We start from the raw sequence: 913361 nt of genomic DNA, 5'->3' as shown, positions 1-913361 counted from the left end.
GCCGTCACGTCGCCCACGCTCAGGGTCCCGGTCGTGGCGGCCCGCACCGCCCACACTAGTCCCAGTCCCGCGACCACTGTGGACAGCAGCGCGAGGAGGGACTGCGTCCGCGCCTCCTGGCGGTCGAGCCGCTGTTCGCCCTCCTGCCGGATCGCGAGCTCCGTGAGCATGCGCCCCTTGAGGAAGTCGCCGAGGCCGAACAGCCGGGTCTCCATCGCGCTGCGGACGTCGGTGAGAAGCAGCGAGTAGAAGACCTGGCGGCGGACCGCGGGGGAGACTCCCGCGAGCATGCCGACCCTGCGCCGGGACAGGGAGAGCCGCGCGAGGAGCGCGGGGACGGCGGCCACCGTGACGAGTGCGGCCATCGACGGGCTCAGCAGCGCCAGCGTCCCGAGCAGGCTCACGAGCGTGATGACGTTGCGCGCGGTGTCGAACAGGCCCGTGGTGACGGGGCCGAGCCCGCCCCCGGACGCCTGCATGGCCATGTTGAGGTCGTTACGGAACCCGGGGTTCTCGAACCGGGACAGCCCCTGGAGCCGGTTGACGGCGCCGTACAGGCGGTCCTGCATCAAGCGGTCCAGCCGGCGGCCCAGTTCGTTCTGCAGGTAACCGCTCAGGTGCGGCAGCACACCGGCCGCGAGGCCCACGGCGGCCAGGCCCGCCGCCAACTCCAGCATGTGTTCCGGTCGTCCGCCGGCCAGGTCGTCCACGACGAGTTTCGTCAGCCATGCCGTGGCGGTGGGCAGCAGGCCGAGGACGACGGTGACGAGCGAGTACGCCAGCGCGTGCCACGGTCCCGCCCGCCAGCACATCGACCAGGCGACCCCGAGGTGCCGCACGGTCCGCCTCGGCCCCGCCGTGACCGCCCGCCCGGCGGGCCCGGCCTGCGGTCCGTTCTCCACGCTCACGCCGCCGGGGCCGGCTCGGGCAGCTCGGCCAGCTCGGTGGACGCCTGCACCACGGACCCCTCCCCGTCGACCAGGACGAAGGTGGGGAAGGCCTGGATGCCCATGTCGTCGGCCACGGCGTGGGCGTCCTCACCTCGGATCACCGCCGCGTCCGGACCCACCGCGGCGACCAGCTCGTCGGCGCGCGCCCCGTCGCCCGACACCACCGCCAGCGCCCCGTACCGGCGGGCCCGGACGGCGAACTTCGGCGCGTGGTCGTGGCAGGTGTCGCACTGCGCGTCGAAGAAGGCCACGAGGGTGGCGCCGGATGCCCGGGCGGCTTCCGGAAGCCGGTGGCCCACCAGCATGCCCGGGTCGTACGAGGAGAAGCCGGGCCGACCCGCCAGCCGTTCGAGTTCCGCGGTGTGCTCGCGCAGCCGGCGCAGCACCGCGAAAGTGAGGAGCAGGTCGAACAGGCACAGCACACCGACCAGGACGACGGCGGCAATCAGAAAAGGCATGAAGGGGACCTCACTTGTGGACGGCGCGTGGACGGGCGGCGACCGGGGCCGGCCGGCCGGTGCGGAAGAGGGCGGCCAGGTCGTCGAGCCGGGCGACCAGCAGGGCCGCGACGATCGCCGCGACCGCCGCGACCGCGCCGCCGCCGGCGTGAGTACCATCCGGCGGCGGGCAGCGCGGTCATCACCGCGAAGCCGGCCGCGCCCGTTCCGGCCAGGATCAGGTTGCGGACCACGTGCAGCGGTCCCAGCGGAGTGGCCGATGCTCCGAAGCAACGGCACGGGGCGCGGCGTCCGCCGCGCAGTGCCACCACGATGCCCGCGGTGAAGGCGAGCAGCAGGAGCACCGCGGCCGCCAGCCCCAGGGGCGCCGTTCGCGGGGGCACGAGCAGCAGAAGTACCGCGACTTCTCCGGCGATCACCGCGGCGGCCGCCGCCCTCGACACCTTCCGGGGAAAGAGCCGCAGGTCAGTGATCGACCGGGCGAACGAGGCGAAGGCGGTCCTGCTGCGCACCTTTCCGGCGAGCGCCAGCAGAAAGACACCGAACAAGAGAATCCGGCATGCGAAAGCGACGTAGGTCATGCGCGAAGTCCTCGTATGTGGGGCACGGGAGCGGACGGCCCGGACGCGTGCCAGCGCCGCCCGCCCCGCACTCGTGTTCTGTCAGCAGCCGATGTAGCGGACGTTCTCGCACTTTCCGCACGAGGTTCGTCCGCCCACCACGTGACACAGGCGGTAGATCTTGCGCCAGTCGGCGGTGCAGTAGCAGTACTCCCACCAGCTGGTGTCCGCGGACGCGGACGCCTTCGGCACGAAACGCTCGAGCACCCGGTCGGCGACCTTGCTCAATGACGGCATCATGAGTTCCCCTCCTCCTTTCGGCAGACGGTACGCACGCGCCATAGACCGGCCCGTACAGCGGACATACAGCGGCCGCCGGGCCCCCGCGCCGGTACGGGAGTCCGGGGCGGGGCCCGGGGCCGGCTCCTCAGCTTCCGGCCGGGGGCGCCACCGGGAGCGTCACGCTGCTGAGCCCGGTCCTTAGAGGGCATTTGATCTAGGCGAATTGCCCTTTCTATTCTAGTAAGTCCCTCGCCAGGTTGGTGTCGTCTCGTCCGTTATGCGCTTGGCGAGGTTGTCGATCGAGGCGACGTGGATCATGGCCTCGGAGCTGGCGGGAAGGGTCTCGTAATCGCGAGAAAGGCGCCGGTGCAACATAAGCCAACCCAGGCTTCGCTCGACTACCCAGCGTCTTTTGACAACGTGAAAGCCGTGAACTCCGGGGTTTCTGTTGACGACTTCGACGTCGATTCCGAGACGTGCGCCGTGCTCGATGACGGCGTTCTTGAAGCCGGTGTCGACCCAGCTCTTGGCGATGGTTGGATACGTCTTCTTGGCTTGGTCGAGAAGACGTATTCCTACGGCGTTCTCGGAGAGGCTCGCGGCGGTGACAGTCACGGCGAGGATGAGTCCGATCGTATCGGTGAGTATGCCTCGCTTGCGGCCGACGATCTTCTTGGCGGCGTCCGTTCCCTGGCTGGTCAGGGGCACGTTGGTGGAGGTCTTCACGCTCTGGGTGTCGATGACGGACCCTGTGGGTTCGGGCTTGCGCCCTTCCTTCACGCGGGCGAGCCCGGTCAGGTCGTAGTTGAGCTGGGCGAGGATTCCCTCATCGCGCCAGGCGGCATAGTAGGCGTAGACGGTGCCGTAGTTCGGGAAGTCGTGTGGGAGGTATTTCCAGGGGATTCCCGTGCGGTTGATGTAGAGGAGTGCGTTGAATACGTCGCGCAGGTCGACCTTGGTAGAGCTGCCCGGTGGGTCTGCGGTCGAGCCGGGCTTTTCTCCAGGCCGTCAACGTCGGCTCGATTAGGGCCCATCGGGCGTCGGAAAGGTCGCTGGGGTACGGCTTCCGCTGGCTCACGTTCCAGAGGGATCATGGGTGTGACGGAAGATCGGGTTCCGGTGATCATCGGGCGGTTCCGTGCCATCTCTACGTCAGACACGCTTCGAGGATCGAAGCCGAGCGAAACGGGCGGGCAGGTCCGGAAGTCTTGAAGTGATGAAGCGCATTGATCCGCCGAAAGACCTCAAACTGACACAGCGACAGAACTCGCATACCGGCATGAGGCATACCTGAACGCCCACTGAGAGGTCGTTTTCTCCCGATGTTTCATCCCGGAATTGGTGTTTGATCCCCAGGTGTCGGGTCGCGCCAGGAGATGGTGGCTTCGCCGGTGAGGCGGCGGGCCATCAGGTCGGTCATGGCGAGGTGGATCATGGCTTCGGAGCGGGCGGGCAGGGTCTCGTAGTCGCGCGCCAGGCGGCGGTGGAACATCAGCCATCCGTACGTGCGCTCCACGGTCCAGCGCTTAGGCAGCGGAGTGAACCCCCTGGTCCCGGGGGTGCGTTGGACGATTTCCATGTCGATGCCGAGCTGAGCGGCGTGCTCGACGAGGTGCTGGCGGTAGCCGCCATCGACCCAGACCTTGCGAATGGTGGGGTGAGCGGCCGCGACCTGGTCGATCAGGTGAGTTCCTGCTGCGGAGTCCTGCACGCTCGCGGCCGTGACCAGTACCGCGAGCAGTAGTCCGAGGGTGTCGGTGACGATGCTCCGCTTGCGGCCCACGATCTAATGGGCAGCAGTTGGAGCCGGAGAAGCCTCGTCCTGACCCAGGTGGATGAACCCTGAAATCGAGAGTGGCTCGATGGTTCTGACTCCGATCGATGGCGGGAGGGACGGGTTGTACTCGTCGTGGGTTCCCGGGGCCAGGACCCCTTGAATGCAGAGTCGAGCCGCCGCTTCTCCCGCCGTCCCGGTCACGTTGCCGGACACCGGCGTCAGCACGATGCCCTCCGTTGATCCGGGCTTGAGCCCCTGAAAAGACCGGCGGGTGCTGGCGCTCGTGGTCGGCAACGTGACCGATCACATGATCAGACCGTTGACGTTCATGGTCCGAGCCGCTCGCAGGGATCACCTCTGACCTGTTCAGGAGCCATCGAGCTCTTCTCAAGACTGAGGACCCTGCAGGTCGCTGGGGTCACGAACGGCTAATCGGATGACGGGCCATCGAGCCCTGCCATTAGGGAGACGCGTGCCCCGCACGGCTGTGACCAGCCAAAATACGCGACTCACCCGAGAGGACGTGAACCGTATTGAGCGTGTTCTGCGGCATCGACTGGGCCAGCGACCACCACGACGTCGTCCTGGTCGACAACGCCGGATCCTTACTGGACAAGGCCCGTATCGACGACAACGCCGACGGCCTGGCCCACCTCCTGCAGATGCTTACCGAGCACGGCGACAGCGCCGAAGCTCCCATTCCGGTGGCCATCGAGACCTCCCGCGGGCTGCTGGTCGCCTGCCTGCGCGCGACCGGCCGCCCCATCTACGCGATCAACCCGCTGGCCGCAGCACGCTACCGCGACCGGCATGCGGTCTCCCGCAAGAAGTCCGACCACCTCGACGCCGTGGTACTCGCGAACATCCTGCGCACCGACGCCGCCGCCCACCGCCAGCTGCCGGCCGACTCCGAGCTCGCCCAGGCAATCGCGGTCCTCGCCCGCGCTCAGCAGGACGCCGTGTGGGACCGCACCCAGGCCGCCAACAAGCTCACCTCGCACCTCCGCGCGTACTTCCCCGGCTTCCTCGCCTCCGTCGGCGTGCGCCGCGAGGGCGTCTGCCACCCCATCGCCCGCGTCCTGCTTGCGGCCGCCCCCACCCCCGGCCAGGCCGCCCAGCTGACCCGCGCCCAGTTGCGGTCGTTGCTGAAGAAGGCCGGTCGCAAGAACACCATCGATGCAGAGGCAGAGCGTCTCCAGACCGCGCTGCGCGCCCCGCAGATGCGCCAGCTCCCGCTGGTCGAAGAGGCCATGGGCCGCCAGACCCTCGCCCTGCTGCGGCAGCTGGATGCCGCCTGCGCCAGCGCCGACGACCTCGCCGAGGCCGCGATGGAGTCTTTTAAGCAGCACCCGGACGCCGAGATCATCACCGGCTTCCCAGGGCTCAGCGCGCTCAGCGGCGCCCGGGTGTTCGCCGAGATCGGCGACGACCGATCCCGCTTCGCCGACGCGAAAAGCCTCAAGGCTTACGCCGGTTCGGCCCCGATCACCAGGGCCTCCGGCAAGAGCGTGGCCGTCCTTGCCCGCCGGGTCAAGAACCAGCGACTGGCCGGTGTCGGCTACGTGTGGGCCTTCGCCGCCATGGCCCACTCAGACGGCGCCAGAGCCCACTACGACCGCCGCCGCAAGGCCGGAGACCGCCACACCGCCGCTCAGCGCAACCTTTTCAACCGCATGCTCGGCTGCCTCCACCACTGCCTCACCCACCGCGTCCACTACAGCGAAACGGTGGCCTTCGCCGCCCCATCAGACACTCAACTAGCGGATGCCGCTTGACAGTTCTTCCGCATCGGATGTCTGCTTCGCCGCGTCGGTGCCCTGGCCGGCGGCCGGGACGCTGGTGGAGGTCTTCACGCTCTGGGCATCGATGACGCACGCGGACGGCTCCGCACGCTTGCCCTCCTGCTGCCGTAACAGCCTGCGCAGTACGCCGGTGAGCTGGGCGAACACGCCACTTCTTCTGCCACTTGGCGAAGTAGCCGTAGCAGGTCTCCCAGGGCGGGAAGTCGTGCGGCAGGTAGCGCCACTGCACCCCGGTGCGGTCCACGTACAGGATCGCGTTCATGATCGCTCCGCGACCTACTCCGGGACAATCCGCCGAGCCTGAAGACGACGCTGGCAATCTTGATTGGCATTGCTGACGGCCTCGTATATGTACGCGAGAAGATTCCAGGTTTCGTGCATGCCGACCTCAAGCCAGAAAATGTACTGATCAATGAGAGCGGTACCGCAAAGATCACAGATCTTGGCCTGTCGCATATAGCCAAGTCTGACAAACGGTTTGATGGGCGCTCACCTGACACGCCCCACCTCATCGACGCCACCACGGCCGGGACCGGCGTGTCGGTCGGTGGCGGCACCCCCCTCTATATGGCTCCTGAGCAGATCACCCTTGGCAGAGCGCAGCCCGAGAGCGACGTGTATGCCATCGGTTGTATCGCCCATGAGCTGGCCACTGGCACCCCCGCCTACGGCCTGCCATCCACCCCGGCGGACTACCTCCTGCGCCACCTATATCGCCAGCCGCTGCGGCTGGAGGCAGTCCGCACTGGTACCCCGCCTGCATTCGCGGAGCTGGTAGCCACGATGCTCGCGAAGGCACCGCAAGCCCGCCCTTCTTTGGTTGAGGTTCGCGACACCTTACGCGCCATTGCGGCCAAGCTCGGAATTCGGCTACCTTTCCCAGAGGCTGCCCCTGCCGAGAGCCATATGCGTCTCACCGCTGCATGGGGATTGCTCAATCTCGGGCTCCACTCGGAGGGGCGGCGCGCTGCGCAGCAACTGCTCACCGAAAACATTACGCAGGATGACGAACTTCGAGCTCACATCCTCATCGCCCGTTCCTACAACGAGGCTGGCGACTCGGAGGCTGCGGACGCCGAGCTGAGTCGGGCCGCCGCGCTGCTGAACGGCGACACTCCATCGGGGCCTCGGGTTAATTACTACACCGAACGTCTGGCGGCAGCTAGTAGCCTTGGCGACGATCCGGCGGCGCTCCGGTACGCCCACCAGGCGATCGAGGCAGAACCAGGGGCATCTGCCGGCTATGGCAACCTGGCGGCGGTATACGAACGCCTCGGCGATCCTGAGGCGGCGATCACGAACGCCCGCAAGGCGCTGTCCATCGCAGGTAACTTCCTTTATTATGCCCAGCTCAATCGACTGCTGTGGAGCGCGGGTGAGGGAGTAGAAGCGCTGGTCGTCTGCGACTTGATGGTGGCCTCCCATCCGACCTTGGCGGATGCGTATGCGCTCCGAGGAATAACCCGGGCTCTGGTCGCTGACGCCGCCGCACCGCTGTCCCCGGAGGCCGCGCAATTTCTCCGCGCCATGCTTATCTCAGACCTGAAATCCGCTCTGCGCTACGGTCCGTCGAATCTGCCTAGAACTGAGGTGCTTCACCTGATCGTCACGGAACTTGGTTGAAGGCCGTGGACAATGTCAGGGATGCTCGTGCAAGCGTCGGAAGAGTCTCCTGATAAATGATCCCGCGAGGTGTACATCGCCCGCCACGCGCGGTGGTCCGGTCCATCCGTGCGCCCCAGCCTCTCTCCTAAGCAGTGGTCGGTGGCGGCTCCGTGTCCCTGGCGAGCCCAGCCTGGCGGGAAGCTGCGCTGAGCCGGCTCACCATGCCCGCACCCCGACACACCTCCGACACAGTCTGGGTCCCTGGCGCCCTCTGGCGAACTCCGTCGCACGTCAGAGAGTTCTGCGGGGTCATCAGCGCAATCACTCCGGAGCCGTGTGCGCAGGTTCGAATCCTGCCGGGGGCACCCCTTATAAGGTGCCCAAAGACCCCGCCACCAGCGAGAACGCTGAGGACGGGGTCTTCGCGTATGTGCAGCCATATGCAGCGCTGAGCGGCCCTAGGACGGGGGCCGTGGACTATTTGTGGACAGGATCTTGGAGCGTCTGCCCGGGTCAAAGCAGCTACCTCCGAGCGGACACAGCCCGGCGTGCCAGTCCCGCTCCAGAGCCACTGCGCCGAATACGCTGCGAAGACGTTCAACCGGACGTCCTTGACATTGCGTGCACGCAGCGGACTGACGCACGGCGGTGGCTCTTCGCGTCGGCCGGGATGGCGCAGCCGGCGGATGCAGGAAGGGGTGAGGCATGAAGTCCCCAGCCGTGCATCTCCGGGAGATCACCGACGACAACCGGGATGCCGTTCGTGCCCTCCGCGTCCGACGCAACCAGAAGCAGTTCGTCGCCTCCGTGTCCAAGTCGCTTAAGGAGGCGGCAAAGAAACCAGAGGCCAATCCCTGGTACCGCGCCGTGTACCGCGGCGACGAGCCGGTCGGCTTCGTGATGCTGTCGTGGAAGCCGCCGGCTGGTCCTTACAAAGGGCGGCACTTCATCTGGCGCCTCCTCGTCGACAAACGGCACCAGAGGCGAGGAATCGGCCGAGAGACGCTCACGCAGATCGCCGCCCTGGTTCGCGCGGACGGCGCCACCGAGTTGCTGACCAGCTACGATCCCGGCGACGGCGAACCGTGGCCCTTCTACCAAAAGTTCGGGTTCGAGCCTACGGGCGAGATCGACGACGGCGAGATCGTTCTGCGACTGACCTTCCCCGCTCGGTGAGCTCATACGGGTAGCGGCGGACAGTATTGGCCTCCGTTGGTCAGATGACGAAGAGGCCGGTGGGCTCCTGGAAAGTCGATGCCCCTCAGCTTCGTGTCTGCCTTAAGCGACCGTTACCCCGCATCCGGCCATTCCTCCGGAGGCTCTGGCGGCTCCGGGTCGGCCTGCCGCTCCACTCGCCGCCCGTTCTCCGCTCGCAGCGTCGTCAACCACGGCCAAAGATCCGGCTGCGGTTGCGCCGAGCAGGCCAGCCGGTGCTCGATACGGCACCGTTGAAACGGATCCGGCGGACACACCCCATAGACGGTTACCCGACCGTCGGAGAGCTCGATCCACCGATGCTCCGCTGGCACCGTATGGGCCAGCGGAGTCATGTCCGGCTCAAGCAACACCCAGTCCTGCTCCAGCGTCGCCACGCGATCCGCCGGCAGGCCGCAGTACAGGCAGCGCGGCTGCCCACCTCCCAGCCGGCGCGGTCCCTCTTCTAAAACCCCCATACCGCGAGAGTCGGCAGCCCGACGACGTATGCGTAGACCGCGAACTGGACGGGACGCCTGCGACAGTCGTCCATCCGTGAAATGGGACGCGACCCGGCAGGTGCAACTAGCAACCAGCGGCCGAAAGTACACGGCCGAGACACGACGAAGCCCCCGGCCAATGCGGGCTGGGGGCTAAAGGCCAAGACCGGGAAGTTAGGGCGGTTCGATCATGCTGGAGCGGCTGGTCAGCGTGATGGCGGTGGTCACTGTCGTCTTGTGCCCGACGCTTCCTTTGGTCTTGTTGTAGGCGTAAGGCGAGAGGGTGCGCTTGACGCAGCGTGGGCTGGTGCGGGAACGACGCCTGGCGGGTGCGAGATTGCGGGCCGGGACCAGGATCGCAGCCAGGGCTGCAGGGTCTGACGTGCTGGCGTTGATCACGGTGAGCCGGACGGTGTGCAGGGCGATGGACAGGGACAGCCGGTCCGGATCAAGACGTGCAGTGGTGGCGGCTTCCGTGATGGCCCGGCGACTGGCCTGGTAGAGGACCAGCAACGCGTAGAGTTCCTGCTCGACGCCGTCCACCGTGCGCGAGCGCAGGACGCGGTTGGCTCCGCGCAGGGTGACCTTCAGCCCGTAATAGGCGGTCTCGATCTCCCACCGCTGGTGGTAGAGGGCGGCCAGTTCGGCGGCCGGGTAGCGGGCGGGGTCCAGGAGCGTGGTCACCACTCCGCACAGCCCGCCGCGACCTCACCGTGCCGCCACACCTCGAAGCTCCGCCCATCCCCGTCGCGCTCACTCTCGGCCACGACGAGATCAAGAGCATTGGCCGCGGCCGAGCCGGACACCCGCCGCTCGGCCCCACTCCCACCCGACTCGACCAGATGGCCGAACCCGCCCTCCACTACCCGCTCGGAGACGGAACCGACCCCCAGAGCTGGGCCGCGTTCCAACACCTCACTCAGCACCTGAAGCAGGTATGACCGGCTCTGGGCCCGGCACTCGCCGCGCAGCGCCTCGTCGGAGCGCCGGGCTGTGATCGACGTCGGTCAATCCGTCGTCGATGTCCCCGAGCGCATGGCCGACCAGCCGGCGCGCGAGCTGCTCGGGATCAGGGCGTGCCGCACGACGCGCGTCGAGGCGGGCGCCGGCGAGGTCCGCGCGAGGGCCGCCACGCCAGAGGCGGCGGGTTCGCGCTCCGGCAAACATCTCTCTGTGCCCCAGTCATGCGCCCCCAGGGACTCGAACCCGCCGCTGCGCGCCCCCGGCCTACCGGTTCAGCTGCAGCCTGGGAAGGGGGCCCATCCCGCTACCAGGCCATCTCCCTGGCACCCGGCTGCGCCAGGGCCGGCCAGACCCCGTGGCTGGGCCGTCTCCGGGCCGTCATGAGTGTGACCGCCGGCTCCGCCAGGAGCGACCGTCGGACGGGGCACCATCGGGTCCCCTCACGTCAGGTCACTGGCAGCTCCGTCAGGTAGTGGGCCTCCTTCAGCTGCCCGACGCTGGGCACTGTCGCATATTGCAGGGCCAGGCCGGGCTGGGCGAACCAGGGCCTCGTGGGACCGGCCTGGACGGTGAAGTCCTGGTCGACCCGGTAGAGGTGATAGCTGTTCGGGTGGGCCGCTTCGAAAGTGATGAGGTTGCTCGGCGGAATCGCACGCTCGCCGAAGGGGGTACCCGCCGCCGCCAGGAAGTGACCGGAGTCGCCCCTGCCGAAGAGGTCCAGCAGTGTGCCCGCGCGGAGGGTGACGCGTCGTTCGACCGGTTGCTGGTTCCTGATGACGAAGCCGCTGTTGCTGGGGAACCACCAGCCGGACTGCCCTGTCGGAAGGTTCGTCTGCCAGTAGCACTGGAAGAAAGCGTCCTGCGGCTTCCCGCCCAGTCGGTTGTAGCCGCGCAGGATCTCGCCGATCCGACCGGTTCTGGGAAGGTCCTTCGGTCCGAGGCGCCAGTCGCCGTGGTAGTAGACCTGCTTGACAGTAGGTGCGTTGTTCACCACCCTGACCCGGTTCTGCACCGGGCAGTCGCCGCCGTGGGACGTACGGGCCGCGTCGGCCTGGACTGTGGCCGGTGTGGAGCCGATCAGCAGGAGCGACGCGAGCGCACCCCACACCAGACGCCGCGGAAAGCGCATCGGATATTCCTCCTTCTGAAAACCGCCTTCACATGGATTAGTCCCAGTCCACCGGCATCGCCCGCGGCAAAGAGGCAAGCGCCGCCGCCACACACCCGAATGTCGGCGCACGATCCCTCCAATGCCCGAGCGGCGGTGGTGAACCGGCAGTCCAGCACGCAACGAAAATCTGCTGATGGTGGCGACAAGGCCTGGATCCGTTCGGCGGAATCCCTTGACACGAATTACCGATCGAGCCGAATCGTCCCGCTGACACTCGTGGTCACTGTGGGAACCTCGCCACGAAAGCGAGAAGGCGTTGGGCAGGTGAGGCGATGCCCAGTGATCAGAAATGAGGAGCCCGACAGTGCCCGAAGTTAAGAAATCGTGTCGATCCGGCGGCCGCAGGGGTTACGCGTGGCGCCTCAGTGGGCTTTTCGCGGTGACAGGAACGGTCCTTTCCTGGGTTCTCGTCGCCCCGCCCGCGGCCGCCCAGAACGCGGTCCGCATGGACAGCCACGTCGGCTCCGGCGCCTTCGAGAAAGGCGGCAACAAGTGCGTGACAAGTCGCGATCTCGCCTCGGTCGTCGTGGACGACGGGGAATTCGCGGGCACGCAGTTCCGCGTGACGACGGACACCGAAGGACGTGCGTTCTTCAACGACAGCCGGGCCGAGGGAGACTGGATCAATCTCGCCGCGATCCCGTACGCACCGAGCTGCGTGGTGGATGCCGCTCTCGGGTACACCGAGAGCGGAGCCACTCCCCCTGCCCCCAAGAAGCCCAACAGCCTCTACGTGGACCTGCTGGCCGCGAACGGCACCGTCTACCAGGCCGTGTGCACCATCAACAAGGATGACCCGTTCAGGGCCTACAACATCGCGGCTTTCTGCGGAGACCGGTTCATCCCGGTACCGGGTACGCCCGTAGGCTGACACGCGCGACACATCCGGGCCCCGCCTGTGCACGAGCCCGTGCTCCGCAGTATTGGACCACGACACTCCCACAGCCCACGCGGATGTACGGAAAGCGGGTCAAATCTGCCCCGAACGGGCAGGCGGCGGTGCTCGGGAGGGGAAGCCTCGGTCGGGCCGCGCAATGCGGCCCGGCTCCGCCCCACACGGAAGCGGCACGGACGAGGAGGCCCCTTGCGTACACGCACCTATCGACTCACCTTGGCTGCGGCATCCGCAGCTGTGGTGCTGCCGCTGATCGCGGCGGCACGGCCGCCCGGGGAACCAGCCGCCGGAGCCCCCGACCGTCCGGCGGCGCAGGCGGCCGCGCCGATGCAGTCCACCACCGGCAACTGGGTGGTGAAGTGGCAGCCCGACAACTACGCCAACGCGATCTCCAGCCTGCGCACCGCCCTGAAATTCCGGTCGGGTTACACGTACACCAAGCTCAACGAGCTGCTGTTGGCCGCCAACCGCACGGCGACCCAGAGGTGCCCGAGGGCCAGGAGCCGGCAGGACAACGGCGCGCTCTACGACGGCGTCAACCCCGTGAACTGGTTCTGCCTGCAGGACGCCGCCCCCAACTCCGATGCACGGACTACCCGTTGGATGCCACAGGGCGTCAGCGGCACCTCGGACGCCCAGCAGGGCGGCACCGTCGACGGTTCCCGGGCCTTCGCCTTCACCTGGCACCATTCCGGCGACAGCCGGTCCAGGGTGACCTTCCTCAACGAGGAGCCGCAAGCCGGTACGTCGCCGCAATACCGGCACGTCCTGTTCGTCCGGCCGGTCATGAAGGGGGGCAAGCCCGACTGGGAGAACGTGGCCACCCATGCCGGGGGCCTGCTCTGGTACCACGACTACCTGCTGGTCGCGGACCGCGCCACCGGCCTGCTCGTCTTCGACATGCGCAACTTGTGGGACATGCAGCAGAGCTCCGCATGGGATCGGAGCGCCACCCATTTCGGTCGCCGGAGCGACGGCACCTATGGCACCTACGGCTACCGGTACGTGCTGCCGTTGATCGGCCAGTGGCAGACGCAACTGCCCAACGGGGGGAACTTGGCCCCGCGCTGCACCTCCAACAAGAAGAGCCAGCCCTGCTACGACTACACGGGACTGGACCGCAGCACCTCACCGCCGACCATGCTCACGGGGGAATTCTGCAACGGCAACCCCGACTCGAGCGGGTGCCCGGGCCAGACGGCCCGGTGGACGATGGAGACGGGCAACTGTACCAACGGCTGCCTGAAACACGACGCCTCAGGTGTGGCCAGGGCCACCGCGGTATACACACAGCCCGGCCCCTACATCCAGGGTGGCGTCTCGTGGAACGGCGTCTACTACTTCACCGCGAGCAACACCCGCCACGCACTGGGCACCCTCTACGTCGACCGGCCCAACGTCGCCCCGCTCAGGTACCAGGCGGGTGTGGGCGTCCAGGATCTCTACTGGCTGCGGACCAACAACCGACAACTGTGGTCGCTGACGGAGTTCCCTGGTCGCTATAGGCGCACCCTGTACGGGGTGTCGGCCCCCTAGCCTCGATCTTCGTGACGGTCCGTCGAGTCATCCGGCGGGCCGTTTCGGCTTTTCAGGCTCGTGACGGGCAGGCCAGCCCGGCTGTCGCGTCGGGTGGGCGCCGGGTTCCACTGCTCCGGCCGGCGGATGTCTCGTCTGGGGCTCCTGTTCGCCAGTAGCGCCGTTGTATCAGTCCGCGGTGTCGTCCTCCTCCCCCAGTCCCTGCATGATCCGGTCATTCATCTCCTGCTCCTGGCCGTCGATGCACTTGGCCAGGGCCGAGGCCTCCTGATCGGGGACGAGCGCCGGTTCCCGAGCCTGCTTCCATGCACGGGAGTAGGACGAGGCCGCGATCACGCTGCCCCGTTCGCTGGAGAACAGCCGCCCGTCCTTCGCCGTACCGAACTCCTTCAAGTGGTCCCGGAGCAGACGCACAAGCGGAGGCGGAATCGGCACGATGCGCACCTCACCCTGCGCCCGTTGCTTGAGGCCGCGCCGATCGTCCGCCTCCCCAGGTCGGCGACCTGGGGTTTGTTTGTCGCCCAGTACCGCAGTGGCCTGTTGGCTCGGAGCCCTGTCCGGCTCAGACACCGGCCCGGTCCAGGGCGCTCTGCAGGGACTGCTTGTACCCCGCGCTGGTGTACGTAGCGCCGGACACCGTGTCTATGTTCGCGCTTTGCGCCTCAAGGGTCTCCTGGTTGAGCTTGGGGACGGCCATGGAGGAGATGTCCTTGCTCCGCGCCGTCTCGTCGGGAGACTGGACGGCTGTCGCCCCGGTGATCCTGCTGCCGCTGAGGGTGATCCGCACCTGGACCGGACCGTACTTCGTCTGGGCCGTGGCGCCGGTGACGGAGCGCGTGGTGGGCGCGGCCGACGTGGTCTTCGGGGCGGAGGGGGCGCTGCTGGTCTTCGCCGGAGCGGCCGACACCCGGCGCGGCGGCGACGCGCTCATGCTGGACGAGGGCTGGGCGTGCTTCTTCCTGGGCGCCTTCGACGGCGAGGCCGACGTGGACGGGGAGGAGGAAGGGGACGCCGGCACGGAGGGGGACTCGGATGCCACCGCCGTGATCCCGGCCGTGGGGCCACCGGCCCGCGCCGGCGACGGGTCCGTGGTCGGCTTGAGCGCGAGCAGCAGCACAATGCCGGAGACGGTGCCGACTGTGGCCAGCAGCGCGTGGCGAAAAGGATGCTTCTTCCTCACAGGACTCCCAGCGCGTCGGGGATACGAGGTGTCACAGGCTCGCTCAGAACTCGAAGGACTCGTGGTGGATGCGGCGGTGCGGGACGCCGGCCTCGCGGAGTGCGGCGTACGACTCCTCGGCCAGTCCCGGCGGCCCGCACAGGTACACGTCGTGACGGGCGATGTCCGGCAGGATCCTGCGCAGCATCTTCGCGGTGATCGCGGGTCGTCGACCGTCCGGGCTGTTGACCGCGTACAGCAACTGGGCCCCTCGTTCGTCCGCGATCTCCTCCAGTTCGTCCCGCAGCGCCAGTTCCTCGGCCGTGCGGGCCCGGTAGAGCAGGGTCAGGTCTCCCGGTGCACCGGGCAGTGTCTCGAACAGCGCCCTCAGCGGCGTGATACCCGCTCCGCCCGCGAGCAGCAGCACCTTGCCGCGACTGCGGCGAGCGGCGGTCATAGCACCGTACGGCCCTTCGGCCCACACGCGTGTGCCCGGCCGCAGCCCGGCAAGCGCGGCGCTGTGCCCGCCGACGGCCTTGACGGTGATCCGCAGCAGGTCGGGCCGGGGCGGGGCGGAGAGTGAGTACGGGTTGGCGCTCCACCGCAGCCCCTTGGCGAGGAACCGCCAGCGGAAGAACTGGCCCGCCTCGGCGCCCAGACGGTGCAGCCGCCGGCCCCGGATCAGCACGGAGACCACGCCCGGAGCCTCCTGCACGACCGACTCGACCCGCATGCGGTGCCGCAGGTTGAGCCGCACCGGGGTGAGCGCCCGGTACCAGAGGAGCAGGGCGCCCACCACGACGTACAGGGCGTACCAGGCCGTACGGGCGGTGGCGTCGGCGACGAACTCATTGCCCGTGGCGAGTTGGTGCCAGAAGGCGAGGTAGACCGCGGCGTAGGTGAGCAGGTGCAGGTAGTACCAGAGTTCGTAGCGCATACGGCGGCGCACGGCACCGGCGGACACGAAGCCGACGAGGAGCAGGAGCAGCGTTCCTGCGGCCGCTTCGATCATCCTGGGGTAGTCGGTGACGACGGAGACCGTCTGCGCCACGATGCCGGTGTCCGCCTGCAGCGCGTATCCGTACAGGATCAGCACGACGTGGGCGAGGGTCAGGCACAGTGCGTAACGGCCGGTTCGCGCGTGCCAGCGGACCACACGGTCGGACCCGACCCGGCGTTCGAGGGCCGGGATGCGCGCCATCTGGGCGATCACCAGCGCGATCACATAGCCGGCGAGCAGTCCGGTGATCCGGCCCGCGTTCACCATCCGGTCGGCGGTGGTCGCGGCGACGGCGGGAGTGTTGTGCCACCAGAGCCAGAGCACGGCGGCGGCACCCGTCCAGGAGAGCACGAGGAGGGGTGTCGCGGGCGAACGCCGGGGGCGGATCCGGCGCATGGCCTGCCGTCTTCCCGCCCGGCTGTGCTGGATCGTCGTCAAGGCTGTTCTTTCCCTTTCCGGCCTTGCTGTCCCGGCACCGTACATCGGACAGGTGGCTGAAAACCATCAGCGGCAGGTGAGGGTGCGACTCCGCGTGATCCAGGCACGGCAGGGGCGCCCGACTACGCATTTCCCTGCAACCAACTAGTAGGGCTTGGTCATCTTCACTCCTGAGTGGCGTGTCTGTTGCCTCGTGGGTGGCGTTGTCGTGGTGTGACACCTGAGGAGATGACCGAGGCCCGGGGGGACCTGGAGGCGTTCGCGGCGGAGTTGTTCGACGGGTTCTTCCGTGCGGACCAGCGGCGGTGGGGACAGGCGTATGTGCGAGGGCTGCTGCTGGACGGGCGGCGTAAGTCGGTGGAGCCGATGGCAGCCCGCCTCGGCGAGGACGGCAACCGGCAGGCGCTGGCGCACTTCATCACCTCCAGCCCGTGGGATCCGGCGCATGTGCGGGCCCGGCTGGCCTGGAGGATGCACGAGGCGATCGGTCCGGAGGCGCTGATCGTTGACGACACCGGCTTCCTCAAGGACGGGGACGCGTCTGCGTGTGTGTCGCGGCAGTACACCGGCACCGCGGGCAAGGTCACCAACTGCCAGGTGGGAGTGTCGCTGCACCTGGCCCGTGAGCAGGCCTCGGCCGCAGTGAACTGGCGGCTGTTCGTGCCCGCTTCATGGGATCCGGCCTCTGGACAGGCGGATGCGGCCAAGGTCGCCCGCCGCGGCCGTTGCGGCATCCCCGCCCAGGTGGGGCATGTGGAGAAGTGGCAGCTGGCCCTGGACATGATCGACGAAACCCGGTCGTGGGGCGTCGATGTCCCCTTGGTCGTGGCGGATGCCGGATACGGCGATGCCGCCGCCTTCCGTCTGGGGCTGGAGGAACGCAGCCTGCCCTATGCGGTCGGGATCTCCTGCCGCCACACCGCCCATCCGGCCGACGCCCGGCCCGTCCAGCCCCCTACGCGGGCACCGGCCGCCACCGAAAGCGCAGTACCCCGACCCTGCGCAGACGGTGAAAGACCTGGTCATCGCGGTAACCGGGCGGCTGCACGGCCGGTTTCCTGGCGGGTAGGCTCCCGGCCGGGCACGGGCCGAAACGGCTTCAAGCGCATGTACTCGCGGTTCGTCGCCCTCAGGGTCCGGCCCGCCGGACGGGGCCTACGCAAGACCACGGACGCTCCCGAGCTGCCTGAACGCTGGCTGCTGGCCGAGGCCCGCCACCGAGAGCGAGCCGGTGCAGTTCTGGCTGTCCAGCCTGCCCTCCGGCATGCCACTGGCCACCCTGGTGCGGCTGACCAAGCTGCGCTGGCGCATCGAGCACGACTACCGGGAGATGAAACAGGCCCTGGGACTTGCCCACTTCGAAGGCCGCACCTGGGGCGGCTGGCACCACCATGTCACCCTCGTCTCCGCCGCCCATGCCTTCTGCACCCTCAGGCGCATGGCTCGCGCCCCAAAAGACACAGCGGCGGTCTGAGTCTCTACCAGATCGTCCGTGAACTGCAGACACTCCTCGCCCTCTGGACCGGCGCCTGCCCCACCTGCCGCCGCGACATACCCGCACCGATAGCAAGATGACCAAGCCCTACTAGTCCAGCGCACGGACGGGGTTGGACGTCACAGCCGCCATGGCGCGGTACCCGTCAGGCCTCTTTCGGACACACCCGCGGTAACGGTTGTGGCTACACTCGCCGCCCACGCAAGAGCCCGACCGAAAGACAAATCACCGTAAAACCTGTCGCTGCCCGGCTGGCGTCAACGCCTTCCGCCTGCGCGGGAAGGCCGTGCGGCAGGACCGGCCAGTCGCGGGAGCCTGCTCCAACCGCAACCGGCCGGGGACTCCGACGCAAAGTGGTCAGGCGACAGACCGGTTGCGGCGAGTGCTCTTGCCCTCTTGCGACGTCTCGGCGGGCATCAGCGCCTCTGCCGCGAGGCGCGACACGATCAGTTCAGCCGGCTTCAGAGCCGCATCGGGCCGCACGATGCCGAGGCGTACGAGGCCGTCGCCCGACACGTTGCCTTCGGGATCCCCTGCGAGGTCCGGTCTCTCAGCCGCCGGCGAGGGCGACGAGCTTGATGAAGACCAGGTCGGGATCGGTGGTGAGATCCACGGCTTCGTCCAGGTCCTCGACCTGGCGGTCGCCGGCCAGCACGAAGAAGCCGTTGGACAGGAAGGCGCGCTCGGCGATCTCGGCCTGGCGCTCCCCGTCGATGCGGCGCGGTTCGCGGAGTCGGTAGCCGTTCAGCTCCGTCTCGGCGTCGTCGGGGCGGACGAGGCCGTTGAAGCGGTTGGCCGGGCGGGCGTTGTGCCGGGCGGCCTCCTCGCGGACCCGGAGCCTGATCAGCTCCCGTACGGTCATCCGCGCCGGCTGCCCGGCCACCTCGAACTCGGTGAGCGGCTTGCCCGTCGCGGTCTCGTCCCGGAACGTCACGGTGGCCATCAGGCACCTCGCTCGATCTGGCGGAGGATGGTCTTGTCGGTGATCTTGGTGTCGGCGGCGAGCAGGAACGCCTTGCTGAGGATCAGGGAGAGCCGTTCGTCCTCGAACGGGAGGAATACCTTGCCGTCGGCCTTGCCGCGTGCCGGGACGATGCACAGGTAGGCGTCGTCCGGTTCCATCAGGATGTTGGCCGAGCCAAGGTGGATCTTGTACGTGCGCAGATCCCCGCGGACCAGTAGGAAGCGGCCGTCGAGCGTGCAGCGGGCGGCGATCTTCAGGCGCGGGAGGATCCGTTCCAGGGCCTCGCGGCGGACCTCGGCGCTTGCCGTCAGGGCGCCGAACGTGGCCGTCCGCCAGTACGCGGTGTAGCGGTCCTCGCCCCGGTCGGTCCAGTCGGGATCGGCGGCGATCGACGTCACGCCGACGAAGAGGTCGAGGTCGCGCATCGCCTCGCTGAACACCAGCGGGGGTACCTCCGCCAGCGGAACCCGGCGCCAGCGTCGGCCGTCGCGCCGCTCGAAGCGGACCTGGTCCGTCGCGGCGTGCTCGGGCGCGTAGCCGCCGACGTCGTCCGCGGCGGGCTCGTGGTGGAAGCAGGCCCGCCACTCACCGTCGGCGAACTCGGCCCGTGCCTGCCCGTCGTAGCCGCCGTCGTAGCGGCCGAGGAAGTTGGCCTGCCAGCCGCGTTCCTTGAACAGCGCGTAGAGCTGCCGGTAGTGGACGATGTGGGCGGCGAACCGGTTGGAGTAGACGCCGGTCTCCTCCTCCGCCGGGGTGAGCAGGTAGATCTCCCGGAAGGCCTGCTTGAACGGCTGCCGCAGCCGCTCGGCGACGAGCCGCTCCCGCCACGCCCTGATGTCGTCCCTCGACGCCCGGATCGGATGCCACAGCCGGACGCGCTCGGGCTCGCCGGGCGGCTCGGCCATCGGTGCCACCGCACACCACTCGCCGTCGGCGTCCTGGAACTCCCAGACCAGGCCGCGGACCAGAGTCCCGGTGACCGGATGGTCGCGGTAGTGGCGGCACCACTCGTCGTACGGCCACTCGCGCCCGGCCGACATCAGCGCCTCGACGCGGGCCCGCTCCCCCGAGAGTGTGCTCCGTACTTCCTTGGCCAGCGTCTTCAACTCCTGGAGCTCGTCGGGAAAGTTGTCCTTCACTGTTGGCGGAGTTGTGCGGGACGTTGCCCCGTCGGGGCGCGTGAAGGTGAGCCGTACGGTCGCCGCTTCCTCGATCGCCACCCGTACCCGGTGTCCGCCCAGCTCCCGTTCCAGCGAGCCGTCCGGCGTCAGGCCGTGGTCCGGCACGCTGCGTTCGATGAGCTGCTCCGCCGTGATGCCCTGCTTCCCGGCTGCCGTCACCAGCGCGGTGTCGAGCTGCTTGCGCAGAGCCCGGTGCCTGATCCGGGACTGCAACCGCCACAGGGCCTCGAGCGAGGCCGGATCGCCGGTCTCGGCCAGCGCGTTGATCGCGGCGCCCGCGAGCTTGAGGTCCTGCGTCACGTCGCTTCGGGGGCCGCCGGTCCGCAGAGCGAGCGCGCCGAGGTGGCGCACCGCGGCCGGGCCGCCGGTCAGCGCGGCCGCCCAGACGGCGCCTCGCGCCAGGTCACCGTCGTTCTGGTGGATGACGTAGTGGTAGTGGTATCCGTCATGCAGCCAGCCGGTGTGCGTACCGCTTTCCCTGCTGCACAGCGGATCGTCCTCGGCCAGCATCCGCAGGACGTCGGCCACGACGTCCCGCGCCGACGCCGCGTCTACGAGTCCGAGGCACGTCCGCCGCCACCTCTGCGCGGGGCGCGGCCCCGACAAGCTCGCCAAGTGCCTTACGAGGCCGGCCAGTTCCGGCGTCGGAGAGGTCTTCGCGCGGTCCCTCAGCGGGACGGCCCAGGGAGCGTCGGCGGGGATCAGTCCCTCGGGGATGTGCGCCTCGTCCACGCTCGCGAGCAGTGCGCGGAGGCGCTGGGCGAGCGATGCGTGCGAGCTCGCCCCGACAGTGGTGTCCATGAGCTCCGTGTGTGCGTGCTGCAGCCAGGGCATGACCGCACGGCGGCCGTCGGCGCCGAGCTGCTCGGCGGCGTTCAGCACGAGCCCAAGCGAACTGCCGAACCAGTGGCCCATGTCGTACTCGGTGGCGCGGAGCAGCATCACCGCGACCTCGTCGGGTGTCCAGCCACGCACCCGCGAGACCAGGGTCCCGATCTCGGTGTCGTACTGCCACAGGCTCGTGTCGTCGAAGCAGGCGGCCAGCATGAGGCACAGGACCGCCGCCCTGCCCTCCTCGTCCGCGCAGGCCGCGAGCCGCCTGTCGATCTCGGCCCGGGTCGCCGCGCCCGCCGCCTCGTATCGCCGGTGGTCGCCGTGTATGGATCGCCGGAACTCGGTCCGCTGACGTTCCAGGAGGTCGACGAGCCAACGGACGTGGTGCAGCGCCGCGGACCTCACGTCGTCGAGCGAGTCGTTCCTGCGGGATTCGGCCACCAAGGCGTCGAAAAGCATGGCGGGATGATGACAGGGGGGACTGACAATGCGATCAGCCAATGCGATCAGCCCGCAAGGCTTCGGGAACAAGCCCGACAGCCTCACAGAACGCCGGTTCGCCGACAGGCAGTAGATCAGGTGGATCAGACGGCACCGTCACTCGTACTCGCGCGAGAGTTCTGCTTGTCTTGCCTCTCCTTCACCCCAGGAGCACCCTGGTGCCATGGGTGCGCGTGAGGGGCCCACGCTCATCGGGTCCGTCCAGCGGGCGTTTCGGCTGTTGGAGGCCGTGAGCGGGCATGTGAACGGGGCACCGGCCAAGCAGTTGGCGCGGGAGACCGGGTTGCCCCTGGCCACCGCCTATCACCTGCTGCGCACGCTGGTGCACGACGGGTACGTGCGGAAGCTGGACGACGGCGGGTTCGTGCTCGGGGACCGGCTGCGGGTGCTCACCGACGCCGGTGGCGGGCAGGCGCTGCTCAGCCGCGTTCGGCCGACCCTCGCCACGCTGCGCGACGAACTCTCGGCCGCCGCCTACCTCACCTTCTACGAGGAGGGCGAGATCCGGGTCGCCGAGATCGTCGACGGACCGCGGGCGCCCCGGGTCGACGTGTGGGTGGGGTTCGAGGACGCCGGGCATGCCACCGCTCTGGGCAAGACCGTGCTGCGGGAGCTGGACGAGGACTCCCGTATGGATTACCTGTCCCGTCACTCGCTGGCCGATCTCACCCCTCGGACGATCACCGATCGCCCGGAGCTGCTCCGGCGGATCGACGACGCGCCCTTGGCACCGGCGGTCACGGACATGGAGGAGTACTCGCTCGGCACGGTATGCGTCGCGGTGCCCGTCTACTGCGGGGACACCCTCGGCTCGCTCGGCGTCTCGCTGCGGGCGGACCAGCTCTCCCGGCTCGAGGAGGCCAGGGCCCTGTTGATCCCGATCGCGAGCCGTGTGACCAGGAGTCTGTCGCTCACTATCTGAAAATCCGCCGCTTGTGGCGGCCCCAGTCGAACCCTTTACCTGGACTGAACAGACATTCCGGGCGAGCTTCGCCCCCGTACAGGTGAGGACTGCGGACCGATCATGAGCCAGAGGCGAGACCACGGTGGCGAACGCCGGCGGACGTGGCCCTTCATCAGCCGTACGGCCGGTTCCGCGCTGACGGTCCGGGGGTGGACCGCCGAGCAGCCGGCCACCGCCCTGCTGCCGGTTCTGCCAGTTCTGCCCGTGCTGATCGTCTCCGCCGTCGTGGCCGTCGACCTCGTCTGCGGCACCGGGCTGACCTGGGTACCGCTGCTCGCCGCCGGGCCCGCGCTGGCCGCCACCACCAACGGGCCCCGCGGCGTCCTGTGCGTGGGCCTGCTGGCCACGGGGCTGGGCACGGCCCTCGGCCTCCGGGACCGTTCCTCGGGCCACGAGCTGGCGATCGTACTGGCCGGACTGGTGGCCGTCTCCCTGGCGAGTGCCCTGGCCAGCGCATTGCGCAGACGCCGGGAGCTGGTGCTCGCGGCCGTTCGCTCCGTGGCGGAGGCCGCCCAGCACGCGCTCCTGCAGCCCGTCCCGGCGGCCGTCGGCCCGTTCCAGGTGGCCGTCCGCTACAGCGCGGCCGCCGCGGAGGCCCGTATCGGCGGCGATCTGTACGCCCTGGTGCCCACCCCGCACGGTGTACGGCTCATCGTCGGCGACGTACGCGGCAAGGGACTGCCGGCTGTCGGGACCGCCGCTCTCGTACTGGGCATCTTCCGCGAGGCCGCCTACGACGAGCCCGATCTCCTCGCCGTCGTCGACCGGATCGAGCGCAGCCTCGCGCGCAACCTCGGCCAGGACGACTTCGTCACCGCCGTGGTCGCCGGTTGTCCCGAGCCCGGGCGGCTGGAGGTCGTCAACTGCGGCCACGCGCCCCCGCTGCTGGTACGCGACTCGGAGGTCGTCGCCGTCGAGCCCGCCCAGCCCGCTCCGCCCCTCGGACTGCGCGCCCTCAGCGGTGAGAGCCCCCGCCTCCAGGTGCTGTCCTTCTGCGACGGGGACCAGCTGCTGCTCTACACGGACGGGGTCACCGAGGCCCGCGACCACGGCCGTGAGTTCTATCCGCTCGCCGAAGGACTGGCGCGGCACGTGTGCCATGAGCCGGCCCGCACGCTGACCGCACTCCACGACGACCTGCTGGCGCATGTGGGCGGCCGGCTGCATGACGACGCGGCTCTGCTCTTGCTTCGCAAGCCCGACGGGGCCGATGTGGCCGACGTGGCTGATGCTGCTGACATGGCTGGTGTAGCCAACGTGGTCAATGTGGCTGATGTGGTCGACGTTGCCAATGCGGGCGAAGTTGCCAATGCGGCCGATGTCGCCGATGCGGTGGATCAGCGTGATCAGGCTCTTGAGCAGAGGGCCGCCGCCAAGGTCACGGTCCAGCACTGACGCCGGGGCGCCGAGGCTCCGGCCCGCCGTTCACGCGGTGCGCTTGCGGGGTGTGGCCTTCTTCGCCGCCGCCTTCGTCGCCTTCTTGGCGGTCGTCTTCTTGGCGGTCGATTGCTCAGCGGTCGTCTTCTTCGCGGTCGTCTTCTTCGCGGCGCTCTTGGACGTGCTCGCCGTGGTCTTCGATGTCGACTTGGCCGCGGTCTTCGCCGTGGCCTTCGCCGTGCTCTTCGTCGTCGTCCTGGGCGCCGCCGTCTTCTTCGCCGCGGCCGTCGTCTTCTTGCCGCCGGTCTCCTTGGGCGCGGCCCGGGTCGTTCTGCGCGGCGGGAGCGGGGTGACCTCGGCATCCCGTGGCTCGCCCACCTCGGCCGCCTCCCCCACCTCACCGGCCACTTCCTCGCCCCGGGACTCCTTCGCCGCCCGCACGCTCTTCTCCAGGGCCGCCATCAGGTCGAGCACCTTGCCGCCGGGCGCGGGAGCGGGGGCCTCGGGGAGTTCCTCGCCGGCCGCCTTCGCGGCGATGACCTCTTCCAGGGCCACGCGGTACTCGTCGTGCAGGTCCTCCAGGTCGACCTCGCCGAGGGTGTCCATCAGGGCGTCCGCGAGGTCGAGCTCCTTGTCGCGGACCGTGACGTCCACGTCCGGGGCGACACCCTCGGGGGCGCGGACCTCGTCCGGCCACAGCAGGCCGTGCATGGCGATGGCGTCGCCGACCACGCGCAGCATGCCCAGGCGTTCGCGGCCGCGCAGCGCGTACTTCGCGATGGCCACCTTGTTGCTGCGCTTGAGTGCCTCGCGCAGCAGGGTGTACGGCTTCGCGGCCGGGGCGCCGCCGGCGGCGAGGTAGTACGCGGCGTCCATCTGGAGCGGGTCGATCCGGTCGGCCGGGACGAAGGCGACGATGTCGATGGTCCGTGCCGTGGGGATCGGGAGGTTGGCCAGGTCCTCGTCGGTGATCGGGATGATCGTGCCGTCCGCGTCCTCGTACCCCTTGCCGATCTCCCCGCCGCTGACCTCACGGTCCTCCAGTTCGCAGACCTTGCGGTAGCGGATGCGGCCGCCGTCCTCGGTGTGGATCTGGCGGAAGGAGATCGCATGGCTCTCGGTGGCGTTCACCAGCTTGATCGGGATGCTGACCAGGCCGAAGGAGATGGCGCCGTTCCATATGGATCGCACGTGCAGCACCCTTCCCCTCGACATAAGCCGGGTTTGTTGCAGTTTCGTGGGATTCTCATCGTATGACGCCGATCACTGAGGTGGAGGGGCGGCGGGTCGCGCTCAGCAATCTGGAGAAGGTGCTGTATCCGGCGACCGGCTTCACCAAGGGCGAGCTGCTGCACTACTACGCGACCGTCGCCGAGGTCCTCCTTCCGCATCTCCGGGACCGGCCGGTGTCCTTCCTGCGGTACCCGGACGGGCCGGACGGCCAGGTGTTCTTCACCAAGAACGTGCCGCCCGGTACGCCCGACTGGGTCACCTCCGCGCAGGTGCCGCGGTCGGACGGGCCCGCGCGGATGGTGCTCGTACAGGATCTGGCCTCGCTGATGTGGGCGTCGAACCTCGTCACCGAGTTCCACACGCCCCAGTGGGTGATCGAGGCGCCCGGGGAGGCGGACCGGCTCGTCTTCGACCTCGATCCCGGCTCCCCGGCGACGGTCGCGCACTGCTGCGAGGTCGCGTTGTGGCTGCGGGCGCGGCTGGCCGACGACGGGGTCGAGGCGTATGCGAAGACGTCCGGGTCGAAGGGGCTCCATCTGCTCGCGGCGGTACGGGGGGTGTCGTCGGAGCGGGCGTCGGAGTACGCCAAGGGGCTGGCCGTGGAGGCGGAGCGGGCGCTGCCCCGGCTGGTGGTGCACCGGATGACGCGGAGTCTGCGGCCCGGGAGGGTGTTCGTGGACTGGAGCCAGAACGCCGCGCGGAAGACCACGGCGGCTCCGTACACCGTTCGGGCGCGGCGTGAGCCGGCCGTCTCCACTCCGGTGACGTGGGAGGAGGTCGAGCAGTGCCGGGAGGCGGGGCAGCTGGCGTTCCGGGCGGGGGACATCGCGCCGCGGTTGCAGGACTTCGGGGATCTGATGGCGCCGTTGCTGGACGCGGGGCGCGCGAGTCCCTTGCCGTGAACGCCGCGCTCACCCGATGACCGGGAGGCGAGCCCTCACACCCTGGACCACGTGTTCCGGTCCCGGGCCATCGCGTGCAACGCCTCCACATCCGCCGGCTTCAGCACACCCCCCAGCCGGGCCAGCCCCGCCAGCTCGGTGTCCTGCAGGACGCGGATCTCGCGGAGCGGGGCCGGGACGGAGAGGGTCGCGGGGCCCGCCAGGGCCAGGACCGGGCGGACCTCGGCGGTCAGGGCGTACGACGCCCGGTCGGCGTCGGCGCGGACGCGGCGCAGCAGCGGGCCCGGCTCGCGGCGGCCCAGGGCGACCATGGGATCGGCGACGTGGACCCGCTGCTTCCGGGCGTAGAGGGCGTACAGGGCGAACAGCCCGCCGGGGCCGATGAGCAGATGGTGGATGCGGTCGCCGCCGGGCAACGGAATCGAGTGCAGCGCGTGCCAGCCCACGCCGTCCAGGCGGTCCAGGGCCTCGCCGATCGCCTGCTCGGCCAGCAGGGCACGGCGGCGCGGGTCCGGGCGGAGGCGGTGGGGCGGGGCCGGGTCCCGGTCGAGGGCCACGAGCAGGGCCTCGCCGGGGCGGTTGGGGGCCAGGTCGTCGTCGGGGTGAAGGGAGAGGCGGGCGAGCTCCGCCGGTGTCGGGACCGGGGGCGGGCCCACCGCCACCGGGCCGGTCAGGAAGGGGCCCAGCGCCTCCAGTACGTCCTGTCTGCTCTCCTCGCTGAGCAGGTTGACCCTGGCCGCCTCACGGTCGTACCAGGCGATGTTCCTTCCGTCCGTGAGACAGACGTACAGCCGTTCCTGGCCGTGCCGCCAGACCGGCACGACGCGCAGTCCGCTCATGTGCCATCACCCCTTGACCATGGGAACAGGAGGGGTGCTCCAGGGGCAAGAACCCGGCTACCTTTGAGACCAGTTGGGAGGGGCAGGTGGGGAGGCGCCATTGCGGACCCGCAGGAAGCAACCCGACGTACCGGCTCCGGACAGCCCGTGGAGCGAGATAGTGCCCGGTCTGTGGATGGGCGGGCACGAGTTCAAGGGACCCTCGGGGCTGGAGCTCGCCGTCGTCCGGGATGAGTTCGATCTTGTGCAGACGCTGCTGAGGCTGCCGGGGCACGGGCCGGACCCCGGTGTGGAGCACCATGTGTGGCCGATACCGGACGGTCCGCTGGACGGCACCCAGCTCGCCGGTGTCATGCGGCTGGCCCGGGCCGCGGGTGACGCGCTGGACACGGGGCGCAGCGTGCTCGTCCGGTGTTACAGCGGCTACAACCGCTCGGGGCTGGTGGTCGCGCACGCCCTGGTCGACCGGGGGCACTCCGCCGAGGAGGCCATCCGGCTCATCCGCCGCCGGCGCTCCCCCTGGGCCCTGCACAACGAGCTGTTCGTCGACTATCTGCGCACGGGCCTGCCGACCGTACGGCTCCTGGAGGAACTGGCCGAGTAGTGAAGCCCTGCCGCTGAGCCCGCCGCCGAGCGGCAGGGCCCGCCGCCGGGACCTCCAGACAGCGGGATGACCCAAGTAGCGGGATAACCGTTTCTCCGGACGAATAGGGTGTACGGCGCCACCGATCGATCCGAGCCACAGGAGTACCGTGCCCTTCAGCCGTCCCGCGCGCACCGCCCTCTCCGCCCTCGCCGTCGGCCTTCTCGCGGCGACGGCGGCAGCCTGCGGCGACACGGGCGAACTGCGGCGCGACGGTGCGACCCCCACCGCGATCAGCCCCGTGAAGCTCTGGCCGGATCTGCGGCCCGCGTCCAGCCCGGCCTATGAGTACGACGAGGGGTCGACCGAGGTCGTGAAGGGCTTGACCGATCCCGGACGGGACATCCGCAAGATCGATCCGGTGGCCGTCGTACGGGCGGAGATCGCCGCGCACCCGGCCGACTACGGCGCCAAGGGCCCGTACCACGAGACGGCCGTGCGGATGGACGAGTGCGGCAAGGGCGGGGACCGCGGCCGGTGCCCGCTGCTGAAGGCGTACTACCGGGACCTGACCGGCGACGGACGGCAGGACATGACGCTGGGCTTCCGGCTGTTCCCGACCAACCAGACCGCCGTGCGCGTCTACGCCTTCGAAGGGGACCGGCTGGTCCAGGTCATGTCCGACAACGACGCGATCATCGGGGTCGAGCTCGCCGGACGGGCGGTGATCGTCCGCTCTCCGGCCGGGATCACCGGCTACGAGTACCGCACGACCTGGGAGTGGGACCAGAGCCAGCACGCGATGGTGTTCACGCGCGACGAGTTCCTGCGCACCGGCCGGAGGAAGCAGTCACCCGCCCCGTCCCCCTCTGCCTCCCCCTCCGCGAGCGGGCGATGAGGATGAGGATGAGGATGAGCCTGCCCCAGTGGGCCGGGACACTCGCGGCGAAGTCCGCCGCGTTCATCGCGGTGATGCTCTGTGCGCTGGCCGCCCTGCTCGGCATCCTGGTGCACGTCTCGGTGACCAACCAGACCGTCGGCCAGGCCCGGGACCAGGCGCTGGACCGGCTGGCGGACGCGACCAGGGCGTACCAGGCCGGGGACGCGCTGCTGCCGGGCGCCGGGGTCGACCCCGCCGGGCTGCCGGAGCCGCTGCGGACGCTGGCGGTGGCCGGGGACCGGGGCACGATGGTCGCGGCCCATCGCGGGCACCCCACGATGTGGGCGGCGGGCCCCGCCGACGGCGAGCGGGCGCTGGCCGTCGAGGTCGACTACTCGCAGCAGGCCCGCACCATCTCCGCGCTCGACCGGTCGATCCTGTGGTCGTCGGCGCTGGCGATCGGGGTGACCCTGCTGATCGGCGCGTTCGCGGTGACCCGGGTGACCCGGCGGCTGCACGGCACGGCACGGGTGGCCCGGCGGATCAGCGCGGGCGACCTGGACGCGCGCGTGAACGACCCGCATACGAAGGACGTGGCACGCTCCCACGACGAGGTGGCCGCGGTCGCCGCCGCGCTGGACTCGATGGCGTCGTCGCTGCAGAGCAAGCTGCAGAGCGAGCAGCGGTTCACCGCGGACGTGGCGCACGAGCTGCGCACCCCGCTGACCGGGCTGCACGCGGCGGCCGAGCTGCTGCCGCCGGGCCGGCCGACGGAGCTGGTGCGGGACCGGGTGGCGGCGCTGCGCACGCTCACCGAGGACCTGCTGGAGATCTCCCGGCTCGACACCGGGCGGGAGCGGCTGGACCTGGACACGGAGGAGCTGGGCGCGCTGGCCCGGCGGGTGGTGCGGGCGTCGGGCACCGACACCGAGGTGAAGGTCGTACGCGACGTCCGGGTGGAGACCGACCGGCGCCGGCTGGAGCGGGTGCTCGGGAATCTCGTGGCGAACGCGCACAAGCACGGGCGGGGCCCGGTGGTGCTGACGGTGGACGGTCCGGTCGTGGTCGTACGGGACCACGGGGACGGTTATCCGGACTACCTGGTGGAGCACGGACCGCAGCGCTTCCGTACCGAGGGCGGGGCGAGGGGCCACGGTCTCGGGCTGACCATCGCGCTGGGCCAGGCGGAGGTGCTGGGCGCCCGGCTGACCTTCGCCAACGCCCTCGACGACGGCGCGGTGGCCACACTGACGCTGCCGTCGGCCCCGTCGGCGGCCGGTCCGGTGGCGTCCGAGGCGACGTGACGGAGCCTTGGCCGGGGCTCGCCACGCTGGCGTCGGCCACAGGGCGCGCAAGGCGTCCCATTTAGGTAAGTTCCGGACATGACGAAGGCCGGAACCACCGTGGCGGCGAGGCAGGCCCCCGCGTCCGATGTACGTCTCCCCCGGCGCCGTGGCATCGAACTCGCCCTGATCGTGCTGGCCGTACTGCTGTCCGTGTACGGCTACTGCGATGTCGGCCTGGCGAAGACCGGCACCGTCCCGCCCGGTGCCCTCGGCTACGGCGCCGGGCTCGGCGTGCTCGCCCTGCTCGCACACATCGCGGTCCGCGTCCGGGCCCCGTACGCCGATCCCCTCCCGCTGCCCATCGGCGTGCTGCTCAACGGCCTCGGTCTGGTCCTCATCTACCGGCTCGACCTGGAGACACCCGGCGACCGGGCCGCCCCCGCCCAACTCGTCTGGTCCACGCTCGGGGTGGCGCTGTTCATCGTGGTGGTGCTGCTGCTGCGCGACCACCGGGTGCTCCAGCGCTACGCGTACGTCAGCGTGGTCACCGCCCTCGCCCTGCTCATGGTGCCGATTCTCTTCCCGGCCGTGAACGGCGCCCACATCTGGATCCTGTTCGCCGGATTCTCCATCCAGCCGGGCGAGTTCGCGAAGGTGCTCCTCGCGGTGTTCTTCGCCGCGTACCTGGCGGCCAACCGCAACGCGCTCGCCTACGCCGGCCGCCGGATCTGGTTCGTGCAACTGCCCACCGGGCGGGTCCTCGGCCCGGTCCTCGCCATCTGGCTGATCAGCGTGGGCGTCCTGGTCCTGGAGCGGGACCTCGGCACCTCGCTGCTCTTCTTCGGCCTGTTCGTCGTGCTGCTGTACGTGGCCACCGGCCGCACCGGCTGGATCGCGGTCGGCCTGCTGCTCGCGGTGCTCGGCGCGGTCGCCGTCGGCTGGCTGGAACCGCATGTGCACAGCAGGGTCCAGGACTGGCAGCACCCGTTCGCCACGATCGAGGCGGGCCTCGGCCCCAACCAGCTCGCCCAGTCCCTGTTCGCCTTCGCGGCGGGCGGGGTCCTCGGCGCCGGGCTCGGCCTCGGCCACTCCATCCTGATCGGCTTCGCGGCCAAGTCGGACTTCATCCTGGCGACGGCCGGAGAGGAGCTGGGCCTGGCCGGCCTGTCGGCGATCTTCATCCTCTACGGGCTCCTCGTGGAGCGCGGCTACCGGGCCGGGCTCGCGCTGCGCGATCCCTTCGGCCGGCTGCTCGCCCTCGGCCTCGCCTCGATCGTGGCGCTCCAGGTGTTCGTGATCGCGGGCGGGGTGACCGGGCTGATCCCGCTGACCGGCATGGCGATGCCGTTCCTGGCGCAGGGCGGCTCCTCCGTGGTCACCAACTGGACGATCGTGGCCCTGCTGATCCGGGTGAGCGACTCGGCCCGCAGCCAGTACGACGGCCGGGTGGCCCCGTGACCAAGTACATGCGGCACGCAGCCGCGTTCTGCGCCCTGCTGATGGTGGCGCTGCTCGTCAACGCCGCCCGCGTCCAGGTCGTCCAGGCTCCCTCCTACGACGGGAACGCGGCCAACCGCCGCTCCGCGATCGCCCGTTACGGCCAGCCGCGCGGCGACATCCTGGTCGACGGCATCCCGGTCACCGGTTCCAAGGACACCGGCGAGCAGCTCCGCCACGAACGGACGTACCGGAACGGGCCGTTGTACGCCCCGGTGACCGGCTTCGCCTCGCAGGTGTACGGCACGACGTTCCTGGAGCACGCCGAGGACGGCATCCTGTCCGGCACCGACCCGATGCTGTCGCCGTTCCCCCTGTGGAACGACGTCACGCGCGCGCGGAACCGGCCCGGCGACGTCGTCACGACGCTCAACCGGGCCGCGCAGGAGGCGGCTTACCGGGGGCTCGGCGCGCGCAAGGGCGCGGTGGCGGCCGTCGAGCCGTCGACCGGCCGGATCCTGGCGCTGGTCTCCACCCCCTCGTACGACCCCGCCGAGCTGTCCGGGAACGGCGACCGGGTGACCTCGGCCTGGGCGCGGCTCAACGACGACCCGGAGCAGCCGATGCTCAACCGGGCCGTACGGCAGACCTATCCGCCGGGTTCCACCTTCAAGGTGGTCACCGCGGCGGCGGCGCTGGACGCGGGGACCGTCAGCGACCTGGACGCGCCCACCGACTCCCCCGACCCCTACAGGCTGCCCGGTACGAGGACGCGTCTGACGAACGAGTCCGACGACTGCGAGGACACCTCGGTGCGGACCGCGTTCGAGTGGTCGTGCAACACGGTGTTCGCGAAGCTGGGCGTGGACGTGGGGCTCGAGGCCATGGCCTCGACGGCCCAGGCCTTCGGCTTCAACGACACCGGCCTGAGGATCCCCTTCTCGGTCGCGCCGAGCACGTTCGACACCCAGGTGGACAAGGCGCAGTTGGCCCTGTCCTCCATCGGCCAGTACAACACGCGGGCCACGCCGCTCCAGATGGCGATGGTCGCGGCGGCCGTCGCCAACGGCGGGCAGGTGCGGACGCCGTATCTGGTGGAGCGGACCGTCCGCAAGGGCGGCGAGACGGTCGCGACGACCGGTTCCCGTCCGATCCGCCAGGCGATGAACCCGGCGACGGCCGTGCGGATGCGGGAGTTGATGACCGACGTGGTGCGGGAGGGCACCGGCGCCAATGCCGCGATCCCCGGTGCCACGGTCGGCGGCAAGACGGGCACCGCCCAGCACGGCATCGGCAACTCCGGTGTGCCGTACGCCTGGTTCGTGTCGTGGGCGCAGCGCGACGACCAGCTGGAGCCGAGGGTGGCGGTGGCCGTGGTGGTGGAGGACGCGGCGGCGGACCGCGGGGACATCAGCGGGGGCGGGGACGCGGCACCGATCGCCAAGGCGGTGATGAGGGCGGTTCTCGACTCGTGAGACGGGGGCTACCGCGGGCCGATGTCCCGACCTACCGTTCGGTCATGACCGCATCCACAGCCGCGTACGAACTCGCCCAGGTCAATATCGCCCGCCTCAAGTTCCCTTTGGATTCACCCGAGTTGAAGTACTTCGTCGATGCGCTCGACCCCGTGAACGCGGTGGCGGACGCCGCCGACGGGTTCGTGTGGCGCCTGCAGAGCGACACCGGCAACGCGACCGACATCCCCGTCCTCGGGGACGAGTGGCTGGTCATCAACATGTCGGTGTGGCGGGACACCAACGCGCTCACGGCGTTCATGTATCAGGGGCAGCACCGGGAGTTGCTGGCCCGGCGGCGGGAGTGGTTCGAGCGGGTGAACGAGGCCATGGCCACGCTGTGGTGGGTGCCGGCGGGGCATCGGCCCACGGTGGGGGAGGCGGAGGAGCGATTGCTGCATCTGCGCGCCAACGGCCCGACACCGTACGCCTTCACCCTCCGGACGTCGTTCCCGGCGAGGGCGTCGGCGCCGGTGCTCGGCGAGGTGCCGCAGGGGCTGGGCTGCGGTGTCTAGCGGCGGCGGTTGATCGCGGTGAGATCGATCTCGATGGGGAACGGGACGGTCAGCTCAAGCTTGTCGTGGAAGATTCCGGTCAGGCCGTAGGCCTGGGTCGCGGGGTCGAGTTCGTAGACGTAGACCACCGGAAGACCCTCGTTCTCCTCGACGCGCCAGTAGTGCGGAATGCCCGCGTGCGCGTACTTCCGCGGCTTGACCTCCCGGTCCCGCTCCTCCGAATCCTCCGACACGACCTCGACAGCGATCACGACGTCCTCCGGCCGGAACCAGGTCTGCTTCGGACCGGTGTCGGCCCCCGCACGGAACACGAGGACGTCGGGCTCCGGACGGTTGCGCTTGTTGAGCTTGATGGTCATCTCCCGGATGACGTCCAGCTCGTCCGGCACCTGATCCAGCAGAGTGTTGTCCAGCAAGCGCATGGCACGTGAGTGGAATGTGGTCTGCGGACTCACGAAGACAAGACTCCCGTCGATCAGCTCCGTGTGCGGAGGAAGATTGGGAAGCTCGTCGAGGTCGTCCGCCGTCCAGCCGCCCTCCGGCGGGCGGGGCCACTCGTAGTCGTCGTCCAGCCCGTAGTCACGTGCGGCGCTCATGATTGCTCCCATACGCCGGAGTCTGCCTGGCAGAGTCAGCGTACCCAGAGGAATATGCCGATTCGCCCGTCGATCGAGTGATCAACCGATGAGGCGTTGACCCTCGTCGATCGCCTCCTCCACCTCCGCCACCCGTTCCCGCTCCTCCACGGCGAAGCGCTCCGCGTCCAGGTGTTCGGCTATCTCCTCGTCCTGGGCCATCAGCAGGTCCAGGTTGGAGTCGCCCATCTCCAGCACGCCCATGTCGACATAGGCCCGCTGCAGGCGCTCGCCCCACAGGCCGATGTCCTTCACGCAGGGCACGATGCGGCTGAACAGCAGCTTGCGGAAGAGCTGGAGGAACTCGGAGCGCTCGCTGAGCTCCTCGGCCTCCGCCTTCGGGATGCCGAAGTTCTCCAGGACCTCGACCCCGCGCAGCCGGTCGCGCATCAGATAGCAGCCCTCGATGACGAACTCCTCGCGTTCACGGAGTTCGGCGTCGGTGAGCTGCTTGTAGTAGTCGCGCAGCGCCATGCGGCCGAAGGCCACGTGCCGGGCCTCGTCCTGCATGACGTAGGCCAGGATCTGCTTGGGCAGGGGCTTGTCCGTGGTGTCCCGGATCATACCGAAGGCGGCCAGCGCGAGCCCCTCGATGAGGACCTGCATGCCCAGGTAGGGCATGTCCCAGCGGCTGTCGCGGAGGGTGTCGCCGAGCAGGGACTGGAGGTTGTCGTTGATCGGGTAGAGCATCCCGATCTTCTCGTGCAGGAAGCGGCCGTAGATCTCGGCGTGCCGGGCCTCGTCCATGGTCTGGGTCGCGGAGTAGAACTTGGCGTCCAGGTCGGGGACGGACTCCACGATGCGTGCCGCGCAGATCATCGCGCCCTGCTCGCCGTGCAGGAACTGGCTGAACTGCCAGGAGGCGTAGTGCTGCCGCAGGTCGCCCTTGTCCTTGTCGGTGAGTTTCGGCCAGTACTTGCTGCCGTAGAGGGACATCGCCTCGTCGGGGGTGCCGAGCGGGTCGTACGGGTCGACCTCAAGGTGCCAGTCGATCCGCCTCTGTCCGTCCCACTGCTTGTCCTTGCCCTTCTGGTAAAGGGCGAGCAGACGGTCACGTCCTTCGTCGTACTCCCAGCTGAACCGGGCCGCTCCGGTCGCGGGCACCTGCCAGTGGGGGTCTCCCGGGTGCTTGGCGTACAGGTCGTTGGTCGGCATACCCGCAGGCTCACACGTAGACGGCGAGTCAACAAGTCATGCGCAAGGGATTGACGGTCTTACTGACAGGCAGTCTCATAAGAGTCGACTACTTACTTCCGGGTAACGAGATGAGGGAGTTATGACGACCCTGACGGAAGCCGACGCGGTCGAGGGTCTGCGCGACGCGCTGGGCCTGCTCAAGGACCGCGAGCAGGTGGCCGAGCGGCTGCTCGTCTCTTCCGCCAAGCACTCCTTCGACCCCGACAAGGAGCTGGACTGGGACGCGCCCTTCGAGGAGGGCAAGTGGTTCTGGCCACCGGAGCTGGTGTCGCTGTACGACACGCCGCTGTGGAAGCGGATGAGCGAGGAGCAGCGGATCCTGCTCTCCCAGCACGAGTCGGCGGCGCTGGCCTCGCTGGGCATCTGGTTCGAGATCATCCTGATGCAGCTGCTGGTACGGCACATCTACGACAAGGCGGCGACGAGCGCGCACGTCCGGTACGCGCTCACCGAGATCGAGGACGAGTGCCGGCACTCCAAGATGTTCGCCCGGCTGATCTCAAGGGGCGACGCGCCCTGGTACCCGGTGAGCCCGGCCCACCTGACGCTGGGCCGGGTCTTCAAGACGATCTCCACCACCCCGGGTTCCTTCACCGCCACGCTGCTCGGTGAGGAGGTCCTCGACTGGATGCAGCGGCTGACGTTCCCCGACGAGCGCATCCAGCCGCTCATCCGCGGGGTGACCCGTATCCACGTGGTCGAGGAGGCCCGTCACGTCCGCTACGCCCGCGAGGAGCTCCGCCGCCAGATGCTGGCGGCTCCCCGTTGGTCCCAGGAGTTCACCCGGGTCACGTCCGGCGAGTTCGCCCGCGTGTTCTCGGTGGCCTTCGTGAACCCCGAGGTCTACACCAACGTGGGCCTGGACAAGCGGGAGGCGATGGCCCAGGTGAAGGCCAGCGCCCACCGCCGCGAGGTGATGCAGACGGGAGCTAGGCGCCTGACCGACTTCCTGGACGACATCGGGGTGCTGCGAGGCGTCGGCCGACGCCTGTGGAAGTCCTCGGGGCTGCTGGCTTAGGGGTGTCTGCCCGGACTCACAGACGGGCCAGGATCTGGCGTACGGGGTGACCGAGGGCGTCGGCGATCTCGGTCAGCTCGGCGTCCGTCAGCCATGCGCGGTCGGGGTAGAGGACCTCGAGCCGGAATCTCGCGAACCCCATCGGCCAGTCGTAGACCAGGTCGTTCAGCGAGATTCCGGCGCCGCAGCAGGGGACGGTGACGTCGAGCGTGGCGAAGCCGTCCTCGAAACGCTCCGTGATCGCCTCGCCCAGCCGGCTCCCGGTGGACAGATCCGCGCCACAGCGGGGGCAGGTGACCCGCTCCAGGTTCCCGAAGCTGTGCACCACCTCCACGGTGTCGTGCCACAACGCCTCGAGGCCCCGTCGCCCCTGCTCGGAGAGCATCCCGGCGAGTGCCGCGGCGGCTCGGTCCGCCGCCGCGCGCTCCGGTTGCCAGTACGGATCCTCCGGGATCACGATCAGCCAGTTGTCACTCATCCCCACCTCCGGCCGTCACCGTAGCGCCGCCACGGTTACGCTGCGGGACATGACCCCGTCGGCAACCACCCCCGCCTACCGTCGCCTCAGCGTCGAGGAGCGGCGGCGCCAGCTGCTCGACACGGCGCTCTCGCTCTTCGCGCACCGCGCCCCGGAGGACGTGTCGCTGGACGATGTGGCGGAGGCGGCCGGGGTCTCGCGGCCGCTGGTCTACCGGTACTTCCCGGGCGGCAAGCAGCAGCTGTACGAGGCCGCGCTCAGGTCCGCCGCCGACGAGCTCCAGCAGTGCTTCGACGAGGCCCGCCAGGGCCCCCTCCTCCCCCGCCTCGCCCGCGCCCTGGACCGCTACCTCACCTTCGTCGACGAGCACGACGCCGGCTTCAGCGCGCTGCTCCAGGGCGGCAGCGTGGTCGAGACCTCGCGGACCACCGCCATCGTGGACGGTGTGCGCAGGGCCGCCGCCGAGCACATCCTCAGCCACCTCGGCGTCACGGCCCCGGGCCCGCGTCTGCGCATGACCGTGCGGATGTGGATCACGGCCGTGGAGGCGGCCTCCCTGATCTGGCTTGACGAGGACAAGCAGCCCCCCGCCGACGACCTCCGCGACTGGCTGGTCGAGCAGTTCGTGGCCGTCCTGACGGTCACCGCCGGCCGCGACCCGCAGACGGCCGCGCTCGTCGCGGCGCTGTCGGCGGATGGCTGAGACTGGTGGCGTGAAGACACAGGACACCCCCTTCGAGGGCGGGCCCATGGACGGGCGCGTGCTCCCCGTGCTGGTGGGACCCACCGGCCACCCCCCGAAGACGTACCGCATCCCGGTCCCGGACGAGCACGGCGGCAGGCCCACCGTCCTCGTCTACCGCCGCGTGCCCCGGGGGCACAGCGTGGGGGTCCCCCCGCGCGAGCGAAGTCGAGCGTGGGGGAGGCTCGGGCTGGTGCAGTCGTGGAAGTACGCGTACGACCCGGAGGGCAGGAAGAGCGGCCGGCTGAGGTGGCCCTGGTCGCAACCCGGCATCGAGCCAGACGCCACGCCGTCCGGCAACCGGGATGACACCCACGGGTGAAGCCGTTGCACCGAACCGCGTACGTTCGACGCGCGAGTCGCACCACCACGTCTATTTCTCACGGTGCGGAGAGAAGCGGAAGGCCCGCCCTCCCCGGTCCGGAGGTGACGACGTGTCAGAAAGGTTTCTGCGCCTGGCTTGCACGGCCGCTGTGGCGGCCCAGGCCATGCTCGCGCCCGTCCCCGCGGCGGCCGCGCCCGGCCCGCAGCGCCCGGTGTCCCAGCTGCTGACGGACCTTCAGCGGCTGTACCGGCAGGCCGAAGAGGCCACCGAGACCTACAACGCCACCGGGGAGAGGCTGAAGAAACAGCGCGCCCGGGTGGAGCGGCTGGACGACGAACTAGCCCGTGCCCGGCTCGCCCTGCTCGGCAGCCGCAGCGCGGCCGGACGGCTGGCCCGGCAGCAGTACCAGGGCAGCACCGGGATCTCCTCGTACGTACGTCTCCTGCTCGCCGACGACCCGCAGCACGCGCTCGACGCGGGACATGTGATCGGGCAGTTGTCACGGGAACGGGCCGAGACGGTGGGGCGGCTCGTGGGGAGCGAGAAGAAGAAGGAGGACCTGGCGCGGGAGGCCCGCAAGGCCCTCGACAGACAACTCAGCCTCGCCGAGCGGCAGAAGAAGCAGCGGGACGACGTGCGCAAGCGGCTCGACGACGTCGAGGAGATGCTCGCCTCGCTCAGCCGCGACCAGCTCGCCGCGCTCGCCGAGTTCGAGCGCGTCGGGATCGCGGGCGCGCAGCGGAAGGTCATGGCGTCCGGTGCCCTCAGCAGCGTGCGGGCCCCGTCGAAGCAGGGCGACGAGGCCGTTCGCTATGCGGTGGCCCAGCTCGGCAAGCCGTACCAGTGGGGTGCGGTGGGCCCGGCGGCGTACGACTGCTCGGGGCTGACCTCCCAGGCCTGGGAGCACGCCGGGACGCCCATCCCGCGGACCAGCCAGGAGCAGTGGGCCCAGCTGCGGCACGTTCCGCTGCGCGAGCTGCGGCCCGGTGACCTCGTCGTGTACTTCCCGCAGGCCACGCACGTCGCCCTCTACCTCGGCGACGGCAAGGTCGTACAGGCACCGCGGCCCGGCGCCAAGGTCAAGGTGTCACCGATCGCGGCCAACCCGGTGCTCGGCGCCGTACGCCCCGACCCGGGCGGGGAGCCCCTGCCGCGCTACTCGCCGCCGAGGCTCCCCCGCGGTGCCCTGAAGGGCGCCGACCAGGGTTACGCCCCGGCCGCCGCTCCGGCCACGGCGGCGAGGTAGGCCTCGGTCTTCTCGGGCTCGCAGAAACCGGCCCGTAACCCCACAGGCTTCTCACCTGTGGTTTCTTCTCAGCCAGAGGCACACAAGGGGTGGTGGGCCGTCTGTGGGCCGTCAAGCCGGACGTTGGCCTTGTCGTAGACGGTCGTGCTTGCCCTGCGCGCCGCCCCTGGCCGCTCGTCACGAGAGGCGCAGTTCCTCCGCAGCGGGGCCGCGTTGCGGCGCCGCTGCGGACCAGCTACGGGACTGTGAAGCGAATCCGAGCCCTTGACGCGGTCTTGCTGGCAGGACACTTGGTCGCCACCATGAGGCTTCAGGCACCTGACAGGGGGCGAAGTGGCGTTAATGGAACGAGTTGCGCTGCGAAGAATAGCGGCTTGGGTTGCTCTTGCGGCCGGCAGCACAGCCTCAGTCCTGATCACTCCATTCATTCTCAATTGGATGGCACCCTCAGGACTTAATTGGGGAAAACTCAGCAACATCAGCCAGACTTACGGAGGCTTGTCAATCTTGGTCTCGACCGCCGCCCTCATAGGCGTCGTCGCCTCCATCTCCTATCAGGCAAGGCAAGTTCGCATCGAGCACCAGGAAGGGCAGCGCGCGTGGCACAGAGAGCTGATTCTTTGGTCTTTGAATGACCCGGAACTTCTTACTTGCTGGGAGCCCCCACGCATCCCCGTTTCACGCGAAAGATACAAAAAGATTCTCTTCGTCAACCTGATCATGGCTGCATGGATTACCGACCTCCGGTTGCGAAGAACCAGCGAGGGGGCAGCCCTGGCTAATCTCAGGGACCATTTCCGCGGCGAAGTTGCCCGTGCCCACTGGGCTGAAGGAAGAGAGAAATGGCGCGCGTTCTCCGAGGCCCAAGAGGGAGATGCCCTGGGACTGCGATTCGTCGACCTTGCAGATCAGGCATACCGTGAAGCAATTACTGCGGGGCCTCCAGTAACGGAGGACGACTACTTTAGAGATTCGTCTCAGTAAGGCACCCTCCCCGACTGCTCGGCATGAGGTGCGCGTAGATCCGCAGCGTCAGCGCCGCGTTGCTGTGTCCAAGGTACTGAGCGACAGCCTTGACGTTCTCACCGCCGTCCAGGAGCGCGGACGCGTAGAAGTGCCTCAGCGCATGCATGCCGTGCTCGCGCGCGGCCGCGTAGCCCTCCTCCTTGGAAACCATCTCATTTGGGGCCGGAGGAGGTCTCTGCTACGAGTAGGGCGAGTTGGCGCAAGCGCTGGTAGTACTGGGTACCGTCGGGATCGGTGATCTCAGGCATGACCCGGTCCAGGTCCTCGATGCAACTTTGCAGGATGCGACTGCGCCCCGGGTCGAGAGTGCCGCCGTTGTTCAGCCACGTGAAGACGCAGCCGGCGATGTCCGCGTCGAGCAACACCATGTCCGTGCCCCCGAACTCGGCGCCTCGTAGGCTGGCGGGAAAGGGGGCACGGCGGTGCTCGTTCCAAAGACGGGTCGTGTTCTGCACCTGCTCGGATGATCTGCTCACCTGCACCATATTGCTGCAGCCAACGCCGTGTCGGGCAGGCGTGCTCCTCTTGCTTGTGCAGGGCGGGGTCGAGCCGTCTGTGGACCGTCCGAGAGCGGCCGACACCGACAGGTGACGACAGGCAATGACGGCCGAAACGCAGGTCAAAGACGCATCAGGCTCCAGTGAGCGACGCCAGGTAGGCGCCCGTCTTCTCGGGCTCGTAGAAGAAGTTCTCGAAGTCGGCCGGGTCGTTGAAGCCGTTGGCGAACCGGTCGGCGACCGGCTGGAGCGCGCCCGCCGCGCCGATCAGGTTGAGGATGTGCTCCGGCGGCGGGGCCAGCATGGCGTTCGTCCACTTGGTCACGTGCTGGGCCGTGTTCCAGTAGCGGTCGAACGTCTGCCGCATCCAGGCCTCGTCGAACTCCTTCTCGCCCTGCTCGAGGATCGAGGCGAGGTACGACGCCGCGCACTTGGACGCCGAGTTGGCGCCCTGTCCGGTGATCGGGTCGTTGGCGACGACGACGTCCGCGACACCCAGCACGAGGCCGCCGCCCGGGAGGCGGCCGACGGGGTTGCGGACGGTGGGGGCGTAACGGCCGGCGAGGGTGCCGCCCGCATCCGTCAGTTCGACGCCCTTGGTCCGGTCATGCTCCCAGGGCGTGAACCTCTCCATGAGTTCCAGGGTCAGGGAGAGGTGCTCGGCCGGGTCCTTGACGCCGTTGAAGGCGTCCAGCGGACCACCGGGGATGCCTTCCCAGAACAGGATGTCCGCGCGGCCCGACGTGGTCAGCGTCGGCATGACGAACAGCTCGCCGACACCGGGGACCAGGTTGCAGCGGACCGCGTCGTACTCCGGGTGCTCGGGGCGCGGGCCCAGGCCGTGGACGTACGCCACCGCCAGCGCGCGCTGCGGCTCGCTGTACGGCGAGCGGGCGGCGTCCCGGCCGAACATGGAGACCAGCTCGCCCTTGCCCGCGGCGATCAGCACCAGGTCGTAGGCGCGGGAGAAGTAGTCGAGGTCGGAGACCGCCGCGCCGTGGATGACCAGCTGGCCGCCGCGCTGGGCGAAGGTCTCCATCCAGCCGGCCATCTTCACCCGCTGGTCGACCGACTGCGCGAACCCGTCGAGCCTGCCCACCCAGTCGATCGCGCGGGCCGCGGGGCCCTCGCTCCAGGAGCCGGGGGCCGCGACCGAGACGCCGAGTCCTTCGATCTTCGGGGCCTGGGACTCCCAGAAGTTCAGCTGGAGATCGCGCTCGTGCTGCAGTGCCGTGTCGAACATGCACTGCGTCGACATGACCCGGCCGGAGCGGATCTCGTCCGCGGTCCGGTTCGACATCAGGGTGACCTCGTACCCGTGCGACTGGAGTCCGAGGGCGAGCTGGAGTCCGGACTGGCCGGCTCCCACGACGAGTATCTTGCGCATTCGGGTGGTGCCTCCTACGGCTTGGGGGCTACTCGGGGGTTTCCTCGAGCGCGTGGGCGACGAGGGCCAGGAGGGTCTCGATCACCGAGATCCGGCGGCGCGCATCCATGATCATTACAGGGATGCGCGCCGGGATCGTCAACGCCTCGCGAACGTCCGCCGGTTCGAACAGCTCGCTGCCGTCGAAGTGGTTGACCGCGACGACGTACGGCAGTCCGCAGCTCTCGAAGTAGTCCAGCGCGGGGAAGCAGTCCTTGAGGCGGCGGGTGTCGGCCAGGACCACGGCGCCGATCGCGCCGCGCACCAGGTCGTCCCACATGAACCAGAACCGCTGCTGACCCGGCGTGCCGAACAGATAGAGCACCAGATCGTCGTCGAGGGTGATGCGGCCGAAGTCCATGGCCACGGTGGTGGTGAGCTTGCCGGGCGTGGCGGTGAGGTCGTCGGTGGCCTCGCTCGCCTCGGTCATCAGCGCCTCGGTCTGCAGCGGCGTGATCTCCGAGACGGCGGTGACCAGCGTCGTCTTGCCGACGCCGAAGCCGCCCGCCACGACTATCTTCGTGGCTATCGGGGCTCGGGTGCGGTCCGTCTGCCAGGACCTCAGATCCTGGTCGGGTTCGTCGAGGCCGACGAGGGGAGCGACGCCATGAGCGGCGTCAGAGACGACGGAGTCCACTCAGCACCCTTTCCAGCAGAGCGCGGTCCGGGCGGCCCACCCCGTGGCCGGTGCCGGTTCCGTACACACGGATCTTTCCCTGGTCCGCGAGATCGCTCAGGAGGACGCGGACCACGCCGAGCGGCATCTGCAGCAGCGCGGCGATCTCGGCCACCGTACGCATACGGCGGCACAGTTCGACGATGGCCCGCATCTCCGGCATGACCCGGGTGTGGAGCGAACCGTTCGTCAGTTCCTTGCGCCCCTCGGGGCCCTCCAGTGCCGCCGTGCTGGCCGTGCTGGCCACGAACGTCTCCACGAGGAGGACGTGGCCGAAGCGGGTGCGGCCGCCGGTGAGCGAGTAGGGGCGGACCCGGGCGGGCTTGCGGTCGCCGCCGCGGACCGGGAGCTTCTTCTTCGCGAAGTCGCTCATCGGGCGCTCCCCGGCACCGGCGACTCCATCGATTTTCGGAGCTCGCTGCGGAGTTCGGGCGTCAGGACGTGGCCGGCCCGCCCGACGAAGAGCGCCATATGGTACGCCACGACGCTCATGTCGCAGTCCGCGGAGCCGTGCACGCCGAGCAGCGAGCCATCACTGATCGACATCACGAAGAGGCTGCCCTCGTCCATCGCGACCATCGTGTGCTTGACCCCGCCGAAGTCCATCAGCCGGGCGGCGCCGACGGTGAGGCTGCCGAGGCCGGAGACGATGGCGGCGAGGTCGGCGGAGGAGCCGCGGGGGCCGGTCCGGCGCTCGGTGCGGGCCTCTCTGGCCTGGGCGATGCGGCCGGGGTCCGAGGAGAGCAGGAGGAGGCCGTCGGAGGAGACCACGGCGACCGACTGGATGCCCGGCACCTCCTCGACGAGGTTCGTCAGCAGCCAGTGCAGGTTGCGGGCCTCACTGCTCAGTCCGAAGGTACTGGGCGCGGTCAACTGCTTGCCTCCTCGACTGTGCCCCCCGTGACATCTCCGGCGTGTGCTGGTGCTGCGTCCGGCCGCTCGTTCTGGGCCGTCTCTTCGGCGATCTCCGCCTCCACGTCCCTGCGGCCCGCTTCCGCCCCCCGACGGAAGCCGCCAAGACGCCGCCGGAGGGCTTCGGCGTCGACGGAGCCGGTCCGCTGCCGCGGGGCGCGGTCCGGGGAGGTGATCTTCGGGGTTCGCTTGGGGAGGCCCTTGCTGGTGACCTCGTCCTCGATGTCGGCGGCCGGCTCCGCCGTGACTGCCGGTCCCGCGGCTCCCGCCTGTGGTGCGGTTTCCGCCGTCGGCGCGGGCACGGCGGCCTCGTCGGGAGTCCGCTCGTGCGCGTCCGGCCCGATGGCGTACGGGTCGGTGACGGGCACCGGGGCCAGCAGCTCCATCGTGGTCTCGGCGGGAGTCTCGACCGGGATCTCGGCGTGAGTCCGGGCCGGGATCTCGGCGGAAGTCCGGGACGGGGCCTCGGCAGAAGCCCGGCCTAGGGCCTCGGCGGCATTCCTGGACGCAGTCTCAGCCGAAGTCCGGGACGGGGCCTCGGCGAAAGCCCCGGCCGGAGCCTCGCTGGCCGTCCGAGCCGGAGTCTCAGCGGAAGCCCCGGTCGGAGCCTCGGCGAAAGCGCCAGCCTCAGCGGAAGTCTGCAACGGAGCCTCGCCCGAAACCCCAGCCGAGGACTCGGCGGAAGTTCCAGCCGGATCCTCGGCGAAAGCCTCGGCCGGCGTCCGGGACGGGACCCCGCCGAAAGCCCCTGCCGGGGACCCAGCGACAGCCCCAGCCGCAGTCTCGCCGGAAACCCCAGCCGCAGCCTCAGCGGAAGTCTGCAACGGAGCCTCGCCCGAAACCCCAGCCGGGAATTCGGCGAAAGCCCCCGCCGGAGTCTCAGCCGAGCCACCGGCCAGGGCCGGGCTCTCGTCTGGCGTGGCTCGTGTGGGCTGTTCCGCCAGGGGCGCCAGTGGATCGGTGACCTTCGCGCGGCCGTGCAGGACGTTGGAGTTGACCTCGGCGTCCGCGCCGGGCAGGGAGAAGGTGTGGGTGCCGCCGGGCACGGTCTCGGTCGGCGGGACCGCCGTGGCCGGGGCCTGGGCCAGCAGCGCGCCGGGGAGGACCACGACCGCCGCGGTGCCGCCCTGCTTCTGCTCGCGCAGCTGGACACGGGCGCCGTGACGGTGGGCGAGGCGGGCGACGACGTACAGGCCGAGGCCCAGGCCTTCCTCGCCCTCCTGCTCGTACGGGGACTCCGGGTCGAAGTCGGCGAGCCGGGAGTTGAAGCGGGCCAGGCGCTCGCCGGTCAGGCCGATGCCCTCGTCCTGCACGGAGAGCATGACCTCGCCGCTCTCCAGCAGCCAGCCGGAGACCTCGACGTGCACATCGGGCGGGGAGAACGAGGTGGCGTTCTCCATGAGCTCGGCCAGCAGATGGGAGAGGTCGTCGGCGGCGAAACCCGCCACGTGCGCGTGCGGCGGGAGCGCCGCGATACGGACCCGGTCGTAGCGCTCGATCTCGCTGACCGCCGCCCGTACGACGTCCACCAGCGGGACCGGCCCGTGGTGCTGCTGGACGTGCTCGGTACCGGCGAGGACCAGCAGGTTCTCGCTGTGCCGACGCATGACCGTGGCGAAGTGGTCGAGCTTGAAGAGCGTGGCGAGGCGCTCGGGGTCCTGCTCACGCTCCTCCAGGCCCTCGATGACCGCCAGCTGCCGCTCGACGAGGCCGAGGGTGCGCAGGGCCAGATTGACGAAGGTGCCGCCGATGCTGGCCCGCAGCCGTGCCAGCTGGGCCGCCGCGTCGCCGAGTTCGGTGCGCAGCTCCTCGCGGGCGTCGGCCATCTTCTGGCGCTGGCCGACCAGGTGCTTGCGGTCGGACTCGAGCGTGGCGATGCGCTCGTGGAGGGCGGCGGCGTGCGCGTGCAGAGCGTTGACGGAGCGGACGACCTGGGCGAACTCGTCGTTGCGGCCGGTGAACTTGACGGGTTCCTCGGCGGCCGGGTTCTCCGACTCGGCCAGCCGGGCCGAGCCCCGCCGCAGCACCGACAGCGGGCGGGTCAGGGTGCGGGCCATGGCGGTCGCGATGCCGACGGCGACCAGCATCAGCGCGCCCAGGACGGCGATGCGGATCTCCCACGCGGTGACGTCGTCGTCGCGCAGCTGGGCGAGATCCTTGGTGCGGTGGTCGTAGAGGGCGGCCTCGGCGCCGCGCATCTGGTCGACGCGGGCGGACAGGGCGGCGTCCAGCTTCTTGGCGCCGACACCGAGGTCGCTGTCGGAGAGCGTCGGCTGGTCGGTGAGCTGGGCGAGGTACTTCTCGGCGGAGTTCACCTCGGGGCCGGTGACCGTCGAGTCGTACGAGTCGACCGCGGACTTGGGCGCGTCGTCGCGGAAGTCGGCGAGGGCCGCGTCGGAGCGCAGCCGGGCCTGCTGGGCGGCGGCGCTGAGGGCGTCGCGCTGCTTCTTGTCGGCCGCGGAGATGGTGGACGTCGTGCTGGGCAGGCCCGTGAGGGGGTCGGTGACCGTCTGGGTGGTACTCGGCACGCTGAGGGCCGCGAGGAGCAGGCCGCGGGCGGAGGCGGACTGCTGAACGGCGGAGTCCAGCTCGGCGAGCGCGTACGCGCCGGCGCCGGCCCGTGGAGGCATCTGCTCGGCCAGGTCCCCGGCCAGCCGGTGCAGCTCGTTGATCGCGGCCGAGTAGGCCTGGTGCGCCTGAAGCGCCGTGCTCTTGCCGGTGAGCGCGGCCCTGCGCACGGCCGCGATGCCGTCCAGGTCCGAGCGCAGCGAGTCGGGCGTGTCAGTGTCGGCGCGCAGATCCTCCACCTGCCGGTCGACCCGCGCGCTGCGCTGCTCGGAGGGCGCCTTGGACTTGGGGCGGCCGGCCGCGACGTAGGAGGTGACCTCGTCGCGCTCGTCGGCCAGCGAGTGGGCGAGGGCGAGCGCGTCCTGGGTGCGCCCGGCGAGGGTCACCAGGTCCTGGGAGTCACTCAGCTGCCCGGAGGCGGCCAGCACGGACGGGGCTCCGGCCCCGGCGATGGCGGCGGCCACCACGGCCACCGCGACGATCAGCCGGTTGCGTACGTGGGTCGGGCGTCCGGTGCCGACGGGAGTGCGCTCGGCGCCCCCTTCGGAGGCCGTCTGCCTGGCTGTGCCCCGAGACCGCTTCTTCTGCACCGATGCTCGCATTCCTGAACTCGTCTACCCATGGGCCCGGGTGGCACCCTGTCGTTCCGGTGCCGAGCAATGCGTTCACCCTCCACCACGCTCGGCTTCGGCTTCGGCTCGCGCGCGGGACGCCCCCATTGGTCCCCGACCCTCCCAGCGCCGGTGGGCAGTGGTCGTGCATCACCTGACCGGCCACCCGAAGGAGTGAACATCGGAGGGGAGTTGGCGGGCAAGTTGCCGCGGCGGGTGCGGGGGCGATGACCGGCGGGCCGGTTGGACGCGGGCCGCGGGCTTTGACAGGATTCGCCGACACGCCTTCCCGGAGTGCGTCATTCCCGCCCAAACCAGGCGCCTGACCTGCGCCGCCGTGTCAATTCCGGGACCCTTGCCAGCCTTTGGCGAACACTGTGAAGGCCTCGTGCAGACTGGCCGAATGCGTACTGAAGTCGTATCGGAGCCCGGCAGCGCGGACCGCCCCAACGAGGACTTCGCCGGTGTCGGACTACCGGCCTCCGGGCAGGGGGGCTGCGTGATCGTCCTGGACGGGGTGACCCCGCCGGACAGCGGTACGGGCTGTCTCCATTCGGTCCCCTGGTTCACCGCGCGACTCGGCGGCGCCCTGACCGGACTGACCGTTTCCGACCGAGATCTGACACTGGCGGAGATTCTTTTCGCGGCGATCGCCCGCACCGCGGAGACCCACGCGGCCACCTGTGACCTTTCTCACCCGCGCACACCCCAGGCCACGGTGGTCCTGGCCCGCTGGTCCACCGACACGGTCGAGTACCTGGTCCTCTCCGACTCCACCCTCCTCCTGGAGTCCCCCGACGGCACGGTCACCCCCGTCCTGGACGACCGTCTCTCCCGGCTGCCCCGCGCGTCCCTGGTCAGCGACGCCGTCGCCGACGCCACGGTCCGCAACAAGGAGGGCGGCTTCTTCACGGCGGCCGCCGACCCCTCGGTCGCCTCCCGGGCGGTCACGGGCACGCTCCCGCGCGACGGGGTCCGCGCCCTGGCCGCCCTCACCGACGGAGCGACCCGCTGGGTGGAGAAGTTCCGTGAGGGCGACTGGCCGGACTGCTTCACCGTCGTACGCAAGGAGGGCGCGCGGGTGCTGGTGGAGCGCGTACGGGCGCTGGAGGAGGCGGACCGGGAGGAGCGGGCGTTCCTGCGGCGGAGCAAGACGCACGACGACGCGACGGTCGTGTACGTGGAGCTGTGAGACACGACTCCGGCGCCGCCCCGCCGGGATGCGCCACTCTTCGCCCTACTTGTCCATGACGCCGTTCAACTCGTGCAGCAGTCGCGCCAGTTCCGCGACCTCCTGCCGGTCCCAGTGGGCGAGCTGGCTGACGTAGCGGGCGCGGCGGGCCTCGCGGACCCTGCCGACGCGGCCGCGGCCCTCGGCGGTGAGGGCCACCAGCCAGGCACGCCCGTCCGCGGGGTCCGGCTCGCGGGCGACCAGGCCGAGCTCCTCCAGGGCGCGCAGCTGGCGGGACATGGTGGCCTTGCCGACGCCGATGTAGCCGGCGAGCTCCGTGGCGCGCTGGCCGCCGTGTTCGTCGAGGCGGACCAGGAGGCCGTACGCGGCGGACTCCAGGTCGGGGTGGACCTCACGGGCCATCTCGCCCTGATTGGCGCGGGCCCGCCGCAGCAACACCGTCAACTCGCGTTCCAGCGCCAGGAACTCCTGGTCTGCACCACTGGGTGTCACCTGGCCGGCGACGTGACGTCCGTCGCCGTTTCCGTCCTCGTGCACGTCAGCACCCCTGATCGGTTTCGCGGTCCTGAAAGTTTCTGCCATACGCCGCCGTTGCCGCAGCTCCGTCAGTATTTCGCAGGCGTAGACCAACGGCAGCCTCCGAACCCCCTTTCCACCTGCCCGTCTACGTGCGTAGTTTCATTAACAGGCAACTAATGGCATGCCCACGCCAGTGGGTCATCCGTGGTCCCCCCATCTCCCCACCCCGTCCTCGGGGTCCCCCACCCCGTCTTCGGGGTCCCCCCACCCCACCCTCGGAGGCACGTCATGCGCGTGCACAGACCCGGTCCCATCCGCCCGCGCCCACTCACGGCCCTGCCGGCCGTGCTCCTGGCGGCGCTCTCCCTCACCCTCCCGCTCTCCACCGCCGACGCCGCGACCACCCCCACGCGCGGCTCGGCGTACATGGGCATGGGCGTCCTGGCCCACGACGGCAGGAGCCGCACGCCCGACACCGCTGACGTCGCCCAGACCGAGGGCGTCGACGTCTCCGGCTACCAGGGCAACGTCGCCTGGTCCACGCTGTGGAACAGCGGGGTCCGCTGGGCCTACACCAAGACGACGGAAGGCACGTACTACACGAACCCGTACTTCGCCCAGCAGTACAACGGCTCCTACAACGTCGGCATGATCCGCGGGGCGTACCACTTCGCCACCCCGGACACGACCAGCGGCGCGACCCAGGCCAACTACTTCGTCAACCACGGCGGCGGCTGGTCCAGGGACGGCAAGACCCTCCCCGGCACCCTGGACATCGAGTGGAACCCGTACGGCGCCGCCTGCTACGGGAAGTCGGCCGCCGGGATGGTGAGCTGGATCGCCGACTTCCTGAACACGTACAAGTCGCGCACCGGCCGGGACGCCGTGATCTACACGGCCACCAGCTGGTGGACCCAGTGCACCGGCAACTACGGCGGCTTCGCGTCGAACCACCCGCTGTGGATCGCCCGGTACGCCTCGGACCCCGGGACGCTGCCCGCCGGTTGGTCGTACTACACGATGTGGCAGTACACCTCCTCCGGACCGACGGTCGGCGACCACGACAAGTTCAACGGGGCCCTCGACCGGGTGGTCGCGCTCGCCAACGGTTGATCGCACGCGCACGGGAGCACCGGGCCGGCCCGAGGACGCCGGCCCGCTACTCCCGTGCTGTGTACGCCGCTCAGCCGACCAGGCCGGTCGGGTCCCGGGGCACGTCGCCGGCGGGGGCCGTCCGCTGCTGCGGGAACACCAGGTCCGCGGCGCCCGCCGGGCCGTCCGCCTCCCGCTCCACCGCGGCCCGGTCGGCCAGGGCGTTGACGGCCGCGTTGAACCGCTCCAGGGAGGTCGGGTGGTCCGGGCCCAGGACGTACTCCTTGAGGGTGCGGCGCTGCGCGGCCATCGGGTCGTGCCGCGGCTCGCGGACCGAGCGCAGGATCTCCGGCAGCCGCTCACAGGCGCGGTCGAGCAGATGGGCGCCCCCGGCGGTGGTGTACGCGGCGCGGAACTCCTCGTCGGGCAGGTCGTGGGCGTTGGTCAGGACGTACGGCTTGAGACTGGCGACGAAGTCGGCGACCACGGAGGAGACGTCGCTGATGAGGACGTCCGCCTGGTTGAAGCACTCGTAGAGCGTCGGCAGCTGCTTGAGGACGACGTGGTGCCGGACCGGGCCCCGGCTCTCCCAGTACAGGCGGTGCCACTCGGCGTGCAGTTCCCGCCACTCGGCGGCGCCGTCCCGGTCGGGGACCCGCGCGTCACGGATCTGCTGGGCGTCGTCACCGTCGTGCCGTCCGGCCAGTTCGTCGAGCCGGGCTCTGATCTCCCGCAGCCGGGGCGCGGCGGCGGTGACGGCGGCCTCCGCGTCCGCGGCCTCGCGCCGCTCGTTGTCGGCCCGCAGCAACTCCCGGACGGCACGGTCGGCCGCGGCCGCCTCGGGCGAGCGCTTGCCGGTGAGCGGGTGCGGCTTGTAGACGACGCGCACGTTCTCCGCGAGCAGGCGCTCGACCAGGGCCACGCCCATCGGGATCAGCGAGGTGTGGCAGTCGTCGTCGCTCCAGCCCTCCCAGGTGGGGGCGTAGAGCACGGTCGGCAGCGGGCCCGGCGTGTGGTCGGCGTGCAGCCGGATCGGGGCCAGCTGGGGCCGGCCCACCTCGACGATGGCCTCGCCGCTGATGGCGTGCCGCACCCGTCGGTAGCGGTCGCGGCCCGCCCGTCCGGCCACCCAGATCTCGTCATAGACCTTGCTGACCCGGTTGCTGCTGGCGAGCTTGTCGCTGTCGCCGTGGCCGATGAACACATGCTTGGCCTCGGCGACGCGCAGCATGTGCACGTTCTTGCCGGCGTTGCCGGGATACAGCACGACCCGGACGCCGGACAGTTCCAGCTCGGCCAGGTCGTCGGCCTTGGGCACGCAGACCACCGGGATCCAGGTGCGGCTCAGATGGCGGAACGAGGCCCGCTCGCGCAGCACGATCACCGGGCGCAGGTCGAGCCGTTCCAGTGTCTCGATCCACATGTTGACCTGGTACATGAAGTCCCGGGACACGGAGGCGAAGCTGAAGTACAGGGCGACTTCGGGCCCGTACGCCGCCAGTTGCCGGTTGACCTCGGCGAACACCTCGTCCCTGCCCGGCATCCGGCGGACCCGGCGGTACTGCCCCAGCAGGGCCGCCACGGCCGCCACGGACAGCCCGGTCGTCAGCGCGAAGCCGATGCCCGCCGGGTACCAGGCCCCCGCCGCCAGCGCGGCGAGCAGTCCCGCGTGGGCCGGCACGTCGAGGTGGAGCAGCTTGCGCAGGAAGCGCCGGTAGAGAATGCCGGGCGGGCGCCGTGGGACGTCCAGTGCGCTCAGGTCGAGGTTGCGCACCACCAGCGGCAGCACCCGGCGCAGCCGGATGGCGTGGTGGGCGGCCGAGTACAGCATCACCAGCGCGAAGTGCGCGCTGAAGACGGCCAGCGCGACGACCAGCACCCGGTCCGGCGCGTCGGTCCGGCTGGCCAGCGCGAGCAGCATCACCGTGCGGACCGCGAACCGCAGGGTGCGGTTGAGCTGCAGCGTCGCGAGCCGGCGGACGAAGCCGGGCGCCCGGGTGTGCAGCACCTCGTCCACGACATAGGTCACGGCCGACGCCACGGCGAACCCCGCGACCGACGGCAGCAGCGCGAAGACGGGTAGCGCGGCGAAGCCGGCGCCGAGCAGGAGTACGAGGAGCAGGTCGGTCGTCCCCCGTACCCGCAAGGCACCGCACAACCGACGAATGATCACGGACAAGGCGTTCCCCCCACGGGATTGCACACGGTCTGCCAAAAGCCGTTGTTCGCCAGTTCGACAGAGATGGGGGGTAAAGAGTTGTACATCTGGCGCTCGGAAATATTTCACTTTGCGTTGGTGCGGGGTTGACCTCGCCATGGGGCACGGAAAAGGCCCGGGTCTCCCTCACGGGACCCGGGCCTCTCCTTCATCCGATGACGCCCGTCACGCCGCCACCGGAACCTCCGGCGCCGCGCCGTTCGTGGCCGGCGACAGGGCCAGCTCCAGGACCTGGCGGACGTCCGTGACGGCGTGCACGTCGAGCCTGTCCAGCACCTCCGACGGGACGTCGTCCAGGTCGGGCTCGTTGCGCTTGGGGATGATCACGGTCGTGACCCCGGCCCGGTGCGCGGCCAGCAGCTTCTGCTTCACGCCGCCGATCGGGAGGACCCGGCCGGTCAGCGAGACCTCACCGGTCAGCGCCACGTCCGTACGCACCAGGCGTCCGGACAGCAGCGACGCCAGGGCCGTGGTCATCGTGATGCCTGCGCTCGGGCCGTCCTTGGGGACCGCGCCCGCCGGGAAGTGGATGTGCACGCCCCGGTCCTTGAGATCGGCCACCGGCAGCTCCAGCTCGGCACCGTGGCTGCGCAGGAAGCTCAGCGCGATCTGCGCCGACTCCTTCATCACGTCGCCCAACTGGCCCGTCAGGGTCAGACCCGCCGCGCCCGTCTCCGGGTCGGCGAGGGACGCCTCGACGAACAGGACGTCTCCACCGGCACCGGTCACCGCGAGGCCCGTCGCCACGCCGGGGACCGCCGTGCGGCGCTCCGCCGGGTCCTGGGCGGACTCGGGCACGTGGTGCGGCCGGCCGACCAGGGCCCGCAGGTCCTCGTCCCTGATGGTGAACGGCAGCTCGCGCTCGCCCAGTTCGTGCTGGGCCGCGACCTTGCGCAGCAGCCGGGCGATGGACCGCTCCAGGTTGCGGACGCCCGCCTCCCGCGTGTACTCGCCGGACAGCTTGCGCAGCGCGCTCTCGTCGAGGGTCACCTCGTCCTCGCCGAGCCCCGCCCGCTCCAGCTGGCGCGGGAGCAGGTGGTCACGGGCGATGACGACCTTCTCGTCCTCGGTGTAGCCGTCCAGGCGGACCAGCTCCATACGGTCGAGCAGGGCCTCCGGAATGGCCTCCAGGACGTTGGCGGTGGCGAGGAAGACGACGTCCGACAGGTCCAGCTCCACCTCCAGGTAGTGGTCCCGGAAGGTGTGGTTCTGGGCCGGGTCGAGGACCTCCAGCAGGGCGGCCGCCGGGTCGCCCCGGAAGTCGGAGCCCACCTTGTCGATCTCGTCCAGCAGGACCACCGGGTTCATCGACCCGGCCTCCTTGATCGCTCGCACGATCCGGCCGGGCAGCGCCCCGACGTACGTACGGCGGTGGCCGCGGATCTCGGCCTCGTCGCGGACGCCACCGAGCGCGACGCGGACGAACTTGCGGCCCATGGCGTGCGCGACGCTCTCGCCGAGGCTCGTCTTGCCGACACCGGGCGGGCCGACGAGGGCCAGGACGGCGCCTCCGCGCCGGCCGCCGATCACGCCGAGGCCGCGGTCGGTACGGCGCTTGCGCACCGCCAGGTACTCGGTGATCCGCTCCTTCACGTCCTCCAGGCCCGCGTGCTCGGCGTCGAGGACGGCCTTCGCGCCCTGGATGTCGTAGGCGTCCTCCGTCCGCTCGCTCCAGGGGAGTTCGAGGATCGTGTCCAGCCAGGTGCGGATCCAGGAGCCCTCCGGCGACTGGTCGGAGGAGCGCTCCAGCTTGTCGACCTCCTTGAGCGCGGCCTCGCGGACCTTCTCGGGCAGGTCGGCGGCCTCGACGCGGGCACGGTAGTCGTCGGACTCCTCACCGTCCTTCTCGCCGTTCAGCTCACGCAGCTCCTTGCGAACGGCTTCCAGCTGACGGCGGAGCAGGAACTCGCGCTGCTGCTTGTCGACGCCCTCCTGGACGTCCTTGGCGATGGTCTCGGCGACGTCCTGCTCGGCGAGGTGGTCGCGCAGCTGCTGGGTGGCGAGCTTGAGGCGGGCCACCGGGTCGGCCGTCTCCAGCAGTTCGACCTTCTGTTCGGTGGTCAGGAACGGCGAGTAGCCGGAGTTGTCGGCGAGCGCGGAGACGTCGTCGATGGCCTGGACCCGGTCGACGACCTGCCAGGCGCCGCGCTTGCGCAGCCAGGCGGTGGCCAGCGCCTTGTACTCCTTGACCAGTTCGACGACGTGGCCCGGCAGCGGCTCGGGCACCTTTTCGTCGACGCGCGTGCCCTCGACCCACAGCGCCGCGCCCGGTCCGGTGGTCCCGGCGCCGATCCGCACGCGGCCGCGGCCGCGGATCAGCGCGCCCGGGTCACCGTCCGCCAGCCGGCCGACCTGCTCGACGGTGCCGAGCACACCCGTGCTCGGGTACGTCCCGTCGATGCGCGGCACCAGGAGAACCTTCGGCTTTCCGGGCTCCGACCGGGCGGCGGCCTGGGCGGCCTCCACCGCGGCGCGTACGTCGGCGTCGTTCAGGTCCAGCGGAACCACCATGCCGGGCAGCACGACCTCGTCGTCGAGCGGCAGCACAGGCAGAGTGAGCGGTGTGAACGCCGTGGACTCAGCAGCCATGATCTCCCCTTCGGCAATCAAGTTGAGCTATGCCGACTCAATGCACGGGAGCCCGCGGATGTTCCCATGACCGCGTTCGCTCTGAGCGATCACCGAATCACGCTGCACCGACAGCGGAAACGGGGGTGGGTGCGCGGTTATGCCCTGGGGGACCCGGGAGTTCACGCATGGCGGAGTCCAGCGACGGCAGCGTGCTACGCCGACTGGGCCCGCTCCACCGCCCGGACCACATGCGTGGGCCGGACCGACCGCACGCCCCGGGCCCGGTGCCGGCGGCGGATCGCGGGCCACATCGCGACGCCTATCGTCAGCGAGGTCAGATGGCCCCAGTTGGTCATCGGGTCCGTGTACGCGATCAGGTCCTGCAGGAGCATGCCGCCGAACAGCGCGAGGACGGACCAGCGCAGCCAGGGGGTGAGCAGTCCGGCGAGGGCACCCGTGCTGGCGGCGACGCCGAAGCTGATGCCGTAGTCCAGGCGGTGCAGGGAGCTGCCGGGCAGGTGTCCCGCCAGGACCGCGATCCCCACGGGGACCTCGGTCGCCAGGGTGGCGAGCACGTGCCCGAGCAGGAAGACCGCGGCCGCACGCAGTCCTCCTATGCGCCGCTCCAGCGCGGTCAGGACGACCAGGAAGCACATGGCGTACGGCGACACGACCCCGCCGGCGATCCACAGCGCGCTCGCCAGCAGGACCTGTACGGGGGTCCGCACCAGGTGCGCCACATCGGTGCTGGACGCCTGGTAGAGGCTGTGCACCAGCCCGGGGGCGGCGTCGGCGGCGATCAGCGAGGTGACCGCGAGCACGGCCGCGTAGGCGAAGGTGAACGGCGTTCCCGTGGGAGTGGGCAGCACCCGCCAGGGGTGCAGGGCGCGCAGCCGCCGGGCGAGGAGACGGTGGGGGGCGGGGAAGGACTGCGCGGGGGCCGGCGCAGTGGTCGCCGTCGCGGTGGCCACCGGCTCGTCGGCCCGGGCCCGAAAGGGCGCCATGGCGCCGCGCTGGCGCGGCATCCCGTCCAGCAGGTCGGCCAGCCCGGAGGACGACAGCGCACTGTCGTCGGGAAGAGGCGCACCCGGGGGCGGGGGTGAGGGCGAGGCCGCCGTGCCGGCCGTCGCGGTCGGTTCCACGCTGAGGCGCTCCTTCCGTCCCGCCCCACACTTCGCGCCGCACAGGCCCCTGTCTATGACCGACGCCACCCAAGACCTTGATTCACAGGATTTTCTGAGGAACCGCTCGACCAACGCTGGGGTTACGACAGAACACGCTGAGGTTACGACAGAAGCAGAAGCGCTCGAACGAGTGATGTGCGCCGACCTGCCCGTCATCCGTAATTCACGTGGCCGTAAAGCCGTGTTCGTGCAGGATGGGCGCATGGCCGCCACGTACGACACTCCCGTAGTCCTGGACCGTCGCGAGGGCCCGCACGGGGAGGTGGTGCTGCGCAGACACGGTGAGCTGCTGCAGATCATCGCCAACGGCTGCTTCCTCATGGACACCTCCGACGGGCGCTCGGAGCGGCTACTGGTCGATGCCGCGTACGACGCCCTGGACGGACGGCCGGAACCGGACGTGCTCATCGGCGGCCTGGGCGTCGGGTTCTCGCTCGCGCATGCCGCGGCCGACCCCCGCTGGGGGCGGATCACCGTGGTGGAGCGCGAGCCCGCCGTGATCGGCTGGCACCGCGCGGGCCCGCTGTCCGGGCTGTCCGCCGCCGCGCTCGGCGATCCGCGCACCGAGATCGTCGAAGGCGACCTGTTGACGCACGTCAATGAGACTTCCGCCACGTACGACGCCCTGTGCCTGGACATCGACAACGGCCCTGGCTGGACCGTGACCGAGGACAACGACGGCCTGTACTCACCGGCCGGACTGGCAAGCTGCGCAAAGGCGTTGACGCCCGGAGGGGTACTGGCCGTATGGTCGGCGCGGCCCTCTGTGGATTTCGAGCAAACCTTGTGGAATGCCGGGTTCCGGCAGGTGCGTACCGAAGAGATCCCCGTTGCCCGGGGCGTTCCGGACGCTGTGCATCTCGCCGTACGCCCTGGATAGCGACGGTGCCTCCGGTCCCCGTAATGTGCTTCCCTGACGCGGATCATTCAAGCGTCAATCGCAAACCATGCGCAGACCGAGGAACCACCCCACTGGTTCCGGAAAGCACACTCAGGGGCGGGCGATGGAGCAGACACACACCTCGCACAGCGGTACGGCGGCGGCTACTCCGGGCGCACAGCGCCGAGTGCTGGTGATCGAGGACGACCCGACGATCGTGGACGCCATCGCGGCCCGACTCCGCGCCGAGGGATTCCTGGTGCAAACCGCGGCGGACGGTCCTTCCGCGGTCGACACCGCCGAGGCCTGGCAGCCCGACCTGCTGATCCTCGACATCATGCTGCCCGGTTTCGACGGCCTGGAGGTCTGCCGCCGTGTGCAGGCCCAGCGCCCGGTGCCGGTGCTGATGCTCACCGCGCGCGACGACGAGACCGACATGCTGGTCGGGCTCGGTGTCGGCGCCGACGACTACATGACCAAGCCGTTCTCGATGCGGGAGCTGGCCGCGCGCGTGCACGTCCTGCTGCGCCGCGTGGAGCGGGCCGCCATCGCCGCGGCCACGCCGCGCTCGGGCATCCTGCGCCTCGGCGAGCTGGAGATCGACCACGCGCAGCGCCGGGTGCGGGTGCGCAGCGAGGACGTGCACCTCACGCCCACCGAGTTCGACCTGCTGGTCTGCCTGGCGAACACCCCGCGCGCGGTGCTCTCCCGTGAGCAGCTGCTGGCCGAGGTGTGGGACTGGGCGGACGCCTCCGGCACCCGGACCGTCGACAGCCACATCAAGGCGCTGCGCCGGAAGATCGGCGCCGAGCGGATCCGCACGGTGCACGGCGTGGGCTACGCGTTGGAGACACCGACGCCATGAGCGACGGGCCGGCCGCACGGAGGAGCCCCGGGGAGGAGCCCTGGGGCGGCGTACGCCCGTTCTCGATCAAGACCAAGCTGGGCGCGCTCGTCGTCATCTCGGTGCTGATCACCACGGGTCTGTCGATGATCGCGGTGCACACCAAGACGGAGCTTCGCTTCATCACGGTCTTCTCGATGATCGCCACACTGTTGATAACGCAGTTCGTGGCGCATTCGCTCACCTCGCCGCTGGACGAGATGAACGCGGTGGCCCGGTCGATCTCGCAGGGCGACTACACGCGCCGGGTGCGGGAGAACCGCCGGGACGAGCTGGGCGACCTGGCCGGGACGATCAATGTCATGGCCGACGAGCTGGAGGCCCAGGACCGCCAGCGCAAGGAGCTGGTGGCGAACGTCTCGCACGAGCTGCGCACGCCCATCGCCGCCCTGCGGGCCGTCCTGGAGAACGTCGTGGACGGCATCGCCGAGCCGGACACCGAGACGATGCGTACGGCGCTCAAGCAGACCGAGCGGCTCGGGCGGCTGGTGGAGACGCTGCTGGACCTGTCCCGGCTGGACAACGGCGTCGTACCGCTGCGCAAGCGGCGTTTCGAGGTATGGCCGTACCTCTCCGGCGTGCTGAAGGAGGCCAACATGGTCGCCTCCGCGCGCGGGGGCATGGCGTCGGGCTCCGGGAACCACACGCGGACGGACGTCCATCTGCACCTGGACGTCTCCCCGCCGGAGCTGACCGCGCTCGCGGACCCGGAGCGGATCCACCAGGTGGTGGCCAATCTGATCGACAACGCGGTCAAGCACAGCCCGGCGCACGGCCGGGTCACGGTGAAGGCGCGGCGCGGTCCGCAGCCGGAGTCGCTGGAGCTGGAGGTCCTGGACGAGGGCCCCGGCATCCCGAAGTCGGAGTGGCACAAGGTCTTCGAACGCTTCAACCGGGGAGCCGTCAGCCGACCGCACGGTCCGGGCAGTGACGGCGGTACGGGTCTGGGGCTGGCGATCGCCCGCTGGGCGGTGGATCTGCACGGCGGCCGGATCGGCGTGGCCGAATCCGAGCGGGGTTGCCGGATCCTCGTCACCCTTCCGGGACAAGCGACCCGGACCAAGTTGACGTAAAGTTCGAACCGGAGCCACAAGATCCACGAGCGTCCCCACTGACGGACACGTGTGATCAGGGACGGCCCGCGCCTGTCTGGTGCCGAGGCCGTGGCCGACGCATCCCTGCCACAGGCGAACCACACTTGTTTCCCGCCATTTCAACCGCCGAAACGCGCTTTCTGATGTGACTTACACGACGATGAACGGGCCCGACCTGACCTTCGCCCTCAGGGAGGCGTAGCCTTTATTTCCGCTGTCCACCACCTTGTGAAGCGGAAGAGGGCGGTTGCCGCCGTGTCGCCACAGTCCCCCAGTAACTCGAGCTCCCCCAGCCTCCGGCCGGGCGGTGCCCCCACGACCGAAGACCAAGCCGGGAAGAACCCCGCTGCTGCGTTCGGTCCCAATGAGTGGCTCGTCGACGAGATCTATCAGCAGTACCTCCAGGACCCGAATTCGGTAGACCGAGCCTGGTGGGACTTCTTCGCCGACTACAAGCCGGGCGTCGCTGCCGCCCAGGCTCCGTCGGGTGCTGCGGCCGCGGGGGCCGCAGGAACCACCACGACAGCCGCTCCGGCCCGGCCCGCGGCTCCGGTGGCCCCGGCCACGCCCGCCGCCGGGGCGCCCGCGGCCCCGAAGCCGGCCGCCGCCGCTCCGGCCGCCGCCGCTCCGGCACCCGCCGCTCCGGCACCCGCCGCTCCGGCCGCGCCCAAGCCCGCCGCCGCGGCCCCGGCCGCCAAGCCGGCCGCGAAGGCCGCGCCCGCCGCCGAGGCGACCGAGGGCCCCGAGTTCGTGACGCTGCGCGGCCCTCCGCCGCCGTCGCCAAGAACATGAACGCCTCGCTGGAGCTGCCGACGGCCACCTCGGTCCGCGCGGTCCCGGTGAAGCTGCTGTTCGACAACCGCATCGTCATCAACAACCACCTGAAGCGGGCGCGCGGCGGGAAGATCTCCTTCACGCACCTCATCGGCTTCGCGATGGTCCAGGCCATCAAGGCCATGCCGTCGATGAACCACTCGTTCGGCGAGAAGGACGGCAAGCCGACCCTCGTCAAGCCGCCGCACGTCAACCTCGGCCTGGCCATCGACCTGGTGAAGCCCAACGGCGACCGCCAGCTCGTCGTGGCCGCCATCAAGAAGGCCGAGACCCTGAACTTCTTCGAGTTCTGGCAGGCCTACGAGGACATCGTCCGCCGCGCCCGCGACGGCAAGCTGACGATGGACGACTTCACCGGTGTCACGGTCTCCCTGACCAACCCCGGCGGCCTCGGCACCGTCCACTCCGTGCCGCGTCTGATGCCCGGCCAGTCCGTGATCATGGGCGTCGGCTCCATGGACTACCCGGCGGAGTTCCAGGGCACCAGCCAGGACACCCTGAACAAGCTCGGCATCTCGAAGGTCATGACGCTCACGTCGACCTACGACCACCGGGTGATCCAGGGCGCCGCCTCCGGCGAGTTCCTGCGCCAGGTCTCCAACCTGCTGCTCGGCGAGAGCGGCTTCTACGACGCCGTCTTCGAGTCGCTGCGCATCCCCTACGAGCCGGTCCGCTGGCTCCGGGACATCGACGCCTCGCACGACGACGACGTCACCAAGGCCGCGCGCGTCTTCGAGCTGATCCACTCCTACCGGGTCCGCGGCCACGTCATGGCCGACACCGACCCGCTGGAGTACCGCCAGCGCAAGCACCCCGACCTCGACATCGTCGAGCACGGCCTCACCCTGTGGGACCTGGAGCGCGAGTTCGCCGTCGGCGGCTTCGCCGGCAAGTCGATGATGAAGCTGCGCGACATCCTCGGCGTGCTGCGCGACTCGTACTGCCGCACCACCGGCATCGAGTTCATGCACATCCAGGACCCCAAGCAGCGCAAGTGGATCCAGGACCGCGTCGAGCGCCCGCACTCCAAGCCGGAGCGCGAGGAGCAGCTGCGCATCCTGCGCCGGCTGAACGCGGCGGAGGCCTTCGAGACCTTCCTGCAGACGAAGTACGTCGGCCAGAAGCGCTTCTCCCTGGAGGGCGGCGAGTCCGTCATCCCGCTGCTGGACGCGGTGCTGGACTCGGCCGCCGAGTCCCGCCTGGACGAGGTCGTCATCGGCATGGCCCACCGTGGCCGGCTGAACGTGCTGGCCAACATCGTCGGCAAGTCGTACGCCCAGATCTTCCGCGAGTTCGAGGGCAACCTCGACCCGAAGTCGATGCACGGCTCCGGCGACGTGAAGTACCACCTGGGCGCCCAGGGCACCTTCACGGGCCTGGACGGCGAGCAGATCACGGTCTCGCTGGCGGCCAACCCGTCCCACCTGGAGACCGTCGACCCGGTCATCGAGGGCATCGCCCGCGCCAAGCAGGACATCATCAACAAGGGCGGCACGGACTTCACGGTGCTGCCGGTGGCGATCCACGGCGACGCGGCCTTCGCGGGCCAGGGCGTGGTGGCCGAGACCCTGAACATGTCGCAGCTGCGCGGCTACCGCACGGGCGGCACGGTCCACGTCGTCATCAACAACCAGGTCGGCTTCACGGCGGCCCCCGAGTCCTCGCGTTCCTCGATGTACGCGACGGACGTGGCCCGCATGATCGAGGCCCCGATCTTCCACGTGAACGGCGACGACCCGGAGGCGGTCGTGCGCGTCGCGCGCCTGGCCTTCGAGTTCCGCCAGGCGTTCAACAAGGACGTGGTGATCGACCTCATCTGCTACCGCCGCCGCGGTCACAACGAGTCGGACAACCCGGCCTTCACCCAGCCGCTGATGTACGACCTGATCGACAAGAAGCGCTCGGTGCGCAAGCTCTACACCGAGTCCCTGATCGGTCGCGGCGACATCACCCTGGAAGAGGCCGAGCAGGCGCTGCAGGACTACCAGGGCCAGCTGGAGAAGGTCTTCACGGAGGTCCGTGAGGCGACCTCCCAGCCCATCTCCGCGGAGGCCCAGGCGCCGCAGGACGGCTTCCCGATCGCGGTGCCGACGGCGATCTCCTCCGAGGTCGTCAAGCGCATCGCCGAGTCCCAGGTCAACATCCCCGACCACGTCACCGTCCACCCGCGGCTGCTGCCGCAGCTCCAGCGCCGGACGGCGATGGTCGAGGACGGCACGATCGACTGGGGCATGGGCGAGACGCTCGCGATCGGCTCGCTGCTCCTGGAGGGCACGCCGGTCCGGCTGTCCGGCCAGGACTCCCAGCGCGGCACTTTCGGTCAGCGCCACGCGGTGCTGATCGACCGCGAGACGGGTGCGGACTACACCCCGCTGCTCTACCTGTCCGAGGACCAGGCCCGGTACAACGTCTACAACTCGCTGCTGTCCGAGTACGCGGTCATGGGCTTCGAGTACGGCTACTCGCTGGCCCGCCCCGACGCGCTCGTGATGTGGGAAGCGCAGTTCGGCGACTTCGTCAACGGCGCCCAGACGGTCGTCGACGAGTACATCTCGGCGGCGGAGCAGAAGTGGGGCCAGACGTCCGGCGTCACCCTGCTCCTCCCGCACGGCTACGAGGGCCAGGGCCCGGACCACTCCTCGGCCCGTGTCGAGCGCTTCCTCCAGCTGTGCGCGCAGAACAACATGACGGTCGCGATGCCCACGCTCCCGTCGAACTACTTCCACCTCCTGCGCTGGCAGGTGCACAACCCGCACCACAAGCCGCTCATCGTCTTCACCCCGAAGTCGATGCTGCGTCTGAAGGCGGCGTCGTCGAAGACGGAGGAGTTCACGAGCGGTGAGTTCCGTCCGGTCATCGGCGACGCGTCGATCACCGACCCGGCGGCCGTGAAGAAGGTCGTCTTCTGCGCGGGCAAGGTCTACTACGACCTGGAGGCCGAGCGGCAGAAGCGCGGTGTCACGGACACGGCGATCATCCGCATCGAGCGCCTGTACCCGCTGCCGGGTGCGGAGATCCAGGCGGAGGTCAACAAGTACCCGAACGCCGAGAAGTACCTGTGGACCCAGGAGGAGCCGGCGAACCAGGGTGCCTGGCCGTTCATCGCGCTCAACCTGATCGACCACCTCGACCTGGCCGTCGGCCCGGACGTCCCGCACAGCGAGCGGCTGCGCCGTATCTCACGTCCGCACGGCTCGTCGCCTGCGGTGGGTTCCGCGAAGCGGCACCAGGCCGAGCAGGAGCAGCTGGTCCGTGAGGTGTTCGAGGCGTAGGTCTCGCGACTCGACAGCGGAAGGGCCCGGCCCCGGAGAGAACTCCGGGGCCGGGCCCTTCGGTCATGTCCGGGGTGCGTCGTCGGTCATGTCCGGGGTGCCGGGCCGCTCACGACACCTGGGGCTCGAAGTCCCAGTAGGGCCGGTTGCGGGCGCGTGCCGACAGGGTGTGGGCGTGCTGGGGGCCGAGCGTGGCGGCGAGGTCGGACAGCGCCTCCTGCTCCGTCTTCTCGGCCTCGCGCCGGTTGCCGAGACCGCGCAGATCGGCGGCGTGGGCGATACGGGCCGTCAGGGTCAGGGGGTGGGTGCGGCCGAGGATCTCGGTGGCGCGCAGGGCGGCGGACCTGCTGAGTCCGGCCGCGGACTCCGTGTCCCCGACCAGATTGCGCAGGGCGGAGGCGTTGACGGCGCAGCCCACGGTCCAGGGATGGTTCTCCCCCACGGCCGCGGTCATGTCGGCCATCGACTGCTCGATCAGGGCGTGGGCCTGGTCGCGTTCGCCGACGCTGCGCAGGATGAGCGCATGGTTGGTGCGGGCTCCGGCGAGGAACGGATGTCCTTCGGCGTGCATGGCCTCGTAGCGCGCGATGACGTGCTCGCTGGTCTCCCGTGCCTGGTCGATGTCGCCGTGCTCGCGGGCGAAGCAGCTGTGGCTGATGGCCGCGGCCAGCGTCTGCGGGTCCTTCTCGCCGAGCTTGCGCTCATAGCGCTCCAGTACGCGGGTGAACATCGGCCCCGCCTTGCCGCGGTCGCCGATGCGGTAGAGGCACAGGGCGAGGTTGTGCTCGGCCAGCAGGGTCTGCGGGTTCTCGGCGCCCATCACGAGGCGGTACTCGCGCACGTTCTTCGCCTGGACGGACTCCGCCTCGGTGTAGCGGCCCAGCAGCCGCAGATTCGTCGCGTAGTGGATCTCGGAGAAGAGCGTCCACGGGTGACGGTTCTTCAGCAGCTGACGGCGTGCCTCCATGGTCCGCCGGTCGATCTCCAGGCTCTCCCCGTAGCGGCCGAGCAGCCTGAGCGCGAAGCCCAGGTTGTTCAGGGCGTTGAGGGTCCGCGAGTCCTGTTCGCCGAGCAGGTCGCGGTAGGCCGGGTAGAGCCACTCGTACAGCTCCCGCGACTCCTCGTAGCGCCCGAGGCCCCACAGGTCGGCGCCCAGGCCGTTGGCCGCGCGCAGATGGTCCAGGTCCTGCTCGCCGCGCTCCGCCCGGAGGTGGTCCACGGCGACGCGCTCGATGGCCTCGGTGCGCCCGTACTCGCCGGCCGCGCGCAGCAGGTTGGCGTAGTGGTAGGTCAGCTCCCAGATCCGCGGATGGGTGTCGCCGAGCAGCGACTTCCACGCCTTCATGGCGCGCTCGCCGAGCTTCATGCCGGACTGGTACTCGCCCGTGAAGTACATGTAGCGCAGGCAGTTGAGGACCAGGTTCTGCACGGTCCGGTCCTTGCTGTTCAGCACGTCCGCGTGCTTGAGGTGCGGCACGATCTCCGCGTACTCGTCCCACAGGCGGGTGTCCGTGGCCCGGCCGGGATCGGCGGCGGCCAGGGCTCTGCGGACCACGTCGTTGAACTCGCGCCGGTCCTCGTCGGGCATGTCCTTGTGCACGATCTGGTGCACCATGCGGTGCAGATACACCGACTCGCCGGAGGAGACCGACTCGTCGCCGGCCGACTCGTGTGACTCCAGGCGTACGACGGAGTACTGGCGGAGCTGGTTGATCGCCTTGTTCCACAGGAGGGGGTCGTTGAGCAACCCGGCGATCTGCTCGGGCAGTTCCTCGTGCGGCATCTCCCGCAGAAGCCGTACGGGGATGAAGCCGGGCGCGAAGAAGGTGCACAGGCGCAGCAGGTCGACGGATTCCGGGACGGTCTCGCGGAGTTTGTTCAGCAGTATCGACCAGGCCGTCTGGAACGCGACGGGGAAGTCCGCGGAGACCTTGACCACGTCCCCGTCGATGCCGCCCTCCAGGAGCGCGATGTAGTCCTCCACCGACAGGTCGGAGTCATTGAGCCAGCCGGCGGTCTGGTCGAGCAGCAACGGCAGGTCCTCCAGCGCCTCGGCCAGCTGGTCGGCGTCCTCCTCGTTGAGCCGCGGCGCACGGCGGCGGACGAAGGCCACCGACTCGTCGCGGGAGTAGACGGGCACCTCCAGCAGCTTGCTGTTGTGCTCGCCCCACTCGGGGTTGCGCGAGGTGATCAGGACATGGCCCGGCCCGGTGGGGACGAGGTCCCAGATCTGGTCGGGTTCGTCGGCGCCGTCCAGGATCAGCAGCCAGCGGGGGTAGGGGTCGCCGCGGCGCAGCGCGTCGCGCACGGCGCGCAGCCGCTCGCCGTACTCGGCGCCGGTGGACAGGCCGAGCTTCGGGGCGAGTTCGGCCATCAGCCGGCGGTAGGTCACCCGGCCCTCGGCGTTGACCCACCACACCACGTCGTACTCGGAGCCGAAGCGGAAGACGTACTCGGCGGCGAGCTGTGTCTTGCCGACCCCGGACATGCCGTGCAGGGTCAGCACGCCGGCGCCCGGCTCGGAGCCCTGCAGCAGGTGGTAGGCGTCGTTCAGGAACGGCTCGCGTCCGGTGAAGCGAGTGTTGCGCCGCGGTACGCCGCCCCACACCTCGGGCATGGACGCCGGGAAGCGCGGGCCGCGCCGCTCGCCCTCGGCCGGCTCCGGGGGCGGGTCGGTCGGCAGGCCGAGCCGGTCGAGCAGGCGCCGTTCGGCCTCGTCGGCACCCATGTTGGTCAGCTGTGCCGGGGCGAGCACGGTGGTGGCGGTGGGTACGGAGGCGGTGGTGATCGAGACGGCGGCGAACCGGGACGGGTCGGGGGCCACGATCTCGCGCAGCGCCCCGTTCCACTCCTCGTGGGTGCGCGGCCCGAGTTGGAAGTACCACTCGCTGACGAGGATGAGAATCCGGCCGTCGGCGAGTTTCAGGTCACGCAGCAGGTCCACCAGCGGGACCTCGGCCGGGGAGTCCCAGCGCATGGAGACGACTCGCAGGCCTCGCCGCTCCAGCCGGTCCGCGATCCAGGCCGCCCAGGCCCGGTTGAAACCCGCGTAGCTGATGGTGACAGTGGGCTTCGCGGTCCCTTTGTCGGCTGCCCCGACCGGCCTACGAACTCCAGACATGCAGCGGCCTCCCCGCACGTAATGTTAGAACCTCTGCGCGGCACCGCGATAGGCGCTGACAGGTATCCGTCGGACTCGCGCGCTTCGGTCACATCTCTTCCCGCAAGCGCAACGATCTTCACTCGAACTGGCAACATATTTCACCCAGTTGGCGGAATTCGACGCGCCGAGAACAAGCCACGCGCCGCGCCCACATAGGCCTGCGCCCGTACGGCGTGCCCACGGGGCGCGGGATGCTCGTCGAGCCGTTCGAACACGGCCACCATCTGGTCGACGAACCGGCGTCCCGGCACGGTCAGGTCCGGCGATCCGACGAGCGCGGGCAGCGCCGCGCCCACCTGTTCGCGGCAGCGCGCGTGTTCGGCCCAGGCCGCCTCCCGGTCGGCGGGCCGCGTGAGGGTGAGCGCGCGGCGCTGGAAGAAGTCGGCCAGCGCCAGATGCGAGTAGGTGCCCTGCAGCAGACCGTCGTAGGGGCGTGGATCGGGGCGCCAGGGGGCGAAGTACCGATTTCGCCCGTCGGCCCGGTGGAGGGTGACCGCCTCGCTGAGGGCGACGAGTTTGGTGTGCTGAAGCTCGTGCACCAGGGTCGCGGCCAGCACCGTCGGGCCGTGCGGGGCGCTGCTGAGCACGGCGCCGAAGGCCTCGCGCCGGGTGCCGCTGCAGGTGCCCGTGCAGTCGCCGGGCTCCGAGCCGGGCGGCGCGGCGAGCGGAACGAGGCAGCGCAGCAGGCGGACGGCCTCCATCAGGCGCTGCTCGCCGCCCAGCCGGAGTTCCACCGCGGCCCCCGACCAGGAGTGCAGCCAGCGCTTGCGCTCCGCGTCGTCGAGGCTCGCCGGACCGCTCAGCCCGAGGTGGTGGACGCTGTCCTGCACCCACCGGTACGGGTCGAGGTCGTCCAGCGGGGTGGGCGGGGCGCCGCTGGTGAGGCCGGGCAGGGCGTACGCGGGCGTCCAGGCGGCGGCGCCGGACCAGGCTCCCGTGCCGCGCTCCACATGCACGACGACATCGGCCGCGCCCCGCTGCCGCATGGTCAACCGCCCGCTCCTGTGGACGACTTCGACCGCGACGTCCCCCGCCGCCGTGCGCAGCGCCCCGAGGGAGGGCAGCACGAGCAGTCCGTCCCGGGCGGTGAGCCGCGCGGCGAACGACAGCCCGGCGCGGGCCGCGGCAGCGGCGGCCAGTGCGCTGAAGTGCCCCAGGTCGCGCCCGAGTTCGCGGGCCCGCTGCGGCGCGCCCGGCCGTGCGGGGTCCGTGCCGAGCCCGCGCAGACAGCGCTGGGCCCAGGCGCCGACCAGCGGGGCGAGCAGGCGAGCGCGGGCGGGTGAACCCGTCGGGCCTCCCGTGGGCGCCATGTCTCCCACCGGCTCATTCGTCACAGCGGCCGCGTCCGCCGCCTCCAGCAGCGCCCAGTCCTCCAGGAGCCGCCTCCTGGCGTCGGCGGGGCACAGTGCCGGGTCGGCTCCCGCCACCGCGTCGAGCACCGCGCGCAGCAGGAGCAGCCGACGGGTGTCCTGGTCGCGGGCCAGGAACGCAAGAGCCTCGGGGCCGCCTTCGGTACGGCCGAGTGCGACAAGGACACGGTCCGGGACCACCGGAAGCATCACGGGACACCCCCTTCCCGGGAGACGGCGGACGGGGCGGCCCGCACCGTGTCCGCGCGGAGCCGGCCCGCCACATGACGGATGAGGCGCTGCAGGTCGGCGCAGTACACGGAGGGGTTGATGAAGCCGTGCCCGGCGCGGTAGCGGTGGGCGTACTGGCCGCCGCCGCAGACGTTCAGCAGCGGGCAGGCCCGGCAGGCCGCCGCCAGCGACGCGGCACCCGCCTGCCGGGCCGCCACCGCGGGGTGCCGCAGCGCGTCGTCGAAGCCGTGCCGGTGGATGTCGAGGCCGGTCCGTGCGGCCCCGTCGTACGCGGACTTCAGCGAGTCGACCTGTTCGATCGACCCGTCGGTCTCCACCACCACGGCGTCGAAGGGAGTGAGGCCGAGCGACTCCGTGGCCGCCGGCAGGCCCAGCAGCAGCGCGAGGCACTCCTCGAACAGCCGTACCCGGGTCTCTCTGCGCCCCGCCCGCCACCAGCGGTCGAAGACGGCGCACAGCCAGTCGCCGTACACGGTGCCCGAGTCGTCCCAGTGCGGCGGCGGAGCCGACCAGTTCCCGTGCGGCAGCAGCAGGTCGAGGGCGGGCGGGCCCAGGGCGACCAGGGACTCGTACATCTCCACCGGATCCAGGGTGGGATCCACGACCGCGAGGATTCCGGCGTACGACTGCGGGAAGCGGGCGGCGACGAGCCGGGCGCCGCGCGAAGCGTCGGGCCACGACGGCCGCCCGGACGGGCGGACCCTCAGCGCGTTGTGGGCGGGCAGGCCCCCGTCGAGGCTGATGCCGACGCGGATGCGGTGGCGGGCCAGGACCGCGAGGCGCCGCTCCGTCAGCAGGGTGGCGTTGGTCTGGACGGTGGCGTGGACCGTGCAGCCGGCCGGGACCCGGTCGCGTACCAGACCGGTGAACCGGGCGAGCGTGGCCACACCCGCCAGCAGCGGCTCTCCCCCGTGCAGGACCAGGGAGAGGTCGGTCAGCCCGTGGGCGCGCGCGTGTTCGGCGATGCGGGAGGCGGTGCGGTCCAGCACCCCGGGGGGCGCCGCGGCGGGGCGGTCGCGCCAGGTCCGGTCCGGGCCCTCGTAGAGGTAGCAGTAGCGGCAGGCGAGGTTGCAGCGGCCGTGGACCTTCACGACGAACTGCCGGAAGGGGATGCGGCGTGTCGCTGCCGGATCGGGTGCACCCTCTCCAGACACTCCAGCACCCCCATGCCGTACGTCCGCGCCGCGAGCCCCGCTCGTACGGAACCGCCTTCCCTGGCCGGTCATCCCCACAAACGCGGATCGTTCGACGTTGACCGATTCAATGGCGAAAATGACCGGCGTTACCTGGTTTCAGAGCGCGCTGTTGAAGCCCCAGAGCATCTCGCTCGGCCGGGTGGACCGCTCGCGCAGATCCTCCACCACTTCGCGCAGCACAGGGTGCTGAATGGTCCTCAGCTCGGGCAGACTCAGCTCCGACAGATCCGGAAGCGGCTCCTCCGCCTCGGTCCGGTGCACGGCCATCTGCCGCTGCGACTCGTTCCCTACGTCCATCCCATCCCCCTTGCGTCGCGTGGCGTCCCGCCACGACCGGGTCACTCCAGGTCGGCCAGCCGCTGTGCCGTCTGGCCGGCCGTCGGCTCGCTCGTGCTCACATGGTCGTCCGGCAGCTTCGACCACTCCGCCCGGGCCGCCCGATAGGCCTCGCGGGCGGCGCGTGGACGCATGGCCGCCTCGTAGGTCATACCCCGCCAGTGGTGTGCCTGCGCACCCAGTTCGACTGATTCCTGACGGCGGCGGTCCGTCTCCGCGTCCTGCTCCGCCTCCCGGGCCGCCTCCGCGGCCGACCGGAACGCGTCGACCGCCTCGTCCAGCCGTGCCGGGCGGCCCAGACTCTGGTACGCCTCGAACTGGACCTGCCCGCGTTCCAGCCAGCACCGCGCGGCCAGCAGCGGATCGTCGGCGCCGGCCGCCGCGAGGCCGAGGAGATGTTCGGCCTCGCGCAGATCGACGCGGTCGCCGCGCGCCCGGTACCTGAGCATCAGCGCCCGGCCCAGCAGGAGGAGACGGCCGGCCAGCAGGGCGCTGCCCACGGGCGTCTCCGTGCGGCAGTCCCGCAGCACCCGGATCGCCCGGGACAGCGGCTCCTGGGCGGAGAACCCCCTCTCCAGCGCGGCCCGGCGCAGCAGTACCTCGCCCCACTCGGCGAGCACATCGGCGTGGGCGGACTCGTCCCGGGGCATCCGCTGGGCGGCCTGCTCGAAGTGCCGTGCCGCCTCCTGGAGTTCATGCGGATCGCCCGACTCGTCGTACCGGGCCGTGCCGATGCGTCCGGCACGCACCAACAGGGCCGAGCGCGGGCTCTGTTCACGAGTACGGGTCAGCGCCTCGTCGACCCGCGCCTGCGCCTCGTCCAGCGCTCCGCCCGATACCAGGAGCGCGTCGACCAGATCGAGGAGAACCCTCACGGGGGGATGCCCTTCGCCTGCGTCGGAGTCGTGCTCAAGAGCACTGCGCAGCGACTGCGCGCTCTGCTCCGCGTACCGGCGGGCCTGTTCCCGGTCGGGCGTCACCCCGGACAGCCGCAGCAGGACGCGGCCGTGTGCGAGGGGGAGTTCGGGCGGACGGCCGCGGCGGTCGGGCCACGCGTCGGCGAAGGCCTCCAGCATGCCGACCGCGCCCTGCAGCAGGGCACTGTCGCCGCCCAGCCGCCACTGCGCCTCCAGGGCACCCACCCGTTCCAGGGTGAGCCGGAGCGCCTCCGTCTCGTCCAGATCGGGCGCCCCGCACGCGACGGCGTACTCACGGTCGGCACGGCGCAGCAGTTCGAGCGCGCCGTGCTGGTCCCCGTGCCGCCTGCGGTCCGTCGCCGCCGCCCGCAACACCCGTGCCAGTACGGCCCGTTCGCGCACCGCGCGGGGATGGGTGACCGCGCGCTCGGCGGCCGTCTCCGCCTCGCGCAGCAGCTCCGCACCGCCCTGCATCTCCCACAGCCGCAGGACACAGTGGGCGTACTCGGCCCACAGTTCGAAGTCCCGGCCCGCGGGCCGTTCGTGCTCGGTGGCGCCGCGCAGCAGCTGAACGGCGTCGATGATGTCCTGCACCATGCCCTCGCGGTCGAACCGCTCGACCAGCGTGCGGGCCCGGAGAACGGCCGGGTGCGCGGGGCGGCTCTGGTCCGTCTGCTCCCGCTCCCGGCTGCCGTACAGGGCGAACTGCTCGGGCAGCGGCATGAACCGCTCCAGGACGCGCGCGGCGACCTCGGCGAAGGGCTGCGGGACCGGAGTCGCGGCGCTGCCGTCACCGTTCTCGGCCGGGTAGCCGCCGGGCGCGTACGGGCGCCCCCCGCCGCCGCTGCCGAGCTGGGCCAGGGCCAGCGCCGGGAAGTTGGGGCCGCCCTTGCCGAAGCGCTGCTCGATGTACTCCGAGCAGTGCTTGAGCACCAGCAGGGCCTCGTCCCGTCCCAGCGTCGACAGCAGCGACTCCTGTACGCCCGGCGCGAACTCGTACCACTGGACGCCGTCCTGGGCGCGCTCCTCGCGGGCCCGCGCCAGCAGGCCGCTGAGCAGCACCTCGGCCAGTTCGGAGGGACCGGAGTCGGGCATCATGGTCCGCTGCACCAGCTGCATCACGGGCAGGCAGAGCGGGGCGGCCGCCAGATGGACGGCGAGGCGTCCCGCGGCCGGGGAGGCCGTGGAGCGGAACCTGCTGACCAGTTCGAGCGGGGACGCACGGCGGCCGGGACGGCCCGCCGACACGGGCGGCTGGTCGGCCCGCACCCAGCCCACGGCACCGGCCACGGGCCCGGTGCCGGCCTTGGACAGCAGCCGCGCCCAGGCTCCCAGGGCCACCGGCTCGGGCGGCAGCACGGGCACGGGCAGCTCGCCGCGGCGGGCCTCCGTGGGCGTTCCGGCGTGGGTGCGCACCCGTAGCGCGGCGGCGCCCCCCAGGCTTTCGCCCCGCATCAACTCGCCGTAGAGCACCGGGAGCCGGGTGCGGTTCCACATGCGCTGCGGCAATGGCTGGAGCACGGCGGCCGGGGCCTGCCGGGAGAGATGGTGGAGCAGCCGGTGGGCCTGGCCGGACCGCCACAGAGGGCCCGCGCAGTCACTGACCAGCAGGGTGATGCGGCGTCCCGTGGGATCGCTGAGCCGGTCGACGGAGTGCAGCGGGGCCGCATGGGGTTCGGGGCTGCGGCTGACGGCCGGTTCGCCGTCCGGACCCTGGTGCAGATGGCTGACCTCGATGTCCCAGAAGGCGCCCAACTGCGCGAAGACCTGCTCCAGTTCGGTGAACATGCGGTCCCACACCCGCATGGACGAGGAGGCGTCCATCACCAGCTGGAGCCGCGCGTCGGCCCGGCGCACTGCCCGGAACACGGGAATGACGAGTCCGCCCGCCCGCGCGCTCAGCTCCGCCGTCGCCGTCTCGTCGAGCGCCGAGCGCAGCGGTGGAGCCGGGCTCCGGTAGCCCTGCAACGGCCGTAAAGCGCGCTGGAGTTCGAGTGGAGCGGGAAAGGCGGGGGCAGCGGGTACCCCGACGGGCAGGGGTGCCACCCGCCCCGGAACCCCCTTGGGCGGGGCGCCGGAGAACGGCAGCGGATACAGGGCCACACGGCGGTCGACGCCCGCGTCGTACTCCTGTGGCTCCGGTGCCTCGGGGGCCCGGTCCGGGGTCCGGGGCCGGGCCGTGGCGGATGCCGGGTCCGGGAAGGTCCGCTCGCCGCCGTTCCCCGCCGCCGGGCCACTCGGCCGGGTGACCGGGTCCTCGGGCTCGGCGGCACACGTCGGGTGCGTCCGGCCGGCCAGCCACAGGGCGTCGCACAGCCCTTCGGCGTCCGGGTCGAGGCCGATCTCCCGCAGCCGGGCGATCAGTTCGGCGATCGGATCGGCAATCGAGTCGGCGGCGATCGGGTCGTCGGTGATCGGGTCGCCGCCGGGGACGGGGGAACCCACGGCTTCGGGCGCGCCCGGAGGCCCGTCCTCGGGACCGCTGCCGGGCTGGACGGGGCCATGTCGCCCCCCTGCGTCGGGCATCAGCGCCTCACCTCGGGCGGTCGAGTCGCTGGATGAGCAGGTCGGCGAGGCGGTCACGACTGGGCGGGGCCGCCGCGTCGGTGAGATAGATCGCGTTCAACAGCTGGTCCGCGGCGAGGAGTTCGCTGCGGGAGCGCTCCAGGAAGCGGCTGATCAGATCGTCGCCCGCACGCGCCGCCTCGTCACCGAGGTGGGCGCGGACGAAGGTGGCGAGCCTGTTGTGGTCGGGGCGGCCCAGTTCGAGGTGGATGCAGCGGCGCATCAGGGGGGCCGGGAAGTCCCGTTCCCCGTTGCTGGTGAGGACCACGAACGGGAAGGCCCGGCAGCGCACCCGGCCGTCGCGGACGCGGACCTTGGTGCCGTCGGCGGTGAGCACCTCGGTTTCGCCGTCGGGCAACCGGTCGGCGAGACGCTGCAGTTCAGGGATCTCGAACTCGCCCTCCTCCAGCACGTTCAGCAGGTCGTTGGGCAGATCGATGTCGCTCTTGTCGAGCTCGTCGATGAGCAGCACGCGCGGGGTGTCGGAGGGCAGCAGGGCGGTGCCGAGCGGGCCGAGGCGGATGTAGCTGCCGATCGCCTCGACCGCCCCGGGACTGCCGGCCGCCGATCCTCCCCCAAGTTCTCGGCTTCGCTCGAACAGGGCGGTGCCCCCATCCCCCTGGGCGGCGATCTGCACGTCCTGGAGGCGGGCGATGGCGTCGTAGTGGTACAGGCCGTCCTGGAGCGTGGAGCGGCTGACGATGGACCAGCGCAGGACGTCGCCGAGTCCCAGCTCGTACGCCACGGAATGGGCCAGCGTGCTCTTGCCCGCGCCGGGACTGCCGGTGACGAGGAGAGGGCGGCGCAGATAGAGCGCCGCGTTGATCATCTCGAGTTCCTCGGCGCCCGGCCGGTGCAGTTCCGCCAGATGCCGGTGCGCGCCCAGTCTGCGGTCCTGGGAGCCGTCGCCGCCACCGTCGCCGTCGCGCGCCGCGTCCCGGCCGGCGAAGTCCCGCCAGGGCGGCGGGGGAGGCAAGCGGCTCATTCCGTCGTGGGGTTCCCCGGCGCCTCGGTAGATGAGCCACTCACTGGATTCGGTCATGGTCCGGTCCTCGTCGTCACTCGTACCACCACGGCAGCCGTCGAACGTGCTTCACGGTATCGACACACGGCAAAGCTGGTAAGGGGCCGGAAGGCGCATGGAGCGCGTCGCGCGAGGGGGCGTCGCATCAGGGAGCCTCCAGCAGATCGCCTGTTCCGGGCAGGGGTTGGTGCGGATCGTCGTACAACAGCGCGATGCCGTCGGCCCAGTAGGCCTCGACGAGACCCGCTCGGAGGTTCACCCGGAGCCGGTGCACCAGGTCGGGCAGGAACGCCGCGCCGTCCCCGTCGTCGACGACCTTCTTGGCTCCGCGGTGGAACTCCCCGCACACGGCGTCCGGTTGGCCTCGCCAGCGGCGCCACAGGACCACGCCGAAGCCGGCGTGCACGATCCTGCCGAGCGCGGCGCCGTCGTCCTCGTAGCGCCGGTCGCCGTAGCGGCACAGCACCGGGATCGTACGGGGCCCCAGACCGCGCAGTTCGTCCATGGTCGGCACCGGCTCGCGCACTCCGTCGTCGCAGTCGAGGACTTCGGCCTGCGCGTCACGGGCGTGCAGCCGCCGCCAACGGTCCAGGCGCTCGTGGCCCTCGTCGCCGTCCTCGCCCCACTCGGGGCCGGACATCCCGAACTCGCCGTCACCGGGCAGCTGGTCGCGGTCGGAGCAGCGCACGACGACCGGACGCTGCTCGCCCAGCGGGGGCCCGTCCGGCCGCAGCCTCCACTCGTCCACGGCCAGCCCGAGCAGCTGGTGCGGCAGGGCCGCGTGCAGGGCCACGGGCCGCCCCGGCACGTCACAGCGGCGGAAGGCCTCCGCGAGCGGTGTGACGACCTGAGCCGGAAGGTCGTCCAGCAGTGTGCGCTCGGCCTCGTGGAGACGGGTCACGTCACCGTCGGGACGGGCCACGCAGACGGACCAGTCGCAGCGGTCGGGCTCCCAGCCCCTGGGCAGCACTTCGAGCAGCACGGACAGTGCGGGCCCGGCGTCCCGGGGGTGCTCGGGAAGTTGCTCCCCCGGTGAAGTCGGCCCGATCGCGGGACGGCGCCGCAGCCCCAGCCACTTGGCACGCTGCCGGACCAGGCCGTTGCGGTAACCGCTGTCGAGCCCGGTCGACGCCTTCTTCACCCAGTCCCACAGGTCCTGTTCGGCGTCCAACATGCTGGGCGTCGCTGGACGCTCGGCGCACATGACCCGCATCGCGTAGTCGAGTACGAGTTTCAGCTCGCCGTCGTGCCGGGCGTTCTCGTACAGCATGCCGAGGCCGTCGCGCCAGCCGCGCGGCGCGGGCATCAGGGAGGGGAACTGGAAGTTCGGCAGGGAGTCGAGGAGGTCGAGCAGAGCGCGGGTGGTGGCGGGAGGCGGCAGGTCGGCGAGCCGGCCGAGCAACTCGCTGCGCTCATAGGGGCCGAGCGTGCGGCCGGGGCGGGTGCCGAGTTCCCCCTGCACGTCGGCCCAGGTGGGGCGGCGGGAGTCGGAGGGCTGCTGCCGGTCGCGGTGGTAGCGGTCATGGGCGTGGAAAACGGCCTGGTAGACGTCGTCGTGCTCGGTCCGCACCGCGTCCGGCGGCACCTGTGACGTCCGCAGGCGCTCGATCCCCGTGGAGGTGCCGCCCGTGCCGTGGTCGGCGCGGGACTTCAGTACGCCGATGACCTCACCGCGCACCGGATCGATCACGGGCCCGCCCGAGACACCGGGTGGCAGATCGTTCTGCCCGAGCCGCATCTGCACCCCCGCCGACCAGCCGCCGATGGTTCCCTGCACGGAGAGGAACCCGTCCAGGATCTGCAGCTGACCTCCGGTCACGGTCCAGCCCGCGTAGAACACCCTGCCCTCGCCGTAGTGCGCCGTGGGCCGCTCGGAGACGTACACGCAGTCGTGGTCGACGGGTTCACGAAGCCGGACGAGCGCGAGGTCCGGGGCGGGCCAGCTGCCGGGCATCCGGCGTTCGACGTGCTCGGGCAGGGTCACCGCGACCCGGCCGGGGACGGCGGACGGTCCCTGGCCCGGTCCGGTCTCATAGACCACGGCCACTTCGCCGCCCTCCCCTCCGTCTACGACGTGTGCGCAGGTCAGAACCCAGTTCGGCGCGATGAAGAAGCCGCTGCCGAGGAAGGTGCCGGGTTCGTCCAGGGCATACCCGACACCTGTGCGATGAATGCGCACGGTCGCCGCCATGACGAGTTCACGCAGAGCATGGTGGGCGGCATGAAACCCATCCGATGCGCCCCCGTCGTGCCGATCGGTCATACCCCGCCCCCACCGAAGTCCCCCCGGGCGCCCCCATGCACCGGAACGCCGGTGGACGCGCCCGCGCGTGGGGTGCGGTCGAGGTTGGGTGGGGGGTTGTTGCCGGGGGCGGTGGGGGAGTTGGGATGGCCCGACCCCGCCCGACCCCCGGCCCCCGGCTCACACCGTGAGGGCAAGCCTGAGGGGGGAGCCGCGTCGGGGGCCGGGGATGCCGTGGGCGCCGGGGATGCCGGGGTCGGGGCAGCGCCAGGGACCACACGATCGGGCCGGAACGCCGTGACGACAGCCGGGCCTGTCGATGCCGAGGCCGAGCGCGAAACCGCAACCGGGACACGGCCCACAGACGCCGACGCCGAGCCCGGAGCGGGAGACAGGGCAGGGCCCATGGATGCCAAGGCCGACGCAGCGCCGGAGACCACAGGATCGACGCGGGGCTCCACGAGCGCGGCCGGGCCTGTCGATGCCGAGGCCGAGCGCGAAACCGCAACCGGGACACGGCCCACAGACGCCGACGCCGAGCCCGGAGCGGGAGACAGGGCAGGGCCCATGGATGCCAAGGCCGACGCAGCGCCGGAGACCACAGGATCGACGCGGGGCTCCACGAGCGCGGCCGGGCCTGTCGATGCCGAGGCCGAGCGCGAAACCGGAACCGGGACACGGCCCACAGACGCCGACGCCGAGCCCGGAGCGGGAGACAGGGCAGGGCCCATGGATGCCAAGGCCGACGCAGCGCCGGAGACCACAGGATCGACGCGGGGCTCCACGAGCGCGGCCGGGCCTGTCGATGCCGAGGCCGAGCGCGAAACCGGAACCGGGACACGGCCCACAGACGCCGACGCCGAGCCCGGAGCGGGAGACGCGGCAAGGGCCGTGGATGCCGGAGTCGGGGATGTTGCCGGGGGCGTGGGGGCCGGGCTGGAGGGCGGGGTCGGGTGTGCAGTCGGGTCCGGGGCGGGGTCCGGGGACGACGGATCCGGTGGGCCGCCGCCGTTCCACGTCAGGGTCACCGTGATGCCCGCCTTGGCCTCGCCGTCCGCGAGCAGGCCCACGACCTTGCCGGCCTTCGCGGTCAGCTCGATCCCGAACTCCACGCTCACCTCGTCCGGCCGCACCGCGCGCAGCGGACCGGCCAGTGACCGTGCGACCCCGGTGACGAGCGAGTGCAGGCTCTCGACGCTCGCCTCCACCCGCTCGGCGAACCCGGTGTCCGTGTACGACAGCTCCCCCGACGGCACGGCCAGCTCCTCGGCCCCCGATATCCGGGCCCACACCGGCGTACCGTCCGGCAGCTCGATCCGCGCTACCCGCGTCACTTCCTGTGCCATACGAATCCCCCGTTCCCCCGTGCCGGTGCCCGCTGGGCGGGCCGACCCCGGGGTGTCCGCGGCGCGAGAGCCCAGTCCGAGTTCCGCCGGGCTGTGCGCTCCCTACGCCCCTGCTCCTCGTCGTTTCCCGTTCTGCTCGTAGGGCAAGGCCTCACTGCCCGTACCGGAAGACCTCACCTTTCCCGCAGGGAAAGAGTCCTTCCCCCGGCAGGCGGGGCCTACCCCTTCATCGGACCAAGGCCGAAAAGTGCACCTCCCGCACCAGAAGCCGCCGACGGTACGCGCAGCCGGGTCCGCCGCCCCGAAGGACGGCGGACCCTGCGCTCACCGCTGGTTCCACCAGATGAGGCCGGTCACGATGGCCCCGCCGGTCGCGGACGCCAAGCCCTGGACCAGGCCATGACCGGCGGTGCGGCCCAAGGACCGCAGATCGCGACGCCGCTTCGGCGCGTCTCGCCCGATGGGAGACCCCGTCGGTGAGCCGGTCGTCGCCCTGCGGCGAGCGCGGCAGGACGACGCGGTCTCCGGGTCCCCCGTAGGTTCGGGTAAGCAACCCATGGTTCCCTCCCTGAGTCGGTGGAGCTGTCGGGCTACGCACGCGGCCACCCGTGAGCGCAGGTCTGCCGGACAGGAAGCCCGCTGCCGATGGGCCTTTTCCGCAAGGCAGTTGCCGTCGGAAGGCCGTACGTATCGGTATCGACCGCCGGGAATCCTGGTAAGGGACCGCTGTGCGACCCACGCCGGCGCCGAAGAATCACCTCCGGCTCCAGGAGGGGCCGGTACGGATCGTCGTGGACGAGCGCCATGAACGAGCCACTGGAACCCGGCGTCCTGTGCGGCAGCCCTCGTACAGCCCGCCCAGGCGCTCCCGCCAGGTCCGGAAGGCCCATGGCGAGAGGCCGGACGGCCCACGGGTGCCGCACCCGGCACGCCTATCCTTTTCTTGTCCGTCCCTCGCGGCTTCCCGCACGGGAAATCGCGCTTCTTCTTTCCCACGGAGCACCACCCATGTACTTCACCGACCGAGGCATCGAGGAACTGGAGAAGCGGCGCGGCGAGGAGGAGGTCACCTTCGAGTGGCTCGCCGAGCAGCTCCGTACGTTCGTCGATCTGAACCCCGACTTCGAGGTCCCGGTGGAGCGCCTGGCGACGTGGCTGGCCCGCCTGGACGACGAGGACGACGAGTAGGAACCGGACGGGCCTCCGTCGGAAGTCCCGGTCAGTCGCGCGGGCGTACCAGCTCGTAGGCGAGCCCCAGCGTCCCGTGCGCCGCCAGCAGCGCCCCCGCGACGACCCACCCTCCACTACGGCGCCGTACGCCCCACACCATGACCGGCAGGCCCACCACCACCTGGGCCAGGGCGAGCGCACGGGCCTGCGGATCCCCGGCCCACGGGAGCCACGGCGCCAGCCGCCCCCGCTCCACCACCTCGAGCTCGGCACGCACCGCCTCCCGCCAGCCCGCCACGACCCCCAGCCCCTCGATCCGCCGCGCGTCGGCCGGGACGAGGGCGGCCTCATGGAGCCGGTCGGCGGGTTCACCGGGGAGCACCCCGGCGGGCAGAGCCACTCCCGCGCGTGTGAGTACGGCGAGCAGCCCGCGCAGCCGATCGCGGCCGTCGGCCTCGGAGTCCGTCCCGGTCAGCAGGCCGAGGGAGTCCACGTCCAGTACGGGATCGAGCCCCAGCCGCGCGGCGAAGGTACTCATCGCCTCGTCCTCCCCCACCGGGGTGCCATTGGCCAGCCAGACGTAGCCGACGGGGCGGCGAAAACCGGAGGCCAGGGTGAACCCGGCGCGGTCGGCGTCCCACCACAGCGCGAGCACGGGCCAGGACGAACCGACGGCCAGCGCCGCGGCCCAGCCGTTCGCGACACGGTCGACCGGCTCACCGGCGTGGAGCCACGGGGTGCCCTCTGGCACGAGCACGCTCCATCCGTCGCCGGCCGCGGTGAGCAGCATCCGCTCGCGCAGCAGGTTGGCGGCCGGGGCGACGGAGTCCGGTGCCGCCCGGCAGAGCAGCAGGGCTCCGGGGGCGACAGCGCCCCGTGAACCGGCCCGAAACCCATCTGTCGACATGGTCACACGCTAGGCAATTCATCCCTGTCACGCCCGATATGAGGCACCGCTGATCACGCGAACGAGTGTCTTGACTTTCCATGACCGCGATATATCGTGTTTCACGGAAGACGCGATATGGCGTGTCGCGTCCCGTGAAGGAGGTCAGCACCATGTCCGAGTGGTCCGTCACCGAGCCCACGAAGCTCACCTTCGACGATCCGGTGAGCGAGCTGCACGTACGCATCGTCAACGGAGCGGTCAACGTCATGGGCACGGACGAGGGTTCCGCGCGTCTGGAGATCTCGGACATGGAGGGCCCGCCCCTGGTGGTCACCCAGGAGGGCGGCACGCTCACGGTGGCGTACGAGGACCTGCCCTGGAAGGGCTTCCTCAAGTGGCTCGACCGCAAGGGCTGGCGCCGCAGCGCCGTCGTCTCGCTCGCGGTCCCCGCGCAGACCCGCGTGGAGGTCGGAGTGGTCGGCGCCGGCGCCGTCGTCTCGGGGATCCGCGGGCACTCGGAGGTCAAGGGCGTCACGGGCGACACGACCCTGGTCGCCCTCTCCGGCCCGGTCCGCGCGAGCACGGTGTCCGGAAACCTGGAGGCCCAGTCCGTCACCGGCGACCTGCGCTTCAACTCCGTCTCCGGCGACCTGACCGTCGTCGACGGCTCGGGCTCCTCCGTGCGCGCCGACTCGGTCAGCGGCTCCATGATCGTCGACCTCGACCCGGACGGCCCGACAGACGTCAGACTGACCAGCGTCTCCGGCGAGATCGCCATAAGGCTCCCGCACCCGGCGGACGCCGAGGTCGAGGCGAACACGGCGAGCGGCACCATCTCCAACGCCTTCGACGGTCTGCGGGTCCACGGCCAGTGGGGCGCCCACAAGATCACCGGCCGCCTCGGCGCGGGCACCGGCAGGCTCAGGGCCACCACGGTCTCCGGCTCGATCGCCCTGCTGCGCCGCCCCCCGAGGGAGGACGAGGGCGACGACGAGGCGTGGGAGGCCGAACCGCCAGTCAAGGAGGCCGAGTTCATCTCCGATGCCGTGACCGAGGGGACGGGGAACCTATCGACAGACGGTACGGCGGCCGGAACACAGGGCGACTTGGGGGAGAATTCCGTTTCCGGCCCGGACGCCGCCGCGAGCACAGACGCCGCGAGCGACGACGCCCCGGCCGACGGCACGACCGACAAGAAGGTGCTCTGACATGCCTCCCGTCTTCGCCCACGGCCGCCTCCGCCTCTATCTGCTCAAGCTGCTCGACGAGGCCCCGCGCCATGGCTACGAGGTGATCCGCCTGCTCGAGGAGCGCTTCCAGGGGCTGTACGCACCGTCGGCGGGCACCGTCTACCCCCGCCTGGCCAAGCTGGAGGCCGAGGGCCTGGTCACACACACCACCGAGGGCGGCCGCAAGGTGTACGCCATCACGGACGCCGGCCGCGCCGAACTGGCCGACCGCAGTGGTGAACTGGCCGACCTGGAGCTGGAGATCCGCGAGTCGGTCGCGGAGCTCGCCGCCGAGATCCGGGCCGACGTGCGCGGCGCGGCGGGCGACCTGCGCCGTGAGATGCGCGCGGCCGCCACCGAGGCCCGGCACGGCACCTGGACCGGCACCGGGGACTACGGCGACGTGGGCGACAAGGAGGCCTGGCGGGCGGCCAAGGAGGAGATGCGCCGCGTCAAGCAGGAATGGAAGGAGCAGGCCCGGCGCGCCAAGGACGAGAGCCGCCGCGCCCGCGAGGAGGCCCAGCGCGCCCGCCGCCAGGCCCAGGAGGCACAGAACCGGGCCCGGGCCCAGGCGCAGGAGGAGATGCAGCGCATCGCCCGGCGGGTCCAGGACCATGTGCAGGACCACTTCGCGCGGGGCGACTGGCCGACAGGGGTGCGCGAGGGCCTGACCGAACTCGCCAAGGAGTTCGGCGAGTTCGGGAAGGACTTCGGGAAGGAGTTCGGCAAGGACCTGGGATTCGGACGGCCCGGGACAGGGACTGGAGCCGGGGCCGGTTCAGCCACCGGCAAGTCCGCGTCGGAGCCGGAGTACACACGGACCCCGGAGGACTTCCCGGCCGACTACGAACCGGCCTGGGCCCACGAGGACGCCACCGATGACCCGGCGCGCGACCTGGACCGTCTCCTCGACCGCTTCCGGGACGACATCCGCGACGCCGCCCGCGACCACGGTGTCACGGCCGACCAGCTCCGCGACGCCCGGCGCCATCTGTCGACGGCGGCGGCACACATCGGCGTGATGCTGCGCGGGCCGAAGGTCTGAGGGCCTGCCCGGCAGCGCGCCCACAGTGAAGGGCGGGCGCGCTGCCGGGAGGCGGCGGCCGTCAGCCCGCCTTGGCCTCTCCCCCGCCGTACAGCACGCGGGTCAAGGACTCGTGCGTCACCCCGTACTCGGCGAGTGCCTCGGCGGCCACGCCCGGGCACGAGGTCAGGGCGAGGAGGAGGTGCTCGTCGCCGATGTGACGGTCGCGGTGCCCGAGGGCGACGCGCAGGGACCGGGTCAGCAGATCCTTGGCCCCGCGACCGAACGGCCGCCGCCCGGAAAATCCCTTCCGCCCGGTCGCCAAGGCCCCCTCCCCATGGGCCTCCTCCACCCGGGACACGATCTCCGAGAGGTCGATCCCCAGCCCCGACAGCGCGTCCGCGTCGGCCCGGGAGAGCCCGCCGCGGCGCCGGGCCTCGGCCAGGGCTCGCACCACTCCCTCCCGCCGCCCCGCCGACAGTCCGAGCGACGTCAGGGCGAACGAACCCCGGCTGCCCTCCCGGTCGAGAAGGGCGAGCAGGAGATGGGACTCCTCGACCCGCTCGTCGCCCAGCCGCTCGGCATGCGCGACCGCACCTTGTACGGCGCCACGGGCATCCTTCGTGAACCGTTCGAACATCACTGCCTCCCGTACTTCTTGTGCACGGCCTGCCTGCTGACGCCGAGTTCGGCGGCGATCTCCTGCCACGACCAGCCCTGATTGCGGGCACTGCGCACCTGCACCGCTTCCAGCTGCTCCAGCAGCCTGCGCAGTGCGGCGACGGCGCGCAGTCCGACCCGCGGATCGCGGTCGCCGGCCCGCTCGGCGAGATCCGTTGCTTCGGTCATAATGTCAACCTAAGTTGACACAAGGAGTCCTGTCAACCGTGATTGACAAATGCCGACGGCCGGCCCGGCGCACCGGGCCGGCCGTCGGACGGTGGCGACGATCAGCTGGTGGTGAGCACGATCTTCCCGAACTGGTCCCCGGACTCCAGCCGCTCGAAGCCCTCGCGGGCGCGGTCGAGCGGGAGGACCTCGTCGATGACGGGACGCACACCGGTGGCGGCGCAGAAGGAGAGCAGGTCCTCCAGCTCGTCCTTGGTGCCCATGGTGGAGCCGACGACCTTCAGCTCCAGGAAGAAGATGCGGGTCAGCTCGGCGTGTGAGGGACGGTCGCCGCTCGTGGCGCCGGAGATGACGATCGTGCCGCCCGGACGCAGCGACTTCACCGAGTGGGACCAGGTGGCGGCGCCGACGGTCTCGATGACGGCGTCCACCCGCTGGGGCAGCCGCGCCCCCGGCTCGACCGCCTCCACGGCGCCGAGTTCCAGGGCGCGCTTGCGCTTGGCCTCGTCCCGGCTGGTGGCGAAGACCCGCAGTCCCGCAGCCTTGCCGAGCACGATCGCGGCCGTGGCGACACCGCCGCCGGCGCCCTGGACGAGGACGGAGTCCCCGGGCCGTACACCCGCGTTGGTGAAGAGCATCCGGTAGGCCGTCAGCCAGGCCGTGGGCAGGCAGGCGGCCTCCTCGAAGGAGAGCTCCTTGGGCTTGGGCAGGATGTTCCAGGTCGGCACGGCGACCTGCTCGGCGAAGGTGCCCTGGTAACGCTCGGTCAGGATCGAGCGGGGCTCGTCGGGGCCGACGCCGTGGCCGCTCTGGCCGATGACGGAGTGCAGGACGACCTCGTTGCCGTCCTCGTCGACACCGGCGGCGTCGCAGCCGAGGATCATCGGCAGCCGTTCCTCGGGGAGGCCGACGCCGCGGAGGGACCAGAGGTCGTGGTGGTTGAGGGAGGCGGCCCTGACGTTGACGGTGCTCCAGCCGGGGCGGGCCTCGGGGGCCGGGCGCTCCCCCAACTCAAGGCCGGCGAGCGGCTGGTCGCGGTCGATTCGGGCGGCGTAGACAGCGAACATGGGCTCGACGATAGGTTCCCGATCAGCCGGACGGAACCACGGTCCGCTGTGACACATGCCCTGTTGCGCAACGGCACGGGGGTCCGGGGCGGCGGCCGCCGAGGCGACAACACCCCCGAAATCACCCGGACAGCCGGGTGGGTGGGCAAAAAGAATGGCCCCGCCCGAACGGACGGGGCCAATTCAAGCGTCACCGACGGGCGACGCCCTCGGCCCGCGCGGCAGCCGCGACCGCCGCGGTCACCGCCGGAGCGACCCGCTCGTCGAACGGCGACGGAATGACATAGTCGGCGGCGAGATCGTCACCGACGACCGCGGCCAGCGCCTCGGCCGCCGCGATCTTCATCCCCTCGGTGATCCGGGAGGCCCGCACCTGGAGCGCGCCCGCGAAGATCCCGGGGAACGCCAGCACGTTGTTGATCTGGTTCGGGAAGTCCGACCGGCCGGTGGCGACGACCGCCGCGTACTTGTGCGCGACGTCGGGGTGCACCTCGGGGTTCGGGTTGGCCATCGCGAAGACGAAGGCACCCTTGGCCATGGAGGCCACCGCCGTGTCGGAGACCGTACCGCCGGAGACGCCGATGAAGACGTCGGCGCCCGCCAGCGCGTCCTCCAGCGAACCGCTGATGCCCGCCTTGTTGGTGAACCCGGCGACCTCGCGCTTCACGGGCGTCAGGTCCTCCCGGTCGGCCGACACGACGCCCTTGCGGTCGGCCAGCGCGACATCCCCGATACCGGCCCCCACCAGCATCTTGGCGATGGCGACACCGGCCGCGCCGGCACCCGAGATCACCGCGCGCAGGTCACCGATCGAGCGCCCGCTCAGCCGCGCCGCGTTGCGCAGCGCCGCCAGCGTCACGACCGCCGTACCGTGCTGGTCGTCGTGGAAGACCGGGATGTCCAGCCGCTCCTGGAGCTTGCGCTCGATCTCGAAGCACCGCGGCGCCGAGATGTCCTCCAGGTTCACCCCGCCGAAGGACGGGGCCAGCCGGACGACGGTCTCCACGATCTCGTCGACGCCGGTGCAGTCGAGCGCGATCGGGACGGCGTCCACGCCGCCGAACTGCTTGAAAAGGATCGCCTTCCCCTCCATGACCGGAAGGGAGGCCTCGGGGCCGATGTCCCCGAGCCCGAGGACGGCCGTACCGTCGGTCACGACCGCGACCACGGACGACTTCCACGTGTAGTCGTTGACCAGGTCCGGCTGCTCCGCGATCGCGGTGCACACGCGCGCGACACCGGGTGTGTACGCGAGGGACAGGTCGTCCTTGTCGCGCAGCGGCACGGTGGCCTGCACAGCCATCTTGCCGCCGCGGTGCAGCGCGAACGCCGGATCGAAGGAATCGAGGGGTTCGGCCCCGCCGTCCTGCTCCGTACTGTTGTCGCTGCGAGGATTGACGATCTCCGCTGCCACTTCGTTTTACCCCTTAAATATTCATGGTTTGAGGGTTGACCACTCCTGGTGAAGAGCGGGCGGGACCGCATATGACCCGATTGCCTGATACGTACGGGTCGTACGCGACGGGCGCGCCGCACACGCGCCCTGAGCCCCGGATGAGGGGTGTAAAGAACCTTCTTACCCGACGACAGGGCCGACGACGAGTCCATTAGGTGCAAGGTCACATCACGGGACTAGAAGGTCACGTCCTGATGACATCGAGGCGACATCGAGGCGAGATGGAGCGCCTTGGGCACGCGATGCCCGTCCGGGCAAGGGCCGACCACATAGTGAGACGTGACCGAAGGAATTTCGGCCAGCGCCGGGGATTTCCGCAGACGGTCCGGCTTGATGTGCCGACCTGAGGCGGTTCGGGGGGTCACCCGTTATCCGATTTTGACATAGCGAGTCCCCTGAATAGCGCAGACCGAATGGCAAGATGCCGTAAACCCACGAGGTCGCACCACCCGATGGTGTGTGTTCTCGTCGACCTAACGGCAAGCTCCACCTCTTCCGCCGGAGGAACAAACCATGACCGCAAGCTCCACCCGTCGTACGACCGCCCGCACCCGTACCGCCGCGGTCGGTGCGATCGCGGTCGCTGGCGCCCTCATCCTCACCGGCTGCGGTGACCAGACCGACAACGGCAGCGACGGCGGCTCGACCACGGCCTCCGCCTCGGCGCCGCTCGCCGACAAGCTTCCCGCGGACATCAAGAAGGCGGGCGTCATCAAGGTGGGCTCCGACATCGCCTACCCGCCGGTCGAGTACATGGAGAACGGCAAGGCCGTCGGCATCGACCCCGACATCGCCGACGCCCTCGGCAAGCAGCTGGGCGTGAAGTTCGAGTTCCAGAACGGCAAGTTCGACAACCTGATCGTGGGCCTGCAGGCCAAGCGGTTCCAGGTGCTCATGTCGGCGATGAACGACACCAAGGACCGCCAGAACGGCATCGACTCCGACACCGGCAAGAAGGTCGGCAACGGCGTCGACTTCGTCGACTACTTCACCGCCGGCACCTCGATCCTGGTCCAGAAGGGCAACCCGAAGGGCATCAAGTCGCTCGACGACCTGTGCGGCAAGGTCGTGGCCCTGCAGAAGGGCACCACGTCCGAGGGCATCGCCAAGGCGCAGAGCAAGAAGTGCACGAAGGACGGCAAGAAGGCCATCAACCTGCAGACCTTCGACACCGACCCCGAGGCGCTGCTCCGTCTGAAGCAGGGTGCGTCCGTCGCCGACCTGAACGACTTCCCGGTGGCGGCCTACAACGCGAAGACCTCCGGCGGCGGCAAGGACTTCGAGGTCGTCGGCGAGCAGATCGAGGCGGGTCCGTACGGCATCGCCGTCGGCAAGGAGAACACCCAGCTGCGGGACGCCCTCCAGAGCGCCATGGCCGCCATCATCAAGAGCGGCGAGTACCAGAAGATCATGGAGAAGTGGAACGTCACACAGGGCGCGGTCACCGAGGCGAAGACCAACGGCGGCTCCTGAACAGCTTCTGGCAACACTGAAGGGCTGTCACTGTGACTGATCCGATCGACAAGACTCCGGCGGCGTCGGTGCCGCCGGAGCAGATCAAAGCCATTCCTGTACGGCACTACGGCCGCTGGGTGTCCGCCGTCGTGGTCATCGCCCTCGTGGCGATGCTCGGGGTCGCGTTCTCCAACGCGAACATCAACTACAGCATCATCCCGGACTACCTCTTCGATCCGGGCATCGTCTCCGGCGCCTGGACCACGCTGTACATCTCCGTGCTGGCCATGGTGCTCGGCGTCGCCCTCGGCGTGATCCTCGCCGTGATGCGACTGTCGTCGAACCCCGTGACCAGCACCGTGTCCTGGTTCTACATCTGGTTCTTCCGCGGCACCCCGGTCCTGGTCCAGCTGCTGCTCTGGTACAACATCTCGCTCGTCTTCCCCGTCCTGAACCTGGGGTTCTACAAGGACGAGATGAACCAGGTGATGACCCCGGTCCTCACGGCCCTGCTGGGACTCGGCCTGAACGAGGCCGCGTACATGTCGGAGATCGTCCGCGCCGGTATCCAGTCGGTCGACGAGGGGCAGACGGAGGCGTCGCACGCGCTGGGCATGACCCAGGGCAAGACGCTGCGCCGGGTGATCCTCCCGCAGGCCATGCGGGTCATCATCCCGCCGACCGGCAACGAGTTCATCAACATGCTGAAGACCTCGTCGCTGGCCTACGCGGTCCAGCTCCCCGAGCTGATCAAGAAGGCCCAGGACATCTCCAGCACCTCGCTGGCGGTCGTCGAGATGTACTTCGTAGCCTGTATCTGGTACCTGTTCCTGACCACGATCTTCAGCATCGTCCAGTACTACGTCGAACGCCGTTACGCCCGCGGTTCGTCGCGCAACCTGCCGCCGACGCCGCTCCAGCGTCTGAAGAAGAACCTCCGAATGTTCGGTTCGTTCCGCCGCCCGGAGGTGGCCCGATGACCGGTCTGAGCAAGGACATCGCACAGCCGACGAGCGGTGCGCCGATGGTCAGGGCCGAGGGCGTGCACAAGTCCTTCGGTCTGGCGCACATCCTCAAGGGCATCGACCTGGTGGTGAACCCGCGAGAGGTGTTCTGCCTGATCGGCCCGTCCGGTTCCGGCAAGAGCACGTTCCTCCGGTGCATCAACCATCTTGAGAAGATCAGCGCCGGCCGGCTGTACGTCGACGGCGACCTGGTCGGCTACCGGCAGAAGGGGGACAAGCTCTACGAGCTGAAGGAGAAGGAGGTCGCGGCGCAGCGACGGGACATCGGCATGGTGTTCCAGCGCTTCAACCTCTTCCCGCACATGACGGCGCTGGAGAACGTCATGGAGGCGCCGGTCCAGGTCAAGCGCGAGTCCAAGGCGGTCGCCCGGGAACGCGCGGGGCGGCTTCTCGACCGGGTGGGCCTCGGCGACCGCAAGGGCCACTACCCGTCGCAGCTCTCGGGTGGTCAGCAGCAGCGTGTCGCCATCGCCCGCGCGCTGGCGATGCAGCCGAAGCTGATGCTCTTCGACGAGCCGACCTCGGCTCTCGACCCGGAGCTGGTCGGTGAGGTCCTCGATGTGATGCGGGACCTGGCGGAGGACGGTATGACGATGATCGTCGTCACGCACGAGATGGGTTTCGCGCGTGAGGTGGGCGACTCGCTGGTGTTCATGGACGACGGCCTGGTGGTCGAGTCCGGCCACCCGCGCGACGTCCTGACGAACCCGCAGCACGACCGGACGAAGTCGTTCCTGTCCAAGGTCCTCTGACACTCAGCTGCGAGAAGGGCGGTACGGGATTCCCGTACCGCCCTTCGTCGTGCCACGGAGTCCGCCTGTCGCCTACTTGAGCGCGAGAAGCAGCGTGTCCGAGGGCGAGCACCACACCGGCCGGGCCTCGGCGAAGCCCTTCCCGCGCAGCACGCGCGCGTGCCAGGCGGCCGAGGGCATGTCGCCGTCGGCGTGCTCGCCGTAGATCTCGTAGCGCCGGGCGGTCGGCCCGGCGAGGACCGGGTCCTTGGCGGCGAGCTGCCACCATTCGGCCCAGTCGAGGGCACCGTCCCGCTTGGCCTGATCCATGCGGGCGTGGCGCCCCGCGCGCTCGGCGGCGTTGATCCGGGGCGTGGACTCGTCGATCATGTGGTCCGCGTTCATGAAGACACCGCCGTCGCGGACGAGCTCCGCGACCTGACCGTAGAGGGCCGCGAGGGGTTCGCTGTGCAGCCAGTGCAGGGCCGTGGCGGTCAGAACGGCGTCGTACGAGTCGTACGGCAGCTTCGCGGGCCAGTCCGGGTCCTTGAGGTCGGCGGTCACGAACCCGACCCGCTCGTCACCGGCGAAGGTGCCCTCGGCGATGGCGAGGAGGGCCGGGTCGAGGTCGACGCCGGTGCTGGTGGCCCGCGGGAACCTGTGCAGCAGCCGGGCGGTGATGCTGCCGGTGCCGCAGGCCAGGTCCAGCACGCGGGGTGCGGTGCCGACGAGGGCCTCGACCATGTCGAGCATGATCCGGAAGCGTTCCTCGCGGTCCGGCATGTACCACTCCTGCTGCCGGTCCCAGCTCTCCTGCCAGGCCGGCCAGTCCGCGCCGGTCGTCACCATGTGCGTGTCCGCGTTCGTCATCGAACTCCTCCACCCCATAGATCACGTAATACCCTGTAGGTGCGACCGTCCATTACCCGACCGCACTTCACGACCATAGACCGCCCCTGTAAGGACTACAAGTGGAACTGGCCTATTACTCGGATTACGCCGTCCGACTCGTCAACAGCGAGGAACCGGCCCGGGGCAAGGACACCCTGACCTCGGTCGAGGCCGTCCGCGACCTGTTCGGCGGCAACCAGTCCGCGGCCCGTCGCGCGACCGACGCGGACGTCACACGCTTCCGCTCCGTACGGGCCCGGCTGCGCGCGGTCTTCGAGGCCGCCGACAAGGGCGACGAGACGCTCGCGGTGGACCTGCTGAACTCGCTCCTGCTGGAGTTCCCGGTGAGCCCGCAGATCTCCGGGCACGACTTCCGGGACGACGACGGCCGGCCGCTGTGGCACATGCACCTCGCCGACCACCCGTCGAACGCGACCGCGGGGTACGCGGCGATCGCGGCGATGGGCCTCGCGTTCCATCTGACCGAGTACGGCGTGGACCGCCTGGGCCTGTGTCAGGCACCCCCCTGCCGCAACGCCTATCTGGACACGTCGACGAACCGCTCCCGGCGCTACTGCTCCGACCGCTGCGCGACGCGCGCCAACGTGGCCGCCTACCGGGCCCGCAAGCGCCTGGAGGCCGACCGGCCCGACAAGACGGGCCTGGCGGCCGAGAGTGCCCAGCGCACCAGCACGAGCGGCGAGCGCTGACCGGGACGCAGCGGCCGGAACCGCAGCCGGACCCGGCCGAGGATCAGGTCCTCCGGCACGGTCCCGTAGTCGGTGCTGTCCCCTCCGGCGTACGGATTGTCCCCGAGGACCCACCAGCCGCCCTCGCGCCGCTCGGCGGCCCGCTTGACGACGAGCAGGTCCTGCTGGAAGGGGTGGCGCAGGACCACGACGTCACCCGGCCTGATCCGGGCCCCGTACTGCACCACGAGCTGGTCCCCGTGGTGGAGCGTGGGCACCATGGACGGCCCGGTCACCTCGGCCAGCCCGAAGGGCGTGACGGCCCTCCCCCGCTCGGTCTCCTGCGACAGCTCCGGCATCCCCGGCACCTCCCCGGTCCGTTCCTCCACCAGTCTCAGTCTGACCCCGGACTTTTGTCCTAAGCCCAAGGGGGCACTCGAGAAAACCCGTCCCTCAGGGAGTAATGTCCCACCTGAGAAGACGATCACGAGGAAGGAATGCTCCATGCTTTCCCGCCTGTTTGCCCCCAAGGTCAAGGTCAGCGCACACTGCGACCTGCCCTGCGGTGTGTACGACCCGGCCCAGGCCCGCATCGAGGCGGAGTCGGTGAAGGCCGTCCAGGAGAAGATGGCCGCCAACGACGACCCGCACTTCCAGGCGCGTGCCACGGTCATCAAGGAGCAGCGTGCCGAGCTCGCGAAGCACCACGTCTCGGTGCTCTGGAGCGACTACTTCAAGCCCCCGCACTTCGAGAAGTACCCGGAGCTGCACCAGCTGGTCAACGACACCCTGAAGGCCCTCTCGGCCGCCAAGGCGTCCACCGACCCGGCGACCGGCCAGAAGGCGCTGGACTACATCGCCCAGATCGACAAGATCTTCTGGGAGACGAAGAAGGCTTGATCTATGGCTAGGCCGTTTGACCTGCGGTTTCGCGGGTCGCATCGCCTACCTGTCCGCACCCGGTCCGCAGGCCGCCGAGAACGGCGTCCATGACGGTCCGGGTGCGGTCTTCTTCGCCCGGCCACAGATGCGCGTAGATCCGCAGCGTGATGACGGCGGACGCGTGGCCGAGGACCAACTGGACCTGCTTGACGCTCGCTCCGCCGGCGATGAGGGCGGAGGCGTAGAAGTGGCGCAGGTCGTGGGTCACCATGTGCGTGAGTTCGACGGGCTTGCGGCCCTCGCGTTCGGCCGCCTCGTTCTCCGCCTTCTGCAGCTCCTTACGAGCGCAGTTCCATTCGGTCTTCCAGCGGCGGTAGTTGAGCGGTTCGCCTTCCTCCATCGTGAACAGCCACTCCTTGGAGGGGCGTGCGGCGAGGTGCATGAGGAGTGCGTCAGTGACGACCTCGCCGACCGGGACCGTGCGCCGTGACTTGGCAGTCTTCGGCGGGCCGATCTTCCCGGACTGGAGGCGCTGGCGCTCGACGCGGATGGTGCCGGCCTTGAAGTCGACGTCCGACACTTTGAGGCCGAGCAACTCTCCTATTCGCAAGCCTGATCCGGCGAGGGTGACGATCACCGCGCGGATGTACGGCGGCATCACGCGGACCATGGCCTCGACCTGCGCGACCGTGGGCGGAGTGACCTCGTCATCCGGCATGGCCGGGAGGGTGATCCGGCGGCACGGGCTGGACGCGATGACCTTGTCCTCGACAGCCGCGGTCATGAGGCGTACGAGGACGTCGTAGACGTTACGCACGCTGCCGGGGCCAAGCTGCTCCGACAGGCTCTTGAAGAGCACCTGGAGGTCGTTGCGGCGTATGGCCGCCATGGCGCGGGCGCCAAGCGCCGGGACGAGGTGGAGCCGGAGCGCGTTGTCGGTGATCCGCTCGCCCGCCTCGCTGGCGATGAGCGACTCCTCCCACTTCTTTGCGTACTTCTCGAAGGTGATCCGTCCGGCCTGCGGGTCGACGTACTGGCCCGTGACGATGCTGGCCGTGACCTCGTCGAGCCAGCGCTGGGCGTCGATCTTCCGGTCGAAGTGGCGGGCATGCTCCTTGCCGTCGAGGTCACGGTAGCGAGCCCGCCATTTGCCGTTGGGGCAGGGGGTGAACGAGCCCCGCACCGCGTCTCCCGCCGACAGCGCCGAGCAGCCCGTCGCCGACTCCAACCGCCCACTCGCCGAGCCGTCTGCCCGTCAAGCGCCCGCCGCCGTTGAGCAGCCCTCGTGGCGTGAGCCCGACGCCCCCACACTGCCTGCGCGAATGAACCGCAAGCGCACCACCGAGAAACGCGACCAGGAGAAGAAGATCCGCTTTACCCCGACCGCGGTCCGCCTCATCGATGCCGAGGCCAGGCGGCGCCACCAGAAGTTCGCCGGCTTCGTCGGCGACGCCGCCCTCGCCGTCGCGCTCGGCAAGGCGGGCATGGTCGGCAGCCCGGAGGACGACCCCATCCGCCCGCTGGTGGAAGCCATCGAAGCGCACACCAAGGCGCTGAACCGGATCGGCACCAACCTCAACCAGGTCACGACAGCCATCCACTCCGGCGCGATACCCGAGCGCGCCGAGGCCGTCCTCGACCGCATTGAGCAGGCCGCCCAGGCCAGTTACGCACTCATGGACCGGCTCTTGGCGGAAGGAGCCGGTCATGGTGCCTGACGTCTCCACCGGCTCCAGCACCCTCGGCCTGATCAACTACCTCTTCGGCAAGGGGCGGCGCGATGAGCACACGGACCCCCACATCGTGGCTGCCTGGGACATGGCCGGCGCCCTCGACCCCGGCCGCGACCCCACCTACACCCAGCTCGCCCGGCGCCTGGACCACCACGTCGACCTGCGCACCCGGGAGCTCGGCGGAAAGCAGCCACGGCAGCATGTGTGGCACTGCCCGGTGCGCACCGCGCCGGGCGACCGCTACCTCACCGACGCTGAGTGGGCCGAGGTTGCCCGCCGCGTCGTAGCCGCCACGGGCATCGCCCCCGAGGGAGACGACAAGGCGTGCCGCTGGATCGCGGTCCGGCACGCCGACGACCACATCCACATCATGGCCACCACCGTCCGAGCCGACGGCCGCCGCCCTCGTACGAACCGGGACGGCTGGCGGGCACAGCTGGAATGCCGAAAGATCGAGGCCGAGTTCGGGCTGCGCCGCCTGAAGTCCGGTGACCTCACGGCCCCGCGTACCCCGACCGGCGCCGAGCGGGCGAAGGCGGAACGCCAGGGCCGGGAGGAGACCGCGCGGGAGTGGCTGCGCGAGCAGGCGTACGCGGTCGCCGCGGCCGTACGCAGCATCGACGAGTACTTCACCGTGCTGCGCTCCCTCGGCATCCAGGTCAGGCCGCGCATCGGCCCCGAGACCGGCGAAGTGACCGGCTACAGCCTGGCCGCGCTCGGCGACACGGCCAACGGCGAGCCCGACCTGTCCTGCAACCGTCTGCGCGAACGCCTCCCGACCCAGGAGCTGGCCGACCGCCCTCAACCGGTGGCGGACCCGGCCGAGCCGTGGCACCGCGCCGAAGCCGCCATCCGCCACGCGCACGCCGTCCTCGACTCAGGTGGCGAGGCCGTGGCCCAGGGCCACCTGGATGCCTTCGGCGACACCCTCCACAACCTGGCCCTCGCCAGCCACGGCCCGCACCGGGCCGAACTACAAGCAGCGGCACAGGTGTTCAACCGCGCCCGCCGCTCGGCGATCCGAGCCGACCATCAAGCCGCCACCGCCCTACGGGAAGCCGCCAAGGAACTCGTCTACGCCACACACGATCCGGGCGGACTCACCATCGCCCTGATCTTTGCCGCACTCCAGTTGGCGCGGGCAGCCGCCAAGTGGCACGAACAACGCGGCCACGAGCAGCAGGCCACCGCGGCTGAGCAAGCCTTCCGTCACCTGCAGGCCGGTTACCAGGACGCCGCCGCGCCGGTCCTGGCAGATCTCACCCGACGCGCGCCACGCGCCACCACCATCAGCCGCTTCGAGCAGGATCTACGCGCAGCCCTCCCCGACCAAGCCGACCGCATCCTCGTCGATCCCGCCTGGCCAGCCCTGACCACAACCCTCGCCCGCGCAGAGACCGCTGGCCACAACCCCCGGCGCCTCTTGGCCGAAGTCGCCGCCCAGCGAGAACTCGACACCGCCGAACGCCCCGCCGAGGTCCTCAACTGGCGCATCACCCTCCAGCCGAACAGGCGAGCACAGGCAGCACGCAAACGAAGCAGCACACCCGCAGCGTCCTCTGCGCCCCTGGCGCTCCAGCCCTCGGCCACGGCGCTGGCCTCCAGGCCCGAGGAACGCGGACGACATCGATAGATCAAGCAGTTGGCTGTCGGACGGTGTTGAGGTCCTGCTCCGTGATCACTTCAGGCTGCTTCGGCTCCAGGAGCACCAGCGGATTCGCTGGCTGGCACGACGGACAAGCGGTCAACCCATTCCATGACCTCAGCCAGGTGCCCGGCCAACAACCCGATGTGGGGATCAGGCTGGACCAGGAAAGTCGCCATCCCACGCGCCGTGCGCTCTGCTGCCCAGGCATGGTCGACGGCGGTGAAGTCGTCGTCGACCCAAGCAACAGGCATGTCGCCCAGCCAGACATCGACATGGTCTCGTTTCCAGAGGTAGCCGTTGGGGTGGCTGGTGGTGATCTGCGGACGCGGGAGGTCGACGTATGGCAGGGACGGGAGGCCGAGGAGCGGCCCGATCAGTGTGGTGGCGTCTTGGCGCCAGCTGGTGCACCAGATCGGGGTGACCAGGCCGGTTCGTATCACGTCCATGAGCAAGGGGCCATGGCTCGGGCTGAGCCAGACGGTGACCGGATCGTCGGCGCTACGGCCGGTGGGAACGACGTCGTGGCAGTCGTGGGTGGCCGGACTGGTCCCACCGGCGTCCGGGAAGGGTATGAGGACGCCGTCGACGTCGAGGAGCAGATAGGGCGGGCGCATCGGTTTCTCCCAAGAGACGGCGGAGTGGGGGTCAGAGCTTGCGCGCGGTGATCAGCAACGTGGTGGGCCAGAGGCCGCGGCGGGCATCGTGGAACTCCTGGGCCGAGGTGAGCCAGAGGCCGGCGCGGTCGAGGTGTTTCTCCCATCGGTCGGCATCGAAGTCCCAGCGGGCGATGGGTAGTCGGGTGCGGTCGGGGAGAGTGACGTAGTCCCGGCGGGGTCGGTCGTCGGCGGTGGGTCGCAAGCCGCCGCGCTTGGGGTGGGGGACGGAGAAGGCGAGGGTGCGCCCGGGTTTGAGGTGCGGGGCGATGGCCGGGAGCAGAAGCTCGGGGGCTACCAAGCCGATGGCCCCGAAAACGGAGTAGATGGCGTCGAACTGCTCGTCGGAGGCTTGCAGGTAGTGCAGGGCATGGCCGGCGACGAAGGTCAGATTGTTCAGCCGCCCGTAGTGCGACCGGGCCCGGCGGACCTGCAGGCCGACCAGATCGACACCGGTGACCTGGGCGCCGTAGCGGGTGGCGAGGTGGGCGGCGTTGTGACCGGGGCCGCAGCCGAGTTCCAGCAGCCGCTTGCGGCGCAGGTCCGAGCCGAGAATCTCGGCTCCGGGCCCGCTGCCAGGCCGCGTTGTCCATTCCATCCGAGCGGGTACCGACAGCGGCTCGGCGGGGCTGGCCGTAGTGCGCTGGAGTGCGTGGGCGTACCACGGGGAAGCCTGGGCGAGCACGTCAGACCTCCAGAAGGTGAAGGACGTCGGTGAGGTGACGGCGTACAGCCTTGATGTAGGCGGGGTCGGTGGCCGGGTCGTTGATCCAGCGGATGGACTGTTCCATGAACCACTCGACGGCCCACATGCGGTGCCAGCCCAGCGCCCAGTTCTCGGCGGTGAGTCCGCCGCGCCGAGTGAGGGCGTCGGGGGTGCCGCCGGCGGTGACGTACTGCTCCAGGAAGACCCGCAGACGTACGGGATCGGGAGTGTCGAGGGTGCCGTGCCAGCTGGCCAGGTCGAGCAGGCCGGGGCCGGTGAAGGCGCGGGCGAAGTCCAGCAGCCGCCAGCCTTGTTGGCCGATGTGGAGGCTGGTGGGGTGGAACTCGGAGTGCACCCAGCCGAACGGCGCCACCGTCGTACCGGCAGACCGGGCCTTGGCGGCCTGAGCGATCCGGTCGAGCGCGTCCTCGATGTCGTCCGTGTCTTGCCAGCGCTCGGCCTTGCGGAGCTGGGCGAGGTGTTCCAGGGCGCGGTTCGGCAGTGAGCAGAGGCTGACCTGGTCGAGGACGGGCAGGGCGGCAGCCGTACGGGTGCCGTGCAGGACCACGGCGGCGGCGGTGCCGTCGAGGTCGTCGGCGTCGCGGACGGCAGGGCCGAGGTCTTCCATGAGCATGCCGAGCCAACCGTCCAGGACGGCGGAGGCGTGGACCTGCGGGACGGGGACGCCGAGCGTATGTGCCAGACGGAGGGACTGATCCTCGCTGTCGAAGGGCCGCTTCGCGTACTTGAAGATCGCGGTGCTGGCGTCAGGGAAGGTCAGGCGCTCGACACCGGACATGGACCACACGCGCACCTCCTCGCGCAGGGCGGTGGTCCGTCCGGCCAGGGTGAGCAGGTTGTCGAGGAGTTCGGCGCTGGGGTTCGCGGTCACGTGGGGGCTCCAGGGAGGTTGGGGGCATCCGGGGCGGGCGAGAGATGCCGGCCCGCCCCGGAGCCTGGTGTGCGGTGTGGTGCTATGCGGCAGGGCTCACGCGATGGGCGTAGACCTGCTCGATCCAGCCGGCCTTGAAGGCCGCGAGGTCGTCGCGGAAGGCGGTCATCGACGCACCGTAGGGCGCGACGACTCCGCCGGACTGGTCCGGCACGGACTGGCAGCCGTGCACGAGCCGGCCGCCGAGAGCGGCGTGGGCCTTGATGGACTCGATACGGCGGTGCTCGTTGAACCAGCCGCCGTGGTAGACCTCGTCGAGCGTCCCGCCCATCTCGTCGTCCAGGTCGAAGACGACGGAGGTGGCGGCGGGGAAGAACCAGCACGGGCCGACGTTGGAGATGTGCCCGTCCAGCTCGACCTTGTTCAGTGCCATCAGCGTGGCCGCCTCGCGCAGCATCCGCAGGTGCTCGGCGGTGATCTGCGGCAGGCCGAGGTTGGCGAGGTGCTCGTCGCGGAACAGGTAGGCGTACACCTCGTACGCGGTGGACAGGACTCGGGCGGCGTCCGAGGTTGAGGCGGCGTGGGTCTTGATGAAGTCCAGCGCGAGCTGCTCGACCGCACTCTCGGTGGTCTCCTCCACGTCCAGGAGCTGGGACTTGACCAGCTCCCAATCGGCGACGAGCCAGGTGTTGGACTCGAAGCGGAAGAAGTACTCGGCCGGGTCGATGGTGATGTGCCGGCCGTCGACCTGGATGCCGGGCAAACGGCTCCAGCGCTCGTCGAACGCCTCAGGCAGTACGACCGTGATGGCGGCCTTGGTGTCGATGGTGGTCACCGTGTCTCCGTCTCTGATCGGCCGGGCTCGGGCACAGGAATGCCCGAACCCGGTGTAGGCGTACGGAACTTCGGGGGCCGCCCGGCCGAAGGGGGGAGCCTGGTCACGGTGTCGGACCGGGGCCGGGCGGCTGATGTTTAGTGAACCCTCCGTCACGCACAGTGGGTACGGTGAGAGGCAGTTGAAGCGGTATACGCGGTATACAGCACCGGAGCGGAGGCGATCGTGGCAGCGCCGAGAGGTCCCAACTCCCGCCTGCGTGACGTCATCGAGGCGATCGGCTGCACGTACGAGGCTCTGGCGAAGGACATCCGGCGTATCGCGGCCGAGAACGGCGAGGTCCTCCAGACCAACAAGTCGGCCGTCTCCCACTGGGTGAACGGCACACGCCAGCCGACCGGACGGACCGGCCAGTACCTCGCTGAGGCGCTGTCCCGCCGGACAGGCCGCCCCATCACTCTGGTGGAGATTGGCCTTCGGGCACCCGAAACTACGGTGGCGCAGGAGCCCGATCCTGTTCTGGCCGCCACCGATCTAGGCCGTGCCGACGTCGAACGCCGCCGCTTCCTTGCCGTGGCTGCCTTCACCACGGTCGGCGTGGCCATGCCGCTCTTCTACGACCACGAGGCCACCGCCCGCATGCTGCGGGCCCGCACCGGCAGCTCCCTGGTCGGAATGGAGGACGTGGACGTCGTAAGGCAGATCACCGCGGCCTTCAGCGCGGCCGACGAACGCCTCGGCGGCGGGCACGGCCTGACCACCGTCACCGCCTACCTCGCCGACACGGCCGCCCCCATGCTCCGCGGCCGATTCCCGAACGAAGCCTTACGGCAGGCGGCCTTCGGCGCCGTCGCCGAACTCGCGTACCTCGCTGGGTGGAAGCATCACGACCTTGGCCAGGAAGGCGCCGCCCAGCGCTACTACCAGGTCGGCTACCAACTCGCCTGCGAAGCCGACCCACGCGGCCACGCCTCCTGGATGATGCGCGCCCTCGCCCATCAGGCACTGAGCCTCAAGCAACCCCACCACTGCGTCGACCTCGTCGAAGGCGCCCTCGCCCGCGGCCTGGGCCACGTCGACGGCCAGACCGAGGCGCTACTGCACATCACCCACGCCCGCGCCTACGCCTCGGTCGGCGCGAAGCCCGCAGCGGCCCGCGCCCTGCTCACCGCCGAAGACGCCCTCCTACGCGACGACGGGCCCCAGCCCAGCTACTCCCGCGTCAGCGGCCCGGCCGCCGGCACCGTCGCCAGCCACACCGCCCGCACTTTGACTGACCTGGCCGACCACGTCGGCACTGAGCAACAGCACCGCGATGCCCTGGTGCGCTGGGACCCGGAGAAGTACAAGCGCGTACACGCCCTTACCTATGCCGACCTCGGCGACAGCCTCGCAGCCCAGGCCCGAGCCGACGAGGCCGTAGCCGCCTGGTCACAGGCCCTGGCCCTCATGGAGGGCATGACTTCCGACCGCACCCGCAAAGCGATCACCTCGCTCCGCTCCACACTCTCCATCTACCAGCGCCGCAAAGTGCCCGGAGCCGCCGAACTCGCCCGCCGCGCACGCGAAGCACTGGCCTAAGCTGCCACCATCCGGCCGACGAAGGGACACAAGCCGTGGCTCAGCGGACAACCGACGACCAGCCCAAAGCCCTGCCGCCCGCTCTCGAATCCATGACCCTGCTGGTCGCCGCCGTCATCGTCCACGACAAGACCACCAACCGCGTCGTCCTCCTCCAACGCAGCCAGAACGCCAAGTTCGCCCAAGGCATGTGGGACCTCCCCGTCGGCAAGAGCGAACCCGGCGAACCCATCACCGAAACCGCCGTGCGCGAGCTGTACGAAGAGACCGGCCTGACCGTGAAACCGGAGGCCCTGAAGGTCGCCCACATCATCCATGGTGCCTGGGGCGTGGAGGCACCCAACGGCTTCCTCACCGTCGTCTTCACCGCCCATGATTGGACCGGCGAACCCGAAAACCGCGAACCCCGCAAGCACGCCCAGGTCCGGTGGATCGACGCCGACGCAATCCCCGAAGACTTCGTGGACACCACCGCGAGTGCCCTCCACCGGTACCTTAGGGGAGGCCCGGAGGTCTCCCTCGACGGCTGGCAATAGAAGCGTCAAATGTGTGGCTTATCCACCTCATTGTGTTAGCCGCTATAAGATGCGGGGGGGTGTCGGGGAGTGTGCAGGGCCGCTACGCGAACCGGCTCCCTGATGCGCCCGCCGGAGGGGCCCTCGACGGTGGCGTCAGGATTCTGAGGAACAATCCCTCTTCGTCAACGCTATCAGTAGCGGAAATTTACCTTCTCGCCGTTGCGGATCTGGATGATGAAAGGGGTAATGGTCTCCCCTTCTCCCAGGGGGTGGAGCTTGAGCGGTAGATCCCTGACAGCTCCGACGGCTTCCACTATTCTCTGGTCGTCTGTGCTGTCAACAGCAGCGGCCTGCGCATCGAAGAGTTGGCCGAATTCAGCCCAGCCTTCGCCTGGCATGAATTCGCACCGGAACCAGGGCTGGTCAATGTCAATGAGGAAGAGGACACCAAGAGCTGTATCTCCGCTCTTCAGCTCCCACGACCGTGGCGCCACCTCTACGCCTTTCATGCGAAATTCAGCGGGACCATAATCCCTAGCGGCTCAACATATACACTTTGCTGCTCGACGCTTCTGCGACTGCCTTTCGCGAATTCATGGGGTTCATCGGCACGGCTTCGGCCACGGCATGCGGAGACGGAACCTTGGTTAGATCACAGCTGTTTGCCTATTATTTCGGCTGCGAATTGAACGGCCTCCGCCGGATCGCTTGTCAGGAACAAGCAGATGTCCTGAGTATGGGGCCACGCGAGAACGCGATATTCTCCATCTGCCGCCGAGATGGCAGGAAATTTGTCGGCAATATCACTAAACACGTCCGAATTAGAGAGGGTCAGCGACCACATCGAGATCGCTGGATACAGTGACCCCAGTATCGGATCAGCATGTGCCGCGGAGATGAGTTTCCACATCTCTTCCGTGAATACACCGTTTTGATCATGTGGTGGCTTGAACTCCTCGAGCAGAACCTTCCACTCTTCAGAACGTGTACGCATGGAGCCATCATGCCATATCTACGACGTGACGGCACTGGGGAGTCGTCCTCCCGTGACACGGGAGGACGACTCCCCAGGTTCGATTCATAGATCAGCAGGGCGGATCACCGTTGTAGAAGGTGGTGATTGCGCGTGCCGCCTTTTTCCCGCATATGTATCTGAGTTCCTCTGCAGTGACGGATTGTCCGGCTCGAGTTGGCGCACCGGACAACATCTCTTCGATGTTGATTACGCCCTGCATGTTGAAGGATATTTTGCCGTTTTTGGTGATCACGAGGTCGATCATGTCCGCGACCATCTTCGGAGACATGGTGGCTCCACCGGCCGGGATCTTAAACATCGGATCCGTGAAGGTGATCGCCCCCTTCTCCTGAGCGAATTTGGCCAAAATTCCTCGCTCCCCGCCGTAGACATTCTGCAGCCCGAGTGCGAGGTGCGGGCCTGGATCGGCAGCGACGGCGGGATCACCGGCGTGTGCTGCCCCTGGACCGAATCGTGGGGGCACGGTCGCGGGCGTACCAGACAGCTTGCCCTTCAGCCAGCTGAAGGCGGGGCCGAGGAGGCTGCTGCTTCCGCCTCCGGCGGCGCCAATGAGCAGGTCCCAGGGAGTGGTGGGCTGGCAGTGGGCTTCGTTGACAGCCCAGGAGAAGCCCGCTCCGACTGCGGCGTTGACGACGGTCGAGGTGGCCAGTGCGCGGCCGCCGGTGAGGCCGAGCGCTTCGACGGCTGCGTTGCCGGCGCCGGGCATGAGGGCTCCGGCGATGCCGCCGGTGATAGCTCCTTCTCCGGCGGCCCGGCCGAAGCCGCCCCAGGTGAAGCCGCCGTTGCGGTGCTGCCAGCCGTAAATGCCCCCTTCGATGGCGGCGCCGACGACGGCTCCGATGCCGGCGCTGACGCACAGCGGGCAGCGGCCGGAGGGGTCGGACTGGTTGATGGGGTCGTTGTTGGCGTAGGCGTACGGGGACTGGTTCGGGCTGTCGTTGGCAGCGGGTTCGGGGTCGGGGGTGGTGAAGCGCCCGTTGGCAGGGGCGTAACCGCGCTCGCGCAGGTTGAGCCGACCGGTCAGGTAGGGGTCTTTGTACTGGCCTGTGTAGCCGAAGATGCTGGTCTGGCCGTCGGTGGTGCTGGCCTTGGCGGTGGAGACACCCCAGGCGCTGTAGGTATAGGTGTAGTTCTCTTTGCCGGCTGCGTCGTAGACCGCGGTGATGGAGTTCTGCCGGTCATGGCGCATGTAGAAGGTGCCGTTGGACCGGTTTTGGGATTCGGCGATGCCGTCGGGGTTGTACTGGTAGTCGGCGATCAGCGCGCCGGTGCTGCCGGTGTCGGTGGCGATCTGCGCCAGGGGGTTGACGACGTCCCAGCGGGAGGTGCGGGACAGGGCGCCGTTCTTGTTGGTGATGGTGCGGTTGCCGTCGGCGTCGTTGACGAAAGTGTAGGCGTCGCTGCCGAGGGTGGCGGACTTCAGGCGGCCGAGTGGGTCGTAGCTGTAGCTGCCGGAGGCGTCTTTGGTGAGGTCGCCGTCGGCGTCGTAGGTGTAGTCGGTGGTGGTAGTCCCGTCGACGCTGCGGGAGAGCTGATCGGCGTCGTCGTAGGTGCTGGTACGGGTACTGGTCGGGGTCGAGCTGTTGGTGAGGTTGCCGACCTGGTCGTAGTGGTAGGTGCTGCCGCCGGTGGTGGTCAGACAGGAGACGGTGGCAGAGGCGTCGGTGCAGGCGCGGGTCATCCGGCCGACCGCGTCATAGTCGTAGCGGTCGGCCAGGCCGGTGGTGGTGGCGTCCTTGAAGTAGTCCTTGGTGACGCGGCCGTTGGCGTCACGGTCGACGAAGCGGGCACCGGTGCCCTGGGAGACCGAGGCGAGCCGCCCCGCGCGGTCGTAGGTGCGGGCCTCGGTGACGGCAGTGGTGGTGGGCAGCTTGGTGGTCAGCAGGTTGCCGCCCGCGTCCCAGGTGTAGTTGGTGGTCTTGCCACCGGCGGTCTGCCCGAGGATGTGGCCGTCACTGTCGTAGCTGTAGCTGATGGCACGGCCGTCGGGGTAGGTGCGGCTCTTGAGGGTGCCGTTGTCGTTGTAGACGTACTTGAACGGGTTCGTGGCGCCGGGTGAGGTGATGGTCAGCGGCCGTCCCTCATCGTCGTAGGTGACGGTGCGGGTGCCGGTGCCATCCTTGATGCTCTTGGGTTGTCCGGCCGTGTCGTAGGTGTTGGTGACGGTCGGTGTGCCGTCGGAGAAGGTGGTCTGGGTCAGCAGGTTGCGGGCGTCGTAGGTGCTGGTGACCTTCTGGCCGCGGGCGTTAGTGGTGCTGATGCGGTTGCCGTCGACGTCGTAGCCATAGGAGGTGGCCCGGCCGAGCGGGTCCGTGATCTTGTTCAGGCGACCCGTGTCGTCGTAGCCGTAGTTGGTGGTGTGGCCGTTGGCATCCTTACGGGAAGTCAGGTTGCCGAGCACGTCGTAGCCGAGGTGCGTGGTGCCACCGTCCGGGGCGGTGACCGTGCTCAGGCGGCCCAGCTCGTCGTACTCGTAGGCGGTCTTGTTGCCCAGCGCGTCCGTCCTGGCGGACAGCCGGCCGTCCCCGTCGTAGGCGTTGGTGACCGTCTTGTTCCCGTAGGGGTCACTCTGGCTGAGGACGTGGCCAGCCGCGTCGTAGGCGGTGGTCCAGGTGTACTGGGCGGGATCTGCGCCCGAGACGTTGCCGCGCGGCTCCACCGTGGTGGTCAGGCGGCCGTTGTCGTCGTAGCCGTAGGTGGTCTTGCTGCCCAGGGGCGTCGTCTCGGAGGCGAGGTTACCGGCGTCGTCGTAGGTGTAGCTGACCGTCTTGCCGCCGCGGTCTGTGGTGGTGTGCAGTTGGTTGTTGTCGTCGTAGGAGTTGACGGTGGTTTTGCCGAGCGCGTCGGTGGTCTTGGTGACGTTGCCCTCGCCGTCGTACTCCGTCTTGCGCGCATGCCCGAGCGGGTCCGTGACCGTGATCGGCCGATGCTCGGCGTTGTAGTCGGTCTTGGTGGTATTGCCGAGCGGGTCGGTGACCGTGGTCTGGTTGCCGACCTTGTCGTAGCCGTACTTCCACGTGTACTTCGAGGCATCAGCACCGGATACGTTGCCCCGAGGGCTCGTCATCGTGAGTAGGCGGCCCGCCTTGTCGTAGGTGTAGGTCGTCTTCGCGCCCGTCGCGTCGGTGCGCGAGGCCACGTGGCCCATGGCGTCGTACGTCATGTGCACCGTGTGGCCCGTTGGATCCTTCACGTCTGTGAGCCGGTTCGCGGCGTCATAGGTGAAGTTCGTGGTCTTGCCCGCAGCGTCGGTGACTGTCGCCAGGTTTCCCGCATCGTCGTAGGTGTTGCGGGTGGTGTTGCCCCTGGTGTCGGTTGTCGACGTCAGACGGCCGGCGTCGTCGTAGCCGTACTTCGTCGTGAACTTCGCCGAATCCGCCCCGGTAGCGTTCCCGCGAGGGTCGGTCACGCTTGTGTCACGGCCTGCAGCGTCGAAGCCCCACGTCTGCTGGGAGCCGTCCGGAAGGGTCTTCGAGGTCTGGTTGCCCGCGTCGTCGTAGCCGAACCTGGTCACCTTGCCGCGCGGATCGGTGACGGTCTCCAGCTGTCCAAGGGACGTGTACGTGTATGCCGTGGATTTGCCGAGTGGATCCACCGATGTGGCGAGGTGGTGGCCCGCATCATAGGTGTAGGAGCTTGGCTTGCTGTTTCCGTTGTAGTAAGTTCCTAAATCCCCGGTGCCCCGATAGCTCCAGTGAAATGCGGTGTCGGGCGTCATGAAGCTCACTACCCGCCCCAGCCGATCGATACCGGTGGTTTCGGCATTTCCCAGCACGTCGGTGACAGATACCGGGTCTAGCTTGAAGCTATAGGCGTAGTTCGTCTTGTTGCCGAAAGGGTCGTACTGGGTGAGGAGTACATTTCCACTGTAGACGTCTGTCCGAACCCCTCCGTCGGGTGCTGTGACATCGGTCTCGCCGTTTTTGTAGGCATAGCGAGTTGTGTTGCTCAGCGCGTCCGCCTGGCTACCCACTCGTCCTTTGCTGTCGTATGTATTGTGCACTGCCAGGGCTCCGCCCGGCCCGGTTACGGTGTCGAGAAGGCCGTTGGCATCGTATCCGTAGGAAACGGTTCTACCGTCGACTCCAGTCACCCGGGCAAGTCGCCCGCCACTGTATTCGTACTTGATGAGTCGGCCGTCAGACAATGAAATCTGAGAAAGCTTCCCATTGTCGTCATACGCGAAATCAGCTCGTCGGCCTGTCGCATTCGTCAGTGAAGTCAGCCGCCCGCTGTCGTCATGGGCATAAGTGAGTTGTCGCACCTGCTTATCCTTGACGGCAAGGGGTCGTCCCGCGAGGTCGTAGGCCAGGGTGCGCCCGTCTGTGGTGGCCAGTGAGTAGCCACTAGCAGTCGAGCGAAGGGTCGAATGCACAGATGGGGGTGCCTCGAAGTCGCCCGATGCGGTCTTGGTAAAGGCGTAACTAGAGCCGTCCTCCGCATGAAATGTGACATTACCGGCATCACTGATGGACAGAGATGTATCCCACGACGCTGACCACCCGGAACCAAGCGGGCCTGTACCGCTGTTGTTCGATGAGTAGCTTCTGCCCAGCCCGGATGGAACATCCCCCGCCAGTTCAGCGTCCACCGCAGAGGTACTGTAAGCCCCCGTAGCCGTATTAACGCCGTTAATCCGGTTCTGGCAGTTCGCCACACTTGCGGAATTCGAGCCACAAGAGGCGCCAAAGGTTTGATTGACCGGTACAGACGCCAGGCCAGCACCGTTGATTGTGGAACCTAAGCCGTATACGTCACGCTCCCAGACGACAGCCGCATCACCTATGCCTACACGAGCCAGGGCTACCTATCGCGGGCGGCAGGCGCAGACGGCACAGTGCGGTCATACACGTACGACGCACAAGGCCGGCTCATTGACTAACTAACGCACACGGGCCGATGGCAGCGCGGCCCTGGTGGAGATGACCGCTGGCTCGCCCCTCGGCGTCGGCGGCCTGCCCTTCGAGGCGACCGAGCTGGAGCTGCCCGAGGGCTCGGTTGGTCTCCGGAACAGCTCCTGGACACATTCGAAAAGGCGGGCTCTCCTATGCGCTCGTCTCAGATCATTCCGATCGGCAACGGCGGCATGGTCGTCACGTTCACGAAGCACGGGATAGCGCCATGACAGACGAACACGAGAGCCTGGACTACTTGTGGAACGGCACCGAGGACGGCTGGGTCGTGATCACATCCGACCTCGGACTCGGCACCATCTACAACACCGAGACACGCATGGCTCTCCTCCTCGAGGACGAAACCGAATACGAGCACGCCAGCCAGGCAATGCGCGAGCACGGCCGTCCCTTCCTTGAGTCCATCCCGTAAGCGGACCCGGTGGCCTGCCTACCGCCCACTGGGAGGCAGGCCACCGCACGACCTCGGGCGAGGTCGAGCACGGTCGCGGTCCGCACACAGTCCGCAAGACACCCACTCAAGACCGTCGCACCTCATCGCCACCAATCACCAAAAGGCCAGGTCAGCGCCCCACAGGAAACATCCCCGCAGGTCACCAACCTGGCCCATTACTAGGAGACGAAGAAGGCCTGATCCCGTATCAGGCTCTCTGTTTTCCGGAGCTGTTGTGAGGGGGCCCTGCCGAAGACCCGGCCGGGCCCCTTCGCCGTCCGCCGGCGGATGTCGGGTCCGTCACGAAAGCAGGGGGACCCCGCCGGAGGCTCCTGTGCGAAGCTGAAGGGGTGAGCATCGAGGATCTGGTGCGGCTGCGGCGGGCCCGGGACCGTATGGACCGCGAGTACGCCGAGCCGCTCGACATCGCCGAGCTCGCGCGTACCGCGCTGATGTCCCCGGGGCACTTCCAGCGCAGCTTTCGCGAGGCGTACGGCGAGACGCCGTACGGCTATCTGATGACCCGTCGTATCGAGCGGGCCAAGACCCTGCTGCGCCGCGGCGACCTCAGCGTCACGGAGGTCTGCCTCGCCGTCGGCTGTACCTCGCTCGGCTCCTTCAGCTCCCGCTTCACGGAGCTGGTCGGTGAGACCCCGAGCGCCTACCGGGCCCGGTCGCACGAGGAGAGCGCGGTGATCCCGTCCTGTGTCGCCCGCACCTTCACACGTCCGCGTCGTCGCCCCCGCTGACCGGCCCCTCCCGCCCCACGGGCCCTACACTGAAGTCTCTCAACAGCGTTGCCCGTCAAGGTCTTTGATGAGAGCCGGGGGAGCCGTGGCGACTGCACGCATATCCGTCCTGAGCCGGGACCCGATCGCGGACGCCGAGTCCCTCACGGACTGGCTCAGGGGCGAGCCGGCGCTCGCCGGGAAGGTCCGCCTCGACGGCGCCGGACCCGAGCCCGGGCAGCTGGGCACCGCGCTCGACACGGTGACCGTGCTCCTCGGCGCGGGCGGCCCGCTCACCGTGCTCGCCTCCTGCCTGCGCGCCTGGATCACCCAGCCGCGCCGCAGCGACGTACGCCTGGAGGTACGGCGCGCGGACGGCTCCGGCGTCGAGATCGACGCCAAGCGGGTGCGCGGCGAGGACCTGGAAGGGCTGCTGCGGCGGATCCTGGAGGAGGGGCCGGACCAGGACGTACGGGAGTGACGTGCGCCTTCCCGAGCCCCACCGCTCCCGGGTCGTACTGATCGGCGCGAGCCGGTACTCCGACCCGGGCCTGCCCGACCTCCCGTCCGTCCACCGCACCATCACCGACCTGGCCGCACTCCTCACCGACCCGTACTACGGGCTGGTCCCGGACAGCCACTGCACGGTGCTGCTCGACGACGGCGACCTGCGCACCGTGGGCGGACGGTTGCGGGCGGCCGTGGCCGAGGCGGAGGACCTGCTCCTCGTCCACTACGCCGGACACGGCCTGGTCGGCGGCCGGCGCCACGCTCTCCATCTGGCCCTGCCCGACAGCGAGTGGGCCGCGCCCGAGTTCAACTCCCTGGAGTACGAGAAGCTGCGCGACGCCGTGCTCGACAGTCCGGCCAGGACCAAACTGGTCGTCCTGGACTGCTGCTTCTCCGGCCGTGCCCTGGGCGACTCCCTGGCCGGGGGCGGCGACGCCGAGCGGCTCGGGCAGCTCGCGGTGGCGGGCACCTACGTACTGACCTCGGCGCAGCGCGACCAGGTCGCCCTCGCGCTGCCGGAGGAGGAGCACACCGCGTTCTCCGGGCGCCTCATGCGGCTGCTGCGCGAGGGGGTCGTCGGCGGGCCGGAACTGCTCACGATCGACGACCTCTACCGCCGGCTCCGGGCGGTCATGGAGGCCGAGGGCCTGCCCATCCCGCTCAACCGCGCCGCGGGAACCGCGCACGAGATCGCCCTCACCATCAACCGCGCCTTCGCCGCGACCGCCGGACCCGAACTGCGCCGGCAGCAGATCGCCGCGGTCGAGCAGGGCAAGGCCGGGGACTGGCAGGGCGCGGCCGAGCAGCTCCAGAAGATCCTCGACGAACAGACCCGGATCCTCGGCCCGGAGCACGCCGACACCCTGCGCACCCGCCAGTCCTACGCCCACGGCCTGGGCGGCGCGGGCACCCCGGTGCGGGCCGCGGGGCTGCTCCGGCAGCTCCTCGCCGACCAACTGCGGCTGCTCGGCCCGGACCACGAGGACACGCTCCGCACCCGGCAGTTCCTCGCGGTGAACCTGGGCGAGGCGGGGCACCGGGAGGATGCCATCGGCATGCTGAGGGTTCTGCTCGCGGACCGGGGCCGGGTCCTGGGGGCGGAACATCCGCACACCCTGCGGACACGGCACATCCTGGCCCGCAATCTCGCCCTGACGGGCATGCGGGACGAGGCGCTGGCACTGCTGCGGCAGCTGGTGGCGGAGCGGGAGCGGGTGCTGGGGGTGGAGCATCCGCATACGCGGCGGGCGCGGGAGGATCTGGCGGGGGTGGAGGGGGCCGGAGATGACTGACGACCGGTTCGGGAAGCGGGCGCGGCAGGTCGTACAGCGCGCCGAGGCGTACGCCCGTCGGCTACGTCACCACTCCGTCGCGCCGGGGCACCTCCTGCTGGCCCTGCTCGACGACACGCCTGACGGCACCGCCGCGGAGATCGAGAGCCTCACCGGCGCCCCGGCCGCGCGGATACGTGACTCGATGCGGAAGGCCCTCGGCGCGGGGGCCACCGAGCAAGGGGGGTTCATGCCCCTCGCCACGGAGACCAGGTCCGTGCTCGAACTCGCACCCCGTGAGGCCGTCCGTCTCGGAGCCACGACCGTCGAGCCGGCACACGTCCTGCGCGCGCTGCTCGCCCAGGGCAACGGCACCGTGGTGGGCGTCCTCCAGCGGAACGGTGCGGACCTGAATCGCTCGCGGCAGCTGGACGAACACCCTGCACCAGCCCCAGCGCCACAGCTCCGCGGCTCCCTCTCATCCGTCACCCGCGACCTGGGCGCCGGGACAGCCCCCGTCGTCGGCCGCTCGCACGAGGTCGACCGCGTCATCCAGACCCTCACCCGCCACCGACGCAACGTGCCCCTCCTCATCGGCGAACCCGGCGTCGGCAAGGAGGCCGTGGCCCGGGGAGTCGCCCTCGCGATCGCCGAGGGGCGCGTGCCGACGGCCCTGCGGGGCCGTACCGTACGGGCCCTCGACCTCGCCACCGTTCTCGCCGACCCGCAACGCCGGGCCCGGGGCGGTGCCCTGGTCACGGAGCTGCTGGGCGAGGCCGGGGACAACGCTCCCCTCGTGCTCCACCTCAGCGGCGCTCTGACCCCCCTGCACCTGTCCGAGGGCACGACCACGCCGCTCGGCCTCTTCCGTTCCCTGCTCGAAGCACCGGAGGTGTTCGTGCTCGGCGACTGCGGCCGCGCGGAGTACGAGCGCCAGGACCCGGACCCCGGCCTCGACCGCCTCGTCCAACCGGTCTTCGTCGAGGAGCCACCCGCCGAGGACGTACGGGAGATCCTGCGCGTCGTCCGGGGGCGTCTGGAGAGCCACCACAACGTGGTCCTCACCGAGGATGCGCTGGGGGCCGCCGCCGCACTGGCCCGCGATCACGTCCCTGACCAAGCGCTCCCCGGAGCGGCCATCGGCCTGCTGGACGAGGCCGGATCCCTGGCCCGGATCCGCGCCGCACGCTCGGGCGCGCCCCCGGACCGGCCCCTGGAAGTCACCGGCGCCGACGTCTCCCAGGCCCTCGCCGCCTACTCGGGCATCCCGACCCCACCCCGCAGGCTCACCACCCCCGCCGAGCACGACCCTTCCGTCTGGTCCATGAGTTGAACCTGGTCCATGAGTTGAACGGGCGCGGCCCGGGCAAGCGCCCTAGCGTGAGGCCATGGACCTGAAACTCAAACAGTGCTTCATCGCCGTCGACGACCACGACAAGGCCCTCGCCTTCTACGTCGACGTGCTCGGCATGGAAGTCCGCAACGACGTGGGCTTCGAGGGCATGCGGTGGGTCACCGTCGGCTCACCGCTCCAGCCGGACGTGGAGATCGTGCTGGAACCGCCCGGCGCCAACCCGGACGCCTCCCCCGCCGACCGGCAGGCGATGGCCGAGCTGCTCGCCAAGGGCATGCTGCGCGGGGTCATCTTCACCACCGCCGACTGCGACGCCCTGTACACCCGGGTCGAGGCATCCGGTGCGGATGTGCTCCAGGAGCCGATGGACCAGCCGTACGGGGTGCGCGACTGCGCGTTCCGGGACCCGGCCGGGAACATGCTGCGGTTCATGGAGCGCGCGGACAAGTGACGGGGCGGGTGACCGGGCGGGTGTGCCGGACCGGATGCGATCCGGAGACGGGCACCCTGCCGTCGCCCCGATCAGCGACGTCTCCCCGTCACCCCCAGGGCTCCACGTCCACCACGGCGTCGACCGGGACGGGCCCGTACACATGCGGGAACTCCTCGCCGCCCGGCTCCATGGCCTCGTACTTCACGGGTACGCCGACCAGGGCGGGGTCCACGACCAGGACCACCAGTTCGTCCGGGCCGTCGTAGGCGCCGTACACGAAGGACACCACGCGCGGGAGCTGGTCGCGGGTGGAGAAGTGGATGAAGCCCTGCTCCTGGAGGGTGCGGCCGCGAGTGGAGATCTCGTAGGTGCCGCGCTCGCGGGCCGCGTCCCACAGGGCGCGCTCGGTGATGTGGAGGATGTAGGGCAGTTTCGGCATGCGGCCACGCTACGGCGTCAGCCGCGCCGCCCGCGACCGCAGATACCGCTGTTCCGGCAGGCTCAGGGTGCGGGCGGCGGCCGCTTCGTAGGCGGCCCGCGCGGACGCGTACTCGCCCGCGCGTTCCAGGAGGTGTCCCCGGACCGCGTCCAACCGGTGGCTGCCGCCCAACTCGCCCTCCAGCGCGTCCAGTTCGGTCAGCGCGGTGCGCGGGCCGTGCACCATGGCCACGGCCACCGCACGGTTGAGTCGTTCGACGGGGCCGGGGACCAGGCGGACCAGGAGGTCGTACAGGCCGAGGATCTCCCGCCAGTCCGTGGCGTCGGCGGACGGCGCCTCGTCGTGCACGGCCGCGATCGCCGCGCGCAGCCCGTACGGCCCGGCCGGCCCCCGCGACAGCGCCCGGGTGACGAGGGCGACGCCCTCCTCGATCGCCGACCGGTCCCAGCGGTCGCGGTCCTGTTCGTCGAGCGGGACGAGTTCGCCGTGCGGACCGGTGCGCGCCTCGCGGCGGGCGTCGGTGAGCAGCATCAGAGCGAGCAGACCCGCCACCTCGCCGTCGTCGGGGAGGAGACGGTGGACGGTGCGGGTCAGCCGGATCGCCTCGCCTGCCAGGTCCCGGCGCTGGAGGCTCGTACCGGACGTGGCCGTGTAGCCCTCGTTGAAGATCAGGTACAGCGTGTGCAGAACGGCGGGCAGGCGCAGCGCCCAGTTGTCCGGCCGCCCGAAGCTGACCGTGCGCACCTTCTGCTTGGCCCGGCTGATGCGCTGGGCCATCGTCGTCTCGGGGACCAGATACGCACGGGCGATCTCCGCCGTGGTCAGGCCGCCGACCGCGCGCAGGGTGAGCGCGATCTGCGCGGGCGGGGTCAGGTCGGGGTGGCAGCACAGAAAGAGCAGGGAGAGCGTGTCGTCCTCGCGGGGCGCCCGGTCCGGAACCGTCACCCGCGCGGTCAGCAGTGCCACCCGCTCCTCCCGGGCACGGCGGGCCTCGTCGGCGCGCAGGGTGTCCGCGAGCCGTCGTGCCGCGACCCTGATCAGCCAGCCGCGCGGGTTGCCGGGCACCCCGTCCGACGGCCACTGCCGGGCAGCCGCGAGGAGCGCCTCCTGCACGGCGTCCTCGGCGACGTCGAAGTGTCCGTACCGTCGGACGAGCGCACCGAGGACCTGCGGCGCGTGGCGGCGCAGCAGCTCCTCGGTCTCGGTCGTGCCGTTCATGCCGTGTTCGTGCCGTCTGTCGTGCTCGTGCCGTCGATACGGGTCAGCAGATGTCCCCGGCGCCGTCCATGATGGGCCGGATCACCACCGGGTAGTCGGTCTGGCGCTTGGGGCCGGGGCAGCGGCTGACGCGCTCGGCGATCTCCGTGACCCGCTCCAGGCTCTCGCACTCCAGGACCCAGTAGCCGGCCATCAGCTCCTTGGTCTCGCTGTACGGTCCGTCGGTGATCTCCGTGCTGCCGTCGGCGGCCCGGCGGACCAGCCGGGTCCTCGCGGGCTCGGCCAGGCCCTGGCCGTCGATCATTTCGCCGGTCTCCGCGAGGTCGTCGTTGATCGCGCCCATGTAGGCGTACATGGCCTGGAGTTCCTCCTCGGTCCAGGCCGGGGCGTGCTCGGACGGCTTGCCGCGCATGCCCTCGTAGTCCGCCTGCGTGCCCTGCACCATCACCAGGTACTTCATCGGTCCGCTCCTTCGGCTCTCACCACCCGCTGCGGGCGGCTCTCACGGGGGACGTCGGAGCCGGGCCGGGATTCTCGACACGGGCTCAGGATTTTTTCGCGGCAGATTTTTTCGCGGCGGATTGATTCACGGCGGATTGACCGGGCTCCGGTTGCCGGGGCTCGGCGGCGGGGTCGACGCAGGCCTCGCAGTCGGGGTTGTGGCAGGGGCCGGGACCCCACACCGGGACCCAGGCGCCCAGCGTCTTGTGCCGCCGGACGACCGTTTCGACGGGCTGTCCGCAGACGGGACAGACGTGTTCTTCGCTGTCCATGTCCTCAGAGTAGGGCGGACCGGGGTACGGCGCTCCCCCTTGCGCGAAGGCACTCGGCCTGTGCCACGGCGCTCAGCGCTTTCTGCTGTAGGTCCGCACGAGCACCCCGTTCTCGAACGTGCGCACGGACTCCAGGCTGAAGTCGCTGACGGCGAAGCCGCTGCCGAACATCGGCATACCGGAGCCGTACACCTGCGGGTAGGTCTTGATGACGATCTCGTCGATCTCGTCGAGCAGTTCACCCGCGATCCGGGAACCACCGCAGAGCCAGATGCCGAGTCCGCCGTCCTCGGCCTTCAACTCGCGTACGGCGGCGAGCAGATCGTCGTCGATCACGGTCACATTGGGGTCGGGCGAGGTGCCGAGAGTGCGGGAGGCGACGTACTCGCGCAGATGCCCGTAGGGGCTGGTGACGCCGATGTCGAGGGCGAGCCGGTAGCTTCCGTGGCCCTGGATCACGGTGTCGAAGTGCCTGCTCCCGGCGTCCTTGAGGCCGAGTTGCTCCCGGCCCTGGGCCGCGATCGTCTCAGGGTACGCCGAGGTCAGGAACTCCAGGAACTCCTTGTCGAGGAAGGCGAACATGGACGAGGCGTCGCCGTCCGGGTCCCCGATGAAGCCGTCGATGGAGCAGGCGACGAAGTAGGTGAGCTTTCGCAAGCGGGTCTCTTTTCGTAGGCTGGGTCGTGTTGACCACTCCAGTTGTAGTACTTCGGCTGTAGTGGTTGCAAGGGCGTTTCCGGTACGGGACGGAGACCGGGACAAGTGGGAGAGGGGATTCCCTATGGCGGGCAATCCGGAGCGCCGGGCCGCCCTGGTGGACGCCGGGATCGAGGTGCTCGCGCGCGAAGGGGCACGCGGGCTGACGTTCCGCGCGGTGGATGCCGGGGCCGGGGTGCCGGTGGGCACCGCCTCGAACTACTTCACCGGGCGCGACGAGCTGCTCCGCCAGATCGACTCCCGGCTGCACACCCGGCTCGCACCCGACCCCGAGATGCTCACCGCACTGATGCGGGCGCCCAAGGACCGCGCGCTGGTGACGGCCCTGATGCACGACCTCATGCGGCGCGTGACCCGGGACCGCACGGGCTATCTGGCCCTGCTGGAAATGCGCCTGGAGGCCACCCGGCGACCGGAGCTCCGCGACTCCTTCACCAGGTCGGTGCGCGGCGATCTGGAGTACGGCATGGAGTTCCACCGGCAGGCCGGCCTGCCGGGCGGCGACGAGACCGTCACCGTGCTCTATCTCGCGATGCTCGGCCTGATCCTGGAACACCTCACGCTGCCGGGCGTGCTGGACGGCGTACTGCCCGGGGTGGATGTCCCCGACGGTCTGGTCGGGCGGTTGGTGGAAACGATCGTCCCCAGGCAATAACCCGGCGGCTCAGCCACTGAGCTGCTGAGCTACTGAGCTGCTGACCCGCGCGGCTCGCGCCACATCGGCCACATCGACGGGCCGTCGGGCAGGACGAGGGGTTCACCGGTGACGAACCCGAGGCGCTCGTACAGCCTGCGGCTGCGGGCGTTGCTGGCCTCCAGATAGGCCGGGCGGTCCTCGCGGTCACAGCGATCGAGCGCGGACCCGAGGAGTACGGTGCCTGTGCCCCGGCCCTGACGCTCCGGTGTCACGGCGATCATCCAGAGGTATTCATGGGCGCGGCCGCGGGGGTGAACTCCGGCGGTCATCCGGGCGATCAGATCAAGGCGTACGTTGTCCGGGTCGACCGCCTCCAAGAGCCGGGCCACGGCCTCGTCGTCGGGGTGGTCGTCCTCCGGCACGGACAGCCACAGCGCACACGCCGAGCCGTCCTCGGTGACATCGATGCGGCCCTCGTCGAGCACGACGTCGGTGAACTCGGCCATCAGGCGCGGATGTGTCGCACGGCGGTACTCCGCACCCGGGAAGATCCAGCCGCTGACCGGATCGTCCTGAAAGGCCGCGTCCAGCAACCGGACCACAAACTCCCGGTCGCCCTCACCCGCCGCCCGGACAGCCACACCCATGTCCACCCCGCCTCCCTCACACCGCCCGACGGTCGATCCAGTCGATCCAACGGATGCCGAGCCTGCCGGGTTCCAGGGACACAGCGGGTTCCGGGGATACGACGGGCCCCGCGCGCCGTGGGGATGCGCGGGACCCGCCGGGCCGGTGCCCCCGGTGACCATGCGGAGTCAGGAGCCGCACGGTCCCGGAGGCACCGGGGTCCATCGGGTGCCGACAGGCGTCTGCCTCAACTGCTGCGCCGGGTCACGAACTCGGCCAGCGCGAGCAGACCGCCCGCCGACTCCGGATCGGGAACCGCGCGGGCCAGCTCCTGCATCGCCCGGCCCATGCGGTCGGCGGCCTGGGCCTGCGCCCAGTCATGGCCGCCCGCTCGCTCGACGGCGGTGCACAGCTGGGGGTCGACCGACGTCCGGGCCCGGTCCAGGATCACCGCTGCCTCGTGCCCGTCGAGCGGAACCGGCCCGGCCACCCCGGCGGCCCCTCGCCGTCGGCGTGGCTCCGGTGGCTCACTGGCCTGCGGTGCTCCGGCGGGGCGCTGTTTCGTCTCCGTCATGAACTCGGCCATGGGCCCCCCTCGCGGCGCCGGCGGACGGTGGCGCTTCCGCTCCGACTGGGCGCGTACCCGGATGACCTACCCGCCCCGAGGGGCGGGGACACGGCCGCGAAGTGCGGAGACGTCACCTCCACCGACCGATCTCGACGTTCTCCAGCACGCCCAGCGCGTCCGGGACCAGGACCGCAGCCGAGTAGTAGGCCGTGACCAGGTAATTGATGATGGCCTGTTCATTGATGCCCATGAAGCGGACGGACAGGCTCGGCTCGATCTCGTCCGGGATCCCGGCCTGCCGCAGTCCGATGACGCCCTGCTCGTCCTCGCCCGTACGCATGGCGATGATCGACGTCGTGCGCTCCGGGGTGACCGGGATCTTGTTGCACGGGTAGATCGGCACCCCGCGCCAGGTGGGGATGCGGTTGCCGCCGATCTCGACGGTCTCAGGGACGAGTCCCCGCTTGTTGAGTTCACGGCCGAACGCGGAGATCGCGCGCGGGTGGGCCAGGAAGAGCTTGGTGCCGCGCCGACGGCTGAGCAGCTCGTCCATGTCGTCCGGGCTGGGTACGCCGTCGTGCGGCTGGAGCCGCTGGTCGTACTCGCAGCTGTTCAGCAGCCCGAACTCACGGTTGTTGACGAGCTCGTGCTCCTGACGCTCCTTCAATGCCTCGACTGTCAGCCGGAGCTGCTGTTCCGTCTGGTTCATCGGCTGGTTGTAGAGGTCGGCCACGCGTGTGTGGATGCGCAGCACGGTCTGGGCGATGCTGAGTTCGTACTCGCGCGGCCGGGCCTCGTAGTCGACGAAGGTGTGCGGGATGTCCGGCTCGCCGCTGTGGCCGGCCGCGAGGTCGACCGCCTTCTCCCCGTACTTGTTGGTGCGCTGCTCGGGGATCGAGCGCATCTGCCGGAGGTGCTCGCGCAGCGAGTCGGCGCGCTCGGCGACCTGCTCGAAGTGCTCACGGGACAGGATCAGCACGGTGCAGGCGGTGTCCGCGCGGGCCGTGTACTCCCAGATGGCGTCGGGGTCGAGCAGCGCCTGCTCGCCGAAGTACGACCCGTCGGCGAGGACACCGAGGACCGCGTCGTCGCCGTACGGGCCGGTGCCGACCTTCTCCACCCTGCCGTGGGCCAGCAAGTACACCTCGTCGGTCCGGCTGCCGAAGGAGGCGATGACCTCGCCCGGTGCGAAGTCCCGCTGCCGGCAGCGCTGGGCCAGCTCGGACAGCACCTCCCCGTCCTCGTACGACCGCAGGGCCGGCAGCTCGCCGAGCTCGGCCGGGATGACCTCGACACGGCCGCCCGTCTTCACGAAGGTGATGCGGCCGTCGCCGACCGCGTACGTCAGTCGCCGGTTCACCCGGTACGTGCCGCCGTGCACGTTCACCCATGGCAGCGTCCGCAGCAGCCAGCGGGAGCTGATCTCCTGCATCTGAGGAGCGGACTTGGTGGTGGTGGCCAGGTTCCGCGCGGCAGCGGTGTCCAGGGACTGCTGCGGCTTGCCCTGATCCGTGCGGACCTCTTCGCCTACCGACATAAGGAAACGCCCTCCCGGTCATGCCGAGCGCCGAACTGCGCCGGGCCGCGGTCTCACCACCAGCCTTCCTCACGGAGCGTATTCGCTCAATTACCTGAAAGAGCGGGAATGGATCATCGTATGACTGGGCAGGGAGAGGGTTCCTGTCCAGTGCCGTCATCAAGGCGACTCCACACGGCACTTGGCGTCATGTGGCGGTACTTGGCAGCTCATGTCCGTAAGAACTTGTACAACATACGAACAATCTGGTCCATGGCCTCCGGTCTGCAGTAGAAGCAGCGGTACGAGGCGGTCGCGACCCGTGGCCCCGGAGTACAGCGCGAAGGAGGCACGCATGGCCTCACCCATGTCCGCGAGCGGCTTTCTGGACGCCTTGAGAGCGGAGGGCCTCAAGGTCGTCGAGGTCGGCGACTGGCGTCACCACAACCGCAACCACAAGGGCCCCTGGGGTCCGGTCCACGGCGTGATGATCCATCACACGGTGACCTCGGGCCGCGACGCGACGGTGAACCTCTGCCGGAACGGCCGCCCCGACCTGCCGGGCCCGCTGTGCCACGGCGTGATCACCAAGGACGGCACGGTCCACCTCGTCGGCCACGGCCGCGCCAACCACGCGGGATCCGGTGACGACGACGTGCTGCGCGCGGTGATCGCGGAACGCAGGCTGCCGCCGGACAACGAGGCGAACACCGACGGCAACCGGCACTTCTACGGCTTCGAGTGCGAGAACCTCGGCGACGGGGACGACCCCTGGCCAGAGGCCCAGCTGGAGGCGATCGAGCGGGCGGCCGCGGCGGTCTGCCGCCATCACGGGTGGACGGAGCGCTCGGTCATCGGCCACCTCGAGTGGCAGCCCGGGAAGATCGATCCCCGTGGGTTCACCATGGCCTCGCTGCGGACCCGGATCGGGGCCCGGCTGGACGACGGACCGGACGGGCGCCGGGCCAGGCACCGGGCGGCGACCGATTCCAGTGCGACTGATTCCGGCGCGGCCAATTCCGGCGCAACCGATTCCGGTGTCGCAGAACCAGGTGTCGCGGAACGACTGGTCCAGAGCTCGGAGAGCGACTGAGCCGGGCAACCGCCGCGCGGCCCGCCCACCGCCGGGCCGTGCGGGCGACAATGGCCGGGTGACCAGCGCCGACACCCCCGAACCCGCCACCCTGGATCCCCGGCTCCCCTCACCGCTCCAGGAGATCGGGGACGACCGCTTCGAGCGTCACGGCGTCCGTCTTCTCCTGAAGCGCGACGACCTGATCCACCCCGAGCTGATCGGCAACAAGTGGCGCAAGCTCGTGCCGAACATCGAGGTGGCGGCAGGGCGCGCGCTGGTCACCTTCGGCGGGGCGTACTCCAACCACCTGCGGGCCACGGCAGCCGCGGGCCGGCTGCTCGGTCTGTCCACGGTCGGTGTGGTCCGCGGCCAGGAGCTGGCCGACCGTCCCCTCAATCCCTCCCTCGCGCGCTGCGTGGCCGACGGCATGCGGCTGCACTTCGTCGACAGGACGACGTATCGACGCAAAGCGGAGCCGGAGACGCTGGACGCCGTCCTGCGTGCGGCCGGCGCCGAGGACGCGTACGTCGTCCCGGAGGGCGGCAGCAACGCCGCGGCCGTGCGCGGCTGCCGGGTCCTCGGCGAGGAGCTGCGCGGCCTGGCCGACGTCGTCGCCCTCGCCTGCGGCACCGGCGGCACGCTGGCCGGCCTCGCCGCCGGGCTCGCCCCGGAGCAGCGCGCTCTCGGCGTCGCCGTCCTCAAGGGCGGCTTTCTGACCGCCGGCATACGGGCCCTGCAGGAGCGGGCCTTCGATGCCCGCCTCGGCAGCTGGTCCGTCGACGACCGCTTCCACTTCGGCGGTTACGCCCGCACCACCCCCGCGCTCGACGCCTTCGCCGAGGACTTCGAGGACCGGCACGGCCTGCCCGTCGAACGTCTCTATGTCGCCAAGTTGCTGTACGGACTTGCCACCCTGGCCGACGCCGACGCCTTCCCGCGCGGAACGACCGTCGCGGCGGTCGTCACCGGCCGGCCCTTCCCCGAACGATAGGAACCGGCCGGCTCTACGCCGCTTCCCGGTAGGCCGCCGCCTCCTCCAGGTCCAGCCTGCGCAGCAGGGTGCGGAGCATCTCGTCGTCGATGTAGCGGTGGTCGCGCAGCTTGACGAACACCTCGCGCTCGGCGCCGATCATCTCCCGGGACAGCCTGCGGTAGGTGTCGTCGACGGTCTCGCCGGTGACGGGGTTGACCTGGCCGAGCCGCTCCCAGACGGCGTTGCGGCGGCGCTCCAGAACGTTACGGAGGCGGTCGGCGAGCGGCGGCGGCAGGGCGTTGCGCTCGTCGGAGAGGAGCTCGTCGAGGCGCTGCTCGGCGGCACGGGAGGCCTGCGCCTGGGCGTTGGCCTCGGCGAGCGTCTCGGCCTGGGCGTCGCGTCCGGGGAACTTCAGCAGGCGGATCAGCGGGGGCAGCGTCAGGCCCTGCACCACCAGCGTCCCGATGACCGTCGTGAAGGTCAGGAACAGGATCAGGTTGCGCTGCGGGAAGGGGTGGCCGCCATGCGTCGTGGCCGGGATGGAGAAGGCGACGGCCAGGGACACCACCCCGCGCATTCCGGCCCACGAGGTGACCATCGCACCCCTCCAGGTGGGGTCCGCCTCGCGCTCCCTGATCCGCGCCGACAGCATCCGCGGCAGGAAGGTGGCCGGATAGACCCAGACGAACCGGGCCACGACGACCACCAGGAAGACGGCCACCGCGTACCAGGTGGCCTGCGGGCCCTCGTACTCGCCGAGGCCCTTGAGGACGACCGGCAGCTGCAGTCCGATGAGCGCGAAGACCGCCGACTCCAGGATGAAGGCGACCATCTTCCACACCGCCTCCTCCTGGAGGCGGGTGGCGAAGTCGACCTCCCACGCGCGGTGCCCCAGATAGAGGGCGACGACCACGACCGCGAGGACGCCCGAGGCGTGCACCTGCTCGGCGACGCCGTACGCGACGAACGGGATCAGCAGGGAGAGCGTGTTCTGGATCAGCGGCTCCTTCAGGTGAGTGCGCAGCCAGTGGAGGGGGGCCATCAGCACCAGACCGACCCCGACGCCGCCCACGGCCGCGACCAGGAACTCACGGATCCCGCCGGTCCAGCTGGCGGCCTCCCCGACGGCGGCGGCCAGGGCCACCTTGTAGGCGGTGATCGCGGTGGCGTCGTTCAGCAGGGACTCGCCCTGGAGGATCGTCGTGATGCGCGAGGGCAGCCCCACCCGGCGCGCGACCGCCGTCGCCGCCACCGCGTCCGGCGGCGCGACCACCGCGCCGAGCACCAGCGCCGCGGTCAGTGGCATCCCCGGGACGATCTGATAAACAGCCCAGCCGACGACGAAGGTCGCGAAGAGCACGTACCCGACCGACAGCAGCGCCACCGGGCGCAACTGCGCGCGCAGGTCCAGGTACGAGCTGTCGGTGGCCGAGGTGTACAGCAGCGGCGGCAGCAGGAGCGGGAGTACGACCTCGGGGTCGAGGGTGTAGTCGGGCACCCCTGGGACGTACGAGACAGCCAGGCCGACCGCGACCAGCAGCAGCGGCGCCGGCACCGGGGTGCGCCGCGCCGCCGCGGCGACCGCCGCACTGCCCGCCACCAGCAACAGCAGCGGCATCACGTCCATGTCCTCGCCCGCCCTCTTTTTCCGCGCGGCCACCCGCACGCCCGTCGTAATCTGGCAATCATGAAACAGTGCACGCATGCCGACGCGCTGCCGCATCCCGAACCGGATCCGCAGAACGAGACCTGTCCGGAGTGTCTCGCGCGCGGTACGCACCCGGTGCAGCTGCGGTTGTGCCTGAGCTGTGGCCACGTCGGCTGCTGCGACTCCTCGCCGGGGAGACACGCCACGGAGCACCACGAGCGGTCCGGTCACCCCGTGATGCGGACCTTCGAGCCCGGTGAGAACTGGCGGTGGTGCTTCGTCGACCACGTACTCGTGTGACCCTGGATCCGGACGGTTCGACGGTCTGACGTCTGGGTACGTCAACCCGGCGCGCGCTCTTCCCATTTGGGCCCGCGGACCCTCTAGACACGGAGCGTATCCACAGCTTTACTGTGAGTGACGCCAGGGGGTTGGGGTCCCGGGGACAGAAAAGTTCGGAGCGCGATAGCGTCACCGCTGAACCACGTTAGGCGTTTACCCCGAGGGGCGACCCTCGGCCCCGAAAAGCTTGTACCACCATGGAGGTGAGGGTGTCCCAGATCGCAGGCGAGCCCGCGACCCAGGACTTCGTGGAAGTCCGGCTGCCGGCTGCGGGTGCCTACCTTTCGGTGCTTCGGACGGCCACGGCCGGTCTCGCGGCTCGTTTGGACTTCACCCTGGACGAGATCGAGGACCTGCGCATCGCCGTGGACGAGGCCTGCGCGATCCTGCTCCAGCAGGCCGTGCCCGGCTCGGTGCTCAGCTGTGTCTTCCGGCTCGTCGACGACTCACTGGAGGTCACGGTGTCGGCCCCGACGACGGACGGCCACGCGCCCTCGCGGGACACCTTCGCCTGGACCGTGCTGTCGGCCCTGGCGGGCAAGGTCTCCTCGGCCGTCGACGAGGACAAGACCGTGTCGATCAGCCTCTACAAACAGCGCGGCGCGGGACCCGGGCCGGCGTGAGGAACGGGGACGGGCCGGTGCGGGACGAAGAGCGTGGCACACGGGAGCTGCCGGTCGAGGGCGCAGGCTCTGCGGACGGTTCCCGACGCATGGCTGACGGCATCGACGGCATCCCCGAGCAGGCCAGGCCGCATCCGGAGGACGACTCCGCGGAGGCCGGCTTCGAAGGTGCCGTGCAGAGCGCGTCTCCGGCAGGGCGGAACGGGGGCGTGTCCCCCATCCATGGGGGTGCCCCCGCTCGAGCGAAGCCGAGAGTGGGGGAGGAGGCGAGGGCTCGGGGAAGGGCGACGGGCGGGACGATGAGCGAGCACGAACGGGACGACGAGCTGGGCGCGCAGGGCGTACCGGGTCTGCAGGGTGCGCATCACGACCCGCAGGACCGCAGCGGAGCGCGCGCGATGTTCGTCGAACTGCGCAAGCTGAAGGAGGGCAGCCCCGAGTACGCGGAGCTGCGCAACCAGCTGGTCCGCATGCACCTGCCGCTCGTCGAGCACCTCGCGCGCCGGTTCCGCAACCGCGGTGAGCCGCTGGACGACCTCACCCAGGTCGCCACGATCGGTCTGATCAAGTCGGTGGACCGCTTCGACCCGGAACGCGGCGTGGAGTTCTCGACGTACGCCACCCCGACGGTCGTCGGCGAGATCAAGCGGCACTTCCGGGACAAGGGCTGGGCGGTCCGTGTTCCGCGCCGCCTGCAGGAGCTGCGCCTGGCGCTGACCACGGCCACGGCCGAGCTCTCCCAGCAGCACGGCCGCTCCCCCACGGTCCACGAACTCGCCGAGAAGCTCGCCATCTCGGAGGAGGAGGTCCTGGAGGGCCTGGAGTCGGCCAACGCGTACTCCACCCTCTCGCTGGACGTCCCCGACACCGACGACGAGTCCCCGGCCGTCGCCGACACCCTCGGCGCGGAGGACGAGGCGCTGGAGGGCGTGGAGTACCGCGAGTCCCTCAAGCCGCTCCTGGAGGACCTCCCGCCCCGCGAGAAGCGAATCCTGCTGCTCCGCTTCTTCGGCAACATGACCCAGTCCCAGATCGCCCAGGAGGTGGGCATCTCCCAGATGCACGTCTCCCGCCTCCTGGCCCGAACCCTGGCCCAGCTCCGGGAGAAGCTGCTGGTGGAGGAGTAACACCCGACGGACGGGACGCAGGGGCTGCCACCGGAGACACCGGGCAGGCAAGCAACCCGGCGAACACGAGGGGACGCGAGCCACACCCAAGGCCGACTCACCCCTCCGGTGACACGCACGCCCACCGGCCCGATGCCCAGCGGAGGGGCTCCATGGCTTCGCCCCGATCACGGGGAGCCTCACCGGAAACCTCGCCGGGCGGCAAAGCACGCGCAGGCCGACCGCCAAGAGCGCCCGCCCCGGTCACCAGGCACGCTCGCACCGGCCGACCCCGAGCACCCGTGCCGTCACGAGGCACGCTCACCGCGTCCCCCGGAACCCCCCTCGCCCGGGCCCGAGCGCTCTCGCACGGACCGTCGGGAGCGCCCACCCCGGAACACTCACCGTGATCACCGACAGCCGGCGCGCTGCCACAGGCAGCGCTCGCGCGATCACATGTGCTCGCACTGTGCCACCGGGAGCACTCGCCCCGGTCGCCTAGCACTTTCGTCCCGCTCGCCAAGCCCTCGCCCTGTCCTCCGGAAGAGCCCGCGCCCGGGCCCGGGCACTCTCGCGGAGCCTCGCCCACCGGGAGCTCTCGCCCCGTAGCTGAACACGCTCACTCACGGCACCGGCCGCAGACAGCAACCGCCCGTTGGGTGCCCGCCGAGGGCTGCCGAACAACAGAACCAGAACAGAACCCGGCGTACAGCCCGACTCGTGCCCGTTGGCCGCCCGCCCAGGGCTACCCCTTCGGTTCCTCCGAGCGCCCCGGCCCCCGGATTCCCAGGGCCTGGGTCGTCGCCGGGTTGACCAGCAGGACCAGGGACGCCACCGCGGCCGCGGCCAGGGCGATGCCCGCCGGGATGGCCATGCTGTCGGCCTGGAGGAGGTTGTAGGCCACGGGCAGGGCCATGACCTGGGTGATCACGGCGGGGCCGCGGCTCCAGCCGCGCCGCAGCAGCAGGCCACGCGCGGCGAGCAGCGGAAGCAGGGCGAGGACGAGCAGCGTGACGCCTCCGGTCACCGCCTGCTGCCGGTCGTCGGGATCGCCGGTGACACCGAGCACGAGCATCCACACGCCCCCGATCAGCAGCGCGGCGCCCTCCAGCGCGGCCAGCGCCGCCGCGTACGTCAGGCGTCGCGGGCGCCGTCCGTCGGCTTCCGTGGTGTCCGTGGTGGGGTTCTGCTCGCTGCTCACCCCTGAAGGGTAGCCCTCGCCCCACAACCCCAGGTGTCCAGGCTCACGGCCCTCTCTCTTACCTGATCCCTACCTCGGTCTGGGCCCAGTACCACCCAGTAGGTACGCTGCAACCCATGCGTGCACTTCTCGTGGTCAATCCGGCGGCAACCACCACAAGCGCACGTAGGCGTGACGTGCTGATCCACGCTCTGGCGAGCGAGATGAAGCTGGAGGCGGTCACCACCGAGTACCGCGGTCACGCACGCGACCTCGGCCGCCAGGCCGCCGAGAGCGACGACATAGACCTGGTGGTGGCCCTCGGCGGCGACGGCACCGTCAACGAGGTCGTCAACGGTCTCCTCCACGACGGCCCCGATCCCGAGCGCCTTCCCGGCCTCGCCGTGGTCCCCGGCGGCTCCACCAATGTCTTCGCCCGCGCCCTGGGTCTGCCCAACGATCCCGTGGAGGCGACCGGCGCCCTGCTGGACGCGCTGCGCGAGGAACGCGAGCGTGTCGTCGGCCTCGGACTCACCTCGGGCACTCCCGGCACGGAGGACGAGGCCGTTCCCGCCCGCTGGTTCACCTTCAACGCCGGCCTCGGTTTCGACGCGGGCGTCGTCGGCCGAGTCGAGCAGCAGCGCGAGCGCGGCAGGAAGTCCACCCACGCGCTCTACGTCCGTCAGGTCGCCCGGCAGTTTCTCGGCGAGCAGCACCGGCGGCACGGCACGATCACGCTCGAGCGGCCCGGCGCCGACCCGGTGACCGGTCTCGTCGTGGCGATAGTCTCGAACACGTCCCCTTGGACCTATCTCGGCAATCGCCCTATGTACACGTCACCTAAGGCCTCGTTCGATAAAGGCATCGACGTACTCGGTCTCAGCCGTCTGTCCACGGCCGCGGTTGCCCGGTATGGCACGCAGTTGCTCACTTCGTCCCCCGAGCGCGGCCCCCATGGAAGGCATGCCACCTCCCTGCACGATCTGGACCAGTTCACCTTGCATTCGAAGGTGCCACTGCCCCTCCAGATGGACGGAGACCACCTCGGGCTGCGTACGAGCGTGACGTTCACAGGCGTACGCCGCGCACTGCGTGTGATTGTGTGAGTGGAACCGGCAAAAGTCCTTTCACTCGAACGTTTAGGCCAGGATCCACCCCATGGAAGTACGGCTGTGACCCAGTCGACACCGAGGAATCAAAAAAAACTTTTCGGAAGGGGTTGTATCCGCCGCTGAGGTTTGCGAGTCTCTACGTGGCGATCGGGACGGCCCGCAACACCGGCCTCCACTGATCACCAGAACCCCTCTTCAAACCACAGGACCACGCCGGTGTACCTGGCAGTCGGCCCTTCCCTTGTTGAGGGATTCGTGAAAGCGTTCACATTCACAAGCAACCAGCACGTAATACCAAGGAGAGGTAGCAGCCATGGACTGGCGTCACAACGCCGTTTGCCGCGAGGAAGACCCCGAGCTCTTCTTCCCCATCGGCAACACCGGTCCTGCGCTGCTGCAGATCGAGGAAGCCAAGGCCGTCTGCCGTCGCTGCCCCGTTATCGAGCAGTGCCTGCAGTGGGCGCTTGAGTCCGGCCAGGACTCCGGCGTCTGGGGTGGTCTCAGCGAGGACGAGCGCCGCGCCATGAAGCGCCGCGCCGCCCGCAACCGGGCCCGTCAGGCCTCCGCCTGACACAACCCACCCCGCTCTGACAGCCTGAGCTTGGCGGCGCGTACAGCGAGTACGCATCTCCCGCCCCCGAGCCGCAGCGCGCAGTACCCCCGATGCGCTTAGTAGTAGAAGAGCAGCAACGAGCACTGGCCCCGGACCTGAACAAAGGTCCGGGGCTCTTTGCTGTGCGGGGAGCTGTACGGGGCGACGTGCGGGGCAATGTTCCATCCGGTCGACATCCGGCCCAATACCCCCTGTTTACGCCTTATTTGCGTCTTGCCCACACCTCACTCGCGCCTTACTTATGCGTTCGTACCGGAATGTCCAGGATCACCCGTGTCCCCCGCCCAGGCGCCGGGACCATGTCGAACGTGCCGCCCAACTCGCCCTCGACCAGGGTCCGTACGATCTGCAGCCCCAGGTTGCCCGCGGTCTGCGGGTCGAAGTCCTCGGGCAGGCCGACGCCGTCGTCCTGGACGGTGACGAGGAGTCGGGCCTCCTTGCTGGTGCCGCCGCGGACCGCCGAGACCTCGACCGTGCCGGTTTCGCCCTCCCGGAAGCCGTGTTCGAGGGCGTTCTGCAGGATTTCGGTCAGCACCATGGACAGCGGGGTCGCGACCTCGGCGTCGAGCACACCGAAGATGCCGCTGCGCCGGCCGGTGACCTTGCCGGGCGAGATCTCGGCGACCATCGCGAGCACCCGGTCGGCGATCTCGTCGAACTCCACGCGTTCGTCCAGGTTCTGGGACAGCGTCTCGTGCACGATAGCGATCGAGCCGACCCGCCGTACCGCCTCCTCCAGCGCCTCCCTGCCCCGGTCGGACTCGATACGCCGGGCCTGGAGGCGAAGCAGGGCCGCGACCGTCTGGAGGTTGTTCTTCACCCGATGGTGGATCTCCCGGATGGTCGCGTCCTTGGTGATCAACTCGCGTTCGCGGCGGCGCAGTTCGGTGACATCCCGGAGCAGAACCAGCGAACCGATGCGGGTGCCCTTGGGTTTGAGCGGGATCGCCCGGAACTGGATCACTCCGTCGTTCGCCTCGATCTCGAACTCCCGGGGCGCCCAGCCGCTGGCGAGCTTGGCCAGCGCCTCGTCCACCGGTCCCCGGGTCGGGGCGAGTTCCGCGGTGGTCGTGCCCAGGTGCTGGCCGACGAGGTCGGAGGCGAGGCCCATGCGGTGGAAGGCGGACAGGGCGTTCGGTGAGGCGTACTGGACGATGCCGTCCGCGTCGACCCGGATCAGGCCGTCGCCGACGCGCGGCGAGGCATCCATGTCGACCTGCTGGTTGGGGAAGGGGAAGGAACCGGCCGCGATCATCTGCGCAAGGTCGGACGCGCTCTGGAGGTAGGTCAGCTCCAGGCGGCTCGGGGTCCGGACGGTGAGCAGATTGGTGTTGCGGGCGATGACACCGAGGACCCGCCCCTCCCGCCGTACGGGGATGGACTCGACCCGTACGGGGACCTCCTCGCGCCACTCCGGGTCGCCCTCGCGCACGATCCGGCCCTCGTCGAGCGCCGCGTCCAGCATGGGCCGGCGGCCGCGCGGCACGAGGTGGCCGACCATGTCGTCCTGGTAGGAGGTGGGGCCTGTGTTGGGCCGCATCTGGGCGACCGAGACGTACCGCGTGCCGTCGAGAGTGGGAACCCACAGGACCAGGTCGGCGAAGGACAGGTCGGAGAGCAGCTGCCACTCCGAGACCAGCAGGTGGAGCCACTCGAGATCGGAGTCGTCGAGGGCTGTGTGCTGGCGTACGAGTTCGTTCATGGAGGGCACGTGTGCGAGCGTACCCGGGCATTTGTGATCGGCCGAAAACACCCGCGGGCCGCGGCGCCTGGGAGGGACCCTCAACCCTCCCGGCACCGCAGCCCGGAGCAGTATCGGCCGTGGGGTGTGCGGTCCCGGTCGGCCGAAGGATGAGGAACCGGGGCAGTCAGGGCAGAGAGCTCCGGGTCCTCGGTCCGCCCTCCTGTGCGGGGAAGACGGAAGTGTGCGGCTGCGTCGCGGTCATACCGCACGCAGGCCTCCCTACGCATTGTGGACTAGACCACGTTGTGTGTCCACGCATTGGAGGCTGTTCACAGTTGACGAATTGCAGCCTAGCCCGCCCGGGTCAGCTGCGGGGCCAGATGGCCATGGCAATTTCCGCGACCGCCTCGAGTTCCTCACGACTCGCGCCGTCGCGCGCCTGCTGGGACATGCCCTGGAAGACGGCGGCCGCATGGCGGGCGAGCGCGCCGGCGTCGGTCCCTTCCGGCAGCTCACCGGTCGCGACGTCCGCTTTTATACGGCTCTCGAGGGCGGCCACGTCGGCGTTGCGCCGGCGCCGCAGGGCCTCCTCGACCTCGGGAGTCGTGCAGTTGGTCGCGGCATGAGTCACCAGGCAGCCGTACGGATGGCCGGGATCGGTGAACTCCACCGCCGCCTCGCGCAGCAGCCGCTCCACCGCGGCGCGGGCCGTCACCTCCTCGTCCAGGGCGCGGCGCGTGAACGAGCCGTACGACCCGGCGTAGACCCGCACCACCTCCTCGAACAGGGAGCGCTTGTCCCCGAAGGCCGCATACAGGCTCGGGGCGCCGATACCCATGATCCGGGTGAGGTCGGAGACGGAGGTCGCCTCGTAGCCGCGCTCCCAGAAGGCCATGACGGCCTTCTCCAGCGCCGTCTCGCGGTCGAAGGAGCGGGGGCGGCCGCGCACCCTGGTCGCCGCCCCGGCCTGCGGTTTCGTCTCCTCGCTTCGCACCATGGGGGGTATTTTATAGCGGACCCTAGAGAAATGTCGGCGGGATGTTGTACGGTTTTTTTCTGTAGCGACCGCTAGAAAATATGGAGGGGGCGCCGGCATGGGGGCGTGTTCAGCGGCAGGACGGCACTCGTCACGGGGGCGAGCAGGGGAATCGGACGCGGCGTCGCAGAGCGGCTGGGACGGGACGGAGCCCGGGTCGCGGTGCACTACGGGCACGAGGAGAAGGCGGCCGAGAAGCCGGTCGCCGCGATCGAGGAGGCGGGCGGCACCGCGTTCGCGATCAGGGCGGAGCGGGCGTGCCGGGGGACGCCGAGCGCCTCTGAGACAGAGAGCGAGGAGGGAGGCCGTGTACGTCTTGGTGGCCGGTAGTGCCTTCTCCGGTCCGGCCAGGATGTCGATGTGGCACTCGGAGACGCCGGCCGGCGGGGAGTCCGGGTCGTTGGTCACGGCGAGGGTGATCGCGCCGGCCTCACGCGCGGCCCGGGTGGAGGCGACCAGGTCCGGGGAGCCAACGGACTGGCTGACGGTCACGACGAGGACATCGGTGAGGTCGGGGCGGGCGCCGTAGGCCGTGGTGGTCGACATGGAGGTGAGGCCACAGGGCAAGCCCAGGCGGATCTCGAGGCGGTACTTGGCGTACAGGGCGGCGTTGTCGGAGGTGCCGCGGGCGGTCAGCAGGACGAAGCGGGGCCGGCGGCGGCGATCTCCTGGGCCACCTGCCGGACGGCCGGGGCTCCCTCGTCCAGGATCCTGCGGAGCACGGCGGGCTGTTCGGCCATCTCGCGGGCCACGACCCGGCCCGGGCGGTCGACGAGGGGGTCCGGAGTCGCGACAGTCATGGTGAGTCCTCCCGGGGCACGCGGGGCGCTCTGGTTCGCTGCAGGCTCGGTGCCGGCTCGGTGTCGGAACGTCAACAGGTCCTATTCCACCCCTTGGGAAGGGGCGCCGTCCGTGCGGGGTGGGTGTTAGATTGGTCTAAACCACATAGACCTTCCAGCCCTCTCCAGAACGGCAGGCCCAGCGTGGAAGTTGTCATCGTTCCGGACGCCGAGGCGGGTGGCGAACTGATCGCCGAGGCCATGACACAGTTGCTGCGGCGCAAGCCCGAAGCGCTGCTCGGTGTGGCCACCGGCTCGACCCCGCTGCCCATCTACCAGGCGCTGACGGCCACGGTGCGCTCCGGCGCGGTGGACATCTCACGGGCCCGGATCGCACAGCTCGACGAGTATGTGGGGCTGCCCGCGGAGCACCCGGAGTCCTACCGCTCGGTGCTGCGGCGGGAGGTGCTGGAGCCGCTCGGGATCAAGATGGCCGCGTTCATGGGGCCGGACGGCACTGCGGAGGACGTGCGGGCGGCGTGCGCGGCGTACGACAGGGCGCTCGCCGAGGCCGGCGGGGTGGACCTGCAGCTGCTCGGGATAGGCACCGACGGGCACATCGGGTTCAACGAGCCGTGCTCCTCCCTCGCCTCGCGCACGCGGATCAAGACGCTGACCGAGCAGACCCGGATCGACAACGCGCGCTTCTTCGACGGGGACATCGAGCAGGTGCCGCATCACGTCATCACCCAGGGCATAGGCACGATCCTGGAGGCGCGGCACCTGGTGCTGCTCGCCACCGGCGAGGGCAAGGCGGACGCGGTCGCCGCGACCGTGGAGGGGCCGGTGGCCGCGGTCTGCCCGGCTTCAGCCCTTCAACTGCACCCGCACGCGACCGTGGTCGTCGACGAGGCGGCCGCGTCCAAGCTGAAGCTGGCGGACTACTTCCGGCACACGTACGCCAACAAGCCGGACTGGCAGGGGATCTGACCTTCTCGGCATGCCGGAAGGCGCCGGACTCCCCTGCGGGGCCCGGCGCTTTCCGGTCATGTGGGCAGGGTGCTCCGCCCGGACTACGGGCCCGCGATGACCTCCGCCGCCGCGCGGCCGCAGACCCGGGCCGCGCCGTGCGTGGCGATGTGCAGGGCGCCGCGTGCCGGGGACTGGGGAACGCCCATCTCGACCACGATGGTGTCCGGGCGGGCCGCCAGGAGGGTGCCGAGGGCCGCAGCCATCCAGGGGTGCCGGTGCTCGTCGCGGACGACGGCCACGATCCGGCGGTCGCCCGCCGCGACGAGCGCCGCCGACGCCGCGTCCTCCCCCGCGAAGCTCCCCGTCTCCGTGCCGGGCAGCAGTCGGCCCAGCTCCGCGGCGACGCCCCAGGGGGTCTCGTCACCGACGGCGATGTTCGCGACGGGGGTGAAGGCGGCGACGTACGGGGCCGAGGCCGCAGGCACGTACGAGTCGGCGCGGGTGACGGTGAGCGCGCGTCGGGCGGCGACGAGGCCGATGTCGGGCCGTGCGGTGGCGGCGGGCTCGTCGGTGGGGGCCGCCGCCCAGCGCGCGAGGGCGCGGACCCGCTGCGCCGCGTCCGCCAGGCGCTCCTCGGGGAGTTCGCCGGAGCGGACCGCCGTGACGAGGGCGTCCCGCAGACGCCGTACCGTCTCGTCGTCGGCGAGGCCGCCGCCCACGCAGATGGCGTCGGCGCCCGCGGCGATGGCGAGGACGCTGCCGCGCTCGATGCCGTAGGTGGCGGCGATGGCCTGCATCTCCATGCCGTCGGTGACGATCAGGCCGTCGTAGCCGAGCTCGCCGCGCAGCAGTTCGGTGAGCACCCGGTGGGACAGGGTCGCCGGGTGGTCCGGGTCCAGGGCCGGGACCAGGATGTGGGCGCTCATCACGGCCCGGGTGCCGGCCTCGATCGCGGTGCGGAAGGGGGCCAGTTCGCGGGAGGCGAGCAGTGTGGCGTCCGCGTCGATGCGGGGCAGGGCGTGGTGGGAGTCGACGGCCGTGTCGCCGTGGCCGGGGAAGTGCTTGGTGCAGGCGGCGACTCCGGCGGACTGCAGGCCGGTGACATAGGCCGCCGTGTGCCGGGCGACCAGGTCGGTGTCGGCGCCGAAGGAGCGGACACCGATGACCGGGTTGGCGGGGTTGGAGTTGACGTCCGCGGACGGGGCCCAGTTGAGGTTGACGCCGCAGGCCGCGAGGCGGCGGCCGAGTTCGAGGGCCACCTCCCGGGTCAGCTCTACGTCGTCGACCGCGCCCAGGGCGTGGTTGCCGGGGAAGGAGGAACCGGTCCGCACCTCGAGGCGGGTCACGTCCCCGCCCTCCTCGTCGATCGCGACCAGGACGTCGTCCCGTTCCGCCCGCAACCGGTCGGTCAGGGCGGACAGTTGTTCCGGCGAGGCGATGTTGCGGCCGAACAGGCCCACGGACGCCAGGCCTTCGCCGAGGCGGCGCAGCAGCCAGTCGGGGGCCGTGGTGCCGGGGAAGCCGGGCTGGAGGACGGTGAGGGCGTCGCGCGTCAGGCCGTCCTTGGAGTTGGACGCGGTGGTACCGCTGGCGAATGTCGTCATCGAGTGGCGTTATCCCTTCACTGCGCCCGCGGTCAGGCCCGCGGCCATCTTGCGCTGGACGAGGAGGAAGAGGGCGACGATCGGCACGGCCATCATGGTGGCGCCGGCCATCATCGGGGCGTATTCGGTGCCGTGCTTGGTGGTGAAGTTGCCGAGCCACACGGTCGCGGTCTGGTGCTCCTGGCTGAGCAGCATCAGGGCGTACAGATACTCGTTCCAGGCCTGGATGAAGCCGTAGACCGAGGTGGCGACCATGCCGGGGGCGAGAAGGGGGAAGACGACGCGGATGAAGGCGCCGGTGCGGGAGCAGCCGTCCACCATCGCGGCCTCCTCCAGTTCCCTGGGGATGTTGACGATGAATCCGCGCAGCGTCCACACCGTGAAGGGCAGGATGAAGGTCAGATAGGTGATGATCAGGCCGGAGAGCTTGTCGTACTGGTTCAGGTCGTTCAGCAGCAGGAAGACCGGGATGATCATGGCGACCAGCGGCACCATCTGCACCGCCAGGATGCCGACGATCACGATCTTGCGGCCGCGGAAGGCGAACCGGGAGATGGCGAGCGCGGCCAGCATGCCGACGACGATGCCGATCGCCACCACGGTCAGGGACACGATCAGGCTGCGGCCGACCGGGCCCCAGAAGTCGGCGATGTCCAGTGCCCGGCGGAAGTTGCCGAGCGTGAGGCCCGTGGGCAGCAGGCTCGGGTCCGGGTCGATGGCGTCCTTCGCGGGCTTGAACGCCGTGTTGACCATCCAGTAGACGGGGAAGCCCGCGGCGGCGAAGACGAGCAGACCGAGGAGGTTCCAGCCGAGCTTCGGCCGCCGGCGCGCCTGGGGAGCGAGGGCACTCATTCGACCTCTCCGATCTTCAGCATCTGACGCATGTAGACGGCGACCACCGCCAGCAGCAGCACCACGGTGATCAGGGCGATCGCCGAACCCTGCGCGTAGTCGTTGACCACGAAGGCGCGGTCGTAGGAGTAGGTGGTGAGGAGCTGGAACTCGGCCTCCGGATGGTTGTTGCGCATCACGAAGACCTGCGGGAAGACACCCATGTCCCAGATGACCGACAGGGTCGTGAGCATCACGACGATCGGCTTGAGGATGGGCAGGGTGACGTACCGGAAGACGCCCCAGGAGCCCGCGCCGTCCAGCCGGGCCGCCTCCTCCAGCTCCTTGGGGACCTGGGTGAGACCGGCGCTGAGCGTGATGACCACGAAGGGGACCGCTCCCCAGACCACCAGGAGCATGATCACGGCCAGCCCCTCGGGCCCGCTCGCGAACCAGTTGTGGCCGATCAGGTCGACGCCCGGCAGCTTGCTCAGCAGGGCGTTGAGGATGCCGTAATCGGCGTCGAAGAGCCACTTGAAGACCGTGGTGGCGACGATGACGGGCATGCCCCAGCTGGCAACCAGCGCGATGTTGACGAGGGTCTTCACCCAGCCGGAGACCCGCTGGAGCAGCAGGGCGACCAGCATGCCGAGGACCATGGTGAAGACGACCGAGCCGACCGCGAACACCACCGTGCGCACGACGACCTGCCAGAACTCGCCGTCGCCCAGCACCTTGGAGAAGTTGGCGAACCCGACCGACTCGGCCGGCTTGAAGCCCCACAGCTGGGACTGCCCGAACTCCTGGAAGGACAGGGTGACCAGCCGGACCAGCGGATAGCCCATCACCAGGGCGAGGATCAGCAGACACGGCGCGAGCAGCAGCCAGGGGGTGGCCGCCCCGCTCGACGTCCGCTTTCCGCGTGGCCGTTGCGGGACGTCGGGTGGCGGCGCCTGCCGCGGCGGCGGCACCTTGGCGGGGGTGGTCGTGTCTGCGGCACTCATCAAGCGCTCCTCAGCGTGCCTCGTCGTACAGGAAGCCGCACTCCGTAGCTGTACGAAGTGGTACGGTTACGCTGTGCCAGCGAGAACCAAGCTGGCGCAGCAACGTTGCAGGCTCTACATGAACCGGGCTGGTTCCAACCCGGCTGGTGCTGATCGTGTAGGACCCGGCCGCTCGATGAGCGGCCGGGCGACGTGAGCCAGGAATTCACCGCTCCAATAGACGGTGGAGGGTTCAATTGGTGTTGATGACCTTGTCAATCGCGGCGTCGGCCTCCTTGGCCGCCGCCGCGACCGACTTCTTGCCGGTGCCGATGTTCTGCAGCATGGTCTGCAGGACCTGGGCCTTCTCGACCTGGCCCCAGCCGGGGGCCATCGGGACGAACCAGTTGGACTCGGCCGCGGTGGCCGGGACGACGGTCGCCGGGTCGTTCTTCAGGGTGGCGAGGTCGGTCTTGTTGTTGGGCAGGTTGCCCTTGGCCATCAGGCCCTTCTGGCCTTCGGGACCGGTGAAGGCGTTGATCCACTCGGCGGCGACGCCCTGGGCCTTGGACTTCACCGGGATGGCGAGGTCGGAGCCGCCCAGGAAGACCGGCAGGTTCTTGCCGGACGGGCCGGGCATCACGAAGTTCTCGAGGTTGTCCTTGAGCTTGCCGCTCTTGTCGTTCTTCGGGTCGGCCGCGGTCGCGCCCTCCCACGCCGCACCGAAGATCAGGTCCGACTTGCCCTGTCCGTAGACGATGTAGCGGTCGGACTCGTCCTTGGTCTTGTCGCCGTGCATGTACTTGTCGAGGACGGTCTTGAACTCCTTCAGGCCCTTGAGGGACTCGGGCGAGGAGAGGTTCGCCTTCCACTGGCCGCCGGACTCGACGGCGATGGAGCCGCCCGCGTCGTAGACGAAGGACATGGCCGCGTACCAGTCACGGGTGGGCTGGTACCAGGCGTTGAACTTGGCGCCCTGCTTCTTCTGGATCTTGTCCAGGTCGGCGGTCAGCTCCGCGTAGGTCTTCGGGGGCGCCTTGATGCCGGACGCGGCCGCGATGTCCTTGCGCCAGGTGCCGACCCGGCCGCCGGCGTAGTACGGCACACCATAGGTCTTGCCGTCGTACGTCACGGAGGCCTTGAGGCCGTCCAGCCAGGCGGAGGAGTTGCCGAACTGCGCGGCGTCGACGGGTGCGAAGGCGCCCTTGACCATGTAGCCGAGCATCTCGGTGTTGCCCATCTCGACCACGTCGGGGGCCTTGTCGGTGGCGAGGACGGCGTCCAGCTTGGTGTTCTTGTCCGGCCAGCCGTAGTACTCGTGCTTGATCTTGATGCCCGGGTGCTTCTTCTGCACCGCGGCGTCGGCCGCCTTGACCAGGTTGGGCCAGTTGTTCTGGGCGTCCACGGTGAGCCAGACGGTCAGCTCCTTGGCGTCCGACCCCTGTGCCTTGCCGTCGTCCTTCTTGTCACTGCCACACGCCGCGATGGAGACGACCATGCCCGCGATACCGATCGCGGCTATCAGCTTGCGCTTCACGCCACCCTCCTCAGGGATGCCACAAACCCCCCTGCCTCCCCGCGGCGAGCCGGGCCTGCTCGGCGGATCATGCCGGAGACGCGGGGTCTGGCACGCACATCTGCGGCGTTGTCGTCGGTCGCCGACGCTCCGCGTCGACTCCCTCCTCCGCCTTGCAGCTGCACGCACCAGACCCCGCTCACCGGCGCTGATCAGGTTCGGTTGCTTTACTCCGACCTGATCCGCCGAGCAGGCCCGCGCTTCGTACCGCCCATGGGGCCGGGACCTGGACCAATGGTGTAGACCAGTACGGGGAGCTTGGCCCAGACCAATAGGCCTGTCAAGGGTGTTCAGGCGGGCTCCAGGCGTCCGTGATGGGACCGAGATATGCAGGGACCTTTCATTCCGCAAGCGACAGATCGGACGGACCAGTTCCGGTGGACCACTGGGACCGGGACTCCCGATGGACTAGACCAACGGGGGGCGCAAAGGTATACAGGGAGATCACGGAGCGTGCGGGTGGACCCCTGTCACACGAAGCCGTGCCACGATGTGAGCCGGGACCGATGGAATGTCGGTCACTTCGGCATACGGAGCCGGGAAGGCAGAGCATGAGCACCGACGTCAGCAGTGCGGAGAACGAGGCTGGGGCGACCGTCCGTACCGCGCGCGTGCCCAAGTACTACCGCTTGAAGAAGCACCTGCTCGACATGACGGAGACGCTGCCGCCGGGCACGCCGGTCCCGCCGGAGCGCACGCTCGCGGCCGAGTTCGACACCTCGCGCACCACCGTCCGCCAGGCCCTGCAGGAGCTGGTCGTCGAGGGCCGGCTGGAGCGCATCCAGGGCAAGGGCACCTTCGTCGCCAAGCCGAAGGTCTCCCAGGCGCTGCAACTCACCTCCTACACGGAGGACATGCGCGCCCAGGGACTGGAGCCGACCTCGCAGCTGCTGGACATCGGCTACATCACCGCCGACGACCGGCTCGCCGAACTGCTCGACATCACGGCCGGCGGGCGGGTACTGCGCATCGAGCGGCTGCGCATGGCCAACGCCGAGCCGATGGCCATCGAGACGACCCACCTCTCGGCCAAGCGCTTCCCGGCGCTGCGCAGGTCGCTCGTCAAGTACACGTCCCTCTACACCGCGCTCGCCGAGGTGTACGACGTCCACCTCGCGGAGGCCGAGGAGACCATCGAGACCTCCCTGGCCACCCCGCGCGAGGCGGGCCTGCTCGGCACCGACGTGGGCCTCCCGATGCTGATGCTCTCCCGCCACTCCCTGGACCGGGAGGGCAAGCCGGTGGAATGGGTGCGGTCGGTCTACCGCGGCGACCGCTACAAGTTCGTGGCCCGCCTCAAGCGTCCCGCGGAGTGACGCCCGCTCCGGCTCGAGCGTCCCGCGGAGTGATGCCCGGCCCGGCTCAAGCGGCTGTTGCGTAAGGGAGTTGACCGACGCGTCCCCGTACGACCGTCATGTGCGGGGGTTCCGCTGCCGCTGCGGCGACTTCTGCACAGAATCGACATGCCGATATGAGGATGAGGTCTTCCACTTGTGTGACGACGTCGCCTAGATTGCCTGCGCATTACACGTGTGATCAGTAGTGATCAGTGGTGATCTGCGAGGGGACGGAGTCGCACGATGTCGGATACCTCGGATGTGACCGGAGCGGCGGTGGTGACGCCCTTGCGCGTCGTCATCGCCCTCTGTCTGATCGCGCCCTTCGTGGCGATGCTGTGGGTCGGCTCCTACGCCAGGACGGACCCCGAGTTCAGCGGGATCCCGTTCTTCTACTGGTACCAGATGCTGTGGGTGGTCATCTCCACCGCGCTGACGATGACCGCGTACAAGCTGTGGCAGCGTGACCAGCGCGCCCGCGCGGCGGCCCGGCGAAGCGGGGGTGCGTCGAAGTGAAGGACGGTGTGAACGGCGTCGCGCTCGGCGTGTTCGTCTTCTTCTTCCTGGCCGTCACGGTCATGGGCTTCCTGGCCGCCCGCTGGCGCAGGGCCGACAACGAGCACAGCCTCGACGAATGGGGCCTGGGCGGACGGTCGTTCGGCACCTGGATCACCTGGTTCCTGCTCGGCGGCGACCTGTACACGGCGTACACCTTCGTCGCCGTACCGGCGGCGATCTACGCGGCGGGCGCGGCCGGCTTCTTCGCCGTGCCGTACACGATCCTCGTCTACCCGCTGATCTTCATGTTCCTTCCGCGCCTGTGGTCGGTGTCCCACCGACACGGCTATGTGACGACCTCGGACTTCGTGCGCGGCCGCTTCGGCTCCAAGGGCCTGTCGCTGGCGGTCGCGGTCACCGGAATCCTGGCGACGATGCCCTACATCGCGCTCCAACTGGTCGGCATCCAGGCCGTCCTCGACGTGATGGGCGTCGGCGGCGGCGAGAGCACCCACTGGTTCGTCAAGGACCTGCCGCTGCTGATCGCCTTCGGCGTGCTGGCCGCGTACACCTACTCCTCGGGCCTGCGGGCGCCCGCCCTGATCGCGTTCGTGAAGGACGCGCTGATCTACATCGTCATCGCGGTGGCGATCATCTACATCCCCATCAAGCTGGGCGGTTTCGACGACATCTTCACCAAGGCGGGCGACGCGTTCAGCCAGGTCAACCCGGCGACCGGCAAGCCGCGCGGCGCTCTCGCCCCGCCGGAGGCCGGCCAGTGGACGTACGCCACGCTGGCACTGGGCTCCGCGCTCGCGCTCTTCATGTACCCGCACTCGATCACCGCGACGCTCTCCTCGAAGAGCCGTGACGTGATCCGCCGCAACACCACGATCCTGCCGCTGTACTCCCTCATGCTCGGCCTGCTGGCCCTGCTGGGCTTCATGGCGATCGCGGCGGACGTCAAGGTGCAGAACGGCCAGCTGGCCATCCCGCAGCTGTTCGAGAACATGTTCCCGGACTGGTTCGCGGGCGTGGCCTTCGCGGCGATCGGCATCGGTGCCCTCGTCCCCGCGGCCATCATGTCCATCGCGGCCGCGAACCTGTTCACCCGCAACATCTACAAGGACTTCATCAAGCCGGACGCCACGCCCGCGCAGGAGACCAAGGTCTCCAAGCTGGTCTCCCTCCTGGTGAAGGTGGGCGCGCTGGTCTTCGTCCTGACGATGGACAAGACGGTCGCCATCAACTTCCAGCTGCTCGGCGGCATCTGGATCCTGCAGACCTTCCCGGCCATGGTCGGCGGCCTGTTCAGCCGCTGGTTCCACCGCTGGGCGCTGCTCGCGGGCTGGGCGGTCGGCATGGTGTACGGCACCGTCGCCGCGTACGGCGTCGCCTCACCGACGCAGAAGCACTTCGGCGGCTCGGCCGAGGAGATCCCGGGCATCGGGGAGATCGGCTACATCGGCCTCACCGCGTTCGTGCTCAACGTGGCCGTCACGGTGGTGCTGACCTTCGTCCTGAAGGCGCTGAAGGCCCCCGAGGGCGTCGACGAGACCAGCCCGGCGGACTACACGGCGGACTCCGGCGACCCGGGCGTCCAGGTGGAGCTGCCGCCGGCGACCGCGGACGCGGGCCACTGAGGACGCCGGTCACCGCGGACGCGAGCCGCTGACGACACCGGCCGCTGAGGGCAGGCAAGAACGGGCCGTCGGAGAAAATCCGGCGGCCCGTTGTCGTACCCGTCCTGCACACTCGGTCCCATGGACATCGAGATCAGGCGGACGGCCCCGGACGAGTACGGCACCCTGGGCGAGATCACCGCCCAGGCCTATCTCCAGGACGGCCTCCTCGACTTCGGGGAGAGCGACGGGTACCTCGGCGAGCTCAGAGACGTGGCCAAGCGCGCGGCCGCCGCGGAGGTACTGGCCGCCGTGGCGGACGGCGAACTGCTCGGCGGCGTCACCTTCGTACCGGCGGGCGGGCCCATGGCCGACATCGCCCGCGCCGGAGAGGCCGAGATACGGATGCTCGCGGTCGGCCACGCGGCACGCAGTCGCGGCGTCGGGGAGGCCCTGGTGCGCGCCTGTGTCGATCGCGCGCGGGCCACACCGGGCTGCGTACGGGTCGTGCTGTCCACCCAGCGCTCCATGCGGGCCGCCCATCGCATCTACGAACGCATGGGCTTCGTCCGCACACCAGAGCGGGACTGGAATCCCCTCCCCCACCTCGACGACATCACACTCCTCACCTACGAGTTGACGCTCTGATACCGCCACGACACAACATCTGGGGGTGGCACGGCAGCCAGGCACTAGATGTATGCTCATGCTCGCTGTCGCCGCAGGGGAATCCGGTGCGAATCCGGAACTGTCCCGCAACGGTGTACTTGCGCGTATCCGCCCCCCGGGGGTCGAAGCGCGCTCGTGTCAGTCCGAGGACCTGCCGACAGCGCACCCGGCCGTCCGGCCCGGGTGCCCCGACGTCCGGGCCTCGTGGAATGGGCCGGTGGACGCGACGCCGCGTGCGCTCGTGTGCTGCCCCCTGCCCTGCGCAAGGCCCCCGTGCCGAGCCAGGGAGAGCCCCACGTGACCATCGCGCCAGCCGAACCGGATTCAGCGACCCGCCTGGAGACCGTCGGTCCCGGTGCCGCGCTGCTGCGGACCCTGACCGAGCTGACCGCCGACCTGCCCGACACCGACCCCGGCCGCGTCGCCGCCGCCGCGCTGCGCGGACGGTCCACCCGGGCGGACGAGACGGAGCTGCGCGAGCTGGCCACGGAGGCGGCGGCCGGCCTCATCTCCGAGGACCCGGCCTACTCCCGGCTGGCCGCCCGGCTGCTGACCCTCTCCATCCGCGCCGAGGCCGCCTCGCAGGGCGTGACGTCCTTCACCGGGTCCGTCGCCGTGGGGCACCGCGAGGGGCTGATCGCCGACCGCACCGCCGCGTTCGTACGGCTGCACGCCGAGCGGCTCGACGCCCTGGTCGACCCGTCGGCCGACGACCGCTTCGGCTACTTCGGCCTGCGCACCCTGCACAGCCGCTATCTGCTGCGCCACCCCATCACCCGCAAGGTCGTCGAGACGCCCCAGCACTTCATGCTGCGGGTCGCCGCGGGTCTCGCCGAGGACGAGTCCTCCCGCTCCGTCGACGAAGTCGCCGCGCTCTACGGGCTCATGAGCCGCCTCGACTATCTGCCCTCCTCCCCCACGCTCTTCAACTCCGGCACGCGGCACCCCCAGATGTCGTCCTGCTACCTCCTCGACTCCCCGCTGGACGAGCTGGACTCCCTCTACGACCGCTACCACCAGGTGGCCCGGCTCTCGAAGCACGCCGGTGGCATCGGGCTGTCGTACTCCCGCATCCGCAGCCGTGGTTCGCTGATCCGCGGCACCAACGGGCACTCCAACGGCATCGTCCCGTTCCTGAAGACCCTCGACGCCTCCGTCGCCGCCGTGAACCAGGGCGGCCGGCGCAAGGGCGCGGCCGCGGTCTACCTGGAGACCTGGCACTTTGACATCGAGGAGTTCCTGGAGCTGCGCGACAACACCGGTGAGGACGCCCGGCGTACGCACAACCTCAACCTCGCGCACTGGATCCCGGACGAGTTCATGCGCCGGGTCGACGCCGACGGGCAGTGGTCGCTGTTCTCCCCGTCGGACGTGCCGGAGCTGGTGGACCTGTGGGGCGCGGAGTTCGACGCCGTGTACCGCAAGGCGGAGGCGGACGGGCTCGCGAAGAAGACCATTCCCGCCCGTGACCTCTACGGCCGCATGATGCGCACCCTGGCGCAGACCGGCAACGGCTGGATGACCTTCAAGGACGCCGCCAACCGCACCGCCAACCAGACGGCCGAGCCGGGCCATGTCGTCCACTCCTCCAACCTCTGCACGGAGATCCTGGAGGTCACGGACGACGGGGAGACGGCGGTCTGCAACCTGGGGTCGGTCAACCTCGGCGCGTTCGTCGTCGACGGGGACATCGACTGGGAGCGGCTGGACGAGACGGTCCGCACGGCCGTCACCTTCCTCGACCGTGTCGTCGACATCAACTTCTACCCGACCGAGCAGGCCGGCCGGTCCAACGCCAAGTGGCGTCCCGTCGGCCTCGGCGCGATGGGGCTGCAGGACGTCTTCTTCAAGCTGCGGCTGCCGTTCGACTCGCCCGAGGCGCGCGCCCTGTCGACCCGGATCGCCGAGCGGATCATGCTCGCCGCGTACGAGGCCTCCGCCGACCTCGCCGAGCGGAGCGGCCCGCTCCCGGCCTGGGAGAAGACCCGCAGCGCCAGGGGCGTCCTGCACCCCGACCACTACGGCGCGGAACTCGCCTGGCCGGAGCGCTGGGCCGCCCTGCGCGAGCGGATCGCCGCCGTCGGCATGCGCAACTCGCTGCTCCTCGCGATCGCGCCGACCGCCACGATCGCCTCGATCGCGGGCGTGTACGAGTGCATCGAGCCGCAGGTCTCCAACCTGTTCAAGCGCGAGACCCTGTCGGGAGAGTTCCTCCAGGTCAACTCGTACCTGGTGAGGGACCTCAAGGAGCTCGGCGTCTGGGACGCCCGCACCCGTGAGGCGCTGCGCGACTCGGGCGGCTCGGTGCAGGACTTCGCGTGGATCCCGGCCGACGTACGGGCGCTGTACCGTACGGCGTGGGAGATCCCGCAGCGCGGGCTGATCGACATGGCCGCGGACCGGACCCCGTTCCTCGACCAGTCGCAGTCCCTGAACCTCTTCATGGAGACGCCGACCATCGGCAAGCTCTCCTCGATGTACGCGTACGCCTGGAAGCAGGGTCTGAAGACGACGTACTACCTGCGCTCGCGCCCGGCGACCCGCATCGCCCGCGCCGCCCAGGCGCAGACCACCGTCCCCGTCCAGCAGGTCGCCGACCCCGACGCCGTCGCCTGCTCCCTTGAGAACCCCGAGTCCTGCGAGGCCTGCCAGTAATGACCACCGAAGCCAAAAACCTGCTCGACCCGGGCTTCGAGCTGACTCTCCGCCCCATGCGCTACCCCGACTTCTACGAGCGCTACCGGGACGCCATCAAGAACACCTGGACCGTGGAGGAGGTCGACCTCCACTCGGACGTAGCCGACCTCGCGAAGCTGACGTCGGGTGAGCAGCATCTGATCGGGCGTCTGGTCGCGTTCTTCGCGACGGGCGACTCGATCGTGGCCAACAACCTGGTGCTGACCCTCTACAAGCACATCAACTCCCCCGAGGCACGGCTCTATCTGAGCCGCCAGCTCTTCGAGGAGGCCGTGCACGTCCAGTTCTATCTGACGCTGCTGGACACCTGTCTCCCCGACCCGGAGGACCGCGCCGCGGCCTTCGCGGCCGTGGAGAAGATCCCCTCCATCCGTGAGAAGGCCGCGTTCTGCTTCAAGTGGATGGACTCGGTGGAGAAGCTGGAGCGCCTGGAGACGAAGGCCGACCGGCGCCGCTTCGTGCTCAACCTCATCTGCTTCGCCGCGTGCATCGAGGGCCTGTTCTTCTACGGTGCCTTCGCCTACGTCTACTGGTTCCGCAGCCGGGGTCTGCTGCACGGTCTGGCCACCGGCACCAACTGGGTGTTCCGCGACGAGACGATGCACATGTCCTTCGCCTTCGAGGTGGTGGACACGGTCCGCAAGGAGGAGCCGGACCTCTTCGACGACGAGCTTCAGCGGCAGGTCACCGACATGCTGCGGGAGGCCGTCGCGGCCGAGCTGCAGTTCGCGCGCGACCTGTGCGGTGACGGCCTCCCGGGCATGAACACCGAGTCGATGCGGCAGTACCTGGAGTGCGTCGCCGACCAGCGGCTGAGCCGGCTCGGCTTCGCTCCGGTGTACGGCTCCGAGAACCCCTTCTCCTTCATGGAGCTGCAGGGGGTTCAGGAGCTGACCAACTTCTTCGAGCGGCGTCCCTCGGCGTACCAGGTGGCGGTGGAGGGCACCGTCGACCTGGACGAGGACTTCTGATCCCGTCCCGCCTTCCCGGCCTCCTGGGCCTTGCTGAGCTGTCGGTCGATGCGCCGGTCGTGCACGATGCCGATCAGTGAGGGGAGGACCAGGAGGACCAGGATCCCGAGGGTGACGGCCATTCCGATCAGGGCTTCTGTCTGCGCTGTAGTCATGTCACCACTGTCGCGCCGAACACCCCTGACAAACAGTGGCAGGACTGCCGCACACCCTCGAATTGCTGCCACTTCCGAGGCACACTGGAGGCATGCTGAGGAACGTGGCCACCGTCCTGCTCGACGGTGTGCATCCCTTTGAACTCGGAGTCGTCTGCGAGGTGTTCGGCCTCGACCGCAGCGACGAGGGGCTGCCGGCGTACGACTTCGCCGTGGTCTCGGCCGAGGGTCCGGCGCTGGGCACCCATGTCGACGGGCTCACCGTCTCCACGCCGTACGGCCTCGACCGGCTGGAGGAGGCCGATCTGATCGCCGTACCGGCCTCGGACACGAACGTCGGGCGGGACTATCCGCCCGAGTTGCTCGCCGCCCTGTGTCGAGCCGTGGACCGGGGCGCCCGGGTGCTCAGCGTCTGCTCCGGCGTCTTCGTGCTGGGCGCCGCCGGACTGCTCGACGGGCGGCGCTGCGCCGCGCACTGGCGGCACGCGGACGCGCTCGCCCGGCGCTTCCCGCGCACCCGCGTCGAACCGGACGTCCTGTACGTCGACGAGGACCCGGTGATCACCTCCGCCGGCACCGCGGCCGGGATCGACGCCTGTCTGCACATCGTGCGCAAGGAACAGGGGCCCGAGGTCGCCAACAAGATCGCCCGGCGGATGGTGGTGCCGCCGCACCGGGACGGCGGACAGGCGCAGTTCATCGAACGTCCGCTGCCCCGGGACTCGTGCGACACGGTCGGCGAGGTACTGGTGTGGATGGAGCGGCACCTCGACGAGGAGGTGACCGTCGAGCAGTTGGCCGCCCGCGCACTCATGGCACCGCGCACCTTCGCGCGCCGCTTCCAGCAGGAGACGGGCACCACGCCCTACCGCTGGATCCTGCGTCAACGCGTGCTGCTGGCACAGGAGTTGCTGGAGGGCACGGACGAGACGGTGGACGCCGTCGCCGCGCGCACCGGGTTCGGCACCGCGGCCGCGCTGCGCCACCAGTTCGTACGGGCCCTGGGGACCACTCCCAACGCCTACCGGCGCGCGTTCCGGGGCCCGCGGGCCGCCTGAGCGCGCACCGGAAACGGGTGTCTCACCATGGCACGGGCTTCAGCAGCAGCCGGTGCGGACGGAGCGTGATGCCCACGCGGGTCGCGTCGTTCGACCCGCCGACCTGTTCGAAGCGGTACTTCGCCGACAATGCCGCCGTGATCAGGGTGAGCTGGGCCATGGAGAAGTGGTCGCTGGGGCACTTGCGATTGCCCACGCTGAACGGGCTCATGGCGTATTTCGGTACGTCCTTGGCGCGTTCCGGCAACCAGCGGTCGGGGTCGAAGTCGAGGTTGTGCGCGTAGGACCGGTCGTCGCGCTGGATGGCGTACGGGCTGTAGACGATGTCCGCCCCGGCCGGAATGCGATAGCCGCCGAGCGCGGTGTCGGTCACCGCGCGCCGCGTCAGTATCCATACGGCGGGACGCAAACGCATCGCCTCGACAACGACATTGTTGGTGTGCGTGAGCTTCCGTACGTCCTCGAATCCGACGGGTCGGCCGCCGGTCACGGATTCGACCTCGGTACGTACCTTCTCGGCGTGTTCCGGATGTTCGGCGAGCACCTGGAGCAGCCACATGATCGTGGAGGCGACCGTTTCGCTTCCGGGGGTGAGTATCGCGACGACCTGGTCGTGGATCTCCTGTTCCCCGATGGGCTCCTCATTCTCGTCCTTCGCCGCCAGCAATGCCGTCAGCAAATCGTCCGGCTTTTGACCGGATGCCCGGCGCTCGGCGACGATCTCGTCGACGAGCAGATGTAAATCGGCCAGGGCCCGGTTGAATTTCCGGTTGGGCGGCAGCGGCAGCCGGTAGAGCGGTCCGAGCGGGACGACCATCCGGCGGTACATACCGCGGAAGACGGTCGCGAGCGCGACGCACAGCCGCTCGGCGCGCTCGTCCATGCACTCGCCGCGCAGCAGACAGCGGGCCGCGATCCGCACGGCGACCCGGAAGGACTCCGAGGTGCAGTCGACGGTCTCGCCGGGCCGCCAGCGCTCGGTCAGCCCGTGCGCCTCCTCCTCCATGATCGACCCGTACGCGGGTATGGCGTCGAGCCTGAACGCGGGCTGGATGGTGCGTCGTTGGCGCCGGTGCCGGGGGCCGTTCGCGGTGGCCACGCCCTCCTTGCCGAGCAGGCCTTCGAGGGACTCCCACAGCGGCCCGTCGATCTTGTAGTCGGGGCTCAGCGCCATCGCGCCGGTGAGCGCGGGGGCGGTGACGGCGTACACCGTCTTCGGGCCGAGCCTCAGCCGTACGACGTCGCCGTGCTCGCGCAGCCCGGCCATGAAGGCCAGCGGGTCGCGGACCAGCTGCCAGCCGTGGCCGAGGACCGGGACACCTCCCCCCGCGAGGGGCGGCTCAATCGACTCGGGCACCTCGGGTGCCGCGGGTTTCACCGACTCGACGGTCATTTCTCACCTGCCGCTTCGTTGTTGACGTACGGGGGCGTGGACCGGTCGTCCCAGCTGTCGACCATGTACCGGCCGGACTCGTGGTGAAACCAGTAGACGGAACTGAACCAGTTCCGCATATTGCTGAGGCAGGACCGTACGGCGACACCGAGTTCCTTTCCCGGTACGGTGCCGTCGTCGAGCCGGTCGGCGAACCGCAGGGCGACCATTTCCGCTTCGAGGAACTGCTCCGCGCAATTCTCCACGCGCCGCCTGAGTTTCACGACTGCCTCTTCCAGAGTCAGCCCCTCATGGGTGATGAGACTGATTCCGAGATTGTGCACCTCGTTTCCCGCGATTTCCTTCGGGAGTGAGCAGAGGTCGTTGTACCAGGCGGCGAATTCCTGGCTCAGCAGTGCCGGACGGCGGTATGCCGGGTGTTTCCGCACGGCGTCCGGGAGTTCGCATCCGGCGCTGGGCTCCAGCAGGTCCGTCCATATCCAGTGTGCGAAGGTCAGGCGCCGCAGGGCGAGGTACTCCTCCACCCCGGGAACGTATCCCCTGACGCGGTTGCGGAACTCCCGGTCGTACGCCTCGATCACCGCGTGGAAGTGCCGGGCGAACCGGGTGTTCCAGGTCCGGGGCAGGAACGAGTACAACCGCCGCACGCTGTCCGCCAGTCCCGCCACCACAGGGTCGGGATGGGACTCGTGGTGCCCGGGTGAGTCGACGGCCGCGTGGAGGCGGAACCTGAGCCGCCGCCAGTCCTCGGTGCGGCCGTGGACGATGTCGCGGTCGTGGCGGTCGTCCCAGACGAAGAACCACGCGCTGTAGTCGGCGATGGCCTGCATGACGTCGTCGGGGGCACCCATGTAGTAGCCCGCCATGAGGTCGGTGTAGCACAGGCCGTCGGCATATTCCTTCACCTTGTCCGCCGGCATGAGCCGCTTTTCCAGGAGCCAGAAGCGGGTCTTCTCCTGTAGTCGCGGCCAATACGGATGGCGTTGCCGGGGAAACGCCGACTCGATCAACGGCAGAGCCAGCGCCGGCGGGACCAGGACCGCCGTCGGCATCCATGTGGTGCTGTGTGGGAAAGCATGCACGAACAAACCCCTCTCAGCCGCCAGAAGCACACACCCACCCCTCTCACCGTGCCGGGCGTGCGCCGTTGCGTATCCCCGCACTTCCCATTCAGCCCTACAACTGACCAATCTGGGAACGGATTTGCTTCACTCACTACCCCACGGTGCCGAGATTCCCCCCTTGTGTGACTGATTGTGGATTGCTAGAAGCGCACAAAGGATCGAATATGCGATGCGCGGACGGTGCGAAGCCTGGCACAAACGAACGACGCCTGATCAGGACGTTCCTGATCAGGCGTCACAGAGGTGTGCGCGGGCCTCAGTCGTTGGTGACCACGGGGTAGCGCGGCTCGTTCTCGGCCATCTGCCGCAGCGCGTCCTTGCGCTCGCGCTTCGACAGGCGGTCGATGTACAGGTAGCCGTACAGGTGGTCGGTCTCGTGCTGCAAACACCGTGCGAAGTAGCCGGTGCCACGGACCTTGACCGGGTTGCCCTTCTCGTCCTGCCCGGTCACCTCGGCGTAGTCCGGGCGGGCGAGCGGCGCGTAGGCGGTCGGCACGGACAGGCAGCCCTCGTTGCTGTCGTCCAGGCGGCGCTTGTCGGCGGGCAGGTCGACCAGCTTCGGGTTGCACACCACACCGACGTGCCGGACACCCTCGTCGTCCTGGCAGTCGTAGACGAAGACCTTCAGATCGACGCCGATCTGGTTGGCGGCCAGGCCCACGCCCTCGGCGGTGCGCTGGCTGGTGAACATGTCCGCGACCAGCTGCTCGAGCTCCTCGCCGAACTCGGTGACGTCCTTGCACTCCTTGTGCAGCACCGGGTTCCCGACGACCGTGATCGGCCGCGAGGTGCCACGCTCACGCCAGGCGTTCTCGCGCTCCTCCGCGTCCTCGGTGTCGATGACGAAGCCCTCGTCGTCCACGGGGAGCACGCCCGCGTGCTGCTGATCGGTGTCCTGCTGCGCCATGACCGACGATGCCTTCCTCAAAAACAGGGGGTGAACTTGCTGATACAGGGTACGGGCCACGCGCCCCCCGAAGGGGCGCGGGGAACTGCGCGACCAGCCACGACGAACCCGCGGCCGGCAACGCCCCCTAGCAGACCTCTTCCAGATCCCGCCAATCCCTGGAGTCCGGACTGTCCGCGACCCACCCGTCCAGCAACCCCCTCACCAGCGAAGCCGGCGCAGCCACCCCGCACTCGCGCTCGGGCACCCACAGCTGCCCGTCGGTGCGATGGCCGAGCGGCCCCGGGTGGCCGGGTTCGCTGTGGTCGTGCGGGTCGAGATGGGTGCCGTCGCCCTCGTCGGACGGCATGCGCGACTCCGAGCACATCCGGCACAGCAGCCGCACGGACGACGACCAGTCCTCCGCGGCGAAGCCCGCGTCGGCGGCCAGCTGCTCCAGCGCGTCCCGGTCGGCCTCGGTCGCGGCCTCCAGCAGGACCACCCAGGTGGGGACGGGTGACGGGGCCCACAGCTCGATCTCGTCGAAGACCGGGAACGCATGCCCGGTGGCCGTGGTCCGCTCCCCGTGGGGCACCCCGTCGTGCAGTACGACCTCGCCCCAGCGTCGCCCGGACGAGGGAAGCGGAATGGACAGCACCTCGACCCGCGCCGGATCGAGCCTGCGTCCCCACACGACCTCGGCCTCGCCCTCGGGCGACAGCCGTACGGCCGCGCTGCCCAGCTCCATGCCGAGCGGCTCCCCGGAGACGGCGGCTCCGCCCGGCACCCGCAGCCCGTAGGCCTGCCAGGCCCGCCGGGCCAGCGGCCAGTCCTGCAGGGCGGTCGCGGCGATACCGACGTTCCACCAGTCAGGTGCCCCGGTCTCCCGGTCGAGCAGCGCCACGGCCCTGAGCCCGGCAGCCCGCGCCTGCTCCCAGTCGTGCCGGAACTTGTGCAGCAGGGCGAGGTTGAACCAGGACTCCGACAGCCAGGGCTCCAGGTCGGCGGCGCGCGTCAGCAGCTCGCCCGCGTCCTCGTACCGGCCGTCGCCGATCAGCGTGAACGCGCGATCTGTGGCCTGCCGCCAGGAGGCGGAGGGCCGGTGCCGTCCCTTGCCGAAGATCCTCACGATTCCCGCCTGCCAGTTCCAGTTCCGCACAGTGGGCTGGCTTGTGCCCCCGGACACCCTCTCCCTCGCATCCAACCACGTACGGCAGGAAGGGCGCTCATTACCCATGGGTTACCCAGCAAGAGGCAGGGTCAGACAGTTGCGCCCGTCACCCGCCACCACCCTGCCCGAGGCTCCCCCGGAGCTCAACGCCCGGGGGAACCCCCGTCGCGCCACACCCTTGATTCCAGAGCACCCGGGCGAGCGACTCCACGACCTCGGGCGCGTAGTCCCCGGCGGTGCCCAGCCGCAGCTCCTCCAGTGCCTTGAGCGGCCCACCGGGTCCTGCTTCCCTGGCCATCTCCTCGTATGCGTTCACGGCCCGTACGATCCGCGCGGCCACCGGCTGCTCCCAGTACGGGTCGGCCTGCCGCTCCACGACCACGGCGACCGCCGCGTCCACCCCGGTCTGCCGTACGACGGCCCCGCCGAGGAGCGCTATGCGCCGCTGCTCCTCCTGGGGCAGCCCGGCGGTGGCACCGGCCGGCACCGGGTCGACCAGGCTGAGCTGACCGATGTCATGCATCAGGGCCGCGTACTCCAGCACGGTCAGTTCGGTCCCGGACAGCCCCAGGTCCCGGCCCACGGCCCCGCTCAGCGCGGCAACCCGACGGGCGTGCCCGGCCGGGGTGTACCCGGCGACCTCGGTGGCCCGCGCGAGTGAGGCGATGGTCTGCCGGTAGGTGGCCCGAACGGCCGCGTACCTGCGCAGGGAGAGCTGGGTGAGCAGCAGCGGCAGACAGAACACCGGCAGCGCCCACAGTCCCGCGACGGCGACCCCCAGCGCCATCACCGCGCCCGTGGCGCACACGGCGGACCCGATCCCGAGCAGCCCCCGCAGCTCGTCCCTCAGCAGCGGGCCGAACGGCCACCGGGTGCGGGCGTGCGCCTGCGCGGCCGCCAGGACCGCGTCGCACAGGGCGGTGAGCACAAGGAGGGCGAGCACCAGCAGGGCGTAGGCCGGTCCGCCCCAGGAGCCGAACACGCCCTGGTTGTAAAGGGGTTGGAAGCAGACGGCGGCGAAGCCAACGGTCAGGACGCGGCGGGCCAGATGGTCGGGGGTGGGACTGCGACCTTGCCAGATGTGCGGCACGCTGCCGAGCAGGGAGGCTGCCAGGACGACGGTGACGACCTGCGCGGCACCGTGCTGGGCGGGACGACCGGCGACCTCGCCGAGCAGGGCGTAGGACAGCGCTCCGGCGGCACCGACGGGCGCGGCCTCCCGCACGCGCGCACCGGTCACCGCGGTCCCCTCCGCCCGGCCGGAGCCGAGAGCCTGGGGGAGGGAGAGCTCGCCGACGGCTATGAGAAGACAGAAGGAGAGGGCGACCGTCCGGTCGCCGATGCCGGTCCACAGGGTGACGGCCAGGGAGCCGAGGGCGAGGACGACGGCGGCGCCGGATATCAGGCGGAGCGGCGTCATCGCCCGGCCCCGGGCCGGCTCGGGACGGGTTCGGGCGGGGGCGCCGCGTGCCGCGTCTCGTCGGCGGTGACGGCGGGATGCCAGCCGTGCCGGGCCAGCGCCCGCGCCAGCGCGGCGACCATCCTGGGGTCGAACTGGGCCCCCGCGCACCGCTCCAGCTCCTCCAGTGCCGTGGCGACCGGCCGGGCTCTGCTGTAGGACCGCGTGGACGTCATGGCGTCGAAGGCGTCGGCGACGGCGACCACCCGCGCGCACTCCGGGATCTGCCCGCCGGCCAGCCCGTACGGATAGCCGCTCCCGTCCAGCCGCTCGTGGTGGTGCAGGATCGCCGCGCGTGCCTCGCCGAGGAAGGAGATGCCCCGCACCACCTCGTGCCCGTACTCGGGATGCAGTTCGATGACCCGGCGCTCCTCGGGGGTGAGCGGCCCGTCCTTGCGGAGCAGCCGGGTCGGGACGCCCAGCTTCCCCACGTCGTGCAAAATCCCGGCGAAGCGCAGCACCTCGACGCGCTCGTCGTCCATGCCCAGTTCACGGGCGATCAGCACGGAGGCATGTCCGACCCGCTCGCTGTGGCCGCGGGTGTACCCGTCCTTGATGTCGACGGCCTGCACCAGCGCGCGGATGGTGGCCTGGTGGGCGGCCCGCTCCCGGTGGTACTGCGCGAAGACCCACCAGGACACGCACATCGGCAGCAGCACGAGCAGCGCGGCGACGGGGCCGTACGGGCTGCGCCACAGCACGGCCATCATCAGTCCGGCCAGCCCGTGCGCCGCGATCGGCGCGAGCGAGCGCGACAGCAGCCCCCGCCAGGCCCGCCGGGCCGGCACCCGCTCGACGAGGGCGAGGATCCCGCCGTCGAGCGCGGCCAGCACCAGGCAGAAGACCAGCACGGCCGCCCCGGCGGGCACGAGCACATAGGGGAAGTGGGATGCCACCACCGCGTCCCGCCCGCCCAGCGCCCAGTGCACCCTGGACGCGCCCCACACCGCCAGCGCCGGCTGGGCGCCCCGCCAGACCCGCCTCAGCGGTGTGGACGGCTGTCCGCCGTGGGAGAGCAGGGCGGCCGGCAGCGGTACGAGCGCGGCGGCGGGCGGGGGCAGCAGAAAGGCCCCGGCGAGCAGGACGGGGTAGAAGGTGCCCGCGAACCGGCGCCGCGCCACGTGCTCGCAGGCCGCGTACAGCGCGGCTAGCAGCGCGATCGCCCACCAGGGTGAGCGGGTTCCGGGCAGCGACAGCAGACAGAACAGAGCGAGAAGGGCGACACAGGTCACGTACACGCGTGCCCGTGCCGGAACCAGCTCCATGACACCCCTCCCCCGACCGTGCGTGCCCAGGCTTCGGAGCCTAGGGCGGGGGCCAGGGGGTCCGCGGGCCGATGACCCGCGGATTAGCACATTCGGGTGATGTCCCCAAGATCAGGACACGGTGTGCGGGCGCGGTGCTCAGGACTCCTGGGGCGTGGCCGGTGAGGCGGTCACGTCGTGCTCCGGCACGGCCTGGCCGGAACGGATCAGGTCGATCCGCCCCATGACCTTGGCGCGCAGGTCGCTGGGCACGTCGTCATGCCCGCAGCACCGCTTGACCAGCTTCTTCACGGCCTGCTCGAGGCCGTACTTCTCCAGGCACGGGGAGCATTCCTTGATGTGCTGCTGGAACTTGTCGCGATCGATGTCCGGCATCTCGCTGTCGAGGAACTCGTAGAGGTGATCGAGTACCTCACTGCAGTCCGTCTCGTGCGGATCTCCGCAGCTCATGAGCCCGAACCTTTCGCTTCGTTCGACTCTCCGGCGCCCGCCGGGACCAGTCCGCGCTCGCGTGCGTAGTCCTCCAGCATGCCGCGCAGTTGACGGCGGCCCCGGTGCAGCCGGGACATCACCGTACCGATGGGTGTCCCCATGATGTCCGCGATCTCCTTGTACGCAAAGCCCTCTACGTCCGCGAGATAGACGGCGATACGGAATTCCTCGGGGATCGCCTGCAGTGCTTCCTTGACGTCCGAGTCGGGCAGGTGGTCGAGCGCCTGCGACTCCGCGGAGCGCAGACCGGTCGACATGTGCGACTCGGCACGGGCGAGCTGCCAGTCCTCGATCTCCTCGGCCGCGCTGCGCTGGGGCTCGCGCTGCTTCTTGCGGTACGAGTTGATGAAGGTGTTGGTGAGGATCCGGTACAGCCACGCCTTGAGGTTGGTGCCCTCGCGGAACTGGTGGAAGGACGCGTACGCCTTGGCGTACGTCTCCTGCACCAGGTCCTCGGCGTCGGCGGGATTGCGCGTCATGCGCAGCGCGGCCGAATACATCTGGTCGAGGAATTCGAGCGCGTCCCGTTCGAAGCGCGCGCTGCGCTCCGCGGACGACTCCGCGCCCATGCCCTGGCCCTCGGGCGGCTCCGCCTGGCCGTTGTCGGTCCCTGCGTCGGTCCCAGTGACCGGACCCACCTCCTCAAGATCCCGGGCGGGACCGAAACCGGTCCCACTCGTTTCGGAGGATAGAACACCACCCGTGCCTGCCGCCGCTCGAATAGGAGCGGCCTTGGCCGCGTGCAGCACCGTCCAGTCCAGGTCAGTGCTGCTGCGACGGCTCGGATCAAACTCTGCCGGGCGAAGCCCGTCCACGGGGTGGTGGTGGGCGACGGGAGGGCATATGGGCGAACCCATGCGGCGGACTTCCTCTCCTACGGCGTCGGTGCCGGCGGTCCAGCACTTCTGTCCGCCACAACAGTTGTCCCGGCCCCGGCATTCCCACCCGTGCGTCACCCAAGTGAGGCGACCCACCGGACGACACCGTCGGTGATGATCTCCAGGGCCCGCTCCTGAGTGATCTCCGCGCGCCTGGGGACCGCGAAGCCGTGATCGCCGTACGGCACCTCTACCAGCTCGTACGCCCCCTCGGGGAACTCGTCCGGCTTGCCGAAGGGATCGTTTCCGCCCTGTACGACGAGCGTGGGCACCCCGGCGCCGAGCAGCTCGTCGGCGCGGGACTTCTCGGGCTTGCCCGGCGGGTGCAGCGGGAAGCTCAGCGCGAGCACGGCGTGCGCGCCCAGCTCCGCGGCGGTGCGGCAGGCGACCCGGGCGCCCGCGCTGCGGCCGCCGGAGACCACCGGCAGCTCCATCCCGGCCAGCGCGGGCCAGATGCCGCGCCAGCCGGTGTCCAGGGTCTTCGGCGCGGGGGCGAGCTTCTTGCCCGCGACCCGCCAGGGCTGCTCGACGAGGGCCACGGTCACGCCGTGCTGCGGCAGCACCCGGGCGAGGGCCTGCAGGTCACGCGCCTCGATGCCGCCGCCCGCCCCATGACTCGCGGCCAGCACCAGCCGCGCCTTCTTCGCCCGGTGCCAGGTGATGCGGGCGGTCCCGGCGTCGGTCTCGACAATCTCGATCACGCTAGAAGAGTGTGCCCGCTTCCGGCCCCTCCAGCTCCTTCAGCAGCTCCGGGCCGTTGTTGCGGACGTTGCTCACGGCGGTGGAGACCGGGTACGCGCGCATCAGGCCGGCCGGGGGCGGCTCCAGCAGGGAGCGCAGGTCCTCCGGGTCCGTGCGGGAGGGGTCCAGCCAGGCGTCCCAGCGGTCCGCCGTGAGCATCAGCGGCATCCGGGGGTGGATCTCGGCGAGCGAGAACGGTCCCTCGGCCGGGGCGACGGCCAGGGGGGTCGTCTCCGCCTCCGTGGTGATCACGGAACAGGTGACCCACCAGGCCTGCGGGTGGTCGTCGGGCAGGGTCCGGTCGCGCCAGAACTCGTACAGCCCGGCCATCGCGAAGACCGAGCCGTCGGCGGGCAGCACGAAGTACGGCTGCTTGCGCGGGCGCTTCTTCTTGCCCTCGACCTCCAGGTCCCGCTCCTGCTTGCCGGTGACCCACTCGTAGTAGCCGTCGGCGGGGATGATGCAGCGCCGGGCCGTGAAGGCGCGGCGGTACGCGGGCTTCTCGTGCACGGTCTCCGCACGCGCGTTGATCATCCGGGCGCCGCCCTCGGGGGTCTTGGCCCAGGACGGCACCAGTCCCCACTTCAGCCTGCGCAGCTGGCGCACCGGCCGTGGCTCTTCGGCGTCCTTCACGGGGCGGTCGAGGACGGCGTAGACCTCCTTGGTCGGAGCCACGTTGTAGTCCGGCTCCAGGGTCTCCTCGGGCTCCCACTTCTCGACCTCGAAGATTCCCGCGAGATCCTCGGGCCGACGACTGGACGCATACCGTCCGCACATGTCACACACCCCTCCGACAGACCGTTCGGTGCCATTGTCGCCGCTCGCCTCGGTGCCGTTGTCACCGCTCACCGCACCCGGAAGACGCCGTGCGCACCCCGTTCCGCGTCGCTCATGACGTGCGTGACGAACGGATAGTCACCGGCCTCCGGGAAGGACAGCTCGACGAATCCACCCGAGGCGGGGGCAAGATCGAGGACCTGCGAGCCCCCGGTCTGCGACCCTCCCCGTCTCAAGTCGTACGCACCCTCACGGAACACCGTGTCGAACTGGCCGCCCACGACATGGAACGCGCTGGACTCGTTCGGCCCGGCCGCCAGCACCCAGATCCGGACGCGCTCGCCGGGCTCGGCGGTCAGTGGGTCGTGATCGTACTGGTTGGCATAGCCGTTGAAGGCGACCATGTCGTAGTCCTTGGTGTTCACCTTGGCGGCGTCGGCCGTGCCGCCCTGCTTGCCGAGGTAGAACTCCGACTGGACCAGCACGTATTCCCGGTCCACCGTGGGCAGGCCGGGCGGGTCGATGATCACCGCGCCGAACATTCCGTTGGCGATGTGCAGGGACATCGGCATGGTCGAGCAGTGGTACATCCAGATGCCGCTGCGGGTGGCCGTGAACCGGTACGTCAGGGACTCGCCGGGCTTGATGGTGCGCATCGGCCGGTTCGGCGCGAGCGCTCCGGCGTGGAAGTCGACCGAGTGGCCGATCGATCCGTCGTTGACGAGGGTGATCTCGAAGGTGTCGCCGACGCGTCCGCGCAGCACGGGCCCGGGGGCCGTTCCGTCGAAGGTCCACAGCTTCTGCCGTACGCCGGGGGCGACTTCTCTCGTCACCTCCTTCACGGTGAACGTCTTCTTGTGCACCTGGTGGCCGGCTCCGCCGGTGGCGGGCGGCAGCTGGGCGTCGCGGGCGGTGAAGCCGGCGGCCGGTTCGGCCATCGGGTCGAACGCGTCCGCGGCGGTGTCGTTCGTGGTCGCGGACGTGTCGTGGCCGCTGTGGTCGTGGGTGGTGGCGCCGCTGTCCGCGGCGGAGTCCGCACCGGCCCCGGTGACGTTCACGGCGAAGACCATCCCCATCTGCCGGTGGCCGACCATGGAGCACCAGCCCTGAAGGTCGCGGCCGACGACTCCCGCGTCCAGCGTGCCCTTCTGTCCCGGGCTGAGCCGGTCGGTGCGGGCGCCGGTCTCCAGCACCAGGTCGTGGGTGTCGGTACCGGTGTTGTTCAGGTTGATGACCAGGCGGTTTCCGGCGGGCACGTCGACGGAGGAGGGCGAGAAGCGCATGTTGTGGATCGTCACCGCGACCGTGGTGGTACGGCCGGTCGGCGTCACCGCGCCCCCGTCGGCGCTCTTGGCGGCGGACCGCTCCGGGATCGGCAGCGACCGCACGTCCGCCGCCCCGCCGCCCGCGACGGCCAGCATCACGACCGCGAGCCCGAGGGCGACGCCACCGAGCACCCGGTGCGGTCGCGCCGGGACCTCGGCCGGAGCCGGAACAGGATCTCCCTGCGCCGCCCTGCGGCGGTTGCGCATCCCCTGTACGACCGTCAGCACGAGCAGCGCCAGGAAGAACAGCAGCATCACCAGCAGCAGCACCGAGCCCGCCACCCGCACCATCGACGGCACCGGCAGCACGCACAGCAGCAGCGCGGCGTTGGTGACGGCCAGCCGGGCCGGCCACGCCCGTTCGAGGCTCGTGGTGGCGGCGCGCACGGCGGCGGGGCCGCCGCCCAGGACCACGGGGACGAGGAAGCTCAGGGCGCCGAGCAGGACCTGGGCGATCCAGCCGGCGGCGAGCGGCGCGGTCAGCAGCGAGGTGCGCTCCCCCACCGTGATCCAGGAGGTCGTGGAGACGAGGATGCCGAACAGGACGGTCAGCGAGCCGGCCAGCCATCCGCATCCCGCGGCCACCGACCACGCGGCGAAGGAGACCGGTGCCTTCGCCCGCGCCTCACGCAGCCAGGGCCGGCCCGCGACGACCAGCCCGGCGGCGTAGACGAGCACGCCAGGGGCGGCCAGCGGCGGCGGGCCGAGCAGGGCACCGGCGACGGTGGCACCGAGTCCGGCGAGCAGGACGGGAAGGGCGGCGCGGCCCGCTCGTTCCGCGCCGTCCGCCACCCGCGTGCGCAGCATCGTCGGCCACAGGGTGATGAGCGTTCCGGCGACGGTGAGGCCGACCCAGCCGAGCAGGTTGATCGTCTCGTGGGCGATGCGCAGCCGTTCAGGCAGATCACCGGCGAGATCGCCGCGGGCCATGATGACGCCGAGCGTGGCACCCACGGGCAGCAGGGCGGAGGCGGCCACGTAGTAGCGCACGGTCATGGAGAACCGGCCGGGCAGCGCCCGCCGCATCAGTCGTACCAGCCATACGGCGTGCGCCGTGACCGCCGTCGCGACCAGGCACGCACCGGCCAGGACGACGTACCACCGGTCGAAGAGCATGCCGCCGATCACGCCGGCCGCACCGGCGTTCAGGCAGACCAGGCGCAGTGCGGCGGGGACGCCCCGGTTCGCCTCGGGCAGCCGCAGGACGGAGGCGGCGAAGTGGCCCGACCAGATGACGATCGCGTTGGTGACCGCCCCGAGCAGCAGCACATGGACGAGCAGCCAGAAGGCGTGCGGCAGGAAGTGGTGGGCGGACCCGACCGCGGCGAAGAGGGCGAGCCAGACGACCACGACCGCGTTCACGCCGAGGTGCCAGCGGGTGCGCGGGGAGCGGCCCGGGGGTTTGGGGGCGGATCCGCTCGCCGTGGAGGGAGACAGGTTCGTGGTCACCGGGGGGTCCTCGGATCGGAGGGCGTGGGCGCGGAGGCGGACGCGGAGGCCGTCGCCGACGCGCGCCGCGTGGCGATGACGGAGGCGGTGGCCGCCGATACGACGAACAGCAGCACGGCGACGATGTTGAGCACCCCGCCGAGCTGCCAGGCGCCCCGCACGTCCCGCAGGTCACCGATCAGCACGCGCAGCGCCAGCGACAGATGCAGCAGCCAGGCCGCCACCGCGAGTGCCGGGTGGTAGGGCAGGGGACGGCGCAGGACGGCGGGCAGGATCACCGGGGCGTGCGCCATGATCATCGACATCACGAAGCCCAGGAACACGCAGTGCACCACCGCGTCGTACCGCGTGCCCTCGGTGACCGGCCCGGTGAACAGCCACAGGGCGCCGGCCAGGCCCAGCCAGGCGTACCCGGCGAGCAGGCACGCCGCGGTGAAGCGGGGCAGGCCGGTGGAGCGCAGCAGCCGGCGGGCGACGTCGTGCACGAAGAGCCAGGCGACCAGGGAGAGCAGTGCGGCGCCGAGCAGTACGGTGCCGATCGCGGGCCACAGCAGGGTGGCGACCACGCCCGCGACGACCGCGCCGACGCTGCCCAGGAACGTCTGTTCCGCCGAGGGCGCCAGCACGGCCACCCGGGCGAGTTCCAGCCGCTCCCCCGCGATGGTCAGCACGAGGAAGGCCACCAGCCAGGGCAGCATGCCCGGTACGTCGATCCCGCCCAGCCACAGCAGCGCCGCGCCCAGTGCCGGCACGGCGCCCGCGGCCTGGGCGAGCAGGGCGGCGCTCGGCTGCCTGCGCCAGAAGCGCACGTAAAGGGCGACCAGGGTCGCGCATCCGACGACGAGCAGCAGCCGGGGTACGACCAGGTCGACCGGAGTGAGCAGCAACAGGCCCCCGGCACCGAGCCCGCCGGGGGCCAGATAGGCCCATGGACGGCCCAGGGCGACGGCGCGTTCCAGCGAGACCAGCGTGCCGGCGAAGCCGAGCACCATCAGCACGCCGTGCACCTGCGGGAGTCGGTCGGCGGTGACCGGGGCCGGGAGGCCGAGCAGGCCGAGGGCGGCGTCGAGACCGGCGAGGAGGCAGAGACCGGCGGCGAGCAGCAGGGGTGCGCGGCGGGCGCCCGTACGCCGGGCGGCGCTGCTGCCGGTGGCGGAGCCGGGCCCCGGGGTCACCGCTCGGCCCCGGGTGTGCGGGCCGAGGCCGGGTGCCCGGCACCGTCCTCACCGTCGGCCTGCTCGGTCAGGCCCAAGTGCAGTCGGCACGCGTCCGGTTCGGCGAACGGCAGCAGCTCGACGTCCTGCGGCGCCACGCCCAGCGCGGCGAGCGCGGACCGGACCAGTCCCTCGTGAACACCGCAGATGACACCGGGGTGTTCACGCGCCGTCTCCACGAACGGACAGCGCCGCAGCCGTACTCGGCGTGAGTCCGCGTCCGCCTCCGGGGCGAAGCCGATCTCCTCCAGGAGGTCCAGCACCCGGGTCCGCGCCTCCTCGGGATCCGCCGTCGGCGTCTGCCTGGCGGTGAGGAGGAGCCCCCACTGCTCGCCTGCCGTGACGGCCTCCTGGTGCGGGTCGGCGCTGGAGCGGGCGATCTGCGCGGCGAGGACGGCGGCGAGCCCGGCGTATTCGCGTGCGGGCGACTCCTGCGGCGGGCGGGCCCGGTAGCGGAAGGCGGGGCGGCCGCGTCCGGAGGGGCTGGACGACTCACGGGTGGCGAGGCCGGCGTCCACCAGGGCGTCCAGGTGCTCGCGGACGGTGTTGACGTGCAGCGCGCACACCTTGGCGAGCGCGCTCGCGGTGACGGGAGCGGCCTGGCCGCGCAGGTACTGCAGAACACCGCGGCGCTGCCGGGACAGCGGTACGCGGTTCGTTCCGCTGCCGGGAAGCGGTCCGTTATTTTCCACGGTCATGTCCGTACTATATTGCAGTATGGGCCCGGACCGAACGGGGACGGGCTGCCGGCCGTTGGAAGGACGACCCTCATGAGCACCCTGACCATCGCATCGGACCCCCAGGACGCGGCGGCCGTCGAAGCCGTCGAGGCGCACCACACGCAACTGGCGGGTGACCTGGCCGGACGGGTCGCGATGCTGATCGCGGCCGCGGAGCGCGACCCGGAGGCGGCGGACCGCATCCGTGCGGAACTGGTCGCCTTCTGCGAGCGCGACCTGGTGCCGCACGCGGCCGCCGAGGAGGAGACCCTCTACCCCGTGGCCCACGACCTGCCCGCCGCGCGCCTCCTGATCGACGGCATGCTCGCCGAGCACCGCAGGATTCACGCGCTCGTCGAGGCGCTGCGCACCGCCGGTTCGGCCGTGCAGGCGGCGACCGACGGCCGGGCGCTGCAGGTGCTGTTCGAGGAGCACCTGGAGAAGGAGAACACCCTGATCCTGCCGCTGGTGGCCGGTTCCCCGGACATCTCCCTCGCCGGACTCCTGGAGGGCATGCACGACATCCTCGGCCACGAGCACGGCCACGGTCACGAGCACGGAGAGACGTCCGGCGGTGGCTGCGGTGGCACCTGCGGCTGCGGCGGTTCGGACGAGACGGACGTGCCCGAGCTTGACGTACGCGACGTCCCGCACTCGCTGCGGCACGCCACGGTGTTCGGTGCGATCGCCGCGGTGCCCTCCGGGCGGGCGATGATCCTGGTCGCGCCGCACGACCCGCTGCCCCTGCTGGGCCAGATCGAGGACCGTCACCCGGGCGCGTTCGCGGTGGAGTACCTCCAGCGCGGCCCCGACGCGTGGCGCCTGCTGCTCACGCACCGCTGACCGCCACGGGCGGGCTACGGCCGGGCGGGCGCGACCCCGGCGAGTCGGCACGCGCTCGACACACGCGGCGCGTTCGGCGCGATCGGCGTGTTCTGCGCGGGCAGTCGTTCGATGGAAGAGCCCCGGATCACTCCGGGGCTCTAACGCTGTGACCTGCACGTTTACCGTCAGGAACGGTCTCTGCCACGTCGGCGTCTCAGATACCGTCCGCGCATACGTGCCACACTGCCAGCCTCCGAACGACCAGAGGGAGCAACAGCACACATGGACAGCACCGCCGCCACCGCGCTGCCCGACCTCTGGGACCGTCTCGTCGGCACCCAGCCCGACCCCGATCTGTGGGTGGTGATCGCCACCCTGGTCGCCGCGCTCGCCGCGGTCGTCCCGCCCTCCGTGTGGCGCGTCGCGCGCAACGCGATCACCATCGCCCACGAGGGCGGCCACGGCCTGGTGGCGCTGGTCACCGGCCGCCGATTGACGGGCATACGCCTGCACTCCGACACCAGTGGCCTGACCGTGAGCCGGGGCAAGCCGACCGGCCCGGGCATGATCCTCACCGCGGCGGCCGGCTACACCGCTCCCCCGCTGCTGGGCCTGGGTGGCGCCGCGCTGCTGGCCGCCGGGCACATCACGCTGCTGCTGTGGGCGGCGACCGCCCTGCTCGTCGCCATGCTGCTCATGATCCGGAACGCCTACGGGGCGCTGACGGTGATCGTCACGGGCGCGGCCTTCCTGCTGGTGTCCTGGCTCGCCGGTCCCCAGGTGCAGGCGGCGTTCGCTTATGCGGTGGTGTGGTTCCTGCTGTTCGGCGGGGTGCGCCCGGCCTTCGAACTCCAGGTCAAGCGTGCACGCGGTGGAGCGGGCGACTCGGACGCGGACCAACTGTCCCGCCTGACGCACGTCCCCGCGGGCCTGTGGCTGTTCCTGTTCCACGCGGTGTCACTGTGCTCGCTGTTCATCGGGGGCAGCCGGCTGCTGGAGGGATGACAGCCGACCGCGGGAGGGACGACATCCGGCTGCCGAGGGGACGAGAAGGCGCCCCGAACAGCCCAGGGGCACGGGACCTGGACGATTCACGGCCCCGCCGCGCGGGCGCCACCAGCCGCAACGGCGCCGCACCCGAACCACGGCCTCCTTATAAAGTGGCCCTATGGCCCCGAACCCCGCGCACACCGCCCTCTGGCCCGCCCCGCACGCGAGCGGAGCCGTCGACGCGACGGTCCACGTGCCCGGGTCCAAGTCCGTCACCAACCGCGCCCTGGTGCTCGCCGCCCTCGCCTCCGAGCCCGGCTGGCTGCGCCGCCCCCTGCGGTCCCGCGACACGCTGCTGATGGCCGGTGCCCTGCGTGCCATGGGCGTCGGCATCGAGGAAGGCGTGGGCCCCGACGGCTCCGGAGAGGCCTGGCGCGTCCTCCCCACGGGCCTGCACGGCCCGGCCACCGTCGACGTCGGCAACGCCGGCACGGTCATGCGCTTCCTTCCGCCGGTCGCCGCGCTGGCCGACGGCCCCGTCCGCTTCGACGGCGACCCGCGGTCGTACGAGCGTCCCCTGAACGGCGTGATCGACGCGCTGCGCGCGCTCGGCGCCCGGATCGACGACGACGGCCGGGGCGCGCTGCCGCTGACCGTGCACGGCGGGGGCGCGCTGGACGGCGGCCCGGTGTCGATCGACGCCTCGTCCTCGTCGCAGTTCGTGTCCGCGCTGCTGCTGTCGGGACCGCGCTTCAACCAGGGCGTCGAGGTCCGCCACATCGGCGCCTCGCTGCCCTCCATGCCGCACATCCGGATGACGGTGGACATGCTGCGCGCGGTCGGCGCCCAGGTGGACACCCCGGAGTCGGGCGGCGAGCCGAACGTGTGGCGGGTCACCCCGGGCGCCCTGCTCGGCCGCGACCTGACCATCGAGCCGGACCTGTCCAACGCTCAGCCGTTCCTGGCGGCGGCCCTGGTCACCGGCGGCAAGGTGCTCGTCCCGGACTGGCCGTCCCGGACGACCCAGCCGGGTGACCGGCTGCGCGAGATCTTCACCGAAATGGGCGGTTCCTGCGAACTGACCGAGTACGGGCTGGAGTTCACCGGTTCGGGTGCCATCCACGGCATCGATGTCGACCTGAGCGACGTGGGCGAGCTGACCCCGGGCATCGCGGCGGTCGCCGCCCTCGCGGACTCCCCCTCCACCCTGCGGGGCGTGGCCCATCTGCGCCTGCACGAGACGGACCGGCTGGCCGCGCTCACCAAGGAGATCAACGAGCTCGGCGGCGACGTCACCGAGACGGCCGACGGCCTGCACATCCGCCCGCGCCGACTGCACGGCGGCGTCTTCCACACCTACGAGGACCACCGCATGGCGACCGCCGGCGCGATCATCGGCCTGGCGGTCGAGGGCGTGCAGATCGAGAACGTGGCGACCACGGCGAAGACGCTGCCGGACTTCCCCGACATGTGGGCCGGGATGCTCGGGAGCGACAGGGCGTAGGGGACCGACCGCCATGCGCCGCTACGGCAAGCACACCGACGAGGACGACATCCGCAGCCGCCCGAACCGCAAGGGCAACCGGCCTCGCACGAACATCCGCCCGAAACACGAGGACGCCGCCGAGGGCATGGTCCTCACCGTGGACCGGGGCCGTCTGACCTGCCTCGTCGACGACATGCCGATCGTGGCGATGAAGGCCCGTGAACTTGGCCGCAAGGCGGCGGTGGTCGGCGACCGGGTGGCCCTCGTCGGCGATCTGTCCGGGAAGAAGGACACCCTCGCCCGTATCGTCCGCATCGAGGAGCGCACCTCGCTGCTGCGCCGGACCGCCGACGACGACGACCCGTACGAGCGCGTGGTCGTCGCCAACGCCGACCAGCTGGCCATCGTCACGGCCCTGGCCGACCCGGAGCCGCGCCCCCGCCTGATCGACCGCTGTCTGGTCGCGGCCTACGACGGCGGCCTCGAACCCCTGCTGGTGATGACCAAGTCGGACCTGGCCCCGCCAGACAAGCTGCTGGAGCTCTACGGAGACCTGGACATCCCCTACGTCGTCACCAGCCGCGAGGAGTTGGAGAACGGCGACGCGGCCGACCGCGTCCGCGAGCACCTCGACGGCAAGATCACGGCGTTCGTGGGTCACTCGGGCGTGGGCAAGACGACCCTGGTCAACGCTCTCGTCCCGCAGGACCGCCGCCGTACGACGGGCCGGGTGAACGCGGTGACGGGCCGCGGCCGCCACACCACGACCTCGGCGCTCGCGCTGCCGCTCACCGGCGCGAACGGCTGGGTCGTCGACACCCCGGGCGTACGGTCCTTCGGCCTCGCGCACATCGACCCGTCCCGGGTCATCCACGCCTTCCCGGACCTGGAGCCCGGCACCGAGGGCTGCCCGCGCGCGTGCAGTCACGACGAGCCGGACTGCGCGCTGGACGAGTGGGTGGCCGAGGGTCACGCGGACCCGGCACGGCTGTATTCGCTGCGCCGGCTGCTGGCGACGCGGGAGAGCAAGGAAGGCGACTGACCACCGCGTTGTTTGCCTTGACGCGAGTCCGGTAAGTGCATAGTCCGGTACGTGCACAATCGCACCGAGCCGGACCTACGGGAGGACAGCACATGGCGTGGCTGCTGGTCATCGTGGCCGGAATGCTGGAGACCGGTTTCGCCGTGTCCCTCAAGCTCTCCCACGGCTTCACCCGGCTGTGGCCCACGATCGCGTTCTGCGTCTTCGCCCTGGGAAGCTTCGGTCTGCTGACCCTTTCCCTGAGGAAGCTGGACGTGGGCCCCGCCTACGCGGTGTGGACCGGCATCGGCGCGGCGGGCACCGCGATCTACGGCATGGCCTTCCTCGGCGACCTGGTCTCGACACTGAAGATCGTCTCGATCAGCCTCGTCATCATCGGCGTGATCGGCCTGCAGCTGTCGGGCTCGGCCCGCTAGACGGCGCACCGCTCGTACGGCACGCTCCCGAACCCCCTTGCCTCCGGGGCGGGTTCGGGGGACGACCGGGGAAGGGTCACGCCGACTGCCGGTGGAGGGCGCCCCGCACCAGTTCGGCGATCCCGCCCTCCCCCGGCGGCGCGGCCACGAAGGACAGGGCGAGGCGTACGACGAGTTCGCAGGACCGGGTGAGCTCGCCGCCGTCGCCCCGCGCACCGCCACCGCCGGGCCCGGCGAGCACAGCCACCGCCCGGTCCCGCACGATCTGCACGAAGTCCCCCGGCGACGGCAGCGGGCCGTCCGCCCGGCGCTGTGCCGGTACGGCCGAGGCGGAGGGCACGGCGGAGAGGGTCGGCGCGGGCAGACGCTCGCTCCAGCAACCGGTGAGCATGGCGCGCACGAGGTCGTTCTCGCGGGCGGCCGAGGCGGTCCACTCGGCGGTGGCGGTCAGCCGGTCCCAGGGTTCGGAGTAACTGGCGAGGGCGCGCTCCACCCCCGCGAGATATCCGTCGGCCTCCCTGCGCACCAGCGCCCTGGCCAGCCCCTCCTTGCTCCCGAACTCGTTGTACAGCGTCTGCCGGGACACCCCGGCCGCAGCCGCCACATCCACCATCCGCACGGCGGACCACGGCCGACGCGCAAGCGCCGTGTACGCGGCGTCCAGTAGGGATTCCCGCGCTGCAGGCATCATCGCCTCCCTGGGGCGAGCGGCTCTGCGCCCAGATTTGACGCGCACGAATGCACTGTCAAGGGTTCGCGAGGGTACCGAGGGGCGCCCTTCGGCCACCGCACGCGGGGCGCTGCTGGCCGCGGTTGGAGTGTTTCTCACGGAACGTCACCGGACGCGGCTGGGGCGTCTCGCGGACTGTTCCCGGCCGCGGCTGGGGCACCTTTGCGGCACGGTCCCGGACACGGGTGGGGCGCCTTCGCGGAACGACTCCGGACACGGTCGGGGCGTGTTGCCGAACGGCCCCGGACACGGTTGAGGCACCTTTGCCGAACGACCCTGGACACGGCCGGGACGTCCTTACGGAACAGCCCGGACACGACTGAGGCATCTCCGCCGAACGACCCCCGACACGACCGGGGCATCTTCGCGGAACGACCCTGGACACGGCCGGGACGTCCTTACGGAACAGCCCGGACACGACTGAGGCATCTTCGCCGAACGACCCCCGACACGGCTCAGGCGCCTTCGCCGAACGGCCCCGTGTAGCCGTGCGGCGACCACGGCGGATACCGTTCGTCCCATGCCGGACTACCTTGACGACCTCCGCCTCGCCCACGTCCTCGCGGACGCGGCCGACGCCGCCACCATGGACCGTTTCAAGGCGCTCGACCTCAAGGTCGAGACCAAGCCGGACATGACCCCGGTGAGCGAAGCGGACAAGGCCGCCGAGGAGCTCATCCGCGGGCAGCTCCAGCGCGCCCGCCCGCGGGACGCGGTCCTGGGCGAGGAGTACGGCATCGAGGGCACCGGCCCACGCCGCTGGGTGATCGACCCGATCGACGGCACCAAGAACTACGTGCGCGGCGTCCCCGTCTGGGCCACCCTGATCTCCCTGACGGAGGCGGGGGAGGGCGGCTTCCAGCCCGTCGTCGGCGTCGTCTCCGCCCCCGCCCTCGGCCGCCGCTGGTGGGCCGCGAAGGGCCACGGTGCCTTCACCGGCCGCAGTCTGGCCTCGGCGACCCGCATCCACGTCTCGCGCGTCTCCAAGCTCGCGGACGCCTCGTTCGCGTACTCCTCGCTGAGCGGCTGGGAGGAGCGCGGCCGGCTGAACGGCTTCCTCGACCTGACCCGCGAGGTCTGGCGCACGCGCGCGTACGGCGACTTCTGGCCCTACATGATGGTCGCCGAGGGTTCGGTGGACATCTGCGCCGAACCCGAGCTGTCCCTGTGGGACATGGCCGCCAACGCGATCGTCGTCACGGAGGCCGGCGGCACCTTCACCGGCCTCGACGCCCGCCCCGGCCCGCACAGCGGCAACGCGGCCGCGTCGAACGGTCTGCTCCACGACGAGTTGCTGGGGTATCTCAACCAGCGCTACTGAGCAGCACGAGGTGATCACGCACGCCCTCAACTGGCTGCGCGCGCCCTCTTGTTGACCTCCGCTTTACCTGCCACTCTGAAGACACCCTCATTTGTGAACTTGTGAATCCCTGAACTATGTCAGTGATTCGTAGGAGGTGGCTCCAGACCATGCTCGTTCGCGACGCCATGAGCACGGTGGTCCTGACCATCGGCCCGGCACACACCCTCCGACAAGCCGCCGCCCTGATGTCCGCCCGCCGCGTGGGCGCCGCCATCGTGCTCGACCCCGACGAGGGCGGCATCGGCATCCTCACCGAACGCGACATCCTCAACTCCGTCGGCCTGGGCCAGAACCCGGACACGGAACGCACCCACGCCCACACCACCAACAACGTCGTGTTCGCCACGCCCAACTGGACGCTGGAGGAGGCGGCCCGCGCCATGGCGCACGGCGGCTTCCGGCACCTCATCGTCCTCGACCACGGCGAGCCCGCCGGAATCGTCTCGGTCCGCGACATCATCCGCTGCTGGGCTCCCGCGCGGGAGCCCGCACCGGCACTCTGAACACGCGAAACGGGCCGGACCCCGACCTCTCGGGGATCCGGCCCGCCACCACGGCAAGCGACGCGGTACTGCTGTGTGTCAGCCGCGCAGGGCCTGGACCGTGGCCTCCAGCCGCTTGCCGAGGTCACCGTCCGCCTGGCGGAAGTTGCCGATCGCGCGCTCGGCGATGTCGTCGCGCGAGACCCTGGCGATGAAGCCCGCCAGGTTCTCGACGAGCCGGCCCTGCTCGTCCTCGGACATCAGCCGGTAGAGGTTGCCCGCCTGGACGAAGTCGTCGTCCTCGGCATGCACGGGGGCGGCGTGGTCGCCGGTCCCGCCGGTCACCGGGGTGGACTGCCACAGCGGACGGTCCGTCTGGAACGGCCCGCCGAAGCTGTTGGGCTCGTAGTTCTTCGCGCCTCCGTGGCGGCCGTCGTACAGAAAGCCGTCACGGGAGTGGGTGCGCGCCTCGGTGGCGTGCGGGCGGTTCACCGGCAGATGGTCGGCGTTGATGCCGACGCGGTAGCGGTGGGCGTCGCCGTACGCGAAGAGGCGGCCCTGGAGCATCTTGTCGGGCGAGGGACCGATGCCCGGCACGAAGTGGGCGGGCGAGAAGACGCTCTGCTCGACCTCGGCGAAGAGGTTCTCCGGGTTGCGGTTGAGCTCCAGCTTGCCGATCTCGATCGGCGGGTAGTCCGCGTGCGGCCACACCTTGGTGACGTCGAACGGGTTGAAGCGGTACGTCGCCGCGTCCGCCGCCGGCATGATCTGCACCTGCACGGTCCAGGTCGGGAAGTCGCCGCGCTCGATGGCCTCGCGCAGATCGCGCTGGTGCGAGTCCGGGTCCTCGCCGGCGATCCGGTTGGCCTCGGCCTGGGTGAGGTTCTTGATCCCCTGGTCGGTCTTGAAGTGGTACTTGACCCAGAAGGCCTCGCCGGCCTCGTTGTTCCACTGGAAGGTGTGCGAACCGTAGCCGTTCATGTGGCGGTACGACGCCGGGATGCCGCGGTCGCCGAACAGCCAGGTCACCTGGTGCGTGGACTCGGGGGACAGCCCCCAGAAGTCCCACACGTTGTCGGCCTCCTGGGAGCCCGTGTACGGGTCGCGCTTCTGGGTGTGGATGAAGTCCGGGAACTTGATGGCGTCCTTGATGAAGAACACCGGGGTGTTGTTGCCGACGAGGTCGTAGTTGCCCTCTTCGGTGTAGAACTTCAGCGCCCAGCCACGAGGATCGCGCACCGCGTCCGCGGCACCCAGGTTGCCGGCCACGGTCGAGAAGCGCAGGAAGACCTCGGTCTGCTTGCCGACCTCGGAGAGGAACGCGGCGCGCGTGTAGGGCGTGACATCGGCGGTCACCGTGAAGGTGCCGTACGCACCCGCGCCCCGGGCATGCACCACCCGCTCCGGGATGCGCTCACGGTTGAAGTGGGCCAGCTTCTCCAGGAGCAGCTGGTCCTGGACGAGGACGGGGCCACCGACGCCCGCGGTCTCGCTGTTCTGGTTGTCGGCGACCGGAGCACCGGCCTCCGTCGTAAGCGGTCCCTGCGTCACGTAAGCCTCCAGCACCATTACCAACACTTCTGTCTCTTGCTGTCCCTTGGCCAAAGCCAGCCTAGATCCTACAATAGACAATATCTAAATCAAGTAGACCTCCAAACTCACACCTGTTCGGGACTTGGGTCCCCTTGCTGTTAGGCTGGTCCTCATGAGCGACCTTCTGGAACGGCTGCGCGGACGCGGATGGCGGATGACCGCGCAGCGGCGCGTCGTGGCCGAGGTTCTGGACGGCGAACACGTCCACCTGACGGCCGACGAGGTACACGCGCGTGCCGTCGCGAAGCTGCCGGAGATCTCCCGGGCGACCGTCTACAACACGCTGGGTGAACTGGTGACCCTCGGCGAGGTGCTCGAGGTCTCCACGGACAAGCGGGCCAAGCGGTACGACCCGAACGCACACCGGCCGCACCACCACCTGGTCTGCGCCCAGTGCGGCGCGATCCGCGACGTCCACCCGACCGGCAACCCGCTGGCCGACCTCCCCGACTCGGAACGCTTCGGCTTCGCGGTCTCGGACGTAGAGGTGACGTACCGCGGCACCTGCCCCAACTGCGCAGCGGCCTGACACCCACGCCCCGAGCCCCGGCACCGCATGTGCCGGGGCTCAGCGCTGGCACCACAAACACCGAAGGACCCGGATCGAATGATCCGGGCCCTTCGGCCTTCAGTAGCGGGGACAGGATTTGAACCTGCGACCTCTGGGTTATGAGCCCAGCGAGCTACCGAGCTGCTCCACCCCGCGTCGGTGAACGCAACATTACGTCAAGAACGCGGAGCGAGGCAAATTGCTTGTCCGGGGGTGCTGGGGCGGAGCCCAGCAGACCGGGATCTGGGCCGCGGCCCCAGGCAACGGCGACCGGCCGGCCGACCGAGCCAGGCACACAGCGGTAGGGGGCGCAGCCCCCGCCGGGACCCGGGGCGCAGCCCCAGGAAACAGCAACCTCTTGGCCGCCCGAGCCAGGGGGTCAGCGACCCAGCCCCACCGGGACCCGGGGCGCAGCCCACGGAAACAGCGACCTCCCGGCCGACCGAGCCACGCACGCAGGGGCGCAGGGGGCGCAGCCCCCGCCGGGGTCTGGGGCGGAGCCCCAGGGAGCGGCAACCTCTGGCCTCCCGAGTCCGGTGGGCGGGCGGGCAAAGAAGCCGCCCAAGCTCAGCGCAGCGTCACGCCGACAACTCCTCCCGCAACGCATCCCGCAACCGCGCCGCCCGTTCACTGACCTCCTCCGGCCCCAGCGACACCGCCCGGTCGGCCCACCGCTGCCCCTCCGCCAGCTCACCCCGACGCGCGTAGACGAGGGCGAGCCGGAGCGCCGCCCGCCCATGCCCCGCGTCAGCGGCCCGCGTCCACCACACCGCCGCCTCCGGCTCGCTCCCCTCCCGCGCCAGCAGCAGCCCCAGATTGAACGCCCCGTTCCGGGAGCCGGCCTCGGCAGCCTCCCGGTACCACCGCGCCGCCTCCACGACGTCACCGCGCGCAGCGGCCAGCATCCCGACCCGCACCTGCGCCCGCCGATGCCCCTGAGAAGCCGCCCGCTCGTACCACTCCTCGCACTCGGTCTTCTCGTGCACCGACTCCCCGAGCTCATGTGCGGACGCCGCCGGCTGCCGCGCGTCCAGCACGGTGGCCAGCCGGTACGCGGCCTCCGCGCTCCCCCCGCCCGCCGCGCACCGCAGATGCCGCTCGGCCTCCTGCTCGTTCCCGTCCCGTAGTCGAGCCATCCCGACCTGCAGCGCCGCCTCCGTGTGCCCGGCGGCGGCCGCCCGCTCGTACCACCGCAGCGCGACCACGGCATCGTCCTCGGTGCCCCGCCCGGCGTACAGGATCCCCAGGTTGAACGCGGCGTCCACGCTCCCCGCCTCGGCCGCCTTGGAGAACCACGGCTCGGCCCCGGTCGTGTCGCCCCCCTGCAGCAGCAGGATCGCCAGCGCGTTCGCCGCCTCCCGGTGCCCGGCGTACGCGGCCCGCCGGTACCACTGCTCGGCCTGCGCGGTCCGCCCCTGCTCGGCGCAGAGCAGCCCCAGGTTGTACGCCCCGTTGTCGTCCCCGGCGTCCATCGCCGCCCGGTACCACCGCTCGGCCGTCTGCGTCTCCCCGCGCTCGGCGTGCAGCGCGCCCAGCGCGTTCGCCGCGTTGCCGTCACCGTCCTGCGCGGCCCGCAGCCACCACACGGCGGCACTCTCGGTGTCCCCGGCGTCACGCAGCAGGAACCCGAGCGCACAGGCGGCCCGCGCCTCCCCGTCCTTGGCGGAGGTCAGATACCAGCGCCCGGCCTCCTTGAGCTCGCCCCGCTTCTCCAGGATCGCCCCGAGCTGCAGCGCGGCCCGCCGGTGCCCGCGCGCGGCGGCCTGCCGGTACCACTGCTCGGCCTCCTCCAGGAAGACGTTCGCGACACCGTTGTCAGCGCCGCCGTCCCCCTCCGCCCCGGCCTTGCGATCAAGCGCGCGAGCAAGCCGGTACGCCGCCTCGCGATGCCCGCGCTCGGCCGCGGCCCGCATCCACTGCTCGGCGCCGGCGACCCCCCGGTGCTCCAGCAGGTCGGCGAGCGCGTACGCGCCCAGCGCGTGCCCCTGCTCGGCGGACTGCCGCAGCCAGTACTCGGCGGCGGGCTCGTCCCCGCGCTCCCGGTGGTGACGGCCCAGCGCGTGCGCCGCGGCCGCGGAACCGGCGACGGCAGCGATCCGCCACCATCCGGCGGCCTCCTCGGCATAGCCGCGCTGGTGCAGCAGGACACCGAGGTTGTTGGCGGCGGCACGGTCGCCGGCGGCGGTGGCGCCGCGCAGATGGGGCTCGGCTCCGTCGAGGTCGCCACGGCGCAGCAGCATGGCCCCGAGGACGCTCATCGCCTCGATGTCACCGGCCTCCACGGCAAGCCGCTGACGTACCTCCTCGACAGCCTCACCGGCCTCGTCCCGGCCGGAGGGCTGCACCAAGTCGGAAGGCTCCACCACGTCAGAAGGCTGCGCATGGTCAGAATTCTGCGCAAAACGCCCGGTCTCCAACAGAGTTGCCTTGTCCCCCATAACGTCCATCGTCGCACCACCTGCAACCTCGGTACACCCGGTATACCGCAGCCCGGGAGGTCACTTCAGCGTTTTGTCGACATGCCCACAGAGAGACAAGTCAAACACACATGGGCCAAGTCCCCACGACGGCACGGCGACACCGCCGACCGGCACATGCGTTCGCACACCACGAAGGCCCGGATCCTGAATGGATCCGGGCCTTCGACTTCAGTAGCGGGGACAGGATTTGAACCTGCGACCTCTGGGTTATGAGCCCAGCGAGCTACCGAGCTGCTCCACCCCGCGCCGTTGTGCGGCAACCGTATCACGTCACGGGATGAAGAATTGATCAGCCGCTGCTCGGACTGCCGCTCGGACTGGGACTGCCGCTCGGACTCGGGCTACCACTCGGGCTCGGACTGCCGCCCGGCTTCCCGTCGTTGTTGCCGCCGCCGGCCTTGTCACCCTTCGACTGCGCGTCCTCGGCCCGCTTCAGCGCGTCCTGCAGGTCCTTCTGCGCCCTGCCGTACGCCTCCCAGTCGCCCTTCTTCAGGGCTTCCTGCCCCGCGTCGAAGGCCTTCTGGGCATCGCTCAGCGCCTGTTGGACCGTCGGGTTGCCGGACGTCGGCGGATTGTCGGTGCCGGTGTCCGGTGGCGTACTGGTCGAACCCTTCACTCCGAAGACCTTGTCGAGGGCCTGGTCGAGTGTGTTCTCGAAGGCATAGCTGGTGCCGTAGCTCACCAATACCTTCCGCAGCAGCGGGTACTTGAGACCGCCGCCACGCACATAGACGGGCTCCACGTAGAGCAGTCCGCCGTCGAGCGGCACCGCCAGCAGGTTGCCGTACTCCACACTCGAATGCCCGCGGCTCAGCAGGCTGATGGCCGAGGCGATGTCCTGTTCGGAGTTGAACTGACTCTGAACCTGTTTGGGCCCGTTGACCGTTGTGCTCGTCGGCAGTTTCAGGATTCTGATCTTGCCGTAGTCGGGCGTGCCGGCCTCGGCGTCGATCGACATGTAGGCGCTGAGGTTGTCACGCCCGTTCGGGGTGAACGCCGTGGACAGCGAGAACGCCTGCGACATCTGGCCGGGCATCTTCATGCTCAGGTAGTACGGTGGCACCGCGTTGCCCGACTTGTTGGTCGGGTCGTCCGGCACCTGCCAGACCTCGCTGCCGGTCAGGAAGGTCTGCGCGTCCGTCACGTGGTAGCGGGTGAGCAGCTCGCGCTGGACCTTGAACAGGTCCTGCGGGTAGCGCAGATGGGCCATCAGCGAGTCGGAGATGGCCGTCTTCGGCTTCACCGTGCCGGGGAAGGCCTTCATCCAGGTCTTCAGCACGGGATCCTTGGTGTCCCACTCGTAGAGCTTGACGTCGCCGGTGTACGCGTCGACGGTCGCCTTCACCGAGTTGCGGATGTAGTTGACCTGGTTCTGCTGGGCCACCACCGCACGGGAGTTGTTGGTGGCGGTCAGCGAGTCGGCGGTCGTATCACCCAGGGTCGTACGGGAGGCGTACGGGTAGCCGTTCGTCGTCGTGTACGCGTCCACGATCCACTGGATGTGACCGTCCACGACCGCCGGGTAGGCGTCCCCGTCGATGGTCAGCCAGGGGGCGACCGCCTCGACCCGGTCCTTGGGCGTGCGGTTGTACAGGATGCGCGATCCCTCGCCGATCGCGCCGGAGTAGAGGATCTGCGGCTCGTTGAACGCCACCGCGTACGCGGCCCGGTTGATCGGGTTGGCGAGGTTGACGCCGCTCTTGCCGCGGTAACTCGTCGTCTTCTCACCGTTGTCGGTGGAGTAGTCGATCTCCTTCTGAGGACCGCCGACGATCGAGTACGTGGTGGTCTTCTCGCCGTAGTAGACCCGCTGCTCGTAGGTGGGCAGGTCACCGGTGGTGGGCAGGTTCTTCTCGGTGAAGACCGGTTCGCCGCCGCTGGCCTCGGTGCCCTTGGCCGCGACGAATCCGAAGCCGTGCGTGTAGCGGAAGTGGTCGTTGATCCAGTTGTTCTTCGGGATGCCGTCCAGGTTCAGCTCGCGCAGCCCGACGACCGTGTCCTGGTCCTTGCCGTCCGTGGTGGAGTACCGGTCGACATCCAGGTTGGTCGGGAACCCGTAGAAGTTCTTCATCTGCTGAAGCTGCTGGAACGTCGGCGAGACGATGTTCGGGTCCATGATGCGGATGCTGGCCGTGTCCGCCACGTCGTCGCGCAGCTTGGTCTTGTCCGAGGTGGTGGACGTGCCCGAGTACTCGGTGACCTTGGCGTCGTCGATGCCGTACGCCTCACGGGTCGCCTTGAGGTTCTTCTGGACGTACGGGGCTTCCTTGGCCTGCTCGTTGGGCTGGACCTGGAACTTCTGGACGATGGCCGGGTACAGGCCGCCGATGAGGATCGCCGAGAGCACCATCAGACCGAAGCCGATGACGGGCAGCTGCCAGGTGCGCCGCCACAGGGTGGCGAAGAACAGCAGCGCGCAGATGACGGCGATGCAGAACAGGATCGTCTTGGCCGGGAGATAGGCGTTCGCGTCGACGTACCTCAGGCCCGTCCAGTTCCCGGTCGCCTTGAAGTCGCTGGACTTGACGGCGAGTCCGTACCGGTCGAGCCAGTAGGCGACCGCCTTCAGGGCGACGAAGATGCCGAGGAGCACCGACAGGTGTCCGGTGGCCGCGCCCGTGGCGCGCGCCCCCGGGCTGGTGACGCGCAGCCCGCCGTACAGGTAGTGGGTCAGCGCGGCGGCGATCAGGGACAGGATCGCGGTGGCGAAGCCGAAGCCCAGCAGAAAGCGGTACCAGGGAAGATCGAAGGCGTAGAAGGACACGTCGAGATGGAACTGCGGGTCCTTCTGATGGAAGGGCACGCCGTTGACCCACAACAGCCAGGTCCGCCACTGACCCGCCGCGGACGCGCCCGCGATCAGGCCCACCAGCGCGGTGATGCCGAGCAGCAGCCACGTCTTGTACGGCGCGATGCCCATCCGGTAGCGGTCGAGGCTCTGCTGCTCCATGGACATGGCGCTCAGCGGGGGCCTCAGCCGGTGCGCGAGCCAGATGTTGAAGCCGACCGCGGCCGCCATCAGCAGGCCGAAGACGAAGAAGAGCCCGATCTTGGTCCACAGCGTGGTGGTGAACACGGACGAGTAGTGCACCGAGCGGTACCACAGCCAGTCCGTCCAGAAGCCCGCGAACATGGTGAACGCCATGCCGAGGACGGCAAGCACGCCCAGTGTCATGAGCAGGCTGCGGGCGCGCCGGGACGGGCGGCCCACTCTGATCCGCGGCCCCGTCGGGCCCCCGCCGCGGTCCGGCATCTGGAAAGCCAAGGTGCGCACCTCGAAGTTCGCTGTTGATCCGTCAGGCCCTCGTGTTCGTGGACCGTCCGTGGCCCCCCGTGATCGTGGGCCCACATCTATGCAACTTACTCACCGTTTACTCGGTTCCCGATTCCGGCCGGGAACGAGGCAGGATTGTGACCATGTCCAACACTCCCATGGCAACGAGCCCGCTCACCCGGGCCGTACTCGAGATCGACGAGTACGCCTCCGGCCTCGGCTGGGACCAGCCCGCTCGCCTCTTCGCCCTCGTAGACACCGCACGGCTGCGGGCCCAGGAACCTGCCCTCGCGGCCCAGCTGGGCCTGCAGGAAGAGTCCGGCGCCACCGGTCTCACCCCGATCGAGCAGGACGAGGTTCCAACGGACAAGGCGCTCGACGAGTTCCTCGCCACCATCGCCTGGCCCGACGCGGTGGCCGGCTGCGCGCTCACTGTAGAGCGCCTGATGCTGCCGCCGTCCGCCGAGGCCCAGGTCCCGCAGGGCATGAGCGGGGCGAAGCTGGCCAAGTGGGTGGCCACCCACCCCGAGCGCCAGGAGGTCCGGATGACGGTCGCCGTCCTGCGCGACGGCACCCGCGAGTCCGCGGTGCGGCTGCGCGAGAAGGACACCCCGACGGAGGTTCTCACCGGCCCCGACCTGGTGCCCGGTCTGGCGGAGGCGCTGAAGGCGACGTTCGAGGACTGAGGTCCCGCGGTACGGCACTGGGGGCGCCCCTCGTGACGAGGAGCGCCCCCAGCCGTGCGCGGGTGTCGCCGGTCAGCCCTTGGTAGTGCACTTCGGCAGGGCCGCGGTGTCGCCGCTGCGGATGTCCTTGAGGGCGCCGAGGGCGTCGTCGATGGTCTTCACCTTGACGAGGGTGAGACCGCTCGGGGTGTCGTTGGCGGCGGCCGCGCAGTTGTCGGCGGGCGTGAGGAAGTACTGGGCGCCCTTGTCGCGCGCCCCGACGGTCTTCATCTCGATGCCGCCGATCGGCCCGACCGTGCCCCCGTCGTCGATGGTGCCGGTGCCGGCGACGAACTTGCCGCCGGTGAGGCTGCCCGGGGTGAGCTTGTCGTAGATGCCGAGCGCGAACATCAGCCCGGCGCTGGGCCCGCCGACGTCGGCGAGCTTGATGTCGATGGTGAACGGGAAGGTGTGGTCCGTCCCGGCGGAGATCCCGACGATCGCGCGCTTGGCACCGCTGTCGCTGGACGTCGCGGTGGTGATCGTGACGTCCTGGGTCCTGGTCGCCGTCTTGTTCGCCTTCTCGGCGGCGGCCTGCTCCTTGGCCGGGACGACCGTGAAGACGACGTCCTGACCGGGCTTGTGCCTGGTCACCAGCTTCGCGACGTCGGACGGCTGCTTGACCGCCGTGCCGTCGACGGCCTTGATCACATCACCGGCGTGCAGCCTGCGCTCGGCCGGCGAGTTCTTGACCACCGTCGAGACGATCACCCAGGACTTCACCGGGATGCCGAGCTCCTTCAGGGCCGCGACCTTGGCGCTCTCCTGGGACTGGCTGAACTCCTCGGCGTTCTCCTGGGTGGACTGCTCCTCGGTCTTGCCGTCCGGGTAGAGCGTGTCGTGCGGCACCACCTTGGTGTCGTGCGCCAGCCAGCCGTAGACGGCCTCGACGATGTTCATCTTGTAGTCGGCGCTGGTGACCCGCACGGTGGTCATGTTGAGGTGCCCGGACGTGGCGTAGGTCTTGTGCCCGGAGACCTGCAGCACCGGCTCGCCGCCATGGTCCCCGAGGGTGTTCACGGTCGGCCCCGGGGACATCTCCGAGTACGGCACGGGGATGAGCACTCCCGCGCACAGGAGCGCGATCAGCATCAGGGTGGAGGCGAGCATCGTCGCGGTGCGGCGTGGCATGTCTCGACAGTACGGGACAGGTCTGTCAGCACACCGTCAGGGCACCCCCGTCACATGCCTCAGGTACTGGAGTGGGACCTCTCCATGGCCTCACGGAACCGGGCGTACCCGTCGAGCTCCGGGCCGTCGCTGCGGGCCTTGCGGGTCCTGTTGGCCCAACTTCCCCACAGACCGGCGCCTATCGCAGCGACAAGCGGAATAAGCAACCAGGCGAGCGCCGCCATGCCGACCTCCCGACCCCATGAGCGTCCGCGACTGACTGATCAGCAGATTAACCATCCGCACTGACAACGCTCACGCCGGGGGTGTGGTTACGCAACCGGAGGACGGCGGCGCAAATTCAGCAGGCCCCGACCCATTCCTCGGTCCCGTCGGAGAACTTCTGGTGCTTCCAGATGGGCACTTCGTGCTTGAGGTCGTCGATCAGCTTCCGGCACGCCTCGAAGGCCTCGCCCCGGTGCGGACACGCGACCGCGACGACGACGGCGAGATCCCCGATCCTGAGGTCCCCCACACGGTGGACGGCGGCCAGCGCCCGCACCGGGAACTCCGCGACCACCTTCTCGGCGACCTTCCGCATCTCGGCCTCGGCGCTGGGGTGGCACGAGTAGCCGAGCTCGTCGACGTCGACCCCGCCGTCGTGATTCCGTACGGTCCCCACGAAGAGCGCGATGCCGCCTGCCGCGTCGTCCCCGACGGCCCGGAAAACCTCGTCCACGGAGAGCGCGGTCTCGCGGACGGCGATCAGCTTGATGGGCTCCAGAGCCGTCTGCTCGCCGGGATGATCGTTCGTGAGTGCCATGCCTCCATCGTGCCCCATGCCGGGGACGACTCGGAACGCGGCTTTCGTCACCACGCGCGCGCCGCGATTCGGAGGGTCCTACAGGGCGACTTCGCAACCGGCCTCCCGCCGGTCCGGGAGCGGGGGACGGGAGCCCCACTGGCGCGGCTGAAGGGCGAAGCCCCTCGGCTCACAGGCGCCGCCGGGCCTTCCGGGCCCGCCGGACCACAGCGGCAGCGCCCAGCAGGGCCACCGTCGCCCCCGCCGCACCCGCGGCCGTGGCGTCCTTGCGGCCGAGCCGCCGCCCGGCGACCGTGTGCCGCCCGGACACCTCCTCCAGCAGCTCCGCGAGCACCTCCTCATTGGTCCACCGCGGCCGCCATCCGGCGTCGTGCAGCCGGCTCCCGCTCACCACCCAGGGGTACATCGTGTACGCCAGGTCCCCGGCCGGGGACGGAGTGAGCCCGATCCGGTGCAGCCGTGCCGCCGCGCCCAGTGCGACGGCCGACGGCAGCTCCATCCGCCGGATCCCGCTGAGCTCCTCGACCTCCTCCTGCTCGAGCCACCCGTCGCAGCCGACGGCCAGCTCACCGTCGACCTTCTCCACCACCGCGTACTCCAGAGCACTGCACAGATCCTCGACGTGGCAGAACTGCCAGGCGGGCCGCGACCCGGCGACGACAAGCAGCCGAGGCGACTCGAAGTACCTGGTCAGCGCGGTGTCGGTGCCCCCGACCAGCACGGCGGGCCGCACCACGGTGACATTGAGCCCCGGATGCGCCCGCGGAGCGCGCCGCGCGAGCCGCTCGATCTCCAGCAGGTCACCCACACCGGTGGCCTCGGCCGTCGCCCGCAGCTCCGCGTCCTCCGACAGCGGCAGCTCGTTGTCCGGCAGCGCCCCGTAGACCATCGACGACGTGCACAGCACCACCCGGTGCACCCCGGCCGCCGCCGCGGCGGTCAGCACGGTCTGCGTCCCCCGAACGTTGTAGGCCGTCCGGGCGGCAGCGTCACTCCCCAGGTCGAGGTCGAGCGCCAGGTGCACGACCACGTCCGCGCCCCGCAGCTTGTCCGCGATGGCCGGATCCCGCACGTCGAGAATGTGCCACTGCGCCGCCGCGCACTCACCGCGCCGCTCGTCGATGGCGATGACCTGCTTGATCGCGTCGGACGCGGCGAGCCGCTCCGTCAGCAGCGCGCCGACCCCGGTCGCGGCACCGGTGACCGCGACGACGGGCCCGCGCACCGCGGGAGGGGTGGAATGGTTTCGCGCTCCGCGAACCTGCGGATCTGGGGAACTCACCGGGCGTCTCCAGCGGTTGTCTTCAGTACGGGCGCGAGTGACGCGTACGTACCAGGTGGCATCCATCCTGCCGCAGGCCGAGAGTCGGCGAAGCACCGAGGCCCGAACCGGCCCGGGTGTCTACGCTGGGTGGTGTTGTCGGGCAGCCGCGCCGCCGGAGAGAACCGGCGGCCTTACCAGCCGAGGAACCCCGTGAGTGACACCCCATTCGGATTCGGCCTTCCGCCGGAGGAGCCGGACGACGGCGACGAGGGCAAGGAGAAGGACCAGCAGAGCGGTGGTGGGCAGGGACCGGCCAACCCGTTCGGTTTCGGGCTGCCCGGAGCCGGGGGCTTCGGCGGCCCGGGTGCGGACAATCCGCTCGCTGCCATGTTCGGTTCACTGAACCCCACCGACCTGGGCGCCGCGTTCCAGCAACTGGGCCAGATGCTCTCCTACGAGGGCGGCCCGGTGAACTGGGACATGGCCAAGCAGATCGCCCGCCAGACGGTCTCCCAGGGCACACAGGACGGCATCAAGGACACGAGCATCGGCCCGGCCGAGCGCACGGCGGTCGAGGAGGCCGTCCGCCTGGCCGACCTGTGGCTGGACGACGCGACGTCCCTGCCGTCCGGTGCCGGCTCCGCTGTGGCGTGGTCGCGCGCGGAGTGGGTCGAGGCGACCCTGCCCGCCTGGAAGGAGCTCGTCGACCCGGTCGCGGAGCGCGTCGGCGCGGCGATGGGCGATGTCCTGCCGGAGGAGATGCAGGCCATGGCCGGCCCGCTGATCGGCATGATGCGCTCGATGGGCGGTGCCATGTTCGGCACGCAGATCGGGCAGGCCGTGGGCGTGCTCGCGGGCGAGGTGGTCGGCTCGACCGACATCGGGCTGCCGCTCGGCCCGGCGGGCAGGGCCGCCCTGCTGCCCGTGAACATCGAGGCGTTCGGCAAGGACCTGGGCGTGCCGAAGGACGAGGTGCGGCTCTACCTCGCCCTGCGCGAGGCCGCCCACCAGCGTCTGTTCGCGCATGTGCCGTGGCTGCGCTCGCATCTGTTCGGCGCGGTCGAGGGGTACGCGCGCGGGATCAAGGTTGACACGGCCAAGCTGGAGGACGTCGTCGGCCAGTTCGACCCGCAGAACCCTGAGCAGCTGCAGGACGCGCTCCAGCAGGGCATGTTCCAGCCGGAGGACACGCCCGAGCAGAAGGCCGCTCTGGCCCGTCTGGAGACGGCTCTGGCGCTTGTGGAGGGCTGGGTGGACGCGGTGGTCCACGCGGCCGCGAAGCCGCGTCTGTCGTCCGCCGACGCCCTGCGCGAGACGCTGCGCCGCCGCCGTGCCACGGGCGGCCCGGCGGAGCAGACGTTCGCCACGCTGATCGGCCTGGAGCTGCGCCCGCGCCGGCTGCGCGACGCCTCCCGCCTGTGGGCCTCGCTCACCGACGCCCGCGGGGTCGACGGCCGGGACGCCCTGTGGGCCCACCCGGACATGCTGCCGACGGCCACCGACCTGGACGACCCGGACGGCTTCGTGCACCGCGAGCAGCTCGACTTCTCCGAGCTGGACAAGATCCTCGGCGAGGCGGCGGGCGGCTCCGGCGAGAAGCCGAACCTGAAGAAGGCCCCCGAAGACGACAAGGACGACAGGGGCGACGGCACGGAGTGAGCCTGCACGACGACACGGTCCTCGTGCTGAAGGGCTTCGAGGGCCAGGAAGAGCTGTGCCGGTCCTACCTGGACCACTTGGCGGCGCATCCGGACGGCATGTGGAAGGCCTGCCACGCGGGTCACATCACGGCGAGCGCCCTGGTGATCGACCCGGAGCGCGGCCGTGTGCTGCTCACACTGCACAGGAAGCTGCGGATGTGGCTGCAGATGGGCGGCCATTGCGAGCCGGGCGACGCCACGCTGGAGGCGGCGGCGCTGCGTGAGGCGACCGAGGAGTCCGGCATCCGGGGGCTGACGCTGCTTCCGGGTGGTCCGGTCCGCCTGGACCGGCATCCGATCCCCCCGCCGTGCCACTGGCACTTCGACGTCCAGTACGCGGTCCTCGCCCCGCGCGACGCCGAGCACGCCGTCAGCGACGAGTCGCTGGATGTGCGCTGGTTCGCCTACGACGAGGTGGCGGAGGTGGCCGACGACTCGGTCGTACGACTGCTGGAGGCGACACGCGCCAGGCTCGGCGCCTGAGCCACAGGTAAGGGGCGGCCGCCTGGGCGGCCGCCCCTTACTTCGGCTTGCCGGGCGCTCAGCTCCAGACGTTCCCCTGGTTCTGCGCCCGCGCCCCGTGCTGCCCCATACCGAACTGCGCGGCGACGCCCTGGCCGATCACCGCGTTCTGCGGCGGCAGCAGCTCGCTGGGCTGGACCAGCGCGAAGCCGCTGCCCATGAAGCTCAGCTCCCAGCCCTCGCCGGTGTTGCCGCGCCGTCGCCACACACCGGAGGAGTGCGTCTGGGCCTGCATCTGCACACGCAGCCCGGTGGACCAGGCGACGATCGCGTCGGCGTCGCAGTTGACGTACTTGTCGGGCGTGACCTGCATCATCAGCGGCGCACCGGAGGTCATCAGGGCGACCTTGCCGCGACCGGTGATGTTGAGCTGGTACTTCCCGGAGCCGGAGATGCCGTACAGGCTGTCGACGGCGATGACCTCGTGGTGCAGCGAGGAGTCCATGGCCAGGACGTAGCTGCTGTCGACGGTCAGCCCGTCCTGTTCCACGTCCACCACGTGGATGTGCTGGGCGAGGTTGGCGAGGTAGACCGTGCCCTGCCCGTGGCAGCGCATCAGGTTGAGACCCTCGCCGGTGTAGGCACGCGCACGTGCCTGGTTGTTGCTCTGGTACTCGGCGTCGAACTCGACGAGGCCCTGGTAGGCGACCATGGTGCCCTTGCGGGCGAGGATGTCGTCGTGGCCCTCCAGGACGACGCGCAGCATCTGCTTGCTCTGCAGGCTGTAGCGCTCCTGGGCCTGTGAGTCGTTGAAGGCGAAAAGCGGGCTCTGCATGGTGTCTGTGATCCCCCTCAGCCCCGGATCCGGAGGCGGTCGGTGCTGTCCTCGCTGGGCTGGACGACGACGATCCCCTGGCCGGAGAAGGCCATCTGGAAGGCCTCGCCGCTGCCCCGGCCGATCAGCGACTGCGCCTTGAAGCTGCGCTTGCCCTTGACCTTGAGGTTCGGGGACCAGGCGACGAGCGCGTCGGGGTCGACGTACGTCTCGTCCTCACCGCCGCCGCAGTCGACGACGATCGGCTTGCCGCGCGAGGTCAGGGCCACCCAGCCCTGGCCGGAGATCTTCGTGTTCCACAGACCCTGTCCGGCGAACTTCGCCAGCCCCTTGACCCGCTCCACGCCCCAGGTGAGGTGCGCGTCGAAGGCGAGCAGGTTGGTGGCGTTGACGGAGATGCCGTCGCCGTTGAGGTTGATCACGACGACGTTCGCCCCGTAGTCGGCGAGGTAGAGCAGGCCGTCGCCGGAGCACTTCATCAGGGGGGCGCCCTCGCCGGTGATCCAGTCGCGGGCGATCTGGCGCACGGCTGGCGGGTTGGGCTCGTACTGGACGAAGCCCTCGTAGGCGACCATCGATCCCACGCGCGCGAGGAGGTCGTTCCCCGTTTGCATGGCGACCTTCAGCATGTGGTTGCCGTGGTTCTCCATGCGGGCGGTGACGGGTGCGGGGGCATAGCCCGCAAGTGGCTGGTTCATGACGGGCTCCCTCAGACCTCGTACGGCTGGACGACGATGAAGTTGCCGGGCGCTCCCCGGAACTGGAGGTTGACGCTCTCGCCGGTGTCGCCCGGATAGGCGTTGCGCCGCATCCGGACCTGGCTGGAGACGATCACCTGGGAGGCGGCGGACCAGGCGACCACCGCGTTGCAGTCGGCGAACGTGGTGGGCGTGACCGGCAGGACGACGGGCGTGCCGTGCGTCTTGACGACGATCGTGCCGGTCCCCTGGAACTGCATCGTGAACAGCGCGCCACCGGGAATGCCGTGTCCCTCGATGCGGCGGACCTCGTACTGGAGGCTCTCGTCGAAGGCGAGGACGTTCTCCGCGGAGACACAGATCGCGTCGCCCTGGAGCTCGACGGGGTGCAGGTGGGTGGAGTTCTCGGCGAGGAACACCTGGCCCTGGCCGGTACAGCGCATCAGCTGCATCTCCTGGCCGGTCGCGTTGCCCACGATCCGACCGGCGAAACCGGCGCCCTTGTAGCTGAAGTCGACCTTGCCCTGGTAGAGCACCATGCTGCCCTGGCGGGCGAGCACGGGCTGGCCGCCCATGCCGAGGTCGACCCGGATCAGCTTCTTGTTCTGCTGCGTCCAGCGCTGCCCGGTGGGCGTCTCCTTGAACTGCTGGAGCGCGGCGGCCACACCGGCGCCGCCCTGGGGAGCGCCCTGCGGCACTCCGTAGGAGGCGGGCTGCTGGCCGGGCACCTGCCCGAACGGGGGCTGCTGACCGTAGCCCGGGGGCGGGGTCGGCTGGCCGTAGCCGGGAGGCGGGGCCGGGGCCTGCGGAGCCGGGGGCTGGCCGTAGCCGGGGGGCATGGGGGCGTTCGGGGCGGGCTGCTGTCCGTACGGCTGCTGGGGCTGGCCGTAGGGGGCGGGCGCCGGGGCCGGAGGGGGCACCGTGCCGCCGGCGGGCGGTGCCAGGGGGGCGATGACGGTCGGCGCGGCGTGCACGTTGGGCATGGGCGGCGTGGTTCCCGGCGGCGGTGTGAATCCCTGCGGAGCGGGAGCGGGAGCGGGAGCGGGAGCAGGGGCCGGGGCGGCCGGGGCACCGAACGCGGGCGGGGCCGCGGCCTGGGCGGGCGGGGCGAAGCCCGGAGCGGCGCCGGTCTGCGGCTGCTGCGGGGCCGCGGGCGCCTCCTCTTCGGCGACCTCGCCTCCGAAGTTCTTCAGCAGCGCCTCGAGGCCGCCGTCGAAGCCCTGGCCGACGGCGGCGAACCGCCACACGTCCTTCAGGTAGAAGTCGCCCAGCATCACGGCCCGCTCCGTGGAGAACTCCGAGCCGTTGAAGGAGTACCGGGCCACCTCCTCGCCGCCGGCGACGATGCGGACGTATCCGGGGTTGATCTGCGACATCTGCCCGGCGCCGTCGATCGTCGCCGTGAACGACAGCTTCTGGATCTGCGGCGGGATCCTGTCCAGCGTGATCCGGAAGGACTCCGTGTCGCCCGCCTGGGCGCCGAGCAGCTGGATGGACTCCTCGGGGGACTTCGGCTGGTTGAAGAAGACGAAGTACCGGTCGTCCGAGAGCCGTTCGTCGGCGTCGAGGCCGAAGCAGCTGATGTCGAAGGTCAGTCCGGGGGCGGAAATCTGCACGCCTACGTACAGATCCATGCCCGCGGTGAGGTCACTGATCCTGGCCTTGTGGCCGCGTTGGAATTCCCTGGCCATGCGTAACGACCGTCCCCCATCCCGAATGTGAGTGCGTCGCGCCAGGCTAACGGCAAAACCGGACACCGGACGACGTCGGTACAGACCCGGTACACAACCGCGCTCAGCGGCGCAGGACGATCCGCCCGCCGGGCAGTTCACTCACCGCGCACATCGGACAAATGAGGCAAACGCCCTGCCGCGACCACACCTTCGAGATAGCCGCGGGCCCGCTCGGTCCGCGGATACGCCTCCAACAGCCGCCAGAAACGGGGCCCGTGCCCGGGGACCAGCAGATGCGCGAGCTCATGGCACAGCACGTAGTCGATCACGTACTCCGGCATGCCCTGCAACCGGTGCGACAGGCGAATGCTGCCCTCGGCCGGGGTGCACGAGCCCCAGCGAGTGTTCTGATTTGTGACCCAGCGCACAGAGGTGGGCCGGGCCCGGCCGTCGAAGTACTGGTCCGACAGCCGCTGAGCCCGCTCGGCCAGTTCGGCATCGCCCAGCACCCGCCTGCTCTCCTGGGCGGCGAGTTTGTCGAGCATGACGGTCACCCAGCGTTGCTCCTCCGCCTCGGACATCCGGGCGGGGATCAGCACGACGGTGCGATCGCCCTCGCGGTACGCGGAGACCGTCCGGCGTCGCCGGGCGCTCCTGCGAACCTCGATCGCGCTCGCCCCCGAGCCGCTCGGCGGCAGGCTCGTCGTGCTGCGCTGTGGCTTTCCGGCGCGGTGCAGGGGGTCGGCGGGCACGCCCCGACGTTACCCGCTGCACTGGCGTGAAGTCCCGGGTCCGGGACGGTTCGATGCCGATCCCCCACATGCGTTTGATTTGTACGACGAAAACCCACCGCCTGTGGACAACTTTCGGCGCCCGACCGCGCCACCGGGCATGCTGGCACTTGTCGGCGGGACGCGACCGGTTCACGGTGAACAGGGATGTTCCGGGATTTTTCTGATGCAACGGGGGATCTGTCATGCATCCGATGGTGAAACCCGCGCTCAGGCGCGGCTGGCGCGACCTCAATACCGTGCAGTTCGGGATGACTCCGGCGCACGCGATGACGCTCGGTCCGATGGACACGGCGACAGGCAGCTTCCTGGACCTGCTCAACGGCACACGCGGGCTTGCGCTCCTGCGCGAAGCGGGACACCGCATGGACCTGCCGGACGGCCACGTCGACGCGCTGGTGGAACGGCTGTCCCACGCCGGCCTGCTCGACGACGCCCGGGGCGGCGGGCCCGCTGCCCATGCGCTGCGGGAGAAGAAGGACGTTCTGGACCGGCTGCGCCCCGATCTGGCGTCGCTGTCCCTGAACACGTCCGAACCCGGCGGCGCGATCAGCCGCATGGCGGCCCGCCGCTCCCTGCGTGTGCAGGTGAGGGGCGCGGGCCGGGTCGGCTGCGTGCTGGCCGCGCTGCTGTCCGGCGCGGGGGTCGGCGAGGTGGACGTGCGCGACATCGGCCGCGTCGAGCCGTGGGACGTCGCACCGGGCGGACTGCCCCCGGAGTCGGTCGGCGAGCGCAGGAACGAGGCGGCGCGCCAGGCGGTCCGCCAGGCGGCACCCGACCGCCCACGCCGCAGAAGCCACCCCACACCGCCCGCCGCCGAGGACCCCGGCTTCTCCCTGGTGATCCTCGCCCCCAGGGACGATGTGTCCGTCCACACACCCGACCCGTCCTTCGCCGAGGCGCTCATGAGCACCGGAACCCCCCATCTCTACGCGGGTGTCGTGGAGGGCACCGGCGTCGTCGGGCCCTTCGTCCTGCCGGGCGGGACCGGCTGCGCCGGCTGTCTGCAGCAGGACCGCACGGACCGGGATCCGGCCTGGCCCCGGCTGGTCGCGCAGTGGCGCTCCGGCAGGGCACGCCGGGTGGGGGCATGCGATCTGACGCTGGCGACGACCGTCGCCGGTCTCGCCGCCGCCCACGCGCTCGCCTTCCTGGACGGGGAGTCGCCGTCGAGCACCGGCGCCCGGTGGGAGGTCTCCCTGCCGGGTCTCCACTGGCATGCGCGGCCGGTCTGGCCGCACCCGGCATGCCCGTGCGGAGCCGCGGACAGAGGTATGGGGGAACACACCTCAACGAATGGGGAAGGGCACGAGACAATGGCGGGGCAACGGCCGTCGGCGGAGCGACCGCGCAAGGCAGACGCCGTGCGGCCGGCTGGGACTTGGAGGGCGCATGTCTGATCTTCCCCGGAAGGCGGTCACCCGGACCGCCAAGCTCGCCGCGCTCCCGCTCGGCTTCGCCGGCCGGGCGACCTGGGGGCTGGGCAAGCGAATCGTGGGCGAGTCCGCGGAGATCGTCGGCCGCGAGTTGCAACAGCGCACCGCGGAGCAGCTGTTCAAGGTTCTCGGGGAGCTGAAGGGCGGTGCGATGAAGTTCGGGCAGGCCCTGTCCGTCTTCGAGTCAGCGCTGCCCGAGGAGATCGCCGGCCCCTACCGCGCCGCGCTGACGAAGCTCCAGGACGCGGCGCCGCCGATGCCCACCCGCACCGTGCACTCCGTGCTGGCGGAACGACTGGGGGCGGACTGGCGGGACCTGTTCCTGGAGTTCGAGGACAAACCGTCCGCGGCGGCCTCGATCGGACAAGTGCACCGCGGGGTGTGGCACGACGGCCGCGAGGTCGCGGTCAAGGTGCAGTACCCCGGAGCGGGCGAGGCCCTACTCTCCGACCTGACCCAACTGAGCCGTTTCGCCCGCCTGTTGGGACCGCTCATCCCCGGCATGGACATCAAGCCGCTGATCGCCGAGCTGCGGGACCGCGTCTCGGAGGAACTCGACTACGGCCTGGAGGCCCAGGCCCAGCAGGTGCATGCGGAGGAGTTCCAGGACGACCCCGACGTCCTGGTCCCCGCGGTGGTCCACCAGTGCGACCAGATCCTGGTCACCGAGTGGATCGACGGGATCCCCCTCTCCGAGGTGATCGCGGACGGCACGACGGAACAACGCGACCGCGCCGGCCAGCTCCTGGCCCGCTTCCTCTTCTCGGGCCCGGTCCGCACCGGTCTGCTGCACGCCGATCCGCACCCTGGCAACTTCCGCCTGCTCCCCGGCGGCCCGGACGGCGGGGACGACTGGCGCCTGGGCGTCCTCGACTTCGGCACCGTCGACCGCCTCCCCGGAGGCCTGCCGACACCGATCGGCGACTCCCTGCGCATGACCCTGGACGGCGAGGCCGAGGCGGTCTACGAGCTGCTGTGCGGCGAGGGGTTCGTCAAGTCGTCCATCGAGCTCGACCCGGACGCGGTCCTCGACTACCTCCTGCCGATCATCGAGCCGGCCCTGGTGGACGAGTTCACCTTCACCCGCACCTGGATGCGCAGCCAGGCGGCCCGCATCGCCGACCCCCGCTCCCCCGCCTACCAACTGGGCAAACAGCTCAACCTGCCCCCCGCGTACCTCCTGATACACCGGGTGACCCTGAGCACCATCGGCGTCCTGTGCCAGCTGGGCGCGACGGTCCGGCTGCGCCAGGAACTGGAGGAGTGGCTGCCGGGGTTCGTGCCGGGGGAAGCGGACGACTCGGCGGCTGGGGCCTGAAAGCCGTCACCACCAGGCCGAGTCCAGCCGGCCCTCGATCGCCCTGAGGTTGTCCCGGGCGCAGGCGTCGCAGAAGTAGTGACGCACGCCGTTCTCCACGGAGCAGGTCCAGGTGGGCTGCGGGTCCTCGGCCCGGGCGCCGCACCGGGCGCACACCAGAAAGCGCGGCTCCGCGGGGGAGCCGCCGTGGTCACTGTCTCCGGGACGACTCGTCACCCGGTGACAATAACGCCGTGACCGGACATTGTGCGCGCAAACGCACCGCGGGGGCCGGTCCGTTCGGACGGACCGGCCCCCGCGGGGAGCTATCACCCCCCGCTGCCGGGAGGCCACCGCTTCAGGTGTGGTGGGTTACTGCATGACGGCCATGGCCAGCGCACGGCGGGCGCGCATCGAAGCGCGCTCGGCCCGGCGCTGCATCCGGCGGGCGGTCGCCAGGCGCAGCGCCCGGCGTTCCCGCTCGGCCTCGTGCAGCCGCTCGTGCATATGCGCACGAGCCAGGGCTTCTGGGATGAGTTGCATCTCTCGGGTCCTGTTCTGACGCGAGTCGGTCGCGCCGCTGGTGGTGAAGTCTGGGGTTGCTGAGCCGGCGGGCTCGCTGGTGGACGGCTTCATCGGGGCCTGCTTCTTGGGGTCGTGCGTGAGGGGGCGGTCGATCGTTCCTGCGGTGTTCATGCCGTGACCGGGTTCTTGCGCGGGCGACCACGCGGCCGCTTCCGGGCGACGACGACACCCTGGACGAACAGCTCGCCACCCCAGACGCCCCAGGGCTCACGCCGCTCCTTGGCGCCGGCGAGGCAGGCCTCGATCAGCGGGCAGGTGCGGCAGAGGGACTTGGCGTACTCGACGTCGGCCGGCGACTCGGCGAAGAAGACCTCCGGGTCGTAGGAACGGCAGGGGACGGGTACGCCGAGGTTCTCGATGGCGTCGTCGAGCGCGGTGAGCGCGGTGAGCGGGGTCAAGGTGGAGTCCTCCGTGAGGCCGGGCGGGGGGATCGTTTCCGAAGGCGGTACGGACGGGGCGTGCGCTTCGAGTTGCACGGTTCGTCTTCCTCGTCTTGTCGTTCCGGTCCGGTTGGACCGGGTGGCGGCTGGTACCGGGTTCTTTTCTTGTCCCGAGGCTCCTTCGCTCCGTCGCCCCCGTTCGGGGCAAACAGAAGGGCCGCGGATCCCGGATGGGGTTCCGCGGCCCTGAAGGCGCCGGCCTGATTCGATCAGGCTGGATCACTCCAGGGTTCTGGCCCACGGAAGGCCCACATCAGGTGATGCTGCGTCGTCTGCTTCCGGTATCCGGCACCGGTCGCCGTAAAGGCATAGGCCTTGGCCTGTGCCACTACTGCTTCCAATGCCTCGGTCGGTCGCTCGCTGCGCTCACGGACGGGAAGTTCCGCGAGAGAAACGGAGGCGGACGCCGGACGCGCGGCACGAATGCCGGACAGACCGGTGCCCGGGTTCGAGGCGCCGAGCATGCACAGGGAGACGGCCGAGCGATCGGTCATTTTGACCGTGCTGACAGAGCTGGTGTTGATGCTGATCACTGGACTCGCCTCCTCTCGGCGTCTCTGGGACTGGGGTGAGCCAGTCCGTTCGGATATGCAAGTACAACACGGAATCAGCGCCTCCGAGAAGGCCGCTGTTTCCGTGCCTAGAACCTATGGCGATTGCTGGGGCATGCGCAAACTATTTTTTCGACGAGTTCGTATCAGTCGCGCTCGTCGCCTCCCACGACTTCCAGGCCTGCGCAGATGGCCAGAACTTCCGCTCCGTAGCGGTTGAGTTTGCGCACGCCGACGCCAGGGATGCGGGCCAGTTCGCCGTCGTCGTCGGGGACGGCCTCGGCGATGGCCATCAGCGTCTTGTCGGTGAAGACGCAGAAGGCGGGCTGCCCGCTGCGCCGGGCCTGGTCCGCCCGCCACTCGCGCAACCGCTCGTAGATCCCCTCGTCCATGTCGGAGGGGCAGTCCTCACAGCGCATCAACTTCATCTCGCCCGCGTCCATGAGCGTCCTGCCGCAGACCCGGCAGCGGGCGGGGGTGCGCTGGGGACGCCGGGGAGCCGTCACGGTGCCGCTCGTGGAGCCGCGTTCGACACCTCCGGACGTACCGGCGGCCGAGCGGCCCATGGTGGCGGTGGAGCCGGGACGCAGTCCGTCCAGGAAGCGGCTGGGGCGGCGGCTCGGACGGCCGCCGGGCGCTCGCGCCAGAGCCCAGGAGACATTGAGCCGTTCTCTGGCGCGGGTCACACCGACATACAGCAGCCGGCGCTCCTCCTCGATCTGCTCGTCGGTCTTTGCGTAGGTGATCGGCATCATGCCCTCGGCGACGCCGACCAGGAAGACGACGTCCCACTCCAGGCCCTTGGCGGAGTGCAGTGAGGCCAGGGTGACGCCCTGGACGGTGGGGGCGTGCTGGGCGCCCGCGCGCTCGTCGAGTTCGGCGACGAAGTCGCTCAGGGTGGCGTCGGGCCGGGCGGCCGCGAAGTCGTGGGCGAGGTTGACCAGGGCGGCCAGCGATTCCCAGCGTTCCCGGACGGCCCCGGAGCCGGCCGGCGGCTCGGTGGTCCAGCCCTCGCCCGACAGGACGGCACGCACCTGGGAGGGGAGGGTCACCACGTCGTCCAGAAGGGAGTCGTTGCCCCCGAAGCGGGCGGCTCCCCGCAGTGCGACGCCGGCCTTGCGCACCTCGGGGCGGTCGAAGAACCGCTCGGCGCCGCGCAGCTGGTAGGGGACTCCGGCGTCGGCGAGGGCCTGCTCGTAGGTCTCGGACTGGGAGTTCGTGCGGAACAGGATGGCGATCTCGGCGGCCGGCACGCCGGCGTCGATGAGCTCGCGGATCCGGCGGGCGGCGCCTTCGGCCTCGGCCGGCTCGTCCGTGTATTCGCTGAAGACGGGGTCGGGGCCCGGGGCACGCTGGGAGACGAGTTCGAGTCGGTGGTCGGCGGCCCGGCCGCGGGCCTGGGCGAGCAGACCGTTGGCGAGGTGGACCACCTGGGGAGTGGAGCGGTAGTCGCGGACGAGCTTGACGACGGTGGCGCCGGGGTGGCGGGCGCGGAAGTCGATGAGGTGGTCGGGGGTTGCTCCCGTGAACGAGTAGATCGTCTGGCTGGCGTCGCCGACGACGCACAGGCTGTCCCGGTCGCCGAGCCACAGCTCCAGCAGGCGCTGCTGGAGCGGGCTGACGTCCTGGTACTCGTCCACCACGAAGTGCTGGTACTGGGAGCGGACCTGGTCGGCGATGTCGTGCCGATCCTGCAGGACGGCCACGGTCAGCAGCAGGACGTCCTCGAAGTCGATGACGGCGCGGTCGCGCTTGAGGTCCTCGTAGACCGCATAGAGCTGGGCGATCTCGGCCGGGTCGCGCGGGGCGTCGCGACCTGCCTTCACGGCGGCGAGCGGATAGTCGGCGGGGACGGTCTGGGTGACCTTGGACCATTCGATCTCGCCGGTGACGTCGCGCAGCTCGCCACGGTCGAGGCGGATCCGGCAGGCGGCGGCCGCGTCCGCGACGAGCTGGATCTTGCGGTCGACGAGCCGGGGCAGGGAGCCACCGATCGCTTTCGGCCAGAAGTACTGCAGCTGGCGCAGCGCGGCGGAGTGGAACGTGCGGGCCTGGACACCCTGAGCGCCGAGCTGGCGCAGGCGGCCGCGCATCTCGCCCGCGGCACGGTTGGTGAAGGTGACCGCGAGCACGCTGGAGGGCTGGAGAAGACCGGCGCGGACTCCGTAGGCGATGCGGTGGGTGATCGCCCTCGTCTTGCCCGTGCCGGCGCCCGCCAGCACGCACACCGGACCGTGCAGGGCGGTGGCCACCTCGCGCTGCTCGGGGTCGAGCCCTTCGAGCACCGCGTCGGCCGTGTCCGGTACCGGCGGGAAGAGGGAGGAGTGCGTTGCTGCTGTCACATGGCCATGCTGCCAGGTCGCCGGAGACGGCTGTGCCGGTTGTCCACAGGGAGACCCCTGCAGTCGTACTAATGCGGCAGGCGTCACGTGCGGCACATACCCCCGGCGGGAATGGCGGCCGGTTCGCGTACGTTCCTGTGCTGGACGACCTTCCCCGAGTTGCCAGAGGAGCGCGAGCGAGATGCAGGGCACTGTGACGATGTACAGCACCACGTGGTGCGGCTACTGCCGCCGGCTGAAGAGCCAGCTGGACCGCGAGGGCATCGCGTACACCGAGATCAACATCGAGCAGGACCCGGAGTCCGCGGCGTTCGTGGAGAAGGCGAATGGCGGAAACCAGACGGTCCCGACGGTGCGCTTCGCCGACGGTTCGACGTTGACGAACCCCTCGCTCGCGCAGGTGAAGCAGAAGATCGGCGTGTGACGACTGCACGCCCCAGGCTGTTGCGAGAAGGCGGCTCCCGAGATGTCTCGGGAGCCGCCTTCTTCGTGGATCTCGTCAGAAGGAGCTCCGCGTCGGCAGCGGCTTGCCGTACCAGAGCTCGATCAGGCGGGCCGCGATCGAGATGCCGTACGGGGGCAGCACCTCGCCCGACTCGAACGCGGTGTGCAGTTCCTCGCGGGAGAACCAGCGGGCCTCGTGGATCTCGTCGCCGTCGACATTGACATCGGTCGAGGTGGCGCGGGCCAGGAAGCCGAGCATGAGGCTGGACGGGAACGGCCAGGGCTGGCTGGCGACGTACTCGACCTGGCCGACGGTGATGCCGGCCTCCTCGAAGACCTCCCGGCGCACCGTCTGCTCGATGGACTCTCCGGGTTCGACGAAGCCGGCGAGCGTCGAGAAGCGGCCCTCGGGCCAGTGGACCTGCCGGCCGAGCAGAATGCGGTCGTCCTCGTCGGTGACGGCCATGATCACGGCGGGGTCGGTGCGCGGGTAGTGCTCGGCGCCGCAGGCCGGGCAGCGACGGATGTGGCCGGCCGCGGCGATGACGGTGCGCTCGCCGCAGCGGGAGCAGAAGCGGTGGGTGCGCTGCCAGTTCTCCAGGCCGACCGCGTGCACCATGAGGCCCGCGTCCCGCGGCGAGAGCAGCAGACCGGCCTCGCGCAGACCCGCCGGGCGGGCGGACTGGTCGATACGGCCGGGCAGGGCGTCCTTCTGGAGCGCGAAGTAGCTGATGCCGTCCTCGTCGGTGCCCAGGAAGTAGCGGTGCGCCTCGGTGAGGGGGGCCTCGAAGGAGGGGGTCATCATGAGTTCGGTCCGGCCGTCCGCCGTCTCGTCGACGAGGACCTGGCCGCCGGAGACCACGAAGCAGCGGGTCGTGGGGTGGCTCCACGCCGCCGCGAGCCAGGCCTCGTCGAGCCGGTGGTGGGCGGCGCGGTCGATGCCGCTCGGGGCGGTGAGCGAGATGGGTCGGTCGGCGGTGTGGTCGGTCCAGGTGGTCACGGGTGCTTCCAACTCCCCCAGTGGAACGGTTTGGTTCGGCGGGCGGTTCAGCGGGACGAAGGGCATGAGGGGACTGGGCCGGGTGCGGGCGGGACGGGCGGGGCGGTCCCTCCAGTGTGCCCCGCGCGCGGTACCGCTCCGTGCGGCGCGGGCCGGTCAGGGTGCATGGCGCCAGTTCTCCGCGAGGTCGCCCCACAGATAAGCGGAGGTCTCGACACCCTTGAGGAGGAGGTCGAGCTCGACCTTCTCGTTCGGGGCGTGCCAGCCGTCGGAGGGGACGGAGATGCCCAGGAACAGGACGGGCGCGCCGAGGACCTCCTGCAGGTCGGCGGCGGGCCCGGAGCCGCCCTCGCGGGTGAAGCGGACCGGCCCCTCGAAGGCGCGGCCCATGGCGCGGGCCACCGACCGCAGGGCGGGGTGGTCGAGCGGGGTCAGGCACGGGCGCGTGGCCGAGCCGAAGGTGATCTCGAGGCGGATCCCGGCAGGAACCTGATCGGCGGCCCAGGCGCGGACGGCCTTCTCGATGTGGTCGGGGTCCTGGCCCGCGACCAGCCGGAAGGAGAGCTTCACCATGGCCGAGGAGGGGATGATCGTCTTGCTGCCGGGGCCCTGGTAGCCGCCGCCGATGCCGTTGACCTCGGCGGTGGGGCGGGCCCAGATGCGTTCCAGGGTGGTGTGTCCGGCCTCGCCGTGGGCGGCGTGGGACTTGGCGGTGCGCAGCCACTGCCGCTCGTCGAAGGGCAGTTCGGCGAAGAGTTCGCGCTCGCGGTCGGTCAGCTCGACGATGCCGTCGTAGAAGCCGGGGACCGCCACGCGCGCGTGCTCGTCGTGCAGGGCCGCGACGAGGCGGGCGGCCGCGGTCGCGGGGTTGGGCACGGCACCGCCGAAGGAGCCCGAGTGGATGTCCTGCTCGGGGCCGTACAGCTGGATCTCGCACTCGGCGAGGCCGCGCATGCCGGTGCACACCGTCGGGGTGTCCTCGGACCACATGCCGGTGTCGGAGACGATCACGGCGTCGGCGGCGAGCCGTCCGGCGTGCTCCTCGACGAGGGCCCGGAAGTGCGGGGAGCCGGATTCCTCCTCGCCCTCGATCAGGAGCTTCAGGTTGACGGCCGGGGCGGCAGCGCCGGTGGCGGCGAGGTGGGCACGGACGCCGAGTGTGTGAAAGAACACCTGGCCCTTGTCGTCGGCCGCCCCGCGCGCGTAGAGACGGTTGCCACGGACGACGGGCTCGAAGGGCTCGCTGTCCCAGCCGTCCTCACGAGCGGCGGGCTGCACGTCGTGGTGGCCGTAGACGAGGACCGTCGGAGCCTCGCGGTCGTCTGCGGGCCACTCGGCGAAGACGGCCGGGGCGCCCGGCGTCTCCCAGACCTCGACGGCCGGGAAGCCGGTCTCCTTGAGCTTGGCGGTGAGCCAGTCGGCGCTGCGCCGGACATCGGGAGCGTGGTCGGGCTGGGCCGACACGGAGGGGATGCGCAGCCATGCGGCGAGGTCGTCGAGGAAGGCGGCGCGGTGCTGCTCGATGTACGTACGGACGGCGCTGTCCGGGGTCTGGCTCATGTCCACGAGCCTATCGGCCCGTGCGGACATACTGATCGGGCTGTTCGTCACACTCGGGGTTCGCCCGCGTGCCACTCCGGCTCCCCCAGAAGCAGCCGCTCGAGGGCCGCCCGGTCCGGCAGGCCGGCCGGCCGTACGACCTCTCCGGTGCGGACGAACACAAAGGCGGCCGTGACCGATTCCACTGGTACGCCCTGCTGCTCGGCCCACGCGAGCCGGTAGACCGCGAGCTGCAGCGGGTCGGCGGCGCGGCCGCGGCTGGTCTTCCAGTCGACGATCTCGTACGTCACACCGTTCCCGTCGGCGTTCTTGTAGACGGCGTCGATACGGCCCCGTACGACGCGGCCCGCGAGGGCGAGCTGGAAGGGGGCCTCGACGCGGTGGGGTGTGCGGTGGGCGTACTCGGTGCGTTCGAAGGCGTCCTTGAGCGCTGCGAGGTCGTGTTCGTCGGCGATCTCGGCCTCGCTGCCGGGCAGGTCCTCGGGCTCCAGCATGGGCAGCGTCAGTTCTTCGAACCGGGCCTCCACCCATGCGTGGAATCGGGTGCCTCGACGCGCGGCGGGTTGTGGGGGGCGCGGCATGGGGCGCGCGAGTTCCTGCGCGAGACCGTCCGGGTCCTCGGCCAGGCGCAGCAGCTGGGTCGCGGTCAGTGTGGTCGGCAGGACGACGTCCGTGACGCTGCGGCGGGCGCGCAGGAGCTCTCCGGTGAGCGCGTCGAGGTCGCGGTCCCAGGAGGCGATGGCGCGGGCCTCCTCGGGGGTGAAGGGCGTGTGCTCCGGGTCACGCTGGTCACGCTCCCGCCGCGACTCCGGCTCTCGCTCCGGCTCTCGCTCCGGCTCCGGCTCCGGGAGGCGAACGGCCGACCGCCGCTCGCTCGGGCCGGCCTGGTGCGGGACGACGGGGCGGTCCGTGGTCCAGGACTCCCAGTCGTCGGCGTCCTCCTCGAGGAACGGGTCCTCGTAGGGTGCCTCTTCGTCCGGTGCCGGGGGCCAGTCCGGGTCGTCGTAGGTGTCGGGGTCGTGGGTGGCCGCCGGGTGGGTGTCCTGGTGGGTGGCGAGGTCTTCCAGGTGGGCGAGTACGGTCTCGGCGGCCGCGCGGCGGCGGGCCATCGCGGCGGCGTCCAGGGGCAGCGGCCATGCCTGGTCTGCCGTCGCCCGGTGCAGGGCCGGGTTCTCCTCGTCCTCCGCGGGCTCGTCGGCCCAGGACTCGATCTCGCCGTACCCGGCGGCGCAGTGGTCGTGCAGGGCGAGCAGGAAGTCGGAGGGGCCGCGGGGCTTCTTCTGGGAGGGGCCCCACCAGTGGCCGGAGCCGAGGAGCAGGGAACGGGGGCGGGTGAAGGTGACGTAGCCGAGGCGGAGTTCCTCGGTGTGCTGGTGTTCCTTCATCGCCTCGTGGAAGACCTTCATCCCCCGGGAGTTCCAGGCCTCGATCTCGGGCAGTGTGTCGGCGTCGCCGCGCAGCGCGTGCGGCAGCACCTTGGCCTGGGAGGTCCACTTCTCGCGGCCCTGTGTGCTGGGGAACGTTCCGGTGACGAGGCCGGGCACGGCGACGACGTCCCACTCCAGGCCCTTGGACTTGTGCGCGGTGAGCACCTTGACGGTGTTCTCCCCGCCGGGGAGGGCGTTGTCGAGGCCCTTCTCGTACTGGGCGGCGGTGCGCAGGAAGCCGAGGAAGGCCAGGAGGGTGGCCTCGCCGTCGCTCGCGGCGAAGGACGCGGCGATGTCCAGGAAGTTCGACAGGGTCTCGCGGCGGCGGGCGGCGAGCGCGTGCGGTGACGCCGACAGCTCCACCTCCAGGCCGGTGACGGCGAGGACGCGGTGCAGGACGTCCATCAGCGGGTCGGCCAGCGAGCGGCGCAGTTCGCGCAGTTCGGTGGCCAGGCGGGCGAAGCGCACGCGTGCGTCCGGAGAGAAGGGCAGCCCGTCGTCGTCCCCCTCGGTGTCGGCGCCGTTCAGGGGTGTCTCCAGGAACGTGTCGAGGGCGTCCGCGAGCGAGATCACCTCGGACGGGTCGACGCCCTCGACGGCCTCGGCGAGCCGGCGGTGCGGGTCGTCGTCCGCGCCCACGCGCGCGTGGGCCACGAGAAGCCGGGCGCGCCGCCCGAGGAGGGCGAGGTCGCGGGGGCCGATGCGCCAGCGCGGGCCGGTCAGCAGACGGACCAGGGAGGCATTGGCGCCGGGGTCCTGGAGGACCTCGCAGACGGCGACCAGGTCGGCGACCTCGGGCAGGTGCAGCAGCCCGGAGAGGCCGACGACCTCGACGGGGATGTCGCGGGCCACGAGCGCGCCCTGGATCTCGGCGAAGTCGGTGGCCGTACGGCACAGGACGGCGATCTCGCCGGGCGCCTTGCCGGTGTGCACGAGGTGGGCGATGGCGTCGGCGATCCAGCCGATCTCCTCGGCGTGGGTGGGCAGCAGGGCGCAGCGGACCGTGCCGTCGCGCTCGGCGCCGGGGGCCGGGCGGAGGGCCTCCACGCCCGCGTGCATGGCGCGCAGCGGCTCGGCGAGGCCGTTGGCGAGGTCGAGGAGGCGGCCGCCGCTGCGGCGGTTCTCGCTCAGTGCCTGGCGGGTGGCAGGCCGACCCTCGGCGTCGGCGAAGTGCTCGGGGAAGTCGTCGAGGTTGGCCACGGAGGCGCCGCGCCAGCCGTAGATCGCCTGGCAGGGGTCGCCGACGGCGGTCACCGGGTGGCCCGTGCCCTCGCCGAAGAGGCCCGCCAGCAGCACGCGCTGGGCCACCGAGGTGTCCTGGTACTCGTCGAGGAGCACCACGCGGAACTCGTCGCGCAGCACGCGGCCCACCTCGGGGATCCGGGCGAGGGCTGCGGACAGGGCGATCTGGTCGCCGAAGTCGAGCAGGTCGCGCTCGCGTTTGGCGGCTCGGTAGCACACGACGAGTTCGACGAGTTCGCGGCGGGCGGCGGCTGTCTCGGGGACCTTGCGCAGGTCGGCGTTGGTCAGCCTGGCGCCCTCCAGGCTGACCAGCAGATCGGCGTCCCACGCGCGCAGGTCCTCGGGGCGTACGAGGTGCTCGGCGAGTTCGGAGTCGAGGGCGAGCAGATCGCTGACCAGGTCGGCGAAGGAGCGGGTCAGCGCCGGGTAGGGGCCGGGGGCCTCGCGCAGTACGCGTGCGGCGAGTTGGTAGCGGGTGGCGTCGGCGAGCAGCCGGGACGTGGGCTCCAGTCCGAGCCGCAGGCCGTGGTCGGTCAGGAGGCGGCCCGCGAAGGCGTGGTACGTGGAGATCACCGGCTCGCCGGGCGGGTTGTCCGGGTCGATGACGTCGGGGTCGGTGACGCCGGCCTTGACCAGTGCCTTGCGGACGCGGTCGGCGAGTTCACCGGCGGCCTTGTTGGTGAAGGTCAGGCCGAGGACCTGCTCGGGGGCGACCTGTCCGGTGCCGACCAGCCACACCACCCGTGCCGCCATCACCGTGGTCTTGCCCGATCCGGCTCCGGCCACGATCACCTGCGGGGCGGGCGGAGCGATGATGCAGGCCGTCTGCTCCGGGGTGAACGGGATGCCGAGGAGCTCCTTGAGCTGCTCGGGGTCGGTGATACGGGCGGGCATGTCGGGAAGGCTATCGGCGGGCACTGACAACAGATGTCCGATGGCCCGCCGAGGCGACGAGAACCGCAGGTCGGCGCGGTTGGTGCGATATGTCACGCCTGTTGCCCGCCCCCGTCACGCCCGCTGCCCGACCGTGTCGGGCCGGCTGCTCGAGCGCGTCACGCCCGCTGCCCGACCGCCTTCCGTCCGCGTGCCGCCCGCTACTCGACCACGTGCCGTCCCTCCGGCCGCGCGCTGCACGACGCTCGGAACGCACAGTGCGCGCAGTGCTGGCCGGTGCTCGGCGTGAACCGCTCGTCGAGGACCTTTCCGGCGGCGGTGGCCAGCAGGTCGCCGACCCATTCCCCCGCCGGCGGCTCCTGGGCCTGCACCTTGGGCAGGGTCTCGCCGCCGTCGCGCCTGGGCGCGCCCTGCCGCAGCTGCACGAGTTCGGCGCCGCCCGGTTCGGGACGTACACCGCCGAAGGCCTCGTCCACGGCTCCCGCGCCGACGGCCAGTTGGTAGACGGCGAGCTGCGGATGGCGGGCCACCTCGGCCGCGCTGACCGGCTGCTTGCCGGTCTTGAAGTCCACGACGTACGCGCGTCCCTCGCCGTCCGTCTCGACGCGGTCCATCTGGCCGCGAATGCGCACCTCGTAGTCGCCCGCTTCGAGGGTGACGTCGAAGTCGTGCTCGCTCGCCACGGCTGTGCGCCCGGTGCGGTCCAGCACATGCCACTTCAGGAAGCGTTCGAGCGCCGCGCGCGCGTGCTCCATCTCCTGCGCCGATTTCCATGGCGCGTCGAAGGCGAGCGCGTTCCACACCGACTCCAGGCGCTCCATGAGGACGGCGAGGTCGGCGGGGGTGCGTCCGGAGGCGACCTCGTCGGCGAGGACGTGTACGACGTTGCCGAAGCCCTGGGCGGCGGTGGCGGGCGCGTCGGCCTTCACCTCGCGGCCCAGGAACCACTGGAGGGCGCACGTGTTGGCGAGCTGGTCGAGGGCACTGCCGGACAGGACCACGGGCTCGTCGCGGTTGCGCAGCGGCACCTTGCTCTCGGTCGGCTCGAACATGCCCCACCAGCGGTAGGGGTGGGCCGACGGGACCAGTGGGCGGCCGTCCTCGTCGGCGAGCGCCGCGAGCCGGGCGAGCCGGCGGGCGGCGGCCTCGCGGAGGGTGGCGGAAGCGCGCGGGTCGACGGTCGTGGCGCGCAGCTCGGCGACGAGCGCGGCCACGGACAGCGGGCGGCGGGGGCGGCCGGTGACGTCCCGCGGCTCGACGCCGAGTTCCGTCAGGAAACGGGAGGGCCGGTCGCCGTCGTCCGCGGGCGCCTTCACCGCGGTGACGACGAGGCGTTCACGCGCGCGTGTGGCGGCGACGTAGAAGAGGCGGCGCTCCTCGGCGAGCAGTGCGCCGGGGGTGAGCGGTTCGGCGAGTCCGTCGCGGCCGATGCGGTCGGCCTCCAGGAGGGAGCCGCGGCGGCGCAGGTCCGGCCAGAGGCCTTCCTGGACACCGGCGACCACGACCAGGCGCCACTCCAGACCCTTGGAGCGGTGCGCGGTCATCAGACGGACGGCGTCCGGCCGTACGGCACGCCGGGTGAGCGTGTCGGCGGCGATGTCCTCGGCCTCGATCTGCTCCAGGAAGTTCAGAGCGCCCCGGCCGCCCGTGCGCTCCTCCGCGCGCGCGGCGGTCGCGAACAGCGCGCACACGGCGTCCAGGTCACGGTCGGCGTTGCGGCCGGCCGCGCCACCGCGCCGGGCGGCCCGCTCCAGACGGGTGGGCCACGGGGTGCCCTGCCAAAGCTCCCACAGCGCCTCTTCTGCCGTGCCGCCGCCCGCGAGGCACTCCCGTGCCTTCCTGAGCAGTGCGCCGAGCCGCTGGGCCCCGCGGGCGTACACGGGATCATGCGCGACCAGGCGCTCGGGTTCGGCGAGAGCCTGTGCGAGCAGTTCGTCCGAGGGCGGCGGCAGCGGGTTGCCGGCCACGCGCTCCTCCTCGCGCAGGGCCCGGCCGAGACGGCGCAGGTCGGCCGCATCCATGCCGGCGAGGGGGGAGGTGAGCAGGGTCAGGGCGGTCTCGCTGGTGAGCCAGGAGGTGTCCGGAGCCGGGTCCTCTTCGGATCGATCCGTGGACTGCTCGGCTCGATCTGCGGACCGCTCGGCGGTCTTCACGGGCCGTACGCCCCGGGCCGCCTCCGCCGTCGCCACCGCCCTGAGTGCCGTCAACAGCGGTGCCACCGCCGGCTCATGGCGCAGCGCCAGGTCGTCGCCGTCGATGTCCAGGGGGACGCCGGCGGCCGTGAGGGCGCGGCGGACCGTCGGGATGGTGCGGGATCCGGCACGCACCAGGACGGCCATCTCGCCCCAGGGAACGCCGTCCTCCAGGTGCGCCCTGCGGAGGATGTCGGCGATGTTGTCCAGCTCCGTACCGGCCGTGGGGTACGTGTACGCCTCGACTCGGCCTCCGTCCCGGGCCGGGACGAGCTCACGATGGGCCCGTACCTTGTCGGCGGGCAGGCGGGTCAGCGGCATGCGCTGGGTCACCAGACGGGTGGCGGCCAGCAGGGCGGCGCCGAAGCGGCGGGAGGTCCGCAGGACCTCGACGGGAGCCGGACGGCCGTCCGCGCGCGGGAAGGCCACCGGGAAGTCCAGGATGCCGTTCACGTCCGCGCCCCGGAACGCGTAGATCGACTGGTCGGGGTCGCCGAAGGCGACCAGGGTGCGGCCGCCGCCGGCCAGGGCGTGCAGCAGGCGCACCTGGGCCGGGTCGGTGTCCTGGTACTCGTCGACGTACAAGGCGTCGTACTGCGCGGCGAGCCGGGCCGCGGCCCCGGGGCGGCGGGCCAGCAGCACCGCACGGTGGACGAGTTCCGCGTAGTCGAGCACCCCCTGCATGTCGAGCACGTCGAGGTACTCGGCAAGGAACGCGGCGGCGGCCCGCCAGTCGGGGCGGCCGATCCGGCGGGCGAAGGCATCCAGGGCGTCGGGGCCCAGGCCCAGTTCCCGGCTGCGGGCGAGCACCGCGCGGACCTCGTCGGCGAAGCCGCGGGTGGTCAGGCACGCGCGCAGTTCGTCCGGCCAGCGCACGTGCGTGAGGCCGAGCCGTTCCAGGTCGGGCTCGCCCGCGAGCAGCTCACGAACGGTGACGTCCTGCTCGGGGCCGGAGAGGAGCCGCAGCGGCTCCACGAACAGGTCGCTGTCCTGGTGGGCACGGACCAGGGCGTAGCAGTACGAGTGGAATGTGGTGGCCCGGGGTGCCCTGGCCGCCCCCAGGCGCTGGGCCATGCGGTCGCGGAGTTCGACGGCCGCCTTGCGGCTGAACGTCAGCACGAGGATCCGCGCGGGGTCCCCGCCCCGGGCGATCCGCGCGGCCACGGACTCCACGAGCGTGGTGGTCTTGCCGGTGCCGGGACCTGCGAGAACGAGCAGCGGACCGGACCGGTGGTCAACCACCGCGCGCTGGGCGACGTCAAGACGAGGGGGACCCTGTTCGGCCGGCGGAGTACGGACCAGTCGGTAAGCGCCACGGTTCCCCTGCCGCACCTGGGGGTGCGGCAGTCGCCTGGTGGAGGAAGAGGAGCTCACGTGGTTCGCCGGTCCTGGTGGTCGTGCTGGTTGTCGGGCCGCCGTACGCGCAGAGCGGTGGCCGCGGGGTGAGGGGGACGCGTTCCGTCGACGCTACGCCGCCGAGCGGGACGGAAGTGAGGCTTCCGCTTCTTCCCTCCCGGCTCGTGCGACACGCACATCCCACGTCTCACGAACGTACGGCATGCCACGGACGTCCCCCGTGTCCCCCGTACGGGCCACGGGTTCCCCCAGGAGGGGTGCGATGGCGGAAGCTGTCAGGTGTGACCCTCCGCGCCCTCGTCGCCGTCCCACCGCGCACGTCTCAGGTCGAGCCGCGGCAGGTGGCCCTCGGCGGCCCTGCTCGCCTCCTTCAAAGGGGTGCCCTCCGCGCGATAGTGGTCGAGGGCCCGCAGTTCGTGGCCCGCCAGCAGCACCCCGTCGGCGCGCACGACGCGCCACCACGGCACGGCTCCCCCGTAGAGGGCCATCACGCGGCCGACCTGGCGCGGACCGCCCTCCTCCAGCCACTCGGCGACGTCCCCGTACGTCATGACACGACCGGGCGGAATCCGCTCGGCGACGTCGAGAACCCTCTCGGCGTACTCCGGCAGCGCCTGCGTGCCTCCCGCCCGGGCGCCCTCAGGAAGGTTCTCCTCGCTCATTCGCCCCATCCTGCCCCACCCCACCGACAACGCGACGCACTCGGCACCGGACGCATCCCTCGCTCTGGAGCGGCGCTTCCGGCAGACTGTGCGCCCCCGCATTTGCACCCTGATGCCCCCGTGTGCCACTGGGGCATGCCACCATCGTGCGGGCGGTGACTGGTGATACGAGACCAAGAAGAGACGATGAAGCAGCAGGGCGTGCACGCCGAAGGCGCGGAGGGCGGCTCTGCCGTCCCTGCACGTCCGGACACCGCCGACGTGCACGAGAAGAGCCCTGAAGAGACGGGACACACGACGGCTCCGCCGAACCGGGCCGACGGCCCCGACGACGCTCACGTCGACGAGGTCGAGGGCGACGAACCGCTGCTCCCCGCGCGCGTGCACCGCCCCTCCGACCTGATGCGCCTCCTGGTGGGCGTGCTCGCCATCGTCGTCCTGCTCGCGATCGCCGCGTTCGCACACGGAACGACCTCGGGACTCGAGCAGGACATCAACAAGGGCACCGGCCAGGCACCCGATCTACTGATCAAGATCGCGGGACTGGCGTCGAGCATCGCGATCCTCCTGGTGCCGGTCGCGTTCGCGATCGAGCGGCTGATCAAACGGGACGGGCTGCGCATCGCCGACGGCGTGCTCGCGGCGGTCCTCGCACACGGAGTGACCCTCGCCACCGACCTGTGGGTCGCCAGAGCCGCCCCCGACTCGATCCAGGAGGCGCTCACCCAGCCGTCCCCCGGTGACATCCACGCCCTGACCGACCCGGTGCACGGCTACCTGGCCCCCGTCATCGCGTACATGACGGCCGTCGGCATGTCCCGGCGGCCCCGCTGGCGTGCCGTGCTGTGGATCGTGCTGATGCTCGACGCGTTCTCGATGCTGGTCACCGGCTACACGACACCGTTCTCGATCATTCTGACGGTGCTGATCGGCTGGACCGTGGCCTACGGGACGCTGTACGCGGTCGGCTCCCCCAACGTCCGTCCCACGGGACAGACCCTGATGGCCGGCCTGCGGCACGTCGGGTTCCACCCCGTCTCGGCGGCCCGCGAGGAGGCCGCGGACACGGAGAACGGCGACCGCGGCCGACGCTACTTCGTCACCCTGGAGGACGGCCCGCCGCTCGACGTCACGGTGGTCGACCGGGAGCAGCAGGCGCAGGGCTTCTTCTACCGCGCGTGGCGCAATCTGACCCTGCGCGGCTTCGCCACCCGCAGCAGCCTGCAGTCGCTGCGCCAGGCGCTGGAGCAGGAGGCCCTGCTCGCTTACGCGGCCATCGCGGCCGGCGCCAACGCGCCCAAGCTGATCGCGACCTCCGAGCTGGGCCCCGACGCCGTCGTGCTCATCTACGAGCACACCGGCGGGCGCACCCTGGACGCGCTGGCGGATGAGGAGATCACCGACGAACTGCTGCGCAACACCTGGCACCAGGTGCAGGCGCTGCAGTCGCGGCGCATCGCGCACCGCAGGCTGGCGGGTGACGCGATTGTGGTGGATCGTTCCGGCACGGTGATCCTCACCGATCTGCGCGGTGGCGAGATCGCGGCCGGCGATCTGCTGCTGCGCATGGACATCGCCCAGCTGGTCACCACGCTCGGCCTGCGGGTGGGCGCCGAGCGGGCCGTGGCCTCCGCGCTCCGTGTCCTCGGTCCGGACGCCGTCGCCGACTGCCTGCCGATGCTCCAGCCGATCGCGCTGACCCGCTCCACGCGCGCGACGCTGCGAAAACTGGCCCGCGAGCGGGCGCAGCGGGAGCGCGAGGCGGTCCTCGAGGCATCACGGCAGGACAGGCAGGCCCGCCTGGAGGAGGGCTCGGACGACAGCGGCCCCGTACTCGAGAAGCCCGACAAGAAGACGGTGCGCGCGGAACAGCGGGCCGAGAAGCGGGCCATCGACGAAGCTCTGGAGGAGGCCCGCGAAGAGGATCTGCTGACGCAGATCCGGCACGAGGTGCTGCGGATCAGGCCGCAGGCGCCCGTGGAGCCGGCCCGCCTGGAGCGGGTGCGGCCGCGCACGCTGATCAGCTTCATCGCGGGCGCCATCGGCGCGTACTACCTGCTGACCCAGCTCACGCACATCGAGTTCGGCACCCTCTTCGCCCAGGCCCAGTGGGGCTGGGTGATCGCGGCGGTGCTGTTCTCGGCGCTCAGCTATGTCGCCGCTGCCATGGCACTGCTGGGATTCGTGCCCGAGCGGGTGCCCTTCGTACGGACCGTGGCGGCACAGGTCGCCGGGTCCTTCGTGAAGATCGTGGCGCCGGCCGCGGTCGGCGGTGTCGCGCTCAACACGCGCTTCCTGCAGCGCGCGGGGGTACGGCCCGGCCTCGCGGTGGCGAGCGTCGGCGCCTCGCAGCTGTTCGGGCTCGGCTGCCACATCCTGATGCTGCTGTCCTTCGGCTATCTGACCGGCACCGAGAAGACCCCGTCACTGTCGCCGTCCCGTACGGTCATCGCGGGCCTGCTCACGGTGGCGGTGCTCGTGCTCGTGGTGACCTCGGTGCCGTTCCTGCGGAAATTCGTCGTCACGCGCGTGAGGTCGCTGTTCGCGGGTGTGGTGCCGCGCATGCTGGACGTGCTGCAGCGGCCGCAGAAGCTGGTCACCGGCATCGGCGGCATGCTCCTGCTCACCGCGTGCTTCGTGATGTGCCTGGACGCGTCGATCCGGGCGTTCGGCGACAACTCCACCTCGCTCAGCATCGCCAGCGTCGCCGTCGTCTTCCTCGCCGGAAACGCGCTCGGGTCCGCGGCGCCGACCCCGGGCGGTGTGGGCGCGGTGGAGGCGACCCTGACCGTCGGACTCATCGCCGTCGGCCTTCCCAAGGAGGTCGCCGCACCGGCCGTCCTGCTGTTCCGGCTCCTGACGCTGTGGCTGCCGGTGCTGCCGGGCTGGCTGGCCTTCAACCACCTGACGCGCAAGGGCGCCCTGTAGCCGTACACCGGCGGAGGTACCTCGTACGGCCCGCGCCCCGAGCGCCCCACCGTGCGCCGCCCCAGGATGGAATCATGCCGAAGCCCTTCCGGATCCGCCCCGCCGTGACCGTCGCCGTAGTGCTGTCCTCCCTGGTGGCGGGCTGTAGCAGCGGCTCCGGCGACGGGGACCTGACCGCGCAGAAACTGGACTGGAAGGACTGCCCGGCACCGTCCCCGGCGGAGGGCGGCGGCAGCTCCCCGTCGCCGCTGCCGAACGGCGGCACCTGGCAGTGCGCCACCATGAAGGCGCCCCTCGACTGGAACAACCCCAAGGGCGCCACCATCGGCCTGGCGCTGATCCGGGCGAAGGCGAGCGGCGACCCGAGCAAGCGGATCGGCTCGCTGATCTTCAACTTCGGCGGCCCCGGCGGCTCCGGCGTCACCACCCTGCCCGCCTTCGGCGAGGACTACGCCAAGCTGCGCACCCGCTACGACCTGGTGAGCTTCGACCCGCGCGGGGTCGGACGCAGCGACCCGGTCGAGTGCGAGAGCGACGCGCAGCTCGACGAGTTCTTCCAGCAGGACGCGACGCCCGACGACACGGCCGAGCGCACCCAGCTCCTGGCCCGCACCAAGCAGTTCAACGGGGCCTGCGAGAGGAACTCCAAGACGATCCTGCCGCATGTGCGCACCACGGACGCCGCCCGCGACATGGACCTCATGCGCCAGGTCCTCGGCGACGACAAACTGCACTACTTCGGTATCTCGTACGGCACCGAACTCGGCGGCGTCTACGCCCACTTGTTCCCCAAGAACGTGGGCCGGGCCGTCTTCGACGGGGTCGTCGACCCCACGCAGAACCCCGAGCAGAGCTCGCTCGGGCAGGCCCGGGGCTTCCAGCTCGCGCTCGACAACTTCGCCGAGGACTGCACGTCGAAGGTCACCGAGTGCCCGATCGGCGACACCCCGCAGGACGTCAAGGACCGCATCGCCAAGCTGCTCAGTGACCTCGACAAGAAACCGATCCCGGGTATCTTCCCGCGCCGGCTGACCCAGACCGCCGCGACCAACGGCATCGCGCAGTCCCTGTACTCCAAGGACTTCTGGGAGTACCTCACCGAGGGTCTCGAGCAGGCGTACGACGGCGACGGCAAGATCCTCATGCTGCTGTCCGACTCGATGAACGGCCGCAGCGAGAACGGCGAGTACAGCAACATCACCGCGGCGAACACCGCCATCAACTGCGCCGACGACAAGCCGCGGTACACCGCCGACTTCGTCGAGCAGAGGCTGCCGCAGTTCCGCTCCGCCTCCCCGCTGTTCGGGGACTTCCTGGCCTGGGGCATGCTCAGCTGCACCAACTGGGCGGTACCGGGCGCCGCCGACCATCCCGACGTCAGTGCGCCCGGGGCGGCGCCGATCCTCGTCGTGGGCAACACCGGCGACCCGGCGACCCCGTACGAGGGCGCGCGGAAGATGGTGGAGGCGCTCGGCAAGGGCGTCGGCGTCCAGCTGACGTACAAGGGGCAGGGGCACGGCGCGTACGACAGCAAGAACAAGTGCGTGCAGGACACGGTGAACGGCTATCTGCTGGACGGGAAGGTGCCGCCGACCGGGACCGTCTGCTCCTGAACTCTCCCGTGTTGCCAAGAGAAGTCGCAGGTCAGAGAGTTATCCACAGGCCGGCACGGGCTCGGCTTGATCCGCCTACTATGGCCTGACTGCTCCCCGCGGCTCAGGGCGGAGAGCTCGTGAGGGGGGTGCAAATGTCACGTTTCGCACGATGGACGGCCACGGTCGCAGCAGCGGTGCTGGTGGCCGGTTGCAGCGGCGGATCGTCCGGCGGAAGCGGGGACGAGGGCAAGGGCCGGTCCGATAGGCCGTCGGCGTCACCGACCGCCACGTCCGCCGCCCTGCCCGCCTCGCTCACGGCGCAGAAGCTCGCCTGGGGCGGCTGCAAGGCCACGGGAGACTCCCCGGCGCCGAACGCCGACTGGCGGTGCGCCACGCTCAAGGTGCCGCTGGACTGGGCGAAGCCGGACGGCGAGACGATCGGCCTGGCACTGATCCGTGCCAAGGCCACCGGGGACGACCGCATCGGCTCGCTGCTGTTCAACTTCGGCGGTCCGGGCGGCTCGGGCGTGTCGATGATGCCGTACTACGCGGCCACGGTCTCCAAGCTGCGCCAGCGGTATGACCTGGTGAGCTGGGACCCGCGCGGGGTCGGGGCGAGCGAGGGCATCCGCTGCCGCGGCGACCGGGAGATCCAGTCCGCCGAGGCGGTGGACGCCACCCCGGACACGCCGGCGGAGGAACAGGCCTACTTCCAGGACGCCACCGACTTCGGCAAGGGCTGCGAGAAGGCCGCCGGGAAGCTGATGGCGCATGTGTCGACGACCGACACGGCCCGCGACATGGATCTGATGCGCCAGGTCCTCGGCGACACCAAGATGCACTACTTCGGCATCTCCTACGGCACCGAACTGGGCGGTGTGTACGCCCACTTGTTCCCCAGGAACGTGGGGCGGCTGATCCTGGACGCGGTGGTCGACCCCAGCGCCGACGCGGTGGGCCACGCCGAGAACCAGGCCCGGGGCTTTCAGCGGGCCCTGGATGACTACCTCAAGTCCACGGGCCAGGACCCGAAGCAGGGCTCGCGGAAGATCGTGAACCTGCTGGACCGGATCGACGCCAAGCCGCTCCCGACGTCGTCCGGGCGCAAGCTGACACAGACTCTCGCGGTCACCGGAATCGTCCTGCCGCTGTACAGCGAGGCCAGCTGGCCGACGCTCACCAGCGCCCTGAAGGCCGCCGAGCAGGGTGACGGTTCGAAGCTACTGTCGCTCGCCGACAACTACAACGAGCGCGACTCCGCAGGGCACTACGGCACGACCACCCATGCACAACGGGTCATATCGTGCCTGGACGACAAGCAGCGGCCCACGCTGACGGAGACGAAGAAGCTGCTGCCGGAGTTCGAGAAGATCTCGCCGGTGTTCGGGGACTTCCTGGGCTGGGACACGGCCGGCTGGTGCCACGACTGGCCGGTGCCCGGGCAGTACGACACCCCGGAGGTCAGCGCGCCGGGTGCGGCGCCGATCCTGCTGGTCGGCAACACCGGGGACCCGGCGACGCCGTACGAGGGCGCCCGCAGGATGGCGGACGAGCTGGGCAAGGGTGTCGGTGTGGAGCTCACCTGGAAGGGCGAGGGACACGGGGCCTACGGCAACGGGAGCGACTGCGTCGACTCGACGGTGAACGCGTATCTGGTCGACGGGACGGTGCCCGAGGACGGCAAGGTCTGCTCGTAGCACCCGCGTCGGGCCAAGGGCCCCGGGCAGCGGAAAGGGGCCCGGCACGCGTGGTGCCGAGCCCCTCCGGGACCGGGGAAGGCGTGGGCCTAGTAGACCGGCTTGTTCGGCTCGATCTGGTTGACCCAGCCGATCACGCCGCCGCCGACGTGCACGGCGTCCGCGAAGCCCGCGGACTTCAGCACAGCGAGGACTTCCGCACTGCGGACACCCGTCTTGCAGTGCAGGACGATCTTCTTGTCCTGCGGGAGGGCCTCCAGGGCGGTGCCCGCCAGGAACTCGTTCTTCGGGATCAGCCGGGCGCCCGGGATGGACACGATCTCGTACTCGTTCGGCTCGCGGACATCGATGATGTCGATGTTCTCGCCGTCGTCGATCCACTCCTTGAGCTGCTTGGGAGTGATCGTCGAACCGGCGGCCGCCTCCTGGGCCTCCTCGGACACGACACCGCAGAAGGCCTCGTAGTCGATGAGCTCGGTGACGGTCGGGTTCTCGCCGCAGACCGCGCAGTTCGGGTCCTTGCGGACCTTCACCTGGCGGTACTGCATCTCCAGGGCGTCGTAGATCATCAGTCGGCCGACCAGCGGCTCACCGATGCCGGCGAGCAGCTTGATGGCTTCGTTGACCTGGATGGAGCCGATGGACGCGCACAGCACGCCGAGGACGCCGCCCTCGGCGCAGGAGGGAACCATGCCGGGGGGCGGGGGCTCCGGGTAGAGGCAGCGGTAGCAGGGGCCGTGCTCCGACCAGAAGACGGACGCCTGGCCGTCGAAACGGTAGATCGAGCCCCACACGTACGGCTTGTTCAGCAGCACGCAGGCGTCGTTGACCAGGTAGCGGGTCGCGAAGTTGTCCGTGCCGTCGACGATCAGGTCGTACTGGCTGAAGATGTCCATCACGTTGTCGGCCTCGAGCCGCTCCTCGTGAAGGATCACGTTCACGTACGGGTTGATGCCCTTGACCGTGTCCCGGGCGGACTCCGCCTTGGAGCGGCCGATGTCGGACTGGCTGTGGATGATCTGGCGCTGCAGGTTCGACTCGTCGACCTCGTCGAACTCCACGATGCCGAGCGTGCCCACGCCGGCCGCGGCCATGTACATCAGCGCCGGCGAACCCAGGCCGCCGGCACCCACACAGAGCACCTTGGCGTTCTTCAGCCGCTTCTGCCCGTCCATCCCGACATCGGGGATGATCAGGTGGCGGGAGTACCTGCGGACCTCGTCTACGGTGAGCTCAGAGGCTGGCTCGACCAGGGGTGGCAACGACACGGGGACTCCGTTGGTCGGTCAATCACTACAGTTGTTCTCCCTGTAACACTGCCATGGCCTTCTTCATTCCGAGACACCCGTTCCGATCCGCGAGACGATTTCGTCCCAGTAGCCGGGCATGGTCTCCCAGGGGTCGGCCCGGCCGCCACGATCGGTGCGGTCGGTGAAGTAGATCGTCGCCGCACCCTGCCAGCGGGCGATGCGCAGCGCCTCGTCGAGATGGCCGCGGGGCACGCCGTGCACGAAGTGGCAGAAGCGGTCAGGCGGGTAGTCCGTGGTCCACTCGGCCACCTGCGACCAGCGGTAGTCGGCCCAGGAGCCGGAGAAGGTCACCAACTGGTCGGCGCTCGCGGCGTAGCCCGGGTGCGGGTGGGTGCCGTGGCCGAGGACGACGTGGGCGTCGGCGCGGACCGCGCGCAGCGCCTCGACGGTGCGGCGGACCTCGGGGAACGCGGTGCGCTCACCGGGGCAGCGGTCGAGGAGGAAGCCGTCGACCCGGTACCAGTCGTGGTACCGGTGCGCGTCCGAGAGCAGGTCCGCGTGGGCGCGGGCGCCGTGGATGGTGTCGAGGTGACCGAGGACACGGACGCCGGCGTTGCGCAGCCGGCCGGCCGCCTCCAGGCAGTGCGGGTCGGGGCGCGTGCCGGGACCGCCGCCCGACACATTGAGGACGACCCAGTGCAGGGGCGTGCCCGGACGGGTGAGCTCGCCCCACTCCATGGGGGCGACCAGGGGATGCGCAAATCCGGGGATGCCGAAGCCGGTGCGGGCGAGGGTGCCCGCGGTGCCAGGTTTGGTGCTGGTCAGATGCGGCATGCCGCCTCCATCCAGATGTCGGCGAGGGACTCTTCGAGGTTGATGCGGGGCCGCCAGCCGAGCCGGTCGCGTGCGGTGCGCACGTCGGCCTGCTGCCAGCTGCCACAGCCGTCGGGGTACGGGAATGCGACCGGGGCGTGGTCGGAGTCGGCGCGCGGGTGGCCGATGGATGCCCTCAGGGGTCCGGGTGGTCCGTCGAGTTCGTGCAGGGCACCGCCGTATCCGGCGACACGGGCGAGAACGGCGGCGGCGTCGCGCAGCCGGACGGCACGGCCCGAGCCGATGTTGATGACGCCCTGCGCGGCGGAGAGCGAGGCGGCGTGCACGGCGCGGGCCACGTCGCGGACGTCGACGAAGTCGCGCTGGACGCCCAGGCCGCCGAGCTTGAGCTCACCGTCGCCGCACTGCATGGCGCGGCGCATCGCCTCGGCGAGACGGCCGAGCGGGGAGCCGGCCGGAGTGCCGGGGCCGGCGGGCGAGAACACGCGGAGGACCACGGCGTCCAGACCCGAGCCCAGGACGAGTTCGGTGGCGGCGAGCTTGCTGACGCCGTACGGACCGCCGGGGCGGGGGACGGCGTCCTCGGCCGTGGAGGAGCCGGGCTGGCTGGGGCCGTACTCGGCGCTGCAGCCGATCTGCACCAGACGGGCGCCGCAGCCGCTGCGGCGCAGGGCCTCGCAGACGGTGGCGACGGCGACGGTGTTGTGCCGGGTGAGTTCGCGGGCGCCGCCGCGGGTGGCTCCGGCGCAGTTGACGACGACGCCGGGGTGCACCGCGTCGAGGAAGCGGGTGAGTGCGCCGGGGCTGCCGCACGCGAGGTCGAAGCGGACGTCGGCGTCGTCGCCGCGGCCGAGCGCGGTGAGCTGGACGGCCGGGTCGGCGAGCAGACGGTCGGCGACGAAGCGGCCGAGGTAGCCGTTGGCTCCGATCAGCAGAACCCTCATCGTGCGGCTCCCGGGGTGTGCGTTCCGGCTGCTCCGGTGGCTCCGGGCGCTCCGGGTCGGGAGGTGGTCATCTGGTGTTCTCCTTCGAAGGGATGGCGCGGTTGCCTCCGGCGGCTGGGCAGGGCGCCTGTGGCTGGAAAAGGTCTGGGCCGCGGTGGGCGGCTCCGCCGCGAGGGGAGCTGTGGCGTGCCGGTCATCGCTGCTCTCCCGTCGGCGTGTGCGCCGAGGCGCGGGTGAGGGTGCGGGCCGCGTGGAGCAACAGGGCCAGGGCTGCCGTTCCGCAGGCGAGCGCGGGGACGCTGCCCTCGCCCCAGGTGTCCACGAGGGTCTCGATGGGGGTCGCGAGGAAGGCGCACCCGGGGAGCCGGCCGCCGAGGACCAGGGCCAGGGCCGTCGCCTCGACCGCGGCCGCGGCGGTGAGGGCGTGGGCCGGGGCGTACGGATGGTGGTGGACGGTGAGGAGGCGGGCGAGCAGGAGGAGGGCGCCCAGGGTGAGGACCTGCGGGAGAGCGGCGGGCTCGTGCAGGGCGATGCCGGACAGGGCTGCCAGGCCCGCGAGGGCGCTCAGGAACAGGGCGACCGTGCCGAGCAGCAGCGGCTGTGCGGCGGCGGTGAACTCCTCCAGGCCGCGGCTGGCCGTGAGCCTGCGGTGGACGCGTGCGGCGAAGAGATGGGCGGTCCAGGCCGCCGGGGCGCAGGCCAGGGTGAGGGCCAGGACGGGTGCGGTGGCCAGGGGCCAGGGGCCACCCGCAGCGCCGGTGGGCGGGCCGTCGGGGCCGCCGTGCAGGACAGCACGGAGCAGGCCGTCGCCGAGGAGGGCGTAGGCGAGGAGCCAGTGGGCGGACGTGCGCATGCGAGCCGGCGTGTGCCACATGTGACCGTCGGGTGGGGTGGCGAGCGGGCCGCGGCGCAGTGCCGCGCGCACGCCGAGGGTCACGGCGAGAACGCCCACGGCGGCCGCCACAAGCCGCGTTCGGCCGTGGGTGAGGTGCAGGGCGGTCACGGCCGCCGCGCTCAGCGCTCCGGGCAGCAGAGTGAGCAGGGCCCAGTCGGCGCGTGCGCGGGGCGCGGTCGCGGGGTCGGGGGGCGGGAGCGGGTCGTCGTCGCGGGGCACGCGCGCGTACATCTCCTCGGCGAGCGAGAAGACATCACGGTGGCGGAAGCGGGCGGCGGTCCGGTCGGTGACGCCGTGCGCCTCCAGCCCCGCCACGATCTCCAGCGGGTCCACCGCGCGTTCGCACAGCTCGCGGTGACGGTGCATCAGCACCTTCACCGGGTCCGCGGCGCCCCGGCGGACGGCGGGTCCACGGCTCCGGCCCGCGCCGCTCCGCCGCCCGCCGTCGCCGGCGGTTCGGCCCCGCGCGAGGAGTCCTGTGCCCGCCCGTCGCCGGGAGCGGGCTCCGGCTCCTCGCCCGCGAACCATCCCTCCGAGCGCGTGTCCCACGCGCCGGGGCTGCTCGGGGTTCCGGGGCGGTCCAGTTCACCCAGGTCGCTCATCGGGCTCCCTCCGTGGCCGTCAGGGGGGTGGCTCGCACCGGTGGGCCGGAGGCCCAGGCGGGGCCGCCGCGCGCCAGGACGCGGGACGCGGAACCGGTCCAGCGCCCGGGGAGATGGGCCTCGGCCGGGACGGCGAACGGGAGGTGTTCGCCGGTCTCGCCGAGGACGACCCGGCGGACCGGGCAGTGCGAGAGGATCTCCAGGTAAATGCCGTGAAATGCCGCGATGTTCTGCTCGACGGTGAACAGTTCGAGCGCCCGGGCACGGGCGGCGGCGCCCAGGCGCTCACGGCGCTCGGGATCGCGCAGCAGTGCCACGCACGCCTCGGCGAGCGCCCGCGGATTGCGCGGCGGCACGACGAGTCCCGTGCCGCCGATGACCTCGACGACGGCGCCGACGTCCGTGGACACCGTCGCGCGGCCGCAGAACATGGCCTCGACCAGGCTGATCGGGAAGCCCTCGACAACGCTGGACAGGACGGTCACGGCGCCGGAGGCGTACACGTCGGCGAGGGTCGGGGCGTCGGGCTCTCCGATCTCCTCGAAGGAGACCGGGTTGTCGCCGACTGCGTGCACGCCCTCTGCCTCGTCCGGGAAGAGTTGCGCGGCGAGCGCCCGGCAGTGGCCCAGGTACGCCTCGCCCTCGGCGCCGGCCGGCGCTCCGACGACGCGCAGCCGTGCCTTGGGCTCCTCCTTGCGGACCTCGGCGAAGGCATGCAGCAGGGACACCAGGTCCTTGGCGGGTTCGACCCGGCCGACCCACACCAGCGTGCCGGGTTCGGCGCGGTCGGCGGACTCGCCCACCTCGGCGAAGCGGGACGCCTCCATGCCCGGGTAGACCGTGCGGATCCTGGTGCGGTCCGCGCCGCAGTGCTCCTGCCAGCGGCGGGCGTGCGCGTTGCCCGGTGTGAGGATCGCGGCCCGGGTGTAGACCTCGGCGGCGAGCCTGCCGTGGAAGGAGGCGAGCAGCGCGCGCACGGCGGGAGCGGCCTCGGCGGAGGCCAGGTAGTGCGAGCGCAGACGCACGCCGTACTCGGTCACCAGCAGCGGTACGCCGGAGAAGTGACGGGCGAGCAGTCCGGGCAGCGCCGCCGCGCCGCCGGCGGTCGCATGGCACAGGTCGACCGAGCCGAGGCCGTCGTCCTCGTACCAGTCGAGAGACAGCGGGCGCAGGCCGCGTTCGAGGTGCGCGGCGACGGCGAGCAGATCCGGCACGCGGGCCTCGCGCGCCGTGCGCGGTGCGCCGGGTGCGCGGCAGGCGTGTTCCAGCGCGCGCAGGGCGGTTTCGGAGCGGAGCGCGCCGACCAGTCCGCCCTCGTCGCGCGCGAGTTCCGCGAGCCCGTACAACGCACTGGCGAAACGGTCCGCCTGGTCGTCCGATCCGGCACAGACCGCTGTGACGAGTTCTCCGTAGCAGTCGGCGAAGCGCCGGCGCGCGCGCCGCCCATGTACCACCCCGTCGTCCTCGGCGGTCCACAGCGGGGCCGTGCGGACCCGGCTGACCTGCGGAGGGAGCGGGATCCAGCCCTCGTCCTCCTGTTGCCGGCTACGGCTGAGCGCGTAGATGTCGAACTCGTGCTGCCCGAGCCCGCGCACGAGCCGGTCGCACCAGAGCCTGGCATCACCGCTCAGATACGGATAGCCACCCTCCGTAAGCAGTCCGATGCGCACGAGCGCACCCCCGATCTCCCGTGTGAGGAGCCGCCGTCGCGGTGGCGGCTCGCAGCGGGACGAACGTATGCGGACATGACGGTGGCGCGACGGACGGTTGTCCATCGCGCCACCAAAAGGGGTGAACGGGAGTAACTTTCCCGTGCGAGTGACGTTCGCTGGCGCTAAGAGATGGTTCGAACGCGGAACGTCACGCTCCCGCGCGCGCCACCGGCCGGTGCGCGATGCGCGAGGCGCCCGTCAACTCTTGGGGTAGGGCCAGGGGTTGGGCAGGCAGTGGATCCCGTCGTGGTCGAGGAACTTGGTCTGCTGCTGCATGACCGGGGCCAGCTCGCCGTTCCTGTCGCAGCTCACATGGCCGTGGCCCAGCCGGTGGCCGACCTCGTGATTGATGAGCATCTGCCGGTAGGCGTGGATCTCGTCCCCGTACGTCTTGCTGCCCTGCGCCCACCGGTATGCGTTGATCATCACGCGCTCGGTGGAGGCGGAGTCGCACGACACGTTGTCCTCCGTCGTGTCGAGACCGGACTTGGCGCACCACTGCGCGGTGGTGCCGGGGCTGGCCAGTGTGATCACGAAGTCGGGCTTGCCGGAGTCGACGCGCTCGAAGGTACGGGCGCCGCCGTGGGCCCAACTGCGGTTGTCGTTGAGCGTCTTCTGCACGGCCTGGGCGAAGAGTTCGCCATCCAGGCCGAGCCCCTGCTCCACGTCCACGCGGTAGGTGTACTTCTGGCCCTTGCCGGGCGCCTTGGCAACGCCGGGTACGGTCTCGAACTTCCCCGAGGCCTTGAGCGTGGCCCGGAGCGGGTACTTCTTGTCCATCTTCTGCTCGTACGTCAGCGGCGCCACGCTCGGCGCGGCGGACGGGGTGGTCCGGCCGTGGCCGCGCGAGGTGGAGTCCTGGTCGGCGCGGGCCTGGTCGGTGGCCGACTGCGACCGTACGTCGGCGCCGTCGCGGCCGTCGGCGACCTGGCCGGCCGCGATCACCGCGAGCACGGTGGTGACGGCGGCGGCCGCGATGCCGGTGAACGCCCGGCCCTTGGTGCTCTTCGTCTCCCCGGACGGGGCCGCCGGGGGCGCGCTGTCGTCCGCGTCGGGCTCGGGGGCCGTCGGGGCGCTGTCGGGGGTGGGCGACTCGGTGCGCTGGGCGCCGATGCCGGCTCCGGGCCGGGGTGTGAAGACGTCGTCGTCCTCGTCGAAGGCGTCGAGATAGTCCTGCCGCGGCCCGCCCGGCATCGCCTGCCGCTGCCGAGGTATGGCCACACCGGGCCCCACCGCCCCGGCTCCGGGCGCACCACCGCGCCCCCTCAGCTCACCCCAGCCACCACCGGCCTCACGCTGCTCGGGGTGCCCACCGCGCGACGGTGGCGTGCCGTCTGGGAAACGAGGCGTGCCATGAGCGGGCGTGCCGTCGGGGAACCGGGGGGTGCCATGAGCGGGCGTGCCGTCCGGGAAACGCGGCACCCCGCGCGCGGGAGTCCCGTCGGGCAGACGCGGCACCCCACGAGCGGGCATGCCGTCAGGAACAGGCGGCACCCCACGAGCAGGCGACCCGCCGTCGAATCCCGTCCCCCCGCCCGTCGGTGCCTGTCGCTGCCCGGGGAGCGGTACTTGACCGGCCCCCGGACCGGGCGCACCCGGCCGCCCCTCGGTCCCGGCGGAGCCTCGTGCCCCCCGCCTTCCCCCCATGTCCGCGGCATCGCCCTTGGCGGAGGATCCGCGGCGGCTGTGGCGTCCCACGTCGGCTCTCAGCTCCCCGCACCCGCGTCGACCGCACCGGAACCGCCGTCGGCGGCCGCCGGCACCGACTCCCCCAGATCCGCGAGGAGTTCACGGAACGCCGCGGCCACCGTCTCCGGGTACTCCATCATCGCGACGTGCCCGGCGCCGGGCAGGGAGAGCAGGCGGGAGTCGCGGAAGGCGCGGGCCGCCCGCTGGGCCATGCGGTAGCCGACGAGCTGGTCGCGGCCGCCGTAGATCAGGAGGGTCGGGGCCAGGACGCGCTCGGCCTGGCGCCACAGCCCGTGCTGTCCGCCCAGCGTGTACGCGTTGACCAGCCCGCGCGCGGAGCGCGCCATCGCGTCCCAGAAGTACGGCAGTTGCAGCCGCCGCTCCAGTTCGTCCACGGCGTGTCTGAACGCCTCGGGCGTCACCCGCCCCGGGTCGCCGTAGCACAGCCCCAGGACTCCGCGGACCCGCTGCTCGGCCGTCCACTCCTTGGTGAGCCGGGTGAACAGCGCGGCCACGCCGGGCACGCCCAGCAGCGCCGTCGGCACCGCGGTCCGCTGCACCCGCAGTTCGGGCAGTGCGGGCGAGACGAGCGTGAGCGTGCGTACGAGATCGGGACGCACGGCGGAGACGCGCGTGGCGACGGCACCGCCGAGCGAGTTCCCGAAGAGGTGGACCGGGCCGTGTCCGGTCGCGTCGAGATAGCGGATCACCGCGCGTGCGTGTCCCGTGATGGAGTAGTCGCCGTCGTCGGGCGGCGGGGAGTCGCCGAAGCCCGGCAGGTCGACCGCCTCGCCGGCGACGACACCGTCCAGCCCCTCCATGAGCGACGACCAGTTCTGCGAGGAACCGCCGAGCCCGTGGACGTACAGCGCGGGCGGCAGTCCCTCGCGCGCGGGTGGTCTCGACCGGACGGACAGGGTGACACCGGGAAGTGTCACCGAACCGAGTCGCTCGCCCTCCGCGACCCTGACACGCGCCGCCTTCGGGAGCACGCTGGTGGCCGGCACGAAGGGCAGCTCGGTCGAAGACATGCGGCAATGTTACGAGACGATCACGCAGTGGATCGTGTGTTCGCGCTCACAGAACAAGCCTGAATCGCATAGCGTCCGAATCGGGTGTCTCCTACGCTCTTAAAGAGGGCACCCGCTTGTCGCCCCTGATTTCTCCCAGGGACAACATTCCACGGAAGGGAGCCCACCATGGCCCTTGACCCCACCGATCCGGACGTCTTCGAGGAACTCGCCGACGAGGAGGCCCCGGAGATCGACGTCGAGGCGCCCGAGAACGACGCCGCGGAACAGCACGCGGACCTCGCACCGGACCGCGACGACCCCCTGGAGAACGTCGACCCGGCCGTCGCGAACGAGGCGGATCTCCTCGAACAGAGGCGGGTCGTGTCCCTCGACGAGGACGATTACCGCTGACACCGACGAGGACACGGGGAGTGACCTGCCCCGTTTGATGCCCTTCGATGGGCTTTCGCCGCCGTCCAGTACGTGAAATTCTGCGCTCGCACCGCGCACACCACGGTTACCGAAAAGTACGATGGCCGCGCGGCGCACACCGCATGTGGACGACTTTGGGAGGCGGCGTGACAGCCATCGAGCAGACAGAGGCGGCACGCCCGCGGGGCACTCGCCTTCCGCGCCGTGCCCGACGGAACCAGCTGCTGGGCGCCGCCCAGGAAGTCTTCGTGGCGCAGGGCTACCACGCTGCCGCGATGGACGACATCGCCGAGCGCGCCGGCGTCAGCAAGCCGGTGCTCTACCAGCACTTCCCGGGCAAGCTCGACCTCTACCTGGCGCTGCTGGACCAGCACTGCGAGTCCCTGATCCAGGCCGTACGGGGCGCACTGGGGTCGACGACCGACAACAAGCAGCGCGTACGGGCGACGATGGACGCCTACTTCGCCTACGTCGAGGACGACGGCGGGGCGTTCCGCCTGGTCTTCGAGTCCGACCTGACGAACGAGCCCGCGGTGCGCGAGCGGGTCGACAAGGTGACCATCGAATGCGCCGAGGCGATCTGCGACGTCATCGCGGAGGACACCGGCCTGTCGCGCGCCGAGTCGATGCTGCTGGCCTCCGGCCTCGGCGGCCTCGCCCAGGTGGTCGCGCGCTCCTGGCTGCACAGCGACCGCACCGTCCCGCGCGACCAGGCGGTGCAGCTGCTGGCCTCGCTGGCCTGGCGAGGCATCGCCGGCTTCCCGCTGCACGGGCTGGAACAGAACCACTGACCGGACAGAGCCGTCGGGGTTCGAGGGCACGCCGGCCGGGATCATTCCCGGCCGCTGTTCGCTCCTGGCGTTCTTGCGCGCAGCGTGCAGGTCCCCTCACCGGGCTAATGTGTGCTGGGTACGGCGCGGAAGGTCGCGCACTTCACTGACCGTCGGAGGGACATAGCCGTGGAGGTCAAGATCGGCGTGCAGCACGCGCCCCGCGAGATCGTTCTGGAGAGCGGTCAGAGCACGGAGGAAATCGAGCGCGTGGTGTCCGAGGCCCTGGCCGGAAAGACACAGCTGCTCAGCCTCGAGGACGAGCGCGGCCGCAAGGTCCTGGTACCGGCGGACCGCCTGGCGTACGTCGAGCTCGGTGAGCCGACGGTCCGCAAGGTGGGCTTCAGCGCGCTGTAGTCACAGCTGAGGGAAGGGGCCCGACGGCGTACAGCCCTCGGGCCCCTTTCCGTGTGGACTCCCGCGGGGAGCATGTGACCACCCGCGGAAAGCCTCTGATCTGCCGCGGCAAGCGTGTGACCACCCACGGAAAGCCTCTGATCTGCCGCGGCAAGCGTGTGACCACCCACGTGGAAGCATGTGAAATCTGGCGCGGAAGAGCCCCACATGCGGAGCACAAGTCACCCACAGGGGAGGATTGCATTCCGCAGGTCACGGGTATGACGGGCTACGACCGTGAAGCGCAGACCGGCCGCGTGGGAGGGACCCGTAATGATCCTGGAAGCTCTCGGCTCCGCCCTGCTCGGCGCGGTCCTCGCGTGGGCGGCGGTCCGCCGTCTGCCCCACCGGCTGCCCGCCCCTCCCCTGGTGTTCTGCACGGGCGTGGCCGGAGCCCTTTTCGGTGACTTCGTCACCCACAGCGCGCTGGGTCCCGGCACGGTCCTGCTGAGCCTCCTCGGCGCGGGGGTCGTCTCCGCGGCCTCGCTGTCGCTGCTGCTGCGCCCGGCCGGGAGACTCCGGCGACGATCAGCCCCGGCGTAGGACCCGACCGACGCCGTCCGCAAAAGCACCCCGCCCCCGGGGCGCGGGAACCGCACGCCCGGCCCCGGCCCCTCGGCAAAGCGGCTACGCCGCCAGTCCCAGCGCCGCCATCCGCTTGGTGTGCGCCTCGGTGATACGGGAGAACATCCTGCCGACCTCGGCGAGGTCGAAGCCGTCCGCGACGCCGCCGACGAGCATCGTGGACAGCGCGTCCCGGTCGGCGACGACCCGCTGGGACTGCGAGAGCGCCTCGCCCATGAGACGCCGTGCCCACAGAGCGAGACGGCCGCCCACACGCGGGTCGGCGTCGATCGCGGCGCGCACCTTCTCGACGGCGAAGCCGGCATGTCCCGTGTCGTCCAGGACGCCCAGGACGAGCTCGCGCGTGTCGGAGTCGAGGCGGGCCGCGACCTCCCGGTAGAAGTCGCTGGCGATCGAGTCGCCCACATAGGCCTTGACCAGGCCCTCGAGCCAGTCCGAGGGCGCCGTCTGCTTGTGGAAGCCGTCGAGGGCGGCGACGAAGGGCTCCATCGCCCGGGTGGGCTCCTCGCCGATCTCGGTGAGCCGGTCCCGCAGCTGCTCGAAGTGGTGGAACTCGGCCGAGGCCATCTTGGCCAGCTCCGCCTTGTCCGTCAGCGTGGGCGCCAGCTTGGCGTCCTCCGCGAGCCGCTCGAACGCCGCCAGCTCTCCGTACGCGAGTGCGCCGAGCAGGTCCACGACCGCGGCGCGGTACTGCGGGTCGGCGGAGGCCTTCGCCCAGTCCTGGGCGGCGACTCCTGTTGCTTCGGGCGCTGCTTCCTCGGGGGCGTTGTCAGGCTTGTCAGAGCTCGTCATGTAGCGCACAATAGCCCGCCCGTCGCCCGCCGGAAGCCCCTGGTCAACCACTGTGACGACGACTACGTGACCAAATCGGCCATCGCGTGTGCGCGATTCCGGGGTATGGTGGTAATGCGCCTGCTGGTACGTCGTCGTACCTCGACAGGCCGCACGTATGAGGATGCCCGGTCGGTGGCCCGATCGGCTCCGACCCGACAGACCTCCTGGCCGTACGGCACTGTGCGTACGACAACCGGAGGGACACCCTCAGCGGTACGAGCGCTAGAGCGTCGGCAGTGGTCCCGTGCCATACGGCTTGCCCGAGTGGTTTGCCCGTAAGGCAGCCGACGTCCCCGGCACGGTCCGTCAAAGACCCCCCGCGCTCGCCTCGCGCCGCGACTCACAGAAGAGGCAGCACCCTGACTACGACGTTCCGAGAACTCGGGATCCTTCCCGAGACCGCCGAGGCCCTGGAAGCCGTCGGCATCATCACTCCCTTCCCCATCCAGGAGATGACGCTCCCCGTCGCCCTCTCGGGCACGGACGTCATCGGCCAGGCCAAGACCGGCACCGGCAAGACGCTGGGCTTCGGCCTCCCGCTCCTCGAGCGCGTGACCGTCCCCGCCGACGTGGAGGCCGGACGCGCCGCCCCCGAATCCCTCACCGACGCCCCGCAGGCGCTCGTCGTCGTCCCCACGCGCGAGCTGTGCACGCAGGTCACCAACGACCTGCTGACCGCGGGCAAGGTGCGCAATGTGCGCGTCACCGCGATCTACGGCGGCCGGGCCTACGAGCCCCAGGTCGAGGCCCTGCGCAAGGGCGTCGATGTGGTCGTCGGCACCCCGGGCCGGCTTCTGGACCTCGCGGGCCAGAAGAAGCTCGACCTGAGCCACGTCAAGTGCCTGGTCCTCGACGAGGCCGACGAGATGCTCGACCTGGGCTTCCTGCCCGACGTCGAGAAGATCATCAACATGCTTCCGGCCAAGCGCCAGACCATGCTGTTCTCGGCGACCATGCCGGGCGCGGTCATCGGCCTCGCGCGCCGGTACATGTCGCAGCCCACCCACATCCGCGCCACCGCGCCGGACGACGAGGGCGCGACCGTCGCGAACATCAAGCAGTTCGTCTACCGCGCGCACTCCATGGACAAGCCGGAGATGATCGCCCGCATACTGCAGGCCGACGGCCGCGGACTGGCGATGATCTTCTGCCGCACCAAGCGCACGGCCGCCGACATCGCCGAGCAGCTCCAGCGCCGTGGCTTCGCTTCCGGCGCGGTCCACGGCGACCTCGGCCAGGGCGCACGCGAGCAGGCGCTGCGCGCCTTCCGCAACGGCAAGGTGGACGTCCTCGTCTGTACCGATGTCGCCGCGCGCGGCATCGACGTCGAGGGCGTGACGCACGTCATCAACTACCAGTCCCCCGAGGACGAGAAGACCTACCTGCACCGTGTCGGCCGTACGGGCCGCGCGGGCGCGAAGGGTACGGCGATCACGTTCGTCGACTGGGACGACATCCCGCGCTGGCAGCTCATCAACAAGGCGCTGGAGCTGGGCTTCAACGACCCGGTGGAGACGTACTCCACCTCCCCGCACTTCTTCGAGGACCTCGGCATCCCCGCGGGCACCAAGGGTGTTCTGCCTCGATCGGAGCGCACGCGCGCCGGTCTGGAGGCGGAGGAGGTGGAGGACCTGGGCGAGACCGGTGGCCGCGGTGCGCGCGGTCGCGGTGGCCGCGGTGGTCGCGGCGAGGACCGTTCCGCCGAGCGTGAGCGTCCGGCGCGTACGCCGCGTCGACGCCGCCGTACGCGCGGCGGAGCGGACACGGACACCACGGCCGGTACGACGCCGGTCGACTCCGCGTCGCCGGCTGCCGAGGCCGTCGCGGCACAGGAGCCGACGTCCACCCGGACCCCGCGCCGCCGTCGCCGCACCCGCGGCGGGGCGTCCGCGGAGCCGGTGGCCGCGGCCGCCGAGCCGACGGTGACCGAGGCCGCCGAGGCCGCGGTGACCACGGCGGAGGGCCCTGCCGCGCTCGAGACCCCGGACAAGCCGCGCCGCCGCCGTACCCGCAAGTCGGCGGAGCAGCCGGTGACGCCGGCCGAGAGCACGGCCGAGGTCGCCACCGAGCCCGAGGCGCCGGTGGCCACGGCCCCGTCGAGGCGCCGGAGGCGAAGCCGCGCCGCCGCACCCGTAAGACCGCGGAGCCTGCGGCCGCCGCCGAGACCGCGGTCGACACGGCCGAGGTCGTCGAGGCCAAGCCGCGCCGCACCCGCAAGGCCACCGCGGCCGCCGTGGAAGCGCCGGAGGCCGCCGAGGCAGTCGAGGCCGCGCCGCGCCGTCGTACGCGCAAGGCGGCCGAGGTCGCGGTCGACACGGCCGAGGCCACCGAGGCGAAGCCCGCCGCACGCGGAAGGCCGCGGCCGCCCCCGAGGCGACCGCGGAGTCCGCGGAGGTGACGGAGTCCAAGCCGCGCCGCACCCGCAAGGCCGCAGCGGCCGTGGACACGGCCGAGGGCACGGAGGCCAAGCCGCGCCGGACCCGCAAGGCCACCGCCACCGCCGAAACCGCCGTCGACACGGCCGAAGGCACCGAGGCCAAGCCCCGCCGCACCCGCAAGGCCACCGCGGCCGCCGTGGAAGCGCCGGAGGCCGCCGAGGCCAAGCCGCGTCGCGCCCGCAAGGCCACCGCAGCCGTGGACGTGGTCGACGGTGTGGAGGCCGAGCCCGCCGTGCGCCGGACCCGCAAGGCCGCCGCCGCGGTGAGCACCGGAATTCCGGCGCAGGCCACCGAGGAGCCGGCGGCCAAGCCGCGCCGCACCCGCAAGGCCGCCACCTCCGTCGAAGCCGCCGCCGAAGCCACCGGCGACCCGGCCGAGGCGAAGCCCAGGGCCCGTCGGACCCGTAAGGCCGCGGCGGCCGTGGAGGCCCCGGAAGCCTGATCCGGCGACCCGGATAGCGCCCCGAGAAACACCCTGACGGCCCGGCCCACCTCGTGTGGGACCGGGCCGTCGGCGTCCCTGCCCCACCGCGGCGGGTGGGCGCCCGATAGCCTCTGCTCATGAGCAGGCCTCCCACGTTCGTCCCGCCCCCCGGCGCCCGCGCATACTCCCTGCGTACCGCGCGAGGTGAGTTCGCCGTCGTCGACGCTCCCGTGGCCGCCGGTGTCGAGCCCCGGGGAGTCGCGCTGCTGCTGCCCGGCTTCACCGGAAGCAAGGAGGACTTCAACCCGCTGCATGTGCCGCTGGCCGAGCGCGGGTACCGTACCGTCGCCGTCGACGGGCGCGGACAGTACGAGTCCGACGGCCCGGAGCACGACGAATCGGCCTACGCGCAGGAGGAGTTGGCGCGCGACGTGCTGGCCCAGGCGGAGGCGCTCGGGACACCCGTGCATCTGCTGGGGCACTCCCTCGGCGGGCAGATCTCGCGTGCCGCCGTGCTCATCGACCACACCCCCTTTCTGTCGCTCACCCTGATGGCCTCCGGCCCGGCCCAGATCTCCGTCTCCCAGCAGCAGCGCGTGAAGCTGCTGCGCGACGCCCTCGCCGTGATGTCGATGGCCGAAGTGTGGGACGCGATACGGGCGATGGAGGCGCCGGAGGAGACCGAGACCGGCGAGCTCGACGAGGGCCTCGACGACCGGGAGGACCTGCGGCACCGCTGGCTGGGCAACAAGCCCGCCGAACTCCTCGCCACCGGACGCCAGTTGTGCGTCGAGCCGGACCGCGTCGCCGAACTCGCCGCCGTACCACTGCCGTTCCACGTCCTGTCGGGGGCGCTCGACGACACCTGGCCGGTGACGCTCCTCGACGAGATGGCCGTACGGCTCAGGGCCCGGCGGACGGTCGTCGAGGGCGCGGAGCACTCGCCCAACACCGACCAGCCGCTCGCCACCGCCCGCGCAATCGCCGGCTTCTGGGACCGGGTCACGCATCAGGGCCGGTAGGACGGCTAGTACTGCGTCCGCAGATGCTCCCAGAAGCCGTCCCGCAGGGCGCGGCGCAGGTCCGCCTGGCCGCGCAGGGAGTACTGGAGCAGGCCCTCGGCCTCGACCAGGAGGTCCTGGTCGACGGAGCCGGGCAGGTAGGGGTGGCCCGGCAGCAGCTCGACGAGGGCCTCGCGGCCGCGGGCGGACAGCCACTTGGCGGCGATCTGGGCGCCGACGAAGCGGACGTCCTCGCGGGTCGGCCGGTTGGCCGTGGCCTCGTACGCGGGTGCGGTGCGCCGGGAGACGTACGGCTTGAAGAACTCGAGGTCGAAGGTGCGCTGGCTGTCGACCTCCCAGAGCAGGGGCTCCGCCTGGTTGCGGCCCTCGGGGGCCTCGATGCCCCACAGGTGGACGCGGGCGCCGTACCCCTGCGCGGCCTCCACCGCCGACACCAGGTCCTCGTCGCCGCCGATGAGCGCCGCGTCGCTGATGGCGCGGTGGCGGGCGAGTGACTCCAGGTCGGTACGGATCAGCGAGTCGACGCCCTTCTGCTGGTTGTTGGCGTTGAGGTTGCCGAGGCGGACCTTGACGTCCGGGAGTTCGGCGATGCACTGCTGCTCGGCCGTGTGGATACGGCGCCGGGCACCGTCGTACCAGTAGACCCGCAGCAGCCTGCTGTCCGCGAAGATCGTGCGGGCGCGGTCGATGAGCGCCTCGATCAGGCCCTCGGCGTCGAGGTCGAAGGCGCGTCGGTCCTCGGTCCCGGCCACCAGCCGGCCCGCGGCCGCGTACAGATACCCCGCGTCGACGAAGATCGCATGGGTCGAGGGCGTCTTCGCCACTTCGGCGAGCATGCGCTGCAGCAGCTCGTTCGTGCGCTCGATGCGGGCCTGCAGGGCCGCGAGGTCGTCGTTCATCGTCTCCATTGTCCCGGCGGTCACGCTGCGAACACAACCGGTCCCGGTCAGTCTCGCGGCAACCTCTTACCGCTCAGTAATTAGGCGTTCGAAAAATTTCTTTAGCGTAGGGAATGTTTGTAACACGCAGCCCGTTGACTATGACGGAACAGCAAGACGAAGGGAGAGGCCATGCGCTTCGAAATCATGCGACTCGACGAGGTCGACGGGACGACCGTGGACAGCACCGTCGTGGATGCCGCCTCCGTCAACCGGATCGTCCAGCAGGCCGCCGCGATCGGCCAGCGCCTGTGGATCCGACCGGCCGAGACCACGGCCTCGTAACAGACGCGGATCACCGCTGAAGCTTCAGAGCCCCCGTACGGCACCGACGCCGTACGGGGGCTCTGCGCATGCGTGAGTTCCGGAAACCCGGGGTCACGTGCCGAACGCGGGGCTCACGCGCCCTTGATCACCTGCGTGACCCCGTTGATGATCTGCTGCACGGCGATGGCGGAGAGCATCATGCCCGCGAGCCGTGTCACCAGGACCACGCCGCCGTCCTTGATGAGCCGGATGATCAGCAGCGAGTAGCGCATGACCAGCCACAGCACGACGTGTATCGCGAGGATCGCCGACCACACCGACACCTGCGTGGCCACGCTGTCGGCCTTCTGCACGGCCAGGATGACGGAGACGATCGCGCCCGGCCCGGCCAGCAGCGGCATGCCCAGCGGTACGAGCGCGACGTTGACGTCCTTGGTCTGCTTGGGCTCGTCCGTCTTGCCGGTGAGCAGGTCGAGCGCGATGAGCAGAAGCAGCAGCCCGCCCGCGATCATCAGCGCCGGGACGGAGACATGCAGGTAGTCCAGGATCTGGTGGCCGAGCAGTCCGAAGACTGCGATCACACCGCCGGCCACGCAGACGGCCTGGAAGGCCATCCGCTTCTGCACCTTGCCGGGGCGTCCGGCGGTCAGCGCGAGGAAGATCGGGGTGATCCCGGGGGGATCCATGATGACGAAAAGGGTGAGGAAGAGGGAGCCGAAGACGGCGACGTCGAACATGGGTGAGCAAGCCTTGCGGGTGAAGAGGGCGAAGAAGGTGAAGGTGGGCCTGAGAGGGGTGGGCCTCAGGCTCCGCCGGCCCCCGGCACCGGGAACGCCCCGGTGGCCCGCCGCGTGATCTCCCCGTACACCTCGGGATCCGTCGTGTACTCGCCCAGCGCCACGGTCTTGCGGCTGCCGTGGTAGTCCGAGGACCCCGTGACCAGGAGCCCCAGCTCGGCGGCGAGCCCGCGCAGACGCGTCCGGGCGTCGGCGTCGTGGTCCATGTGGTCGACCTCGAGGCCGTCCAGACCGGCCGCGGCCATCTCCGCGATCCTTGGCTCGGGCACCGTGCGGCCGCGCTTGGCGGCGGCCGGGTGCGCGAAGACAGCCACGCCGCCCGCGCCCTTGATCAGCCGGATCGCCTCGAAGGGGTCGGTCTCGTGCTTCTCCACGAACGCCCGGCCGCCGTCGGCCAGCCAATCGGCCGTGAACGCGTCGCTCACCGTCGGTACGACACCGAGCTCGACGAGCGCGGAGGCGACATGCGGACGCCCGACGGAGCCGTTGCCGGCGATCCGCGAGACCTGCTCCCAGGTGACCGGCACGCCCAGCTCGTTCAACTTGGCGATCATGCTCTTGGCCCGCGGCACCCGGTCGTCCCGGACCAGCTCGCGCTCGGCGAGCAGGGCGGGCTCCTCGGGGTCGAAGAGGTAGGCCAGCATGTGCATGGAGACGCCGTCGACACGGCAGGAGAGTTCGGCGCCGGTGACGAGGGTGAGCCCCGCCGGCACCGCGGCGAGTGCCTCGGCATGTCCGCGGGTGGTGTCGTGGTCGGTCAGCGCGACGACGTCCAGACCGGCCGCGGCGGCGTTGCGCACCAGCTCGGCCGGGGTGTCCGTGCCGTCGGAGGCCGTGGAGTGGCAGTGCAGATCGATGCGCACGACGCGGACACTCCAAGCGGTGACGGGACGGGAGGGGACACCTAAGGATAGCCGGGCCTCAGGGGTGCCCTGTCACACCCGCACCCCCTATCCACCCCCTACAGGCAACGCTCAGGGCTGCAACAGTCTCGGTGACAGCGCACCGCACGGCACCAGGTCCAGCTCGGCGCCCGCGTCGCGCAGATCGGTCAGTACCAGTTCGTCGTACATCAGCAGCCCGGTCTGCTCGGGCCAGACCACCGCCCACAGCCACAGTCCGCGCGCCTCGCCGGCGAACACGGCGCGGTCGTCCGGGGAGCCGGTGACATGCCAGAGCGGGGCCGGACGGCCGGCGGCCAGAACCTTGGCCTGGGGTGGCTTCTCGACGTTCATGTACGGCCCCGGGTCCGGGCCGTCGATACCGGCGTAGCGCGCACCCAGACCGACCCCCAACTCCTCGGCGACCAGGATCATCTCGCCCATGCCGCCGAGCGGACCGGGCCCCGAGCAGGCCACCGCGGTCGCCCGGCCGCCGCTGCGGTCGTCGCCCGCACAGGCCACGCCCGTGAACAGCCATCCCACCGGCAGCGGCCATGGCATCCAGACCGGCACCTGGGTGCGATGCACCACCACGCCGAGGGCCTCGACGCTGGGCGGGATCACGGGCTGCACCGGATGCACGGTCCCGTGCACATCGCACTGCCACGAATCGGCGAAGAGTCCGGGAGCCCTGACCCGGCCACCACACTTCGGGCAACTGGGTTCGCCCCTCATAGGGCCCCACGGTCCTACCCCCGCTCCCCCACGTCAAGGACGATCACCCGTCCGGACGGAACCGGTCACCACGCAGAACAAGATGCAACTTGCATTAGTTAGTCGATCTAACTTACTGTGTGCATATAGCAACTATCTTCTCGTCGGGACCCTCGCAAACGCCTCGTCGGAACCCTCGGGATCGGAGAGAACATGGACGTTTTCGACGCGGGTGCGGGCGGCATCCTGCGGCAGCCCAAGGCGGTCCGGGCGACGGCCGGAGCCTCGGTCGTCGCCTTCATGGGCCGAACTGGCCCTGGGCGTGTCGGACGCGCCGCGGCCCGTGGCGAGCGCGGGCTACAACTTCGTGCGGTGGTTCGCGGCCACCGCGGCGCCCTGCTTCGCGCCGAAGATCGAGGAGTGGACCGACGCACATCCCGTTCGTGGTCGCGGCGGTCACCGCGGTGCTGGGCGCGCTCGTCGTGCTCGTACGGCGTGAGTCCCTCACGAACGAGGCCGAGGAGCTGCAGACCGAGCACGCCACCGAGGACGGCGTCACGGTCTTTGCCAACTGACCGATTCCGGACTTGCGTTGGTGAGATCGGTCACTCGCGCGTGCGTCGCCGTCAGTCGAGCGGGACGGTTCTGCGAGCGGGATCCCGCAGATCCGTCCCGTTCGCGAGCCAGCGCTCCATGAGCGCCTGGGCGCCGTGCACGCGCTTCCAGGCGGCCTCGTTCGGAGTCATCGGGAGCAGCGGCAGGAACCGTACGGGATCCATCGGCTCGTCGAGCTCCAGATCCTCGACCAGCCCGCCCGGCTCACCGACCAGGACCGAGGTGAACGGGGCACCGGGCCACAGGGGTTCGCCCACGTCGAGGGAGGCGCCCGAGGTCACGACCACACCCTCCACCTGCGGGGACGCGCCGAGGACGGCGAGCGGGCGCAGCACCTTGTCGGTGTCGGCGACGCCGGCGCGCACGGAGAGGACCAACTCGGCGCGGGGTCCCTCGACCGGGTCGGCGAGCATCGCCGTGGGGTCCGACATGGGACGCGCGGACATACCGAGCGTGGCGTAGCGGACGATGTCGCCCTCCTGGAAACGGAGCACCTCGATGCGGTCCGTACCGAGGAAGGTGACCGCGGCGCGCGCGCCCGGTTCTCCGAACGTGGTGCTCAACCGCGCCTCGACAAGAGGAAGAACATCAACCATGCGGTGAGCATAGAACTCGTCAGTACCGGGCAAAGCCGCGCCTTGACACTATGGGCGGCTGATACTCTGAGCCGGTGGTTCGGGACAGCACGCAGAAGCGTCGCGATCGGGTCCCGACGCCGACGAGACTCCCTTACGAGGGACCGGCCGGAGGAGGTGGGGCTGCGATGGACCGAAGTCGACCGTGCAGTACTACCCGCTCTTCCTGCCGTTGAACTAGCTGCTTCGGCTCGTCTGCCTGGCTGCCGCCTCTCGCATGCGTGCACGTTCCAGTCGTCGCACGGAAGAGCACTTCGTTTCGTTTTGCCTGATCTGCCTGATCTGTATCAGTAGCCGAATCAGCAGCGAAGCCCGCCACCGCGACGGAGCGGTGCTCCCCGCTTTGTGGACGTGCCAAACATCCCGTAGCACGGACGTCCTCATTCCGGGCAGTTCCACCCGTCGCAGCGGTCCTTGCACGCCTCGCTGCTCGTTGCGAAGGAGCCTGCCATGTCGATGATCCGCGACCTGCGTGCCGTGGTCCGTCCCTCCCGTCCCTCGCTGCGCAAGAGCAGCCTGCGGACGGACACGGGCGCGTACGACACCACTCGCGACCCCTCGACGCCCTCGGCCGTCGTCGACTGCGCGGTGTACCGCGACGGCGCCCGGGTCGAGAGCGCCAAGCCGATGAGCCCGCACGAGGCGATGCGACTGGTGCGCCGTGACGGAGGGTTCGTGTGGATCGGTCTGCACGAGCCGACCGAAGCCGAATTCGCCGGTATCGCGAGCGAGTTCGGGCTGCACCCGCTGGCCGTCGAGGACGCGGTGCAGGCGCACCAGCGCCCGAAGCTGGAGCGCTACGACGACTCCCTCTTCACCGTCTTCAAGACCATCCACTACGTCGAGCACGACCAGCTCACCGCCAACAGCGAGGTCGTGGAGACCGGTGAGGTGATGTGCTTCACCGGCCGGGACTTCTTCATCACCGTCCGGCACGGCGGGCAGGGCTCGTTGCGGGCGCTGCGCCACCGGCTCCAGGACGACCCCGAGTTGCTCGCCAAGGGTCCCTCGGCCGTGCTGCACGCCATCTCCGACCATGTCGTCGACGGTTACATCGCGGTCGCGGACGCGGTGCAGGACGACATCGACGAGGTGGAGACCGAGGTCTTCTCTCCCGCCCGCAGGGGCGGGGTGTCGCGCGGTGTGGACTCGGCGCGGATCTACCAGCTCAAGCGTGAGGTGTTGGAGTTCAAGCGCGCGGTCTCGCCGCTCCTGCGGCCGATGCAGCTGCTGAGCGAGCGTCCGATGCGGTTGGTCGACCCGGACATCCAGAAGTACTTCCGGGACGTCGCCGACCACCTGGCCCGTGTCCAGGAGCAGGTGATCGGCTTCGACGAGCTGCTCAACTCCATCCTCCAGGCCAACCTCGCGCAGGCCTCGGTCGCGCAGAACGAGGACATGCGCAAGATCACGGCCTGGGCGGCGATCATCGCCGTGCCGACGATGGTGTGCGGTGTGTACGGCATGAACTTCAAGTACATGCCCGAGCTGCACTGGAAGTACGGCTACCCGGTGATCATGGGCGTCACGGTGGCCCTGTGTCTGGGCATCCACCGCACGCTGAAGCGCAACGGCTGGCTGTGAGGGCGGGGCGCGCGGCTAGGCTGAATGCATGACAAGCGAGCTGCTCGACCAGGCCCTCGTCGAGGAGGCCACGAAGAAGTCCGGCCTCATCTGGGTCAAGGGCACCGGCGCCCCGGCCGCCCGTGCGCTCTGGCACGTGTGGCACGAGGGTGCGGTGTGCCTGGTCGGTGACGGGCCCGGGGAGCAGCCGCTGCCCGGGCTGGCCGACGGGGGCTTCGCCGAGGTGACCGTGCGCAGCAAGGACAAGGGCGGCCGGCTCGTCTCCTGGACGGCGTCCGTGTCCGAGCCTGCGCCCGGCTCCGCCGAGTGGGAGGCGGCGGTGGCCGAACTCAAGGGCAAGCGCCTCAACGCACCGGACGGCGAGGCGATGACCGCCCGCTGGGCCCGCGAGTGCCGGGTGCTCCGCCTGACCCCGACGGGCACCACGACCCCCCTCCCCTCCACCAGCCTGGCCGAGTCCCCCCTGCCGACCCCGGCCACGACCCGCCGCCCGATCCCGGCGGCCCTCCCACGCCTTCTCGCGGGGCGACGCAAGCGCAGGTGACTCCACCGCCGGCCCGTTGGTGCCGGTGCGGCAAGGCAGTGCGACCCGGGCGGTGTCGGTGCTTCCGTCCTACGACGCTTCCGTCCTACGACGTCGGGAGTTGCCTCCCGTAGTCGACGGTCTCGTTCTTCGGGGGCTGGGTCACGGTGAAGTCCTTGCCCCAGTCGGAGAAGCTGAGCGTTCCCGCGCTGCCGCCGCGGACCAGTCGGAGCGGGTACGGCTTGCCCTGCAGGGAGACGTCCAGCGTGCCGCCGGAGCCCTTGTCGCCGGTGATGCGGATGGTGCGGGTGCCCGACTGCTCGTGGTGCCCGTCCGTGGCCAGCGTGCCGTGCAGGGTCAGCAGGCCGTCGAGGAGTACGGCCTTGTCCGTGAAGCCGCTGAACTTCTTGTACGCGGGATCGCCCTGCGGCACCTTCACGTACTTGCCGTCGAGCTTGTCCGCCGTGTCCCCGCCCTTGCCGGCGGCGCCGTCCGCGTGGCTCCAGAAAGCCGCGTCGGCCTTCAGAAACAGCTGCTCACCGATCCGCAGGACATGGAAGGTCGTCCCCTCCGAAGTGACCGACCCGATGCCGCCCTGCGGCTTCAGGCGCATGTCGAGCCGGTAGGTGTGCCCACGGGTGACGACCGTCCCGGACAGCCGCACCGCGTCCACGGAACCGGCGGCCGCCTTCGTCCTGCTCTGGACCTTCGCCGCGGACAGCTTGCCCACGCCGTTGGTGCCCGCGTCCGGATCCTCGTTGCACGCAGCGAGCGCCGCCGTTCCCGTCATCACCAGTGCGCACGTCGCGCTCACGAGCACGGCGCGGCGGATACGGCCCTGGGAAATCGCAGTCACAGGTGGGGCTGCCCTTCTGACGGGTCCTGAGCTGAGTACCGCAGCGTACCCGGGAGGCACCCGCCAGGCGGAGCCAGTCCGTCCGGACCGCTCACCAGGGCGTGCCCGATCAGGACGGGCTAGCCTGAAGCCCACCGAGCGGGCAAATCGGGAAAGGAACGCGACCCCCAGCACTCCTGTACATAAACTCCTGTACATAAAGGGAGCACAGTCATGGCAGCCGGCGCCCCCCGGATCTTCGTCTCGCATCTCGCCGCTGTCCCCGTCTTCGATCCGAACGGCGACCTGGTGGGACGCGTGCGCGACCTCGTGGTCATCCTCCGGGTCGGACGACGTCCCCCGCGGCTGCTCGGGCTGGTCGTGGAACTGCCCACCCGGCGCCGCATCTTCCTGCCCATGACCCGGGTGACCAGTATCGAGTCCGGCCAGGTCATCGCCACCGGCGTGCTCAACGTCCGCCGCTTCGAGCGCCGGCCCACCGAACGGCTCGTCTTCGGGGAACTGCTCGACCGGCGCGTCAAACTCGTCGAGACCGACGAGGAGGTCACCGTCCTGGACGTCTCCGTGCAGCAGCTGCCGGCCCGCCGGGACTGGGAGGTCGACCGCGTCTTCGTCCGCAAGGGGAAGAAGGGCAGCGCGTTCCGGCGGGCCAAGGGGGAGACGCTCACCGTCGAGTGGTCCGCCGTCACCGGGTTCTCCCTGGAGGAGCACGGTCAGGGCGCCGAGAGCCTGCTCGCCACCTTCGAGCAGCTGCGCCCAGCCGACCTCGCCAACGTCCTGCACCACCTCTCCCCGAAACGGCGCGCCGAGGTCGCCGCCGCCCTCGACGACGACCGGCTCGCCGACGTCCTGGAGGAACTGCCCGAGGACGACCAGATCGAGATCCTCGGCAAGCTGAAGGAGGAGCGCGCCGCGGACGTCCTGGAGGCCATGGACCCGGACGACGCGGCCGACCTGCTCGCCGAACTCCCGGAGGCCGACAAGGAACGGCTGCTGAGCCTGATGCAGCCCGCCGACGCGGCCGACATGCGCCGCCTGATGTCGTACGAGGAACACACCGCCGGCGGCCTCATGACCACCGAGCCCGTCGTACTGCGCCCGGACGCCACCGTCGCCGACGCCCTCGCCCGTGTCCGCAACCCGGACCTGTCCCCCGCCCTCGCCGCCCAGGTCTACGTCTGCCGCCCGCCCGACGAGACGCCGACCGGCAAGTACCTGGGCACGGTCCACTTCCAGCGTCTGCTGCGCGATCCGCCGTACACCCTGGTCAGCTCGCTGGTCGACGACGACCTGCAGACACTCGACCCCGAGGCCACCCTGCCGATCATCGCCGGGTTCTTCGCCACGTACGACATGGTGGCGGCGCCCGTGGTCGACGAGGCCGGTTCGCTGCTCGGCGTGGTCACCGTGGACGACGTACTGGACCACATGCTCCCCGACGACTGGCGGGAGACGGAGTTCCACCTGGACGGGGAGACGGAACAGGCGGCGGGAGCGGGAGCGAACGAGGGGGCGGGCGCGCATGGTTCCTGAGCGCGAGTCCGCCGCCCGCGAGCGCACCCTGGTCGGCGCCACCGCCGCCACCCGGCCGCGCACGCCCCGGCTCGACCAGCCGCGGCCGCCGCGGCGCCGGATCATGCCCGAGTGGGACCCGGAGGCCTTCGGACGGCTGTCGGAGAAGATCGCGCGCTTCCTGGGCACGGGACGCTTCATCGTCTGGATGACCGTCGTCATCATCCTGTGGGTGCTGTGGAACATCACCGCACCGGCCGTCCTGCGCTTCGACAGCTACCCCTTCATCTTCCTGACCCTGATGCTGTCCCTCCAGGCCTCCTACGCGGCCCCGCTGATCCTGCTCGCGCAGAACCGGCAGGACGACCGCGACCGCGTCAACCTCGAGCAGGACCGCAAGCAGAACGAGCGGTCCATCGCGGACACCGAGTACCTCACCCGGGAGATCGCCGCGCTGCGCATGGGCCTCGGCGAGGTGGCGACCCGGGACTGGATCCGTTCCGAGCTGCAGGACGCCGTCAAGGACCTGGAGCAACTGCGGCGCCACGACGGACACCCCGCATTCCCGGCAGAACGGATGGATCGCTCGGCCGAACGTGACGCAGAAGACCACTGAGGGGCTACCCGGACGCCGTACGGATCGCCGTACCATCGTCCTTATGGCTACGGAAGACGCGGTGCGCGAAGCACTGGCGACGGTGAACGACCCCGAGATCAACCGCCCCATCACCGAACTGGGCATGGTCAAATCCGTGGAGATCGGAGCGGACGGGGCGGTCGCGGTCACCGTGTACCTGACGGTCTCCGGCTGCCCGATGCGCGAGACGATCACGAAACGCGTGACCGACGCGGTCTCCCGGGTCGAGGGCGTCACCCGCGTCGACGTCACGCTCGACGTCATGAGCGACGAGCAGCGCAAGGAGCTGGCGAACGCCCTGCGCGGCGGCCAGGCCGAGCGCGAGGTCCCCTTCGCCAAGCCCGGCAACCTGACCCGGGTGTACGCGGTCGCCTCCGGCAAGGGCGGCGTCGGCAAGTCCTCGGTGACGGTGAACCTGGCGGCGGCGATGGCCGCGGACGGCCTGCGGGTGGGCGTGGTCGACGCCGACATCTACGGCCACAGCGTGCCGCGCATGCTGGGCGCGGACGGCCGTCCGACCCAGGTCGAGAACATGATCATGCCGCCGTCCGCGAACGGCGTGAAGGTCATCTCGATCGGCATGTTCACCCCGGGCAACGCACCGGTCGTCTGGCGCGGTCCGATGCTCCATCGCGCGCTCCAGCAGTTCCTGGCCGACGTGTACTGGGGCGACCTGGACGTGCTGCTGCTCGACCTGCCGCCCGGCACGGGCGACATCGCCATCTCGGTCGCCCAGCTGATCCCGAACGCGGAGATCCTGGTCGTGACGACCCCGCAGCAGGCCGCCGCGGAGGTCGCCGAGCGCGCGGGCTCCATCGCCGTCCAGACCCACCAGAAGATCGTCGGCGTGGTCGAGAACATGTCCGGCCTGCCCTGCCCGCACTGCGGAGAGATGGTCGACGTCTTCGGCACGGGCGGTGGCCAGACGGTGGCCGACGGCCTGACCCGCACCACCGGCGCGACCGTCCCCGTCCTCGGCAGCATCCCGATCGACGTCCGCCTGCGCGAGGGCGGCGACGAGGGCAAGCCGGTCGTCCTGACCGACCCCGAATCCCCGGCGGGCGCGGCGTTGCGGTCGATCGCAGGGAAGCTGGGCGGACGCCAGCGGGGCCTTTCGGGGCTGTCGCTGGGGATCACCCCGAAGAACAAGTTCTAGGGTCCTGGGGTCTTCCACGACCCTGTGCCGAGGGGCGCCGCTGTGCAGCGACGCCCCTTTGTGCATGTCCCTGTCGGCTACGCGTACGCCGAGATGTCCTTGATCATGGCGAAGCCGAGGCCGTACGCGCTCATGCCCCTCCCGTACGCCCCCACGTGCACCCCTTCCTGCGTCGACCCGGCGAGCACCCAGCCGAATTCGGACTCCCGGTAGTGGAAGGGAGTCGGCACGCCGTCGACGGGCAGGGACAGGGTCGACCAGTCCGGGCCGGTGAGGTCGTCCGCGAGGACCCACGCCGTCTCGGTCTGCTGCTCCAGCCAGTCGTCACGGAGGCTGTGGTCCATCTGGCCGGGCCAGGTGAAGGACAGCAACCCCACACCGGCCAGCCAGGCCGCCGAGGAGACCGTGGTGGCCTCCAGGAAGCCCGTGCCGTCCGCGCTGCGCCGGGAGGGGTTCGCCGCGACGGTCACCACGACGGCGAACTTCTCCCGGGGCTCCGTCGCGGAGCCGACCGCGTACTCGTTCTTCACGGAGGGCTCGTCCCCGTGCCCGATCGAACCGTGCTCGACGGCGCCGTCGGCCGCCGTACCGACCTGCATCAGCCAGCGCGGCCCCGTGAAGGCCTCGTCGAGGCCGTACCACGGGAAGGGCGCCAGCAGGTAGCCGTCGACCGTACGCCGGGCGTAGGGGGCCTGCCGGCCGCCCTCCGCATCCGGCGCCTGCGCGACCGCCCCACTTGTCGTCTCCATGTGCCCGGACGCCTCCTCGCTCTCGTCGGACCGGGGTGGCCCGCCCCCCTTCGGGCGTACTCGTCCGGTCCGCACAACAACTCGGCAGCATATCCACACCGCCACGAGCAGCAGGGAAACCGCCCGCCGCGTGGGTCGCACGCGCGGCCGGTTCACGTCGCACGGGGCGCATGCGCGGTATGAAACGCGTCACGTCCCGGCGCAGGGGCGCACCGGGACGCGCAGTTCACGGGCGTAGGACGGTCAGGTGGCGTCCGCGTCGAAGGGCGGGCGCTCGTCCTTGGCGGGGTCTTCGGGCTTCTTCGTCATGTCGATGCGGCCACCGGACGAGGACGAGGAGGACGAAGGGGACGAGGACGAGTCCGTGGCGCGGCTGTTGACCGCGTCCGTGACCTCGGCCATCTCCTTCTTCAGGTCGAAGCCGTTGCGGATCTCCGTCAGCCCCAGGTCGTCGTTGTCCAGCTGCTTGCGGATGAACGTCTTGGGGTTGAGGTCCTCGAACTCGAAGTCCTTGAACTCCGGGCCCAGCTCGGACCGGATGTCGTGCTTGGCGCTCTCCGAGAACTCGCGGATCTTCCGGATGGTACGCGTGACGTCCTGGATGACCTTCGGGAGCTTGTCCGGACCGAAGACGAGCACGGCGAGCACGACGATCGTGACCAGCTCGAGCGGTCCTATGTCATTGAACACCTGAAGCTCCTTGCGATGTCCTCGGTCCTCGGCCCTCGGCGGTCTGTGTCACTGGTGTTCCGTGGTCCGGGCCGGGTCCACGGTACCCGGCGGACCTGTCCGACCGGTACCGTCCCGAGGTGTCCGAGCGCGTGTAGCGCACCGGTTTTTGGGGTTATTTGCCTTGTGGGGCCATGTGCCGGGCTTCACCTGTGAGGTCTCTGTCAGCTGTGGTCGGACGATCCGAGCACCAGCGCGACCGACCTGTGCCCGCCGTCGCGCTCGACGGTCAGCCGCAGCCGGTCGCCGGGGCGGTGGGCCCGGGTCTTCACGATCAGTTCCTCCCCCGAGTGGACCGGCTGGCCATCCACCTCGGTGATGACATCGCCCGACCGGAGTCCGGCCCGGTCGCCGGGCCCGCCGGTGGCGACCGCGGGTGAGCCCTTGGCGCCCTTGACGCCGATACGGGCCCCGTCGCCCGTGTAGCCCATGTCGAGAGTGATCCCGATGACCGGGTGGGTCGCCTTCCCCTTGTTGATCAGTTCCTCGGCGACCCGCCTGGCCTGGTTGACCGGGATGGCGAAGCCCAGGCCGATCGAGCCGGCCTGCCCGTCTCCCGAGCCCGAGGCGCTGTCGGCGGACCGTATGGCGGAGTTGATGCCGATGACATGGGCCTGCGAGTCGAGGAGGGGTCCGCCCGAGTTGCCGGGGTTGATGGGCGCGTCGGTCTGCAGGGCGTCGACGTACGACACGTCGCTCCCGTCCTCGCTCTCCCCGCCGGCCGTGATGGGCCGCTCCTTGGCGCTGATGATGCCGGAGGTGACGGTGTTGGCGAGGTCGAAGGGGGCGCCGATGGCGACGACCGGGTCGCCGACCTGGACGTTGTCGGAGTTGCCGAGCGACAGGGGCTTGAGCCCGTGCACCCCGGTCACCTGCACGACGGCGAGATCGTAGCCGGTGTCCCGGCCGACGATCCTGGCCTTGGCGGTGTCCCCGCTGCTGAAGGTCACCGATATCTCGCCGCCCGACGCGGCGAACTCGACGACATGGTTGTTGGTGAGGATGTGGCCGCGTGTGTCGAGCACGAAGCCCGTGCCGGTGCCCTGCTCGTTGCTGCCTGTCACATGGAGCGTGACCACGCTCGGCAGCGCACGGGCGGCGATGCCGGCCACGCTGTCCGGCGCCCGCCCGGCCGGCACCTTGCCCGTCTGCGGCAGCTGAATGCCCCCCACGCCGCCGTTGCGCTCCAGATAGGCCCCCACGGCCCCGCCGGCGGCCCCGGAGACGAGGGCGAGCACCAGGGCCCCACCGACGAGGGCCCGCCTGGCCCGCTTGCGGCGCTGCTGCTGGGTGGGGACCGCGGCACCGTTCTGCTGGAGGGGGGCGTGGGCGGATGCCTGGGCGGCGGACCAGGGGTCGTAGCGGTGCCAGGGATCGGGATGCGGGGTGACGGCCTGTTCCGCGGGGGGCGGGAGCGGTGCGTCGTGGGGCACGGGGGTCGCCGGGGCGGGGACCGGTGAGCCGTGCGAGGCGTGCGGCGGCCCGGGGGCGGGCGTGGGCAGCGTCGTGCCGTGCGCGGGTGTGGCCGCCGGATGCTGGACCGGTGGAGCGGGTGCCCAGGGGCCCGGCTTGCCGTACGGCGGCGTGCTGTACGGGTCGGGGTCGTGCAGCGGCCTGGGTCGGTCGGTGGCGGACGGTACTGCGGGAGCGCCGGGCTCGGGCGCGGCGGTGCCGGGCGCCGCGTCGAGCCGGGGGGCGTCGAGCGCGGCCGGTGTGTCGACTCGCTCCTCGACGCCCTGCCCGGGGAAGCCCGCGTCGTGCTCCGGGTCCGGACGCGAGGGCGCCTCGAGTTCGAAGTCGCCGTCGGCGGGAGGCGCGGGGCGGGCCGGCTCGAAGTCAACCTCATTGTCGTCCGGCACCGGAACCGCGGCCGGGGCGTCCCCGGCCTCCGGAACCTGCGGCCGAGGCCGACTCCACCACTTCGCCTTGGCGGGCTTCGTCGGTTTTCCCTCGTTCATGCTCTCCCCACAGCCGGCCGCGGAACGTCGACTCCGCGCCCGGAAACTTCGCCGCGGGCACGGCGCTCACCGGATTCAACCAGGTTCGGGGGACAGCGCGCAGCGACCGGTCAGGGGGCCGTGTGAGACGGGGAGGAGGGGGTGGGAGCGGAGGTGGTGTCGGGGACGGGTGCGGCGAGCAGGCCGGGGCCGGTGACCTCGGGGGCCGAGGACCACGAGGTCAGGGCGACCGGCGGGGTCGTACCGAGCGGACGTATCAACGGGGACATGGCGGCCGCGCCGGCCTCGACGGGCGCGGTCAGCTTGTGCATGGCGTCCTGGCCCTGCCCGGTGGCGGGGGACGGCACCCCGGGCACCAGAGGCGCGGACATCGAGGTCGGCACCGCGGGAGTCCCTCCGAGCAGCGTGCCCTGGGCGAGCAGCGGCCCGGCCGAGCGGCGGCGCTGGGTGTCGGGCGCGGACGCCGGTCCTCCGCCCTGGGTGCGGGCCGGGGTGACATTGCTGCCGTTGCCGGAACCGCCGCGGGCGTCCGCCGCCGTGTCGCCCGGGATGCCCGTGGTCACGCCGCCCAGCGCGACCGCGGCCAGGGACACCGCCCCGGCCGCGACGAACGCGAACCGCAGCCCGCGCGAGGCGGACCGGTCGGCGTCGGGGCGGCCGACGGGGTGGATGCGGAAGCCGCCCTCGGCGGCGGAGGGTGAGGTGTGGGCGGCGGGGACATAGCCGAACTCGAACCGGTCGGGGCGTCTCATCCCGAAGCCCCCGGTGTCGGAGGTACGTCCGGACAGGCCGGTGCCGCCCAGCGGCGAGCCTCTGTCGTCATCGTCGCCGCCACCGGGGAGTTCCTGGAGGCGGGCCAGGAAGCTCTCGGACGGCGGGGGCGGGGCCGCCTCCGCGAAGACGTTCTTCAGCCGGCGCTGGGCGTCCGCCTCCGCCTTGCACTTGGGGCAGGTGGCGAGGTGGGCCAGGACGCGGTCACGCGACTCATGACCGAGTTCCCCGTCCACGAGGGCGGAGAGCCGGTCTCCCAGGTGCTGCTCTGCGAGGCGTGGCCCGGCAGGTTTGGGTCGTGATCCACTCACGCGGGCGCGCCCCCTCCTCCCAGTGCGGGCACGCGAGCCACGAACGAGCGCCGCTCGGCGGCCCGGGCCTGAGGGGAACGGTGGGCGAGGGCCTTGCGCAGCTGTGAGCGGCCGCGGTGGATCCGGGAGCGGACCGTGCCCAGCTTCACGCCGAGGGTCGCGGCGATCTCCTCGTACGACAGTCCTTCGATGTCGCACAGGACGACCGCGGCGCGGAACTCGGGCGCGAGGGTGTCGAGGGCCTGCTGGACGTCCGCGTCGAAGTGGGCGTCGTTGAACACCTGCTGCGGGGTCGGCTCCTTGCTGGGCAGACGCTCTGCCGCGTCCTCGCCCAGGGCGTCGAAGCGGATGCGCTGCTTGCGCCGGACCATGTCCAGGAACAGGTTCGTGGTGATGCGGTGCAGCCAGCCCTCGAAGGTGCCCGGCGTGTAGGTCGACAGGGAGCGGAAGACACGGACGAAGACCTCCTGGGTGAGGTCCTCGGCGTCGTGCTGGTTGCCCGTGAGGCGGTAGGCCAGGCGGTAGACCCGGCCGCTGTGCGTGCTGACGATCTCCTCCCACGTGGGCGGAGTCCATGCCTGAGCGTCCGCGTCGGTGGAGAACGTCGCGGTTCGGTCCGGTCCGGCGGCGGAACCAGCGGCGTGGCTGGGGTCAGCAGCGGTGTCGTTCACGGATTTCGGCCTGCCCGCCGATCCGAGAAAGCGCCGTAGCACTCCTCCCCGATCCACAGGCTCAGCCGCACCTCCCCTGTCGGCTCTGGTGGTGTCCAGTGGAGCCCCTACCATAGCCACCTCGCCCGTTAGCTCCGGATAAGCGGTTTTACGAGAATTTGATCTGGGCTGATACGGCTCATACGGCTGCGTCAGCACTTGCTCGGCGTCCTGGTCCATCCCTTACCCCCCGTCGGGTCCCCCCACCACTCGCTCATCCCTTTAAACGCCCGGTCCCATCTGCGGGTTCCCGGGGCCAACGGATACAGTCACGCCGAGGCAACCACGGGGACAGGAGAGGGTCATTACCGGCAACCGGCAGACGAGCTGGGCGTTCGCCGACGCCTTTGTCGCCGAGGACGACGCGCTTCGCTGGGCCCGTGAGCGGGCCCGGGAGGCGGGCCTGCGCTCGGTGTCGCCCGGCACGGGCGCCGCGCTGCGTCTGCTCGCCGCCTCCGTGGACGCCAAGGCGGTCGCGGAGATCGGCACCGGCTGCGGGGTGTCGGGGATCCATCTGCTGAACGGCATGCGGCCGGACGGCGTGCTGACCACCGTGGACCCCGAGCCGGAGCACCAGCAGTTCGCCCGGCAGGCCTTCCGTGCCTGCGGCTTCGCCAGCAACCGGGCCCGCTTCATCCCCGGCCGCGCCCTGGACGTCCTGCCCCGGCTCGCGGACGCCGGCTACGACCTCGTCTTCTGTGACGGCGACCGCCTGGAGTACCTGGACTATCTCGCCGAATCGTTGCGTCTGCTCCGGCCGGGTGGCGTGGTGGCCTTCGAGGGCGTCTTCGGCAACGGCCGGACGGTCGACTCGGGACCGCAGCCCACGGAGGTGCTGCGGCTGCGCGAGCTGCTGCGGACGGTGCGCGAGAACCCGGAGCTGGTGCCCTCACTGCTGCCGGTGGGCGACGGCCTGCTGTGCGCCGTCAAGCGCTGAGTACGCCGTCAAGCGCTGACCGCGGCGCCCGGCGGTATGCGCGCGGTTGACGGACGTACACCCCGGAACGCAGCTGCCCCGGCACCGCGTACGGTGCCGGGGCAGCTGAAAGGGTATGGTCGCTGGCGCCTCAGACGACGACCTTCTTGAGGGCGTCGCCGAGCGCCTCGGCCTCGTCAGGGGTCAGCTCGACGACGAGCCGACCGCCGCCTTCGAGCGGAACGCGCATGACGATGCCCCGCCCCTCCTTGGTCACCTCGAGCGGGCCATCGCCCGTCCGCGGCTTCATGGCCGCCATGCTCGTTCCCCTTCCTGAAACCAGCTCATCGTCTGCCGACGGCCCTGGAGGGCACGCGCGATCCGTGTGGGACACGCGACACCGGCATCGAACACATTGCTTCCAAGCCATTATCCCGCATCTCAGGACCCGATGACCAACATCAGTCGGCATCGCTTGGGCAACGCGCGCGAGCAAAACCACTCAATTCGGCGATGTGACTGCGATACTGCGCCACCGCACGGACATCGGCCGACGAAAACCGTGGCGGATTTCTTTGACGCAGGTCACACGTCGGGTCCGGCCCGTGGACGGGGTTCTCCGCCATGCTGTCCTCAGACAACGGCGTACCGAGCGGTACGTCAGAGCCGCCACACCAGAGGGGATACGCCATGGCCGACACCGTGCTCTACGAGGTGACCGACGGGCTCGCGACGATCACGCTGAACCGCCCCGAGGCGATGAACGCGCTGAACATCGCGGCCAAGGTCGCCCTGCGGGACGCGGCACAGGAGGCGGCGGGCGACGCGTCCGTACGGGCGATCCTGCTCACCGCCGCCGGGGACCGGGCGTTCTGCGTGGGCCAGGACCTCAAGGAACACATCGGGCTGCTCGCGGCCGACCGCGAGACGGGGGCCGGGCAGACGATGACCACGGTGAAGGAGCACTACAACCCCATCGTGCGGGCCCTCACCGGGGCTGCGAAGCCGGTCGTCGCGGCGGTGAACGGGGTCGCGGCCGGGGCCGGCTTCGGTTTCGCGCTGGCGGCGGACTACCGAGTGGTGGCGGACACCGCGGCCTTCAACACGTCGTTCGCCGGGGTGGCGCTGACCGCCGACTCCGGGATCTCCTGGACGCTGCCGCGGGTCGTGGGCCCCTCGCGCGCCGCGGACCTGCTGCTCTTCCCGCGCAACATCAGCGCGCAGGACGCGTACGAGCTCGGTATCGCCAACCGGCTCGTGCCGGCCGCCGAGCTGCGGGCCGAGGCCGAGAAAGTCGCCCGGAAATTGGCCGACGGACCGACGGTGTCCTACGCGGCGCTCAAGGAGTCGGTCGCCTTCGGGCTCACGCACTCCCTGGACGAGACGCTGGACAAGGAGGACGAGCTGCAGACCCGTGCGGGCAGGTCCGAGGACCACGCGATCGCGGTGCAGGCGTTCGTGAACAAGGAGAAGCCGAAGTATCTGGGCCGGTGACGGACGGCCGTCGGCCGAGACGGGTGCGTGCCGGGGCTGCCGCCCCCGCACCCCCGCTGCGGCCCGAACGGCGAGCCGCCTCGTCCTCACCCGCCGGTCGGGGTGTTCCGGCTCGCGCAGCCTTCCAGGTGGTCGTTGACCAGTCCGCACGCCTGCATCAGCGCGTAAGCCGTCGTCGGGCCTATGAAGCGCAGGCCCCGCTTCTTGAGGGCCTTGGACAGGGCCGTGGACTGCGGGGTGACCGCGGGGACGTCGGAGAGCGTCTTCGGGGCCGGACGGGCGGCCGGGTCGGGGGCGTGGGACCAGATCAGGCTGTCCAGCTCGCCCGGGGACCACTCGGCGAGCACGCGCGCGTTGGCGAGGGTGGCGTCGATCTTGGCGCGGTTGCGGATGATGCCGGGGTCCACGAGGAGGCGTTCGCGGTCGTCGTCCGTGAAGGCCGCGACCTTTTCGATCCTGAAGTCGGCGAAAGCGGCCCTGAAGCCCGGCCGGCGGCGCAGGATCGTGATCCACGACAGGCCCGACTGGAAGGCCTCCAGGCTGAGGCGCTCGTAGAGCGCGTCGTCGCCGTGGACGGCGCGGCCCCACTCCTCGTCGTGGTACGTCACATAGTCGTCGGTGGACAGCGCCCACGGGCAGCGCGGCGTGCCGTCGGGGCCGGCCAGGGCGGTGCCGTCGCTCACCGCTGGTCCCCCTGGCCGGGCTTGTCCAGCCGGACGTGCGCGGCGGCCTGGGCACCGGCCAGCGCGGACTCCAGGTCCGCGATACGGGCGTCCCGCTCGGCGAGTTCGGCGCCGAGGCGGCCGAGGGCGTCGTCCACGTCCGCCATGCGGTAGCCGCGGGGGGCGAGCGGGAAGCGGAGGCTCTCCACGTCCGCGCGGCCGAGGGGGCGGTCCGGGGGCAGCGAGTCGTCGAGGCGCTCGGGCGCGACCTCGGGCAGGGGGCCGGTGGCGCCCTCGCCGCCGCCCACCACGGCGAGTGTCACCGCGGCGACCACGACGGCGAGCGCGATGACCAGGAACAAGAACATAACCATCGCTGGGTCCCCACGCTCTGTAGTACTCGGTCTCGAAAGTCTCTCGCTCCGATCGTGCCATGCGAGTCTGACAGTTAGGGTCACAGGCGGGCGCGGGGCGGGACACAAGCGGGACTCACTGGAAGAGGTCACAGGGGATGCTCAGGCTGGGCAGGCGGGAATTCGAGCCGCACGAGCCGGTGATCATGGCGATCGTGAACCGGACCCCGGACTCCTTCTACGACCAGGGGGCGACCTTCCGTGACGAGCCGGCGCTCGCGCGCGTCGAGCAGGCGGTGGCCGAGGGTGCCGCGATCATCGACATCGGCGGGGTGAAGGCCGGGCCCGGGGACGAGGTGAGCGCCGAGGAGGAGGCGCGGCGCACGGTCGGCTTCGTGGCCGAGGTACGGCGGCGGTTCCCCGACGTGATCATCAGCGTGGACACCTGGCGGGCCGAGGTCGGGCAGGCCGTGTGCGAGGCCGGGGCGGATCTGCTGAACGACGCCTGGGGCGGGGTGGACCCGGCGCTGGCCGAGGTCGCGGCGCGGTACCGGGTGGGGCTGGTGTGCACGCACGCGGGGGGCGCCGAGCCGCGGACCCGGCCGCACCGGGTGACGTACGACGACGTCATGGCCGACATTCTCCGGGTGACCGTGGGACTGGCCGAGCGTGCGGTGGCACTGGGTGTGCCCCGCGAGTCGGTGATGATCGACCCCGGTCACGACTTCGGGAAGAACACCCGGCACAGCCTTGAGGCGACCCGGCGGCTGGACGAGATGGTGGCCACGGGATGGCCGGTGCTGGTGTCGCTGTCCAACAAGGACTTCGTCGGGGAGACACTGGACCGGCCCGTGAAGGAGCGGGTGTTGGGGACACTGGCGACGACCGCGGTGTCCGCGTGGCTCGGCGCCCAGGTGTACCGGGTCCACGAGGTGGCCGAGACGAAGCAGGTCCTGGACATGGTGACGTCGATCACGGGTCACCGCGCGCCGACAGTCGCGCGCAGGGGGTTGGCGTAGGCGCTCCCCGCCGACACCGACGCCCCGCTGCCGCTCACTCGAGCGTGCGCCCGATGTGTTCGATGTGAAGGGTCCGTGCCTCCGGGTCGAGGCGGTACAGGATGCGCCAAGGGCCACGGTGGAGTCGACGGTGGTGGGTACCCCAGGCCCTGGAACCTTCAGGCCTGGGGTCCTCGGCGAGTTGATCGGTCGCCTGGAGGAGGGTGTCCACTCCGCGGGGGTCGTCCTTGAGGAAACCGGTGGCTTCGTCGAGCGCCGTCGGCTCCCACTGGACCTCCCAGGTCACTCCGTACTCCTCCCCGCGGCTTCGAGGAGTGTCCGCCGAGCCTCCGCATGGGGGACGGGGACTTCGGTGCGCCCCAATGCGCGGTCCCGTTCGAGGCGGACCAGCGCCAGAGCATCCTCAAGGTCTTCGAGTTCCGCCGGAGAAATGAGGACGGCAGTCGGGATGCCACGGTCGGTCAAGGTGATGTGCTCATGCTGGGCAGCCCGGCGGGCGAGCTCGCCGAGCTTGCCCCTCGCCTCGGCGATGGGATACGTAGCAGACATGAATCTACTGTACACCCAGATTACACTTTGCCCCGCCGTCTAACGCGCCGCCTCCTTCGACACCAGTGCCACCGCCTCCTCCACGTCGTCCGTGACGTGGAAGAGGAGCAGGTCCTTTTCGGAGGCCTTGCCGCGGGCGATCACGGTGCTTCTGAGCCAGGTGACCAGACCACCCCAGTACTCGGTGCCGAAGAGGACGATGGGGAAGCGCGTGACCTTCTGGGTCTGCACGAGGGTGAGGGCCTCGAAGAGTTCGTCCAGGGTGCCGAGGCCGCCGGGAAGCACCACGAAGCCCTGCGCGTACTTCACGAACATCATCTTCCGGACGAAGAAGTACCGGAAGTTCAGGCCGATGTCGACGTAGGGGTTGAGGCCCTGCTCGAAGGGCAGCTCGATGCCGAGGCCGACCGAGGTACCGCCCGCCTCGCAGGCACCCTTGTTGGCCGCCTCCATCGCGCCGGGACCGCCGCCGGTGATCACGGCCCAGCCGGCCTCCACCAGCCCGCGGCCGAGCCGTACACCGGCGTCGTACTCCGAGGAGTCCACCGGAGTGCGCGCCGAGCCGAACACACTGATCGCGGGCGGGAGTTCGGCCAGGGTGCCGAAGCCCTCGATGAACTCCGACTGGATCCGCAGGACCCGCCAGGGGTCCGTGTGGACCCAGTCGGACGGGCCGCCCGCGTCCAGCAGGCGCTGGTCCGTCGTGCTCGCGGTGACCTGACCCCGCCGCCGGAGGACCGGCCCCAGGCGCTGTTCCTCGGGTGGCCGTTTCTTGCCCTCCGGGTTGCCAGTAGCCATGTGCGCTCCCTCCGCGTGCAGGTGTATCCACGCAAGAGTAGATCCGGCCGGGTTACGCGCGGGGGACGTGAGCATGTCCGCAATGAAGCGCCCGGCCCACACCCGTCGCGTGTCTCAGCTCGTCAGCCAGGCCCGCAGGCGCTCCTCGCCCGCCAGGATCTTGGCGGTTTCAACCCTTTCATCCCTTTTGTGTGCCAAGTGGGGGTTTCCGGGGCCGTAGTTGACCGCCGGGATGCCGAGGGCGGAGAAACGGGAGACGTCCGTCCAGCCGTACTTCGGCTGCGGGGTGCCCCCGACCGCCTCGATGAAGGCCGCCGCGGCCGGGTGGGACAGCCCCGGCAGTGCCCCGCCGCTGTGGTCGTCCACCACGAACTCCTCCACGCCGCAGTCCGCGAACACCTCGTGGACGTGCGCGAGCGCCTCGTCCTCGGACCGGTCCGGGGCATAGCGGAAGTTCACCGTCACCACGCACTCGTCGGGGATGACGTTGCCGGCGACCCCGCCGGAGACACGGACCGCGTTCAGGCCCTCGCGGTACTCCAGGCCGTCGATCACCGGGTAGCGCGGCTCGTACGCCGCCAGGCGGGCCAGGATCGGGGCCGCCGCGTGGATCGCGTTGGAACCCATCCAGCCGCGCGCCGAGTGGGCCCGCTCTCCCTTCGTCCGCAGCAGCACCCGCAGGGTGCCCTGGCAGCCGCCCTCGACCTGGCCGTCGGAGGGCTCCAGCAGCACCGCGAAGTCGCCCGCCAGCCAGTCGGGGTGCGCCTCGGCCACGTGCTTGAGGCCGTTCAGGTCGGCGGCGACCTCCTCGTTGTCGTAGAAGACGAAGGTCAGGTCGCGGTTGGGGGCGGGGACGGTGGCCGCGATGCGCAGCTGGACGGCCACGCCGGACTTCATGTCGCAGGTGCCGCAGCCCCACAGGACGCCGTCCTCGTCGAGGCGCGAGGGGACGTTGTCGGCGATCGGGACCGTGTCGATGTGGCCGGCCAGGATCACCCGCTGCGCCCGGCCCAGCCGCGTACGGGCGACGACGTTGTTGCCGTACCGGTCGACCCTCAGATGCGGCAGCGCGCGCAGGGCGGCTTCGATCGCGTCGGCGAGGGGCTTCTCGGTGCCGCTCTCCGAGGGGAAGTCGACCAGCCGCGCGGTGAGCGCGGCGGCGTCCAGTGTCAGGTCAAGCGTGGTGTCGGCCATGGTGACGACCCTAACGCTCCCCCGGCCCGGCCGAGCCGCATCGCAGGCGCCACCCGCCTCCCGGGCCCGGGAGGCCTCCAGTACCTTGTACGGGTGCCAGAGTCGTCCCCCACCTCTCCCAAGCGTCGCGGCCGCCTCTTCCGTTTCAGCGCGGCCTTCTTCGTCCTGCTGGCCGTCACGGGCTATCTCGTGGTGCAGTACGTCACGGGTGGCACCAGAGCCCCGGGCTGCAAGGTCATCTCGTCCGAAGGCGGCGAGAGCCCGTACGAGTTCACGCCCGAGCAGGCGGTGAACGCGGCGACGATCGCCGCCGTCGGCACCGGACGCGGCATGCCCGAGCGCGCCGTGACCATCGCGCTGGCGACCGCGCTGCAGGAGTCGGGGCTGCGCAACATCGAGCACGGCGACCGTGACTCGCTGGGCCTGTTCCAGCAGCGCCCCTCGCAGGGCTGGGGCACCGAGAAGCAGATCATGGACCCGACCTACTCGGCGGGCATCTTCTACGAGCACCTGGCCAAGGTGCCCGACTACACACAACTCCCGCTCACGGTGGCCGCGCAGCGCGTGCAGCGCAGCGGTTTCCCGGAGGCGTACGCCAAGCACGAGCCGGACGCCGAGCTGCTCGCCGCGGCCCTGACCGGGCAGGCAGCGGCCACGCTGACCTGCCAGGGGCGCCCCGCGACGGGCACCTCGGCCGAGGCGGCGGCGACGGGTCCGGACGCCGTACGGGCCGCGCTGGTACGGGACTTCGGGCGCGACGCGCTCCAGGAGGCCGGCGCCGAGGTGAGCGGTACGACCGCGGCCGACCCGTCCCCGAACATGACCGCCGAGGCGCACGGCAGGACCGTGACCGTGCCGGTGCCGGACGGCAAGAAGACCGACGGGGCCGGGCGGACCGAGCGGGAGCGGGGCTGGCAGCTGGCCCACTGGGCGGTGGCCAACTCCTCGGCCCTGCACATCGCACGGGTCTCGTACGAGGGGCGGGTGTGGGCCGCCGGGAGCACCGACAGCCAGTGGCGCGCGACCGGCACGACGGGTGCCGCGGGTGCGGAGAAGTCGGCGGGGTCCGTTCGGATCGTGACCGGGCAGTAGTACGGGGGTTCACTCGCGGGGGTCACCCTGCGGTGATGACGCGGCGGTGTGCGCAGGTTTTCGTTCGGTCACTCTCCTGGTCGCAAAGGCCCTTGGGAACAAAGGGCCGTAAGGATTCTGCGAAGTCGTGGGGCGGGTGACTTTTGACCGCTTTTATCCACAGCAGATAATGCGATGCGTTGCCGATTCTTTACCTTTGGGCTCCGCAACCTTCGTGGGCTTCGAGCGGTAGTCACTGCGTCCGAGTCCGGAGATCAACTGCCGGGCACGGTCGGACACTTCAACGTTCTCTCCCGTCGAATGGAGCATCATGTCCCTCCCCCTGACCCGCAGGATCGCCCGTGCCGCGCTGCTCGTCGCAGCGGGAGCGGCCGCCGGGGTCGGTGCGGCCGGCTCCGCGAGCGCTGCCCCCGATCTGCCGGCCACCCCGAACCTCGGCGGGCTGACCGCCCTGGACGGGGCGCAGGTCGGCAACACGGTCGACGGTGCCACGCAGCACGTCACCGGGCTCGCGGCCGACGCGGGCGGCCAGGCTGTCAAGAAGGCGGTGCCGGCCGCGGGCAAGGCCGGCGGCAAGGCCGTGCAGAAGGCGGCGCCCGTGGCGCAGAAGGCCGCGGGAGACGCGGCCGGATCCGCCGGGCAGGTCCTCGGCACCACGGCCGGGACGGCGACCAAGGGCGGGCTGCCCACGGACTCCCTCACCAAGGGCGGGCTGCCGACCTCCACGCTGCCGGTGAGCAGCCTGCCGCTCGGCTAGGCATCCAGGTCTCGACAGCGTGAAGGGGTCCAGGGAACTCTCCCTGGACCCCTTCACGCTGTGCTGTGCTGTCCGGGCCGAACTAGCCCGCCAGTCGCGCCACCGCGGCCGCCACGCGCTCGTCCGTCGCCGTCAGGGCCACGCGGACGAACTTCTCGCCCGCCGTGCCGTAGAAGTCACCGGGGGCGACGAGGACGCCCCGCTCGGCAAGACGGGCCACCGTGTCCCAGCAGGACTCGTCCCGGGTGGCCCAGAGGTACAGGCTGGCCTCGCTGTGCTCGATGCGAAAACCGTGGGCCAGCAGGGCGTCGCGCAGGGCCGTGCGCCGGGCGGCATAGCGTTCGCGCTGCTCGCGGACGTGGATGTCGTCGGACAGGGCCGCGACGACCGCCGCCTGCGTGGGCGCCGAGGTCATCATGCCGCCGTGCTTGCGGATCTCCAGGAGGGGGCCCAGGACGGCCGGGTCGCCCGCCAGGAAGGCCGCGCGGTAGCCCGCCAGGTTGGACCGCTTGGAGAGGGAGTGGACCGAGACGATGCCCTCGTACGAGCCGCCGTTGACGTCCGGGTGCAGGACCGAGACCGGGTCGGCCTCCCAGCCCAGCTCGATGTAGCACTCGTCGGAGAAGAGCAGGACGCCGTGCTCGCGGGCCCAGGCGACGATCCGGGTGAGCTCCTCCTTGCCCAGCACCCTGCCCGTGGGGTTGGACGGCGAGTTCAGCCAGAGGAGCCTCAGGTTCGTCGGGTCGAGCTCGGTCGGGTCGTCGTAGACCTCGTACTCGGCGCGGGCCAGGCGGGCGCCGACCTCGTAGGTCGGGTAGGCCAGACGGGGGTACGCGACCCGGTCGCCGGGGCCGAGGCCCAGCTGGGTCGGGAGCCAGGCCACCAGCTCCTTGGAGCCGACGATCGGCAGGACATGGCGGTGGGTGACCTCACGGGCGCCCAGCCGGCGCTCCAGCCAGCCCGTGATCGCGTCGCGCAGTGCCGGCGTGCCCCAGACGGTCGGATAGCCCGGCGAGTCGGCGGCGGCGATCAGGGCCTTCTGGATCAGCTCGGGGACCGGGTCGACCGGGGTGCCGACCGACAGGTCGACGATGCCGTCCGGGTGCGCCGCGGCCGTCTTCTTGTACGGCTCCAGCTTGTCCCAGGGAAAGGTGGGCAGACGGTCGGAGACTGCGGACACGATGTTCTGGCTCACTTTCGTCGGTACGGCAAACGCCTCGGTCCCGTACGGCGGTGATCAAGGCGATCGGGCCGTACGGGACCGAGGCGGCGCGGTGCGGGCTGCTCGGCCGCCTGCGGATTACTCGGCCTGCGGCGGAAGCGCGGCGATGAGGGGGTGGTCGCGCTCGATCAGGCCCAGCTTGCTGGCGCCACCGGGAGAGCCGAGCTCGTCGAAGAACTCGACGTTGGCCTTGTAGTAGTCCTTCCACTCCTCCGGAGTGTCGTCCTCGTAGAAGATCGCCTCGACCGGGCAGACCGGCTCACAGGCACCACAGTCGACGCATTCGTCCGGGTGGATGTACAAGGACCGCTGGCCCTCGTAGATGCAGTCGACCGGGCACTCCTCGATGCACGCCTTGTCCTTGACGTCGACACAAGGCTGCGCAATGACGTAGGTCACGCTGTCGTTCCTCCTCGATAGGGCGCCGGCGGGCCTCCATAGGCTCCGCCGCCTGGCGCGCGGGAGCGCGGCGTCGTCGATGCCCGCATCTAGTATCTCCGTTCTTGGGCATGATCCGAACAGGAGGGGTGAACCGACCTGTGGAATTCTCTGCCGCCGGGCGGCTCGTGGTCCGTATCACCGCTGCTGACGTGGGTAAACGAGTCTCCGTACGGCGCTTGAGCGAACCTGGAACACCGGGTGAGAGGTTCACCGACACGGTGGGTGTTCTCACATCATGGGACAACGGTGTGCTGCTGATCACACGCAAGAACGGGGAGACCGTCCGGATTCCGGAATCCTCGCTGGTCGCAGGCAAGGTCGTACCGGCCGCCCCGGCGCGTCGGCGGGGTCCCGCCACCTCCTACGCGGAGCTCGCGCGAATCGCCTCGCGGGCCTGGCGGCCGGTGGAGAGCGAGCGGCTGGGCGAGTGGGAGCTGCGGTCGGCCGAAGGGTTCACCAGGCGGGCCAACAGTGTGCTGCCGCTCGGCGACCCCGGCCTTCCGCTCGACGCGGCCCTGGAGGCCGTACGACGCTGGTACGGCGAGCGCGGCCTGCCCGCGTACATCCAGACCGCGACCGGCGCCGAGGGCACGCAGGAGCTGCTGTGCGCGGAGCTGGAGCGGCGCGGCTGGGTGCGCGAGGTGACCGCTGAGCTGTGGATCGGCGCACTGGCGCCGGTGGCCGACCGGGACGAGGGTGCCCAGGTGGTGCTGGACCGGGAGGCGGACGAGGCATGGCTGGACCGGTATCAGCGCAAGGGGGTGAGCGAGGTGGCCCTGAAGGTGCTGGGGTGGGGGTCCCCCCGCTCGAGCGAAGCCGGGAGTGGAGGGCCGTCGGTGTGGTTCGCGACGGTCCCGGGTGAGGGCGGAGGCACGCCGGCCGCCATCGGGCGGTGTGTCGTGGACGGACGGTGGGCGGGCTTCGCGGCCGTCGAAGTGGCCCCCGAGCAGCGCAGACGCGGCCTGGGCAGCGATGTGATGGCCGCTCTCGCCCGCCAGGCGCTGGCCGAGGGTGCCTCGGCCGCCTGGCTGCAGGTCGAGGAGGACAACGAGGCGGCCCGCGCGCTGTACGCCGCGATGGGCTTCGCCCCGCACCACGCGTATCACCACTACCGGGAGCCGGATGCCTCCGACGCCGGCCGGTGATACGGATCACCGCCGGTCGGTGACAGAGATCATCGCCGGTCGGCAGGACGGATCATCATGGGCCGGTAGGACGGATCGTCGTCGGTCGGTGGTACGGATCACCGTGAAAGGGCACGAGCCAGCTATGCGTCCCCCTTATCCCCCATCGCCGGAGCGGTCGGCCGAGGTGCGGCACCGGTTCGCCGAGGAGGCACGGTCCGAGCGGCCCGACCTCTCGGCGCTGTGTCTGCTGCTCGGCGCGGAGGCGGACGGCTCGCTGGACGAGGCGGGCATGGACGCCGCGCAGATGGAGCTGGACCGGCTGGCGGGGCAGCTGCCGTACCGGCCCGGCGGGCCCCTGGCCTGGGCGACGGCGCTGCACCACCTGCTCGGCGTCCGCTGCGAGTTCCACGGCTCCGCCGCGGACTACCGCCGTCTGGAGTCCTCGCTGCTGCACGAGGTGCTGCGGCGGCGGCGCGGGCTGCCGATCCTGCTGTCGGTGGTGTGGATGGAGGTGGCGCGCCGGGCGGGCGCACCGGTGTACGGGGTCGCGCTGCCGGGGCACTTCGTGGTGGGGTTCGGGGCGGCCGGGGAGCAGGTGCTCGCCGATCCCTTCGAGGGGGGCCGGGTGCTCACGGGGACGGACGCCGAGCTGCTCGTCGTCGGGGCGACGGGGGCCCCGCTCGATCCGGGCATGCTGGTGCCCGCGGATCCGTTGGACGTCCTCGTGCGGATCCTGAACAACATCCGGGCGTGGGCCACGGCCCGGCCGGAGCGGTCGGACGTGGCGCTGTGGGCGGTGGAGCTGTCGCTGCTGCTGCCCTCGCATCCGGCGCGGCTGCGCTACGAGCGGGCGCAACTGCTCGTACAGCGCGGTGAGTTCCTCGCCGGAGCGGCGGAACTGGAGGCGTACGCCGAGGTGGTGGCCGGGGTGGACGAACCGACCGCGCAGCGGGTACGGCGACAGGCGCACACGGCGCGGTCCATGCTCAACTAGGACCGACCAGTACCTGTCCCAGGGGGCTACAGCCAGCCCTTCTCCCGTGCTATCCGTACCGCCTCCGCCCTGTTGCGTACGGCCAGCTTCTGGATCGCCGTCGAGAGGTAGTTGCGGACCGTGCCCTGGGACAGGTGCAGGGCAGCCGCCAGTTCGGCGTTGGTGGAGCCGTCGGCCGCGGCGCGCAGGACCTCGCGTTCGCGGTCGGTGAGGGGGTTGGCGCCCTCGGCCAGGGCGGCCGCGGCGAGCGTGGGGTCGATGACCCTTTCACCGGCCAGCACCTTGCGGACGGCCTCGGCGAGTTGGGCGGCCGGGGCATCCTTGACCAGGAAGGCGTCCGCGCCCGCCTCCATGGCGCTGCGCAGATAGCCGGGGCGGCCGAAGGTGGTGAGGACGACCAGCCTGACCGCGGGAAGTTCCTTGTGGAGCCGGGCCGCGGCCTCGATTCCCGTGCAGCCCGGCATCTCGATGTCGAGCAGGGCGACGTCCACACCGTGCTCCCGGGCGGCCCCAAGCACCTCGTCGCCGCGCGAGACCTGGGCGACGACCTCGATGTCCTCCTCGAGGCCGAGCAGGGCGGCCAGCGCCTCGCGGACCATCGACTGGTCCTCGGCGAGGAGAACCTTGATCGTGCTGCTCATGCCCCGGATACTACGTCCACCCCGGTGGCCGTGGGCACACGGGCAACCAGCCGGAAACCGTGCCTGACCCGGCCCGCCTCCAGCGTGCCGCCGACCTTCTCGAGCCGCTCGGTCAGACCAGTGAGGCCATTGCCGGGACCCTTGCCGGAACCGCCCGATCCGTCGTCCTCGACGGAGAGTTCGAGGACCGGGCCGTCCAGCGTCTGGCGTCCGAGGAGCTCCACCGTGCAGCGTCCGGCGCCGCTGTGCCGTACGACGTTGGTGACCGCCTCGCGCAGCGCCCACGCGAGGGCGGACTCACCGTCCTCCGGGACGCCGTCGAGGTCCGGTTCGGCGGGCACCTGGGCGGTGACCCCGGCGGCGGTCAGGGCGACCTGGGCACCGGCGAGTTCGGCGGCCAGCCGGGGGCGCCGGTAGCCGGTGACCGCCTCGCGCACATCGACCAGGGCCTGTCGGCTGACCTGTTCGATGTCGGCGACCTGCTGCGCCGCCTTGTCGGGGTGGTCGGGGAGCATCCGCCCGGCCAGTTCGCTCTTCAGCGTGATGAGGGAGAGCGAGTGGCCGAGCAGGTCGTGCAGGTCCCGGGCCAGGCGCAGCCGCTCCTCGTTGGCGGCGAGTTGGGCGACGGTGGCGCGGGCCTTGCGCAACTCGATGGTCGTACGGACCAGTTGGACGACCCCGGTCATGGCGAACCCGATGAGGATCACCAGGATCAGCAGGTCCAGGGCGTGCTGCTCGCCGACGCTCAGGCCGACCAGCAGCAGCACGCCCGCCGTCCCCGGGATCGCCCAGCAGGCGGCCCGCAGTGGGAGGGTGGCCCCGCAGGCGACGGAGACGTAGCAGTACAGGGCGAGCCAGGGCGCGCCGAGCGTGAGGGACAGCAGGGTCGCGAGGACACCGAGGACGACGATCAGGGCGCCGACCCGCCTCGGGGGAGCCGGGCTGCCCATGTCCCGGAAGACCAGGGTCAGATAGACCCCGACGAAGACCGCCAGGCCCAGCCAGCCCGCCACGGTCGCCCCGGTGGTGTGGTTCCCGGAGACGAGGTCGTGGACCGGGGCGCTGAGGAAGACCAGCCAGACGCCGATCCACAGCATCTTGCGCAGGAACAGGTCGCGCCGGCTGCGGGGGGACTGTCCCAGGGGGATCAGCTGCTCCCGGCAGGCTTCCTCGGTCAGCGGGTCTTCCGTCATGACGCTCACGCCTTCAGCGTGTCCTTCCGGTACAGCCAGGCCGCGCCTCCCGCGAAGAGGACGAAGAAGACGGCGAGGACGGCGATGTCCTGGGCGTGCGGGGTCCGGCTCTGCTCGATCGACCGCCCCAGGGCAGCGTACGCGTGCGTGGGCAGCCACTTCGCGATGTCCTGGAGCCACTGCGGGAAGGTCGTGGTGGGCATCCACAGACCGCCGAGCATGGACAGGCCGAAGTAGGTGATCATCGTGATCGGGCGGACGGCGTCCCCGCTCGCGAGGTAGCCGATGGCGACGCCGAGCGCGGCGAAGACCAGGCTGCCGGCCCAGATGGCGCCGGTGAGGGCGAGCCACTGCCAGGCATCCAGCCGGACGTCCTTCACGGCCGCGGCGACGACGAAGACGATGACGATGGAAGGCAGGCTGACGACGGCCGCGCTCGCGGTCTTGGCGAGGACGTATCCGCGCCCCGGCAGGGTGGTCAGCCGCAGCTGCCGTACCCAGCCGCTCTCGCGCTCCTTGGCGATGCGCTCGCTGTTGCCCATCAGGACGGCCGTCAGGGCGCCGAAGGAGGCCATGGAGACCATCATGTACGTCGGCACGGTGAGCCCGGTGCCGTCGATCTTGGTCTTGCCGTCGGCGTTGCCCGCGATGAGCAGGAACAGGGCGGAGGGGTAGATCACGGAGAAGAACAGGAACTTGCGGTTGCGCAGGGCGCGGGCGAGTTCCAGTTTGATCAACGAGTTCATGACTGCTTGGCCTCCTCGGCCTCCGTGATGGCGACGAACGCCTGCTCCAGGCCGAGCCCGGCGACTTCGAGATTGCGGGGGTAGACACCGAGGCCGTACAGGGCGTGGACGGTGGCGTCGGCGTCGGTGGACTGGATGCGCACGGTCTGGCCGGAGACGCTGAGCGAGGCCAGGAAGGGCAGCCCGCGCAGGGCCGGCTCGTCGATGTCGCCCTCCAGGTCGAAGGAGACCCTGCGGGCCCCCGCCTTCGCCTTGATCTCGGCGGCGGTGCCGTCGGCGAGCAGCCGGCCACGGTGCAGGACGAGGACGCGGTCCGCGATGGCGTCGGCCTCTTCGAGGTAGTGGGTGGCGAAGAGGACCGTACGGCCCTGGTCGGCCTGTTCGCGCATGGTGGCCCAGAAGGCCTGGCGGGCGGAGACGTCCATGCCGGTGGTCGGCTCGTCCAGGACGATCAGGTCGCTGTCACCGGCGGTGGCGAGGGCGAAGCGGACACGCTGGGCCTGGCCGCCGGAGAGCTTGTTGACCTTGCGGTCGGCGATCTGGGAGATGCCGGCGCGGGCCAGTACGTCGGTGACCTTGTACGGCTTCGGGTGCAGATCGCAGGCGAGCCGGACCAGCTCGGTGACCGTGACCTCGTCCATCAGCCCGCCGCTCTGCAGCATGGCGCCCACCCGCCCGGCCACGATCGCCTCGCGCGGGCTCGTGCCGAAGACGCTGACCGTGCCGCCGTCGGCCTGCTTGAGGCCGAGCAGCAGATCGAGGGTGGTGGACTTGCCGGCGCCGTTCGGACCGAGCAGGGCGACGGTCTCCCCCGGGTGCAGCGTGAGCGAGACCCCGTCCACCGCCCGCACGCTCCCATAGGTCTTGCTCACCTGGTCGAACCCGACCACCGGGGTGGTGGTCGTCGTCCCCGTCGTCGTTGTCATGCCGTCCATGCTGGCTGCGAGGGCCGGGGGACCGGCAGTGTCGGCGGTCCTGAGTGCCGGATGACAGATGTCATGCGAAGGGGGTGACAGAAAGCCGACTGGCCCTCACCTCTGGGTCTGGGAGATGAGGGCCAGTCGGAGGACCTTCTGTCAGGTAGCGCCGGTCACGAGATACTTGTGACCGTTGTATTCCATCCAGATATCAATGGCCTTGTGCTCGGTGAAGTTCTTTGAGCAGTACGCCCACTTACCGGCTCCGGCCTTACTGATGCACTTTCCTTTACGGTTGCCCGTAAGCCAGTACCCGGTGACAGAATGGCCGTCCTTCTTTTCGTCCATCACGTAGATGCCGTCATCCTGCGAATCAAAGCAGATACGGCCGTTGGGACTACCTATCGCACACGCATCACCGTGCTGATTGAAATAACCGAGCTCGTCAGGGTCGTACAGCGTTACAACCCCCGTGTTGACCTCCCAGTCAGCCGCATAGGCGGACCCTGACAACACCCCGAAAAGTCCGACGGCCGCCACGGCTGACACCAGCGGTACGGCAAAACGACGCCGCATACTTCCCCCTTAAATTAGAAGTAATCTGCTGCACATCAAGGGGGAAATCTGGACGCCGCGTGCCCAAGATCACATTGATTATTGACCGTTGACCGGGATGGTGACGATGCGCGCCGAGGGCGTCTTTCCACGCAGCGCCTCTCCCAGAGCAACGGCGACGTCCTGCGGCATCACAGGCTTCTTTGTGCCGTTTCCACGCTCGATCGTCACGCCGTCGAATGTGCTGCCGTAGAGTCCTTTCAGCGCGTCGAGGTCGTAGTGCTCGACCAACTTGCCGTCGACCGGCCGCACACTCAGGAACTTATAGATCGACTTCTGCGGACTGAACGACACCGAGTGCGTGGCGTCCGTCTGCACCGTCACCTTGGCCGACATCGCCGGCTCGGCGAAGGCCTTCATCTCCCGGTCGACCTCGGCGTTGGAGACCGTCGGCTGCCGGGTGGTCGTGGGCACGGTCACCGGGGACGGCGTGCCGGTCTCCACCAGGGTGCGGTACGCCTGCTCCACCGCCTGGGTCGACCGGGCCGCGTCGATGCCCTTGCCCGCCTTGCCGTAGACGGCGACGGCCTTGCCGGACTGGAACTTGATCGTGCCCTCGACGACCGAGCCGGCGCCGCCGCCCGCGTCCTTCAGGGCGGCCTGGAGCTTCTCCTCGTCTACCGGCATGACGGGGTCCACGACCCGCTTCTGGCCGAAGAGGGAGCCGATCACGGAGAGGGGGTTGTAGTCGCTCGTCGCGGCGTCGCTGACCGTGGCGGTGGTGTCGAACTGGAGCCCCGCCTTGTCCGGCGTGAGCGAGACCGTCTTGCCGCCCACCGACAGCTTCAGCGGCTTGTTCACCCGGTCGCCGAACGCCTCGTCGAGCTTCTTGACGGCGTCGTCTCGGGTGCCGCCGCCGATGTCCACACCGAGCACGGTGGTGCCCTTGGGCACGTCGGAGTGGTTCATCAGCAGCCCGGCACCGTACACACCGATGCCGGCGACGACCACGACCCCGCCGAGCAGGGCCGGCTTGCTGCGGCCCTTCTTTTTCTTGGGCTTGCTCTGCGGAACGTTCGGCGAGACCGGCTCGGGCAGCTTCGGGGGCGTGTGCGACATGGCCCCGTCGGTGGGGGCGCCCGACCCGAACGGCGAGGCCGCCGTGGGCGGGACGACCGGGATGCCGCTGGTCACGGTGTGCCCGGAGATGTTGTCCGCCGGGGAGCCGTAGCCCGGCACGCCCGGTTCGGGGGCCGGCTTCTGCGGGGTGAGGATCGCGGTGTCGTCGCTCAGACCGGCGCCGGGGGTCCGGCGGGGGCCGCCGACGGTGCCAGGGCCGGTGAAGGACTCGCCGGGCACCGTACCGAGGCCGCCGGTGCCGCCGGGTCCGCCGGCCACCGGCGGCACCATCGGGCCGTCACCGGTGACCGGACCGCCGGTCGGGCCCGCGGGGCCCTGCGGAACGGTGGAGCCGCCGAGGCCGTTCGGACCAGGGAAACCGCTGTAGCCGGCGGGGCCGGCGGAACCGCCCGGACCGGCGCCCTGGCCGTTCGCACCACCGAAGCCGTTCTGGCCGCCGGGACCACTCTCCGCGAAGTACGGCAGATCGTCACGGCTCCGCTCGTCGGCGCCCGAGCCGGGACGGGAGCCGCTGCCCAGCGGGCCCACGGCCAGCGCCTCGGTCACGTCGAAGGAGCCGGTGCCACCGCCGTGCCCGGGAGCCACGGGTCCGCCGGTGGCGCCGGGGAGCCCCGCGCCGTTCGTACCGCCGGGACGGGAGCCGCCCGGCACGCTCATGGAGCCGACCACACCGCCGGGGCGACCGGCGCCCGGACGCGGGCTCTTGGGCGCACCCGCGCCACCGGGGCGGCCGTGCCCGTGCCGGAAGCGGTCGCACCGGCCGCGGAACCGCCGGGGATTCCGGCGCCGTTCGTACCGCCGCGGCCGGACCGCCCTTGCCCGAGCCGGACTTGCGGGGCGCGAACCAGTCGCTGGTCTTCTCCTCGGCCGGCGCGCCGCGGGCTCGCCGGACGGCTCGGCGCCGCCGGTGGGCTTCGGGGCGGGCGCCGGCTGCGCCTCGGCGGCCGCGCCCTTGTCGTCGTCGGTGGCCTCGGTGTCCGCGACGGGCGTGCGCATGACGACCGGCGGAATGGGCCGCGATCCGGGGATGTTGATCCGGATGCGCGTCGTCAGCGTGGTCTCGGTCTTTCGCTCCTCCGGCTGCGCGGCCGAACGGTCCGCACCCGTCCCGTCGCCGGAAACCATGGGGGTCCCGTACGGCGGCGTGCCCGAGGGGTATGCGGCTCCGCCGCGCCCGTTGGGCCCGGAGGACGGAGTGTCAGTTTCACGACTCAAGGCAGGTTCTCCCGGTTGGCTCCGCCGCCCGTCACTACCTTGCTCGGGCGGCTCGGCGGCGCGCACCACCATACTGGCCACTTCTGGCGCGTATCCCATGACCGCTGGGGAAACCCACACCGGACTCGCACGCGCGCCCCGTGGCGAATTGGTACGTCACTTGGCAAGTCGGGCGGCATTGCCGTCCGGTTGCCGCCCCAGCCCAAGGGTGGCGCAGATCACAGCCAGGGCCATGCCGCCCAGCAGGAACAGATAGGAACCGCCCCCCGCGCCGAACAGGAAGTCCCCTTCGGGACGGCCTGCGGTGAGCAGGATGACGGTGACGATCCAGCCGGCCGCGGGGGCGACCGCCCCGGCGCGAGCACCGGTGGCACGCGCCCCGCCGAGGAACACCCCGGCCGCGCCCGCCAGGGCGAGCAGCAGCCCTCCGGGGAACCATGCGGCCTGCACCAGCGCCCCGGCGAGGCCGACCAGGGCTCCGAGCACGAACAGGCCCACGTGAGCGGCGATCCGCCCGGCGGAGGGACGCCGCAGCGGCTGGGCCAGCATCGATCCACGTCCTGCCGAGCTCATGACGCCTCCTCGATCTCGACGGCGACCCCGGCGAACAGATCGGTCTCCCGGGTCGGCTGTCGCTCTCCGCCCACCAACTCGTAGTACTCCGTGGTGAAGACGGGCTGGGCCAGTTCGTTGGAGAGCGCGAAGTACGGTTCGGCGACCTCGATCTGGGTGGCGTGCGCACGCATCGCGGCGGCCTTGGCGGCGGCGTACGCGGTGCCGTCGACCTCGGCGGTGACCCGCTCCTCGTCGACCACGCCCGGGACGTCCTCGATGGCGGCGGGCTTGGCGAAGGGCAACCCGGGCAGATCATCCCGAAGACGGGCGAAGGCGACCTCGGCGACGCGGCGCGGAACCCGATTCCAGTAGACCTTCGGGATGCGCCACCCGGCGTCGGCGGCCAGTTCCACAGCCCTCATGGCGACGCGGTGGGCCTGGATGTGGTCCGGGTGGCCATACCCCCCGTTGTCGTCGTAAGTGACCAGAACCTGGGGCCGGACCTCCAGGATCACCTCCACGAGATATCCGGCGGCCTCGTCGAGGTCGGCCTGCCAGAAGCAGGCGGGGTCGTCGTTGTCGGACAGCCCCATCATCCCGGAGTCCGCGTACCGTCCGGCGCCCCCGAGCAGCCGGAAGTCGTCGACACCCAGCTCCCCCATGGCACCCCGGAGCTCACGCAGCCGGTGCTCACCCAGCGCGGCACCGGACAGATGGGCCAGTTCGGGCGAAATCACCTCACCCCGCTCCCCGAGGGTGCAGGTGACCAGGGTGACCCGCGCTCCCTCGGCCGCGTACTTGGCCATGGTCGCGCCGTTGTTGATCGACTCGTCGTCCGGGTGCGCGTGCACCAGCAGCAGACGCCGGGCGGGCAATTCCGTCATGGACCCCACCCTACGAGGCGACCAACCTCACCGGGGCACGTGCCCGGCGAGGCGCACAGGTGACGGACTCCACGGGGGGGCCAGGAGAGCGGCAGGACACCGCAGACCCTCGGGCAGGAGATCCACGGTCAGGGCGTCCCCGGTCGGAAGTCTCGGCAAGAGCGACCACATTCAGCACCTGGTCGAGCACATGTCTGATCGCGGCGACCTGGGACGGCGGAACTTCTAGGATCTGCGGCATGGCAACCCGACTCGTGCAGATCAATATGAAGGCCCAGGACGACTCCGCGCTCGGCCGGTTCTGGGCGGAGGCACTCGGTTGGGGTGTCGACAGCGAGGGACCCGGCGTGACCAACCTCGAACCCGTGGGCTTCGCCTACCCCGACCCCGTGGCCGTCTGCATCGACATCGTTGCTCGCCCGGAACCCAAAACGGTCAAGAACCGCGTGCACCTTGATCTGGCCACCACCTCGACCGCCCATCAAGCGGAGTTGGTCGCGCGCTTGAAGGACCTCGGCGCGACGCTCGCCGACGTGGGTCAGGGCGACGTCCCCTGGACGGTCATGGCCGACCCGGAAGGCAACGAGTTCTGCGTCCTGGAGCCCCGTCCGATCTACCAGGACACCGGGCCGATCGCCGCGGTCGTGGTCGACTGCACCGACCCACGAGGGATGGCCCGGTTCTGGGGCCAGGCGATGGACTGGACGCTGCACGAGGTCACCGACGACCACGCGACCATGCGCTCCGCCAAGGGCGTCGGTCCCTACCTGGAGTTCCTCCGCACTCCCGACATCAAGAGCGTGTGGAACCGCGTCCACCTCGACGTCTGCCCCTACCCCGGTGACGACCTGGCCGCAGAGGCAGCCCGACTGCGCGCCCTGGGGGCCACCAACCCTGATATCGATCAGTCCGCAATCTCCTGGACGGTCCTGGCCGACCCGGAAGGCAACGAGTTCTGCCTGCTCACCCCTCGCTGACCTTGAACAACGACTCCGGCTGGTTCCCTGGCAGCGGCGAAGACCGCGTGGCGTCAGCCCATGCCGCGGGAGACGGGGATGGCGTCCCCGGTGAGAGGGTGCCCCGCAGCGTCGCGGGCCACCCTGCGATGCCTACCGCCGGCTAGGCGCAGCCCCTGCAGTGAGCAGGGCTGCAGCAGCCATGATCCAGTCGGCGCTCAGCCCGGCGCACGCCGTCACCTGCTGTCTTCCTGCACTCCGTCACCGGTACAGCCCGAGAGAGTTCGCTGGAGGCACTCGATCACGTGGACGCCGGGAACCGCGTGACGGCTTCCCGCGCACCCTCGTCGGCAGGGCCTCGGCAGACCTCTCGCCCGAGGAACGGGCACGGGGTAAGTCCGGGGCCGGTGGCCGACACAGCCGGAGCCGGAGGAAGTCACCTATGGCTGGGAGTTCATCGCGGCCGAGGAAATGGGGCGTCACCGGGGCTTTCGGTGGGGCACAGAGTCGGCGGCGTGCACCACCATCTTGGCCGACGTCCAGGCCGGGGCATCGCACGGTCCGGCACCGCCAGAGCGGACAGGTGTCCAAGAAGCCGCATCCGACCTGCTGGAACCGAGAGTTTCTGGCAAAGCCGTACCCCAGGCCATCCGCCCAGGTCAGCCGCGACGGAGCGCAGCACGAACCGCAAGCTGAAGCTGGCCTACTGGTAGGGCTCGCTCACGCCGTCGGTCTGCTCGCACATCCCAATCGACGGTCGAGTCGTCGCGAGGCACCAAGCGGCCAAGCTCTTTCAGCCACAGGAACGGCAGCGCCATCAACGTAGGGCGCCTTCAGGGCAGATGCAGTGCCCCAGCGCTGACAAGTGGCCGTGGGACCGCCCGCTTCTTGGTCAGTGTCGTGCTTCCACGCCCCGAGTAAAGGGCGCTCCCTTCGGTCGCGTCGCCTTCGGCGATGCCCCTGCGGGGCACCCTTGACTAGGGGCGTTCCAGCACGGGTGAGAAGCGAGCGGGCAGCCCAGGGAAAGTGGCCGACTTGGGCAGGTTGGGCCCTTGGGTCGGCTGCGGTCTGGGCCGGGGTGAAGGGGCGCGCTCGCGCCTCGCCAGCACGCCGGGCCGGCTCAGCGGCAAACGGCCGGTGGGCGGTGGGGGAAGCGCGGGGGCCGAGTGGCGGCACGCCGGGCGGGCTAAGCGGCTTGCGGCCGGTGGGCGGTGGGGGAAGCGCGAGGGCCGAGTGGCGGCACGCCGGGCGGGCTCAGCGGCTTGCGGCCGGTGGGCAGTGGGGGAAGCGCGGGGGCCGGGTGGCGGCACGCCGGGCGGGCTAAGCGGCTTGCGGCCGGTGGGCGGTGGGGGAAGCGCGGGGGCCGAGTGGCGGCACGCCGGGCCGGCTAAGCGGCTTGCGGCCGGTGGGCGGTGGGGGAAACGCGGGGGCCGGGTGATGGCACGCCAAGTGGGCTTAGCGGCCTGCCGTCGGTGGGTGACGGGGCGCGGGAGGCGAGTGGCGGCACGCCGCGACGGCATAGCGGCTTGCGGTCTGCGGGGGAGGGCGGGTCGGCAGCGGGGCCGGGGCGGGATCCAGATAGAGCCTGGCGGACTGGCGGACTGCGGTCGGAGGGCGGGGAGCCGAGCGACGCAGGGTGGGGCACGTCTGTGGCCCCTGCCGGGGCTCCCGCGGGGCGATTCCGTCCCATCTCTCACCCCTGCGTGACTGGTGGGACCGATGTAACGAGACAGGCATTGCTTCCTGTCATCCAGTGGGCAATTGGACGATCTGGGCCAGTGCAGACCCTCCCCAACAGCCTGTTCTCGCCCAGTCACTGTCCCAAACCGACCAATCACGGCTCTGAGCCATGTCCAGCCCCCGCCTCAAGGCTCTGCCCCCCACGACCGGCCTCAAGCCGCCGAACCCGACCCGGCGTGCTGGCGAGGCGCGAGCGCGCCCCCTTCACCCCGGCCCAGACCGCAGCCGACCCAAGGGCCCAACCTGCCCAAGTCGGCCGCTTTCCCTGGGCTGCCCGCTCGCTTCTCACCCGTGCTGGAACGCCCCTAGTCAAGGGTGCCCCGCAGGGGCATCGCCGAAGGCGACGCGACCGAAGGGAGCGCCCTTTACTCGGGGCGTGGAAGCACGACACTGACCAAGAAGCGGGCGGTCCACCTGTGCCTGACAGTCGGCGTCGGCAAAGGCCTTTGGCCGAGCGGTAATCACCGGGACGTTGCGCACCGTAGGACGGTCAGCTCTGCCCAAACCGTCTTGCGGGGACGTGGTCCCGGGACAACGCCCCACCGGTCGGCCAAGGCCTCGACGAGGACGAGACCCCGGCCGGACTCAGACTCGGAGGTGGGTTGCCCTGGGCAGGGGAGGCCGTCCCCGCGGGTGTCGGTCACCTCGATGCGGAGGGTGTCGGCGACGACGTACAGCGACAGCCGGAAGTCACGCCCCGGCACCCGTCCGTGCGTGGCCGCGTTGACCGCCAGTTCCGCGACGACCTGCGCCGCCTCCTCCGACGGCAGCCCCCAGGAGCGCAGTTGCTCGGTGGCGAGGAGCCGGGCCAGGCGGGCGCCCCGGGGCGTGGGTGACAGGAGCACGCTGAAGTTCCGGGACGGTGCAGTCGAGTTGGGTGGAGTTTTCCTGGTTCACGTCACTCAGCGTGGCCGCGTCTGCGTACCGTGAACAGTGACGCCGCCGATACGTACGGTTACTGTCCGGCGCTTGTCCGGTCACCTCCGGGCTGTCGAGGACGGCCGTACGGGTAGGGGCGTCGCGGCACGGTCGTACGACGGAGGGGTGCGGAATGAGTGTGGACGGCGGGGCGGTACGGCTCAAGAGCGAGGCCGATGAGCCCGGTTGGGAGGTGGATCCGGACGACGACTGGGGCATCGCCGTCATCGCAACCGTCGGGCGTCAGCTCAAGCTCCGTCGCGAGGCGGTGGGGATGCGGGGCGCCGTGTTCGGGGAGGCCGTCGGGTACGGCGAGGATCTGGTCTACAAGATCGAGAGCGGGAAGCGGATCCCTCGGCCCGAGTATCTGGACAGGGCGGACGAGGTGTTGGGGGCGGATGGACTGATCGCTGCCATGAAGGAGGACGTGGCCAAAGTCCGGTATCCGAAGAAGGTGCGGGATCTGGCGCAGATGGAGGCCAGGGCGGCCGAGCTTCAGCTCTACGATCCGCTGAACATCCATGGGTTGTTGCAGACGCCGGAGTACGCACGGGCGCTGTTCAGTATGCGGCGCCCCGCGTTCTCGGAGGACGACATTGAGCGTGGCGTAGCCGCTCGCATGGCCCGAAATTGCGTGTTCGAGCGAGAGTCAGCGCCCGAACTCAGCTTTGTGCAGGAAGAGTGGGTGCTTCGACGCCCACTCGGAGGAGGGGCGCTCCGGCGCCAACAGCTCGAACACCTCCTGGAAATCGGGCAGTTGCGGCATGTTGAAATCCAGGTGATGCCGATGCACCGTGAGGAGCACGCTGGAACTGAGGGCGGGATCGAGGTGTTGAAGTTCGAAGACGGTTCGGCAGTCGGGCGTTCACCGGGAGTCGCCAACGGTCGGCCGGTCTCTGAGCCGAGGCAGCTCCGAATCCTCGAACTGCGGTATGGCATCATCCGGGCCCAGGCTCTTCCACCAGGGGAGTCGCTGGCCTTCATCGAACAACTGTTGGGAGAGGCATGATCCGCGACACCCCGACAGGGGACGTTCCCGAGTTCGCCTGGTTCAAGAGCAGCTACAGCAGCAGCAGCGACATCGACTCCTGCGTCGAACTCGCCACCACCCCCACCACCGTCCACGTCCGCGACTCCAAGCACGCCGCAGGCCCCCGCCTCGCACTCTCGCCGGAGGCCTGGTCCGCCTTCGTGCCGTACGCGTCCCAAGGCTGAAGGCACGGCCCGCACCCGATCACCTGGACCCAGCTTCAGCCCATCGAGTGCCGTCGCCGCGTCGAAACCCGCCCGCACGCACCACCCGGCCCCGGCGAGGCCACCGAGGCCACTCGAGATCGCCCGCGGCCACCCGAAGCCACCCAGGGCCGGGCCCGGCGCGCGTCAGAACTTGATGCTGCCGATCATGCTCGCCACATTCGTCGTCAGCTCGCTGATCGTTGGAGCGACGGTCGAGGAGGCCAGGTAGAAGCCGAGCAGCATGCAGACGACCGCATGGCCGCCCTTCAACCCTGACTTCTTGATCAGCAGGAAGACGATGATCGCCAGCAGCACCACCGCCGAAATCGAGAGTGCCACGGCGGCTCACCTCCAAAGATCCCAGGTACGCGGGGGTTCGGACTATGGGGGTTGTAGTTCGGTACAGCAAATCCATACACAAGCCAGCAGGTTCATACCCACTCAGCGGTAGTGATCATAACTATCCGTACTCGCGCATCGGTCGGCGCACGGCCGCACAAGGGGGCGCATGGCCAATATGGTCGGGGGATGACGACCGAGCCTGACTCCTTCCCCCGACGGCACGCCCGCACCCAGCGGTTCACGCTCGGCGCGCCGCGTGCGTTCACCGTGGCTCCCGACGGTACCCGCGTCGCGTTCCTGCGCTCGCACTCCGGCACGGACCGGGCCAACTCTCTGTGGATCATTGACGTGACGGACGGTCGGGAGCGCCTCGCGGCCGACCCACGGGCGCTGCTGGGCGGCGCCACGGAGCATCTCTCGCCCGTGGAGCGGGCGCGCCGCGAACGCAGCCGCGAGGGGGGTGCCGGCATCGTCGGCTACGCCACCGACGCGGCCCTGGAACTGGCGTCTTTCGCCTTGTCAGGGCGGCTTTTCACGGCGGAGCTACGGGCCGGCACGGCACGTGAACTCCCGGTCCCTGGGCCGGTGATCGACCCGCGTCCCGCCCCCGACGGACGGCATGTGGCGTATGTCGCCGGGGGTGCCCTGCGGGTGGTCGGCGCGGAGGGGGAGGGGGACCGGGCGCTGGCGGAGCCCGACGCGGACGGGGTCACCTACGGATTGGCCGAATTCATCGCGGCCGAGGAGATGGGGCGTGCGCGGGGCTTCTGGTGGGCCCCGGAGTCGGACCGGCTGCTCGTTGCGCGCGCGGACGACACGCCGGTGAGGCGGTGGTGGATCGCGGATCCGGCCCACCCGGAGCGTGAGCCACAACACGTCGCGTATCCGGCGGCGGGCACCGCCAACGCGGACGTACGGCTGTTCGTGATCGGCCTCGACGGGTCCCGCACGGAGGTCGCCTGGGACCGGGCGCGCTATCCGTATCTGGCGCATGTGCACTGGTCAGAGGCGGGGGCCCCGCTGGTCCTGGTGCAGGCGCGGGACCAGCGCAGCCAGCTGTTCCTGGCCGTGGACCCGGACTCGGGGGCGACCCGGATGGTGCATGCGGAAGAAGATCCAACATGGCTGGAACTTTTCCCTGGCGTGCCCTGCTGGAGCCCCTCCGGACAGCTCGTGCGGATCGCCGACGAGGGTGGTGCGCGGGTGCTCGCGGTGGGCGAACGCCCACTGACCGGAGCCCAGTTGCACATCCGTGCGGTGCTCGACGTCTCGGACGACGACGTGCTGGTCTCGGCCTCGGCCGGCGAGGAGGCCGAGGCTCCCGGCATCGGCGAGGTGCATGTCTACCGAGTGAACGAACTCGGCGTGGAGCGCGTCTCACAAGACCCCGGCGTGCACTCGGCGGTGCGCGCTGGGGGCGTGACCGTACTGATCTCCGCCGCGCTGGACCGTCCGGGCGCTCGTGTCCAGGTACTGCGTGACGGAAAACCGACGGCGGCTGTCCAGTCGTACGCCGAAGATCCCGGTTTGTCCCCGCGGGTGACGCTCACCGAGGGGGGCGCACGGCGAATCCCGTGCGCCGTGCTTATGCCACAGGACTACCACTCCGACACTCCCCTGCCGGTTTTGCTGGACCCCTACGGTGGTCCGCACGGCCCGCGCGTGGTCGCCGCGCACAACGCGCACCTGACCTCGCAGTGGCTCGCCGACCAGGGCTTCGCGGTGGTCGTCGCCGACGGCCGAGGCACCCCGGGCCGCTCCCCCGCCTGGGAGAAGGCGGTGCACCGTGACTTCACAGTGTCCCTGGACGACCAGGTCGAGGCGCTCCAGGACCTGGCGAAGCGGTACCCCCTCGATCTGTCCCGAGTGGCGATCCGCGGGTGGTCCTACGGCGGCTGGCTCGCGGGGCTGGCCGTGCTGCGCCGCCCGGACGTCTTCCACGCGGGCATCGCGGGGGCTCCGGTCACCGACTGGCGGCTCTACGACACCCACTACACCGAGCGGTATCTGGGCGACCCCGCCGTGGACCCGGAGTCGTACGCGAAGAGCTCCCTGGTGACGGACGACGGCCTGTCCTCCCCCGCCGAGCCGCACCGCCCGCTGATGATCGTGCACGGTCTGGCCGACGACAACGTGGTGGTGGCCCACGCGCTGCGCCTGTCCTCCGCCCTGCTGGCCGCCGGCCGCCCGCACGAGGTGCTGCCGCTGTCCGGTGTCACGCACATGACCCCGCAGGAGCAGGTCGCGGAGAATCTGCTCCTCCTCCAGGTGGACTTTCTGAAGCGTTCGCTGGCACAACCTCGCAAACTTCCGTGAATTGCGTTAACACGCAGGCAACTTCGCGGAAGCGGTACCGATATACGGACGCGCGAGGCTGAACAGCGTACGGCCGTGCGGGTGCCGTGAACGGGCCGGGGTGCACCATGTCACCCCGGCCCGTTGCCGTGTTCCTCCAGCGGGACCACCTGCTTCTCCTCCGCGAAGTGACACGCCGAGTCGTGCGCCGCGGGACCCGTCGTGCCGCGGAACTCGGCGGGTACGGCGAGCGCCGGGACCTCCAGCGCGCAGCGCTCCTGTGCCTTCCAGCAGCGGGTGCGGAAGCGGCAGCCGGACGGGATGTTCGTGGGGGACGGGACGTCACCCGTGAGGATGATGCGCTCGCGGTGTTCACGGGCCTCGGGGTCCGGGACCGGGACCGCCGACAGGAGGGCCTGGGTGTAGGGGTGCGTGGGGTGGTCGTAGATCTCGGCGTCCCTGCCGATCTCGACGATGCGGCCCAGGTACATCACCCCCACCCGGTCCGAGATGTGCCGCACGATCGAGAGGTCGTGGGCGATGAAGACGTAGGAGAGCTCGAACTCCGTCTGGAGCCGGTCCAGGAGGTTGACGACCTGCGCCTGGATCGAGACGTCCAGCGCGGACACCGGCTCGTCGGCGACGATCACGTCCGGGCGCAGCGCCAGCCCGCGGGCGATGCCGATGCGCTGGCGCTGGCCGCCCGAGAACTGGTGCGGATAGCGGTTGACGTACTCGGGGTTGAGGCCGACCACGTCCAGCAGCTCCTGGACCTTGCGGCGGCGGTCGCCCTTCGGGGCCGCCTCGGGATGGATCTCGTACGGCTCCCCGATGATGTCGCCCACCGTCATACGGGGGTTGAGCGAGGTGTACGGGTCCTGGAAGACCATCTGGACATGGCGCCGTACGGCCTTCAGGGCCCTGCCCGAGAGCCTCGTGATGTCCTCGCCCCTGAAGCGGATCGAGCCCGCCGTCGGCTGCTCCAGATTGCACAGCATCCGGGCGACCGTCGACTTGCCGCAGCCCGACTCGCCCACCAGGCCCAGGGTTTCGCCCCGGCCGAGTGTGAAGTCGACGCCGTCCACGGCCTTCACGGAGCCGATCTGCTTCTTGAAGAGGATGCCCCGGGTGAGCGGGTAGTGCTTGACGAGGCCGCTGACCTCCAGGATCGGCTCAGTCATGGAGGCACTCCCGCCAGAAGTGGCAGGCGCTGCCGCGCTCCTCGGAGACCTCGTACAGCGGGGGCTCGTCCGTGCGGCACACGTCCCGGGCCATCGGGCAGCGCGGGTGGAAGGCGCAGCCCGGCGGGATGTCCATCAGGTTCGGCGGCAGACCCTTGATGGCGTAGAGCTCCCGGCCCTTGTGGTCCAGGCGCGGGATGGAGTCGAGCAGGCCGCGTGTGTACGGGTGGGCGGGCGCCTTGTAGATGTCGTGGACCGGGGCCGACTCGACGATCCGTCCCGCGTACATGACGGCGATGCGGTCGGCGACGTCGGCGACCACGCCGAGGTCGTGGGTGATGAGGATCAGCCCCATGTCGTACTCGCGCCGCAGTTCCGCGAGCAGATCCATGACCTGGGCCTGGACGGTGACGTCGAGGGCGGTGGTGGGCTCGTCGGCGATGATCAGCGCCGGCTCCAGGGCCAGCGCCATGGCGATCATGATGCGCTGGCGCATTCCGCCCGAGAACTGGTGGGGATAGTCGCGCACGCGCTGGGCGGCGCCCGGGATGCGCACCCGGTCCATCAACTCGATCGCCCTGGCCCGCGCGTCCTTGCGTGACATGCCCCGGTGCACGACGAACATCTCGCCGAGCTGCTCGCCCACGGAGAGCACGGGGTTCAGCGCCGACAGGGCGTCCTGGAAGATCATCGCCATTTCGGCGCCGCGGATCCTTCTTCTCTCCTCTTCCTTCATCTTCAGCAGGTCCTGGCCCCGGAAGAGGATCTCGCCGCCCGTGATCCTGCCGGGCGGCATGTCGAGAATGCCCATGACGGCCTGTGCGGAGACCGATTTGCCCGATCCCGACTCGCCGAGCACCGCGAGGGTCTCCCCCGCGTCCACGCCGTAAGCGACGCCGTTCACGGCCTTGGCGACGCCGTCCCGGGTCCGGAACTCCACGTGCAGGTCACGCACTTCGAGCAGCACGGCGGCTCACCTCAGCTTCGGGTCGAGGGCGTCGCGCACCGCGTCGCCGAGCATGATGAAGGCCAGGACCGTGATCGCCAGGGCGCCCGAGGGCCACAGCAGCGCGTGCGGGGCGTTGCGGATGAAGGGGGAGGCGGCGGAGATGTCGATGCCCCAGGAGACGCTGGGCGGCTTCAGGCCGACGCCGAGGTACGACAGGGTCGCCTCCAGCGAGATGTAGGTGCCGAGCGCGATGGTCGCCACGACGATCACCGGGGCGACGGCGTTGGGCGCGATGTGGCGCAGCAGGATGCGCGAGTTGGAGGCGCCCAGGGCGCGGGCCGCCTGCACATAGTCGTTCTGCTTGACGGTGATGACGGAGCCGCGGGCGATGCGGGAGATCTGCGGCCAGCCGAGCAGCACCATGAACCCGATGACCGGCCAGACCGTGTTGCTGGTCACCACGGAGAGGAGGACCAGACCGCCGAGGACGACGGGGATCGCGAAGAAGATGTCGGTCACGCGGGACAGGAGGGAGTCCCAGGCCCCGCCGTAGAACCCCGCGAGGCCGCCCAGCGCGGACCCGAGGAGCGCGACCCCGAGCGAGGCGCAGACGCCGACCGTGACGGACGTACGGGCGCCGTAGACGGTGCGTGTGTAGACGTTGCAGCCCTGGCCGTCGTACCCGAAGGGGGCGCCCGGCTGGGAGCCCTCCTGGGACTTGGCGAGGTTGCACTGCAGGGGACTGCCGGAGGCGATCAGCGAGGGCCACAGGGAGATGACGACGAGGAAGACGATGACGAGCGCGGAGACGATGAAGACGGGGTTGCGGCGCAGGTCCCGCCAGGCGTCGGACCACAGGCTGCGCGGCTTGGCCTGCGGCCCCGTGCCCAGCGGTCCAGCGGGAGTCCTCTCCAGTGTCTCGGCCTCGCTCGCCGCCAGGTCCATCCCGCTGCCGGCCCCGGTGCCCGCGATGGCGCGTTCGGGCTCGTGCAACTGCTCAGGCATAGCGGATCCTCGGGTCGAGTACGGCGTACAGCAGGTCCACGAGCAGGTTGACCAGCAGGAAGACGAGGACGAGGACGGTCACGAAGCCGACGACCGTCTGGGTGTTCTGCCGCAGGATGCCCTGGTAGAGCTGGTAGCCGACGCCGTGGATGTTGAAGATCCGCTCGGTGACGATCGCGCCGCCCATCAGGGCCCCGATGTCGGCGCCGATGAAGGTGACGACGGGGATGAGCGAGTTGCGCAGCAGATGCCGGGTGACGACGCGGCGCCGGGGCAGGCCCTTGGCGACGGCCGTGCGGACGTAGTCGGACCGTTTGTTCTCCGCGATGGAGGTGCGGGTCAGCCGGGTGACGTAGGCGAGGGAGACGGCGGCCAGGACGAGGCCCGGCACGATCAGTTCGCCGAAGGCGGCCTGCTGGGAGACCGAGGGCTGGATCCAGTGCCACTGGACGCCGAGGAGCAGCTGGAGCAGCAGGCCGGTGACGAAGGTCGGTACGGAGATCACGACCAGGGTGGCGAGGAGCACTCCGGTGTCGACGGGGCGGCCGCGGTGCAGTCCGGTGACGACACCGAGGGTGATGCCGATGACGATCTCGAAGAGGATCGCCACGATCGTCAGCCGGATGGTGACGGGGAACGCGGTCGCCATCAGCTCGGTGACGGGCTGGCCGTTGAACGCGGTGCCGAAGTCGCCGGTGAAGATGTTCCCCATGTAGGTCAGGTATTGCTGCCACAGCGGCTTGTCGAGACCGAACTCCCGCTTCAGCTGGGCGGCCGTCGCCGGGTCGCAGGCGCGCTCACCGCACAGTCCCGCGATGGGGTCGCCCATCACGTTCACCATCAGGAAGATCAGCAGCGTCGCCCCGACGAACACCGGGACCATCTGGAGCAGACGCCTGACGACATAGCGCCCCATGGCGGCTCAGCCGACCTTGATCTCGTCGTAGACGGGGACGCTGAAGGGGTTCAGGGCGACGTTGGACAGCCGCTCCGAGTAGCCCGCGCTGCCGTTCTGGTACCAGAGCGGGATGGCGGCCATGTTGTCCCGGACGACCTCTTCGGCCTGCTGGAAGGTGGAGACCGCCTTGGCGGTGTCGGTCTCGGCGTTGGCCTGGTCCACGAGCTTGTCGAACTGCGCGTTGGACCACTTGCCGTCGTTGGAGGAGGCGTTGGTGTAGTAGAGCGGCTGCAGGAAGTTCTGGATCAGCGGGTAGTCCATCTGCCAGCCCGCCCGGAAGGGGCCGCTCATCTTGTGCTGGCTGATCTGGTTCCTGAAGTCCGCGAAGGTGCCGATCGGGTTGCCGACACATGCCTTGTCGTTGCCGAGCGCGTTGTTGATGGAGTTGCACACGGCGTCCACCCACATCCTGTGCGAGCCGGTGTCGGCGTTGTACGTGATCTTGAGCTGTCCGCCGGGGAGCCCGCCGCCCTCCTGGATCAGCCTCTTGGCCCCGGCCGGGTCGTAGTCGCAGGCGCTCCCGCACAGGCCTTCCTTGAAGCCGCCCTCCGTGCCGAGGACGGGCGAGGTCCAGTCGCTCGCCGGGGTGCGGGTCTTCTGGAAGATCGTGTCGGTGATCTGCTTCCGGTTGATCGCCATGGACAGGCCCGTGCGGACCTTCTCCGCGCCGGGCCTGTCCCAGGCCTTGTCGTAGTACGGGAAGGCGAGGGTCTGGATGATGCCGGCCGGGGTGTTGATGTAGCGGTTGCCGAGGTCCTTCTTGACGTTCCTCAGCTGCGAGGCGGGGATGTCGTCGACGAGGTCGAGGTTTCCGGCCAGCAGGTCGGTGTAGGCGGTGTCGCTGTCCGTGTAGACCTTGAGGGTCACACCGTCGTTCTGCGCCTTGTCGGCGCCGGGGTAGCCGTCCCACTTCGTCAGGGCCATCTGGAAGCCCCTGGTGTACGAGTCGATCATGTACGGCCCGTTGCCGACCGGCTTCGCCAGCCAGGCGGCGTGGTCGGAGAAGAACGACCGGGGCAGCGGCGCGAAGGCCACATAGCCCAGGGTGTCCGGGAAGCTGGAGAACTTCTGGTTCAGCTTGACGGTGAAGGTCCTGTCGTTCACGACCTGCAGACCGGAGAGCGTGTCGGCGCTCTGTGTGCCGGTGGCCGGGTGGACCTGGTCGTAGCCCTGGATGTAGCCGAAGAAGTAGGCGTTCTTCTGGTTGTTCTTCAGGCTCGCGCCGTAGTTCCAGGCGTCCACGAAGGACTTGGCGGTGATCTTCTCGCCGTTGCTGAAGGTCCAGCCGTCCTTGATCGTGACGGTGAAGTTCTGCGAGTCCGAGGTGGCGATCTTCTCGGCGAGCATGTTCCGGGCCTGCGCGGTCTTCGGGTCGTACCGCTTCAGACCACGGAAGATCATGTCGAGGACCTTGCCGCCCTGCACCTCGTTGGTGTTGGCCGGTTCGAGAGGGTTCTGCGGATCGCCCCAGGAGGAACTGAGGACTCCGCCGCCGGTACCACCGTTCCCGCTCGCGCCCCCGCAGGCGGCTGCCATGAGCACCATCACCGCCGTGCAGGCGGCCCACTTGGCGTGTGTGGCTCCACGCATGGAGTGCCTCCTCTTGAGCACGCGGGTACGCACTGTGACGCCAGCTCGGGAGCACTGGTCGATCAACGGCCAATATCACCGCAAAACGCCAACAAAGGGCACCAAGGACACTCATCGGGGAAACAGTCCACCCGTATGAGGGGTGGCATCATGATCGGCAAGCTGGGCGGCCCGCGCCTTCCTGGGCCTGCCCGGCCTCACCGAGGGGGCCCTCGCCGACATCACGGTGTACGACAGCGACCCACGCCGCACACCGGCCGTGCTGCGGCATCCCCACCGCATCGTGCTGCGGGGGCGGGTCGTGCGCTGAGGGAGGGGCCCAAAACGCCGGTTCCCGGCACCTGGTCAGGTGCCGGGAACCGGAAAGCGGGCCGGATGGGGTCAGACCGCGTGGACGACGTCCTTCTCCTCGGCGAAGTGGCAGGCCGACTCATGGGCCGCCGGGGTGTCCGAGTTCTTGAAGCGCTCGGGGACCGCCAGGAGAGGAACCTCCTCGGCGCACTTGTCCTGGGCCTTCCAGCAGCGGGTGCGGAAGCGGCAGCCCGACGGCGGGTTGGCCGGGGACGGCACGTCACCGGTGAGGATGATCCGCTCGCGGCCCTCGCGGGCCTCCGGGTCCGGCACCGGGACCGCCGACAGCAGCGCCTGGGTGTAGGGGTGCGTCGGGTGCTCGTAGATCTGCTCGTCGGTGCCGATCTCGGCCATCTTGCCGAGGTACATCACGCCGACGCGGTCCGAGATGTGCCGGACGATCGACAGGTCGTGCGCGATGAAGATGTAGGAGAGGTTGAACTCGTCCTGCAGTCGCTCCATCAGGTTGATGACCTGTGCCTGGACGGACACGTCCAGGGCGGAGACCGGCTCGTCGCAGATGATGATCTCGGGGTTGAGCGCGAGGCCGCGGGCGATGCCGATGCGCTGGCGCTGACCGCCCGAGAACTGGTGCGGGTAGCGGTTGATGTACTCGGGGTTCAGACCCACCACGTCCAGCAGTTCCTGGACCTTGCGCCGCCGGTCGCCCTTCGGTGCCACCTCGGGGTGGATGTCGAAGGGCTCGCCGATGATGTCACCCACGGTCATACGGGGGTTGAGTGACGTGTACGGGTCCTGGAAGACCATCTGGATGTTGCGGCGCACGGCCTTCATCGCGCGCCCGGACAGCTTGGTGATGTCCTGGCCCTTGTAGAAGATCTCGCCGGCCGTCGCCCGCTCCAGGTTCATCAGGAGCTTGGCGACGGTCGACTTGCCGCAGCCGGACTCGCCCACGATGCCCAGGGTCTCGCCCTGGTGCAGGTCGAAGGAGATGCCGTCGACGGCGCGGACCGCGCCGACCTGACGCTTGAGCAGGATGCCCTGCGTCAGCGGGAAGTGCTTGACCAGATTGCGGACCTGCAGGATCGGTTCGCCCTGCGCGACGGGCGCCTCGACGGCGGTCACCGCCTCGTCCTCGGTGGCGGCCTTCACCACCTCGACGTCGGAGACATTCGGCGTGCCGCCGGCCCCGTCGTCCTTCTTGAGCTCAGCCACGGATCGTCTCCTTCCAGAAGTGGCACGCGGAGGCGCGGCCGACCAGTTCCGTACCGTCCTGCTCGGTCACCGGAACCAGGGCCGGGACATCGGTGCGGCATATGTCCTGCGCCACGGCGCAGCGGGGGTTGAAGGCGCAACCAGCCGGGATCTGCTGCAGGTTGGGAGGCAGACCCTTGATCGCGTACAGCTCCTGCCCCTTCTGGTCCAGACGGGGGATGGAGTCCAGCAGACCCCGGGTGTAGGGGTGGGCGGGCCGCTTGTACAGCTCGTGCACGGGCGCCCGCTCGACGATCCGGCCGGCGTACATCACCGCGATCTTGTCCGCCACGTCGGCGACCACACCCAGGTCATGGGTGATCAGGATCAGGCCCATGTTGTACTCGCGCTGGAGTTCGGCGAGCAGGTCCATCACCTGTGCCTGGACGGTCACGTCGAGCGCCGTCGTCGGCTCGTCCGCGATGATCAGTTCGGGCTCGAGAGCCAGCGCCATGGCGATCATGATGCGCTGGCGCATACCGCCGGAGAACTGGTGCGGGTAGTCGCCGACGCGCTGCCTGGCGGCCGGGATGCGTACCCGGTCCATCAGCTCGATGGCCTTGGCCTTGGCGTCCTTGCGGGACATGCCCTCGTGCACCCGGAACATCTCGCCGAGCTGGTAGCCCACCGACAGCACGGGGTTGAGCGAGGACAGGGCGTCCTGGAAGATCATCGCCATCTTGGCGCCGCGCAGCTTGCGCCGCTCGTTCTCCGGCAGGGCCAGGATGTCCTGTCCCTGGAAGAAGATCTGGCCCTGGCTGATCCGTCCGGGCGGGCTGTCCAGGATGCCCATGATCGCCTGCGCGGTGACGGACTTGCCGGAGCCCGACTCACCGAGAACGGCGAGCGTTTCGCCCGCGTTGACGCTGTAGTTGACGCCGTTGACCGCCTTCGTCACGGCGTCTCGGACCTTGAACTCCACGTGCAGGTCGCGGACTTCGAGAAGCGGCGCGGTCCCGTCCGGCCCGATGTTCGCGGGCGCCATCTCCAGGCTGGTCATGCCATCACCTTCGTGTTGCTTCAGGGGTGTTCGACTCATGGCGGTGCCTCACCGGAGCTTCGGGTCGAGCGCGTCGCGCAGACCGTTGCCGAGCAGGATGAAGCCCAGCGCGGTGATGACGATGGCGAGGCTCGGGTAGGTCCACATGAAGTCCTTGACACCCATGAAGTTGCGGCCGGCCGAGATCATGTTGCCCCACTCCGCGACCTCCGGGTCCACGCCGACGCCCAGGTACGACAGGGACGCTTCGGCCACGATCGCGATGCCGACGTTGCTGGTCCCGTACACCAGCACCGAGGTGATGGAGTTGGGCAGGATGTGCTTGCGGATGATCCGGCCCTGGCTCGCGCCCAGTGCCTTCGCGGCGTGCACGTAGTCCATCTCTCGCACGGAGAGGATCTGGCTGCGCAGCAGGCGGGCGAAGGTGGCCCAGGTGAAGATGCCGAGTGACAGGACGACCGGCGTCACACCGCGCCCCATCAGCAGGATGATCACGATGGAGCCGATGAGCAGCGGGAAGGCGAAGAAGATGTCCGCCGCGCGCATGATCACGGTGTCCACCCAGCCACCGAAGTAGCCGGCCAGGGCGCCGAGGACGATGCCGATGACGAGTGCGACGAGGATGGACGCGAGACCCACGATCACCGCGATGCGGCTGCCGTAGATGAGGCGGGACAGCTGGTCCCGGCCGAGCGCGTCGGTGCCGAGGAGGTGATGGCCGCCCGGCGACTGGAGAGTCTGGTTGAGGTCCTGGTTCAGCGGGTCATATGGGGCCAGGACGGGGGCGAGGACGGCGACCAGGATCAGGACGGCGATGATCACCAGCCCGACCACGGCGAGTTTGTTGGCGAAGAAGCGGTGCCGGATGTCGGCCCACTGGCTGACCCGGGCGACGCTGGGTTCGGCGCCCTGCTGTGCCGCGGCGGGTTCGGCCTGTACCGGCTCTCCCGTGCCCGTGACGAGTTCGGTCATGGTGTGACTCCTAGGGGGAAACGACCGGTCAGGTGAGGCGGATACGCGGGTCGAGGGCGGCGTACAGCAGGTCGACGATCAGGTTCAGAACGACGAAGATCGCCACACTGATCGTCACCACTCCCACGATGATGGGGTTGTTGTTCTGCTGGATCGCCTGGACCAGGGCGAGACCGATGCCGTTCCAGTTGAAGATCGTCTCCGTGATGATCGCACCACCGAGCAGGGTGCCGAAGGAGATACCGATATAGGTGATCACAGGAATGACGGAGTTGCGCAGGATGTGACGGAAGAGCACTGTCCGGCCGGGAAGTCCCTTGGCCACGGCGGTCTTGACGTAGTCCGCGCGCAGTACTTCCAGCATGCTGCTGCGGGCCAGCTGTGCGACGAGGGCGGCGTCGATGATCGCCAGTGTGAAAGCGGGCAACACCATCGACTTGAAGCTGCCGTCGGCGATCAGCGGGAACCAGTTGAGCTCGACGATGAAGATCCGCTGCATGATCATGCCGAGCACGATGGACGGCACGCCGATGGCCAGAGTGGTGAGGAAGGTGGCCGACATGTCCCAGATCGAGTATCTGCGGATCGCCGCCACGATGCCGACGCCCATACCGATGAAGACATCGATCACGATGGCGAAGACCGCCAGCTTCGCGGTGTTCTCCAGCTTCGGACCGAGAATCTCCGTGACCGGACGGCTCTGCGTGTAGTCGGTGCCCAGATCGCCGGTGACGAGTTTGCCCACATAGGTGCCGTACTGCACCACGAGGGGCTTGTCGAGCCCGTACTGCTTGTGCAACTGCGCGACCACGGCGGGGTCCCGCGCCTTGTCACTGCCCGCGATCTGTCCGACCGGGTCTCCCGGCAGAACGAACAGGCAAGCGAACAGGATCATCGTCGCGCCTAGCGTGACGACGACCAACTGGCCCAGCCTGCGGACCACATACCTTCCCATGACATGCCTCTCTGCGCCTCGCTGCCGCCAACCAGCGGCTCCCAGCCCCAGTCAAGATGGGGGGTTGTGGGGTGGGGGGCGGGAGAGCGGATCGCGCCCTCCCGACGGTCGTCGGGGGCCGTGGCGTCCGAGCCCAGCTCGGCACCACGGCCCCCATCACCGGACGCCGCTGTCAGCGGCAGCCGGTCACTTCAGGCTGATCTCCGCGAGGTTCGGGTTCTCGTGGAAGTCCAGCTTGACGTTCCCGTACTTCTTGGTGTTGGCGAGGCGCTGCTGCGTGCGGTTCCACAGCGGGATCAGCGCCAGGTCGTCCACAGCGATCTTCTCGGCCTGCTTGTACAGCTCGTTGCGACCGGCCTGGTCCTCGGTGGCACGGGCCTTGGCGACCAGGTCGTCGAACGCCTTGTTGCTGTAGCGGGACCGGTTGTCACCCGTGACCTTGCCCGACGCGTCCTTGTTGATCGACGCGGTGTCGAGCAGCGGGAACAGGTAGTTGTCCGGCGTCGGGTAGTCCGCACCCCAGGCGTAGCGGTACAGGCCCGCGGCGCCCGGCTTCTGCTCGTCGGCGAGGAGCTCGGCGAACGGCTTGCCGACCGCCTTGACCTTGATGCCGAGGACCTTCTCCAGCTGCTGCTGGACGGCCTGGACCCACTCCTCGTGACCGGCACCGGTGTTGTAGGCCAGCTCGAGGGTGCTGCCCGGCTTCAGGCCGCCCTCGCTCGCGAGCTTCTTGGCCTTGGCCTTGTCCTGCTTGACGCAGGAGGTGCACAGGTCCTTCTGGTACACGTCCTTGAAGACGGGCGGCAGGATCGTCGTGGACTTGTTCTGCATGCCCTGGAAGACGCCCTTGATGATGGCGTCCCGGTCGATGGCGTAGGAGATGGCCTGACGCACCTTGACGTTCTTCGTCGGACCGTTGTCGGTGACCGGCAGAATGAAGTTCATGCCGTTCGTGTCCTCGTTGATCCACTCACCCTGCGCGTCGTACTTGGCCTTCGCGGCCGTCAGCTGCGGGGTGGGCAGGCGCGCCCAGTCGTACTGACCCGACTCGAAGCCCTGGTACTCCAGGTTGGCGCTGTTGTTCGGGTTCAGGATGTCGATCTGGACCTTGTCCAGGTGAGCCTTCGTCAGGCCGTAGCTGTCGTTACGGACCAGCGTGATCGACTTGTTGTGCTCCCACTTGCCGTCCATCTTGAACGGGCCGTTGCCGATGGGGGCTTCGTTGTACGTCTTGTTGTGGGCGTCAGCGGCGGCCTTGGGGACCGGGCTGAAGACCGTGTGCGAGGTCTTGATGTAGAACTCGAAGTCCGCGGCGGACAGCTTCACCTGCAGCGTGTACGGGTCCGGAGCGGACAGGCCGGACATCGTCTTGGCCTTGCCGGACTGCACGTCGTCGAAGCCCTCGATGCCGGCCATGTGGTAGGCGACGTCGGACGCGGCCGACTTCACCGCGACGCGGTTCCAGCCGCGGATGAACGCCTCGGCGTCGACGGCCTCACCGTTGGTGAACTTGGTGCCCTTCTTGATGGCGAAGGTCCACGTCTTGCCGTCCTTGCTGACCTTCTTCGAGGTGGCCAGCGCCGGGACGACCTGACCGTCCGCGGTCGGGTCGAACAGACCGGTGAAGAGGTTGTCCGTGACGAGAGTGCCCTCGGACTCCTGCGCGTTGTAGGGGTCGATGGCCACCGGCTCGGTGATACCCATCCGCCAGGTGCCGCCGTTCTTGCCGGAGCCCTTGCCACCGCCGCTGCCGCTGCCACCGGCGTTGTCGTTGCCTCCACCGCAGGCGGTCGCAGACAGGGCTATGACGATCGCGCCCACGACCCACTTGGCGCTCTTGGCACCACGCATGGGTTCCTCCTCTTGAGTCCTTGTGTTCACCGCAGACGGAGCGCACAACACATCACCGGCACCGTCACCGGTGCCGGAGAAATTCGGTGCTCCCCGCGCTCACGAGTCGGCGCCGTCGGCGGCGCGCGACCCGTTGGTCCGAGCTCTACGCGCCTAACTATCTGCCATGGGCCACAGGCCGAACCACACTCACAAGGTCTCGGTTCGATCACACCTGACGCATACTTCTTCCAAAATCCGGACAAAGGCATAGGTGAAAGATCCCTGCGAAACGGACTTGTTACACAGCTATCGGTACCAGGTATCCGGATAGCGGGCACAACGGCAGAAAGATCAGTTGCGCTCCACGACGGAGGAAACCTCTCGACGCCGCGAGCGGACAAACCATGACGGACCCCATCAGGCGGGCCGGACATTCCGGCAACCATAGCCACGCGGGGTCGCCGCCGCCAACGATTGGAGCCCTCGCTCCTGCAACGGTAGGGAAAACCCTGTATCCCGGACTCGATCACGATGCCGGGCGGGCTGGCCGCTGATCATGCGTCGCGGCCCCGCAGAGACCCACACCGCGCAGAGGTGAGAGCCCTCCACGAAGTCTCGGAAACTGACCCGCCGTTCAATGTCGTGTGGCACACTGCCGCGGTGGTCGATCATTCGTTCGCCGATCTTTCGCTTGCCGCCCTGTACGACCGTCTCAACCCGTGGGGGGCGGGTGACGACTTCTACCTCGGCCTGGTGAACTCCGCGGACTCCGTGCTCGATGTCGGCTGCGGCACAGGGCAGTTACTCAGGCGGGCCCACAAGGACGGCCACCCCGGCCGGCTGATGGGGCTCGATCCGGCCGCCGCCATGCTCGTACAGGCACGGCGCAGCGCCCCTGCCGTGGAATGGGTGCTCGGGGATCTGCGGACGCGGCTGTGGGACAACGAGTTCGAGCTGGTCGTGATGACCGGGTACGCCTTCCAAGTGCTGGTGGACGACGACGAGTTGCGTCTCTGCCTGCGCGCCGTGCGGTCGGCGCTCACCGACGCCGGGCGGTTCGTCTTCGAGACCCGCAACCCGGCCGCCCGCGCCTGGGAGGGCTGGACGCCGGACCGGGTGCGTGAGGTCACGGGTGCCGACGGCACGGTCGTACGCGTGTGGCACGAGGTCCAGGGCGGTCCCGTCGGGGGCCGGGTGACGTTGACCGAGACCTACGAGGGTGACGGCTGGGCCCGGCCCCTGGTGAGCCGGGCCACACTCCGCTTCCTGGACCCCGAGACCCTGTCCGGCTTCCTCGCGGAGGCCGGACTCGAGGTCGTCGAGCAGTACGGCGACTGGGAGCGGGGGGCGGTGACCCCCGCGAGCCCGGAGATCATCACCGTGGCGGAGCGGACGGCCGAGCGGTCCCGTTAGCCGTCGCCCTCCTCCAGCGCAGCCAGTGCCGGGTCCAGCACGATGTCCTCGTCCCGTGCCTCGATCGTGGGCTCCTCCGGGAAGTGGCACGCCGTGAGGTGGCCGGTCCGGTTGCCGGAGATCTGGATCAGCGGGGGTTCCTCGGCCGCGCACTTGTCCTGGGCCTTCCAGCAGCGGGTGCGGAAGCGGCAGCCGGAGGGCGGGGAGATGGGGGACGGGACGTCGCCGGCCAGCCGGATGCGCTCGCGCCCGGCCGAGTCGGTGTCGGTGAGGTTCACCTCGGGCACCGCGGACAGCAGGGCGTGGGTGTAGGGGTGACGGGGGCGGGTGTAGATGGAGTCGCGGTCGCCCACCTCGATGATCTTGCCGAGGTACATCACCGCCACGCGCTGCGAGAAGTGGCGGACCACCGCGAGATCGTGGGCGATGAAGAGGAACGCGATGCCCAGTTCCCTCTGCACCTTCTGGAGGAGGTTCACCACCTGCGCCTGGATGGAGACGTCCAGCGCCGAGACCGGCTCGTCCGCCACGATCAGCTTCGGCTCCAGGGCCAATGCTCGTGCCACGCCTATGCGTTGCCGCTGACCGCCGGAGAACTCGTGCGGGAAGCGGTTGTAGTGCTCGGGGTTGAGGCCGACGATCTCCAGGAGTTCACGGACGCGCTTCTCCCGGCCGCCGTCCGGGGCGATCCCGTTGATCTCCATCGGGTTGGAGATGATCCTGCCGACCGTCTGGCGCGGGTTCAGCGAGGAGTAGGGGTCCTGGAAGATCATCTGGATCTCGGAGCGGATGGGTGCCAGCTGCTTGCGTGAGGCGTGGCTGATGTCCTTGCCCCGGTACGCGATCCTCCCGCTCGTCGGCTCCAGGAGGCGGGTGATCAGCCGGCCCGTCGTCGACTTGCCGCAGCCCGACTCGCCCACCAGGCCGAAGCTCTCGCCGACGCGCACGGTCAGGTCGATGCCGTCGACGGCCTGCACATGGCCGACCGTACGCCGGATCGGGAAGCCGCCCTTGACCGGGAAGTGCTTGGTCAGCCCGGAGACCTCAAGGAGCGCTTCTGACTCCACGCCGCCGGCCGACTCGCGCGGAGCGGGAAGGACGAGGTCCTCTTTCATGCCGTGTCCTCCTGGCCCTAGCCCAGCCGGGGCTTGATCTCGTCGATGAAGATGGTCCGCTTCTGCTCGCCCGTCAGATGGCAGGCGGAGGCCCGGTCGGGGGCCAGCAGCGGGCGTTCGTTGACACAGCGCCGGGCGCCCTGCACCCGGTCCTGGAAGGTGCAGCGGGGATGGAAGCGGCAGCCGGACGGCGGGGTGAGCAGCGAGGGCGGGGAGCCCGGGATGGGCGACAGCGGGGCGTCCAGGTCGGAGTCCAGTCGCGGCATCGAGTTCAGCAGTCCCCAGGTGTAGGGGTGCTGGGGCGAGCGCAGTACCTCGTCGACCGTGCCGCGCTCCACCGCGCTGCCCGCGTACATCACCATGATGTCGTCGGCCATGTCGGCGATCACGCCGAGGTCGTGGGTGATGAAGACGATCCCGGAGCCGAACTCCTGCTGGAGGTCCTTGAGCAGGTCGAGGATCTGGGCCTGGACCGTCACGTCCAGGGCCGTGGTCGGCTCGTCGGCGATCAGGAGGTCGGGGTCGCAGACCAGCGCCATGGCGATCATCGCGCGCTGGCGCATACCGCCGGAGAACTGGTGCGGGTAGTCCTTCGCCCGCTCCTTCGGATGCGGGATGCCCACCTTGCCGAGCATCTCGACCGCGCGGTCCCAGGCGGCCCGCTTGGAGGCGCCGTTGTGCTTCATGAACGGCTCGGCGATCTGGCGGCCCACCGTGTAGTAAGGGGACAGCGCGGTCAGCGGGTCCTGGAAGATCATGGCGACCTTGTTGCCGCGCAGCTTCTCCAGCTCCGACTCCCGCGCGGTGGTCAGCTCCTGCCCGTCCAGCAGGATCTCGCCCTCGACGGTGGTGAACATGGGGTTGTGCAGGCCCAGGATGGTCAGGTTCGTCACCGACTTCCCCGAGCCCGACTCCCCGACGATCCCCAGGGTCTTGCCACGTTCCAGGTCGAAGGAGAGCCCGTCCACGGCCCGTACGACGCCGTCCTCGGTCTTGAAGCTGACGTGCAGGTCCCGCACGGACAACAGGGGACCCGCACCGGCCGGGACGGGAACGCCGGCCTCCTTGGTCACAGTGGTCACGAAAGTGCTCCTAAACGGCCTAGGCCAGCCGCACGCGCGGGTCGATGAAGGCGTAGCAGGCGTCGACGATGATGTTGAAGAGAAGGATCATGGTCGCGGAGAACAGCATCACGCCGAGCAGCAGCGGCAGGTCACTGAAGAAGACGGACAGCACCGCCAGTTGGCCGAGGCCCGGCAGGCTGAAGGTGTACTCGGTGATGATGGCGCCGCCCAGCAGGGATCCCAGGTCGATGCCGAAGATGGTGACGATCGGGATCAGCGAGCCGCGCCAGGCGTAGCGGAAGAAGACGTACCGCCGGGACATGCCCTTGGCACGGGCGGTGCGTACGTGTTCCTCCTGGAGCTGTTCGATCATCGAAGAACGTGCCATACGGGTGTACTGCGCGGCGAAGATCGTGGAGAGGACCACCCAGGGGATGATCAGGCCCGTGAACCAGGTGATCGGGTCGGCGGTGAAGTTGTTGTAGGCGGGTTTGTCGAACCAGTGGGTCTGGTAGACGAGGATCGCGAGAGCGAGCGGGCCGAGGAAGTAGATCTGCATCGAACTGAGCACCATCGCCCCGGCGGTGGCCGCCTTGTCGATGAACGTGCCGCGCCGCCAGGCGGCGACCAGGCCGCTGCCGAGGCCGACGAGCAGGAAGCAGAACGCCGCGCCGAGGGTGAGCGAGACGGTGGTGGGCAGCCGGTCCATCAGCGTGCCCCACACCGGTTCGTTGGTGTGGTACGAGTACCCGAAGCAGGGCGCCGGGCAGGGGCCCTGGGCGAACTGGTTGCTGCCCATCACCAGGTTGTGCAGGAAGATCCCGTACTGCTCGGGTATCGACTTGTCGAGGCCGAGCACATGGTGGATGTTGGCGAGGCTGTCCGGATTGCAGGTCTTGCCGCACATCAGCAGCGCCGGGTCGCGCGGCATCCCGAAGAACAGCAAGAACGTGACGATGCTCAGCAGGAAGAGAATGACGATGGCACCGAGGATCCGGCGGACGAGGAAGCGCAGCATGACAGGGGCAGCTCTCTGACGTCGGCGGGCCGGACAGTACCCGGTGCTCCCCCTCGCTGAGGCGATGCACCGGGTACCGGGCGGGGACGGTTACTTGATGAAGAGGCGACGCGGGTCGACGCCGCCGATGACGTCGTCGTAGACGAGGCCGCCGACCTTCGAACCGGCGATCTGGGTCTGCTTGTAGTACGCGGTCGGGACGACGTTGACGACGTCCTTGACGATGTACTGGTCGAGCTTCTCCCACTCGGCCGCGGACTTCACCGGGTCGGTGATCTGGTTGATGCGGTCGATCTCGCTGTTGACCTTGGGGTCGTTGATCTGCGAGTAGTTCTGCGCGCCGTCGGCGATCACGCGGCCGTCGTACAGCGGCGGCAGGACGGTCGAGGCGGACGGCCAGTCGGCACCCCACGCGGTGTGGAAGATGTCGTAGTTGTTGTCGAGCTTGCTGACCTGGTCGTAGTACGTCTCGGCCGGGATCTCCTGGCGCTGGACGTTGAAGCCGGCCTTCTTCAGGCCCGCGGCCATGGCGGTGGAGTACTGCTGGCCCTCGGGGGTGTTGATGTAGCCGAAGGTCAGCTTCATGTTGAGCTTGCCGGCCTTCTTCAGCAGCTCCCTGGCCTTGTCCGGGTCACCGGCGGGCTTCTTCTTCTTGCCCCACGGGTCGAAGGCCGCGTCGTAGCCGCTGACGGTCGGGGAGATCAGGCCGCCGGCGACCTCCATGGCGTCGGTGCCGCCGTAGGCGCGGACGAAGGGGGTGACCGGCAGGGCGTAGGCGATCGCCTCGCGGATCGTCTTGTCCTTGAGTGCCGGGTGGCTCATGTTGATGTTCATCTGGCCCACGTACGGCTGGTAGCCGGAGACCGTACGGGCCTTCATCTTCGGGTCCTTGAGGACGTTGGACAGGTTGCCCGCGTCCACCTGGTTGTTGAAGCTGAGGCCGGTCTGGTCGGCGCCGCTGTCGGCGAGCAGCGCCTTGGTGGAGGTCTCGAACTGCTGGTTGAACGTGATGTTGAACTGGTCCACGTACTGGTGGCGGATCGGGTCCGTCTTCGGGTCCCAGTTGGTGTTCTTGACCAGGACCATGGACTTGCCGGACTTGAAGGACTGGATCTTGTACGGGCCGGTGACCACCGGGGCCTTGTCGTACTTCTCCTTGGTGTCGCCCTTCTCGGAGACCACCGCGTAGCCGGCCATCGCCAGCGCGTACGGCAGGTCGGGGTGGGCGGTCTTGAAGTGGAAGATGATCGTCTTGTCGTCCGGCGTCTCGAGGATGCTGCTGGGCAGGTGCTTGCCCTTGTACGGGCCGTCCTTGAGCAGCTTGCGGTACGCGGTGCCCGGGGAGTCGGCCAGCCACTGCTGGAGGTAGGTCGGGCCCTGGTTGATGAACGGCGCGAAGAGCCGCTCGAAGGTGTGCCGGAAGTCCTTGGACGTGATCGGGGATCCGTCCTGGAACTTGATGCCGTCCTTCAGCGTGTACTTCCAGGTCTTGCCGCCGTCCGTGGTGGTGCCGGAGTCGGTGGCGAGGTCACCGACGACCTCGTGCTTCGAACCGTCGTTGCTGGTCGCCTTGTAGCCGGTGAGGCCTCTGTGGAGCAGCGTGGCCACGGAGCCCTCGTCGGACACATAGATCTGGGCCGGGTCGAGGTGTGCGTAGCTGTCGCGCTGCAGTACTTCCATGGTGCCGCCGGACTTGGCGTCGGGCACATCCGCCGCCGGGCCGGTGGAGTCCGCCGTGCCGCCGAACTTGATCGACGCCTGCTGGCGCTTGGCGTTCTCCTGGTCCTTCTTGTCGTTGCCACCGCTGTCGCTGCCGCCCTTGCTGCAACCGGTGAGCACAAGAGCTCCGGCTGCGAGCACGGAGAGTGCGCCGTAGACGTGGCGTCCGCCCCTACTCATCACTCTGTTTCCACCCATCTTGTGTGTCACCGGTGCCCGTCTGTCACCAGTGCGGAAGAACTGCCGTGGAGAAGATGTGCAAGTGCCCGGTCAGCGAGCGGTCTTGGGGTCGAAGGCGTCCCTGACCGAATCCCCGAGCAGGTTGAAGGCGACGATGAAGATGATCATCGAGATGCCGGGGAAGAACATGTAGGTGATGTCGTTCTGCATCACCAGTTCGGTGGACGCCTTGGAGAACATCTGCCCCCAGTCGGGCGTCGGTTCGACGATGCCCACGCCCAGGAAGGACAGGCCGGCCTCGGCGGTCACAAAGGCGGGCAGCAGATACGTCGCCTGCACCAGGAGCGGTGTGACGACGTTCGGCAGGATCTCCTTGCGGATGATCCGCCAGGGCGAGGCCCCGCTGACCTTGGCCGCCTCGATGAACTCCCGTTCACGCAGGGCCAGTGAGGTGCCGCGCAGGATGCGGGCCAGGCTCATCCAGCCGAGGAACCACTGCACGAGGATGAGCGCGACCACCCGTACGTACGTCGGTGTCTCGTCGCGCGGGCTGACGAACAGTGAGACCACGACGGGCATGGAGGCGATGAAGAACAGCTGCGCCGGGAAGGCGAGCAGGAAGTCGATGACCCGGCCGATGAAGAAGTCGGTCCGGCCGCCGAGGTAGCCGGCCGCGACGCCGAGCACGATGCCGGTCACGACGACCGCGATCGTGACGGCGACGGAGATCATCAGCGAGGTGCGGATGCCGTAGATGAGCTTGGTGAAGACGTCGTAGCCGTTGCCGGGCTCGAGGCCGAACCAGAACTCGCTGCTGATACCGCCGTTGGGCTGCACCGGCACGCCGGCGCTGTCGAAGAGTTCGGGGCGTTCGTCCGCGTACACTGTGTACGGGTTCTTGCCGTACAGCGAGGAGATCAGCGGCGCGAGCAGCCCGACCAGGAAGAAGAAGCCCACGACGTAGGCCGAGATCACGCCCGTACGGTCGCGCTTGAAGCGGATCCACATCAGCTGGCCGGGGGACCGGCCTTCGAGTTTGGCGGCTTCGGGCTGCGTCTGCGGTCCCGAGTCGCCGCCGACGGCCACCGTTGTCCCGCCGCCCTCAATGTCGATAGGACTTGTCACTGTTCGTCCGTTTCACAAGTGTGGGTGTGAGAGGCGTCCAGGTACTCCGAGCCACGCGAATCCGCAGTGGAACGCGCGTAGTTGAACGGCCGCGCTGAGCGGTCGCGGGATTCTCAGACCCGGTCGCCGGACGAACGGCAGGAATAACCACGCATGGAGGGTTCCTCCTCATGACGTCACGTGTTCACCAACGGGAGGGGGTAACCGTCCACGTCCTCCAACACCCTGACGGAGGGTCAGACACCCCCTGGTACTCATGAGTCGGCACTGCCCCCACAGCACGAGACCCATTGACCCGAGCGGTACGCGGCTAACTATCTGCCATGGGCCGACCACCGACCACCGTTCTTAAATCTCAATTCAGTCACAGCTCACGCGTAGACCTTCCAAAATCTGGACAAAGTGTTCGGCCTAAGAAGGGCGCGAAACGGGCGTGTTACATCGGTATCGGGCATTGATCTCCGCATTACGGACATCAGCCACCCGAAAAACAGGTTGCAAAAAGCCCGGGCATCCCCACCATGGGGACACCCGGGCTCCGGGCTGCGGTTCGCCGTGCGTGCGTCAGCCGTGCTTGGCGCGGCTCGCGGCGCGGGCGCGCTCGCGGGCGTCCAGGTTCACCTTGCGGATGCGGACCGCCTCCGGGGTCACCTCGACGCACTCGTCGTCGCGGCAGAACTCCAGCGACTGCTCGAGCGACAGCTTCCGCGGCGGCACGATCGACTCGGCCACGTCGGCCGTCGAGGACCGCATGTTGGTGAGCTTCTTCTCCTTGGTGATGTTGACGTCCATGTCGTCGGAGCGGGAGTTCTCGCCGACGATCATGCCCTCGTACACCTCGGTGCCCGGCTCGACGAAGAGCACACCGCGCTCCTGCAGGTTCGTCATCGCGAAGGCGGTGACGGCACCGGAGCGGTCGGCGACCAGGGAGCCGTTGTTACGGGTCTGGAGCGTGCCGAACCAGGGCTCGAAGCCCTCGTGGATGGAGTGGCCGATACCGGTGCCGCGGGTCTGGGTCAGGAACTCGGTACGGAAGCCGATCAGACCGCGGGAGGGCACGACGAACTCCATGCGGACCCAGCCGGAGCCGTGGTTGGACATGTTGTCCATACGGCCCTTGCGCACACCCATGAGCTGCGTGACCGCGCCCATGTGCTCCTCGGGCACGTCGATCGTCATGCGCTCGACCGGCTCGTAGACCTTGCCGTCGACGTCCTTGGTGACCACCTGGGGCTTGCCGACGGTGAGCTCGTAGCCCTCCCGGCGCATGGTCTCGACCAGGATGGCGAGCGCCAGCTCACCACGGCCCTGGACCTCCCAGGCGTCCGGCCGCTCGGTGTCCAGGACGCGCAGCGAGACGTTACCGATCAGCTCGCGGTCGAGGCGGTCCTTGACCTGGCGGGCGGTGACCTTGCGGTCCTTGACGGCCGCCTTCGCGTCGGCGCCCTTGCCGGTGCCGCCGCGGCCGACCAGCGGAGAGGTGTTGGTGCCGATGGTCATCGAGATCGCGGGCTCGTCGACCGTGATCAGCGGCAGCGGGACCGGGTTCTCGGTGTCGGCGAGGGTCTCGCCGATCATGATGTCCGGGATACCGGCGACGGCGCAGATGTCACCCGGGCCGGCCTTCTCGGCGGGCTTGCGGGTGAGGGCCTCGGTCATCATCAGCTCGCTGATGCGAACGTTGCTGACCGAGCCGTCGCGCTTGATCCAGGCCACGGTCTGGCCCTTGCGCAGCTCGCCCTGCTCGACGCGGAGCAGCGCGATACGGCCGAGGAAGTTGTCGGCGTCCAGGTTGGTGACGTGGGCCTGGAGCGGCGCTTCCTCGTCGAAGGTCGGGGCCGGGATGTGCTCCAGGATCGTGGAGAAGAACGGCTCCAGGCTGGTGGAGTCCGCCGGGACCGTGCCGTCCTGCGGCTTGGTCAGCGAGGCGATGCCGTCACGGCCGCACGCGTACACGATCGGGAACTCGATCTGCTCCTCGTCCGCGTCCAGGTCGAGGAAGAGGTCGTAGGTCTCGTTGACGACCTCGTCGATGCGGGAGTCCGGGCGGTCCGTCTTGTTGATGCACAGGATGACGGGCAGGCGCTGCTGGAGGGCCTTGCGGAGCACGAAGCGGGTCTGCGGCAGCGGACCCTCGGAGGCGTCGACGAGCAGCACGACACCGTCGACCATCGACAGACCGCGCTCGACCTCGCCGCCGAAGTCGGCGTGGCCGGGGGTGTCGATGATGTTGATGGTGATCGGGTCGCCACCGTCCTTGGGGTGGTACTTCACCGCCGTGTTCTTGGCGAGGATCGTGATGCCCTTCTCACGCTCCAGGTCGTTCGAGTCCATCATGCGGTCGTCGACAGAGTCGAGCTGGTGGGCGGCGAAGGCACCGGCCTGCTTCAGCATGCCGTCGACGATGGTCGTCTTGCCGTGGTCGACGTGGGCGACGATGGCGACGTTGCGGATGTCGTGACGTGTCGCGGACACAGTCATATTGCGACGTACTCCCGGGGTGTGAGGAAGGCCCTCTGCGTACGTCCGTGTGACGCGGGCCCGGCCGGGCTTGACATGCCACGGCCTCACCCCATGTTACGTGCCCTCGGCGGGAGGCTCACTCCGGAGGCTTCCGACTGATCGTCGGGCAAGCGTCGATCGGGGCCCGACCTCCTGAAGAGGTCCGGCCCCGATCACATGGAAGCGCCGGCGTGCCAGGCACCCCGGACTCGTCGTGAGTCCCTTGCGCCCCTAGCTCTTGGTCGGGCCCGGGGCCATCATCGCGCCCTTCTTCAGGAAGCCCATGTCCTCGTAGATCGGGGTCTGGAAGCCGAAGGCGCCCGCGTTGACCAGGGTTTTTCTTGCGCCGATGAGCTGGGGGCGCTGGTAGAGGGGCAGTGAGCCGGCCGCCGCCCAGATGCGGGAGTCGGCCTTGCGGATCAGGTCCTTGGCCTCGTCCTCGTCGAGGGTGGCGGCGGCCTCGTCGAAGAGCTGGTCGATCTGGTCGGTGCCGACGCGGGTGTAGTTCTGCTCGACGCTCAGGGAGCCGTCGGCGGCCGGGACCGGCTTGGCGTAGACCGGGCGGGCGTCGGTGGCGGGGAAGGCGGAGGACGGCCAGGAGTACAGGGCCAGGTCGTACTGGCCCGAGGCGATGTGGTCCTTGAAGTAGCTCTCGTCCGGGACCCTGGTGATCTCGGTGCGGATGCCGACCTTCTCCAGCATCTGCGTGATCCGGTCGGCGACCGAGCGCAGGGTGTCCGAGCCGGGACCGGAGGGGAGCACGAAGCGGAGGGTGAGGGCCTTGCCGTCCTTGGCCAGCGTCCCGGCGGCCGCCCCGGCCGGGGCGGCGGTGCCCTTGGGGGCGTACGCGCCGGGCGCGCCGCCCTGCTGCACGTGCCGCTCGGTGTACTGCTTGCCGTCCTGTGCGAGGTGTCTGCCGCCCTCGTCACCGGTCGGCTCACGGTGCTTGTTCTTGTGGTCCCTGGGGTCCTTGTTGTCCTCGCCGACGATGAACACGCCGTCGTCGCCGCCGTTGGACCGGTCGGCGGCGCTGCCCTGCGGTCCGGCCGCCTTCTCGGGCTTCTTCTGCTCCTTGACCGGCCCGCCGAGCACCCATCCGGCCTCGGCGAGCAGCGCCTGCGCCTCCTTGGTGTCCTGGCCGCCCAGGGCTCCGCTGCTGTCGGCGTAGTCGGTCTGCCCGGAGAGGGCGAGGTGGCTGCCGACGGGGACGGGGGGCAGGCCGAGCGGGGTCAGGGCGACCTTGGCGAGCGCCGTACGGTCCAGGGCACGGGCGACGGCACGGCGGACCCGCTCGTCGGCGAGGGGTCCCCCGGAGCCGTTGAGGGCGAGCTGGGTGTAGGCCGGATCCAGGGACTTGCGGACCTCGACGCCGCTCAGCTTGTCCTGCGGCTTCTTGGCGGAGACGCGCCCGGCGCCCTGCAGGGGCGTGCCGGTGCCGCCGTCGCGGCCGGCGACGCTGATGCGCTCGACCTCGGCGGGGGCGATCTCGGCCAGGTCCACGGTGCCGTCGGCCAGCGCGGTGGCCCGCTTGTCGCGGGGCACGGCGTGCAGCACGATCTCGGACAGCTTGGTGGGGCGGCCCCACCAGCGCGGGTTGCGGTTGAGGACGATGTCCTTCTTGGCGGTGTCGACCTTGTCGACCTTGAAGGGCCCGGCGCTGATCTGGAGCTTGCGGCGCGCCCCGTCGTTGAAGGCGTCCGGGGTGCCCATGACGTCCTTCGGGTACAGCGGGGAGAACAGCGACTTCCAGTCGGCATACGGGCGGCTGAAGGTGACCCGGACCTCCAGGTCGTTGGCGCCGCGTTCGATCTTGTCGATGCGGTCGTAGCCGGCGTTGTGGGCCGACCAGTAGGCGGCGTCCTTGCCGGACAGGGCGCGCCACTGGGCGGCGAAGTCGGCGGCGCCGATCTCCCGGCCGTCGCTCCAGACGGCCTGCTGATTGAGCTTGTACAGGACGACCTGGCGCGGCTCGGTCTCGATGACCTTGGCGGACTCCAGGTAGTCCGGGTTGCGGACCGGGCGCCCGTTCTGGTCGGTTCGGAACATGGAGGGCAGAACGGCCTGGGCGACCCGGGTGGTACCCGCGTCGGCGTCGGCCTGGAAGGTGTTCAGGGTCTCCGGGACGGCGTCCACCGCCCAGCGCAGGGTGCCGCCGTCGGCGACCAGGTTCCGGGCGGCGGGGGCGATGTCCTGTCCGGCCAGCGGACGGCCCGCCTCGTCGTCCCCGGAGCTGCAGCCGGCGAGGACGGGTACCGCGAGCGCGCCGGCGGTGAGGAAGGCGACCGAGCGCATGACCGCGCGCGGTGCGACGCCGTCGTGGGACATCTACTACCTCCGGGGAGCCCGGTGACACGGGTGTGGTCTGTTCACATTTGGCGGTATTTTGGTGCTGATCAGATGTACGGACCCACTGAAGAGGAAAGGGTTCGCCCGTCGGGGGCGACACGGCGGCGGGGGCTCTCAAGCCCACCCGTGCGGCGCAACACGCGCTCCCGGCGCACACAGAGCGCGCGTGCGGGCGTGCGGTGGAGGCGCGCAATCCGCCAATCGCTGCACATGCCTTCACATCGGCAGGTGTGACGCGCAACACTCGCAGGCGCATGAACGTTGCCGCCTAGGACCACGAGGTCCGCGGGAAGTGAGGTCACGTCATGTCCGTGCACGACGACCTGACGTCAGTCCAGCGTTGTCTCGACGACCTGTTCCGGTCCGTCGGACGCCTGGAGCAACAGCTCGGGAGCGGCGGACTGGAGATACGCCGCGTCCGCGCCGACGCCGATCACCTGCGCGAGAGCGTGGCACTGCTGCGCGAGGTCGCCCCCGGCCTCGGTCAGCCGCGTCGCCCCGATCTCGTGACGATCTCCGACACGCCGTACGACATCAGCCTGTGGACGGACTCGGACGACGAGGGTCTCGGCGCCCGCGACCGGCACGCCCCCTAGGAGCGCGGCCCGCAGGCCCCGAGGGGGTGCCGACAGGCACCCCCACTCACCCGAACCCGACCGGAGTCATGAGTTGGCCACTGGTACGGAACCCCATATGAACAGCGGCGGCGTACACACCGATACGCGCGCCGCGATCGCCGCCCCGCATCTGCGGACCGACCGCTGGTGGCTGGCCCCCGCCGTCACCGCGGCCGGTCTGTTCGCCTTCGTCGTCTACTCGACCTGGCGGGCCTTCGCCAATGCGCACTACTACGCGGCGCCGTACGTCTCACCCTTCTACTCCCCGTGCCTGGCGGACAACTGCCGGCCCATGCACGCGGGCCCGAACGCCGATCTGTTCGGCAGCTGGTGGGCGATCTCCCCGGCGATCATCATCCTGATCTTCCCGCTGGGCTTCCGCCTGACCTGCTACTACTACCGCAAGGCCTACTACCGCAGCTTCTGGCTGTCCCCGCCGGCCTGCGCGGTGGCCGAGCCGCACAAGAAGTACACCGGCGAGACGCGCTTCCCGCTGATCCTGCAGAACATCCACCGGTACTTCTTCTACGCCGCCCTCCTGGTAGCCGGAGTCCTCACCTACGACACGGTGCTGGCCTTCCGCGACGAGCACTACCGCTGGGGCCACATGGGGCTCGGCACCCTGGTCTTCCTGGCCAACATCGTGCTGATCTGGGCGTACACCGTCTCCTGCCACTCCTGCCGGCACATCCTCGGCGGAAAGCTCAAGCACTTCTCGAAGCATCCCGTGCGCTACAAGGCGTGGCAGTTCGTCGGGAAGCTGAACGCCCGCCACATGGAGCTGGCCTGGGCGTCGCTGGTGAGCGTGGCGCTCGCCGACTTCTACGTCTATCTGATCGCGTCCGGTGTCTTCGACGATCCGCGCTTCTTCTAGATTGGGTGGGGCCTTCTGATGTCCGTGGTCGAACGGCAGGAGTGGGACGTCGTCGTGGTCGGTGCCGGCGGCGCCGGGCTGCGCGCCGCGATCGAGGCCCGGGAGCGCGGCGCCCGTACGGCGGTGATCTGCAAGTCGCTGTTCGGCAAGGCGCACACCGTGATGGCCGAGGGCGGCATCGCGGCGGCGATGGCCAACGTCAACGCGCACGACAACTGGCAGGTCCACTTCCGCGACACCATGCGCGGCGGCAAGTTCCTCAACCAGTGGCGGATGGCCGAGCTGCATGCGCGGGAGGCCCCGGACCGGGTGTGGGAGCTGGAGACCTGGGGCGCGCTGTTCGACCGTACGAAGGACGGGAAGATCTCCCAGCGCAACTTCGGCGGCCACGAGTACCCGCGCCTCGCGCACGTCGGCGACCGCACGGGCCTGGAGCTGATCCGCACCCTCCAGCAGAAGGTCGTCTCCCTCCAGCAGGAGGACCACCGCGAGACCGGCGACTACGAGTCCCGGCTGAAGGTCTTCCAGGAGTGCACGGTCACCCGGATCCTCAAGGACACTGCATCCAATAGCGGCTCCGCCGCGGGCCGGGTCAGTGGCGTCTTCGCGTACGACCGTGAGTTCGGCCGTTTCTTCGTCCTCGAAGCGCCCGCCGTCGTCATCGCGACCGGCGGCATCGGCAAGTCCTTCAAGGTGACCTCGAACTCGTGGGAGTACACGGGCGACGGGCACGCGCTGGCGCTGCTCGCGGGCGGTTCGCTGCTGAACATGGAGTTCGTGCAGTTCCACCCGACGGGCATGATCTGGCCGCCGTCCGTCAAGGGCCTGCTGGTGACGGAGTCGGTGCGCGGCGACGGCGGGGTGCTCAGGAACTCCGAGGGCAAGCGGTTCATGTTCGACTACGTCCCCGACGTCTTCAAGGAGAAGTACGCCCAGTCCGAGGAGGAGGGCGACCGCTGGTACGAGGACCAGGAGAACAACCGGCGCCCACCCGAGCTGCTCCCCCGCGACGAGGTCGCCCGCGCGATCAACTCCGAGGTGAAGGCGGGCCGGGGATCGCCCCATGGTGGGGTCTTCCTGGACGTGTCCACTCGCATGCCGGCCGACGTCATCAAGCGCCGGCTGCCCTCCATGTACCACCAGTTCAAGGAGCTGGCCGACGTCGACATCACGGCGGAGCCGATGGAGGTCGGGCCGACCTGTCACTACGTGATGGGCGGCATCGCGGTCGACTCCGACACGGAGGCCGCGCGCGGGGTGCCGGGCCTGTTCGCGGCCGGTGAGGTCGCGGGCGGCATGCACGGCTCCAACCGGCTCGGCGGCAACTCCCTCTCGGATCTGCTGGTGTTCGGGCGCCGGGCGGGCTGGCACGCGGCCGAGTACGCGGCGGGCCTGGCGGGCGCCCGCCCGCCCGTGGACGAGACCCAGGTGGACATGGCGGCGGCCGAGGCGTTGCGCCCCTTCTCCGCGGAGGGTCCCGAGGGGACGGACGACGGACACCCGCCGGAGAACCCGTACACCCTGCACCAGGAACTCCAGCAGACCATGAACGACCTCGTCGGCATCATCCGCCGCGAGGGCGAGATGGCCCAGGCCCTGGAGAAGCTCGCGGATCTGCGGGTACGGGCCCGCCGGGCCGGTGTCGAGGGCCACCGCCAGTTCAACCCGGGCTGGCACCTCGCCCTGGACCTGCGCAACATGCTGCTGGTCAGCGAGTGCGTGGCGCGGGCCGCCCTGGAGCGCACGGAGTCGCGCGGCGGGCACACACGCGAGGACCACCCGACGATGGACCGCAGGTGGCGTCCGGTCAACCTGCTGTGCGCTCTCGCCGACCCGACCGGCGGCCTGGCCGCGACCGACCCGGTCCAGGGCCAGATCGAGCTCACCCGTGAGACCACCGAACCCATCCGCCCGGACCTGCTCGCCCTCTTCGAGAAGGAGGAGCTGGTCAAGTACCTCGACGAAGAGGAGCTCTACGAGTGAGCAGCTACGAGGCCCGCTTCAAGGTGTGGCGGGGTGATGTCGAGGGCGGCGGCCTGGAGGACTTCAAGGTCGAGGTCAACGACGGCGAGGTGGTGCTCGACATCATCCACCGCCTCCAGGCCACCCAGACGCCGGACCTGGCCGTGCGCTGGAACTGCAAGGCGGGCAAGTGCGGTTCGTGCTCCGCGGAGATCAACGGGCGGCCGCGGCTGATGTGCATGACGCGGATGTCGGTCTTCACCCGCGACGAGACGATCATGGTCACTCCGCTGCGCACCTTCCCGGTGATCCGCGACCTGGTGACGGACGTCGGCTTCAACTACGAGAAGGCCAGGGAGGTTCCGTCGTTCGTGCCGCCCACTGGAGTCGCTCCGGGCGAGTACCGGATGATGCAGGAGGACGTGGACCGGTCGCAGGAGTTCCGCAAGTGCATCGAGTGCTACCTGTGCCAGAACACCTGCCATGTGGTGCGCGACCACGAGGAGAACAAGAAGGCGTTCGCGGGGCCGCGCTTCCTGATGCGGGTGGCCGAACTGGACATGCACCCGCTGGACGCGGCGGCCGAGACCGGCCTGGACCGCAAGAGCACGGCCCAGGACGAACACGGCCTCGGCTACTGCAACATCACCAAGTGCTGCACGGAGGTGTGCCCCGAGGGGATCAAGATCACTGACAATGCGCTGATCCCCATGAAGGAGCGGGCCGTCGACCGCAAGTACGACCCGCTGGTGTGGCTCGGGTCGAAGATCAGGAGGCGGACTTCGTAGGGGCCGGCCGGGGGGTACGGCCGGGGCGCTGGGCCAGTATCTGGATGCCCAGGCTCCCCATGAACAGGAACCAGCCGATGAGCGGGATCACATCGAATTTCCTGGGGAACACGCCGAGGAACATCCACAGGGACATCCCGACCGCGCCGAGCAGCTGGCTGTACCCCCACAGCTTCGGCCGCAGGACGCGGTGCCGGCCGAACGGCACCACCCAGCCGGTCGTGATGCCCGCGATGCCGGCCACCGCCATCAGCGTCACGGCCAGCGCCGCCGCGACGACCAAGAACATGTGCATGACGGTCATCGTCCCACCAGGGCCAGCGCATGCACCAGGTTGTACTCGGCGATACCGCGTATGAATTCCGTATCGGGGAAGTCCCCGTCCAGCAGGCGCAGCGGGCCCGCGACCAGGTTCAGGTGCATGGCCAGGCGGTACAGGCGCAGGCGGGCCTCGTCGAGGCCGGGGGCGCGGAGGGCGTCGTACGCGGGGCCGAAGCGGAGCCGCAGGAACACGTGCTCCCACTCGGCGTCGAAGTACATCAGCCCCTCGATGTCGATGAGCACGGGGTTCCCGTCGGCGTCCACGAGGACGTGGTCCGGGCCGAGTTCGCCGTGGATCAGGGTGTGCCGGGCGCGCGAGCGGACCTCGGCGGCCAAGGAGCGCAGAGCGTCCTCCAACGCCTGGCGGGCGGCGGCGATCCGCGGGTCGCGTACGGCGGTCTCGGCGATGTCGGCCAGCGCGCGGTCGGTGACCAGCTGCCGACAGGAACTGCCGTGCGAGGAGCCCCCGTTGTCGACGAGGTTCACCTTGCCGTAGCCGGCCGCCGTGCATTCGCCCATCTCCGCCAGCGCCTCGGCCAGCCGCTCCAGGACCGGGCGGGCCGCGTCCGGGTCGCGCCGCAGCGCCTCCTCCAGACTGCCGCCCCGGATGTCCTCGACGACGGCCGCGTCCGCCTCCGGGTCGGCGTGCAGCAGGCGGGGCGTGCGAACGCCGAGGGCGGACAGGCGGGCGTGCGACGCGGTGAACAGGTCGAGCCCGGAGGCGTGCGAGAACGGGTCGCGGGGGTCGCTGTCCGGCTGGTCCCAGTAGTCCTCGTCCGGGGACCAGACGTAGGCGACCGCCGTCGTGCCGTCGTCGAGGGCGAGGCGGTAGGCGCCCTTCTTGGAGCCGCCGCGCAGCCGGGTGACGGCCACGAGGGTGCGGGCCGGGCCGACGGCGGCGCGGGCGAGCGGGGCGAGTGCGGCGACGGTCGGTTGCTGTCGTGTGCGGGTCACGGCGACCGAGAGCTGGGCGTTGTTGTCGCGGGTGACGCGGCGCAGGTCGTCCAGGAGGGACAGGTAGTCGCGGTCGCCGGAGTGGAGGGGCTCCAGGTCGAAGTGGGCGCCCTCGAAGCCGGCGGCGAGGATCTGCCGGGTGGAGCGGACGACGGCCGCGCGGGTGGCGGCGCGCTCCAGGCGCAGGCCGTCCGGGGACTCGCCGGCCAGCTTGTCGCCGAGCCAGGCCTGGACGCGTACGCCGGGAAGCTCCCGGTGCACGGCGGCGATCAGCCAACGCGCCTTCGGATGGTCGGACTCGGGAAGGGTTCCGTCGTGCTCCAGGGGACCCGAGTGGACGTACAGATCCCGGATGCCGGTGTCGCGCAGCCGACGGGCGAGGGCCTCGACATCGACGTCCTTCTTGCGCCCGTCGACCCAGGCGTGCCCGAGCCAGATGGCGTCCTTGTTCCTGGTGTACGTACCGTCAACCGGGTCACCGGTGTAGTTCACGCGCAGGGCGGTCTCGGCGGCGAGAAGGGGTACGAGAACGGCGAGGACCACCGCGAGCACCGCTCGCCGCGTCCATGTGACCCACCGACGCCGGCCCCGGGGACCGGTGCCCGCACCGGCATCCCGGCCCGCCTCCCCCGGCGCATCACCTTCCGCCGTCGGCACCTCGCCGTCCGTGGGCCGTATCGGTGCCGTGTCCATCCCGTACCCCCTGTCCGTCGTCCCCCACGCGCATCCACAGCGGTCGCGGAGGCGCTTACCTGCCCATACGCTCCGAAATGTGACGTCATCCTCGATCCGTGGCCGGCCCCGGCATGCCAAGTCGCACATAGCCGTGCGGGTGGCGCATGCCCTGCTGGGCTGTGTGGTCGCGGTCGTGTGGCTGGTGTTGCCGGGGATGACGATCAGAGCCGAAGATCCGGTTCCCGTGGCGGGGGTGACCGCCGCGGCGGCGGAGGAGGGCGGTACCTCTCCCGCCGACCTGATCCTGCCGCTCGTCGTCGTGGCCGCGGCGGTGGTGCTCGCGGGGTACGGGTATCTGCGCCGCACCCGGCGGGCCCGGAGCCGTACGACGCCCGGCCTGGTGTCCGCACACCCGCCCGAACCCTCGGCGCGCGACTTCGAGCGGCAGGCGCGGGCCTCCCTGGTCGCGGCGGACGACAGCGTGCGCACCAGCCGGGAGGAACTCGGCTTCGCCGAGGCGCGGTTCGGGCCGCAGGAGGTGGAGCCCTTCGCGGCGGCCCTGCGGGCGGCGGAGACCGAACTTGCGGCCGCGTTCGCGATACGGCGGCGGTACGAACAGGGGGCTCCGGAGGACGAGTCGGCCCGGCGGCAGGCGCTGGTCGGGATCGTGGGGCGGTGCGCGGAGACCGGGCGACGGCTGGACACGGAGGCGGCCGGGTTCGATCAACTGCGGTCGCTGGAAGGGGGGATGAGCGAGGCGCTGGAGGTCGCGGAGGGCCGGTTCCGGGCGCTGGCCGCACGGACGAAGGACGCCGACACCGTGCAGGCCGAGCTGCGCGAGCGATACTCGCCGTCCGCCACCGCACCCATCACCGGCTACGTCGAACAGGCCAAGGACCGGCTCGTGTTCGCCACGACCCACCTCAACAGGGCGCGCCAGAGCGCCGATTCCGGGGACGGTGACAGGGCGGCCCGTGAACTACGTGCGGCAGAGGGGGCCGTGGTCCAGGCGGAGGTCCTCGTGTCCGGGGTGGAGCGGCTGGCCGCGGAGCTGAAGGAGGCGGCGGGGCTGGTGCCGGCCGTGCTGAGCGGCGGGGAGGCGGAGGTCGCCGAGGCACGCAGACGGCCCCCGCTCGTTCCCGAGGGAGAGCTCCGGGCCCGCCTGGCCCACGCCGACGCAGCCCTGTCCGCCGTACGGGAGGAGCTGACCCGTGGGCCGTACGACCCGCTGGACGCCCTGCGCCGCATCACACGGGCCGTCGGACTGCTCGGGGTGGGCCGCGCCGGTGTCATCCCGGTGGCCGCCCTGCTGACCGCCCGCAGCACCACGTCGGCCGCGGGGGCCTTCATCGCCACACACCGGGCGGCGGTGGGCGCCGAGGCCCGCACACGCCTGGCGGAGGCGGAGCGGCTGCTCGCCGCGGAGTACGCCGACGCCGACGACCTCGCCCAGGAAGCCCGCGACCTGGCGGAGCGCGACGTACGGGCCCACGGCAACCCCTACGACGGCCCCACCGACCACGCGAGTGGCCTGGCCGGAGCCGTCCTCGGCGGCATCCTGCTCGGCGAGGAACCCGACGGAGGCCCTCCGGCCAGCTTCGGCGGCCCCGACACCCGCGACCGACGCAGGCTCCCTCGGGAGTAGGCCTGTTGCGAAAGCCCCGCCATCCGCCGGAACGGCGGGAGCTGCGGCGTTATGGACCCCTGTCCGAGGGAAGCCGGGAGCTTGGGGGAGTGTGCCGGGTGGCGTCGGTCAGGCGGGGTTCCGCGAGGCCTCCGGCCGTCGCCCGTTCTCAGAACAGGCTCAGCAATGCCTCCGCGGGGTCCGTCAGGGTGTTCTCGCCGTCGGGCAGTGGGAGTTCGAACCAGACCGTCTTGCCGCGCGGTGTGCGTCGGGACCCCCAGGCGGCGCTCAGCAGGCCGACGAGTTGGAGGCCGCGGCCGCCCTCGTCGGTGTCGCGGGCGCGTCGGCGGCGGGGCTGGACCAGGCCGGAGTCCCACACCTCGCAGACCAGGGTGCGGTCCAGTAGGAGCCTGAGTCTGATCTCGCCCTCGCCGTACCGCAGCGCGTTGGTCACCAGCTCGCTGACCAGCAGCTCCGTGGTGTCGACCAAAGGCTCCAGATCCCAGCTGACCAGCTGGCCGCGGGCATACTCACGGGCGCGGCCCACACTGCGCGGCTCGCGCGGCAGCGCCCAGTCGCCGACCGAGTCGGCCGGCAGCCCCTGGACACGGGCCATCAGCAGGGCGATGTCGTCCTCGCCGTGGTGGGTGTCGAGGGTGTTGAGGACGTGGTCGCAGACGTCCTCCAGCGGGCGGGTCGGGTCGGTGAGCGCGCCCACGAAGGCCTGGAGGCCCTCGTCGAGGGGGTGGTGACGGGATTCGACCAGTCCGTCGGTGTAGAGGGCGAGCAGGGCGCCCTCGGGGAGTTCGACCTCCACTTCCTCGAACGGCTCGCCGCCCACGCCGAGCGGCATGCCCGGCGGCACGTCCAGCATCAGCGCCGCCTCGCCCGGCTCGACCAGGACCGGCGGCAGATGGCCCGCGTTGGCGAACGTGCAGCGTCTGGTCACCGAGTCGTACACCGCGTACACACAGGTCGCCAGGTAGACCTCGGAGAGGTCCGCGTCGCGGGGCTGGCGGGCGGCGCGGGTCGCCTGCTGGACGCCACCCGGAGTGCCGAGGCCGCGGGCGATCTCGTCCAACGCCGAGAGGACCTCGGCCGGTTCCAGGTCGAGCAGCGCCAGCGTGCGGACGGCCGTGCGGAGTTCACCCATCGCCACCGCCGCGCGCAGACCACGGCCCATGACGTCACCCACCACCAACGCGGTGCGATGACCCGGGAGTTCGATCACGTCGAACCAGTCGCCGCCGACCTCGGTGGCCGCGTTGCCGGGCAGATAGCGGCACGCGATGTCCAGGCCGGACGCCTCGGGGTCGCCCGGTGGCAGCAGGGACCGTTGCAGTATCAGCGCGCGCTCGTGCTCGCGGCGGTACAGGCGGGCGTTGTCGATACAGACCGCGGCCCGCGCGGCCAGTTCCACGGCGAGGTCCCGGTCGCGCTCGCCGAACGGCTCACTGCCCTTGGTCCGGGAGAACTGGGCGAGTCCCACGACCGTGTCGTGGGCGACCATCGGGACGGCCAGCGTGGACTGGACGAGGCCGCCCTCCTCGGCGGGGACGTTCCGCGGGCGGGCGGTGCGCAGGGCGTCCGCGCAGGGCGAGTTGAAGGGGTAGTGGTGGACCGCGCCGACCGCGACCGGCGAGCCGCCGCCGACGAACGGCGCGTCGGAGACCGCGCTGGCGTAGGCGACCCGGCGCAGTTCCGCGCTGCCGTCGGCAAGGCCCGGCGGGGTCTCGTCGCCCGCCAGGAGGCCCTGATAGAGGTCGACGGTGGCGAGGTCGCAGAAGCCGGGCACGACGACGTCGAGGAGTTCGCGAGCCGTCGTCTCCAGGTCCAGGGAGTTGCCTATACGGGCGCCCGCCTCGTTGAGGAGGGCGAGATTTCGCCGTGCGGCCGCCGCCTCGCGGGCCGCCGCGCGGCGGGCCGTGATGTCGGTGCCCAGCCAGGCGATGCCGATGGGCCGGCCGCTGCCGCTGTGCACGCGATAGAGGTTGATGGACCAGTGCCGGCGCTCCTCGGAGCCGGGCACGAAGCCCGTGACGTGCATGTCCGTGATGGAGTTGCCGGTCTCCAGGACCCGGCGCAGGGTGGCGGAGACCCGCTCGGCCTCGCTCCGCGGCAGATAGTCGTGGACTCCCTTGCCCCGGTGGTCGTCCGGCGTACCGCCGAAGATCGAGGCGAACCGCATGTTGGCGCGGCGGACGCGCAGGTCGGGGTCGATCAGCAGGAAGCCGAAAGGAGATTGACCGAAAATGGCCTGCGAGGCGGCGAGGTCGGTTTCGATGCTGCGCAGGGTGCGGACATCGACCACGATGCAGACGGCGGCCCGGTCGCCCTCGGTGGTCCGGGTCGGCATGACGTAGACCTCGGCGAGGGCTTCCTCTCCGCGGTCTTCGTCCGCCGTGTCCGGCACCCGGAAGGGGACCACCCCGGTCCACTCCCGCCCATCGAGGATCTCGGCCATCTTGCGCTGGCCCCGCTCGCGCAGATCGGGGTCGATGAAGGCCTCGATGGGGTCCATGCCCACGGCACGCTCGGCGGGGATGCCGAAGAGCTGCTCGGCGCGCAGGCTCCACTGGTCGACGAGCCCGCCGGGGCCGATGGAGAAGGACGCGACCTTGATGTAGTCGTACATGGAGCCGGGCGGACTGATCTGCCACATGGCGTCTCCGGGAGCCGTGGCAGAATCCACGCCCCCCGCACTCGCGCCGTCCGACGGGTCCTCGGACTCCGTGGCCTTCGCTGGTATCTCGCTCACGCGAACCGTCCCCTCCAGCTCACCGCGTCCGGCACCGGTCACCGGAGGCGGCTGCCCGCAGTATCCAGCACTACGGCGCCGCACGACACGGTGTTCACGATCACAGGTCGGCCCAAGCGGTTTTCGGACCGGACCGCGACAACACTCCCAGTCTTCTAACCAGGGAACACGCCCTCGAATCACAGACTCCGGCAATGGTCATCGGCCAGTGCCGTTCCATGGACGGCGGGAGGGGGGCTGTACACCCCGGGCGCCCCGTTCACCACCCCCGGGGCGCGCGGTCCGCCAAGGCCACGTCGCGCGCTTCACCACGCCCGCCGCTCGCAGTTCACCCCGGAACCGCGAGTTCGAACCAGACCGTCTTGCCGTTCTCACCGGGCCGTGTCCCCCAGCGGCGCGAGGAACTGGCGACCAGTTGGATGCCGCGGCCGCTCTCGTCCTCGAGATGGGCGACCCGTTCGTGCGGCGGGTCCGGCAACGGGTCCGAGACCTCCACCAGGAGGGTGTCGCCGAGGCCGGTGGGGCGTACGAGGCGTACGCCGATGGGGCCGGTGGCGTGCCGGAGCGAGTTTGTCACCAACTCGCTGACCAGCAGCGCCGTCATGTCCGCGAGGGCGTCCAGCCCCCAGCCGAGCAACTGGGCCCGGACCGCCGTGCGGGCGGTGCGCACGGCACCGGGATCCGCGGGGAAGGTCCATTCGGCACAGTCGCCTTCGGTGTCGATCACGCCCGATCACTTCCCAGGCAAGCGAGCCCACCCATGTCCGATTTCGTGGTGTTAATGGGCACATACCCGGTATCCGGGGGGCAGTACCGCCCAGAGGGGCGCAGCGTGGCACGAACGGCGTAGGGATTCTCAGCCCGCCCCCGCCTCGGGATGGGTCCCGAGCTGTCGTACGGCGGCGACGTCCTGGTCGAGCCAGTCCACGGACCAGGTCTCACCGGGGGCGAGCCAGCGCAGTTCGTCGTGGTCCTGGAGGGGCTTGGGGTCGGCGGAGCCGGGGCGCAGGCGGGCGGTCCACACCCGCAGCATGTACGGGGGTTTCAGCGGCCACTCCCCCGGGACGCGCTCGACGGCCTCGGCCTCGACGCCGAGTTCCTCGCGCAGTTCGCGCACCAGGGCGGCCTCGGGGCTCTCGCCGGGTTCGACCTTGCCGCCCGGCAGCTCCCAGCGGCCGGCCAACTCGGGGGGTGCGCTGCGGCGCGCGGCGAGCAGGCGATCGCCGTCGAACAGGGCGGCTCCCACCACCACGATCCGTTCCGTCATGGGCGGGAGCCTACGGGAGCGCGGACGGGGTCAGTTGCGTGTGCCGCCGTCTCCGTTCTGGGAGATGCGCTCGACCCAGTAGAGCTGCTTGTGTCCGCGGTCGTCGAGGCTGTCGGCGATCTTCTGGGCCTCGGCCCGCGTCGCGTACCTGCCCACGCGGTAGCGATTGCCGTTGTCGTCCTGCCGTATCACGAGCCAGGGAAGAGAGACCGTCCCTTCACTCATGGCGCCCCACCCCTCCGCTCCCCATGGACCCGTGCGCTGAGGAAACCGCACTCCGCATATGCCCGAGCGTACGCCTAACCTTTACGCAGCGAACACGGCTTTTCACAAAGAGGTACGCAACCAGCCAGAACCCCGGGGGCGCACGATGATGAATGCGCCGTCCGGGCGCCCCGGTGCGTCCGGCCGGCGGGTCACCGGGGACAACGGGGGTCACCTGCGAGAACGGCCGGATTCCAACGGCCCGGGACAGCCGGCGGATCGCGGGACAGCCCGTGGATCGGCGGGGTGACGGGGTCAACTGCCCCGAGGGTGTGCGCTACTTCACCGGGAGGTGGTACGCGGCCCGGTAGCGGTCGGCGGGGATGACCACGTCCGCCGTCTCCACCGGACGGCCGGAGGCGTAGTACGTGCGCTGGATGACGAGGACGACATGACCGGGCACTCCGCCCAGGATGTGCAGTTCCTCGGCGAGGCCGGGGCGGGCACCGACCTCCTCGGTGACGTTGTCGACGATGACGTCGATGGCACGCATCCGCTCCACTACGCCCATGCCGCCGAGCGGGCCCTCCTCGGGCAGCATCACGGGGGTGCGCCCGGTGACGGCGAGGGGCTCCCAGGAGGTGGAGAGCATCATCGGCTCTCCACCGTCCCGGTAGAGGTACTTGGTGCACATCACGCGCTCGCCGGGCCGGATGCCGAGCCGGTCGGCGATGGCGCCGCTCGCCTCGGTCTGCTCGCTGCTGGACTCCCAGGTGCCGCGCGCGGCGGCGTCGGACTGCTCCTGGCGGAAGGGAGTGGCGCCACCGGAGGGGCGGAACCCGGAGCGGGCCACCCGCCGGGGCACGGGCCGCTCGCGCACATAGGTCCCCGATCCGGAACGGCCCTCGACCAGGCCCTCGGCCATCAGCACCTTGCGGGCTTCCAGGGCGACCGTGTCCGAGACGCCGTACTCCTCGCGGATCCTCGCCTGGGAGGGGAGCCGGGTGTGGGGCGGCAGCGAACCGTCGACGATCTTCTTACGGAGATCACCCGCGACACGCAGATACGCCGGCTGCTCACCGAAAGTCACTGGCCGCTCCCATCAGGTTGTACAGACAGCAACAGAGTGGCAACCGTGGGTTGTGCCGTGCAAGCAAAGGCCAGAGAATCACTCGATGTGATGACTTGTGGTCCGCGAGGGCTTTACGCAGGCACTTTCTCCCCGCTATAGCAGCCGTCACACCTCCATACCGCCGGCGCCTCCCCCGCTGTCGGAGCCGCCGCTGTCGTCTTCGTAGGACGGCGGGGTCGTGGCCAGGCCCAGAGCCTTGCGGGCGGTGACCGTCTTGTTCCGGTCGAGCAGCTTGAAGCCCTTGTCGTAGTGCGTGTAGAAGGTGTCGGCGTCTTCGGCCGCGGCGGCCTTCGCCCACTCGGCGCGGGCCTTGTCGATCTCCACGACCAAGGTGGCGACCGGGTTGTCCGCACCCGCCGGCCACGAGTGGCCGCGCAGCATCCCGGCCTGCGTTGCGAGCGCGTTGCGGACCCGGCCCGCCCACGCCCTGTGGCCGGGCAGGTCGTCCTCGACGTACTCCGCGTCGGGTGCGCTCTCCATGGCGGCGTTGAGCACGTGAGCCGCCTTCAGATAGGCGATCTGGTCCGCGTCCAGGACGGTCTCGTCGTTGCGCAGCGAGCCGGTCAGCTTCTTGCCCTCGGTGGTGTTGCCGAACGCGCAGGTGACCTCGCGGTCGCCCAGGCTCCAGCTGTCCCGGGTGGGCGTGAGGTAGTAGACGTCGACGTCGGAGGGCACGGCCCAGCCGTCCATCGCGTAGCTGTCCTGGAGCCCGTAGCAGCGTTCGTCGGCGGCTTTGGTGACCGGGCCGTCGCCCGGGTAGGAGCGGCCCGTCAGCCTGAAGGAGCCGAACACCTCGCCGTCGTGCGCATGCTCGCAGGACACCTTGTCGACGTCGTCCGTCTTGCCGGACAGCAGGCCACCGGGCGCGTTGAAGCACTCGCCCTTGGCCAGGGACAGGCTCGCGCCGCCACGCGCGCCCTCCTTGAAGCCCTCCCAGAAGTCGGAGGCCGCGCCGGTGGCGACCGCCAGCACCCACAGCGCCAGCCCGATCCCGGACAGCACGGAGCCTGCGATCGCCAGTCCCCTGCCGCGCTCGCCGCGCTTCCTGATCTGGACCAGGGCGACGGTCCCGAGGGCCAGTCCCACGCCCGGCAGGAAGCAGAGGATGCCGAGCACGAGGGCGGCGATGGCGAGCCCGTTGACGGGCGCCGGCCGGCTGAAGGGGCTGTAGCCCTGGGACCAGGGCTGGTACGGCAGCCCGCCGTAAGGGCTCTGGGCGTACGGGTCCTGGGCGTACGGCCCCTGCTCGTGAGGGCCCTGCGGATACGGCGGGTACTGCCCTTCGGGCTGATGGGGGCCGGGAGGCGGGGGTATGGACACGGGTACCGTGCTCCTGGGTCGGGCAGCGGCGACGCTGAACTGACGTACGACTGGGCGCATGGTACGCGCGCCGGCGACGGGGGTCGGGAGCTGCTGCCGTTTCGCCGTCGGGGCGGCCGGGCAGTCGGCGGTCGCCCGGTCCGGCGCCCTCGGGTTCCGCGCCGCCGCCGTGACGGCCGTGATGCCCGTGGCGGGCAGCGGCCCTCCGCGGTACCGCTACGAGACCACCGTCGTCCAGGTGAGGTCCGACCGGCCCTTCGGCTTCCTCGCCGTCCACCGGGAGACGCGTCTGGTGCTCGCGGCCGACTGGGTCACGGACCCGACGCCGTTCGGCAGCCAGGGCCTCAGGGGCGCTCCCGCTCCAGGACGGTGACACAGCGGGCGAGGAGTGCGGTCAGCGCCGTCCGCTCCTCGTCCGTGAACTCCGCGGTCAGCGCCCGCTCCACCCGTACGGCCCGCGCGTCCGCGTCGTTCATGACGGCGCGGCCCTCGTCCGTGAGCCTGGTCTCCAGCACGTTCTTGTGCCACTCGTGCGGCGTGCGTTCGATCAGGGCACGGTCCTGGAGGTTCTTCAGGACCGTGTTCATGGTCGGCGGGGTGACCCCGCACAGCCGGGCGAGGGCCGCCGCGCTGATGCCGGGGTTGCCGGAGAGGTGGAGCAGCGCCGCGTACTGGGCGACGGTCAGGCCGGCCGGTTTCAGGACCGCGGACTTGGTCGCGGCGAGGGCCTGTTCGGCCCGCTTGAGGTGGGAGCCGAGGCGCTCGGAGGCGGGCATGGACGTCATCTGCGCATGCTAATCGCCCCTGCGTCGACGCTCGCTCCGCAGGACGGCGGACATTAATACATTGACGATGATTAGAACTCTAATCTAAGTTCGTGTTCGTCATCTTGTGAGAAGCCGAACCGAGAGGCATCCCGTGTCCCGCTCGATGCACCGCCGCACGTTCCTCACCACCACCGCCGCCGCCCTGGCCGTCGCCGCGGCCGCGCCCACGGCGCACGCGGCCACCACACCCCGTGTCTCCACCGCCTTCGCACTCCCCGGCGACCGCGCCTACCCCGAGGGGATCGCCCTCGACCCGCGCACCGGGGACACATACGTCGGCTCGTACACGACCGGCGCCGTCTACCGCGCCGCCCGCGGGGCGCGCACCGCGGAGGTGTTCCTGCCCGCGGGCGCCGACGGCCGCGTCACCGCCAACGGACTCAAGGCCGACCGGGCCGGACGGCTGTGGGTCATCGACTCGACCGCCGGGGTCGACGTCTACGACCTGCGCGACCGGTCCCTGATCGCCCGCTTCGATGTGCCGGGCGACGCGCCCCGCTTCGTCAACGACCTGGCCGTCACCCCGGACGGCACGGCCTACCTCGCCGACAGCACCCGCGCGGTGATCTACCGCGTCACCCCCGCCGACCTGGCCCGCGGCCCGCGCGGGACGCTGACCCCGGCCTACGACCTGAGCCGCGTCAAGGACCCGGGGTCCCCCGACGCCTTCACCCTCAACGGCGTCGTCGCCGACCCGGCCGGGCATCGGCTGTTCACCGTCGACATGACCGGCGGTGGCCTCTACCGGGTGGACATCACCACCGGTGCCGTCCACCAAGTCGTCCTGCACGGGGGTGACTTGACGCATGGTGACGGTCTGGAGCTGACGCACGGCACGCTGTGGGCCGCGCACAACGCCGTCGACACGATCACCCGGTGGCGGCTGTCGCCGGACGGCCGCTCGGCCCGGCTGGAGCGGCGGCTGACCGACCCCGCGCTGCAGATCCCGACCACGCTGGTCCGCGACCGGGGACGGCTGCTGGTCGTACGCTCGCAGTTCGACAAGGGCGGGCCGATGGGCCCCGGGGTGCCCGAGACACCGTTCACCGTGGCGTCCGTGCGGGGAATCTGACGGTCACCCGACCGGGAGAGTCACCACGCGGGAGGCGCGAAGGACCTTGCCCCGCGCGTCGAGCGCCCTCACCTGGAAGTACGGCCCGGGGCTGCCGGTGGTGACGGCCGTCTCGAACCCGTCCCGAGGAACATGACGGGCGACGACGGACAGCCGGTCGGGGGCGGGCCCGGCCAGCACCTGCCATGCCCGGGTCTCGGTCGAGCCGTTCCACGAGGCGTAGACGACGCTGTGCCCGCCGTCCGTGCGTGCCGCCGCGCTCGGCGGATAGTACGGCGTGCCGGTCCACTCGTTCCGGAACGCCCGGTAGGAGATGTCGGAGCCGGGCAGCTTCGCGTCGTAGAGCAGGTTCCGTGCGGCGTCGGCCTCGGTGTTCCCCGCACCCGCGTACTCCGAGTAGTACGGGCTCTGGCCCCACCCGATGAACTCGTTGCCGTTGGCGAGGGCCTGGGTGTTTCCCTGGGTCGGGGACTCCAGCGGCGGCTGATGGTAGTAGGCCCGGTCCACGGTCGCCTTCCGGCCGCGGAAGTCGAGGTCGAGGATCAGACCGTGCGAGCGCTGCTCGGGGGAGCCGTCGGGCAGGTCGCAGCAGCCGTCGTCGAACATGCTGATCCGGTTTCCCGGCCGGAACCGGGCATCGTGCTGCCAGTAGAAGTCGGCGTTCGGGCCGAACGTGAAGTCGCTCTTCTTCCCGCCGATCTGATAGCGGATCCGCCCGGACTTCTTGGTGACGTCGTAGATCGCCCACATGTTCCGGGCGGAGATCAGCAACCGGCCGTCGGGACCCTCGTCGACCGAGTTGATGTGAAAGGCGTCCCACACGCCGCCGGACGACGACGCGGTCGAGGCCGCCTCCTCGGAGTCGGCGGGGTCGAGGTGGTCCAGCGCGCTCCACGAGTAGAGGAGTCGGCCGGTGGCGAGGTCGACCTCCTGGATCTCACTGTTCTCGATGGCTCCGTCCTTCGGACCCCCGTAGGGCGTGAGATCCATGGGCACCGGCCTGGAGGCGATGAACAGTGCGGTGCCCCTGCGGGTCAGGGTGAATTCGTGCTCGTCCGGGTAGTAGCCGTGATGGGCGAAGACCGTCTTGAGCAGGCGGTAGTGGGTGTCGTAGACGTAGTAGCACCCGCCCGGTTCCGGCGCGCCGGCCGGCAGGTTCGTGTACGCCGGGGGAAGCGCGAGGGTGCCCTGCCACCAGGTCAGCACCGGCCGTCCCCGGCCCCCGCGGCCCTCGTAGTACGTCTGCACCCTGAAGTCGGCGTTCTGCAGGTTCGTGGAGGGCAGCGGGCGGAACCACACCGGATCACCGGAGTTGTCGTTGATGAGCGCCCCGGTCTGCCCGATCATCCGGTCCGCGCTGAACGGCCCGACGAAGATGCCGCCGGGAGCCGTCCCCGGCCGGTGCGTGGTGACGCTGACCCGCATCGGGTGAAGATCGGGCTCGGAGACGAAACTCCACACATCGCTGCCCGACAGGATCGGTGGCGGGGTGGGTTCCGACGGCGGATAGGCAGTCGTGGCACACGGCCGGGCCGCGTCCCCCTCCGGACCCGTCACACCCGCGGCGGGCACGCAGCTCCCCACGACGCACCCCACGGCGAGCGCCGAGGCCCCGACGGCACGACGGCACCTCCGCCCCGACCGGCGAGCCCACGACTGTCGCGCCACCATGGCCGCCTCCTTGGCACCGGGCATCAGGACCGGGAGTTGCTCCCCGGGTGACGGTAGGCGGCAACGACGGTCCGCGACTGCGCGAAGCCACGCGGGTGGGCCATTCGGCGGGTGTGGGCTCACCCGGTCATACGACAGGAGCTCACCCGTTCCGGGTTTCCGGCCGGCCACGATCACGCTCGTGAGACCGGTTCGACATCCATGAGGCCGCGCGGGGACGTTAGGGTGCATGGTTCGTGATCAGTGAGTGACTCGGTGACACTCCCCTCTTCACCTCTTCAACAGCCGCCCTGGAAGCCCTGGTTCATGTCGATCGACCGCAAGTTACGTTCATCACCGCATCACCCGGGGGGCAGGGCAGACGTCATGGCATCCACAACTTCCCCCCTGCGCCGCGGTGTTCTCCTCTGGCTGCTTCCAATGCTGTGGACTTTCGCCCTCGGCCTGTGGGGGCTGTCCCGGCAGGACAGTGTGTGGCGGGACGAGGCCGCGACCTGGCAGGTGGCCCAGCGCTCCACGGCGGAGATCTGGCACATGCTGAGGAATGTCGACGTCGTGCACGGGTGCTACTACCTGCTGATGCATGTGCTGTTCGAGTGCTTCGGGCCCTGCACCACGACACTGCGGCTGCCCTCGGTGCTGGCCATGGGGGTGGCGGCGGGCTGCGTGGCGGTCATCGGCCACCGGCTGGCCGGAGTGTGGGTGGGTCTGGCGGCGGGGATGGCGTTGGGGCTGCTGCCGGCCGTGCAGTTCCAGCTCCAGGAGGGCCGGCCTTATGCGCTGGTCGCAGCCGGGGCCGGAATCTCCACACTGCTGCTCGTGACCGTGCTCCAGAGGCCTGTCCGGACGTCGTACTGGGCCGCGTACGGCGCCACCGTCATGCTGATGGGGCTCCTGAACTGGCTCTCGCTCATGATTCTTCCCGCGCACCTGGCAACGCTGCTCTGGAGCCGGGCCGGGCGCGGAATCCGAATACGCTGGACGGCGGCCGCCGCGGCCGCCACGGCGTGCGTGCTGCCGTTGATCCTGTTCAGCCGAAGCCAGTCCGCACAGGTGTCATGGATACCGCCGCTGTCCTGGCACATGATGATCGGCCCCGTGGTCCTGCTCGCGATCGGCGCGGCCGGCGCCCTGCTGGACCGTCCGCGGACAGGCCGGCTGTCGACGGCCGCCGTCGGCCTGCCGTTGCTGGCGTTGCCGCAGATCGGCCTCCTCGTCCTTTCCCTGATCCAGCCGCTGTTTCTGGACCGGTACATCCTCTACAGCATGCTGGGGCTGGCGTTGCTGATCGGTACCGTCATCGGCAGGGCCGTACAGGCAGCCGGGCCCCGGCTGCCGCGAACGTCGAAGTGGATTCTCCCCTTGGCGGTCGCCCTGGCGATGGTGGCACTGCTGCCGCAGTCACTGGCGACGCGCTCGCCGAAGAGCAGGGTGGACGACGTCCTGGCGATAGCGTCGGACGTGCGGCGGATGAAGGAGCCCGGCAGCGCGGTGCTCTTCGTCCCGTCGGCACGCCGGGACACCAAGTCCGTCTCCCCGAGCGCCTTCACCGGTCTGCGGGACATCGCCCTGACGGAGAGTCCGGAGAAGTCCGGAACGCTGAAGGGTGTGGAGGCGGGCCCGGAGCGCATACGCGCCGCGATGCTGTCCCAGCGACGGATCCTGCTCGTGACGGACTCGGCCCAGGTGGCGAAACCGGTGAAGGGCGACCGGGACAAGACCAAGACCGCCGTACTGAAGAAGTACTTCACACCGGTGGCCGACAAGCAGGTCCGGGGGCGGAGGCTGACGGTGTACGAACGCCTCGGATCAGCTCATCGACCGACCGGCCGCATGTCAGCGGTGATGTCAGCGCCCCATGTGGACGACTCCGGCCCAGTGCGCCGGTGATGTCATGCTGTCCCCCTTCGCCCGCAGGGAAGCCTCGAAGCGGGCGACTCGTGCCTCGAAGGCGTGGGCGAGTGGGGCCGGGAAGCGGGCGGGGGCGCGGCGGTCGGGGTCACGCATCCAGCGCTGGGCGCGGCGCAGCGCCTCGGCGGGCTCGTGGCCGTTGCGCAGGTGGTAGTGGAAGACGGTCATCAGGAAGCCGGTGGTGGCGTTCGTGAGCGGCCACAGCGAGGCGATGACCGCCCCGGCGCGGGCCGCGAGGAACGCCGACGCGACGGTGAAGCCCTCGTCGGGATGGCTGAGGCTGATGTTGCTCGCGCAGCAGGCCAGTGACACGCAGACACCGCGTGGTGAGCGGCCGTCGGCGGCGGGACCGGCCAGGTCGAGCGCGCTGATCTGGTCGATGCGCAGATCGCCGCCCGCGAGGGCGATCCGGGCCCGCCACGACTCGGTCACGTCCGCCATGAGGTGGGCCGCGATGTCCACGACCGCGAACTTGTGCGCTGTGTCCGAGAGTCGGCGCAGCAGCCAGGGGCCGGTGGCCTGTGCCGCGTCGGGTACGGTCGCCTCGGGGTAGACGGCCTCGTGGAGCGTGCTCGTCGCCGCCCAGCCGGCCTGGCCGCCGGTGAGGCCGTTGACGAGCAGGACGTCCTCGTCGGCCCGGACCCGGGGGAGCGTGGACGCGGCGATGAACTGGCGGGCGCCGCACACCGTCGTCGTCACCAGCCGGTCCACCGCCGGTGTTTCCTGGTCCAGCACGGCCGCCGCCCACGGGACGAAGGCGAGTTCGCCCACCGGGACCAGCACCACCCGGTGCCGTCCGTCGGCACGCCGTCCGCAGCGGCTCGCCAGCGTTCGCAGCAGTGGTGACAGCTGGCTTCTGCCGGCCCGTTCCGCCAGGTCCGCGAGCGCGGTCCGCCAGTGCGCGGCGGCGGCGTCCCGCCGCTCCTCGTCCGCCGTCCCCCGGGTGCGGGCCCGCAGGGCTTCCACGTAGTGGGCCAGGGCCTCGTCGTCGCCGGGTGCGGCGGGCAGAGGGACCCACTCGGCGTTCCCGTCCGCCGTGATCAGGACGGCGCCTCGCTCCAGGATGTCCTTGGCCTCCGGCGGCGGGGAGGGCAGCAGATAGACGAGCGCGTGTGTGCCGGTCTCCCGCAGCGCGGCGGCGACGGACGCCACGGTCGGCACGTCCTCGGCGCGGCCATGGCGGTCGGCGTCCAGGACGCGGGCCACCCGCGCGGCAAGCTGGTCCGGGACGCTCAGGTCACGGCCCGGGTCACCGGGCCGGTAGGGCAGGGCGCCGGCCGGTGCCGGGGGCCGCCGCTCCCAGCGGTCCGCGAGGTCGTGCTCGCCGGCGGCGCGCAGCCGGGCGGCGGTGTCGGGGCGCAGCCTGGTCCGCTCGACGATGCTCCGGCCGGTCTCCAGGGCCTGTACCACGTGGTCCCAGGCCCGGTCGTACGCTGCCCAGCGCGCCGCCCGCTGCGCCAGCGCCCCGGCGGCGCGGGCGAGGATCAGGGCGTCGGCGGTGTCCTCCTGTCCCATGACCGTACGGGCGTACTCGCGCAGGCAGTGCAGGGCGATCAGCCGGGACTCCTCGAAGTCGCCCTCGGGGTCGGGCCCGTCGGGGTCCGGCTGGGAGACCCGCGCGGCACGCACCTGGTCGAAGCGGGCGCGGGCCAGTTCGAGCAGCGGGGTCGCTTCGGGCGGCAGCAAGCCTTCGGGCAGGGCGGCGTCGAGCGACTCCATGCGCGTCGACCAGGAGTGGCTGAGGGCGCGCCTGCGCAGTCCCTCGGCGAGCCGCATCGACCCCTCGATACGCAGTTCCCACAGGGGGCCGCTCCTGGCCTCGTCGGCGGCGGCGCGCAGTTCGGCGATCGTGGAGTCGGTGGCCGCGGCTCCGGCCAGGCCGATCAAGCCGCGCAGCAGCCGTGCGAGTCCGGCTTCGGGGTCCGTCGGGTCCGCCGGGCCGGTGAGCGATCGGACGTAGGACAGCAGCCGTTCCTTCGCGTCCCCGCCGTCGCCCGAGACCATCAGCAGCCAGTCGCGCAGCACCAGGATGTGGTGCTGGTCGGTGGTGTTGGGCCGGACGGCGGCGCAGGCCCGCTCCGCCCAGGGCAGCGCCTCGACGGCGAGGGCCGCGCTGTCGCGGCCGGGCAGCTGAGCGGCCAGCGCGAAGCACTGGGCGGCGAACTGGCAGGCGACCGACGTCAGTACCTCGCCGAGCCGGTCCTTCTCCAGCCGGTCCATGGTGCGCCGGACCATCAGGAGCGCCGCGTCCACGTGGTTGACGCCGGGGCTGAGCGGCGTACCGCAGTCGACGTCCTCGCTGCCCGCCCGTTGGTGGAAGACGAGGTGGGACAGCGCCTGGAGCAGCCGCAGCACCACGGCGGCCGGTCCGGTCTGGAGCGTGTCCGACGCGTACCGGTTCAGCAGGGCCAGTGCCTTGCGGCCGTCCGCGATGGAGCCGGTGGTGTGGCTGCGCTGCAGGAGCGAGTGGCTGAGGACGAGCAGGGCGTTGGGCACTGCGGGGTGGTCGGGCGGTACGAGCGGCAGTGCCCGGCTCACGTCGTCGATGACACCGGCGATGGCGTCCTCGGACAGGGAGTAGCGGACGAGGATGGCACGGGCCAGGCCCCGGACCAGCAGGGCGCTGGGGTATTCGGAGTCGCGGGACGGGAGTCCGGCGAGCGCCGTGTCGCACGCCTCGACGATGTCCGGGGCGCGGGACACCGGCAGGAGGCCGGCGTTGACCGCGTGGGTGGCGCCCTCCGCGAACAGCACGGACTCGCGCAGCGCGGCCTCGTCACCCTGGTGCCGGACTCCTTCGAGATGGTCCAGGGTCGCGAGCAGGCCGGCCTTCCCCTCGGGGGTGTCCAGGCGGTGTTCCAGGTTCCACTTCAGCTCGACGCGTGCTTCGAGCAGGCGCAGGGTCCGTGCGGCGGCGGGGTCGATGCCGCTTTCCTCGCGGGTCCGCCGCGCGCGTTCCAGCACCTGTTCCACCCGCCTCGAGGCCATGCCCTCCTCGTCCCCGAGCAGCCGCTGCAGTTCGGTCAGCACGTCCACCGCCGAGAACACGGGCAGGCCCTGGTCGTCGGCCGGGGTCAGCCGCCGTATTCGGGCGAGGACGTACTGCCTGCGGAGCCGGAGCTTGCCCGCCAGCTTCCGGAGTGCGGTGGAGCCGGGTGTGTTCTCCTCGGGCCCGACCTGGGCCCGGAACTCGTGTGCCAGGTCAAGGAGGTCGTCCAGCCCCGCGTGCACCTGGAACAGGAGGTGGAGGACCTCCAGCGGCTCCGGCATGGAGTCGTCCGTGGACAGCGCCGTACGGCCCGGGGCCGGGGCGGCGTCCAGGGACTCGTACGCGTCCTCCAGCAGGTGCAGTGCCTCCAGGCACTCGGTGATCCGGGCCGTGGGACCGCCCTCGGCGCGCTCGCCGGTCAGGCCGCCGGAGTGGAAGAGCAGCAGGGCGAGACTCAGCTGCCGGGTCACCCGGTCGTGGAGCAGGGGCGGCGGGGCGGTGCGGCGGAGCAGGGCGACGGTCCGGCACCGCAGCCGGTGGAGCGGCGCGGGGAGCGGCTCGGCGCGCTCGAAGTGGTCGACCTCGGCGGCGACCCACAGGGCGAGGTCCGTCATCGGCGGTGTCATGCCGGGGCCGTCGGGGCCGACGGCCCAGGCGCGGGCGAGGGTCGCCGCCACGTCCCAGGCGTCGTCCTCGTCCGCGAGCGCTCCGCCCAGCGGCAGGCCGTTGAGGCCGGGGGGGGTGGTGGGCACCGTGTCCGTCATGGCGCCGCCTGGCCCGAGGGGGCCGGTCCAAAGTGGTTCTCGGACTGGTTGGGCAGGGTGGCGGCGGGGGCGGCCGGGGGCGTCGTGAGCGCGGGCGCCGTCGCCGGTTCGGGCTCCGAGGGTACGACGAACCGTGTGTCCGGTGCCTGGAGCCCGCGGCGGCTGAGGTAACCGCTCAGCGCGGTTCCCCGCTCGTGCTCCTCGGCGGGCGTGGCGGGGGCGGGCCAGCCCGCCACCCGGTAGATGTCGGCGCGGGCGGCGACCAGTACGGCCTCCACGCTGTCGCAGTACACGTCGACGGCGGCGCACAGCCCCCGGAAGAGCAGGAACACGGCGAGCGCGGCCCCGAGAGCAGCCGTCAGGAAGGCGCCGAGCACCAGCGCTCCGCCGTCGTCCCGCCACACCGTCACACCCAGGCCCACGGCGGCGACCAGGCAGGTCAGCACCGCCCACAGCAGGTTCTGCCCACGCGTGGTCAGCCGGTCGGAGTCGGCCCGCAGGCGGCCGCTCAGCTGGTCCGGGAGCGCCAGGTCGATGAGTTCCCAGCAGGTCGCGAGGTCCCAGCCGTGCCGTCCGGTCACCCGCTCGGTCATCGCGGCCAGGCTGTTGCCGATACGGGTCGGCGCGATCAGCAACTCCCTCGGGTACCGGCGCCGCCGCCCCCGCGCGCGGTCCAGCGTCAGCCGGGCCAGGTCGGAGGCGGGCCGGGCAGGGGCGGGTGGGGTGGCAGCGGGCTGCGCGGGAGCGCTCGTGCCCTGGGCGACGGGGTCGGCCGCGAGCAGCTTCTTGAACACGCGTCGGTGCCGCCGCACCCGCCAGGCCGTCCAGCGCCCGAGCCCCCGGGCCACCGGCCAGGAGGTCCCGGCGAGGAAGCGGACGACGGGAGCGGAGGCCGCCGCCGCCACGAGTGTGGAGCCCACCGCAGCCGCGATCGCCAGCACCCCGTACACGCACAGGGCGACGACGTCGAAGCGGTTGCCCTGGCACCACATCCCCGCGCTGCCCCGCGCGCCCGCGCAGCCGCGTGTCGGCGGGAGCCAGGATCGCACCGCGAGACCGGCCACCGCCCAGAAGACCAGTGCTCCGCCGCTGATCCGGGCGAGCCAGCTCTTGGCGCGGCCCACCGCGTACGCGCTCAGCAGTTCCAACCGTTCCCCACCCCTCTCGCCCGTCTCCTGCCTCAGGGCAGGCGGTACTCGAGCCGGTTGCCGTGCACCGGGCAGACCTCGATGCCGCTGTCGGTCCAGTCGGCGGTACCGCTGTGGGCCTCCGTACAGCCGTCGCCGGAGGCGTCGATGGCCCCGCAACGCCAGGCGTATCCGTGCGCGAGGGAGGGGCCGGCGGCGGGCGGGAAGGTCGAGGCGAGGTCGTCGTGGGCGCCGTCGAGGCCGTCGTCGGCCGGTCTGTCCTCGGAGGGCGTCACGGAGTCGTTCATTCTCGTCCCTGATCGTCTCTGGCCGTCTGTGACCGTCGGTCTGTGACGGCGGCGGGGGCCGCGCGGCTCGCCGGGAACCGTCCGGCCGTCGCGGGCCGTGGGCCGTGGGCCTCGGCGAATCCATCATGACCTACGAATTGCGTCACGGCACCTCAAATCGCCTACATCGTAATGATCTTGACTCTCCGTCCGATACCGTGTGCTCCTCGCGCACCGCACCTGTGCACGGCACGACATCCGGGGGATGCATGAGCTCTTCGGTGATCATCGACTGGCAACGACTCGCGGCCGAGGAGCACGCCCGGTGCCTGCGCCTCCAGCAGGAGTTCATCGACACGCGCGCGTACGCCCGTCGGCTGGCCCGCCGCTGCGCCGCGACCCAGGCGGTCACCAAGGTCCGTATCGGCGTACCGCTGGTCACCACGCCCGGTATCGAGGAGGGTTCGGCCGCCCTGGCCGAGCAACTGAGCGCGTTACGCACGCGGCTGACCTCCGTGGAGGAGCAACTGGACTGCGCCGCGCGGGGCTTCGCTCGCGAGCGCGCGGCGGCACGTCCCGCGCGACAGGTGCCGCCCCCGCGGCCCGTCCGAGCACCACGGCCGCCGACGAACTCGCGGCGTGGCGCGAACGGGAGAGCACGCGGCAGCGGGCCGAGGCAGAAGCGGCGGCCGAGCGGGCCCGCGCCGAGGCGGCCGAACGTGAGGCCGCGACCATGCTCGCCCGCGCCGCCGAGCTGGCCGAGGCGCTGCCCGACCGGGCGGACGAGGTGCACGACACGGCCCGCGCGGTACTGGTCGGCGCACCCGGTGCCGAGGCCGCCTTCGCGCGGCTCGCCGCGATGGGCCGGGAGGCAGAACGCGCGGCGCGGGCCCGCGAGGAGGCCGTGCTGTTGCACGAGCGGATCGCGCTGGTGGCGGAGCAGGTCGCGGCCGCCCGCGACCCCAAGGCCCCCGCGTACGCCGACACGCTGCGGGCCCAGGAGGCCAAGTGCGGGGACGACCTCGCGCGTCTTGGCGATGTACTGCGGGTCGCCCAGGAGGTGCTCGGCCGGCTCACCGCCACCGAGAGCCGCACCGAGCTCATCGCGGCGGTCCACGCGGCGATGAGCGAGGTGTGGTCCCTCACCGACGCACCCGGCCCGATGACGGCACAGCGGCGCGCGAGCACCGTGGGACCCCACGAGAGCACGGCTTACGCGGGCGACGCGGGACATCCGGCGGACAGCGTCCTCGTCCCCCTCCCGGACACGTTCCCGCACCACGCCGTCAGGTTCGACCTGGACGACGCCGACTCGCTGACCGCGGAGATCGTCCGGATGCCCGGCGGCGACCCGGCGGCGGACCGGGCGGCGCAGGAGCACATGTGCGCCGACATGGACGAGCTGACCGCGCGGCTCGCCGCCCGGGGTTTCGCGAGCACCTGGCGGGAGCAGGCCCCGGCGGGGGCGTTCGCCGCCGAGACCGTCGCTCGCGCGCAGGGCACCAGGGAGGCGACGGAGCGGGCGGAGGCCGAGGCCGCCGCGATCAACCGGGCCCGGTCGGCGACCCGGCGGACGGCGACACAGCGCACGGACCAAGCACGAGGTGACGGATGACCACTCCCGCCGACAGCACTCCCCGCGACGGGCGGACGGCCCTGCCCGAGGCATGGATGCGCGAGGTGGATCTCTCGCTCTCCCTCGCCCCGCATCTCCTGCTCACCGGCAATGTCCGCGATCTCCATCAACTCCCCGTGCCCGAAGGCGCCGTACGGCTGGTGACCCTGCAGGACGTCCTGTGGGAGGTGTGCCGCGCACGGGGGTACGGCGCGCTGCTGACCCTGGACCCGCTGCGCGGGCTGGAGCGCGTGGACGACCCGGAGGACCCGCGCGCACCCGCTCCCCGGACAGAGGACCGTAGGACCGCGGACGCGAGGATCGCGGACCTCCTCAAGAGGTACGAGGGCACGGAGTTCGACTCGGTCGAGCTGCGCGGACTCCTGGTGGCTCTGCACGACCTGTTCAGCGGCGAGGACGGGCTGACCGTGCCGGTCGCCCTCGTGGTGCCCTACGCCGCCCACGCGCTGCCGAGCGACACCTTGATGCGCGCCGACCGCACGCTGTTCACCGCGATCGAGGCACTGGGCCACACGGCCCCCACGATCCCGATGCCGGGCCGTCCGGGGGAGCGGGCCTTCGGGCTCACCCTGATCTGGGTGTGCGAGCAGCAGGACCACCTGCCCTCGGCCTTCCCGGTGGCCAGCGACTCCGTCCGGGTGATCCGGCTGCTGCGCCCGAACCTCGACCGCCGTACGCAGCTCGCGGCCCGCTTCGTCCGCCGCGTGTTCGGCGCCGAGGCGCAGGAGGAGGAGCTGAAGTCGGTCGCGGGGGCCACCGACGGGATGACCGCGCGCCAGGTGCACACGACCGTACGGACCGCCGCCACGCTGCCGCCGGGGCCCACCGTCTTCTCGGACGCGGCCCGGCTGGTGCGGGTGGGCATCACCGACGACCCCTGGGCGGGCGACGCCGTGCGCCGCCAACTCGCCGGCGCCGACGCCTACTTGTCCCGCCGGGTACTGGGGCAGCCGACTGCCGTGCGCAAGACCGTGGACGTACTGACCCGGGCAGCCGTCGGACTGACCGGCGCGCAGTCCTCGGCGGCCCGCAACCGCCCGCGCGGCGTCCTCTTCCTCGCGGGGCCCACCGGTGTCGGCAAGACGGAGCTGGCCCGCGCGGTCACCACGCTGCTGCTCGGGGAGGAGGCACAGCCGGTGCGCTTCGACATGTCCGAGTTCCGGGTGGACGAGAGCCGCCAGCGCCTCATCGGCGCGCCGCCCGGGTACGTCGGTTACGACTCCGGCGGCGAACTCACCAACGCGGTACGGGCGCAGCCCGCCTGCGTGCTGCTCTTCGACGAGATCGAGAAGGCTCACGAACGCATCCTCGACCTGTTCCTCCAGATCCTGGACGACGGCCGGCTCACCGACAGCCGGGGCAGCACCGTGTACTTCTCCGAGTGCTTCATCATCTTCACCTCCAACCTCGGCACCCAGCCGACGAAGGAGGGGAACGAGAAGGAGAACGACCCGGACGCGGCCGTACACCGGGCCGAGGAACTGCTCCAGCAGTTCACCCACAGCCCGGACGCCTACTTCAACCACTTCCGGGCCGCCTACGAGGACTTCTTCGACCGCAAGATCGGCCGCCCGGAGCTGCGCAACCGGCTCGGCGACAACTACGTCACGCTCGGGTTCATCGACAAAGAGGCCGCCAGTAGGGTCCTGGACCGCTCGCTCGACTCGGTGGTGACACGCGTGCGGACGGTCCACAAGACCGAGCTGGTGGTCAGCCCGGACGCGCGTCACGCCCTGATGGACGCTGCCGTGGCCAAGCTGGGCCTCGGGGCACGGGGCATCCTCAACCTCGTGGAGAGCTCGGTGGTCAACCCGCTCAGCCGGGAGCTGTTCCACAGGCCCAGGACCGAGGGCTCCCGGATCACCCTGTCGGACCTCATACCGGAGAACGACGAGAACGACGGCTGGAGACCGGTATGGGACTGACCGGCGAGGAGCGGACCGGAGCGGCTTCGACGGGCCCGGCTCTGCGGGTCAACCGACTGCACCACCCCGTCACGGCCCTGGGCCCGGGCCGTCGGCTCGGTGTGTGGACCCAGGGCTGCTCGGTGCGCTGCGCGGGCTGCCTCGCCCACGACACATGGTCGCCCGGGGACGGCTCTCCCCTCACCCCCGAGGACTTCCGGGCCATCTGGCGGCGGGCGCTCGACCGGGGCGCGGACGGGCTCACCGTGTCCGGCGGCGAGCCGGGCGACCAGCCGGAGGCGCTGACCGCGCTGCTGCGGGCCGCCCGCGACGAAGCGGCGGGCCGCCCCGTCGACCTCCTGGTCTACACGGGCCACCCCCTGAAGGTCCTGGAGCAACGCGCTCCCGAGGTGACCGGCGGCCTCGCGGACACGGTGATCAGCGAGCCGTTCCGGGCCGATCTGCCGACCACCCTGATCTGGCGCGGCTCGGCCAACCAGATCGTCACCCCGCTCACCCCGCTGGGGCGGGAGCGGTACGGCCCGTGGCTGGAGCACCGCCCCGAGCGCGCGCCCATGCAGCTCGTGGCATCGGACACCGACGCCTGGCTCATCGGCGTTCCCAGGTCGGGTGAACTGGCGCTGCTGGAAAGGGCGTTGCGCACAGCGGGCTTCCGTCACGGACAGGTGTCCTGGCGTCGGGGCGGTCGTACCGTCCCCGGCGCCCCACCAGGACCCGCCGACGGACCCCTTGACCCCGGACCTCCCCTCCCCACGCCCGGCCCCGCTCAGAAGGAGAACAACCGGTGAAGTACTACTGCCGGGACGGCGGGCACCCGTGCGCCACCGCCTACTGCGACGAGCACGACTGCGACACCGTGAAGGCCAGGCACCCGCGGGCCACCACACCCCCGCACACCGGACCGGCCGGGGACAGCGGTACGGCGGGTGCGGCCGATCCCATCGACGACCTGCTGCGCGGCGCGGGCGCGGCGGGCGACCAGGAACCGACGCCGGACTCCGCGAGCACGCCGGACGAGGAACAGGTCGAACTCCCGCTCGGCGTCCGGCGCCGCTACCGGCTCCTGGAGATGCTGCCCGCCGAGGCCGCCGTCGGCGGGCGCCTCTGGTTGGCCGCGCCGGTGGACACTCCGCAGGGGATCGTCCTGCTCAAGGTGCACGCGCGCGGCTTCAGGCCGAGCGCGGCGAAGGAACGGCTGCGCAACGGGAGCGCCGGCGTCGTGGAGTGCCTCGACAGCGGGGTGGAGACCCTGCCCGACGGCAGCCGCACCGTCACCTGGGAGGCCCTGCGGCTGCCGGGTGGCGGGACGCTGCGCAAGGCGTTGGACGATGCGCTCGCCGCGCCGGGCGGGCCTGCGGGCCGTCTCGGCGGACTGGTCGAGCCGACCGTCCGGGCCCTGCTGACCGGCCTGGCGGATCTGCTGGAGACCTGGGAGCGCGACTTCGCGGCGGTCCCCGTGAACATCTCGCCGGACACGCTGTACCTGCGCGAGATGGGCGGCACCGAGCTGGTGTTCGCGGACATCGACGGTGCGGCCGTGCTGGGCGAGGAAAGCGCACGGGGTCCGCGCCCGCCGCTGACCCGCTATCTGGCACCGGCCCATCTGGTGCCGCGGGGCCGCTGGGGCGTCCGCGGCGCCTGGGTCAGCGTGGCCGCCACCGTCCATGAACTCCTCACGGGCCGGCCGCGGATCGAGGCGGGCCAGGACCCCGAGGAGCTGACGGACGCCCTTCTCCACGCTCCGGCCGCCGACACGGGCGACCCGCGGTGGGACGACCTGCTCGACCGGCTGACCGGCGGCCGCCTGGGGGCAAAGGAGGTACGGGCCTGGTGCGCGGAGCAGGAGTCCGCGTCAGCCCCCGCCGAGCCGTTCCGGTACGGCGAGCGTGCGTACGACGACCCGAGGGAACTGGTGTCGGCCCTGATCGACTCGGGCGCGAACGGGCCGCTGTGGCTCAGCTCCTTGGACAACACCGAACGGCTCGCCGCATGGCTGGAGTCCATCGCCCCGCAGGCGGACCACAGCCCGCTGTACCGGCTCCTGCGCTCACCGCGTGAACCCTACGCGGCCGATCAGGCCCTGGCGGCGCTCGCGGCGGAGTTCCTCCCGTTCGTCCAGCCGCGTTTCCGGGGCGATGTCATCGACGAGGACGGCCTGCTGGCCCTGGCCGCACGCGAGGACGTCACGGTGCTGCGCGCGGTGCTGGACAGCGGCGTGCTGCGCGGCGCGGCCCGGCAGAACTGCGCCCGGCACGGCGGCGAGCCCGGATGCCCGGTGCTGCGCGGCCTGTCCGACAAGGTGACCAGAGCCCTGGACACGGCCCGCCAGGAGACCGGGCGTACGGCGCTGGCGTTGGAACGCGAACGCGACGACGAGACCGACGAGTTGCGCGCCGACGCGGCCCAGCACCTGGTCCCGGCGGGCCCCGGCTGGTACGACCCGGATTTCGCGCTGTCCACCGTGGTCCGGCTGCTCGTCGACGACGAGCACTTCCTGCGGCACTGCCGCGAGCGCCTGTCGAAGGTGCGGCCCGCCGTGGGCACCCCGCGCTGGTGGAGCCGTCTGTACGACCAGACGACCGAATCGCTGGGCCGCGAACCGACGGGCCCGCTCGGCGCGACGGCGGCGGGACTGGTGGCGGCGGCCCTGGCCTTCGACCGGCAGGTCATGGCGTTCCGCCGCGATCTGGGGCGGGCCCGCCGTATCGACACCCGCCGCCGGCTCAGCCAGGGGGTCCGGCGGGCGGCCCGGAGCCTGGGCTCCCGTTTCTCCCGTTCTGCGGACGACCGCGACCAGGCCCGCACCCGCCGCCGACAGTCCATGGACCTGGCGCACCGCAGACTGCTGCGCCTGAGATGGTTGTGGCTGACGGTGTTCACCATCGGTCTGCTCGACATGATCGGCTACACGACGTACGGCTGGGTGCCCTACACCCAGCCGCCGCCCTCGCCCCCGCACTCGGCGTCGGCCCCGGCTCACCACCCCATTGCGGCGGGCCCCTTCACCGCTTCCGCGATCACCCTGATCGACCAAGGGGGCAAGCACCCTCGCCGTCAAAAGCCCAAGCCGAAACGGAAGCCGGATTCGCAATCGCCCCCGACCTGGCGTTCCCGCTCCCAGCTCTGGCACGAGGCGACCACCGACGCGGCACCGAAGGCGGGCGACCTGGTCACCTCCCTCCACGACGTCTCCGACCAGGTCGTGAAGAACCGGCCGGACTGGATCGAGGACGGAGCGTTCTTCGCGTACGGCTCCCGGCTACCGGATCAAGCCCCCTGGCTGCCGTCCGCAGCGTTCCTGCTGGGCTCGGCCCTGGGCCTGCGCTGGGCGGTCCGGGCGCAGACCCGCGCGCGACGCCTCACCTGCGCCGTCGTGGCCACCCTGACCACCGCGGCCATCCTCTGGCACCTGTGGGCAGACGCCCTGACCCACACCCTCCTGGCCACGTCCTACGCCCTCGACTTCTGGCACGGGACAGCCTGGGTGGTGGTGGTACTGGGCGCCACGCTGTGGCTGTGCGGGGCGCGGGGCGAGACACCGGTGGAGACCCGCGGGACCGGGGGCACCGGGGCGCGCTATGGGTGGTGAGTGACCAGGGAGTGCCGCGGCGGTCCTGGCCGTCAGACGTTGAAGCGGAACTCCACCACGTCCCCGTCCTGCATCACATACTCCTTGCCCTCCATGCGCGCCTTGCCCTTGGCGCGGGCCTCGACGACCGAACCCGTTGCCACCAGGTCGGCGAAGGAAATGACCTCGGCCTTGATGAAGCCCTTCTGGAAGTCGGTGTGGATGACACCGGCGGCCTCGGGAGCGGTGGCGCCCTTCTTGATGGTCCAGGCGCGGGCTTCCTTCGGGCCGGCCGTGAGGTAGGTCTGCAGGCCGAGGGTGACGAAGCCGACGCGGGCGAGGGTGGTGAGGCCGGGTTCCTCGGCGCCGACCGACTCCAGGAGCTCCAGTGCGTCCTCCTCGTCGAGCTCGGCGAGGTCCGCCTCCAGCTTGGCGTTGAGGAAGATCGCCTCGGCGGGGGCGACCAGGGCGCGCTGCTCGTTCTTGAAGTCCTCGTCGATCAGCTCCTCCTCGTCGACGTTGAAGACGTAGAGGAACGGCTTGGTGGTGAGGAGGTGCAGGTCGTGCAGGAGCTCGTTGCGCTCGGTGCCCTGGACGATGCCGTGCGCGAAGAGCGTGTCGCCCTTCTCGAGGATCTCCTTGGCCTCCTCGACGGCCTTGACCTTGGGCGCGACGTCCTTCTTGATCCGCGACTCCTTCTGCAGGCGCGGCAGGACCTTCTCGATGGTCTGGAGGTCGGCGAGGATCAGCTCGGTGTTGATCGTCTCGATGTCGCCCTTCGGCGAGACCTTGCCGTCGACGTGGACGACGTTCTCGTCCTTGAAGGCGCGGATGACCTGGCAGATCGCGTCGGACTCACGGATGTTCGCGAGGAACTTGTTGCCCAGGCCCTCGCCCTCCGAGGCGCCGCGCACGATGCCGGCGATGTCGACGAAGTCGACGGTGGCCGGGAGGATCCGCTGCGAACCGAAGATCTCGGCCAACTTGGTGAGGCGCGCGTCCGGGACGCCGACCACACCCACGTTGGGCTCGATCGTGGCGAACGGGTAGTTGGCCGCGAGCACGTCGTTCTTGGTCAGGGCGTTGAACAGGGTCGACTTGCCGACATTCGGCAGACCGACGATTCCGATCGTGAGCGACACGTTGCGACTTCCCGTATGTGGTGAGGGCCAGGGGGCCAGGAGTCCGGCCGATCCACCAGTCTACGGCGTACCCGGCGGGGCCCCGGCGGCCGCGTCGAACGGTTGGCCAAGCTCTGCCCATCGGCGTGTCTGAGGGGCGATTCCGCACATAAACAGACCTAAGTTGGTCCAGTGGAGCAACACAGGACGCGACCCCCGCAGCACGGACCGCGACGCGGCACCCCGCCGGCGTCATTGCCGCCCCAGGCAAGACGCCGTCCGGAGGGCGTACGACGGCCCTCCCCCGGTCCGGCCCGACCGGTACGGCCCTCGCGGCGGATGCCGAACCCCCGGCTCACCGGACTCGGTGGCGGGCTGTTCTGCGGGGCCGTGATGTTCCTGCTCGGCTACCTCGACCAGCTGCTGTTCGGGGCGTCCCTGACGGTGTACGGCGTGCTGTTCCTGCCGGTGTGCGTGCTGACCGCGCTGTGGGTACGCGGGAGCGATCTGATGATCGCGCCCGTCGTCGTGCCGATCGCCTTCGCCGCGGGGCTGCTGCCCGTCGCGGACGGCAGCGGGGGGACGGCCGGGGAGCTGATGGGCGTGGTGACCGCGCTGGCCACCCAGGCCGGGTGGCTGTACGGGGGGACGCTCATCGCCGGTGTGATCGTGATCGTCCGGAGGATCCGGCTGGTCAGGCGCCGGCGACGGGCGTGAGCGCAACCCGCACCAGCCGCGCTAGCCGTGCTTGGCCGCCCGCATCGCCGCTCCCACGATGCCCGCGTTGTTCTGCAGCTGCGCCGGGACCATCTCCGCCTTGACGCCCTCGATCAGGTGCAGGAACTTGTCGGACTTGCGGCTGACCCCGCCGCCGATGATGAACAGCTCGGGGGAGAACAGCATCTCGACGTGGGCGAGGTACTTCTGGACCCGGCGGGCCCAGTGCTCCCACGTCATGTCGTTGTCGTCCTTGACCTTGCTGGAGGCCCGCTTCTCCGCCTCGTGGCCGTTCAGCTCGAGGTGGCCCAGTTCCGTGTTCGGGACGAGGGCGCCGTCGACGAACACGGCACTTCCGATGCCCGTGCCGAAGGTGAGCAGGATGACCGTGCCCCGGCGGCCTTGGCCGGCGCCGAAGTTCATCTCGGCGACGCCCGCCGCGTCCGCGTCGTTGACGACCGTGACGTCATGGCCGCCCAGGCGGTCGCTGAACAGGGCGCGCGCGTCCGTGTCGACCCAGCTCTTGTCCACATTGGCGGCCGTACGGATCATGGCGCCGCCGGTGACCACGCCCGGGAAGGTGAGCCCGACCGGGCCCGTCCAGCCGAAGTGCTCGACGACCTCCTTGACGCCGTCGGCCACCGCGTCGGGCGTCGCCGGCTGCGGAGTGAGCACCTTGAAGCGCTCCTCCGCCAGGTCGCCCCGCTCCAGCTCCACAGGGGCGCCCTTGATCCCGGATCCACCGATGTCCACGCCGAAGATCTGCATGGCTCTACGTTACGTCGTGCGACTGACAGTCACGTCCTGGGCGGGGTGCCCATCACGCGTCCGACGTACCCGAGCCACCGCGCTCAGCGGCCAGGGACGCCGCCTCCTCGCGCAGGTCGCGGCGGAGTTCCTTGGGCAGCGAGAAGGTGATGGACTCCTCGGCCGCCTTGACGATCTCGACGTCCCCGTAGCCGCGCTCGGCGAGCCACTGAAGGACCTGCTCCACCAGGACGTCCGGGACGGAGGCGCCGGAGGTGACACCGACCGTGGTCACGCCCTGGAGCCAGGCCTCGTCGATCTCGTCGGCGAAGTCCACCAGGTGGGCCTCGCGGGAGCCGGCGAGCTTGGCGACCTCGACGAGCCGCTTGGAGTTGGAGGAGTTGCGGGAGCCGACGACGATCACCAGCTCCGCCTCGGCGCCCATCTGCTTCACGGCGAGCTGACGGTTCTGCGTGGCGTAGCAGATGTCGTCGCTGGGAGGTGAGATGAGCTGCGGGAACTTCTCCTTCAGGGCGTCGACCGTCTCCATGGTCTCGTCGACGGAGAGGGTGGTCTGGGAGAGCCAGACGACCTTGGACTCGTCGCGGACCTCGACCTTGGCGACGTCCTCGGGGCCGTCGACGAGCTGGATGTGGTCGGGGGCCTCGCCGGAGGTGCCGATGACCTCCTCGTGGCCCTCGTGCCCGATCAGGAGGATGTCGTAGTCCTCCTTGGCGAAGCGGACGGCTTCCTTGTGGACCTTGGTGACCAGGGGGCAGGTGGCGTCGATGGTGGCGAGGCGGCCGCGCTCGGCCTCCTCGTGCACCACGGGGGCGACCCCGTGCGCGGAGAACATGACGATGTTGCCGGGCGGGACCTCCTCCGTCCGCTCGACGAAGATCGCGCCCTTCTTCTCCAGGGTCTGTACGACGTACTTGTTGTGGACGATCTCGTGCCGGACATAGATCGGGGCCCCGTACTGCTCCAGGGCCTTCTCGACGGCGATCACGGCGCGGTCCACACCCGCGCAGTAGCCACGGGGGGCGGCGAGCAGGACACGGCGGCCTGGCGAAGCAGTCATGGGAACCATCGTAAGGCCGCGTGCGGAGGCCGAAGATCGGGCCGGGATGTCAGCGGCGGCCGTTAACCTCGGCGCATGGCTGTCAACACGTCCGCGGACGCACCGCTGCCCGTCGGTGAGGTGTCGCGGCTCATCGGGAGCTGGATCGACCGGCTCGGGGCGGTGTGGGTCGAGGGGCAGATCACACAGCTGTCGCGGCGGCCGGGGGCCGGCGTGGTGTTCCTGACGCTGCGCGATCCGTCGTACGACATCTCGGTGAGCGTCACCTGCTACCGGCAGGTGTTCGACGCCGTCGCCGATGTCGTGGGCGAGGGCGCCCGGGTCGTCGTGCACGCGAAGCCCGAGTGGTACGCGCCGCGCGGGCAGCTGTCGCTGCGGGCCGCCGAGATAAAGCCGGTGGGGGTCGGGGAGCTGCTGGCCCGGCTGGAGCGGCTGAAGAAGACGCTGGCGGCGGAGGGGCTCTTCGCGCCCGGGCGTAAGAAGCCGTTGCCCTTCCTCCCCCAGCTCATCGGCCTGGTCTGCGGCCGCGCCTCGGCCGCGGAGCGGGACGTGCTGGAGAACGCGCGGCACCGCTGGCCCGCCGTGCGCTTCGAGGTGCGCAACGTGCCCGTGCAGGGTGTGCACGCGGTGCCGCAGGTGGTGCAGGCGGTGAAGGAGCTCGACGAGCTGGAGGACGTCGATGTGATCATCGTCGCTCGTGGCGGCGGCAGCGTCGAGGACCTGCTGCCGTTCTCCGACGAGCAGCTCGTCCGCGCGGTGGCCGCCTGCCGTACGCCGGTGGTGTCCGCGATCGGGCACGAGCCGGACAACCCGCTGCTCGACCATGTCGCCGACCTGCGCGCCTCGACCCCGACGGACGCCGCCAAGAAGGTCGTGCCGGACGTGGGCGAGGAGTTCGAGCGGGTGCGCCTGCTGCGGGACCGGGCGCGGCGGTGCGTGGGGGCGTTCATCGAGCGGGAGGAGCGCGGGCTGGCCCATGCGCTGGCCCGGCCCTCGATGGAGGATCCGCACCGCATGGTCGACGAGCGGGCCGATCAGGTCGCATCGCTGGTCGAGCGCTCCCGGCGCACGCTCGGGCACCTCCTCGACCGGGCCGACTCCGAGCTGACGCACACGCACGCGCGCGTGGTGGCCCTGTCCCCCGCGGCGACGCTGAAGCGCGGTTACGCGGTGCTGCAGAAGTCCGACGGCCATGTGGTGCGGGACCCGGACGAGGTGGCCGCGGGCGAGGCGCTGCGGGCGCGGGTCGCCGAGGGTGAGTTCTCCGTACGAGTCGATTCTTAGGGTGAGTGGATGACCGGCAAGGTGGATGAGGCGCTCGGCTACGAGCAGGCGCGCGACGAGCTGATCGAGGTCGTGCGGCGGCTGGAGGCCGGGGGGACGACCCTGGAGGAGTCCCTGGCCCTGTGGGAGCGCGGCGAGGAGCTGGCCCGGGTGTGCCGGCGCTGGCTGGAGGGTGCGCGGGCCCGGCTGGACGCGGCGCTGGCCGAGGAGGAGACGGCCGAGGAGGCGGAAGAGGCGGGCGAGTAGCCGTTGGCGCTGGTCAGCTGTGAAGCGGATCACCACGCCCCGGTTTTGGTTGAAGCTTGAACTTTATTGACGTACGTTCGGGTGCGTAAGCAGGTCCGGCCCTTCCCGGACCGGACACGCATTCGAGGAAGTTCACGCATGTCTCTCGTTCTTGACTCCGCCGCCCAGGACCTGCTGTTCCGCGAGGCCCGCACCGCGAACACCTTCACCGACGAGCCGGTGACCGAGGAGCAGGTCCAGGCGATCTACGACCTCGTCAAGTACGGCCCGACCGCCTTCAACCAGTCCCCGCTGCGCATCACCCTGGTCCGCTCCCCCGAGGCACGCGAGCGCCTGGTCCAGCACATGGCCGAGGGCAACCAGGCCAAGACGGCCACCGCCCCGCTGGTCGCGATCCTCTCCGCGGACAACGAGTTCCACGAGGAGCTGCCGGCCCTCTTCCCGCACTTCCCGCAGGCCAAGGACGTGTTCTTCGGCGAGCGCCCGGTCCGTGAGGGTTCCGCCGCGATGAACGCCGCCCTCCAGGCCGCGTACTTCATCATCGGCATCCGCGCCGCCGGCCTGGCCGCCGGCCCGATGACCGGTCTCGACTTCGCCGGCGTCCAGAAGGAGTTCCTGGACGACGACCACACCCCGCTGATGGTCGTCAACATCGGCAAGCCGGGCGAGGGCGCCTGGTTCCCGCGCTCGCCGCGACTGGCGTACGACGACGTCATCACCACCGTCTGACGCGCGACGCAGACACGCAGAGGCCCCCGGCACAGCCGGGGGCCTCTCTCGTACGCGCGGGCACTCACGTCTCGTGGGCGCGGGCGCTCATATCTCGTATGCGCGGGCGCTCACGCCGTCTTCAGCGCCTGCGCCATCTTCGTCAGCTGCGCGAACGACGCCGTACCCGCCACCACCGTCGTGGAACCGGGTGTGTCCTCCAGGACGAGGGCGTCGTAGCGGCCGCCGCTGTAGCGCGTCCAGGTGCGGTCGCCGATCCGCTCGGTGACCTTGGTCGCGCTCGCGCCCTGGCTGGCCTCGTCGATGAACTCGGCGCGCTTCTGAGTCGACTGCTCGACCTGCACGTACTCACCGTCGGGGTTCTGGAAGCCCAGGTGCCAGCGGTCGAAGTTCTCCCCCCGGAAGCGCACGGAGGTCGCCTTCCAGGTGTCCGGCAGCCCCTCGGGCGCGGCCACCGGGTAGGCCGCGGCGCGGCGCGCCGTCAGGAGCTCCACGCGGTAGTCCACCCGCTTGAGGTCGGGAGTGTGGTCGTCGTGCGGGACGAAGAGATAGATCACGCCCGCCGCGACCCCGATGAGGGCCAGGGAGAGGATCATGTCCCGGACCGTCTTCTGCTTGCCGTTCGAACCTGCCACGCCCCCTATCGTCGCAGGTGTCCGTCGCGCTCATCCGTGGGGGGCTCTGCTCATTATGTCTGCCCAACGATAGAGTCGTGAGGAAACCCTCGTCCGGCCGTCGCCGTATCAGAAAGGTGCGCTCCGATGACCGAGAATCATCATCTGCCCTCCGAGCTGGAAGTACCCTCCGAGGCTCCCGACCGCAACCTCGCCCTGGAACTCGTCCGGGTGACCGAAGCCGCCGCGATGGCCGCGGGGCGCTGGGTCGGGCGCGGTGACAAGAACGGCGCCGACGGCGCGGCGGTACGCGCCATGCGCACCCTCGTCTCCACCGTCTCGATGAACGGCGTCGTCGTCATCGGCGAGGGCGAGAAGGACGAAGCACCGATGCTCTTCAACGGGGAGCGCGTCGGTGACGGGACCGGCCCCGAGTGCGACATCGCCGTCGACCCGATCGACGGCACCACGCTGACCGCCAAGGGCATGCCGAACGCGATCGCGGTGCTGGCCGCCGCCGACCGCGGCTCGATGTTCGACCCGTCCGCCGTGTTCTACATGGACAAGCTGGTCACCGGCCCCGAGGCCGCCGACTTCGTCGACATCGACGCGCCCGTGGCCGTCAACATCCGCAGGATCGCCAAGGCCAAGCGCTCCACGCCCGAGGACGTCACCGTCGTCATCCTCGACCGGCCGCGGCACGACGGCATCATCAAGGAGGTCCGGGAGGCCGGCGCGCGCATCAAGCTGATCTCGGACGGCGATGTCGCCGGCTCGATCTACGCGCTGCGCGAGGGCACCGGCGTGGACCTGCTGCTGGGCATCGGCGGCACCCCCGAGGGCATCATCTCGGCCTGCGCCGTGAAGTGCCTCGGCGGCACCATCCAGGGCAAGCTTTGGCCGAAGGACGACGCGGAGCGGCAGCGGGCCATCGACGCCGGACACGACCTCGACCGGGTCCTCACCACGAACGACCTGGTCTCCGGCGAGAACGTCTTCTTCGTCGCCACCGGCATCACCGACGGTGAGCTGCTGCGGGGTGTGCGGTACCGGTCGGAGACCGCCACGACCGACTCGATCGTGATGCGGTCGAAGTCCGGCACGGTGCGCCGGATCGACTCGGAGCACCGGCTGAGCAAGCTGCGTGCGTACAGCGCGATCGACTTCGACAGGGCGAAGTAGCCGCGTAGCAGCTCACGCTCAAGGCTCACAAGGGGCGCCCCCTGGTGCGGAGGGGGCGCCTCTGCACGTCCTAGCCCGCCTGCGCTATGCGGGTCACCGTCCGGGCCGTCTTCTTCAGTTCCATGTCGCGGCGGCGCCGCCGGGCCAGAACCACCCGGCGTTCGGCCGCGGTGAGGCCGCCCCAGACGCCGTACGGCTCGGGCTGCAGCAGTGCGTGCTCGCGGCACTCGACCATCACCGGGCAACGCGCGCAGACCCGCTTGGCCGCCTCCTCTCGCGACAGCCTGGCCGCCGTGGGCTCCTTGGAAGGTGCGAAGAACAGGCCGGCCTCGTCGCGCCGGCACACCGCCTCGGTGTGCCAGGGTGCGTCTTGGTCCCTGTCCTGCGCCGGCCCCCGCTGGGCCGGAACGGCAGCTACCTGCAGGGACGAATGCGGCGGTTGCAGCACGGTCTACTCCTGACGACGGCTTCGCGAGCGAGAGACGATGCTGCAAGCCCTACCCGCTGTACGCGAGCCTATGCACTGCGTTCCGAACCGCAGGCGCGCGGCGGCTTGTTCACGACCCTGTGCGCCGTCCGCAGGAGGACCGATTCCTTCCGTTTCCGGCCCGATTCACAACCGTCAACGATCGAGATGTTTGCGCAACGTCCTGTCGACCTTGCCCTGAACACGGTCGAGGATGTCCGCGACGAGCTTGCCGCGCTTCGGCCGCGCCTCGACATTGCCCAGTACGGCCCACCCGTCCACATAGACCACGGGAGCCTCGGACTCGACCGAATCCAGCGGGGAGACCTCGAAGTTGCCGAGGACACCACCGCCGGTGCCGCGCAGCGACACGTTCTCCGGCACGCGGATCTGGACGTCGCCGAAGACCGAGACCGCCTTGATCACGACATGCTGGTACTCGAAGATCGCTTCGCTGAGGTCGATCTCGACGGTGCCGAAGACCGCGTACGCGTGCAGACGGCGCCCGGCGCGCCAGCGCCCCCGGCGCATGGCGCTGCTGAACACGGCGACAACGTTGGCGTCGGCCTCGGCGGGTATCTCGCCCGGCGCGGGGCGGGGCGGCACGGGCGTGTAGGCCGGGGCGGCCGGACGCTCGTGGGCGGCGGGCAGGTCCCGGATGAAGACCTCCAGCTCACCCACCGTCTTGGCGTTCAGCACCCCCTCCACGCGCTCGGCGTGCTCGTCGGCGGTCAGGCGCCCCTCGGCGAGGGCGTCGCGCAGGATGTCGGCGATGCGGTCACGGTCGGCGTCCGAGGCGCGCAGTTCGGCGACGGGAGGCGCCGTGCGCTCCTGCTGGGCGTGCTTCTGAAGGTCCACGGCAGCAGCGTACCGAAACGCGATAGATCGCGACTAGGGGTGTGGACAACCCCGCGCGTCGCGCACTGAGCCTTACCTCACAGGTTCCGCGCCGACGGCAGGTTCTACGCTGGTGAGGCCCGCCGGCGCCGACGGGCCACAGGCGAGTGAGCCGAAGGGGCGCGCCTGTGCGCGGAGTCCGAGCGCGCAAAGGCCCGAAGGGCTGAGCACGGTCGGGCTCCGCGCACAGGCTCAGGTGCCCCGGAGGCGAGCCGCCTGGGAAAAGCTGCCTGTCGAGTGAGGAATGGGCGAAGATGCCTGAGTTCGCGTACACCGATCTGCTCCCCCTGGGAGAGGACACCACCCCGTACCGGCTGGTGACCTCCGAAGGTGTCTCCACCTTCGAGGCCGACGGGCGGACATTCCTCAAGGTGGAGCCGGAGGCACTGCGCAAGCTGGCCGAGGAGGCCATCCACGACATCCAGCACTATCTGCGCCCGGCCCACCTGGCGCAGCTGCGCCGCATCATCGACGACCCGGAGGCGTCGGCGAACGACAAGTTCGTCGCCCTTGATCTGCTGAAGAACGCGAACATCGCGGCGGCCGGTGTGCTGCCCATGTGCCAGGACACCGGCACGGCGATCGTGATGGGCAAGCGCGGCCAGAACGTCCTCACCGAAGGTGAGGACGAGAAGGCGCTGTCCCACGGCATCCACGACGCCTACACCAGGCTGAACCTGCGCTACTCGCAGATGGCTCCGCTCACCATGTGGGAGGAGAAGAACACCGGCTCCAACCTCCCGGCGCAGATCGAGCTGTACGCGACCGACGGCGGCGCGTACAAGTTCCTGTTCATGGCGAAGGGCGGCGGCTCCGCCAACAAGTCGTTCCTGTACCAGGAGACGAAGGCGGTCCTGAACGAGGCCTCCATGATGAAGTTCCTGGAGGAGAAGATCCGTTCGCTGGGTACGGCCGCCTGTCCGCCGTACCACCTGGCGATCGTGGTGGGTGGTACGAGCGCCGAGTACGCCCTGAAGACCGCGAAGTACGCCTCCGCGCACTACCTGGACGAGATCCCGGCCGAGGGCTCGCCGCTCGGGCACGGGTTCCGGGACAAGGAGCTGGAGGAGAAGGTCTTCGAGCTGACGCAGAAGATCGGTATCGGCGCGCAGTTCGGCGGCAAGTACTTCTGCCACGACGTCCGTGTGGTGCGTCTGCCCCGCCACGGTGCCTCCTGCCCGGTGGCGATCGCCGTGTCCTGCTCGGCGGACCGCCAGGCCGTCGCGAAGATCACCGCCGAGGGCGTCTTCCTGGAGCAGCTGGAGACGGACCCGGCGCGGTTCCTGCCGGAGACGACGGACGAGCACCTGGAGTCCGAGGGTGACGTCGTCCGCATCGACCTGAACCAGCCGATGGACGAGATCCTGGCCGAGCTGACCAAGTACCCGGTCAAGACGCGGCTGTCCCTCAGCGGCCCGCTGGTCGTGGCGCGTGACATCGCGCACGCCAAGATCAAGGAGCGGCTGGACGCGGGTGAGGAGATGCCGCAGTACCTGAAGGACCACCCGGTGTACTACGCCGGCCCGGCGAAGACCCCCGAGGGCTACGCCTCCGGATCCTTCGGTCCGACCACGGCCGGGCGCATGGACTCCTACGTCGAGCAGTTCCAGGCGGCGGGCGGTTCCAAGGTGATGCTCGCCAAGGGCAACCGCAGCAAGCAGGTCACGGACGCGTGTGCCGCGCACGGCGGCTTCTACCTCGGTTCGATCGGTGGGCCGGCCGCGCGGCTCGCCCAGGACTGCATCAAGAAGGTCGAGGTCGTCGAGTACGAGGAGCTCGGCATGGAGGCGGTCTGGAAGATCGAGGTGGAGGACTTCCCGGCTTTCATCGTCGTCGACGACAAGGGCGACGACTTCTTCCAGGACCCGGCTCCTCAGCCGACGTTCACGTCGATTCCGGTGCGGGGGCCGGGGCTGGCGTAGCGCGTGGGGTGCGGCGGGGGCGGTTCTCGCCCCCGCCGCCCCTACCCGTCCCATCCTCAGGGGCTCCGCGCCTGCACCCCTCGCGGGGCTCCACCCCTGCAACCCGAGCGTCGGCGGTGCTGAAGGCGACACGGTGGCCCACCCGGGTGGCCCAAGGGACGGAACATCCATGCCGCCCTCGTCGCTGTACCCGGCATGACTGAATACCGCATCGAGCGCGATTCCATGGGTGAGGTCCGTGTCCCCGTCGGGGCCAAGTGGCGGGCTCAGACTCAGCGTGCCGTGGAGAACTTTCCCGTTTCCGGGCAGCGCATCGAGCGTGCCCACATCGAGGCGCTCGCCCGGATCAAGGGGGCCGCGGCGAAGGTGAACGCCGGGCTCGGGGTGCTCGACAAGGATGTCGCCGAGGCCATCCAGGACGCGGCCGCGGAGGTGGCCGAGGGCAAGTGGGACGAGCACTTCCCGGTGGACGTGTTCCAGACGGGGTCCGGCACCTCGTCCAACATGAACGCCAACGAGGTCATCGCCACGCTGGCGAGTGGGCGGCTCGGCCGGGACGTGCATCCCAACGACCACGTCAACGCCTCCCAGTCGTCCAACGACGTCTTTCCGTCGTCGATTCACATCGCCGCCACCGCCGCCGTCACCCGCGATCTGATCCCGGCCCTGGAGCACCTCGCCGGCTCCCTGGAGCGCAAGGCCGCGGAGTTCGGTGACGTGGTGAAGTCGGGGCGGACCCATCTGATGGACGCCACGCCCGTGACGCTGGGCCAGGAGTTCGGCGGATACGCGGCCCAGGTGCGGTACGGGATCGAGCGGCTGAACGCCTCCCTGCCGAGGCTGGCCGAGCTGCCGCTGGGCGGCACGGCCGTGGGGACCGGTATCAACACCCCGCCCGGGTTCTCCGCCGCCGTGATCGAGGAGGTCGCCCACGCCACCGGGCTGCCGCTCACCGAGGCGCGCGACCACTTCGAGGCGCAGGGGGCACGCGACGGGATCGTGGAGACCAGCGGGCAGTTGCGGACCATCGCCGTCGGACTCACGAAGATCGCCAATGATCTGCGCTGGATGGCGTCGGGGCCGCGCACGGGACTCGCCGAGATCCGGCTCCCGGACCTCCAGCCGGGCTCCTCGATCATGCCCGGCAAGGTCAACCCGGTCGTCCCGGAGGCCGTGCTCATGGTCTGCGCTCAGGTCGTCGGCAACGACATGACCATCGCCACCGCCGGCGCCTCCGGGAACTTCGAGCTCAATGTGATGCTCCCGGTCATCGCGAAGAACGTGCTGGAGTCGGTCCGGCTGCTCGCCAACGTCTCGCGGCTGCTCGCCGACCGCACCGTCGACGGGATCACCGCCGACCGGGAACGGGCCCGTGAGTACGCCGAGTCGTCACCCTCCGTGGTCACCCCGCTGAACAAGTACATCGGGTACGAGGAAGCCGCGAAGGTCGCCAAGAAGGCCCTCGCGGCACGGAAGACCATCCGCCAAGTGGTGCTGGAGAGCGGGTACGTGGAGCGCGGCGAGCTCACCCTGGAGCAGCTCGACGAGGCGCTGGATGTCCTGCGTATGACGCGTCCGTGACGACCGGCGGACCATTGGCCCCGCCGGGCCAGAACCGTGACGCGTACCGCAGCGTCGTATGCCTACGGCACCTAATATCTGTGCATGGCAGACGGCGGAGCGGTGAGACGCATGGAGCGTGCGGAAGCGGGCGGCTCGGCGGGCTACTGGGCGCCCGGCAGTCACATCCTGTGGCGGTACCGGGAGAACGCAGGCGAGCGCTTCCACATCGCACGCCCCGTCACCGTCGTCCGGGACGACGCGGACCTGCTCGCCGTGTGGATGGCGCCGGGCACCGAGTGCATGAAGCCGGTGCTCGCCGACGGTACGCCGGTGCACGTGGAGCCGCTGGAGTCCCGGTACACCAAGCCGCGTACCGTGGAAGTCGGCCGCTGGTTCGGCACGGGAGTGCTGAAGCTGGCCCGGCCCGGCGAACCCTGGTCGGTGTGGCTGTTCTGGGAGCCGGGCTGGCATTTCAAGAACTGGTACGTCAATCTTGAGCAGCCGCTGGCCCGTTGGGACGGCGGAGTGGACTCCGAGGACCATTTTCTGGACATCTCCGTTCACCCGGACCGCAGTTGGCACTGGCGTGACGAGGACGAGTTCGCGCAGGCCCAGCGGGACGGGCTGATGGACGCCCGGCTGGCCGGGCAGGTGCGGGAGGCGGGGCAGGCCGTGGTGGACGTGATCCGCTCCTGGGGGCCGCCGTTCTCGGAAGGCTGGCAGCACTGGCGCCCGGATCCGTCGTGGGCTGTACCTTCACTTCCGGAGGACTGGGACCGTATGCCGGCGCATGTGTCCTCATGAGACCCTTGATGCGCCCCCGGTCCACAACCGTAGGATCGTCCTCCGCAAGGGTGCGCAGCAGTAACTCCCGGAACATGTGCCGGGCTTGACCGAACGTCACCGAGGGGCGGCAGGACGTGAGCGAGGGGTACGAGGGCAACACCGGCACGGGCCCGAGAAGGTTCGCCGGTTGCACAGGAACAACTCCTGACCACGCGGGAATTCCGTTCCCGGGGCACGTATTCCGGGTATCGGGATTTCTGCGGGACGAACTGCGCGCGCGGCGCGCAGCCCCGGACGGATGGATTCGAAACGCGTGACGGAGCACCCCACCCCCTCCTACGACCGCCCCCAGCCGGGCGTCGACCCCGCGGAGCCCCGCGGGGCGCTCCTGCGTTCCCCGAAGCCGCTCGGCGCCACCGCCTTACCCGCGCAGGCCCGCACCGGCGAGACGCCCTCTTCGCCCGGTACGACCGCGCCCTGCGGCAAGGGGAAGGAGCCCCCAGTCAATCGCCCCGAGCACTCGCAGCCGGCCGCCGCCGAGACCGATACGCACCGCCCGCGTCCCACGCCGGAGGGCATTCCGCCGCAGCCCGGCGCCGAGCAGGAGCACGCCACCGGTGGCCAGGACCGCCGTACCGGGCGGGGGCTGCCGCCCGGGCGGCCGATGCCGATGCGGCGGGACGGGGACCGGCTGCGGTTCGTGGGCGCCGCGACCCGGCGGATCGCCCGCGGTATCGACCTCGACGAGATCGTGATGGGCCTGTGCCGGGCCACTGTGCCGACCTTCTCGGACGCCATCCTCGTCTATCTGCGCGACCCGCTGCCGGTGGGCGACGAGCGGCCCACGGGACCCGTCGTGCTGCGGCTGCGGCGCACGGACCGGATTCCGGAGGAACGTGACACCGAGGGCGGCTTCCTGCCCGTGCAGCCCCCGGAGCCCGAGCCGTCGGAGCTGACGGGACTGTCGGAGCTGTCCTCGCTGACCGCCGAGCTGTGCGAGGTGCGGCCGGGCGGCGCGCTGAACGAGGTGCTGCGCGGGGTACGTCCCGTGTTCGCGGACGCGCCCGCCGCCCGCGCCGCACTGCCCGAACTCCTGGGCGAGAGCGGCGAGTCGGTCGTCCCCGACGGCCAGCACGCGATCCTCGCCCCGCTGCGCGGCCGCCGCCGGGTCATCGGTGCCGCGCTCTTCCTGCGCCGCCCGGAGCGCCCGGCCTTCGAGGCCGACGACCTGCTGGTCGCCGCCCAGCTGGCCACGCACAGCGCCCTGGGCATCGACAAGGCGGTGCTGTACGGCCGCGAGGCCTACATCGCCGACGAGCTGCAGCGCACCATGCTCCCGGAGACCCTGCCGCGCCCGACGGGCGTCCGGCTGGCCTCCCGCTATCTCCCTGCGGCCGAGACGGCCCGGGTCGGCGGCGACTGGTACGACGCCATCCCGCTACCCGGCAGCCGGGTCGCGCTGGTCGTCGGGGACGTCATGGGCCACTCCATGACGTCTGCCGCGATCATGGGCCAGCTGCGTACCACCGCGCAGACCCTGGCCGGGCTCGACCTGCCGCCGCAGGAGGTGCTGCACCACCTCGACGAACAGGCCCAGCGCCTGGGCAGCGACCGGATGGCGACCTGTCTGTACGCCGTGTACGACCCGGTCTCGCACCGCATCACCATCGCCAACGCCGGCCATCCTCCGCCGGTGCTGCTGCACCTGGGCGGGCGGGCCGAGGTGCTGCGGGTGCCGCCGGGCGCGCCGATCGGCGTGGGCGGGGTCGACTTCGAGGCCGTGGAGCTGGACGCGCCCGCCGGGGCCACGCTGCTCCTCTACACCGACGGTCTGGTCGAGTCCCGGCTGCGGGACGTGTGGACCGGCATAGAGCAGCTGCGCGAGAAGCTGGCGGCGACCGCCCAGCTGACCGGTCCCGACCATCCTCCGCCCCTCGAGGCCCTGTGCGACGAGGTGCTCGACATGCTCGGTCCGGGCGACCGGGACGACGACATCGCGCTGCTCGCCGCCCGCTTCGACGGGATCGCGCCGAGCGACGTGGCGTACTGGTTCCTGGAGCCGGAGGACGCAGCCCCCGGCCGGGCCCGCCGGCTGGCCCGGCGCGCGCTCGCCCGCTGGGGTCTGGAGGACCTCACCGACTCGGTGGAGCTGCTGGTGAGCGAGGTCGTCACCAACGCCGTGCGCTACGCGTCCCGTCCGGTCACCCTCCGGCTACTGCGCACCGACGTGCTGCGCTGCGAGGTCGGCGACGACGTGCCGCAGCTGCCGCGGCTGCGGCAGGCGCGCGCGACGGACGAGGGCGGACGCGGGCTGTATCTGGTGAACCGACTGGCCAGGCGGTGGGGCGCGACCCGGCTGAGCACCGGCAAGGTCGTCTGGTTCGAACTGAACCGCGGTTAGGCCCGGTTCGCGGCCGTCGCGGGGCCGAGCAGGCCGACACGGCGCGGAGGGCGCCCGGACTGTCCGGGCGCCCTCCGCGCTGTCATGGCGTCACTGCTGGTCGGCCGGGTTGAGCGGGTTGTCGGTGATGTCACCCGTCGGTGTGACCGGCGGAGTCGTCGTCGGCGGCCTGGTCGTCGGGGTCTGGGTCGGCGGCTGGGTGGTCGGGGTCTGGGTCGGCGACTGCGTCGGCGTGTCGGACGGGCTCGGCGACTGGGAGGTCGGCGACTGGGACGGGGTCTTGGTCGGCGACGACGACCAGGTCGGCGTGTCGGTCGGCTCGACGGCCGCGCCCTGGGTGGTGTTCAGGTCGAACTTGACCCTGTCCGTGACGCCGAAGGTGTAGGCCGCCCAGATCTTCGCCGGGTAACCACCGCCGTTGACGCGCGGCTCGCCGCCTGCCCCGTACAGCGGGACATGGCGGTTGGGGGGCTTGGGATCCTCGCCGAACAGGCCCACCGAGGTGACCAGGTCGGGTGTGTAGCCGGTGAACCAGGCGGACCTGTTCTTGTCCGACGTACCCGTCTTGCCCGCCACCTGCTGGCCGTTGCGCAGCGGGTTGCCGGCCACCGACTCACGGGCCGTACCGTCGTCGACCACGCCGGTCAGCACCGAGGTCACCGTGTCGGCGGCGGTGCGCGTGATCACCGAGCCGCCGATCGGGTCGGGCATCTCGACCGTACGGCTCTTGCTCTCCGCGGACTTGATGATCGACGGCGTCACCTTCGCGCCGTGGTTGTCGAAGGTGGCGTAGATGCCGGCCATCTCCAGCGGGCTGGCGCCCATGGAGCCCAGGGTCTGCGCGGGTACCGCCTGCATGCCCTTGGTGTCCATGCCCAGCGTCTTGGCGGTGCTCATCACCTTGTCCATGCCCACGTCGACGCCCATCTGCGCGAAGACCGAGTTGACGGACTGGTTCATGGCCGTCTGGACGGTGATGGGGCCGTAGTTGTGGTCGTCCTCGTTGGGCGGGGCGAAGCCGACCTTGGTGCCCTGGTCCACGACCGGGCGGCGGCTGGTGCCGTCGTACTTCGTGCTCGCGGTGATCGCCGTGCCGTTCTGCGTCTTGGCCTGGTTCTCCAGCGCGGCGGCCAGGATCAGCGGCTTGAACGTCGAGGCGGGCTGGTAGTCCCGGCGGGTCGCGTTGCTGTAGTAGTGCTTGTAGTAGTCCACGCCGCCGTACAGGGCGACGATGTGGCCCGTCTTGGGGTCGACCGAGACGGCGCCGGCCTGGACGTTCCGGTCGACCTTGCGCTTCTTGGGGTCGAGCTTGCTTGTCAGCTGCGACTTGACGGCCTTCTCCAGCGCGGCCTGCTTCTTCCGGTCGATGTTCAGGGTGATGGTCCAGCCCTGGTCCACGACCGCGTTCTCCGCCTGGGACTGCGTCAGGCCGTCCCTGTCCATCAGCTGCTGCTCGAGCTGCTGGTTGGCGAGTTCGACCAGATAGCCCTTCTGCCCGTCCAGACCGGGCGCGCCCTTGGGCGCCTTGGGCTTCGGGAACGTCATGGTGTCGCGCTCGGCCTTGGGCAGCCAGCCCTCCTCGACCATGTTGTCCAGGACGTAGTTCCAGCGGTTCGTCACCAGTTTCTTACTGGTCTCCGAGGCGACGGCCCAGTCGTACTGGCTCGGCGCCTGCAGCAGCGCGGCGAGATACGCGCCCTGTTCAACGTTCAGTTTCTCGGCGTCGATCCCGTAGTAGGCCTGCGCGGCGGCCTGGATGCCGTAGGCGTTGCGGCCGTAGTAGCTGGTGTTGATGTAGCCCGCGAGGATGTCGTCCTTGGACTTCTGGCGGTCCACCTTCAGCGAGATGACCAGTTCCTTCAGCTTGCGCGTGACGGTCTGGTCCTGGTTGAGGTAGTAGTTCTTGACGTACTGCTGGGTGATCGTCGAACCACCCTGCTTGCCCCTGCCGGAGAGCGTGTTGATCAGACCGCGGGCGGTGCCCCGGAAGTCGACGCCGACGTCCTTGTAGAAGGACTTGTTCTCGGCCGCCACGAAGGTCAGCTGGACCTTCTTCGGGACCTTGGCGAGGTCGACGATCTCGCGGTTTACCGTGCCCTTGCGGGCCAGGATCTTGCCGTCGCTGTACTTGTAGATGTTGCTCTGGCGCTGCGCCGCCTTGTTGCCCTCGGGCACGTCGACCACCAGGTACAGCACGACGAAGGACCCGATGCACAGCAGGCAGAGGCCGAGGAACGTGCCGAGGATCTTCTTCCAGGTGAACAGTCTGCGTATGCGGCCCTTGGCGGGCTTGCCCGGGCCGGTGGACCCGGCAGCCGCCCCACCCGACGAGCGGCGCCTGGGCGCCGCCCGGTGGCCACCGCCACCGCGCTGTCGCGCTCTTCGTTCTTCCGCTCGCCCCATGAGTACGTCTGCTCCCCGTCTCGGCTGTCACACAGGTGTCTGGCTCTGGTCAGCTCAGAAAGCTAACACCGCTCTCTATGACAAAGGGCGCCCGATCCGCTCTTTTACGGACGTGACAATCAGCACCCATCCCATGGGAACCGACGTACGAACGGGGCTCGAGGTTGCCATGACGCGGTAAAGTGTTATCACTTAGATAGAGCAGTGCTAGACGAAACGGCACCGCTACACGAACGGGGGGGACCACCCATGTCCACGCACGACACGCACGACGCACCCGAGATGCCCGCCCCACGGGTGCGGGAGTTCACCGCGCACAGCATCGGCGGCGGACTCGCGCTGCTGCTCGGGCTGACCGGGCTGCTGGTCACCTTCGGCCTCATCGCCGCCGCCTCGGCGGTCACCGCGGCCGGCGCCAAGGCCGCGCTGCTGGTCGCGGGCGTGCTCGTCCTCCTCGCCTCCGTCATCGCGATGCGCGGGCTGAACACGGTGGCGCCGGGCGAGGCGCGGGTGGTCCAGCTCTTCGGGCGGTACCGGGGAACGATCCGGCAGGACGGCCTGCGCTGGGTGAACCCCTTCACCTCGCGGACCCGGATCTCCACCCGGGTGCGCAACCACGAGACCGCCGTCCTCAAGGTCAACGACGCCTACGGCAACCCGATCGAGCTCGCCGCGGTCGTGGTCTGGAACGTCCGGGACACGGCCCAGGCCGTCTTCGAGGTCGACGACTACGCCGAGTTCGTCGCCACGCAGACCGAGACGGCGGTGCGGCACATAGCCATCGAGTACCCGTACGACGCCCATGACGAGAACGGGCTCTCACTGCGCGGCAACGCCGAGGAGATCACCGAGAAGCTCGCGGCCGAGCTGCACGCTCGCGTGGAGGCGGCCGGTGTACGGATCATCGAGTCGCGCTTCACGCATCTCGCGTACGCTCCCGAGATCGCCTCCGCGATGCTCCAGCGGCAGCAGGCCGGTGCGGTGGTCGCGGCCCGGCGGCAGATCGTCGACGGAGCGGTCGGCATGGTGGAGGCGGCGCTCGCCCGGATCGCCGAGCGGGACATCGTGGAGCTGGACGAGGAGCGTAAGGCGGCGATGGTTTCCAATCTGATGGTGGTGCTGTGCGGGGACCGGGCACCGCAGCCCGTCCTGAACACGGGGACCCTCTACCAGTGACGGACGCCTCCGGGGGCCCGACCCCGCAGCGTCGGCCGCAGCAGCGCAAGCAGGTGCTGCTGCGGCTCGACCCGTCCGTGTACGAAGCACTGGCACGCTGGGCCGGCGACGAACTCCGCTCCGCCAACGCACAGATCGAGTTCCTACTGCGCAAGGCCCTCGCAGACGCCGGACGGCTGCCCAAGGGCGCAGGCCCCATCCCCCGCCGCGGACGCCCCCCCGAACCCGACTGACCACCGCACAGCACAACAGACACCCCCGGCGGCCCGCCCCCGCATCGGCCACAGCAGCGGCTCGACCCGTCCGTGCACGAAGCACCGGCAGGCCGGGCCCGCGACGAACTCCGGCCCGCCAACGCACAGATCGAGTCCCTGCTGCGCAAGGCCCTCGCGGATGCCGGGCGGCTGCCCGGGGGCGCCGGGTCCGATTCCGTGCCGTGGGCGGCCCCGCGGGCCGGACCGGCGGCCGTGTAGCAGAACCGTGACAATCGGCCTCCACCTGCGGGGTCGTACCGCCCGCCATGATCTACACACTCCGCGTATACATACCGCGTATACACCGTATGTAGAGTGCTGCCATGTCCATCGGTCACACCCTTCTGGGGCTCCTGGAGTCCGGCCCGCGTCATGGCTACGACCTGAAGCGGGCCTTCGACGAGAAGTTCGGTCACGACCGGCCGCTGCACTACGGCCAGGTCTACTCGACGATGTCCCGCCTGCTGAAGAACGGGCTCGTCGAAGTCGACGGCATCGAGGCGGGCGGCGGGCCCGAGCGCAAGCGCTACGCGATCACCGACGCCGGGGTCACTGACGTCGAGCGGTGGCTGGCGACACCGGAGAAGCCGGAGGAATACCTCCAGTCGACCCTCTACACCAAGGTCGTCCTCGCGCTGCTCACGCACCGCAACGCGGCCGACATCCTCGACACCCAGCGCTCCGAGCACCTGCGCAGCATGCGGATCCTGACCGACCGCAAGCGCAAGGGCGACCTCGCGGACCAGCTGATCTGCGACCACGCGCTGTTCCACCTGGAGGCGGACCTGCGCTGGCTGGAGCTGACCACCGCGCGCCTCGACAAGCTCCGTGAGGCGGTGGCCAAGTGACTCCTCCTCCCGGTTCCCTGCTCACCGCCCAGGACCTGCGCAAGGCGTACGGGCCGACCGTCGCGCTGGACGGCGCCGAGTTCTCCATCCACCCCGGTGAGGTCGTCGCCGTGATGGGCCCCTCCGGGTCCGGCAAGTCGACGCTGCTGCACTGCCTCGCCGGGATCGTGCCCCCGGACTCGGGCTCGATCACGTACAACGGCCAGGAGCTCGCGACGATGAGCGACGCCCAGCGCAGCGCGCTCAGGCGGTCCGAGTTCGGGTTCGTGTTCCAGTTCGGCCAGCTCGTACCGGAGTTGACCTGCGTGGAGAACGTCGCCCTCCCGCTGCGGCTGAACGGCACCTCCCGCAAGGAGGCCGAGCGGACGGCGCTGAGCTGGATGGAGCGGCTCGAGGTCGACGACCTGAAGGGCAAGCGGCCCGGCGAGGTGTCCGGCGGTCAGGGCCAGCGGGTCGCGGTGGCGCGGGCGCTGGTGACCGGTCCGCGGGTGCTGTTCGCCGACGAGCCGACCGGCGCGCTCGACTCCCTCAACGGCGAGCGCGTGATGGAGCTGCTGACGGACGCGGCCCGCTCCACCAACGCGGCCGTCGTCCTGGTCACGCACGAGGCACGGGTGGCCGCGTACTCCGACCGCGAGATAGTCGTACGGGACGGGAAGTCCCGTGACATGGAGCGCGCCGTATGAGCGCAGGTCAGACGGTCAGGGATCTGGCCATGGGGGCCCGGTTCGCCTTCACCGGCGGGCGTGAGGGGTGGGTCCGGGCGCTGCTGACGGCGGTCGGCGTCGGGCTCGGGGTGGCGCTGCTGCTGCTCACGACGGCGGTGCCGAGCGCGCTGAGCGAGCGTGACCGGCGCGGCAGCGCCCGGGACGACTTCACCTACAGCGGGAAGGTGATGCCGAAGGCGGACGACACGCTCGTCATCGGCCGCACCGACACGACGTTCCGCAGCGACGACGTCCGCGGCCGGCTCCTGGAGCCCGAGGGCGCGCGGGCCCCGCTGCCGCCGGGCATCACTCGCTTCCCGGCGAAGGGCGAGATGGTCGTCTCGCCCGCGCTGAAGAACCTGCTCGAGTCCGACTCCGGCAAGCTGCTGCGCGAACGCCTCCCCTACCGCGTCACCGGCACGATCGGACAGTCCGGACTCATCGGGCCGGCCGAACTCGCCTACTACGCGGGCGCCCAGGGGCTGGAGAACCATCTGACCGGCGGCAACGCCGAGCGCATCGACCGCTTCGGGCCCTCCCCCGGGAGGACAACGGAGCCACTGGACCCGGTCCTGCTGCTGCTCATCCTGATCGTCTTCACCGTGCTGCTGCTGCCCGTCGGCGTGTTCATCGCGGCGGCCGTACGCTTCGGCGGCGAGCGCCGGGACCGTCGGCTCGCGGCGCTCAGGCTGGTCGGCGCGGACGGCCGGATGGCGCGCCGCATCGCCGCCGGCGAGGCGCTCGCCGGGGCACTGCTCGGGCTCGCCCTCGGCACCGGCTTCTTCCTGGCCGGGCGTCAGCTGGCGGCCCTGCTGAAGGTGCAGGACGTCAGCGTGTTCCCGAGCGACCTCGACCCGTCGCCCGCACTCGTCGCGCTCGTCGCCGTCGCCGTGCCCGCGGCGGCCGTCCTGGTGACGCTGTTCGCCCTGCGCGGGGTCGTCATCGAACCGCTCGGCGTGGTCCGTACGGCGCAGCCGCCGCGGCGCCGGCTGTGGTGGCGGCTGCTGCTGCCGCTGGGCGGTCTCGCGATGCTCTACCCGATGATCGGCCAGGGCAACGACAACGGGAACTTCAACGAGTGGCTGGTGATCGGCGGCACGGTGCTGCTGCTCGTCGGCATCACCGCCCTGCTGCCGTGGGTCGTCGAGGCCGTGGTGGCCCGGCTGAACTCCGGCTCGGTTTCCTGGCAACTGGCGATCCGCAGGCTTCAGTTGAGTAGCGGTTCGGCCGCCCGCATGGTCAACGGCATCGCCGTCGCGGTGGCCGGGGCGGTCGCGCTGCAGATGCTGTTCGCCGGGGTCGAGGGCGACTACACCAAGCAGACCGCCAACGATCTGACCCGCGCTCAGCTCGAGGTCTCCACGGGCAACGGCATCCCGCTGGCCGAGGCCGGCCGGCGGCTGGCGAAGACCGAGGGCGTGCGCCGTGCGTCGGCCATCTCGATGGCCTCGGTAGGGGACCGGGCCAAGCAGCCCGACAGCGAGCTGGAGGTCGCCGTCGGCAGCTGCGCGGAGCTGCGCGAGGTGGCGCGGCTGGCGTCCTGCCGCAACGGCGACGTCTTCCGGATCCTCGGCAGCGACTACGACAGCAAGACGAAGAAGCTCGCCGAGCCGGGCAGCACCGTGTACTTCGACCCGTCGTACGAGGGGACGACGAGCCACCCGACGGCCTGGACGGTGCCCGCCCGCGTCAAGTCGGCGGAGCAGCGCGAGGATCCGACCGGCTACGCCCGTGGCGGTCTGCTGATCACCTCGGGCGCGCTGCCCAGGGCCGCGGCGTCCGGTCTGTACCAGAAGGTGTTCGTGATGCTGGACCCCTCGGTGCCGGACGCTCGCGAGAACGCGCGCAACACGGCCGCGCGGCTGGATCCCATGGCGAACGTGTTCAACCTGGCGTCCAGTGAGCAGTCGCAGCAGTTCCAGTCCATCCGTACCGGCCTGTTCGTCGGTGCCAGCTGCGTCCTGGTGCTGATCGGCGCGAGCCTGCTGGTCTCCCAGCTGGAGCAGCTGCGCGAGCGCAAGAAGCTGCTGTCGGCACTGATCGCCTTCGGCACCCGGCGCCGCACCCTGGGTCTTTCGGTGCTGTGGCAGACGGCGGTCCCGATCGCGCTGGGCCTGCTGCTGGCGTCCGCGGTGGGTCTGACGCTGGGCGCGGTCCTGCTGAGCATGACGAACACCACGGTCCGGGTGGACTGGATGGGCGTCCTGGCGATGACCGGCGTGGGTGCCGGAGTCGTCATCGCCGTGACGCTGCTCAGCCTGCCGCCGCTGCTGCGGCTGATGCGGCCGGACGGGCTGCGGACGGAGTAGCCGCACCGCTTCCCGCGTGGGCCCCTTCCCGGTGGGAGGGGCCCATGCCCCGTGCGGTCACAGGCTGTGCTCCCGCACCACCCTTCGGGCCTGGGCGAACAGCATGCCGACGTTGACCGACTTGCGGCAGACGATCACGGCCACGACGTCCTGCTGCTCGTTCATGCGGATGAACAGGTGGGTGAGATTCTCGCTGTTGACCAGGATCTCCTGGAAGAAGTGGCTGTCGGCGGTGATGCCGCGGCGCTCCTTGAAGATGTCCTCGATCATCACGACCGTCCGCCCCTGGAACAGGTCGAGGGTCGCGCCCGCCAGGAGGTCCAGGACCTCGGGCGGGTGATTGTCGACCGTCTCGTACGACAGCAGCATCCCGGTCGACATGTCGACCACGCCTGCCGCGAGGCAGTCCGGTGAGTCGCTGCGGAGCGATTTGACCAGACTCATCACCTGGTCGGAGAAACCCGGAGTCATACGCTTTGTCGCCATCCCTTCACACTCCTTCTGTTGTCTTGTCCATGAGAATCGAACCGATCCGGTCGAGGGCCGGGTGGGTCGCCCGGTGCAGGCGGTCCACGTCCATCCCCTCGTCGCCGAGCACGACCATCAGGGCCGTGTCACCGACGGCGTAGAAGGCGACACAGCCGTGACTGCCGTACGTCACCGTCTGCCGCAGCACTCCGCGCGAGGTGGCGTCGGCGGTGCGGCGCGCCAGGCCGAGCCCGGCGGCCGCGAGCGCGGCGAGGCCCTCCGGGTCGATCGAGTCCGCCGTGTCGGCCGCGATGAGCATTCCGTCGGCGGCGGCCAGTGCTGTGTCGGTAATTCCGGTGACCCTTTCGCGCAGCCCGCGCATTTCTCGCGCCAGGGCTTCGTGATTCATGTGCTCAACTCCTCGTTCCTGACTGAATTCGACCGTTGCGGCGATCAACACGCGCTTTTCATTTGGCGGTTCCGTGCCGCAACCGGAAGAACCCTTTCCAGCTCGCCCCGCTCTTGGCCGGGGTGAGGGCTTCGGTGATGCCGCTGGCGCCCGGATCGCGGCGCGGCAGTTCGGTGGGGACGGGGGGCGGCTCCGGGTCCGGGGGGCTCGGGGGTGGCTTCCGGTGTCGTACGACCGGAGCCTCCAGCGGCATCCGGACGGGGATCCGGTCGGTGAGGGCGGCGCACTCCAGCAGCCCCTCGCCGAGCATGCGCGCGACCTCCACCGTGACGGTGTAGACCCCGCGGCCGGTACGGAAGGCCAGGTCGCGGGCGGTGCGGCGGCCGTCGGCGTGGACGAGCAGCTCCTGTTGCAGCGGGGTGCGGGCGCGGTCGGCCGCGACCACGGGCCTGGGGCGTTCCCGGTCGGGGCGCACCGGGTACGGCAGCGCGGCCACGGCGGACAGTTTGCGCACCGCCTCCTGGAGCAGCCGGGCGGGTGTCTCGCCGACGGTGACCGGGGCGTGCGGCTCGGTGCCGGTGACGGGCTCGCAGCCGTCCACCTGACCGGCGACGATGGCGAAGGCCGCGTCGTGCAGGGCCATGACACAGACCACCCTGAGCTGGGCGGGCCCCGCGTAGCCGTGGGCGATCAGCCCGGCGGCCGGCCAGCGCGCCCCGCCGGACTCGCGCACCAGTTCCGCCCACTGCTCGCCGTCGACGCGTTCGGAGCGCAGCAGGAGCGCCTCGGGGGCGGGGGCGCCGGGGCTCTCGGCCGCGACCACGAGTCCGTCGCGCAGATGGAACGCGCCACCTGGGCTGCCAGGCACCCGCAGTTCTCCCGTGAATCCCTCGCGCCCACACACGGTGAGGGCGTGCGCGAGCCGTCCGTAGGCGGCCCGGTCAAGGGAATCCCGAACCTCCGACATCACTCCCCTTGGCGTATCGGCATTTCGCACTGACGCCTGACGCGTCGCACCGAGGGGGTATGTGTATCAGTTCAGCGGCATATCCCTGCCAGGGATTTCCTACCTGTCTGCAGCTGACGGAACTTGGCACGTCCAGCTGCTCAAAACGCCTTGTTCGACACTCATTTGATCGATTGGGAAGCGAACTCAGTTGACCCCGTCGAGCACCCGTACGGGCAGTGGCCGCAGGGCCTCGCGCAGCGCTGCCGTCAGCTCCCGGTACTCGGCGCCGCGGGCCGATCCGGTGCGCATGGCGAGGGCGATACGGCGGCTCGGCGCCGGTTCGGCGAAGTATCCGGTGAGGAGCTGACTGCCGCGGGTGGTCTCGACCTTGAGGGCGGTACGGGGCAGCAGCGTGCAGCCGAGCCCGCCGGCCACGAGCTGTACGAGGGTCGACAGGCCCGCGGCGGTGGTCGTGACCGGAGCGTCCGCCCGCCCTGCCTCGCGGCAGATGTCGAGGGCCTGGTCGCGCAGGCAGTGCCCCTCGTCCAGGAGCAGCAGATTGAGCTCCTTGAGGGCCTCGCGCGGGATTCCCTCACGGCCGCCGAGCCAGTGGGCCGGCGGGGTGACGAGAACGAAGTCCTCGTCGAAGAGCGGCAGTTCGACGATGCCGGGGATACCGAGGGGCACGGCGAGCAGCAGCAGGTCGAGGCGTCCGGCGGCCAGCCCGTCGAGCAGGCTGGCGGTCTGTTCCTCGTGCACCTGGAGATCGAGGTCCGGGTACCGGTCGTGCGTGAGCCGCAGGACGGTCGGCAGCAGATAGGGGGCCACCGTCGGAATGACCCCGAGCCGCAGCACCCCCGTGAAGGGCGCACGGACCGCCTCGGCCTCCTCCAGCAGCGCACCGACCTCGTCCAGCACCGCCTTGGCCCGTACGGCGAGACGCTCACCGGCGGGCGAGAGCAGCACCTTGCGGGTCGTACGCTCCAGCAGGGTGACCCCGAGGGTCTCCTCCAGGGCCGAGACGGCCCCCGACAGGGCAGGCTGGCTCATCCCGATGGCGGCGGCCGCGTCCCGGAAGTGCAGATGCTCGGCCACGGCGGCGAAGGCGCGCAGCTGGGACAGACTGGGCCGGCGCTGCCGCCCGCTCACGCTACTCACGGTCACTGATAGATACCTCCGATCAACACGACCGAGTGTAGCTATTTCCCGTATCAATCGACCCTGTGCCAACATCGACAACGTCCAACCCATGGGAAACTCCCGCGATCCGGGGGTTTCCTCGCTGCAAGGAGAGCGCGTGCTCACTGTCGGTGACAAGTTCCCCGAGTTCGAACTGACCGCCTGCGTCTCGCTGGAGAAGGGCAAGGAGTTCGAGACGATCGACCACAAGACCTACGAGGGCAAGTGGAAGATCGTCTTCGCCTGGCCCAAGGACTTCACCTTCGTGTGCCCGACCGAGATCGCGGCCTTCGGCAAGCTGAACGACGAGTTCGCCGACCGTGACGCCCAGGTCCTCGGCTTCTCCGGTGACTCCGAGTTCGTGCACCACGCCTGGCGCAAGGACCACGACGACCTGCGCGACCTGCCCTTCCCGATGATGGCGGACTCCAAACACGAGCTCATGCGTGACCTCGGCATCGAGGGCGAGGACGGCTTCGCCAAGCGCGCCGTCTTCATCGTCGACCAGAACAACGAGATCCAGTTCTCCATGGTGACGGCGGGCTCGGTCGGCCGTAACCCCAAGGAGGTCCTGCGGGTCCTCGACGCCCTCCAGACGGACGAGCTGTGCCCGTGCAACTGGTCCAAGGGCGACGAGACGCTGGACCCGGTCGCGCTGCTGGCCGGTGAGTGAGTTGTCGCTCGACTCCCTCAAGTCCCGCATACCGGACTACGCCAAGGACCTGAAGCTCAACCTGGGCTCGGTCATCGGCAACTCGGACCTGCCGGCGCAGCAGTTGTGGGGCACGGTGCTGGCGACCGCCATCGCCTCCCGCTCCCCCATCGTCCTGCGTGAGCTGGAGCCCGAGGCGAAGGCGAACCTCACGCCGGAGGCGTACACCGCGGCGAAGGCCGCGGCGGCCGTCATGGCGATGAACAACGTCTTCTACCGCACCCGTCATCTGCTGTCCGACCACGAGTACGGCAGCCTGCGCGCGGGTCTGCGGATGAACGTCATCGGCAACCCGGGTGTCGACAAGGTCGACTTCGAGCTGTGGTCGTTCGCGGTCTCCGCGATCAACGGCTGCGGGATGTGCCTCGACTCGCACGAGCAGGTGCTGCGCAAGGCGGGCGTCGACCGTGAGGTCATCCAGGAGTCCTTCAAGATCGCCTCGGTCGTCCAGGCGGTCGGGGTGACCCTGGAGGCGGAAGCGGTGCTCTCCGAGTAGTCCCGCGGTGCTGTGCCGGGGCCTCGCTCACTCCTGGTGGGCGAGGCCCCCGGTGCTTTCCTGGGCGTCCCTGGGGGCCGCGACCACGGACCCCGCCCCGGCCCGGTCGGCCTCGTCATCGAACTCCGGCGGGGCCGCATCCTCTTGGGCCGCGAGAAGGGCCTGTTCCTGTGCGTAGGCCCGCAGATAGCCCACCACCGTGTTGGTCACCGCCACCAGCGGTACGGCCACCACCGCGCCGCCGATGCCCGCGACCATGCCGCCGGCCGCGACCGACAGCACCACCGCCAGCGGATGCACCCGCACCGCGCGGCCCAGGATGAACGGCTGCAGGACGTGGCCCTCGATCTGCTGGACCGCGAGAACCACCAGCAGGGTCATGACCGCCGTGAAGACGCCCTGCGTCACCAGCGCGACGACGACCGCCAGCGCGCCGGACGCCACCGCGCCCACCAACGGGATGAACGAGAACAGGAAGATGAACACGGCCAGCGGCACGGCCATCGGGACGTCGAGGAAGTAGATGCCGAGGCCGATGAAGATGGCGTCGATCAGGGCCACCAGCACCGTGCCGCGGACGTAGGCGGTCAGCGTGCGCCAGGCGCGCGGTCCGGCGCCGGCCACGCCCGGACGGGCCGCCGCGGGCACCAGCTTCAGCGACCACTCCCAGATGCGCTCGCCGTCGTAGAGCAGGAACAGCGTCGAGAAGAACACCAGCAGGATGCTTGCCAGGGTCTCGACGATGACCTGTACGCCCTCCAGACCCGCGGACGTGATCTGGTCGGCGTTGGCGCCGATCGCCTCACGGAGGTTCTTGGCGATCTGGTTGATCTGCTTGTCCGTGACGTGGAAGGGGCTCTTCAGCAGCCAGTTGCGCAGATCGTCGATGCCGCTCTGGATCTGGCTGGAGAGGGTGTCGATGTTCTCCATGACCTGCCAGGTCACGAACCACCCGATCAGGCCCATCACGACGAAGCCGAGGATCGCGGTGAGCGCGGTGGCCGGACCGCGCGGCACCCCGTGGCGCCGCAGCCGGGCCACGGTCGGCTGCAGCAGCGCGGTGATCAGCAGCGCGATGACGAAGGCGAAGACGACCAGCTGTACGGCGCTGATGACCCGCATCAGCACCCACACCGTGCCCGCGAGCACGAGCAGCCGCCAGCCCGCCTCGGCGGCGACCCTGACGCCCCACGGCACGGCCTGGGCCGGGTCGGGACGGGGACCGGCCGGCACCGGCGGCTGGGGGGCGGCCGACGCCGGTTCGGCCACGCGGTCGGCGACGACCGGGGCGGGCTCGGTGGTCTCCTTCTCCACCTCGGCCCGCCGCTCGTCCAACCGCTCGCCCATTTCGGTCAGTCCGGCGCCGAGCCGGCCGAGCCACCCTGGCACTCGCGACATGATCCGTCCTCTTCCCCCGCGTCCTCGGGTGCTCGCCACCACTCCCCCCTGGAGTCGTTCGCGTCCGACCGTACAGGGCGAAAGCCCCTCCCCCTAGGACGGGGAGGGGCTGCGCAAGGTTGAGAGGGAACCGACGGGCTCAGTACCAGTGGTTCGCCTGCCAGAACGACCACGCCTGACACGGGCTGTGGTACCGGTCGTTCATGTAGTTGAGGCCCCACTTGATCTGGGTGGCCGGGTTGGTCCGCCAGTCGGCACCGGCGGAGGCGTACTTGCCGGCGGGCAGGGCCTGGAAGAGTCCGTAGGCACCGGACGAGGCGTTGACCGCCTGGTAGTTCCAGCTGGACTCGTGGTCCACGATGTTGCTGAAGCACTGGAACTGGTCGGCCGCCACCATCTGGCGCGCCATCGCCTGGATCTGCGCGACCGAGTACGAGCTCTGCACCGGGAAGCTGGAGGAGTCGCGGGTCGACCGGGTGGCCGCCTTCTTCGCCTCCGCGCGGGCCTTGGCTTCCTTCTCGGCCTTCTCGGCGGCGACCTTCTTGGCGACGGCGGTCTCGGCGGCTGCCTTGCGGGCCGCCTCCTCGGCGTCCTTCTTGGCGCTCGCGTCCGCCTGGATGGCCTGGGCGTCGGCCTGCTGCGTCAGGGACGCGGTCTGCACCTGGGCCTGCTGACCCGCGGGTATGTCCGCGAGGAGCGTGGCGTCGGCAGCCGTCGGCTCGGCGTCGTTGCTGTTCTGCGCGACGCTGCCCGAGGCAACGCCGACGACGCTTCCGACTGCGGTGACCGCGGTGGCGGAGGCCACTGCGAATCCCCGGACCGAAATCCGGCTCACACGGTTTCCTTCCAGCATCGCCCGCTTCGGTGACCCTGGCGGACGCAATCGTGCCCCTGACGCTGGCCTCCCAACTGCGGGGTCACGGGAGGCACGGGCCCGGTGGGCAACTCCCTGCACGGGAGCGCCGCGTGGTGCTCGGGCGGCATACGACGTCGCTGTGGAGTTAGCTGTGGTGCTTCCGTGGTGCCGTACCTCCCCCACTACGAAAGTGTGGGGGTACCCCCAGGGGTACAGGTGTGTCGTATGCGGGGCCTGACAGGAGTGAGACTCTGCCGTAACACAACGCCGGGTGGCAATTCCGAGGTGCGTGTGAAAGCTCACATCCCGTTTGACTCAGGGGATTTTAAGAAACCGCCACATACGACGGCGCCGCCCGGCTAGGCTCTGGGCCTTTACCGGACGGCGCCAACTGTCGAATAATCCGTCCAAGTTGGACAGTCGGGTCAGATGTGACCGTCCTCCAGCATTTCGGTCACAAGTGCGGCGATCTGGGACCTCTCGGACCGCGTCAGAGTGACATGGGCGAAGAGCGGATGCCCCTTCAGCTTCTCCACGACGGCGACCACACCGTCGTACCGGCCGACCCGCAGATTGTCCCGCTGCGCCACGTCGTGGGTCAGAACCACGCGTGAATTCGCGCCGATCCGGGACAGAACGGTCAGCAGGACATTCCGTTCGAGCGACTGCGCCTCGTCCACGATCACAAACGCGTCGTGCAGCGAGCGGCCGCGGATGTGGGTCAGCGGCAGGACCTCCAGCATCCCGCGCGCGGTGACCTCCTCGATGACCTCGCGGCTGGTGACGGCCGAGAGGGTGTCGAAGACCGCCTGCGCCCAGGGGCTCATCTTCTCGGCCTCGGAGCCGGGCAGATAGCCGAGCTCCTGCCCGCCGACCGCGTACAGCGGACGGAAGACCATCACCTTCTGGTGCTGACGGCGCTCCAGGACCGCCTCCAGACCCGCGCACAGCGCCAGCGCCGACTTGCCCGTGCCGGCCCGGCCGCCCATCGACACGATGCCGACGTCCGGGTCGAGGAGCAGATCGAGGGCGATCCGCTGCTCGGCACTGCGGCCCTTGATGCCGAACGCCTCCCGGTCACCGCGCACCAGCCGGACGTTGCCCTCCGACGTCATCCGGCCCAGCGCCTTGCCGCGCTCGGACTGGATGGTCAGACCCGTGTGCACCGGCAGTTCGGTCGCCTCCGGTACGTACACGTGTCCTTCCTCGAAGAGGATGTCCACCTGCTCGCCGGACAGGGTCAGTTCGGACATTCCGGTCCAGCCGGAGGAGTCCGTGATGGCGAGTTCGGCGCGGTACTCCTCCGCGAGGAGCCCCACGGACGACGCCTTGATCCTCAGCGGCAGGTCCTTCGACACCACGGTGACGTCGTACCCCTCGGCCTGCAGATTGCGGGCCACCGCGAGGATGCGGGAGTCGTTGTCCCCCAGGCGGTAGCCGGTGGGCAGCACGCTGGGGTCCGAGTGGTTGAGCTCGACACGGATCGTTCCGCCGAGGTCCCCGATCGGGATGGGGGCATCCAGTCGGCCGTACCTCACCCGGTAGTCGTCGAGCAGGCGCAGGGCCTGCCGGGCGAAGTAGCCGAGTTCGGGATGGTGCCGCTTGGCCTCCAGTTCCGTGACCACGACGATGGGGAGCACGACCTCGTGCTCGTCGAAGCGGGCCAGGGCATTGGGGTCGGCCAGCAGAACGCTGGTGTCGAGAACATACGTGCGCCGGTCTGACTTGTGGCGCTTTGTGCTGGTCACCACGGAAGGACGTACCCCCTCGGATGAGGTCGGGGAGCGACGAGATGGAGCTGGACCGGTCGACGGCCCCCGCGCACGGCGGGCCGAGAACCGGCCCTCCGTGGCTGCGTCCGTGCTGAGAGCGCACGGTCGGGCTGGTGCAAAGGGCCTCCCGGGCGGACGGCTCCGCGCCGCCCGCTGAGATCCGACACCCGTGGTTCGGGTGTCGACCTGCTTGGCTTATGCCCTCGAACATGCGCTGCCATGCAAATGCATAGGGCAGCACACCGGTGAACTCCTCGTAACTTCCGCCCCAACAGGTGTACAGGGGGCGACTCTCCGGACGTATCCCGCTCCGGGTGGTGTACCTCAGCCGCCGTAGCGGCGGTGGCGTGCCGCGTAGTCGCGCAGGGCGCGCAGGAAGTCGACCTTGCGGAAGGCCGGCCAGAAGACCTCGCAGAAGTAGTACTCGGAGTGGGCCGTCTGCCACAGCATGAATCCGGACAGTCTCTGCTCACCGCTGGTACGGATCACCAGGTCGGGGTCCGGCTGGTCGCCGGTGTAGAGGTGGCGGCCGATCATGTCGACGTCGACGGACTCGGCGAGCGCCTCCATGGAGGTGCCCTTGTCGGCGGCGTCCGTGATCATCGAGCGCACGGCGTCGGCGATCTCCTGGCGGCCGCCGTAGCCGATGGCGACGTTGACGAGTATCCCGTCGACGTCGGCGGTGGCCTCCTCGGCCTCCTTCAGCGCGGACTGCATCTGAGAGGGCAGCAGGTCCGGGGTGCCGACGTGGTGCACACGCCAGCGGCCGTCGGCGGCGAGGGTACGGACGACGTCCTCGATGATGCCGAGCAGCGGGACGAGTTCTTCCTTGGCGCGGTCGAAGTTGTCCGTGGACAGCAGCCACAGGGTGACGACCTCGACGTCCGTCTCGGAGCACCAGCCGAGGAACTCCTCGATCTTCTCGGCGCCGGCCCGGTGACCGTGGACCGTGGTGGAACCCGCGGCCTTCGCCCAGCGGCGGTTGCCGTCCATGATGACGCCGATGTGCTTGGGCACCTGAGCGTGGTCCAGGTGGCCTTCCACCCGGCGTGTGTAGAGCCTGACCAGAAGGCCGCGCAGTTTGTCGCGCAGGTTCACGTTATTGTCAGCCCCTCCATTGGTGCGGTCCCCTTGCCGGCGAAGCCTACCCCTGTGGGACCTTGACCGTTGGCGAGGGCTGTGGGCGGGTGAGGCTTCCCTGTGGGGATTTCCCGGGGGCAAGCACGGCCGGCGCCCCTCGGAAGACGCACCGCGGCCGGGACGGCGGCCGGACCGCGACCGGACGAAAAAACGGGCCGGTCCGTGGGGGGGAGACGGACCGGCCCGAGGGGGGGTTTCCACCATAACCCTTTGTAAGGGCAGATGCGTGCATCGGCGTGCCACAACTACTCTCCGGAGTCGCGCGGCGACGCCCAGGTGGGCATGGAAGCCGTGGTTCAGGGGTCAGGCTTGGCCGATTCACGACGGATTCCCAGGCGAACGGGGCGCGCACACGGAGATCAAAAGGGCCAGAGGCCCCCTGAGGAGCTATTCGACAAGCCGTCCACGGTCCCCCCGAAGGGCTACCCCGGTCGCGAACGACCGCTTGACGTGTCCGCGGGTGCATTTCGGCACCGCGCAGCCCCCTCCACTGCGCGGTGCCGCCCGCGCAGCTTTGCTCACGCGAATTCCCTTGGTCTGAACTTACGTGAGGGGTCGGGTAGATGCGAGTCACTCGCGATAACGATGTGGAAACCGCGTGGACATTCCAGGGAGCGACACGATCAACGCGTTCACTTATGCGCAGATCGCCCGATTTGCTCTACGTCTCGACCGGCGCTTCCCGGCCATTTCCGCAACCACTCGGCAACCGCTCCGCCCACAGGGCGCTGTCAGTGCCCGCTGCTAGCTTCGCGCGGCATGACGACACCTGAGTGGGCGTTCAGGTATGCCTCATGCCGGTATGCGAGTTCTGTCGCTGTGTCAGTTTGAGGTCTTTCGGCGGATCAATGCGCTTCATCACTTCAAGACTTCCGGACCTGCCCGCCCGTTTCGCTCGGCTTCGATCCTCGAAGCGTGTCTGACGTAGAGATGGCACGGAACCGCCCGATGATCACCGGAACCCGATCTTCCGTCACACCCATGATCCCTCTGGAACGTGAGCCAGCGGAAGCCGTACCCCAGCGACCTTTCCGACGCCCGATGGGCCCTAATCGAGCCGACGTTGACGGCCTGGAGAAAAGCCCGGCTCGACCGCAGACCCACCGGGCAGCTTACCAAGGTCGACCTGCGCGACGTATTCAACGCACTCCTCTACATCAACCGCACGGGAATCCCCTGGAAATACCTCCCACACGACTTCCCGAACTACGGCACCGTCTACGCCTACTATGCCGCCTGGCGCGATGAGGGAATCCTCGCCCAGCTCAACTACGACCTGACCGGGCTCGCCCGCGTGAAGGAAGGGCGCAAGCCCGAACCCACAGGGTCCGTCATCGACACCCAGAGCGTGAAGACCTCCACCAACGTGCCCCTGACCAGCCAGGGAACGGACGCCGCCAAGAAGATCGTCGGCCGCAAGCGAGGCATACTCACCGATACGATCGGACTCATCCTCGCCGTGACTGTCACCGCCGCGAGCCTCTCCGAGAACGCCGTAGGAATACGTCTTCTCGACCAAGCCAAGAAGACGTATCCAACCATCGCCAAGAGCTGGGTCGACACCGGCTTCAAGAACGCCGTCATCGAGCACGGCGCACGTCTCGGAATCGACGTCGAAGTCGTCAACAGAAACCCCGGAGTTCGCGGCTTTCACGTTGTCAAAAGACGCTGGGTAGTCGAGCGAAGCCTGGGTTGGCTTATGTTGCACCGGCGCCTTTCTCGCGATTACGAGACCCTTCCCGCCAGCTCCGAGGCCATGATCCACGTCGCCTCGATCGACAACCTCGCCAAGCGCATAACGGACGAGACGACACCAACCTGGCGAGGGACTTACTAGAATAGAAAGGGCAATTCGCCTAGATCAAATGCCCTCTGAGAAGGACGCTCCGGGCATGCCGTACACGGGCGGCGAGAAGGACACCCTGCACGCGAGTCTCGAACGGCATCGGGACGCCGTCCTGTGGAAGCTCGACGGACTCGACGACGAACAGCTGCGCCGGCCGATGACCCCCTCCGGGACCAGTCTGCTCGGCCTGGTGAAGCATCTGGCGTCGGTGGAGTACGGCTGGTTCGTGGAGACGTTCGGCGGCGAGCCCGAACCGCTGTGGTTCGACCCGTACGCCGACGAGGACATGACCGTGGCCCCCGGAGAGACGACACAGCGGATCACCGACTTCTACGCCCGCGCCCGCGCCGCCGCCGACCACGTCATCACCGAACGGTCCCTGAACGACCTCGGCCGCCCCACGTGGCGGGACCACCCGGTGTCCCTGCGCTGGGTCCTCGTCCACATGATCGAGGAGACGGCACGACACGCGGGCCACATGGACATCGTGCGGGAGCTGATCGACGGGGCGACCGGGGACCATCCGCGGGTCACGGGTACGGCCTGACCGGGTGGTACGCCGTTTATACAGACAGGGCGTCAAGGACGAGCAGGTTGTATTCGTCGTCTCCGTCCCGGATCGTGCCGGCGTGTTCGAAGCCGTGTTTCTCCAGGAGGCGGACGGAGGCGGTGTTGCCCGAGAACGGGTCGGCGTACAGCGGCCGGATGCGCTCCTCCTGGAGGAAGGCGCCCAGGGCCTCGGTGCCGATGCCGCGCGCCCAGTACGCGCGGCCGAGCCAGTAGCCGACGTAGCGGTCCTCGCCCTCCCACCAGGAGACGATGTTCCCCGCGACCTCCCCGTCCACGGTGACCGCCCGCACGAGCCCGTCGGGATTGCCGAGGATCCTCTCCCTCCAGTGCTTCAGGAAGGCGTCCCGCGGCCGGGGCGTGAATCTCGACCGCCGGACGGCCTCCGGATCGTGCTCGTAGGCGAGGAACACCTCGAGGTCGTCTTCCGTCACCGGGCGCAGGAGTACGTGGGGCTCCTCGGTTGTTCTGGGCGTCTCGGTCGTCTCGGTCTTCTCCGTCTCCCTCATGCCGACCGAGTCTGGCAGGAGGCACTGACAACGGGCCCTGTACGGCCCCGTCCACGGCTCCGTCAGGGCACGAGGGGCCGGACCTGCTCGGCCGTGAACCGTACGAATCCCTCGGGGTCCGGCTCGTCCCCCGTCGGCTGAAGGATCACCCTGTCGGCCCCCGCCTCCGCGAGCCGCCGCACGGCCGCGGCAACGGTCCCCGCGTCTCCGGCGACCCCGAGGTCCGGGACCGACTCCACTCCCTCGGCGACCAGTTCGGCGCGGAGGCGGGCGGCGGCGTCGGGCCCGGTGGCGGTGAGGAGGTAGACGGCGACCTCGTGCCGGTCGGTACGGCCGGCGGCGGCGCGACCCTCGTCGATGAGCCGCCGCGCCCGCCGTACGCCGTCCGGCGAGGTGGCGGCGGTGAGGATCGTGCCGTCGGCCGCCTCCCCGGTGAGGCGCAGCGTACGTGGCCCGGTAGCACCGGCGAACACTTCGACGGGGCCCTCCGGCGGCCAGTCGAGCGCGACGTCGTCCAGCTTCACGTACCGCCCGTCCACGGTGAGCCGCTCGCCCCGCAACAGGGCCCGCAGCGCGTCGAGATGCTCCCTGAGCAGGGTCAGCGGGGACTCGGCCCGCGCGCCGACCTGCCCCATCCAGTCCTGCACGCCGTGCCCGACGCCGAGGATCGCGCGCCCCGGGAACATCCGGTGCAGCGCGGCGGCCTCCATCGCGGTGATGGCGACGTTGCGCAGCGGCACGGGCAGCAGACCGACGCCGACCCGTACCCGTTCGGTCCAGGCGAGGGCGGCGGCCGCGGTCGAGAGCCCGCCCTCCCGGAAGCAGTCCTCCCACAGCCACAGCTCGTCGAGCCCGACCTCGTCCGCGACACGGGCCACCGCCCTGAGCCGCTCGGGAGGCAGTTGGGGACGGAAGACAGCGCCGAGTCGAGTCATGGTGACCTTCGTAGCGGGCGGCGTGGGAAGGGACAACTCTTTTTGCGGCAGGGGCGACATGGCGGAGGTTCGGGTGGGTCCGGGGACCGACACTGATGAGTTGCCGTGGGGCCGCCCGCTTCTTGGCCAGTGTCGTGCTTCCACGCCCCGAGTAAAGGGCGCTCCGCTGTCGCTCCGCGTCGCCTTCGGCGATGCCCCTGCGGGGCACCCTTGACTAGGGGCGTTCCAGCACGGGTGAGAAGCGAGCGGGCGGCCGGGGGAAAGTGGCCGGCTCAGGGCACCAGCCCTCGGGTCGGCTGCGGTCGCGTCCGGAGTTCGGGGGCGCGCTCGCGCCTCGCCAGCACGCCGGGTGAGCTTAGCGGCTTGCGGCCGGTGGGCGGTGGCGCGCGGGAAGGCGAGTGGCGGCACGCCGGGTGGACTTAGCGGCTTGCGGCCGGTGGGCGGTGGCGCGCGAGGAGACAGGTGGCGGCACGCCGGGTGGGCATAGCGGCTTGCGGCCGGTGGGCAGTGGGGCGCGGGAAGGCGAGTGGCGGCACGCCGGGTGGACTTAGCGGCTTGCGGCCGGTGGGCGGTGGCGCGCGAGGAGACAGGTGGCGGCACGCCGGGTGGGCATAGCGGCTTGCGGCCGGTGGGCAGTGGGGCGCGGGAAGGCGAGTGGCGGCACGCCGGGTGAACTTAGCGGCTTGCGGCCGGTGGGCGGTGGCGCGCGAGGAGACAGGTGGCGGCACGCCGGGTGGGCATAGCGGCTTGCGGCCGGTGGGCAGTGGGGCGCGGGAAGGCGAGTGGCGGCACGCCGGGTGGACATAGCGGTGGGCGGCGGGGTGGTGGCACGCCGGGTGGACTTGGCGGCTTGCGGCCGGTGGGTGATGGGCGGGCGGGGCCCAGGCCGCTCGTCGTGCGCGCCGATGAGGGGCGCGGGCCGCTCCTCGGGCAGTGATTGGTCAGTTTGGGTCAGGGGCCGAGACAGGCATGCAGGTGGAAGGGGTGGGGTCTTCTATGCGGTGACCCAAATGCTCCAATCGCCTGCTGTCCTATGATGCGTGAGGCCAATGTGACTGGCGGGGTAACCGGGGCTCGGACCTCGCCCGGCGATGGGTGGCACCCAATCAATGCTCAGGGTCCAACTCAGTCCGCAGACCCCCACCTGCCGAACGCCGCCGAACCCGCCCGGCGTGCCCCGCAAGCCGCCAAGTCCACCCGGCGTGCCGCCACCGAGCCCCCGCGCCCCGCCGCCCACCGGCCGCTCGCCGCTATGCCGACCCGGCGTGCCACCACCCCGCTCACGCGCCCCGCCGCCCACCGGCCGCAAGCCGCCAAGTCCACCCGGCGTGCCGCCACTCGCCTTCCCGCGCGCCACCGCCCACCGGCCGCAAGCCGCTAAGCTCACCCGGCGTGCTGGCGAGGCGCGAGCGCGCCCCGAACTCCGGACGCGACCGCAGCCGACCCGAGGGCTGGTGCCCTGGTAACCACTTTCCCCGGCCGCCCGCTCGCTTCTCACCCGTGCTGGAACGCCCCTAGTCAAGGGTGCCCCGCAGGGGCATCGCCGAAGGCGACGCGGAGCGACAGCGGAGCGCCCTTTACTCGGGGCGTGGAAGCACGACACTGGCCAAGAAGCGGGCGGCCCCACGGCAACCGCTTCAACAGGCGTTCAGCGCAGGCTCGTGAGTGAGTACCGTCGCAGTGGAGGTGGCCCAGGAATGGCACGTTGGCGGGACGGGCGGGGGAAGCTCGTGATTCACGGCGACGGGAACGGAAACGGCCACCGGGCTGGGCTCGCCGTTCCGCTGGAGATCGCGACCTCTTATCGCGCCCGGACGAAAGGGCTGTTGGGCCGTGATGCCGTCGACGGGGCGATGCTGCTCTCCCCTGCCAACGGCGTCCACACCTTCCGGATGCGCATACCCATAGACGTCGCGTATCTCGACCGGAACCTCACCGTCATCGCCGTACGCACCATGCGGCCCGGCCGACTCGGTCTGCCCCGCCTGCGGTCCCGGCATGTGCTGGAGGCGGAGGCGGGGGTCATGGCGGAGTGGGGAGTGCGGGTGGGCGTGCCGGTCACCGTCGAAGCCGCCGCTGTCAGCGATCCAGGTCCCTGACGCCGACCCCTAGCCGCGGCGAAGGTAGGCGCAGGCGCCCTCCCGCGGCAGCACCGCCCCAATGCGTGTTCCGCCGCCCGGTTCGCGGGCGTCACCGAAGCCCCAGTCACCGTCGCAGGCCCGGACCACGCAGCCCAGGACGCGCAGCGCCGCCCGGCGCCGGGCATCGCAGGCCGTCGCGAGGCGGGGGTGCGTGTGGCGGGGGTGCGTGTGGCGGGGATGCGTGTGGCGGGGATGCGTGTGGCGGGGATGGCCGTCGTAGAGGACCACTCGCAGGGCGTCCTCCCGGTACCGCAGGGACACGTGCACATCGGCCGCCGGTGCGAAACGGCAGGCACAGGCGACCAGTTCGCTCGTCACTTGTACCGCCGCGTCCGTCACGTCGGTGAGGCCATGCGCCCGGAGGATCGTACGGGTCATTCTGCGGGCGATCGCAGGGGCGTGCGGGGCCGCGGGAGCGTGAGGCTGTAGGAGAGGGTTTCGGGAGTGAGCGGTGCGGGCGGCAGGTCCTGGGCTGCGAAGGCCGGGACGGAGCAGGCTCGCGGCGGGTAGGACCACCGAGTACGCTGCCGGGCTGCTCGGCCTGGACCGTACGAAGGTGTCCAACATGGAGGCAGGCATCCGTGCCACGTCACCCGAGCGCGTCCGGATACTCGCCAGCAACTACGAGTGTGGAGACCACGCTTACATCGACGGGCTGGCCACCATGGCCGACTCCCGCAAGCGGGGCTGGTGGGAGCAGTACCGGGGAATCTTGCCCCACGGCCTGCTCGACGTAGCCGAGTTGGAGTGGTTCGCCACGCGCCTGCGAAGCCTGCAGACCGTGCATGTACCCGGGCTGCTGCAGCTTAGCGGCTACGCCCGCGCCATCTTCGATTCTGCCCTCCCTCCGCTTCCCAACTCGGAGGTCGAGCTACGGGTGGCCCAGCGCATGCAGCGACAGCAAGTGCTGGAGCGGGAGACATCAGTGGAGTACGTCGCGTACGTCCACGAGTGGGCGCTGCGCATGCAGTTCGGGGGACGGCGAACGACCCGGGAGCAACTCGCCCACCTGTGCGAGGTGTCCGAACGCGAGAACGTCGACGTTCGCATCCTGACCGTCGGGGTCGGCGCCTTCCCCGGCGCCGGTCACGCCGTGCTGTACGCGAACGGTGCGGTACCCCAACTCGACACCGTGCAGTTGGACTCCGCACATGGCGGAGAGTTCACTCACGCCGACGCGCAACTCGCCAAGTACCGTGCTCACATGGACTGGTGGCACGCCAAATCACTCAGCCCGCAATCGTCACGCGACCTCATCCACAGCATCGCTCGCGACCTCTGAGGAGCAGCTACATGACCGAGATCACCTGGGAGGAGCCCTTCTGTGCCGAGGGCAACAACTGCTTCCGCATAGGCACCGACCCCGCCGGCAACGCCTACATCGCCGTCGCCGGGCAGGAGGAGCGCCCCCTCACGGACAGCCGTGAAGCTCTCCGCGCCCTCATCCTGGAGATCAAGGCCGGCAAGGTCGACCACCTGCTGTAGGTCAGCCCCCCGAGCGCGGGAAGGAGACCTCCACTCGGCGGTTCTTCTTGCGGCCGGCCTCCGTGGAGTTGTCCGCGATGGGGTACTGCTCGCCGTAGCCCCTCACCTCGAAGGTGATGTTCGAGTCGTTCAGGTCGGCGTCCAGGACCGCCTGTACGGCGTTGGCGCGCTGCCGGGACAGTACGTCGCCGTGGGCGGAGGAGCCGAGGTTGTCCGTGAAGCCGAAGACCCTGACCTGGGTCGCGTTCTGCTTCTTGATCTCCTCGGCGATGGCGTCGATACGGGACTTGGACTCGGCGCTCAGCTTGGCGCTGTCCTTGCCGAACAGCACCTCGGCCTGGAGCGCGAACTTCACGTCCGCGTTGGTGTCTTCGCGGCGCTCGTCCCCGCTCTGGTCCTCGACGACCGACTTGATGTCCAGGACCTTGGGCTGGGCGAGGGTGGCGCCCTCGGGGAGCTTCAGATCGGGGTCGGTGGGGTCGATCTTCACGGGGGCGGTGGCGGAGGCCTCGGTGCCTGGGGGGACGCTGGGGCTGGTGTCGTCGGCGTGGGCCGCCACGGTCCCGCAGAGGTTGGCAGCGATGACGAAGGTGGTGACGACGAGGTGGCGTTTTGTGGTCACGTTCGGCCTCATCCGGAGATCTGGATGGTGGCGGACGCGAACGTCGGCAGTTGGAAGTCGACTTCGGCCGTGCCCGCCGGGGGCGACGGGAACTGCATGAAGACCGCCAGGCTGTCACCGGGCTTGAGCGTCGAAAAGCCTGTGGTGGTCAGCGGGCGGCCGTCGGTGTCCCGCAGGACGTAGTAACGCTTCTTGCCCTTGGGGTCGACCAGCGTGGCGCCCCCCAGAGACCTGCCATTCTTGATGATCTCGGTCTCGTTACCGCTCAGGGCGGAGGGGACGACGATGCTCTTGGCGCCGTCGTTCTTCAGAGTGCCGTTCACTGTGACGAAGCCACCGGAGTCACGCTGAGCAGAGGTGATCTGGAGCAACAGACCGTCCGAGCCCTGCAGTTCCGCAAGGGGCGCGTCCGACTGCCCCTCCTGCGCAGTCGGCCCGGAGCCTCCGCCTTTGGAGGCAGATGCCGACGTCTCCGGCTTCTTGTCATCGCCGCCACCGCCGCCGCAGCCGCCCGCGGCGAGGGCCAGACCGGTCGCCACCGTCAGCGCGACCAACCCCCTGCGAGCGTTCGCAGTGAACCGAATGATCATCGCTCTGCTTCCTTCTTGAATCGTCGTTCGCTTGTCAGTCGGCCAGGTGGACGTCGAAGAGGTCCTCAGGTCCCGGGAGGTCCGTGAGGTCGTCCGGGTTCAGGTCCCAGTTGCCGTCCTTGCAGGTGAGCTGGGGCAGCGCGTCGTCCCCCGCGTCCGCTCCGGGCAGTTCGAACTTGCACAGCGGCTCGATCACGGCCCTGGCGGTTGCCGTCGAGTGCACGTTCTCCGTGCCGGGGACCACGGAGTCGCCGACGGCCTTGGAGGTCTTGACGCGAACGCTGTAGCCCAGTGGCCCGGTGGGAGCACAGTCCTCAACCGTGGCGTCGTTCTGGGCGGCCAGTTGATAGGCCCGCCAGCAGGAGGGATCGGCGTTCACGATGCCGTCGAAGATGTCCTGCCACTTGGTGGGGTCGAGTACGTCCAGCTTCCACTGGTCGGCGAGCTGGTCGCGTGTGTTCTGTGCCGCCGCGAGAGCGGCCGCGTCCGCGGCCGTCTGGGCGCTGTTCCGATTCGCCGCAGCCTGGCCGACCGCGAGGTAGGCCAACGCAAGAAAGAGCAGACCCGCCACCACCGTGATGTAGATGGGGAAGGCCTGCCCTGCGTCGCGGTATGTACGGAGGCGGGTCAGCCGCCGGTTACTTCGGCAATCTTCGCTGTGATCGCGTCGTAAATCGTCTGACCGATGCTCGTACCCGTGATCGCCAACACAATCGCCACAACCACCGCGATGATGCCGAGGTACTCCACCGCGGTCTGGCCCCTGTCGCTGCGGGCGACGCGGGCCCGCAAGTAAGCGACAGTGGTGTTGAACCAGTTGCTCATGGTGTTCCCCTCCGGATTCGCTTCCGACGCGGGCACCGTATGCCCCATCCCCCCGCCCTCCGGAGGGCCCCAGGGCCCATTCCCGGGCCCAATCAGAACTCCCCACTTCACGCCACCCCCAACCACTTCGCCGCCGCCTGCGACCGGCTCGTGCTGTGGAGCTTGGCGAAGATTCGGTTGATGTGGTTCTTGACCGTCTTCTCGCTGATGAAGCAGGTCGCGGCGATCTGCTGGTTGTTCATGCCGGACGCGATGAGGTCCATGATCTCCGCCTCCCTGGAACTCAGCCGGAACCGCGACCTCACCGACTGTCCCACATCGGGTTGCAGTTGCGAAAGGTTTTGGGGAGAAATAGGCGTTGGAAAATCCGGAAGTTCACGCACCGCGTGTGCAGTTGCACGCACTCCAAGCTGCTCCAGTAACGCCCTGGCCGCCGTCGGAGTGAAGTGCGGCCTGCCCTCCCCGATGTCCCGTACCGCCCTGACCAGTTGCTCCACGCCGAACTCGCCGTGGACCAAGTAGCCCCCGGCTCCCAGGCGTACCGCCTCCTGGACGACCTCCGGTTCGTGGCTGTACGTGAGCATCATGACCGGCGCCAGGCGCACCAGGTACGGAAGTGCCGAGATGCCGTCCACATCGGGCATGCGGACGTCCAGGAGGATGACGTCGGGGCGGTGTCGCAGGGCCGCCTCGCACGCCTCCCGGCCGTTCGCCGCCTCCGCGACCACGGTGATGTCCTCCCGGCCGCAGAGGAGGGCCGTGAGGCCCGCGCGGACCACGGGGTTGTCGTCGGCGACCACGAGCCGAAGCGGTGCGGCCGGGGTGGCCGGAGGAAGGTTCTCCAAGGAGTTGCCTGGCATCGGGTGCCTCCTCTCATGCGTCTGGGGACTGTCGGGGGACGGGGGGCGAGGGCGTCAGGGCGGCCAGGGGGAGTTCCAGCAAGACCTCCGTGCCCCGGGCGTCCTTGCCCGTGCCGATCCGGACGCGGGCGCCCACGGACGCCGCCCGTTCGGTCATGCCGATCAGGCCGAAGTGGCCTGAGTGGCGGAGTTGTTCGAGGGCCGTACCGGGAGGCAGGCCCAGGCCGTCGTCGTTGACGCTCATGCGCAACACGTCTTCGTGGACTCCCGCTTCCACCCCGATCCGCGTCGGCGAAGCGTGGCGGTGTGCGTTCTCCAGTGCTTCCGAGGCGATCGCCAGGAGTTGGCGGGCCACCGCCGGCGGGACCGGGGGGAGCGTGTGGTCACCCGTTCGGTGGTACGTCACCCGCAGGCCCGTGCGAGACGCGAAGTCCTCGGTGCGGACGGCCAGTTCCGTGAGGACGTCCACGCCGTGCGCGGGGTCGTGTTCACGGCGCAGATCGGTGAGGAGTTCGCGGGCCTCGGCGGCCGCCCTGCGGGCCGAGCGGGACACCAGTTCCGCCTGCTGACGGATCAGGGCCGGATCCATGCGCGCGCCCGTGGCCGCCGAGCCCGCCAGGCCGTCGGCGGCCAGTGCCACGCCGTACAGGGTCTTCGCCACCGAGTCGTGCATCTCCCGGGCAAGGCGAGCCCGTTCCGCGCTCACCGCCTCCGCCACCGCCAGCCGGGCCTGGACCGTCGTCAGGGCCTGGGTCGCGGCGCCGAAGCGGAGCATCAGATTGCGCAGGGTCGAGCCCACCGCGCCCGCGATGACGCAGAGGCCGGGCAGGAGGAGGGACTCGGCGACGTCCGCCCGGTGGGCCTCCTTCAGCGTCGCGTGGACCAGCAGCAGGATCAGCGCCTGGAGCGAGGCGAAGCAGGCCGCGCCCCGCCAGCTGTAGACCAGGCCGGCCAGCAGGGGGGTGCAGACGCTGACGTAGGCGAGGGTGGTGTCCGGGCCCGCCGAAACCAGGAGCAGGGAGCCGAAGAGGGTGTCCGCCGCGAGGAGCGAGGGGTGGCGCAGGAGGAGGGGGCCGAAGCGTTCCCAGTCGCGGAACAGGACGTACGAGACCATGAAGGTGATGACCACCGCCGCGCCCACCAGACGGACGCCCACGCCGGGCGCGGCGTTGACGAGGGCGGCGGGGGCGGCCAGGGCGATCATCGCCAGCCGGAAGCCGAAGACCTGACGGCACATCGCCTGGAGGGCGCGGATCTGGATCTTCTCGGGGCCGGGGAGCGGGTTGTGGAGCGGGTTGTGGATCCCGTCGGCCGGGGCTTGCGTCCCCAGTGGCGCCTGCCGCTCGGCCGACGACGCCTCGATCGCCGCAGCGGGCTGCCGCGTCCGGCGCCACCGCAGCGGCGTGCGTTCCCTCGACGTCACCCTCGCCCCCGACGTCACCCTCGCCCTCGACGCCCCCCTCACCCTCGTCATCGCCCTCGTCACCGCCATGCCGGTCACCCGCCCGCCTACTTCCCCGTGATCGAGCCGAAGTCCACCCCGGAACCCAGCAGCAGGCCCGCGCCGAGCAGCAGCAGGGTCGCCGGGACCATGAACGTGGTGATCATCAGCGTGGCCTTGGGGACCGCGCGGGCGGCCTTGCGGCGGGCGTTCTGGGCGTCCGTGCGGCGCATGTCCTTGGCCAGGGCGACGAGGGTGTCGACGATCGGCGCGCCCAGCTCCTCCCCCTGCTGCAAGGCCGTCACGAACATGGCGACCTGCTCGGAGTCGTTGCGGCGGCGCAGCTCGGCGAAGGCCTGGCGTCGGCTCATGCCCAGGTCCATCTGACGCAGGGTGATGCGGAGTTCGTCCGCCCAGGGGCCCTCGTACTTCGACGCCACGCGGTCCAGCGCCTGGCGGAAGCCGAGGCCCGCGCTGACGACCACCGCGAGCACGTCGAGGAAGTCGGGCAGCGTCCGCTCGATCACGTCCCTGCGGATCCGGATCGCCGACCAGATGCCGACCTCCGTCCAGAACGCTCCGAAGGCGAGCAGGATCAGGGCGACGAAGTAGTTGCCGCGCATCAGCATCACCAGGAAGCCGACGCCGCCGAGTGCACCGTACACCGCCCTGCGGGCCGCGTAGCGGTCGATGGTCAGGCCGCCGGGGTTGCCCGCGAGGTCGATCCTGCGGCGGTACTTGGCGACCTGTCCGGGGCCCATCAGGCGCAGCACCATGGGCGCGTAGCGCATGCCCATGCGGTCGATGAGGGAGTCCACGGCGCCGGTGCGGGTGGCGCCCACCTCCAGGGCCACCGCCAGGTCCCCGGGCAGTTTGGTCTCCGCGCGGTACATGCGGATCCCGGCGAAGATGCCCCAGACGCTGAGGCCCATGACCAGGGCCAGCAGAAGTGCCATGAGTCCGCTCCCTCCCTCAGACGTCGATCCGGCTCATACGGCGGATGAGGACGAAGCCGATCGCGTACAGCCCGAACGCGATGATCACGCAGGCCTGGCCGACGGTTGACCCGGTCATGCGCGCCAGGGCGCCGTCCTTGACGCCGTCCATGAGGAACAGGGCGCCGATGCCGAGGACGGGGACGGCGTAGGAGGTCATGGTCACCTGGGAGAGCTGGGTGCGGATCTCGCGCCGGGTCTCCTTGCGCTCCTCCAGCGTCTCGGTGAGGTTGCGCAGGGCGGAGACGACCTGGCCGCCCGCCTTGTTGGACAGGACGAGGGTGGTGACCAGGACGACCAGTTCGCGGGACGGGAGGCGGTCCGCGAGTTCGCCCAGCGCGTCGTCCAGGGAGTGGCCGATCGACAACTGGTTCGCCACCTTGGCGAGTTCCTCGCCGGCCGGGGCCTCCAGTTCCTCCGCCGCCATGCCGATGGCGGTGCGCAGGGCGAGGCCCGCGTGGGTGGCGTTGGCCAGGATGCGGGCCAGTTCTGGGAGTTGGTTGATGAAGCGTTCGATGCGCTTCTGGCGTTGCCAGTTGAGGAACTGGAACGCGGCCCCGATGCCGAGCAGTCCGGCGAGCGGGCCGAAGAAGGGGGCCAGGGCGGCCTGGCCGATGAGCCAGAGGGCGGCGACCGTGGCGAGCATGTAGACGAAGAACTCGCCCGGGGTGACGTCCAGGCCGGTGGCCGCGAGCCGCAGTTCGAGCTTCCGGCCTGGCCCGGTGCGGCGCAGCCTGCGGTCGAGGTTGCGGAAGCGGCGCCTGCGGCCGGCCTCCGGGAGCCGGCCGGTGTAGGTGAGGCGGTCGACGAGCTCGGCGCGCTGGGCGCGGCCCGAGGCGTAGGTGTGCACGCCGACCACGGCCAGGACGCAGGTCAGCAGGGTGACACCGGTGGTGAGGGTGACGAGGTCGTGGAGATCCATGGGTGGCCTACCTACCTGGCTTCTCGGGTGGCGAGCTGGTCCGCGTGCCGGGCGACGCCGAAGGCCTGGGGGATGGGCTGGCTCGCCATGTAGAGGCGGTCGGCGGTGCGGCGCGGGAGGGGGAAGTACTGGAAGACGCCGTGGACACGGCCGTCGGGGGTCATGGGCTGTGCGTGGAAGTGGGCGACCGTCGCCAGCCGGTAGGGCTCGCCGCCGTGGCTGTCGAGCAGGGCGATCTCGGTGATGCGGCGGGCGCCGTCGGCGAAGCGGGTGAGCTGGACGATGACGTCGACGGCGCTGTTGATCTGGTCGTGCAGCGCCACGAAGGGGACCTCGACGTCGGACATGGACGCGAGGGTCTGGAGGCGGGTGAGCGCGTCCTCGGCACTGTTGGCGTGCACGGTGGCCAGGGAGCCGTCGTGGCCGGTCGACATCGCCTGGAGCATGTCAAGGGACTCCCCGCCGCGGACCTCGCCGACGACGATGCGGTCGGGGCGCATGCGCAGGGAGTTGCGGACCAGGTCGCGGATGGTGACCTGGCCCTTGCCCTCCACGTTCGGGGGGCGTGACTCCAGGCGGACGACGTGTGTCTGCTGGAGCTGGAGTTCGGCCGAGTCCTCGATGGTGATGATGCGTTCGTGTGCCGGGATGAGCCCGGACAGGGCGTTGAGCAGGGTCGTCTTTCCGGTGCCGGTGGCTCCGGACACGATGATGTTGAACTTCGCCTGCACCAGGCCGGCGAGCAGGAACAGCATGTGCTCGTCCAGCGAGCCGAACTCGATCAGCTCCGGGAGGGTGTAGGAGCGCGGGAAGCGGCGGATGGTGAGGGTGGGGCCGGTGAGCGACAGGGGCGGGATGATGACGTTGACGCGCTCGCCGGACGGGAGGCGGGCGTCGACCATCGGGTTGGACTCGTCCACGCGGCGGTTGACCGTCGAGACGATCCGCTCGATCGTCTGCATCAGCTGGTCCTGGGAGGCGAAGCGCAGCGGCAGCTGCTCGACCCGGCCGCCGCGCTCGACGAAGATCGCGTCGGGGCCGTTCACCATGATCTCCGTGATGGAGGCGTCCTCGAGCAGCGGTTCCAGGATGCCGAGGCCCAGTGCCTCGTCGACCACCCGGCGGATCAGCTGGGAACGCTCCACCGTCGACAGGACGGGGCCCTCGCGGCTGATGATGTGCCCGAGCACCCGCTCCAGCCTGGCCCGGCGCTCGGCGGCGGCCAGTGAGCTCATCTCCGCGAGGTCGATCTCCTCCAGGAGCTTGGCCCGGTAGGAGGCGACCAGATGGCCGTCCTCGCCCCGGCTGCCGTGCTCCTCGGGGGAGTTGATGCGTGCCCGCAGGCTCATGGGTGGGGTGCTCCTCGTTCCTGGGTCAGTGGTCGAGCGGCATCGTGGCGGTCCGGTGGGCGTAGCCGAAGTCCCAGACGACCTTGGGGATGTGGACGGTGGCGGTGACGGTGACGGTGTCGTCCCCTTCCGAGGGATCGCACCGCACGTCGATCCCGGCACTGACCGCGTTTGCGCACGCCTGTCCCACGTCCTGCCGCAGGGAGGCGGCACGTGCCCCCGCATGGGCGGCCGTTCCCGCCTGCTCGGCCGCGTAGGCGACGGCCCCGATCTGGATGCCGGCCAGGCCGACGATCAGCAGGATCGGGATGAAGCCGAGGTACTCGATGGCGACCTGCCCGCTGTCGCGCCGCTTGCGGAGGTACGGCATCTCAGTCCTTCACCTCCTCCACGGCACCGGCGTGGCCGTGCACCGTGACCGGGAAGCCGATCACGCCCGGGAACAGGACAGGGACCTTGAGGTACACGTCGGCGGTCACAAAGCCGACCCCGCCGCAGTTCACCGTGGCATCCCCTCTCCATGCCGCCGACAGGTGCTTCATCCCCGCGGCCTGGCAAGCGGCTTCGCGTTCTCCCCGTGGCGCCGCCGTCCCCGCCCGCACAGCCTCGTCGGCAGCATTCCCGGCGAGCGTGAAGGTGTACCCCACCAACACGCACTGCCACACCAGCACCAGCGTCAGCACGATCAGCGGAGTCATACCGAGGAACTCGATGCTGACCTGTCCCTCGTCCCCGCGTGGCCGTCTCATCCCCTCACTCCTTCCGGCGTCGCAGACTCACCGACCCCCGGTCCCCGCGCATCCGGCCGCCCCGGTGGGAGCCTTCGGGGGCGCGCGCGAGTCCCAGTTCCCCGGCGAGCCGCCACAGGGCCTGTTTCACCGTGCTCCTGCTGTCGAGCTCGTGGATGCGTCCGGCGTCCACGGCGCTCTGGAGTTCCTTGAAGTTGGCGGGTACGGCCGTGCCGGCCAGCGCGGTGCCGGTGATGCGCTGGACCAGGGGCGGCTGGATCTCCGTACCGCGGGTGTGGCGGTTGACGACGACCGTGGTCTCCTCGGCCTTGCGGATCTGCAGCCGGTCCCACATGCGTACGGTGCGTTTGGCGGCCCGTACCGCGACCACGTCCGGGGTGGTCACCAGCAGTGCCGTGTCGGCCATCTCGACGGCGGCGGCGCTGGCCCCGCTGAGCTGGGCGCCGCAGTCGACGACGACGACTTCGTAGCGGGAGCGCACGGCGCTGACGATCTGGCGGGCGGCGCGGTCGGTGACCTCCTCGCCGCGTTCGCCGTCGCCGGGGGCGAGCAGCAGGGCGAGGCCCGTGTCGTGGCGGAAGACGGCGTCGGCGAGGACGCGCGGGGAGATGTCGGTGATGGCGGCGAGGTCGACGACCGAGCGGCGGAACTGGATGTCGAGGAAGGAGGCGACGTCGCCGGCCTGGAGGTCCATGTCGATCAGGGCGGTGGCGCGTCCGGACGCCTGGGCGGCCAGGGCCAGTTGGATGGCCGTGAGGGTGGCGCCGACGCCGCCCTTGGCGCCGCTGACCGTGACGACCGTACCGCCGACGCCGGAGAACACGTCGGAGCCGTGCCCGAGATGGCGTCGTACGCCGTTGGACCACTGGGCGACGGCCTGGACGCGGCTGGCCAGCTCCTCGTAGCCCAGCGGGAGGCCGACCAGGCCGCGGGCGCCGGAGTCCATGGCCGCGGAGAAGAGCCCGGAGCTGACGTCCGTGGTGACGAGGATGACGCCGACGGCCGGGAAGCGCAGGGCGACTTCGCGGATCAGCTCCAGTGCGGGGACCGGGCCGATGCGCTCGTGCACGACGACGACCTCGGGCAGTTCGTCGACGGACTCGGCGGCGAGGCGGGCGAGAGTGTCGATCAGCTGGGTGGAGTCGGTCACCGGGGCCAGCGGTTCGGCGTCGGGCAGTTGGCTGAGCAGGGTGGTGAGCGAGCGGACCGCGTCCGGGTCCGAGACGGCCGGGAGGATCCTGGTGGGCATGCGGGACGCCTCTCACTTGTCCGTCGCGAGTTCGTACGTGCGGTCCTTGTCCGGGACGGTGGTCGTGCTGCCGGGTGCGACCAGCGCGAGCCTCACCCGCTGGGCGAACGACTCGGCGTAGGTGATGCGCTGGGCGTCGATGGTGGACAGCGCGAAGGTGATCGGGACGGCGTCGGTGGGCTGCTGGTTCTTGTTGTCGGGCTCGAGGGAGGTGAGCTTGCCGACGTCGAGGACCCGGGCGTTCGTCACGATGATCTTGGACAGGTCGGGGTCGCCCTGCTTCTTGCCCTCGAAGGTGGCGTAGACGTTGACCCGGGAGCCCGCGGTGATCTTGCCGGCGACGCCGGTGGCCGCGTCGATCATGATGGCGACCTCCTGCTGGCCCGCCTGCAGCGCGGGCTGGTCGACGATCATGTCGGTCTGCAGCAGGGAGCCCTTGCGCAGGGTGGTCACGGCGATCTTGCCGTCGATGTCGCGCAGGTTCGTGACCGCGTTGGCCGACAGCCACCGCTCGGGCATCTTGATCTTCTCGAACTGGCCCGTGTTCAGCGTCGTGTAGGGCGCCACGTCGGACCTCAGCCGGTACGCGGTGACCTCGGGGCCGACCTTGGACTTCACGTCGTCGATGACGGAGAGCACGCCGGCGAACGCGCCGAGCGCGCAGAGCACCGACAGGATCAGGAGTATCACGCCGCGGCGCTGACGGGAGTTCATGAACCGTGCAACCTCATTGGGGGACTCGGTCGTGCGGGATCGAAGGGGACTGAGCGGGCCGGGCCGATCAGGCGGGCGTTCGCTGCTCCAGGGCCCGTGGAGCGGGTGGTTCATGGCCGGGCGGGGTGGCCGAGCAGAAGACGCAGCGGTCCCCGATGACGTCGATGCCGCACCAGTGGCAGCTGTTCTGCCGTACCGAGGTGACCAGTTGGTACAGGACGGAGAGGTCGGCGAGGTAGCTGCAGAACTCGACGACCCGGCTCGTACCCCACCAGTGGGCGGACTCGGCGGCCAGCGGGACCTCGCGCAGCCCGTGCACGCTCCAGGCCTTGGAGAGGGTGCCGGTCCACTCGGACTGCAACTGGCCCTTGGCGACGAGCATCCAGGTGGCGAACTCGGGACCGGCCAGGGTGGCACCGGGTCCGATCCGCACGAGCCGCGGTTCGGGGTGGGCGAGGACGGCGAACTGGCTGCCGGGCACCCAGGACTTGGCATGCGCCTTCAGGCTCACCGGGACGCGGTCCAGTCTGGCGACGGAGCCGAGGACCGCGCCGGCGTGGATGTAGTGGGTGAGCAGCCGTCCCGCGGAGGCGAGGACGCCGGGGCTGAGGTCGCAGGAGGCGAGCTGTCTCAACTGGCGGGCCAGGACGGCGATCCCGAGCGGTGGCAGTTCGGGCCGGAACAGGGCTATGCGGTCGCTCTCCATGAGCGAGCGCAGGGTGTGCAGCCGCTGTGTCACGGCGGCCGGTACGGCCTGCGAGCACACGACGATCACATGCCCGTGCTGTTCGACGAGCCCCTGGAGTTCGGCGAGCGCATGTTCCAGCGGCCGCTTGTCGAGGTCCCGCAGTACGACGGCGGGCACGGTCCGTTCGTCCTGCGGCGGCAGCGCCATGTCGGCACTGGTCACGGCAATGGCAGTTGGCACGCGCAGCTCCCCGCTCTTCCCACCCGTCGGCCCACCGGTGTTACTCCAGTGCGCCGGAACGACTTCATTGCGTGACTACCTCAGCACTGTATCCACGGCTCCGTGACCGGAGAACAGCGTTTGGGTAGCTGGTCGGGATCCGTGTGTGCGCAAGCCCCGTCAAATCAGGACAGGTTGAGCATCCGACAGTTCCTTCATTTGGTCTGGACCTATTGACAGTCGGATTGGTCTGGACCAACTTGTTGTCATGCCCAGACAGAGACGACGCACACGAACCTGGTCGGCCGTCGCCGCCTTCTCGACGGCGGTGGCACTGGCGGGGATGTCCGGGGGACCGGCATCCGCCGCGGATGTGAACAACGTCAAGAACGCCGGCTTCGAGTCGGCCCTGAGCAACTGGACCTGCTCCGCGAACAGCGGTACGACGGTCTCCTCCCCCGCCCGCTCCGGCACGGCCGCGCTGAAGGCGACACCGGCCGGGCAGGACTACGCCCAGTGCTCCCAGACGGTGGCGGTGAAGCCCAACTCGTCGTACACGCTGAGCGCGTGGCTGCAGGGCGGCTACGCATACCTGGGCGTGACCGGTACGGGCACGACGGACGTGTCGACGTGGACCCCCGACTCCACGTCGTGGAAGCAGCTGTCGACCTCGTTCACGACGGGCGCGTCGACGACCTCGGTCACGGTGTACACGCACGGCTGGTACGGCCAGCCCGCGTACTACGCCGACGACGTGTCGGTGTACGGCCCCGACGGCGGCGGAGGCGGCGACCCGGCCCCGACGGTGCCGGGCGCACCGGCCGGCCTGGCCGTGTCCGGTACGACCTCCTCGTCGGTGTCGCTGTCCTGGAACGCGGTGTCGGGCGCGACGGGCTACAGCGTCTACCGCGAGGGCACGAAGGTGACCGCGGTGACCGGCACCTCGGCGACCGTGACCGGCCTGGCCGCCTCGTCGTCGTACTCCTTCCAGGTCACCGCGACCAACTCGGCGGGTGAGTCGCCGAAGTCGGCGGCTGTGACGGGGACGACGGCGGCGACCGGAGGCGGAGGCGGCGGGGGCGACCTGCCCAAGCACGCGGTGACCGGGTACTGGCAGAACTTCAACAACGGGGCCAGGGTCCAGAAGATCTCCGACGTGCCCTCGTCGTACGACATCGTCGCGGTGGCCTTCGCGGACGCCACCTCGACGCCGGGCGCAGTGACCTTCAACCTGGACTCGGCCGGTCTCGGCGGCTACACCGTCGACCAGTTCAAGGCGGACATCAAGGCGAAGCAGGCCGCCGGGAAGAAGGTCATCGTCTCGGTCGGCGGCCAGAACGGCACGGTGTCGGTGAGCGACCCGACGTCGGCCGCGAACTTCGCCGACTCCGTCTACTCGCTGATGCAGACGTACGGCTTCGACGGCGTCGACATCGACCTGGAGAACGGCCTCAACGCGACGTACATGACGCAGGCCCTGCGCGCGCTGTCGGGGAAGGCTGGCTCGTCCCTGATCCTGACGATGGCCCCGCAGACGATCGACATGCAGTCGACCTCGAACTCCTACTTCCAGACGGCCCTGAACCTCAAGGACATCCTCACGGTCGTCAACATGCAGTACTACAACAGTGGTTCGATGCTCGGTTGCGACGGCAAGGTCTACTCCCAGGGCTCCGTGGACTTCCTCACCGCCCTGGCCTGCATCCAGCTGGAGGGCGGCCTGTCCCCGTCCCAGGTCGGCCTCGGCCTCCCGGCCTCGACGAGCGCGGCGGGCAGCGGCTATGTCTCGCCGACCGTGGTGAACAACGCCCTGGACTGCCTGACCAAGGCCACGGCCTGCGGCACCTTCAAGCCGTCGAAGACCTACCCCGGCCTACGGGGCGCGATGACCTGGTCGACGAACTGGGACGCGTCCGCGGGCAACGCGTGGTCGAACTCGGTGGCCCCGCACGTGCACGCACTGCCGTAGCAGCGACCCGAAGGCGGTGGGACAAGGACCCCGGCGGCCCGAGTGGCCGCCGGGGGTCCGGGCTTTGTGGGCCTACGGCTCTCGGTGGCCGCAACCCTCGCAGTCGCAGGTGCCGAGCTCGAACCACACGGTCTTGCCCGGCCCGTCCTGATGGCAGCCCCAGCGGCGGGCCAGGGCGTCCACCAGGGTCATCCCCCGGCCGCTCTCCGCGATGCCCGCGTCGAGCACCTCGGGCGTTCGGCGGTCGGTGTCGGCGACCTCGCAGCGCAGGACGCCGTGGGAGGCCAGGAGGGTCAGCCGGAACGGGCTCGACGCGTGCCGCAGGGCGTTGGTGGCCAGCTCGCTGACCAGGAGCTCGGCCACGTCGACGACCTCGTCCCGCTCCGCGAGCCCCCACTCCTCCAGCTGCCTGCGGACAGCCGTGCGCGCCTCGCGGGCCGCCGAGGGCACGGGGTCGTACCCGACGCTCAGATGGCCGGCCCGTATGGGCGGCTGCGGATACGCGGCGTACTGAGGGCCGGGGTCCGGAAGGCTTCTCCCGGAAGGATGCAGCATGTTCTGAGGGTGCCCTCCCCGTATACCCGCTCACACGGGGAGGAATACCCGAATCCTTACCTGCGTCGCTCCGCCCGGCACCCGCGTATGCATGGATGCGGACATGCGTGCGTATCCGCGGGGGCCGCCGCCGCTACGCGTACTGGATGCGGACGGTCGATCCCTCGGCGTGGTCGCGCACGTCCACGTAGGCGCAGACCTGGCGGGTGAACCACAGTCCCTGTCCGGGCTCCAGCTCACCGGTGGGCGGCGGTACGAAGCCGGCGAGCGGGTCGGCGACGCGATGGGACAGGCGCAGCTCGCAGACGCAGGACGGGGCCCGGCCCCACAGCAGGGTGCCGGTGACGGGGCCGAGCGCGGCGGCCGCCTCGGTCACCGCCGTGGTGAACAACTCGGCATGTGCGGCCGGGAGCCGGTGCTGCGCCGACCACGCGCGTACGACCTCGGCGGCCGGGGCGGACAACGGGGTGGCGTCGTCGGGGGGCGGCGGCAGGGGTACGGCGTCCAGTTCGCGCACCAGGGCGGGCGGGGGCTCGTAGACGCCGGTGGCGGGGTGGGCCCGGCGGGCCGCCTCGACGAGGGCGAGGCCCGCGACGCGGGTGTCGTAGGCGCACATCGCGGTCGTGGAGAAGGGGGCGAAGAGGAGGTTCGCCAGGGATTCGTAGCGGACCCACTCGGCGGTCTCACGGGGCGAACTGCCCGCGCGGCCCGCCCAGTCCGGCTCCATCAGCAGGTGGATACGGCCGCCGGGGCCGGCGTGCGCGGCGAGGTAACCGGCGCTCTGCGCCACCGCGTTGGCGGCGGATCCGGTGTACCAGTCGGTGTGCGCGATGAAGCCGACCTTCCGGGCGTCGGCCCCCAGGGCGTCCCGCAGGAGGTCGAGACCGGCGGGGGCGACGATGGCCACGGGCGGTGGCTCGTCGGGCGCGGCCAGGCCCTCGGCGAGGAAGGGCAGCGCCGCCGCCACGAACTCGTCGTCCGAGCCGAACACCGCCATACGGTGGTCGAAGTCCCCCTGGACCGGGCCGGTGTGCGCGCGTGTGTCTGCACTCATGGGTTCCCCATCTGTCGTACGTCCCTCACGGTGGGAGTCATCAGCGCTGGGCCGTCACCCAGGCGGCGATCTGGCTGCGGTTGCTGAAGCCGAGCTTGCTGAGGATGCGCTCCACATGGCCCTCGGCCGTGCGGCGGGCGATGACCAGGCGGTCGGCGATCTGCTGGTTGGCCAGCCCCTCGGCGACGAGCTGGGCGACCTCGGCCTCCCGGCGGGTCAGCCGCGGGACCGCGGCCGGCTCCCGCCCCGCGCCGGTGTCCTCGGGGTCGTGCAGCACGTACGACACGATCTCGCCGAGGCCGAGCGAGGCGCCCCTGGCGTACGCCCGCTCGTACGTCCGCTGTCCCACCGCCGCGCGCACCCGCGTCTCGCAGTCGCGCCGGGCAGAGTTGAGGGCCTTCGAGCCCCAGCGGTCGCGGTCGATGTCGGACCAGACCCGGTCGGCGCCGCCGAGCAGCACGGCGGCGCGCTCGGCGGCCCCGGTCCCGTCGGCGAGCCGCGCCAGCAGGTCGAGGGTGAGTCCGATGCCGATGACGTCGTGCACATCGAGCTTGAGGCGCAGGGCCTGGCAGGCGTACGGCTCGGCGCGCCGCCAGTCCCCCCGCACCGTGTGGGCCAGGGCGAGGATGCGCAGCACGTACGAGCGCACCCATTCCTCGTCGTGCCGCTCGCACAGGCGCAGGGCGTCCTCGCAGACGGCGACCGCGCGGGTCGCCTCCCCCAGCAGGGCCAGGACGCAGGCGAGTTCGACCAGGTCGAGGCCGTGCAGGCTGAGGTGCTGGCCGGGGACCGGGCCGCGGGCGACGGTGCACTCGTAGTGGCGCAGGGCGGTGTGCAGGTCGTCGGCGAAGAGCTGGACGACGCCGATGACGTAGTCGGCGTGGGCCGCCTCGGCCGGGTCGCCGAGTTCCTGGGCCAGGGCGCGGGCCTCCTCGGCGCGGCGCAGCCCGCGGGTGAGGTCCTCGGGGCAGCCCGCCAGCAGACCGGAGATCCACAGGGCCCGCGCGCGTTCCCGGCTCGGTCCGGGGCCGGTGTCGAGGGCGCGGTCGAGCCAGTAGCGGCCCTCGCGGGGTGCTCCGCAGGCGTGCCAGTAGAACCACAGGGTGCCCGCGAGGCGCAGCCCGGCGAGTTCCTCGCCCGGTGTGGTGAGGCTGAAGTCGAGGGCGGCGCGCAGATTGTCCTGGTCGGCGCGGAGCCGGGCGACGATCTCCCGCTGGCCCGGCCCGAACCAGCGTCTCTCGTATCCGGCGGCCCGCTCCTGCATCCAGTCCCGCTGGCGGCACCGGGCGGCCGTCTCCTCGCCGTGGTGCTCGCGCAACTGGTCGAGGCCGTAGTGGCGCAGGGTGTCCAGCAGCCGGTAGCGCACCCCGCCGGGCCCGCTCTCCCGGCCGAGGACGGACTTGTCGACGAGCCCGGCGACGGCTTCGAGGACGTCGTACGGCACGATCCGCTCGCCGTCCGCGCACACCGCCTCCGCCGTCTCCAGGTCGAAGCTCCCGGCCAGCACCGACAGCCGGGCCCACACCGACTGTTCGCGCTCGGTGCACAGTTCATGGCTCCAGTCGACGGCGGCGCGGAGCGTCTGGTGGCGGGGCGCGACGGCGGGGCTGCCGGCGGAGAGCAGACGGTAGCGGTCGTCGAGACGGGCCAGGAGCTGTTCGATGCCGAGGACGCGCATCCGGACGGCGGCGAGTTCGATGGCGAGCGGGAGGCCGTCGAGGCGGGCGCAGAGGCGGGCGACGGCGGCGTGGTTGCCGGGGGTGAGACGGAAGCCGGGGACGACGGCGGCGGCGCGGTCGGCGAACAGGGCCAGGGCCGGGTGGGCCTCGGCGGCGGACAGGTCGCCGTCGGGGTCGGGGACCGGCAGGGGCCGTACCTCCATGAGGTGCTCCTCGGTGAGCCCGAGGCGATGGCGGCTGGTGGCGAGGATGCGGATGCCGGTGGTGCCGCGCAGCAGGGCGGTGGCGAGTTCGGCGCAGGCGGCCGACAGGTGCTCGCAGTTGTCGACGACCAGGAGCAGCCGACGGTCGCGGAGCTGTTCCACCAGGGCGTCCAGCGGAGGCTGGTCGGAGTGGTCGTGCAGGTCGAGCGCGTCGGCGGCGGCGAGCGGGACGAGCGCCGGGTCGTGCAGGCCGGAGAGCTGGACGTGGCGCACACCGTCCGGGAAGGCGCGCTCGACGCGGGCCGCGATCCGTCCGGCGAGGCGGGTCTTGCCGACGCCGCCGGGGCCGGTGAGCGTGACCAGGCGTGCCCTGGCCAGCAGTTCACGGCCCTGCGCCTGCTCGTCCCGCCGGTCGACGAAGCTGGTCGTCTCGACCGGCCGGTGAGAGCCGCGTCGCGGCGCTGATCCGCCCATGATCAGCCAGCCCTCCTGTTGGCCGGACCCCCCACTCTTGCCCGGGGGTGCGTGGGCTCGCACACCCTCATCACGCCAACGAGTGCTCTTTGGCCGGGGACACTCCGGCCGGCCGCCGCGCGCGTACACTGCCCGGCCGGTTCGGGCCGGTACGCGGACGGCGTGTACCGGTCGATCAGGAAGGAAGCCCGGTACCGCGGGTCAGCCGGTCACTCCTCGAAGTAGGCGTCCAGCACCGCGTCCAGCTGCTCTTCCCACTCCTTGAAGCGGCTCCTGGCCGTCGCCTCGATCTCGATCGGGAACCAGCGGCGGTCAGGAGTGTGCACCGTGACGGTGAAGCGCTTGCCGAAGCGGGGGGCCTCCGTCTCGACCGCGCCGATCTCGTCCCAGCGGAACTCGCAGGACTCCTCGTCGAGGGTGAGGCGGACGCCCTTGTGGTCGGCCACTATCTTGGCGCGACGGTCGGCGGCCTCGAAGACGGGACCCTCCGGGGTTTCCGGCTCGTCCGACTCCGCCGATTCCTCGGCCTCGTCCTCGGCCTCGTCGGTGGCGGCCTTTGCCGGTGCCGCATCCTCGTCCGACACCGCCGCCTCGGCCGTCTCGGCCTCCGCCTCGGCCGTCTCCGGCTCGGCGTCCTCCGGCTCCGCGGACCCTGGGGAGGTGAGCCCGGGGATGAAGGCCGGGTCGAATCCGGCGCCCTTCAGGGGCTTGCTGCTCGATCCTATGCGCTGCTCCACGGCGGCAGTATGGACGACATACCTGTGCCGGAACCAGCCGGACCACCCTTCACCCGGGTTCACCCCGATTGCTCGTCATCGGCCCTACTCGTCCATGAACACGATCCGCCGCGTCCGTCCCCCGTCGCCCGGCACCGGTGTCACCGCGGCCCGGCCGGCCGGCACCGCGCGCTCGCGGCCCCAGGCGCGGATCTCCTCGATCTGCTCGGGATTGCTGACGCTGAGCGGGCGTACCTGGGCGAAGGTGTCCATCACGTACGAGTCCTTCAGCTGGGCCACGCCGCCTCGGCGCACCGCCTCCTCGCCCACGTCGTGCAGCGCGGCCTCGATGTCGGAGCCGGCGAAGCCCTCGGAGAGGTCGACGAGCCGGTCCAGCCGGTCGGGGTCGAGGTCCGCCTGGAGATAGCGCCGGTGGTAGATGCGGATGATCTCCTTGCGGTCCTGGGCGTCGGGCAGGTCGACGAAGAACAGCTCGTCGAAGCGGCCCTTGCGCAGGAGTTCGGGCGGCAGGCTGCGGATGTCGTTGGCGGTGGCCACGACGAAGGCGCGGGACTGGGACTCCTGGAGCCAGTAGAGGAACTGGCCGATGATGCGCTGCGGCACGCCGGACATGTCGTCGCGGCCGGCCAGGCCCTTCTCGATCTCGTCGATCCACAGGACACAGGGCGCCACCCGGTCGGCCATGGCGAGCGCCTCCCGGAAGCGGCCCTCGGACTCACCGAGGTACTTGCCGTGGATGGAGGCCATGTCGAGCCGGTACAGCGGGAGTTTCCAGTCGTGGGCGATGGCCTTGGCGGACAGGGACTTGCCGCAGCCGGGGACACCGACCAGCAGCACTCCGCGCGGCGGCCGCAGGGCGGTGTTCCTGAGGTCGCGGGAGATCATGTCGTGCTTGCGCTCCAGCCAGGTGCGCAGACCGCTCAGCCCGCCGATGGCGTAGTCGCTCTGCCTGAGCTGCACCCTCTCCAGGCCGGTGAGGTCGCTGAAGATGCGGTCCTTGGCCTGGGCGAGGCCGAGGACGTCGTCGCGCCGGATGGAGCCCTTGGCGGCGATGGTCGCCATCAGGTTGACGCACTCCGCCTCGGTGACCCCGCTCAGGAACTCCGCGGCACGGCGGGCGTCCTCCTCGGTCCACTCGATGGGGATGTGGCCGTGGTGATCACCCAGGAAACCGCTGAGGATGCCGTACATCTCCTCGGAGTCCGGCAGGTCGAGACGCAGGCTCATGCCGAGGCGCTGCAGACCGCTCCAGATCGGCGTGTCCGTGATCAGCACGATGCTGCCCATGTTGCTGTCGGCGAGCCGCGCCAGCTCGGCGAAGTGCCGGGTGACCGGGGTGTCCGACTCCAGCTCGTCGGGGTCGACGAAGACGACGGTGGCGTTGGCGCGGCTGCCGAACTGGGCCGCGGCGAAGTCCATGGCACCGGTGAGCGAACGGTCGTCCTGCACGGGCGCGTTGGTGCGCAGATCGCGCAGTCCGGTGGCCCGGGTGTAGATCCAGAACGGCATGCTGCTGCGCCGGGACTGGGTCGCCGCCTCGCGCAGCAGCCTCAGGGCGCGCTGCTGCTCGATGGTGCGCATCGCGATGACCGGGACGCGGGCGGAGATATAGCTGTCGAGGTGGCTGAGGCTCTCGGCGTAGTTCGACATTCGGGCCTTCTCGGAGGGTGGATTGCGGGCGGCGGGGCGGCGGGGCCGCTCACCCGGGCACGATGCGCCGTCGCGACGGTGCCGCCGGGTCGTACGCCCAGCCGTCCTGGGTCGTCCGCACGGTGAGGGCTCCGGTCAGCGCGTTGTCCCGCAGGGTGCGGCGGCGGCGCTCGACGGTCCTCGGGTCCGCGCCGCGCCGGGCCTCGTGGTCCAGGTTCTGCTCCAACTGGGCCTGGACCTGCGGGATCTGGCGGTCGACGAGCTCGGTGAGCCGGGTGCGCAGGGACTCGGGCAGGCCGGGGTGGGCCGCCAGGGCGCGGACGGTGTGCAGGCCGGTGCGGGCCTGGGCGAGTTCACGGCCGTACGAGAACGCGTCCCGGGCCTGGTCCAGGGCGCGGACGAGGGACTCGGCCCAGGTGACGAGCCGGGTGTCCAGGGCGGTCGTGAGGTGCTCGGCGAGGCGTACCCAGGTGTCGGCGTCGTACTGCTCCTGGACGAGCGCGGGCAGCGTGGCCGGGTCGGCGGGTTCCAGGGCGGCCCAGCGGCGCAGGAAGCCGACCCAGGCCTGGTAGGCGCCGCCGTCGCCCCACAGCCCGCTCACGATGTGCTGCCCGGCCGGCGTACGACGGTCTCGCCGGGCGGCAGCGGCTCCCAGTCGGGCAGCCCCTCGACGACCCGCCGGAGCCTGCTGGTGACCCGCTCCCGCTGCGGGCGGCGCTGGGCGGCCCAGGGTGAGCTCTGGGCGCGTGCGCCGTCGGCGGAGGCGGCCCACGGAGAAGCCGCGGGCGTCTGGCCGGGTTGCCCGGTGGCCGCACTCCACGGCGCGGCCGGAGCCTCCGCCGGTGGGGCGGTCGCCGCCCACGGCGAGTCGGCCGGCGGTCTGTACGACGGCGGTGGGGTGGGGTCGGGCTGGGCGGTGGGGGGCGGGGTGCTCATCGGACGGTGTCCTCCTCGGGCTTCACGGACTCGTTGGCCTCGGGCATCTTGGCCTCGGACTCCTTGCGTACGGTGCGGCCCTCGAACGGCGAGGCGCCGCCGCCCGCCGTCGGCAGCGTGGCGATCAGCTCGCGGACCTTGGCCTCGACCCGGTCGGCGTCCCGGAACTTCTCGTACCAGTCCGTCAGCTCGGCCGAAGCGGCCCGCAGGTGGTGCAGCGACTCGGTCTTGGCGCGGGCCAGCAGCTCACGCGCCGCGTCCTGGTTGCGCTGGGCGGTCTGGGAGCCGTTGTGGAGGACCAGGCCCCAGACGATGCCGACGATCGCGGCGGCGCCGAACGCGAAGCCGGGGAAGAAGCCGACGAAGAACAGCAGGATGCCCGCGATCACCGCGATCAGCGGCGCGGCCTTCTTGAGCCAGGGGTAGCCGAGCGCGTCGACGAACGGGCCGGTGTAGTGGTCCCAGTGGTCGCCGAGCGCCTTCTCGAGGGTGGCCAGCGGCTGGGTGAACGAGCCGATCCACGGCGGCAGCTGGAAGGTCTGCGCGCCGACGCTGTGCGCAGTGCCGAACTGGGCCTGCACATCCTGCGGCACGGCCGCCCGGTAGTCGCGGGTGTGGCCGGCGTGCGCCTGCTGGAACCACTCGTGGCAGGCGGCCACGGCCAGCCGCTGGGTGGCCGGGGAGGTGCCGATGGCCTGCGGATTGAGGGCCGCGGTGGTCTGCACGGTGAGGTAGTCGAGGGTCTCCTCGTACGAGGCGGCGTCCGCGTCGGCCGTCTGCCGGGCGGCACCGAGGTCGCCGTCGTGGTCCACGACCGCCTGGTTGAAGGCGAGGTCGCGGCGCAGCGGCAGCTCCTCGTTGTCGTACTCGGAGACCAGCCGGTCGAGGATGTCGTCGACGGCGTCCTCGATACGCTCGGACGGCTCGAACTCCCGCTCCATGATGGCCCTGTACTTGTCCAGGAGGGCCGTCTGCCCGCGCGCGGCGGACAGCACGCCGTCGAGGGTGACCCACTGCGGCGAGACGGCGGCCAGCCGCGGGAACTCGCCCTGGCTCGACGGCGCGCGCAGCGTGTCGATCTCGTCGCGCCACCGCTTGATCTGCCGGGCCTGCGCGTCCGCACTGTCCATCAGCTGGGCGCGCCACTCGGCGAGGGTGCGGTCGAGCAGATCACGGCCGACGAGTCCGAAGGCGCCCTGCGCGATGGCCTCCAGGATGACGGCGAACTCACGCCCGAGGGCGGCCGGGTCCTGGGCCAGCAGATAGTGCCGCAGCCAGCGCACCGCCGACTCGGACCGGCCCTGGCGGCGCAGGACGAGCGCGAAGAACAGCGAGGTGCGGTCGGGCGAGCGGCGGAACGCCTCGTCGACGGCGCGGTCGCACAGCTGCCGGTCGTCGGCCGACCAGGAGGCGAGCGCGACCAGGGCGGGCGCCAGCCAGTAGCGGGGCGTCTGGATCATCAGCTGGTCGCTGACCATCCGGACGTTCTCCTCGGAGACCAGGCCGACGTCGAAGGCCTGGAGCATGCCGACCGCGGTGCGCCGGACCGTCTTGTGATGGCCGAACTCGTGGTCGATCTTGTCCTCGATGGCCCCGATCCGGGTCTCGGCGCGCTGCACGTTCGCCGTGGACTCGGCCTGTCTGACGAAGGCCAGGAACTCGTCCCGCAGCTGCTGGAGCTCGGTGCGCGTCTGCTGCTGGTTGGACTCGACCGTGGAGACCTGGCCGGACACCGAGCCGACCTGTTCGCTGAGCCTGATGACGAGGTTGCTGACTTCCTGCACCTTGCGGTGCAGGGCGAGGTCGACCTCGGACATGCGGGAACTCCGTTCGCGTGCTGCGTCTGGGGGTGTGGAGCGTGGGGGCGGCACCGGCTCAGGGCCGTACGACCGTGCCGTCGTCGAGTACGGGCAGGATCAGGCCGTCGGCGTACACCTCGACGTAGGCGTAGCCGCCGGAGCGGGCGAGCATCCGGGCCGCCGAGAACGGCTCGGGCATCTGCTCGGCCGGGGCGAAGTGCCGCACGATGACATGGAACAGGTTGAGCTGGTGGTCGACGTACGGCGGGCCCAGAAAGCAGCGGGCGACGAAGCCGAGCGGCACGGAGCCGTACGACGTCGTGTACTGCTCCCGGACCCAGTCCGCGAGCGAGCGGCTCGCCTGTTCGTCGAGGCCCGCGTCGAGCCGGCGCACGGCCTCCAGCAGGGGTGCGGAGCGTGGCCCGTAGAGCTCGCGGCGCGCGATGCCGGGCGCCGGAGCGGCGGGTGCGGAGGGCGCGTGCGACTGTCCGGTGCCGAGTGTGGGCCGCACGATACGTCGCGGACGTTCGGTGTACCCCATGTGTCCCCCGATGTCATGGGTGGTGTTACCAGGAGCAAAGTTTAGTGACGTCACGTCAAGAGTGCGAGCTCGAAGCACAATTGACACACTCGGACCCATGGGAAGGATCAAGGCGCTCCTGGTCGGGGTCGACGACTATCCGGAATCCGTGGCGACACCACTGGGTGGCTGCGCCAACGACGTTGCCGCGGCACACCGGCTGCTGACCGATCTCGCGGGCGAACGGGCCGACGTCATGGTCCTGTTGGACGACGAGGCGACGGTCGACGCGGTGACGGACGCGGTCGTACGGCACTTGGGCGCGGCGGGCGACGGGGACACCGCGCTGCTGTGGTTCTCCGGACACGGCACCCAGCGGGAAGCCACCGGCGACGACCTGCTGATCGAGGCGACGGGGCTCAACCAGGCCCTGGTCTGCGTGGACGGCCCGCTGCTGGACAAGCGCCTGGGCGCGCTGCTCGACACGGTGGCGGCCGGGGGTGGGCAGGTGGTGGCGGTGTTGGACTGCTGTCATTCCGGGGGTGCCTCGCGCGACGCGGAGTTGACGGCGCGGTACGCGCCGCCGTTGCCCGCCTGGGACTTGGGGGCGCGTGACACGCAGGGTTCCCGCACCCCTCCCCGGCATCTGCTGCTGGCCGCGTGCCGGCTCGACCAGCAGTCCTTCGAGGGCTGGTTCGACGGGGTGCGACAGGGTGCGTTCACGCGCGCGCTGGTTAGCGCGGCCCGCGCGGCCGGGGACGACGCCACCTGCCGGGAACTGCTGGCGGCGGCCGCGGTGGGTGTGCAGCGGCTGGGGAGCGGGCAGCGGCCGGTGCTGTACCCGGATCTACCGGGCGGCGCGGTGGACCGGCCGTTCCTGGGAGGCGGGGCGGGCAGGGCGCCGAGTCCGCATCTGCTGAGCCACGGGCCGGACGGCTGGGAGGTGGACTGCGGCAGCGTGCACGGTGCGGGGGCCCGGGGGACGGAGTTCGCGGTGGTGGACGGGGAGCCGGGACGATCCGTCGTACAGGCGTGGGAAGTGGGGGTGGGCCGGACGCTGGTCACGCCCGTCGGGTGGGTGCCGGAGCAGGAGCGGGTCTATCCGGTGGAACTCTCGGCGGTCGCGCTGCCGCCCGGGACGGTGGCGGTCGACGGGTCCGCCGCGGCCGTACGGGAGCTGGCCGAAGCCCTCTCGGACGCGCCACTGGTGCGGTTGGTCGACGGGCCCGAAGACGCCGGTGATCTGCACTTCCGGGTGCGGGTACGGGACGGTGCGGCCCAGGTGCTGCGGCGCGACGGCACGGCGTTCACCGAGCCTGTGCCGTACGGGGGCGGTGCGGACGCGCGACGTGTCGTGGACTGTCTGACGCACCTCACCCGCTGGCACCAGCTGCGCGACATGACTCCGCGGCCCTCGCTGCTCGACGAACTGGTACGGGTGGAGATCACTTCCTGGGGCTCCGACGAGCCGCTGCGACGTGACGCCGCCGGGGAGATCGTCTGTGCGTATGCGGACGGGCAGGCGCCCTGGGTCTCGATCCGGCTGCACAACAGCTCCCCCGACCGCACGCTGTGGTGCCTGCTGCTGGATCTGACCGACAGCTACGCCTGCCATTCCCTCCTGTATCCCGGGCACTTCATCGGTCCCGGGCGTACGGGCTACGCGCTGGACGGCGAGCCCGTGCAGCTGTCGTTGCCGCGCGGCCGTGCGGCAGTGCCCGGGGCCGAGGGGTGGGACTGGCTCAAGCTGATCGTCGCGGAAGGGGAGTTGAACACACTGCCGTTCCAACTGCCCGCCTGGGATCCCTGGACCCCCTTTGGCATCCGCGACCTGGGACCGGTCCCCGGGGGCGGGCCCGGCCGCTGGACCACCGTCACCCTCCCCCTGCGCACACTCGTGCCAAAGCCGATCAGCGGCCCAGGTGGGTGAACCCCGCCCACGCGCTCAGGTCGTGCGGATCGATCCGGCGGGCGCGGTCGGCCAGGGCCGGAGGGAGTTCGGCGGGCAGTGCGCGGTCGGGGTCGATCATCCACAGCTGGGCCCGGCGCAGTGCCTTCGCCGGGGGTTCGCCGTGGGTGCGCAGGAAGTGGTGGGTGAGGAACATCAGGACCGAGGTCGCCTCGTCGGGGACCGGCCACAGTGAGCCGACGACCGAGCGGGCGCCCGCGACGAGGAAGGCGGTGGCGAGGCTGTAGGCCTCGTTGTGGCCCCGGCCGGAGACATGGCTGCGGCAGGCCGCCAGCAGGACGAGGGCCGGGCCGCCACCGTCCCCGGCACCCGCGCCGGTGATCTCCTCGGCCGCCAACTGGCCGTCGCTGAGGGAGAGATACGAGCTGCGGCGGGCGTTCGCGGCGACGGAGGCGTGGCAGGCGAGGTGCAGCACTCCCCCGTCGGCACCCTCGCGCAGCCAGTCCAGCACCTCGCCCGGGGTGCCCGTGCCGTCCGCCGGGCCGGTGCCGCGGCGGCCGAGGAAGCGGCCCTGGGGATAGAAGGCGCGCTGGACGGCGTCGGCCTCCTCGCCCGCGTAGTGGAGGTCGCCGGTGGGGTTGCCGACGACCAGCGCGCCGCCGGTGTGGTCGGTGGCGGGCCGGGCGGCCACCTGGCACAGGAGCCGGGCGGAGGCGGCGTAGGAGATCTCGGCGGCCTGGAGGGCGTACTGGCGCCCGCGCGGGCCGCCCGACTCCCACGCGGCGTGCCAGGGGACCAGGCCGAGCGTCCCCATGGGGACGAGGACGAGCCGGGGCAGCCGGCCCCGCGGCATCTCGAAGGCCTCCAGCAGCGGGCGCATGGCGGCGTACCAGGCCCAGCCGCACAGACGGTCGAGCTGTTTGCGCAGGGAGGGCGGGGCCGCGGCGAACACGGAGCCGGGGACCGGGCCGAGGTCGCGGGTGAGGACGCCCGCGGGGGCGTACTCCTTCAGCGGCGCCGCGTCCTGAGAGAGCGTCGGCAGGGGTACGGCGTGCACCGTGCCGCTGGACGTGACGACCAGGGCGGTGCCGGGCGCGTCGTCGGAGGACGGGACCAGGTAGACCAGGGCGTCCTTGGCGAGTGCGCGCAGGGCCCCGGCGATCTCGTCGGGGGCGGGCGGGTCGAGGAGCCGGGCCGCGAGGGGGGCGCCGGCCTCTGTGTCGGTGAGCGCGGTGAGGACGCGGCGGCGCAGGGTGCTGGGGACGGCGAGGGGCGCGCGCGCGGCCGTCAGCGGGTCGGTCGGCCGGTCGGCGGCGTCCGCGCCCGTGGCCCGCCATTCCTCGGCGAGGTCGGCCCGGCCCGCCGAGGTGAGGAGGTCGGGCACGGTGGTGGAGGTCAGCGCGGCGTGCAGGACCAGGCCGCGGCAGGCGTCGAGGGCCTGGAGCGCCTCCTCGGGACGGTCGTCCTTGAGGCACCAGCCGGCCACCTCCAGCGCCGAGCGGGTGGCGTGCGCGGCCGCGAGGGCGGCGTGGTCGGTGCCGGACTGGAGCAGGGCGGCCCAGGCGTGGCCGCGCAGGGACGTCAGGCCGAGGGTGCGGGCGGAGGCGCGGTCGCGGCGGTGGAGGTCGTCGCGGGTGCGGTGGGCACGGGCGAGCGCGAGGCCGATCTCGGCGTACAGGCGGTGTTCGGGCCCGCCCGCCTCGGCGAACCCGCGCTCCAGGAGCTCGATGCCCCGGGCCAGCCGCTCGCGGCGCCGGACGCGGTCGAACTCCAGGCCGGACAGGGCGCAGTGGGCGATGCCGAGGCAGTGGCCGTATCTGAGGCGGCTGTCACTGCCCGGCTCGGACAGCTCGTGGGCCTCCTTGAGCAGGCCGATCGCCTCCACGATGCCGGATCCGTCCATGGCGGCCCCGGCCCGGGTGAAGCGGGTGATGCCGGCGTCGCCGAGCACCCAGGCGCGGTGGTCGCGGGGCAGTCTGCGGGCCTGGCGGCGCAGTTCGGCCGCGCCGGGGCGGCCGGGCAGCGGTGGCAGGGGCGGGGCACCGAGGGTGCGGGCGAGGTTGTCGCGGGCGGCGCGGGCGTTCTCCAGGGCGGTGTAGATCTCGATGCGGGAGGGGTCCTCGTCGCTCATGGCGGCGTGGCCCTCGGTGAGCGCGGCGATGTGCCGGTCGGCGGCAGCCAGGTCGCCGCGCTGGACGGCGGTGTGCGCGTCGAAGCCGGCCTGCTGGAGGTCCATCATGCGGCGCAGATGTGCGGGCAGGGCGGGGTTGTCGCGCAGCCGGCGCCAGGTCCGGGCGCCCGCCTCCATGTCGTCGGCGGCGCCGCCGGTCTGGCCGCGCTGGGTCTGTGCCATGAGCCGGGCCATGGCCAGGCCGTAGCCGCCGTGGCCGTCCGTCTCCGGGACGCCGGCCTCCTGCGCCCGGTCGAAGTGGGCGAGCACCTCGTCGAGGCCCGCGCCGGTGCCGACGGTCGTCTCCTCGTGCAGCCGGGCCATGCCCGCGACGACGTGGGCCTGCCCGCGCCAGGCCGGGTCCCGCTCGGCACGCTCGAGCACCGCTTCTGTCAGCTGCCGCCGGTGTTCGGCGGTGACATAGGTGCCCTCCGGGTCGACGACGGTGAGGTTGCACAGCATCATCGCGGCGAGCTGGGCCCGGCCCGCGCTGCCCGGTTCGGCGCCGCGCAGCTGGGCGAGTGCCTTCTCGAAGCTCTCGATACGGCGTTTGCGGCCGGTCACGTCCCGTTCCATGCCGCGCAGGAACTCCTCCTCGCCGAAGTCGAGGAAGGCGCGTCCCTCGCGCAGGTCGTCGAGCATGGTGTCGACGGTCCCGCGGAACGCCTCCGCGTCGAGGCCCTCCGGGAGTCCGTCGTCGGTCCGGGCGAGGAGTCCGTGCTCGGCGAGGGTGAAGCGGGCCCAGCCGTCCAGCATGAGGGCCGACTGCGTCAGTTCATGGTTGTCGAGCCGTCCGTCATGGTTGCCGTGCCGGCCGTTCAGGAGCCGTCCGGCGGCCTCCAGGACGTCCTGGGCCCGGCGCGGGTCCGGGTCGTCGTGATAGCGGGCCTGCTGGAGGAGGGCGAGGAACAGGGCGGGGGGCGCGATCTCGCCGTCGCGGTCCTGGTCCCACTCGGTGACGGCCCGCCGTATCAGCACGATCCCGCGGTCCCGGCCCTCGGCGTCGTCGCGCTCGGCGGCCCGCTCGTACAGCAGCCGTCCGAACGCGTCGAGGTACTGGGGCAACAACTGGGCTTCGGCGCCGGGACGTTCGAGCAGCCGGCGCAGTTCGACCTCGGCGGCGAGGGCGTGCCCGACGTCCTTCCAGGTGGACCAGATCACGGCGCGTACGAAGATGGCGTTGACCTCGGCCTCGAAGGCCCAGTCGGGCTCGGGGCCGCCTGCCCTGCGGGCCTCGGTGAGGGCCGTGTCGAAGGCGTCCCGGGCCGTCTCCAGCTCCTCCTGGTCGCCGCTGGCCCGGCCGTGCAGCATGGTGGCGATGCCCATGCTGTGGCGGATGTGCGGGAGGTCGGCGGGCCCGGCCACGGCGAGCACGGCGCGGTAGTGCGCGGCCGACTCGGCGGCGGCCGCCAAGTCGCCGTACAGCCGGGCTCGTTGCAGATGGAGGAAGCCCAGTGCGGTCCGCAGATCGGCCTCCTCCTCGCCGTCCGGTTCCACGTCGTCCAGTGCGTCGGTGTGGCGGCGCAGGGCCTCGTCGAGGGCGTCCGGGTCCGGGGCGGCGAGGTAGCGGGTCTTGGCGCAGACGGCGAGCAGATACCGGCCCCACGCCCGCTCGTTGCCGAAGTCGGGGTCGTCGGACGCCAGCCCGTCGACCCCGTCACGCAGCAACTCCCAGCCTTCGTCGAGGAGCCGGCGCTGCCCCTCCGCCTCGTACTGCACGGCCCGCAGATGCCCGAACCGGATTCGCCAGGCCGACCACACCGGCTCCACGCCGGGCCTGCGGAAGGCGTGCTCGAACGCGTCGACGGCCAGGGCGAGTTCCTCGTCGTCCTCGCCCCGGGCGCGCAGCAGATACAGCCGGTGGCTCAACTCGCCCGCGTATCCGCACATGCCGGGCGCGTCAGGGTCGCCGGAGGACAACTGGGCCAGCGCGTCGAGCACTTGGTCGCGCTCGGCGGCCAGCTCTTCGAGGAGGTCGTCGGTCACAGAGCCCATACTGCCCGGACAGGGCCCGTCGGGTTCGCGTCCCGGTCGGTCAGCCGAGTACGGCCAAGGCGTCCATCTCGATCAGCAGACCCTCGGGAAGACCGACGTACACCGTCGTACGAGCGGCCGGAGCCTGCGTGAGCCCCTGCTCCTCGAAATAGGCGTCGTAGATCTCGTTCATCTCCGCGAAGTGCGCCGTGTCCGTCAGATGGACGCGGAGCATCATCACGTCGTCCCAGCTCGCGCCGCCCTCCTCAAGGACCGCCTTGACGTTGACGAAGGTCTGGAGGGTCTGCTCGCGCAGGGTGGGTCCTGCGGGCGTGGGGGGCCTGCCCTCCTCGGCCGGGAGGAAGCCGACCTGACCGGCCACCTGGAGGATGTTGCCCTTGCGCACACCGAACGAGAACTTGGCGGGAGGGGTGCCGTGGGTCTTCGGGGTGAGTGCGATCTTGTCCGTCATGCGGGTCCTACCTTTCAAGGGTGGTTGCTCTGGTCATTCGTAAGATCGGAGGGCCCAGGGGTTCTCGGTATGGCTGTCATGCGAGCGCCGGTTCGACGGCTCAAAGGACTTGGCCGCCCGGAGCCCCGCGACGACTCGACCGCCAATTGGGAGACGCGACTCGATCGCTGCTGTAGGACAACGTCGGCGAGGTCGTCTGCGGGATCGATGTGATGGCGAGCTGGCGGAGGGGAACGTGCCCGAGATCTGGGCCGGAGTGGACATCGGCAAGGAACACCACCATTGCGTGGTGATCAACGCGGATGGCGAACGTCTGCTGTCCCGTCGGGTCCTGAACGACGAGACCGAGCTGCTGCAGCTCATCGGCGATGTCCTGGCGATATCCACCGACGTGCTGTGGGCCGTCGACCTCAACCACGGCGGCGCCGCTTTGCTGATTGGCCTGCTGCTCAATCACGGCCAGCCGATGGCTTACCTCACCGGCCTGGCGGTCCACCGGGCCTCGGCCACCTACAAGGGCGAGGGCAAGACCGACGCGAAGGACGCCTTCGTCATCGCCGACCAGGCCCGGGTCCGCCGGGACCTCGGGCTGCTGCGGCCCGGTGACGAGATCGCCGTCGACCTGCGCACTCTGACCACCCGGCGGCTGGACGTGGTCTTCGACCGCACCCGGCAGATCAACCGTCTGCGGGCTCAACTGCTGGAGATCTTCCCGCGTTGGAACGGTCGCTGGACCTGGTCAACAAGGGCCCGGTGACGCTGCTGACCGGCTACCAGACCCCGGCCGCGATCCGCCGCGCCGGCGTCAAGCGGATCGAGACCTGGCTGAAGCACCGCAAGGTCCGCGGCGCCGCCACGCTCGCGAAGAAGGCGGTGGAAGCCGCGCAAGCCCAGCAGACTGCGCTGCCCGGCGAGAGGCTGGCCGCCGCCATGGTGGTCCGCCTCGCGAAGGGGGTGATGGCCCTCGATGAGGAGATCGCCGAGCTCGACGCCCTGATCGAGGCCAGGTTTCGCGAGCATCCGCACGCCGAGGTGATCCGCAGCCTCCCCGGTATGGGCACCAAGCTGGGTGCCGAGTTCATCGCCGCCACCGGCGGTGACATGGACGCCTTCGGCAGCGCCGACCGACTGGCCGGCTTCGCCGCTTGGCCCCAGACCACGCGACTCCGGCCGCGTCAGCGGCAACCTGCGCAGGCCCAAGCGGTACCACCGTGGCCTGCTGCGGTCGATGTACCTCTCGGCGATGGTCAGCATCACGACATGCTCCGCCTCCAAGGCGTACTACCAGCGCAAGCGCAGCGAGGGGAAAGGACACAAGCAGGCCCTGCTGGCCCTCGCTCGCCGCAGGCTCAACGTCTTGTGGGCGATGATCCGTGACGGAGAGTGCTATCAAGGTTCACCTCCCGTCACGGCTGCGGCTTGACATCACGATTGGGAAGTCCTTTACCGGAGTTCGGGGTCTTGAACCGGAGTTCGGCCGGAATATTCGCTGCTGATCGCGTCCGCGGTACGACGCACCAGCGGGAGCAGGGTGAGGAGTTCCTCGGCGGTGACGACGACGTTCGGCGCGGAGAGCGACATCGCGGCGACCACCCGGCCGTCGACGCCCCGGACGGGGGCCGCGACACAGTTGATGGACTCCTCGTGGCCGCCGAGGTCAGCGGCCCAGCCCTGTTCGCGCACCCTGTCCAACTCCCTTAGATAGGCAGGGGCGTTGGGCGTTGAACGAACCGTGTACATGGGGTATTCGAGCCGTTCCGCGACCGCGCGGCGCTCTGGTTCGGGCAGATCGGCGAGCAGCAGCTTGGCCACGGCCGCGACGGTGATGGCGACGGGCTTGCCGATCCGCGAGTACATGCGCACGGGGTAGCGGCTGTCCACCTTGTCGAGGTAGAGCACCTCGTTCTCCTCGTACACCGCGAGATGGACGGTGTGTCCGCACTGCTCGTTGAGGCGGACGAGGTGGGGGTGGGCGATCTCGCGGATGTCGAGGTTCTCCATCGCCTCCTGGGCGAGGGCGAAGAGGCGGGCGCCGAGGCGGTAGCGCTGGTCGGACTGGCGGTAGACCAGGCCGTGTTCGTGGAGGGTACGCAGGAGGCGCAACGCCGTGGACTTGTGCACGCCGAGCCGGTCGGCGACCCGGCCGAGGTCGGCGGGGCCCTCGGCGAGCAGCGGCAGGATGCTCAGCGCACGGTCGACGGTCTGGCTCATGGGGTGACTGCCTCCTCAGAGGTCCGATCAGGGACCCGATCGGCCCGCGTCCAGCCGGGGCCGAGTCGAAGTCTGCCCCACGACTCCTCGTCCAGGGCGGCGAGCCGGGCGGCGTGGTCGCGGGCGGGAGGCAGGGCGAGGTCGCCGGGGACGGTGAGCGCGGCGGCGGCCACGAGGTGACCGTGCCGCAGGCGGTCGCGTACGGGGAGGCCGCGCAGGGTGGCGGAGAGGAAGCCCGCGGCGAAGGCGTCGCCCGCACCGACGGCGGCCACGACGTCGACGGAGAGGGCGGGGACGAAGGTGACGGTGTCCTGGTCGTGGACGGTCGCTCCGGCAGCGCCCTGTTTGACGACCAGCACCGCGGGGCCGGGGAAGGCCGTACGGATGGCGTCGGGGCCGTGCAGGCCCCACAGCCGATCCGCCTCGTCCTCGCCCACGAACACGATGTCGGCCCCGCGCGCCAGTTCGAGAAGGACCCGTGCCCCGGCACCGTCCCGCCACAGTCCCGGCCGGTGGTTGACGTCGAAGGAGACCAGCGGCCGTCCGGCGCCGGGGGCGGTGAGCGCCCGTACCAGTTCCAGGCAGTCCGCGGAGAGCGCGGCGGTGATGCCGGTCAGGTGCAGCACGCGCGCCGCGCGCACCGCCGCCAGGTCCACGTTCCCCGGAGCCATCGCCGAGGCCGCCGATCCGGCGCGGTAGTACGCCACCTCGTGGTCGCCGCCCGCCCGGTCGCCGGCCGTGCGGAAGTAGATGCCGGTGGGCCGCTGCGGGTCGCGCCGCACGGAGGCGACATCGACGCCGTACGCCCCGATCGTCTCGACGAGGTGGTCACCGAAGCCGTCCGCCCCGACCCGGCTCACCCAGCGCACCGGATGTCCGGCGGCGGCCAGGGCGCAGACCACGTTGGACTCGGCGCCACCGATGGCACGGTCGAAGACGGGGACGTCGGCGAGGCGGCCGGGCCGGGTGGGCAGGAACGTGACCATGGACTCGCCGAGCGCGACGACGTCCACGACAGCGGGGGCGACGGCGGAGTCGATGGTGCAGTCGATGACAGAGTCGTCAGTAGCGTCCAGGATGATGCCCCTGTCGATGCCCGGGCGGCGGCTCCGTTGACCCGGTTGTCGGCGAGATGCTAGACACCGAACAGCGCCATACGCAATGAACGTTGCATATGTTGCAACCATCCTGAGAGGGAGGCTCCATGAGCACCGAAGCGCTCGCCCGCCTGGCCGAGGAACGGGTCGACCACCGCTTCAAGGGCCTTCCCCCGGACGCCGACGGCCTGACCGTCCGCGAACTGGCGGCCGAGCGGCGCAACCTCTTCACCGACGGCTTCACCACGCCCGTCCTCGCCCTGTCCGCCGAGCGCCTCGAACACAATCTGAGGCTCATGGAGACCTACGCGGCCCGGCACCACCTCGTCTTCGCCCCGCACGGCAAGACCTCCATGGCCCCGCAGCTCTTCCGGCGCCAGATCGAGCACGGCGCCTGGGGCATCACGCTCGCGCTGCCGCACCAGGTGCGGGTGGCGCGGGCGTTCGGCATCGAGCGGGTGTTCCTCGCCAACGAACTGGTGGACGCGGCGGCACTGCGCTGGATCTCCGCCGAGCTGGACGCCGACCCGTCCTTCCGCTTCATCTGTTACGTCGACTCCGTGCGCGGGGTGGAACTGATGGACGCGGCTCTGCGCGGCGCCTCCCGCCCGCTGGACGTCGTCGTCGAGCTGGGCGCGGGTGAGGGCGCCCGCACCGGCGCGCGCACGGAGGCGGACTGCGCGGCGGTCGCGGACGCGGTGGCGGGCACGCGGACGCTGCGCCTGGCGGGCGTGGCGGGCTATGAGGCCCAGGTCCCCCGCGCCTCCGTGGAGTCGGTAGGAGCCTGGCTGCGCCGGCTGACCGGGATCGCCGTGGAGTTCGACAAGGCGGGGCGGTTCGCGCGGGCGGACGAGATCGTGGTGAGCGCGGGCGGCAGCGAGTGGTTCGACGCGGTCGCCGACGTGTTCGACGAGATCCCCGAACTCTCCCTGCCAGTGCTGAAGTTGCTGCGCTCGGGCGCCTACGTCTCGCACGACGACGTGCACTACCGCAAGCAGACCCCGTTCAACCGGGTGCCCGAGGAGGGCGCCCTGGAGCCCGCGTTCCGGCTGTGGGCCCAGGTGGTGTCCCGCCCGTCGATGACCGAGGCGTTCGTCAACGCGGGCAAGCGGGACGCCGCCCACGACCTCGACCTGCCGGTCGCCCAGGTGGTACGCAGGGAGGGTGTCGAGCGCCCGGCGGCCGGGATCGAGGTGACCGCCCTGTCCGACCAGCACCTGTGGCTGCGCACCGGACCGGAGGCGGACATCGAGGTCGGCGACTGGCTGGGCATCGGCCTGTCCCACCCGTGCACGTCCTTCGACAAGTGGCAGCTGATCCCGGTGGCCGAGGCGGACGGGACGGTCGTCGACTACATCCGTACGTTCTTCTGATCCATACGTTCTTCCAGGAGGTCACCGCTCGTGGAGCAGCTCGTCGTCCGGGACGCGGACGTGGTGGACGGCAGCGGGGAGCCCTCGTACCGCGCCGATGTGGTGGTCGACGACGGCCGTATCGTCTCGATCGTCAAGGAGGCGGCGGCCGCGGGCTGCCAGCGCCCGCAGGCGATGCGGGAGCTGGACGCCGAGGGCCTGGTCCTCGCCCCCGGCTTCATCGACATGCACGCCCACAGCGACCTCGCCCTGCTGCGCGACCCCGATCACAGCGCCAAGGCGGCGCAGGGCGTGACGCTGGAGGTGCTCGGCCAGGACGGGCTGTCGTACGCGCCGGTCGACGACCGTACGCTCGACGAGGTGCGCCGGGCGGTCACCGGCTGGAACGGGTACGGCGAGGACGTCGACTTCGACTGGCGGTCGGTGGGCGAGTACCTGGACCGGCTCGACCGCGGAATCGCCGTCAACGCGGCCTATCTCATCCCCCAGGGCACGGTCCGCGCGCTCGCCGTCGGCTGGGAGGACCGGGAGGCCACGCCCGAAGAGCTGGACCGGATGCGGCAGCTGGTCGCGGAGGGCATGGAACAGGGCGCGGTCGGCATGTCGTCCGGGCTCACCTACACGCCGGGCATGTACGCCAAAGACGCCGAACTGACCGAGCTGTGCCGGGTGGTGGCGTCCTACGGCGGCTACTACTGCCCGCACCACCGCTCGTACGGCGCGGGCGCCCTGGAGGCGTACGCGGAGATGGTGGAGCTGACCCGGCAGGCGGGCTGCCCGCTGCATCTCGCCCACGCCACCATGAACTTCGGCGTCAACGAGGGAAGGGCGCCCGAACTGCTCGCGCTGCTCGACAACGCCCAGGCCGCCGGTGCCGACATCAGCCTCGACACCTACCCCTACACCCCCGGCTGCACGACGCTCGCCGCGCTGCTGCCGAGCTGGGCGGGCGAGGGCGGCCCGGAGGCGGTCCTCGGCCGGCTCACCGACGAGGCGGCCGCCGAGCGGATCCGGCACCACCTGGAGGTCGTCGGCGCGGACGGCTGCCACGGCGTGCCCGTGGACTGGGACACGATCGAGATCTCGGGCGTGCTGGACCCGGCGCTCGGGGAGTACGTCGGCCGTACGGTCGAGGAGTCGGCGCAGCTGCGCGGCGAGGCCCCCTGGACGACCGCGCGCCGGCTGCTGGTCGAGGACCGGCTCGGTTCGACGATCCTGCACCACGTCGGCCACGAGGAGAACGTCCGGGCGATCATGCGGCACCGCGCCCACACCGGCGGCTCGGACGGCATCCTCCAGGGCACGAAGCCGCATCCCCGGGCGTACGGCACCTTCCCGCACTACCTCGGCCGGTATGTGCGGGAGCTGGGCGTGCTGTCCCTGGAGGAGTGCGTCGCCCATCTCACCGCACGGCCCGCGGCCCGGCTGCGCCTGCCGGACCGCGGGCTCGTCCGCGAGGGATACCGCGCCGACCTGGTCCTGTTCGACCCGGAGACGGTCGCGGCGGGGTCCACCTTCGAGCAGCCGCGCGCGCTGCCCTCCGGCATTCCCCACGTCCTGGTCGACGGCCGGTTCGTGATCGAGGACGGGCGCCGGACGGACGTACTGGCGGGGCGGGCGGTCCGCCGGACTCCGGTGTGACCGCCGCCCCGCTCCCCGCTACGGCTTGGGCAGGGTGCAGCCGTCGGCGTTCAGGTTCAGCTTGTTGCCCGTGGTGAAGCAGGCCGGGATGTTGTAGGTCTCCTGGGCGTAGTTGATGCCGTAGCGGACGGTCACGTTGCCGTTGGCGTCGACCTCGCAGGGGTTGTTGTCGGTGCAGCGCTCGCCGTCCTCGTTGCCGGTGTTGTTGACGGCGACGACCTTGCCGGTGGCGTTGTCAATGACCGGGGACCCGGAGGTGCCGCCGATGGTCTGGCAGGCGGAGGTGTAGCGGACCGAGTCCTTCCAGGTCCAGCTGCCCTCCTTGAGGCGGTAGACGAACCCGTCGACGTTGCAGGCGTAGGTCCGCTTCCAGTAGCCGGAGACGACCGTGATGGCGGTTCCCGCGGTCGGGTGCGTGTCCTGCACCGTCAGCGCGTTGATCCCGTACGAGCTCTTGATCTGCGCGTACGTCCGGGTCAGCTGGTAGATCGTGACGTCCGTGTCGGTCATCGTCGAGTACGCGACCTTGCCGGCGCGCAGTGTCCCGACCCGCGTGCCCGACGCGTTGAGCAGACCGAAGCTGCGGCTGGATGCCTGGTCGACGATGACCTCGCCGGGCGACGGGAAGCCGGTCTCCAGGCAGTGGCCGTTGGTCATCACCAGCGCCGGGTCGCTGTCCGCGGAGGCCGGGAAGCGGATGACGGAGCCGGAGCAGTTGCTGAGCGAGACGGTGCCGGCGAAGTTGACGGCCTTGAGTGTGGGTGCCGCGCTCTTCGTCTCCGTGGCCGTCCTGTGCGTCGCCGTGGCGGCCGCCGCGGGGGCCATGCCCGCCCCGGTGATCACCAGGGCGGCGAGCGTGGCAAGGAGAGGCTTGTTCATGTGGGGGTCCCCTCTGCAGACGTGAGCGACCGGAGATCTTCCGGTCGCCTGCTGTCTTGTCATGTGCATTGTGAGGGGCGCCCGTCATGGCGGCAAGAAGTTGTATGCGGTCCGCACGGCGCGGACCGCATACTCAACTCACCTCAAAAGACGTCTACTTGGGGTACTTGGTTCGGCCCCAGCCGCGCCCGGGACGGCCGCCCTGGTCGTCCTGGCCGCCCGAGGAGGCGCTCGCCGACGGGAGGCCGGTGGCGGGGGCGGACGACGCGGGCGAGGTGCCGCCGCTCGCGGAGGCGCTCGCCGAGGCCTTCGGGGTCGCGCTCGCGGAGGCGGCGGGAGCCTGCGTCGCGCCGTCCGAGGGGTCCGTGGCGGACGGCGCGGCGGACGACCGCGGATCGGTGGGCGACCCGGAGTCGTCCTTGGCGTTCGAACCGCTGTGCCCTCCCTGGCCCTGCGGGCCGTCCGACGAGGACCCCGAGAAGGCGGACACCCCCGCGATCACGGCGAGGGAGACGGCACCCACGGCACCGGCGGCCACCGCGATCCGGCGCCGCGACGCGCTCCGCCTGCTCCGCGCGCGCCGCGCCGCGGCACGGCCCGGCCCCGTCGGCACGCCTGGCGGCGCACTGTCCGGCACGCCCACCGGGCTAGGCTGCGACGGGAGCCGGCAGCGGGGCCGTCTCGTCCGTCATCCGGGGCAGCTCGCACGTCTCGTCGTACGCGTTCTGCCAGCCGTGCGCGGTCGCCGGATCGGCGTACCCGTCGTACGCGGGCGCCGCCGCGGCCTGCGGATGGTAGACGTTCGGCACCACCGCGGGCCCACCGCCCGCGGGCCCACCGCCGACGGGCCCACCGTCCACGGGACCCGCCTCGTGGGCGTCGCGCGCCTCGGGCGTGCCGTTCGCGTCGTTCGCATCGTTCACGCCGTCGGCCCCGTTTCCGTGCTGGCGATGGCTGGACATGGCCGGGAATTCTAGGTACGGGAGGGGCGGCTGGGACAGCTACCGGCGATAACAGCACAAAACGCTTTGTCTCACGTGGTGGAAAACACGGCCCATGGGGCGTTACCGGGCCGTAAGCTCACGGACATGCAGGTGATCCAGTCGACGAAGCTCGCCAACGTCTGTTACGAGATCCGGGGCCCGGTTCTTGAGGAGGCGATGCGTCTCGAGGCGGCCGGCCACCGCATCCTCAAGCTGAACACCGGCAACCCGGCGGCGTTCGGCTTCGAGTGCCCGCCCGAGATCCTGGAGGACATCCTCCGCAACGTCTCCACGGCGCACGGCTACGGCGACGCGAAGGGCCTGCTGGCCGCCCGCCGCGCGGTCGTCATGCACAACCAGACCATCGGCATCGAGACGGACGTCGAGCACGTCTTCATCGGCAACGGCGTCTCCGAGCTGATCGTGATGGCGATGCAGGGCCTGCTGGACGACGGCGACGAGGTCCTCGTACCGGCGCCGGACTACCCGCTGTGGACGGCAGCCGTCTCCCTCTCCGGCGGTACGGCGGTGCACTACCGCTGCGACGAGCAGTCCGACTGGATGCCCGACCTCGCCGACATCGAGCGCAAGGTCACCGACCGCACCAAGGCGATCGCCATCATCAACCCGAACAACCCGACGGGCGCGGTGTACGACGAGTCGGTGCTCAAGGGTCTGACGGACATCGCCCGCCGGCACAATCTGCTGGTCTGCTCGGACGAGATCTACGACAAGATCCTCTACGAGGACGCGACGCACATCCCGACCGCGTCCGTCGCCCCCGACCTGCTGACGCTGACCTTCAACGGCATGTCGAAGGCGTACCGGGTGGCCGGCTACCGGGTCGGCTGGATGTCGATCTCCGGCCCGCGCGCGCACGCCGACTCCTACATCGAGGGTCTGACGATCCTGGCGAACATGCGCCTGTGCGCGAACATGCCGGGCCAGCACGGGGTCGTGGCCGCGCTGAGCGGCCGCCAGTCGATCAGCGACCTGGTGCTGCCGGGCGGGCGGCTGAAGGAACAGATGGACACCGCCTACGAGCTGCTGACCCAGATCCCGGGCGTGACGTGCGTACGGCCGAAGGGCGCGCTGTATCTCTTCCCGCGTCTGGACCCCCAGGTCTTCAAGATCAAGGACGACCGCCAGATGGTCCTCGACCTCCTCCGCCAGGAAAAGATCATGGTCGTGCAGGGCACCGGCTTCAACTGGCCGGAGCCGGATCACTTCCGCGTGGTGACGCTGCCGTCGGTCGGGGACCTGCGCGACGCGGTGACCCGGATCGGCACCTTCCTGGACGGATACGGCCAGCCGTAGCCGGAGACGGCCCGCCATACCCGTGGACGGCCCGCCGTAGCCGGTGGACCGCAATCCGTGACAGGCTCAACTTTAGACGAAATCTAAGCTAGGATGGCTTCCTGTCAGAGCACAGGAGGCCATCCATGTACGAACCGATCCGCACTGGGCCTTCCCGCAGGTCCGTCCACAGCACGATGGCCGGCACCACCTCGGACTTCCCCCACCGGTCGCGCGAGGAGGAACTGGACATCCAGCTCGCGGGACATCTCGCGGCCCTGCTCGCCGTCACGGACGAGCTGCGGGCGCTCGTGCCCTCCGCCGACCTGGACCTGGCGGCCGAACGGCTCGCCGAGCAGGTGGCCCGGCTGCGCAGCGGGCACACCCCGGCCCGTGCGACCGGCACCGGGCCCGGCCCCCGGTCGGCGGCCCTGCACGAGCGGGCCCACACCCTCGCCGGCCGCGCGCTCGTCGTCGCGGCCTCCCGCGCCGATACGGCGGTGGCGATCCTGTCCGCCGAACGCATGGACGCGCACACCGCCGCGCTGGCCGACCCGAAGGAACTCAGCGCGGCCCACTGACCTCACCCCGGGGTCCCCTCGTCGGCCCCGGTCCGCGTACACCCACTGCGGCGCGCGGACCGGGCGCCATTTTTGTGATACGACGCGTACATTCGGGTGGACTGCGCGTCCCTCATGCCCGCCAAACGGCGGCCGCATCACCACTGCCTCGTAACGTCGGTGGAAATGACGGTGGTTCGGACTCCGACATCCCATCGTCCCTCACTATTCCACGAGATGTGACAAAGTGAAACGTAGGCAATTGTTGGTGGGGCTCTTCGCTGTGGCTGCGGTTGCCACCGGAGTGACGTCGTGGGCGATTCTTTCCTACTCGGCAGCGCCCGCGGATGCCAAGGCTCCGTCATCGGCGGACCAGAATCTGCGGGACGCCGATACGCTTTTGCAGGCCGGAATTACGCAGCAGCAGAACCATGACGTCGAAGGGGCCGACCGCACCTACCGGCGCGTCCTGGAGCTGGACCCGCAGAACAAGTACGCCTGGTACAACCTGGGAGTCATGGCGCACCAGGCCGGCCGGGCGGCCGATGCCCGCGCGGCCTACGACAAGGCCCTGAAGATCGACCCGGCGTTCCCGTCGGCTCTCTTCAACGAGGCGCTGCTGGTGGAGTCGAGCGATCCCGACCAGGCCGGCGAACTCCTGAAGCGTGTCATTGCCGCCGATCCCCGTGCGGGCACGGCACATCTGCACCTCGGCCGAATCCGGGCGCTGCAGAAACGTGACAAAGACGCCGCGGACGAGTTCCGTCGCGCAATCACCGCCGATCCCTCACTTTGGTCCCAAGTGCCGGAGGAATTCCGGTGATTCCCGACTCCGCAACCCTCTCACCGACATCGAGCCAAGCAGGGAGCAACAGATGACGTCGACCGCGACACCGAGGTTCTCCGTCTTCACCCCCAGCCACCGGCCCCGTTTCCTCGATGAGTGCCTGGCGACCCTGCAGGCACAGACCTGTTCGGACTGGGAGTGGATCGTCCTGCTCAACAACGGCGCCCGGTGGCGGCCGGAGCGGCCCGACGACCGGGTCCGCATCGAGATCGCGGACGACGTCGACGGCGTGGGTGCCGCGAAGCGCAGGGCCTGCGAACTGGCGCGCGGCGAGATCCTCGTGGAACTCGACCACGACGACCTGCTCGCGAAGGCGTGCCTGGCGGAGCTCGGCAAGGCGTTCGACGAGCATCCCGACGCCGTCTTCGTCTACAGCAACACCGCGCAGATCGACGAGGACGGGAAGCGGGACGACAGCCGCTTCGACGAGACGTTCGGCTGGCAGTACGAGGAGGTGAAGGTCGACGGCCGCAAGCTGCTGCAGGTCGTCTCGCTGGCGCCGACCCCGCACAACGTCGCCTACATCTGGTACGCGCCCAACCACGTACGGGCGTTCCGCAAGGAGAGCTACGAGAAGGCCGGCGGGTACGACGCCGCGCGCACGGTGCTGGACGACCAGGACCTGATGTGCCGCCTCTTCCACATCGGCGACTTCCACCACATCAACCGCTGCCTCTACCTCCAGCGGGTGCACCCCGGGAACACCCAGCGCGACCCGGAGATCAACGCGCACATCCAGCGCGAGACGGTCGCCCTGTATGACAAGTACATCGAGGCCAACGCCCTCGCCTGGACCTACCGGCGCGGACTGATCGCGCTGGACCTCGGCGCGGCCCGCCGGAAACCGCCGGGGTACGTCGGCGTGGACCGGCGGCCGGGAGACGGGGTCGACATCGTCGCGACCCTGCCCGGGAAGCTGGACCTGCCCGACGGCTCCGTCGGCCTGATGCGGGCGGTGGACTTCCTCGAGTACGTGCCCGCGAAGGTGCCGCTGATCAACGAGCTGTACCGGCTGCTGGCGCCCGGCGGCATGCTCCTCACCATGACGCCCAGCTCCGACGGCCGTGGCGCGTACCAGGACCCGACACACACCGCCTACTACAACGAGAACTCGTTCTGGTACTACACGGACGACCAGTACCGCGCCTTCGTGCCGGACCTCGAGGCCCGGTTCCAGTCATCGCGCCTGGTCACCTACTTCCCGAGCGAGTGGCACTCCAAGAACGACATCTCGTACGTGGTCGCCAACCTCATCGCGATGAAGGACGGCACCGCGCGGCACGGCGGAAAGCTCCTGGTCTGACCCCCGTGAATCCGTGAATCCATCCACCACCAGTCCATGAGATGGGACAAAGTGACACGTAGGAGTTTGTGGGCAGGGCTCGTCGTGACGGTGGCGGTCGCCGCCGGGGTGACCGTCTGGGCGCTTCCGTCTCCGTCAACCGTGCCGTCGGAATCCAAGCACGCATCGGCGACCCGGAACAACGAGCAGACGAACGCGCTGTTGCAGTCCGCGCTCGACCACCAGTCGCACCAGGATTCCCAGGGCGCCGCCCGGGACTACCGGCATGTGCTCGAACTGGATCCCGGGAACAAGCAGGCCTGGTACGGCCTCGGCCTCATCGAGCAGCAGAACGGCAGGACGGCGGAGGCCCGTGCCGCGTACGAGAAGGCTCTGGACTCCGATCCGTCCTTCATGTCCGCCCTCTACAGCGAGGCGAATCTGCTGAGGTCGAGCGATCCCGACCGGGCCATCGAGCTCTTGAGACGTGCCGTCGCCGCCGATCCGAAGGGCACCGCGGTCCAGATGCAGCTGGGTTTCCTGCTGACGGAGCAGCACCGCAAGGACGAGGCCGTGGACGTGTACCGTCATGTGGTCGAGATCGAGCACGGACTGCTGTCCCAAGTGCCAAAGGAGTTCCGGGATTCCGTGAGCCGATCTTCTCGATGAGTGGCCGACGGCGCGTAGGGCGCCCTGCGGACCGTCCGGTTCCGCAGGGCGCCTTCTACCTGGGGCGGGCGCTCGCGCGTGCCGCGGCGGCCAGGTCGGTGAACGCCGGTTCCTTCAGGGCGGCCGCCAGCTGGTCGTCCCAAGGCGCGAGCGGGGCGAGGCCGGCCCGCGGCCAGTTGTCGTGGCCGAGGACGCCGAAGGCCGGGCGGGCGGCCGGACGCGGGAACTTGTCCGAGCCGACCGGGCGGATCCGCTCGGGATCGAGGCCGCTGAGCCGGAAGGTCTCACGCGCCAGACCGCACCAGGTGGTGCGGTCGGCCGCCGTGCCGTGGTAGACGCCGTGGCGCCCGTCCGGCCGGCGCGGCCCGGCCGAGGGCGATCAGCTGCCGGGCGGGGGCCCGGGACCAGGTCGGCTGGCCGTGCTGGTCGGCCACCACGTCCAAGGTCGCGTGCCGGGTGGCGAGTTCCAGCATGGTGGCCACGAAGTTCGGGCCGTGTGCGCCGTAGAGCCAGGCGGTGCGCACGACGTAGCCGGTGTGCGGCAGCAGTTCGAGGACCGCCCGCTCCCCCGCGAGCTTGCTTCGCCCGTACGCGTTGACGGGCCCCGTCGGCGCGTCCTCGGGGTACGGTCGGCGGGCGTCGCCCGGGAACACATAGTCGGTGGAGACGTGGAGCAGAAACGCGCCGCTGTCGGCGCAGGCGCGTGCGAGGTGCCGGACGCCCGTGCCGTTCACGGCCGTGGCCGCCGCCTCGGACCGCTCGGCGCCGTCGACGTCCGTCCATGCGGCACAGTTGACGACCACTCGGTGACCGGCGACGGCGGCGCGGACGGCTGTGGGGTCGGTGATGTCGAGCCGGTCGCGGCTCAGTCCCGTCACCATGGCGTCCGGATCGGTGGCGAGCTCGGCCAGCACGTCCTGGCCGAGGAGGCCGCGCGCGCCGGTCACCAGCCAGCTCGTGGTCATCGCGGCGCGGCCCTCTTCTTGAGCGGCTCCCACCAGGAGCGGTGTGCGCGGTACCAGGCGACCGTGTCGGCCAGGCCCTCGGTGAAGGACACCTGCGGGACGTAACCGAGGTGCTCGCGGATCTTGCTGTCGTCCAGTGAGTAGCGCAGGTCGTGGCCCTTGCGGTCGGCGACGTACTCGACCCGGTCCCAGCCCGCGCCGACCGCGTCCAGCAGCAGGCCGGTGAGCTTGTGGTTGCTCAGCTCGGTCCCGCCGCCGATGTTGTAGACCTCCCCGGCCCTGCCGCCGTGCAGGACCAGGTCGATGCCCCGGCAGTGGTCGGACACGTGCACCCAGTCGCGGATGTTGCGGCCGTCTCCGTACAGGGGGACCGTCTTCCCGTCGATGAGGTTGGTGATGAAGAGCGGGACGACCTTCTCGGGGAACTGGTACGGCCCGTAGTTGTTGGAGCACCGGGTGATCACGACGTCCAGGCCGTGGGTGCGGTGGTGGGCGAGGGCCAGCAGGTCGGAGCCGGCCTTGGACGCGGAGTAGGGGGAGTTCGGCACCAGGGGCCGGTCCTCGGTCCATGAGCCTTCGCCGATCGAGCCGTAGACCTCGTCGGTGGAGACATGGACGAAGCGGCCGACACCGTGCCGGTGGGCCGCGTCCAGGAGCACCTGCGTGCCCATCACATTGCTGCGCACGAAAGGACCGGCCCCGTCGATCGACCGGTCCACGTGCGACTCGGCGGCGAAATGGACCACCGCGTCCTGGCCCGCCATCACCTGGTCGACCACATCCGGGTCACAGATGTCGCCCCGGACGAAGGTGTGTCCCGGGTGCCGCACCACCGCTGCCAGATTGGCCTCGACCCCCGAATAGGTGAGTTTGTCGAGGACGGTGATCCGCGTTGCCGGATCCGAATTCAGTTGTCGGCGGACGAATTCCGAACCGATGAATCCAGCACCGCCGGTCACAAGGATGCGCATGGTTCTCCGAGTCTTTCTGTCGCCCGGGGCCGGCACCGAAGCGTCAGACGCCGGATCGCGGGCGCGGACACAAAGCGGACGGTGCCCGCGAGGCCGAAGCCTCGGGGGCACCGTCGCTCATTCTCTACGGAAGCGGGTGGCCAGTAGCGCGCCACCGCTCGCGTGGGGTTACAGGTTGTTGCAGACCACGTAGGCGTCGAACGTGGGCGGGGCAGTCGGCGGCAGCGCGACACCAGGTGGGATGGTCACCTGCCACCCGATGGGAGTGACTCCTGTGGAGCTGGGGATGGGCCTGCTGGTCTCGACGACGGGGGCAGGTCCATTGAATCCGCCGCCGGTGGCTTCGTCGCCGGGCAGGCAGAAGACAGTCACCCCCCCATCGGCGACAGTGAACGTGTCGTGGACGACGTACGTGTGGATGGTCGCGCCCTGGGCTCCCTGAGCACCCTGAGCACCCTGAGCACCCTGGGCACCCTGGGCACCTTGCGCACCCTGGGCGCCCTGAGCACCCTGGGCGCCCTGAGCACCCTGAGCACCCTGAGCACCCTGCGGACCCTGCGGGCCCCTCGGACCCTGCGGCCCCTGCCCGCCCTGGGCACCCTGCGCGCCCTGAGCGCCCTGCGGGCCCTGCTTGCCCGGCTTGCCGTCATGGCCCCGCGGACCCTGAGGGCCCCGGTCGCCGCCCCTGCCGGCGGCCTGCTCTTCGTGCGTGCTGGTGGTGGTCGCCGCATGGGGAGCGGAGCTCGACCTGTGGATCGCGTCGGCGATGGCCACCGAGCTCTGCCCAACGTTGAGCGCCACCGCGAGAGCGCCCGCGGACACCAGCGTGGCGGACCTCAGGCGTGAACTTCGGATCGTTCTACGGTTCAAGAGAACCTTCCTCAGTAACTGGGAGGGAGTCAGACCGCAAGCGCGCGCATCCGGTGCGCTTTTTCGCATGCGAGTCACGTCGCCTCTGGCTACGGACGAATCCATTCTTAAACTCGCGGCAATTGAAAGGTCACGGGTCACGCCACGAGTTGCGTAAGGATCACCCGTGCGGCCTCAATGAACCTGCTTTTTCCGGGTCTTCCTGGCGGACTCCGTCGGCGAGCCCTCGGCGATACGCGACGCAGTCCTCGAAAGAAGGCAGCAGACCTTGTCGCCCGGCCTCCTCCAGCGTGGGCGCGGCCGTGTCCTTGTCGGAAAGGTGCGGGGCGAGTTCCTCGGGCCAGGCGATGGCCAGATCGGGGTCGAGCGGGTTGATCCCGTATTCACGGTGCGGCGCATATCCCGCTGAACAGAGGTAGACGACGGTGGAATTGTCCTCCAGTGCCATGAAGCCATGGCCCAGTCCCTCCGAGACATAGACGCAGCGGTGCGTCGTGTCGTCGAGCCTGACCGCTTCCCATTTCCCGAAGGTCGAAGAGCCGACGCGGATGTCGACCACCACGTCGAGGACGGCGCCGCTGACGCAGGTGACGAACTTGGCCTGGCCCGGTGGCACCGACGCGTAGTGGATGCCGCGGAGAGTGCCGAGAACGGAGCGCGAGCAGTTGGCCTGCTCAAGTCGGAGTCCGTGGCCGACGGAATCGCGAAACCGTTCCCCCTTGAACCACTCATGGAATCTGCCCCTGGTATCCATGAACACCTTGGGCGTGTCCACCCAGGCCCCTTCGATGCCAAGTGGCTCCATGTGGATGCTCCTTTCCGACGCGCGTTCGGTTCAGGGACGGCCCATCGGTGCCTCGTGGTGCGCCGCGCCGCCTCTCTGCGGCACGACGGCATGCCTGTAGTCCTCCAGCAGCCCGAGCAGGTAGTGGCCGTATCCGCTCTTGAGCAGGGGCCGGGCCAGTTCCCTGAGCCGGTCGTCATCGATCAGGCCGGCGCGCCACACCGCTTCCTCCACGCACCCGACCTTGAAGCCCTGGCGCTCCTCGATCACCCGGACGAACTCCGACGCCTGCATCAGGGAGGTGAAGGTCCCGGTGTCCAGCCATGCGGTGCCCCGGTCCAGTCGGGTGACCCGGAGCGTCCCGGAGTCCAGATAGACGCGGTTGAGGTCGGAGATCTCCAACTCGCCCCGGGCGCTGGGGCGCAGACCGCGGGCGACCTCCACGACGTGGCGGTCGTAGAAGTAGAGGCCGGGCACGGCGTAGCGGGACTTCGGGCGGGCCGGCTTCTCCTCGATGGACAGGGCCCGGCCCGACTCGTCGAACTCCACGACGCCGTAGGCCGAGGGATTGGCGACCGGGTAGGCGAACACCGTGCCGCCCTCGAGGTCGTCGTGGCGGGCCAGCCGGGTGCCGAGGCCACTTCCGTAGAAGATGTTGTCGCCCAGGATCAGGGCCACCGACTCGTCACCGATGAAGTCGGCTCCCAGGAGGAAGGCCTGGGCGATGCCCTCCGGGCGCTCCTGCGCCATGTATGCGAGGCGCAGGCCGAGTTGACCGCCGTCGCCGAGCAAACGACGGAACTGGTACTGGTCTTCGGGGGTGGTGATGACAAGGATCTCGCGCACACCGGCCATCACCAGTGTGGAAAGCGGGTAATAGACCATCGGCTTGTCGAAAACCGGCAGCAACTGCTTCGACACCGAGCGGGTCAGTGGCCACAGTCGCGAACCGGTGCCCCCGGCCAGAAGAATTCCACGCATGGCAGCACCATAGGCGAATTGCCGGTAAATACCGGGTTGTTACACATCACCAAGGAATGTTTCGGACATACTGATCGCCGTCGCGCCCCGGATGCCCTCCGGGCGGCGCGATCGAGCGCGACCTGAACGGAGTCCGGAATGCCCGACACAGCCGCCGAGGCCCCCCGCCGGCACACCACCGATTCGACGTTGCTGGCACTGGCCGCGTACGTCACGGTGACGGTGGCCGTCTTGGTCCGTATGCCTCTGCTGCCCCGCGAGTCGGGCGACTATGTCACCTTTCTCGAGCCCTGGTACTGGCACATCGTGAGCCACGGCGGGTTCCACGCTCTCGCCGACCCCAGCTTCTCGGACTACAACGTCCCCTACCTCTATCTGATGGCCGCGCTGACCTACCTGCCGCTGTCGTCGCTGGTGGGCATCAAGTGGGTCTCGATCCCTTTCGACCTGGCGCTGGCGTACTACACCTTCCGGATTGTGTGCCTGTTCCGGCCCACGCGCCGCTGGGCGGCCCTCGGCGCGGGCGCGGTCGTGCTCTTCCTGCCCACCGTCGTCACCAACAGCGCGTGGTGGGGGCAGTGCGACGCCCTCTACACGGCCTTCCTGGTCGGTGGGATCTACCACGTGCTGCGCGACCGGCCGTGGTGGGCGTGCACGTTCTTCGGGATCGCGCTGGCGTTCAAGTTCCAGGCCGTCTTCCTCTTCCCCTGCCTGCTCGTACTGGTGCTGGTGGGACGGGTGCCGTGGCGGTGTCTGCTCGCCGTTCCCGCGGCGTACCTTGCACTCGACGTCCCGGCCCTCGTGCTCGGCGCCGACCCGGGGCGGCTACTGACGGTCTACGCCCAGCAGACGGACAAGTACCACACCCTGACCATCAACGCGCCGTCCGTATACCAGTTCGTGTCGGTGCCCGGTGACACCGACCCCGTGCGCAGCGCGGGCATTCTGGTCGCGGGGGTGCTTGTGTCGCTCCTGATGGGGATGGCGGTCTGGTCCCTGCGGCGCCGCCGCCAGGGCGTGCCGGACTCCGGCCTTCGCGTGCCGGGACTCACGGACACCCGGATCGTGCTGCTGGCCACCTGCTCCGCGATCGTGGTGCCGTTCCTGCTGCCCTCGATGCACGAGCGGTATTTCTACGCCGCGGACGTGCTCACCGTGATGGCCGCGTGCCGACTGCCCCGGCAGCTTTGGTGTGTGCCGGTGCTGGTGCAGCTCGCCTCGTACGGCAGCTATCTGACGATCATGGCCCCGGACGTGGCTCCGTATCTGTCGATGCCCGCGCACGGCGCGCTGATGCTGCTGGCCTTGGTGATTGCGCTCCGGACGACGGTCCAGGAGTTCCGCCGCGAGCCCCAGGCGCCGACCGTGCCCAGCCAGCCGGTCGCCGGCGGCACCACGGCCGAGCCGGCCCGGACGTAGCGGCCCCGAAGGCCCCCGGTCTTACGGGGGGGCTCTCCCGCAGGCCCTAGCCGCCGAAGTAGTCCTGCCGGGTCCCGTGGCCGCGTCGCGGGCCCGGCCAGGGGATGCCCCGCACCGGGGTGCGCGCCGCGCCGGTGTCGTCGGCGACGAAGTAGGTCGGGCGTTGCTGGACGGCGGAGTAGACACGGCCGATGTACTCGCCGAGCACACCCAGGCAGATGAGCTGGACGGCGCCGATGAAGAGCACGGCGATGATCAGGGAGGCCCAGCCGGGGGTGGTGTTGCCCGCCGTGTACACGGCCAGCGTGTACACGAGCGTGCCGAGGCAGACGAAGAAGGCGAGGGTGCCGAGCCAGGTGGCCAGGCGCAGCGGGGCCACGGAGAAGCTGATGATGCTGTCGACCGCCAGCAGGATCATCTTGCGCAGGGGGTACTTGGTGTGGCCGGCGACGCGTTCGTCGCGGTGGTAGGTGACCTCTCCGCTGGGGAAACCGAACCAGGGCACCAGGAGCCGGTACACCTGTGGCTGGTCGGGCAGGGCCTTCAGGGCGTCGAGGACGTTGCGCGACAGCAGGCGGAAGTCGCCGGCCTGGGCGGGGACGTGGTTGCCGACCATGCGGCGCATGAGCCAGTAGTAGGCCCCGGCGGTGTGGCGCTTGAAACCGGTGTCGGTGGAGCGGTTGGCGCGTACTCCGTAGACGATGTCCAGGTGCCGGGAGCGGGCCAGGTCGAGCATCTCGGGGATCTTCTCCGGGGGGTCCTGGAGATCGGCGTCGAGGCTCGCGGCGTAGCGGCCGCGAGCGTGGTGCAGGCCGGCGGTCAGCGCGGCCTGGTGTCCGCTGTTGCGGCGCAGTCGTACCATCCGCAGCTGCGGCCAGTCGTCCCGTAGCTCCAGCAGCAGTTCGACCGTCCGGTCCGTGGAGCCGTCGTCCACCGCGACGACCTCGTACAGCTCGCCCGTAGCGTCCAGCACCGGCCGCAGCCGCCCCACCAGCGCCGGCAATGCCTCTTCCTCGTTGAACATCGGAATCACGACCGACAGTTCGACGGCCGGCTCGAGCCGGTCAGCGGGGTCGCGGAGCACATCAATCATTCGGAGATGCCAGCCCATTCTCGAGCGGGGCGACGCAATAATGCGCCCGATTTGCTCGCATACGGTACTGTCTGGGGTTGTTTCAGTGTGTGTCAGACACACGTTCTCGAACCCCGGGTGCCGTAATCGATGCCTAACTCCACCGAGACCGCCGCCACCGCGGCCGAGACCGGGGTCGCCCGGCAGCTGCCGGTGTTCGCGATCATCGGCGTGCTGTCCACCGCCGCGTATCTGGGCCTGTACACGGCGCTGCGGCCGGTGCTCGACGCCCAGTCCGCCAATCTGGTCGCGCTGCTGGTCACGGCCGTGGCGAACACCGCCGCCAACCGCCGGTTCACCTTCCGGGTGCGCGGCACGGACGGGGCCGCCCGGCATCAACTCCAGGGGCTGGTGGCCTTCTTCGCCGGGCTCGCGCTGAGCAGCGGGGCCCTCGCCGTGCTGCACCGGACCCTGGAGGACGGGACACGGGTGGAGGTCGCCGCCCTGATCGTGGCCAACGCCGCCGCGACGGCGCTTCGCTTCGCGCTGCTGCGGCTGTGGGTCTTCAGAGGACCCTGACTCCAGAGGACCGTGCCTCCAGACGACCGTGGCTGAAGAGAACCCCGACTCCATGGAAAACGGGCCCGGGGCCCGCCCCGTACGCCGTTGTACGGTGCGGGCCCCGGGCCCTTCTTCATGGTGCTGTCACCGCGGCCGGCCGTGACGATCGCTGGTCAGGGCATCCGAGGACCAGCCGCGGAGTCTTTTCGTACGGGCCTCAGCCCAGGCGCTCGACCAGCGCCCGGTACTGGTCCCACAGTTCCTTCGGGGTGTGGTCGCCGAAGGTGTTGAGGTGCTCGGGGACCAGCGCCGCCTCCTCGCGCCAGACCTCCTTGTCCACCGTAAGGAGGAAGTCCAGGTCGGAGTCGGCCAGTTCGAGCCCGTTGGTGTCGAGGGCCGCCTTGCTCGGCAGGATGCCGATGGGGGTCTCCACGCCCTCGGCCTTGCCGTCGAGGCGCTCCACGATCCACTTCAGGACGCGGCTGTTCTCACCGAAGCCCGGCCAGACGAACTTGCCCGCGTCGTTCTTGCGGAACCAGTTGACGTAGTAGATCTTCGGCAGCTTGGACTGGTCCTTGTCCTTGGCCACGTCGATCCAGTGGGCCATGTAGTCGCCCATGTTGTAGCCGCAGAAGGGCAGCATCGCAAAGGGGTCGCGGCGCAGCTCGCCGACCTTGCCCTCGGCGGCGGCGGTCTTCTCGGAGGCGACGTTGGCGCCCAGGAACACACCGTGGTTCCAGTCGAAGGACTCCGTCACCAGCGGCACCGCGCTGGCCCGGCGGCCGCCGAACAGGATCGCCGAGATCGGCACGCCCTTCGGGTCCTCCCACTCCGGCGCGATGATCGGGCACTGCGCCGCCGGGACGGTGAAGCGGGAGTTGGGGTGGGCGGCCGGCTCGGCGGACTCGGGCGTCCAGTCGCGGCCCTTCCAGTCGGTGAGGTGGGCAGGGGTCTCCTCGGTGAGGCCCTCCCACCACACGTCACCGTCGTCGGTGAGGGCGACGTTGGTGAAGATCGAGTTGCCCCACAGGGTCTTGATCGCGTTGGCGTTGGTGTGCTCGCCGGTGCCCGGCGCGACGCCGAAGAAGCCCGCCTCCGGGTTGATGGCGTACAGGCGTCCGTCCTCGCCGAAGCGCATCCACGCGATGTCGTCGCCGATCGTCTCCACGGTCCAGCCGGAGATGGTCGGGTCGAGCATGGAGAGGTTCGTCTTGCCGCAGGCGCTCGGGAAGGCCGCGACGACGTACTTCGACTCGCCCTGCGGCGGGGTGAGCTTGAGGATCAGCATGTGCTCGGCCAGCCAGCCCTCGTCACGCGCCATGACGGAGGCGATGCGCAACGCGTAGCACTTCTTGCCGAGCAGCGCGTTGCCGCCGTAGCCGGAGCCGTAGGACCAGATCTCGCGGCTCTCGGGGAAGTGCGAGATGTACTTGGTCTGGTTGCACGGCCACGGCACGTCGGCCTGGCCCTCCTCCAGCGGGGCGCCGACCGAGTGCACGGCCTTGACGAAGAAGCCGTCGGTGCCGAGCTCGTCGAGGACGGCCTGGCCCATGCGCGTCATCGTGCGCATGGAGACCGCGACGTAGGCGGAGTCGGTGATCTCGACGCCGATCGCGGAGAGCTTCGAGCCCAGCGGACCCATGCAGAACGGGACGACGTACATGGTGCGGCCGCGCATCGAGCCGCGGAAGACGCCCTTCTCGCCGGAGAAGACCTCGCGCATCTCGGCGGGGGCCATCCAGTGGTTCGTGGGGCCGGCGTCCTCCTCCTTCTCGGAGCAGATGAAGGTCCGGTCCTCGACGCGGGCGACGTCGGTCGGGTCGGAGGCCGCGTAGTAGGAGTGGGGGCGCTTGACCGGGTCCAGCTTCTTGAAGGTGCCCTTGGTGACGAGCTCGTCGCAGAGTCGCTCGTACTCGGCCTCGGATCCGTCACACCAGACCACGTTGTCCGGCTGGGTCAGTTCGGCGATCTCGTTGACCCACGAGATCAGTTCCTGGTGGTGGGTGGGGGTGACGGGGGGAGCCGCGATGTCGCGCGCCACGATTGCTCCTAAATGAGGGATTTTGTCCTTGTCTGCCCCGTGGGGGCCGCGGCCCGGACGCTTCGTAGCCGCTCATCCGGTGCCGACCGCACTCATTTGATCATCTGATGGTAGTGCGCATATGTCCAGAGCGCATCACAGGTGAGCGACGTGAGGAAGACCACGCTTACCGCGTTCCTTTGCGTGCACGTTGGGTTCGCCTGAAGGTCTTTTTGCGTTGCCGGGGTTTGCAGGTCGCGGCCGGGTACGACGGCGGCGTGAGCGCACGCACGCGTGAGATGATGGCCACTATCGACCCGCCATCGAGCCGGAGCGGCCCGTAACTTACGGTTCCGTAGGTACGATTCACTCATGACTGCGTCCGCCCCCGACGCGCCCACGGACCCGCCCGCCGCCGGCCGCGGTCCCGTCGCGCTCTCCCTGCCGCACCCGGTCAAGCCCAAGCTCCGGGGCTGGCTCCATCTCGGCATGTTTCCGGCCGTACTCGTCGCGGGACTGGTGCTCACCGCCCTCGCCGACTCCCCCCGCGGGCGCCTGGCCTGCGGCATCTACGTCCTGACGGCATGTCTGCTGTTCGGCGTGAGCGCGCTGTACCACCGGGGCAACTGGAGCCCGCGGATGGACGGCATCCTGCGCAGGCTGGATCACGCCAATATCTTCCTGATCATCGCGGGCACCTACACCCCGCTGACCATGCTGCTGCTGCCGGGCGCCAAGGGGCAGTGGCTGCTGTGGGGCATCTGGGCGGCCGCGGCCGCCGGGATCGTCTTCCGGGTCTTCTGGGTCGGCGCCCCGCGCTGGCTCTACACCCCCTGCTACCTCGCCATGGGCTGGGCGGCGGTCTTCTTCCTGCCGGACTTCATGCGCGCGGGCGGCATCGCCGTCCTGGTCCTGGTGATCGTGGGTGGCCTGCTGTACAGCGCGGGCGGGGTGATCTACGGGATCAAGCGCCCCAACCCGTCACCGCGCTGGTTCGGCTTCCACGAGGTGTTCCACTCCTTCACCCTGGCCGCCTTCGTCGTCCACTACGTCGGCATCTCCCTGGTGGCGTACCAGCACGCGTAGACCCCTCACCCCCTCCAGTGGCCACGGCTTGCGAGCCGTGGCCATTTTTGTGTGGTCTGACATCCGCACTCCATTGACAGTTTCTCGATTTTGAGAGTTACTCTCATTTCATGGCTACTGTCACCCTTGCGGAGGAAGCGCGGCACGACCCCCGCCGCTGGTGGGCCCTCGGGGCCCTGGTCGCGAGCATGCTGGTGCTCGGCTTCGACATGACGATCCTCAATGTCGCGCTGCCGACGATGGCGGAGCAGCTCGGCGCGAGCACCGGTGAACAGCAGTGGATGGCGGACTCGTACGTCGTCGTCTTCGCGGCGCTGATGCTGCCGGCGGGCCTGCTCGGCGACCGGTTCGGGCGGCGCCGGATGCTGATCGCCGGGCTCCTGGTCTTTCTGGCAGGATCGCTCGTCGGCACCCTGGCCGGCGATGTGAACTGGGTCGTCGCCGCCCGCGCGGTGATGGGCGTCGGCGGGGCGCTGGTCATGCCGCTCGCCCTGTCCGTGCTGCCCTCGCTCTTCGGTCCGGACGAGCGCACCAAGGCCGTCGGGATCATCTCGGCCGCCTCGGCGCTCGGTCTGCCGCTCGGCCCGATCATCGGCGGGTTCCTGCTGAACCACTTCTGGTGGGGCTCGGTGTTCCTGGTCAACGTCCCGATGGTCGCCATCGGCGTCGCGGCCTGTGTCCTCCTGCTGCCCGAGACCCGCGACCCGGCCTCGCCCAAGGTCGACGCCGTCTCCACCGCGCTGACCGCGTCCGGGCTGGCCGCCCTCGTCTACGCGATCATCGAGGCGCCCAACCGCGGCTGGGGCGACACCCTGGTCCTCTGTCTGTTCGCGGCGGCCGCCGTGCTGCTCACCGGACTCGTCCTGCGCGAGCGCACGGCCGTACGGCCCATGCTCGACATGTCCTTGCTCGCCCAGCGCGGCTTTCTGCTCAACACCGTCGCCGCGACCCTGGTGATGTTCGTGCTCTCCGGCCTGATGTTCGTCCTGCCGCCGTACCTCCAGGCCGTCCTCGGCCATGACGCCCTGGGCACCGGGGTACGGCTGCTGCCGATGATGGGCGGTCTGATGGTCGCCGCGAAGGCCGCACAGCCCGTCGTCAAGCGGTTCGGCGCGCGGGCCGTGGTGAGCGCGGGCCTGGTCGTCCTCGCCTTCGCCGCGCTCCTCGGCAGCCGTACGACGGTCGACTCCGGCTACGGCTTCACCGCGCTGTGGCTCTCCGTCGCGGGCGTCGGCTTCGGCTTCTCGGTCGTCCCGGCGATGGACGGCGCCCTGGCCGCGCTGCCCGCCGACCGCGCCGGCAGCGGCTCCGGGCTGCTGATGACGTTGCGCCAGGTCGGCTCCGCGGTCGGCATCGCCCTGCTCGGCAGCCTGCTCGCGGGCACCTTCCGCGACCGGCTCGACGTCACCGGGCTGCCCGCGCGGGCCGCCGACACCGCCGGGGACTCCGTGGTCGCCGCGCACCTGATCGCCGAGAAGGCTGGCCCCGGCGCGGCCCGTCTCGCCGCCTCCGCCGACGCCGCGTATGTGCACGGCATGACCCTGGTCCTGCTGGTGTGCGGCATCGCCTCGCTGGTCTCCGCACTGCTGGCGGCCGCGTTCCTGCCGAGCGCGCCGGGCGGGCGCGCCACGCCGCGGGAGGAGGACCGGGCCATGGCCACCTCCGTCACGGATACCGGAGAATGACCACCATGACGGCCGCACGTACCTCTCCTCCCACCGACCGCTCCCGACTGGGACTGCGCGAGCGGAAGAAGATCAAGACCCGCGAGGCGATCCGCACCGCGACGTACGAACTGATCGAGGAGCAGGGGTACGACGCCACCACGATCGACCAGATCGCCGAGCGCGCCGAAGTGTCGCCGTCGACCGTCTTCCGGTACTTCCCGACCAAGGAGGACATCGTCCTCACGGACGAGTACGACCCGATCATCCTGGACGAACTGAGGGCGCGGCCCGCCGAGGAGCCCTGGACGGAGTCCGTCCGGTACGTGATGCGACGGGCCGTCCGGCTCGGCGTCGAGGAGGACGCCCGGGTGTCCCGGCTGCGGACCCGGCTGATGGTCGAGGTCCCCGCGGTGCGCTCGCGGATGATGGAGAGCATGTCGGTCACCGGCCGGATGCTCTGCCAGGCCATCGGCGAGCGCACCGGCCGGGACCCGGAGAGCCTGGAGGTGCGGGTCTACGCGATGTCCCTGGTCGGCGGCCTGATGGAGACCTCCCTGTACTGGGCGGCGAACGATCACCGGGACGATTTCGCGGCCCTCGTCGACCGCACCCTGGATGTCCTGGAGCACGGCCTGCCCAGGGAAAACCCCTGAGCCCACGCCGCTCACCCGTGACATCCTGACGGGGTGAACGGACCCGAGATCCACGTCGAAGTAGCCCCCGAGCTCCGGCTGTTCGTCCCGAACGCCCGCCGCCACGGCAGCACCCCCCTCGCCGTCGACGGCGTCTCGACCCTCGGCCATGTCATCGAGTCCCTCGGCATCCCGCTCACCGAGGTCGGCGCGCTGGTCGTGGACGGCCGGCCGGTACCGGTGTCGCACATCCCGGCGGCGGGCGAGTCCGTGAGCGTACGGGCGGTCGAGCGGCCCCAGCGGGTCCCCGGCGCTCCCCTGCGCTTCCTCCTCGACGTCCACCTCGGCACCCTCGCCCGCCGGCTGCGCCTGCTCGGCGTGGACACGGCCTACGAGTCCACGGACATCGGCGACCCGGCGCTGGCCACCCGCTCCGCCGCCGAGAAGCGGGTCATGCTCAGCCGGGACCGCGGCCTGCTGCGCCGCCGCGAACTGTGGGCGGGCGCCTATGTCTACAGCACCCGCCCCGAGGACCAACTCCGCGACGTCCTCGACCGGTTCGCCCCCGAACTGCGCCCCTGGACGCGCTGCACGGCATGCAACGGCCTGCTGAAGGAGGCCACCAAGGACGAGGTGGCGCACCAGCTGAAGGGCGGGACGCAGCGGTCGTACGACGTCTTCGCCCGGTGCCTGGAGTGCGGGCGCGCGTACTGGAAGGGCGCGCACCACGACCAGCTGGAGGCCATTGTGGAGCGCGCCCTGACGGAGTTCAGCGGGCGGGGCTAACGCTTTCTCACATCGGCCTTTCCGCAGGCGAGCCCGTCCCGGTTGCGGTCGAGGCCCAGTGGATCGTCCCTGCCGTTGATCTTCAGCCGGCCGTAGTGGTTCTGCTTGAGCCAGGTGCAGCGTGCGGCCGTCGTCCTCTTCACCTCGGACGGGAAGACGGTCGGCACACAGACGTTGACCGAGCCGTAGTGCCGGTCGCAGCCGGAGATCGTGGTGCTGACCTTCTGCGACGACCGCTTCTTGCCGGGTCCGGAGACCTTGCCCCCCAGGGAGTCGGCGAAGGAGTGGACGTGCGCCGAGGGGGCGGTGGCGGCGAGCGCGGCCGGGCCCTGCAGATGCACCCACTTCGCCACCGACGGCACACCGTTGGCGTCCACCGCGAACAGCATGTACCAGCCGGGCGGGGCCAGGTTGGGGTTGCTGGTCACGTTCAGGTCGACATTGTTGCCGTCCACCGCCAGGGGCAGGTCGACGAACCGCTGGTTGGGGTCGGAGGAGTGGGTGACCGCGGCCGGGCGGATCAGTTCCGCCTTGGCGATGGGCCGGTCGACCGTGATCCGCTGGGTGTCGCCGTACTTCCACTCCTGGTTGATCACCGAGGTGATCGTCGGGCGGGTGCCCTTGTAGAGGTAGGGCGGGGTGTAGATCGACACGTTGTGGTTCCAGCTGCCGTTGCCCGGGTTGTCACCGGTGGCCATCACCCGGCCGTCGGGCAGCAGGAACGCCGACGAGTGGTAGCCGCGGGCCTCCGGGTCGGCGGCCACCGGGTCGAAGGTGCCCGCGTCCGGGTCGTAGATCGACGACTCGTACACCGGGTTGGCCCGGTTGTGCAGGGCGCCGCCCGTCTCCAGGACCTTGCCGTCGGGCAGCAGGACCGCGGAGACGTACATCTTGCCCTGGTCACCGGTCTCGGGGACCTTCCCGTTGCCGAGGTCGACCGTGCCCTGCGGGAGCGGCGGCCCGGCCACGTACGACGGGCTGGCCTGCTTGAGGTCGATGACGTCGGTGAGCCGGTTGCCGTCCGGGTTGGTGTCGATGTTGCCGCCGCCGATGGTCAGCACGCGCTGGTCCTGCGCCGGGGGCAGCAGCACGCTCGCCGACTGGTCGCGCTCGTCCTTCCTCTGCAGGCCCGGGATCTGTGTGACCGTGTTGGCGTCGTAGTCGTAGACCGCCGACCCGGTGCCCGGGATGTTGTTGCCGAAGACATGGCTGCCCGAGTAGAAGAGGCGGCCGTCCTGCATCAGGATCATCGACGGGTACAGGCCCCAGAACGACCAGGTCTGGTTGACCTTCCACAGCGGCTGCCACGCCTGGTCCTTGTCCGACCAGTACTCGGCGGTCACCGAGCCGGACGAGTCCTCGCGCAGCCCGCCGAAGGAGATGACGTCACCGTTGCCCAGCTCGGTCGCCGAGGGGTACCAGTGGCCGTCGTTCAGGTCGTTGGTCTTGCTGTAGGTCTCGGTCGTCGGGTCGAAGATGTACGAGTCCTTGAAGCCCTCGTAGCCGTGCCCGCCCGTCACCGGGTACGCCTTGTTGCCGCTCATGACGAGCACGCGCCCGTCCTGCAGCTGGATGTGCCCCGCGCAGAACATGTCCTTCGGCGTGGGGATGACCTTGTAGGTGCCGTTCGCCGGGTCGTACACCGCGCTGGTGAACGTACCCGCGTTGAAGTTCTCCTCGCTGTTGCCCGAGCCGGCGATCAGCAGCACCTTGCCGTTGTTCAGGACGACGGAGTGCATCGAGCGGACCGGGTTCTGCGTCGGCAGCACCGACCAGCTTCCGTTGGCGCACTGGTCGCCCGTGCCGGTGCACTGCGGCGGCGGAAGCGTGTCGGGGACCTGCTCCATGGTGTAGTCGTCGGTGGTCACCGAGCCGGTACCGTACACCGACACGCCCCAGGTGATGCGGTCGGTGCCGGCCGGGACCTCGGGGGTGCGGACGGTGGCCCGGGTGTAGCCCGACGCCATGTCGAGGGTCTTGAGGTCGGTCCAGTACTGCCAGCCCGCCGTCGCGTCGTGCCGGAAGAGCGTGACGGCGGTGTCGGGTGTCGTCGACTTGTACCAGAGGGACAGGTCGTACTGCTTGCCGGCCGTCACCACCGGTGCGCAGTCCGTCGACTCGGTGATCAGCGCCTTGCGGTCGCCCTCCACCCGCCGGGTGAGCGTGACCTTCATGGCCTTGGCACCGGAGTGGGCGTCGGCGACGGTGGCGAAGCTGAAGTCGTTGTCCCCCCAGCCGGACTTCTCCCAGCAGTACGGCATGTCGTCCGTGCCGGCGGTCTCGAAGCCCGGGTTCTTGACGAGGTTGGCGGCCTCGGCGGACTGCGGTGAGGTGAGGAGGAGACCGGCGGTCAGGGCCCCGACCCCGACCAGTGCCGTCCTTCTTCGGTGCAGGTTCACACGGCTCTCCTAGCTGCGGTGCGGCAGTTTTCTTTTTGCGGCCTCCGGGGCGCTCCAGTCGGTGTTGAGAGCCCGATCGTGCTCAGCCCTTCGGGCCTCCGTGCTCCCCCAGGCTCTCGACTGCGCTCGAGCAGGGAGGTGCCCCCACGGCCTCTCAACACCGACGCGCCCCTGTGACCGCGGCCCCGCGACGCGGGAGGTAGACCAGCGCTTCGGTACCGACGAAGCGCAGGACGAAGGTCGTCACCAGCGCGAGCGCGGTGGCGGGCAGCGCGCCCATCCCGAACCGGTGGACGAGCAGCGCGATCAGTGGGATGCGCAGCACCAGGTCGGCATTGGCGAGCAGCGCGAACCGGCCGACGCGGTCCCACCAGCGGCGGTGCGCGCGCCGGTCGCGGAAGAGCAACTGCTCGATGAGCAGGAAGTTCCAGGCGACGCCGAGCTGGTTGGCGAGGATCTCGGCGGGGACGTAGTGCATGCCGAGGACGGTCAGCGCCCACAGGCCGGCCAGGTTGGGCACGAAGCCGGAGGCGCCGATCAGGCCGAAGGCGACCATGCGGGCGAGCGGTGAGGCGGTGCGCAGGCCGACCAGATGACGCAGGAAGCGGAAGCCCTCCTGGGCGGTCGACTTGGACTCACCGGCGAACCGGTCCTGGAAGACGAACGGCACCTCGGCGACCGCGCGCGGCCGGCTCCGTACGGCGAGCTCGAGGAGGATCTTGTAGCCGAGGGGCTTCAGCACCTCCGCCGTGACCGCGCTGCGCCGGATGGCGAAGAAGCCGCTCATCGGGTCGCTGATGCCGTGCAGCCTGCGGGGGAAGAGGGACTTGGTCAGCCAGGTCGCCCCGCGCGAGACGGCCACCCGGTAGCTGCCGGCGAGCCCGGCCCGGCTGCCGCCCTTGATGTACCGGGAGGCGACGACGAGCCCGGCGTTCGTCCGCTCGCCGGTGGCGACCAGCTCCGGTACCAGGGACGGCGGATGCTGACAGTCGCCGTCCATCACGACGATCCACTCCGAGGTGGCCGCCTTCAGCCCCTCGACCACCGCCCCGCCGAGTCCGCCGACCGCCTCCTCGCGGTGCAGCACGGTCACCGGGAACGGGCAGTCCTGCGCGGCCTGCCGGATGACTTCGGGCGTGTCGTCGGTGGAGTCGTCCACGAAGACGACCTCGCAGGGCAGCCGCGCGGGCACCGACGAGGTGATCTGCTGCAGCAGCTGCCGGATGTTCGCGGACTCGTTGAAGGTCGGTACGACGATGGTGACGGCACCGGGCTCGGGCACTGCATTTTCGGGCTCGCTTCGCCTCCGGGGCGCTCCAGCCGGTGTCGAGGCGGCGATCGTGCTCACCCCTTCGGGCCTCCGCGCGTTCGCCTCCTCGACACCGGCGCGCCCCTCCGGCTCACTCGCGGTCGCGGCCCGTACTGCGGGATCGCCCAGCTCACCGGGGACGGTGTATTCGTGGCTGCTCATCGCTCGCCTCCCGCGGCGGCCGTCCGGATCTTCCGGATCTCGATGCGGTCGGGGCCGGTGCCGAAGGTGGCGACCGGGGTGGAGTGCTGGATGGCGGCCTTGACGTTGGGCAGGTCGCGGGCGTCGCGCCGGACCGTCGGCGAGGCGACCACGTAGTCGATGTCCTTCCAGCCGTGCGGCATGGTCTTCGTGACGGCCGGGTCGAGGTCGGCCTTGTAGAACCAGATGGCGCCGAGCCCCGGCTGGTAGCCGTGATGGACCAGGTCCAGCCACAGCGCGTCGTCGACGAGGACCCGGGTGTGCCTCGGGTCGCCCACCCGGCTGCCGAGCCACTTCGAAGCCTGCCGGTAGGAGGCGTTGGCGTCGGCGGTGACGGCGGTGCGGTCGCCGTCGTACCAGTGCGGTACGACATAGGCGCCGGCGGCGAGGGCGAGGACGGCGGCGAGCGCGTACCGGCCCGAGGTGACATACCGGTTCTCGTTCTCGGACCGCCGTCTGCGCAGCACGGCGTGGGCGACGGAGGCGGTGCCCCCGGCGAGGACCAGCGCGAGGAAGGGCAGGGCGCCGATGACGTACATGGCGGGCAGATAGCCGCCTGGGCGCATCGCCACCAGGGCCAGGATCGCCACGGTCAGGGCCGGTCCGGCGAGGGCTCGGGCGGTGACCGACCAGCGCCGGGTGACCAGGAGCAGCAGCGCCCCGGCCAGGCCGCCGAGGGGCAGCACACGGTCGTAGTACAGCCAGGAGTGGAGCACTCCGTACGAGCCGGACGACGTGTCGAGGATGAAGCCCGAACCCGGCCTGGACATCTGGTACTTGATGCCGTCCCAGAGGGACACGTGTCCGCTGCCCGGCAGCAGCTCGCCCTTCAGGAGGGCGAACAGGGGGTACGAGAAGCCGGCCAGGACACAGGCGGTGACCGCTCCGGTGAGGGCGAACTTACGGGTGTCGCGGTGGCTGTGGCGCCACATGGTGAGCAGCAGGGCGGGCAGGACGACGAGCATCGTCTCCTTGGTGAGCACACCCGCGGCGGCCGCGAGTCCCGCACCGAAGTGGTGCCACAGGTGCCGGCTGGGCGAGGCGGCGAGGCAGAACGCCAGCAGCAGCCACATCACGGCGATGTTGTCGAGGAAGATCTCCCGCTGGAGCACGACGGCCAGCGGCGAGAGTCCGAAGAGCGCCATGCCGAGCCCGGCGGCCCAGCGGGGCAGGGACAGCCGCCGCCCCAGGACATAGACGAGGACCGCGCTGACGGCGCTGATCACCAGCATCGCGACGCGCATGCTGCCGACGGTCATCGAGCCCGGGCTGAGCGCGGACGGGATCCAGGTGAGCAGGGCGATCTGGATCCAGCCCAGCGGCGGATGGTCGTACCAGTAGGTGTAGTGGGCCAGGCCCTTGCCCTGCTGCACGGCCCAGGCCTGGGCGAGATAGGTGCCCTCGTCGTCGCTGAGGGTCGGGTAGTCGGCGATGTTCCAGCCCTGGACGACGAGGATCGCCACGAGGAGCACACCGCACAGGAGCAGGTCGGAACGGGAGGAGCGGAGCCGCGTCGGCGGCGATGTTCGACCGGTCGAACGCTCCATGGGTACAGGTCGGCACTGCGCGGGGACCTTCGGAGTGGTCACCGCGGGAAGGGTGGAGGTCACGCAGGAACGTCCTCTCGGATCGTCTCGGCCGCGGTGAGGTGCGCGCCGACGTGGCTGGTCAGCTCCCAGTCGTTGCGGCCGCGCTGCTCACGCCATACGGCGCGGATCGCGGCCCCCGCGAGGAGGACCTGGTAGAAGGGGCCGCCCACGATCAGCTTCACGTAGTGGACGAGGCGGACACGCAGTCCGTACTGCTTGCCGAAGTCGTGCAGCCCGACCACCTCGAAGACGAAGGTGACGGCGGCGGTGACCAGCGGCAGGAAGGTCAGGAAGGCGATCCCGACGGGGACGTCGAGGAAGAGCGCAACGGCGGCGTTGAGCGGGATGACGACTCCGGAGAAGGCCTGCAGGAACGGCGTCATCAGCGTGTACCTGGCGAGCAACCGCTGCCCGAATCCCGGGAGTTGCTTCCAGTCCTTCTTCCGGTAGACCTGAAGGAAGCCCTGGTTCCAGCGGGTGCGCTGCTTCAGCAGCGACATCAGCGAGCCGGGGGTCTCCTCGCGGGTGACCATGTCGGAGTCGTAGGCGACGACGACCTTCTTGCCGACACTGGACAGCCGCACGCCCAGGTCGCAGTCCTCGGCCAGGCAGTTGGGGTCCCAGCCGTCGGCTTCCCGCAGCACATCCGTGCGGACGAAGACCGTGTTGCCGCCGAGCGGGATGAACCCCTTCTGCGCATGCAGATGCAGCCGGGAGCGGAACCAGAAGAAATACTCCAGGCAGTTGCGCAGGCTGTACCAGCTGGAGTGGAAGTTGATGAGCTGGACGCCGCCCTGGACGACATCGGCTCCCGTCGTCCGGAAGGCGTGGTCGACATGGGCCAGGAGCTCCGGGTGGACCTGGTCCTCGGCGTCGAAGACCCCGACGACGTCGCCGCGGCAGTGCGGCAGCGCCGTGTTCATGGCCTTGGGCTTGTTCTTCTTCTCGTGCGTGTCGACGACGACACGGACGCGCGGGTCACGCTCGGCGGCCGCCTCGGCCACCGCCGTGGTCTCGGGGTCGTCGTGCCCCACGATCACGATGATCTCGAAGTCGGTGTGCGTGGACTCCAGCAGCCGCTGGATGGTGTGGTCGAGCACGGCCTGTTCGTGCCGCGCCGGCAGCAGCAGCGAGAACGACACGTGTTCGTCCCCGTCCGGTCTGCTGAACCGGGTGGAGGCGAGCACTTCGGGCGTACGCCACGCGTGCATCTGCCACCACAAGGTGAAGGCCGCCATCCAGAACAGCGCAAGCGAGACGGCAGCGATGAAGACAGACGTGAGCAAAAAGATCCCCCCAGATCCCCAAATCCCCCCGGCGCGACGTGGCACCCCCGCCCGTCGCGTCACGAAGGAGAGATTATGAGTGATCTGTGAAGCGCGTGGCCCTTTTCAGTGAAGAGCGTGTTTCCTCACTATGCACGTTCTCGGTGAGCAATTCGAACGCTAGTTACGTTTACGGCGGTTGGGCTCGTGCCGTTCAGCTGTTCAGCGCCGTGCGCAGCCGCTCGGGATCGGTCGTCGGGGCGTCGCAGGCGAAGTTGCGGCAGACATACGCGGCCGGTTCGCCGCCGATCAGCGGACGGTCGGCGAGGAGCGGGAACTCGTCGCTCTCCGGTACCCCGAACGCGACCACCGCGCCGGGCGCGGTACCCAGAAGCGCCGTACGGTGCAGCGCTCTTGCCGCCTCGTCGTCGAGCGACGGTCCCACGACCGCGATCTCACGCGGGCCGTCGAGCAGCGCCTCGGCGACGGCGAGCCCCCAGCCGACGAACCGCGGCACACGCGGCCCGAGCGCCTTCACCACGCCCAACGCCCGTTCGGCCGCGGTGCGATGGGGCTCGGAACCCGTCTGTGCGGCATAGCTCAGCAGGGTGCCCGCGGCGGCGGTCCAGCCCGAAGGGGCGGCGTTGTCGGTGGGGTCCTGCGGCCGGCGGATGAGCCGTTCGGCGTCGGCGGCGGTGTCGTACAGGGCGCCGTTGTCCGGGTCGGTGAAGCGGGTGAGCACATGGTCGAGGAGCAGTCCGGCGAACTCCAGCCACACCCCTTCCCCGGTCACCGACGCCAGCGCGAGGAAGCCCTCGGCGACGTCGGCGTAATCCTCCAGCACACCGGAGTTGGCGCCGGCCCGGCCGTCCTTGCTGGTGCGGGCCAGCTGGGCGTGGTCGTCCAGATGCAGCCGTACGAGGAGATCGGCGGCGCCGACCGCGGCCTCGACCAGGTCGGGGCGGTCGAAGTAGGCGCCGGTCTCGGCGAGCGCGGCGACGGCCAGCCCGTTCCAGGCCGCCACGACCTTGTCGTCACGGCCAGGGGCGGGGCGCTCGGCGCGGGCGGCGAGCAGCCGCGCCTTGCTGGACGCGATCTTCGCGGCATCGAACACCCCTTCTTCCTGCGGGAGTTGCAGCACGGACTGCCCCTCCTCAAAGGTGCCCTCCTGCGTCACCCCGAAGTGCTGGGCGGCGATTTCGGCGTCGTCCCCGAGGACCTCGCGGAGCTGTTCGGGCGTCCAGGCGTAGTACGCGCCCTCTACGTGCCTGCCCGTGCCGTCGTCGCTGTCGGCGTCCAGCGCCGAGGCGAACCCGCCCTCGCCCGTGCGCAGTTCGCGGACCATGAAGTCGGCGGTCTCCAGGGCGACACGGCGGGCGAGCTCGGAGCCCGTGGACCGCCACAGATGCGCGTAGACGCGGCACAGGAGGGCGTTGTCGTAGAGCATCTTCTCGAAGTGCGGCACGATCCAGTCACGGTCGACGGAGTACCGGGCGAACCCGCCGCCGAGCTGGTCGTAGATGCCACCGCGCGCCATCCGCTCGCAGGTGTCCTGCGCCATCTGCAACGCGCCCTCGGAGCCGGTCCGTGCGTGGTGGCGCAGCAGGAACTCGATGACCATGGACGGCGGGAACTTCGGCGCGCCGCCGAATCCGCCGCGCTGCGGGTCGTACTCGCGGGTGAGCCCGAGGAGCGCCTGAGCGAGCTCCTCCTCGCCGGGGACCTGCGCGGTCTGGTAGTCGATCTCGCGTCCGGCCAGGTCCCGCACGATCTTCCCGGCGACCTCGCTGACCTCGTCGCGCCGCTCGCTCCAGGCCTGCCGGACCCCTTCCAGCACCTGCCGGAAGGAGGGCATGCCGTGACGGGGGGCGGGCGGGAAGTAGGTGCCGAAGTAGAAGGGCTCGGCGTCCGGCGTGAGGAACACGGTCATGGGCCAGCCGCCCTGCCCGGTGGCGGCCTGGACGGCCTCCATGTAGACGGCGTCGACGTCGGGGCGCTCCTCGCGGTCGACCTTGACGCTGACGAAGTGCTCGTTGAGGTAGTCGGCGGTGGCCTGGTCCTCGAAGGATTCGTGGGCCATGACATGGCACCAGTGGCAGCTGCTGTAGCCGACGCTCAGGAGGACGGGCTTGTTCGCCGCCCGGGCCTCGTCGAAGGCCTCGGCCGACCAGGGCCACCAGTCCACCGGGTTGTCCGCGTGCTGGAGGAGGTAGGGGGACGTCTCATGGGCCAGTCGGTTCGGCATGGGGTCCATCCTGCCGCAGTACCCCGAACATCAGGCGTCAGGCGTGTTCCACACGGTGATGTTGAGCTTTCCGGTGCCCGTGCTCGGTGCGAAGACGACGCGGAGGTAGGCGACCCGGTTCTCGCCGGTGAGCAGGCAGAAACGGTCGCCCCGCTTCACGTTCGCCGTGTAGGTGGCGTTGCGCTCCACGCTGTCGGCGCACTCCGCGGCCGTCGGGGCGGGGCCGGAGGGGGGCAGCGGGGCCAGGTTGGGGGCGGAGTCCGGCACGAACAGGTTCGGAGCGACCGACGCCGAGAAAATGATGTCCCCGCCCTTGATCTTGGTCGGCGACACGAGCGGCTGGGGCGTGTCCAGCTCGATGTACGACCCGGCGTTGGTCGTGTCTGCATCCACGTCCTTCGGCCCGAACACCGCGCGTACCGCTCCGGCGCTCTTGGTGGTCGACGGCTGCGCCTGGCCGGACTGGTCCTGGCCGGTGGAACCCGTTGCGGCGGACGACTGCGGCGGCGCCGACTGCGCGCTGTTGTCGTCCGACGACCCCGGTCGGCTCGCCATGACCGTGACGATGATTCCCACCAGCGGGATGACGATCCCGACGACCCACCAGGCCCAGCGAGGCTGGTGCGGCTGCTGTGGTCCCGGCGGCGGACCCCTGAACGAGCCGTTGTCCACAGACATGTGCTCCCCCGTCAACCCTTCGATATCTGTGGTCACGATAGCCACACCCGCGGACACGCGCATCACCCGTCCGTGGGCGCGGCGTACTCCCGCATGAAGGCGAGGAGGTCATCCCTGTTCATGCCCTTCGTGATCGTCGCCCCCCCCTCGCGCTCCCGCCTCCCCCGAAGGACACTCGTAGACAAAGGAGTTGCCGCCGGAGGGGGACGTGACATGCGGGACAGTCATCGGACGGAGGCCGAGCGGCTGGTGGTGCGGTCCGTGGAGGAGGAGGTACGGCGCTCGGGCGGGCGCGTGGACGGACAGGTGCTGCTGTCACGGGCGCGCGGTGCCCTGGACGCCATGGCCCAGTCCGCCGCGGAGGAGTACGAGGCCTATACCCGCGGCCTGGACGAGGCCGACGCGGGACGGCAGACCTTCGGGCAGCGCTACGCCCGTGAGGGCGCCGGAACTCCCCTGCTGATAGCGGCCGTCGCCGCGGTCGCCGCCACCGTGGCCGACCTCTCCCTCGGCACCGGCGCGGGCACGGCGGTCGGCGCGGGCGTGGCCGTGGGCGTCGTGGGCGCGGCCACCACCGTCGTGAAGGTGGCGGGCTCCCATCTGCCCGCCGCCCACCACCGCGCCGGAGCCGTCGGACAGCCGGGCGGCCCCGAGCAGTTGCGCCTGCAGTGGCTGACGGCGCTGGAGGTGCGCGGTATCCGCCCGTTCCTGGACCAGCAGCGGGTGCTCAGCGCCTCCACCGGCCCGAAGAAGACGGGCCCGCAGCTGCGCGGCTCGGACAAGAGCGCGGCGGCCCGCCGACGTACGGTGCTGGAGCAGTCGTTCGGTCAACTCCCCGAACCCGAAGGGCCGTTCGCGGGACGGCGGCCGGAGCTGGCCCGGATCCGGCAGTGGGTGCGGGCGGCCAGGGCGGCCACCGAGACCCGGCCGACGGTGGTCGTGCTGCACGGGACGCCCGGATCCGGCCGCACCACGCTCGCCGTCCGCGCCACGCACGACCTCAGGGACCACTTCCGCGGCGCCGTCGTCGTCGATCTGCGCGGCGACAGCCGGGAGGAGCCGCCGCTGCCCACCCGCGACGCCCTGCTGCATCTGCTCAACCGGTTCGGCGCGCCCCGCGAACAGCTCCTGTTCCGTGAGCGCTCCTCCCCGGACCAGCAGGTCAAGCGGCTGAGCGAGCTGTACCACCAGCATCTGACGGGCCTTGCGGTGACGATCGTGCTTGACGACGCCTCGGACCCCGACCAGGTGTGCACCCTCGTCCCCGAGCGCTCCGACAGCCTGGTCCTGGTCACCGCCCGGGAGCCCCTCGACCTGCCCGCGGACCTTGCGGCCTGGGTGCACCACCTCCCGGTCGAGTCGCTGGACGCGGCCGGCTCCGAGGAACTGCTGGGCGCGGCAGCACAGGACCTGTCCGGCCCCTACGACGCCGAATCGGCCGACCGGATCAGGGAATCGTGCGGCGGACTGCCGCTCGCGCTGCGCATCGCCGGCTCGTCCCTCGGCCCACGCTCACCGCGCCGGCTGGCCACGGACCTGGCGGCGTACGGCCCGGTGGAACCCGTCGAGCGCGCGCTCTGGCTGCGCTACAGCGACCAGTCCGAGTCCGGGCGCCGGCTGCTGAGAAGACTCGCCCTCGCCGGGCGCGCCTCGCTCGGCGCGGCCGCGGCCGCCGCCCTGCTCGCCACGGACGAGGCGGAGGCGACCCGCCATCTGGTGGTGCTCGCGCACGCCGGCCTGATCGACCATGTCCGCGGTAGCCGCTACCGGCTGCACGACCTGGTCCGCGCCTTCGCCCAGGCCCGCCTCCTGGACGAGGAGGAGCCTGCCGAGCGCACGGCCGCGCAGGAGCGCCTGATCGTGAACTACGCGGAGCTCGCCGACTCCGTGCTCCGTCTGGTCGACGGCAACATGTCCACCCGCTCGGACCGCTTCGGCCCGCACGGCTTCACCTCCCTCGACGAGGCGCTGCGCTGGCTGGACGACGAGTCGAGCTTCATCACGGCGGCCCTGCGCCATGCGGAGGGCGTCAACCAGGCGGCCGTACTGAACCTGCTCGGCGCGCTGTGCGACTACTGCCTGCTGCGCGGTGACCTCTACCGCCTCGGTGAGATCAGCGAGCTGGCGCAGGCCGTCGACCAGGGTCTTCTGGTGCGCTCGGTGCAGTGGCGCACCGGCATCGCGGCCCGCCAGCTAGGCGAGCTGGACAAGGCCCGTACCACCCTGGCCTCCGTCGTCGATCTCTATATGGAGGCGCATCACGACGCGGGCGCCGCCCGTGCCCTGTGCTCGCTCGGCATCACACTGCACCACCAGGGCAATCTCACCGAGGCGGCGGCGAAGCTTCAGGAGGCCCTGGATCTGCAGGCGCCACCCGAACTGGCGACGGACCGCGCCTGGACGATGCACGCGCTGGCCGCGGTCCAGCGCGACCGCGGCCGGCTGCCGGAGGCGCTGGACCTGCTGGACAGATCCCTCGTCCTGCACCGCGAGGGCGGATCCCTGCACGGCGAGGCGTGGGCCCACTTCCAGCTGGGCCAGCTGGGGCTGCGGATGGGGGACGTGCCCCGCGCGGAGGACGAGCTGCGGGCCGCCCTCGAACGTTACGGCCGTACCCGCGACGCCCGCGGCGAGGCCTGGGCCCTCACCCAGCTGGCCCGCGCCCGGCTGGTGGCCGGCGACCCGTCCCCGGCGGTGGACGGACTGCGACAGGCGGCCGCCCGGCACCGCGACAACGAGGATGTGCGCGGTGAGGCCTGGACGGTCTACTACCTGGGCCAGGCCCTGGAGCAGACGGGCAACCTGGATCTGTCGGTCCGCGAGCTGGAACGCTCGCGCACGATGTTCTCCCGGATGCGCGACGTCTACGGCCTGGCCTGCGCCCGCCACCACTCGGCCCGGGTGACCCGGGACCAGCGCGCCGCCCAGACGGGCTCACTGAGGAACTCGGGCTTCGCCAGGCAACTGCTCGTCGACGCACGCGCCGACTTCCACCGCATCGGCGTGGCCCACGGCGAGGCCTGGACCTGCCTGGAGCTGGCCGTCGTGGACGCGGGCAACGCCCGCACCCAGCAGGCCCTCGCCCTGTGCGACGAGGCGACCGGACTGTTCACCGCGTACGGCGACCGGCGCGGCGAGGACTGGGCCCGCTTCCTGCGCTCCACCCTGCTCCCCTACGCCGCGCCCGGCGGTGTGGAGGTCGGCACGGCCGTCGCCCAGGAGGAGCTGGCCCAGCTCTCCCGCACCGGGCACCCGGCCCGCGACGGAAAGCTGGACGAGTACACCGCGGCGTACGCGCTGCTGCTGGAGCGCGGGGTGAACCTGGAGGCGGGCTGGCAGGCGTGGCGGCTCGGCATGGTGCCGGACCGGCATGCCCGGGAGGTCATGGGGGTACCGGTGCCGGCCAGGCAGTGACCCCGGTCGCCGCTGCGCCTTTGGTCAGCCCTGCTGCGTCTTCTCTTCGGCCACGGGGGCCCCGGAGGTCCCGGACTCCGCCTTCGGGTCCGGGGCCTCCTTGAATTCGACCTTCCCCATGTGCTTGTTCATGGACTTCATCAGGCCCCACACGGCCACGGCCATCACTGCGAAGACGATGAAGCCGAGGACGCCAGGGGTGACCTTGTTCTGGTCGACCTCCTTGGCCAGGGGGACGAGGTGCGTCAGTGCCAGGCTCGCGCTCATGTCAGGCATTGTCGCGGATGCCCGCAAAGAGGTCGTCCTCGGGGAGGGAGGAATCCACGAGAGACTTCGCGAGCTCGTACTCCTCGGTCGGCCAGACCTCCTTCTGGAGCTCCAACGGCACCCGGAACCAGCCGCCGTCCGGGTCGATCTGCGTGGCGTGGGCGATCAGCGCCTTGTCGCGGATCTCGAAGAAGTCGGCACAGGGCACGTGCGTGGTGAGCGTGCGCTCCGTGCGCTCGAACTCCGCCCAGCGCTTGAGCCACTCCCCGTAGGGCGACTCCATGCCGCGGTCGAGCAGCGCGTTGTGCAGCGCCTCGGTGCGGGGGCGGTTGAAGCCCTGGTTGTAGTAGAGCTTGAGCGGCTGGTAGGCGGGGCCGAACTCGGACTCCGGGTACTTCTCGGTGTCCGCCGCGCCCTCGAACGCCACCATGGAGATCTTGTGGGTCATGATGTGGTCGGGGTGCGGGTAGCCGCCGTTCTCGTCGTAGGTGGTGATCACCTGGGGACGGAACGCGCGAATCTGCCTGACCAGCCCGCCGGCCGCCTTGTCGACGTCCTCCAGGGCGAAGCAGCCCTCGGGCAGCGGGGGCAGCGGGTCGCCCTCGGGCAGACCGGAGTCGACGAAGCCGAGCCACTCCTGCTTGACGCCGAGGATCTCGCGGGCCTCGTCCATCTCTTTCTTGCGTACCTCGTGGATGTGCTCCTCGATGTACTTGTCGCCCTGCAGCTTGGGATTGAGGATGGAGCCGCGCTCCCCGCCCGTGCAGGTCACCACCAGCACGTCCACCCCCTCGGACACGTACTTCGCCATGGTGGCCGCGCCCTTGCTCGACTCGTCGTCGGGGTGCGCATGAACGGCCATCAGTCGCAGCTGGTCAGTCAAGACTCGATCCTCAGTGAATTGGCGCCCGGTGTCTTCGGGTGCGTTTGATTGGGGGCCGTCCCGCAGGGACGTCGTCGAGGGGCGGCGGTCGGGCGGCGGGCGGGGGACTTCTATAGTGACCGAATCGGGGGGCGAATAATTCCGGGGTCCAGCCTCGGAGACCCCTTTCGGGGTGTATGTCCCGGCCCGGCGAGAGGACGATCATGAGTACGGCGAGCACGCGGCTGCCCGAGGGCCGCTACGGCCGTCCCTCCGAGGAGCGCTCCGACCGCCGGCTGAAGATCGCCGGGACCGCCTTCGGTGCGGCCCTGCTGGCGCTGATCGGCTACTTCGCCTACCACTACGTCGCGCAGAACGAGATCAGCGCGCAGGTGATCGCCTTCAAGGCCTCGGACAGCGCGGTCGAGGTGCATCTGGAGGTCCACAAGGACGCCGACGTCGACGGCTACTGCACGCTGCGCTCCCAGAGCGAGGACGGCACAGAGGTCGGCCGGGCGGACTTCCGCTTCACCGGTTCGGCCACACGCATCGACAAGGTCGTAACGCTCCGTACGACGGCCCGGGGCACGACGGCCGAGCTGGTCGGCTGCCACGCCGGGTGACTTCGCCCTGGCACATAGGCGCTGACCTGCGTTGACGTAATTCTGATGGCTTATGTCCTCCCCCTTCGGCCGTTGAATTGTTAGGCTCGTGGTTTCGCCCATCCGTGAAGGAACATTCTTCTGGGTAGGGCGATGCTTTGTATTCCCAGTACCTACGAGGAGCACCTGTGACCCAGACCAGCGAGAACGTCACCTGGCTGACCCAGGAGGCGTACAACCAGCTCAAGGCCGAGCTGGAGTACCTGTCTGGTCCTGCGCGCACGGAGATCGCCGCCAAGATCGCGGCCGCGCGCGAGGAGGGCGACCTGCGCGAGAACGGCGGGTACCACGCGGCCAAGGAGGAGCAGGGCAAGCAGGAGCTCCGTGTGCGCCAGCTGACCCAGCTTCTGGAGAACGCCAAGGTCGGCGAGGCTCCGAACTCCGCGGACGGTGCCGTGGCCCCCGGCATGGTCGTGACGATCGCCTTCGACGGCGACGAGGACGACACGATGACGTTCCTGCTCGCGTCGCGCGAGTACGCGAGCGCCGATGTCGAGACGTACTCGCCGCAGTCCCCGCTGGGCTCCGGCGTGATCGGCCACAAGGTCGGCGAGGACGCGGAGTACGAGCTGCCGAACGGCAAGAAGGCCTCCGTGCGGATCCTCAAGGCCGAGGCCTACTCGGGCTGAACCCGGCTGCCGGTTTCCCGGCCAGCCCCCGGCGTCCGCAGGACGCCGGGGGCCTCGTCATGCGGTGGCCGAGCGGTACTTCCGGACCGCCAGGGTACGGAAGACGACGATGATCAGGATCGAGTAGATCAGCGAGGCCCACACCGGGTGCTGCATGGGCCAGGCCTCCGAGTGGGACTGGCCGGGGTTGGCGAACAGCACACGGCACGCCTGGACCGTGGCACTGAACGGGTTCCACTCCGCGACATGCCGCAGCCACGGGGTCATATTGCTGGTGTCCACGAACGCGTTGGATATGAAGGTCACCGGGAAGAGCCAGATCAGCCCGCCGGAGGTGGCCGCCTCCGGGGTGCGGACGGTCAGGCCTATCAGTGCGCCGATCCAGGTGAACGCGTACCCGAGCAGGAGCAGCAGGCCGAAGGCGCCGAGGATCCTCGCGGCGTTGGTGTCCCCGAACGTGCTCGTGCGCCAGCCGACCAGCAGGGCGACGACCGCGAGGACGAGCAGGGTCAGCGCCGTCTGGACCAGGTCGGCGAGGGTGCGCCCGGTCAGCACCGCGCCGCGTGCCATGGGCAGGGAGCGGAAGCGGTCGATGAGGCCCTTGTGCATGTCGTCGGCGATGCCCGCGCCGGAACTGGCCGTGGCGAACGTGACGGTCTGCGCGAAGATGCCTGCCATCAGGAAGTTCGTGTAGTCGGCCGCGCTGGTGCTGGTGCCGATCTTCATGGATCCGCCGAACACATAGGTGAACAGCACCACGAACATGATCGGCTGTATGAGCCCGAAGATGACCATCTCCGGGATCCTGGACATGCGGATCAGATTGCGCTGGGCAACGATCAGCGAGTCCCTCAGGGATCTGCTGAACGGGTTGCCGGGGGCCGCGACCGGTGTCGCGTCGGATACGGCACTCACTTCGCGGTCTCCTTGTTCTTCTTGCGGTCACCGGGCTTCTTCGAGGCGCCGTTGCCCTCTTCCTTCTCCTCCGCCACATGTCCCGTCAGGGACAGGAAGACGTCGTCGAGGGTGGGGCGGCGCAGTCCGATGTCGTCTATCTCGATGCCGCGCGTGTCCAGTTCGCGGATGACCTCGGCGAGCAGCTTGGCGCCGCCGGTGACGGGGACGGTCAGCTTGCGCGTGTGCTCCTCGACCGTGGTGTCGCCCTTGCCGAAGCCGCCCAGCACCTCGGCGGCCGTCACGATGTCCTCGCGCTGGTGCACGACGACCTCGACGCGCTCGCCTCCTGTGCGGGCCTTGAGCTGGTCGGAGGTGCCCTTGGCGATGACGCGGCCGTGGTCGACGACGGCTATGTCGTGGGCCAGGTGGTCGGCCTCTTCCAGATACTGGGTGGTGAGCAGCAGTGTCGTACCGCCGGAGACCAGCTGCTTGATGACCTCCCACAGCTGCTGGCGGTTGCGCGGGTCGAGGCCTGTCGTCGGCTCGTCCATGAACATCACGGGCGGCGACACCACGAGCGCGGCCGCGAGGTCGAGCCGGCGGCGCATGCCTCCGGAGTAGGTCTTGGCGGGGCGGTCTGCGGCGTCCGTGAGGTTGAACTGCTGCAGCAGCTCCACCGCGCGGGCCTTCGACGCCTTCGCGCCCATCTGGTACAGCCGACCGACCATCTGCAGGTTCTCGCGGCCGGTGAGGTATTCGTCGACCGCCGCAAACTGGCCGGACAGGCCTATGGAGCAGCGGACGGCGTCGGGGTGCTTGAGGACGTCCACACCCGCGACCACGGCCTTGCCGCTGTCGGGGCGGAGCAGGGTCGTCAGACAGCGGACGGCCGTCGTCTTGCCGGCGCCGTTCGGCCCGAGCAGGCCGAGGACGGTGCCTTCGGGGACATCGAGGTCGACGCCGTCCAGTGCCCTTACGTCGCCGAAGGTCTTCACCAGGCCTTCGGCATAGATGGCGCCTGGCATATGAATCTCCACGTCTTTGGGGATGGGGCGAAATGGCTGGGGAGTGGCTGCGGCTGCACAACAGACCATAACGCGTTATATCGCGTCACTCAATGGAATTTTCTCGTCATTGCCCGAACGAGTGACGGGCTCGACGTTGCCCGAGCGAGGTGAAGGATGAGTGCCGTCGAGGTCTCCGACCTCAATCGATGACCGTGTATCCCGCCTCGCGCAGGGCCTGGCCGACCTCGGCGCAGTGCTCCGGGCCCTTTGTCTCCAGGTGCAGTTCCACCTCCGCCTCGGTGAGCCCGAGCCGCGGGTCGGTCCGTACATGGCTCACGTCGAGGACGTTAGCGTCCACCACTGACAACACCCCGAGAAGCGTGGCGAGGGCGCCCGGCCGGTCCGTCAGCCGAAGCCGAACGGCCAGGTAGCGGCCCTGCGCGGCCATGCCGTGGCGCAGCACCCGCTGGAGCAGCACCGGATCGACGTTCCCGCCGGAGAGCACCGCGACCACCGGCCCGGGGAAGGCTCCGGGGTCCGCCAGCAGCGCCGCGACCGGACTCGCGCCGGCCGGTTCGACGACCAGCTTGGCCCGCTCCAGGCACAGCAGCAGCGCGGCCGACAGCTGGTCCTCGGTGACCGTGCGGACCTCGTCCACCAGCTCGGCGATGATCCCGAACGGCACCTCGCCCGGACACCCCACCTTGATGCCGTCGGCCATCGTCGCCGGGTTCTCGATCGCCACCGGCCGCCCGGCCGCGAGCGAGGGCGGGTACGCGGCCGCGCCCGCCGCCTGCACACCGATGATCCGCACGTCCGGCCGCAGCGTCTTCACGGCGACCGCGATGCCGGCCGCGAGCCCGCCGCCGCCGATGCCGACGACGATCGTGCCCACCTCCGGGCACTGCTCCAGGATCTCCAGGCCGACCGTGCCCTGCCCCGCGATGATGTCCGGGTGGTCGAAGGGGTGGATGAAGACGGCGCCCGTCTCCTGCGCGTACTCCCGCGCCGCGGCCAGCGTCTCGTCGACCACCTGACCGTGCAGGCGCACCTCGGCGCCGTAGTCCCGGGTCGCGCTGATCTTCGGCAGCGGGGCGCCCCTCGGCATGAACACGGTGGCGTGCACGCCGAGCAGCGCGGAGGCCAGCGCCACGCCCTGCGCGTGGTTCCCGGCGCTCGCGGCCACGACACCGGCGGCGCGCTCCTCGGGCAGCAGGCCGGCGATACGGACGTAGGCACCCCTCAGCTTGAAGGACCCCGTCCGCTGGAGGTTCTCGCACTTGAGGTGGACCGGCGCGCCCACCAGCTGCGACAGATGCCTGCTGCCCTCCATCGCGGTCACCCGCGCCACACCCGTGAGCATCTTCTGCGCGCCGCGTACGTCGTCGAGGGTGACGGGCCGCAAGGAGTCAGGCGTGCTGTAGCTCATGACACAAGTCTCGCAGTTCACAGCCGGGCACAGCGGGTGTGACCAAGCTCCGAGACCGGTTTGCGCAGCCCCGGTACGGCCCGCCCCCCGGCCGCGTACCCTGTCCCCCAACCCAGCACTCTTCATGAAGCGAGCCCCCGGCCATGCCCACAACACCTGAAATGTCGATGGACATGACGACCGTCGGTGACACCGGTCTCCTCGACACGCTGCAGCACGAGGTGGCGGTCTTCGCCCGCCGTGCCGAACAGACCCGGCTCGGCGGCGTCGGACAGGTGCGCAACTCCATGGACCGCGCCGCATACCTGCTGCTGAACCGCCTCGACAAGGAAGGGCCGATGGGCGTCAAGGCCCTCGCCGCGAGCATGGGGATCGACTCGTCGACGGTCACCCGGCAGGTGGCTCCCCTGGTCGACACCGGGCTCGTCAAGCGGACCTCGCACCCCGAGGACGGGCGGGCGGTGGTGCTCCAGCTGTCCCCGCGCGGGCTGTCCCGGCTGGAGGAAGTTCGTTCGTCCCGGCGCCAGTTGATGGCCGAGCTGACTCACGACTGGGCGCCGGAGGAGCGCGAGGCGTTCTGCGCGCTCCTCACGCGCTTCAACACCGCGCTCTCCGCGCGGATGGCGGTCCCGGGCGTGCCCGCGCCGGAGACTCCGTCGGCCTCCTGAGCGCCGGACCCTTGACCCCGGGCCACCGCTGGCCTCATATGAGACCGGGTCCTGGTCGCACACGGTTCCGCGTTCCGTACCGGCCGGTCCCCCTCAGGCGGGAGGCGCGGTGCGAGAACGGCAGGCGTCCCAAAGCGCCCGCCGGGCCCGGGAGTTCGAGGCATTCGTCGCGGGCGCGGCAGGGCGGCTGCTGCATGCCGCCACCCTGCTGACCGCGGAGGCGCCGAACGACAACCCGCGCGCGCGGCGGCTGCTCACCCTGGCCCTCGCGCACACGTACGCGTGCTGGGACCGGCTGCGCGGGGAGGACCCGTACGACCGCGCCCGCCAGTACCTCGCCACGCGTTTCGCGCGCGGGGCCTGGCACCAGTACGGCGGTCTCGGCCGCGGCCGCCCACATCCCACGAGTGCCCTGGCCGTCCTCGGTCCCCAGGAGCGCCTGATCCTCGTCCTGCGGTTGTACGAGGGGGTCGCCGAGGAGCAGGTGGCGGCACTGCTCGGACTCCCATCGGAACGGGTCCATGTGATCTGCGACCGGGCGACGGCCACGCTGCTGCATCCGCGCCGGGGGCAGCCACCTGCCGTGATGGGCGCGAAGGTGGCACCGTCGTGAGGCGGCGGGACGACGGGAGGCACCGGTGAACCGGGCCGAGCGGGAGGCCGCCGCGCGGCGGATCATGGAGCAGGCGCCGCCGCCGGTACCGCCGGAGCTGTACGCGGAGGTCGTGCGGCGCGGGAGCCGCATGCTGCGCCGCAGGACCGCGGCCCGGCGTCTCATGTGGCTGCTGCTGTTCGCCGCGACCGTGGCCTTCACCGTGTGGGCCCTGACGGCCCGGCCCTGGGTGGAGCCGCCGTCCCAGACGACTCCACCGATCACCGGCTGGTGAACCGGCGCTGTGGCCGGCGCAGCCCCGGGTTGCTAGCCCAGCGCCTGCTGCAGGTCCTCGAGCAGGTCGTCGACGTTCTCGATGCCCACGGAGAGGCGGACGAGGTCGGCCGGGACCTCCAGGGCCGAACCCGCCGCGGAGGCGTGCGTCATCCGGCCGGGGTGCTCGATGAGGGACTCGACGCCACCGAGGGACTCCCCGAGGGTGAAGACCTTGGCGCGGTTGCACACCTCGACGGCCGCCTCCTCGCCGCCCTCGACCTGGAAGGAGACCATGCCGCCGAACGCCGTCATCTGCTTGGCGGCGGTCTCGTGACCCGGGTGCTCCGGCAGGCCGGGGTACAGGACCCGCGTCACGCGCGCGTGCCGGCTCAGCATGTCGGCGATCTTCGTGGCGTTCTGGCTGTGCCGGTCCATGCGCACCGCGAGCGTCTTCGTGCCGCGCAGCACCAGCCAGGAGTCGAAGGGCCCGGCGACCGCGCCCATCGCGTTCTGGTGGTACGCCAGTTCCTCGCCCAGCGCCTGGTCGGACACGATCAGCGCACCGCCGACCACGTCCGAGTGACCGCCCATGTACTTGGTGAGCGAGTGCACGACGACGTCCGCGCCGAGCGAGAGCGGCTGCTGGAGGTAGGGCGTGGCGAAGGTGTTGTCGACGACGAGCTTCGCCCCCGCGTCATGGGCGATCTGAGCGACGGCGGCGATGTCGGTGATGCCGAGCAGCGGGTTGGAGGGGGTCTCCACCCACACGGCCTTGGTCTTCGGGGTGATGGCGGCCCGTACGGCCGCCGGATCGCTGGTGTCGGCTACGGACCATTCCACGCCCCACCGGGACACGACCTTCGCGAACAGACGGAACGTGCCGCCGTACGCGTCGTTCGGGATGACCACGTGGTCGCCGGGGCTGAGCAGCGTACGCAACAGGGTGTCCTCGGCCGCCAGGCCGGACGCGAACGCGAGGCCGCGGCGGCCGCCCTCCAGCGCGGCGAGGTTCTCTTCCAGGGCGGTCCTGGTCGGGTTGGCGCTACGGCTGTACTCGTAGCCACCGCGCAGGCCGCCGACGCCGTCCTGCTTGTAGGTCGAGACCTGGTAGATCGGCGGGACGACCGCGCCGGTGAGGGGATCGGCGGTGTTGCCCGCGTGGATCGCGAGGGTCTCGAAGTGCTGACTGATGTGCCTGTCGCTCATGTGCACCGAGCGTAGTGCGCCCGCGGCACTACTGCCGGACAGCGGGTCGCACACGGCCGGAAGCAAGGGTTTTCCCCGTGCGTGACGGGGCATGCGGCGGGCCGGCCGGACGGTTTTCCACAGGCGGAGCGGGACGGGTTGGCCAATTGTCGGCGGCGTCTGGTTCGCTTGAGTCATGGTGATTCTCTGGGTCCTGATGGCGCTGCTCATGCTGAGCTTCGCACTGCTCCCGATCCTGCGGCGCAGGCGCGGGATGATCGAGCGGGTCCATCCGGGCCATCCGGACGCCGCGGACCCGGCGAACTACGGCTTCGCGCGCGAGGAGGAGCTGGACATCCGCATGCCCGGCCCCGACCAGGACCTGCTCGACGTCCTGGACCTGGTGCAGCGCACCCAGGAGTACCGGGCCGCCTCGCAGCTGCTGGCCGGCACCGGGACGGAGGGCGAGCTGCGGTGGCAGCGCGTGCAGGCCTTCGCGGGCGCGGCGGCGCTGGAGCTGCAGCAGCGGCCCGGCGGGGTCCATGAGACTCCGGGCGGGCAGTGGCTGCGGGTGTGGCGGGCCGAGCAGCCCAAGGACGCGGGCGGCGCCGCCGTGCACGCGGAGTTCCTGGTGCAGCAGGCGTGGCGCACGTCGACCCCGGGCACGGACGAGTTCCGGATCATCATGGAGGAGGCCAGGGACGCGTGCGCGCAGGCCGCGCTGCTGGCTCCCGGCGACCCGGTCCCGCACATCGTCGAGCTGTCGGTGGCGCGCGGACTGGCGTACCCCCAGCCGGAGTTCGAGAAGCTGTGGCTGAGGATCCTGGACCGGGACCCGGCCCACATGGGCGCCCATCTCGCGGCCCTGCACTACTGGTGCGAGAAGTGGCACGGCTCGCGTGAGCTGGCGTACTCCTTCGCGGAGGCCGCCGCGGCGCGCGCACCCGAGGGCTCCCTGCTCGCCGCGATGCCGCTCTTCGCGGTCTTCGAGCACCTCCCCGAGGTGAACCTGGTCAGCAGCTTCTACCAGAGCGAGGTCGTGACCAAGGCCATCCACGGCGCGCTCCACGCGGTGCACGCGGCGCGCCCCGACGACCCGATGACGGCGCACGTCCGCCACCTGCTGGTCTTCTTCCTGGTCCGCGCCGAGCGCTGGGCGGAGGCCATGAACCAGCTGATACACGTCGACGGCCATGTCGGCGCCCTCCCCTGGTCCCTCTCCTGCGACCCGGCCGCGGAGTTCGCCGTCTACCGCGCCCTTGCGGTGGCGGGCTACGAGGCGAACGGCGGCAGCCCGGCCACACTGCTCAGCTGACCGCCCCCGGACCGCACGTCAGGGCGGGGCCCTGGCCGACGGGTACATGTCGGAATCCGGACGGCGCCGCAAGCGGACAGTCGATCTCACCTCCCGGCCGGGTCGCGCGGCCGCGAACCGGCTCTATGAACGCCTCGGCTTCCAAACCCGGCAGCCGACGGTCCATCGCTTTGCAGCCGACGGGTAGGACGTCCCGCTGCTACCACTGACGGTCAAGAACGCCGCACCCAGTCCGAGCGGCGACATCTGAGGTGAACGACGCAGTCGTTCGGGTGACTGGATGCCCTGGCGGGGGCGGCGGCTACCGTCCGCCGGGTTGGGTGAGGACAGAGGTCAGCCAGGGGTCTGGCGACCCTGATGCCTGCCCTGCCCGGCGGACGTACGCCGCGTGGCCGAATGTGTTACGCCTTCGGCACGAGGTTGTGCTCTGTGCCGAGATGAGCGGCGCTCGTGTCGGCATACATCGTGGTCTCGCCGTCCGACCAGCGGATGACGAGATCGTCGGTGCGGCGGTTCGGGGTGAAGTCGCCAGTGGTCATCACCTTGTTGTGCGTCCAGAGGTCGTTGGGGTTCTGGATGCGCTGCTCGGTGCCGAGGCCGGAGGTGGTGGTGTTCACGTAGTTGTCCAGTTCGCCGTCGCTCCACTGCACCATGAGATCCCACTTGGCGCTGCCGGAGTACTCCCCGCTCGTGAGCAGCGTGGCGTGCCGCCACGTGTCGTTCTTGTCCTTGAGCTTGTGCTCATTGCCGAAGGTACCGGCGCCGACCCCGGTGTAGAGGGTCACTTCACCGTCCACCCAGCGCACGATCAGATCGGTGACGTACTTGGAGGCGTTGAACCGGCCCGCCGCGATCTGGGTCGCGTTCTTCCAGAGGTCGTTCGGCTTGATCATCTGGGTGCCGGACCAGTTGAGGCCCTTGGTGCCGACGTCTCCGTACAGTGTCACTTCGCCGTCCACCCAGCGGACCAGCAGATCGAATTGGTTCGAGCCGGTGAAGTCGCCCGCGGTGATGGTCTTGGCGTTCTTCCACAGCGAGTTCTTCGCCAGCAGCTGCCGTTCGCCGGTGAAATGGCCGTTCCCGTCGCTGGAGTACAGGGTGGTCTCACCGTCGGACCACACCACGATCATGTCGCTGTGGCCCTTGCCGTTGAAGTCGCCCGATGCCATCAGACTGGCGTGCTGCCAGGTCTTGCCGCTACCCATCGAATACGGAAGCGGCGGTTGCTTGTAGGGGTCGGGGCGCTTGACCGTCCGGTCGTGCCGGGCGTCGTCGTACAGCCGGAAGAACTGGTCGCCGTGGACGGGGCTGTAGGTGAGCCAGTCGACGTTCTGGTCGTTGCCGCCGCCGAAGTAACCGCCGACGTTGCCGATGATCTGGCCGGTTCCCTTGGCCCAGTCGATTTTGGAGAACCACGGGCCGCCGGAGACTCCACCGTACATACCGCTGCAAACGGCCTGGATCTGGTAGAAATTCGGCAGCGCCCAGGTCTGAGTGGGGCAGCGGACAGCCCGGTCCGCGGAGTCGTGCGAGGCCTTGGGATATCCGACCATCGTCACGTTGTTGTTGAACGAGGGCGTACGGACGAGCTGATTGGCGCCACCCACCGCGTTCTGGACCTTCTCGCCGCTCGACGAGTCCGCGAGCGCAGCGAACGAGAAGTCCAGGTCGGACGTCTTGTCCTTCGTGTTGGGCGCGTCGTACCGAGGGTCCTTGAACCACTTGTCGACCCGGAAGAACCCGTACGGCTGCTTGTTCAGCCCGTTGGCGTTGTCGTACTTGGGGACGAACACGGAGTGATGACCACCACTGCAGTGCGCCGCGGTGAGGATCAGGTTGTGGCCGGGGCTGTCCACGACACTGGCGGAGCAGGAATGCGCCCGCATCTCTCCGGTCGTCGGCTCCTGCGTGTAGGAGAAGAGCACACCGACGGACTTGATGCCCATGAAGTGCTCCACGGTGATCCCGGCGGCCGGTCCGGTGCCCCGGAGCGCGGGCGTCCGGGACGTCGTGCCCTGGTTGTCGGGAGCCGAGGGCCGGGCGGGGTCGGTCGCGGAGGCCATGCGGGCAGGGGTCCAGAACCGGATCGCGTCCGCGTCGGTCCAGCTGTCGTCGTTCGGGCCGGCGGTGAGGCCCGGCTGGTGCGCCTGCCCAGGTGGGGGCGCGGTCACGCCTGAGCCGGGGGAGTGCCTCTTCACGGCGTCGGGGTGAGGGTGGGCGTGTGCGAGTCCGCCTCCACTCGTCAGACACGCAGTGACACTCGCGGCCACTACCGCAAGGCGTCGTATTCGGTTGTACACGCTACGCAAGGTGATCCTTCTGAATCATGGGGTGACGGCCTCGGCCAGGTCAGGCGGGGCCGCAAGCTGGGTGGCCCTCAGGAGGAAACGGCGGTCTTTCGCCGCCGGCGCCACACGACGAAGCCCGAGGCGGCGATCAGGACCGCACCTGCCGCGGTGCCGCCGACGGCCGGCCAGGAAACCGCAGACGCAGCGTCGTGCGCGACGGCCTGTCCTGCCACGGACACCTTCTGAGTGATCGTCCGCCGCCCGAAGCGGCCGGACAGCGCCATGTCGTATTCGCCAGGCGGAAGGTCGTCACGTACCTGGGCGCGCCCCTGGTAGACGGTGGAGCCGTCGTCGGCCAGGCAGCGTTCCAGGCCGACGCCGCCCTCCTTGAGGTGCACGTCGTGCCGGAACGCCTGTGAGGTGACGGTCAGTATGCCTTTGTCCATCACCGTCGGCTCCAAGGTCAGCACCACATAGGCGTCACTACCGGGCCGCACGAACGTCGGGGTGTCGTTGCAGGCCGGTGCGTCCTTCGGATAGATGACAAACCGGCGGGCCGGCGTCGAGAACCTCGGTACGACGACGAGCCGCGTTGTCGCGATGACGCGACCTCCGGCCTTGGCGGTGACCGGGTAGGTCCCCGGGTCGATGTCATCCCGGGTGCCCGGTACCGGCGTTGCGTCCTTCTCAACGAACAGGCCCTGTGCGTCCTTTGCCGGGACGAGCTGAATCGGCTCGTCGAGCGCCGGTGAGCTCACGACCACCTTGTCCGTCCCCGCAGGCACGTTCCAGGCGTGGAACTCGACGTCCCCGCCCACTGTGATCTTCGGACGGGGTCCGAAGTACGTCAGCCGGGGAGCATTGTCGTCCGGGAGTGCCTCAGCAGGGGTGCCGGCCAGGACTGCGGCAGCGAGCACGGCTATGGCGCCGACCCGAGCCGCACAGCGGGCAGTGGCCTTCTTCACGTGTGTTCCCTCCGTAGACTCGGCCGCCCGTCGTCCGACGCTGGTCAGGCGTCGAGGGGAAGCCGATCAGCTGTCACCCTAGGTGCTCACTGGGGCCAGGGCCACAGACATGTTCGCGGCGGTGCTGGTCCCAACGGTCTGTCTTCCCGGTGCTGTTGCTCTGCGACAGGGGCGGGATCGCGGCGCGGGCGTGCGACGCCTACGGAGCTGAGCGCGTGGGGCTGGCTGTTGCTGCGGACCTCCGCTGCCGCGATCCGCGACAACCGGCCCGTCGAGGCCGAAGACGGCGCCCAGACGCGTGACGTCTGGCCGAGACGATCCGTGGAATCGAGCACCTCGTCCGTCCGGGCTGGGCGCCCTGAACAGTCATCTGATCGTGTGGCTGCGCTTCGCCAACCCCGTCGCATAGGCCGCGGCGGCCTCTCCCGCAGGAGACGGCGGCGACGTCGAGAGCCCTGCTGACCGGTCCTGAGCGGGTCAGGCGAGCCAGTCCGTGTAGCGGGTGGTGGCCAGGTGGGCGTTCTTGTCGGTGAGGACGTCGCCCTTGACCACGGCGAACATGCCGGCCGTGGGGTCGGTGACGACGGTACGGCTGTCGCCCTTGTGGGTCAGGGTGATCCGGCCCAGCTCGTCCAGGGCGAAGACCTCGGGGCCGACGATGTTGCGGATGCCGTTGAGCGGGGCACCCACGGCGACGTCCGACACGGCGGCGGCCACGTCCTTGGAGGCGATCGGCTGGATCGGCGTGGCGGGCAGCCGGACGGTGTCACCTTCGGTGGTCCAGGACAGCACGGCGTCCATGAAGTCCATGAACTGCGTCGCCCGGACGATCGAGTAGGGGATCGGACCGGCCGCGAGGAGCTGCTCCTGGAGCGCCTTGGCCCGGTAGTAGTCCAGCTCCGGCACCTGGTCCACGCCGACGATCGAGAGGATGACGAAGTGGCCGACGCCGCCCTTGTGGGCCGCGGCCAGAAGGTTGTCCATCGAGGTCTGGAAGAAGGCCGGGGAGGCTTCGTCGAAGGTCGGGGAGTTCGTCAGGTTGACGACGACGTCGGCTCCCGCCACCGCCGCCTCTTGACGTGGATCAAGCCGTCGTTCCTGTGGATGATGTACCGCTGCGGCTGGGGCGCCAAGGAGGGGCAGGAGACCGTCCTGGCTGTCGAGATCGACCGTGACGGCTTCGCATGGGCACTGCGCCACGCGTGTCTGTCGAGCTACGCCCGCGGGGTGCACCCCGACCGAGCCACCTGGCAGCGTCAGTTGAAGCGTGCGCCCACTCGCGTGCAGTGGGACCCCGAGCGGGACCTGCGCCTGCGGCCCTGCCGTACCGGTCCCTGCAACTCGGCCTCTCCGGTGAGGCCGCACGACGCTACGCGGACGAATGGACGGTCGCCATCCGCGACGTGACCCCACTCGCCCACGAGATCCACACCCTCGTCAGCACCGGTGACCTGACCTCAGCCACCCGACTGCTGCCCCAGGAACGCCCCTATCCCGTTGCGGACGCATTCCTTGCCCACCTGCACGGATGACGGGCTGGTCCACCCGACAGCCGGCTGCGGCCCATGGGTCACATAACGCCGCAGGCTGAGCGGAACTGGGGGCGTCCTGCCCGACTGGCCCACGCCGGTTTCGACCGACGGTGACGGCGGCCCGGAACGCGACGACTGCTCCTGCCGACGGCGCGAGCCCACCCGCGTCACTGGCGGCCCCGCGCCTCCACCTCGGTGCTTCTTCGTATGATCCTGAGGTTAGTCGAGACGCGAGATGCCGACATGGTGGGGGATACGGCATGGGGGCACCAGGCACAAGTAAGGGTGAGAACGGCGGTCCCGACCTGCATGTGTCGTCCACGGGCCTGACAAAGCTCGCCGGTGATCTGGGCGAGATGCAGGACCACCTCGACAAACAGATCAAGCGCATGGACGAACTCGTCGACCGTATCGAGGCCGGCTGGCGGGGCCCGGCGGCAACGGCGTACCGGGAGTTCCATCGTGCTGCCGCGGAGGACGCCGTACGTATCCGGGAAGTGATGAAGGGCCTGGAGCAAGCCGTACGGATGAGCCGTGACGGTTTCAGTGCCGACGATCTGCAGGTGCTCGAACAGATGCGTCGTATCCACGTGGACGTCAACAGCGAGGTAGACAAACTCTCCACGCCGCATACAGGAGCCGACGACACACTGGCTCGCCCACGCAGCAGCCTGGACGGCTTCTGACGCTCGCAGCGCCACGTACCGGCCACGCAAACACGGTCACCGACTCCAAGGGGGAATCATGTCGACGGGTGCCGACGGCGACCACATATCAGTCTCGTTCGCCACACTCCACGAACTAGCCGTCGAACTGGAAGACATCCTCAAACAGCTCAACGGCACGCTGGACGACCTCTACGACCGCGTCGAACCGGTCGTACTGTCCTGGAAGGGTGAGGCCCGCGAGATCTTCGTCCAGAAGCTCGATGAATGGGACCGCTCCGCACAGGACCTGCAGGCAGCCCAGAAGTGGCTGCACCAGTACGTCACCACCGGCCACATCAATTACGCGGCAGCGCACAAGGCGGTCCTGCGCGGCTGGGGAGCCGCCTGATGGCCACCCCCGCGGCCCCCGGGCAAGGGAAGATCGATGTGACGCCATCGGTCCTCTACCAGGTCTCCACGAACGTCGCCGGCCAACAGGACCCTCTCGACAAGGGGATCAAGGCGTTCCTGGACGAGTTGGCACGGTATCCGGACGGCGGCGGCAACGGCTCGGCCATGAAGGACTTCACGAAAACCTATGTGAAAGTCACCAATTGGTTCCTCGAAGTGTGGGCCAAGTCCGTGGTGAGCGTCGGTGGTGCCGGCGTCGGATTCACCAGCACCGCCAACAACTACGCGGCGGCCGACGCCGCCACGAACCCCTCGTCAACAGGTCAACCGACACAGCGACCCGCTCCGCATGTGATCGACACACCGCCCAAGTACGGACCGGTCACCGACTTCGAGTGGGGGGACGTCGACGCCGGCCAGGACTTCGCGCAAAAAGCCCTGGAGGGGCTGGAAGCCGCAGTGCTCACCATCATGCGCCCGCTGCTGGAACACGAGTGCCGTTGGGGCAAGGCGGCGAAGATCCTCCCACTGCCCAATCACCTGCGGCTGTACAAGATCTCTGAGACCTGGAGGATGCCTCAGACCACGCTCAGCATGGTGGACGGGATGCTGACCAGCTTCGTCGGCGGCATCACCGACCAGTCCAACCAGGAGTGGTACGACGCCATGCGGCAGTTCTGCAGCACGCTGTGGGGGACGTCTGCTTGGGGGAAGACCCGAGAGGGCTACGACTGGGCGAACGACGGCGCGCGCAAAAGGGGAACCAGTCACCCTGTCTTCGCCGTTCTGTTCGACACCTGCGATGCCATGGTCGATGCCGTGTACAACGTGGCCCAGGCGGCGGAAGACGTTCGCGACGACCTGCACCGGATCTATCGGCAAGCCGTCGAGGACAGCATCAAGGAGCTCGATCCGCGAAACTTGGACATCACGGACGCCAAGAGCGTGATGAAGGGGCTGTGGCACGTAGGAAAGGGACTGGTCACAGACGTATCAGTCGGTATCGTCCTGCACACTGACGAAGGCGCCATGAACGACGCTGTCGCCACCTACAACAACCGGGTTCACCGTCAGGTTCGACGCGTCCAGGACCTGATGTCGGCGCTGGACGAGGCTTACACGAGCGCGCCGACCTTCAATGCGGAATCCGCTCGGGCTGAGGCATTCGGCGCGCGGGCCCTGACCGATTTCAAAGGAAACCCGCTGTACACGGTGCCGGGGGACAGCGAGGACAACCATGCATATCCGATCGACCTGGCGAATCAGGAAGGTATTCACAACAGCCACGTCATCGACAAACACGTGGGCAAGACCGATGAGCAACTGGCGCAGCGGCTCAGAGACCAACCGACGATTCCCGCCGCCTCCAGCTTCACCGATTTGACATCCGCCCAGAAATACACACAAAACACGGTGGAGTATGTGGGCCCGCCCGCTAATTCAGGCCAGCGCAACGAAGGTGTGGACAACCAGGAAAAGATTAAGAGATGGCTCTCCAGGCCGCGCGCCGACAACTCGATCCTGAAGCTGGATCCAGTGGAGTTCAATTCTGTGACCGGGCGTACCATTACGTCGGGGAACCCGAGGGCGAGTGCGGCTCAGGACGCGCACTCGGTAGAGGTCGTACTCAAGTACAAGAACGGCCTTCACCCGCCGTATGTGGTCTACACATCCATGCCGAGGCTGCCATGAGCGCACGAGGAGAGGGTCTGTGAAGGAAAAGACCGGTCTGCCCGCGTGCGCGCAAGGACGTTTCGAGGAGCGTCAGTCCTTCGCCGCACTCGTCGCCCGCAGAGGCGCGGACTGGCACGACACGGTGATGGAAGCGATCCAGGGTAACCCCGTGCTGAGCCAGGTAGACCGCCAGGAGCTGCAGCACAGCATCCTGGAGATCTCACCCCGTCAGGCCATGGAGCTGGCCGGACTGATCTCAACCGGATCGCTTCTGTACGGCCCCAGTGAATCCCTTCATGCGCCGGACACGGAACGCGACGCCTGCCTGCGGGAAATTTTGAGGGCCACGGGAAACGGCGCACGTTTCTTCACCAACCACGGGCACGCGGAAGACGGCGAAGAGGGCGACTTCCTGTCCTCGTCCTTTCACGCCAACGTCCTGGCCGGGACCACCATCGACATCTGCCTTCTCGGTGTGTCGGACGAGAACGTCCTGGTGCTCTGGCGTTTCGAGGACGACTAGCCGTCCGCGACCACCCGACCGACGCCCGCACAACACCCGTGAAGGGACCGGAAGTGCCCACTCGCTCCGCCACCTACCCCGACCGCGAAACCGCCCAGTGGGCCACCCAGCAGGTCGTCACCGCCAACGAGCAGCTGATCCACCGCTGGCTCGCCCAGTCGACACGCTCGCGTCTGACCATCGAGGCGTCGTGGCCGTCCCGGTCCGAGCCGGTCGGACGCGTCCTCCTGCAGGCGATGATGCTGGCCGGGCGGGAGCCCGTCGATGTGCGAGCCGCCCGCGTCACCCTCAAGCGGGACGACTCCGTCCCACACGGCTTCGCCGTCCATGCCACCTTTCCCATCTACCTGTAGCGATCGCAGAGGCTGACCACCGTGCCCCTGAGCCCCCTCGAACACGACCGCCGGTATGGCGAGCTCGACCAGGTCATGCGCGCCTACCTCGGGCACCCGGCGGACGACACCCCGGACGAGCCCGGCGCAGCCCTGACCGCTTATCTCCGTCAGACGTGGCACAGCCGACCGTGGGCTCTGTCCATCGCCGAGCGACAGTTGCGTGACTACGCCGAGAATCCGCCAGGGCGACTGCGGTTGCGGCTCGGGGAGTTCTACGCGATCCCTGACATCGGCCTCGCTGGGGGCGAGGTCCAGCAGTGGCTCCGCTGCCTCGCAGACCACATCAAGCGCAGCATCGAGGCGGGTGAGGTCCCGCCGCCGGCCATCCCCGCCACCCACTGGGAGTGGCATGCCCGTTTCCCCGAGCTGGGCCAGTTCCTCGGGGGCTGGTTCTCGCAGGACATGCCCGACGAGTTCACCGACCACGCCTCGGCCGTCGAGGACTACCGGGTCTCGACAGACCCACATCTCGTCGCCCGACTGATCGGGGAGGTCCACGAGTTCCTCTCGCTCGATCTCGACGATTCCGACTACGCCATTGCCGTCGCCGAGTTGGGCATGGAGGTCGATCCCCCAGCCCCATACTCACCGGGTGCCTGGCTCGCACTTGTCGCTGACCTGCTCACTGGACCGCATGCCAGCCAGGAACAGGGACCGAAAAGCAGATGAGCCGAGATGACGTGATCCTCCCCTCTACCCCGCCACCCGGCCGACTGGTCACATCGGCACAGCGGACCGGGCCGTACCGGAGTGCCCTGCCCGACCGGCGTCAAACCCCCGGCAGCCCGGCGTCAGCGACGCCCCGGTGGTCGTCCTGGGCCTGGCAGGGCCGGCTGCAGTCGCTGAGGATTGCGGTGATCCTGTCAGGGAGACGCGGCTGGGGCGTCATTCACCTCGTCGTCGGAGTGGCGCTCGTCGTCGCCGGCCTGGGAGTCCTGATGAACAAGAGCTGGGGCCGCGGGGCCGGTGCCGCGACGGCGGGGATCAGCCTGATCACCCAGTTCATGTTCGTTCCGCACTACCCGGTGTGGGCCATCTCCGTGATGACGCTCGACATTCTGATCCTGTTCGCGCTGACGAGGTACCACATCGAAACCACCGGCGGCCGGTGAACGCAGGTCAGGCGAGCCAGTCCGTGTAGCGGGTGGTGGCCAGGTGGGCGTTCTTGTCGGTGAGGACGTCGCCCTTGACCACGGCGAACATGCCGGCCGTGGGGTCGGTGACGACGGTACGGCTGTCGCCCTTGTGGGTCAGGGTGATCCGGCCCAGCTCGTCCAGGGCGAAGACCTCGGGGCCGACGATGTTGCGGATGCCGTTGAGCGGGGCACCCACGGCGACGTCCGACACGGCGGCGGCCACGTCCTTGGAGGCGATCGGCTGGATCGGCGTGGCGGGCAGCCGGACGGTGTCACCTTCGGTGGTCCAGGACAGCACGGCGTCCATGAAGTCCATGAACTGCGTCGCCCGGACGATCGAGTAGGGGATCGGACCGGCCGCGAGGAGCTGCTCCTGGAGCGCCTTGGCCCGGTAGTAGTCCAGCTCCGGCACCTGGTCCACGCCGACGATCGAGAGGATGACGAAGTGGCCGACACCGCCCTTGTGGGCCGCGGCCAGAAGGTTGTCCATCGAGGTCTGGAAGAAGGCCGGGGAGGCTTCGTCGAAGGTCGGGGAGTTCGTCAGGTTGACGACGACGTCGGCTCCCGCCATCGCCTCGTCCAGTCCCCGGCCACTGATGACGTCGACCCCGGTGGACTGCGAGTGCGGTACCGCCTCGTGCCCGGCGGCATTCAGGTTCTTCACGACCTGCGACCCGATCAGCCCGGTACCGCCCATGACTGCGATCTTCATGACGTGCCTTTCGTCGGTGCTCGGCGTTCGGCGCTCAGCATTCGATGCTCAGTTTTTGGCTTTTGTTCGTAATGTGGCATTTCGCAATATGGCATATGGGGACGGGTGTCGGTGCGGGCTCCACCCGTGCGTCGCGCAGCGACAACCCGCGTACCTCCGGATGCGGCCCCGGCAGGCGCGGCGCAGCCTGGAGGCAGGGATGACGTGAGGTGAGGGCCATGCCCGCATGGCATCTGCGCGACTATCACGACAGCGATCTCGACCAGGCGATCCGGATCTGGGAGCAGAGCCGGCTGGCCGACGAGGACCCCGTGTTTCCGGTCTCCGAGGTGATGGCGGCGGCACAGAGCGGTCAGACGGCCGTGGTCGCGGTGGTCGGCGACGAGCTGGTCGGCATGGCCGTGGCGCAGAGGGGCGGCACGCGAGGCTGGGTCCTGCTGTTGGCGCTCGCCTCCCGCTGGCGCGAGCGCGGTATCGGCAGCGCGCTCCTCACCGAGCTGGAACGACGTCTGCGGACGCTCGGCGTACGGCGCGTCAGCGCCCTGCTGCCAGCCGGTGCCGCCGGCACGAAGGCCCTGGAGAACTCCGGGTACCGGCTCCGCGACGACCTGACCTACTACGAGAAGATCGAACCGGACGACACCGCCAACGCCGAGGTCCTGGCCGCGCTGGGCGGCCGGATGCTGCCCGACGGGCTCTGGGACGCCATGGCCGGCATGGAGCGGGAGAAGCAGGTCGTCGAACGCCGTGTCGTGCTTCCGCTGACGGAACCGGCGCTGGCCGACCGTTTCGCCGTCGCCCCGCCGAAGGCGGTCATCCTGTTCGGTCCGCCCGGCACGGGAAAGACCAGCTTCGCCAAAGCGGTGGCCTCCCGGCTCGGCTGGCCGTTCGTGGAGCTCTTCCCGTCCCGGCTCGCGGCCGACACGGACGAGGGGCTGGCCGTGGCGTTGCGCCAGGCGTTCGCGGACCTGGCGGAGCTGGACTCGGTGCTGCTCTTCATCGACGAGGTCGAGGAGATCGCCGGCGCACGGTCCGGCAAGGCCGTCGATCCCGGCCACGGGGTGACCAACGAGCTGCTCAAACTCATCCCCGTCTTCCGTGAGCACGACACACGCCTGCTGACGTGCGCCACCAACTCGGTACGGTCCCTCGACGCGGCCTTTCTGCGGCCGGGCCGGTTCGACTACGTCATCCCCATCGGCCCCCCTGACCCCACCGCCCGCGCCGCGATCTGGACCCGCTATCTCCGGGCCGCCGCCGACTCCGTGGACCTCACCCGGCTTGTCGAGGCCAGCGAGCTGTTCACCCCGGCCGACATCGAATACGCCGCCCGCAAGGGCGCGCAGACGGCGTTCGAACGCGAGGTCACGCATCGCCGGGGACAGCCCGCCACGACCGAGGACTACATGGCCGCCATCGCGGACACCCGGCCGACGCTCACCGCACGGGCGATCGAGGAGTTCACGGAGGACATCGAGACGTACAGCCGCCTTTGAGGCCGCAGGGCGACGGCGGGGCCTTCTCCGTGCGCCGGCTCAACTCCCGCTCCCGTACGGTCGGGTGAGGATCTCCATCCGGTGGCCGGAGGGGTCGTCGAAATACACCCCGCGGCCGCCGTCGTTGGTGTTGATCTCGCCGGCACGGCTGTGGAACGGGTCCGCCCAGTAGGTGAGGCCCGCCTCCCCGATGCGGGCGAAGATCGCGTCGAAGTCGCCCTCGGAGACCAGGAAGGCGTAATGCTGCGGGGTGATGGCGCCGGCGGTGTCCATGTAGTCCAGCGTCACCCCGTTGGGTATCCCGACCGGTACGAACGGGCCGTAGTCCGCGCCCACTTCGAGCCCCAGGAGACCGGCGAGGAAATCGGCCGAGACGTGGCTGTCGTGCGCGGCGACGATGGTGTGGTTCAGCTGCACAGTCATCGTGTGCACCTCCTGCTGCCCAACATACTCCGACGCGGGGGCGCGAACTGAGGCAAGCCTCACCTAAGTAGTCGCATGGCTCAGATCGTCGCGGTGTCGATCACGAAGCGGTAGCGGACGTCGCTCGCCACGACCCGGTCGTAAGCCTCGTTGATCTTGTCGGCGCCGATCAGCTCGATCTCGGCGCCCAGGTTGTGCTCGGCGCAGAAGTCGAGCATCTCCTGAGTCTCCGGGATGCCGCCGATGCCGGAGCTGCTCAGGCTGCGGCGGTTGCCGAACACCGAGGACAGCGGGATCTGGACCGGCTCCTCGGGGATGCCCAGGTTCACCATCGCGCCGTCCGTGCGCAGCAGCGAGAGGTAGGCGCCGAAGTCCAGCGACGCCGAGACCGTGTTCAGGATGATGTCGAAGGTGCCCTTGAGCTCCTCGAAGGTCTTCGGGTCGCTGGTGGCGTAGTAGTGGTCGGCGCCCAGCCTCAGGCCGTCGTCCTTCTTGCGCAGGGACTGCGACAGGACGGTGACCTCCGCGCCGAGCGCGTGCGCGATCTTGACGCCCATGTGGCCGAGGCCGCCGAGGCCCACCACGGCGACCTTCTTGCCGGGTCCGGCGTTCCAGTGCTTCAGCGGGGAGTACGTGGTGATGCCGGCACAGAGCAGCGGCGCGGCCACGTCCAGGGAGAGACCGTCGGGAATGCGGACGACGAAGCTCTCGTCGACGACGATCCTCTCGGCGTAGCCGCCGTAGGTGGGCTCGCCGTCCTTGCCGACGGCGTTGTACGTCCAGACGGGGCCGCCCTGGGAGCAGTACTGCTGCAGGCCGGCCCTGCAGTTGTCGCACTCCCGGCAGGAGTCGACCATGCAGCCGACGCCGACACGGTCGCCGACCTGGTACTTCGTGACACCGGAACCGACCTCGGAGACGACACCGGCGATCTCGTGGCCGGGCACCATCGGGAAGATCGCCGTGCCCCAGCCCTCCCGGGCCTGGTGGATGTCGGAGTGACAGATGCCGGCGAACCTGATGTCGATCAGGACGTCGAACTCGCCGACCGGGCGCCGCTCGATCGTGGTCCGCTCCAGCGGGGCCTTCGCGGCGGGCGCGGCATACGCGGCAACAGTGGTCATGGCGTGGTTCTCCTCAAGGGGGGTGATGCACCCGGCTGCCTTCCCGCCGGGCTCAGCTCCAGCCTGCCTCACGTCCCGGCGCTCACCCAGCCCACACCTTTGCGTACGTCCGCCGTGCCTACCACTGGCGGGGTCAGGCTGCTGTGCGTACGACCACGGAACACGTCCGATACTGACTGTATGGACCAACAGCCCGAGACTGCTGCCGCCCCCGGCCACTCCCTGGACCGGCGCGCCGAGCTCAGCGAGTTCCTGCGCAGCAGGCGGGCCCGGCTGAAGCCTCAGGACGTGGGGCTGCCGGACCTCGGGCGGCACCGCCGGGTGCCCGGGCTGCGCCGCGAGGAGCTGGCGCAGCTGGCCGGGGTGTCCGTGGCGTACTACACGCGGCTGGAGCAGGGCAACGGGCGGAACGTGTCGGCGGAGGTGCTGGACTCGATCGCCAGGGCGCTGCGGCTGTCCGACGCCGAGCACGCCCATCTGACCCACCTCGCCAAGGGCAAGCAGCACAAGAAGAAGGCGTCGGCACGCGCCCAGCAGGTGCGGGTGCCGCTGCGGCAGCTGCTGGACGTACTGGACACCGTGCCGGCGTATGTCGTCGGGAGGCGCTCGGAGATCCTGGCGTGGAACCGGATGGCCGCCGCCCTGTTCGGGGACTGGGGGGAGCTGCCGGCGGCGGAGCGGAACTGGGCGCGGCTGGTGTTCCTGAAGCCGGAGTACCGCGAGCTGTTCGTCGACTGGGAGCAGAAGGCCATCGACATCGTGTGCGCGCTGCGGATGGACGCCGGCTGCTATCCCGACGATCCCCGGCTGTCGGCGCTGGTCGGTGAGCTGTCGGTGAAGAGCCCGGACTTCCGGCGCCTGTGGGCGACGCATGACGTCAAGGAGAAGAACCATGGCGTCAAGCGGCTGCACCATCCGCTGGTCGGCGAGCTGTCGCTGAACTTCGAGTCGTTCCGCACGACGGACGACACCGACCAGGCCCTGGTCACCTATCACGCGGATCCGGGCTCACCGTCGGCGGAGGCCCTGCGGCTGCTGGCCAGCTGGGGCACGGACGCGACGAGGGTCGTACCGTCGGCCTGACGGGGACCGCGCTCAGTCCTCCACCCCGAGGTCCTTGCGCATGGCCCTGCGCATCGCGGTCAGCAGCGGTTCCGCCTCCTTCAGGTCGAGCAGGGCCCGCTGCGGGGTCTCACCCTCGCCGGCCAGGTTCCGGTCGAGTCGTTTCGCCGTCGCATCGATTCCGGCGAGGACCCGGTTCACGGCACGTGAGGCGTCCAGGATGCGTTCGGGTACCACCATCTGCGCCTCGGCGTAGTGGTCCCGGTACTCGCGCCGGGTCTCCTCCAGCTGGTCATGGTCCTGGTCCGCGTAGACGCCGTCGCGGATGCGGTGCAGGGCGTCCTTGAGGAGTGTGTGGAACTGCCGGGAGGCACGATTCATGGCGACGTACACCGAACACGGCGGTGATCATCGCGGTCATGGCTACGGTCCCGGGGTGACCCTATGACACCCCGTCATCACACCGACACGGACGGCCCGCCGGAAGCCGTGCTTCCGGCGGGCCGTTCGCTCATGGACTGCTCAGCCGCTACGGCTCACTTTCCGTAGTAGGCGTTGTAGATCGAGATCGTCGACTTGTTGCCCTTCTTGTCGGCGATCTTGGCATGGAACGAGATGGCCTTGCCCTTGGCCGGGTTCTTGACGGTGATCCTGCCGTTGCGGACCTCGACCTTCTTCCAGGTCTGGCCGTAGTCGTACGACACGTACACCGCCAGCGACTTCAGGTTGCGGCCCGCGGCCGCGCCCTCCACGGTGACCGGGAAAGTGACCGTCTTTCCGGCCGCGACGCGGCTGTCCAGGCCGGTCCTGGCGTTGAAGCGGAGGGTGGAGGCCGGGAGCTTGGCGACGCTGGTGCCGGCCGGCTTCTTCGAGTGGAAGGTCCAGCTCGCGTCGATCCGAGTGGACGCGGCCGCGACCTTGACCGTGCGCTTGACCGAGGTGGTCAGCTTGTACTCGGCGTCACCGGACGGAACCTTGAAGGGCTCGCCGAACAGCGGGTCCTTGTTGGAGCCCACCTTGGTGCCGTTGCGGTACAGGGTGGTGGTCACCGAGGTGAAGGCCGACGAACCGGCGTGCTTGTTGGCGTCGGCGAACAGCGGCAGCATGCCGTAGATGGTGTTGCCGTCCCGGAACAGACCGTAGTCCGCGTTGAGATGCGGGCCGAAGACCGCCGTGTTGAAGGTCTTCTCATAGGTCTTGCCGGCCGCGAAGGTCTGCGGCGCGCCCAGCGTGTAGGACGCGTCGCTGATCGGGAAGCCGTCCGGGTCGACCCCGGCGGTCTGCTCGAAGTCCATGCCCCACTTCACGCCGCCCTGAGCGGACAGGTGCAGCGTACGGGTGCTGGGGATGGCCTGCGGGATGGCGATGGAGGAGCCGCCGGAGCTCTGCGGCAGCCAGCCGACCGCGGTGACCGTGCCCTTCTTGCCACTGGCGGCGGCACCCAGGGCGGCCTTCACCGTGGCCAGGTCGCCCGCCTTGTAGTGCTTGGTGTAGCCGGTGGCGAACTGCTTGACCTGGGCGCCGACCACAGTGTCGTACTGCTCCTTGTCACCCTTGGTCCAGTGCGCGTCCCACTGCTGGTACAGGGAACCGTCGGTGATCTGCGGCCCGAGACCCGCGGTGTGGAAGTTCTCGTACGTGTCGAGGAACCAGCCGTAGCCGTACAGGCCCTCGCCCACCGTGACATCGAACTCCGGGTAGGCGAACGCCGACTTGGCGGCCGCGTCGGGGACGGTGATGTCCACCGGCTTGGCCTTGCGCGCGTCGATGGTGATCGACTGGCTCTTGCCGACGGTCAGCTTCGGCTGCGCGATCCAGTCGATGCCCTTGGTGCTGTCCGCCGGGTCCACGAACAGCGCCGAGTTCAGGATGTACGTGCCCTTGGGCGCGCGCACCTTCACCGTGCCGGAGGGGTCGTACGGCGTGAGGTCCCGGCCGCCGGCCAGGCCCGCGGCGCCCGTCAGGTCGACGTTGTAGTACTTGGCCGGCTTGCCGTCACGCCCGATGAACTTCAGCGTGAGGTCGTACGACTCCACCTCGCGCTGCACCGCGGCGGCCGTGCGGATGCTCTGGCCGCCGCCGGTCGCGGTCACGTACGCGGAGTAGGCGCCGTCGAGGGTGCCGCCCAGCTTGGTGTTGACGGTGAGGTCGACCGAGGCCTTGCCGCCCGCCGGGACGGTCACCTTGGTCCTGGCGAGCTTGAAGAAGCCCGCGGGAGCCGCCTGGCCCTTGGGGTTGGTGGCGGTGGCGGCCAGGTCGAGCGTGACGTCCTTGGTGCTCAGGTTGCGGTACGTCAGCTGCTTGGTGACCGGCTTGTCGTCGGTGTGCGGCCACTGCTGCACACCGAAGCTCACCGAGACCGGGTCGGCGATCACGGACTGCTTGATCGCCTTGTCGACGGCGATCCGGCCCGAACCCTGCTGGAACGGCGTGTACGTGCCGCCCTTGGCGGAGCCGGTCAGGGCGCCCTTCAGCTCGGCATAGCCCCAGTCGGGGTGCTCCTGCTTCAGGATCGCGGCGGCGCCCGCGACATGCGGGGTCGCCATCGACGTACCGGAGATGGTCAGGTAGCCCTCGGGCTTCTCACCGACCTCCTGGTCGATGACGCTGCCCTTGGCCGCGGCGGCGGTGATGTCGACGCCGGGCGCGGTCACGTCCGGCTTGATGGCGCCGTCGCCGGTGCGCGGGCCGGTCGATGAGAAGTCGGCCAGCTTGTCGCTCTTGTCGACGGCACCGACGGTGAGCGCGGCGTCCGCGCTGCCTGGCGAACCGATCGACTCGGGGCCCTCGTTGCCCGCGGCGATCGCGAACAGGATGCCCTTCTCGGTGGAGAGCTTGTTGACCTCGGCCTCGAGCGGGTCGATCTCGGGCGTGTCATAGCCGCCCAGGCTGAGGTTGATGACGGAGGCGCCCTGCTGGGCCGCCCACTCCATGCCGGCGAGGATGCCGGAGTCGTCACCGGAGCCGGTGTCGTCCAGGACCTTGCCGTTGAGGATCTTCGCGTCGGGCGCGACACCCTTGTACTTGCCGCCCGACTTGGCGCCGGTGCCCGCCGCGATGGACGCGACGTGCGTGCCGTGGCCGAAGTGGTCGGTGGCGTCCGCGGCGGCCGAGAAGTTCTTGGAGTCGACCACCTGGTCCTTGAGGTCCGGGTGCGTGGTGTCGACACCCGTGTCCAGGACGGCGATCTTGACGCCCTTGCCGGTGTAGCCGGCCGCCCATGCCTTGGGGGCGCCGATCTGCGGCACGGACTTGTCGAGGCTGGCCTTGCGGACACCGTCGAGCCAGACGTGGGCGATGCCGGAGGCGGTCTTGTCGCCGTTGGTGACCGCGTCCCAGAGCTCGGGAGTCTCCTTGGCCGGCGTCTGCATCGCGTCCGCGTTCAGGGTCTTCAGACTGCGGCGCAGCGTGCCCGCGTCACGGACGTCGGACTTGGCGGCGGTGGCGGCGCCGCTGTAGCCGACGATGACCTTCAGACCGTGCTTGAGGGACTTGCGGGTGGCGGCCTTGTTCAACTCGGTGACGTCGAACAGTCGCTGGTCCAGCTTGCCGGAGGCGACCAGGCCGGCCGCGTCGGCGGGGATGACGAGGGTGTGTCCGTCGACCTTGCGGAGCTGGAAGGGTATGTGCTCGCGTCCCTTCGCCTTCTCCAGGCCGACGACCCGGCCCTTGGTGTCGACGGCGACCCGGTCGCCGGTGATCAGGGTGATGCGGTGCTTGGACATGAGAGACGACGCAGCGGACGATGTGCGCTGCTCGGGCTTCGCCGACGCCGGGCTGGTCATGCCTGCGGCGAGGGCGACGGCTGCGGCGGTGGCCACGGTGGCCGAAGCCGCTCTTTTCACTTGTCTGCGCAAAACTCCCCCTGGAGACGGAGTACCGGGCTGCTGTTTCCCCCGTTCACCCGGCCGGGGGCAGTCCCGTACGTATGCACGTCAACCCCCCGGATCACGCAGTATGCCGGGGGGTGATCTGACGGCTCAATAGATGAGGAGGAGGTGAGAAAGCGCTACCGGGAACTGTTACGCGCCGGGTGGAACACCGTTACGCAACCGCGAAGTCGAGCGGATGCGATCGGTGCTATACGCCTTGTGCCCGGTCGCCTACGCGCCCGCGTTCTCCTTCACGGTGATCTTCCCCTTCCGGATGGTCGCCAGGCGCGGGGCCTTCCTCGCGATCGCGGAGTCGTGGGTGACCATGATGAAGGTCAGCCCGAGCTCCTTCCACATGCGTTCGAGCACCTCCATGATCTCGTCACGCATGCCTTCGTCGAGGTTGCCGGTCGGTTCGTCGGCGAGCAGCACCTTCGGCTTCTTGACCAGCGCGCGGGCGATGGCGACGCGCTGCTGCTGTCCTCCGGACATCTCGGAGGGCAGATGGCCCAGCCGCTCGCCGAGTCCGACCGACCTCAGCGCCTCGGCCGCGTGTTCGCGGCGGTCCTTCGCCTTCACGCCGAGCGGTACGAGGGCGGTCTCGACGTTCTCCTGGGCGGTGAGCGTGGGGATGAGGTTGAAGGACTGGAAGACGAAGCCGATGTTCTCGCTGCGGACTCTTGTCAGGCGGGCCTCGGGGAGCTTGGCCAGGTCGGTGCCGTCCAGGATGACTTCGCCGGACGTGGGGCGGTCGAGACCGCCGAGCATCTGGAGGAGGGTGGACTTGCCGCCGCCGGTTGGGCCCTGGATGACCAGGCGGTCGCCGTCGCCGATGGTCAGGTCTATGCCGTCCAGGGCGTGGATGGTGTCTTTGCCTCGGGTGTAGCGCTTGGTTACGTTTCTGAGGTCGTACATGGTGGCTCCTGGGAGGGTTCGGGGTGGTGCGCGTCATCGTTTGGTGCGGCTGAGTGGGGGCTGGTCGCGCCCGCGCGGCGGAGCCGCATATCGATACGGCCCCGCGCCCCTGAGTGGGATCGCTCGGCCGTGCCTTCAAGCGGCCGCTACTCCACGCGCCGCAAGGCATCTGCCGGACGCAGGCGCGACGCCCGCCAGCCTCCGAACGCTCCCGCGACCAGGCCGCCTGCCACCGCCAGGCCCACCGCGAGGAGGATCGTCGTCACGCTGACCGGTGCCGTCAGCGCGACCTCCAGGGTCTTTGCCGTCCGTCGGCCGGGGCCCCCGAAGCTGCCGAAGCCGCCGCTGCCCGTGCCACCCCCGAGTTGGGCCTGCAGGCTGGGGCTGATCGCGGTGACGACGTACGCGCCCGCCAGGCCGAGCGCGATGCCGAGGGCGCCGCCGACCAGTCCGTTGACGACGGCCTCGCCGACCACCTGCCGGGTCACCCGGCCCGACTTCCAGCCCAGCGCCTTCAGCGTGCCGAACTCACGGACTCGCCGGGAGACGGCGGAGGAGGTGAGCAGACCGGCGACCAGGAAGGCCGCGACGAGCACCGCGATGGACAGCCACTTGCCGACGTTGGTGGCGAGGCTGGACGCGGTGGACAGGGAGCCGGAGACCGTCTTGGCGAGGTCGGCGGAGGTGGTGACCGTCGTACCGGAGACGTTCTTCTGGATGGCGCTCTTGACGGTGTCGATCTGCTGCGAGTCGGCCGCCTTCACGTAGACCGTGGTGATCTTGTTCTTCTCCCCGGCCAGCGTCTGCGCCTGCTGGAGCGGGATGTACAGGTTGGCCGCCGCGTCACCGCTGTCGGCGGTGGCGATGCCGATCACCTGGTACTTGACGCCCTTGATGGTGACGGTGGATCCGACCTTGTACTTCTTCGTCTTGGCGAAGGCCGAGTCGGCGACGACGACCTTGGCGTTCGTCTCGGTCGTCCTGAAGGTGCGGCCGCTGGTGATCTTCGACGAGGTGAGCGGGCCCAGTGCCGTCTTGGTGACGTCGGTGCCGTAGACCGAGTACTGGTTGATGTCGAAGTCGGCGCCGCCGCCCCGGACCTCGCCCTGCGGCTGGCCGTCGCCCTGGCCGGGGCCGCCCTGCCGGCTGCCGCCGGAGTCCGGGTTCTGCTGGAACTGACCGCGGGTGAACTCGCCGCTGACCTTCACGACGTTGAGGCTCAGGCCGCCGACGGCGGTGGAGACGCCCTTCTGGCCCGCGACCTCGGTGACGGTCGAGGAGGCGAGCGTGGTGAAGCCCTGCACCATGACCCGGTCGCTGCTCTGCGACTTGGAGTCGCCCTTGTTCTGCGCGTCGAACTGGAAGCGCGGCCGCTGTGCGTCGCCGGTGGACGCCGAGGCCGCCTTGGTGACCGTCATGTCCGTACCGAGGCCGTAGAGCGACTGGAGGACCTTGTCCTGGGCCTTCCCCATGCCGTTGGACACGGAGTTGACCACGATGACCAGCGCTATGCCGAGCGCGAGGCCGGAGGCGACGACGAGGGCCGCCTTTCTGCGGCGGCGCAGTTCGCGCCTCAGGTAGGTGAAGAACATGGCCGCAAGCTAGGGACGCACCGTGATGACTCCATAAGCCCGCAATAAGAGAACGATGAGAAGGCTGTGGCCGAGCCCGGAAAGGGCCCGGAAACGCCGATGCCGCCCCTCATCGGGGGCGGCATCGGTCAAGCTGTGGGAGGGCTGCCGGAGGGCCGTACTCAGACGGCCGAACCGGCCTTCCACTGCGCCCAGTCCAGGTTCCAGCCGTTGAGGCCGTTGTCCGGGGCCACGGTCTTGTCGCCGGTGTTCTTGACGACGACCACGTCACCGAGGATCGAGTGGCTGTACATCCACGCGGCGGGCGTGTTCGGGTCGTTCGCGCCCTTGGTGTCGGACAGGCCCACACAGCCGTGGCTGGTGTTGACGCTGCCGAAGATGGACTTCGCGCCCCAGTAGTTGCCGTGCAGGAAGGTGCCGGAGCTGGTCAGGCGGATGGCGTGCGGCACGTCCTTGATGTCGTACTCGCCCTTGCCGTCGTCGTCGGTGAAGCCCACGGTCGCGCCGTTCATGCGCGTCTCCTTGAACTTCTCCTGCATGACCATGATGCCCTGGTACGTCTTGTTCTCGGGCGAACCGGCCGAGATCGGGATGGTCTTGACGGTCTTGCCGTCCTGCGTGACCTTCATCTGCTTGGTCTTCGCGTCGACGTAGGAGACCTGGTTGCGGCCGATGTGGAAGGTGACCGTCTTCTGCTGCACGCCGTAGACGCCGTTCGCGCCCTGGACGCCGTCGAGCGCGAGCTTGAGCGTGACGGTGGAGTTCTCCTGCCAGTACGCCTCGGGGCGGAAGTCGATTCGGTTGGCGTTGAACCAGTGGCCGACGACCTCCTGGCCGCTGCTGGAGGTGACCGTGATGCCCTTCTGGACCGCGGCCTTGTTGGTGATCGCCTTGTCGAAGTTGATCGACACGGGCATGCCCACGCCGACGGTGGAGCCGTCCTCCGGCGTGAAGTTGCCTATGAAGCTGTTGGACGGGGAGACCGTGGTGAAGGAGGCGTTCTCGTGGGCGACGAGGCCCGCGGCGTCCTTGGCCTCCGCGGCGACCTTGTAGCCGGTGGAGCGCTCCAGCTGGGCGGCCGGCTTCCAGCTCTTCTTGTCGGCGGACAGCGCACCGGCGACGGCCTTGCCGTCGGCGGTGGTCATGGTGACGCTGGTCAGCGTGCCCTTGCTGACCGTGACGGCGGAGTTGTTGATGGAGGCGTTGTTCGAGCCGTCCTTGGGCGTGATCGTGATCTGGGCCTCGGAGGACTTCTTGGCTGCCGCCTCGTCCGCCTTCGCCTGCGAGGTGTCGCCGCCGGAGCCGGAGGCCTTGTCGTCGCCGCCGGAACATGCCGTGAGCACCAGAACACCGCCGAGCAGTGCGGACGCGGCCATCAGGCCCCTGCGCCGCTTACTGTCCGTCATCACACGCTTCTCCATCGTTGCCGAGTCCGCGAAACACCGAGCCCCCGCTCAAGAATCTTCAACGCTACGGCCGACTCGCCCCGTTCCACATACACGGGATGTGTGGTCCACACCACGTCCGCCGGGGCGGGGGTGGTGCGGAGTCGGTCCGCGCGCCCCCTGAGACGACGAAACCCCGGACGGCGGTTGCCGTCCGGGGTGACGAATTCCCAGGAACGCTCAGCCGATGCCCCGTTCCTCGCCTTCCTCGTCTTCCTCGTCTTCCTCGGCATCGTCGTCGTCGAGGTCCCAGTCCGGCGCGTCGGGGTCGTAATCGATCCGCTCGCTGGACCAGGAGGCCTGCTGGAGCTCGATCCCGGGCACCTCGTCGACCAGGTCGAACGGATCCACCAGATACGCGATGGCCTCGGCGGTGTCCTCGGTCACAGCCCCTTCGGCGTGCGTCCGTTCCTCGTCCGGCATCTCGGTGTCACCGGCGAGGCGCTGAAGTGCCCGCTTCGTCACGGCGTCCGCGTCCTCCACCTCGAGGACCAGCTCCACGCGAAGGCGTACAAAACGTGATGTCTCTGGAGTGCTCATGCCCGGAGCGTACGGCCGAAACCTCCCGTGACTTTCCCGTGACCCGCAACTTTCACTAACATCGCCCCACACGGCCAATTCGCCAGCGTCACAAGGGGGATCGATATTCCGTGTCATCGGCTCGCCGCTCATTGCTGACCGCCACCGCCGCGGGGACCCTGCTGGGCGCCCTGTGGTTCGTCCCGTCCGCCAATGCGTCGCAGGACGCCCCGGCGAGAGCGGAGACCTCGGCGACACAGGTCACTCAGCAGGCCAGGGCGATGTCGGAGGCGACCGCACAGACCGCGGCGGACGCGGCGGACGGCACGCAACTGGCCGACACGGGAAGCCCGGACACGACGCCGTATGTCGTCGGCGGAACGCTCTTCCTCGCCGTGGGCGCGGGTTTTGTGGTGTATTCGGTACGCCGCGAGCGCATGGGTTTTTAAATTACTTGACGTTTCTTTGACTCAAGACTCATAGTCCGCTCATGAAGAGATCATCGGGCGTGCGGCTGTGCGCCACCGCCGCAGTGAGCGTGCTGTCGCTCGCCCTTGTCACGGGCTGTTCCGACGGGGGTTCCAAGGACTCCAAGGGCTCCGGGGACGCCAAGGGTTCGAAGCAGGCCGCGAAGGCGCTGAGCGCCGCGGAGTTGCAGAAGCTGATCATCGCCAAGGGCGAGGTGCCCGGCTACAAGGTCGGGCCTGTCGAGGGGGGCATCCCCGCCGACAACAAGGTCAACGCGGACGACCCCAAGTGTGACCCGCTGCTCGACGCCCTGACCGGCATCGCGCCCGGCGCCCCGGCGGTGAACACCAGCCGCATGGCCACCGAGGACAAGAAGGACCCCACGGACGACGCCACGTCCATGGACGACCTGGCCGACGGCAAGTTCGAGGACGCGATCAACAAGTCCATGGACATGGACGTCACCGTGGTCACCCTGGCCTCGTACGAGGGTGACGGCGCGGAGAAGGGCCTGCGGGCGGTCTCCGACGCGGTGAAGGCCTGCTCGGGCGGCTTCTCCGGCGAGCAGGACGGCGAGAAGGGGAAGTTCACCAAGGTCGCCGGGGAGAAGTCCTCGGGCACGGGTGACGAGTCGCTGGCCTTCACCGCGACCAACGTCACGAAGGAGGGGGCACTCCCCCTCCACGCCGAGGTCGTGCGACACGGGAACACCCTCGCCACGTACTCCACCATCAACATCGGCGCGTTGATGAGCAAGAAGGCCTACACGGTGTCGGCTCCGGTCATCAAGGCCCAGGCGGCCAAGCTCAAGTGACGTAGGAAACGCGAGAGGGGCCCGTCCGAGGACAGGGCCCCTCTTTTTCGTTCCGCTCCGGCCGCGGCGGTGTTCCGCCCTTACTGGAGCGGTCCGGTGACCTTCTCCGCGGCGGCGACGAGTCCGCCGCGCCGCACGAACGCGTCGGCGGCCGCGAGGTCGGGGGCCAGGAACCGGTCCGGACCGGGGCCCTCGACACCGGCCGCGCGTACGGCCTCGATGACCGACTGGGACGCCGGGGCCGGGGCGAGGCCCTCGCGCAGCTCGATGGCGCGGGTGGCGGCGTACAGCTCGACGGCGATGATCCGGGTCAGGTTGTCGACGGCGGTGCGCAGCTTGCGCGCGGCCGACCAGCCCATGGAGACGTGGTCCTCCTGCATGGCGGAGGACGGGATCGAGTCCGCGGAAGCGGGTACGGCGAGCCGCTTCATCTCGCTGACCAGGGCGGCCTGGGTGTACTGGGCGATCATGAGCCCGGAGTCGACGCCCGCGTCGTCCGCGAGGAACGGCGGCAGGCCGTGGCTGCGGTTCTTGTCGAGCAGCCGGTCGGTACGGCGCTCGGCGATGGAGCCGAGGTCGGCGGCGGCGATGGCGAGGAAGTCCAGGACGTAGGCCACCGGAGCGCCATGGAAGTTGCCGTTGGACTCGACGCGGCCTCCCCCAGAGCCGAAAGCCTGGGAGGTGCCCCCAGGCAGCACGACCGGGTTGTCGACGGCGGAGGCCAGCTCGCGCTCGGCGACCAGCCGGGCGTGCGCGAGGGTGTCCCGGCCGGCGCCGGCGACCTGCGGGGCGCAGCGCACGGAGTAGGCGTCCTGGACGCGGGGCGCGTCGTCCTGGTGGTGGCCGGTGAGCTGCGAACCCTTGAGCACGGCCAGCATGTTGGCGGCGGAGGCGCCCTGGCCCGGGTGCGGGCGGATGGCGTGCAGTTCGGGGGCGAGCACCTTGTCCGTGCCGAGCAGCGCCTCCAGGCTGAGGGCGGCGGTGATGTCGGCGGACTTGTAGAGCATCTCGAGGTCGTCGAGGGCCATGAACAGCATGCCGAGCATGCCGTCGGTGCCGTTGAGAAGGGCGAGTCCCTCCTTCTCGCGCAGCTCGACCGGGGCGATGCCGTGCTCGGCGAGGAGTTCACCGGCGGGGCGGACGGTCCCGTCGGGTCCCTCGGCGTCGCCCTCGCCCATGAGCGTGAGGGCGCAGTGGGAGAGGGGCGCCAGGTCGCCGGAGCAGCCGAGGGAGCCGTATTCGTGCACGACCGGGGTGATGCCGGCGTTCAGCACGTCGGCCATGGTCTGGGCGACCTCGGGCCGCACGCCCGTGTGTCCCGAGCAGACGGTCTTGAGCCGCAGGAACATCAGGGCCCGTACGACCTCCCGCTCGACGCGCGGACCCAGGCCTGCGGCGTGCGAGCGGACGATGTTGCGCTGCAGCTGGGCGCGCAGCTCCTGGCTGATGTGCCGGGTCGCCAGGGCACCGAAGCCGGTGCTGACGCCGTAGACCGGTTCCGGCTTGGCCGCCAGCGCGTCCACGATCTCCCGGGCCGCGGCGAGGGCCGCCACCGCCTCCGCGGAGAGCTCGACCCGGGCGCCGCCGCGCGCCACGGCGAGAACGTCGGACGCCGTGAGACCGGACGTCCCCACCACCACAGTGTGCATATCCATATTCAGGAGCGTACGCATTGAATGCGACGATGTCACTACTGGGGGACGGGGTTGCCCCTTACCCGGGTCACGTCACGGCCGACGCTCCGTTCACATCACGGCCGCCACCCGGTTCACGTCACGGCTGGCGTCCGCGGAAGGCGCGCCGCTCGGCCCGCTCCGGGGGCGGGGTGTCCGCGAGCCGTACGACCGGGTCGTCCGGACCCTCGCGGCCGGCCACGACCGGCCTGTCGGCGCGGACCGCCTTGGCGCGGTACTGGGCCGCGTCCGCGAGACGGAAGAGCCGGCGCGCGGAGCGGACCGGCCCGATGGGCTCGTCCGTGGACGCGACCCCGCACGCCACCCCCTCGCCCAGCTCCAACTCCGCGGCGCGACGGCACAGTTCATCGGCCGCCTTGACCACGTCGTCCCCGGGCGGACCGATCGCCAGGAGACAGAACTCGTCGCCACCCAGGCGTGCCGCGAGGGTCCCGGGCAGCATCGCGCCGCACAGCGACAGCACCGAGCCGAAGCGCTCCAGGAGACGGTCCCCGACCGCGTGCCCCCGTGTGTCGTTGACGCGTTTGAGCCCGTTCAGATCGCAGACGACGAGGCTCACCACGACCCCGTCCCTGCGGTGCAGTTCGATGGCCTCGTCGAGGCGTACGTCGACGGCGCGCCGGTTGGCCAGACCGGTGAGCGCGTCCGTGTACGCCAGCCGCCGGGCCTCCTCCAGCCGTTCGGTCTGCGCGATCCCTGCCGCGACCACGGACGCCAGCACGGTGGCGAAGTCGGCGTCGCCCCGGTCGAAGACGGGGGCGCCCACCTGGCGGGCCACATACAGCTCGCCCCAGGCACGGCCGTGCAGCACGACCGGGGCGACCACACAGCAGCCCCGGCCGCGGCGGCGCAGGGCGGCGACGCGCTGATGGAAGTAGCCGGGGCGACCGGCGGCGGGACCCTCGGCGGTCTCCACCCAGGCGTTCGGCCCGCCACCGCCCGCCCACCGCTCGTGCAGGAACTCGGTGATCTCGGGGAACTGGTGCACCGGGTAGGACTCGGTCTCCGGGAACTCCTCCTCGTCCTGGGCCCGCTCCCCCACGTTCACGAGGACCTTCAGCCGGCCGAGGTCCCGCTCCCACACCGACAGCGCGGCGAAGCTCCCGTCGAGCGCGCGGCACGCGCCGAGCGCCGCGGCGCGCCATGACTCGCGCGGGGTGTGCGCCGCCGCCATCCCCTGCGCCAGCGCCACGACCGCCGCGAGCCGCTTGTCCTCACCCATCACTCCAGGTTAGGGATGTTCCGGGCGAACAGGGACATCGGCGAGGCGATCAGGGTGAGGCGATCAGGTGGAGAACCCGACCTCGCCCGTTTGGCCCGGTGTGCTCACTCCCCCGGCCACTGCGGCTTCCGCTTCTCGTTGAACGCCGCCACGCCCTCCGCACGGTCGCCCGAGAACGCCACCGCACGCCAGGCCGCGTCCTCGACCTCCAGGCCGGTACGCAGATCCAGCCCGTGCCCGAGGCGCAGCGCCCGCTTCGCCGCGCGCAGGCCGACCGGGGAGTTGCCGGCGATCCGCTCGGCCAGGGCCAGCGCCTCCTCCCGGTCGCGGCCCTCGTCGACCAACTGGTCCACCAGCCCGAGCTCGTGCGCCTGGGCCGCCTCCACGCGCCGCGCCGAGAAGATCAGCTCGGCCGCCCGCGCGGCCCCGACCCGCCGCGGCAGCAACTGCGTACCGCCGCCGCCCGGAATCACCCCGACGGACACCTCGGGCAGCCCCACCACGGCCGTACGGTCGGCCACGATCAGGTCGCAGGACAGTGCGAGCTCGAAGCCGCCACCCAGCGCGAAGCCGTGCACCGCGGCGATCGTCGGCATCGGCAGCTCCAGCACGCCGGTGTACGCGCCCCGCGTCAGCGGCCGCTGCCGCACCATGTCCGCGTCGGTGAAGGAGTTCCGCTCCTTGAGGTCGGCCCCGACACAGAACGCCCGCTCGTGCGTCGACGTCAGGACGACCACCCGCGCGTCCTTGTCGGCGGCGAGCGCCGCGCACGCGCTCCCGATGGACCGGGCCATCCCGGTGGAGACTGCGTTCATCGCCTTGGGCCGGTCCAGCACGAGCTCCGCGACCTGCCCGTGCCGCCGCACCAGCACGAACTCCCCGAACCGCTCCTCGCTCATGACACCCTCCGGTCGACGTGTTAACGCGGGTTAACTTCCTGTGGTCCCGATCATCGCAGCCGGGCCCGGCCGAATAAAGAGTCGGCTTGGCTGTCCCCGTTCGAGTGACATCCCGCCCGACTACCGCCACACCGCCCACCAGAGCGCATAGCGTGCGCTCCGCCACGGCGCATCGGGGGGCGCGCAGCGGGGAGGGATCGCGATGGCGGACATGGAGACAACGAGTACGGGAACGACACCGCGTACGGGAACGACGACGGACACGGCACCACAGTGCACCGAAGCGACGGGTGCTCGTGTGGAAACGTCCAGGAACACCGATACGGCCCTCGCCGTGCCCGTCGCGCGACGCGGCCGCCACCGCAGGCCCCGCCCGCGCAAGGCCCTGCTCGCCGCCGGGGGCTCGCCGTGGCCGCCGGTGTCCTCAGCCTCGTTCGCATGTCACCGGACTCCGGGGTCGGCGGACCGGGCACCGTCGAGGCGGAACCGCGGCTGGGTCAGGGCGGCGCCACCGACCGGTCGCCGTCGGACACGGCCGCGTCCGTGGGGCACGCACCGACGTCGCAGCCCTCGGCGACCTCCGTCATGGGCGGGGAGAACACCACGCCCACTTCACCCACCACCTCGCCCCTCCCGACGGACATCCCCTCGACGATCCCGACCGCCGCCCCGCGGACGACGCAGGGCCCGACGGCTCCGCGCACCACTTCGGCACCGGACACGACGCCCCCGACGGCCCCACGTCCCGACCCCACATCGGCACCGACACCGAGCCACTCCCAGACCGCCCCGGCCCCGCAGCCCAGTCATGACGGAGGCCTGTGCGTGCCGATAATCGGACTGTGCGTGGACCCGCTGCGGGCCCCGCGCGACGACCCGGAGGACGACTAGGGGCGACCAGCCGGAGGACGACCCGGGGGCGACTAGGGGATGTCGCCGTCGCGCCGGGTGAGCAGCCACGGCTCGACCACGCCGAGGCCGCGGACGGGACGCTGCCACATCGGCTGCAGGGCGAAGCGGTACGTCGGCGGTTCCTCGCCCTCCTTCTCCGCGGCCGCCGCGGCCTCGGCCGCGGCCGCCTCCGAGGCGGGCGCCTCGCCGGTGCGGATGATCTCCTCCGCGAAGGCACTGTCGACGAGGACCGCGTCGCGCGGCGCTATCGATGTCAGCCGGGAGGCGAGGTTCACCGTCGTACCGAAGACATCACCCATGCGGGTCGTCACCGTGCCGAACGCCATGCCGACGCGCAGCTCGGGCATCGTCTCGTCGTTGGCCATGGTCTCCACCAGGCGCAGGGCGATGTCAGCGGCCGTACCGGCGTCGTCGGCGGCGTACAGGACCTCGTCGCCGAGCGTCTTGATGAGCCGCCCGCCGCGCGCGGCGACCAGGTCGGCGGCGGTGGTCTCGAAGGCCTCGACGAGCTCGCCGAGCTCCTCCTCCTCCATACGGCGGGTCAGTCGCGTGAACCCGACGAGGTCGGCGAAGCCGACGGCGAGCCGCCGGTCGACCATCTCCTCGTCGTCGGCCCCCTGCACGACCCGGCCGGCGGACGCGGCGAGCTGGCGGCGCCAGACGTAGACCAGAAACTCCTCGAGCTCGGGCAGCAGCAGCTCGACGATCGGGTACGTCACCTCGGTGCGCGTCATGCCCGGCTCCGGCGGCTCGGTCAGCCCCTCCAGGAAGGAGTCGATCTGCCACTCGGCCAGTCGGGCGGTGGTCTGCCCGGTCGACCGGGCCACCTGCACGGCCATCGCCTCGCTCAGCAGCCCCGCCTCGACGAGACCGGCGAGCCGGCGCAGGGCGAGCACGTCGGCCTCGGTGAGGGCCTTGGCCTGCCCGATGTCGGCGAAGCCCATGGCCCGCCAGAAGCGGGAGGCCAGCTCCATGGAGACACCGGCGCTGCGGGCCGCCTGGAACGGCGTGTAACGGCGCTCCGCGCCCAGGATGAGCGTCTCGAGGCGCAGGGCGAGCGGGTCTTCGCCGGCGTCGGCGGCGTAGGGTTCCTCCCCCTCGAGCGGAGTCGAGTGCGGGGAAGAGTCCACCCGGCCGTCCGCGCCCGCGCCGGAGCCCGAATCGTCGACGGTCACGCCTGCTGCCCTTCCGATCTGCCGCGGTCACGTATCGACCGGCCTCAACTCTACGGCAGGTGTGCGCCAGCTCACTCCGTAAGGTGGAGCCGCCGGTGAGGCGCCCGGCGCCGGTGGCGTCACCCGGTGTCGGTGCCGGGCCGCCCGCGGGGCTGCCGTGTCCTCACGCGGGCCGCAGGTGCACGATGTCGCCCGCCCCGACCGGCTCCTGGACGCCGTTCTCCGTGGCCAGGACCAGCCGTCCGTCGCCGTCGATCGCGACGGCCTCGCCGACGATCGACCGGTCGCCCGGGAGCTCCGCCCGCACCACCCTTCCCAGCGTCGCGCAGCCCGCCGCGTACGTCTCCTGGAGGCCACTGGCGACCGGGTTGCCCCCCGCCTCGCGCCAGCGGCCGTACCAGTCCTCCAGGGACCGCAGCACGGCCCGCAGCAGCGGATCCCGGTCCGTGCTCACCGCCCCGGCCAGCGCCAGCGAACCGGCCTGCGGCACCGGGAGCTCCTCGGCGCGCAGCGAGACGTTGATGCCGACGCCGACGACCACGCCGGCGTCCCCGGCCCGCTCCGCCAGGATCCCGCCGGTCTTGCGCTCCTCGTCGCCCACGGTCACCAGGACGTCGTTGGGCCATTTGAGTGAGGTGTCCACCCCCGCCGCCCGCGCGAGCCCCGTCGCCACGGCCACACCGGTGAGCAGGGGCAGCCAGCCCCAGCGGGCCACCGGCACCTCGGCGGGGTCGAGCAGCACAGAGAAGAACAGACCGGAGCGGGGCGGTGCCGTCCACTGCCGGTCCAGGCGGCCCCGGCCCGCCGTCTGCTCCTCGGCGACGAGCACCGCGCCCTCGCCGGCCTTCCCGGCCTCCGCGCGGGCCACCAGCTCGCTGTTGGTGGAGCCGATGCGCTGCACCACGTCCACGTCGGACCAGAGCCCGCCCTCGCGCACCAGCGCCCGGCGCAGAGCAGCGGCGTTGAGGGGAGGGCGGCCGAGGTCCGACCAGCGGTCCGACCTCGGCTCGCGGGGCCCATCGGGCGGATTTCCTTGTGCGTCCGGTGGTGTATTCATGCAAGCCACCCTAGGTTTGACATCCTCCATCCCGCAGAGGGAATGGATTCCAGCCCCGAAAGGCTGAGGTTCACGGGCGCTCGACCACTCTCGTGGCGTCGCCCCTCCGGCGTGTCCCGCCGCGACACCCTGATCGTAAGCGTGGTCGCGGCCTCCGCGCCGCTTGTCTGGTGGATCTCATCCCTCCGATGTGAAGAGGGCAGGGGTGTGGCAAACGCCGCACTGCCGATCGGTAGGGCCCCCACTACGCTACGGATGAGTAACCGTCCCCCCTTTTGAGCAGGCAGGGAGCCGCATCCCGATGTCCGAGCCGGAAGAGATCGACATTCACACGACCGCGGGCAAGCTGGCGGATCTCCAGCGCCGTATCCAGGAAGCGACGCACGCCGGTTCGGAACGCGCCGTCGAGAAGCAGCACGCCAAGGGCAAGTTGACGGCCCGTGAGCGGATCGACCTGCTGCTCGACGAAGGGTCGTTCGTCGAGCTCGACGAGTTCGCGCGCCACCGGTCCACCAACTTCGGGCTGGAGAAGAACCGCCCGTACGGAGACGGTGTGGTCACCGGGTACGGGACCGTCGACGGCCGTCCCGTCGCCGTCTTCTCGCAGGACTTCACCGTCTTCGGCGGTGCGCTCGGCGAGGTGTACGGCCAGAAGATCGTCAAGGTCATGGACTTCGCGCTGAAGACCGGCTGCCCGGTCATCGGCATCAACGACTCCGGCGGTGCCCGGATCCAGGAGGGTGTGGCCTCCCTCGGCGCCTACGGCGAGATCTTCCGCCGCAACACCCACGCGTCGGGCGTCATCCCGCAGATCAGCCTGATCGTGGGCCCCTGCGCCGGCGGCGCGGTCTACTCCCCCGCCATCACCGACTTCACGGTCATGGTCGACCAGACCTCGCACATGTTCATCACCGGCCCGGACGTCATCAAGACGGTCACCGGCGAGGACGTCGGCTTCGAGGAGCTGGGCGGTGCCCGCACCCACAACTCCGTCTCGGGCGTGGCGCATCACATGGCGGGCGACGAGAAGGACGCCATCGAGTACGTCAAGCAGCTGCTGTCGTACCTGCCGTCCAACAACCTCAGCGAGCCCCCGGTGTTCCCGGAGGAGGCGGACCTCGCCCTCACCGACGAGGACCGCGAGCTGGACACCATCGTCCCGGACAGCGCGAACCAGCCGTACGACATGCACACGGTGATCGAGCACATCCTGGACGACGCCGAGTTCTTCGAGACGCAGGCGCTGTTCGCGCCGAACATCCTCACCGGCTACGGCCGGGTGGAGGGGTACCCCGTCGGCATCGTCGCCAACCAGCCGATGCAGTTCGCCGGCTGCCTGGACATCCAGGCGAGCGAGAAGGCGGCCCGCTTCGTACGGACCTGCGACGCCTTCAACATCCCGGTCCTCACGTTCGTGGACGTGCCCGGCTTCCTGCCCGGCGTGGACCAGGAGCACGACGGCATCATCCGGCGCGGCGCCAAGCTGATCTACGCCTACGCGGAGGCGACCGTCCCGCTGATCACGGTCATCACCCGCAAGGCCTTCGGCGGCGCCTACGACGTCATGGGCTCCAAGCACCTGGGTGCCGACATCAACCTCGCCTGGCCGACCGCGCAGATCGCCGTCATGGGCGCGCAGGGCGCGGTCAACATCCTGCACCGGCGGACCATCGCCGAGGCAGAGGATGTCGACGCGACCCGGGCGCGGCTGATCCAGGAGTACGAGGACACCCTCCTCAACCCCTACATCGCGGCCGAGCGCGGCTACATCGACTCGGTGATCATGCCGTCGGACACCCGCCGCCACGTCGTACGCGGCCTGCGTCAGCTGCGCACCAAGCGGGGGTCCCTGCCTCCGAAGAAGCACGGCAACATCCCCCTCTAGGCCTTCGTCGATCGACTGGGAGACATCATGACGATCAAGGTCGTACGGGGCAATCCGACCCCCGAGGAGCTGGCCGCCGCACTGGCGGTGGTCCGCGCCCGCGCCGCGGCGGCAGCAGCAACGCCGCCCGGCGCGCCGGGCCCACGGGACGCCTGGGCCGACCCGTCCCGCATCGCGGCCCACCGCATGCCGAAGCCGGGCCAGGCGTCCTGGACCCGCACCTACTGGCCGAGCTAGGAGGTAACGAACTTCAGGGGCGCGGGGCTGCGTCGATATGCGGCTCCGCCGCGTGGGCGCACTTCAGTGCAGCGCGGGGTGGCGATTTGAGTACCCGTACTCAAGCCGACCACCCCCGCCAAGCCCCACGCTGGGGGCATGCTGTGGTCAGATCCGGAGAACGAGCCGCCCAAAGAACTGCGCGACATGCAGGACATGCTGCGGCGGCTCGGTCTTCTCCTCGCCCTGGCCATGCTGCTCGGGATGATCGTGCTGGGCCTGAGGTAGCGCGGCGACCCCGCTAACCTGACCGCATGACTGCCAATCCGCGCAGGCGAGTCGTGCTCGCCTCCAAGTCGCCCGCCCGGCTCGGACTGCTCAGGCAGGCCGGGCTCGAACCCGAGGTGATCGTCAGCGGGGTCGACGAGGACGCGATCACCGCGCCCACGCCCGCCGACCTGGCGCTCGCCCTGGCCGAGGCGAAGGCCTCCGTGGTGGCGGCGAAGCCCGAGGTGCAGGGCGCCCTGGTGATCGGCTGCGACTCGGTGCTGGAGCTGGACGGCCAGGCGCTGGGCAAGCCCGCGGACGCCGAGGAGGCCATCGCCCGCTGGAAGGCGATGCGGGGGCGGGCCGGGACCCTCCAGACGGGGCACTGCATCTGGGACACGGCGAACAAGCGGTACGTGTCCGGGACCGCGTCCACCGTCGTGCACTTCGGCGAGCCGACGGACGCGGAGATCGCCGCCTACGTCGCCTCCGGAGAGCCGCTCTACGTCGCCGGGGCGTTCACCCTGGACGGCCTCTCGGCCCCGTTCATCAGGGGCATCGACGGCGACCACGGCAATGTGATCGGCATCAGCCTGCCCCTCGTCCGGCAGCTGCTGGCCGAACTGGGCATCGGCATCACGGAGTTGTGGGCGCCGGCGGAGTGACCGAAGCGGCGGGGGCGCTGGGGGCCGCCAGGGCCGGGACGTCGTCCTGAGGCTCCTCCGCCTCGCCCTTCGGCCCCCCGGGCTCGCCGTCCGGTTCCTGCGGGCCGTCCAGCCCCTTTGGCGTCTCCTCCTTGGCCTCCGGCGTGTCGCCGCCCTCGGGAGCGCCACCCGGCGCCGTCTCGGCCGCGCCGTCCTGACGGTCGTACGTCATCAGGAGCAGCACGATCAGCCCCAGGACGACCATCATGAACAGGAACGCACTCCAGCCCACCAGCCCCCAGGTGAACGCGCCGAGCAGCCCGTGCACCACGGCGATGCTGATGAGCAGGACGCGGCCGAAGCCGGCCGGGGCGCGGTTGCGTATCGCCACGAGCAGGGCGACCAGGGCGCACAGCGCGAAGTAGAGGCCGAAGACCACACCACCGATCTTCGAGGACATCGACATCATGTCCGGGTCGAGGCCGGCCAGCGACATCTCCTGCCGGTCGACGACCACCCCCAGGAACCAGTTCAGTGCCGCGATGCCGAGTCCTTCGGCGAAGAGGACGACCGCCACGACCCACGCCACCGGTCTGCGCACCACCGGTCCCACCCACTTTCGACCGCAGCCCGAGTCCGGCTGCCGTTACCTGAAGTACGTTCGAGACATCGCGAACGCTACTAACGGGTAAACCCGGGGACAAGGGTTCTGTCACAGGCAAAGAATCATTGGGCCATTCGTAGGGACTCCACAAAGAAACCGAGTGGGCCGCGGCACGCTCTCACAGAGACCTTGACCACACGACGGGGCTAGGGTTTTCCGGAAGGGCCCTGCGTACCGAGGTGCGACAAGGGCTTTCGCGGGTCGAGCGAGCCTCGAATCACGCTCCGTGTGGGCAAGCTCACCATTGGGGACGGGTCGAAGTGCCGTGTCGGCAGTCCCTAAACTCGGCTTGTTTCAAGGAGGGAGCCTCAATCGTGCGCAAGGTGCTCATCGCCAACCGTGGCGAAATCGCTGTCCGCGTGGCCCGGGCCTGCCGGGACGCCGGGATCGCGAGCGTGGCCGTCTACGCCGACCCGGACCGGGACGCTCTGCATGTCCGCGCCGCGGATGAGGCGTTCGCCCTGGGCGGTGACACTCCGGCCACCAGTTACCTGGACATCGAGAAGGTCCTGAACGCCGCCCGTGAGTCCGGCGCGGACGCCATCCATCCCGGATACGGCTTCCTCTCCGAGAACGCCGAGTTCGCGCAGGCGGTCCTGGACGCGGGCCTGATCTGGATCGGCCCGCCGCCGCAGGCCATCCGCGATCTGGGTGACAAGGTGGCGGCCCGTCACATCGCGCAGCGCGCCGGCGCTCCGCTCGTGGCCGGTACACCGGACCCGGTCAGTGGTGCCGAGGAGGTCGTGGCCTTCGCCGAGCAGAACGGCCTGCCGATCGCCATCAAGGCCGCCTTCGGCGGCGGTGGCCGTGGTCTGAAGGTCGCCCGGACCCTGGAAGAGGTGCCGGAGCTGTACGACTCCGCGGTGCGCGAGGCGGTCGCCGCCTTCGGCCGCGGCGAGTGCTTCGTGGAGCGCTACCTGGACAAGCCGCGGCACGTGGAGACCCAGTGCCTGGCCGACAGCCACGGCAACGTGGTCGTCGTCTCCACCCGTGACTGCTCGCTGCAGCGCCGCCACCAGAAGCTGGTCGAGGAGGCCCCGGCGCCGTTCCTGTCCAAGGCCCAGGTCGCCGAGCTGTACTCGGCCTCGAAGGCCATCCTGAAGGAGGCCGGCTACGTCGGCGCCGGCACGGTGGAGTTCCTGGTCGGCAACGACGGCACGATCTCCTTCCTGGAGGTCAACACCCGTCTGCAGGTCGAGCACCCGGTCACCGAGGAGGTCACCGGCATCGACCTGGTGCGCGAGATGTTCCGCATCGCGGACGGCGAGGCGCTCGGCTACGACGACCCGCAGCTGCGCGGACACTCCTTCGAGTTCCGCATCAACGGCGAGGACCCGGGCCGCAACTTCCTGCCGGCGCCCGGCACGGTCACCCGCTTCGACACTCCGTCGGGTCCGGGTGTCCGCCTGGACGCGGGCGTGGAGTCCGGCTCGGTCATCGGCCCGGCCTGGGACTCGCTGCTCGCCAAGCTGATCGTCACCGGCCGCACCCGCAAGGAGGCCCTGCAGCGGGCCGCCCGCGCCCTGGAGGAGTTCCAGGTCGAGGGCATGGCCACGGCGATCCCGTTCCACCGCGCGGTGGTCAAGGACCCGGCGTTCGCGCCCGAGCTGGACGGTTCGCAGGAGCCGTTCACGGTCCACACCCGCTGGATCGAGACCGAGTTCGTCAACGAGATCAAGGCGTTCGCGGCCCCCGCCGACACCGAGGCGGAGGAGGACACCGGCCGTGAGACGGTCGTCGTCGAGGTCGGCGGCAAGCGTCTCGAGGTCTCGCTGCCCGCGTCGCTCGGCATGACCCTGGCCCGCACGGGTCTGGCGGCGGGCGCCAAGCCGAAGCGCCGCGCGGCCAAGAAGTCGGGCCCGGTCGCGTCCGGCGACACCCTCGCCTCCCCGATGCAGGGCACGATCGTCAAGATCGCGGTCGAGGAGGGCCAGGAGGTCCAGGAGGGCGACCTGGTCGTCGTACTCGAGGCCATGAAGATGGAGCAGCCGCTGAACGCGCACAAGGCCGGCACCATCAAGGGCCTGAGCGCCGAGGTCGGCGCGTCCGTCACCTCCGGTGCGGCGATCTGCGAGATCAAGGACTGATCTCCGGGGACGTGCGTCAAGACGCCCGGCGGACCGAGTGCTTCGGTCCGCCGGGCGTCTCGCTCTCCTGCCGACGGCGCCCTCGCGGGAGGCTGTCCGCACGTCCTCGATGGCATGCTGGGAGCAGTCGGGGGCGCGAGGGAGAGCGGATGGCAGGCACGGTGGGCACGACCGCGGGGGAGGCCGCAGGGGCCCGGAACACGGCGGCTGCGCCCGCGCCCCCGCGTGCCATGCGCGCCGACGCCCGCCGCAACTACGAGCGGCTGCTCGCCGAGGCCCGTGCCGCGTTCGCCGAGCACGGCACGGACGCGTCGCTGGAGGATGTGGCCCGTCGGGCGGGCGTGGGAATCGGCACGCTGTACCGGCACTTCCCGAACCGGCAGGCGTTGATGAGCGCGGTCTTCGAGGACGCGGTGAGCGAGCTCCTCGCCCGCTCACGCGAACTGCTCAGCGCCCCCGAGCCGTGCTCGGCGCTGGTGACCTGGCTGCGCGAGATGGTCACGCACGCGGGCGAGTACCGCGGCCTGGCACGGGCGCTGATGTCGGTGTCCACCGACTCCGGTTCCGCACTGGCCCGCTGCAGCACCCCGATCCACGAGGCGGGCGGAGCACTGCTGACCCGCGCCCAGCGGTCGGGCGCGGTACGCCCCGACATCTCCATCGGCGACCTCCTCCAACTGACCCACGCGATCGCGCTGGCGGCGGAGGAGACACCGACCGATCCGAACTTGGCAGACCGCTTGCTACGGCTGACGCTGAGGGGCCTGAAGGGATAGACCCGCCCTTCTCAACACCACAGGGCCAGCCAGCCCAAGGGGCGCGGGGCTATGACATTGTGCGGCTCCGCCGCGTGGGCGCGACAAGCCACGGACAACCCCCACCCGCGCAACAAGACGCACCCCACGGCGAAGAGGCGCCCCCAAGCCCTAACGCCGCCGCAGATCCGCAACACGGGCCCGCTCAGCCCCCGCCGCCTGCTCCCCCAACACCGCGGCCGACCGCAGCGCAGCGGCCCGCCGAGGCCCCGGCAGGGCCACGTCCCGACGCTGGTGACGCGCCGGGACCTGATCACCCCCCGGGCTTCCCGACGCCCCGGCCACGGCGATCTGCACCCCCTGGTCGGCAAGGGCCTGGAGTTCGGTGGCCGCACGGTCGTCATGGCCGGGCGGCTCGTCGGTCACCAGCCGGTTGATCACATCCGTGGGCACCGTCTGGAACATCGTGTCCGTGCCGAGCTTGGTGTGGTCGGCGAGGACGACGACCTCCGCGGCGGCCTGGACGAGCGCGCGGTCGACGGACGCCGACAGCATGTTGGACGTGGACAGCCCGCGCTCGGCGGTCAGACCGCTCCCGGAGAGGAAGGCCTTGGAGACCCTGAGCCCCTGGAGGGACTGCTCGGCACCGGATCCGACGAGGGCGTAGTTGGAGCCGCGCAGGGTGCCACCGGTCATCACGACCTCCACGCGGTTGGCGTGCGCCAGCGCCTGGGCCACCAGCAGGGAGTTGGTGACGACGGTCAGACCGGGCACCCGGGCGAGCCGGCGGGCCAGTTCCTGGGTGGTGGTCCCCGCCCCGACCACGATGGCCTCGCCCTCTTCGACGAGACCCGCGGCGAGATCGGCGATGGCCGTCTTCTCGGCGGTCGCGAGATGTGACTTCTGCGGAAAGCCGGACTCCCGCGTGAACCCGCCCGGCAATACCGCACCGCCGTGCCGGCGGTCGAGGAGTCCTTCTGCCTCCAGTGCGCGCACGTCCCGCCGTACGGTCACTTCGGAGGTCTGGACGACGCGGGCGAGCTCACGGAGCGACACGGCCCCGTTCGCTCGCACCATTTCGAGAATCAATTGGCGACGTTCTGCAGCGAACACGAAACTGACAGTAACCCCAACGACCGTCTGCTTTCAGCAGTTTGCGCCGAATAACAGAAGTTGTTCGTACGGCAGGACCGGAAGTGGTATAGGGCCTACCCGCCCCGACTATGCCGTACGCATGGGCGACAACTCCCCGTGACCAGCGGGGAGTCGGTTTCGGCCGTCAGACCTCGCCCGTTGCCTTTCGGGTGTGGAGCTGACGGGCCACCTCGGCGATCGACCCCGAAAGGGAGGGGTACACGGTGAAGGCGTTCGCGATCTGTTCGACCGTCAGATTGTTGTCGACGGCGATCGAGATGGGGTGGATCAGTTCCGAGGCGCGGGGCGACACGACCACACCGCCGACCACGATGCCGGTGCCGGGACGGCAGAAGATCTTCACGAAGCCGTCGCGGATGCCCTGCATCTTGGCGCGCGGGTTGCGCAGCAGCGGAAGTTTCACGACGCGCGCGTCGATCTTGCCCGCGTCGACGTCGGCCTGGCTGTAGCCGACGGTGGCGATCTCCGGGTCGGTGAAGACGTTGGAGGAGACGGTCTTGAGGTTGAGCGGGGTCACCGCGTCGCCGAGGAAGTGGTAGACGGCGATACGTCCCTGCATGGCGGCGACGGAGGCGAGGGCGAAGACGCCCGTCACGTCACCGGCCGCGTACACGCCGGGGGCGGTGGTGCGGGAGACCTTGTCGGTCCAGATGTGGCCGGAGTCGCGGAGCTTGACGCCCGCCTCCTCCAGGCCGAGGCCGGCGCTGTTGGGGATGGCGCCGACGGCCATGAGGCAGTGCGAGCCGGTGATCACGCGGCCGTCGGCGAGGGTGACCTCCACCTTGTCGCCGACGCGCTTGGCGGACTGGGCGCGGGAGCGGGCCATGACGTTCATGCCGCGGCGGCGGAAGACGTCCTCCAGCACGGCGGCGGCGTCCGGGTCCTCACCGGGCAGCACGCGGTCACGGGAGGAGACGAGGGTGACCTTGGAGCCGAGGGCCTGATAGGCACCGGCGAACTCGGCACCCGTGACACCGGAACCGACCACGATGAGCTCCTCGGGGAGCTCGGTGAGGTTGTAGACCTGGGTCCAGTTGAGGATGCGCTCGCCGTCGGGCTGGGCGTCGGGCAGCTCACGCGGGTGACCGCCGGTCGCGATCAGTACGGCATCGGCGGTGAGGGTCTCCTCGGTACCGTCGCCGGCGGTGACGACGACCTTGCGGGAGCCGTCGAGGGCCTGCATGCCCTCCAGCCGGCCGCGGCCGCGCATCACCCGAGCGCCGGCGCGGGTGACGGAGGCGGTGATGTCGTGGGACTGGGCGAGGGCGAGCCGCTTCACACGCCGGTTGACCTTGCCGAGGTCCACACCGACCACCCGGGCCGCCTGCTCCAGCGGCGGGGTGTCGTCGGCGACGATGATGCCGAGTTCCTCGTACGACGAGTCGAAGGTGGTCATCACCTCAGCCGTAGCGATAAGAGTCTTAGACGGTACGCAGTCGGTCAGTACCGACGCTCCGCCCAGACCGTCGCAGTCGACGACGGTCACCTCCGCGCCGAGCTGCGCGGCCACCAGCGCCGCTTCATATCCGCCGGGTCCGCCACCGATGATCACGATCCGAGTCACGTACCCCATTGTCCCGCACGCCTCAAGGTGCTACTGCCCGGGGGCGTGAGTGGTGCGCGTTCTGTTACGTCCGGGGCAAAGGAGGCCGGAGTTTCCGCTGCCGTACCCTCGATCCATGTCGCTCTACGCCGCGTACGCCGGCAATCTCGACGCGCGGCTGATGACCCGCCGCGCCCCGTACTCACCGCTGCGCGCCACCGGCTGGCTGAACGGATGGCGGCTGACCTTCGGGGGCGAGCAGCTCGGCTGGGAGGGCGCGCTCGCGACGATCGTCGAGGAGCCCGGGTCCCAGGTCTTCGTCGGGCTGTACGACATCGCTGAGATGGACGAGGAGTCCCTGGACCGCTGGGAGGGCGTGGGGCTCGGCATCTACCGTCGCGTGCGGGTGCGTGTGCACACGCTGGACGGGGAGGAGCCGGCCTGGGCGTACGCGCTGAACGGGTACGAGGGCGGTCTGCCGTCCGCCCGCTACCTGGGTGAGATCGCCGACGCGGCGGAGTCGGCGGGCGCGCCGCACGACTATGTGATGGAGCTTCGCAAGCGCCCCTGTTAGGGCTCCGGCATTTGCTCCAGCATTGACTCCGGCACCTCTTGGGCCACTTTTGTCCCAACCTTTGTTGGAAACGACAAGACAACGATCGCCAGCCCGTGAGCTCTGTCATCTACGCGCGTAGGCCAGAACCGGCTACCCTCGTCCGCGTGAACGCATCTCTCCTTCCGGACGACATCCAGGGCGACCCCTATGCCGCCGCCGACGCGGCCGCCGCGCGCCTGCGCGAGCTCACGGGCGCCGAGACCCACGACGTCGCCCTCGTGATGGGCTCCGGCTGGGCTCCGGCCGTCGACGCCCTGGGCGCTCCCGACGCCGAGTTCCAGGTCACCGAGCTGCCCGGCTTCCCGCCGCCGGCGGTGGAGGGGCACGGGGGCAAGGTCCGCTCGTACTCCATCGGTGACAAGCGCGCGCTGGTCTTCCTCGGCCGCACGCACTACTACGAGGGCCGGGGCGTGGCCGCCGTGGCGCACGGCGTACGTACGGCCGTCGCCGCCGGCTGCAAGACCGTGGTGCTGACGAACGGGTGCGGCGGTCTGCGCGAGGGCATGCGGCCCGGTCAGCCCGTGCTGATCAGCGACCACATCAACCTGACGGCGACCTCGCCGATCGTCGGGGCGAACTTCGTCGACCTGACGGACCTGTACTCGCCGCGGCTGCGGGCGCTGTGCAAGGAGGTGGACCCCTCCCTGGAGGAGGGCGTCTACGCGCAGTTCCCCGGGCCGCACTACGAGACGCCGGCCGAGATCCGGATGGCCCGGGTGATCGGGGCGGACCTGGTGGGCATGTCCACGGTGCTGGAGGCCATCGCGGCGCGCGAGGCCGGGGCCGAGGTGCTGGGCATCTCCCTGGTCACCAACCTCGCGGCGGGGATGACCGGCGAGCCGCTGAACCACGAGGAGGTTCTGCAGGCCGGGCGGGACAGCGCGGCGCGGATGGGTTCGCTGCTGACGCAGGTGCTCGGTCGGCTGTAGCCCGGGTCTTGCCCACCCGCCCACCCGACTCGGTAGGCCGGGAGGCGCCCCTCCCCGGGGCTCCGCCCCGGACCCCGCCGGGGACTCCGTCCCCCTGCACCCCTGCGCCTGGCCTCCCGGCCGGCCGAGTCGGACAAGTGGATGGGCGAGGGAAGTCCCCTCCCACCCGACCGATTCGGACAGCTGAGCGGGCAAAAGGGAGCGGGGCCCGGAGCACCGCCCGGGCCCGGCGGGAACTCCGTTCCCCCCGCCCTTGCGCCTCGCTTCCCGGCCGACCGAGTCGGACGGATCGGACGGGTCGGACAGGTCGAGTGGGCAGAGGGGCAGGGGCCGGGGGGACCCACCACCCGGGTCTCGACCGGGACTCCGTCCCTCCGAACCAGACGGTTGGCCGGGCGCCCTCACGGACCCGGGCCCCGGCAGGAACTCCACCCCTCCACCCCCGCGCCTCACCTCCCAGCCGACCGAGCCAAACGGTTGACTGGACAAAGGGGCAGGCCCCCAAGGACCCGCCACCCGGGCCCGACCGGAACTCCACCCCTCCACCCCCGCGCCTCACCTCCCAGCCGACCGAACCAGACGGTTGACTGGGCAAGGGGCAGGGTCCCACGGACCCGCCACCCGGGCCCGACCGGAACTCCGCCCCTCTGCCCCTGCCCCCACACCTCGCCTCCCAGCCGACCGAATCGGGTGGGTGGGCAAAGGTGGGTCTGGGGGCGGAGCCCCCAGGCGTGACATCGACATACATGAGAGGTTGACCCGACGTGCACGACGATCTCATCGCCCGGGCCAAGGCGTGGCTCGCCGAGGACCCCGACACGGACACCCGTGACGAACTCACCGAGCTGATCGGCACCGGGAACGTCACCGAGCTCGCCGCGCGCTTCAGCGGCACCCTCCAGTTCGGTACCGCGGGCCTGAGAGGCGAACTGGGCGCCGGGCCCATGCGGATGAACCGGTCCGTCGTCATCAGGGCGGCCGCGGGTCTCGCCGCCTATCTGAAGAAGCAGGGCCAGGGCGGCGGCCTCGTCGTCGTCGGCTACGACGCCCGGCACAAGTCCGCCGACTTCGCCCGCGACACCGCCGCCGTCATGACGGGCGCCGGGCTGCGCGCCGCCGTACTGCCCCGCCCGCTCCCCACTCCCGTCCTCGCCTTCGCGATAAGGCACCTCGGCGCGGTCGCCGGCGTGGAGGTCACCGCCAGCCACAACCCGCCCCGCGACAACGGCTACAAGGTCTACCTCGGCGACGGATCGCAGATCGTCCCGCCCGCCGACGCCGAGATCGCCGCCGAGATCGACGCGATCGTCTCGCTGGACGACGTCCCGCGTCCGGACGCGGGCTGGGAGATCCTCGACGACGCCGTCCTCGAGGCCTATCTCGCCCGTACCGACGCCGTACTCGCCGAGGGCTCCCCGCGCAGCGCCCGTACCGTCTACACGGCGATGCACGGCGTCGGCAAGGACGTGCTCCTCGCCGCCTTCGCCCGCGCCGGGTTCCCGGAGCCCGCCCTAGTCGCCGAGCAGGCCGAGCCGGACCCGGACTTCCCGACCGTCGCCTTCCCCAACCCGGAGGAGCCGGGGGCGATGGACCTCTCCTTCGCCAGGGCCCGCGCGACCGAGCCCGACCTCGTCATCGCCAACGACCCCGACGCCGACCGCTGTGCCGTCGCCGTGCGGGACGCCGGCGAGTGGCGCATGCTCCGTGGCGACGAGGTCGGCTCCCTCCTCGCCGCCCACCTCGTACGGCGCGGCGCCCGCGGCACCTTCGCCGAGTCGATCGTCTCCTCCTCCCTGCTCGGCCGGATCGCCGAGAGGGCGGGGCTGCCGTACGAGGAGACCCTCACCGGCTTCAAGTGGATCGCCCGGGTGGACGGGCTGCGCTACGGGTACGAGGAGGCGCTCGGCTACTGCGTCGACCCGGACGGCGTCCGCGACAAGGACGGCATCACGGCGGCGCTCCTGATCACCGAGCTGGCCTCCGAGCTGAAGGAGGAGGGCCGTACCCTCCTCGACCTGCTCGACGACCTGGCCATGGAGCACGGCCTGCACGCCACCGACCAGCTCGCGGTGCGGGTGCAGGACCTGTCGGTCATCGCCGACGCGATGCGCCGGCTCCGCGAGCAGCCGCCGACCGAGCTCGCCGGTCTGGCCGTCACCAGGGCCGAGGACCTCACCAAGGGCACGGAGACGCTGCCACCCACCGACGGCCTGCGCTACACCCTCGACGGGGCCCGCGTGATCGCCCGCCCCAGCGGCACCGAGCCCAAGCTGAAGTGCTACCTGGAGGTCGTCGTGCCGGTCGCCGCGCACGCGGACCTGCCGGCCGCCCGTGCCCGGGCGGCCGACCTGCTCGACGCCATCAAGCGGGACCTGTCCGCGGCCGCCGGCATCTGAGCCGCGGAGCCGCGGCCGCGGCCCTTGGCGCCACGCCTGTTCCACCCGATGGGGTGCCCCTGGCCGGGGGCACCCCATCGGGTGATTTAGCGGCGACAGCTGACGCACGCTCCGTACCCGGCCGCGCCCCCGGGGGACGGTGAACCGGTACCGCCCGCCGAGCACCGGAGCCGCCGCCGTGTCCTCCACCGCCCCCGACACCGCCCCTCGCGGGCACATCCCGGGCAGCCGGCGACCCCCCACCCCGAACCCCGGCCGACCACGGCTGGCGCGCAGCCTCCGGCTCGCGGCTCCCGCCCTCGGCGCCTTTCTCGCCGTACGGCTCACGGGGCTGCTGTTCCTCGCCCTGTGGGCGCACCGCCGGCATCACGGCATCTGGCCCATGCTGGCGACGCAGTGGGACGCCCGCTGGTACCTCGGGATCGCGGACCACGGGTACGCGCGCGTGCTGGGCACCGCGTACGACTCGAACAACCTCGCCTTCTTCCCGCTCTACCCGCTGCTGGTGAAGGCCGTCGCCGCCGTCACGCCCGGCAGCCGGGCCAGTACCGGGCTGGGCATCGCGGTCGTCGCCTCGTTCCTCGCGGCCTGGGGCGTGTTCGCGGTGGGCGAGCGGTTGCACGGCCGCCGGGTCGGGATCCTGCTCACCACGCTGTGGGCCGCGTTTCCGGTCGGGCTGGTGCAGTGGATGGGGTACACCGAGTCGCCGTTCACGGCGTTCGCGGCCTGGACGCTGTACGCGGTGCTCGGCCGGCGCTGGCTGTGGGCCGGTGCGGGCGCGTGTCTGGCCGGGCTGACCCGGCCGACCGGTGTCGCGGTGGCGGCCGCGGTCGCCGTCGCCGCGCTGCTCGCCCTGCGCCGCGGCTTCTCGGCCCGTGCGCTCGCGGGCGCCCTGCTGGCTCCGCTGGGCTGGTGCGCGTACGTCGGCTGGGTGGGCCTGCGCCTGGGCCGCTGGGGCGGCTATTTCGCCGTACAGCGGCTGTGGCACAACGAGCTGGACGGCGGCCGGGAGACCCTGCGCCGGCTGCGGGAGCTGTTCGGGCGGGACTCCACACCCGAGCTGTTCCTGATCATGGTGACCGTCACGCTGCTGGTGTCCGCCGTGCTGTTCGCGCTGTCGGTGTGGGACCGGCAGCCGCTGCCGCTGCTGGTGTTCACCGGCGTCCTGCTGACGATCGCCCTGGGCAGCGGCGGCGTCTACTTCCCGCGCGCCCGCTTCCTGCTCCCCGCCTTCCCACTGCTCCTCCCGCTCGCCCTGCATCTGTCCCGCGCCTCCCGGCGCCACCGTGCGCTGGCGCTGACGGCGGCAGTGGCGGTCTCGGCGTACTGCGGCGCGTACATGCTGCTGGTGTGGCCGAGCGCGCCCTGAACCGGACCGGCCGCGGCCATGTCGCTGTGAACCCTCAAGCCCGCCGTCGGCTCACCACACCGCCAGCAGGATCACCAGCAGCACCGCCCCGGCCACCGCGGGCGCCGCGATCTCGTACGCCCAGCGGACCGTGATCTCGCCCTGTGCCGTCTCCGCCTGCTCGTGGCTCTCCTGGAGCTGACGGAGGTCGTCCATGACCTGGTCGGTCTGCGCGCGGGTCGGGCCGCTCGCAGCGACGCTGTCGCGCGCCCCGCCGAAGCCGAGGCCGCCGCGCGCCGACGCCCCCGGTCTGCCGCCCCGCGCGCCTCCGTGGCGGCCCGGTCCTGGTGTCGCGCGGCCTTCTTACGGGCCCGGAGGGAGACGGGGACGGCCCAGAGCTGGTACTTGGTACCGGACTTGGCGACGACCTCGTTGGAGTATCCGGAACGCAGGGCGGCGACCTCGCCCCAGGGCACGGTGATCACGCGGAGGGGGTTGCGGATGCGGATCCGGTCCTCGTTGGCGAACACGGCCGGGCGCAGGGTGAAGGCGACCACCAGCGGGATCAGCAGGATCAGCGTGGCCAGCGCCAGCCAGGGCGTGTGGCCGTGCCCCCTGGTCAGCGCGTCGACGCCGAGCCAGAAGACGATGGCGAGCAGCATCACACCGCCCGCGATCCCCATGGGCGAGCGGTAGATCCGGTCCTTCGCGGTGGGCACCGGAGGCTGTGGCGCGGGTGACTGGTGGTCCGGGGTCGTCATGCTCCCGATTCTGCCCGACGCCGCCGATCGTGCTCATACGTGGTCGCGAAGCACACGATGAGCACCCGGGGGTATACAGCCGCTACGCGCGTAGATATGCTCGTCTGGTGACCATGCCCATTACTGCACCCGCTGCCCTCGCTGACGTCACCGCGTCCGACAGCACGCTGCGCCGCTTCCTCCATGGGCTGCCCGGCGTCGACGCGGTGGGCCTGGAGGCGCGCGCCGCCTCCCTCGGCACCCGCTCCATCAAAACCACCGCGAAGGCGTACGCCATCGACCTCGCCATCTCGATGGTCGACCTGACGACGCTGGAAGGCGCGGACACCCCGGGCAAGGTCCGGGCCCTCGGCGCCAAGGCGGTCCATCCCGACCCGACGGACCGTACGACCCCGACCACGGCGGCCGTGTGCGTCTACCCCGACATGGTGGCCGTCGCCAAGGAGGCGATCCTTGCCGCCGGCGGAGTTCCGGACGTCAAGGTCGCCTCGGTCGCCACCGCCTTCCCGGCCGGCCGCGCCGCCCTCGACGTGAAGCTGGCCGACGTGCGTGACGCCGTCGCCGCGGGCGCCGACGAGATCGACATGGTCATCGACCGCGGGGCGTTCCTCGCGGGCCACTACATGAAGGTGTACGACGAGATCACCGCCGTGAAGGAGACCTGCGGGACGTCCGCCCGCCTGAAGGTCATCTTCGAGACCGGCGAGCTGTCCACGTACGACAACATCCGCCGGGCGAGCTGGCTCGGGATGCTGGCCGGGGCCGACTTCATCAAGACCTCGACCGGCAAGGTCGGCGTCAACGCGACCCCCGCGAACACCCTCCTCATGCTGGAGGCCGTCCGCGACTTCCGTGCCCAGACCGGCATCCAGATCGGCGTGAAGCCCGCCGGCGGCATCCGCACCACCAAGGACGCCATCAAGTTCCTGGTCCTGGTCAACGAGACCGTCGGCGAGGACTGGCTGGACAACCACTGGTTCCGGTTCGGCGCCTCCTCGCTGCTGAACGACCTGCTGATGCAGCGCCAGAAGCTGGCCACCGGCCGCTACTCCGGCCCCGACTACGTGACGGTGGACTGATCCCCCATGGCTTTCGATTACGCACCCGCACCCGAGTCCCGCTCGGTCGTCGACATCGCGCCCTCGTACGGCCTGTTCATCGACGGCGAGTTCACCGAGGCCGCCGACGGCAAGGTCTTCAAGACGGTCAGCCCGTCGACCGAGGAGGTCCTCTCCGAGGTCGCCCAGGCCGGCGAGGCGGATGTCGACCGCGCGGTCAGGGCCGCCCGCAAGGCGTTCGAGAAGTGGTCCGCGCTGCCCGGCTCCGAGCGCGCCAAGTACCTGTTCCGCATCGCGCGGATCATCCAGGAGCGCAGCCGCGAGCTGGCCGTCCTGGAGACGCTGGACAACGGCAAGCCGATCAAGGAGACCCGCGACGCCGACCTCCCCCTGGTCGCCGCGCACTTCTTCTACTACGCGGGCTGGGCGGACAAGCTCGACCACGCCGGCTTCGGTGCCGACCCGCGTCCGCTGGGCGTCGCGGGCCAGGTCATCCCCTGGAACTTCCCGCTGCTGATGCTGGCGTGGAAGATCGCCCCGGCGCTGGCGACCGGCAACACGGTCGTCCTCAAGCCGGCCGAGACCACGCCCCTGTCGGCGCTGTTCTTCGCGGACATCTGCCGCCAGGCGGGCCTGCCCAAGGGCGTCGTCAACATCCTTCCGGGGTACGGCGACGCGGGCGCGGCGCTGGTCGCGCACCCGGACGTGAACAAGGTCGCCTTCACCGGCTCCACCGCCGTGGGCAAGGAGATCGCCCGCACGGTCGCCGGCACCCAGAAGAAGCTCACCCTCGAACTGGGCGGCAAGGGCGCCAACATCGTCTTCGACGACGCCCCGATCGACCAGGCCGTCGAGGGCATCGTGACCGGCATCTTCTTCAACCAGGGCCAGGTGTGCTGCGCGGGCAGCCGGCTCCTCGTCCAGGAGTCGATCCACGACGAGCTGCTGGACTCCCTCAAGCGCCGCCTGGCCACGCTGCGCCTCGGCGACCCGCTGGACAAGAACACCGACATCGGCGCGATCAACTCCGCCGAGCAGCTCTCCCGCATCACCACGCTCGTCGAGCAGGGCGAGGCGGAGGGCGCCGAGCGCTGGTCCCCGGCCTGCGAACTGCCGACCTCCGGCTACTGGTTCGCCCCGACGCTGTTCACGAACGTCACCCAGGCGCACACCGTCGCCCGCGACGAGATCTTCGGCCCGGTGCTGTCGGTCCTCACCTTCCGTACGCCCGACGAGGCCGTCGCCAAGGCCAACAACACGCAGTACGGCCTGTCGGCGGGCATCTGGACGGAGAAGGGTTCGCGGATCCTCGCCGTGGCCGGCAAGCTCCGTGCGGGCGTCGTCTGGTCCAACACGTTCAACAAGTTCGACCCGACCTCGCCCTTCGGCGGCTACAAGGAGTCGGGCTTCGGCCGCGAGGGCGGCCGCCACGGCCTGGAGGCGTACCTCGATGTCTGACAAGACCGAAAAGACTGAGCGACTCTCCGTCTTCAAGACCTACAAGCTGTACGTCGGCGGGAAGTTCCCGCGTTCCGAGAGCGGCCGGGTGTACGAGGTGACGACGCGGACATCAGCCGCTGGCGCGGCGGGCAAGGGCAACTGGCTGGCGAACGCACCGCTTTCGTCGCGCAAGGACGCCCGCGACGCGGTGGTCGCGGCGCGCAAGGCGTTCGGTGCCTGGTCCGGCGCGACGGCGTACAACCGCGGCCAGATCCTCTACCGCGTCGCGGAGATGCTGGAGGGCCGCAAGGAGCAGTTCGTCCGGGAGGTCGCCGACGCGGAGGGCCTGTCCAAGGCCAAGGCCGCGGCGCAGGTGGACGCCGCGATCGACCGCTGGGTGTGGTACGCGGGCTGGACCGACAAGATCGCCCATGTCGTGGGCGGCGGCAACCCGGTCGCGGGCCCGTTCTTCAACCTCTCCTCCCCCGAACCGACTGGCGTGGTCACGGTCCTGGCCCCCCAGGAGTCGTCCTTCCTCGGTCTGGTCTCGGTGATCGCCCCGGTGATCGCGACGGGCAACACGGCGGTGGTCGTGGCGTCGGAGAAGTCCCCGCTCCCGGCCCTCTCCCTGGGCGAGGTGCTGGCCACCTCCGACCTGCCCGGCGGTGTCGTCAACGTCCTCTCCGGCCGTACGGCGGAGATCGCCACGCCGCTCGCCGCGCACCAGGACGTCAACGCGATCGACCTCGCGGGCGCGGACGAGACCCTGGCGAAGGAGCTGGAGATCGTGGCGGCCGACAACCTGAAGCGCGTACTTCGTCCACAGCCTGTGGATTATTCGACCACGCCGGGCATCGACCGCATGACGGCGTTCCTGGAGACGAAGACGGTCTGGCACCCGACGGGATCACTGGGCGCCTCGGGCTCGTCGTACTGAGCCGTGCCGAGTCGTACTGAGCCCACACACAGACCGAGAGCCGCGCCACCCCTCCGTCCGGGGGCGGCACGGCTCTCCTCGTCATGGAGACGTCAGCCCAGTCCGCCCAGCAGCTTCGTCGCCTGACCCACCACGGGTACCGCGCCGAGGGAGTCCGCCTGTGCCACCGGGCCGGTCAGGGCCCTCGAGGTGATGGGCTTGAAGTCGGCGAGCTGGGTGCCGACTCCGTTGTCGAGCGGGTCGGCGCCGGTGCCCGCGAGGGGGTTCGGCTTGAGGCCGGCGACCGGGCCGAGGGCGTAGCCCAGCGTGCCGGTCAGGCTCTGCGCGCCCTCCGCCGGGTCGACGTTGCCGAGCGAGGTGGACCGCGACGGCAAGTCGACGAGCGGGCCCGCGGCGGACGCCGTCGCCGCGCCCGCCCCCAGGGCCGCTCCGGCGGTCGCGAGCGCGATCAGGGCGCGCCGCGCGGTCGGGTTGTGGGGGGACGCGTGTCGGGCCATTGCTGGTGCCGCCTTCCGGTGCACAAGGTAATCGAGTCGACACAGAGGGTAGTTGAGCCGCGACGCACACTCAATTGTTGTGTGACGCACGTTCCAAAGCCGACCCGTGGGGTCGGCAGGACGCTTGCCATGCGTCAAACTGGTGTTCCGTGAGCATTCATCCTCCGTCTCCCGCCCGTGTGGTGCTGCTGTGCGGCCCCTCGGGCTCGGGCAAGTCACTCGTCGCCGCCCGTTCCGGGCTTCCCGTGCTGCGCCTCGACGACTTCTACAAGGAGGGCGACGACCCGACACTGCCGCTGGTGGAGGGGAGTTCGGACATCGACTGGGACCATCCGCTGTCCTGGGACGCGGACGTCGCGGTCGAGGCCATCGCGCGGCTGTGCGCCACGGGATCGACGACCGTACCGGTGTACGACATCTCGCAAAGCGCGCGGACCGGCGAGGAAACGCTGTGCATCGAGCGCACCCCGCTGTTCATCGCGGAGGGCATCTTCGCCGCCGAGATCGTGGAGCGCTGTCGTGAGCTGGGCCTCCTGGCCGACGCCCTGTGTCTGAACCGCGGGCCGTTCACCACCTTCCGGCGCCGCTTCCTGCGGGACCTGAAGGAGGGCCGCAAGTCGGTGCCGTTCCTGCTGCGCCGCGGCTGGCGGCTGATGCGCGCGGAGCGGTCGATCGTCACCCGCCAGGTGTCACTGGGCGCCCACTCCTGCGACCGTGACGAGGCACTGGGCAGGCTGGCGGCCGCGTCGGCGAGGCGGCAGGTGCGGGCGCAGACGGCGGCCTAGCCGTGGCCTGACCGAGCGCAGGAGCCGTACACACGGAAACGGGACTGGACGGACCCCCCGGCCCTCCAGTCCCGCTTTCCTGCGCTCCCCCGCGTCCCCCGTGGTGGAGCTCCCCCGTACTTCCCCCGGTACTTCCCCCGTGAGTCCCCCCGGACCCCCGGTTTCCCCGTTCCCCTCCGACCTTCAGGCGACCAACTCGCCGAAGGCGTTCTCCTCGTCACGGCCGAAGCTGAGGACCTCGTCCTCGCGCAGCCGGCGCAGCGAGCGCCAGATGCTGGACTTCACCGTGCCGACACTGATGTCGAGGATCTCCGCGATCTCCGGGTCCGTGCGGCCCTCGTAGTAGCGCAGGACCAGCATGGTGCGCTGGAGTTCGGGCAGCCGGGCCAGCGCCTGCCACAGGACAGCGCGCAGTTCCGTGCCGCGCATCGCGTCCGTGTCGCCGGGCGTCTCCGGCAGTTCCTCGGTCGGGTACTCGTTGAGCTTGCGGCGCCGCCAGGCGCTGATGTGCAGGTTCGTCATGGTGCGGCGGAGATACCCGCCGACCGCCGCCTTGTCGCTGATCCGGTCCCACGCCCGGTACGTCGAGAACAGCGCGCTCTGCAGCAGGTCCTCGGCCTCGAAGCGGTCACCGGTCAGGTGATAGGCGGTCGCGTACAGGGAGGCGCGGCGCTCCTGGACGTAGGCGGTGAACTCCGCCTCCGTCAGCGAGCGGCGCTCCCCCGTGTCCTCCCTGTACGCGGTTCCCCCGTGGGCCCCCGTGACCCCCGTGCTGCTTCCCCCCGTATGAGCGTCAACCACCGACATGAACGTGGTGTGCTGACGCCCGGCGCCGCGAGCGCACCCCCGCCCGCTCACGGCACCGGACTTCTCGGAACCCCGGTTCACGTCGTGCAGACGCGTGATCACTGCGCTGGTGCTCATGCTGTGCAGCGTGTTCATCTCGCGCCCCCGTCGTGGACTTCCGGTGTTCGGTCTGGCTTCGGCATTGCTTCCTTGCCTGTGCCGAAAAGCTTGCCCGGGGACCTTCATGGCCGTGTCCGCCGACTGTCACAGACCTGTCACAGGGGTCGGCCACAGAGGAATCACGGAATGTGCACAGGTGGTGGCGGTAGCGGGATTCCGGGCAGCTCCCGGCCCCACGGCTCGTACGAACGCCCCTCCATGGGCCAGAATGAGCCCCGTGCCTTCCCTGTTGCTGATCGAGGACGACGACGCCATCCGCACGGCCCTGGAGCTCTCACTGACGCGCCAGGGACACCGTGTGGCCACCGCTGCCACCGGTGAGGACGGACTGAAACTGCTGCGCGAGCAGCGACCGGACCTGATCGTGCTGGATGTGATGCTGCCGGGCATCGACGGGTTCGAGGTGTGCCGGCGCATCCGGCGCACGGACCAGCTGCCGATCATTCTGCTGACCGCGCGCAGCGACGACATCGACGTGGTGGTCGGGCTGGAGTCCGGCGCCGACGACTATGTCGTCAAGCCCGTGCAGGGCCGTGTGCTGGACGCCCGGATCCGGGCCGTGCTGCGGCGCGGGGAACGGGAGTCCAGCGACTCGGCGACCTTCGGCAGCCTCGTCATCGACCGCTCGGCGATGACCGTGACCAAGAACGGCGAGGACCTGCAGCTCACGCCGACCGAGCTGCGGCTGCTCCTGGAGCTGAGCCGGCGGCCCGGCCAGGCGTTGTCCCGGCAGCAGTTGCTGCGGCTGGTGTGGGAGCACGACTACCTGGGTGACTCCCGGCTGGTGGACGCGTGCGTGCAGCGGCTGCGCGCCAAGGTGGAGGACGTGCCGTCGTCCCCGACGCTGATCCGTACCGTGCGTGGTGTCGGCTACCGCCTGGACACGCCTCAGTGACCGACGCGCAAGGGGGTATCCGCGGCTGGGCCGCGGGTCGTAAGGGAACCGTGTCACGGCTGCGCTTCACCAGTCTGCGGCTGCGTCTGGTCGTGGTCTTCGGGCTGGTGGCGCTGACGGCCGCCGTGTCGGCGTCGGGCATCGCCTACTGGCTCAACCGGGAGGCCGTGCTCACCCGTACCCAGGACGCGGTGCTGCGCGACTTCCAGCAGGAGATGCAGAACCGCGCGGGCGCGCTGCCCGTGCACCCCACCCAGGACGAACTGCAGCGCACCGCGGGCCAGATGGCCACCAGCAGCCAGCGCTTCAGCGTGCTGCTGGTCGGCGAGGACGCGAACGGCAAGACGGTGTACGGCAACTCCGGCGGCCTGAACGGGTTCGCGCTGGAGGACGTGCCCAAGTCGCTGCGCGCCGCGGTGAACAAGCAGCAGGAGGTGACGGGCAGCAACACGTCGCCGTACCACCTGTACTGGCAGCGGGTCGTCGAGCACGGCACCCCCTATCTGGTGGCCGGTACGAAGGTGATCGGCGGCGGTCCCACCGGCTACATGGTGAAGTCCCTGGAGCCGGAGGCGAAGGACCTCAACTCCCTCGCCTGGTCGCTCGGTATCGCCACCGGCCTCGCGCTGATCGGCTCGGCGCTGCTCGCGCAGGCCGCCGCGACGACCGTGCTCAAGCCGGTGCACCGGCTCGGGGTCGCCGCCCGGCGGCTCGGCGAGGGCAAGCTGGACACCCGGCTCAGGGTGTCGGGCACCGACGAACTGGCTGATCTGTCGCGGACGTTCAACAAGGCGGCCGAGGCGCTGGAGAAACGGGTCGCCGACATGGCCGCGCGGGACGACTCGTCCCGGCGGTTCGTGGCCGACATGTCCCACGAGCTCCGTACGCCGCTCACCGCCATCACCGCCGTCACGGAGGTGCTGGAGGAGGAGCTGGACTCGGAGGCCGGGAGCATGGATCCGATGATCGAGCCCGCCGTACGGCTGGTGGTGAGCGAGACCCGGCGGCTGAACGACCTCGTCGAGAACCTGATGGAGGTCACCCGCTTCGACGCGGGCACCGCCCGGCTGGTCCTGGACGACGTCGACATCGCCGACCAGATCACCGCCTGCATCGACGCCCGCGCCTGGCTGGACGCGGTGGAGCTGGACGCCGAGCGCGGCATCCACGCCCGTCTCGACCCCCGGCGCCTGGACGTCATCCTCGCCAACCTGATCGGCAACGCCCTCAAGCACGGCGGTTCACCGGTGCGGGTGTCGGTGCGCATCGCCGACGACCAGCTGGTCATCGCCGTACGGGACCACGGTCCCGGTATCCCCGAGGACGTCCTGCCGCACGTCTTCGACCGCTTCTACAAGGCGAGCGCCTCCCGCCCGCGCTCCGAGGGCAGCGGTCTCGGGCTGTCCATCGCCATGGAGAACGCCCATATCCACGGCGGCACGATCACCGCCGCCAACTCGCCCGAGGGCGGCGCGGTGTTCACACTGCGGCTACCCAGGGACGCCTCGCGGCTCACCGAGGAGAACGACGACAAGGGCGGCCCGTCCGACGGTTCCAAGGAGGAGGCGTCATGAACGCTCGACGCCTGCTGGCACTCCCGCTCCTCGCCGCAGTGCTCACCGGGTGCGGCATCCGGGCCACCGAGGTGCCGACCGACTTCGGCGCGGCGCCCTCGCGGGTGCCGTGCTCGCTGGCCGAGCCGGACCTGTCGGCCCAGTCCTCGCAGGGGGTGCCCGTGCAGGTCTTCCTGCTGTGCCGGGCGTCGCTGGTCACCGTGGACCGGTCGGTGCGCGTCCCGGACGGCACCCCCGACGCCAGGCGCCGGGTGATCGTGGCACAGGGACTGCTGGACCAGCTCGCCGAGACGCCCTCGCCCAGTGAGCGGGACGCGGGGTACACGACGTACGTCCACGGCGGGATGAGCGTGAGCGGCCCGCGCCCCAAGGACCCCGAGGACACGTTGCGGCTGAGCACGGCACCGGAGGAGCTCACCTCGTACGCCCTCGCCCAGATCGTCTGCACGTTCTCCGACTCGGCGGCGGCCGAGGGCGACGGCTCGGTGATCCTGGGCGGACCGGGCAACCAGCCGCTGCGCCGGTACGAGTGCACCGACGACGTCCGCTCCCGGCCGGGCACCACGCAGCCGCCCTCCAGCGAGGTGACGGCGGCCTGACGGCCGGCCGAACCCCTGGTGTGTGGGAGGCCTCATGCACGCGCGCGTGACGGATCCGGAACCGATCGTGCACACGGGTGCGTCTAGGGGGGCGTGCAGCGTCAAGGCTCCATCGGCGGCAGTGCCGCAATCCGCATCCGTGCGACGGGAGGTGTCCTCCTCGTCGCGCATCTGGCATTCGTCGCCTGGCTCATGCTGCGGCCGCTGGACGTCCCCTGGGTGATGCCCGCCAATCTGCGCCCGTTCGCCGGCATCCGGGCCGACCTGGCGCTGGGCTGGCCCGAGGCGGCCAGACGGATCGGCGAGGGCCTCGGGCTGCTGGCGCCGCTGGGCGTGCTGCTGCCGGCGGTCCACGGCAGGCTCACCGTCTCCCCGCTCGCCTCCCTGATCCGTACGTCGGCCGCGGGCACCCTGATCTCGCTCGGCATCGCCCTGCTGCAGACCGGCGTACCCGGCCGGGTGGTCGACGTCGACTCACTCCTGCTGAACACGGCGGGCGTGGCACTGGCCCACCTCGCCGTCGTCCCGGCGGGCCGCGCCTGGCTCCGCCGCAGGGACAAGCGGACAAGCCGCACGACAGTCCTCCAGGAGGAGGCACCTCAGGGTCGCACCCCGACGATTCCCAGGGTCGGGATCGCCCCATAGAGCGACCCCTTGTCCGCTTCATCTCCGTAACGTTGTCGACAGTTGGGCAGCCAACCAGCCCACACCGACCAACAGCCAGGGCCCACCAACGCCCCCTTTCCCGACGCGCCGGCCGCGAAGGAGCCGAAGGGGCGCACCGGAGGCGCCCCGCAGGCGACCGAGCCATCAAAAGGAGCGCACGCCGACATGAACTCCCTCGCCCGCCCCACCCACGGCCGCATGATCGGCGGAGTCTGTGCCGCGCTGGCACGGCGCTTCGGTACCTCCGCGACGACGATGCGGGTGATCTTCCTGGTGTCCTGTCTGCTGCCGGGGCCGCAGTTCCTGCTCTACATAGCGCTGTGGATCCTGTTCCCGTCGGAGGACAAGGCACGGACGGCCTGGTGAGCTCCCGCCCCCGCTCCCCCGCCCCGTAAACGCCACTGGGGCGCCCCGGACGCTCCGGGTGCGCCCCAGCCGCGTGTGGGGGTTCGGTGGTGGTCAGCCGAGCGGGATCCCGTTCACCGGCAGGCCGTGCGTGGGCAGCCCCTGCAGCGGCAGACCGCCGAGGAGACCCTTGACCGGCGCGGTCGGGCCCTGGGCGAGCACCCGCTCGGCGGCCGGCTGGGCGGCGGCCAGGCCCGTGCCGACCACGGCCTGGCCCTGGGTGAGCGCCTCACCGGCGCCGGGCAGTGCCTTGCCGACGTTCTCGGCCGGCAGCGTCTTGGTGACGCCGTCCAGGGCCTGGGTGGCGTCCGGGACGGCCGGGGCCGCGTTGGCCGCGCCGGCGCCCACGGCAGCGAAGGCGGCACCGAGGGCGGCGACACCGAGGGTCTTGACAGCAGACTGCTTCATGGTGAATGCGTCCTTGAATGCGATGACGAATGCGATGACGAGGAATCAAGAAACGTTCCGAGCGGTCCACGACCGTAAACACGCCGGGCCACCCGCCGCAAACACCGAAATGCGGACGGATGGTGAAACCCGTCCGCATTCCGTGCACCCCGCCTGCCTCCGATCAGTCCTCGGAATCGACAGAACCGCTGGTGGAGGCGGTTTGCTGGAACAGCCATTCGGATTTCAGCTCGGCATATCCCGGCTTGACGACGTCATTGATCATGGCCAGCCGTTCATCGAAAGGAATGAACGCTGATTTCATCGCATTGACGGAGAACCACTGCATGTCGTCGAGCGTGTAACCGAATGCTTCGACGAGGTGCTCGAATTCCCGGCTCATGCTGGTGTGGGACATCAGACGGTTGTCCGTGTTCACGGTGGCCCGGAAGTGCAGCCGGCGCAGCAGCCCGATGGGGTGTTCGGCGTACGAGGCAGCGGCTCCGGTCTGGAGGTTGGAGCTCGGGCACAGCTCCAGGGGGATGCGCTTGTCGCGTACGTACGAGGCGAGCCGTCCGAGCTTCACGGAGCCGTCCTCGTGGACCTGGATGTCGTCGATGATGCGCACCCCGTGCCCGAGCCGGTCGGCGCCGCACCACTGGAGGGCCTGCCAGATGGACGGCAGCCCGAAGGCCTCACCGGCGTGGATGGTGAAGTGGTTGTTCTCGCGCTTGAGGTACTCGAACGCGTCGAGGTGCCGGGTGGGCGGGTAGCCGGCCTCGGCGCCCGCGATGTCGAAGCCGACGACGCCCAGGTCGCGGTAGCGGTTGGCGAGTTCGGCGATCTCCAGGGAGCGGGCCGCGTGCCGCATCGCGGTGAGCAGGGCGCCGACCCGGATGCGGTGGCCGCCCTCCCGGGCGAGCCGCTCCCCCTGCCGGAAGCCCTCGTTGACGGCCTCGACGACCTCTTCGAGGCTGAGCCCGCCCTCCAGGTGCTGTTCGGGCGCGTAGCGCACCTCGGCGTAGACGACCCCGTCCTCGGCGAGGTCCTCGGCGCACTCACGGGCGACCCGGACCAGCGCGTCGCGGGTCTGCATCACGCCGACGGTGTGCGAGAAGGTCTCCAGGTACCGCTCCAGGGAGCCGGAGTCGGCCGCTTCGCGGAACCAGACGCCGAGCTTGTCGGGATCGGTCTCGGGGAGCTGGGAGTAGCCCGTTTCCCGGGCCAGGTCGACGACGGTCCCGGGACGGAGACCGCCGTCGAGATGATCGTGCAGCACAACCTTGGGCGCCCGGCGGATCTGGTCCGGCGTCGGGACGTTCCCAGTCTGGGCAGTCTGGCTCGTCATTTCCGCACTCTAACGCCTACGCGCGTAGACGGCTCGGTGTACGAATTCGTCGATACGTAACAGTGACCCCACGGACGGGTCGCGTACACCCTTATTTCTGACACTGTTCTGTCATGGCACACCAATCGGCGCCGGTGCGAACGGCCAGGCTGGGAAGGGCAGTCGGCCAGGAGCCGACGGCGGTGAGCGGGGTGGCGCTGCTGCTCCCCGGCGGTGAGGAGGTCTCGGCCAGAAAGCCGTCCTCCGTATGGGCGACGGCCTCCGTCCGCTCCCTCGGCAGGACACTCGCGCGCGCGGGGCGCGCCGAGGGGCTGGCTACTCATGTCGTCCACTATCGCTATCGCGGCTGGAACGGCAGCGAGGCGCATCTGGCGGCGGACGCGGCCTGGGCCGTGGACGAGGTCCTGCGGCGCTACGGCGACGTCCCCGTCTGCCTGGTCGGCGTGGGGATGGGCGGCCGGGCGGCGCTGCGCGCGAGCGGGCACGAGGCGGTCAACTCCGTGGTGGCGATCGCCCCCTGGCTGCCGGAGGACGATGTCGCGGCCGCGCCGGAACCCGTGAAGCAGCTCGCGGGACGCCGGGTGCTGATCGTGCACGGCACCAATGACGAGCGGACCGATCCCGAGCTGTCGTTCCGGCTGGCGGCGCGGGCGAAGAAGGCGAACCGGGAGGTGTGCCGGTTCGAGGTGCACGCGGACGGACACGCGCTGCACCAGTACCGCGACGAGGTGCACGCCCTCGCCTCGGACTTCGTGATGGGCGCGCTGTTCGGGCATCCGCTCTCCCGCCCCGTGGAGGACGCGCTGGCCGCTCCGCCGCCCCTGGGGCTGCGGATGCCGCTGGCCGTGGGGTTCGGACGGTCGTTGCACCGGGCGTGACGCTCAGGCGAGCAGGTTGCCCCGCTTCGAGAGCAGGAACTTCTTGAACGCGGCCACCGGAGGTGTGTCCGGATGGCCGTCCAGCCATGCCACGCCGATCTCCCGTACCGCCCGCGGAGCCGTGACCGTCAGCTCCACCACCCCGGGGCGGGGGAAGGGCGGCGGGGGCAGCAGGGCGACGCCGAGGCCCGCCGCGACCAGACCGCGCAGGGTCTCCGCCTCCTCGCCCTCGAAGGCGACCCGCGGCTTGAAGCCGGCCTCGCGGCACAGGTCGTCGGTGATGCGGCGCAGGCCGTAGCCGGCCTCCAGGGTGACGAAGGTTTCGTCGGCCGCCTCGGCGAGGCGGATGCGTCTGCGGCCGGACAGCGGGTGGTCGGCGGGGACGACCAGCCGGAGTTTCTGCTCGTCCAGGCGGCGGGCCACCAGGTCGGGGGCGTCCGGGACCGGGGAGGTCAGACACAGGTCCAGTTCGCCCGCCCGCAGGCCTTCGAGCATCGCCTCGCCGTAGTTCTGGACGAGGCTGAAGCGGACGCGCGGATGGTCGGCGCGGAAGGCGTGGAGAAGGCCGGGGACCGTCTCGGCGCCCATGGTGTGCAGAAAGCCGAAGGCGACCTTGCCGGTGCCCGCGTCCGCGTCGGCGCGGACCTCGTCGGCGGCGCGCTCGATCTCGGCGAGGGCGCGTTCGACGGAGGTGAGGAAGGTGCGGCCGGCCGGGGTGAGGGAGACGGTACGGCCGCGGCGGGCGAACAGGTCGACGCCCAGGTCGCGTTCGAGACGGACCATGGCCCGGGACAGGGTCGATTGCGGGACCTGGGTCTCCTGCGCGGCCCGGGTGACGTGCTCGGTGCGGGCGACCGCGGCGAAGTAGGCGAGGCGTGGGGCGAGCAGCCGCGCCATGTCGGCCATGTCTTCTGTGTCACTGGACGGTGACAGGCGGGACTGTGACCTCTGCTGATGCACCATAGGAACGATTATGACGAGTCCGTGCATTGGACGGATGAGTCGGGCCGTACGTAGCTTCGAGGCATGTCTCCCGCCAGTACCGGGGCGTCCACCGTCGTGGGCGCCGTCCCGTCCGTCTCCGCCTCCGACTCCCGTACGGCTTCCGCTCCCGACTCCCGCATGGCCCCGGGCGGCCCCGGCTACCGCCGGATGAGCCTCGCCCTGTTCCTCGCGGGTGTCGCGACCTTCGCGCTCCTCTACTCCACACAGGCGCTGCTGCCGCTGATCTCCGGCGAGTTCGGGGTGGCGGCCGGCGAGGCGAGCTGGACGGTGGCCGCCGCGACGGGCGGCCTGGCGCTGTTCGTCCTGCCGATGAGCGCGCTGTCGGAGCGCTTCGGCCGCCGTACGGTCATGACGGCCTCGCTTGCGGTCGCGGTGTCCGTGGGCATGCTGGTCCCCTTCGCGCCCTCGATCGGCGCGCTGGTGGTGCTGCGGGCGCTGCAGGGCGCGGCGCTGGCCGGGCTCCCGGCGTCGGCGACGGCGTACCTGGCCGAGGAGGTCCGGCCCAGGGCCCTGGTCACGGCGATCGGGCTGTTCGTCGCGGGCAACAGCATCGGCGGGATGAGCGGCCGGGTCATCACCGGCTGGGTGGCGCAGGAGTGGGGCTGGCGGGTGGCCGTCGGTGTGATCGGCGTGATCGCGGTCGGCTGCGCAGTGGCCTTCCGTCTGCTCCTGCCGGCCCCGCGGCACTTCACGGCGGGCTCGCTGCGCCCACGCGTGCTCGCCGACACGGTCCGCGACCATCTGTCCGACCCGCTGCTGCGCCGGCTGTACGCGATCGGCGCGCTGTTCATGACGGTGTTCGGCGGTGTGTACACGGTGATCGGCTACCGCCTGACGCAGGAGCCGTTCGGGCTGCCGCAGGGCATCGTCGGCTCGATCTTCCTGGTGTATCTGGTCGGCACGGTCTCCGCGTCGACGGCGGGGCGGCTGGTCGGCCGCCTGGGCCGCCGCGGCGCGCTCTATCTGGCCGCCGGTACGACGGCGGCGGGCCTGCTGCTGTCCCTGGCCGACTCGTTCCCGCTGGTGCTGCTGGGCCTGGTCCTGATCACGGCGGGCTTCTTCGCGGGCCACGCGGTGGCGTCCTCGGCGGTCAGCAGGACGGCCACCGAGGGCCGCGCCCAGGCCGCCGCTCTCTACCAGTCCGCGTACTACGTCGGCTCCAGCGCCGGCAGCACGGTGGGCGCGATGGCCTTCCACGCGGGCGGCTGGGCCGGGACGGTCGGCGTGGGTGTCCTGGCGGTGCTCGGCGTCGTGACGATCACGGTGCTCGGATCGCGGGCGGCCCGGGTGGCGGTGCGCCGGGAACCGGCCGTCGCGCACTGAACCGCTCCGGCAACGGGGCCTCGGGGTGAGCCAAATCGCTGACCTGGCCCTTTACCCGCCCCAGGGGCCATTGTCAGTGGCCTGCGGTAGCTTCCGAAGTGCTGGAGCGCGAAGGCGCGGCACAGGAACAGCCACAGGGGTGGGTGGACGATGGGCAACGGCACGGCGACGACGGACCTCGACGTCGCACTGGAGAAGCACCGCACCGAGCTGACCGGCTACTGCTACCGCATGCTCGGCTCCGCCTTCGAGGCCGAGGACGCGGTACAGGACACCCTGGTCCGGGCCTGGCGGAGCTACGACAAGTTCGAGGGCCGCTCGAGCCTCCGCTCGTGGCTGTACCGGATCGCGACGAACGTCTGCCTGGACATGCTGACGGCGGGCAACAAGCGGGCGAGGCCGGTGGATCTGTCGGACTCGACGCCCCTGGCGCAGGCGGCCCTCTCCCCTCGTCCGGACAACACCTGGCTGGAGCCGGTGCCGGACGCGCGCGTGCTGCCCACGGCCGGTGACCCGGCGGAGACGGCCGTCGCCAAGGAGTCGATCCGGCTCGCCTTCATGGCGGCCCTGCAGCACCTGCCGCCCAAGCAGCGGGCGGTGCTGATCCTGCGCGAGGTGCTGGCCTGGAGGGCGAGCGAGGTCGCCGAGCTGCTGGGCACCACGGTGGCCTCGGTCAACAGCGCGCTGCAGCGGGCGCGGGCGACGCTCGCGGAGCGGGAGGACAGGGGTGCCGGGGCGGCGGTGTCGGACCCGCTGGACGAGGAGCAGCAAAGGCTCCTGGAGCGCTATGTGAAGGCGTTCGAGGGGTACGACATGACGGCGCTGACGGCGCTGCTGCACGAGGACGCGGTCATGACGATGCCGCCGTTCGACCTGTGGCTGACCGGCCTCGACGACATCACCGGCTTCATGACGACCCTGGGCTCCGCCTGCGCGGGCTCCCGGCTGCTGCCGGTCGAGGTCAACGGCCTGCCCGGCTTCGCCCAGTACAAGCCGGACCCGGAGGCGGGCGGCTTCACCCCTTGGTCCATCCAGGTCCTGGAAATATCAGACGGCCGCCTCACCGGGTTCCACTTCTTCCTCGACACGAAGCGCTGGTTCCCGCTGTTCGGCCTGCCCCTCCACCTCGAAGCGGAGCCCGACGAGGTCGAGGAGGGCAGGTAGCGCCGGATCGGCATCCCGCAGCCGTATCCGCCCCCCGGCCCGCCGCGCGGCCAGCTCCAGCCGGGCAAGCAGATCCACGACCCCGAGCCCGGGCGGCCCGAGCCCACCCACATCACATACGACGACCCCGGCTCCGGTGCCTTCCAGCAGCGCCCGCACGTCATCACAGAGCCCGCTCACCTCGCCTTTCGCGACGGGGCCGGGCAGCACGAGTACGGGGGGTGTCTTAGCGTCCACGTGCTGTAGACCGGGCGGGCGGGGCCAACTCATCGGGGCGTGATGAGTCCTACTCGGCCGGGAACTCGCTGGTGTCGATGACGACGTCGAAGGGAGCGGGGAGCTTGATGGCCTCGCCGAACTTGGCGGTGCTGAGGGGGCGGTAGACGTCGCCCTTGGGCTCTCCGTAGAGCGTCACGGTCGGGCCATCGGGGGCCCAGCGGTCGACGAGGAGGTACAGCGGAATGCCCGCGGTGGCATAGGCGGCGGGCTTGCTGACGCGGTCGTGGCGGGCGTTGGACTTGGAGGTCACCTCGACGACGAGTTCGGCGAGCGCGGCAGGGATGTGGGAGTCCGCCTCCGGGTGTTCCGGCACCGGAGTCACCACCAGGTCCGGGATGAGCATGCCCAGACGCGAAGGCACGGCGATCGCCAGGGTCTGGAAGATTTCCCAGTCCTCGGGAATCACTGAGTAGAGGCGACGCTGGATGCGAGCCGCGATCACGTTGTGGCCAAACGCGGGAGCAGGTGACACGGTGATGATCCCCTCGATGATCTCCACCTTGCTGCCCTCGGGCCATTCCATCTCCTCCCAGAACCGGACGAGGTCGTCCCAGCTCTGCTCGGGGTCCTGGCTCACGGTGAGTGCGCCCATGGCGGTCTCCAATCGGTGCGTCACCGATCCCAGCATGCCGAACGGGACCGGCAGCGGTCCACCGATCCCGTTCACCCGAAAGAGGAAACCCCAGGTCAGGCGATACGTTCCAGCACCACCGGGCTCGCCGAGAACTCCGTGCCGGGGGCTGCGATGTCGTAGGAACCCTCTACCGCCTGGAGCGCGTAGTCGAAGCGTTCGGGGGTGTCCGTGTGCAGGGTCAGGAGGGGCTGGCCCTCGGTCACCGTGTCGCCGGGCTTGGCGTGCATCTCGATGCCGGCGCCCGCCTGCACCGGGTCCTCCTTGCGGGCGCGGCCCGCGCCGAGGCGCCAGGCGGCGATGCCGATGTCGTAGGCGTCGAGGCGGGTCAGGACGCCCGAGGACGGGGCCTTGATCACGTGCTGTTCCTTCGACGTGGGCAGCGCGGCGTCCGGGTCGCCGCCCTGGGCCGCGATCATGCGGCGCCAGACGTCCATCGCCGAGCCGTCGGCCAGGGCCTTGACCGGGTCCGCGTCCTTCACACCGGCGGCGTCGAGCATCTCGCGGGCGAGCGCGATCGTCAGCTCGACCACGTCCGCCGGGCCGCCGCCCGCCAGGACCTCGACCGACTCGCGGACCTCCAGGGCGTTGCCCGCCGTGAGGCCGAGCGGGGTGGACATGTCCGTGAGGAGGGCGACCGTCCTGACGCCGTGGTCGGTGCCGAGGCCCACCATCGTGGACGCCAGTTCCCGCGCATCAGCGAGCGTCCGCATGAAGGCGCCCGTGCCGACCTTCACGTCCAGGACCAGCGAGCCGGTGCCCTCGGCAATCTTCTTCGACATGATCGAGGAGGCGATCAGCGGGATCGCCTCGACCGTGCCGGTGACGTCCCGCAGGGCGTACAGCTTCTTGTCGGCGGGCGCGAGGCCGTCGCCCGCCGCGCAGATGACCGCGCCCGTGGTGTCGAGGACGTGCAGCATCTCCTCGTTGGAGAGCAGGGCGCGCCAGCCGGGGATCGACTCCAGCTTGTCCAGCGTGCCGCCGGTGTGGCCGAGGCCACGGCCCGACAGCTGCGGGACCGCCGCGCCGCAGGCCGCGACCAGGGGCGCCAGCGGCAGCGTGATCTTGTCGCCGACGCCGCCCGTGGAGTGCTTGTCCGCGGTCGGACGGGACAGGGACGAGAAGTCCATGCGCTCGCCGGAGGCGATCATGGCCGCAGTCCAGCGGGCGATCTCACGGCGGTTCATGCCGTTGAGCAGGATGGCCATCGCGAGCGACGACATCTGCTCGTCGGCGACCTCGCCGCGCGTGTACGCGTCGATGACCCAGTCGATCTGCTCGTCGCTGAGTTCACCGCGGTCCCGCTTGGTGCGGATGACGGAGATGGCGTCCATGGCCATGGCGTGCGTTCCTTCCGGAGGTGCGAAGCACGCGGCCCCTCCGGTCGGATCTGCTCGGAGGGGCCGCGGTGGAGTTACTTGCTGAGATGGTCCGGGCCGAAGGCCTGCGGGAGCATCGCGGAGAGCGGCAGCACGCCCTCCGGGGTGTCCACCAGCAGGTTCGGCCCGCCGAACTCGTACAGCAGCTGGCGGCAGCGGCCGCACGGGACGAGCAGGCCACCCGTGCCGTCCACACAGGTGAAGTGCGTCAGCCGGCCGCCGCCCGTGCGCACGAGCTGGGACACCAGCCCGCACTCGGCGCACAGGCTGATGCCGTACGAGGCGTTCTCGACGTTGCAGCCGGTGACGACGCGCCCGTCGTCCACCAGGGCCGCGACACCGACCGGGAAGCCGGAGTACGGGGCGTACGCGTGGGACATGGCCTCGCGGGCCTCTCCACGCAGCGCCTCCCAGTCGAAGTCGCCGGCCGAGGTCACTTGCCCTGTCCCTTCCGGTACGGCAGGCCGTCCGCCTTGGGCATCCGCAGGCTCTGCGCGGACAGGGAGAGCACCAGTAGGGTGACGATGTACGGCGTCGCCGTGACGAGCTGGCGCGGGACCTCGTTCGTGGTGGCGTACCAGAGGAACATCAGCGCCGAGATCACGACGGTGACGACGGCCGGGACGAACTTCTTCTTCCAGGCCAGGTACGCCGCGCCGAACACCAGCAGGATCGCGAGCAGCAGGATCAGCGCGTGCACGTTCACCGTACCGCCGCGCAGGTTGAGGCTGTCGGTGTAGCCGAACAGTCCCGCGCCGAGGGCGAGGCCGCCCGGCATCCAGTTGCCGAAGATCATCGCGGCGAGACCGATGTAGCCGCGGCCGGCGGTCTGGCCGTCCAGGTAGACGTTCGAGGCCACGATGGACAGGAACGCGCCGCCGAGGCCGGCGAAGGCACCCGAGATGATCACCGCGATGTACTTGTACTTGTAGACGTTGACACCGAGGGACTCGGCCGCCACCGGGTTCTCGCCGCAGGAGCGCAGCCGCAGACCGAAGGCCGTGCGCCACAGCACCCACCAGGTGAGCGGGACGAGGGCGACCGCGATGACGGTGAGCGGCGACAGGTCGGTGACCAGACCGCCGACCAGGCCGGCGATGTCCGAGACCACGAACCAGTGCTTCTCGTTGAGCGTGTTCAGCCAGTCGGACAGTCCCGGGATGTCGAAGGAGCCCAGCGAGTCGATCGGCGGGGACTGCTTGGAGGAGCCCTGCGGGGCGTTCTCGAAGGTGAACTTCGACAGATAGCGGGTGGTGCCGAGGGCCAGGATGTTCAGGGCCACACCGGAGACGATGTGGTTGACGTTGAAGGTCACCGTGGCGATGGCGTGCAGGACGGCACCGAGGGCACCGCCGACGACACCGAGGACGACACCGGCCCACGGGCCCCACTGGTAGCCGGCCCAGGCGCCGAACCAGGTGCCGAGGATCATCATGCCCTCGAGGCCGATGTTGACGACGCCGGAGCGCTCCGACCACAGGCCGCCGAGACCGGCGAGGCCGATCGGCACGGCGAGGCGCAGCGCGGTGGACATCTGGCCGGTCGAGGTGATGCCGTCGGCGCCGGTGATGAGGCGGACGGCGGAGGTCAGGACCAGCACGCCCGCGATGATCAGCAGGAGTACCGGGAGGGAGAGACGGCGGCTTCCCGGGGCGGGCCGCTTCGCCTGCGGCTTGGCGATGGTCGCGGTGCTCATCAGGCCGCCACCTCCTTGTTGGTGTTGCGGGCGGCGGCGGCCAGCTCGGCGCCGACCCTGCTCTGCTGGCGGCGCAGACCCCACTGGCGGACGAACTCGTACGAGATGACGACCGCGAAGACGATCAGGCCCTGCATGATCGTGGCGATCTCCTTCGGGTACGCCTCGGGGGTCGCGTAGTCGAGGGCGGGCGAGGCCTTGTCGAGGAAGGCCCACAGGAGGGCGGCGAACGCGATGCCGCCCGGGTTGTTGCGGCCGAGCAGGGCGATGCCGATGGCGGTGAAGCCGAGGCCCGTCGGGAAGCTCAGGCTGTAGGTGTGGCTCTCGCCGAGCAGCAGCGGCAGACCGGCCAGGCCCGCGACCGCGCCGGAGATCAGCATGGAGACCAGCACCATGCGCTTGGCGCTGACGCCGGAGGCCGCGGCGGCGGTCTCGGAGGCGCCGGTGGCGCGCAGGTCGAAGCCGAAGCGGGTGCGGTTGAGGACCAGCCAGTACAGGACGCCCAGCAGGATCGCGAGGAAGACCAGGCCGTAGATCTCACCGACGTCGGAGCCCAGGTTGATACCGGGGACCCAGCCGGACTTGTGCATGACGCCGGTCGTCGCGTTGTTGCCGACCTGCACGCCCCACACGCTGGTGAGGGTGACGTAGCCGATCACGCTGGTGGCGATCGCGTTCAGCATGATCGTCGCGACGACCTCACTGACGCCCCGGGTGACCTTCAGGACGCCCGCGATGCCGGCCCAGAAGGCGCCGGTGCACATGGCGACCAGCAGCAGCACCGGGACCTGCAGGAAGCCCGGCAGGGCGAGGTGCGCGCCGACGATGGCGGTCATCACCGCGGCGAGGCGGTACTGGCCGTCGACGCCGATGTTGAACAGGTTCATCCGGAAGCCGAGGGCGACACCGATGGCGGCGATGTAGTACAGCGACGCCTGGTTGATGATCAGGACCTGGACGTCCGAGTACGGCAGTTGCTCCAGCATCAGCGTGTACGGCTCGACCGGGTTCTTGCCCGAGGCGAGCAGCACGACCGAGGTCAGCACGATCGCGAGGACGAGCGCGATGACCGGGCCGGCCACCGCGAGGAGCATGCGCTCCTTGTCGAACTTCTTCATCGGGCCTCGTCCTCCGGACCGGCGTCTTCGTCGGTGGTGGTCTCTACGTGTTCCAGGTGGCCGGACGCGGCGCCCGTCATGGCCGAGCCCAGTTCCTCCGGCGTGATGGTGGCGGGGTCGGCATCCGCGACCAGCCTGCCGTCGTAGATCACGCGCAGGGTGTCCGACAGGCCGATCAGCTCGTCCAGGTCGGCGGAGATCAGCAGCACGGCCAAGCCCTCGCGGCGGGCCTCGCGGATGCGGTCCCAGATCTGCGCCTGGGCGCCGACGTCCACACCGCGGGTGGGGTGGGCGGCGATCAGGAACTTGGGGTCGTGGCTCATCTCGCGGCCGACGATCAGCTTCTGCTGGTTGCCGCCGGACAGGGACGCCGCGGTGACGTCGATGCCCGGGGTGCGGACGTCGAACTCCTCGACGATCCGGCGGGTGTCGGCCTGGGCGCCCTTGGGGTCCAGCCAGAAGCCCTTGGCGTTGGGCCGCTCGGTGACATGGCCGAGGATGCGGTTCTCCCACAGCGGGGCCTCGAGGAGCAGACCCTGGCGGTGGCGGTCCTCGGGGATGTAGCCGACGCCCGACTCGCGGCGCTTGCGGGTGGACCAGGGGGTGATGTCCTCGCCGAGGAAGTGGACGGAGCCGGAGTCGGCGTTCTTCAGGCCGATCAGCGCGTCGATGAGCTCGGTCTGGCCGTTGCCCTCGACACCGGCGATGCCCATGACCTCACCGGCGTGGATGGTGAAGGTGACGTCGTCGAGGGCGCGCTTGGCCTGGCCGGGGGAGGTGGCCTCGGTGAGGACATCGGCGCCCGCCGACGCACCGGCCGAGCCGGCCGTGGCGGTCTCGGGCTGCGCGCCGGCCTCGCCGAGGGAGGCGCCGCCGCGGGCGTACACGGTGAGGTTCTTGACCTCGATGACGGACCGGTCGGTCACCGTCGACTCGGCGGTCTCCGGGGTGGGCAGCTCACTGCCGACCATCATCTCGGCGAGCTGGCGCGAGGTGGTCTCGGAGGGGATCGCCGTACCGACCGTCGTACCGCGGCGGATGACGGTGATGTCGTCGGCCACGGAGAGCACCTCGCCCAGCTTGTGCGAGATGAAGATGACGGAGAGGCCCTCGGCCTTGAGCTCACGCAGGTTGTCGAAGAGCGCGTCGACCTCCTGCGGGACGAGCACGGCGGTCGGCTCGTCGAGGATCAGGGTCCGGGCACCGCGGTAGAGGACCTTGAGGATCTCGACGCGCTGGCGGTCGGCGACGCCGAGGTCCTCGACAAGGAGGTCGGGGCGGACACCGAGGCCGTAGCGGTCGGAGAGCTCCTTGATCTTCTTGCGGGCGCCGCCGCCGATGCCGTACAGCTTCTCGCTGCCCAGCACCACGTTCTCCAGGACGGTCAGGTTGTCGGCCAGCATGAAGTGCTGGTGGACCATGCCGATGCCACGGGCGATGGCGTCGGCGGGCGACGAGAAGGTGACCTGCTCGCCGTTGATCGCGATAGTGCCCTCGTCCGGCTTCTGCATGCCGTAGAGGATCTTCATCAGCGTCGACTTGCCGGCGCCGTTCTCGCCGACGAGGGCGTGGACGGTGCCCTTTCGGACAGTCAGGTGGATGTCGTGGTTGGCCACGACACCGGGGAATCGTTTGGTGATCCCCGCCAGCTCGACCGCGACTGTCGACTCTGCGGTGAGCGGAGGGCTGCTGGACGCGTCGATGGCGCACTCTCCTCGGGAAAGGGGCCGCTCTACGCGCGTAGCGCCCCTGCTTTAAATAGTGCCCGGACCTGACCGATCTCGATTCGTACTCGACTCGATCCGTTCCGAGCATTCTGCCGCGCGAACGGGGCGCGGGCGGCCCCGGCGGTTGACGCCGGCGCCGATCCTTCCCGTGCCCCGTTCCGTGGCCGTAACGCTGCCATTACAGCGCCCTTTTGGCCATGCCTACGACAGGCCTACGACACTCCCGTCAGGAGGTCTTCACCACGATGGTGCCGTTCTTGATGCCCGCTTCGGCCTTCTTGATCGCGGCCTGGATGTCCGCGTTCTTCTTGAAGGTCGGGTTGGACTCGGAGATGCCCACGCCGCCCGACTTGAGGTCGCCGCGGACCTCGCCCGACAGGGGCTTCTTGTCGACGACGGACTTGGTGAGGTCGTACACCGAACCCTCGACGTTCTTGAGGGCCGAGGTGAGGATGTAGTTCTTGTACTTCGCCAGCGCGTCCTGCTTGTACTGGTCGGAGTCCACGCCGATGGCCCAGATCTTGTGCTCGGCGGCGGCCTTGATGACACCCTGGCCGGACAGACCGGCGGCGGCGTAGATCACGTCGGCACCCGAGTCGATCTGACCCTTGGCGGCGTTCTCACCCTTGTCCGGGCTGGAGAAGCCACCCTCCTGCGGGGTCTGGGTCAGATACTGCTTCTCGATCTTGATCTTCGGGTTGACCGACTTGGCACCCTGGATGAAGCCCGCCTCGAACTTGTGGATCAGCGGGATGTCCACACCGCCGATAAAGCCGACGTGGTCCTTCTTGGTGGCCTTGGCGGCCGCGACACCGGCGAGGTAGGAGGACTGCTCCTCGTGGAACACCATGTCGGCGACGTTCTTCGCCTGGATGGTGTTGTCGTCGATGACACCGAAGGTGATCTTCGGGTACTTGGCCGCGACCTCCTTGACGGCCGGCGCGTACACGTAGCCGACGCCGATGATCGGGTTGTAGCCCGACTTGGCCAGCTGCTCCAGGCGCTGCACCTTGTCCGCGTCGGTCTCGTTGTCGCTGGGCTCGACGTCCCGGCCGCCGATCTTGAACTCCGACTGCGCCTTCTCGAAACCGGCGTAGGCGGCGTCGTTGAAGGACTGGTCGCCCTTGCCACCGATGTCGTAGGCCAGACCGATGCCCTTGCTCTTGGCGCCGTCGGCGGAAGAGGAGGAGGAGCTGGTCGAGCTGCTGCCACAAGCGGACATGGTGACGGCGAGGGCCGCGGTTGCGGCGCCTGCGATCGCGATACGGGACACCCGGCGCATGGAACGTGACTCCTTTGTGCAAGCGCCCATACCAGGCGCTGGTTCCGCCGCAGCGTAACGCGCGTAGACCAGCGAGAGAACCCCACCTTGCCAGAGTGTTATCCGACCGTTTTGAACTTTCCGGCCAACTTCGCCGGTGTCACGTATCAGCGCTGTTCAGCGGTCAAGATCCGCCTCCGGGTGTGACCTTTTCCACGGTGCCGTCTCGTCCCGAGGGGCTGGTTGCGGGGGGCTCGTCACTGCGGTGCGCCGGGCTTTACAGGGCACCCATGGAGACGTGCCACCGACCACGGGACAGATGACACACGCCATCGGGCGTGATGCGGACTTGCGCACCGAGTAGCGGCAATGCACCCTCGGCGTTCAGTCGGTTCCGGATGCGTTCCAACGCATCCCAAAGCCGCTGGGGGCCGCTCTGGTGCACCTGAGGCGGGTCGGTCCAATGGGCGGACGCGCGTGCCCATGAACCATCGGGGTGCACCAGGTACGCGGTCCTGTGCCGCCCGCTGGTCTCGTAGCGGAGTTCGACGCCGGGCGTGGTTACTTCCAGCATGGAGCGGAGTTCCCATGCATTCGCCACGTCCACCACGGGGTAGCGGCCGGTGCTCGTCTGCTCCCCGTCGGCGTCGTGGGCGAGAGCGAACAGCTCGGCAAGGGCGGGCGGGTAGTCGTCGCCGGACCGGGTGATCATGAAGCCCGCCATATCCCGCTCTACCTGCCCGACCACGTCCCCGTTCGGATGCTTCCATCCGGTGATGATCAGGGGAGTGCGCGCAAGCGTCGTTGCGATCCGCCCGCCGAGTTCCAGCGCGCCGAGGACTGCCCGGAGCCCCGGCCCCGGAGACAGTGCCACTGTCGACACGATCCGCTCGTACGATCCCGGCACGTGTTCGGTGGCGTCCGCCGTGATCATCTTCGGGTGACAGCCCATGGATGCAAGCCGTTCGCCTGCCACGCTGACTAGGTAGGCGTCCACGTCCAGACTCGTCACGTACGCGTCTCCAAACCGGTGACAGGCGTATGCCGTGAGCCCGCCGGCGCCCGTCCCCAAATCCAGCAGAGACAGCCCCTCGCCGAGTCGGCCGTGTCGCAGCATCCGTACGATCAAGCTCGGCAACGTGGCGGAGGATGTGGGCTGTCCCTCGGGCTGGGCGTCAGGCTCGGCCCGGTCGGCGTGCAGCGTGCCCACCCGAGTGATCAGCGAGCGGTCCGCATAGGCGGCTTCCGCCCACGCTTCCGGGTCGCTTGGCCCGTCTCGCAGTACCCATCGTTCCGAGTCGTCCCGTCCCACCAGCGCGGCACAAGTTGGTGACGCGCGACGCGCGCCACGGGGGCGAGCCATCGTGAATCCGGGTCGGTCACCTGATCCGCGAGAGCGTGCGCCTTGTTCTCCCAATCCATGTTGCCGAGCTTTCAGGTCAGTACGCGGGGTCACAGGCTTCCGTGCTGGCGGGGTCACAGTCACCGGAGTCGTTGGGTGTGCACGCGTTCGCACGCAGCGGGGGACGCTCGCGGCCAGTTCCGCCCACGCCGCTCCGCCGAACAGATCGGCGAGGGGGTTTCCCGGACGTCGCCCGCCGGGAAGTCGCGCGAGAGCACGCACCCGGCAAGGTCTCCGTTCGGGAGAATGGCAGCGCGTCCGCGGGTGCACCTGCCACACATCTCGTCCAACGTCGTCGACTGTCCCGGCAGAGCGGCACGGCCCACGGCGCGCACCCGGTCCGTGTTGATGTGCTTCACGCCCATGGATTCCAGCTCGGTACGTGCTTCGGCAACGCGCTGCCCCGGCAGGATGTCCACGATTCCGGCGCGAACCGTGACCCCTCGGTTGACTGCCTCGCGGATGTGGCACCTGGTACGAACGTAGCTGCCCTCACGCCCGGTGATCTTGTCGTGTTCGGCGGGGTCGTTGCTGTAGTAGCTCGTCCCGAGCGTCACGCCCTCGCGGGTGAACACGTCCCACCAGTCGGGGGCGACGTGAAACAGGTTGCTGTAGATCTCTACGTGCATCCCGAGCGAGAGCCCGAGTTCCGTGAACTCCCGCCAGTGCGGGTGAACGGTCGGCTCACCGCCGATGAGTTGAATGGTACGGATGCCGAGTGCGGCAGCATCCGTGATGACCGCGCGCCAGTCGGCGGGCGTCATCGTGCCGTGGCTCGCTTGCGGGCTGGACTCTGACAGACAGTGCGTGCAGGTGAGCTGACACCTACCGGTGATCTCCAGTTTTCCGACTGCCTCTTGCGAGAAGCTGGCTTGACCAGGCACTTTGCGTGCCGGACATGTTCGCCACGTGTTCGGTCGGTGCTGCGGTGGCTGGCGTTCGGCAGGCCATCGCACCGCCCGCGGACCGGAATGCCTTTCGCTACGGGGCATCACGCTGCGGGGCCGTCGCCGATCTGAAGTTGGTTTACCCATCCCTGGGCGGCCGTGAGGCTCGGAGCGGTGCCGACCGGCTCGTATGCGAACCCGCTCCACTCCTCCAGGACGCGCAGCTCGTCGGGCCGGAGGTGACCGGCGCCGCCGTGCACCGGCCGGTGGCGTCGGTAAATGTCCATCGGTGGGCGGCGCCGCTTGTCGTACGCGGCGAACGGGTTGTCGGCGTCCACGCGCGGGACGGCGCGCGACGGCTGGTTCGACGGTCCGGGTCGGCTGTGCTTGCCCATGCCTCGGTGCTCTCAGGCTGCGATAGTGGTCGGCCTGGCGGTGGCGAGGTCCTTGGCCCGGGTCCGTACATCGTCGACCGAGGCGGTCTCGTACGGGCGGGCCGCGTCCAGCAGCGTGTTGAGCCGGGAGGCGACGAGCGTGGAGTCGATACGGGCCGCGTCGTCGAGCGCATGGTGGGCTGCGGCGGCAGCTTGCTCTGGCTCGCCCTCGTTGAACAGTGCGGCGGCGAGGCCGACGCGGTCCATGACTTTCACGCGGTCGAAGCCGGACTTGCGCAGTTGCAGCGCGTCCTCGAAGTGGGTGCTTGCGGCTCGGCGGGGACGGCCGATTCCAGTGAGGTCACGGGCGGATACCGCGCGGGCGCCCGCGTGTTCGGCGGCGTCGAAGTAGCCCACCCACTCCGGCACGTCGTCGCCGAGCCCGCCCGCCAGGAGCTCGTCGGCGGCGCCAAGGTGCGTATCCGCCTGGCGCTCGTCACCGAGGGCCGCGTACACCCGGCCGGTCTGCGAGGCGACCAGCGCCCGGGTCGCGGACATCTGGGCCTTCGTGGCGGCGACGCCGAGAAGACCGAGCGCGTCCTGGGGACGGCCGAGGTAGATCATCTGGTGGGACATGCGGGTGACGATCTCCACCCCACGATCTGGCTGTCCGGCTTCCCCGGCCGCGTATACGCCGTAGCTCCAGTACCGCTGCGCGACTCCGTACCGGCCGCCGGCGTCGTGGCTGACCCATCCGGCAAGCGCTGCCAGGTCGGCGGTCGCCGAGAAGACGCGGGTCTTCAGGGACGGCGGTACGCCGTCTTGGATGCGGCGGGCGACCTCGGCGAGCTGGGCGACGATCGCGGCGCGGTACAGACCGCCGCCCTTGGACGCGTCAGCCTTGGTGAAGAAGGCGGTCACCTCCTCCAGCGCGGTGACCGTGTCCGCGTCGAAGCCCTTGCGTGCGCCGCTCAAGGCGCGGGCGGTGCCGCCCAGCATTCGCTCGGCGGCGAGGATCAGCGGGGCGCCGACGGCGAGTTTGAGGGTGTCGCGGCGGTTCATGAACAGGTCCATCTGAGTCCATCCGGTCAGGGCCTGGGCGGCTGCCTCGGTCAGCAGCGGGAGCTGGATGCTATCCAGCACCGGACCGGCGGCCGTCAGGCCGAGATCACCGGGAGTGAGCGGCTGGCCAGCCGCTTCGGAGAGGACTTCGGCGAGCAGGGCAGGGACCGGCGGGCGGGGCCTCTCCCCGTCGATCCAACGCCGGATACGGGTCGCGTCCGGGGCGATCTGCCGGTGACCTTGGACCTTGGCCGCCGCGGCGATCCGCCGAGCGATCTCCCCGTGAGACAAGCCTGTGGCCGCGATCCACAGCTCCAGGTGTGGGTTGCCGGATCTGCTGGCCATCGCTGCCTCGCCTTCCCCGCCTGCGTATACGGAGCGTGGCATTTCCGCCACGGTTCGCGACCCCTACGGTACTGGTCAGGGCACGTGGCCGGCACCGATTCTACTCAAGGCGGCAGCAGTCCGGCTGACCGCTTGGCGTACGGGGGAAGGGACAACGCATGACGCTTGCACCCGAGGCTCCGTGGGCGATGCGGCTGGTCACCGACCGGCTGCCGATTGGCCCGCCGTCGTACGCGGCGGTGGCAATCGATCCGCTCTCGCAGACCGCCCGCTACACCGACGCCGCCGGCCAGGTGGTGGAGATGGGCAAGCACGGCACGTCGAAGACGACCGGTACGGCGTCGATGTCCGGGGGCGGCGACGGGCAGAACCCGCAGCCGCAGACCCAGGACGACAACACCACCGATTACGAGTCGGACTGACCAATGGCCTCCACCGTCCTGGTCGTCACCGCGCTGGAAGACGTCACCGCGGACAAGGTGATCGCCACGCTGAACGAGCGTGAGGTGCCCGTCGTACGCGTCGACCCCGCCGACATCGGCCCCTCCCTGACCTTCGGCTTCCGCATGGGGCAGGACAGTGCTGTGTGGGGTGGTCGGCTGCGTACGGCAAGCCGGGAGGTGGAGCTGGGGGTGGTGGCGGCGGTCTACTACCGCCGCCCCACCCCGTATGCCGCCCGGTTCGCGCATCTGCCGCCTCAACAGCGGGACTTCTGCGTCGCCGAGGCACGGCACGGGCTCGGCGGGGTCCTGAACCATCTTCACGGCGCGACGTACGTGAACCATCCCGCCGCCGTGACCCGCGCGGACTTCAAGCCCGCCCAGCTGGCCCGGTTCGCCGAGCTCGGCCTTCGGATCCCGCCGACCCTGGTCACCAACGACGTTGAGCAGGTACGGAAGTTCGCCGCAGAGCACGAGCATCTCATCTACAAGCCATTCCGTGGCCTTCCGGCAGACGAGGGCGGGCACGCGGGGGCGATCTGGGCCCAGCGCGTGAACCCCGACAGCTTCGACGACGCCCTCGCGGTGACCGCGCACCTGTTCCAGGCCGAGATCCCCAAGACCGGCGACGTACGCGTCACCGTTGTCGGCCGCCAAGTGTTCGCTCAACACGTCGCCGCCCCGGACAACGCGCTGGACTGGCGCCGCGGTGACTGGAACGAGTTGATCCACACCCCCATCACCGTCCCCACACCGATCGAGGCCGCGCTGCACAGCTACCTCTCCTCCTTCGGCCTGGTCTTCGGCTGCTTCGACTTCGCTCTGACCGGCGACGGGGACGACCCCGAGCACTGGACGGCGATCGAGTGCAATCCGAACGGCCAGTGGGGCTGGCTGCCCGACGCGCCAGCCATCACCGAGGCGTTCGCCGACATCCTGAGTAGGAAGGAGGCGGCAGACCATGACGCTGCCCCCCGACTGTGAGACCGACGCCGCACGACTGCGCGAGACGATGGCGAAGTCCCTCGCCGAGGACGGCGTGCTCGATGACCCGACCTGGCGCCAGGCGGTTCAGACGGTGCCCCGGCACCGGTTCGTGCCCGGCTTCTACCTGCCCGCCGACGAACGCGACGGACAGGGCCTGACCATCTGGGAGCCGGTCACCGCCGAGCTCGACTACGGCCGCTGGCTGGCCGCCACGTACTCCGACACCACGCTCATCACGCAGTTCGACGGCGACGAACCCGACTGGAAGCAGCCCGCCGCGCGGCACGGCGGGGCGCCGACCTCGTCGTCCACGCTCCCCTCCCTTGTGCTGCGGATGTGGGCCGACGCCGACGTCCAAGAGGGGCACACGGTGCTGGAGATCGGCACCGGGACCGGCTACTCGACGGCGCTCGCCTGCGAGCGTCTCGGCTCCGCCGACGTCACGTCGATCGAGGTCGACGGCCACCGGCTGGAACAGGCCGCGAGCGCGCTGTACGCGTTGGGTTACACGCCGACCCTGGCGGTGGCGGACGGCCTGTACGGCTACTGGCCCGAAGCATCGTTCGACCGGATCGTGGCCGCCTGTTCGTTCCGCGCGGTGCCCTCGGCCCTGCTCGCCCAGACCCGACCGGGCGGGAAGATCCTGCTCACACTGTCCGGCTGGCTCTACGGATACGCGCGGGTGCTGCTGACGGTGGCCGAGGACGGCACGGCCGAAGGCCAGCTGCTGGGCGGCACGGTGTCGTTCATGTCGGCCCGTACGCACACGGCGCCGGTGTTCGGTAACCCCGCCCACTGGGCCGCGGGCCTGCCGGAGAGGTCCCGGACCACTTCGCACAGTCCGGAGCGGATCACCGCTGCCACCGAGGAGGCGTTCCACCTGCGCTTCCTCGCCCAGAGTGCGGTGCCCGACGCACAGATGACGACCGTGGGCGAGGTGGTGCACCTGGTCGACGTCGTCACCGGCTCCGCCGCCACCCTCACCCCGGGCGACGGAACATGGCAGGTCCGCGAGGGTGGCCCGGTGAAGCTGTGGGAGCGGATCGAGCGCGTCCTCGACGCCTACGACGCGGCCAGCAGGCCGGGGCCGGAGACCTTCACCCTGCACGTCTACGACGGCGGCCAGCACCTGCGACACGAGCAGATGCCTGGCCTGCCGCTGCCCGGGCCCTGACGCGGGCCCCGAGTTGCAGGCGAGCACAGCGCCCAACTGCCGCCGGTGCTGCCCTCGCCCTCCTCTCGTCGCATGCAGCGACCAAAGCCCTGCTGAGCTGAACGCCCGCCCACGCAAAACGCTCGGCTGGGAAACCCCAGCCGAGCGCCTCGCCAAGCCCCTGGCCACAGCCAGTTGATCACTTTGCTGCAACGACACCCGGCCGTCGGAGAGTCACTGCGTCTTGACAGTGACCTTGCCGTCGATGATGTCCTGCTTGGCCTTGTCCACGGCGGTGACGACGTCCTTCATCGCCTGGTACTTCGGGTTGGAGTCGGCGAAGCCCACGCCGCCCGACTTGAGGTCGCCGCGGACCTCGCCCTGCAGGGGCTTGCCGTTGGTGACGGACTTGACCAGGTCGTACACCGCGCCGCCGACGTTCTTGAGGGCGGAGCCGAGGATGTAGTCCTTGTACTTGGCCAGCGCGTCCTGCTTGTACTGGTCGGAGTCCACGCCGATGGCCCAGATCTTGTGCTCGGCGGCGGCCTTGATGACCCCCTGGCCGGACAGACCGGCGGCGGCGTAGATCACGTCGGCGCCCGAGTCGATCTGACCGTTGGCGGCGTTCTCACCCTTGTCGGGGCTGGAGAAGCCACCCTCCTGCGGGGTCTGGGTCAGGTACTGCTTCTCGATCTTGATCTTCGGGTTGACCGACTGCGCACCCTGGATGAAGCCCGCCTCGAACTTGTGGATCAGCGGGATGTCCACACCACCGATGAAGCCGATGTGGTTCTTCTTGGTGGTCTTGGCGGCCGCGACACCGGCGAGGTACGAGGACTGCTCCTCGTGGAACACCATGTCGGCGACGTTCTTCGACGTGATGCTGTTGTCGTCGATGATGCCGAAGGTGATCTTCGGGTACTTGGCGGAGACCTCCTTGACGGCCGGCGCGTAGACGAAGCCGACGCCGATGATCGGGTTGTAGCCCGACTTGGCCAGCTGCTCCAGGCGCTGCACCTTGTCCGCGTCGGTCTCGTTGTCGTTCGGCTCGACGTCCCGGCCGCCGATCTTGAACTCGGTCTCCGCCTTCTGGAAACCGGCGTAGGCGGCGTCGTTGAAGGACTGATCGCCCTTGCCGCCGATGTCGTAGGCGAGACCTATGCCCTTGCCCGAGTACTTGCCGTTCTCGGACGTGCTCGAGGAATCACTGCTGGACTTGCCGCACCCGGCGGCGGCGAGGGCGACGACCGCGACGGTCACCGCAGCTTGGGAGAACCTGGTCCTCCGAGAGTTCAGACGCACAGCAAGCACCCTTCATCCCCACGGCACCGTCGCCGGCCCGCTTCCCCAATGTGCCGCCTCTGGTGGCGATTCCGGCGCACAGTAACGCGCGTAGAAGGCAAGGGGAACGGGGTTTCTCCGGGCCGTTATCGATTCGTGCCGACTCCGGGTTACAGCTGGGATCCGGCAGTTACAACAGGGTGACACAAGAGGGCGAAGAGGTACTAATGGGACACCTCTTCGCCATCCGGCCGCTACTGTGCGGCGTCGAGCAGGGCGGCGGCGGTGAACAGCTCCACGCCGACCACGATGGCGTACTCGTCGGCGTCGAAGTCGCCCTGGTGCAGGTCGTGCACCGTGCGCTCGCCGGGGGTGTGCACCCCGAGCCGCGCCAGGGCTCCGGGCACATGCTCCAGATACCAGGAGAAGTCCTCCCCGCCGAGGCTCTGCTCGGTCCCCTCGACCGACTCCGGGCCGCGCCGCGCGACCATGGCGTCCCGCAGCAGTTCGGTCACGACCGGGTCGTTGACCACCGGCGGGACACCCCGCACATAGTTGATCTCCGACTTCGCCCGGTGCATGGTCGCGACCTCGTCGATCGCCGCGTGCACGATGTCGGGCGCCTCCCGCCAGGCCTCCAGGTCCAGACAGCGCACGGTGCCCGAGAGCTCCGCGTGCTGCGGAATCACGTTCGGCGCGTGTCCCGACTCGATCCGCCCCCAGGTCACGGCGAGCCCGCTCCTGCTGTCCACGCGCCGGGCGACGAGCGCGGGCACGTCGATGGCGACGCGGGCGGCGGCGGTGACCAGATCGGTGCTCAGATGCGGCCGGGCGGTGTGCCCGCCGGGGCCGTCCAGCGCGACCTCCAGCCGGTCGCAGGCGCTGGTGATGGCTCCGTGCCGCAGGCCGATCTTCCCGACGTCCACCCGGGGATCGCAGTGCACGGCGATGATGCGCCGCACCCCGTCCAGCACCCCGCACTCGATGATGTCGGTGGCACCGCCGGGCAGCACCTCCTCGGCGGGCTGGAAGATCAGCCGTACGGGCCGGGGCAGCCGGCCCTGACGGTGCAGTTCGGCGAGGACGAGTCCGGCGCCCAGCACCACGGCCGTGTGCACGTCGTGTCCGCAGGCGTGGGCCCGGTCGGGCACGGTGGAGCGGTACGGGCAGTCGCTCTTCGTGTCCGGGATGGGCAGGCCGTCGATGTCGGCCCGCAGAGCGAAGATGCCGCCGCCGTCACCGCCACCCGCCTCCGCCACGCCGATGTCGCATACGAGCCCGGTTCCGACGGCGAGGACGCGGGGGGTGAGCCCGGCCTTCTCCAGCCGCTCCTTGATCGCGGCGGTGGTGCGGAACTCCTGGTTGCCCAGCTCGGGGTGCATGTGCAAGTCGCGCCGGAACGCTACGAGTTCGGCGTACAGCGCTTCGCTCAGCACGCCGGGCAGCACATCACCGGGCAGATCGGCCTCGGACTCTCGGGACATCAATTGGTTCACCCTCTGAAGGGTAGGACGCCCGGACGGTCAACTGACCCTCGATCAACAAAAGTTCAACCCGTTAGGGGAAGAAAATCTGACCACCGGACGCATAGCTATCGACGGGGATGGGTAAACTCGTCCGACTTCAAGCCAAGTCGATCACGAAATTCCACGGCGCGCGACCCCGGCCGCGCGCCTGAACCCTTCCTCGTCACTTTTCCTCCACGGATACCACGCCCCGCCCGAGCACGGCTGGAGCTGTCCATCCACCGGACCGGGAGATCCACCGGACCGGAACAAGCGCGGGACGGCCCGGCGGCCGCGCCGGTAACGTGCGCCGATGTGACGGAACCGGATTTCATCCAGGCCACCCGCTCGTCCTACGACGCCATCGCCAAGGAGTACGCGGACCGCTACCCGGACCACCTCGCGGACCGGCCCGTGGACCGCGCCATGCTCACCGCCTTCGCCGAACTGGCCTCGGCCGCCGCCCCCGCACCCGTCGCCGACCTCGGCAGCGGCCCGGGCCACATCACCGCCCGTCTGCACGACCTCGGGGTGCCGACCTTCGGCGTCGACATCTCCCCCCGGATGACCGCCCTGGCCCGCGAGGCGCACCCGCATCTGCGCTTCCACGTGGGCTCGCTGACGTCCCTGGACCTCCCGGACGGCACGCTCGCCGGGATCGCCGCCCTCTACTCGATCATCCACGTACCCGACGAGCACCTGCCGGCGGCGTTCGCGGAGTTCCACCGCACCCTCGTCCCCGGCGGCCACGTCCTGCTGGCCTTCCAGTACGGCGACGGCGACGGCCTGCGCCTCACGGAGCGCTTCGGCCACGAGATCAGCCTCGACTACCACTGGCGCACCCCGGACACGGTCGCCACCGTCCTGACCGAGGCGGGCCTCCACCCGCTCGCCCGGACGGTGCGCGAACCCCTGGACGAGGAGAAACTCCCCCGCGGCTTCATCCTGGCCCGCAAGGCCCCGGCCGACCGGCACGGACAGCAGGACCAGACCTCGGCCTGACCGGGGCCAGACCGGAGTCGGACGGCGGCCAGACCGAGGCCGGACGGGGCCTGACCCGAGCCGGACAGGGGCCAGACCCGGGACGGACGGGGCCTGACCCGAGCCGGATGGGGGCCAGACCCGGGACGGACGAGGCCAGACCGAGGCCGGACGGCGGCCAGACCGAGGCCGGACGGGGCCTGACCCGAGCCGGATGGGGGCCAGACCCGGGACGGACGAGGCCAGACCGAGGCCGGACGGCGGCCAGACCGAGGCCGGACGGGGCCTGACCCGAGCCGGATGGGGGCCAGACCCGGGACGGACGAGGCCAGACCGGAGTCGGACGGCGGCCAGACCGAGGCCGGACGGCGGCCAGACCGAGGCCGGACGGCGGCCAGACCGAGGCCGGACGGGGCCTGACCCGAGCCGGATGGGGGCGTGACCGGGGCCTGAAGGGGGCCAGACCGGGGCCTGACCTGGCTAGACCGCGCTCACCGCCGCCAGCCGATGCACGTCCCGGGCCGTCCCCGTCACGCCCGACAGGAACCCCTGGGCCCGGGGCGAGGCGTTCTCCGTCAGCCAGGCCGGGTCGATGTCGCACACGGCGACCCGTACTCCCGTGCCGACGAGTGCGAGGGGCAGGGTGTGGACGACCGTGGACGGGAAGCTGAGGATCGTCCGCCCGATCGGCCCGCGCCGGGCGATCAGCTCGAGCGGGAGGTCGGGGCGGACGATCTCCAGTCCCGTCGCGGCGGCGAGCCGGTGCAGCTTCTCCGCGCTCTCGCGGCGGTGGGCGAAGTACCGCAGGGCCCCGTGGGCCTTGGCCAGGCCGCACACCGCCTCCAGATAGCGGTCCCCGTCCACGACCCCGGTCTCCACCAGGGACGTGCCCACCATGTCCGCGCCCTTGGTGATGCGCGGCGGGCCGAAGCGGGCCCGGGTCCAGCCGAAGTCGTTCGCGGTGACCGTGACGCCCTGTGGGGTCTCCTCCATCGGCATGGACGAGAAGACCTCCACCCGGCGCTTGCCGCTGGGGGTCAGCCGACGCCGGGCCGAGGACGACACGGGGGCGAAGAGGAGGTCACGCGGGCCGGGGCGGCCGCCCTTGCGGTGCCAGCGGACCAGACGCTCGCCACGGGCGAGCTGGGCGACGAACTCCATCGTCGCCGTGCCGTCGTCGACCACCACCAGGTCCTTGGCCCGGGTGATCGTCAGCAGCAGCTGTACATAGCGGGAGAACGGGTCTCCCATGACGATGCGGTCCGCCCGGCGCAGTGCCCCGGCGAGCCCGCCGATCGTGTGGAAGGGCGCGGTCGTACCGCCCCGCGCCTCCTCCCAGCGGACCTGGTACCCCTCGTCCCGAGCCAGGTCGGCCATGCGGCGCAGCTGGCCCCGGGTCATGGGGTCGGTCGGGGACAGGACGACGACGGTGAGCTCCGCGCCCGCCGACGGCGGCCCGCCGACGGCGGACCGCCTCACCTGGGACGGCACGGACGGCGGCGAGCCCGCGCCGGACTCTCCCGCCCCTCGCAGGGCGTGGACGTGCGCCCACTCCAGCACGTTCAGCAGCTGTACCGGGCTCTCCACGAACGCGAGAGTGCGGGGGGTGCCGGTGTTCCCGGCGCGGGGGCTCATCGACGTACGACCGTCCCGTCGTAAGGCGTGGTGTATGGCGTTGTCGGTGTTCGGGTCGCTCAGACCGCGACCGGCTCGCCCGCCGCGGCCGCGATCTCCGCCTCGGCGACGACACCGGCGACACGGCGCAGCTTCTTCATCGGGCCGAGCTCGGAGTCGTAGACCTTCTTGACGCCGTCACCGAGGGAGGCCTCGATGGTGCGGATGTCGCGGACGAGGCGCGTGAGGCCCTGTGGCTCCACGGAGGCGGCCTGGTCGGAGCCCCACATGGCACGGTCGAGGGTGATGTGGCGCTCGACGAAGGTGGCGCCGAGGGCGACGGCGGCGAGCGTGGTCTGCAGGCCGGTCTCGTGGCCGGAGTAGCCGATCGGGACGTTCGGGTACTCGTCCTGCAGGGTGTTGATGACGCGGAGGTTGAGCTCCTCGGCCTTCGCCGGGTACGTCGAGGTGGCGTGGCAGAGCAGGATGTTGTCGCTGCCCAGGACCTCGACCGCGTGGCGGATCTGCTTCGGGGTGGACATGCCGCTGGAGAGGATGACCGTGCGGCCCGTGGCGCGCAGGGCGCGCAGCAGCTCGTCGTCGGTCAGGGAGGCGGAGGCCACCTTGTGGGCGGGGACGTCGAACTTCTCCAGGAAGGCGACGGCCTCGGTGTCCCACGGGGAGGCGAACCAGTCGATCCCCTTCTCCTTGCAGTGCGCGTCGATCTGGCGGTACTCGTCCTCGCCGAACTCCACGCGGTGGCGGTAGTCGATGTAGGTCATCCGGCCCCAGGGGGTGTCGCGCTCGATGTCCCACTGGTCGCGCGGGGTGCAGATCTCCGGCGTGCGCTTCTGGAACTTCACGGCGTCGCAGCCGGCCTCGGCGGCCACGTCGATCAGCTTGAACGCGTTCTCCAGCTCACCGTTGTGGTTGATGCCGATCTCGCCGCAGATGTAGACGGGGTGGCCGGGGCCGGCGGTGCGGGAACCGAACTGGCGGATGCGGGAGTTGCTCATGACAGGGGGTGTCCTTACTTGGTGAGGGAATCGAGAGAGGGGCCGAGGATCCAGCTGGCGATCTCTCGGATGGCGCCGTCGCCACCGGGGACAGTGGTGACCGCGCGTGCGGCGCCGCGCACGACGTCGTGGGCGCTCGCGACCGCCACGGGCCAGCCCACGAGGGCGAAGCACGGGAGGTCATTGACGTCGTTGCCGACGTAGAGCACGCGCTCGGGCGCGATGCCCTGCTCCTCGCACCACTGCTTGAGTGCGAGGTCCTTCCGGTCGATGCCGTGCAGTACCGGGATCTGCAGCTTCCGGGCCCGGGCGGCGACGACCGGGTTCTGTTCCGTGGACAGGATCAGCATCTTCAGGCCGCTCTTGCGCAGCGCGGCGATGCCGAGTCCGTCCCCGCGGTGCACGGAGACGAACTCCCGTCCATCGGAGTCGATCAGCACCCTGTCGTCGGTCTGGGTGCCGTCGAAGTCGAGGACTACGGCGTCGATGTCGTCGTAGGTGGGCAGGGCGCCAGGCCGGTCCGCGTCGAAGAGCGGGGCCAGGGCGCGGGCGCGGGCCAGGTCGTGCGGGTCGTCGATCTCCAGCACACGGGCCGGGTCGGTGCGGACCAGTTCGGTGTGGCCGAAGAAGCGGTGGTTGTGCTTGCGGAAGCCGGCCGCGTCCATCGCGTAGGCGGCGCCGGTCTCCAGCAGGTCCTGGGGGCGGTCCTGGCGGCGCGGGCGGAAGGACTTGTCGTGGTTGACGCCGTAGCCGCCGGCCACAGAGGCCTCGTCGGCCTCCCCGGTGACCGCGGCCGGCACCGGCGCGTCCGCCCCGTCCCGCCAGATGAAGCCGTGGAAGGGGGCCACGGTCACGGCCGTGTCGGCGCCGTTGTCGACGATCGCTCCGGCCACCGAGTCGATGTCCTCCCGGACGATGAACGGGCTGGTGCACTGGACGAGCAGGACGACGTCGACGGGTGCGCCGTGCAGCGCCTCGTGGGCGTCCATGGCGTGCAGGACGGCGGCCTCGGAGGTGGCGGTGTCGCCGGCGATGACGGCCGGGCGGAGGACGACCTCCGCGCCCGCCTGCCGGGCCGCCGCCGCGATGGCCTGGTCGTCGGTGGAGACGACGACGTCGGTGACCAGCCGGGAGGCACGGCATTCGCGTACGGCGCGGGCGACCAGCGGGACACCGCCGACCGGGGCGAGGTTCTTCGCGGGCACGCCCTTGGAGCCGCCGCGCGCGGGAATCACGGCGAGCACGCGGTGTACGACGGTCGCTTCGGGATGGGACATCGGCTCTGTTCCTTCGGACGCTTGACGCGGGATCCGGTCGCTCACAGCTCTCCCATTCGTCGGATCACGGGTGCCACCCGCTGGACGCCGTGGCGGTAGGCGCCGCGCGCCGCACGGCGCACGATCTGGCGGACCGGTCCCGGCGCCTTGTCGGCGGCGGGCGCCCCGGGCAGCGGTGAGCCGTCGGGGCCGAGGTGGTGGCGGGCGAGAATCCCCGGCAGATAGCCGGGCGCGGTCTCGGTCGTGTAGTAGGGGTTCAGGGGCGGCAGGCCACCGGAACGGCCGAGGAGCCCGGCGATGCGCTCACGTGCCGCGTCGAACGCGGTGCCGTACGAGCCGTCGGCGGCGACGCCCTGCCGGGCGACCCACTCCTCGTCGGGAGCCGGCCGGTGTCCGGCGTCGAGCTGGTCCCAGGAGGCGAGGCAGCCGGAGCCGACGAAGTGGTGGTTGCCGAGCACCTCACGGACGCCGAGGTCGGTGAGGACCGCGGTGGGGATCCGGCGGTGCAGCGCCTCCAGCGCGGCCGTGGAGCTGACCGTGACGAGCAGGTCGGTACGGTCGAGGACCTCGCCCATGTGCCCGTACACCAGGCGGAAGTTGGCGGGCAGGTCCATGCCCTGCGCCAGCTTCTGGTAGGGCAGTTCCTCGATGTGCGTGGTGTGCTCGCCCGGCCTGGAGCGCAGCTTCAGCAGCACCTCGCGCTCGGGGTGCGTGCGGGCGTGCTCGATCAGCCGGTTCAGCAGGTAGGTACGGTCCTTGCGGCTGTCCGGGACGGAGGGCTGGGCCGCGAACACGACGGTGTACGGGTCGTGTTCGCCGGTGTAGGGCTCCCCGCCGAGGAACGGCAGGGCGACCTCGGTCACCGAGGAGGCGTCGGCGCCCACTCCCTCGTACACGGCCCGGAAGCGGTCCGCGTCCTGGCGGGAGTTGGCGAGAACGAGGTCCGCGCCGTGCCGCAGCAGCAGCCCGTCGGCGAGCTTCTCGTAGACGACGCCGACATAGCCGGTGACGACGACGGGACGCTTCCCGGAGTCGTCCCCGAGCCGCCGCAGCCCGTGCAGCATGGCCTGTACGGCGCCGCCGACGAGGGCGAGGACGAGGATGTCGTACGACTCCTCGCGCATCGCACGCAGGAACTCGACGGCGGTGACCTCGCGGAGCGAGTCCGCGTGGACGCCGACTTCCCTCAGCTGGCGGGCGGTCGGGGTGGCACGGCCCCGCAGGAGGTATCCGTCGAGCCGGACGTCCGCACCCTCGGGGATGACGCGTTGCGCGGTGAGCGCGCCCCATTTCCACCGGGTGTCGGAGTCCGCCAGGACGGCGATCCGCGGGGACTTCGTTGCACTTGCTGGCACATCGAAGACGCTAGGAAGGCATTCCTAGGTTCCGCCCAACCCGAATACAACAAAGGGTTAACAGCGCGTCGACGAATGGCGAATCGGCCCCGGAACCGGCCCCCAATAAATCCAGTTCACAGCTTCGCCGCACGCCGTTCACCCAAAATCAAGCTGCCAGTCAAGACGGATGCCGGGCCGCCGCCTAACGTCATCTGCGTGGTCAAGCTCTCCGTCATCGTGCCGTTCTACAACGTGCAGCAATACGCGCCCGACACCTTGAAGAGCCTGCGTGCGAACGCGCGTGAGGACTTCGAATTCATTCTCGTCGACGACTGCTCGCGCGACGAGACCCCGGACATCCTCGCGCGCGCGAAGCGCGAGCTGCCGGGCGCGGTCTATGTCAGACATGAGAAGAACGGAGGACTGGCCACCGCGCGGAACACCGGGATCGACAAGGCGCGCGGCGAGTACCTGACGTTCCTGGACGGCGACGACTGGCTCGCCCCGGGCTACTACCCCCGGCTGGTCGCCGCCATGGAGGAGCTGGGCTGCGACTTCGTGCGCACCGATCATGTGCAGTGCACCGGGCGGGCGCGCGCCATCCACCGCGTGCCGCACGGCCGGCGCGGCGTCGTGATGAACCCGCGGGACGCGATCCTGCCCGCCGACCGGTCCACCTCGGTCGACTACGCCTACGCATGGGCGGGCGCCTATCACCGCCGACTGGTCGACAAGGGTGTGCTGCACTTCACAGACGGACTGCGCACCGCCGAGGACCGGCCGTGGATCTGGAAGCTGCACCGGGAGGCGGATTCCTTCGCCGCGGTGAGCCTGCTAGGTGTCTATTATCGGCGCGGTGTCGCCTCTTCGCTCACGCAGATCGGGGACGTGCGACAACTGGATTTCATCCGGGCATTCGACCAGGTCATCGAGGAAACCGCGCAGGACCGTGACGCGCGTGAACTTCTCCCCAAGGCCGTGCGCACATATTGCGCCATCATTTCCCATCATCTGGGTTCCATCGAAAGGTTCGAACCGGCGGTGGCACGGAAACTGAAGTCGATGAGCGCGATCGCCCTGCGGCGCATGCCGCAGGACGTGCTGGACGAAGCACTCGATTCCATGGACATCCAGCGCGCGACCAAGCTGCGCCGGCTGCGCCGCCGTCCCGCCGGCGCGGGGGTCGCCGCGTGACCACCCAGATCTTCCTGGCGTCGACGCTCTACGGCACCGCCACGCTCGCCGCCGCCCTCGACTCCGGCTGCTTCCGCCCCGCCGACCGGCGCATCCTGCTGGTCTGCAACAACGCGGCGACACCCGAGACGACGCCGGGCCCGGACGAGATGCCGGGCTTCGAGCGGCTGCGCGGTCGCTTCGACGACGTGCTGTCGTGGAACGAGACCATCTCCCCCTTCCATCCGGGCGGTTGGGCCCCGCGCCCGGACGACGCGCCGCTGTGGGAGCGGCATCTGCGGCTGCTGTGGGACCTGGGCGACGACGACATCGAGCTGATCGTGGAGTCGATCCAGGTCAACCCGGCCCTCGGCTTCTGCCAGATCTTCGTCGGCGCCCCGGTGACCGTCTACGCCGACGGTCTGATGAGCTACGGCCCCACGCGAAACAAGATCGACCCGCTGGTCGGCACGCGCATCGACCGTCTGCTGCACCTGGACCTGGTCCCGGGCCTCAAGCCGGTCCTGCTCACCGAGTTCGGCGTCGAGCCGGAGATCGTGCGGACGGACGCCTTCGTGAAGGTGCTGGCCGAGCTCGTCGACACCGGGGACGAGCTGCCGGCGGCCGAGGAACCGGCCCTGCTGCTCGGCCAGTACCTCTCCGCGCTCGGCATCCTCACCCCCGAGGAGGAGGAGAACCTCCATGTGCGGATGCTGAAGGGCGCGGTCCGGCTCGGCCACACGCGGGTCGTCTTCAAGCCGCACCCCTCCGCCCCGGCCCGCTGGTCGCGCGCCCTGGAGAGGGAGGCGGAGAAGCTCGGCGCCGACCTGGTCGTGCTCGACACGCCGGTCCTCGCCGAGGTGCTGTACCAGCGGATGCGTCCCGCGCTGGTCGTCGGCTGCTTCTCCACCGCCCTGCTCACCGCCTCGGCGCTCTACGGCCTTCCGGTCGCCCGGGTCGGCACGGACACGCTGCTGGACCGCCTGACGCCGTACGAGAACAGCAACCGCGTGCCGGTGACGATCGTGGACGCGCTGCTGCCCGAGCTGTCGGACCGCGAGGCCGTCACCGGCCAGAGCCCCGGCATGGACGGGACCCGTCTGGGCGAGCTCGTGCGGGCCGTCGCCTACGCGATGCAGCCGAAGATCTACCCCGACCTCCGCCCGGCGGCCGAGCAGTATCTGAGCAGGCATCTGAACCCGCACACCTGGCGTTACTTCAAGCGCAGACGTCTGACGTCGCTCGCGCTGCCCGGCGCGGTCCCGGCGCAGCTCGCCTTCATCCCGCGCAACGCCACGGTACGCCGGGTGGCACGGCAGGCACGCTTGCTGAGGCGGGCCGTTGGCGGCTGAGCCGGGGGGCCGGTACGCCGGGCCGGCCACCGCGAACGCCCAAGGCAACGCGCGGGTGAACTGATCCCGACCGCTCGGCGAACGGTCGTCCCGGCAGCCAGGAACCCCCTGTTAATCGGACTAATGTCCTTTGGGTCAACCGAGTCCCAACGAGGGGAATCCTGTGATCGACACGCCCACGGACACCCGGGAAACCCCCGCGGGCACGGTGATACGTCCTGGGGCGCCGGAGCCGTCCACCAAGCAGGCCAAGCCCCGCGAGACCCGGCTGCGTGCCCTGGACGGACTGCGCCTGATCGCGGCGCTGATGGTGGCGGCGTACCACTACGGCGGCCGGGACGGCGAGGTCGCGCACGCCTGGGGCACATCACCGAGGCATCAGTTCCCGGCGCTCCACCAGCTGTTCGCCTACGGCTGCCTGGGCGTGCAGGTGTTCTTCGTGATCAGCGGCTTCGTCATCTGCATGAGCGGCTGGGGCCGGCCGCTGCGGTCGTTCTTCGCCTCGCGCGCCTCCCGGCTGCTGCCCGCCTACTGGGCGGCGATCATCATCGTCACGGCGGTGTTCGCGCTGCCTGTGGTGGCGTACAAGGCGGTGTCGCCGAGTGACTTCCTGGTGAACCTGACGATGCTCCAGCAGCCGCTGGGCGTCGACCGGGTGCTGGGCGTGTGCTGGACGCTGTGGGCCGAGGTCCGCTTCTACGCCCTGTTCGCCCTGTGCGTCGTGCTGCCGGGCGCGAACCGCCGCCGGGTGATCATGTTCTGCGCCGGCTGGACGCTCGCGGCGGCCATCGCCCAGGGTGCCCGGCAGCCGCTTCTCGACATCGTGCTGATGCCCGAGTACGCGCCCTACTTCATCGGCGGTGTCGGTCTCTATCTCGTCCACCGGAACCGGCGCGACGCCTACGCCTGGGGCATCGTCGCGGTGAGCTGGCTGATCGGCCAGCACTACGCGGTCACGCGGCTGTGGCACCCGGAAAGCGTGCACGCCTTCTCCTACCGCGGCTCCTTGGGCATCGTGCTCGTCGTCACCTTCGGGTTCCTTGCCGTCACCGCGATCGCGCTGGGCTGGCTGAACTGGGCCAACTGGCGCTGGCTGACGGTGGCAGGCGCCCTCACCTACCCGTTCTACCTGGTCCACGAGCACCTCGGCTGGGTCGTCATCGAGGTCCTGCACCGACGTCTCGGCATCCCGTCGTACGGCACCCTGCTGCTGACGGTCTGCTCCATGCTGCTGCTGGCCTGGCTGTTGAACCGGTTCGTGGAGGAGCGCTTCACGCCGAAGCTGCGTACGGCGCTGTCGAAGCCGCGGCCGTAGTCGTACGACACTCCGATTCCGGGGTTCGCGGGGCGGGACGGTCAGTCGTCGCCGTCGAGGAGGGTGTCCACGGAGAGGTCGAGGGTGATGCCGACGGACTCCGGGACGGGGACGGTCTGGCCTCGCTTGAAGCGAACGGGGTCGGGGTATTTCCCGTCGACCGGATCCGTGTAGAGCAGTACCTCGTCATGTCTGCGATCGGCGATCAGGTAGGCAGGAACGTTGGCCCGAGCATAGACATCGACCTTCGTGGCCGTGTCGTTTGTCCAGTTGGAGGAGGTCACCTCCAGCACCAGACGAAAGACATGCGGCGAGTAACAGTTCTTCTCGACGTGTGCGTCCTTGTAGTCAGCGTCGACGATGGAGAAGTCCGGCACCGCGTAGTCGTCCGGGCCGGTCGGCAGCCACAAACCGATGCCCAGGATGTACTTGATCCCCGCCTGCCTGGCTCTGACCTTCATGAACTCCTCGACGAGCCAGGTCAGCGTCTCCTGATGCGGCCCATCCGGCGGCGGTGTCACAACAATGCTCCCGTTGAGGATCTCCACCCGGTGCCCGGGCAGCTCCTCCCAGAGCCGGTCGGCAGCATCGGCAAGCGACGACTCGTGCAGCATCACAGCCACGGCACCCTCCTTCCGGGAACACCCTCCATGAGCCTAACCGGGGGCGTGCGGTTTCTGCCCCTGATCACCCATACGGACGAATCATCCAGCCTCAGAACGCGTCCGACGGCACGTACGCCCCCCAGACCTCCCGCAGCGCGTTGCACACCTCGCCCACTGTCGCCCGCGCCCGTAGCGCCGCCCTCATCGGGTACAGGACGTTGTCCTCGCCCTCGGCCGCCTTCTTCAGGGCCACCAGTGCCGCGTCCACGGCTGTCTGGTCCCGTTCGGCGCGCAGCCTCGCCAGCCGGTCCGCCTGCTGGGCCTCGATCGCGGGGTCCACGCGGAGGGGTTCGTAGGGCTCCTCCTCGTGCAGCTGGAAGCGGTTGACGCCGACCACGACCCGTTCGCCCGCGTCCGTCTCCTGGGCGATGCGGTACGCGTTGCGCTCGATCTCCTCCTTCTGGAAGCCGCGCTCGATCGCCGCGACCGCGCCGCCGAGGTCCTCGACCCTGCGCATCAGGTCGAGCGCCGCCGCCTCCACGTCGTCCGTCATCCGCTCGACGGCGTACGAACCGGCGAACGGGTCCACCGTCGCGGTCACATCCGTCTCGTGGGCCAGGACCTGCTGCGTGCGCAGGGCCAGTCGCGCGCTCTTGTCCGTGGGCAGCGCGATCGCCTCGTCGAAGGAGTTGGTGTGCAGGGACTGGGTGCCGCCGAGCACCGCGGCCAGGGCCTGGACCGCCACCCGCACCAGGTTCACCTCGGGCTGCTGGGCCGTGAGCTGGACGCCCGCCGTCTGGGTGTGGAAGCGCAGCATCCAGGACTTCGGGTCCTTCGCGCCGAACTCCTCCCGCATCACCCGCGCCCAGATCCGGCGGGCCGCGCGGAACTTGGCGACCTCCTCCAGGATCGTCGTCCGGGCGACGAAGAAGAACGACAGCCGGGGCGCGAAGTCGTCGACGTCCATGCCCGCCGATACCGCCGTACGGACGTATTCGATGCCGTCGGCGAGCGTGAAGGCGATCTCCTGCGCGGGGGACGCGCCGGCTTCCGCCATGTGGTAACCGGAGATCGAGATCGTGTTCCACTTCGGGATCTCGGCCCGGCAGTACTTGAAGATGTCCGCGATCAGCCGCAGGGACGGCTTGGGCGGGAAGATGTACGTCCCGCGCGCGATGTACTCCTTCAGGACGTCGTTCTGGATGGTGCCCGTGAGCCGGTCCGCCGGCACGCCCTGCTCCTCCGCCACCAGCTGGTACAGGAGCAGCAGCAGCGCGGCCGGGGCGTTGATCGTCATGGACGTCGACACCTTGTCCAGCGGGATTCCGCCGAACAGCACCCGCATGTCGTCGATGGAGTCGATGGCCACACCGACCTTGCCCACCTCGCCGTGGGCGAGCGGCGCGTCCGAGTCGTGGCCCATCTGGGTGGGCAGGTCGAAGGCGACGGACAGACCGGTCGTGCCGTGCGCGATCAGCTGCTTGTAGCGAGCGTTGGACTCGGTCGCCGTGCCGAAGCCCGCGTACTGCCGCATGGTCCAGGGGCGGCCCGTGTACATCGTGGGGTACACGCCGCGGGTGAAGGGGTACGCACCCGGCTCGCCCAGGGTCTCGGCGGGGTCGCGGCCCGCGAGGTCCCGCGGGCCGTAGACGGGTTCGATGGGCAGTCCGGACTCCGACTCACGGGCCATGGTGTGTGCCTCCGCATTACGTTCGTCACTCCTTACGATGCCCCGTTGTTCGTCGGCGGTCACGTTGGGAAGCATTTCCGGCATGGGGAGCCTCGGAAGAACAACCGCCGCACTCACCTCGGCCGTCGCACTCGCCGCGCTGTGCGGCTGCACCGTGCAGGTCCCGGACGCGGACGGCAAGCCCCGCTCGCCGGTGCACGTCCAGTTGCCGGGTGACCCGACGCCGCGCTCGAGTCCCACCCCCACCACGGCGCCCGCCGGGAACCGGCCCGCCCGTGTGCTGTGGTCCCGCGGCGACTCCGGGACGGCCGTGCGTGAACTGCAGGCCCGCCTGCGCCAGGTGGCCTGGCTCTTCGACGGGCCGACGGGGACGTACGACGATCTGACCCAGAAGGCGGTCAGCGGCTTCCAGGGCAAGCGCGGGCTGCCGCGGACCGGGAAGACCGACATCGTCACCTGGCAGCGGCTGCTGCGGATGACGCACGAGCCGGGCACCTGGGAGCTGTATCTGATGGGCGGTCAGCCGGCCGCCGCGCCCGATCCGCGCTGTCTGACCGGACGGGTGCTCTGCATCAGCAAGACGAGCCGGACATTGCGCTGGATGGTGGACGGCCGGACGGTGTCGACCATGTCGGTGCGGTTCGGCGCGCAGTACACCCCGACCCGGGAGGGTGTGTTCAGCATCTACTGGAAGTCGCGCCACCATGTGTCGACGCTCTATCACTCCCCCATGCCGTACGCGATGTTCTTCAGCGGCGGCCAGGCGGTGCACTTCTCGTACGACTTCGCGGCGCGCGGTTACGCGGGCGGCTCGCACGGCTGTGTCAATGTGCGGGACGAGGCGGCGATCTCGCAGCTCTTCGCGCAGGTCCGGACCGGCGACAAGGTCGTCGTCTACTGGTGAGACCGGGGAGATTCCGAGACCGGAGAGAATTTGGGGCGCGGGCGGGACCGGGGGAACGTGTCCCGCCCGCGCCAGGTGCACGAGCCGTAGGTACGGGGGGAACCCCGGCTCAGTGCGACGGCCGATGACCAGTCGGCTCACTCAGTACTGCGTGCGAGCTGCTGAAAACGTCACACCCCCCGCGAAAAAACTTCTGCGACTTATGAAAGCGCAGGTCACAGACGCGGGGAAGGGGTCAGAGCGCGCTGTACGTCGGGCTGGGCAACGGGAGGGGTGTCCGGTCGGGACCGGTGGGGCGCTGCGGGCCGAAGGCCGTCGGGGCGGGCAGGCCGACCCCGCCGTTCTGGTGATGGTCGTTGCCGCCGCCGCGGCGATGGCGGCCGTGCCCGTCCCGTCCGTGGCCGTCCTGGCCGTCCTGGTCGCCCTGGCCGTCCTGGTCGCCCTGGCCGTCGCCGCCCTTGCCGTCGCCGCCCTTGCCGTCGCCGTCCTCGCCGGAGGCGTCGGCCGCGGCCTTCAGGACGGCCTCGCAGTACTTCCACACCCGCGCGGAGCCGCCAGCCGCCCCCTCCAGGGTGCGCCTGCGGCCCGAGCCCAGGGTCTTGCCGTCCCGGATGTCGCGGCAGGCCTCGGCCACGCCGCGCCACCAGGTGCCGGTCCCGTCGGTGGAGCCGGGGGTGCCGCCCTTGTCCTTGCTCTTGCCGTCCTCGCCGTCCTTGCCCGCCGTGTCGCGCGAGGGGCCGCCGCTCGGCCCGACCCCCGCCGTGCCGCCGGGCGTAGGCGCACCGGACGTACCGCCCGGCACGCTGTCCCGCGAGGGCGAGCCGGCCGGGCGGTCGGGGGTCGCGGCGGCCGAGACCGAGGCCCCGGACCCGGGCTTCTCGTCGCCGAAGGGCGTCGGCAGGGCTCCGGTGCCGGCGGCCACGGCGACCCCGCCGACCATGCCCACGGCCAGCGCGGCGGCGAGCCCCCAGGCGTGCGGGGCGGGCCCAGCGCGGGCGGGAGCGCGGCAGCCGGGCGGCGCGGGACGGGCCGCCGATACGGACCAGGCCGACGTCGAAGGAGCGGCCGGTGCGGCGCGCGGCGGACTCGGCGCCGTGGCCGTGACCGGCGGTGAACCGCTCGGCGGCCGTTGCCTCGCGCGCCTTGCGGAAGGCGGCCAACGCGGCTTCCTCACCGGGGAGTTCGGCACCGGCCGGGGCGGCGTCGGGGGCGAGTGCGCCGAGGGCCTTGGCGAGTCGCTCGGCCTGCTCGCGGGCGGAGGCGTCGACGGCTTCGAGCGACTCACCGCGCAGCAGATGTTCCGCCGTTTCCCGGTCCAGCCACTTGTCCTGCTCGTCGGCCATCACATGTCCTTCTGCGTCCGCGCTCGCGTATGCGTCACAGTGGCGGACGTCACCGCACGGCGGCGTGGTTCTCGCTGGGCGGGCAGCGCGTCGAGCACTCCGGCCGCTTCCGGATCCTCCCCGAGCAGTTCCGCGAGCCGCTTCAACCCGCGGTGTGCGGCGGTGCGTACGGCGCCCGCGCGCTTGCCGAGCGTCTCGGCCGCGGTCTTGGCGTCGAGGCCCACGACGACCCGCAGCACGACCGCTTCGGCCTGGTCCTGCGGGAGCCGCGCGATGAGGGAGAGGGTGCTGCCGGTGGCCAGGGCCTCGATGGCCTCGCCCGCGGTGTCGGACTCGGCCGCCCGGCCGGACAGTTCGGTCTCGTCGCCGCCGATCGCGGGGCGGCGTCCGCGCATCCGTATGTGGTCCAGCGCGCGGTTGCGGGCTATACGGGCCGCCCAGCCGCGGAACCGGTCCGCGTCGCCGCTGAACCGCTCCAGGTCACGGGCTATCTGCAGCCAGGCCTCGGACGTCACGTCCTCGGCGTCCGGATCGCCGACCAGCGTCCGTACGTAACCGAGCAGCCGCGGATGTACAGCGCGGTACACAGTCCGGAAAGCGGTCTCGTCCCCGTCCTGTGCCGCACGCACCGCGGCGGTCAGCTCCGCGTCGTCCCCCAGCACCCGTGGTTCCTCAGTAGATGGTCGCGGCTTCCGTAGATGTCGCGGCTTCGAGTCCGCCGATCGATGCACTGGTCATGCATCCACGCTCGACGCGAATGGCACGTTACGACCTGAAACCGCTCCTCGTCCATGTCCGTACAAGATGCAACTAACTCGTGACGCACCGAGGTGTGACAGAAAACGCACTCATGGCGCTGTAGGGAGTACGGGTCGCCGCGCGGCCCGTGCCGCGCGACGGCCGGGGCCTCTCCTGTGGGGGGTGGCGGCTCCGGCCGTTGCCTCGGCAGCGCAAATCCGGCCACCCACGGTCAAATCCGGAGTGAGCCGAATCACTTCTCCTTGGCGGGAATCACTTCTTCTTGGTCGAGTTCGGGTTCGGACTGCCCTTCACGGTACTGCCCGACTCATCACTCTTGTCACCCTTGCCCGTATTGCCGGACTGCTTCGCCTTGTCGCTCTCCGTCTGCGCCAGTTGCCGGGCGCAGTACGCCGCGACGTTCTGCTCGCCGCCCGCGGCCTGCGCCAGCCGCTGCCAGGCCGTCGAACCCAGCGCCTTGCCGCGGTCCTTGGCCTGCTCATAGGCACGGCAGTGGGCAAGGGTGTCGTTGGCGGTGTCCGGGCGGCCGTGGGTCGCGGGGCCGGACGGGGCGAGCGAGGTGCGGGACGGCCGGACGGCGGGTCCGTCGGTGGTGCCGGTCGCCGGTGCCGGGTGGTGCCCGTCGTCGTTCCCTCCGTGCGAGGAGGTGACCGTGCCGATGGCCGCGACGGCGACGCCGCCCAGGGTGAGGCTCGCCAGCGCCATCGTCACCGTGGTCCTCACCGAGCGCCGTGCGCGCCCGCGCTCACGGGGTTGCCAGTCGTCCCGGCGGCGGGTCCCCGCCCGGTGCGCCCCGGCGTCACGGGCGGCCCGGAACGCGGCCGCGGCACGCTGCTCGGCCTCGGGGTCGACGGCACCCGCGCGCAGCGCGGCACCGAGGAGCACCTCCAGATTCTCGGGCTCGAACGTCCCACGGGGGTCGGCGCCGTCCGGGTGCACGCGCCGACGGCCGGAAAGACCGCCGCCGCTTCGCCGTTCACCCATGTCCGCTTCCATCCCTGTCCGGCGGTGCGCCGCCGCTTTTGTTCATGTCGACTCCCCCAGCGTGCGAGAGCCGTCTTCCGTCACACCTTCCGCCTCGTCCCCGGCGCCGAGCCGCCGGGCCAGCCTCTTCAGCCCCCGGTACGCGGCGGTGCGCACGGCGCCGGGGCGCTTGCCCAGGACCCGTGCCGCCGCGGGGCCGTCGAGGCCGACGACCACGCGCAGCAGGACGGCCTCGGCCTGGTCGCGCGGCAGCTCGCGCAGCAGACTCAGCGCGCCCTCGGTCGAGATGGCCTCCAGCGCCTGCTCGTGTGTGCTGTGCCGGCCGGGCAGCTCCAGTACGTCCTGTTCCAGCGCCGTCGCCCGGGGCCGTACCCGCCGGCGGCGCAGATGGTCCAGCGCCCGGTGCCGGGCGATCGTCGCGCTCCAGCCGCGGAAGCCGGCCCCGTCGCCCTTGAACCTGCCCAGGTCCCGGGCGATCTCCAGCCAGGCGTCCGAGGCCACGTCCTCGGCGTCGTCGCCGACCAGGCCGCGCAGATAGCCGAGCAGGCCCGGCTGCACCAGCCGGTACACGACCGTGAAAGCTGTCTCGTCGCCCTCCTGGGCCCGCGCGACGGCCGCGCCCAGCTCCCCGTCGTACGCCTGACCGCGGCGGGGTTCCCCTCCCTGGCCCAAGAACCGTCCTCGTCCGTACCGAGCCCGCGCTCGTGTGCGCGCCGGCAGCGAATCCGTTCCGTGGGACACGACAGGCGTGTCCCACGTCCCACGTTTCTCAGCGCCGATGCTCACAGAACTGTCACAGCTCCGGCCGTCCCGCCGGCCCCGGCCGATGTCAGTGGTGTCTCCTACGCTGCTGCCCCACTGACCGAAGACCTTGCAGCGGAGGCATCGGCATGGGCGGCGACTGCTGGCTGAACACGGGCCCGTACCAGCGTGACCTGGCGGCGGCGTTCCGGCAGGCCCAGGACGCGGAACTGGCGCTGGACGACCACGGATTCCCCGGCCGGACGATCGAGGAGTTGTGGCGGGATCCGGCCTGGCACGAGTACATCTTCACCGGTGGCACGTACTCGGTCCTGGACTTCCCCCTGCTCATAGACCCCAAGGACCCAGAGGACGGCCCCTTCATGCGCCCGCTGACGGAGCAGGAGATCCGGGCCTGGGCCCCCGACGGCCACCCCACCCACGCCGACTGGCTGGACGCCCTGAACTCCGAACGGCTCGACTTTCCCGGCCGCGCGCAGGGCAGATGCACGGTGCTGTACGCCGACGGACGGCCGACGCAGATCGGCTACTGGGGAGTTACGGCGGACTAGGCCCTGTCGTCGACCAGGCCGCCGACCACGACGCCCGTCACCAGGAACGCGGCTGTCGCCGACAGAAGGGTGACTTCGTAGTACGACTCGGGGGTCACCCAGGCGGCCGCGCAGGCCCCGACGGCGGCTGCGAGGACGGCGGCCCCCAGCCGCCATGCCTGGACCGCCACGTCCCGCCAGGCGAGGCCGACGGCGGTCACGACCATCAGCAGACCGCTTGCCGCGACGAGTTGCGGTGTCCCGAACATGACGCCGTAGCGCACCGCCAGCGCGGGGAGGAAGAACAGCGCGAGCCAGTTGCCGAGCGTATGGCGTACGAAGGCCAGCGTAGGGCCGGGTGTTGACGGCTCGGCGAGCCGGGCCGCGAGCCTGCGGAGCACGATCAGCACGCCGACAGCCGACGCCGTCATCGGCAGGCGCTCGCCCAGCCGCCCCAGGTTGTAGAGCAGCGCGGTGTCGTACACGACGAGGACGAGCACGCCGAGTGCCCCCAACGAGCCGATGAACACCAGCAGTCCGGGCATGGAGGCCGGGGTGCGTGACGCACCCGTTTCGCGTGCCGCGAGGCGGGCGAGGACGTACGGCGTGACGACCGCCGAGACACCCCGCACCACGATGTCGTCCACCGTGTACGGATTCCGCAGATCCCACTCCACCAGGCAGAACACGACGGTGTACGACACCGACGCCAGCGGCAGCAGCGCGGACCGGGCGATCCGCCGCCACAGACCGGCGTCGAGCCACCGCACGACCGTCGCGAACGCCAGCAGGACAAAGGGGAGTTCGAGGAAGGCCTGGACACGCAGGACGGACGGCGCGAGCAGCGAGGGGGCGGGGAAGCCGAACGCCAGCCGCCGCAGCACCGGATTCGCGGAGGCGAGGTCGAACCACCCGGTCGGCAGGTACCGGGCGATGAAGGACGGGTCACCGCCGTGCACGCGCAGCACGTACACGGTGAACAGCACCTGGTTGACGTAGATCAACCCGGTCACCACCACCAGCGCGGCGAGCGGCGGCGGCACGGGGCGACCCGCCCCGGGGACAGCGCGGCCACGTACCACACGCGGGGCGAGCGCGAGGGCGAGCACGACCGACACGAGCACCACGGTGTCCACGGCAACGTTCACGAGCGCAGACCCTACGCGGCCGCCCGCCTCGAAGAGGTCGCGTCCCGCGACGCCCGGCGGATGCCCGCCAGGCCGCCGATGACGCTGATCCCCTACCGTCAGAGCTGCCCGGAGACGCTGATCGTCCGGTAGACGCACACAGCAATGATCGCCACGCACGCGGCCTGGGAGAGACGTCGCCGCGAGAGTGTCGCCGCCACCACCGCGGAAAGCGTCGCGAGGCCCACGCACAGCAGTGCGCCGTAGGCCCCGTCGCTGTCACGTCGGCCGGGAAACGCCGCCGGATTGTCCCGCCTCGATCGTCATGGCGAAGCTGCACACCACCAGGAACGCCGCCACGGCGTAGAGCACCACCGCCCCACAGGACTTGCCGAGGGAATTCGTCGGCTGTGTCGTCCTCGGACGAGTCCCTCCAGGTCAATCTCCTGTGTGTTGGCGGGAGTTGGATGTCCCGGGCGCGCGTCGGGTGACGTCCGTACCTACCCGTGCGCTTTACAAGTATCGCCTGTGTGACAGGTGGTGTCATCGTGGTTCATTTCTAGGGTGGGGTAGTTGAGTCCTCGCAGGACGCGTGCGTACAGACCGCTCAGTCTCAAGCGAAGGGCGTGGCTGACACTCGGAGCCGTCGCCCTGGGCGGCGCGGGAGCCGTGACCTATGCGATCGCGGATCCCGGCGCGCAGAGCGACGGCAAGGGCGCGGGCCGCAAGGCGGCCGTGCACACGGTCAAGTTGGAGAGCCGGGGCGCGGGCCGCAAGGGCCTGGGTCAGCAGGGCACCGACCGGTTCAGCGCGCTGTTGCTGACCTGGGACGACGCCCACGCGAACGCCAAGGGCAGGCCCGAGGTGCGCACCCGGGACATCGAGACGGGCAAGTGGTCCACGTGGCAGCGGCTGGCGGACGATCCGTTCCAGGCCGACGGGGTTGAGGCACAGCGGGCCGCCGGTGCCGTGCGCGGCGGTACGGCCTCGCTGTGGACCGGTGACTCCGACGGCGTCCAGGTGCGCCTGGTGAACGCCGACGGCACCGAGGCGGGCGGCCAGCCGGCTGGCATGGACGTCAGGCTGCTCGACCCGGGCCCCGATCCGAAGGGCGCCACGGAGCCCGCGGCGTTCGCGGAGGAGACCACCGCCCCGGTGACGGACTCCCCGGCGACGACGGACGCTCCGCTGCCGACGGACTCCCCGGCCGAGACCGCCACGCCGAGCGACTCGCCGGTCCCGACGGACCCGCCGTCCGACTCGCCTTCGGCCTCCGTGTCGGACTCGGCCTCCGCGTCCGACTCCGCGTCCGTCTCACCGTCCCCGTCCAGTACGGTCCCGTCCCCGCGTCCCTCCACGGTCGCGAAGCCGCCGATCATCACGCAGGCCGAGTGGGGCGCCTCCACCGACTACAACGGCACACCTGAGTACGGCACCGAGATCAAGGCCGCCGTGGTCCACCACACGGGTGTCGACAGCGACAACATGCTGTCCTGCGCCCAGTCCTCCGCCCGCATGCGGACCATCCAGCAGGAGCACTTCGCCCGCGGCTACTTCGACCTCGGCTACAACTTCGTCGTCGACCGCTGCGGCCAGATCTTCGAGGGCCGCAGCGGCGGCGCGGACCTGCCGGTGATCGGCGCGCACGACATCGGGTTCAACACCAACACGGTCGGCATCTCGTACATCGGCAACTACATGAGCGCGCAGCCGTCCCGGGCCGCGATCGACTCGATCGCACGCATCGTGGCCTGGAAGTTCGGGATGTACGGCGTCGACCCGACCGGCAAGGTGACGCTGACCTCCGGCAGCGACGCGGGTGTCGACGGCAACAAGGTCGCGAAGGGCGCGTCCATCACGCTGCCGCGCGTCCTCGGCCACCGGGACACCAACTCCACGGCCTGCCCCGGCGACAACCTCTACAAGAAGCTCCCCCTGATCGCCGCGCTGGCCAGGACTCCGGGTGTCTCGCACGCCCTGCGCACCTCGGACTACAACCGTGACGGCATCGCCGATCTGGTCGCCGGCACCCCCAGGGCGAACTCGGTGACCGTCGTGCCGGGCGGTGTCGACGGGCCGGTCAAGGCGTCGAAGGTGACGCTCACCCAGAACAGCCCCGGTGTCCCCGGCTCCTCCGAGAGCGGCGACGCGTTCGGCACCTCGACCTCCTGGGGCGACGTCAACGGCGACGGCTACGCCGACCTCGCGATCGGCGTACCCGGCGAGGACGACACCAGCGGCCACGCGGACCGGGGCGCGGTGACGGTGCTGTACGGGCCGGGCCTCGACTCCGGCTTCTCGTACACCACGTCGGGTGTCACGTCGACGGGCGCCAGGCTCGGCTCCACGGTCACGGTCGGCGACTTCAACGGCGACGGCAAGGCGGACGTGTTCTCGGCCGGCACCGGCAAGGGCGGCAACTGGAACGTCCGGCTGACCGGTGGCGCCACCACCGCCGGCACCCTGACCACCGCCACGGGTTCGGTGGCCTACCTGGACGCCGCTACCGGCGACTTCAACCGGGACGGCTACGGCGACGTGGCCCTCAACTACCGTGACGCGGGCGGCATCGGGCGCGTGGTCCGGTTCTCCGGCTCGGCGACGGGTCTGACCAAGGCGGGGGTCATCTCCGTCAAGGGCGGCCGGTCGATCGCGGCCGGAGACGTCAACGGCAACGGCAACGACGACATCGTCATCGGCCAGCCGGTCGCGAGCGAGTCCGGCGGCAAGGCGGGCGGCCAGGTCACGATGGTCCCGGGCACGTCGACGGGCTTCACGACCACCGGCATGACCGTGATCCACCAGGACACGACGGGCGTCCCCGGGGCGGACGAGTCCGGTGACGCCCTCGGTACCGCCGTCTCCGTCGGCGACTTCAACGGTGACGGCTACCCGGACGTCCTCGCGGGCGCCCCCGGCGAGGACCTCATCCGCGCGGGCGTGAATCGCTCCAACGCGGGCGCGGCGCTCCTGGTCAAGGGCGGCGCCTCCGGTCTCACCGGCTCCGGGGCGGTCCTCGTTTCGCAGGACACCACGGGGGTCCCCGGCAGCACCGAGACCGACGACCGGTTCGGCTCGTCGGTGTCCCTGACGGACCTGTCCGGGTACGGGCGCGCCGATCTGACGGTCGGTGTGGAGGGCGAGGACGCCGGTGACGGCATCCTGATGTACCTGCCGAGCAACAGCACGGGCCTCGGCTACACCCAGACCCTCGTCCTCAGCAGGTCGGCGCTGGGCACACCGGCGGGAGCCCGGCTGGGCCAGGCGCTGACGCCGTAACGCCGTTCAGCAGTCGGCCGGGGTCCCGCTGAGCGGGGCCCCGGCCGTCGGTCTTTCCGAGCCGTGCGCATTCGGTTCATCCGAGCCGTACGGCTGCGCCCTGTCACAGCCGTACGGACGCGGCCTGTCAGAGCCGTGCGGACGCGGCCGTCGCGTCCCGGCACAGCAGTCGCAGCGACCCCTGCCCGTCGAAGCAGCGGCGGGCCTCGTCGATGGGGTCCCAGAGCTGGCCGTCGGGCGTACGGACCCAGTGGTCGCCGCCGGTCGCCCACCACTCGGCGCCGGTCTGCCGGACGATCACCTCACCGGCGTACGCGCCCAGAGCGCGCAGCACGTTCTCGACGGCGGCGTACGGGGCGTCCTCGCGCCGGATGTCCTCGATCAGCCGGTCGACGCGCCACAGGCTCTGCGCCGAGTAGTCGAGCCGCACCCGCGCGCCCTCACGCATGGTCGCCACCGCGTCGGCCGCCCACCGCACCGGCTTCGCCGCCGCATGCGGCCTGGTCTCCTGCTGTGTTCTCACATACTCGACAGTCACATTCGGTAGAGCGAGGTCAGCGGTGTTTTCGTCACCCGGATCCGGGCCGTTTCCGCAACCGGTGCAGGACCGGCGCGACGCACCCGCACAACGCCCACAGGATTCGCTCAGAATTCCGGGTTTGCCTGGGAGTGATGCTTGGGGCCGCCCATGCGCTCCATTTATTGATGAGCACGTACTTCCATCTCCGCGCGATACCTGCCCCGGCGCTGCGCAACAGCGCCAATTGGCTGCGCAGGCTGTTCGAGGACGACTGGAACACGGTGCGGGTGCGGCTCGACCGGCACCGTGAAGAGATGCTGGACAAGCGGTATCTCGACCACGATCTCCTCTATGTCGGCGCCTCGCTGCGCCATGACCTGGAGGGTCCGGAGACCGACGTGGTGCTCGGCGGGCACCGCGTCTGTCACCCCGACCCCGCCCAGCCGCCGTTCCTGCTGCTCACTGCGGCGGAGGCGGACCGGGTCGCCGCATTCCTCAACTCGATCGACTTCGAGTCGCTGTGGCGTATGGCCCGGCACGATCTCGTGCCGCGCGATGCCGATGCCGACACGGAGTCCCAGACCCGGGCCGCCTTCGAGGCGGCACACCGGGACCTGACGGCGTTCTACGCCCAGGCGGCGCACCACGGCGAGGCAGTGGTCAAGTGGCTCGTGCGGTGAGGCGAACGGTGTTGTGAGGCGAGCAGTGTTGTGAGGCGGACGGTGCGGTGGGCCTCAGGCCCTGCCGCGCGCCCGCCGCGACACGACCGCACGCAGCACCCGCCGTCCCTCGACCGACACCTCCAGCGCCCGGCGCAGTCCGCCCGCGCCGTGCTCGGCGAGCAGCTCCAGGACGGTGACCTGGCGCCGCAGTTCGGAGGCGACCAGCGGCGACATGCCCTCCGTACGGCCCTCGCGGCGCTGGTCGACGGAGCCGGCACCGTCCTCGGCGGGGTCGAGGAGGCGGTGGATCTGGAGCGAGGCGACCGAGCAGGCGTCGGCCCAGACCCGTATCCCGGCGGCGTCGCGCGCGGCCGGGGCTGCCTCCAGCATCCGGCGGGCGAGCAGCACGGCCTCGTCCTCGCCGGACTCGTCGGACTCTCCGGGGCCGGCCGGGTCGAGCGCGGCGCGTGCCTTCTCCAGGCACTCGCCCCAGTCGCCACCGCCTTCCGTCAGGCTTGCCCACGCCGGCCGAAGGACCTCGTCGTCGCCGCCCAGCAGGGGGACGCACCGATCCAAACAAGCCAACCCGCTGGCAGCCAGTCCGCGGTCGTCGGCCTGCGCGATCAGTTCCACCAGGCTCATCCACGCCTCCCTCGCCAGGGCGCCGACCTTTACGGAGCCCGCACTTCCCCTTACTGCGTGCGACTGGCCAGTAGTGTCACAGGGGCACCACACCGAGCAGGTCGAGAAGGCGGAAGAAAAGGTTTTCGGCCAACGGGTCGGGGTCGGCGGTCAGCACCTCGATCAGCGCCTCGGCGGTGACCGTGTGCCCGGCCTCGGCGGCCCAGGCGGCCGCGCGTCCGGCGGCGTCGACGGGTTCGAGGAAGTAGTCGTCCAGGGTGAGACCCTCGCGCTCGGCGCCCAGGTACCCGGCCATCGCCGTCCGGGCCAGACACGTCGTCCAGCCGCCGCTCTCCGGCGCGGCCGCCTCGACGACCGCACAGGCGCTGTCCATGACGTACCCGAAGAGCGCGGGCGCACCGGTCTGATCGGCCAGCGCGTTCATGTTCCCGATGTCACCGCCGTCCCCGGCGTACTCCCACACCTGCCAGCCGCCGGGCGCGCAGGCCCGCCGGGTCATGCCGTCGGCGCCGGACAGCGCGTCCAGCTCGGCGAGCGGCCGCTCGGCGCGGCCGACGACGAAGTATCCCCAGTGCCCCATTGCTCGTCCCCCCACGGCCGCACGGTTCGGTCGGGCCGAATACACCACAGCCGTACAGGGGTTCGCAGCCGTATGCGGTAATGCAGGCCGGGAAAGGGCGGTATGCACGCCCGGGAAGGGCGGTAATGCGCGCGGGGAAAGGTCAGACCGCGTCGGGCACCGGTCCCGCGAGCGCCTTGTGGTGCTGCATCCGGGTCAGCCTCAGCACGACGAGGATGGCGAGCACGGCCGCCGCCACGTCGAGCGCGTCGGAGAACAGCATCGTGCGGGTGGCGTCGCGCAGCTCCGTCGCGCTCTCGGCCCTGCGGTTCTGGGTCAGCGCGGCCCGGCCGGCGAAGAGCGAGATGATCCACAGCGTCCACCAGGCGTTGACCAGCGCGTGCGAGGCGGGCTTGCCCCAGGGGCTGCTGGCGTCCCAGGTGTCGAGCGTGATCCGGCGCGGGAACCACAGGTTCACCACGGGGGTGAACCAGCCGCCGATGGCCCAGCCCCGCGACTTGCTGTGCCCGGACGCGTCGAACACCTCGGCGTTGACGCGCACCCGGTAGAACCAGCACAGGAAGACGACCGTGCTCGCGACCAGCGCGACCCCCTGGGCGATGCCGGACGTGCCGTAGAGGTCGGCGCGGTCGGTCCGCCGGACCACGTCGGAGCCGCGCGCGCCGCCCACGAGGTCGCTGAGGACGTCGAGTTCCAGGATGTCCGCCCAGATCGCGAAAAGATCGGTGGCGATGACGAGCCCGAGCGCCGCGGCGGCGGCCCGGCCGAGCACCACCGGCGAGCGCAGCCAGGCACCGGTTGCGGCGGTGTACGGCATTCCGGCGTACGGCGCCCCGGCGTTCGCCGGCATCGGCGCGGGCGGCTCGCCCGCGCACCGGGTGCAGAGGGTTCCGCCGGGCGCGGCGGCGAAGTGATGGCAGCGCGAACAGATCATTGAGCCCCCGAGGTACGGTCGCGAATCCGGGCACGGCTCTCCCCCGAGGCACATGCGCGGTATGCGGAAGATACGGTTCGAACGACTCGTACGTCCACTCGAATGAGCGTCAGCCCAGCCGGTCCGCCAGCTTCTTGAACTCCGGCCAGGACATGGCGGGTGTGCCCGGGTCCCACAGCTTCTGGGCGGTGGCCCGCAGCGGCATCCGGATGCCGGCGGCCACCTGGTCCTGTGTCTGGGCGTACGCGCGGTCGCTCCAGACCGCGAAGGACCCGCCGAGTATCTGCCCGTCGTACCGGGCGGGCACGGCGGTGGTGCCGCGCAGCACCCGCGGGTTCCACTGCTCGTAGATCCGCTGTCCCGTGGGATAGACGAAGGTCTGCGGCTCCCCCAGGACGTAGTACAGGAACTCGTCGTTGTAGTTGAGGACCTGCCGTCCCGCGCTCAGGTATTCGACCGGCTGCCGGGCGCCGATCTCCTTGCCGGTCCAGTAGGCGACCTGGAGGTCCTTGGCGGGCTGGACGGACGTGCCCCGGAAGAAGCCGTCGTTCCAGACCCGGATGGTCCGCCGGTGGGCGCGGACCGTGTCGGCGCGGTCGCCCAGCCAGCCGGTGGTGAGGTCGGCGACGGTCCCGCCGGAGCCGTACGCCTTCCGGGCGGCAGCGGCCAGTTGCGGGTAGGAGGCCTGCGGGTCGGCGACCGCGAGCGCCTGGTACTCGTCGCCGCCGAGGTGCCAGTAGGCACCGGGGAACACGCTCGCGTACTCGCCCAGCAGGTCGTCGACGATCGTCGCGGACGCGCCCTTGGATATGTCGATCGCCCCGCGCGTCGGAACACCTCGCGCGTTGCGCAGTTGCAGGTCGGGGTGGGCGGCGAGGACGGCACCCAGGTGTCCGGGAGAGTCGATCTCGGGAACGACGGTGATGTGCCGGCCGGCCGCGAGGTCGACGATCCGCTTGACCTGGGCCTTGGTCAGATGGTTGGCGGAGACCATCTCGGGGTGGGTCGTGGACTCGATCCGGAACCCCTGGTCGTCGGAGAAGTGCAGCCCCAGCTGGTTGTACTTCAGGTCCCCCAGCTCACGCACCCGGTCCTCGATCCAGGACGCGGAGTACGGCTTGCGGGCTATGTCCAGCATGAACCCGCGCTGCGGCTTGGCCGGCTGGTCGCGTACGACACCCTCCGGGGCCGTACCGCCGCCGTGGACCTCCTGCTTGAGGGTGCGGGTGCCGTAGAAGACGCCCGCGTCGGCGGGGCCGGTTATGTTCACGCCCCCGCCGCGCACGGTCATGGTGTAGGACTCCGGGTTCGCGCCCTTGTCGCCGCCGAGCGCCAGCCGTACGTCCCCCGGGCGTACGTCGTTCTTCTCGCCCGCGTACGACAGCCCCAGCTCACCGGCTATGAGCCGCCCCTCGTCGGCGAGCGCCGGGTCGCTCACCACCACGCGCTCACCGCGCGTCGGACGCCAGCCGGGGCCGTGTGCGGGGGTGTGGGAGCGGACGGCGGGGATCGTGCGCGGCGCCTGGGACAGCGGGTAGGAGCGGGTGGGCGTCGGGCTGGGCGGGGCCGGGGCGTTGCCCGAGGTCGTCGCCGTGGCGCCCGGGGACGTGCGCGCCGCCCCGGCGGGCTGTCCGCCACCGCCCGTGGAGGCCCAGACCCCGAGCCCGGTACCGAGGGCCACCGTCCCGACGAAGGCGGCGGCGGTCAACGCCCGCCTCCGCTTCACCTCCTGCGCCGACGGCCGACGCCTGTGCTGGCTCACCCTGCCAACCTAAGGCTCCCGGGAGGGTGATGCGTCCACCGCATGGTCCGAAACTCTCCCGTCCGAGTGAAATTCGGGCATCCTTCGGACACACCCTGACCGCTCTCGATAACGTGGCGATACATCTTTCCCAGCATCCCCTGCCAAAACACATGTGACGCGAGGACCCACGCTGCCTGCGCACCGTCTCCCGTACCTCCCGGAGCAGACCCGCACTCCCACCTGCGCCGACCTCCTGGATGGCTTCAACACCGCGCCCGTCGAAGAGGCCCACACCGCTCTCCTCACCTGTCTGCGCAGCCTGCGCTGGGCACGGCGGCTCGCCGACCACCGCCCCTACCCCGACCTGGACTCGCTCCTGGCCGCGGCGGACGAGGCGGCGTACGACCTCGCGCCCGCGGACCTCTCGGAGGCGCTGGCCGGGGAGTCGCTGCCGGACCTTCCCGAAGACACGTACTCCGCCGCGTACACGGCGCTGAGTGCCGCGCATGCCGCATACGAGGCGCGATTCGGACACGCGTTCGTCATCTATCTGGGTGACACGGTGCCCGAGGAAACCCTCGACCGCATCCTCGAAGGAATCCGGTCACGATTGACGAACGATCGGGAGGAGGAGCGCGTCCTCACGGCGGAAGAACTCCGGCGCCTCGCGAAGCAACGGCTGGGGCAGCTGCTTGAGGGCGCCCCGAACCGAACTACCAGCCACAACGGTGCCGCGCGCGGCAAATAACAGGACACCCCACCCCAGATGCCGCCCCGCCAATAGCCCGTCCGGTGCCAGTTTGATCACACGAGGCAGGCCCCCTGTCAGGCGAGCGGCGGCACGTGGCTACGATGCTGGGGGCCGGTGGACCGTACCCGGCCGGGCCCGACCGACAACCGAAGCCGGCGCGGCCCTAGTCCCCGCTCCCGGAGGGTTCTTCCGTGCCGGCTGGAACGCTGTACCGCGGCCGGGAAGGAATGTGGTCCTGGGTGGCTCACCGAGTCACCGGCGTCCTCATCTTCTTCTTCCTGTTCGTTCATGTGCTGGACACCGCTCTCGTCCGTGTCTCCCCCGAGGACTACGACAAGGTCGTAGCCACGTACAAGACGCCGATCGTCGCACTACTGGAATACGGCCTGGTGGCCGCCATCCTCTTCCACGCGCTCAACGGCCTGCGTGTCATCGCCGTCGACTTCTGGTCGAAGGGCCCGCGCTACCAGAAGCAGATGCTGTGGTCCGTGGTCATCGCCTGGTTCGTCCTGATGGTCGGCGCGATCTACCCGGTCCTCGGCCACGCCGCTCGTGTTCTGTTCGGGAGCTGACGCCGATGTCCACCACTGAAACCACCGCGTCCGGGATCGGCCCCGTCGAGGGCGGCGGCCTGTACGACGTCGACAGCCCCGCCCCGCTCATCGAGGCTCCGCGCAAGCGCACCAAGAAGACCCCGCGCTCCACCCGCGGCAACTTCGAGATGGCCGCCTGGCTGTTCATGCGTCTGTCCGGCGTCGTGCTGGTCGTCCTGGTCATCGGCCACCTGCTGATCCAGCTCGTGCTGGACGGCGGCGTCTCCAAGATCGGCTTCGCCTTCGTGGCCGGCCGCTGGGCGTCCCCGTTCTGGCAGGTGTGGGACCTGCTGATGCTCTGGCTCGCGATGCTGCACGGTGCCAACGGCCTGCGCACGGTCATCAACGACTACGCGGAGCGCGCGAACACCCGGCTGTGGCTCAAGGGCCTGCTCTACACCGCCACGGTGTTCACCATCCTGCTGGGCACGCTGGTGATCTTCACCTTCGACCCGAACATCCGCTAGGCACGGGGCTGCGAGAAACATGAAGATCCACAAGTACGACACCGTCATCGTCGGCGCCGGCGGCGCGGGCATGCGCGCGGCCATCGAGTCGACGAAGCGCAGCCGCACCGCGGTCCTGACCAAGCTCTACCCCACCCGCTCCCACACGGGCGCCGCGCAGGGCGGCATGGCCGCCGCGCTGGCCAACGTGGAGGAGGACAACTGGGAGTGGCACACCTTCGACACGATCAAGGGCGGTGACTACCTGGTCGACCAGGACGCCGCCGAGATCCTGGCGAAGGAGGCCATCGACGCCGTCCTCGACCTGGAGAAGATGGGCCTGCCGTTCAACCGGACGCCGGGCGGGACGATCGACCAGCGCCGCTTCGGCGGTCACTCCCGCAACCACGGCGAGGCCCCGGTCCGCCGCTCCTGCTACGCGGCCGACCGCACCGGCCACATGATCCTCCAGACGCTGTACCAGAACTGCGTCAAGGAGGGCGTGGAGTTCTTCAACGAGTTCTACGTCCTGGACCAGCTCATCACCGAGGTCGACGGCGTCAAGAAGTCGGCCGGTGTGGTGGCCTACGAGCTGGCCACCGGTGAGATCCACGTCTTCCAGGCGAAGGCCGTCATCTACGCCTCCGGCGGCACCGGCAAGTTCTTCAAGGTGACGTCCAACGCGCACACGCTGACCGGTGACGGCCAGGCCGCCGTCTACCGCCGCGGACTGCCGCTGGAGGACATGGAGTTCTTCCAGTTCCACCCGACCGGCATCTGGCGCATGGGCATCCTGCTGACGGAGGGCGCCCGTGGTGAGGGCGGCATCCTCCGCAACAAGGACGGCGAGCGCTTCATGGAGAAGTACGCGCCGGTCATGAAGGACCTCGCGTCCCGTGACGTCGTCTCCCGCTCCATCTACACGGAGATCCGCGAGGGCCGCGGCTGCGGTCCCGAGGGCGACCACGTCTACCTGGACCTCACCCACCTCCCGCCGGAGCAGCTGGACGCCAAGCTCCCGGACATCACCGAGTTCGCGCGCACGTACCTCGGCATCGAGCCGTACACGGACCCGATCCCGATCCAGCCGACCGCGCACTACGCGATGGGCGGCATCCCGACGAACGTGGAGGGTGAGGTCCTGGCGGACAACACCACGGTCGTCCCGGGCCTGTTCGCGGCCGGCGAGGTCGCCTGTGTGTCGGTGCACGGCGCCAACCGTCTCGGCACGAACTCCCTGCTGGACATCAACGTGTTCGGCCGCCGCGCGGGCATCGCCGCCGCCGAGTACTCCCAGAAGGCCGACTACGTCGAGCTGCCGGAGGACCCGGCGTCCTTCGTCGTCGAGCAGATCGAGCAGCTGCGCAACTCCACCGGCACCGAGCGGGTGGCCCAGATCCGTCGCGAGCTGCAGGAGACCATGGACGCGAACGTCATGGTGTTCCGCACCGAGCAGACGATCAAGACCGCGGTCGAGAAGATCGCCGAGCTGCGCGAGCGCTACAAGAACGTGGCGGTCCAGGACAAGGGCAAGCGGTTCAACACGGACCTGCTGGAGGCCATCGAGCTGGGCAACCTGCTGGAGCTGGCCGAGGTCATGGCGGTGTCGGCGCTCGCCCGCAAGGAGTCCCGCGGCGGCCACTACCGCGAGGACTACCCCAACCGCGACGACGTCAACTTCATGCGCCACACCATGGCGTACCGCGAGGTGGGCGACGACGGCACCGAGTCCGTCCGTCTCGACTACAAGCCGGTCGTCCAGACCCGCTACCAGCCGATGGAGCGTAAGTACTGATGGCAACTCCTGTTCTGGACAAGGTGGAGGCGGAGGCCGCGGGCTCTCCCTACATCACGGTCACGTTCCGGGTCCGCCGGTTCAACCCGGAGATCTCGGCCGAGGCGGCCTGGGAAGACTTCCAGCTGGAAATCGACCCGAAGGAACGTGTCCTCGACGGTCTGCACAAGATCAAGTGGGACCTCGACGGCACCCTCACCTTCCGTCGCTCCTGCGCCCACGGCATCTGCGGCTCGGACGCGATGCGGATCAACGGCAAGAACCGTCTTGCCTGCAAGACGCTGATCAAGGACATCAACCCCGAGAAGCCGATCACGATCGAGCCCCTCAAGGGCCTCACGGTCCTCAAGGACCTGGTCGTGGACATGGAGCCGTTCTTCCAGGCGTACCGGGACGTCATGCCCTTCCTGATCACGAAGGACACGAACGAGCCGACGCGCGAGCGTCTGCAGTCGGCGGAGGACCGCGAGCGGTTCGACGACACGACGAAGTGCATCCTCTGCGCCGCCTGCACGTCGTCCTGCCCGGTCTTCTGGAGCGACGGCCAGTACTTCGGCCCGGCGGCCATCGTCAATGCGCACCGCTTCATCTTCGACTCGCGTGACGAGGCCGGCGAGCAGCGTCTGGAGATCCTCAACGACCGCGACGGCGTGTGGCGCTGCCGCACGATCTTCAACTGCACGGACGCCTGCCCGCGCGGCATCGAGGTCACGAAGGCGATCGCCGAGGTCAAGCAGGCCCTGATCACCCGCCGCTTCTGAGCTCCGCTCCCTACGGCACGGTGGGCCCCGGCTCCGGTTTCACACCGGAGCCGGGGCCCACTCGTCTTCCCGGCCCGCACTCCGACGGGAGGCCGTACCCGCCTGCAGTGCGCCCATGAGCAACTCGACCGCAGCCGCCGTCTTCACCACGCCCGACCCTGGAGGAGCTGCTGGGCGTCGGGCGCACGCGGGTCCACGACTGGTGCCACCCCCTGTACCAGTACGAGCGCTCCTGCGACCACACCGTCCATGTGCATGTGCGCGGAGAGCGCGACCTGGACCGGGTGCGCCGGCTCGCCGCACAGGTGGGCGGTCGCTTCAGCGGCCGGACCGGGCTCGCCCCTCTCTGACACCGCCGGGCGGGTGACCTCCGCGGTCTGTCCCCGGGGGTGGCCAGGGGGCCGTACCTAATCTGATGGCATGTCAGATGACGAGTCGTACGAGCTGCTCGGGTTCGACAACGTGCTGCTTCCCGTCGGGGACCTCGCGGAGGCCGTCGGTTTCTACGAGCGCGCCGGGTTCGGTGTCGCCTTCCGGTTCGACGAGGGCGGCATCGCGCTGCTGAAGGTCGGCGGCGAGACGCCCGGGATTCTGCTGCGGGCCGAGGAGGAGTTGGAGCACCGGCCGCCCATGTGGCCCTCACCGCGCGTCTGGCTGGAGGTGCCGGACGCCCGTGTCGCGGCGCGGAAGCTCACCGAGCGCGGCGTGCCCCTCCTCGAGGAGCCCTTTCCCGTGGCGACCGGATGGACCGTCGAGATCGCCGACCCCTGGGGCAACGTCCTCGGGTTCGCGGACTACTCCAAGCGTCCGGAGCTCGGCAGACGGCCCTGATGCGGAGCCCGCCACCATTGAGTTGAACACGTTCAAAAACAGGTCTACAGTCATCCCTGTCAGCGTTTTGAACGCGTTCAAGAAGGGGTGGGGCATGGACCGCACCGTCATCGCCTACGTCATCTACCTGGCCGTCAGCATCGCGCTGACCGTCTGGGTGGCCCGCACGCTCAGCCGCAACGGACGGGTCTTCCTCTCCGACGTACTGCACGGCAACGAGCAGCTCGCCGACGCCGTCAACCACCTCCTGGTGGTCGGCTTCTACCTGGTCAACCTCGGCTTCGTGGCGCTGTACCTGAGCGGTGAGGACACCATCGAGGACACCCGCGGCATCTTCGAGGCCCTGTCGACCAAGCTCGGCGTGGTGCTGCTCGTGCTCGGTGTGATGCACCTGGGTAACGTGTACGTGCTGAGCCGGATCCGGCGGCGCGGAGTGCTGGACCGGGAGCAGGTGCCGCCCGTCGCCCCGCAGGGCTGGGCCGCCCCGGGCACCGGGGTGTGAGCGCCGTGACGGCCACCGAAGACCGGGGCGCCGCGCGCGTCCCGGTCCGCGGGCTCACCGTGCTGTACGACGCCGAGTGCTCCCTGTGCGCCCATGTGCGCGACTGGCTCGTGAAACAGCGGCAGTTGGTGCCGCTGGAGCTGGTGCCGGCGGGGTCGGCGCAGGCCCGGCGGCGGTATCCCGGGCTCGATCACCGCGCCACCCTCGACGAGGTCACCGTCGTCGCAGACGCCGGGCAGGTCTACCGGGGCGCCGCCGCCTGGATCGTCGTCCTGTGGGCCCTGCGCGAGTACCGCCCGCTCGCCCACCGGCTCAGCACCACGGTCGGCACCGGGCTCGCCAAGGGCGCGGTGCTGGCCGCGGCCAAGTGGCGGGGCGCACAGTGGGGCGCGGGCGCGCAGTGGGGCGGGAAGGTCTACCGGCGGGAGGACGGCTGGTCGTACGACCCCCGCCAGGGGTGGACGTACGCTCCTCCGGGGTGCGACGGCGGCGCCTGCGCCAGTCGTTAGGCTCTTTGCGTGCCCGCGATGAACGAGTCCGGCCGGCCCGGTGAGGCCGACGCCCCCAGCAAGTCCGAGCAGACCCGCGCGCTGATCCTGGAGACCGCGATGCGGCTGTTCCAGGAGCGCGGCTACGACAAGACGACGATGCGGGCCATCGCCAAGGAGGCCGGGGTCTCCGTCGGCAACGCGTACTACTACTTCCAGGGCAAGGAGCACCTGATCCAGGGCTTCTACGACCGGATCGCCGCCGAGCACCAGGTGGCGGTCCGGGAGGTCCTGGCCCGGGAGACCGACCTGGAGGCGCGGCTCGCGGGCGTGCTGAAGGCATGGCTGGACGTCGCGCGGCCGTACCACGAGTTCGCGGTGCAGTTCTTCAAGAACGCCGCCGATCCGGACAGTCCGCTCAGCCCCTTCTCGCCGGAGAGCGAGCACGCGCGCGTGGAGGCGATCAGCGTCCACAAGGAGGTGCTGCGCGGCGCGAAGACCAAGGTGCCGGAGGAGCTGCGGGAGGTGCTGCCCGAGCTGATGTGGCTCTCCCAGATGGGGCTCGTCCTGTACTGGATCTTCGACCGCACGGAGGGCCGCGAGCGCAGCTACCGCCTCGCGGCGCGGGGGGCGCGGCTCACCGCGCGGGGGGTGTCACTGGCCCGGTTCCGGGTGCTGCGGCCGCTGGTGCACGAGGTCCATGAGCTGTTCACGGACTTCCTGCCCGGGATGACGAAGGCGCTGCCGGATCCGGCGGGCAAGGGGCGGCGGGGCGGGGCGGGGTGATCACTTTCGGGTGAAGCGGTTCGAACGGGACGGCGGGGGCCTGTCTGCCTACGATGGTGGTCTCGACACCAGCCCCGAGGAGACACGCGATGTCAGCTGCATCCGTCGAGCAGCCCTTCAACGGCGTTCGACCGTTCTCGCTCACGGCCATCGCCGACGAGATCATGGAGCGCCATCCGGGCTACCGCGTCGAGATCATCGGAGGCCACCTCCTCGTGACCCCATCACCGGATGCCCCTCACGCCCGCGCGCTGACAAAGCTCATGCGCCCCTTTATCGCCGCAGGGCTCGACGACGACGAAACCGAAGTCCTCCAGAACGTCGGGCTTTGGCTGCCGACCGGTGCCGAGGACTACGCCATCCCCGACCTCGTCGTGGTGGACGCCGACATCGACGAGCACTACGTCAAGAACAATGCGTACGAACCGGTCTGCTTCCGGCTCGTCCTGGAGGTCACCTCCAGCACCTGGGAGGATGACCTGAAGACGAAGGCCGCCGCCTACGCAAAGGCCGAGGTGCCCGTCTACGTCATCGTCGACCGCAAGCATCAGCGCCTTCACGTGCTCGCGGAACCAGCCGGGGGAAAGTACCGGTACCACCGGCCCCATGCCCCCGGCGAGCTCGTCACCCTTCCGGACTCCATCGGTGCCAAGGTCACCCTCGACGTGGACCAGATCCTCAAGGCCGGTCAGCTGAAGGCTAATTGACCGCGTCCACCTCCCCCTCCGCCAGCTCCACGTCGTACACCACCGGCCCCTCCGCCACCGCCACATGCCGGGCCCGGGAGCCGTACGAGGCCGCCGTCACCGCCAGCACATAGGAACCCGGCGCCGGTACCGACACGATGTACGAGCCGTCGGCCAGGGACGTCACCCGGTCCAGTTGGCGGCCGGACTTCGAGAGCAGGGTCACCGCCGCGTTCTCGACGGGCTCGCCGTCCGCCGTGCGGACGAAGCCATGGACCACCGAGGCGGGGCCGCTCGTCTGTTCAGCCGGTTCCTCGGCCTCCTCCTTGGGCTCCACCGCCAGGTGCGGCAGCCTCTTCTCCAGCCACCCCGGCAGCCACCAGTTCGCACCGCCCAGCAGATGCATCATCGCCGGCACCAGCGCCGTACGCAGGATGAACGCGTCCAGGGCCACCGCGACCGCAAGACCCACGCCCGCCGTCGCCGCGCCCGAGTCGCCGCTGAGCACGAACGCCAGGAACACGCAGACCATGATCAGGGCCGCGGAGTTGATGACACGGCTGGTCTCGGCCAGACCGACCCGCACCGCGCGCGCGTTGTCCTTCGTGTGGACCCACTCCTCGTGCATCCGGCTCACCAGGAACACCTGGTAGTCCATCGACAGGCCGAAGAGCAGGGACAGCATGATGACCGGCAGGAAGGCGTTGATCGGGCCCTCCTTGCCGAGGCCGAGCAGATCCAGGCCCCAGCCCCACTGGAAGATCGCGACGAGGACGCCGAAGGAGGCCGCCGCCGCGATCAGGTTCATCACCGCGGCCGTCAGCGGCACCACCAGGGAGCGGAAGGCGATCAGCAGCAGCAGGAAGCCCAGGCCGACGATGGTCGCGATGAAGTACGGGAGGCGGTCGCCGGTGACCGTCGCGAAGTCCTTCGACACCGCCGTCACACCGCCCACGTGCGCCTGTACGCCCGCCTTCGGGATCACCTCGTCCCGCAGGACGTCGATCAGGTCGTCCGTCTGCTTCGACTGGGGCGAGGTCGTCGGGACCACCTGGATGACCGTGACGCCCCGCGCGGGCGGCAGCGGCGCCACCCGGGCCACCCCGGAGGTCGCCTCGATGTCCTTCACCAGGGTCGTCGTGTCGCCGCCGGACGTCACCACCTGGAGCGGGCCGTTGAAGCCGGGGCCGAAGCCCTCCGCGAGCAGGTCGTACGCCTTCCTCGTGGTCGTCGACGCGTCGTCGTTGCCCTGGTCCGTCGCGCCGAGCCGCAGCGACAGCACCGGGAGGGCGAGCGCGGCCATGAGGACCACCGCGAGCACGGCGATCGTACGGGGACGCTTCTGGACGCCCGCCGACCAGCGCGCCGCCAGGCCGCTCGTCCGCTCCGGTTCCGGGCCCTGTGCGGCGAGCCGGCGGCGCTGACGGCGGCTGAGCACCCGGGGGCCGAGGAAGCCGAGCAGGGCCGGCAGGAGCGTGGTCGCCGCGAGGACGCTCAGCACCACCGTGAGGGAGGTGCCGATCACCACGCCGTCCAGGAAGCGCAGGTTCGTCACCAGCATTCCGGCGAGCGCGATGCACACCGTGCCGCCCGCGAACAGCACCGCGCGGCCGGAGGTGTTGAGGGCGGTGACCGCCGACCGCTCCGGGTCCATGCCGCGCAGGATGCCGCGCCGGTGCCGGGTGACGATGAACAGCGCGTAGTCGATGCCGACACCGAGGCCGATCAGGGTGGCGAGCAGCGGGGCCAGATCGGGGATGTCGGTGGTGTGGCTGAGCAGCTGGGTGGAGAACAGTCCCGTGCCCACGCCGAAGACGGCCACGCCGATCGGCAGCAGCATCGCGAAGAGCGAGCCGAAGGCCAGGAACAGTACGACGGCGGCGGCCACGATGCCGACCATCTCCGCGAGGCCCGTCGGCGGCTCCTGCACGCGTTGGATCGCCTGACCGCCGAGCTCCACCTGGAGACCGCCGCGTTCGGCGGCCTGCGCGGTGTCGACGACGTCCTGGACCAGGTCCTTGGGTACGGCGTTCGCCTGGTCCGCGAACGTGATCTGCGCATACGCGATCCGTCCGTCACGGCTGATCTGCGTGGCGCCCCGGGGGCCGGAGTAGGGGCCGGTGACGCCGCCGACACCCTTCATCCCCGCGATCTTCGCCAGCGCCGGCTGGATCCGGGACCGTACGTCCTGGTCCTTCACCGAGCCGGAGGCGACCTTCCACACCACCGTGTCGGTGTCGCCCGAGCGTTCCGGGAACGCCTTCTCCATCAGGTCGTACGCCCGCTTGGAGTCCGTGTCGGGAAGGGAGAAGACGTTCGCGTAGTCCGTGCCCGCGGTCGACGCCGAGAATCCCAGGCCGAACAGGGCCCCCACCCACAACAACAGGACCACCAGCCGGTGCCGATAGCACCACCGTGCCAATGCTTCCACGCTCAGAACTCCTTGATCGTCCGGTTCGCCCGGTTCATTCGGTCGGTTGGTCCCCCAGGTCCTGGGCAACAGGATCGGGGACGCCACTCGCGTGAGGACATGGGACCGACTTGACTCTCAAGGAACTCCAAAGCTGGGACCGGCCCCGTTGTCAGTGGGTGTACGGATACTGGGGGCATGACGGCTCCAGGAACCGTGCTGGTCGTGGAGGACGAGCCGAGCATCGCGGACGTCCTCGCCATCGCCCTGCGCTACCACCGCTTCGAGGTGATGACGGCGGGCACCGTCCGCGAGGCCCTCGCGCTCGCCGAGCGCACCCGGCCCGACGCCGCGCTGCTCGACGTCATGCTGCCGGACGGCGACGGCCGCGCCCTGGGCCGCGAACTGCGCGCCCGGCAGCCCGAGCTGGCCCTGGTCTTCCTCACCGCGCGCGACTCGCCCGCCGAGATGGTCGGCGCCCTAGCCTTCGGAGACGACTACATCACCAAGCCGTTCGACATCGACGTGGTCGTCGCCCGGATCGCCGCCGTCCTGCGCCGCACCCTCCCCCGAGCTCTCGACCCCGCTCGAGCAGGGGGCACCCCCATGGCCGACGTCATCCCGCAGCAGCCGCCGCTGCGCTACGGCGACCTGGAGCTGGACGAGACGACGTACTCGGTGCACCGCGCGGGCCGCACGGTCGAGCTGACCCCCACCGAGTACGCGCTGCTGCGGTTCCTGGTGCGCAACGGCGGCCGGATCGTGCCCAAGGAGCAACTCCTGCGCCACGTCTGGCAGTACGAGCACACCCCGGCCGAGTCGACCGTCGTCGAGACCTACATCAGCTATCTGCGGCGCAAGCTGGACACCCTGGGGCCCCCGGTGATCACCACCCGGCGGGGCGTCGGATACGGGCTGGCATGAGGCTGCCCCCGTTCCGACGGCCCCACGGGGTGCACTCCCTGCGCGGCAGGATGACCCTCGCGAACGTCGCGCTGCTCGCCGTCGGCATCATCGCGGCGACCGCGGTCAGCCTGATGGGGATGCGCCACTATCTGGTCGGCCAGGTGGACTCCGAGATGGTCAAGATGCGTGACTCGCTGGGCGGTTCGCGGCTCACCCTGCGCCAGATCGACTCGCTGAGCGTGCTCGGCGTCATCCGCGACCGGTTCGCGCCCAACGGCACGGACGAGCAGCCGGCCCCGGACTCGATCTTCGCCGCGGTCGACGGCCGGGGCGAGGCCACGCCCCTCTTCGGCATCGAGCCCACCGCCGCCCAGCGCGGCCTCGCGGAGGCGGTGGACGATCCGCGGGCGCTGGCCACGGACCCCGAGCCGCACGATGTCACGGTGCGTGGCGCCGCGTACCGCGCGACCGCGATCCGGCTCGCCGACGGTCACTACATCCTGCTCGCCACCTCCACCGACGGCCTGCACAAGGGCATAGCCAAGGCCCTGAAGCTGGACCTCGCCGTCGGCACCCTGCTGATCGGGCTGCTGGGCTGTCTGACGATGTTCAGCGTCCGGCAGGGGCTGCGGCCCCTGGAGGACATGGTGGAGACCTCGTCGGCCATAGCCGAGGGCGACCTCACCCGGCGGGTGCCCTCCAGCCACCATCCGACCCAGGAGGTCGAGCAGCTGCGGCTCGCGCTCAACTCCATGCTGCACCAGGTGGAGTCGGCGTACCGGACGCGCGAGCGCAGCGCGGCCCAGCTGCGCCGGTTCGTCGCCGACGCCTCGCACGAGCTGCGCACCCCGCTGTCGGCGATACGCGGCTACCTCCAGCTCTACGACAAGGGCATGCTGACCGAGCCGGACGAGCGCAGTCGCGCCTGGGACCGGGTGAACGCCGAGGCGGACCGCATGGGGCGGCTGGTCGACGAGCTGCTCACCCTCGCCCGCCTCGACCAGCGGCCCGAACTGCGCCTGCGGAACGTGGACGTGAGCCGCCTGGTGCGGGACGCGGCCGAGGACCTGCGGGTGCAGCAGCCGGACCGCCCGGTCACCGTGGCCGCCGACGGTGCCCTGCTGGTGCGCGCGGACGAGTCGGGGCTGCGGCAGGTGCTGGGCAATCTGGTGGCCAACGTGCGCATCCACACGCCCGCCGACGTGCCGGTGCGGCTGGGCGTGGAGCGGGCGGACGGGACGGTCCGGGTGTGCGTCGCGGACGAGGGTCCGGGACTGTCCGAGGAGGACGCGGCACGGGTCTTCGACCGCTTCTTCCGCGCGGGCGGCGGCGCGGGCAGCGGACTGGGCCTGGCGATCGTCCAGGGTGTCGTACAGGCTCACGACGGCGAGGTCACGGTGCACACGGCCCCCGGGCAGGGGCTGGCCGTCACGGTGACCCTGCCGACCCGGACGACCGTGGAACCGTAGGCCCGGCGGGCGCCACCGCTTCAGCTGCCGGCCGTCACCAGTGCCCATACCGTCCTGCCGTGTCGGCCGCGGCTCCACACTCCCCAGGCCGTCGCGATGTTCTCCACGAGGTGCAGGCCGCGGCCCGTCTCCGCACGGTCGCCCACCGTCCGCGGCCGGGGTTCGAGGCAGCCCTCGTCGGAGACCTCTATCAGGCAGGAGCCGTCCGCCAGAGCCGTCACCGCGACCTCGAACTCCCGCTCCAGAAAAGGACCGTGGCGTACGACGTTGGTGGTCAGCTCGGACACCAGCAGCACCGCGTCCTCCAGCGCCGGGTCACCGGGACCGTGACCCCAGTCGGCCAGATGGTCCCGGACCCGGTGCCGGGCGAGTCCGACGGAAGCCGGATGCCGGGGCAGCCGGAAGGAGTTGCGTCTCAGCACATCTGCTCCTCACCCCATGCACACCTCCGTCACAGGGTGCCGCCTCGGGTGTCTGCCCCGGGGTCGTTCGGCCGTAAGTTCCCACAATGCGCGATCGGATCGCGTCAGATCCAGGTCAGCCGCCACAGCCGGAACACACCCGTGCCGTCCGAGAGGTACTGGCCGCCGCCGACGGCCTCGCTGCTGACGACGTACTCCTTGCGCTGCCACAGCGGGATCAGCGGCACGTCGCCGGCCACGTCCGCCTGGAGGTTGCGGAAGTCCTGCGAAACGAGGCTGCGGTCGGCGTACGTCTGGCTGTTCACGATCAGGTTGTCGACCAGCTTGTTGCTGTACCCGGTGCGCATGGTGGAGCCGGTGCCGACCAGCGGGCCGGCGAAGGTGTCCGGGTCCGGGTAGTCGGCGACCCAGCCGACCGCGTACGCGTCGAGCTTGCCGGCCGCCCAGCGCCTCTGGAAGTCGGTCCACTCGTAGCCCTGGACGTCCACCTTGAACAGACCGCCGGCCTCCAGCTGCTTCTTCAGCTCCGCTGCCTCCTGAGCGCCCGCGCCGCGTCCCTTGCCGTAGCCGAAGGTGAAGCGGACCGGGAGCTTGACTCCGGCCTGGATGAGCAGGGCCTTGGCCTTCGCGGTGCTCTGCTTCGGGTAGTCGTCGAAGAACGAGGTGGCGTGGCCGATGATGCCGGTCGGGATCAGCGAGTACAGCGGGTCGACCGTGCCGTCGTACACCTTGGCGGCCAGCGCCTCGCGGTCGATCCGCCAGGCCATGGCCCGGCGGACGGCCACCTCGTGCAGCGGGGAGTTCGCGCGGGTGTTGAGGTAGAGGTTGCGGGTCTCGGAGCTGTCGGACTCCGTGACGCGCATGTCGGGGTCGCTCGCCGAGAGGCGGGACAGGACCTCGGGCGGCAGCGTCCGCGTGGCGACCTCGACCGCCTTGGCCCTCCAGGCGCTGTTCAGCTTGGCCGAGTCGGCGTAGTAGCGCAGCCGGACGGGGCGGCCGGTGCCGCCGATGTCGCCCTTGTAGTGCGTGTTCGGCGTGAGGTCGGCCTGCTTGTCCTTGGTGTACCCGGTCAGCGTGTAGGGGCCGGTGCCGTCCACGCCGGTGCCCCTGCGCAGGGTGGTGGCCGGATATCGGGTCCGGTCGACGATCGAGCCGGCGCCGGTGGCCACCTTGAACGGGAAGGTGGCGTCCGGCGACGACAGATGGAAGGTGACCGTGCTGCCTTCGGCGCTCACCGAGTGGAGCGTGGACAGCAGGGACGCCGGGCCGACATCGGAGTTGATCTTCTTCACCCGGTCGAAGGAGTACTTGACGTCCTCGCCGGTCACCGCGCGCCCGCTCGGAAACGTGAGCCCGTCGCGCAGCCTGCACTGATACGTCAGGAGTCCGGTCCCCGCGAACGCGCAGCTCTGCGCCGCGTCGGGCACCGGCTCGACACCGCCCGGCTCGAAGGTCAGCAACGACTGGAAGACATTGCTGAACAACGCCCAGGAACCGGCGTCGTAGGCACCGGCCGGGTCGAGTGATGTGACGGCGTCCGTCGTGCCTACCGTGATGGTTCTGTCCGTGTTCCCCTGCGACGGCAACAACTGCCAGCCGCCCACTCCCACGGCCGCGAGTACGAGAAGCGTCGCGAGAATCCGCATGCGAACAGATCGCATGGTGGTGCCCTCCCCAGGACCCAGCCTGGCCCTACCCAAGGCCAGCACAAAAGCGCCACTCCCCTAAGCGGCGCGCCTCACCTAATCACACGTGTTTCAACCGGGGGAAGAGCAATCTGACGAGATGAGAGAGAACTTACCGGGCGCTTGATTCCGGTGAATTTCACAGCGTCTTCACAGTTGCGTGGTGCGAACGCGAGTCACGCCTGCTTCGACGCCAGCTCGATCACCGTGATGTCCGACGGCGCGCCGACCCGCGTGGGCGGCCCCCAGGCGCCCGCGCCCCGGGACACGTACAACTGCGTGTCGCCGTAGGGGTCCAGGCCCGCGACGGTCGGGTTGGCGGCGGCCGCGACGAAGTTGCCGGGCCAGAGCTGCCCGCCGTGGGTGTGGCCGGAGAGCTGGAGGTCCACATGGTGCTTGACGGCCTCGTGGACCTGGACCGGCTGGTGGGCCAAAAGGACGACGGCGCGTGAGGTGTCGCGGTCGCCGAGCGCCCTGGCGAAGTCGGGGCCCTGGCCCTCGCTCTCGCCCGCCAGGTCATTGACGCCGGCCAGGTCGAAGGCGGGCAGTTCGGTGCGGGCGTTCTCCAGCGGGTGCAGCCCGAGCCGCCGCACCTCCTCTACCCACTGGGCAGCGCCGGAGAAGTACTCGTGGTTCCCGGTCGGGAACCAACCTAAAGAATACACAGCCCCGCTCCCTCCAAGTAGGGGGCGGGGCTGCGGAGTTGGCCGTCAGAAAACGTGCTGTGTGATCACTCTTCGGCGCATGCGGGCATCACTCCAGCTCTCCAGGCACGGGGCCCGGCGTGACCACTCCGGCGTGGCTGGGGCACGCGTACAGCGCGAATCCGGGGCCACTCGGCCGCTCGATGTACCGCACCTCTACGGGGGCGCAAGTCCACCGATGGCAGCGGCAGCACACCGCTCCGGAGAGTTCAGGAGTGGGCTCGGGGCGGAGCAGCGCGGCTACGTACTCGGCGGCGGTCACGCTGTCGCCTTCTCTCGCTTCACGAGACTGCCAAGGGGCATGGTCGGAAAGTCGTAGTCCACCCCGAGCGCGGCGAGTCCGACCGCCCAAAGCCGTTCACGTCGGTCCGGAGGCAGTCCCAACGTGTACTCGTCTTGAAACACGGCTCGGACTTCGTGCGATGAGGGGCCAGCCCACGGGCGGGACCAGGGTGACGCGGGGGACGGCTCGGGTTCCGGGGTCTGCACGGCAAGGTATGCCGCGCTGTGGCGTCCGGGTCGACGAGGGGCAAGGACTAAGCGCACCCAGGTAAGGGCGCGGGCGATAGCATCGCGCATGGTCGGTCAGCTCCCATTAGCTGAGTCGGCAAGCCCCGATGGACCGGGCCTAATCGGTCCCTCGGGGCGTCTTTGTGTTCGGGGAATCACGCTAAGTCAACACGCCCAACTCGTCTACCTGTCTAACTCATCTGCCTGTCTAAGTCGCGCAGGACTGGCCCGTTGTCTACGCTCTCCCCATGCCTGAGCGCTCCCCCGACCCGCACACTCCGCGAGCCCCGTACATGCGGGTGCTGGACGCTCTCATTGAAGAGATCAAGGGCAAACAGCCCGGCGACCCGATTCCGTCCGAAGCGGAGTTGTGCGCGCGCCACAAGGTGGCTCGGGAAACTGCCCGTCGAGCGGTGCGGGTACTGCGGGAACGCGGGCTTGTCGTCACCGAATGGGGCAAGGGAACGTTCGTTGCCGGTCCCGCCGAGCAAGGCGAAGACTGCACGTAGGGCTGCCTGTCAGCCTTGCCGTATTCCGGCGAGTTCCCATGAGTGCCCCGGCTCGTCAGTGAAGGGAGGCCCCGTCCGCATGCCACGGGGGCGGCACACGGACGGGGCGTTGCAGCACTCCTACCGCCTCGGGGGAGAAGCGGCACCCTTGTGCAGGGGCCCGGGGCGGGAACCTGAGCACGTCAACTCAGACGGGACACATCCTGTCCCTGTTCGCGGCTGGTCCGGTCGGGAGTGCCACGGTCCGGCACGTTGAGCTATCGGACGGTTGTCCCGTCCGCCGTGCCGGGGTCCAGCTGAGGCAAGATCAGATGGGGAAGCGCCACGAGCCGTCCGGGGACAGGAGGTAGCTGGCCTCGGGTGAGAGTTCCGCGCGCAGCGAGTGCAGAGAGATGCGGTTGTTCTCCTCCCACTTGCGGCGGACGCGTTCCAGGTCATCCCAGAGCCGACGGGGGCCGCCCTGGTGAACTACCGGGGAAGTACCGTCCTCGGCGCGCGCCCATGAGCCGTCGGCGGCGAGCAGCCACACCACGCGGCGTCCGTCGTCCGGGTACGTCGCCGCGCGGGTCTCGACTCCGGGCGTGTCCAGTTCGTACAGCCACCGAAGCGGCCATTCCTGCCACAGGTCGGGAATCGGTCCGTCTGGGGGCCGCACATCCTCCCCTTCGCGCGTGCGGGCCACCTCGAACACGTGGTTCAGCTTGGGGGGGTAGTCCGCATTCTGTCGGGTCTCCATGAACGTTGCGGGGTCGGGTTGGACACTGCCCCGTGCGATGCCGTCCGTGCCCATGTCCGCCGTGATCAGCAGAGCAGTGTGCGCGATAGTCGTGACGAGCCGTCCCCCGGGACGGAGTGCGCGGAGCCACGAGGCGGGGACGGGGCGCACGGACACGGTGGCCAAGATCCGGTCGTACTCGGCGTCCGGAAGGTCTCCCGTCGCGTCGATGGCCTCCAAGTGGGGCGTTCGCCCGAACTCGGCGAGACGCGTCCGGGCTGCCTCTACCAAGTAGGGGTCCACGTCCACGCTGGTCACGTTCTCGTCACCGAAGCGGCGGGAGAACAGCGCAGCGGAGTACCCCGAACCGGTACCCACGTCCAGCACCTTGTGACCGGGCTTCACGTCGAGCCGGTGGGCCATGGAGACGATCAGTCCTGGCAGCGTGGACGATGATGTGGGATCCCCCTTCCCGCGTTCGCCGGCCTGGGCCTGGTCGGCATGCGTGGGGCCGACGCGCGTCACAAGGGTTTCGTCCGCGTACGTGGCGTGCAGCCGCTCGGCGGAGTCGTCGGCCAGGATCACCAACTCCCATTCCTGCTCGGGACTGTTGGGGACGCGCTGCCACCAGCGCGGTACGAGCAGATGCCGGGGGGTGTTACTCACGGCGTCGTGCCACGCGGTGGCGTTGGCGGTCACCTCGTCGGCCAGCACCTTGGCGGCGTCTGTCCATTTCGGCGCTACGGTCATTCGTTGTCTCCTTGCAGGGCATCGGCCATGGCGTCGACCAAGGGGACATCGGCCTTGACCGTGAGCCAGTGCCATTGGCCGTTGGGGTTCACCTCGAAGAACACCCATCGACCGTCGGGCGTGACGGCGAAGTCCAGGGCTCCGAAAAACAGGCCCAGTTCGTTCATGAGGCGCCGAATCCCCTGCTTCACCTCGGGAGGTATCGGGATGACCTCGTACGTGAGTGACTGGTAGTCGGCTCGCCAATCCAGTCGTGCGGCTTCGCTTCCCGCGTGGATGGCGACGGGGAACATGCGCTCACCGATCACCGTGAGCCGCACCTCGTACGCCTTATCTACGCGCTCTTGGAACAGGTGGGTAGTGCCGCTCACTCCGTCGTCCACTTGGTCCGCGGAGACGAGCACCACGGGGAGGAATCGGCGTTCCCCTCCGGGACCGATGACGCCTCCACCGAGGCCCTTGTAGACGACCTGATCGTCACCGATGAACGCGCGGGCATGCTCGGGGTCTGAGGTGATCACGGAGCGTGGAACATTCAGTCCGGCTCGGGCTGCCACGGCCAGTTGCGTGGGCTTGTAGTTGGCTGCCGAGTCTTTCGCCGGGTGGTTGATCCAGCGCACGGGTAATGAACCAAGGACGCCCAGCAACCCGCAGCGTGCTTCGGATACGGCAAGGGCGCGAGCGTGATCGGGCCATTCCTCGGGCGTGCAGAACTCGTTGGGGCGACGCCACCACACGGACTTGACGGTTTCCAGGCGGAGCGTTCGGGAGCTGGTTAGGGATCCCGCCCAGCCGTCCCCGGTGAGGGAGACGGCCAGACGGGAAGCGGTGGGGAAGTCGGCAGTGTCGTACCTGACGACGTGCTCACCGCGTTTCACCAACTCCTCAACCACGGCATCGGTCGTCAAGTCGTCCCGGCCTGTCAGGATGAGGATGGGGCGCATGTCAGTACAGGTCGGTCCCGCTGTCGGAGCCGGGCTTCTTGCCATCCCCGTTGCTCGTCTCAGTCTGCGTCTCCGGCTTGTTTGCGGCCTCGGCGTGCCACGGGTTGCCCGAGGCGCCGACGTTCAGCTGAAGTGCTTCGCTGTAGCTCATGACGGGTGCCTCGCTGGTGCGCGGGGGCGGCGATACCAGGTGCCGCACTCCGAAGGGAACAGCCGGGATGGGTGCCAGTGTCGTGCTCATCTCCGTACCTCCTGTGTCGGTTCTCTTGGGCCCATACGGAACCGGTCGACTGACGACCGTCACGGGGACAGGCGACCGGAGTAGTGCCCACCCCCTGCTACAGAGCGGATCAATGCAGCGGGGGGCGGAGTCTCACAGCGGGCAGATCCCGGAGCCGTGCACAACCGCAAAATGCGGAACAGCCTCGGCGGGGAGCGCCCTCTCGTCTAGTCGCTCGCCGGTCGGGAGCCGGACTGGCCAGACGGACAGGGTGTATGTGCAGTCTGTGTCCGGAAACGTGGCGAACAGGGGATGCCCACTCTTGATGTGCTCCCGCGCGTTATGGCGCTCCGTGTGGGCGGCCCACACCCGGAGTTGCGTGGGGCAGTCGGGTACCGGCTTGGTCGTCGCGCGCATGCACGGCTGCACCCAGCCGGAAGACTGCGGATCGGGGTCCAGCCGGTCCGCGATACGCCGCGCCTCGCTACGGAGCCACCGGAGTACCAACACCGGGGAAATGGTCTGGAAGGTGGCTACGACGTACGGCGCGGTCTCGCCCGTGCCGTACACCGGCCCTTCGGCATGTACCTCTGCCCGGTAGCCTGACGGCTCTAACCACTCGTTCACGTCGGGTCACCTCGCCACATCACCCAAGGACGTTCGATCTCTTCGGCGTAGCTGGTGTGCCCAGGGTGCTCGCGCATGTGGGCGAACGCCCACGTCTGCGGTTCGCTCGGGCACTCGCTCCGGGGCGACGTGGCGGCACACTCGGTGTCGTCATCCTTGAGTGTGAGGCATCGGAACACATACGTGGTCGGTGAGGCGTCGCTGTCCAGGTCCGGTCTCAATGTCCAGTTGAAGAACGCGAAGCGGCGGGTGGGGCTGCGCAACAGTTCACCCCTGCTACGCGCATCCGCGCGGGCTGTCTCGGCTTGCAAGCGCTGTGCCGGGCTCGCCGGCCGCACCTCACCCGGGGTCACCTGCCATTCAATACCGCCCGTGACGGGACGCAGATACCAGTATCCGCACTCCGCGCCACGGAACTCGCCAACCCGATTCCGCGCATCTACCACAAGCGTGCCAGTGGCGGGAACATGCCTGGGCCCCTGCCACTTAGCGGGGCCGCTCTTGCCGGACACGACCGCTCCTCTCCGTAGTGAGCCCACTACCAAGATGCCTCAGCGTGTCCTACAGTCGGGCTGTCTTCAACTTGCACGAGTTGCACGGAAAGTTGAGGTGGGACCTGTTGAACCGCAAAGAGCTGGAGCCCGAAAACTCACCGGTCGCAGCGTTCGGCGAACGTCTCCGCAGGTTGCGGGATGAGCGAGGATGGACCCAAGACGACTTGGGAGAGCGTATGGGGTACTCGGGCACCCATATTTCAGCCGTCGAAACTGGTCGGCGGTCCCCAACTCCCCGCTTTGCGAGTAGCGCTGACAAGGTGTTCGGCACTGGCGACGCTTTCGAGCGTCAAGGTAGGGCCGTGCGTAACACTGCGTTACTGGAGGGGTTTCCGGAGTACGTGCCTCACGAGATGCGCGCGGTGGAAGTCAGGCTTTTTGAGCTGGGGATCGTGCCTGGGTTGCTCCAGACGCGAGACTATGCGGCAGCCATCACCACTGGAGCCGTCAGACGAGGCGCCATCACAGAGCAACAAGCAGATGAACGGCTGGAGCTGCTCGCGAAGCGTCAGGCTTCCCTAGAGCGCACTCCGTCACCGCTGGTCTTCGCCGTTCTGGACGAGAGCTGTCTTATGCGGCCGGTGGGAGGACCCGAAGTCATGGCGGAGCAACTTGACAAGCTTGCCGGGTTCGCCGAACTGCCCTCGACAGTCTTCCAAGTGGCCCCGTACGACCTTGGCGAGCGACGTCCGTTCGACCTGCCGATCAACCTATTGACCCTTGCTGATAGGTCTCATGTCGCCTATGCCGAGTCTGCCCAACGCGGTCATCTCGTACGGGAAAGCACGTTCGTGGTGGCAGCTTTGACGGCCTACCATCAGCTACAGGCCGAGGCGCTGTCTCAGTCGGCGTCTGTGGCCATGATTGAACAGCTTCGAAAGGGCACCTCGTGACGACCGATACCCCGCGTTGGTTCACGTCCTCGTATAGCAGCAACGGCGGCAACTGCGTGCGCGTCGCCACGAATCTCGTGGCCTCACGCGGCGTGGTCCCCGTTAGCGATTCCAAGATCAAGTGCAGCCCGATGCTGGACTTCCCCGCCGATGCGTTCTCGTCCTTCGTGGGAGCCATTAAGGCGGGACAGTTCGGCGTCGGCTGACCGTCCGCCCCGTACGCATCACCCCCCTCAGCTAACAACGATGCCGAAGGCCCCGTCACGGCGGGGCCTTCGTCGTGCCATTGACTCTCAGGGCCGACACTCATCCGGATAAGTGGTTGACCGTCCGCGAAACGTATTAGATGCTGGCAACTCATCCGGATGAGTGGCTACCCGGCGGTGGGTCGGGCGACCGCTCGTCCTCTTTCGAATCGAAGGGGATATCGATCACGGGACGTAAGGCTCTGCGGTCGCTGGTCGTGTCGGGCGCGCTGGTGGCCGGCGTCGGCCTCGTGGGCGTGTCGTCGGCGTCGGCAGTGATCCCGGATCCGGGGTACTCGGCGGGTCGCTCCGGCGGGACGGCAGTGACCCACAACGGGGGTCCCTACAAGGCGATCCAGAACGATGGTCCGTACAAGACGGCGACGGTCAACGGGTTGCGAGTGCGTACGGGTGCGGGCACGAACCGGACGATCCTCGGTCTGGTCTATAGGGGGCAGCGCGTTCGGGTCATGGCGACGGCTCGCGACCACCGCGGACAGCGCTGGGACAAGGTGAGGCTTCAGAAGGCTTCACCGGGCGGCCTGCCCCGGGGCTTCACGGGCTGGGTCTCGGAGATGTACCTCTACTGATCGACGGCTCAGGAGGAATGAACTAGGACAGCGGCCCCCTCTCTGCTTCGGCGGAAGGGGGCCGTTCCTGTGCAGCTGCTAAGGGACTTGTGTTGATTATGTGACGAGAGGGTATGAGGGGTGTGTTTGTTGCCACAGTTTCGTAGTCTGACTGTCGGTAGCGGAGCGCTCGCAGCATGCAAGGGCATACTCTGCTGGCCTATTTGACCTTGCTGGATGCGTGTTCGATTCCGATACGGGGCGGCTCCCGGTGGGTGATGATGAAGGCGGGTGAGGGGGCCGGAAGGGGTGTGCGTTAGTGAACGCTCAGGGGGAGAATTGCGGCGGCCCTGACGAAGCCATGTATGTGCCGGGAGTTGACTATGTGTCAGGCTGGCGGGCGGCGGACGAGGCGGCCACGAAGGTGAACGAGGCGTTAGAGGCGATTGGTATCGACACTCGGCTGGTGCGGGCCGTTCCTCATGCGGGGGCGCACGGTGAGCCAGTGGTGTGGCTGCGCCCGGAGAGTGCGCGTGTGATAGCCCGGGTGCTCCGGCTCAGGGCTCGGCGGGCGGGGTGGCGGCGCGTCGGCGGAGGGCAGACGAGAGGGAAGGGGAATGTGATGGCGCGTGACGACTGGCGGACGGCGGCGGGCTCTCGTGTGTGGATCGAGACGGATCGGCGCGGAGAGTTCATTCGGTGTGAAGGGTGCCGACGGCCGATCCTGATCACGGGTGCGGGCCCTGCTCGGTTCGCTGCTGAGCAGCACGCTCGGACTTGCCGGAACTAGGGCGCGTATCGGATCGTGATCAGTCCGGGGATTTGCCCTCGGCAGGACCTGGAGCGGTAGATCTTCATGCGTGCCGCAGGTGCAACATACGGACGGGGAATGGAAGTTCATCGGGCCGGACTTGCCAACGTGCCCTAGGCGACGGCTGCCCTCGTGGGAGCAGGGACCGGGGCTGTAGGGCGGGCCGGGCGGGTGACAAAGAACCAGACGCACATGCCGACGGCCGCGAGGAATCCACAGAGCAGGACGGCGACCACGGCGCCGATGCGTACAGCGCAGCGCGTGTCGGCGAGCCCCTTCGTCGCCACCACGCCTAGCAGGCACACGGTCACGATCGACAGTACGCTCACCGCGATCGTCCGGATGTCCCCGCCACCGGTCACCCGGCTTCCGTCCAGACCGGGACGGCCGTACGCCGCAAAACCGAGGACGGACACGGCGAGCATCAAGGACAGCAACAGGACGATCAGGACGCCCAGCCAGCCGGGGACCCGCCCCCCGTAGTACGCCTTGCCGTAGGCGTATGCGCCGTCGCACAGGAGCGCGAACATCGGCAGGGGCGCGCCCTGTCCGAGCAGGCGCCGTGCATAGTGGACAGGGTCGTAGGGCAACACGCCCTCGATGAGCAGGACGGCGGCGAAGATGAGCAGCGCTCCGGCGACGGAGAAACCGACGCCTGCCACGAGGTACTCGAACTGCGCCCGGTCACGGTTGTCTCCGTCGGCTGCGACGATGCTGTAGGTGAGTGAGCTGAAGACCAGCCCAAGCAGGGCCGCGAGTAGCGCGGGAAGGGCTTGGCCGAGCGCTTCTTCCCGGCGGCCAGTCGGCTGAGCCTCGCCGAGATAGTGGGAGATGACGATGAACACGGCCGCGAGCGCGAATCCGGCCAGCACTCCGGAGAGTTGCGAGTAGAGCTCGGAAACAGTCCTCACATCGAGGGACAGGGGATGGTATGACATTGGCGGCTCCGGGATGGGCGATGAGACGTAGCATGCTCCCGGGGAGTCCCGCTCCGAGAGATTCGTGGGTTTCCGGCACAGGCGAGAGGGAGGTGCGGTAGGGCGCTGGCTGTCGCCATGCCGCCGACAGGACCGCCCCTTGATCACAATCAAATACACGCCCTAGGGCGCGTATCGAGTCGTGATCAAGGGGCGGTTCGGTTAAGGTCCTTGATCCAGATTATCTACGCGCGCAGGTGGAGGCCGGCGAGGTAGCTCTCCGGGCTCTCGTCGAACCGGGTGACGATGCCCCGTCAAGAAAATCAGAGGGTGTCTCAAATCAAAGTGCCTCCTTGGCAGTTGAGTAGGTTGTAGCCTCTGAGCGGTTGCGCCATGGGAGGTGACATGCATGGCCGAGCGTTACAGCGACGGTGAGAAACGGGAGCAGGCCGCAGCCGCCTATCGGGCGGCTGACCAAGAGCGCGATGAGGCATACGAGAAGCGGCGACGCGAGCAAGCTGACCGCGATGCCGCTCTCTGGCAGGAGTACTACGCCCAAGGTAACCAGTGAGGGGGGAGTATGGATTTTGGTAAGTTGCTGAAATGGCTCAGAACTGATCCGGAGGGTCAGGCTGTTGCGTTTGCCACGGCTGCGACGGCTGTGTTCATGGCAGTGGAGAAGGAGCGCAAAAGGCACCCTGCCCGTTGCATATGCGGGGGCTCTTCTAGGGTCCTCGACTGGTATGGGAACTGGGGGCCTTGCAAGAACCAGTGGTACAAAGGAAAGCTGACGTACAAGTATGGCAGCGCGCCAATGCGGGCGCTGTAACTGCTATCCGCCGAGGCTGGGGTTCTAGGGCCTGTGTGAATGTTGTGATCAGCCAGTTGCCTTCAGGAGATCGCTGATCCAGATCATCGAGGCACGAGGATGGGGGCTGGCGAAGTAGCTCTCGGGCGTCTTGTCCTATCGAGTTGACCGGGGTCGTCACTGTCGTGCTGCCCGTTCTGTTCTGGCGGCCCGCCCCTTTTTGCCGGGCCCGCTCCTGCCCGGCGGCGGCTTCCTCAAGGGCGTCCATGACCTCCTTTCCGATGCGCATCCCGGCTGCGTCGTGGTGGGCGCGGACCGTGGAGACGTCGGTTCAGTACCCCTCCACGGCGGAAAGTGGCTGATCACGTGCGTGGTGACCTCACGCGCGCACGGCGCTTGGCCACGACGAGACCTGCATTCGCGCGTGAGGTTGCCACGCCTGGGCGGGGTCCAGGGGTGCGCTGTAGCGCCCCTGGTACCACCCGCCCGCAACCGGGTTCGTCACGGCGCTGTGCGTCATGGTGAGCGGCGTTGGTGTCCTCGGTGAACCGACGTCTGAGCCGGCGGAGTTCGGGCCCGTGGTGGGGAGTGTGGGCCTGGCCCTCGTGCGGCTCGTCTCTCCGATGAGCGACAGAGCAGACGACAGAGCCCCCTGCGACGATTCCGCGGGGGGCTTCTCTGCTTGGTTGGGGGTGACTCACGTGTCGGGCGGCTGCCGACCGGACGGGATCGGCCGAAGGTCGCACGCCCGGCCGAGGCGGCAGGGCCGCCCGGCGCGCCGTAGGCGCGCCCTTGAGCAAGTAAAGAGAAGTTGGACCGATCAGGATCGGCGGCGGGTGGCACGCTGGGCGGCGGCCTTCGTCGGCGTCACGGAGTAGGTGAGCTGGCACGTGGCGGCGGGGGCCTTCAACTCCTCGCACAGCAGCGGGCGGCCCGCTTCCGCGTCGCCGGTGATGCGGTAGGTGATCAGGAGGGGGCTGGCGTCGCTGAGTCCCAGCGCGGTGCGCTCGTCCGGGTAGGGGGTGCGGGCGGTGACATGCTCGGTGAACGACAGGCTGAGTCCGGCCTCCGCAAGCTGCCGGTACAGGTCGCTGATCTCGGCGTCTGGCTGCTTGGCGAGTGTGGGCACGTCGGCGGCGGTGGACATCGGGATAAGGACACGGTGGGCCATCCGGGCGCCGGTTGCCGGATCGTGGATCATGCGGTCCACGCTGATGGCATCCTGGTCCTGCTGGTCCAACAGGACTGCCGGGGGTCCGTCGAGTGAGGTCCTGGTGACGGCGGGCGCCTCGGTCTCCGTGGCCTCCGGTAGGCGCCAACTGCCCTTGCTGGTGCGCTGGATGGAGCGGTCCACTCGGGTGGCGGGCAGGACTCCGCCGGAGGGAAGCACGATGCTTCCCTTGCCCTGCTGGGACTCCACTAGTCCCATGCGGCGCAGCTCGGCGACGGCGGCCCGTGCTGTGTGCTTGCCCACGCCGTACATCTTCACCATTTCCGTCTCGGACGGCAGAAGATCACCGGGCTGGTAGCGGCCTCGCCGAATGTCGCTGGCCATGCGCTGAGCGACCTGCAAGTACATGGACGGTGCTCGCTCAATGTGCTCTCGGGCTGCCATGGCTGGTGTCCTTATCGCTTCGGCGGCTGGGGCGTGTGGGGGTGGGCCTCGGGCTGGGCTGGTTGTCAGTCGTCCGTGGTATAGGCGCGCGTGGCGCACTCATGAGGATAAGTGGTTGACCCTCTGTCGTACACCTACCCTCACTCATCCGGATAAGTGGTTGACCCGGCTCCCCCGGCGAGTGAAGATGATCCCTCCAACTCATCCGGATAAGTGGCTGAGTGGAGCGGGACTGAGAAGAGAGGTGAACTCCCATGGACAACAAGCCGATTGACATCGGGCGACTCGGTGCGATCCGCTGCGTGATCGCTCCGGAACCGCGCACGACGCTGGAAGGCGACCAGCGCCGAGACCGTGAGGGCAACCCGCTGTGGATCACGGGCCTGTCCATCCGGCAGGCAGAGGGACGGAAGACGGACGTCGTCCACGTGGTCACCAGCGGTCAGCCGCAGGGACTCACGGAGGGTGCTGAGGTCAGGGTCACGAACCTGTGGGCCAACGAATGGGCCGTGGACGGCCGGACAGGTACGACCTACCGCGCCGACGCCATCACCCCCGCATCCAGCTCCGGCGGCGCCTCTGCCCCGGCTCCGGCCTCGGCGGCTTCGGCGGCCGGTGGTCGCGGGAAGTCGGCGGGTGGCGATTCCTGATGGAACGGTACTTCTGGCACCTGAATGCCGCACAGGCGGACGGCATGGCCTGCGTGGTGTGCGGCGCGAACTTCCTCACCGCGAAGATCACGTCTGTTCCGGTGGGCCGGTCGCCTGCCGACGAGACGCAAGTGTTCGCGTGCAAAAGCCCGTGCGTCGGCCGCATCGTCGCCGACTCGGAACGAATGGCCCGTGAGCTGCGGGCGGCGGCTGAACTCGATGGTGCGGACCTGACGGACGGCACGGACGGCGCCGAGTGCGAGAACGGCGTGTTCTGCGTTGACGGCCACTTCGGCTCGCTGCTGCGGGACCTGCGGACGCTGGCCGGTACTGAGGCACTGCTGGCGACGGCGGACGACATCCCCACTATCCGGTTCCTGCTGTCCCTGACCGCCCGTCATGCCGAGACGGCCATGATGCGCGCCCGGCTCGTGCTGGCACGGACCACGGACGAGGAGGGGTAATGCCCGCCTCACTGGTGGTGTGGATTCTGACGGCGCTGCTCCTGGTGGGCGTCATGACACAACGCTGGTGGGAACCGCGCCTAGCGGCTCGGGGCCTGCCGGTCCGTCGGTGGCCGTGGCGCTGGTGGCTGGCCGGATACCCGGGTACCGCGCTGCGCATCTTCTCGACCTGGCGGCGGCTGACTTACCTCAACGGGCTGTCGGTGAGCATGCGGCCGGACCGCCGGGTGATCGGCCGTGATCTCGTGGTGCAGGGGCAGGCGCTGCGGCCGAGGCCTCCGCGGCTGTCCTGGCCCATGCCGACAAAATCCGGGCTGACGCTGCGGGTGCTGCTGCATCCGGGGCAGACTCCGGCGCCGTACTTCGCGGCGGCCCGTGCCATGGAACACGCCTGGCACGTGCACGGGGTGCGGGTCACCTCGCCCCGCCGGGGACAGGTAGTCATCCATGTCACGGCACGGGATCCGCTGACCGGTGACGTCCCATCTGTCCGGGTGCCGGCTCCCGCGCTCCTGTCGGCCGTGGTGGGCCGGATCGAGGACGGCGAACCCTGGCTGATCGACTTGCGGCGCGTGCCTCACTGGCTGGTCACGGGGGCCACGCAGTCCGGCAAGTCCTCGCTTCTGGCGGCGCTGGTGCTCGCGCTGGCGCCTCAGCCGGTCGCCCTGGTCGGCATCGACTGCAAGGGAGGCATGGAACTCGGCCTGTTCGGCGGGCGGCTCTCGGCGCTGGCCATCGACCGGACGCAGGCTCTCGGTCTGCTGTCCGGCGTGGTCGACGAGATCCAAGCGCGCATGCGGGTGTGCCGGGCGGCGGGCAAACGGTCCGTCTGGGACCTGCCCGAGGACGAGCGGCCGGTGCCCCTGGTCGTGATCGTCGACGAGCTGGCGGAGCTGTACCTCACGGACGGCTCGCGGGAGTCGAAGGACGAGGCGGAGCGGTGCGGAACGCTGCTGCTGCGGGTCGCCCAGCTCGGTGCGGCGCTCGGCGTGCACCTGGTCATCGCCGGTCAGCGGGTCGGCTCCGACATCGGCCCCCGCGTGACCGCGCTGCGGGCACAGCTCGGCGGACGCGTTGCCCACCGCGCGCATGACGAGGCGTCAGCAGAGATGACGCTCGGGGATATCAACCCGGACGCCGTGATCACCGCGCAGAACATCACCGAGGACGAACAGGGCGTTGCCGTGGTCGCCATGGGCGGCCGGTGGATGCGTGCCCGTTCCCGCCCGGTCACCACCGCCGATGCGGCCGAGATCGCCCGCACCGATCCGCCGGTGAATCCGTTCCTGACCCAAACCGACCCCGTGACATTCGAGAAGGGAGGAACTGCGGCATGACACAAACAGATCTTTTCATCATCGACCTGTTTCTGCTGCTGTACGTGGTCATGCTCGCGCGGTCACGGGAAATCAAGTGGTATCAGGTCACTCTGATTTCCCTGTTCGGATTTCTGCTTGCCGGAACTCCGTTCTCATATCCCGCGTGGTTCATGGTTCAGTTCATCGGAAAGTTCTTTTTCGGCTGACACCGAAAAGACTCGGAGGCGGCAACAGATCGCCTCGCAAGCCTAGCAAGGAGACGAGACATGCGAATCGGCACACGCATTGCGGCGACTGCCGCGTCCGCTGCCGTAATCCTCGGCGGCGCCGTGCTCACCGCCCCCACTGCTTCGGCGGCATCCCTGCCGAAAGCATGCAACTTGATCAACACGCAGACCAAGAGCGTTTCGATGGCCGTGCACCTGCGCAGCGGACCCGGAACGAAATACACCTCCCTCGGCATCCTGCACAAGGGCGCCCGGTTCACCGAGTACTGCACCAAGGATTACAAGTGGAGCTACGGCAAAGTCACCAACGGCCCCAACAAGGGGAAAAAGGGCTGGGTCAAGTACTCCTATCTCAACCCGGTCGAAAAGCGATAACCGGCACCGTATTTTCCCCTCAAACACAAAACACTTTCTGAAGCCATAGAAGAGCTAAAGCCTAGCCAAGCAAAGACGAACTCGGAGCTGATTTATGAACGCCGCGCCTATCCCTCACGGAAGGGGGCCTCCGATGTTTCCGATGTCAGATGAGGCGCGGCGCTCAGTCCTCGATGAGGCTGAGCGTCTGCGCCTTCTTTCGTCTACCGAGCGCGACCTTATCCGGCTCGTCCACGAACCCGGATTCCCGCGCTGGCTCGATCAGATCAAGTCCATTGGCGGGTGCGCGCACCCGATCTACCTTGCCGGGCACACCACCACACGTGACGCGGTCACAGGTGAGGTGCTGCGGCACTACGACACCAGCGAAGAACCAGGCGGACGTATGCCGGTGCGCTGCCGCAACCGCCGTGAGACGAGCTGTGATCCGTGCTCCTACCTACACGCGGGCGACACATTCCACCTCGTCCGCTCCGGCCTGCTCGGCGGCAAGGGCGTCACGGACGGCGTCCGGCATCACCCCCGGCTCTTCGTCACCCTTACCGCCCCCTCCTTCGGCCCCGTGCACCGCGCAAGCGGCCCTGACGAGGCTGCATGCCGCCCTCGACGGGACCGCGGAGTCTGCGAACACGGGCGGCCCCTGGGCTGCGGCCACAGGCACGCCGAGACGGATTCCACGGTGGGCCAACCCCTGTGCCGGGACTGCTACGACTACCCCGGACACGTCCTCTGGCACGCTTCAGCCGGCTCATTGTGGAACCACTATTGCCGCACGCTCCGGCGGCATCTGGCGACTGCCGCAGGAATCACACAAACCCGCCTCGGTGAACACCTGAAAGTCTCCTTCGCGAAAGTCGCCGAATACCAGCGACGGGGGGCCGTCCACTTCCACGCTGTAATCCGCCTCGACGGGCCCGACGGCCCTTCCTCACCCCCGCCTCTGTGGGCCACAACCGACCTGCTGTCAGACGCGGTCCACTCAGCTGCGGACTCCGTGGAGGTGCACACCCCGTATTCCCCGGCAACAGGTGATCGGGTCATCAAGTGGGGCGAACAGATCGACGTACACCCGATCCGCAGCGACGCATTCACGGAAACCTCGGCGGTCACCGACAGCGCCGTTGCAGCCTACGTCGCAAAATACGTCTCAAAGAGCGTCGGCGACTCCGGCGGAATCGACCACCGCATAGACGACTTCGACAGCATCCGCCTTGCCCCCGTGAATGCCCACCTTCGCGCCCTCATGTCGGCCTGCTGGCGCCTGGGCGGCCTGCCGGAGCTGGAGGCGCTGAACCTGCGAGCCTGGACTCACACACTCGGCTACCGGGGCCACGTCCTTACCAAGTCACGCCAGTACTCCACCACATACGGCGCACTGCGCGCGGTCCGGGCGGAGCACCAGGGCGGCGGCCTGTTCGCCCTGGAGGACCGAGAGACGGTTACGGAATCCGCATGGCGCTACGTGGGCTCCGGGCACTCTCCGGCCGAAGCAGACATTGCATACGGCATAGCGGAAGACCTGGCGAACTTGCGTGAAATCAGAAGGGACATGGTCGCCGAGGGGTGGAAGTATGCCAGTTAATGAACGCGCTGGATGCTTCTACCCGGCCCACGAATTCACAGATTACCCCACCCCTCTTCTGAGTTGGCATGTGACTTCCAACGACTGGCACATAGCCAACCGGGTTTCCCACCTGTTAGGCGGAAAAGCTCAGCGGCAAACCCCAGAGGACGCAGGCTGCTGGAAAGTAGAGACCAAATCCGTGAAGCTTCGGGTCCTCTTGGGGAACACCACAGAATCAGATATTAGTTTTCGCTTGGCCAGCCATAAAGAACTAGGTCTATTTCAACTTTCCTCCAAATCTCGGACGCTCATGCGGACCTTGGCAAGAGAATTGCACGGACTTAGCCATGCCGCACTCTGCGAGATGACGATACAGTCGATACAGTTCACCACGAGGAACGGAATCATGGTCACTTACCTGAGACCCAAATTCCTAATTCCTGACGGGTAGCCAGGAAAAGAGAGACGCCCCAACGCTCTCAAGCGTCGGGGCGTCTATTTCGTTGCTGGGAGTTACCTCACCAGCTCGAAGACGTTCACGCCTTCCACCTTGACCCGATCTTTGGCCCGAAGGGGAAACAGCCTGACTTTCACCCCGAACTCATGCAACAGTTCTCGGCGCGCTGCATCATCCCTAGCGTTCCGCCACTCATGCGCGATGGTACGGTCCGTTGGGATCATGCGCATTCCGGCAGGGCGCTCCGGCAGTTTCTTCAGTTCGGCGATTTCCTCACCCATGCGCGCGTATTCCGTTCGGAACCATTCGGCGTCGTCCTCGGCGTCGTACAGACCTGCACTGCGGTCTTCACGGAGTCTTTTACGATCGGCCTCAATGTCGGCTATTTGAGCAGAATAGCCCGTACCGGGGTCATACTCCTTCTTCATCACTTGGCCGCTTCCATACTCCGCCAAGAACCATTCTTCCACGATCGCATCAAGAAGCTTGATCTTCATAGTTGGAGCAGGCTTGCAGCTCTGAGAAGTCGGTATTCCACGGACTCGCGCCGTGCATCCATACCCCTTGAGTCCGTTGACAATTAGACGCTCCCCGCAACTCCCGCAATAGCCAATTCCAACCAGGAGTTTGGTCCCTCGTGCCGCTTGCGATTCCTTTCCACCGCCCTTACTCCTCGGCTTAGCCTTGGTCTTCTCGATCAGAGCATCACGCGTTGCCCGATCCCACAAAGCGGGGGCGATTTTCTTCGGTCGCCCATCCTCGCCAAGTACAGGCTTACCCTTGTGCATGAGGTATCCCAAGGATGCCTCACTGCAAAGGATTTGTTTGAGAGTCTGGTAAGTCCACTCCTTGCCCTTCGGCTCTCGGCCATACATGACCGCCAAGAGGTCATGGGGTGTCAGCACACCTTCACGCGTCAGCCGGGCGCACTCCGTAGAAACCGTGATCTCACCCGTAGTGTCGGCAAGGATTCGCTGAGCCACATTGCGAATCTCCTTCGACGCTTCAGGGTGCAATACGATCTCGTCCACCTTTCCCGTGGGAATCCGGCGAACGTACATGTAGCCGTATGAAGGCTTCTTCTTGGGCTGCCCTGCCTTCCGAGCGCGTACGTGCTCGTCCTGAATGCGCTTCTTGATGGCGCGGTGTTCGAGTTGGGCACCGAGTGCCTTGACAAGTAGTTCCGACTCCTGGTTCGGGTCGTCAAGGTCCCAAACTCCTGGATGGTCGGCAGTCACAAGAAGCTGTCCGGCCCCGTGGATCGTGTACGCCGTGTTGAGGACGTCGCGCACGTTGCGGCCGATGCGGTCGACGGCGGCCCCTACGATCCCGTCGTACGGCTCCCTCTCGCCTCGGAGCCACGGGCCGAACTCGGGCCTCGTGAGCGGGTCTGTGGCGCCCGATACCTCCCAGTCATCGGCCCAACCGATGATGTGGCCACCAACCTCGGTGGTGGCCTTGAGGATCAAATCCCCTTGCTTCTCCGGGCTGTTCGTCGACTCGGACTTACGCGACAGTCGACGTACGCCTACCAGGCACTTCCCGCACCCGTCGTAGTCAGTGGTCTCCGGCCTGTCCATGCTGACCATGATTCAGGAACCCCCATAAAGTATGTCTCAGGTTGGTTCCCGGTGACGAAGTACGCCCCGTGCCGCGCCGTCAGCCGGGCCAGCGGGACGGCCGCCGGGCCGAGGTCCCTGACGCTTCCGTCGACGAGATCGCCGACGACCGCGATCAGATCGGGCTGGGTGGCGTTGATCGTGTCGACGACCTTCTGCGCGAAACCCCGGCCGAGGACGGGGCCGAGGTGGATGTCGCTGACGACGGCGATCCTGAATCCGTGCGCGGACCGCGGGAGTCTGGCCAGCGGGACCGTGACGCGCTTGACGCCCGGTCCGCGCAGCACGCCGTACGTCCCGTATCCGACGGTCGCGACGGCGGCGGTGGCGCCGAGTCCGCCCACGGCGCGGGAGACGAAGAGGCGGCGGGTGAAGTCGGAGGCTTCGGGGGCGACGGGAGCTGGGCGGGTTGCGGGGCTGTCGGGAGCGGGCCCGGCGGCCCGGGGTGCGGTCGTCGAAGGGGCGTTCGCCTTGCCCGGGAGCGCGCCCTCGGCCTGCGCGGCGACGCTCGCCGTCTCGGGTTCGGGCTCCTCGGTCTCGGGCGCCCGCGCGGGGGCCCGCTTCTCCATGAGCCGTCGCAGCAGGGGCCGTAGGGCCTCTCCCGCCACCACCGCCAGCATCAGATACAGCCACAGTGCCATCCACAGGAAGCCCGGCCAGGCCAGGGTGCGCTGGAGCCAGAAGGGGGCGCCGGAGCGTTCGGCCACCAGCGCCGTGATCATCAGCGTGGGACCGGCGACGAAGACGACCGTGCCCGCGCGGCGGGCCGGGCCCGGGCGGCGGGTGGTGTCGCGGACCAGACGGCGCCAGAGGTACCGGTGCAGCCCCGCCACGACGGCCAGGACGGCCAGAGCGACCAGGACGAAGACGATGACCAAGCTGCCGTATCCCCCGCTATGACATCCGGCGCAGTGCGCGCAGTCCGCGCAACCCGATGACCCCGATGACCGTCCCCAATACGAAGGAAACGACCGCCAGCAGCAGATGCACCCAGAAGTAGGCCGTCGGGTGGCCGTCGTCAAAGGCGAGTCCGCTGCTGTCCTTGATCAGATTCTTGACGAAAGTGACCCAGATGACCCAGCTCCACACCCCGAAGGCGAGCAGGAACCAGGAGACCGGGCGGCTGAGCTTCATGGACCCAGTATCGCCGTCCGCTGTCCGTATCCGCGCCCGGGGTGGGAGGGCGCGCGGGACTTCGCGATCCGCTGAAGGTACGTTCTCGATCGTGCCCGCACCCAAGAAGACCGGTAAGCGATCCCTGCTGCTCGCTTCCGCCACCTTGCTGTCCCTTTCACTCGCCGCGCCTGCCGCCCTCGCGGCCCCGCGCCCCTCGACGAGCCCCTCCGCCACTCCCCCGGCGCACATGTCGGCGGTCGGCGGATCCCGCCTCGGCCAGGCCGGTACGCAGGTCAACCTCGGCAGCGGCGTCCCCGTGCTCCCCAAGGACCTCACCGCGCGCTCCTGGATCGTCGCCGACGCCGAGTCCGGCGAGGTGCTCGCCGCGCACAACCCGCACTGGCAACTGCCCCCGGCGAGCACGCTGAAGATGCTGTTCGCCGACACGGTCCTGCCGAGGTTCCCCAAGTCGACCAAGCACAAGGTGGTGCCGGCCGACATGGCGGGCATCGGCGCCGGTTCGAGCATGGTGGGGATAAAGGAGAACGAGACCTACACGGTCCACGACCTGTGGCTCGGCGTCTTCCTGCGCTCCGGAAACGACGCCGTGCACGTGCTGTCCTCGATGAACGGCGGCGTCGAGCAGACCGTGAAGGACATGCAGGCGCACGCCGAGGAGCTGCGGGCGCTCGACACGCACGTGGTCAGCCCCGACGGCTACGACGCGAAGGGACAGGTCTCCTCCGCCTACGACCTGACCCTGTTCGCCCGTTCGGGCCTGCAGAAGAAGGACTTCCGCGAGTACTGCTCGACCGTACGGGCGGCGTTCCCGGGCGAGACGACCAAGAAGAAGGGCAAGTCCGTCCGCGGGACCTTCGAGATCCAGAACACCAACCGGCTGCTCAGCGGGGACAGCGACGTCCCGGTCTACCAGGGCATCGCCGGTGTGAAGAACGGCAACACCACCAACGCGGGCGCGACCTTCACCGGAGTCGCCGAGCGCAACGGCAAGGTGCTGCTGGTCACCGTCATGAAGCCGGAGAAGAGCGAGCACAACGAGGTCTACAAGGAGACCGCCAAGCTCTTCGACTGGGGCTTCGAGGCGGCCGGCAAGGTCACTCCGGTGGGCGAACTGGTGGCGCCGAAGAGCGCCGCGCAGTCCAGCGCCCAGCCGGGCACCACGGCCGCCAACGGGAAGAAGGACGGTTCCGGGACCGGCGGTTCCTCGAAGCCGGTGGTGAGCGCCTCCGCCGGGGGCGGCGGCGTCGGCATCGCGCTGGCGATCACCGGTGGACTGCTGGCGCTGCTGGCGGGCGGGGTGTTCCTGGTCAACCGCCGCTGGCCGCTGCCGGATCTGGTGCGCCGCCGGTCGTCCCGTCCGTGAGCGCCGTCTCCTCGCTCCCCGTCGCCGTCCAGGCGGCGGAGAACAGGACCAGTTTCGAGGTGAAGTTGATCCACAGCAGCAGGGCCACGGGGACGCCGAAAGCGCCGTACATGCTCTTGGTGGCAACTCCCTGGATATAGCCGCTGAGCAGCAGTTTCAGCAGCTCGAAGCCGACCGCGCCGATCAGCGCCGCGACCAGCAGGCGGCGGCGCGGCGGCTCGACGCCGGGCAGCAGGGTCAGGACGTAGAGCAGCAGCAGGAAGTCGGCGAGTACGGCGACGGCGAACGCGGCCGTCCGCAGCAGGACGCTGCCCCAGCTCGCGCGGCCGATGCCGAGCTGATCGCCGATCCAGCCCACCATGGCGGAGGCGACGGTGGAGACGGCGAGGGTGGTCAGGACCGCGCCGCCGAAGCCGACCAGGACACCCGCGTCCTTGGCATAGCGCAGCAGGGGGTTCTCCTCGCTGTCGGGCAGTTCCCACACCGCGCGCAGACAGTCGCGCATCTGGCCGACCCAGCCGATGCCCGTCAGCAGCAGAAAGGCGCCGGCGATGAGTCCGACGGTGCCGGCGTTCTGGACCAGGGCGTGGATGTCGAGCTGGTCGGAGATGCCGGGGACCTGGTCGGCGATCTTGTTCTGGAGATCCCGCTGCTGCGTCTCGCTCAGGGTGGCGGCGGCGATCGCGGCGGCCACGGTCAGCAGCGGGAACAGCGCGATGAAGCTGATGAAGGTCATCGCGGCGGCCAGCCGGGTCCACTTCACCCGGTCCAGGCGCTCGTACGACCGCCACGCGTGCGTGCCCGTCAGCCGCGTGACGAGCGGCCCGATGACGGGGAGTTTCTTCAGCCAGTCCATGATCCGACTCTGCCCCCCTCGTTGCGGAACACCCATGTCCGAGTACCCCAGAACCGCAGGACGGTCGCCAGCGCCATGCCGATTCCCGCCCCGGAGACGGTGTCGGCGCGCTGCGAGGTGAGGCCGAGGCCGTAGTGGCTGACGGCGAGACACAGGAGCTGGACCAGGGCGCCCGCGATGTTCACGGCGACGAAGACGGCGTACGGGCGCATGCCCCGCGGCTGTGTGTGCCGGTAGGTGCCGAGCGCGTTGCCGGTGTACGCGACGGTGCAGCCCGCGACGAAGGACAGCGCCTTGGCGGTGAGCGGGCCGAGGGCGGCCGGGCCGCGCAGACAGGTGAACAGGGCGAGGTCGGTGGCGTAGGCGAGGAGACCCACGGTGGCGAAGCCCAGCACCTCGGCCCGCTGCGCCCGGGTCACCAATTCGCCACCGCCAGGCCGTACATCGCCAGCCAGACCGCTCCGATCAGGGCCAGGGCCCGGTCGTGCAGGACCACGTCCTCGGGCTCGCCGGCGGTGCCGCGGTCGGCGAAGACGGCATATCTGAGGATCGCGAGGATGAAGGCGACCATCGACAGCTGCCGCCAGGGCAGCACGCTCGCGTGCGGCACACCGCCCTCCTCCAGGGCCCACATGCAGTAGGCGAGGACGGCGACGCCGGCGGCGAGCTGCCAGACGAAGCGGAGGTAGCCGGTGGTGTACTCGGAGAGCAACGCGCGCGTGGCGCCGGCTTTTCCGGCCATCTGCAGGGCTTCGGAGTAGCGCTTGGCCGACACCATGAACAGCGCCCCGAAGCCCGTGGTGATCAGGAACCAGCGGGACAGCGGGATGCCGAGCGCGACCCCGCCGATCATCGCCCGCATCAGGAAGCCGGTGGTGACGACGACGAGGTCGACCACCAGGACATGCTTGAGGCTGACGCAGTACGCCAGTTGTACGCCGATGTAGGCCGTCAGGAGCGCCGCGACGACGGGTGAGGTCAGCCAGGCCGCGGCGGCCGGCGCGAGGACGGCCAGGGTGCCTCCGGTGGCGTAGGCGACGGGCACCGGGACCTGTCCGGCGGCGACCGGGCGGCGGCACTTGGTGGGGTGGGCGCGGTCGGCCGCGGCATCGCGGGCGTCGTTGATCAGGTAGACGGCGGCGGCGCAGCCGGTGAACAGGACGAAGACCAGGCCGACCTGGACCAGGGCATGCCGGGAGAACAGCTGTCCGGCGGCGGCCGGGGCGGCGACCACGAGGGTGTTCTTCACCCACTGCTTGGGGCGGGTGGTCCTCAGCAGGCCGGTGAGGAGGGTGGCCGTGCGCACGCGCACGGGCGGCTCGTGGTGGGCGCGCTGCTCCCGGAGGGCCGATTCCGTGAGGGGCGCCGTCTCAGTCATGGGCGCTGCCTCTCATCCAGCGCGCCCCGAGCCGGGCCGTGAGCGCCCCCAGCGCCGCGCCGGCCGCCACGTCCGTGGGGTAGTGGACGCCGACGACCAGGCGGGAGAGACACATGGCGGCGGCGAGCGGCACGATCCCGTAGGTCCCCAGCGCACCGAAGGCGACGGCGGCCGCCACGGAGGAGGAGGCGTGGGAGCTCGGGAAGGAGTGCCGGCCCGCGGTGCGCACCAGGGGTTCGAGGTGCGAGGGGCGCGCACGGCGCACGAGCCGCTTCACGCCCATGCTGGCGAGGTGTGCGCCCGCCACGAGCGCGGTGCCGCGCAACCAGGAGCCGCGCCGGGTGCCGTCCACGGCGGCTCCGACGAGTCCCGTCCCGAGCCACAGCATGCCGTGCTCGCCGGCGAGGGACAGGCCGCGTGCGGCGGAGGCGACACGCGGATCGGCGCCGCAGGCATGCAGTGCAGAAAGGATTCTGTGGTCCAGGTCGTGGAAGTCGTCCATGTGGACTCACTGTTCCCGTCGACCGCCGCCAGCACTACGACAATATTGTGCGACATACCATTAATCACCCATTTCGGGGATGAGCGTAATGTTCCATAACCAATCGCCCACATAAGGGCGATACGGTCACCGCCATGTCCGAAGACACGGTGTCCGTCACCGGCTGGGGCCGCACCGCCCCCACCGCCGCCCGGCTGATCCGCCCGCGGAGCTACGAGCAGGCCGTGGCCGCCGTCCGGAACTGCGGGGCCCGGGGCGGCATCGCTCGGGGACTGGGGCGGGCGTACGGGGACGCCGCGCAGAACGCCGGCGGGTCCGTCATCGACATGACGGGTCTCGACCGTATCCACGCCATCGACGCCGACGGCGGCACCGTGCTGTGCGACGCGGGCGTGTCCCTGCACCGGCTGATGGAGGTGCTGCTGCCGCTCGGCTGGTTCGTGCCGGTGACACCGGGCACCCGTCAGGTCACGGTCGGCGGGGCGATCGGCGCCGACATCCACGGCAAGAACCACCATGTCTCCGGGTCCTTCTGCCGCCATGTGCTGTCCTTCGAACTCCTGACGGCCGACGGCGAGATCCACGCGGTCGGCCGCGGCACGCCCCTGTTCGACGCGACCGCGGGCGGCATGGGCCTCACCGGGGTGATCCTCACGGCCACCATGCGGCTGCTGCCGGTCGAGACGTCGTACCTGTCGGTCGACACCGAACGCGCCACCGACCTGGACGACCTGATGGCCCGTCTGACGGCCACCGACCACCGCTACCGCTACTCGGTCGCCTGGATCGACCTGCTGGCCCGCGGCGCGGCGACCGGGCGCGCGGTGCTCACCCGCGGCGACCACGCGCCCCGGCAGGCCCTGCGCAAGGGCACACGCGCGTGGCGCCGTCCGCTGTCCTTCCGCCCCCGGCAGCTCCCGGCCGCCCCCGCCCTCGTCCCCGACGGTCTGCTCGGCCGTACCTCCGTGGGCTTGTTCAACGAACTCTGGTACCGGAGGGCGCCCCGCGCGCGGATCGGTGAACTCCAGCGGATCTCCGCCTTCTTCCACCCCCTGGACGCAGTGCCCCACTGGAACCGGATCTACGGCCGCGACGGCTTCGTCCAGTACCAGTTCGTCGTCGGCTACGGCCAGGAGGAGGCCCTGCGCCGGATCGTCCACCGTATCTCCGAGCACCGCTGCCCGTCCTTCCTGGCCGTCCTCAAGCGCTTCGGGGACGCCGACCCCGGCTGGCTCTCCTTCCCGGTGCCCGGCTGGACTCTCGCCCTGGACATCCCGGCCGCACTGCCCGGCCTCGGCACGTTCCTCGACGAACTCGACGAGGAGGTCGCCGCGGCCGGCGGGCGCGTCTACCTCGCCAAGGACTCCCGGCTGCGCCCGGACGTGCTCGCCTCGATGTATCCCAGGCTCGCCGACTTCCGTGCCCTGCGCGCGGAACTGGACCCACGCGGGCTCTTCGTCTCGGACCTGGCCCGACGCCTCGGCCTCTGAGCCCCGCCAGCAGCCGTCCCGATCCCCACCCCAAGGAGCTGTCGTGAAGGACGCCTTCGGCATCCCCCAGTCCGTGCTCGTCCTCGGCGGCACGTCAGAGATCGCGCTGGCGACCGTGCGCCGGCTCGTCGCGCGCCGCACCCGCACGGTGTGGCTGGCGGGCCGCCCCTCTCCCAGCCTCGAGGAGGCCGCCGAGGGCCTGCGCTCCCAGGGGGCGGACGTCCGCGTCGTCGCCTTCGACGCGCTCGACCCCGAGTCCCACGAGAGTGTGCTCGGCAAGGTCTTCGCCGAGGGCGACATCGACATGGTGCTGCTCGCCTTCGGCATCCTCGGCGACCAGGCGCACGACGAGCGGGAGCCGATGAGCGCCGTGCGCGTCGCCCAGACCAACTACACGGGCGCGGTGTCGGCGGGCCTGCTGTGCGCGCGGGCCCTCCAGTCCCAGGGGCACGGCTCCCTGGTGGTGCTCTCCTCGGTCGCCGGTGAGCGCGCCCGCCGCTCGAACTTCATCTACGGCTCCAGCAAGGCCGGCCTCGACGCCTTCGCCCAGGGCCTCGGCGACGCGCTGCACGGCACGGGCGTCCACGTCATGGTCGTACGCCCCGGCTTCGTACGCTCCCGAATGACGGCCGGCCTCGACGAGGCACCGATGTCCACCACCCCGGAGGAGGTAGCCACGGCCGTCGAACTGGGCCTACGACGACGCACGGAAACACTGTGGGTACCGGGCCAACTCCGCCTGATCATGTCAGCCCTACGCCACGCACCAAGGGCGGTGTTCCGCCGCTTGCCGATCTGACACGGCCGACTACGAGCGCCCCGAAGGGGCGCGGGGAACTGCGCGACAAGCCACAACGGCGCCGCAGACAACCGACGGCACACTACGGCCCGACCAGCGGAGCGCTCAGCGGCTCGCGATCGTGCCGCGTTCCACGTCCGCGTGGCCCGCCTGTGGCGGCACCACCGAGCCGCCGAAGGTGAACTCCCGAAGCTTGCGCCACACGCCGTCGGGGCCCTGTTCGTAGAGTGCGAAGCCCGTGCAGGACCACTCGGCGTCGTAGTCGGCGAGTTCCTCGAAGGCGCGGTCCATCGCCGCGTCGTCGATGCCGTGTGCCACCGTGACGTGCGGGTGGTACGGGAACTGCAGCTCGCGCGCCACGGGACCGGAGGCGTCCCGGACCCGCTTCTGCAGCCGGGCGCAGGCCTCCGCGCCCTGGACGACCTTCACGTACACCACCGGCGACAGGGGCCGGAAGGTGCCGGTGCCGGACAGCCGCATCGGGAAGGGGCGGCCGGCCGCGGCGACCTCGGTCAGATACGCCTCGACGGCCGGCAGCCCGGTGGCGTCGACCTCCGTCGGCGGCAGCAGGGTGACATGGGTGGGGATGCCGTGAGCCGCGGGGTCGCCGAAGCCCGCGCGCCGCTCCTGGAGCAGGCTGCCATAAGGCTCCGGGACCGCGATCGACACGCCGATCGTTACGGTCCCCACGTCGTCTCCTGTCGTCGTGTCTGGTTCGTACTCAGCCGTCCGGCTAATCGACTGTAAGGCCACGGCCGTGTTGTGGGCAGGCGCGGCCGGAGTGATGTGCAGCGCTCTGCCCGACGTACGTACGTGCGGTCGTACGCCTCAGTGCTTGGCCGGCAGGAAGCCCACGCGGTCGTACGCCTGGGCGAGGGTCTCCGCGGCGACGGCCCGCGCCTTCTCCGCGCCCTTGGCCAGGATCGAGTCGAGCGTCTCGGGGTCGTCCAGATACTGCTGGGTGCGCTCCCGGAACGGGGTCACGAACTCGACCATCACCTCGGCGAGGTCGGTCTTGAGCGCACCGTAGCCCTTGCCCTCGTACTTCTGTTCCAGTTCGGCGATACCCGCACCGGTGAGCGTCGAATAGATCGTGAGCAGATTGCTCACGCCCGGCTTGTTCTCGGCGTCGAAGCGGACCACGGTGTCCGTGTCGGTGACGGCGCTCTTGACCTTCTTCGCGGTGATCTTCGGCTCGTCCAGGAGGTTGATCAGGCCCTTCGGCGTGGACGCCGACTTGCTCATCTTGATCGACGGGTCCTGGAGGTCGTAGATCTTCGCCGTCTCCTTGAGGATGTACGGCTTCGGGACGGTGAAGGTCCGGCCGAAGCGGCCGTTGAAACGCTCGGCGAGGTCACGGGTGAGCTCGACGTGCTGGCGCTGGTCCTCGCCGACCGGGACCTCGTTGGCCTGGTACAGCAGGATGTCCGCGACCTGCAGGACCGGGTACGTGAACAGGCCGACGGAGGCGCGGTCGGCGCCCTGCCTGGCGGCCTTGTCCTTGAACTGGGTCATGCGGGAGGCCTCGCCGAAGCCGGTGAGGCAGTTCATGACCCAGGCGAGCTGGGCGTGCTCGGGCACGTGGCTCTGGACGAACAGCGTGCAGCGGTCCGGGTCGAGGCCGGCCGCGAGGAGCTGGGCGGCGGCCAGCCGGGTGTTGGCGCGCAGCTCCGCGGGCTCCTGCGGGACCGTGATCGCGTGCAGGTCGACGACCATGTAGAACGCGTCGTGGGTCTCCTGCAGGGCCACCCACTGGCGGACGGCGCCGAGGTAGTTGCCGAGGTGGAACGAGCCCGCGGTGGGCTGGATTCCGGAGAGCACGCGGGGACTGTCAGAGGCCATGCTCATCATTCTCTCAGAGCGCGGCCGCCACCCGGAACGGGTCCCGGGTGGCCGCAACCCGGTATGGGTCCCGGGTGGCCGCAACCCGGTATGGGTCCCGGGCAGCCGCGGGGCCGCCCGGGACGCGGGGGTCAGCCGAGGTCGATCTCGGGGTACAGCGGGAAGCCCGCCACCAGGTCCGTCGCCCGCTGGGCGATCTCCTCCGCGGTCTTCGCGTCCAGGACGTGGGCCGCCTTGGACGGAGCGCCCGACTTGGTGGTACCCGGCTCCGTCGTCGTCAGGACCCGGTCGATCAGGCCCGCGACCTCGTCCATCTCGGCCGTGCCCAGGCCGCGCGTGGTCAGCGCCGGCGTACCGATGCGGATGCCCGAGGTGTACCAGGCGCCGTTGGGGTCGGCGGGGATCGCGTTGCGGTTGGTGACGATGCCGGACTCGAGGAGCGCGGCCTCGGCCTGGCGGCCGGTGAGGCCGTAGGACGTGGCCACGTCGATCAGGTTGAGGTGGTTGTCCGTGCCGCCGGTCACCAGGGTCGCGCCCCGGCGCATCAGGCCCTCGGCCAGCGCCCGGGAGTTGTCGACGATGCGCTGGGCGTAGCCCTGGAAGGACGGCTGCCGGGCCTCGGCGAAGGCGACGGCCTTGGCGGCCATGACATGCGGGAGCGGGCCGCCGAGGACCATCGGGCAGCCGCGGTCGACCTGGTCCTTCAGGGAGTCGTCGCACAGGACCATGCCGCCGCGCGGGCCGCGCAGCGACTTGTGGGTGGTCGTGGTCACGATCTGGGCGTGCGGGACCGGGTCGAAGTCGCCGGTCAGGACCTTGCCCGCGACCAGGCCCGCGAAGTGGGCCATGTCGACCATGAGGGTCGCGCCGACCTCGTCGGCGATCTCGCGCATGATCCGGAAGTTCACCAGGCGGGGGTAGGCCGAGTAGCCCGCGACGATGATCAGGGGCTTGAACTCGCGGGCCGACGCGCGCAGCGCCTCGTAGTCGATCAGGCCGGTGGCCGGGTCGGTGCCGTAGGAGCGCTGGTCGAACATCTTGCCGGAGATGTTCGGGCGGAAGCCGTGGGTGAGGTGGCCGCCGGCGTCCAGGGACATGCCGAGCATGCGCTGGTTGCCGAAGGCCTGGCGGAGCTCGGCCCAGTCGGCCTCGGAGAGCTCGTTGACCTGGCGGACACCGGCCTTCTCCAGGGCGGGGGCCTCCACACGCTGGGCGAGGACGGCCCAGAAGGCGACGAGGTTGGCGTCGATGCCGGAGTGCGGCTGGACGTAGGCGTGGCGGGCGCCGAAGAGCTCCTTGGCGTGCTCGGCGGCGAGGGACTCGACGGTGTCGACATTGCGGCAGCCGGCGTAGAAGCGGCGGCCGATGGTGCCCTCGGCGTACTTGTCGCTGAACCAGTTGCCCATGGCCAGCAGGGTGGCCGGGGAGGCGTAGTTCTCGGAGGCGATCAGCTTGAGCATCTCGCGCTGGTCGGCGACCTCCTGCCCGATGGCGTCGGCGACGCGCGGCTCGACGGCGCGGATCACGTCGAGGGCGGCTCGGAAGGCCGTCGACTCGGTGGACAGAGGCGCAGGGCTGGCGGAATTCTCGGGCATCGGGACCTCCGGACGTGACATTCGGCGTACTCGGCTCGGCCCAGGCGCACGGCACTGTTTCCCGCTCGGGCCGCTCCCCGATGGTCCGTCCCATCCCAGCGCGCCAGTTACGGCCCGCTGGTCAGCCTACCGGGCGCGTCGGATTCGGCAGGTCCCACGTCCACCATGCGAGCGAGGATAAGAAGGGGGCGAAACCGACTCTCTGGCCCTCTGGAGATCCCGTGAACGCTACGGAGGCGCTCATCGCCGCCGCGGACGCCCACAGTGCGCACAACTACCACCCGCTGCCGGTGGTCGTGGCCACCGCGGACGGCGCCTGGATGACGGATGTCGAGGGGAGGCGGTATCTCGATCTGCTGGCCGGGTACTCGGCGCTGAACTTCGGGCACGGGCACCCGCGGCTGCTGGCGGCGGCCAAGGCGCAGCTGGAGCGGGTGACGCTGACGTCGCGGGCGTTCCACCACGACCGGTTCGCCGCGTTCTGCACCGAGCTGGCGCAGCTGTGTGGCATGGACATGGTGCTGCCGATGAACACGGGCGTGGAGGCCGTGGAGACCGCGGTGAAGACGGCCCGGAAGTGGGGCTACCGACTCAAGGGGGTGCCCGCGGAGATGGCGAAGATCGTGGTCGCGGGCGGCAACTTCCACGGCCGTACGACGACCGTGATCAGCTTCTCCACGGACCCGGAGGCACGGGCGGACTTCGGGCCGTACACGCCGGGCTTCGAGATCGTGCCGTACGGCGACCTGACCGCGATGCGGGAGGCGCTCACCGAGAACACGGCCGCAGTGCTGCTGGAGCCGATCCAGGGCGAGTCGGGGGTGATCGTGCCGCCGGAGGGCTATCTGCCGGCGGTGCGGGAGCTGACGCGGGAGCGGAACGTGCTGTTCATCGCGGACGAGATCCAGTCGGGGCTGGGCCGGACCGGGCGGACCTTCGCCTGCGAGCACGAGGGCGTCGTACCGGACATGTATGTGCTCGGGAAGGCGCTGGGCGGCGGGATCCTGCCGGTGTCGGCGGTGGTGTCGAGCGCGGAGGTGCTGGGGGTGTTCCGGCCGGGCGAGCACGGGTCGACGTTCGGCGGGAATCCGCTGGCCTGTGCGGTGGCGCTGGAGGTGATCGCGATGCTGCGGACCGGCGAGTACCAGGCGCGGTCCGCGGAGCTCGGCGCGCATCTGCACCGCGAGCTGGGCGCGCTGCTCGGCACCGGGAAGGTCACTCAGGTGCGGGGGCGCGGGCTGTGGGCCGGCGTCGACATCGCCCGGCGGGCCGGGACCGGGCGGCAGGTGTCGGAGCAGCTCATGGACCGGGGTGTCCTGGTCAAGGACACCCACGGCTCGACGATCCGGATCGCCCCGCCGCTGGTGATCGGTAAGGAGGACCTTGACTGGGGCCTCGACCAGCTCCGCGGCGTGCTGGGTGTCTGAAGGATCACGTGCGTACTCGAGTTGCCGGCGCATGCCGGCCATGAGAGCCGCACCCCCACGGACCCCCGGGTTTTCCCGCTCCCCTACAGTCGCTTTGTGCTCTTTGGAATGCTGTGCGCCCTCGGCGCGGCGGTCTGCTTCGGTACGGCGACGGTGTTGCAGGCGATGGCCGCACGGGAGGCCGCCGACACGGGTGGGGGCGGGGACGCGGCGCTGCTGCTGCGGGCGCTGCGGCAGTGGCGGTATCTGGCCGGGCTGGCGCTGGACGGGCTCGGCTTCCTGCTGCAGATCGCGGCGCTGCGGTCGATCCCCATCTACGCGGTCGGCGCGGCGCTCGCGTCCAGCCTCGCGGTGACGGCGGTGGTCGCGGCGCGGCTGCTGCGGGTGCGGCTGAGCAAGGTGGAGTGGGGCGCGGTCGCGGTGGTGTGCGCCGGGCTGGCGATGCTGGGACTGGCGTCCGGGACGGAGGGGGACCGGGGCGGCTCGGCGGCGCTGAAGTGGGCGATGCTCGGGACGGCCGTGGGAGTGCTGCTGCTCGGGACGGTCGGCGGGCGGCTGCCGGAGCGCGGGCGGGCGCTGCTGCTCGGGCTGGGGGCCGGGTTCGGGTTCGGGGTGGTGGAGGTGGCGGTGCGGCTGATCGACTCGCTGAAGCCGTACGACCTGCTCACCAACCCCGCGACCTACGCCCTGCTCCTCGGCGGCGGCGCCGCGTTCCTGCTGCTGACGTCGGCCCTGCAGCGCGGTTCACCGACGACCGCCACCGCCGGGATAGTGATCGGGGAGACGATCGGCCCGGCGGCGGTGGGTGTGGTGTGGCTCGGGGACCGTACGCGGGAGGGGCTGACCTGGCTGGCGGTGCTGGGCTTCGTGGTCGCGGTGGCGGGAGCGCTGCTGCTGGCGCGCTTCGGCGAGGCCCCGACGGCGAACCCCGCCCCGGTCACCGAACCGACCCGGCCGCACTCCTGACGCATCGACGGCGCGGACCGGCCACAACGGCTGCCGCACCGCCGCGCCCGGCCCGTCACGGCAGCACCCGGCACAACGCCTCCAGCGCCCCCGCCCACGCATGGTCCGGCGGTGTCCCGTAGCCGACGACCAGGGCGTCCAGTGGCTCGGTCGTGGCCTGGGCGTGGCGGTAGAAGGCGAGGCCGTGCAGGGCGAGGCCCTGCCAGGCGGCGGCCTGGACGATCGACGGCTCGGTGCCGGGCGGCAGGCGCAGGACGGCGTGCAGACCGGCCGCGATGCCGGTGACCCGGACCTCGGGCGCGCGGGCGGCGAGGGCCGTGACGAGGGTGTCACGGCGGCGCCGGTAGCGCAGGCGGGCGGAGCGCACATGGCGGTCGTACGCCCCGGAGGTGATGAACTCCGCCAGGGTCAGCTGGTCCAGCACCCCGCAGTTGTCGACCAGGCCCTTGGCCGCCACGCACTCCTCCATGAGGGACGGCGGCAGCACCATCCAGGCCAGCCGCAGGCCGGGGGCGAGGGACTTGCTGGCGGTGCCCAGGTACACCACATGGTCCGGGTCCAGCCCTTGGAGCGCGCCGACCGGCTGGCGGTCGTAGCGGAACTCGCCGTCGTAGTCGTCCTCCAGGACCAGCCCGCCGGTGCGCCGCGCCCAGTCCACGACGGCCGCCCGCCGGTCGGCGCGCAGGGGTGTGCCCATCGGGAACTGGTGGGCGGGGGTGAGCAGTACCGCGGCGGCGTCCGGCAGTTCGCGGGTGTCCGTGGCGCGTGCGTCGTACGGCAGGGGCGTGGTGGTCAGTCCGGCCGCCGTCAGCAGGTCCCAGTGGACGGAGAGGCCGTACGACTCCACCGCCGCCGTGTGTGCGCCGCGCGCCCTCAGCACCGTGCCGAGGATCCTCAGCCCGTGGGAGAAGCCCGCGCAGATCAGGATGCCGTCGGGAGCGGCGCGCACACCGCGGGCGCGGGAGAGATAGCCGGCGAGGGCGGTGCGCAGTTCGGGGCGGCCGCGCGGGTCGCCGTAGCCGAGGGCGTCGGAAGGGGCGGCGGTGAGCGCGCGGCGGGCCGTCTTGAGCCACTCAGCGCGGGGGAAGGCGGCGAGGTCGGGGGTGCCGGGGACCAGATTGTGGGTGGGCCGGCCGGGAGCGCGGCGCCGCGGAGCGGTATCGCTGGGCGGTACGACCGCTCTCCCCCACTGCCCGAAAGGCGTGGGCGGTACCCCCATGGCGACCCGGGTCCCCGACCCCTGCCGTGCGGTGAGCCAGCCCTCCGCGACCAGGTCGCCGTAGGCCTCGGCGACGGTGTTCCGGGCGATGCCGAGGTCGGCCGCGAGGGTCCGGGAGGAGGGCAGCCGGGTGCCCGGGGCGAGTCGTCCGCCGCGCACGGCGTCCCGCAGGGCGTCGGTCAGCCCACGGCGCAGCCCACCCGCGCCGGAGGGCTCCAGATGCAGATCGACCCCGAAAGTGGCCCAAGGTTTTCCCATGGAAATGGACCATACCTCTGGGCCGCCTGCTCCATAGAGTCGAAGACATGACCAACGAACCGACTGAGGTCCAGTACGCCGCGGAGATCACCCCCCGACTGCAGTGGGCCGAGCACGCCCCGGGCGTGTACAAAGCGATGATCCATCTGGAGACCGCCGTCCGCCGGGGCCTGGACGACCCCAAGCTGTACGAGTTGGTGAAGATCCGCGCCTCGCAGCTCAACCACTGCGCGTTCTGCCTCGACATGCACACCAAGGACGCGCTGGCGGCCGGCGAGAGCGTCGAGCGGATCGTGCAGCTGAGCGCGTGGGAGGAGTCGCGGCACTTCTACACGGAACGCGAGCTGGCCGCGATCGAGCTGACCGAGGCGATCACGGTCCTGACCGACGGCTTCGTCCCGGACGAGGTGTACGAGCACGCCGCCAAGCACTTCGACGAGGCGGAGCTGTCCCACCTGATCGCCGCGATCACGATGATCAACGCCTGGAACCGCTTCGGCGTGAGCACCCGGATGACGCCGGGGCACTATGAGCCGGGGCAGCACGGGTGAGCGAGGCGGAGGTCTTCCGGTCGCTGCACCGGCAGCGCGCGCAGGGCGACCCGCTCGTGCTGCCGGGTCCCTGGGACGCGGCCAGCGCCCGGGTCTTCACGGAGGCCGGGTTTCCGGCGCTCGCCACGCCCAGTGCGGGGGTCGCCGCGTCGCTCGGGTACGCGGACGGTGAGGTTCCGGCCGAGGAGATGTTCGCCGCGGTGGCGCGCATAGTACGGGCAGTGGACGTGCCGGTGTCGGCGGACGTCGAGGGAGGGTACGGGCTGGCTCCCAAGGAGCTGGTGGAGCGGCTGCTGGAGGCGGGCGCGGTCGGGTGCAACCTCGAGGACTCCGCCGGGGGTGTGCTCAAGGACCCGCACGCGCACGCCGACTGGCTCGCCGAGGTGCGCTCGGCGGCCGCTGACCGGCTGTTCCTCAACGCGCGCGTCGACACCTTCGCGTGCAAAGTCACGGATCCCGGCCGGGCGATCGAGCGGGCCGCGCTGTACGTCGCGGCGGGCGCCGACTGCGTGTATCCGATCGGCGCCCCGGCCGCCGTACTGCCGCTGCTGCGTTCCGGGATCCAGGGGCCGATCAACATCGGGGCCCGGCTGGACGGCGAGGGCCCCTCGCCCGCCGAACTCGGCGAACTCGGGGCCACCCGCGTCACATTCGGGCCCGGACTCCAGCGGCGCGCCGGCGAGGCGCTGCGGGAGATCGCCGAACGGCTTCTTCCGTAACGGGGGTTACGACAGCCATGCCTTCCAGGTGGAGGGGTGGCTGTCCACCCACTGCTTCGCCGCCTCCTGCGGACTCAGCTTCTTGTCGGCGATCAGCAGGGAGACCTCGTTCTGGTCCTCCGTCGTCCACTTGAACTTCTTCAGGAAGGCGGCCGCCCTGCCGCCGTCGTGGGCGAAGCCGGCGTTGAGGTACTTCTGCAGCGGGGTGTGCGGATAGGCGCAGGTGATCTTCTTCGGGTCCGCGTCGCAGCCGTCCTTGTACGGGGGCAGCGTCACCTCCGTCATCGGGACCTTCTTGAACAGCCACTGGGGCGCGTACCAGTAGGTCAGGAAGGGCTTCTTCTCCTTGGCGAACTGTTTGATCTGGGTGATCTGCGCGGCCTCGGAGCCGGCGAACACCACCTGGTAGTCCAGCTTGAGGTTGGTCACCAGCGCCTTGTCGTTGGTGACGTAGGACGGGGAGCCGTCCATCAGCTGGCCCTTGCCGCCGCTCTCCGCGGTGCGGAAGAGCGGGGCGTACTTGTTCAGGTTCTTCCAGTCCGTGATGTCCGGGTGCTGCTCGACGAGGTACGTCGGGACGTACCAACCGATGTGCCCGGTCACCCCGAGGTCGCCACCGTGCGCGATGGTCTTCTTGTCGTCGACGTACCGCTTCTCCTGGTCGGGGTGGCCCCAGTCCTCCAGGATCGCGTCGACGCGGCCCTGGCTGAGCGCGTCCCAGGCGGGGACCTCGTCGACCTGGACGGTGTCGACGCGGTAGCCCAGCTCGTGCTCCAGGAGGTACTGGGCCACGGCCACGTTGGACTGCGCGCCGACCCAGGACTGCACGGAGAGCGTGACGGTCTTCGCTCCCTGGGCGTTGGCGAAGGGCGAGGCCTGCTTGGTCATGTCGGCGGCCCCGCACCCGGTGGTGAGGGCCAGCACGGCCACGGCGGCCGTGATCGTCGTACGGCGCATGTCAGGCTCCCTTCCTCGCGCGGCGCTCCGTCGGCTGGGTCACCCGGTCCAGCACCAGGCCGAGGCAGACGATGGCCGCGCCGGCGACCAGTCCGGTCGCCAGGTCGCCCTGGGCCAGGCCGAAGGTGACGTCGTAGCCGAGGGCGCCACCGCCGACCAGGCCGCCGATGATGACGACGGCGAGGACCAGGACCACGCCCTGGTTGACGGCGAGCAGCAGCGCCGGGCGGGCGAGCGGGAGCTGGACCTGCCACAGCTGCTGGCGGCCGGTCGCGCCGAGCGAGCGGGACGACTCCAGCGCGGCCGGGTCGACCTGGCGCAGGCCCTGCGCGGTGATCCGTACGACGGCCGGGAGCGCGTAGACGACGGCCGCGGCGACGGCGGGGGCACGGCCGACGCCGAACAGTGCGACCACCGGGATCAGATACACGAACTGCGGCATCGTCTGGAACACGTCCAGCACCGGGCGCAGGGCCCGTTCGAAGCGGTCGCTGCGGGCGGCGGCGATGCCGGTCGCGAAGCCGAGCACCAGGGTGACGGCGACGGCCGCGAGGACCTGCGAGAGCGTGTCGAGGGACGGCTCCCACACGCCGAGCACACCGATCGCGGCCATCGCGAGGACGGCGGTCAGGGCGGTGCGCCAGGTGCCGATCAGCCAGGCCAGGGCGGCGACGATCAGCAGCACCGACCACCAGGGCAGCCACTGCAGACCGCTGCGGACGGGGTCCAGGACCCAGGTGGTGAAGTGGCCGGCCCAGTCCGCGGTGCCGCCGATGTACGGGACGCCGGAGTAGAGATGGGCGGTCATCCAGTCGACGGCGCGGTTGACCGGTTCGGCGATGTTCAGGACCCAGCCGGAGGGCCAGTCCAGTCGCCCGGCGAGCCGCGCGGCCAGGGCGGCGGCGACGGCCACGGGCACGCCGTAGGCCCAGGGCCGCAGATCGCGGTGGCCCTCGCCGAGCTTCTCCCCCGCCGCGCCGGTCACCCGGTCCAGGACGACTGCGAGCAGCACGATCGGGATTCCGGCGGCGAGTGCCGCGCCCACGTCGACGGAGGCGAGCGCCTGGTAGACGCGGTCGCCGAGGCCGCCGGCGCCGATGACCGACGCGATGACCGCCATCGACAGGGCCATCATGATCGTCTGGTTGAGGCCGAGGAGGAGCTCCTTGCGTGCCAGCGGGATGCGGGCGGTCACCAGGCGCTGGCGGCCCGTGGCGCCCAGCGACTCCACGGCCTCCAGGACCTCGGGGTCGGCGCCGCGCAGGCCCAGCGCGGTGAGGCGGGCCATCGGCGGGGCGGCGTAGACGACGGTGGCGAGGACGGCCGCGGGGACGCCGATGCCGAAGACCAGGACGACGGGGAGCAGATAGGCGAACGCCGGGAGCACCTGCATGGTGTCCAGGACCGGGCGCAGGGCGCGGTCGAGGCGGTCGGAGAGCCCGGCGGCGAGGCCGAGCAGGACGCCCACGACCACGGACGCGAACACGGCGACCACCATCAGCGCCAGGGTCTGCATGGTCGGCACCCACATGCCGAGCAGACCGCAGACCACGAAGGCGGCGGCGGTGCCCAGCGCGAGGCGGACGCCCGCGACCCGCCAGGCGACCAGGGCGCCCACGGCGGTGACTCCGGCCCAGCCCGCCGCGAGGAGCGCCAGGTACACGACGCGTACGGACAGGACGACCGCGTTGCTGATGTAGCCGAAGAAGTAGAGGAACAGCGGGTGGCTGTCCCGGTGGTCGATCACCCAGTCACCGGCGCTGGTCAGCGGCCCGGACAGGTCGACGGTGAGGGCGTGCGGCCAGCTTCCGCTCGCCCAGCGGGCGGCCGCGAGGGGGACGAGCACGGCCGCGGCGAGGGCGAGCAGCACGAGCTTGCGGGCGGCGGGGCGCCGGAGGAATCCGGGCAGCGCGATCCGCGGAGCGGCGGCGGTGACCGTGGCCATCAGACCGCCTCCCTGGGCAGCTCCGTTCCGGCGACCACGTCGATCAGCCGCTCGTGGTCCACCACCCCCAGGCACCGTCCGTCGTCCATGACGCAGGCGGCCTTCCCACTGCGGGCCACCACCTTGATCGCGTCGGCGACGACGGCGTCGGGGGCGAGCGCCCCGGGATGCTCGGGGCCGCCGCAGTCACCGGGCCGCATCGCCGTGCGGACCGTCATGACCTGCTCGCGCGGCACGTCACGCACGAACTCACGGACGTAGTCGTCGGCCGGGGAGCCGACGATCTCCTCCGGGGTACCGAGCTGGACCACGCGGCCGTCACGCATGAGGGCGATACGGTCGCCGAGCTTGAGCGCCTCGGCCAGGTCGTGGGTGATGAAGACCATCGTGCGGCCCTCCTCCCGGTGCAGCCGTACCACCTCGTCCTGCATGTCGCGCCGGATCAGCGGGTCGAGGGCGCTGAACGGCTCGTCGAAGAGCAGCACTTCGGGGTCGACGGCCAGCGCGCGGGCCAGTCCGACGCGCTGGCGCTGACCGCCGGACAGCTGGCCGGGCCGGCGCTTCTCCAGGCCCTCCAGGCCGACCTTGGCGACGACCTTCTGCGCCCGCGCCCGGCGCTCGGACCTGCCGACGCCCTGGATCTCCAGGCCGTACGCCACGTTGTCGAGGACCGTGCGGTGCGGAAGCAGACCGAAGTGCTGGAAGACCATCGCGGCCCGGTGACGGCGCAGTTCGCGCAGCCGGGCGCGGTCCATGGCGCGGACGTTCTCGCCGTCGATGGAGATCGAGCCCGCGGTCGGCTCGATGAGCCGGGTCAGACAGCGCACCAGCGTGGACTTGCCGGAGCCGGACAGGCCCATGACCACGAAGACCTCGCCCTTGCGCACGTCGAAGGAGACGTCCTGGACGGCGGCCGTGCAGCCGGTTCGGGCGCGCAGTTCGGCGGGCGGGAGCGCGGCGAGTTCGGCGTCGGCGGGGACGCGCTCCGGCTTGGGGCCGAAGACCTTCCACAGGCCCTCGACGGAGAAGACGGGGGTGTCGGTGGAGTCGCCGGTGGGCGGCTTGCGGGTGGGGACTGTGAGAGCCATCAGGCCTCACCTCCGATCAGGTCGGCTGCCTTCTCCCCGACCATGAGCACCGCGATCATCGGGTTCACGGCGGTCATGGTCGGGAAGACGGACGCGTCGGCTATGCGGATGCCGTCGAGGCCCCGGATGCGCAACTCGGGGTCCACCACGGCCAGTTCGTCGTCGGTCGCGCCCATGCGGCAGGTGCCCGCCGGGTGGTAGACGGTGTGCGCGACCTTGCGGGCGTACTCGCTCAGCTCCTCGTCGCCGGTGATCTCCGGGCCGGGGCACACCTCGCGCTTCAGCCGGCCGGCCAGCGGCTCGGTCTTCGCGATCTCGCGGGCGATACGGATGCCGTCGACGAGGGTGCGGCCGTCGTAGTCGTCCTCGTCGGTGAAGTAGCGGAAGTCCAGCGCGGGCTTCTCGGCCGGGTCCGGGCTGGTCAGATACAGCCGGCCGCGGCTCTTCGGCTTGGGGATGTTCGGGGTCATGGAGACGCCGAACTCCGGGCGCTGGTAGCCCAGGCGCTCGGGGTTGTCGGTGAACGGGACCTGGTAGAAGTGGAACATCAGGTCCGGGCCCGTGCGTTCGGGGTCGCGGCGCACGAACAGGCCCGCGTCGGAGTCCATCGCGGAGTTCTCCGGAAGGGGGCCGTGGGTCTCCCAGACGATCACCGACTCGGGGTGGTCGAGCAGGTTCTCACCGACGCCGGGCAGATCGAGCGCGACGGGCATGCCGAGCTTCTCCAGATCCGCCTTCGGGCCGATGCCGGAGTGCAGCAGCAGACGCGGCGAGTCGACCGCGCCCGCGCACAGCAGGACCTCGTTGCGGGCCCGTACCAGGAGTTCCTCGCCGTCCTTGGTGCGCACGTGCACGCCCCGTACGCGGGTGCCGTCCAGCTCCAGCTGGTGCGCCCAGGTCTCCAGCAGGATCGTCAGGTTGTCGCGCTCGTCCATCACCGGGTGCAGATAGGCCACCGAGGCGGAGGAGCGCTTGTTGTTCTCGGGGTGGTAGGCGAGGTCGAAGAAGCCGGTGCCCTCGGTGAACGGCTTGCGGTTGAAGCCCTCGATACGGGGCACGCCCAGCGCCTGCTGCGCGGCCTCGACGAAGTCGCGGGCGATGGCGTTCCGGTCCTTCTCGTCGACCGGGACGATGTTGTTGAGCAGCCGGGCGTAGTACGCCTCCATGGGCACCGCGCCCCAGCCCTTGGCGCCGGCCTCCTCCCACTCGTCCCAGTCGGACGGCAGCGGCTTGAAGGCGATGAGGGTGTTGTGGGAGGAACAGCCGCCGAGGACGCGGGCGCGGCTGTGCCGGATGTGGGAGTTGCCGCGCGGCTGCTCGGTGGTCGGGTAGTCGTAGTCGAGCTCGCCGCCGAGCAGCCCCGTCCAGCGGCGCAGGGTGAGGACGTCGTCGCGGCCGACGTCGCTGGGGCCGCCCTCGATGACGGCGACGGTGACGTCCGGGTTCTCGGTGAGGCGGGAGGCGATGACGGAGCCCGCGGTGCCGCCGCCGATGACGACGTAGTCGTAGACGTGGGGGGTTTCGGGCGTTTCAGGCATGGGGGTTTCTTGCTCCGGAGGGATCGGGGAGAGGGGCCGGGAGAGGGCCCGGGGGGCGGGGGCTCAGCCGGCGAACCAGCGCACGGGCTTGGGCGCGAGGTTCTGGTAGACGTGCTTGGCCTCGCGGTACTCGGCGAGCCCTGCGGGTCCCAGCTCGCGGCCCACGCCGCTCTTGCCGAAGCCGCCCCACTCCGCCTGCGGGAGGTAGGGGTGGAAGTCGTTGATCCAGACGGTGCCGTGGCGCAGCCGCGCGGCGACGCGCCGGGCGCGGCCAGCGTCGGCGGTCCAGACGGCTGAGGCGAGGCCGTACTCGGTGTCGTTGGCGAGAGCCACGGCCTCGTCCTCGGTGCGGAAGGTCTCGACGGTGAGGATCGGTCCGAAGACCTCCTCGCGGACGACCCTCATCTCCCGGTGGCACTGGTCGAGGACGGTCGGCTCGTAGAAGTAGCCCGCCTCCGGCCTGGTCGCGGCGGGTTCGGGCCGCTTGCCGCCGGAGCGCAGGACCGCGCCCTCGGCGAGCGCCGAGGCGACGTACGACTCCACCTTGGCGCGCTGCTGCTCGGAGACCAGCGGGCCGCACTCCACGCCCGGCTCGGTGCCCCGGCCGAGGCGTATCCGCCCGGCCCTGCGGGCGAGTTCGGCGACGAAGCGTTCGCGCAGCGGCTCCTCGACGATGAGCCGGGCGCCGGCCGAGCAGACCTGGCCGCTGTGGATGAAGGCGGCGTTGAGGGCCTGGTCGACGGCGGTGTCGAAGCCCTCGTCGGTGGCGCAGGCGTCGGCGAAGACGACGTTGGGGTTCTTGCCGCCGAGTTCGAGGGCGACCTTCTTGACGCTCGGCGCGGCGGCCTGGGCGACCTTGGTGCCACTCACCAGGCCACCGGTGAAGGAGACCAGGTCGACGTCGGGGTGCTCGGCGAGCCGGGCACCGACCGCGTGGCCGGGCCCGGTGACGAGGTTGGCGACTCCGGCGGGCAGCCCGGCCTCGACGAGCAGCTCGATCAGGGCGATCGTCGTCAGCGGGGTGATCTCGCTCGGCTTGATCACAAAGGTGTTCCCGGCGGCGAGCGCCGGGGCGATCTTCCAGCTGGCCTGCAGAAGCGGGTAGTTCCAAGGCGTGATCAGCGCGCAGACGCCGACGGGTTCGTGTACGACGACGCTGTGCACGTCGGCCGAGCCCGCGTCGACGACACGGCCGGGGGCCTCGGCGGCGACGAGGTCGGCGAAGTAGCGGAAGGCGTCGGCGACGCAGTCGATGTCGACCCGGCCCTCTTCGAGGGTCTTGCCCGCGTCGCGGCTCTCCAGCAGACCGAGCTCTTCGCGGTCGCGCAGGAGGAGGTCGGCGACCCGGCGCAGCAGCGCGGCCCGCTCGGCGACGGGCGTACGGGGCCAGTCCCCGGTGTCGAAGGCACGGCGGGCGGCGGCCACCGCGAGCTCCGCGTCCTTCTCGTCGCCCTCGGCGACCACCGCGAAGGGCAGGGCGTCCGCGGGGTCGATGATCTCGCGCGTCGCGCCGGAGACCGCGTCCAGCCACTCTCCTCCCGCGTGGATGGTCGCCGTCGACCGTCGTTCCGTTCTGTCCGCCATGTTCGGTGATGCCTTCCGTTCCTGTTTCGCTCCCCTGTGTCGCATTCGCGTCACTCTCGGGGACGGAGGCCGCCTGCCCCGGCCGCCGGATTGCATGCGCAATCCACGCCCGAAAGTGCGCCACCTCACGGAACGGACGGACAAAACGGGCCAAAAGCAGGCCGACTGAGGGGCTGAGGGCTTCAGTTCACTGCCGGAGCCGGAATCACTGGCCGCACCGGGAGTTCGTCGGGCAGAAGGACGCCACGGCCGCGGCGAGCGGCTCGCGGATCCGGTCGGCGGACAGCTCCTCGGGGCCGCTGGAGCGGATCGCGTAGAGCGTGCCGTCGGCCGCCTGGAAGCGGTGGTCGATGACCTGGCGGGCGCCCTTGTCCTTGTCGTCGTAGCGGTACGACAGCTCGACCCAGGTGTCGCCCGAGGTGCGGTCGCCCGCCTGGTAGCCGGGCTGCTTGGAGTAGCCGTAGGTGGAGTCGTTCTCCGCCAGGTCCAGGGACTCGGCCGGGGTCGACTCCGACAGCTCGAAGATCTGCAGCTGGCGGCCGTCGGACGGCGAGTCGTAGAAGACCACCGCGGCCTTCTCGCCCTGCTTCTGCCGACGGGTCCAGCCGTCGGGCACGTTGAGCGTGTAGCCGACCGGGTCCCGGGCGGTGCGGTAGCCGGCGGCGGGCGGAGAGGCGAGCGTCGAGGCCGACGGGGTTTCCTTCGGGGTCTCCTGCGGGCTCTCGGGGGTCTGTGACGGGAGCGAGGTCTTTGGCGTCGAGGCTCCGGCGGACACGCTCGTGGAAGGGCTCGCCCCTGCTCCGGTGCCGTCGTCGCGGTTGAGGAACCAGACGCCGAGGGCGGATCCCGCGGCGACGACGATGACGGCGAGCACGAGGAGCACAAGGCCGGGGCCGCGCCGCGGGGTGCCGGGCGGGGTGTAGGGGTGGGCCGGGAAGGACGGGGCCCAGGGCTGGGGTTGCTGGGGCTGGTGCGGTGCCTGCGGCTGCGGCGGCATCTGCGGTGCCATGTGGGGCGGCGTGCGGAACGGGGGCGCCGGCGTGCCGACCTGCGTCTCGGCGGACGCCCACGGGGGTGGCGGCGGGGGTGGGGTGTCACCCCGGCGGTCACTGTGACGACGGTCGGCCGCCGCGCGGGCCGCCTCGTCGTCCGGGCGCGGGCCGGCCCACGGGGGCGGCGCCGAGGCCGTACGTGTCTGGGCCGACGCCCACGGGGGCGGCGAGTCCGGCTCGGGCGCGGACCACGCGGCCTGGCCCCTCTCCTCGCTCGGCTCGTGCTCCGGCCCCGAACCCGCGCTGTGGCCGTCCTGACCGCCGCTGTCCCATTCGCTCATCGCGAGCCCCCCGAATCACCGTGCCGCGTACCGCTCTTGACGGTAGCGGCGAAAACGGGCGCGGGCCCCGTTCCGGCAGAAAACCGGAACAGGGCCCGTGCGGGCTCGTGACAGAACTCGTGACAGGGACGGTCTGCCGGTCGGCTCAGATGAGGCCGAGGGAGCGGACCGCCTCGCGCTCCTCCGCGAGCTCCTGGACGGAGGCGTCGATACGGGCGCGGGAGAACTCGTTGATGTCCAGGCCCTGGACGATCTCGTACTTGCCGTCCTTGGTGGTGACCGGGAAGGAGGAGATCAGGCCCTCCGGGACGCCGTAGGAACCGTCCGACGGGATGCCCATGGAGGTCCAGTCGCCCTCGGCCGTGCCGTTGACCCAGGTGTACACGTGGTCGATCGCGGCGTTGGCGGCGGAGGCCGCGGAGGAGGCGCCACGGGCCTCGATGATCGCGGCGCCACGCTTGGCGACGGTGGGGATGAAGTCCTCGGCCAGCCACTTCTCGTCGTTCACGACCTCGGCGGCGTTCTTGCCGGCGACCGAGGCGTGGAAGATGTCGGGGTACTGGGTGGCGGAGTGGTTGCCCCAGATGGTCAGGCGCTTGATGTCGGCGACCGTCGTGCCCGTCTTCTTCGCGAGCTGGGTCAGCGCGCGGTTGTGGTCCAGGCGGGTCATCGCGGTGAAGCGCTCGGCCGGTACGTCCGGGGCTGCGGCCTGGGCGATCAGGGCGTTGGTGTTGGCCGGGTTGCCGACGACCAGGACCTTGATGTCGTCCGCGGCGTGGTCGTTGATGGCCTTGCCCTGCGGCTTGAAGATGCCGCCGTTGGCCTCCAGCAGGTCACCGCGCTCCATGCCCTTGGTGCGCGGGCGGGCGCCCACGAGGAGGGCGACGTTGGCGCCGTCGAAGGCGACGTTCGGGTCGTCGCTGATCTCGATGCCCTGCAGGAGCGGGAACGCGCAGTCGTCCAGCTCCATGGCCGTGCCCTCGGCGGCCTTCAGGGCCGGGGTGATCTCCAGAAGGCGCAGCTTGACCGGCACGTCCGCGCCGAGCAGCTGGCCGGAGGCGATGCGGAAGAGCAGGGCGTAACCGATCTGGCCGGCCGCGCCGGTGACGGTGACGTTCACGGGAGTGCGGGTCATGGCGTTCTCCGTATGACAGCTGGCGGTGGGGCGTCCCTGCCCCTGGGGTACGGGATCCCCGCCCCGGCTTGTGGCCGGGTGCCCGCCGCGATGATCGATCACGGGTATGAATGATCGATCTCTTGGCGTCAAGAGAGATCCAGCGGTCAGGCTATCGCGCCTCCGGCATCCCGCACGGCCGGGTCGGTGTGGCCCGTCCCACAGAGTGACAAAAGGGGGCGGCCGCCCGTCCGGGAGAGGTGAGACGAAGGCGGCCGCCGGTTGGGGGTACCGGTTTCCGGACTCCCGTGGGGGTACGGTTCGCGTGCCCAGGATCCGGCCGGCCATGCATGTCTCACGGGATCGTTTTCCGGCCGTCCCCCGTCCGCCCCTCTGCTCGGTGCACCCCGTCTGCCCCTACTTGGTGCACCCCGTCTGTCCCGACGCCAGCGTGGCGCACGCCTTCACCTCGGCCGCGTCCTTCACGGCCACCATCGGCGTGTACGCGATGGTGTCACCGGGAGTGGTGATGTCACCGCTCTCCTTGACCTTGCCCACGGTGACCCGGACCTGGTCCCCCTGCGTGGCCCCGGTGATCCGCCCCCAGGCCGCACCACAGGTCTTGCTGTAGCGGACCTCGAGAACGGCCGCGCCGACGGCGACGGACCTGGCGGTGGTCACCAGGTCGCCGCTGCACCCCATGCTCTCCGCGTCCTTGCCGGTGCAGCCCGCGCCGCTGCACTTGACCCCGGCGGGCAGGCTGGCGTCGGTGCTGGCGGACGGGGAGGGCGACTTGGGCGAGCCCTCGTTCTTCTTGTCGCCGCCCCTGGTGAAGAAGAAGACGGCGGCCACGACGACGGCCGCGCCGACGACACCCGCGAGGAACATCGTCAGCCGCCGCCTGCCCGCGCTCCCCGCGCCGGTGGGTCCGCCGGGGCGCGGAGCCTGGGGAGGTTCGCCGTACGGGCCCGGAGCCGCCTGGGTCCGGCCGGGGCCGTCCGGGGAGGCCTGCGCCGGAGCCAGCCCCGCGGCCTCGGGCTTCGCCGCCTGGCCGGAGGGCCGACGGCTCGCCTGCGACGGGCCCTCGTACCCGGCGATGCCCCAGGAGTTGGGGCCGCTCGGCGCGGAGGGCTTCTGGGCCTCCTCCCGGGCGTCGGCGTCGGGTGCCGTCGGCTGGGACGGGATCGGCGGGATCGTCGGGGACACGCCCGCCGGTCCCGCGATCCCGGGGCTGACCGTCGCACTGCCGCCCTTACGGGCCGTCTTGTTTCCGTTGGCGCCCGTGGGAGGCCCGCCGAACTCCCCGAGCGCGGCGCGCGCCTGGGAGATCCGGATCGCCTCCATGGTCATGTCGTGGCGGTTCTCCGAACGGCTCCAGGCGCGCTCGGCGAGCTCCCACATGGTCGTCAGGTGAATGGGATTGGTGCCGGTGACCTCGGCCAGCGCCACGATCGCACCCTTGGGCGCGAGCAGCCGGCCGTTGAGATAACGCTCCCAGGACGTCTTGCTGTAGCCCGTGCGGTCGGCCAGCGCCGCGATGCTCAGCCCGCTGCGGTCCACGAGCCGCCGCAGTTGGCTTGCGAACTCCCTGACCTGCGGATCGAGTTCATCCGGCAAGGCTTTCCAACGAGGCATCGTTTCCCCCTCTTTCCCCCCTGTTGGTGCTGTTCTGTTCCGCGCGCCTTCCCCTGTGCCGTGTGCGCGTGGTGTTCTGCGCCGGTCCCCGTTCTGGCTACCCACGGGGATGCGTCTCCTAAGGATCGCAGTTCCCGGGAAGGGGGCGCACGGGAGCAACGGGCCCATTGGGCATGCACCGTTGCACGCCGACCACCGCGCGGTCCACCGGACCGTCCCGATTGGACACGTTAGCCCGATTGTGCGGACTTGGGGCGCTCGGGTCAGCGGCCGGCGACAACAGCCTGCAGCCGGCGGTCAGCCGAAGACCACGGCCCCCACGACCGCGACGAGGAGCAGGACGAGCAGGAGTAACACCGCGGACAGCAGCAGGCGTCCGGCCGGTCGGGGCGGCTGCCGCTCCTCCGGCCGGTCCCACCAGGGAAGCGTCGGATCGTCCTCGTACGCCTCGGCGCCGTCGGGTCCCCCGGAATGCCCGGAGCGCTCGGGTGCCGTCGCCGGGCGGGGCCAGGCCTTGACGGCGAGTTCCCAGCGCACGACGTGCCGTTCGGCGTCCACGCCGGCCAGGCCCGCGACCCGGCACAGCGCCTCGACGGCCTGCCGGGGCGGTGGCTGGACCGCGTTGAGGTAGCGCTGCCAGGAGGACTTGCTGTACGCGGTGCGCGCGCCCAGCGCCACCAGACTGAGGCCGGTGCTGTCCTTGAGGAGCCGCAGATGTTCGACAAAGTGCCGTACTTCCGGCGGGAGTTCGTCCGGCAGCGGCTGCCAGCCGCCCATCGTGCACCTCCCGGCATCCTTCGGCTCATCGGTTCACCCGCTCTGATCCGGTGACGATGACGGGCGCCCCGTCGGTTCCCGTGGCTGTGACCAGGGCCCGGTCACGTAGCGGAACGGTCACCTCCGTGCCACAGCGCACTGACAGGCGTTGAACAGGCCGTTCCCACTGCAGGAGTGTGGGTCGTGGCGGCGGTCCGTCCCCGTTCGGGGGAGGGGGCGGGCCACCGCTGCGGAGCTCCGTTCCCGGGAGCCCGCCCCGAGAACCACCGTGGCCCGCACTCCTCGGGGGAGGTGCGGGCCACGGTCGCGTCGTGAGAGCGTCCTAGCTCTTCAGCGTGAAGTGCAGGATGTCCTTCAGGAACGGGATGTCCCGCTGGACCATCAGCGACAGCATGACGATCGCCAGGCCGAGTACACCGTAGGTGACGACGTCCGTGAAGCGGGAGCGCACGGCGAGCATGCCGACGCTCGGCAGGACCCAGCGCATCACCGCACCGGCCAGCAGGGCGGCGCCGACCAGCAGGGTCCCGTAGCGGAACACGTCGAGCGCGGTCAGCAGCAGGCCGATGGCGACCGTGGACAGCACGACGAGCATCGGCCACTGGCGGGCGGGCGCCGGGGCGTCGCCGGGAGCGGCCCGGCCGCCGCCCTCGGGACGCGCGGTGTCCCGGGTGAACAGCGGGAAGCGGCGCGTGATCCGCCTCGGCCGGCCCTCGGCGTCCGGCGCGCTGATCGCGTCACGGACCGTCGGCTCCGTGTCCGCGGGAGCCTTGGGGGTGCGGTGATCGTCCTCAGCCGGCACTGCGCTCCGCCGCCTCGACCACGTTGACGAGCAGCTGCGCGCGGGTCATCGGACCCACGCCGCCCGGGTTCGGGGAGATCCACCCGGCCACCTTCGCCACGTCCGGGTGGACATCGCCCACGATCTTGCCCTCGGCGCTGCGCGAGACGCCGACGTCGAGGACGGCCGCGCCCGGCTTGACGTCCTCGGGCCGGATCAGATGGGCGGAACCGGCGGCCGCGACGATGATGTCCGCGCGCCTGAGGTGGGCGGAGAGGTCACGGGTGCCGGTGTGGCACTGGGTCACGGTCGCGTTCTCGCTGCGCCGGGTGAGCAGCAGCGGCATCGGGCGGCCGATGGTGACACCGCGGCCGACGACCACGACCTCGGCGCCCTTGATCTCCACGCCGTAGCGGCGCAGCAGGGTCAGCACGCCGTTCGGGGTGCAGGGCAGCGGGGCCGGCTCGTTGAGCACGAGACGGCCGAGGTTCATCGGGTGCAGGCCGTCCGCGTCCTTGTCCGGGTCCATCAGCTCCAGGATCCGGTTCTCGTCGATGCCCTTGGGCAGCGGCAGCTGGACGATGTAGCCGGTGCAGGCCGGGTCCCCGTTCAGCTCGCGTACGACCGCCTCGATCTCCTCCTGCGTGGCCGTGTCCGGCAGCTCGCGCTGGATGGAGGCGATGCCGACCTCCGCGCAGTCGCGGTGCTTGCCGGCGACGTACTTCTGGCTGCCGGGGTCGTCCCCGACCAGGATCGTGCCGAGGCCGGGCGTGACGCCCTTCTCCTTCAGCGCCGCCACGCGGGCGGTCAGATCGGACTTGATCGCGGCTGCGGTGGCCTTGCCATCGAGAATCTGGGCGGTCATGTTCCCATCCTCGCGGATGACGGGCCCCAGGTTCCAATCCGGGTCCGGACCATGGACACCTCATGATCAATGATGTTGCACTTGCACAACATATGGCGAATGCGGCTGGACAAGTAAGAGCCTGCTAAAGAACGATGAGCACACAGTGCCGCGGGCAGTACCGGGGGGACGGACCGCATCTGTAGAACTCTCCTCCACACCGTGGCGCGTGTCGTCCCCGCACCTGAGCAACGGAGGAAAGACCGCCATGAGCTTCGGCGACCCGAACAACCCCTACGGCCCGCCGCCTCAGCAACCGCCGGCCGCGCCGAACTACGGCTACCCCCAGCAGGGTCCGCCGCAGCCCGGCGTCCCGCCGCAGGGCTACGGCTACCCCCAGCAGCCCGCCTACTCCGCCTACCCCGGCGGCAACGCGATGCCGCAGACGATGCCGGGCCTGCTCGTTACGGCGCGGGTGTTCCTGTACATCATCTCCGCGGTGCAGATCCTGGGCGGCCTCGCCTGGCTCTACGTCGCGGCCTTCGTCAACGACGTGTCGGACAAGGCGGACGAGCTGAGCTCCTCATCATCCGACAACCCATTCGGCACGATCGGCGACGGCGGCCACATGGCGGCGGGCCTGATCGTGTTCCTCGCGCTCATCGCCCTGGGCCTGGCAGCGCTGTCCATCACGCTCGGCGTCAAGTTCGGCAAGGGCGCCCAGGGCGTGCGGATCACCACGGTGGTCTACGGCGCGCTCGGCGGGATCGTCGGTCTGATCATGCTCTTCGCCGGCCTGGACTCCGGTCTCGCTTCCGCGGTGATCTTCCCGCTCATCTGGGTCGTCTTCGCGGCCATCATCACCGCGGCCCCGGTCGTCCCCAGCGGCACGGCCTGGTTCTCCCGCCCGCGCTACTGAACCCGCCGCCCGGCAGCGCGGCTCGCGCCGTTCACCGTCGAGGGCCGTGTCCCGCCCGGCAGGGGGGACACGGCCCTCGTGTGTTCAGTGGAGGAGATGCGGTCAGTGGAAGAAGTGGCGCGTGCCCGTGAAGTACATCGTCACGCCTGCCTTCTTCGCGGCCTCCACGACCAGTTCGTCGCGGACCGAACCGCCGGGCTGGGCCACGGCCTTGACGCCGGCCGCGGTGAGGATCTCCAGGCCGTCGGGGAACGGGAAGAACGCGTCGGAGGCGGCGTAGGAGCCCTGGGCGCGCTCGGCACCGGCCCGCTCGACGGCCAGCTTCGCGGAGTCGACCCGGTTGACCTGGCCCATGCCGACGCCGACCGAGGCGCCGTCCTTGGCGAGCAGGATGGCGTTGGACTTGACGGCCCGGCAGGCCTTCCAGGCGAAGGCGAGCTCGGCCAGTTCCCCGGCGGACAGCGCCTCGCCGGTCGCCAGCGTCCAGTTGGCCGGGTCGTCGCCGTCGGCCTGGAGGCGGTCGGTGACCTGGAGGAGGACTCCGCCGTCGATGTGCTTGGCCTCGACCCGGTTGCAGGGACCGTCCGGGGCCTTCAGGACGCGGATGTTCTTCTTCTTGGCGAGGGCCTCCAGGGCCCCCTCCTCGTAGTCGGGCGCGACGATGACCTCGGTGAAGATCTCCGCGACCTGCTCGGCCATCTCCTTCGACACCGGGCGGTTGACCGCGATCACGCCGCCGAACGCGGACAGCGGGTCGCAGGCGTGCGCCTTGCGGTGCGCCTCGGCGACGTCCGCGCCGATCGCGATCCCGCAGGGGTTGGCGTGCTTGATGATCGCGACGCACGGCTCGTCGTGGTCGTACGCGGCACGGCGCGCGGCGTCCGTGTCCGTGTAGTTGTTGTACGACATCTCCTTGCCGTGCAACTGCTCGGCCTCGGCGAGACCGCCGGCCGGGCCGCCGCCGGTGTAGAGGGCGGCGGGCTGGTGCGGGTTCTCGCCGTAGCGCAGGGTGTTCTTGCGCTCGTAGGTGGCACCCAGGAAGTCCGGGAAGGCCGACTCGTCGACGGGGGCGTACGAGGACGCGAACCAGGAGGCGACCGCCACGTCGTACGACGCCGTGTGCTGGAAGGCCTCCGCGGCGAGCCGCTTGCGGGTGGCGAGGTCGAAGCCGCCCTCCTTGACCGCCGCGAGGACGTCGGCGTACCGGGCGGGGCTGGTGACCACGGCCACGGACGGGTGGTTCTTGGCGGCGGCGCGGACCATCGACGGCCCGCCGATGTCGATCTGCTCGACGCACTCGTCGGGCGAGGCGCCGGAGGCGACGGTCTCCCGGAACGGGTAGAGGTTGACGACGACCAGGTCGAACGGCTCGACGCCCAGCTCGGCGAGCTGCTCGCGGTGGCTGTCGAGGCGCAGGTCGGCGAGGATGCCCGCGTGGACCTTCGGGTGCAGGGTCTTGACCCGGCCGTCCAGGCACTCGGGGAAGCCGGTGAGCTCCTCGACCTTGGTGACGGGGACGCCGGCGGCGGCGATACGGGAGGCGGTGGAGCCGGTGGAGACGAGTGCGACACCGGCCTCGTGCAGCCCGCGGGCGAGCTCTTCGAGTCCGGTCTTGTCGTAGACGCTGACGAGCGCGCGGCGGATGGGCCGCTTGGTGCTCTCGGCGGTGGCGGTCACTGGATAACTACCTTTCGTCCCTCAATGCGATAGCCGTTGCGGGCGATCCGCCCCACGACCTCGACGAGCAGCCTTCGCTCGACTTCCTTGATGCGCTCGTGCAGAGCGCTCTCGTCGTCCTCGTCCCGGACCTCCACCACGCCCTGAGCGATGATCGGCCCGGTGTCGACGCCGTCGTCGACGAAGTGGACGGTGCAGCCGGTGACCCTGGCGCCGTACGCGAGCGCGTCCCGTACGCCGTGGGCCCCGGGAAAACTGGGGAGGAGAGCCGGGTGGGTGTTGACGAACCGCCCGCCGAAGCGCGCGAGGAACTCCTTGCCCACGATCTTCATGAACCCGGCGGAGACGACCAGGTCGGGCTCGTAGGCGCTGACGGCCTCGGTGAGCGCGGCGTCCCACTCCTCGCGCGTCCCGTAGTCCCTCACCTTCCGCACGAAGGTCGGCAGCCCGGCCCTCTCGGCCCGCGCCAGCCCCTCGATGCCGTCGCGGTCGGCGCCGACGGCGACGATCTGCGCGCCGTAGGCCTCGCTTCCGGTGCGCGAGATCTCGTCGAGGAGCGCCTGCAGATTGGTGCCGGATCCGGAGACCAGCACGACGAGGCGCTTGGCCACGGGCTTGGCGGCCACGGTGGGGCCCTTTCTCGGGGGAGCGTCTTACGGGGGCCGGGAGCGTACGATCATTTGTGCATTCGTACGAATGCTTCGCGTTCCTGGATACGGGGAAGTCTACGAAGCGGCCGACCGTCAGCAACGATACCGGCACACGGAACGGGCCCCCACGGGACGGGTGCGTGGCCGGAAGGTAGCGTCTGGGAGGGAGCGGGCTCGGGAACGCGGTCGCCGTGCGGCGCGTTCACCCAGTGACAGCTCACGTCAGACGGGTCGTACCAGCCGTATTCATCTAGGGGAAGACGCTCACTTGATGCCGGACCGCAGCCTGCGACTTCTCACGTTCCCCCCGCAGTCGGCGCTGGGAGGGGTGCGTGGCGCCCTGCTGCGCGAGCGGCCGGCCTCGCCCCCCGAGGCACCCTCGGGCCGGGAGAACGGCGAAGGCGACGGGCAGGGCGGCACACCGCAGGACGACAACCCGTTCGCGCCACCGCCGGAGGGCACCCCGGACCGCTTGTGGCAGCCGCGGCGCCCGGCGCCGGGATCCTCCGACGAACACGACTCGCCCTGGGGCAACGAGTGGAGCGACCGCCAGCCGGGCCGCTCCCCCGGCGGTTTCGGCGAGCGCCCCGGAGGCGGTCCCGAGGACCAGGGCGGCGGCCCCGGCCAGGGTCCGGGGCCGGGCATGCGCTGGGACCCCACGGACCCCGCCCAGCGCCGGGCCCGTTACGCCCTCCTGTGCGGCATGTGGGCTTTCTTCTTCGCCCTCTTCAGCTGGCCCTACGTGGCCCTGCTGCTCGGCTCCCTGGCCATCTACTGGGGTGTGAGCGCGCTGCGCGCCAAGCCCCGCACCCCGAACCCGGACACCCCCGCGGCCGAGCAGACCGGCCGCCCCCAGACCACGGCGGCCGCCAGCGGCCTGGTCACGGCGTCCCTGGCGCTCGCCCTGGTCGCGGCGACCTTCACGGCCCAGCTGGTCTACCGCGACTACTACACGTGTGTGAACGACGCCCTCACCAACCAGGCCAAGCAGTCCTGCGACCAGTTGCTGCCGCACGAGCTGCGCGGGCTGCTGGGGACCGGCAAGGGCTGACACCTCCTGGCGCCGGGCCCCTCACGCGCTGTCCGCGTCCGGGGTGTCCGGTTGGGCCGATGCCTCCTTGAGGGCCGCCCAGCGCGCCGCGCGTGCCGTGTCGTCGTGCCAGGAGAGGCTCGGCGGGTCGCCGACCGGCAGGAAGCCGTATGCGGCCTCCGTGTCGTCGACGGGCAGGAAGTCGTACGCGTCCTCCTCGTCGTACGCGCCCTCCGCGTCGTACGCATCCCTCGCGCCGAGCGCGCCCTTCGTGCCGAGCCCGTCCTTCGCGTCGTACACGTCTTCCACGTCCGGCTCGAGCGCGGGAGGCGACACGGGCTGCGTCGGCAGCCTCCCGGCCGAGACGACCGGCACATCCCCCTGCTCCCGGGACCGCAGGCCCCGCAGCCGCCAGGCCCGCAGCCCCAGCACCACCGGAACGGCGACGACCGTGATCCAGGCCGCCGTGGCGAGCCCCGCCTGCCACCACACCGGACCGAACCGGGTGAGCGCGGCGACCCCGAGCGGCCCGCCCGAGAGCTCGGCGAGCGTCGCGAACACGAGCGCGCACGCCCCGGCCGCCAGCACCGCCGCCCCGGCGGTCCGCGCCGCCGACCAGCCCGGCACCCGGCGCCACGCCTTCCCCGTGCCGCCCCCGGCTCCGCCCGCCGCACGGCCACGCGCACCGTGATGCACGCCACCGTCACCCCCGCCACCACCGGCACCACCCCGGCCGCCCAGTTCAGCGGCGTGCCGGCGCCCGCCACCGGCACCGCCGCCAGCAACGGGAACGGCGGCAGCAGCGGCGCGGGATGCGAGGCGAGCGGGTTCACCAGGTGCCCGGTCCCGAGCGCGAAGCCGGGGCCGAGGGCATAGGCCGCCGACCACACCGCCGCGTTGGGAGCCAGGGCCGCGCACAGCAGCAGGACGGCGAACTGCCCCGACCAGCCCTCCGTCAGCTGACCGAAGGACGCGCGCGCCGGCCCGCCGTGCCCCACCAGCGACACCAGGAGCAGCAGCGCCCCGCCGCAGAAGAGCACCACCGTCCCGGCACCGGCGGCCCGCACGGCCGCGACCAGACCCGCCCGGCCGACCGGACCCAGGAGCCGCCGGCGCAGCACCCCCGGCAGCAGCACCAGCGCGCTCAGCAGGGGCTCGCGGGGACGGCCGTACGCCGTCCACACCCCCGCGCCCGCCGCCCCCGTCGCGACGAGCGGCAGGCACACCGCCACCCACCCCCACTGGGGCCGCAGCGCGCCGCCGGAGGTGTACAGCGCGGCGCAGACTCCGACGGCGACATAGCCGAGGACGACGCCCGCCCACGCGGTCCGCGCGTCGATCGGCGGTGGCCCCTCGGGTTCGACGGGCGCGTCCACCACGTCCCGTGCCGCCCGGTACACCAGCAGCACCGGCAGCACCAGGAGCAGCAGCGGGGTGACGCCCAGGGGCGCGGGGGCGCCGGAGAGCGTCTCGACGCGCACCAGCTCGACTCCGTGCGCGAGGAGCCACAGCGCGCCGGCGATGTGCAGGGCGCTGCCCGGCCCGCTGTCGGGGTAGGGCGAGCTGATCCACAGCACCATCACGGGCACGGCGAACGAACCGAGCCCGAGCCCGGCCGCGAGCGCGCCTTCGAGGACGCTCGCGCCCAGTCCCGGGGACCGGTCGCGCAGCCGGGTGAGCAGGGGTGACAACGACAGTCGGCGGGCGGTCATCTGGCGAGCGGTCATCCGGGGCACGACCGCCATGCTCCCAACGACACGCGCTTTTCCGGCGTAACGGGCGAACGCCCGAAGTGTCGCTCAATATATGTTTATGTACTTTTTCGTACGAAGGGGCGAACCGTGACACAGAGTCCCGAGAGCCCGCTGCCACCGCCCAAGGAACGCCGACGCCTGCGCGAGTCCCGGTCGCTGACGCAGGTTCAGGTCGCCGAGCGGATCGGCGTCAGCCGCGCGACCGTACGCGCGTGGGAGACCGGCCGTACCACCCCGAAGGCAGAGAGACGGGAGGCGTACGCCCAACTGCTGGCGTCACTCGCGGCGGGCGCGGCGGACGCCGTGGATGACACCGCGCCCCAGCCCGTGATCCCCGCACCGGCCGCCCCCTCCCTGACGCCCGCACAGGCATTCGACGCCCTGTACGAGTTCTGCGCCCCCGCCCTGGTACGCCAGACGTACCTGCTCACCGGGCGGCGCGAGCTGGCCCGGGAGTCCGTGGAGCGCGCCTTCCAACGCGCCTGGCAGCAATGGCCGCAGGTGGCCCAGGACCGCGATCCGGCGGGCTGGGTGCGGGCGACGGCGTACGAGTACGCCCTCTCCCCCTGGCACTCCTTCCGCCCGCGCTACCGGCACCCCGAACCACCGCCCGCCGACGCCGCCGACCGCACCTTGCTGCGCGCGCTCCTGAAACTCCCGCCGTCGTACCGCCGCACGCTCCTGCTCTACGACGGCGTCGGCCTCAACCTGCCGGAGACGGCGGCGGAGACGGAGGCGAGCACACCGGCGGCGGCGAACCGGCTCACCCACGCGCGCGCCGCGCTGGCCGAGCACCTTCCCGAACTGTCGGACCCCGTCGCGCTCCACCGGCGGCTGGCCGAACTCGCCTCCACGGAACGGCTGCGGGCGCCACAGCCGACGACGGTACGGACCGTCGGCGAACAAAGGACCCGGTTCTGGACCCGGGCCGCCATCGCCTTCACGGTCGCCATCATCGGCGCGACCTCACTCACGCTGCGCACCGCGCCGACCCGGTACGAGGCACCGATCGCCCCGGCACAGGCGGTTCGCGGGGTTCCGCCGAAGGCCGCGCTGGGTCCGCTGTCCGGCGCCGAGCTGAAGCTGCGGGCGAAGCTGCGGTCGGCGGCGGCGCGCGGACCGGAGAGGGTGCTGCCACTGCCCCGGTGAGCCCGTGCGCACCCGGCACGCGGAAGGGCCCGCACCCCCTGTGAGGGTGCGGGCCCTTCCAGCTGTGATCCGCGGTGTCAGCCGTGACAGCTGTTCAGCCGTCTCAGCTGTTCAGCGGTGTCAGCCGTTCAGGATCTCGCGGGCGAGCTTCGCCGTCTCGGTCGGCGTCTTGCCGACCTTGACGCCGGCGGCCTCGAGGGCCTCCTTCTTCGCCTGGGCGGTGCCGGACGAACCGGAGACGATGGCGCCGGCGTGGCCCATGGTCTTGCCCTCGGGGGCGGTGAAGCCCGCGACGTAGCCGACGACCGGCTTGGTCACGTTCTCCTTGATGAAGGCCGCGGCCCGCTCCTCGGCGTCGCCGCCGATCTCGCCGATCATGACGATCAGGTCGGTGTCGGGGTCGTCCTGGAAGGCGGCCAGGGCGTCGATGTGCGTGGTGCCGATGATCGGGTCGCCACCGATGCCGACGGCCGTCGAGAAGCCGATGTCACGGAGCTCGTACATCATCTGGTACGTCAGCGTGCCGGACTTCGAGACCAGGCCGATGCGGCCCGGCTTGGTGATGTCGCCCGGGATGATGCCGACGTTCGACTGACCCGGGGTGATGATGCCGGGGCAGTTCGGGCCGATGATGCGGGTCTTGTTGCCCTTCTTGCCGGCGTACGCCCAGAAGGACGCCGTGTCGTGCACGGCGATGCCCTCGGTGATCACGACGGCCAGCGGGATCTCGGCGTCGATGGCCTCGACGACCGCGTCCTTGGTGAACTTCTCCGGCACGAAGATGACGGAGACGTTGGCGCCGGTCTTCTCGATGGCCTCGGCGACCGTGCCGAACACGGGTACCTCGGTGCCGTCGAAGTCGACGGTCTGACCCGCCTTGCGCGGGTTCACGCCGCCCACGACGTGGGTGCCGTCGCCCAGCATGAGCTTGGTGTGCTTCATGCCCGTGGCGCCGGTCATGCCCTGGACGATGACCTTGCTGTCCTTGTTGAGCCAGATAGCCATGGTGTGTTGGTGTCCTCGTCCTGAGTGCTTACTTGGCGGCGTGGGCCAGCTCGGCGGCCTTGTCCGCCGCGCCGTCCATGGTGTCGACGCGCCGCACCAGCGGGTGGTTGGCGTCCGTGAGGATCTGCCGGCCCAGCTCGGCGTTGTTGCCGTCGAGGCGGACGACGAGCGGCTTGGTGACCTCTTCGCCCCGGTCCTCGAGGAGCTTCAGGGCCTGCACGATGCCGTTGGCGACCTCGTCACAGGCGGTGATGCCGCCGAAGACGTTGACGAAGACCGACTTGACGTCCGGGTCGCCGAGGATGATCTCCAGGCCGTTCGCCATGACCTGGGCGGAGGCGCCACCGCCGATGTCCAGGAAGTTGGCGGGCTTGACGCCACCGTGGTTCTCACCGGCGTAGGCGACGACGTCCAGGGTGCTCATCACGAGACCCGCGCCGTTGCCGATGATGCCGACCTCACCGTCGAGCTTGACGTAGTTGAGGTTCTTCTCCTTGGCGGCGGCCTCCAGCGGGTTGGCCGCGGCCTTGTCGTGCAGCTCGTCCCAGTCGTGGCGGAACTCGGCGTTGTCGTCGAGCGACACCTTGCCGTCCAGGGCGATGACCTCACCGGAGGCGACCTTCGCGAGCGGGTTGACCTCGACGAGGAGGGCGTCCGACTTGATGAAGGTGTCCCACAGCGTGACGAGGACGTTCGCGACCTTGTCTGCGACCTCGGCCGGGAACTTGGCGGCCGCGACGATCTCGCGGGCCTTGGCCTCGTCCACACCGTCGATCGGGTCGATCGCGGTCTTGGCGACGGCCTCCGGACGGGTGGCCGCCACCTCCTCGATCTCCATGCCGCCCTCGACGGAGGCGATGGAGAGGAAGGTGCGGTTGGCACGGTCGAGGAGGAAGGAGACGTAGTACTCCTCGAGGATCTCCGGAGCGGTCTCCGCGATCATGACCTTGTGGACCGTGTGGCCCTTGATGTCCATGCCGAGGATGTCCGTCGCGCGGGCGACGGCCTCGTCCGCGGAGGCGGCCAGCTTGACGCCACCGGCCTTGCCACGACCACCGACCTTCACCTGCGCCTTGACGACCGACTTGCCGCCCAGCCGCTCAGTGATCGCGCGCGCCGCCTCAGGCGTGTCGATGACTTCACCGGCCAGCACCGGTACATCGTGCTTGGCGAAGAGGTCCCTCGCCTGGTACTCGAACAGGTCCACGCGCTTCCGTCCCTATCAGTGATCTCGCGGTTCGTTGGATGCGTGGGCGTGCCGCGAAGGGCAACGTGACGTCCGCATGTGTCACTAGGGGGGCGCACACGGTGTCCGAGCGCGCGGCATGTCCGTCTCGCAGGTTATCTCTGCTTGCGTAAGGCCTCTAAATCGCGGGTCACACGTGAGCGGTGATACCTGTCACATGATGCCGGGATTGCTGGCACGGCGTGCCGAAACGGCGAGGCCTCACCGGGCTGGGGTTGACCCGGTGAGGCCTCTGGAGCGGCCCGGAAGGGCCCGGGGCGGCTGATCCCCACCCCAATGGGGACCGACCGACCCCATCCGTGAGGTGTCGGCCGGACGCGCCGATGGCATTCGGCCGTCCGATACCTCCCTCCCCACGGAGCCGGTCGGAACGGGGCGCCTCAGATGCCCTGGGTGCGCCCGTCGTGCATGTTGTGCGGGTTGTGCAGGGTGTTCATGTACCCCGTGTGCCGGACCTGAGACGGGGCCACGGAATCGGCGACACCCGCCGTGCCGTTCACGGCGTGCCCGGCGAGCGGGGCGGCGGCATGGACAGTGCCGCCGGCCAGGTCCTGCGCGAAGGGCGCGACCTGCTGGGCGACACCCTGAGCGAACGGATCGGCCTCACCGGCGACACCGTGCGCGAACGGGGCGACCTCGCCCGTCACGCCGTACGCCAGCGTCGTGGTGCTGCCCGCGACCGGCTGCGCCGTCCGGGTGACGGTGTCGACGACGGGCCGCGCGGCACCGGTCACCCCGTACGCGAACGGCGGGGCCTCCTGGGCCACGCCCTGCGCGAAGGGGGCCACCTGCCCGGTCACACCGTGCGCGAGCGGCGGTACGGCGCCGACGACGCCGTCCGCGAAGGGGTGGACGTCGCCCACGACTCCGTACGCGAGCGACTGGGCGTCCACCACCGCCTGCCCGGCGACCGGCACGACCCCGTGCACGGCGGTACCGGCGACGGGCGGCAGCACGGCCTGCGTACCGTCCTGGGCGACCACACCGGTGGCGTACGGCGGCACGTCGGCGACAACCCCGCCGACGACCGGCCGCACCTCCGCCACGGCACCCGCGGCGACACCCCGCACGCCGTTGACGGCGCCCCCGGCGACGGGCGTCACCCCGTGCACGGCATCGGTGACCACCGGCGTCACGCCGTTCACCGCGCCCGTGGCCACGCCCTGCACGCCCGTGACCGCGCCCCCGGCGACCGGCTGGACGCCCTGGACGGCATGCCCGGCGACCGGGACGGCTCCGTGCACGGCACCGGCGGCGACCGGCGGGACGGCCTCGGCGGCCGCCTCGTACGCGACCGGGGTGACCGTGCCGGGCACGGCCGTCACGGTGCCGGTGAGGTGCGCGGGCACGTTGGACACGGAGGCCTGGGCGGCGGCCGTGGCGTCGGCGGCCCGGCCCTGGACGCCGGCGAGCGCGCCCTGGCCCGTGCGGCCCGCGGCGGCGACCGTCCGCTCGGCCTTCGTCCGTACGGCGCCATCGACGCCCTGGACCTGGCCGCGGGCGGCCGCCTGGGTGGCCTGGAGCTTGGTCTGGGCGGCGGCCAGGGCCTCCTCCACCTCGGGGGCGAAGGAGGAGAGCGGGCCGAACAGGTAGTCGATCTCGTCGTGCGGGGAGGACGCGTGGGAGACGGTGGCGGTCGCCTCCGCACTCGCCTCTGCGGCCACGTGGTGGGTCAGGTGAGTCGCGGCCTGCGCGGCACGGGCGGCACGTGCGCCGTTGATGGCCTGGCCGCCCCTGACCTTGGCGGCGGCCGGGACCTTGGCCTCCACGTAGCGGCGGGCCTGGTCGGCGGTGGCGGCCGTCTTGCTGCGGGTGTCGGACACGGTGGACTTCGCCTTGGCGGTGGTGTTCGCGGTCGTGTTCTGGGCCGTCGTGGTCACGCCGTCGGTGACACCGGTGACCGTGTCCTGCACGTCGGACACGACACCGTCGGCCGTGCCGGTGAGGCCGGACGTCGTGTCGGAGACGGACAGGGACGAGGCGGGCAGCTCGTCGGCGCTGGCCACGGTCGAGCCGAGCGCCCACGCGCCGGTCACTCCGGCGGCTATGACGATGGAACGGCGGATGTTCTTGTTCATGCGTGCGTCAGATCCTTAAGGGATTCCCGGACGTCACAGCCGCAGGGGCTGCGAGGACGTCGGAAGTGCGACTGGGACTTGGGCCGTCCGGAGCTCGGAGGGGTGTCCGGACGGTCGGGCAGACCTGTTCCGCCCCCGCGCGACAGGTCCACGGCGGGCAGGTGGCCGTGGTGTCCTAGCCGGGGAAGACGGGAATGTCCCGGTGCCTGTCCCGGGTCCCGGCCGCGTCGACGCGCGCGGCGGCACCGGGCGCGAGCCGCAAGGGCGCCCGGTCGTTCAGGGTGACGGCGTTTGCGTCACCGTGCCTCGGGGAGCCGTTGTCGACCGCCGACCTGCCCGGCGCGCCACCCTGGTCGCCGGTCGGCGCGGGGCTGCTCGGGGCGGTGCCGGGGGCCGCGGCACGACGGCCGTCGGCGTGCACCACGGAACGTGGTGCGGGGGTGGCGGCGCTGAGGTCCGGACCGTACGCGCCGCTCCTCACGGGCTTCGGCGTACGGGCCGTTGTGCCCCGGACGTCCTCACCAGAGACGGCCGCCGGCCGAGCCGCGCCGTCATGCGTCGTCCCGGGTGCCGAGGTGACCGGCGCCGGCAGCAACCGGCCGGGCAGCTCGGACATTCCGGGGAGCCCGGGCAGCGAGGGCGACGCGGGCAGCGCCGGCAGTTTGCCGCGTACCGTGCCCAGTTGCCGCGTCACGGCCCCGACCAGGTCCCCGACCGGCCGCGTGGCCCGACGGGTCACGGACGCGACCGCGCCCTGGTCCACCGTGGGCACGGCGGCCGCCACTCGGCGACCGGTGTGCTCGACCGAAGCGGTGACCGGGGTGGTGACCGAGGCGGCAACTGCCCCGACGACACTCTTCGTCGCCGCCTTCCACGGAGCGGCCTGTGCTGCGTCCGTCACGTCCGTCACCACCGACGACACGGGCGCGACCGACGCGGTGGAGGCGGCCGAGGTGACGGAGGCTGCCGAAGTACCCGGCGGTGTCCCTTCCGCGGCGTGCGCCCGCTCCCCGCAGAGGAGTCCGAGCGCGAACAGACCGGCCATCAGCAGCCCCAGTTGCAGGGCACGTCGTCCCGCCGCCGTGCGCAACACGCGCACGCCGGTGACGGGCTGGACTGCTGGTGAGGTCAAGAGGGGACGGGTCCTCCCGTGCGGCGGAACACGTGACGAGTTGGCACATCGCGGGCGAGCCCGATCCTCGCACGGCACGCCCGAGGTTGCGCAAGCCCCCCGTTACCGATGGGTACTCATGTCCCTTTTCCCGCCCGGCGTCACACGGTGTCCGGTATCGGAAGGGGACGCTTCTCGATCGCCGCCGCCATCACGTCCGGGAACAGATCGGGCGTACAGGCGAAGGCCGGTGCCCCCAGGGCGGCGAGCGCGGCCGCGTGCTCGCGGTCGTAGGCGGGCGCCCCTTCGTCCGACAGAGCGAGCAGCGTGACGAACTGCACCCCCGACGCCTTCATCGCCGCGACCCGCTTCAGCATCTCGTTCCGTATCCCTCCCTCGTACAGGTCGCTGATGAGCACCACCACCGTCTCGGCGGGCCGGGTGATCTGCGACTGGCAGTACGCCAGCGCCCGGTTGATGTCCGTGCCGCCGCCGAGCTGGGTGCCGAAGAGGACGTCGACGGGGTCGTCGAGCTGGTCGGTGAGGTCGACCACGGCCGTGTCGAAGACCACGAGCCGGGTGCTGATCGACCGCATGGAGGCGAGCACCGCGCCGAACACGGACGCGTAGACGACGGACGCCGCCATCGACCCCGACTGGTCGACGCAGAGGATGACCTCCTTCTTCACGGACTGGGCCGCACGTCCGTATCCGATCAGCCGCTCCGGCACGACCGTGCGGTACTCGGGCAGGTAGTGCTTGAGGTTGGCCGCGATCGTGCGGTTCCAGTCGATGTCGTGGTGGCGCGGCCGGTTGACCCGGGCGCTGCGGTCGAGGGCGCCGGTGAGGGTGGCCCGGGTACGGGTGACGAGCCGCTTCTCCAGGTCCTCGACGACCTTGCACACGACCGCCCGTGCCGTCTCCTTGGTGGTCTCCGCCATCGCCTTGTTGAGCGAGAGCAGCGTGCCGACCAGGTGCACATCGGCCTCCACCGCCTCCAGCATCTCCGGCTCGAGGAGCAGGGAGGCAAGGCCGAGCCGGTCGATGGCGTCCCGCTGCATCACCTGGACGACCGAGGAGGGGAAGTAGGTCCGGATGTCCCCGAGCCAGCGCGCCACCGACGGCGCCGACGCCCCGAGCCCGGCCGAACGGTCCCGCCCCGACTGCGGTTTGTCCCCCTTGCCGTAGAGCGCGGCGAGCGCTCCGTCCATCGCGGCGTCCTGCCCGGACAGCGCGCAGCCGGTTCCGTCGGCCGTGTCGCCCCCGAGCACCAGCCGCCAGCGCCGCAGCCGCTCCGGTGCCAGGTCGGCGGTGTCCACCGCTGTCGGCTCGGTCGTCATGTGCCCACCCCCACGAAGCAGTTGTCGTCGGCCTTCTCCCGCTCGGCCTTCTCCTCCCTGGCCTTTTCCTCCTCGTCCAGGCCGAGCAGCAGCCGGACGAGGGGCAGTACGGCGTCGGCGCGCTCGGCGTCCGGCTCCGGGTCGAAGCCCGGTATGCCGGCCCCACGGCCGGACGCCGCGCTCCCCCGCGCACCCGGACCGCGTCGCACCAGCTCGCCCAGGGTTCTGCGCACCCCCGGCTCGTACGCCGAGAACGTCCGCCGCAGCAGCGGTAGCACGTCCGTGAACGCCTCCGTCGGCACCCCGGTGAGCCAGGCGTCGACCAGGCCGAGCAGCCGCTCGTCGTGGACCAGCAGCATCCCGCCCCCGCCGCCGACGAAGCCCTCGATCCACGCGGCCGCGTCCGGCGGCGGTGTCCCCGGGGACAGTACGAGCCCCATCAGCCGCGCCGCCTCGTCCTGGCCCAGCTCCCCCTCGTCCAGCAGCAGCCGCACGGCCCGCCCCCGGATGACCCCGGGCACGGTGTCGCGCCCGGACAGGACGCGCAGCACCGAGCGCCAGCGGGCGCGCAGGTCACCGGCTCCGGGGGCGGGCGCGCCCTCGCGGCCGTCGGCGGAGGCCTCCCCCAGCAGGCCCACCGCCCCGTGCACCTCGTCCAGATGCCGGCGCATCTCCTCGGCCGCGTCCGCGTCCAGGGCTGCGCAGGCCGGGGGCAGGCCGACGAAGATCCGCTCGGCGAGGCCTGCGGCGACCTCGGCGAGGGCCCGCGTGTCGGTGCCGCGCACGTCGCCGTAGCGCAGGGAGCGGACCAGGGCGGGGAGCGCCTGGGCGAGGTGGCCGACGTCGGCGTCGAGGGCCGCGCGGTCGGCGAGCACCCGCATCACCACGGGGAGCGCGTCCGGCAGTTCGGCGAGCAGACAGCGTTCGGCGAGCGCGGTGACCTCGGCGAGGGACTCCGCGGCCACGGCGTCCGCCTCGGCCTTGGCGGTCGCGGCGCCGAGCACCGTCGTGCCCCAGACCCCGGCTTCGGCGACCCGCACCGACAGCTCCGGCTCCCAGCGCAGCCGCCAGGTCTCCCGGAACGTGCCCGTACTGCCCCGCGACTCCCTGGGCTCACCCCATCCGACACCCAGCAGCCGCAGCCGGTGCAACAGCCGACTGCGTCCGGCGTCGGTCTCCTTGCGCAGGTCGAGCTCCGACTCCCGCTCCAGCGCCTCCGGTTTGAGCCGCAGCCGGCGCTGCAGCCGGGCCAGGTCCCGCTGCAACGGCACCGCGGGCGCCGTGTCGGGCACCTCGCCCAGCAGGTCACCCACCACCAGCCGGTCGTGCACCAGCGCCAGCGGTACGTCGGAGCCGTCGCACATCACCGCACGCACGGCGTCGGTCGTCTCGCTCAGCCCGGCCAGCGGGCGGCCCCGCATCGCGGCGAGCGTCTCCGCCAGCCGCACCGCCTCGATGACATGCGCCGAGGACACGATCCGGTCCTCCTCGCGCAGCAGCCCGGCCACCTTGGTCAGCCACCGCTCCACCGGCCGGTCCGGCGCGCCGAACAGATGCCCGTACCAGCCCGGTGAGGCGATGCCCGCCCCGTACCCGCTGGACCGGGACAGCCTGCGGTGCGTCCACGGCACCCAGGTCATGTCCACCTTGGCCTTGGGCAGCCCCTTCAGCAGTGCCCGGTCGGCCGCGACGGAGGCCTTCTGCCGCAGGGCGGGCACGTGCCAGGCGCCGCACACCACAGCCACGGCGTCGGTGAACTCACGCTGAGCTGCCCGTAGTTGGAGCCGCATACAGGCCTCGCGCACACGGTCCCGCCTGTGCCCGCCGGCACCGTACGTCTCCCGCAGCGCCCCCATGGCCTCCTCGAGCGCGGCGAACGGCGCGAGTGCCACGCCCAGTTGCTCGCCCCGGTGTTCGACCACATCCTCCCACCAGCGCTCGGGATCGTCGTAGCCTGCGGTCTCGGCGAGTACGGCGATCGGGTCGACGCGGACATCCGGCACCGGCGCAGGCCCGTCGGCGGCATCGGCATCACCATCGGTATCAGCCCCGGTATCGCCCCCGCCCCCGGCCCCGGGGGGCTCCCCCTCCTCGCTCCCCCACGCCAGCGTGTGCGTGGCCGGCAGGTCGATGAAGCGGGCCGGGACCCCGTGTTCCAGCGCCCAGCGGATCGCCACCCACTCGGGGGAGAACTCGGCCAGCGGCCAGAAGGCCGAACGTCCGGGCTCCTCCACGGCGTGCGCGAGGAGCGCGACCGGAGGGCGCATGTTCTCGTCGGCGGCCAGCGGGATCAGCGCGTCGGCCTCGGGCGGCCCCTCCAGCAGCACCACCTGCGGCCGTGCCGCGTCCAGCGCGGCCCGCACGGCCCGTGCCGACCCGGGGCCGTGGTGCCGCACCCCGAGCAGCAGCGGCCCGGAGTCGAACGCCCGCCCCCACTCGGACCCGCTCACGCGCTCACCTCCCGGCAGGCCCGGTAGAAGTCCTTCCAGCCGTCGCGCTCGCGCACGACCGTCTCCAGGTACTCCTGCCACACGACCCGGTCGGCCGCCGGGTCGCGGACGACGGCGCCGAGGATGCCCGCGGCGACATCGGCCGACCGCAGCACGCCGTCGCCGAAGTGGGCGGCCAGCGCGAGGCCGTTGGTGACGACCGAGATCGCCTCGGCCGTGGACAGCGTGCCGCTGGGCGACTTCAGCTTGGTACGGCCGTCGGTGGTGACGCCGTCGCGCAGCTCGCGGAAGACGGTCACCACCCGGCGGATCTCGTCCATGCCGTCGGGCACGGCCGGCAGATCGAGGGAGCGGCCGATCTGGTCGACACGGCGCGAGACGATGTCGACCTCGGCGTCGGCGCTCTCCGGCAGCGGCAGCACCACCGTGTTGAAGCGGCGGCGCAGGGCGCTGGACAGGTCGTTGACCCCGCGGTCGCGGTCGTTGGCCGTGGCGATCAGATTGAAGCCGCGCACCGCCTGCGCCTCCTGGCCCAGCTCCGGGATCGGCAGGGTCTTCTCGGACAGGATGGTGATCAGCGTGTCCTGGACATCGGCCGGGATGCGGGTCAGTTCCTCCACGCGGGCCGTCATGCCTTCGGCCATGGCCCGCATGACGGGGCTGGGCACGAGCGCGTCGCGGCTGGGGCCGTGGGCGAGCAGCTGCGCGTAGTTCCAGCCGTAGCGGATCGCCTCCTCCGGGGTGCCGGCCGTGCCCTGCACCAGGAGCGTCGAGTCGCCGCTGACGGCGGCGGCCAGATGTTCCGACACCCAGGTCTTGGCCGTGCCGGGCACGCCGAGCAGGAGCAGCGCGCGGTCGGTGGCGAGTGTGGTGACCGCGACCTCGACGATGCGGCGGGGGCCCACGTACTTCGGTGTGATCACCGTGCCGTCCGGCAGCGTGCCGCCGAGCAGATATGTCGCCACCGCCCACGGCGACAGCTTCCAGCGGGCCGGGCGCGGGCGGTCGTCCTGGGCGGCCAGCGCGGCGAGTTCGGCGGCGAACGCGTCCTCGGCGTGCGGTCGCAGCGCCTCGGCCGGTTCCTTCACGAGTGCTTCGGCCGCATCGGCTGCTTCGGCTGCCTGTACGGATGTTGCTTCCACGGACACAGTCATGGCTGAGGCCCCCTCCAGCTCGGCCGGTTCGGTCTGTCACCAACCGTGCACCACGCCACTGACAATCCGTTCCGACCTGCGAAAACGCCACGACAGGGCCGATTGTCAGTGGTGGGATCTACCTTCGATGGCATGACTCAGCAGGGGGTGCGCTGGACCGCGGACCAGGTGCTGGCACTGGCGCCTGACGTCGCGTCACGCAAAGCGGGAAGCAAACTCGGCACGGCCGGGACGTGGTCCGAGGCGGGGAGTTCCGACGAGGGGACGGTGTGGGGGCTGTGCAAGGGCAGCGGCAGCAAGCCGTATCAGACAGTCGTCGACATAGCGGAGGTGGCGGGTCCGGCATACAAGTGCTCGTGTCCCAGCCGTAAGTTCCCGTGCAAGCACGCGATCGGACTGCTGCTGCTGTGGGCGGGCGGGGACGGTGCGATGCCGACGGCGAAGGCGCCGGACTGGGCGGAGCAGTGGATCGAGGGCCGGAAGAAACGCGCGCAGGAGAAAAGGGAGTCGGGCGGTGGGGGTTCCGGGTCCGGGTCCGCCGATCCCGAGGCGGCGCGGCGCCGGGCCGAGCGCCGGGCCGAGCGGGTCACGGCGGGGGCGACCGAGCTGGAGCAGCGCCTGGCGGATCTGCTGCGCGGCGGCCTGGCCTCGGCGGAGCAGGCGGGGTACGGGCTGTGGGAGGAGACCGCGGCCCGTATGGTCGACGCGCAGGCGCCGGGACTGGCCGCGCGGGTGAGGGAGTTGGGGGCGATTCCGGGGTCCGGGCCGGGCTGGCCGGTGCGGCTGCTGGAGGAGTGCGCGCTGCTGCATCTGCTCGACCAGGGCTGGCTGCGCCGTGAGCGGCTCCCGGACGGCCTCGCGGCGACGGTGCGTTCCCGCGTCGGCCTGCCCGCCTCGGCGGACGGCCCGCCGATGCGCGACCGCTGGCTGGTCCTCGCCCAGTACGACACGGCGGACGCGAAACTGACCACGCGCCGGATCTGGCTGTACGGCGCCCAGTCGGACCGTATCCGTCTGCTTCTCTCCTACGGCGCGGCCGGCCGGGCTCCGGAGCTGGCGCTGCCGGTCGGGCTGGCCCTGGAGGCCGAGGTGTCCGCCTATCCCGGTGCGGGGCAGCTGCGGGCGGCGCTGGGCGAGCAGTTCGCCCCGCCCGCGCCGGCCGCGATACGGCCCCCGGGGGTGACGACCGCTCGGGCGGCCGCCCGGTACGGGGAGGCGCTGCGTGAGGACCCGTGGCTGGACGCGGTCCCGGTGACGCTGGACCACGTCGTACCGGTCCCGGACGGCGACTCCTGGCAACTGGCCGACGCCGACGGGGGCTCGGCGCTGCCGCTCAGCCCGGCCGCCCGTTCCCGCCCGGGCCTGTGGCGGCTCGTCGCCCTCTCCGGCGGCGCGCCGGTCAAGGTCTTCGGCGAGTGCGGCCACCGCGGTTTCACTCCGCTCACGGCATGGGCGCAGGGAACGGGAGAGGCGGTGCCGCTGTGCTGAGGGGGCCCGGCACCGCAGGACGACCGATGGAGAGAGGCGTTGTATGAACGGGAACTCGGCTTCCGTGGGGACGACGGGTGCGGCGGGCATCGCGAACGGCGCGGGCACCCCGAGCGCCCCGAACACCTGGGAGGAGCTCGTCACCACGGCGCTGCTCGGCACGGACCGGCGCGCGCCCGTCGGCGGTGCGCCGGGGCGGCAGGCTCCGGTCGTCCTGCTGGACGCGGCGGCCGTGGAGACCGTACGGCGGCGGGCGGGGCTGCGGCCGGCTCGGGCCGCCCGGCGGCCCGAGCCGGCCGCCGAGGACCCGCGCCCTCCGCTGCCCGCCGCGGCGACCCGCAGGCTCGTGATGCTGCTGGCCGACCGTCCCGGCACGGGCGGCGGCAGGCGGGGCACCTCGCCTGATCTGATGGAGCTGCTGCCCCAGTGGCTCGCGGCTGCGAACGCGCGAGGGTTCGGCGCACCCCCGCAGACGCTGCCCGCGCTGCTGGACGCGGCCCGGGGGCGGACGGACCTGCGGTAGGCGGCGCTGGCGTTCGCGGGGCCGCGGGCGCTGTGGCTGGCCCGGCTGAACCCGGACTGGCGCTTCGCCCTGCGCGCGGCCCCGGGCGGCGGGACGTCGCTGCCGGACCCCGACGACGGCTCCGCCGCCGACGAGGTGCAACGGCTGTGGCAGGAGGGGCTGTTCGCCGAGCGGGTCGCTCTCCTCTCCGTGATCCGGGCACGCAGGCCCGCGGCCGCGCGCGAACTGCTGGCCGCGACCTGGGCGACGGAGCGGGCGGAGGACCGTCTGATGTTCCTCGACTCGCTGCGCACGGGGCTGTCCGCCGACGACGAGCCGTTCCTGGAGCGGACGTTGGGCGATCGCAGCCGCAATGTGCGGGCGACGGCCGCGGAGTTGCTGTCGGCGCTGCCGGGCTCGGCACTGGCCGCGCGGATGGCGGTGCGGGCCGGAGCATGCGTGGCCGTCGACCACACGCGCGACATTCCGACGATCGCGGTCGAGGCGCCGCTTGAGTGCGATACGAGGATGGAGAGAGACGGTGTCGTGGCCAAACCTCCTTCGGGCAGAGGGGAGCGATCGTGGTGGTTGGGCCAGTTGGTGGAGGCGGCGCCGCTCGGATCATGGCCGGGACGGCTCGGCGGCCGTACACCGCGGGAGATCGTGGCACTGCCGGTCGCGGACGGCTGGCAGGGCGAGCTGCATGCGGCGTGGTGCCGGGCCGCGGCTCGGCAGCGGGACCCGCAGTGGGCCCGGGCGCTGCTCGGTGCGCCCTCGGCGCCCGAGGCCGGGGGCCCGGGAGCGGTCTCGCTGGCGGAGCGGGCGAAGCTGCTGGGCACGCTGGACGCCCGGGAGCGCGCCGAATGGGTGGCCGGCTTCATCGCGACGCACGGTTTGTCCGAGGCGTTCCAGTTGCTCGGGGTGTGTGCCGTGCCCTGGGCCCCGCCGCTCGGACGGGCGGTGGTGGATGCGCTCGACATCGCCAGGGAAGCGGGGAGTTACCCGTGGAGCTTCAGTGGGGTGATGGGGCTGGCCGAGCGGTGCCTGGATCCCGCGGCGGCGTCGCGGCTGGATGGGCTGCTGGCGGTGCCGGACGAGAAGGAGGACGCGTCGCCCGGGGCCGGGGGCTACTGGGCGGAGGCGTTCCAGCGGCTCGTGACCACCTTGCGGCTGCGCGCCGCGATGGCCGACGAGTTGGGGGTGACGCCGGAGCCGGGTGCACCGCGGGTGCGCTGAACCGCACCCGCGCGGTGAGCCTCGCCGGACCGGCGCCGCGGGGACTACGCGCCGGCGTGCTGGCGGACGTTCTGCCGCACCCAGTCCACGATCGAGGCCGTGGTGGCCCCGGGCGTGAAGATCTCGGCGACGCCCTTCTCCTTGAGGGGCGGGATGTCCGCCTCGGGGATGATGCCGCCGCCGAAGACCAGGATGTCCTCGGCGTCCCGCTCCTTGAGGAGGCCGATGACCGCCGCGAAGAGGGTGTTGTGGGCTCCGGAGAGGATGGACAGACCGATCGCGTCTGCGTCCTCCTGGATCGCCGTGTCGACGATCTGCTCCGGGGTCTGGTGGAGTCCGGTGTAGATGACCTCCATACCGGCGTCGCGCAGCGCACGCGCGATGACCTTGGCCCCGCGATCGTGGCCGTCGAGCCCCGGCTTGGCCACCACCACGCGGATCGGTCCGGCTGCCACACCCATCACTGCCTCCATGAAGCGACTACATCCATCCGTACCGACAAGTACCGCACATTCCGCGCGTTCCGCCACCCGTCGCGAAGTGAACGAACGTTATCTCCAGCATCCCTCAACCGGCAGTTTCACGGTGGTGACCGAGGGGGAAATCACACGATGGGACACGTTCGGGAGCCGCAGCGTGGTCCGCGCGGGCACGAAAGGCACACAGGGCAGGTAAGGCACGACAGCGGGGAGCCTCGTCGCCACGCCGGCAAGGCGCCTCGTCAGGTCATCGGCGCCGCATGCGCCGCACGCCTCATCCATCCCGCGCGTGCCACTCCGGCACCGGCGGCCGCCCCCACCGCGGCTTCCCATGAGGGCACACGGGGGATCAGGCCGTCCTCCTGCGTGCCGACAGGAGGTCGGCCATGAAGGTCACCAAGGCACTCGAGCCCCTGGTTCCGATCTGGCAGCAGCTCCTGCCAGGCAGAGTCATGGGGCTCTCCATGGCCCTCCTCAAGGCGACCGCACTGGAGATCGCGATCCTGGCCGGGCACATCGCCCTCTATCCCACCGGCATCACCCCGGAGCGCCACTCCCCCCCGCAGGCGACGCCCCTGCCGGACGGCACCGCGCAGCTGCCGACCACGCCGGATCCTCCGGTCGTCCTGCTGCACGGCTTCATCGACAACCGTTCGGTCTTCGTCCTGCTGCGCCGCAACCTTGTCCAGCACGGCAGGCAGCGCGTCGAGTCGCTCAACTACTCACCGCTGACCCGGGACATCCGCTCCGCGGCCGAGCTGCTCGCCCGGCACATCGAGGAGATCTGCGAGCGCACGGGGAGCCCGCAGGTGGACATCGTGGGGCACAGCCTGGGCGGACTGATCGCGCGGTACTACGTACAGCGGCTCGCCGGCGACCTCCGGGTCCGCACGCTGGTGACGCTCGGCACCCCGCACTTGGGCACCCGGGTCCTCCCGCTGGCGAACGCGCACCCGATCGTGCGCCAGCTGCGCCCCGGTTCGGAGGTATTAGAGGAGCTGGCCGGGCCGGCGCCCGGTTGCCGTACACGCTTCTTCTGCTTCTGGAGCGACCTCGACGCCCTGATGGACGAGCCGGAGACCGCCTGTATCGACCATCCCGACCTCGTGGTGCAGAACATTCAAGTGATGGGAATCGGGCATCTCGCCCTTCCCGTGCATCCGGCCGTCGCGGCCGGGATACGGCAGGCACTCGACTCCGAACACCCGGAAGTGGAGGTCGCCAGGCCGGCCGGCGGGCTGACCGTGGCGTGAGAACAGGGCCGTAACAGGGTCATACCGGGCGAGTCCGGGCGGCGCGACAGCCGTCCGGACTCGCCGACTTAGCGGGACCGGCAGACGACCGGACGTCGAACAATCTTCGAACACAAAGCCAAACCCGCGGCCATCGTCCCCCGAAACACGGCCGAATGCCCGTTTCCTTCGGGCGCGAAACCTTCCGAAGATTGTCGCGCCCGCATACCGCCGGGTACAGTCGCCGCACTGCTCTGGCAGCCCCTGTTGTCGAGGCGAAAGAGAAGTTGGTGAACGACCGTCACCCGTCGGGGATCACGACCTCCCCGGCTCCGGCTTCCGATGCCGCCTCGGCGCCCTACGCGTCGTACGGCGGGCAGGAAGCCCAGTACGGCGACTTCACCTCGTACGCCGGATACGGCACGGACGGCTATGCCACCGGTGCCCACTCCACCACCTCGGTCTTCGAGACCGACCCGCTCTTCGGCAACCTCCCGGGCGGGGGTCACGCCACGGGCGCGTACGACACCACGCAGTGGCAGACCAGCGGCCACCAGACGCTGAACTACGACCCGTACGCGGCCCAGCACCACGCCGCCTACGACAGCGGCGCCTACGACAACACCGCCTGGACGATCCCCCAGCAGGCCACGGGGAACGACATCAGCGGCTGGGGGTCCCCCCTCTGGGAGAGGGACGCGAACGCCTGGCTCCAGCCCGAGCAGCACACCGGCGCCGCCCCGACCCAGCAGTGGGACTGGGGCACGCAGGCCTTCGAGACCGGTACGTACGACGCCACGCAGTGGAACTCCGACGGCAGCGTCGTGGCCGCCCAGCACGAGCGGCAGGCCGAACCCTTCGACCAGCAGGCGACCACCACCTTCGACCAGCTCTCGTACGAGAATCACGACGACTACGAGAACTACGAGGACGACGCCTTCGAGGAGGCCGTCCCGGACGAGGACGACCCGACGGCCACGGGCGAATTGCCCGCAGTAACGCCACTGCTGGACGATCAGGAAGAGTTCACCCCGCTCCCGTCCACCCGTGCGGGATCACGGGGCGGGGCGCGTTCCCGCCGCCGCCCGCCCAAGCGCTCCGCGCTGCTGACCGTGGCCGTGCCTTCGGCCTGCGTGATGGGAGTCGCCGGGATCGCCGCCGCCTCCGTCGGCAACCTGAACCTGATCGGCGGCGGCAAGGACAACAGCGCCTCCGCGCCGGAGACGAAGTCGGTGAAACCGTCCGCCGCCAACAACCAGCTGGACACCCAGCTGGAGAACCTCTCCGCCGGCGCCGACGACTTCGCCGACCGGGCCAGCCGGACCCAGGAGCGCATCGACCTCAAGGCACAGCAGCTGGCCCAGCAGAAGCAGGCGGCGGCCGAGGCTGCCCGCAAGGAGCGGCTGCGCCCGAAGTACGCGCTACCGGTTCTGCAGAGAGGGCTCAGCGCCTATTTCGGCCAGGCGGGCGTGAACTGGATGTCCGTGCACACGGGCATCGACTTCCCCGTCTCGTACGGCACGACGGTGATGGCCGCGACCGACGGCACGGCCCGCACCCAGTGGAACAGCGCCTACGGCAACATGATGATCGTGACGGCCAAGGACGGCACGGAGACCTGGTACTGCCACCTCTCCAGCTACCGGGTCGCCTCCGGTACGAGCGTCAAGGCCGGACAGCCGATCGCGTACTCGGGCAACTCGGGCAACTCGACCGGCCCGCACCTGCACTTCGAGGTCCGGCCGGCGGGCGGTTCGGCCATAGACCCGCTGCCGTGGCTTCGCAGCCATGACCTGGACCCGACGTAGATCCCCACTCCTCTCCACGCGTGACCGAGCCCCCGCCGGATCTTCCGATCGGCGGGGGCTCGTCGCGTGTGCCTACAGCTTCTCCACCGGCGCGTACCGCAGCACCAGCCGCTTCGGCTTCGCGTCACCGAAGTCGATCGTCGCCTGGGCGTTGTCCCCCGCGCCCGTCACCGCGAGGACCGTGCCGAGTCCGAACTGGTCGTGGGTGACCCGGTCCCCGACGGCCAGGGACACCACCGGCTTCGACGAGACCCGCTTCGTGGCGAACCCGGACGCGCCCGACGCCGACGAGCGCGAGCGGGACGAGGACAGCGAGGCCGCCACACCGGAAGCGGGTCCGGAGGAGACCGGCGCCGCCGCTCCCGTCCGCTTCCACTGCACATGGGCGGGCGGGATCTCCTCCAGGAAACGGGAGGGCGGGTTGTACGACGGCTGTCCCCAGGCGCTGCGCAGCGAGGACCGCGTGAGATACAGCCGCTCCCGCGCGCGGGTGATGCCGACGTACGCCAGGCGCCGCTCCTCCTCCAGCTCCTTGGTCTGGCCGAGGGCGCGCATGTGCGGGAAGACGCCGTCCTCCATGCCGGTGAGGAAGACGACCGGGAACTCCAGGCCCTTGGCGGTGTGCAGGGTCATCAGGGTGATGACCCCCGAGCCCTCCTCGTCCTCGTCGGGGATCTGGTCCGAGTCGGCGACCAGCGCCACCTGCTCCAGGAAGTCGGCCAGGGTACTCTGCTCGCCCTCCGCGCGTTCCTGTTCGAACTCCAGGGCCACGGCCGCGAGTTCCTGGAGGTTCTCGATGCGGGTCTCGTCCTGCGGGTCGGTGGAGGTCTGCAGTTCGGCGAGATAGCCGGTGCGTTCGAGGATCGCCTCGAGGACCGTGGCCGGTCCCGCGCCGGACTCGACGATCGTGCGGAGGTCCTCCATCAGCACGTTGAACCGCTTGACGGCGTTCGTCGAGCGCGCCGCCATGCCGTACGCCTCGTCGACCCGGCGCAGCGCCTGCGGGAAGCTGATCTTCTCGCGCTGGGCGAGGGCGTCGATCATCGCCTCGGCACGCTCGCCGATACCGCGCTTGGGGACGTTGAGGATCCGGCGCAGCGGCACGGAGTCCTCCGGGTTGGCCAGGACGCGCAGGTAGGCCAGGACGTCCCGGACCTCCTTACGCTCGTAGAAGCGGACGCCGCCGACGACCTTGTAGGGCAGGCCGACGCGGATGAAGACCTCTTCGAAGACACGGGACTGCGCGTTGGTGCGGTAGAAGACGGCGACGTCGCCCGCCTTCGCCTCGCCCGCGTCCGTGAGGCGGTCTATCTCGTCGGCGACGAACTGCGCCTCGTCGTGCTCGGTGTCGGCGACATAGCCGGTGATGTGCGCGCCCGCGCCCGCGTTGGTCCACAGGTTCTTGGGGCGGCGGGACTCGTTGCGCTCGATGACCGCGTTGGCGGCGGAGAGGATCGTCTGGGTGGAGCGGTAGTTCTGCTCCAGGAGGATCGTCGTCGCGTCCGGGTAGTCCTCCTCGAACTGGAGGATGTTGCGGATCGTCGCGCCGCGGAAGGCGTAGATGGACTGGTCGGCGTCACCCACGACGCACAGCTCGGCGGGCTGGAGGTCGTACTCGCCGGGCGGTACGTCCACCGGGTGCCCGGCGGTGCCGACGAGCTCGCGCACGAGGGCGTACTGGGCGTGGTTGGTGTCCTGGTACTCGTCGACGAGGACATGGCGGAAGCGGCGGCGGTAGTGCTCGGCGACGTCCGGGAAGGCGCGCAGCAGGTTGACCGTCGTCATGATCAGGTCGTCGAAGTCGAGGGCGTTCGCCTCGCGCAGCCGCGACTGGTACATCGCGTAGGCCTGGGCGAGGGTCTTCTCGAAGCCGTCGGCGGCCTGTGCGGCGAAGTCCTCCTCGTCGACCAGCTCGTTCTTCAGGTTCGAGATCTTGGCGCTGAAGGCCTTCGGCGGGAAGCGCTTGGGATCGAGCTCCAGGTCGCGGCAGACCAGGGCCATCAGACGCTTGCTGTCGGCGGCGTCGTAGATCGAGAACGACGACGTGAAGCCGAGCTTCTTGCTCTCGCGGCGCAGGATGCGCACACACGCGCTGTGGAAGGTCATCACCCACATCGCCTTCGCGCGCGGGCCGACGAGGTGCTCGACGCGCTCCTTCATCTCGCCCGCGGCCTTGTTGGTGAAGGTGATCGCGAGGATCTGGCCCGGGTGCACGCTCCGCTCGGCCAGCAGGTGGGCGATGCGGTGCGTGAGCACACGGGTCTTGCCGGATCCGGCGCCGGCCACGATGAGCAGCGGGGAACCGGCGTGGACGACGGCCGCGCGCTGGTTCTCGTTCAGCCCCTCCAGCAGCGCCGCGGCGTCGATCACCGGGCGCGGGGCGCCGTCGCGGTAGTAGTTGTCCCGGTCCGGCGGCACGTCGAACTTCCCACCGAACAGATCGTCCGGAACCGACTCCGGAGCGTGATCGTCCTCGGGCGGCGGCGGAGGCTCCTCCTCGCGCCCGTGAGGGGTCTGGAGGTCCGCCAGGAAGCTGTCGTCAAAGAGGCTGCTCATCGCTCTCCGAGTCTAGGGCGCCCCACCGACAAACGACCGCCGCCCCGGAAACGGGACCGGCCCCGCGCGCGGGGGATCTCGCGGGGATCTTCCCGATGCATGAGCCGGACAACTGTCTCACGCTCCGCAGGCATGCTGTCACACGGGCGGAATTCTGCATCAGGTCACGAAAATGTATCGGGCATATCGCCCATCAACCTTCACACGGGCCACACCAGTTGGCTACCGTCTCGGGCGGGCCGTACGACCCCCACCGGCGAACGTCGCCGGGCCGCGCGGCCTCCGCCGAGTCCGGTGTGCCCGCCACGGCACCTGGAGCCGGGGACCCAACCGACCTTGGGGTGAATCGGCCGAACCTCCCCCCGGAGAAGCGGCCGTAGGGCAACCCTTCCGAACCACCCGCCCGAACCCGACAGCTAACTCGGTAGGCGGAACATGGAAGGAGTCGCCTCCCTTGGCGTCGCACCGCAAGTCGCGCCCCGCGAGTTCCCTAGTAGCAGGCATACGCACCCCCGCCATCGCCACCGCCGCGCTCACCTCCGTGGCCCTGCTCTCCCAGACCGCCAACGCCACGCCCTCCCCCGGCGGCGACAAGCCGAGCATCGAGGAGGTCGAGAAGAAGGTCGACGACCTGTACCGCCAGGCGGAGTCGGCGACCGAGAAGTACAACGCGGCCAAGGAGAAGTCCGGCAAGCAGCGCAAGACCGTCGACACCCTGCTGGACGACGTGGCGCGGCGCACGGACAAGCTCAACAAGGCGCGTGAGGAACTGGGTACGTTCGCCGCCGCCCAGTACCGCACCGGGACCGCCGCGCCCGACACCGCCACCTTCCTGCTCTCGAACTCCCCGCAGGACTACTTCGACCAGACCCAGCTGATGGGCCGGATGACCTCGTGGCAGAAGGGCGCGGTCGACGACTACGTCACCCAGCAGTCGGCGACCATGAAGAAGCGGCAGGAGGCCGCCAAGAGCCTCCAGACGCTGACCGAGTCGCAGAACGAGCTGAAGACCGCCAAGGCCACCGTCCAGAAGAAGCTCTCCTCGGCTCGCGAGCTGCTGTCCACGCTGACGGCACAGGAGAAGGCCCGGCTCGCCGCGATCGAGAAGCAGAAGCAGGAGGAGGCCGCACGCCAGGCCGCGGCGCTCGCCAAGAAGCAGGCAGCCGAGGAGCTCGCGAAGAAGCAGGCGGCCGAGGAGGCGGCGAAGAAGGCCGCCGCCTCGAGCTCGTCGAGCTCGTCCAGTTCTTCGGGCTCCTCGGGCTCGTCCACCTCGACGGGGTCGACCGGCTCGTCCTCGGACTCCTCGTACGCCACCAAGGCCGCGAAGGCGATCGCCTTCGCCCGCGCCCAGATCGGCAAGCCGTACGTCTGGGGCGCCACCGGCCCCGACTCCTACGACTGCTCCGGCCTCACCTCGGCTGCCTGGCGGGCCGCGGGCGTCAGCCTTCCGCGTACCACCTGGGACCAGGTCAACGTGGGCACCACGGTCTCGCTCACCAACGCCGAGCCCGGCGACCTGATCTTCTTCTACGACGACATCAGCCACGTCGGCATCTACATCGGCAACGGCATGATGATCCACGCCCCGAAGCCCGGCGCCTACGTCCGCGAGGAGTCGATCTACTACGGCGGCGCGTCGATCATCCACAGCGTGGTACGGCCGGCGTGAGAGAGATCGGTGGGGCAGGGGCGCGAGCACCGCGGCCGTGGTGACGCGAGCGCCGCAGCCGTGGTGAACCGCGACCGCGCACGCACGCGCCCCTGTCCCCCACCCACGTGTCCCGCACCCGCGCGTTTTTCCCGGCACGCGCGCGCGTGCCCCGCTCGCAAGGCGCGCACGGCTCTTTAGCATCGGGCCCATGCCCGCCTCCTCACCCCTGCGCGCCTGGTGGAAGCGGCGCCCGCCGACGGCCGGGGCCGCCGTGATGGCGACCGGCATCGTGTCGGTCGGACTGCAACTGGCGGGGTACGAGGCCCTGTCCCTGATCGCCCTTGCGATGGCTTCGGTCGCCTGGCTGGCGCTGGCCGCGGACTTCGCCGTGGGGCTGCTGTGGCAGCGCAGACGCTGGGTGGCCGAGGCGCGGACACCGGGCGCGCTCACCGCCGTCGCCGCGACCGCGGTGCTGGGCACCCGTCTCTCCGCACTGGGCCGGCAGGGCCTGGCCGAAGCGCTGCTCGCCCTGTGCGCGGTGCTCTGGCCGGCGCTGCTCCTGCTCGTCGTACGGCACCTGCACCGGCGCATGCCGGGCACGGTGTTCCTGTGCTGCGTGGCCACGCAGGGGCTCGCCGTGCTCGGCGCCACGCTCGCCGCGGCCGAGGCGACGGCATGGCTCGCGCACGCGGCGCTCGTGCTGTTCTGGCTGGGGCTCGTGCTCTACGGGTTCGCCCTGGCCCGGTTCGACGTGCGGCAGGTGATCGAGGGGCCCGGGGACCAGTGGATCGCGGGCGGCGCGCTCGCGATCTCGGCGCTGGCCGCCGCGAAGCTGATCTCCGCCGACAGCGCGCGGCTGTACCTGTGGGACGACGACAACCTCGGCGTCCTGCGCGATACGGTCATCGCCCTGGTCGTCCTCGATCTGACCTGTTACGTCGTACTGCTGACCTCCGAGGTGGTGCGCCCTCGGCTGCGCTTCGACGTGCGCCGCTGGTCGACGGTGTTCCCGATGGGGATGACGGCGACGGCGGCGCTGTCGGTCGCGGCCGCCCTCGGCATCCCGTGGCTGGAAGGGCTCGGACGGGGGCTGGTGTGGATCTCCGTGGCCGTCTGGCTCGCGGTCGCCGCCGGTGCGGTCCGGTCGGCCGGCGCCGGGCTCAGGGCCGCGCGCTGAGCCCGGTCACGTCCACAGCACGGCGATGAAGATGTTCGTCATGGTCAGCAGGCCCACCAGCCCGAACAGGCGCTTGTCCGCCGTCTCCTCGTCCCGCTTCACATAGACGAGCCCGAGGATCACGATCAGCAGGGCCAGCTTCGCGCCGATCTTGACGACGTTGATGTCGTGGCCCTCGGCCTGGTGGAGGCCGACCAGGATCACGCCGGTGGCCAGCATGGTCAGCGCACCGTGCAGCATTGCGGGGACGAAGCGGGCGGTGCCCTTGCCCATCGCCTTCATCTGGGTGAGGAAGCCGCCGAGGAGCGCGGCGATGCCGATGATGTGCAGGCCGACGAAGAGATGGATGAGTATGTGCATGAGGCGGGAGCCTAATGCCCCCGCATATATGTGCCTCATAGCACCCCACCGCCCCCGTGCGCCACGGAACCACCGCTTCGGTCATCGCGCTGCGTGAAGACGACGGCTCCGAACCCCCATGACGGTCACATACGGTCACCGCTAAGCCCGATGCGGGCACTTCCATACATGACGTCACCGAGCCGACACGGTCAGGTTTAGCGTCCTCCACCAGGTGACCGGCTCCCCACCGCCGTCCGGACCAGGGGCGGCAGCCGGCCGCCTCCGCCGAGAAGGGTCCGGCGGTGGCCCGCTCCCCCCGTGCGGGCCGCCGCCGGACGCGTAGCCGGCCAGGTCGTACGGAAGGACGTGACGGTCGAGGTGGCAGTGCACCGAAGGCCCCGACAGCGCTCGCTGGGCGGCAGCACCGCCCGCACGGCCGTGACCATCGCCCTGGCGGGCGCGGCCACGGCAACGGGCTTCGAGGGGATCGGGCACGCCGAGCCGCAGCTGACACCGGCCCAGGTCAAGGCGAAGGTCGACAAGCTGTACCAGGAGGCGGAGGCCGCCACCGAGAAGTACAACGGCGCGAAGGAGAAGGCGGATTCGGCGCAGCGGCGGCTGAAGTCGCTGCGGGACGAGGCGGCCCGCAAGGAGCAGAAGCTCAACTCGGCGCGGGACGCGCTGGGTACCGTCGCGGCGGCGCAGTACCGCAGCGGTGGGCTCGATCCCACGGTGCAGCTGATGCTCTCCGGCAATCCCGACCGGTATCTGGAGGGCACGGCGCTGGCCGAGCGGGCGGGCGACCGGCAGTCCCAGACAGTGACCCGGGTGCGCAAGCAGCTCCGGGAGATCGAGCAGCTGCGCGGCGCCGCCCGTGTCGAGCTGGTGTCGCTCAGGTCACGGCAGGCCGAGCTGAAGCGGCAGAAGAAGACGGTCACCGGGAAGCTCGGCGAGGCGAGAGAGCTGCTGTCCCGGCTCACCCCGCAGGAGCGGGCGCGAGTCACGGACACGGCGGCTGCCACGGGCCACGCCTCGAGGTCGGCCTCGGACCCACGGGACGCCCTGACCGCCCTCGGCTCCGCCGCGGCCCCCGACTCCCGCGCCGCGGCGGCCGTCTCGTACGCCTACCAGAAGCTGGGCAGCCCTTACGTCTGGGGCGCGACCGGCCCCGACGCCTTCGACTGCTCGGGCCTCGCCCAGGCCGCCTACCGCTCCGCCGGCATCTCCCTCCCCCGCACCACCTACGCCCAGATCAACGCGGGCCGACGGGTCTCCCGCTCCGAACTCCGGCCCGGCGACCTGGTCTTCTTCTACTCCGGCATCAGCCACGTAGGCATCTACGTCGGCAACGGCCAGATGATCCACGCCCCGAACCCGTCGGCGCCCGTACGCCTGGCCCCGATCGACGAGATGCCGTTCGCGGGGGCGACGCGGGTGGTGTGAGGAGGCGTCAGAGAGAAGGCGTGACGTGTGGAACAACGGGGTCGGCCGCGGCGGGCATCAGCGCCTTTCACGGACCTCGCCGAGCCACAGTCGGCGTCCGAGATCGTCCAGTTCCTCCTTGCGTTCCTCGCACTCTGAAATGGCCTGTCGGAGAAGGGCCCAGTAGTCCGCTCCGTGCCCGGAGATCCTGATGTGAGCGAGTTCATGGGCGATGACGTAGTCGACCAGGTGAGCCGGGAATTTCCAGGTTCCAGTCGATGAACTGGGCGTGCACGGTCGAGCCGTGGTGGTGCTCCTCGTCGCCGGTGACCGGCGTTCCCTTGATCAGCCGACTGGTCACTTCGCCGTTGACCGTGACGAGCGAGGTGGTGGCCACGTTACGGGCTGTACGGCGCAGGTCGTCGATGGCGGCGTCCGTCCGCGTCCGTCATCCAGGAACCCCCGCCACCGGGCACCCGGTTGACGCGCCGGACGGCGGAGCGCAGGCGCTTCAACAGGAGCAGATCGCTGTACGCCCGTTCGTCCCCGGCGGGGTCCACCTTGCTGAGGTCGGTTCCATGGGCGTGCCGCCATCCCATCGCCTTCAGCTGGTCGATGATCGGCTGTTCCATCTCGTCCCGCTCGGCGGTGCCCCGCGTCATGTCCGCGCCCCTCCCCGTGCCCCGCGCCACCCCTCGGCCAACGGCTGTATGACCGTCGGCCGTTCCCCATTCTGCGATGTGTGGGGTGGGGGTGACACGAGCCTGTGGGGAGCTACGGCCGCGGGAATCCGACGGGACAGAATTTGGCTGGTTGTCGACGGTCGCGGGGACGGGCGGCGAGGGCGTCGCGAGCGAGGGTGACGGCGGTGTGGCGGTTCATCTCCACGCCGAGCTTCGTTGCGTGTGTGGTGGCTGTCGAGGGAGCGTGGGCGTCCTGTGTGACGGTACGGCAGCCCCGGCACAGGCCGCCGACGAAGGCCGCGGGGCGGCCCGGGACCCCGCACTCGGTGCACTCCGGCATGAGACGGCGGGGGCGCGCCATGCCGGGCACGGGCTCGCGCGTACTCCTCCGTCTGCAACAAGCCCGGAATGAGCAGCGGCTCGTAGCAGGAGAAGCTGATGGCCTCGGCCTCAATCGCCATGAACTCCTGCGACCGCGCCGGGAACGGCTCCGGTTTCAGGTACTCCTGGGCCGCGACGAGCTTCCCGCCCGCCCCGCACACCTGGTCAGCGATCTGCAGAAGCCGCAGAGTTGGCCGACGGTGGCCGTTCTCCGTCGACTTGACGTACTCGTAGTCGTAACCGACCTCCTTGGCCAGCGCCTCACGACCGATCCCGGCCTCCGCACGCCACATCTTGATCTGGCTGCCGCAGTACCGCCACGCGATCGGCGGCTGGGAGTTCACCTCGGTCGACACGCACACCTCCGCCGAATCCACGACGGGTACAACCACCAGCCGTACCCCCGCCGTTACTCGTGAGGCTACGTGCGACCCGGGACCGTGATCCCGCCAAACGTCAAAACATCAATGCAAGGATGAACGGCGCATGCACACCCCGTGGCCCCCACTGCCCACGACGGCGGCCCCGAAGGACATCGAGTGGCGCCTGCCGCGTCACGCCCGAAGCGTGGGCAGAGCACGCGCTCTGTTCCGCGAACAGGCGACGTCCTGGGGCCTCCCGCAGGACGTGACGGACACGGCGGAACTCCTACTGAGCGAGCTGATGACGAACGCGTACCGGCACGCAGAGGTCCCGGCCGGCCGCGAGATCTGGGCCAGGAGTCGTTCGGCACCCGTTCCTGGTTCGCTCTGATCGGCCCGCAGCCCTCCTCCTGTCGGGCACAGCGTAACGGTGTGATCGTAGGCGCGCCTACCGGATGGTCACACCAGCCGACGTGCCGTCGCCCACCGGGTCAGTTCGTGCCGGTTGGACAGCTGGAGTTTCCTCAGGACCGCCGAGACATGGGACTCGACCGTCTTCACCGAGATGAAGAGCTGCTTGGCGATCTCCTTGTACGCGTAGCCGCGGGCGATCAGCCGCAGCACCTCCCGCTCCCGCTGGGTGAGGCGGTCCAGGTCCTCGTCGACCGGCGGGGCGTCCGTGGAGGCGAAGGCATCGAGGACGAAGCCGGCCAGTCGCGGGGAGAAGACGGCGTCGCCCTCCTGGACACGGAAGACGGAGTCGACCAGGTCCGTGCCGGTGATCGTCTTGGTGACATAGCCCCGGGCGCCGCCGCGGATCACACCGATCACGTCCTCCGCCGCGTCCGACACGGACAGTGCGAGGAAGCGGACCGGCCGCTCGGTGTCGGCCATCAACGAGGCGCAACGGCGCAGCACTTCGACACCGCCGCCGCCCGGGAGATGGACGTCGAGGAGCACCACCTCGGGCCGGGTCGCGGTGATCACCGTGACGGCCTGGTCGACGTCCGCGGCCTCGCCGACGACCTCGACGCCGGTCTGCTCGGTCTGGCCGATCTCGGCCTGGACGCCCGTACGGAACATCCGGTGGTCGTCGACGAGGACCACCCGGACGCGACGCCCGGCCGCCGCGCCGCCGCCCTCCGCAGCTCCCGCCGTGCCGTTCGCCTCGGTCGCGTCGCTCATGACGTCTTCTCCGCCCTCTCCATCTCCAGCTCGACCTCCGTGCCGCCGTCCGGCGCCGACCGCAGCCGTGCCGTACCGCCGTTGCGTTCCATGCGGCCGATGATCGATTCTCTGACGCCCATGCGGTCGGCGGGTATCGAATCGAGATCGAAGCCCGGACCGCGGTCACGGACGGACACGAAGACCGTCCTGCCCTCGACTTCGGCGTAGACCTGCACGGCGCCGCCCTCGCCACCGTACTTGGCGGCGTTCACCATCGCCTCGCGCGCGGCCTGCATCTGTGCGGCGATCCGCTCGTCGAGGGGGCAGTCGCCGACCACGACGACCTCGATCGGGACGCCGTGCTTGTCCTCCACCTCGGCGGCGTTGCGCCGGACCGCGTCGGCGAGGCTGTCCGGTTCGTCGGCCTCGTCCTTGCCGGTGCCCTCGGGTTTGTACAGCCAGGTGCGCAGGTCGCGTTCCTGGGCGCGGGCGAGGCGGCGCACCTCGTTCGCGTTATCCGCGTTGCGCTGGATCAGGGTGAGGGTGTGCAGCACCGAGTCGTGGACGTGGGCGGCGACCTCGGCGCGCTCCTGGGCGCGGATACGCATCAGACGCTCCTCGGAGAGGTCCTGGGTCATCCGCACGAGGTACGGCCCGGCGAGCAGCGTTATGCCGACGAGGACCGCGAGGGCGGCCTGGAGGACCGAGCCGAGGTGGGCGGCGGAGCCCTGCAGGACGAAGATGCCGGAGACGCCCGCGGTGACGAGCAGGACGCCGCCGCCGGTGCGCAGCAGGGTCAGGGTGCGGCGGCGGCTGCCGACCTCGACCCAGCGGGCCCGGCGGGCGTTGTCCGCCTGGCGCCAGACCAGGGCTACGCCCGCGCCGACCAGGACGGCGGGCAGGAGGTACGCCTTGGCTCCGCTGCCCAGGTTGACGTTGCTGACGAAGACCATGGCCACGACGACCATGAGGAGCAGCGCGACGATCTGGCCCTTGTCGGGTTTGCGGGTGACGAGTCTGCGCCGGCCGTCCGGCGAGGTCTCCGTGCTGACCAGGGACGGCGGCTTCTGGCCGCCGACGCCGCCGACGCCGAGCGGCACGAAGAACCAGAACGCGGCGTACAGCAGCGCGCCGAGGCCGTCGGCCATGAGCAGGCCGACGAAGACCAGCCGCACCCAGATCACGGGCAGCCCGAGGTGCCCGGCGAGGCCCCGCGCGACACCACCGAGCCAGCGGCCGTCGCTGCTGCGGTAGAGCTTGCGCGGTGGCCGCGGGTCGTCGATGGGCGCTGCTGCGGCTTCCGGCATGCCATCGATGGTCACACGGGCGGAGTTGCGGAGCATCAGGGTCTACCCCCGAGACTCCCCTGATCTTCGAAAGTCCGGCCGTCGAACGCCTCCCCCGCACCGTCTCAGGGCCGATATCAGGGTTCACCCAGGGTCATTCCGACTGCCGCCCGGGCGGCACGCCCGTCACCATGGACACATGACAGATCACGAGCACGCCGCGACGGGTCCGGGACCCGGCCCCGGCCCGCGCCCCCGCCCCGGGCGCCGGGCCGACGGATGCCGCGCCCGCCGCGGACGTGACGGCGCCCGGCGAGGGCGGTGCCGTCGAATCCCCCCGCAGGTTCCGCCGCGACCGGCGGTACAAGATGATCTCGGGGGTGTGCGCCGGGCTCGGGCGGCACACCGACATGGATCCCGTGATATTCCGGATCACCCTCGCGGTGCTCGCCGCGGCGGGCGGGATCGGTCTCATCTTCTACGGCTTCGCCTGGCTCTTCGTGCCGTACGCGGACGAGGAGGAGAACGAGGTCCGCAAGCTGCTGACCGGGCGGGTCGACGGGCAGGCCCTCGCGGCCGTGCTGTTCGCGCTGGTCGGCTGCGGGGTGTTCCTGACGATGCTGAAGAACGGCGGGGTGCTCACGTTCGCCGTCGTCCTCTCCCTGCTGCTGGCCGGCGCCGGTTACTGGTCGCGGCGGCGCGGCGCCCCCGACCCCGATCCCCTGGCCGCGCAGGCCGTGGCCGACGCCCCGCCGGAGGCCCAGGCACCGCCGGTCCCCACCGCCTACCCCTCCTGGTGGCGCGACCCGATCGTCAAGGACGGCACGCACGTCGGCGGCACGGGCTATCTGTGGGGCCCCGGGGACTCGCGCGACCGGGACATCGCGGCGGCCGTCAACATCGGCCTCGGCAACTCCTGGACCAACCGCGCGGACATACGCACCCCGCACAGCGGGCCCCCACGGCCGCGCGGTCCGCGCTGGATCGGCGGCTGGGTCTTCCTGCTCGCCCTGCTGGCCGGCGGCCTGGGCAGCGCCGCGACCTGGAAGGGGCATCCGCTGGGCACCAGCCTGCAGGCCGGCCTGGCCTGTGCGCTCCTCGTCCTCGGCCTCGGCATCGCCCTCAGCGCGGTCCTGGGACGTACGGGCGCGGGGTCGGTGTTCCTGGCGATCGTCACGGCGGCACTGCTCGCCGGGGCGTCGGCCCTGCCCAAGGACATCACCACGCACTGGATGCGCACGTCGTGGAAGCCGGCCTCGGTAGCGGAGGTGCGGCCTAAGTACGACCTCGGCACCGGCGAGGGCACCCTGGACCTGACCCGGGTGCGCATCGCCAAGGGCGAGACGGTGGAGACCAAGGCCGCGGTGGGTGCGGGCCGGCTGCGGGTGATCGTGCCGGCGGACGCGACCGTACGGATGAGCATCGATGTGGGGGTCGGCGACATCCAGTTGCCGGGTGAGGACAAACAGGACGTGGACGTGGCACCGGGCAAGCACAAGGACGTGACGCTGATACCGGCGAAGGGCGGCAAGAACGCCGGGACGCTCGACATCGATCTCGAAGTCGGTGTGGGACAGGCGGAGGTGAGCCGTGCTGCGTCATGAGTTCCAGCCGGGACGGCTGGTCGCCGGTCTCTTCCTCACCGTCACGGGCGTCGTCTACGCCGGGGACGCGGGCGGTCTGTGGGAGACGCCCTGGTTCGCGGCCGTCCCCCTCGTCGTGGGCGGCCTCGGCCTGGCGGGCGCGGCGGCGGCCCTGGCCCGCCTCGTACGCGGACGGCGCGGTCCGGGCCGTACGAGCGCGGCGGAGACGGCCATCACCGGGCCCGACCTGCCGGGCTGACGACCACGCCCGACCTGCCGGGCTGTCGGGCTGTCGGTCACGCGAGGGGCTACGGGCTACCGGTAGCCCGCCGCCCGCTGCCGTCGCCGTGCGCGCAGCATCGAGTCGAGGGAGAGGTACGGGGTGCCGGCGAGGACGAGAGGCAGCCAGGCCATCAGATAGGCGAGGTCGTTGCCGTAGTAGTACGGGCTGTTGGCCCAGCTCACCGTCAGCCACAGGCTGAGCGAGATCAGCGCCCCGCCGAGCGCGGCGAGACGGCCGAACAGGCCGATCAGGACGCCGATGCCCACGGCCAGTTCACCGAAGGCGATGGCGTAGCCGAAGCCGACCGGGTTCTTCAGGGCCAGGTCGACCAGGGCCGGGATGGCGGAGGAGTCGCGGACCGCGCGCATGGTGTCGCCGATCGAGCCGGAGCCGCCCGACTTCATGAAGGCGCTGTCGGTCAGCTTGTCCAGGCCGGCGTAGATGAAGGTGACGCCCAGGAAGATGCGCAGAGGAAGGAGGGCATAGCGGGTGGCGGTGTCCCGCCAGTCGCGGTCGCCGTCGAGATAGGGGGTGTGCGTGTCCGTACGGATGCTGTGAGTCATCGTTCCTAGCCGCCTCTCGCCCGTGTGCAGAGACCCCTCAACAGACCTTACGTACGACAAATGGGTCCGGCTCAATCCTCTTGCGGAGGTTTTTCAGTCTCTTCGGTCAGCTCGAGCGAGCCGGGGTCCCGGTCGGTGATCCGCCGCTCTCAGTCCGTCACCTCGACCTCGCACCGGTTCGTGGCCACCCCCGCCGCGGTGATCACCTGCACCTGGACGCACCCGGGTTCCACGTCCGCGGGTACCGGCACCGTCAGGACCGTGTCCGAGGGGTTGCTGAAGCCGCCGGTGACGGGGATCAGGGGGACATGGACGTCGACCGCGCCGATGCGGACGACCATGCGGGAGAGGTGGTCGGCGGTCTGTGCGCCCGGCGGGACGAAGCAGGCGCCGCGGATCTCGATGTCGTCGCCCGTGCGGATCGGCCCGTCCAGATCGCCGGCCTCGCGGGCACGGACGACGGAGAGGATCACCGGGCGGCCTCCCTCCGCGTACTTGCCGGCCAGGTAGGTCAGGGCGGAGACCAGGACCAGCACCGTAAGGCCCCACGGCAGGTCGGGCAGCTGGTCGGGGCGGCGGGCCAGCCGTACGGCGGCGAACAGCAGGGCCACGGCACTGATCACGACGTACTGGATGTCGGCGAAGGCGCCCCGGCCGGAGTCGTCGGTGAGCAGGTCGGCCGCGCGCGGGCGGAGTGCGCGTACCTTCTGCAGCCGCTGGGCGTGGATCCGCAGGCCGACCACGCGCCGTACGAGAACCGCGATGCCGCAGACCACCGCGAGCACGGTCACCATGCCCGCGCCGCGGGCGAGTTCGAGCCCGGAGATGAGCGCGTCGCGTTCCGCGTGGTCGGAGGCCGCGGCGAGGCGGCCCGCCAGGACCAGGACCGCATAGGCCACGAGCAGCACCCAGGCCGCCGCCACGGTGCGCGAGGTGGACATCCGGTTGTCCTCGCCGATCACCGGCGCCAGCGCCCCGCCGCGCGCCCGGTGGAACCACGAGGCCCCGGTCAGGGCGCCGGCCACCAGCAGCGCGGCGAGCAGTCCGGCGGTGCGGGCGCTCGTCCAGCCCGCGCCGATCGCCGTCAGCGACTCCACCAGCAGCAGGAGGACGACAGCCGCCCACAGGACGCAGAGCGTGCGCTGCCACAGCCTCGCCAGCCAGACGTCACCCTCCGCCCGGCCGCGCTCGGCGACGGCCTCGGCGGACTGGGTCAACTCCTCGGACACCCACTGCCGGGAGGCGGAGGCGGAGTGGGCCACCGCCGCGGGCAGTCCCTGTCCGGCCGCGAACTCGTCGCGCTTGAGGAGGAATTCGGCGACGGCCCGCCGATGCCCCTCACGCGCCCCGTGCGGGCAGTCCCCGCAGGTGCAGCCACCCCCGTGGGCAGCCCCGCGCGCGCCTGCCCGCGCCCCCTGCCTCGCCTCCTGCACCGCCACGCCCGAAGCCCGCCTTCCCCATGACCCACGACCCGACACACGACCCGACCCACGCCCCGGGACACGGCCGGCGGCTTCCTCCGCGGAGACCGACTGTGACCGCGCAACTCCCATGCGACGAAAGCGAATTGTGCCCTACGCCACGTCGCGCCGGTCCGGCAGGTGGTCACCGCGGGTGAAGTGCGGGCCGCCGTGTTGACCCGGCTGGGAGAATTTCGGTATGGCCGAGATCATCCAGCGGGACGGGACCTGGGCCTTCGACGGCAGCACGGTCCGGATCACACCGGGACTCCACCGCTCGGTACCACTGTTCCGGCAGACGTACGGAGAGATCGCCGTACCCCTGGAGGCCGTGGCGGGCGTGGTCTACGAGCCCGAGCGCAAGCGCGGCCGGCTGCGGATGCGGCTGCGTGAGGGCGCGGATCCGCTGCTGCAGGCCACGGGCGGGCGGCTGCCGGAGCCGGCCGATCCCTATCGGCTGACGGTGGACCTGGACCGGTCCGGGGTGGCCGAGTACGTCGCCGAGGAGATCCGGCACGCGCTCCTCCTCGACCAGATTCCCAAGGAGCCCACCAAGGCCTATCTGCTGCCCGGCCCGCCGGTACCGGTCTCGGTGCGTTCCTCCGACGGCACGGTCTCCTTCGACGGGACCCAGGTCCGTATCGACTGGGCCGACACCTCGGAGCGGGTCAAGCGGGCCACCGGGCCCCGGATCATCAACGTCGTCGACCTGGCCCAGGTCGAGTGGCTGCCCAACTCCGGCTACGAGGACGGCCTTCTGCGGTTCGCGTTGCGCGAGACGGTGTTCTCCAGGCTGCCGCCCGAGCGGGACCCGTACGCCCTCGACCTGTGGGGCAGCGTCCGCCGCGATCTGCTCACCGCGCTGGTCGCGGCCGCGGTCACCGCGCGGCTGCCGCATCCGTCCACCCGGGCCGACGTCCCGTACGCCGACCGGGACCGGCCGACGGGTGCGGTGCCGCCGCCGGCCGACCACCACGACGTACTGCTGCGCCGGCTGCGGGAACTGGGCGAGCTGCACCGGGAAGGCGTGCTCACGGACGAGGAGTTCGCGATGACGAAGGCGGTCGTCCTGCGCGGGTTCTGAAAGGCCCGCGGCCGCTAGCTGAGCAGATCCGGCTCGCTACGGCTGATGTCCTGCCACAGCGGCTGGTAGTTGATCCAGGCCACCAGGTCGCCGCCGAGCTGCTCACGGGTCGCCACCGCCAGTTTGTGGTCGATGAGCAGAGGGCGGCCCGCCGCCTTCGCCATCAGCTGCACCTGGCAGGACTTCTCCATCGACATGAACCACCAGGCCGCCGCGTCCACCGAGTCGCCGACCGTCAGCAGCCCGTGGTTGCGCAGGACGAGGGCCTTGCGGGAGCCGAGCGCGGCCGCGATCCGGCGGCCCTCCTCGACGTCGACGGCGACGCCCGTGTAGGTGTCGTACAGCGCGTGGTCCTCGTAGAACGCGCAGCTCTCCTGGCTGAGGGGGTCGAGCAGGTCGCCGAGCGCGGACAGGGCGCGGCCGTGCACCGAGTGGCAGTGGGCGACGGCGACGACGTCCGGACGGGCGGCGTGCACCTGGGCGTGCACGGTGAACGCCGCCTGGTTGACGTGATAGCGGCCCTCGATCACCTGCCCGTCCTGGTTGGCGAGCACCAGGTCGCTGACGGTGACGTGCTTGAACGGCATCCCGAACGGATTGACCCAGAAGCAGTCGGAGAACTCCGGGTCGCGTGCGGTGATGTGCCCGGAGACCCCGTCCTCGAACCCGGACCGGCCGAAGAGCCGGAGCGCGCCCGCGAGCCGTTCCTTACGGTGCCGGCGTTCGTCGTCGAGCGAGTCGTACATCGGCGGCATCGCGAACTGCAGCTGGTCGGTGGGCAGCGGCAGGGGCGGGGTCGGCCCGTGCATTGGTCCTCCTGCACTGGGTTTTGCTTTACGTGCCGGAAGTTACCGTCGGTCAGCGCAGGAGAACAGAGCTGTTCTGTAAAGATGACGCCGCAACCGTTCCGGAGGCTCAGGGGTCTGTGATGCGGAACCCGAAGTTCAGCAGCAGTTTTCAGTCACCCGGAGCCCTCCATGAGCCAAGCCGAACGCCATCTCAACAGCCTCATGCGGCAGCTCGCGACCCAGCAGCACATCGAACTGGTCCATCCCTTCGCCGAGCTGAAGACCATGGGCGCGCTCGTGTACGTCGCCGAGTGCTTCGGCTTCCGCTACGCCGGCGTCCGCCTCGTGGGCCGCCACAAGGTGCTGCACATCCATCTCGTACGCGACACCGAGCCGTGGGCCCAGCAGCGCGCGGCGACGAACGCGGCCACGTTCACGCAGGTGGGAGCGGGCGGTCCGGTGCCGGGCATGTATCTCAACTCGCTCACCCCGGTCCCGGAGGCCCAGGCGGACGTCGACGTGATCTGCGCCCTCATCAAGTACGACGGTCTGGTCGAGGCCGGCAACCGGAAGCAGCTGCTGGCGATGGGCTGGGGCTCCGGGGCCCTGTTCCTGCTGATGGCGGTGATCACCGGCGTCTACGCCGTACTGCTGCCGCTCGCCGTGCTGATGCCGGCGCTCCTCTTCGGCGCGCTGCGCGTCAACACCGTCCGCCGCGCGAAGCTGGCCGGGCGGCTCACCGCGGCCGGGTGCGCACAGGTGCGGGACCAGGCCGGGCGGGAGCGGTATGTGCGGCCGGTGCCGTTCCCGGCATGACCTCGGACACCTCGGACACCCGACAAGACACCTCGGATACCCGACAGAGGATGTCGGGTATCACCGCCACACTCGCCGTATGACAGCGCATACGGCAGTGAACTGGGCGGCTTTCACCGAGGCGGAACCCGAACTCGCGAAGATCACGGAAGAGCGCTTCGGTGCCTTCACGCATCACGTCCTCGCCACGCTCCGCAAGGACGGCTCCCCGCGCACCACCGGCCTGGAGGTCCGCTTCCTGAACGGTGAGCTGTGGCTCGGCATGATGCCGGACTCGCTCAAGGCCCTCGACCTGCGCCGGGACCCGCGGTTCGCGCTTCAGGCGAACCCGGGCCCGGACACCGCGATGGGCGGCGGGGACATCCGGATCGCCGGCCGGGCGGTCGAGGTCGAGGACCCGGAGGTGAAGCGGGCGTACAGGGAAGAGGTGGAACCGCCGGAGCCGTTCCACCTCTTCCGCACCGAGTTGACGGGGGTCGTACGTACCTACGTCGAGGACGACACGTACCTCGTCGCCCAGGTCTGGAAGCCCGGAGAGCCGGTGCGCACTCTCAAGCGGACTTGACCGTCCAGGCCGGGAGGACTACTCCCACTCGATGGTGCCCGGCGGCTTCGAGGTCACGTCGAGGACGACGCGGTTGACGTCGCGGACCTCGTTGGTGATGCGGGTCGAGATACGCGCGAGGACCTCGTACGGCAGGCGCGACCAGTCGGCGGTCATCGCGTCCTCGGAGGAGACCGGGCGCAGCACGATCGGGTGGCCGTAGGTGCGCCCGTCGCCCTGGACGCCGACGCTGCGGACGTCCGCGAGCAGGACCACCGGGCACTGCCAGATGTCGCGGTCGAGGCCGGCCGCGGTCAGCTCCTCACGGGCGATGGCGTCGGCCTCGCGCAGCAGGTCCAGGCGCTCCTTGGTGACCTCGCCGACGATACGGATACCGAGGCCGGGGCCCGGGAAGGGCTGGCGCTGGACGATCTCCTCGGGCAGGCCGAGCTCCTGGCCGACCATCCGGACCTCGTCCTTGAAGAGCTTGCGGAGCGGCTCGATGAGCTTGAACTCCAGGTCCTCGGGGAGGCCGCCCACGTTGTGGTGGGACTTGATGTTGGCGGTGCCGGTGCCGCCACCGGACTCGACCACGTCGGGGTAGAGCGTGCCCTGGACGAGGAACTCGACGGCCGGGCCCTCGTCGGCGATGATCTCGGCCTGTGCCTGCTCGAAGACGCGGATGAACTCGCGGCCGATGATCTTCCGCTTCTCCTCGGGGTCCGAGACACCCTTCAGGGCGGTGAGGAACCGCTCCTCGGCGTCCACGACCTTCAGCTGCACGCCGGTCGCGGCCACGAAGTCCTTCTCGACCTGCTCGGTCTCGCCCTTGCGCATCAGGCCGTGGTCGACGTACACGCAGGTCAGCTGGGAGCCGATGGCCTTCTGGACCAGGGCGGCGGCGACGGCGGAGTCCACACCGCCGGACAGACCGCAGATGGCGCGCCTGTCGCCGACCTGCTCACGGATCAGGGCGACCTGCTCGTCGATCACATTGCCCGTGGTCCAGTTCGGGGTGAGGCCCGCGCCGCGGTAGAGGAAGTGCTCCAGGACCTGCTGGCCGTGCGTGGAGTGCATGACCTCGGGGTGGTACTGGACGCCGTACAGCTTCTTCTCGTCGTTCTCGAAGGCCGCGACCGGGACGACGTCCGTGGACGCCGTGACGGTGAAGCCCTCGGGGGCGGCGGAGCAGGCGTCGCCGTGGGACATCCACACGTGCTGCTCGGCAGGGGTGCCCTCGAAGAGGGTGGAGGACGTCCTGGAGACGTACATGTCCGTACGGCCGTACTCGCGGGCGCCGGAGTTGTCTACCGTGCCGCCGAGGGACTGCGCCATCAGCTGGAAGCCGTAGCACATGCCGAAGACGGGGACACCGGCCTCGAAGAGCGCGCGGTCGAGGCCGGGGGCGCCCTCCTCGTACACGGACGAGGGGCCGCCGGAGAGGATGATCGCCGCGGGCTTCTTGGCGAGCATCTCCGCGACCGGCATGGTGCTCGGCACGATCTCGCTGTAGACCCGCGCCTCGCGGACACGACGGGCGATGAGCTGGGCGTACTGCGCGCCGAAGTCGACGACCAGGACGGTGTCGGGGGTGGCGGCAGCGGGAGTCGCTGATGACACGGGGTGCCTTCCGGCGGTTTGGGCGGGGGTCTGTGCTGTCGATTCTAACGGGGTGGGTGTGGGGGGCGTCCCGTGCGCCGGGGGTCCGCCCCCGGACCCCCGACAGATCAGGAGTGCGGCGTGGCATACTGACCCCCATGCTCACTCAGACGACCTTCCTCTTTACCTATGGCAACCGGCCCGCCGGCTGCCATGGTCGTCCTGCTTGAGCGAAACGCCGAGCGACTTCCCAGGCGCCCCGGGCCGACAAGGCCCGGGGCGCCTGTCGTTTTCCGGGTCCTGCCGTTCCGGGGCACCGCGTCCGAACCGATGAGGAGCCCCCGACATGACCGTCACCCCCGCAGAGAAGACCGGCGCCCGGACCGCCGAGGCCGCCGATGTGATCACCGGTGCGCGTGAACGCATCGACACGCTCGACGACCGGATCATCGGGCTGATCCAGGAACGGATGGCGGTGTCCGCCGTGATCCAGGAGGCCCGGATCACCTCCGGCGGGCGCCGGGTGAACCTCTCCCGTGAGATGGAGATCCTCGACCACTACCGGGAGGCGCTGGGCAAGCCGGGGACGTCCCTCGCCATGACCCTGCTCGAACTGTGCCGTGGTCGTATCTGAGTTCGGGTCGGCACTCACCCGTACGGCGCGTGACCGGCCCGCGCACCGCTTCGTTGGTCCCGGTGTCCGTGCCAGCCAGGGGCGGGCCCGAAAGAACCACGCGTGGCTCGCTGGAGCGATGAGACGTGCGGATCGTGCCGTACGTCGTGGGACCTCGCTTCAGGAAGGTGACCGGACGGCAGGGGACAGCAGCCCGGTCATTCAAGAGAACGGTCGGCTCCGGGGACGCCCGGGGCCGACCGGCGGAAAAAGCAAAAATGCACAAGGGCTGGGTCAAACGGTTGCGGAGGCCGCGTCCATCCAGCACGATGCGTAGAAAGCCCCCCAAGTCCCCGGACACACAACCGCATTGCAATGCGCTGCCCGGCCGCCAGAGGTCGAGACCATCCGCGCGCCCCGAATGCGCCGGGGCGCCGACCGAGGCGCACAGGGCAGATAGGGCGACAGAGAGCAAGCGGCGCAACCCCCCGGCGCCGCTCCCCGGGCACCGACGCTGCCCTGACGTCGGTGCTGACGGAGAAGGGCCCCGCGGCTCAGTCCCGCGGGGCCCTTCGCATGCCCGCGTTCTCTCGCGCGGCCCACTTCCGTGTCATGTGACCCTCTTCGCTCTCACATGTGATCCAGGCCATATAAGAATCCTGTGAGTGATCGCGCAACCTTTCACCCGCCTCAGTGATCGAACCTGCTGAATCAAAGAAACCGGTAAGAGACGGTCACACAGCAGAAACCAAGGGTCACACCCGCGCCCCACACGCGGAGCCCGCCTCCACTCCGTGCCGCACACGGCGGCACGCCGGACTCCCGAGGTCTTCATGAAGCTTCGCCGTGCCATGGCTGCAGCGGCCGCGACGGCTGCCATCGCCCCGCTCGCCCTCCTGTCCGCGCCCGCCGCTTTCGCGGACGAGTCCACGTCGCCCACTCCCACCGAGACCGTGACGTCCGAGGCGCCCACCGAGATTCCGAGCGGCACCGCCTCCGCGTCCGCACCCGAGACCCAGACGCCTCCTGCCTCCACCGAGACCCCGGGCAGCAGCGCGTCCGCCTCGGTGACCCCGAGCGGCAGCGCGAGCGCGTCCACCGAGCCCGAGCCCTCCGAGACGGCCGAACCGAGCGAGGACCCGTCGGACCCCGACGTGCCGTTCTGCGAGGACCTCGACGAGAACTTCGGGAACGCCAAGGTGTCCGCCGACATCAAGGGCCTGCCGGGCAAGATCGTCGCGGGTGACGGCTTCCACGACTTCAAGCTCGTCGTCACCAACGACTCCAAGGCCGACGTCAAGGGCGTCGCCTTCTACGCCGAGGTCGAGAACTACGAGCTCGACGAGTCGAAGTACCTCAGCCCGTACGTCGACCTGGAGTTCAAGAACCCCGAGGACGGCTCCTGGGACCGCATCGGCAGCGACGACTGGGCCGGCGACTACTTCTTCTACGTGGAGAAGCTGAAGTCCGGCGCGAGCCAGTCGATCGACCTGCGCGTCAGCATCGACGCCAAGGCCCCCGCCGGTGACGCCTACTCCTTCGGCTCCGGCGCCTACCTCGACAACGTCAAGGGCCAGGACTGCATCGCCGAGGGCTGGGCCCAGTACGACTTCGAGGTCCTGAAGGCCGGCTCCTCGAACCCCGCCCCGGGCGACGCCACCCCGAGCGACAACGGCAGCAAGGACTCGCCGAAGAAGCCGCAGGGTGACGTCACCGACCTGCCGACCGGCAACCTCGCCGAGACCGGCTCCAGCTCCGCGCTGCCGGTGCTCGGCCTCGTCGGCGGTGTCGCCGTCGTCGCCGGTGCGGGCGCGGTGTTCGTGGTGCGCCGCCGGAAGACCGCGGCCGGCGCGTAACCGATCCGCCGGCGCGTAGCCGGTGGGGACGGACAAGACAAGAGAGGGACCTGCGCTCGGAGGGGGGCGCAGGTCCCTTTTTTCTCTGTGGGCTACTCCTTCGGCGGTACCGTCGGCATCCCCAGGAACGGCAGCCGCAGTGCGCCGAACGCGTCCGCCGGGACCACCGGGTTCGCCGGCTCCACCGGCTTCAGACGTTCGTACGCCACACCCTGCGCCGGACGCGGGTCCGCCTCGCCCTTGTTGGGCCAGTACGACATCGCCCGCTCGGCCTGTGCGGTGATCGTCAGCGACGGGTTGACGCCCAGGTTCGCCGACACCGCCGCGCCGTCGACCACCGATATTCCAGGGTGGCCGTACAGCCGGTGGTACGGGTCGATCACACCGGTCTCGGGTGAGGCGCCGATCGGACAGCCGCCGAGGAAGTGCGCGGTCAGCGGGGTGCCCATCAGCTCGCCGACGTTGCTGCCCGCGAAGCCGTTGATCTCCGTGGCCAGCGCGGAGGCCGCCTCCGAGGCCGCCCTGATCTGCTTCGGGTTGGGCGCGCCATGGCCCTGGCGGGCGGTGAGCAGGCCCTTGCCGACGCCGTTCGGCTTCAGATACGTCGTCAGGGAGTTGTCCAGCGACTGCATCACCAGGCCGATGATGGTCCGCTCCGACCAGCGGCGGTTGGACAGGGAGCGGGCGACCAGCAGCGGGTGGCGTGCCGCGTTCGCCAGCCAGCCCAGGACACGCGAGGAGCCCTCGGCGTACGGGACCTGGAGGATCGACATGCCGCCCATCGCGTTGGAGCCCTTGCCGTAGCGGACCGGCTCGATGTGCGTGTCCTCGTCCGGATGGATCGAGGAGGTGATCGCCACGCCCCGGGTGAAGTCGGCCTTCGTGCCGTGCAGCTTGCGGTAGCGCCGGTCGTCGGTCTGCGCGCCCACCAGCGCCTCGGAGTTGGTGCGGGTCAGATCGCCCAGCCGGCCGGAGAGGTGGGGCAGCTGTCCGTTCGCCTTCATGCGGTGCAGCAGCGTCTGGGTGCCGTAGGTGCCGGCCGCGATGACGACCCGTCGCGCGGTGAAGGTGCGCCCCTTGCCCTTCTTCTTCTCGTCCGTCGGCAGGGTCGTGACCGCGTATCCGCCCCGGGAGTCGTCGGTGACGGACACGACCGTCGTCATGGGGTGGACCGCCGCGCCCGCCTTCTCGGCGAGGTGCAGGTAGTTCTCGTTGAGGGTGTTCTTCGCGCCGTGCCGGCAGCCGGTCATGCACTCGCCGCACTCGGTGCAGGCCTTGCGGGACGGGCCCACCCCGCCGAAGTACGGGTCGGCGACCTCCTGACCCGGCCGCGTCCGCGACTTTCCGTCGGCGTCGTCGCCGTCCCCGAAGAACACCCCGACCGGCGCCATGTGGAAGGTGTCGCCGACCCCCATCCGCTGCGCCGCCGCCTTCAGGTGCACGTCGGAGGGGGTCATGGTCGGGTTGATCCGTACGCCGAGCATGCGCCGCGCCTGGTCGTAGTACGGCTTCAGCTCCTCCTGCCAGTCGGTGATGTCCCGCCACTGCGGGTCGTCGAAGAAGGCCTTCGGCGGTACGTAGAGGGTGTTGGCGTAGTTGAGCGAGCCGCCGCCCACTCCGGCGCCCGCCAGCACCATCACATTGCCCAGCAGATGGATGCGCTGGATGCCGTACATGCCGAGCCTGGGGGCCCAGAGGTAGTTCTTCAGGTCCCACGAGTTCTTCGGGAGGGTGTCGCGGGTGAAGCGGCGGCCGGCCTCCAGGACGCCGACGCGGTAGCCCTTCTCGGTCAGGCGAAGGGCGGTCACGGACCCGCCGAACCCCGATCCCACGACGATGACGTCATAGTCGTACCCGTCCTCGTCCCGGGTCTGGACAGACTTCTCCTGCGACACGTGCTGCTCTCCTCGTCGAGAACGGGTTCTGTGAGATCGGGGTTCTGTGGGAACGGGGTTCTGTGGGAACGGGGTTCTGTCTAGCGGAAGCGGAACGCCTTCATCAGCCGGAGGCTCCGGCTCATGAACCGCGCGTACTTCTCGTCGTCCATGCCCAGCGACGGAGCCATCGGCAGCAGCCGCTGCTGGGCGACGGTCTGGGCCTCGGTGTACTTGAGGATGCCCTCGGAGCCGTGTCGGCGGCCGAGGCCGGAGTCCTTCATGCCGCCCATCGGCGACTGGACGCTGCCGTAGGCCGGGGCATAGCCCTCGTTGACGTTCACGGTGCCGGTCCGCAGCCGGGAGGCGACCTCGCGGCCGCGCCGGCCGTCCTTCGTCCAGACCGAGGAATTGAGGCCGTACGGCGTCGAGTTGGCCGCCTCGACCGCCTCGTCGTCGGTCTTGAAGCGGTAGATGGAGACGACCGGGCCGAAGGTCTCCTCAGCGCACACGGCCATCGGGGTCTCGACGCCGTCGAGGATGGTCGGCTCGAAGAAGTACGGGCCGATGTCGGGGCGGGCGACGCCGCCGGCGACCAGCCTGGCGCCCTTGGCGACGGCCTCCTCGACATGCCGCTTGACGGTCTCCAGCTGCCGCTCGCCGACCAGCGAGCCCATGTCGGCGCCGTAGGCCAGCGACCTGCCGAGCCGCATGGCCTTCGTACGGGCGGCGAAGCGCTCCAGGAAGGCGTCGGCGATCGACTCGTGGACGTAGAGCCGCTCGATGGAGATGCAGAGCTGGCCGGCGGAGGCGAAGCAGGCGCGGACCGCTCCGGCGGCCGCCTTCTCGATGTCGGCGTCCTCCAGGACCAGCATGGCGTTCTTGCCGCCGAGTTCGAGGGAGACCCCGACCAGGCGGGCGGCGGCACTCTGAGCGACCTCGCGCCCGGTGCGGGTGGAGCCGGTGAAGGAGACGTAGTCGGCGTGCTTGACCACCTCCGGGCCGACGACCGGGCCCTCGCCGAGCACGACCTGGAAGACATCGGCGGGCAGGCCGGCCTCGATCAGCAGATCCCGGGCCCACAGGGCCGTCAGGCAGGTCTCGGTGTCGGGCTTCATGACGACGGCGTTGCCCGCGACGAAGGCGGGCAGGGCATCGCCGACGGAGAGTTCGAGGGGGTAGTTCCAGGGGGCGATCTGGCCGACGACACCGCGCGGGTGGCGCAGCTCGGTCACCTTCGTCAGGGTCGGCATGGCACCGGTGTGCCGCTTCGGCCCCAGGTAGGCGGGCGCCTTGCGGCCGTAGTGCCGGGAGGCGAGGGCGACGGCCTGGACCTCCTCGTGGGCGTGGAGGCGGGCCTTGCCGGTCTCCAGCTGGATGAGGTCGAGCACCTCCGCCTGCCGCTCGAGGATCAGGTCGTGAAAGCGCAGCAGGACGGCCGCGCGCTCGCGTACCGGCCGCTGGGCCCAGACGGTCTGGGCGGCGCGGGCGGCCTCGAAGGCCTTGGCCACGTCCTCAGGGGTGGACTCGGGCAGATCGGCCAGCTTCTCGCCGGTGAAGGGCGTGTGGTTGGCGGTACGGCCGGAGCCGACCACGCCCTTGGTGAGCTGGGCGACCAGCTCCGGGGTGACCACGTCGGCGGCGGTACGGGCGCCCGCGGGGGCGGGGGCGAGGGGATTCGTGCCAGTGATTTCCGTGGCCTGTTCCGGGGCCTGCGAGTCCGTCATGACGCGCAGGGTATGCCGGAGTGGAAACTTTGGGTACCCGCCGGTAACGGGGATTCACGGACTGCTCACATGCCGCCAGTGACCACTGGCAGCAAATGCGCTGATCAGGGGTTGTGCGGCGACGGTCGTCCGGTGATTCAGTCCGTCCCCGGTTTTTTGGGAAGGAGCAGGCCGAGGGCGGTGAGGAGGGGGCGCCGGGGCGGGGGTGTCATTCCGGGCGCGGGTACGGGGGCCGGTATGCGCAGGGACTCCGGCTTGGGCTCCGGCTCCGGCTCGGGTACGACCCCGGGTGCCGGCGTCGGCGAGGGCGCCCCGGCGATGACCTCCAGTACCGCCGCCACCTCCTCCGCTCCCGGCCGCTCCTCCGGTGCCTGAGCCCGGAGCCGCGCGAGCAGTGCCGAGAGCGATCCGGCGCGCTCGTGCTCGTGGTCCACCGCGGCGTGGAGCAGTGCGCCGAGGGACCAGAGGTCGGAGGCGGGCCCGGCGCCACGCCCCGACAACTGCTCCGGGGCGACGAAGCCGAGGGAGTCGCCGGGGATGGGGCCGTGGCCGATGCCGAAGTCGGTGAGGACCACGCGGTCGGTGCCGGATTCGAGGAGGACGTTCTCCGGCTTGACGTCACGGTGCACGATGCCGACGGCGTGCGCGGCACGCAGGGCGCCGAGCACGGCGAGCCCGACGCGGGCGGCCTCGGCGGGGTCGAGGGGCCCGCGTTCGAGGGCCGTGCGGAGCGACTCCCCCTGGACCAACTCCATGACGATCCAGGGAAGTCCGTCCTCGACCACGACCTCGTGGATGGCGAGGGCTGCGGGGTGGTCGACGCGGGAGGCGGCCCGCGCCTCGTGGTGCAGCCGGTGGACGCCCCGCCGGTGGTCCTCGTCCTCCGGGTCACCGGTGAGCCGGAACTCCTTGACGGCGACGTCCCGTTCCCCCGCCTCGTCGCGCGCCCGCCACACGGTGCCCGTCGTGCCGGAGCCGATGCGCTCGATCAGCCGGTAGCGTCCGCCGAGCAGAAACCCGTCGGATTCGCGTCCGTCGGGCGCATGTTCGCCGTCTTCGCTCATGCCTCATGAGTACCGTGCGTACCGCGCTCTTGTCGAAGCGGGCGGTCAGACGGCCGCGTGGGGACCACCAACTCCCGCTCGCCCACAGCCCGTTCGAGCACTGTCGAGGCCCCGCCGCGGTCAGAGCCGGTCGACCCCCAGGTTCGCGATCGCCGTCTTCGCCACCTCCCGGCCCCGGGCGGTGAAGTCGCCCCTGCCCGGGTAGCTGATGGTGAGCTCGTACATGTCCCCGGCCTTGGTCCGGTAGTAGAAGATCTGCAGTTCACGCGGGCGCGGGTTCTGGCTGTCGTCGGTCGTGTAGACGACGGTGTTCATCGCCGCCTGCCTGCCGTGGTACTTGGCGTCACCGTCGACGTGCGTCTTCGGCCCCTTGGGCATGCCAACGGTGTACATGCCGTCACTCTTGAACTTCTCGTTGTCGGCGTACATCTGGGCCGGCGCGGAATTCTTGATCTCGTGGAGGGTGTCGTCGGACTTCCTGGACAGATGCAGTTCGATCCAGATCGCGCCGCTCTCGTCGGTGTAGGTGACCCAGTCCTTCTCGGAGTCGTTCTTGGCCGGGTGACCCGCCTTGTACGTGTCGGGGAACGCCACCGTCACGCCCAGCCGGGGACTCGCGGCCTTCTTCCAGCCGTCGGGGAGCGGCCCCGCGAAGGGATCCGCGAGCACCAGGTACCCGGCCACCGCCGCCGCGACGACCAGCGCGCCGACGCCGAGCCACGCCTTGCGGCCGAGCCGGCGGGAAGGCGCGACGGGCCCGGTGACCTGCACGACCCGGGTGGGCTCCGGGGCGGACGGGTTCGCGGCCGTCTCCAGCAGGGCGCGGATCCGGGCCGCGTCCGGGCGGTGTGCCGGGTCCTTCTGGAGGAGCCCGTTGATGGCCTCGGCCAGCGGGCCCCGCGCGGAGGCGGGCGGCGCGGGCGTGGCGTTGAGGACGGACTGGAGGGTGGCGGGGGTGTTGCTGCGCCGGAAGGGCGAGACACCTTCCGTTGCCGCGTACAGGACCACGCCCAGTGACCACAGGTCGCTCGCCGGGCCGGGCCGCTGCCCCAGCACCCGCTCCGGCGCGATGTACTCGGGCGAGCCCACGAAGCCGCCCGTGTCCGTCAGGTTCGTCTCGCCCTCGATCTGCGCGATGCCGAAGTCGGTGAGGACGACCCGGTCGTGCCGGCCGAGCAGTACGTTGTCCGGCTTGACGTCGCGGTGCAGCACGCCCGCCGCGTGCGCCGCCTCCAGCGCGCCGAGCACCTGCAGACCGATCCGGGCCGCCTCGCGCGCGTCGAGGGTGCCCTCCTGGAGGGCGTCGCCGAGCGACCGCCCGTGGACCAGTTCCATGACGATCCACGGCTTGCCGTCCACGATCGCCACGTCATGGACATTCACCACCGCCGGATGGTCCAGCCGGGCCGCCGCACGTGCCTCGCGGCGCATTCGCTCATAGGCGTTGGCACGTTCACGCTCGGGAAGATGGTCCGGTACGCGCGGCTCCTTCACCGCGACCTCGCGGTCCACCGTCTCGTCCTTGGCCCGCCACACCGTGCCCATTCCGCCATGGCCCAGCTTGGCGAGCAGCCGGTACCGACCGGCGATCAGCCGCTCCGCGTACGGATTGCCCGGGTGGGGCAGGTGCGCGGGCGGGTTCGGCGGTTGCAGACCGAAACTCGTCGGCTCATCGGCCTCTTGGCGGGCTCCCCCGTTGCCTCTCATGGCTCCATCCATATCGCGCCACGCGCCGGCGCTTCCACAGCTGACGCAAACCGGTCACAGACCCGTGACCCAGGCTGCCGGGAATATCCCGTTCCCGGCCGTTTCAGGACCGTACGAACGTGTCCACCGCGACGTCGAAGTACTCCCGCGCCTCCCGCACCTTGCCGACCGGCGCCGACACCCACACGTCGTACAACTGCCCGGCCTCCTCCCAGCACAGGTCGTAGGTGTGCCGGGGCCCCTCCGCCGCGCTGAAGCCGTTCCAGCTGAACTCCCAGAGTGCGGCGGGGTGTCCGTTGTGCGTGGTCCGGGTGACCCGGCCGTCGTGGTAGCCGGGGTTCGTGCTCGGGCCCTCGGCGGCCGCCCGGTGCATCACGGCCGACGGGCCGCCCGTTTCGGGGTCGGACACCTTGATGCCGAGGCGGAAGGTCTCCCCCGGCGACATGTAGAAGATGCGCTCGCCCTGCGGCTTGCGCGTGAACCCCTCGGGTACGGCGACGGAGAACCCGCCCGGGTCCTCGGCGATGCGGTAACCCGAGGGCGCCGTACGGGTGTCGGCCGCGCTGGGGGACAGGGACGCGCTGCCGGACGGGGAGCCGGTCACGGTGACCGTGGGGGTGACCGCGGAAGGCGTCGGGGCGGTCGCGGACGTGTGCGACGCCGAACTCGTCGGCACACCGCCGCCGTCCCCGCCGCCCCCCTTCATCAGCAGGGCCGCCGCGGACACGCCCGCCCCCGCCATCGCGGCGACGAGCAGCGCCGCCAGCAGCACGCCCCGCGTGGACTGCCTGGCCTGCGGATCCGCCCCGGGCGGCGTCGGCTCCGGGCGGGGCACATCGCGCTGGGTCGGCGTGTAGGGGACCTGCGGTCTCGGTGTGCGGCCCGAGCCGAGCCTGGGCGTACGGCTCTTGCCGGACGTGCTCGCGGGCGTACGCCCCGTCTCCAGGAACGCCCGCAGCATCCGCTCCGCCTCCGCCGCGTCCAGCCGCCGGTCCGGATCGCGCTCCAGCAGCCCCTGTACGACGGGCAGCAGCGGCTCGGCCTGCGCGGGCGGGCGGATCTCGGCGGCGACGACGGCGTGCAGGATGCCGCCGAGCGAGTCGCGCCGGAACGGCGATTCGCCGCTCAGCACCGTGCACAGCAGCGCGCCGAGCGACCACAGGTCGGACTCCGGCCCGGTCCTCACCCCGGACATCCGCTCGGGCGCGGTGTACTCGGGCGAGCCCACGAAGGAACCGGTCTCGGTGAGGGTGGTGGCGCCCGCGACCTGGGCGATACCGAAGTCGGTGAGGACGACCCGGTCGGTGCCGGACTCGACCAGGACGTTCGCGGGCTTGATGTCCCGGTGCAGTACCCCGGCCTCGTGCGCGGTGCGCAGCGCGCTCAGCAGGTCGATGCCGATCCGGGCGGCCTCGGCGGCGTCGACCGGTCCGTGCGCCGAGATGCGGTCGGCGAGCGATCCGCCGTCGATCAGCTCCATGACGATGTACGGCCGCTCGTCGTCCTCGACGACGTCGTGCACCACGATGATGTGCGAGTGGCGCAACTGGGCCACCGCGCGGGCCTCGCGGAGGGTGCGGTCACGGTCCCGTCGGGCGTCGTCCTCCGAGAGGGAGTCGTCCTGGGCGAGCTCCTTGACCGCCACCTGCCGGCCCAGCAGCTGGTCGGTCGCCCGCCATACGACACCCATCCCGCCGCGCCCGATGCGGGCCTCCAGACGGTAACGGCCCGCAATCACACGGAAGTCGTCCCCCTCGGTCCCCATGGGCCCCATCATGCCGCACCGGACGGCTCCGCTCCGGGTCGCCGTCCGGCCAAGCCGGTCAGGACGCGTCGGGCTGCCAGCTCTGCAGCACCCACTTGAACTGCTTGCTCGCCGTGTCCCAGTCCTCCGCGGGGGAGGACATGTAGATCGCGTACTCCACTCCCTCGCGGGAGATGTACGACTCGTCGATCGCGCGGCGCGGCCCGGCCACGTGCGGCGGGTCCTTCTTCAGCGCGTCCCAGGTGTACTCCCACAGCGAGGCCTTGCGGTCGCGGTAGGTGGTCTCCTCCAGGGTCACCCGCTTGTAGCCGACCAGCCGCTGGAGCTGCTGTTCCAGGTCCTGCTGGTGTCGGTACGGGTCGGCGAAGTCCGGTGAGGTGTCGATGGCGATGCGGAGGAAGTGCAGGCCGTTGTCGGGCGTGTAGTCGACCTGTCTGAGGTCGCCCTTGACCTCGTACACCGTGCGCTTCCAGTTCTTCGGCAGGGAGAGCTCGAAGCCCCACGGGTCCTTGCGCGTCGTCCAGATGGCGCCGTCGGGGCCCGGGGTGCCGGTGGCCGTGTCCGCCGGCGCCGGCGTGGTCTCGGACGCGTGGGTACCCGTGTCCCGCTCCGAGCCGAACTGCTGGTACGCCACGGCGGCCCCGGCGCCGAGCACGGCGGCGAAGGCGACGACGAGGGCGAGCGTACGGAGGCGGCGCCGGGGGCGGGCGGGGGCCGCCGCCGGGACGGGCGTGGCAGCCGAGTCGATCGCCGTCGGCCCGGTAGGCCCGAAGCCGGGAGTGGCCGTGCCCGGCCCGTACTGGGGTGACGTCCCTGATCCGTGCGGCGATCCCGCACCGGACCCGTACGGCGACCCGGCTCCCGATCCGTACGGCGATCCGACTCCGGACCCGTACGGCGACCCCGTGCCGGATCCGTGCTGCGGCCCCGCGCCGGACCCGTACTCACCCCATGAGCCGGAACGTGAACCGTCGTGCTGCGTCGGCACGTACACCTGCGCCGAGTTCGGCCGCCGGCCCTCCGCCGCCTCGGCGAGCATCTGCTCCGTCTCCTCCGCACCCGGCCGCTCGGCCGGATCCTTGCGGAGCAGGGCGGTGATGACGGGCCCGAGCGGGCCGCCGTACTGGAGGTCGGCCGCCTCCTCCTCGACGACCGCCTGCATCGTGCTCAGCGGCGAGGTGCGGCGGAACGGCGAGCGGCCCTCCACCGCCGTGTACAGCGTGGCGCCCAGCGCCCACAGGTCGGAGGACGGGCCCGGGTCGTGGCCGCGTACCCGCTCCGGGGCGAGGTAGTCGACCGAGCCGACGACCTCTCCCGTACGGGTGATGGTGGTGTCGCCCTCGATCTGGGCGATGCCGAAGTCGGTGAGCAGGACCCGGCCGTCCTGGCCGAGCAGCACATTGCCGGGCTTGACGTCGCGGTGCAGAACGCCGGCGGAGTGCGCGGCGCGCAGCGCCCGCAGCACCCACAGTCCGATGCGCGCGGCCTCGCGCGGCTCCAGCCGCCCCTGCTCCTTGACCGCGTCGGCCAGCGAGTTGCCCTCGACCAGCTCCATCACGATCCACGGGCGGCCGTCGTGTTCGAGAACGTCGTGCACGGTGACGACGGCGGAGTGGTTGATGCGCGCGGCCGCGCGGGCCTCGGCCCGGGTGCGGGCGAGCAGGACGGCCTGGTCACTCTCCGAGACGTAGAGTGCGGCGGTCAACTCCTTGATGGCGACCGCCCTGTGCAGCACCTCGTCGTGGGCGCGCCACACCCGGCCCATGCCGCCGCTGCCGATGGATTCGGCAAGCCGGTAGCGGCCCGCGATGAGCAGGCCCTGCATCTGATTCACGTTGCCCCGCAATGCTCTTGACAGGGTCAGACTAAGGACCGGCCTGCCCGCATGGAACAAGCGGGGTCCCAAGGAAACCGCACTGTGACGGTTTTCGCTTCTGGTGAAATGAGGGAACCAAAGCGCAGAACGGTTCAGCCGGTGTACTTGTACGTCGCCGAAGCCTGCTCGTACAGCCGCGTCACCTCGTCCCGTTGCGCCTCCGGACCGCGGACCTGCACCACGTGGTAGCGGCCGCCGACGAGAATGGCGATGTTGCGGACGAACAGGTCGCGCCCCTGGTCGTCGGTCCAGGTGAACTGCCCCTCCGCCATGGTCCGGTCGCCCACCTGGATGGTCCTGAGGCCGGTGGCCGTGGCCCAGCTGGAGTCGCGGTAGGGCTGGAGCTCGTTCTCCTTCTCCCGCTGGTAGGTCATCGGATCACTGCCGTACTTGGCAGCCCGGTCCCGCCCCGGTACGACGATGAGCTCGAAGTCCCCGTGCGCGTACACCACCTGTCCCAGCCCGTTCTTGGGCGTGCGGTCCCAGCCCTTGGCCACGGCGACCTGGAAGCCCTCGGGGTCCTTGCGCAGGGTGAAGCCGTCGGCGACGTCCGGGTCGGTGGTGGTCTGGGTCTCGGTGGAGGGGGCCGACTCGGAGGCCGACGGGCCGCTCGGCGTCCCCGCGCTCTGCCCGTTCGTCGGCTTGTCGCTGGGCGCGGGCGCCTGGCTCGCCTGACCGGCGGATCCCGTGCGGTCACCGCTCGCCGCGTCGCTGCTGTCGGCCTTCGGCATGAAGAGCATGGCGTAGGCGACCGCACCGGCCAGCAGGAGCAGGATCAGCAGGAGGAGGGTGCGGCCGAGTCGGCGCGGGGACCCGGACTCCTGCTTGGCCCGCTTGTGCCGCCCGTGCGGGCTGGTCGCGGGCAGCCCGGCGCGCCGCCTGCGCACCAGCTCGCCGCGCCGCCGCACGATCGGCAGCCGGCTCGGATCGACGGGCGGGGCGGCGACGACGTGCGCGCCGGCCTCGGGCTCGGGCGCGGACCGCACCAGGGACCGCAGCCAGCCGCGCAGTTCCTCGAAGTCCAGGCGCTCGGTGGGGTCCTGGCGCAGCAGCGACTCGACGACCGGCCTGAGCGGCCCGCACTCCTCCGCGAAGGCGGGCGGTTCCGCGCACACGAGTTGCACCAGCTCGGCCGTCGACTCCTCCGGATACGGAGCGTGCCCCTGTACGGCCCGGAAGAGCAGCGCCCCGAGCGCCCACAGGTCGGTCGCGGGCCCGATGGGCGCCGCCAGCTGCCAGTTCTCGTGCACCGGACCGGCCTGCTCCGGCGCCCATCGCTCGGTGACCGGCCCCACGACGGTCATCCGCACCTGCCGGGCCCGCTCGGCCGCGAGCGCGGTGGCCGGTCCACGCCGGGGCGGAGCCGCGGCCGCCGGTTCGTCCCAGCGGGCAGGTGGGCGCGGTGTGTCGGTGGTGGCGGGGGCCGGGAGGGGCGGTCCGTCCGGGTCGGCGGCGGGCGCCGGGACACCGCCGCCTGTGCCGAGGCGGGAACCGGGGACACGGCCCCGCTGCGGCGGAAGTACGGGCGCGGGAATCAGCCCGTCGGCGTCCAGGGCGGGGGCAGGGCCCGAGCCCTGACCGGCCCCGGGGGCAGGGGGGCTTCCCAGGGGGCTTCCCGGCTCGGATTCGGCCGGAGGAAGGGCCGATGGCCGATGTCCGCCCTCCACCGCCGGGGTTGCGTCGCCGGGGGTGGTGCGGGGAACTGCGCCGTGCCAGGGGGCGGCGTGGACGCCGTAGGGGTCGGCGATCTGGCCGGGAGGCATCGTGTGGGTGCGGTGGTTCTGCTCCTCGCCCTGCCCGGCGGTGTACGGCGGCTGGGCCGCCCCATTGGCCTGGGAGGCTGTGCCGGTGTCGCCCTCGGCGGGCTGACGGGCCCCGGGCAGCGCGGCCCGCCCGTTCTGGGCCTCCTGCACCCGGGCGGCAGCCCGCGCGCCCGCGCGGTACGCGGCGATCGCCCCGGCCCGCGCCGCGCGGATGTCCCCGCCGCTCTCCAACGCCCGGCGTGCGGGCTCTCCGAAAGCTCCGCCCGCGCCGGGACCGTCCGCCCCGGTCTCGGGCAGCCCTCCGGCCGCCCGCGCCTGGATCGCGGCACGCCGAGCCGCCTCGGGATCGACCTCACCGGGGCCGGGGGCACCGGCAAAAGCACCCGGACCACCGGCGCCACGCCCGCCACCTCCGGCGGGTCCGGCCGCCGCGCCGCCCGTCGGCTCCGCCTGCCCTGCCGGAAAACCCTCCTGGACCGGCACCGGGTCGTACCCGCACAGTGCCTCCTCCGCCGCGCCGACCGCGAGGCCGGTCAGCATCACGCGGCCGTCGTCGCAGACGAGGACCGTGCGGGCGGTGATGTTGCGGTGCACCCAGCCATGGGCGTGCAGCACCCGCAGCGCCATCAGGACGTCGGAGGCGACCTCGGCCGCCCGGTACGGCGTCAGCGGCTTCTCGGCCAGCAGCGCGGCCAGCGGGCGCGCGGACACCAACTCGCTCACTATCCACAGCGAACCGCCCTCGGCGAACACGTCGAAGACCTGGTCGAGCCGCGGATGGTCGGGGATGCCGGCCGCGGCCTGCGCGGCCTCCAGGGCGCGCCGCACGGCCGGGTCGGTGGGCCGCGCGTGGCCGCCCGCGCGGTCGGCGGGCGCCGTGACGCACGGTCACGCGCGGTGAAACCGTCGGGCAGCCCGTCCGCGTCGAGCACCTCCGCCTCGACGACCTCCGGCAACGGCACCTGCCGTACCAGGACTTCCTGCCCGCTGTAGGTGTCGAAGGCCCGGGTCTCGGTGAGTTCGTACTCGTCGGAGGGCGGCAGCGGCAGGCGGTAGCGGTCGGCGAGCACCCGACCCGCATAGTCGTCCACGTTGCCTCCCCCGGCCGCCCGGTCGGTCAAATCCGTTCGCCTTGCGGCCCGTTGCGCGCACACAGCTGGATGCGTACGGTCCGCAACCACTCACGATACGTGCCGTTGGCAATTCACATTGAGGGATGAGAGATTCTCCCGCCGCGAACCGACTCCCGGGGCCCGCTCGGCTCAGGACTTGGGTCGGAAGGACCCCGTGAGCGTCTTCCAGGTGTCCTTGCGCGTCTCGTCGCCCCACGTCGAGGCCTTCGCGGTGTACATCAGCGCATAGCCGAGGTGGCCGTTGACCACGAACCCGCGGTCTATGGTGCGGAACTTCGTGCCACCTTCGACGTAGGTGAACTCCCAGTCGGCCGTGTTCCAGCCGCGGTAGTCGACCTTCTCTATACGGATCCTCTGGTACTGGGCACGCACCATGGCACCCTCCTGTTTCTTCCAGTCCGCAACCGGGTCGTTCTTGGGCGTACTTGTCCAAGCGACGAGCAGCTTCTGCCCGTCCGGCCCTGTGTAACGGTCACCGGCCCTGTCGGTGGTCCGGTACGACCACCCCTTGGGCAGCCCTATCGAGTACCCCTGGCCGCTCTTGCGGGTGGAGACGACCGGCGCGCTCCCGCCGTCCTTGGAACCGCCCGAGCCGGAGGAGTCGGCGGAGCCGACGCCGCTCGGCGTGGCCGTGGTCGCGTTCCCCGCCGTCGCGGAGTTCGAGCTGTCGCCGTCGGCGCGGGTGCCGTCGTCCTTGTCCTTCGTGTCCTTCTTGGTGTCGGCGCTCGCCGTGACCTTGGAACCCCCGCCGCTCTTGGCCCCCTTGGAGCCGCTGTCGCCGTCACCGTCGGGGAACATGAGCACCAGCACGGTGCCGATGATCGCGAGCGCGACCACCACCGCGATGATCACCAGCGTGCGCCTGGGCACCACGTCGGTGAGCGGCGCCCTGGGCACCGGCCGCGGCGGCAGGTCCGGCGGCGGCACCACGGGCCACCCCGAACTCTGCTTGCCACCGGTAGGATTGACGCCCTGCGCACCCCGCTCCCGGGCATCCGACCCCGCGCCCGGCGTCGAGACCGACCCCGCGGAGCCCGAACCCGCGACGCCCGCGCTCTTGTTGCCCGCCTTACCCGCCGCCGCGGAACCGGCACCCCCGGCCTTCCCGGGCGCCGAAGCCCCCGCGGCTCCCGACGCGTTCGCGCCCTCGCCCTCGCCCTCGCCGCTGTTCTTCGTCCGTGCCGCGGCCGCCGACGTGGCCGCCCCGGCAGCCTTGCGCACCGAACGCAGCGCCCCGCGCAGCTTCTCCCCGGCCTCCTCGCCCCGCTTGCCCTCGGAGCCCGAGGGCTGGGCCGGTAGCGGAACGACTCTCGTCGCGTCCATCGCCTCCGGCTCGGGCGGGTTGAGCACCATGTTGAGCAGGGCCCGCGCGCCTGCGTCGTCGAGGCGCTTGGCCGGGTCCTTGGTGAGCAGACCGTAGATGACGTCCCTGAGCGGGCCCGCGTTCTTGGGCTCCTCCAGCGGCTCGGTCATCACCGCGGTCAGCGTCGCGATCGCCGACCCCTTGTCATAGGGCGGCACGCCCTCGACCGACGCGTACAGCAGGCCGCCCAGCGACCACAGGTCCGCCGCCGGTCCCGGCTTGTGCCCCCGGGCCCGCTCCGGGGAGATGTAGGAGGGGGCGCCGACGAGCATGCCGGTGGAGGTGATGGACGGGTCGCCCTCGACCTGCGCGATGCCGAAGTCGGTGAGCACGACCCGGCCGTCCTCGGCGATCAGCACATTGGACGGCTTCACGTCACGGTGCAGGATGCCCTCGCGGTGCGCGGAACGCAGCACGTCGAGGATCGCGAGCCCGACCTCGGCCGCACGCCTGGGCTCCAGGAGGCCGTCCTCCCGGACTACCTCGGCAAGGGACTTGCCCTCGACGAGCTCCATCACGATCCAGGGCCGGTCGTCCTCCTCGACCACGTCGAAGACCGTCACCGCGCTGTTGTTGCGGATCCGGGCGATCGCCTTGGCCTCGCGCAGGGTGCGCGTGATCAGGCGCCGCTTCTCCTCCTCGTCGATGTTCGAGGGGAACCGCAGTTCCTTGACGGCGACCGTCCGGCCGAGGGTCTCGTCCTCGGCGCGCCACACCGTGCCCATGCCGCCGCGGCCGAGCACATCTCCCAGCCGGTACCGCCCGGCGAGAAGACGCTCGCTCTTGTCCTGACGAGTGTCCTGACGAGATGTCCCCGCCCGCTCCGCCTCCGACATGCGTCCCCTCATGCAACCCGCCCTGACAGAGCCTCCATTGTCCCTCACCCGACAAGTGGTCAATGCCCCAGGGTGCCGGTCACCCCGTCGACGGTCCCACGTACCTGGGGACTCATTGAAGCAAGCATTCCGGCTCCGGTGGATGATGGCCACGACAAGGGAGGAGACGAGATGCCGCCACTTCGGACACTGTCGGCCATATCGGCGTCCCTGGCCCTCCTCGTCGGCCCTCTCGTGGTCTGTACCGCGACCCGGGCCGAGGCGGCCGACGCGATCCTCCCGCTGTTCGTCACCCGGGGCAGGGCACCCGCCGCGGCCCTGCTGTCCCGCGACGAGGACGGCTCCGGCGACGCGCCCTCCTCCCACTACGCGCAGGCGGGCCGGGACATCGCCCGCGCGGACCACTTCCGGGCCGGCAGCATCACCAAGACCTTCGTCGCCACGGTCGTCCTGCAACTCGCCGCCGAACACCGGCTGTCCCTGTCCGACACCGTTGAGCGGTATCTGCCGGGCGTGGTGCGCGGAGCACACGCCGACGGACGGCGCATCACCCTGCGTGCACTGCTCACCCACACCAGCGGTCTCGCCGACTTCACCGCGGTCACCAGAGGCACCGTCCCCCTGACCCCGCTTCAGGCCGTGACCATCGCACTCACCCTCCCTCCGGCCCGTTCGGGCCGCTTCTCCTACTCCAGCACCAACTACGTCCTGCTCGGCATGGTCGTCCGACAGGTCACCGGCCACTCCTACGCCGCCGAGGCCGAGCGGCGCATCATCGCTCCCCTGGGTCTGACGGGCACCTCCTTTCCCGGATCCCGCACCACACTCCCCTCCCCGCACGGCCGCGCCCACACGGCGAACGGGTCCGACGTCACCGATCTCGACCCGCGCGTGGCCGGCGCGGCGGGCGAGCTGGTGACCACGCTCGACGACCTGGACCGCTTCTACGCGGCCCTGCTGGACGGCGAGCTACTGCCCCCGCGCCTGCTGCGCGAGATGCTCAACACCCGCACCGCACACGGCTCGTACGGTTCGGGGATATTCCCGACGAAGCTCCCGTGCGGCACCACGGTGTGGGGACACAACGGCCGTATCTCCGGCAGCTATGTGCGCACCGCGGCCACCGTCGACGGACGCCGTGTCCTCACCTTCCGCGTGAACACGGACACGATGGCGAACCCGAACCTCGAACCCGCGCTGCTCGCGGCCGAGTTCTGCCCCCGCACCCGGTAGAACGAGCGGGTTCCGAACGAAGATCCCGCCTCGTGGCACTCGTTCGAGTGATAGGTGATAGTCGCCGGGCCGGCTCAGAGCGGAACGATGTCCGGCGCCCCCAGCCGCGCCGCGTCCGCCGTCTGGTCGTCCGGCTGGAGCTGCGACTCCCGCTCGGCCTCCACCCGCTTCTCGTAGTGCTCCACCTCGCGCCCGATCTGGTCCTTGTCCCAGCCGAGAACGGGCGCCATGAGCTCTGCGGCCTCGCGGGCACTGCGGGTGCCCCGGTCGAAGGTCTCGATGGAGATGCGGGTGCGGCGGGTCAGCACGTCGTCCAGGTGCCGGGCGCCCTCGTGCGACGCCGCGTAGACGACCTCGGCGCGCAGATAGTCGTCGGCCGCCTGCAGCGGTTCGCCCAGGGAGGGGTCGGCGGCGATGAGGTCGAGGACCTCCTCCGCCATCGAGCCGTACCGGTTCAGCAGGTGCTCCACCCGCACGACGTGCAGCCCGGTGCGCGCGGCGATCCGCGCCCGCGCGTTCCACAGCGCCCGGTAGCCCTCGGCGCCCAGCAGCGGAATGTCCTCGGTGACGCATTCGGCGACCCGCATGTCGAGACCGTGCACCGCCTCGTCGACAGCGTCCTTGGCCATGACCCGGTACGTCGTGTACTTGCCGCCCGCGACGACCACCAGCCCCGGCGCCGGATGCGCCACGGTGTGCTCGCGCGACAGCTTGCTCGTGGCGTCGGACTCGCCCGCCAGCAGCGGGCGCAGTCCGGCGTAGACACCCTGGACGTCGTCGCGCGAGAGCGGCACCGCGAGGGCCGAGTTGACGTGTTCCAGCAGGTAGTCGATGTCGGCGCTGGACGCGGCGGGGTGCGCCTTGTCGAGGTCCCAGTCGGTGTCGGTGGTACCGACGATCCAGTGGCGGCCCCACGGGATGACGAACAGGACGGACTTCTCGGTGCGCAGGATCAGACCGCTCGTGGAGTGGATGCGGTCCTTGGGCACGACCAGGTGGATGCCCTTGGAGGCGCGGACGTGGAACTGTCCCCGCTCGCCCACCATCGCCTGGGTGTCGTCGGTCCACACGCCGGTGGCGTTGACGATCTGCTTGGCGCGGATCTCGTACTCGCCGCCGCCCTCCACGTCCTGCACCCGGGCTCCGACGACCCGTTCACCCTCGCGCAGGAAGGCGGTCACGCGCGCGCGGTTGGCCGCCTTCGCGCCGTACGACACCGCCGTGCGCACCAGCGTCGCCACATAGCGGGCGTCGTCCATCTGCGCGTCGTAGTACTGCAGTGCGCCGACCAGGGCGTCCTTGCGCAGGGCGGGGGCGACGCGCAGGGCGTGACGGCGGCTCAGGTGGCGGTGCATCGGCAGGCCGCGGCCGTGACCTCGGGCCATCGACATGGTGTCGTAGAGCGCGACGCCCGATCCGGCGTACAGACGCTCCCAGCCCTTGTGCTGGAGCGGGTACAGGAACGGCACGGGCTTGACCAGGTGGGGGGCGAGCCGCTCCAGCAGCAGTCCGCGTTCCTTCAGTGCCTCGCGGACCAGGGCGAAGTCGAGCATCTCCAGATAGCGCAGGCCGCCGTGGATCAGCTTGCTGGACCTGCTGGACGTGCCCGACGCCCAGTCACGGGCCTCGACCAGTCCCGTGGACAGACCGCGGGTCACCGCGTCCAGCGCGGTGCCGGAGCCGACGACTCCACCGCCCACGACCAGTACGTCCAGCTCACGCTCGGCCATGGCCGCCAGTGACTCGGCGCGCTGTGCCGGCCCCAGTGTCGCTGTCCTCACCGCTGCCTCCCGCTGTCGATCACATCGGTCGCGTCGGCCGCACCCGGTGGGCGAAGCCCGGTCCGTCTCCTCCTGCCCAAATTCTGACCGGGATGCCCGACTTCAGCCACCACTCGCCCCCAGCCTGTGGACAACAGACGCGGAACCCCCGGAAGACACAGGGAAACAATCCCGCATAAGGGTCATATTTACTCCTAGTCTGACATTGCGCTCGCCCGTCCTGTCCACCGGGCTTGCGCACCTGTCCCGCTTCGGTTACTGGGAAGGACGGCCCACCCCATGCCCGCAGACCTCGCCGTCATCGGACTCGGTCCCTACGGCCTGCCCCTCGCCCAGGCCGCGGTGGCCGCCGGAATCCCCACGCTCGGATACGCCACCGGGCCCGAGGCCGGCCCGCTCAGCCCCGCCGAACTGCGCCGGATGCTCTCGGGGGGCTTCCGGCAGGCCAGCGACCCGGCGGGGCTGGGCCGGGTGCGCACCGCGGTGATCTGCGCGCCGACCCCACGGGGTGCGGACGGCGGGCTCGACCTGGGCCAGGTGGAGGCGGCCGCCCGCACCCTGGCCGAGCGGCTGCGCCCGCACACCACCGTGATCCTGGAGTCGCCCGTGCAACCGGGCACGACCGAGGAATTCCTGCGGCCCCTGCTGGAGGAGGGCTCGGGACTGCGTGCGGGCCGCGACTTCCACCTCGCCTACGCGCCGAGCCGTGTCGACCCCGGCAACCGCGACTTCGCCCCGGCCAACACCCCCAAGGTCATCGGGGGCCTCACCCCCGCCTGCACCGAGTCGGCGGCCGCCTTCTACTCACGGCTCACCGACAAGGTCGTACGCGCGCGTGGACCGCGTGAGGCGGAGACGGTGCAGCTCCTGGAGAGCAACTTCCGGCACGTCAACATCGCGCTCGTCAACGAAATGGCCGTCCTGTGCAATGACTTGGGTGTCGATCTGTGGGACGTCATCCGCTGCGCCGAGACCAAGCCGTTCGGTTTCCAGGCCTTCCGGCCGGGTCCCGGCGTCGGCGGCCACGGCGTCCCGCAGGACCTGACGGGGCACCCGGGACGCACGCTGCGCATGGTGGAGCTGGCCCAGCAGGTCAACAGCGGGATGCCCCGGTACGTCGTCCAACGCGCCGCGGCCCTCCTCAACGAGCACGGGAAGTCGGCCCGCGGCGCGCGCGTGCTGCTGCTCGGCATCACCTACAAGGCCGACCTCGCCGACCAGCAGGGCACACCCGCCCATGAGATCGCGGTCCGGCTGATGGAACTGGGCGCCTCCGTCAGCTACCACGACCCGCTCGTGCCGTCCTGGAGTGTCCTGGACCGTCCGGTCCCGCGCGCGGACTCCCTGTACGAGGCCGCCGCCGACGCCGACCTGACGATCCTGCTCCAGCAGCACCGGACGTACGACCTCCAGGGCCTGACGGTGAAGGCGCAGCTGCTCCTCGACACGCGGGGAGCCACGCCGACCGGGGCCGCGCACCGGCTCTGAGCGGGAAAACCGCGGGGGCGTTGTCGGTGGGGCCTGTTAATCTCCACCACGTTCGCCGCACACGTGTGCGTGCGCATCACCGCTCTGCCATCCAGTTCTCCAACCGGCATGCCCGGTCGGTTTTTCGTGTCCCGTGGGGGGATCTCTGTCATGAGCCAGTCAGTTCCGCCGCCTCAGCCGCAGCCCCAGCCCGGCCCGGCCGACGCCAACCCGTACGCCCAGCAGCCGGGCGCCAACCCGTACGCCGCGCAGCCGGGCGCCGTACCGCCGCCCCCGGCGCCGCCCGCGCCGAGCAAGGACAACATCGCACTCGGCCTGGTCGCGGCCCTCGGCGCCGCCGTGGTCGCCGCCGGGATCTACGGCCTCGTCATCGGTCTCACCAAGCACGAGATCGGCTGGGCGGCGGTCGGCGTCGGCTTCGTCATCGGCGTGGCGGCCGGCAAGCTCGGCGGCCGCAACCCCGCGCTGGCCGTCGTCAGCCCCGTCCTCGCGCTGGGCTCCGTCTACATCGGCCAGCTGGTCGGCGACGCCATGATCATCGCCGACACCTTCGGACGGAGCTTCAACGAGGTGTTCTTCCAGCACTTCGACGTCGTCCAGGAAGCCTGGAAGGCCGACGCCGACCCGCTGACCTTCGTGTTCCTCGCGATCGCCGCATGGGCCGCGTTCTCGGGCGCGAGGAAGGCCGCGGCCTGACCGGCGCACGGGTTGCGCACGGGGGCGCGTGAGGTGCGGAGCCGCCGGGTTGGTGGCGTGGGGGATCACCCGCCGGTACCTTGAGGCAGGTGGAGCCCACCGCAGCGGGTACTGCGGCAGGCTCCTGGATGGAGCACGGAGTGTCCGCCCCTAGTTACCGTGGGGGCGGCCGCTCACCGTCCGACGCAAAAGGTGGAGCCCACCGCAGAGGGCACTGCGGCAGGCTCCTGGATGGAGCACGGAGTGTCCGCCCCTAGGTCTCATGGGGGCGGCCGCTCACCATCCGAAAATCCGCAAGATCCACCTCCTCCGGCACTTGACCGTCCACAGACGGATCCGGTCCCAGCGGGTGGGCTTGCGGTGACGACCCATGGGCGCCCCCTTCCACGACACCGCCCAGTAGCCCGGTGAACGGTCCGTCGGAAATCGGGCCGGGCCCCGAGGAGCTGGGGCCCGGAACCATGTCCTTGGAAGGGGGCGCTCCAGGAACCTGGGGCGCCGACACGGACGTTATCGCCCTCGGCCCCGCTCACCAGCCCGTATTCGCCCCGAAGGCAACCGCACGCCCCCACACCACCCCACGCGCCCCCGCGGGCCCGCTCGGGCATGCGAAAGGGGCCGGTCACCTCACCAGGCGACCGGCCCCCTCACGTCGTACGGACTACCGCCTGTGCTGCGAGTCCGCCACCGTCACCTCGACCCGCTGGAACTCCTTGAGCTCGCTGTAGCCGGTGGTGGCCATGGCGCGGCGCAGGGCGCCGAAGAAGTTCATCGAGCCGTCGGGGCTGTGGGACGGGCCGGTGAGGATCTCCTCGATGGTGCCGACGGTGCCCAGGTCGACCTTCTTGCCGCGCGGCAGTTCCTCGTTGACCGCCTCCATGCCCCAGTGGTGGCCCTTGCCGGGCGCGTCCGTGGCGCGGGCCAGCGGGGAGCCCATCATGACGGAGTCGGCGCCGCAGGCGATCGCCTTCGGGAGGTCGCCGGACCAGCCGACGCCGCCGTCCGCGATCACATGCACATAGCGGCCGCCGGACTCGTCCATGTAGTCGCGGCGGGCCGCGGCGACATCGGCGACGGCGGTGGCCATCGGGACCTGGATGCCCAGCACGTTGCGCGTGGTGTGCGCGGCGCCGCCGCCGAAGCCCACCAGGACGCCGGCCGCGCCGGTGCGCATCAGGTGCAGGGCCGCGGTGTAGGTGGCGCAGCCGCCCACGATCACCGGGACGTCGAGCTCGTAGATGAACTGCTTCAGGTTCAGCGGCTCGTGCGAGGACGACACGTGCTCCGCGGAGACCGTCGTACCGCGGATGACGAAGATGTCGACGCCCGCATCCACGACCGCCTTGGAGAACTGCGCCGTGCGCTGCGGGGAGAGCGCGGCCGCCGTGACCACGCCGGAGTCGCGCACCTCCTTGATGCGCGCGCCGATCAGCTCCTCCTTGATGGGAGCCGCGTAGATGTCCTGGAGACGGCGGGTCGCGGCCTCGGCCGGCAACTCGGCGATCTCGTCCAGCAGGGGCTGCGGGTCCTCGTACCGCGTCCACAGGCCCTCGAGGTTCAGCACGCCCAGGCCGCCGAGCTCGCCGATGCGGATCGCGGTGGCCGGGGAGACGACCGAGTCCATGGGGGCGGCCAGGAAGGGCAGCTCGAAGCGGTAGGCGTCGATCTGCCAGGCGATCGAGACCTCCTTCGGGTCCCGCGTACGGCGGCTGGGGACGACGGCGATGTCGTCGAAGGCGTACGCCCGGCGGCCGCGCTTGCCGCGCCCGATCTCGATCTCAGTCACGATGGTGGCCTTTCCCTGATGCGTTCAGCGTCTTCCAGTATCGCCGACGGGCAGGGCACCGCTCCCGCGGAGGTACGGCGAGGGCGGCCCCGAAAGCTCCGGGGCCGCCCTCTTCGACGTCTCAGCCGCGGAAAATCCGCTCCACGCGCGCGTGCGTCACTTCCGCGTGTAGTTCGGTGCCTCGACCGTCATCTGGATGTCGTGCGGGTGGCTCTCCTTCAGACCCGCGGAGGTGATCCGGACGAACCGGCCGTTGTCCTGCAGCTCCGGCACGGTCCTGCCGCCGACGTAGAACATCGACTGGCGCAGACCGCCCACCAGCTGGTGGACGACGGAGGACAGCGGGCCGCGGTAGGGCACCTGGCCCTCGATGCCCTCGGGGATCAGCTGCTCGTCGGAGGCGACGCCCTCCTGGAAGTAGCGGTCCTTGGAGAACGACTTGCGCTCGCCACGGGACTGCATGGCGCCCAGCGAGCCCATGCCGCGGTACGACTTGAACTGCTTGCCGTTGATGAACAGCAACTCGCCCGGCGACTCCTCGCAGCCCGCGAGCAGCGAGCCCAGCATGACCGTGTCGGCGCCCGCGACCAGGGCCTTGGCGATGTCGCCGGAGTACTGCAGACCGCCGTCGCCGATGACCGGGACACCGGCCTCCTTGGCGGCCAGGGACGCCTCGTAGATGGCGGTGACCTGCGGGACGCCGATGCCGGCGACGACCCGGGTCGTGCAGATGGAGCCGGGGCCGACGCCGACCTTGATGCCGTCCGCGCCCGCGTCGACCAGGGACCGGGCGCCGTCGCGGGTGGCGATGTTGCCGCCGATGACGTCGACGCCGGAGGAGTTGGACTTGATCTTGGCGATCATGTCGCCGACCAGGCGGGAGTGGCCGTGCGCGGTGTCGACGACGATGAAGTCCACACCGCGCTCGATCAGGGCCTGGGCGCGCTCGAAGGAGTCACCGGCGACACCGACCGCGGCGCCGACCAGCAGGCGGCCCTCGGCGTCCTTGGCGGCGTTCGGGTACTGCTCGGCCTTGACGAAGTCCTTGACCGTGATCAGGCCCTTGAGGATGCCGTCGTCGTCGACCAGCGGCAGCTTCTCGATCTTGTGCTTGCGCAGCAGCTCGATGGCCTCGGCGCCGGAGATGCCGACCTTGCCGGTGACCAGCGGCATCGGCGTCATGACGTCGCGGACCTTCTGGCTGCGGTCCGACTCGAAGGCCATGTCACGGTTGGTGACGATGCCGAGGAGCTTCTTGTTGCCGTCCGTCACCGGGACGCCGCTGATGCGGAACTTGGCACACAGGCCGTCGGCCTCGGCGAGCGTGGCGTCGGGGTGCACCGTGATCGGGTCGGCCACCATCCCGGACTCGGAGCGCTTCACCAGGTCGACCTGGTTGGCCTGGTCCTCGATGGAGAGGTTGCGGTGCAGTACGCCGACGCCGCCCTGGCGGGCCATCGCGATCGCCATGCGCGACTCGGTGACCTTGTCCATGGCGGCGGACAGGAGCGGGATGTTGACCCGCACGTTCTTGGAGACGTACGAGGCGGTGTCGATCTCGTCGGGTGCCATGTCCGACGGGCCCGGCAGCAGCAGCACGTCGTCGTAGGTCAGCCCGAGTGTCGCGAATTTTCCGGGCACTCCGTCGACGTTGGCAGTCATGACACCTTCCCCAAATGGCCTTGATCGGTGCGGATGTCCATGCTAACGGGAAGCGTGGCTCACTCATTCCACGGTTCTGAGTGACTTCGGGCTTCGTGTGTTCGTACGGAACGGACGGCCCGCCTGTTCAAAGAAGGGGCTTACTGCACAGGGGTTACTGCTCGGCAAGCGCCCGCAGTCTGCTCAGCGCCCGGTGCTGGGCCACCCGTACCGCTCCGGGTGACATTCCCAACATCTGACCCGTCTCCTCCGCGGTCAACCCCACGGCGATCCTCAGCAGCAGCAGTTCGCGCTGGTTCTCCGGAAGGTTGGCCAGCAGTTTCTTGGCCCACTCGGCATCGCTGCTGAGCAGCGCGCGCTCCTCGGGGCCCAGGGAGTCGTCCGGGCGCTCCGGCATCTCGTCCGAGGGAATGGCCGTGGAACCGGGGTGGCGCATCGCGGCGCGCTGCAGGTCGGCGACCTTGTGCGAGGCGATGGCGAAGACGAACGCCTCGAAGGGGCGGCCCGTGTCTCTGTAGCGGGGCAGGGCGAGCAGGACCGCGACGCAGACTTCCTGTGCGAGGTCCTCGACGAAGTGCCGGGCGTCACCGGGAAGCCGGGACAGCCGGGTGCGGCAGTAGCGCAGGGCCAGGGGGTGGACATGGGCGAGCAGGTCGTGCGTGGCCTGCTCGTCCCCGTCGACGGCGCGATGCACCAGGGCACCGATCACCCCGTGGGCCGTGCCCGCCTCGTCGTCGCGCATCGGTCCATGGTGCCTTGCGGCCGTCCGGTCCGTCGCATCGTGCCCGTGGTTGTGCACTGAAGCGTTATGAGCAGGTGCGCCGGAACTCATCCCCTGCGCCCTCCCCTTCCGCTCGAACGACTCGTCCCCGAGAGACTCCACACCTCAAGGATGCGTCATCCGCGGCGAAACGAGCAGCGGGCACCCGGTCGGCCCCGCCCGCCAGGTGGCAGGCGGGGAGCCCCGGACCGTCCGCACCCCCGCTACCGTTCACTCTCCTACCGGACCAGTCCCCACCGGAAACCGAGCGCCACCGCGTGCGCACGGTCCGAGGCGCCGAGCTTCTTGAACAGGCGTCGGGCGTGGGTCTTCACCGTGTCCTCGGAGAGGAACAGCTCCCGGCCGATCTCGGCGTTGGAGCGGCCGTGACTCATGCCCTCCAGCACCTGGATCTCGCGCGCGGTGAGGGTGGGCGCGGCGCCCATCTCGGCCGAGCGCAGCCGGCGCGGAGCGAGCCGCCAGGTCGGGTCGGCGAGGGCCTGCGTCACCGTGGCGCGCAGCTCGGCGCGTGAGGCGTCCTTGTGCAGATAGCCCCGGGCGCCGGCGGCGACCGCGAGGGCCACGCCGTCGAGGTCCTCGGCGACGGTGAGCATGATGATGCGCGCGCCGGGGTCCGCGGACAGCAGCCGGCGCACGGTCTCGACGCCGCCCAGTCCGGGCATGCGTACGTCCATCAGAATCAGGTCCGAGCGGTCGGCGCCCCAGCGGCGGAGGACTTCCTCGCCGTTGGCCGCCGTCGTCACGCGCTCGACGCCGGGCACGGTCGCGACCGCGCGGCGGAGCGCCTCTCGGGCAAGCGGGGAGTCGTCGCAGACGAGGACGGATGTCATGGCCGCCCTCCGCAGCTGATGCGCGTCACCTTGTGCCTCCAGGCTGGTACGGAATCGTCACCTGTGCGGTCGACCGTCTCGGACGCCTGCCCGAGCTCTTGTGTTTTCAACCGCCTCCGCACTCTCAACGACGGTCACTCGAAAGAGTTACGGGGCTGCCTGTCATCTTCGGCACTCTACGTGAGGGGGCGGACACGGGGCAGACATGCCCGACAGACCCTCAACTTTTCATCACAACCTATGCCCCGTTTAGCCCATTTTCTTCCCGTTTCACGGTGTCTGGGGCTAGATTCGCAATGAGTCATATTTTCATCTCCTTAGACCGGAGATGTACGGTCGTTGGCACCGTATCCGCCCAGAACGGCTACAAGGGGTCACGTAATGGCAGATTTCTCCCGCCTTCCCGGACCGAACGCGGACCTGTGGGACTGGCAGCTCCTGGCTGCCTGCCGTGGGGTCGACAGTTCGCTCTTCTTCCATCCGGAAGGTGAGCGCGGGGCGGCTCGGAGCGCTCGAGAGAACTCGGCGAAGGAGGTCTGCATGAGGTGCCCGGTCCGCGCGGAGTGCGCGGCGCACGCGTTGGCCGTGCGCGAGCCGTACGGCGTGTGGGGCGGCCTGACCGAGGACGAGCGCGAAGAGCTCATGGGGCGGGCGAGAAACCGGCTGGTGTCGGCTTCCACGTCCAACGCGGACGCCGCCTCGCACGACTGAAGGAACGTTTTTTCAAAGAGCGACACATCACCGCACGAGGGCATGCGTACGCCTGCCCTCGTTTTCCACGCGCACACGTGCCCGCGACTTCACTGTCTGCGGGCCGCCCCCGCCAGCTGCTCCAGCGTCGCCGCGACCGCCGGCACCTGGGCCAGATCGGGCAGAGTGAGGGCGACGATCTCCCGCCGCACCGCCGGTTCCAGCACCACCGTCCGCGCGCCCCTGGGACGTACGGACTCGATCGCCAGCTGAGGCAGGACGGCGACGCCGAGACCCGCGCCCACCAGGCCGACCACCGCCGGGTAGTCGTCGGTGGCGAAGTCGATACGAGGCGTGAAGCCCGCGCCCTCGCAGACCTCCACCAGCTGACCGCGGCAGCGCGGACAGCCCGCGATCCAGGGTTCCCCGGCGAGCTCGCCGATCGCGACGGACTCCGCGCGCGCGAGACGGTGCCGTTCGGGCACCAGGCCGACCAGCCGGTCCGTCAGCAGCGGCCGCACCACGAGGTCGTCCCACTCCTCGGCACCCGCCGCGCCCTCGTACCGGAAGGCGAGCGCCACGTCGCAGTCGCCCTCGCGCAGCAGCTCCACGGACCTGGGGGGCTCCGCCTCCTCCAGGGAGACCCGGGTGCCGGGGTGCGCGGCGCGCAGGGCGGCGAGGGCGGTGGGGACGAGGGTGGAGCTGCCGCTGGGGAAGGAGACCAGCCGGACCCGGCCCGCGCGCAGGCCGGCGATCGCGGCGACCTCCTCCTCGGCGGCCGTGAGTCCGGCGAGGATCCCGGAGGCATGCCGGACGAGTGCCTCGCCCGCCTGGGTCAGCCGCATCTCGCGACCACTGCGGACCAGCAGCGGGGTGCCGACCGAGGCCTCCAGGGACTTCATCTGCTGGCTGATGGCGGGCTGGGTGCAGCCGAGCTCGCGCCCCGCCGCCGAGAAGGAGCCGGTGCCGGCGACGGCGCGCAGGACGCGGAGATGACGGGCCTCGATCACCCTCCGATCATAAGTCACCCTTGGGTTTCGCGCCCAATAATGCGTCGACGCTTTGAGGTCGCTCCCTTACCGTGTGGCCATGAGGCTTCTCTCGGTGAACCTGGGCCACGCGCGGGCCGCGGAGTACACGGACCAGCCCGAGGGCCTGACCGGCATCGACAAGCGGCCCGTCGACGGGCCGGTGCAGGTGGCGGCACCCGGCCCCAAAAACACGGCCGGGAGCGGACTCGCCGGGGACTCGGTGTGCGACCTGCGCCACCACGGCGGCGACGACCAGGCGGTGTACGCGTTCGCGCGCGAGGACCTCGACGACTGGGAGCGGGAGCTGGGGCGCACGCTCGCCAACGGCGCCTTCGGCGAGAACCTCACGACCGAGGGCCTGGACGTGTCCGGCGCCCTGATCGGCGAGCGCTGGCGGATCGGCCCGGCGCTCGTGCTGGAGGTGACCTGCGGACGCATACCCTGCCGCACCTTCCAGGCCCATCTGGGCGAGCGGGGGTGGGTGAAGCGGTTCACGCAGAAGGGTGCGCCGGGTGCCTACCTCCGGGTGATCGAGCCGGGCGGGATCCGGGCGGGCGACCGGGTGGAGATCGTGCACCGGCCGGACCACGACGTGACGGTGGCGCTGCAGTTCCGTGCGGAGACGACCCGGCGGGAGCTGCTGCCGCGCGTGCTCGCCGCGGGTACGGCCCTGCATCCGGAGGCACTTGAGGAAGCGCGGAAGTACGTGGCGAAGTACCCCGGCAAGTACGGGCTTCGGCACGAGCCCTGAGCCGCCGTCACGACACGGACTCCTTCAGCCCGGGTAACTACTCTTGGGCCATGACAACGGCTCTGATTACGGGATCGACCGCGGGAATCGGTGCCGCGTTCGCGCGGCGGCTGGCGGCTGACGGGCACAACCTCGTCCTGGTGGCACGGGACACCAAACGGCTGCACGAACAGGCGACCGAGCTGCACGACCGGCACGGCATCGAGGCCGAGGTGCTGACGGCCGACCTGGCCGAGGACGCCGGCATCGAAACGGTCGCCGCGCGCCTGGCCGACCGCAGGAACCCCGTCGACCTGCTGGTCAACAACGCGGGCTTCGGCAACAAGGGCCGCTATCTCGATGTGTCGATGGCCGACGAGCTGAGGATGCTCAAGGTGCACTGCGAGGCGGTGCTGCGGCTGACCTCGGCGGCCGCGGAGGCGATGCGCGAGCGCGGGCGCGGTGGGGTGGTGAACGTCGCGTCGGTGGCCGCGTTCGTCCCGCGGGGCACGTACGGGGCGTCCAAGGCGTGGGTCGTGCAGTTCACGCAGGGTGCGGCGAAGGACCTGGCCGGCAGCGGCGTACGGCTGATGGCGCTGTGCCCCGGCTTCGTGCGCACGGAGTTCCACGAGCGGGCCGGCATGGGCACGGACAACATCCCGGGCTGGATGTGGCTGGACGCGGACAAGCTGGTCACGGCGGCGCTGGCCGATCTGGCGCGCGGGAAGTCGCTGTCCATTCCGGACCCGCGCTACAAGACGCTGATGGGACTCGTGAAGGTCACACCCCGGGCACTGCTCGGCGGGATCACCTCGAAGACGGGTCGCAAGTACGGGCCCCAGTAAGCGAGCACGGGCCCCAGTAGGCAAGTACGGGCCTCAGTAGGCAGGATCTCTGCTTCCGTCTCTTCGTCCATGCAGCACGCCCTCTTCGTCCAAGACGCCCACCCCGGCCTCCAGTTCATGGCCGCTTGCCGGGTCCGGCGCGCATGCTCCGGCTCGCGCGGGCGTCACGCGCGGTGGCGGAGCACCGCGGCACGCACCTTCAGGAGCGTGGGGAGCAGGGCGTAGACCACGGCCGGGACGACCACACCGGTGACGATCAGGTTGCGCAGCAGCACCGGGAAGCCCATGACATAGGGGCCGATCAGGAGCTGCGCGAGGGTGAGGGCCGCGAAGACCGACAGCCAGGTGAACAGGAACCGGGTGTGGATGGAGGGCAGCGCCGCCGGGGACACGGCCCGGGCCCGCACCGGAGTCCGGGGAGCGGCGGCCGTCGCGGCGGTGACGGTCTCGGCAGCCGCGGTCTTGGCAATGGTGGCGGGGCGGGGAGCGACGGTGGTCATGACGGATTCCAATCCGGTCGGCGTCTGTACGACGACTAAATCAACCAACTAGTTGGTTGTCAACCATCTGGTTGGTTGGCGATCGGGGGCATGGCGGCCTAGCCTGCAGTCATGACACGGGACCCTGGCCACACCAAGGAGCGGCTGCTCACCGCCGCGAACGAAGAATTCGCAGCTCACGGAATTGCCGGCGCGCGCGTCGACCGCATCGCCGCGAGCGCGGGGGTCAACAAGGAGCGCATCTACGGCTACTTCGGCAACAAGCAGAAACTCTTCGACGCGGTCGTGGCGCGCGCTCTGGACGAGGTCGCCGAGGCCGTACCGCTCCAGGGCGGGGACGATCCGGCCGAGTACGTGGGGCGGGTCTACGACTTCCACCGCGACAACCCCGTGCTCGTGCGGCTTCTGCTGTGGGAGGGCCTGCACTACCGCAACGAGGTGCTGCCGGGGGAGGACAGCCGACGCCGTCATTACGAGGACAAGATCGCCGCGCTCGCGCGGAGCATGGAGCTCCCCCGGGCCCTGGGCGAGGAGGCGCCCGCCGAGGTCGCTCCCGTGCTGCTGACCCTGATCGGCCTGGCCGTGTGGCCGCACGCGGTGCCGCAGATGGCACGGCTGATCCTGGGCACGGCCGCGCCCGAGGTGGATCTGCGCGAGCACGTGGTGGAGTTCGCGCGGCGGGCCGTCACGGGGGCACGCACCGGGGTCTGACACCAGGGGATCCGGGCGAGCCGAGGCCCGCAAAGGAGAGAGCGTGAACGCAGGGCATCGTGCCGCTCCGGTGGGAAAATGGGCGTGACAGAGCCGGACCCGGGGGGGACCGGAGGTGGCCTCATGACGTTCGTACAGCTCATCGAGTGCAAGACCAGCCGGCTGGACGAGATGAGCCGGCTGATGGACGACTGGGTCGAGCAGACCAGGGGCAGGCGGACGGCGACGCACGCGGTGGTCGGCAAGGACCGTTCGGACGCGTCGCACATCGTCGAAGTGGTGGAGTTCCCGACGTACGAGGACGCGATGCGGAACTCCAACCTCCCGGAGACCGGCCGGATCTTCCGGGAGTTGGTCGCGTTGTGCGACGAGATGCCCACGTTCACGGACCTGGACGTCGTACGGGACGAGCAGTTGTACGAGGGCACCGTACGGCGGTTCCTGGACACGCTCGCCACCGCGGGCGAGCTGCCGCCGCTCAACGACCTGCTCGACGAGGACATCCACAGCCACGATCCGATCAATCCGCAGAACACGATCGGGCTGGACAACGCCCTCAGCGAGTACCGGATGTGGCGGGACGCCTTCGACTTCACCTTCACGGTCGAGGACGTGCTCGCCCAGGGCGACCGGGCCTGTGCGCGGTGGACCTGGAACGCCACGCACAAGGGCGACTTCCTGGGGATCGCGCCCACCGGCAGGAAGGTCGCCATGACCGGGATGACGCTGTTCCGGTTCGGCGACAACGGCAAGATCGCCGAGACCTGGTGGCAGCACGACCAGCTGGGGCTGATGCAACAGTTGGGCGCTCTCGACCAGTTGGAACAGTAGACAGCGCGAAGGCCCGGCACTCCGCGGGGAGTGCCGGGCCTTCGCTCAGGAGCGTGTCGCTCAGTGGGCGTGGCCGTGACCGTGGCCGTGGCCCGCCTCGGCCGGCTCCTCTTCCTTCTTCTCGACGACCAGGGTCTCGGTCGTGAGGAGGAGGGAGGCGATGGAGGCGGCGTTCTCCAGGGCGGAGCGGGTGACCTTCACCGGGTCGATGACGCCGGCCTTGACCAGGTCGCCGTACTCGCCGGTGGCGGCGTTGTAGCCGTTGCCCTTCTCCAGCTCGGCGACCTTGGAGACGATGACGTAGCCCTCGAGGCCCGCGTTCTCCGCGATCCAGCGCAGCGGCTCGACGGCGGCCTTGCGGACCACGGAGACACCGGTGGCCTCGTCGCCCGTCTTGCCGAGGTTGTCGTCCAGGATCTTGACGGCGTGGACCAGCGCGGAGCCACCACCGGAGACGATGCCCTCCTCGACCGCGGCGCGGGTCGCGGAGATGGCGTCCTCCAGACGGTGCTTCTTCTCCTTCAGCTCCACCTCGGTGGCGGCGCCGACCTTGATCACGCACACGCCGCCGGCCAGCTTCGCGAGGCGCTCCTGGAGCTTCTCGCGGTCCCAGTCGGAGTCGGTGTTCTCGATCTCGGCCTTGATCTGCGCGACGCGGCCGTGCACGTCCTCGGTCTTGCCGGACCCGTCGACGATCGTGGTGTCGTCCTTGGTGACGGTGACGCGGCGGGCGGAGCCGAGCACGTCCAGACCGACCTGGTCGAGCTTGAGGCCGACCTCCTCGGAGATGACGGTGGCACCGGTGAGGATGGCCATGTCCTGCAGCATCGCCTTGCGGCGGTCGCCGAAGCCGGGGGCCTTCACGGCGGTGGCGTTGAAGGTGCCGCGGATCTTGTTGACGACCAGGGTCGACAGGGCCTCGCCCTCGACGTCCTCGGCGATGATCAGCAGCGGCTTGGAGGCACCGGCCTGGATGACCTTCTCCAGCAGCGGCAGCAGGTCGGCGATGGCGCCGATCTTGCCCTGGGTGATCAGGATGTACGGGTCGTCGAGGACGGCCTCCATACGCTCCTGGTCCGTCACGAAGTACGGCGACAGGTAGCCCTTGTCGAAGGCCATGCCCTCGGTGAAGTCGAGCTCCAGGCCGAAGGTGTTGGACTCCTCGACGGTGATGACACCGTCCTTGCCGACCTTGTCCATCGCCTCGGCGATGAGCTCGCCGACCTGCTGGTCCTGGGCGGACAGCGCGGCTACGGCGGCGATGTCGGACTTCTCGTCGATCGGGCGGGCCGAAGCGAGGAGGTCCTCGGCGACGGCGGCGACCGCGGCGTCGATGCCCTTCTTCAGGGCGGCCGGGGAGGCGCCCGCGGCGACGTTCTTCAGGCCCTCGCGGACGAGCGCCTGGGCCAGCACGGTGGCGGTGGTGGTGCCGTCACCAGCGATGTCGTTGGTCTTGGTGGCCACCTCCTTCACCAGCTGGGCGCCGAGGTTCTCGTACGGGTCCTCGACCTCGACCTCGCGGGCGATGGTGACGCCGTCGTTGGTGATGGTGGGGGCGCCGAACTTCTTGTCGATGACGACGTTGCGGCCCTTGGGGCCGATCGTCACCTTGACCGTGTCGGCAAGCTTGTTGACGCCGCGCTCAAGGGCGCGACGGGCGTCCTCGTCGAACTTCAGGATCTTCGCCATGACAGCGTGAGCCCTCTCGGAAATCTTGGATGAACGAAAACTGCGCCCCCGGCGCCCGGCTTCCTATGGGTCGCGGGGGCCAAGGGCGCAGCTCAAAGCAACGAAATGTGCTTTCGGGTGAATTACTTCTCGACGATCGCGAGCACGTCGCGAGCCGAGAGGACGAGGTACTCCTCGCCGTTGTACTTCACCTCGGTGCCGCCGTACTTGCTGTAGAGCACGACGTCGCCGACCTTGACGTCGAGTTCGACGCGCTTGCCGTCCTCGATACGGCCCGGGCCCACGGCCAGGACGACGCCCTCCTGGGGCTTCTCCTTGGCGGTGTCCGGAATGACCAGGCCCGAAGCCGTGGTCTGCTCGGCGTCGAGCGGCTGGACCACGATGCGGTCCTCGAGCGGCTTGATGGCAACCTTGGAGCTGGCGGTCGTCACGATCCGACCTCCCCCTTCGGAGATCTCACGGGGTTAACTGTCTGAGGTGGCGACCAGGTCGATCCGTCGTCGCGGGTGCCGGACCTGCCCGTCGCGTTGTTGGCACTCTCCAGGGGGGAGTGCCAGGGCCGAGACTATGACCGCGATTAGCACTCGGTCAAGCGGAGTGCCAATGCCTGCGGCGCGTCGGCCGTGGTTCCGCTGTCGGCGTACGTCTGTGCGGCGGGCCCGGTGTTGCGGTGACCGCCCCCTGGGGGCTGCCACCCCCAGACCCTCGCCTCGGCCTGAACGGCCTCGTCCTCAAACGCCGGACGTGCTGGTCGTGGCTGAGCGCCGCCGTCGCCTGCGGGTGGCGGCCCTCGTCCTCCGTGTCCAGGACGAAGCCGTCGCGCAGTCGCTGCCGTACCCGGTGCTCGTCGTACCGACCCAGCCGTTCGAGATCGGCTCTCAGCACCACGGCACGCAGTTCCGCCGCCGGCTCGGAGTCCGCCGTCGATGCGGGGCGTATCTCCCAGTCCGTCACTCAGTCCGTCAGGCCGCAACGCTAGCGGCGCCTCACAAGTAGTCCTCCAGGCGGCCCACCGTCAGGCCGCGGGACTGGGCGCGGCGCAGCACGCGGGCCGTGCGGTCGCAGAGGGTCGGGCCCGTGGTGTCGTCCGGGGCCACGTTGACGATGTCGCCCGGGCGGAGGTGTTCGGGGCCGTGGGTGTAGGTGATGCCGTCGGCGGTCGTCTCGGCACGCCAGAGGGCCACCGCCGAGACACCGCAGTCGTCGGCCGCGCGCAGGGTCGTCCTGTCGTACGTGCCGTGCGGCGGGCGGAAGAGGCTGGGGCGCCGGCCGAAGCGGGACTTGAGCTTGTCCTGCTGGCCGCAGATCTCGGCGCGCTGGCCGGCGTACGACAGTCCGCGCAGCGAGGTGTGGCCGAGGGTGTGGTTCTGGACGCCGGCGCCCGCCGACTGGAGGCGGGCGAGCCGGGCGTACCCCGGTCCGGCGGCGCGGTCGGTGAGGAACACGCTGACCGGGAGCCGCAGTTCACGGACCATGTCGGCGAACCGGGAGTCCTTCTCGGCGCCGTCGCCGTAGGTGAGGAAGACGACCCGGTCACGGGTGCGGACGCGGTCCACCACCGGAGGCAGGGACCGGCCCTTGGTGTGCCGCCCCACGGGACGCACCGTGGGCGTCGGGGCCGGGGCCAGCGGCGAACCCAGGCCCCAGCGCCGGTACGCCTGCTCGCCGTCGGGACCGCGCGGCCGTACCCGCGCGGCCGCCTTCTTGCCCAGCCGTTCGATGGGGTCGACGGACTGGGCGCAGCCGCTCACGGGAAGCAGGACGGCCGAGGCGAGCACGGCCGCCGTCAGTGCCCGGCACCGCCGCCGCCCCCTCGGCCGCTTCACAGGTAGTCCTCCAGGCGTGCCACCGCGTACCCCTCGCGGGTGACCTTGTTCAGGAAACGGCGCATGTCGTCGACCATCGTGCCGTCCCAGTCGTCACGGCCCCGGAAGTGGGTGAGCACGATGTCGCCGGGGTGCAGGCTCTTGTCGTCCTCGCGGTACTCCCAGTGGTCGACGAAGACCTCCTCGTCCCAGATCGGCGCGTACTTGATGCCGCAGGACTTGGCGGCGCGCAGGGTGTCGCCGTTGTAGTTGCCGTAGGGCGGGCGGAAGACGGTGGGGGCCTTGCCGAACCACTTCTCCATCACGCCCTGCATGCCGCAGATCTCGTTCTTCTGCTCCTCGTAGGACAGACCGGGCAGATAGGGGTGGTGGAGGGTGTGGTTGTTGAGGGTGATGCCCTCGGCCTGCATCTGCCGGAAGTACGCGTAGTCGTCCTTGATCAGGTAGTTGCTGAGGAAGGCGGTGTACGGGACCTTCAGGTCGCTCATCATGCGCAGGAACGCCGGGTCCTTCTCGGCGCCGTCGTCGATGGTGAGGAAGACGACCTTCTGCTTGGTGGGGATCGTGGTGAAGACCGGCGGCAGTTTCTCCTCCTCCTGGCCGTCGACCTCGAAGCCGGCGCGGGCGGTGATCCGCGGTTTGCGGGCCGGGGGCGCCGGGGGCATCAGGGGGACCTGGTCCAGGTCCCAGTGCCGCGCGGCGGCCGCGAGGGCGGCGCGGTCGGCCTTCAGCCGGGTGGCGTAGGAGTCCAGGGCGCGTGCGGGGGGTGCCTGGAGCCTCTGCTGGCCCGGAGCGGGGCGTACACCGCTGTCCGGGCCCGGCCCCGAACAGCCGGAGACGCCGGCGGCGACGGCGAGCGCGGCGACGCCCGCACGGAGACCAGCCCTCTTCAGGGCCCTATTTTTGTCATTTTGTACGACTGCTCGCATGGTGCCGGATCCTCGCAGGACCCGGCCCCGAACCGGGGCAGGCACCGCCGCCGGAGGCGCACCATCCACCGACTGGCCCACAATGACCCGGTGAACGACCTCCTCCCCTTCCGCTCCCTGCTCACCCCCGAGGGCCGTGCCCTCCTCGACGAGGTCCGCGGCACGGCCCCCGCCGACGAACTCGCCGTCGCCACCCGGCTGCGCCGCGAGCACCCGGCGGATCTGGTGTCGGCGGCCCTCGGCCAGGCCCGGCTGCGGCAGCGGGCGGCGGCGAAGTTCGGGGCCGAGGACGCCGAGCGGATGTTCTTCACGCCCAACGGGGTCGAGCAGTCCACACGGACGAGCGTGGCGGCGTACCGGGCGGGACGCCTCCGCGATCTGGGGGTGACCTCCGTCGCCGACCTGTGCTGCGGCATCGGCGGCGACGCGCTCGCGCTCGCGCGCGCCGGGATCCGGGTGCTGGCCGTGGACCGGGATCCGCTGACGGTGGAGGTGGCGCGGGCGAACGCCGAGGCGCTGGGCCTTGCCGAGCTGATCGAGGTGCGCGAGGCGGACGTGACGGAGGTGGACACGTCCGCCTACGACGCCGTGTTCGTCGACCCGGCACGGCGGGGCGGCAGACCAGGAGGGGCCGCGCGAAGCGCGTCGTTGAGGGGTGGTGGTCGGGCGACGGGCGGGCGGATCTTCGATCCGGAGGCGTACTCCCCGCCGCTCTCGTGGGCGGTCGGCGCGGCCTCGGCGGCCCGGGTCGCCGCGCTGAAGATCGCACCCGGCATCCCCCACGAGACGGTCCCGGCCGACGCCGAGGCCGAGTGGATCTCCGACGGCGGGGACGTGAAGGAGGCGGTGCTGTGGTTCGGGGCCGGGATCCGGCCCGGCGCCGTACGGGCCACGCTGCTGCCAGGGCCGCGGTCGCTGCTCGGACGGGGGCTGCCGGACCCCCGAGTGCGGCCTGTGGGGCGCTACTTGTACGAGCCCGACGGGGCCGTCATCCGGGCGCATCTGGTCGCCGAGGTGGCCGAGTCGGTCGGCGGCGGGCTCGTCGACGCGACCATCGCGTACGTCACGGCGGACGAACTGCGGCCGACGCCGTACGCGTCCGCCTACGAGATCACCGACCAACTCCACTTCAGTGTGAAGAAGTTGAAGGCGCTGCTGCGGGAGCGCGAGGTCGGCTCGCTGACCGTGAAGAAGCGCGGGTCGGCCGTGGAGCCCGAGGAGTTGCGGCGGAAGGTCAAGCCGCAGGGGCCCAACTCGGCGACGGTCTTCCTCACACGCGTCGCGGGCGCCCCGACGATGCTGCTCGGGGCGCCCGCGAACGGCTGAGCGCCGTGTCGGTCATGGCCGCCGGTCGAGCTCCTCACCCGCGCGGCCAGCAGCTCCCGCTCCCGCGCGTTGCGGGTGAGCTCGGCGGCCCGCGCGAGCTCGGCGCGCGCCTCCGCCGTACGCCCGAGGCGGGCCAGCAGGTCGCCGCGGACGCTGGGCAGCAGGTGGTAGTCACGCAGCGCGGGTTCGGCGGCGAGGTCGTCGACGATCGCCAGGGCCGGGCCCGGGCCCTCGGCCATGGACACGGCGACCGCGCGGTTGAGTTCGACGACCGGGGACGGGGCGCGGGCGGCGAGCAGGCCGTAGAGGGTCGCGATGGCCGTCCAGTCGGTCTCCTCGTAGGAGTACGCGTGTGCGTGGCAGGCGGCGATCGCGGCCTGGAGGGCGTACGGACCGGGGGCGCCGACCGCCGTGGCGTCCGCGCGGGCGAGGGCCTTGATGCCGCGGGCGATGAGCATGCGGTTCCAGCGGCGGCGGTTCTGGTCCTTGAGGAGGACCGGTGCGCCGTCGGGGCCGGTGCGGGCCGCGGCGCGGGACGCCTGGAACTCCAGGAGGGAGGTCAGGGCGTGGACCTCCGGTTCCTTCGGCATGAGGGAGGACAGGACACGGGCCAGGCGCAGGGCGTCCTCGCACAGCGCGGGGCGCAGCCAGTCGTCCCCGGCCGTGGCCGCGTACCCCTCGTTGAAGATCAGATAGATGACGTCGAGCACGGAGCCGAGACGGGCCTCGCGGTCGGGCCCGTACGGAACCTCGAAGGCGACGTTCTTCGTCGCCAGCGTGCGCTTCGCGCGCACGATCCGCTGCGCGACGGTCGGCTCGGGCACGAGGAAGGCGCGGGCGATCTCCGGTGTCGTCAGACCGCCCAGCAGACGCAGGGTGAGGGCGATCCGTGCCTCGGCGGACAGCACTGGATGGCAGGTGGTGAAGACGAGACGAAGCAGGTCGTCGTCGATGTCCGCCGGATCGGCGGGCTCGTGCGGCGGAGCGGTGGTCTCCAGGTCCCGGCCGATCTCGGCCAGCTTGCGGGCGTAGCGCTCGCGGCGCCGGACCAGGTCCACGGCACGGTGCCGTGCGGTGGCCATGAGCCAGGCACCGGGGTTGTCGGGCACACCGTCCCCGGGCCACTGCTCCAGGGCAGCGACCAGGGCGTCCTGCGCGAGCTCCTCCGCGATACCGACATCGCGGACGATACGGGTCACGCCGGCGATGACGCGCGGGTACTCCAGCCGGAAGACGGTCTCGATGGCCCGGGAGGCGGGGGGCTGCTCGGGACGCTCGGGAGGCTGCTCGGTGGGCTGCTGTTCCACTGTTCTCTCCGCGGGGCGTGCCGCCCCTTCAGAGCCTGGTCGAGTCTGCACAGTCGTCGGGTCTGTCAGTGTCGGCCGGGTCACGGGCGGGACGTTTCGGCATCTCCTCCAAGAAAACCGCGCGTCGCACCACTGCCACCAGCCAGGAGTTCAGGGATCGGTCATCGGCTGCTGCCGCGACCTTGGCCTGTGCATAGAGATCTTCGGGAAGTCGGAGGTTGAGCTTGATCACACTTTGAGTATGGCCCTACATTGGGGCCAAGTCGAGATTTCACATGTACCCGACGCCGCAGCAGGAGCAGCAGATGCTCCAACACTGCGCGCACGCGCGGTACGTCTGGAATCTCGCGGTTGAGCAGCACTCTCATTGGAGGATCGGGAGAAAGCCCGCACCGGGCTTTGCCGAGCAGTGCCGCCAACTCACCGAAGCACGAGCCGAGAACGATTGGCTGCGGGACGGAAACGCCGATGTGCAGCAGCAGGCGTTGCAGGACTTCGCCCGAGCCAAAGCCGCGAGGTTCACGTCGGGCTTCGGCGAGCCGACATGGCGGAAGAAACACCGGCATGAAGGCTTCCGTGTCATCGGCACCGACCGGGTGCCGGAGTTCAACACCGACCGCACGCCGATGCTCAATCCGAAGACCGGCAAGCAGGTCATGGGCCGCTCGGTAGTGGTACAGAAGCTCAACCGACGCCGGGCCCACGTCAAGGTACACGGCCGCGGATGGGTGCGTTTCCGTCTCACCCGGCCCGAACTTCCGGCGGCGAAGACGTTCCGGGTCACATTCCGCAGCGGTCAGTGGCACGTGGCCTTCGCGCGAATCCCCTCGCCGATCGGCCCACCGGGAACGGGACAGGTCATCGGGATCGACCGGGGCGTTGAGTCACCGCCGCCCTGTCGGACGGCCGAAGGCTGAACTGCCCTCAGCTCACGGCCAGGGAACGTGCTCAGATCCGAAAGCATCAGCGCCGCGCCGCACGCGCCCCGAAAGGCAGTGCGCGGAAGGCGGCGGAGTACGCGAAGGTCTGCAAGCTCAAGACCCGTGAGGCGAACCGTCGCAAGGACTGGTGCGAGAAGACCAGCGGCATGCTCGCCCGCGACTACGACCTGATCCGGTTCGAGAAGCTGAACATCAAGAACATGACTGCGTCAGCCAGGGGGACTGTCGACCGGCCCGGCAACCGAGTGCGCCAGAAGGCCGGGTTGAACAAGGCGATCTTGGCCCAGGGCTGGGGCCTGCTACGTCAACGTACCGAGCACAAGGCCCCGGGGCGGGTCCAGGACATACCCGCCCCGTACACCTCGCTGCGTTGCAGCGCTTGCGGATGGATCGACAAGAACTCGCGCAAGAGCCAAGCCGAGTTCGTCTGCACCGTCTGCGGCTTCACCTGCAACGCCGACACCAACGCAGCAACCAACGTCGCGGCAGGACAGGACGGCGAAAGCCGCCCCGGGCCCTCGGCCCGTGCCGGGGGGACGACACTGCCGAACCAGCGGTCGAGCGTCCGTGAACTTCAACCCACCCAGGTTGGAATCTCCCTTTCCTGAGAGAGGGAGAGGATGTCAAAGCCCACCATGCAACGCCACCAGCTCGGCCGTACGCCAAGAAATGTCAGCCCTCGGCGATCTCGCGGACCTCGCAGGTCACCGTCCAGTGCGCCTCGTGCACCTTCAGGAACCGCTTGGCCCATTCCAGGGCCTCGGCCTTGTCCTTGCACTGCATGAGCGCGTAGCCGCCGATGACCTCCTTGGACTCGGTGAACGGTCCGTCGGTGACGGAGAGCTCGCCGCCCTCCCAGCGCACGCGGGTGCCCTGGGCGGAGGGGGTCAGCCCAGCGGTGTCGAGCATGACGCCGGCCTTGGTGATCTCCTCGATCAGCTCGCCCATCCGCTGCATCAGCTCGGGGCTGGGGCCGTCGGCGGGGGCGGTGGACTCGTCGATCCGCACGAGCGACAGATAGCGGGGCATGGTGGCTCCTTCGGTCCGGTCGGCGGGGCCTCTCCCCGCCTCTCACCCATGCGTCGAACGGGAGGCACCCGAATCGACACGCACCCCGAAATTCTCCGGAGATTTTTTCCACGCCCCGGCTTCCTCGGGAGTTTCCGCAGGTCGTACGGCGATTCAGCCCGCCCGCAGGGAGTCCCACAGTTCGCTCGCCGCCGGTTCCTTCGCCACCACGCGGTTGGGGTCGGACGGGGCCGTGACCACCGGCATCGTCAGCGTTCTCACGTGGTCGGAGGACAGGCCCTTCAGGCTCTGGCCGAGGCGCGTCAGTTCCTTCAGGGAGTCGAGGCCGGTGTCCGTGGTCAGGCTGGAGGTCACCGCGTCGGCGACCCGGTACAGCTCGGCGGGGTCGGTGAGCAGGTCGGTGGCCGCCATCTGTTCCAGCAGGGCCTTCACCAGCTTCTGCTGCAGGCCTATCCGGCCGAGGTCGCTGCCGTCGCCTATGCCGTGCCGGGTACGGGCGAGCGCCAGGGCCTGCTTGCCGTTCAGGTGGTGGGTGCCCGCCGCGAGGTGCAGATGGCTCTTGTCGTCGTCGATGTCCTCATCGGTGGTGACGGTGACTCCACCCAGGGCGTTCACCAGCTTCGCGAAGCCCGAGAAGTCGATCTCGATGTAGTGGTCCATGCGGACGTCCGTGATCGACTCGACCGTCTTGACCGCGCACACCGGGCCGCCCACCGAATAGGCGCTGTTGAACATGGCGTTGTAGGCCGCCGCCGTAAAGCCCCCGGAGGACAGCGGGCAGGAGGGGCGGCTGACCAGCGTGTCGCGGGGGATGCTGACGACGGTGGCCTCCGTACGGCCCGCGTCGATGTGCACGACCATCGCCGTGTCGGAGCGGGCGCCCGAGCTGCTGCCGCCGCCGAGCTCCTTGTTCGCCTTGCCGCTGCGCGAGTCGGAGCCCAGGACCAGGATGTTCACGGCCTCGGTGGGCAGCGGGGAAGCGGAGGCGGACGGGGTGACGACCGCTCTCGCCGGGCGGTCGTCGCCGAGCGCGCTGTTGATGTCGACGCTCTTGATGTTGTTGTCGAGGTGCCAGTAGGCCCAGCCTCCGGCGGCGATGCCGAGCACCAGTACTCCCGCCAGGGTGAGACCGGCGGCCTTCAGCGCCCTCGACCGCCGGCCCAACCGTCTGCGCTCGTCGCCGTTCTCGTCGTGTACGGTCACGGCAAGAACGTAAGTCCGAATTATTAGGGGATTGTTAGGTTCCGGGGCGAGATGCCGTTTTCTGCGGAAAATCTCAGGCTTCTCAGCGTCCCCTCAGCCCGGGTCCGGCCGTGGCTCAGCCCAGCGTCACCGTGGGCACCGGATTGCCGCCGCTCCACGACGCGTTGAATCCGAACGTCACCGAACCGCCGTCCGGAACCGATCCGTTGTACGAGGCGTTCACGCACGAGACCGCCGCGCCCGACTGGGTACAGGTGGCGTTCCACGCCTGGGTGATCCGCTGGCCCGCACCGTACGTCCAGCTCGCCTTCCAGGACGACAGCGAGGCACCGGAGCAGGAGATCCGCACCTGCCCGGTGAACCCGGTGTTCCACTGGCTGGTCACGCTGTACGTCGCCGCGCAGGCGCCGGTCGGAGGCGGTGTGGTCGTGCCGCCGCCGAGGGCCTCGGCGATCCCGTAGTACGCCGGTTTCGGCGCGTAGTTCTCGTCGTACGGCGTCGCCGCCCCGTACCCCGGGAAGGTGCTCGGCACCCAGGAGTCGGAGTCGGTGAAGCCCCACACGGTGACATTGACGCAGCGGGTCACGGCCACGCAGGCGGCGACGACCGACTTGTAGTCGGCGGCCTGCTGGGCCAGCTTCGTGCTGTCCGAAGGCAGCGCCATCCGTACGTCCAGCTCGGTGATCGCCACGTCCACGCCCAGGTCGGCGAAGCGCTGGACGTTCTGCTGGAGCGTGGCCGGGATCTGGCCGAGGATCAGATGCGCCTGCAGGCCCACCCCGTCGATCGGAACCCCCTGCGCCTTCAGGGACTTGACCAGGTTGTACAGGGCGGTGCTCTTCGCGTTGACGCCCTCGACGTTGTAGTCGTTGATGTACAGCTTGGCGTCGGGGTCGGCGGCGTGCGCCCAGGTCAGGGCGCTGGCGATGTAGCCGGAGCCGAGGCCGTCGTACCAGAGCGTCGAGCGGTGGGTGCCGTCCTCGTTGAAGGGCTCGTTGACCACGTCCCAGGCGGCGACCTTGCCCTTGTAGCGGGTGACCTCGGTGCTGATGTGGTTCTGCAGCAGGCCGCTCAGCTGGGCGGACGTCCAGCTGCCGTTGGTCAGCCAGCTCGGGTTCTGGCTGTGCCAGACCAGGGTGTGGCCGCGCACCTGCTGATGGTGGGCCTGCGCGAAGGCGACGATCTGGTCGGCCTCGGCCCAGTTGAAGGAGCCCTGGGCCGGCTCGACCGTGCCCCACTTCATGGCGTTGCCGGGGGTGAGCGAGCCGAACTGCGCCCCGGCTACGTCGCCATAGGTACCGGTGAGCTTGGAGCCGGTGACCGCCGTGCCGATGACCTTGCCCTCGGCGGCGGCGAGATCGCGCAGCGGGGTGTCGGCGGCGTGCGCCGCGGGTGCCGTGAGCAGCAGGGCGAGCCCGGTCACGAGGGACGCCAGGGGTAAGCCGGTTCTCAGTGGGCGTTCAGGTATGCCTCATGCCGGTATGCGAGTTCTGTCGCTGTGTCAGTTTGAGGTCTTTCGGCGGATCAATGCGCTTCATCACTTCAAGACTTCCGGACCTGCCCGCCCGTTTCGCTCGGCTTCGATCCTCGAAGCGTGTCTGACGTAGAGATGGCACGGAACCGCCCGATGATCACCGGAACCCGATCTTCCGTCACACCCATGATCCCTCTGGAACGTGAGCCAGCGGAAGCCGTACCCCAGCGACCTTTCCGACGCCCGATGGGCCCTAATCGAGCCGACGTTGACGGCCTGGAGAAAAGCCCGGCTCGACCGCAGACCCACCGGGCAGCTTACCAAGGTCGACCTGCGCGACGTATTCAACGCACTCCTCTACATCAACCGCACGGGAATCCCCTGGAAATACCTCCCACACGACTTCCCGAACTACGGCACCGTCTACGCCTACTATGCCGCCTGGCGCGATGAGGGAATCCTCGCCCAGCTCAACTACGACCTGACCGGGCTCGCCCGCGTGAAGGAAGGGCGCAAGCCCGAACCCACAGGGTCCGTCATCGACACCCAGAGCGTGAAGACCTCCACCAACGTGCCCCTGACCAGCCAGGGAACGGACGCCGCCAAGAAGATCGTCGGCCGCAAGCGAGGCATACTCACCGATACGATCGGACTCATCCTCGCCGTGACTGTCACCGCCGCGAGCCTCTCCGAGAACGCCGTAGGAATACGTCTTCTCGACCAAGCCAAGAAGACGTATCCAACCATCGCCAAGAGCTGGGTCGACACCGGCTTCAAGAACGCCGTCATCGAGCACGGCGCACGTCTCGGAATCGACGTCGAAGTCGTCAACAGAAACCCCGGAGTTCGCGGCTTTCACGTTGTCAAAAGACGCTGGGTAGTCGAGCGAAGCCTGGGTTGGCTTATGTTGCACCGGCGCCTTTCTCGCGATTACGAGACCCTTCCCGCCAGCTCCGAGGCCATGATCCACGTCGCCTCGATCGACAACCTCGCCAAGCGCATAACGGACGAGACGACACCAACCTGGCGAGGGACTTACTAGAATAGAAAGGGCAATTCGCCTAGATCAAATGCCCTCTCAGAGTCGTTCTCGTTGCGGGAGTTCTTCTCATTGCGGAACCTCCGAAAGTTTCGGTCGAACAACCGACTGACTGCGGAGGAGTGTGGGGGCGCCCGCCCCACCCGTCAATACGTCAACTTCCGGCCACCGGCGCCGCAGTACTCGCGCGCACCACCAGGCTCGTCGCCAGCTCCACCCGGGTCGCCGTCGAGGACTCCGCCTCGCGCCCCAGGTCGAGCACCAGCCTGGCCGCCGCCTCGGCCATCTCCATGAGCGGCTGCCGTACGGTCGTCAGCGGCGGGCCCACCCAGCGGGCCACCGGCAGATCGTCGAAGCCGACCACGCTCAGGTCCTCCGGAATGCGCAGCCCCAGCTCGCGGGCGGCCTCGTACAGCCCGAGCGCCTGGAGGTCGTTGCCCGCGAACACGGCGGTGGGCCGGTCCGGGCGGCGCAGCAGTTCCAGGCCGAGCCGGTAGCCCGCCTCGTGGTGGAAGTCCCCGGTCCTGATCAGGCCCGGGTCGACGGGCAGCCCGGCTGTCTCCAGCGCCGCCCGGTAGCCGTCGACCCGGGCGCGGCTGCACATCATCCGGGACGGTCCGCTGATGGCGCCGATGCGGGTGTGGCCGAGGTCGACGAGGTGCCGGGTGGCGGCGAGGCCGCCCTGCCAGTTGGTGGCGCCGATGGACGGCACGTCGGCGCCCGGGTCGCCGGCCGGGTCCATCACCACGAACGGGATGGACCTGCTGGTCAGCAGGGCGCGCTGGGACTCGTCGAGCCCGGACAGGACCAGGATCACCCCGTGCGGGCGGCGGGCGGCGACCTGGTCGGCCCAGGTCCGGCCGGGGGTGAGCCGCCCGGCGGACTCCGACAGCACGACGCTCAGGCCGGCGTCCCGGGCCACGTTCTCCACGCCCCGGATGACCTCCATCGCCCAGGCGCTCTCCAGCTCGTGGAAGACCAGGTCGATCAGGGGCGAGCGGGAAGCCTCGGCCCGGCGGCGCCGGTAGCCGTAGGCGCGCAGCAGTTCCTCGACCCGGGTGCGGGTGGCGGGGGCGACATCGGCGCGGCCGTTGAGGACCTTCGAAACAGTCGGAGCGGACACGCCGGCCTCGCGAGCGATTTCGGCAAGTGTCGCGGTCTGCGTTTCTGCGGGCTTCGAAGGCTTCATGCCCGCGATCGTATCCCTGCGCGGCCCCTTGACGAAGCCCCTGCCTGGCCATACGTTCCCGGAACATTCGCTCTCCAAATCGAAACATTCGGAAGAGAGGTGCTGTCATGGAGTCCCAGACGTCCAACGGCGGGCGTACCTTCAGCAGGCGCTGGATGCTCGGCGCCGGCGCCACCACCTTGCTCACCGCCGGACTCTCGGCCTGCGGCTCCTCCGGCGGATCCGGTGCCGGCGGCATGCTCACCGCCTTCGTGTACGGCGACGACGCGGCGAAGGTGCAGGTCAAGGCGATCAGCCGGTTCAATGCCTCGGCAGCCGCGAAGAAGGCGAACGGCAGGATCAAGCTGGAGAAGGTGCCCGGCTCCGACTACCCCGCCAAGCTGCGCACGGCGATGGGCTCGCCCCACGCGCCCGATGTGTTCTTCAACTGGGGCGGCGGCTCGATCAAGGCGTACAAGGACGCGAACCAGCTGGTCGACCTCACCGGCACCATCGGGTCCGACCCGGTCCTCAAGGACGGCTTTCTGCCCTCGGTCCTCGCGGCGGGCGGCCTCGGCGGCCGCAACTACGGCATCCCCATGCGCGGCATGCAGCCCGTGATCCTCTTCTACAACAAGGCCGTCTTCGCCGAGCACAAGCTCCAGCCGCCCACCACCTTCGACCAGCTGCTGGACATCAACGGCAAGCTGAAGAAGGCCCGGATCACCCCCTTCGCGCTCGGCGGCGCCGACATCTGGCCCGAGCTCATGTGGCTGGAGTACCTCACCGACCGCATCGGCGGGCCCGAGGTCTTCGACAAGATCAAGAACGGTGACCCGTCCGGCTGGGGCGACCCGGCGGTGCTGAAGGCAGCCGAGACCGTGAAACAGCTCATCGACGACGGCGCCTTCGGGAAGGGCTTCAGCTCGGTGTCGTACGTCAACGGCGGCGCGCCCGCGGTCTTCGCCAAGGGCAAGGCGGCGATGCACCTGATGGGCTCCTGGGAGTACTCGACGCAGCTCGGCAAGTTCCCCGACTTCGCCAGGCGGAACCTGGGCTGGTGCGCGTTCCCGAAGGTCGAGGGCGGCGCCGGCGACATCCGCAACGTCGTCGGAAACCCCACCAACTACTGGTCCGTGAACGCCCGTACGTCCAACAAGGACGCGGCGATCGCCTTCCTGCGCGACTGCGCGTCCGGGGCGTACGCCAAGGACCTGGTCGCCAACGGCGACATCCCGACCACCTCGAACGCGGAGAAGCTGCTCGACGCCTCGCCGAACCCCGAGTTCGCCAAGTTCCAGTACCAGATGGTGCGGCAGGCCCCGGCCTTCACCCTGAGCTGGGACCAGGCCGTGGATCCGGACGTCTCGACGCCGATGCTCACCGAGATCAGCAAACTGTTCGTGGGTAAGTCCTCGCCCAGCCGGTTCGTGTCGGCGCTCCAGGGTCTGAAGTGAGCGCCGGTACCGCCACGAAGGCAGGACGCCCGCATGCCGCGTGGGCCCTCCCGGGTGTCCTGTTCTTCACCTTCTTCGCCGTCGCCCCCATGGCCCTGGCCTTCTATCTCTCCTTCACCCAGTGGAACGGCCTGGGCGACCCGGAGCCGGTCGGCCTCGCCAACTGGCGGAAGCTGATCGACGACCCCCGCCTGACCCAGTCCCTGACGGTGACCGTCCTGCTGACGCTGGTGAGCTGGGCCTTCCAGACGGTCGTCTCCCTGCTGCTGGGCGTGTGGGCGGCGGGCCGGCAGCGCAACCGCGCGATCCTCTCCGCGGTCTTCTTCGTCCCGTTCCTGCTGTCCTCGACGGCGATCTCGCTGCTCTTCTACGCCCTGCTCGACCCCAACTTCGGCATCATCCAGCAGGACACACTCGGCTCGACCAGCGGTGCCTTCCTCGCGATCGTCTTCGTCGGCGGCTGGCAGTTCATCCCCTTCCACACCCTGATCTACCAGGGCGGGGCCCGCCAGATCCCCGACGTCCTGTACCAGGCGGCCGCGATCGACGGCGCCGGCCGCTACCGCCGGTTCTTCTCGATCACGCTCCCCCAGTTGCGCAACACGGCGACGACGTCGAGCGTGCTGATGATCGTCGGGTCGCTGACCTACTTCGAGACCGTCCTGATCCTCACCCAGGGCGGCCCCGGCACCGACACGGCGATCCTGCCGTACCTGATGTACGAGGCGGGCTTCAAGAGCTACGACTTCGGCTACGCGAGCGCCGTCGCGTCCTTCCTGGTGGTGGCGGCCACGGCGCTCTCCCTGGTCATGGTGCGGCTGACCGGCTTCGGCGCCATGCGCAGCGCACGGGAAGGAATGTGACGGAGTGTCACACGATACGCTGCCCCGCCCCGTGAAGACCGGCGAGCCGCCCGCGAAGCCGCCCGCCCGGCGCCGCCGCGGGCACTGGAGCAGACGCGCCAACCCCCTGGCCGGCCTGGGCGCGGTCATCTGGCTGGCGGTCGTACTCGTCCCGATCTACGCGATGATCTCGGCCTCGCTCACCCGTCAGGACCAGGCCCTCGGCAACAACGCCCTCAAGCCGCCGGCCGACCCGACCCTGGACAACTACAACACCGTCCTGCACAACGGCTTCGGCCACTTCCTGGCGAACACGGCGATCGTGGCGGCGGCGGTCGTGGCGATCGTCCTGGTCCTGTGCGTCCCGCTCGCCCACGTCGCCGTACGCACCCGAAACGCCTGGTCCGGCTCCGCCTTCCGGCTGTTCCTGCTGGGCGTGGCGATCCCCGCGCAGGCCGTCGTGGTCCCCCTCTACCTGATGATCGCGAAGCTGAACCTCTACGACAGCCTCCTCGCGGTCGTCCTGCCGACGGCCGCCTTCGCCATGCCGGTGTCGGTGCTGATCCTCACCGGCACCCTCCGCGACATCTCGGAGGACCTGTACGAGGCGATGGCCCTGGACGGCGCCTCACCCACCCGCATGCTGTTCCAGCTGGTCGTCCCGCTGGCCAAGGGCGGAATCAGCACGGTCGTCATCTACTCCGCCCTCCAGGCCTGGAACGGCTTTCTCTTCCCCCTGATCTTCACCCAGTCCGACGGTCCGCGTGTGCTGACCCTCGGCCTGTTCAACTACGTGAGCCAGTTCGGCGTGAACATCCCCGCCCTGCTCGCCTCGGTCGTCCTCTCCGGTGTCCCGATCTTCGCCGTGTACCTGGTCGCGCGCCGCGCGCTGGTCGGCGGGCTGATGGGCGTGGGCGGCAAGTGATCACCTCTATCCCGACGGGAGTTTCATGACCACCGCTCCTTGGCGCGACCCCGCCCTGCCCGCCGCCGTCCGCGTCGCCGACCTGCTCTCCCGGATGACCCTGGAGGAGAAGACCGCCCAGCTGTACGGCGTGTGGGTGGGCGCGGCCACGGACGGCGAGGAAGTCGCCCCGCTGCAGCGCGAGATGACCGCGGAGTACGACTGGGCCGAGCTGATCGCCCTCGGCCTCGGCCAGCTGACCCGCTCATTCGGCACGGCCCCCGTGGACCCGGCGCTCGGCGCCCAGGCCCTGGCCCGCGCGCAACGGCGGATCGCCGCCGCGGGCCGCTTCGGCATCCCCGCGGTCGCCCACGAGGAGTGTCTGGCGGGCTTCACGGCCTGGGGCGCGACGGCCTACCCGGTGCCGCTGGCCTGGGGTGCCACCTTCGACCCGCCGCTGGTCGAGGAGTTGGGCCGGCACATCGGCCACGACCTTCGCTCGGTCGGCGTCCACCAGGGCCTGGCCCCGGTCCTGGACGTGGTCCGCGACCCCCGCTGGGGCCGGGTGGAGGAGACGATCGGCGAGGACCCGTACCTGGTCGGCACGATCGGCACGGCCTACGTCCGGGGCCTGGAGTCGGCCGGGATCGTCGCCACGCTCAAGCACTTCGCCGGGTACGCGTCCTCGGCGGGCGCCCGCAACCTGGCCCCCGTCCGGGCGGGCGTGCGGGAGTTCGCGGACGTCACGCTCCCCCCGTTCGAGATGGCACTGCGTGAGGGCGGCGCCCGCTCGGTGATGGCGGCGTACAACGAGACGGACGGCGTCCCGGCCTCCGCGGACCCGCGCCTGCTGACCGAACTCCTGCGGGATGACTGGGGATTCACCGGTACGGTGGTATCCGACTACTTCGGCATCGGCTTCCTGGAGACGCTGCACAGGGTGGCCGGCAGCCCGGCCGAGGCTGCGCACCGGGCGCTGGAAGCGGGCGTCGACATCGAACTGCCGACGCTGAAGTGCTATGGAAAGCCCCTGGTGGCAGCCGTACGCGCCGGAACGGTCCCGGAGTCGCTGGTGGACCGCGCGGCCCGCAGGGTGCTGCTGCAGAAGTGCGAGCTGGGTCTTCTGGACGAGGACTGGCAGCCGGAACCGGCGGGCCCCGTCGACCTGGACTCGACGGCGAACCGCGCCCTGGCCCGCCGTCTGGCGGAGGAGTCCGTGGTCCTCCTGGACAACCCGGACGGCCTGCTCCCGCTGGCCCCCGGCACGCGCATCACGGTGGTCGGCCCCCGGGCGGCGGACGCCCTCGCCATGCTGGGCTGCTACTCCTTCCCGTCCCACGTGCTCACCCACCACCCCGACGTCCCGCCGGGCGTGGACATCCCCACGCTCCTCGACTCCCTGCGCACCGAACTCCCGGACGCCAAGGTGACGTTCGCGGAGGGCTGCGGGGTGTCCGACCCGGACCGGTCCGGCTTCGAGGAGGCGGTGGCTCGGGCGTCGGAGGCCGACGTCTGCGTGGCGGTCCTGGGCGACCGGGCCGGGCTGTTCGGCCGGGGCACGTCGGGCGAGGGCTGCGACGTGGCGGACCTCCGACTCCCGGGAGTACAGGGCGATTTCCTGGACGCGCTGGTCGGCACGGGCGTCCCCGTCGTCCTGGTCCTGCTGACCGGCCGCCCGTACGCACTGGGCCGCTGGGACGGTCTGCTCGGAGCGGTGGTCCAGGCGTTCTTCCCGGGCGAGGAGGGCGGCCCCGCGGTGGCGGGCGTCCTGTCGGGCCGGATCAACCCCTCGGGAAGGCTCCCGGTGAGCGTGCCGCGCGTCCCAGGAGGCCAGCCGTGGACGTACCTCCAGCCACCACTGGGCCTGGCGGGCGAGGTCAGCAACCTGGACCCGACCCCGCTCTACGCCTTCGGCCACGGCCGCTCGTACACGACGTTCGCGTGGGAGGACTTCGAGGGCACGGACCCGGAGATCGGCACGGACGGCTCGTACGCCCTCTCCCTCACGGTCCGCAACACCGGCGACCGCGACGGCGCGGAGGTCGTCCAGCTCTACCTGCACGACCCGGTGGCATCGGTGACCCGCCCGGACGTACGCCTGATCGGCTACCACCGACTGGGCCTGACCCCCGGCGAGTCCCGCCGGCTGACCTTCCGCTTCCACACGGACCTCTCGGCCTTCACCGACCGCTCGGGCTCACGGGTGGTCGAACCGGGCGCGCTGGAACTGCGGTTGGCGTTGTCCAGCGCGGAGGTACGGCACACGGCGCACCTGACACTCACGGGACCGGTGCGGGTGCTCGGGCCGGGCAGGCGGTTGCGGTGCGAGACACATGAGTGCGACTGAGGGACCGCCGCCTCAGACCAGCCCCGGAGGGAAACCGTAGTGCTCCCCGCCCCGTTCGAGGACCCGCCAGGCCTCCACCCTGCCCGAGCAGTCGGGGAATGCCTCCAGACGGAACCCGGGCTCCCAGGCCACGGCGAGGACACCCGCCGGGCCGACCGTCACGGCCGTGACCGACGGGCGCAGCGCGGCGAGCATCTGGTTCAGGGTCTCGGCCCGGACGTCGTAGACCGTCGCGAACCGCTCGAACGCGTCCGGACCCTCGCCCTTCTGCGGGTACGTCATGTCGCGCGCCCCCAGGACCAGGTTCTCGTCCTGCAGGATCCGGAAGGGGCACTGGAGGTGGACGGCGAGCGCCTGCCCCTCAGGTCCGGCGAACTCGACCACCCCCATGTCCGCGGCCCGGCCGACGGACCCGACGACCGCGCCCTTCAGAAGGCGGCCGACCTCAGTCATTTCAACTCCGGGCAATCGACGGGGTTCGCGTCGTCCACAGGAAGCGGGCTACCCCTCCCCCACCGACTCGAACCGCCACCGGTGCACCGGTCGGGAGGCCAAGTCGGACGGGGGCTCGGGGAGTTCGGGGAGGTCGGCGTCGAGCGGGGCGTCCCACCACGTGATGACCAGGACCCGGTCCTCGGTGGCGCGGAAGGTCTCCCGGCGGAGTGGGGAACGGGGGAGCTCCTGGGACCGGACCCAGGTCACGAGATCCTCGCCGCGGCCCTCCGCCGCCCTCGCCTCCCACATCAGTGCGGCGTTCACGAGTAGAGGTTCTCCTTGCCGATGCCGACCTCGTGCACATGGTCGTGGTCGTGGGTGGTGCCCGGCACATGCGGGTCCGTCACCGGCAGCGAGGAGTCCGCGGACAGGTCCCAACCGGACGCCGCCCGCCCGCGCGCCACCATCTCCGCGCCCAGCGCGGCCACCATCGCGCCGTTGTCCGTGCACAGCTTGGGGCGAGGCACGCGCAGCCGGATACCCGCCGCCTCGCAGCGCTCCTGGGCCAGGACCCGCAGCCGGGAGTTGGCGGCCACACCGCCGCCGATCATCAGATGGTCCACGCCCTCGTCCTTGCAGGCGCGCACCGCCTTGCGGGTCAGGACGTCGACGACCGCCTCCTGGAAGGAGGCCGCCACATCACGCACCGGGACCTCCTCACCCGCCGCCCGCCTGGCCTCGATCCAGCGGGCCACGGCCGTCTTCAGACCCGAGAAGGAGAAGTCGTACGCCGGGTCGCGCGGGCCCGTCAGACCGCGCGGGAAGGCGATCGCGTCCGCGTCGCCCTCGCGTGCGTACCGGTCGATGACCGGGCCGCCCGGGAAGCCCAGGTTCAGCACACGGGCGATCTTGTCGAAGGCCTCGCCGGCCGCGTCGTCGATGGTGGCGCCCATCGGGCGGACGTCGGAGGTGATGTCCGTGGACAGCAGCAGCGAGGAGTGGCCACCGCTCACCAGCAGCGCCATCGTCGGCTCAGGCAGTGCGCCGTGTTCCAGCTGGTCCACGCAGATGTGGGAGGCGAGGTGGTTCACGCCGTAGAGGGGCCTGCCGAGGGCGTAGGCATAGGCCTTGGCCGCCGACACGCCGACCAGCAGCGCGCCCGCGAGACCCGGGCCGGCCGTCACCGCGATGCCGTCCAGGTCCGTCGCGCTGATCCCCGCGTCCTTCAGCGCCCGGTCGATGGTCGGGACCATCGCCTCCAGGTGCGCTCTGGACGCCACCTCCGGCACCACCCCGCCGAAGCGGGCGTGCTCGTCGACGCTGGAGGCGACGGCGTCCGCCAGCAGGGTGGTGCCACGGACGATGCCGACGCCGGTCTCGTCGCAGGAGGTCTCGATCCCCAGGACCAGCGGTTCGTCAGTCATTGCTCTCGGTTCCTTGTACGGAGGTCGACCCGGCGGCGGAGCCGCTGTCGGATCGGGTGGTCAGTCGCATGACCAGGGCGTCGACGTTCCCCGGCTGGTAGTAGCCGCGCCGGAAGCCGATGGGCTCGAAGCCGTGGCGCTCGTAGAGCTTCTGCGCCCGGACGTTGTCGACGCGGCACTCGAGCATCACCTCGGCGCACTCGAAGGCGGTCGCCGCGCGCATCAGCTCGGTCAGCAGCAGTCCGCCGAGCCCGGTGCCCTGGTGGTCACGGGCCACGGCGATGGTCTGGATGTCGCCGAGGTCGCCCTGGGCGGCCAGGCCCGCGTAGCCGACGATCCGGTCGCCCTCGACGGCGACGACGTACCGCCGGCTGGCCTCCGCGCCCCGGGCGTGCGCCAGCTCGGACCAGAACATGCCGCGCGACCACGCGTCCTCGGGGAAGAGGTCCTTCTCCAGCTCGAGGACGGAATCGATGTCCCACCAGCGCATCTCGCGAAGTCGGGAGGTCAGGGGCTCGGTCACTTGGGGGTGACCACCTTGTAGTTCTTGGGGACTTGGGCATCGGGACGGCGCAGATACAGCGGCCGGGGCTCCGGCAGTTCCTCGCCCGCGGCCAGCTTCTCTGCGGCCAGCGAGGCGAGGGCGGCGGCGGAGACATGCTCGGGCTCGTGGACGTTCGGGAAGGTATCGGGGTAGAGCAGCGCCCCCGCGCCGACGGCGGGCAGTCCCGCCACCCGGTCGGCGATGTCGGCGGGCCGGTCGACCGACGGATTGGTGAGCCGGGTGCGCGAGTCGGCGTACTCGGCCCAGTAGACCTCCTTGCGCCGGGCATCGGTCGCCACGACGAAGGGGCCCTTCTCGATGTCGGAGGCGTACGCGAGGCCGTCGAGCGTGCACACACCGTGCACGGGGACGCCGAGCGCGAGCCCGAAGGTGTCTGCGGTCATCAGGCCGACACGCAGTCCCGTGTAGGGGCCGGGTCCGATGCCGACGACGACCGCGGTGACGGCGTCCAGTTTGAGCCCGGACTCGGCGAGCACACGGTCGACGGCCGGCAGCAGCAGCTCGCCGTGCCGGCGCGCGTCCACCTGACTGGACGAGGCGATGACGGCCTCACCGTCGTGCAGGGCGACGGTGACGGCGGGGGTGGCGGTATCCAGAGCGAGCAAGAGCACGCGAACAGCCTACGGCTCCCGCGCCGCTCGCACGGCCGCCCCGGTGACGCGGTCACCGACTGCTACCGTCTGGACGAAGTACGACATATACCGCGAGGCAGAGGTGGGCGCACGTGGCAGGGACCAGCGCGGGAATCGTGGCCGGGCTCACCGCGGCGGCCGTCGGGACGGTCGGACTCCTCGCCTACCAGGCATCGGCCACCGTCCCGGCCGGTCTCGCCGGCCGACCCTCGTCGACCTCCTCTCCCGCGCTGGCCGCCACGAAGGCGCCCCGGGACACCAAGCACCCCACCGCCCTGCCCGGCGGCTCGGGCACGGGTGAACGTGTCGTGTACTCGGTGGACGACGACCGGGTGTGGCTGGTCGCCGAGAACGGCAAGGTGCGCCGCACCTTCAAGGTGACCCCGGGCAGCGTCGACCCGCTCCCGGGCTCGTATGCGGTGATGTCCCGCTCGCGTGCGGTCACCGGCACGGACGGCATCCCCGTCGAGCACGTCGTGCGCTTCACCAGCGTGGACGATGTGGTCATCGGCTTCAGCGCCGCCGTGGACCCCTCCGCCGCGGATCCCGACACGACCGTGAAGACGGGCGGCATCCGGGAGCGGCGCGCGGACGGGAACGAGATGTGGAAGTTCGCGACGATCGGGGTACGGGTCGTCGTGATCCGTTAGCCGTGAGCAGGTACGGCGCTAAGCGGCCGCGCGCTCTTCCCGCGCCGGCTCCGGCGCGTGCGGCTCGGGCTCGCGCGGCGGCTTGGAGACCGCGTCCGCAGCCACGCACGAGGCCAGCAGATCGCGCATGGACACCCCGGCGACCGGATGAGGCGGGGGCTGCGCCCCGGGCTGAGCAGCGGACATGGACGCCTCCTGACGAGCGGGGGCGGGCGTAGTTAGGTACGCCTAACCACGGACTGGATACCATGTGAACACGCCCAGGACGTCCGACGCAATATCTTGCCGACGGCTTGTCGGAATCTCCGGGCGGACGTCGCCTCTCGGGCCGCTCGGGGCGACCGCGTCGAAGCCGCTCAGGCCGACAGAACCGAGAGGTCCACGTCGGCCCAGCGCTCGCCGAGCCCGGTGATCGTCACCTGCCGTACCTCGTCCGTGGTGTCGCCGACGGCCCGGTGGATCACCACCTGGAGCCGGTCGTCGGTCAGCTCCTCGACCTTGCCCTCGCCCCACTCCACGACGATCACCGATTCGGGCAGCGAGACATCGAGGTCCAGGTCCTCCATCTCGTCCAGACCGCCCGACAGCCGGTACGCGTCGACGTGGACGAGCGGCGGCCCGTCGCCCAGGGACGGGTGCACCCGGGCGATCACGAAGGTCGGTGAGGTGACCGCGCCCCGCACACCGAGCCCCTCGCCGAGCCCACGGGTGAGCGTCGTCTTGCCCGCGCCGAGCTCACCGCTGAGCATCACGAGGTCGCCCGAGCGCAGCAGCTTGGCCAGGCGGCGGCCCAACTCCCGCATCTGCTCGGGAGCGTTGATGATCAGCTCAATCTCAGCCGGGTCGTGCGGCGCTGCTGGTGCTGCTTCCATAGCCACTTACGGTAGCCCCTGCGGGCACGGCACCCGCGCGGGTGAGCAGGTCGGCGAGCCGGTCGGTGACCACTTCCGGGTGCTCCAGCATGACCAGATGCCCGGCGTCCGGGACGAGGACCAGCTCGGCGTCGGGCAGCAGATCGGCGATGACCTCACTGTGCTCACTGGGCGTGACGAGGTCCTGGACCCCGGCGAGCACCAGGACCGGCATGTCCGCGAACCGGGCCAGGGCCTCGGTCTTGTCGTGGTCGGTGAAGGCCGGGTAGAACTCGGCGACCACGTCGATCGGCGTGGACTCGATCATCCGCTCGGCGAACCGCTCGATCGCCGGGTCGACCTCCCGGGACGCGAACGAGTACCGCTTGATCACCCCGGCGAACAGATCCGCCGTGGCCCGGCGCCCCTTCTCCACCAGCGCCGCCTGCGTGCCGAGCGCCTTCAGCACTCCGGGCAGCACCCGGCGCACCGCGTTCACACCGGCGAGCGGCAGCCCGAAGTTGACCTCGCCGAGCCGCCCGGACGACGTGCCGATGAGGGCGGTGGCCACGACCCGGTCGCGGATCAGCTCCGGGTACTGGGCGGCCAGCGCCATCACCGTCATGCCGCCCATGGAGTGCCCGACCAGCACGATCTGCCCGTCGGGCACCGCCGCGTCGATGACGGCCTTGAGGTCGCGGCCGAGCTGGTCGATGGTGACCGGCGCCTCGTCCCGCAGCTGGGCCACGCCCCGCCCGGACCGCCCGTGGCTGCGCTGGTCCCAGTGCACGGTGCGTACGACGCCGCGCAGCGCCGCCCGCTGGAAGTGCCAGGAGTCCTGGCTGAGGCAGTAGCCGTGGCTGAAGACCACGGTGACCGGGGCGGGCGCCTTGCGGCCGAAGAGCCGGCGGCGCCGTGGCGCCGGTCCGCCCTCCGGCTCGACGTCGTCGACCTCGTAGTACAGCTCGGTGCCGTCGTCCGCGATCGCCTTGCCTGGGGTACCGCGCAGTGCGCCGTACGGTCCCGCCGAGTCCAGGGCCAGCCGGGCCTTCCTGCGCATCCCGCGGCCCACGGTCATCCGCTCGATCGCGACACCGGCGGCCGCGCCGGCGGCGAGCACACCTATCGCGGTACCGGCGATGCCGGTCGCCCTGCGCCAGCTCCCGGCCGCCCCCGTGGCGGAGGCGACGGCCGCCGCAGCGGCTTCCGCGACGGCCTCCGCACTGCTCTCGCTCACGTACCGCTCCTCTTCGCCGTACTGCAGTTCGCTGGGTGGGTGATGCGGGTGTAGCAGTTGCCGTACAGATGTTGCGGGTGCGCACCACTGTTACAGGTGTATCCGGCGTGGCACCGTACCGGCCCCCCTGTGCGGGTTACCCGTCCTGCCCGTCCGGTTCCTCGTTCATATAGACGCGAGGAACGCGCGTTCCGATCCGCGTGACGATTTCGTACGCGATCGTGCCCGAGGCCTGTGCCCAGTCCTCGGCGGTGGGTTCGCCGCGGTCGCCGGGCCCGAAGAGGACCGCCTCGGAGCCGACCTCGGGCTCGTCCCCGCCCAGATCGACCACGAACTGGTCCATCGCGACCCGGCCCGCGACCGTACGCCACTTGCCGCCGACCAGGACCGGACCGGACCCGGAGGCGTGCCGTGGGATGCCGTCCGCGTAACCGACGGGCACCAGACCGAGGGTGGTCTCGCCCGGGGTGATGTAGTGATGCCCGTAACTGACGCCGTGACCCCCCGGAACGTGCTTCACCAGCGCCAGCGACGCCGACAGCGTCATCACCGGGCGCAGTCCGAAGTCGCCCGGGGTGCCGATCTCGGGGCTGGGCGAGACGCCGTACAGGGCGATCCCGGCGCGCACGAGGTCGAAGTGGGTCTCGGGAAGGGTGAGCGTGGCCGGGGAGTTGGCGATGTGCCGCACCTCGGGGCGGACGCCCCGCTCCTCGGCGTACGCCGCCATCTCCCGGAAGAGGGTGAGCTGGGCGTCGATGGAGGGATGGCCCGGCTCGTCCGCGCAGGCGAAGTGGGACCACAGCCCGGTGATCCGGACGAGCCCCTCGCGCTCGGCGCTCAGGGCCGCGCCGACCAGTTCGGCCCAGTCCGCGCCCGGCTGGCAGCCGTTGCGCCCGAGGCCGGTGTCGGCCTTGAGCTGCACGCGCGCGGGCGCACCGGCGGCGCGGGCCGCCTGGTGACCTCCCGCAGCGCCCACATCCCGCTGAGGGACACGTCCACGTCCGCCTCGATGGCCTCGCGCCAGGGCCCGCCCGGTGTCCACAGCCAGCACATGACGCGCACGTGCGGCGGCAGCCCGGCCTCGGCACGCAGCGCGAGCGCCTCCTCGGGCGTGGCCGTGCCGACCCAGGTGGCGCCCGCCTCGACGGCCGCGCGGGCACAGCGCACCGCCCCGTGGCCGTACGCGTCGGACTTGACGACGGCCATCAGGGCCGCGCCCGGCGCGAGGGCGCGCAGGGTCCGCACGTTGGCCCGCAGGGCGGCCAGGTCGATCTCGGCGCGGGCGCGCAGGGGCGCGGTCGGCGCAGGTGCTGTCTTACTCATCGCGCCCCCAGTGTCTCAGAGGCCTGTGACAGCCCCGGCTCGCAGGCCCTAGGGGGTGTCGTTTGGATCAGGCCGGCCGTGACCAACGGTGCGGCCTGGCCGACCCGAGCGGGGCCATGGGGGTCCCCCCTGCTCGAGCGCAGTCGAGAGCTTGGGGGAGCGTGCAGCTGCAAGGCGGAGGAGGGCGTCGACGCGATGGGGGTCCCCCTGTTCGAGCGCAGTCGAGAACTTGGGGGAGTCGGCAACCGACGACAACGCCGCTGGGGGTCCCCCCTGCTCGAAGAGCTTGGGGGAGCGCGTACCAGGCCCCGCGACGCCGGGATGATCCAAACGACACCCCCTAAGTGCCCGGTCGACGGCCCCACACGTATACCCGGTCGCCCTTCTTCAGCACGTTCCACAGCTTGCGGGCGTCGGGGAGTGTGAGATTGACGCAGCCCCAGGAGCCGACGGTGGTGTAGATGCTGCCGTAGACGGCGTGGAAGGCCTGTCCGCCGTCGAAGAACTGGGCATAGGGCATGGGCTGGTTGTAGAGCGTCGACCAGTGGTTCTTGTGCTTCCAGTAGACCGTGTGCCAGCCGCTCCTGGTCCGGGCCCCGGCCCGCCCGCTGCGCATGGGCACCGGTCCGAAGACGACCTTGCGGCCCTTCTGCACCCAGGTCAGCTGCCGGCTGAGGTCGACGCAGGCGACGCGGTATGTCCGTACAGGGCATTTCTTGGCCGAATTTGGGTTCTTACGTGCCGAAATGAGCATCATCCGGGACCAGGTGACGGGTCCCGCGAAGCCGATCGCGGGCTTGATCTTGTACTTCTTCTGAAAGGCCCGGATGGCCTTGCAGTCCGCCGCGGACTGTTTACCGTCCACCTTGCGCTTCAGCCACCGCTCGACCTGGCGCTGGTAGGGCCCGGCCTGCTTGCTGCAGCTCACCCGGGCGACGGCATCGCCCAGCGGTACGTACTCGATGAGGTCGTACGCCCCCTTCGCCGCGTCCCCCGGCTCGACGGAGTCCTCCCTCTTGGTGGGCCGGTACACCTTCGGCGGCAGCATCTGGTCGGGCGTGTCGATCTGCCAGGGCTGCGACGGCCCCGGCGCCACACCGGGCACCAACTCGGTCTCCGGGCCGCCCGGCGCCGGGGACCCGGAGGGGACGGCCGCGGCGGTGCCGGCGGCGGGGAGAGCGGTTGCCGCCGCGAGCAGCACGGCGATGCCCCGGTATTTGATTCGCCTTCCGAACTCGGTTCGTCTGCAGATCATGCGATCAGACAAACCCGTCGCCGCTTCTGATCCGGGGAGCCGCGCGGTCAGGTCACCCGACGGGTGGACCCGAGTCGGTCCCGGACGCCGTTCGGGGCCTCTCAGTCCCGGATGTCCCGCCAGGCCTCCGGAATCGCCTCCGCCACGTCATGCGCCCCCGCGGGCGCCCCGTCCGCCGCGTACCGCCCGGCCAGTCCGTGCAGATAGGCCGCCGCGCTCCCCGCGTCCAGCGCCGAGAGCCCGGCCGCGAGCAGCGAGCCCGCCAGCCCGGACAGCACGTCCCCGCTCCCGGCCGTGGCGAGCCAGGACGTCCCGGTCGCGTTCACCCGTACGGCGCCGCCGCCCGAGTCCGCCACGACGGTCGTCGACCCCTTCAGCAGTACGGTCGCGCCGTATCGCGAGGCCAGCTCCCGCACCGCCGCCAGCCGCCCCGCCTCGACCTGCTCGCGCGAGACGCCGAGCAGCGCCGCGGCCTCCCCCGCGTGCGGTGTCATCAGCGTCGGCGCCGTGCGTCCACGCACCGCGCCCCGGTCCGCCAGCCGCAGCCCGTCCGCGTCGACCAGCACGGGCACGTCCTCCCGCAGCACCTCGGCCACGGTCGCCGCGTCGTCCCCGGCCCCCGGCCCGACGACCCAGGCCTGCACCCGCCCCGCCTTGTGGGGCCCACGGTCGGAGACCAGTGTCTCGGGGAAGCGGGCGATCACCGCGTCGCCGGCCGGACCGACGTACCGTACGGCCCCCGCCCCGCCCCGCAGCGCCCCGGCGACGGCGAGCACGGCCGCCCCCGGGTACCGCGCGGACCCCGCGGCGACCCCGACGACACCTCGCCGGTACTTGTCGCTCTCCGCCACGGGCACCGGCAGCAGCCGGGCCAGGTCCGCGTGCTGCAACGCCTCCAACTCGGGCTCGGCGGGCAGTTCGAGACCGATGTCGACGAGCCGTACGGACCCGGCGTACTCCCGCGCCGGATCGATGAGCAGCCCCGGCTTGTGCGCACCGAAGGTCACCGTCAGATCGGCCCGGACCGCGGCGCCCCGCACCTCCCCCGTGTCCGCCTCGACGCCACTGGGCAGATCGACGGCGACGACGGCGGCCCGGGACCGCTCGGCCGCGGCGGCCAGCGCGGCCGCCTCGGGCCGCAGCCCGCCCTTCCCACCGATCCCGACGATCCCGTCGACAACAAGATCGGCCCGCTCGACGAGCCCCTCGGCGACATCGGCCCGTACGGCCGTACCTCCGGCCTTCCGAAGAGCCGCGAGCCCGCCGCCGTGCGCGCGCTCGGGGGCGAGCAGTACGGCCGTCGCCCCGGCCCCACGCCGGGCGAGCCGGGCCCCGGCGTACAGGGCATCGCCCCCGTTGTCCCCGCTCCCCACCAGCAGCACGACCCGGCTGCCGTAGACCCGCCCGAGCAAGTCGGCACAGGCGGCGGCCAGTCCGGCGGCGGCACGCTGCATAAGCGCACCCTCGGGGAGCCGGGCCATCAGCTCCCGCTCGGCGGCCCTGACCGTCTCGACGCTGTAAGCGGTACGCATGCCGTGAGTCTCCCTCGGTTGTGCGGCAGGACCGGTACTGGCCTACCCCTACCCCAAGGGCTACCCCTCCGCGACCACCACCGCCGACGCGACGCCGGCGTCGTGACTCAGCGACACATGCCAGGACTGCACACCGAGCTCCCCGGCACGCGCCGCCACCGTCCCCCTCACCCGCAGCCGCGGCCGCCCGCTGTCCTCGACATACACCTCGGCGTCCGTCCAGTGCAGCCCCGGCGGGGCCCCGAGGGCCTTGGCCAGCGCCTCCTTCGCCGCGAAACGCGCCGCGAGCGAGGCGATGCCACGCCGCTCACCACTGGGCAGATACAACTCGCTCTCCACGAAGAGCCGATCGGCCAGCCCGGGCGTACGGTCCAGCGACGCCCGGAACCGGTCGATCTCGGCCACGTCGATACCAACCCCGATGATGCTCATCCGGGCACTCTACGGCGGCACACGCGAGCCGGTTCGGCCTAACCGGCCTCGTGCTCGAAGAGTTCCTCGGCACGCGAGACCGTGACGGAACGGTCGAGCCAGTCGTCGAGGCGGTCGAGGTCGGTGCAACTGGTGATGCGCTCGCGTACGTCGTCGGAGACGGGAACACTCCGCGCCTCGAGGACACGCAGGACGCCTTCGGCCATGCCCTCAGCCTTGCCCTCGGTCTTGCCCTCGGTCCTGCCTTCTGCCTTGCCTTCCAGGTAGGCGGTTTCACGGACCGTCCCCCGGCCCGGGAAGTAGCTGACGAACGACATGATTTCCCTCAGTTTCTGTCCGGCCGGGGTGATACCCAGGCATCTGTGATTGCCCTCTGCAGATCGGAGTCGTTCACTCTTGCGAGTGGGGCAAAACGATCAGGCCGCCGCGGTCAGTTCGCACCACACGACTTTGCCCCTGTTCCCGCCTCTCGCCAGCGGCTGCCAGCCCCACAGGTCGGCACAGGCTCGTACGAGGGCCAGACCACGACCGTCCTCCAAGTCGAGGAGGCCGCCTAGCGGTTGTGGAGGCTCCGGTGGCTCCGGGTCGGTGTCCCACGCCCCGATCCGCAATACGCCCGGTGGCGACCAGCGAATCCGGAGCGCGGCGGGCCCCTTCGTGTGCCGTACGGCATTGGAGACCAGCTCCGCGGCAAGAAGTTCGGCGGTGTCCACGAGCCCGATCAGACCGTGCATGGTGAGGATCAGACGGAGAGTACGGCGGCTGACGGTGACGGCGCGGGGGTCGTTCGGGATGTACAGGGAGTACTCCCACAGTTCCTTTTCGGCGGTTTCGGGCATGCGTGAACTCCGTTTGGGTGATGGGGATCTACGGACAGCAGGCGGTGGCATTGCCACAGCCGTCACGGCAGGACGGAGCGGTGCGCTTCCGCTGTGTGTGCGTTGCGTCACTGACGGTAGGGGTTAATCTTTCGGTCGGGCAAGTCGATCCCCTAATCTGACCCCGAACGAGGAGGAGCGGTCGATGACGACGAGGCGTGAACCCACGGCACGTCAGATGCGCCTGGCGGTCGAGCTACGAAGACTCCGCGACGCGGCAGGCCTGAGTGCCCGTCAGGCAGCTGCAATGATCGGGGTGAACCCCGTCCAGATCAGCCACATCGAGTCCGGCCTCTCAGGGGTGAGCGAAAAACGACTGCGCCGCCTCGCATCCCACTACGCCTGCACGGACAACGAGTTCATCGACGCCTTGGTCGCAATGGCCACCGATCGGACACGCGGCTGGTGGGAGGAGTACCGAGGCCTGCTTCCCACGTCGTTCCTGGACCTCGCCGAACTGGACCACCACGCCAGGTTCCTGAACGAGATTGCGATCCTGTACGTGCCGGGCCTTCTGCAGACGGAGGACTACGCCCGTGCGGTCTTCTCCTCCAGGGTGCCCGAGCTGACCCACGACGAGCTTGAGTTGCGCGTCCTTCACCGAATGAGGCGCCAGCAGATCTCCATCCCGTACGAGTTGGTGATCCACGAGTCAGCCCTCCGTATCAGGGTCAGCGACCGCGCCGCCTCCCGGGCTCAACTCACCAAGCTGTTGGACCTCTCCGAGGCGGACCGCATCACCGTGCGCGTCATCCCCTTCGACCTGGACGGCTTCGGCAGAGCCGCCAGCACTATGACCTACTTCGGTGGCCCCCTGCCCAAACTGGACACAGTCGTCCGCGACGTGCCCCATGGCTCGGCCTTCATCGACTCCGAAGCACAGCTCAGCACATTTCGAACGCGCTTCCGTAAAGTGGAAGCCGTATCGCTCGACCTGGAACGGTCGCGTGACTTCATCAACCGGCTGGCGAAAGAGCTGTGAGGCACCCATGGACAACTGGCGGAAGTCGTCCTACTCAGGCCCCGACGACGGCAACAACTGCGTAGAAATCGCCAACTCCCCCACCCACATAGCCGTCCGCGACACAAAGACCCCGGCCAGGGCAACCCTCACCTTCCCGACCGGAGCCTTCACCCCCTTCGTAGAAGCCCTGAAAGACCCCGGCTACTCCACCGTCACCGACTTCGCCAGGTTCCGCGGCTGATCCACTTCGTTCCCCCGGGCGGTAGCCAGCTCACACGCGAAGACCTGCAACGGCACTGTGGCCACCAGCGGCTGGAGCAACGTCGGCGTGGCCGGGATCCGGATCAAGTGGTCCGCGTACGGGACCACCGCCTCGTCGCCCTCCTCCGCGATCACGATCGTGCGTGCGCCCCGGGCGCGGATCTCCTGGATGTTGGAGACGATCTTGTCGTGGAGGACGGACCGGCCGCGTGGCGAGGGCACGACGACCACCACCGGGAGGTCCTCCTCGATCAGCGCGATCGGGCCGTGCTTCAGCTCGCCCGCGGCGAAGCCCTCGGCATGCATATAGGCGAGTTCCTTGAGCTTGAGGGCACCCTCCAGGGCCACCGGGTAGCCCACATGCCGCCCCAGGAACAGCACCGTGTTCTTGGTGGCGAGCGTGCGGGCCAGCGCGCGTACCGGCTCCATGGTCTCCAGGACCCGCTCGACCTCGCACGAGATCTTCGACAGGTCCCGGATCACGGCACCGATCTCGTCGCCCCACTTGGTGCCCCGCACCTGGCCGAGGTACAGCGCGACCAGGTAGCAGGCGACCAGTTGGGTCAGGAACGCCTTGGTCGAGGCGACCGCGACCTCCGGCCCGGCGTGCGTGTACAGCACCGCGTCCGACTCGCGCGGGATCGTCGAACCGTTGGTGTTGCAGATCGCCAGCACCTTGGAGCCCTGTTCGCGGGCATGCCTGAGGGCCATCAGGGTGTCCATCGTCTCGCCGGACTGCGAGATGGCGATGACCAGGCTGCGTGAGTCGAGGATCGGGTCCCGGTAGCGGAACTCACTCGCCAGTTCCACCTCGCAAGGGATACGCGTCCAGTGCTCGATGGCGTACTTGGCGATCAACCCCGCATGGAAGGCCGTACCGCACGCGACGATGACGACCTTGTCCACCTCGCGCAGTTCGGCGGCGCTGATGCGGACCTCGTCCAGGGTCAGCGAGCCGGCCGCGTCGATGCGGCCCAGGAGCGTATCGGCGACCGCCTTGGGCTGCTCGGCGATCTCCTTGAGCATGAAGTAGTCATAACCCCCCTTTTCCGCTGCCGACGCGTCCCAGTCGATGTGATAGGAGCGCACCTCCGCCAGACGGCCGTCGAAGCCGGTCACCGTCACACCGTCCCGGCGCAGTTCCACCACCTGGTCCTGGCCCAGCTCGACCGCCGACCGCGTGTGGTCGATGAACGCGGCGACGTCCGAGGCGAGAAAGGCCTCGCCCTCTCCAACGCCCACCACGAGCGGTGAGTTCCGCCGCGCGCCGACGACCACGTCCGGCGCGTCGGCGTGTGCCGCGACCAGCGTGAACGCGCCCTCCAGCTGCCGGCACACCAGCCGCATCGCGTCCGCGAGGTCGGAGGTCACGGAGAACTCCTCGGCGAGCAGATGGGCGACCACCTCGGTGTCCGTCTCGGAGGCCAGCTCATGGCCGCGCTCCGCCAGTTCGGCCCGCAGCAGCGCGAAGTTCTCGATGATCCCGTTGTGCACGACCGCGACCCGGCCCGCGTTGTCGAGGTGCGGGTGTGCGTTGGCGTCGGTCGGACCGCCGTGCGTGGCCCAACGGGTGTGCCCGATACCGGTAGTGCCGCTCGGCAGCGGCCGTTCGACCAGCTCCTTCTCCAGATTGACCAGCTTGCCCGCCTTCTTCGCGGTGGCTAGACCGCCGTCCGCCAGCACGGCGACGCCCCCCGAGTCGTACCCCCGGTATTCGAGCCGTTTCAGCCCGGCCATCACGACATCGAGCGCCGACTGCGACCCCACGTATCCCACGATTCCGCACATGTGCCGCAGCCTATGGGCCGACGCCGGCATGAAAGTAGCCGCCGCGTGCCCGAAATCGGAAATTCCCACCGTCGTACGAGCCCTTCCGGCGAGTGGGCGCACCCGCTCATCGGGGGTCGAAATTCGGCCATCTTTGTTCACGGAATCCACACCACCGACCCCCTAATGCGCACAGAAAACACACAGAATCCCCTTGAAAGAGGGGACCTCAGGGGCCTGGAGCGCAAGCTACCGATCAGTAGGACCTTTCGCGCCAGCACCCCTCGATGCGGCACAAACACCTGTACGACCAGGGTTGTGCCTACATAAGGTGACCGCCGTGCGTGACGGAACCTGACCATTCCGCGAGCGCGCACATCAGTCAGCGACCGGGGGAACGCCGTCGCTCACGGGGAGAGGTTGCATCGCCATGCCGTCGTACCGGCCGTACGCACGCGTCAAGTCATCCGGATGCCTGAGCCTCTGAGCTCTCATCAGAACCACACCACTGCCCTGACCCTTCGGCCGCTCTTCCGGCCCACCCCCCTCTGAAGGCAGAAAGGGATGCTTCCTTGCACCCCAGACCGTGGTTCCGGCTGCCCGGAACACGAAGATCACAAAAACTCACCTCCGCTGTCACCTCCGTCGCCGCCCTGGCCGTCCTGGCCGGTCTCGCGGTTCAGCCCGGCCTGACCAGCCTGGGCGCCGAACCGGTGGGCGACTCCTCTCCCTGGTACGACGACACGGCCGCCGAGCAACTGCGGCAGGACCAGTGCCTGATGGCCGACGTGCTGCGGCTCGGCGGCCCGTCGATGGCCACGACCGCCCAGGACGGCCTCAACCAGCCCGCCGACAAGCTCCACGTCCTGGCCGACCGGAAGCACTGGGAGCAGACGCCCCTCGCCGTCGCGTACAACAAGGACCGGGACGCGGCCGACAAGGAGCTGGACGCGCTCTCCGCCCAGCGGGACGCCTGGGCAAAGCCGCTCGCTGGTCTCGCCCATCCAGGCAACGTTCCCGCCTTCGACTCGCCGCCCGGTTCTCCCGGTGACGGCCAGCAGACGTTCTACGGGCAGACTGGTCTGACCTCCTGGATCGCGGACCGGTTCTGGAAGACCGACGACGGCTTCTACGAGGACGCCACCCCGAAGGCCGACGAGAAGACCCTCAAGGCCGTCGACGCTCTGGGCGGTCCGCTCTACGGCAAGGCCCCCGATCCGGCGGGCATGACGCAGGCGGAGTGGAACCGTGCGCTCGCCGAACGCGACGCCTTCGAGTGGATGCACGGCGGTCCCGGTCACAACGCGGGAGCCGACGACGCCCGTATCCTCCTGTCCTCCGGCGGCTTCCCGCGCACCGCACCGCAGCCGGGCACGCCGGAGTACCGCATCGCCGTGGAGGACGTGAAGTCCCGGTTCGCCGCGTGCGGCTGGCGCGACCCGCTCGACCCGGACAACGTGCTCGGCGACATCACCGCCACCGCGGCCGGCGAGTGGCAGCAGGAGGTCACCTCCCAGGCCACCCAGCGCAACCAGATCCTCGACGCGAACGAGGATGCCGTCGACGCTCTTTCCAAGGGCTCGAAGGCCCTCGGCGACATGCTGGGCCAGTCCTGGGTCGCCGACCACCTCACGCGCTGGCAGGACTACTGGAGCCCCGGCGGGATCGGCTGGATCGGCGACGCCTCGCTGACCATGAAGGTCGAGGCCGCCAAGGGCAAGTGCCTCGACGTCCAGGGCGGCAACACGGCCAACGGCACCCCGGTGCAGATCTACACCTGCAACAACAGCACGGCCCAGGAGTGGAAGCTCTGGGGCTCCTACGACGGCGGCTACGCCCTGTTCAACGCCAAGGCAGCCAAGTGCCTTGACGTGAAGAGCGGCAACAACGCCAACGGTACGAAGATCCAGGTCTGGTCGTGCAACGGAAGCAGGCCGCAGCAGTGGCAGTTCGACATCCGCGCCGCCGGCGAGCTGCGCAATGCCGCCACCGACAAGTGCCTGGACCTGCACACCTTCACCAACGGCAACGACACCCAGCTGTACACGTGCAACGGCAGTGCCGCGCAGCAGATCCGCATCGTCCCCCAGGGGCATGACGGAACCGACAACCCCGGCTACCCGGACAACGCCCAGTTCACCAAGGCCAAGGCCGGCATCACCGGGGCCCAGGCGGGTGCGAAGAAGCAACTGGCCGCTCTGAAGGCGCAACTGGCGGCTGCGCAGAAGGCGGCGACCAGGTCGGACACGGCGCTTACGGCCGCGTACGGCATCGCTGACAGCAACGGCGCCCCCCGCGGCCGTGGCCTGCTGGTCGGTCAGCAGAAGGCACAGGTCACCAAGGGTGCGGTGGCCGCGCTGCAAGCTCTCGTGAAGGCCGGTGAGACCGCCGAGGCCGCGACCCGCGCCTCCGCCGGCGACAGCGCGACCATCGCGCAGCGCGCCCTGGCGCAAGCCGCGCAGTCGAAGGCCGAGTTCCGCAAGGAGGCCGCGAAGACGGCCGAGTGGCAGGCGAAGTCCGCGGCGGACGCGGCGAAGATCCACCGGGACAACGCGAAGAAGGACAAGGAGACGGCGGAGGCCAAGCTCTCCGACGCGGTGAAGGCCGAGGGCGACGCGAAGGCGGCCGCCGCCGACGCCCACGCCAAGCGCCTCGCCGCCGAGGCCGAGGAGAAGACGGCCAAGGCGGAGAAGGAGAACGCGGCGGCCAAGCAGGCCGAGGCAGCCCAGCACCGCAAGAACGCCGAGTCCGAGGCAACGAAGGCGAAGGACGCCAAGGACAAGGCGGAGGCCGCCGAGAAAACCGCCGGGGACCGGCGGGACGACGCGGTCAAGGCCAGCAACCACGCCCGGGACATGCGCGACGACGCCTGGGACGCCAAGCAGAAGTCCGACGCCCTTCGCGCCAAGGCCGACGCCAAACGCGCCTACGCCGACTCCCTCGACTCGCACGAGGGCGCCGACGCCGCCCGCGCCGCGGCCAACGACGCGGACAAGGCCGCCGACGACGCCGAAACAGCGGCAACCAAGGCCCGCTCCGAGGCGGACGCCGCTACCAAGGCGGCAGCCGACGCCGACGCCGCGGCCACACGCGCCGAGGCGGCCGCCAAGCGGGCGCGCTCCGACGCGGACACGGCCCAGGCGGACAAGCTGAAGGCGGACGCGGCGGTGAAGACCGCAACAAGTGCCGTCGCCGACGCCATCAAGGCCTCCCAGGACGCCGCCACCGAGGCCAAGACGGCGGTCAAGCTCGCCGACGAGGCCGAACAGCACGCCAAGGACTCCAAGACCCAGGCGAACAAGGCGAACGAGGAAGCCGGCAAGGCTCTCGCGGCCTCGGCGAAGGCGGCAGGCTACGCCCACGTCACCGCGCAAGCGGCCGTGGACGCCGGTGAAGCGGCCACGCAGGTCGCCAACCCGGCCAACGACGCCATCCAGCTCGGCTCGCGCTACATCGACACCGACTCGGCCGCCGGCCTGGTCGTCCTGACCGGCCAGGCGTCGAAGTCCATCGCCGACCAGCAGCAGGCGGTCGCCGATGCGCACGCCAAGAACGCGGCAGCCGAGGCCCAGGCAGCGAAGAACCTCGCCGACCAGGCCAAGGGCGACGCCAAGGAGGCCTACCAGCACGCGGCCAACGCAGCCCAGTACGCCGCCGACGCCCGCACCTACTCCAAGGACGCCCTCGGCTACGCGGCCGACGCCGCCAAGGCCGCGGCAGCCGCGTCCGCGTCCCTGGCCCGCACCATCGAGTACGACAAGCAGGCAGCCGACGACGCGGCAGCCGCCGACAAGGCGGCCGGCAACGCCGAAGGCTACGCCAAGGACGCCCGCGACTCCGCTGACACAGCAGAACTCGACGCGGCCGCAGCCCGCTCCGCAGCCGCCCAAGCCGAACAGGACGCCAAGGACGCCCGAGCAGCAGCCACCCGCGCCGACACAGCAGCCACCGAAGCCGAACAAGCCGCCAAGGACGCCGACAAATACGCCAAGGAAGCCCAGCAAGCAGCCACTGAGACCCAGAACAAGGAGAACGGGAAGCAGGTCCAGACGGGCACCATCCTCGACTCGGCCGGCCACATCGGCAACGTGTTCTATGTCGTCGACCACTACGAGAACGTCGGCGAGCCGAAGACCCTGTCCAAGACGTCGGCCTGCGACGACTGGAAGAGCAGGATCGTCTACACGGGCGACTGCACCGTCACCGCGAAGATCACCTACAAGGCGATCCTCAACCTGTACCTGTGCACCGCGGAAGACCTCAACCCGGCATACAACATCTGCCCCTCCGAGTCGGCGGTGTACCTCGGCCAGCAGCCGTCCGAGGAGATGACCAAAGAGGTCACACATACCATCACGCTCGCGGAATTCAACGCGAACATCGACCCGATCGACATCCTCTTCGGCAGCTGGATCGACTGCGGCAAGAAGATCGGCTCGATACTCAAGATCACCTCGGGCGGCGGGGGAAACTGGGGCGGATGCGGCTGGGCCGCCCTCGACGTCGCCAGCCTGTTCGCGGGCAAAGCCGTCCGGCCGATCGCCGACGCGGTGCGCGCCGTGGATGCCGCCATGCGCACCGGCATCGGAGTCGCCGACGCGCTGAAGGCGCTGCGTACGCTGCGCATCGACGCAGACGCGTTGGCGGGTATCGAGCGATCGGCGCGCATCTCCGAGGAGTTCCGCGTCGCCTGCGAGACCAACAGCTTCCCTGGCGCCACCGAGGTGCTCATGGCGGACGGCTCACGCCGGCCCATCAGCCAGGTGGGTGTGGGGGATCGCCTCACAGCCATGGATCCGGCCACCGGCCAGCTACAGACGCGGCAGGTGAACGACACCTTCAAGCACGACACCCAGCGGCTGGTGGACATCACTGTTGCCGACGGGGGGAAGCTGGCCAGCACCGCCGGCCACAAGTTTTATGTGGTGGACCGCGGGTGGACGCTGGTTTCCGACCTGCACGTCGGCGACCGGCTGCGCACACCGGACGGCTCCGTCCACCCGGTGACCGCCCTCCTCGACCGCTCGGGCCTGACTCCGCGGACGGTCTACGACCTCACCGTCGACGACCTGCACACGTTCTTCGTGCTCGCGGGCGCCACCCCGATCCTTGTTCATAACTGCAAGGTCGCCTTGGGGTGGCAGCGAGATGGGGCGCTCGACGCGTGGGCTCGGCTTCCCGGGAACAAGTTCACCACCTTCTCCCTCGCGCGCCGGCAGGATTTCGCTGCGCTGGCGAGGCAGGCCATCGCCGACCCGAACGTGGAACTGCACGTCAACATGACGGGGCTGGAACGATACGGAGACTTCATGGACGCCGCCAAGCGCGGCCTGCTGGCTGGTGAAGCCGACCATGCCACAGACTACGAGATGTCCTTGATCGCGAGAGCCGTCGCCAATGGTCAACGCACATGGAGTTCGGTGAGGTTCTATTATCCGACGGGTGCCGATGATGCCATGCAGCTCAAAAAGATAGATATGCCGGATCTGTCAAAGTTGGGGAAGCTTGACCCGGTAGACGGGAGCAAATTCGGGTACTGCCACCACTGCTAAGGAATCCGATGAATATGGACACCCACCGGAAAGACCTGTATCCGGACGTGACTGCTTCGGGTGGCCTTGGACCAGCCATGCGAGAGGCAGCACAGCTGCGCGGATGCGACACCGGGCTGGGGCCGTGGGCCGTCGACGTCGTCAGCATCCAAACGGCGAGGGGTTTCCTGTTGGTCGACCTTGCGACCGAGGAACGTCTTTTCCGGTTGAGTGTCGGTATTCCCGGGTTCGACTGGGAGATCGGCTCCACGGGGGATCTTGGACTGCTTGTGGAAGCGGTCGCCGCATGGCGGGAAGGCATACCGCTCGACGAGTTGGAGGAGAGATTCGAGTTCATGGATCTCGACGAATTCGTCGGGGCGCTCGAACGCGGAGAGCCCACCTCTTCGCAGTGGGCTGAACTCCTGTCGTCCGACTTCAACCGGCGCCAATGGAACCTCCTGCGCCGCCTCCGTGCGGATGAGGTACTGCGGGACATGTTCCCGACCATCTCACACGGTGCCGTCCGCCTGCGTGTGGATGCGATGGACGGAAGGAGCCGTCAAGTTCTGGTGGACGAGGTGAACGGGGAACTCTATGAGGTCATGCGCGTAGGGGTGCCAGGGGCCAGCTGGGTCGAGGTGCCGACCGGTGATCTGATCGCCTACCTGCGAGCTGCCTTGAACGAAGAGTGATCTCGACAGATCGATGAGGTCGAACCCCGCCAGGTAATCCCTGGCGGGGTTTCTTCGCGCCTGGCCACGTGGGGGCACAGTGCGGCTTCGGGCCCCTTTGTACAACAGGCTTCTCGGCAAGGCGGCCCCCAACAGTGATGGGCGTCCGATCTGGATGGTCGGCGTCGAGAAGGCGCTGGACAATAAGTCGGTGAAGTTGAGCATTTCACTGGACGGTATTCCGAAGGCGAAGACCGCGGCGGAAGCCCTGGACAAGCTCGTCGAGCGCGGGAAGCCGTTGGTCGGTGGCGACTGGCGGGCGGTGGCCACGCCAGGAAGCAACAACGGCACCGCGTGGGAAGTGGCGACGTTGCGTCTCAAGGTGATCCTTGGACGTCGGGACTTCGACGCCGTCGACTGGTACTTCACCAAGCCGGGTGAGAAGGTGCCGAGCCTCGCCAAAATACCGCCGCCGGACTGGGCCCAGTGACCCGAAGACCCCGAGGACAGGAAGAACACAAAGAATGCCGGATTTCATACGAGAGGGACGTCTGTTCCGGGTGGTCAGCTTCTCGCCGTCGCACCGGCAGCTGCTGCTGCGCAGCGAGCCCACCGCCGTCGACAATACAGACACCCGCGTCGAGGTGTACTTCGGGCATGTGGAGCTCATGCTGCTCAAGCCCATCTACGAGAAGGGGATCCACGTCCGCCGGGCGTCGGAGGCGGAGTTCGCGGTGCTGAAGGAGCGTCATGACCTCGCTGCGGACGACGCGGACTTCACCTGGATGATCGAACCGGACGGGGACAGCTTCGTCATCTCCGGCGGACCCGCGTGGCGCGAGGCGGCCCGCGAGTTCGAGGACCCGTCCCTGTTCGACTTCAGCCAGCCCTGGCCGCCGGACTTCCCCGTGGAGTACGGCAACATCCGCTGAAGCGGATGACACGTTGAGGGCGCCCCCTGCCACATGGGGCGCCCTCAGCACCGTGCATGCCCCTTCACTGGTGAAGGACCGGATGGACATCACCGGCGCCCGTCGGAGCATGTCCGGCGCCGAGGCCGTGCTCGAGCTCCACGCGGTGGTCAGCAACGGCGACTACCCGAGCACCGGCTCGCTCGCGCCGTCCCACACCGGGGCCACCGCCTCGTCCGGGTGCACCCGCAGCTCCCGGTCCTTGACCGGATGTCTACAACGGAGCCGACCGGCGCACCTCCGGGTCGAGCGAAGTCGAAGCGGGCCTGCTCACCCCGCTCACGAATCCAACTGGCGGCCGCGGACTTCACGTACAGATGGTCGGCGCTGGCCACAGTCCGGGCACGGCGCCTGCACGCATGCGGCTCTCCGTCCGGGGCCAGGTGGTGGTCGCCCGGCGCTCCGCTTCGGCGGCGTGGGGCATCGCGGCGTCGGCCGCGACCGCGCGGCGCTGTGCACGGCGGCCGTCCTGCCGGTCCTCGCAGCGCGGGCAGTCCCGGCCGGAGTCGAGCAGCACCCGGTCGTCGCACCTCACGTCGCCGTACTCCTGGCGCTGCGGCAAACTCCGGGCCAGCCGGTCGGCGAGGACCTGCGGTGCGTCCGTGGTCGGCTTGTGCTTGGGTGCGCCGACCGGTCGGTCCCGGACCTGGTACCAGCGCTTGAGCGGGTCGTCACCGAAGCGTGTGCGGACCTCGGTTACCGGCTGTTCCTGAGGACCATGAAGGCATACTTCGTGGAGATCGACCAGGACCGCTGCGACACGTTCACCGCGCTCGGCGAACGTTTCGGCTATCCGGAGTTCCTCGTGGACGACAACCTCAACGTCAGATAGGACGACTCGTCCGACGGGTTTCGCTCGGGCCCCGCCGAAGCCGAGCCACACCGGTCTCCCGCCTCGGCGGGCCTGCTTCGGCCTTCCGCTGTCCCGGCTGCTCAGTCTCTACGTCGGCGCCGGCGACGGCCTCAGAAGGGCGCTGAACACCATCCTCGAAGACGGCTACGTGACAGACACCGGGCTGACCTGGGTCGCCTCGCAGTGGAGCGTGGTGGACATGTTCAACCGGGAGCCGGACCGGGGCCGAGAGTATTTCGACGACCCCATCCGAGTGAAGGGTGACATCGTTCCGCCTGGCACTCCCATTCCCTGGAGATGAGAAGCATGTATCCCTGTCCGTGCTGCGGGTACCTCGTCCTCGAGGACGGGCCTGGATGGTACGAGATCTGCCGCATCTGCCGCTGGGAGGACGATCCGGGGCAACTTCGCTCGCCCTGGCTTCCCGACGGACCGAACCGGCCTTCGCTCATGGATGCCCAGCGCTCGTTCGCAGAGATCGGCGTGAGTGATCCGCAGCGGCGCCGCCGGGCTGCTACGCCTCAGGCGTCCGACAGGCGCGACGAGGGCTGGAGGCCGTTCGACGTAGCGCGGGACGGCGGTCCGGATCAGCAAACGGAGTCCAGTTACTGGCCCCCGGACAGAACCACCCTTTACTGGTGGCGGCCGACGTACTGGCGCAGGGCCGAAAACCAACGCCGATCCGAATAGAGGTGTGGGCGGCGTCCCGTTGAGGAGCCGCCCACAGGGCAACATCGCCGAGGGCAGCCGTGCGTGATGCACCACACCCTGCAGCCGGAAACGACGGACCGTGAGGCACAGGGGCGGGCGGAGAGCAAATCCGCCCCTGTGGCATGTCCGCGCCCGACCACGAGTGTCCGTGGATGCCCGATGGAGTCCGGACCGGGCGTGACGCACCCCACCCGCCGTCCCGTTCAAACTCCGTTAACAATGGACTGTGATCTCACCGGTCTCCTCGATGCCCCGGAGCGCCCACCGGTCCAAGCCGGAGGCGACTCCCTACGTCGACCTCACCCGCGCCGAGTGGAGCGCGCTGCGCGAGAAGACGCCGCTGCCGCTCACCGCTGAAGAGGTCGAGAAGGTCCGCGGCCTCGGCGACGTCATCGACCTCGACGAGGTGCGGGACATCTACCTCCCGCTCTCCCGCCTTCTCAACCTCTACGTCGGCGCCACCGACGGTCTCAGAGGGGCGCTGAACACGTTCCTCGGTGAGCAGGGGTCCCAGTCCGGAACACCCTTCGTGATAGGGATCGCCGGATCCGTGGCGTGCGGCAAGTCGACCGTGGCCCGTCTGCTCCAGGCCCTCCTGTCCCGCTGGCCCGAGCACCCGCACGTGGAGCGGGTCACGACCGACGGCTTCCTGCTGCCGACCGAGGAGCTCAAGGACCGAGGGCTGATGTCGCGGAAGGGATTCCCCGAGTCCTACGACCGCCGGGCGCTGACCCGGTTCGTCGCCGACATCAAGGCGGGCAAGGACGAGGTCACCGCCCCCGTCTACTCCCACCTCATCTACGACATCGTCCCGGGCGAGAAGCTCGTCGTACGCCGGCCCGACATCCTGATCGTCGAGGGCCTGAACGTCCTGCAGCCCGCCCTCCCCGGCAAGGACGGCCGCACCCGCGTCGGCCTCGCCGACTACTTCGACTTCAGCGTGTACGTCGACGCGAACGCCGACGACGTCGAGAGCTGGTACCTCAACCGCTTCAAGAAGCTGCGCCAGACGGCCTTCCAGAAGCCGGACTCGTACTTCCGCAAGTACACACAGGTGTCAGAGGAGGAGGCCCTCGACTACGCCCGTACGCAGTGGCGGATGATCAACAAGCCCAACCTGGTGGAGAACATCGCCCCCACCCGGGGCCGCGCCACCCTCGTCGTACGCAAGGGCCCGGACCACAAGGTCCAGCGGTTGCGCCTGCGCAAGCTGTAGGCGAGTAGCCGACCCAGGGGTGCGGGGAACCCCGGGCCGGCCAAGAACGGCCGACTGCTATCCCAGCGCCGACTTCACCGCGTCCGCCAGGCGCCCGGCGACCGACTGCGCCTGTTCGATGTCGGCGGCCTCCACCATCACGCGCACCAGCGGCTCCGTGCCCGAGGAACGCAGCAGCACCCGCCCGGTGGCGCCGAGTTCGCGCTCGGCCTCGGCAACGGCGGCGGCCAGGTCGGCGGAGGTGCCGACGCGCGCCTTGTCGACGTCCGGGACGTTGATCAGCACCTGCGGCAGCCGCTCCATGACCGACGCGAGGTCCCGCAGCGTACGACCGGTCTGCGCAACCCGCGCCGCCAGCAGCAGGCCGGTCAGCGTGCCGTCGCCGGTGGTGGCGTGGTCGAGGATGATGACGTGGCCCGACTGCTCGCCGCCGAGGGCGAAGTCGTGCTCCTTCATCTCCTCCAGGACGTAGCGGTCGCCGACGGCCGTCTGCACGAGGTGGATGCCCTCGCGCTCCATGGCCAGCTTGAAGCCCAGATTCGACATCACGGTCGCGACGACGGTGTCGGAGCGCAGTGCGGAACGCTCCCGCATCGCCAGCGCGAGCACGGCGAGGATCTGGTCGCCGTCCACCTCTTCGCCGGTGTGGTCCACGGCCAGGCACCGGTCGGCGTCACCGTCGTGCGCGATACCGAGGTCGGCACCGTGCTCGACGACGGCGGCCTTGAGCTTGCCCAGGTGGGTGGAGCCGCAGCCCGCGTTGATGTTGAGGCCGTCCGGCTCGGCACCGATGGTGACGACCTCGGCACCGGCCCGAGCGAAGGCCTCGGGCGAGACACCGTAGGCCGCGCCGTGCGCCTCGTCCAGGACGATCTTCAGCCCGTCGAGACGGTTCGGGAGTACGCCGAGGAGGTGGGCGACGTACTGCTCGAACCCCTCGTCGTACGAGCGCACCCGCCCGACGCCGGCGCCGGTCGGCCGCTCCCAGGGCTCACCGTGCCGGTGGGACTCGTAGACCGCCTCGATCTTGTCCTCCAGCTCGTCGGCGAGCTTGTGCCCGCCGCGGGCGAAGAACTTGATGCCGTTGTCGGGCATGGCGTTGTGGCTGGCGGAGAGCATGACACCGAGGTCGGCGCCGAGCGCGCCCGTGAGGTACGCCACCGCGGGCGTCGGGAGCACACCGACGCGCAGCGCGTCCACGCCCGCGCTCGCCAGGCCCGCGACCATGGCGGCTTCCAGGAACTCCCCGGACGCGCGCGGGTCCCGTCCGACCACCGCCTTCGGCCTGTGGCCCTCGAACGTGCCCGCCTCGGCCAGCACATGCGCCGCCGCGACGGACAGGCCGAGCGCCATCTCGGCCGTCAGGTCCGCGTTGGCGACGCCGCGCACGCCGTCCGTGCCGAAGAGTCGTCCCACTTGTCCTCCTGAGGAAGCGTCAGTTTCGGAAGCCGTAGGCAGTCGATGGTTCGATGCCGGGTCGGTTGCGGCTCCGCATCCCAGGCATTCCATGCCTGAACATCCGATCACACATTCCGTTGAGCGTCTTGTGTCATTAGACCCAAGTCTGTGTGATAAACGAACGCCCCGGCGGCACTGTGGCGTGCCGCCGGGGCGTTCGGAGTACGAGCAGGCAGCGAAGATTAGCGCTTGCTGTACTGCGGGGCCTTGCGGGCCTTCTTCAGACCGGCCTTCTTGCGCTCGACCGCACGGTCGTCGCGCTTGAGGAAGCCGGCCTTCTTGAGCGGGCCGCGGTTGTTGTCGACGTCGGCCTCGTTCAGCGCACGGGCGACACCGAGACGGAGCGCACCGGCCTGGCCGGAGACACCGCCACCCGCGATGCGGGCGATGACGTCGTAACGACCCTCGAGCTCGAGCACCTTGAAGGGCTCGTTGACTTCCTGCTGGTGCACCTTGTTCGGGAAGTAGTCCTCGAGGGTGCGACCGTTGATCTTCCACTTGCCGGTGCCCGGGACGATCCGGACACGGGCGATGGCGTTCTTGCGACGGCCCAGGCCGGCGGCCGGCTGGGGCTCACCGAAGCGCGAGGCGAGGGACTCGGAGGTGTACTCACCCTCCACCGGAACCTCGGACTCGGTGGTGTAGCTGTCGATGTCAAGCTCTTCGAGCGGCTGCTCGGCAGTGGTCTCGGCCACGATTCTCCTCAGATTCTCTTCAGTCTTAGGGGGTGGCCGGACTTACTGCGCGACCTGGGTGATCTCGAACGGCTGCGGCTGCTGCGCGCCGTGCGGGTGCTGGTCACCCTTGTAGACCTTCAGCTTCGAGAGCATCTGACGGCCCAGCGAGTTCTTGGGGAGCATGCCCTTGACGGCCTTCTCGATGGCCTTCTCGGGGTTCTTGTCCAGCAGCTCGTCGTAGCGGACGGAGCGCAGACCACCCGGGTAGCCGGAGTGGCGGTACGCCATCTTCTGGGTCCGCTTGTTGCCGGACAGGTGCACCTTGTCGGCGTTGATGATGATGACGAAGTCACCAGCGTCGACGTGGGGGGCGTAGATCGGCTTGTGCTTGCCCCGGAGGAGGGTCGCTGCGGTGGTGGCGAGACGGCCCAGGACGACGTCCTGAGCGTCAATGACGTGCCACTGGCGCGTCACATCGCCGGGCTTGGGGCTGTACGTACGCACGGTTCGTAGCCTTCGCTTCTTCAGTGAATGGTCCTGACAAGGTCACCGAAGACGATCACGACAGCCCTGACCGCACTGCGGTGACGCAAACCGCGTGCTGGTCGCTGGTCATCGGCCCGGTGGACCGGTGTAAGGGCCGGGTCCGTGAGAAGAGCCAAGCCAATACACAACGAACAGGCAGAATACCCGGGGCGCGGCACCCGGGTCAAAACGGGTCCGCCGCGACGGGCTCCGCCGATTCGAGCGACCAGTGTAGGCCGGACTCCGGGCACCCCTCCCGGACAGCATCGGCGGGCGCCCCGGGGAGGGATTGGAAGGTTTGGGTCACGCGGAGGCACGGCAGAACCGGATATTACGGGCATCTGGGTGGCCCAATCCTTCCACGCGGCCCCGGACGCACATCCGGGGAGGCCGGGCGGCGGGGCCGGCGGTGGGCGTTCGGGGCGTCGGCCGCCCTCGGAGCGGGGCTGCGGCGCGCTCGGGCAGCAGCAGCTCGACGACCGGGTACGTCACCTCGGTGCGCGTCACGCCCGGTGGACCGGGCCACCTGCACCGCCGTCGCCTCGCTGGGCGGCCCCGCCTCGGCGCGACGGGCGAGCCGACGCAGGGCGAGCACGTCGGCAGAGGACGACCACGTCGGCACAGGACGACCACGTCGGCCTCGGTGAGGGCCTTGGCCGCGCTGCCCGGGGTCCGGCGCCGTCCCCGTCGGCGCCTTCCGCTCCACCCCGCCGCTCCTTGCCGCTCCTCGCTCCACCCCGCCACCCCCACCGCTCGTCGGCACCTTCCGCTCCACCCCGCCGCTCCTTGCCGCTCCTCGCTCCACCCCGCCACCCCCCACCGCTCGTCGGCACCTTTCGCCGCTCCTTCGCCGCTCCTTGCCGCTCCTCGCTCCACCCCGCCACCCCCCACCGCTCGTCGGCACCTTCCGCTCCACCCCGCCGCTCCTTGCCGCTCCTCGCTCCGCCCCGCCACCCCCCACCGCTCGTCGGCACCTTTCGCCGCTCCCTCGCCGCCCGGGCCGCCCTCCCGCCCACGAAATTTTCGCGCCGTCCGCCGCCGCCACTCCCCGTAACACCCCCGCGACCCGACGTCCCCTTCCCCGCCCGGTCTGCCCCGAGGCGCCCGCTTCCCCCTCCCCCGTGGGGTGGAATCGGGGCCGCTCAAACGCCTGGGTGAGTTGTCTCACCCTGCACTGAAAGGTCCACTATCGCCGCTCGTAGAGGCGCAACCGCACCCCCGGTCCCCCGTCTAAGATGCGCCCCATGAGTTATGGGCAGGGGGGACCCCAGTCCCAGTGGGATCCATGGAAACCGCAGTCTCAGCAGCGCTGGAACAGCGGCGCCGACCAGACCCCGGACTGGGCCGCGCTCGCCGAGGCCTCGGAGACGCGGAACAAGCGGCGCAGAGTGCTGTTCATCGGCGGCGGGGCGATAGCCACCCTGGCGATCGGCGCGGCCGTCGCCATGGCCGTGGTGTCGGCGAACGGCGACGACAACGCCTCGGACCAGCCGACCAACCTGCCCGCGAGCGCCTCCATACCCAGCGACTCGTCGGTCCCGGCGCCGTCCTTCGAGCCCACCAGCGCCCCGCCGCCGCTGGACCCCAAGGACTTCATATCCAGCGCCAAGAAGGACACGGCACCGCTCAGCGCCGAGACCCTCTTCCCGGGCACCCAGCTGACCATGGGCGAGACGGTCTACAAGAAGGGCCCCACGGCCGACACCAGGAACTGCGCCTCGGCCGCGCAGGGCACCCTCGCCAAGGTCCTCACCGGCAACGGCTGCACCCGCCTGCTGCGCGTCAGCTACGTCAAGGACGGAGTCGCGGTGACCGTCGGCGTCGCCGTCTTCGACACCGAGGCCAAGGCCACCGAGGCCAAGGGCCAGGCCGACAAGCAGAGCATCGTGAAGTCGCTCGCCGGCAAGGGCATCAAGACCTTCTGCGACTCGGCGATCTGCCGCTCGACGACCAACGCCTACGGCCGCTACGCCTACTTCACCATCGCCGGCTTCACCAGCGGCAAGGACGTGACGACGAAGGACACGAAGGTCTTCAGCACCGGCGACGACCTGGCCGAGTTCACCTTCCGGCAGATCCGCCGGCGTGGTGAGGCCCAGGCCTCGGCCGCCGCCAACGGATAGCCACGGCCCCGGACGATCCCGGCCCCCGGCTACTTCTTCTTCAGGCGCAGCCGGATCGGCACCACCGCCGACTCCAGCTGCGTCCGCAGGGTCATCTTCGAGACACCCTCGGTCCGCTCAGCGAAGCGGATCGGGATCTCTACGGCGCTGTGTCCGGCCCGTACGGCCTTGTACTTGAGCTCGACCTGGAAGCTGTAGCCCGCGCTGTCCAGGTAGGACAGGTCCACGTCCCGCAGGGTCCGCGCCGACCACAGGTTGAAGCCCGCCGTGATGTCATGGATGCGGGTGCCGAGCACGGCGCGGGCGTAGGCGTTGGCGAAGCGGGACAGCAGGACCCGGTGGGCGCCCCAGTCCTCGTCCAGCGAACCGCCTTCCACGTAGCGGCTGCCCACTACCAGGCCCGCACCGGACGTCACCGCCGCCTCCAGCATCCGCGACACCGCCTCCACGGGATGGCTGCCGTCGGCGTCCATCTGGACGACGTACTCGGCGCCCTCCTCCAGCGCGGCGCTCATGCCGGCGGTGTACGCCCGCCCCAGCCCGTCCTTCTCGGTCCGGTGCAGCACGCTCATCCGGTGCCGGCCGTGGGCGTTGTACTTCTCCGCCAGTTCCTCGGCGATCCGGCCCGTGCCGTCGGGGCTGGAGTCGTCGACGATCTTCAGATGGAGGGCGTCCAGCGGCAGTCCCAGCACCGCCTCGGCCATCCGCGGCAGGTTCGCCGCCTCGTTGTACGTCGGCATCACCACGGTGACCCGAGCGTCCCGGTACGACTCGTCCATCTCTTATCCCTCCCCATTCCGCGCGGGTCTACCCAGCGCCGAGAACCGCCAGCCCGCCGCGGTCCAGCGGTCCGCGTCGAGCCCTCCCCTGCCGTCCACGATCCGCGGACGGCGCACCAGCGACCGGGCCCTCTCCGGGTCGATCGCCCGGAACTGCGGCCACTCGGTCAGATGCAGGACCAGGTCGGCCCCGCGCAGCGCCTCCTCGGCCGACACCGCGTACCCGAGCAGCGGGAACGCCTTGCGGGCGTTGTCCATCGCCGCCGGGTCGTACACCGTGACCTCGGCCCCGTCGAGCCCGAGCCGGGCCGCCACGTTCAGCGCGGGCGAGTCGCGGATGTCGTCCGAGTCGGGCTTGAAGGCCGCGCCCAGGACGGTGATCCGTGCGCCCAGCACATCCCCGCCGCACAGCTCGTGGGCGAGTTCCACCACCCGGTCGCGGCGCCGCATGTTGATCGCGTCGACCTCGCGCAGGAAGGCCAGCGAGACGCCGAGCTCGTCGGCGCGGTGGGCGAAGGCGCGGATGTCCTTGGGCAGGCAGCCGCCGCCGAAGCCGATGCCGGAGCGCAGGAAGCGGCGGCCGATCCGGTCGTCGTGGCCGAGCGCCTCGGAGAGCTTGGTGACGTCGCCGCCCGCCGCCTCGCAGACCTCCGCCATCGCGTTGATGAAGGAGATCTTCGTCGCGAGGAAGGCGTTCGCGGCCGTCTTCACCAGCTCGGCGGTCGGGAAGTCGGCGGTCACGGCCGGGGTCCCGGCGGCGAGGACGGGCTCGTAGACGGTGCGCAGAATCGTTTCGGCAAGTGCCGATCCCACGCCGAACACCAGGCGGTCCGGTCGCAGCGTGTCCTCGATCGCGAAACCCTCCCGCAGGAACTCCGGATTCCACGCGACCTCGACGTCGTACTCCTCCGCCAGCCGCCCCGCCGTGCCCACCGGCACCGTCGACTTGCCGACCAGCAGGGCGTCCGGCGCCGCGTGCTCCGCGATCGCCGCGAACGCCGCGTCCACGTACGTCAGGTCCGCGCCCTCGGAGCCCTTGAGCTGCGGGGTGCCGACGCAGACGAAGTGCACCTCGCCGAAGGCCCCGGCCTCCTCGTAGGAGGTGGTGAAGCGGAGCCGTCCGCTCGCCGTGTGCTTCGCGATCAGCTCGGGCAGCCCCGGCTCGTGGAAGGGCACCCGGCCCGCCCGCAGCGCGGCGACCTTGTCGGGGTCGACGTCGACGCCGAGCACCTCGTGGCCGAGTTCCGCCATGCAGGCGGCGTGGGTGGCACCGAGGTAGCCGGTGCCGATGACGGTGAGCCGCATGGATACGGCCTTTCGTGTCCGGGCTTGTGTTCAGGGGTGGGGTGGGGAAGGGAAACGGGCGGGGGAAACGGGCGGCGTCAGGAGGTCTTCGCCCAGACCCGGTAGGAGCCGGTGCCGCCCGAGCTGAGCCGGAAGGGGATCTTGCCGACCAGCCGGTAGTGGCCGCTCCTGGTGACCTGCCGCTCGATGTACGCGTCCAGCACCGGAGTCGCGACCCCGTCCAGCACGACGAGATCGAAGTAGCCGTCCTTGAGGGCGAGGCGGTACCCCTCGTTCCCGTGGTGGACGACGCCCTTCTTGTCCCGGTAGCCGATGCCGTAGGTGGAGGTCCACTGCGCGTGGTTCGTCTTGTCCCGCAGGTAGTAGACGGGTACCTCGTAGGTCTCACCGAGATAGCGGCCCTTGGGCTTCATGTACGGCTCGATCGCCTTGACCATCCCCGTGGAGTCGGGCCACAGGCCGAACCGCCACTCCGACTGCGAGACGCCGAGACACAGCGCGCTGACCCAGATCATGATGCCGAGCTGCGGGTAGCGGAAGTGCTTGCCGACCAGCCGGATCACCCCGACGCCGGCCATCGGGGCGGCGAAGAGCAGACCGAAGTCGAGGTGCTTGTAGAGGGAGACAGCGGTGTGCAGGTGGATCTGGTACGCCGGTGCCAGCAGCGCGGTCCCGGTCAGCGTCACGCCCAGCAGGGCGCGCCAGCGCCAGCCGGGGCCGTTCAGCCCGTAGGAGCGGGGCGACTCGTTCATCCGGCCGCGCAGCGCGTAGGCGAAGGCCCCGGCGACCGCGGTGGCGAACATCAGGCCGCCCCACTCCGCCGACTTCTCCAGCAGCGCCGAGGTGGTGTCGGTGCCGTGGGCCCGGTTGGTGGTCGTCTGCCGCACACCGGCGAGCACGTCGGTGTACATGAGGCCGACCCCGGCCAGCGCGGCGGTACCGACCCCGAGCACGAGCGCACGCGGGACGCAGCGCCACCCGCGGTGGTGCCAGGCGGTCAGCGCCGCGAGGACCACCAGGGTGGGTATGTAGAGCGCGGAGGCGTACTTCACCGCCACCGCCAGCACCATGACCGGCGCCGCGAGCAGCACGGCGAGCACGGGCGCACGGCTGGTGCGGACGACGATCCACGCGGACAGCGCCAGCAGGAAGATCGCCGGGGCGTCGTAGGTGGCGAACCAGCCCAGCACGATCGTCGGCTGGGTGACCGCGAACAGTGCGGCCGCCGCCAGGGCGACCCGTTCGTTGAACAGGCGGCGGGTGAAGGAGTACAGCAGCACGGTGGCACCGAGCATGCACAGCAGGCTGAGCAGACGGGCTCCGGACAGGCCGAACCAGCCGTCGACGAAGGCCGCCGCCACCGGGTACAGCATCGGCGAGCCGGAGAAGTACGACTCGTAGCCGCTGTGCAGCGGGGTGCCGCTCGCCCAGTGGTCCAGGATGTTGTGGCCCGCCGCGAGATACAGGGCCTCGTCCTGGAACGCGGTGTTGGACAGCATCAGCGACAGGAGCGCCTGGACGACCAGGAGGATGGCCAGGACCCCGCGGCTGACCCAGGCCCGGCGCCGGCTCGGGGTGTCGTCCCAGCCCGCGTCCGGAGTCTCGGGTATGTGGTAACCCGGTTCCGCCGGTGCCGGCTCCGGCACCGGTTCCGGCGGGGCGAACGTCTGCTGGTCCTCCGGCTGCCGCTGCTGGTACGGGTACACCCGCGGGTCGTAGTCGTAACTCTGCGGGATGTCGTACCCCTGCGGGACCTCGTAACCCTGGTGGCCGTAATGACCCTGGTAACCCTGGTGACCGTCGTAGCCCTGGTACCGCTCATGACCGTCGTGGGTCGGCTGCCGCGGGACGTATCCGTTCGAGTTGAACCAACCGCCTGCCGAGTCGTCGTCGGCGTAGGGATCGTAGGGCTGGGGCGTGTAGTGCTCGGGTCGCGAGGTCATGACGGCTTTCGTACGTCGAAGCCGAACCGGTCGTCGGCGGCCAGGCGCTTGAACTCCTTCAGCGCCAGCGGGCTCGCCTCCAGCCGCCAGTCGGCGCGCTTCTTGTGGTTGAACCAGATGAAGCCGATCATGTTGTCGTCGGCCTCGACGCCCGCGAACAGGTTGTGGACGTCGGCACGGCGCCGCTCGCCGGGCATGGCGGCGGTCTCCAGCAGGAGCATGGGCTTCTTGGTGAAGGTGCGGATCTGCTTCCGAGTGGGCCCGAACACGCTGTCGAACGCGTTGTCCTCGCCCGTCGTGAAGTAGCCGACCAGGCCGATCCAGTCGACGTAGGCGTCGCCCGGGTAGTACGGCTTCAGCTTCACGTTCCGCACCGGGTTGACGATGTTCGGCGCCCAGGCCCAGATGACGTTGGAGGCGCCGGCGTCCAGGAAGGTCTTGTGGATGTGCCGCCAGGCGGCCACGTACTGCGCGGGGGTCGTGCTCTGCGTCCCCCACTTCTCCCAGTGACCGTTGAACTCGTCCGCGAAGTCGATCACCACGGGCAGGTTCAGCTTCCGGACCGCCGTCGCGTACTTCTTGATGTACGCGTCCGACTTCCCGGCGGCGATGTCGGCGACCGGGGTGTCGAAGGGTTCCCAGGACATCAGGGTCAGCGCGCCCTCGGCCCAGGCCCGGCGCACCCCGCTGGCGTCGAAGCCGTCGCCCCAGCCCGCGTAGTACTCGATCAGGTTGGGCTGCTTGCCGACCATCCTCCGGTAGGCGTCGACGCTCTTCATGGAGGTCGGGGCCCCGTTGACGGCCGCCCCGAAGTACTTCTTGGCCGGCTTGAGCAGGGGTACGACGTCGTAGGGGACGTCGGAGTCCGGCTCCGCGGAGGGATCCGTCGCGGCGGCCTTGTCCGGCCCGGACCCGGAGGAGCCGTCGTCGCCGAGCAGGGAGCAGCCACCGAGGGCGGACACGGTGAGCAGGCAGGCGACGAGCGCCGCCCACACACGGAAGAAACGATTCTGCTTAAGCATCAGACAGCCACCTCGGACCGGGGCTGCACCAGGACGCGGCCCACGACCAGCGCGTAGAAGAGCCCGGAGGACAGGATCAGGGCGAAGTCCGGGGCGTTCATCGTGAACGTCCGGTACACCGCGGCGGTCACCCAGACCAGGGCCGTGCCACCGCTCCACGCCCACATGCCGATCCAGAAGCGCCGGGTCTTGTTCTTCTTGGCGCCGGAGGAGCCGGTCGGCTGCCAGCCCATGCGGTTCTTGCGCAGGATGTCCCAGATGGCGAAGACGTGCGCCCAGCCGTACATCATGCGGGCCGCCCAGGCCTCCAGACGGTAGGGCGCCTTGTGCCACATCGGGAAGATGATCGTGGTGTAGAAGATGCTGGGCAGCACCAGGAGCAGATGCTCGACCCTGAGCTTGTCCGGCATCATCAGCAGCAGCACGATCGGGATCACCGGCGCCGCGAAGGTGAACAGCGCGGTGTGGATGTAGTAGAAGAACCCGGACATGTAGCACAGGCGGCTGGAGAACTTGATCTTGCGCTGCCAGAACTTCCGGCTGCCGAGCAGGCTCATCGAGCCCGAGCACCAGCGGTACTGCTGGTTGAAGAAGGCGCCCGCGGTGTCCGGGCACACACCGGTGGAGACGGCGACCGGCACATAGCGCAGGTCCCAGCCCAGACCGCGCAGGTCGAAGCCGGTGTGCACATCCTCCGAGTGCTCGATCAGCGTCGTACCGCCGTTGGTCTCCAGGGCCGCCCGGCGGTAGATGGCGCAGCTGCCGACACAGATCGCGCCGTCGCTGCCCTGCCGGGAGACCTGCACGGACCGGTAGAACAGCTCCTGCACCGCGCCCGCGCCGCGCTCGATCCAGTTCTGCGAGTCCAGCACGCGGAAGTACTGCGGCGACTGCACGATGCCGATGCGCGGGTCGTCCTGCATGTACGGCAGGAGTTCCTCCAGCAGGTCGGCGCGCGGGGTGAAGTCGGCGTCCAGGATGAGGATGAACTCCCCGTCGGACCGGCCGAAGCCGAAGTGCAGATTGCCGGCCTTCTTGAACCAGCCGCGGTTGTCCCGGGTGCCGTAGCGGAACCCGAAGTCGCGGGCCATCGCCTCCAGCTCGGGGCTGGCGCCGTCGTCGAGGACGAACGGCACGCAGACGCCGGGGTAGCGGTCGGCCAACGCCCGCACGTGCCGCCAGGTGTTGTACAGCACCTCGATGGGCTCACCGCACACCGGCAGGAACACATCCACCGTGGGATAGGCCTCGGGCCGCCAGTTCTGGACGAGCTGCCGGTGGTACGCGATGTCGAAGTCCCGGGTGAAGCCGTTCACCCGCAGCGACACCAGGTAGTAGACGACCGTGAAGACGAGCAGCGGTGTGTAGATCCACAGCACCGGCGTGGACTGCGCCAGCTTGAACTGGCTCACCACCAGGCAGCAGAAGCTGACGAGCGAGCTGATCGTCAGGATCCACAGATGCCGACGTGCGTAGGAGTACTTCTCCTTGTCCGTCGGCGGCAGGGGCAACAGCCCCAGCGAAGCGTTCTGACCACGTCCGGCTCGTCGCCGCCCACCGCTCTGGCGCGCGGCACGACGCCCCCCGGTCCGCACGGGACCTACTGAACTCATCGGATTTCCTACCCCGGGCCGGAACGACCCGTTGACCCCCCAGCCAACCCCGGCCATCCCATGCGAACTGATGACCAGGCCATGCAACTTTATCCGAGAGGTAGGAATCTAGTAAGCGCTCAACTAGTCGTTTACGCCGGGTAAGTCCCGACATGAGGCATATCCGACGCGAAATGCGGGGTAACTAACAGGTTTCACAACCTGCCGAACGAGACAGCGTCCGCTTGTTCCGCGCCTCCTTGTTCCGCGCGGCCAGCAGTTCGTCGGCGGGATAGCCGACCTCTTCCAGGGTCAGCCCGTGCGGCCGTACGACATGCACCGCCGAGTCCCGGACCCCCGCCGCGAGCACCTTCCCCGGCCAGTCGGGCGCCCGGTGCCCGTCCCCCACGAACAGCAGCGCCCCGATCAGCGAGCGCACCATGTTGTGGCAGAAGGCGTCGGCCCGGACGGTGGCGGTGATGATCCCGTCGTCCCCGCGCACCAGGCTCAGCTCCTGGAGCGTACGGATCGTGGTCGCGCCCTCGCGCTTCTTGCAGTACGCGGCGAAGTCGTGCTCCCCGAGGAGATGCCGGGCGGCCTCGTTCATGGCGTCCGCGTCGAGCGGCCAGTCGTGCCACAGGACATGGTTGCGCAACAGCGGGTCGACACCGCCGGGGTTGTCGGTGACCCGGTAGGCATAGCGCCGCCAGACCGCCGAGAAGCGGGCGTTGAAGCCACTGGGCGCTTCCCTGAGGGCCCACACCCGTACGTCCTTGGGCAGCCGCCCGGCGAGCCGCTTGAGCAGCTTCTCGTGGTGCTCGCGCCAGACCTGCTCGGGCAGATCGACATGCGCGACCTGACCCCGCGCGTGCACTCCGGCGTCCGTGCGTCCGGCGACGGTCAGCTCGTACGTCGTGCCCCCCGAGCGGGTCACCGTGCGCAGGGCGTCCTCGATCTCCCCCTGCACGGTGCGCCTGCCGCCGGCCTGCTTGGCCCAGCCATGGAAGTCCGAGCCGTCGTAGGACAGGTCGAGGCGGATACGGACGTGGCCGGGCTGTACTTCGTCACTCACCCCTGGATCCTCTCAGGAAACGCGGAACGGGCCCGCCCCCAGGGGGACGGACCCGTTCACCGCAAGGCAGAGCCTCAGGCGTCCTTGGACTCCTCGGCAGCGGCCTCGACCGGAGCAGCGTCCTCGACGACCTCGTCGGCCTTGGTCTCCTCGACCTTGGCCTCCTCGGACTCCTTGACCGCACGCTTGGTGGCGGCCTCGGCCTCACCCACGGCCTTCTGCTGCACCGTCAGCGCCTCGACCAGCTCGATGACAGCCATGGGCGCGTTGTCGCCACGGCGGTTACCGATCTTGGTGATGCGGGTGTAGCCACCCGGACGGTTCTCGTAGCGCGGGCCGATCTCGGTGAAGAGCGTGTGCACGATGCTCTTGTCCGTGATCACCTGGAGCACCTGACGGCGGTTGTGAAGGTCGCCCTTCTTCGCCTTGGTGACCAGACGCTCGGCGTACGGGCGCAGGCGGCGGGCCTTCGCCTCGGTGGTGGTGATACGGCCGTGCTCGAACAGCGACTTCGCGAGGTTCGCGAGGAGCAGCTTCTCGTGCGCGGCGCTGCCGCCCAGACGGGCACCCTTGGTGGGCTTCGGCATGGTTCTTCTCCTGTGTGTCTGCCCCGGCCGTGTCAGGTACCGGAGTCAGTATCCGAGCGGGCGGTTGCCCGTCGAAGATCCGGCTGCCTTTTCAGACACCCGGAGGGTCCGCGCCCCAAAGGGGCGCGGGGAACTGCGCGACCAGCCACAACCGGCCCGCAGCCGCAGTACAGCCCTCCTCGCGGAGCGCTTAGTACTGCTCGGTCTCCACGAAGCCCGCGTCCGCGTCGTCGTCGGCGCCGAAGGCGTCGGCAGCGGCCGTGGGGTCGAATCCGGGCGGGCTGTCCTTCAGGGCCAGGCCCATGCCGGCCAGCTTCGCCTTGACCTCATCGATGGACTTCGCACCGAAGTTGCGAATGTCGAGGAGGTCGGCCTCGGAGCGGGCGACGAGTTCACCCACGGAGTGGATGCCCTCACGCTTGAGGCAGTTGTAGGACCGAACGGTGAGCTCCAGCTCCTCGATCGGCAGTGCCAGGTCGGCGGCAAGGGCGGCGTCCGTCGGGGACGGGCCCATGTCGATGCCCTCGGCGTCGATGTTCAGCTCGCGGGCGAGACCGAACAGCTCGACCAGGGTCTTGCCGGCGGAGGCCATGGCGTCACGGGGACGCATCGCCTGCTTGGTCTCGACGTCGACGATCAGCTTGTCGAAGTCGGTGCGCTGCTCGACACGCGTGGCCTCGACCTTGTACGTGACCTTGAGCACCGGGCTGTAGATGGAGTCGACCGGGATACGGCCGATCTCCTGGCCCACCTGCTTGTTCTGCACGGCGGAGACGTAGCCGCGACCGCGCTCGACGGTCAGCTCCATCTCCAGCTTGCCCTTGCCGTTGAGCGTGGCGAGGACCAGGTCGGGGTTGTGCACCTCGACACCGGCCGGGGGCGCGATGTCGGCGGCGGTGACCAGACCCGGGCCCTGCTTGCGCAGGTACATCACGACCGGCTCGTCGTGCTCCGAGGAGACGACCAGCTGCTTGATGTTGAGGATCAGGTCGGTGACGTCCTCCTTGACGCCCGGCACGGTGGTGAACTCGTGCAGGACGCCGTCGATGCGGATGCTGGTGACAGCGGCACCGGGGATCGACGACAGGAGGGTGCGGCGGAGGGAGTTGCCGAGGGTGTAGCCGAAGCCCGGCTCCAGCGGCTCGATCACGAACCGGGAGCGGAACTCGTCGACGACCTCTTCGGTCAACGAGGGACGCTGAGCGATCAGCATGTGTGGATCAGATCCTTCTTTCGTGGACGCCCGCTATTTGACGTCCGACGGAAACCGCACCCGTGAAAAGTGCGGGTACTGCAAGGGTACGGGCGATACGGCCCCTCGTGGAGCCGTACCGCCCGAAATGCCCTGTCGGAGCGAGGTCAGACGCGACGACGCTTCGGCGGACGGCAGCCGTTGTGCGGGGTCGGGGTGACGTCCTGGATGGAGCCGACCTCGAGGCCCGTGGCCTGCAGGGAGCGGATCGCGGTCTCACGACCGGAACCCGGGCCCTTCACGAACACGTCGACCTTGCGCATGCCGTGCTCCTGGGCGCGGCGGGCAGCCGACTCGGCGGCCATCTGCGCGGCGAACGGCGTGGACTTCCGGGAGCCCTTGAAGCCGACGTGGCCGGCGGAGGCCCAGGAGATCACGTTGCCGGACGGGTCCGTGATGGAGACGATCGTGTTGTTGAACGTGCTCTTGATGTGCGCGTGGCCGTGAGCGACGTTCTTCTTTTCCTTGCGGCGCACCTTCTTGGCAGCGCCCTGACGACCCTTGGGGGGCATCTACTAACTCCTACGGGAGGTGGTCGGTCCTACAGCGAAGACCGTGGACAGGTATCCGCTGCGGACTACTTCTTGCCCGGCTTCTTCTTGCCGGCGATGGCGCGACGCGGGCCCTTGCGGGTACGAGCGTTGGTGCTGGTGCGCTGACCGCGGACGGGCAGACCGCGACGGTGACGCAGACCCTGGTAGCAACCGATCTCCACCTTGCGGCGGATGTCGGCCTGGATCTCGCGACGGAGGTCACCCTCGGTCTTGATGTTGTTGTCGACGTACTCGCGGATCGCGACCAGCTGCTCTTCGCTCAGGTCACGAACGCGGGTGTTCGGGTCGACGCCGGTCGCAGCCAGCGTCTCCTTCGAGAGGGTCCGGCCGATGCCGAACACGTAGGTGAGGGCGACCTCCACGCGCTTTTCGCGCGGGATGTCAACACCGGAAACGCGTGCCATTCAATGGCTCCTGGTGATCTTCGGAGGTCTTCCGCAGAACCGGCTCCCAGTCGCCGTACGAGGTACGAACTGGGTCCCCGGCCTCCGAGCCGGGGGTGTCAGACGATCGCTCGCCTGGGTTCTGCGTATGAACATATTCAGCTTGCGTCGCGCGAATCTCTGCGAACCGAGCAGAGGGATCGGTCGTGCGTCAGCCCTGGCGCTGCTTGTGGCGCGGGTTCTCGCAGATGACCATGACCCGACCGTGACGGCGGATCACCCTGCACTTGTCGCAGATCTTCTTGACGCTCGGCTTGACCTTCATGGGTGTGAGGTTCTCCGGGTCAGTTGCCGGCGGTCCCGCTCACACGGGACGTGGGCAAGATCTACTTGTAGCGGTAGACGATCCGGCCACGCGTCAGGTCGTACGGAGACAACTCCACCACGACCCGGTCGTCAGGGAGGATGCGGATGTAGTGCATGCGCATCTTGCCGCTGATGTGTGCCAGGACCTGGTGGCCGTTCTGGAGCTCGACCTTGAACATGGCGTTCGGCAGAGACTCGACGACAGTGCCCTCGATCTCGATGGCACCTTGCTTCTTGGCCACGCTTCGCCCTTCGAATCGACTACCTTGATCGACTCCCCCACTGTTTCCCTTGCGGGCGCACGCGGACATGCGGATGCACGGGAGCCGACGAGTCAGTCTACGTCAGCGGTCCCGGAAACACGAATCGTGGAAGCCTGCCCAACGGGACAGATCATTACGCCCCGCGAGTTCAGGCCAGCGGGTCCGGAGCGGCCGTGACGCCGTACTCCGCGAGCTTCGCCGACCCCTGCCGGGAGCCGTGCGGGCCAGGGGAACTCCGGCGGGCTCGGCCGGTGTCAGGCCAGCGGGTCCGGGGCCGCCGTGACGCCGTACTCCGCGAGCTTCGCCTTGCCGCCGTCGGGGGCCGTGAGGACCAGGAGACCCTCTGTCGTCAGGGCCACCGAGTGCTCCCAGTGGGAGGACCAGGTGCCGTCGGTGGTGATGACCGTCCAGTCGTCCTCGAGGACCTCGGTCTTCGGGGTGCCGAGGGAGACCATCGGCTCGATGGCGAGGCAGAAGCCGGGAACCAGCTTGGGGCCCTTGCCGCGGCGGCGGTCGACGTAGTTCAGCAGATGCGGGTCCATGTGCATCTCGGTGCCGATGCCGTGGCCGCCGTAGTCCTCGATGATCCCGTAGCGCCCGCCGCCCGGCTTCGGCTGGCGGCGGATGTACGTCTCGATCGCACGGGAGACGTCAACCAGCCGGCTGCCCTGCTTCATCGCGGCGATACCGGCCCACATGGACTCTTCCGTCACTCGTGACAGCTCCACCAGCTCCGGAGCGTGACCGGAGCCCACGAAGGCGGTGTAGGCCGCGTCACCGTGCCAGCCGTCGACGATCGCGCCGCAGTCGATGGAAATGATGTCGCCGTCCTTGAGGACGACCTTCTCGGACGGGATGCCGTGGACCACCACGTCGTTCACGGAGGTGCAGATCGTCGCGGGGAAGCCGCCGTAACCGAGGAAGTTCGACTTGGCACCGTGCTCCGCGAGCACCTTGCGGGCGACCTCGTCCAGATCCTTGGTGCTGGCCCCGGGAACCGCCGCCTCCCGCGTGGCCGCGTGGATCGCGGCGACCACCAGCCCCGCCGCACGCATCTTCGCGATCTGCTCGGGGCTCTTGATCTGCACCATGGGGGCCTGCGCTCTCCGTCACTCACGTCAACCGGTTACGTACACAACAGTACGGCCGCGGCACCCGAGGGGGCACCGCGGCCGGAACGGCCCGAGAACTACTTCTCGGCGTCCTTGTCACGCTTGAGCGCCTCCAGCGCCCGCTGCGTGATCTCGTCCACCGGGCCCAGGGACGAGATCGTGACGACCAGGCCCTGCGTCTTGTAGTAGTCGATGATCGGCTCGGTCTGCGTGTGGTAGACCTCCAGCCGCTTGCGGACGGTGTCCTCGGAGTCGTCGTCGCGCTGGTACAGCTCGCCGCCGCAGACGTCGCAGACGCCCTCCTTCTTCGGCGGGCTGTACGTCACATGGAAGACGTGGCTGGATTCGTTGCGGCAGATGCGGCGGCCGGCGATGCGCTTGACCACCTCTTCCTCGGGGACCTCGAGGTCCAGCACGGCATCGAGCCGGATTCCCTCGGTCTTCAGCAGCTCGTCCAGCGCCTCCGCCTGCGAGACGTTGCGCGGGAAGCCGTCGAGCAGGAAGCCGTTCTCGGCGTCCGGCTGCTCCATGCGGTCCTTGGCCATGGCGATGGTGACCTCGTCCGGGACGAGGTTTCCGGCGTCCATGTAGGACTTCGCGAGTTTCCCGAGCTCCGTCTGCTGGCTGATGTTGGCGCGGAACAGGTCGCCCGTGGAGATGTGCGGGATGTGCAGCTTCTCGGCAAGGCGAACAGCCTGCGTTCCCTTACCGGCACCCGGCGGTCCGACGAGGACGATACGCATCAGCGGAGGAACCCTTCGTAATTGCGCTGCTGGAGCTGGCTCTCGATCTGCTTCACCGTCTCAAGACCCACACCCACGATGATCAGGATGCTCGTCCCGCCGAACGGGAAGTTCTGGTTTGCATTGAAACCAACCAACGCCATCGTCGGTACGAGAGCGATCAGACCCAGATACAGCGAACCCGGCCAGGTGATCCGATTGAGCACGTAGCTCAGGTACTCAGCGGTCGGTCGGCCAGCCCGGATGCCCGGGATGAAGCCACCATACTTCTTCATGTTGTCGGCGACTTCCTCGGGGTTGAAGGAGATCGCCACATAGAAGAACGCGAAGAACACGATCAGCAAGAAGTACGAAGCGATGTAAATCGGGTGAGTTCCCTTGGTCAGGTTCTGCTCGACCCAGGTTTTCCAGTCCGACTTACCCCCCGCGAACTGGGCGACCAGCGCGGGAATGTAGAGCAGCGACGAGGCGAAAATGACGGGAATCACACCCGCCTGGTTCACCTTGAGCGGGATGTAGGTGGACGTGCCACCGTACGAACGGCGGCCGATCATGCGCTTCGCGTACTGGACCGGGATGCGCCGCTGCGCCTGCTCGACGAAGACCACCAGGCCGACCATGACCAGACCGACCGCGATCACCGTGCCGAACTCGATCCAGCCGCCGGCCAGGGTGCCCTGCTTCTTGATGGCCCACAGCGCGGACGGGAAGGTCGCGGCGATCGAGATGAACATCAGGATCGACATGCCGTTGCCGATGCCGCGGTCGGTGATCAGCTCACCGAGCCACATGACGACGGCCGTACCGGCGGTCATGGTGACGACCATGGTGATCGTGGTGAAGATCGTGCGGTCGGGGACGATCTGGCCGGCGGCCTGGCAGCCGCTGAAGAGAGCACCGCTGCGCGCGGTGGCCACCAGACCGGTGCCCTGCAGGATGGCCAGCGCCACCGTCAGGTACCGGGTGTACTGCGTGATCTTCGCCGTGCCCGCCTGCCCCTCCTTCTTCAGGGCCTCCAGGCGCGGGATCACCACGGTCAGCAGCTGCAGAATGATGCTCGCCGTGATGTACGGCATGATGCCGAGGGCGAAGATCGTGATCTGCAGCAGCGCGCCGCCGCTGAACATGTTCACCAAGCCGAAGATGCCCTGGTTGCCCGAGGCCTCCTTAACGCATTGCTGCACGGCGTGGTAGTTGACGCCCGGGATCGGGATGTGCGTACCGACCCGGTACACCACGATGATGCCGAGCGTGAAGAGCAGCTTCTTGCGCAGGTCGGGCGTCCTGAACGCCCGGGCGAACGCGGTGAGCACGGTGCCTCCTGCGACCCCCGCGCAACTGCGTCAAGGGTGACGGTCTTGAGGTTCGACGGATACAGAAAAAGAGCAGTGCAGGCCACCTTACCGGCGACACTGCCTCCCCCGGAACGACCAACCGGGGATACCCCATTGTGAGGTATCCCCGGTCGGGATCGTCTACGTCATCGAGGCGCCTGAAAAATCAGACGAGCTCGGTGACCGTACCGCCCGCGGCGGTGATCTTCTCCTTGGCGGAGCCGGAGACGGCGTCGACCGTCACCTGCAGCGCCACGGAGATCTCGCCCTGGCCGAGGACCTTGACGAGGCTGTTCTTGCGCACGGCACCCTTGGCCACCAGACCCTCGACCGTGACCTCGCCACCCTCGGGGTAGAGCGCGGCCAGCTTGTCGAGGTTCACGACCTGGTACTCGGTCTTGAACGGGTTCTTGAAGCCCTTCAGCTTCGGAAGGCGCATGTGCAGCGGCATCTGGCCGCCCTCGAAGCGCTCCGGAACCTGGTAACGGGCCTTCGTACCCTTGGTACCACGACCGGCCGTCTTACCCTTCGACGCCTCACCACGACCGACACGGGTCTTGGCGGTCTTGGCGCCCGGGGCGGGACGGAGGTTGTGGATCTTGAGCGGGTTCTGCTCCGCCATGATCAGTCGACCTCCTCGACCGTCACGAGGTGGCGGACGGTGTGCACCATGCCGCGGAACTCGGGGCGGTCCTCCTTGACGACCACGGTGTTGATCCCCTTGAGACCAAGCGACCGCAGGGTGTCACGGTGGTTCTGCTTGCTGCCGATGTACGACTTCGTCTGCGTGATCTTGAGCTGCGCCATTACGCACCAGCCCCGGCACGCGCACGAAGCAGAGCCGCGGGAGCGACGTCCTCGAGCGGCAGACCACGGCGGGCCGCGATCTCCTCAGGACGCTGCAGGCCCTTCAGGGCCTCCACGGTCGCGTGCACGATGTTGATCGCGTTGTCGGAGCCGAGCGACTTCGACAGCACGTCGTGGATACCGGCGCACTCGAGCACGGCACGCACCGGACCACCGGCGATAACACCGGTACCGGGGGACGCGGGCTTGAGCAGCACGACGCCGGCAGCCTTCTCACCCTGGATCGGGTGCGGGATGGTGCCCTGGATACGGGGGACCTTGAAGAAGTGCTTCTTGGCCTCCTCAACACCCTTGGCGATGGCGGCCGGCACCTCCTTGGCCTTGCCGTAACCGACACCCACGGTGCCGTCACCGTCGCCCACCACGACCAGCGCGGTGAAGCTGAAGCGACGACCACCCTTCACAACCTTGGCGACGCGGTTGATCGCGACAACGCGCTCAACGTACGCGGTCTTCTCGGCGGCAGCAGCGCCGCCGTCACGGCCCTTCCGGTCCCGCCGCTCGCCGCCACCGGCACCGCCACCGCGGCGCTGGGGTCCAGCCATTGGAATTACCTCTCTCTGTTTCCGCTAGCTACGGCAGGCTCAGAACTTGAGCCCGGCTTCGCGGGCGGCGTCCGCCAGGGCGGCGATGCGCCCGGCGTACTGGTTGCCACCACGGTCGAACACGACAGCCTCGACACCGGCGGCCTTGGCACGCTCGGCGACCAGGGCGCCGACCTGCTTGGCCTGCGAGGACTTGTCGCCCTCGCCACCGCGGACGGACGCGTCCAGGGTGGACGCGGACGCCAGGGTGTGGCCCTTGAGGTCGTCGATCACCTGCGCCACGATGTGGCGGTTGGAGCGGGTCACGACCAGACGGGGACGCTCCGCCGTACCGGAGATCCGCTTGCGGATCCGGATGTGACGGCGCTTGATCGCGGCGCGCTTGTAGGCGTCGCCCTTGAGGATCTTCTGCCCGTATGCCATGGCTTACTTACCCGCCTTTCCGACCTTGCGGCGGATGACTTCGCCCTCGTACTTGACGCCCTTGGCCTTGTACGGGTCGGGCTTGCGCAGCTTGCGGATGTTGGCCGCAACCTCGCCGACCTTCTGCTTGTCGATGCCCTCGACCTGGAAGCGGGTCGGGGTCTCCACCTTGAAGGTGATGCCCTCGGGCGCCTCGACGACGATCGGGTGGCTGTAGCCGAGCGCGAACTCGAGGTTCGAGCCCTTGGCCGTCACGCGGTAACCGACACCGCTGATCTCGAGCTTCTTCACGTAACCCTGGGTCACGCCGGTGATCATGTTCGCCACCAGCGTGCGGGACAGGCCGTGCAGGGCCTTGTTCTGACGCTCGTCGTTCGGGCGGGTCACCTGGACGGTGCCGTCCTCACCCTTGACGATGTCGATCGGCGCGACGACGGTGTGGGTCAGCGAGCCCTTGGGGCCCTTGACCGAGACCGTACGGCCGTCGATGGTGACGTCCACGCCGGCGGGAACCGTGATGGGGAGCTTGCCAATACGCGACATAGCTGTTTCCTCCGTTCCCTTCCGCTACCAGACGTAGGCGAGGACTTCCCCACCCACGCCCTTCTTGCCGGCCTGCTTGTCGGTGAGGAGCCCGTGGGACGTGGAGATGATCGCCACGCCGAGGCCGCCGAGCACCTTCGGCAGGTTGGTGGACTTCGCGTACACCCGGAGACCGGGCTTGGAGATCCGCTTGATGCCCGCGATGGAGCGCTCACGGTTCGGGCCGAACTTCAGCTCGAGGGTGAGGTTCTTGCCCACCTCGGCGTCCTCGACGCGCCAGCCCGTGATGAAGCCCTCCTGCTGGAGGATCTCCGCGATGTGAGACTTGATCTTGGACGCCGGCATCGTCACGGAGTCGTGGTATGCCGAGTTCGCGTTCCGCAGACGCGTAAGCATGTCTGCGATCGGATCAGTCATGGTCATGAATTGGCCTTCGGCCTCTCTCGCCGGGGTTTCCTGGTGCGCCATCCCTCTCCCCGATCCGAGACGGGACGGGTGCGGCGCGGTGGACCTACGGCGTAGTAAGTCGTACGGGCGCGGCAGACGCCCAACCCCACAAGCCTACGGCATGCGGAGAAGGGCCCCTGCCGACCCAGATGCTTACCGAGAGCTTCCGGAATCCCCTGTTACAGGGATTACCAGGAGCTCTTGGTCACGCCCGGCAGCTCGCCACGGTGAGCCATCTCACGAAGGCACACGCGGCACAGGCCGAACTTGCGGTACACGGAGTGCGGACGGCCGCAGCGCTGGCAGCGGGTGTAGCCACGCACACCGAACTTGGGCTTGCGAGCAGCCTTGGCAATCAGAGCCTTCTTCGCCATCTCGCTCACGCCTCCTTGAACGGGAAGCCGAGGTGACGAAGGAGCGCGCGGCCCTCAGCGTCGTTGGTCGCCGTGGTGACCACGGTGATGTCCATGCCCCGGGTACGGTCGATCTTGTCCTGGTCGATCTCGTGGAACATGACCTGCTCCGTGAGACCGAAGGTGTAGTTGCCACGGCCGTCGAACTGCTTGGGGGACAGACCGCGGAAGTCGCGGATGCGCGGGAGCGCGAGCGACAGGGTGCGGTCCAGGAACTCCCACATGCGGTCGCCACGGAGCGTGACGTGGGCACCGATCGGCTGGCCCTCACGCAGCTTGAACTGCGCGATGGACTTGCGGGCCTTGGTGACGGCCGGCTTCTGACCGGTGATCGTGGTGAGGTCGCGGATGGCGCCCTCGATCAGCTTCGAGTCACGGGCGGCGTCGCCGACACCCATGTTGACCACGATCTTGACGAGACCGGGAACCTGCATGACGTTCTCGTACTTGAACTCGTCACGCAGCTTGCCCGCGATCTCCTCGCGGTACTTCTGCTTCAGACGCGGAGTGGTGGTGGTAGCCATCAGATGTCCTCACCCGTCCGCTTGGCAACGCGGATCTTGTTGCCTTCGTCGTCGAAGCGGTAACCGACACGCGTGACGACCTTGTTGCCGTCCTTCTCCACGACGAGCTGAACGTTGCTCACGTGAATCGGGGCCTCGGTCGTGACGATGCCACCGGCCTGCGAACCGCGAGCGGTCGGGCCGGCCTTGGTGTGCTTCTTGACCCGGTTGACACCCTCGACCAGGACGCGGTCCTCGCGGGGGAAGGCCGCGATGACCTTGCCCTGCTTGCCCTTGTCCTTACCGGTGATGACCTGGACCAGGTCGCCCTTCTTGATCTTCATGCTTACAGCACCTCCGGCGCGAGCGAGATGATCTTCATGAACTTCTTCTCGCGCAGCTCACGGCCGACGGGGCCGAAGATGCGGGTGCCGCGAGGGTCGCCGTCGTTCTTCAGAATGACAGCGGCGTTCTCGTCGAAGCGGATGTACGAGCCGTCCGGACGGCGGCGCTCCTTGACGGTGCGAACGATGACCGCCTTGACGACGTCACCCTTCTTCACGTTGCCACCGGGGATCGCGTCCTTGACGGTGGCGACGATGACGTCACCGATGCCCGCGTAGCGGCGACCGGAGCCACCGAGCACACGGATGCAAAGGATTTCCTTCGCACCAGTGTTGTCGGCGACGCGCAGTCGCGACTCCTGCTGGATCACGTCTATCTCCTGTTTGTCTGCCGGTTCCCCGGGGACCGCTCGGTGAGCGGCCCCCGGAGCCTGGCGGAACTGTCCTGCGGGGGATGCCCCGCAGGAACGTACTTTTTTGGAATTCCCTTGCGGGAATTACCTACTTGGCCTTCTCGAGGATCTCGACGACGCGCCAGTGCTTGCTGGACGACAGCTTCCGGGTCTCCATCAGGAGGACGCGGTCGCCGACACCGGCAGCGTTCTGCTCGTCGTGCGCCTTGAGCTTGTTCGTACGGCGGATGACCTTGCCGTACAGCGCGTGCTTCACACGGTCCTCGACGGCGACGACGACGGTCTTGTCCATCTTGTCGCTGACGACCAGGCCCTCACGGGTCTTCCGCGCGTTGCGCTCAGTCTGCTCAGTCACGTTCTTCTCGCTCATCAGGCGTTCTCCACCGTTTCGATGCCCAGCTCACGCTCGCGCATCAGGGTGTAGATCCGCGCGATGTCCTTGCGGACCGCCTTCAGACGGCCGTGGTTCTCGAGCTGGCCCGTCGCCGCCTGGAAGCGGAGGTTGAACAGCTCTTCCTTGGCCTCGCGGAGCTTGCCCAGAAGCTCCTCGTTGCCCAGCTCGCGCAGCTCGGACGCCTTGGTACCGACCGACATCACGCTTCACCTGCCTCGCGCTTGACGATGCGGCACTTCATCGGCAGCTTGTGAGCCGCACGAGTGAGAGCCTCACGCGCAATCTTCTCGTTCGGGTAGGACAGCTCGAACATGACCCGGCCCGGGTGCACGTTCGCGATCCACCACTCCGGCGAACCCTTACCGGAACCCATGCGGGTCTCGGCCGGCTTCTTCGTGAGCGGGCGGTCCGGGTAGATGTTGATCCAGACCTTGCCGCCACGCTTGATGTGGCGGGTCATCGCAATACGGGCCGCCTCGATCTGGCGGTTGGTCACGTACGCCGGCGTGAGGGCCTGAATGCCGTACTCGCCGAACGCGACCGTCGTACCGCCCTTGGCCTGACCACGGCGCTTCGGGTGGTGCTGCTTGCGGTGCTTGACCCTACGGGGGATCAGCATGTCGGTCAGGCCTCCGTTCCGGTGCTCTCAGCCGGAGCGGACGCGGGAGCCTCGGCCTTGGGGGCCTCGGCGCCGGCAGCCTGCTGCGGCTTGCGACCGCGCCGCTCGCCACCGCGGCCACCACGGGCCGGGCGGTCGGCACCACCGCGGGCCGGGCGGTTACCCGCACGGGCCGCAGCGTTCTCGGCGCGGACCTCGGCGATGTTCTTGACGTCGCCCTTGTAGATCCAGACCTTCACACCGATACGGCCGAAGGTCGTCTTGGCCTCGAAGAAGCCGTAGTCCACGTTCGCGCGGAGCGTGTGCAGGGGCACACGGCCCTCGCGGTAGAACTCCGAGCGGGACATCTCGGCGCCGCCGAGGCGGCCACCGCACTGGATCTTGATGCCCTTGGCGCCGGCCTTCATCGCCGACTGCATGCTCTTACGCATGGCGCGGCGGAAGGAGACGCGGGAGGAGAGCTGCTCGGCAACGGCCTGGGCCACCAGCTGAGCGTCGGTCTCGGGGTTCTTGACCTCGAGGATGTTCAGCTGGACCTGCTTGCCCGTGAGCTTCTCGAGGTCACCGCGGATGCGGTCGGCCTCGGCGCCACGGCGGCCGATGACGATGCCCGGACGAGCGGTGTGGATGTCCACACGCACGCGGTCACGGGTGCGCTCGATCTCCACCTTCGAGATACCGGCGCGCTCCATGCCGGACGTCATCATCCGACGGATGGCGACGTCTTCCTTGACGTAGTCCTTGTACAGCTTGTCGGCGTACCAACGCGACTTGAAGTCGGTCGTGACACCGAGCCGGAACCCATGCGGGTTTACCTTCTGGCCCATTACCGGGTTCCTTCCTTGCTGCTGACGACCACGGTGATGTGGCTGGTCCGCTTGCGGATCCGGTAGGCACGGCCCTGGGCGCGCGGCCGGAACCGCTTCAGGGTCGGACCCTCGTCGACGTACGCCTCGGAGATGAAGAGGCTGTCGGCGTCGGTGTGGTCGTAGTTGTGCGCGGCGTTGGCGATGGCGCTGTCGAGCACCTTGCCGACGGGCACGGAGGCTGCCTGCGGAGCGAATCGCAGAACAGCCTGAGCCTCCGTGGCATCCATGCCACGGATAAGGTCCACCACGCGGCGGGCCTTCATGGGCGTAACGCGGATGTACCGCGCCTGGGCCCTGGCTTCCATGGTTGTCCCTCTCAGTTACTTACGTGTCTGAATGCGATCCGCTGCTAGCGGCGCTTCGACTTCCGGTCGTCCTTGACGTGGCCCCGGAAGGTGCGGGTCGGCGAGAACTCGCCGAGCTTGTGGCCGACCATCGACTCGGTGACGAACACCGGGATGTGGGTCTTGCCGTTGTGCACCGCGAGGGTGTGGCCCAGCATGGCCGGGACGATCATCGAGCGGCGGGACCAGGTCTTGATGACGTTCTTGGTGCCGGCTTCGTTCTGGGCGTCCACCTTCTTGATCAGGTGGTCGTCGACGAAGGGCCCCTTCTTCAGGCTACGAGGCATCTCAACCCGTCCTTAGCGCTTCTTGTTCGTCTTGCGGCGGCGGACGATGTACTTGTTCGACGCCTTCTTGGGCGAACGAGTACGGCCTTCCTTCTTGCCCCACGGGGACACAGGGTGGCGACCACCGGAGGTCCGGCCCTCACCACCACCGTGCGGGTGGTCGACCGGGTTCATCACGACACCACGGACGGTCGGGCGAACGCCCAGCCACCGCTTACGGCCGGCCTTGCCCCAGTTGATGTTGCTCTGCTCGGCGTTGCCGACCTCACCGATGGTGGCGCGGCAGCGGACGTCGACCAGGCGGATCTCACCGGACGGCATGCGGAGGTGGGCCATCGAGCCCTCCTTCGCGAGCAGCTGCACGGAGGCACCGGCGGAGCGGGCGAACTTGGCACCGCCACCGGGACGGAGCTCGATCGCGTGGATCGTGGTACCGACCGGGATGTTGCGGAGGGCCAGGTTGTTGCCCGGCTTGATGTCGGCCCCGGGACCGTTCTCGACGCGGTCACCCTGCTGCAGGTTGCGCGGGGCGAGGATGTAGCGCTTCTCGCCGTCGGCGTAGTGCAGCAGCGCGATGCGCGCGGTGCGGTTGGGGTCGTACTCGATGTGCGCGACCTTCGCCGGCACGCCGTCCTTGTCGTGACGACGGAAGTCGATCACTCGGTAGGCGCGCTTGTGTCCGCCACCCTGGTGGCGAACGGTCACACGACCGGCGTTGTTACGGCCGCCCTTGCTGTGCAGGGGGCGGACCAGCGACTTCTCCGGCGTGGACCGCGTGACCTCGACGAAGTCGGCGACGCTGGCGCCACGACGGCCCGGCGTAGTCGGCTTGTACTTGCGGATTCCCATTTCTCAGTCCTCGTCCGATATCGGACGATCCGACCCGCTTACGCGGTCGGACCGCCGAAGATGTCGATACGGTCGCCCTCGGCGAGGGTCACGATCGCGCGCTTGCTGCCGGCACGCTGACCGAAACCGGTCTTCGTGCGCTTGCGCTTGCCCTGGCGGTTGATCGTGTTGACCCCGGTGACCTTGACGTCGAAGACCGCCTGGACGGCCTGCTTGATCTGGGTCTTGTTGGCGCCCGGGGCGACGATGAACGTGTACTTGCCCTCGTCGAGGAGCGCGTAGCTCTTCTCCGAGACGACCGGCTTCAGCAGCACGTCACGGGGGTCCGTGAAGGACTTGCTCAGCGGGGTCTCGACGGTGTTCTTGCCCTCGGTGGCGTGGCGCTTCGCCTTGGCGACGCGCGCGGCCTTGGCGGCCTTGGCGGCCTTCGAGGCAATGCTCGGGTGACGCGTAGCCATCAGGCCTCGCTCCCTTCGGTGTCAGCGGCCTTGGGGCCAGACACGAAGGACTCGAAAGCGGCCTGGGTGAAGACCACGTCGTCCGAGACGAGAACGTCGTACGTGTTCAGCTGGCCCGGCTCCAGGATGTGGACCTGGGGCAGGTTGCGGGCGGACAGCCACGCGGCCTCGTCGGCGCGCTCGACGACCAGGAGCAGGTTCTTGCGCTCGCTGATCTTGCCGAACAGGCTCTTGGCGGCCTTGGTGCTGGGGTTCTCGCCCTCGACCACGCCGGAGACGACGTGGATGCGGTTGTGACGCGCCCGGTCGGTGAGGGCACCGCGCAGGGCGGCGGCCTTCATCTTCTTGGGGGTGCGCTGCGAGTAGTCACGCGGCACGGGACCGTGCACGACGCCACCACCGGCGAACTGCGGCGCGCGGGTCGAACCCTGGCGGGCGCGACCGGTGCCCTTCTGGCGGTACGGCTTCTTGCCGCCACCACGGACCTCGCCGCGGGTCTTCGTCTTGTGGGTGCCCTGGCGGGCAGCGGCCAGCTGCGCGACGACGACCTGGTGGATCAGCGGAACGCTGACCTTGGCGTCGAAGATCTCCGCGGGGAGCTCGACGGAACCGGCCTTGTCGCCCGCCGGCGAAAGGATGTCAACAGTGCTCATCGGTTACCTCAGGCCCCCTTGGCCGCGGTGCGGACCAGGACGAGGCCGCCGTTCGGACCGGGAACCGCGCCCTTGATGAGCAGCAGACCCTTCTCCGCGTCAACGGCGTGGACGGTCAGGTTCTGGGTGGTGACCCGCTCGTTGCCCATGCGACCCGCCATGCGGAGGCCCTTGAACACGCGGCCCGGGGTGGCGCAGCCACCGATGGAACCGGGGGAGCGGTGCTTGCGCTGGGTGCCGTGTCCGGCGCCGAGGCCCTTGAAGTTGTGACGCTTCATGACACCGGCGAAGCCCTTGCCCTTGCTCTTGCCGGTGACGTCGACCTTCACGCCGGCCTCGAAGACCTCGGCGGTGACTTCCTGGCCGAGCGTGTACTCGGAGGCGTCAGCCGTACGGATCTCGACGAGGTGACGACGGGGGGTGACGTCGGCCTTGGCGAAGTGGCCCTTGAGGGGCTTGTTCACCTTGCGCGGGTCGATCTCGCCGAAGGCGATCTGGACCGACTCGTAGCCGTCGACGTCGTTGGTACGGACCTGGGTGACGACGTTGGGGCCGGCCTTGACGACGGTGACCGGAACAACACGGTTGTTCTCGTCCCACACCTGCGTCATGCCGAGCTTCTCGCCCAGGATGCCCTTGATCTGCTTAGCCATTCTCAGCTCACCGACCCTCAGAGCTTGATCTCGATGTCGACGCCGGCCGGGAGGTCGAGTCGCATCAGAGAGTCAACGGTCTTGGGGGTGGGGTCGAGAATGTCGATCAGGCGCTTGTGCGTGCGCATCTCGAAGTGCTCGCGCGAGTCCTTGTACTTGTGCGGCGACTTGATGACGCAGTACACGTTCTTCTCAGTGGGCAGCGGCACCGGGCCCGCGACCGACGCACCAGTGCGGGTCACCGTCTCGACGATCTTCTTCGCCGAGGAGTCGATGACCTCGTGGTCGTAGGCCTTGAGCCGGATGCGGATCTTCTGTCCCGCCATGGCTACTCAGTAGTCCTGTCTCTTCAACGCTCTGGAACCCGGTGTTCCTCTTCCCGTCCTCCGACCCACGCGGTCGGGCGTGTCGCGCTCCCGCTGACAGAGATGTCCCTTGTTCGAACATCCCTACGGGACTGCACACGGCCCTACCGGAACCGCAAGCCGGGGGCGGAAGGCCCACCGGGCGCCTGGCCGGTGCCGCGCTCACACTTCCCGGAAGATTCCCGTACGTCCGCCCCAGTGCTGCCCGCAGGCAGTTAGGGCGACGAGTACTGTGGGACTCGCTTCCGGTCCTCCCGGCGGGAGGCGCGCAGCATCAACACTCGACCGAGCAACCCCGCTAGTCTGCCATACGGGGCAGGGGGCTGGCCAATCGGGCCGGAGAGAATACCCCTCGGGTGACGTAGGTCAAACCCGGGGCCCGGCAGGGCGTACGGGGTGAGCCCGCCGGACACGGCGCCGAGCAGCCCGGCGAGCGCGCCCGTCACGAGACCCTGCAGGAAGGGTACGGCGACGAGCCCGGCGGCGGCCGCAAAACAGCAGGCTGCGGTCGCGGCTCCCGACGCGTAGCGCGGCAGTCGCGGCATCGGTACCGCGGAGAGCCGCGGGCCGGTCTCCCGCTCCGGCGCCCTCTCGTCCCGCAGCTTGGCGGTGGCAGCGATCTCCTTCCACCGTGTGAGTCTGCACAGCCTGCCCGCATGGCCGGCGAGCGGGGCGGCCCTGCCCCGGACATGCTTGCCCCCGATACGGATCCGGGAGTTCGTTCCGTCCGTGCCCCGGAGCCGGACCGTGCGGGTGCTGCCGTCCGCGGGGGCAAGCTGAAGCCGGTAGGAACCGATCGTCTGGAACTCCCCCACATCCGCGCCGACGGACTGGCGACAGTCGGCGCTGCGCGCGGCGGCGTACCGGCCTACGTTGCTCTACCAGTGACTCCGATCCAGGGTGACTCATGAGGATTCCGGATCAGCGCGAGCATCTGATCGGGCGCTGGAGGTCGCGAGGATCTGTTGAAGGCGTCTGACCTCGTTCACGAGCTTGGGTACGACATCTCTGGCCATAGCGATGAAGGCCGCGTTCTCGTCCCAGCGGCCGTCCGCGCAATCCACGTAGCGGGGGTGCTGTACCAAAGTGGCCGCGACCAACTCTCCATGGTCGAAGTCGGGCCATCGCTCCCCTCTGCCCGTGTCCTCCACCGTGCTGACCCCAACAAGGTTCATGGCGTAGTCGTCATCAAGGTTTCTGACGAACCACGGGCCCGGCGTAGCGACCGAGCACATCTCTTCGATCTCGTCGAGATCAAGCCCCTCCACGCTCCCGCCAGGCGCGGCCTCATCGAGCCCCATAGTGACAGTCCCTCCTCAAGACTGGTGTGCCCTGTCTCACCAGCACCTAATATCGCTCTGTTGAAAATCCTAGACGTTCTGCATTTTGATAGAACTTCTTGTCATTCGTAATGATCGACAACCCCTCCTGTGCGGCAGAATGCAAGACCATTGCATCGTGGTCACGAATCATCGGGTTGAAACTCTTACCTTTCCACATCGCCTTGAGTCTCGCCTGGAAGTCCTTCACGCCTTGCTCAGTGGCTTCCGGGCCCATTCGGCCGCCACGCTCCGACAGCCACTTACTGATGACTTCGGGGTCATGCCCGCCTTCGAGAAGTTCGCGATGCGCCTGGGGAGAAAGGACAGGCGATCTTCCCGCCAGTGCCGCATCCACTTCGGCCGTCTTGGTGCCATTTAGTGCATCGATCACGGGATTGGTGTCGACGGCCACATACGGGGAGAGCCCAAGTGGATCGGTCCATCGGTAGGGGTTGGTGACATATACATCCGGGTTGGGCGATGGCTCGATACCGAGCGGGTCAGATGTCAGATAACGAGCGGTTTCTGGATCGTAATGACGGAAGTAGTTATAGTGCAGGCCTGTTTCCGGGTCGAAATACTGGCCAGGGAAACGAAGTGGAGTGTAGGTGCTGGAATCGGCCGTCCAGGCCGTCGTACCCCATACGGTACTGCGGGCTTGCCAACCCGCCTTCCCATGCTCGTCGACGAGTTCAGTCGGGGTTCCCACCAGATCGGTAATAATCGCGAAGAAGCGCGAGTTGATTTCCTCTTGCGGTGCATCCGTCGCCATCACGCGCTCTGTCTGGGCCACCGGGTGCGAGTCCTGGTGGTCCCAGGTGAGAGACACCGGGTTCGGTAGGCCGGGGGCGACCGTCGTCTGCTCACAGAGTGTCGTACCGTCCCAGGTGAAATCGATGCGCTCGACGACCTCCTGCCCATCGCCGCCCAGGCGAAGCTTGGCCGTGCGGCGCCCCAAGGCGTCGTACTCATAACGCCAGAGAGTGCCATCCGGCGTGACCAATGCCGTCAGGCGGTCTTCAGCATCCCATTCGTAACGCCAGGTGTCCGGCTTGCGGGACAAGCGAGGCTTTCGGCGCAGGGTGATGCGGCCCAGAGCATCGTGTTCGTAGCGAACGCGGCCAGCCCGTGTGATGCGACTACCCTCGTACTCGCGGGCTCCCAAGGCCTCGCGGCCCGGGTGGTTTGTCGGCCATTCGGCTGCCGTCTGATTGCCTGCGTCGTCGTAGGCGTACCTCTCGGTCCAGTCTTCCGCGTGCACCGCTGTAACACGACCCACTGCGTCCAGTTCGAAGCGGCGGTCGCCGGCCAGTGGGTCGCCGATGGCTATCACGTTGCCATCAGCACGGTAACCGTACGTGCGGCGTCGGGGGCGGGCCCCGACCGGCCCGGTAAGCGTCTGACTCGTCAGACGCCCCATGGGGTCGTAGGTTTTGGACAGGGTCAGGTTTCCGCTGATATGACGGGCCAGTTCGCGACCAACCTCGTCGTAGGTGAACTGGATTGATCGGCCGCCGGGGGTGACCACGCTGGTGCGACGCCCCGCTGCGTCATACATCCAGGTGCTGCGGGCACCGCTGGGCGTGATACGTGCCGTGCGTCGACCGAGTGCGTCGTACTCGAACGACAACCTGCGGTCGTTGACCCTTTCCTCGATGAGACGACCGTGGTTGTCACGGAGAAGGTCGAGCGTCCCGTCCGGGCCGACAGCATGCGCAAGTCGGTCCGTGGAGTCGTACGCGAACGTCGTGTGAGTGCACCGTTGGTCCGCGCCACCGCGCCCGCATCGGTGATCGCGAACCCCCGCTGAGGGTGATCCAGTTGCATCGCCCGCACGATCCGAGGCGAGGCCTCCTCCAGCGAGCAGTTGAAGGCCAAGCCGATCGCCGCCGTACCGAGGTGATCCTCGCCGCGCTCGAACGCGGCATCCCAGTCCTCGGGGACGTCGATGCCCAGCAGGCCCGCGCCGCTCTCCCAGTCCCACTCGGACGCCATGGCTGCCCTTCCCTCTCCGGCCGTCATCAGCCGGACCCCTCCGCGAAGCGGAACGTCGACGTGATCGCGTCGAAGATGTCGAAGAAGGAGTCGGCGAGGTCGAGGATCTGGCTGCTGCCGGCGACCAGGGCTACCTTGCCCTCCTGTCCGGGCACCGGGATGTACGTCTGCATCAGTACGGCACGGATGGTGCGGTTGAGGCTGTCGCCGGGGACCGGGATGTCCTCGACGCCGTAGGTACGGGCCGCGGGTCCGACGCCGGGGATGTCGACCGTCGTCACCTTGCGCCAGGAGTCGCCTTCCTTCTTCGCCTCCTTGACGGCGAGTTGGGCTGCTATGGACGCGGGGTCGTTCGACAGGGGTGCGCCGTCCCGCGTACGGCCACCGACGAGCGAGACGGTGACCGAGCCGGTGATGGGGGTGTCGCCGCCGAAGCTCTCCGCCATGCAACCGCAGTACATCGCACCGGACTTCCAGGCGTCCGCCGCGGCCTTCTGGAGGAACGTTGTGTAGGTGTCGCGGTACTGGGCCAGCTCGGGGTGCGCCTCGACGCGCTCGTTCACCATGCGCCGGATCGAGTCGTCCCGTGACTCCGGCCGTACGTCGAACTCCCACCACGACTCGGGCACCTTGATGCGGAAACCGCCGCGCTCGATGGTGAGCGCCTCCATGTAGCGGGCCATGGCTGTCGAGTCCCCGTTTCGTCGATCGCTTGTTCAGGCACCATGCTGATGTACGGTGCGGCCAGACTACGAGCTACGAGAACGGGGGACGGTCGCGTGGGCAAAGGCAAGAGCGATCTCTCACTCCCGCTGACCGAGCTGGAGGACTACGGCCGCCGGCTCCGGTCGATCAAGACCCGCCTCAACCACACCAAGAAGCTCTTCGAGTCGTACAAGGACGACGTCGGCAGCGGCAAGGTCAACGACGCCCTCGACGACTTCGAGTCCAACTGGGAGGACGGCCGCGAGGACATCACCCAGCAGCTCGACGCCCTCGCCGACATGTCCGACACCGTCGTCCGCGAGTTCAAGAAGCTCGACGACGAGCTGGCCAAGAAGGTCAACGACGCGGTGAAGACGGAGGACAAACGGAGCAAGGCACAGAAGAAGGCGGATTAGGGGAGTTCGGACTTCTCGACCTCGTCCGGATCGAGTTCCGGCTCCGGCTCAGCCTCCCAGAAACGCGGGCCGACGCGGATCCGGATCTGCCTGTCGCGGTCGACGTGCACAGCGACGAGCCCCGATCAGGGCGCCGAGCTCTCATTCCGCCCGGACTGGTATTCCGGCGAGCCCGTCGTACGAGCCGACGGGGGCTGCGTGCGCCCCGCCGACTGAACAGGCGTCGGCAGCAGTTCCTCCAGTGCCTCGTCGTACGCCCGGAAGCCCGCCCTTCCGCTCAGCGGCGCGTCCGAGTCGGCGCGCAGGACGGGTGGGAGGTGGGCCACTCGCCACATCCTGAAGACCAGTGCGGGGGCGCTGCGGCCGGTGGGGTCCGCCAGGTCGGATGCGATGTCGAGGATGTCGGCGATCCGAGGGGCGCCCTGGTGAGGCCCCGTCCCGGCCGCGACGGCCGCGTTGATCAACGCCTGGAGGAGATCCGTCAGTTGTATGTCCGCGCCCATGCGGCACATGCGTCGCACCTGTGCCGGCTCGTCCAGCTTCCCCAGGGGCTCCGGGACTCCTGTGAGTCCTCCGGACCAAAGAAGCAGATGCGCCGCCGAGACTTCGTAGTCGCGAAACCAGCCCACCTCGTCGGCCATCGCCATCTCCGCATCGCCGAAGCGGCAGACCGACCGGATACCGACCATCAGGTGGCTCATCTCATCCCGCTTACGGGACAGGAATCCGCCGACCGAGACATCCGCAAGATCCCAGGCGCCCGTGGCGTTCACCGCCCCGATTTCCACTACGCCCCCGAGCGGACCGAAGACCTCGCGGGCGCGGGCGAGGGTCACGCTTCAGCGGCGTACGCGACGAAGGCCGTCCAGGTGGACGGTGGGAAGGTGAGGTGGGGGGCGTGGGTGGGGTTCTTGGAGTCTCGGATGTGGATGGTGGTGGGGGTGGGGGCGATTTCGACGCAGGATTCGCCATCCGTGCCGCTGCTGTAGCTGCTCTTGAACCACGCCAGCTCGGAGGCGTCCCCGACTGAAGCCTTGCGGATCATGTTTCTCCCAGCAGTTGCTCGATGAAGGCCAGCGACTCCCGCGGCGGGAGAGCCTGCGCCCGGATGGTGCCATAGCGCGGCTCAAGGATGCGCAGATGCCTCGGGTCGGAAGTCGGTCGGCCATTGAAGGCGCCGTCGGAGCGCCCCATGGCCGTACCGTCCTCGAACTTCAGCAGTTCGATCCTGCCGTCCAGCCCAGGGTGGGCATCGCTTCTGGTCGGCATCATCTGAAGCGTGACATGACGCAACCGCCCCACCTCCAGCAGACGTTCGAGCTGCTGCCGCCAAACCATTGTGCCCCCGACGTTCCGTCGCAGTGGCGCCTCTTCCAGCACGAAACTGATCGACGGGGCCGGGGTCCGGTCGAACACCGATTGCCGAGCCAGACGAGCGGCCACCATCCGTTCCACGTCGTCCGGCGAGTACGGCGGTTGCCCGGCCTCAATCAAGGTCCGCGCGTGATCTGGCGTCTGCAGGAGCCCACTGACGCTGTTGCACTCGTACACGCCGATCTCAACCGCCTTGGCCTCCATCTTCGCCAAGTCCCGCACCTTCTTCGGATACCGGACCTTGGCCACGTCCTCCTTCATCGCCGAGAGCAACCCGCCCGCCCCCAACACCTCGTCCGCCCTGTCCAGATACTCGGGCCTTGGGATCCGCTTCCCGCCCTCGATCTTGTACACCATGTCCTCGCCATACCCGACGGCCTCCCCGAACGCGGCGGCCCGCATTCCCACCGCCTCGCGCCGCAGCTTGAGCTGACGTCCGACGGTTGCGATCACGGCGATGCCCCAGTCGTCGTCCGGGTCCACTTCCCAACCCGGTTCGTCGGCCTCGCTCTTGAGCCGTACCGCCTCGCCGTCCACACTCATCCCGCACCCCTCCGTCGTACGACCGTGCCGCGACGCCCCCTACCCGTACGGCCGTCCTCGACAGCCCGGACGTGACCGGACAAGCGCCGGACAGTAACCGTACGTATCGGCGGCGTCACTGTTCACGGCACGCAGACGCGGCCACGCTGAGTGACGTGAACCAGGAAAACTCCACCCAACTCGACTGCACCGTCCGGAACTTCAGCGTGCTCCTGTCACCCACGCCCCGGGGCGCCCGCCTGGCCCGGCTCCTCGCCACCGAGCAACTGCGCTCCTGGGGGCTGCCGTCGGAGGAGGCGGCGCAGGTCGTCGCGGAGCTGGCCGCCAACGCGGCCACGCATGGGCGTGTGCGGGGGCGCGACTTCCGGCTGTCGCTGTACGTCGTCGCCGACACCCTCCGTATCGAGGTGACGGACACTCGCGGGGACGGCCTGCCCTGCCCTCAGCGTCCCGCCCCCGAGTCGGAAGTCGGCCGGGGTCTCGTCCTCGTCGAGGCCTTCGCCGACCGGTGGGGCGTTGTCCCTGGACCACGTCCCCGCAAGACGGTCTGGGCCGAGCTGACCGTCTTACGGTGTGCCACGTCCCGGTGAATCACTGCCCGGTCGTAGGTCTTTGCCGACGCCGACTGTCAAGCACAGGTGGGCCGCCCGCTTCTTGGTCAGTGTCGTGCTTCCACGACCCGAGTAAAGGGCGCTCCGCTATCGCTCCGCGTCGCCTTCGGCGATGGCCCTGCGGGCCACCCTTGACTCGGCTCGCTCCAACACGGGTGAGAAGCGAGCGGGCAGCCCGGGGAAAGTGGCCGGCTTGGGGCACCATCCCTTGGGTGGGCTGCGTTCGCGTCCTGAGTTCGGGGGCGCGCTCGCGCCTCGCCAGCACGCCGGGTCGGCATAGCGGCTTGCGGCCAGTGGGCGGTCGGGCGCAGAGGCCGGGTGGGCGCACGCCGGGCGAACTCAGCGGCCTGCGGCCAGTGGGCGGTCGGGCGCAGAGGCCGGGTGGGCGCACGCCGGGCGAACTCAGCGGCCTGCGGCCAGTGGGCGGTCGGGCGCCGAGGCCGGGTGGGCGCACGCCGGGCGAACTCAGCGGCCTGCGGCCAGTGGGCGGTCGGGCGCCGAGGCCGGGTGGGCGCACGCCGGGCGAACTCAGCGGCCTGCTGCCGGTTGGGGGAGGGAGCAAAGGGGCCGGTTGCGTCCAGGGAGATGGTGTACGGGTTCGACCTGATCCGGGGGTTTGCTCCGGCGTTGGGATGAGGCCCGCATAGATGAACGGCCACCGGCTGATCTTCGAGGTGTCGAAGCCCGAAGGAGATCAGCACGATGACCGCACCCGACAGTCTGCCCCTGCATGTCCTCGCCGAGGACAACCTCGCTGCGGCGAGTCCCGATCTGCTGCGCGCGATGGTCAAAACGTTCGCCGACGCGCTCATGTCCGCCGAGGCCGACGCCCTCTGCAACGCCGAATACGGGCAGGTCAGCGACGAGCGAGTCAACCACCGCAACGGATACCGCCCACGCGAGTGGGACACCCGGGCGGGCACCGTCGAACTCGCCATCCCCAAGCTCAGGTCCGGCAGTTACTTCCCGCACTGGCTGCTGGAGCGACGCCGGCGGGCCGAGCAGGCCCTCATCTCGGTGGTCGCCACCGCCTACCTGCTGGGCGTCTCGACCCGCCGAGTGGAGAAGCTCGCCGAGACCCTCGGCGTCACCCAGCTATCGAAGTCGCAGGTCAGCGCGATGGCCAAGCACCTCGACGAGCAGGTCGCCGCGTTCCGTAATCGCCCCCTGGACGCCGGCCCCTACGCGTTCGTCTGGGTGGACGCGCTCACGCAGAAGGTCCGCGAGGGCGGCCGGATCATCAACGTCCACGCGCTGATCGCGGTCGGCGTCAATGCCGACGGGCACCGCGAGATTCTCGGCCTGGACGTGGCCACCGCCGAAGACGGCGCCGGCTGGCTGGCCTTCCTGCGCTCACTGATCGCCCGCGGCCTGTCCGGCGTCCAACTGGTCATCTCCGACGCGCACATGGGCCTGGTCAACGCGATCGGGGCCACCCTGCCCGGCGCGAGCTGGCAGCGATGCCGTACTCACTACGCCCGCGCACTGCTCAGCCAGGTCCCCAAGTCGGCCCAGCCGTGGGTGGCCACCCTGCTGCGGACCGTCTTCGAACAGCCCGACACCGAAGCCGTCCAGGCCCAGATGCGCCACGTCCTCGATGCCCTGGAAGCCAAGTTCCCCAAAGCCGCAGCCCACTTGGACGCCGCTCAGGGCGACGTGCTGGCGTTCACCGCGTTCCCGCGCGAGAGCTGGCGGCAGATCTGGTCGAACAACCCGCAGGAACGACTCAACAAGGAGATCCGCCGCCGCACCGATGTGGTCGGCATCTTCCCCGACCGCACCGCCCTGATCCGCCTGGTCGGCGCGGTGCTGGCCGAGCAGAACGACGAGTGGACCGAAGCCCGCCGCTACATGGGACTCGACCTCCTGGCCAAGGCCCGCCTCCACCCGATCGAGTCAGAAACCGACGAGACCGTCCTCCCGACCGAACTCACCGCATAGCCTCAAAACGAGATCACCGAGTGGCCGTCGATACACCACTCCAGCGGACGTGACCAAGGGGCCGGGAGGGAGGGGGGTGTGGCGGCTGAGTGTGCGTGAGGTGGGCGATAAGTAGGTGGTTGGAAGGAATGGGACAGCCCAGGCCGCTGCTGACCTGGTCCTTTGGGTTCCCGACTGGCCGATTCCTTCCAATCGCTTCCCTAGGGCGCGATTGGTCACTCTCCGCAAGCTGTTCAGCCCGACCCGGTGCTCCCAGCCGCCTCGGGCACCCCACCCACCGGCCGCAAGCCGCCAATCCCACCCGGCGTGCCACCACCCGGCCGATGCGCGCCCCGCCCCACCGGCCGCTCGCCGCTGAGCCGACCCGGCGTGCCGCCACTCAGCCCCCGCGCTCCACTCCCCACCGGCCGCAAGCCGCCAATCCCACCCGGCGTGCCACCACCCGGCCGATGCGCGCCCCGCCCCACCGGCCGCTCGCCGCTGAGCCGACCCGGCGTGCCGCCACTCAGCCCCCGCGCTCCACTCCCCACCGGCCGCACGCCGCTAAGCCCGCCCGGCGTGCAGGCGAGGCGCAACCGCGCCCCCATCACCCCGGACGCGAACGCAGCCCACCCAAGGGCCCGACCCACCCAAGCCGGCCAGTTTCCCCCGGCCGCCCGCTCGCTTCTCACCCGTGCTGGAACGCCCCTAGTCAAGGGTGCCCCGCAGGGGCATCGGCGCAGCCGACGCGACCGCAGGGAGCGCCCTTTACTCGGGGCGTGGAAGCACGACGCTGACCAAGAAGCGGGCGGCCCCGCGGCAACCTTCAAAGTCGCGTGCACTTCAGCGCCGGCCCGCCCACCCCCGCCCACCCCGCACAACGCAAAGGGGCCCGTACGACCGAAGTCGTACGGGCCCCCTCGACAGCTACCAGGTCAGAGACCTGGCCGGGTCGGTCAAGATCACTTGTTGATCTTGGTGACCTGGCCGGCGCCCACCGTGCGGCCACCCTCGCGGATGGCGAACTTCAGGCCCTCTTCCATGGCGACGGGCTGGATGAGCTCCACCGTCATCTCGGTGTTGTCACCCGGCATGACCATCTCGGTGCCCTCGGGGAGGGTCACAACGCCGGTCACGTCCGTCGTACGGAAGTAGAACTGCGGACGGTAGTTGTTGAAGAACGGCGTGTGGCGGCCACCCTCGTCCTTGGAGAGGATGTAGGCCTGCGCCTCGAACTCGGTGTGCGGGGTGACCGAGCCCGGCTTGATGATGACCTGGCCGCGCTCGACGTCCTCGCGCTTGATGCCGCGGAGCAGGAGGCCGACGTTCTCGCCCGCCTGGCCCTCGTCGAGCAGCTTGCGGAACATCTCGATGCCGGTGACCGTGGTGGTGGTCTTCTCGGTCTTGATGCCGATGATGTCGACGGTCTCGTTGACCTTGAGGACACCACGCTCGATACGGCCGGTGACGACCGTACCGCGACCGGTGATCGTGAAGACGTCCTCGATCGGCATCAGGAACGGCTTGTCGACGTCACGCTCGGGCTCCGGGATGGAGGTGTCGACGGCGTTCATGAGGTCGAGGACCGACTGGGTCCACTGCGCGTCGCCCTCAAGGGCCTTCAGCGCGGAGACACGCACGACCGGCAGGTCGTCGCCCGGGAACTCGTACTCGGAGAGGAGCTCACGGACCTCGAGCTCGACGAGCTCCATGATCTCCTCGTCGTCCACCATGTCGGCCTTGTTCAGGGCGACAACGATGTACGGAACGCCGACCTGGCGGGCCAGGAGCACGTGCTCCTTGGTCTGCGGCATCGGGCCGTCGGTGGCGGCGACCACCAGGATCGCGCCGTCCATCTGCGCGGCACCGGTGATCATGTTCTTGATGTAGTCCGCGTGACCCGGGCAGTCGACGTGGGCGTAGTGACGCGCCTCGGTCTGGTACTCGACGTGCGCGATGGAGATGGTGATACCGCGCTGACGCTCTTCGGGCGCCTTGTCGATGTTGTCGAACGGGGTGGCCTCGTTCAGGTCCGGGTACGCGTCGTGCAGCACCTTGGTAATGGCGGCCGTGAGGGTCGTCTTACCGTGGTCGATGTGACCGATGGTGCCGATGTTGACGTGCGGCTTAGTCCGCTCGAACTTCGCCTTCGCCACTGGGGTCCTCCTGTGGAGTGGTTCTGTACGCCTTACTTCATCGGCGCCAGGTGATCTTTGCTGGAAAGCCCGGAACCCGGGGCATTCGTCCAGGAATGTGGCCGAATGCCCCTTGAGGCTCCGGAGTCAAGCCTAAAGCGTGTGAACGCGGTGCGTTACTCGCCCTTGGCCTTCGCGATGATCTCCTCGGCGACGTTCCGCGGAACCTCGGCGTAGGAGTCGAACTGCATCGAGTAGCTTGCGCGACCCGACGTCTTGCTGCGGAGGTCGCCGACGTAGCCGAACATCTCCGACAGGGGCACGAGGCCCTTCACGACGCGGGCACCGGCCCGCTCCTCCATGGCCTGGATCTGACCACGGCGGGAGTTGATGTCGCCGATGACCTCACCCATGTAGTCCTCGGGCGTGGTGACCTCGACGGCCATCATCGGCTCGAGCAGCACGGGGCTGGCCTTGCGCGCGGCCTCCTTGAAGGCCTGCGAACCGGCGATCTTGAAGGCGAGCTCGGAGGAGTCGACCTCGTGGTAGCCACCGTCGATGAGGATGACGCGCACGCCGGTCATCTCGTAGCCCGCGAGGATGCCGAACTGCATGGCCTCCTGAGCACCGGCGTCCACCGAAGGGATGTACTCCTTCGGGATACGGCCACCGGTCACCTTGTTCACGAACTCGTACGACGCGTCGCCGCCCTCGATGGGCTCGATCGCGATCTGCACCTTGGCGAACTGACCGGTACCACCGGTCTGCTTCTTGTGGGTGTAGTCCACGCGCTCGACGGCCTTGCGGATCGTCTCGCGGTACGCGACCTGCGGCTTGCCGACGTTGGCCTCGACCTTGAACTCACGGCGCATACGGTCGACCAGCACCTCGAGGTGCAGCTCGCCCATACCACCGATGATGGTCTGGCCGGTCTCCTCGTCCGAGTGGACCTGGAAGGACGGGTCCTCCTCGGCCAGGCGCTGGATCGCGACGCCCAGCTTCTCCTGGTCGCCCTTCGACTTGGGCTCGATGGCGACCTGGATGACCGGCGCCGGGAAGTCCATGGACTCCAGGATCACCGGCTGCTTGTCGTCGCACAGCGTCTCACCGGTCGTGGTCTGCTTCAGACCCATGACGGCGATGATGTCGCCGGCGCCCACCGAGTCGATCTCCTCACGCTTGTTCGCGTGCATGCGGTAGATCTTGCCGATGCGCTCCTTCTTGCCCTTGACGGAGTTCAGCACCGAGGTGCCGGACTCCAGGCGGCCCGAGTAGACCCGGACGAAGGTGAGCTTGCCGAGGTGCGGGTCGCTCATGATCTTGAACGCCAGCGCCGACAGCGGCTCGTCCTCGGACGGCTTGCGCTTGACGACCGTCTCCGGGTCCTTGACGTCGTGGCCCTCGATGGCCTCGACGTCCAGGGGGGAGGGGAGGTAGCGCACGACCGCGTCGAGCAGGGGCTGGACGCCCTTGTTCTTGAACGCGGTGCCGCAGAACACCGGGGTGACCGTGGTGTCCTTGGACTTGCCGGAGGCGATGGTGATGCGACGGATCGCGGCGTACAGCTGCTCCACGGAGGGCTCGGTGCCCTCCAGGTACAGCTCCATGATCTCTTCGTCGTTCTCGGCCACGGCCTCCAGCAGCTTGCCGCGGTACTCCTCGGCAGCCTCGGTGTGCGTGTCCGGGATGTCGACGACGTCGTACATCTCGCCCTTGGTGGCCTCGGCGGACCAGACCAGGGCCTTCATCGTCACGAGGTCGACGACGCCCTTGAAGTCGGCCTCGGCGCCGATCGGGAGCTGCATGACGATCGGCTGCGCGCCCAGGCGGTCCGAGATCATGTCGACGCAGCGGTGGAACTCGGCGCCCGTGCGGTCGAGCTTGTTGACGAAGCAGATACGCGGAACGCCGTAACGGTCCGCCTGACGCCACACGGTCTCGGACTGCGGCTCAACGCCGGCGACGCCGTCGAACACCGTCACGGCACCGTCGAGCACGCGCAGGGAACGCTCCACCTCGACGGTGAAGTCGACGTGGCCCGGCGTGTCGATGATGTTGATGGTGTGGTCGACGTCTTCCAGCGGCCAGTGGCAGGTGGTGGCAGCAGAGGTGATCGTGATGCCACGCTCCTGCTCCTGCTCCATCCAGTCCATGGTGGCAGCGCCGTCGTGGACCTCACCGATCTTGTAAGAAACGCCGGTGTAGAACAGGATCCGCTCGGTGGTGGTCGTCTTGCCCGCGTCGATGTGGGCCATGATGCCGATATTGCGCACCTTGGCCAGGTCAAGCGAAGTGGTAGCCATAAGGCTTCAGTCTTCTCTCGGTCTCGATGTGGACTGCGACTACCAGCGGTAGTGCGCGAAGGCCTTGTTGGACTCGGCCATCTTGTGCGTGTCCTCGCGCTTCTTGACGGCCGCACCGAGGCCGTTCGAAGCGTCGAGAAGCTCGTTGAGCAGACGCTCGGTCATGGTCTTCTCGCGACGGGCGCGGGAGTAGCCGACGAGCCAGCGCAGCGCGAGGGTGTTGGCGCGACCGGGCTTGACCTCGATCGGAACCTGGTACGTCGCACCACCGACACGGCGGGACTTGACCTCAAGGGTCGGCTTGATGTTCTCCAGCGCGCGCTTCAGCGTGATGATCGGGTCGTTGCCCGTCTTCTCACGCAGACCCTCCATGGCGCCGTAGACGATGCGCTCGGCGGTGGAGCGCTTGCCGTTCAGCAGCACCTTGTTGATGAGCGACGTGACCAGAGGAGAACCGTAGACCGGGTCGATGATGACCGGGCGCTTCGGGGCGGGGCCCTTACGAGGCATTCTTACTTCTCCTTCTTGGCGCCGTAGCGGGAACGGGCCTGCTTGCGGTTCTTGACACCCTGGGTGTCGAGGGAGCCACGGATGATCTTGTAGCGAACACCCGGCAGGTCCTTCACACGGCCGCCGCGCACGAGCACGATGGAGTGCTCCTGCAGGTTGTGTCCCTCACCCGGAATGTAAGCGGTGACCTCGATCCCGCTGGTCAGACGCACACGCGCGACCTTACGCAGGGCCGAGTTCGGCTTCTTCGGGGTGGTCGTGAACACACGCGTGCAGACGCCACGACGCTGAGGGGAACCCTCAAGTGCGGGCGTCTTGTTCTTCTCGACCTTGTCCTGCCGGCCCTTGCGGACCAGCTGCTGGATCGTAGGCACTACTTCTCCGGTTTCTGTGTGCCGATAGGTACAGCTAACCTGGAACGTCGCCGACCCACGCGGTCGGGTGTGTCGAATCCCGCGGACCTTTGCCGCCAGGCGAAAAAGGGCGCAGATTACGGTGGCCGGTGTCGGCTCGCCACGCGGTTGAAGGCACGCACGAGAGCCAGGGCACACCCCAGGCACAAGGTCTGAGCGTACCTACCTCACGGACTTCGGTCAAAACAAATGGAGTGCGCCCCGACACGCCGGGTTTGTCACCCTTGCAATCGTGGGCCCGGAGTGAATCTCGGGGGGTGTCGCCCCGTTCCGTGCCCATGCCAACGGCTTGTTCAGTATGTTGAACGGTTGCTGTACCGATCGTGGGGGACGGGGGAACACATGACGGCGGCCGACTTACCCGACGGGACCGGTCTCGACGACCGGGTGCCCTTCCTCGCACGCCTGGAGAAGGGGGACCGCGAGGCGCTGCTCGAACTGGGCCGCGAACTCGGCTTCCGCCCCCGGGACGTGCTGCTCCACCAGCACGAGCCCTCCTCGTACGTCCTCTTCGTCATCCACGGCTGGACCAAGGTCACCGCGGCCGCAGTCAACGGCTACGAGGCGCTGCTCGCCCTGCGCGGCCCCGGCGACATCGTCGGCGAGTCGGCCGCGCTCACCGGACGCCCTCGCTCGGCCACCGTGACCGCCCTGGAGCCGGTCCGCGCGGTCGCCGTCGAACGGGACCGCTTCACCGACTTCCTCGGGCACTCCCCCGACGTCTCCTACGCCCTCCTCGGCCTCACCTCCGACCGGATGCGCGCGGCCGACCAGCGCCGCCTGGAGTTCGCCTCCATGAACGTACGGGAGCGCCTGGCCGCCCTCCTGCTCGAACTGGCCCGCACGAACGCCCGCTACACCGAGACCGGCGTCGAGCTCCTCGTCCCCCTCAGCAAGCAGGAGCTGGCCGGGTCGGTCGGGGCGTCACGGGAGATGGTCCAACGGCTGCTGAAGGAGCTACGAGACCGCGGGGTGGTGGTCACCGGACGGCGAACGCTGCGGATCGTACGGATGGATGTGCTGCGACGGATCGCGCGGGACGGGTGACGTGGGGGGCGGGTGACACGGGAGCCCAGGGGGCGGGTGACACGGGAGCCCAGAGAACGGCCAACGCGGCGACCCCGAGGAACGGCTGACGCGGGAGCCCGGAGAACGGCCGCCGGGGACCTCTAGGGGCGGCCGACGGGGAAGCCCGAGAGACGGCCGACGCGGGGACCCGGAGGGCGGCCGACGCGCGGACCCCGAGGGGCGGCCGACGCGGGGACCCCGAGGGGCGGCCGACGCGCGGACCCCGAGGGGCGGCCGACGCGCGGACCCCGAGGGGCGGCCGACGCGCGGGCCCGAGCGGCGGCCGACACGCGGGCCCGGAGAACGGGTGACGCGCAGGCCCAGGACGGGCGCCACGACGCCCGCGAACGAGCCACGTACGGGCAAGCACTTTCTGTGTACACGGTCACAGTTCGAGTGCGTCATCCGCCCTCTCCCCGATGCAGCCCCACGCGTCACTCTTCTCGTCTCGCCGGGCGACAGCGACGGCCCCCTTCCCGAAAGGCGATCATGAACGATCCCGTGAGCCGGACCATCCTGCTGCTCGACATCGAGCGCTACAGCGACCGGGACGACGTCGAGCAGGCCTACTTACGGCGGATGCTGTACGACGTCACCGACCGCGCCCTGGAGAGCGCCGGGATCGACGAGACGCTGCGCCTGCGGGCCGACCGCGGGGACTCCGTGATGGAGCTGATCGACGCCAACTCCTCCGTGCCGGCCCTGCTGCGCGCCCTGCTCACCTCGGTCCCGGCCCAGCTGCGGGCGGTCAACCGCATGGCGTCCAGCTCGGCGCAGATCCGGCTGCGCGGGGTCGTCGCCTCGGGGTACGTCGCCATCGACGAGCACGGCTGGGTCGGCTCCGACCTCAACCACGCCTGCCGCCTGCTGGACGCCGGTCTGCTGCGTGCCGCGCTGCGCGAGCGGCGGGACGACTTCGCGATGTGCGTGTCGGAGGGGGTCTACACGGGGATCGTGCGGCACGACCACACGGGGGTCCCGGCGGCGGACTTCCACGAGGTGACCGTGGACAGCAAGAACGGCCCGCTGCAGGCGTGGCTGTACGGCCCGGTGCCCGAGGGGGCGGCCGGGCCCCGGAACCACAGTGAAACGGGGGCGGGGGGAGCCCCGGTGCCGGGTGCTTCGGGGGACGGCCCGGCACCGGGGCGGACATCGCCCTCCACTCCCTCCACGGGGGGCGTCGTCTTCAACCTCAACGGCGCGCCCAGCTTCGGCGGCAGTCTCGTCCTCGGTGACCAGCACGGAGTCTCCGGCGGCCAGGTCACCGGTGACGTACACCTCGGCGGGACCGGGGGTGACGCGGCGTGACGGTTCCGCCCGAGCAGCGGCCGCCGGACACGGAGGCCGTGCAGGAGCCCGACGGCGACAGACCCGGGGAAGAGGCCGAGAGCGCCCAGGAGGCCCGCGCCGCCCAACGGGAGCTGTTCGCCCACACCCCCGGCTTCATCCTCGGCTCGGCGGCCTCCTTCGGGGGCAGCCTGGTCGGAGGGGCCCAGCACGGGGTGTCCGGCGGGCAGGTCACCGGGGACGTCTTCATGGGCGGCAAGACGGAGATCCACCACCACGGGCCGGCCGCCTCGTACGCCTCCGGAGAGGTCCCGCGGGCCGAGCTCGACGCCCTGGACGCGGTCTTCGCCGAGGGCCCCGCCTTCGAGGCCGCGCTGCACCGGCTGCGCCAGGAGCGGATCGTCGTCCTGTCCGGCCCGCACGCCACCGGCCGCTATGCCGCCGCCCTGATGCTGCTGCACCGCCTCGGCGTGCCCGCCGTCCACGCGTTGCCCGCCGAGACGACCCCCGCGACCCTGCCCGCACAGCTCACCCGGCCCGGCGGCCATGTGCTGCGCGACCTGCCGCTGACCCGCAACCGGCCGCTGCGCGACACCCATCTCTACGCGGCCGTGGACCAGCTCAAGAAGACCGACGGCCACCTCGTGATCACGGTCGAGAACTCACCGTTCCTGCAGGGCGTCACCCCGACGCCGTGGGAGCCGCCGACGGCCGAGGACGTCGTACGGGCCCATCTCGCCGTACTGCGGCGGGGCGAGACGGCGCAACTGCTGGCGCTCGCGCCGGTGCGGGAGTTCCTCGCGCGCGGGCGGCGCCCCGCCGAGGCCGCCGAGTTCGCGCGGGAGCTGGCCGCGTACGACGGCGGTGACGAGGCGGACGCCCGGCTCGCGGAGTTCGGGCAGGCCACGGTGGAGAAGCAGTGCCGCGGCTGGCTCGGGGCGCCGGAGACGGAGCTGCGCGAGAAGGCCTTTCTGATCTCGCTCGCGGTCTTCGACCAGGCCCCGTACGTGCTCGCCGCCGAGCTCGCGGACCGCCTCTTCGTGCACTTCCAGAAGCTCCAGCATCCCGAACTACCGCCGGAGATCCCGGTGTTCGGCCCGTCGGCCGCGGACCGGCTGGAGCGGGCGCACGCGGAAGGGGAGTTGCGGGACGAGCAGACCGACTGGGGTGCCGTACCGCAGTTCATGGCGGGGTTCCGGGAGGAACGCACCGCACGTGTGCTGCTGACCGAGGTCTGGACGGGGCACCCCTCCGCCCGGCCCGCGCTGGTGGCGTGGCTGCGTGAACTGGCCCGGGACGGACGGCCGGTGGTGCGCACCCGGACCGCCGCGGCCGCCGCGCTGCTGGCCGCCGCCGATCTGCCCTCGGCGGTCGCGCTGCTCATCGACGGCTGGGCCGACTCGAAGGCCTTCGGCCCCCGGGTGACGGCCGCCAACGCGCTCACCCTGGCCCAGCTCCTCGACGCGCCCGCCGTACCGCGGCTGCTCACCCAGTGGTGCACGGACCCGCACTGGGCCCGCCGCTGGACGGCGATCCGGGCCTTCGGCCTGCTCGCGCCGCTCCGCCCCGAGCTGGCGGGCCCGGCCCTGGCCGCGCTGGCGGGCCGGGCGCGGGCGGACGTCAGCAGCAAGGCGGAGGCGGAGAGCCTGATCGAGTCGGCGGCCCTTCTGCTGTCCTCGGGGCGGCGCCCCGGCGAGGTGCTCTCCGAGTTCGTACGGCTGCTGTACCACGACACGCCGGCGGTGCGCGCCCTCGCCCTGAACGCCTTCGTACGCGCCTGCGACAACGCCGAGGAGGGCGCCCTCGTCGAGTGGTACGCCGACACCGGGATGTACGAGCCCGACTCGGCCCGCGACCTGGCGACCCTGTGGCGCACCGCCCTGGGCGACCGGGCCCACACCCGGCAGGCGCTGGGCGCGCTGCGCACCTGGGTGCATGTCGCCCAGCGCATGGCGGACGCGGCCCAGGCCCTGGAGCTGCTGCTGCCCGCGCTGGTCGTCGAGGCGGCCGACCGTGACCGGCTCGACCACGAACTGCGCACCATGCGCGCGGAGGACGGGGGGCCGCGGCCACCCGTCGCCGACCGGCTGCTGGACGTGCTCTGGCCCGCCGCTTCGACCCGTTCCTGACCGACCCCGCAATACCCGAGGAGTTGCACCATGGCGGACTTCCGCCGTCAGCCGGAGTGGCAGCAACAGGCCGACCGGCACAGCACGTTGATCGACCCGGTACTCACGGTGCGGCCGATCTCGCGGTTCGACTACACCGCCCGGCGGGTGGTCGGTGCGATCGACCACGCGCTGGTCTTCGCCACCGCGGGCGGCGAGTACCACGTGTACGTCCCACCGCTGCGGCCCAGCCGTACGGACGCGGCGACCCGTCACTACATCTCGGTGTACGAGGTGGACATGGGCAGCCACCCGGTCCGGCTGGAGCTGGAGTTGCCGAGCGACGACGACGCGTTCGCCTTCGGCGCGACGGCGGACCTGACCTGGCGGGTGCGGGATCCGGAGGCGTACGTACGCAGCGGTGAGCGCGATGTACCGACCCGGCTGACCAGCGAACTGCAGCAGCTGGCCCGCCCGGTCACCCGGCGCTTCCCGATCGAGGAGAGCCCGTCGGCGGAGGTCGAGGTCCAGCAGGCCGTCGAGAGCGGGGCGTTCGCGGCGGGCATCGGGCTCGAGGTCACCTGCATGGTGCGGCTGCGGCTCGACGACGAGGCGATCGCCCACCGGCAGCGGAAGCGGACGCTGCGCTACGAGTCCGAGATGCTCGACCCGGAGCACGAATTCCGGCTGCGACAGGCGCGGCAGCAGTACGAGCTGGAGGCGCTGCAGCAGCGACAGCATCAGCAGCTGGTCGCCGAGAAGATCAACTTCTATCAGTACCACCTCCAGTACGGCGGGGTCGGCGCGTGGGCCCTGCACCTCGCCGCCCACCCCGAGGACACACGCCTGGTCATCGACAACATCCACCAGGACCAACTGACCTTCATAAAGGCCCAGTTGGAGCAGCTCGGCAGCGACGAGCTGGAGGACTACCAGAAGGCGGAGTCCCTCAAGCAGGTCCGCCACGAGATAGACGCGATCATCCGTATGCGCGGGGCGAGTCCGGGTGCGGCGGGGGCCCTGCCCGCGGCTCCGCAGGGGCCGGCGTATCCGGGGCAGGTGCCTCAGCCGGGGTACGGGCCTGGGCCTGGGTACGGGCCTGGGCCTGGGCCGGGGTACGGGCTTGGGCCGCAGGCATACGGCGCCGGGGCACCGCCCGCTGCCGTGCCTCCGGCGTCGGTCCCTCCGGCCGCTGCGGCACCGGCTCCCGCACCCGCCGACGGTCCCTCCCCCGGGCACCCGGTCCAGGAGGGTCCCGCGCCCCTCACCCCGCCGATGCCCGCGCCGTACACCCCGCCCCGGCCCGGTCCGGAACCGGAGGCGTCGTGACGACGCCCCGCACCACGCCCCGCCCGGCGACCTTCGGCTCCCCCGGTCTCGTCACCGCCGAGCGGCTCCTCGCCGAGATGCGCGGGGAGATCGCGCGGGCCGACAGCAAGGCGGCCGTGCTGGTCGCGGCGTTGGGGCTGACGGCCGGGGCGTTCAGCGGGCTGGTGGCCGGGCGGAAGTGGGAGCCGGGGGTGCTGTCGGCCGCGGGCACCCTGCTGTGGTGGGGCGGCGCTCTCGCCCTCGCCCTGTCGCTGCTGGCGTTGCTGCTCGCCGTACTGCCCCGGTATCGCTCCGGTGTGTGGTCCCCGGGCCAGCCCCTCTGCTACTTCGGCGACATCCAACAGGCCGTACACGCGGGCCTGCTGGCCGATGCGCTCGCCGACACCGAACGCGACCCCGTCGCCGGACTCACCGCGGCCCTCACCGAGACCAGCCGTATCGCCGCCCGCAAGCACCAGTGGATCCGTACCGGCCTGATCGCCTTCTGCGCCGGCACGGTCCTGCTCCCCACGGCCCTGCTGGTCGGCTGACACCCGCTCACACGAAACACGGCACCCGAAGGAAACGTCCCCATGTCCGAAACACCCGACCCCGGTCCCTACCTGCCTCCCGAACCCCAGTACCCCAACCCTCAGCCCGCCCCGCAGTACCCGACGGCACCGCCCGCGTATCCGGGGTCGGCCCCGCAGTACCCGACGGCCGGCGCCCCGCAGTACCCGCAGCACCCCGGCGCTCCCGCCCCGCAGTACCCGCCGCAGTACCCGACCGCTCCGCCACCGCAGTACCCGATGGGCACCGGCGCCCCGCAGTACCCGATGACGCCCCCGCCCTCGCAGTTCCAGCCCACCGCTCCGCCCCACCCGGCCCCCTCCCAGGTGCCCCAGCAGGCCGGCCCACCCTTCGCGGACCAGGTGGCGCAGGGCGCCGCTCCGGACGATCTCGACTACCGCCACCTCGGCTCCCGCGTCCATGTCGCCGCCCATCAGCGCGGTGCCGACGCCACCGCCGTGGGGCGGCTCGTCGTGCATCTGCCGGGGGCGCTGGTGAGCGGTGTCGTGGTCGCCGCCCTCGGGACGGCATTCGGCGGGACCGTGGGCGGGTGGCTCGCGGTCCTGGTCTGGCTGGCCAGCGGCGGGCTCGTGTTCCACCGGCCCGCCGAACTCCTCTTCGCCCGCCATGTGTTGAAGCTGCGCGCGCCGACGGCCCTGGAGCTGTCCCGGCTGGAGCCGGTATGGCGCGAGGTCACCGCCCGCGCGGGCATAGAGGCACACACGTACGAGCTGATGGTCGAGAACAGCGACGAGCTGAACGCGTCCGCGGTCGCCGGGCATGTCGTGAGCGTCACGACGTACGCGCTGAACGAGATCCCGAGCGGCAACCTCGCCGCCGTACTCGCCCATGAGCTCGGCCATCACACCGGCGGTCACTCCTGGGCGGGGTTGCTCGGCTACTGGTACTCGCTGCCCGGCCGGATCGCCTGGGCCGTCACCAAGTTCCTGGCCAGTGTCACCGTGATGGTGGCCAGCCGGTTCTCCGTGGTGGCGACCGGGTTGCTGGTGCTGTTCATGGGGATGTTCGTCGTCTTCGCGGTGATCAGCGCGTGGTTCGTGACCATTCCGCTGGTCCTCGCCCCGTATCTGCTCGCCTTCGCGGGCCGCCAGGGCGAGCTCCGGGCCGACCAGCAGGCGGCCGCGCTCGGCTTCGCCCGGCAGATGACCGAAGTACTGCACCGTCTGGAGGCCGAGGAGCAGGCGGAGGAAGCGCGCGCCGCGGCGGCCGGGCAGCGTCTGGAGCGGCCGGGCCCGCTGGCCCGTCTGCTGTCCACCCACCCCGACCACACCACCAGGCTGGCCCGTCTGGAGCCATATCTGCGCACCAGGCTGTAAGGCCCGGAGAAACGCCGAAGGGCGGCCACCCCGTGGGGTGACCGCCCTTCAAGCGGACGCCGGCGCCTTACTGGTTGTACGGACCGTAGTCGTAGTCCTCCAGCGGGACGGCCTGGCCGGAGCCGGTGCCGAACGGCGAGTAGTCGATGTCGTCGTAGCCGACGGCCGAGTACATCGCGGCCTTGGCCTCCTCGGTCGGCTCGACCCGGATGTTGCGGTAGCGGGACAGACCCGTACCGGCCGGGATGAGCTTACCGATGATGACGTTCTCCTTGAGGCCGATGAGGCTGTCGGACTTGGCGTTGATCGCCGCGTCCGTCAGAACTCGGGTCGTCTCCTGGAAGGAGGCGGCCGACAGCCAGGATTCCGTCGCCAGCGAGGCCTTGGTGATACCCATCAGCTGCGGACGACCGGAGGCCGGGTGACCGCCCTCCTGGACCACACGACGGTTCTCGGTCTCGAACTTCGAGCGCTCGACCAGCTCGCCGGGCAGCAGCTCGGCGTCACCGGACTCGATGATCGTCACGCGGCGGAGCATCTGCCGGATGATGATCTCGATGTGCTTGTCGTGGATCGACACACCCTGCGAGTTGTACACCTTCTGGACCTCGCCGACCAGGTGGACCTGGACGGCACGCTGACCCAGGATGCGCAGCACGTCGTGCGGGTTGGTGGCACCCACGGTGAGCTTCTGGCCCACGTCGACGTGCTCGCCCTCGCTGACCAGGAGTCGGGCGCGCTTCGAGATCGGGAACGCCGTCTCGTCGCTGCCGTCGTCCGGCGTGATGACGATCTTCTTGGTCTTCTCGGTCTCCTCGATCCGCACGCGGCCGGAGGCCTCGGAGATCGGGGCGACACCCTTCGGGGTACGGGCCTCGAAGAGCTCGACGACACGGGGCAGACCCTGGGTGATGTCGTCACCGGCCACACCACCGGTGTGGAAGGTACGCATCGTCAGCTGGGTACCGGGCTCACCGATGGACTGGGCGGCGATGATGCCGACCGCCTCACCGATGTCGACCAGCTTGCCGGTGGCCAGCGAGCGGCCGTAGCACATGGCGCAGGTGCCGACGGCGGACTCACAGGTCAGGACCGAGCGGGTCTTGACCTCGGAGACGCCACGGGCCACCAGTTCCTCGATGAGGACGTCACCGAGGTCGGTGCCGGCCGGGGCCAGGACCTGACCGTCGACCACGATGTCCTCGGCGAGGCAGCGCGCGTACACGGACGTCTCGACGTTCTCCGCCTTGCGCAGCACGCCGGCCGCGTCGACCTCCGCGATGTGGAGCTTGAGGCCACGGTCGGTGCCGCAGTCCTCCTCGCGGATGATGACGTCCTGGGAGACGTCGACCAGACGACGGGTGAGGTAACCCGAGTCGGCGGTACGCAGAGCGGTGTCCGCGAGACCCTTACGGGCACCGTGCGTGGAGATGAAGTACTCCAGCACGGACAGGCCCTCACGGAAGGACGCCTTGATCGGACGCGGGATCGTCTCGTTCTTGGCGTTCGACACCAGACCACGCATACCGGCAATCTGACGCATCTGCATCATGTTGCCTCGGGCACCCGAGTTCACCATCATGAAGATCGGGTTGGTCTTCGGGAAGTTCTCGTTCATCGCCTCGGCGACCTCGTTGGTCGCCTTGGTCCAGATCGCGATGAGCTCCTGCGTGCGCTCGTCCTTGGTGATCAGACCGCGCTCGTACTGCTTCTGGACCTTCTCGTCCTGCGCCTCGTAGCCCTTGACGATCTCCTTCTTCGCCTCGGGAACGACGACGTCGGAGATGGCGACGGTGACGCCGGAACGGGTGGCCCAGAAGAAGCCGGCCGCCTTCAGGTTGTCGAGCGTCGCCGCCACGATGACCTTCGGGTAGCGCTCGGCGAGGTCGTTGACGATCTCGGAGAGCTGCTTCTTGCCGACCTCGTAGTCGACGAACGGGTAGTCCTCGGGCAGCAGCTCGTTGAAGAGCGCACGGCCCAGCGTGGTCTTCAGACGGAAGCTGTCACCCTGCTGCCACTCCGGCTCACCCTCCTCCTGGGCCGGCGGGGTCCAGCCGCGCGGCGGGATGGTGCCCACCGGGAAGCGGATGTCCACGCGCGACTGCAGCGAGAGCTCGCCGGCGTCGAACGCCATGATCGCCTCGGCCACGGAGGAGAAGGAGCGGTCCTCGCCCTTCACGTTCCGCATCTCGCCGTCGGTGGTGAGGAAGAACAGACCGAGGACCATGTCCTGGGTCGGCATCGTCACCGGACGGCCGTCGGCCGGCTTGAGGATGTTGTTCGAGGACAGCATCAGGATGCGGGCCTCGGCCTGCGCCTCCGCGGACAGCGGCAGGTGCACGGCCATCTGGTCACCGTCGAAGTCCGCGTTGAACGCGGTGCAGACGAGCGGGTGGATCTGGATGGCCTTGCCCTCGACCAGCTGCGGCTCGAAGGCCTGGATGCCGAGGCGGTGCAGGGTGGGCGCACGGTTCAGCAGCACCGGGTGCTCGGCGATGACCTCTTCGAGGACGTCGTACACGACGGTGCGGCCGCGCTCCACCATGCGCTTGGCGCTCTTGATGTTCTGCGCGTGGTTCAGGTCGACCAGGCGCTTCATCACGAACGGCTTGAAGAGCTCCAGCGCCATGGCCTTGGGCAGACCGCACTGGTGCAGCTTCAGCTGCGGGCCGACGACGATGACGGAACGCGCCGAGTAGTCGACTCGCTTGCCGAGCAGGTTCTGACGGAAGCGGCCCTGCTTGCCCTTCAGCATGTCGCTGAGGGACTTCAGCGGGCGGTTGCCGGGGCCCGTCACCGGGCGGCCGCGACGACCGTTGTCGAAGAGGGCGTCAACAGCCTCCTGAAGCATGCGCTTCTCGTTGTTGACGATGATCTCCGGGGCACCGAGGTCCAGGAGCCTCTTCAGACGGTTGTTGCGGTTGATCACACGGCGGTACAGGTCGTTCAGGTCGGAGGTCGCGAAGCGGCCACCGTCCAGCTGCACCATCGGGCGGAGGTCCGGCGGGATGACCGGGACGCAGTCGAGGACCATGCCCTTGGGGCTGTTGGACGTCTGCAGGAACGCGGAGACGACCTTCAGACGCTTGAGGGCGCGGGTCTTCTTCTGGCCCTTGCCGGTACGGATGATCTCGCGGAGCTTCTCGGCCTCCTCCTCGAGGTCGAAGGACTCCAGGCGCTTCTGCAGGGCCTGGGCGCCCATCGAGCCGTCGAAGTACGTGCCGAAGCGGTCACGCAGCTCGCGGTAGAGCAGCTCGTCGCCCTCGAGGTCCTGGACCTTGAGGTTCTTGAACCGGGTCCACACCTCGTCGAGCCGGTCGATCTCGCGCTGCGCACGGTCGCGCAGCTGCTTCATCTCGCGCTCGGCACCCTCGCGCACCTTGCGGCGCACATCGGCCTTGGCACCCTCGGCCTCCAGCTCGGCCAGGTCGGCCTCGAGCTTCTTGGCGCGGGCCTCGAGGTCGGCGTCGCGGCGGTTCTCGATCTGCTGGCGCTCCACGGAGACGTGCGCCTCCAGGGAGGGCAGGTCACGGGTGCGGCGCTCCTCGTCGACGTACGTGATCATGTACGCCGCGAAGTAGATGACCTTCTCGAGGTCCTTGGGAGCCAGGTCGAGCAGGTAGCCCAGTCGGCTCGGGACGCCCTTGAAGTACCAGATGTGCGTGACGGGCGCGGCCAGCTCGATGTGGCCCATCCGCTCACGGCGCACCTTCGCACGCGTGACCTCGACGCCACAGCGCTCGCAGATGATGCCCTTGAAGCGGACGCGCTTGTACTTGCCGCAGTAGCACTCCCAGTCCCGGGTCGGACCGAAGATCTTCTCGCAGAAGAGTCCGTCCTTTTCGGGCTTGAGGGTGCGGTAGTTGATGGTCTCGGGCTTCTTGACCTCGCCGTGGCTCCACTGACGGATGTCGTCCGCGGTGGCCAGGCCGATCCGGAGCTCGTCGAAGAAGTTGACGTCGAGCACTATGCGTCAATCCCTCTCAGGGTCGTAAGTCTGTGGTCTGAAACGGGGGCCTGGGGGTCGGCGGGGCCCTGTGGGTGAGGGCTCCGCCGGACTCCCGTCAGACCTCTTCGACGCTGCTCGGCTCGCGCCGGGACAGGTCGATGCCGAGCTCCTCCGCAGCGCGGAAGACGTCCTCGTCGGTGTCACGCATCTCGATGGACATACCGTCGCTGGACAGCACCTCCACGTTCAGGCAGAGCGACTGCATCTCCTTGATGAGCACCTTGAAGGACTCGGGGATGCCGGGCTCGGGGATGTTCTCGCCCTTGACGATGGCCTCGTAGACCTTCACGCGGCCGGTGACGTCGTCGGACTTGATGGTCAGCAGCTCCTGGAGCGCGTACGCGGCGCCGTAGGCCTCGAGGGCCCACACCTCCATCTCGCCGAAGCGCTGGCCGCCGAACTGCGCCTTACCGCCCAGCGGCTGCTGGGTGATCATCGAGTACGGACCGGTCGAGCGGGCGTGCAGCTTGTCGTCGACCAGGTGGTGCAGCTTCAGGATGTACATGTAGCCGACCGAGATCGGGTCCGGGAACGGCTCTCCCGAACGACCGTCGAACAGCTGCGCCTTGCCGGACGGGAGCACCATGCGCTCGCCGTCGCGGTTCGGGATGGTGTGCTGGAGCAGACCCGCGAGCTCGTCCTCGCGCGCACCGTCGAAGACCGGGGTGGCGACGTTGGTGCCGGGAGCGACGGCGTCGGCGCCGATCGCCTGGAGGCGCTGCGCCCACTCCTCCGCGAGACCAGAGACGTCCCAGCCGCGGCTGGCGAGCCAGCCGAGGTGGATCTCCAGGACCTGTCCCGGGTTCATTCGGGACGGGACACCCAGCGGGTTGAGGATGATGTCGACCGGAGTGCCGTCCTCCAGGAACGGCATGTCCTCGATCGGTAGGATCTTGGAGATGACACCCTTGTTGCCGTGCCGGCCGGCGAGCTTGTCACCGTCGGTGATCTTGCGCTTCTGCGCGACGTAGACGCGCACCAGCTGGTTCACACCGGGGGGAAGCTCGTCGCCCTCCTCGCGGTCGAAGACACGCACGCCGATGATCTTGCCGGTCTCGCCGTGCGGCACCTTCAGCGAGGTGTCACGGACCTCACGGGCCTTCTCGCCGAAGATCGCGCGCAGCAGGCGTTCCTCGGGGGTCAGCTCGGTCTCGCCCTTCGGGGTCACCTTGCCGACGAGGATGTCACCGGCGATGACCTCGGCGCCGATCCGGATGATGCCGCGCTCGTCGAGGTCGGCGAGGACCTCCTCGGAGACGTTCGGGATGTCCCGGGTGATCTCCTCGGGGCCGAGCTTGGTGTCACGGGCGTCGACCTCGTGCTCCTCGATGTGGATCGAGGAGAGGACGTCGTCCTGCACGAGGCGCTGCGACAGGATGATCGCGTCCTCGTAGTTGTGACCCTCCCACGGCATGAACGCCACGAGCAGGTTCTTGCCGAGGGCCATCTCGCCGTGCTGGGTGGCCGGACCGTCGGCGAGGACCTGGCCCTCGACGACCCGGTCGCCCTCGTTGACGATGACCTTCTGGTTGACCGAGGTGCCCTGGTTGGAGCGGGCGAACTTGGCCAGGCGGTACGTGATGTACGTGCCGTCGTCGTTGGCGGTGGTGATGTAGTCCGCGGAGACCTCCTGGACCACACCGGCCTTCTCCGCCTTGACGACGTCGCCGGCGTCGACGGCGGAGCGGTACTCCATGCCGGTGCCGACGAGCGGGGCCTCCGCCTGGAGCAGCGGAACGGCCTGGCGCATCATGTTCGCGCCCATGAGGGCACGGTTGGCGTCGTCGTGCTCGAGGAAGGGGATCATGGCGGTCGCGACCGACACCATCTGGCGCGGCGAGACGTCCATGTAGTCCACGTCGTCACCGGGGACGTAGTCGACCTCGCCGCCACGACGGCGGACCAGGACGCGGTTCTCGGCGAACCGCATCTCGTCCGTGAGCGTGGCGTTGGCCTGCGCGATGACGAAGCGGTCCTCCTCGTCGGCGGTCAGGTAGTCCACCTCGTCGGTGACCTGGCCCTCGACGACCTTGCGGTACGGGGTCTCGACGAAACCGAACGCGTTGACCCGGCCGTAGGAGGCGAGCGAACCGATCAGACCGATGTTCGGGCCTTCAGGGGTCTCGATCGGGCACATGCGTCCGTAGTGGGACGGGTGCACGTCACGGACCTCGAAGCCGGCCCGCTCACGGGAGAGACCACCCGGGCCGAGCGCGGACAGACGACGCTTGTGCGTCAGCCCGGACAGCGGGTTGTTCTGGTCCATGAACTGGGACAGCTGGCTGGTGCCGAAGAACTCCTTGATGGAGGCGACGACCGGCCGGATGTTGATCAGGGTCTGCGGCGTGATCGCCTCGACGTCCTGCGTGGTCATGCGCTCGCGCACGACGCGCTCCATACGAGCCAGACCGGTGCGGACCTGGTTCTGGATGAGCTCGCCGACGCTGCGCAGACGACGGTTGCCGAAGTGGTCGATGTCGTCGGTCTCGACGACGATCGTCTGGCCGTTGTCGGCGGCCGTCTCGGTCTCGCCCGCGTGCAGCTTCACCAGGTACTTGATCGTCGAGATGACGTCCTCGACGGTCAGGACGCCCGCGTCGAGCGGCGCGTCCGCACCCAGCTTCTTGTTGACCTTGTAGCGGCCGACCTTGGCGAGGTCGTAGCGCTTCGGGTTGAAGTACAGGTTCTCCAGCAGCGTCTGTGCGGCCTCACGCGTGGGGGGCTCGCCCGGACGCAGCTTGCGGTAGATGTCGAGCAGCGCGTCGTCCTGGCCCTGGGTGTGGTCCTTCTCCAGGGTGGCGCGCATGGACTCGTACTCGCCGAACTCCTCGAGGATCTGCTCGGTCGTCCAGCCGAGCGCCTTCAGGAGGACGGTCACGGACTGCTTGCGCTTGCGGTCGATACGGACACCGACCATGTCGCGCTTGTCGATCTCCATCTCCAGCCAGGCACCCCGGGACGGGATGATCTTGGCGGAGAAGATGTCCTTGTCGGAGGTCTTGTCGATGGAGGAGTCGAAGTAGACACCGGGCGAACGGACCAGCTGCGAGACCACGACACGCTCGGTGCCGTTGATCACGAACGTGCCCTTGTTCGTCATGAGCGGGAAGTCGCCCATGAAGACCGTCTGGGACTTGATCTCACCGGTCTCGTTGTTGGTGAACTCGGCCGTGACGAAGAGCGGGGCGGCGTACGTGAAGTCGCGCTCCTTGCACTCGTCGATCGAGTTCTTCGGCGGCTCGAAGCGGTGGTCCCGGAACGTCAGGGACATCGACCCGGAGAAGTCCTCGATCGGGGAGATCTCCTCGAAGATCTCCTCCAGACCGGACTTGGTGGGGACGTCCTGACCGTTCTCCAGAGCCTCCTCGACCCGACTCTGCCAGGCGGTGTTGCCGAGCAGCCAGTCAAAGCTCTCGGTCTGCAGCGCGAGCAGGTTCGGAACCTCAAGAGGCTCCTTGATCTTTGCAAAGGAAATGCGCAGCGGGGCGGTGCTGGCGCCGTTGTTCATATTCGCGGTCGAGGCATTGCGCGAGGCGGCCAAGAGGGGGTCCTTCCGAGGGCTCGGACTCACTGCGCGCGTACCGGCCCCTCTCCCGCGCACGGAGACAGAAATCCCAGGTCAGGGAAGGTTCAGTCGTCTGTGCTCAAGTGAGGGCATGCCCCTGGTGACGGGCAGGGGACAGCTAACAGGCAGCGCAAAGGGTCAGTGTAGCCACTTGGCACACTGATGTCCAGTGCGGGTTTTTCGAGACCCTCGTTGTTGTCAACGCCCTCGGCATCCTGCCCTCAACGCACGTTGATACTGCCCTCTTCGTCGTCGATCCATGCCTCGGATTCGGATCCTTGTGACGACGCGTCCTGAGAATTGCGCGCTGCGTGCGGTTCGTCAAGGCCCTCCCCGCCCAAACCGGATGCTGCGCTCGTCACTTGCAGCCGGACACCAGGGGCGCTCGAGGGCACGACGAAGATCACCATACTCTCCGCACCACCTGGTGCAAGGCAGCCGCCGCCCGACCCTCGGAACGCCGAAGAGCGACCACCCGGATGGATGATCGCTCTTCGGTGCGTTCGCGTTACAGCCCTACGGGGCTGTCGTCAGCGCGCAAAGCAGGAGTCCGTGGTGCGGACCCGTGAGGTCACTTGACCTCGACGGAGGCGCCGGCGCCCTTGAGGGACTCGGCGGCCTTCTCCGCGGCGTCCTTGGCAACCTTCTCCAGGACGGGCTTCGGGGCGCCGTCCACGAGGTCCTTGGCCTCCTTCAGACCCAGGGAGGTCAGCTCACGCACGACCTTGATGACCTGGATCTTCTTGTCGCCCGCACCGGTGAGGATGACGTCGAACTCGTCCTTCTCCTCCTCCTGCTCGACCGGGGCGCCCGGGCCGGCGGGGCCGGCAACGGCGACCGCGGCGGCGGCGGTGACGTCGAACTTCTCCTCGAACGCCTTCACGAACTCGGAGAGCTCGATGAGGGTCATCTCCTCGAACTGCGCGAGCAGGTCTTCCTGGCTGAGCTTCGCCATGGTGGGCGATCCTTCCACTAATTCGGCTGGTGCCGGATGTACATGTATGGCGGGCGTACGTTCGGCCCGCTACGACCTCCGCCTGGGGCGGCGACGGTCATTTCGCGAGCCGAGTTACTCGGCACCGCCCTGCTCGGCCTGCTTGGCACGAAGAGCGTCCACGGTGCGGACGAGCTTCGACGGGAGCGCCTGGAAGACCTGAGCAGCCTGGGTCTGCTTGCCCTTGAAGGCGCCCGCCAGCTTGGCGAGCAGAACCTCGCGGGACTCGAGGTCCGCAAGCTTCTTGATCTCGTCGGCGGACAGCGCCTTGCCGTCAAGGACACCGCCCTTGATGACGAGGTTCGGGTTGTCCTTGGCGAAGTCACGAAGACCCTTCGCCGACTCCACCGGGTCACCGGTGACGAAGGCGACCGCCGTCGGACCGTTGAACAGGTCGTCGAGCGTCGTGATCCCGGCCTCGTTGGCCGCAATCTTGGTCAGCGTGTTCTTCACCACGGCGTACTGGGCGTTCTCACCGAGCGAACGACGCAGCGTCTTGAGCTGCGCCACGGTGAGACCCCGGTACTCGGTCAGCACGGCGGCGTTCGAGCTGCGGAACTGCTCCGCGAGCTCGGCTACCGCGGCAGCCTTGTCGGGCCTTGCCATAGAGCGTCGGCCTCCTTCCGGGTGATGGACCGCTCGGAAGGGGCTGAGACAAACGAAACGCCCCGGCGCAGGCGCTCGGGGCGGACTCGACCGGCCGCACGCGCAGAACGCGTATGCTCCGGGAGTTCTTCCACTCTCACCTGCGCGGGTCGCCCACTTGTCAGCGGATCCTTCGGCCACCGCACCTTCTTGCGAACGTACGGCAACGACCAGCGGTCTTTGGCTTCGGTAGGAGAGTACGGGACCTGCCCGCAGTCAAGCAAATCGGACGGTACGGGGCTCAGCGGGACCCTTCTCCACCGGCTCGGGTGGTGGCGGCCCCCGGGGCCGGGTCACGCCCGGCCCGGTCGCATTCGACGCAGGTGCCCATCTTCAGGCCGAAGCCGGAGCGGACCTCGGCGATCGGGCCGAAGCCACCGACGGCTTGGGCGCCAGCCCCCGCAGCCTTCCCACCGCCAGCCCATCGGACATCGCCGACGACAGCCACGAAGGCGACCTCCCGGACCGGATCGCGCCCGGCCCGGTCCCGATTGGCGCCGGTGTCCGCCTTCAGGCCGAAGGCGGAGCAGACCTTGACGGTCGGGCCGAAGCCACACCGACGGCTTGGGCGCCAGCCCCCGCAGCCTTCCCACCGCCAGCCCATCGGACATCGCCGACGGCAACCAGGAAGGCGACCTCCCGGACCGGATCGCGCCCGGTCCGGTCCCGATTGGCGCCGGTGTCCGCCTTCAGGCCGAAGGCGGAGCAGACCTCGGCGGTCGGGCCGAAGCCACCGACGGCTTGGGCGCCAGCCCCCGCAGCCTTCCCACCGCCGACCCATCGGACATCGCCGACGACAGCCACGAAGGCGACCTCCCGGACCGGGTCACGCCCGGCCCGTTCGCATTCGGCGCCGGTGTCCGTCTTCAGGCCGGAGCCGGAGCGGACCTCGGCGATCGGGCCCAAGCCACCGGCGGCTTGGTTCGGACCGCCCCGTCGGCCCGGGCCCGACCGTCCTCCCGGTCATCCGGTAGCGCGGGGGCGACACGTCCCGGGGCTTCTCCACGGCCCGCAGGACGGCTCGCGGCTGAGACGGCTCCGAGCCGAACGCTCCTTGCCTCCCGTCCTACAGCCGGCCGCGGGGATTCAGGAGGTGATGCCGGAGCCACCCGCTGCCGTGCCCGTGCTCTTCAGCAGGTCGGTGAAGTCCCTGGTGTCGCTCGCCGGGGGCTTCTCGGCCGAGACCTTCACGCCGTAGTCGCTGTAGTACGCGGTCTGGGTCATCCGGCCGGCCGACATGTCGGCCTTCTCGACCTTCTTGACCAGCAGGTTCTGGTCGTTGACCCAGATGTCCACGGTCTCCGTGCTGACCCCGGCCTGGGTGAGCTGCTTCTTCATGTCCGCCAGCTGGCTCGCGCTGAGGTTGCCGCTCTTGCCTGCCAGGTCGGCGACGTTCACGGTGCCCGAGTAGTGCGTGGCGTTCACGCCGGAGACCTTCTCCTCGCCGACCTTCCTGACGTCCCCGGAGGCCAGCAGCAGCTTCACGGACTGGTTCGGCGTGGTGTTCTGGATCTGGTCCTTCAGATACGCGCCGGAGCCGCCGCCGAGCCGGGCGAGGTCGTCGTACGCGTACCGGATCCAGTGCTTGCCGCCCGCCTGCTGGGCGAACTTGTCGCTCATGTGGGCGTAGTAGGCGTCGGGCAGATAGCGGGCCTCCATCGACGTCGAGCCGAGCCGGCGCATCGTCTGGGCCGTGGAGCCGCCGGTGTAGTCGATGGTGAGCGTGCCCTGGAGGCCGTCGCCCCAGCTGAAGGCGCCGTCCGCGGTCATGGACATCACGGAGCCGATGGTCGTCGACGAGCGGACCTTGGCCGACTCGGCCTTGTCCGTGGACTTCTCGGCGGAGCGCAGGGCCGCGACGGGGCTGACGTGCGTCGTGCCATGTCCGCCCGCCTTGTCGTCCTTGCCGGAGCCGTTGGAGGAGCCCGAGGAACCGCAGGCGGCCACCCCCGTCAGCGCGGTCAGCACCGCGATCGAAAGGGTCACGCGGCGCACGGTCGTGCTCTTCATGTCGTCCCACCCCTATGCGAGTCCTGTGCCCGCGCACCGGCCCGGCGCGCTGGCGGTCGTACGAAAAGTCGCACAAAGAAAGGACGGACCCGGAACCTCATAGGTTCCGGGCCCGCCCTTCAATGACGCGTGCCGAACGCGGCTACCGGGGTGAGCTCAGGCTCAGACGGCGGCCGGGTCCTCCTCGACGAGGAGGTTGCGGGTGCGGTTCGAGTCGACCGGAATGCCGGGGCCCATCGTGGTGCTGATGGCGGCCTTCTTGATGTAGCGACCCTTGGCGGCGGACGGCTTCAGACGGAGGATCTCCTCCAGGGCCGCGCCGTAGTTCTCCACCAGCTGGGCGTCCTCGAAGGACGTCTTGCCGATGATGAAGTGCAGGTTCGAGTGCTTGTCGACGCGGAACTCGATCTTGCCGCCCTTGATCTCGGTCACAGCCTTGGCGGTGTCCGGGGTCACGGTGCCGGTCTTCGGGTTCGGCATCAGACCACGCGGGCCGAGGACGCGGCCGAGGCGGCCGACCTTGCCCATGAGGTCCGGGGTGGCGACGACGGCGTCGAAGTCCAGACGACCCTTCGCCACCTCGTCGATCAGCTCGTCGGCGCCGACGATGTCGGCGCCCGCGGCACGCGCGGCCTCGGCACGGTCACCGGTCGCGAAGACCAGGACCCGGGCGGTCTTACCGGTGCCGTGCGGAAGGTTCACGGTGCCACGGACCATCTGGTCGGCCTTGCGCGGGTCGACACCCAGACGGAAGGCGACCTCGACGGTGCCGTCGAACTTGGTCGTGGAGGTCTCCTTGGCGAGACGGACGGCCTCGAGCGGGGCGTACAGCTTCTCCCGGTCGACCTTGGCGTCCGCAGCGCGGAGAGCCTTGCTGCGCTTGCTCACAACTGCTCCTGTGTGTTCTGAGAGGAGTCGTGGTGTACGGGCCGAGCAGGCCCTACCACGTGCGGCTGCCTCTTCGGCAGCTGCATGGTTCTACGAAGGTGGGGTTCAGCCCTCGACCGTGACGCCCATGGAACGCGCGGTACCGGCGATGATCTTCGCGGCGGCGTCCAGGTCGTTGGCGTTGAGGTCGGGCATCTTCGTCGTGGCGATCTCGCGGACCTGCGCCTGGGTGATCTTGGCGACCTTGGTCTTGTGCGGCTCGCCGGAGCCCTTCTCGATGCCCGCGGCCTTGAGGATCATCTTCGCGGCCGGCGGCGTCTTGGTCACGAAGGTGAAGGAACGGTCCTCGTAGACCGTGATCTCCACCGGGATGACCCAACCGCGCTGCGACTCGGTCGCGGCGTTGTAGGCCTTGCAGAACTCCATGATGTTGACGCCGTGCTGGCCCAGCGCCGGGCCGACCGGCGGCGCCGGGTTGGCGGCACCGGCCTGGATCTGGAGCTTGATGAGCCCCGTGACCTTCTTCTTCTTGGGAGGCATGTCTCTCTCCGGGTCCTTACTGAGAGGTTGGTTACCACCTGCGTCATTCGGCTGCACCGGAACGTGCATGATCCCGCAGATGGCATACCGCACAACGATAGCCGCTGTGCCCCCAGGACAAGAAATCGTCCAGGTCAGGCGGCCTGCGCGAGGTCGTCAGCGCATCACTCGGAAGTGTTCGGCCCACCACTCGGAAGTGGTCCGGCGGCCGCAGCTCGCACGGATCGGCCCGCCCCCGGGGCGCCACGCCGGCATGCGGCATCCACAGTTCCCCGCCGTGCATGGATCGGCTCCGGACGTCACCCGTTCAGCCCGCCTGTGCCCCGCTAATGGCCCTCGGCCGCGCGCGCCGGACCGCTCGCCGGGCTCTGATGGCGTCAGAGGCATGAACGGCGTGTCTCACCACTCGAAGGAGTCGACCCCCATGCGCCGCACCGCCCATACCGTTTCCGCTGCCGCCCTGGTCGGCCTCATAGCCGGCACCACCGCCCCGGTCGCCTTCGCGGCACCGGCCGAGCTGGTGGATGCACTCAGGGCGGCGCCCCAGAGCCGGTCCTACGAACCCCGGCAGGACGTCGCCCAGGACACCGCCCTGGTCCCGTCCGAGCAGTCCCAGCAGGACCTCGGGCAGGGCCCCGCCCAGGAAGCCGTGCCCGGCGACATCGGCCAGGACACCGGGCCCGTCGACATCCCGCAGGACCCGTCCCTGAACCAGGGCGCCGTCCAGGACCCGTCGTCCGTCGGTACGACCCTCCAGGACACCTCCGGACAGCAGCCCGCCCTGGACCCGGCCTACGGGACGACGTCGCAGGTCGACCCGGCCAGTGTGCTGCCCCAGGGCAATCCCCCCGCGGGGACAATGGCGGGCGCCACCCGGCCGCCCGGCGGCGTATCTGCCGACAACGCCTCCAACAGTCCCATTCAGTCGGTGGTCATCCAGAACCCCGTCAACAACTCCAACGAGCAGGGTTCGCACAACGTCTCCCACGACAACGGCAACAACAACCGCCGCGACGAGGGACGGGATCACGGCGGGTTCTTCCCCGGGCCCTTCCTTGGCGGCTTCGGCAACCTCGGGACCAGCATCGTCGCGATCCCGCGCGGCACCGCCGGCGTGAGCGGCGTGAGCAATGTGGTCCCGGGCCCCGTGGCCGCGGGCGAGGGAGGTTCCATCAAGTCGCCGGTGCCCACGTTCATCGCGGGCGGCGCCCTCGTGGCACTGGGTTGCGCCGCGGCCGCCCACCGCCTGTGGCTCCGGAGGCGGCGAATGGGCTGACCCGGGTCCCGCGGACACTCCGCGCCCGCGTCACACGACGGAGCCGATACGCACGACGCCCCTACCGCGGGAAACCGCTAGTAGGGGCGTCTTCGACTGCTGAGTCGTCTTCGACCGTTGAGTCGGACTAGTTCTTCTGGAAGTGATGCGCCATCGGGCCTACCAGCGGCGCACATCCGCCCTCCCCTATCTGACCAGCGCAACTACCGCGACTAGTTGTCATCATCTGTCAACGTCGGTTCGCCTCGCACGGCCCCAGCACGGCCCAGGGCGCGCCCTCCACGACAGAGGTCGGCTCCAGGCTTTGGACGGGAGCTGCCATGGGGCGAGTGATCATGGCCCCGTAAGCTTCCGGCGAGTCGGGCAGTCTGTGGACCTGCCCGTTAAAGCACGACGTTGGGGCCATGATCTTCGAGGCTCGCCCCATGGTGGCTGTCTAAAGCCTGGAGCCGACCGGCCCGTGATCCACTACAGGTCTACCGACATCCCCGCAGCACGCAGGCGCGCCGTTGGCGCGGGCCGCCGCTGGCGAAGACAGGGCGAGCGGTCCGCGCCGAAGACGGCGCGCCCCCGCGCCGTGCGCGGGGGACTTGATGAGGTAGAGAAAGCTGTAACGAGCTGGCTTAGCTGCTCAGGCGGTACTCAAGGACGTAAGAACCGGCGTCCAAGAGCATTTGGTTGACTTCGACCGGTCGGTCCTCGGCCGTGTAGGCGATACGGCAGATCTCGACTATGGGCACGCCTGAAGCCAATCCCAGAGCGGCCCGTTCGTCCTCGCTGGGCATGCGGGCACGGAGCTCTTCACTGAACCGCACGGGCTCAGCTCCAAGTTCGGCAAGCCGGGCGTAGCTGCCACCCGGGCCTGTGTCCTCCTGGGCGATAGCCGTGCCGCGCACCAACTCGGCTGGAAGGTACGACGTGGCCATCTGGACGGGGCGGCCCTCCACGACGAACTTGCGGCTACGAACGATCACTGGAGCGCCAGGCTCCATATCGAGACAGCGACTTACCTGGTGGGGTGCCGCTGCTTCATAGACCTGCACGTCAGTCACTAGGGGCCGCTGGGCTACGTCTGCTGACCAGATGGAGTGTCCTGTCGACCACCGGGACTTAGCCAAGCGATCATTCGCCACACGCCTGATCGGGCGGAACTCTCGAACGTACGTACCGGAGCCGGGGCGGGCGACAGCAAGACCTTCACCAACAAGGATCTTGAGCGCCTGGTTGGCGGTCATCTTTGCTACGCCGTACTTGCGTACCAGCGACGGCTCACCGGGCAGTCGATCACCCGGCGTCAGCTCACCGGACTCGATCCGCGCCCGGAGATCGTCGGCGATCTGCCGCGCAGTCTCGGGCATGGCCTCATCTCTCCCTCAATGCTCCCTAGGGTGGTCAGCCTACCGGCGCGCTGACTGCATTGCGAATCCCCGCCGATCGGCATTTGAAAGCTGCCCGAATTACCGGGCGACCAATTCACGTACAGGTTGCCCGTGTTGACATCCCTAGGGAGGTTGCAGCACAATCTCCCTAGGGAGGTTTACTCCCGCATGGAGAAGGGGCGACGCCCTACCGCCAAGCAGATGCGTCGCCCCTCGTGTCCCTCGAAGGGAGCTTCCATCATGCCGTCGAAGTTCGCTGCCGCGCACTCCGCGCGACTGTCCCCTGCAGTCTTAGCCTGTCTGCCGGATGTGGCGCTGATCCTCGCGCTGTACGCCTCGGACTACCTCCACGAGCGTCGCCCAGACCTGAGGGAGGTCGCGGCCTTCATCGTCGACGGCGCTAACCGGTGGGGCCTGTCGGAGCTGATGAACAACACTTGCCATCTGGTGGCCTTCTGGCAGATGTGCGACGACGACGCGTCCACCGATGAAGCCTGGACGGCCCACCGCGAGCGGTTCGACAACTACCGGATCATTCACTGCACCCTCACCAAGGGGCAGTACGCAACAGTTCGGCGTCACCTGCGGGCCATGGCCGGTGAGCGGGTTGCCGCATGAGCCTGTTCCCTTCCTGCCTGGATCTGCTGGACCGCCCGACCACGTGCCCCAGCTGCCGTTCTCACGCACCCGGCTGGGTCCGGGTGTCGGTGGACGGAGTGAGCGTCCTCACCCACGACGGTGACCGGATCTGTCCGGCTGACCGCCTCTTCGGCAGGTCGGCCACCTCTGCCCCGGCTCCTGCCGCCTCGCGCACGGTCATAGGGGTGGCCTCGTGACGTTCTTCCCCGTCGCCCCGGAGGCTGTGGCCGACGCTGCGGCCTCCCTGGGGACCGACCCCCTGACGCTCGCCGACCTGCTTCGGGTCGCCAGCTCCCCTGGCTTCGACCGCTGGCAGGAGCAAGTACGCCGTACCGGCGGCTGCGCCCACCCGATCCGCCTCATGGGCCAGACCGTCACCCGCGAGGCGAAGACCGGTGACGTCCTGTACTCCTACAGCACCGAGCACGAGCCCGGGGGCATGCTCCGCGTCGCCTGTGGCAACCGGCGGGCCTCCCGCTGCCCGGCCTGCGCCTGGACCTACGCCGGGGACACCTACCACCTGATCCGCGCCGGGATCACGGGCGACGAACGCAAGGACGTCCCCGAGACGGTTCGGGACCACCCCCGCGTCTTCGCCACCCTCACCGCGCCCTCATTCGGCCCGGTCCACAACCGGCCGGACTCCGGGCGCTGCCGCTGCGGTGCCCAGCACGCCGACGATGACACCGCCCTCGGGACAGCACTCGATCCGGAGCGCTACGACTACGCCGGGGCGGTGCTGTTCAACAACTTCGCCGGAGACCTGTGGCGGCGCTTCACCATCTATCTGCGCCGCGAGATCGCCGCCCGCGCGGGCCTGACCCAGTCGGCCATGAAGGAGGTGTGCCGAGTCTCCTTCGGCAAGGTCGCCGAGTTCCAGAAGCGCGGCGCCGTGCACTTCCACGCCGTGGTACGCCTCGACGGTCCGGACGGGCCCGACACCGCGCCCCCGGCCTGGGCCACGGTCGTCCTCCTGGACGATGCGATCCGCGCCGCTGCCGCTCGGGTCGCCGTGCCCGTACCTCCCGCCGGCGCCTTACCCAAACGCCAACTGCGCTGGGGGTCCCAGGTCGACGTGCAGCCCATCGGAGCCCTCGGGCACGAAGAGCTGACCGAACAGGCCGTCGCCTCCTACGTCGCCAAGTACGCCACCAAAGCGGCCGAGACCACGGGCACCGTAGACCGCCGGATCGGGGAGCTCTCCGAACTCGACAAGCTGCCGCTGCCCGACCACACCCGGCGTCTGATCGAAGCCTGCTGGGTGCTGGATGGGGCCTACCCGGATCGGCTGCTGGCCCGCTGGGCTCACATGCTCGGCTTCCGCGGGCACTTCTCGACCAAGAGCCGCCAGTACTCCACCACCCTCGGTGCGCTCCGCCAGGTCCGCGCCGACTACCGCGCCCGCCAGGAACGCCGCGAACGCGGGCTCTCCGAAGACCTCGGCGACACGGAGGGCTCCACGCTCGTGCTCGCCCACTGGACCTACGCCGGGCAGGGCCACACCCCGGGTGAGTCCTGGCTCGCCGCCTCCATCGCGCGAGACCTCCGCCTCAACCGGGAGATCGCGCGTGAGACGCTCACCGACTGGCCCGAGCCGGACGACTGGGAGGTGTGCGCATGAGGCGCCTGCCGGACCAGTACCTGACCCCGGAAGACCTCGTGGTCATGCTCCGTCTGCCCAGCGTCGACACCGTGTACCAGTGGCGCCGCAAGGGCACCGGGCCGCGTGGCTTCCGCGTCGGTCGTCACCTCCGCTTCGACCCCGAGGACGTACGGGCCTGGGTCGAGTCCCTCATGGAAGGGGCCGCCTGATGGCCGGACACGTCCAAGACCGCTGGTACAAGGCCGAGGCCGGACCGGATGGGAAGATCCATAAGGTCAAGACCGACCGGTACGGCGTCGGTCTCCGCTACCGGGCCCGGTACGTCGCCCCGGACGGCACGGAGAAGTCCAAGAGCTTCCCCGACCGCAAGAAGCGCGAGGCTGAGCGGTGGCTCGCCAACATCGAAGCGGACATGTCACGCGGCCACTACATCGACCCTACGGCCGGAAAGATCACGTTCAGGAAGTACGCCGAAGACTGGTTGGCCTCTCAGACGACCGATCCGGCTACCCGGGTCGCGGTCGAGAGTCGGCTACGGCTCCACGTCTTCCCGTACTTAGGCAGTCGGCCGCTGGCCTCGTTCCAGCCCTCACACATCCGGTCTTGGGCTCGGCTCCTGGAGGACACCGGGGCCGCCAGCTCGTACAGGCGCGTGATCTTCGGGAACGTTTCGGCCGTGCTCTCGGCCGCCGTGGATGACGGCTACCTGGCCCGGAACCCGTGCCGTGCTGGTTCGGTTCGGCCACCCAAGCCATCCCCCGGACGGGTCACACCCTGGTCACCTGATCGCGTCTTCGCGGTCCGGTCCGGGATGCCCGATCGGCTCGGGGCCATGGTCGACCTCGGCGCGGGCTGCGGCCTCCGTCAAGGTCAGATCTTCGGGCTAGCCGTTGACGACGTAGATCCGCTGGCCGGTGTGCTGCACGTCACGCAACAGGTGAAGCTGGTGAACGGTCACCTGATCTTCGCACCGCCCAAGAACAACAAGCTCCGGGACATTCCTCTCCCCGACTCTGTGGCGGCCGTGCTCGCGACTCACATAACGGCCGTCCCGCCGGTTGAGATCACGTTGCCCTGGCTGCGCTCGGACGGTCCACCGGTGACCAAGCTTCTCTACTTCAGCACTCAGGACGGCTCGGCGCTCCGCCGGAACGACTTCAACGCCCACGTCTGGAAGCCCGCTCTTGCTGCGGCCGGAGTGATCCCGGTCCCTGGTCCTGGCGAGCGGTACAAGGAAGCCCGCGAGGACGGAATGCACGCGCTGAGGCACTTCTACGCCTCGGTGCTCCTGGACGCCGGAGAGAACGTCAAGGCACTGAGCACCTATCTGGGGCACGGCGACCCTGGATTCACTCTCAGGACGTACACGCACCTGATGCCGACCAGCGAGACCCGAACTCGCAAGGCCGTGGATGCGGTCTACCGCAAGGCCCGGAGGCGCCCCACGGCCCAGTGACGGCCCCCTGGACACGACAGAGCCCCTGCCCAACGGGAAACCGCTGGTCAGGGGCTCTTTCAGATGATCGTGAAGCTAGTTCTTCTGGATCTGGTCGAAGGAGAGCTCGACCGGCGTCTCGCGGCCGAAGATCTCCACCAGGCCCTTGACCTTCTTCGAGTCGGGGTTGATCTCGTTGATGGTCGCCTGCAGCGTGGCGAACGGGCCGTCGGTGACGGTGACCGAGTCGCCGACCTCGAAGTCCAGCACCTGGACCTCGACCTTGCGCTGCGGAGCGGGCTTGCCCTCGGCCTCGGCTGCCTCGCGGGCGGCCTTCTCCTCGGCCTCCGGGGCGAGCATCTTGACGATCTCGTCCAGGGTCAGCGGGTACGGGTCGTAGGCGTTGCCCACGAAGCCGGTGACGCCGGGGGTGTTGCGGACGACGCCCCAGGACTCGTTCGTCAGGTCCATCCGGACCAGGACGTAGCCCGGGAGCTTGTTCTGCTTGATCGTCTTGCGGTCGCCGTTCTTGATCTGGACGACCTCTTCCTGCGGCACCTCGGCCTGGAAGATGTAGTCCTCCACGTTCAGCGAGACGGCGCGCTGCTCCAGGTTGGTCTTCACGCGGTTCTCGTAGCCGGCGTACGTGTGGATGACGTACCACTCGCCGGGCAGCAGGCGGAGCTCCTCGCGCAGGGCCTGGACCGGGTCGACGGGCTCGGCGGGCTCCTCCTCGGAGACCTCCTCGACCAGGGCGGCCGACTCGTCGGCCGCGATGTCCTCGCCGTCCTCGTCCTCGACGTGCAGAGCGGCCTCCTCGGCCGGCTCCCCCGACTCGGCCTCGGCAGCCTCGAACTCGTCGTGCTCGTCCGCGCCCTCGACGATGTCGAGCTCGTCGTCCACCGCCTCGGCAGCAGCCCCGCGAGGCTCAGCGGCGTCGTCGTTCAGGTTCGGGTCAGACACGATGGCTGCTTCTTCCTGGATACATAGAGGTGGAACATGCGAAAACGGGCGCCGGTACCACGGCGCCCTTCGCTCTTGGCTCAGCCGAAGACGTACTTGGCCGCGTGGTTGAGCCCATAGTCAATCACGGTCACCAGCGCGATCATGATGGCGACGAAGAAGATCACCACAGTGGTGTACGACGTCAGCTGGTTGCGCGTCGGCCAGACGACCTTGCGGAGCTCCGCGACGATCTGGCGGTAGAAGATCGCGAGGCGCTTCAGCGGGCCCTTCTTGGCGCGCTTGCCGCCCTTGCGGGCCTTCTTCTTGGACTCCGACACCTCGTCCTGAGCATCAGGCGTGTCGATGGAGCCCACGGCGTCCGTCATTCGTCCTCACCTGATCCCGGGTCGTGGCCGTGCCGCGCCCGGTTCTGAGCCGCACGGCGGTGCAATGCTGTACGTACATGCGCACACATCCTGGCGGTGTGTGTAGCAGGGCCGGAGGGACTTGAACCCCCAACCGCTGGTTTTGGAGACCAGTGCTCTACCAATTGAGCTACGACCCTTTGGCGTTTCCCCCAACTTACCGCATCCGACCGGGTGCTCGGTGTGCACCGGCTGAACTGCGGCCGCCGAAGGCCAACGAGGTAGGAGTGTACGTGGTCCGGGCCCCGGCGTCGAACAGAATGTGTCCGCTCGGTCTCACCGGACGGAAGATCGTCCTGGCGGCGGCCCGGATCCGGACTCTTGTTCAGTGGTCGGCCGGATGCCGTTCAGTCTGTGAAACCGGCGTGCCGGTGTCGTTTCCCGTCTGAAACGATGGGCCCCATGAGCGCTGCAACCCCTCCCACCGAGCGCCGGGTCTCCGCCCGAGTCGGCGCGATCTCCGAGTCCGCCACCCTCGCCGTGGACGCCAAGGCCAAGGCCCTCAAGGCCGCCGGGCGTCCGGTGATCGGCTTCGGCGCGGGTGAGCCCGACTTCCCGACGCCGGACTACATCGTCGAAGCCGCCATCGAGGCCTGCAAGAACCCGAAGTACCACCGCTACACGCCGGCCGGCGGGCTGCCCGAGCTGAAGGCCGCGATCGCCGCGAAGACGCTGCGGGACTCGGGCTACGAGGTCGACCCGGCCCAGATCCTGGTCACCAACGGCGGCAAGCAGGCCATCTACGAGGCCTTCGCCGCGATCCTCGACCCGGGCGACGAGGTCATCGTCCCGGCGCCGTACTGGACGACGTACCCGGAGTCCATCCGCCTGGCCGGCGGTGTCCCGGTCGAGGTCGTCGCCGACGAGACGACCGGCTACCGCGTGAGCGTGGAGCAGCTGGAGGCGGCCCGCACGGACAGGACGAAGGTCGTCCTGTTCGTCTCCCCGTCCAACCCCACCGGCGCCGTCTACAGCCAGGAGGAGGCCGAGGCGATCGGCCGCTGGGCCGCCGAGCACGGCCTGTGGGTCCTGACGGACGAGATCTACGAGCACCTCGTCTACGGCGACGCGAAGTTCACCTCACTGCCCGCCCTCCTGCCCGAGCTGCGCGACAAGTGCATCGTGGTCAACGGTGTGGCGAAGACGTACGCGATGACGGGCTGGCGCGTGGGCTGGATCATCGGCCCGAAGGACGTGGTCAAGGCCGCCACGAACCTCCAGTCGCACGCCACCTCGAACGTGTCGAACGTCGCCCAGGTCGCCGCCCTGGCCGCCGTCTCCGGCGACCTGGAGGCCGTCGCGAAGATGCGCGAGGCGTTCGACCGCCGCCGCAGGACGATCGTGCGGATGCTGGGCGAGATCGACGGCGTGCTCTGCCCGGAGCCCGAGGGCGCCTTCTACGCCTACCCGTCGGTCAAGGGCCTGCTCGGCAAGGAGATCCGCGGCAAGCGCCCGCAGACCACGGTCGAGCTGGCCGCGCTGATCCTGGAGGAGGCCGAGGTCGCGGTCGTCCCGGGCGAGGCCTTCGGCACTCCCGGCTATCTGCGGCTGTCGTACGCCCTCGGTGACGAGGATCTCGTCGAGGGCGTGAGCCGGATCCAGAAGCTGCTGGCGGAGGCGCGGGACTGACGTCAGCGGTAGTAGATCCACTGCCTCACGCGCGCGTGGCGGGCCGTTTCCCTGTCGGGGGGCGGCCCGCTTCTTCGTCTCCGTGTGCGAGCAAGACCACGTTCGAGGAAACAGCTACCGACACGGCACGGGCATACGGCAGGATCCTGGAATGGAGCGTGTACGTGATGTCTCTGAGCTGCCGAAAGCCCATCTGCATCTGCACTTCACCGGCTCGATGCGGCCGGGGACCGTCCTGGAACTGGCCGACAAGTACGGCGTACGTCTGCCCGACGCGCTGACGGAAGCGCTGACCAGCGGGGAACCGCCGAAGCTACGGGCCACGGACGAGCGGGGCTGGTTCCGCTTCCAGCGGCTGTACGACGCGGCACGCTCCTGCCTCAGAGAGCCGGAGGACATCCGGCGCCTGGTCCGGGAGGCCGCCGAGGAGGACCTCAGGGACGGCTCGGGCTGGCTGGAGATTCAGGTGGACCCGACCTCGTACGCACCCCGCCTGGGCGGTCTGATCCCGGCGCTGGAGATCATCCTGGACGCGGTGGAGACGACGTCCCGCGACACCGGCCTTGGCATGCGCGTGCTGGTGGCCGCCAACCGTATGAAGCACCCCCTGGACGCGCGCACACTGGCCCGTCTCGCGGTGCGCTACGCCGACCGGGGCGTGGTGGGCTTCGGGCTGTCGAACGACGAGCGGCGGGGCATGGCGCGGGACTTCGACCGGGCGTTCCACATCGCACGCGAGGGCGGCCTGCTCGCGGCGCCGCATGGCGGCGAGCTGACCGGCCCGGCGTCGGTGCGCGACTGTCTGGACGACCTGAGCGCGGCGCGGGTCGGGCACGGTGTGCGCGCGGCGGAGGACCCGCGGCTGCTGAAGCGGCTGGCGGACCGGGGCGTGACGTGCGAGGTGTGCCCCGCGTCGAACGTGGCGCTGGGGGTCTACGAGAAGCCGGAGGACGTCCCGCTGCGGACGTTCTTCGAGGCGGGCGTCCCCATGGCCCTGGGCGCCGACGACCCGCTGCTCTTCGGCTCCCGCCTGGCCGCGCAGTACGAGCTGGCCCGCCGGCACCACGGCTTCACGGACGCGGAGCTGGCGGAACTGGCCCGGCAGTCGGTGCGGGGTTCGGCGGCGCCGGAGGACGTGAAGACGAAGCTGCTGGCGGGCGTGGACGACTGGCTCAGCGGCCCGGCCTCTTGAAGTGGGCGTAGGGCGGATACGCCTTGAAGCAGACCAGGACCTCGTCGGGGTGCCCACCGCCAGGGCCGGGCGGCTCGACCAGGGGGAGCCTCGCCATCATGCGTGAGTACCCTTCGGCGACCCGCTTCTGGCGCGGCCCCCAGCCCGCCGCGTAGGCGAGGGACGTGGCCGTCTCGGCGAAGACGTCCCGGCTGCCGAACAGGAAGAACGTGCGGGCGTGGGTGGTGTGCCGCAGCTCGTCGCGAAAGCCGGCGTGCTGCTGACGGCCGCGCCAGGACGCGGCGTCCCGCGCCGTGCGTGCCTCGTCGGTGCGGACGGTGAGCGGGGTGCCGGCTCCGAGCGCACGGCGCAGCGCGGGCCACGTGCCGGCGCGCAGTCCGTACGCGTGGTGGACCAGGACGAGGTCGACGAGTTCCCCGATGCCTTCGTCCGACGGGACCGCGTCCCGCAGCGGCACATGGACGATCGTGTGGCGTGAGTAGGCGGCGAAGGAGAACAGGCCCGCGAGCCGGTTCAGTCCGTCGTGGTCGCCGTACAGCCGGCCGATGGGGTCCGGGGCACGCAGTGAGGTGTGGCGCAGGGGCTGCCGGGGCTGGACGACCCGGTGTTCGTGGGGTCCCGTCCGGGGGCGGAACTGGCGCAGTCTCAGCTGCATATAGGGGGCCTCATGCCCTCAGGGTCACGGTCGGGCGCGGCCGTCGGCAACGGAAATTCCGCTCCTGAGACCGTGCCACGGCCCCTAGAGACTGACGCCCACGGTCACCGGCTCGTTGACCAGCGTGATCCCGAAGGCCGCGCGGACGCCGGCCACGACCTCGCGGGCCAGGGCGAGCAGGTCCTCGGTGGTGGCCTCGCCCCGGTTGGTGAGGGCGAGGGTGTGCTTGGTGGAGATGCGGGCGGGCCCGGTGCCGTATCCCTTGGTGAAGCCCGCCTTGTCGATCAGCCAGGCCGCCGAGGTCTTGGTGTGGCCGTCGCCCGCAGGGTAGGCGGGCGGCTCGATGCCGTCGCCCAGCCGCTCACGCACGCGCGCGTGGAACGCGGCGAACTGCTCGTGGGTGAGGATCGGGTTGGTGAAGAAGGACCCGGCCGACCAGGTGTCGTGGTCCTCTGCGTCCAGGACCATGCCCTTCCCGGCACGCAGTTCGAGGACGGTCTCGCGGGCGGTGGCGAGCGGCACCCGGTCGCCCGGCTCGACCCCGAGGGCGCGGGCCGTCTCGGCGTACTTGACGGGGGCCGACAGCCCGTCCGCGTCCTCCAGCTCGAATCGGACCCGCAGCACGACATGGCGCGCGGGGTCCGCCTTGAAGCGGCTGTGGCGGTACGAGAAGGCGCACTCCTCGTTCGTGAGGGTGACCGTCCTTCCCTCCCGCCGGTCGTACGCGATCACCTCGGTGATGGTCGAGGAGACCTCCTGGCCGTACGCGCCGACGTTCTGGATCGGTGTCGCGCCCGCGGATCCCGGGATGCCGGCGAGGCACTCGATGCCGGTGAGCCCGGCCTCGACGGTGCGGGCGACGGCGTCGGTCCACACCTCGCCCGCGGCCAGCTCCAGGGTGGTCCCGCGCAGTTCGAATCCGCCGGTGGCGATGCGCAGGGCGGTGCCGTCGAAGCCCTTGTCGCCGATGACGAGGTTCGATCCGCCGCCGATGACCAGCAGCGGCGTCCCGCTGTCGTCGGCCTCGCGAACGGCGTCGACGACCTCGGCGTCGGTGGTCGCGGTGACGAGCCGGGTCGCTGGACCGCCCAGCCGGAAGGTGGTCAGCGGGGCGAGGGGGGCGTCGTGGAGTTCCTGCACGCGCTCAAGACTACGAGACACCGGTGACAGCCCCGGCCGGGTGGCTCGCCGTATGCCTTCACTGCCTGCACGCGCGCGTGGGGCCCCGTTCCGGAGAACGGGGCCCCACGCGCGCGTGTCCGTCATCGGACCGCCGGAGGTGTCAGCCGGCGACGGGCTCCAGCACCGCCGCCTGCTCGTTCGTCACCTGCTCGTTCGTCACCGCGAGCCGGGCGGCGCGGCGCCGGGCCGGGATCGCCAGGGCGGCGAAGGCGGCCAGGGCGACCACTCCGGAGCCCGTGACCAGGGCGGGCCGCAGTCCGTCGACGAAGGACTGCGCGGACTCGTAGCCGCCCTGCGCCGAGAAGATCGAGGACATGACCGCGATGCCGAGCGCTCCGCCGACCTCGCGAAGCGCGTTGTTGGCGCCGGAGGCGATGCCCTGCTCCTGCGGGCGGACGCTGGACATCACCAGGTTGGCGGCCGGGGCGAAGTAGAGGGCCATGCCGATACCGCTGATGATCAGCGCGGGCAGCTGAGCGGCGTAGGAGGCGCCGGCCGTGTCCACGTAGGCCAGGTAGCCGAGCCCGACCGCCTGCAGGAACAGTCCGGTGGCGACGACCGGGCGGCCGCCGATGCGGTCGGAGAGGATGCCCGCGATGGGCGCGACGAGCATCGGCATACCGGTCCAGGGCAGCATCCGCAGGCCGGCCTGGGTGGGCGAGTAGCCGAGGACGCCCTGCATGTACTGGCTGAGCAGGAAGATCGAGCCGAACATGCCGAGGAACATCAGCAGGCTCGCGGCGTTGATGCCGGCGAAGGCGCGGGAGCGGAAGAGCCGCATGGGGAGCATGGGGTTCTTGGCGCGGGAGCCGTGGACCACGAAGGCCGCCAGCAGGGCGACGCCCGCGATCAGCCCGGTCAGCACGAGGGAGCTGGTCCAGCCGTCGGCGGGTCCGCGCACCAGGCCGTAGACGAGGCCGAAGAGACCGCCGCTGGCGAGCAGGGTGCCGGGGATGTCGAGCCGGGCGCCGGCGCCGTACGACTCGGCGAGACGGAGTCGGGCGAGCGGCAGCAGGGCCAGGCCGAGCGGGACGTTCAGCCAGAAGATCCAGTGCCAGGAGACGTGTTCGGTGAGGCTGCCGCCGATGAGGGGTCCGGAGGCGACCGCGAGGCCGTTGACGGCACCCCAGATGCCGTACGCCATGCCGCGCTTGGCGGCGGGCACGGCCGCGGTCAGCAGGGTCATGGTCAGCGGCATCATCACGGCGGCGCCGACGCCCTGGACCGCGCGGGCCATGATGAGGGAGTCGATGCCGGGTGCCATGGCCGCGGCGGCGGAGGCGCCGGTGAAGACGGTGAGCCCGGCGAGGAAGAGGCGGCGGCGGCCGAAGCGGTCGCCGAGCGCGGCGCCGAACATCAGCAGCACGGCGAAGGTGAGCGTGTAGGCGCTCACGGTCCATTCCAGGTCGTCCAGCGCTCCGCCGAGATCCTTGCGGATGGAGGGCAGGGCGGTGGTGACGACGAGGTTGTCGAGGGACGCCATGAATCCGGCGACGCTGGTGATGACGAGGGCCCAGACGACCTGCCCGCGGCGTGCGGTGGTCGGTTCGCTGTGCTGCTCGGTCTGCTGGTCCATCTGCTGTTCGGTCTGCTGTGACATCGCTCCCCCAGAGCGTGGTCCACGGTCAATGATTAGTTATCGATTACTAACTTTCACGCCCATGAAAAGACGACGGAACGCCTCTTCCCGGGCCTCTGCCACTACTGCTTCTCCAGCCGCCCCGTGATCCGGGCGGACGGATACATCCCCTGCCAGACCTGGTGCTGGGGTGGAAACCCCATGGCCGTGAGGGTGTTGATGAGCATCCCGTAGGCCAGGAAGTTCGTGGTCTCCCCCACGTCCGCCCCCAGGGGCAGATGCACGGTCTCCCAGAGCTTCATCCAGCCGGCCCGTACGGCCTCACCGAACTCGTGATCACCCTCGGCCTCGGCGGCCGCCACCGCGATGTACGTCTGCATCTGCATCTGGAGCCGCTCGGGATGCTCCTGGATCAGTCGTACGTACGCGTTGGCCATGGCGTGCAGGGCCTCCTCGCCGTCCAGCCCCTTCGCCGCCTCCTCGAAGACGCCGCACACGTCCTCCATGCAGCGCAGCGAGGCTGCGGCGAAGATCGCCTTCTTGCCCGGGAAGAGCCGGAAGAGGTACGGCTGCGAGACGCCCACGCGCTTGGCGATCACCTCGGTGGAGGTGCCGTAGTAGCCCCTCTGCGCGAACTCCGCGATCGCCGCGCGTACGACGCTCTCGCGCCTCTCTTCCGCACTCATCCTGACCATGAGAGAAAGTTAGTACTCAATCACTAACTAAGTCAAGGGGGTGTGGGGGCGTTGGTTCTTTGGGGGATCGCAGGCTCGCCCGCTGCCCGCTGCCCGCTCATGCGTAAGGGGCGCCCCACCGGAGAGGGCGCCCCTTGCTGCGTACGCGCTGCGTTCAGGCCAGGCGTACGACGGCCCGGGACATGCCCAGTACCTTCTTGCCGTCGCTCATGGCCGTCAGGTCCACCCGGACCGTGTTGTCGTCGAGCTTGGCCGCGACCTTGGCGGTGACCTCGATCACGGCGCCCTTGTCGTCGTCGGGGACGACGACCGGCTTGGTGAAACGGACGCCGTACTCGACGACCGAACCCGGGTCGCCCGCCCAGTCGGTCACCACGCGGATCGCCTCGGCCATGGTGAACATGCCGTGCGCGATGACGTCCGGCAGACCCACCTCCTTGGCGAACTTCTCGTTCCAGTGGATGGGGTTGAAGTCCCCGGAGGCCCCCGCGTACCGCACCAGCATGGCGCGGGTCACCGGAAAGCTCTGCGCCGGCAGCTCGGTGCCGACCTCGACCTCGTCGTATGCGATCTTCGCCGTCATCGGTCTCAGCCCTCCCCGCCCTCGGCGTCCGCCGCGCGCGAGACCAGCTTGGTCCACGCGGTCACCACGTGCTCGCCCGCCTCGTCGTGGACCTCGCCACGGACGTCCAGGATGTCGTTGCCGGCAAGGGACTTGATCGCCTCGATGGTCGAGGTGACCGAGAGCCGGTCACCGGCCCGCACCGGGCGGCTGTAGACGAACTTCTGGTCTCCGTGCACCACTCGGTCGTAGTCGAGACCGAGCTGCGGGTCCTCGACGACCTGTCCCGCCGCCTTGAAGGTGATGGCGAACACGAAGGTCGGCGGAGCGATCACATCGGGGTGGCCGAGCCCCTTGGCGGCCTCCGCATCCGTGTACGCGGGGTTGGTGTCCCCGACCGCCTCGGCGAACTCGCGGATCTTCTCCCGGCCCACCTCGTAGGGCTCGGTGGGCGGGTAGGTCCGCCCCACGAAGGACTGGTCGAGCGCCATGGCCCGGCACCTCCTGATGTCTGCTGTGGTTGACCTGCCCGGCCGCCGTGATCGGCCCGAACCGACCGGTAACCGGGGCCGGAACGACACGAGGCCGCCCCCCGAACTGCGGGGGCGGCCTCGTGTACGAGCCTGAATTATCGCGTCTCGCGGTGCGCGGTGTGCGCCTTGCAACGCGGGCAGTGCTTCTTCAGCTCAAGACGATCCGGGTTGTTACGCCGGTTCTTCTTGGTGATGTAGTTCCGCTCCTTGCACTCCACGCAGGCCAGCGTGATCTTCGGGCGGACGTCGGTGGCAGCCACGTGAGTGCTCCTTGACGAACGGATGGGTTATTTCAACGCAAGAAAGAGTAGCCGATCGAAGGACCGACCCCGCAATCGGCTACTGTCAGTAGCGGTGACCGGACTTGAACCGGTGACACAGCGATTATGAGCCGCTTGCTCTACCGACTGAGCTACACCGCTTTGATGTGATCAGATCCCGCCTCGCGACGGGAACCTCTCACACCAGAGCCCCAATACGGAATCGAACCGTAGACCTTCTCCTTACCATGGAGACGCTCTGCCGACTGAGCTATTGGGGCGAGCGATGAAGACATTACACGCTCGGCAGCCGTTCACCCAAATCCGTTTCGAGCACCTCTCCCTGCCCTCTTGCACCGGCTCCCCGGCAGCCCCGTGGGCACCTCCGGACCACGCCGGTACGACTATTGCGCTCCTCCCGGACCTGTGCTGCTCGTCACCCTAGGCTCGACTCACTCTGCGTGATCTTGCGTCCCCCGAGCACGGTCCCCGAGCCTTTGGGCCCCCGCGGCCCCTGGACCCCCGAGCCCTTGGAGCGCGATGCCCGACAGCCAGCCGCAGCCGCCCCATTCGTCGTCGAACTCGTCGGGTTCCCCGGGACGCTCCGACGGGGCCACCCTGCTGCTGTGCGGGGCGCGACTGACCGACGGCCGGACCGTGGACGTGCGGCTGGGCGGCGGGCGTATCGAGGCGGTCGGGACGGCGGGCAGTCTGGCGCCGGGCCCGGTCCGCGCCGCGGGCACCCGCGTGGACCTCACCGGCTATCTGCTCCTGCCCGCCCCGGCGGAAGCGCACGCCCACGCCGACACCGCACTGTCGGCCGACGCCCACGGACCGGTCTCGTACGACCCGGAGGACGTCCAGCGCCGGTGCACGGAAGCGGCACTGCTGCAACTGGGCCACGGGGCAACGGCGGTGCGGGCCCATGTGCGCGTGGGCAATGTGCAGGGGCTGGGCGCCCTGGCCGCCGTACTGCAGGCACGGCGTTCGCTGCGCGGGCTCGCGGAACTGACGGCGGTGGCGATGCCGCGGCTGCTGACCGGGGTGGCCGGTGCCGAGGGGCTCGCGATGCTGCGGGACGCGGTGAAGATGGGCGCAGCCGTGGTGGGCGGCTGCCCTGATCTGGACCCGGACCCCACGGGCTACGTCGAGACGGTCCTGGAGCTGGCCTCCGAGCACGGCTGCCCCGTCGACCTGCACACGGACGCCGCCGACCCCGCGCGTCTGGCCCGCCTGGCGGCGATGGCGGGCGGTCTGCGCCCCGGCGTGACCCTCGGCCCCTGCGCCGGTCTGGCCCGGCTGCCCGCGGAGGCGTCCTCCCGCGTCGCCGACCAGCTCGCGGCCGCGGGGGTCACGGTGGTGTGCCTGCCCCAGGGCGGCTGCGGGGGCGTCGACCGGCGGGATACGACTCCGGTACGGCTCCTGCGGGCGGCCGGGGTCCGGGTCGCCGCCGGGAGCGGGGCCCTGCGGGACGTCTCCAACCCCGTCGGCCGTGGCGATCCCCTGGAGGCGGCCTACCTCCTGTCCTCCCGTGACGGACTGCGCCCCGAGGACGCCTACGACGCGGTGAGCACCTCCGCACGCACGGCCCTCGGCCTCCCCGAGGTGCGCGTGGAGGCCGGCTTCCCCGCCGAACTCCTCGCCGTGCGGGGCCACCATCTGGCGGGCGCCCTGTCACTTGCGTACAGCCGGATCGTGGTGCACCGCGGCCGCGTGGTGGCCCGCACCAGCGCGGTACGGGAGTACTGCAACTCGGCGGTGACGACGGAACTGGGGCTGCCGCGGCAGGGGCGGGGGCAGGTCTCGTAAGGCCGGGCGCGGTGTGCAGGTCTCGTAAGGCCGGGGCGGTGTGCAGGTCTCGTACAGCCAGGGACGCTGAGCCGGTCCCGTACGGCCAGGAGCACGGGCAGGTCCCGTACAGCCGGCGGCGCGGAGCCGGTCCCGGTCGCCGCACCGGGGTCGGTCGGATCCGGCGGATGCGGCGCCGCGGGCGTACGGTCGGAAACATGCGCATTGTCATCGCTGGTGGTCATGGTCAGATCGCGCTGCGGCTGGAGCGGCTGCTCTCCGCGCGCGGGGACGAGGTCGCGGGGATCATCCGCAAGGCGGAGCAGGGCAACGACCTCCGGGAGACGGGCGCCGAACCGGTCCTGCTGGACCTGGAGTCGGTCTCGGTGGAGGAGGTCGCGGCGCATCTGCAGGGCGCGGACGCGGCGGTCTTCGCGGCGGGCGCCGGCCCGGGCAGCGGTGCGGCACGCAAGGAAACCGTGGACAAGGGCGCGGCGACGCTGTTCGCGGACGCGGCCGTACGCGCGCGTGTACGCCGTTTCGTGGTCGTCTCCTCGATGGGCGCGGATCCCGCGCACCAGGGCGACGACGTCTTCGACGCGTATCTGCGGGCCAAGGGCGAGGCCGACGCGTACGTGAGCCGTCTGGACGCCCTCGACTGGACGATCCTGCGCCCCGGTTCGCTGACGAACGACGCCGGCACGGGCCTCGTACGCCTGGAGGCGCACACCGGCCGCGGCATGATCCCGCGCGACGACGTGGCCGCCGTACTGGCGGAACTGATCGACACCTCGGCGACGGCCGGTCTGGTCCTGGAGCTGGTCGGCGGGTCGACCCCGGTGTCGGTGGCGGTGAAGTCGGTGGCCGGAAACTGAGGCACCGCGGCCCGGCCTGTGATGCAGCTCACCCCTGAAAAGGTCAAGGCTGTGGCCGCACAGGTAACCTCCAGCCACCTCGCAGGTAAATTCCAGCCAGCCAACAGGTAAAGTCCCACCACCTTCTTGAAGAGAGAACATCCATACGCATCGACTTCCGGCCAGCGGCCATCTGATCGCGCCGGTCAGCGAGTCCATGCTCGGGGATGTTGAGTTGCCTGGAGCCCGCGAAGTGTCAGCATCGCCCTTGCCCGCTCGGTTGCGCACCGCAGCGGCACGCCTCCTCCTGCCCACGGTGCTCGCCCTGTCGTGCGCCGTTCAGGCAGCAGGCGCCTTCCTCCCCAGCGTCCCCCTGCTCGCGGGCGCCACCGCCGTCGGACTGGCGGCGGACTTCGCGCTGCACCGCTGGCAGCGGAACCTGGCCGCCGCCCTCGGGAAGCTGCACGCGACCGTGTTCGTGCGCCAGGTCGTCCGGGACCTGCTGATGGTGGCCGGCCTGGTCGTCATCGAGGATCAGGACTACGAGAAGAAGTACCTGTCCCTCGTCTGCGGTCTGCTGGTCTTCTACGCCCTGCACTTCGCGTGCCAGGCGGTGGCGATCCTCGTACGCCGCACCCGCACCTTGCCGGTGGTGACCCGGAACATCGACGCCTCGCCGCTGCGGCTGAGCCCCGCTCCCCCGGCGCTGCTGATGCAGCGCTCCGGGCAGCGGCTCCTCCTGTTCAGCCTGCCCTCGACGGCCGGCCTGCTGACCGACGCGTCGGGCGGCTCGGCCTGGTGGGCCGCCGCGGGAATCGCCGTGTCCGCCGCCTGCGCGGCGGTGGCCCTCGGCATGCTGCTGCTGCGACTGCGGCCGGGACACAAGCCGGTGACGAGCGATCAGGCGCTGGAGTGGCTCGAGTCCTGGCTCGCGGAGTACCGGCCGACGGTGGGCATGTACTTCTCCGGCGGCACGAGTTCGGCCTACCAGGCGAACATGTGGCTGGAGCCGCTGGCCCGGCTGGAGGGCCGCCCGCTGATCGTGCTGCGTGAGCGCTTCATGGTGCGGAAGATCGCCTCCACCGACATCCCGATCGTGTGTCTGCCGAAGGTCGCCGACCTGATGAGGCTGGAGCACTCGACGCTGAAGACGCTGATCCACCCGTCGAACTCGGGCAAGACCTCGCAGGTGCTGCGGATCCCCACCATCAAGCACGCGTTCGTCAACCACGGCGAGAGCGACAAGCTGTCCAGCTGCAATCCGTACGCGAAGGCGTACGACGAGGTGTGGGTGGCCGGTCCCGCGGCGCGCGAACGGTACGCCCTGGCGAACGTGGGTGTCGACGACCGGGACGTCGTGGAGATCGGGCGCCCGCAGCTGGACGCGATCGCACCGTACGCCGGTGCGCCCACGGGCCCGTACACCACGGTTCTCTACGCCCCCACGTGGGAGGGCTGGGACGGCAACCCGGGCAACACCTCGGTGATCGAGGCCGGCGAGAACATCGTCCGCGCCCTCCTGGCCGATCCGGGGGTCCGGCTCCTGTACAAGCCGCACCCGCTGACCGGCTCGGTCGAACCTCGGGCGGCGGCCGCGAACACCCGGATCCAGGAGATGATCCGCGCCGCGAACGTCGTCCGTGCCGCGGAACACCCCGCCGAGCGACCCGCACCCGCCGCGGCCGCGGAACTGGTCCGCCGGACCGCCGAACTCGACCGACTGACCACGTCCGCGTTCCGCAAGAGTGCGGACGACACGGAGCGGATGCTGCTCCAGTCGGTCCCGGAGCCAGGCAGGGCCGCGGCCGTGGCCGCCGCGACCGCCTCCTGGGAGGCCGCGTACTGGGCCTCGTTCCCGGCGTGGGAGCACCTGATCATCACCGAGGCACGGCCGACCGTCTACGCCTGCTTCAACGTCGCCGACCTGCTGGTCAGCGATGTCTCCAGCGTCATATCCGACTATCTGGAGAGCGAGAAGCCCTACGCCGTCGCCAACACCAGCGGCCTGGCCGAGCAGGACTTCCGCGACACGTTCCCCACGGTCCGGGCAGGCGCCGTCCTCGCTCCGGACGCCTTGGGCATACCGGCCCTGCTGGAGTCCGTACGCCACCCCGAGCAGGACGCCTACGCCGAGGCCCGCACCGAGCTCAAGCTGCACCTGCTCGGCCCCTCCGACCCGCCGTCCGTCGTCCGGTTCAACGAGGCGGCCCGCGCGCTGAGCACGGAGGCCGAGGAACACCGGGCGGGCATGTCGGTGCGAACGCTCGCGGCGATCCCGACACAACGAGACGCCGGGTCACCGCTGGACAGCGAACCCCTCAAGGGCTGAGTCCCGGGGGCAGGTACGTCCGAGCCCGGCGTCAAAAGTGATGGATCGACGTCGGGTTGGCCGGCGTATCGCCGCCGGCAGAGAGCCCATCGCCGAGTTGGTCGACGCCCGGGCCGGGGCGGCCACATGTCATCAGCCGAAGTCGGCGAGCGGGAGACGAAGTTGTTCCGGGCCGTTACCGGCTTACGGCCTATATGATCTTCGTCATGCCGGTCTCTCCTTCTGACTCAGCTCCGCAGCCTGACTCAGCTCCGCAGCCTGACTCAGCTCCGCAGCAAGCAGCCGGATCGACACGGCACTCCGCGAGTGGAACGAGCCCGGGTGAGGGTGCCTCCCCGGGGACACCTGGGGGATACGCCCTGACCGAAGGCGGGATCCGGACGGAGCAAGGTGAGGCACGCCGTGCACAACCGGCATCGAACTCGAACAGAGGGCAGAAACGAAGAACCCCTCCGACCTGCCGCAATGGCTGGTCGGAGGGGTCTTCCCCAGTGTGGCGGCGCCAGGATTCGAACCTGGGAAGGCTGAGCCGGCAGATTTACAGTCTGCTCCCTTTGGCCGCTCGGGCACACCGCCGGGGTCTGCTGCCCCATCGCACCGCTTTTCGGCGGTGCTCCCTGGCAACGACGTAAACAATACCCGATGCACAGGGGTGCTCCGCCACTCGATTGATCGGCACTCTCGGGGCGTGGGATGGCTAGGCTGGTGCGGATGCGGACCGGCCCTGTGCCGGGCTCGGCGGCCACCCCCACGCACGCCGACACGCACCCGATCCGCACCCGATACGCACCCGGATACAAGGAGCCACAGGACATGGCCGACTCCAGTTTCGACATCGTCTCGAAGGTCGAGCGGCAGGAGGTCGACAACGCCCTCAACCAGGCCGCCAAGGAGGTCTCGCAGCGCTACGACTTCAAGGGTGTGGGCGCCTCGATCGCCTGGTCCGGCGAGAAGATCCTGATGCAGGCGAACTCCGAGGAGCGGGTCAAGGCGATCCTCGACGTCTTCCAGTCCAAGCTGATCAAGCGCGGCATCTCGCTGAAGGCACTGGACGCGGGCGAGCCCCAGCTCTCCGGCAAGGAGTACAAGATCTTCGCGTCGATCCAGGAGGGCATCTCCCAGGAGAACGCGAAGAAGGTGGCGAAGATCATCCGTGACGAGGGCCCCAAGGGCGTGAAGGCCCAGGTCCAGGGCGAGGAGCTGCGGGTCAGCTCCAAGAGCCGCGACGACCTGCAGGCCGTTATCGCCCTCCTGAAGGGCCAGGACTTCGACTTCGCACTGCAGTTCGTGAACTACCGGTAGTCCCCGGCGGCGAGCACGAGGAAGGGTGGGCACCAGGCGGTGCCCACCCTTCTCGCCTGCCGGCTGCGGCCCCAGGGATGCGCTCAGTTGCGCGAGTTGCCGAACAGGATGCGGTAGATGATCAGCAGGACCAGTGAGCCGCCGATCGCGGCGGCCCAGGTGGCACCGTCGTAGAAGTTCTTGGTGATCGGGTGGTCCAGCCAGCGGGCCGAAATCCAGCCCCCGATGAACGCGCCCGCGACGCCGATGAGCGTCGTACCGATGAAGCCGCCGGGATCACGGCCCGGCAGCAGGAATTTCGCGATGGCTCCGGCCAACAGTCCCAGGATGATCCAAGCGATGATGCTCATACCGTGAACCTGCCCTCTCGCGCTGTGTCCGCACTGTCCCGGCCCTGTGATCTGCGTCCGGGCCGGCAGTGCCGCACAGTCCGCGCCGTGCGGTCCGTTCGGTCCGTGCCGTGCGATGGTCCGGGGTGTCCGTCACGCGCGTGTTCGTGCCTTGTCGATGGCGAGGACGCCACCGGTACACCGGGCGGTTGCAGCGGTCAGTAGGGTGCAGCGCATGGCCGACACCGCATCCTCTCTGCGACGCACCCTGGGGGTGCGTGACGCCGTGGTCGTCGGGCTCGGCTCGATGATCGGGGCGGGCGTCTTCTCCGCCCTCGGGCCCGCGGCCCGCGCGGCCGGATCGGGGCTGCTCGTGGGGCTGGCCCTCGCGGCCGTGGTGGCCTACTGCAACGCCATGTCCTCGGCCCGGCTGGCCGCCCGGTATCCGGCGTCGGGCGGCACGTACGTGTACGGGCGGGAGCGGCTCGGGGACTTCTGGGGCTACCTCGCCGGCTGGGCCTTCGTCGTCGGGAAGACGGCCTCCTGCGCCGCCATGGCACTCACCGTGGGCGCGTACGTCTGGCCGGGGCAGGCGCATGCGGTGGCCGTCGCGGCGGTGGTGACGCTGACCGCGGTGAACTACGGCGGCATCCAGAAGTCGGCCTGGCTGACCCGGGTGATCGTGGCGGTGGTGCTGGCGGTCCTCGCCGCTGTCGTGGTGGTGTGCCTCGTCTCCGGGCAGTCCGACGGCGGGCGGCTGGACATCGGGTTCCCGACCGGTTTGGGCGGGGTCCTTCAGGCGGCGGGACTGCTGTTCTTCGCGTTCGCCGGGTACGCGCGGATCGCCACCCTCGGCGAGGAGGTACGGGATCCTGCACGCACCATTCCCCGCGCGATCCCGCTGGCCCTCGCCATCACGCTCGCGGTGTACGCGTGCGTGGCCGTCGCCGTCCTCTCCGTGCTGGGCGCCGACGGTCTCGGGCACGCGAGCGCCCCGCTGGCCGACGCGGTGCGGGCGGCCGGGGCCTCGGGGCTGGTGCCCGTGGTCCGGGTGGGAGCCGCGGTGGCCGCGCTGGGGTCGCTGCTCGCGCTGATCCTGGGCGTGTCCCGGACGACGCTGGCCATGGCCCGCGACCGTCATCTGCCCGCGGCCCTGGCCGCCGTGCATCCGCGCTTCCAGGTGCCGCACCGGGCCGAGTTGGCCGTGGGCGCGGTCGTCGCCGTGCTGGCCGCGACCGTGGACGTCCGGGGCGCCATCGGCTTCTCGTCGTTCGGCGTGCTGGCCTACTACGCGGTGGCCAACGCCGCTGCCTGGACGCTGAGCCCGGCTCCCCTGTCGCGCGCGATGCCGGCTCTGGGCCTGCTGGGGTGCGTGACCCTGGCGTTCGCGCTGCCGGCCGCCTCGGTCGTGGTCGGGGCGGCCGTACTGGCGGTGGGGGCGGGGGCCTTCGGCGTACGGCAGTGGGTGGCGGCCCGAGCCCGATAGGAGGACGGGAAGGGCAGGGAGACGGCTTCCCGGCGCACGCCTCTTAAGACCCCGGCGCGCGCCCGTTAAGACCCCTGTCCCCCGCGCGTGGTCAGCGCGTCGCGAACGGCTCGTCCGTCGGCACGATCTCGCGTCCCAGCGGGAGCAGCGATACGGGGATCAGCTTGAAGTTGGCGATACCGAACGGGATCCCGATGATCGTGATGCACAGCGCGATGCCCGTGACGATGTGAGTGAGGGCCAGCCACCAGCCGGCGAGGATCAGCCACAGGACGTTGCCGATGCAGGAGCCGGCTCCGGCGTCACGGCGCTCGACCGTCGTGTATCCGAAGGGCCACAGGGCGTAGACGCCGATACGGAAGGCCGCGATGCCGAACGGGATTCCGATGATCGTGATGCACAGCAGTACGCCCGCGAGCAGATACCCCAGGAACAGCCAGAACCCGCTCAGGACGAGCCAAATGACGTTCAGGATGGTCTTCACTGGTTGCGACCTGCCATCTTCTCTAGCCGAGCGATCCGGTCCGCCATCGGCGGGTGCGTCGAGAACATCTTGGTCAGTCCCTGGCCCGGGCGGAAGGGGTTCGCGATCATCATGTGGCTCGCGGTCTCGATCCGGGGCTCGGGGGGCAGCGGAAGCTGCTTGGTGCCGGCGTCCAGCTTGCGCAGGGCGCCGGCAAGGGCGAGCGGCTCGCCGGTGAGCTGGGCGCCCGAGGCGTCCGCCTCGTACTCCCTGGAGCGGCTGATGGCCAGCTGGATGAGGGAGGCCGCGAGCGGGCCCAGGATCATGATCAGCAGCAGGCCCAGCAGACCGGGGCCGTCGTCGTCGTCCGCGCGGCCGATCGGGATGAGCCAGGCGAAGTTGACCAGGAACATGATCACCGAGGCGAGGGCGCCCGCGACGGACGAGATGAGGATGTCGCGGTTGTAGACATGGCTGAGCTCGTGGCCGATGACGCCGCGGAGCTCGCGCTCGTCCAGGATGCGCAGGATGCCCTCGGTGCAGCACACGGCGGCGTTGCGCGGGTTGCGGCCCGTCGCGAAGGCGTTCGGCGCCTCCGTCGGGGAGATGTACAGGCGGGGCATGGGCTGCCGGGCCTGGTTGGAGAGGTCGCGGACGATGCGGTACAGGGCGGGGGCCTCGAACTCGCTCACCGGGCGGGCGCGCATCGCACGCAGCGCCAGCTTGTCGCTGTTCCAGTACGCGTACGCGTTGGTGCCAAGCGCGACCAGGACGGCGACGATCAGGCCAGTGCGGCCGAAGAAGCTGCCGATGACGATGATGAGTGCGGACAGTCCCCCGAGGAGTACTGCCGTCCTGAGCCCGTTGTGCCGGCGGTGCACGGTACGCCCTCCAAGTGGTGCAGCAGGGGAACCCTTTGTTTGCTGAGCTGCTTGCTGGTGTCCGAAGCCACCGGTGCCGTGGTGTCACGTCCAGTGGACCCTCCCGCACTGGTCAACGCCAGGCGGGGGCCACTAGTTCCCTTGTGCGTGCGTTGCCGTGCATGGGCCGTCCGGGTGACGGGGGTCGTGGCCTGCACGCGCGCGTGGGGAGCAGTGCTTGCCCACGCGCGCGTGGGGAGGCTCAGAACAGGCCGGTGGCCGCGAAGCGGAGCACCAGTTGGGGCGCTCCGGACAGGACGACGCCGAGGACGGCGGTGACGGTGATCGCGGCCGTGAGCGGAGCGGGGACGCGGTGCTCGGCGGGCTCGCCCTCGGGGGCGCGGAACAGCAGGGCCGTCCACTGAAGGTAGTAGAAGAGCGCGATCACCACGTTGACGGCCATGACGACGGCCAGCCAGCCCAGGCCGGCGTCGACGGCCGCCGAGAAGACGGTGACCTTGGCGAACAGGCCGATGATGCCCGGCGGCAGTCCGGCGAGGCACAGCAGGAAGAAGGCCAGGGTCAGCGCGGTGAGGGGGTTGGACGCGTACAGGCCCCGGTAGTCCGAGATGCGGTTGAGGTGCTTCGTACGGCCCACCAGGGCGGCCACCGCGAAGGCGCCGAGGTTCACCGCGCCGTACATGAGGGCGTAGGCGACGGTGGAGCCGATCGCCTTCTGGCCGTCCTTGACGTACGCGGCGGCGGCGATCGGCACCAGGAGGTAGCCGGCCTGGCCGACGGAGGACCAGGCGAGCAGCCGTACGGCGCTGTACGCGCGCGTGGCCTGCTGGCGCAGGGCGCCGACGTTGCCGACGGTCATGGTGAGGGCGGCGAGCAGGGCGAGTGCCGGTCCCCACACGTCGCCGTACGACGGGAGGGCGACGACGGTGACGAGGATCAGGCCGGAGAAGCCGACCGCCTTGCCGACGACCGACAGATAGGCGGCGACGGGGAGCGGGGCTCCCACATAGGTGTCGGGCACCCAGAAGTGGAAGGGGACGGCCGCGGTCTTGAAGGCGAATCCGACGAGGGTGAGGACGACCCCGGTCTGGGCGAGCGTGTGGAGCTGCCCGTCGACGTGCTGGATGCGGTCGGCGATCCGGGTCAGGTAGAGGGTGCCCGTGGAGGCGTACACGAAGCTGATGCCCATCAGGCTGACGGCGGTGGCGGTGACCGAGGACAGGAAGAACTTCAGGGCCGCTTCGGAGGACTTGCGGTCGCCGTGCCGGATGCCGACGAGGGCGAACGCGGGCAGGGAGGCGACTTCCAGGGCCACGATGAGCGTGGCGAGGTCACGGGAGGCGGGCAGCAGGGCGGCGCCCGCCGCCGAGGACAGCAGCAGGAACCAGAACTCCCCTTCGGGGATGTTCCTGCGGGCGTCCTTGAGCGCGGTGACCGACAGCAGGGCGGCGAGGAGGGCGCCGCCGAGGACGAGGAACTGGATGACGAGGGTGAAGCGGTCGGCCGTGTAGCTGCACGCGCGCGGGTCGCCGGTGAGGCAGAACGTGCTGCGGTCGCCGTCCAGGAGGGGCAGCAGCAGAAGCGCCGATACGGCGAGTCCCGCGACGGAGACCCAGCCGAGGACGGCCTTCCTGGCGTCGGGCACGAACAGGTCGGCCACGAGGACGGCGAGTCCGACGACCGCCGCGGCGGTGGGCGGGGCGATCGCGAGCCAGTCGACGGACTGGACCGCCGATGCTGCCAGCGGCTGGGCCAGGGCGCTCATCGGGTGCCTCCTGCGAGGAGCTGCTGCACGGCCGGATCGGTCAGGCCGAGGAGGACCTTCGGCCACAGTCCGGCGACGACGGTGAGGGCGACGAGCGGGGTCCAGGCCGCGAACTCGTACGTGTGTACGTCGGCGAGCTTCGGCATGTCCTGCTGTACGGCGCCCATGCAGACGCGGCGGACCACGATCAGCATGTACGCGGCGGTCAGCAGCGTGCCGAACACGGCGATGGACATGAACGTGAGGAACGCGGGCCGGCTGAGGACGGCAGCGGGGTTGAACGCGCCGAACATGGCCAGCATCTCGCCCCAGAATCCGGCCAGGCCCGGCAGGCCGAGCGAGGCGACCGCGGCGAAGGCCAGCAGACCGCCCAGGCGCGGGGCCTTGCCGTACAGCGCGGCGCCCGTCTCCTCGGAAAGGGCGTCGAGGTCGGTCGTGCCCGTGCGGTCCTTCAGCGCGCCGACCACGAAGAAGAGGAGGCCGGTGATGAGGCCGTGGGCGATGTTGGCGAACAGCGCGCCGTTCACGCCGGTCGGGGTCATGGTCGCGATGCCGAGCAGGACGAAGCCCATGTGGCCGACGGAGGAGTAGGCGATGAGCCGCTTGAGATCGCCCTTCGCGCCCTGCTTGGCGAGGGCCAGGCAGGCCAGGGACCCGTAGATGATCCCGACGACGGCGAAGGCGGCGAGGTAGGGCGCGAAGGTGCGGAAACCGTCCGGCGCGACCGGCAGCAGGATGCGGACGAACCCGTACGTGCCCATCTTCAGCAGCACCCCGGCCAGCAGCACCGAGCCGACCGTCGGGGCGGCGGTGTGCGCGTCCGGCAGCCAGCTGTGCAGCGGCCACATCGGGGTCTTGACCGCGAGCCCGATCCCGATCGTCAAAACGGCGATGACCTGCACGGATGTGGTCAGCGACCGGCCGTTGTCAGTGGCGAGTGCCACCATGTCGAATGTGCCCGCCTTGATTCCGATCAGGAGCAGGCCGAGCAGCATGACGACGGACCCGAGCAGTGTGAAGAGGATGAACTTCCAGGCGGCCCGGGTACGGCCCTCGCCGCCCCAGCGGGCGATGAGGAAGTACATCGGGATGAGCACCATCTCGAACGCGAGGAAGAACAGCAGCAGGTCGAGGACGGCGAAGGTGGCGAGGGTGCCGGACTCGAGGACGAGCAGCAGTGCGACGAAGGCCTTCGGGGTCGGCCCCGCGGGCATCTTGAAGTAGGAGTACAGCGCGCAGAGGAAGGTCAGCAGCGCGGTCAGGACCAGAAGGGGGAGGGAGATGCCGTCGATGCCGAGGTGGATCCGCACGTCGAGTGCGGGGATCCAGCTGATGTCGGTCGTGGCCTGCATCTTCGACGGGTGGTCGTGGTCGAAGCCGAGCGCGAGGGCGATCGCGGCGACGAGGATCGCGCCGGTGACGGTGACTCCGTGCCGGAGCACGGCCTGCTCTGGCGACTTCCCCTTCAGACCGGGCGGGGCGGGCAGGAGGGCGGCGACGGCGCCGAGGAGCGGGCCGACGACGACGAATGCCAGAAGGAACTGCATCACGGACTCGTTGATATCGATCACGGCTGCTCACACTCCCGTGGCGACGAGAAGGGCGGCGACCGCCAGGACGACGGTGCCGGCGAGCAGCGCGCTCACATAGGTCTGCACATTGCCGGTCTGGGCGCGCCGTACGGCGGCGCCGAGGAGGCGGGGTAGTTCGGCCGCGCCGCGCACGTAGGTCTCGACGACCTCGCGGTCGAGGAACTGGACGAGACTCGCTCCGGCCCGGACCGGGCGGACGAACAGTGCCGCGTACACGGTGTCCAGGTGGAAGCCGACGGCCGCGTGCCGGTACAGCGGGCCGAGCAGCAGCCGTCCGGGATCCGCCGGGTCGGGTGCGTGGGCCACGTCGCCGTAGGCGGGCCTGTGGCCGGCGATGGCCTCCGCCTCGACGAGCCCGGCGTCGCCCTCGGGACGGGCGGCGACGGCGCCCATCGGTACGCGGGCGGCGAGTGCGCTGGTGCGCTGCCAGGCGCCGTAGGTGACGAGGACGCCGACCAGGGCGAGGCCCGTGCCGAGGATCGTGGTGACCAGGGTCGGGTTCAGTTCGCGGCCGTCGAACCAGTCGGGCAGTACGCGGTAGGCGAGCCCGCCCATGGCGATCGACGGGACGGCGAGGACCCACAGTACGAGGGTCATCGTCAGGGGCTGCTTGCCGTGGTCCGGGGCCTCGGCTCCCCGTCCGCGGAAGGCGAGCAGCCACAGGCGGGTCGCGTAGGCGGCGGTGAGCAGGGCCGTGACCAGTCCGGCGACCAGGACGATCCAGCCCGCGCTGCCGGGGGCGTGCTCGGTGTGGCCGGTGGCGACGTGCTCGGCGGCGCCGAGGACGGACTCCTTGGAGAAGAAGCCGCTGAACGGCGGGATGGCGGCGAGCGCGAGGAGCGCCACGGTCATCGTCCAGAAGGCGTCGGGGACGCGGTCGCGCAGATGGCTCATGCGGTGCATGGCGGCCAGCGAGTTGGTGCCGGCGGCGTGGATGATCACGCCGGCCGCGAGGAACAGCAGCGCCTTGAAGGCGCCGTGGGACAGGAGGTGGAAGACGGCGGCGCCGCGGTCGCCGACGGCCAGGGCGCCGGTCATGTAGCCGAGCTGCCCGATGGTCGAGTAGGCGAGGACCCGTTTGATGTCGTCCTGGGCGAGTGCGGCCAGGCCCGAGCCGGCCATGGTGAGGGCGGCCATGACCGCGAGTACGACCATGGCGGCCGCGGAAGCCTGGAAGACCGGGAGGAGACGGGCGACGAAGTAGACACCGGCGGCGACCATCGTCGCGGCGTGGATCAGCGCGGAGACGGGGGTCGGACCGGCCATGGCGTCGGGGAGCCAGGTGTGTAGCGGGAACTGCGCCGACTTGCCCGCGACGCCCGCCAGGAGCAGCAGGGCGATCAGGGTCGGGTGGTCGAGTCCGCCGCTCGCGACGGTGCCGAGGACCTTGGTGATCTGGAACGAACCGGCGTCGGTGGCCAGCGCGAACAGGCCGATCAGGAAGGGGACGTCACCGAGTTTGGTGACCAGGAAGGCCTTGATGGAGGCGGCGCGGGCCTCCGGGGTCTCCCAGTAGTGGCCGACCAGGAAGTAGGAGCAGATGCCCATGACTTCCCAGCCGACCAGCAGCACGATCAGGTCGCCGGAGTAGACGACCAGGAACATCGCGGAGGTGAACAGGGAGACGAGGGCGGCGTAGGACGGGTAGCGCGGGTCGTCGCGCAGGTAGCCGGTCGAGTAGATCTGCACACAGGTGGCGACGACGCCGACCAGGATGGCGACGAGCGCGGCGAAGCCGTCGATGTACAGGGCCAGTTCGATCGGGATCGATCCGGTCGGCGTGAGCTCGGTGTGTGCGGTGATGGCCGTGCCGCCGCCCTGGCGCACGGCGACCAGCACGGCCAGCACCAGTGCGGTGAAGGTCGGCAGGACGGCGAGTGGGCGGACGAATCCGGGGGCGGTGCGGCCCAGCAGCAGGCCGGCGACGGCGCCGAGGAACGGCAGGAGGGGGACGAGGACGGCGAGGGTGGTCGTGGTCACGCGGTGGCCTCTGCCTTCTCGGCCGCGAGGGCGTCGCTGTCGGGGCCCTCGGCGGTGTCGCGGAGGCGGTCGATGTCGGAGGTGCCGCGGTTGCGGTAGACGGCGAGGACGATCGCCAGGCCGATGCCGATCTCGGCGGCGGCGATGGCGATGGTGAACAGGGTCAGGGCCTGGCCGGAGTGCAGGGTCTCCCGGGCGGCCTTGCTGAGCCAGACGTCGAAGGCGACCAGGTTGAGGTTGACGGCGTTGAGCATCAGCTCGACGGACATCAGGACCAGGATCGCGTTGCGGCGGGCGAGGACGCCGTACAGGCCGGTGCAGAAGAGGAGGGCGGAGAGCACGGCGGGATAGGCGAGGTGCATCAGCGGACACCTTCCTTGTCTGCCTGGCCGCTGCGGCTGCCGGGGACCTGTCCGCCGGCCGGGCCGGCCGCGTCCGCCTTCGCCTTGCGGGACAGGACGATCGCGCCGACCAGAGCGGCGAGGAGGAGGACGGAGAGCGCTTCGAAGGGGAGGACCCAGTTCTGGAAGAGGCTCTGGCCGGTGACCTTGGTCGAGCCGGCGGCGGCGCCGCTCAGGTCGATCCAGGTCGTGCGGAAGGCGTCGACGACCACCCAGACCAGAGCGGCCGCGGCGGCGACGGCCACGGTGAGGGCGGCCCAGCGGTTGCCGGAGTCGGCGTCCGGGGAGCGGCCGATGGGGGCCTTGGTGAGCATCAGACCGAACAGGAGGAGGACGACGATGGAACCGACGTAGATGAGGACCTGCACCCAGGCGATGAACTCGGCGGTGAGCAGCAGGTACTCGACGGCCAGGCCGCCGAGGGCGACGACGAGCCACAGGGCGGCGTGCACCAGCTGCCGGGTGGTGACGGTGACCAGGGCGGCGCCGAGGGTGGCCAGGCCGACGAGGAGGAAGGCGATCTCGACACCGTTCGGGGAGAGGAAGCCGTGGGGTGCGGCGGCGGCGAGGCTCACGCGTCCCCCTCCTGAGGCTCGGCCTGCGCGGCCGCGAGCTTCTCCGCGCTCTTGCGGGCGGCGGAGAGTTCCTTCGGTTCCTCCGCGGCGGGGTCGAGGGCGGGCGGGGCCGGGACGGTCCACATCCACTCGCGGAGCTTGTCGCGCTCGTGGGTGAGCTCACGTATGTCGGTCTCGGCGTACTCGAACTCGGGGGACCAGAACAGGGCGTCGAAAGGACAGACCTCGATGCAGATACCGCAGTACATGCACAGGGCGAAGTCGATGGCGAACCGGTCGAGGACGTTGCGGCTGCGCTCGCGGCCGCCGGGGGCCGCCGCCGGGACCGTCTCCTTGTGGGAGTCGATGTAGATGCACCAGTCGGGGCACTCGCGGGCGCAGAGCATGCAGACCGTGCAGTTCTCCTCGAACAGGCCGATGACGCCGCGGGTACGGGGCGGCAGTTCGGGCTGTATGTCCGGGTACTGCTGGGTGACCGTCTTCTTCGTCATCGTACGGAGGGTGACGGCCAGGCCTTTGGCCAGGCCGGAGCCAGGAATGGGGGCCACTAGGAGATCACCACCTTGACGATGCCGGTGAGGGCGATCTGGGCGAGGGAGAGGGGGACGAGGAGGGTCCAGGAGAGCTTCTGGAGCTGGTCCTCGCGCAGGCGGGGGTAGGTGACGCGGAGCCAGATGACGACGAAGGCGAGGACCGCGGTCTTCAGCAGGGTCCAGAGCCAGCCGAGGCCTTCGGCGCCCCAGGGGCCGTGCCAGCCGCCCAGGAAGAGGACGGTGGTCAGGCCGCACAGGACGATGATGCCCGCGTACTCGGCGAGGAGGAACAGGGCGAAGCGGAGACCGGTGTACTCGGTGTACGCGCCGAAGATGATCTCCGAGTCGGCGACGGGCATGTCGAACGGCGGCCGCTGGAGCTCCGCGAGGCCGGCCACGAAGAACACGATCGCGCCGGTGATCTGCCAGGGCAGCCACCACCAGTGGAAGGCGCTGACGATGCCGGGAAGCGAGACCGTGCCGGCCGCCATCGCCACCGAGGCGGCGGCGAGGAGCATCGGGAGTTCATAGGCGAGGAGCTGGGCGGCGGTGCGCAGGCCGCCGAGGAGGGAGAACTTGTTGGCGCTGGCCCAGCCGGCCATGAGCGAGCCGAGGACGCCGACGCCCATCACCGCGAGCACGAAGAAGACGCCCGCGTCGAGGACCTGGCCGACCGCGCCCTCGCTGGGGCCGATCGGGATGGCGAGCAGGACGAGCAGGTACGGCAGGAGGGCGACGGCCGGGGCGAGCTGGAAGATACGTCGGTCCGCGCCGGCCGGGACGACGTCCTCCTTCTGCGCGAACTTCACGCCGTCGGCGATGAGCTGGGCCCAGCCGTGGAAGCCGCCGGCGTACATCGGGCCGAGGCGGCCCTGCATGTGGGCCATCACCTTGTGCTCGGTCTGGCCGACGATCAGCGGGAAGGTGAGGAAGACGACGAAGACGGCCAGAAGTCGCAGGGTGACGTCGAGCGCGTCGTTCACTGCGGACCTCCGGTGCGATCGTCACGGTTCTGCTCTTCAGGGGCGGGACCGGCCGCGGGGGCCTGCTCCCCGGGGGTCGGCTCCTCCGGCTCGGGGGCCGGAGAGGACGACTCTTCTTGCGCGGGCAACTCTTCTTGCGAGGGCGCCTCGGTGGGCCGGCCTTCGGGCGCGGACGGCTCAGCCGCTGACGCCTCGGTGGGCCGGCCTTCGGGCGCGGACGGCTCAGCCGCTGACGCCTCGGTGGGCCGGCCTTCGGGCGCGGACGGCTCAGCCGCTGACGCCTCGGTGGCCGATTGCCCGGACGCGGGCGCCTCGGGTGCCGGCTCCTGGGGTGTGGCCGACTCGCGCCTCGGTTCACGCTCCGTCGTCGCCTTGGGTTCCGTCTCCGCCTTGGCCTCGGTTCCCACCTTCGGCTCCGGCTCCGGCACCGCCTCGTCGAAAGCCGGGCGGGCGTGGTGCCAGGGGGCGTCCGAGCTACGGGCGGCGCTGGGACGAGCGGACGGCCGGGTGGGAGCACCCGGTGCCGATGGTTCCGTCGGCTCCGGCTGCTCGGTCGGACCGGCCGGACTGGTCGGCTCCGTCGGCCCAGTCGGCGAAGGCTGCTGCTGTGCCGAAGTCGGCTCCTGTCCTCTCTGAGAGGCGGAACCCTCGCTCACGCTGCGGGCCCGGCGTGCTGGACGGGTCGGGGTGGCGGACTCGGTGGTCGGCGGAGCCGGGGGCGCGGCGGACTCGGCGGCCGTCGGTTCCGGTGTCGGGGTCTGGCTGGCCGAGCCCTGTGCCGCCGTGCGGGCACGTCGTACCGGCCGCTCCCCTGCCGCGCGGGCGGGGCGCTCGCCCGCGGTGGCGCGGGCCGGGCGGGCCGGGGCGGGAGGGAGCTGGCCCTTCAGGGGGCCCCACTCGTTGGGGTCGGGGACGCCCGGCGGCAGCATCTGGCGACGCTTGGGGCCGCCGTGGTCGGACTCGCCCGGTTCCTTCGCGCCGGGCCAGGCCTTGGCGACGCGCGACGCGAGGACGAAGTCCTTGCGGAGCGGGTGGCCCTCGAAGGTCTCCGGGAGGAGGAGGTGGTCCAGGCCGGGGTGGCCCTCGAAGTCGACACCGAACATTTCGTGCGTCTCGCGTTCGTGCCAGCGCGCGCCCGCGTAGACGCCGACGGCGGAGGCGAGGACCGGGGTCTCGTGCGGGACCGTCGTACGCAGCAGCAGACGGCGGACCGGGAACAGGGCGACGACGTGCGCCGAGACGCGGAAGCCCGTGCCCGGTTCGTCCACCGCGCTAAGCCAGTCGAAGTAGGTGCAGGACAGGGTCGTACGGGCCGTCTCCAGGGCCGTGAGCCAGGAGGACGGTGGGACGTCCACCGTCAGGACCTCGTACGACTCCTCGGCCGTGGCCTCCGTGCCGAAGAGGTCTTCGACGGGGGCGGGCAGCCAGCCGACGGTGGTCATCTCGCGTCCCCCTCGGCAACGGGCGCCTTCACCAGGGGGCTCTGCAGCGCCGCCGTCGAAGGACGTGGGGCACCGGTGGCGCCGTACCGCTCCTCCAGGGACTCCCTGGCGATCTTCTCCTGGAGCTTGAGGATTCCCTGGAGCAGCGCCTCGGGGCGCGGCGGGCAGCCGGGGACGTAGACGTCCACCGGGATGATCTGGTCGACGCCCTTGGTGACGGAGTAGGAGTCCCAGTAGGGGCCGCCGCAGTTGGAGCAGGCGCCGAAGGAGATCACGTACTTCGGTTCGGGCATCTGCTCGTAGAGGCGCTTGACCGCGGGGGCCATCTTGTCCGTGACCGTGCCGGAGACGATCATCAGGTCGGCCTGGCGCGGGCCCGGTGCGAAGGGGATCACGCCCAGCCGGATGAAGTCGTGGCGGGCCATCGACGCGGCGATGAACTCGATCGCGCAGCAGGCGAGGCCGAAGTTGAAGACCCAGAGCGAGTAGCGGCGGCCCCAGTTCAGGACCACTTTCATGGGCTCGGGAGCCAGGCGGGCGAGCGCGCCCAGCCGCTTCGGTTCGGGAAGCAGCACCGGCTCGGAGAGCGAAGGAGTCGCATCCGGCGTCGTGTTCGTCACGTCCATGCCAGGACTCCCTTCTTGTATGCGTACAGCAGACCCACGGCAAGGAAGCCGAGGAAGATGAACATCTCCACGAGCGTGGTCGCGCCGTAGCCGGGGGCGGCGAAGACCGTCGCCCACGGGAACAGGAAGATCGAGTCGACCGCGAAGATCACGTACAGGAAGGCGTACACGTAGTAGCGGACCTGGGTGTGTGCCCAGCCCTCACCTACAGGATCCACGCCACACTCGTATGTCAGAAGTTTTTCTGGTGTGGGGACCACCGGCCGCAGCAGGCGTCCCGCGCCGAAGGCGACTCCGACGAAGAGCACGCCCACAAGAGCAAGCAGTCCCACGACCGAATAGGACTGGAAGTACCCCGCCGCGACGGTGGTCGAGCCCCCCAACGTCTCCCGCAACGTCCGTCCCTCGCTCCCTGACCTGGTGACTTCGGTGAACTCATGATTCGAACGATCTGTACGCACGGGAGTCTAGGCCCTGATAAAGGGACCGTAAGCAGCCTGTCACGGCGTGAGACGCCAGGGTGGGGTTTTCCCCAGGAGACCCCTGCGGCGAACTTCATGGCGCCATCGCGCGACGCACGGCACGCTAGCCGGTATGACCGCTCCCACCCCCTCCGCCGGCATCGCGCGGGCCGACGGCGACGAACAGCTGCCACCGGTCCGTTTCGCCTATGACCCGCACACCTGGAAGGAGATCGCGCATCTCCTGGTGAACCTGCCGATGACGTTGCTCGGGTTCACCTACGCGGTCACCGCGCTGTTCGTGAGCGGCATGCTGACGGTCACCGTGGTCGGCTTCCCGCTGCTCGCGGGCGCGCTGCTGGGCGCGCGGCAGCTGGGGAAGCTGGAGCGGGCGCGGGCCCGCGGGCTGCTCGGGGTGCGGGTGGAGGAGCCGAGTCCGCTGCCGCTCGGCAAGGGCGGCGGGCTGCTGCAGCGGCTGTGGCTGGCGCTGAAGGACCCGGTGGGCTGGCGGACGCTGCTGTACGACCTCATCCGGCTGCCGTGGGGCATCCTCACCTTCGTCACGGTGCTGACCGGGCTGTTCGTGCTGTGGCCGGTGCTGCCGTACATCGTGCGGGGGCTGTCGAACGTGGACCGGGTGATGGTGCGCGGGCTGCTCTCTCCCTCCGACGAGCTGGAACGCCGTATCGCCGAACTGGAGTCCGATCGCGGGGTCGTCGTCGACACCGCGGCCGCCGACCTGCGGCGCATCGAGCGCGATCTGCACGACGGGGCGCAGGCCCGCCTGGTCAACCTGGCCATGGGGCTGGGCCTGGCCAAGGAGAAGCTCCTGGAGGACCCCGATTCGGCCGCGGAGATGGTCGCGGAGGCGCACGGCGAGGTGAAGCTGGCGCTCCAGGAACTGCGGGATCTGGCCCGCGGCATCCACCCCGCCGTACTGACCGACCGCGGGCTGGACGCGGCCCTGTCCTCGGTCGCCTCCCGCTGCACCGTGCCCGTGAAGGTGACCGCCGACCTGGAGTCGAGACCGGTCGCCGCGATCGAGGGCATCGCCTACTTCACCGTCTCCGAGCTGCTGCAGAACATCAGCAAGCACAGCGGGGCGCGGTCCGCGTCGGTCGACGTGTGGCGGGTGGAGGACCGGCTGCTGATCCAGGTGTGGGACGACGGCCGCGGGGGCGCGCGTCTGGACGGCGGCAGCGGGATGCGCGGTCTCGCGGAGCGGCTGGGCGCCGTCGACGGCCTCTTCGACGTCGCTTCGCCGCCCGGCGGCCCGACCACGGTCACCGCCGAGCTGCCCTGGCGGGACCGGAGCCAGGCCCCCCACGGGGAGTAGGGAAAACCCCCCGGACAGGACGCCGACGGACTCCATGGTCCACGGACCCGCGGCCGAGCACGGTGGGGGTACGGCAACAAAGCCGCCGGACGAGGAGAACGGACGACGCCGATGGCCACGGAGTACGGACAGGGGTACGGGCAGGGGTACGGGCACCACAGCGGGCCCGGATTCCGGGACGCGGACGACAGGGAGCGGCGGCTGCCCGCCGCCCTGCGCGCTCCGTTCGAGGCACGCAGCTGGCGGGAGTTCGGCTACGTCCTGCTCAGTTTCCCGATCAGCACCGTGTTCTTCGTGTACGCCGTGACGATGGTGTCGGTCGGGGCGGGCCTGCTGGTGACGTTCCTCGGGATCCCGGTGCTGGCGGCGGCGCTGGCCGGCTGCCGCGGCCTCGGGGCGGTGGAACGGGCGCGGGCCCGCGGGCTGCTCCGCCTCCAGGTGGCCGACCCCGAGCCGCTGCGGATGCGCCAGCCCGGCGCGCTGGCCTGGATGGGCGCGGTCCTGAAGAGCGGCACGTCGTGGCGGCACCTGCTGTACGCGCTGCTGCACTTCCCGTGGGCGGTGTTCTCGTTCGTCGTCGCGGTGAACTTCTGGGCGTACGGCTGGGCGCTGCTGACGTACCCGCTGTGGTTCTGGGTGTTCCCGATGTACGCCGGGCAGGGCGGCCTTCAGCTGTACGGCGACGGGACCCACAGCATCTATCTCGACAACCCCTTCGAGATCACCGTCACCGCGCTGGTGGGCCTGCTCTTCACGCTGGCCACGCCGTGGATCGTACGGGCGCTGACGCTGGTGGACCGGCTGATGGTGCGGGGGCTGCTCGGACCGTCGCAGCTGGCCACGCGGGTGGTCGAGCTGGAGTCCGACCGGGGGGTCGTGGTCGACACGGCGGCCGCCGACCTGCGGCGCATCGAGCGGGACCTGCACGACGGGGCACAGGCGCGGCTGGTGGCGCTGGCCATGGGTCTGGGGCTGGCGAAGGAGAAGCTGACCGAGGACCCGAAGGTGGCGGCGCGGATGGTCGAGGAGGCGCACGGCGAAGTGAAGACGGCGCTCCAGGAGCTGCGCGACCTGGCCCGCGGGATCCATCCGGCGGTGCTGACGGACCGGGGTCTGGACGCGGCGCTGTCCGCAGTCGCCTCCCGGTGCACGGTGCCGGTGCAGGCCGACGTGGACCTCGAGGAACGGCCGGCGCCGGCCATCGAGGGGATCGCCTACTTCACCGTCTCCGAACTGCTGCAGAACATCAGCAAGCACTCCAGGGCCCGCCAGGCCACGGTCGACGTGTGGCGGTCCGACGACCGGCTGATGCTGCAGGTCACGGACGACGGGGTGGGGGGAGCCGACGTCTTGGCGGGCTCGGGGCTGGCGGGGCTGGCCGAGCGGCTGGACGCCGTGGACGGAATTCTGGTCGTGGACTCCCCGGCCGGCGGGCCCACCCGGATCACGGCCGAGCTGCCCTGGCGCCGCTGACGGATCCGGCCCGGCGGCCGCACCGCCGGGCCCCACCGTGCCCCTCCCCGTCGGGCCCCGCCGTGCCCCACCCGGCCGGGCGGCACAGTGCCCCTCCCCGGCTGTCGTGGCACACCCGGACCACCCCAGAACAAGCCGTCCGGGGAGCGGAACAAGCCGTCCGGGGAGCGGAACCCGACATGCCGCGGGCCTAATCCCGTGGCCCGGGCGCGACGAGGTCCGAATGCTGGAATGCTGGACTTTCGTCAGGCGCGGAACGAAGACGGGTTGTGGGGGCCGGAAGATCGTGGAGGACAGGGTGCGGGTGGTCATCGCCGAGGACTCAGTGCTGCTCAGAGAGGGCCTGACCCGGTTGCTAACCGACCGGGGGCACGAGGTCGTCGCCGGTGTCGGGGACGCCGAGGCGCTGATCAAGACCATCGCCGACCTGGACGCACAGGGCGCGCTGCCGGATGTTGTGGTCGCGGACGTACGGATGCCGCCGACACACACCGACGAGGGAGTACGGGCGGCGGTGCGGCTGCGCAAGGCACATCCCGGACTCGGCGTGCTGGTGCTGTCACAGTACGTGGAGGAGCGCTACGCCACCGAACTGCTGGCCGGTTCCAGTCGTGGCGTCGGCTATCTGCTCAAGGACCGGGTCGCCGAGGTGCGGGAGTTCGTGGACGCGGTCGTACGGGTCGCCCAGGGCGGTACGGCCCTGGACCCCGAGGTCGTCGCGCAGCTGCTCGGGCGCAGCCGCAAGCAGGACGTGCTCGCCGGGCTCACCCCGCGGGAGCGGGAGGTCCTGGGGCTGATGGCCGAGGGACGGACGAACTCGGCGATCGCCAAGCAGCTGGTGGTCAGCGACGGAGCCGTGGAGAAGCACGTCAGCAACATCTTCCTGAAGCTGGGGCTGTCGCCCAGCGACGGGGACCACCGGCGTGTTCTGGCCGTTCTCACCTATCTGAACTCATGAGGACCTGACACTGTGTCAGCACACGCCCGAACGAGAACCGGCCGGCACACGGGAGCGTCTTCATAGAAAGCCCGGGGGGCAAGAAATCATGACAAGTCAGGGCGACGAGTCGTCGAAATGTGCCGTCCATCATGCGAACGGCCGAGGGAAGGCGACCCTAACCGACGTAGGGTTGATCCTGGGAAGGTCCATGGGACGACCAAGCCCGGACAGCCGCCTCGAAGGAGGTCCAGTTCAGTGACCAGCCAGGTCAGCAGGACAGCGGAACAGGCCGACGGAGCCGTCGTAGGAGAGCAGCGGAAACCGCGTGGCGTGAAGGATGTACGGCGCCTCGATCGGGTGATCATCCGGTTCGCGGGGGACTCGGGTGACGGTATGCAGCTCACCGGTGACCGGTTCACGTCCGAGACGGCGTCCTTCGGCAACGACCTGTCCACGCTTCCGAACTTCCCGGCCGAGATCCGTGCCCCCGCCGGGACGCTGCCGGGGGTTTCGTCGTTCCAGCTGCACTTCGCCGACCACGACATCCTCACCCCGGGGGACGCGCCGAACGTGCTGGTCGCGATGAACCCGGCCGCGCTGAAGGCGAACATCGGGGATCTGCCGCGCGGTGCGGAGATCATCGTCAACACCGACGAGTTCACCGGGCGGGCGATGCAGAAGGTCGGGTATGCGGCCAGCCCGCTGGAGGACGGTTCGCTGGACGGTTACAGCCTGCATCCGGTGCCGTTGACGACGCTGACGGTCCAGGCGCTCAAGGAGTTCGCGCTGTCGCGCAAGGAGGCCGAGCGCAGCAAGAACATGTTCGCGCTGGGTCTGCTGTCGTGGATGTATCACCGGCCCACGGAGGGCACGGAGAAGTTCCTGCGGGCGAAGTTCGCGAAGAAGCCGCAGATCGCCGAGGCGAACATTGCGGCGTTTCGGGCGGGCTGGAACTTCGGTGAGACGACCGAGGACTTCGCGGTCTCCTACGAGGTGGCGCCGGCGGCGACGGCGTTTGGGCCGGGTCTGTACCGCAACATCTCCGGGAACCTGGCGCTGGCGTACGGTCTGGTGGCCGCGTCCCGGCAGGCGGATCTGCCGCTGTTCTTGGGTTCGTATCCGATCACGCCGGCCTCGGACATCCTGCACGAGCTGTCGAAGCACAAGAACTTCGGGGTGCGTACGTTCCAGGCGGAGGACGAGATCGCCGGGATCGGTGCGGCGCTGGGTGCGGCGTTCGGCGGCTGCCTGGCGGTGACGACGACGTCGGGGCCGGGGGTGGCGCTGAAGTCGGAGACGGTCGGGCTTGCCGTGTCGCTGGAGCTGCCGCTGCTGGTGATCGACATCCAGCGGGGCGGGCCGTCGACGGGGCTGCCGACGAAGACGGAGCAGGCGGATCTGCTGCAGGCGATGTACGGCCGCAACGGCGAGGCCCCGGTCCCGGTGATCGCGCCGCAGACCCCCGCGGACTGCTTCGACGCGGCGCTGGAGGCGGCCCGGATCGCGCTGGCCTACCGCACGCCGGTGATGCTGCTCTCGGACGGCTATCTGGCCAACGGTTCGGAGCCGTGGCGGATCCCGGAGCTGGAGGAGCTGCCGGATCTGAGCGTGCAGTTCGCCCAGGGCCCCAACCACACCCTGGACGACGGCAGCGAGGTGTTCTGGCCCTACCAGCGCGACCCGCACACCCTGGCCCGGCCGTGGGCGGTGCCGGGCACGCCGGGGCTCGAGCACCGGATCGGCGGGATCGAGAAGCAGGACGGCACGGGCAACATCTCCTACGACCCGGCCAACCACGACTTCATGGTCCGTACCCGCCAGGCCAAGATCGACGGCATCACCGTCCCCGACATCGAGGTCGACGACCCGCACCAGGCCACCACCCTCGTCCTGGGCTGGGGCTCGACCTACGGGCCCATCACCGCCGCGGTGCGCCGCCTGCGCACGGCCGGTGAATCCATCGCGCAGGCCCACCTGCGCCACCTCAACCCGTTCCCGGGGAATCTCGCAGCGGTGCTGAAGCGTTACGACAAGGTGGTGATCCCCGAGATGAACCTCGGGCAGCTCGCCCTGCTCGTCCGGGCGAAGTACCTGGTGGACGCCCACTCGTACAACCAGGTCAACGGCATGCCGTTCAAAGCGGAACAGCTTGCCAAGGCGCTCAAGGAGGCCATCGATGGCTGAGACGTCCACGGAAGGCGCGGGCACGATCGAGGCGCTCTCGCTGGTTCCGAAGGCCGAGGGCCGGCAGTCCATGAAGGACTTCAAGACGGACCAGGAGGTGCGCTGGTGCCCCGGCTGCGGTGACTACGCGATCCTGGCCGCGGTCCAGGGCTTCATGCCCGAACTCGGCCTGGCCAGGGAGAACATCGTCTTCGTCTCCGGCATCGGCTGCTCCTCCCGCTTCCCGTACTACATGAACACGTACGGCATGCACTCCATCCACGGCCGCGCCCCCGCCATCGCCACCGGCCTGGCCACCTCCCGCCGCGACCTGTCCGTCTGGGTCGTCACCGGCGACGGAGACGCCCTGTCCATCGGCGGCAACCACCTCATCCACGCCCTGCGCCGCAACGTCAACCTCAAGATCCTCCTGTTCAACAACCGGATCTACGGCCTGACCAAGGGCCAGTACTCCCCGACCTCCGAAGTCGGCAAGATCACCAAATCCACGCCCATGGGCTCCCTGGACGCGCCCTTCAACCCGGTCTCGCTGGCCATCGGAGCCGAGGCGTCCTTCGTCGCCCGCACCCTCGACTCCGACCGCAAACACCTCACCTCGGTCCTGCGCGCCGCCGCCACCCACCCCGGCACCGCACTCATCGAGATCTACCAGAACTGCAACATCTTCAACGACGGCGCCTTCGACGCCCTCAAGGACCAGCAGACCGCCCAGGAAGCCGTCATCCGCCTCGAACACGGCGAGCCCATCCGCTTCGGCCCCGACAACACCCGCGGAGTCGTCCGCAACACCACCACCGGCGACCTGGAAGTCGTCACCGTCACCCCCGACAACGAGCACCGCATCCTCGTCCACGACGCCCACACCGCATCCCCCACCACCGCGTTCGCCCTCTCCCGCCTGGCCGACCCGGACACCCTGCGCCACACCCCCATCGGGGTCTTCCGCTCCGTCGACCGCCCCGTCTACGACACCGAAATGGCCGACCAGCTGGACACGGCGGTCGAGCAGAACGGCAAGGGAGACCTGGCCGCGCTGCTGGCCGGCGGGGACACCTGGACGGTGATCGGCTGAGCCGGCCGACGCGCGTCTACGAGGCCCGGGACTGGATTTCCCGGGCCTCGTCGTATGCCCGGCGGGCCTTCTCCACGTCGTCCATCCGGCTCTCGGTCCACAGCGCCAGCGCCCGCACCTGTTCCGCGGCCTCGCGGCCCAGGTCGGTCAGGGAGTAGTCGACGCGGGGCGGGATGACCGGCTTGGCGTCACGGTGGACCAGCCCGTCGCGCTCCAGGGTCTGGAGGGTCTGGGTGAGCATCTTCTCGCTGACCCGGCCGATCGCCCGGCGCAGCTCGCTGAAGCGGTACGGGCGGTCGAGGAGCTCGATCAGGACCAGGACACCCCAGCGGCTGGTGACGTGCTCCAGGACCATGCGGTGGGGGCACATCTCCTCACCGACCGAGTACTTGGACGGCCCGGCGGACGCTCCCTCAGCACTTACTCTCATGCCAGTACCTTACTTCAAAGTGGGTACTTTCATGCAGTTAGTGCACCTCCTAGGGTTAGTGACAGCCGCACCCCACAAGGAGATTGCTGACCATGAGCATCGTCGTCACCGGAGCCACCGGACACCTCGGCCGCCACGTCGTGGAGCAGCTGCTGGAGAAGGTCCCGGCCGAGCAGATCACCGCCGTCGTGCGCGATGAGGCCAAGGCGGCCGACTTCGCGGCCCGCGGCGTGAAGATCGCCGTAGCGAACTACAACGAGCCCAAGACCTTCGACGGACTCTTCGCGTCCGGCGACAAGGTGCTGCTGATCTCCGGCAACGAGTTCGACAAGGGCCGTGTCCAGCAGCACCGGGTCGTCATCGACGCCGCCAAGGCGGCAGGCGTGGCGCTGCTGGCGTACACCAGCGCTCCCGGCAGCCTGACGGCCGCGCTCGCCGACGACCACCGGGCCACCGAGGAGCTGCTGCTCGCCTCCGGCCTGCCCTACACGCTGCTGCGCAACGGCTGGTACCACGAGAACTACACCGAGAACCTCGCCCCGACGCTGGAGCACAACGCCGTCGTCGCGGCCGCCGGTGACGGCCGCGTCTCCTCCGCCTCGCGCGCCGACTACGCGGCCGCCGCCGTCGCCGTGCTCACCGGCGAGGGCCACGAGAACCGGGCGTACGAGCTGGGTGGCGACGAGGCCTGGAGCTTCGTCGAGTACGCGGCCGAGCTGAGCAGGCAGACCGGCAAGGAGATCGGCTACAGCCCCGTGCCCGCCGAGGCGCTCCAGGGCATCCTCACCGGCGCCGGTGTGCCCGAGCCGTTCGCCGTGATCCTGGTCGGCGTGGACGCGTCCATCGCGCGGGGCGAGCTGGTCATCTCCTCCGGCGACCTGTCCCGGCTGATCGGCCGCCCGACCAGCCCGTTCTCCGAGGCCATCGCCGTCGCGCTCAAGGGCTGAGGCTCCCCCGCCGGGCCCGGGCGCACCCGCACCCCCCGCTGTCATGACCGTATGGCGATACGGGCATGACAGCAGGGGGTGCTCGGCGTTACCTTTCCTCCGGGCGGACAGGACCGCGTGGAGTGAGCAGGAGGGGCCCGTGGCCGACATATCGAAGGGCGAGCGGCGGACAGGTCTGCTGAACGGCTTCGCGGCCTATGGGATGTGGGGGCTCGTTCCCCTCTTCTGGCCTCTGCTGAAGCCCGCCGGACCGGTGGAGATCCTCGCCCACCGGATGGTGTGGTCCCTCGCGTTCGTCGCTGTCGCGCTCGTCTTCGTACGGCGCTGGGCCTGGGCCGGGGAGCTGCTGCGGCAGCCGCGTCGGCTGGCCCTCGTCGCGTTGGCGGCAGCAGTGATCACGGTCAACTGGGGTGTGTACATCTGGGCCGTGAACGCCGGTCACGTCGTGGAGGCCTCGCTCGGGTACTTCATCAACCCCCTGGTCACCATCGCCATGGGCGTACTGCTCCTGAAGGAGCGGCTGCGGCCCGTGCAGTGGGTGGCGGTGGGCGTAGGGTTCGCCGCCGTGCTCGTCCTGACCATCGGATACGGGCAGCCGCCGTGGATCTCCCTGTGCCTCGCGTTCTCCTTCGCCACGTACGGGCTGGTGAAGAAGAAGGTCAACCTGGGCGGCATCGAGTCGCTGGCCGCCGAGACCGCGATCCAGTTCCTGCCCGCGCTCGGCTATCTGCTGTGGCTCACCGCACACGGCGACTCGACCTTCGGCACCGGCAGCACCGGGCACTCCGCCCTGCTCGCCTCGACGGGAATCGTCACCGCGCTTCCGCTCGTCTGCTTCGGGGCGGCCGCGATCCGTGTGCCGCTGTCCACGCTGGGGCTGCTCCAGTACCTGGCCCCCGTCTTCCAGTTCCTGCTCGGCATCCTCTACTTCCACGAGGCCATGCCGCCCGAGCGCTGGGCCGGCTTCGCGCTGGTCTGGCTCGCGCTGTCGCTGCTCACCTGGGACGCCCTGCGCACCGCCCGCCGCACCGCCCGCCGCAGCGCCCGCCGCAGCGCCCGCGCCCTCGCCGAACTCCGGGACAGCCGGATCCCCGCTTCCCGTGAGGAGGACACCCCCGTCGGCTATAAGTGAGCGGCATGACACAGACTCCGGACGCCACGCCCGCCCCGCTGCACTGGAAGCTCGTCATCGACGCCGCCGACCCGCACGCGCAGGCCGACTTCTGGGCCGCCGCGCTGCACTACGAGGTCGAGGACAACAGCGCGCTCGTCGAGCGGCTGCTGGAACTCGGCGCGCTGCCGGGTGAGGCCACTGTCGAGTTCCACGGCCGCGCGGCCTTCCGGGACCTGATCGCCGTACGGCACCCCGAGGACCCGTACGACGAGGAGCGCGGCATCGGGCTGGGGCGGCGGCTGCTGTTCCAGCGCGTCCCGGAGGCCAAGACCGTCAAGAACCGGCTCCATCTCGACCTGCACCCGGGTGAGGGACGACGGGCGGACGAGGTCGAGCGGCTGAAGAGGCTGGGTGCGCGCATGCTGCGGGAGGTGCGGGAGCCCTCCGGGGAGTGGGTGGTGATGGCGGACCCGGAGGGGAACGAGTACTGCGTCGCTTAGACGTTGCCGGGGTGCGCCACCCTGCCGGCACGTTCGGTGAGGCGGCCCATCCGGTTGTGCGCGGACTCCAGCTCTTCGATGTCGTCGGCGGCCGGGCCCTCCTCGGCGGTGAGCTCCGTCCACAGCGCGATCAGTTCCCGGCCCAGGCTCAGGCCCTGCTCGGGGTCGCGTACGGCACGCCAGGCGGCGGCCGCGCTCTGCACGTTCCCGTACGCCCCCTCGGCGTCATGGGCCTGACGGCGCAGCCGGGCGAGGTCGAGCGAGAGCCGGAAGGCGCGGAGCGGGTCGCCCGCCAGGTAGGCGATGTAGGCGGTCAGCTCGCGCAGGTGGAGCACCTCGGGGTGGTCCTGGCCGAGCAGGGCCGAGGCCTCCGCGACCGTGCGCTGCGCCAGCTCGGCCGCGGCATCGATCCGGCCCGCCTTGACGGCCTCGTTGATCCGCGTCATCGGCTCGGTGAGCAGCGCGGCGCCCTCTTCGGTGGTGGTCACGGGGCCGTCACCGAGCACCTCTTCGGCCACGGCGTCGAAGCCGCGGGCGGGGGTGGGCTTGGGGTCGGGGTCGGGGTCGGTGACGTAATCGGAGGCGGGGGGCTTGGCGGCCGGGGATCCGACGACCGCCTTCGGCTGCGCGTCCGGCTCGGGCAGGGCGACCGGCTCGGGCAGGGCCATCGGCTCCGGTACGGCGACCGGCTCGGGTCGGGCCATCGGCTCCGGTACGGCGACCGGTCCCGGCTCTGTGGTCATGACGGGCGGTGGCCCGAACACCCCGGTCGGCATCTGGACGATCCCGGGGGCCACGGGCTCGCCGGTCACCGCCGCCTCCGGCACGGCCCGCAACGGAAACGTGGGAACGGCGTCCCGGACCGGCTCATCGGCCGGCCGCGGCAGACGGGTGGGCCTGTCGGAAGCCAGCCGCTCACGCAGCGAAGCCACCCGCTCGGGCAGCGGCGCCACCCGTTCCACCAGCGGCGCCACCCGTTCCGCCGACGGAGCCGCCCGCTCAGGCAGCGGTGCCATCCGCAGCGGCTCGCCCGCGAAACGGCTGGAGCCGTCCGCCTCCACCTGGAGCGGGACGACGTAACCGATGCGGGCGTCGTGGACCGAGGCGAGTATGGGGCGGCCGGCCGCGAGGACGAGGCGCTGGAGATGGTTCAGGACGGCCTGCTGGATCTCCTCGCCGGGCCCCGCCACGACCGGTTCACCGGCGACCGACGCGCCGCCCGTACCCGAGACGCGGACATCCACCGGTTCCGCCGGGAAGGCGGCCCGCTGCTGTTCCCGCTTCTTCTCGCGGCTGAGTCGAGACATCGGTCCCCCTCGCTCCCCCGGCGTCACGATCCGGTCGTACCCGTGCGTACTGTCGAGTGTCTCCTGTCGCTACGGTTCCCACGTCACCGCGATGTCACAGACTCGCACCAGGCACTGACACGCCATCTGAACAGGAGGAGCGCGGGAATGCAGCCAGGCGGGCAGCAGGGGCCGGAGATCTGGATCCGTGGGCCGGTCGCCGGACCGGAGCGGGAGCGGCATCCGGAGCCGGACCGGATCTGGGGGACGCCCGCACACGGGCCCCTTCCCGCCCGGCACTTCTCCTGGGTCGGCACACACGGCGGCGCGGGCACCAGCACGCTCGCGGCGGTGTACGGCGGCCGGGACTGCGGACGCGACTGGCCGGGGCCGGACGCCCCGCCGTCGGTACTGCTCGTGGCGCGGACCCACGCGACCGGGCTGGCCCGTGCCACGCAGGCCCTCGAAACGTTCCGGCAGGGCGCCACACCAGTCGGTCTCGAGCTGGACGCCGTGGTGCTCGTCGCCGACGCCCCGGGGCGGCTGCCGCGCCAACTGGACCGGCAGGTCAAGGTGATCGAGTCGGTCGTCGACGTGTACCGCGTGCCCTGGGTGGACGACTGGCGCCTGGGCGATCTGAGCGGCGGGGCACCGCGGGGGACCGATGCGCTGGTGCGGTTGACCGGAGCGGCGGGCGGCGGGCGGTAGTCACGCCGGGAGCCCCGGGGTGGTGGTCGCGCAGCCCCTTTCCCAAAATGCTTGCGTATGCATATGATGCATGTGCTTGTATTCGTCGCACGCCGTACGTCGATCCTCCTGGGGGAAACCATGACTCGCCGCTTCCTCTTCGTACTGGGCAGTGCCCGCGCCGACGGGAACTCCGAGCTGCTGGCCCGCACGGCCGCCGAGCAGTTGCCCGCCGACGTGGAGCAGCAGTGGCTCAGCCTCGCCGAGCACCCGCTGCCCGACTTCGTGGACCGGCGGCACGACAGCGACCACGTGCGGCCCGCCTCCGGCAGCACCACCGGCCTGTTCCTGGACGCCACGCTCGCGGCGACGGACATCGTGATCGTCTCGCCGTTGTACTGGTACTCGGTGTCCGCCCACACCAAGCGCTACCTGGACCACTGGTCGGGCTGGCTGCGCACCCCCGGCGTGGACTTCAAGGCAACCCTGGCCGGGCGCACGCTCTGGGGTGTCACCGCGCTCGCGCACACGGAGCCGGAGGTGGCCGATCCGCTGGTCGGCCTGCTCAGCAACTCGGCCGCGTATCTGCGGATGCGCTTCGGCGGGGTGCTGCTGGGCAACGGCAGCGCGCCCGGGGACGTACTGCGGGACGCGGAGGCGCTGGCGCGCGCGAAGACGTTCTTCGCGGGGGAGGCGCCGCTCGCGCGGTTCCCGTACGAGACGGCGGCCGCCTGAACCCCGTACGGTGCCGCTAGGCGCTGATGTCCTTCGTCGTGAACCGCGCCCAGGCCGCAGAGCCGAACACCGCGGCGTACAGGGCCTGCAGGCCCAGGTTCTTGACCAGGTCGTCCCAGTAGACGGGGTCGCGCATCAGGTCGGCGAAGGACAGCCAGTAGTGGGAGAAGAAGTACGGCTGGAGCGCGTGCAGCTGGGGTATCTGGTCGAGGATCTGGACGGTGATCAGCAGGCCCACCGTGGTCGCCATCGCCGCGATCCCGCTGTTGGTCAGCGTCGAGATGAACAGGCCGAGGGCCGCGATCCCGGTCAGTGACGCGGCGACGACCAGGGCGATCAGCAGGGCCCGGCCGAGGCCCTCGCCGAAGCCGATCCGGGTGCCGGAGATGGTCGTCAGGTCGCCGAGCGGGAAGAGCAGCGCGCCCGCGGCCAGCGCGGAGACCGCGACCACGAGGGTGGCCAGCAGGCAGAAGGCCATGACGGTCGCGTACTTGGTGAGCAGGAGGCGGGTGCGGCCCGCGGGGGCGACCAGGAGGTAGCGCAGGGTGCCCGCGTTGGCCTCGCCCGCGATCGCGTCGCCTGCGACGACGCCGATGGCCATCGGCAGGAAGAACGGGAGTGTCGCCGCCAGTGCGGTGAAGACCAGGAACAGGCCGTTGTTGGTGATCTGCGCGATGAAGGCGGGCCCCTCACCGCCGCCACCGCGGCCGGTCTGCCCACCGCCCCGTGTCTCGATCTTCACCGCGATCCCGACCAGGATCGGCACCCCGGCCAGCACCGCCAGCAGCGCGAGCGTGCGCCAGCGCCGGAAGGTGGTGAGCAGCTCACTGCGCAGCAGACCGAAGGTCCACAGCGGACTCGGGGCGCGTACGGCCGGCTTCTGCGCCTGCGCCGGTGCGAGTTCAGCCTGCGACATCGAAGCCCTCCCCCGTCAGTGCCACGAACGCGTCCTCCAGCGAGGCCCGTTCGACCACGAAGCCCCGCACGCGCACCCCGGCCGTCACCAACGCAGCGGTGAGGTCGGCGAGTTCACCCGTCGGCGGCTCTGCGGTCACCCGGTCCTCGGCCATGACGACCTCGGCGACCCCCCGCTCCTTCAGCACCCGGGCCGCGTCCTCGGTGTCCGGCGTGGTGACCACCAGCCGGCCACGCGCACTCGCCGCCAGGTCCGCCACCGCGCCCTGGGTGATGAGCCTGCCCTGCGCCATGACCGCCGCGTGCGTGCACACCTGCTCGATCTCGTCGAGGAGGTGGGAGGAGAGGAAGACGGTGGTGCCGTCGGAGGCCAGTTCCCTTATCAGGGACCGGATTTCACGCATGCCCTGGGGGTCGAGCCCATTGGTCGGCTCGTCCAGGACGAGGAGTCTGCGGGGCTGGAGAAGCGCGGCCGCGAGTCCCAGGCGCTGCTTCATGCCCAGGGAGTACGCCTTCGCCTTCTTGCCTGCGGCGGCCGTCAGGCCCACCCGGTCCAGTGCGGCGGCGACGCGGGTGCGCCGGGTGCGCGGGTCGGCGGTCGGGTCGGCGGCGTCGTACCGCAGGAGGTTGTCCCGGCCGGAGAGGAAGCCGTACAGGGCGGGCCCCTCGATGAGCGCGCCGACGTGCGGCAGCACGGCGCGTGCGGACCGGGGCATGGGACGCCCGAGTACCCGCGCGGTGCCGGAGGTGGGCTCGATGAGCCCCATCAGCATGCGGATGGTGGTGGTCTTGCCGGAGCCGTTCGGACCGAGGAAGCCGAAGACGCTGCCCGCCGGGACGGTCAGGTCGAGACCGTCCACGGCGAGCTGTCCGCCGCGGTAGCGCTTGGTGAGGCCGCGGGTGTGGATGACGCACGGTTCCGCGTCCCCCGCCTCGGTCTCCCGCTCCGTGGCGGACGGTTCGTCCATCGGCTCCCTCGATTCGTCGTACCCGCAGGGTACTTACTTCGCCGTGTTCGCCGCCCGGACCAGGGCGTCCTTGGTCACCGCACCGACGTAGACCTTGCCGTCGTCCGTGATCAGGGCGTTGATCAGGCGGGTGGAGAAGACCGTGCCCTTGCCGAACTTGCCGTGCACCTGGTCGCCGAGCGAGCCGAGGAAGCCGCCCAGGTCGCCGCCGCCGGCGGCGGAGCCGGACGGTACGCCGCCCTTGCTGCCGGTGTCGAAGGTGGCGATGGAGTTCCAGCCCTTGCCGAGGACGTCGAAGCCCTCGGCACCCTTGAAGCCGTCGCCCCCCTTGAAGCCCTCGGCCCCCTTGCCGAAGTCGTCGCCCGGCTTCAAAGAACCCTTCCCGGGCGCCTTCGACGCCTGGTCCTCCTCGGTGACCTTCGCGCCCTTGGGCGGGGTGAAGTCGAAGGTCGAGGCGGCCGGCTTGGCGAAGCTGACCTGGGTGAAGCCCGCGTCGACGACGGCAGCGCCGCCGCTGTTCGGGGTGAGGGTGAACTTCAGCGGCATCCCGGTCTTCGCGTCGACGGCGATGCTGATCGCGCCGACGGTGGTGCCGGACTGCTTGGGCTTGATGAGCAGCTTGTAGGCGTCCCGGCCGGCCACCTGCGCGGTGCCGTCGACGGTCACCGACGTGGTGTCGTCCACCGACTTGAGGGCCTCGTCGGCGAAGTCCTTGGGCGTGGCGGGCGGTTCGCTCCCCTTGTCCTTGCCCTGCTCGTCGGCCTTGCCGTGGTACACCTCATTGGACTTGCTGTCGTAGCCCCACACGTCCTTGCCGTTGTGGATGAGGCTGTACTCGGCGGCGCTCTCGATCAGCGAGAGCTTCTGCCGGTCCGGGCCGTCCGCGGCGACGCGCAGGGTGTGCGTGCCGCTGACGAGTTCGGTCAGCTTGGACGTCGGGTCGGCGGACGAACCGTCACCCGACGGGCCCGCGCCGGAGAGCAGACCGCTCTCCAGGCCGCCCAGGTCGGGGAGCCCGAGGTCCGTGCTGACCTTCACCGTGCCGGACATCTGCTGCACGTCCGACTTGGCGATCTTCTCGATGAGCTGCTGCGCGGTGATCTTCGGCAGATCGGGGTCACCGGAGTCGGCGAGCGCCGGGACCAGCCCGATGGTCGCCGCCGCCACCCCCACCACCGCGACCGGTACGACGTACCGGGCGGCCTTGCGACGCCCCGAGCGCAGGTCGTCGACCTGCGTCGCGCCCGTGGTGCCGTCGGATTCGTACGGTGCCATGTGTGCCTTACCTCCGTCGTCGGCGGCGGCCGTCCTCGCACTCTGTCCCACCCTGAGCCGCCATTCTCACCCGAATCGGTGAGGAGTGGTGATTTCCGTGGTTCCCAGTTGACCAAATCGGCCGTGCGGAAGCGTCACCCCGCGGGCTCAACTCCGTGTACGCCTGGGGTATGACACAGGAAGGCGGCGCCTCCCCCGACCCGTAGGGGTCGGTCGCGTGGGAGACGCCGCCGTCGGCTCAGTGCGTGCGCACGAACACGTAGTCCGCCTGGTAGGGCACACCGACGATCTCGCCCGGTGTGCAGGAGCCGGCCGGGGCGAGCCCGCCGACGGTGTTCAGCCGCAGGATCTCGCCGGTGCCGGCGAGCAGCCCGTGGTGCTTGCCGGACCGGGTGGCCCTGAGGTCGAGCTCGGGGATGTTGCCGTCGCCGTTGGGTGTCTTGGTGATCAGGGCACCCGTGACGGCGCTCCCGTCCGGCGCGATCCACTGCGGGGTGCCGGAGTTGGGCTTCACGAAGGAGTGCCGGATGTGCCCGCCGAGCCGGGCGTCGACGTCACGCTGCCCGAAGGCGTACCCGCCGCCCTCGGCCGCCTTGCACTCGTAGATCTGCCTGCCCTTGACGACGGAGGCCTGGAAGCTGCCGAGAACGTGCCGGAAGTCGGTCGTGGTGGTGACCTTGTGGAGCTGTCCGCGGACGGCCCCGCCCGGGAACTTCGCGGTGTGGAGATTGGCGTAGAAGGAACCGGGGTCCTCGGTGAGCTTCTTGAGCAGGGCGGGGTCGTTCACCGTGACGGTGCCGGTGAGGCTGTGCCGGCCCTTGGGAGCCTTGCCGTACCGCCCCTCGGGAGCCTTGTCGAGCAGCTTCCCGAAGTCGATCCTGACGCCGCCGTTGGTGCCCTTGGCGCCCTGGTGGATGTGGAGCTCGGTGGGCCTGCCGGTGCCGCGCCAGGCCACGGCGACGGACACCTTGTCCCCCTTGAGCTCGATGAATTCCAGCGCCGCGCCGGCCTTGTCGCCCACGGCGGGGCCGCCTTCGACCGGCACCTCGTTGGCGCCCCGGAGGCTCGCGGCGAGGATGGTCGTCTCCTTGCCGGTGTGGCTCTCGGTGGCGGAGGCCGGGATCGCCGCGGCGGCGACACCGGCGGACGCGGCGATAGCGACGGCGGTGGCGACGAGGCCCTTGCGGCGCGCGAAGAACGCTCCGTTCATACCCATGATTCTGTTTTCTCCCCGTATGCGGCTGACGCCCCCTGCGTCAGCTTCTGGGCATAGGTACGGAAGCAATCTTAGATTGGACTCAGTCCACAAATGTGACGTGCGTCATGCCGTTCGGCGGGAACTACCCGGCCCGGTGCACCACCGCGTCGCACAGCTCCAGCAGCGCGGCCTTGGCGTCGCACTCCGGCAGCGGGGCCAGGGCGGCCCGTGCGTCCTCCGCGTAGCGCACGGTGTCGCGCCGGGCGTGCTCCAGCGCCGGATGGTCACGGAGGGCGGCCAGCGCCTCGGCGTGGCGCGCGTCGTCGGTCAGGTCGGAGTCGAGGAGCTCGCACAGCGCGATGTCCTCGGCCAGCCCCAGCCGCGCCGCCCGCTCCCGCAGCCGCAGCACCGGAAGGGTCGGGATGCCCTCGCGCAGATCGGTGCCCGGCGTCTTCCCGGACTCGCGCGAGTCGGACGCGATGTCGAGCACGTCGTCCGCCAGCTGGAAGGCGACACCGAGCCGCTCGCCGTACTGGGTCAGCACATCGACGACCGTCTCGTCGGCCCCCGACATCATCGCCCCGAACCGGCACGACACCGCCACCAGCGAGCCCGTCTTGCCGCCCAGCACGTCCAGGTAGTGCTCGACCGGGTCCCGGCCGTCCGAGGGCCCCGCCGTCTCCAGGATCTGGCCGGTGACGAGCCGCTCGAACGCGAGGGCCTGGACCCGCACGGCCTCGGGACCGAGGTCGGCGAGGATCTGCGAGGCACGGGCGAACAGGAAGTCACCCGTGAGGACGGCGACCGAGTTGCCCCAACGGGTGTTGGCACTGTCGACACCGCGGCGCACCGCGGCCTCGTCCATCACGTCGTCGTGGTACAGCGTGGCGAGGTGCGTCAGCTCGACGACCACGGCCGAGGGCACGACACCCGGCGCGTACGGGTCACCGAACTGGGCCGCGAGCATCACGAGCAGCGGCCGGAACCGCTTCCCGCCCGCCCGCACCAGGTGCTGGGCGGCCTCCGTGATGAACGGGACCTCACTCTTGGTGGCTTCGAGCAAGCCTTCCTCGACAGCCGCCAATCCGGCCTGGACATCGGCTTCCAGAGCCTGGTCCCGCACGCTCAGCCCGAACGGCCCGACGACGGTCACGAGGGGTCTCCTGTCTGCTGGTGTCTGCTGGCGATTACACGGTTTGTCGATAGGTCGCTGCCATCACTCAAGTCAGCGTATCCGGTCAGGTTTCGATCACCGCTAGCGCCCACCGTTACAGCCCAGGCGGTATCGGACCACGACCGGTATGTTTTTGATCAGTCGATATGGATTGTTTTTTATCGACTCACCATGATGTGACATTGCTTGTCCCTATATACCCGCATGTACCCGGTCCGCCAGCGCCACGGGGTCGCCCCCATGCACATCCGTACGTCCTTCCCCTACGAGACCACGCACGACGACATCCGCGTCCCCCTGCCCGACGGGACACGGCTGTACGCGCGCGTATGGCGGCCCCTGACGGACGAACCCGTTCCGGCGCTCCTGGAGTACCTCCCGTACCGCCTGACCGACTGCACCGCGCCCCGCGACGCCCAGCGCCACCCCTGGTACTCGGGCCATGGCTACGCCTCCGTCCGGGTCGACGTCCGCGGGCACGGGAACAGCGAGGGCCGGCCGGCGGACGGCTACTCGGGGACGACGGCGGCCGACGGGGCCGAGGTGGTGAACTGGCTGGCCGCGCAGCCCTGGTGCGACGGCGGCGTGGGCCTGTTCGGCGTGTCCGGGGGCGGCTTCGACTCCCTCCGTGTCGCAGCCCTCGCGCCCGAGCCGCTCAAGGCGGTCGTCACGGTGTGCTCCACGGACGACCACTACGACAACGACGTGCACCGCCTGGGAGGTTCCGTTCTCGCGGCCGGCACGCACGCCCGGTCGGCCGCGCTGCTCGCCTTCGCGTGCCGGCCGCCCGACCCCCGGTACGCCGGTGAGGCCTGGCGGGACATGTGGCTGGAGCGCCTCGAGGCCGTCGGCCCCCTCGCCCACACCTGGCTCGCGCACCCGACCCGCGACGACTACTGGCACCGGGCCTCGGTCCGTGAGGACTACGGCGCGATCAGGGCCGCCGTACTGGCGGTGGGCGGCTGGCACGACCCGTACCACGACACGGTGCTCCGTCTGGTCGAACACCTCCCGCGCGACCGCGTCCGCGGCATCGTCGGCCCCTGGCCGCACGAGTACCCCGACCGCGACCGGCCGCCCGGCCCGGCGATCGGCTTCCTCCAGGAGACCCTGCGCTGGTGGGACCGCTGGCTCAAGGACGGCAGCCCGTCCGACGGCGCCTCCGCCCCGGCGGACCCCCTGGACCGGCCGCTCCTGCGCGCGTACGTCCTCGACTCCCGTCCGCCGGCCACGACCTACGACACCCTTTCCGGCCGCTGGGTCGGCGAGCCGCAGTGGCCCTCACCCCACGTGACGAGCATCACGCACCGGCTCCGGGGCGCCCCCGTTCTCGTGCGGTCCCCGATGCACACCGGCATCGACGCCGGCCGCCTCGTCCCGATCGGGAACGACGCCGACCTGCCGCCCGACCAGCGGGAGGAGGACGCCCGTTCGGTCTGCTTCGAGTTCGCGGTGACGGAGGAGACCTGGGTGCTGGGGCGGCCCGGGGTGCGGCTGCGGCTGACCTCCCGGGTGCCGCGCGGCCAGGTCGTCGCACGGATCTGCGACGTCGCCCCGGACGGCGCCTCGACGCTGGTCGCCCGGGGCGCGCTCAACCTGTCCGCGCGCCACGGCGACGACCGGTCGGTGCCCTGGACGCCGGGCACCACGCAGGACGTGACCTTCGAGCTGAGCGGCATCGGCCATGTCTTCCCGCCCGGCCATCGCATCCGCCTCGCCGTCTCCTCCGTGTACTGGCCCTGGCTCTGGCCCGAGCCGGACTCGGCGGCGGGCTTCACCCTGGACCCGGCGGGCAGTTCGCTCGAACTGCCGGTGCGCGAACGGACGCCGGACCCGACGATCACCTTCGAGGAGCCGGAGCAGGCGGAGCCGCTGGGCAGCAGTTTCCCGCCCACGCTCGACGAACCGCGCCCCGAGCGGCTGGTGGTGCGGGACCTGGCGAAGGGCGAGTGGCGTCTGGAGGTCGACCCGCGCCACGGCGGCACGCGGCAGTACCCCGACGGACTGGAGTGCACCGAGGACGCGCGGGAGACGTACACGATCACCGAGAAGGACCCCCTGTCGGCCCGCACCCACTCGGAGTGGTCGATCCGGCTGCACCGTCCGGAGTCGGCCTGGGACACGACGGTCAGGACCCGGTCGGACATCACCTGTGACGCGGAACACTTCCTCGTCTCCGACGAGGTGATCTGCGCGGAGGGCGGCGAGGTGGTCTTCCACCGGACGTGGGAGAAGCGCGTCCGGCGGAGCCCCGTGAACCCCCTGTGACCTGCATGTCTGATTTGCCGTGAATGTTATTCCGTGAGTTGGGTCACGCCACCTCATGTCGGCTCACATCCACCCAAACACCCGTTTGCCCTTTTCCCACCGGCCAGTTGAGGCTGTGCAACCGCAAAGGATCAAGTGCCCCATACGCCTCACACCAAGGTCAATCGGTGCGTTCTGTGAATCAGGTACTTGTTCCCGACATGTGCTCTCGCATAGCTTCCGGGCCAGTCAGGCGGAACGCCGAATCCTGCCGCCGCCCGACGTAACCCATCGACGAACTCATTCGCGTAGGCAGGAGCGGGGGACCCAGGTAGACCGCCGGACCGGACGACACACGTCGCACGGAACGGCTCGGGGTGAAGTCGCGCAGCCTCAGGGCGGCACGGCCGGGCACCTCCCCGCCCGAACCCGACAGCTCACCTCGCAGGCGACGGAGAGGAAGTCCCCCATGTTCGCTGCCGCTCAGCCCCGCCGCACCAACCGCCTCGTCCGCAAGCTCGCCGTCGTCGGCACCGGCGCCGCGGTGCTCGCCCTCCCGCTCATCGGCGCGACCACGGCCTCGGCCGCCCCCGCCGCCACGCCCGCCGCGGCCGCCACGGCCGAGACGACCCTGGCCGGCTACCCGAACAACCTCGACGGCTGGATCCGTGAGTCCCTCGCCATCATGAAGGAACGGCACATTCCGGGCTCGTACAACGGCATCTACCGCAACATCATGCGTGAGTCGTCGGGCAACCCGCGGGCCATCAACCTGTGGGACTCCAACGCGGCCAAGGGCATCCCGTCCAAGGGCCTGCTCCAGGTCATCGACCCGACGTTCAACGCGTACCACGTGGTCGGGACGTCGTTCGACATCTACGACCCGGTCGCCAACATCACCGCCGCCTGCAACTACGCGGCCGCGCGGTACGGCTCGATGGACAACGTCTTCGGCGCGTACTGACGGACGTTTCGGGGAGTACCGGCGGCCCCCCCGAAACGGGAGAGCTACGCGAAGAGTCTTTCGAGGACGACGGCGATGCCGTCGTCCTCGTTCGACAAGGTGATCTCGTCGGCCACCGCCTTGAGTTCGGGATGGGCGTTGGCCATCGCCACACCGCGGGCGGCCCAGTCGAACATCGGGATGTCGTTGGGCATGTCCCCGAAGGCGATGGCCCGCCGGGCGCTCAGCCCCAGGTGTTCGGCGGCCAGCGCCAGACCGGTCGCCTTCGTGATGCCGCACGGCTGGAGTTCGACGGTCCCCGGCCCGGACATGGTGACCGTCGCCAGCGAACCCACGACATCACGGGCAGTCGCCGCCAACTCGTCGTCGGACAGCGCGTGATGGCGGAGCAGGACCTTGCTGATGGGTTCGCACCACAGATCGTCGCGCCGCTGGACCCGTACGGCGGGCAGGGTGGGGTGCGGCATCAGATACCCCGGCTCGATGAGCGTGAGCCCGTCCACCCCGTCCTGGTCGACGGCCGCGTACACCTGACCCACCTCGGCCTCGATCTTGCCGAGCGCGGTCTCGGCCAACTCCGGGTCCAGGGTGACCGACCACAGCAGACGGTCCGCGCCGGCGTCGTACAACTGCGCGCCCTGTCCGCACACCGCGAGCCCCCTGCTGCCGAGTTCATCGAGCAGCGGCCGTACTCTCGGCGCCGGGCGCCCCGTCACCACGAGGTGCTGCGCACCGGCCCCCACCGTCCGCGCGAGCGCCGCGCGGGAGCGGTCGGAGAGGGTGTCGTCGCCGCGGAGCAGCGTCCCGTCCAGATCGGTGGCGACGAGTGAATAAGCGGGGGGAGCGGCCATGATCAGAGAATACGGACAACATGCCGCCGCGACTCATCCCTGTCCCAGCCGTTGTTCTCAACCCCACGGGGTCCGCGCGGAGATGCTGCCACCGCCCGTCGTCAGTGGTGCGCGTTAGGTTGCTGTCACCGCGCCGAGGGAGCCGAGGAAACGGGGGCGGATGTGGTGACGGACCGGCGGGACGTCTTCCGGAGGTATCTGCGCGAGGCGGCGCCCGCCGTTCTCGCGCGCTTTCCCGAGGAGTCGAGGCCCGAGATCTACGCCCTCTCCTTCCGTATCTGGCGCATCGACTACGACGAGCGCCACCCCTATGTGGCCATCGGCTACAACACCGAGACCCAGTGCGAGCTGGAGAAGCGCCACGGGGACCCCGGTGAGGCCCGCTGGCACTACGCGTGCTGGCTCCTGGACGGATTCGAGATGCTCGGCAACGTCCCCGAGGACCCGGTCGGCGCACCGCTGTACGTCGAGGAGGTCAAGGAACTCGGCCTGTGGTTCGACGGTGACCGGGACGACGACGAGGGGGACCGGGACGACGACGAAGCGGGCGACATCGAGGCCAAGCGCGATCTGCTCGGCCTGCACTTCGCCGACGCCTGTATCGATCTGGCCCGCCATCTGCACGAAAGCGGGGACATCGAGCGGCTCTTCGGCCGTCCGCTGCCCGTCGTCGTCTTCGACATGGACTGCCCCGAATGGGAGATCGAGGCCACCGAGGCGGCCAACCCCCCAGAGCTGATCGAGGAGTTCCTGGCGTGGCAGCGGACGGCCGGGGAGGGGTAGCCGGCCGTCCCTGCCGTCCGCCGCTGCCGTCCGCCGCCGCGCTCAGCCGTGGGCCGCCGCCAGGTGCTTCGCCAGCCGTGGGGAGGCGAACTCGGTGCCGCAGACGAAGCGCATCACCGGGCCGTAGGACCCGGCGGCCGGCAGGCCGGTGAAGTAGAGGCCGGGGACAGAGGAGACAAAGCCGGCACCGAGCTTGGGGGTGCCGCGGCTGACCGCGAGCCGACTGCGGAGCTCATGGCCGAGGAAGTCCATGGCCGCGATGTCCACGCGGTAGCCGGTGGCCGCGATGACATGGTCGGCGGTGAGCCCGCGGGTGGCGCCGGCATGGGTGCGGACCGTGAGGACCGGGCTGCCGTCGGAGACGTCCGCGCCGACCACCCGCTCGACCTCCTCGACCTGCACCTTGCCCTCGAAGCGGTCACGCAGCCACCACGCGCCGAGCGGGCCGAGGACCCGGCGGACCAGATAGTGGCGGGCCTGCGCCGGGAGATAGCGGTAGGGGTGGGGGTAGTAGCTGAGGGCCCACAGGGACCAGGCCCGGCCGAAGGGGGACTCCGGGCGCAGCTTCGGCTGCTTCCAGGGCGGGGCGCCGAAGGCGACCGTGCCGTGGCCGCAGGCGACCACCCGCACCTGTGCGCCCGCCTCCGCCGCCAGGGCGGCCGTCTCCAGCGCGGACTGGCCCGCGCCGATGACGATCAGCTCCTTGCCCTTGAAGGGGCTGAGGTCGTGATGCTGCGAGCTGTGGGACACCGGGCCCGTGGGGGCGGGTCCGTCCGCCGCCGCCTTCGCCAGCTCCGCCGGGAAGTGGGCCAGGCCGGACAGTCCGGTCGCGACCACGACCGCGCGGGCCGCGAACGACTCCCCCGAGTCCAGCTCGAGTTGGAAGCCACCGCCCGTCCCACGGTCCACGGAGAGCACCCGCACCCGCTCCAGTTCGGGCAGGAGAGTGCGCTGGAACCACTCGCCGTAGGAGATGAAGGTCTCGACCGGGATGATGTCCTCGTCGGTCACCAGCCGGCGGATGCCCGCCGCGTCGCAGTAGTCGGCAAGAGTGTGGCCCCGCTGGGGGCAGTCGATGCTGGAGGCTACCGGGGTCGACTTGAGGAACATTCCGGCGGGCATGTGGTCACGCCAGCTCACCATGGGATCGCCGAAGGCGCGCACGGGGATGCCGCGCGCCCGCAGATGGGCGGCGGTGGACAGGCCGAACGGTCCGGCACCGAGGACTGCTACCGGTTGAATCACGAAGTCCCTCCCCAGGACGTCTTTTCGTCACTTCGTGGTCCGGTTCGCACAGTCGGGACGAGGAACGTCTAGCTGCCCGAACCGGTCGTACTGCCACGGCGGTTGGTACGCCACAGCTGATACAGATGCTTCGCGCCCGGTCGCACGAAGCGGGCGAGCATCGTGAAGAAGGGCAGCGGGTCGTCACCCGCGAGCCAGGCCAGCTCCGTCCCGCTCGCCCGCGCCGGCGCGTGCGGCGTCGTATAGCCGCTGCGGCGGTAGGCGAGGAGGGCGGGCAGGTCGATGTTCTCCACGATGTACCGGTGGCCGGCGCGCTGTTCCCCCTCCGGGACGGTGCGCCCGGTCAGATGCAGATGCATGGCGCGTACGACGTCGACTCCCGACTCGTTCTCGAAGAGACGGAACTGGGCGCCCATGCGCGGGTTGAAGTCGAGGAGTTTGTACTGTCCGTCGCGGCGGTCGAAGCGCAGGTCGAGGTCGATGATGCCGCTGAAGCCGATCTGCTTGATGAAACGCGTGGCAAGGTCCGCGAGTTCCGGGTTGTCGACGACATAGGCGTTCGCCGTCATGCCCGCGTGCGGCGGCCATGAGCGCACCTTGACGCCGGTGAACATGGCGAGCGGGGCCGAGTCGGCGTCGAAGCAGGCGTGCACGATCCAGTCCTCGGCCTCCTCCCTCGGCAGGTACTCCTGAAGAATCACTCCGGGGTGTTCGCCCCAGTCGCGGGCGAGCGTGAGCAGGCCCTCGCGGGTGGCGATCCGCGTGGTGCCGTTCACGGCGGGCCGTTTGCGCCGTACGAAGGCCTCCCGGTTCTTGGCCACCACCGGGAAGCGGGCCTTCTCGGCGAAGTCCGCGATCTCGTCGTACGACTGCGGGAAGGACGCCGTCGGGCTGGGGATGCCGTGTTCCACGCACAGTTCGTGCAGCCCCTGCTTGCTGGCCAGGCGGCGCGGCAGGCCGGGGTCGACGGGCGGAAAGAGGAAAGTGTCCTTGAGCGCGTCCTGGTGCTCGGCGATCAGGACGGCGGCCTCTTCGTCGGTGGGGATGAGCACGCTGGGGCGGCCGATGCGGGCGCCGATGCGGAGCAGCCCCTCCACGAGGTGCTCCGGCTCCTCGGCACCGCTCGTCGGCCACACGAACGCGCGTTTGAGATACCGGGAGGAGGCCGCAGGGGTGTAACGGTCCTCGGTGATCGCGTACATGGGGACACCCAGACGGCCCAGGCTGCGGATCGCGCCGACGCCACCGTGGTGCAGCGGGTAGTCGCCGAACTTGACGATCAGGCCCGGCACACTACGGTCCGCCTCGAAAGGCACGCTGACGGCATTCCTGGCCACGGGTCCCCCCACGTGTCCCCCTACGGACCGGATCGACCCCGTCCGTGTCCCCAAAGGACGCTAAGCCGGAATTGGCCCCTCCGACAAGGCCTATTCGGACATTGCGAACTCTTTAGACACTGCCGAAGACGGGTACGCCCCCGTAACGTGTGGCGCGACCACATGGAACGTATGGCCATGCATGGCACGGATGAGAGCGAGGCAGACCCCCATGCCCCCCTTCGACGTCCCCGAGGGCGACCCCTTCGGTCCGCACAACCTTCCGTATGGCGTGTTCTCGCCCGCCGGCAGCCAGGAGCGGACCGTCGGAGTCCGGCTCGGCGACCACGTACTCGACGCCGGCGCGGCGGCGCACGCCCTCGGTTCCCCGTACGCCTCCCTGCTCGCGCAGCCGACCCTCAACCCGCTGCTGGCCGCCGGCCGCACGGCGTGGTCGGACGTCCGGCGCGCGCTGACGGCATGGGTCACGGTGCCCTCGCACCGCGAGACGATCGAACCGCTGTTCCACCCCCTGTCGTCGGTGACTCTGCATCTGCCCTTCCAGGTCGCCGACTACGTCGACTTCTACGCCTCCGAGAACCACGCCCGGAACGTGGGGCAGATCTTCCGCCCCGACGCCGAGGAATCGCTGACCCCCAACTGGAAGCACCTGCCGATCGGCTACCACGGCCGCTCCGGCACGGTCGTGGTGTCGGGGACGGATGTCGTACGGCCCTCCGGTCAGCGCAAGTCGCCGAACGACCCGGCGCCCGTCTTCGGTCCGTCCGTCCGGCTGGACATCGAGGCCGAGGTCGGCTTCGTGGTGGGCGTGCCGTCGGAGAGGGGCAGGCCGGTGGCACTGGGCGACTTCCGGGAGCACGTCTTCGGACTGTGCCTGCTGAACGACTGGTCGGCACGGGACATCCAGGCCTGGGAGTACGTCCCCCTCGGACCGTTCCTCGGCAAGTCCTTCGCCACGTCGGTGTCGGCGTGGATCACCCCGCTGGAGGCGCTGGACGAGGCACGGGTGGCGCCGCCCGAGCGGACATACCCGCTGCTGCCGTATCTGGACGACTGTGCCGAAGCGGTGGAGCCCGGCGGCTACGACCTGCGGATCTCCGTCGCGATCAACGGTCACGTGGTGTCCGAGCCGCCGTTCTCCACCATGTACTGGACCGCCGCGCAGCAGTTGGCGCACATGACGGTGAACGGGGCCTCGCTGCGAACCGGTGACCTGTACGGCTCGGGAACCGTGAGCGGTCCGGTGGAGCGCGAGCGCGGCTCACTCCTGGAGCTGACCTGGAACGGCCGGGACCCCCTCGAACTGCCGGACGGAAAGCGCACATTCCTGGAGGACGGCGACGTGGTGACACTGTCGGCATGGGCACCGGGCGCGGGCGGCCTCCGGGTGGGCCTGGGCGAGGTCGGCGGGCGCGTTGTAGCGAGCAGTTGACACAAGTTCCCCCGGGGTACTGGCCGGCGACGCGCTGACGCCGCCGCCCCGGGGAGCGGCCCCGGCTCGAACTCGCCTCGCTGACCAGGAGGTTCGTTGCGGAGGCGCGGACCATGGGGGCGGACGAGGTGGAGGTTCTGAGCGCTGTGCGAGGGGCGTTGCGGGAGCAAGGGACGGTGGCACGGGGGCAGGTGGAAGTCCGGAGGCGGCGGCGCGGCGGCCGGCGGAAGCCCGGGTGCGGTGGCGGGGGAATCCGGGGTGGCGGATAGCTGTCGACTCCTGACTCCGGGGGGCCGTCACCGTCATACTGTCGGGGCACAGCACAACCCGGCGTACGACAGCGGTACGGCGATCGTGTGCCTGTCGCGCCACCCGCCGCATCACCGACGTACGGCCGCGCCCTCCGCCGTACGAGCCGCCGCACCACCCCGGCCACCCGCCACCTGCCCCTGTCTCCGACCAGAAACCGGAGCCCCTGGCATGACCGTCTGTCTGCTCCTGCTGAGTGTCGTCGCCCTGATGGCGGCCGTACCGGCGCCGCGCGCACTGACCCGGGCCGTGTGGCCCGAGCGGGAACCGGTGGTCGGGCTGTGGGTGTGGCAGTGCCTGGTCGCCACCGTGCTGCTGTGCTGCCTGGCCGCGCTGATGCTGGGGACCACGGCCGTCTTCCACACCGTGCGCGACCGGGTCTTCGCACCCGCGCCGCCCGCCGTCACCGCCGCGTACGACCTCTCGGTCGCCCCGGTCTGGGCCGTCGCGCTCACCGTGCTGCTGGCCTGCGGCGCCGCGTGGACGACGGCGATGCTCGCCCGTGAACTCGCCGACGCCCGCAGGCGGCGCGGACTGGCCCGGGCACACCTGCGCGAACGCGCCCCCGACCTGCCCGCGGGGCTGCCGCCCGCGCGCGGGCCCATGCTGGTGCTCGAGGACGAGTACCCGGACGCCTGGTGGATGCCCGGGCACCCGCCCCAACTGGTCGTCACCACCGGGGCCCTGCAACGGCTCACCGACCATCAGCTGGACGCCGTCCTGACCCATGAGCGCGGTCATGCCCGCGCCCATCACGACTGGCTGCTGCACCTCTCCACCGCGCTGGCCACCGGCTTCCCGCGCGTCCCGCTCTTCGCCCACTTCTGCGACCAGACCCACCGCCTGGTCGAACTGGCCGCCGACGACACGGCGTCCCGCCGCTGCGGCCACCTCACCACGGCCCTGGCCCTGATCGAGCTGAACCAGCACCGCGGCGTCCTGTCCTGCGCCTCCAGCCACCGCCTGTTGGGCGAGCGCGTCGACCGCCTCCTGAAGCCCCCACCGCGGCTGCTGCGCAGCCAGCGGGCGCTCACGACGACGGTGGCCACGCTGGTCCCGCTCCTCCCGTTGCTGATCACGTTCGCTCCGGGTCTCACGGCGCTGTCCTGATCCGAGCTAGATCCAGTCCTCGCGCTCCGGCTCCATGTCCATCTCGGGCCAGTCCTCGTCCGGGGCGTGGGCGGTCGCCGGTGCGGTGGCGGCCGGGGATGCGGCGGTGGCTTCGGCCGGGCCGTCCATGGAGGCCAGCACCCCGAGCACGCCCTCCCCGTACGTCGCCAGCTTCTTCTCCCCGACACCATTGACCGTGCCCAGCTCGGCCACCGAGCCGGGCCGACGGCTGACGATCTCCCGGAGCGTGGCGTCGTGGAAGATGACGTACGCCGGAACGCCCTGCTCACGGGCCTGTTCGGCGCGCCAGGCACGCAGCGCCTCGAAGGCGGGCAGCAGCTCGTCGGGCAGCTCGGCCACGGCGGCCTTGGGCTTGCGCTCACCCCGGCCGGACGAGGACGACGTGGTGCGCGCGGCGGCCGGCTTCTTGGGCTCCTTGCGCAGCGGCACCTCCCGCTCCCGCCGCAGCACCGCCCCGCTCGTCTCGGTGAGGACCAGCGTGCCGTACTCCCCCTCGACCGCGAGCAGCCCCTGTGCCAGCAACTGCCGGACGACGCCCCGCCATTCGCCCTCGGCCAGGTCCTCGCCGATGCCGAAGACGGACAGCTGGTCGTGGTCGAACTGGATCACCTTGCCGGTGCGCTTCCCGAGCAGGATGTCCACGATCTGCACGGCGCCGAACTTCTGTCCCCGCTCCCGCTGCAGTCTGACCACCGTCGACAGCACCTTCTGCGCGGCGATCGTGCCGTCCCAGGTCTCCGGAGGGGTCAGGCAGGTGTCGCAGTTGCCGCAGCCCGCGGGTTCGGGGTCCTGGCCGAAGTAGGCAAGCAGCTGGCCGCGACGGCAGCCGGCCGTCTCGCAGAGCGCGAGCATCGAGTCGAGGTGGGCGGCCGCCCGGCGGCGGAAGGCCTCGTCGCCCTCGCCGGACTGGATCAGCTTGCGCTGCTGTATGACATCGTTGAGGCCGTAGGCCATCCAGGCCGTGGAGGGCAGTCCGTCACGGCCGGCGCGGCCCGTCTCCTGGTAGTAGCCCTCGATCGACTTGGGCAGGTCGAGGTGGGCGACGAACCGTACGTCCGGCTTGTCGATGCCCATGCCGAAGGCGATGGTCGCCACCACGACCAGGCCGTCCTCGCGCAGGAACCGGGACTGGTGCGCCGCGCGTGTACCCGCGTCCAGGCCGGCGTGGTAGGGCACCGCCTCCACGCCGTTGCGGCTCAGATACTCGGCGGTCTTCTCCACCGAGTTCCGCGAGAGGCAGTACACGATGCCCGCGTCGCCCGTGTGCTCCTGCCGCAGGAAGGCGAGCAGCTGCTTCTTGGGGTCGGCCTTGGGCACGATGCGGTACTGGATGTTGGGCCGGTCGAAGCTCGCCACGAAGTGGCGGGCCGTCGGCATACCCAGGCGCTGTGTGATCTCCTCGTGCGTCGTCCGGGTGGCCGTCGCCGTGAGCGCGATCCGCGGGACGTCCGGCCAGCGCTCGCCCAGGACGGACAGGGCCAGGTAGTCGGGGCGGAAGTCGTGGCCCCACTGGGAGACGCAGTGCGCCTCGTCGATCGCGAACACCGCGACCTTGCCCCGGGACAGCAGGTCCAGGGTGGAGTCCAGGCGCAGCCGCTCGGGCGCCAGGTACAGCAGGTCCAGCTCGCCCGCCAGGAACTCCGCCTCGACCACGCGCCGCTCGTCGAAGTCCTGGGTGGAGTTGATGAACCCGGCGTTCACACCGAGCGCCCGCAGCGCGTCGACCTGGTCCTGCATCAGCGCGATCAGCGGGGAGACCACGACGCCCGTACCGGGTCTGACCAGGGCGGGGATCTGATAGCACAGCGACTTTCCGCCGCCGGTCGGCATGAGGACGACGGCGTCGCCACCGGACACCACATGCTCGATGACCTCTTTCTGCTCACCGCGGAAGGCCTCGTACCCGAAGACCCGGTGGAGTGTGGCCAGCGCCTCGCTGTCGGTCGCCCCTGGCATCTCGCTGATCCCGCCCGTCCCACCCATCGTCGTGTCCCCCGTACGTCGTCCGTCGACCACTGCCTCAACGATAGGGCTCCGCACCGACAGCACCGGAGTTATCCACAGGTTTCCGTCCGCTCCGTCGTGTGGTCGGCTCGTTGCACGAGGTGACCGCGGCGCGCGGCGAACGGCCCGGCACCCGTGAGGGGGTGCCGGGCCGTTCCTGTTCCGACCGGGGCGGCTCAGCGCACGAACACGCTCGCCTGGCTCGCCAGGTTCAGGAAGTACTGCGGTGCCACACCGAGGACCAGGGTCACCGCCACGCCCATGCCGATCGCCGCCATGGTGAGCGGCGACGGCACGGCGACCGTCGGCCCCTCCGGCCTCGGCTCGCTGAAGAACATCAGCACGATCACGCGGATGTAGAAGAACGCCGCGATCGCCGAGGAGATCACACCGATCACGACGAGCGGCGCGGCCCCGCCCTCCGCCGCCGCCTTGAACACCGCGAACTTACCGGCGAAGCCCGAGGTCAGCGGGATACCGGCGAAGGCCAGCAGGAACACCGCGAACACGGCCGCGACCAGTGGCGAGCGCCGGCCGAGACCGGCCCACTTCGACAGGTGCGTCGCCTCGCCGCCCGCGTCGCGCACCAGGGTGACCACCGCGAACGCGCCGATCGTCACGAAGGAGTACGCGGCCAGGTAGAAGAGGACGGACGAGACGCCGTTCTTCGAGGTCGCGATGACACCCGCGAGGATGAATCCCGCGTGCGCGATCGACGAGTAGGCCAGCAGCCGCTTGATGTCGGTCTGGGTGATCGCGACGATCGCACCGCCCAGCATGGTCAGGACGGCGACGGCCCACATGACCGGCCGCCAGTCCCAGCGCAGACCGGGCAGGACGACGTACAGCAGCCGCAGCAGCGCGCCGAACGCCGCGACCTTCGTCGCCGCCGCCATGAAGCCGGTCACGGGGGTCGGGGCGCCCTGGTAGACGTCGGGCGTCCACATGTGGAACGGCACCGCGCCCACCTTGAACAGCAGGCCCATCACCACCAGGCCGGTACCGATCAGCAGCAGCGCGTCGTTGCCCATGGTGTTGGCGAGCGCCGGGTCGACATTAGTGATGGTGCCGTCCACGACCTGCGAGATCGTCGCGTACGACACCGAGCCCGCGTAGCCGTACAGCAGCGCGATGCCGAACAGCGTGAACGCCGAGGCGAACGCGCCGAGCAGGAAGTACTTGACCGCGGCCTCCTGCGACATCAGCCGCTTGCGGCGGGCCAGCGCGCACATCAGGTACAGCGGGAGGGAGAAGACCTCCAGGGCCACGAACAGCGTCAGCAGGTCGTTGGCCGAGGGGAACACCAGCATGCCGGAGACGGCGAAGAGGAGGAGCGGGAAGACCTCTGTGGTGGTGAAGCCCGCCTTGACCGCCGCCTTCTCGCTGTCGCTGCCCGGCACGGACGCGGCCTGCGCCGCGAACGAGTCGACCCGGTTGCCGTGCGCCGCCGGGTCCAGGCGCCGTTCTGCGAAGGTGAACAGCGCCACCAGAGCGGTCAGCAGGATCGTGCCCTGCAGGAACAGGGACGGCCCGTCGACCGCGATCGCCCCCATGGCGGCGATGTGCGCCTTGGTCGTGCCGTATCCGTCGGCCGCGAGCGCGACGACCGCCGCGAAGGCGGCGCACAGCGCGACGACGGACACGAACACCTGGGCGTAGTACCGGGACTTGCGCGGTACGAACGCCTCGATGAGCACCCCGACGACGGCCGCGCCGACGACGATCAGGGTGGGCGACAATTGACCGTATTCGATCTTCGGCGTCTCGATCTTCGCGATCGGTTCGGCCGCGGTTGTCCACAGGCTGTGGACGGCTGCTGCGCTCACTTGGCGGCCTCCACCTCGGGCTTGGGGTCGGTCTTGTGTACGTCCGACAGGGTCTGCTTGACCGCCGGGTTGACGATGTCGGTAACGGGCTTCGGGTAGACGCCCAGGAAGATCAGCAGCACCACCAGCGGGCCCACGACCAGGAGTTCACGTACCCGGAGGTCGGGCATCGCGGAGACCGCCGGCTTCACCGGGCCCGTCATCGTCCGCTGGTAGAGGACGAGGGTGTACAGGGCCGCGAGGACGATGCCGAAGGTGGCGATGATGCCGATCACCGGGTACCGCGTGAAGGTGCCGACCAGGACCAGGAACTCGCTCACGAACGGCGCCAGCCCCGGCAGGGACAGCGTCGCGAGGCCGCCGATCAGGAACGTGCCGGCGAGCACCGGAGCGACCTTCTGCACTCCGCCGTAGTCGGCGATGAGCCGCGAGCCGCGCCGGGAGATCAGGAATCCGGCGACCAACAGCAGCGCGGCCGTGGAGAGCCCGTGGTTGACCATGTAGAGCGTGGCACCGGACTGGCCCTGGGTGGTCATCGCGAAGATGCCCATGATGATGAAGCCGAAGTGCGAGATCGACGCGTACGCCACCAGCCGCTTGATGTCCCGCTGACCGACCGCGAGCAGTGCCCCGTAGAGGATGCTGATCAGCGCCAGTACGAGGATCGCGGGTGTCGCCCACTTGCTCGCCTCCGGGAACAGCTGGAGGCAGAAGCGGAGCATCGCGAAGGTGCCCACCTTGTCGATGACCGCCGTGATGAGGACGGCGACCGGAGCGGTGGCCTCCCCCATGGCGTTGGGCAGCCAGGTGTGCAGCGGCCACAGGGGCGCCTTCACCGCGAAGGCGAAGAAGAAGCCCAGGAACAGCCAGCGTTCGGTGTTGGTCGCCATGTGCAGCGAGCCGTTGGCCCGCGCCTGCGCGATCTCCGGGAGGCTGAAGTTCCCGGCGACCACGTACAGCCCGATCACCGCGGCCAGCATGATCAGACCGCCGGCCAGGTTGTACAGCAGGAACTTCACGGCCGCGTACGACCGCTGGGTCGAGGCCACCTCCTCGCCGTGCTCATGGGCACGGTCCCCGAAGCCGCCGATGAGGAAGTACATCGGGATGAGCATGGCTTCGAAGAAGATGTAGAAGAGGAAGACGTCGGTGGCCTCGAACGAGATGATCACCATCGCCTCGACGGCCAGGATCATCGCGAAGAAGCCCTGCGTCGGCCGCCAGCGGCGGCTTCCGGTCTCCAGCGGGTCCGCGTCGTGCCAGCCCGCGAGGACGATGAACGGGATCAGCAGGGCGGTCAGCGCGACGAGGGCGACCCCGATGCCGTCCACCCCCAGCTCGTACCTCACCCCGAAGTCCTTGATCCAGGCATGGGATTCGGTGAGCTGGAAGCGGGCGCCGTCCGGGTCGAAGCGGACCAGGACGACGATCGCGAGGGCGAGGGTGGCGAGCGAGACCAGCAATGCCAGCCACTTGGCGGCGGTGCGCCGCGCGGCCGGTACGGCGGCCGTGGCGACCGCCCCGACGGCCGGGAGCGCCGCCGTCGCTGTCAGCAGAGGAAAGGACATCGGTATCAGACCGCCCTCATCAGCAGGGTCGCGGCGACCAGGAGTGCCGCACCGCCGAACATCGAGACCGCGTAGGACCGCGCGAAGCCGTTCTGGACCTTGCGCAGCCGCCCCGACAGGCCGCCGAAACCGGCCGCCGTGCCGTTGACGACCCCGTCGACCAGGGTGTGGTCGACGTACACCAGGGAGCGGGTGAGGTGCTCGCCGCCGCGCACCAGGACGACATGGTTGAAGTCGTCCTGGAGCAGGTCGCGCCGGGCGGCCCGGGTGAGCAGCGACCCGCGCGGGGCGACAGCAGGAACGGGCCTGCGGCCGTACTGCGCGTAGGCGATGCCGACACCGACGACCAGGCACACCAGGGTGGCAGCGGTGACCGTCATGGCGCTGACCGGCGAGTTCCCCTCGCTGTGTCCGGTGACCGGCTCCAGCCAGTGCAGGAAGCGGTCGCCGAGGTGGAAGTAGAAACCGCCGAAGACCGAGCCGACGGCCAGCACGATCATCGGGATCGTCATGACCTTCGGCGACTCGTGCGGGTGCGGCTCGTGGCCGTTCTCGTCGGGCTGCCAGCGCTGCTCGCCGAAGAACGTCATCAGCATCACGCGCGTCATGTAGAACGCGGTGATGGCCGCGCCCAGCAGGGCCACGCTGCCCAGGATCCAGCCCTGGGTGCCGCCCTTGGCGAAGGCCGCCTCGATGATCGCGTCCTTGGAGTAGAAGCCGGACAGGAACGGGAAGCCGATGATGGCCAGGTAGCCGAGGCCGAAGGTGACGAAGGTGACCGGCATGTACTTGCGCAGGCCGCCGTACTTCCTCATGTCGACCTCGTCGTTCATGCCGTGCATGACCGAACCGGCGCCGAGGAACAGCCCGGCCTTGAAGAAGCCGTGCGTCACCAGGTGCATGATCGCGAAGACGTAGCCGATGGGACCGAGGCCCGCGGCCAGCACCATGTAGCCGATCTGCGACATGGTCGAGCCGGCCAGCGCCTTCTTGATGTCGTCCTTCGCGCAACCGACGATCGCACCGAACAGGAGCGTGACCGCGCCGACCACGGTGACCGCGAGCTGCGCGTCGGGGGCGGCGTTGAAGATCGTGGCGGAGCGGACGATCAGGTAGACGCCCGCGGTCACCATCGTCGCGGCGTGGATGAGGGCCGAGACCGGGGTCGGGCCCTCCATCGCGTCCCCGAGCCAGGACTGCAGCGGCACCTGGGCGGACTTGCCGCAGGCGGCGAGCAGCAGCATCAGGCCGATGGCCGTGAGCTTGCCCTCGGAGGCGTCTCCGACGTGACTGAAGACCGGCCCGAAGGCGAAGGACCCGAACGTCGTGAACATCAGCATGATCGCGATCGACAGGCCCATGTCGCCGACACGGTTGACCAGGAAGGCCTTCTTCGCGGCCGTCGCGGCACTCGGCTTGTGCTGCCAGAAGCCGATCAGCAGGTACGAGGCGAGACCGACGCCCTCCCAGCCGACGTAGAGCAGCAGGTAGTTGTCGGCGAGGACGAGCAGCAGCATCGCCGCGAGGAACAGGTTCAGATAGCCGAAGAAGCGGCGGCGGCGCTCGTCGTGCTCCATGTACCCGACCGAGTACAGGTGGATCAGCGAGCCCACACCGGTGATCAGCAGGACGAACGTCATCGACAGCTGGTCGAGGCGGAAGGTGACGTCCGCCTGGAAGCTGCCGACGGAGATCCACGTCCACAGGTGCTGGGTGAGTGTGCGGTGCTCGGCGCCCTTGCCCAGCAGATCGGCGAACAGGATCACGCCGAACGCGAAGGAGGTGAAGGACAGGAGCGTGCCGATCCATTGGCCGACGGCGTCAAGCCGCCGGCCACCGACCAGCAGGACGGCCGCTCCGAGCAGGGGCGCCGCGATCAGCAGCGCAATCAGGTTCTCCACGATTCAGCGACCCCCTACAGCTTCATCAGGCTGGCGTCGTCGACCGAGGCCGAGTGGCGGGTACGGAACAGCGACACGATGATCGCGAGCCCGACCACGACCTCCGCGGCGGCGACGACCATCGTGAAGAAGGCGATGATCTGACCGTCGAGATTGCCGTGCATCCGGGAGAAGACGACGAACGCGAGGTTGCAGGCGTTGAGCATCAGCTCGATGCACATGAACACGACGATCGCGTTGCGTCTGATCAGCACGCCGGTGGCGCCGATCGTGAACAACAGGGCGGACAGATAGAGGTAGTTGACGGGGTTCACTTCGACGCCTCCTCGGCCCGCTTGAAGTTCGCCGGCTCGATCTCGGTGCGCTCCAGCCGTTCCTCGGCGCGCTGCTCCAGGGCCCGCAGGTCGTTGAGCGCCTCGGTCGACACGTCACGGATCTGGCCACGCTCGCGCAGCGTCTTGCTGACCGTGAGCTCGGAGGGAGTGCCGTCGGGCAGCAGGCCCGCGATGTCCACGGCGTTGTGCCGGGCGTACACACCGGGGGCGGGCAGCGGCGGCACGTTCTTGCCCTCGCGGACACGCTGCTCGGACAGCTCGCGCTGTGTCTTGGCCCGCTCGGTGCGCTCGCGGTGCGTGAGCACCATGGCGCCGACGACAGCCGTGATGAGCAGGGCGCCGGTGATTTCGAAGGCGAACACGTACTTGGTGAAGATGAGGGCCGCGAGGCCCTCCACATTGCCGTTCGCGTTCGCCTTGCCGGTGCCGTCGAACTCCTTCAGGGAGGCGTTCCCGATGCCCGCGAGAAGCAGGATGCCGAAGCCGGCCCCACACGCGAGGGCCAGCCAGCGCTGACCCTTGATGGTCTCCTTCAGTGAGTCCGCCGCGGTCACACCGACGAGCATCACCACGAACAGGAAGAGCATCATGATCGCGCCCGTGTAGACGACGATCTGCACGACGCCCAGGAAGTAGGCGCCGTTGGCGAGGTAGAACACCGCCAGGACGATCATGGTCCCGGCGAGGCAGAGCGCGCTGTGCACGGCCTTCTTCATGAAGACGGTGCACAGGGCGCCGATCACGGCGATGGTGCCGAGGACCCAGAACTGGAAGGCCTCGCCGGTGGAGGTGGTGTAGGCGGCGAGCTGCGCGCTCATGTGTCGGCCCCCTGTTCTTCCGGCTGCTCTCCCTTGGAGACGGCGACCTGACGCACCGTCCCGGGCGCCGCCTCGGTGACAAGACCCCGGTAGTAGTCCTGCTCGTCCATCCCCGGGAAGATCGCGTGGGGCGTGTCGACCATGTTCTCGTCGAGGCCGGCGAGCAGCTGCTCCTTGGTGTAGATGAGGTTGGCGCGGCTGGAGTCCGCCAGCTCGAACTGGTTGGTCATCGTCAGCGCGCGCGTGGGGCACGCCTCGATGCACAGTCCGCACAGGATGCAGCGGGCGTAGTTGATCTGGTAGACGCGGCCGTACCGCTCGCCGGGCGAGTAGCGTTCCTCGTCCGTGTTGTCGGCGCCCTCCACATAGATGGCGTCGGCGGGGCAGGCCCAGGCGCACAGCTCGCAGCCGATGCACTTCTCCAGGCCGTCCGGATGGCGGTTGAGCTGGTGCCGTCCGTGGAACCGCGGAGCCGTGGTCTTCTTCTGTTCCGGGTACTGCTCGGTCAGCCGCTTCTTGAACATGGCCTTGAAGGTCACGCCGAAGCCGGCCACGGGGTTCAGGAAACCAGGCTTGGTCTCTTTGGGCTCCTCAGCCATCGGACGCCTCCTTTCCATCCGAAGATCCGTCACTGACAGTGTCCGACCCACCACTGACAATCAGCTCCCGCTCTCCCCCACGCTCGAATTCGCTCGCGCGGGGGGACCCCCATCGCGGGCGGCGCCGGGCCACAGGCGGCAGCTGCTGTCCGGGCAGCGGCGGTACGGGGAATCCGCCGGCCGCCGGGTCGAACCCGGCCTGCTCCGCGGCGGGCGCCTCGGCCTTCTTCGCCTTCTCGCGGAACATGTCGGCGACGAAGGTCAGGAGCAGCAGGGTCAGGACACCACCGCCGACGTAGAGCGCGATGTCGGCGAAGTCGTAGTGCTCGTTGCGCAGGGTCCGCATGGTCGCTACGAGCATCAGCCAGGTCACGGAGACCGGGATGAGGACCTTCCAGCCGAGCTTCATCAGCTGGTCGTAGCGGACACGGGGAAGCGTGCCGCGCAGCCAGATGAAGAAGAAGAGCAGCAGCTGGACCTTGATGGTGAACCAGAGCATCGGCCACCAGCCGTGGTTAGCGCCCTCCCAGAAGCCGCTGATCGGCCAGGGCGCCCGCCAGCCGCCGAGGAAGAGCGTGGTCGACACGGCCGACACCGTCACCATGTTCACGTACTCGGCGAGCATGAACAGCGCGAACTTGATCGACGAGTACTCGGTGTTGAAGCCGCCGACCAGGTCGCCCTCGGACTCCGGCATGTCGAAGGGGGCGCGGTTGGTCTCGCCGACCATCGTGACGATGTAGAGGACGAAGGAGACCGGCAGCAGCAAGATGTACCAGCGGTTCTGCTGCTGCGCGACGATCGTCGACGTCGACATCGACCCGGAGTAGAGGAACACGGAGGCGAACGCGGCGCCCATGGCGATCTCGTACGAGATCATCTGCGCGCAGGAGCGGAGGCCGCCGAGCAGCGGATAGGTGGATCCGGAACTCCACCCCGCCAGCACGATGCCGTAGATGCCGACCGAGGCGACCGCGAGGATGTAGAGCATCGCGATCGGCAGGTCGGTGAGCTGCATCGTGGTGCGCGTACCGAAGATCGAGATCTCGTTGTCGGCCGGTCCGAAGGGGATCACCGCGATCGCCATGAAGGCCGGGATGGCCGCGACGATCGGCGCGAGGATGTAGACCACCTTGTCCGCGCGCTTGACGATGAGGTCTTCCTTGAGCATCAGCTTGACGCCGTCGGCGAGCGACTGGAGCATGCCCCAGGGGCCGTGCCGGTTGGGGCCGATGCGCAGCTGCATCCAGGCGACGACCTTGCGCTCCCAGACGATGGAGAACAGCACGGTCACCATCAGGAAGGCGAAGCAGAAGACGGCCTTGACGACGACCAGCCACCAGGGGTCGTGGCCGAACATCGAGAGGTCTTCAGCGGCGAGGTACGGGCTCATCCCTCCACCTCCTTGGGGGCCTCACCGGCGGTGGCCGCCGGACCGATGCGGACAAGGGCGCCGGGCAGCGCCCCGGTGTCGGAGGCGACGCCTCCGCCCGCGGAGTTCAGCGGGAGCCAGACCACGCGGTCCGGCATCTCAGTGATCTGCAGCGGGAGTTCGACCGCACCCGAAGGTCCGGTCACGACCAGGCTGTCGCCGTCCGCGACACCCGCCTCGGCGGCCGTCGCCGCCGACAGACGCGCGCGTGCCGCGTGCCGGGTTCCGGCGAGCGCCTCGTCGCCCTCCTGGAGGACGCCCTGGTCGAGCAGCAGCCGGTGCCCGGCGAGAACGGCCTCTCCGGCGGCCGGACGCGGCAGCGCGACTCCCGTCTCCAGCGGGTCCGAGGCCCGCGGTCCGTCCCAGGGGCCGAGCCGGTCCAGCTCCGCGCGCGCGGTGCGCAGGTCCGGCAGCCCCAGGTGGACGTCCATGGCGTCGGCCAGCATCTGCAGGACGCGCGCGTCGGCCGGCGGCAGCCGGCGGGTCATCTGGTCGGGCTTGAGCGCTGCCTCGAAGAGGCGGGCCCGGCCCTCCCAGTTGAGGAAGGTGCCCGCCTTCTCGGCGACCGCGGCGACCGGGAACACGACGTCGGCGAGCTCGGTGACCTCGCCGGGCCGCTGCTCCAGCGACACCACGAAGCCGACCTCGGACAGCGCCTCACGCGCGCGTGCAGGATCGGGCAGGTCGGCGACCTCCACACCGGCGACCAGCAGCGCCTGGAGCTCACCGCTCGCGGCGGCCTCGATGATCTGGTCGGTGTCCCGGCCGTAGCGGAGCGGGAGTTCGGCGACTCCCCAGGCCGCGGCGACCTCCTCACGCGCGCGGGGGTCGGTGGCCGGACGTCCGCCCGGCAGCAGCGACGGCAGCGCGCCCGCCTCGATCGCGCCGCGCTCTCCGGCCCGGCGCGGGATCCACACCAGCTGGGCGCCGGTCGCGGCAGCGGCCCGTACGGCGGCGGTGAGGCCACCGGCGACCGCGGCCAGCCGCTCACCGACGACGATCACCGAGCCCTCGGCGCGCAGCGCCTCGGCCGCCTTCGTCCCCGGCTCCTCCAGGCCGACCCCGCTCGCGAGGGCGTCCAGCCACTCGGTCTCGGTGCCGGGAGCGGCCGGCAGCAGCGTGCCGCCCGCCTTCTCCAGGCCCCGGGTGGCGTGCGTGGCCAGCGAGAACACCTTCTGCTTGTGTCCCCGCCACGCCTTGCGCAGCCGCAGGAAGACGCCGGGCGCCTCCTCCTCGGACTCGAACCCGACGAGCAGGACGGCGGGCGCCTTCTCCAGGGAGGTGTACGTGACGCCCGTACCGTCGAGGTCGCGGCCGTGTCCGGCGACCCGGGCGGCCAGGAAGTCGGCCTCCTCGCCGCTGTGCACGCGCGCGCGGAAGTCGATGTCGTTCGTGTCGAGGGCCACGCGCGCGAACTTGCTGTAGGCGTAGGCGTCCTCGACGGTCAGCCGCCCGCCGGTCAGGACACCGGTCCTGCCGCGCGAGGCCAGCAGTCCCTGCGCGGCGATCTGCAGCGCCTCCGGCCAGGACGCCGCTTCGAGCTCACCCTCGGCGTTGCGCACCAGGGGCGTGTCCAGCCGGTCCTTCAGCTGCGCGTACCGGAACGCGAAGCGCCCCTTGTCGCACATCCACTCCTCGTTGACCTCGGGGTCGTTGGCGGCGAGCCGCCGCATGACCTTGCCGCGCCGGTGGTCGGTGCGGGTGGCGCAGCCGCCGGAGCAGTGCTCGCACACGGAGGGCGAGGAGACGAGGTCGAAGGGGCGGGCGCGGAAGCGGTACGCCGCCGACGTCAGCGCGCCGACCGGGCAGATCTGGATGGTGTTCCCGGAGAAGTACGACTCGAACGGGTCGCCCTCGCCGGTGCCGACCTGCTGCAGCGCGCCCCGCTCCAGCAGCTCGATCATCGGGTCGCCCGCGATCTGGTTGGAGAACCGGGTGCAGCGGGCGCACAGCACGCACCGCTCGCGGTCGAGCAGCACCTGGGTGGAGATCGGGACGGGCTTCTCGTACGTCCGCTTCTGGCCGTCGAAACGGGATTCGGCGTTGCCGTGCGACATCGCCTGGTTCTGCAGCGGGCACTCGCCGCCCTTGTCGCAGACCGGGCAGTCCAGCGGGTGGTTGATGAGGAGGAACTCCATCACACCGTGCTGCGCCTTCTCGGCGACCTGCGAGGTGAGTTGAGTCCTCACCACCATTCCGTCCGTACATGTGATCGTGCAGGACGCCATGGGCTTGCGCTGGCCCTCGACTTCGACGATGCACTGGCGGCAGGCGCCGACCGGGTCGAGGAGGGGGTGGTCGCAGAAGCGGGGGATCTCGATGCCGAGCTGCTCGGAGGCCCGGATGACCAGGGTGCCCTTGGGCACGCTGATCTCCATGCCGTCGATCGTCAGCGTGACGAGGTCCTCCGGCGGGACCGCCGCCTCTCCCCCTCCCGTGGGAGTGCTGGTGGTCACGGTCATGCGTTCACCTCCGGGCGATCTGCCCAGGCCGTCGTCTTTGCCGGGTCGAAGGGGCAGCCCCGGCCCGTGATGTGCTGCTCGTACTCCTCGCGGAAGTACTTGAGCGAGGAGAAGATCGGCATGGCCGCACCGTCGCCGAGGGCGCAGAAGGCCTTGCCGTTGATGTTGTCGGCGATGTCGTAGAGCTTGTCGAGGTCGGCCATGGCGCCCTTGCCGGCCTCCATGTCGCGCATCAACTGCACGAGCCAGTACGTGCCTTCGCGGCAGGGTGTGCACTTGCCGCAGGACTCGTGGGCGTAGAACTCGGTCCAGCGGGTCACGGCGCGCACGACGCAGGTGGTCTCGTCGAAGCACTGCAGGGCCTTCGTGCCGAGCATGGAACCCGCGGCGCTCACGCCTTCGTAGTCGAGCGGGACGTCGAGGTGCTCGTCGGTGAACATCGGCGTCGAGGAGCCGCCCGGCGTCCAGAACTTGAGCCGGTGCCCGGGGCGCATCCCGCCGCTCATCTCGAGGAGCTGGCGGAGCGTGATGCCGAGCGGCGCCTCGTACTGGCCGGGGCTGGCGACGTGGCCGCTGAGCGAGTAGAGCGTGAAGCCGGGTGACTTCTCGCTGCCCATCGACCTGAACCATTCCTTGCCGTTTTTCAGGATGGCGGGAACCGATGCGATGGACTCGACGTTGTTCACAACAGTCGGGCACGCATAGAGGCCCTCGACGGCAGGGAAGGGGGGACGGAGCCGCGGTTGACCACGGCGGCCTTCGAGCGAGTCGAGCAGTGCGGTCTCCTCACCGCAGATGTACGCACCGGCGCCGGCGTGCACGGTGAGCTGGAGGTTCAGTCCGCTGCCCAGGATGTTCTCGCCGAGGTAGCCCGCCTCGTAGGCCTCGCGCACGGCCTCGTGCAACCGCCGCAGAACGGGGACGACTTCACCCCGCAGATAGATGAAGGCATGCGACGACCTGATGGCATAGCACGCGATCACAATGCCCTCGATGAGGCTGTGCGGGTTCGCGAAGAGGAGCGGGATGTCCTTGCAGGTTCCGGGCTCCGATTCGTCGGCGTTGACAACTAGATAGTGCGGTTTTCCATCACCCTGCGGAATGAACTGCCATTTCATTCCGGTCGGGAATCCCGCGCCGCCGCGCCCGCGCAGACCGGAGTCCTTGACGTACGCGATCAGGTCGTCCGGCGACATGGCGAGCGCCTTGCGCAGCCCCTCGTACCCTTCGTGCCTCCGGTAGACGTCCAGCGTCCAGGACCTGTCCTCGTCCCAGAAGGCCGACAGCACGGGTGCGAGCAGCTTCTCGGGGCTGGTGTCCTTGAGAGCGGCTGCCACGGTCATCACTCCCCCTCCTCGGCGGTAGGCCCTGCCGGGTGGTCCGGGTCGGCGGCCGGTGTGTCCTGCGGCTCGTCGTGCGGTCCGCCGTCCCGCGGATGCACCACCCGCGCGGGTGCGGTTTCTCCCTTTGCCAGGCGAAGGCCCACCAGTGAGGCGGGGCCGGCACCGACGCTCTCCTCGACGGCCCCGGGCCGCTCGTCGGGGAAGCCGGCCAGGATGCGGGAGGTCTCCTTGAAGGTGCAAAGGCGCGCCCCGCGCGTGGGCTCGACGGGGCGTCCCTCGCGCAGGTCGTCGACCAGTTGCCGTGCGCTCGCGGGGGTCTGGTTGTCGAAGAACTCCCAGTTGACCATCACGACCGGCGCGAAGTCGCAGGCCGCGTTGCACTCGATGTGCTCCAGGGTGACCTTGCCGTCGTCGGTGGTCTCGCCGTTGCCGAGGTCCAGGTGCTCCTGGAGGGACTCGAAGATCGCGTCGCCGCCCATCACCGCACACAGCGTGTTGGTGCAGACGCCCACCTGGTAGTCGCCGCCCGGCTTGCGCCGGTACATGGTGTAGAAGGTGGCGACCGCGCTGACCTCCGCCGTGGTCAGGTCCAGCATGTCCGCGCAGAACTGCATCCCGGTGCGCGTGACATGGCCATCCTCCGACTGCACGAGGTGCAGCAACGGCAGGAGCGCGGACCGGGAGTCGGGGTAGCGCGCGATGACCTCGCGCGCGTCCCCCTCCAGCCGGGCTCGGACGTCGTCCGGGTAGGCGGGTGCGGGCAGCTCGGGCATACCCAGGCTGACGCCCCGCTCCGAAGAACTCGTGCTCACCGGTCGACGCCTCCCATCACGGGGTCGATGGATGCGACGGCGACGATGACGTCGGCGACCTGGCCGCCTTCGCACATGGCCGCCATGGCCTGCAGGTTGGTGAAGGACGGGTCCCGGAAGTGGACCCGGTAGGGGCGGGTGCCGCCGTCGGACACGACGTGCACCCCGAGCTCGCCCTTGGGCGACTCGACTGCCGCGTACGCCTGTCCCGGCGGTACGCGGAAGCCCTCGGTGACCAGCTTGAAGTGGTGGATCAGGGCCTCCATGGAGGTGCCCATGATCTTCTTGATGTGGTCGAGGGAGTTGCCCAGTCCGTCCGGTCCCAGGGCGAGCTGGGCGGGCCAGGCGATCTTCTTGTCGGCGACCATGACCGGTCCGGGCTGCAGCCGGTCCAGGCACTGCTCGACGATGTGGAGCGACTGGCGCATCTCCTCCAGGCGGATCAGGAAGCGTCCGTAGGAGTCGCAGGAGTCCGCGGTCGGGACCTCGAAGTCGTAGGTCTCGTATCCGCAGTAGGGCTGGGTCTTGCGCAGGTCGTGCGGCAGGCCGGTGGAGCGCAGGATCGGGCCGGTGGCGCCGAGCGCCATGCAGCCGGCCAGGTCGAGATAGCCGACGTCCTGCATACGGGCCTTGAAGATGGGGTTCCCGGTGGCGAGCTTGTCGTACTCCGGGAGGTTCTTCTTCATCTTCTTCACGAACTCGCGGATGTGGTCCACCGCGCCGGGCGGCAGGTCCTGGGCGAGTCCGCCGGGCCGGATGTACGCGTGGTTCATGCGCAGGCCCGTGACCAGCTCGTAGATGTCGAGAATCATTTCACGATCACGGAATCCGTAGATCATGATCGTGGTGGCGCCGAGCTCCATGCCGCCGGTGGCGATGCACACCAGGTGGGAGGACAACCGGTTCAGCTCCATCAGGAGCACCCGGATGATCTTGGCGCGCTCGGTGATGTCGTCCTCGATGCCGAGGAGCTTCTCGACGGCGAGACAGTAGGCGGTCTCGTTGAAGAAGGACGTCAGGTAGTCCATGCGCGTCACGAACGTGGTGCCCTGCGTCCACGTGCGGAACTCGAGGTTCTTCTCGATGCCCGTGTGGAGATAGCCGATGCCGCAGCGGGCCTCGGTGACCGTCTCGCCCTCGATCTCCAGGATCAGACGGAGCACTCCATGGGTGGACGGGTGCTGGGGACCCATATTGACGACGATGCGCTCGTCGTCGGCGCGGGCCGCGGACTGGACGATCTCGTCCCAGTCGCCACCGGTGACCGTATATACGGTGCCCTCGGTGGTCTCGCGTGCCGTGGCGGCCGAGGCCGCGGATGCTGACTGCGTGCTCACGAGTACGACCTCCGCTGGTCCGGAGCCGGGATCTGGGCGCCCTTGTACTCGACGGGGATGCCGCCGAGGGGGTAGTCCTTGCGCTGCGGATGGCCCTGCCAGTCGTCCGGCATCATGATCCGCGTCAGGGCCGGGTGACCGTCGAAGACGATCCCGAAGAAGTCGTAGGTCTCGCGCTCGTGCCAGTCGTTGGTCGGGTACACGGAGACCAGGGACGGGATGTGCGGGTCGCCGTCCGGGGCGCTGACCTCCAGCCGGACCAGCCGGTTGTGGGTGATCGAGCGCAGGTGGTAGACGGCGTGCAGCTCGCGGCCCTTGTCGTGCGGGTAGTGGACACCGCTGACGCCGGTGCAGAGCTCGAAGCGCAGGGCCGGGTCGTCGCGCAGGGTCTGGGCGACCCGGACGAGGTGCTCGCGCTCGATGTGGAAGGTGAGCTCGTCGCGGTCGACGACCGTCTTCTCGATGGCGTTCTCGGGGACGAGTCCCTGTTCCTCCAGGGCGCCCTCCAGCTCGTCGGCGACCTCGTCGAACCAGCCGCCGTAGGGGCGGTTCGCCGGTCCCGGGAGCCGGACCGAGCGGACGAGACCGCCGTATCCGGAGGTGTCGCCGCCGTTGCGGGCGCCGAACATGCCGCGCTGGACGCGGATCTCCTCGCCGCCCTGGCCGCGCTGGCCGGGGAGGTTGTCGGCGGCGAGGTCCTTGTCGGGGTTCACGCCGTTCGGAGAACCGTCGGTGCCGTTCGCGTCACTCACCGCAGCAGCCCCTTCATCTCGATCGTGGGCAGCGCCTTGAGCGCGGCCTCCTCCGCCTCACGGGCCGCTTCCTCGGCGTTCACACCGAGCTTGGAGGACTGGATCTTCTGGTGGAGCTTGAGGATCGCGTCCATCAGCATCTCGGGCCGGGGCGGACAGCCGGGCAGATAGATGTCGACCGGGACGATGTGGTCGACGCCCTGGACGATGGCGTAGTTGTTGAACATGCCGCCCGAGGAGGCGCAGACGCCCATGGAGATCACCCATTTCGGGTTGGGCATCTGGTCGTAGACCTGCCTCAGTACCGGCGCCATCTTCTGGCTCACCCGGCCCGCGACGATCATCAGGTCCGCCTGCCGCGGTGAGCCGCGGAAGACCTCCATGCCGAAGCGCGCCAGGTCGTAGCGGCCGGCGCCGGTCGTCATCATCTCGATGGCGCAACAGGCGAGGCCGAACGTGGCGGGGAAGACGGACGCCTTGCGCACCCAGCCCGCGGCCTGCTCGACGGTGGTCAGCAGGAAACCGCTCGGCAGCTTTTCTTCGAGTCCCATGTCGTTAGGCCCCTCAGTCCCATTCCAGGCCGCCGCGCCGCCATACGTACGCGTAGGCGACGAAGACGGTGAGCACGAAGAGCAGCATCTCCACGAGCCCGAAAACGCCCAGGGCGTCGAAGGTGACGGCCCAGGGGTAAAGGAAGACGATCTCGATGTCGAAGACGATGAAGAGCATCGCCGTCAGGTAGTACTTGATCGGGAAACGCCCGCCGCCGGCCGGCGTGGGGGTCGGCTCGATACCGCACTCGTACGCCTCGAGCTTGGCGCGGTTGTACCGCTTCGGACCGATCAGCGTGGCCATGACCACGGAAAAGATCGCAAAGCCTGCCCCGAGGGCTCCCAGTACGAGGATGGGCGCATACGCGTTCACCGCTCCTCGCTCCTCTCAGTCGGCACTGACTGGCGGGTTGCCATGGGCCCACTTCCGCCCCACCCGTCCCCCGAACCCCGCTCGCCCCGGACGAAGATCGAGAACATGTGAAGCAGGTCACAAGCCCAACTGCCTCGCATCTTATGCCCGCGACTCTGTGATCTGCGACACGGGGTATTACCGAACCTTTGTGATCTCTGCCACCTGACGAACGATCATGAAGTCGGATGAGCAGTGATCTTCGCACGAGAAGCATTCAGGTGGTCACCAAAAGTGACATTTTCGATCATCGTCGCAGGCCAGAGGGGTCGTCTCACTATCAAGAGGCTTCCCTTGCATGCAAATTCGTGTTGGACACGGCGTCCTGCTAGTGGGGTCCGTTCACACATCGGGGGGACGTTCGGGGTGCGGTGTGGACGCGTGCACAGATTCACGAGCTCGACGCGACCGATCCCCGCGCGGGACGCCACCCCTCCGGTAACCGTTCCGTGACCTCCGCCACATTCATGAGAGCGGTCTGAGAACCGGGCTTGGCCACCGACCCCATGCGGTGGTAAGTGCGGGGCAATTCGGACGTAATAACGAAACGACATGATCACGGGCTTGATCACGGTAGTCCGCAATGTCCGTTACGGCGTCAATAAAGAACGACGCGCCCGGGGTTCACGGTCTCGATTGAACAACTGTGGCGCAGCACACGTTTCTTGAAGATATGAAGGAGCCCCTGGTACCCGTTGTTCTCATGTCCCACACCGCTCACATACGCAGCCACCGGAAGCCCCGCAGCCGCAGCGCGTCGACGATCGCGATGCGGGCTGGAGTTGCCGGTGGCGTCCTCAGCCTGGCCGCTGCCGGCGCGTCCGCGTCGGCCTACGCCGACGAGCCTGTGACGCAGACGCTCGAACTGCCCGCCCTGACGGCCGACATGGCCACCCAGGTCGCCCAGTCCGCCGACGCCACGCAGCAGGCCGCCGCGAACTACCAGCTGCAGGCCGAGCGTGACGCGGCCGCCGCAAATGCCGCAAAGCAGGCCAAGGCAGACCTCGCCGAGGCGAAGCAGAAGGCGGAGGCCAAGAAGAAGGCCGCCGAGGACGCCCGCAAGGCCGCCGCCGCGCGCGCCAGCCGCACCGCCGAGCGGACCACCCTCAGCGCCACCAGCACGAACTCCAGCACCTCCACGGGTACGTCCACGGCCACCGGTTCGGCCGCGGCTGTCGTCTCCTTCGTGAAGGCGCAGATCGGCAAGTCCTACGTCCTGGGCGCCACCGGCCCCAGCGCCTACGACTGCTCCGGTCTCGTGCAGGCCGCCTTCAAGCAGGTCGGCATCAGCCTGCCGCGCGTCTCGCAGTCCCAGTCGACCGCCGGCACCCAGGTCTCGCTGAGCAACCTGCAGCCGGGCGACATCCTCTACTGGGGCAGCGCGGGCAGCGCGTACCACGTGGCGGTGTACGTCGGCGACGGCATGTTCGTCGGCGCGCAGAACCCGTCCACCGGCATCGTGGAGAAGCCGCTGTCGTACGACCCGCCGACCGGCGCGGTGCGGGTGCTCTAGGAGCGCTTCGCGGCAGTACGCCGCATTCACGTGAAGGGCCGCAGCCGCTCGGGGGCAGCGGCCCTTCGGGTTCGGACTCCGTCTCCGGCAGACGGAACAGGTCTCACAGGCGTCACCGCTCCGCGCCCGAATTATCCCTATTGAGCGGTGTGTTAGCGGCTCGTCGCGCGACTCGTCGGCACCCTCCGTCGTGCCCGGCTCCACGTCCGTACGGACGCATTCGCCCGCGAGGAAGAGGTCCGGCGCCTTCGTGCGGGCCGAGGGGCCGTTGCAGAGGGTGCCCGTGGGGTGGATGAGGAGCCGCTCGCGGTTGCGCGGCTCAGGGCCGCCCAGACCCCGTCACGGCCGGGTCCATGAACCGGCCGAGCGGGTTCCCGTCGGTGAGGGTCGTCCTGCCCTGAGCGGCAGAAGCAGCGGCTGGGTCAGGCCTTCGGGGCCACCTTGCTCAGCCCGTTGATGATCCGGTCCATCGCGTCGCCGCCCGTCGGGTCGGTGAGGTTGGCCAGGAGCTTCAGGGTGAACTTCATCAGCAGCGGGTGGGTCAGGCCGCGCTGGGTCGCGATCTGCATGACCTTCGGGTTGCCGATGAGCTTCACGAAGGCGCGGCCCAGCGTGTAGTAGCCGCCGTAGGTGTCCTTGAGGACGCGCGGGTAGCGCTGCAGGGCCAGTTCGCGCTGGCCCCGTGTCGCCCGCGCGTGCGCCTGGACGATGACGTCGGCGGCGAGCTGGCCGGACTCCATGGCGTAGGCGATGCCCTCGCCGTTGAAGGGGTTCACCAGGCCGCCGGCGTCGCCGACGAGCAGCAGGCCCTTGGTGTAGTGCGGCTGGCGGTTGAAGGCCATCGGCAGGGCGGCGCCGCGGATCGGGCCGGTCATGTTCTCGGGGGTGTAGCCCCAGTCCTCCGGCATGGACGCGCACCACGCCTTCAGGACCTCGCGCCAGTCCAGCTCCTTGAAGGAGTCGGAGGTGTTCAGCACGCCCAGACCGACGTTGGAGGTGCCGTCGCCCATGCCGAAGATCCAGCCGTAGCCCGGCAGCAGGCGGTCCTGCGGGCCGCGGCGGTCCCACAGTTCCAGCCAGGACTCCAGGTAGTCGTCCTCGTGGCGCGGGGAGGTGAAGTACGTACGCACCGCGACGCCCATCGGACGGTCCTCGCGGCGGTGCAGGCCCATCGCGAGCGACAGCCGGGTGGAGTTGCCGTCGGCGGCCACCACCAGGGGCGCGTGGAAGGTGACTTCCCGCTTCTCCTCGCCGAGCTTGGCCTTCACACCGGTGATGCGGCCGGTGCGCTCGTCGACGATCGGGCCGGAGACGTTGCAGCGCTCGTGCAGGCGGGCCCCCGCCTTCTGCGCGTTGCGGGCCAGCTGCTCGTCGAAGTCGTCGCGCTTGCGGACAAGTCCGTAGTTCGGATAGGAGGCGAGATCCGGCCAGTCGAGCTGGAGCCGGGAGCCGCCGCCGATGATCCTCAGGCCCTTGTTGCGCAGCCAGCCGGCCTCCTCGGAGAGGTCGATGCCCATCGACACCAGCTGCTTGACGGCCCGCGGGGTGAGTCCGTCGCCGCACACCTTCTCGCGCGGGAACTCGGTCTTCTCCAGCAGGAGTACGTCGAGGCCGGCCCGGGCGAGGTGGTACGCGGTCGTGGAGCCGGCTGGCCCCGCGCCCACGACGATCACATCGGCGGAGTTGCCGGAGAGGGGCTCGGTCACGGCGGGATCTCCCCAAGGTTCGAAATCTGCGTGCCGACCGGCACCGGACATGGGCAGTCTATTCAGCACGATTGATCACCGGCCGAAGGGATGCCCCGTGAACCGAGCTCTCCCCGCAGTACGGCTGCGCGTGCCCACCCACGAGGACGCGTTCGCCTGGCACCGGATCTTCGCCGACCCGGACGTCATGGAGTTCCACGGCGGCAGGGCCGCGGAGCTGTCCGTCTACGAGGAGCTCACCGCCCGCCAGCGGCGGCACGACGCCGAGCGCGGCTTCTGTCTGTGGACCATGCTCGACGAGTCGGGCGAGGTCATCGGCTTCACGGGCGCCCAGCCCTGGGAGCGGGAATGGGGGCCGATGGGCGAGACCGAGATCGGCTGGCGGCTCGGGCGGGCGCACTGGGGCAGGGGATATGTCACCGCGGCCGCGCAGGAGACCCTGGAGCGGCTGCGGGCGGCCGGGGTGCCGGGCGTCGTGGCGATGGTCGACGCCCGCAACGAGCGCTCCATCGCGGTCACCCGGCGGCTGGGCATGCGTCATGCGGAGACCTTCGTGACGCCCGGCGCGCGGCGCGCGGGGCACTGCTACCGACTGGACTTGTGACTCAGAGTAGTTAACTGTCACAGAAAGGCACCAAACGCTTCCGGTCAGGGACGCGCCGGAGTTACCCTTCCCATGTCGCTGGGGGTGACATCTGTGCGTATAACACCCAAAACACCCGAGGTGCGCGTTCCGCGGCTCGTCGGTCTCATGGCCGTGGACGCGCGCGAGACGGCCCGCGCGTGGGGCCTGTCGCTCAACGCGCCGGACCGGCCGGACTTCCACCACACCGTCGTCGACTACGTCGTCCGCCAGTACCCGCAGCCGGGTGCCGAGGTGCCGAGGGACTCGATGGTCTATGTGTGGTTCGACTTCGGTGAGGGCGGCGGAGGCGTGCGCGAGCCGCGCATTCCGAAACCGCCCTCCGGCGGGATGCAGCGCCGGCTCGACGAGCCCGGGGACGCCTTCGAGGTGATCAGCTCTCCTTGAAGCCGCTCTCCTTGAAGCCCCGGTGCAGGGCCACCACACCGCCGCTGAGATTCCGGTACGCCACCTTCGACCAGCCCGCCTTGCGCAGCCGCTCGGCCAGCGCGGGCTGGTCGGGCCAGGCGCGGATGGACTCGGCGAGGTAGACGTAGGCCTCCGGGTTGGAGGAGACGGCCCGCGCGACCGGCGGCAGGGCCCGCATCAGGTACTCGGTGTAGACGGTGCGGAAGGGCGCCCACGTCGGGTGCGAGAACTCGCAGATCACGACCCGCCCACCGGGCCGGGTCACCCGGTACATCTCGCGCAGCGCGGCATCCGTGTCCTGCACATTGCGCAGCCCGAAGGAGATCGTCACCGCGTCGAAGGTGTCGTCCTTGAACGGCAGCCTGGTCGCGTCCCCGGCCGTGAAGGGCAGCCAGGGGTTGCGCCGCTTGCCGACCTGGAGCATGCCGAGGGAGAAGTCGCAGGGGACGACGTAGGCGCCGGTCTGAGCGAAGGGCAGCGACGAGGTGGCCGTACCCGCCGCCAGGTCCAGCACCTTCTGCGCGGGGCGCGCGTCGACCGCCCTCGCGACCTCCTTGCGCCATCGCCGGTCCTGGCCGAGGGACAGCACGTCATTGGTGAGGTCGTACCGTTCCGCCACGTTGTCGAACATCGAAGCGACTTCGTGCGGCTGCTTGTCCAGGGATGCGCGGGTCACCCGACCATTGTGGCAGCAGGGGGTGCGACGTCATGGCAGCGGCCTCGGCATCGTCAGCGGCCGCGGTACACCAGCCGCCCGCCGATCACGGTCGCCACACAGGTTCCGGCGCCGCGCCGGACCAGTTCGGCGCGGTCCGCGACATCGAACACGGCGAACCGGGCGGGGCCGCCCGGCACCAGCCCCGGCAGCAGGATCAGCGGGGTGGGGGACAGCGCCGCCGGGCCCGGGAGCCGGTCCGGCCGCTGTCCCACCGCGAGCCCGGCCCTGCGCACCGCGTCGACCACGGCCCGCGACCGCAGCTCCCCGGCCACCGCCACCGTGCCGTGCGCCAGCATCCGCTGGATCCCGCGCCGCGCACTCGCGCCGAGGCGCGCGGGGTCGGTACGGAAGATCTCCCGAGCCCGCTCGCCGCCGATGGGCTCGGTCCCGAGGGCATCGGCCTCGCGCGGGTCGGGATGGTACGTGGCCTCGAGAAGCTCCGGGCCGTAAGGGTTCAGCAGTCCCGGCGTCAGGATGCCGGGCCAGCGCCGCACCCTCGCCCGCGGGTGGGCGACGGCCAGTTCCTCGTACCGGCCGACGGCGGCGACGGACGCACCGTCGACCAGAACCGCCGTATCGGGCGACTGCTCGGCGACATGAAGTGTCAGCACGGAACCTCTGGTTGGCTCTGGTCGGCTCTTGTCTGCGCTGCTCGGCCCTGATCGGCTCAGTTGGACGCGAGCAGCTTCAGCTCGGGGTGGGCCGTCCCGCCCTCGATCGCCGTCGACGAGATGTGCGACATCACGCGTTCGTCGACCGGGTCGTTCGCCGGGTCGTCGTGCACGACGAGGAGCTCGTACGTCGTCGAGCGCTGCGCCGGGACACGCCCCGCCTTGCGGATCAGGTCGATGATCTCCAGGCGGTTGGAGCGGTGCTTGGCGCCGGCCGAGGAGACCACGTTCTCCTCCAGCATGATCGAGCCGAGGTCGTCGGCGCCGTAGTGCAGTGACAGCTGGCCGACCTCCTTGCCCGTGGTCAGCCAGGAGCCCTGGATGTGCCGGACGTTGTCGAGGAAGAGGCGGGCGATCGCGATCATCCGCAGGTACTCGAAGAGCGTGGCCTGCGTGCGGCCCTTCAGATGGTTGTTCTCGGGCTGGTAGGTGTACGGGATGAACGCGCGGAAGCCGCCCGTGCGGTCCTGTACGTCCCGGATCATCCGCAGGTGCTCGATGCGCTCGGCGTTGGTCTCACCGGTGCCCATGAGCATCGTCGACGTGGACTCCACACCCAGCCCGTGCGCGATCTCCATGATCTCCAGCCAGCGCTCGCCGCTCTCCTTGAGCGGGGCGATGGCCTTGCGCGGCCGCTCGGGCAGCAACTCGGCGCCGGCGCCCGCGAAGGAGTCGAGACCGGCCTGGTGGATCCGGGTGATGGCCTCCTCGACCGGCACCTTCGAGATCCGGGCCATGTGCTCGACCTCGCTCGCCCCCAGGCTGTGGATGACGAGCTGCGGGAACTCCTTCTTGATGGCGGCGAAGTGCTTCTCGTAGTACTCGACGCCGTAGTCCGGGTGGTGCCCGCCCTGGAACATGATCTGCGTGCCGCCCAGCTCCACGGTCTCCGCGCAGCGGCGCAGGATGTCGTCGAGGTCGCGGGTCCAGCCCTTGGCGGTGTCCTTGGGGGCGGCGTAGAAGGCACAGAACTTGCACGCCGTGACGCACACGTTCGTGTAGTTGATGTTGCGCTCGATGATGTACGTCGCGATGTGCTCGGTGCCCGCGTAGTTGCGGCGGCGCACGGCGTCGGCGGCGGCGCCCAGCGCGTGCAGCGGGGCGTCGCGGTAGAGGACGAGCGCCTCCTCGGGGGTGATCCGTCCACCGGCCGCGGCACGGTCGAGCACGGCTGTGACATCAAAAGACGTGAGGTCGGCCTTCTCGGTCACCGGGACGTCCCTTTCGTCAAGGTTGTGGACGGACCCGGCCAGCCTACGCCAGGGCCTCGGCCCGGCCGACGTCAGGCCGCGTACGCCCCGGCCAGAAGTCCCGCGTACGCGCCCGCGATCAGGAACGGCCCGAACGGTATCGCCGTCTTGCGCCCGGCCCGCCGCGCGACGACGAGGGCACCGCCGTACAGCGCCCCGAACGAGAAGCCCGCGAAGGTGCCGAGCATGACGGTCGGCCAGCCGTACCACCCCAGTACGGCGCCCATCCCGAGCGCCAGTTTCACATCGCCGAAGCCCATGCCGCCCGGGTTGATGAGGAACAGCACGAAGTAGCCGCCGCCGAGCGCCAGGGCGCCGTACAGCGCGGTGAACCAATGGCCGGTGTGCTCGGGCAGGAGGGAGACCGGGCCGAGCAGGGCCAGGGCGGCGGCCGCGAGCGGCAGCGTCAGCGGGTCCGGCAGCCGCTTCACCCGGAAGTCCACCACCGCCAGCAGCACCCAGAGGGGCGCGAGCAGCAGCCAGACTCCGAGCTCGGGCCGGGTGCCGGTGGCGGCGGCGAGGGCGGCGCAGAAAAGGGCGGTGGCCGTGGCGAGGACGGGGGCGCCGGGGCCGTACGAGGATTCGGCGCAGTCCGGGCACCGGCCCCGGCCGATCCACCCCCGCACCGGATGCCCGCCCGGACACAGCGCCCGCCACTCCTCCCCCTGCGGGGCGGAGAAGCGGTAGGCCGCCCGGGGCAGCGACGACCCCGCCACCGCACCCCACAGCGCGGCGGCGGCGATCAGCGCGAGGTCGTTCATCCCGCCGCGGCGGCGCCGTCGCGCCAGGTGGGCAGGAGCTCGTCGAGGAGCGCCTCCGTGCGCGGCGGTAGACCGCGGGCGCCACCGCGGCCGAGGAGGTCGACGGCGAGGGTCCGCAGGCGGGCGGTGTCGCCGGTGGCGTGGGTGGCGCGCAGCAGTTCGTTCCACAGGCGCTCGTCGTCCGGGGCCGAGTTCAGCGCCGCGTTCAGCGCCTCGATCGCCTTCTCCGCGCGGTCCTTCTCCAGGTGGAACGCGGACAGGGCGAGGCCGGTGTCGGCGACCAGCAGCGGGAGTTGGGCGTCGACGATCTCATGGGTGAGCCAGCGGTAGCGGCCCTCGGGCCGGTCGGCGAGCAGCGGTCCGCGGACCAGGACCAGCGCGTCCGTGAGCAGCCGTCCGCGTACGGCGCGGCTGTCGACACCCTTGCCCTGGGTGGCCTCGTGGTAGAGGGAACGCAGTACGTCAAGGTCGGAGACGACCGACTTGGCGAGCGTGAGCCGCCCGGTCGCGTCGGCGCCGAGCCGGGGCGTGCCGTCGGGATCCGTCCCGAGCCAGGTGCGCAGCCGCTCGACGAGCGCGTCCCGTACGTCCTCGGTGACCCCGCGCGGCCACAGCGCGGAGGCGAGCACGCGCGGGTGCACGCCCTCGCGGTGCAGAAGCAGCAGGGCGAGCGCCTCGTGCAGCAGGGCGCTGCGCTCCCCGTCCGGGGTGTCGAGGCCGATGATCTCGTACGGCCCGACGAGGCGCGCGTACACCGCGGGCCGCCCCTGCTCGCTGATGTCGACGAGGAACGGCGGGGTGGTGGGCGGCCCGTCCGGATCGCGCTCGGGGTCGGCCTCGACGAACAGCTCGACGACCGCGCGCTGCTGGACGGCCGGCAGGAGCTGTGCGTCGAGCTCCAGGCCGAGCAGCGGGGCGAGCAGCTTGCCCTCGGGCGTGACCTCCATCTCCCAGGCGGCGCCGGACAGATCACCGGTCTCGGTGCCGACGAGGTAGCCGATGCCGAGCCGGCCGGCGTCGGCGGCGAGTTCGGCGAGCTTGACGGCGTCCTCGGCGGAGGGCTGGGCGGCGAGCAGGACGAGGTGCGGGGCCCAACGGGTGTGCTGGGCGGGCCCGGAGCGGCCGGTGAGCACGGAGTCGTGGCCGGCGGCACCGAGGGCGCCGCGACGCTGGCGGGTCTCGGCCTCCATCGTCTCGATCAGCGCTTCGATGCCGTCGAGGTGGCGCAGCCGGTTGGGCGCGAGCGCGGTGAGGTCCTCGCCGAAGCCGACGAGGGTGATGGTCATCCGGTCCGACCAGCCGTTGGTGGCCAGTTCGGCGGCGACGGAGGCGAACACGGCGGCCCGGTCGGCCTCGCGGCCGCTCAGGGAGACGATGCCGGGCACGGCCTCCAGATTGAGCAGCAGCCGCGATTCGTCCATGGTGCCGAGGCTGACGAGACCCGGGTACGGCGCCGCGGTGTCGACGTCCTCGTATCTCTCGGCATCCGCGCGCGCCAGCATCCAGAACGTCTGGTCCTGCCCGAGCTGCCAGGGCGCCGGCGGCTTTCCGGCCGGCTGGGCGAGCTGGAGGTGCAGATCGCCGTTGCTGAACCAGGCGGCGTAGACGACGGGCAGTGCGCGCGATTCGGCCGCGAGGGAGGCGGCAAGGCCCCGCAGCGAACGGTCCAGGAGCCGTACGCCCTCGGGGTCGGCCCCGACGAGCAGCGCGTCGTGGACGTCCTGGGCGTCCCCGGTCGGCGTCGGCGGCTCCATGCCGCGCCGCCCGCCGACGGCTCCCAGCGCCGACTGCCACATCGCCTGGCGGCGCCGCCGGCCGAGGGCGCCGAGCAGGCCGGCGGCGAGGAGGGGGCGCCGACGAGGGCTTCGGGCAGACCGAAGGAGTGGCTTGCGGAGCCGCTGTCGGCGGCGGGGGTGACGCGCTGCCGCTCCTGCCCTCCGGCCGGGGCGGGCCGCTGCTGGGGAATGGACACGCGGGAGCCGCCGGAGGCACCGGAACCACCGCCGCCGGCATGCTGCCCCTGTTCCTGTTCCTGTTCCTGTTCCTGTTCCTGTTCCTTGGCGTGGTCCCCGGTCTTGGCGTAGTCGTGGATCTGCTGCCGCACCTCGTGGGAGACATGGGCATCGGGGTTCTCGACGAGTTCGCCGCCGTGAGCGTCGCCCGGCATCTCCATGATCCAGCCGGGACGGATGAGGCTGGCCTCGGACAGACGCGAACCGTCGGGCTGGATCCGGTCCTTGTTGAGCTCGTAGATCTCCTTGTACCGGCGGCCGTCGCCGAGGTGCCGCTGGGCTATCTCCCAGAGGGAGTCGTGGTGACGGCCCTCGGGCGGCTGGATCCGGTAGTACTTCGTGTCGCCGTGCCTGGCCGTGCCGCCCCCGGCGTCGGCGTGGGCGGTGGCGTGCGAGGCCTGCTCGGCGAGCGCGGCCGCGGTATTGGCGGCCTGCTCCTGCTGCTGTGCGAAGAGGCCGGGGGTCTGCTGGGCGGCGGCGACGGTCCCCTTCTGGTTCCCCTCCAGGCTGTGTCCGAGCTGTGAGAGCCCCGGCGTGAGGCCGGCCGCGGTGGCGCCGACGAGCAGCAGCGCGGCGACGAGCTGCCGGGCGAGCAGCTGGCTGGGACCCGCGCCGGGGACACGCCCCGGGATGCCCACGCCGGACAGCGCGGCCTTGACCTCCACCAGCACGCAGGCCGTGAACTGGGCCCAGGCGAGCCACACGATCACGGTGAGCACGTGCAGGAAGGTCTGGACCGTGATCTCCTGCTGCAGCCAGTCGAGGCTCGGCACCCCGTGCGGCAGCGGCCACCCGACCTCCACGGCGAGGGCGCCGGGCACGCCGACGACGAGCACGAGCAGGGCGACGAACGCGAAGAACGCCTTGACGAAGTCCCCGAACGAACGCCGACGCACGCGCACCGGCTGCGGTGTCCGGTTCCGCGGGCCCGCGGGGCTTCCCGTCGAGCTTGATGTGCTGCGTCGCGCCATGGCGGGTGTCCTGGGTCGTGTGTGGGAGGAGTTGGTTCGGGGGGTGGGTCGAGCCTACCGAGATCCTATGGAGTGCGACTGACGGCGTCGAAGAGACGGCCGGAGACCGGAGGACCGATCACCACCCATAGCGTCGTTCCCAGTTGCACACGCCGGACACCGGGGAGACTCAACCGTGGCCCGCCGCAGCCTGCCCCTGACCACCGTGGCAACCGCCGCGGCCCTGCTGCTGACCGCCTGCGGCTGGGGTGGCGACAGGTCGGACGACATACGGCGTTGCCCTGTGAAGGATCGCTGCGCACTTCGTAAGGGTGCGGTAACTGTCACACAAGCGAACCGACTTGACCGATTCGGCCGTTTGTTAGCATCGGCGCTCGGTGCCTGACGGCCGATGGACTACGGGGTTGACATGGTAAGACCGGACGAACAGGGCGAGACGCCCGCGCAGTTGAAGAAACGGGCGGACGACCTGCGCGAGTGCGCACGCAGGGCCCGGACCCTTGCGGGGTCGCTCGGGCCGTATCTCGACAAGGCGGTGTCGCAGGCAACGCCGGCCATATGGAAGGGCCCCTTCGCCGACGCGTCCACGGCCACCCTCGGCGCCCGCAAGAGCTCGCTGCACTCGATGGCCAGTGATCTGATGGCCGACGCCCGACGGTGGGAGACCGAGGCGAGCAACCTCGACGACGAGGCCCGCAAGGCCCAGAGCAGCAAGCCGGGCAGGTGAGTCGATGCCATTCGCCGGCTTCGACATCCCGCAGATCCGCAGCCTCGGTAGCGATCTGAAGACGCTGGGTGACAACGCGGGCAAGCTGCACAGCGACGTCTCCGCGGTGCTGACCCAGGCGCAGGGGCTGCTCGGTGGCAAACCCGCAACCACGAGCCCCGCCCTCGAACCGCTAGTCGGCAACCCCTTTTCCGGCCCTTTCGGCTGGCTGTTCGGCGGCGGCACCCTGCCGGGATCACTCGGCCACGAGCTGCACGACATGTCCGACTCGATCACGCGCCGCTGCAACCAGCTGGAGAAGTGCAACGAACTCCTCGCCAAGGGGTACAACATCGACCCGGCGCTCGCCTTCGCCGACGAGAAGGCCCCGGACGAGAAGAAGATCAACCAGGCGCTGGAGGACATCGCCGCGCTGGACGGCAAGGGCTTCGGCGACGACGGCAACCGTGACGATCTGAACAGGGTCAAGGACGAGCTCAACGCCCTGTCCCCCGCCGAATTCGACGCCTTCCTCGCCAAGGTCCCGGCCGAGGACCTCCGCCGCTACGGCGACCTGGCGAAGAAGACCGACGACAGCGGCATGTGGTGGTGGGAGTCCCACGACGGCATACCCGAGGCCCAGTTCCGCGACCACCTCAGCGGCTTGCTGAGGAAGGCCGGACCGACGCACTGGGCCAAGCTGGAGGCGGCCTTCCCGGGAATCCAGCCGGGGTTCGACACCACCGACGCGTGGCTCCAGGGATACAACTCCCAGCTCAACCAAGGCGTGAATGGCATGCGCTACGGCATGCCCAGCGATCCGCTGTTCGCCACCCCGGGCAAGGTCGACGCGTCGAGCATCTCGCAGGGTCAGTTCGCGGACTGCTGGTACATCGCGTCCCTCACCGCGACGGCCCAGGCGAATCCGAAGTTCATCGCCGAAGGGATCAAGCAGAATCCCAACGGCACGGTGGACGTCCGGATCTGGGACAAGGACGGCAATCAGCACTGGGTCACGGTGACGCCGGACCTTCCCATGGACGCCAACGGCAACCTGGTCTCCGCCCACGGCAAGAACGAGACCTGGCCCGCGTACTACGAGAAGGCGTTCGCCTTGATGTACGGCGGCGACAAGGGCGGAACCCCCGACAACCATATGGGGGACAAGCTCTACGACCGCGCCGAGAAGGGCGACTACGGTGCCACCGAGTGGGACCAGACCAACATGGCCCCGCCGTACGTGACTGGTCATGACTCCAAGTCGCTCGACAACAACTTCGACGACATCAAGCAGTCCTTCGAATCACACCATCCGGTGATCGTCGCCACTCCGTCCGGCGACGAGCTGAAGAACAACGGCCTCAACCCGAACTGGCAGCCGGGGTACGTCACCCGGCATGTCTTCTACGTCAAGGGCTTCGACAGTGGCGGGAACATGATCCTGGGCAACCCGTGGGGTCCCCCGAACGGCCAGGACATCCATGTCTCACCCGCGGATTACCAGAAGTACTTCAACAGCCCGCAGGAACTCCAGGGGACCCAATGAGCAAAGTACGAATCGCCACAGCCCTTCCCTGCCTGCTGCTGCTGGCCGCCTGCGGGACATCGGGCAGCCCGACGGCCGACCCGTCGCCGTCGCCCACGACGCGATACACGCCACCGCCGGCCGACAAGGGGCCCGAGTGCGAGGGTGACAAGGCTGCCAAAGGTCTTCATGTGCTGCGCGCCGCGTCGGCCTCTCTGCCCGGCGGCACCAAGGTGCAGTACGCGGACGCGAAGGCGGACGGCAAGCATCGCAGCGCCGAGCTCGCCGTGGGCAATGCGCGGCAGACCGTACGCCCGGCCCAGAAGGTCACGCTCGGCGGGCACACGTACACCGTCTCTCAGATCTGCACGTACCGCGTGGTCCTCACCGCACCGGGACTGCCTGCTTCGACGCACAAGGGGAAACACATGCCCGTCTGGCCGACCACGTACGAAGGTCACTGGCGCCTGCGCTGGCACGTTCCGGACAACGGACCGCAGGGCATGGGTGCGGTGGTCACGGACATCGAGAGCGACCCGCCGAGTGCCACGATCAGTGCCGCCGACTCCGGTTCCCACGCCTTTTACAACAACCTCCGCCCCGGTGCCACCGTCGAGATCGCAGGCAAGCTCTGGAAGGTCGAGACCATCGACGGGGGCCACATGAACGTCGACATGAGTTCGCCGGACTTCAAGGCGGGATACGTGGACCTGCGGCAGCTCGGAGACGCGTAGTTCTCCATCAGCACTTCGACGTTTTCCCGTTCAGGGTGCCAGTTCGGGTGAGCACAGCGGGCTGCGATCAGGGCCATCGAGACCGATTCCCTTTTGCCTCCCGGCGCATCCGTAACATGGCCACTCCAACGACCTTAGAAGGACCCACCGATGGAAGCGCTGGCGCCGGACGACACCCAGGAGATAGCCGGTTACCGACTCCGTGCCCGGCTGGGTGAGGGCGGGATGGGCGTGGTGTACCTCTCGCACACACGGGGCGGGCAGCCGGTGGCGCTGAAGGCCGTGCGGCGGGAGTACGCCCAGGATCCGGAGTTCCGCAAGCGCTTCACCCAGGAGGTCGCCGCCGCCCGCCGCGTACAGGGCCCCTACACCGCACCTGTCCTCGACAGCTTCACCGACGGGCCCGAGCCCTGGCTGGCCGTCGGATACGTCCCGGGGCCCTCGCTCGCCGCGGCCGTTCACCAGCACGGCGTACTGCCGGTGCGGACGGCACTGCAGCTGACGGCCGGCATCGCCGAGGCCCTCCAGACCATCCACGCGGCCGGTGTCATTCACCGGGACCTGAAGCCCTCCAACGTGCTGCTGGCCTCCGACGGACCCCGTGTCATCGACTTCGGCATCGCCCGTGCCGCCGACACGACCGCGCTCACCGGCACGGACGTCCGTCTGGGCACGCCCGCCTACATGGCACCCGAACAGGCCGTGGGCGGTGCGGTGACCCCGGCCCTGGACGTCTTCGCCCTCGGCCTGATCACGTACTTCGCGGCGACGGGACGGCACCCCTTCGGGGACGGGTCCTCGCACGCCCTGCTGTACCGGATCGTCTCCACCGAACCCGACCTCACCGCCTGCCCCGAGGAACTGCGCGGCATCGTCGCCGCCTGCCTCGGCAAGGATCCGACCGCCCGGCCGACTCCCGACCAGATCATCGAGGCGTGCCACGACCTGGCCGGGGCGGAAGGCCTGATGCGGCACGAGGGCTGGTGGCTGCCGCAGGCCGTGGTGGAGCAGATCGCTGAGCAGGAGCGGACGATGCGGTTCTACTCCTCCGCCGCGGCCCCGAGCGGCGCGCTGCCCCCGCAGGCGCCGCCGGCCCCGGTGTCCACCCAGCCGGGGCTCTCTCCCGAGGCCGCCTTCGCGGCGGCCGCGCCCACGCGCCCGGCGAGCGCACCAGGCGCGGTCTCCATGGCCGCCGCGCCGACCGCGCCGTCGTACCCGCCGCAGTCCGCACCCCTCGCTGAGCCCGCGTCAGCGGCCCCGGCTCCCCGGCGGCGTCGTACACCGCTGCTCGCCTCCATCGCCGCGGGCGTTCTCGTGATCGGGGGCGGCTCCGTCGCCGCGTACCGGATGCTCGGGGATGACAACGGCACGGACAACTCGTCGAGCGCGTCCGGAGGCGCCAAGTCCGGCTCCGCAGGGGGTGGGAGCCCGAAAGCGAGTGCTGCCTCGGTCGGCGCGGGAGCCTCCGCCGGTCCGGACGCTCCGAAGACCGAGGCCGGGTGGCAGATCAGCGTCCGGAACAAGAACCTGGTGCTGCGTGCCCCAAAATTCACGGCGACCGCCAAGGACGTCGGATCCGGCACTCTGTGCAGCCCGTCCGACGTCACCACGCTCGATCTGGACGACCTCTCGGTCTCCCTGAACGACGCCTACCTGCCGACCTCCGGCCAGTGGCTCACGTACACGGACTGCCCCGACCCCATCAAGGGAAACGGCATCCATCTCGCCGACGAGAGCGGCGCGTTCAACGTGACGACGCAAGAGCGCCCCACGCCCACCCAGTGCCGGGACACCGCCCGTGAGGCCACGCTCGCCAACCCGGTCCCCCTGAGCAGGATCCGCAACGGCTCGGTGCTCAAGACGGGCACCGGTCTGTGCATCGAATCCAGCGAGGGTCCCGTCATCCACCTCTGGATCACGAAGGTCGGCAAGGACCCCTCGAACGACGACCTCCCCACCTACGTGGTCACCGCCACGCAGTGGAAGCCCGAGTAGGTCCGAGCAGGCCCGAGCGATGTCCCCTCCGGATCAGCCGACCTCGTTCTTCGCGGCCGCCTGCCCGTGCACCACCACGTCGCCGCCGTAGAACATCCCGGTGAACACCGGCTGGTACGTCAACTGCACCTCGACCTCCACCCGCTGGGCGTCGGCCGCCACGCAGTGGGTCGCGGCGATGTCCGCGCCGTTCATGTCCATCTCGCGGGCGAAGGCCTTCACCCGGGCGTCGCAGTCCTGGAAGTTGATCGGCGCGGGGCCGCCCTCGTTGTCGTAGAGGGCTTCCTTGTCGATGTCCTGGGCGGCGTAGCGGGCGGCCTGCTCCGCGATGTCGGCGGCGCGTTCACGCTTGGAGATGGACAGGCCGCCGTCGATCACGAAGGCGGAGAGGGAGAGGAAGACCAGGGCGAAGATGATGACCGCGCCCGCGCCGGAGCCGTGGTCGTCCAGCCGCGAGCGGCGGGCCGCCCACCATTCCCGTACGTACCGTTCCCGTACGACATCGCGTCTCACGCCGTCCTCCGGAACGGGTCCAGCGGGGAACTGAAGCTCGCCGACAGCCGTGTCGGGACGTTCAGGCCCAGCATCGCCAGGCCCCGCACCTGGCAGCTCACCTCGACCGTGAAGATGGTGTCGGGTGCGAAGCCCTGGCTGGTCTGGACGACGGACACCGGGCCGGAGCAGACGTCCGACAGGTCCGCCTCGGCGGCCTTGCGGGCCTCCGCCATGGCCGTCGCGTGGTCCTTCTGGATCGAGCCCGCGCGGGCCGCGTCGCGGGCGGCGCCGTCCAGCGCGCCCCGGCCGTCGACCAGCTGGCCGAAGGCCACCAGGACCAGGATGAAGAGGATCATCACCGGGGCGAGGATCACCACCTCCACGGTGGACAGGCCCCGATCGTCCCCCGTGAGTCGTCCGCGCGAGGAGTCGAGGGGCGGCTCGGGTGACACCTAGTTCTCCTCCTTCACGAAGCGCTCCACCGGGCCCGAGGACTGCGCGTGCACCGTCAGGTCCAGCCCGGGAAACACCGTCGGCACCCGTGCCGAGATCTCCACCCCCACCGTGTTCTGCTCCGGCTGGAGCGTCGTCACGTCCGGGGACAGGACCAGCTGCGGGCCGAGTTGGCGGATGTAGGAGTCGACCACGTCCCGCGCCTCGCCGCGCCAGGCACCCGGTTGTTCGTCGGCCGTGGCGCGGGCCTTGCGGGCACCCGCCTGGGCCGCCGCCTGGGCCACGTGGTCGGCGAAGAAATACAGGGCGAACTGGACGGTCGCGAAGATCATGAAGAACAGGACGGGAGTGAGCAGCACGAACTCGATCGCGGTCATGCCCGAGTCACAGGAGTCGCCGCGCACGGCCCCCGCCCGGCGGCGCGCCCATCTGCCCACGCCCACAAACAACCCCGTCTTCCCCGTCGTCGTACGCCTGATCAGCAGGTCTTGTCCGCGCTGGCGCCCTTGATGCAGTCACCGACCTTGTCGGCTCCGCTCTTCAGCGCTTCGTTGATGATCGCGGCCACCACGCCGACGATCGCCACGACGACCGCGGAGATGATGACCCACTCCACCGCGGAGGCGCCGCGGTCCAGTTCGCCGGAGCGGGCGCGCTCCACGCGGGCCTGAAAGAAAGTGACCAGGAAGTCCACGGCCGGGATCCCCGTGCCGAAGTTCCGTCCGTTCATGATGAGTTGTCCTCTCGAAACGATTCGCGGTTGTGGATGGGGCTCAGACCTGGAACACCCGCATCGCCGCCGGGAAGATCAGGAACACCAGGAACCCGGCGCACAGCAGCAGCTGTGCCACGAGCATCGACTGCGACTTCTCGCCCGCGCTGCCCTCGATCTCGGCCAGCTCGCGGTGGCGCATGGTCTCGGCGCGGGAGGCGAGCGACTCGCGGACCTTGGCGCCGTCGTCCGCGACGAGGGCCAGGGAGGCCGACAGGTCCTTCAGCTCCTCGACGCCCAGCTCCTCGCCCAGCGCGCCGAGCGCCTGCCACTGGCTGATGCCGGTGATCCGGGCGTCGGCGAGGGCGTTGCGGATGCGCTGGGTGGCCCAGCCGTCGGAGACCTCGGCGGCGGCCATGAGGGCCTCGGGGAGACCGCGGCCGCCCGCCAGGCTCATCGACACCAGGTCCAGGTACGCCCCGATCACGCGCCGCAGGTCGCGGCGCTTCTCGGCCGCGTCCCGCCGTACCTCCAGGTCGGGCAGGAAGAAGAAGAGCGCCGCGAAGAGCAGCGCCAGCCAGACCGGGATGACGGGGCTGGAGCCGAAGCCCAGCGTCCAGACCACCGCGAACAGGAACGGGCCGAAGAACAGTCCCGCAGTCGCCAGCAGCACCTTGGTCGCCAGGAACTTCTCCCAGCTGCGGTCCAGGACGGCCAGATCCGCCCGCAGCGAGCGCTGTTCCCAGCCCTGCTGGAGGTAGAACTCGGAGACACGGGCGCCGATCTCGGCCCGCAGCGAGCCGAAGCGTCCGGTGTCCTTGGTCTGCCGGACCGACTCGTACGCGGTTCCGCGCGCCCGCATCGCGTCGATCCGGGCGACCTGCGCGACCGCGCTGCGCTTCGTCGGCATGAAGGCGCGGATGAGCGCGTAGACGCCCAGTCCGAGGACCACGCCGACCAGGATCGGCATCGTCAGGCTCACCGGCGTACCCCTTCCTCCGACGGGAACGGCTGGGGCTGGGGGCCCTGCCCGGCCGGCGTGCGCGGCCGTACGAACTGCACCGAGGACTCGTCCCGCACCAGGAACCGCTCCGGCGTCTCGATCGTCGACAGCTTGCGCAGCCACCAGAAGCCGAGCGCGAACAGGCCGCAGACGACGGCGAGGACGAGCTGGCCGACCGCCGTGCCGTACGGCTGCACGAAGTCGCGGTTGAAGACGGCGAGGCCGAGGACGAACGCGATCGACACGGCGACGACGATCTGCACCGAGCGGCGGGTGGAGGCCCGCTGGGCCATCACGCGCTGACGCATGTCGACCTCCTCGCGCGCCGACTTGGCCAGCGCGCCGAGGACCTGCCGCAGACCCGGGCCGCGCAGGCGGGCGTTGAGGATCAGGGCCGCCACGATGATGTCCGCCGACGCGTCGTCGATCTCGTCGGAGAGGTGCTGGAGCGCCTCCGGCAGCGGGGTGCGGGCGCGCAGCCGGTCGACGAGGGCGTCGAGATGCGGGCGCAGCACGGGGGCCGCGGCGCGGGCGGACGCCGGGATGGCCTGCTCCAGGCCGACGGCGCCCGCGATGGTGTCGCGCAGGGACTCCGTCCAGGAGGCGAGGGCCTCCACGCGGCGCATGGCGGCCCGTTCCTCGGCGGCGCCGCCAAACAGACGGTCCCAGAAGAAGACGAGGACACCGGCCGCGATACCGGCCACCGCCCAGCGGGTGAGCAGCAGAACGGCGAGCCCGATGATGGCGGCGAGCGAGCCGCGCCGGCCGGCGAACCGGATGAGCTCGGCGGCCCGTTCGTTGGCCTTCTGCTTCTCGTGCTCGGGCTTGGCGGGCAGTCCGCGTACGGCGATCATCAGCAACCCGAGCCCGCCGCCGACGGCGACTCCGCTGCCGATCGAGTACAGGACCTCGGTGGAGAAGAGACCGCCGAGGGAGCCGAGCGAGCCGAGAGCCGCGTAGGTGGGCGCTGAGTACGTCATGCCGGTCACCCCCACGCCCCGTGCGGCTGGTAGCCGTAGGCCATCAGGTCCTCCAGGCAGGCTATGGGCGCGTGCGGTACGACCCGTGCGTCGGGGGCCTCCGCGAACACCTCGCTGGACAGCACGCGCCCGTCGACGCCGTTGACCTCACGGACGGAGGTCACCATGCGCTGGAGGCGGCCGCCCGTCTGGTAGTTGTTGCGCCGCTGGATGAAGACGACGAAGTTCACCGCACCCGCGATCAGCATCTGGCTGGCCTCGATGGGCAGCCGCTCGGACGCCTGCAACGCGTAGGTGGAAATACGGTTGAAGACCTCGCTGGAGCTGTTGGCGTGGATCGTGGACAGCGAGCCGTCGTTGCCCTGCGACATCGCGTTGAGCATGGTCACGATCTCGTCGCCGAGGACCTCACCGACGATGACGCGGGAGGGGTTCATACGCAGGGAACGACGGACCAGTTCGGCCATGGTGATGGCGCCCTGGCCCTCGGAGTTGGGCAGCCGTTCCTCGAAGGCGACGACGTTCGGGTGCAGATCGTGGAAGGTGTCGAGCCCGAGCTCCAGCGCCCGCTCGACGGTGATCAGGCGCTCGTGCGGCGGGATCTCGTTGGCGAGCGCGCGCAGCAACGTCGTCTTGCCGGCGTTGGTGGCGCCCGCGATCATGATGTTCTTGCGGGCGCGGACCGCGCAGGCCATGAAGTGCGCGACCTCGGGCGTCAGCGTCCCGTTGCCGACGAGGTCGGAGATGAAGACCTTGCCCATGCGCGCGCGACGGATGGACAGCGCGGGCCGCCGGGCCACGTCCATGACGGCCGAGAGCCGGGAGCCGTCGGGCAGCCGCAGGTCGAGCTGGGGGTTGGCGGAGTCGAAGGGACGCGACGACAGACCGGAGTAGGCACCGAGGACCTGGATGAGCTCGATCAGCTCCTCGTCGGTCTCGGCGACCGGGTCCCCCTTCACCTCCCGCCCGTCGGAATACCCGACGAAGACCTGGTCGCAGCCGTTGATGTCGATGTTCTCGACGTCGGGGTTGTCCAGCAGCGGCTGGAGCCGGCCCACACCGAAGAGCGCGGCGTGCACGGCGGCCGCGTACTGCTCCTCGGTCTCCGCGTCGAGGGGGGTGCGGCCCGCGTTGATCTCGGTGCGGGCGTACTCCTCCAGAATCTGGGCGATGACCGCGCGGGCGTACTGCCGCTCGTCCTCGGTGGACATCGGCGCGACGCCGCCCACCTGGTCGAGGCGGCGCTGCTCGGCAATGCGGTCGCCGGCGTCCTGCCGGAACCGCTTGACCAACTGGTGGTCGACAGCGGTCATCGGCCGGCTCCCGCGTGGCCCTGCTGAGCGGGTACGGCCCAGGCGGCGCCGTACTGCTGGTGGAGGTCCGCGGTGACCTTGCGGGCCGAGCGAATGAGCAGGGACTTGTCGAGGCGGCCGCGCTTGCGGCCGGCCAGCTGGTCGGCGCCGGCGGGGTCGTCGGCGACGGTGCCGACGACACGGGCGCCCGTCTGGGCGTGCACCAGCATGTCGTTGACCTGGTTGACGAGCTTGGCCGAGCTGCTCGGGTCGGCGATCAGGACGACGCCGATGAGCGGGGTGGCGAGGGTGGCGGCGCCACGCGGGCCGCCGTGCAGCTTGGTGGAGAGGGCGGCGGCACGGTCCCGGACCCGGGCGAGGGCCTCGGGCTCGGTGCGCGAGACGAGCAGCACGAGGGCGGCGTGCGGGAACAGTTCGACGGCCGGGGTCTCCCCGCTGACCCGCCCGCAGTCGGCGATGACGTCGGCGGGCGCGTTCGGGGAGTCGGCGAGGGAGGCGAAGGCGTGTCCGAGGGTGGGCCAGAGACCGGCGAGCCCGGTGGCCTGCTCGGCGACGCCGAGCCCGACGAGCACCTCGAGCCCCCCGCTCAACGGCTGCACGTGGTCCCACAGTTGATCGGGAACCAGTCCGCGCCGGGCGGTCGCGGCTATGGACAGCATGCCGGTGTTCGGGTTGAGCGGTCCGCCGTGCGCGGCGGCGCTGCGGTAGACCAGGTCGCCGCCCGCCGGGTCGGTCTCGGCGAGCAGGACGCGGCGCGGCCAGACCGCCGCGAGGGCGACGGCCGCGGTGGTGACGCCGGGAGAACCCTTGTCGGCGGCGATTGCGATGAGCGCCATGGGGTGCGTGCCGCCTTCTAGTTGCCGTTGCCGGGAACGTGCACGATGGCGACGGCACCGGCGGACGCGGCACGCGCCACGTCGGCGGCGTCGGTCTGGTCGACGAGCAGGGTGACCGAGAGGTTGCCGGTGCTCACGGTGGCGTCGCTGTTGTCGGCGACCGTCTCGACCTTGGCGGAATCGACGATGGCGCCGCCGCCGGAGGTGGTGGAGCCCGCGCCGGAGCCGGTCTTGTCGGAACCGGAGCTGCTGGTGCTGACGTTGTAGACGGCCACGACGTCACCGGACTTGATGTCGGCCGGGTACTGGCCCTGCTTGAGGGCGACACCCACGGCGGCCTTGCCGGCGGGCAGGCTGCTGCTCTGGGCGAACATCTGCCCCACGACGATCGTGTTCGCGTAGATCGTGGACTTCGCCTTGAGGGCCTTGAGGTCGCCCAGCTGGGACCACTTGACGTAGTTGATGCTGTCGTCGGCGGCGACCATCACGGAGGTCACGTTGTCACCGACGGACTCCCCGGCCTCGATCTGCTTCGTCACCTTGACGACCTCGATACGGTCACCGGCACGCAGCACGAGCGTGGTCGCACCGAGCGCGCCGAGCAGGATCAGCAGGACGGCCAGGGCCGCAAGTGCCGGTTTGCGCTCACGAGGCGGCGTGGGAAGCCGGTCACCGACCGACGGCTGAGCTGGAGCGGCGGAACGACCGGCGCCCGCCCCCGTACGCTCTTGGATCTTCACGCAACCGCTCCCCGTAACCCAAGACTCTGTCTATCGAGAACTCTGAAACTCCGTCAACGCTTGTCACCCACGTGAAAGCGGAGACTCCACACCAATCACCCCGACTCGGTCGATTACTCGGCAGCGGGGCGAGTGTCAAGCGATCGCACCGTATCAGCCGCACATAAGCCCCTCAAGGCACACCCGGACACCTTGACCTCACTGAAATCGTCGTTGCGATCTGCAACGGCGGTGACCTGTACGGCGGTTGGGAGTACAGGGACGCGAAGGCAGGCCGAACTGTGCGCGGGCGAATCCAGAACGCCCTGCTCGCGCACGGCCCGCGCCCACGACCGTCACCGCGCACCCATGAGGCCTGCACGAATTGCTCACGTCGGGTCGGCCGACACGTGCCGTGATCGTCGCCTGGCGAGGCCCGAGCGGCCGGGGCGTCGACTGCCGGAACTGTCGTCGGCACTGCGGGGGTTACCAGGGGAACGGTCTGAACAGTGTCACCCGGCCGGGTGAGGGGGTCGTCACCGTGAATGACCGTGAGGATGCCAGACCGCGATCGAGCCGTCGTACCGACATCACTGGAAACATCCCGAGGGCGAGAACCTCGTGACGCGCGGCCACGTGTCCTTCGCGACGGGCACGGCGAGCCGGGTCCAGGGGCACTGGTTCCGGGAGCCGGAACGGCGGGATATCCAGGAACAGCGGCCCTGGCACAGCGCCCCAACGCATCTGAGGTCGTCATCCGTTCGGGCACGATCAGGGACACAGGTCACACCCCCAAGCACCCCATGCGCCCAGACTTATCACCATTCACGGGGAAGTTCGCTCTGGCGAAACCGAGAACCTCCCCGATAGCGTCGGCTCTCTTGAATGGTCTTTTTTCTCACGGGGAGTTCACTGTGAAGCGCCGTACTTTGCCCGTTGCTGCCGCGCTGGCGGCAACGGCAGCACTGCTGTTGACCGCCTGCGGAAGCGGTGACGACAAGGCCAGCGACAAGGACAAGATCGCCGGCGCCGACCAGGGAACGAAGACGCCGACGGCTTCGGCATCCGCTTCAGGAGCACCAGCAGAGGACAAGCCGGACGGCGTGGACGTGTCACTGCCCAAGGACATGGACCTGACCATGGTCTTCGACTGGGACAAGCCGAAGGACAAGAACGAGGCGGCGGCGATGGAGGATTCCGCGAACTACCTCCGCGCCATCTACCGGGGCATCGGCAAGCGCACGACCAAGGACGCGGCCCTGACCGCGTACGCCACCGGTGACGGGCTCCACTACGCGCAGGTGCAGATCAACAACTGGATCAAGGGCGGCTGGACGGCGACCGGCACGGAGCGCCACTACGACGTCAGCACCCGGTCCGCCACAAATAACCAGGCTGTGGAGGTGGCGTTCTGTGTGGACTCAACCAAGTTCTATGGCAAGGAGATCAAGACGGGGAAGGTCCTGAAGACCAAGCCCAGTCTCGCGGACTTCGACTACTTCAAGATCGTCATGGTCAAGCTCCCCACAGCCGATGACCTGTGGCAGGCGTCCAAGGTGTACGTCCAGACCAAGGCGGCGAAGTGCCAGTGAGCGAATCGCGACGCATACTGCTCGGCGCCGGGGCCCTGACTCTGGCCCTCAGCGTCCTCGTCCTCGCGGAACCGGCCCACGCGGCAGGGCCGACGGGCAAGGACAAGGGCGCCGACACAGAGCAGTCGGGCGGCGGGGACTCGACCGGCATCTACGCCGCCGCCAAGATCCAGTACTCCGGCGCCGTCACCAAGGACGGCAGCACCGGCAACGTGACGTCCTCCGACGTCAACTGGACACCCCCGCCCTGCTGGTACGCCCCCTACCTCGGCGCCAAGGACTTCAAGAAGAAGATGTCCGAGCAGATCGAGAGCGCCAAGAACACGCCCGGTATGGGCGGCACCGCAGGCGCGGCGATCGGCGAGATGCAGCGCCACTACGAGGACGACTACGGCTGGACCGACACCCCCGGCTACAAGGACTACAACGTCGATAAGGACGGCGAGGGGATGTTCTGGGCCGCTGTCGAGAATCCCGACGAACCCGACGTACTCAAGCGGGGCTCGTGCAACGACCTCCCCTTCTGGGTCGACAACGGCGAAACCCCACCGGCCCAGTACAAAGAGGCCATCACTCCGGAGATCCTTGCCGCCCTCGCGTACCAGCGCATGCAACTGCCCGGCACCAAGGTGACCCTCGCGCCCGAGGCCACCACCAAAGTGAACCTGCCGACATGGGCCTGGCTCGACAAGGCCACCTTCCACGAGGTCCAGGCCACGGCGGCCATCAACGTCCCCGGCTTCAACATCCAGGCCACGACCACCGCGAAGCCCGTCTCCCTCAAACTCGAACCCGGCACGACGGATGCCGAGACCTTCCCCGCCTCCGGCGAGTGCGCCATCAACGCCGACCACTCCATCGGCGAGCCCTACGCCAAGGGCAAGTCCGACGAGACTCCGCCCTGCGGCCTGAAGTACCTCCGCTCCTCAGGCAACGGCACCTTCAAGCTCCGGGCCACCATCACCTGGGAAATCAGCTGGACCGGCACCGGCGGCGCCGGCGACGACCTCCCCAACGGCACCTTCGGCACCACCCAGGACATCAAGGTCCAGGAAATCCAAGCCGTCAACCGCTGACAGACCGATTGGCAGGGGCATGGGAACCGACGGCGACAAGTCAAAGGTGGACAATCCGGAACGGGAGCGGCTGCAGAAAATCAAGCTGCAACTCGTGAAGGAGCAGGGCGACTTCGTCGACGCCTTCAAGAGGGCGGCCACGGACATCGGCAAAGGAGGCCGGGGCTCCTCGAAGTCCTGGGTCGGCAAGAACGCCGACAAATGGCATGACGATGCAGCCGGTCACCGCAAGACGGTACGTAGTCGCATCACCAAGGTACTTGAGGACATCCAGCGCGAAATCGACAGTATGCCGGAGAAAGTGACACCGGAGGAGGCCAATTCAATGAACCGCAACAGACGTCTGTACTGACCTGTTCAAGAGCAGCGGATCCGATACGAGGGGAACGGGGAGGGCATGCGCCCGGACGACGGGGGAAGCAGCGGGGGAGTCTTCTCGGGGATCGACCCCGACAAGCTCAAGGGCACCATCGACTCCGTACAGCGGGACCAGGAGACGCTGCAGGACCGGGCCTCCTACTACAAGACCCAGCTCGCCTACTACGGCCTGGGCACGCAGGAACTCTCCGATGTGCTACGCGTGGCGTCTTGGGCGCAGGACGAGTTGCCCATGCTGAAGCGCCGCTACCACCTGGCCATGAACATGGACAACGTCCCGTACTCCGGCTTCAAGGGCATGGTCCAGATCAACGAGGCGCAGGTGAGCCGAGCCGCCAACGCCGCCGCGGCCAAGGATGCCAAGCGTGCCACGGAACTCGCGAAGAAGGACCCGGAGGACCTGAGCCCCGAGGAATTCGACGAGCTGAATCAGCTTTTCGCCCAGAACTATGACGAATACCCCTTCGCGGAGAAGGTCGTAGGGGCTCTCGGAGCGAAGAAGACGCTGCAGCTCTGGGAGGAGATGAGCAACCTCGACAAGCCTGCCGGATACGGCGAGACCTCCGACTTCACACGTGCCGACGACCTCGACGAGATGCAGAAGAACCTGAGTCTCACCGTGGCGGCGGCCACCAACTCCGATTCGCCGGCGATGCAGAAGTGGAAGAAGGACATGGTGTCGATCGGTGACAAACCGATCCGGGACCCTGGCCCCGCCCCGCACGGCGACTCCGGTGGACCCGAGGGCTTCATCGTCATGAGCAACCTCATGCGGTACGGCGACTACGACGACAAGTTCCTCGTGGGCTACGGAACGGCGCTCGTCAAAGAGGACAAGCGGATCCTGGACGGAGCCGACCAGCCCTACGCATCCGGCTGGGGCACCACGAGCACGGTCAACCACCTCGGCAACGACGAGGGCAACGACCCTCTCACCGGCTACATGAAGGCACTCGCCAACAGCCCCGACGCGTCGACCAAGTTCTTCACCGGGCAGCAGAAGGGCGACGACGGCAAGGCGGAGACAAACTTCAAGTACCTCTTCGAGGACCGCAAGTGGCCGGACGACAGCAAGCCGGGCAAGGAGAGCGTGACCGGCCTCAATTCGATGGGCCTCGCCCTGGAGGCAGCCACCACCGGCCACCGCCCCGGCGAACAGGCCACGGCCGAGGACATCAAACACTCGAAGCAGCAGGCCGAGTTGTTCAGCGCACTAGTGAAGTCGGTGTCCGAGGACCAGGACCGCCTCCTCGAGCACGGGTTCCTGTCGGACAGCTTCGCGAACATCTCGGCCGAGTACATGCCGGATCTGCAACGCGGCCTGGACTCAGATCCCATGTACAAGGACAAGCTCTATCCGACTTCCGGGGCTACCAGCCATATCCGGATGTACGACGCAACGCGGTTCCTCTACGCGGTGTCTCGTAACAAGGAAGGGTACGACCGACTCAACGTCTCTCAGCACGTATACGCTGCCGCGCTGATGGAAGCACAGGCGAAACACCCCGGTGCCTATCCGCAGTCGACCGATGCCACCATTGACAAACTCGCCTACCAGACCGGACTGTTCCAGGGCATCATCGCCAACGGCCAGAAGTTCCAAGCCGACAAGGACAACGCTGACGCCAATGCACGAGACAGTGCATGGAAGGACAAGGCGAGCCTATGGGGCGGTTCTTTGGTCGGAAGCACTGTATCCGTCGCGGCGGCACCGTTCACAGGTACAGCGGGAGTCTATGCAGGAGGCTTGGCCGGCACGGCTGCGGGCGAGATCTTCAATGGCATTCTCGACGGCTTCGACGGCGACGGATCTCAAGAAAAGGAGCAGGTCTACCACAACGTACGCCGCATGGACCAACTTCAGAACTCAGCATCTCTGACGACGGAGCAGTCCGTCAAAGCCGCCACCGGCGACGATGCGGCCGCATCCAGGTCCGGCGACAGGGCAGGTCTCGGCTTCAGCGACGCCGATGCCCTAATCGACAACAGCAACGCCGAGATGTAGCCGCCCGCCCGGCTCTACTGCGACTGAAGGATCGACCTTGACGGAACCGACTAAACGCAGACTTCTGCGAAACCCGTACGTCTACGGCGCTGTGATCGCCCTTACGGGCGGGGCTGTGCTCGCGGCCTACCTTCTCGGGGCCTTCGAAAAGCGCGGACACATCCAGGCCGACGATGTCTGTCAGCATGTTCCCAACCGGCAGGAGACAGCTAAGATCTTCAACTCGATACTGCCCGATGCTTCTGAGTACCACTTCACCGAGACGTGGAGACCCAGTCAGGACTGGGAGTTCAGAAGCGTGTGCGCAGTCAAAGACGAAGACGACAAGGCACTCTTTTATCTTCAGACCACTATGGGCTCCGCCGGATCCTGGAAAGAATGGGCCGATACGGAAATTCCCCCTAACTCGGGAGGCAAGAGCGCCTATTTCGACGCCGGCGTCAAGGGCCTCTCCAACGCCGAAGTGGCCGCGATCTGGGTGCCCTGTTACGCCCACGAGAAATCAAGCAAAGCCCGATACAACATGACCGTCTTTGCCCACGCCCTGAAACCACTCGAAGTCTCGGACAAGGAAGCACGCCAGACACTCATCGACCTCGCAACGTCCTTCGCCCGTCAAGCCCACAAGGACGCGAAATGCGACCTCCCGTCCAAACTGCCGGCCTGAGAGCGGGGCGTGCCCCGGAATCCATCGCGGCGGCACCGTTCACAGGTACAGCGGGAATCTATGCAGGAGGCTTGGCCGGCACGGCTGCGGGCGAGATCTTCAATGGCATTCTCGACGGCTTCGACGGCGACGGATCTCAAGAAAAGGAGCAGGTCTACCACAACGTACGCCGCATGGACCAACTTCAGAACTCAGCATCTCTGACGACGGAGCAGTCCGTCAAAGCCGCCACCGGCGACGATGCGGCCGCATCCAGGTCCGGCGACAGGGCAGGTCTGGGCTTCAGCGACGCCGATGCCCTAATCGACAACAGCAACGCCGAGATGTAGCCGCCCGCCCGGCTCTACTGCGACTGAAGGATCGACCTTGACGGAACCGACTAAACGCAGACTTCTGCGAAACCCGTACGTCTACGGCGCTGTGATCGCCCTTACGGGCGGGGCTGTGCTCGCGGCCTACCTTCTCGGGGCCTTCGAAAAGCGCGGACACATCCAGGCCGACGATGTCTGCCTGCATGTTCCCAATCGACAGCAGGCCGCCGAGATCTTCAACTCCGTGCTGCCCGACGCTTCCGAATATCAATTCACCGAAACGTGGAGGCCTGATCGGGACTGGGAGTTCAGGAGCGTGTGCACAGTCAAAGGTGATGACGATAAGTCCCTCTTCCTTCTGACAGCCGAGATGGGATCCGCAAGGCCCTGGCAGCAGTGGGCCAAGACAGAAATCCCGCCGAACTCCGGGGGAAAGATCACCTACTTCGACGCCGGCCTCAAGGGCGCCTCCAATACGGAGGTGGCTGCGATCTGGGTTCCCTGCTATTCCAGCGAGAAGGACAGTAAACAGCCCTGGAACATGACCGTAATGGCCGATGCCCTGAAACCACTTGAGGTCTCGGACAAGGAAGCACGCCAGAAGCTCATCGCCCTCACGACGTCCTTCGCCCGCCAAGCCCACAAGGACGCGAAATGCGACGTCCCATCGCAACTGCCGGCCTGAGAACGGGGCGCCATGTGACGACGCCGTGACAGTCAAGGAGATTCCCGGCGGCAATCGCGAGGTCCACGCACTCCTCGTATGCTTCTCCAGCGATGTCGTAGATCACCTTGCGACTGAACAGGCAGGCAACGGGGGAGGGACCGCGAATGGCAGCCACGGACGGCGGCGACGCCGCCGCCGAACTGAAGAAGCGGGCCGAAAGGCTGCGCGAGTGTGCGCGGGAGGCTCCCTCCATAGCGCGGCGGCTCGGGCCGTATCTCGATGAGTTCGTCATCGGCGACGAGGAACGGCCGGCGGCTCTGGGCACATGAACGGGCCTGCCACGGCATCAAGCTGCGAGAGGGCGAACACCTCGTTGCAGCCCTGCGGCCAAGCAAGTTGGAGTGCCGACCCTCGAAGGCCGCTGGCCCGCGAGGCGACCCCCGGCTGAGACGGATAGCCTGTGCGGGCATGTCAACGTGGCAGTGCCACGGGTCCCCAGGAAGGAACACGGTCGATGCGGGTGTCCGTCACGGTGGTCCGGCAAGGCACGGATCCACAGGACGTCAATCTTGACTTCAGTGAGGACGCGAGTGTTGCCGAGGTGGCCAAGGCGTTGGCGCCGACGGCCGCTCCCGCCTCCCCCGTCGTTGCCAGGTTGGCGCAGGTTTCGTACGACCCGCGGTTCGACGGCACGGCGGCGCCCACCACACCCGATCTGTGGGCCGATGGGCTGTACTGCGCCCCCGACGCCCGCGCGAGCGATGTACTCCGCGACGGCATGCGCATATCCGTCGACGACAGCGTGGGTCCGTTCCTGCGGGCGGGCGAGCCGTCGGGGCGCTACGAACTGCGCGTCACCGGAGGACCGGGCGCCGGCCGGGTCGGCCGGCTGGCCGCGGGTGTAACCACGATCGGCTCGGCGCAGACCTGCACCATCGCCATCTCCGACCCTCGTCTTCCCCAGGACGCGCTGCGCGTGAGCCTCGCGGTCGACGGCCGGGTCACCCTGGCCCCGGGGCAGGCCGACACGGAGGTGCTTCTCGACGGCGAACCCGTCACCGCGGAGCGCCAGTGGCCGCTGGGCGCGCTCGTGCGCTGCGGCGGTTCCCTGCTGGTCCTCGACGACCCGGTGGAACCCGACGCGCACCTGGCCCCGATGGGAGAGGGCGGGCTCGCCTACAACCGTCCGCCCCGGCTGTCCTCGCTGCCACCGCGGGCGCGGCTGGTGGTTCCCGATCCGCCCCGCAAGGCCGAGCGCCACCGCTTCCAACTGATCGCCTCCGTCACACCGTTGATCTTCGGCGTGGTCATGTACCTCATGACCAAGCAGGTGTACACGCTGCTGTTCTGCCTGATGAGTCCGGTGATGATGGCGGGCGAATGGGTCAGTCAGAACCGTGAGGGCAAGAAGAAGAACCGCACATCGGTGAAGGAGTACAAGGCGCAGAAAGCCAAGTACGAAGAGGAGTTGGCGAGCCTCAGCGCCGCAGACCAGCGGGCGCGGCGCACCGCCTACCCGGACGCCGCCTCCCTCCTGCTGTTCGCGACGGGACCGCGGCGCCGCCTGTGGGAGCGCCGGCTCACCGACCCGGACGCCCTCGTCCTGCGCGTCGGCGTGACGGATCTTCCGGCGAACATCGAACTCGTCGCCGGCCCCGGACAGGCAACTGACGGGCCCCCCGAGCCACCGACCGTCCAGGATGTTCCGGTGCCCCTGCCGTTCACGGAGCTGGGCGTGGTCGGCCTGGCCGGAGCACGGCCCCAGGCCTTGGCGGGCGCCCGCTGGTTCGCCGCCCAGGCCGCCGTCCTGCACAGTCCACGCGATCTGTCCCTGGTCGTGCTCTCCTCGGCCCCGGATGCCGACGCCGCGTGGGGCTGGGTGCACTGGCTGCCGCACGCCGCACCGCAGATCGGCCAGGACTGCGTCGCCCTCGTCGGCTCGGACGCCGAGACCATCGGCAAGCGCGTCACCGAGCTGCTCAACGAACTGAACCGCCGCAAGGAGGCAGCCGCGGCGGGCGCGGCGGGCCGGCTGCGGCCCGACCCCTACGTACTGATCGTCCTGGACGGTGCGCGGCTGCTGCGCCGCGTGCCCGGCGTCCCGCAGCTCCTCCAGGAGGGCCCGCTGTACGGGATGTTCGCGCTGTGCGTCGACGAGGACGAGCGGCTGCTGCCCGAGGAGTGCCGGGCGGCGATCTGCTGGCCGATGGGCTCGATGGACCACGTGGTGCTGCGCGGCGCGGGACTGGACGCCCTGGGCGAGGTGCTGGCCGACCAGGTGCCCCACGCCTGGTGCGAGTTGCTGGCACGCTCGCTGGCGCCGGTGCGCGATGTCAGCCGCGACGACGCGGACAGCGCGCTGCCGTCGGCGGCCCGTCTGCTGAGCCTGCTGCAGATGCCCGATCCGACGGGCGCCGACATCGAGCGGATCTGGCGGTCCGGGGGCGCCACGACCCGCTTCCCGGTCGGCGTCGGCGCCGAGGGAACCTTCTTCCTCGACCTCCGGCTGGACGGACCGCACGGGCTCGTCGCCGGTACCACCGGCGCCGGCAAGTCCGAGCTGCTGCAGACGCTCATCACCTCGCTGGCCGTCCACAACCGGCCCGACGCCCTGAACTTCGTCCTGATCGACTACAAGGGCGGCGCCGCGTTCCAGGACTGCTCCCGGTTGCCGCACACCGTCGGCATGGTCAGCGACCTCGACGCGCATCTGACGGAGCGCGCCCTGGCCTCGCTCGCCGCCGAACTGCGGCGGCGCGAGGAGATCCTCCTGGACGCGGGCGCGAAGGACATCGAGGACTACGCCGACACCCGGCGGCTGCGGCCGGAGCTGGAGCCGATGCCGCGCCTGGTCATCATCATCGACGAGTTCGCCTCGCTGGTGGCCGAACTGCCGGACTTCGTCGCCGGTCTCGTCGACATCGCCCGCCGTGGCCGCTCCCTGGGCGTCCACCTCATCCTCGCCACGCAGCGTCCCGCGGGCGTCGTCAGCCAGGACATCCGTGCCAACACCAACCTGCGCATCGCGCTGCGCGTGACGAACCGGGACGAATCCGCGGACGTCATCGACGCCCCGGACGCCGGGAGCATCTCGAAGTCCACTCCGGGCCGGATGTACGTACGGTCCGGTGCGAACGCGCTGGTGGCCGTCCAGTCGGCACGCATCGGTGGCCGACGCCCCGGTGCGTCGTCGGCGCCGAGCGTCGGCCTCCTCCCGCTGCCCTGGGGCTCCATCGGCCGCCCGCTGCCCCGGCGGGCCGACGACGGGGACGACGGCACCATGGTCACGGACCTCGCGGTGCTGGTCGACGCGATCGCCGAGGGATCGCAGCGCATGGGCTTCGGCGCGCCGCACAGCCCGTGGCTGCCCCCGCTGCCCGAACACGTCACGGTCGCCGACCTGCACCAGGAGACCCGCCCCGCACACGGCGACGTGGCCCCGGCGGTCTTCGGCGTCATCGACGTCCCGTCCCGGCAGGCGCGCTCCCCGCTCAACCTGGACCTGGTGGACGGCGAGCACCTGCTGATCATCGGCGGCCCCCGCTCCGGCCGTTCCACCGCACTACGCACGATCGCGGCCTCCCTGGCCACGACCACGAGCCCCGCCGACGTCCATCTCTACGGCATCGACTGCGGTGCCAACATCCTGCTGCCGCTGACCCGACTGCCGCACTGCGGCGGCATCATCACCCGCGACGAGACCGAGCGCCTCGTCCGCCTGCTGGGCCGCCTCCAGGCCGAGATCACCCGGCGCCAGCAGCTCTTGGCCCATCTCGGCGTCTCCAGCGTGGCGGAGCAGCGGGCATCGGCCCAGGGTGAGGACCGGCTGCCGTACATGGTGCTCCTCCTCGACGGCTGGGAGAGCTACGTCTCCACCTTCGAGGGCTACGACTACGGCAAGCTGATCGAAGCCATCACCCGGCTGTTCCGCGAGGGCCCGGCCGTCGGCCTGCGCGTGGTGATGACAACCGACCGCACCGGCATGTCCGGCGCCATGACCACCTCCTTCGGCGAACGGCTCATCCTGCGGCTCACCGACCCCAACGACTACGGCATGGTCGGCATCAACCCGCGTTCCGTACCCAAGGACATGCCGCCCGGACGCGCCCTGCGCCTGACCGACGACGGCGTGCAGGAGTGCCAGCTCGCCCTGCTCGCCGCCGACCCGGCGGGCAAGGCGCAGGTGGAGGCACTGCAGCGGATCGCGACGGAGGCCACTCGGCTCCACGCCCGTCCCCCACGCCCGCTCCGCCCGATGCGGGTGGACGCCCTGCCCGTACGCTGCACGGTCCGCGAAGCCCTCGCCCTGGACCCAGAGTTCGCGCCCGCGTCGGACCTGTGGGCCCTCGTCGGCGTCGGTGGCGACGAACTCGCCCCGCTCGGCGCCGACTTGTCCGAGGCCGGACCGGGCTTCGTCGTCGCGGGACCGCCGAAGTCGGGCCGGTCGAGCACCCTGATCGCGATGGCACGCTCGATGACACGGGCCGGCCTGCCCGTGGTGCTGATCACCCCGAAGCGCTCCCCGCTGAAGGAACTGGAAGGAGAACCCGGCGTCCTCGGCGTCCTGACCGGCGACGCCACCCAGCACGACCTCACCGAACTCCTGTCGCCGGTGTCGACCGAGCGCTACGCGGTCCTCGTGGACGACGCGGAACTGCTCTACGACACCCCGCTGGCCGAGGGTCTGGAGGAGGTCGTCCGCAGCGGGCTGGACGGCGACCACGCGGTCATCGCAGCGGGTTCGGCCGAGGCCCTGGGTTCCCAGTACCGCGGCTTCGTGGTCGAGGCACGGCGCAACCGCCACGGCCTCCTGCTCGCCCCCACGCCGGACGCCGGCGAACAGCTCTTCGGCGTCCGCCTCCCCCGCACGTCCTCGGCCGGCCCCGCAGGCCGGGGGGTGCTGATCCAGGGGGGTGCGGTCACGCAGGTACAGGCCGTGATCAATGACTGAGAGCGCAGCAGGGACCGGAAGCGGCTCAACTTGCCCGGGTGACGGACTACTCATCGAACGGGGGCGGTGTGCATGCTGGTCGCTCAGCCGTTGCCACCCAATGTGCACGTAGGGCCCATCTCGACCGGGCCGGCCTGGGCCCTGCTCGGGGCCGGCGCGGTGATCGTCCTGACGGCCGACGTGGCGGCCGCGCTGTCACGCAGGGACCCCGACGCCAAACGCCTGACCAACTGGCTGTTCGGGCTCGGCATGGCCATGTGCGCCGTGGGCGGATTCATACTGCTGGGCGAAGCGTTCCAGGACCAGCAGACGAGCGACGGACTCCACGCGGCCGGTCGCCAGATCATCGACGAGGCACTGGACTCGGCCCGCAGCTGCGACCCCACCTCCCCGCAACCGACCTTCTTCTATCCGAGCGAACCGGGGCGCGGCGCGTCCACGTACGTTCCTTCGCCGTGCAGCACCTCGCCCCGCGACGTCACGCTGGACTCGTCGGTGACGACCTCCGACGGCGTGTACGAGGCGCAGGCGGCGGACTCCTTCGACACGAACGGACACGTGACCGTCACCGACTCGGACAGCGGCAAGCAGGTCTGCGCCACCGTCCCGGACACTGCGGACGGCACGGGCTCTGTCGTGGACGGCCCGTGCCGGGACTAGCCAGGCGACCCTACGCTCCTCCACCCGTCCGCTTGCGGTCCATGTCCGCCTGGTCCTTCTGGGCCTTGGTGATCAGACGCTGCTCCTCCGGAGGGTAGGAGTCGAACAACGTACCCAGGGCCCCCATGCGGCCCTGGAAGTCATTGCCCCACTTGTCAGCGGCGGAACCGACCCAGGTCTCGCAGCCGATGAGGTTGTTGACGGCCTTGATGGCGGCCCGGATGTTCGAGACGGACGCCTCGATCTTGTTCATGTCCTGGCGGCAGAGATAGCCGAGCTTGTCCTCGTCAG

Annotated in this window: 819 protein-coding genes, 6 tRNA genes, 36 pseudogenes and 4 riboswitches (2 of these 865 only partly in view); of the genes and pseudogenes, 338 read left to right on the top strand and 523 right to left on the bottom strand. The window is 70.2% G+C overall.

Going from position 1 to position 913361, the window contains the following annotated elements:
• The 6 genes and pseudogenes from N8I87_RS27495 to N8I87_RS27470 all read right to left on the bottom strand — a co-directional run.
• Positions 1 to 908 carry the start of an ABC transporter ATP-binding protein gene (locus N8I87_RS27495; protein ID WP_317633496.1) on the bottom strand. Its footprint begins 1087 nt before the window's first position, so 908 of the gene's 1995 nt are visible here — the first part of the coding sequence; its start codon is at positions 906 to 908; the stop codon falls past the left edge of the window.
• Positions 905 to 1408 (bottom strand): TlpA family protein disulfide reductase, encoded by a 504-nt coding sequence (locus N8I87_RS27490; protein WP_031104389.1) that lies wholly within the window; start codon positions 1406 to 1408, stop codon positions 905 to 907. The genes N8I87_RS27495 and N8I87_RS27490 overlap by 4 nt, the downstream gene beginning before the upstream one ends.
• Entirely contained in the window at positions 1396 to 1989 is a 594-nt protein-coding gene (locus tag N8I87_RS27485; protein WP_263212625.1) for a MauE/DoxX family redox-associated membrane protein, read from the bottom strand. The genes N8I87_RS27490 and N8I87_RS27485 overlap by 13 nt, the downstream gene beginning before the upstream one ends.
• Positions 1990 to 2070: 81 nt before the next feature.
• Entirely contained in the window at positions 2071 to 2268 is a 198-nt protein-coding gene (locus tag N8I87_RS27480) for a hypothetical protein (protein WP_031104392.1), read from the bottom strand.
• Positions 2269 to 2487: 219 nt separating this feature from the next.
• A pseudogene (locus tag N8I87_RS27475) lies at positions 2488 to 3328 on the bottom strand (IS5 family transposase).
• A 249-nt stretch (positions 3329 to 3577) separates the two neighbouring features.
• Positions 3578 to 4036, bottom strand: a pseudogene (locus tag N8I87_RS27470) (transposase); the annotation flags it as partial.
• Positions 4037 to 4560: 524 nt separating this feature from the next.
• On the opposite strand from N8I87_RS27470, the gene N8I87_RS27465 reads away from it, so the two are divergent.
• A complete protein-coding gene (locus N8I87_RS27465) occupies positions 4561 to 5802 on the top strand; it encodes an IS110 family RNA-guided transposase (protein ID WP_263212621.1) in 1242 nt (413 codons plus the stop codon).
• A 21-nt stretch (positions 5803 to 5823) separates the two neighbouring features.
• On the opposite strand, the pseudogene N8I87_RS27460 reads toward N8I87_RS27465, so the two are convergent.
• A pseudogene (locus N8I87_RS27460) lies at positions 5824 to 6094 on the bottom strand (transposase); the annotation flags it as partial.
• A 14-nt stretch (positions 6095 to 6108) separates the two neighbouring features.
• On the opposite strand from N8I87_RS27460, the pseudogene N8I87_RS27455 reads away from it, so the two are divergent.
• The 3 genes and pseudogenes from N8I87_RS27455 to N8I87_RS27445 all read left to right on the top strand — a co-directional run.
• Positions 6109 to 6654: pseudogene (locus tag N8I87_RS27455) on the top strand (protein kinase domain-containing protein); the annotation flags it as partial.
• Between the two features lie 81 nt (positions 6655 to 6735).
• Positions 6736 to 7452 carry a tetratricopeptide repeat protein gene (locus N8I87_RS27450; protein WP_263216697.1) on the top strand — a complete coding sequence of 239 codons (717 nt, stop codon included), beginning with the start codon at positions 6736 to 6738 and terminating at the stop codon, positions 7450 to 7452.
• A gap of 687 nt (positions 7453 to 8139) precedes the next feature.
• Positions 8140 to 8610 carry a GNAT family N-acetyltransferase gene (locus tag N8I87_RS27445; protein ID WP_263212619.1) on the top strand — a complete coding sequence of 157 codons (471 nt, stop codon included), beginning with the start codon at positions 8140 to 8142 and terminating at the stop codon, positions 8608 to 8610.
• 113 nt (positions 8611 to 8723) lie between these two features.
• Here N8I87_RS27445 and N8I87_RS27440 read toward each other — a convergent pair whose 3' ends face one another.
• Together N8I87_RS27440 and N8I87_RS27435 are read right to left on the bottom strand one after the other, a co-directional pair.
• Positions 8724 to 9107 carry a DUF6083 domain-containing protein gene (locus N8I87_RS27440; RefSeq protein ID WP_263212617.1) on the bottom strand — a complete coding sequence of 128 codons (384 nt, stop codon included), beginning with the start codon at positions 9105 to 9107 and terminating at the stop codon, positions 8724 to 8726.
• A 195-nt stretch (positions 9108 to 9302) separates the two neighbouring features.
• The gene (locus N8I87_RS27435; protein ID WP_263212616.1) at positions 9303 to 9812 is read right to left on the bottom strand and encodes a transposase; all 510 of its coding nucleotides are present in this window, start codon (positions 9810 to 9812) and stop codon (positions 9303 to 9305) included.
• Between the two features lie 29 nt (positions 9813 to 9841).
• Between N8I87_RS27435 and N8I87_RS27430 the strand changes: the two genes are divergently transcribed.
• A complete protein-coding gene (locus N8I87_RS27430) occupies positions 9842 to 10069 on the top strand; it encodes a DUF6177 family protein (protein WP_263212614.1) in 228 nt (75 codons plus the stop codon).
• A gap of 467 nt (positions 10070 to 10536) precedes the next feature.
• Here N8I87_RS27430 and N8I87_RS27425 read toward each other — a convergent pair whose 3' ends face one another.
• Positions 10537 to 11220: a TNT domain-containing protein gene (locus tag N8I87_RS27425; RefSeq protein ID WP_263212612.1), complete on the bottom strand. Its 684-nt coding sequence runs from the start codon at positions 11218 to 11220 to the stop codon at positions 10537 to 10539.
• A 421-nt stretch (positions 11221 to 11641) separates the two neighbouring features.
• On the opposite strand from N8I87_RS27425, the gene N8I87_RS27420 reads away from it, so the two are divergent.
• On the top strand, positions 11642 to 12133 hold the full coding sequence (locus tag N8I87_RS27420; RefSeq protein ID WP_263212610.1) for a hypothetical protein: 492 nt from the start codon (positions 11642 to 11644) through the stop codon (positions 12131 to 12133).
• Positions 12134 to 12373: 240 nt separating this feature from the next.
• Complete coding sequence (locus N8I87_RS27415) at positions 12374 to 13693, top strand: hypothetical protein (RefSeq protein ID WP_263212607.1); 1320 nt, start codon at positions 12374 to 12376, stop codon at positions 13691 to 13693.
• A gap of 168 nt (positions 13694 to 13861) precedes the next feature.
• Here N8I87_RS27415 and N8I87_RS27410 read toward each other — a convergent pair.
• From N8I87_RS27410 to N8I87_RS27400, 3 genes and pseudogenes are all read right to left on the bottom strand, one after another.
• Positions 13862 to 14185: pseudogene (locus N8I87_RS27410) on the bottom strand (tyrosine-type recombinase/integrase); the annotation flags it as partial.
• A 70-nt stretch (positions 14186 to 14255) separates the two neighbouring features.
• Complete coding sequence (locus tag N8I87_RS27405; protein ID WP_263212604.1) at positions 14256 to 14873, bottom strand: FMN-binding protein; 618 nt, start codon at positions 14871 to 14873, stop codon at positions 14256 to 14258.
• A gap of 43 nt (positions 14874 to 14916) precedes the next feature.
• Complete coding sequence (locus N8I87_RS27400) at positions 14917 to 16248, bottom strand: ferredoxin reductase family protein (RefSeq protein WP_263216695.1); 1332 nt, start codon at positions 16246 to 16248, stop codon at positions 14917 to 14919.
• Positions 16249 to 16518: 270 nt separating this feature from the next.
• Here N8I87_RS27400 and N8I87_RS27395 point away from each other — a divergent pair.
• Together N8I87_RS27395 and N8I87_RS44470 are read left to right on the top strand one after the other, a co-directional pair.
• Positions 16519 to 17454: pseudogene (locus tag N8I87_RS27395) on the top strand (IS701 family transposase); the annotation flags it as partial.
• A gap of 67 nt (positions 17455 to 17521) precedes the next feature.
• A complete protein-coding gene (locus N8I87_RS44470) occupies positions 17522 to 17764 on the top strand; it encodes a transposase (RefSeq protein WP_411577294.1) in 243 nt (80 codons plus the stop codon).
• A gap of 378 nt (positions 17765 to 18142) precedes the next feature.
• On the opposite strand, the gene N8I87_RS27390 is transcribed toward N8I87_RS44470, so the two are convergent.
• The 3 genes from N8I87_RS27390 to N8I87_RS27380 are packed head-to-tail and all read right to left on the bottom strand — an operon-like array spanning position 18143 to position 21223.
• The gene (locus N8I87_RS27390; protein ID WP_263212602.1) at positions 18143 to 18301 is read right to left on the bottom strand and encodes a hypothetical protein; all 159 of its coding nucleotides are present in this window, start codon (positions 18299 to 18301) and stop codon (positions 18143 to 18145) included.
• Between the two features lie 34 nt (positions 18302 to 18335).
• Positions 18336 to 18728 (bottom strand): hypothetical protein, encoded by a 393-nt coding sequence (locus tag N8I87_RS27385; protein ID WP_263212600.1) that lies wholly within the window; start codon positions 18726 to 18728, stop codon positions 18336 to 18338.
• On the bottom strand, positions 18728 to 21223 hold the full coding sequence (locus N8I87_RS27380; protein ID WP_263212598.1) for a DUF4132 domain-containing protein: 2496 nt from the start codon (positions 21221 to 21223) through the stop codon (positions 18728 to 18730). The genes N8I87_RS27385 and N8I87_RS27380 overlap by 1 nt, the downstream gene beginning before the upstream one ends.
• Before the next feature lie 205 nt (positions 21224 to 21428).
• Here N8I87_RS27380 and N8I87_RS27375 point away from each other — a divergent pair, with 205 nt between their 5' ends.
• Positions 21429 to 22187 carry an IclR family transcriptional regulator gene (locus N8I87_RS27375; RefSeq protein ID WP_263212595.1) on the top strand — a complete coding sequence of 253 codons (759 nt, stop codon included), beginning with the start codon at positions 21429 to 21431 and terminating at the stop codon, positions 22185 to 22187.
• A gap of 102 nt (positions 22188 to 22289) precedes the next feature.
• Complete coding sequence (locus N8I87_RS27370; RefSeq protein WP_263212593.1) at positions 22290 to 23624, top strand: PP2C family protein-serine/threonine phosphatase; 1335 nt, start codon at positions 22290 to 22292, stop codon at positions 23622 to 23624.
• 30 nt (positions 23625 to 23654) lie between these two features.
• On the opposite strand, the gene ku is transcribed toward N8I87_RS27370, so the two are convergent.
• Positions 23655 to 24797, bottom strand: a complete 1143-nt coding sequence (ku, locus tag N8I87_RS27365) for a non-homologous end joining protein Ku (RefSeq protein ID WP_491743942.1) — start codon at positions 24795 to 24797, stop codon at positions 23655 to 23657.
• A 62-nt stretch (positions 24798 to 24859) separates the two neighbouring features.
• Between ku and ligD the strand changes: the two genes are divergently transcribed.
• The gene (gene ligD, locus N8I87_RS27360) at positions 24860 to 25741 is read left to right on the top strand and encodes a non-homologous end-joining DNA ligase (RefSeq protein ID WP_263212588.1); all 882 of its coding nucleotides are present in this window, start codon (positions 24860 to 24862) and stop codon (positions 25739 to 25741) included.
• Positions 25742 to 25776: 35 nt separating this feature from the next.
• Here ligD and N8I87_RS27355 read toward each other — a convergent pair whose 3' ends face one another.
• The gene (locus N8I87_RS27355) at positions 25777 to 26580 is read right to left on the bottom strand and encodes a nuclease-related domain-containing protein (RefSeq protein ID WP_263212586.1); all 804 of its coding nucleotides are present in this window, start codon (positions 26578 to 26580) and stop codon (positions 25777 to 25779) included.
• Between the two features lie 100 nt (positions 26581 to 26680).
• Between N8I87_RS27355 and N8I87_RS27350 the strand changes: the two genes are divergently transcribed.
• The 6 genes from N8I87_RS27350 to N8I87_RS27325 all read left to right on the top strand — a co-directional run bounded on the left by N8I87_RS27350 (position 26681) and on the right by N8I87_RS27325 (position 32795).
• A complete protein-coding gene (locus tag N8I87_RS27350) occupies positions 26681 to 27184 on the top strand; it encodes a protein-tyrosine phosphatase family protein (protein WP_263212584.1) in 504 nt (167 codons plus the stop codon).
• 148 nt (positions 27185 to 27332) lie between these two features.
• Positions 27333 to 28061, top strand: a complete 729-nt coding sequence (locus tag N8I87_RS27345; protein ID WP_263212583.1) for a hypothetical protein — start codon at positions 27333 to 27335, stop codon at positions 28059 to 28061.
• Between the two features lie 8 nt (positions 28062 to 28069).
• The gene (locus tag N8I87_RS27340) at positions 28070 to 29347 is read left to right on the top strand and encodes an ATP-binding protein (RefSeq protein ID WP_263212582.1); all 1278 of its coding nucleotides are present in this window, start codon (positions 28070 to 28072) and stop codon (positions 29345 to 29347) included.
• Between the two features lie 78 nt (positions 29348 to 29425).
• Positions 29426 to 30787 (top strand): FtsW/RodA/SpoVE family cell cycle protein, encoded by a 1362-nt coding sequence (locus tag N8I87_RS27335; RefSeq protein WP_263212581.1) that lies wholly within the window; start codon positions 29426 to 29428, stop codon positions 30785 to 30787.
• Complete coding sequence (locus N8I87_RS27330; RefSeq protein WP_263212580.1) at positions 30784 to 32241, top strand: penicillin-binding transpeptidase domain-containing protein; 1458 nt, start codon at positions 30784 to 30786, stop codon at positions 32239 to 32241. Before N8I87_RS27335 ends, N8I87_RS27330 begins: the two co-directional genes overlap by 4 nt.
• A gap of 44 nt (positions 32242 to 32285) precedes the next feature.
• The gene (locus N8I87_RS27325; protein ID WP_263212579.1) at positions 32286 to 32795 is read left to right on the top strand and encodes a DUF3291 domain-containing protein; all 510 of its coding nucleotides are present in this window, start codon (positions 32286 to 32288) and stop codon (positions 32793 to 32795) included.
• Here N8I87_RS27325 and N8I87_RS27320 read toward each other — a convergent pair.
• Positions 32792 to 33391 (bottom strand): Uma2 family endonuclease, encoded by a 600-nt coding sequence (locus N8I87_RS27320; protein ID WP_263212578.1) that lies wholly within the window; start codon positions 33389 to 33391, stop codon positions 32792 to 32794. The two genes, N8I87_RS27325 and N8I87_RS27320, sit on opposite strands and share 4 nt — an antisense overlap.
• An 81-nt stretch (positions 33392 to 33472) precedes the next feature.
• Entirely contained in the window at positions 33473 to 34585 is a 1113-nt protein-coding gene (locus N8I87_RS27315) for a ferritin-like domain-containing protein (protein WP_263212577.1), read from the bottom strand.
• A gap of 121 nt (positions 34586 to 34706) precedes the next feature.
• Here N8I87_RS27315 and N8I87_RS27310 point away from each other — a divergent pair, with 121 nt between their 5' ends.
• Positions 34707 to 35645 carry an AurF N-oxygenase family protein gene (locus N8I87_RS27310; protein ID WP_263212575.1) on the top strand — a complete coding sequence of 313 codons (939 nt, stop codon included), beginning with the start codon at positions 34707 to 34709 and terminating at the stop codon, positions 35643 to 35645.
• Between the two features lie 16 nt (positions 35646 to 35661).
• On the opposite strand, the gene N8I87_RS27305 is transcribed toward N8I87_RS27310, so the two are convergent.
• Positions 35662 to 36123 carry a hypothetical protein gene (locus tag N8I87_RS27305; RefSeq protein WP_263212573.1) on the bottom strand — a complete coding sequence of 154 codons (462 nt, stop codon included), beginning with the start codon at positions 36121 to 36123 and terminating at the stop codon, positions 35662 to 35664.
• Positions 36124 to 36172: 49 nt separating this feature from the next.
• Here N8I87_RS27305 and N8I87_RS27300 point away from each other — a divergent pair, with 49 nt between their 5' ends.
• The 4 genes from N8I87_RS27300 (at position 36173) to N8I87_RS27285 (ending at position 39420) form a co-directional block, all read left to right on the top strand.
• Complete coding sequence (locus N8I87_RS27300; protein WP_263212571.1) at positions 36173 to 36826, top strand: TetR/AcrR family transcriptional regulator; 654 nt, start codon at positions 36173 to 36175, stop codon at positions 36824 to 36826.
• Between the two features lie 10 nt (positions 36827 to 36836).
• Positions 36837 to 37187 carry a DUF8847 domain-containing protein gene (locus tag N8I87_RS27295; protein WP_263212569.1) on the top strand — a complete coding sequence of 117 codons (351 nt, stop codon included), beginning with the start codon at positions 36837 to 36839 and terminating at the stop codon, positions 37185 to 37187.
• 112 nt (positions 37188 to 37299) lie between these two features.
• Complete coding sequence (locus N8I87_RS27290; protein WP_263212567.1) at positions 37300 to 38436, top strand: C40 family peptidase; 1137 nt, start codon at positions 37300 to 37302, stop codon at positions 38434 to 38436.
• A 342-nt stretch (positions 38437 to 38778) separates the two neighbouring features.
• The gene (locus N8I87_RS27285) at positions 38779 to 39420 is read left to right on the top strand and encodes a DUF6082 family protein (protein WP_317633495.1); all 642 of its coding nucleotides are present in this window, start codon (positions 38779 to 38781) and stop codon (positions 39418 to 39420) included.
• Here N8I87_RS27285 and N8I87_RS27280 read toward each other — a convergent pair.
• The 7 genes and pseudogenes from N8I87_RS27280 to N8I87_RS27250 form a co-directional block, all read right to left on the bottom strand.
• Positions 39401 to 39598 (bottom strand): annotated as a pseudogene (locus N8I87_RS27280) (tyrosine-type recombinase/integrase); the annotation flags it as partial. The gene N8I87_RS27285 and the pseudogene N8I87_RS27280 overlap by 20 nt on opposite strands.
• 16 nt (positions 39599 to 39614) lie before the next feature.
• The gene (locus tag N8I87_RS27275) at positions 39615 to 39947 is read right to left on the bottom strand and encodes a hypothetical protein (protein ID WP_411577293.1); all 333 of its coding nucleotides are present in this window, start codon (positions 39945 to 39947) and stop codon (positions 39615 to 39617) included.
• Between the two features lie 145 nt (positions 39948 to 40092).
• Entirely contained in the window at positions 40093 to 41346 is a 1254-nt protein-coding gene (locus N8I87_RS27270; protein ID WP_263212563.1) for a styrene monooxygenase/indole monooxygenase family protein, read from the bottom strand.
• A gap of 28 nt (positions 41347 to 41374) precedes the next feature.
• Positions 41375 to 42022 (bottom strand): GTP-binding protein, encoded by a 648-nt coding sequence (locus N8I87_RS27265; RefSeq protein WP_263212561.1) that lies wholly within the window; start codon positions 42020 to 42022, stop codon positions 41375 to 41377.
• Positions 42003 to 42434, bottom strand: a complete 432-nt coding sequence (locus N8I87_RS27260) for a DUF742 domain-containing protein (RefSeq protein ID WP_263212559.1) — start codon at positions 42432 to 42434, stop codon at positions 42003 to 42005. The genes N8I87_RS27265 and N8I87_RS27260 overlap by 20 nt, the downstream gene beginning before the upstream one ends.
• Entirely contained in the window at positions 42431 to 42934 is a 504-nt protein-coding gene (locus N8I87_RS27255) for a roadblock/LC7 domain-containing protein (protein WP_263212557.1), read from the bottom strand. Before N8I87_RS27255 ends, N8I87_RS27260 begins: the two co-directional genes overlap by 4 nt.
• Complete coding sequence (locus tag N8I87_RS27250) at positions 42931 to 46131, bottom strand: sensor histidine kinase (protein WP_411577390.1); 3201 nt, start codon at positions 46129 to 46131, stop codon at positions 42931 to 42933. The genes N8I87_RS27255 and N8I87_RS27250 overlap by 4 nt, the downstream gene beginning before the upstream one ends.
• A gap of 424 nt (positions 46132 to 46555) precedes the next feature.
• Here N8I87_RS27250 and N8I87_RS27245 point away from each other — a divergent pair, with 424 nt between their 5' ends.
• A complete protein-coding gene (locus N8I87_RS27245; protein WP_263212551.1) occupies positions 46556 to 47344 on the top strand; it encodes a protein phosphatase 2C domain-containing protein in 789 nt (262 codons plus the stop codon).
• Between the two features lie 45 nt (positions 47345 to 47389).
• On the opposite strand, the gene N8I87_RS27240 is transcribed toward N8I87_RS27245, so the two are convergent.
• Positions 47390 to 47881, bottom strand: coding sequence for a MarR family winged helix-turn-helix transcriptional regulator (locus tag N8I87_RS27240; RefSeq protein ID WP_263212550.1), 492 nt, complete (start codon positions 47879 to 47881; stop codon positions 47390 to 47392).
• A gap of 270 nt (positions 47882 to 48151) precedes the next feature.
• Between N8I87_RS27240 and N8I87_RS27235 the strand changes: the two genes are divergently transcribed.
• Positions 48152 to 48976: a lysozyme gene (locus tag N8I87_RS27235; protein WP_263212547.1), complete on the top strand. Its 825-nt coding sequence runs from the start codon at positions 48152 to 48154 to the stop codon at positions 48974 to 48976.
• 70 nt (positions 48977 to 49046) lie between these two features.
• Here N8I87_RS27235 and N8I87_RS27230 read toward each other — a convergent pair whose 3' ends face one another.
• The 3 genes from N8I87_RS27230 to N8I87_RS27220 all read right to left on the bottom strand — a co-directional run bounded on the left by N8I87_RS27230 (position 49047) and on the right by N8I87_RS27220 (position 54886).
• Positions 49047 to 51128: a hypothetical protein gene (locus tag N8I87_RS27230; protein WP_263212546.1), complete on the bottom strand. Its 2082-nt coding sequence runs from the start codon at positions 51126 to 51128 to the stop codon at positions 49047 to 49049.
• A gap of 210 nt (positions 51129 to 51338) precedes the next feature.
• Positions 51339 to 53762, bottom strand: a complete 2424-nt coding sequence (lon, locus tag N8I87_RS27225; RefSeq protein ID WP_263212543.1) for an endopeptidase La — start codon at positions 53760 to 53762, stop codon at positions 51339 to 51341.
• 194 nt (positions 53763 to 53956) lie between these two features.
• Positions 53957 to 54886, bottom strand: a complete 930-nt coding sequence (locus N8I87_RS27220; protein WP_263212540.1) for a rhomboid-like protein — start codon at positions 54884 to 54886, stop codon at positions 53957 to 53959.
• A gap of 244 nt (positions 54887 to 55130) precedes the next feature.
• On the opposite strand from N8I87_RS27220, the gene N8I87_RS27215 reads away from it, so the two are divergent.
• From N8I87_RS27215 to N8I87_RS27200, 4 genes and pseudogenes are all read left to right on the top strand, one after another.
• The gene (locus tag N8I87_RS27215) at positions 55131 to 55808 is read left to right on the top strand and encodes a spermidine synthase family protein (RefSeq protein ID WP_263216694.1); all 678 of its coding nucleotides are present in this window, start codon (positions 55131 to 55133) and stop codon (positions 55806 to 55808) included.
• A 124-nt stretch (positions 55809 to 55932) separates the two neighbouring features.
• Positions 55933 to 56673 carry a response regulator transcription factor gene (locus tag N8I87_RS27210; RefSeq protein ID WP_263212538.1) on the top strand — a complete coding sequence of 247 codons (741 nt, stop codon included), beginning with the start codon at positions 55933 to 55935 and terminating at the stop codon, positions 56671 to 56673.
• Complete coding sequence (locus N8I87_RS27205) at positions 56670 to 57785, top strand: sensor histidine kinase (RefSeq protein ID WP_263212536.1); 1116 nt, start codon at positions 56670 to 56672, stop codon at positions 57783 to 57785. Before N8I87_RS27210 ends, N8I87_RS27205 begins: the two co-directional genes overlap by 4 nt.
• Positions 57786 to 58061: 276 nt before the next feature.
• A pseudogene (locus N8I87_RS27200) lies at positions 58062 to 61912 on the top strand (multifunctional oxoglutarate decarboxylase/oxoglutarate dehydrogenase thiamine pyrophosphate-binding subunit/dihydrolipoyllysine-residue succinyltransferase subunit).
• A 109-nt stretch (positions 61913 to 62021) separates the two neighbouring features.
• Here N8I87_RS27200 and fxsT read toward each other — a convergent pair.
• The 8 genes from fxsT to N8I87_RS44465 all read right to left on the bottom strand — a co-directional run bounded on the left by fxsT (position 62022) and on the right by N8I87_RS44465 (position 76302).
• On the bottom strand, positions 62022 to 65033 hold the full coding sequence (gene fxsT, locus N8I87_RS27195; protein ID WP_263212534.1) for an FxSxx-COOH system tetratricopeptide repeat protein: 3012 nt from the start codon (positions 65031 to 65033) through the stop codon (positions 62022 to 62024).
• 140 nt (positions 65034 to 65173) lie between these two features.
• Complete coding sequence (locus N8I87_RS27190; protein WP_263216693.1) at positions 65174 to 66634, bottom strand: aKG-HExxH-type peptide beta-hydroxylase; 1461 nt, start codon at positions 66632 to 66634, stop codon at positions 65174 to 65176.
• Positions 66634 to 67788, bottom strand: coding sequence for an FxsB family cyclophane-forming radical SAM/SPASM peptide maturase (locus N8I87_RS27185; protein WP_411577389.1), 1155 nt, complete (start codon positions 67786 to 67788; stop codon positions 66634 to 66636). Before N8I87_RS27185 ends, N8I87_RS27190 begins: the two co-directional genes overlap by 1 nt.
• A gap of 180 nt (positions 67789 to 67968) precedes the next feature.
• Positions 67969 to 68169 carry an FxSxx-COOH cyclophane-containing RiPP peptide gene (gene fxsA, locus N8I87_RS27180; protein WP_263212529.1) on the bottom strand — a complete coding sequence of 67 codons (201 nt, stop codon included), beginning with the start codon at positions 68167 to 68169 and terminating at the stop codon, positions 67969 to 67971.
• Between the two features lie 41 nt (positions 68170 to 68210).
• Entirely contained in the window at positions 68211 to 71651 is a 3441-nt protein-coding gene (locus N8I87_RS27175; RefSeq protein ID WP_263212526.1) for an SAV_2336 N-terminal domain-related protein, read from the bottom strand.
• 7 nt (positions 71652 to 71658) lie between these two features.
• Positions 71659 to 72732 carry an AAA family ATPase gene (locus N8I87_RS27170; RefSeq protein WP_263212525.1) on the bottom strand — a complete coding sequence of 358 codons (1074 nt, stop codon included), beginning with the start codon at positions 72730 to 72732 and terminating at the stop codon, positions 71659 to 71661.
• A gap of 127 nt (positions 72733 to 72859) precedes the next feature.
• Positions 72860 to 74893, bottom strand: a complete 2034-nt coding sequence (locus N8I87_RS27165) for a VMAP-C domain-containing protein (RefSeq protein ID WP_317633494.1) — start codon at positions 74891 to 74893, stop codon at positions 72860 to 72862.
• A gap of 80 nt (positions 74894 to 74973) precedes the next feature.
• Complete coding sequence (locus N8I87_RS44465; RefSeq protein ID WP_411577292.1) at positions 74974 to 76302, bottom strand: CU044_2847 family protein; 1329 nt, start codon at positions 76300 to 76302, stop codon at positions 74974 to 74976.
• Between the two features lie 1008 nt (positions 76303 to 77310).
• Between N8I87_RS44465 and N8I87_RS27155 the strand changes: the two genes are divergently transcribed.
• The gene (locus N8I87_RS27155; RefSeq protein WP_003992906.1) at positions 77311 to 77490 is read left to right on the top strand and encodes a DUF6104 family protein; all 180 of its coding nucleotides are present in this window, start codon (positions 77311 to 77313) and stop codon (positions 77488 to 77490) included.
• Positions 77491 to 77521: 31 nt separating this feature from the next.
• On the opposite strand, the gene N8I87_RS27150 is transcribed toward N8I87_RS27155, so the two are convergent.
• Positions 77522 to 78379, bottom strand: a complete 858-nt coding sequence (locus N8I87_RS27150) for a hypothetical protein (protein ID WP_263212511.1) — start codon at positions 78377 to 78379, stop codon at positions 77522 to 77524.
• A 152-nt stretch (positions 78380 to 78531) separates the two neighbouring features.
• On the opposite strand from N8I87_RS27150, the gene N8I87_RS27145 reads away from it, so the two are divergent.
• Both N8I87_RS27145 and N8I87_RS27140 read left to right on the top strand, forming a co-directional pair.
• Entirely contained in the window at positions 78532 to 79569 is a 1038-nt protein-coding gene (locus tag N8I87_RS27145) for a DUF4097 family beta strand repeat-containing protein (RefSeq protein ID WP_263212510.1), read from the top strand.
• Between the two features lies 1 nt (position 79570).
• Positions 79571 to 80635 carry a PadR family transcriptional regulator gene (locus tag N8I87_RS27140; protein ID WP_263212509.1) on the top strand — a complete coding sequence of 355 codons (1065 nt, stop codon included), beginning with the start codon at positions 79571 to 79573 and terminating at the stop codon, positions 80633 to 80635.
• 61 nt (positions 80636 to 80696) lie between these two features.
• On the opposite strand, the gene N8I87_RS27135 is transcribed toward N8I87_RS27140, so the two are convergent.
• The 4 genes from N8I87_RS27135 to N8I87_RS27120 form a co-directional block, all read right to left on the bottom strand.
• Positions 80697 to 81254, bottom strand: a complete 558-nt coding sequence (locus N8I87_RS27135) for a Clp protease N-terminal domain-containing protein (protein WP_263212507.1) — start codon at positions 81252 to 81254, stop codon at positions 80697 to 80699.
• Positions 81254 to 81463 carry a helix-turn-helix domain-containing protein gene (locus tag N8I87_RS27130; protein WP_018571396.1) on the bottom strand — a complete coding sequence of 70 codons (210 nt, stop codon included), beginning with the start codon at positions 81461 to 81463 and terminating at the stop codon, positions 81254 to 81256. Before N8I87_RS27130 ends, N8I87_RS27135 begins: the two co-directional genes overlap by 1 nt.
• Before the next feature lie 101 nt (positions 81464 to 81564).
• Entirely contained in the window at positions 81565 to 82530 is a 966-nt protein-coding gene (locus N8I87_RS27125) for a zinc-binding dehydrogenase (protein ID WP_263212498.1), read from the bottom strand.
• 190 nt (positions 82531 to 82720) lie between these two features.
• Positions 82721 to 83944: an NAD(P)-dependent malic enzyme gene (locus N8I87_RS27120; RefSeq protein WP_263212496.1), complete on the bottom strand. Its 1224-nt coding sequence runs from the start codon at positions 83942 to 83944 to the stop codon at positions 82721 to 82723.
• Positions 83945 to 84499: 555 nt separating this feature from the next.
• Here N8I87_RS27120 and N8I87_RS27115 point away from each other — a divergent pair.
• Genes N8I87_RS27115 through N8I87_RS27105 form a run of 3 tightly spaced genes read left to right on the top strand, consistent with a single transcriptional unit; the run spans position 84500 to position 87218 of the window.
• Positions 84500 to 85459, top strand: a complete 960-nt coding sequence (locus N8I87_RS27115; protein ID WP_263212494.1) for an ABC transporter substrate-binding protein — start codon at positions 84500 to 84502, stop codon at positions 85457 to 85459.
• Between the two features lie 32 nt (positions 85460 to 85491).
• Entirely contained in the window at positions 85492 to 86421 is a 930-nt protein-coding gene (locus N8I87_RS27110) for an amino acid ABC transporter permease (protein WP_263212493.1), read from the top strand.
• Positions 86418 to 87218, top strand: coding sequence for an amino acid ABC transporter ATP-binding protein (locus N8I87_RS27105; protein ID WP_317633493.1), 801 nt, complete (start codon positions 86418 to 86420; stop codon positions 87216 to 87218). The genes N8I87_RS27110 and N8I87_RS27105 overlap by 4 nt, the downstream gene beginning before the upstream one ends.
• A 72-nt stretch (positions 87219 to 87290) precedes the next feature.
• Here the strand turns inward: N8I87_RS27105 and N8I87_RS27100 are convergent, their stop codons facing one another.
• Positions 87291 to 88067: a class I SAM-dependent methyltransferase gene (locus N8I87_RS27100; RefSeq protein ID WP_411577291.1), complete on the bottom strand. Its 777-nt coding sequence runs from the start codon at positions 88065 to 88067 to the stop codon at positions 87291 to 87293.
• 101 nt (positions 88068 to 88168) lie between these two features.
• Here N8I87_RS27100 and N8I87_RS27095 point away from each other — a divergent pair, with 101 nt between their 5' ends.
• Positions 88169 to 88798 (top strand): CGNR zinc finger domain-containing protein, encoded by a 630-nt coding sequence (locus N8I87_RS27095; protein WP_263212491.1) that lies wholly within the window; start codon positions 88169 to 88171, stop codon positions 88796 to 88798.
• Here N8I87_RS27095 and sodX read toward each other — a convergent pair.
• Positions 88702 to 89136, bottom strand: a complete 435-nt coding sequence (gene sodX / locus N8I87_RS27090) for a nickel-type superoxide dismutase maturation protease (RefSeq protein ID WP_263216686.1) — start codon at positions 89134 to 89136, stop codon at positions 88702 to 88704. The two genes, N8I87_RS27095 and sodX, sit on opposite strands and share 97 nt — an antisense overlap.
• Before the next feature lie 145 nt (positions 89137 to 89281).
• Here sodX and sodN point away from each other — a divergent pair, with 145 nt between their 5' ends.
• Positions 89282 to 89677 carry a superoxide dismutase, Ni gene (gene sodN, locus N8I87_RS27085; RefSeq protein ID WP_020136639.1) on the top strand — a complete coding sequence of 132 codons (396 nt, stop codon included), beginning with the start codon at positions 89282 to 89284 and terminating at the stop codon, positions 89675 to 89677.
• A 7-nt stretch (positions 89678 to 89684) separates the two neighbouring features.
• Here sodN and N8I87_RS27080 read toward each other — a convergent pair whose 3' ends face one another.
• Positions 89685 to 90842: a tyrosine-type recombinase/integrase gene (locus N8I87_RS27080; RefSeq protein ID WP_263212486.1), complete on the bottom strand. Its 1158-nt coding sequence runs from the start codon at positions 90840 to 90842 to the stop codon at positions 89685 to 89687.
• On the opposite strand from N8I87_RS27080, the gene N8I87_RS27075 reads away from it, so the two are divergent.
• Together N8I87_RS27075 and N8I87_RS27070 are read left to right on the top strand one after the other, a co-directional pair.
• Positions 90826 to 91377, top strand: coding sequence for a hypothetical protein (locus N8I87_RS27075; protein WP_263212484.1), 552 nt, complete (start codon positions 90826 to 90828; stop codon positions 91375 to 91377). The genes N8I87_RS27080 and N8I87_RS27075 overlap by 17 nt on opposite strands.
• Positions 91367 to 93025 (top strand): relaxase/mobilization nuclease domain-containing protein, encoded by a 1659-nt coding sequence (locus N8I87_RS27070; RefSeq protein WP_263212483.1) that lies wholly within the window; start codon positions 91367 to 91369, stop codon positions 93023 to 93025. Before N8I87_RS27075 ends, N8I87_RS27070 begins: the two co-directional genes overlap by 11 nt.
• A gap of 50 nt (positions 93026 to 93075) precedes the next feature.
• Here N8I87_RS27070 and N8I87_RS27065 read toward each other — a convergent pair whose 3' ends face one another.
• The 4 genes from N8I87_RS27065 to N8I87_RS27050 all read right to left on the bottom strand — a co-directional run bounded on the left by N8I87_RS27065 (position 93076) and on the right by N8I87_RS27050 (position 96126).
• Positions 93076 to 93654: an HAD domain-containing protein gene (locus N8I87_RS27065; RefSeq protein WP_263212481.1), complete on the bottom strand. Its 579-nt coding sequence runs from the start codon at positions 93652 to 93654 to the stop codon at positions 93076 to 93078.
• Between the two features lie 31 nt (positions 93655 to 93685).
• Entirely contained in the window at positions 93686 to 94378 is a 693-nt protein-coding gene (locus N8I87_RS27060) for a class I SAM-dependent methyltransferase (RefSeq protein WP_263212480.1), read from the bottom strand.
• Position 94379: 1 nt separating this feature from the next.
• The gene (locus N8I87_RS27055) at positions 94380 to 95291 is read right to left on the bottom strand and encodes a phosphotransferase family protein (RefSeq protein WP_263212479.1); all 912 of its coding nucleotides are present in this window, start codon (positions 95289 to 95291) and stop codon (positions 94380 to 94382) included.
• A gap of 82 nt (positions 95292 to 95373) precedes the next feature.
• The gene (locus tag N8I87_RS27050) at positions 95374 to 96126 is read right to left on the bottom strand and encodes a hypothetical protein (RefSeq protein WP_263212477.1); all 753 of its coding nucleotides are present in this window, start codon (positions 96124 to 96126) and stop codon (positions 95374 to 95376) included.
• A 225-nt stretch (positions 96127 to 96351) separates the two neighbouring features.
• On the opposite strand from N8I87_RS27050, the gene N8I87_RS27045 reads away from it, so the two are divergent.
• Both N8I87_RS27045 and N8I87_RS27040 read left to right on the top strand, forming a co-directional pair.
• Positions 96352 to 97707, top strand: a complete 1356-nt coding sequence (locus N8I87_RS27045; protein ID WP_263212475.1) for an NsdA family TPR-like regulatory protein — start codon at positions 96352 to 96354, stop codon at positions 97705 to 97707.
• 35 nt (positions 97708 to 97742) lie between these two features.
• A complete protein-coding gene (locus N8I87_RS27040) occupies positions 97743 to 98243 on the top strand; it encodes an NUDIX domain-containing protein (RefSeq protein ID WP_263212474.1) in 501 nt (166 codons plus the stop codon).
• 173 nt (positions 98244 to 98416) lie between these two features.
• On the opposite strand, the gene N8I87_RS27035 is transcribed toward N8I87_RS27040, so the two are convergent.
• The 3 genes from N8I87_RS27035 to N8I87_RS27025 all read right to left on the bottom strand — a co-directional run bounded on the left by N8I87_RS27035 (position 98417) and on the right by N8I87_RS27025 (position 103918).
• The gene (locus N8I87_RS27035; RefSeq protein WP_263212473.1) at positions 98417 to 98734 is read right to left on the bottom strand and encodes a hypothetical protein; all 318 of its coding nucleotides are present in this window, start codon (positions 98732 to 98734) and stop codon (positions 98417 to 98419) included.
• A 143-nt stretch (positions 98735 to 98877) separates the two neighbouring features.
• Entirely contained in the window at positions 98878 to 99219 is a 342-nt protein-coding gene (locus N8I87_RS27030; protein WP_263212471.1) for a DUF6193 family natural product biosynthesis protein, read from the bottom strand.
• Between the two features lie 91 nt (positions 99220 to 99310).
• Positions 99311 to 103918, bottom strand: a complete 4608-nt coding sequence (locus N8I87_RS27025; protein WP_263212470.1) for a DUF6531 domain-containing protein — start codon at positions 103916 to 103918, stop codon at positions 99311 to 99313.
• 464 nt (positions 103919 to 104382) lie between these two features.
• Between N8I87_RS27025 and N8I87_RS27020 the strand changes: the two genes are divergently transcribed.
• The 6 genes from N8I87_RS27020 (at position 104383) to N8I87_RS26995 (ending at position 108921) form a co-directional block, all read left to right on the top strand.
• A complete protein-coding gene (locus N8I87_RS27020) occupies positions 104383 to 104586 on the top strand; it encodes a hypothetical protein (protein WP_263212469.1) in 204 nt (67 codons plus the stop codon).
• 371 nt (positions 104587 to 104957) lie between these two features.
• Positions 104958 to 105356, top strand: coding sequence for a helix-turn-helix domain-containing protein (locus tag N8I87_RS27015; protein WP_263212467.1), 399 nt, complete (start codon positions 104958 to 104960; stop codon positions 105354 to 105356).
• An 85-nt stretch (positions 105357 to 105441) separates the two neighbouring features.
• Positions 105442 to 105816, top strand: coding sequence for an effector-associated constant component EACC1 (locus N8I87_RS27010; RefSeq protein WP_263212466.1), 375 nt, complete (start codon positions 105442 to 105444; stop codon positions 105814 to 105816).
• 1 nt (position 105817) lies between these two features.
• Positions 105818 to 107137: a caspase, EACC1-associated type gene (locus N8I87_RS27005; protein ID WP_263212465.1), complete on the top strand. Its 1320-nt coding sequence runs from the start codon at positions 105818 to 105820 to the stop codon at positions 107135 to 107137.
• Positions 107130 to 108449 (top strand): Clp protease N-terminal domain-containing protein, encoded by a 1320-nt coding sequence (locus tag N8I87_RS27000; protein ID WP_263212463.1) that lies wholly within the window; start codon positions 107130 to 107132, stop codon positions 108447 to 108449. Before N8I87_RS27005 ends, N8I87_RS27000 begins: the two co-directional genes overlap by 8 nt.
• 55 nt (positions 108450 to 108504) lie before the next feature.
• On the top strand, positions 108505 to 108921 hold the full coding sequence (locus tag N8I87_RS26995; protein WP_263212462.1) for a VOC family protein: 417 nt from the start codon (positions 108505 to 108507) through the stop codon (positions 108919 to 108921).
• 88 nt (positions 108922 to 109009) lie between these two features.
• On the opposite strand, the gene N8I87_RS26990 is transcribed toward N8I87_RS26995, so the two are convergent.
• From N8I87_RS26990 to N8I87_RS26970, 5 genes are all read right to left on the bottom strand, one after another.
• The gene (locus tag N8I87_RS26990) at positions 109010 to 109342 is read right to left on the bottom strand and encodes a DUF952 domain-containing protein (RefSeq protein WP_263212460.1); all 333 of its coding nucleotides are present in this window, start codon (positions 109340 to 109342) and stop codon (positions 109010 to 109012) included.
• 9 nt (positions 109343 to 109351) lie between these two features.
• Positions 109352 to 110560 (bottom strand): RNA polymerase sigma factor, encoded by a 1209-nt coding sequence (locus N8I87_RS26985; protein WP_263212459.1) that lies wholly within the window; start codon positions 110558 to 110560, stop codon positions 109352 to 109354.
• 43 nt (positions 110561 to 110603) lie between these two features.
• Entirely contained in the window at positions 110604 to 111020 is a 417-nt protein-coding gene (locus N8I87_RS26980) for a YciI family protein (RefSeq protein WP_263212457.1), read from the bottom strand.
• Positions 111021 to 111105: 85 nt separating this feature from the next.
• Positions 111106 to 111333 carry a hypothetical protein gene (locus N8I87_RS26975; RefSeq protein ID WP_263212456.1) on the bottom strand — a complete coding sequence of 76 codons (228 nt, stop codon included), beginning with the start codon at positions 111331 to 111333 and terminating at the stop codon, positions 111106 to 111108.
• A 72-nt stretch (positions 111334 to 111405) separates the two neighbouring features.
• Positions 111406 to 111990 (bottom strand): dihydrofolate reductase family protein, encoded by a 585-nt coding sequence (locus N8I87_RS26970; RefSeq protein ID WP_263212454.1) that lies wholly within the window; start codon positions 111988 to 111990, stop codon positions 111406 to 111408.
• A gap of 124 nt (positions 111991 to 112114) precedes the next feature.
• Between N8I87_RS26970 and N8I87_RS26965 the strand changes: the two genes are divergently transcribed.
• Complete coding sequence (locus tag N8I87_RS26965) at positions 112115 to 112705, top strand: TetR/AcrR family transcriptional regulator (RefSeq protein ID WP_263212452.1); 591 nt, start codon at positions 112115 to 112117, stop codon at positions 112703 to 112705.
• A gap of 29 nt (positions 112706 to 112734) precedes the next feature.
• Here N8I87_RS26965 and N8I87_RS26960 read toward each other — a convergent pair whose 3' ends face one another.
• From N8I87_RS26960 to N8I87_RS26950, 3 genes and pseudogenes are all read right to left on the bottom strand, one after another.
• Complete coding sequence (locus tag N8I87_RS26960; protein ID WP_263212450.1) at positions 112735 to 113334, bottom strand: GNAT family N-acetyltransferase; 600 nt, start codon at positions 113332 to 113334, stop codon at positions 112735 to 112737.
• Positions 113335 to 113561: 227 nt separating this feature from the next.
• A pseudogene (locus tag N8I87_RS26955) lies at positions 113562 to 113720 on the bottom strand (polyprenyl synthetase family protein); the annotation flags it as partial.
• 292 nt (positions 113721 to 114012) lie between these two features.
• Entirely contained in the window at positions 114013 to 115419 is a 1407-nt protein-coding gene (locus N8I87_RS26950) for a family 2B encapsulin nanocompartment shell protein (RefSeq protein WP_263212448.1), read from the bottom strand.
• A 334-nt stretch (positions 115420 to 115753) separates the two neighbouring features.
• On the opposite strand from N8I87_RS26950, the pseudogene N8I87_RS26945 reads away from it, so the two are divergent.
• A pseudogene (locus tag N8I87_RS26945) lies at positions 115754 to 116338 on the top strand (N-acetylmuramoyl-L-alanine amidase); the annotation flags it as partial.
• Positions 116339 to 116549: 211 nt separating this feature from the next.
• Positions 116550 to 117464, top strand: coding sequence for a 1-aminocyclopropane-1-carboxylate deaminase/D-cysteine desulfhydrase (locus N8I87_RS26940; protein WP_263212446.1), 915 nt, complete (start codon positions 116550 to 116552; stop codon positions 117462 to 117464).
• Between the two features lie 13 nt (positions 117465 to 117477).
• Here N8I87_RS26940 and N8I87_RS26935 read toward each other — a convergent pair whose 3' ends face one another.
• Complete coding sequence (locus N8I87_RS26935) at positions 117478 to 119073, bottom strand: Na+/H+ antiporter (RefSeq protein ID WP_263216685.1); 1596 nt, start codon at positions 119071 to 119073, stop codon at positions 117478 to 117480.
• A 60-nt stretch (positions 119074 to 119133) separates the two neighbouring features.
• On the opposite strand from N8I87_RS26935, the gene N8I87_RS26930 reads away from it, so the two are divergent.
• From N8I87_RS26930 to N8I87_RS26920, 3 genes are all read left to right on the top strand, one after another.
• A complete protein-coding gene (locus N8I87_RS26930; RefSeq protein WP_263212445.1) occupies positions 119134 to 119394 on the top strand; it encodes a UBP-type zinc finger domain-containing protein in 261 nt (86 codons plus the stop codon).
• A gap of 251 nt (positions 119395 to 119645) precedes the next feature.
• A complete protein-coding gene (locus N8I87_RS26925) occupies positions 119646 to 120059 on the top strand; it encodes an ATP-binding protein (protein ID WP_004925829.1) in 414 nt (137 codons plus the stop codon).
• Between the two features lie 17 nt (positions 120060 to 120076).
• Entirely contained in the window at positions 120077 to 121186 is a 1110-nt protein-coding gene (locus tag N8I87_RS26920; protein ID WP_263212430.1) for an RNA polymerase sigma factor SigF, read from the top strand.
• Between the two features lie 724 nt (positions 121187 to 121910).
• Here the strand turns inward: N8I87_RS26920 and N8I87_RS26915 are convergent.
• The gene (locus N8I87_RS26915; RefSeq protein ID WP_263212428.1) at positions 121911 to 122366 is read right to left on the bottom strand and encodes a hypothetical protein; all 456 of its coding nucleotides are present in this window, start codon (positions 122364 to 122366) and stop codon (positions 121911 to 121913) included.
• 116 nt (positions 122367 to 122482) lie between these two features.
• Between N8I87_RS26915 and N8I87_RS26910 the strand changes: the two genes are divergently transcribed.
• Together N8I87_RS26910 and N8I87_RS26905 are read left to right on the top strand one after the other, a co-directional pair.
• Positions 122483 to 123451 (top strand): diacylglycerol/lipid kinase family protein, encoded by a 969-nt coding sequence (locus tag N8I87_RS26910; RefSeq protein ID WP_263212424.1) that lies wholly within the window; start codon positions 122483 to 122485, stop codon positions 123449 to 123451.
• A gap of 319 nt (positions 123452 to 123770) precedes the next feature.
• Positions 123771 to 124028, top strand: a complete 258-nt coding sequence (locus N8I87_RS26905) for a WhiB family transcriptional regulator (RefSeq protein ID WP_003992873.1) — start codon at positions 123771 to 123773, stop codon at positions 124026 to 124028.
• Positions 124029 to 124305: 277 nt separating this feature from the next.
• Here N8I87_RS26905 and N8I87_RS26900 read toward each other — a convergent pair whose 3' ends face one another.
• Both N8I87_RS26900 and N8I87_RS26895 read right to left on the bottom strand, forming a co-directional pair.
• Positions 124306 to 125772 (bottom strand): sensor histidine kinase, encoded by a 1467-nt coding sequence (locus tag N8I87_RS26900; RefSeq protein ID WP_263216684.1) that lies wholly within the window; start codon positions 125770 to 125772, stop codon positions 124306 to 124308.
• Positions 125773 to 126118: 346 nt separating this feature from the next.
• The gene (locus tag N8I87_RS26895) at positions 126119 to 126751 is read right to left on the bottom strand and encodes a TetR/AcrR family transcriptional regulator (protein WP_263216683.1); all 633 of its coding nucleotides are present in this window, start codon (positions 126749 to 126751) and stop codon (positions 126119 to 126121) included.
• A 105-nt stretch (positions 126752 to 126856) separates the two neighbouring features.
• Here N8I87_RS26895 and N8I87_RS44460 point away from each other — a divergent pair.
• Positions 126857 to 126979: pseudogene (locus N8I87_RS44460) on the top strand (SDR family NAD(P)-dependent oxidoreductase); the annotation flags it as partial.
• Here the strand turns inward: N8I87_RS44460 and N8I87_RS26885 are convergent.
• Positions 126977 to 127590, bottom strand: a pseudogene (locus tag N8I87_RS26885) (SIS domain-containing protein); the annotation flags it as partial. The pseudogenes N8I87_RS44460 and N8I87_RS26885 overlap by 3 nt on opposite strands.
• Before the next feature lie 183 nt (positions 127591 to 127773).
• On the opposite strand from N8I87_RS26885, the gene nagB reads away from it, so the two are divergent.
• Positions 127774 to 128559: a glucosamine-6-phosphate deaminase gene (gene nagB, locus N8I87_RS26880; RefSeq protein ID WP_263212415.1), complete on the top strand. Its 786-nt coding sequence runs from the start codon at positions 127774 to 127776 to the stop codon at positions 128557 to 128559.
• 83 nt (positions 128560 to 128642) lie between these two features.
• Here nagB and N8I87_RS26875 read toward each other — a convergent pair whose 3' ends face one another.
• From N8I87_RS26875 to N8I87_RS26860, 4 genes are all read right to left on the bottom strand, one after another.
• Complete coding sequence (locus N8I87_RS26875; RefSeq protein ID WP_263212414.1) at positions 128643 to 130145, bottom strand: glycoside hydrolase family 3 protein; 1503 nt, start codon at positions 130143 to 130145, stop codon at positions 128643 to 128645.
• A gap of 9 nt (positions 130146 to 130154) precedes the next feature.
• A complete protein-coding gene (locus N8I87_RS26870) occupies positions 130155 to 130997 on the bottom strand; it encodes a carbohydrate ABC transporter permease (protein WP_263212412.1) in 843 nt (280 codons plus the stop codon).
• Entirely contained in the window at positions 130994 to 131980 is a 987-nt protein-coding gene (locus tag N8I87_RS26865) for a carbohydrate ABC transporter permease (RefSeq protein ID WP_263212411.1), read from the bottom strand. Before N8I87_RS26865 ends, N8I87_RS26870 begins: the two co-directional genes overlap by 4 nt.
• 232 nt (positions 131981 to 132212) lie before the next feature.
• Positions 132213 to 133496, bottom strand: a complete 1284-nt coding sequence (locus N8I87_RS26860; RefSeq protein WP_263212409.1) for an extracellular solute-binding protein — start codon at positions 133494 to 133496, stop codon at positions 132213 to 132215.
• A gap of 590 nt (positions 133497 to 134086) precedes the next feature.
• Between N8I87_RS26860 and N8I87_RS26855 the strand changes: the two genes are divergently transcribed.
• The 6 genes from N8I87_RS26855 to N8I87_RS26830 all read left to right on the top strand — a co-directional run bounded on the left by N8I87_RS26855 (position 134087) and on the right by N8I87_RS26830 (position 141329).
• A complete protein-coding gene (locus N8I87_RS26855) occupies positions 134087 to 134851 on the top strand; it encodes a GntR family transcriptional regulator (RefSeq protein WP_263212408.1) in 765 nt (254 codons plus the stop codon).
• Positions 134852 to 135115: 264 nt separating this feature from the next.
• The gene (locus tag N8I87_RS26850; RefSeq protein WP_263212406.1) at positions 135116 to 135388 is read left to right on the top strand and encodes a DUF3311 domain-containing protein; all 273 of its coding nucleotides are present in this window, start codon (positions 135116 to 135118) and stop codon (positions 135386 to 135388) included.
• Positions 135385 to 137013, top strand: a complete 1629-nt coding sequence (gene mctP / locus N8I87_RS26845) for a monocarboxylate uptake permease MctP (protein ID WP_263212405.1) — start codon at positions 135385 to 135387, stop codon at positions 137011 to 137013. The genes N8I87_RS26850 and mctP overlap by 4 nt, the downstream gene beginning before the upstream one ends.
• A 120-nt stretch (positions 137014 to 137133) precedes the next feature.
• A complete protein-coding gene (locus N8I87_RS26840; RefSeq protein WP_263212403.1) occupies positions 137134 to 137640 on the top strand; it encodes a GNAT family N-acetyltransferase in 507 nt (168 codons plus the stop codon).
• Between the two features lie 52 nt (positions 137641 to 137692).
• A riboswitch (cobalamin riboswitch) is annotated at positions 137693 to 137834 on the top strand.
• Positions 137835 to 137958: 124 nt separating this feature from the next.
• Positions 137959 to 140316, top strand: coding sequence for a ribonucleoside-diphosphate reductase subunit alpha (locus N8I87_RS26835; protein WP_263212401.1), 2358 nt, complete (start codon positions 137959 to 137961; stop codon positions 140314 to 140316).
• The gene (locus tag N8I87_RS26830; protein ID WP_263212400.1) at positions 140316 to 141329 is read left to right on the top strand and encodes a ribonucleotide-diphosphate reductase subunit beta; all 1014 of its coding nucleotides are present in this window, start codon (positions 140316 to 140318) and stop codon (positions 141327 to 141329) included. Before N8I87_RS26835 ends, N8I87_RS26830 begins: the two co-directional genes overlap by 1 nt.
• On the opposite strand, the gene N8I87_RS26825 is transcribed toward N8I87_RS26830, so the two are convergent.
• A complete protein-coding gene (locus N8I87_RS26825) occupies positions 141242 to 141484 on the bottom strand; it encodes a hypothetical protein (protein ID WP_263212398.1) in 243 nt (80 codons plus the stop codon). The genes N8I87_RS26830 and N8I87_RS26825 overlap by 88 nt on opposite strands.
• Before the next feature lie 92 nt (positions 141485 to 141576).
• Here N8I87_RS26825 and N8I87_RS26820 point away from each other — a divergent pair, with 92 nt between their 5' ends.
• A complete protein-coding gene (locus N8I87_RS26820; protein WP_263212396.1) occupies positions 141577 to 142542 on the top strand; it encodes a helix-turn-helix domain-containing protein in 966 nt (321 codons plus the stop codon).
• 22 nt (positions 142543 to 142564) lie between these two features.
• On the opposite strand, the gene N8I87_RS26815 is transcribed toward N8I87_RS26820, so the two are convergent.
• The 13 genes from N8I87_RS26815 to N8I87_RS26755 all read right to left on the bottom strand — a co-directional run bounded on the left by N8I87_RS26815 (position 142565) and on the right by N8I87_RS26755 (position 157414).
• Positions 142565 to 143935 (bottom strand): bifunctional albaflavenone monooxygenase/terpene synthase, encoded by a 1371-nt coding sequence (locus tag N8I87_RS26815; protein WP_263212394.1) that lies wholly within the window; start codon positions 143933 to 143935, stop codon positions 142565 to 142567.
• Positions 143932 to 145017: an epi-isozizaene synthase gene (gene cyc1, locus N8I87_RS26810; RefSeq protein ID WP_263212392.1), complete on the bottom strand. Its 1086-nt coding sequence runs from the start codon at positions 145015 to 145017 to the stop codon at positions 143932 to 143934. Before cyc1 ends, N8I87_RS26815 begins: the two co-directional genes overlap by 4 nt.
• Before the next feature lie 298 nt (positions 145018 to 145315).
• The gene (gene def / locus N8I87_RS26805; protein WP_263212390.1) at positions 145316 to 145966 is read right to left on the bottom strand and encodes a peptide deformylase; all 651 of its coding nucleotides are present in this window, start codon (positions 145964 to 145966) and stop codon (positions 145316 to 145318) included.
• Positions 145967 to 146093: 127 nt separating this feature from the next.
• On the bottom strand, positions 146094 to 147074 hold the full coding sequence (locus N8I87_RS26800; protein WP_263216682.1) for a hypothetical protein: 981 nt from the start codon (positions 147072 to 147074) through the stop codon (positions 146094 to 146096).
• A gap of 148 nt (positions 147075 to 147222) precedes the next feature.
• Positions 147223 to 148536, bottom strand: coding sequence for an HD-GYP domain-containing protein (locus tag N8I87_RS26795; protein WP_263212388.1), 1314 nt, complete (start codon positions 148534 to 148536; stop codon positions 147223 to 147225).
• Entirely contained in the window at positions 148533 to 149840 is a 1308-nt protein-coding gene (locus tag N8I87_RS26790) for an HD-GYP domain-containing protein (RefSeq protein ID WP_263212386.1), read from the bottom strand. Before N8I87_RS26790 ends, N8I87_RS26795 begins: the two co-directional genes overlap by 4 nt.
• A 138-nt stretch (positions 149841 to 149978) precedes the next feature.
• On the bottom strand, positions 149979 to 150290 hold the full coding sequence (gene rsrA, locus N8I87_RS26785) for a mycothiol system anti-sigma-R factor (protein ID WP_263212384.1): 312 nt from the start codon (positions 150288 to 150290) through the stop codon (positions 149979 to 149981).
• Entirely contained in the window at positions 150287 to 150970 is a 684-nt protein-coding gene (gene sigR, locus N8I87_RS26780) for an RNA polymerase sigma factor SigR (RefSeq protein ID WP_263212382.1), read from the bottom strand. The genes rsrA and sigR overlap by 4 nt, the downstream gene beginning before the upstream one ends.
• A gap of 314 nt (positions 150971 to 151284) precedes the next feature.
• Positions 151285 to 151911: an alpha/beta hydrolase family protein gene (locus N8I87_RS26775; protein ID WP_263212380.1), complete on the bottom strand. Its 627-nt coding sequence runs from the start codon at positions 151909 to 151911 to the stop codon at positions 151285 to 151287.
• A 1-nt stretch (position 151912) separates the two neighbouring features.
• On the bottom strand, positions 151913 to 152728 hold the full coding sequence (locus N8I87_RS26770) for an SOS response-associated peptidase (protein WP_263212379.1): 816 nt from the start codon (positions 152726 to 152728) through the stop codon (positions 151913 to 151915).
• Positions 152729 to 152796: 68 nt separating this feature from the next.
• Entirely contained in the window at positions 152797 to 155502 is a 2706-nt protein-coding gene (locus tag N8I87_RS26765; protein ID WP_263212377.1) for a multicopper oxidase domain-containing protein, read from the bottom strand.
• Positions 155499 to 156677, bottom strand: a complete 1179-nt coding sequence (locus N8I87_RS26760; protein WP_263212375.1) for a DUF8744 domain-containing protein — start codon at positions 156675 to 156677, stop codon at positions 155499 to 155501. Before N8I87_RS26760 ends, N8I87_RS26765 begins: the two co-directional genes overlap by 4 nt.
• Positions 156674 to 157414 carry a helix-turn-helix transcriptional regulator gene (locus tag N8I87_RS26755; RefSeq protein WP_263212373.1) on the bottom strand — a complete coding sequence of 247 codons (741 nt, stop codon included), beginning with the start codon at positions 157412 to 157414 and terminating at the stop codon, positions 156674 to 156676. Before N8I87_RS26755 ends, N8I87_RS26760 begins: the two co-directional genes overlap by 4 nt.
• A 72-nt stretch (positions 157415 to 157486) precedes the next feature.
• On the opposite strand from N8I87_RS26755, the gene N8I87_RS26750 reads away from it, so the two are divergent.
• The 5 genes from N8I87_RS26750 to N8I87_RS26730 all read left to right on the top strand — a co-directional run bounded on the left by N8I87_RS26750 (position 157487) and on the right by N8I87_RS26730 (position 162194).
• Positions 157487 to 158278 (top strand): DUF2249 domain-containing protein, encoded by a 792-nt coding sequence (locus tag N8I87_RS26750; protein ID WP_263212372.1) that lies wholly within the window; start codon positions 157487 to 157489, stop codon positions 158276 to 158278.
• A 264-nt stretch (positions 158279 to 158542) separates the two neighbouring features.
• Entirely contained in the window at positions 158543 to 159265 is a 723-nt protein-coding gene (locus tag N8I87_RS26745; protein ID WP_263212370.1) for a M50 family metallopeptidase, read from the top strand.
• A 163-nt stretch (positions 159266 to 159428) separates the two neighbouring features.
• Positions 159429 to 160754, top strand: a complete 1326-nt coding sequence (aroA, locus tag N8I87_RS26740; protein ID WP_263212368.1) for a 3-phosphoshikimate 1-carboxyvinyltransferase — start codon at positions 159429 to 159431, stop codon at positions 160752 to 160754.
• A 13-nt stretch (positions 160755 to 160767) separates the two neighbouring features.
• On the top strand, positions 160768 to 161778 hold the full coding sequence (gene rsgA, locus N8I87_RS26735; protein ID WP_263212366.1) for a ribosome small subunit-dependent GTPase A: 1011 nt from the start codon (positions 160768 to 160770) through the stop codon (positions 161776 to 161778).
• 92 nt (positions 161779 to 161870) lie between these two features.
• Positions 161871 to 162194: a DMT family transporter gene (locus N8I87_RS26730; RefSeq protein ID WP_263212364.1), complete on the top strand. Its 324-nt coding sequence runs from the start codon at positions 161871 to 161873 to the stop codon at positions 162192 to 162194.
• Positions 162195 to 162270: 76 nt separating this feature from the next.
• On the opposite strand, the gene N8I87_RS26725 is transcribed toward N8I87_RS26730, so the two are convergent.
• A complete protein-coding gene (locus tag N8I87_RS26725; RefSeq protein ID WP_263212362.1) occupies positions 162271 to 162882 on the bottom strand; it encodes a TetR/AcrR family transcriptional regulator in 612 nt (203 codons plus the stop codon).
• Between the two features lie 562 nt (positions 162883 to 163444).
• On the opposite strand from N8I87_RS26725, the gene hisN reads away from it, so the two are divergent.
• Positions 163445 to 164245 (top strand): histidinol-phosphatase, encoded by an 801-nt coding sequence (gene hisN / locus N8I87_RS26720; protein WP_263212361.1) that lies wholly within the window; start codon positions 163445 to 163447, stop codon positions 164243 to 164245.
• A 149-nt stretch (positions 164246 to 164394) separates the two neighbouring features.
• Positions 164395 to 164790 (top strand): CBS domain-containing protein, encoded by a 396-nt coding sequence (locus tag N8I87_RS26715; RefSeq protein WP_263212359.1) that lies wholly within the window; start codon positions 164395 to 164397, stop codon positions 164788 to 164790.
• A 78-nt stretch (positions 164791 to 164868) separates the two neighbouring features.
• Here the strand turns inward: N8I87_RS26715 and N8I87_RS26710 are convergent, their stop codons facing one another.
• On the bottom strand, positions 164869 to 166338 hold the full coding sequence (locus tag N8I87_RS26710; protein ID WP_263212358.1) for a catalase: 1470 nt from the start codon (positions 166336 to 166338) through the stop codon (positions 164869 to 164871).
• Positions 166339 to 166474: 136 nt separating this feature from the next.
• Here N8I87_RS26710 and N8I87_RS26705 point away from each other — a divergent pair, with 136 nt between their 5' ends.
• A complete protein-coding gene (locus N8I87_RS26705) occupies positions 166475 to 166891 on the top strand; it encodes a Fur family transcriptional regulator (protein WP_263212357.1) in 417 nt (138 codons plus the stop codon).
• A gap of 103 nt (positions 166892 to 166994) precedes the next feature.
• Here N8I87_RS26705 and N8I87_RS26700 read toward each other — a convergent pair.
• From N8I87_RS26700 to N8I87_RS26685, 4 genes are all read right to left on the bottom strand, one after another.
• Positions 166995 to 167068: transfer RNA gene (locus tag N8I87_RS26700), tRNA-Met, on the bottom strand.
• Positions 167069 to 167490: 422 nt separating this feature from the next.
• Positions 167491 to 169359, bottom strand: coding sequence for a tetratricopeptide repeat protein (locus N8I87_RS26695; RefSeq protein WP_263212355.1), 1869 nt, complete (start codon positions 169357 to 169359; stop codon positions 167491 to 167493).
• A gap of 205 nt (positions 169360 to 169564) precedes the next feature.
• A tRNA-Met gene (locus tag N8I87_RS26690) sits at positions 169565 to 169638 on the bottom strand.
• 43 nt (positions 169639 to 169681) lie between these two features.
• Complete coding sequence (locus N8I87_RS26685; protein ID WP_263216681.1) at positions 169682 to 172645, bottom strand: UPF0182 family membrane protein; 2964 nt, start codon at positions 172643 to 172645, stop codon at positions 169682 to 169684.
• Between the two features lie 164 nt (positions 172646 to 172809).
• Here N8I87_RS26685 and N8I87_RS26680 point away from each other — a divergent pair, with 164 nt between their 5' ends.
• Positions 172810 to 173352, top strand: a complete 543-nt coding sequence (locus N8I87_RS26680; protein ID WP_263212353.1) for a PPA1309 family protein — start codon at positions 172810 to 172812, stop codon at positions 173350 to 173352.
• A 72-nt stretch (positions 173353 to 173424) separates the two neighbouring features.
• Here the strand turns inward: N8I87_RS26680 and N8I87_RS26675 are convergent, their stop codons facing one another.
• The 3 genes from N8I87_RS26675 to N8I87_RS26665 all read right to left on the bottom strand — a co-directional run bounded on the left by N8I87_RS26675 (position 173425) and on the right by N8I87_RS26665 (position 176606).
• A complete protein-coding gene (locus N8I87_RS26675) occupies positions 173425 to 174522 on the bottom strand; it encodes a YlbL family protein (protein ID WP_263212351.1) in 1098 nt (365 codons plus the stop codon).
• Between the two features lie 340 nt (positions 174523 to 174862).
• A complete protein-coding gene (locus N8I87_RS26670) occupies positions 174863 to 175324 on the bottom strand; it encodes a molybdenum cofactor biosynthesis protein MoaE (RefSeq protein WP_263212350.1) in 462 nt (153 codons plus the stop codon).
• Positions 175325 to 175493: 169 nt separating this feature from the next.
• A complete protein-coding gene (locus N8I87_RS26665; protein ID WP_263212348.1) occupies positions 175494 to 176606 on the bottom strand; it encodes an SDR family oxidoreductase in 1113 nt (370 codons plus the stop codon).
• A 192-nt stretch (positions 176607 to 176798) separates the two neighbouring features.
• Here N8I87_RS26665 and N8I87_RS26660 point away from each other — a divergent pair, with 192 nt between their 5' ends.
• On the top strand, positions 176799 to 178247 hold the full coding sequence (locus N8I87_RS26660) for a zinc-dependent metalloprotease (protein WP_263212346.1): 1449 nt from the start codon (positions 176799 to 176801) through the stop codon (positions 178245 to 178247).
• Positions 178244 to 178771 carry an NUDIX hydrolase gene (locus N8I87_RS26655; protein WP_263212344.1) on the top strand — a complete coding sequence of 176 codons (528 nt, stop codon included), beginning with the start codon at positions 178244 to 178246 and terminating at the stop codon, positions 178769 to 178771. Before N8I87_RS26660 ends, N8I87_RS26655 begins: the two co-directional genes overlap by 4 nt.
• Positions 178772 to 178829: 58 nt before the next feature.
• Here the strand turns inward: N8I87_RS26655 and N8I87_RS26650 are convergent, their stop codons facing one another.
• The 4 genes from N8I87_RS26650 to N8I87_RS26635 form a co-directional block, all read right to left on the bottom strand.
• Positions 178830 to 179585 (bottom strand): AIM24 family protein, encoded by a 756-nt coding sequence (locus tag N8I87_RS26650; protein ID WP_263212342.1) that lies wholly within the window; start codon positions 179583 to 179585, stop codon positions 178830 to 178832.
• Between the two features lie 17 nt (positions 179586 to 179602).
• Positions 179603 to 180283: an AIM24 family protein gene (locus N8I87_RS26645; RefSeq protein ID WP_263212340.1), complete on the bottom strand. Its 681-nt coding sequence runs from the start codon at positions 180281 to 180283 to the stop codon at positions 179603 to 179605.
• Between the two features lie 11 nt (positions 180284 to 180294).
• Positions 180295 to 181974 (bottom strand): TerD family protein, encoded by a 1680-nt coding sequence (locus tag N8I87_RS26640; protein WP_263212339.1) that lies wholly within the window; start codon positions 181972 to 181974, stop codon positions 180295 to 180297.
• 137 nt (positions 181975 to 182111) lie between these two features.
• Positions 182112 to 182708, bottom strand: a complete 597-nt coding sequence (locus N8I87_RS26635; RefSeq protein WP_263212337.1) for a M48 metallopeptidase family protein — start codon at positions 182706 to 182708, stop codon at positions 182112 to 182114.
• A gap of 224 nt (positions 182709 to 182932) precedes the next feature.
• Between N8I87_RS26635 and N8I87_RS26630 the strand changes: the two genes are divergently transcribed.
• Together N8I87_RS26630 and N8I87_RS26625 are read left to right on the top strand one after the other, a co-directional pair.
• Positions 182933 to 184147 (top strand): TOMM precursor leader peptide-binding protein, encoded by a 1215-nt coding sequence (locus tag N8I87_RS26630; RefSeq protein ID WP_263212336.1) that lies wholly within the window; start codon positions 182933 to 182935, stop codon positions 184145 to 184147.
• Positions 184140 to 185501 (top strand): ABC1 kinase family protein, encoded by a 1362-nt coding sequence (locus tag N8I87_RS26625; protein WP_263212335.1) that lies wholly within the window; start codon positions 184140 to 184142, stop codon positions 185499 to 185501. Before N8I87_RS26630 ends, N8I87_RS26625 begins: the two co-directional genes overlap by 8 nt.
• Before the next feature lie 6 nt (positions 185502 to 185507).
• Here N8I87_RS26625 and N8I87_RS26620 read toward each other — a convergent pair whose 3' ends face one another.
• From N8I87_RS26620 to N8I87_RS26600, 5 genes are all read right to left on the bottom strand, one after another.
• Complete coding sequence (locus N8I87_RS26620) at positions 185508 to 185717, bottom strand: hypothetical protein (RefSeq protein WP_263212333.1); 210 nt, start codon at positions 185715 to 185717, stop codon at positions 185508 to 185510.
• A 135-nt stretch (positions 185718 to 185852) separates the two neighbouring features.
• Positions 185853 to 186176: a putative WhiB-interacting protein gene (locus N8I87_RS26615; protein ID WP_263212332.1), complete on the bottom strand. Its 324-nt coding sequence runs from the start codon at positions 186174 to 186176 to the stop codon at positions 185853 to 185855.
• On the bottom strand, positions 186173 to 186541 hold the full coding sequence (locus tag N8I87_RS26610; protein ID WP_019072119.1) for a WhiB family transcriptional regulator: 369 nt from the start codon (positions 186539 to 186541) through the stop codon (positions 186173 to 186175). Before N8I87_RS26610 ends, N8I87_RS26615 begins: the two co-directional genes overlap by 4 nt.
• Before the next feature lie 173 nt (positions 186542 to 186714).
• On the bottom strand, positions 186715 to 187038 hold the full coding sequence (locus N8I87_RS26605) for a hypothetical protein (protein WP_263212327.1): 324 nt from the start codon (positions 187036 to 187038) through the stop codon (positions 186715 to 186717).
• Between the two features lie 164 nt (positions 187039 to 187202).
• Positions 187203 to 189398, bottom strand: coding sequence for an ATP-dependent DNA helicase UvrD2 (locus N8I87_RS26600; RefSeq protein WP_263212325.1), 2196 nt, complete (start codon positions 189396 to 189398; stop codon positions 187203 to 187205).
• A gap of 181 nt (positions 189399 to 189579) precedes the next feature.
• On the opposite strand from N8I87_RS26600, the gene N8I87_RS26595 reads away from it, so the two are divergent.
• Entirely contained in the window at positions 189580 to 189822 is a 243-nt protein-coding gene (locus N8I87_RS26595) for a mycoredoxin (protein WP_263212324.1), read from the top strand.
• 75 nt (positions 189823 to 189897) lie between these two features.
• Here N8I87_RS26595 and nudC read toward each other — a convergent pair whose 3' ends face one another.
• The 5 genes from nudC to N8I87_RS26570 all read right to left on the bottom strand — a co-directional run bounded on the left by nudC (position 189898) and on the right by N8I87_RS26570 (position 200175).
• Complete coding sequence (nudC, locus tag N8I87_RS26590) at positions 189898 to 190842, bottom strand: NAD(+) diphosphatase (RefSeq protein WP_263212323.1); 945 nt, start codon at positions 190840 to 190842, stop codon at positions 189898 to 189900.
• Positions 190843 to 190998: 156 nt separating this feature from the next.
• Positions 190999 to 192402, bottom strand: coding sequence for a dipeptidase (locus N8I87_RS26585; protein WP_263212322.1), 1404 nt, complete (start codon positions 192400 to 192402; stop codon positions 190999 to 191001).
• Between the two features lie 47 nt (positions 192403 to 192449).
• The gene (locus N8I87_RS26580) at positions 192450 to 195965 is read right to left on the bottom strand and encodes an ATP-dependent helicase (RefSeq protein WP_263212321.1); all 3516 of its coding nucleotides are present in this window, start codon (positions 195963 to 195965) and stop codon (positions 192450 to 192452) included.
• 200 nt (positions 195966 to 196165) lie between these two features.
• On the bottom strand, positions 196166 to 199531 hold the full coding sequence (locus N8I87_RS26575) for an ATP-dependent helicase (RefSeq protein ID WP_263212320.1): 3366 nt from the start codon (positions 199529 to 199531) through the stop codon (positions 196166 to 196168).
• Between the two features lie 257 nt (positions 199532 to 199788).
• Positions 199789 to 200175 carry an MGMT family protein gene (locus N8I87_RS26570; protein ID WP_263212319.1) on the bottom strand — a complete coding sequence of 129 codons (387 nt, stop codon included), beginning with the start codon at positions 200173 to 200175 and terminating at the stop codon, positions 199789 to 199791.
• A gap of 186 nt (positions 200176 to 200361) precedes the next feature.
• On the opposite strand from N8I87_RS26570, the gene N8I87_RS26565 reads away from it, so the two are divergent.
• From N8I87_RS26565 to N8I87_RS26555, 3 genes are all read left to right on the top strand, one after another.
• Complete coding sequence (locus N8I87_RS26565; protein WP_263212317.1) at positions 200362 to 203103, top strand: flippase-like domain-containing protein; 2742 nt, start codon at positions 200362 to 200364, stop codon at positions 203101 to 203103.
• A gap of 74 nt (positions 203104 to 203177) precedes the next feature.
• Positions 203178 to 204716, top strand: a complete 1539-nt coding sequence (locus N8I87_RS26560) for an alpha/beta hydrolase (protein WP_263212315.1) — start codon at positions 203178 to 203180, stop codon at positions 204714 to 204716.
• A 134-nt stretch (positions 204717 to 204850) separates the two neighbouring features.
• A complete protein-coding gene (locus tag N8I87_RS26555) occupies positions 204851 to 206395 on the top strand; it encodes an alpha/beta hydrolase (protein ID WP_263212314.1) in 1545 nt (514 codons plus the stop codon).
• Positions 206396 to 206484: 89 nt separating this feature from the next.
• On the opposite strand, the gene moeZ is transcribed toward N8I87_RS26555, so the two are convergent.
• From moeZ to N8I87_RS26515, 8 genes are all read right to left on the bottom strand, one after another.
• Complete coding sequence (gene moeZ / locus N8I87_RS26550; protein ID WP_263212313.1) at positions 206485 to 207663, bottom strand: adenylyltransferase/sulfurtransferase MoeZ; 1179 nt, start codon at positions 207661 to 207663, stop codon at positions 206485 to 206487.
• A 63-nt stretch (positions 207664 to 207726) separates the two neighbouring features.
• Entirely contained in the window at positions 207727 to 208479 is a 753-nt protein-coding gene (locus N8I87_RS26545; protein WP_263212311.1) for a spherulation-specific family 4 protein, read from the bottom strand.
• Entirely contained in the window at positions 208467 to 209423 is a 957-nt protein-coding gene (locus N8I87_RS26540; protein ID WP_263212310.1) for an NAD-dependent epimerase/dehydratase family protein, read from the bottom strand. The genes N8I87_RS26545 and N8I87_RS26540 overlap by 13 nt, the downstream gene beginning before the upstream one ends.
• Before the next feature lie 193 nt (positions 209424 to 209616).
• Positions 209617 to 210684, bottom strand: a complete 1068-nt coding sequence (locus N8I87_RS26535) for a hypothetical protein (RefSeq protein ID WP_411577290.1) — start codon at positions 210682 to 210684, stop codon at positions 209617 to 209619.
• A gap of 8 nt (positions 210685 to 210692) precedes the next feature.
• Positions 210693 to 210920, bottom strand: a complete 228-nt coding sequence (locus tag N8I87_RS44455; protein ID WP_263216991.1) for a hypothetical protein — start codon at positions 210918 to 210920, stop codon at positions 210693 to 210695.
• Complete coding sequence (locus N8I87_RS26525) at positions 210917 to 212590, bottom strand: DUF3492 domain-containing protein (RefSeq protein ID WP_263212309.1); 1674 nt, start codon at positions 212588 to 212590, stop codon at positions 210917 to 210919. The genes N8I87_RS44455 and N8I87_RS26525 overlap by 4 nt, the downstream gene beginning before the upstream one ends.
• A 240-nt stretch (positions 212591 to 212830) precedes the next feature.
• Entirely contained in the window at positions 212831 to 214330 is a 1500-nt protein-coding gene (locus tag N8I87_RS26520; protein WP_263212308.1) for a DUF3152 domain-containing protein, read from the bottom strand.
• Between the two features lie 8 nt (positions 214331 to 214338).
• Entirely contained in the window at positions 214339 to 215352 is a 1014-nt protein-coding gene (locus tag N8I87_RS26515; RefSeq protein WP_263212307.1) for an alpha/beta fold hydrolase, read from the bottom strand.
• Positions 215353 to 215520: 168 nt separating this feature from the next.
• On the opposite strand from N8I87_RS26515, the gene N8I87_RS26510 reads away from it, so the two are divergent.
• The 4 genes from N8I87_RS26510 (at position 215521) to N8I87_RS26495 (ending at position 217535) form a co-directional block, all read left to right on the top strand.
• Positions 215521 to 215745 (top strand): Rv3202a family protein, encoded by a 225-nt coding sequence (locus N8I87_RS26510; RefSeq protein ID WP_263212305.1) that lies wholly within the window; start codon positions 215521 to 215523, stop codon positions 215743 to 215745.
• Between the two features lie 167 nt (positions 215746 to 215912).
• Positions 215913 to 216557 carry a TetR/AcrR family transcriptional regulator gene (locus tag N8I87_RS26505; RefSeq protein WP_263212303.1) on the top strand — a complete coding sequence of 215 codons (645 nt, stop codon included), beginning with the start codon at positions 215913 to 215915 and terminating at the stop codon, positions 216555 to 216557.
• A gap of 168 nt (positions 216558 to 216725) precedes the next feature.
• A complete protein-coding gene (locus N8I87_RS26500; protein ID WP_263212301.1) occupies positions 216726 to 216953 on the top strand; it encodes a DUF3107 domain-containing protein in 228 nt (75 codons plus the stop codon).
• Between the two features lie 312 nt (positions 216954 to 217265).
• Positions 217266 to 217535 carry a hypothetical protein gene (locus N8I87_RS26495; RefSeq protein ID WP_263212300.1) on the top strand — a complete coding sequence of 90 codons (270 nt, stop codon included), beginning with the start codon at positions 217266 to 217268 and terminating at the stop codon, positions 217533 to 217535.
• 84 nt (positions 217536 to 217619) lie between these two features.
• On the opposite strand, the gene N8I87_RS26490 is transcribed toward N8I87_RS26495, so the two are convergent.
• Complete coding sequence (locus N8I87_RS26490; RefSeq protein ID WP_411577289.1) at positions 217620 to 218369, bottom strand: ferritin-like fold-containing protein; 750 nt, start codon at positions 218367 to 218369, stop codon at positions 217620 to 217622.
• Between the two features lie 494 nt (positions 218370 to 218863).
• Here N8I87_RS26490 and N8I87_RS26485 point away from each other — a divergent pair.
• Both N8I87_RS26485 and N8I87_RS26480 read left to right on the top strand, forming a co-directional pair.
• Positions 218864 to 221291, top strand: a pseudogene (locus N8I87_RS26485) (DEAD/DEAH box helicase).
• Between the two features lie 119 nt (positions 221292 to 221410).
• A complete protein-coding gene (locus N8I87_RS26480; RefSeq protein ID WP_263212298.1) occupies positions 221411 to 222295 on the top strand; it encodes an alpha/beta fold hydrolase in 885 nt (294 codons plus the stop codon).
• A gap of 5 nt (positions 222296 to 222300) precedes the next feature.
• On the opposite strand, the gene N8I87_RS26475 is transcribed toward N8I87_RS26480, so the two are convergent.
• Positions 222301 to 223194, bottom strand: a complete 894-nt coding sequence (locus N8I87_RS26475; protein ID WP_263212297.1) for an NYN domain-containing protein — start codon at positions 223192 to 223194, stop codon at positions 222301 to 222303.
• A gap of 171 nt (positions 223195 to 223365) precedes the next feature.
• Between N8I87_RS26475 and N8I87_RS26470 the strand changes: the two genes are divergently transcribed.
• Positions 223366 to 223518, top strand: coding sequence for a DUF8834 family protein (locus tag N8I87_RS26470; RefSeq protein WP_184968404.1), 153 nt, complete (start codon positions 223366 to 223368; stop codon positions 223516 to 223518).
• Between the two features lie 113 nt (positions 223519 to 223631).
• On the opposite strand, the gene N8I87_RS26465 is transcribed toward N8I87_RS26470, so the two are convergent.
• The 3 genes from N8I87_RS26465 to N8I87_RS26455 all read right to left on the bottom strand — a co-directional run bounded on the left by N8I87_RS26465 (position 223632) and on the right by N8I87_RS26455 (position 225913).
• Positions 223632 to 224237 carry a MarC family protein gene (locus N8I87_RS26465; protein ID WP_263212296.1) on the bottom strand — a complete coding sequence of 202 codons (606 nt, stop codon included), beginning with the start codon at positions 224235 to 224237 and terminating at the stop codon, positions 223632 to 223634.
• Between the two features lie 65 nt (positions 224238 to 224302).
• Positions 224303 to 225160 carry a PHP domain-containing protein gene (locus N8I87_RS26460; protein WP_263212295.1) on the bottom strand — a complete coding sequence of 286 codons (858 nt, stop codon included), beginning with the start codon at positions 225158 to 225160 and terminating at the stop codon, positions 224303 to 224305.
• Positions 225161 to 225271: 111 nt separating this feature from the next.
• Complete coding sequence (locus N8I87_RS26455; protein ID WP_263212294.1) at positions 225272 to 225913, bottom strand: DUF6758 family protein; 642 nt, start codon at positions 225911 to 225913, stop codon at positions 225272 to 225274.
• 280 nt (positions 225914 to 226193) lie between these two features.
• Here N8I87_RS26455 and N8I87_RS26450 point away from each other — a divergent pair.
• Positions 226194 to 226467, top strand: a pseudogene (locus tag N8I87_RS26450) (MFS transporter); the annotation flags it as partial.
• 51 nt (positions 226468 to 226518) lie between these two features.
• On the opposite strand, the gene N8I87_RS26445 reads toward N8I87_RS26450, so the two are convergent.
• Positions 226519 to 227103 (bottom strand): suppressor of fused domain protein, encoded by a 585-nt coding sequence (locus N8I87_RS26445; RefSeq protein ID WP_263212293.1) that lies wholly within the window; start codon positions 227101 to 227103, stop codon positions 226519 to 226521.
• 489 nt (positions 227104 to 227592) lie between these two features.
• Here N8I87_RS26445 and N8I87_RS26440 point away from each other — a divergent pair, with 489 nt between their 5' ends.
• Entirely contained in the window at positions 227593 to 228726 is a 1134-nt protein-coding gene (locus N8I87_RS26440; protein WP_263212291.1) for a magnesium and cobalt transport protein CorA, read from the top strand.
• A 28-nt stretch (positions 228727 to 228754) separates the two neighbouring features.
• Positions 228755 to 229270, top strand: coding sequence for a hypothetical protein (locus N8I87_RS26435; protein ID WP_263212290.1), 516 nt, complete (start codon positions 228755 to 228757; stop codon positions 229268 to 229270).
• Between the two features lie 85 nt (positions 229271 to 229355).
• Here N8I87_RS26435 and N8I87_RS26430 read toward each other — a convergent pair whose 3' ends face one another.
• Positions 229356 to 230105, bottom strand: coding sequence for a hypothetical protein (locus N8I87_RS26430; protein ID WP_263212288.1), 750 nt, complete (start codon positions 230103 to 230105; stop codon positions 229356 to 229358).
• Positions 230106 to 230318: 213 nt separating this feature from the next.
• On the opposite strand from N8I87_RS26430, the gene N8I87_RS26425 reads away from it, so the two are divergent.
• From N8I87_RS26425 to N8I87_RS26415, 3 genes are read left to right on the top strand one after another with little or no spacing between them, the layout of a single operon-like run.
• Complete coding sequence (locus tag N8I87_RS26425) at positions 230319 to 231638, top strand: magnesium transporter MgtE N-terminal domain-containing protein (protein ID WP_263212286.1); 1320 nt, start codon at positions 230319 to 230321, stop codon at positions 231636 to 231638.
• Positions 231628 to 232233, top strand: a complete 606-nt coding sequence (locus tag N8I87_RS26420; RefSeq protein ID WP_263212284.1) for a DUF1003 domain-containing protein — start codon at positions 231628 to 231630, stop codon at positions 232231 to 232233. The genes N8I87_RS26425 and N8I87_RS26420 overlap by 11 nt, the downstream gene beginning before the upstream one ends.
• A 43-nt stretch (positions 232234 to 232276) precedes the next feature.
• Positions 232277 to 233410 carry an Mrp/NBP35 family ATP-binding protein gene (locus N8I87_RS26415; RefSeq protein ID WP_263212283.1) on the top strand — a complete coding sequence of 378 codons (1134 nt, stop codon included), beginning with the start codon at positions 232277 to 232279 and terminating at the stop codon, positions 233408 to 233410.
• Between the two features lie 77 nt (positions 233411 to 233487).
• Here N8I87_RS26415 and N8I87_RS26410 read toward each other — a convergent pair whose 3' ends face one another.
• From N8I87_RS26410 to sigE, 5 genes are all read right to left on the bottom strand, one after another.
• The gene (locus N8I87_RS26410; protein ID WP_263212282.1) at positions 233488 to 234159 is read right to left on the bottom strand and encodes a hypothetical protein; all 672 of its coding nucleotides are present in this window, start codon (positions 234157 to 234159) and stop codon (positions 233488 to 233490) included.
• Between the two features lie 243 nt (positions 234160 to 234402).
• Positions 234403 to 234849 carry a sec-independent translocase gene (locus tag N8I87_RS26405; protein ID WP_263212281.1) on the bottom strand — a complete coding sequence of 149 codons (447 nt, stop codon included), beginning with the start codon at positions 234847 to 234849 and terminating at the stop codon, positions 234403 to 234405.
• 203 nt (positions 234850 to 235052) lie between these two features.
• Positions 235053 to 236846, bottom strand: a complete 1794-nt coding sequence (locus N8I87_RS26400) for a S1C family serine protease (protein ID WP_263212280.1) — start codon at positions 236844 to 236846, stop codon at positions 235053 to 235055.
• A 110-nt stretch (positions 236847 to 236956) separates the two neighbouring features.
• Positions 236957 to 237928 carry an anti-sigma factor family protein gene (locus N8I87_RS26395; RefSeq protein WP_263212279.1) on the bottom strand — a complete coding sequence of 324 codons (972 nt, stop codon included), beginning with the start codon at positions 237926 to 237928 and terminating at the stop codon, positions 236957 to 236959.
• A complete protein-coding gene (gene sigE, locus N8I87_RS26390; protein ID WP_263212278.1) occupies positions 237925 to 238641 on the bottom strand; it encodes an RNA polymerase sigma factor SigE in 717 nt (238 codons plus the stop codon). The genes N8I87_RS26395 and sigE overlap by 4 nt, the downstream gene beginning before the upstream one ends.
• 235 nt (positions 238642 to 238876) lie before the next feature.
• On the opposite strand from sigE, the gene N8I87_RS26385 reads away from it, so the two are divergent.
• On the top strand, positions 238877 to 239575 hold the full coding sequence (locus N8I87_RS26385) for an O-methyltransferase (RefSeq protein ID WP_317633567.1): 699 nt from the start codon (positions 238877 to 238879) through the stop codon (positions 239573 to 239575).
• 130 nt (positions 239576 to 239705) lie between these two features.
• Here the strand turns inward: N8I87_RS26385 and N8I87_RS26380 are convergent, their stop codons facing one another.
• Positions 239706 to 239873, bottom strand: coding sequence for a DUF3117 domain-containing protein (locus N8I87_RS26380; protein WP_018544333.1), 168 nt, complete (start codon positions 239871 to 239873; stop codon positions 239706 to 239708).
• Positions 239874 to 240244: 371 nt separating this feature from the next.
• On the opposite strand from N8I87_RS26380, the gene chcB reads away from it, so the two are divergent.
• Positions 240245 to 241048, top strand: a complete 804-nt coding sequence (gene chcB / locus N8I87_RS26375) for a 2-cyclohexenylcarbonyl CoA isomerase (protein ID WP_263212274.1) — start codon at positions 240245 to 240247, stop codon at positions 241046 to 241048.
• 86 nt (positions 241049 to 241134) lie between these two features.
• On the opposite strand, the gene N8I87_RS26370 is transcribed toward chcB, so the two are convergent.
• Together N8I87_RS26370 and N8I87_RS26365 are read right to left on the bottom strand one after the other, a co-directional pair.
• Positions 241135 to 241731: a DNA-3-methyladenine glycosylase I gene (locus N8I87_RS26370; protein WP_317633492.1), complete on the bottom strand. Its 597-nt coding sequence runs from the start codon at positions 241729 to 241731 to the stop codon at positions 241135 to 241137.
• Positions 241728 to 242084 carry a DivIVA domain-containing protein gene (locus N8I87_RS26365; RefSeq protein ID WP_263212273.1) on the bottom strand — a complete coding sequence of 119 codons (357 nt, stop codon included), beginning with the start codon at positions 242082 to 242084 and terminating at the stop codon, positions 241728 to 241730. The genes N8I87_RS26370 and N8I87_RS26365 overlap by 4 nt, the downstream gene beginning before the upstream one ends.
• A gap of 137 nt (positions 242085 to 242221) precedes the next feature.
• Between N8I87_RS26365 and folP the strand changes: the two genes are divergently transcribed.
• Positions 242222 to 243082 (top strand): dihydropteroate synthase, encoded by an 861-nt coding sequence (folP, locus tag N8I87_RS26360; protein ID WP_263212271.1) that lies wholly within the window; start codon positions 242222 to 242224, stop codon positions 243080 to 243082.
• A gap of 34 nt (positions 243083 to 243116) precedes the next feature.
• Here the strand turns inward: folP and N8I87_RS26355 are convergent, their stop codons facing one another.
• The 4 genes from N8I87_RS26355 to dapE all read right to left on the bottom strand — a co-directional run bounded on the left by N8I87_RS26355 (position 243117) and on the right by dapE (position 245623).
• Positions 243117 to 243368, bottom strand: coding sequence for a type II toxin-antitoxin system RelE family toxin (locus N8I87_RS26355; protein WP_263212269.1), 252 nt, complete (start codon positions 243366 to 243368; stop codon positions 243117 to 243119).
• Positions 243365 to 243631, bottom strand: coding sequence for a type II toxin-antitoxin system prevent-host-death family antitoxin (locus tag N8I87_RS26350; RefSeq protein WP_263212267.1), 267 nt, complete (start codon positions 243629 to 243631; stop codon positions 243365 to 243367). Before N8I87_RS26350 ends, N8I87_RS26355 begins: the two co-directional genes overlap by 4 nt.
• 39 nt (positions 243632 to 243670) lie before the next feature.
• Positions 243671 to 244429, bottom strand: coding sequence for an LOG family protein (locus N8I87_RS26345; RefSeq protein WP_263212266.1), 759 nt, complete (start codon positions 244427 to 244429; stop codon positions 243671 to 243673).
• Between the two features lie 114 nt (positions 244430 to 244543).
• Complete coding sequence (gene dapE, locus N8I87_RS26340) at positions 244544 to 245623, bottom strand: succinyl-diaminopimelate desuccinylase (protein WP_263212265.1); 1080 nt, start codon at positions 245621 to 245623, stop codon at positions 244544 to 244546.
• 93 nt (positions 245624 to 245716) lie between these two features.
• On the opposite strand from dapE, the gene N8I87_RS26335 reads away from it, so the two are divergent.
• Positions 245717 to 246715 (top strand): VldE C-terminal domain-containing protein, encoded by a 999-nt coding sequence (locus N8I87_RS26335; protein WP_263212264.1) that lies wholly within the window; start codon positions 245717 to 245719, stop codon positions 246713 to 246715.
• Positions 246716 to 247025: 310 nt separating this feature from the next.
• Complete coding sequence (locus tag N8I87_RS26330; protein WP_263212263.1) at positions 247026 to 247472, top strand: ATP-binding protein; 447 nt, start codon at positions 247026 to 247028, stop codon at positions 247470 to 247472.
• Positions 247473 to 247554: 82 nt separating this feature from the next.
• Here N8I87_RS26330 and N8I87_RS26325 read toward each other — a convergent pair whose 3' ends face one another.
• Together N8I87_RS26325 and fdxA are read right to left on the bottom strand one after the other, a co-directional pair.
• Positions 247555 to 248652, bottom strand: a complete 1098-nt coding sequence (locus tag N8I87_RS26325) for a bifunctional succinyldiaminopimelate transaminase/glutamate-prephenate aminotransferase (RefSeq protein ID WP_263212262.1) — start codon at positions 248650 to 248652, stop codon at positions 247555 to 247557.
• A gap of 120 nt (positions 248653 to 248772) precedes the next feature.
• Positions 248773 to 249093, bottom strand: coding sequence for a ferredoxin (fdxA, locus tag N8I87_RS26320; protein ID WP_263212261.1), 321 nt, complete (start codon positions 249091 to 249093; stop codon positions 248773 to 248775).
• A gap of 140 nt (positions 249094 to 249233) precedes the next feature.
• On the opposite strand from fdxA, the gene N8I87_RS26315 reads away from it, so the two are divergent.
• On the top strand, positions 249234 to 250280 hold the full coding sequence (locus N8I87_RS26315; protein ID WP_438829315.1) for a GNAT family N-acetyltransferase: 1047 nt from the start codon (positions 249234 to 249236) through the stop codon (positions 250278 to 250280).
• Positions 250281 to 250404: 124 nt separating this feature from the next.
• On the top strand, positions 250405 to 251256 hold the full coding sequence (locus N8I87_RS26310; RefSeq protein ID WP_263212259.1) for a SirB1 family protein: 852 nt from the start codon (positions 250405 to 250407) through the stop codon (positions 251254 to 251256).
• A 26-nt stretch (positions 251257 to 251282) separates the two neighbouring features.
• Here the strand turns inward: N8I87_RS26310 and N8I87_RS26305 are convergent, their stop codons facing one another.
• The 8 genes and pseudogenes from N8I87_RS26305 to mshB all read right to left on the bottom strand — a co-directional run bounded on the left by N8I87_RS26305 (position 251283) and on the right by mshB (position 259102).
• Positions 251283 to 251897, bottom strand: a complete 615-nt coding sequence (locus tag N8I87_RS26305; RefSeq protein WP_263212258.1) for a response regulator transcription factor — start codon at positions 251895 to 251897, stop codon at positions 251283 to 251285.
• Complete coding sequence (locus tag N8I87_RS26300; protein ID WP_263216674.1) at positions 251894 to 253090, bottom strand: sensor histidine kinase; 1197 nt, start codon at positions 253088 to 253090, stop codon at positions 251894 to 251896. Before N8I87_RS26300 ends, N8I87_RS26305 begins: the two co-directional genes overlap by 4 nt.
• A gap of 5 nt (positions 253091 to 253095) precedes the next feature.
• A complete protein-coding gene (locus tag N8I87_RS26295; protein WP_263212257.1) occupies positions 253096 to 253836 on the bottom strand; it encodes an ABC transporter permease in 741 nt (246 codons plus the stop codon).
• Positions 253833 to 254681 (bottom strand): annotated as a pseudogene (locus N8I87_RS26290) (ABC transporter ATP-binding protein); the annotation flags it as partial. The pseudogene N8I87_RS26290 and the gene N8I87_RS26295, both read right to left, overlap by 4 nt.
• Positions 254682 to 254912: 231 nt before the next feature.
• Positions 254913 to 255329, bottom strand: a complete 417-nt coding sequence (locus N8I87_RS26285; RefSeq protein ID WP_263212255.1) for a hypothetical protein — start codon at positions 255327 to 255329, stop codon at positions 254913 to 254915.
• Positions 255330 to 255407: 78 nt separating this feature from the next.
• Positions 255408 to 257663: pseudogene (locus tag N8I87_RS26280) on the bottom strand (hypothetical protein).
• Between the two features lie 156 nt (positions 257664 to 257819).
• Positions 257820 to 258236, bottom strand: coding sequence for a DUF6113 family protein (locus tag N8I87_RS26275; protein WP_263212254.1), 417 nt, complete (start codon positions 258234 to 258236; stop codon positions 257820 to 257822).
• Positions 258233 to 259102 (bottom strand): N-acetyl-1-D-myo-inositol-2-amino-2-deoxy-alpha-D-glucopyranoside deacetylase, encoded by an 870-nt coding sequence (gene mshB / locus N8I87_RS26270; protein WP_263212253.1) that lies wholly within the window; start codon positions 259100 to 259102, stop codon positions 258233 to 258235. The genes N8I87_RS26275 and mshB overlap by 4 nt, the downstream gene beginning before the upstream one ends.
• Before the next feature lie 239 nt (positions 259103 to 259341).
• Here mshB and N8I87_RS26265 point away from each other — a divergent pair, with 239 nt between their 5' ends.
• The gene (locus N8I87_RS26265; protein ID WP_263212252.1) at positions 259342 to 260079 is read left to right on the top strand and encodes a VOC family protein; all 738 of its coding nucleotides are present in this window, start codon (positions 259342 to 259344) and stop codon (positions 260077 to 260079) included.
• Positions 260080 to 262259: 2180 nt separating this feature from the next.
• Here N8I87_RS26265 and N8I87_RS26260 read toward each other — a convergent pair.
• A complete protein-coding gene (locus N8I87_RS26260; RefSeq protein WP_263212251.1) occupies positions 262260 to 262643 on the bottom strand; it encodes an ATP-binding protein in 384 nt (127 codons plus the stop codon).
• Between the two features lie 206 nt (positions 262644 to 262849).
• On the opposite strand from N8I87_RS26260, the gene N8I87_RS26255 reads away from it, so the two are divergent.
• Together N8I87_RS26255 and N8I87_RS26250 are read left to right on the top strand one after the other, a co-directional pair.
• On the top strand, positions 262850 to 263725 hold the full coding sequence (locus N8I87_RS26255; RefSeq protein ID WP_263212249.1) for a helix-turn-helix domain-containing protein: 876 nt from the start codon (positions 262850 to 262852) through the stop codon (positions 263723 to 263725).
• Positions 263722 to 263931: a DUF397 domain-containing protein gene (locus N8I87_RS26250; RefSeq protein ID WP_263212248.1), complete on the top strand. Its 210-nt coding sequence runs from the start codon at positions 263722 to 263724 to the stop codon at positions 263929 to 263931. The genes N8I87_RS26255 and N8I87_RS26250 overlap by 4 nt, the downstream gene beginning before the upstream one ends.
• Positions 263932 to 264096: 165 nt before the next feature.
• On the opposite strand, the gene N8I87_RS26245 is transcribed toward N8I87_RS26250, so the two are convergent.
• The gene (locus tag N8I87_RS26245) at positions 264097 to 264291 is read right to left on the bottom strand and encodes a hypothetical protein (RefSeq protein ID WP_030346161.1); all 195 of its coding nucleotides are present in this window, start codon (positions 264289 to 264291) and stop codon (positions 264097 to 264099) included.
• 189 nt (positions 264292 to 264480) lie between these two features.
• Between N8I87_RS26245 and N8I87_RS26240 the strand changes: the two genes are divergently transcribed.
• Positions 264481 to 266610 (top strand): S9 family peptidase, encoded by a 2130-nt coding sequence (locus N8I87_RS26240; RefSeq protein WP_263212246.1) that lies wholly within the window; start codon positions 264481 to 264483, stop codon positions 266608 to 266610.
• Between the two features lie 110 nt (positions 266611 to 266720).
• On the opposite strand, the gene N8I87_RS26235 is transcribed toward N8I87_RS26240, so the two are convergent.
• The 10 genes from N8I87_RS26235 to N8I87_RS26185 form a co-directional block, all read right to left on the bottom strand.
• On the bottom strand, positions 266721 to 267770 hold the full coding sequence (locus N8I87_RS26235) for an ABC transporter ATP-binding protein (RefSeq protein WP_263212245.1): 1050 nt from the start codon (positions 267768 to 267770) through the stop codon (positions 266721 to 266723).
• Positions 267763 to 268737, bottom strand: coding sequence for an ABC transporter ATP-binding protein (locus N8I87_RS26230; RefSeq protein ID WP_263212244.1), 975 nt, complete (start codon positions 268735 to 268737; stop codon positions 267763 to 267765). The genes N8I87_RS26235 and N8I87_RS26230 overlap by 8 nt, the downstream gene beginning before the upstream one ends.
• 6 nt (positions 268738 to 268743) lie before the next feature.
• Complete coding sequence (locus N8I87_RS26225; protein ID WP_263212243.1) at positions 268744 to 269724, bottom strand: ABC transporter permease; 981 nt, start codon at positions 269722 to 269724, stop codon at positions 268744 to 268746.
• Positions 269717 to 270640: an ABC transporter permease gene (locus N8I87_RS26220; RefSeq protein WP_263212242.1), complete on the bottom strand. Its 924-nt coding sequence runs from the start codon at positions 270638 to 270640 to the stop codon at positions 269717 to 269719. The genes N8I87_RS26225 and N8I87_RS26220 overlap by 8 nt, the downstream gene beginning before the upstream one ends.
• 6 nt (positions 270641 to 270646) lie before the next feature.
• Positions 270647 to 272272, bottom strand: coding sequence for a peptide ABC transporter substrate-binding protein (locus N8I87_RS26215; RefSeq protein WP_263212240.1), 1626 nt, complete (start codon positions 272270 to 272272; stop codon positions 270647 to 270649).
• Positions 272273 to 272653: 381 nt separating this feature from the next.
• Positions 272654 to 273799, bottom strand: a complete 1146-nt coding sequence (locus N8I87_RS26205; protein WP_263212239.1) for an ABC transporter ATP-binding protein — start codon at positions 273797 to 273799, stop codon at positions 272654 to 272656.
• On the bottom strand, positions 273792 to 274838 hold the full coding sequence (locus N8I87_RS26200) for an ABC transporter ATP-binding protein (RefSeq protein ID WP_263212238.1): 1047 nt from the start codon (positions 274836 to 274838) through the stop codon (positions 273792 to 273794). Before N8I87_RS26200 ends, N8I87_RS26205 begins: the two co-directional genes overlap by 8 nt.
• Before the next feature lie 48 nt (positions 274839 to 274886).
• Positions 274887 to 275810, bottom strand: a complete 924-nt coding sequence (locus N8I87_RS26195; protein WP_263212237.1) for an ABC transporter permease — start codon at positions 275808 to 275810, stop codon at positions 274887 to 274889.
• Positions 275811 to 275838: 28 nt separating this feature from the next.
• A complete protein-coding gene (locus tag N8I87_RS26190) occupies positions 275839 to 276765 on the bottom strand; it encodes an ABC transporter permease (protein ID WP_263212236.1) in 927 nt (308 codons plus the stop codon).
• 186 nt (positions 276766 to 276951) lie between these two features.
• A complete protein-coding gene (locus N8I87_RS26185; protein WP_263212235.1) occupies positions 276952 to 278616 on the bottom strand; it encodes a peptide ABC transporter substrate-binding protein in 1665 nt (554 codons plus the stop codon).
• Between the two features lie 642 nt (positions 278617 to 279258).
• On the opposite strand from N8I87_RS26185, the gene N8I87_RS26180 reads away from it, so the two are divergent.
• On the top strand, positions 279259 to 280011 hold the full coding sequence (locus tag N8I87_RS26180; protein WP_263212234.1) for a class I SAM-dependent methyltransferase: 753 nt from the start codon (positions 279259 to 279261) through the stop codon (positions 280009 to 280011).
• On the opposite strand, the gene N8I87_RS26175 is transcribed toward N8I87_RS26180, so the two are convergent.
• The 7 genes from N8I87_RS26175 to N8I87_RS26145 form a co-directional block, all read right to left on the bottom strand.
• Complete coding sequence (locus tag N8I87_RS26175; protein ID WP_263212232.1) at positions 280008 to 281126, bottom strand: ABC transporter ATP-binding protein; 1119 nt, start codon at positions 281124 to 281126, stop codon at positions 280008 to 280010. The two genes, N8I87_RS26180 and N8I87_RS26175, sit on opposite strands and share 4 nt — an antisense overlap.
• Before the next feature lie 17 nt (positions 281127 to 281143).
• Complete coding sequence (locus N8I87_RS26170; RefSeq protein WP_263212231.1) at positions 281144 to 282208, bottom strand: ABC transporter ATP-binding protein; 1065 nt, start codon at positions 282206 to 282208, stop codon at positions 281144 to 281146.
• Positions 282209 to 282227: 19 nt separating this feature from the next.
• Positions 282228 to 283208, bottom strand: coding sequence for an ABC transporter permease (locus tag N8I87_RS26165; RefSeq protein WP_263212230.1), 981 nt, complete (start codon positions 283206 to 283208; stop codon positions 282228 to 282230).
• 90 nt (positions 283209 to 283298) lie between these two features.
• A complete protein-coding gene (locus tag N8I87_RS26160) occupies positions 283299 to 285107 on the bottom strand; it encodes an ABC transporter substrate-binding protein (protein WP_263212229.1) in 1809 nt (602 codons plus the stop codon).
• 90 nt (positions 285108 to 285197) lie between these two features.
• Positions 285198 to 286232: an ABC transporter permease gene (locus tag N8I87_RS26155; RefSeq protein ID WP_263212227.1), complete on the bottom strand. Its 1035-nt coding sequence runs from the start codon at positions 286230 to 286232 to the stop codon at positions 285198 to 285200.
• A gap of 564 nt (positions 286233 to 286796) precedes the next feature.
• On the bottom strand, positions 286797 to 288713 hold the full coding sequence (typA, locus tag N8I87_RS26150) for a translational GTPase TypA (RefSeq protein WP_263212226.1): 1917 nt from the start codon (positions 288711 to 288713) through the stop codon (positions 286797 to 286799).
• Between the two features lie 252 nt (positions 288714 to 288965).
• Positions 288966 to 291059 carry an ABC transporter family substrate-binding protein gene (locus N8I87_RS26145; protein WP_263212225.1) on the bottom strand — a complete coding sequence of 698 codons (2094 nt, stop codon included), beginning with the start codon at positions 291057 to 291059 and terminating at the stop codon, positions 288966 to 288968.
• 326 nt (positions 291060 to 291385) lie between these two features.
• Here N8I87_RS26145 and N8I87_RS26140 point away from each other — a divergent pair, with 326 nt between their 5' ends.
• From N8I87_RS26140 to N8I87_RS26125, 4 genes are all read left to right on the top strand, one after another.
• Positions 291386 to 291676: an Rv0250c family protein gene (locus N8I87_RS26140; protein ID WP_263212224.1), complete on the top strand. Its 291-nt coding sequence runs from the start codon at positions 291386 to 291388 to the stop codon at positions 291674 to 291676.
• 73 nt (positions 291677 to 291749) lie between these two features.
• Positions 291750 to 292571: a succinate dehydrogenase subunit SdhC gene (sdhC, locus tag N8I87_RS26135; protein WP_263212222.1), complete on the top strand. Its 822-nt coding sequence runs from the start codon at positions 291750 to 291752 to the stop codon at positions 292569 to 292571.
• 18 nt (positions 292572 to 292589) lie between these two features.
• Positions 292590 to 294554: a fumarate reductase/succinate dehydrogenase flavoprotein subunit gene (locus N8I87_RS26130; protein ID WP_263212221.1), complete on the top strand. Its 1965-nt coding sequence runs from the start codon at positions 292590 to 292592 to the stop codon at positions 294552 to 294554.
• Positions 294551 to 295321 (top strand): succinate dehydrogenase/fumarate reductase iron-sulfur subunit, encoded by a 771-nt coding sequence (locus N8I87_RS26125; protein WP_263212220.1) that lies wholly within the window; start codon positions 294551 to 294553, stop codon positions 295319 to 295321. Before N8I87_RS26130 ends, N8I87_RS26125 begins: the two co-directional genes overlap by 4 nt.
• Here the strand turns inward: N8I87_RS26125 and N8I87_RS26120 are convergent.
• From N8I87_RS26120 to N8I87_RS26110, 3 genes and pseudogenes are all read right to left on the bottom strand, one after another.
• On the bottom strand, positions 295302 to 295616 hold the full coding sequence (locus N8I87_RS26120) for a hypothetical protein (protein WP_263212219.1): 315 nt from the start codon (positions 295614 to 295616) through the stop codon (positions 295302 to 295304). The two genes, N8I87_RS26125 and N8I87_RS26120, sit on opposite strands and share 20 nt — an antisense overlap.
• A 5-nt stretch (positions 295617 to 295621) precedes the next feature.
• Positions 295622 to 296515 carry a phosphotransferase family protein gene (locus N8I87_RS26115; protein ID WP_317633566.1) on the bottom strand — a complete coding sequence of 298 codons (894 nt, stop codon included), beginning with the start codon at positions 296513 to 296515 and terminating at the stop codon, positions 295622 to 295624.
• An 81-nt stretch (positions 296516 to 296596) separates the two neighbouring features.
• Positions 296597 to 297289, bottom strand: a pseudogene (locus tag N8I87_RS26110) (hypothetical protein); the annotation flags it as partial.
• A 196-nt stretch (positions 297290 to 297485) separates the two neighbouring features.
• Here N8I87_RS26110 and N8I87_RS26105 point away from each other — a divergent pair.
• A complete protein-coding gene (locus N8I87_RS26105) occupies positions 297486 to 298916 on the top strand; it encodes a hypothetical protein (RefSeq protein WP_411577388.1) in 1431 nt (476 codons plus the stop codon).
• 148 nt (positions 298917 to 299064) lie between these two features.
• Here N8I87_RS26105 and N8I87_RS26100 read toward each other — a convergent pair whose 3' ends face one another.
• The 6 genes and pseudogenes from N8I87_RS26100 to N8I87_RS26075 form a co-directional block, all read right to left on the bottom strand.
• Positions 299065 to 301653 (bottom strand): SpoIIE family protein phosphatase, encoded by a 2589-nt coding sequence (locus N8I87_RS26100; RefSeq protein WP_263212216.1) that lies wholly within the window; start codon positions 301651 to 301653, stop codon positions 299065 to 299067.
• Positions 301654 to 301981: 328 nt separating this feature from the next.
• Positions 301982 to 302411: pseudogene (locus N8I87_RS26095) on the bottom strand (ATP-binding protein).
• A 98-nt stretch (positions 302412 to 302509) separates the two neighbouring features.
• A complete protein-coding gene (locus tag N8I87_RS26090; RefSeq protein ID WP_263212214.1) occupies positions 302510 to 302920 on the bottom strand; it encodes a (deoxy)nucleoside triphosphate pyrophosphohydrolase in 411 nt (136 codons plus the stop codon).
• Between the two features lie 30 nt (positions 302921 to 302950).
• Positions 302951 to 303145 (bottom strand): SPOR domain-containing protein, encoded by a 195-nt coding sequence (locus tag N8I87_RS26085; protein ID WP_263212212.1) that lies wholly within the window; start codon positions 303143 to 303145, stop codon positions 302951 to 302953.
• A gap of 316 nt (positions 303146 to 303461) precedes the next feature.
• Positions 303462 to 304214, bottom strand: a complete 753-nt coding sequence (locus N8I87_RS26080; protein WP_263212211.1) for a GntR family transcriptional regulator — start codon at positions 304212 to 304214, stop codon at positions 303462 to 303464.
• 147 nt (positions 304215 to 304361) lie between these two features.
• On the bottom strand, positions 304362 to 305576 hold the full coding sequence (locus N8I87_RS26075; protein WP_263212210.1) for a DUF4190 domain-containing protein: 1215 nt from the start codon (positions 305574 to 305576) through the stop codon (positions 304362 to 304364).
• Positions 305577 to 305634: 58 nt separating this feature from the next.
• Here N8I87_RS26075 and N8I87_RS26070 point away from each other — a divergent pair, with 58 nt between their 5' ends.
• Positions 305635 to 305949: a hypothetical protein gene (locus N8I87_RS26070; RefSeq protein ID WP_411577288.1), complete on the top strand. Its 315-nt coding sequence runs from the start codon at positions 305635 to 305637 to the stop codon at positions 305947 to 305949.
• Here the strand turns inward: N8I87_RS26070 and N8I87_RS26065 are convergent.
• Complete coding sequence (locus N8I87_RS26065; RefSeq protein ID WP_263212209.1) at positions 305921 to 306361, bottom strand: MarR family winged helix-turn-helix transcriptional regulator; 441 nt, start codon at positions 306359 to 306361, stop codon at positions 305921 to 305923. The genes N8I87_RS26070 and N8I87_RS26065 overlap by 29 nt on opposite strands.
• A 133-nt stretch (positions 306362 to 306494) precedes the next feature.
• Between N8I87_RS26065 and N8I87_RS26060 the strand changes: the two genes are divergently transcribed.
• The gene (locus N8I87_RS26060; RefSeq protein ID WP_263212207.1) at positions 306495 to 307475 is read left to right on the top strand and encodes an SMP-30/gluconolactonase/LRE family protein; all 981 of its coding nucleotides are present in this window, start codon (positions 306495 to 306497) and stop codon (positions 307473 to 307475) included.
• 3 nt (positions 307476 to 307478) lie between these two features.
• On the opposite strand, the gene N8I87_RS26055 is transcribed toward N8I87_RS26060, so the two are convergent.
• Positions 307479 to 308900, bottom strand: coding sequence for an arylsulfotransferase family protein (locus tag N8I87_RS26055; RefSeq protein ID WP_263212205.1), 1422 nt, complete (start codon positions 308898 to 308900; stop codon positions 307479 to 307481).
• 666 nt (positions 308901 to 309566) lie between these two features.
• Here N8I87_RS26055 and N8I87_RS26050 point away from each other — a divergent pair.
• Positions 309567 to 311036, top strand: coding sequence for a glycosyltransferase family 39 protein (locus N8I87_RS26050; RefSeq protein ID WP_263212204.1), 1470 nt, complete (start codon positions 309567 to 309569; stop codon positions 311034 to 311036).
• Here N8I87_RS26050 and N8I87_RS26045 read toward each other — a convergent pair.
• From N8I87_RS26045 to N8I87_RS26035, 3 genes are read right to left on the bottom strand one after another with little or no spacing between them, the layout of a single operon-like run.
• Positions 310995 to 314810 carry a CHAT domain-containing protein gene (locus N8I87_RS26045; protein WP_263212203.1) on the bottom strand — a complete coding sequence of 1272 codons (3816 nt, stop codon included), beginning with the start codon at positions 314808 to 314810 and terminating at the stop codon, positions 310995 to 310997. The genes N8I87_RS26050 and N8I87_RS26045 overlap by 42 nt on opposite strands.
• Positions 314807 to 315958, bottom strand: coding sequence for a hypothetical protein (locus tag N8I87_RS26040; protein WP_263212202.1), 1152 nt, complete (start codon positions 315956 to 315958; stop codon positions 314807 to 314809). The genes N8I87_RS26045 and N8I87_RS26040 overlap by 4 nt, the downstream gene beginning before the upstream one ends.
• Positions 315959 to 315990: 32 nt before the next feature.
• Positions 315991 to 316245 (bottom strand): hypothetical protein, encoded by a 255-nt coding sequence (locus tag N8I87_RS26035; protein ID WP_263212200.1) that lies wholly within the window; start codon positions 316243 to 316245, stop codon positions 315991 to 315993.
• A 712-nt stretch (positions 316246 to 316957) separates the two neighbouring features.
• Between N8I87_RS26035 and N8I87_RS26030 the strand changes: the two genes are divergently transcribed.
• From N8I87_RS26030 to N8I87_RS26015, 4 genes are read left to right on the top strand one after another with little or no spacing between them, the layout of a single operon-like run.
• Complete coding sequence (locus N8I87_RS26030) at positions 316958 to 317839, top strand: hypothetical protein (protein ID WP_263212199.1); 882 nt, start codon at positions 316958 to 316960, stop codon at positions 317837 to 317839.
• On the top strand, positions 317836 to 319785 hold the full coding sequence (locus N8I87_RS26025) for an AAA family ATPase (RefSeq protein ID WP_263212198.1): 1950 nt from the start codon (positions 317836 to 317838) through the stop codon (positions 319783 to 319785). The genes N8I87_RS26030 and N8I87_RS26025 overlap by 4 nt, the downstream gene beginning before the upstream one ends.
• On the top strand, positions 319776 to 320573 hold the full coding sequence (locus N8I87_RS26020; protein ID WP_263212196.1) for a 4Fe-4S single cluster domain-containing protein: 798 nt from the start codon (positions 319776 to 319778) through the stop codon (positions 320571 to 320573). Before N8I87_RS26025 ends, N8I87_RS26020 begins: the two co-directional genes overlap by 10 nt.
• On the top strand, positions 320570 to 323374 hold the full coding sequence (locus N8I87_RS26015) for a serine/threonine-protein kinase (protein ID WP_263212194.1): 2805 nt from the start codon (positions 320570 to 320572) through the stop codon (positions 323372 to 323374). The genes N8I87_RS26020 and N8I87_RS26015 overlap by 4 nt, the downstream gene beginning before the upstream one ends.
• A gap of 32 nt (positions 323375 to 323406) precedes the next feature.
• Here N8I87_RS26015 and ychF read toward each other — a convergent pair whose 3' ends face one another.
• Positions 323407 to 324495 (bottom strand): redox-regulated ATPase YchF, encoded by a 1089-nt coding sequence (ychF, locus tag N8I87_RS26010; protein ID WP_263212193.1) that lies wholly within the window; start codon positions 324493 to 324495, stop codon positions 323407 to 323409.
• Between the two features lie 171 nt (positions 324496 to 324666).
• On the opposite strand from ychF, the gene N8I87_RS26005 reads away from it, so the two are divergent.
• Positions 324667 to 325191: a DUF6542 domain-containing protein gene (locus tag N8I87_RS26005; RefSeq protein ID WP_263212191.1), complete on the top strand. Its 525-nt coding sequence runs from the start codon at positions 324667 to 324669 to the stop codon at positions 325189 to 325191.
• Positions 325192 to 325212: 21 nt separating this feature from the next.
• On the opposite strand, the gene ppgK is transcribed toward N8I87_RS26005, so the two are convergent.
• Together ppgK and N8I87_RS25995 are read right to left on the bottom strand one after the other, a co-directional pair.
• Positions 325213 to 325959, bottom strand: a complete 747-nt coding sequence (ppgK, locus tag N8I87_RS26000) for a polyphosphate--glucose phosphotransferase (RefSeq protein WP_263212189.1) — start codon at positions 325957 to 325959, stop codon at positions 325213 to 325215.
• Positions 325960 to 326011: 52 nt separating this feature from the next.
• Positions 326012 to 327028 (bottom strand): 4-hydroxy-3-methylbut-2-enyl diphosphate reductase, encoded by a 1017-nt coding sequence (locus tag N8I87_RS25995; RefSeq protein WP_263212187.1) that lies wholly within the window; start codon positions 327026 to 327028, stop codon positions 326012 to 326014.
• A gap of 66 nt (positions 327029 to 327094) precedes the next feature.
• Between N8I87_RS25995 and xseA the strand changes: the two genes are divergently transcribed.
• From xseA to N8I87_RS25980, 3 genes are all read left to right on the top strand, one after another.
• Positions 327095 to 328303, top strand: a complete 1209-nt coding sequence (gene xseA, locus N8I87_RS25990) for an exodeoxyribonuclease VII large subunit (protein ID WP_263212185.1) — start codon at positions 327095 to 327097, stop codon at positions 328301 to 328303.
• A 9-nt stretch (positions 328304 to 328312) separates the two neighbouring features.
• Positions 328313 to 328549, top strand: coding sequence for an exodeoxyribonuclease VII small subunit (locus N8I87_RS25985; RefSeq protein ID WP_263212183.1), 237 nt, complete (start codon positions 328313 to 328315; stop codon positions 328547 to 328549).
• Positions 328550 to 328687: 138 nt separating this feature from the next.
• Positions 328688 to 329278 carry a malonic semialdehyde reductase gene (locus N8I87_RS25980; RefSeq protein WP_263212181.1) on the top strand — a complete coding sequence of 197 codons (591 nt, stop codon included), beginning with the start codon at positions 328688 to 328690 and terminating at the stop codon, positions 329276 to 329278.
• A 110-nt stretch (positions 329279 to 329388) separates the two neighbouring features.
• Here the strand turns inward: N8I87_RS25980 and N8I87_RS25975 are convergent, their stop codons facing one another.
• The gene (locus N8I87_RS25975) at positions 329389 to 329913 is read right to left on the bottom strand and encodes a DUF4245 domain-containing protein (protein ID WP_263212179.1); all 525 of its coding nucleotides are present in this window, start codon (positions 329911 to 329913) and stop codon (positions 329389 to 329391) included.
• A 126-nt stretch (positions 329914 to 330039) separates the two neighbouring features.
• Between N8I87_RS25975 and glpX the strand changes: the two genes are divergently transcribed.
• Complete coding sequence (gene glpX, locus N8I87_RS25970; RefSeq protein ID WP_263212177.1) at positions 330040 to 331074, top strand: class II fructose-bisphosphatase; 1035 nt, start codon at positions 330040 to 330042, stop codon at positions 331072 to 331074.
• Between the two features lie 70 nt (positions 331075 to 331144).
• Here glpX and N8I87_RS25965 read toward each other — a convergent pair whose 3' ends face one another.
• The gene (locus tag N8I87_RS25965; RefSeq protein WP_263212176.1) at positions 331145 to 331522 is read right to left on the bottom strand and encodes a WhiB family transcriptional regulator; all 378 of its coding nucleotides are present in this window, start codon (positions 331520 to 331522) and stop codon (positions 331145 to 331147) included.
• Positions 331523 to 331696: 174 nt separating this feature from the next.
• Positions 331697 to 332398, bottom strand: coding sequence for a DUF1707 SHOCT-like domain-containing protein (locus tag N8I87_RS25960; protein ID WP_263212175.1), 702 nt, complete (start codon positions 332396 to 332398; stop codon positions 331697 to 331699).
• A 293-nt stretch (positions 332399 to 332691) separates the two neighbouring features.
• Between N8I87_RS25960 and N8I87_RS25955 the strand changes: the two genes are divergently transcribed.
• From N8I87_RS25955 to N8I87_RS25940, 4 genes are all read left to right on the top strand, one after another.
• A complete protein-coding gene (locus N8I87_RS25955; RefSeq protein ID WP_263212174.1) occupies positions 332692 to 334359 on the top strand; it encodes a fumarate hydratase in 1668 nt (555 codons plus the stop codon).
• A gap of 195 nt (positions 334360 to 334554) precedes the next feature.
• Entirely contained in the window at positions 334555 to 335940 is a 1386-nt protein-coding gene (locus N8I87_RS25950; RefSeq protein WP_263212173.1) for a class II fumarate hydratase, read from the top strand.
• 84 nt (positions 335941 to 336024) lie between these two features.
• Positions 336025 to 336726 (top strand): cytidylyl-2-hydroxypropylphosphonate hydrolase, encoded by a 702-nt coding sequence (gene fomD / locus N8I87_RS25945; RefSeq protein ID WP_263212171.1) that lies wholly within the window; start codon positions 336025 to 336027, stop codon positions 336724 to 336726.
• A 280-nt stretch (positions 336727 to 337006) separates the two neighbouring features.
• Positions 337007 to 339109: a SpoIIE family protein phosphatase gene (locus tag N8I87_RS25940; RefSeq protein ID WP_263212170.1), complete on the top strand. Its 2103-nt coding sequence runs from the start codon at positions 337007 to 337009 to the stop codon at positions 339107 to 339109.
• Positions 339110 to 339199: 90 nt separating this feature from the next.
• Here N8I87_RS25940 and N8I87_RS25935 read toward each other — a convergent pair whose 3' ends face one another.
• Positions 339200 to 341512, bottom strand: a complete 2313-nt coding sequence (locus tag N8I87_RS25935; RefSeq protein WP_263212169.1) for a transglycosylase domain-containing protein — start codon at positions 341510 to 341512, stop codon at positions 339200 to 339202.
• Between the two features lie 249 nt (positions 341513 to 341761).
• Here N8I87_RS25935 and N8I87_RS25930 point away from each other — a divergent pair, with 249 nt between their 5' ends.
• The 6 genes from N8I87_RS25930 (at position 341762) to N8I87_RS25905 (ending at position 346806) form a co-directional block, all read left to right on the top strand.
• Positions 341762 to 342688, top strand: coding sequence for an SPFH domain-containing protein (locus N8I87_RS25930; RefSeq protein WP_263212168.1), 927 nt, complete (start codon positions 341762 to 341764; stop codon positions 342686 to 342688).
• A complete protein-coding gene (locus N8I87_RS25925) occupies positions 342685 to 342921 on the top strand; it encodes a type II toxin-antitoxin system antitoxin (RefSeq protein ID WP_263212167.1) in 237 nt (78 codons plus the stop codon). The genes N8I87_RS25930 and N8I87_RS25925 overlap by 4 nt, the downstream gene beginning before the upstream one ends.
• 72 nt (positions 342922 to 342993) lie before the next feature.
• Positions 342994 to 343161, top strand: coding sequence for a hypothetical protein (locus N8I87_RS25920; protein ID WP_263212166.1), 168 nt, complete (start codon positions 342994 to 342996; stop codon positions 343159 to 343161).
• A gap of 104 nt (positions 343162 to 343265) precedes the next feature.
• Positions 343266 to 343790, top strand: a complete 525-nt coding sequence (locus N8I87_RS25915) for a PadR family transcriptional regulator (protein ID WP_263212164.1) — start codon at positions 343266 to 343268, stop codon at positions 343788 to 343790.
• A complete protein-coding gene (locus tag N8I87_RS25910; RefSeq protein WP_263212163.1) occupies positions 343787 to 344476 on the top strand; it encodes an ABC transporter ATP-binding protein in 690 nt (229 codons plus the stop codon). Before N8I87_RS25915 ends, N8I87_RS25910 begins: the two co-directional genes overlap by 4 nt.
• Positions 344473 to 346806, top strand: coding sequence for an ABC transporter permease (locus N8I87_RS25905; protein WP_263212161.1), 2334 nt, complete (start codon positions 344473 to 344475; stop codon positions 346804 to 346806). The genes N8I87_RS25910 and N8I87_RS25905 overlap by 4 nt, the downstream gene beginning before the upstream one ends.
• 57 nt (positions 346807 to 346863) lie before the next feature.
• On the opposite strand, the gene N8I87_RS25900 is transcribed toward N8I87_RS25905, so the two are convergent.
• The 4 genes from N8I87_RS25900 to N8I87_RS25885 form a co-directional block, all read right to left on the bottom strand.
• Positions 346864 to 347292 (bottom strand): hypothetical protein, encoded by a 429-nt coding sequence (locus tag N8I87_RS25900; RefSeq protein WP_263212160.1) that lies wholly within the window; start codon positions 347290 to 347292, stop codon positions 346864 to 346866.
• 4 nt (positions 347293 to 347296) lie between these two features.
• Positions 347297 to 347683, bottom strand: a complete 387-nt coding sequence (locus N8I87_RS25895; protein WP_263212159.1) for a roadblock/LC7 domain-containing protein — start codon at positions 347681 to 347683, stop codon at positions 347297 to 347299.
• A gap of 58 nt (positions 347684 to 347741) precedes the next feature.
• Entirely contained in the window at positions 347742 to 348551 is an 810-nt protein-coding gene (locus N8I87_RS25890; protein ID WP_411577287.1) for a MarR family transcriptional regulator, read from the bottom strand.
• Between the two features lie 285 nt (positions 348552 to 348836).
• Positions 348837 to 349781 (bottom strand): LysR substrate-binding domain-containing protein, encoded by a 945-nt coding sequence (locus N8I87_RS25885; RefSeq protein ID WP_411577286.1) that lies wholly within the window; start codon positions 349779 to 349781, stop codon positions 348837 to 348839.
• Positions 349782 to 349929: 148 nt separating this feature from the next.
• Between N8I87_RS25885 and N8I87_RS25880 the strand changes: the two genes are divergently transcribed.
• Positions 349930 to 350484, top strand: a complete 555-nt coding sequence (locus N8I87_RS25880; protein ID WP_030859927.1) for a peroxiredoxin — start codon at positions 349930 to 349932, stop codon at positions 350482 to 350484.
• Between the two features lies 1 nt (position 350485).
• On the top strand, positions 350486 to 351019 hold the full coding sequence (locus N8I87_RS25875) for an alkyl hydroperoxide reductase (protein WP_263216670.1): 534 nt from the start codon (positions 350486 to 350488) through the stop codon (positions 351017 to 351019).
• A gap of 27 nt (positions 351020 to 351046) precedes the next feature.
• Here N8I87_RS25875 and N8I87_RS25870 read toward each other — a convergent pair whose 3' ends face one another.
• The 4 genes from N8I87_RS25870 to N8I87_RS25855 form a co-directional block, all read right to left on the bottom strand.
• Positions 351047 to 352417 (bottom strand): AI-2E family transporter, encoded by a 1371-nt coding sequence (locus N8I87_RS25870; protein WP_263212154.1) that lies wholly within the window; start codon positions 352415 to 352417, stop codon positions 351047 to 351049.
• 139 nt (positions 352418 to 352556) lie between these two features.
• Complete coding sequence (locus N8I87_RS25865; protein ID WP_263212152.1) at positions 352557 to 353252, bottom strand: lytic transglycosylase domain-containing protein; 696 nt, start codon at positions 353250 to 353252, stop codon at positions 352557 to 352559.
• A gap of 446 nt (positions 353253 to 353698) precedes the next feature.
• Positions 353699 to 355024, bottom strand: a complete 1326-nt coding sequence (gene phoH2, locus N8I87_RS25860) for an RNA 5'-3' helicase PhoH2 (protein ID WP_263212151.1) — start codon at positions 355022 to 355024, stop codon at positions 353699 to 353701.
• Between the two features lie 345 nt (positions 355025 to 355369).
• Positions 355370 to 356143, bottom strand: coding sequence for an isoprenyl transferase (locus N8I87_RS25855; protein ID WP_263212150.1), 774 nt, complete (start codon positions 356141 to 356143; stop codon positions 355370 to 355372).
• 1039 nt (positions 356144 to 357182) lie between these two features.
• Here N8I87_RS25855 and N8I87_RS25850 point away from each other — a divergent pair.
• Together N8I87_RS25850 and N8I87_RS25845 are read left to right on the top strand one after the other, a co-directional pair.
• Positions 357183 to 358022: an IS5 family transposase gene (locus N8I87_RS25850; protein WP_263211686.1), complete on the top strand. Its 840-nt coding sequence runs from the start codon at positions 357183 to 357185 to the stop codon at positions 358020 to 358022.
• Between the two features lie 28 nt (positions 358023 to 358050).
• Positions 358051 to 358578, top strand: coding sequence for a DinB family protein (locus N8I87_RS25845; RefSeq protein WP_263212149.1), 528 nt, complete (start codon positions 358051 to 358053; stop codon positions 358576 to 358578).
• 16 nt (positions 358579 to 358594) lie between these two features.
• On the opposite strand, the gene N8I87_RS25840 is transcribed toward N8I87_RS25845, so the two are convergent.
• Both N8I87_RS25840 and N8I87_RS25835 read right to left on the bottom strand, forming a co-directional pair.
• Entirely contained in the window at positions 358595 to 359107 is a 513-nt protein-coding gene (locus N8I87_RS25840) for a GNAT family N-acetyltransferase (protein WP_263212148.1), read from the bottom strand.
• Between the two features lie 62 nt (positions 359108 to 359169).
• Complete coding sequence (locus N8I87_RS25835) at positions 359170 to 360042, bottom strand: LLM class flavin-dependent oxidoreductase (RefSeq protein ID WP_263212146.1); 873 nt, start codon at positions 360040 to 360042, stop codon at positions 359170 to 359172.
• 1697 nt (positions 360043 to 361739) lie between these two features.
• On the opposite strand from N8I87_RS25835, the gene N8I87_RS25830 reads away from it, so the two are divergent.
• Positions 361740 to 362141: a DUF192 domain-containing protein gene (locus tag N8I87_RS25830; RefSeq protein WP_263212145.1), complete on the top strand. Its 402-nt coding sequence runs from the start codon at positions 361740 to 361742 to the stop codon at positions 362139 to 362141.
• 9 nt (positions 362142 to 362150) lie between these two features.
• Here the strand turns inward: N8I87_RS25830 and N8I87_RS25825 are convergent, their stop codons facing one another.
• Positions 362151 to 362561, bottom strand: a complete 411-nt coding sequence (locus N8I87_RS25825; RefSeq protein ID WP_317633491.1) for an ATP-binding protein — start codon at positions 362559 to 362561, stop codon at positions 362151 to 362153.
• A gap of 187 nt (positions 362562 to 362748) precedes the next feature.
• Here N8I87_RS25825 and N8I87_RS25820 point away from each other — a divergent pair, with 187 nt between their 5' ends.
• Positions 362749 to 363465, top strand: a complete 717-nt coding sequence (locus N8I87_RS25820) for a DUF5753 domain-containing protein (protein ID WP_263212144.1) — start codon at positions 362749 to 362751, stop codon at positions 363463 to 363465.
• Positions 363466 to 363476: 11 nt separating this feature from the next.
• A complete protein-coding gene (locus N8I87_RS25815) occupies positions 363477 to 363668 on the top strand; it encodes a hypothetical protein (protein ID WP_263212143.1) in 192 nt (63 codons plus the stop codon).
• A gap of 1 nt (position 363669) precedes the next feature.
• Here the strand turns inward: N8I87_RS25815 and N8I87_RS25810 are convergent, their stop codons facing one another.
• The 14 genes from N8I87_RS25810 to N8I87_RS25745 all read right to left on the bottom strand — a co-directional run bounded on the left by N8I87_RS25810 (position 363670) and on the right by N8I87_RS25745 (position 374912).
• Entirely contained in the window at positions 363670 to 364302 is a 633-nt protein-coding gene (locus tag N8I87_RS25810) for an OmpA family protein (protein ID WP_411577285.1), read from the bottom strand.
• A complete protein-coding gene (locus tag N8I87_RS25805) occupies positions 364299 to 364880 on the bottom strand; it encodes a hypothetical protein (RefSeq protein ID WP_263212142.1) in 582 nt (193 codons plus the stop codon). The genes N8I87_RS25810 and N8I87_RS25805 overlap by 4 nt, the downstream gene beginning before the upstream one ends.
• A gap of 34 nt (positions 364881 to 364914) precedes the next feature.
• On the bottom strand, positions 364915 to 365511 hold the full coding sequence (locus tag N8I87_RS25800; RefSeq protein WP_263216665.1) for a pilus assembly protein TadG-related protein: 597 nt from the start codon (positions 365509 to 365511) through the stop codon (positions 364915 to 364917).
• The gene (locus tag N8I87_RS25795; protein WP_263212141.1) at positions 365508 to 365705 is read right to left on the bottom strand and encodes a Flp family type IVb pilin; all 198 of its coding nucleotides are present in this window, start codon (positions 365703 to 365705) and stop codon (positions 365508 to 365510) included. Before N8I87_RS25795 ends, N8I87_RS25800 begins: the two co-directional genes overlap by 4 nt.
• A gap of 107 nt (positions 365706 to 365812) precedes the next feature.
• Positions 365813 to 366565: a response regulator gene (locus N8I87_RS25790; protein WP_263212140.1), complete on the bottom strand. Its 753-nt coding sequence runs from the start codon at positions 366563 to 366565 to the stop codon at positions 365813 to 365815.
• 13 nt (positions 366566 to 366578) lie between these two features.
• Positions 366579 to 367988 (bottom strand): sensor histidine kinase, encoded by a 1410-nt coding sequence (locus tag N8I87_RS25785; RefSeq protein WP_263212139.1) that lies wholly within the window; start codon positions 367986 to 367988, stop codon positions 366579 to 366581.
• An 86-nt stretch (positions 367989 to 368074) separates the two neighbouring features.
• Positions 368075 to 368962 (bottom strand): type II secretion system F family protein, encoded by an 888-nt coding sequence (locus N8I87_RS25780; protein ID WP_263212138.1) that lies wholly within the window; start codon positions 368960 to 368962, stop codon positions 368075 to 368077.
• 16 nt (positions 368963 to 368978) lie between these two features.
• Positions 368979 to 369923 (bottom strand): type II secretion system F family protein, encoded by a 945-nt coding sequence (locus N8I87_RS25775; RefSeq protein WP_263212137.1) that lies wholly within the window; start codon positions 369921 to 369923, stop codon positions 368979 to 368981.
• A gap of 11 nt (positions 369924 to 369934) precedes the next feature.
• Positions 369935 to 371272, bottom strand: coding sequence for a TadA family conjugal transfer-associated ATPase (locus tag N8I87_RS25770; protein WP_263212136.1), 1338 nt, complete (start codon positions 371270 to 371272; stop codon positions 369935 to 369937).
• Positions 371273 to 371297: 25 nt separating this feature from the next.
• Positions 371298 to 371642 (bottom strand): TadE/TadG family type IV pilus assembly protein, encoded by a 345-nt coding sequence (locus N8I87_RS25765; RefSeq protein WP_263212135.1) that lies wholly within the window; start codon positions 371640 to 371642, stop codon positions 371298 to 371300.
• A 1-nt stretch (position 371643) separates the two neighbouring features.
• On the bottom strand, positions 371644 to 372021 hold the full coding sequence (locus N8I87_RS25760) for a TadE/TadG family type IV pilus assembly protein (protein ID WP_263212134.1): 378 nt from the start codon (positions 372019 to 372021) through the stop codon (positions 371644 to 371646).
• Between the two features lie 4 nt (positions 372022 to 372025).
• Positions 372026 to 373270 (bottom strand): CpaE/TadZ family protein, encoded by a 1245-nt coding sequence (locus N8I87_RS25755; protein WP_263212133.1) that lies wholly within the window; start codon positions 373268 to 373270, stop codon positions 372026 to 372028.
• A 12-nt stretch (positions 373271 to 373282) separates the two neighbouring features.
• Positions 373283 to 373984: a Flp pilus assembly protein CpaB gene (gene cpaB, locus N8I87_RS25750; RefSeq protein ID WP_263212132.1), complete on the bottom strand. Its 702-nt coding sequence runs from the start codon at positions 373982 to 373984 to the stop codon at positions 373283 to 373285.
• Positions 373985 to 374051: 67 nt separating this feature from the next.
• Positions 374052 to 374912, bottom strand: a complete 861-nt coding sequence (locus tag N8I87_RS25745) for a hypothetical protein (RefSeq protein WP_411577284.1) — start codon at positions 374910 to 374912, stop codon at positions 374052 to 374054.
• A 247-nt stretch (positions 374913 to 375159) separates the two neighbouring features.
• On the opposite strand from N8I87_RS25745, the gene N8I87_RS25740 reads away from it, so the two are divergent.
• Positions 375160 to 376860, top strand: coding sequence for a chitinase (locus N8I87_RS25740; protein WP_263212131.1), 1701 nt, complete (start codon positions 375160 to 375162; stop codon positions 376858 to 376860).
• A gap of 72 nt (positions 376861 to 376932) precedes the next feature.
• On the opposite strand, the gene N8I87_RS25735 is transcribed toward N8I87_RS25740, so the two are convergent.
• The 9 genes from N8I87_RS25735 to N8I87_RS25695 all read right to left on the bottom strand — a co-directional run bounded on the left by N8I87_RS25735 (position 376933) and on the right by N8I87_RS25695 (position 386488).
• Entirely contained in the window at positions 376933 to 377415 is a 483-nt protein-coding gene (locus N8I87_RS25735; protein WP_263212130.1) for an ATP-binding protein, read from the bottom strand.
• A gap of 133 nt (positions 377416 to 377548) precedes the next feature.
• Positions 377549 to 378469: an MEDS domain-containing protein gene (locus N8I87_RS25730; protein WP_263212129.1), complete on the bottom strand. Its 921-nt coding sequence runs from the start codon at positions 378467 to 378469 to the stop codon at positions 377549 to 377551.
• 40 nt (positions 378470 to 378509) lie between these two features.
• On the bottom strand, positions 378510 to 380825 hold the full coding sequence (locus N8I87_RS25725; protein WP_263212128.1) for an ATP-binding protein: 2316 nt from the start codon (positions 380823 to 380825) through the stop codon (positions 378510 to 378512).
• Positions 380826 to 381034: 209 nt separating this feature from the next.
• Positions 381035 to 381562 (bottom strand): hypothetical protein, encoded by a 528-nt coding sequence (locus N8I87_RS25720; RefSeq protein ID WP_263212127.1) that lies wholly within the window; start codon positions 381560 to 381562, stop codon positions 381035 to 381037.
• Positions 381563 to 381646: 84 nt separating this feature from the next.
• Positions 381647 to 383212 carry an AAA family ATPase gene (locus N8I87_RS25715; protein WP_263212126.1) on the bottom strand — a complete coding sequence of 522 codons (1566 nt, stop codon included), beginning with the start codon at positions 383210 to 383212 and terminating at the stop codon, positions 381647 to 381649.
• Positions 383213 to 383261: 49 nt separating this feature from the next.
• The gene (locus N8I87_RS25710) at positions 383262 to 383813 is read right to left on the bottom strand and encodes a hypothetical protein (RefSeq protein WP_263212125.1); all 552 of its coding nucleotides are present in this window, start codon (positions 383811 to 383813) and stop codon (positions 383262 to 383264) included.
• Positions 383810 to 384148, bottom strand: a complete 339-nt coding sequence (locus N8I87_RS25705; RefSeq protein WP_263212124.1) for a hypothetical protein — start codon at positions 384146 to 384148, stop codon at positions 383810 to 383812. The genes N8I87_RS25710 and N8I87_RS25705 overlap by 4 nt, the downstream gene beginning before the upstream one ends.
• Positions 384145 to 385965: a hypothetical protein gene (locus N8I87_RS25700; RefSeq protein ID WP_263212122.1), complete on the bottom strand. Its 1821-nt coding sequence runs from the start codon at positions 385963 to 385965 to the stop codon at positions 384145 to 384147. The genes N8I87_RS25705 and N8I87_RS25700 overlap by 4 nt, the downstream gene beginning before the upstream one ends.
• A 58-nt stretch (positions 385966 to 386023) precedes the next feature.
• Positions 386024 to 386488, bottom strand: a complete 465-nt coding sequence (locus tag N8I87_RS25695) for a hypothetical protein (protein ID WP_263212120.1) — start codon at positions 386486 to 386488, stop codon at positions 386024 to 386026.
• Between the two features lie 97 nt (positions 386489 to 386585).
• Here N8I87_RS25695 and N8I87_RS25690 point away from each other — a divergent pair, with 97 nt between their 5' ends.
• Entirely contained in the window at positions 386586 to 388397 is a 1812-nt protein-coding gene (locus N8I87_RS25690) for a caspase family protein (protein WP_263212119.1), read from the top strand.
• On the opposite strand, the gene N8I87_RS25685 is transcribed toward N8I87_RS25690, so the two are convergent.
• Positions 388378 to 392532: a CHAT domain-containing protein gene (locus N8I87_RS25685; protein WP_263212117.1), complete on the bottom strand. Its 4155-nt coding sequence runs from the start codon at positions 392530 to 392532 to the stop codon at positions 388378 to 388380. The two genes, N8I87_RS25690 and N8I87_RS25685, sit on opposite strands and share 20 nt — an antisense overlap.
• A 49-nt stretch (positions 392533 to 392581) precedes the next feature.
• Complete coding sequence (locus N8I87_RS25680) at positions 392582 to 392992, bottom strand: RidA family protein (protein WP_263212115.1); 411 nt, start codon at positions 392990 to 392992, stop codon at positions 392582 to 392584.
• Between the two features lie 235 nt (positions 392993 to 393227).
• Here N8I87_RS25680 and N8I87_RS25675 point away from each other — a divergent pair.
• A pseudogene (locus tag N8I87_RS25675) lies at positions 393228 to 394415 on the top strand (IS110 family RNA-guided transposase).
• A 20-nt stretch (positions 394416 to 394435) separates the two neighbouring features.
• On the opposite strand, the gene N8I87_RS25670 reads toward N8I87_RS25675, so the two are convergent.
• Entirely contained in the window at positions 394436 to 395203 is a 768-nt protein-coding gene (locus tag N8I87_RS25670; RefSeq protein ID WP_263212113.1) for an IclR family transcriptional regulator, read from the bottom strand.
• The gene (locus tag N8I87_RS25665) at positions 395200 to 396216 is read right to left on the bottom strand and encodes a sugar kinase (protein ID WP_263212112.1); all 1017 of its coding nucleotides are present in this window, start codon (positions 396214 to 396216) and stop codon (positions 395200 to 395202) included. The genes N8I87_RS25670 and N8I87_RS25665 overlap by 4 nt, the downstream gene beginning before the upstream one ends.
• A 191-nt stretch (positions 396217 to 396407) precedes the next feature.
• Between N8I87_RS25665 and N8I87_RS25660 the strand changes: the two genes are divergently transcribed.
• Positions 396408 to 397673, top strand: coding sequence for an alanine racemase (locus N8I87_RS25660; RefSeq protein ID WP_263212110.1), 1266 nt, complete (start codon positions 396408 to 396410; stop codon positions 397671 to 397673).
• 30 nt (positions 397674 to 397703) lie between these two features.
• Positions 397704 to 399314: an N-acyl-D-amino-acid deacylase family protein gene (locus tag N8I87_RS25655; RefSeq protein ID WP_263212109.1), complete on the top strand. Its 1611-nt coding sequence runs from the start codon at positions 397704 to 397706 to the stop codon at positions 399312 to 399314.
• 18 nt (positions 399315 to 399332) lie between these two features.
• Here the strand turns inward: N8I87_RS25655 and N8I87_RS25650 are convergent, their stop codons facing one another.
• The 3 genes from N8I87_RS25650 to N8I87_RS25640 all read right to left on the bottom strand — a co-directional run bounded on the left by N8I87_RS25650 (position 399333) and on the right by N8I87_RS25640 (position 401155).
• Positions 399333 to 400193, bottom strand: coding sequence for a S1 family peptidase (locus tag N8I87_RS25650; RefSeq protein ID WP_263212108.1), 861 nt, complete (start codon positions 400191 to 400193; stop codon positions 399333 to 399335).
• Positions 400194 to 400347: 154 nt separating this feature from the next.
• Positions 400348 to 400830, bottom strand: a complete 483-nt coding sequence (locus N8I87_RS25645) for a hypothetical protein (RefSeq protein WP_263212107.1) — start codon at positions 400828 to 400830, stop codon at positions 400348 to 400350.
• A gap of 10 nt (positions 400831 to 400840) precedes the next feature.
• The gene (locus N8I87_RS25640) at positions 400841 to 401155 is read right to left on the bottom strand and encodes a hypothetical protein (protein WP_263212105.1); all 315 of its coding nucleotides are present in this window, start codon (positions 401153 to 401155) and stop codon (positions 400841 to 400843) included.
• Positions 401156 to 401281: 126 nt separating this feature from the next.
• Between N8I87_RS25640 and N8I87_RS25635 the strand changes: the two genes are divergently transcribed.
• From N8I87_RS25635 to N8I87_RS25615, 5 genes are all read left to right on the top strand, one after another.
• The gene (locus N8I87_RS25635) at positions 401282 to 402493 is read left to right on the top strand and encodes a pyridoxal phosphate-dependent aminotransferase (RefSeq protein WP_263212104.1); all 1212 of its coding nucleotides are present in this window, start codon (positions 401282 to 401284) and stop codon (positions 402491 to 402493) included.
• Positions 402494 to 402618: 125 nt separating this feature from the next.
• Entirely contained in the window at positions 402619 to 403053 is a 435-nt protein-coding gene (locus N8I87_RS25630; RefSeq protein ID WP_263212102.1) for an SCO4983 family protein, read from the top strand.
• A 226-nt stretch (positions 403054 to 403279) separates the two neighbouring features.
• Entirely contained in the window at positions 403280 to 403855 is a 576-nt protein-coding gene (locus N8I87_RS25625; protein ID WP_263212101.1) for a tetratricopeptide repeat protein, read from the top strand.
• A gap of 52 nt (positions 403856 to 403907) precedes the next feature.
• Entirely contained in the window at positions 403908 to 405182 is a 1275-nt protein-coding gene (locus N8I87_RS25620) for a glycosyltransferase (RefSeq protein ID WP_263212100.1), read from the top strand.
• A 51-nt stretch (positions 405183 to 405233) separates the two neighbouring features.
• Entirely contained in the window at positions 405234 to 405830 is a 597-nt protein-coding gene (locus N8I87_RS25615) for a tetratricopeptide repeat protein (protein WP_263212099.1), read from the top strand.
• Between the two features lie 55 nt (positions 405831 to 405885).
• Here the strand turns inward: N8I87_RS25615 and rfbD are convergent.
• Both rfbD and rfbB read right to left on the bottom strand, forming a co-directional pair.
• Positions 405886 to 406795 (bottom strand): annotated as a pseudogene (gene rfbD / locus N8I87_RS25610) (dTDP-4-dehydrorhamnose reductase).
• Positions 406792 to 407766 (bottom strand): dTDP-glucose 4,6-dehydratase, encoded by a 975-nt coding sequence (gene rfbB / locus N8I87_RS25605; RefSeq protein WP_263212097.1) that lies wholly within the window; start codon positions 407764 to 407766, stop codon positions 406792 to 406794. Before rfbB ends, rfbD begins: the two are co-directional and overlap by 4 nt.
• A gap of 399 nt (positions 407767 to 408165) precedes the next feature.
• On the opposite strand from rfbB, the gene N8I87_RS25600 reads away from it, so the two are divergent.
• Positions 408166 to 408612 (top strand): hypothetical protein, encoded by a 447-nt coding sequence (locus tag N8I87_RS25600; RefSeq protein ID WP_263212095.1) that lies wholly within the window; start codon positions 408166 to 408168, stop codon positions 408610 to 408612.
• Between the two features lie 184 nt (positions 408613 to 408796).
• Here N8I87_RS25600 and N8I87_RS25595 read toward each other — a convergent pair whose 3' ends face one another.
• Together N8I87_RS25595 and rfbA are read right to left on the bottom strand one after the other, a co-directional pair.
• Complete coding sequence (locus N8I87_RS25595; protein ID WP_263212093.1) at positions 408797 to 409441, bottom strand: dTDP-4-dehydrorhamnose 3,5-epimerase family protein; 645 nt, start codon at positions 409439 to 409441, stop codon at positions 408797 to 408799.
• 30 nt (positions 409442 to 409471) lie between these two features.
• Entirely contained in the window at positions 409472 to 410401 is a 930-nt protein-coding gene (gene rfbA, locus N8I87_RS25590; RefSeq protein ID WP_263212091.1) for a glucose-1-phosphate thymidylyltransferase RfbA, read from the bottom strand.
• Between the two features lie 138 nt (positions 410402 to 410539).
• On the opposite strand from rfbA, the gene N8I87_RS25585 reads away from it, so the two are divergent.
• Positions 410540 to 411820: a hypothetical protein gene (locus N8I87_RS25585; protein ID WP_263212089.1), complete on the top strand. Its 1281-nt coding sequence runs from the start codon at positions 410540 to 410542 to the stop codon at positions 411818 to 411820.
• Between the two features lie 46 nt (positions 411821 to 411866).
• On the opposite strand, the gene N8I87_RS25580 is transcribed toward N8I87_RS25585, so the two are convergent.
• On the bottom strand, positions 411867 to 412913 hold the full coding sequence (locus tag N8I87_RS25580) for a glycosyltransferase family 2 protein (RefSeq protein WP_263212088.1): 1047 nt from the start codon (positions 412911 to 412913) through the stop codon (positions 411867 to 411869).
• Between the two features lie 129 nt (positions 412914 to 413042).
• Between N8I87_RS25580 and N8I87_RS25575 the strand changes: the two genes are divergently transcribed.
• Positions 413043 to 413471, top strand: a complete 429-nt coding sequence (locus N8I87_RS25575) for a GtrA family protein (RefSeq protein ID WP_263212086.1) — start codon at positions 413043 to 413045, stop codon at positions 413469 to 413471.
• A gap of 199 nt (positions 413472 to 413670) precedes the next feature.
• Here the strand turns inward: N8I87_RS25575 and N8I87_RS25570 are convergent, their stop codons facing one another.
• Positions 413671 to 415494: a phosphoenolpyruvate carboxykinase (GTP) gene (locus N8I87_RS25570; protein ID WP_263212084.1), complete on the bottom strand. Its 1824-nt coding sequence runs from the start codon at positions 415492 to 415494 to the stop codon at positions 413671 to 413673.
• Between the two features lie 351 nt (positions 415495 to 415845).
• On the opposite strand from N8I87_RS25570, the gene trhA reads away from it, so the two are divergent.
• The 4 genes from trhA (at position 415846) to N8I87_RS25550 (ending at position 419644) form a co-directional block, all read left to right on the top strand.
• The gene (gene trhA / locus N8I87_RS25565) at positions 415846 to 416559 is read left to right on the top strand and encodes a PAQR family membrane homeostasis protein TrhA (protein WP_263212082.1); all 714 of its coding nucleotides are present in this window, start codon (positions 415846 to 415848) and stop codon (positions 416557 to 416559) included.
• Positions 416560 to 416669: 110 nt separating this feature from the next.
• On the top strand, positions 416670 to 418244 hold the full coding sequence (locus N8I87_RS25560) for an MFS transporter (RefSeq protein ID WP_263212080.1): 1575 nt from the start codon (positions 416670 to 416672) through the stop codon (positions 418242 to 418244).
• Positions 418245 to 418249: 5 nt separating this feature from the next.
• On the top strand, positions 418250 to 418879 hold the full coding sequence (locus N8I87_RS25555; RefSeq protein WP_438829314.1) for a TetR/AcrR family transcriptional regulator: 630 nt from the start codon (positions 418250 to 418252) through the stop codon (positions 418877 to 418879).
• A 33-nt stretch (positions 418880 to 418912) separates the two neighbouring features.
• Positions 418913 to 419644 (top strand): Mut7-C RNAse domain-containing protein, encoded by a 732-nt coding sequence (locus tag N8I87_RS25550; protein WP_263212077.1) that lies wholly within the window; start codon positions 418913 to 418915, stop codon positions 419642 to 419644.
• On the opposite strand, the gene N8I87_RS25545 is transcribed toward N8I87_RS25550, so the two are convergent.
• From N8I87_RS25545 to N8I87_RS25520, 6 genes are all read right to left on the bottom strand, one after another.
• Complete coding sequence (locus N8I87_RS25545) at positions 419641 to 422043, bottom strand: galactose oxidase family protein (RefSeq protein WP_263212075.1); 2403 nt, start codon at positions 422041 to 422043, stop codon at positions 419641 to 419643. The genes N8I87_RS25550 and N8I87_RS25545 overlap by 4 nt on opposite strands.
• Before the next feature lie 154 nt (positions 422044 to 422197).
• Positions 422198 to 423514, bottom strand: a complete 1317-nt coding sequence (locus tag N8I87_RS25540) for a glycosyltransferase (protein ID WP_263212073.1) — start codon at positions 423512 to 423514, stop codon at positions 422198 to 422200.
• Entirely contained in the window at positions 423511 to 425163 is a 1653-nt protein-coding gene (locus N8I87_RS25535) for an ArnT family glycosyltransferase (RefSeq protein WP_263212071.1), read from the bottom strand. Before N8I87_RS25535 ends, N8I87_RS25540 begins: the two co-directional genes overlap by 4 nt.
• Entirely contained in the window at positions 425160 to 426428 is a 1269-nt protein-coding gene (locus N8I87_RS25530) for a glycosyltransferase (protein WP_263212069.1), read from the bottom strand. Before N8I87_RS25530 ends, N8I87_RS25535 begins: the two co-directional genes overlap by 4 nt.
• Before the next feature lie 193 nt (positions 426429 to 426621).
• A complete protein-coding gene (locus tag N8I87_RS25525; protein WP_263212067.1) occupies positions 426622 to 428652 on the bottom strand; it encodes a thioredoxin domain-containing protein in 2031 nt (676 codons plus the stop codon).
• 30 nt (positions 428653 to 428682) lie between these two features.
• Positions 428683 to 429330: a hypothetical protein gene (locus N8I87_RS25520; protein ID WP_263212065.1), complete on the bottom strand. Its 648-nt coding sequence runs from the start codon at positions 429328 to 429330 to the stop codon at positions 428683 to 428685.
• Positions 429331 to 429543: 213 nt separating this feature from the next.
• Here N8I87_RS25520 and N8I87_RS25515 point away from each other — a divergent pair, with 213 nt between their 5' ends.
• A complete protein-coding gene (locus N8I87_RS25515) occupies positions 429544 to 432744 on the top strand; it encodes a tetratricopeptide repeat protein (protein ID WP_263212063.1) in 3201 nt (1066 codons plus the stop codon).
• Between the two features lie 24 nt (positions 432745 to 432768).
• On the opposite strand, the gene N8I87_RS25510 is transcribed toward N8I87_RS25515, so the two are convergent.
• Both N8I87_RS25510 and mca read right to left on the bottom strand, forming a co-directional pair.
• The gene (locus N8I87_RS25510; protein ID WP_263212061.1) at positions 432769 to 433011 is read right to left on the bottom strand and encodes a hypothetical protein; all 243 of its coding nucleotides are present in this window, start codon (positions 433009 to 433011) and stop codon (positions 432769 to 432771) included.
• A 1-nt stretch (position 433012) separates the two neighbouring features.
• Positions 433013 to 433873: a mycothiol conjugate amidase Mca gene (gene mca / locus N8I87_RS25505; RefSeq protein ID WP_263216660.1), complete on the bottom strand. Its 861-nt coding sequence runs from the start codon at positions 433871 to 433873 to the stop codon at positions 433013 to 433015.
• A 224-nt stretch (positions 433874 to 434097) separates the two neighbouring features.
• On the opposite strand from mca, the gene N8I87_RS25500 reads away from it, so the two are divergent.
• A complete protein-coding gene (locus tag N8I87_RS25500; protein WP_263212059.1) occupies positions 434098 to 434496 on the top strand; it encodes a DUF4307 domain-containing protein in 399 nt (132 codons plus the stop codon).
• A 167-nt stretch (positions 434497 to 434663) separates the two neighbouring features.
• Positions 434664 to 435164: a transcription elongation factor GreA gene (gene greA, locus N8I87_RS25495; protein ID WP_263212058.1), complete on the top strand. Its 501-nt coding sequence runs from the start codon at positions 434664 to 434666 to the stop codon at positions 435162 to 435164.
• 57 nt (positions 435165 to 435221) lie between these two features.
• Here the strand turns inward: greA and N8I87_RS25490 are convergent, their stop codons facing one another.
• From N8I87_RS25490 to ilvA, 3 genes are all read right to left on the bottom strand, one after another.
• Entirely contained in the window at positions 435222 to 436079 is an 858-nt protein-coding gene (locus N8I87_RS25490; protein WP_263212056.1) for an ABC transporter permease, read from the bottom strand.
• Positions 436076 to 437086 (bottom strand): ATP-binding cassette domain-containing protein, encoded by a 1011-nt coding sequence (locus N8I87_RS25485; RefSeq protein ID WP_263212054.1) that lies wholly within the window; start codon positions 437084 to 437086, stop codon positions 436076 to 436078. The genes N8I87_RS25490 and N8I87_RS25485 overlap by 4 nt, the downstream gene beginning before the upstream one ends.
• Before the next feature lie 181 nt (positions 437087 to 437267).
• Positions 437268 to 438497 (bottom strand): threonine ammonia-lyase, encoded by a 1230-nt coding sequence (ilvA, locus tag N8I87_RS25480; RefSeq protein WP_263212052.1) that lies wholly within the window; start codon positions 438495 to 438497, stop codon positions 437268 to 437270.
• A gap of 161 nt (positions 438498 to 438658) precedes the next feature.
• Here ilvA and N8I87_RS25475 point away from each other — a divergent pair, with 161 nt between their 5' ends.
• The 3 genes from N8I87_RS25475 to N8I87_RS25465 all read left to right on the top strand — a co-directional run bounded on the left by N8I87_RS25475 (position 438659) and on the right by N8I87_RS25465 (position 440052).
• Positions 438659 to 439165 (top strand): MarR family winged helix-turn-helix transcriptional regulator, encoded by a 507-nt coding sequence (locus N8I87_RS25475; RefSeq protein ID WP_263212050.1) that lies wholly within the window; start codon positions 438659 to 438661, stop codon positions 439163 to 439165.
• Positions 439166 to 439274: 109 nt separating this feature from the next.
• Positions 439275 to 439778: a sigma factor-like helix-turn-helix DNA-binding protein gene (locus tag N8I87_RS25470; RefSeq protein ID WP_263212048.1), complete on the top strand. Its 504-nt coding sequence runs from the start codon at positions 439275 to 439277 to the stop codon at positions 439776 to 439778.
• Between the two features lie 25 nt (positions 439779 to 439803).
• Entirely contained in the window at positions 439804 to 440052 is a 249-nt protein-coding gene (locus tag N8I87_RS25465; RefSeq protein ID WP_263212046.1) for a hypothetical protein, read from the top strand.
• A gap of 32 nt (positions 440053 to 440084) precedes the next feature.
• Here the strand turns inward: N8I87_RS25465 and N8I87_RS25460 are convergent, their stop codons facing one another.
• Positions 440085 to 441239, bottom strand: a complete 1155-nt coding sequence (locus N8I87_RS25460; protein WP_263212044.1) for a cystathionine gamma-synthase — start codon at positions 441237 to 441239, stop codon at positions 440085 to 440087.
• Between the two features lie 175 nt (positions 441240 to 441414).
• Between N8I87_RS25460 and N8I87_RS25455 the strand changes: the two genes are divergently transcribed.
• Positions 441415 to 442533, top strand: coding sequence for a hypothetical protein (locus tag N8I87_RS25455; protein WP_263212042.1), 1119 nt, complete (start codon positions 441415 to 441417; stop codon positions 442531 to 442533).
• A gap of 401 nt (positions 442534 to 442934) precedes the next feature.
• Here N8I87_RS25455 and N8I87_RS25445 read toward each other — a convergent pair whose 3' ends face one another.
• From N8I87_RS25445 to N8I87_RS25435, 3 genes and pseudogenes are all read right to left on the bottom strand, one after another.
• Positions 442935 to 444731, bottom strand: coding sequence for an FG-GAP-like repeat-containing protein (locus N8I87_RS25445; RefSeq protein ID WP_263212040.1), 1797 nt, complete (start codon positions 444729 to 444731; stop codon positions 442935 to 442937).
• Positions 444732 to 444910: 179 nt separating this feature from the next.
• Positions 444911 to 445786: a hypothetical protein gene (locus N8I87_RS25440; protein WP_263212038.1), complete on the bottom strand. Its 876-nt coding sequence runs from the start codon at positions 445784 to 445786 to the stop codon at positions 444911 to 444913.
• A gap of 477 nt (positions 445787 to 446263) precedes the next feature.
• Positions 446264 to 446860, bottom strand: a pseudogene (locus N8I87_RS25435) (SDR family oxidoreductase); the annotation flags it as partial.
• Between N8I87_RS25435 and N8I87_RS25430 the strand changes: the two are divergent.
• The 8 genes and pseudogenes from N8I87_RS25430 to N8I87_RS25395 all read left to right on the top strand — a co-directional run.
• Positions 446852 to 447318: pseudogene (locus N8I87_RS25430) on the top strand (DUF4291 domain-containing protein); the annotation flags it as partial. The pseudogenes N8I87_RS25435 and N8I87_RS25430 sit on opposite strands and share 9 nt — an antisense overlap.
• 260 nt (positions 447319 to 447578) lie before the next feature.
• Positions 447579 to 448004 carry a WXG100 family type VII secretion target gene (locus N8I87_RS25425; RefSeq protein ID WP_263212037.1) on the top strand — a complete coding sequence of 142 codons (426 nt, stop codon included), beginning with the start codon at positions 447579 to 447581 and terminating at the stop codon, positions 448002 to 448004.
• A 58-nt stretch (positions 448005 to 448062) separates the two neighbouring features.
• Positions 448063 to 448374 (top strand): WXG100 family type VII secretion target, encoded by a 312-nt coding sequence (locus N8I87_RS25420; protein ID WP_263212035.1) that lies wholly within the window; start codon positions 448063 to 448065, stop codon positions 448372 to 448374.
• Complete coding sequence (locus N8I87_RS25415; protein ID WP_263212033.1) at positions 448374 to 450068, top strand: RNase A-like domain-containing protein; 1695 nt, start codon at positions 448374 to 448376, stop codon at positions 450066 to 450068. The genes N8I87_RS25420 and N8I87_RS25415 overlap by 1 nt, the downstream gene beginning before the upstream one ends.
• 19 nt (positions 450069 to 450087) lie before the next feature.
• Positions 450088 to 450573 carry a hypothetical protein gene (locus N8I87_RS25410; RefSeq protein WP_263212031.1) on the top strand — a complete coding sequence of 162 codons (486 nt, stop codon included), beginning with the start codon at positions 450088 to 450090 and terminating at the stop codon, positions 450571 to 450573.
• 53 nt (positions 450574 to 450626) lie between these two features.
• The gene (locus N8I87_RS25405; RefSeq protein ID WP_263212030.1) at positions 450627 to 450926 is read left to right on the top strand and encodes an RNase A-like domain-containing protein; all 300 of its coding nucleotides are present in this window, start codon (positions 450627 to 450629) and stop codon (positions 450924 to 450926) included.
• A gap of 21 nt (positions 450927 to 450947) precedes the next feature.
• Positions 450948 to 451637, top strand: a complete 690-nt coding sequence (locus N8I87_RS25400) for a contact-dependent growth inhibition system immunity protein (protein WP_263212028.1) — start codon at positions 450948 to 450950, stop codon at positions 451635 to 451637.
• A 185-nt stretch (positions 451638 to 451822) separates the two neighbouring features.
• Positions 451823 to 452080 (top strand): DUF7144 family membrane protein, encoded by a 258-nt coding sequence (locus tag N8I87_RS25395; RefSeq protein WP_263212026.1) that lies wholly within the window; start codon positions 451823 to 451825, stop codon positions 452078 to 452080.
• A gap of 7 nt (positions 452081 to 452087) precedes the next feature.
• Here N8I87_RS25395 and N8I87_RS25390 read toward each other — a convergent pair whose 3' ends face one another.
• Complete coding sequence (locus N8I87_RS25390; protein WP_263212024.1) at positions 452088 to 452816, bottom strand: SDR family oxidoreductase; 729 nt, start codon at positions 452814 to 452816, stop codon at positions 452088 to 452090.
• A 209-nt stretch (positions 452817 to 453025) separates the two neighbouring features.
• Between N8I87_RS25390 and N8I87_RS25385 the strand changes: the two genes are divergently transcribed.
• A complete protein-coding gene (locus N8I87_RS25385) occupies positions 453026 to 454312 on the top strand; it encodes an ATP-binding protein (RefSeq protein ID WP_263212022.1) in 1287 nt (428 codons plus the stop codon).
• Between the two features lie 39 nt (positions 454313 to 454351).
• On the opposite strand, the gene N8I87_RS25380 is transcribed toward N8I87_RS25385, so the two are convergent.
• Both N8I87_RS25380 and N8I87_RS25375 read right to left on the bottom strand, forming a co-directional pair.
• Positions 454352 to 454735: a VOC family protein gene (locus N8I87_RS25380; protein WP_263212021.1), complete on the bottom strand. Its 384-nt coding sequence runs from the start codon at positions 454733 to 454735 to the stop codon at positions 454352 to 454354.
• Between the two features lie 80 nt (positions 454736 to 454815).
• Positions 454816 to 455859 (bottom strand): NAD(P)-dependent alcohol dehydrogenase, encoded by a 1044-nt coding sequence (locus N8I87_RS25375; RefSeq protein WP_263212019.1) that lies wholly within the window; start codon positions 455857 to 455859, stop codon positions 454816 to 454818.
• A gap of 180 nt (positions 455860 to 456039) precedes the next feature.
• On the opposite strand from N8I87_RS25375, the gene N8I87_RS25370 reads away from it, so the two are divergent.
• The gene (locus N8I87_RS25370) at positions 456040 to 456942 is read left to right on the top strand and encodes a helix-turn-helix domain-containing protein (RefSeq protein ID WP_263212018.1); all 903 of its coding nucleotides are present in this window, start codon (positions 456040 to 456042) and stop codon (positions 456940 to 456942) included.
• Positions 456943 to 456954: 12 nt separating this feature from the next.
• Here N8I87_RS25370 and N8I87_RS25365 read toward each other — a convergent pair whose 3' ends face one another.
• The 6 genes from N8I87_RS25365 to N8I87_RS25340 all read right to left on the bottom strand — a co-directional run bounded on the left by N8I87_RS25365 (position 456955) and on the right by N8I87_RS25340 (position 465285).
• Positions 456955 to 457302: a hypothetical protein gene (locus N8I87_RS25365; RefSeq protein ID WP_263212016.1), complete on the bottom strand. Its 348-nt coding sequence runs from the start codon at positions 457300 to 457302 to the stop codon at positions 456955 to 456957.
• A gap of 155 nt (positions 457303 to 457457) precedes the next feature.
• On the bottom strand, positions 457458 to 460766 hold the full coding sequence (locus N8I87_RS25360; RefSeq protein ID WP_263212014.1) for a S8 family peptidase: 3309 nt from the start codon (positions 460764 to 460766) through the stop codon (positions 457458 to 457460).
• Between the two features lie 258 nt (positions 460767 to 461024).
• Positions 461025 to 461708, bottom strand: coding sequence for an ABC transporter ATP-binding protein (locus N8I87_RS25355; protein ID WP_263212013.1), 684 nt, complete (start codon positions 461706 to 461708; stop codon positions 461025 to 461027).
• 146 nt (positions 461709 to 461854) lie between these two features.
• The gene (locus N8I87_RS25350) at positions 461855 to 463300 is read right to left on the bottom strand and encodes an ABC transporter permease (RefSeq protein ID WP_263212011.1); all 1446 of its coding nucleotides are present in this window, start codon (positions 463298 to 463300) and stop codon (positions 461855 to 461857) included.
• A gap of 161 nt (positions 463301 to 463461) precedes the next feature.
• Entirely contained in the window at positions 463462 to 464706 is a 1245-nt protein-coding gene (locus N8I87_RS25345; RefSeq protein ID WP_263212009.1) for a L,D-transpeptidase, read from the bottom strand.
• A 219-nt stretch (positions 464707 to 464925) separates the two neighbouring features.
• Complete coding sequence (locus N8I87_RS25340) at positions 464926 to 465285, bottom strand: hypothetical protein (RefSeq protein ID WP_263212008.1); 360 nt, start codon at positions 465283 to 465285, stop codon at positions 464926 to 464928.
• A 110-nt stretch (positions 465286 to 465395) separates the two neighbouring features.
• On the opposite strand from N8I87_RS25340, the gene N8I87_RS25335 reads away from it, so the two are divergent.
• Both N8I87_RS25335 and N8I87_RS25330 read left to right on the top strand, forming a co-directional pair.
• Positions 465396 to 465713 carry an LAETG motif-containing sortase-dependent surface protein gene (locus N8I87_RS25335; protein ID WP_411577283.1) on the top strand — a complete coding sequence of 106 codons (318 nt, stop codon included), beginning with the start codon at positions 465396 to 465398 and terminating at the stop codon, positions 465711 to 465713.
• A 41-nt stretch (positions 465714 to 465754) separates the two neighbouring features.
• Complete coding sequence (locus N8I87_RS25330; RefSeq protein WP_263212006.1) at positions 465755 to 466546, top strand: hypothetical protein; 792 nt, start codon at positions 465755 to 465757, stop codon at positions 466544 to 466546.
• A gap of 80 nt (positions 466547 to 466626) precedes the next feature.
• Here the strand turns inward: N8I87_RS25330 and hutH are convergent, their stop codons facing one another.
• From hutH to N8I87_RS25315, 3 genes are all read right to left on the bottom strand, one after another.
• On the bottom strand, positions 466627 to 468195 hold the full coding sequence (gene hutH / locus N8I87_RS25325) for a histidine ammonia-lyase (protein ID WP_263216655.1): 1569 nt from the start codon (positions 468193 to 468195) through the stop codon (positions 466627 to 466629).
• Between the two features lie 124 nt (positions 468196 to 468319).
• Entirely contained in the window at positions 468320 to 469462 is a 1143-nt protein-coding gene (locus N8I87_RS25320; protein WP_263212004.1) for a GGDEF domain-containing protein, read from the bottom strand.
• 104 nt (positions 469463 to 469566) lie between these two features.
• On the bottom strand, positions 469567 to 470361 hold the full coding sequence (locus tag N8I87_RS25315) for an enoyl-CoA hydratase/isomerase family protein (RefSeq protein WP_263212002.1): 795 nt from the start codon (positions 470359 to 470361) through the stop codon (positions 469567 to 469569).
• Between the two features lie 438 nt (positions 470362 to 470799).
• Here N8I87_RS25315 and N8I87_RS25310 point away from each other — a divergent pair, with 438 nt between their 5' ends.
• On the top strand, positions 470800 to 471252 hold the full coding sequence (locus tag N8I87_RS25310; protein WP_263212000.1) for a hypothetical protein: 453 nt from the start codon (positions 470800 to 470802) through the stop codon (positions 471250 to 471252).
• Positions 471253 to 471284: 32 nt separating this feature from the next.
• Here the strand turns inward: N8I87_RS25310 and N8I87_RS25305 are convergent, their stop codons facing one another.
• Positions 471285 to 472448, bottom strand: a complete 1164-nt coding sequence (locus N8I87_RS25305; protein ID WP_263211999.1) for an adenylate/guanylate cyclase domain-containing protein — start codon at positions 472446 to 472448, stop codon at positions 471285 to 471287.
• Between the two features lie 163 nt (positions 472449 to 472611).
• The gene (locus N8I87_RS25300) at positions 472612 to 473505 is read right to left on the bottom strand and encodes a biotin--[acetyl-CoA-carboxylase] ligase (protein ID WP_263211997.1); all 894 of its coding nucleotides are present in this window, start codon (positions 473503 to 473505) and stop codon (positions 472612 to 472614) included.
• 301 nt (positions 473506 to 473806) lie between these two features.
• Here N8I87_RS25300 and N8I87_RS25295 point away from each other — a divergent pair, with 301 nt between their 5' ends.
• From N8I87_RS25295 to N8I87_RS25280, 4 genes are all read left to right on the top strand, one after another.
• Positions 473807 to 475390: an acyl-CoA carboxylase subunit beta gene (locus tag N8I87_RS25295; protein WP_263211995.1), complete on the top strand. Its 1584-nt coding sequence runs from the start codon at positions 473807 to 473809 to the stop codon at positions 475388 to 475390.
• A 27-nt stretch (positions 475391 to 475417) separates the two neighbouring features.
• Positions 475418 to 475627, top strand: coding sequence for an acyl-CoA carboxylase epsilon subunit (locus N8I87_RS25290; protein WP_263211994.1), 210 nt, complete (start codon positions 475418 to 475420; stop codon positions 475625 to 475627).
• A gap of 138 nt (positions 475628 to 475765) precedes the next feature.
• Complete coding sequence (gene mmpB, locus N8I87_RS25285; protein ID WP_263211992.1) at positions 475766 to 475894, top strand: morphogenic membrane protein MmpB; 129 nt, start codon at positions 475766 to 475768, stop codon at positions 475892 to 475894.
• A 26-nt stretch (positions 475895 to 475920) separates the two neighbouring features.
• Complete coding sequence (locus tag N8I87_RS25280) at positions 475921 to 476538, top strand: Maf family protein (RefSeq protein WP_263211991.1); 618 nt, start codon at positions 475921 to 475923, stop codon at positions 476536 to 476538.
• Here N8I87_RS25280 and N8I87_RS25275 read toward each other — a convergent pair.
• Entirely contained in the window at positions 476510 to 477121 is a 612-nt protein-coding gene (locus N8I87_RS25275) for a hypothetical protein (RefSeq protein ID WP_263211990.1), read from the bottom strand. The two genes, N8I87_RS25280 and N8I87_RS25275, sit on opposite strands and share 29 nt — an antisense overlap.
• Before the next feature lie 374 nt (positions 477122 to 477495).
• Here N8I87_RS25275 and N8I87_RS25270 point away from each other — a divergent pair, with 374 nt between their 5' ends.
• Both N8I87_RS25270 and N8I87_RS25265 read left to right on the top strand, forming a co-directional pair.
• Entirely contained in the window at positions 477496 to 479268 is a 1773-nt protein-coding gene (locus tag N8I87_RS25270) for an acetyl/propionyl/methylcrotonyl-CoA carboxylase subunit alpha (protein ID WP_263211988.1), read from the top strand.
• 230 nt (positions 479269 to 479498) lie between these two features.
• Positions 479499 to 480044, top strand: a complete 546-nt coding sequence (locus N8I87_RS25265) for a TetR/AcrR family transcriptional regulator (protein WP_263216653.1) — start codon at positions 479499 to 479501, stop codon at positions 480042 to 480044.
• Between the two features lie 150 nt (positions 480045 to 480194).
• Here the strand turns inward: N8I87_RS25265 and N8I87_RS25260 are convergent, their stop codons facing one another.
• Positions 480195 to 481136: a DeoR/GlpR family DNA-binding transcription regulator gene (locus N8I87_RS25260; protein ID WP_263211986.1), complete on the bottom strand. Its 942-nt coding sequence runs from the start codon at positions 481134 to 481136 to the stop codon at positions 480195 to 480197.
• 166 nt (positions 481137 to 481302) lie between these two features.
• Positions 481303 to 482751, bottom strand: coding sequence for an NAD(P)H-quinone dehydrogenase (locus tag N8I87_RS25255; RefSeq protein WP_263211984.1), 1449 nt, complete (start codon positions 482749 to 482751; stop codon positions 481303 to 481305).
• A gap of 106 nt (positions 482752 to 482857) precedes the next feature.
• Between N8I87_RS25255 and N8I87_RS25250 the strand changes: the two genes are divergently transcribed.
• The 4 genes from N8I87_RS25250 (at position 482858) to N8I87_RS25235 (ending at position 488031) form a co-directional block, all read left to right on the top strand.
• Complete coding sequence (locus N8I87_RS25250; RefSeq protein WP_263211982.1) at positions 482858 to 483295, top strand: gamma-glutamylcyclotransferase family protein; 438 nt, start codon at positions 482858 to 482860, stop codon at positions 483293 to 483295.
• 146 nt (positions 483296 to 483441) lie between these two features.
• Positions 483442 to 484266: a purine-nucleoside phosphorylase gene (locus N8I87_RS25245; protein WP_263211980.1), complete on the top strand. Its 825-nt coding sequence runs from the start codon at positions 483442 to 483444 to the stop codon at positions 484264 to 484266.
• 764 nt (positions 484267 to 485030) lie between these two features.
• Positions 485031 to 486662, top strand: a complete 1632-nt coding sequence (locus tag N8I87_RS25240) for a phospho-sugar mutase (RefSeq protein ID WP_263211978.1) — start codon at positions 485031 to 485033, stop codon at positions 486660 to 486662.
• Between the two features lie 178 nt (positions 486663 to 486840).
• A complete protein-coding gene (locus N8I87_RS25235) occupies positions 486841 to 488031 on the top strand; it encodes a hypothetical protein (protein ID WP_411577282.1) in 1191 nt (396 codons plus the stop codon).
• Between the two features lie 51 nt (positions 488032 to 488082).
• Here the strand turns inward: N8I87_RS25235 and N8I87_RS25230 are convergent.
• Positions 488083 to 488771 (bottom strand): annotated as a pseudogene (locus N8I87_RS25230) (PH domain-containing protein).
• Positions 488772 to 488884: 113 nt separating this feature from the next.
• Between N8I87_RS25230 and deoC the strand changes: the two are divergent.
• The 3 genes from deoC to N8I87_RS25215 are packed head-to-tail and all read left to right on the top strand — an operon-like array spanning position 488885 to position 492206.
• Complete coding sequence (deoC, locus tag N8I87_RS25225; protein ID WP_263216650.1) at positions 488885 to 489850, top strand: deoxyribose-phosphate aldolase; 966 nt, start codon at positions 488885 to 488887, stop codon at positions 489848 to 489850.
• Between the two features lie 6 nt (positions 489851 to 489856).
• Positions 489857 to 491287: an aldehyde dehydrogenase family protein gene (locus N8I87_RS25220; protein WP_263211976.1), complete on the top strand. Its 1431-nt coding sequence runs from the start codon at positions 489857 to 489859 to the stop codon at positions 491285 to 491287.
• Entirely contained in the window at positions 491280 to 492206 is a 927-nt protein-coding gene (locus N8I87_RS25215; RefSeq protein ID WP_263211974.1) for an aldehyde dehydrogenase family protein, read from the top strand. Before N8I87_RS25220 ends, N8I87_RS25215 begins: the two co-directional genes overlap by 8 nt.
• A gap of 92 nt (positions 492207 to 492298) precedes the next feature.
• Here N8I87_RS25215 and N8I87_RS25210 read toward each other — a convergent pair whose 3' ends face one another.
• Positions 492299 to 492703, bottom strand: a complete 405-nt coding sequence (locus N8I87_RS25210) for a hypothetical protein (RefSeq protein WP_263211973.1) — start codon at positions 492701 to 492703, stop codon at positions 492299 to 492301.
• A gap of 149 nt (positions 492704 to 492852) precedes the next feature.
• Between N8I87_RS25210 and N8I87_RS25205 the strand changes: the two genes are divergently transcribed.
• Entirely contained in the window at positions 492853 to 493488 is a 636-nt protein-coding gene (locus tag N8I87_RS25205) for a uridine kinase family protein (RefSeq protein ID WP_263211972.1), read from the top strand.
• A gap of 183 nt (positions 493489 to 493671) precedes the next feature.
• Here N8I87_RS25205 and N8I87_RS25200 read toward each other — a convergent pair whose 3' ends face one another.
• Positions 493672 to 494430 (bottom strand): SigE family RNA polymerase sigma factor, encoded by a 759-nt coding sequence (locus N8I87_RS25200; protein ID WP_263211971.1) that lies wholly within the window; start codon positions 494428 to 494430, stop codon positions 493672 to 493674.
• Between the two features lie 241 nt (positions 494431 to 494671).
• Here N8I87_RS25200 and afsQ1 point away from each other — a divergent pair, with 241 nt between their 5' ends.
• The 5 genes from afsQ1 (at position 494672) to N8I87_RS25175 (ending at position 498554) form a co-directional block, all read left to right on the top strand.
• Positions 494672 to 495349, top strand: a complete 678-nt coding sequence (gene afsQ1, locus N8I87_RS25195) for a two-component system response regulator AfsQ1 (RefSeq protein WP_263211969.1) — start codon at positions 494672 to 494674, stop codon at positions 495347 to 495349.
• A complete protein-coding gene (locus N8I87_RS25190) occupies positions 495346 to 496923 on the top strand; it encodes an ATP-binding protein (RefSeq protein WP_263211967.1) in 1578 nt (525 codons plus the stop codon). The genes afsQ1 and N8I87_RS25190 overlap by 4 nt, the downstream gene beginning before the upstream one ends.
• On the top strand, positions 496920 to 497522 hold the full coding sequence (locus N8I87_RS25185; protein ID WP_263211965.1) for a hypothetical protein: 603 nt from the start codon (positions 496920 to 496922) through the stop codon (positions 497520 to 497522). The genes N8I87_RS25190 and N8I87_RS25185 overlap by 4 nt, the downstream gene beginning before the upstream one ends.
• A 93-nt stretch (positions 497523 to 497615) precedes the next feature.
• On the top strand, positions 497616 to 498167 hold the full coding sequence (locus N8I87_RS25180) for a VanZ family protein (RefSeq protein ID WP_263211963.1): 552 nt from the start codon (positions 497616 to 497618) through the stop codon (positions 498165 to 498167).
• 186 nt (positions 498168 to 498353) lie between these two features.
• The gene (locus tag N8I87_RS25175; protein WP_263211962.1) at positions 498354 to 498554 is read left to right on the top strand and encodes a PspC domain-containing protein; all 201 of its coding nucleotides are present in this window, start codon (positions 498354 to 498356) and stop codon (positions 498552 to 498554) included.
• Between the two features lie 93 nt (positions 498555 to 498647).
• Here N8I87_RS25175 and N8I87_RS25170 read toward each other — a convergent pair whose 3' ends face one another.
• Together N8I87_RS25170 and N8I87_RS25165 are read right to left on the bottom strand one after the other, a co-directional pair.
• The gene (locus N8I87_RS25170; RefSeq protein ID WP_263211960.1) at positions 498648 to 499001 is read right to left on the bottom strand and encodes an ATP-binding protein; all 354 of its coding nucleotides are present in this window, start codon (positions 498999 to 499001) and stop codon (positions 498648 to 498650) included.
• Positions 499002 to 499164: 163 nt separating this feature from the next.
• Positions 499165 to 500328, bottom strand: coding sequence for an adenosine deaminase (locus tag N8I87_RS25165; RefSeq protein WP_263211958.1), 1164 nt, complete (start codon positions 500326 to 500328; stop codon positions 499165 to 499167).
• A 113-nt stretch (positions 500329 to 500441) separates the two neighbouring features.
• Here N8I87_RS25165 and N8I87_RS25160 point away from each other — a divergent pair, with 113 nt between their 5' ends.
• The gene (locus N8I87_RS25160; RefSeq protein WP_263211956.1) at positions 500442 to 501206 is read left to right on the top strand and encodes an alpha/beta hydrolase; all 765 of its coding nucleotides are present in this window, start codon (positions 500442 to 500444) and stop codon (positions 501204 to 501206) included.
• 3 nt (positions 501207 to 501209) lie between these two features.
• Here the strand turns inward: N8I87_RS25160 and N8I87_RS25155 are convergent, their stop codons facing one another.
• The gene (locus N8I87_RS25155) at positions 501210 to 502169 is read right to left on the bottom strand and encodes a LysR family transcriptional regulator (protein WP_263211955.1); all 960 of its coding nucleotides are present in this window, start codon (positions 502167 to 502169) and stop codon (positions 501210 to 501212) included.
• A 63-nt stretch (positions 502170 to 502232) separates the two neighbouring features.
• On the opposite strand from N8I87_RS25155, the gene N8I87_RS25150 reads away from it, so the two are divergent.
• Positions 502233 to 503534, top strand: coding sequence for an MFS transporter (locus N8I87_RS25150; RefSeq protein WP_263211953.1), 1302 nt, complete (start codon positions 502233 to 502235; stop codon positions 503532 to 503534).
• 150 nt (positions 503535 to 503684) lie between these two features.
• Complete coding sequence (locus N8I87_RS25145) at positions 503685 to 504698, top strand: sigma-70 family RNA polymerase sigma factor (RefSeq protein ID WP_263211951.1); 1014 nt, start codon at positions 503685 to 503687, stop codon at positions 504696 to 504698.
• On the opposite strand, the gene N8I87_RS25140 is transcribed toward N8I87_RS25145, so the two are convergent.
• The 12 genes and pseudogenes from N8I87_RS25140 to N8I87_RS25085 form a co-directional block, all read right to left on the bottom strand.
• Positions 504582 to 504968, bottom strand: a complete 387-nt coding sequence (locus tag N8I87_RS25140) for an STAS domain-containing protein (protein ID WP_263211949.1) — start codon at positions 504966 to 504968, stop codon at positions 504582 to 504584. The two genes, N8I87_RS25145 and N8I87_RS25140, sit on opposite strands and share 117 nt — an antisense overlap.
• Before the next feature lie 16 nt (positions 504969 to 504984).
• Positions 504985 to 505569: a Uma2 family endonuclease gene (locus tag N8I87_RS25135; RefSeq protein ID WP_263216648.1), complete on the bottom strand. Its 585-nt coding sequence runs from the start codon at positions 505567 to 505569 to the stop codon at positions 504985 to 504987.
• Between the two features lie 95 nt (positions 505570 to 505664).
• A complete protein-coding gene (locus N8I87_RS25130; RefSeq protein WP_263211947.1) occupies positions 505665 to 506948 on the bottom strand; it encodes a thymidine phosphorylase in 1284 nt (427 codons plus the stop codon).
• A gap of 74 nt (positions 506949 to 507022) precedes the next feature.
• Positions 507023 to 507424, bottom strand: a complete 402-nt coding sequence (locus N8I87_RS25125; protein ID WP_263211946.1) for a cytidine deaminase — start codon at positions 507422 to 507424, stop codon at positions 507023 to 507025.
• Positions 507421 to 508683, bottom strand: a complete 1263-nt coding sequence (locus tag N8I87_RS25120; protein WP_263211944.1) for an ABC transporter permease — start codon at positions 508681 to 508683, stop codon at positions 507421 to 507423. The genes N8I87_RS25125 and N8I87_RS25120 overlap by 4 nt, the downstream gene beginning before the upstream one ends.
• The gene (locus tag N8I87_RS25115) at positions 508683 to 509801 is read right to left on the bottom strand and encodes an ABC transporter permease (protein ID WP_263211943.1); all 1119 of its coding nucleotides are present in this window, start codon (positions 509799 to 509801) and stop codon (positions 508683 to 508685) included. Before N8I87_RS25115 ends, N8I87_RS25120 begins: the two co-directional genes overlap by 1 nt.
• Complete coding sequence (locus N8I87_RS25110) at positions 509798 to 511504, bottom strand: ABC transporter ATP-binding protein (RefSeq protein ID WP_263216646.1); 1707 nt, start codon at positions 511502 to 511504, stop codon at positions 509798 to 509800. The genes N8I87_RS25115 and N8I87_RS25110 overlap by 4 nt, the downstream gene beginning before the upstream one ends.
• Before the next feature lie 250 nt (positions 511505 to 511754).
• Complete coding sequence (locus N8I87_RS25105; RefSeq protein WP_263211941.1) at positions 511755 to 512810, bottom strand: BMP family lipoprotein; 1056 nt, start codon at positions 512808 to 512810, stop codon at positions 511755 to 511757.
• A gap of 256 nt (positions 512811 to 513066) precedes the next feature.
• Positions 513067 to 514211, bottom strand: a pseudogene (locus N8I87_RS25100) (methyltransferase domain-containing protein).
• Positions 514212 to 514271: 60 nt separating this feature from the next.
• Positions 514272 to 515075 (bottom strand): radical SAM protein, encoded by an 804-nt coding sequence (locus tag N8I87_RS25095; protein WP_317633489.1) that lies wholly within the window; start codon positions 515073 to 515075, stop codon positions 514272 to 514274.
• A gap of 107 nt (positions 515076 to 515182) precedes the next feature.
• Positions 515183 to 515473, bottom strand: coding sequence for a DUF6087 family protein (locus N8I87_RS25090; protein WP_263211940.1), 291 nt, complete (start codon positions 515471 to 515473; stop codon positions 515183 to 515185).
• Between the two features lie 12 nt (positions 515474 to 515485).
• Complete coding sequence (locus N8I87_RS25085; protein ID WP_263211938.1) at positions 515486 to 516859, bottom strand: NsdA family TPR-like regulatory protein; 1374 nt, start codon at positions 516857 to 516859, stop codon at positions 515486 to 515488.
• A gap of 188 nt (positions 516860 to 517047) precedes the next feature.
• On the opposite strand from N8I87_RS25085, the gene N8I87_RS25080 reads away from it, so the two are divergent.
• The 3 genes from N8I87_RS25080 to tgmC are packed head-to-tail and all read left to right on the top strand — an operon-like array spanning position 517048 to position 519460.
• On the top strand, positions 517048 to 517281 hold the full coding sequence (locus N8I87_RS25080) for a putative ATP-grasp-modified RiPP (RefSeq protein WP_263216644.1): 234 nt from the start codon (positions 517048 to 517050) through the stop codon (positions 517279 to 517281).
• 3 nt (positions 517282 to 517284) lie between these two features.
• Positions 517285 to 518283 carry an ATP-grasp ribosomal peptide maturase gene (gene tgmB / locus N8I87_RS25075; RefSeq protein ID WP_263211936.1) on the top strand — a complete coding sequence of 333 codons (999 nt, stop codon included), beginning with the start codon at positions 517285 to 517287 and terminating at the stop codon, positions 518281 to 518283.
• Positions 518261 to 519460: an ATP-grasp peptide maturase system methyltransferase gene (tgmC, locus tag N8I87_RS25070; RefSeq protein WP_263211934.1), complete on the top strand. Its 1200-nt coding sequence runs from the start codon at positions 518261 to 518263 to the stop codon at positions 519458 to 519460. Before tgmB (N8I87_RS25075) ends, tgmC begins: the two co-directional genes overlap by 23 nt.
• Positions 519461 to 519673: 213 nt before the next feature.
• Here tgmC and N8I87_RS25065 read toward each other — a convergent pair whose 3' ends face one another.
• Positions 519674 to 520699: a BMP family lipoprotein gene (locus N8I87_RS25065; RefSeq protein ID WP_263211932.1), complete on the bottom strand. Its 1026-nt coding sequence runs from the start codon at positions 520697 to 520699 to the stop codon at positions 519674 to 519676.
• Between the two features lie 275 nt (positions 520700 to 520974).
• Positions 520975 to 522204: an amidohydrolase gene (locus tag N8I87_RS25060; protein ID WP_263211931.1), complete on the bottom strand. Its 1230-nt coding sequence runs from the start codon at positions 522202 to 522204 to the stop codon at positions 520975 to 520977.
• Between the two features lie 336 nt (positions 522205 to 522540).
• Between N8I87_RS25060 and N8I87_RS25055 the strand changes: the two genes are divergently transcribed.
• Positions 522541 to 523227, top strand: a complete 687-nt coding sequence (locus N8I87_RS25055) for a class I SAM-dependent DNA methyltransferase (protein WP_263211929.1) — start codon at positions 522541 to 522543, stop codon at positions 523225 to 523227.
• 459 nt (positions 523228 to 523686) lie between these two features.
• Here the strand turns inward: N8I87_RS25055 and N8I87_RS25050 are convergent, their stop codons facing one another.
• From N8I87_RS25050 to N8I87_RS25035, 4 genes are read right to left on the bottom strand one after another with little or no spacing between them, the layout of a single operon-like run.
• A complete protein-coding gene (locus tag N8I87_RS25050) occupies positions 523687 to 524841 on the bottom strand; it encodes a hypothetical protein (protein WP_263211927.1) in 1155 nt (384 codons plus the stop codon).
• 59 nt (positions 524842 to 524900) lie between these two features.
• Positions 524901 to 525836, bottom strand: a complete 936-nt coding sequence (locus N8I87_RS25045; RefSeq protein WP_263211925.1) for an N-acetylneuraminate synthase family protein — start codon at positions 525834 to 525836, stop codon at positions 524901 to 524903.
• A gap of 14 nt (positions 525837 to 525850) precedes the next feature.
• The gene (locus N8I87_RS25040) at positions 525851 to 527113 is read right to left on the bottom strand and encodes an N-acylneuraminate cytidylyltransferase (RefSeq protein ID WP_263211924.1); all 1263 of its coding nucleotides are present in this window, start codon (positions 527111 to 527113) and stop codon (positions 525851 to 525853) included.
• A 41-nt stretch (positions 527114 to 527154) separates the two neighbouring features.
• On the bottom strand, positions 527155 to 528468 hold the full coding sequence (locus N8I87_RS25035; protein WP_263211923.1) for a DUF6716 putative glycosyltransferase: 1314 nt from the start codon (positions 528466 to 528468) through the stop codon (positions 527155 to 527157).
• A gap of 198 nt (positions 528469 to 528666) precedes the next feature.
• Between N8I87_RS25035 and N8I87_RS25030 the strand changes: the two genes are divergently transcribed.
• From N8I87_RS25030 to N8I87_RS25020, 3 genes are all read left to right on the top strand, one after another.
• On the top strand, positions 528667 to 529644 hold the full coding sequence (locus N8I87_RS25030; RefSeq protein ID WP_263211922.1) for a glycosyltransferase family 2 protein: 978 nt from the start codon (positions 528667 to 528669) through the stop codon (positions 529642 to 529644).
• Positions 529641 to 530975, top strand: a complete 1335-nt coding sequence (locus N8I87_RS25025) for an alpha-2,8-polysialyltransferase family protein (protein WP_263211921.1) — start codon at positions 529641 to 529643, stop codon at positions 530973 to 530975. The genes N8I87_RS25030 and N8I87_RS25025 overlap by 4 nt, the downstream gene beginning before the upstream one ends.
• 208 nt (positions 530976 to 531183) lie before the next feature.
• Positions 531184 to 532290 (top strand): acyltransferase family protein, encoded by a 1107-nt coding sequence (locus N8I87_RS25020; RefSeq protein ID WP_263216641.1) that lies wholly within the window; start codon positions 531184 to 531186, stop codon positions 532288 to 532290.
• Positions 532291 to 532331: 41 nt separating this feature from the next.
• Here the strand turns inward: N8I87_RS25020 and N8I87_RS25015 are convergent, their stop codons facing one another.
• Together N8I87_RS25015 and N8I87_RS25010 are read right to left on the bottom strand one after the other, a co-directional pair.
• Positions 532332 to 532904, bottom strand: a complete 573-nt coding sequence (locus tag N8I87_RS25015) for a Uma2 family endonuclease (protein ID WP_317633565.1) — start codon at positions 532902 to 532904, stop codon at positions 532332 to 532334.
• 100 nt (positions 532905 to 533004) lie between these two features.
• Positions 533005 to 534585, bottom strand: coding sequence for an acyl-CoA mutase large subunit family protein (locus N8I87_RS25010; RefSeq protein ID WP_263211917.1), 1581 nt, complete (start codon positions 534583 to 534585; stop codon positions 533005 to 533007).
• 82 nt (positions 534586 to 534667) lie between these two features.
• Between N8I87_RS25010 and N8I87_RS25005 the strand changes: the two genes are divergently transcribed.
• Positions 534668 to 535489: a L,D-transpeptidase family protein gene (locus tag N8I87_RS25005; RefSeq protein ID WP_263211915.1), complete on the top strand. Its 822-nt coding sequence runs from the start codon at positions 534668 to 534670 to the stop codon at positions 535487 to 535489.
• 235 nt (positions 535490 to 535724) lie between these two features.
• Here N8I87_RS25005 and N8I87_RS25000 read toward each other — a convergent pair whose 3' ends face one another.
• The 4 genes from N8I87_RS25000 to N8I87_RS24985 form a co-directional block, all read right to left on the bottom strand.
• Positions 535725 to 536429 carry a hypothetical protein gene (locus N8I87_RS25000; RefSeq protein WP_263211913.1) on the bottom strand — a complete coding sequence of 235 codons (705 nt, stop codon included), beginning with the start codon at positions 536427 to 536429 and terminating at the stop codon, positions 535725 to 535727.
• A gap of 402 nt (positions 536430 to 536831) precedes the next feature.
• A complete protein-coding gene (locus N8I87_RS24995; protein ID WP_263211911.1) occupies positions 536832 to 537494 on the bottom strand; it encodes an RNA polymerase sigma factor in 663 nt (220 codons plus the stop codon).
• 349 nt (positions 537495 to 537843) lie between these two features.
• Positions 537844 to 538575: a hypothetical protein gene (locus N8I87_RS24990; protein ID WP_263211909.1), complete on the bottom strand. Its 732-nt coding sequence runs from the start codon at positions 538573 to 538575 to the stop codon at positions 537844 to 537846.
• A 42-nt stretch (positions 538576 to 538617) separates the two neighbouring features.
• The gene (locus N8I87_RS24985; protein ID WP_263211907.1) at positions 538618 to 539247 is read right to left on the bottom strand and encodes an RNA polymerase sigma factor; all 630 of its coding nucleotides are present in this window, start codon (positions 539245 to 539247) and stop codon (positions 538618 to 538620) included.
• A gap of 218 nt (positions 539248 to 539465) precedes the next feature.
• Between N8I87_RS24985 and N8I87_RS24980 the strand changes: the two genes are divergently transcribed.
• Positions 539466 to 539888, top strand: a complete 423-nt coding sequence (locus tag N8I87_RS24980; RefSeq protein WP_263211905.1) for a hypothetical protein — start codon at positions 539466 to 539468, stop codon at positions 539886 to 539888.
• Here N8I87_RS24980 and N8I87_RS24975 read toward each other — a convergent pair.
• Positions 539885 to 541015, bottom strand: a complete 1131-nt coding sequence (locus N8I87_RS24975; RefSeq protein ID WP_263211904.1) for a hypothetical protein — start codon at positions 541013 to 541015, stop codon at positions 539885 to 539887. The two genes, N8I87_RS24980 and N8I87_RS24975, sit on opposite strands and share 4 nt — an antisense overlap.
• Before the next feature lie 648 nt (positions 541016 to 541663).
• On the opposite strand from N8I87_RS24975, the gene N8I87_RS24970 reads away from it, so the two are divergent.
• A complete protein-coding gene (locus N8I87_RS24970) occupies positions 541664 to 544273 on the top strand; it encodes an FG-GAP-like repeat-containing protein (protein WP_263211902.1) in 2610 nt (869 codons plus the stop codon).
• A 127-nt stretch (positions 544274 to 544400) separates the two neighbouring features.
• Here N8I87_RS24970 and N8I87_RS24965 read toward each other — a convergent pair whose 3' ends face one another.
• The gene (locus tag N8I87_RS24965; RefSeq protein WP_263211900.1) at positions 544401 to 544796 is read right to left on the bottom strand and encodes a hypothetical protein; all 396 of its coding nucleotides are present in this window, start codon (positions 544794 to 544796) and stop codon (positions 544401 to 544403) included.
• 182 nt (positions 544797 to 544978) lie between these two features.
• On the opposite strand from N8I87_RS24965, the gene N8I87_RS24960 reads away from it, so the two are divergent.
• The gene (locus N8I87_RS24960) at positions 544979 to 545473 is read left to right on the top strand and encodes a YfbM family protein (protein WP_263211898.1); all 495 of its coding nucleotides are present in this window, start codon (positions 544979 to 544981) and stop codon (positions 545471 to 545473) included.
• A 54-nt stretch (positions 545474 to 545527) separates the two neighbouring features.
• Here N8I87_RS24960 and N8I87_RS24955 read toward each other — a convergent pair whose 3' ends face one another.
• The 4 genes from N8I87_RS24955 to N8I87_RS24940 all read right to left on the bottom strand — a co-directional run bounded on the left by N8I87_RS24955 (position 545528) and on the right by N8I87_RS24940 (position 549373).
• Complete coding sequence (locus N8I87_RS24955) at positions 545528 to 546097, bottom strand: hypothetical protein (RefSeq protein ID WP_263211896.1); 570 nt, start codon at positions 546095 to 546097, stop codon at positions 545528 to 545530.
• A 76-nt stretch (positions 546098 to 546173) separates the two neighbouring features.
• Complete coding sequence (locus N8I87_RS24950) at positions 546174 to 546677, bottom strand: hypothetical protein (RefSeq protein WP_263216639.1); 504 nt, start codon at positions 546675 to 546677, stop codon at positions 546174 to 546176.
• Between the two features lie 142 nt (positions 546678 to 546819).
• A complete protein-coding gene (locus N8I87_RS24945) occupies positions 546820 to 547611 on the bottom strand; it encodes a DUF4328 domain-containing protein (RefSeq protein ID WP_263211894.1) in 792 nt (263 codons plus the stop codon).
• 109 nt (positions 547612 to 547720) lie between these two features.
• Positions 547721 to 549373, bottom strand: a complete 1653-nt coding sequence (locus tag N8I87_RS24940) for a beta-N-acetylhexosaminidase (RefSeq protein WP_411577281.1) — start codon at positions 549371 to 549373, stop codon at positions 547721 to 547723.
• Positions 549374 to 549527: 154 nt separating this feature from the next.
• Here N8I87_RS24940 and N8I87_RS24935 point away from each other — a divergent pair, with 154 nt between their 5' ends.
• The 10 genes from N8I87_RS24935 (at position 549528) to N8I87_RS24890 (ending at position 557015) form a co-directional block, all read left to right on the top strand.
• On the top strand, positions 549528 to 550103 hold the full coding sequence (locus N8I87_RS24935) for a 2-oxo-4-hydroxy-4-carboxy-5-ureidoimidazoline decarboxylase (protein WP_263211892.1): 576 nt from the start codon (positions 549528 to 549530) through the stop codon (positions 550101 to 550103).
• A 194-nt stretch (positions 550104 to 550297) separates the two neighbouring features.
• Complete coding sequence (gene sdhC, locus N8I87_RS24930; protein WP_263211891.1) at positions 550298 to 550678, top strand: succinate dehydrogenase, cytochrome b556 subunit; 381 nt, start codon at positions 550298 to 550300, stop codon at positions 550676 to 550678.
• A gap of 5 nt (positions 550679 to 550683) precedes the next feature.
• Positions 550684 to 551166, top strand: a complete 483-nt coding sequence (locus tag N8I87_RS24925) for a succinate dehydrogenase hydrophobic membrane anchor subunit (RefSeq protein WP_263211890.1) — start codon at positions 550684 to 550686, stop codon at positions 551164 to 551166.
• 19 nt (positions 551167 to 551185) lie between these two features.
• Positions 551186 to 552940, top strand: coding sequence for a succinate dehydrogenase flavoprotein subunit (gene sdhA / locus N8I87_RS24920; protein ID WP_263211888.1), 1755 nt, complete (start codon positions 551186 to 551188; stop codon positions 552938 to 552940).
• Positions 552940 to 553701 (top strand): succinate dehydrogenase iron-sulfur subunit, encoded by a 762-nt coding sequence (locus N8I87_RS24915; RefSeq protein ID WP_263211887.1) that lies wholly within the window; start codon positions 552940 to 552942, stop codon positions 553699 to 553701. Before sdhA ends, N8I87_RS24915 begins: the two co-directional genes overlap by 1 nt.
• Before the next feature lie 420 nt (positions 553702 to 554121).
• Positions 554122 to 554532: a VOC family protein gene (locus tag N8I87_RS24910; RefSeq protein WP_263211885.1), complete on the top strand. Its 411-nt coding sequence runs from the start codon at positions 554122 to 554124 to the stop codon at positions 554530 to 554532.
• A gap of 94 nt (positions 554533 to 554626) precedes the next feature.
• Positions 554627 to 555034 (top strand): hypothetical protein, encoded by a 408-nt coding sequence (locus N8I87_RS24905; protein ID WP_263211884.1) that lies wholly within the window; start codon positions 554627 to 554629, stop codon positions 555032 to 555034.
• On the top strand, positions 555031 to 555543 hold the full coding sequence (locus tag N8I87_RS24900) for a thiol-disulfide oxidoreductase DCC family protein (protein ID WP_411577280.1): 513 nt from the start codon (positions 555031 to 555033) through the stop codon (positions 555541 to 555543). The genes N8I87_RS24905 and N8I87_RS24900 overlap by 4 nt, the downstream gene beginning before the upstream one ends.
• 18 nt (positions 555544 to 555561) lie before the next feature.
• Positions 555562 to 556308 (top strand): TetR/AcrR family transcriptional regulator, encoded by a 747-nt coding sequence (locus tag N8I87_RS24895; RefSeq protein WP_263216637.1) that lies wholly within the window; start codon positions 555562 to 555564, stop codon positions 556306 to 556308.
• Between the two features lie 89 nt (positions 556309 to 556397).
• Positions 556398 to 557015 (top strand): Uma2 family endonuclease, encoded by a 618-nt coding sequence (locus N8I87_RS24890; RefSeq protein ID WP_263211881.1) that lies wholly within the window; start codon positions 556398 to 556400, stop codon positions 557013 to 557015.
• On the opposite strand, the gene N8I87_RS24885 is transcribed toward N8I87_RS24890, so the two are convergent.
• Entirely contained in the window at positions 557008 to 559416 is a 2409-nt protein-coding gene (locus tag N8I87_RS24885; protein WP_263216635.1) for an MMPL family transporter, read from the bottom strand. The genes N8I87_RS24890 and N8I87_RS24885 overlap by 8 nt on opposite strands.
• 186 nt (positions 559417 to 559602) lie before the next feature.
• Here N8I87_RS24885 and N8I87_RS24880 point away from each other — a divergent pair, with 186 nt between their 5' ends.
• Positions 559603 to 560328, top strand: a complete 726-nt coding sequence (locus N8I87_RS24880) for a response regulator transcription factor (protein WP_263211879.1) — start codon at positions 559603 to 559605, stop codon at positions 560326 to 560328.
• Positions 560325 to 561779 carry a sensor histidine kinase gene (locus N8I87_RS24875; RefSeq protein WP_263211877.1) on the top strand — a complete coding sequence of 485 codons (1455 nt, stop codon included), beginning with the start codon at positions 560325 to 560327 and terminating at the stop codon, positions 561777 to 561779. The genes N8I87_RS24880 and N8I87_RS24875 overlap by 4 nt, the downstream gene beginning before the upstream one ends.
• 20 nt (positions 561780 to 561799) lie before the next feature.
• Here N8I87_RS24875 and N8I87_RS24870 read toward each other — a convergent pair whose 3' ends face one another.
• The 3 genes and pseudogenes from N8I87_RS24870 to N8I87_RS24860 form a co-directional block, all read right to left on the bottom strand.
• Complete coding sequence (locus N8I87_RS24870; RefSeq protein WP_263211876.1) at positions 561800 to 562201, bottom strand: ATP-binding protein; 402 nt, start codon at positions 562199 to 562201, stop codon at positions 561800 to 561802.
• Between the two features lie 104 nt (positions 562202 to 562305).
• Positions 562306 to 563862, bottom strand: coding sequence for an ABC transporter substrate-binding protein (locus N8I87_RS24865; protein WP_263211874.1), 1557 nt, complete (start codon positions 563860 to 563862; stop codon positions 562306 to 562308).
• Between the two features lie 200 nt (positions 563863 to 564062).
• Positions 564063 to 564536 (bottom strand): annotated as a pseudogene (locus tag N8I87_RS24860) (metallophosphoesterase); the annotation flags it as partial.
• 812 nt (positions 564537 to 565348) lie between these two features.
• Here N8I87_RS24860 and N8I87_RS24855 point away from each other — a divergent pair.
• Positions 565349 to 565609 carry a GntR family transcriptional regulator gene (locus N8I87_RS24855; RefSeq protein ID WP_263211872.1) on the top strand — a complete coding sequence of 87 codons (261 nt, stop codon included), beginning with the start codon at positions 565349 to 565351 and terminating at the stop codon, positions 565607 to 565609.
• Positions 565610 to 565916: 307 nt separating this feature from the next.
• On the opposite strand, the gene N8I87_RS24850 is transcribed toward N8I87_RS24855, so the two are convergent.
• The 4 genes from N8I87_RS24850 to N8I87_RS44075 form a co-directional block, all read right to left on the bottom strand.
• Positions 565917 to 567074 (bottom strand): methyltransferase domain-containing protein, encoded by a 1158-nt coding sequence (locus N8I87_RS24850; RefSeq protein ID WP_263211870.1) that lies wholly within the window; start codon positions 567072 to 567074, stop codon positions 565917 to 565919.
• Positions 567071 to 568018, bottom strand: coding sequence for an ATP-grasp ribosomal peptide maturase (gene tgmB / locus N8I87_RS24845; RefSeq protein WP_263211868.1), 948 nt, complete (start codon positions 568016 to 568018; stop codon positions 567071 to 567073). Before tgmB (N8I87_RS24845) ends, N8I87_RS24850 begins: the two co-directional genes overlap by 4 nt.
• A gap of 1 nt (position 568019) precedes the next feature.
• A complete protein-coding gene (gene tgmA, locus N8I87_RS24840; protein ID WP_263211866.1) occupies positions 568020 to 568259 on the bottom strand; it encodes a putative ATP-grasp-modified RiPP in 240 nt (79 codons plus the stop codon).
• Positions 568260 to 568861: 602 nt separating this feature from the next.
• Entirely contained in the window at positions 568862 to 569377 is a 516-nt protein-coding gene (locus N8I87_RS44075; RefSeq protein ID WP_317633488.1) for a DUF7848 domain-containing protein, read from the bottom strand.
• Between the two features lie 104 nt (positions 569378 to 569481).
• Between N8I87_RS44075 and N8I87_RS24830 the strand changes: the two genes are divergently transcribed.
• The 3 genes from N8I87_RS24830 (at position 569482) to N8I87_RS24820 (ending at position 571147) form a co-directional block, all read left to right on the top strand.
• Positions 569482 to 570312 (top strand): helix-turn-helix domain-containing protein, encoded by an 831-nt coding sequence (locus N8I87_RS24830; RefSeq protein WP_263216634.1) that lies wholly within the window; start codon positions 569482 to 569484, stop codon positions 570310 to 570312.
• Positions 570309 to 570518: a DUF397 domain-containing protein gene (locus tag N8I87_RS24825; RefSeq protein ID WP_263211865.1), complete on the top strand. Its 210-nt coding sequence runs from the start codon at positions 570309 to 570311 to the stop codon at positions 570516 to 570518. Before N8I87_RS24830 ends, N8I87_RS24825 begins: the two co-directional genes overlap by 4 nt.
• A gap of 140 nt (positions 570519 to 570658) precedes the next feature.
• Positions 570659 to 571147: an SH3 domain-containing protein gene (locus N8I87_RS24820; protein WP_263211864.1), complete on the top strand. Its 489-nt coding sequence runs from the start codon at positions 570659 to 570661 to the stop codon at positions 571145 to 571147.
• Positions 571148 to 572050: 903 nt separating this feature from the next.
• Here N8I87_RS24820 and N8I87_RS24815 read toward each other — a convergent pair.
• On the bottom strand, positions 572051 to 572875 hold the full coding sequence (locus N8I87_RS24815; protein ID WP_263211862.1) for a hypothetical protein: 825 nt from the start codon (positions 572873 to 572875) through the stop codon (positions 572051 to 572053).
• A gap of 388 nt (positions 572876 to 573263) precedes the next feature.
• Between N8I87_RS24815 and N8I87_RS24810 the strand changes: the two genes are divergently transcribed.
• The gene (locus tag N8I87_RS24810; protein ID WP_263211860.1) at positions 573264 to 573425 is read left to right on the top strand and encodes a hypothetical protein; all 162 of its coding nucleotides are present in this window, start codon (positions 573264 to 573266) and stop codon (positions 573423 to 573425) included.
• 1057 nt (positions 573426 to 574482) lie between these two features.
• On the opposite strand, the gene N8I87_RS24805 is transcribed toward N8I87_RS24810, so the two are convergent.
• A complete protein-coding gene (locus N8I87_RS24805) occupies positions 574483 to 575241 on the bottom strand; it encodes a GntR family transcriptional regulator (RefSeq protein ID WP_263216633.1) in 759 nt (252 codons plus the stop codon).
• A gap of 290 nt (positions 575242 to 575531) precedes the next feature.
• On the opposite strand from N8I87_RS24805, the gene N8I87_RS24800 reads away from it, so the two are divergent.
• From N8I87_RS24800 to N8I87_RS24775, 6 genes are all read left to right on the top strand, one after another.
• Positions 575532 to 575927, top strand: a complete 396-nt coding sequence (locus N8I87_RS24800) for a hypothetical protein (protein WP_263211858.1) — start codon at positions 575532 to 575534, stop codon at positions 575925 to 575927.
• The gene (locus N8I87_RS24795) at positions 575927 to 576391 is read left to right on the top strand and encodes a hypothetical protein (RefSeq protein ID WP_263211856.1); all 465 of its coding nucleotides are present in this window, start codon (positions 575927 to 575929) and stop codon (positions 576389 to 576391) included. The genes N8I87_RS24800 and N8I87_RS24795 overlap by 1 nt, the downstream gene beginning before the upstream one ends.
• Positions 576391 to 577728 (top strand): FtsK/SpoIIIE domain-containing protein, encoded by a 1338-nt coding sequence (locus N8I87_RS24790; RefSeq protein ID WP_263211854.1) that lies wholly within the window; start codon positions 576391 to 576393, stop codon positions 577726 to 577728. The genes N8I87_RS24795 and N8I87_RS24790 overlap by 1 nt, the downstream gene beginning before the upstream one ends.
• A complete protein-coding gene (locus N8I87_RS24785) occupies positions 577725 to 577916 on the top strand; it encodes a hypothetical protein (RefSeq protein ID WP_263211852.1) in 192 nt (63 codons plus the stop codon). The genes N8I87_RS24790 and N8I87_RS24785 overlap by 4 nt, the downstream gene beginning before the upstream one ends.
• A 60-nt stretch (positions 577917 to 577976) precedes the next feature.
• A complete protein-coding gene (locus N8I87_RS24780) occupies positions 577977 to 578312 on the top strand; it encodes an SH3 domain-containing protein (RefSeq protein WP_263211850.1) in 336 nt (111 codons plus the stop codon).
• Between the two features lie 142 nt (positions 578313 to 578454).
• On the top strand, positions 578455 to 579894 hold the full coding sequence (locus tag N8I87_RS24775; protein ID WP_411577279.1) for a replication initiator: 1440 nt from the start codon (positions 578455 to 578457) through the stop codon (positions 579892 to 579894).
• Positions 579895 to 580389: 495 nt separating this feature from the next.
• Here N8I87_RS24775 and N8I87_RS24770 read toward each other — a convergent pair whose 3' ends face one another.
• From N8I87_RS24770 to N8I87_RS24760, 3 genes and pseudogenes are all read right to left on the bottom strand, one after another.
• Complete coding sequence (locus tag N8I87_RS24770) at positions 580390 to 581913, bottom strand: recombinase family protein (protein ID WP_263211847.1); 1524 nt, start codon at positions 581911 to 581913, stop codon at positions 580390 to 580392.
• Positions 581913 to 582830 (bottom strand): annotated as a pseudogene (locus tag N8I87_RS24765) (metallophosphoesterase); the annotation flags it as partial. The pseudogene N8I87_RS24765 and the gene N8I87_RS24770, both read right to left, overlap by 1 nt.
• 16 nt (positions 582831 to 582846) lie before the next feature.
• Entirely contained in the window at positions 582847 to 583086 is a 240-nt protein-coding gene (locus tag N8I87_RS24760) for an SCO4848 family membrane protein (RefSeq protein ID WP_263211846.1), read from the bottom strand.
• 91 nt (positions 583087 to 583177) lie between these two features.
• On the opposite strand from N8I87_RS24760, the gene N8I87_RS24755 reads away from it, so the two are divergent.
• Entirely contained in the window at positions 583178 to 584452 is a 1275-nt protein-coding gene (locus N8I87_RS24755; protein WP_411577278.1) for a D-alanyl-D-alanine carboxypeptidase family protein, read from the top strand.
• Here N8I87_RS24755 and N8I87_RS24750 read toward each other — a convergent pair.
• Genes N8I87_RS24750 through N8I87_RS24735 form a run of 4 tightly spaced genes read right to left on the bottom strand, consistent with a single transcriptional unit; the run spans position 584397 to position 587188 of the window.
• Positions 584397 to 585308 (bottom strand): YihY/virulence factor BrkB family protein, encoded by a 912-nt coding sequence (locus N8I87_RS24750; RefSeq protein WP_263211843.1) that lies wholly within the window; start codon positions 585306 to 585308, stop codon positions 584397 to 584399. The genes N8I87_RS24755 and N8I87_RS24750 overlap by 56 nt on opposite strands.
• On the bottom strand, positions 585296 to 585727 hold the full coding sequence (locus N8I87_RS24745) for a GtrA family protein (protein ID WP_263211842.1): 432 nt from the start codon (positions 585725 to 585727) through the stop codon (positions 585296 to 585298). Before N8I87_RS24745 ends, N8I87_RS24750 begins: the two co-directional genes overlap by 13 nt.
• Positions 585724 to 586686, bottom strand: a complete 963-nt coding sequence (locus N8I87_RS24740; protein WP_263211840.1) for a decaprenyl-phosphate phosphoribosyltransferase — start codon at positions 586684 to 586686, stop codon at positions 585724 to 585726. The genes N8I87_RS24745 and N8I87_RS24740 overlap by 4 nt, the downstream gene beginning before the upstream one ends.
• Entirely contained in the window at positions 586679 to 587188 is a 510-nt protein-coding gene (locus N8I87_RS24735) for a phosphatase PAP2 family protein (RefSeq protein ID WP_263211838.1), read from the bottom strand. Before N8I87_RS24735 ends, N8I87_RS24740 begins: the two co-directional genes overlap by 8 nt.
• 134 nt (positions 587189 to 587322) lie before the next feature.
• Here N8I87_RS24735 and dprE1 point away from each other — a divergent pair, with 134 nt between their 5' ends.
• The gene (gene dprE1 / locus N8I87_RS24730) at positions 587323 to 588678 is read left to right on the top strand and encodes a decaprenylphosphoryl-beta-D-ribose oxidase (protein ID WP_263211836.1); all 1356 of its coding nucleotides are present in this window, start codon (positions 587323 to 587325) and stop codon (positions 588676 to 588678) included.
• A 43-nt stretch (positions 588679 to 588721) separates the two neighbouring features.
• A complete protein-coding gene (gene dprE2, locus N8I87_RS24725; protein WP_263211834.1) occupies positions 588722 to 589477 on the top strand; it encodes a decaprenylphospho-beta-D-erythro-pentofuranosid-2-ulose 2-reductase in 756 nt (251 codons plus the stop codon).
• Between the two features lie 105 nt (positions 589478 to 589582).
• Here the strand turns inward: dprE2 and N8I87_RS24720 are convergent, their stop codons facing one another.
• From N8I87_RS24720 to N8I87_RS24710, 3 genes are all read right to left on the bottom strand, one after another.
• On the bottom strand, positions 589583 to 590167 hold the full coding sequence (locus tag N8I87_RS24720; protein WP_263211832.1) for a 2'-5' RNA ligase family protein: 585 nt from the start codon (positions 590165 to 590167) through the stop codon (positions 589583 to 589585).
• 138 nt (positions 590168 to 590305) lie between these two features.
• A complete protein-coding gene (trpS, locus tag N8I87_RS24715) occupies positions 590306 to 591319 on the bottom strand; it encodes a tryptophan--tRNA ligase (protein WP_263211830.1) in 1014 nt (337 codons plus the stop codon).
• Positions 591320 to 591450: 131 nt separating this feature from the next.
• The gene (locus N8I87_RS24710) at positions 591451 to 592914 is read right to left on the bottom strand and encodes a glycine hydroxymethyltransferase (protein WP_263211829.1); all 1464 of its coding nucleotides are present in this window, start codon (positions 592912 to 592914) and stop codon (positions 591451 to 591453) included.
• A gap of 31 nt (positions 592915 to 592945) precedes the next feature.
• Positions 592946 to 593035: riboswitch (ZMP/ZTP riboswitch) on the bottom strand.
• 100 nt (positions 593036 to 593135) lie between these two features.
• Here N8I87_RS24710 and rocD point away from each other — a divergent pair.
• Together rocD and N8I87_RS24700 are read left to right on the top strand one after the other, a co-directional pair.
• Positions 593136 to 594341, top strand: coding sequence for an ornithine--oxo-acid transaminase (gene rocD, locus N8I87_RS24705; RefSeq protein WP_263211827.1), 1206 nt, complete (start codon positions 593136 to 593138; stop codon positions 594339 to 594341).
• A 108-nt stretch (positions 594342 to 594449) separates the two neighbouring features.
• Complete coding sequence (locus tag N8I87_RS24700; protein ID WP_263216632.1) at positions 594450 to 595307, top strand: DMT family transporter; 858 nt, start codon at positions 594450 to 594452, stop codon at positions 595305 to 595307.
• Between the two features lie 55 nt (positions 595308 to 595362).
• Here the strand turns inward: N8I87_RS24700 and pdxR are convergent, their stop codons facing one another.
• Positions 595363 to 596784 carry a MocR-like pyridoxine biosynthesis transcription factor PdxR gene (gene pdxR / locus N8I87_RS24695; RefSeq protein ID WP_263211825.1) on the bottom strand — a complete coding sequence of 474 codons (1422 nt, stop codon included), beginning with the start codon at positions 596782 to 596784 and terminating at the stop codon, positions 595363 to 595365.
• A 47-nt stretch (positions 596785 to 596831) separates the two neighbouring features.
• On the opposite strand from pdxR, the gene N8I87_RS24690 reads away from it, so the two are divergent.
• Both N8I87_RS24690 and N8I87_RS24685 read left to right on the top strand, forming a co-directional pair.
• On the top strand, positions 596832 to 597335 hold the full coding sequence (locus tag N8I87_RS24690; RefSeq protein ID WP_263211823.1) for a carboxymuconolactone decarboxylase family protein: 504 nt from the start codon (positions 596832 to 596834) through the stop codon (positions 597333 to 597335).
• Positions 597332 to 598054, top strand: coding sequence for an isocitrate lyase/PEP mutase family protein (locus N8I87_RS24685; protein ID WP_263211822.1), 723 nt, complete (start codon positions 597332 to 597334; stop codon positions 598052 to 598054). Before N8I87_RS24690 ends, N8I87_RS24685 begins: the two co-directional genes overlap by 4 nt.
• A gap of 6 nt (positions 598055 to 598060) precedes the next feature.
• Here N8I87_RS24685 and N8I87_RS24680 read toward each other — a convergent pair whose 3' ends face one another.
• The 11 genes from N8I87_RS24680 to N8I87_RS24630 all read right to left on the bottom strand — a co-directional run bounded on the left by N8I87_RS24680 (position 598061) and on the right by N8I87_RS24630 (position 611671).
• On the bottom strand, positions 598061 to 599011 hold the full coding sequence (locus tag N8I87_RS24680) for an ABC transporter substrate-binding protein (RefSeq protein ID WP_263211820.1): 951 nt from the start codon (positions 599009 to 599011) through the stop codon (positions 598061 to 598063).
• 1 nt (position 599012) lies between these two features.
• Positions 599013 to 600956, bottom strand: coding sequence for an ABC transporter permease (locus tag N8I87_RS24675; RefSeq protein ID WP_263211819.1), 1944 nt, complete (start codon positions 600954 to 600956; stop codon positions 599013 to 599015).
• Positions 600956 to 602044, bottom strand: a complete 1089-nt coding sequence (locus N8I87_RS24670; protein ID WP_263211817.1) for a quaternary amine ABC transporter ATP-binding protein — start codon at positions 602042 to 602044, stop codon at positions 600956 to 600958. The genes N8I87_RS24675 and N8I87_RS24670 overlap by 1 nt, the downstream gene beginning before the upstream one ends.
• Entirely contained in the window at positions 602044 to 603582 is a 1539-nt protein-coding gene (locus tag N8I87_RS24665; protein ID WP_263211815.1) for a GMC family oxidoreductase, read from the bottom strand. Before N8I87_RS24665 ends, N8I87_RS24670 begins: the two co-directional genes overlap by 1 nt.
• Positions 603583 to 603645: 63 nt before the next feature.
• Positions 603646 to 605166 carry an aldehyde dehydrogenase family protein gene (locus tag N8I87_RS24660; protein ID WP_263211814.1) on the bottom strand — a complete coding sequence of 507 codons (1521 nt, stop codon included), beginning with the start codon at positions 605164 to 605166 and terminating at the stop codon, positions 603646 to 603648.
• A gap of 205 nt (positions 605167 to 605371) precedes the next feature.
• Positions 605372 to 606499, bottom strand: a complete 1128-nt coding sequence (locus tag N8I87_RS24655; RefSeq protein WP_263211812.1) for a serine/threonine kinase C-terminal domain-containing protein — start codon at positions 606497 to 606499, stop codon at positions 605372 to 605374.
• A gap of 145 nt (positions 606500 to 606644) precedes the next feature.
• Positions 606645 to 607634, bottom strand: coding sequence for a malate dehydrogenase (locus N8I87_RS24650; RefSeq protein ID WP_263211810.1), 990 nt, complete (start codon positions 607632 to 607634; stop codon positions 606645 to 606647).
• Positions 607635 to 608030: 396 nt separating this feature from the next.
• Complete coding sequence (locus tag N8I87_RS24645; protein ID WP_263211808.1) at positions 608031 to 609248, bottom strand: helix-turn-helix domain-containing protein; 1218 nt, start codon at positions 609246 to 609248, stop codon at positions 608031 to 608033.
• A 297-nt stretch (positions 609249 to 609545) separates the two neighbouring features.
• On the bottom strand, positions 609546 to 610025 hold the full coding sequence (locus N8I87_RS24640; protein WP_263211807.1) for a helix-turn-helix domain-containing protein: 480 nt from the start codon (positions 610023 to 610025) through the stop codon (positions 609546 to 609548).
• A 322-nt stretch (positions 610026 to 610347) separates the two neighbouring features.
• Complete coding sequence (locus N8I87_RS24635) at positions 610348 to 610827, bottom strand: DUF3017 domain-containing protein (RefSeq protein WP_263211805.1); 480 nt, start codon at positions 610825 to 610827, stop codon at positions 610348 to 610350.
• Positions 610817 to 611671, bottom strand: coding sequence for a bifunctional methylenetetrahydrofolate dehydrogenase/methenyltetrahydrofolate cyclohydrolase (locus N8I87_RS24630; protein ID WP_263211803.1), 855 nt, complete (start codon positions 611669 to 611671; stop codon positions 610817 to 610819). Before N8I87_RS24630 ends, N8I87_RS24635 begins: the two co-directional genes overlap by 11 nt.
• Positions 611672 to 611918: 247 nt before the next feature.
• On the opposite strand from N8I87_RS24630, the gene N8I87_RS24625 reads away from it, so the two are divergent.
• Entirely contained in the window at positions 611919 to 612569 is a 651-nt protein-coding gene (locus N8I87_RS24625) for a hypothetical protein (protein WP_263211801.1), read from the top strand.
• Positions 612570 to 612671: 102 nt separating this feature from the next.
• Here the strand turns inward: N8I87_RS24625 and purH are convergent, their stop codons facing one another.
• Both purH and purN read right to left on the bottom strand, forming a co-directional pair.
• Positions 612672 to 614246, bottom strand: a complete 1575-nt coding sequence (purH, locus tag N8I87_RS24620; RefSeq protein ID WP_263211799.1) for a bifunctional phosphoribosylaminoimidazolecarboxamide formyltransferase/IMP cyclohydrolase — start codon at positions 614244 to 614246, stop codon at positions 612672 to 612674.
• Positions 614243 to 614872 carry a phosphoribosylglycinamide formyltransferase gene (gene purN / locus N8I87_RS24615; protein ID WP_263211797.1) on the bottom strand — a complete coding sequence of 210 codons (630 nt, stop codon included), beginning with the start codon at positions 614870 to 614872 and terminating at the stop codon, positions 614243 to 614245. Before purN ends, purH begins: the two co-directional genes overlap by 4 nt.
• Positions 614873 to 615167: 295 nt before the next feature.
• On the opposite strand from purN, the gene N8I87_RS24610 reads away from it, so the two are divergent.
• Entirely contained in the window at positions 615168 to 615947 is a 780-nt protein-coding gene (locus tag N8I87_RS24610) for a hypothetical protein (RefSeq protein ID WP_263211796.1), read from the top strand.
• A gap of 21 nt (positions 615948 to 615968) precedes the next feature.
• On the opposite strand, the gene N8I87_RS44765 is transcribed toward N8I87_RS24610, so the two are convergent.
• Together N8I87_RS44765 and N8I87_RS44760 are read right to left on the bottom strand one after the other, a co-directional pair.
• On the bottom strand, positions 615969 to 616622 hold the full coding sequence (locus N8I87_RS44765; protein ID WP_317633574.1) for a cell division protein PerM: 654 nt from the start codon (positions 616620 to 616622) through the stop codon (positions 615969 to 615971).
• 29 nt (positions 616623 to 616651) lie between these two features.
• Positions 616652 to 617506 (bottom strand): annotated as a pseudogene (locus N8I87_RS44760) (cell division protein PerM); the annotation flags it as partial.
• Positions 617507 to 617767: 261 nt separating this feature from the next.
• Here N8I87_RS44760 and N8I87_RS24600 point away from each other — a divergent pair.
• A complete protein-coding gene (locus N8I87_RS24600) occupies positions 617768 to 618829 on the top strand; it encodes a helix-turn-helix domain-containing protein (protein WP_263211794.1) in 1062 nt (353 codons plus the stop codon).
• 120 nt (positions 618830 to 618949) lie between these two features.
• Here N8I87_RS24600 and sucD read toward each other — a convergent pair whose 3' ends face one another.
• From sucD to N8I87_RS24565, 7 genes are all read right to left on the bottom strand, one after another.
• Positions 618950 to 619834 carry a succinate--CoA ligase subunit alpha gene (sucD, locus tag N8I87_RS24595; RefSeq protein WP_263211792.1) on the bottom strand — a complete coding sequence of 295 codons (885 nt, stop codon included), beginning with the start codon at positions 619832 to 619834 and terminating at the stop codon, positions 618950 to 618952.
• A gap of 28 nt (positions 619835 to 619862) precedes the next feature.
• Entirely contained in the window at positions 619863 to 621041 is a 1179-nt protein-coding gene (gene sucC / locus N8I87_RS24590) for an ADP-forming succinate--CoA ligase subunit beta (protein WP_263211790.1), read from the bottom strand.
• Positions 621042 to 621460: 419 nt separating this feature from the next.
• Positions 621461 to 623158 carry a hypothetical protein gene (locus N8I87_RS24585; protein ID WP_263211789.1) on the bottom strand — a complete coding sequence of 566 codons (1698 nt, stop codon included), beginning with the start codon at positions 623156 to 623158 and terminating at the stop codon, positions 621461 to 621463.
• Between the two features lie 175 nt (positions 623159 to 623333).
• The gene (locus N8I87_RS24580) at positions 623334 to 624290 is read right to left on the bottom strand and encodes a hypothetical protein (RefSeq protein ID WP_263211787.1); all 957 of its coding nucleotides are present in this window, start codon (positions 624288 to 624290) and stop codon (positions 623334 to 623336) included.
• A gap of 140 nt (positions 624291 to 624430) precedes the next feature.
• Positions 624431 to 625609, bottom strand: coding sequence for a VWA domain-containing protein (locus tag N8I87_RS24575; RefSeq protein ID WP_263211785.1), 1179 nt, complete (start codon positions 625607 to 625609; stop codon positions 624431 to 624433).
• Positions 625606 to 628059, bottom strand: a complete 2454-nt coding sequence (locus N8I87_RS24570; protein ID WP_263211784.1) for a DUF5682 family protein — start codon at positions 628057 to 628059, stop codon at positions 625606 to 625608. Before N8I87_RS24570 ends, N8I87_RS24575 begins: the two co-directional genes overlap by 4 nt.
• On the bottom strand, positions 628056 to 629213 hold the full coding sequence (locus N8I87_RS24565; RefSeq protein WP_263211782.1) for an ATP-binding protein: 1158 nt from the start codon (positions 629211 to 629213) through the stop codon (positions 628056 to 628058). Before N8I87_RS24565 ends, N8I87_RS24570 begins: the two co-directional genes overlap by 4 nt.
• Before the next feature lie 132 nt (positions 629214 to 629345).
• Here N8I87_RS24565 and N8I87_RS24560 point away from each other — a divergent pair, with 132 nt between their 5' ends.
• Together N8I87_RS24560 and N8I87_RS24555 are read left to right on the top strand one after the other, a co-directional pair.
• Positions 629346 to 630701 carry an SWIM zinc finger family protein gene (locus N8I87_RS24560; protein WP_263211781.1) on the top strand — a complete coding sequence of 452 codons (1356 nt, stop codon included), beginning with the start codon at positions 629346 to 629348 and terminating at the stop codon, positions 630699 to 630701.
• Positions 630702 to 630744: 43 nt separating this feature from the next.
• Positions 630745 to 632439 (top strand): annotated as a pseudogene (locus N8I87_RS24555) (DUF5691 domain-containing protein).
• A gap of 44 nt (positions 632440 to 632483) precedes the next feature.
• Here the strand turns inward: N8I87_RS24555 and icmB are convergent.
• Positions 632484 to 632900: a coenzyme B12-dependent isobutyryl CoA mutase small subunit gene (icmB, locus tag N8I87_RS24550; RefSeq protein WP_263211779.1), complete on the bottom strand. Its 417-nt coding sequence runs from the start codon at positions 632898 to 632900 to the stop codon at positions 632484 to 632486.
• Between the two features lie 404 nt (positions 632901 to 633304).
• On the opposite strand from icmB, the gene N8I87_RS24545 reads away from it, so the two are divergent.
• Both N8I87_RS24545 and N8I87_RS24540 read left to right on the top strand, forming a co-directional pair.
• Complete coding sequence (locus tag N8I87_RS24545) at positions 633305 to 634171, top strand: esterase/lipase family protein (protein ID WP_263211778.1); 867 nt, start codon at positions 633305 to 633307, stop codon at positions 634169 to 634171.
• A gap of 269 nt (positions 634172 to 634440) precedes the next feature.
• On the top strand, positions 634441 to 635958 hold the full coding sequence (locus N8I87_RS24540; RefSeq protein WP_263211776.1) for a M23 family metallopeptidase: 1518 nt from the start codon (positions 634441 to 634443) through the stop codon (positions 635956 to 635958).
• Between the two features lie 72 nt (positions 635959 to 636030).
• Here N8I87_RS24540 and pcrA read toward each other — a convergent pair whose 3' ends face one another.
• Positions 636031 to 638514 (bottom strand): DNA helicase PcrA, encoded by a 2484-nt coding sequence (gene pcrA / locus N8I87_RS24535; RefSeq protein WP_263211774.1) that lies wholly within the window; start codon positions 638512 to 638514, stop codon positions 636031 to 636033.
• 273 nt (positions 638515 to 638787) lie between these two features.
• Positions 638788 to 638960, top strand: a riboswitch (cyclic di-AMP (ydaO/yuaA leader).
• 8 nt (positions 638961 to 638968) lie between these two features.
• Here pcrA and N8I87_RS24530 point away from each other — a divergent pair.
• Both N8I87_RS24530 and N8I87_RS24525 read left to right on the top strand, forming a co-directional pair.
• Positions 638969 to 640183, top strand: a complete 1215-nt coding sequence (locus tag N8I87_RS24530; RefSeq protein WP_263211772.1) for a C40 family peptidase — start codon at positions 638969 to 638971, stop codon at positions 640181 to 640183.
• 190 nt (positions 640184 to 640373) lie between these two features.
• Complete coding sequence (locus N8I87_RS24525) at positions 640374 to 641342, top strand: tellurite resistance/C4-dicarboxylate transporter family protein (RefSeq protein WP_263211770.1); 969 nt, start codon at positions 640374 to 640376, stop codon at positions 641340 to 641342.
• A 6-nt stretch (positions 641343 to 641348) separates the two neighbouring features.
• Here the strand turns inward: N8I87_RS24525 and N8I87_RS24520 are convergent, their stop codons facing one another.
• Positions 641349 to 641702 (bottom strand): hypothetical protein, encoded by a 354-nt coding sequence (locus N8I87_RS24520; RefSeq protein ID WP_263211768.1) that lies wholly within the window; start codon positions 641700 to 641702, stop codon positions 641349 to 641351.
• A 360-nt stretch (positions 641703 to 642062) separates the two neighbouring features.
• Here N8I87_RS24520 and N8I87_RS24515 point away from each other — a divergent pair, with 360 nt between their 5' ends.
• Positions 642063 to 643127 (top strand): C40 family peptidase, encoded by a 1065-nt coding sequence (locus N8I87_RS24515; RefSeq protein WP_263216630.1) that lies wholly within the window; start codon positions 642063 to 642065, stop codon positions 643125 to 643127.
• A 57-nt stretch (positions 643128 to 643184) separates the two neighbouring features.
• Here the strand turns inward: N8I87_RS24515 and N8I87_RS24510 are convergent, their stop codons facing one another.
• From N8I87_RS24510 to N8I87_RS44445, 4 genes are read right to left on the bottom strand one after another with little or no spacing between them, the layout of a single operon-like run.
• A complete protein-coding gene (locus tag N8I87_RS24510) occupies positions 643185 to 643319 on the bottom strand; it encodes a hypothetical protein (protein WP_263216629.1) in 135 nt (44 codons plus the stop codon).
• 10 nt (positions 643320 to 643329) lie between these two features.
• Positions 643330 to 643503, bottom strand: a complete 174-nt coding sequence (locus tag N8I87_RS24505) for a hypothetical protein (RefSeq protein ID WP_263211766.1) — start codon at positions 643501 to 643503, stop codon at positions 643330 to 643332.
• Position 643504: 1 nt separating this feature from the next.
• Complete coding sequence (locus N8I87_RS24500; RefSeq protein WP_263211765.1) at positions 643505 to 643768, bottom strand: hypothetical protein; 264 nt, start codon at positions 643766 to 643768, stop codon at positions 643505 to 643507.
• Positions 643765 to 644514: a Scr1 family TA system antitoxin-like transcriptional regulator gene (locus N8I87_RS44445; protein WP_411577387.1), complete on the bottom strand. Its 750-nt coding sequence runs from the start codon at positions 644512 to 644514 to the stop codon at positions 643765 to 643767. The genes N8I87_RS24500 and N8I87_RS44445 overlap by 4 nt, the downstream gene beginning before the upstream one ends.
• A gap of 142 nt (positions 644515 to 644656) precedes the next feature.
• Between N8I87_RS44445 and N8I87_RS24490 the strand changes: the two genes are divergently transcribed.
• On the top strand, positions 644657 to 644923 hold the full coding sequence (locus N8I87_RS24490; RefSeq protein WP_263211763.1) for an ATP-binding protein: 267 nt from the start codon (positions 644657 to 644659) through the stop codon (positions 644921 to 644923).
• Positions 644924 to 644991: 68 nt separating this feature from the next.
• On the opposite strand, the gene N8I87_RS24485 is transcribed toward N8I87_RS24490, so the two are convergent.
• Together N8I87_RS24485 and N8I87_RS24480 are read right to left on the bottom strand one after the other, a co-directional pair.
• Entirely contained in the window at positions 644992 to 645717 is a 726-nt protein-coding gene (locus N8I87_RS24485; RefSeq protein ID WP_263211762.1) for a LuxR C-terminal-related transcriptional regulator, read from the bottom strand.
• Positions 645714 to 647006 carry an ATP-binding protein gene (locus N8I87_RS24480; RefSeq protein WP_263211761.1) on the bottom strand — a complete coding sequence of 431 codons (1293 nt, stop codon included), beginning with the start codon at positions 647004 to 647006 and terminating at the stop codon, positions 645714 to 645716. The genes N8I87_RS24485 and N8I87_RS24480 overlap by 4 nt, the downstream gene beginning before the upstream one ends.
• 178 nt (positions 647007 to 647184) lie before the next feature.
• Between N8I87_RS24480 and N8I87_RS24475 the strand changes: the two are divergent.
• Both N8I87_RS24475 and N8I87_RS24470 read left to right on the top strand, forming a co-directional pair.
• Positions 647185 to 648589: pseudogene (locus N8I87_RS24475) on the top strand (PspC domain-containing protein).
• A complete protein-coding gene (locus tag N8I87_RS24470; RefSeq protein ID WP_263211760.1) occupies positions 648576 to 648827 on the top strand; it encodes a hypothetical protein in 252 nt (83 codons plus the stop codon). The pseudogene N8I87_RS24475 and the gene N8I87_RS24470 overlap by 14 nt, the downstream one beginning before the upstream one ends.
• A 56-nt stretch (positions 648828 to 648883) precedes the next feature.
• Here the strand turns inward: N8I87_RS24470 and N8I87_RS24465 are convergent, their stop codons facing one another.
• Positions 648884 to 649414: a DoxX family protein gene (locus tag N8I87_RS24465; RefSeq protein WP_263211758.1), complete on the bottom strand. Its 531-nt coding sequence runs from the start codon at positions 649412 to 649414 to the stop codon at positions 648884 to 648886.
• Between the two features lie 149 nt (positions 649415 to 649563).
• Complete coding sequence (locus N8I87_RS24460) at positions 649564 to 650853, bottom strand: hypothetical protein (protein WP_263211756.1); 1290 nt, start codon at positions 650851 to 650853, stop codon at positions 649564 to 649566.
• Between the two features lie 220 nt (positions 650854 to 651073).
• On the opposite strand from N8I87_RS24460, the gene N8I87_RS24455 reads away from it, so the two are divergent.
• Positions 651074 to 651958, top strand: a complete 885-nt coding sequence (locus N8I87_RS24455; RefSeq protein ID WP_263211754.1) for a DUF4429 domain-containing protein — start codon at positions 651074 to 651076, stop codon at positions 651956 to 651958.
• A 14-nt stretch (positions 651959 to 651972) separates the two neighbouring features.
• On the opposite strand, the gene N8I87_RS24450 is transcribed toward N8I87_RS24455, so the two are convergent.
• On the bottom strand, positions 651973 to 652767 hold the full coding sequence (locus N8I87_RS24450) for a class II aldolase/adducin family protein (protein WP_263211752.1): 795 nt from the start codon (positions 652765 to 652767) through the stop codon (positions 651973 to 651975).
• Positions 652768 to 652935: 168 nt separating this feature from the next.
• Here N8I87_RS24450 and N8I87_RS24445 point away from each other — a divergent pair, with 168 nt between their 5' ends.
• Together N8I87_RS24445 and N8I87_RS24440 are read left to right on the top strand one after the other, a co-directional pair.
• Positions 652936 to 653562 (top strand): hypothetical protein, encoded by a 627-nt coding sequence (locus N8I87_RS24445; protein WP_263211750.1) that lies wholly within the window; start codon positions 652936 to 652938, stop codon positions 653560 to 653562.
• A gap of 79 nt (positions 653563 to 653641) precedes the next feature.
• A complete protein-coding gene (locus tag N8I87_RS24440; RefSeq protein ID WP_263211748.1) occupies positions 653642 to 654127 on the top strand; it encodes a pyridoxamine 5'-phosphate oxidase family protein in 486 nt (161 codons plus the stop codon).
• An 18-nt stretch (positions 654128 to 654145) separates the two neighbouring features.
• On the opposite strand, the gene guaA is transcribed toward N8I87_RS24440, so the two are convergent.
• On the bottom strand, positions 654146 to 655726 hold the full coding sequence (gene guaA, locus N8I87_RS24435) for a glutamine-hydrolyzing GMP synthase (protein ID WP_263211746.1): 1581 nt from the start codon (positions 655724 to 655726) through the stop codon (positions 654146 to 654148).
• 325 nt (positions 655727 to 656051) lie between these two features.
• On the opposite strand from guaA, the gene N8I87_RS24430 reads away from it, so the two are divergent.
• Both N8I87_RS24430 and N8I87_RS24425 read left to right on the top strand, forming a co-directional pair.
• Positions 656052 to 656339: a chorismate mutase gene (locus N8I87_RS24430; protein WP_263211744.1), complete on the top strand. Its 288-nt coding sequence runs from the start codon at positions 656052 to 656054 to the stop codon at positions 656337 to 656339.
• An 830-nt stretch (positions 656340 to 657169) separates the two neighbouring features.
• Positions 657170 to 658174 carry an LAETG motif-containing sortase-dependent surface protein gene (locus N8I87_RS24425; RefSeq protein WP_263211743.1) on the top strand — a complete coding sequence of 335 codons (1005 nt, stop codon included), beginning with the start codon at positions 657170 to 657172 and terminating at the stop codon, positions 658172 to 658174.
• A gap of 92 nt (positions 658175 to 658266) precedes the next feature.
• Here N8I87_RS24425 and N8I87_RS24420 read toward each other — a convergent pair whose 3' ends face one another.
• From N8I87_RS24420 to N8I87_RS24385, 8 genes and pseudogenes are all read right to left on the bottom strand, one after another.
• Positions 658267 to 660069 carry a GMC family oxidoreductase N-terminal domain-containing protein gene (locus N8I87_RS24420; RefSeq protein ID WP_263211741.1) on the bottom strand — a complete coding sequence of 601 codons (1803 nt, stop codon included), beginning with the start codon at positions 660067 to 660069 and terminating at the stop codon, positions 658267 to 658269.
• 80 nt (positions 660070 to 660149) lie between these two features.
• Complete coding sequence (locus N8I87_RS24415; protein ID WP_263211739.1) at positions 660150 to 661775, bottom strand: succinic semialdehyde dehydrogenase; 1626 nt, start codon at positions 661773 to 661775, stop codon at positions 660150 to 660152.
• 137 nt (positions 661776 to 661912) lie between these two features.
• Positions 661913 to 662839: a serine/threonine-protein kinase gene (locus N8I87_RS24410; RefSeq protein ID WP_263211737.1), complete on the bottom strand. Its 927-nt coding sequence runs from the start codon at positions 662837 to 662839 to the stop codon at positions 661913 to 661915.
• Between the two features lie 120 nt (positions 662840 to 662959).
• A complete protein-coding gene (locus N8I87_RS24405) occupies positions 662960 to 664546 on the bottom strand; it encodes a serine/threonine-protein kinase (protein ID WP_263211735.1) in 1587 nt (528 codons plus the stop codon).
• Positions 664547 to 664649: 103 nt separating this feature from the next.
• Positions 664650 to 666311: a serine/threonine-protein kinase gene (locus N8I87_RS24400; protein ID WP_263211733.1), complete on the bottom strand. Its 1662-nt coding sequence runs from the start codon at positions 666309 to 666311 to the stop codon at positions 664650 to 664652.
• Between the two features lie 58 nt (positions 666312 to 666369).
• Entirely contained in the window at positions 666370 to 668136 is a 1767-nt protein-coding gene (locus tag N8I87_RS24395) for a protein kinase domain-containing protein (RefSeq protein ID WP_263211731.1), read from the bottom strand.
• A 143-nt stretch (positions 668137 to 668279) separates the two neighbouring features.
• Positions 668280 to 671041: pseudogene (locus N8I87_RS24390) on the bottom strand (serine/threonine kinase C-terminal domain-containing protein).
• A 171-nt stretch (positions 671042 to 671212) separates the two neighbouring features.
• On the bottom strand, positions 671213 to 673282 hold the full coding sequence (locus N8I87_RS24385) for a serine/threonine-protein kinase (RefSeq protein ID WP_263211730.1): 2070 nt from the start codon (positions 673280 to 673282) through the stop codon (positions 671213 to 671215).
• A 171-nt stretch (positions 673283 to 673453) separates the two neighbouring features.
• Between N8I87_RS24385 and N8I87_RS24380 the strand changes: the two genes are divergently transcribed.
• Positions 673454 to 674515, top strand: a complete 1062-nt coding sequence (locus N8I87_RS24380; protein ID WP_263211728.1) for a serine hydrolase domain-containing protein — start codon at positions 673454 to 673456, stop codon at positions 674513 to 674515.
• Positions 674516 to 674589: 74 nt separating this feature from the next.
• Here the strand turns inward: N8I87_RS24380 and N8I87_RS24375 are convergent, their stop codons facing one another.
• Positions 674590 to 676296, bottom strand: coding sequence for a glycerol-3-phosphate dehydrogenase/oxidase (locus N8I87_RS24375; protein WP_263211727.1), 1707 nt, complete (start codon positions 676294 to 676296; stop codon positions 674590 to 674592).
• A 279-nt stretch (positions 676297 to 676575) separates the two neighbouring features.
• Between N8I87_RS24375 and N8I87_RS24370 the strand changes: the two genes are divergently transcribed.
• Together N8I87_RS24370 and N8I87_RS24365 are read left to right on the top strand one after the other, a co-directional pair.
• On the top strand, positions 676576 to 677784 hold the full coding sequence (locus tag N8I87_RS24370; protein WP_263211725.1) for a nucleotide sugar dehydrogenase: 1209 nt from the start codon (positions 676576 to 676578) through the stop codon (positions 677782 to 677784).
• Between the two features lie 150 nt (positions 677785 to 677934).
• Positions 677935 to 678480 (top strand): hypothetical protein, encoded by a 546-nt coding sequence (locus N8I87_RS24365; RefSeq protein WP_263211724.1) that lies wholly within the window; start codon positions 677935 to 677937, stop codon positions 678478 to 678480.
• Between the two features lie 661 nt (positions 678481 to 679141).
• On the opposite strand, the gene N8I87_RS24360 is transcribed toward N8I87_RS24365, so the two are convergent.
• From N8I87_RS24360 to N8I87_RS24345, 4 genes are all read right to left on the bottom strand, one after another.
• The gene (locus N8I87_RS24360; protein ID WP_263211723.1) at positions 679142 to 680266 is read right to left on the bottom strand and encodes a GuaB3 family IMP dehydrogenase-related protein; all 1125 of its coding nucleotides are present in this window, start codon (positions 680264 to 680266) and stop codon (positions 679142 to 679144) included.
• Positions 680267 to 680422: 156 nt separating this feature from the next.
• Positions 680423 to 681928, bottom strand: coding sequence for an IMP dehydrogenase (gene guaB, locus N8I87_RS24355; protein ID WP_263211721.1), 1506 nt, complete (start codon positions 681926 to 681928; stop codon positions 680423 to 680425).
• A gap of 154 nt (positions 681929 to 682082) precedes the next feature.
• The gene (locus tag N8I87_RS24350; RefSeq protein ID WP_263211719.1) at positions 682083 to 682670 is read right to left on the bottom strand and encodes a sigma-70 family RNA polymerase sigma factor; all 588 of its coding nucleotides are present in this window, start codon (positions 682668 to 682670) and stop codon (positions 682083 to 682085) included.
• Positions 682671 to 682927: 257 nt separating this feature from the next.
• Positions 682928 to 683539 (bottom strand): response regulator transcription factor, encoded by a 612-nt coding sequence (locus N8I87_RS24345; RefSeq protein ID WP_003948568.1) that lies wholly within the window; start codon positions 683537 to 683539, stop codon positions 682928 to 682930.
• A gap of 381 nt (positions 683540 to 683920) precedes the next feature.
• Between N8I87_RS24345 and N8I87_RS24340 the strand changes: the two genes are divergently transcribed.
• Positions 683921 to 684250: a WhiB family transcriptional regulator gene (locus tag N8I87_RS24340; RefSeq protein ID WP_263211718.1), complete on the top strand. Its 330-nt coding sequence runs from the start codon at positions 683921 to 683923 to the stop codon at positions 684248 to 684250.
• 89 nt (positions 684251 to 684339) lie between these two features.
• Here the strand turns inward: N8I87_RS24340 and N8I87_RS24335 are convergent, their stop codons facing one another.
• Positions 684340 to 685239 carry a LysR family transcriptional regulator gene (locus N8I87_RS24335; RefSeq protein WP_263211716.1) on the bottom strand — a complete coding sequence of 300 codons (900 nt, stop codon included), beginning with the start codon at positions 685237 to 685239 and terminating at the stop codon, positions 684340 to 684342.
• Positions 685240 to 685318: 79 nt separating this feature from the next.
• On the opposite strand from N8I87_RS24335, the gene N8I87_RS24330 reads away from it, so the two are divergent.
• Both N8I87_RS24330 and N8I87_RS24325 read left to right on the top strand, forming a co-directional pair.
• Positions 685319 to 686011, top strand: a complete 693-nt coding sequence (locus N8I87_RS24330; protein WP_263211715.1) for an MOSC domain-containing protein — start codon at positions 685319 to 685321, stop codon at positions 686009 to 686011.
• Positions 686012 to 686061: 50 nt separating this feature from the next.
• Entirely contained in the window at positions 686062 to 686835 is a 774-nt protein-coding gene (locus N8I87_RS24325; protein WP_263211713.1) for an SDR family NAD(P)-dependent oxidoreductase, read from the top strand.
• A gap of 164 nt (positions 686836 to 686999) precedes the next feature.
• On the opposite strand, the gene N8I87_RS24320 is transcribed toward N8I87_RS24325, so the two are convergent.
• A complete protein-coding gene (locus N8I87_RS24320; protein WP_263211711.1) occupies positions 687000 to 687335 on the bottom strand; it encodes a hypothetical protein in 336 nt (111 codons plus the stop codon).
• A 111-nt stretch (positions 687336 to 687446) separates the two neighbouring features.
• Between N8I87_RS24320 and N8I87_RS24315 the strand changes: the two genes are divergently transcribed.
• Complete coding sequence (locus N8I87_RS24315; RefSeq protein WP_263211709.1) at positions 687447 to 688046, top strand: TetR/AcrR family transcriptional regulator; 600 nt, start codon at positions 687447 to 687449, stop codon at positions 688044 to 688046.
• A gap of 123 nt (positions 688047 to 688169) precedes the next feature.
• Entirely contained in the window at positions 688170 to 688877 is a 708-nt protein-coding gene (locus N8I87_RS24310; RefSeq protein WP_263211707.1) for an ester cyclase, read from the top strand.
• Between the two features lie 60 nt (positions 688878 to 688937).
• Here N8I87_RS24310 and groL read toward each other — a convergent pair whose 3' ends face one another.
• The 5 genes and pseudogenes from groL to N8I87_RS24285 form a co-directional block, all read right to left on the bottom strand.
• Positions 688938 to 690566, bottom strand: coding sequence for a chaperonin GroEL (groL, locus tag N8I87_RS24305; protein ID WP_263211705.1), 1629 nt, complete (start codon positions 690564 to 690566; stop codon positions 688938 to 688940).
• Positions 690567 to 690688: 122 nt separating this feature from the next.
• The gene (groES, locus tag N8I87_RS24300) at positions 690689 to 690997 is read right to left on the bottom strand and encodes a co-chaperone GroES (RefSeq protein WP_263211703.1); all 309 of its coding nucleotides are present in this window, start codon (positions 690995 to 690997) and stop codon (positions 690689 to 690691) included.
• 379 nt (positions 690998 to 691376) lie between these two features.
• Positions 691377 to 691520: pseudogene (locus N8I87_RS24295) on the bottom strand (GNAT family N-acetyltransferase); the annotation flags it as partial.
• Between the two features lie 32 nt (positions 691521 to 691552).
• On the bottom strand, positions 691553 to 692392 hold the full coding sequence (locus tag N8I87_RS24290; protein WP_263211702.1) for a polysaccharide deacetylase family protein: 840 nt from the start codon (positions 692390 to 692392) through the stop codon (positions 691553 to 691555).
• The gene (locus N8I87_RS24285) at positions 692389 to 693321 is read right to left on the bottom strand and encodes a polysaccharide deacetylase family protein (RefSeq protein ID WP_263211700.1); all 933 of its coding nucleotides are present in this window, start codon (positions 693319 to 693321) and stop codon (positions 692389 to 692391) included. Before N8I87_RS24285 ends, N8I87_RS24290 begins: the two co-directional genes overlap by 4 nt.
• 90 nt (positions 693322 to 693411) lie before the next feature.
• Between N8I87_RS24285 and N8I87_RS24280 the strand changes: the two genes are divergently transcribed.
• A complete protein-coding gene (locus N8I87_RS24280; RefSeq protein WP_263211698.1) occupies positions 693412 to 694647 on the top strand; it encodes a THUMP-like domain-containing protein in 1236 nt (411 codons plus the stop codon).
• A gap of 29 nt (positions 694648 to 694676) precedes the next feature.
• On the opposite strand, the pseudogene N8I87_RS24275 reads toward N8I87_RS24280, so the two are convergent.
• Positions 694677 to 695954 (bottom strand): annotated as a pseudogene (locus tag N8I87_RS24275) (RNA polymerase sigma factor); the annotation flags it as partial.
• Between the two features lie 28 nt (positions 695955 to 695982).
• Complete coding sequence (locus N8I87_RS24270; RefSeq protein ID WP_263211696.1) at positions 695983 to 696186, bottom strand: toxin-antitoxin system HicB family antitoxin; 204 nt, start codon at positions 696184 to 696186, stop codon at positions 695983 to 695985.
• A 43-nt stretch (positions 696187 to 696229) separates the two neighbouring features.
• Between N8I87_RS24270 and N8I87_RS24265 the strand changes: the two genes are divergently transcribed.
• Positions 696230 to 696871, top strand: a complete 642-nt coding sequence (locus N8I87_RS24265) for a helix-turn-helix domain-containing protein (protein ID WP_263211694.1) — start codon at positions 696230 to 696232, stop codon at positions 696869 to 696871.
• Positions 696850 to 697503 carry an RNA-guided endonuclease InsQ/TnpB family protein gene (locus N8I87_RS24260; RefSeq protein ID WP_411577386.1) on the top strand — a complete coding sequence of 218 codons (654 nt, stop codon included), beginning with the start codon at positions 696850 to 696852 and terminating at the stop codon, positions 697501 to 697503. The genes N8I87_RS24265 and N8I87_RS24260 overlap by 22 nt, the downstream gene beginning before the upstream one ends.
• A 64-nt stretch (positions 697504 to 697567) precedes the next feature.
• On the opposite strand, the gene N8I87_RS24255 is transcribed toward N8I87_RS24260, so the two are convergent.
• The 3 genes from N8I87_RS24255 to N8I87_RS24245 all read right to left on the bottom strand — a co-directional run bounded on the left by N8I87_RS24255 (position 697568) and on the right by N8I87_RS24245 (position 700550).
• Complete coding sequence (locus N8I87_RS24255; RefSeq protein ID WP_263211691.1) at positions 697568 to 697924, bottom strand: YciI family protein; 357 nt, start codon at positions 697922 to 697924, stop codon at positions 697568 to 697570.
• Between the two features lie 153 nt (positions 697925 to 698077).
• Positions 698078 to 699127, bottom strand: coding sequence for an LCP family protein (locus tag N8I87_RS24250; protein ID WP_263211690.1), 1050 nt, complete (start codon positions 699125 to 699127; stop codon positions 698078 to 698080).
• Positions 699128 to 699242: 115 nt separating this feature from the next.
• Complete coding sequence (locus N8I87_RS24245; RefSeq protein WP_263211688.1) at positions 699243 to 700550, bottom strand: glycoside hydrolase family 10 protein; 1308 nt, start codon at positions 700548 to 700550, stop codon at positions 699243 to 699245.
• A gap of 253 nt (positions 700551 to 700803) precedes the next feature.
• Here N8I87_RS24245 and N8I87_RS24240 point away from each other — a divergent pair, with 253 nt between their 5' ends.
• Positions 700804 to 701643, top strand: coding sequence for an IS5 family transposase (locus N8I87_RS24240; RefSeq protein ID WP_263211686.1), 840 nt, complete (start codon positions 700804 to 700806; stop codon positions 701641 to 701643).
• Between the two features lie 151 nt (positions 701644 to 701794).
• Here N8I87_RS24240 and N8I87_RS24235 read toward each other — a convergent pair whose 3' ends face one another.
• Positions 701795 to 702829, bottom strand: a complete 1035-nt coding sequence (locus tag N8I87_RS24235) for a LacI family DNA-binding transcriptional regulator (RefSeq protein WP_263211684.1) — start codon at positions 702827 to 702829, stop codon at positions 701795 to 701797.
• A gap of 107 nt (positions 702830 to 702936) precedes the next feature.
• Between N8I87_RS24235 and N8I87_RS24230 the strand changes: the two genes are divergently transcribed.
• The 4 genes from N8I87_RS24230 to N8I87_RS24215 are packed head-to-tail and all read left to right on the top strand — an operon-like array spanning position 702937 to position 708358.
• Positions 702937 to 704265, top strand: a complete 1329-nt coding sequence (locus N8I87_RS24230) for an ABC transporter substrate-binding protein (RefSeq protein ID WP_263211682.1) — start codon at positions 702937 to 702939, stop codon at positions 704263 to 704265.
• Positions 704262 to 705128 (top strand): carbohydrate ABC transporter permease, encoded by an 867-nt coding sequence (locus N8I87_RS24225; RefSeq protein WP_263211681.1) that lies wholly within the window; start codon positions 704262 to 704264, stop codon positions 705126 to 705128. Before N8I87_RS24230 ends, N8I87_RS24225 begins: the two co-directional genes overlap by 4 nt.
• 4 nt (positions 705129 to 705132) lie before the next feature.
• Positions 705133 to 706032, top strand: a complete 900-nt coding sequence (locus N8I87_RS24220; RefSeq protein ID WP_263211679.1) for a carbohydrate ABC transporter permease — start codon at positions 705133 to 705135, stop codon at positions 706030 to 706032.
• A gap of 25 nt (positions 706033 to 706057) precedes the next feature.
• A complete protein-coding gene (locus N8I87_RS24215) occupies positions 706058 to 708358 on the top strand; it encodes a beta-xylosidase/alpha-l-arabinosidase (protein ID WP_263211677.1) in 2301 nt (766 codons plus the stop codon).
• Positions 708359 to 708370: 12 nt separating this feature from the next.
• On the opposite strand, the gene N8I87_RS24210 is transcribed toward N8I87_RS24215, so the two are convergent.
• The 5 genes from N8I87_RS24210 to tsaB are packed head-to-tail and all read right to left on the bottom strand — an operon-like array spanning position 708371 to position 711393.
• On the bottom strand, positions 708371 to 708811 hold the full coding sequence (locus tag N8I87_RS24210) for a hypothetical protein (RefSeq protein ID WP_263211675.1): 441 nt from the start codon (positions 708809 to 708811) through the stop codon (positions 708371 to 708373).
• Between the two features lie 48 nt (positions 708812 to 708859).
• Complete coding sequence (locus tag N8I87_RS24205) at positions 708860 to 709117, bottom strand: hypothetical protein (protein ID WP_263211673.1); 258 nt, start codon at positions 709115 to 709117, stop codon at positions 708860 to 708862.
• Positions 709114 to 710217 (bottom strand): tRNA (adenosine(37)-N6)-threonylcarbamoyltransferase complex transferase subunit TsaD, encoded by a 1104-nt coding sequence (gene tsaD, locus N8I87_RS24200; protein WP_263211671.1) that lies wholly within the window; start codon positions 710215 to 710217, stop codon positions 709114 to 709116. The genes N8I87_RS24205 and tsaD overlap by 4 nt, the downstream gene beginning before the upstream one ends.
• The gene (gene rimI, locus N8I87_RS24195; RefSeq protein ID WP_263216627.1) at positions 710210 to 710707 is read right to left on the bottom strand and encodes a ribosomal protein S18-alanine N-acetyltransferase; all 498 of its coding nucleotides are present in this window, start codon (positions 710705 to 710707) and stop codon (positions 710210 to 710212) included. Before rimI ends, tsaD begins: the two co-directional genes overlap by 8 nt.
• A 29-nt stretch (positions 710708 to 710736) precedes the next feature.
• Positions 710737 to 711393, bottom strand: a complete 657-nt coding sequence (gene tsaB / locus N8I87_RS24190) for a tRNA (adenosine(37)-N6)-threonylcarbamoyltransferase complex dimerization subunit type 1 TsaB (RefSeq protein ID WP_263211669.1) — start codon at positions 711391 to 711393, stop codon at positions 710737 to 710739.
• 113 nt (positions 711394 to 711506) lie between these two features.
• Between tsaB and N8I87_RS24185 the strand changes: the two genes are divergently transcribed.
• Positions 711507 to 712064 carry a hypothetical protein gene (locus N8I87_RS24185; protein ID WP_263211668.1) on the top strand — a complete coding sequence of 186 codons (558 nt, stop codon included), beginning with the start codon at positions 711507 to 711509 and terminating at the stop codon, positions 712062 to 712064.
• An 18-nt stretch (positions 712065 to 712082) separates the two neighbouring features.
• On the opposite strand, the gene N8I87_RS24180 is transcribed toward N8I87_RS24185, so the two are convergent.
• The 9 genes and pseudogenes from N8I87_RS24180 to N8I87_RS24140 form a co-directional block, all read right to left on the bottom strand.
• Positions 712083 to 712250, bottom strand: coding sequence for a hypothetical protein (locus N8I87_RS24180; protein ID WP_263211666.1), 168 nt, complete (start codon positions 712248 to 712250; stop codon positions 712083 to 712085).
• Positions 712251 to 712420: 170 nt separating this feature from the next.
• Positions 712421 to 712936, bottom strand: a complete 516-nt coding sequence (gene tsaE, locus N8I87_RS24175) for a tRNA (adenosine(37)-N6)-threonylcarbamoyltransferase complex ATPase subunit type 1 TsaE (protein ID WP_263211664.1) — start codon at positions 712934 to 712936, stop codon at positions 712421 to 712423.
• A complete protein-coding gene (locus N8I87_RS24170; protein WP_263211662.1) occupies positions 712899 to 714152 on the bottom strand; it encodes an alpha/beta fold hydrolase in 1254 nt (417 codons plus the stop codon). The genes tsaE and N8I87_RS24170 overlap by 38 nt, the downstream gene beginning before the upstream one ends.
• A 136-nt stretch (positions 714153 to 714288) precedes the next feature.
• A pseudogene (alr, locus tag N8I87_RS24165) lies at positions 714289 to 715475 on the bottom strand (alanine racemase).
• A 340-nt stretch (positions 715476 to 715815) separates the two neighbouring features.
• Positions 715816 to 716730: a L,D-transpeptidase family protein gene (locus N8I87_RS24160; RefSeq protein WP_263211660.1), complete on the bottom strand. Its 915-nt coding sequence runs from the start codon at positions 716728 to 716730 to the stop codon at positions 715816 to 715818.
• 101 nt (positions 716731 to 716831) lie between these two features.
• Positions 716832 to 718262 (bottom strand): NAD(P)H-hydrate dehydratase, encoded by a 1431-nt coding sequence (locus N8I87_RS24155; protein ID WP_263211658.1) that lies wholly within the window; start codon positions 718260 to 718262, stop codon positions 716832 to 716834.
• A 60-nt stretch (positions 718263 to 718322) separates the two neighbouring features.
• Positions 718323 to 718694, bottom strand: a complete 372-nt coding sequence (locus N8I87_RS24150) for a holo-ACP synthase (protein WP_263211656.1) — start codon at positions 718692 to 718694, stop codon at positions 718323 to 718325.
• A 38-nt stretch (positions 718695 to 718732) separates the two neighbouring features.
• Complete coding sequence (locus N8I87_RS24145; protein WP_263211654.1) at positions 718733 to 719011, bottom strand: hypothetical protein; 279 nt, start codon at positions 719009 to 719011, stop codon at positions 718733 to 718735.
• 99 nt (positions 719012 to 719110) lie between these two features.
• Entirely contained in the window at positions 719111 to 719533 is a 423-nt protein-coding gene (locus N8I87_RS24140) for an ATP-binding protein (RefSeq protein WP_263211653.1), read from the bottom strand.
• A gap of 184 nt (positions 719534 to 719717) precedes the next feature.
• On the opposite strand from N8I87_RS24140, the gene N8I87_RS24135 reads away from it, so the two are divergent.
• Both N8I87_RS24135 and N8I87_RS24130 read left to right on the top strand, forming a co-directional pair.
• On the top strand, positions 719718 to 720554 hold the full coding sequence (locus N8I87_RS24135; RefSeq protein WP_263211651.1) for a helix-turn-helix domain-containing protein: 837 nt from the start codon (positions 719718 to 719720) through the stop codon (positions 720552 to 720554).
• Between the two features lie 7 nt (positions 720555 to 720561).
• On the top strand, positions 720562 to 720777 hold the full coding sequence (locus N8I87_RS24130; RefSeq protein ID WP_263211649.1) for a DUF397 domain-containing protein: 216 nt from the start codon (positions 720562 to 720564) through the stop codon (positions 720775 to 720777).
• Here the strand turns inward: N8I87_RS24130 and glmS are convergent.
• Positions 720738 to 722585: a glutamine--fructose-6-phosphate transaminase (isomerizing) gene (glmS, locus tag N8I87_RS24125; protein WP_263211647.1), complete on the bottom strand. Its 1848-nt coding sequence runs from the start codon at positions 722583 to 722585 to the stop codon at positions 720738 to 720740. The two genes, N8I87_RS24130 and glmS, sit on opposite strands and share 40 nt — an antisense overlap.
• A gap of 551 nt (positions 722586 to 723136) precedes the next feature.
• Here glmS and N8I87_RS24120 point away from each other — a divergent pair.
• From N8I87_RS24120 to coaA, 7 genes are all read left to right on the top strand, one after another.
• Positions 723137 to 728116, top strand: coding sequence for an RICIN domain-containing protein (locus N8I87_RS24120; RefSeq protein WP_317633487.1), 4980 nt, complete (start codon positions 723137 to 723139; stop codon positions 728114 to 728116).
• A gap of 8 nt (positions 728117 to 728124) precedes the next feature.
• On the top strand, positions 728125 to 728790 hold the full coding sequence (locus N8I87_RS24115) for a hypothetical protein (RefSeq protein WP_263211645.1): 666 nt from the start codon (positions 728125 to 728127) through the stop codon (positions 728788 to 728790).
• Between the two features lie 79 nt (positions 728791 to 728869).
• Positions 728870 to 729259 carry a polymorphic toxin type 27 domain-containing protein gene (locus N8I87_RS24110; RefSeq protein WP_263211644.1) on the top strand — a complete coding sequence of 130 codons (390 nt, stop codon included), beginning with the start codon at positions 728870 to 728872 and terminating at the stop codon, positions 729257 to 729259.
• 34 nt (positions 729260 to 729293) lie between these two features.
• Positions 729294 to 729701 carry a hypothetical protein gene (locus N8I87_RS24105; protein WP_263211643.1) on the top strand — a complete coding sequence of 136 codons (408 nt, stop codon included), beginning with the start codon at positions 729294 to 729296 and terminating at the stop codon, positions 729699 to 729701.
• 454 nt (positions 729702 to 730155) lie between these two features.
• Positions 730156 to 730572 carry a hypothetical protein gene (locus tag N8I87_RS24100; RefSeq protein WP_263216990.1) on the top strand — a complete coding sequence of 139 codons (417 nt, stop codon included), beginning with the start codon at positions 730156 to 730158 and terminating at the stop codon, positions 730570 to 730572.
• Between the two features lie 318 nt (positions 730573 to 730890).
• Positions 730891 to 731283 carry a CPCC family cysteine-rich protein gene (locus N8I87_RS44440; RefSeq protein ID WP_411577277.1) on the top strand — a complete coding sequence of 131 codons (393 nt, stop codon included), beginning with the start codon at positions 730891 to 730893 and terminating at the stop codon, positions 731281 to 731283.
• Between the two features lie 268 nt (positions 731284 to 731551).
• Positions 731552 to 732520 (top strand): type I pantothenate kinase, encoded by a 969-nt coding sequence (gene coaA / locus N8I87_RS24095; protein ID WP_263216624.1) that lies wholly within the window; start codon positions 731552 to 731554, stop codon positions 732518 to 732520.
• A 57-nt stretch (positions 732521 to 732577) separates the two neighbouring features.
• Here coaA and glmM read toward each other — a convergent pair whose 3' ends face one another.
• From glmM to N8I87_RS24075, 4 genes and pseudogenes are all read right to left on the bottom strand, one after another.
• Entirely contained in the window at positions 732578 to 733936 is a 1359-nt protein-coding gene (glmM, locus tag N8I87_RS24090) for a phosphoglucosamine mutase (RefSeq protein WP_263211641.1), read from the bottom strand.
• Positions 733937 to 734160: 224 nt separating this feature from the next.
• Positions 734161 to 734673, bottom strand: a complete 513-nt coding sequence (rpsI, locus tag N8I87_RS24085; protein WP_103812805.1) for a 30S ribosomal protein S9 — start codon at positions 734671 to 734673, stop codon at positions 734161 to 734163.
• A gap of 42 nt (positions 734674 to 734715) precedes the next feature.
• Positions 734716 to 735159: a 50S ribosomal protein L13 gene (gene rplM, locus N8I87_RS24080; RefSeq protein ID WP_019329618.1), complete on the bottom strand. Its 444-nt coding sequence runs from the start codon at positions 735157 to 735159 to the stop codon at positions 734716 to 734718.
• A gap of 477 nt (positions 735160 to 735636) precedes the next feature.
• Positions 735637 to 735787 (bottom strand): annotated as a pseudogene (locus N8I87_RS24075) (adenylate/guanylate cyclase domain-containing protein); the annotation flags it as partial.
• A 637-nt stretch (positions 735788 to 736424) separates the two neighbouring features.
• On the opposite strand from N8I87_RS24075, the gene N8I87_RS24070 reads away from it, so the two are divergent.
• Complete coding sequence (locus N8I87_RS24070; protein ID WP_263211637.1) at positions 736425 to 737303, top strand: hypothetical protein; 879 nt, start codon at positions 736425 to 736427, stop codon at positions 737301 to 737303.
• A 29-nt stretch (positions 737304 to 737332) separates the two neighbouring features.
• Here the strand turns inward: N8I87_RS24070 and N8I87_RS24065 are convergent, their stop codons facing one another.
• The 39 genes and pseudogenes from N8I87_RS24065 to N8I87_RS23870 all read right to left on the bottom strand — a co-directional run bounded on the left by N8I87_RS24065 (position 737333) and on the right by N8I87_RS23870 (position 765599).
• On the bottom strand, positions 737333 to 738082 hold the full coding sequence (locus N8I87_RS24065; RefSeq protein WP_263211635.1) for a polyprenol monophosphomannose synthase: 750 nt from the start codon (positions 738080 to 738082) through the stop codon (positions 737333 to 737335).
• Positions 738083 to 738085: 3 nt separating this feature from the next.
• A complete protein-coding gene (locus N8I87_RS24060) occupies positions 738086 to 739387 on the bottom strand; it encodes a UDP-glucose dehydrogenase family protein (protein ID WP_263211633.1) in 1302 nt (433 codons plus the stop codon).
• A 77-nt stretch (positions 739388 to 739464) separates the two neighbouring features.
• On the bottom strand, positions 739465 to 741330 hold the full coding sequence (locus N8I87_RS24055; RefSeq protein ID WP_263211631.1) for an ArnT family glycosyltransferase: 1866 nt from the start codon (positions 741328 to 741330) through the stop codon (positions 739465 to 739467).
• The gene (locus tag N8I87_RS24050) at positions 741327 to 742352 is read right to left on the bottom strand and encodes a glycoside hydrolase family 26 protein (protein ID WP_263211629.1); all 1026 of its coding nucleotides are present in this window, start codon (positions 742350 to 742352) and stop codon (positions 741327 to 741329) included. Before N8I87_RS24050 ends, N8I87_RS24055 begins: the two co-directional genes overlap by 4 nt.
• The gene (locus N8I87_RS24045) at positions 742352 to 743767 is read right to left on the bottom strand and encodes a glycosyltransferase family 2 protein (RefSeq protein WP_263216622.1); all 1416 of its coding nucleotides are present in this window, start codon (positions 743765 to 743767) and stop codon (positions 742352 to 742354) included. The genes N8I87_RS24050 and N8I87_RS24045 overlap by 1 nt, the downstream gene beginning before the upstream one ends.
• A 382-nt stretch (positions 743768 to 744149) precedes the next feature.
• Complete coding sequence (gene truA, locus N8I87_RS24040) at positions 744150 to 745016, bottom strand: tRNA pseudouridine(38-40) synthase TruA (RefSeq protein ID WP_263211627.1); 867 nt, start codon at positions 745014 to 745016, stop codon at positions 744150 to 744152.
• A gap of 74 nt (positions 745017 to 745090) precedes the next feature.
• Complete coding sequence (gene rplQ / locus N8I87_RS24035; protein WP_263211625.1) at positions 745091 to 745603, bottom strand: 50S ribosomal protein L17; 513 nt, start codon at positions 745601 to 745603, stop codon at positions 745091 to 745093.
• A 190-nt stretch (positions 745604 to 745793) separates the two neighbouring features.
• On the bottom strand, positions 745794 to 746816 hold the full coding sequence (locus N8I87_RS24030) for a DNA-directed RNA polymerase subunit alpha (protein WP_003966937.1): 1023 nt from the start codon (positions 746814 to 746816) through the stop codon (positions 745794 to 745796).
• 146 nt (positions 746817 to 746962) lie between these two features.
• Positions 746963 to 747367: a 30S ribosomal protein S11 gene (rpsK, locus tag N8I87_RS24025; protein WP_003956432.1), complete on the bottom strand. Its 405-nt coding sequence runs from the start codon at positions 747365 to 747367 to the stop codon at positions 746963 to 746965.
• Between the two features lie 65 nt (positions 747368 to 747432).
• On the bottom strand, positions 747433 to 747813 hold the full coding sequence (gene rpsM, locus N8I87_RS24020; RefSeq protein WP_009300593.1) for a 30S ribosomal protein S13: 381 nt from the start codon (positions 747811 to 747813) through the stop codon (positions 747433 to 747435).
• A gap of 190 nt (positions 747814 to 748003) precedes the next feature.
• On the bottom strand, positions 748004 to 748117 hold the full coding sequence (rpmJ, locus tag N8I87_RS24015) for a 50S ribosomal protein L36 (RefSeq protein ID WP_003998809.1): 114 nt from the start codon (positions 748115 to 748117) through the stop codon (positions 748004 to 748006).
• A gap of 61 nt (positions 748118 to 748178) precedes the next feature.
• A complete protein-coding gene (gene infA, locus N8I87_RS24010; RefSeq protein ID WP_003948620.1) occupies positions 748179 to 748400 on the bottom strand; it encodes a translation initiation factor IF-1 in 222 nt (73 codons plus the stop codon).
• A gap of 275 nt (positions 748401 to 748675) precedes the next feature.
• Entirely contained in the window at positions 748676 to 749512 is an 837-nt protein-coding gene (gene map, locus N8I87_RS24005) for a type I methionyl aminopeptidase (protein WP_263211618.1), read from the bottom strand.
• 98 nt (positions 749513 to 749610) lie between these two features.
• Entirely contained in the window at positions 749611 to 750276 is a 666-nt protein-coding gene (locus N8I87_RS24000; protein ID WP_263211616.1) for an adenylate kinase, read from the bottom strand.
• Positions 750276 to 751589, bottom strand: a complete 1314-nt coding sequence (secY, locus tag N8I87_RS23995; RefSeq protein ID WP_263211614.1) for a preprotein translocase subunit SecY — start codon at positions 751587 to 751589, stop codon at positions 750276 to 750278. Before secY ends, N8I87_RS24000 begins: the two co-directional genes overlap by 1 nt.
• A gap of 187 nt (positions 751590 to 751776) precedes the next feature.
• Positions 751777 to 752232, bottom strand: coding sequence for a 50S ribosomal protein L15 (gene rplO, locus N8I87_RS23990; protein ID WP_014674382.1), 456 nt, complete (start codon positions 752230 to 752232; stop codon positions 751777 to 751779).
• A gap of 2 nt (positions 752233 to 752234) precedes the next feature.
• The gene (gene rpmD, locus N8I87_RS23985; protein ID WP_095748087.1) at positions 752235 to 752417 is read right to left on the bottom strand and encodes a 50S ribosomal protein L30; all 183 of its coding nucleotides are present in this window, start codon (positions 752415 to 752417) and stop codon (positions 752235 to 752237) included.
• Positions 752417 to 753022, bottom strand: a complete 606-nt coding sequence (gene rpsE / locus N8I87_RS23980) for a 30S ribosomal protein S5 (RefSeq protein ID WP_009190144.1) — start codon at positions 753020 to 753022, stop codon at positions 752417 to 752419. The genes rpmD and rpsE overlap by 1 nt, the downstream gene beginning before the upstream one ends.
• A 39-nt stretch (positions 753023 to 753061) precedes the next feature.
• Positions 753062 to 753445 (bottom strand): 50S ribosomal protein L18, encoded by a 384-nt coding sequence (gene rplR / locus N8I87_RS23975; RefSeq protein WP_145886665.1) that lies wholly within the window; start codon positions 753443 to 753445, stop codon positions 753062 to 753064.
• Positions 753446 to 753448: 3 nt separating this feature from the next.
• Positions 753449 to 753988 (bottom strand): 50S ribosomal protein L6, encoded by a 540-nt coding sequence (gene rplF, locus N8I87_RS23970; RefSeq protein WP_263211609.1) that lies wholly within the window; start codon positions 753986 to 753988, stop codon positions 753449 to 753451.
• 24 nt (positions 753989 to 754012) lie between these two features.
• Positions 754013 to 754411, bottom strand: a complete 399-nt coding sequence (gene rpsH, locus N8I87_RS23965) for a 30S ribosomal protein S8 (protein ID WP_116148541.1) — start codon at positions 754409 to 754411, stop codon at positions 754013 to 754015.
• A 212-nt stretch (positions 754412 to 754623) separates the two neighbouring features.
• The gene (locus N8I87_RS23960; protein WP_003948630.1) at positions 754624 to 754809 is read right to left on the bottom strand and encodes a type Z 30S ribosomal protein S14; all 186 of its coding nucleotides are present in this window, start codon (positions 754807 to 754809) and stop codon (positions 754624 to 754626) included.
• 5 nt (positions 754810 to 754814) lie between these two features.
• The gene (gene rplE, locus N8I87_RS23955) at positions 754815 to 755372 is read right to left on the bottom strand and encodes a 50S ribosomal protein L5 (protein ID WP_061920719.1); all 558 of its coding nucleotides are present in this window, start codon (positions 755370 to 755372) and stop codon (positions 754815 to 754817) included.
• The gene (rplX, locus tag N8I87_RS23950; protein ID WP_003992365.1) at positions 755372 to 755695 is read right to left on the bottom strand and encodes a 50S ribosomal protein L24; all 324 of its coding nucleotides are present in this window, start codon (positions 755693 to 755695) and stop codon (positions 755372 to 755374) included. The genes rplE and rplX overlap by 1 nt, the downstream gene beginning before the upstream one ends.
• Positions 755696 to 755697: 2 nt before the next feature.
• Positions 755698 to 756066, bottom strand: a complete 369-nt coding sequence (gene rplN, locus N8I87_RS23945) for a 50S ribosomal protein L14 (protein ID WP_003998823.1) — start codon at positions 756064 to 756066, stop codon at positions 755698 to 755700.
• A gap of 130 nt (positions 756067 to 756196) precedes the next feature.
• On the bottom strand, positions 756197 to 756478 hold the full coding sequence (gene rpsQ, locus N8I87_RS23940; protein WP_263211605.1) for a 30S ribosomal protein S17: 282 nt from the start codon (positions 756476 to 756478) through the stop codon (positions 756197 to 756199).
• Entirely contained in the window at positions 756478 to 756702 is a 225-nt protein-coding gene (gene rpmC, locus N8I87_RS23935) for a 50S ribosomal protein L29 (RefSeq protein WP_055632347.1), read from the bottom strand. Before rpmC ends, rpsQ begins: the two co-directional genes overlap by 1 nt.
• The gene (rplP, locus tag N8I87_RS23930; RefSeq protein WP_004927269.1) at positions 756702 to 757121 is read right to left on the bottom strand and encodes a 50S ribosomal protein L16; all 420 of its coding nucleotides are present in this window, start codon (positions 757119 to 757121) and stop codon (positions 756702 to 756704) included. Before rplP ends, rpmC begins: the two co-directional genes overlap by 1 nt.
• Positions 757122 to 757126: 5 nt before the next feature.
• Entirely contained in the window at positions 757127 to 757948 is an 822-nt protein-coding gene (gene rpsC, locus N8I87_RS23925; protein ID WP_003998826.1) for a 30S ribosomal protein S3, read from the bottom strand.
• Positions 757948 to 758295, bottom strand: coding sequence for a 50S ribosomal protein L22 (rplV, locus tag N8I87_RS23920; protein ID WP_003974262.1), 348 nt, complete (start codon positions 758293 to 758295; stop codon positions 757948 to 757950). Before rplV ends, rpsC begins: the two co-directional genes overlap by 1 nt.
• 44 nt (positions 758296 to 758339) lie before the next feature.
• Complete coding sequence (rpsS, locus tag N8I87_RS23915) at positions 758340 to 758621, bottom strand: 30S ribosomal protein S19 (RefSeq protein WP_003992359.1); 282 nt, start codon at positions 758619 to 758621, stop codon at positions 758340 to 758342.
• Positions 758622 to 758633: 12 nt separating this feature from the next.
• Complete coding sequence (rplB, locus tag N8I87_RS23910) at positions 758634 to 759470, bottom strand: 50S ribosomal protein L2 (protein WP_031167077.1); 837 nt, start codon at positions 759468 to 759470, stop codon at positions 758634 to 758636.
• Between the two features lie 38 nt (positions 759471 to 759508).
• On the bottom strand, positions 759509 to 759928 hold the full coding sequence (gene rplW, locus N8I87_RS23905; RefSeq protein WP_164187146.1) for a 50S ribosomal protein L23: 420 nt from the start codon (positions 759926 to 759928) through the stop codon (positions 759509 to 759511).
• Positions 759928 to 760581, bottom strand: a complete 654-nt coding sequence (rplD, locus tag N8I87_RS23900) for a 50S ribosomal protein L4 (RefSeq protein WP_132857208.1) — start codon at positions 760579 to 760581, stop codon at positions 759928 to 759930. Before rplD ends, rplW begins: the two co-directional genes overlap by 1 nt.
• An 8-nt stretch (positions 760582 to 760589) precedes the next feature.
• Positions 760590 to 761234, bottom strand: a complete 645-nt coding sequence (gene rplC, locus N8I87_RS23895) for a 50S ribosomal protein L3 (protein ID WP_062706771.1) — start codon at positions 761232 to 761234, stop codon at positions 760590 to 760592.
• 17 nt (positions 761235 to 761251) lie between these two features.
• Positions 761252 to 761560, bottom strand: a complete 309-nt coding sequence (gene rpsJ, locus N8I87_RS23890; protein WP_003948644.1) for a 30S ribosomal protein S10 — start codon at positions 761558 to 761560, stop codon at positions 761252 to 761254.
• 944 nt (positions 761561 to 762504) lie between these two features.
• Positions 762505 to 762900 carry a hypothetical protein gene (locus N8I87_RS23885; protein WP_263211590.1) on the bottom strand — a complete coding sequence of 132 codons (396 nt, stop codon included), beginning with the start codon at positions 762898 to 762900 and terminating at the stop codon, positions 762505 to 762507.
• A 436-nt stretch (positions 762901 to 763336) separates the two neighbouring features.
• Positions 763337 to 764671: pseudogene (locus N8I87_RS23880) on the bottom strand (RHS repeat-associated core domain-containing protein); the annotation flags it as partial.
• Positions 764672 to 764942: 271 nt separating this feature from the next.
• Positions 764943 to 765599 (bottom strand): hypothetical protein, encoded by a 657-nt coding sequence (locus tag N8I87_RS23870; protein ID WP_263211588.1) that lies wholly within the window; start codon positions 765597 to 765599, stop codon positions 764943 to 764945.
• Between the two features lie 96 nt (positions 765600 to 765695).
• On the opposite strand from N8I87_RS23870, the gene N8I87_RS23865 reads away from it, so the two are divergent.
• Positions 765696 to 766037 (top strand): hypothetical protein, encoded by a 342-nt coding sequence (locus N8I87_RS23865; RefSeq protein ID WP_263211587.1) that lies wholly within the window; start codon positions 765696 to 765698, stop codon positions 766035 to 766037.
• Between the two features lie 125 nt (positions 766038 to 766162).
• Here N8I87_RS23865 and N8I87_RS23860 read toward each other — a convergent pair whose 3' ends face one another.
• The 3 genes from N8I87_RS23860 to N8I87_RS23850 are packed head-to-tail and all read right to left on the bottom strand — an operon-like array spanning position 766163 to position 767954.
• Positions 766163 to 766873, bottom strand: coding sequence for a hypothetical protein (locus N8I87_RS23860; RefSeq protein ID WP_263211585.1), 711 nt, complete (start codon positions 766871 to 766873; stop codon positions 766163 to 766165).
• Positions 766870 to 767082 (bottom strand): DUF397 domain-containing protein, encoded by a 213-nt coding sequence (locus N8I87_RS23855; RefSeq protein ID WP_263211584.1) that lies wholly within the window; start codon positions 767080 to 767082, stop codon positions 766870 to 766872. The genes N8I87_RS23860 and N8I87_RS23855 overlap by 4 nt, the downstream gene beginning before the upstream one ends.
• The gene (locus N8I87_RS23850; protein ID WP_263211582.1) at positions 767079 to 767954 is read right to left on the bottom strand and encodes a helix-turn-helix domain-containing protein; all 876 of its coding nucleotides are present in this window, start codon (positions 767952 to 767954) and stop codon (positions 767079 to 767081) included. The genes N8I87_RS23855 and N8I87_RS23850 overlap by 4 nt, the downstream gene beginning before the upstream one ends.
• A gap of 155 nt (positions 767955 to 768109) precedes the next feature.
• Here N8I87_RS23850 and N8I87_RS23845 point away from each other — a divergent pair, with 155 nt between their 5' ends.
• Together N8I87_RS23845 and N8I87_RS23840 are read left to right on the top strand one after the other, a co-directional pair.
• Positions 768110 to 768544 (top strand): ATP-binding protein, encoded by a 435-nt coding sequence (locus N8I87_RS23845; protein ID WP_263211580.1) that lies wholly within the window; start codon positions 768110 to 768112, stop codon positions 768542 to 768544.
• A gap of 723 nt (positions 768545 to 769267) precedes the next feature.
• Positions 769268 to 770506 carry an IS256 family transposase gene (locus tag N8I87_RS23840; protein WP_263211578.1) on the top strand — a complete coding sequence of 413 codons (1239 nt, stop codon included), beginning with the start codon at positions 769268 to 769270 and terminating at the stop codon, positions 770504 to 770506.
• A gap of 941 nt (positions 770507 to 771447) precedes the next feature.
• Here N8I87_RS23840 and tuf read toward each other — a convergent pair.
• The 4 genes from tuf to rpsL form a co-directional block, all read right to left on the bottom strand.
• On the bottom strand, positions 771448 to 772641 hold the full coding sequence (gene tuf / locus N8I87_RS23835; RefSeq protein ID WP_263211576.1) for an elongation factor Tu: 1194 nt from the start codon (positions 772639 to 772641) through the stop codon (positions 771448 to 771450).
• A gap of 155 nt (positions 772642 to 772796) precedes the next feature.
• Positions 772797 to 774923: an elongation factor G gene (fusA, locus tag N8I87_RS23830; protein ID WP_263211574.1), complete on the bottom strand. Its 2127-nt coding sequence runs from the start codon at positions 774921 to 774923 to the stop codon at positions 772797 to 772799.
• 39 nt (positions 774924 to 774962) lie between these two features.
• Positions 774963 to 775433: a 30S ribosomal protein S7 gene (gene rpsG / locus N8I87_RS23825; RefSeq protein WP_003992340.1), complete on the bottom strand. Its 471-nt coding sequence runs from the start codon at positions 775431 to 775433 to the stop codon at positions 774963 to 774965.
• 2 nt (positions 775434 to 775435) lie between these two features.
• Entirely contained in the window at positions 775436 to 775807 is a 372-nt protein-coding gene (rpsL, locus tag N8I87_RS23820) for a 30S ribosomal protein S12 (RefSeq protein WP_003948652.1), read from the bottom strand.
• A gap of 381 nt (positions 775808 to 776188) precedes the next feature.
• Between rpsL and N8I87_RS23815 the strand changes: the two genes are divergently transcribed.
• The 6 genes from N8I87_RS23815 (at position 776189) to N8I87_RS23790 (ending at position 783524) form a co-directional block, all read left to right on the top strand.
• Positions 776189 to 776893, top strand: a complete 705-nt coding sequence (locus N8I87_RS23815; protein ID WP_263211571.1) for a Crp/Fnr family transcriptional regulator — start codon at positions 776189 to 776191, stop codon at positions 776891 to 776893.
• A 510-nt stretch (positions 776894 to 777403) separates the two neighbouring features.
• Positions 777404 to 778222 (top strand): hypothetical protein, encoded by an 819-nt coding sequence (locus N8I87_RS23810; protein ID WP_263211569.1) that lies wholly within the window; start codon positions 777404 to 777406, stop codon positions 778220 to 778222.
• Positions 778219 to 780330 carry a hypothetical protein gene (locus N8I87_RS23805; protein WP_263211567.1) on the top strand — a complete coding sequence of 704 codons (2112 nt, stop codon included), beginning with the start codon at positions 778219 to 778221 and terminating at the stop codon, positions 780328 to 780330. The genes N8I87_RS23810 and N8I87_RS23805 overlap by 4 nt, the downstream gene beginning before the upstream one ends.
• Positions 780331 to 780360: 30 nt before the next feature.
• The gene (locus N8I87_RS23800; RefSeq protein WP_263211565.1) at positions 780361 to 781638 is read left to right on the top strand and encodes a PE-PGRS family protein; all 1278 of its coding nucleotides are present in this window, start codon (positions 780361 to 780363) and stop codon (positions 781636 to 781638) included.
• Positions 781635 to 782168: a Pycsar system effector family protein gene (locus N8I87_RS23795; protein WP_411577276.1), complete on the top strand. Its 534-nt coding sequence runs from the start codon at positions 781635 to 781637 to the stop codon at positions 782166 to 782168. Before N8I87_RS23800 ends, N8I87_RS23795 begins: the two co-directional genes overlap by 4 nt.
• Before the next feature lie 42 nt (positions 782169 to 782210).
• Positions 782211 to 783524 (top strand): M48 family metalloprotease, encoded by a 1314-nt coding sequence (locus N8I87_RS23790; RefSeq protein WP_263211563.1) that lies wholly within the window; start codon positions 782211 to 782213, stop codon positions 783522 to 783524.
• 67 nt (positions 783525 to 783591) lie between these two features.
• On the opposite strand, the gene N8I87_RS23785 is transcribed toward N8I87_RS23790, so the two are convergent.
• From N8I87_RS23785 to rplK, 7 genes are all read right to left on the bottom strand, one after another.
• Positions 783592 to 787491 (bottom strand): DNA-directed RNA polymerase subunit beta', encoded by a 3900-nt coding sequence (locus tag N8I87_RS23785; protein ID WP_263211561.1) that lies wholly within the window; start codon positions 787489 to 787491, stop codon positions 783592 to 783594.
• A 97-nt stretch (positions 787492 to 787588) separates the two neighbouring features.
• On the bottom strand, positions 787589 to 791074 hold the full coding sequence (rpoB, locus tag N8I87_RS23780) for a DNA-directed RNA polymerase subunit beta (protein ID WP_263211560.1): 3486 nt from the start codon (positions 791072 to 791074) through the stop codon (positions 787589 to 787591).
• Positions 791075 to 791669: 595 nt separating this feature from the next.
• Positions 791670 to 792053, bottom strand: coding sequence for a 50S ribosomal protein L7/L12 (gene rplL, locus N8I87_RS23775; protein WP_152784543.1), 384 nt, complete (start codon positions 792051 to 792053; stop codon positions 791670 to 791672).
• Positions 792054 to 792167: 114 nt separating this feature from the next.
• Positions 792168 to 792698, bottom strand: coding sequence for a 50S ribosomal protein L10 (gene rplJ, locus N8I87_RS23770; protein ID WP_059127163.1), 531 nt, complete (start codon positions 792696 to 792698; stop codon positions 792168 to 792170).
• Between the two features lie 1125 nt (positions 792699 to 793823).
• Complete coding sequence (locus N8I87_RS23765; RefSeq protein WP_263211556.1) at positions 793824 to 794747, bottom strand: SCO4651 family lipoprotein; 924 nt, start codon at positions 794745 to 794747, stop codon at positions 793824 to 793826.
• A 162-nt stretch (positions 794748 to 794909) separates the two neighbouring features.
• Positions 794910 to 795635, bottom strand: a complete 726-nt coding sequence (gene rplA, locus N8I87_RS23760) for a 50S ribosomal protein L1 (RefSeq protein ID WP_250402411.1) — start codon at positions 795633 to 795635, stop codon at positions 794910 to 794912.
• A gap of 105 nt (positions 795636 to 795740) precedes the next feature.
• Positions 795741 to 796175, bottom strand: a complete 435-nt coding sequence (rplK, locus tag N8I87_RS23755) for a 50S ribosomal protein L11 (protein WP_263211552.1) — start codon at positions 796173 to 796175, stop codon at positions 795741 to 795743.
• A 424-nt stretch (positions 796176 to 796599) separates the two neighbouring features.
• On the opposite strand from rplK, the gene N8I87_RS23750 reads away from it, so the two are divergent.
• Positions 796600 to 797451: a hypothetical protein gene (locus tag N8I87_RS23750; protein ID WP_263211550.1), complete on the top strand. Its 852-nt coding sequence runs from the start codon at positions 796600 to 796602 to the stop codon at positions 797449 to 797451.
• A 623-nt stretch (positions 797452 to 798074) separates the two neighbouring features.
• Here N8I87_RS23750 and N8I87_RS23745 read toward each other — a convergent pair.
• Positions 798075 to 798809 (bottom strand): GntR family transcriptional regulator, encoded by a 735-nt coding sequence (locus N8I87_RS23745; RefSeq protein ID WP_263211549.1) that lies wholly within the window; start codon positions 798807 to 798809, stop codon positions 798075 to 798077.
• A 261-nt stretch (positions 798810 to 799070) separates the two neighbouring features.
• Between N8I87_RS23745 and N8I87_RS23740 the strand changes: the two genes are divergently transcribed.
• The 4 genes from N8I87_RS23740 to N8I87_RS23725 all read left to right on the top strand — a co-directional run bounded on the left by N8I87_RS23740 (position 799071) and on the right by N8I87_RS23725 (position 802528).
• A complete protein-coding gene (locus tag N8I87_RS23740; protein WP_263211547.1) occupies positions 799071 to 799448 on the top strand; it encodes a hypothetical protein in 378 nt (125 codons plus the stop codon).
• Between the two features lie 244 nt (positions 799449 to 799692).
• A complete protein-coding gene (gene repSA / locus N8I87_RS23735; RefSeq protein WP_263216616.1) occupies positions 799693 to 801090 on the top strand; it encodes a replication initiator protein RepSA in 1398 nt (465 codons plus the stop codon).
• On the top strand, positions 801087 to 801281 hold the full coding sequence (locus N8I87_RS23730) for a helix-turn-helix transcriptional regulator (protein ID WP_263211546.1): 195 nt from the start codon (positions 801087 to 801089) through the stop codon (positions 801279 to 801281). The genes repSA and N8I87_RS23730 overlap by 4 nt, the downstream gene beginning before the upstream one ends.
• Positions 801281 to 802528 carry a tyrosine-type recombinase/integrase gene (locus tag N8I87_RS23725; RefSeq protein ID WP_263211545.1) on the top strand — a complete coding sequence of 416 codons (1248 nt, stop codon included), beginning with the start codon at positions 801281 to 801283 and terminating at the stop codon, positions 802526 to 802528. The genes N8I87_RS23730 and N8I87_RS23725 overlap by 1 nt, the downstream gene beginning before the upstream one ends.
• Before the next feature lie 75 nt (positions 802529 to 802603).
• On the opposite strand, the gene nusG is transcribed toward N8I87_RS23725, so the two are convergent.
• The 3 genes from nusG to N8I87_RS23710 all read right to left on the bottom strand — a co-directional run bounded on the left by nusG (position 802604) and on the right by N8I87_RS23710 (position 804017).
• On the bottom strand, positions 802604 to 803470 hold the full coding sequence (gene nusG, locus N8I87_RS23720) for a transcription termination/antitermination protein NusG (RefSeq protein WP_263211544.1): 867 nt from the start codon (positions 803468 to 803470) through the stop codon (positions 802604 to 802606).
• An 80-nt stretch (positions 803471 to 803550) separates the two neighbouring features.
• Positions 803551 to 803838 (bottom strand): preprotein translocase subunit SecE, encoded by a 288-nt coding sequence (gene secE, locus N8I87_RS23715; protein WP_263211542.1) that lies wholly within the window; start codon positions 803836 to 803838, stop codon positions 803551 to 803553.
• Positions 803839 to 803944: 106 nt separating this feature from the next.
• Positions 803945 to 804017 (bottom strand) — tRNA-Trp (locus N8I87_RS23710).
• A gap of 262 nt (positions 804018 to 804279) precedes the next feature.
• On the opposite strand from N8I87_RS23710, the gene N8I87_RS23705 reads away from it, so the two are divergent.
• Both N8I87_RS23705 and N8I87_RS23700 read left to right on the top strand, forming a co-directional pair.
• Positions 804280 to 805506, top strand: coding sequence for a pyridoxal phosphate-dependent aminotransferase (locus N8I87_RS23705; RefSeq protein ID WP_263211540.1), 1227 nt, complete (start codon positions 804280 to 804282; stop codon positions 805504 to 805506).
• Positions 805507 to 805657: 151 nt separating this feature from the next.
• The gene (locus N8I87_RS23700; RefSeq protein WP_263211538.1) at positions 805658 to 806698 is read left to right on the top strand and encodes an adenosine deaminase; all 1041 of its coding nucleotides are present in this window, start codon (positions 805658 to 805660) and stop codon (positions 806696 to 806698) included.
• Here the strand turns inward: N8I87_RS23700 and N8I87_RS23695 are convergent.
• The 9 genes from N8I87_RS23695 to N8I87_RS23655 all read right to left on the bottom strand — a co-directional run bounded on the left by N8I87_RS23695 (position 806679) and on the right by N8I87_RS23655 (position 812445).
• Entirely contained in the window at positions 806679 to 807353 is a 675-nt protein-coding gene (locus N8I87_RS23695; RefSeq protein WP_263211537.1) for a hypothetical protein, read from the bottom strand. The genes N8I87_RS23700 and N8I87_RS23695 overlap by 20 nt on opposite strands.
• An 84-nt stretch (positions 807354 to 807437) precedes the next feature.
• A complete protein-coding gene (locus N8I87_RS23690; RefSeq protein ID WP_263211536.1) occupies positions 807438 to 808493 on the bottom strand; it encodes a UDP-N-acetylmuramate dehydrogenase in 1056 nt (351 codons plus the stop codon).
• 142 nt (positions 808494 to 808635) lie between these two features.
• Positions 808636 to 810111, bottom strand: coding sequence for a DHA2 family efflux MFS transporter permease subunit (locus tag N8I87_RS23685; protein ID WP_263216615.1), 1476 nt, complete (start codon positions 810109 to 810111; stop codon positions 808636 to 808638).
• Between the two features lie 125 nt (positions 810112 to 810236).
• On the bottom strand, positions 810237 to 810809 hold the full coding sequence (locus N8I87_RS23680) for a TetR/AcrR family transcriptional regulator (RefSeq protein ID WP_263211535.1): 573 nt from the start codon (positions 810807 to 810809) through the stop codon (positions 810237 to 810239).
• A gap of 154 nt (positions 810810 to 810963) precedes the next feature.
• The gene (locus tag N8I87_RS23675; protein ID WP_263211533.1) at positions 810964 to 811392 is read right to left on the bottom strand and encodes a MaoC family dehydratase; all 429 of its coding nucleotides are present in this window, start codon (positions 811390 to 811392) and stop codon (positions 810964 to 810966) included.
• A 5-nt stretch (positions 811393 to 811397) separates the two neighbouring features.
• Positions 811398 to 811862, bottom strand: a complete 465-nt coding sequence (locus N8I87_RS23670) for a MaoC family dehydratase N-terminal domain-containing protein (RefSeq protein ID WP_263211531.1) — start codon at positions 811860 to 811862, stop codon at positions 811398 to 811400.
• Positions 811863 to 811999: 137 nt separating this feature from the next.
• Positions 812000 to 812164, bottom strand: a complete 165-nt coding sequence (gene rpmG, locus N8I87_RS23665) for a 50S ribosomal protein L33 (RefSeq protein ID WP_018385553.1) — start codon at positions 812162 to 812164, stop codon at positions 812000 to 812002.
• An 89-nt stretch (positions 812165 to 812253) separates the two neighbouring features.
• Positions 812254 to 812326 (bottom strand) — tRNA-Met (locus N8I87_RS23660).
• A gap of 46 nt (positions 812327 to 812372) precedes the next feature.
• Positions 812373 to 812445, bottom strand: a tRNA-Thr gene (locus N8I87_RS23655).
• 259 nt (positions 812446 to 812704) lie between these two features.
• On the opposite strand from N8I87_RS23655, the gene N8I87_RS23650 reads away from it, so the two are divergent.
• From N8I87_RS23650 to N8I87_RS23640, 3 genes are all read left to right on the top strand, one after another.
• Positions 812705 to 813973: an amidohydrolase family protein gene (locus N8I87_RS23650; protein WP_263211527.1), complete on the top strand. Its 1269-nt coding sequence runs from the start codon at positions 812705 to 812707 to the stop codon at positions 813971 to 813973.
• A gap of 197 nt (positions 813974 to 814170) precedes the next feature.
• Positions 814171 to 814827, top strand: a complete 657-nt coding sequence (locus N8I87_RS23645) for an NAD(P)H-binding protein (RefSeq protein ID WP_263211525.1) — start codon at positions 814171 to 814173, stop codon at positions 814825 to 814827.
• A 196-nt stretch (positions 814828 to 815023) separates the two neighbouring features.
• Positions 815024 to 817135 (top strand): CDP-glycerol glycerophosphotransferase family protein, encoded by a 2112-nt coding sequence (locus N8I87_RS23640; RefSeq protein WP_411577275.1) that lies wholly within the window; start codon positions 815024 to 815026, stop codon positions 817133 to 817135.
• 494 nt (positions 817136 to 817629) lie between these two features.
• On the opposite strand, the gene N8I87_RS23635 is transcribed toward N8I87_RS23640, so the two are convergent.
• Positions 817630 to 817711 (bottom strand) — tRNA-Tyr (locus N8I87_RS23635).
• Positions 817712 to 817948: 237 nt separating this feature from the next.
• Between N8I87_RS23635 and N8I87_RS23630 the strand changes: the two genes are divergently transcribed.
• Positions 817949 to 818437 carry a YajQ family cyclic di-GMP-binding protein gene (locus N8I87_RS23630; protein ID WP_263211521.1) on the top strand — a complete coding sequence of 163 codons (489 nt, stop codon included), beginning with the start codon at positions 817949 to 817951 and terminating at the stop codon, positions 818435 to 818437.
• Between the two features lie 83 nt (positions 818438 to 818520).
• Here the strand turns inward: N8I87_RS23630 and N8I87_RS23625 are convergent, their stop codons facing one another.
• Entirely contained in the window at positions 818521 to 818787 is a 267-nt protein-coding gene (locus tag N8I87_RS23625; protein WP_263211519.1) for a GlsB/YeaQ/YmgE family stress response membrane protein, read from the bottom strand.
• A 214-nt stretch (positions 818788 to 819001) separates the two neighbouring features.
• On the opposite strand from N8I87_RS23625, the gene N8I87_RS23620 reads away from it, so the two are divergent.
• Positions 819002 to 820252 carry an APC family permease gene (locus N8I87_RS23620; RefSeq protein WP_263211517.1) on the top strand — a complete coding sequence of 417 codons (1251 nt, stop codon included), beginning with the start codon at positions 819002 to 819004 and terminating at the stop codon, positions 820250 to 820252.
• A 91-nt stretch (positions 820253 to 820343) separates the two neighbouring features.
• Here the strand turns inward: N8I87_RS23620 and N8I87_RS23615 are convergent, their stop codons facing one another.
• From N8I87_RS23615 to N8I87_RS23560, 12 genes are all read right to left on the bottom strand, one after another.
• Positions 820344 to 820736, bottom strand: coding sequence for a YccF domain-containing protein (locus tag N8I87_RS23615; protein WP_263211515.1), 393 nt, complete (start codon positions 820734 to 820736; stop codon positions 820344 to 820346).
• Entirely contained in the window at positions 820733 to 821596 is an 864-nt protein-coding gene (gene htpX, locus N8I87_RS23610) for a zinc metalloprotease HtpX (protein ID WP_263211513.1), read from the bottom strand. The genes N8I87_RS23615 and htpX overlap by 4 nt, the downstream gene beginning before the upstream one ends.
• Positions 821597 to 821837: 241 nt before the next feature.
• On the bottom strand, positions 821838 to 823361 hold the full coding sequence (locus N8I87_RS23605) for an NADH-quinone oxidoreductase subunit N (protein WP_263211512.1): 1524 nt from the start codon (positions 823359 to 823361) through the stop codon (positions 821838 to 821840).
• Entirely contained in the window at positions 823358 to 824932 is a 1575-nt protein-coding gene (locus N8I87_RS23600) for an NADH-quinone oxidoreductase subunit M (RefSeq protein WP_263211510.1), read from the bottom strand. The genes N8I87_RS23605 and N8I87_RS23600 overlap by 4 nt, the downstream gene beginning before the upstream one ends.
• Before the next feature lie 6 nt (positions 824933 to 824938).
• Positions 824939 to 826933, bottom strand: coding sequence for an NADH-quinone oxidoreductase subunit 5 family protein (locus N8I87_RS23595; protein WP_263211508.1), 1995 nt, complete (start codon positions 826931 to 826933; stop codon positions 824939 to 824941).
• Positions 826930 to 827295, bottom strand: coding sequence for an NADH-quinone oxidoreductase subunit NuoK (gene nuoK, locus N8I87_RS23590; protein WP_263211506.1), 366 nt, complete (start codon positions 827293 to 827295; stop codon positions 826930 to 826932). Before nuoK (N8I87_RS23590) ends, N8I87_RS23595 begins: the two co-directional genes overlap by 4 nt.
• Positions 827295 to 827909, bottom strand: a complete 615-nt coding sequence (locus N8I87_RS23585; RefSeq protein ID WP_263211504.1) for an NADH-quinone oxidoreductase subunit J family protein — start codon at positions 827907 to 827909, stop codon at positions 827295 to 827297. The genes nuoK (N8I87_RS23590) and N8I87_RS23585 overlap by 1 nt, the downstream gene beginning before the upstream one ends.
• On the bottom strand, positions 827906 to 828457 hold the full coding sequence (locus tag N8I87_RS23580) for a NuoI/complex I 23 kDa subunit family protein (protein WP_263211502.1): 552 nt from the start codon (positions 828455 to 828457) through the stop codon (positions 827906 to 827908). The genes N8I87_RS23585 and N8I87_RS23580 overlap by 4 nt, the downstream gene beginning before the upstream one ends.
• Entirely contained in the window at positions 828457 to 829425 is a 969-nt protein-coding gene (locus N8I87_RS23575; RefSeq protein WP_263211500.1) for a complex I subunit 1/NuoH family protein, read from the bottom strand. Before N8I87_RS23575 ends, N8I87_RS23580 begins: the two co-directional genes overlap by 1 nt.
• The gene (locus N8I87_RS23570) at positions 829422 to 830867 is read right to left on the bottom strand and encodes an NADH-quinone oxidoreductase subunit C (RefSeq protein WP_263211498.1); all 1446 of its coding nucleotides are present in this window, start codon (positions 830865 to 830867) and stop codon (positions 829422 to 829424) included. The genes N8I87_RS23575 and N8I87_RS23570 overlap by 4 nt, the downstream gene beginning before the upstream one ends.
• A complete protein-coding gene (locus tag N8I87_RS23565) occupies positions 830864 to 831493 on the bottom strand; it encodes an NADH-quinone oxidoreductase subunit B (RefSeq protein ID WP_263211496.1) in 630 nt (209 codons plus the stop codon). The genes N8I87_RS23570 and N8I87_RS23565 overlap by 4 nt, the downstream gene beginning before the upstream one ends.
• Complete coding sequence (locus N8I87_RS23560) at positions 831484 to 831888, bottom strand: NADH-quinone oxidoreductase subunit A (RefSeq protein WP_263211495.1); 405 nt, start codon at positions 831886 to 831888, stop codon at positions 831484 to 831486. The genes N8I87_RS23565 and N8I87_RS23560 overlap by 10 nt, the downstream gene beginning before the upstream one ends.
• A 199-nt stretch (positions 831889 to 832087) precedes the next feature.
• Between N8I87_RS23560 and N8I87_RS23555 the strand changes: the two genes are divergently transcribed.
• The 5 genes from N8I87_RS23555 to N8I87_RS23535 all read left to right on the top strand — a co-directional run bounded on the left by N8I87_RS23555 (position 832088) and on the right by N8I87_RS23535 (position 838959).
• Entirely contained in the window at positions 832088 to 833290 is a 1203-nt protein-coding gene (locus N8I87_RS23555) for a sensor histidine kinase (protein WP_263211493.1), read from the top strand.
• Positions 833291 to 833401: 111 nt separating this feature from the next.
• The gene (locus N8I87_RS23550) at positions 833402 to 834763 is read left to right on the top strand and encodes a sensor histidine kinase (protein ID WP_263211492.1); all 1362 of its coding nucleotides are present in this window, start codon (positions 833402 to 833404) and stop codon (positions 834761 to 834763) included.
• 298 nt (positions 834764 to 835061) lie between these two features.
• Positions 835062 to 835721 carry a LuxR C-terminal-related transcriptional regulator gene (locus N8I87_RS23545; RefSeq protein WP_316750111.1) on the top strand — a complete coding sequence of 220 codons (660 nt, stop codon included), beginning with the start codon at positions 835062 to 835064 and terminating at the stop codon, positions 835719 to 835721.
• Between the two features lie 237 nt (positions 835722 to 835958).
• Complete coding sequence (locus N8I87_RS23540; RefSeq protein ID WP_263211489.1) at positions 835959 to 837887, top strand: 2-oxoacid:acceptor oxidoreductase subunit alpha; 1929 nt, start codon at positions 835959 to 835961, stop codon at positions 837885 to 837887.
• Entirely contained in the window at positions 837880 to 838959 is a 1080-nt protein-coding gene (locus tag N8I87_RS23535) for a 2-oxoacid:ferredoxin oxidoreductase subunit beta (protein WP_263211487.1), read from the top strand. Before N8I87_RS23540 ends, N8I87_RS23535 begins: the two co-directional genes overlap by 8 nt.
• A gap of 16 nt (positions 838960 to 838975) precedes the next feature.
• Here N8I87_RS23535 and N8I87_RS23530 read toward each other — a convergent pair whose 3' ends face one another.
• Positions 838976 to 839389, bottom strand: coding sequence for a winged helix-turn-helix transcriptional regulator (locus N8I87_RS23530; RefSeq protein ID WP_263211486.1), 414 nt, complete (start codon positions 839387 to 839389; stop codon positions 838976 to 838978).
• A 92-nt stretch (positions 839390 to 839481) separates the two neighbouring features.
• Here N8I87_RS23530 and N8I87_RS23525 point away from each other — a divergent pair, with 92 nt between their 5' ends.
• From N8I87_RS23525 to N8I87_RS23515, 3 genes are all read left to right on the top strand, one after another.
• Positions 839482 to 840336 (top strand): SDR family oxidoreductase, encoded by an 855-nt coding sequence (locus tag N8I87_RS23525; RefSeq protein WP_263211484.1) that lies wholly within the window; start codon positions 839482 to 839484, stop codon positions 840334 to 840336.
• A gap of 139 nt (positions 840337 to 840475) precedes the next feature.
• Positions 840476 to 841468: an EamA family transporter RarD gene (rarD, locus tag N8I87_RS23520; RefSeq protein WP_263211483.1), complete on the top strand. Its 993-nt coding sequence runs from the start codon at positions 840476 to 840478 to the stop codon at positions 841466 to 841468.
• A gap of 5 nt (positions 841469 to 841473) precedes the next feature.
• Positions 841474 to 841950 carry a VOC family protein gene (locus N8I87_RS23515; RefSeq protein ID WP_263211481.1) on the top strand — a complete coding sequence of 159 codons (477 nt, stop codon included), beginning with the start codon at positions 841474 to 841476 and terminating at the stop codon, positions 841948 to 841950.
• On the opposite strand, the gene N8I87_RS23510 is transcribed toward N8I87_RS23515, so the two are convergent.
• Positions 841947 to 843257 (bottom strand): tetratricopeptide repeat protein, encoded by a 1311-nt coding sequence (locus N8I87_RS23510; protein ID WP_263211479.1) that lies wholly within the window; start codon positions 843255 to 843257, stop codon positions 841947 to 841949. The genes N8I87_RS23515 and N8I87_RS23510 overlap by 4 nt on opposite strands.
• A gap of 147 nt (positions 843258 to 843404) precedes the next feature.
• Here N8I87_RS23510 and N8I87_RS23505 point away from each other — a divergent pair, with 147 nt between their 5' ends.
• Together N8I87_RS23505 and N8I87_RS23500 are read left to right on the top strand one after the other, a co-directional pair.
• Positions 843405 to 843944: a DUF6668 family protein gene (locus N8I87_RS23505; protein WP_263211477.1), complete on the top strand. Its 540-nt coding sequence runs from the start codon at positions 843405 to 843407 to the stop codon at positions 843942 to 843944.
• A 120-nt stretch (positions 843945 to 844064) separates the two neighbouring features.
• Positions 844065 to 844658 carry a flavodoxin family protein gene (locus N8I87_RS23500; RefSeq protein ID WP_263211475.1) on the top strand — a complete coding sequence of 198 codons (594 nt, stop codon included), beginning with the start codon at positions 844065 to 844067 and terminating at the stop codon, positions 844656 to 844658.
• A 16-nt stretch (positions 844659 to 844674) separates the two neighbouring features.
• On the opposite strand, the gene N8I87_RS23495 is transcribed toward N8I87_RS23500, so the two are convergent.
• From N8I87_RS23495 to N8I87_RS23475, 5 genes are all read right to left on the bottom strand, one after another.
• The gene (locus tag N8I87_RS23495; RefSeq protein WP_263211473.1) at positions 844675 to 845574 is read right to left on the bottom strand and encodes an ABC transporter permease; all 900 of its coding nucleotides are present in this window, start codon (positions 845572 to 845574) and stop codon (positions 844675 to 844677) included.
• Positions 845561 to 846541, bottom strand: coding sequence for an ABC transporter ATP-binding protein (locus tag N8I87_RS23490; protein ID WP_263211472.1), 981 nt, complete (start codon positions 846539 to 846541; stop codon positions 845561 to 845563). Before N8I87_RS23490 ends, N8I87_RS23495 begins: the two co-directional genes overlap by 14 nt.
• 33 nt (positions 846542 to 846574) lie before the next feature.
• Positions 846575 to 847816, bottom strand: a complete 1242-nt coding sequence (locus N8I87_RS23485) for a LolA family protein (RefSeq protein ID WP_263211470.1) — start codon at positions 847814 to 847816, stop codon at positions 846575 to 846577.
• Between the two features lie 238 nt (positions 847817 to 848054).
• Complete coding sequence (locus N8I87_RS23480) at positions 848055 to 849032, bottom strand: CHRD domain-containing protein (protein WP_263211468.1); 978 nt, start codon at positions 849030 to 849032, stop codon at positions 848055 to 848057.
• A 124-nt stretch (positions 849033 to 849156) separates the two neighbouring features.
• A complete protein-coding gene (locus tag N8I87_RS23475) occupies positions 849157 to 850167 on the bottom strand; it encodes a polyprenyl synthetase family protein (RefSeq protein ID WP_263211466.1) in 1011 nt (336 codons plus the stop codon).
• Between the two features lie 261 nt (positions 850168 to 850428).
• Between N8I87_RS23475 and N8I87_RS23470 the strand changes: the two genes are divergently transcribed.
• Both N8I87_RS23470 and N8I87_RS23465 read left to right on the top strand, forming a co-directional pair.
• Complete coding sequence (locus N8I87_RS23470) at positions 850429 to 852456, top strand: CocE/NonD family hydrolase (RefSeq protein ID WP_263211465.1); 2028 nt, start codon at positions 850429 to 850431, stop codon at positions 852454 to 852456.
• A 261-nt stretch (positions 852457 to 852717) separates the two neighbouring features.
• Positions 852718 to 852899: riboswitch (cyclic di-AMP (ydaO/yuaA leader) on the top strand.
• 5 nt (positions 852900 to 852904) lie between these two features.
• Entirely contained in the window at positions 852905 to 853399 is a 495-nt protein-coding gene (locus N8I87_RS23465) for a transglycosylase SLT domain-containing protein (protein ID WP_263211463.1), read from the top strand.
• Between the two features lie 44 nt (positions 853400 to 853443).
• Here the strand turns inward: N8I87_RS23465 and N8I87_RS23460 are convergent, their stop codons facing one another.
• Entirely contained in the window at positions 853444 to 854250 is an 807-nt protein-coding gene (locus tag N8I87_RS23460; RefSeq protein ID WP_263211461.1) for an HAD family hydrolase, read from the bottom strand.
• Between the two features lie 162 nt (positions 854251 to 854412).
• On the opposite strand from N8I87_RS23460, the gene N8I87_RS23455 reads away from it, so the two are divergent.
• Positions 854413 to 855033, top strand: coding sequence for a hypothetical protein (locus tag N8I87_RS23455; RefSeq protein ID WP_263211459.1), 621 nt, complete (start codon positions 854413 to 854415; stop codon positions 855031 to 855033).
• A 42-nt stretch (positions 855034 to 855075) separates the two neighbouring features.
• Here N8I87_RS23455 and N8I87_RS23450 read toward each other — a convergent pair whose 3' ends face one another.
• The gene (locus tag N8I87_RS23450; RefSeq protein WP_263211458.1) at positions 855076 to 856278 is read right to left on the bottom strand and encodes an FAD-dependent oxidoreductase; all 1203 of its coding nucleotides are present in this window, start codon (positions 856276 to 856278) and stop codon (positions 855076 to 855078) included.
• Between the two features lie 68 nt (positions 856279 to 856346).
• Positions 856347 to 857594: a carboxylate--amine ligase gene (locus N8I87_RS23445; RefSeq protein ID WP_263211457.1), complete on the bottom strand. Its 1248-nt coding sequence runs from the start codon at positions 857592 to 857594 to the stop codon at positions 856347 to 856349.
• A 232-nt stretch (positions 857595 to 857826) separates the two neighbouring features.
• Here N8I87_RS23445 and fahA point away from each other — a divergent pair, with 232 nt between their 5' ends.
• A complete protein-coding gene (gene fahA / locus N8I87_RS23440) occupies positions 857827 to 859047 on the top strand; it encodes a fumarylacetoacetase (protein WP_263211456.1) in 1221 nt (406 codons plus the stop codon).
• Positions 859048 to 859527: 480 nt separating this feature from the next.
• Complete coding sequence (locus N8I87_RS23435; RefSeq protein ID WP_263211455.1) at positions 859528 to 860466, top strand: M56 family metallopeptidase; 939 nt, start codon at positions 859528 to 859530, stop codon at positions 860464 to 860466.
• Positions 860467 to 860472: 6 nt separating this feature from the next.
• Here N8I87_RS23435 and recQ read toward each other — a convergent pair whose 3' ends face one another.
• The 15 genes from recQ to N8I87_RS23360 form a co-directional block, all read right to left on the bottom strand.
• Positions 860473 to 862470 (bottom strand): DNA helicase RecQ, encoded by a 1998-nt coding sequence (gene recQ, locus N8I87_RS23430; protein WP_263216613.1) that lies wholly within the window; start codon positions 862468 to 862470, stop codon positions 860473 to 860475.
• 197 nt (positions 862471 to 862667) lie between these two features.
• A complete protein-coding gene (gene nuoN / locus N8I87_RS23425) occupies positions 862668 to 864317 on the bottom strand; it encodes an NADH-quinone oxidoreductase subunit NuoN (protein WP_263211454.1) in 1650 nt (549 codons plus the stop codon).
• Positions 864314 to 865885 (bottom strand): NADH-quinone oxidoreductase subunit M, encoded by a 1572-nt coding sequence (locus tag N8I87_RS23420; protein WP_263211452.1) that lies wholly within the window; start codon positions 865883 to 865885, stop codon positions 864314 to 864316. The genes nuoN and N8I87_RS23420 overlap by 4 nt, the downstream gene beginning before the upstream one ends.
• 5 nt (positions 865886 to 865890) lie before the next feature.
• The gene (nuoL, locus tag N8I87_RS23415) at positions 865891 to 867786 is read right to left on the bottom strand and encodes an NADH-quinone oxidoreductase subunit L (RefSeq protein ID WP_263211450.1); all 1896 of its coding nucleotides are present in this window, start codon (positions 867784 to 867786) and stop codon (positions 865891 to 865893) included.
• A gap of 14 nt (positions 867787 to 867800) precedes the next feature.
• The gene (gene nuoK, locus N8I87_RS23410) at positions 867801 to 868100 is read right to left on the bottom strand and encodes an NADH-quinone oxidoreductase subunit NuoK (RefSeq protein ID WP_066995480.1); all 300 of its coding nucleotides are present in this window, start codon (positions 868098 to 868100) and stop codon (positions 867801 to 867803) included.
• Positions 868097 to 868939, bottom strand: a complete 843-nt coding sequence (locus tag N8I87_RS23405) for an NADH-quinone oxidoreductase subunit J (protein ID WP_263211447.1) — start codon at positions 868937 to 868939, stop codon at positions 868097 to 868099. The genes nuoK (N8I87_RS23410) and N8I87_RS23405 overlap by 4 nt, the downstream gene beginning before the upstream one ends.
• Positions 868936 to 869538 carry an NADH-quinone oxidoreductase subunit NuoI gene (nuoI, locus tag N8I87_RS23400; RefSeq protein WP_263211445.1) on the bottom strand — a complete coding sequence of 201 codons (603 nt, stop codon included), beginning with the start codon at positions 869536 to 869538 and terminating at the stop codon, positions 868936 to 868938. The genes N8I87_RS23405 and nuoI overlap by 4 nt, the downstream gene beginning before the upstream one ends.
• The gene (gene nuoH, locus N8I87_RS23395; RefSeq protein ID WP_263211443.1) at positions 869531 to 870931 is read right to left on the bottom strand and encodes an NADH-quinone oxidoreductase subunit NuoH; all 1401 of its coding nucleotides are present in this window, start codon (positions 870929 to 870931) and stop codon (positions 869531 to 869533) included. The genes nuoI and nuoH overlap by 8 nt, the downstream gene beginning before the upstream one ends.
• Complete coding sequence (locus N8I87_RS23390; RefSeq protein WP_263211442.1) at positions 870928 to 873432, bottom strand: NADH-quinone oxidoreductase subunit G; 2505 nt, start codon at positions 873430 to 873432, stop codon at positions 870928 to 870930. The genes nuoH and N8I87_RS23390 overlap by 4 nt, the downstream gene beginning before the upstream one ends.
• Complete coding sequence (gene nuoF, locus N8I87_RS23385; protein ID WP_263211440.1) at positions 873429 to 874778, bottom strand: NADH-quinone oxidoreductase subunit NuoF; 1350 nt, start codon at positions 874776 to 874778, stop codon at positions 873429 to 873431. The genes N8I87_RS23390 and nuoF overlap by 4 nt, the downstream gene beginning before the upstream one ends.
• Complete coding sequence (gene nuoE / locus N8I87_RS23380; RefSeq protein WP_263211438.1) at positions 874775 to 875587, bottom strand: NADH-quinone oxidoreductase subunit NuoE; 813 nt, start codon at positions 875585 to 875587, stop codon at positions 874775 to 874777. Before nuoE ends, nuoF begins: the two co-directional genes overlap by 4 nt.
• The gene (locus N8I87_RS23375) at positions 875584 to 876924 is read right to left on the bottom strand and encodes an NADH-quinone oxidoreductase subunit D (protein ID WP_263211436.1); all 1341 of its coding nucleotides are present in this window, start codon (positions 876922 to 876924) and stop codon (positions 875584 to 875586) included. The genes nuoE and N8I87_RS23375 overlap by 4 nt, the downstream gene beginning before the upstream one ends.
• The gene (locus tag N8I87_RS23370; RefSeq protein ID WP_263211434.1) at positions 876921 to 877676 is read right to left on the bottom strand and encodes an NADH-quinone oxidoreductase subunit C; all 756 of its coding nucleotides are present in this window, start codon (positions 877674 to 877676) and stop codon (positions 876921 to 876923) included. The genes N8I87_RS23375 and N8I87_RS23370 overlap by 4 nt, the downstream gene beginning before the upstream one ends.
• Entirely contained in the window at positions 877673 to 878227 is a 555-nt protein-coding gene (locus N8I87_RS23365; protein ID WP_007383964.1) for a NuoB/complex I 20 kDa subunit family protein, read from the bottom strand. The genes N8I87_RS23370 and N8I87_RS23365 overlap by 4 nt, the downstream gene beginning before the upstream one ends.
• A gap of 13 nt (positions 878228 to 878240) precedes the next feature.
• Positions 878241 to 878600, bottom strand: a complete 360-nt coding sequence (locus N8I87_RS23360) for an NADH-quinone oxidoreductase subunit A (protein WP_007383963.1) — start codon at positions 878598 to 878600, stop codon at positions 878241 to 878243.
• A gap of 742 nt (positions 878601 to 879342) precedes the next feature.
• Between N8I87_RS23360 and N8I87_RS23355 the strand changes: the two genes are divergently transcribed.
• Positions 879343 to 880152 carry a C40 family peptidase gene (locus N8I87_RS23355; protein ID WP_263211422.1) on the top strand — a complete coding sequence of 270 codons (810 nt, stop codon included), beginning with the start codon at positions 879343 to 879345 and terminating at the stop codon, positions 880150 to 880152.
• A 422-nt stretch (positions 880153 to 880574) separates the two neighbouring features.
• Here N8I87_RS23355 and N8I87_RS23350 read toward each other — a convergent pair whose 3' ends face one another.
• On the bottom strand, positions 880575 to 881909 hold the full coding sequence (locus N8I87_RS23350; RefSeq protein WP_263211421.1) for a geranylgeranyl reductase family protein: 1335 nt from the start codon (positions 881907 to 881909) through the stop codon (positions 880575 to 880577).
• A 46-nt stretch (positions 881910 to 881955) separates the two neighbouring features.
• Here N8I87_RS23350 and N8I87_RS23345 point away from each other — a divergent pair, with 46 nt between their 5' ends.
• Both N8I87_RS23345 and N8I87_RS23340 read left to right on the top strand, forming a co-directional pair.
• Positions 881956 to 882462 (top strand): GNAT family N-acetyltransferase, encoded by a 507-nt coding sequence (locus tag N8I87_RS23345; protein WP_411577274.1) that lies wholly within the window; start codon positions 881956 to 881958, stop codon positions 882460 to 882462.
• 120 nt (positions 882463 to 882582) lie between these two features.
• Entirely contained in the window at positions 882583 to 882888 is a 306-nt protein-coding gene (locus tag N8I87_RS23340) for a PASTA domain-containing protein (protein WP_263211419.1), read from the top strand.
• Here the strand turns inward: N8I87_RS23340 and N8I87_RS23335 are convergent.
• The 5 genes and pseudogenes from N8I87_RS23335 to N8I87_RS44755 form a co-directional block, all read right to left on the bottom strand.
• Positions 882875 to 883585 carry a demethylmenaquinone methyltransferase gene (locus tag N8I87_RS23335; protein ID WP_263211418.1) on the bottom strand — a complete coding sequence of 237 codons (711 nt, stop codon included), beginning with the start codon at positions 883583 to 883585 and terminating at the stop codon, positions 882875 to 882877. The two genes, N8I87_RS23340 and N8I87_RS23335, sit on opposite strands and share 14 nt — an antisense overlap.
• A 53-nt stretch (positions 883586 to 883638) precedes the next feature.
• Positions 883639 to 884238: a hypothetical protein gene (locus N8I87_RS23330; protein WP_263211416.1), complete on the bottom strand. Its 600-nt coding sequence runs from the start codon at positions 884236 to 884238 to the stop codon at positions 883639 to 883641.
• A 56-nt stretch (positions 884239 to 884294) separates the two neighbouring features.
• Positions 884295 to 885509 (bottom strand): cyclic dehypoxanthinyl futalosine synthase, encoded by a 1215-nt coding sequence (gene mqnC, locus N8I87_RS23325; protein WP_263211414.1) that lies wholly within the window; start codon positions 885507 to 885509, stop codon positions 884295 to 884297.
• 71 nt (positions 885510 to 885580) lie between these two features.
• A complete protein-coding gene (locus N8I87_RS23320; protein WP_263211413.1) occupies positions 885581 to 886309 on the bottom strand; it encodes a prepilin peptidase in 729 nt (242 codons plus the stop codon).
• Positions 886306 to 889292, bottom strand: a pseudogene (locus N8I87_RS44755) (BTAD domain-containing putative transcriptional regulator). The gene N8I87_RS23320 and the pseudogene N8I87_RS44755 overlap by 4 nt, the downstream one beginning before the upstream one ends.
• A gap of 409 nt (positions 889293 to 889701) precedes the next feature.
• Between N8I87_RS44755 and N8I87_RS23310 the strand changes: the two are divergent.
• From N8I87_RS23310 to N8I87_RS23295, 4 genes are all read left to right on the top strand, one after another.
• Positions 889702 to 890019: a hypothetical protein gene (locus N8I87_RS23310; RefSeq protein ID WP_263211411.1), complete on the top strand. Its 318-nt coding sequence runs from the start codon at positions 889702 to 889704 to the stop codon at positions 890017 to 890019.
• Between the two features lie 4 nt (positions 890020 to 890023).
• Positions 890024 to 891544 (top strand): C2 family cysteine protease, encoded by a 1521-nt coding sequence (locus N8I87_RS23305; protein ID WP_263211409.1) that lies wholly within the window; start codon positions 890024 to 890026, stop codon positions 891542 to 891544.
• Entirely contained in the window at positions 891541 to 892257 is a 717-nt protein-coding gene (locus tag N8I87_RS23300; RefSeq protein WP_263211407.1) for a hypothetical protein, read from the top strand. The genes N8I87_RS23305 and N8I87_RS23300 overlap by 4 nt, the downstream gene beginning before the upstream one ends.
• A gap of 150 nt (positions 892258 to 892407) precedes the next feature.
• The gene (locus N8I87_RS23295; RefSeq protein WP_263211406.1) at positions 892408 to 894252 is read left to right on the top strand and encodes a serine/threonine-protein kinase; all 1845 of its coding nucleotides are present in this window, start codon (positions 892408 to 892410) and stop codon (positions 894250 to 894252) included.
• 33 nt (positions 894253 to 894285) lie between these two features.
• On the opposite strand, the gene N8I87_RS23290 is transcribed toward N8I87_RS23295, so the two are convergent.
• The 9 genes from N8I87_RS23290 to N8I87_RS23250 all read right to left on the bottom strand — a co-directional run bounded on the left by N8I87_RS23290 (position 894286) and on the right by N8I87_RS23250 (position 900784).
• Positions 894286 to 894765: a TadE/TadG family type IV pilus assembly protein gene (locus N8I87_RS23290; RefSeq protein WP_263211404.1), complete on the bottom strand. Its 480-nt coding sequence runs from the start codon at positions 894763 to 894765 to the stop codon at positions 894286 to 894288.
• Entirely contained in the window at positions 894762 to 895199 is a 438-nt protein-coding gene (locus tag N8I87_RS23285) for a TadE/TadG family type IV pilus assembly protein (RefSeq protein WP_263211403.1), read from the bottom strand. The genes N8I87_RS23290 and N8I87_RS23285 overlap by 4 nt, the downstream gene beginning before the upstream one ends.
• On the bottom strand, positions 895200 to 895577 hold the full coding sequence (locus N8I87_RS23280; RefSeq protein ID WP_263211401.1) for a TadE family protein: 378 nt from the start codon (positions 895575 to 895577) through the stop codon (positions 895200 to 895202).
• A gap of 101 nt (positions 895578 to 895678) precedes the next feature.
• The gene (locus N8I87_RS23275) at positions 895679 to 895930 is read right to left on the bottom strand and encodes a hypothetical protein (protein WP_263211399.1); all 252 of its coding nucleotides are present in this window, start codon (positions 895928 to 895930) and stop codon (positions 895679 to 895681) included.
• Between the two features lie 43 nt (positions 895931 to 895973).
• Positions 895974 to 896894, bottom strand: a complete 921-nt coding sequence (locus N8I87_RS23270) for a type II secretion system F family protein (RefSeq protein ID WP_263211397.1) — start codon at positions 896892 to 896894, stop codon at positions 895974 to 895976.
• The gene (locus N8I87_RS23265; RefSeq protein ID WP_263211395.1) at positions 896891 to 897895 is read right to left on the bottom strand and encodes a type II secretion system F family protein; all 1005 of its coding nucleotides are present in this window, start codon (positions 897893 to 897895) and stop codon (positions 896891 to 896893) included. The genes N8I87_RS23270 and N8I87_RS23265 overlap by 4 nt, the downstream gene beginning before the upstream one ends.
• Before the next feature lie 5 nt (positions 897896 to 897900).
• Complete coding sequence (locus N8I87_RS23260) at positions 897901 to 899208, bottom strand: TadA family conjugal transfer-associated ATPase (RefSeq protein WP_263211393.1); 1308 nt, start codon at positions 899206 to 899208, stop codon at positions 897901 to 897903.
• Positions 899205 to 900044, bottom strand: a complete 840-nt coding sequence (locus tag N8I87_RS23255; RefSeq protein WP_263211392.1) for a hypothetical protein — start codon at positions 900042 to 900044, stop codon at positions 899205 to 899207. Before N8I87_RS23255 ends, N8I87_RS23260 begins: the two co-directional genes overlap by 4 nt.
• A gap of 17 nt (positions 900045 to 900061) precedes the next feature.
• Complete coding sequence (locus N8I87_RS23250) at positions 900062 to 900784, bottom strand: hypothetical protein (RefSeq protein WP_263211390.1); 723 nt, start codon at positions 900782 to 900784, stop codon at positions 900062 to 900064.
• Positions 900785 to 901677: 893 nt separating this feature from the next.
• On the opposite strand from N8I87_RS23250, the gene N8I87_RS23245 reads away from it, so the two are divergent.
• The 10 genes from N8I87_RS23245 (at position 901678) to N8I87_RS23200 (ending at position 913070) form a co-directional block, all read left to right on the top strand.
• Positions 901678 to 902355, top strand: a complete 678-nt coding sequence (locus tag N8I87_RS23245; RefSeq protein ID WP_263211388.1) for a hypothetical protein — start codon at positions 901678 to 901680, stop codon at positions 902353 to 902355.
• Positions 902346 to 903431, top strand: coding sequence for a hypothetical protein (locus N8I87_RS23240; protein ID WP_263211386.1), 1086 nt, complete (start codon positions 902346 to 902348; stop codon positions 903429 to 903431). Before N8I87_RS23245 ends, N8I87_RS23240 begins: the two co-directional genes overlap by 10 nt.
• 19 nt (positions 903432 to 903450) lie before the next feature.
• Positions 903451 to 903783, top strand: coding sequence for a hypothetical protein (locus N8I87_RS23235; RefSeq protein ID WP_263211384.1), 333 nt, complete (start codon positions 903451 to 903453; stop codon positions 903781 to 903783).
• A 45-nt stretch (positions 903784 to 903828) separates the two neighbouring features.
• Positions 903829 to 905814 carry a hypothetical protein gene (locus tag N8I87_RS23230; RefSeq protein ID WP_263211383.1) on the top strand — a complete coding sequence of 662 codons (1986 nt, stop codon included), beginning with the start codon at positions 903829 to 903831 and terminating at the stop codon, positions 905812 to 905814.
• 37 nt (positions 905815 to 905851) lie between these two features.
• The gene (locus N8I87_RS23225) at positions 905852 to 906481 is read left to right on the top strand and encodes a hypothetical protein (RefSeq protein ID WP_263211381.1); all 630 of its coding nucleotides are present in this window, start codon (positions 905852 to 905854) and stop codon (positions 906479 to 906481) included.
• Between the two features lie 71 nt (positions 906482 to 906552).
• Positions 906553 to 906810, top strand: a complete 258-nt coding sequence (locus tag N8I87_RS23220; RefSeq protein WP_263211379.1) for a hypothetical protein — start codon at positions 906553 to 906555, stop codon at positions 906808 to 906810.
• Between the two features lie 37 nt (positions 906811 to 906847).
• Positions 906848 to 907477 carry a hypothetical protein gene (locus tag N8I87_RS23215; RefSeq protein WP_263211377.1) on the top strand — a complete coding sequence of 210 codons (630 nt, stop codon included), beginning with the start codon at positions 906848 to 906850 and terminating at the stop codon, positions 907475 to 907477.
• Positions 907478 to 907623: 146 nt separating this feature from the next.
• On the top strand, positions 907624 to 907788 hold the full coding sequence (locus N8I87_RS23210) for a hypothetical protein (RefSeq protein ID WP_263211376.1): 165 nt from the start codon (positions 907624 to 907626) through the stop codon (positions 907786 to 907788).
• Positions 907789 to 907973: 185 nt separating this feature from the next.
• Positions 907974 to 912410, top strand: a complete 4437-nt coding sequence (locus N8I87_RS23205; RefSeq protein ID WP_263211375.1) for a type VII secretion EssC family protein — start codon at positions 907974 to 907976, stop codon at positions 912408 to 912410.
• 72 nt (positions 912411 to 912482) lie between these two features.
• Positions 912483 to 913070 (top strand): hypothetical protein, encoded by a 588-nt coding sequence (locus N8I87_RS23200; RefSeq protein ID WP_263211373.1) that lies wholly within the window; start codon positions 912483 to 912485, stop codon positions 913068 to 913070.
• Positions 913071 to 913080: 10 nt separating this feature from the next.
• On the opposite strand, the gene N8I87_RS23195 is transcribed toward N8I87_RS23200, so the two are convergent.
• Positions 913081 to 913361: the 3' portion of a hypothetical protein gene (locus tag N8I87_RS23195; protein ID WP_263211371.1), read on the bottom strand. The gene runs 10 nt beyond the window's last position; the window shows 281 of its 291 coding nt (coding positions 11-291); its start codon lies beyond the right edge, outside the window; its stop codon occupies positions 913081 to 913083.

This window comes from Streptomyces sp. HUAS 15-9 (assembly GCF_025642155.1).
In the GTDB taxonomy this organism is placed as follows: Bacteria; Actinomycetota; Actinomycetes; order Streptomycetales; family Streptomycetaceae; genus Streptomyces.
The sequence above is the reverse complement of the archived record's forward strand: the minus strand, read 5'-3'. Positions and strand labels throughout refer to the sequence as shown.

What these genes read in the sequence shown, in the direction of transcription:
- N8I87_RS27490 (WP_031104389.1), bottom strand. Translation starts at nt 1,408, where the DNA reads ATGCCTTTTCTGATTGCCGCCGTCGTCCTGGTCGGTGTGCTGTGCCTG.
- N8I87_RS27485 (WP_263212625.1), bottom strand. Translation starts at nt 1,989, where the DNA reads ATGACCTACGTCGCTTTCGCATGCCGGATTCTCTTGTTCGGTGTCTTT.
- N8I87_RS27480 (WP_031104392.1), bottom strand. Translation starts at nt 2,268, where the DNA reads ATGATGCCGTCATTGAGCAAGGTCGCCGACCGGGTGCTCGAGCGTTTC.
- N8I87_RS27450 (WP_263216697.1), top strand. Translation starts at nt 6,736, where the DNA reads ATGCGTCTCACCGCTGCATGGGGATTGCTCAATCTCGGGCTCCACTCG.
- N8I87_RS27445 (WP_263212619.1), top strand. Translation starts at nt 8,140, where the DNA reads ATGAAGTCCCCAGCCGTGCATCTCCGGGAGATCACCGACGACAACCGG.
- N8I87_RS27440 (WP_263212617.1), bottom strand. Translation starts at nt 9,107, where the DNA reads ATGGGGGTTTTAGAAGAGGGACCGCGCCGGCTGGGAGGTGGGCAGCCG.
- N8I87_RS27425 (WP_263212612.1), bottom strand. Translation starts at nt 11,220, where the DNA reads ATGCGCTTTCCGCGGCGTCTGGTGTGGGGTGCGCTCGCGTCGCTCCTG.
- N8I87_RS27400 (WP_263216695.1), bottom strand. Translation starts at nt 16,248, where the DNA reads ATGCGCCGGATCCGCCCCCGGCGTTCGCCCGCGACACCCCTCCTCGTG.
- N8I87_RS27385 (WP_263212600.1), bottom strand. Translation starts at nt 18,728, where the DNA reads ATGGCCACCGTGACGTTCCGGGACGAGACCGCGACGGGCAAGCCGCTC.
- N8I87_RS27380 (WP_263212598.1), bottom strand. Translation starts at nt 21,223, where the DNA reads ATGCTTTTCGACGCCTTGGTGGCCGAATCCCGCAGGAACGACTCGCTC.
- N8I87_RS27375 (WP_263212595.1), top strand. Translation starts at nt 21,429, where the DNA reads ATGGGTGCGCGTGAGGGGCCCACGCTCATCGGGTCCGTCCAGCGGGCG.
- N8I87_RS27370 (WP_263212593.1), top strand. Translation starts at nt 22,290, where the DNA reads ATGAGCCAGAGGCGAGACCACGGTGGCGAACGCCGGCGGACGTGGCCC.
- ligD (WP_263212588.1), top strand. Translation starts at nt 24,860, where the DNA reads ATGACGCCGATCACTGAGGTGGAGGGGCGGCGGGTCGCGCTCAGCAAT.
- N8I87_RS27355 (WP_263212586.1), bottom strand. Translation starts at nt 26,580, where the DNA reads ATGAGCGGACTGCGCGTCGTGCCGGTCTGGCGGCACGGCCAGGAACGG.
- N8I87_RS27340 (WP_263212582.1), top strand. Translation starts at nt 28,070, where the DNA reads ATGAGGATGAGCCTGCCCCAGTGGGCCGGGACACTCGCGGCGAAGTCC.
- N8I87_RS27335 (WP_263212581.1), top strand. Translation starts at nt 29,426, where the DNA reads ATGACGAAGGCCGGAACCACCGTGGCGGCGAGGCAGGCCCCCGCGTCC.
- N8I87_RS27325 (WP_263212579.1), top strand. Translation starts at nt 32,286, where the DNA reads ATGACCGCATCCACAGCCGCGTACGAACTCGCCCAGGTCAATATCGCC.
- N8I87_RS27320 (WP_263212578.1), bottom strand. Translation starts at nt 33,391, where the DNA reads ATGAGCGCCGCACGTGACTACGGGCTGGACGACGACTACGAGTGGCCC.
- N8I87_RS27315 (WP_263212577.1), bottom strand. Translation starts at nt 34,585, where the DNA reads ATGCCGACCAACGACCTGTACGCCAAGCACCCGGGAGACCCCCACTGG.
- N8I87_RS27310 (WP_263212575.1), top strand. Translation starts at nt 34,707, where the DNA reads ATGACGACCCTGACGGAAGCCGACGCGGTCGAGGGTCTGCGCGACGCG.
- N8I87_RS27305 (WP_263212573.1), bottom strand. Translation starts at nt 36,123, where the DNA reads ATGAGTGACAACTGGCTGATCGTGATCCCGGAGGATCCGTACTGGCAA.
- N8I87_RS27300 (WP_263212571.1), top strand. Translation starts at nt 36,173, where the DNA reads ATGACCCCGTCGGCAACCACCCCCGCCTACCGTCGCCTCAGCGTCGAG.
- N8I87_RS27285 (WP_317633495.1), top strand. Translation starts at nt 38,779, where the DNA reads ATGGAACGAGTTGCGCTGCGAAGAATAGCGGCTTGGGTTGCTCTTGCG.
- N8I87_RS27275 (WP_411577293.1), bottom strand. Translation starts at nt 39,947, where the DNA reads ATGGTGCAGGTGAGCAGATCATCCGAGCAGGTGCAGAACACGACCCGT.
- N8I87_RS27270 (WP_263212563.1), bottom strand. Translation starts at nt 41,346, where the DNA reads ATGCGCAAGATACTCGTCGTGGGAGCCGGCCAGTCCGGACTCCAGCTC.
- N8I87_RS27260 (WP_263212559.1), bottom strand. Translation starts at nt 42,434, where the DNA reads ATGAGCGACTTCGCGAAGAAGAAGCTCCCGGTCCGCGGCGGCGACCGC.
- N8I87_RS27245 (WP_263212551.1), top strand. Translation starts at nt 46,556, where the DNA reads ATGCGTACTGAAGTCGTATCGGAGCCCGGCAGCGCGGACCGCCCCAAC.
- N8I87_RS27235 (WP_263212547.1), top strand. Translation starts at nt 48,152, where the DNA reads ATGCGCGTGCACAGACCCGGTCCCATCCGCCCGCGCCCACTCACGGCC.
- lon (WP_263212543.1), bottom strand. Translation starts at nt 53,762, where the DNA reads ATGGCTGCTGAGTCCACGGCGTTCACACCGCTCACTCTGCCTGTGCTG.
- N8I87_RS27215 (WP_263216694.1), top strand. Translation starts at nt 55,131, where the DNA reads ATGGCCGCCACGTACGACACTCCCGTAGTCCTGGACCGTCGCGAGGGC.
- N8I87_RS27210 (WP_263212538.1), top strand. Translation starts at nt 55,933, where the DNA reads ATGGAGCAGACACACACCTCGCACAGCGGTACGGCGGCGGCTACTCCG.
- N8I87_RS27205 (WP_263212536.1), top strand. Translation starts at nt 56,670, where the DNA reads ATGAGCGACGGGCCGGCCGCACGGAGGAGCCCCGGGGAGGAGCCCTGG.
- fxsT (WP_263212534.1), bottom strand. Translation starts at nt 65,033, where the DNA reads ATGTCTGGAGTTCGTAGGCCGGTCGGGGCAGCCGACAAAGGGACCGCG.
- N8I87_RS27190 (WP_263216693.1), bottom strand. Translation starts at nt 66,634, where the DNA reads ATGCTTCCGGTGGTCCCGGACCGTGTCCTTGTCGCACTCGGCCGTACC.
- fxsA (WP_263212529.1), bottom strand. Translation starts at nt 68,169, where the DNA reads ATGGACGTAGGGAACGAGTCGCAGCGGCAGATGGCCGTGCACCGGACC.
- N8I87_RS27175 (WP_263212526.1), bottom strand. Translation starts at nt 71,651, where the DNA reads ATGCCCGACGCAGGGGGGCGACATGGCCCCGTCCAGCCCGGCAGCGGT.
- N8I87_RS27170 (WP_263212525.1), bottom strand. Translation starts at nt 72,732, where the DNA reads ATGACCGAATCCAGTGAGTGGCTCATCTACCGAGGCGCCGGGGAACCC.
- N8I87_RS44465 (WP_411577292.1), bottom strand. Translation starts at nt 76,302, where the DNA reads ATGGCACAGGAAGTGACGCGGGTAGCGCGGATCGAGCTGCCGGACGGT.
- N8I87_RS27155 (WP_003992906.1), top strand. Translation starts at nt 77,311, where the DNA reads ATGTACTTCACCGACCGAGGCATCGAGGAACTGGAGAAGCGGCGCGGC.
- N8I87_RS27150 (WP_263212511.1), bottom strand. Translation starts at nt 78,379, where the DNA reads ATGTCGACAGATGGGTTTCGGGCCGGTTCACGGGGCGCTGTCGCCCCC.
- N8I87_RS27145 (WP_263212510.1), top strand. Translation starts at nt 78,532, where the DNA reads ATGTCCGAGTGGTCCGTCACCGAGCCCACGAAGCTCACCTTCGACGAT.
- N8I87_RS27140 (WP_263212509.1), top strand. Translation starts at nt 79,571, where the DNA reads ATGCCTCCCGTCTTCGCCCACGGCCGCCTCCGCCTCTATCTGCTCAAG.
- N8I87_RS27135 (WP_263212507.1), bottom strand. Translation starts at nt 81,254, where the DNA reads ATGTTCGAACGGTTCACGAAGGATGCCCGTGGCGCCGTACAAGGTGCG.
- N8I87_RS27130 (WP_018571396.1), bottom strand. Translation starts at nt 81,463, where the DNA reads ATGACCGAAGCAACGGATCTCGCCGAGCGGGCCGGCGACCGCGATCCG.
- N8I87_RS27125 (WP_263212498.1), bottom strand. Translation starts at nt 82,530, where the DNA reads ATGTTCGCTGTCTACGCCGCCCGAATCGACCGCGACCAGCCGCTCGCC.
- N8I87_RS27115 (WP_263212494.1), top strand. Translation starts at nt 84,500, where the DNA reads ATGACCGCAAGCTCCACCCGTCGTACGACCGCCCGCACCCGTACCGCC.
- N8I87_RS27105 (WP_317633493.1), top strand. Translation starts at nt 86,418, where the DNA reads ATGACCGGTCTGAGCAAGGACATCGCACAGCCGACGAGCGGTGCGCCG.
- N8I87_RS27100 (WP_411577291.1), bottom strand. Translation starts at nt 88,067, where the DNA reads ATGACGAACGCGGACACGCACATGGTGACGACCGGCGCGGACTGGCCG.
- sodX (WP_263216686.1), bottom strand. Translation starts at nt 89,136, where the DNA reads ATGCCGGAGCTGTCGCAGGAGACCGAGCGGGGGAGGGCCGTCACGCCC.
- sodN (WP_020136639.1), top strand. Translation starts at nt 89,282, where the DNA reads ATGCTTTCCCGCCTGTTTGCCCCCAAGGTCAAGGTCAGCGCACACTGC.
- N8I87_RS27070 (WP_263212483.1), top strand. Translation starts at nt 91,367, where the DNA reads ATGGTGCCTGACGTCTCCACCGGCTCCAGCACCCTCGGCCTGATCAAC.
- N8I87_RS27065 (WP_263212481.1), bottom strand. Translation starts at nt 93,654, where the DNA reads ATGCGCCCGCCCTATCTGCTCCTCGACGTCGACGGCGTCCTCATACCC.
- N8I87_RS27035 (WP_263212473.1), bottom strand. Translation starts at nt 98,734, where the DNA reads ATGAAAGGCGTAGAGGTGGCGCCACGGTCGTGGGAGCTGAAGAGCGGA.
- N8I87_RS27030 (WP_263212471.1), bottom strand. Translation starts at nt 99,219, where the DNA reads ATGCGTACACGTTCTGAAGAGTGGAAGGTTCTGCTCGAGGAGTTCAAG.
- N8I87_RS27020 (WP_263212469.1), top strand. Translation starts at nt 104,383, where the DNA reads ATGACAGACGAACACGAGAGCCTGGACTACTTGTGGAACGGCACCGAG.
- N8I87_RS27000 (WP_263212463.1), top strand. Translation starts at nt 107,130, where the DNA reads ATGACTGACGACCGGTTCGGGAAGCGGGCGCGGCAGGTCGTACAGCGC.
- N8I87_RS26995 (WP_263212462.1), top strand. Translation starts at nt 108,505, where the DNA reads ATGGACCTGAAACTCAAACAGTGCTTCATCGCCGTCGACGACCACGAC.
- N8I87_RS26990 (WP_263212460.1), bottom strand. Translation starts at nt 109,342, where the DNA reads ATGCCGAAACTGCCCTACATCCTCCACATCACCGAGCGCGCCCTGTGG.
- N8I87_RS26985 (WP_263212459.1), bottom strand. Translation starts at nt 110,560, where the DNA reads ATGAACGGCACGACCGAGACCGAGGAGCTGCTGCGCCGCCACGCGCCG.
- N8I87_RS26980 (WP_263212457.1), bottom strand. Translation starts at nt 111,020, where the DNA reads ATGAAGTACCTGGTGATGGTGCAGGGCACGCAGGCGGACTACGAGGGC.
- N8I87_RS26975 (WP_263212456.1), bottom strand. Translation starts at nt 111,333, where the DNA reads ATGGACAGCGAAGAACACGTCTGTCCCGTCTGCGGACAGCCCGTCGAA.
- N8I87_RS26965 (WP_263212452.1), top strand. Translation starts at nt 112,115, where the DNA reads ATGGCGGGCAATCCGGAGCGCCGGGCCGCCCTGGTGGACGCCGGGATC.
- N8I87_RS26960 (WP_263212450.1), bottom strand. Translation starts at nt 113,334, where the DNA reads ATGGGTGTGGCTGTCCGGGCGGCGGGTGAGGGCGACCGGGAGTTTGTG.
- N8I87_RS26950 (WP_263212448.1), bottom strand. Translation starts at nt 115,419, where the DNA reads ATGTCGGTAGGCGAAGAGGTCCGCACGGATCAGGGCAAGCCGCAGCAG.
- N8I87_RS26935 (WP_263216685.1), bottom strand. Translation starts at nt 119,073, where the DNA reads ATGGACGTGATGCCGCTGCTGTTGCTGGTGGCGGGCAGTGCGGCGGTC.
- N8I87_RS26930 (WP_263212445.1), top strand. Translation starts at nt 119,134, where the DNA reads ATGAAACAGTGCACGCATGCCGACGCGCTGCCGCATCCCGAACCGGAT.
- N8I87_RS26910 (WP_263212424.1), top strand. Translation starts at nt 122,483, where the DNA reads ATGCGTGCACTTCTCGTGGTCAATCCGGCGGCAACCACCACAAGCGCA.
- N8I87_RS26905 (WP_003992873.1), top strand. Translation starts at nt 123,771, where the DNA reads ATGGACTGGCGTCACAACGCCGTTTGCCGCGAGGAAGACCCCGAGCTC.
- N8I87_RS26900 (WP_263216684.1), bottom strand. Translation starts at nt 125,772, where the DNA reads ATGAACGAACTCGTACGCCAGCACACAGCCCTCGACGACTCCGATCTC.
- N8I87_RS26895 (WP_263216683.1), bottom strand. Translation starts at nt 126,751, where the DNA reads ATGGTGCGAAGCGAGGAGACGAAACCGCAGGCCGGGGCGGCGACCAGG.
- N8I87_RS26875 (WP_263212414.1), bottom strand. Translation starts at nt 130,145, where the DNA reads ATGACGACATTCGCCAGCGGTACCACCGCGTCCAACTCCAAGGACGGC.
- N8I87_RS26870 (WP_263212412.1), bottom strand. Translation starts at nt 130,997, where the DNA reads ATGAGTGCCCTCGCTCCCCAGGCGCGCCGGCGGCCGAAGCTCGGCTGG.
- N8I87_RS26865 (WP_263212411.1), bottom strand. Translation starts at nt 131,980, where the DNA reads ATGAGTGCCGCAGACACGACCACCCCCGCCAAGGTGCCGCCGCCGCGG.
- N8I87_RS26855 (WP_263212408.1), top strand. Translation starts at nt 134,087, where the DNA reads ATGAGCACCGACGTCAGCAGTGCGGAGAACGAGGCTGGGGCGACCGTC.
- N8I87_RS26850 (WP_263212406.1), top strand. Translation starts at nt 135,116, where the DNA reads ATGTCGGATACCTCGGATGTGACCGGAGCGGCGGTGGTGACGCCCTTG.
- N8I87_RS26840 (WP_263212403.1), top strand. Translation starts at nt 137,134, where the DNA reads ATGGACATCGAGATCAGGCGGACGGCCCCGGACGAGTACGGCACCCTG.
- N8I87_RS26830 (WP_263212400.1), top strand. Translation starts at nt 140,316, where the DNA reads ATGACCACCGAAGCCAAAAACCTGCTCGACCCGGGCTTCGAGCTGACT.
- N8I87_RS26825 (WP_263212398.1), bottom strand. Translation starts at nt 141,484, where the DNA reads ATGACTACAGCGCAGACAGAAGCCCTGATCGGAATGGCCGTCACCCTC.
- N8I87_RS26820 (WP_263212396.1), top strand. Translation starts at nt 141,577, where the DNA reads ATGCTGAGGAACGTGGCCACCGTCCTGCTCGACGGTGTGCATCCCTTT.
- N8I87_RS26815 (WP_263212394.1), bottom strand. Translation starts at nt 143,935, where the DNA reads ATGACCGTCGAGTCGGTGAAACCCGCGGCACCCGAGGTGCCCGAGTCG.
- def (WP_263212390.1), bottom strand. Translation starts at nt 145,966, where the DNA reads ATGGCGCAGCAGGACACCGATCAGCAGCACGCGGGCGTGCTCCCCGTG.
- N8I87_RS26795 (WP_263212388.1), bottom strand. Translation starts at nt 148,536, where the DNA reads ATGACGCCGCTCCGCCTGATATCCGGCGCCGCCGTCGTCCTCGCCCTC.
- N8I87_RS26790 (WP_263212386.1), bottom strand. Translation starts at nt 149,840, where the DNA reads ATGGAGCTGGTTCCGGCACGGGCACGCGTGTACGTGACCTGTGTCGCC.
- rsrA (WP_263212384.1), bottom strand. Translation starts at nt 150,290, where the DNA reads ATGAGCTGCGGAGATCCGCACGAGACGGACTGCAGTGAGGTACTCGAT.
- N8I87_RS26770 (WP_263212379.1), bottom strand. Translation starts at nt 152,728, where the DNA reads ATGTGCGGACGGTATGCGTCCAGTCGTCGGCCCGAGGATCTCGCGGGA.
- N8I87_RS26755 (WP_263212373.1), bottom strand. Translation starts at nt 157,414, where the DNA reads ATGACCGTGGAAAATAACGGACCGCTTCCCGGCAGCGGAACGAACCGC.
- N8I87_RS26750 (WP_263212372.1), top strand. Translation starts at nt 157,487, where the DNA reads ATGAGCACCCTGACCATCGCATCGGACCCCCAGGACGCGGCGGCCGTC.
- N8I87_RS26745 (WP_263212370.1), top strand. Translation starts at nt 158,543, where the DNA reads ATGGACAGCACCGCCGCCACCGCGCTGCCCGACCTCTGGGACCGTCTC.
- aroA (WP_263212368.1), top strand. Translation starts at nt 159,429, where the DNA reads ATGGCCCCGAACCCCGCGCACACCGCCCTCTGGCCCGCCCCGCACGCG.
- rsgA (WP_263212366.1), top strand. Translation starts at nt 160,768, where the DNA reads ATGCGCCGCTACGGCAAGCACACCGACGAGGACGACATCCGCAGCCGC.
- N8I87_RS26730 (WP_263212364.1), top strand. Translation starts at nt 161,871, where the DNA reads ATGGCGTGGCTGCTGGTCATCGTGGCCGGAATGCTGGAGACCGGTTTC.
- N8I87_RS26725 (WP_263212362.1), bottom strand. Translation starts at nt 162,882, where the DNA reads ATGCCTGCAGCGCGGGAATCCCTACTGGACGCCGCGTACACGGCGCTT.
- hisN (WP_263212361.1), top strand. Translation starts at nt 163,445, where the DNA reads ATGCCGGACTACCTTGACGACCTCCGCCTCGCCCACGTCCTCGCGGAC.
- N8I87_RS26715 (WP_263212359.1), top strand. Translation starts at nt 164,395, where the DNA reads ATGCTCGTTCGCGACGCCATGAGCACGGTGGTCCTGACCATCGGCCCG.
- N8I87_RS26710 (WP_263212358.1), bottom strand. Translation starts at nt 166,338, where the DNA reads ATGGTGCTGGAGGCTTACGTGACGCAGGGACCGCTTACGACGGAGGCC.
- N8I87_RS26705 (WP_263212357.1), top strand. Translation starts at nt 166,475, where the DNA reads ATGAGCGACCTTCTGGAACGGCTGCGCGGACGCGGATGGCGGATGACC.
- N8I87_RS26695 (WP_263212355.1), bottom strand. Translation starts at nt 169,359, where the DNA reads ATGGACGTTATGGGGGACAAGGCAACTCTGTTGGAGACCGGGCGTTTT.
- N8I87_RS26685 (WP_263216681.1), bottom strand. Translation starts at nt 172,645, where the DNA reads ATGCCGGACCGCGGCGGGGGCCCGACGGGGCCGCGGATCAGAGTGGGC.
- N8I87_RS26680 (WP_263212353.1), top strand. Translation starts at nt 172,810, where the DNA reads ATGTCCAACACTCCCATGGCAACGAGCCCGCTCACCCGGGCCGTACTC.
- N8I87_RS26675 (WP_263212351.1), bottom strand. Translation starts at nt 174,522, where the DNA reads ATGCCACGCCGCACCGCGACGATGCTCGCCTCCACCCTGATGCTGATC.
- N8I87_RS26670 (WP_263212350.1), bottom strand. Translation starts at nt 175,324, where the DNA reads ATGGCACTCACGAACGATCATCCCGGCGAGCAGACGGCTCTGGAGCCC.
- N8I87_RS26650 (WP_263212342.1), bottom strand. Translation starts at nt 179,585, where the DNA reads ATGCAGAGCCCGCTTTTCGCCTTCAACGACTCACAGGCCCAGGAGCGC.
- N8I87_RS26645 (WP_263212340.1), bottom strand. Translation starts at nt 180,283, where the DNA reads ATGAACCAGCCACTTGCGGGCTATGCCCCCGCACCCGTCACCGCCCGC.
- N8I87_RS26640 (WP_263212339.1), bottom strand. Translation starts at nt 181,974, where the DNA reads ATGGCCAGGGAATTCCAACGCGGCCACAAGGCCAGGATCAGTGACCTC.
- N8I87_RS26630 (WP_263212336.1), top strand. Translation starts at nt 182,933, where the DNA reads ATGCATCCGATGGTGAAACCCGCGCTCAGGCGCGGCTGGCGCGACCTC.
- N8I87_RS26625 (WP_263212335.1), top strand. Translation starts at nt 184,140, where the DNA reads ATGTCTGATCTTCCCCGGAAGGCGGTCACCCGGACCGCCAAGCTCGCC.
- N8I87_RS26615 (WP_263212332.1), bottom strand. Translation starts at nt 186,176, where the DNA reads ATGAACACCGCAGGAACGATCGACCGCCCCCTCACGCACGACCCCAAG.
- N8I87_RS26595 (WP_263212324.1), top strand. Translation starts at nt 189,580, where the DNA reads ATGCAGGGCACTGTGACGATGTACAGCACCACGTGGTGCGGCTACTGC.
- N8I87_RS26585 (WP_263212322.1), bottom strand. Translation starts at nt 192,402, where the DNA reads ATGAGCCAGACCCCGGACAGCGCCGTCCGTACGTACATCGAGCAGCAC.
- N8I87_RS26580 (WP_263212321.1), bottom strand. Translation starts at nt 195,965, where the DNA reads ATGCCCGCCCGTATCACCGACCCCGAGCAGCTCAAGGAGCTCCTCGGC.
- N8I87_RS26570 (WP_263212319.1), bottom strand. Translation starts at nt 200,175, where the DNA reads ATGAGCGAGGAGAACCTTCCTGAGGGCGCCCGGGCGGGAGGCACGCAG.
- N8I87_RS26565 (WP_263212317.1), top strand. Translation starts at nt 200,362, where the DNA reads ATGAAGCAGCAGGGCGTGCACGCCGAAGGCGCGGAGGGCGGCTCTGCC.
- N8I87_RS26560 (WP_263212315.1), top strand. Translation starts at nt 203,178, where the DNA reads ATGCCGAAGCCCTTCCGGATCCGCCCCGCCGTGACCGTCGCCGTAGTG.
- N8I87_RS26555 (WP_263212314.1), top strand. Translation starts at nt 204,851, where the DNA reads ATGTCACGTTTCGCACGATGGACGGCCACGGTCGCAGCAGCGGTGCTG.
- N8I87_RS26545 (WP_263212311.1), bottom strand. Translation starts at nt 208,479, where the DNA reads ATGCCGCATCTGACCAGCACCAAACCTGGCACCGCGGGCACCCTCGCC.
- N8I87_RS26540 (WP_263212310.1), bottom strand. Translation starts at nt 209,423, where the DNA reads ATGAGGGTTCTGCTGATCGGAGCCAACGGCTACCTCGGCCGCTTCGTC.
- N8I87_RS26535 (WP_411577290.1), bottom strand. Translation starts at nt 210,684, where the DNA reads ATGCACCGTCACCGCGAGCTGTGCGAACGCGCGGTGGACCCGCTGGAG.
- N8I87_RS44455 (WP_263216991.1), bottom strand. Translation starts at nt 210,920, where the DNA reads ATGAGCGACCTGGGTGAACTGGACCGCCCCGGAACCCCGAGCAGCCCC.
- N8I87_RS26515 (WP_263212307.1), bottom strand. Translation starts at nt 215,352, where the DNA reads ATGTCTTCGACCGAGCTGCCCTTCGTGCCGGCCACCAGCGTGCTCCCG.
- N8I87_RS26510 (WP_263212305.1), top strand. Translation starts at nt 215,521, where the DNA reads ATGGCCCTTGACCCCACCGATCCGGACGTCTTCGAGGAACTCGCCGAC.
- N8I87_RS26495 (WP_263212300.1), top strand. Translation starts at nt 217,266, where the DNA reads ATGATCCTGGAAGCTCTCGGCTCCGCCCTGCTCGGCGCGGTCCTCGCG.
- N8I87_RS26490 (WP_411577289.1), bottom strand. Translation starts at nt 218,369, where the DNA reads ATGACGAGCTCTGACAAGCCTGACAACGCCCCCGAGGAAGCAGCGCCC.
- N8I87_RS26480 (WP_263212298.1), top strand. Translation starts at nt 221,411, where the DNA reads ATGAGCAGGCCTCCCACGTTCGTCCCGCCCCCCGGCGCCCGCGCATAC.
- N8I87_RS26475 (WP_263212297.1), bottom strand. Translation starts at nt 223,194, where the DNA reads ATGAACGACGACCTCGCGGCCCTGCAGGCCCGCATCGAGCGCACGAAC.
- N8I87_RS26470 (WP_184968404.1), top strand. Translation starts at nt 223,366, where the DNA reads ATGCGCTTCGAAATCATGCGACTCGACGAGGTCGACGGGACGACCGTG.
- N8I87_RS26465 (WP_263212296.1), bottom strand. Translation starts at nt 224,237, where the DNA reads ATGTTCGACGTCGCCGTCTTCGGCTCCCTCTTCCTCACCCTTTTCGTC.
- N8I87_RS26455 (WP_263212294.1), bottom strand. Translation starts at nt 225,913, where the DNA reads ATGAGGGGCGAACCCAGTTGCCCGAAGTGTGGTGGCCGGGTCAGGGCT.
- N8I87_RS26445 (WP_263212293.1), bottom strand. Translation starts at nt 227,103, where the DNA reads ATGGTTGATGTTCTTCCTCTTGTCGAGGCGCGGTTGAGCACCACGTTC.
- N8I87_RS26440 (WP_263212291.1), top strand. Translation starts at nt 227,593, where the DNA reads ATGTCGATGATCCGCGACCTGCGTGCCGTGGTCCGTCCCTCCCGTCCC.
- N8I87_RS26435 (WP_263212290.1), top strand. Translation starts at nt 228,755, where the DNA reads ATGACAAGCGAGCTGCTCGACCAGGCCCTCGTCGAGGAGGCCACGAAG.
- N8I87_RS26425 (WP_263212286.1), top strand. Translation starts at nt 230,319, where the DNA reads ATGGCAGCCGGCGCCCCCCGGATCTTCGTCTCGCATCTCGCCGCTGTC.
- N8I87_RS26420 (WP_263212284.1), top strand. Translation starts at nt 231,628, where the DNA reads ATGGTTCCTGAGCGCGAGTCCGCCGCCCGCGAGCGCACCCTGGTCGGC.
- N8I87_RS26415 (WP_263212283.1), top strand. Translation starts at nt 232,277, where the DNA reads ATGGCTACGGAAGACGCGGTGCGCGAAGCACTGGCGACGGTGAACGAC.
- N8I87_RS26410 (WP_263212282.1), bottom strand. Translation starts at nt 234,159, where the DNA reads ATGGAGACGACAAGTGGGGCGGTCGCGCAGGCGCCGGATGCGGAGGGC.
- N8I87_RS26400 (WP_263212280.1), bottom strand. Translation starts at nt 236,846, where the DNA reads ATGAACGAGGGAAAACCGACGAAGCCCGCCAAGGCGAAGTGGTGGAGT.
- N8I87_RS26380 (WP_018544333.1), bottom strand. Translation starts at nt 239,873, where the DNA reads ATGGCGGCCATGAAGCCGCGGACGGGCGATGGCCCGCTCGAGGTGACC.
- chcB (WP_263212274.1), top strand. Translation starts at nt 240,245, where the DNA reads ATGGCCGACACCGTGCTCTACGAGGTGACCGACGGGCTCGCGACGATC.
- N8I87_RS26365 (WP_263212273.1), bottom strand. Translation starts at nt 242,084, where the DNA reads ATGGTTATGTTCTTGTTCCTGGTCATCGCGCTCGCCGTCGTGGTCGCC.
- folP (WP_263212271.1), top strand. Translation starts at nt 242,222, where the DNA reads ATGCTCAGGCTGGGCAGGCGGGAATTCGAGCCGCACGAGCCGGTGATC.
- N8I87_RS26350 (WP_263212267.1), bottom strand. Translation starts at nt 243,631, where the DNA reads ATGTCTGCTACGTATCCCATCGCCGAGGCGAGGGGCAAGCTCGGCGAG.
- N8I87_RS26345 (WP_263212266.1), bottom strand. Translation starts at nt 244,429, where the DNA reads ATGGCTACTGGCAACCCGGAGGGCAAGAAACGGCCACCCGAGGAACAG.
- dapE (WP_263212265.1), bottom strand. Translation starts at nt 245,623, where the DNA reads ATGGCCGACACCACGCTTGACCTGACACTGGACGCCGCCGCGCTCACC.
- N8I87_RS26330 (WP_263212263.1), top strand. Translation starts at nt 247,026, where the DNA reads ATGTCCCTCCCCCTGACCCGCAGGATCGCCCGTGCCGCGCTGCTCGTC.
- N8I87_RS26310 (WP_263212259.1), top strand. Translation starts at nt 250,405, where the DNA reads ATGCGTCCCCCTTATCCCCCATCGCCGGAGCGGTCGGCCGAGGTGCGG.
- N8I87_RS26305 (WP_263212258.1), bottom strand. Translation starts at nt 251,897, where the DNA reads ATGAGCAGCACGATCAAGGTTCTCCTCGCCGAGGACCAGTCGATGGTC.
- N8I87_RS26300 (WP_263216674.1), bottom strand. Translation starts at nt 253,090, where the DNA reads ATGACGGAAGACCCGCTGACCGAGGAAGCCTGCCGGGAGCAGCTGATC.
- N8I87_RS26295 (WP_263212257.1), bottom strand. Translation starts at nt 253,836, where the DNA reads ATGAACTCGTTGATCAAACTGGAACTCGCCCGCGCCCTGCGCAACCGC.
- N8I87_RS26285 (WP_263212255.1), bottom strand. Translation starts at nt 255,329, where the DNA reads ATGCGGCGTCGTTTTGCCGTACCGCTGGTGTCAGCCGTGGCGGCCGTC.
- N8I87_RS26275 (WP_263212254.1), bottom strand. Translation starts at nt 258,236, where the DNA reads ATGAGCTCGGCAGGACGTGGATCGATGCTGGCCCAGCCGCTGCGGCGT.
- mshB (WP_263212253.1), bottom strand. Translation starts at nt 259,102, where the DNA reads ATGACGGAATTGCCCGCCCGGCGTCTGCTGCTGGTGCACGCGCACCCG.
- N8I87_RS26265 (WP_263212252.1), top strand. Translation starts at nt 259,342, where the DNA reads ATGGCAACCCGACTCGTGCAGATCAATATGAAGGCCCAGGACGACTCC.
- N8I87_RS26255 (WP_263212249.1), top strand. Translation starts at nt 262,850, where the DNA reads ATGAGTGTGGACGGCGGGGCGGTACGGCTCAAGAGCGAGGCCGATGAG.
- N8I87_RS26250 (WP_263212248.1), top strand. Translation starts at nt 263,722, where the DNA reads ATGATCCGCGACACCCCGACAGGGGACGTTCCCGAGTTCGCCTGGTTC.
- N8I87_RS26240 (WP_263212246.1), top strand. Translation starts at nt 264,481, where the DNA reads ATGACGACCGAGCCTGACTCCTTCCCCCGACGGCACGCCCGCACCCAG.
- N8I87_RS26235 (WP_263212245.1), bottom strand. Translation starts at nt 267,770, where the DNA reads ATGACTGAGCCGATCCTGGAGGTCAGCGGCCTCGTCAAGCACTACCCG.
- N8I87_RS26225 (WP_263212243.1), bottom strand. Translation starts at nt 269,724, where the DNA reads ATGCCTGAGCAGTTGCACGAGCCCGAACGCGCCATCGCGGGCACCGGG.
- N8I87_RS26220 (WP_263212242.1), bottom strand. Translation starts at nt 270,640, where the DNA reads ATGGGGCGCTATGTCGTCAGGCGTCTGCTCCAGATGGTCCCGGTGTTC.
- N8I87_RS26215 (WP_263212240.1), bottom strand. Translation starts at nt 272,272, where the DNA reads ATGCGTGGAGCCACACACGCCAAGTGGGCCGCCTGCACGGCGGTGATG.
- N8I87_RS26200 (WP_263212238.1), bottom strand. Translation starts at nt 274,838, where the DNA reads ATGACCAGCCTGGAGATGGCGCCCGCGAACATCGGGCCGGACGGGACC.
- N8I87_RS26195 (WP_263212237.1), bottom strand. Translation starts at nt 275,810, where the DNA reads ATGACCGAACTCGTCACGGGCACGGGAGAGCCGGTACAGGCCGAACCC.
- N8I87_RS26190 (WP_263212236.1), bottom strand. Translation starts at nt 276,765, where the DNA reads ATGGGAAGGTATGTGGTCCGCAGGCTGGGCCAGTTGGTCGTCGTCACG.
- N8I87_RS26185 (WP_263212235.1), bottom strand. Translation starts at nt 278,616, where the DNA reads ATGCGTGGTGCCAAGAGCGCCAAGTGGGTCGTGGGCGCGATCGTCATA.
- N8I87_RS26175 (WP_263212232.1), bottom strand. Translation starts at nt 281,126, where the DNA reads ATGAAAGAGGACCTCGTCCTTCCCGCTCCGCGCGAGTCGGCCGGCGGC.
- N8I87_RS26165 (WP_263212230.1), bottom strand. Translation starts at nt 283,208, where the DNA reads ATGCTGCGCTTCCTCGTCCGCCGGATCCTCGGTGCCATCGTCATTCTC.
- N8I87_RS26160 (WP_263212229.1), bottom strand. Translation starts at nt 285,107, where the DNA reads ATGAGTAGGGGCGGACGCCACGTCTACGGCGCACTCTCCGTGCTCGCA.
- typA (WP_263212226.1), bottom strand. Translation starts at nt 288,713, where the DNA reads ATGACTGTGTCCGCGACACGTCACGACATCCGCAACGTCGCCATCGTC.
- N8I87_RS26145 (WP_263212225.1), bottom strand. Translation starts at nt 291,059, where the DNA reads ATGTCCCACGACGGCGTCGCACCGCGCGCGGTCATGCGCTCGGTCGCC.
- N8I87_RS26140 (WP_263212224.1), top strand. Translation starts at nt 291,386, where the DNA reads ATGTCCGTGCACGACGACCTGACGTCAGTCCAGCGTTGTCTCGACGAC.
- N8I87_RS26130 (WP_263212221.1), top strand. Translation starts at nt 292,590, where the DNA reads ATGTCCGTGGTCGAACGGCAGGAGTGGGACGTCGTCGTGGTCGGTGCC.
- N8I87_RS26120 (WP_263212219.1), bottom strand. Translation starts at nt 295,616, where the DNA reads ATGCACATGTTCTTGGTCGTCGCGGCGGCGCTGGCCGTGACGCTGATG.
- N8I87_RS26105 (WP_411577388.1), top strand. Translation starts at nt 297,486, where the DNA reads ATGACGATCAGAGCCGAAGATCCGGTTCCCGTGGCGGGGGTGACCGCC.
- N8I87_RS26090 (WP_263212214.1), bottom strand. Translation starts at nt 302,920, where the DNA reads ATGACGGAACGGATCGTGGTGGTGGGAGCCGCCCTGTTCGACGGCGAT.
- N8I87_RS26085 (WP_263212212.1), bottom strand. Translation starts at nt 303,145, where the DNA reads ATGAGTGAAGGGACGGTCTCTCTTCCCTGGCTCGTGATACGGCAGGAC.
- N8I87_RS26070 (WP_411577288.1), top strand. Translation starts at nt 305,635, where the DNA reads ATGGTACGCGCGCCGGCGACGGGGGTCGGGAGCTGCTGCCGTTTCGCC.
- N8I87_RS26065 (WP_263212209.1), bottom strand. Translation starts at nt 306,361, where the DNA reads ATGACGTCCATGCCCGCCTCCGAGCGCCTCGGCTCCCACCTCAAGCGG.
- N8I87_RS26055 (WP_263212205.1), bottom strand. Translation starts at nt 308,900, where the DNA reads ATGCGGGTCAGCGTCACCACGCACCGGCCGGGGACGGCTCCCGGCGGC.
- N8I87_RS26050 (WP_263212204.1), top strand. Translation starts at nt 309,567, where the DNA reads ATGCTGTGGACTTTCGCCCTCGGCCTGTGGGGGCTGTCCCGGCAGGAC.
- N8I87_RS26045 (WP_263212203.1), bottom strand. Translation starts at nt 314,810, where the DNA reads ATGACGGACACGGTGCCCACCACCCCCCCCGGCCTCAACGGCCTGCCG.
- N8I87_RS26035 (WP_263212200.1), bottom strand. Translation starts at nt 316,245, where the DNA reads ATGAACGACTCCGTGACGCCCTCCGAGGACAGACCGGCCGACGACGGC.
- N8I87_RS26030 (WP_263212199.1), top strand. Translation starts at nt 316,958, where the DNA reads ATGCTCGCCCGCGCCGCCGAGCTGGCCGAGGCGCTGCCCGACCGGGCG.
- N8I87_RS26025 (WP_263212198.1), top strand. Translation starts at nt 317,836, where the DNA reads ATGACCACTCCCGCCGACAGCACTCCCCGCGACGGGCGGACGGCCCTG.
- N8I87_RS26020 (WP_263212196.1), top strand. Translation starts at nt 319,776, where the DNA reads ATGGGACTGACCGGCGAGGAGCGGACCGGAGCGGCTTCGACGGGCCCG.
- ppgK (WP_263212189.1), bottom strand. Translation starts at nt 325,959, where the DNA reads ATGCAGATCTTCGGCGTGGACATCGGTGGATCCGGGATCAAGGGCGCC.
- N8I87_RS25995 (WP_263212187.1), bottom strand. Translation starts at nt 327,028, where the DNA reads ATGGTTCCCATGACTGCTTCGCCAGGCCGCCGTGTCCTGCTCGCCGCC.
- xseA (WP_263212185.1), top strand. Translation starts at nt 327,095, where the DNA reads ATGGCTGTCAACACGTCCGCGGACGCACCGCTGCCCGTCGGTGAGGTG.
- N8I87_RS25985 (WP_263212183.1), top strand. Translation starts at nt 328,313, where the DNA reads ATGACCGGCAAGGTGGATGAGGCGCTCGGCTACGAGCAGGCGCGCGAC.
- N8I87_RS25980 (WP_263212181.1), top strand. Translation starts at nt 328,688, where the DNA reads ATGTCTCTCGTTCTTGACTCCGCCGCCCAGGACCTGCTGTTCCGCGAG.
- glpX (WP_263212177.1), top strand. Translation starts at nt 330,040, where the DNA reads ATGACCGAGAATCATCATCTGCCCTCCGAGCTGGAAGTACCCTCCGAG.
- N8I87_RS25955 (WP_263212174.1), top strand. Translation starts at nt 332,692, where the DNA reads ATGCCTGAGTTCGCGTACACCGATCTGCTCCCCCTGGGAGAGGACACC.
- N8I87_RS25950 (WP_263212173.1), top strand. Translation starts at nt 334,555, where the DNA reads ATGACTGAATACCGCATCGAGCGCGATTCCATGGGTGAGGTCCGTGTC.
- fomD (WP_263212171.1), top strand. Translation starts at nt 336,025, where the DNA reads ATGGCAGACGGCGGAGCGGTGAGACGCATGGAGCGTGCGGAAGCGGGC.
- N8I87_RS25940 (WP_263212170.1), top strand. Translation starts at nt 337,007, where the DNA reads ATGGATTCGAAACGCGTGACGGAGCACCCCACCCCCTCCTACGACCGC.
- N8I87_RS25935 (WP_263212169.1), bottom strand. Translation starts at nt 341,512, where the DNA reads ATGGGGCGAGCGGAAGAACGAAGAGCGCGACAGCGCGGTGGCGGTGGC.
- N8I87_RS25930 (WP_263212168.1), top strand. Translation starts at nt 341,762, where the DNA reads ATGTCCACGCACGACACGCACGACGCACCCGAGATGCCCGCCCCACGG.
- N8I87_RS25915 (WP_263212164.1), top strand. Translation starts at nt 343,266, where the DNA reads ATGTCCATCGGTCACACCCTTCTGGGGCTCCTGGAGTCCGGCCCGCGT.
- N8I87_RS25905 (WP_263212161.1), top strand. Translation starts at nt 344,473, where the DNA reads ATGAGCGCAGGTCAGACGGTCAGGGATCTGGCCATGGGGGCCCGGTTC.
- N8I87_RS25900 (WP_263212160.1), bottom strand. Translation starts at nt 347,292, where the DNA reads ATGGCGACAAAGCGTATGACTCCGGGTTTCTCCGACCAGGTGATGAGT.
- N8I87_RS25895 (WP_263212159.1), bottom strand. Translation starts at nt 347,683, where the DNA reads ATGAATCACGAAGCCCTGGCGCGAGAAATGCGCGGGCTGCGCGAAAGG.
- N8I87_RS25870 (WP_263212154.1), bottom strand. Translation starts at nt 352,417, where the DNA reads ATGTCGCGAGTGCCAGGGTGGCTCGGCCGGCTCGGCGCCGGACTGACC.
- N8I87_RS25845 (WP_263212149.1), top strand. Translation starts at nt 358,051, where the DNA reads ATGCCCTCTGAGAAGGACGCTCCGGGCATGCCGTACACGGGCGGCGAG.
- N8I87_RS25840 (WP_263212148.1), bottom strand. Translation starts at nt 359,107, where the DNA reads ATGAGGGAGACGGAGAAGACCGAGACGACCGAGACGCCCAGAACAACC.
- N8I87_RS25835 (WP_263212146.1), bottom strand. Translation starts at nt 360,042, where the DNA reads ATGACTCGACTCGGCGCTGTCTTCCGTCCCCAACTGCCTCCCGAGCGG.
- N8I87_RS25830 (WP_263212145.1), top strand. Translation starts at nt 361,740, where the DNA reads ATGGCACGTTGGCGGGACGGGCGGGGGAAGCTCGTGATTCACGGCGAC.
- N8I87_RS25825 (WP_317633491.1), bottom strand. Translation starts at nt 362,561, where the DNA reads ATGACCCGTACGATCCTCCGGGCGCATGGCCTCACCGACGTGACGGAC.
- N8I87_RS25820 (WP_263212144.1), top strand. Translation starts at nt 362,749, where the DNA reads ATGGAGGCAGGCATCCGTGCCACGTCACCCGAGCGCGTCCGGATACTC.
- N8I87_RS25815 (WP_263212143.1), top strand. Translation starts at nt 363,477, where the DNA reads ATGACCGAGATCACCTGGGAGGAGCCCTTCTGTGCCGAGGGCAACAAC.
- N8I87_RS25810 (WP_411577285.1), bottom strand. Translation starts at nt 364,302, where the DNA reads ATGAGGCCGAACGTGACCACAAAACGCCACCTCGTCGTCACCACCTTC.
- N8I87_RS25805 (WP_263212142.1), bottom strand. Translation starts at nt 364,880, where the DNA reads ATGATCATTCGGTTCACTGCGAACGCTCGCAGGGGGTTGGTCGCGCTG.
- N8I87_RS25795 (WP_263212141.1), bottom strand. Translation starts at nt 365,705, where the DNA reads ATGAGCAACTGGTTCAACACCACTGTCGCTTACTTGCGGGCCCGCGTC.
- N8I87_RS25790 (WP_263212140.1), bottom strand. Translation starts at nt 366,565, where the DNA reads ATGCCAGGCAACTCCTTGGAGAACCTTCCTCCGGCCACCCCGGCCGCA.
- N8I87_RS25780 (WP_263212138.1), bottom strand. Translation starts at nt 368,962, where the DNA reads ATGGCACTTCTGCTGGCCCTGGTCATGGGCCTCAGCGTCTGGGGCATC.
- N8I87_RS25775 (WP_263212137.1), bottom strand. Translation starts at nt 369,923, where the DNA reads ATGGATCTCCACGACCTCGTCACCCTCACCACCGGTGTCACCCTGCTG.
- N8I87_RS25770 (WP_263212136.1), bottom strand. Translation starts at nt 371,272, where the DNA reads ATGAGCCTGCGGGCACGCATCAACTCCCCCGAGGAGCACGGCAGCCGG.
- N8I87_RS25765 (WP_263212135.1), bottom strand. Translation starts at nt 371,642, where the DNA reads ATGCCGTACCTCCGCAAGCGGCGCGACAGCGGGCAGGTCGCCATCGAG.
- N8I87_RS25760 (WP_263212134.1), bottom strand. Translation starts at nt 372,021, where the DNA reads ATGAGACGGCCACGCGGGGACGAGGGACAGGTCAGCATCGAGTTCCTC.
- N8I87_RS25755 (WP_263212133.1), bottom strand. Translation starts at nt 373,270, where the DNA reads ATGCCCACCAGGATCCTCCCGGCCGTCTCGGACCCGGACGCGGTCCGC.
- cpaB (WP_263212132.1), bottom strand. Translation starts at nt 373,984, where the DNA reads ATGAACTCCCGTCAGCGCCGCGGCGTGATACTCCTGATCCTGTCGGTG.
- N8I87_RS25740 (WP_263212131.1), top strand. Translation starts at nt 375,160, where the DNA reads ATGCCCAGACAGAGACGACGCACACGAACCTGGTCGGCCGTCGCCGCC.
- N8I87_RS25735 (WP_263212130.1), bottom strand. Translation starts at nt 377,415, where the DNA reads ATGCTGCATCCTTCCGGGAGAAGCCTTCCGGACCCCGGCCCTCAGTAC.
- N8I87_RS25730 (WP_263212129.1), bottom strand. Translation starts at nt 378,469, where the DNA reads ATGAGTGCAGACACACGCGCGCACACCGGCCCGGTCCAGGGGGACTTC.
- N8I87_RS25725 (WP_263212128.1), bottom strand. Translation starts at nt 380,825, where the DNA reads ATGGGCGGATCAGCGCCGCGACGCGGCTCTCACCGGCCGGTCGAGACG.
- N8I87_RS25715 (WP_263212126.1), bottom strand. Translation starts at nt 383,212, where the DNA reads ATGTCGAACTACGCCGAGAGCCTCAGCCACCTCGACAGCTATATCTCC.
- N8I87_RS25705 (WP_263212124.1), bottom strand. Translation starts at nt 384,148, where the DNA reads ATGAGCACCCCGCCCCCCACCGCCCAGCCCGACCCCACCCCACCGCCG.
- N8I87_RS25700 (WP_263212122.1), bottom strand. Translation starts at nt 385,965, where the DNA reads ATGTCCGAGGTCGACCTCGCCCTGCACCGCAAGGTGCAGGAAGTCAGC.
- N8I87_RS25695 (WP_263212120.1), bottom strand. Translation starts at nt 386,488, where the DNA reads ATGGGGTACACCGAACGTCCGCGACGTATCGTGCGGCCCACACTCGGC.
- N8I87_RS25690 (WP_263212119.1), top strand. Translation starts at nt 386,586, where the DNA reads ATGGGAAGGATCAAGGCGCTCCTGGTCGGGGTCGACGACTATCCGGAA.
- N8I87_RS25680 (WP_263212115.1), bottom strand. Translation starts at nt 392,992, where the DNA reads ATGACGGACAAGATCGCACTCACCCCGAAGACCCACGGCACCCCTCCC.
- N8I87_RS25670 (WP_263212113.1), bottom strand. Translation starts at nt 395,203, where the DNA reads ATGAGCCAGACCGTCGACCGTGCGCTGAGCATCCTGCCGCTGCTCGCC.
- N8I87_RS25660 (WP_263212110.1), top strand. Translation starts at nt 396,408, where the DNA reads ATGAGCACCGAAGCGCTCGCCCGCCTGGCCGAGGAACGGGTCGACCAC.
- N8I87_RS25650 (WP_263212108.1), bottom strand. Translation starts at nt 400,193, where the DNA reads ATGAACAAGCCTCTCCTTGCCACGCTCGCCGCCCTGGTGATCACCGGG.
- N8I87_RS25640 (WP_263212105.1), bottom strand. Translation starts at nt 401,155, where the DNA reads ATGTCCAGCCATCGCCAGCACGGAAACGGGGCCGACGGCGTGAACGAT.
- N8I87_RS25635 (WP_263212104.1), top strand. Translation starts at nt 401,282, where the DNA reads ATGCAGGTGATCCAGTCGACGAAGCTCGCCAACGTCTGTTACGAGATC.
- N8I87_RS25630 (WP_263212102.1), top strand. Translation starts at nt 402,619, where the DNA reads ATGTACGAACCGATCCGCACTGGGCCTTCCCGCAGGTCCGTCCACAGC.
- N8I87_RS25620 (WP_263212100.1), top strand. Translation starts at nt 403,908, where the DNA reads ATGACGTCGACCGCGACACCGAGGTTCTCCGTCTTCACCCCCAGCCAC.
- rfbB (WP_263212097.1), bottom strand. Translation starts at nt 407,766, where the DNA reads ATGCGCATCCTTGTGACCGGCGGTGCTGGATTCATCGGTTCGGAATTC.
- N8I87_RS25595 (WP_263212093.1), bottom strand. Translation starts at nt 409,441, where the DNA reads ATGGAGCCACTTGGCATCGAAGGGGCCTGGGTGGACACGCCCAAGGTG.
- rfbA (WP_263212091.1), bottom strand. Translation starts at nt 410,401, where the DNA reads ATGCGTGGAATTCTTCTGGCCGGGGGCACCGGTTCGCGACTGTGGCCA.
- N8I87_RS25585 (WP_263212089.1), top strand. Translation starts at nt 410,540, where the DNA reads ATGCCCGACACAGCCGCCGAGGCCCCCCGCCGGCACACCACCGATTCG.
- N8I87_RS25580 (WP_263212088.1), bottom strand. Translation starts at nt 412,913, where the DNA reads ATGATTGATGTGCTCCGCGACCCCGCTGACCGGCTCGAGCCGGCCGTC.
- N8I87_RS25575 (WP_263212086.1), top strand. Translation starts at nt 413,043, where the DNA reads ATGCCTAACTCCACCGAGACCGCCGCCACCGCGGCCGAGACCGGGGTC.
- trhA (WP_263212082.1), top strand. Translation starts at nt 415,846, where the DNA reads ATGACTGCGTCCGCCCCCGACGCGCCCACGGACCCGCCCGCCGCCGGC.
- N8I87_RS25560 (WP_263212080.1), top strand. Translation starts at nt 416,670, where the DNA reads ATGGCTACTGTCACCCTTGCGGAGGAAGCGCGGCACGACCCCCGCCGC.
- N8I87_RS25555 (WP_438829314.1), top strand. Translation starts at nt 418,250, where the DNA reads ATGACGGCCGCACGTACCTCTCCTCCCACCGACCGCTCCCGACTGGGA.
- N8I87_RS25540 (WP_263212073.1), bottom strand. Translation starts at nt 423,514, where the DNA reads ATGAGCAGCCACGAATACACCGTCCCCGGTGAGCTGGGCGATCCCGCA.
- N8I87_RS25525 (WP_263212067.1), bottom strand. Translation starts at nt 428,652, where the DNA reads ATGCCGAACCGACTGGCCCATGAGACGTCCCCCTACCTCCTCCAGCAC.
- N8I87_RS25520 (WP_263212065.1), bottom strand. Translation starts at nt 429,330, where the DNA reads ATGTCTGTGGACAACGGCTCGTTCAGGGGTCCGCCGCCGGGACCACAG.
- N8I87_RS25515 (WP_263212063.1), top strand. Translation starts at nt 429,544, where the DNA reads ATGCGGGACAGTCATCGGACGGAGGCCGAGCGGCTGGTGGTGCGGTCC.
- N8I87_RS25510 (WP_263212061.1), bottom strand. Translation starts at nt 433,011, where the DNA reads ATGAGCGCGAGCCTGGCACTGACGCACCTCGTCCCCCTGGCCAAGGAG.
- mca (WP_263216660.1), bottom strand. Translation starts at nt 433,873, where the DNA reads ATGGCCGTTCATGCGCACCCCGACGACGAGTCGAGCAAGGGCGCGGCC.
- N8I87_RS25500 (WP_263212059.1), top strand. Translation starts at nt 434,098, where the DNA reads ATGAGTACGGCGAGCACGCGGCTGCCCGAGGGCCGCTACGGCCGTCCC.
- N8I87_RS25485 (WP_263212054.1), bottom strand. Translation starts at nt 437,086, where the DNA reads ATGCCAGGCGCCATCTATGCCGAAGGCCTGGTGAAGACCTTCGGCGAC.
- ilvA (WP_263212052.1), bottom strand. Translation starts at nt 438,497, where the DNA reads ATGAGCTACAGCACGCCTGACTCCTTGCGGCCCGTCACCCTCGACGAC.
- N8I87_RS25475 (WP_263212050.1), top strand. Translation starts at nt 438,659, where the DNA reads ATGTCGATGGACATGACGACCGTCGGTGACACCGGTCTCCTCGACACG.
- N8I87_RS25460 (WP_263212044.1), bottom strand. Translation starts at nt 441,239, where the DNA reads ATGAGCGACAGGCACATCAGTCAGCACTTCGAGACCCTCGCGATCCAC.
- N8I87_RS25455 (WP_263212042.1), top strand. Translation starts at nt 441,415, where the DNA reads ATGGTGATTCTCTGGGTCCTGATGGCGCTGCTCATGCTGAGCTTCGCA.
- N8I87_RS25425 (WP_263212037.1), top strand. Translation starts at nt 447,579, where the DNA reads ATGGGGGCACCAGGCACAAGTAAGGGTGAGAACGGCGGTCCCGACCTG.
- N8I87_RS25420 (WP_263212035.1), top strand. Translation starts at nt 448,063, where the DNA reads ATGTCGACGGGTGCCGACGGCGACCACATATCAGTCTCGTTCGCCACA.
- N8I87_RS25415 (WP_263212033.1), top strand. Translation starts at nt 448,374, where the DNA reads ATGGCCACCCCCGCGGCCCCCGGGCAAGGGAAGATCGATGTGACGCCA.
- N8I87_RS25390 (WP_263212024.1), bottom strand. Translation starts at nt 452,816, where the DNA reads ATGAAGATCGCAGTCATGGGCGGTACCGGGCTGATCGGGTCGCAGGTC.
- N8I87_RS25380 (WP_263212021.1), bottom strand. Translation starts at nt 454,735, where the DNA reads ATGACTGTGCAGCTGAACCACACCATCGTCGCCGCGCACGACAGCCAC.
- N8I87_RS25375 (WP_263212019.1), bottom strand. Translation starts at nt 455,859, where the DNA reads ATGACCACTGTTGCCGCGTATGCCGCGCCCGCCGCGAAGGCCCCGCTG.
- N8I87_RS25370 (WP_263212018.1), top strand. Translation starts at nt 456,040, where the DNA reads ATGGACCAACAGCCCGAGACTGCTGCCGCCCCCGGCCACTCCCTGGAC.
- N8I87_RS25365 (WP_263212016.1), bottom strand. Translation starts at nt 457,302, where the DNA reads ATGAATCGTGCCTCCCGGCAGTTCCACACACTCCTCAAGGACGCCCTG.
- N8I87_RS25355 (WP_263212013.1), bottom strand. Translation starts at nt 461,708, where the DNA reads ATGTACGACCTCAGAAACGTAACCAAGCGCTACACCCGAGGCAAAGAC.
- N8I87_RS25350 (WP_263212011.1), bottom strand. Translation starts at nt 463,300, where the DNA reads ATGTTCTTCACCTACCTGAGGCGCGAACTGCGCCGCCGCAGAAAGGCG.
- N8I87_RS25345 (WP_263212009.1), bottom strand. Translation starts at nt 464,706, where the DNA reads ATGACGGACAGTAAGCGGCGCAGGGGCCTGATGGCCGCGTCCGCACTG.
- N8I87_RS25340 (WP_263212008.1), bottom strand. Translation starts at nt 465,285, where the DNA reads ATGAGCACTCCAGAGACATCACGTTTTGTACGCCTTCGCGTGGAGCTG.
- N8I87_RS25330 (WP_263212006.1), top strand. Translation starts at nt 465,755, where the DNA reads ATGAAGAGATCATCGGGCGTGCGGCTGTGCGCCACCGCCGCAGTGAGC.
- hutH (WP_263216655.1), bottom strand. Translation starts at nt 468,195, where the DNA reads ATGCACACTGTGGTGGTGGGGACGTCCGGTCTCACGGCGTCCGACGTT.
- N8I87_RS25320 (WP_263212004.1), bottom strand. Translation starts at nt 469,462, where the DNA reads ATGGGTGAGGACAAGCGGCTCGCGGCGGTCGTGGCGCTGGCGCAGGGG.
- N8I87_RS25315 (WP_263212002.1), bottom strand. Translation starts at nt 470,361, where the DNA reads ATGAGCGAGGAGCGGTTCGGGGAGTTCGTGCTGGTGCGGCGGCACGGG.
- N8I87_RS25310 (WP_263212000.1), top strand. Translation starts at nt 470,800, where the DNA reads ATGTCACCGGACTCCGGGGTCGGCGGACCGGGCACCGTCGAGGCGGAA.
- N8I87_RS25300 (WP_263211997.1), bottom strand. Translation starts at nt 473,505, where the DNA reads ATGAATACACCACCGGACGCACAAGGAAATCCGCCCGATGGGCCCCGC.
- N8I87_RS25295 (WP_263211995.1), top strand. Translation starts at nt 473,807, where the DNA reads ATGTCCGAGCCGGAAGAGATCGACATTCACACGACCGCGGGCAAGCTG.
- N8I87_RS25290 (WP_263211994.1), top strand. Translation starts at nt 475,418, where the DNA reads ATGACGATCAAGGTCGTACGGGGCAATCCGACCCCCGAGGAGCTGGCC.
- mmpB (WP_263211992.1), top strand. Translation starts at nt 475,766, where the DNA reads ATGCTGTGGTCAGATCCGGAGAACGAGCCGCCCAAAGAACTGCGCGAC.
- N8I87_RS25280 (WP_263211991.1), top strand. Translation starts at nt 475,921, where the DNA reads ATGACTGCCAATCCGCGCAGGCGAGTCGTGCTCGCCTCCAAGTCGCCC.
- N8I87_RS25265 (WP_263216653.1), top strand. Translation starts at nt 479,499, where the DNA reads ATGCGCGCCGACGCCCGCCGCAACTACGAGCGGCTGCTCGCCGAGGCC.
- N8I87_RS25255 (WP_263211984.1), bottom strand. Translation starts at nt 482,751, where the DNA reads ATGGGGTACGTGACTCGGATCGTGATCATCGGTGGCGGACCCGGCGGA.
- N8I87_RS25250 (WP_263211982.1), top strand. Translation starts at nt 482,858, where the DNA reads ATGTCGCTCTACGCCGCGTACGCCGGCAATCTCGACGCGCGGCTGATG.
- deoC (WP_263216650.1), top strand. Translation starts at nt 488,885, where the DNA reads ATGCCCATTACTGCACCCGCTGCCCTCGCTGACGTCACCGCGTCCGAC.
- N8I87_RS25220 (WP_263211976.1), top strand. Translation starts at nt 489,857, where the DNA reads ATGGCTTTCGATTACGCACCCGCACCCGAGTCCCGCTCGGTCGTCGAC.
- N8I87_RS25215 (WP_263211974.1), top strand. Translation starts at nt 491,280, where the DNA reads ATGTCTGACAAGACCGAAAAGACTGAGCGACTCTCCGTCTTCAAGACC.
- N8I87_RS25210 (WP_263211973.1), bottom strand. Translation starts at nt 492,703, where the DNA reads ATGGCCCGACACGCGTCCCCCCACAACCCGACCGCGCGGCGCGCCCTG.
- N8I87_RS25200 (WP_263211971.1), bottom strand. Translation starts at nt 494,430, where the DNA reads ATGAACACGCTGCACAGCATGAGCACCAGCGCAGTGATCACGCGTCTG.
- N8I87_RS25185 (WP_263211965.1), top strand. Translation starts at nt 496,920, where the DNA reads ATGAACGCTCGACGCCTGCTGGCACTCCCGCTCCTCGCCGCAGTGCTC.
- N8I87_RS25175 (WP_263211962.1), top strand. Translation starts at nt 498,354, where the DNA reads ATGAACTCCCTCGCCCGCCCCACCCACGGCCGCATGATCGGCGGAGTC.
- N8I87_RS25170 (WP_263211960.1), bottom strand. Translation starts at nt 499,001, where the DNA reads ATGAAGCAGTCTGCTGTCAAGACCCTCGGTGTCGCCGCCCTCGGTGCC.
- N8I87_RS25165 (WP_263211958.1), bottom strand. Translation starts at nt 500,328, where the DNA reads ATGACGAGCCAGACTGCCCAGACTGGGAACGTCCCGACGCCGGACCAG.
- N8I87_RS25160 (WP_263211956.1), top strand. Translation starts at nt 500,442, where the DNA reads ATGGCACACCAATCGGCGCCGGTGCGAACGGCCAGGCTGGGAAGGGCA.
- N8I87_RS25155 (WP_263211955.1), bottom strand. Translation starts at nt 502,169, where the DNA reads ATGGTGCATCAGCAGAGGTCACAGTCCCGCCTGTCACCGTCCAGTGAC.
- N8I87_RS25150 (WP_263211953.1), top strand. Translation starts at nt 502,233, where the DNA reads ATGTCTCCCGCCAGTACCGGGGCGTCCACCGTCGTGGGCGCCGTCCCG.
- N8I87_RS25145 (WP_263211951.1), top strand. Translation starts at nt 503,685, where the DNA reads ATGGGCAACGGCACGGCGACGACGGACCTCGACGTCGCACTGGAGAAG.
- N8I87_RS25140 (WP_263211949.1), bottom strand. Translation starts at nt 504,968, where the DNA reads ATGAGTTGGCCCCGCCCGCCCGGTCTACAGCACGTGGACGCTAAGACA.
- N8I87_RS25135 (WP_263216648.1), bottom strand. Translation starts at nt 505,569, where the DNA reads ATGGGCGCACTCACCGTGAGCCAGGACCCCGAGCAGAGCTGGGACGAC.
- N8I87_RS25130 (WP_263211947.1), bottom strand. Translation starts at nt 506,948, where the DNA reads ATGGCCATGGACGCCATCTCCGTCATCCGCACCAAGCGGGACCGCGGT.
- N8I87_RS25120 (WP_263211944.1), bottom strand. Translation starts at nt 508,683, where the DNA reads ATGAGCACCGCGACCATCGCCAAGCCGCAGGCGAAGCGGCCCGCCCCG.
- N8I87_RS25115 (WP_263211943.1), bottom strand. Translation starts at nt 509,801, where the DNA reads ATGAAGAAGTTCGACAAGGAGCGCATGCTCCTCGCGGTGGCCGGCCCG.
- N8I87_RS25105 (WP_263211941.1), bottom strand. Translation starts at nt 512,810, where the DNA reads ATGCGCCGGGTGTCCCGTATCGCGATCGCAGGCGCCGCAACCGCGGCC.
- N8I87_RS25090 (WP_263211940.1), bottom strand. Translation starts at nt 515,473, where the DNA reads ATGGGCAAGCACAGCCGACCCGGACCGTCGAACCAGCCGTCGCGCGCC.
- N8I87_RS25085 (WP_263211938.1), bottom strand. Translation starts at nt 516,859, where the DNA reads ATGGCCAGCAGATCCGGCAACCCACACCTGGAGCTGTGGATCGCGGCC.
- N8I87_RS25080 (WP_263216644.1), top strand. Translation starts at nt 517,048, where the DNA reads ATGCGGCTGGTCACCGACCGGCTGCCGATTGGCCCGCCGTCGTACGCG.
- tgmB (WP_263211936.1), top strand. Translation starts at nt 517,285, where the DNA reads ATGGCCTCCACCGTCCTGGTCGTCACCGCGCTGGAAGACGTCACCGCG.
- tgmC (WP_263211934.1), top strand. Translation starts at nt 518,261, where the DNA reads ATGACGCTGCCCCCCGACTGTGAGACCGACGCCGCACGACTGCGCGAG.
- N8I87_RS25060 (WP_263211931.1), bottom strand. Translation starts at nt 522,204, where the DNA reads ATGTCCCGAGAGTCCGAGGCCGATCTGCCCGGTGATGTGCTGCCCGGC.
- N8I87_RS25050 (WP_263211927.1), bottom strand. Translation starts at nt 524,841, where the DNA reads ATGAGCCCCCGCGCCGGGAACACCGGCACCCCCCGCACTCTCGCGTTC.
- N8I87_RS25045 (WP_263211925.1), bottom strand. Translation starts at nt 525,836, where the DNA reads ATGAGCAACTCCCGCATCCGCCAGTTCGGTTCCCGCACCGCCGGCCCC.
- N8I87_RS25040 (WP_263211924.1), bottom strand. Translation starts at nt 527,113, where the DNA reads ATGTCCCATCCCGAAGCGACCGTCGTACACCGCGTGCTCGCCGTGATT.
- N8I87_RS25015 (WP_317633565.1), bottom strand. Translation starts at nt 532,904, where the DNA reads ATGCTGCACGAGTCGTCGCTTGCCGATGCTGCCGACCGGCTCTGGGAG.
- N8I87_RS25010 (WP_263211917.1), bottom strand. Translation starts at nt 534,585, where the DNA reads ATGGCCCGTGAGTCGGAGTCCGGACTGCCCATCGAACCCGTCTACGGC.
- N8I87_RS25005 (WP_263211915.1), top strand. Translation starts at nt 534,668, where the DNA reads ATGGGGAGCCTCGGAAGAACAACCGCCGCACTCACCTCGGCCGTCGCA.
- N8I87_RS25000 (WP_263211913.1), bottom strand. Translation starts at nt 536,429, where the DNA reads ATGGTCGGCGGGGTCGCCGTGGCCGCCGGCACCGGAGCCCTGCCGACG.
- N8I87_RS24990 (WP_263211909.1), bottom strand. Translation starts at nt 538,575, where the DNA reads ATGGGTGAACGGCGAAGCGGCGGCGGTCTTTCCGGCCGTCGGCGCGTG.
- N8I87_RS24980 (WP_263211905.1), top strand. Translation starts at nt 539,466, where the DNA reads ATGGGCGGCGACTGCTGGCTGAACACGGGCCCGTACCAGCGTGACCTG.
- N8I87_RS24960 (WP_263211898.1), top strand. Translation starts at nt 544,979, where the DNA reads ATGAGCACGTACTTCCATCTCCGCGCGATACCTGCCCCGGCGCTGCGC.
- N8I87_RS24955 (WP_263211896.1), bottom strand. Translation starts at nt 546,097, where the DNA reads ATGAGCCTGGTGGAACTGATCGCGCAGGCCGACGACCGCGGACTGGCT.
- N8I87_RS24950 (WP_263216639.1), bottom strand. Translation starts at nt 546,677, where the DNA reads ATGGGGCACTGGGGATACTTCGTCGTCGGCCGCGCCGAGCGGCCGCTC.
- N8I87_RS24945 (WP_263211894.1), bottom strand. Translation starts at nt 547,611, where the DNA reads ATGATCTGTTCGCGCTGCCATCACTTCGCCGCCGCGCCCGGCGGAACC.
- N8I87_RS24925 (WP_263211890.1), top strand. Translation starts at nt 550,684, where the DNA reads ATGTCCACCACTGAAACCACCGCGTCCGGGATCGGCCCCGTCGAGGGC.
- sdhA (WP_263211888.1), top strand. Translation starts at nt 551,186, where the DNA reads ATGAAGATCCACAAGTACGACACCGTCATCGTCGGCGCCGGCGGCGCG.
- N8I87_RS24915 (WP_263211887.1), top strand. Translation starts at nt 552,940, where the DNA reads ATGGCAACTCCTGTTCTGGACAAGGTGGAGGCGGAGGCCGCGGGCTCT.
- N8I87_RS24910 (WP_263211885.1), top strand. Translation starts at nt 554,122, where the DNA reads ATGTCAGATGACGAGTCGTACGAGCTGCTCGGGTTCGACAACGTGCTG.
- N8I87_RS24905 (WP_263211884.1), top strand. Translation starts at nt 554,627, where the DNA reads ATGGACCGCACCGTCATCGCCTACGTCATCTACCTGGCCGTCAGCATC.
- N8I87_RS24895 (WP_263216637.1), top strand. Translation starts at nt 555,562, where the DNA reads ATGAACGAGTCCGGCCGGCCCGGTGAGGCCGACGCCCCCAGCAAGTCC.
- N8I87_RS24890 (WP_263211881.1), top strand. Translation starts at nt 556,398, where the DNA reads ATGTCAGCTGCATCCGTCGAGCAGCCCTTCAACGGCGTTCGACCGTTC.
- N8I87_RS24880 (WP_263211879.1), top strand. Translation starts at nt 559,603, where the DNA reads ATGACGGCTCCAGGAACCGTGCTGGTCGTGGAGGACGAGCCGAGCATC.
- N8I87_RS24875 (WP_263211877.1), top strand. Translation starts at nt 560,325, where the DNA reads ATGAGGCTGCCCCCGTTCCGACGGCCCCACGGGGTGCACTCCCTGCGC.
- N8I87_RS24865 (WP_263211874.1), bottom strand. Translation starts at nt 563,862, where the DNA reads ATGCGATCTGTTCGCATGCGGATTCTCGCGACGCTTCTCGTACTCGCG.
- N8I87_RS24855 (WP_263211872.1), top strand. Translation starts at nt 565,349, where the DNA reads ATGCCTGAGCGCTCCCCCGACCCGCACACTCCGCGAGCCCCGTACATG.
- N8I87_RS24850 (WP_263211870.1), bottom strand. Translation starts at nt 567,074, where the DNA reads ATGACCGTAGCGCCGAAATGGACAGACGCCGCCAAGGTGCTGGCCGAC.
- tgmB (WP_263211868.1), bottom strand. Translation starts at nt 568,018, where the DNA reads ATGCGCCCCATCCTCATCCTGACAGGCCGGGACGACTTGACGACCGAT.
- tgmA (WP_263211866.1), bottom strand. Translation starts at nt 568,259, where the DNA reads ATGAGCACGACACTGGCACCCATCCCGGCTGTTCCCTTCGGAGTGCGG.
- N8I87_RS24820 (WP_263211864.1), top strand. Translation starts at nt 570,659, where the DNA reads ATGCTGGCAACTCATCCGGATGAGTGGCTACCCGGCGGTGGGTCGGGC.
- N8I87_RS24815 (WP_263211862.1), bottom strand. Translation starts at nt 572,875, where the DNA reads ATGTCATACCATCCCCTGTCCCTCGATGTGAGGACTGTTTCCGAGCTC.
- N8I87_RS24810 (WP_263211860.1), top strand. Translation starts at nt 573,264, where the DNA reads ATGGCCGAGCGTTACAGCGACGGTGAGAAACGGGAGCAGGCCGCAGCC.
- N8I87_RS24805 (WP_263216633.1), bottom strand. Translation starts at nt 575,241, where the DNA reads ATGTACTTGCAGGTCGCTCAGCGCATGGCCAGCGACATTCGGCGAGGC.
- N8I87_RS24800 (WP_263211858.1), top strand. Translation starts at nt 575,532, where the DNA reads ATGGACAACAAGCCGATTGACATCGGGCGACTCGGTGCGATCCGCTGC.
- N8I87_RS24795 (WP_263211856.1), top strand. Translation starts at nt 575,927, where the DNA reads ATGGAACGGTACTTCTGGCACCTGAATGCCGCACAGGCGGACGGCATG.
- N8I87_RS24790 (WP_263211854.1), top strand. Translation starts at nt 576,391, where the DNA reads ATGCCCGCCTCACTGGTGGTGTGGATTCTGACGGCGCTGCTCCTGGTG.
- N8I87_RS24785 (WP_263211852.1), top strand. Translation starts at nt 577,725, where the DNA reads ATGACACAAACAGATCTTTTCATCATCGACCTGTTTCTGCTGCTGTAC.
- N8I87_RS24780 (WP_263211850.1), top strand. Translation starts at nt 577,977, where the DNA reads ATGCGAATCGGCACACGCATTGCGGCGACTGCCGCGTCCGCTGCCGTA.
- N8I87_RS24775 (WP_411577279.1), top strand. Translation starts at nt 578,455, where the DNA reads ATGTCAGATGAGGCGCGGCGCTCAGTCCTCGATGAGGCTGAGCGTCTG.
- N8I87_RS24770 (WP_263211847.1), bottom strand. Translation starts at nt 581,913, where the DNA reads ATGGACAGGCCGGAGACCACTGACTACGACGGGTGCGGGAAGTGCCTG.
- N8I87_RS24760 (WP_263211846.1), bottom strand. Translation starts at nt 583,086, where the DNA reads ATGAAGCTCAGCCGCCCGGTCTCCTGGTTCCTGCTCGCCTTCGGGGTG.
- N8I87_RS24750 (WP_263211843.1), bottom strand. Translation starts at nt 585,308, where the DNA reads ATGGACTGGCTGAAGAAACTCCCCGTCATCGGGCCGCTCGTCACGCGG.
- N8I87_RS24740 (WP_263211840.1), bottom strand. Translation starts at nt 586,686, where the DNA reads ATGACTGAGACGGCGCCCCTCACGGAATCGGCCCTCCGGGAGCAGCGC.
- N8I87_RS24735 (WP_263211838.1), bottom strand. Translation starts at nt 587,188, where the DNA reads ATGGACGACTTCCACGACCTGGACCACAGAATCCTTTCTGCACTGCAT.
- dprE1 (WP_263211836.1), top strand. Translation starts at nt 587,323, where the DNA reads ATGTCCGAAGACACGGTGTCCGTCACCGGCTGGGGCCGCACCGCCCCC.
- trpS (WP_263211830.1), bottom strand. Translation starts at nt 591,319, where the DNA reads ATGGCCTCTGACAGTCCCCGCGTGCTCTCCGGAATCCAGCCCACCGCG.
- N8I87_RS24710 (WP_263211829.1), bottom strand. Translation starts at nt 592,914, where the DNA reads ATGCCCGAGAATTCCGCCAGCCCTGCGCCTCTGTCCACCGAGTCGACG.
- N8I87_RS24700 (WP_263216632.1), top strand. Translation starts at nt 594,450, where the DNA reads ATGCTGTGCGCCCTCGGCGCGGCGGTCTGCTTCGGTACGGCGACGGTG.
- pdxR (WP_263211825.1), bottom strand. Translation starts at nt 596,784, where the DNA reads ATGGGAAAACCTTGGGCCACTTTCGGGGTCGATCTGCATCTGGAGCCC.
- N8I87_RS24690 (WP_263211823.1), top strand. Translation starts at nt 596,832, where the DNA reads ATGACCAACGAACCGACTGAGGTCCAGTACGCCGCGGAGATCACCCCC.
- N8I87_RS24680 (WP_263211820.1), bottom strand. Translation starts at nt 599,011, where the DNA reads ATGCGCCGTACGACGATCACGGCCGCCGTGGCCGTGCTGGCCCTCACC.
- N8I87_RS24675 (WP_263211819.1), bottom strand. Translation starts at nt 600,956, where the DNA reads ATGGCCACGGTCACCGCCGCCGCTCCGCGGATCGCGCTGCCCGGATTC.
- N8I87_RS24670 (WP_263211817.1), bottom strand. Translation starts at nt 602,044, where the DNA reads ATGGCTCTCACAGTCCCCACCCGCAAGCCGCCCACCGGCGACTCCACC.
- N8I87_RS24665 (WP_263211815.1), bottom strand. Translation starts at nt 603,582, where the DNA reads ATGCCTGAAACGCCCGAAACCCCCCACGTCTACGACTACGTCGTCATC.
- N8I87_RS24660 (WP_263211814.1), bottom strand. Translation starts at nt 605,166, where the DNA reads ATGGCGGACAGAACGGAACGACGGTCGACGGCGACCATCCACGCGGGA.
- N8I87_RS24655 (WP_263211812.1), bottom strand. Translation starts at nt 606,499, where the DNA reads ATGAGCGAATGGGACAGCGGCGGTCAGGACGGCCACAGCGCGGGTTCG.
- N8I87_RS24650 (WP_263211810.1), bottom strand. Translation starts at nt 607,634, where the DNA reads ATGACCCGCACTCCCGTGAACGTCACCGTCACCGGCGCGGCCGGCCAG.
- N8I87_RS24645 (WP_263211808.1), bottom strand. Translation starts at nt 609,248, where the DNA reads ATGCCTCGTTGGAAAGCCTTGCCGGATGAACTCGATCCGCAGGTCAGG.
- N8I87_RS24640 (WP_263211807.1), bottom strand. Translation starts at nt 610,025, where the DNA reads ATGGGCGGCTGGCAGCCGCTGCCGGACGAACTCCCGCCGGAAGTACGG.
- N8I87_RS24630 (WP_263211803.1), bottom strand. Translation starts at nt 611,671, where the DNA reads ATGACCGCCCAGATTCTCGATGGCAAGGCCACCGCAGCCGCGATCAAG.
- N8I87_RS24625 (WP_263211801.1), top strand. Translation starts at nt 611,919, where the DNA reads ATGAGCTTCGGCGACCCGAACAACCCCTACGGCCCGCCGCCTCAGCAA.
- N8I87_RS24610 (WP_263211796.1), top strand. Translation starts at nt 615,168, where the DNA reads ATGCCGGACCGCAGCCTGCGACTTCTCACGTTCCCCCCGCAGTCGGCG.
- sucD (WP_263211792.1), bottom strand. Translation starts at nt 619,834, where the DNA reads ATGGCTATCTGGCTCAACAAGGACAGCAAGGTCATCGTCCAGGGCATG.
- N8I87_RS24585 (WP_263211789.1), bottom strand. Translation starts at nt 623,158, where the DNA reads ATGAACAAGAACATCCGCCGTTCCATCGTCATAGCCGCCGGAGTGACC.
- N8I87_RS24575 (WP_263211785.1), bottom strand. Translation starts at nt 625,609, where the DNA reads ATGACGACCGAGCCGACAGCGGTGGACACCGCCGACCTGGCACCGGAG.
- N8I87_RS24565 (WP_263211782.1), bottom strand. Translation starts at nt 629,213, where the DNA reads ATGACTGTGTCCGTGGAAGCAACATCCGTACAGGCAGCCGAAGCAGCC.
- N8I87_RS24560 (WP_263211781.1), top strand. Translation starts at nt 629,346, where the DNA reads ATGACTCAGCAGGGGGTGCGCTGGACCGCGGACCAGGTGCTGGCACTG.
- icmB (WP_263211779.1), bottom strand. Translation starts at nt 632,900, where the DNA reads ATGGGTGTGGCAGCCGGACCGATCCGCGTGGTGGTGGCCAAGCCGGGG.
- N8I87_RS24545 (WP_263211778.1), top strand. Translation starts at nt 633,305, where the DNA reads ATGAAGGTCACCAAGGCACTCGAGCCCCTGGTTCCGATCTGGCAGCAG.
- pcrA (WP_263211774.1), bottom strand. Translation starts at nt 638,514, where the DNA reads ATGAGCAGCCTCTTTGACGACAGCTTCCTGGCGGACCTCCAGACCCCT.
- N8I87_RS24525 (WP_263211770.1), top strand. Translation starts at nt 640,374, where the DNA reads ATGCCCGCCTCCTCACCCCTGCGCGCCTGGTGGAAGCGGCGCCCGCCG.
- N8I87_RS24520 (WP_263211768.1), bottom strand. Translation starts at nt 641,702, where the DNA reads ATGCACATACTCATCCATCTCTTCGTCGGCCTGCACATCATCGGCATC.
- N8I87_RS24500 (WP_263211765.1), bottom strand. Translation starts at nt 643,768, where the DNA reads ATGACGCGGGGCACCGCCGAGCGGGACGAGATGGAACAGCCGATCATC.
- N8I87_RS24490 (WP_263211763.1), top strand. Translation starts at nt 644,657, where the DNA reads ATGCACACCCCGTGGCCCCCACTGCCCACGACGGCGGCCCCGAAGGAC.
- N8I87_RS24485 (WP_263211762.1), bottom strand. Translation starts at nt 645,717, where the DNA reads ATGAGCGACGCGACCGAGGCGAACGGCACGGCGGGAGCTGCGGAGGGC.
- N8I87_RS24480 (WP_263211761.1), bottom strand. Translation starts at nt 647,006, where the DNA reads ATGCCGGAAGCCGCAGCAGCGCCCATCGACGACCCGCGGCCACCGCGC.
- N8I87_RS24465 (WP_263211758.1), bottom strand. Translation starts at nt 649,414, where the DNA reads ATGACTCACAGCATCCGTACGGACACGCACACCCCCTATCTCGACGGC.
- N8I87_RS24455 (WP_263211754.1), top strand. Translation starts at nt 651,074, where the DNA reads ATGGCCGAGATCATCCAGCGGGACGGGACCTGGGCCTTCGACGGCAGC.
- N8I87_RS24450 (WP_263211752.1), bottom strand. Translation starts at nt 652,767, where the DNA reads ATGCACGGGCCGACCCCGCCCCTGCCGCTGCCCACCGACCAGCTGCAG.
- N8I87_RS24445 (WP_263211750.1), top strand. Translation starts at nt 652,936, where the DNA reads ATGAGCCAAGCCGAACGCCATCTCAACAGCCTCATGCGGCAGCTCGCG.
- N8I87_RS24440 (WP_263211748.1), top strand. Translation starts at nt 653,642, where the DNA reads ATGACAGCGCATACGGCAGTGAACTGGGCGGCTTTCACCGAGGCGGAA.
- N8I87_RS24430 (WP_263211744.1), top strand. Translation starts at nt 656,052, where the DNA reads ATGACCGTCACCCCCGCAGAGAAGACCGGCGCCCGGACCGCCGAGGCC.
- N8I87_RS24425 (WP_263211743.1), top strand. Translation starts at nt 657,170, where the DNA reads ATGGCTGCAGCGGCCGCGACGGCTGCCATCGCCCCGCTCGCCCTCCTG.
- N8I87_RS24415 (WP_263211739.1), bottom strand. Translation starts at nt 661,775, where the DNA reads ATGACGGACTCGCAGGCCCCGGAACAGGCCACGGAAATCACTGGCACG.
- N8I87_RS24410 (WP_263211737.1), bottom strand. Translation starts at nt 662,839, where the DNA reads ATGAGCGAAGACGGCGAACATGCGCCCGACGGACGCGAATCCGACGGG.
- N8I87_RS24405 (WP_263211735.1), bottom strand. Translation starts at nt 664,546, where the DNA reads ATGAGAGGCAACGGGGGAGCCCGCCAAGAGGCCGATGAGCCGACGAGT.
- N8I87_RS24400 (WP_263211733.1), bottom strand. Translation starts at nt 666,311, where the DNA reads ATGGGGACCGAGGGGGACGACTTCCGTGTGATTGCGGGCCGTTACCGT.
- N8I87_RS24395 (WP_263211731.1), bottom strand. Translation starts at nt 668,136, where the DNA reads ATGCAGGGCCTGCTCATCGCGGGCCGCTACCGGCTTGCCGAATCCATC.
- N8I87_RS24385 (WP_263211730.1), bottom strand. Translation starts at nt 673,282, where the DNA reads ATGTCGGAGGCGGAGCGGGCGGGGACATCTCGTCAGGACACTCGTCAG.
- N8I87_RS24380 (WP_263211728.1), top strand. Translation starts at nt 673,454, where the DNA reads ATGCCGCCACTTCGGACACTGTCGGCCATATCGGCGTCCCTGGCCCTC.
- N8I87_RS24370 (WP_263211725.1), top strand. Translation starts at nt 676,576, where the DNA reads ATGCCCGCAGACCTCGCCGTCATCGGACTCGGTCCCTACGGCCTGCCC.
- N8I87_RS24365 (WP_263211724.1), top strand. Translation starts at nt 677,935, where the DNA reads ATGAGCCAGTCAGTTCCGCCGCCTCAGCCGCAGCCCCAGCCCGGCCCG.
- guaB (WP_263211721.1), bottom strand. Translation starts at nt 681,928, where the DNA reads ATGACTGCCAACGTCGACGGAGTGCCCGGAAAATTCGCGACACTCGGG.
- N8I87_RS24350 (WP_263211719.1), bottom strand. Translation starts at nt 682,670, where the DNA reads ATGCGCGACGACGAGGCGGGCACGGCCCACGGGGTGATCGGTGCCCTG.
- N8I87_RS24345 (WP_003948568.1), bottom strand. Translation starts at nt 683,539, where the DNA reads ATGACATCCGTCCTCGTCTGCGACGACTCCCCGCTTGCCCGAGAGGCG.
- N8I87_RS24340 (WP_263211718.1), top strand. Translation starts at nt 683,921, where the DNA reads ATGGCAGATTTCTCCCGCCTTCCCGGACCGAACGCGGACCTGTGGGAC.
- N8I87_RS24330 (WP_263211715.1), top strand. Translation starts at nt 685,319, where the DNA reads ATGAGGCTTCTCTCGGTGAACCTGGGCCACGCGCGGGCCGCGGAGTAC.
- N8I87_RS24325 (WP_263211713.1), top strand. Translation starts at nt 686,062, where the DNA reads ATGACAACGGCTCTGATTACGGGATCGACCGCGGGAATCGGTGCCGCG.
- N8I87_RS24320 (WP_263211711.1), bottom strand. Translation starts at nt 687,335, where the DNA reads ATGACCACCGTCGCTCCCCGCCCCGCCACCATTGCCAAGACCGCGGCT.
- N8I87_RS24315 (WP_263211709.1), top strand. Translation starts at nt 687,447, where the DNA reads ATGACACGGGACCCTGGCCACACCAAGGAGCGGCTGCTCACCGCCGCG.
- N8I87_RS24310 (WP_263211707.1), top strand. Translation starts at nt 688,170, where the DNA reads ATGACGTTCGTACAGCTCATCGAGTGCAAGACCAGCCGGCTGGACGAG.
- groL (WP_263211705.1), bottom strand. Translation starts at nt 690,566, where the DNA reads ATGGCGAAGATCCTGAAGTTCGACGAGGACGCCCGTCGCGCCCTTGAG.
- N8I87_RS24285 (WP_263211700.1), bottom strand. Translation starts at nt 693,321, where the DNA reads ATGCGAGCAGTCGTACAAAATGACAAAAATAGGGCCCTGAAGAGGGCT.
- N8I87_RS24265 (WP_263211694.1), top strand. Translation starts at nt 696,230, where the DNA reads ATGTACCCGACGCCGCAGCAGGAGCAGCAGATGCTCCAACACTGCGCG.
- N8I87_RS24255 (WP_263211691.1), bottom strand. Translation starts at nt 697,924, where the DNA reads ATGCCCCGCTATCTGTCGCTCGTGCGGATCGACGAGTCCACCGCCCCC.
- N8I87_RS24235 (WP_263211684.1), bottom strand. Translation starts at nt 702,829, where the DNA reads ATGAAGCCTTCGAAGCCCGCAGAAACGCAGACCGCGACACTTGCCGAA.
- N8I87_RS24230 (WP_263211682.1), top strand. Translation starts at nt 702,937, where the DNA reads ATGGAGTCCCAGACGTCCAACGGCGGGCGTACCTTCAGCAGGCGCTGG.
- N8I87_RS24215 (WP_263211677.1), top strand. Translation starts at nt 706,058, where the DNA reads ATGACCACCGCTCCTTGGCGCGACCCCGCCCTGCCCGCCGCCGTCCGC.
- N8I87_RS24210 (WP_263211675.1), bottom strand. Translation starts at nt 708,811, where the DNA reads ATGACTGAGGTCGGCCGCCTTCTGAAGGGCGCGGTCGTCGGGTCCGTC.
- tsaD (WP_263211671.1), bottom strand. Translation starts at nt 710,217, where the DNA reads ATGACTGACGAACCGCTGGTCCTGGGGATCGAGACCTCCTGCGACGAG.
- rimI (WP_263216627.1), bottom strand. Translation starts at nt 710,707, where the DNA reads ATGCGCTGGTGGGACATCGATTCCGTCCTCGAGCTGGAGAAGGACCTC.
- N8I87_RS24180 (WP_263211666.1), bottom strand. Translation starts at nt 712,250, where the DNA reads ATGTCCGCTGCTCAGCCCGGGGCGCAGCCCCCGCCTCATCCGGTCGCC.
- tsaE (WP_263211664.1), bottom strand. Translation starts at nt 712,936, where the DNA reads ATGGAAGCAGCACCAGCAGCGCCGCACGACCCGGCTGAGATTGAGCTG.
- N8I87_RS24160 (WP_263211660.1), bottom strand. Translation starts at nt 716,730, where the DNA reads ATGATCTGCAGACGAACCGAGTTCGGAAGGCGAATCAAATACCGGGGC.
- N8I87_RS24155 (WP_263211658.1), bottom strand. Translation starts at nt 718,262, where the DNA reads ATGCGTACCGCTTACAGCGTCGAGACGGTCAGGGCCGCCGAGCGGGAG.
- N8I87_RS24150 (WP_263211656.1), bottom strand. Translation starts at nt 718,694, where the DNA reads ATGAGCATCATCGGGGTTGGTATCGACGTGGCCGAGATCGACCGGTTC.
- N8I87_RS24145 (WP_263211654.1), bottom strand. Translation starts at nt 719,011, where the DNA reads ATGTCGTTCGTCAGCTACTTCCCGGGCCGGGGGACGGTCCGTGAAACC.
- N8I87_RS24140 (WP_263211653.1), bottom strand. Translation starts at nt 719,533, where the DNA reads ATGCCCGAAACCGCCGAAAAGGAACTGTGGGAGTACTCCCTGTACATC.
- N8I87_RS24135 (WP_263211651.1), top strand. Translation starts at nt 719,718, where the DNA reads ATGACGACGAGGCGTGAACCCACGGCACGTCAGATGCGCCTGGCGGTC.
- N8I87_RS24130 (WP_263211649.1), top strand. Translation starts at nt 720,562, where the DNA reads ATGGACAACTGGCGGAAGTCGTCCTACTCAGGCCCCGACGACGGCAAC.
- glmS (WP_263211647.1), bottom strand. Translation starts at nt 722,585, where the DNA reads ATGTGCGGAATCGTGGGATACGTGGGGTCGCAGTCGGCGCTCGATGTC.
- N8I87_RS24115 (WP_263211645.1), top strand. Translation starts at nt 728,125, where the DNA reads ATGAATATGGACACCCACCGGAAAGACCTGTATCCGGACGTGACTGCT.
- N8I87_RS24105 (WP_263211643.1), top strand. Translation starts at nt 729,294, where the DNA reads ATGCCGGATTTCATACGAGAGGGACGTCTGTTCCGGGTGGTCAGCTTC.
- N8I87_RS44440 (WP_411577277.1), top strand. Translation starts at nt 730,891, where the DNA reads ATGAGAAGCATGTATCCCTGTCCGTGCTGCGGGTACCTCGTCCTCGAG.
- coaA (WP_263216624.1), top strand. Translation starts at nt 731,552, where the DNA reads ATGCCCCGGAGCGCCCACCGGTCCAAGCCGGAGGCGACTCCCTACGTC.
- N8I87_RS24070 (WP_263211637.1), top strand. Translation starts at nt 736,425, where the DNA reads ATGAGTTATGGGCAGGGGGGACCCCAGTCCCAGTGGGATCCATGGAAA.
- N8I87_RS24065 (WP_263211635.1), bottom strand. Translation starts at nt 738,082, where the DNA reads ATGGACGAGTCGTACCGGGACGCTCGGGTCACCGTGGTGATGCCGACG.
- N8I87_RS24060 (WP_263211633.1), bottom strand. Translation starts at nt 739,387, where the DNA reads ATGCGGCTCACCGTCATCGGCACCGGCTACCTCGGTGCCACCCACGCC.
- N8I87_RS24055 (WP_263211631.1), bottom strand. Translation starts at nt 741,330, where the DNA reads ATGACCTCGCGACCCGAGCACTACACGCCCCAGCCCTACGATCCCTAC.
- N8I87_RS24050 (WP_263211629.1), bottom strand. Translation starts at nt 742,352, where the DNA reads ATGCTTAAGCAGAATCGTTTCTTCCGTGTGTGGGCGGCGCTCGTCGCC.
- rplQ (WP_263211625.1), bottom strand. Translation starts at nt 745,603, where the DNA reads ATGCCGAAGCCCACCAAGGGTGCCCGTCTGGGCGGCAGCGCCGCGCAC.
- N8I87_RS24030 (WP_003966937.1), bottom strand. Translation starts at nt 746,816, where the DNA reads ATGCTGATCGCTCAGCGTCCCTCGTTGACCGAAGAGGTCGTCGACGAG.
- rpsK (WP_003956432.1), bottom strand. Translation starts at nt 747,367, where the DNA reads ATGCCCCCCAAGGGTCGTCAGGGCGCTGCCAAGAAGGTGCGCCGCAAG.
- rpsM (WP_009300593.1), bottom strand. Translation starts at nt 747,813, where the DNA reads ATGGCACGCGTTTCCGGTGTTGACATCCCGCGCGAAAAGCGCGTGGAG.
- rpmJ (WP_003998809.1), bottom strand. Translation starts at nt 748,117, where the DNA reads ATGAAGGTCAAGCCGAGCGTCAAGAAGATCTGCGACAAGTGCAGGGTG.
- map (WP_263211618.1), bottom strand. Translation starts at nt 749,512, where the DNA reads ATGGTGCAGATCAAGAGCCCCGAGCAGATCGCGAAGATGCGTGCGGCG.
- N8I87_RS24000 (WP_263211616.1), bottom strand. Translation starts at nt 750,276, where the DNA reads ATGCGTATCGTCCTCGTCGGACCGCCGGGTGCCGGTAAGGGAACGCAG.
- rplO (WP_014674382.1), bottom strand. Translation starts at nt 752,232, where the DNA reads ATGGCGGAGCAGAACCCGCTCAAGATCCACAACCTCCGTCCCGCCCCG.
- rpmD (WP_095748087.1), bottom strand. Translation starts at nt 752,417, where the DNA reads ATGGCGCAGCTCAAGATCACGCAGACGAAGTCGTACATCGGCAGCAAG.
- rpsE (WP_009190144.1), bottom strand. Translation starts at nt 753,022, where the DNA reads ATGGCTGGACCCCAGCGCCGCGGTGGCGGTGCCGGTGGCGGCGAGCGG.
- rplR (WP_145886665.1), bottom strand. Translation starts at nt 753,445, where the DNA reads ATGGCATACGGGCAGAAGATCCTCAAGGGCGACGCCTACAAGCGCGCC.
- rplF (WP_263211609.1), bottom strand. Translation starts at nt 753,988, where the DNA reads ATGTCGCGTATTGGCAAGCTCCCCATCACGGTTCCCGCCGGCGTGGAC.
- rpsH (WP_116148541.1), bottom strand. Translation starts at nt 754,411, where the DNA reads ATGACCATGACTGATCCGATCGCAGACATGCTTACGCGTCTGCGGAAC.
- N8I87_RS23960 (WP_003948630.1), bottom strand. Translation starts at nt 754,809, where the DNA reads ATGGCGAAGAAGGCTCTGATTGCCAAGGCTGCTCGCAAGCCCAAGTTC.
- rplE (WP_061920719.1), bottom strand. Translation starts at nt 755,372, where the DNA reads ATGGCTACCACCACCACTCCGCGTCTGAAGCAGAAGTACCGCGAGGAG.
- rplX (WP_003992365.1), bottom strand. Translation starts at nt 755,695, where the DNA reads ATGAAGATCAAGAAGGGCGACCTGGTCCAGGTCATCACCGGTAAGGAC.
- rpsQ (WP_263211605.1), bottom strand. Translation starts at nt 756,478, where the DNA reads ATGAGCGAGAAGAACGTGACTGAGCAGACTGAGCGCAACGCGCGGAAG.
- rpmC (WP_055632347.1), bottom strand. Translation starts at nt 756,702, where the DNA reads ATGTCGGTCGGTACCAAGGCGTCCGAGCTGCGCGAGCTGGGCAACGAG.
- rplP (WP_004927269.1), bottom strand. Translation starts at nt 757,121, where the DNA reads ATGCTGATCCCCCGTAGGGTCAAGCACCGCAAGCAGCACCACCCGAAG.
- rpsC (WP_003998826.1), bottom strand. Translation starts at nt 757,948, where the DNA reads ATGGGCCAGAAGGTAAACCCGCATGGGTTCCGGCTCGGTGTCACGACC.
- rplV (WP_003974262.1), bottom strand. Translation starts at nt 758,295, where the DNA reads ATGGAAGCCAGGGCCCAGGCGCGGTACATCCGCGTTACGCCCATGAAG.
- rpsS (WP_003992359.1), bottom strand. Translation starts at nt 758,621, where the DNA reads ATGCCTCGTAGCCTGAAGAAGGGGCCCTTCGTCGACGACCACCTGATC.
- rplB (WP_031167077.1), bottom strand. Translation starts at nt 759,470, where the DNA reads ATGGGAATCCGCAAGTACAAGCCGACTACGCCGGGCCGTCGTGGCGCC.
- rplW (WP_164187146.1), bottom strand. Translation starts at nt 759,928, where the DNA reads ATGGCTACGCGTCACCCGAGCATTGCCTCGAAGGCCGCCAAGGCCGCC.
- rplD (WP_132857208.1), bottom strand. Translation starts at nt 760,581, where the DNA reads ATGAGCACTGTTGACATCCTTTCGCCGGCGGGCGACAAGGCCGGTTCC.
- rplC (WP_062706771.1), bottom strand. Translation starts at nt 761,234, where the DNA reads ATGGCTAAGCAGATCAAGGGCATCCTGGGCGAGAAGCTCGGCATGACG.
- rpsJ (WP_003948644.1), bottom strand. Translation starts at nt 761,560, where the DNA reads ATGGCGGGACAGAAGATCCGCATCCGGCTCAAGGCCTACGACCACGAG.
- N8I87_RS23885 (WP_263211590.1), bottom strand. Translation starts at nt 762,900, where the DNA reads ATGGGGCTCGATGAGGCCGCGCCTGGCGGGAGCGTGGAGGGGCTTGAT.
- N8I87_RS23870 (WP_263211588.1), bottom strand. Translation starts at nt 765,599, where the DNA reads ATGGCCCGCTACATGGAGGCGCTCACCATCGAGCGCGGCGGTTTCCGC.
- N8I87_RS23855 (WP_263211584.1), bottom strand. Translation starts at nt 767,082, where the DNA reads ATGATCCGCAAGGCTTCAGTCGGGGACGCCTCCGAGCTGGCGTGGTTC.
- N8I87_RS23850 (WP_263211582.1), bottom strand. Translation starts at nt 767,954, where the DNA reads ATGAGTGTGGACGGCGAGGCGGTACGGCTCAAGAGCGAGGCCGACGAA.
- N8I87_RS23840 (WP_263211578.1), top strand. Translation starts at nt 769,268, where the DNA reads ATGACCGCACCCGACAGTCTGCCCCTGCATGTCCTCGCCGAGGACAAC.
- fusA (WP_263211574.1), bottom strand. Translation starts at nt 774,923, where the DNA reads ATGGCTACCACTTCGCTTGACCTGGCCAAGGTGCGCAATATCGGCATC.
- rpsG (WP_003992340.1), bottom strand. Translation starts at nt 775,433, where the DNA reads ATGCCTCGTAAGGGCCCCGCCCCGAAGCGCCCGGTCATCATCGACCCG.
- N8I87_RS23815 (WP_263211571.1), top strand. Translation starts at nt 776,189, where the DNA reads ATGACGGCGGCCGACTTACCCGACGGGACCGGTCTCGACGACCGGGTG.
- N8I87_RS23810 (WP_263211569.1), top strand. Translation starts at nt 777,404, where the DNA reads ATGAACGATCCCGTGAGCCGGACCATCCTGCTGCTCGACATCGAGCGC.
- N8I87_RS23800 (WP_263211565.1), top strand. Translation starts at nt 780,361, where the DNA reads ATGGCGGACTTCCGCCGTCAGCCGGAGTGGCAGCAACAGGCCGACCGG.
- N8I87_RS23790 (WP_263211563.1), top strand. Translation starts at nt 782,211, where the DNA reads ATGTCCGAAACACCCGACCCCGGTCCCTACCTGCCTCCCGAACCCCAG.
- rplL (WP_152784543.1), bottom strand. Translation starts at nt 792,053, where the DNA reads ATGGCGAAGCTCAGCCAGGAAGACCTGCTCGCGCAGTTCGAGGAGATG.
- rplJ (WP_059127163.1), bottom strand. Translation starts at nt 792,698, where the DNA reads ATGGCAAGGCCCGACAAGGCTGCCGCGGTAGCCGAGCTCGCGGAGCAG.
- N8I87_RS23765 (WP_263211556.1), bottom strand. Translation starts at nt 794,747, where the DNA reads ATGAAGAGCACGACCGTGCGCCGCGTGACCCTTTCGATCGCGGTGCTG.
- rplK (WP_263211552.1), bottom strand. Translation starts at nt 796,175, where the DNA reads ATGCCTCCCAAGAAGAAGAAGGTCACGGGGCTCATCAAGCTCCAGATC.
- N8I87_RS23750 (WP_263211550.1), top strand. Translation starts at nt 796,600, where the DNA reads ATGCGCCGCACCGCCCATACCGTTTCCGCTGCCGCCCTGGTCGGCCTC.
- N8I87_RS23745 (WP_263211549.1), bottom strand. Translation starts at nt 798,809, where the DNA reads ATGCCCGAGACTGCGCGGCAGATCGCCGACGATCTCCGGGCGCGGATC.
- N8I87_RS23740 (WP_263211547.1), top strand. Translation starts at nt 799,071, where the DNA reads ATGCCGTCGAAGTTCGCTGCCGCGCACTCCGCGCGACTGTCCCCTGCA.
- N8I87_RS23730 (WP_263211546.1), top strand. Translation starts at nt 801,087, where the DNA reads ATGAGGCGCCTGCCGGACCAGTACCTGACCCCGGAAGACCTCGTGGTC.
- N8I87_RS23725 (WP_263211545.1), top strand. Translation starts at nt 801,281, where the DNA reads ATGGCCGGACACGTCCAAGACCGCTGGTACAAGGCCGAGGCCGGACCG.
- secE (WP_263211542.1), bottom strand. Translation starts at nt 803,838, where the DNA reads ATGACGGACGCCGTGGGCTCCATCGACACGCCTGATGCTCAGGACGAG.
- N8I87_RS23705 (WP_263211540.1), top strand. Translation starts at nt 804,280, where the DNA reads ATGAGCGCTGCAACCCCTCCCACCGAGCGCCGGGTCTCCGCCCGAGTC.
- N8I87_RS23700 (WP_263211538.1), top strand. Translation starts at nt 805,658, where the DNA reads ATGGAGCGTGTACGTGATGTCTCTGAGCTGCCGAAAGCCCATCTGCAT.
- N8I87_RS23695 (WP_263211537.1), bottom strand. Translation starts at nt 807,353, where the DNA reads ATGCAGCTGAGACTGCGCCAGTTCCGCCCCCGGACGGGACCCCACGAA.
- N8I87_RS23685 (WP_263216615.1), bottom strand. Translation starts at nt 810,111, where the DNA reads ATGGACCAGCAGACCGAGCAGCACAGCGAACCGACCACCGCACGCCGC.
- N8I87_RS23680 (WP_263211535.1), bottom strand. Translation starts at nt 810,809, where the DNA reads ATGGTCAGGATGAGTGCGGAAGAGAGGCGCGAGAGCGTCGTACGCGCG.
- N8I87_RS23675 (WP_263211533.1), bottom strand. Translation starts at nt 811,392, where the DNA reads ATGACGGCGAAGATCGCATACGACGAGGTCGAGGTCGGCACCGAGCTG.
- N8I87_RS23670 (WP_263211531.1), bottom strand. Translation starts at nt 811,862, where the DNA reads ATGGCGCTCGACCAGTCCTTCGTGGGGCGGACCTACCCGCCCACCGAG.
- N8I87_RS23650 (WP_263211527.1), top strand. Translation starts at nt 812,705, where the DNA reads ATGCCCGACAGCCAGCCGCAGCCGCCCCATTCGTCGTCGAACTCGTCG.
- N8I87_RS23645 (WP_263211525.1), top strand. Translation starts at nt 814,171, where the DNA reads ATGCGCATTGTCATCGCTGGTGGTCATGGTCAGATCGCGCTGCGGCTG.
- N8I87_RS23640 (WP_411577275.1), top strand. Translation starts at nt 815,024, where the DNA reads ATGCTCGGGGATGTTGAGTTGCCTGGAGCCCGCGAAGTGTCAGCATCG.
- N8I87_RS23630 (WP_263211521.1), top strand. Translation starts at nt 817,949, where the DNA reads ATGGCCGACTCCAGTTTCGACATCGTCTCGAAGGTCGAGCGGCAGGAG.
- N8I87_RS23625 (WP_263211519.1), bottom strand. Translation starts at nt 818,787, where the DNA reads ATGAGCATCATCGCTTGGATCATCCTGGGACTGTTGGCCGGAGCCATC.
- N8I87_RS23620 (WP_263211517.1), top strand. Translation starts at nt 819,002, where the DNA reads ATGGCCGACACCGCATCCTCTCTGCGACGCACCCTGGGGGTGCGTGAC.
- N8I87_RS23605 (WP_263211512.1), bottom strand. Translation starts at nt 823,361, where the DNA reads ATGAGCGCCCTGGCCCAGCCGCTGGCAGCATCGGCGGTCCAGTCCGTC.
- nuoK (WP_263211506.1), bottom strand. Translation starts at nt 827,295, where the DNA reads ATGCACCTCGCCTATCCCGCCGTGCTCTCCGCCCTCCTCTTCTGCACC.
- N8I87_RS23570 (WP_263211498.1), bottom strand. Translation starts at nt 830,867, where the DNA reads ATGACCACCGTCGGCTGGCTGCCCGCCCCCGTCGAAGACCTCTTCGGC.
- N8I87_RS23565 (WP_263211496.1), bottom strand. Translation starts at nt 831,493, where the DNA reads ATGGACGTGACGAACACGACGCCGGATGCGACTCCTTCGCTCTCCGAG.
- N8I87_RS23555 (WP_263211493.1), top strand. Translation starts at nt 832,088, where the DNA reads ATGACCGCTCCCACCCCCTCCGCCGGCATCGCGCGGGCCGACGGCGAC.
- N8I87_RS23550 (WP_263211492.1), top strand. Translation starts at nt 833,402, where the DNA reads ATGGCCACGGAGTACGGACAGGGGTACGGGCAGGGGTACGGGCACCAC.
- N8I87_RS23535 (WP_263211487.1), top strand. Translation starts at nt 837,880, where the DNA reads ATGGCTGAGACGTCCACGGAAGGCGCGGGCACGATCGAGGCGCTCTCG.
- N8I87_RS23530 (WP_263211486.1), bottom strand. Translation starts at nt 839,389, where the DNA reads ATGAGAGTAAGTGCTGAGGGAGCGTCCGCCGGGCCGTCCAAGTACTCG.
- N8I87_RS23525 (WP_263211484.1), top strand. Translation starts at nt 839,482, where the DNA reads ATGAGCATCGTCGTCACCGGAGCCACCGGACACCTCGGCCGCCACGTC.
- N8I87_RS23515 (WP_263211481.1), top strand. Translation starts at nt 841,474, where the DNA reads ATGACACAGACTCCGGACGCCACGCCCGCCCCGCTGCACTGGAAGCTC.
- N8I87_RS23510 (WP_263211479.1), bottom strand. Translation starts at nt 843,257, where the DNA reads ATGTCTCGACTCAGCCGCGAGAAGAAGCGGGAACAGCAGCGGGCCGCC.
- N8I87_RS23505 (WP_263211477.1), top strand. Translation starts at nt 843,405, where the DNA reads ATGCAGCCAGGCGGGCAGCAGGGGCCGGAGATCTGGATCCGTGGGCCG.
- N8I87_RS23500 (WP_263211475.1), top strand. Translation starts at nt 844,065, where the DNA reads ATGACTCGCCGCTTCCTCTTCGTACTGGGCAGTGCCCGCGCCGACGGG.
- N8I87_RS23495 (WP_263211473.1), bottom strand. Translation starts at nt 845,574, where the DNA reads ATGTCGCAGGCTGAACTCGCACCGGCGCAGGCGCAGAAGCCGGCCGTA.
- N8I87_RS23490 (WP_263211472.1), bottom strand. Translation starts at nt 846,541, where the DNA reads ATGGACGAACCGTCCGCCACGGAGCGGGAGACCGAGGCGGGGGACGCG.
- N8I87_RS23485 (WP_263211470.1), bottom strand. Translation starts at nt 847,816, where the DNA reads ATGGCACCGTACGAATCCGACGGCACCACGGGCGCGACGCAGGTCGAC.
- N8I87_RS23480 (WP_263211468.1), bottom strand. Translation starts at nt 849,032, where the DNA reads ATGGGTATGAACGGAGCGTTCTTCGCGCGCCGCAAGGGCCTCGTCGCC.
- N8I87_RS23470 (WP_263211465.1), top strand. Translation starts at nt 850,429, where the DNA reads ATGCACATCCGTACGTCCTTCCCCTACGAGACCACGCACGACGACATC.
- N8I87_RS23465 (WP_263211463.1), top strand. Translation starts at nt 852,905, where the DNA reads ATGTTCGCTGCCGCTCAGCCCCGCCGCACCAACCGCCTCGTCCGCAAG.
- N8I87_RS23460 (WP_263211461.1), bottom strand. Translation starts at nt 854,250, where the DNA reads ATGGCCGCTCCCCCCGCTTATTCACTCGTCGCCACCGATCTGGACGGG.
- fahA (WP_263211456.1), top strand. Translation starts at nt 857,827, where the DNA reads ATGCCCCCCTTCGACGTCCCCGAGGGCGACCCCTTCGGTCCGCACAAC.
- N8I87_RS23435 (WP_263211455.1), top strand. Translation starts at nt 859,528, where the DNA reads ATGACCGTCTGTCTGCTCCTGCTGAGTGTCGTCGCCCTGATGGCGGCC.
- recQ (WP_263216613.1), bottom strand. Translation starts at nt 862,470, where the DNA reads ATGGGTGGGACGGGCGGGATCAGCGAGATGCCAGGGGCGACCGACAGC.
- N8I87_RS23420 (WP_263211452.1), bottom strand. Translation starts at nt 865,885, where the DNA reads ATGTCCTTTCCTCTGCTGACAGCGACGGCGGCGCTCCCGGCCGTCGGG.
- N8I87_RS23405 (WP_263211447.1), bottom strand. Translation starts at nt 868,939, where the DNA reads ATGAGCGCGCAGCTCGCCGCCTACACCACCTCCACCGGCGAGGCCTTC.
- nuoI (WP_263211445.1), bottom strand. Translation starts at nt 869,538, where the DNA reads ATGGCTGAGGAGCCCAAAGAGACCAAGCCTGGTTTCCTGAACCCCGTG.
- nuoH (WP_263211443.1), bottom strand. Translation starts at nt 870,931, where the DNA reads ATGAGCCCGTACCTCGCCGCTGAAGACCTCTCGATGTTCGGCCACGAC.
- N8I87_RS23390 (WP_263211442.1), bottom strand. Translation starts at nt 873,432, where the DNA reads ATGACCGTGACCACCAGCACTCCCACGGGAGGGGGAGAGGCGGCGGTC.
- N8I87_RS23365 (WP_007383964.1), bottom strand. Translation starts at nt 878,227, where the DNA reads ATGGGACTCGAAGAAAAGCTGCCGAGCGGTTTCCTGCTGACCACCGTC.
- N8I87_RS23355 (WP_263211422.1), top strand. Translation starts at nt 879,343, where the DNA reads ATGTCCCACACCGCTCACATACGCAGCCACCGGAAGCCCCGCAGCCGC.
- N8I87_RS23350 (WP_263211421.1), bottom strand. Translation starts at nt 881,909, where the DNA reads ATGTCCGGTGCCGGTCGGCACGCAGATTTCGAACCTTGGGGAGATCCC.
- N8I87_RS23320 (WP_263211413.1), bottom strand. Translation starts at nt 886,309, where the DNA reads ATGAACGACCTCGCGCTGATCGCCGCCGCCGCGCTGTGGGGTGCGGTG.
- N8I87_RS23310 (WP_263211411.1), top strand. Translation starts at nt 889,702, where the DNA reads ATGGTAAGACCGGACGAACAGGGCGAGACGCCCGCGCAGTTGAAGAAA.
- N8I87_RS23305 (WP_263211409.1), top strand. Translation starts at nt 890,024, where the DNA reads ATGCCATTCGCCGGCTTCGACATCCCGCAGATCCGCAGCCTCGGTAGC.
- N8I87_RS23300 (WP_263211407.1), top strand. Translation starts at nt 891,541, where the DNA reads ATGAGCAAAGTACGAATCGCCACAGCCCTTCCCTGCCTGCTGCTGCTG.
- N8I87_RS23295 (WP_263211406.1), top strand. Translation starts at nt 892,408, where the DNA reads ATGGAAGCGCTGGCGCCGGACGACACCCAGGAGATAGCCGGTTACCGA.
- N8I87_RS23280 (WP_263211401.1), bottom strand. Translation starts at nt 895,577, where the DNA reads ATGACCGCGATCGAGTTCGTGCTGCTCACTCCCGTCCTGTTCTTCATG.
- N8I87_RS23275 (WP_263211399.1), bottom strand. Translation starts at nt 895,930, where the DNA reads ATGAACGGACGGAACTTCGGCACGGGGATCCCGGCCGTGGACTTCCTG.
- N8I87_RS23265 (WP_263211395.1), bottom strand. Translation starts at nt 897,895, where the DNA reads ATGACGTACTCAGCGCCCACCTACGCGGCTCTCGGCTCGCTCGGCTCC.
- N8I87_RS23260 (WP_263211393.1), bottom strand. Translation starts at nt 899,208, where the DNA reads ATGACCGCTGTCGACCACCAGTTGGTCAAGCGGTTCCGGCAGGACGCC.
- N8I87_RS23255 (WP_263211392.1), bottom strand. Translation starts at nt 900,044, where the DNA reads ATGGCGCTCATCGCAATCGCCGCCGACAAGGGTTCTCCCGGCGTCACC.
- N8I87_RS23235 (WP_263211384.1), top strand. Translation starts at nt 903,451, where the DNA reads ATGGGAACCGACGGCGACAAGTCAAAGGTGGACAATCCGGAACGGGAG.
- N8I87_RS23230 (WP_263211383.1), top strand. Translation starts at nt 903,829, where the DNA reads ATGCGCCCGGACGACGGGGGAAGCAGCGGGGGAGTCTTCTCGGGGATC.
- N8I87_RS23210 (WP_263211376.1), top strand. Translation starts at nt 907,624, where the DNA reads ATGGCAGCCACGGACGGCGGCGACGCCGCCGCCGAACTGAAGAAGCGG.
- N8I87_RS23205 (WP_263211375.1), top strand. Translation starts at nt 907,974, where the DNA reads ATGCGGGTGTCCGTCACGGTGGTCCGGCAAGGCACGGATCCACAGGAC.
- N8I87_RS23200 (WP_263211373.1), top strand. Translation starts at nt 912,483, where the DNA reads ATGCTGGTCGCTCAGCCGTTGCCACCCAATGTGCACGTAGGGCCCATC.